Origin of the sequence: Thiomicrorhabdus sp. Kp2, assembly GCF_000478585.1 — a bacterium.
In the GTDB taxonomy this organism is placed as follows: Bacteria; Pseudomonadota; Gammaproteobacteria; order Thiomicrospirales; family Thiomicrospiraceae; genus Thiomicrorhabdus.
Genome location: NZ_ARWI01000001.1, coordinates 230,685 through 1,153,430, shown reverse-complemented (window position 1 = coordinate 1,153,430; position 922,746 = coordinate 230,685). Strand labels below are relative to the sequence as shown.

Annotated in this window: 861 protein-coding genes, 22 tRNA genes, 1 other RNA gene, 4 pseudogenes and 2 riboswitches (2 of these 890 running past the window's edge); of the genes and pseudogenes, 582 read left to right on the top strand and 306 right to left on the bottom strand. The window is 39.7% G+C overall.

Annotated features, from left to right (window positions below):
- From A379_RS05555 to A379_RS05500, 12 genes are all read left to right on the top strand, one after another.
- Positions 1-908: the 3' portion of a ribulose-bisphosphate carboxylase gene (locus A379_RS05555; RefSeq protein WP_040726535.1), read on the top strand. It extends 493 nt beyond the left edge of the window; 908 of the gene's 1,401 nt are visible here — the last part of the coding sequence; the start codon falls outside the window, past its left edge; its stop codon occupies positions 906-908.
- Between the two features lie 174 nt (positions 909-1,082).
- Complete coding sequence (locus tag A379_RS05550; RefSeq protein ID WP_106381686.1) at positions 1,083-1,883, top strand: CbbQ/NirQ/NorQ/GpvN family protein; 801 nt, start codon at positions 1,083-1,085, stop codon at positions 1,881-1,883.
- A gap of 161 nt (positions 1,884-2,044) precedes the next feature.
- The gene (locus tag A379_RS05545) at positions 2,045-4,309 is read left to right on the top strand and encodes a nitric oxide reductase activation protein NorD (RefSeq protein ID WP_040726530.1); all 2,265 of its coding nucleotides are present in this window, start codon (positions 2,045-2,047) and stop codon (positions 4,307-4,309) included.
- Between the two features lie 11 nt (positions 4,310-4,320).
- Positions 4,321-4,770: a hypothetical protein gene (locus tag A379_RS05540; RefSeq protein WP_040726528.1), complete on the top strand. Its 450-nt coding sequence runs from the start codon at positions 4,321-4,323 to the stop codon at positions 4,768-4,770.
- Positions 4,771-4,912: 142 nt separating this feature from the next.
- A complete protein-coding gene (locus A379_RS05535) occupies positions 4,913-5,143 on the top strand; it encodes a hypothetical protein (protein WP_040726524.1) in 231 nt (76 codons plus the stop codon).
- Positions 5,144-5,152: 9 nt separating this feature from the next.
- Positions 5,153-5,806: a carbonic anhydrase gene (locus A379_RS05530; protein ID WP_040726523.1), complete on the top strand. Its 654-nt coding sequence runs from the start codon at positions 5,153-5,155 to the stop codon at positions 5,804-5,806.
- Between the two features lie 8 nt (positions 5,807-5,814).
- Positions 5,815-6,528, top strand: coding sequence for a response regulator transcription factor (locus tag A379_RS05525; RefSeq protein WP_040726519.1), 714 nt, complete (start codon positions 5,815-5,817; stop codon positions 6,526-6,528).
- Positions 6,525-7,892 (top strand): sensor histidine kinase, encoded by a 1,368-nt coding sequence (locus tag A379_RS05520; RefSeq protein ID WP_040726515.1) that lies wholly within the window; start codon positions 6,525-6,527, stop codon positions 7,890-7,892. The genes A379_RS05525 and A379_RS05520 overlap by 4 nt, the downstream gene beginning before the upstream one ends.
- A gap of 85 nt (positions 7,893-7,977) precedes the next feature.
- A complete protein-coding gene (locus A379_RS05515; protein ID WP_040726512.1) occupies positions 7,978-9,177 on the top strand; it encodes a TolC family protein in 1,200 nt (399 codons plus the stop codon).
- Entirely contained in the window at positions 9,177-10,373 is a 1,197-nt protein-coding gene (locus A379_RS05510) for an efflux RND transporter periplasmic adaptor subunit (protein WP_040726508.1), read from the top strand. Before A379_RS05515 ends, A379_RS05510 begins: the two co-directional genes overlap by 1 nt.
- Positions 10,374-10,375: 2 nt before the next feature.
- Positions 10,376-13,450, top strand: a complete 3,075-nt coding sequence (locus tag A379_RS05505; protein ID WP_051145023.1) for an efflux RND transporter permease subunit — start codon at positions 10,376-10,378, stop codon at positions 13,448-13,450.
- A gap of 1 nt (position 13,451) precedes the next feature.
- Positions 13,452-13,754 (top strand): DUF3240 family protein, encoded by a 303-nt coding sequence (locus A379_RS05500; protein ID WP_040726506.1) that lies wholly within the window; start codon positions 13,452-13,454, stop codon positions 13,752-13,754.
- Between the two features lie 130 nt (positions 13,755-13,884).
- Here the strand turns inward: A379_RS05500 and A379_RS05495 are convergent, their stop codons facing one another.
- The 7 genes from A379_RS05495 to A379_RS05465 form a co-directional block, all read right to left on the bottom strand.
- Positions 13,885-16,935, bottom strand: a complete 3,051-nt coding sequence (locus A379_RS05495) for a DEAD/DEAH box helicase family protein (protein ID WP_081696345.1) — start codon at positions 16,933-16,935, stop codon at positions 13,885-13,887.
- Positions 16,907-18,862, bottom strand: coding sequence for a site-specific DNA-methyltransferase (locus A379_RS05490; RefSeq protein ID WP_051145022.1), 1,956 nt, complete (start codon positions 18,860-18,862; stop codon positions 16,907-16,909). The genes A379_RS05495 and A379_RS05490 overlap by 29 nt, the downstream gene beginning before the upstream one ends.
- Positions 18,863-18,930: 68 nt before the next feature.
- A complete protein-coding gene (locus A379_RS05485) occupies positions 18,931-20,262 on the bottom strand; it encodes an ATP-binding protein (protein ID WP_040726504.1) in 1,332 nt (443 codons plus the stop codon).
- A gap of 410 nt (positions 20,263-20,672) precedes the next feature.
- Positions 20,673-21,950 (bottom strand): O-acetylhomoserine aminocarboxypropyltransferase/cysteine synthase family protein, encoded by a 1,278-nt coding sequence (locus A379_RS05480; RefSeq protein WP_040726502.1) that lies wholly within the window; start codon positions 21,948-21,950, stop codon positions 20,673-20,675.
- Positions 21,951-22,073: 123 nt separating this feature from the next.
- Positions 22,074-22,805: a dethiobiotin synthase gene (bioD, locus tag A379_RS05475; protein ID WP_081696344.1), complete on the bottom strand. Its 732-nt coding sequence runs from the start codon at positions 22,803-22,805 to the stop codon at positions 22,074-22,076.
- A gap of 7 nt (positions 22,806-22,812) precedes the next feature.
- A complete protein-coding gene (locus A379_RS05470) occupies positions 22,813-23,703 on the bottom strand; it encodes a phosphoribosylaminoimidazolesuccinocarboxamide synthase (RefSeq protein ID WP_040726500.1) in 891 nt (296 codons plus the stop codon).
- A 49-nt stretch (positions 23,704-23,752) separates the two neighbouring features.
- A complete protein-coding gene (locus A379_RS05465) occupies positions 23,753-24,238 on the bottom strand; it encodes a phosphate-starvation-inducible protein PsiE (RefSeq protein WP_081696343.1) in 486 nt (161 codons plus the stop codon).
- A 125-nt stretch (positions 24,239-24,363) separates the two neighbouring features.
- Here A379_RS05465 and rpe point away from each other — a divergent pair, with 125 nt between their 5' ends.
- From rpe to A379_RS05425, 8 genes are all read left to right on the top strand, one after another.
- The gene (gene rpe, locus A379_RS05460; protein WP_040726496.1) at positions 24,364-25,068 is read left to right on the top strand and encodes a ribulose-phosphate 3-epimerase; all 705 of its coding nucleotides are present in this window, start codon (positions 24,364-24,366) and stop codon (positions 25,066-25,068) included.
- Between the two features lie 135 nt (positions 25,069-25,203).
- Entirely contained in the window at positions 25,204-25,881 is a 678-nt protein-coding gene (locus A379_RS05455) for a phosphoglycolate phosphatase (RefSeq protein WP_040726492.1), read from the top strand.
- Between the two features lie 215 nt (positions 25,882-26,096).
- Positions 26,097-27,602, top strand: coding sequence for an anthranilate synthase component I (gene trpE, locus A379_RS05450; protein WP_040726491.1), 1,506 nt, complete (start codon positions 26,097-26,099; stop codon positions 27,600-27,602).
- A gap of 11 nt (positions 27,603-27,613) precedes the next feature.
- Complete coding sequence (locus A379_RS05445) at positions 27,614-28,210, top strand: aminodeoxychorismate/anthranilate synthase component II (RefSeq protein WP_040726489.1); 597 nt, start codon at positions 27,614-27,616, stop codon at positions 28,208-28,210.
- 40 nt (positions 28,211-28,250) lie between these two features.
- A complete protein-coding gene (gene trpD, locus A379_RS05440; protein WP_040726487.1) occupies positions 28,251-29,279 on the top strand; it encodes an anthranilate phosphoribosyltransferase in 1,029 nt (342 codons plus the stop codon).
- Positions 29,280-29,312: 33 nt separating this feature from the next.
- Complete coding sequence (locus A379_RS05435; protein ID WP_040726484.1) at positions 29,313-29,702, top strand: YbaN family protein; 390 nt, start codon at positions 29,313-29,315, stop codon at positions 29,700-29,702.
- Positions 29,703-29,777: 75 nt separating this feature from the next.
- On the top strand, positions 29,778-30,581 hold the full coding sequence (gene trpC, locus A379_RS05430; protein WP_040726480.1) for an indole-3-glycerol phosphate synthase TrpC: 804 nt from the start codon (positions 29,778-29,780) through the stop codon (positions 30,579-30,581).
- 157 nt (positions 30,582-30,738) lie between these two features.
- Positions 30,739-31,545, top strand: a complete 807-nt coding sequence (locus A379_RS05425; RefSeq protein WP_040726479.1) for an RMD1 family protein — start codon at positions 30,739-30,741, stop codon at positions 31,543-31,545.
- Between the two features lie 291 nt (positions 31,546-31,836).
- On the opposite strand, the gene A379_RS05420 is transcribed toward A379_RS05425, so the two are convergent.
- The gene (locus A379_RS05420) at positions 31,837-32,475 is read right to left on the bottom strand and encodes a 2OG-Fe(II) oxygenase (RefSeq protein ID WP_040728713.1); all 639 of its coding nucleotides are present in this window, start codon (positions 32,473-32,475) and stop codon (positions 31,837-31,839) included.
- Between the two features lie 386 nt (positions 32,476-32,861).
- On the opposite strand from A379_RS05420, the gene speD reads away from it, so the two are divergent.
- The 5 genes from speD (at position 32,862) to A379_RS05395 (ending at position 36,950) form a co-directional block, all read left to right on the top strand.
- A complete protein-coding gene (speD, locus tag A379_RS05415; RefSeq protein ID WP_040726477.1) occupies positions 32,862-33,371 on the top strand; it encodes an adenosylmethionine decarboxylase in 510 nt (169 codons plus the stop codon).
- Positions 33,368-34,216 (top strand): polyamine aminopropyltransferase, encoded by an 849-nt coding sequence (gene speE, locus A379_RS05410; protein ID WP_040726471.1) that lies wholly within the window; start codon positions 33,368-33,370, stop codon positions 34,214-34,216. The genes speD and speE overlap by 4 nt, the downstream gene beginning before the upstream one ends.
- A complete protein-coding gene (locus A379_RS05405) occupies positions 34,216-35,421 on the top strand; it encodes a type III PLP-dependent enzyme (RefSeq protein ID WP_040726468.1) in 1,206 nt (401 codons plus the stop codon). Before speE ends, A379_RS05405 begins: the two co-directional genes overlap by 1 nt.
- Before the next feature lie 31 nt (positions 35,422-35,452).
- A complete protein-coding gene (locus A379_RS05400) occupies positions 35,453-35,869 on the top strand; it encodes an OsmC family protein (RefSeq protein ID WP_040726466.1) in 417 nt (138 codons plus the stop codon).
- Between the two features lie 112 nt (positions 35,870-35,981).
- Positions 35,982-36,950, top strand: coding sequence for a zinc transporter ZntB (locus A379_RS05395; RefSeq protein ID WP_040726465.1), 969 nt, complete (start codon positions 35,982-35,984; stop codon positions 36,948-36,950).
- A gap of 75 nt (positions 36,951-37,025) precedes the next feature.
- On the opposite strand, the gene A379_RS05390 is transcribed toward A379_RS05395, so the two are convergent.
- From A379_RS05390 to A379_RS05380, 3 genes are all read right to left on the bottom strand, one after another.
- The gene (locus A379_RS05390) at positions 37,026-38,108 is read right to left on the bottom strand and encodes a peptidase M42 (protein WP_232744819.1); all 1,083 of its coding nucleotides are present in this window, start codon (positions 38,106-38,108) and stop codon (positions 37,026-37,028) included.
- Positions 38,109-38,262: 154 nt separating this feature from the next.
- Entirely contained in the window at positions 38,263-39,570 is a 1,308-nt protein-coding gene (locus A379_RS05385) for an adenosylmethionine--8-amino-7-oxononanoate transaminase (protein ID WP_040726463.1), read from the bottom strand.
- Between the two features lie 65 nt (positions 39,571-39,635).
- On the bottom strand, positions 39,636-40,388 hold the full coding sequence (locus A379_RS05380) for a pseudouridine synthase (RefSeq protein WP_232744818.1): 753 nt from the start codon (positions 40,386-40,388) through the stop codon (positions 39,636-39,638).
- Positions 40,389-40,664: 276 nt separating this feature from the next.
- Between A379_RS05380 and A379_RS05375 the strand changes: the two genes are divergently transcribed.
- The 46 genes from A379_RS05375 to A379_RS05150 all read left to right on the top strand — a co-directional run bounded on the left by A379_RS05375 (position 40,665) and on the right by A379_RS05150 (position 73,994).
- A tRNA-Tyr gene (locus A379_RS05375) sits at positions 40,665-40,749 on the top strand.
- Positions 40,750-40,754: 5 nt separating this feature from the next.
- Positions 40,755-40,829 (top strand) — tRNA-Gly (locus A379_RS05370).
- A gap of 63 nt (positions 40,830-40,892) precedes the next feature.
- Positions 40,893-40,968, top strand: a tRNA-Thr gene (locus tag A379_RS05365).
- Positions 40,969-41,029: 61 nt separating this feature from the next.
- Positions 41,030-42,220, top strand: a complete 1,191-nt coding sequence (tuf, locus tag A379_RS05360) for an elongation factor Tu (protein ID WP_040726431.1) — start codon at positions 41,030-41,032, stop codon at positions 42,218-42,220.
- A gap of 72 nt (positions 42,221-42,292) precedes the next feature.
- Positions 42,293-42,369, top strand: a tRNA-Trp gene (locus A379_RS05355).
- A 63-nt stretch (positions 42,370-42,432) separates the two neighbouring features.
- Positions 42,433-42,816, top strand: a complete 384-nt coding sequence (gene secE / locus A379_RS05350; protein WP_040726457.1) for a preprotein translocase subunit SecE — start codon at positions 42,433-42,435, stop codon at positions 42,814-42,816.
- Between the two features lies 1 nt (position 42,817).
- Positions 42,818-43,351, top strand: a complete 534-nt coding sequence (nusG, locus tag A379_RS05345; RefSeq protein ID WP_040726454.1) for a transcription termination/antitermination protein NusG — start codon at positions 42,818-42,820, stop codon at positions 43,349-43,351.
- 54 nt (positions 43,352-43,405) lie between these two features.
- A complete protein-coding gene (gene rplK, locus A379_RS05340; RefSeq protein ID WP_040726453.1) occupies positions 43,406-43,834 on the top strand; it encodes a 50S ribosomal protein L11 in 429 nt (142 codons plus the stop codon).
- 4 nt (positions 43,835-43,838) lie between these two features.
- Positions 43,839-44,528, top strand: a complete 690-nt coding sequence (rplA, locus tag A379_RS05335) for a 50S ribosomal protein L1 (RefSeq protein ID WP_040726447.1) — start codon at positions 43,839-43,841, stop codon at positions 44,526-44,528.
- A gap of 188 nt (positions 44,529-44,716) precedes the next feature.
- Positions 44,717-45,217, top strand: a complete 501-nt coding sequence (gene rplJ / locus A379_RS05330; RefSeq protein WP_040728708.1) for a 50S ribosomal protein L10 — start codon at positions 44,717-44,719, stop codon at positions 45,215-45,217.
- Positions 45,218-45,270: 53 nt separating this feature from the next.
- The gene (gene rplL / locus A379_RS05325) at positions 45,271-45,642 is read left to right on the top strand and encodes a 50S ribosomal protein L7/L12 (protein WP_040726443.1); all 372 of its coding nucleotides are present in this window, start codon (positions 45,271-45,273) and stop codon (positions 45,640-45,642) included.
- Positions 45,643-45,817: 175 nt separating this feature from the next.
- A complete protein-coding gene (gene rpoB, locus A379_RS05320; RefSeq protein WP_040726442.1) occupies positions 45,818-49,876 on the top strand; it encodes a DNA-directed RNA polymerase subunit beta in 4,059 nt (1,352 codons plus the stop codon).
- On the top strand, positions 49,877-54,100 hold the full coding sequence (gene rpoC, locus A379_RS05315; protein ID WP_040726439.1) for a DNA-directed RNA polymerase subunit beta': 4,224 nt from the start codon (positions 49,877-49,879) through the stop codon (positions 54,098-54,100).
- Positions 54,101-54,241: 141 nt separating this feature from the next.
- Positions 54,242-54,616 carry a 30S ribosomal protein S12 gene (rpsL, locus tag A379_RS05310; RefSeq protein WP_040726436.1) on the top strand — a complete coding sequence of 125 codons (375 nt, stop codon included), beginning with the start codon at positions 54,242-54,244 and terminating at the stop codon, positions 54,614-54,616.
- Positions 54,617-54,680: 64 nt separating this feature from the next.
- The gene (gene rpsG, locus A379_RS05305) at positions 54,681-55,154 is read left to right on the top strand and encodes a 30S ribosomal protein S7 (protein ID WP_040726434.1); all 474 of its coding nucleotides are present in this window, start codon (positions 54,681-54,683) and stop codon (positions 55,152-55,154) included.
- 60 nt (positions 55,155-55,214) lie between these two features.
- Positions 55,215-57,317, top strand: a complete 2,103-nt coding sequence (gene fusA / locus A379_RS05300) for an elongation factor G (RefSeq protein WP_040726433.1) — start codon at positions 55,215-55,217, stop codon at positions 57,315-57,317.
- Between the two features lie 64 nt (positions 57,318-57,381).
- Complete coding sequence (tuf, locus tag A379_RS05295; RefSeq protein WP_040726431.1) at positions 57,382-58,572, top strand: elongation factor Tu; 1,191 nt, start codon at positions 57,382-57,384, stop codon at positions 58,570-58,572.
- A 497-nt stretch (positions 58,573-59,069) separates the two neighbouring features.
- Positions 59,070-59,381: a 30S ribosomal protein S10 gene (rpsJ, locus tag A379_RS05290; RefSeq protein ID WP_029406733.1), complete on the top strand. Its 312-nt coding sequence runs from the start codon at positions 59,070-59,072 to the stop codon at positions 59,379-59,381.
- 61 nt (positions 59,382-59,442) lie between these two features.
- Positions 59,443-60,078 carry a 50S ribosomal protein L3 gene (rplC, locus tag A379_RS05285; RefSeq protein WP_040726428.1) on the top strand — a complete coding sequence of 212 codons (636 nt, stop codon included), beginning with the start codon at positions 59,443-59,445 and terminating at the stop codon, positions 60,076-60,078.
- A 25-nt stretch (positions 60,079-60,103) separates the two neighbouring features.
- Positions 60,104-60,709, top strand: a complete 606-nt coding sequence (rplD, locus tag A379_RS05280) for a 50S ribosomal protein L4 (protein ID WP_369759655.1) — start codon at positions 60,104-60,106, stop codon at positions 60,707-60,709.
- Positions 60,706-61,002 (top strand): 50S ribosomal protein L23, encoded by a 297-nt coding sequence (gene rplW, locus A379_RS05275; RefSeq protein ID WP_040726424.1) that lies wholly within the window; start codon positions 60,706-60,708, stop codon positions 61,000-61,002. Before rplD ends, rplW begins: the two co-directional genes overlap by 4 nt.
- An 11-nt stretch (positions 61,003-61,013) precedes the next feature.
- Positions 61,014-61,844, top strand: coding sequence for a 50S ribosomal protein L2 (gene rplB, locus A379_RS05270; RefSeq protein WP_040726421.1), 831 nt, complete (start codon positions 61,014-61,016; stop codon positions 61,842-61,844).
- Positions 61,845-61,856: 12 nt separating this feature from the next.
- Positions 61,857-62,132, top strand: a complete 276-nt coding sequence (rpsS, locus tag A379_RS05265) for a 30S ribosomal protein S19 (RefSeq protein ID WP_040726415.1) — start codon at positions 61,857-61,859, stop codon at positions 62,130-62,132.
- A 12-nt stretch (positions 62,133-62,144) separates the two neighbouring features.
- Entirely contained in the window at positions 62,145-62,477 is a 333-nt protein-coding gene (rplV, locus tag A379_RS05260; RefSeq protein ID WP_040726412.1) for a 50S ribosomal protein L22, read from the top strand.
- Between the two features lie 11 nt (positions 62,478-62,488).
- Complete coding sequence (gene rpsC, locus A379_RS05255; RefSeq protein WP_040726411.1) at positions 62,489-63,169, top strand: 30S ribosomal protein S3; 681 nt, start codon at positions 62,489-62,491, stop codon at positions 63,167-63,169.
- 14 nt (positions 63,170-63,183) lie between these two features.
- Positions 63,184-63,597: a 50S ribosomal protein L16 gene (gene rplP, locus A379_RS05250; RefSeq protein WP_040726408.1), complete on the top strand. Its 414-nt coding sequence runs from the start codon at positions 63,184-63,186 to the stop codon at positions 63,595-63,597.
- Positions 63,598-63,789, top strand: a complete 192-nt coding sequence (rpmC, locus tag A379_RS05245) for a 50S ribosomal protein L29 (protein ID WP_040726401.1) — start codon at positions 63,598-63,600, stop codon at positions 63,787-63,789. It abuts the gene before it with no gap.
- A gap of 2 nt (positions 63,790-63,791) precedes the next feature.
- Positions 63,792-64,055 (top strand): 30S ribosomal protein S17, encoded by a 264-nt coding sequence (gene rpsQ, locus A379_RS05240; protein ID WP_040726398.1) that lies wholly within the window; start codon positions 63,792-63,794, stop codon positions 64,053-64,055.
- A gap of 150 nt (positions 64,056-64,205) precedes the next feature.
- Positions 64,206-64,574 (top strand): 50S ribosomal protein L14, encoded by a 369-nt coding sequence (gene rplN / locus A379_RS05235; RefSeq protein WP_040726393.1) that lies wholly within the window; start codon positions 64,206-64,208, stop codon positions 64,572-64,574.
- A 10-nt stretch (positions 64,575-64,584) separates the two neighbouring features.
- Complete coding sequence (rplX, locus tag A379_RS05230; RefSeq protein WP_040726389.1) at positions 64,585-64,899, top strand: 50S ribosomal protein L24; 315 nt, start codon at positions 64,585-64,587, stop codon at positions 64,897-64,899.
- Positions 64,900-64,913: 14 nt separating this feature from the next.
- Complete coding sequence (gene rplE / locus A379_RS05225) at positions 64,914-65,453, top strand: 50S ribosomal protein L5 (protein WP_040726385.1); 540 nt, start codon at positions 64,914-64,916, stop codon at positions 65,451-65,453.
- 11 nt (positions 65,454-65,464) lie between these two features.
- On the top strand, positions 65,465-65,770 hold the full coding sequence (gene rpsN, locus A379_RS05220; protein WP_040726382.1) for a 30S ribosomal protein S14: 306 nt from the start codon (positions 65,465-65,467) through the stop codon (positions 65,768-65,770).
- 12 nt (positions 65,771-65,782) lie between these two features.
- The gene (gene rpsH / locus A379_RS05215; RefSeq protein WP_040726381.1) at positions 65,783-66,178 is read left to right on the top strand and encodes a 30S ribosomal protein S8; all 396 of its coding nucleotides are present in this window, start codon (positions 65,783-65,785) and stop codon (positions 66,176-66,178) included.
- 11 nt (positions 66,179-66,189) lie between these two features.
- Positions 66,190-66,723: a 50S ribosomal protein L6 gene (rplF, locus tag A379_RS05210; RefSeq protein ID WP_040726376.1), complete on the top strand. Its 534-nt coding sequence runs from the start codon at positions 66,190-66,192 to the stop codon at positions 66,721-66,723.
- Between the two features lie 12 nt (positions 66,724-66,735).
- Positions 66,736-67,089, top strand: coding sequence for a 50S ribosomal protein L18 (gene rplR / locus A379_RS05205; RefSeq protein WP_040726375.1), 354 nt, complete (start codon positions 66,736-66,738; stop codon positions 67,087-67,089).
- Between the two features lie 14 nt (positions 67,090-67,103).
- Entirely contained in the window at positions 67,104-67,613 is a 510-nt protein-coding gene (gene rpsE / locus A379_RS05200) for a 30S ribosomal protein S5 (RefSeq protein WP_040726372.1), read from the top strand.
- 1 nt (position 67,614) lies between these two features.
- Positions 67,615-67,803, top strand: coding sequence for a 50S ribosomal protein L30 (gene rpmD / locus A379_RS05195; RefSeq protein ID WP_040726370.1), 189 nt, complete (start codon positions 67,615-67,617; stop codon positions 67,801-67,803).
- Position 67,804: 1 nt separating this feature from the next.
- Positions 67,805-68,239, top strand: coding sequence for a 50S ribosomal protein L15 (gene rplO / locus A379_RS05190; RefSeq protein WP_040726364.1), 435 nt, complete (start codon positions 67,805-67,807; stop codon positions 68,237-68,239).
- A 2-nt stretch (positions 68,240-68,241) separates the two neighbouring features.
- On the top strand, positions 68,242-69,549 hold the full coding sequence (secY, locus tag A379_RS05185; RefSeq protein WP_040726357.1) for a preprotein translocase subunit SecY: 1,308 nt from the start codon (positions 68,242-68,244) through the stop codon (positions 69,547-69,549).
- Positions 69,550-69,635: 86 nt separating this feature from the next.
- Positions 69,636-69,992: a 30S ribosomal protein S13 gene (rpsM, locus tag A379_RS05180; protein ID WP_040726354.1), complete on the top strand. Its 357-nt coding sequence runs from the start codon at positions 69,636-69,638 to the stop codon at positions 69,990-69,992.
- A gap of 21 nt (positions 69,993-70,013) precedes the next feature.
- Positions 70,014-70,409, top strand: coding sequence for a 30S ribosomal protein S11 (rpsK, locus tag A379_RS05175; RefSeq protein ID WP_040726352.1), 396 nt, complete (start codon positions 70,014-70,016; stop codon positions 70,407-70,409).
- 14 nt (positions 70,410-70,423) lie between these two features.
- Positions 70,424-71,044, top strand: a complete 621-nt coding sequence (gene rpsD, locus A379_RS05170) for a 30S ribosomal protein S4 (protein WP_040726350.1) — start codon at positions 70,424-70,426, stop codon at positions 71,042-71,044.
- A 30-nt stretch (positions 71,045-71,074) separates the two neighbouring features.
- Entirely contained in the window at positions 71,075-72,055 is a 981-nt protein-coding gene (rpoA, locus tag A379_RS05165; RefSeq protein ID WP_040726348.1) for a DNA-directed RNA polymerase subunit alpha, read from the top strand.
- Positions 72,056-72,071: 16 nt separating this feature from the next.
- Entirely contained in the window at positions 72,072-72,452 is a 381-nt protein-coding gene (gene rplQ, locus A379_RS05160; protein ID WP_040726345.1) for a 50S ribosomal protein L17, read from the top strand.
- A 58-nt stretch (positions 72,453-72,510) separates the two neighbouring features.
- Complete coding sequence (locus A379_RS12625) at positions 72,511-73,248, top strand: TatD family hydrolase (RefSeq protein ID WP_081696342.1); 738 nt, start codon at positions 72,511-72,513, stop codon at positions 73,246-73,248.
- Positions 73,249-73,262: 14 nt separating this feature from the next.
- The gene (locus tag A379_RS05150; protein ID WP_040726342.1) at positions 73,263-73,994 is read left to right on the top strand and encodes a ThiF family adenylyltransferase; all 732 of its coding nucleotides are present in this window, start codon (positions 73,263-73,265) and stop codon (positions 73,992-73,994) included.
- Between the two features lie 36 nt (positions 73,995-74,030).
- Here A379_RS05150 and A379_RS05145 read toward each other — a convergent pair whose 3' ends face one another.
- The 3 genes from A379_RS05145 to A379_RS05135 form a co-directional block, all read right to left on the bottom strand.
- The gene (locus A379_RS05145) at positions 74,031-74,864 is read right to left on the bottom strand and encodes a DUF2927 domain-containing protein (protein WP_051145018.1); all 834 of its coding nucleotides are present in this window, start codon (positions 74,862-74,864) and stop codon (positions 74,031-74,033) included.
- Positions 74,865-74,883: 19 nt separating this feature from the next.
- A complete protein-coding gene (uvrA, locus tag A379_RS05140) occupies positions 74,884-77,688 on the bottom strand; it encodes an excinuclease ABC subunit UvrA (RefSeq protein WP_040726339.1) in 2,805 nt (934 codons plus the stop codon).
- A gap of 122 nt (positions 77,689-77,810) precedes the next feature.
- A complete protein-coding gene (locus tag A379_RS05135) occupies positions 77,811-78,533 on the bottom strand; it encodes an SIMPL domain-containing protein (RefSeq protein WP_040726332.1) in 723 nt (240 codons plus the stop codon).
- A 145-nt stretch (positions 78,534-78,678) separates the two neighbouring features.
- Here A379_RS05135 and A379_RS05130 point away from each other — a divergent pair, with 145 nt between their 5' ends.
- A complete protein-coding gene (locus A379_RS05130) occupies positions 78,679-80,070 on the top strand; it encodes an MFS transporter (RefSeq protein WP_040726330.1) in 1,392 nt (463 codons plus the stop codon).
- A 42-nt stretch (positions 80,071-80,112) separates the two neighbouring features.
- Positions 80,113-80,703 carry a single-stranded DNA-binding protein gene (gene ssb / locus A379_RS05125; RefSeq protein WP_040726329.1) on the top strand — a complete coding sequence of 197 codons (591 nt, stop codon included), beginning with the start codon at positions 80,113-80,115 and terminating at the stop codon, positions 80,701-80,703.
- 246 nt (positions 80,704-80,949) lie between these two features.
- Here the strand turns inward: ssb and A379_RS05120 are convergent, their stop codons facing one another.
- The 9 genes from A379_RS05120 to A379_RS05080 all read right to left on the bottom strand — a co-directional run bounded on the left by A379_RS05120 (position 80,950) and on the right by A379_RS05080 (position 92,983).
- Positions 80,950-81,819 (bottom strand): tetratricopeptide repeat protein, encoded by an 870-nt coding sequence (locus A379_RS05120; RefSeq protein WP_040726327.1) that lies wholly within the window; start codon positions 81,817-81,819, stop codon positions 80,950-80,952.
- Positions 81,807-83,330: an aspartate kinase gene (locus tag A379_RS05115; protein ID WP_369759609.1), complete on the bottom strand. Its 1,524-nt coding sequence runs from the start codon at positions 83,328-83,330 to the stop codon at positions 81,807-81,809. The genes A379_RS05120 and A379_RS05115 overlap by 13 nt, the downstream gene beginning before the upstream one ends.
- 121 nt (positions 83,331-83,451) lie before the next feature.
- Positions 83,452-83,844: an ectoine synthase gene (locus tag A379_RS05110; RefSeq protein WP_040726325.1), complete on the bottom strand. Its 393-nt coding sequence runs from the start codon at positions 83,842-83,844 to the stop codon at positions 83,452-83,454.
- Positions 83,845-85,119: a diaminobutyrate--2-oxoglutarate transaminase gene (ectB, locus tag A379_RS05105; RefSeq protein WP_040726323.1), complete on the bottom strand. Its 1,275-nt coding sequence runs from the start codon at positions 85,117-85,119 to the stop codon at positions 83,845-83,847. It lies immediately after the preceding gene.
- 22 nt (positions 85,120-85,141) lie between these two features.
- Positions 85,142-85,672, bottom strand: coding sequence for a diaminobutyrate acetyltransferase (gene ectA, locus A379_RS05100; RefSeq protein WP_051145017.1), 531 nt, complete (start codon positions 85,670-85,672; stop codon positions 85,142-85,144).
- A gap of 425 nt (positions 85,673-86,097) precedes the next feature.
- Positions 86,098-87,141, bottom strand: coding sequence for an MBL fold metallo-hydrolase (locus A379_RS05095; RefSeq protein WP_040726319.1), 1,044 nt, complete (start codon positions 87,139-87,141; stop codon positions 86,098-86,100).
- 12 nt (positions 87,142-87,153) lie between these two features.
- A complete protein-coding gene (locus A379_RS05090) occupies positions 87,154-88,596 on the bottom strand; it encodes an efflux transporter outer membrane subunit (protein WP_040726318.1) in 1,443 nt (480 codons plus the stop codon).
- 2 nt (positions 88,597-88,598) lie between these two features.
- The gene (locus A379_RS05085) at positions 88,599-91,751 is read right to left on the bottom strand and encodes an efflux RND transporter permease subunit (protein WP_040726314.1); all 3,153 of its coding nucleotides are present in this window, start codon (positions 91,749-91,751) and stop codon (positions 88,599-88,601) included.
- Between the two features lie 59 nt (positions 91,752-91,810).
- Complete coding sequence (locus A379_RS05080; protein WP_040726311.1) at positions 91,811-92,983, bottom strand: efflux RND transporter periplasmic adaptor subunit; 1,173 nt, start codon at positions 92,981-92,983, stop codon at positions 91,811-91,813.
- A gap of 134 nt (positions 92,984-93,117) precedes the next feature.
- Between A379_RS05080 and A379_RS05075 the strand changes: the two genes are divergently transcribed.
- Positions 93,118-93,768, top strand: coding sequence for a TetR/AcrR family transcriptional regulator (locus A379_RS05075; protein ID WP_040726309.1), 651 nt, complete (start codon positions 93,118-93,120; stop codon positions 93,766-93,768).
- A 42-nt stretch (positions 93,769-93,810) separates the two neighbouring features.
- Here A379_RS05075 and A379_RS05070 read toward each other — a convergent pair whose 3' ends face one another.
- Complete coding sequence (locus A379_RS05070; RefSeq protein WP_040726306.1) at positions 93,811-95,283, bottom strand: RimK family protein; 1,473 nt, start codon at positions 95,281-95,283, stop codon at positions 93,811-93,813.
- A gap of 131 nt (positions 95,284-95,414) precedes the next feature.
- On the opposite strand from A379_RS05070, the gene A379_RS05065 reads away from it, so the two are divergent.
- Both A379_RS05065 and A379_RS05060 read left to right on the top strand, forming a co-directional pair.
- Entirely contained in the window at positions 95,415-96,527 is a 1,113-nt protein-coding gene (locus tag A379_RS05065; protein WP_040726302.1) for a DUF2817 domain-containing protein, read from the top strand.
- Entirely contained in the window at positions 96,520-97,647 is a 1,128-nt protein-coding gene (locus tag A379_RS05060; protein WP_198525650.1) for a GNAT family N-acetyltransferase/peptidase C39 family protein, read from the top strand. Before A379_RS05065 ends, A379_RS05060 begins: the two co-directional genes overlap by 8 nt.
- A gap of 22 nt (positions 97,648-97,669) precedes the next feature.
- On the opposite strand, the gene A379_RS05055 is transcribed toward A379_RS05060, so the two are convergent.
- The 5 genes from A379_RS05055 to A379_RS05035 form a co-directional block, all read right to left on the bottom strand.
- Positions 97,670-98,740: a mechanosensitive ion channel family protein gene (locus A379_RS05055; RefSeq protein ID WP_040726301.1), complete on the bottom strand. Its 1,071-nt coding sequence runs from the start codon at positions 98,738-98,740 to the stop codon at positions 97,670-97,672.
- A gap of 214 nt (positions 98,741-98,954) precedes the next feature.
- Positions 98,955-99,776, bottom strand: coding sequence for an OmpA family protein (locus tag A379_RS12620; RefSeq protein ID WP_051145016.1), 822 nt, complete (start codon positions 99,774-99,776; stop codon positions 98,955-98,957).
- Between the two features lie 174 nt (positions 99,777-99,950).
- Complete coding sequence (locus A379_RS05045; protein WP_040726298.1) at positions 99,951-100,778, bottom strand: mechanosensitive ion channel domain-containing protein; 828 nt, start codon at positions 100,776-100,778, stop codon at positions 99,951-99,953.
- Complete coding sequence (locus tag A379_RS05040; RefSeq protein ID WP_040726295.1) at positions 100,775-100,987, bottom strand: hypothetical protein; 213 nt, start codon at positions 100,985-100,987, stop codon at positions 100,775-100,777. Before A379_RS05040 ends, A379_RS05045 begins: the two co-directional genes overlap by 4 nt.
- Complete coding sequence (locus A379_RS05035; RefSeq protein ID WP_040726294.1) at positions 100,984-101,532, bottom strand: RNA polymerase sigma factor; 549 nt, start codon at positions 101,530-101,532, stop codon at positions 100,984-100,986. Before A379_RS05035 ends, A379_RS05040 begins: the two co-directional genes overlap by 4 nt.
- Before the next feature lie 132 nt (positions 101,533-101,664).
- Here A379_RS05035 and A379_RS05030 point away from each other — a divergent pair, with 132 nt between their 5' ends.
- From A379_RS05030 to A379_RS05010, 5 genes are read left to right on the top strand one after another with little or no spacing between them, the layout of a single operon-like run.
- Complete coding sequence (locus tag A379_RS05030) at positions 101,665-103,026, top strand: hemolysin family protein (protein WP_040726292.1); 1,362 nt, start codon at positions 101,665-101,667, stop codon at positions 103,024-103,026.
- Entirely contained in the window at positions 103,019-104,386 is a 1,368-nt protein-coding gene (locus A379_RS05025) for a magnesium transporter (protein ID WP_040726291.1), read from the top strand. Before A379_RS05030 ends, A379_RS05025 begins: the two co-directional genes overlap by 8 nt.
- A gap of 42 nt (positions 104,387-104,428) precedes the next feature.
- Complete coding sequence (locus tag A379_RS05020) at positions 104,429-104,857, top strand: ATP-dependent zinc protease (RefSeq protein ID WP_040726289.1); 429 nt, start codon at positions 104,429-104,431, stop codon at positions 104,855-104,857.
- Positions 104,857-105,768, top strand: a complete 912-nt coding sequence (rimK, locus tag A379_RS05015; protein WP_040726284.1) for a 30S ribosomal protein S6--L-glutamate ligase — start codon at positions 104,857-104,859, stop codon at positions 105,766-105,768. The genes A379_RS05020 and rimK overlap by 1 nt, the downstream gene beginning before the upstream one ends.
- Positions 105,755-106,855 carry a succinylglutamate desuccinylase/aspartoacylase family protein gene (locus tag A379_RS05010; protein ID WP_040726281.1) on the top strand — a complete coding sequence of 367 codons (1,101 nt, stop codon included), beginning with the start codon at positions 105,755-105,757 and terminating at the stop codon, positions 106,853-106,855. Before rimK ends, A379_RS05010 begins: the two co-directional genes overlap by 14 nt.
- A 147-nt stretch (positions 106,856-107,002) precedes the next feature.
- On the opposite strand, the gene A379_RS05005 is transcribed toward A379_RS05010, so the two are convergent.
- Positions 107,003-108,346, bottom strand: coding sequence for a patatin-like phospholipase family protein (locus A379_RS05005; protein ID WP_040728701.1), 1,344 nt, complete (start codon positions 108,344-108,346; stop codon positions 107,003-107,005).
- 234 nt (positions 108,347-108,580) lie between these two features.
- Between A379_RS05005 and A379_RS05000 the strand changes: the two genes are divergently transcribed.
- Entirely contained in the window at positions 108,581-109,198 is a 618-nt protein-coding gene (locus A379_RS05000) for a hypothetical protein (protein ID WP_040726278.1), read from the top strand.
- Between the two features lie 91 nt (positions 109,199-109,289).
- On the opposite strand, the gene ispB is transcribed toward A379_RS05000, so the two are convergent.
- On the bottom strand, positions 109,290-110,255 hold the full coding sequence (gene ispB / locus A379_RS04995) for an octaprenyl diphosphate synthase (protein ID WP_040726275.1): 966 nt from the start codon (positions 110,253-110,255) through the stop codon (positions 109,290-109,292).
- A 371-nt stretch (positions 110,256-110,626) separates the two neighbouring features.
- On the opposite strand from ispB, the gene rplU reads away from it, so the two are divergent.
- The 11 genes from rplU to A379_RS04940 all read left to right on the top strand — a co-directional run bounded on the left by rplU (position 110,627) and on the right by A379_RS04940 (position 121,799).
- Complete coding sequence (rplU, locus tag A379_RS04990; RefSeq protein ID WP_040726270.1) at positions 110,627-110,941, top strand: 50S ribosomal protein L21; 315 nt, start codon at positions 110,627-110,629, stop codon at positions 110,939-110,941.
- 66 nt (positions 110,942-111,007) lie between these two features.
- Positions 111,008-111,265, top strand: a complete 258-nt coding sequence (gene rpmA / locus A379_RS04985) for a 50S ribosomal protein L27 (RefSeq protein WP_029406786.1) — start codon at positions 111,008-111,010, stop codon at positions 111,263-111,265.
- A 255-nt stretch (positions 111,266-111,520) separates the two neighbouring features.
- Positions 111,521-112,591, top strand: coding sequence for an Obg family GTPase CgtA (gene cgtA / locus A379_RS04980; protein WP_040726265.1), 1,071 nt, complete (start codon positions 111,521-111,523; stop codon positions 112,589-112,591).
- Between the two features lie 45 nt (positions 112,592-112,636).
- On the top strand, positions 112,637-113,761 hold the full coding sequence (gene proB / locus A379_RS04975; RefSeq protein ID WP_040726263.1) for a glutamate 5-kinase: 1,125 nt from the start codon (positions 112,637-112,639) through the stop codon (positions 113,759-113,761).
- A gap of 275 nt (positions 113,762-114,036) precedes the next feature.
- Positions 114,037-114,327 (top strand): co-chaperone GroES, encoded by a 291-nt coding sequence (locus tag A379_RS04970; RefSeq protein ID WP_040726260.1) that lies wholly within the window; start codon positions 114,037-114,039, stop codon positions 114,325-114,327.
- A gap of 61 nt (positions 114,328-114,388) precedes the next feature.
- On the top strand, positions 114,389-116,017 hold the full coding sequence (groL, locus tag A379_RS04965) for a chaperonin GroEL (protein ID WP_040726258.1): 1,629 nt from the start codon (positions 114,389-114,391) through the stop codon (positions 116,015-116,017).
- 313 nt (positions 116,018-116,330) lie between these two features.
- Positions 116,331-117,068, top strand: a complete 738-nt coding sequence (locus tag A379_RS04960; RefSeq protein WP_040728699.1) for a glutathione S-transferase — start codon at positions 116,331-116,333, stop codon at positions 117,066-117,068.
- A 151-nt stretch (positions 117,069-117,219) separates the two neighbouring features.
- Positions 117,220-118,608, top strand: coding sequence for a GGDEF domain-containing protein (locus tag A379_RS12615; RefSeq protein ID WP_051145014.1), 1,389 nt, complete (start codon positions 117,220-117,222; stop codon positions 118,606-118,608).
- 371 nt (positions 118,609-118,979) lie between these two features.
- Positions 118,980-120,023 (top strand): N-acetyl-gamma-glutamyl-phosphate reductase, encoded by a 1,044-nt coding sequence (gene argC / locus A379_RS04950; RefSeq protein ID WP_198525649.1) that lies wholly within the window; start codon positions 118,980-118,982, stop codon positions 120,021-120,023.
- 166 nt (positions 120,024-120,189) lie between these two features.
- On the top strand, positions 120,190-120,531 hold the full coding sequence (gene erpA, locus A379_RS04945) for an iron-sulfur cluster insertion protein ErpA (protein ID WP_040726255.1): 342 nt from the start codon (positions 120,190-120,192) through the stop codon (positions 120,529-120,531).
- 89 nt (positions 120,532-120,620) lie between these two features.
- Positions 120,621-121,799: a citrate synthase gene (locus A379_RS04940; RefSeq protein WP_040726254.1), complete on the top strand. Its 1,179-nt coding sequence runs from the start codon at positions 120,621-120,623 to the stop codon at positions 121,797-121,799.
- A 144-nt stretch (positions 121,800-121,943) separates the two neighbouring features.
- Here A379_RS04940 and A379_RS04935 read toward each other — a convergent pair whose 3' ends face one another.
- The 3 genes from A379_RS04935 to A379_RS04925 form a co-directional block, all read right to left on the bottom strand.
- Positions 121,944-123,065 (bottom strand): anhydro-N-acetylmuramic acid kinase, encoded by a 1,122-nt coding sequence (locus tag A379_RS04935; RefSeq protein ID WP_040726253.1) that lies wholly within the window; start codon positions 123,063-123,065, stop codon positions 121,944-121,946.
- A gap of 2 nt (positions 123,066-123,067) precedes the next feature.
- Positions 123,068-124,375, bottom strand: coding sequence for a peptidoglycan DD-metalloendopeptidase family protein (locus A379_RS04930; RefSeq protein WP_040726252.1), 1,308 nt, complete (start codon positions 124,373-124,375; stop codon positions 123,068-123,070).
- 99 nt (positions 124,376-124,474) lie between these two features.
- Positions 124,475-124,747, bottom strand: a complete 273-nt coding sequence (locus tag A379_RS04925; protein WP_040726250.1) for a sulfurtransferase TusA family protein — start codon at positions 124,745-124,747, stop codon at positions 124,475-124,477.
- 235 nt (positions 124,748-124,982) lie between these two features.
- On the opposite strand from A379_RS04925, the gene glyQ reads away from it, so the two are divergent.
- The 7 genes from glyQ to A379_RS04890 all read left to right on the top strand — a co-directional run bounded on the left by glyQ (position 124,983) and on the right by A379_RS04890 (position 131,728).
- Positions 124,983-125,912 carry a glycine--tRNA ligase subunit alpha gene (gene glyQ / locus A379_RS04920; protein WP_040726249.1) on the top strand — a complete coding sequence of 310 codons (930 nt, stop codon included), beginning with the start codon at positions 124,983-124,985 and terminating at the stop codon, positions 125,910-125,912.
- Positions 125,912-127,984: a glycine--tRNA ligase subunit beta gene (gene glyS, locus A379_RS04915; protein ID WP_040726246.1), complete on the top strand. Its 2,073-nt coding sequence runs from the start codon at positions 125,912-125,914 to the stop codon at positions 127,982-127,984. Before glyQ ends, glyS begins: the two co-directional genes overlap by 1 nt.
- A 135-nt stretch (positions 127,985-128,119) precedes the next feature.
- Complete coding sequence (gene gmhB, locus A379_RS04910) at positions 128,120-128,653, top strand: D-glycero-beta-D-manno-heptose 1,7-bisphosphate 7-phosphatase (RefSeq protein WP_040726244.1); 534 nt, start codon at positions 128,120-128,122, stop codon at positions 128,651-128,653.
- Positions 128,650-129,405, top strand: coding sequence for a 1-acyl-sn-glycerol-3-phosphate acyltransferase (locus A379_RS04905; protein ID WP_081696339.1), 756 nt, complete (start codon positions 128,650-128,652; stop codon positions 129,403-129,405). Before gmhB ends, A379_RS04905 begins: the two co-directional genes overlap by 4 nt.
- Positions 129,406-129,468: 63 nt before the next feature.
- Positions 129,469-130,230, top strand: coding sequence for a motility protein A (locus tag A379_RS04900; protein WP_232744817.1), 762 nt, complete (start codon positions 129,469-129,471; stop codon positions 130,228-130,230).
- A gap of 11 nt (positions 130,231-130,241) precedes the next feature.
- The gene (locus A379_RS04895) at positions 130,242-131,048 is read left to right on the top strand and encodes an OmpA family protein (protein ID WP_081696338.1); all 807 of its coding nucleotides are present in this window, start codon (positions 130,242-130,244) and stop codon (positions 131,046-131,048) included.
- Positions 131,045-131,728 (top strand): OmpA family protein, encoded by a 684-nt coding sequence (locus A379_RS04890; RefSeq protein WP_040726242.1) that lies wholly within the window; start codon positions 131,045-131,047, stop codon positions 131,726-131,728. The genes A379_RS04895 and A379_RS04890 overlap by 4 nt, the downstream gene beginning before the upstream one ends.
- Before the next feature lie 52 nt (positions 131,729-131,780).
- On the opposite strand, the gene ung is transcribed toward A379_RS04890, so the two are convergent.
- Complete coding sequence (gene ung / locus A379_RS04885; RefSeq protein WP_232744816.1) at positions 131,781-132,473, bottom strand: uracil-DNA glycosylase; 693 nt, start codon at positions 132,471-132,473, stop codon at positions 131,781-131,783.
- A gap of 25 nt (positions 132,474-132,498) precedes the next feature.
- The gene (pdxH, locus tag A379_RS04880; RefSeq protein WP_040726240.1) at positions 132,499-133,164 is read right to left on the bottom strand and encodes a pyridoxamine 5'-phosphate oxidase; all 666 of its coding nucleotides are present in this window, start codon (positions 133,162-133,164) and stop codon (positions 132,499-132,501) included.
- Positions 133,165-133,267: 103 nt separating this feature from the next.
- Here pdxH (A379_RS04880) and parE point away from each other — a divergent pair, with 103 nt between their 5' ends.
- Together parE and A379_RS04870 are read left to right on the top strand one after the other, a co-directional pair.
- Entirely contained in the window at positions 133,268-135,154 is a 1,887-nt protein-coding gene (gene parE, locus A379_RS04875; protein WP_040726236.1) for a DNA topoisomerase IV subunit B, read from the top strand.
- Between the two features lie 198 nt (positions 135,155-135,352).
- Complete coding sequence (locus tag A379_RS04870) at positions 135,353-136,735, top strand: TniQ family protein (RefSeq protein WP_157832344.1); 1,383 nt, start codon at positions 135,353-135,355, stop codon at positions 136,733-136,735.
- A 207-nt stretch (positions 136,736-136,942) separates the two neighbouring features.
- Here A379_RS04870 and A379_RS04865 read toward each other — a convergent pair whose 3' ends face one another.
- The 3 genes and pseudogenes from A379_RS04865 to A379_RS04850 form a co-directional block, all read right to left on the bottom strand.
- Entirely contained in the window at positions 136,943-137,386 is a 444-nt protein-coding gene (locus A379_RS04865; RefSeq protein WP_040726232.1) for a hypothetical protein, read from the bottom strand.
- 63 nt (positions 137,387-137,449) lie between these two features.
- Positions 137,450-138,445: pseudogene (locus A379_RS04860) on the bottom strand (integrase core domain-containing protein).
- 342 nt (positions 138,446-138,787) lie between these two features.
- Entirely contained in the window at positions 138,788-139,423 is a 636-nt protein-coding gene (locus A379_RS04850) for a TetR/AcrR family transcriptional regulator (protein WP_051145013.1), read from the bottom strand.
- Between the two features lie 263 nt (positions 139,424-139,686).
- Between A379_RS04850 and A379_RS04845 the strand changes: the two genes are divergently transcribed.
- The 5 genes from A379_RS04845 to A379_RS04825 all read left to right on the top strand — a co-directional run bounded on the left by A379_RS04845 (position 139,687) and on the right by A379_RS04825 (position 147,244).
- Positions 139,687-141,168 carry an efflux transporter outer membrane subunit gene (locus A379_RS04845; RefSeq protein WP_051145012.1) on the top strand — a complete coding sequence of 494 codons (1,482 nt, stop codon included), beginning with the start codon at positions 139,687-139,689 and terminating at the stop codon, positions 141,166-141,168.
- A 5-nt stretch (positions 141,169-141,173) separates the two neighbouring features.
- A complete protein-coding gene (locus A379_RS04840) occupies positions 141,174-142,247 on the top strand; it encodes an HlyD family secretion protein (protein ID WP_040726231.1) in 1,074 nt (357 codons plus the stop codon).
- A 2-nt stretch (positions 142,248-142,249) separates the two neighbouring features.
- A complete protein-coding gene (gene rbbA, locus A379_RS04835) occupies positions 142,250-145,000 on the top strand; it encodes a ribosome-associated ATPase/putative transporter RbbA (RefSeq protein WP_040726228.1) in 2,751 nt (916 codons plus the stop codon).
- Positions 144,996-146,126 carry an ABC transporter permease gene (locus tag A379_RS04830; RefSeq protein ID WP_198525693.1) on the top strand — a complete coding sequence of 377 codons (1,131 nt, stop codon included), beginning with the start codon at positions 144,996-144,998 and terminating at the stop codon, positions 146,124-146,126. Before rbbA ends, A379_RS04830 begins: the two co-directional genes overlap by 5 nt.
- Positions 146,127-146,224: 98 nt before the next feature.
- Positions 146,225-147,244: a lipid A deacylase LpxR family protein gene (locus A379_RS04825; protein ID WP_040726226.1), complete on the top strand. Its 1,020-nt coding sequence runs from the start codon at positions 146,225-146,227 to the stop codon at positions 147,242-147,244.
- 40 nt (positions 147,245-147,284) lie between these two features.
- Here the strand turns inward: A379_RS04825 and A379_RS12920 are convergent.
- The 5 genes and pseudogenes from A379_RS12920 to A379_RS04805 all read right to left on the bottom strand — a co-directional run.
- A pseudogene (locus A379_RS12920) lies at positions 147,285-147,470 on the bottom strand (IS3 family transposase); the annotation flags it as partial.
- A 307-nt stretch (positions 147,471-147,777) separates the two neighbouring features.
- Positions 147,778-149,235 carry a TniQ family protein gene (locus A379_RS04820; RefSeq protein WP_040726224.1) on the bottom strand — a complete coding sequence of 486 codons (1,458 nt, stop codon included), beginning with the start codon at positions 149,233-149,235 and terminating at the stop codon, positions 147,778-147,780.
- 5 nt (positions 149,236-149,240) lie between these two features.
- The gene (locus A379_RS04815) at positions 149,241-150,233 is read right to left on the bottom strand and encodes an ATP-binding protein (protein ID WP_040726222.1); all 993 of its coding nucleotides are present in this window, start codon (positions 150,231-150,233) and stop codon (positions 149,241-149,243) included.
- The gene (locus A379_RS04810; protein ID WP_040726219.1) at positions 150,233-152,143 is read right to left on the bottom strand and encodes a Mu transposase C-terminal domain-containing protein; all 1,911 of its coding nucleotides are present in this window, start codon (positions 152,141-152,143) and stop codon (positions 150,233-150,235) included. The genes A379_RS04815 and A379_RS04810 overlap by 1 nt, the downstream gene beginning before the upstream one ends.
- Positions 152,133-152,750, bottom strand: coding sequence for a TnsA endonuclease N-terminal domain-containing protein (locus A379_RS04805; protein ID WP_040726216.1), 618 nt, complete (start codon positions 152,748-152,750; stop codon positions 152,133-152,135). Before A379_RS04805 ends, A379_RS04810 begins: the two co-directional genes overlap by 11 nt.
- A 200-nt stretch (positions 152,751-152,950) precedes the next feature.
- On the opposite strand from A379_RS04805, the gene A379_RS04800 reads away from it, so the two are divergent.
- Positions 152,951-153,526 (top strand): hypothetical protein, encoded by a 576-nt coding sequence (locus A379_RS04800; RefSeq protein WP_040726212.1) that lies wholly within the window; start codon positions 152,951-152,953, stop codon positions 153,524-153,526.
- A gap of 117 nt (positions 153,527-153,643) precedes the next feature.
- Here A379_RS04800 and A379_RS04795 read toward each other — a convergent pair whose 3' ends face one another.
- From A379_RS04795 to A379_RS04780, 4 genes are all read right to left on the bottom strand, one after another.
- Positions 153,644-154,000: a PilZ domain-containing protein gene (locus A379_RS04795; RefSeq protein ID WP_040726210.1), complete on the bottom strand. Its 357-nt coding sequence runs from the start codon at positions 153,998-154,000 to the stop codon at positions 153,644-153,646.
- A gap of 47 nt (positions 154,001-154,047) precedes the next feature.
- On the bottom strand, positions 154,048-154,401 hold the full coding sequence (locus A379_RS04790; RefSeq protein WP_040726209.1) for a PilZ domain-containing protein: 354 nt from the start codon (positions 154,399-154,401) through the stop codon (positions 154,048-154,050).
- Positions 154,402-154,431: 30 nt separating this feature from the next.
- Entirely contained in the window at positions 154,432-156,795 is a 2,364-nt protein-coding gene (locus A379_RS04785; RefSeq protein WP_040726208.1) for a bifunctional diguanylate cyclase/phosphodiesterase, read from the bottom strand.
- A gap of 208 nt (positions 156,796-157,003) precedes the next feature.
- Complete coding sequence (locus A379_RS04780) at positions 157,004-158,479, bottom strand: YdiU family protein (RefSeq protein WP_040728691.1); 1,476 nt, start codon at positions 158,477-158,479, stop codon at positions 157,004-157,006.
- A gap of 212 nt (positions 158,480-158,691) precedes the next feature.
- Between A379_RS04780 and A379_RS04775 the strand changes: the two genes are divergently transcribed.
- The 4 genes from A379_RS04775 (at position 158,692) to A379_RS04760 (ending at position 163,223) form a co-directional block, all read left to right on the top strand.
- Positions 158,692-159,000 carry a heavy-metal-associated domain-containing protein gene (locus A379_RS04775; RefSeq protein ID WP_040726207.1) on the top strand — a complete coding sequence of 103 codons (309 nt, stop codon included), beginning with the start codon at positions 158,692-158,694 and terminating at the stop codon, positions 158,998-159,000.
- A gap of 153 nt (positions 159,001-159,153) precedes the next feature.
- A complete protein-coding gene (parC, locus tag A379_RS04770) occupies positions 159,154-161,382 on the top strand; it encodes a DNA topoisomerase IV subunit A (RefSeq protein WP_040726205.1) in 2,229 nt (742 codons plus the stop codon).
- Between the two features lie 236 nt (positions 161,383-161,618).
- Positions 161,619-162,458, top strand: a complete 840-nt coding sequence (locus tag A379_RS04765) for a motility-associated protein (protein WP_040726202.1) — start codon at positions 161,619-161,621, stop codon at positions 162,456-162,458.
- Between the two features lie 60 nt (positions 162,459-162,518).
- Entirely contained in the window at positions 162,519-163,223 is a 705-nt protein-coding gene (locus tag A379_RS04760; RefSeq protein ID WP_040726200.1) for a flagellar motor protein MotB, read from the top strand.
- A 21-nt stretch (positions 163,224-163,244) separates the two neighbouring features.
- Here the strand turns inward: A379_RS04760 and A379_RS04755 are convergent, their stop codons facing one another.
- Genes A379_RS04755 through hemA form a run of 4 tightly spaced genes read right to left on the bottom strand, consistent with a single transcriptional unit; the run spans position 163,245 to position 167,329 of the window.
- A complete protein-coding gene (locus A379_RS04755; protein WP_040726198.1) occupies positions 163,245-164,000 on the bottom strand; it encodes a molybdopterin-synthase adenylyltransferase MoeB in 756 nt (251 codons plus the stop codon).
- 9 nt (positions 164,001-164,009) lie between these two features.
- Entirely contained in the window at positions 164,010-164,870 is an 861-nt protein-coding gene (prmC, locus tag A379_RS04750) for a peptide chain release factor N(5)-glutamine methyltransferase (protein ID WP_040726196.1), read from the bottom strand.
- 35 nt (positions 164,871-164,905) lie between these two features.
- Complete coding sequence (prfA, locus tag A379_RS04745) at positions 164,906-165,994, bottom strand: peptide chain release factor 1 (RefSeq protein ID WP_040726194.1); 1,089 nt, start codon at positions 165,992-165,994, stop codon at positions 164,906-164,908.
- Between the two features lie 45 nt (positions 165,995-166,039).
- Positions 166,040-167,329 (bottom strand): glutamyl-tRNA reductase, encoded by a 1,290-nt coding sequence (hemA, locus tag A379_RS04740; RefSeq protein WP_040726191.1) that lies wholly within the window; start codon positions 167,327-167,329, stop codon positions 166,040-166,042.
- 378 nt (positions 167,330-167,707) lie between these two features.
- Here hemA and A379_RS04735 point away from each other — a divergent pair, with 378 nt between their 5' ends.
- From A379_RS04735 to A379_RS04705, 7 genes are all read left to right on the top strand, one after another.
- The gene (locus tag A379_RS04735; protein WP_157832343.1) at positions 167,708-169,537 is read left to right on the top strand and encodes a tetratricopeptide repeat protein; all 1,830 of its coding nucleotides are present in this window, start codon (positions 167,708-167,710) and stop codon (positions 169,535-169,537) included.
- A 104-nt stretch (positions 169,538-169,641) separates the two neighbouring features.
- A tRNA-Gln gene (locus A379_RS04730) sits at positions 169,642-169,716 on the top strand.
- 51 nt (positions 169,717-169,767) lie between these two features.
- Positions 169,768-170,724, top strand: a complete 957-nt coding sequence (locus A379_RS04725; RefSeq protein WP_040726187.1) for a ribose-phosphate pyrophosphokinase — start codon at positions 169,768-169,770, stop codon at positions 170,722-170,724.
- A 290-nt stretch (positions 170,725-171,014) separates the two neighbouring features.
- Positions 171,015-171,599, top strand: coding sequence for a 50S ribosomal protein L25/general stress protein Ctc (locus A379_RS04720; protein ID WP_040726186.1), 585 nt, complete (start codon positions 171,015-171,017; stop codon positions 171,597-171,599).
- Between the two features lie 74 nt (positions 171,600-171,673).
- Positions 171,674-172,249: an aminoacyl-tRNA hydrolase gene (pth, locus tag A379_RS04715; protein WP_040726184.1), complete on the top strand. Its 576-nt coding sequence runs from the start codon at positions 171,674-171,676 to the stop codon at positions 172,247-172,249.
- Positions 172,250-172,312: 63 nt separating this feature from the next.
- A complete protein-coding gene (gene ychF / locus A379_RS04710) occupies positions 172,313-173,404 on the top strand; it encodes a redox-regulated ATPase YchF (RefSeq protein ID WP_040726183.1) in 1,092 nt (363 codons plus the stop codon).
- A gap of 594 nt (positions 173,405-173,998) precedes the next feature.
- A tRNA-Met gene (locus tag A379_RS04705) sits at positions 173,999-174,075 on the top strand.
- A gap of 108 nt (positions 174,076-174,183) precedes the next feature.
- Here the strand turns inward: A379_RS04705 and A379_RS04700 are convergent.
- Positions 174,184-174,813, bottom strand: a complete 630-nt coding sequence (locus A379_RS04700) for an HPP family protein (protein ID WP_040726181.1) — start codon at positions 174,811-174,813, stop codon at positions 174,184-174,186.
- Positions 174,814-174,945: 132 nt separating this feature from the next.
- Here A379_RS04700 and A379_RS04695 point away from each other — a divergent pair, with 132 nt between their 5' ends.
- The gene (locus A379_RS04695; RefSeq protein WP_157832342.1) at positions 174,946-175,500 is read left to right on the top strand and encodes a hypothetical protein; all 555 of its coding nucleotides are present in this window, start codon (positions 174,946-174,948) and stop codon (positions 175,498-175,500) included.
- A gap of 59 nt (positions 175,501-175,559) precedes the next feature.
- Here A379_RS04695 and A379_RS04690 read toward each other — a convergent pair whose 3' ends face one another.
- The 14 genes from A379_RS04690 to A379_RS04615 all read right to left on the bottom strand — a co-directional run bounded on the left by A379_RS04690 (position 175,560) and on the right by A379_RS04615 (position 187,387).
- A complete protein-coding gene (locus tag A379_RS04690) occupies positions 175,560-176,090 on the bottom strand; it encodes a thioredoxin fold domain-containing protein (protein ID WP_040726177.1) in 531 nt (176 codons plus the stop codon).
- Positions 176,091-176,125: 35 nt separating this feature from the next.
- Positions 176,126-176,767 carry a hypothetical protein gene (locus tag A379_RS12610; RefSeq protein WP_051145011.1) on the bottom strand — a complete coding sequence of 214 codons (642 nt, stop codon included), beginning with the start codon at positions 176,765-176,767 and terminating at the stop codon, positions 176,126-176,128.
- A 35-nt stretch (positions 176,768-176,802) separates the two neighbouring features.
- A complete protein-coding gene (ubiB, locus tag A379_RS04680; RefSeq protein WP_040726175.1) occupies positions 176,803-178,416 on the bottom strand; it encodes a ubiquinone biosynthesis regulatory protein kinase UbiB in 1,614 nt (537 codons plus the stop codon).
- Positions 178,417-178,441: 25 nt separating this feature from the next.
- Positions 178,442-179,059: an SCP2 domain-containing protein gene (locus tag A379_RS12605; RefSeq protein ID WP_051145010.1), complete on the bottom strand. Its 618-nt coding sequence runs from the start codon at positions 179,057-179,059 to the stop codon at positions 178,442-178,444.
- Between the two features lie 350 nt (positions 179,060-179,409).
- Positions 179,410-180,162 carry a bifunctional demethylmenaquinone methyltransferase/2-methoxy-6-polyprenyl-1,4-benzoquinol methylase UbiE gene (ubiE, locus tag A379_RS04670; RefSeq protein ID WP_040726173.1) on the bottom strand — a complete coding sequence of 251 codons (753 nt, stop codon included), beginning with the start codon at positions 180,160-180,162 and terminating at the stop codon, positions 179,410-179,412.
- A gap of 20 nt (positions 180,163-180,182) precedes the next feature.
- Positions 180,183-180,572: a gamma-butyrobetaine hydroxylase-like domain-containing protein gene (locus tag A379_RS04665; protein ID WP_040726172.1), complete on the bottom strand. Its 390-nt coding sequence runs from the start codon at positions 180,570-180,572 to the stop codon at positions 180,183-180,185.
- 28 nt (positions 180,573-180,600) lie between these two features.
- Positions 180,601-181,920, bottom strand: a complete 1,320-nt coding sequence (gene hslU, locus A379_RS04660; RefSeq protein WP_040726170.1) for an ATP-dependent protease ATPase subunit HslU — start codon at positions 181,918-181,920, stop codon at positions 180,601-180,603.
- A gap of 922 nt (positions 181,921-182,842) precedes the next feature.
- A complete protein-coding gene (locus A379_RS04650; RefSeq protein WP_040726167.1) occupies positions 182,843-183,301 on the bottom strand; it encodes a hypothetical protein in 459 nt (152 codons plus the stop codon).
- A 77-nt stretch (positions 183,302-183,378) separates the two neighbouring features.
- Positions 183,379-183,813 (bottom strand): hypothetical protein, encoded by a 435-nt coding sequence (locus tag A379_RS04645; RefSeq protein WP_040726164.1) that lies wholly within the window; start codon positions 183,811-183,813, stop codon positions 183,379-183,381.
- A gap of 570 nt (positions 183,814-184,383) precedes the next feature.
- Positions 184,384-184,683: a 4-fold beta flower protein gene (locus A379_RS04635; RefSeq protein WP_040726160.1), complete on the bottom strand. Its 300-nt coding sequence runs from the start codon at positions 184,681-184,683 to the stop codon at positions 184,384-184,386.
- An 83-nt stretch (positions 184,684-184,766) separates the two neighbouring features.
- Complete coding sequence (locus A379_RS04630) at positions 184,767-185,201, bottom strand: hypothetical protein (RefSeq protein ID WP_198525648.1); 435 nt, start codon at positions 185,199-185,201, stop codon at positions 184,767-184,769.
- Between the two features lie 230 nt (positions 185,202-185,431).
- The gene (locus tag A379_RS04625; RefSeq protein ID WP_040726155.1) at positions 185,432-185,977 is read right to left on the bottom strand and encodes a YniB family protein; all 546 of its coding nucleotides are present in this window, start codon (positions 185,975-185,977) and stop codon (positions 185,432-185,434) included.
- A 61-nt stretch (positions 185,978-186,038) separates the two neighbouring features.
- Complete coding sequence (locus tag A379_RS04620) at positions 186,039-186,902, bottom strand: hypothetical protein (protein ID WP_040726153.1); 864 nt, start codon at positions 186,900-186,902, stop codon at positions 186,039-186,041.
- Positions 186,903-186,988: 86 nt separating this feature from the next.
- Positions 186,989-187,387, bottom strand: a complete 399-nt coding sequence (locus A379_RS04615) for a YkvA family protein (RefSeq protein ID WP_040726150.1) — start codon at positions 187,385-187,387, stop codon at positions 186,989-186,991.
- A gap of 184 nt (positions 187,388-187,571) precedes the next feature.
- Here A379_RS04615 and A379_RS13215 point away from each other — a divergent pair, with 184 nt between their 5' ends.
- The 7 genes and pseudogenes from A379_RS13215 (at position 187,572) to A379_RS04590 (ending at position 192,240) form a co-directional block, all read left to right on the top strand.
- Complete coding sequence (locus A379_RS13215) at positions 187,572-187,706, top strand: hypothetical protein (protein WP_255325075.1); 135 nt, start codon at positions 187,572-187,574, stop codon at positions 187,704-187,706.
- Positions 187,707-187,764: 58 nt separating this feature from the next.
- Positions 187,765-187,890: pseudogene (locus A379_RS12915) on the top strand (tyrosine-type recombinase/integrase); the annotation flags it as partial.
- A 99-nt stretch (positions 187,891-187,989) separates the two neighbouring features.
- Positions 187,990-188,823, top strand: a complete 834-nt coding sequence (gene dapF / locus A379_RS04610; RefSeq protein ID WP_040726147.1) for a diaminopimelate epimerase — start codon at positions 187,990-187,992, stop codon at positions 188,821-188,823.
- A complete protein-coding gene (locus tag A379_RS04605; protein ID WP_232744815.1) occupies positions 188,820-189,518 on the top strand; it encodes a DUF484 family protein in 699 nt (232 codons plus the stop codon). Before dapF ends, A379_RS04605 begins: the two co-directional genes overlap by 4 nt.
- A gap of 10 nt (positions 189,519-189,528) precedes the next feature.
- Positions 189,529-190,476 (top strand): tyrosine recombinase XerC, encoded by a 948-nt coding sequence (gene xerC / locus A379_RS04600; protein ID WP_040726146.1) that lies wholly within the window; start codon positions 189,529-189,531, stop codon positions 190,474-190,476.
- 568 nt (positions 190,477-191,044) lie between these two features.
- Positions 191,045-191,581: an ATP-dependent protease subunit HslV gene (gene hslV / locus A379_RS04595; RefSeq protein ID WP_040726142.1), complete on the top strand. Its 537-nt coding sequence runs from the start codon at positions 191,045-191,047 to the stop codon at positions 191,579-191,581.
- 74 nt (positions 191,582-191,655) lie between these two features.
- The gene (locus A379_RS04590) at positions 191,656-192,240 is read left to right on the top strand and encodes a YqhA family protein (RefSeq protein WP_198525647.1); all 585 of its coding nucleotides are present in this window, start codon (positions 191,656-191,658) and stop codon (positions 192,238-192,240) included.
- Positions 192,241-192,383: 143 nt separating this feature from the next.
- Here the strand turns inward: A379_RS04590 and waaA are convergent, their stop codons facing one another.
- The 3 genes from waaA to A379_RS04575 are packed head-to-tail and all read right to left on the bottom strand — an operon-like array spanning position 192,384 to position 195,388.
- Positions 192,384-193,712 (bottom strand): lipid IV(A) 3-deoxy-D-manno-octulosonic acid transferase, encoded by a 1,329-nt coding sequence (waaA, locus tag A379_RS04585; protein WP_040726139.1) that lies wholly within the window; start codon positions 193,710-193,712, stop codon positions 192,384-192,386.
- A 24-nt stretch (positions 193,713-193,736) separates the two neighbouring features.
- Entirely contained in the window at positions 193,737-194,678 is a 942-nt protein-coding gene (locus A379_RS04580; protein ID WP_040726136.1) for an SIS domain-containing protein, read from the bottom strand.
- A 50-nt stretch (positions 194,679-194,728) separates the two neighbouring features.
- Positions 194,729-195,388: an acyloxyacyl hydrolase gene (locus A379_RS04575; RefSeq protein WP_040726133.1), complete on the bottom strand. Its 660-nt coding sequence runs from the start codon at positions 195,386-195,388 to the stop codon at positions 194,729-194,731.
- 117 nt (positions 195,389-195,505) lie between these two features.
- Between A379_RS04575 and hldE the strand changes: the two genes are divergently transcribed.
- From hldE to A379_RS04515, 11 genes are all read left to right on the top strand, one after another.
- Positions 195,506-196,948: a bifunctional D-glycero-beta-D-manno-heptose-7-phosphate kinase/D-glycero-beta-D-manno-heptose 1-phosphate adenylyltransferase HldE gene (gene hldE, locus A379_RS04570; RefSeq protein WP_040726130.1), complete on the top strand. Its 1,443-nt coding sequence runs from the start codon at positions 195,506-195,508 to the stop codon at positions 196,946-196,948.
- Positions 196,949-196,992: 44 nt separating this feature from the next.
- On the top strand, positions 196,993-197,577 hold the full coding sequence (locus A379_RS04565; RefSeq protein WP_040726129.1) for an SIS domain-containing protein: 585 nt from the start codon (positions 196,993-196,995) through the stop codon (positions 197,575-197,577).
- Positions 197,578-197,661: 84 nt separating this feature from the next.
- Positions 197,662-198,777, top strand: a complete 1,116-nt coding sequence (locus tag A379_RS04560) for a glucokinase (RefSeq protein WP_051145009.1) — start codon at positions 197,662-197,664, stop codon at positions 198,775-198,777.
- 121 nt (positions 198,778-198,898) lie between these two features.
- The gene (gene glgC, locus A379_RS04555) at positions 198,899-200,167 is read left to right on the top strand and encodes a glucose-1-phosphate adenylyltransferase (RefSeq protein ID WP_040726126.1); all 1,269 of its coding nucleotides are present in this window, start codon (positions 198,899-198,901) and stop codon (positions 200,165-200,167) included.
- A 536-nt stretch (positions 200,168-200,703) separates the two neighbouring features.
- Positions 200,704-202,419, top strand: a complete 1,716-nt coding sequence (locus A379_RS04550; RefSeq protein ID WP_040726123.1) for a glycoside hydrolase family 57 protein — start codon at positions 200,704-200,706, stop codon at positions 202,417-202,419.
- 1,434 nt (positions 202,420-203,853) lie between these two features.
- Positions 203,854-205,248 (top strand): 4-alpha-glucanotransferase, encoded by a 1,395-nt coding sequence (gene malQ, locus A379_RS04540; RefSeq protein ID WP_040726120.1) that lies wholly within the window; start codon positions 203,854-203,856, stop codon positions 205,246-205,248.
- A 58-nt stretch (positions 205,249-205,306) separates the two neighbouring features.
- A complete protein-coding gene (glgB, locus tag A379_RS04535; RefSeq protein WP_040726118.1) occupies positions 205,307-207,523 on the top strand; it encodes a 1,4-alpha-glucan branching protein GlgB in 2,217 nt (738 codons plus the stop codon).
- Positions 207,524-207,692: 169 nt separating this feature from the next.
- The gene (gene glgA / locus A379_RS04530) at positions 207,693-209,210 is read left to right on the top strand and encodes a glycogen synthase GlgA (protein ID WP_040726116.1); all 1,518 of its coding nucleotides are present in this window, start codon (positions 207,693-207,695) and stop codon (positions 209,208-209,210) included.
- The gene (locus A379_RS04525) at positions 209,211-211,703 is read left to right on the top strand and encodes a glycogen/starch/alpha-glucan phosphorylase (RefSeq protein WP_040726114.1); all 2,493 of its coding nucleotides are present in this window, start codon (positions 209,211-209,213) and stop codon (positions 211,701-211,703) included.
- Positions 211,704-211,901: 198 nt separating this feature from the next.
- Positions 211,902-212,141 carry an AbrB/MazE/SpoVT family DNA-binding domain-containing protein gene (locus A379_RS04520; protein ID WP_040728685.1) on the top strand — a complete coding sequence of 80 codons (240 nt, stop codon included), beginning with the start codon at positions 211,902-211,904 and terminating at the stop codon, positions 212,139-212,141.
- Positions 212,135-212,443, top strand: coding sequence for a type II toxin-antitoxin system PemK/MazF family toxin (locus A379_RS04515; protein ID WP_081696334.1), 309 nt, complete (start codon positions 212,135-212,137; stop codon positions 212,441-212,443). Before A379_RS04520 ends, A379_RS04515 begins: the two co-directional genes overlap by 7 nt.
- Positions 212,444-213,315: 872 nt before the next feature.
- Here the strand turns inward: A379_RS04515 and A379_RS04510 are convergent.
- Entirely contained in the window at positions 213,316-213,606 is a 291-nt protein-coding gene (locus tag A379_RS04510) for a GIY-YIG nuclease family protein (protein WP_040726110.1), read from the bottom strand.
- Positions 213,607-214,306: 700 nt separating this feature from the next.
- On the opposite strand from A379_RS04510, the gene A379_RS12600 reads away from it, so the two are divergent.
- The 3 genes from A379_RS12600 (at position 214,307) to A379_RS04495 (ending at position 215,522) form a co-directional block, all read left to right on the top strand.
- Positions 214,307-214,825: a type II secretion system protein gene (locus A379_RS12600; RefSeq protein ID WP_051145007.1), complete on the top strand. Its 519-nt coding sequence runs from the start codon at positions 214,307-214,309 to the stop codon at positions 214,823-214,825.
- Between the two features lie 110 nt (positions 214,826-214,935).
- Positions 214,936-215,205 (top strand): type II toxin-antitoxin system ParD family antitoxin, encoded by a 270-nt coding sequence (locus A379_RS04500; RefSeq protein WP_040726109.1) that lies wholly within the window; start codon positions 214,936-214,938, stop codon positions 215,203-215,205.
- The gene (locus A379_RS04495; protein WP_040726107.1) at positions 215,205-215,522 is read left to right on the top strand and encodes a type II toxin-antitoxin system RelE/ParE family toxin; all 318 of its coding nucleotides are present in this window, start codon (positions 215,205-215,207) and stop codon (positions 215,520-215,522) included. The genes A379_RS04500 and A379_RS04495 overlap by 1 nt, the downstream gene beginning before the upstream one ends.
- 682 nt (positions 215,523-216,204) lie before the next feature.
- On the opposite strand, the gene A379_RS13015 is transcribed toward A379_RS04495, so the two are convergent.
- Positions 216,205-216,399, bottom strand: coding sequence for a hypothetical protein (locus A379_RS13015; protein WP_157832341.1), 195 nt, complete (start codon positions 216,397-216,399; stop codon positions 216,205-216,207).
- A 166-nt stretch (positions 216,400-216,565) separates the two neighbouring features.
- Between A379_RS13015 and glmS the strand changes: the two genes are divergently transcribed.
- The 22 genes from glmS to A379_RS04385 are packed head-to-tail and all read left to right on the top strand — an operon-like array spanning position 216,566 to position 239,259.
- Positions 216,566-218,446, top strand: coding sequence for a glutamine--fructose-6-phosphate transaminase (isomerizing) (gene glmS, locus A379_RS04490; protein WP_040726105.1), 1,881 nt, complete (start codon positions 216,566-216,568; stop codon positions 218,444-218,446).
- A gap of 14 nt (positions 218,447-218,460) precedes the next feature.
- Complete coding sequence (gene rfbA / locus A379_RS04485) at positions 218,461-219,345, top strand: glucose-1-phosphate thymidylyltransferase RfbA (protein ID WP_040726102.1); 885 nt, start codon at positions 218,461-218,463, stop codon at positions 219,343-219,345.
- Entirely contained in the window at positions 219,345-219,920 is a 576-nt protein-coding gene (gene rfbC, locus A379_RS04480) for a dTDP-4-dehydrorhamnose 3,5-epimerase (protein WP_040726101.1), read from the top strand. Before rfbA ends, rfbC (A379_RS04480) begins: the two co-directional genes overlap by 1 nt.
- A complete protein-coding gene (gene rfbD, locus A379_RS04475) occupies positions 219,913-220,845 on the top strand; it encodes a dTDP-4-dehydrorhamnose reductase (protein ID WP_040726098.1) in 933 nt (310 codons plus the stop codon). Before rfbC (A379_RS04480) ends, rfbD begins: the two co-directional genes overlap by 8 nt.
- Positions 220,846-221,934 (top strand): dTDP-glucose 4,6-dehydratase, encoded by a 1,089-nt coding sequence (gene rfbB / locus A379_RS04470; protein ID WP_040726096.1) that lies wholly within the window; start codon positions 220,846-220,848, stop codon positions 221,932-221,934. It abuts the gene before it with no gap.
- On the top strand, positions 221,934-222,926 hold the full coding sequence (locus A379_RS04465; protein WP_051145006.1) for an FAD-binding oxidoreductase: 993 nt from the start codon (positions 221,934-221,936) through the stop codon (positions 222,924-222,926). The genes rfbB and A379_RS04465 overlap by 1 nt, the downstream gene beginning before the upstream one ends.
- Positions 222,927-222,951: 25 nt before the next feature.
- Positions 222,952-223,725 (top strand): glucose-1-phosphate cytidylyltransferase, encoded by a 774-nt coding sequence (rfbF, locus tag A379_RS04460; RefSeq protein ID WP_040728679.1) that lies wholly within the window; start codon positions 222,952-222,954, stop codon positions 223,723-223,725.
- A 3-nt stretch (positions 223,726-223,728) separates the two neighbouring features.
- Positions 223,729-224,799: a CDP-glucose 4,6-dehydratase gene (rfbG, locus tag A379_RS04455; protein WP_040726093.1), complete on the top strand. Its 1,071-nt coding sequence runs from the start codon at positions 223,729-223,731 to the stop codon at positions 224,797-224,799.
- A complete protein-coding gene (gene rfbH, locus A379_RS04450) occupies positions 224,786-226,102 on the top strand; it encodes a lipopolysaccharide biosynthesis protein RfbH (protein ID WP_040726091.1) in 1,317 nt (438 codons plus the stop codon). The genes rfbG and rfbH overlap by 14 nt, the downstream gene beginning before the upstream one ends.
- Positions 226,102-227,040 carry an NAD(P)-dependent oxidoreductase gene (locus A379_RS04445; protein ID WP_040726090.1) on the top strand — a complete coding sequence of 313 codons (939 nt, stop codon included), beginning with the start codon at positions 226,102-226,104 and terminating at the stop codon, positions 227,038-227,040. Before rfbH ends, A379_RS04445 begins: the two co-directional genes overlap by 1 nt.
- Positions 227,030-227,569, top strand: coding sequence for a dTDP-4-dehydrorhamnose 3,5-epimerase (gene rfbC / locus A379_RS04440; protein WP_040726089.1), 540 nt, complete (start codon positions 227,030-227,032; stop codon positions 227,567-227,569). The genes A379_RS04445 and rfbC (A379_RS04440) overlap by 11 nt, the downstream gene beginning before the upstream one ends.
- Before the next feature lie 4 nt (positions 227,570-227,573).
- A complete protein-coding gene (locus A379_RS04435) occupies positions 227,574-228,848 on the top strand; it encodes a hypothetical protein (protein ID WP_040726086.1) in 1,275 nt (424 codons plus the stop codon).
- Positions 228,845-229,828 (top strand): glycosyltransferase family 2 protein, encoded by a 984-nt coding sequence (locus tag A379_RS12595; protein WP_051145005.1) that lies wholly within the window; start codon positions 228,845-228,847, stop codon positions 229,826-229,828. Before A379_RS04435 ends, A379_RS12595 begins: the two co-directional genes overlap by 4 nt.
- A 6-nt stretch (positions 229,829-229,834) precedes the next feature.
- Complete coding sequence (locus A379_RS04425; protein ID WP_081696332.1) at positions 229,835-230,440, top strand: acyltransferase; 606 nt, start codon at positions 229,835-229,837, stop codon at positions 230,438-230,440.
- Positions 230,430-231,569: an NAD-dependent epimerase/dehydratase family protein gene (locus A379_RS04420; protein ID WP_040726080.1), complete on the top strand. Its 1,140-nt coding sequence runs from the start codon at positions 230,430-230,432 to the stop codon at positions 231,567-231,569. Before A379_RS04425 ends, A379_RS04420 begins: the two co-directional genes overlap by 11 nt.
- The gene (locus tag A379_RS04415) at positions 231,566-232,462 is read left to right on the top strand and encodes a glycosyltransferase family 2 protein (protein WP_040726077.1); all 897 of its coding nucleotides are present in this window, start codon (positions 231,566-231,568) and stop codon (positions 232,460-232,462) included. Before A379_RS04420 ends, A379_RS04415 begins: the two co-directional genes overlap by 4 nt.
- Positions 232,456-233,820 (top strand): O-antigen polymerase, encoded by a 1,365-nt coding sequence (locus tag A379_RS04410; protein WP_040726075.1) that lies wholly within the window; start codon positions 232,456-232,458, stop codon positions 233,818-233,820. Before A379_RS04415 ends, A379_RS04410 begins: the two co-directional genes overlap by 7 nt.
- Positions 233,807-234,856: a glycosyltransferase family 1 protein gene (locus tag A379_RS04405; protein WP_040726073.1), complete on the top strand. Its 1,050-nt coding sequence runs from the start codon at positions 233,807-233,809 to the stop codon at positions 234,854-234,856. The genes A379_RS04410 and A379_RS04405 overlap by 14 nt, the downstream gene beginning before the upstream one ends.
- The gene (locus A379_RS04400) at positions 234,853-235,989 is read left to right on the top strand and encodes a glycosyltransferase family 4 protein (RefSeq protein ID WP_040726071.1); all 1,137 of its coding nucleotides are present in this window, start codon (positions 234,853-234,855) and stop codon (positions 235,987-235,989) included. The genes A379_RS04405 and A379_RS04400 overlap by 4 nt, the downstream gene beginning before the upstream one ends.
- A complete protein-coding gene (gmd, locus tag A379_RS04395) occupies positions 235,986-237,020 on the top strand; it encodes a GDP-mannose 4,6-dehydratase (protein WP_040728677.1) in 1,035 nt (344 codons plus the stop codon). Before A379_RS04400 ends, gmd begins: the two co-directional genes overlap by 4 nt.
- On the top strand, positions 236,998-237,870 hold the full coding sequence (locus A379_RS04390) for a GDP-mannose 4,6-dehydratase (protein WP_051145004.1): 873 nt from the start codon (positions 236,998-237,000) through the stop codon (positions 237,868-237,870). Before gmd ends, A379_RS04390 begins: the two co-directional genes overlap by 23 nt.
- Before the next feature lie 3 nt (positions 237,871-237,873).
- A complete protein-coding gene (locus A379_RS04385; protein ID WP_040726069.1) occupies positions 237,874-239,259 on the top strand; it encodes a mannose-1-phosphate guanylyltransferase/mannose-6-phosphate isomerase in 1,386 nt (461 codons plus the stop codon).
- Positions 239,260-239,297: 38 nt separating this feature from the next.
- Here A379_RS04385 and A379_RS04380 read toward each other — a convergent pair whose 3' ends face one another.
- Both A379_RS04380 and A379_RS04375 read right to left on the bottom strand, forming a co-directional pair.
- Positions 239,298-240,698, bottom strand: a complete 1,401-nt coding sequence (locus A379_RS04380) for an undecaprenyl-phosphate glucose phosphotransferase (protein WP_040726066.1) — start codon at positions 240,696-240,698, stop codon at positions 239,298-239,300.
- 139 nt (positions 240,699-240,837) lie between these two features.
- Complete coding sequence (locus tag A379_RS04375; RefSeq protein WP_157832340.1) at positions 240,838-241,704, bottom strand: O-antigen ligase; 867 nt, start codon at positions 241,702-241,704, stop codon at positions 240,838-240,840.
- A 606-nt stretch (positions 241,705-242,310) separates the two neighbouring features.
- Here A379_RS04375 and A379_RS04365 point away from each other — a divergent pair.
- The 6 genes from A379_RS04365 (at position 242,311) to A379_RS04335 (ending at position 246,785) form a co-directional block, all read left to right on the top strand.
- Complete coding sequence (locus A379_RS04365) at positions 242,311-242,604, top strand: GIY-YIG nuclease family protein (RefSeq protein WP_040726054.1); 294 nt, start codon at positions 242,311-242,313, stop codon at positions 242,602-242,604.
- Positions 242,605-243,025: 421 nt separating this feature from the next.
- Entirely contained in the window at positions 243,026-243,319 is a 294-nt protein-coding gene (locus A379_RS04355) for a GIY-YIG nuclease family protein (protein ID WP_040726054.1), read from the top strand.
- A 258-nt stretch (positions 243,320-243,577) separates the two neighbouring features.
- Positions 243,578-243,871 (top strand): GIY-YIG nuclease family protein, encoded by a 294-nt coding sequence (locus A379_RS04350; protein ID WP_040726052.1) that lies wholly within the window; start codon positions 243,578-243,580, stop codon positions 243,869-243,871.
- Positions 243,872-244,894: 1,023 nt separating this feature from the next.
- Complete coding sequence (locus A379_RS04345; RefSeq protein ID WP_040726049.1) at positions 244,895-245,167, top strand: helix-hairpin-helix domain-containing protein; 273 nt, start codon at positions 244,895-244,897, stop codon at positions 245,165-245,167.
- Between the two features lie 12 nt (positions 245,168-245,179).
- Positions 245,180-246,145, top strand: a complete 966-nt coding sequence (locus tag A379_RS04340; protein WP_081696329.1) for a DNA ligase — start codon at positions 245,180-245,182, stop codon at positions 246,143-246,145.
- 109 nt (positions 246,146-246,254) lie between these two features.
- Complete coding sequence (locus A379_RS04335) at positions 246,255-246,785, top strand: Uma2 family endonuclease (protein ID WP_040726047.1); 531 nt, start codon at positions 246,255-246,257, stop codon at positions 246,783-246,785.
- 91 nt (positions 246,786-246,876) lie between these two features.
- Here the strand turns inward: A379_RS04335 and A379_RS04330 are convergent, their stop codons facing one another.
- Positions 246,877-248,058 carry a pyridoxal phosphate-dependent aminotransferase gene (locus A379_RS04330; protein WP_040726045.1) on the bottom strand — a complete coding sequence of 394 codons (1,182 nt, stop codon included), beginning with the start codon at positions 248,056-248,058 and terminating at the stop codon, positions 246,877-246,879.
- A 110-nt stretch (positions 248,059-248,168) separates the two neighbouring features.
- On the opposite strand from A379_RS04330, the gene uvrB reads away from it, so the two are divergent.
- From uvrB to A379_RS04315, 3 genes are all read left to right on the top strand, one after another.
- On the top strand, positions 248,169-250,199 hold the full coding sequence (uvrB, locus tag A379_RS04325; protein ID WP_040726043.1) for an excinuclease ABC subunit UvrB: 2,031 nt from the start codon (positions 248,169-248,171) through the stop codon (positions 250,197-250,199).
- A 130-nt stretch (positions 250,200-250,329) separates the two neighbouring features.
- On the top strand, positions 250,330-251,151 hold the full coding sequence (locus A379_RS04320) for a nuclear transport factor 2 family protein (protein ID WP_040726041.1): 822 nt from the start codon (positions 250,330-250,332) through the stop codon (positions 251,149-251,151).
- The gene (locus A379_RS04315) at positions 251,138-252,259 is read left to right on the top strand and encodes a murein L,D-transpeptidase family protein (RefSeq protein ID WP_051145003.1); all 1,122 of its coding nucleotides are present in this window, start codon (positions 251,138-251,140) and stop codon (positions 252,257-252,259) included. The genes A379_RS04320 and A379_RS04315 overlap by 14 nt, the downstream gene beginning before the upstream one ends.
- Positions 252,260-252,375: 116 nt before the next feature.
- Here A379_RS04315 and A379_RS04310 read toward each other — a convergent pair whose 3' ends face one another.
- The 3 genes from A379_RS04310 to A379_RS04300 are packed head-to-tail and all read right to left on the bottom strand — an operon-like array spanning position 252,376 to position 255,600.
- Positions 252,376-253,347 (bottom strand): M14 family zinc carboxypeptidase, encoded by a 972-nt coding sequence (locus A379_RS04310; protein ID WP_051145002.1) that lies wholly within the window; start codon positions 253,345-253,347, stop codon positions 252,376-252,378.
- Between the two features lie 32 nt (positions 253,348-253,379).
- Positions 253,380-254,534 carry a PilT/PilU family type 4a pilus ATPase gene (locus tag A379_RS04305; protein ID WP_040726039.1) on the bottom strand — a complete coding sequence of 385 codons (1,155 nt, stop codon included), beginning with the start codon at positions 254,532-254,534 and terminating at the stop codon, positions 253,380-253,382.
- Positions 254,535-254,562: 28 nt separating this feature from the next.
- The gene (locus tag A379_RS04300; protein ID WP_040726038.1) at positions 254,563-255,600 is read right to left on the bottom strand and encodes a type IV pilus twitching motility protein PilT; all 1,038 of its coding nucleotides are present in this window, start codon (positions 255,598-255,600) and stop codon (positions 254,563-254,565) included.
- Positions 255,601-255,755: 155 nt separating this feature from the next.
- On the opposite strand from A379_RS04300, the gene A379_RS04295 reads away from it, so the two are divergent.
- On the top strand, positions 255,756-256,385 hold the full coding sequence (locus tag A379_RS04295) for a Wzz/FepE/Etk N-terminal domain-containing protein (RefSeq protein ID WP_040726035.1): 630 nt from the start codon (positions 255,756-255,758) through the stop codon (positions 256,383-256,385).
- 428 nt (positions 256,386-256,813) lie between these two features.
- Here A379_RS04295 and A379_RS04290 read toward each other — a convergent pair whose 3' ends face one another.
- Both A379_RS04290 and A379_RS04285 read right to left on the bottom strand, forming a co-directional pair.
- Positions 256,814-257,272, bottom strand: a complete 459-nt coding sequence (locus tag A379_RS04290) for a DNA polymerase III subunit chi (RefSeq protein ID WP_051145001.1) — start codon at positions 257,270-257,272, stop codon at positions 256,814-256,816.
- 10 nt (positions 257,273-257,282) lie between these two features.
- Positions 257,283-258,779, bottom strand: a complete 1,497-nt coding sequence (locus A379_RS04285; RefSeq protein ID WP_040726034.1) for a leucyl aminopeptidase — start codon at positions 258,777-258,779, stop codon at positions 257,283-257,285.
- Positions 258,780-258,902: 123 nt separating this feature from the next.
- Between A379_RS04285 and lptF the strand changes: the two genes are divergently transcribed.
- Positions 258,903-259,985, top strand: coding sequence for an LPS export ABC transporter permease LptF (lptF, locus tag A379_RS04280; RefSeq protein ID WP_040728666.1), 1,083 nt, complete (start codon positions 258,903-258,905; stop codon positions 259,983-259,985).
- The gene (gene lptG, locus A379_RS04275; RefSeq protein ID WP_040726032.1) at positions 259,982-261,067 is read left to right on the top strand and encodes an LPS export ABC transporter permease LptG; all 1,086 of its coding nucleotides are present in this window, start codon (positions 259,982-259,984) and stop codon (positions 261,065-261,067) included. The genes lptF and lptG overlap by 4 nt, the downstream gene beginning before the upstream one ends.
- Before the next feature lie 325 nt (positions 261,068-261,392).
- Here the strand turns inward: lptG and A379_RS04270 are convergent, their stop codons facing one another.
- The 4 genes from A379_RS04270 to galU all read right to left on the bottom strand — a co-directional run bounded on the left by A379_RS04270 (position 261,393) and on the right by galU (position 266,525).
- Positions 261,393-262,748, bottom strand: a complete 1,356-nt coding sequence (locus tag A379_RS04270; protein WP_040726028.1) for a phosphomannomutase/phosphoglucomutase — start codon at positions 262,746-262,748, stop codon at positions 261,393-261,395.
- Positions 262,749-262,844: 96 nt separating this feature from the next.
- Positions 262,845-264,095, bottom strand: a complete 1,251-nt coding sequence (locus A379_RS04265) for a UDP-glucose/GDP-mannose dehydrogenase family protein (protein WP_040726026.1) — start codon at positions 264,093-264,095, stop codon at positions 262,845-262,847.
- Positions 264,085-265,650, bottom strand: coding sequence for a glucose-6-phosphate isomerase (pgi, locus tag A379_RS04260; RefSeq protein WP_040726024.1), 1,566 nt, complete (start codon positions 265,648-265,650; stop codon positions 264,085-264,087). Before pgi ends, A379_RS04265 begins: the two co-directional genes overlap by 11 nt.
- Positions 265,647-266,525 (bottom strand): UTP--glucose-1-phosphate uridylyltransferase GalU, encoded by an 879-nt coding sequence (gene galU / locus A379_RS04255; protein ID WP_040726022.1) that lies wholly within the window; start codon positions 266,523-266,525, stop codon positions 265,647-265,649. Before galU ends, pgi begins: the two co-directional genes overlap by 4 nt.
- Before the next feature lie 754 nt (positions 266,526-267,279).
- Here galU and A379_RS04250 point away from each other — a divergent pair.
- Positions 267,280-267,355 (top strand) — tRNA-Asn (locus A379_RS04250).
- 206 nt (positions 267,356-267,561) lie between these two features.
- Here A379_RS04250 and A379_RS04245 read toward each other — a convergent pair.
- Together A379_RS04245 and A379_RS04240 are read right to left on the bottom strand one after the other, a co-directional pair.
- Positions 267,562-267,638 (bottom strand) — tRNA-Val (locus A379_RS04245).
- A gap of 22 nt (positions 267,639-267,660) precedes the next feature.
- Positions 267,661-267,747, bottom strand: a tRNA-Leu gene (locus A379_RS04240).
- A 241-nt stretch (positions 267,748-267,988) separates the two neighbouring features.
- Here A379_RS04240 and A379_RS04235 point away from each other — a divergent pair.
- The 9 genes from A379_RS04235 to A379_RS04195 all read left to right on the top strand — a co-directional run bounded on the left by A379_RS04235 (position 267,989) and on the right by A379_RS04195 (position 279,086).
- Positions 267,989-269,845: a GGDEF domain-containing phosphodiesterase gene (locus A379_RS04235; protein ID WP_157832339.1), complete on the top strand. Its 1,857-nt coding sequence runs from the start codon at positions 267,989-267,991 to the stop codon at positions 269,843-269,845.
- 160 nt (positions 269,846-270,005) lie between these two features.
- The gene (gene queA, locus A379_RS04230) at positions 270,006-271,064 is read left to right on the top strand and encodes a tRNA preQ1(34) S-adenosylmethionine ribosyltransferase-isomerase QueA (protein WP_040726019.1); all 1,059 of its coding nucleotides are present in this window, start codon (positions 270,006-270,008) and stop codon (positions 271,062-271,064) included.
- 46 nt (positions 271,065-271,110) lie between these two features.
- The gene (gene tgt, locus A379_RS04225) at positions 271,111-272,226 is read left to right on the top strand and encodes a tRNA guanosine(34) transglycosylase Tgt (RefSeq protein ID WP_040726017.1); all 1,116 of its coding nucleotides are present in this window, start codon (positions 271,111-271,113) and stop codon (positions 272,224-272,226) included.
- 217 nt (positions 272,227-272,443) lie between these two features.
- Positions 272,444-272,773: a preprotein translocase subunit YajC gene (gene yajC, locus A379_RS04220; protein WP_040726016.1), complete on the top strand. Its 330-nt coding sequence runs from the start codon at positions 272,444-272,446 to the stop codon at positions 272,771-272,773.
- Between the two features lie 193 nt (positions 272,774-272,966).
- Complete coding sequence (secD, locus tag A379_RS04215; protein WP_040726013.1) at positions 272,967-274,850, top strand: protein translocase subunit SecD; 1,884 nt, start codon at positions 272,967-272,969, stop codon at positions 274,848-274,850.
- Positions 274,851-274,859: 9 nt separating this feature from the next.
- Positions 274,860-275,906, top strand: a complete 1,047-nt coding sequence (gene secF / locus A379_RS04210; protein ID WP_369759597.1) for a protein translocase subunit SecF — start codon at positions 274,860-274,862, stop codon at positions 275,904-275,906.
- Positions 275,907-276,062: 156 nt separating this feature from the next.
- Entirely contained in the window at positions 276,063-277,637 is a 1,575-nt protein-coding gene (locus A379_RS04205; protein ID WP_040726011.1) for a peptide chain release factor 3, read from the top strand.
- Between the two features lie 100 nt (positions 277,638-277,737).
- A complete protein-coding gene (locus A379_RS04200; protein ID WP_040726009.1) occupies positions 277,738-278,250 on the top strand; it encodes a helix-turn-helix domain-containing protein in 513 nt (170 codons plus the stop codon).
- Positions 278,160-279,086 carry an IS3 family transposase gene (locus A379_RS04195; protein WP_106381682.1) on the top strand — a complete coding sequence of 309 codons (927 nt, stop codon included), beginning with the start codon at positions 278,160-278,162 and terminating at the stop codon, positions 279,084-279,086. Before A379_RS04200 ends, A379_RS04195 begins: the two co-directional genes overlap by 91 nt.
- 104 nt (positions 279,087-279,190) lie before the next feature.
- Here A379_RS04195 and A379_RS12590 read toward each other — a convergent pair whose 3' ends face one another.
- From A379_RS12590 to A379_RS04155, 8 genes are all read right to left on the bottom strand, one after another.
- The gene (locus A379_RS12590; protein ID WP_051144999.1) at positions 279,191-279,838 is read right to left on the bottom strand and encodes an OmpA family protein; all 648 of its coding nucleotides are present in this window, start codon (positions 279,836-279,838) and stop codon (positions 279,191-279,193) included.
- Between the two features lie 197 nt (positions 279,839-280,035).
- Entirely contained in the window at positions 280,036-281,394 is a 1,359-nt protein-coding gene (mgtE, locus tag A379_RS04185) for a magnesium transporter (RefSeq protein ID WP_040726005.1), read from the bottom strand.
- A gap of 245 nt (positions 281,395-281,639) precedes the next feature.
- Positions 281,640-281,972: a ribosome hibernation-promoting factor, HPF/YfiA family gene (gene hpf / locus A379_RS04180; RefSeq protein ID WP_040726002.1), complete on the bottom strand. Its 333-nt coding sequence runs from the start codon at positions 281,970-281,972 to the stop codon at positions 281,640-281,642.
- A gap of 266 nt (positions 281,973-282,238) precedes the next feature.
- On the bottom strand, positions 282,239-282,961 hold the full coding sequence (gene lptB, locus A379_RS04175) for an LPS export ABC transporter ATP-binding protein (protein WP_040726000.1): 723 nt from the start codon (positions 282,959-282,961) through the stop codon (positions 282,239-282,241).
- A 3-nt stretch (positions 282,962-282,964) separates the two neighbouring features.
- Positions 282,965-283,582, bottom strand: coding sequence for a lipopolysaccharide transport periplasmic protein LptA (lptA, locus tag A379_RS04170; protein ID WP_051144998.1), 618 nt, complete (start codon positions 283,580-283,582; stop codon positions 282,965-282,967).
- Position 283,583: 1 nt separating this feature from the next.
- Positions 283,584-284,195, bottom strand: a complete 612-nt coding sequence (gene lptC / locus A379_RS04165; RefSeq protein WP_040725997.1) for an LPS export ABC transporter periplasmic protein LptC — start codon at positions 284,193-284,195, stop codon at positions 283,584-283,586.
- 26 nt (positions 284,196-284,221) lie between these two features.
- On the bottom strand, positions 284,222-284,764 hold the full coding sequence (locus tag A379_RS04160) for an HAD family hydrolase (protein WP_040725995.1): 543 nt from the start codon (positions 284,762-284,764) through the stop codon (positions 284,222-284,224).
- Positions 284,765-284,837: 73 nt separating this feature from the next.
- The gene (locus tag A379_RS04155; RefSeq protein WP_040725993.1) at positions 284,838-285,827 is read right to left on the bottom strand and encodes a calcium/sodium antiporter; all 990 of its coding nucleotides are present in this window, start codon (positions 285,825-285,827) and stop codon (positions 284,838-284,840) included.
- A gap of 458 nt (positions 285,828-286,285) precedes the next feature.
- Here A379_RS04155 and A379_RS04150 point away from each other — a divergent pair, with 458 nt between their 5' ends.
- The 19 genes from A379_RS04150 to A379_RS12585 all read left to right on the top strand — a co-directional run bounded on the left by A379_RS04150 (position 286,286) and on the right by A379_RS12585 (position 304,813).
- Positions 286,286-286,888: a hypothetical protein gene (locus tag A379_RS04150; protein WP_040725991.1), complete on the top strand. Its 603-nt coding sequence runs from the start codon at positions 286,286-286,288 to the stop codon at positions 286,886-286,888.
- Positions 286,889-287,066: 178 nt separating this feature from the next.
- Complete coding sequence (locus A379_RS04145; RefSeq protein WP_040725989.1) at positions 287,067-287,888, top strand: ATP-binding cassette domain-containing protein; 822 nt, start codon at positions 287,067-287,069, stop codon at positions 287,886-287,888.
- A 5-nt stretch (positions 287,889-287,893) separates the two neighbouring features.
- Positions 287,894-288,703 (top strand): lipid asymmetry maintenance ABC transporter permease subunit MlaE, encoded by an 810-nt coding sequence (gene mlaE, locus A379_RS04140; protein ID WP_051144997.1) that lies wholly within the window; start codon positions 287,894-287,896, stop codon positions 288,701-288,703.
- A gap of 37 nt (positions 288,704-288,740) precedes the next feature.
- Positions 288,741-289,211, top strand: a complete 471-nt coding sequence (mlaD, locus tag A379_RS04135; protein WP_040725986.1) for an outer membrane lipid asymmetry maintenance protein MlaD — start codon at positions 288,741-288,743, stop codon at positions 289,209-289,211.
- 25 nt (positions 289,212-289,236) lie between these two features.
- Entirely contained in the window at positions 289,237-289,887 is a 651-nt protein-coding gene (locus tag A379_RS04130; RefSeq protein WP_232744814.1) for a phospholipid-binding protein MlaC, read from the top strand.
- Positions 289,887-290,186 carry a lipid asymmetry maintenance protein MlaB gene (locus tag A379_RS04125; RefSeq protein WP_040725984.1) on the top strand — a complete coding sequence of 100 codons (300 nt, stop codon included), beginning with the start codon at positions 289,887-289,889 and terminating at the stop codon, positions 290,184-290,186. Before A379_RS04130 ends, A379_RS04125 begins: the two co-directional genes overlap by 1 nt.
- Positions 290,187-290,292: 106 nt before the next feature.
- On the top strand, positions 290,293-291,210 hold the full coding sequence (locus tag A379_RS04120) for an ABC transporter ATP-binding protein (RefSeq protein ID WP_198525646.1): 918 nt from the start codon (positions 290,293-290,295) through the stop codon (positions 291,208-291,210).
- Complete coding sequence (locus A379_RS04115; RefSeq protein ID WP_232744813.1) at positions 291,210-292,001, top strand: ABC transporter permease; 792 nt, start codon at positions 291,210-291,212, stop codon at positions 291,999-292,001. Before A379_RS04120 ends, A379_RS04115 begins: the two co-directional genes overlap by 1 nt.
- Before the next feature lie 23 nt (positions 292,002-292,024).
- Positions 292,025-292,243 (top strand): BolA family protein, encoded by a 219-nt coding sequence (locus A379_RS04110; RefSeq protein ID WP_040725983.1) that lies wholly within the window; start codon positions 292,025-292,027, stop codon positions 292,241-292,243.
- A gap of 79 nt (positions 292,244-292,322) precedes the next feature.
- Positions 292,323-293,585: a UDP-N-acetylglucosamine 1-carboxyvinyltransferase gene (gene murA, locus A379_RS04105; protein ID WP_040725981.1), complete on the top strand. Its 1,263-nt coding sequence runs from the start codon at positions 292,323-292,325 to the stop codon at positions 293,583-293,585.
- 85 nt (positions 293,586-293,670) lie between these two features.
- On the top strand, positions 293,671-294,312 hold the full coding sequence (gene hisG / locus A379_RS04100; RefSeq protein ID WP_040725979.1) for an ATP phosphoribosyltransferase: 642 nt from the start codon (positions 293,671-293,673) through the stop codon (positions 294,310-294,312).
- Positions 294,305-295,606, top strand: coding sequence for a histidinol dehydrogenase (gene hisD, locus A379_RS04095; protein ID WP_040725978.1), 1,302 nt, complete (start codon positions 294,305-294,307; stop codon positions 295,604-295,606). The genes hisG and hisD overlap by 8 nt, the downstream gene beginning before the upstream one ends.
- 151 nt (positions 295,607-295,757) lie before the next feature.
- On the top strand, positions 295,758-296,498 hold the full coding sequence (locus A379_RS04090; protein WP_040725976.1) for a Nif3-like dinuclear metal center hexameric protein: 741 nt from the start codon (positions 295,758-295,760) through the stop codon (positions 296,496-296,498).
- A 186-nt stretch (positions 296,499-296,684) separates the two neighbouring features.
- Positions 296,685-297,299, top strand: coding sequence for a ubiquinol-cytochrome c reductase iron-sulfur subunit (gene petA / locus A379_RS04085; RefSeq protein ID WP_040725974.1), 615 nt, complete (start codon positions 296,685-296,687; stop codon positions 297,297-297,299).
- On the top strand, positions 297,299-298,552 hold the full coding sequence (locus tag A379_RS04080; RefSeq protein ID WP_232744812.1) for a cytochrome bc complex cytochrome b subunit: 1,254 nt from the start codon (positions 297,299-297,301) through the stop codon (positions 298,550-298,552). The genes petA and A379_RS04080 overlap by 1 nt, the downstream gene beginning before the upstream one ends.
- Complete coding sequence (locus tag A379_RS04075) at positions 298,552-299,211, top strand: cytochrome c1 (RefSeq protein WP_106381681.1); 660 nt, start codon at positions 298,552-298,554, stop codon at positions 299,209-299,211. The genes A379_RS04080 and A379_RS04075 overlap by 1 nt, the downstream gene beginning before the upstream one ends.
- A 319-nt stretch (positions 299,212-299,530) precedes the next feature.
- Positions 299,531-300,895 (top strand): DNA repair protein RadA, encoded by a 1,365-nt coding sequence (gene radA / locus A379_RS04070; RefSeq protein WP_040725971.1) that lies wholly within the window; start codon positions 299,531-299,533, stop codon positions 300,893-300,895.
- Positions 300,896-301,042: 147 nt separating this feature from the next.
- The gene (locus tag A379_RS04065) at positions 301,043-302,287 is read left to right on the top strand and encodes an OmpP1/FadL family transporter (RefSeq protein WP_040725970.1); all 1,245 of its coding nucleotides are present in this window, start codon (positions 301,043-301,045) and stop codon (positions 302,285-302,287) included.
- 258 nt (positions 302,288-302,545) lie between these two features.
- The gene (locus tag A379_RS12585; RefSeq protein ID WP_051144996.1) at positions 302,546-304,813 is read left to right on the top strand and encodes a PAS domain-containing hybrid sensor histidine kinase/response regulator; all 2,268 of its coding nucleotides are present in this window, start codon (positions 302,546-302,548) and stop codon (positions 304,811-304,813) included.
- A 90-nt stretch (positions 304,814-304,903) separates the two neighbouring features.
- Here A379_RS12585 and A379_RS04055 read toward each other — a convergent pair whose 3' ends face one another.
- The 3 genes from A379_RS04055 to A379_RS04045 form a co-directional block, all read right to left on the bottom strand.
- Complete coding sequence (locus A379_RS04055) at positions 304,904-305,725, bottom strand: inositol monophosphatase family protein (protein ID WP_051144995.1); 822 nt, start codon at positions 305,723-305,725, stop codon at positions 304,904-304,906.
- Positions 305,718-307,022 carry an HlyC/CorC family transporter gene (locus tag A379_RS04050; protein WP_040725968.1) on the bottom strand — a complete coding sequence of 435 codons (1,305 nt, stop codon included), beginning with the start codon at positions 307,020-307,022 and terminating at the stop codon, positions 305,718-305,720. The genes A379_RS04055 and A379_RS04050 overlap by 8 nt, the downstream gene beginning before the upstream one ends.
- Positions 307,023-307,159: 137 nt before the next feature.
- Positions 307,160-307,951: an inner membrane protein YpjD gene (locus A379_RS04045; protein WP_051144994.1), complete on the bottom strand. Its 792-nt coding sequence runs from the start codon at positions 307,949-307,951 to the stop codon at positions 307,160-307,162.
- A gap of 275 nt (positions 307,952-308,226) precedes the next feature.
- On the opposite strand from A379_RS04045, the gene ffh reads away from it, so the two are divergent.
- From ffh to A379_RS04010, 7 genes are all read left to right on the top strand, one after another.
- Positions 308,227-309,612 carry a signal recognition particle protein gene (ffh, locus tag A379_RS04040; protein WP_040725962.1) on the top strand — a complete coding sequence of 462 codons (1,386 nt, stop codon included), beginning with the start codon at positions 308,227-308,229 and terminating at the stop codon, positions 309,610-309,612.
- 335 nt (positions 309,613-309,947) lie between these two features.
- Positions 309,948-310,184 carry a 30S ribosomal protein S16 gene (gene rpsP, locus A379_RS04035; protein ID WP_040725960.1) on the top strand — a complete coding sequence of 79 codons (237 nt, stop codon included), beginning with the start codon at positions 309,948-309,950 and terminating at the stop codon, positions 310,182-310,184.
- 29 nt (positions 310,185-310,213) lie between these two features.
- Positions 310,214-310,732, top strand: coding sequence for a ribosome maturation factor RimM (gene rimM / locus A379_RS04030; protein ID WP_040725957.1), 519 nt, complete (start codon positions 310,214-310,216; stop codon positions 310,730-310,732).
- A gap of 22 nt (positions 310,733-310,754) precedes the next feature.
- Positions 310,755-311,420 (top strand): tRNA (guanosine(37)-N1)-methyltransferase TrmD, encoded by a 666-nt coding sequence (gene trmD, locus A379_RS04025; RefSeq protein WP_051145242.1) that lies wholly within the window; start codon positions 310,755-310,757, stop codon positions 311,418-311,420.
- 146 nt (positions 311,421-311,566) lie between these two features.
- A complete protein-coding gene (gene rplS, locus A379_RS04020; RefSeq protein WP_040725953.1) occupies positions 311,567-311,911 on the top strand; it encodes a 50S ribosomal protein L19 in 345 nt (114 codons plus the stop codon).
- A 295-nt stretch (positions 311,912-312,206) separates the two neighbouring features.
- Positions 312,207-313,130, top strand: coding sequence for a site-specific tyrosine recombinase XerD (xerD, locus tag A379_RS04015; RefSeq protein WP_040725952.1), 924 nt, complete (start codon positions 312,207-312,209; stop codon positions 313,128-313,130).
- A gap of 107 nt (positions 313,131-313,237) precedes the next feature.
- Positions 313,238-313,990, top strand: a complete 753-nt coding sequence (locus tag A379_RS04010; protein ID WP_040725951.1) for a DsbC family protein — start codon at positions 313,238-313,240, stop codon at positions 313,988-313,990.
- A gap of 107 nt (positions 313,991-314,097) precedes the next feature.
- Here A379_RS04010 and A379_RS04005 read toward each other — a convergent pair whose 3' ends face one another.
- The 4 genes from A379_RS04005 to A379_RS03990 form a co-directional block, all read right to left on the bottom strand.
- Complete coding sequence (locus A379_RS04005) at positions 314,098-314,946, bottom strand: sulfurtransferase (RefSeq protein WP_040725950.1); 849 nt, start codon at positions 314,944-314,946, stop codon at positions 314,098-314,100.
- A gap of 370 nt (positions 314,947-315,316) precedes the next feature.
- Positions 315,317-316,039, bottom strand: coding sequence for a TIGR04211 family SH3 domain-containing protein (locus A379_RS04000; RefSeq protein WP_040725949.1), 723 nt, complete (start codon positions 316,037-316,039; stop codon positions 315,317-315,319).
- On the bottom strand, positions 316,017-318,785 hold the full coding sequence (locus A379_RS03995; RefSeq protein ID WP_040725946.1) for a valine--tRNA ligase: 2,769 nt from the start codon (positions 318,783-318,785) through the stop codon (positions 316,017-316,019). The genes A379_RS04000 and A379_RS03995 overlap by 23 nt, the downstream gene beginning before the upstream one ends.
- Positions 318,786-319,028: 243 nt before the next feature.
- The gene (locus A379_RS03990; protein WP_040725943.1) at positions 319,029-319,820 is read right to left on the bottom strand and encodes a flagellin; all 792 of its coding nucleotides are present in this window, start codon (positions 319,818-319,820) and stop codon (positions 319,029-319,031) included.
- 73 nt (positions 319,821-319,893) lie between these two features.
- Between A379_RS03990 and A379_RS03985 the strand changes: the two genes are divergently transcribed.
- On the top strand, positions 319,894-320,328 hold the full coding sequence (locus tag A379_RS03985) for a hypothetical protein (RefSeq protein WP_040725940.1): 435 nt from the start codon (positions 319,894-319,896) through the stop codon (positions 320,326-320,328).
- Positions 320,329-320,483: 155 nt separating this feature from the next.
- Here the strand turns inward: A379_RS03985 and fliL (A379_RS03980) are convergent, their stop codons facing one another.
- The 3 genes from fliL (A379_RS03980) to A379_RS03970 all read right to left on the bottom strand — a co-directional run bounded on the left by fliL (A379_RS03980) (position 320,484) and on the right by A379_RS03970 (position 322,767).
- Positions 320,484-320,963: a flagellar basal body-associated protein FliL gene (fliL, locus tag A379_RS03980; RefSeq protein ID WP_051144993.1), complete on the bottom strand. Its 480-nt coding sequence runs from the start codon at positions 320,961-320,963 to the stop codon at positions 320,484-320,486.
- 202 nt (positions 320,964-321,165) lie between these two features.
- On the bottom strand, positions 321,166-322,413 hold the full coding sequence (locus tag A379_RS03975) for an ammonium transporter (protein ID WP_040725938.1): 1,248 nt from the start codon (positions 322,411-322,413) through the stop codon (positions 321,166-321,168).
- A gap of 15 nt (positions 322,414-322,428) precedes the next feature.
- The gene (locus A379_RS03970; RefSeq protein WP_040725936.1) at positions 322,429-322,767 is read right to left on the bottom strand and encodes a P-II family nitrogen regulator; all 339 of its coding nucleotides are present in this window, start codon (positions 322,765-322,767) and stop codon (positions 322,429-322,431) included.
- A 199-nt stretch (positions 322,768-322,966) separates the two neighbouring features.
- Here A379_RS03970 and A379_RS03965 point away from each other — a divergent pair, with 199 nt between their 5' ends.
- Together A379_RS03965 and glnE are read left to right on the top strand one after the other, a co-directional pair.
- The gene (locus tag A379_RS03965) at positions 322,967-323,725 is read left to right on the top strand and encodes a hypothetical protein (RefSeq protein WP_040725933.1); all 759 of its coding nucleotides are present in this window, start codon (positions 322,967-322,969) and stop codon (positions 323,723-323,725) included.
- A 123-nt stretch (positions 323,726-323,848) separates the two neighbouring features.
- Positions 323,849-326,584 (top strand): bifunctional [glutamate--ammonia ligase]-adenylyl-L-tyrosine phosphorylase/[glutamate--ammonia-ligase] adenylyltransferase, encoded by a 2,736-nt coding sequence (gene glnE / locus A379_RS03960; protein ID WP_040725931.1) that lies wholly within the window; start codon positions 323,849-323,851, stop codon positions 326,582-326,584.
- Between the two features lie 91 nt (positions 326,585-326,675).
- Here glnE and A379_RS03955 read toward each other — a convergent pair whose 3' ends face one another.
- The 3 genes from A379_RS03955 to glnA all read right to left on the bottom strand — a co-directional run bounded on the left by A379_RS03955 (position 326,676) and on the right by glnA (position 329,511).
- Positions 326,676-327,602: an IS3 family transposase gene (locus A379_RS03955; RefSeq protein WP_106381680.1), complete on the bottom strand. Its 927-nt coding sequence runs from the start codon at positions 327,600-327,602 to the stop codon at positions 326,676-326,678.
- Complete coding sequence (locus tag A379_RS03950) at positions 327,512-328,024, bottom strand: helix-turn-helix domain-containing protein (protein ID WP_040725716.1); 513 nt, start codon at positions 328,022-328,024, stop codon at positions 327,512-327,514. The genes A379_RS03955 and A379_RS03950 overlap by 91 nt, the downstream gene beginning before the upstream one ends.
- An 80-nt stretch (positions 328,025-328,104) precedes the next feature.
- On the bottom strand, positions 328,105-329,511 hold the full coding sequence (gene glnA, locus A379_RS03945; protein WP_040725926.1) for a type I glutamate--ammonia ligase: 1,407 nt from the start codon (positions 329,509-329,511) through the stop codon (positions 328,105-328,107).
- A gap of 443 nt (positions 329,512-329,954) precedes the next feature.
- Between glnA and A379_RS03940 the strand changes: the two genes are divergently transcribed.
- The 6 genes from A379_RS03940 to phoR all read left to right on the top strand — a co-directional run bounded on the left by A379_RS03940 (position 329,955) and on the right by phoR (position 337,615).
- Complete coding sequence (locus A379_RS03940; RefSeq protein ID WP_040725924.1) at positions 329,955-332,225, top strand: ABC transporter permease subunit; 2,271 nt, start codon at positions 329,955-329,957, stop codon at positions 332,223-332,225.
- Positions 332,226-332,236: 11 nt separating this feature from the next.
- Positions 332,237-333,877 carry a phosphate ABC transporter permease PstA gene (pstA, locus tag A379_RS03935; protein WP_040725923.1) on the top strand — a complete coding sequence of 547 codons (1,641 nt, stop codon included), beginning with the start codon at positions 332,237-332,239 and terminating at the stop codon, positions 333,875-333,877.
- Between the two features lie 111 nt (positions 333,878-333,988).
- On the top strand, positions 333,989-334,807 hold the full coding sequence (gene pstB, locus A379_RS03930; RefSeq protein WP_040725921.1) for a phosphate ABC transporter ATP-binding protein PstB: 819 nt from the start codon (positions 333,989-333,991) through the stop codon (positions 334,805-334,807).
- A 54-nt stretch (positions 334,808-334,861) separates the two neighbouring features.
- The gene (gene phoU / locus A379_RS03925) at positions 334,862-335,599 is read left to right on the top strand and encodes a phosphate signaling complex protein PhoU (protein WP_040725919.1); all 738 of its coding nucleotides are present in this window, start codon (positions 334,862-334,864) and stop codon (positions 335,597-335,599) included.
- A 27-nt stretch (positions 335,600-335,626) separates the two neighbouring features.
- Positions 335,627-336,325 carry a phosphate regulon transcriptional regulator PhoB gene (gene phoB, locus A379_RS03920; RefSeq protein ID WP_040725917.1) on the top strand — a complete coding sequence of 233 codons (699 nt, stop codon included), beginning with the start codon at positions 335,627-335,629 and terminating at the stop codon, positions 336,323-336,325.
- A gap of 3 nt (positions 336,326-336,328) precedes the next feature.
- On the top strand, positions 336,329-337,615 hold the full coding sequence (gene phoR, locus A379_RS03915) for a phosphate regulon sensor histidine kinase PhoR (protein WP_040725915.1): 1,287 nt from the start codon (positions 336,329-336,331) through the stop codon (positions 337,613-337,615).
- A 245-nt stretch (positions 337,616-337,860) separates the two neighbouring features.
- Here phoR and A379_RS03910 read toward each other — a convergent pair whose 3' ends face one another.
- Entirely contained in the window at positions 337,861-339,432 is a 1,572-nt protein-coding gene (locus A379_RS03910) for an inorganic phosphate transporter (protein ID WP_040725913.1), read from the bottom strand.
- 254 nt (positions 339,433-339,686) lie between these two features.
- Between A379_RS03910 and A379_RS03905 the strand changes: the two genes are divergently transcribed.
- Positions 339,687-340,643 (top strand): PstS family phosphate ABC transporter substrate-binding protein, encoded by a 957-nt coding sequence (locus A379_RS03905; protein WP_040728650.1) that lies wholly within the window; start codon positions 339,687-339,689, stop codon positions 340,641-340,643.
- Positions 340,644-340,779: 136 nt separating this feature from the next.
- Here A379_RS03905 and A379_RS03900 read toward each other — a convergent pair whose 3' ends face one another.
- Complete coding sequence (locus A379_RS03900) at positions 340,780-341,031, bottom strand: 2Fe-2S iron-sulfur cluster-binding protein (protein ID WP_040725910.1); 252 nt, start codon at positions 341,029-341,031, stop codon at positions 340,780-340,782.
- Between the two features lie 182 nt (positions 341,032-341,213).
- Here A379_RS03900 and A379_RS03895 point away from each other — a divergent pair, with 182 nt between their 5' ends.
- A complete protein-coding gene (locus A379_RS03895; protein WP_040725909.1) occupies positions 341,214-342,068 on the top strand; it encodes an ion transporter in 855 nt (284 codons plus the stop codon).
- Between the two features lie 139 nt (positions 342,069-342,207).
- On the opposite strand, the gene A379_RS03890 is transcribed toward A379_RS03895, so the two are convergent.
- Both A379_RS03890 and A379_RS03885 read right to left on the bottom strand, forming a co-directional pair.
- The gene (locus tag A379_RS03890; protein WP_081696327.1) at positions 342,208-342,927 is read right to left on the bottom strand and encodes a VIT family protein; all 720 of its coding nucleotides are present in this window, start codon (positions 342,925-342,927) and stop codon (positions 342,208-342,210) included.
- Between the two features lie 40 nt (positions 342,928-342,967).
- Positions 342,968-343,492: a DsrE family protein gene (locus A379_RS03885; protein WP_040725906.1), complete on the bottom strand. Its 525-nt coding sequence runs from the start codon at positions 343,490-343,492 to the stop codon at positions 342,968-342,970.
- Between the two features lie 199 nt (positions 343,493-343,691).
- On the opposite strand from A379_RS03885, the gene A379_RS03880 reads away from it, so the two are divergent.
- On the top strand, positions 343,692-343,991 hold the full coding sequence (locus A379_RS03880) for a BolA/IbaG family iron-sulfur metabolism protein (RefSeq protein ID WP_051144992.1): 300 nt from the start codon (positions 343,692-343,694) through the stop codon (positions 343,989-343,991).
- Positions 343,992-344,033: 42 nt separating this feature from the next.
- On the opposite strand, the gene A379_RS03875 is transcribed toward A379_RS03880, so the two are convergent.
- The 6 genes from A379_RS03875 to A379_RS03850 form a co-directional block, all read right to left on the bottom strand.
- Positions 344,034-344,615 (bottom strand): hypothetical protein, encoded by a 582-nt coding sequence (locus tag A379_RS03875; protein ID WP_040725904.1) that lies wholly within the window; start codon positions 344,613-344,615, stop codon positions 344,034-344,036.
- Positions 344,616-344,630: 15 nt separating this feature from the next.
- Positions 344,631-345,494: a symmetrical bis(5'-nucleosyl)-tetraphosphatase gene (locus A379_RS03870; RefSeq protein WP_040725902.1), complete on the bottom strand. Its 864-nt coding sequence runs from the start codon at positions 345,492-345,494 to the stop codon at positions 344,631-344,633.
- 40 nt (positions 345,495-345,534) lie between these two features.
- Positions 345,535-346,368, bottom strand: a complete 834-nt coding sequence (rsmA, locus tag A379_RS03865; RefSeq protein ID WP_040725899.1) for a 16S rRNA (adenine(1518)-N(6)/adenine(1519)-N(6))-dimethyltransferase RsmA — start codon at positions 346,366-346,368, stop codon at positions 345,535-345,537.
- Positions 346,369-346,417: 49 nt separating this feature from the next.
- Complete coding sequence (gene pdxA, locus A379_RS03860; RefSeq protein ID WP_040725896.1) at positions 346,418-347,398, bottom strand: 4-hydroxythreonine-4-phosphate dehydrogenase PdxA; 981 nt, start codon at positions 347,396-347,398, stop codon at positions 346,418-346,420.
- A gap of 178 nt (positions 347,399-347,576) precedes the next feature.
- A complete protein-coding gene (locus tag A379_RS03855; RefSeq protein ID WP_040725895.1) occupies positions 347,577-348,884 on the bottom strand; it encodes a peptidylprolyl isomerase in 1,308 nt (435 codons plus the stop codon).
- A 47-nt stretch (positions 348,885-348,931) separates the two neighbouring features.
- Positions 348,932-351,307, bottom strand: a complete 2,376-nt coding sequence (locus tag A379_RS03850) for an LPS-assembly protein LptD (RefSeq protein ID WP_051144991.1) — start codon at positions 351,305-351,307, stop codon at positions 348,932-348,934.
- A gap of 57 nt (positions 351,308-351,364) precedes the next feature.
- Between A379_RS03850 and A379_RS03845 the strand changes: the two genes are divergently transcribed.
- Positions 351,365-352,387, top strand: coding sequence for an aminoglycoside phosphotransferase family protein (locus A379_RS03845; protein ID WP_040725894.1), 1,023 nt, complete (start codon positions 351,365-351,367; stop codon positions 352,385-352,387).
- Positions 352,388-352,401: 14 nt separating this feature from the next.
- A complete protein-coding gene (gene murU / locus A379_RS03840) occupies positions 352,402-353,121 on the top strand; it encodes an N-acetylmuramate alpha-1-phosphate uridylyltransferase MurU (RefSeq protein WP_304412419.1) in 720 nt (239 codons plus the stop codon).
- Here the strand turns inward: murU and A379_RS03835 are convergent.
- The gene (locus tag A379_RS03835) at positions 353,118-353,582 is read right to left on the bottom strand and encodes a PAS domain S-box protein (RefSeq protein WP_040725892.1); all 465 of its coding nucleotides are present in this window, start codon (positions 353,580-353,582) and stop codon (positions 353,118-353,120) included. The genes murU and A379_RS03835 overlap by 4 nt on opposite strands.
- A gap of 124 nt (positions 353,583-353,706) precedes the next feature.
- Here A379_RS03835 and A379_RS03830 point away from each other — a divergent pair, with 124 nt between their 5' ends.
- Both A379_RS03830 and A379_RS03825 read left to right on the top strand, forming a co-directional pair.
- Positions 353,707-354,420 (top strand): pseudouridine synthase, encoded by a 714-nt coding sequence (locus tag A379_RS03830; RefSeq protein WP_081696324.1) that lies wholly within the window; start codon positions 353,707-353,709, stop codon positions 354,418-354,420.
- Between the two features lie 118 nt (positions 354,421-354,538).
- Complete coding sequence (locus tag A379_RS03825) at positions 354,539-354,805, top strand: hypothetical protein (protein WP_040725890.1); 267 nt, start codon at positions 354,539-354,541, stop codon at positions 354,803-354,805.
- Between the two features lie 138 nt (positions 354,806-354,943).
- On the opposite strand, the gene A379_RS03820 is transcribed toward A379_RS03825, so the two are convergent.
- Both A379_RS03820 and A379_RS03815 read right to left on the bottom strand, forming a co-directional pair.
- Positions 354,944-355,156 (bottom strand): cold-shock protein, encoded by a 213-nt coding sequence (locus tag A379_RS03820; RefSeq protein ID WP_040725887.1) that lies wholly within the window; start codon positions 355,154-355,156, stop codon positions 354,944-354,946.
- 453 nt (positions 355,157-355,609) lie between these two features.
- Positions 355,610-356,476 carry a bile acid:sodium symporter family protein gene (locus tag A379_RS03815; RefSeq protein ID WP_040725885.1) on the bottom strand — a complete coding sequence of 289 codons (867 nt, stop codon included), beginning with the start codon at positions 356,474-356,476 and terminating at the stop codon, positions 355,610-355,612.
- 187 nt (positions 356,477-356,663) lie between these two features.
- Between A379_RS03815 and yaaA the strand changes: the two genes are divergently transcribed.
- Together yaaA and A379_RS03805 are read left to right on the top strand one after the other, a co-directional pair.
- A complete protein-coding gene (gene yaaA, locus A379_RS03810; RefSeq protein ID WP_040725884.1) occupies positions 356,664-357,440 on the top strand; it encodes a peroxide stress protein YaaA in 777 nt (258 codons plus the stop codon).
- Positions 357,441-357,487: 47 nt separating this feature from the next.
- Positions 357,488-358,396: a Dyp-type peroxidase gene (locus A379_RS03805; protein WP_040725882.1), complete on the top strand. Its 909-nt coding sequence runs from the start codon at positions 357,488-357,490 to the stop codon at positions 358,394-358,396.
- Positions 358,397-358,438: 42 nt separating this feature from the next.
- Here the strand turns inward: A379_RS03805 and A379_RS03800 are convergent, their stop codons facing one another.
- Positions 358,439-359,329: an SMP-30/gluconolactonase/LRE family protein gene (locus tag A379_RS03800; protein ID WP_051144989.1), complete on the bottom strand. Its 891-nt coding sequence runs from the start codon at positions 359,327-359,329 to the stop codon at positions 358,439-358,441.
- A 299-nt stretch (positions 359,330-359,628) separates the two neighbouring features.
- Here A379_RS03800 and A379_RS03795 point away from each other — a divergent pair, with 299 nt between their 5' ends.
- On the top strand, positions 359,629-360,027 hold the full coding sequence (locus A379_RS03795) for a DUF805 domain-containing protein (RefSeq protein ID WP_040725881.1): 399 nt from the start codon (positions 359,629-359,631) through the stop codon (positions 360,025-360,027).
- Positions 360,028-360,139: 112 nt separating this feature from the next.
- Here the strand turns inward: A379_RS03795 and A379_RS03790 are convergent, their stop codons facing one another.
- From A379_RS03790 to A379_RS03740, 11 genes are all read right to left on the bottom strand, one after another.
- Positions 360,140-361,000 carry an Hsp33 family molecular chaperone HslO gene (locus A379_RS03790; RefSeq protein ID WP_040725880.1) on the bottom strand — a complete coding sequence of 287 codons (861 nt, stop codon included), beginning with the start codon at positions 360,998-361,000 and terminating at the stop codon, positions 360,140-360,142.
- A 49-nt stretch (positions 361,001-361,049) separates the two neighbouring features.
- The gene (lipA, locus tag A379_RS03785) at positions 361,050-362,060 is read right to left on the bottom strand and encodes a lipoyl synthase (RefSeq protein ID WP_040725878.1); all 1,011 of its coding nucleotides are present in this window, start codon (positions 362,058-362,060) and stop codon (positions 361,050-361,052) included.
- A gap of 78 nt (positions 362,061-362,138) precedes the next feature.
- Positions 362,139-362,765, bottom strand: coding sequence for a lipoyl(octanoyl) transferase LipB (lipB, locus tag A379_RS03780; protein WP_040725877.1), 627 nt, complete (start codon positions 362,763-362,765; stop codon positions 362,139-362,141).
- Between the two features lie 29 nt (positions 362,766-362,794).
- A complete protein-coding gene (locus A379_RS03775; RefSeq protein WP_040725876.1) occupies positions 362,795-363,079 on the bottom strand; it encodes a YbeD family protein in 285 nt (94 codons plus the stop codon).
- 43 nt (positions 363,080-363,122) lie between these two features.
- Entirely contained in the window at positions 363,123-364,004 is an 882-nt protein-coding gene (locus A379_RS03770; protein ID WP_040725874.1) for a D-amino acid aminotransferase, read from the bottom strand.
- Positions 364,005-364,087: 83 nt separating this feature from the next.
- Complete coding sequence (locus A379_RS03765) at positions 364,088-365,275, bottom strand: D-alanyl-D-alanine carboxypeptidase family protein (RefSeq protein ID WP_040725872.1); 1,188 nt, start codon at positions 365,273-365,275, stop codon at positions 364,088-364,090.
- A gap of 244 nt (positions 365,276-365,519) precedes the next feature.
- Entirely contained in the window at positions 365,520-366,647 is a 1,128-nt protein-coding gene (gene rodA, locus A379_RS03760; protein WP_040725870.1) for a rod shape-determining protein RodA, read from the bottom strand.
- Positions 366,648-366,659: 12 nt separating this feature from the next.
- Positions 366,660-368,516, bottom strand: coding sequence for a penicillin-binding protein 2 (gene mrdA / locus A379_RS03755; protein WP_051144988.1), 1,857 nt, complete (start codon positions 368,514-368,516; stop codon positions 366,660-366,662).
- Between the two features lie 25 nt (positions 368,517-368,541).
- A complete protein-coding gene (mreD, locus tag A379_RS03750) occupies positions 368,542-369,039 on the bottom strand; it encodes a rod shape-determining protein MreD (RefSeq protein ID WP_040725868.1) in 498 nt (165 codons plus the stop codon).
- Positions 369,039-369,911 carry a rod shape-determining protein MreC gene (gene mreC, locus A379_RS03745; RefSeq protein ID WP_081696323.1) on the bottom strand — a complete coding sequence of 291 codons (873 nt, stop codon included), beginning with the start codon at positions 369,909-369,911 and terminating at the stop codon, positions 369,039-369,041. The genes mreD and mreC overlap by 1 nt, the downstream gene beginning before the upstream one ends.
- Before the next feature lie 96 nt (positions 369,912-370,007).
- Positions 370,008-371,054: a rod shape-determining protein gene (locus A379_RS03740; protein ID WP_040725866.1), complete on the bottom strand. Its 1,047-nt coding sequence runs from the start codon at positions 371,052-371,054 to the stop codon at positions 370,008-370,010.
- A 383-nt stretch (positions 371,055-371,437) separates the two neighbouring features.
- On the opposite strand from A379_RS03740, the gene gatC reads away from it, so the two are divergent.
- From gatC to htpX, 4 genes are all read left to right on the top strand, one after another.
- Complete coding sequence (gatC, locus tag A379_RS03735; RefSeq protein ID WP_040725863.1) at positions 371,438-371,725, top strand: Asp-tRNA(Asn)/Glu-tRNA(Gln) amidotransferase subunit GatC; 288 nt, start codon at positions 371,438-371,440, stop codon at positions 371,723-371,725.
- A gap of 13 nt (positions 371,726-371,738) precedes the next feature.
- Positions 371,739-373,193 (top strand): Asp-tRNA(Asn)/Glu-tRNA(Gln) amidotransferase subunit GatA, encoded by a 1,455-nt coding sequence (gene gatA, locus A379_RS03730; protein WP_040725861.1) that lies wholly within the window; start codon positions 371,739-371,741, stop codon positions 373,191-373,193.
- Positions 373,194-373,209: 16 nt separating this feature from the next.
- The gene (gene gatB, locus A379_RS03725) at positions 373,210-374,640 is read left to right on the top strand and encodes an Asp-tRNA(Asn)/Glu-tRNA(Gln) amidotransferase subunit GatB (RefSeq protein ID WP_040725859.1); all 1,431 of its coding nucleotides are present in this window, start codon (positions 373,210-373,212) and stop codon (positions 374,638-374,640) included.
- A 189-nt stretch (positions 374,641-374,829) separates the two neighbouring features.
- On the top strand, positions 374,830-375,726 hold the full coding sequence (gene htpX / locus A379_RS03720) for a protease HtpX (protein ID WP_040725858.1): 897 nt from the start codon (positions 374,830-374,832) through the stop codon (positions 375,724-375,726).
- 851 nt (positions 375,727-376,577) lie between these two features.
- Here the strand turns inward: htpX and A379_RS03715 are convergent.
- The 3 genes from A379_RS03715 to trpB form a co-directional block, all read right to left on the bottom strand.
- Complete coding sequence (locus tag A379_RS03715) at positions 376,578-376,844, bottom strand: Txe/YoeB family addiction module toxin (RefSeq protein WP_040725855.1); 267 nt, start codon at positions 376,842-376,844, stop codon at positions 376,578-376,580.
- Positions 376,834-377,094: a type II toxin-antitoxin system Phd/YefM family antitoxin gene (locus A379_RS03710; protein ID WP_040725853.1), complete on the bottom strand. Its 261-nt coding sequence runs from the start codon at positions 377,092-377,094 to the stop codon at positions 376,834-376,836. Before A379_RS03710 ends, A379_RS03715 begins: the two co-directional genes overlap by 11 nt.
- Before the next feature lie 193 nt (positions 377,095-377,287).
- The gene (gene trpB / locus A379_RS03705; RefSeq protein ID WP_040725851.1) at positions 377,288-378,484 is read right to left on the bottom strand and encodes a tryptophan synthase subunit beta; all 1,197 of its coding nucleotides are present in this window, start codon (positions 378,482-378,484) and stop codon (positions 377,288-377,290) included.
- A gap of 242 nt (positions 378,485-378,726) precedes the next feature.
- Here trpB and A379_RS12580 point away from each other — a divergent pair, with 242 nt between their 5' ends.
- Positions 378,727-380,049 carry a DUF1566 domain-containing protein gene (locus A379_RS12580; protein ID WP_051144987.1) on the top strand — a complete coding sequence of 441 codons (1,323 nt, stop codon included), beginning with the start codon at positions 378,727-378,729 and terminating at the stop codon, positions 380,047-380,049.
- Positions 380,050-380,137: 88 nt separating this feature from the next.
- Here the strand turns inward: A379_RS12580 and A379_RS03695 are convergent, their stop codons facing one another.
- On the bottom strand, positions 380,138-380,572 hold the full coding sequence (locus tag A379_RS03695) for a SufE family protein (protein ID WP_040725850.1): 435 nt from the start codon (positions 380,570-380,572) through the stop codon (positions 380,138-380,140).
- Between the two features lie 221 nt (positions 380,573-380,793).
- Here A379_RS03695 and A379_RS03690 point away from each other — a divergent pair, with 221 nt between their 5' ends.
- The gene (locus A379_RS03690) at positions 380,794-381,261 is read left to right on the top strand and encodes a YbjN domain-containing protein (RefSeq protein WP_157832338.1); all 468 of its coding nucleotides are present in this window, start codon (positions 380,794-380,796) and stop codon (positions 381,259-381,261) included.
- A 39-nt stretch (positions 381,262-381,300) separates the two neighbouring features.
- Here A379_RS03690 and A379_RS03685 read toward each other — a convergent pair whose 3' ends face one another.
- Genes A379_RS03685 through exbB form a run of 3 tightly spaced genes read right to left on the bottom strand, consistent with a single transcriptional unit; the run spans position 381,301 to position 382,994 of the window.
- On the bottom strand, positions 381,301-382,137 hold the full coding sequence (locus tag A379_RS03685; RefSeq protein WP_040725848.1) for an energy transducer TonB: 837 nt from the start codon (positions 382,135-382,137) through the stop codon (positions 381,301-381,303).
- Positions 382,134-382,538 carry a biopolymer transporter ExbD gene (locus A379_RS03680; protein ID WP_040725847.1) on the bottom strand — a complete coding sequence of 135 codons (405 nt, stop codon included), beginning with the start codon at positions 382,536-382,538 and terminating at the stop codon, positions 382,134-382,136. Before A379_RS03680 ends, A379_RS03685 begins: the two co-directional genes overlap by 4 nt.
- A 30-nt stretch (positions 382,539-382,568) precedes the next feature.
- Positions 382,569-382,994 carry a TonB-system energizer ExbB gene (exbB, locus tag A379_RS03675; protein WP_040725845.1) on the bottom strand — a complete coding sequence of 142 codons (426 nt, stop codon included), beginning with the start codon at positions 382,992-382,994 and terminating at the stop codon, positions 382,569-382,571.
- A 218-nt stretch (positions 382,995-383,212) separates the two neighbouring features.
- Between exbB and A379_RS03670 the strand changes: the two genes are divergently transcribed.
- Positions 383,213-384,211 carry an MBL fold metallo-hydrolase gene (locus A379_RS03670; RefSeq protein ID WP_040725843.1) on the top strand — a complete coding sequence of 333 codons (999 nt, stop codon included), beginning with the start codon at positions 383,213-383,215 and terminating at the stop codon, positions 384,209-384,211.
- Positions 384,212-384,379: 168 nt separating this feature from the next.
- Here A379_RS03670 and serB read toward each other — a convergent pair whose 3' ends face one another.
- Both serB and A379_RS03660 read right to left on the bottom strand, forming a co-directional pair.
- Positions 384,380-385,225 (bottom strand): phosphoserine phosphatase SerB, encoded by an 846-nt coding sequence (serB, locus tag A379_RS03665; RefSeq protein WP_040725840.1) that lies wholly within the window; start codon positions 385,223-385,225, stop codon positions 384,380-384,382.
- 60 nt (positions 385,226-385,285) lie between these two features.
- Positions 385,286-385,684: an RDD family protein gene (locus A379_RS03660; RefSeq protein WP_040725837.1), complete on the bottom strand. Its 399-nt coding sequence runs from the start codon at positions 385,682-385,684 to the stop codon at positions 385,286-385,288.
- Between the two features lie 130 nt (positions 385,685-385,814).
- Between A379_RS03660 and A379_RS03655 the strand changes: the two genes are divergently transcribed.
- Positions 385,815-386,483, top strand: coding sequence for an energy-coupling factor ABC transporter permease (locus A379_RS03655; RefSeq protein WP_040725835.1), 669 nt, complete (start codon positions 385,815-385,817; stop codon positions 386,481-386,483).
- 124 nt (positions 386,484-386,607) lie between these two features.
- Here the strand turns inward: A379_RS03655 and A379_RS03650 are convergent, their stop codons facing one another.
- Entirely contained in the window at positions 386,608-386,937 is a 330-nt protein-coding gene (locus tag A379_RS03650; RefSeq protein WP_040725834.1) for a hypothetical protein, read from the bottom strand.
- 354 nt (positions 386,938-387,291) lie between these two features.
- Between A379_RS03650 and guaB the strand changes: the two genes are divergently transcribed.
- The 9 genes from guaB to A379_RS03605 all read left to right on the top strand — a co-directional run bounded on the left by guaB (position 387,292) and on the right by A379_RS03605 (position 399,590).
- Positions 387,292-388,752, top strand: coding sequence for an IMP dehydrogenase (guaB, locus tag A379_RS03645; protein WP_040725831.1), 1,461 nt, complete (start codon positions 387,292-387,294; stop codon positions 388,750-388,752).
- Between the two features lie 147 nt (positions 388,753-388,899).
- Positions 388,900-390,480 carry a glutamine-hydrolyzing GMP synthase gene (gene guaA / locus A379_RS03640; protein ID WP_040725828.1) on the top strand — a complete coding sequence of 527 codons (1,581 nt, stop codon included), beginning with the start codon at positions 388,900-388,902 and terminating at the stop codon, positions 390,478-390,480.
- A gap of 78 nt (positions 390,481-390,558) precedes the next feature.
- Positions 390,559-391,089: a tRNA adenosine(34) deaminase TadA gene (gene tadA, locus A379_RS03635; RefSeq protein ID WP_040725825.1), complete on the top strand. Its 531-nt coding sequence runs from the start codon at positions 390,559-390,561 to the stop codon at positions 391,087-391,089.
- Positions 391,090-391,237: 148 nt separating this feature from the next.
- A complete protein-coding gene (gene cheD / locus A379_RS03630) occupies positions 391,238-391,813 on the top strand; it encodes a chemoreceptor glutamine deamidase CheD (protein WP_051144986.1) in 576 nt (191 codons plus the stop codon).
- A gap of 10 nt (positions 391,814-391,823) precedes the next feature.
- Positions 391,824-393,920 (top strand): chemotaxis protein CheA, encoded by a 2,097-nt coding sequence (locus tag A379_RS03625; protein ID WP_040725822.1) that lies wholly within the window; start codon positions 391,824-391,826, stop codon positions 393,918-393,920.
- Between the two features lie 64 nt (positions 393,921-393,984).
- Entirely contained in the window at positions 393,985-394,566 is a 582-nt protein-coding gene (locus tag A379_RS03620; RefSeq protein WP_040725820.1) for a hypothetical protein, read from the top strand.
- Between the two features lie 186 nt (positions 394,567-394,752).
- Positions 394,753-395,694: a hypothetical protein gene (locus tag A379_RS03615; protein WP_051144985.1), complete on the top strand. Its 942-nt coding sequence runs from the start codon at positions 394,753-394,755 to the stop codon at positions 395,692-395,694.
- Between the two features lie 153 nt (positions 395,695-395,847).
- Positions 395,848-397,743, top strand: coding sequence for a molecular chaperone HtpG (gene htpG, locus A379_RS03610; RefSeq protein WP_040725817.1), 1,896 nt, complete (start codon positions 395,848-395,850; stop codon positions 397,741-397,743).
- 245 nt (positions 397,744-397,988) lie between these two features.
- Entirely contained in the window at positions 397,989-399,590 is a 1,602-nt protein-coding gene (locus A379_RS03605; RefSeq protein ID WP_040725814.1) for an ABC-F family ATPase, read from the top strand.
- Positions 399,591-399,753: 163 nt separating this feature from the next.
- Here A379_RS03605 and A379_RS13210 read toward each other — a convergent pair whose 3' ends face one another.
- Both A379_RS13210 and A379_RS13205 read right to left on the bottom strand, forming a co-directional pair.
- Positions 399,754-399,888 carry a hypothetical protein gene (locus tag A379_RS13210; protein ID WP_255325072.1) on the bottom strand — a complete coding sequence of 45 codons (135 nt, stop codon included), beginning with the start codon at positions 399,886-399,888 and terminating at the stop codon, positions 399,754-399,756.
- Positions 399,889-399,957: 69 nt separating this feature from the next.
- Positions 399,958-400,092 (bottom strand): hypothetical protein, encoded by a 135-nt coding sequence (locus A379_RS13205; protein WP_255325071.1) that lies wholly within the window; start codon positions 400,090-400,092, stop codon positions 399,958-399,960.
- A gap of 308 nt (positions 400,093-400,400) precedes the next feature.
- Here A379_RS13205 and A379_RS03600 point away from each other — a divergent pair, with 308 nt between their 5' ends.
- Positions 400,401-401,195, top strand: a complete 795-nt coding sequence (locus A379_RS03600) for a nitrilase-related carbon-nitrogen hydrolase (RefSeq protein ID WP_051144984.1) — start codon at positions 400,401-400,403, stop codon at positions 401,193-401,195.
- 62 nt (positions 401,196-401,257) lie between these two features.
- On the opposite strand, the gene A379_RS03595 is transcribed toward A379_RS03600, so the two are convergent.
- Together A379_RS03595 and A379_RS03590 are read right to left on the bottom strand one after the other, a co-directional pair.
- Positions 401,258-401,770 (bottom strand): hypothetical protein, encoded by a 513-nt coding sequence (locus A379_RS03595; protein ID WP_040725811.1) that lies wholly within the window; start codon positions 401,768-401,770, stop codon positions 401,258-401,260.
- Between the two features lie 197 nt (positions 401,771-401,967).
- Complete coding sequence (locus A379_RS03590) at positions 401,968-402,588, bottom strand: FKBP-type peptidyl-prolyl cis-trans isomerase (RefSeq protein ID WP_040725809.1); 621 nt, start codon at positions 402,586-402,588, stop codon at positions 401,968-401,970.
- A 308-nt stretch (positions 402,589-402,896) separates the two neighbouring features.
- On the opposite strand from A379_RS03590, the gene A379_RS03585 reads away from it, so the two are divergent.
- The 5 genes from A379_RS03585 to A379_RS03565 all read left to right on the top strand — a co-directional run bounded on the left by A379_RS03585 (position 402,897) and on the right by A379_RS03565 (position 406,758).
- On the top strand, positions 402,897-403,382 hold the full coding sequence (locus A379_RS03585) for a hypothetical protein (RefSeq protein ID WP_040725808.1): 486 nt from the start codon (positions 402,897-402,899) through the stop codon (positions 403,380-403,382).
- Between the two features lie 69 nt (positions 403,383-403,451).
- Positions 403,452-404,219: a hypothetical protein gene (locus A379_RS03580; RefSeq protein WP_040725807.1), complete on the top strand. Its 768-nt coding sequence runs from the start codon at positions 403,452-403,454 to the stop codon at positions 404,217-404,219.
- A 199-nt stretch (positions 404,220-404,418) separates the two neighbouring features.
- A complete protein-coding gene (locus A379_RS03575; protein ID WP_040725805.1) occupies positions 404,419-404,997 on the top strand; it encodes a hypothetical protein in 579 nt (192 codons plus the stop codon).
- A 37-nt stretch (positions 404,998-405,034) separates the two neighbouring features.
- Entirely contained in the window at positions 405,035-406,063 is a 1,029-nt protein-coding gene (locus A379_RS03570) for a hypothetical protein (protein ID WP_040725803.1), read from the top strand.
- A gap of 74 nt (positions 406,064-406,137) precedes the next feature.
- Positions 406,138-406,758 (top strand): LysE family translocator, encoded by a 621-nt coding sequence (locus tag A379_RS03565; RefSeq protein ID WP_040725802.1) that lies wholly within the window; start codon positions 406,138-406,140, stop codon positions 406,756-406,758.
- A gap of 115 nt (positions 406,759-406,873) precedes the next feature.
- Here the strand turns inward: A379_RS03565 and A379_RS03560 are convergent, their stop codons facing one another.
- The 4 genes from A379_RS03560 to A379_RS03545 all read right to left on the bottom strand — a co-directional run bounded on the left by A379_RS03560 (position 406,874) and on the right by A379_RS03545 (position 409,808).
- Positions 406,874-407,434, bottom strand: coding sequence for a DUF1415 domain-containing protein (locus A379_RS03560; protein WP_040725800.1), 561 nt, complete (start codon positions 407,432-407,434; stop codon positions 406,874-406,876).
- Between the two features lie 29 nt (positions 407,435-407,463).
- On the bottom strand, positions 407,464-408,318 hold the full coding sequence (locus A379_RS03555) for a DUF5718 family protein (RefSeq protein WP_051144983.1): 855 nt from the start codon (positions 408,316-408,318) through the stop codon (positions 407,464-407,466).
- Between the two features lie 6 nt (positions 408,319-408,324).
- Complete coding sequence (locus tag A379_RS03550; RefSeq protein ID WP_040725797.1) at positions 408,325-408,876, bottom strand: cytochrome b; 552 nt, start codon at positions 408,874-408,876, stop codon at positions 408,325-408,327.
- A gap of 68 nt (positions 408,877-408,944) precedes the next feature.
- Positions 408,945-409,808 (bottom strand): tetratricopeptide repeat protein, encoded by an 864-nt coding sequence (locus A379_RS03545; protein WP_040725795.1) that lies wholly within the window; start codon positions 409,806-409,808, stop codon positions 408,945-408,947.
- Positions 409,809-410,032: 224 nt separating this feature from the next.
- On the opposite strand from A379_RS03545, the gene A379_RS03540 reads away from it, so the two are divergent.
- On the top strand, positions 410,033-412,177 hold the full coding sequence (locus A379_RS03540) for a diguanylate cyclase (RefSeq protein ID WP_040725794.1): 2,145 nt from the start codon (positions 410,033-410,035) through the stop codon (positions 412,175-412,177).
- Between the two features lie 11 nt (positions 412,178-412,188).
- Here the strand turns inward: A379_RS03540 and mutS are convergent, their stop codons facing one another.
- Positions 412,189-414,798: a DNA mismatch repair protein MutS gene (mutS, locus tag A379_RS03535; RefSeq protein ID WP_040725792.1), complete on the bottom strand. Its 2,610-nt coding sequence runs from the start codon at positions 414,796-414,798 to the stop codon at positions 412,189-412,191.
- A gap of 165 nt (positions 414,799-414,963) precedes the next feature.
- Between mutS and A379_RS03530 the strand changes: the two genes are divergently transcribed.
- The 9 genes from A379_RS03530 to A379_RS03490 all read left to right on the top strand — a co-directional run bounded on the left by A379_RS03530 (position 414,964) and on the right by A379_RS03490 (position 423,377).
- The gene (locus tag A379_RS03530; protein ID WP_040725791.1) at positions 414,964-415,446 is read left to right on the top strand and encodes a CinA family protein; all 483 of its coding nucleotides are present in this window, start codon (positions 414,964-414,966) and stop codon (positions 415,444-415,446) included.
- A 520-nt stretch (positions 415,447-415,966) separates the two neighbouring features.
- Complete coding sequence (gene recA, locus A379_RS03525) at positions 415,967-416,998, top strand: recombinase RecA (RefSeq protein ID WP_040725790.1); 1,032 nt, start codon at positions 415,967-415,969, stop codon at positions 416,996-416,998.
- Positions 416,999-417,050: 52 nt separating this feature from the next.
- The gene (locus A379_RS03520) at positions 417,051-417,662 is read left to right on the top strand and encodes a regulatory protein RecX (RefSeq protein ID WP_040725786.1); all 612 of its coding nucleotides are present in this window, start codon (positions 417,051-417,053) and stop codon (positions 417,660-417,662) included.
- Between the two features lie 62 nt (positions 417,663-417,724).
- The gene (gene alaS, locus A379_RS03515; RefSeq protein WP_040725783.1) at positions 417,725-420,316 is read left to right on the top strand and encodes an alanine--tRNA ligase; all 2,592 of its coding nucleotides are present in this window, start codon (positions 417,725-417,727) and stop codon (positions 420,314-420,316) included.
- Between the two features lie 48 nt (positions 420,317-420,364).
- Positions 420,365-421,591, top strand: coding sequence for an aspartate kinase (locus A379_RS03510; RefSeq protein WP_040725781.1), 1,227 nt, complete (start codon positions 420,365-420,367; stop codon positions 421,589-421,591).
- A gap of 188 nt (positions 421,592-421,779) precedes the next feature.
- On the top strand, positions 421,780-421,980 hold the full coding sequence (csrA, locus tag A379_RS03505) for a carbon storage regulator CsrA (RefSeq protein ID WP_040725779.1): 201 nt from the start codon (positions 421,780-421,782) through the stop codon (positions 421,978-421,980).
- Positions 421,981-422,137: 157 nt separating this feature from the next.
- A tRNA-Ser gene (locus A379_RS03500) sits at positions 422,138-422,230 on the top strand.
- 79 nt (positions 422,231-422,309) lie between these two features.
- Positions 422,310-422,386, top strand: a tRNA-Arg gene (locus tag A379_RS03495).
- A gap of 175 nt (positions 422,387-422,561) precedes the next feature.
- Entirely contained in the window at positions 422,562-423,377 is an 816-nt protein-coding gene (locus tag A379_RS03490) for a hypothetical protein (protein ID WP_051144982.1), read from the top strand.
- Between the two features lie 92 nt (positions 423,378-423,469).
- On the opposite strand, the gene trpS (A379_RS03485) is transcribed toward A379_RS03490, so the two are convergent.
- From trpS (A379_RS03485) to A379_RS03465, 5 genes are all read right to left on the bottom strand, one after another.
- Positions 423,470-424,480, bottom strand: coding sequence for a tryptophan--tRNA ligase (gene trpS, locus A379_RS03485; RefSeq protein ID WP_040725778.1), 1,011 nt, complete (start codon positions 424,478-424,480; stop codon positions 423,470-423,472).
- Between the two features lie 97 nt (positions 424,481-424,577).
- Positions 424,578-425,024: an isoprenylcysteine carboxylmethyltransferase family protein gene (locus A379_RS03480; protein ID WP_051144981.1), complete on the bottom strand. Its 447-nt coding sequence runs from the start codon at positions 425,022-425,024 to the stop codon at positions 424,578-424,580.
- Positions 425,025-425,174: 150 nt separating this feature from the next.
- The gene (locus A379_RS03475) at positions 425,175-426,284 is read right to left on the bottom strand and encodes an MBL fold metallo-hydrolase (RefSeq protein WP_040725774.1); all 1,110 of its coding nucleotides are present in this window, start codon (positions 426,282-426,284) and stop codon (positions 425,175-425,177) included.
- Positions 426,281-426,712: a hypothetical protein gene (locus tag A379_RS03470; protein ID WP_051144980.1), complete on the bottom strand. Its 432-nt coding sequence runs from the start codon at positions 426,710-426,712 to the stop codon at positions 426,281-426,283. The genes A379_RS03475 and A379_RS03470 overlap by 4 nt, the downstream gene beginning before the upstream one ends.
- A 42-nt stretch (positions 426,713-426,754) precedes the next feature.
- Positions 426,755-427,345, bottom strand: coding sequence for a TetR/AcrR family transcriptional regulator (locus A379_RS03465; protein ID WP_040725771.1), 591 nt, complete (start codon positions 427,343-427,345; stop codon positions 426,755-426,757).
- A gap of 154 nt (positions 427,346-427,499) precedes the next feature.
- On the opposite strand from A379_RS03465, the gene pcnB reads away from it, so the two are divergent.
- The 6 genes from pcnB to A379_RS03435 all read left to right on the top strand — a co-directional run bounded on the left by pcnB (position 427,500) and on the right by A379_RS03435 (position 432,895).
- Positions 427,500-428,957, top strand: a complete 1,458-nt coding sequence (pcnB, locus tag A379_RS03460) for a polynucleotide adenylyltransferase PcnB (RefSeq protein ID WP_232744811.1) — start codon at positions 427,500-427,502, stop codon at positions 428,955-428,957.
- A gap of 18 nt (positions 428,958-428,975) precedes the next feature.
- Positions 428,976-429,461, top strand: coding sequence for a 2-amino-4-hydroxy-6-hydroxymethyldihydropteridine diphosphokinase (gene folK / locus A379_RS03455; protein WP_040725767.1), 486 nt, complete (start codon positions 428,976-428,978; stop codon positions 429,459-429,461).
- Positions 429,462-429,574: 113 nt separating this feature from the next.
- A complete protein-coding gene (panB, locus tag A379_RS03450) occupies positions 429,575-430,366 on the top strand; it encodes a 3-methyl-2-oxobutanoate hydroxymethyltransferase (RefSeq protein ID WP_040725766.1) in 792 nt (263 codons plus the stop codon).
- 89 nt (positions 430,367-430,455) lie between these two features.
- Positions 430,456-431,307: a pantoate--beta-alanine ligase gene (gene panC / locus A379_RS03445; RefSeq protein ID WP_040725765.1), complete on the top strand. Its 852-nt coding sequence runs from the start codon at positions 430,456-430,458 to the stop codon at positions 431,305-431,307.
- 81 nt (positions 431,308-431,388) lie between these two features.
- A complete protein-coding gene (locus A379_RS03440) occupies positions 431,389-432,162 on the top strand; it encodes a motility protein A (RefSeq protein ID WP_040725763.1) in 774 nt (257 codons plus the stop codon).
- The gene (locus tag A379_RS03435) at positions 432,146-432,895 is read left to right on the top strand and encodes a flagellar motor protein MotB (protein WP_040725761.1); all 750 of its coding nucleotides are present in this window, start codon (positions 432,146-432,148) and stop codon (positions 432,893-432,895) included. Before A379_RS03440 ends, A379_RS03435 begins: the two co-directional genes overlap by 17 nt.
- 74 nt (positions 432,896-432,969) lie before the next feature.
- On the opposite strand, the gene panD is transcribed toward A379_RS03435, so the two are convergent.
- The 4 genes from panD to A379_RS03415 all read right to left on the bottom strand — a co-directional run bounded on the left by panD (position 432,970) and on the right by A379_RS03415 (position 438,286).
- On the bottom strand, positions 432,970-433,368 hold the full coding sequence (panD, locus tag A379_RS03430; protein WP_040725759.1) for an aspartate 1-decarboxylase: 399 nt from the start codon (positions 433,366-433,368) through the stop codon (positions 432,970-432,972).
- 225 nt (positions 433,369-433,593) lie between these two features.
- Positions 433,594-436,383 (bottom strand): phosphoenolpyruvate carboxylase, encoded by a 2,790-nt coding sequence (ppc, locus tag A379_RS03425; RefSeq protein ID WP_040725756.1) that lies wholly within the window; start codon positions 436,381-436,383, stop codon positions 433,594-433,596.
- Between the two features lie 192 nt (positions 436,384-436,575).
- Positions 436,576-437,103: an inorganic diphosphatase gene (gene ppa / locus A379_RS03420; protein ID WP_040725754.1), complete on the bottom strand. Its 528-nt coding sequence runs from the start codon at positions 437,101-437,103 to the stop codon at positions 436,576-436,578.
- A 211-nt stretch (positions 437,104-437,314) separates the two neighbouring features.
- Positions 437,315-438,286, bottom strand: coding sequence for a class 1 fructose-bisphosphatase (locus A379_RS03415; protein WP_040725751.1), 972 nt, complete (start codon positions 438,284-438,286; stop codon positions 437,315-437,317).
- Positions 438,287-438,633: 347 nt separating this feature from the next.
- On the opposite strand from A379_RS03415, the gene thiI reads away from it, so the two are divergent.
- On the top strand, positions 438,634-440,073 hold the full coding sequence (gene thiI, locus A379_RS03410) for a tRNA uracil 4-sulfurtransferase ThiI (RefSeq protein WP_040725748.1): 1,440 nt from the start codon (positions 438,634-438,636) through the stop codon (positions 440,071-440,073).
- Positions 440,074-440,099: 26 nt separating this feature from the next.
- Here thiI and A379_RS03405 read toward each other — a convergent pair whose 3' ends face one another.
- Positions 440,100-441,575: a lytic transglycosylase F gene (locus A379_RS03405; RefSeq protein WP_081696321.1), complete on the bottom strand. Its 1,476-nt coding sequence runs from the start codon at positions 441,573-441,575 to the stop codon at positions 440,100-440,102.
- 284 nt (positions 441,576-441,859) lie between these two features.
- Between A379_RS03405 and A379_RS03400 the strand changes: the two genes are divergently transcribed.
- The 3 genes from A379_RS03400 to rlmB all read left to right on the top strand — a co-directional run bounded on the left by A379_RS03400 (position 441,860) and on the right by rlmB (position 446,463).
- Complete coding sequence (locus A379_RS03400) at positions 441,860-443,272, top strand: dihydrolipoyl dehydrogenase (RefSeq protein WP_040725746.1); 1,413 nt, start codon at positions 441,860-441,862, stop codon at positions 443,270-443,272.
- Between the two features lie 120 nt (positions 443,273-443,392).
- Positions 443,393-445,720: a ribonuclease R gene (rnr, locus tag A379_RS03395; protein WP_040725744.1), complete on the top strand. Its 2,328-nt coding sequence runs from the start codon at positions 443,393-443,395 to the stop codon at positions 445,718-445,720.
- Positions 445,720-446,463: a 23S rRNA (guanosine(2251)-2'-O)-methyltransferase RlmB gene (gene rlmB / locus A379_RS03390; RefSeq protein ID WP_040725743.1), complete on the top strand. Its 744-nt coding sequence runs from the start codon at positions 445,720-445,722 to the stop codon at positions 446,461-446,463. The genes rnr and rlmB overlap by 1 nt, the downstream gene beginning before the upstream one ends.
- A 155-nt stretch (positions 446,464-446,618) precedes the next feature.
- Here the strand turns inward: rlmB and A379_RS03385 are convergent, their stop codons facing one another.
- Positions 446,619-447,812 (bottom strand): PfkB family carbohydrate kinase, encoded by a 1,194-nt coding sequence (locus A379_RS03385; protein WP_040725742.1) that lies wholly within the window; start codon positions 447,810-447,812, stop codon positions 446,619-446,621.
- Between the two features lie 720 nt (positions 447,813-448,532).
- Between A379_RS03385 and fnr the strand changes: the two genes are divergently transcribed.
- The 8 genes from fnr to A379_RS03345 all read left to right on the top strand — a co-directional run bounded on the left by fnr (position 448,533) and on the right by A379_RS03345 (position 456,823).
- A complete protein-coding gene (gene fnr / locus A379_RS03380) occupies positions 448,533-449,279 on the top strand; it encodes a fumarate/nitrate reduction transcriptional regulator Fnr (RefSeq protein ID WP_040725740.1) in 747 nt (248 codons plus the stop codon).
- Positions 449,280-449,614: 335 nt separating this feature from the next.
- Positions 449,615-450,154, top strand: a complete 540-nt coding sequence (pal, locus tag A379_RS03375) for a peptidoglycan-associated lipoprotein Pal (protein ID WP_051144977.1) — start codon at positions 449,615-449,617, stop codon at positions 450,152-450,154.
- Positions 450,155-450,246: 92 nt separating this feature from the next.
- The gene (pepN, locus tag A379_RS03370) at positions 450,247-452,889 is read left to right on the top strand and encodes an aminopeptidase N (protein ID WP_040725738.1); all 2,643 of its coding nucleotides are present in this window, start codon (positions 450,247-450,249) and stop codon (positions 452,887-452,889) included.
- A 51-nt stretch (positions 452,890-452,940) separates the two neighbouring features.
- On the top strand, positions 452,941-454,386 hold the full coding sequence (locus A379_RS03365) for a penicillin-binding protein activator (RefSeq protein ID WP_040725736.1): 1,446 nt from the start codon (positions 452,941-452,943) through the stop codon (positions 454,384-454,386).
- Between the two features lie 101 nt (positions 454,387-454,487).
- On the top strand, positions 454,488-455,606 hold the full coding sequence (locus tag A379_RS03360; RefSeq protein ID WP_040725735.1) for a hypothetical protein: 1,119 nt from the start codon (positions 454,488-454,490) through the stop codon (positions 455,604-455,606).
- A 16-nt stretch (positions 455,607-455,622) separates the two neighbouring features.
- Positions 455,623-455,871 carry a hypothetical protein gene (locus tag A379_RS03355; RefSeq protein ID WP_040725733.1) on the top strand — a complete coding sequence of 83 codons (249 nt, stop codon included), beginning with the start codon at positions 455,623-455,625 and terminating at the stop codon, positions 455,869-455,871.
- Positions 455,872-455,945: 74 nt separating this feature from the next.
- A complete protein-coding gene (locus A379_RS03350) occupies positions 455,946-456,467 on the top strand; it encodes an LPP20 family lipoprotein (RefSeq protein ID WP_040725730.1) in 522 nt (173 codons plus the stop codon).
- A 71-nt stretch (positions 456,468-456,538) separates the two neighbouring features.
- Entirely contained in the window at positions 456,539-456,823 is a 285-nt protein-coding gene (locus A379_RS03345) for a hypothetical protein (protein WP_040725728.1), read from the top strand.
- A 115-nt stretch (positions 456,824-456,938) separates the two neighbouring features.
- Here the strand turns inward: A379_RS03345 and A379_RS03340 are convergent, their stop codons facing one another.
- The 4 genes from A379_RS03340 to flgA form a co-directional block, all read right to left on the bottom strand.
- On the bottom strand, positions 456,939-457,529 hold the full coding sequence (locus A379_RS03340; RefSeq protein ID WP_040725726.1) for a PilZ domain-containing protein: 591 nt from the start codon (positions 457,527-457,529) through the stop codon (positions 456,939-456,941).
- A gap of 214 nt (positions 457,530-457,743) precedes the next feature.
- Positions 457,744-458,232, bottom strand: a complete 489-nt coding sequence (locus A379_RS03335; protein ID WP_040725724.1) for a flagella synthesis protein FlgN — start codon at positions 458,230-458,232, stop codon at positions 457,744-457,746.
- Positions 458,233-458,241: 9 nt separating this feature from the next.
- Positions 458,242-458,547: a flagellar biosynthesis anti-sigma factor FlgM gene (gene flgM, locus A379_RS03330; RefSeq protein ID WP_040725722.1), complete on the bottom strand. Its 306-nt coding sequence runs from the start codon at positions 458,545-458,547 to the stop codon at positions 458,242-458,244.
- Positions 458,548-458,667: 120 nt separating this feature from the next.
- Positions 458,668-459,417 carry a flagellar basal body P-ring formation chaperone FlgA gene (gene flgA, locus A379_RS03325; RefSeq protein WP_040725720.1) on the bottom strand — a complete coding sequence of 250 codons (750 nt, stop codon included), beginning with the start codon at positions 459,415-459,417 and terminating at the stop codon, positions 458,668-458,670.
- A gap of 225 nt (positions 459,418-459,642) precedes the next feature.
- Between flgA and A379_RS03320 the strand changes: the two genes are divergently transcribed.
- From A379_RS03320 to A379_RS03025, 60 genes are all read left to right on the top strand, one after another.
- Positions 459,643-460,614 carry a chemotaxis protein gene (locus A379_RS03320; RefSeq protein ID WP_040725718.1) on the top strand — a complete coding sequence of 324 codons (972 nt, stop codon included), beginning with the start codon at positions 459,643-459,645 and terminating at the stop codon, positions 460,612-460,614.
- Positions 460,615-460,624: 10 nt separating this feature from the next.
- On the top strand, positions 460,625-462,034 hold the full coding sequence (locus A379_RS03315; protein WP_051144976.1) for a hypothetical protein: 1,410 nt from the start codon (positions 460,625-460,627) through the stop codon (positions 462,032-462,034).
- An 83-nt stretch (positions 462,035-462,117) separates the two neighbouring features.
- On the top strand, positions 462,118-462,630 hold the full coding sequence (locus tag A379_RS03310; protein WP_040725716.1) for a helix-turn-helix domain-containing protein: 513 nt from the start codon (positions 462,118-462,120) through the stop codon (positions 462,628-462,630).
- Positions 462,540-463,466 (top strand): IS3 family transposase, encoded by a 927-nt coding sequence (locus tag A379_RS03305; RefSeq protein ID WP_106381679.1) that lies wholly within the window; start codon positions 462,540-462,542, stop codon positions 463,464-463,466. Before A379_RS03310 ends, A379_RS03305 begins: the two co-directional genes overlap by 91 nt.
- Before the next feature lie 346 nt (positions 463,467-463,812).
- Positions 463,813-464,214, top strand: coding sequence for a flagellar basal body rod protein FlgB (gene flgB / locus A379_RS03300; RefSeq protein WP_040725714.1), 402 nt, complete (start codon positions 463,813-463,815; stop codon positions 464,212-464,214).
- Positions 464,215-464,237: 23 nt separating this feature from the next.
- Positions 464,238-464,648, top strand: coding sequence for a flagellar basal body rod protein FlgC (gene flgC / locus A379_RS03295; RefSeq protein ID WP_040725713.1), 411 nt, complete (start codon positions 464,238-464,240; stop codon positions 464,646-464,648).
- Between the two features lie 19 nt (positions 464,649-464,667).
- Positions 464,668-465,360, top strand: a complete 693-nt coding sequence (locus A379_RS03290; protein ID WP_040725712.1) for a flagellar hook assembly protein FlgD — start codon at positions 464,668-464,670, stop codon at positions 465,358-465,360.
- 132 nt (positions 465,361-465,492) lie between these two features.
- Positions 465,493-466,938, top strand: a complete 1,446-nt coding sequence (locus A379_RS03285; RefSeq protein ID WP_040725710.1) for a flagellar hook protein FlgE — start codon at positions 465,493-465,495, stop codon at positions 466,936-466,938.
- 320 nt (positions 466,939-467,258) lie between these two features.
- Positions 467,259-468,002 (top strand): flagellar basal body rod protein FlgF, encoded by a 744-nt coding sequence (locus tag A379_RS03280; RefSeq protein ID WP_040725709.1) that lies wholly within the window; start codon positions 467,259-467,261, stop codon positions 468,000-468,002.
- Positions 468,003-468,019: 17 nt separating this feature from the next.
- Positions 468,020-468,811, top strand: coding sequence for a flagellar basal-body rod protein FlgG (gene flgG, locus A379_RS03275; protein WP_040725708.1), 792 nt, complete (start codon positions 468,020-468,022; stop codon positions 468,809-468,811).
- 65 nt (positions 468,812-468,876) lie between these two features.
- Entirely contained in the window at positions 468,877-469,602 is a 726-nt protein-coding gene (locus tag A379_RS03270) for a flagellar basal body L-ring protein FlgH (protein ID WP_051144975.1), read from the top strand.
- Between the two features lie 395 nt (positions 469,603-469,997).
- On the top strand, positions 469,998-471,098 hold the full coding sequence (locus A379_RS03265) for a flagellar basal body P-ring protein FlgI (protein ID WP_040725706.1): 1,101 nt from the start codon (positions 469,998-470,000) through the stop codon (positions 471,096-471,098).
- A gap of 19 nt (positions 471,099-471,117) precedes the next feature.
- Positions 471,118-471,582 carry a rod-binding protein gene (locus A379_RS12575; RefSeq protein WP_051144974.1) on the top strand — a complete coding sequence of 155 codons (465 nt, stop codon included), beginning with the start codon at positions 471,118-471,120 and terminating at the stop codon, positions 471,580-471,582.
- 45 nt (positions 471,583-471,627) lie between these two features.
- Complete coding sequence (gene flgK / locus A379_RS03255; protein ID WP_040725705.1) at positions 471,628-473,418, top strand: flagellar hook-associated protein FlgK; 1,791 nt, start codon at positions 471,628-471,630, stop codon at positions 473,416-473,418.
- Between the two features lie 4 nt (positions 473,419-473,422).
- A complete protein-coding gene (gene flgL, locus A379_RS03250; RefSeq protein ID WP_040725704.1) occupies positions 473,423-474,451 on the top strand; it encodes a flagellar hook-associated protein FlgL in 1,029 nt (342 codons plus the stop codon).
- Between the two features lie 64 nt (positions 474,452-474,515).
- Positions 474,516-475,811: a murein transglycosylase domain-containing protein gene (locus A379_RS12570; RefSeq protein ID WP_051144973.1), complete on the top strand. Its 1,296-nt coding sequence runs from the start codon at positions 474,516-474,518 to the stop codon at positions 475,809-475,811.
- 34 nt (positions 475,812-475,845) lie between these two features.
- The gene (gene pseB / locus A379_RS03240; protein ID WP_040725703.1) at positions 475,846-476,841 is read left to right on the top strand and encodes a UDP-N-acetylglucosamine 4,6-dehydratase (inverting); all 996 of its coding nucleotides are present in this window, start codon (positions 475,846-475,848) and stop codon (positions 476,839-476,841) included.
- 11 nt (positions 476,842-476,852) lie between these two features.
- Positions 476,853-478,010, top strand: a complete 1,158-nt coding sequence (gene pseC / locus A379_RS03235; RefSeq protein WP_040725701.1) for a UDP-4-amino-4,6-dideoxy-N-acetyl-beta-L-altrosamine transaminase — start codon at positions 476,853-476,855, stop codon at positions 478,008-478,010.
- Complete coding sequence (gene pseF / locus A379_RS03230) at positions 478,007-478,732, top strand: pseudaminic acid cytidylyltransferase (RefSeq protein WP_232744810.1); 726 nt, start codon at positions 478,007-478,009, stop codon at positions 478,730-478,732. The genes pseC and pseF overlap by 4 nt, the downstream gene beginning before the upstream one ends.
- Positions 478,717-479,799: a UDP-2,4-diacetamido-2,4,6-trideoxy-beta-L-altropyranose hydrolase gene (gene pseG / locus A379_RS03225; protein ID WP_040725699.1), complete on the top strand. Its 1,083-nt coding sequence runs from the start codon at positions 478,717-478,719 to the stop codon at positions 479,797-479,799. The genes pseF and pseG overlap by 16 nt, the downstream gene beginning before the upstream one ends.
- On the top strand, positions 479,796-480,437 hold the full coding sequence (locus A379_RS03220) for a formyltransferase family protein (protein WP_040725697.1): 642 nt from the start codon (positions 479,796-479,798) through the stop codon (positions 480,435-480,437). Before pseG ends, A379_RS03220 begins: the two co-directional genes overlap by 4 nt.
- Positions 480,430-481,479, top strand: coding sequence for a pseudaminic acid synthase (gene pseI / locus A379_RS03215; protein ID WP_040725695.1), 1,050 nt, complete (start codon positions 480,430-480,432; stop codon positions 481,477-481,479). Before A379_RS03220 ends, pseI begins: the two co-directional genes overlap by 8 nt.
- A 73-nt stretch (positions 481,480-481,552) precedes the next feature.
- Entirely contained in the window at positions 481,553-482,170 is a 618-nt protein-coding gene (locus tag A379_RS03210) for a pseudaminic acid biosynthesis-associated methylase (protein WP_040725693.1), read from the top strand.
- Between the two features lie 41 nt (positions 482,171-482,211).
- The gene (locus tag A379_RS03205; protein ID WP_040725691.1) at positions 482,212-484,665 is read left to right on the top strand and encodes a 6-hydroxymethylpterin diphosphokinase MptE-like protein; all 2,454 of its coding nucleotides are present in this window, start codon (positions 482,212-482,214) and stop codon (positions 484,663-484,665) included.
- A 221-nt stretch (positions 484,666-484,886) separates the two neighbouring features.
- On the top strand, positions 484,887-485,708 hold the full coding sequence (locus tag A379_RS03200; protein WP_040725690.1) for a flagellin: 822 nt from the start codon (positions 484,887-484,889) through the stop codon (positions 485,706-485,708).
- 172 nt (positions 485,709-485,880) lie between these two features.
- Positions 485,881-486,702: a flagellin gene (locus A379_RS03195; RefSeq protein WP_040725689.1), complete on the top strand. Its 822-nt coding sequence runs from the start codon at positions 485,881-485,883 to the stop codon at positions 486,700-486,702.
- 52 nt (positions 486,703-486,754) lie between these two features.
- Positions 486,755-487,159, top strand: coding sequence for a flagellar protein FlaG (locus A379_RS03190; protein WP_040725688.1), 405 nt, complete (start codon positions 486,755-486,757; stop codon positions 487,157-487,159).
- A 27-nt stretch (positions 487,160-487,186) separates the two neighbouring features.
- A complete protein-coding gene (locus A379_RS03185; RefSeq protein ID WP_040725687.1) occupies positions 487,187-487,633 on the top strand; it encodes a flagellar protein FlaG in 447 nt (148 codons plus the stop codon).
- A gap of 221 nt (positions 487,634-487,854) precedes the next feature.
- Entirely contained in the window at positions 487,855-490,176 is a 2,322-nt protein-coding gene (gene fliD / locus A379_RS03180; RefSeq protein ID WP_040725685.1) for a flagellar filament capping protein FliD, read from the top strand.
- Between the two features lie 75 nt (positions 490,177-490,251).
- Complete coding sequence (gene fliS, locus A379_RS03175) at positions 490,252-490,686, top strand: flagellar export chaperone FliS (RefSeq protein ID WP_051144972.1); 435 nt, start codon at positions 490,252-490,254, stop codon at positions 490,684-490,686.
- 4 nt (positions 490,687-490,690) lie between these two features.
- Entirely contained in the window at positions 490,691-490,978 is a 288-nt protein-coding gene (locus A379_RS03170; protein WP_157832337.1) for a hypothetical protein, read from the top strand.
- Between the two features lie 88 nt (positions 490,979-491,066).
- Positions 491,067-492,167, top strand: a complete 1,101-nt coding sequence (locus A379_RS03165) for a sigma-54-dependent Fis family transcriptional regulator (RefSeq protein WP_051144971.1) — start codon at positions 491,067-491,069, stop codon at positions 492,165-492,167.
- Positions 492,168-492,200: 33 nt separating this feature from the next.
- A complete protein-coding gene (locus A379_RS03160) occupies positions 492,201-493,340 on the top strand; it encodes a PAS domain-containing sensor histidine kinase (RefSeq protein ID WP_040725683.1) in 1,140 nt (379 codons plus the stop codon).
- Entirely contained in the window at positions 493,337-494,740 is a 1,404-nt protein-coding gene (locus A379_RS03155) for a sigma-54 dependent transcriptional regulator (protein ID WP_040725681.1), read from the top strand. The genes A379_RS03160 and A379_RS03155 overlap by 4 nt, the downstream gene beginning before the upstream one ends.
- 168 nt (positions 494,741-494,908) lie before the next feature.
- Entirely contained in the window at positions 494,909-495,247 is a 339-nt protein-coding gene (gene fliE / locus A379_RS03150; protein ID WP_040725679.1) for a flagellar hook-basal body complex protein FliE, read from the top strand.
- Positions 495,248-495,305: 58 nt separating this feature from the next.
- Positions 495,306-496,997, top strand: a complete 1,692-nt coding sequence (fliF, locus tag A379_RS03145; protein WP_040725678.1) for a flagellar basal-body MS-ring/collar protein FliF — start codon at positions 495,306-495,308, stop codon at positions 496,995-496,997.
- A gap of 1 nt (position 496,998) precedes the next feature.
- On the top strand, positions 496,999-498,021 hold the full coding sequence (fliG, locus tag A379_RS03140; RefSeq protein WP_040725677.1) for a flagellar motor switch protein FliG: 1,023 nt from the start codon (positions 496,999-497,001) through the stop codon (positions 498,019-498,021).
- Entirely contained in the window at positions 498,022-498,807 is a 786-nt protein-coding gene (locus A379_RS03135) for a FliH/SctL family protein (protein WP_040725676.1), read from the top strand.
- Positions 498,808-498,852: 45 nt separating this feature from the next.
- Positions 498,853-500,199, top strand: coding sequence for a flagellar protein export ATPase FliI (fliI, locus tag A379_RS03130; RefSeq protein WP_040725675.1), 1,347 nt, complete (start codon positions 498,853-498,855; stop codon positions 500,197-500,199).
- Between the two features lie 71 nt (positions 500,200-500,270).
- Positions 500,271-500,720 (top strand): flagellar export protein FliJ, encoded by a 450-nt coding sequence (gene fliJ, locus A379_RS03125; protein WP_040725674.1) that lies wholly within the window; start codon positions 500,271-500,273, stop codon positions 500,718-500,720.
- A gap of 89 nt (positions 500,721-500,809) precedes the next feature.
- Complete coding sequence (locus tag A379_RS12565) at positions 500,810-502,348, top strand: flagellar hook-length control protein FliK (RefSeq protein WP_051144970.1); 1,539 nt, start codon at positions 500,810-500,812, stop codon at positions 502,346-502,348.
- A gap of 9 nt (positions 502,349-502,357) precedes the next feature.
- Complete coding sequence (locus A379_RS13250) at positions 502,358-503,350, top strand: methyl-accepting chemotaxis protein (protein WP_040725672.1); 993 nt, start codon at positions 502,358-502,360, stop codon at positions 503,348-503,350.
- A gap of 47 nt (positions 503,351-503,397) precedes the next feature.
- On the top strand, positions 503,398-504,249 hold the full coding sequence (gene motA, locus A379_RS03110; protein ID WP_040725669.1) for a flagellar motor stator protein MotA: 852 nt from the start codon (positions 503,398-503,400) through the stop codon (positions 504,247-504,249).
- 26 nt (positions 504,250-504,275) lie between these two features.
- A complete protein-coding gene (gene motB / locus A379_RS03105; RefSeq protein ID WP_040725666.1) occupies positions 504,276-505,157 on the top strand; it encodes a flagellar motor protein MotB in 882 nt (293 codons plus the stop codon).
- A 23-nt stretch (positions 505,158-505,180) separates the two neighbouring features.
- Entirely contained in the window at positions 505,181-505,786 is a 606-nt protein-coding gene (gene fliL, locus A379_RS03100) for a flagellar basal body-associated protein FliL (protein WP_040725663.1), read from the top strand.
- A gap of 10 nt (positions 505,787-505,796) precedes the next feature.
- On the top strand, positions 505,797-506,816 hold the full coding sequence (gene fliM, locus A379_RS03095; RefSeq protein WP_040725661.1) for a flagellar motor switch protein FliM: 1,020 nt from the start codon (positions 505,797-505,799) through the stop codon (positions 506,814-506,816).
- A complete protein-coding gene (fliN, locus tag A379_RS03090; protein ID WP_040725659.1) occupies positions 506,809-507,261 on the top strand; it encodes a flagellar motor switch protein FliN in 453 nt (150 codons plus the stop codon). The genes fliM and fliN overlap by 8 nt, the downstream gene beginning before the upstream one ends.
- A gap of 4 nt (positions 507,262-507,265) precedes the next feature.
- On the top strand, positions 507,266-507,721 hold the full coding sequence (gene fliO / locus A379_RS03085) for a flagellar biosynthetic protein FliO (protein WP_051144969.1): 456 nt from the start codon (positions 507,266-507,268) through the stop codon (positions 507,719-507,721).
- A gap of 49 nt (positions 507,722-507,770) precedes the next feature.
- Positions 507,771-508,460, top strand: a complete 690-nt coding sequence (gene fliP / locus A379_RS03080; RefSeq protein ID WP_081696435.1) for a flagellar type III secretion system pore protein FliP — start codon at positions 507,771-507,773, stop codon at positions 508,458-508,460.
- Complete coding sequence (fliQ, locus tag A379_RS03075) at positions 508,460-508,729, top strand: flagellar biosynthesis protein FliQ (RefSeq protein ID WP_040725654.1); 270 nt, start codon at positions 508,460-508,462, stop codon at positions 508,727-508,729. The genes fliP and fliQ overlap by 1 nt, the downstream gene beginning before the upstream one ends.
- 4 nt (positions 508,730-508,733) lie before the next feature.
- Positions 508,734-509,510, top strand: a complete 777-nt coding sequence (gene fliR / locus A379_RS03070; RefSeq protein ID WP_040725652.1) for a flagellar biosynthetic protein FliR — start codon at positions 508,734-508,736, stop codon at positions 509,508-509,510.
- Positions 509,511-509,513: 3 nt separating this feature from the next.
- Positions 509,514-510,638 carry a flagellar biosynthesis protein FlhB gene (flhB, locus tag A379_RS03065; protein ID WP_040725651.1) on the top strand — a complete coding sequence of 375 codons (1,125 nt, stop codon included), beginning with the start codon at positions 509,514-509,516 and terminating at the stop codon, positions 510,636-510,638.
- Between the two features lie 40 nt (positions 510,639-510,678).
- A complete protein-coding gene (flhA, locus tag A379_RS03060; protein WP_051144968.1) occupies positions 510,679-512,769 on the top strand; it encodes a flagellar biosynthesis protein FlhA in 2,091 nt (696 codons plus the stop codon).
- Position 512,770: 1 nt separating this feature from the next.
- The gene (flhF, locus tag A379_RS03055) at positions 512,771-513,943 is read left to right on the top strand and encodes a flagellar biosynthesis protein FlhF (RefSeq protein ID WP_040725648.1); all 1,173 of its coding nucleotides are present in this window, start codon (positions 512,771-512,773) and stop codon (positions 513,941-513,943) included.
- Positions 513,933-514,811: a MinD/ParA family protein gene (locus tag A379_RS03050; protein WP_040725646.1), complete on the top strand. Its 879-nt coding sequence runs from the start codon at positions 513,933-513,935 to the stop codon at positions 514,809-514,811. Before flhF ends, A379_RS03050 begins: the two co-directional genes overlap by 11 nt.
- Before the next feature lie 26 nt (positions 514,812-514,837).
- Positions 514,838-515,563 (top strand): RNA polymerase sigma factor FliA, encoded by a 726-nt coding sequence (locus tag A379_RS03045; RefSeq protein ID WP_040725644.1) that lies wholly within the window; start codon positions 514,838-514,840, stop codon positions 515,561-515,563.
- A gap of 47 nt (positions 515,564-515,610) precedes the next feature.
- On the top strand, positions 515,611-516,006 hold the full coding sequence (locus A379_RS03040) for a chemotaxis response regulator CheY (protein WP_198525688.1): 396 nt from the start codon (positions 515,611-515,613) through the stop codon (positions 516,004-516,006).
- Between the two features lie 97 nt (positions 516,007-516,103).
- Positions 516,104-516,784: a protein phosphatase CheZ gene (locus tag A379_RS03035; RefSeq protein ID WP_040725643.1), complete on the top strand. Its 681-nt coding sequence runs from the start codon at positions 516,104-516,106 to the stop codon at positions 516,782-516,784.
- A gap of 134 nt (positions 516,785-516,918) precedes the next feature.
- Positions 516,919-518,991 carry a chemotaxis protein CheA gene (locus tag A379_RS03030; RefSeq protein WP_040725641.1) on the top strand — a complete coding sequence of 691 codons (2,073 nt, stop codon included), beginning with the start codon at positions 516,919-516,921 and terminating at the stop codon, positions 518,989-518,991.
- An 11-nt stretch (positions 518,992-519,002) separates the two neighbouring features.
- The gene (locus tag A379_RS03025) at positions 519,003-519,497 is read left to right on the top strand and encodes a chemotaxis protein CheW (RefSeq protein ID WP_040725636.1); all 495 of its coding nucleotides are present in this window, start codon (positions 519,003-519,005) and stop codon (positions 519,495-519,497) included.
- Positions 519,498-519,680: 183 nt separating this feature from the next.
- Here the strand turns inward: A379_RS03025 and A379_RS03020 are convergent, their stop codons facing one another.
- From A379_RS03020 to A379_RS03000, 5 genes are all read right to left on the bottom strand, one after another.
- Positions 519,681-520,010 carry an EscU/YscU/HrcU family type III secretion system export apparatus switch protein gene (locus tag A379_RS03020; RefSeq protein ID WP_040725634.1) on the bottom strand — a complete coding sequence of 110 codons (330 nt, stop codon included), beginning with the start codon at positions 520,008-520,010 and terminating at the stop codon, positions 519,681-519,683.
- A gap of 45 nt (positions 520,011-520,055) precedes the next feature.
- On the bottom strand, positions 520,056-520,328 hold the full coding sequence (locus tag A379_RS03015) for an STAS domain-containing protein (RefSeq protein ID WP_040725631.1): 273 nt from the start codon (positions 520,326-520,328) through the stop codon (positions 520,056-520,058).
- 44 nt (positions 520,329-520,372) lie between these two features.
- Complete coding sequence (locus A379_RS03010; protein WP_040725627.1) at positions 520,373-520,732, bottom strand: response regulator; 360 nt, start codon at positions 520,730-520,732, stop codon at positions 520,373-520,375.
- 70 nt (positions 520,733-520,802) lie between these two features.
- Positions 520,803-521,327, bottom strand: a complete 525-nt coding sequence (locus A379_RS03005; protein WP_051144967.1) for a chemotaxis protein CheW — start codon at positions 521,325-521,327, stop codon at positions 520,803-520,805.
- 165 nt (positions 521,328-521,492) lie between these two features.
- Positions 521,493-522,539, bottom strand: a complete 1,047-nt coding sequence (locus A379_RS03000; protein WP_040725624.1) for a flagellar hook-length control protein FliK — start codon at positions 522,537-522,539, stop codon at positions 521,493-521,495.
- A 221-nt stretch (positions 522,540-522,760) separates the two neighbouring features.
- Here A379_RS03000 and A379_RS02995 point away from each other — a divergent pair, with 221 nt between their 5' ends.
- The 3 genes from A379_RS02995 (at position 522,761) to A379_RS13245 (ending at position 526,261) form a co-directional block, all read left to right on the top strand.
- A complete protein-coding gene (locus A379_RS02995) occupies positions 522,761-523,588 on the top strand; it encodes a protein-glutamate O-methyltransferase CheR (RefSeq protein ID WP_040725622.1) in 828 nt (275 codons plus the stop codon).
- 62 nt (positions 523,589-523,650) lie between these two features.
- Positions 523,651-524,775 carry a chemotaxis response regulator protein-glutamate methylesterase gene (locus A379_RS02990; protein WP_040725620.1) on the top strand — a complete coding sequence of 375 codons (1,125 nt, stop codon included), beginning with the start codon at positions 523,651-523,653 and terminating at the stop codon, positions 524,773-524,775.
- 229 nt (positions 524,776-525,004) lie between these two features.
- Positions 525,005-526,261, top strand: coding sequence for a methyl-accepting chemotaxis protein (locus A379_RS13245; RefSeq protein WP_040725618.1), 1,257 nt, complete (start codon positions 525,005-525,007; stop codon positions 526,259-526,261).
- Between the two features lie 128 nt (positions 526,262-526,389).
- Here A379_RS13245 and A379_RS02980 read toward each other — a convergent pair whose 3' ends face one another.
- Positions 526,390-526,656 (bottom strand): hypothetical protein, encoded by a 267-nt coding sequence (locus A379_RS02980; protein ID WP_040725617.1) that lies wholly within the window; start codon positions 526,654-526,656, stop codon positions 526,390-526,392.
- 104 nt (positions 526,657-526,760) lie between these two features.
- Here A379_RS02980 and A379_RS02975 point away from each other — a divergent pair, with 104 nt between their 5' ends.
- A complete protein-coding gene (locus tag A379_RS02975) occupies positions 526,761-527,078 on the top strand; it encodes a YqfO family protein (RefSeq protein WP_040725614.1) in 318 nt (105 codons plus the stop codon).
- 255 nt (positions 527,079-527,333) lie between these two features.
- Here A379_RS02975 and A379_RS02970 read toward each other — a convergent pair whose 3' ends face one another.
- Both A379_RS02970 and trxB read right to left on the bottom strand, forming a co-directional pair.
- Entirely contained in the window at positions 527,334-528,023 is a 690-nt protein-coding gene (locus A379_RS02970) for an FKBP-type peptidyl-prolyl cis-trans isomerase (RefSeq protein WP_040725613.1), read from the bottom strand.
- 98 nt (positions 528,024-528,121) lie between these two features.
- Entirely contained in the window at positions 528,122-529,069 is a 948-nt protein-coding gene (trxB, locus tag A379_RS02965; protein WP_040725612.1) for a thioredoxin-disulfide reductase, read from the bottom strand.
- Positions 529,070-529,285: 216 nt separating this feature from the next.
- Here trxB and A379_RS02960 point away from each other — a divergent pair, with 216 nt between their 5' ends.
- The 9 genes from A379_RS02960 (at position 529,286) to serS (ending at position 540,909) form a co-directional block, all read left to right on the top strand.
- Positions 529,286-531,841, top strand: coding sequence for a DNA translocase FtsK (locus A379_RS02960; RefSeq protein WP_040725610.1), 2,556 nt, complete (start codon positions 529,286-529,288; stop codon positions 531,839-531,841).
- A gap of 109 nt (positions 531,842-531,950) precedes the next feature.
- The gene (lolA, locus tag A379_RS02955; protein ID WP_051144966.1) at positions 531,951-532,553 is read left to right on the top strand and encodes an outer membrane lipoprotein chaperone LolA; all 603 of its coding nucleotides are present in this window, start codon (positions 531,951-531,953) and stop codon (positions 532,551-532,553) included.
- The gene (locus A379_RS02950; protein ID WP_040725608.1) at positions 532,553-533,893 is read left to right on the top strand and encodes a replication-associated recombination protein A; all 1,341 of its coding nucleotides are present in this window, start codon (positions 532,553-532,555) and stop codon (positions 533,891-533,893) included. The genes lolA and A379_RS02950 overlap by 1 nt, the downstream gene beginning before the upstream one ends.
- Positions 533,894-533,972: 79 nt before the next feature.
- Positions 533,973-534,353, top strand: a complete 381-nt coding sequence (gene crcB / locus A379_RS02945) for a fluoride efflux transporter CrcB (RefSeq protein WP_040728600.1) — start codon at positions 533,973-533,975, stop codon at positions 534,351-534,353.
- 31 nt (positions 534,354-534,384) lie between these two features.
- Entirely contained in the window at positions 534,385-535,518 is a 1,134-nt protein-coding gene (gcvT, locus tag A379_RS02940; protein WP_040725605.1) for a glycine cleavage system aminomethyltransferase GcvT, read from the top strand.
- Between the two features lie 84 nt (positions 535,519-535,602).
- Positions 535,603-535,974 (top strand): glycine cleavage system protein GcvH, encoded by a 372-nt coding sequence (gcvH, locus tag A379_RS02935; protein ID WP_040725603.1) that lies wholly within the window; start codon positions 535,603-535,605, stop codon positions 535,972-535,974.
- 79 nt (positions 535,975-536,053) lie between these two features.
- Positions 536,054-538,996 carry an aminomethyl-transferring glycine dehydrogenase gene (gene gcvP / locus A379_RS02930; RefSeq protein ID WP_051144965.1) on the top strand — a complete coding sequence of 981 codons (2,943 nt, stop codon included), beginning with the start codon at positions 536,054-536,056 and terminating at the stop codon, positions 538,994-538,996.
- Positions 538,997-538,998: 2 nt separating this feature from the next.
- Positions 538,999-539,526, top strand: a complete 528-nt coding sequence (locus A379_RS02925) for a glycine cleavage system protein R (protein WP_040725601.1) — start codon at positions 538,999-539,001, stop codon at positions 539,524-539,526.
- A 96-nt stretch (positions 539,527-539,622) separates the two neighbouring features.
- On the top strand, positions 539,623-540,909 hold the full coding sequence (serS, locus tag A379_RS02920) for a serine--tRNA ligase (RefSeq protein WP_040725598.1): 1,287 nt from the start codon (positions 539,623-539,625) through the stop codon (positions 540,907-540,909).
- 86 nt (positions 540,910-540,995) lie between these two features.
- On the opposite strand, the gene A379_RS02915 is transcribed toward serS, so the two are convergent.
- Positions 540,996-541,322 (bottom strand): MGMT family protein, encoded by a 327-nt coding sequence (locus A379_RS02915; protein ID WP_040725596.1) that lies wholly within the window; start codon positions 541,320-541,322, stop codon positions 540,996-540,998.
- A gap of 116 nt (positions 541,323-541,438) precedes the next feature.
- On the opposite strand from A379_RS02915, the gene A379_RS02910 reads away from it, so the two are divergent.
- Positions 541,439-541,529, top strand: a tRNA-Ser gene (locus tag A379_RS02910).
- Positions 541,530-541,735: 206 nt separating this feature from the next.
- Here A379_RS02910 and A379_RS02905 read toward each other — a convergent pair.
- The 3 genes from A379_RS02905 to A379_RS02895 all read right to left on the bottom strand — a co-directional run bounded on the left by A379_RS02905 (position 541,736) and on the right by A379_RS02895 (position 545,104).
- A complete protein-coding gene (locus tag A379_RS02905) occupies positions 541,736-543,013 on the bottom strand; it encodes a hypothetical protein (protein ID WP_157832336.1) in 1,278 nt (425 codons plus the stop codon).
- A 10-nt stretch (positions 543,014-543,023) separates the two neighbouring features.
- The gene (locus tag A379_RS02900; protein WP_040725593.1) at positions 543,024-544,280 is read right to left on the bottom strand and encodes a hypothetical protein; all 1,257 of its coding nucleotides are present in this window, start codon (positions 544,278-544,280) and stop codon (positions 543,024-543,026) included.
- A 158-nt stretch (positions 544,281-544,438) separates the two neighbouring features.
- Positions 544,439-545,104: an RluA family pseudouridine synthase gene (locus tag A379_RS02895; RefSeq protein ID WP_040725592.1), complete on the bottom strand. Its 666-nt coding sequence runs from the start codon at positions 545,102-545,104 to the stop codon at positions 544,439-544,441.
- A 77-nt stretch (positions 545,105-545,181) separates the two neighbouring features.
- Between A379_RS02895 and A379_RS02890 the strand changes: the two genes are divergently transcribed.
- A complete protein-coding gene (locus tag A379_RS02890; protein ID WP_040725591.1) occupies positions 545,182-545,670 on the top strand; it encodes a low molecular weight protein-tyrosine-phosphatase in 489 nt (162 codons plus the stop codon).
- Between the two features lie 170 nt (positions 545,671-545,840).
- Here A379_RS02890 and rne read toward each other — a convergent pair whose 3' ends face one another.
- A complete protein-coding gene (gene rne, locus A379_RS02885) occupies positions 545,841-548,468 on the bottom strand; it encodes a ribonuclease E (RefSeq protein ID WP_051144964.1) in 2,628 nt (875 codons plus the stop codon).
- Positions 548,469-549,328: 860 nt separating this feature from the next.
- Between rne and A379_RS02880 the strand changes: the two genes are divergently transcribed.
- Both A379_RS02880 and A379_RS02875 read left to right on the top strand, forming a co-directional pair.
- Entirely contained in the window at positions 549,329-550,273 is a 945-nt protein-coding gene (locus A379_RS02880; RefSeq protein ID WP_040725590.1) for an RluA family pseudouridine synthase, read from the top strand.
- Positions 550,274-550,335: 62 nt separating this feature from the next.
- A complete protein-coding gene (locus A379_RS02875; RefSeq protein WP_040725589.1) occupies positions 550,336-551,001 on the top strand; it encodes an HAD-IA family hydrolase in 666 nt (221 codons plus the stop codon).
- A 105-nt stretch (positions 551,002-551,106) separates the two neighbouring features.
- Here A379_RS02875 and A379_RS02870 read toward each other — a convergent pair whose 3' ends face one another.
- The gene (locus tag A379_RS02870; protein ID WP_051144962.1) at positions 551,107-551,736 is read right to left on the bottom strand and encodes a nucleoside triphosphate pyrophosphatase; all 630 of its coding nucleotides are present in this window, start codon (positions 551,734-551,736) and stop codon (positions 551,107-551,109) included.
- A gap of 205 nt (positions 551,737-551,941) precedes the next feature.
- On the opposite strand from A379_RS02870, the gene A379_RS02865 reads away from it, so the two are divergent.
- From A379_RS02865 to A379_RS02785, 17 genes are all read left to right on the top strand, one after another.
- Positions 551,942-552,478 carry a YceD family protein gene (locus tag A379_RS02865; protein WP_051144960.1) on the top strand — a complete coding sequence of 179 codons (537 nt, stop codon included), beginning with the start codon at positions 551,942-551,944 and terminating at the stop codon, positions 552,476-552,478.
- Between the two features lie 30 nt (positions 552,479-552,508).
- A complete protein-coding gene (rpmF, locus tag A379_RS02860) occupies positions 552,509-552,685 on the top strand; it encodes a 50S ribosomal protein L32 (protein WP_040725588.1) in 177 nt (58 codons plus the stop codon).
- Between the two features lie 6 nt (positions 552,686-552,691).
- Positions 552,692-553,726 carry a phosphate acyltransferase PlsX gene (plsX, locus tag A379_RS02855; RefSeq protein ID WP_081696317.1) on the top strand — a complete coding sequence of 345 codons (1,035 nt, stop codon included), beginning with the start codon at positions 552,692-552,694 and terminating at the stop codon, positions 553,724-553,726.
- 115 nt (positions 553,727-553,841) lie between these two features.
- Positions 553,842-554,819 carry a beta-ketoacyl-ACP synthase III gene (locus A379_RS02850; protein ID WP_040725587.1) on the top strand — a complete coding sequence of 326 codons (978 nt, stop codon included), beginning with the start codon at positions 553,842-553,844 and terminating at the stop codon, positions 554,817-554,819.
- 76 nt (positions 554,820-554,895) lie between these two features.
- Complete coding sequence (gene fabD / locus A379_RS02845) at positions 554,896-555,819, top strand: ACP S-malonyltransferase (RefSeq protein ID WP_040725585.1); 924 nt, start codon at positions 554,896-554,898, stop codon at positions 555,817-555,819.
- Positions 555,820-555,907: 88 nt separating this feature from the next.
- Complete coding sequence (gene fabG, locus A379_RS02840) at positions 555,908-556,648, top strand: 3-oxoacyl-ACP reductase FabG (RefSeq protein WP_040725582.1); 741 nt, start codon at positions 555,908-555,910, stop codon at positions 556,646-556,648.
- Between the two features lie 166 nt (positions 556,649-556,814).
- Positions 556,815-557,048 (top strand): acyl carrier protein, encoded by a 234-nt coding sequence (gene acpP / locus A379_RS02835; protein WP_040725581.1) that lies wholly within the window; start codon positions 556,815-556,817, stop codon positions 557,046-557,048.
- A 190-nt stretch (positions 557,049-557,238) separates the two neighbouring features.
- Positions 557,239-558,477, top strand: coding sequence for a beta-ketoacyl-ACP synthase II (gene fabF, locus A379_RS02830; RefSeq protein WP_040725579.1), 1,239 nt, complete (start codon positions 557,239-557,241; stop codon positions 558,475-558,477).
- 208 nt (positions 558,478-558,685) lie between these two features.
- Positions 558,686-560,044: an aminodeoxychorismate synthase component I gene (locus tag A379_RS02825; protein ID WP_040728590.1), complete on the top strand. Its 1,359-nt coding sequence runs from the start codon at positions 558,686-558,688 to the stop codon at positions 560,042-560,044.
- Positions 560,044-560,928 (top strand): aminodeoxychorismate lyase, encoded by an 885-nt coding sequence (gene pabC, locus A379_RS02820; protein WP_040725576.1) that lies wholly within the window; start codon positions 560,044-560,046, stop codon positions 560,926-560,928. The genes A379_RS02825 and pabC overlap by 1 nt, the downstream gene beginning before the upstream one ends.
- Positions 560,925-562,034, top strand: a complete 1,110-nt coding sequence (gene mltG / locus A379_RS02815) for an endolytic transglycosylase MltG (RefSeq protein ID WP_232744809.1) — start codon at positions 560,925-560,927, stop codon at positions 562,032-562,034. Before pabC ends, mltG begins: the two co-directional genes overlap by 4 nt.
- A 33-nt stretch (positions 562,035-562,067) precedes the next feature.
- Positions 562,068-562,694 (top strand): dTMP kinase, encoded by a 627-nt coding sequence (gene tmk / locus A379_RS02810; protein ID WP_040725573.1) that lies wholly within the window; start codon positions 562,068-562,070, stop codon positions 562,692-562,694.
- Positions 562,695-563,720, top strand: a complete 1,026-nt coding sequence (gene holB, locus A379_RS02805) for a DNA polymerase III subunit delta' (protein WP_051144959.1) — start codon at positions 562,695-562,697, stop codon at positions 563,718-563,720. It begins immediately after the preceding gene.
- A complete protein-coding gene (locus A379_RS02800) occupies positions 563,717-564,493 on the top strand; it encodes a TatD family hydrolase (protein ID WP_040725570.1) in 777 nt (258 codons plus the stop codon). Before holB ends, A379_RS02800 begins: the two co-directional genes overlap by 4 nt.
- Positions 564,494-564,514: 21 nt before the next feature.
- Positions 564,515-566,329 carry an ABC transporter ATP-binding protein gene (locus A379_RS02795; protein ID WP_051145235.1) on the top strand — a complete coding sequence of 605 codons (1,815 nt, stop codon included), beginning with the start codon at positions 564,515-564,517 and terminating at the stop codon, positions 566,327-566,329.
- An 81-nt stretch (positions 566,330-566,410) separates the two neighbouring features.
- Positions 566,411-566,836 (top strand): rhodanese-like domain-containing protein, encoded by a 426-nt coding sequence (locus A379_RS02790; RefSeq protein ID WP_051144958.1) that lies wholly within the window; start codon positions 566,411-566,413, stop codon positions 566,834-566,836.
- 24 nt (positions 566,837-566,860) lie between these two features.
- Entirely contained in the window at positions 566,861-569,179 is a 2,319-nt protein-coding gene (locus tag A379_RS02785) for a methyl-accepting chemotaxis protein (protein ID WP_051144957.1), read from the top strand.
- Between the two features lie 117 nt (positions 569,180-569,296).
- Here the strand turns inward: A379_RS02785 and folD (A379_RS02780) are convergent, their stop codons facing one another.
- Positions 569,297-570,160, bottom strand: coding sequence for a bifunctional methylenetetrahydrofolate dehydrogenase/methenyltetrahydrofolate cyclohydrolase FolD (gene folD, locus A379_RS02780; protein ID WP_040725568.1), 864 nt, complete (start codon positions 570,158-570,160; stop codon positions 569,297-569,299).
- A gap of 276 nt (positions 570,161-570,436) precedes the next feature.
- On the opposite strand from folD (A379_RS02780), the gene A379_RS02775 reads away from it, so the two are divergent.
- The 8 genes from A379_RS02775 to A379_RS02740 all read left to right on the top strand — a co-directional run bounded on the left by A379_RS02775 (position 570,437) and on the right by A379_RS02740 (position 575,714).
- Positions 570,437-570,513: transfer RNA gene (locus tag A379_RS02775), tRNA-Pro, on the top strand.
- A 60-nt stretch (positions 570,514-570,573) separates the two neighbouring features.
- A tRNA-Arg gene (locus A379_RS02770) sits at positions 570,574-570,650 on the top strand.
- A gap of 31 nt (positions 570,651-570,681) precedes the next feature.
- Positions 570,682-570,757 (top strand) — tRNA-His (locus A379_RS02765).
- 293 nt (positions 570,758-571,050) lie between these two features.
- Positions 571,051-572,037, top strand: coding sequence for an ABC transporter substrate-binding protein (locus tag A379_RS02760; RefSeq protein WP_040725566.1), 987 nt, complete (start codon positions 571,051-571,053; stop codon positions 572,035-572,037).
- A gap of 93 nt (positions 572,038-572,130) precedes the next feature.
- A complete protein-coding gene (locus A379_RS02755) occupies positions 572,131-573,144 on the top strand; it encodes a fatty acid desaturase (protein ID WP_040725565.1) in 1,014 nt (337 codons plus the stop codon).
- A 16-nt stretch (positions 573,145-573,160) separates the two neighbouring features.
- Positions 573,161-573,943 (top strand): N-acyl homoserine lactonase family protein, encoded by a 783-nt coding sequence (locus A379_RS02750; protein ID WP_040725564.1) that lies wholly within the window; start codon positions 573,161-573,163, stop codon positions 573,941-573,943.
- Positions 573,944-573,945: 2 nt separating this feature from the next.
- A complete protein-coding gene (locus tag A379_RS02745) occupies positions 573,946-574,800 on the top strand; it encodes a sugar phosphate isomerase/epimerase (protein WP_232744808.1) in 855 nt (284 codons plus the stop codon).
- Positions 574,800-575,714, top strand: a complete 915-nt coding sequence (locus A379_RS02740; RefSeq protein ID WP_051144955.1) for a DMT family transporter — start codon at positions 574,800-574,802, stop codon at positions 575,712-575,714. Before A379_RS02745 ends, A379_RS02740 begins: the two co-directional genes overlap by 1 nt.
- 136 nt (positions 575,715-575,850) lie before the next feature.
- Here A379_RS02740 and atzF read toward each other — a convergent pair whose 3' ends face one another.
- The 8 genes from atzF to A379_RS02700 all read right to left on the bottom strand — a co-directional run bounded on the left by atzF (position 575,851) and on the right by A379_RS02700 (position 586,106).
- Positions 575,851-577,662 (bottom strand): allophanate hydrolase, encoded by a 1,812-nt coding sequence (gene atzF / locus A379_RS02735; protein ID WP_040725563.1) that lies wholly within the window; start codon positions 577,660-577,662, stop codon positions 575,851-575,853.
- 2 nt (positions 577,663-577,664) lie between these two features.
- Positions 577,665-581,309, bottom strand: a complete 3,645-nt coding sequence (gene uca / locus A379_RS02730) for an urea carboxylase (RefSeq protein WP_040725559.1) — start codon at positions 581,307-581,309, stop codon at positions 577,665-577,667.
- 104 nt (positions 581,310-581,413) lie between these two features.
- Positions 581,414-582,073 carry an urea amidolyase associated protein UAAP2 gene (locus tag A379_RS02725; RefSeq protein ID WP_040725556.1) on the bottom strand — a complete coding sequence of 220 codons (660 nt, stop codon included), beginning with the start codon at positions 582,071-582,073 and terminating at the stop codon, positions 581,414-581,416.
- The gene (locus tag A379_RS02720; RefSeq protein ID WP_040725555.1) at positions 582,066-582,818 is read right to left on the bottom strand and encodes an urea amidolyase associated protein UAAP1; all 753 of its coding nucleotides are present in this window, start codon (positions 582,816-582,818) and stop codon (positions 582,066-582,068) included. Before A379_RS02720 ends, A379_RS02725 begins: the two co-directional genes overlap by 8 nt.
- On the bottom strand, positions 582,815-583,279 hold the full coding sequence (locus A379_RS02715; protein WP_040725554.1) for a CopG family ribbon-helix-helix protein: 465 nt from the start codon (positions 583,277-583,279) through the stop codon (positions 582,815-582,817). The genes A379_RS02720 and A379_RS02715 overlap by 4 nt, the downstream gene beginning before the upstream one ends.
- A 1-nt stretch (position 583,280) precedes the next feature.
- Complete coding sequence (locus A379_RS02710; RefSeq protein ID WP_040725553.1) at positions 583,281-584,192, bottom strand: ABC transporter ATP-binding protein; 912 nt, start codon at positions 584,190-584,192, stop codon at positions 583,281-583,283.
- A 25-nt stretch (positions 584,193-584,217) separates the two neighbouring features.
- Entirely contained in the window at positions 584,218-585,192 is a 975-nt protein-coding gene (locus A379_RS02705) for an ABC transporter permease (protein WP_232744807.1), read from the bottom strand.
- Positions 585,193-585,392: 200 nt separating this feature from the next.
- The gene (locus A379_RS02700; RefSeq protein ID WP_255325087.1) at positions 585,393-586,106 is read right to left on the bottom strand and encodes a biotin--[acetyl-CoA-carboxylase] ligase; all 714 of its coding nucleotides are present in this window, start codon (positions 586,104-586,106) and stop codon (positions 585,393-585,395) included.
- 333 nt (positions 586,107-586,439) lie between these two features.
- Between A379_RS02700 and A379_RS02695 the strand changes: the two genes are divergently transcribed.
- Entirely contained in the window at positions 586,440-587,504 is a 1,065-nt protein-coding gene (locus tag A379_RS02695; protein WP_040725550.1) for a hypothetical protein, read from the top strand.
- Between the two features lie 155 nt (positions 587,505-587,659).
- Positions 587,660-588,937, top strand: coding sequence for a Glu/Leu/Phe/Val dehydrogenase (locus tag A379_RS02690; RefSeq protein WP_040725547.1), 1,278 nt, complete (start codon positions 587,660-587,662; stop codon positions 588,935-588,937).
- A 20-nt stretch (positions 588,938-588,957) separates the two neighbouring features.
- On the opposite strand, the gene A379_RS02685 is transcribed toward A379_RS02690, so the two are convergent.
- From A379_RS02685 to A379_RS02675, 3 genes are read right to left on the bottom strand one after another with little or no spacing between them, the layout of a single operon-like run.
- Entirely contained in the window at positions 588,958-590,241 is a 1,284-nt protein-coding gene (locus A379_RS02685) for an MFS transporter (RefSeq protein WP_051144951.1), read from the bottom strand.
- Between the two features lie 13 nt (positions 590,242-590,254).
- Complete coding sequence (locus A379_RS02680; RefSeq protein WP_051144949.1) at positions 590,255-590,701, bottom strand: nuclear transport factor 2 family protein; 447 nt, start codon at positions 590,699-590,701, stop codon at positions 590,255-590,257.
- On the bottom strand, positions 590,694-591,467 hold the full coding sequence (locus tag A379_RS02675; RefSeq protein ID WP_040725545.1) for an SDR family oxidoreductase: 774 nt from the start codon (positions 591,465-591,467) through the stop codon (positions 590,694-590,696). The genes A379_RS02680 and A379_RS02675 overlap by 8 nt, the downstream gene beginning before the upstream one ends.
- A gap of 149 nt (positions 591,468-591,616) precedes the next feature.
- Between A379_RS02675 and A379_RS02670 the strand changes: the two genes are divergently transcribed.
- The 7 genes from A379_RS02670 to A379_RS12560 all read left to right on the top strand — a co-directional run bounded on the left by A379_RS02670 (position 591,617) and on the right by A379_RS12560 (position 598,708).
- Positions 591,617-592,999 carry an NAD(P)/FAD-dependent oxidoreductase gene (locus A379_RS02670; protein ID WP_051144947.1) on the top strand — a complete coding sequence of 461 codons (1,383 nt, stop codon included), beginning with the start codon at positions 591,617-591,619 and terminating at the stop codon, positions 592,997-592,999.
- A 1-nt stretch (position 593,000) separates the two neighbouring features.
- On the top strand, positions 593,001-593,786 hold the full coding sequence (locus A379_RS02665) for a DUF1365 domain-containing protein (RefSeq protein WP_040725544.1): 786 nt from the start codon (positions 593,001-593,003) through the stop codon (positions 593,784-593,786).
- On the top strand, positions 593,780-595,021 hold the full coding sequence (locus tag A379_RS02660; protein ID WP_040725543.1) for a cyclopropane-fatty-acyl-phospholipid synthase family protein: 1,242 nt from the start codon (positions 593,780-593,782) through the stop codon (positions 595,019-595,021). The genes A379_RS02665 and A379_RS02660 overlap by 7 nt, the downstream gene beginning before the upstream one ends.
- Positions 595,011-595,577 (top strand): DUF3833 domain-containing protein, encoded by a 567-nt coding sequence (locus A379_RS02655; RefSeq protein ID WP_051144945.1) that lies wholly within the window; start codon positions 595,011-595,013, stop codon positions 595,575-595,577. The genes A379_RS02660 and A379_RS02655 overlap by 11 nt, the downstream gene beginning before the upstream one ends.
- Positions 595,578-595,589: 12 nt before the next feature.
- Positions 595,590-596,219 (top strand): chalcone isomerase family protein, encoded by a 630-nt coding sequence (locus tag A379_RS02650; RefSeq protein WP_040725541.1) that lies wholly within the window; start codon positions 595,590-595,592, stop codon positions 596,217-596,219.
- 56 nt (positions 596,220-596,275) lie between these two features.
- On the top strand, positions 596,276-597,742 hold the full coding sequence (locus A379_RS02645; RefSeq protein WP_040725539.1) for a deoxyribodipyrimidine photo-lyase: 1,467 nt from the start codon (positions 596,276-596,278) through the stop codon (positions 597,740-597,742).
- A gap of 114 nt (positions 597,743-597,856) precedes the next feature.
- Entirely contained in the window at positions 597,857-598,708 is an 852-nt protein-coding gene (locus A379_RS12560) for a MerR family transcriptional regulator (RefSeq protein WP_051144943.1), read from the top strand.
- Positions 598,709-598,805: 97 nt separating this feature from the next.
- Here the strand turns inward: A379_RS12560 and A379_RS02635 are convergent, their stop codons facing one another.
- A complete protein-coding gene (locus A379_RS02635) occupies positions 598,806-599,264 on the bottom strand; it encodes a PAS domain S-box protein (RefSeq protein ID WP_040725537.1) in 459 nt (152 codons plus the stop codon).
- Between the two features lie 103 nt (positions 599,265-599,367).
- A complete protein-coding gene (locus A379_RS02630) occupies positions 599,368-600,342 on the bottom strand; it encodes a DUF523 and DUF1722 domain-containing protein (protein ID WP_040725534.1) in 975 nt (324 codons plus the stop codon).
- 135 nt (positions 600,343-600,477) lie between these two features.
- On the opposite strand from A379_RS02630, the gene A379_RS02625 reads away from it, so the two are divergent.
- From A379_RS02625 to A379_RS02605, 5 genes are all read left to right on the top strand, one after another.
- The gene (locus A379_RS02625) at positions 600,478-601,011 is read left to right on the top strand and encodes a peroxiredoxin (RefSeq protein WP_040725531.1); all 534 of its coding nucleotides are present in this window, start codon (positions 600,478-600,480) and stop codon (positions 601,009-601,011) included.
- Between the two features lie 78 nt (positions 601,012-601,089).
- A complete protein-coding gene (hemH, locus tag A379_RS02620; RefSeq protein WP_040725529.1) occupies positions 601,090-602,190 on the top strand; it encodes a ferrochelatase in 1,101 nt (366 codons plus the stop codon).
- Positions 602,191-602,470: 280 nt separating this feature from the next.
- A complete protein-coding gene (locus A379_RS02615) occupies positions 602,471-603,343 on the top strand; it encodes a TIGR01777 family oxidoreductase (protein WP_040725528.1) in 873 nt (290 codons plus the stop codon).
- 21 nt (positions 603,344-603,364) lie between these two features.
- Positions 603,365-604,174 (top strand): FAD-binding domain-containing protein, encoded by an 810-nt coding sequence (locus A379_RS02610; RefSeq protein WP_051144938.1) that lies wholly within the window; start codon positions 603,365-603,367, stop codon positions 604,172-604,174.
- Positions 604,175-604,197: 23 nt separating this feature from the next.
- The gene (locus A379_RS02605; RefSeq protein ID WP_040725526.1) at positions 604,198-604,629 is read left to right on the top strand and encodes a hypothetical protein; all 432 of its coding nucleotides are present in this window, start codon (positions 604,198-604,200) and stop codon (positions 604,627-604,629) included.
- Positions 604,630-604,696: 67 nt separating this feature from the next.
- Here A379_RS02605 and A379_RS02600 read toward each other — a convergent pair whose 3' ends face one another.
- Genes A379_RS02600 through A379_RS02580 form a run of 5 tightly spaced genes read right to left on the bottom strand, consistent with a single transcriptional unit; the run spans position 604,697 to position 607,159 of the window.
- On the bottom strand, positions 604,697-604,981 hold the full coding sequence (locus tag A379_RS02600) for a TIGR03643 family protein (protein WP_040725525.1): 285 nt from the start codon (positions 604,979-604,981) through the stop codon (positions 604,697-604,699).
- Between the two features lie 32 nt (positions 604,982-605,013).
- Positions 605,014-605,691 (bottom strand): pyridoxamine 5'-phosphate oxidase, encoded by a 678-nt coding sequence (gene pdxH / locus A379_RS02595; protein ID WP_040725523.1) that lies wholly within the window; start codon positions 605,689-605,691, stop codon positions 605,014-605,016.
- Positions 605,684-605,959, bottom strand: coding sequence for a CPXCG motif-containing cysteine-rich protein (locus tag A379_RS02590; RefSeq protein WP_232744805.1), 276 nt, complete (start codon positions 605,957-605,959; stop codon positions 605,684-605,686). Before A379_RS02590 ends, pdxH (A379_RS02595) begins: the two co-directional genes overlap by 8 nt.
- On the bottom strand, positions 605,959-606,177 hold the full coding sequence (locus A379_RS02585) for a TIGR02450 family Trp-rich protein (protein ID WP_040725522.1): 219 nt from the start codon (positions 606,175-606,177) through the stop codon (positions 605,959-605,961). Before A379_RS02585 ends, A379_RS02590 begins: the two co-directional genes overlap by 1 nt.
- A complete protein-coding gene (locus A379_RS02580; RefSeq protein ID WP_040725520.1) occupies positions 606,164-607,159 on the bottom strand; it encodes an alpha/beta fold hydrolase in 996 nt (331 codons plus the stop codon). Before A379_RS02580 ends, A379_RS02585 begins: the two co-directional genes overlap by 14 nt.
- Positions 607,160-607,807: 648 nt before the next feature.
- On the opposite strand from A379_RS02580, the gene purU reads away from it, so the two are divergent.
- From purU to A379_RS02525, 11 genes are all read left to right on the top strand, one after another.
- On the top strand, positions 607,808-608,659 hold the full coding sequence (gene purU / locus A379_RS02575; protein ID WP_040725517.1) for a formyltetrahydrofolate deformylase: 852 nt from the start codon (positions 607,808-607,810) through the stop codon (positions 608,657-608,659).
- Between the two features lie 9 nt (positions 608,660-608,668).
- On the top strand, positions 608,669-609,910 hold the full coding sequence (locus A379_RS02570) for an FAD-dependent oxidoreductase (protein ID WP_040725514.1): 1,242 nt from the start codon (positions 608,669-608,671) through the stop codon (positions 609,908-609,910).
- 9 nt (positions 609,911-609,919) lie between these two features.
- On the top strand, positions 609,920-610,177 hold the full coding sequence (locus A379_RS02565) for a sarcosine oxidase subunit delta (RefSeq protein ID WP_040725513.1): 258 nt from the start codon (positions 609,920-609,922) through the stop codon (positions 610,175-610,177).
- Complete coding sequence (locus A379_RS02560; protein ID WP_040725511.1) at positions 610,178-613,063, top strand: glycine cleavage T C-terminal barrel domain-containing protein; 2,886 nt, start codon at positions 610,178-610,180, stop codon at positions 613,061-613,063.
- Positions 613,060-613,527 carry a hypothetical protein gene (locus tag A379_RS02555; RefSeq protein WP_040725510.1) on the top strand — a complete coding sequence of 156 codons (468 nt, stop codon included), beginning with the start codon at positions 613,060-613,062 and terminating at the stop codon, positions 613,525-613,527. The genes A379_RS02560 and A379_RS02555 overlap by 4 nt, the downstream gene beginning before the upstream one ends.
- Before the next feature lie 10 nt (positions 613,528-613,537).
- Positions 613,538-614,872: a type III glutamate--ammonia ligase gene (glnT, locus tag A379_RS02550; protein WP_040725509.1), complete on the top strand. Its 1,335-nt coding sequence runs from the start codon at positions 613,538-613,540 to the stop codon at positions 614,870-614,872.
- Between the two features lie 12 nt (positions 614,873-614,884).
- Entirely contained in the window at positions 614,885-615,784 is a 900-nt protein-coding gene (locus A379_RS02545) for a glutamine amidotransferase family protein (protein WP_040725507.1), read from the top strand.
- 30 nt (positions 615,785-615,814) lie between these two features.
- On the top strand, positions 615,815-616,492 hold the full coding sequence (locus A379_RS02540) for a protein glxC (RefSeq protein ID WP_040725506.1): 678 nt from the start codon (positions 615,815-615,817) through the stop codon (positions 616,490-616,492).
- Between the two features lie 47 nt (positions 616,493-616,539).
- Positions 616,540-617,865 carry an FMN-binding glutamate synthase family protein gene (locus A379_RS02535; protein WP_040725504.1) on the top strand — a complete coding sequence of 442 codons (1,326 nt, stop codon included), beginning with the start codon at positions 616,540-616,542 and terminating at the stop codon, positions 617,863-617,865.
- Positions 617,866-617,869: 4 nt separating this feature from the next.
- On the top strand, positions 617,870-618,724 hold the full coding sequence (gene folD / locus A379_RS02530) for a bifunctional methylenetetrahydrofolate dehydrogenase/methenyltetrahydrofolate cyclohydrolase FolD (RefSeq protein WP_040725503.1): 855 nt from the start codon (positions 617,870-617,872) through the stop codon (positions 618,722-618,724).
- A gap of 130 nt (positions 618,725-618,854) precedes the next feature.
- Positions 618,855-619,544, top strand: a complete 690-nt coding sequence (locus A379_RS02525) for a type 1 glutamine amidotransferase (protein ID WP_040725502.1) — start codon at positions 618,855-618,857, stop codon at positions 619,542-619,544.
- Between the two features lie 80 nt (positions 619,545-619,624).
- On the opposite strand, the gene A379_RS02520 is transcribed toward A379_RS02525, so the two are convergent.
- The 4 genes from A379_RS02520 to A379_RS02505 form a co-directional block, all read right to left on the bottom strand.
- Positions 619,625-620,083 (bottom strand): GNAT family N-acetyltransferase, encoded by a 459-nt coding sequence (locus A379_RS02520; protein ID WP_040725500.1) that lies wholly within the window; start codon positions 620,081-620,083, stop codon positions 619,625-619,627.
- A 124-nt stretch (positions 620,084-620,207) separates the two neighbouring features.
- Positions 620,208-621,458, bottom strand: coding sequence for an ammonium transporter (locus A379_RS02515; RefSeq protein WP_040725497.1), 1,251 nt, complete (start codon positions 621,456-621,458; stop codon positions 620,208-620,210).
- A 221-nt stretch (positions 621,459-621,679) separates the two neighbouring features.
- A complete protein-coding gene (locus tag A379_RS02510) occupies positions 621,680-622,018 on the bottom strand; it encodes a P-II family nitrogen regulator (protein ID WP_040725495.1) in 339 nt (112 codons plus the stop codon).
- A gap of 221 nt (positions 622,019-622,239) precedes the next feature.
- Complete coding sequence (locus A379_RS02505) at positions 622,240-622,836, bottom strand: helix-turn-helix domain-containing protein (protein ID WP_040725494.1); 597 nt, start codon at positions 622,834-622,836, stop codon at positions 622,240-622,242.
- A 285-nt stretch (positions 622,837-623,121) separates the two neighbouring features.
- Here A379_RS02505 and A379_RS02500 point away from each other — a divergent pair, with 285 nt between their 5' ends.
- The 11 genes from A379_RS02500 to A379_RS02455 all read left to right on the top strand — a co-directional run bounded on the left by A379_RS02500 (position 623,122) and on the right by A379_RS02455 (position 634,858).
- Complete coding sequence (locus A379_RS02500; RefSeq protein ID WP_051145234.1) at positions 623,122-624,255, top strand: amidase; 1,134 nt, start codon at positions 623,122-623,124, stop codon at positions 624,253-624,255.
- Entirely contained in the window at positions 624,256-625,833 is a 1,578-nt protein-coding gene (locus A379_RS02495) for a gamma-glutamyltransferase family protein (RefSeq protein ID WP_040725492.1), read from the top strand.
- On the top strand, positions 625,830-626,654 hold the full coding sequence (locus A379_RS02490; RefSeq protein ID WP_232744804.1) for a sulfite exporter TauE/SafE family protein: 825 nt from the start codon (positions 625,830-625,832) through the stop codon (positions 626,652-626,654). Before A379_RS02495 ends, A379_RS02490 begins: the two co-directional genes overlap by 4 nt.
- Before the next feature lie 2 nt (positions 626,655-626,656).
- Positions 626,657-627,895, top strand: a complete 1,239-nt coding sequence (locus A379_RS02485) for an alanine--glyoxylate aminotransferase family protein (protein WP_040725491.1) — start codon at positions 626,657-626,659, stop codon at positions 627,893-627,895.
- A gap of 6 nt (positions 627,896-627,901) precedes the next feature.
- Positions 627,902-629,140: an allantoate amidohydrolase gene (locus tag A379_RS02480; RefSeq protein WP_040725490.1), complete on the top strand. Its 1,239-nt coding sequence runs from the start codon at positions 627,902-627,904 to the stop codon at positions 629,138-629,140.
- 10 nt (positions 629,141-629,150) lie between these two features.
- Positions 629,151-629,324 (top strand): hypothetical protein, encoded by a 174-nt coding sequence (locus A379_RS13010; protein ID WP_157832334.1) that lies wholly within the window; start codon positions 629,151-629,153, stop codon positions 629,322-629,324.
- Complete coding sequence (locus A379_RS02475) at positions 629,294-629,686, top strand: hypothetical protein (RefSeq protein ID WP_051144937.1); 393 nt, start codon at positions 629,294-629,296, stop codon at positions 629,684-629,686. The genes A379_RS13010 and A379_RS02475 overlap by 31 nt, the downstream gene beginning before the upstream one ends.
- A gap of 90 nt (positions 629,687-629,776) precedes the next feature.
- Positions 629,777-631,141, top strand: a complete 1,365-nt coding sequence (locus tag A379_RS02470; protein ID WP_040725488.1) for an 8-oxoguanine deaminase — start codon at positions 629,777-629,779, stop codon at positions 631,139-631,141.
- Between the two features lie 232 nt (positions 631,142-631,373).
- Positions 631,374-632,147, top strand: a complete 774-nt coding sequence (locus A379_RS02465) for a DUF5020 family protein (RefSeq protein ID WP_051144936.1) — start codon at positions 631,374-631,376, stop codon at positions 632,145-632,147.
- A 26-nt stretch (positions 632,148-632,173) separates the two neighbouring features.
- Positions 632,174-633,259, top strand: a complete 1,086-nt coding sequence (locus tag A379_RS02460) for a BMP family ABC transporter substrate-binding protein (RefSeq protein WP_040725486.1) — start codon at positions 632,174-632,176, stop codon at positions 633,257-633,259.
- 591 nt (positions 633,260-633,850) lie between these two features.
- Positions 633,851-634,858 (top strand): adenosine deaminase, encoded by a 1,008-nt coding sequence (locus tag A379_RS02455; protein WP_040725485.1) that lies wholly within the window; start codon positions 633,851-633,853, stop codon positions 634,856-634,858.
- 80 nt (positions 634,859-634,938) lie between these two features.
- Here A379_RS02455 and A379_RS02450 read toward each other — a convergent pair whose 3' ends face one another.
- Genes A379_RS02450 through uraH form a run of 8 tightly spaced genes read right to left on the bottom strand, consistent with a single transcriptional unit; the run spans position 634,939 to position 644,278 of the window.
- Positions 634,939-635,859, bottom strand: coding sequence for an ABC transporter permease (locus A379_RS02450; RefSeq protein ID WP_040725483.1), 921 nt, complete (start codon positions 635,857-635,859; stop codon positions 634,939-634,941).
- Between the two features lie 2 nt (positions 635,860-635,861).
- Complete coding sequence (locus A379_RS02445) at positions 635,862-636,950, bottom strand: ABC transporter permease (RefSeq protein ID WP_081696312.1); 1,089 nt, start codon at positions 636,948-636,950, stop codon at positions 635,862-635,864.
- Entirely contained in the window at positions 636,940-638,490 is a 1,551-nt protein-coding gene (locus A379_RS02440) for an ABC transporter ATP-binding protein (RefSeq protein WP_040725481.1), read from the bottom strand. The genes A379_RS02445 and A379_RS02440 overlap by 11 nt, the downstream gene beginning before the upstream one ends.
- 22 nt (positions 638,491-638,512) lie before the next feature.
- Positions 638,513-639,001, bottom strand: coding sequence for a nucleoside deaminase (locus tag A379_RS02435; protein WP_040725480.1), 489 nt, complete (start codon positions 638,999-639,001; stop codon positions 638,513-638,515).
- Positions 638,994-640,001 carry a xanthine dehydrogenase accessory protein XdhC gene (gene xdhC, locus A379_RS02430; protein ID WP_040725479.1) on the bottom strand — a complete coding sequence of 336 codons (1,008 nt, stop codon included), beginning with the start codon at positions 639,999-640,001 and terminating at the stop codon, positions 638,994-638,996. Before xdhC ends, A379_RS02435 begins: the two co-directional genes overlap by 8 nt.
- On the bottom strand, positions 639,994-642,351 hold the full coding sequence (gene xdhB / locus A379_RS02425; protein ID WP_040725478.1) for a xanthine dehydrogenase molybdopterin binding subunit: 2,358 nt from the start codon (positions 642,349-642,351) through the stop codon (positions 639,994-639,996). Before xdhB ends, xdhC begins: the two co-directional genes overlap by 8 nt.
- The gene (xdhA, locus tag A379_RS02420; RefSeq protein ID WP_040725477.1) at positions 642,344-643,897 is read right to left on the bottom strand and encodes a xanthine dehydrogenase small subunit; all 1,554 of its coding nucleotides are present in this window, start codon (positions 643,895-643,897) and stop codon (positions 642,344-642,346) included. The genes xdhB and xdhA overlap by 8 nt, the downstream gene beginning before the upstream one ends.
- Positions 643,898-643,924: 27 nt before the next feature.
- The gene (gene uraH / locus A379_RS02415) at positions 643,925-644,278 is read right to left on the bottom strand and encodes a hydroxyisourate hydrolase (RefSeq protein ID WP_040725476.1); all 354 of its coding nucleotides are present in this window, start codon (positions 644,276-644,278) and stop codon (positions 643,925-643,927) included.
- A 372-nt stretch (positions 644,279-644,650) separates the two neighbouring features.
- On the opposite strand from uraH, the gene A379_RS02410 reads away from it, so the two are divergent.
- The 7 genes from A379_RS02410 (at position 644,651) to uraD (ending at position 650,756) form a co-directional block, all read left to right on the top strand.
- Positions 644,651-645,337: a GntR family transcriptional regulator gene (locus tag A379_RS02410; protein ID WP_051144935.1), complete on the top strand. Its 687-nt coding sequence runs from the start codon at positions 644,651-644,653 to the stop codon at positions 645,335-645,337.
- Between the two features lie 52 nt (positions 645,338-645,389).
- On the top strand, positions 645,390-646,574 hold the full coding sequence (locus tag A379_RS02405) for a urate hydroxylase PuuD (RefSeq protein ID WP_040725474.1): 1,185 nt from the start codon (positions 645,390-645,392) through the stop codon (positions 646,572-646,574).
- A 26-nt stretch (positions 646,575-646,600) separates the two neighbouring features.
- A complete protein-coding gene (gene puuE / locus A379_RS02400) occupies positions 646,601-647,527 on the top strand; it encodes an allantoinase PuuE (protein WP_040725473.1) in 927 nt (308 codons plus the stop codon).
- Positions 647,528-647,625: 98 nt separating this feature from the next.
- Positions 647,626-648,627 (top strand): ABC transporter substrate-binding protein, encoded by a 1,002-nt coding sequence (locus A379_RS02395; RefSeq protein WP_040725472.1) that lies wholly within the window; start codon positions 647,626-647,628, stop codon positions 648,625-648,627.
- A gap of 3 nt (positions 648,628-648,630) precedes the next feature.
- Entirely contained in the window at positions 648,631-649,425 is a 795-nt protein-coding gene (locus A379_RS02390; protein ID WP_040725470.1) for an ABC transporter ATP-binding protein, read from the top strand.
- Entirely contained in the window at positions 649,422-650,204 is a 783-nt protein-coding gene (locus A379_RS02385) for an ABC transporter permease (RefSeq protein WP_040725468.1), read from the top strand. The genes A379_RS02390 and A379_RS02385 overlap by 4 nt, the downstream gene beginning before the upstream one ends.
- Before the next feature lie 57 nt (positions 650,205-650,261).
- Positions 650,262-650,756 carry a 2-oxo-4-hydroxy-4-carboxy-5-ureidoimidazoline decarboxylase gene (gene uraD, locus A379_RS02380; protein WP_040725467.1) on the top strand — a complete coding sequence of 165 codons (495 nt, stop codon included), beginning with the start codon at positions 650,262-650,264 and terminating at the stop codon, positions 650,754-650,756.
- A 48-nt stretch (positions 650,757-650,804) separates the two neighbouring features.
- Here uraD and gpt read toward each other — a convergent pair whose 3' ends face one another.
- From gpt to A379_RS02365, 4 genes are all read right to left on the bottom strand, one after another.
- Entirely contained in the window at positions 650,805-651,290 is a 486-nt protein-coding gene (gene gpt, locus A379_RS02375) for a xanthine phosphoribosyltransferase (protein WP_040725465.1), read from the bottom strand.
- A 209-nt stretch (positions 651,291-651,499) separates the two neighbouring features.
- Positions 651,500-651,856: a transfer-messenger RNA gene (gene ssrA / locus A379_RS12910) on the bottom strand.
- Between the two features lie 177 nt (positions 651,857-652,033).
- The gene (smpB, locus tag A379_RS02370; protein ID WP_040725463.1) at positions 652,034-652,513 is read right to left on the bottom strand and encodes an SsrA-binding protein SmpB; all 480 of its coding nucleotides are present in this window, start codon (positions 652,511-652,513) and stop codon (positions 652,034-652,036) included.
- Positions 652,514-652,621: 108 nt separating this feature from the next.
- Positions 652,622-653,404 carry a hypothetical protein gene (locus A379_RS02365; RefSeq protein WP_040725460.1) on the bottom strand — a complete coding sequence of 261 codons (783 nt, stop codon included), beginning with the start codon at positions 653,402-653,404 and terminating at the stop codon, positions 652,622-652,624.
- Positions 653,405-653,602: 198 nt separating this feature from the next.
- On the opposite strand from A379_RS02365, the gene A379_RS02360 reads away from it, so the two are divergent.
- Together A379_RS02360 and A379_RS02355 are read left to right on the top strand one after the other, a co-directional pair.
- The gene (locus A379_RS02360; RefSeq protein ID WP_040725458.1) at positions 653,603-654,037 is read left to right on the top strand and encodes a type II toxin-antitoxin system RatA family toxin; all 435 of its coding nucleotides are present in this window, start codon (positions 653,603-653,605) and stop codon (positions 654,035-654,037) included.
- Between the two features lie 13 nt (positions 654,038-654,050).
- Positions 654,051-654,341 carry an RnfH family protein gene (locus A379_RS02355; RefSeq protein WP_040725456.1) on the top strand — a complete coding sequence of 97 codons (291 nt, stop codon included), beginning with the start codon at positions 654,051-654,053 and terminating at the stop codon, positions 654,339-654,341.
- Between the two features lie 104 nt (positions 654,342-654,445).
- On the opposite strand, the gene A379_RS02350 is transcribed toward A379_RS02355, so the two are convergent.
- Positions 654,446-654,856 (bottom strand): outer membrane protein assembly factor BamE, encoded by a 411-nt coding sequence (locus tag A379_RS02350; protein WP_198525643.1) that lies wholly within the window; start codon positions 654,854-654,856, stop codon positions 654,446-654,448.
- Positions 654,857-655,118: 262 nt separating this feature from the next.
- Here A379_RS02350 and fur point away from each other — a divergent pair, with 262 nt between their 5' ends.
- On the top strand, positions 655,119-655,526 hold the full coding sequence (gene fur / locus A379_RS02345) for a ferric iron uptake transcriptional regulator (RefSeq protein ID WP_040725454.1): 408 nt from the start codon (positions 655,119-655,121) through the stop codon (positions 655,524-655,526).
- A gap of 95 nt (positions 655,527-655,621) precedes the next feature.
- Here fur and recN read toward each other — a convergent pair whose 3' ends face one another.
- On the bottom strand, positions 655,622-657,292 hold the full coding sequence (recN, locus tag A379_RS02340; protein WP_040725453.1) for a DNA repair protein RecN: 1,671 nt from the start codon (positions 657,290-657,292) through the stop codon (positions 655,622-655,624).
- A 165-nt stretch (positions 657,293-657,457) separates the two neighbouring features.
- Positions 657,458-658,333: an NAD(+) kinase gene (locus A379_RS02335; RefSeq protein WP_040725450.1), complete on the bottom strand. Its 876-nt coding sequence runs from the start codon at positions 658,331-658,333 to the stop codon at positions 657,458-657,460.
- A gap of 118 nt (positions 658,334-658,451) precedes the next feature.
- Between A379_RS02335 and hrcA the strand changes: the two genes are divergently transcribed.
- Positions 658,452-659,477, top strand: a complete 1,026-nt coding sequence (hrcA, locus tag A379_RS02330) for a heat-inducible transcriptional repressor HrcA (protein ID WP_040725448.1) — start codon at positions 658,452-658,454, stop codon at positions 659,475-659,477.
- A 228-nt stretch (positions 659,478-659,705) separates the two neighbouring features.
- Here the strand turns inward: hrcA and A379_RS02325 are convergent, their stop codons facing one another.
- Entirely contained in the window at positions 659,706-661,058 is a 1,353-nt protein-coding gene (locus A379_RS02325; RefSeq protein WP_040725446.1) for a diguanylate cyclase, read from the bottom strand.
- Positions 661,059-661,264: 206 nt separating this feature from the next.
- Between A379_RS02325 and grpE the strand changes: the two genes are divergently transcribed.
- From grpE to A379_RS12980, 5 genes are all read left to right on the top strand, one after another.
- Positions 661,265-661,849 carry a nucleotide exchange factor GrpE gene (gene grpE / locus A379_RS02320; RefSeq protein WP_051144933.1) on the top strand — a complete coding sequence of 195 codons (585 nt, stop codon included), beginning with the start codon at positions 661,265-661,267 and terminating at the stop codon, positions 661,847-661,849.
- A 259-nt stretch (positions 661,850-662,108) separates the two neighbouring features.
- Positions 662,109-664,028: a molecular chaperone DnaK gene (gene dnaK, locus A379_RS02315; protein WP_040725444.1), complete on the top strand. Its 1,920-nt coding sequence runs from the start codon at positions 662,109-662,111 to the stop codon at positions 664,026-664,028.
- Positions 664,029-664,365: 337 nt separating this feature from the next.
- Entirely contained in the window at positions 664,366-665,535 is a 1,170-nt protein-coding gene (dnaJ, locus tag A379_RS02310) for a molecular chaperone DnaJ (RefSeq protein WP_040725442.1), read from the top strand.
- Positions 665,536-665,572: 37 nt separating this feature from the next.
- Positions 665,573-666,373: a 4-hydroxy-tetrahydrodipicolinate reductase gene (gene dapB / locus A379_RS02305; protein WP_040725441.1), complete on the top strand. Its 801-nt coding sequence runs from the start codon at positions 665,573-665,575 to the stop codon at positions 666,371-666,373.
- A 237-nt stretch (positions 666,374-666,610) separates the two neighbouring features.
- A complete protein-coding gene (locus A379_RS12980) occupies positions 666,611-666,883 on the top strand; it encodes a hypothetical protein (RefSeq protein WP_051144932.1) in 273 nt (90 codons plus the stop codon).
- 100 nt (positions 666,884-666,983) lie between these two features.
- Here A379_RS12980 and msrA read toward each other — a convergent pair whose 3' ends face one another.
- The gene (gene msrA / locus A379_RS02295; RefSeq protein ID WP_040725439.1) at positions 666,984-668,321 is read right to left on the bottom strand and encodes a peptide-methionine (S)-S-oxide reductase MsrA; all 1,338 of its coding nucleotides are present in this window, start codon (positions 668,319-668,321) and stop codon (positions 666,984-666,986) included.
- Positions 668,322-668,633: 312 nt separating this feature from the next.
- On the opposite strand from msrA, the gene A379_RS02290 reads away from it, so the two are divergent.
- The gene (locus tag A379_RS02290; RefSeq protein ID WP_051144931.1) at positions 668,634-669,146 is read left to right on the top strand and encodes an NlpC/P60 family protein; all 513 of its coding nucleotides are present in this window, start codon (positions 668,634-668,636) and stop codon (positions 669,144-669,146) included.
- A 13-nt stretch (positions 669,147-669,159) separates the two neighbouring features.
- On the opposite strand, the gene amrS is transcribed toward A379_RS02290, so the two are convergent.
- A complete protein-coding gene (amrS, locus tag A379_RS02285) occupies positions 669,160-670,248 on the bottom strand; it encodes an AmmeMemoRadiSam system radical SAM enzyme (protein WP_040725436.1) in 1,089 nt (362 codons plus the stop codon).
- A gap of 75 nt (positions 670,249-670,323) precedes the next feature.
- Here amrS and amrB point away from each other — a divergent pair, with 75 nt between their 5' ends.
- The 10 genes from amrB to A379_RS02235 all read left to right on the top strand — a co-directional run bounded on the left by amrB (position 670,324) and on the right by A379_RS02235 (position 680,762).
- Positions 670,324-671,157 (top strand): AmmeMemoRadiSam system protein B, encoded by an 834-nt coding sequence (amrB, locus tag A379_RS02280; protein ID WP_040725434.1) that lies wholly within the window; start codon positions 670,324-670,326, stop codon positions 671,155-671,157.
- Positions 671,154-671,729 carry an AmmeMemoRadiSam system protein A gene (gene amrA / locus A379_RS02275; protein ID WP_040725433.1) on the top strand — a complete coding sequence of 192 codons (576 nt, stop codon included), beginning with the start codon at positions 671,154-671,156 and terminating at the stop codon, positions 671,727-671,729. The genes amrB and amrA overlap by 4 nt, the downstream gene beginning before the upstream one ends.
- 375 nt (positions 671,730-672,104) lie before the next feature.
- Entirely contained in the window at positions 672,105-673,238 is a 1,134-nt protein-coding gene (gene carA / locus A379_RS02270; RefSeq protein ID WP_040725432.1) for a glutamine-hydrolyzing carbamoyl-phosphate synthase small subunit, read from the top strand.
- Positions 673,239-673,256: 18 nt separating this feature from the next.
- A complete protein-coding gene (gene carB / locus A379_RS02265; RefSeq protein ID WP_040725431.1) occupies positions 673,257-676,472 on the top strand; it encodes a carbamoyl-phosphate synthase large subunit in 3,216 nt (1,071 codons plus the stop codon).
- A 100-nt stretch (positions 676,473-676,572) separates the two neighbouring features.
- Positions 676,573-677,049 carry a transcription elongation factor GreA gene (greA, locus tag A379_RS02260; RefSeq protein ID WP_040725429.1) on the top strand — a complete coding sequence of 159 codons (477 nt, stop codon included), beginning with the start codon at positions 676,573-676,575 and terminating at the stop codon, positions 677,047-677,049.
- A gap of 116 nt (positions 677,050-677,165) precedes the next feature.
- Positions 677,166-677,654 (top strand): DUF4149 domain-containing protein, encoded by a 489-nt coding sequence (locus A379_RS02255; protein WP_040725427.1) that lies wholly within the window; start codon positions 677,166-677,168, stop codon positions 677,652-677,654.
- 114 nt (positions 677,655-677,768) lie between these two features.
- Positions 677,769-678,125, top strand: coding sequence for a hypothetical protein (locus tag A379_RS02250; RefSeq protein WP_040725425.1), 357 nt, complete (start codon positions 677,769-677,771; stop codon positions 678,123-678,125).
- 152 nt (positions 678,126-678,277) lie between these two features.
- Complete coding sequence (locus A379_RS02245) at positions 678,278-679,078, top strand: ferritin-like domain-containing protein (protein ID WP_369759588.1); 801 nt, start codon at positions 678,278-678,280, stop codon at positions 679,076-679,078.
- A gap of 47 nt (positions 679,079-679,125) precedes the next feature.
- Positions 679,126-679,809 carry a bifunctional 2-polyprenyl-6-hydroxyphenol methylase/3-demethylubiquinol 3-O-methyltransferase UbiG gene (locus A379_RS02240; protein WP_040725423.1) on the top strand — a complete coding sequence of 228 codons (684 nt, stop codon included), beginning with the start codon at positions 679,126-679,128 and terminating at the stop codon, positions 679,807-679,809.
- Positions 679,810-679,829: 20 nt separating this feature from the next.
- Positions 679,830-680,762 (top strand): ROK family protein, encoded by a 933-nt coding sequence (locus A379_RS02235; RefSeq protein ID WP_081696310.1) that lies wholly within the window; start codon positions 679,830-679,832, stop codon positions 680,760-680,762.
- 30 nt (positions 680,763-680,792) lie between these two features.
- Here the strand turns inward: A379_RS02235 and A379_RS02230 are convergent, their stop codons facing one another.
- Positions 680,793-681,545, bottom strand: coding sequence for a VIT1/CCC1 transporter family protein (locus A379_RS02230; RefSeq protein ID WP_040725421.1), 753 nt, complete (start codon positions 681,543-681,545; stop codon positions 680,793-680,795).
- A 42-nt stretch (positions 681,546-681,587) separates the two neighbouring features.
- A complete protein-coding gene (locus tag A379_RS02225; protein ID WP_040725418.1) occupies positions 681,588-682,046 on the bottom strand; it encodes a YaiI/YqxD family protein in 459 nt (152 codons plus the stop codon).
- Between the two features lie 375 nt (positions 682,047-682,421).
- On the opposite strand from A379_RS02225, the gene A379_RS02220 reads away from it, so the two are divergent.
- A complete protein-coding gene (locus A379_RS02220) occupies positions 682,422-683,738 on the top strand; it encodes a DEAD/DEAH box helicase (protein ID WP_040725415.1) in 1,317 nt (438 codons plus the stop codon).
- A gap of 165 nt (positions 683,739-683,903) precedes the next feature.
- A complete protein-coding gene (locus tag A379_RS02215) occupies positions 683,904-684,236 on the top strand; it encodes a thioredoxin family protein (protein WP_040725413.1) in 333 nt (110 codons plus the stop codon).
- A 439-nt stretch (positions 684,237-684,675) separates the two neighbouring features.
- Here A379_RS02215 and A379_RS02210 read toward each other — a convergent pair whose 3' ends face one another.
- From A379_RS02210 to A379_RS02200, 3 genes are all read right to left on the bottom strand, one after another.
- Complete coding sequence (locus A379_RS02210) at positions 684,676-685,551, bottom strand: SDR family NAD(P)-dependent oxidoreductase (RefSeq protein ID WP_051144930.1); 876 nt, start codon at positions 685,549-685,551, stop codon at positions 684,676-684,678.
- A gap of 153 nt (positions 685,552-685,704) precedes the next feature.
- The gene (trxA, locus tag A379_RS02205; RefSeq protein ID WP_040725411.1) at positions 685,705-686,079 is read right to left on the bottom strand and encodes a thioredoxin; all 375 of its coding nucleotides are present in this window, start codon (positions 686,077-686,079) and stop codon (positions 685,705-685,707) included.
- 50 nt (positions 686,080-686,129) lie between these two features.
- The gene (locus A379_RS02200; protein WP_081696309.1) at positions 686,130-687,533 is read right to left on the bottom strand and encodes a lyase family protein; all 1,404 of its coding nucleotides are present in this window, start codon (positions 687,531-687,533) and stop codon (positions 686,130-686,132) included.
- 176 nt (positions 687,534-687,709) lie between these two features.
- On the opposite strand from A379_RS02200, the gene A379_RS02195 reads away from it, so the two are divergent.
- Together A379_RS02195 and A379_RS02190 are read left to right on the top strand one after the other, a co-directional pair.
- Complete coding sequence (locus A379_RS02195) at positions 687,710-689,845, top strand: ATP-binding protein (RefSeq protein WP_040725410.1); 2,136 nt, start codon at positions 687,710-687,712, stop codon at positions 689,843-689,845.
- A 57-nt stretch (positions 689,846-689,902) separates the two neighbouring features.
- Positions 689,903-690,550 (top strand): response regulator transcription factor, encoded by a 648-nt coding sequence (locus A379_RS02190; protein WP_040725408.1) that lies wholly within the window; start codon positions 689,903-689,905, stop codon positions 690,548-690,550.
- A gap of 105 nt (positions 690,551-690,655) precedes the next feature.
- On the opposite strand, the gene A379_RS12555 is transcribed toward A379_RS02190, so the two are convergent.
- Positions 690,656-691,327 carry a DUF5610 domain-containing protein gene (locus A379_RS12555; protein WP_051144929.1) on the bottom strand — a complete coding sequence of 224 codons (672 nt, stop codon included), beginning with the start codon at positions 691,325-691,327 and terminating at the stop codon, positions 690,656-690,658.
- 305 nt (positions 691,328-691,632) lie between these two features.
- Between A379_RS12555 and prfB the strand changes: the two genes are divergently transcribed.
- Positions 691,633-692,728 (top strand): peptide chain release factor 2 gene (gene prfB, locus A379_RS02180; protein ID WP_106381706.1). Its coding sequence is split into 2 segments (ribosomal slippage): positions 691,633-691,704 and positions 691,706-692,728, totalling 1,095 coding nucleotides; the frame shifts between segments, so codons are not numbered across the junction.
- A 188-nt stretch (positions 692,729-692,916) separates the two neighbouring features.
- Positions 692,917-694,428 (top strand): lysine--tRNA ligase, encoded by a 1,512-nt coding sequence (lysS, locus tag A379_RS02175; RefSeq protein ID WP_040725405.1) that lies wholly within the window; start codon positions 692,917-692,919, stop codon positions 694,426-694,428.
- Between the two features lie 111 nt (positions 694,429-694,539).
- Here lysS and A379_RS02170 read toward each other — a convergent pair whose 3' ends face one another.
- Positions 694,540-695,625 (bottom strand): folate-binding protein YgfZ, encoded by a 1,086-nt coding sequence (locus tag A379_RS02170; RefSeq protein ID WP_040725402.1) that lies wholly within the window; start codon positions 695,623-695,625, stop codon positions 694,540-694,542.
- 379 nt (positions 695,626-696,004) lie between these two features.
- Here A379_RS02170 and A379_RS02165 point away from each other — a divergent pair, with 379 nt between their 5' ends.
- Positions 696,005-696,562: a chemotaxis protein CheW gene (locus tag A379_RS02165; RefSeq protein WP_040725400.1), complete on the top strand. Its 558-nt coding sequence runs from the start codon at positions 696,005-696,007 to the stop codon at positions 696,560-696,562.
- 118 nt (positions 696,563-696,680) lie between these two features.
- Here the strand turns inward: A379_RS02165 and queD are convergent, their stop codons facing one another.
- The 3 genes from queD to A379_RS02150 all read right to left on the bottom strand — a co-directional run bounded on the left by queD (position 696,681) and on the right by A379_RS02150 (position 698,954).
- On the bottom strand, positions 696,681-697,058 hold the full coding sequence (gene queD / locus A379_RS02160) for a 6-carboxytetrahydropterin synthase QueD (RefSeq protein WP_040725398.1): 378 nt from the start codon (positions 697,056-697,058) through the stop codon (positions 696,681-696,683).
- A gap of 233 nt (positions 697,059-697,291) precedes the next feature.
- Complete coding sequence (locus A379_RS02155; protein ID WP_040725396.1) at positions 697,292-698,179, bottom strand: polyprenyl synthetase family protein; 888 nt, start codon at positions 698,177-698,179, stop codon at positions 697,292-697,294.
- Positions 698,180-698,351: 172 nt separating this feature from the next.
- Positions 698,352-698,954, bottom strand: coding sequence for a peroxiredoxin (locus A379_RS02150; protein ID WP_040725394.1), 603 nt, complete (start codon positions 698,952-698,954; stop codon positions 698,352-698,354).
- A 341-nt stretch (positions 698,955-699,295) separates the two neighbouring features.
- On the opposite strand from A379_RS02150, the gene A379_RS02145 reads away from it, so the two are divergent.
- Positions 699,296-699,928 carry an HPP family protein gene (locus A379_RS02145; RefSeq protein WP_040725393.1) on the top strand — a complete coding sequence of 211 codons (633 nt, stop codon included), beginning with the start codon at positions 699,296-699,298 and terminating at the stop codon, positions 699,926-699,928.
- 39 nt (positions 699,929-699,967) lie between these two features.
- Here the strand turns inward: A379_RS02145 and nadB are convergent, their stop codons facing one another.
- Positions 699,968-701,590: an L-aspartate oxidase gene (gene nadB, locus A379_RS02140; RefSeq protein ID WP_040725392.1), complete on the bottom strand. Its 1,623-nt coding sequence runs from the start codon at positions 701,588-701,590 to the stop codon at positions 699,968-699,970.
- Positions 701,591-701,915: 325 nt separating this feature from the next.
- Here nadB and A379_RS12550 point away from each other — a divergent pair, with 325 nt between their 5' ends.
- From A379_RS12550 to A379_RS02080, 12 genes are all read left to right on the top strand, one after another.
- Positions 701,916-702,389, top strand: coding sequence for a SoxR reducing system RseC family protein (locus A379_RS12550; protein WP_051144928.1), 474 nt, complete (start codon positions 701,916-701,918; stop codon positions 702,387-702,389).
- Positions 702,390-702,462: 73 nt separating this feature from the next.
- Positions 702,463-703,902 carry a DegQ family serine endoprotease gene (locus A379_RS02130; RefSeq protein ID WP_040725391.1) on the top strand — a complete coding sequence of 480 codons (1,440 nt, stop codon included), beginning with the start codon at positions 702,463-702,465 and terminating at the stop codon, positions 703,900-703,902.
- A 291-nt stretch (positions 703,903-704,193) separates the two neighbouring features.
- Complete coding sequence (gene lepA / locus A379_RS02125; protein WP_040725389.1) at positions 704,194-705,999, top strand: translation elongation factor 4; 1,806 nt, start codon at positions 704,194-704,196, stop codon at positions 705,997-705,999.
- Between the two features lie 2 nt (positions 706,000-706,001).
- Positions 706,002-706,772 carry a signal peptidase I gene (gene lepB / locus A379_RS02120; RefSeq protein WP_040725388.1) on the top strand — a complete coding sequence of 257 codons (771 nt, stop codon included), beginning with the start codon at positions 706,002-706,004 and terminating at the stop codon, positions 706,770-706,772.
- A 1-nt stretch (position 706,773) separates the two neighbouring features.
- On the top strand, positions 706,774-707,484 hold the full coding sequence (rnc, locus tag A379_RS02115; protein ID WP_051144927.1) for a ribonuclease III: 711 nt from the start codon (positions 706,774-706,776) through the stop codon (positions 707,482-707,484).
- 132 nt (positions 707,485-707,616) lie between these two features.
- Positions 707,617-708,591: a GTPase Era gene (gene era, locus A379_RS02110; protein ID WP_081696307.1), complete on the top strand. Its 975-nt coding sequence runs from the start codon at positions 707,617-707,619 to the stop codon at positions 708,589-708,591.
- Positions 708,592-708,608: 17 nt separating this feature from the next.
- On the top strand, positions 708,609-709,328 hold the full coding sequence (gene recO, locus A379_RS02105; protein WP_040725387.1) for a DNA repair protein RecO: 720 nt from the start codon (positions 708,609-708,611) through the stop codon (positions 709,326-709,328).
- 111 nt (positions 709,329-709,439) lie between these two features.
- Positions 709,440-710,189, top strand: coding sequence for a pyridoxine 5'-phosphate synthase (gene pdxJ / locus A379_RS02100; protein WP_040725384.1), 750 nt, complete (start codon positions 709,440-709,442; stop codon positions 710,187-710,189).
- Between the two features lie 11 nt (positions 710,190-710,200).
- Positions 710,201-710,587: a holo-ACP synthase gene (gene acpS, locus A379_RS02095; protein WP_106381676.1), complete on the top strand. Its 387-nt coding sequence runs from the start codon at positions 710,201-710,203 to the stop codon at positions 710,585-710,587.
- Positions 710,588-710,607: 20 nt separating this feature from the next.
- Positions 710,608-711,321, top strand: coding sequence for a hypothetical protein (locus tag A379_RS02090; RefSeq protein WP_040725380.1), 714 nt, complete (start codon positions 710,608-710,610; stop codon positions 711,319-711,321).
- A 106-nt stretch (positions 711,322-711,427) separates the two neighbouring features.
- On the top strand, positions 711,428-712,345 hold the full coding sequence (locus A379_RS02085; RefSeq protein WP_232744803.1) for a bile acid:sodium symporter family protein: 918 nt from the start codon (positions 711,428-711,430) through the stop codon (positions 712,343-712,345).
- A gap of 100 nt (positions 712,346-712,445) precedes the next feature.
- On the top strand, positions 712,446-713,603 hold the full coding sequence (locus tag A379_RS02080; protein WP_040725378.1) for an NnrS family protein: 1,158 nt from the start codon (positions 712,446-712,448) through the stop codon (positions 713,601-713,603).
- Between the two features lie 60 nt (positions 713,604-713,663).
- On the opposite strand, the gene A379_RS02075 is transcribed toward A379_RS02080, so the two are convergent.
- The 6 genes from A379_RS02075 to A379_RS02050 all read right to left on the bottom strand — a co-directional run bounded on the left by A379_RS02075 (position 713,664) and on the right by A379_RS02050 (position 721,224).
- Positions 713,664-714,806: a YeeE/YedE family protein gene (locus A379_RS02075; RefSeq protein ID WP_040725377.1), complete on the bottom strand. Its 1,143-nt coding sequence runs from the start codon at positions 714,804-714,806 to the stop codon at positions 713,664-713,666.
- A gap of 194 nt (positions 714,807-715,000) precedes the next feature.
- Positions 715,001-716,224, bottom strand: coding sequence for an efflux RND transporter periplasmic adaptor subunit (locus A379_RS02070; RefSeq protein ID WP_051144926.1), 1,224 nt, complete (start codon positions 716,222-716,224; stop codon positions 715,001-715,003).
- 20 nt (positions 716,225-716,244) lie between these two features.
- On the bottom strand, positions 716,245-718,608 hold the full coding sequence (locus tag A379_RS02065) for an ABC transporter permease (RefSeq protein WP_040725374.1): 2,364 nt from the start codon (positions 718,606-718,608) through the stop codon (positions 716,245-716,247).
- 27 nt (positions 718,609-718,635) lie between these two features.
- On the bottom strand, positions 718,636-719,403 hold the full coding sequence (locus A379_RS02060; RefSeq protein ID WP_040725373.1) for an ABC transporter ATP-binding protein: 768 nt from the start codon (positions 719,401-719,403) through the stop codon (positions 718,636-718,638).
- Positions 719,404-719,587: 184 nt separating this feature from the next.
- The gene (locus A379_RS12545; RefSeq protein WP_051144925.1) at positions 719,588-720,784 is read right to left on the bottom strand and encodes a hypothetical protein; all 1,197 of its coding nucleotides are present in this window, start codon (positions 720,782-720,784) and stop codon (positions 719,588-719,590) included.
- A gap of 173 nt (positions 720,785-720,957) precedes the next feature.
- A complete protein-coding gene (locus tag A379_RS02050) occupies positions 720,958-721,224 on the bottom strand; it encodes a transporter suffix domain-containing protein (protein ID WP_040725370.1) in 267 nt (88 codons plus the stop codon).
- Positions 721,225-721,263: 39 nt separating this feature from the next.
- On the opposite strand from A379_RS02050, the gene A379_RS02045 reads away from it, so the two are divergent.
- The 3 genes from A379_RS02045 (at position 721,264) to A379_RS02035 (ending at position 725,026) form a co-directional block, all read left to right on the top strand.
- Positions 721,264-721,881 carry a GDSL-type esterase/lipase family protein gene (locus A379_RS02045; RefSeq protein WP_040725369.1) on the top strand — a complete coding sequence of 206 codons (618 nt, stop codon included), beginning with the start codon at positions 721,264-721,266 and terminating at the stop codon, positions 721,879-721,881.
- Positions 721,882-721,937: 56 nt separating this feature from the next.
- Positions 721,938-722,414, top strand: a complete 477-nt coding sequence (greB, locus tag A379_RS02040) for a transcription elongation factor GreB (protein WP_040725368.1) — start codon at positions 721,938-721,940, stop codon at positions 722,412-722,414.
- 347 nt (positions 722,415-722,761) lie between these two features.
- On the top strand, positions 722,762-725,026 hold the full coding sequence (locus A379_RS02035; RefSeq protein WP_040725366.1) for an EAL domain-containing protein: 2,265 nt from the start codon (positions 722,762-722,764) through the stop codon (positions 725,024-725,026).
- A 169-nt stretch (positions 725,027-725,195) separates the two neighbouring features.
- On the opposite strand, the gene A379_RS02030 is transcribed toward A379_RS02035, so the two are convergent.
- The 4 genes from A379_RS02030 to A379_RS02015 all read right to left on the bottom strand — a co-directional run bounded on the left by A379_RS02030 (position 725,196) and on the right by A379_RS02015 (position 728,673).
- The gene (locus A379_RS02030) at positions 725,196-725,666 is read right to left on the bottom strand and encodes a hypothetical protein (protein ID WP_040725364.1); all 471 of its coding nucleotides are present in this window, start codon (positions 725,664-725,666) and stop codon (positions 725,196-725,198) included.
- A gap of 180 nt (positions 725,667-725,846) precedes the next feature.
- Positions 725,847-726,233 carry a DUF6858 family protein gene (locus tag A379_RS02025; protein ID WP_040725361.1) on the bottom strand — a complete coding sequence of 129 codons (387 nt, stop codon included), beginning with the start codon at positions 726,231-726,233 and terminating at the stop codon, positions 725,847-725,849.
- A gap of 80 nt (positions 726,234-726,313) precedes the next feature.
- Complete coding sequence (locus tag A379_RS02020) at positions 726,314-727,438, bottom strand: NAD(P)/FAD-dependent oxidoreductase (protein WP_040725359.1); 1,125 nt, start codon at positions 727,436-727,438, stop codon at positions 726,314-726,316.
- A gap of 239 nt (positions 727,439-727,677) precedes the next feature.
- Positions 727,678-728,673, bottom strand: coding sequence for a 1-aminocyclopropane-1-carboxylate deaminase/D-cysteine desulfhydrase (locus A379_RS02015; RefSeq protein ID WP_040725357.1), 996 nt, complete (start codon positions 728,671-728,673; stop codon positions 727,678-727,680).
- A gap of 170 nt (positions 728,674-728,843) precedes the next feature.
- On the opposite strand from A379_RS02015, the gene A379_RS02010 reads away from it, so the two are divergent.
- Positions 728,844-730,061: an ammonium transporter gene (locus tag A379_RS02010; RefSeq protein ID WP_040725356.1), complete on the top strand. Its 1,218-nt coding sequence runs from the start codon at positions 728,844-728,846 to the stop codon at positions 730,059-730,061.
- Positions 730,062-730,215: 154 nt separating this feature from the next.
- Positions 730,216-732,603 carry a Lon protease family protein gene (locus tag A379_RS02005; RefSeq protein WP_040725354.1) on the top strand — a complete coding sequence of 796 codons (2,388 nt, stop codon included), beginning with the start codon at positions 730,216-730,218 and terminating at the stop codon, positions 732,601-732,603.
- A 127-nt stretch (positions 732,604-732,730) separates the two neighbouring features.
- Here the strand turns inward: A379_RS02005 and A379_RS02000 are convergent, their stop codons facing one another.
- The 3 genes from A379_RS02000 to A379_RS01990 form a co-directional block, all read right to left on the bottom strand.
- Positions 732,731-733,171 (bottom strand): CZB domain-containing protein, encoded by a 441-nt coding sequence (locus A379_RS02000; RefSeq protein ID WP_040725351.1) that lies wholly within the window; start codon positions 733,169-733,171, stop codon positions 732,731-732,733.
- Between the two features lie 60 nt (positions 733,172-733,231).
- Positions 733,232-733,681 carry a CZB domain-containing protein gene (locus A379_RS12540; protein ID WP_157832333.1) on the bottom strand — a complete coding sequence of 150 codons (450 nt, stop codon included), beginning with the start codon at positions 733,679-733,681 and terminating at the stop codon, positions 733,232-733,234.
- Between the two features lie 202 nt (positions 733,682-733,883).
- Positions 733,884-734,399, bottom strand: a complete 516-nt coding sequence (locus A379_RS01990; protein ID WP_040725349.1) for a DUF2062 domain-containing protein — start codon at positions 734,397-734,399, stop codon at positions 733,884-733,886.
- Here A379_RS01990 and A379_RS01985 point away from each other — a divergent pair.
- From A379_RS01985 to A379_RS01965, 5 genes are read left to right on the top strand one after another with little or no spacing between them, the layout of a single operon-like run.
- Positions 734,398-737,016, top strand: a complete 2,619-nt coding sequence (locus tag A379_RS01985; RefSeq protein ID WP_157832332.1) for a DNA internalization-related competence protein ComEC/Rec2 — start codon at positions 734,398-734,400, stop codon at positions 737,014-737,016. The two genes, A379_RS01990 and A379_RS01985, sit on opposite strands and share 2 nt — an antisense overlap.
- Positions 737,013-738,059, top strand: a complete 1,047-nt coding sequence (lpxK, locus tag A379_RS01980) for a tetraacyldisaccharide 4'-kinase (protein WP_051144921.1) — start codon at positions 737,013-737,015, stop codon at positions 738,057-738,059. The genes A379_RS01985 and lpxK overlap by 4 nt, the downstream gene beginning before the upstream one ends.
- A gap of 22 nt (positions 738,060-738,081) precedes the next feature.
- The gene (locus A379_RS01975) at positions 738,082-738,282 is read left to right on the top strand and encodes a Trm112 family protein (RefSeq protein WP_040725347.1); all 201 of its coding nucleotides are present in this window, start codon (positions 738,082-738,084) and stop codon (positions 738,280-738,282) included.
- 36 nt (positions 738,283-738,318) lie between these two features.
- Positions 738,319-739,080, top strand: coding sequence for a 3-deoxy-manno-octulosonate cytidylyltransferase (gene kdsB, locus A379_RS01970; protein WP_040725343.1), 762 nt, complete (start codon positions 738,319-738,321; stop codon positions 739,078-739,080).
- Between the two features lie 12 nt (positions 739,081-739,092).
- Positions 739,093-739,293 carry a hypothetical protein gene (locus A379_RS01965; RefSeq protein ID WP_040725342.1) on the top strand — a complete coding sequence of 67 codons (201 nt, stop codon included), beginning with the start codon at positions 739,093-739,095 and terminating at the stop codon, positions 739,291-739,293.
- A 28-nt stretch (positions 739,294-739,321) separates the two neighbouring features.
- Here the strand turns inward: A379_RS01965 and A379_RS01960 are convergent, their stop codons facing one another.
- From A379_RS01960 to A379_RS01930, 6 genes are all read right to left on the bottom strand, one after another.
- On the bottom strand, positions 739,322-740,179 hold the full coding sequence (locus A379_RS01960) for a cobalamin-binding protein (protein WP_040725341.1): 858 nt from the start codon (positions 740,177-740,179) through the stop codon (positions 739,322-739,324).
- A 2-nt stretch (positions 740,180-740,181) separates the two neighbouring features.
- Entirely contained in the window at positions 740,182-740,793 is a 612-nt protein-coding gene (cobO, locus tag A379_RS01955) for a cob(I)yrinic acid a,c-diamide adenosyltransferase (protein ID WP_040725340.1), read from the bottom strand.
- A gap of 115 nt (positions 740,794-740,908) precedes the next feature.
- Complete coding sequence (locus tag A379_RS01950; protein ID WP_040725338.1) at positions 740,909-742,744, bottom strand: TonB-dependent siderophore receptor; 1,836 nt, start codon at positions 742,742-742,744, stop codon at positions 740,909-740,911.
- A 204-nt stretch (positions 742,745-742,948) separates the two neighbouring features.
- Positions 742,949-743,192, bottom strand: a riboswitch (cobalamin riboswitch).
- A 129-nt stretch (positions 743,193-743,321) separates the two neighbouring features.
- Positions 743,322-744,029: a DUF3581 domain-containing protein gene (locus tag A379_RS01940; RefSeq protein ID WP_040725333.1), complete on the bottom strand. Its 708-nt coding sequence runs from the start codon at positions 744,027-744,029 to the stop codon at positions 743,322-743,324.
- Positions 744,030-744,206: 177 nt separating this feature from the next.
- Positions 744,207-744,794, bottom strand: coding sequence for an NAD(P)H-dependent oxidoreductase (locus A379_RS01935; RefSeq protein ID WP_040725331.1), 588 nt, complete (start codon positions 744,792-744,794; stop codon positions 744,207-744,209).
- A 143-nt stretch (positions 744,795-744,937) separates the two neighbouring features.
- On the bottom strand, positions 744,938-745,555 hold the full coding sequence (locus tag A379_RS01930; protein WP_040725323.1) for a LysE family translocator: 618 nt from the start codon (positions 745,553-745,555) through the stop codon (positions 744,938-744,940).
- A 180-nt stretch (positions 745,556-745,735) separates the two neighbouring features.
- On the opposite strand from A379_RS01930, the gene A379_RS01925 reads away from it, so the two are divergent.
- A complete protein-coding gene (locus tag A379_RS01925; RefSeq protein WP_040725320.1) occupies positions 745,736-746,293 on the top strand; it encodes a DUF2058 domain-containing protein in 558 nt (185 codons plus the stop codon).
- A 68-nt stretch (positions 746,294-746,361) separates the two neighbouring features.
- Here A379_RS01925 and A379_RS13240 read toward each other — a convergent pair whose 3' ends face one another.
- Both A379_RS13240 and A379_RS01915 read right to left on the bottom strand, forming a co-directional pair.
- Positions 746,362-747,186: a DnaJ domain-containing protein gene (locus A379_RS13240; protein ID WP_040725316.1), complete on the bottom strand. Its 825-nt coding sequence runs from the start codon at positions 747,184-747,186 to the stop codon at positions 746,362-746,364.
- A 39-nt stretch (positions 747,187-747,225) separates the two neighbouring features.
- Complete coding sequence (locus A379_RS01915) at positions 747,226-747,573, bottom strand: peptidylprolyl isomerase (protein WP_081696306.1); 348 nt, start codon at positions 747,571-747,573, stop codon at positions 747,226-747,228.
- A gap of 197 nt (positions 747,574-747,770) precedes the next feature.
- Between A379_RS01915 and glnS the strand changes: the two genes are divergently transcribed.
- The 3 genes from glnS (at position 747,771) to dbpA (ending at position 751,510) form a co-directional block, all read left to right on the top strand.
- Positions 747,771-749,450, top strand: coding sequence for a glutamine--tRNA ligase (gene glnS / locus A379_RS01910; RefSeq protein WP_040725311.1), 1,680 nt, complete (start codon positions 747,771-747,773; stop codon positions 749,448-749,450).
- Positions 749,447-749,884, top strand: coding sequence for a DUF3010 family protein (locus A379_RS01905; RefSeq protein ID WP_232744802.1), 438 nt, complete (start codon positions 749,447-749,449; stop codon positions 749,882-749,884). Before glnS ends, A379_RS01905 begins: the two co-directional genes overlap by 4 nt.
- 249 nt (positions 749,885-750,133) lie before the next feature.
- The gene (dbpA, locus tag A379_RS01900; protein ID WP_040725310.1) at positions 750,134-751,510 is read left to right on the top strand and encodes an ATP-dependent RNA helicase DbpA; all 1,377 of its coding nucleotides are present in this window, start codon (positions 750,134-750,136) and stop codon (positions 751,508-751,510) included.
- A 53-nt stretch (positions 751,511-751,563) separates the two neighbouring features.
- On the opposite strand, the gene A379_RS13005 is transcribed toward dbpA, so the two are convergent.
- Positions 751,564-751,788: a hypothetical protein gene (locus A379_RS13005; protein ID WP_157832331.1), complete on the bottom strand. Its 225-nt coding sequence runs from the start codon at positions 751,786-751,788 to the stop codon at positions 751,564-751,566.
- 256 nt (positions 751,789-752,044) lie between these two features.
- The gene (locus A379_RS01895; RefSeq protein ID WP_040725309.1) at positions 752,045-752,515 is read right to left on the bottom strand and encodes a peroxiredoxin; all 471 of its coding nucleotides are present in this window, start codon (positions 752,513-752,515) and stop codon (positions 752,045-752,047) included.
- Positions 752,516-752,824: 309 nt separating this feature from the next.
- On the opposite strand from A379_RS01895, the gene A379_RS12535 reads away from it, so the two are divergent.
- The gene (locus A379_RS12535) at positions 752,825-755,419 is read left to right on the top strand and encodes a PAS domain S-box protein (RefSeq protein ID WP_051144920.1); all 2,595 of its coding nucleotides are present in this window, start codon (positions 752,825-752,827) and stop codon (positions 755,417-755,419) included.
- Positions 755,400-756,557, top strand: coding sequence for a fused response regulator/phosphatase (locus A379_RS01885; protein ID WP_040725308.1), 1,158 nt, complete (start codon positions 755,400-755,402; stop codon positions 756,555-756,557). The genes A379_RS12535 and A379_RS01885 overlap by 20 nt, the downstream gene beginning before the upstream one ends.
- A 64-nt stretch (positions 756,558-756,621) precedes the next feature.
- On the opposite strand, the gene A379_RS01880 is transcribed toward A379_RS01885, so the two are convergent.
- From A379_RS01880 to metG, 11 genes are all read right to left on the bottom strand, one after another.
- On the bottom strand, positions 756,622-757,125 hold the full coding sequence (locus tag A379_RS01880) for a ribonuclease H (protein WP_051144918.1): 504 nt from the start codon (positions 757,123-757,125) through the stop codon (positions 756,622-756,624).
- 28 nt (positions 757,126-757,153) lie between these two features.
- Positions 757,154-758,077, bottom strand: a complete 924-nt coding sequence (locus A379_RS01875) for a sulfurtransferase (protein ID WP_051144916.1) — start codon at positions 758,075-758,077, stop codon at positions 757,154-757,156.
- 42 nt (positions 758,078-758,119) lie between these two features.
- Entirely contained in the window at positions 758,120-758,551 is a 432-nt protein-coding gene (locus tag A379_RS01870; RefSeq protein ID WP_040725306.1) for a DUF1841 family protein, read from the bottom strand.
- A 447-nt stretch (positions 758,552-758,998) separates the two neighbouring features.
- Positions 758,999-759,631 carry an endonuclease III gene (gene nth, locus A379_RS01865; RefSeq protein WP_040725305.1) on the bottom strand — a complete coding sequence of 211 codons (633 nt, stop codon included), beginning with the start codon at positions 759,629-759,631 and terminating at the stop codon, positions 758,999-759,001.
- A 14-nt stretch (positions 759,632-759,645) separates the two neighbouring features.
- Positions 759,646-760,371 carry an electron transport complex subunit E gene (locus A379_RS01860; RefSeq protein ID WP_051144913.1) on the bottom strand — a complete coding sequence of 242 codons (726 nt, stop codon included), beginning with the start codon at positions 760,369-760,371 and terminating at the stop codon, positions 759,646-759,648.
- Positions 760,364-760,999: an electron transport complex subunit RsxG gene (gene rsxG, locus A379_RS01855; RefSeq protein ID WP_051144911.1), complete on the bottom strand. Its 636-nt coding sequence runs from the start codon at positions 760,997-760,999 to the stop codon at positions 760,364-760,366. The genes A379_RS01860 and rsxG overlap by 8 nt, the downstream gene beginning before the upstream one ends.
- Positions 761,000-761,007: 8 nt before the next feature.
- Positions 761,008-762,042, bottom strand: coding sequence for an RnfABCDGE type electron transport complex subunit D (locus A379_RS01850; RefSeq protein WP_040725298.1), 1,035 nt, complete (start codon positions 762,040-762,042; stop codon positions 761,008-761,010).
- Entirely contained in the window at positions 762,043-764,346 is a 2,304-nt protein-coding gene (gene rsxC, locus A379_RS01845; RefSeq protein ID WP_040725297.1) for an electron transport complex subunit RsxC, read from the bottom strand.
- Complete coding sequence (rsxB, locus tag A379_RS01840; RefSeq protein ID WP_040725295.1) at positions 764,346-764,906, bottom strand: electron transport complex subunit RsxB; 561 nt, start codon at positions 764,904-764,906, stop codon at positions 764,346-764,348. Before rsxB ends, rsxC begins: the two co-directional genes overlap by 1 nt.
- Positions 764,907-764,916: 10 nt before the next feature.
- Positions 764,917-765,492, bottom strand: a complete 576-nt coding sequence (gene rsxA / locus A379_RS01835) for an electron transport complex subunit RsxA (protein ID WP_040725293.1) — start codon at positions 765,490-765,492, stop codon at positions 764,917-764,919.
- Between the two features lie 65 nt (positions 765,493-765,557).
- Positions 765,558-767,657, bottom strand: a complete 2,100-nt coding sequence (gene metG / locus A379_RS01830) for a methionine--tRNA ligase (protein WP_040725291.1) — start codon at positions 767,655-767,657, stop codon at positions 765,558-765,560.
- Positions 767,658-767,970: 313 nt separating this feature from the next.
- Here metG and A379_RS01825 point away from each other — a divergent pair, with 313 nt between their 5' ends.
- The gene (locus A379_RS01825; RefSeq protein WP_040725289.1) at positions 767,971-768,273 is read left to right on the top strand and encodes an STAS domain-containing protein; all 303 of its coding nucleotides are present in this window, start codon (positions 767,971-767,973) and stop codon (positions 768,271-768,273) included.
- Between the two features lie 46 nt (positions 768,274-768,319).
- Here A379_RS01825 and apbC read toward each other — a convergent pair whose 3' ends face one another.
- Complete coding sequence (gene apbC, locus A379_RS01820; RefSeq protein ID WP_106381675.1) at positions 768,320-769,444, bottom strand: iron-sulfur cluster carrier protein ApbC; 1,125 nt, start codon at positions 769,442-769,444, stop codon at positions 768,320-768,322.
- Positions 769,445-769,826: 382 nt separating this feature from the next.
- Here apbC and mutL point away from each other — a divergent pair, with 382 nt between their 5' ends.
- From mutL to A379_RS01770, 9 genes are all read left to right on the top strand, one after another.
- Positions 769,827-771,743 carry a DNA mismatch repair endonuclease MutL gene (gene mutL, locus A379_RS01815; RefSeq protein WP_040725286.1) on the top strand — a complete coding sequence of 639 codons (1,917 nt, stop codon included), beginning with the start codon at positions 769,827-769,829 and terminating at the stop codon, positions 771,741-771,743.
- 56 nt (positions 771,744-771,799) lie between these two features.
- Positions 771,800-772,759, top strand: coding sequence for a tRNA (adenosine(37)-N6)-dimethylallyltransferase MiaA (miaA, locus tag A379_RS01810; protein ID WP_051144909.1), 960 nt, complete (start codon positions 771,800-771,802; stop codon positions 772,757-772,759).
- Between the two features lie 235 nt (positions 772,760-772,994).
- A complete protein-coding gene (hfq, locus tag A379_RS01800) occupies positions 772,995-773,267 on the top strand; it encodes an RNA chaperone Hfq (protein ID WP_198525642.1) in 273 nt (90 codons plus the stop codon).
- A gap of 104 nt (positions 773,268-773,371) precedes the next feature.
- On the top strand, positions 773,372-774,676 hold the full coding sequence (hflX, locus tag A379_RS01795; protein WP_040725282.1) for a ribosome rescue GTPase HflX: 1,305 nt from the start codon (positions 773,372-773,374) through the stop codon (positions 774,674-774,676).
- Between the two features lie 185 nt (positions 774,677-774,861).
- Positions 774,862-776,112: an FtsH protease activity modulator HflK gene (gene hflK, locus A379_RS01790; protein WP_040725281.1), complete on the top strand. Its 1,251-nt coding sequence runs from the start codon at positions 774,862-774,864 to the stop codon at positions 776,110-776,112.
- The gene (hflC, locus tag A379_RS01785) at positions 776,112-776,969 is read left to right on the top strand and encodes a protease modulator HflC (RefSeq protein ID WP_040725280.1); all 858 of its coding nucleotides are present in this window, start codon (positions 776,112-776,114) and stop codon (positions 776,967-776,969) included. Before hflK ends, hflC begins: the two co-directional genes overlap by 1 nt.
- Before the next feature lie 55 nt (positions 776,970-777,024).
- A complete protein-coding gene (locus A379_RS01780; RefSeq protein WP_051144907.1) occupies positions 777,025-777,216 on the top strand; it encodes a DUF2065 domain-containing protein in 192 nt (63 codons plus the stop codon).
- A 61-nt stretch (positions 777,217-777,277) separates the two neighbouring features.
- Complete coding sequence (locus A379_RS01775; protein ID WP_040725279.1) at positions 777,278-778,453, top strand: ATP phosphoribosyltransferase regulatory subunit; 1,176 nt, start codon at positions 777,278-777,280, stop codon at positions 778,451-778,453.
- 82 nt (positions 778,454-778,535) lie between these two features.
- A complete protein-coding gene (locus A379_RS01770; RefSeq protein ID WP_040725277.1) occupies positions 778,536-779,855 on the top strand; it encodes an adenylosuccinate synthase in 1,320 nt (439 codons plus the stop codon).
- 119 nt (positions 779,856-779,974) lie between these two features.
- On the opposite strand, the gene A379_RS01765 is transcribed toward A379_RS01770, so the two are convergent.
- Positions 779,975-780,334 (bottom strand): response regulator, encoded by a 360-nt coding sequence (locus tag A379_RS01765; RefSeq protein ID WP_040725276.1) that lies wholly within the window; start codon positions 780,332-780,334, stop codon positions 779,975-779,977.
- 243 nt (positions 780,335-780,577) lie between these two features.
- Here A379_RS01765 and A379_RS01760 point away from each other — a divergent pair, with 243 nt between their 5' ends.
- Positions 780,578-782,479 carry a SurA N-terminal domain-containing protein gene (locus A379_RS01760; protein WP_040725275.1) on the top strand — a complete coding sequence of 634 codons (1,902 nt, stop codon included), beginning with the start codon at positions 780,578-780,580 and terminating at the stop codon, positions 782,477-782,479.
- 119 nt (positions 782,480-782,598) lie between these two features.
- Here the strand turns inward: A379_RS01760 and A379_RS01755 are convergent, their stop codons facing one another.
- The 4 genes from A379_RS01755 to A379_RS01740 form a co-directional block, all read right to left on the bottom strand.
- Complete coding sequence (locus A379_RS01755; RefSeq protein ID WP_040725272.1) at positions 782,599-782,871, bottom strand: cupin domain-containing protein; 273 nt, start codon at positions 782,869-782,871, stop codon at positions 782,599-782,601.
- Positions 782,872-782,898: 27 nt separating this feature from the next.
- Positions 782,899-783,591: a high frequency lysogenization protein HflD gene (hflD, locus tag A379_RS01750; protein WP_040725270.1), complete on the bottom strand. Its 693-nt coding sequence runs from the start codon at positions 783,589-783,591 to the stop codon at positions 782,899-782,901.
- A gap of 12 nt (positions 783,592-783,603) precedes the next feature.
- Entirely contained in the window at positions 783,604-784,731 is a 1,128-nt protein-coding gene (gene mnmA, locus A379_RS01745) for a tRNA 2-thiouridine(34) synthase MnmA (RefSeq protein WP_040725268.1), read from the bottom strand.
- Between the two features lie 121 nt (positions 784,732-784,852).
- Positions 784,853-785,416: an rRNA large subunit pseudouridine synthase E gene (locus A379_RS01740; RefSeq protein WP_040725265.1), complete on the bottom strand. Its 564-nt coding sequence runs from the start codon at positions 785,414-785,416 to the stop codon at positions 784,853-784,855.
- Positions 785,417-785,716: 300 nt separating this feature from the next.
- Here A379_RS01740 and A379_RS01735 point away from each other — a divergent pair, with 300 nt between their 5' ends.
- From A379_RS01735 to A379_RS01725, 3 genes are all read left to right on the top strand, one after another.
- Positions 785,717-787,942: an NADP-dependent isocitrate dehydrogenase gene (locus tag A379_RS01735; protein ID WP_040725263.1), complete on the top strand. Its 2,226-nt coding sequence runs from the start codon at positions 785,717-785,719 to the stop codon at positions 787,940-787,942.
- Positions 787,943-788,134: 192 nt separating this feature from the next.
- Positions 788,135-788,914: a nuclease-related domain-containing protein gene (locus tag A379_RS01730; protein ID WP_040725261.1), complete on the top strand. Its 780-nt coding sequence runs from the start codon at positions 788,135-788,137 to the stop codon at positions 788,912-788,914.
- A gap of 12 nt (positions 788,915-788,926) precedes the next feature.
- The gene (locus A379_RS01725) at positions 788,927-789,754 is read left to right on the top strand and encodes a zinc-dependent peptidase (protein ID WP_051144905.1); all 828 of its coding nucleotides are present in this window, start codon (positions 788,927-788,929) and stop codon (positions 789,752-789,754) included.
- Between the two features lie 51 nt (positions 789,755-789,805).
- Here A379_RS01725 and A379_RS01720 read toward each other — a convergent pair whose 3' ends face one another.
- Together A379_RS01720 and A379_RS01715 are read right to left on the bottom strand one after the other, a co-directional pair.
- Positions 789,806-790,039 carry a DUF2789 domain-containing protein gene (locus A379_RS01720; RefSeq protein ID WP_040725259.1) on the bottom strand — a complete coding sequence of 78 codons (234 nt, stop codon included), beginning with the start codon at positions 790,037-790,039 and terminating at the stop codon, positions 789,806-789,808.
- 199 nt (positions 790,040-790,238) lie between these two features.
- Positions 790,239-791,438: a Card1-like endonuclease domain-containing protein gene (locus A379_RS01715; protein ID WP_157832330.1), complete on the bottom strand. Its 1,200-nt coding sequence runs from the start codon at positions 791,436-791,438 to the stop codon at positions 790,239-790,241.
- A 145-nt stretch (positions 791,439-791,583) separates the two neighbouring features.
- On the opposite strand from A379_RS01715, the gene A379_RS01710 reads away from it, so the two are divergent.
- The 6 genes from A379_RS01710 to mnmH all read left to right on the top strand — a co-directional run bounded on the left by A379_RS01710 (position 791,584) and on the right by mnmH (position 798,283).
- Entirely contained in the window at positions 791,584-792,042 is a 459-nt protein-coding gene (locus A379_RS01710) for a nucleoside deaminase (RefSeq protein WP_081696304.1), read from the top strand.
- Positions 792,005-793,969: a diguanylate cyclase domain-containing protein gene (locus tag A379_RS01705; protein ID WP_081696303.1), complete on the top strand. Its 1,965-nt coding sequence runs from the start codon at positions 792,005-792,007 to the stop codon at positions 793,967-793,969. Before A379_RS01710 ends, A379_RS01705 begins: the two co-directional genes overlap by 38 nt.
- A 177-nt stretch (positions 793,970-794,146) precedes the next feature.
- Complete coding sequence (locus tag A379_RS01700; protein WP_040725249.1) at positions 794,147-795,001, top strand: PA4780 family RIO1-like protein kinase; 855 nt, start codon at positions 794,147-794,149, stop codon at positions 794,999-795,001.
- A gap of 198 nt (positions 795,002-795,199) precedes the next feature.
- Positions 795,200-795,967 carry a viroplasmin family protein gene (locus A379_RS01695; RefSeq protein WP_040725246.1) on the top strand — a complete coding sequence of 256 codons (768 nt, stop codon included), beginning with the start codon at positions 795,200-795,202 and terminating at the stop codon, positions 795,965-795,967.
- A gap of 157 nt (positions 795,968-796,124) precedes the next feature.
- Entirely contained in the window at positions 796,125-797,177 is a 1,053-nt protein-coding gene (selD, locus tag A379_RS01690) for a selenide, water dikinase SelD (RefSeq protein ID WP_040728521.1), read from the top strand.
- Positions 797,177-798,283: a tRNA 2-selenouridine(34) synthase MnmH gene (gene mnmH / locus A379_RS01685; RefSeq protein WP_051144904.1), complete on the top strand. Its 1,107-nt coding sequence runs from the start codon at positions 797,177-797,179 to the stop codon at positions 798,281-798,283. Before selD ends, mnmH begins: the two co-directional genes overlap by 1 nt.
- Positions 798,284-798,329: 46 nt before the next feature.
- Here the strand turns inward: mnmH and A379_RS01680 are convergent, their stop codons facing one another.
- Positions 798,330-798,818 (bottom strand): CopD family protein, encoded by a 489-nt coding sequence (locus A379_RS01680; RefSeq protein ID WP_232744801.1) that lies wholly within the window; start codon positions 798,816-798,818, stop codon positions 798,330-798,332.
- Positions 798,819-799,029: 211 nt separating this feature from the next.
- Here A379_RS01680 and A379_RS01675 point away from each other — a divergent pair, with 211 nt between their 5' ends.
- Complete coding sequence (locus tag A379_RS01675) at positions 799,030-799,560, top strand: YaeQ family protein (RefSeq protein WP_040725244.1); 531 nt, start codon at positions 799,030-799,032, stop codon at positions 799,558-799,560.
- A 51-nt stretch (positions 799,561-799,611) separates the two neighbouring features.
- On the opposite strand, the gene A379_RS01670 is transcribed toward A379_RS01675, so the two are convergent.
- Both A379_RS01670 and A379_RS01665 read right to left on the bottom strand, forming a co-directional pair.
- Entirely contained in the window at positions 799,612-800,568 is a 957-nt protein-coding gene (locus A379_RS01670) for a sensor domain-containing diguanylate cyclase (protein WP_051144902.1), read from the bottom strand.
- A 134-nt stretch (positions 800,569-800,702) separates the two neighbouring features.
- Entirely contained in the window at positions 800,703-801,419 is a 717-nt protein-coding gene (locus A379_RS01665) for a YebC/PmpR family DNA-binding transcriptional regulator (RefSeq protein ID WP_040725240.1), read from the bottom strand.
- 142 nt (positions 801,420-801,561) lie between these two features.
- Here A379_RS01665 and A379_RS12900 point away from each other — a divergent pair, with 142 nt between their 5' ends.
- A complete protein-coding gene (locus A379_RS12900) occupies positions 801,562-801,729 on the top strand; it encodes a DUF2986 domain-containing protein (protein ID WP_081696302.1) in 168 nt (55 codons plus the stop codon).
- Between the two features lie 97 nt (positions 801,730-801,826).
- On the opposite strand, the gene A379_RS01660 is transcribed toward A379_RS12900, so the two are convergent.
- Positions 801,827-802,396 carry an alkylphosphonate utilization protein gene (locus A379_RS01660; protein WP_040725233.1) on the bottom strand — a complete coding sequence of 190 codons (570 nt, stop codon included), beginning with the start codon at positions 802,394-802,396 and terminating at the stop codon, positions 801,827-801,829.
- A 243-nt stretch (positions 802,397-802,639) separates the two neighbouring features.
- On the opposite strand from A379_RS01660, the gene A379_RS01655 reads away from it, so the two are divergent.
- From A379_RS01655 to A379_RS01620, 7 genes are all read left to right on the top strand, one after another.
- Positions 802,640-803,479 (top strand): DnaJ C-terminal domain-containing protein, encoded by an 840-nt coding sequence (locus A379_RS01655; RefSeq protein WP_040725231.1) that lies wholly within the window; start codon positions 802,640-802,642, stop codon positions 803,477-803,479.
- A gap of 326 nt (positions 803,480-803,805) precedes the next feature.
- Positions 803,806-804,123: an ATP-dependent Clp protease adapter ClpS gene (gene clpS / locus A379_RS01650; protein WP_040725229.1), complete on the top strand. Its 318-nt coding sequence runs from the start codon at positions 803,806-803,808 to the stop codon at positions 804,121-804,123.
- A 1-nt stretch (position 804,124) separates the two neighbouring features.
- Positions 804,125-806,368, top strand: a complete 2,244-nt coding sequence (gene clpA / locus A379_RS01645) for an ATP-dependent Clp protease ATP-binding subunit ClpA (protein ID WP_040725228.1) — start codon at positions 804,125-804,127, stop codon at positions 806,366-806,368.
- Between the two features lie 334 nt (positions 806,369-806,702).
- Positions 806,703-807,611: an HlyD family type I secretion periplasmic adaptor subunit gene (locus A379_RS01635; protein WP_051144901.1), complete on the top strand. Its 909-nt coding sequence runs from the start codon at positions 806,703-806,705 to the stop codon at positions 807,609-807,611.
- 8 nt (positions 807,612-807,619) lie between these two features.
- On the top strand, positions 807,620-808,204 hold the full coding sequence (locus A379_RS12530) for a 2OG-Fe(II) oxygenase (RefSeq protein WP_051144900.1): 585 nt from the start codon (positions 807,620-807,622) through the stop codon (positions 808,202-808,204).
- Positions 808,197-809,048: a hypothetical protein gene (locus A379_RS01625; RefSeq protein WP_040725225.1), complete on the top strand. Its 852-nt coding sequence runs from the start codon at positions 808,197-808,199 to the stop codon at positions 809,046-809,048. Before A379_RS12530 ends, A379_RS01625 begins: the two co-directional genes overlap by 8 nt.
- Before the next feature lie 57 nt (positions 809,049-809,105).
- A complete protein-coding gene (locus A379_RS01620; protein ID WP_040725224.1) occupies positions 809,106-809,972 on the top strand; it encodes a hypothetical protein in 867 nt (288 codons plus the stop codon).
- 498 nt (positions 809,973-810,470) lie between these two features.
- Here the strand turns inward: A379_RS01620 and infA are convergent, their stop codons facing one another.
- The 7 genes from infA to aat all read right to left on the bottom strand — a co-directional run bounded on the left by infA (position 810,471) and on the right by aat (position 815,391).
- Positions 810,471-810,689: a translation initiation factor IF-1 gene (gene infA, locus A379_RS01615; RefSeq protein WP_029407455.1), complete on the bottom strand. Its 219-nt coding sequence runs from the start codon at positions 810,687-810,689 to the stop codon at positions 810,471-810,473.
- Positions 810,690-810,740: 51 nt separating this feature from the next.
- A complete protein-coding gene (locus tag A379_RS01610) occupies positions 810,741-811,100 on the bottom strand; it encodes a hypothetical protein (RefSeq protein WP_040725221.1) in 360 nt (119 codons plus the stop codon).
- A 51-nt stretch (positions 811,101-811,151) separates the two neighbouring features.
- Positions 811,152-811,853, bottom strand: a complete 702-nt coding sequence (locus A379_RS01605; protein WP_040725220.1) for a succinate dehydrogenase iron-sulfur subunit — start codon at positions 811,851-811,853, stop codon at positions 811,152-811,154.
- Between the two features lie 16 nt (positions 811,854-811,869).
- Positions 811,870-813,684, bottom strand: coding sequence for a succinate dehydrogenase flavoprotein subunit (gene sdhA, locus A379_RS01600; RefSeq protein WP_051144898.1), 1,815 nt, complete (start codon positions 813,682-813,684; stop codon positions 811,870-811,872).
- Positions 813,685-813,712: 28 nt separating this feature from the next.
- A complete protein-coding gene (gene sdhD, locus A379_RS01595; protein ID WP_040725219.1) occupies positions 813,713-814,072 on the bottom strand; it encodes a succinate dehydrogenase, hydrophobic membrane anchor protein in 360 nt (119 codons plus the stop codon).
- Positions 814,073-814,076: 4 nt separating this feature from the next.
- The gene (gene sdhC, locus A379_RS01590; protein ID WP_040725217.1) at positions 814,077-814,469 is read right to left on the bottom strand and encodes a succinate dehydrogenase, cytochrome b556 subunit; all 393 of its coding nucleotides are present in this window, start codon (positions 814,467-814,469) and stop codon (positions 814,077-814,079) included.
- Positions 814,470-814,581: 112 nt separating this feature from the next.
- Positions 814,582-815,391, bottom strand: a complete 810-nt coding sequence (gene aat / locus A379_RS01585) for a leucyl/phenylalanyl-tRNA--protein transferase (RefSeq protein ID WP_051144896.1) — start codon at positions 815,389-815,391, stop codon at positions 814,582-814,584.
- Between the two features lie 226 nt (positions 815,392-815,617).
- Here aat and dnaE point away from each other — a divergent pair, with 226 nt between their 5' ends.
- The 3 genes from dnaE (at position 815,618) to A379_RS01570 (ending at position 820,634) form a co-directional block, all read left to right on the top strand.
- Positions 815,618-819,100, top strand: a complete 3,483-nt coding sequence (gene dnaE / locus A379_RS01580) for a DNA polymerase III subunit alpha (protein WP_040725214.1) — start codon at positions 815,618-815,620, stop codon at positions 819,098-819,100.
- A 110-nt stretch (positions 819,101-819,210) separates the two neighbouring features.
- The gene (locus tag A379_RS01575; protein WP_040725212.1) at positions 819,211-820,176 is read left to right on the top strand and encodes a hypothetical protein; all 966 of its coding nucleotides are present in this window, start codon (positions 819,211-819,213) and stop codon (positions 820,174-820,176) included.
- Between the two features lie 80 nt (positions 820,177-820,256).
- Positions 820,257-820,634: a hypothetical protein gene (locus A379_RS01570; RefSeq protein ID WP_040725209.1), complete on the top strand. Its 378-nt coding sequence runs from the start codon at positions 820,257-820,259 to the stop codon at positions 820,632-820,634.
- A gap of 115 nt (positions 820,635-820,749) precedes the next feature.
- Here A379_RS01570 and A379_RS01565 read toward each other — a convergent pair whose 3' ends face one another.
- Together A379_RS01565 and thpR are read right to left on the bottom strand one after the other, a co-directional pair.
- On the bottom strand, positions 820,750-821,415 hold the full coding sequence (locus A379_RS01565; protein ID WP_040725206.1) for a nitroreductase: 666 nt from the start codon (positions 821,413-821,415) through the stop codon (positions 820,750-820,752).
- 12 nt (positions 821,416-821,427) lie between these two features.
- The gene (gene thpR / locus A379_RS01560; RefSeq protein WP_040725203.1) at positions 821,428-822,003 is read right to left on the bottom strand and encodes an RNA 2',3'-cyclic phosphodiesterase; all 576 of its coding nucleotides are present in this window, start codon (positions 822,001-822,003) and stop codon (positions 821,428-821,430) included.
- Positions 822,004-822,455: 452 nt separating this feature from the next.
- Between thpR and acs the strand changes: the two genes are divergently transcribed.
- The 15 genes from acs to A379_RS01485 all read left to right on the top strand — a co-directional run bounded on the left by acs (position 822,456) and on the right by A379_RS01485 (position 843,148).
- Entirely contained in the window at positions 822,456-824,408 is a 1,953-nt protein-coding gene (acs, locus tag A379_RS01555; protein ID WP_040725201.1) for an acetate--CoA ligase, read from the top strand.
- Positions 824,409-824,635: 227 nt separating this feature from the next.
- Complete coding sequence (locus A379_RS01550) at positions 824,636-824,956, top strand: DUF485 domain-containing protein (RefSeq protein ID WP_232744800.1); 321 nt, start codon at positions 824,636-824,638, stop codon at positions 824,954-824,956.
- Complete coding sequence (locus tag A379_RS01545; protein ID WP_040725199.1) at positions 824,956-826,608, top strand: cation acetate symporter; 1,653 nt, start codon at positions 824,956-824,958, stop codon at positions 826,606-826,608. The genes A379_RS01550 and A379_RS01545 overlap by 1 nt, the downstream gene beginning before the upstream one ends.
- A gap of 159 nt (positions 826,609-826,767) precedes the next feature.
- Complete coding sequence (locus A379_RS01540; protein WP_040725197.1) at positions 826,768-828,645, top strand: putative nucleotidyltransferase substrate binding domain-containing protein; 1,878 nt, start codon at positions 826,768-826,770, stop codon at positions 828,643-828,645.
- Positions 828,645-829,295, top strand: a complete 651-nt coding sequence (locus A379_RS01535) for a 3'-5' exonuclease (protein ID WP_040725195.1) — start codon at positions 828,645-828,647, stop codon at positions 829,293-829,295. Before A379_RS01540 ends, A379_RS01535 begins: the two co-directional genes overlap by 1 nt.
- 225 nt (positions 829,296-829,520) lie before the next feature.
- Complete coding sequence (gene rimP, locus A379_RS01530) at positions 829,521-829,976, top strand: ribosome maturation factor RimP (RefSeq protein ID WP_040725193.1); 456 nt, start codon at positions 829,521-829,523, stop codon at positions 829,974-829,976.
- Between the two features lie 52 nt (positions 829,977-830,028).
- Entirely contained in the window at positions 830,029-831,516 is a 1,488-nt protein-coding gene (gene nusA / locus A379_RS01525; RefSeq protein ID WP_040725191.1) for a transcription termination factor NusA, read from the top strand.
- A gap of 18 nt (positions 831,517-831,534) precedes the next feature.
- Positions 831,535-834,018 (top strand): translation initiation factor IF-2, encoded by a 2,484-nt coding sequence (infB, locus tag A379_RS01520; protein ID WP_040725190.1) that lies wholly within the window; start codon positions 831,535-831,537, stop codon positions 834,016-834,018.
- A 169-nt stretch (positions 834,019-834,187) separates the two neighbouring features.
- On the top strand, positions 834,188-834,550 hold the full coding sequence (gene rbfA / locus A379_RS01515; RefSeq protein ID WP_040725186.1) for a 30S ribosome-binding factor RbfA: 363 nt from the start codon (positions 834,188-834,190) through the stop codon (positions 834,548-834,550).
- Positions 834,551-835,465: a tRNA pseudouridine(55) synthase TruB gene (gene truB / locus A379_RS01510; RefSeq protein WP_040725185.1), complete on the top strand. Its 915-nt coding sequence runs from the start codon at positions 834,551-834,553 to the stop codon at positions 835,463-835,465.
- Positions 835,465-836,325: a methyltransferase domain-containing protein gene (locus tag A379_RS01505; RefSeq protein WP_051144893.1), complete on the top strand. Its 861-nt coding sequence runs from the start codon at positions 835,465-835,467 to the stop codon at positions 836,323-836,325. The genes truB and A379_RS01505 overlap by 1 nt, the downstream gene beginning before the upstream one ends.
- A 35-nt stretch (positions 836,326-836,360) precedes the next feature.
- The gene (locus A379_RS01500) at positions 836,361-836,852 is read left to right on the top strand and encodes a Crp/Fnr family transcriptional regulator (protein ID WP_051144890.1); all 492 of its coding nucleotides are present in this window, start codon (positions 836,361-836,363) and stop codon (positions 836,850-836,852) included.
- Between the two features lie 567 nt (positions 836,853-837,419).
- On the top strand, positions 837,420-837,686 hold the full coding sequence (rpsO, locus tag A379_RS01495) for a 30S ribosomal protein S15 (RefSeq protein ID WP_040725184.1): 267 nt from the start codon (positions 837,420-837,422) through the stop codon (positions 837,684-837,686).
- A gap of 325 nt (positions 837,687-838,011) precedes the next feature.
- Positions 838,012-840,102, top strand: a complete 2,091-nt coding sequence (pnp, locus tag A379_RS01490; protein WP_040728507.1) for a polyribonucleotide nucleotidyltransferase — start codon at positions 838,012-838,014, stop codon at positions 840,100-840,102.
- A 100-nt stretch (positions 840,103-840,202) separates the two neighbouring features.
- Positions 840,203-843,148, top strand: a complete 2,946-nt coding sequence (locus A379_RS01485; protein ID WP_040725182.1) for an insulinase family protein — start codon at positions 840,203-840,205, stop codon at positions 843,146-843,148.
- A 67-nt stretch (positions 843,149-843,215) separates the two neighbouring features.
- Here the strand turns inward: A379_RS01485 and A379_RS12525 are convergent, their stop codons facing one another.
- Positions 843,216-845,627 carry an EAL domain-containing protein gene (locus A379_RS12525; protein WP_081696301.1) on the bottom strand — a complete coding sequence of 804 codons (2,412 nt, stop codon included), beginning with the start codon at positions 845,625-845,627 and terminating at the stop codon, positions 843,216-843,218.
- Between the two features lie 308 nt (positions 845,628-845,935).
- On the opposite strand from A379_RS12525, the gene A379_RS01475 reads away from it, so the two are divergent.
- Positions 845,936-846,298 carry a 5-carboxymethyl-2-hydroxymuconate Delta-isomerase gene (locus A379_RS01475; protein ID WP_040725180.1) on the top strand — a complete coding sequence of 121 codons (363 nt, stop codon included), beginning with the start codon at positions 845,936-845,938 and terminating at the stop codon, positions 846,296-846,298.
- A 116-nt stretch (positions 846,299-846,414) separates the two neighbouring features.
- Here A379_RS01475 and A379_RS01470 read toward each other — a convergent pair whose 3' ends face one another.
- From A379_RS01470 to fdxA, 4 genes are all read right to left on the bottom strand, one after another.
- Positions 846,415-847,584 carry a cupin domain-containing protein gene (locus A379_RS01470; protein WP_040725178.1) on the bottom strand — a complete coding sequence of 390 codons (1,170 nt, stop codon included), beginning with the start codon at positions 847,582-847,584 and terminating at the stop codon, positions 846,415-846,417.
- A gap of 192 nt (positions 847,585-847,776) precedes the next feature.
- On the bottom strand, positions 847,777-849,177 hold the full coding sequence (purB, locus tag A379_RS01465; RefSeq protein WP_040725176.1) for an adenylosuccinate lyase: 1,401 nt from the start codon (positions 849,175-849,177) through the stop codon (positions 847,777-847,779).
- 274 nt (positions 849,178-849,451) lie between these two features.
- Positions 849,452-852,370, bottom strand: a complete 2,919-nt coding sequence (locus tag A379_RS12520; RefSeq protein ID WP_051144883.1) for a diguanylate cyclase — start codon at positions 852,368-852,370, stop codon at positions 849,452-849,454.
- 289 nt (positions 852,371-852,659) lie between these two features.
- Positions 852,660-852,986 carry a ferredoxin FdxA gene (fdxA, locus tag A379_RS01455; RefSeq protein WP_040725174.1) on the bottom strand — a complete coding sequence of 109 codons (327 nt, stop codon included), beginning with the start codon at positions 852,984-852,986 and terminating at the stop codon, positions 852,660-852,662.
- Positions 852,987-853,215: 229 nt separating this feature from the next.
- Here fdxA and A379_RS01450 point away from each other — a divergent pair, with 229 nt between their 5' ends.
- The 3 genes from A379_RS01450 (at position 853,216) to A379_RS01440 (ending at position 859,668) form a co-directional block, all read left to right on the top strand.
- On the top strand, positions 853,216-854,826 hold the full coding sequence (locus tag A379_RS01450) for an NAD(P)/FAD-dependent oxidoreductase (RefSeq protein WP_040725171.1): 1,611 nt from the start codon (positions 853,216-853,218) through the stop codon (positions 854,824-854,826).
- Positions 854,827-855,024: 198 nt separating this feature from the next.
- Positions 855,025-857,598, top strand: coding sequence for a bifunctional aconitate hydratase 2/2-methylisocitrate dehydratase (gene acnB, locus A379_RS01445; RefSeq protein WP_040725169.1), 2,574 nt, complete (start codon positions 855,025-855,027; stop codon positions 857,596-857,598).
- 132 nt (positions 857,599-857,730) lie between these two features.
- Positions 857,731-859,668, top strand: a complete 1,938-nt coding sequence (locus A379_RS01440; protein ID WP_040725167.1) for a peptidoglycan-binding protein — start codon at positions 857,731-857,733, stop codon at positions 859,666-859,668.
- A gap of 91 nt (positions 859,669-859,759) precedes the next feature.
- Here A379_RS01440 and sppA read toward each other — a convergent pair whose 3' ends face one another.
- Positions 859,760-860,713, bottom strand: coding sequence for a signal peptide peptidase SppA (gene sppA / locus A379_RS01435; RefSeq protein WP_040725165.1), 954 nt, complete (start codon positions 860,711-860,713; stop codon positions 859,760-859,762).
- Positions 860,714-860,770: 57 nt separating this feature from the next.
- Here sppA and uvrC point away from each other — a divergent pair, with 57 nt between their 5' ends.
- The 6 genes from uvrC (at position 860,771) to A379_RS01405 (ending at position 864,090) form a co-directional block, all read left to right on the top strand.
- Positions 860,771-862,645 (top strand): excinuclease ABC subunit UvrC, encoded by a 1,875-nt coding sequence (gene uvrC / locus A379_RS01430; protein ID WP_051144881.1) that lies wholly within the window; start codon positions 860,771-860,773, stop codon positions 862,643-862,645.
- Between the two features lie 88 nt (positions 862,646-862,733).
- Positions 862,734-863,306, top strand: a complete 573-nt coding sequence (gene pgsA / locus A379_RS01425) for a CDP-diacylglycerol--glycerol-3-phosphate 3-phosphatidyltransferase (protein WP_040725163.1) — start codon at positions 862,734-862,736, stop codon at positions 863,304-863,306.
- 110 nt (positions 863,307-863,416) lie between these two features.
- Positions 863,417-863,491, top strand: a tRNA-Gly gene (locus A379_RS01420).
- Positions 863,492-863,495: 4 nt separating this feature from the next.
- Positions 863,496-863,569: transfer RNA gene (locus tag A379_RS01415), tRNA-Cys, on the top strand.
- A gap of 52 nt (positions 863,570-863,621) precedes the next feature.
- Positions 863,622-863,708 (top strand) — tRNA-Leu (locus A379_RS01410).
- Positions 863,709-863,883: 175 nt separating this feature from the next.
- Positions 863,884-864,090 (top strand): hypothetical protein, encoded by a 207-nt coding sequence (locus A379_RS01405; protein ID WP_040725161.1) that lies wholly within the window; start codon positions 863,884-863,886, stop codon positions 864,088-864,090.
- 143 nt (positions 864,091-864,233) lie between these two features.
- Here A379_RS01405 and A379_RS12515 read toward each other — a convergent pair whose 3' ends face one another.
- On the bottom strand, positions 864,234-866,735 hold the full coding sequence (locus tag A379_RS12515; RefSeq protein ID WP_051144876.1) for a bifunctional diguanylate cyclase/phosphodiesterase: 2,502 nt from the start codon (positions 866,733-866,735) through the stop codon (positions 864,234-864,236).
- A gap of 465 nt (positions 866,736-867,200) precedes the next feature.
- On the opposite strand from A379_RS12515, the gene A379_RS01395 reads away from it, so the two are divergent.
- The 4 genes from A379_RS01395 to A379_RS01380 all read left to right on the top strand — a co-directional run bounded on the left by A379_RS01395 (position 867,201) and on the right by A379_RS01380 (position 872,339).
- Positions 867,201-867,797 (top strand): ANTAR domain-containing response regulator, encoded by a 597-nt coding sequence (locus A379_RS01395; RefSeq protein WP_051144874.1) that lies wholly within the window; start codon positions 867,201-867,203, stop codon positions 867,795-867,797.
- A 157-nt stretch (positions 867,798-867,954) separates the two neighbouring features.
- Complete coding sequence (locus A379_RS12510; RefSeq protein ID WP_051144871.1) at positions 867,955-869,169, top strand: EAL domain-containing protein; 1,215 nt, start codon at positions 867,955-867,957, stop codon at positions 869,167-869,169.
- A gap of 93 nt (positions 869,170-869,262) precedes the next feature.
- Entirely contained in the window at positions 869,263-871,848 is a 2,586-nt protein-coding gene (locus A379_RS01385; RefSeq protein WP_198525641.1) for a methyl-accepting chemotaxis protein, read from the top strand.
- Positions 871,849-872,063: 215 nt separating this feature from the next.
- Positions 872,064-872,339, top strand: coding sequence for a hypothetical protein (locus tag A379_RS01380; RefSeq protein WP_232744799.1), 276 nt, complete (start codon positions 872,064-872,066; stop codon positions 872,337-872,339).
- 117 nt (positions 872,340-872,456) lie between these two features.
- Here the strand turns inward: A379_RS01380 and soxZ are convergent, their stop codons facing one another.
- The 4 genes from soxZ to A379_RS01360 all read right to left on the bottom strand — a co-directional run bounded on the left by soxZ (position 872,457) and on the right by A379_RS01360 (position 875,188).
- The gene (soxZ, locus tag A379_RS01375; protein WP_040725155.1) at positions 872,457-872,768 is read right to left on the bottom strand and encodes a thiosulfate oxidation carrier complex protein SoxZ; all 312 of its coding nucleotides are present in this window, start codon (positions 872,766-872,768) and stop codon (positions 872,457-872,459) included.
- 59 nt (positions 872,769-872,827) lie between these two features.
- Complete coding sequence (gene soxY / locus A379_RS01370; protein ID WP_040728499.1) at positions 872,828-873,295, bottom strand: thiosulfate oxidation carrier protein SoxY; 468 nt, start codon at positions 873,293-873,295, stop codon at positions 872,828-872,830.
- A gap of 429 nt (positions 873,296-873,724) precedes the next feature.
- Positions 873,725-874,246 carry a DUF3087 family protein gene (locus A379_RS01365; RefSeq protein WP_040725153.1) on the bottom strand — a complete coding sequence of 174 codons (522 nt, stop codon included), beginning with the start codon at positions 874,244-874,246 and terminating at the stop codon, positions 873,725-873,727.
- A gap of 93 nt (positions 874,247-874,339) precedes the next feature.
- The gene (locus A379_RS01360) at positions 874,340-875,188 is read right to left on the bottom strand and encodes a tetratricopeptide repeat protein (protein WP_040725152.1); all 849 of its coding nucleotides are present in this window, start codon (positions 875,186-875,188) and stop codon (positions 874,340-874,342) included.
- 143 nt (positions 875,189-875,331) lie between these two features.
- Positions 875,332-875,430, top strand: a riboswitch (TPP riboswitch).
- A 164-nt stretch (positions 875,431-875,594) separates the two neighbouring features.
- On the opposite strand from A379_RS01360, the gene thiC reads away from it, so the two are divergent.
- The 5 genes from thiC (at position 875,595) to A379_RS01335 (ending at position 880,461) form a co-directional block, all read left to right on the top strand.
- On the top strand, positions 875,595-877,547 hold the full coding sequence (gene thiC, locus A379_RS01355; protein WP_040725151.1) for a phosphomethylpyrimidine synthase ThiC: 1,953 nt from the start codon (positions 875,595-875,597) through the stop codon (positions 877,545-877,547).
- Positions 877,548-877,552: 5 nt separating this feature from the next.
- A complete protein-coding gene (locus A379_RS01350; RefSeq protein WP_081696298.1) occupies positions 877,553-878,689 on the top strand; it encodes an FAD-dependent oxidoreductase in 1,137 nt (378 codons plus the stop codon).
- 13 nt (positions 878,690-878,702) lie between these two features.
- Entirely contained in the window at positions 878,703-878,900 is a 198-nt protein-coding gene (gene thiS, locus A379_RS01345; RefSeq protein WP_051144870.1) for a sulfur carrier protein ThiS, read from the top strand.
- A 31-nt stretch (positions 878,901-878,931) separates the two neighbouring features.
- Positions 878,932-879,750 (top strand): thiazole synthase, encoded by an 819-nt coding sequence (locus A379_RS01340; protein ID WP_040728496.1) that lies wholly within the window; start codon positions 878,932-878,934, stop codon positions 879,748-879,750.
- A gap of 330 nt (positions 879,751-880,080) precedes the next feature.
- Positions 880,081-880,461 carry a hypothetical protein gene (locus tag A379_RS01335; protein WP_040725148.1) on the top strand — a complete coding sequence of 127 codons (381 nt, stop codon included), beginning with the start codon at positions 880,081-880,083 and terminating at the stop codon, positions 880,459-880,461.
- Positions 880,462-880,563: 102 nt separating this feature from the next.
- Here the strand turns inward: A379_RS01335 and A379_RS12505 are convergent, their stop codons facing one another.
- Complete coding sequence (locus tag A379_RS12505; RefSeq protein WP_051144868.1) at positions 880,564-881,343, bottom strand: helix-turn-helix transcriptional regulator; 780 nt, start codon at positions 881,341-881,343, stop codon at positions 880,564-880,566.
- Between the two features lie 191 nt (positions 881,344-881,534).
- Here A379_RS12505 and A379_RS01325 point away from each other — a divergent pair, with 191 nt between their 5' ends.
- The 3 genes from A379_RS01325 (at position 881,535) to minC (ending at position 884,644) form a co-directional block, all read left to right on the top strand.
- Positions 881,535-883,106, top strand: a complete 1,572-nt coding sequence (locus A379_RS01325) for a choice-of-anchor F family protein (protein ID WP_040725145.1) — start codon at positions 881,535-881,537, stop codon at positions 883,104-883,106.
- Positions 883,107-883,195: 89 nt separating this feature from the next.
- On the top strand, positions 883,196-883,843 hold the full coding sequence (locus A379_RS01320) for a hypothetical protein (RefSeq protein WP_157832329.1): 648 nt from the start codon (positions 883,196-883,198) through the stop codon (positions 883,841-883,843).
- A gap of 84 nt (positions 883,844-883,927) precedes the next feature.
- Entirely contained in the window at positions 883,928-884,644 is a 717-nt protein-coding gene (minC, locus tag A379_RS12500) for a septum site-determining protein MinC (protein WP_051144866.1), read from the top strand.
- Positions 884,645-884,722: 78 nt separating this feature from the next.
- Here minC and A379_RS01310 read toward each other — a convergent pair whose 3' ends face one another.
- Positions 884,723-885,379, bottom strand: coding sequence for a CsiV family protein (locus tag A379_RS01310; protein WP_051144864.1), 657 nt, complete (start codon positions 885,377-885,379; stop codon positions 884,723-884,725).
- Positions 885,380-885,430: 51 nt separating this feature from the next.
- The gene (gene mfd / locus A379_RS01305) at positions 885,431-888,877 is read right to left on the bottom strand and encodes a transcription-repair coupling factor (RefSeq protein WP_051144862.1); all 3,447 of its coding nucleotides are present in this window, start codon (positions 888,875-888,877) and stop codon (positions 885,431-885,433) included.
- 259 nt (positions 888,878-889,136) lie between these two features.
- Here mfd and A379_RS01300 point away from each other — a divergent pair, with 259 nt between their 5' ends.
- From A379_RS01300 to A379_RS01275, 6 genes are all read left to right on the top strand, one after another.
- The gene (locus A379_RS01300) at positions 889,137-890,366 is read left to right on the top strand and encodes an MMPL family transporter (protein ID WP_040725141.1); all 1,230 of its coding nucleotides are present in this window, start codon (positions 889,137-889,139) and stop codon (positions 890,364-890,366) included.
- A gap of 200 nt (positions 890,367-890,566) precedes the next feature.
- Positions 890,567-891,883, top strand: coding sequence for an NAD(P)/FAD-dependent oxidoreductase (locus A379_RS01295; protein ID WP_040725139.1), 1,317 nt, complete (start codon positions 890,567-890,569; stop codon positions 891,881-891,883).
- Positions 891,884-891,960: 77 nt separating this feature from the next.
- Complete coding sequence (locus A379_RS01290) at positions 891,961-892,647, top strand: trimeric intracellular cation channel family protein (RefSeq protein WP_040728491.1); 687 nt, start codon at positions 891,961-891,963, stop codon at positions 892,645-892,647.
- An 8-nt stretch (positions 892,648-892,655) separates the two neighbouring features.
- Complete coding sequence (locus tag A379_RS01285; protein ID WP_040725136.1) at positions 892,656-893,906, top strand: lipoprotein-releasing ABC transporter permease subunit; 1,251 nt, start codon at positions 892,656-892,658, stop codon at positions 893,904-893,906.
- Entirely contained in the window at positions 893,899-894,603 is a 705-nt protein-coding gene (gene lolD / locus A379_RS01280; protein WP_051144860.1) for a lipoprotein-releasing ABC transporter ATP-binding protein LolD, read from the top strand. Before A379_RS01285 ends, lolD begins: the two co-directional genes overlap by 8 nt.
- A gap of 18 nt (positions 894,604-894,621) precedes the next feature.
- Positions 894,622-896,538, top strand: a complete 1,917-nt coding sequence (locus A379_RS01275) for an ABC-F family ATP-binding cassette domain-containing protein (RefSeq protein ID WP_040725133.1) — start codon at positions 894,622-894,624, stop codon at positions 896,536-896,538.
- A gap of 64 nt (positions 896,539-896,602) precedes the next feature.
- Here the strand turns inward: A379_RS01275 and A379_RS01270 are convergent, their stop codons facing one another.
- Positions 896,603-896,806 (bottom strand): DUF2892 domain-containing protein, encoded by a 204-nt coding sequence (locus A379_RS01270; RefSeq protein WP_040725131.1) that lies wholly within the window; start codon positions 896,804-896,806, stop codon positions 896,603-896,605.
- 302 nt (positions 896,807-897,108) lie between these two features.
- Between A379_RS01270 and tig the strand changes: the two genes are divergently transcribed.
- From tig to A379_RS01225, 9 genes are all read left to right on the top strand, one after another.
- The gene (tig, locus tag A379_RS01265) at positions 897,109-898,422 is read left to right on the top strand and encodes a trigger factor (RefSeq protein ID WP_040725129.1); all 1,314 of its coding nucleotides are present in this window, start codon (positions 897,109-897,111) and stop codon (positions 898,420-898,422) included.
- A 157-nt stretch (positions 898,423-898,579) separates the two neighbouring features.
- Complete coding sequence (gene clpP / locus A379_RS01260; RefSeq protein ID WP_040725128.1) at positions 898,580-899,179, top strand: ATP-dependent Clp endopeptidase proteolytic subunit ClpP; 600 nt, start codon at positions 898,580-898,582, stop codon at positions 899,177-899,179.
- Positions 899,180-899,189: 10 nt separating this feature from the next.
- Complete coding sequence (gene clpX, locus A379_RS01255) at positions 899,190-900,449, top strand: ATP-dependent Clp protease ATP-binding subunit ClpX (RefSeq protein ID WP_040725127.1); 1,260 nt, start codon at positions 899,190-899,192, stop codon at positions 900,447-900,449.
- Between the two features lie 124 nt (positions 900,450-900,573).
- Positions 900,574-902,973 (top strand): endopeptidase La, encoded by a 2,400-nt coding sequence (gene lon, locus A379_RS01250; protein ID WP_369759654.1) that lies wholly within the window; start codon positions 900,574-900,576, stop codon positions 902,971-902,973.
- A gap of 108 nt (positions 902,974-903,081) precedes the next feature.
- Positions 903,082-903,354, top strand: coding sequence for an HU family DNA-binding protein (locus A379_RS01245; protein WP_040725123.1), 273 nt, complete (start codon positions 903,082-903,084; stop codon positions 903,352-903,354).
- Between the two features lie 137 nt (positions 903,355-903,491).
- Positions 903,492-903,567: transfer RNA gene (locus A379_RS01240), tRNA-Val, on the top strand.
- A 1-nt stretch (position 903,568) separates the two neighbouring features.
- Positions 903,569-903,645 (top strand) — tRNA-Asp (locus tag A379_RS01235).
- 114 nt (positions 903,646-903,759) lie between these two features.
- Positions 903,760-903,835 (top strand) — tRNA-Val (locus A379_RS01230).
- Between the two features lie 8 nt (positions 903,836-903,843).
- Positions 903,844-903,920: transfer RNA gene (locus A379_RS01225), tRNA-Asp, on the top strand.
- Positions 903,921-904,242: 322 nt separating this feature from the next.
- Here the strand turns inward: A379_RS01225 and A379_RS01220 are convergent.
- Positions 904,243-905,022 (bottom strand): enoyl-ACP reductase, encoded by a 780-nt coding sequence (locus A379_RS01220; protein ID WP_040725121.1) that lies wholly within the window; start codon positions 905,020-905,022, stop codon positions 904,243-904,245.
- A 325-nt stretch (positions 905,023-905,347) separates the two neighbouring features.
- Between A379_RS01220 and A379_RS01215 the strand changes: the two genes are divergently transcribed.
- The 15 genes and pseudogenes from A379_RS01215 (at position 905,348) to A379_RS13135 (ending at position 920,123) form a co-directional block, all read left to right on the top strand.
- Complete coding sequence (locus A379_RS01215; RefSeq protein WP_051144858.1) at positions 905,348-907,519, top strand: ABC transporter substrate-binding protein; 2,172 nt, start codon at positions 905,348-905,350, stop codon at positions 907,517-907,519.
- Positions 907,519-908,496, top strand: coding sequence for an ABC transporter permease (locus A379_RS01210; protein WP_040725116.1), 978 nt, complete (start codon positions 907,519-907,521; stop codon positions 908,494-908,496). The genes A379_RS01215 and A379_RS01210 overlap by 1 nt, the downstream gene beginning before the upstream one ends.
- Complete coding sequence (locus A379_RS01205) at positions 908,493-909,875, top strand: ABC transporter permease (protein ID WP_232744798.1); 1,383 nt, start codon at positions 908,493-908,495, stop codon at positions 909,873-909,875. The genes A379_RS01210 and A379_RS01205 overlap by 4 nt, the downstream gene beginning before the upstream one ends.
- 8 nt (positions 909,876-909,883) lie before the next feature.
- Positions 909,884-911,518 carry an ABC transporter ATP-binding protein gene (locus A379_RS01200; RefSeq protein WP_040725114.1) on the top strand — a complete coding sequence of 545 codons (1,635 nt, stop codon included), beginning with the start codon at positions 909,884-909,886 and terminating at the stop codon, positions 911,516-911,518.
- 374 nt (positions 911,519-911,892) lie between these two features.
- Positions 911,893-912,306, top strand: a complete 414-nt coding sequence (locus A379_RS01195; RefSeq protein WP_040725111.1) for an ester cyclase — start codon at positions 911,893-911,895, stop codon at positions 912,304-912,306.
- A gap of 124 nt (positions 912,307-912,430) precedes the next feature.
- The gene (locus tag A379_RS01190) at positions 912,431-912,967 is read left to right on the top strand and encodes a GNAT family N-acetyltransferase (RefSeq protein WP_040725109.1); all 537 of its coding nucleotides are present in this window, start codon (positions 912,431-912,433) and stop codon (positions 912,965-912,967) included.
- A gap of 273 nt (positions 912,968-913,240) precedes the next feature.
- Positions 913,241-914,266 (top strand): tryptophan--tRNA ligase, encoded by a 1,026-nt coding sequence (trpS, locus tag A379_RS01185; protein WP_051144856.1) that lies wholly within the window; start codon positions 913,241-913,243, stop codon positions 914,264-914,266.
- A gap of 130 nt (positions 914,267-914,396) precedes the next feature.
- Positions 914,397-915,038 (top strand): Vat family streptogramin A O-acetyltransferase, encoded by a 642-nt coding sequence (locus tag A379_RS01180; protein WP_369759653.1) that lies wholly within the window; start codon positions 914,397-914,399, stop codon positions 915,036-915,038.
- A 69-nt stretch (positions 915,039-915,107) separates the two neighbouring features.
- Entirely contained in the window at positions 915,108-915,572 is a 465-nt protein-coding gene (locus A379_RS01175; RefSeq protein WP_040725103.1) for an ASCH domain-containing protein, read from the top strand.
- Positions 915,573-915,694: 122 nt separating this feature from the next.
- Positions 915,695-916,003 (top strand): hypothetical protein, encoded by a 309-nt coding sequence (locus A379_RS01170; RefSeq protein WP_040725100.1) that lies wholly within the window; start codon positions 915,695-915,697, stop codon positions 916,001-916,003.
- Positions 916,004-916,069: 66 nt separating this feature from the next.
- Positions 916,070-916,912 carry a transposase gene (locus A379_RS01165; protein WP_040725099.1) on the top strand — a complete coding sequence of 281 codons (843 nt, stop codon included), beginning with the start codon at positions 916,070-916,072 and terminating at the stop codon, positions 916,910-916,912.
- Between the two features lie 49 nt (positions 916,913-916,961).
- Positions 916,962-917,318 (top strand): MmcQ/YjbR family DNA-binding protein, encoded by a 357-nt coding sequence (locus tag A379_RS01160; protein ID WP_040725098.1) that lies wholly within the window; start codon positions 916,962-916,964, stop codon positions 917,316-917,318.
- 123 nt (positions 917,319-917,441) lie between these two features.
- Positions 917,442-917,978 (top strand): GNAT family N-acetyltransferase, encoded by a 537-nt coding sequence (locus A379_RS01155; protein ID WP_040725096.1) that lies wholly within the window; start codon positions 917,442-917,444, stop codon positions 917,976-917,978.
- 412 nt (positions 917,979-918,390) lie between these two features.
- Positions 918,391-919,410, top strand: coding sequence for a sodium:calcium antiporter (locus A379_RS01150; RefSeq protein WP_040725094.1), 1,020 nt, complete (start codon positions 918,391-918,393; stop codon positions 919,408-919,410).
- Between the two features lie 83 nt (positions 919,411-919,493).
- Positions 919,494-920,123: pseudogene (locus tag A379_RS13135) on the top strand (DUF4386 domain-containing protein).
- 127 nt (positions 920,124-920,250) lie between these two features.
- Here the strand turns inward: A379_RS13135 and A379_RS01140 are convergent.
- From A379_RS01140 to ubiG, 3 genes are read right to left on the bottom strand one after another with little or no spacing between them, the layout of a single operon-like run.
- A complete protein-coding gene (locus A379_RS01140) occupies positions 920,251-920,967 on the bottom strand; it encodes an SDR family NAD(P)-dependent oxidoreductase (RefSeq protein ID WP_040725092.1) in 717 nt (238 codons plus the stop codon).
- 15 nt (positions 920,968-920,982) lie between these two features.
- Positions 920,983-921,639 (bottom strand): HAD family hydrolase, encoded by a 657-nt coding sequence (locus A379_RS01135; RefSeq protein ID WP_081696297.1) that lies wholly within the window; start codon positions 921,637-921,639, stop codon positions 920,983-920,985.
- A gap of 54 nt (positions 921,640-921,693) precedes the next feature.
- On the bottom strand, positions 921,694-922,413 hold the full coding sequence (ubiG, locus tag A379_RS01130) for a bifunctional 2-polyprenyl-6-hydroxyphenol methylase/3-demethylubiquinol 3-O-methyltransferase UbiG (RefSeq protein WP_232744797.1): 720 nt from the start codon (positions 922,411-922,413) through the stop codon (positions 921,694-921,696).
- 258 nt (positions 922,414-922,671) lie between these two features.
- On the opposite strand from ubiG, the gene gyrA reads away from it, so the two are divergent.
- A protein-coding gene (gene gyrA / locus A379_RS01125; protein WP_040725089.1) for a DNA gyrase subunit A crosses the window boundary here: on the top strand, positions 922,672-922,746 show its 5' end (the start). It continues 2,580 nt past the right edge of the window; only the first 75 of its 2,655 coding nucleotides appear in the window; the start codon lies at positions 922,672-922,674; its stop codon lies beyond the right edge, outside the window.

Here is a 922,746-nt window from a genome sequence, read left to right as displayed (position 1 = left end):
TCGCTGGTACTATCATCAAGCCTAAGCTTGGTCTACGTCCTGAGCCATTCGCTAAGGCATGTTATGACTTCTGGCTTGGTGGTGATTTCATCAAAAACGATGAGCCACAAGCTAACCAGCCTTTCTGCCCAATGGAAACAGTTATTCCTATGGTTGCAGAAACTATGGATCGTGCACAGCAAGCAACAGGTCAAGCTAAGCTTTTCTCTGCTAACGTAACTGCTGACTGGCATACAGAAATGATCAAGCGTGGTGACTACATCCTAGAACAGTTTGCTAAGTACGGTAACGAAAAACACGTTGCATTCCTAGTTGACGGTTTCGTAACTGGACCAGCTGGTGTTACAACTGCACGTCGTGCTTTCCCTGATACTTACCTACACTTCCACCGTGCTGGTCACGGTGCGTTGACTTCTTACAAGTCACCAATGGGTATGGATCCACTATGTTACATGAAGTTATCTCGTCTTATGGGTGCTTCTGGTATCCACACTGGTACTATGGGTTACGGTAAAATGGAAGGTCACGGTGATGAGCGCGTTTTAGCATACATGCTTGAGCGTGATGAGTGTCAAGGTCACTACTTCTATCAGAAGTGGTACGGCATGAAGCCTACTACTCCAATCATCTCTGGTGGTATGAACGCGCTACGTCTACCTGGTTTCTTCGAAAACCTAGGTCACGGTAACGTAATCAACACTTGTGGTGGTGGTTCATTCGGTCACATCGACAGCCCAGCTGCTGGTGGTATCTCTCTAGGTCAGGCTTATGACTGCTGGAAGACTGGTGCAGATCCAATCGAATACGCTAAAGAGCATCCAGAATTTGCTCGTGCGTTCGAATCATTCCCTGGTGATGCAGATAAAATCTACCCAGATTGGCGTGAAAAATTGGGCGTTCACAAATAAGAAATTCGTTTACGAATCTTATTGGAACAACCAAAAGGAACCTCTGCTTTCGAGCAGGGGTTTTTTTTAATGCACAATATAGACCTTTCTCAAGGTTATTTATCACTGTGTTTTCTATTGAAAATAGAGTGCTAAATCACTTTTCACAAACCATTAATGTTACGGGGAACAGACATGGATATTTCACAATACAAAATTGATAACGAACCATTTTATGATGCTCAATCAAATGAAGTTGAGCTTTACGAAGCGGCTTATGCTGCACGTTTACCAGTGATGGTGAAAGGGCCAACTGGTTGTGGTAAATCTCGTTTTGTTGAGCACATGGCTTGGAAATTAGGTAAGCCTATCATCACTGTTTCTTGTAACGAAGATATTACCGCTTCCGATTTGGTTGGTCGCTACCTTCTTGATGCTAACGGAACACGTTGGGTTGATGGTCCTCTGACGATGGCGGCACGCTATGGTGCAATCTGTTATTTGGATGAAGTGGTTGAAGCACGTCAAGACACGATGGTTGTTATTCACGCCTTAACGGATCACCGTCGTGAACTATCTCTAGATAAAAAAGGTGAGTTAATCAAAGCACACCCAGATTTCCAATTGGTTATCTCTTATAACCCTGGTTATCAATCTTTAATGAAAGATTTAAAACAATCTACCAAGCAGCGTTTTTGTGCATTAGATTTTGATTACGCAAGTGCAGAAGTGGAAGCGCATATCCTTCAGAAAGAGGGTGGGGTTGATGAAGCGACCGCTAAGAAACTTGTTCAAATTGCAGAAACGGCTCGTAACCTAAAAGGTCACGGTTTGGATGAGGGTATCTCTACTCGTTTGATGGTTTATGCAGCGACGTTAATCAACCAGGGTATTACACCAGTTGAAGCTTGTAAGATGGCGTTGGTTCGTCCGATTACAGATGATGCAGACATCCGCGAAACGCTTGATAACGCCATTCAGATGATATTTGGTTAAAAAATAGTTTATTCATAGAACCACGAAGACACGAAGACACGAAGATTAATTAATGAAATTAATTCTAGGGTGTCTCGTGGTTACTCTACTTAGTCGGTAAGGCTCTCCTAAAATTTATCCTCTTCGTGTCTTCGTGCCTTCGAGGTAAAAGAGAATTTGTTATGAATGAAGAATTATTTGCTGAATATCAGGAAAAGTTTACCTGTAAGTTTCCAAAAGCAGTCGAGCTGTTTCCAGAACTGATTGACTATGCTGATTCAAAATTATCAGCAGAAGGTGTCCAGGCCTATTTAGATGGTGCTAACTTCTTGTGTAAAATCGGTCAAGGTGTTGAGCCTGTGCTGGTTTATATGGAAGTGATGCCAGATATCGCATCGCATTTTGGCCAAGGTACCAACAAAATGGTTGCCGACTTTGCTTATTTAATGGCACGTAGTCCTAATAAAAAAGCCTTGGTTCCTTTCTTATCTACATTAGGGCACGTTTGTCGTCGCATTGATCGAATTGAAGATTTACAGTTGTATTTCGATATTATTGATGAGTATGTCGATAAGACTCAGACGGTGATTCATGGGCATCATTCTATACATGAAAGCCCAGGTATGGTGTCGTTAATGAACTCCATGCCACAACTTATTTCCAAGTTGTGTCTGAATGGTATTCGTAATTTTATAGACTATGGTGCGCGTAACTATTTGAATGCTCCAGATGAGCAGATTGCTTATTTTGAGCTAGAATCGCATGATGCTAAGAGCATTATCACCCGTGAGCGCAAGGGTACGACCTTTAAGGATGTGGAACGTCACATGGATATGCTAAAGAGCTGCATGTGGGATTGTGATTTACCTTTCCAAACCTTTGCGACAGCGTTTGACCAGTTGCGTAAGCCTGTGCCTTATCTGGATGATGACATCATCGCTGTACCAGATGTGTACGATGCAGAGAATGGCGTTTCTGGTATGGATCGTTTTCGTGCTACGCTTGCACATATGATGGCTCACTTTAAGTGGTCTGGTAAGCTCATGGCAGATAACTATGCGCCACATATGCAGCTGTTTATTTCAGTATTTGAAGACAGTCGTGTTGAATATCTGGCAATCCAAAAGTATCCAGGTTTAAAGAAACTGTTCATGGCTTTACATCCTTATCCTGAAAAAGGCGCTTGTGATGATGCTAAGTTTTCTTGTTTACGTTACCGCGCCACGCGTATGTCTCGTGCTTTACTCGATGAGAACTTTGACCCAGAAAACCCTCTGCTAGAAGAGTTTCGTGCGCGTTTCCATAAGGTGATGGCAGACAAAGGTGAAGATTCCACGACAGCAGATATGGCTGAGTTAGGAATTGATTTTTATGTGAAGTCGCGAAAACAGTCATCAGACAGCATGCCTAAAGTATTCTTTGATGATACTGAAATCTCTTATCGAGATGACAACCGTTATATCTGGTTCTTCTATGAAGAGTATGACGAGCCTGATGAAATCATGCCAAACGAATATGAAAACGAAGAGAAAGTCGTTCAAAATGAAGGTGGTTTACCACCACGTCATTATGATGAATGGGATTACATTTCGGAAGGTTATCGTCCTGATTGGACAACGGTTTATGAGCGTCTTCACCCATCGGGTGATGCAGGTAAGATTGACCGCTTGATGGAAAAACATGGTGACCTAGCCAAACGTTTGAAAAAAATGATTGAGATGTTGAAGCCACAAAATAAAAAGCGTATTCGTTTCCAAGAGGAGGGCGAAGAGCTGGATTTGGATGTGGCGATTCGCTCTATTATTGACTTTAAGAGTGGGCAAGCTCCAGACCCACGTATTAACTATAGTCATACAACCGATAGTCGCAATATTGCGGTGATGTTATTAGTGGATACATCGCAATCGTTAAATGAACGCAACCAAGAAACTGGGCAAACGCTGTTAGAGCTTTCGGAAGAAGCTTTGGCAATTACCGCTTGGACAGTTGAACAGTTGGGTGATAAATTTGCTATCGCTGGTTTCTGTTCGGATACTCGCCATGAAGTGCGTTATCAGCATATTAAAGGGTATTCCGAAGGCTATACTGATGAGGTAAAAGCGCGTATTGCTGGTATGGAAGCGTCCTATTCAACTCGAATGGGAGCGGCCATGCGTCATGCGGCACACTATCTTGAAGCTCAGCAAGCTGAGAAGAAGTTGATGCTGGTGTTAACAGATGGTGAACCTGCGGATATTGATGCTAAAGACCCGCAAACGCTCATTCAAGATACCCATAAAGCGGTTGAAGAGTTGCAAAGTAAAGGGATTTACTCTTACTGCATTACGGTTGACCCTAAGGCCGATGAGTATGTGGCGGATGTGTTTGGTAATCAATATACGGTTATTGACCATGTAGAGAAATTACCTGAACTGTTACCGCAAGTCTTTATGAAGTTAACACACTGATTGGGAATGCTATGACAAATTTTGTGAAACCTACTATGACGGTTAGGGCAAGCTTCGATTTTCGTGGTGAAACTTTCCATTATGAATCCGAAATTGATTTGCCACATTATATTGATGATGTCGATTTATTTTTGGAACAACTTCCAAGTCGTATGGCAAAAGAGAATGACTTGGATGTGATTTCGTATAAATTTGAAATGTTGGAATCTAGTGAGATTGAAGTGATTCGTTTTCAATCAAGTATTGAATCGGCATTGCCGAATTTACCAATACATGTTGAAACCTTTCTCGATTTTTATCAAAAAATAGGGCCTGATGCGTACTTACAAGAAATTGCTGAGAGGCATCAGCTGGATTTAGAGAAAAACCCTCATATTGCGAAAGCTCTTAAAGCGGCTTATGAACTTGGGAATGAACATAAACCTAAGAAAAAGCCGTTAAACACCAATGGTTGGTTTTAACGGCTCGTCATACCTATTCCGTATTAGACGTGTTCTTTGTCATTGCTTATTTTGTAATGAAATTAAAAAATGCCCAAAATTTATTTATGGGCATTTTTTTTGTCTAAAATAAACACTCTGTAAAATAAAGAGTCATAACGATATGTGTATTTTTATACTCGCTATTATGGCGATTCTTTTGTTCTATCTTTCGGGGTCGATTGAACAATATCAGCTCACTGAAGTGATTGATGGTATTAGCATTCCAAACAGTTATGGTTGGGATGTTTTATATGTCTTGTGGCCAGCTATGGCATTTATGTTTTTTGCAGGTATATTTACGGTATTGATTATAATGAAGTTTTGGAAGCAACCAGACTCTAAAGAAGAATAAGGAAACCCCATGTGTCAGCAATGTGATTGTAATCAAGATATTCAGCAACTTTTCAAAAACAATGAAGAGTGGGTAGATGAAGTTAATCAAGCCAATCCAGGTTTTTTTGAAAGTTTAGCTCATCAGCAAAAGCCCGAATATTTGTGGATTGGCTGTTCCGATAGTCGTGTACCCGCTAATGAACTGGTTAAGATGGATCCAGGTACAATTTTTGTACACCGAAATATTGCCAACCTAGTTAACTCAAGTGATATGAATGTTTTGTCGGTCATCCAATATGCGGTTGAAGTGCTAAAAGTAAAACATATTATTGTGAATGGCCACTATGGTTGTGGTGGCGTTCAAGCTTCCTTTAATGAGACCAATCCTGATTTGATTGATCACTGGATTCGCCCAATTCGTAAATATCTTTCCAGAGCTAAAGATATCTTGGCACCGTTAAGCAAAACAGAGCAGGTTGATAAACTTTGCGAAATTAATGTGGCTGAACAGGTGAGAAATATCTGTCATATCCCTGCGGTAAAAAAGGCCTGGCAAAAAGGTCAACCCTTAGCTATTCATGGTTTTATTTACGATATTAAAGATGGTCGTCTACATAATTTAAATGTCACCGTTGATAATATTGATGACGCTGAAAAAGCGATTGTCCGTAAACACCTATAAAGCGGAATATGAAGCTCCTGTTAATCGAAGATGAACCTTTATTGGTAGATAATCTTGTTCAACGTTTTAAGCATTTAGATTTCATTGTCGATGTGGCATTAGACGGAGAGCAAGGGTTATTTTTAGGTTTAGAACATCAGTATGATTTAATAATCTTGGATTTAGGGCTTCCGAAACAACCAGGCCTGGTAGTTTTAGAAAAACTGCGTGCACAGAATATTCATGTGCCCGTTCTGATTTTAACCGCACGCAATAGTTGGCAAGAACGTGTCGAAGGCTTAAAAAAAGGGGCAGACGATTATTTAGGTAAGCCTTTCCATTTTGAAGAATTACAGGCCAGAATTGAAAGTTTGGTTAAACGTCATCTGCCCAAAAAAGAGACTATTTGTTTTGCCCCTCAACACCTTGCAGGTGTCAATTCAATATGTCTCAATACACAATCCAAAACGCTGTTGGTGAATCAGCAAAAGCACTCTTTAACCGCCACCGAATACCGTTTGGCTTACACTTTTTTTAGCCGACCTCATCAAGTGTTTTCTAAACAAATCCTGCTCGATAAAATTTCAGAGAGTACGGATGACAAAGACTCTAATATTATTGAAGTCTATATACGTCGCTTACGAAGTTACCTAGGCAAAGAAGCCATTCAAACTTTACGAGGCCAAGGGTATCGTTTGAATCTATCTGATAGCATTGCTCCACAAAGTGAGGCGCAGAAATGAAATCATTGCAACATCAGTTATCAGCCTTACTTGGCTTCAGTGTTTTGGGTGTTTTTTTGCTGTTTTGGTGGCTGTCGATTACCACCATTCACCAGGTTGCAGATGATTACGTTATGACCCGTTTAGACCATGATTCAGAATCGGTGATGAAAAACCTACACTTCGAAAATGGGCAATGGCGATTAGATATTGAGAACATCGAACCGATTTATTCACATATTCATTCAGGTCACTATTTTGTTGTCAAAGTCGCAAATAAAATCTTTGCTTCCCCCTCGCTAAATCAGTACCCCCTATTATTAAAGTCCTTGGAGAAGGGAGAATCTCAATCTTTCTCTTATGAAACCTTAGGTCCTTTAGTTGGTGACGGTAATCGTTTAATGCGCTCAAAACTCTTAGTTTTGGCGAGCCGTCAAAGTAAAAATAATCAACCTGTTCGTTTGTATGTTGCTGAAGATCACTCGCCTATTCAAGAGAGCTTAAAATACTTTGATTGGTTGTTTGGGCTCTTTGCCGTAATCGCCCTGTTTGTGCTCTATTTTTTACAAAAATGGATTTTAAAACGTACTTTTACACAGCTCGCACCACTGGAAAAACAGCTTAAAGAGTTGGAAATTACCCATCAATTCACCATTGAAAACAGTCAATACCCTAAAGAGGTTGAATCGTTAATCGATGCTTTAAAAGGGGCTTTACACCAAGCCGCTAAACAACTTAAAACATCACGCCAATCCAATGCTAATTTGTCACATGGTCTTAAAACACCGCTTAATCTAGCCTTTCAGATTCTCGAACAGATTCAGATTGATTCGTCACCTGAAAATCTTCAGCGGGTACAGCAACAGATGCAACAGCAGTTGGATAAGATTCATCATCTTATCGATAGAGAGTTAAAAAAGGCACGTATTGCTTCAGACAGTCCAATCAACAATCGTTTCGATTTCAAAAGCGATTTGGATGAGTTATTGCAAACCTTAAAGCAGTTGCATAAGAATAAATCCATCCAATGTCATTGTGATATTCCTGATTTACCAGGCCTGGTCATTGAAAAAGAGGATGGTTTTGAACTTTTTGGAAACCTATTGGACAATGCATTTAAATGGGCTCAATCCAAAATAGTCTTTACGTTGACTGAGGAAAAAGGTCGTACAATCATTGTGATAGAAGATGACGGCAAAGGGGTGAGCGCAGAACGCCTTAATCACTTGCAAACTCGTGGTTTTAGAGCGGATGAAAACACGCCTGGTCACGGTATTGGCCTATCTATCGTTAAAGATTTAATTGAAGCCTATTCGGGCGAAATGCAATTTAGCCACTCTTCTTTAGGCGGTTTAAAAGTGGAGATTATATTTAGACCACGCTAATTTTCATTTTTTTAAGTATTTTCAGTTTCATTTCAGTTTCATTTTCTAGAATGGATTTCATTATCGATGACTCTAGGAAAGTGTTATGAAACAAATCCAGATTTTAAGTCTTACAGGCCTGTTCTTATTTGGGCTAACATCACATTCAGCACAAGCCGCCAGTTACGCAGATTTGCTTGAACAGGTGATGCAAAAACAACCAGAACAAATGTCTTTGATTGGTTATGATGCGGTTGAAACCTCCGCTAATGATGCTGCCAATAGCCTTTTCTCTAGTAATACTAATTTAGTCATCGCGCATGAAAATGATGCCATGACAGGTGATTTAGACAAAACCAAGTGGCATATTGGGGCAGAGTTTCCATTATGGTTACCTGGTCAAGCAGACAGCCAACAACAATTAGCCAAAGGTTATTCAGAACTAAAAAACGATCAAATTAACTTCTTAAAATGGCAGGCTTCAGGACAATTACGTGACTTAGTTTGGCAATACCGAGAAGCACAAGTGCAAACGGATATTGCTCAAAAATCCGTTGCCCAAGCCAATAAGTTGCATTTATTGATTAGTAAATTGGTTCAGGTCGGTGAAAAGCCTAAAATGGATGCCTTAATGGCACAAAATCTGTTGTTAACAGCCGAATCTCATCTGCTCACGATGCAAAATCAATTAGGCTCAGTTCAAAAGCGTTACCAGTCTTGGACTGGTTCACTTGAGCTACCGATTCCGTTAACCGAAAATGCCCCTCTATTTGATATTAATAATCACCCTGAATTGAGAAAGCTAAATGCAGAATTAGCCATTTTGCAGGCTGAGTTGCAAACGCTAAAAGTTTCTCAGAAAGACAACCCCGTTTTAAGTGTGGGTGGTTTTCAAGAGGAAGATAGAGCGATGTCGCCAAACACCACTTTATTTGCACAAATCAGCTACCCAATTGGCTCAAATCCATCTAAAAAAGTAGAAACAGCTAAGCAGAATACACAGGTTTTAAACAAAGAAGCAGAAGTTAAGCGCTATCAGTTAGAGCTCCAGAATCGTCTGTATGCAAGTGAACAAAGTGTTGTATTAGCAGAACAAAAATTAACCATCAGTGCTCAAAATATGCAGCTAGCAGAGCAAACTTTACAACTTGCACAGCAAGCCTATCAAGCGGGTGAAAGTAATATTCAAACCTTAGTGAATGCCCAGCAGGTATTTTTAGATAGCGAATTACAACAAGCACTTATCCAAATTGAAATGGCCAAAGCCATTGCCAACCGCAACCAAATTGCAGGAGTATCTTTATAATGCAAACTTCATTTTTAACGCAAACTAAAAACGACTATTTTGCTCAGTTTTGTAAACAATCAAAGGTAACAGCCTCTCTTGTTTTGCTGGTTTCAGCAATGAGCTACCTGTCTTCTGCAAATGCGGTTGAATCTGCTATTTCTCAAAACTCTGCATTGCCAACAATGAATCTCTCTTCTGAACAAATGGAAGCGCTTGCAATCAAAACGCAGACAGTAGCAGCGGTTACTTCTTATCCAAGTAGTGCTTTTATCGCAGAAAGTATTGTGCCGATTAATCAGCGTTATGTGGTGACGATGCCAATGTCTGGCCAAATTACCGCTTTGCATCATGTGCATGGTCATGTTGATAAAGGCGATTTAATTGCCACGGTTTACAGTAGTGAATTACAAAAGTTGCAGAGTGATTTTGTCTCAACTTTGGCGGATTTAAAAGCGGAAATAGCGGCTTTAAAACGTGCAAAATCGTTAAGTCAAACAGGTGCAATCTCTAGTAAGCAGCGTCAACAGCTGGAAGCTAGTGTCAGAAAACTCTCGCAACTTAAATCTCAACAAAAACAGAATTTACTGTTTTTAGGTATGAATCCGAAATCTGTCGAGACATTGGAAAATACCCAACAAATTCAATCTGCCGAGCTTGATTTAGTTGCTCCAGTTACGGGAGAGCTGTTTGATGTTAAGGTCAAAATCGGTGAGCGTGTCGCTGAACAGTCAGTAGTGGTTTCTATCGCTCAAACAAACCCTATTGTTATTGATTTAGAAGTGCCTATTGCGGATGCCAATACCTTGTCAGAAGGCCAATCTGTGAGTGTTGTTGATGTCACTAAACAAGGTAAAGTTGCGCATATTGCCGACTTTGTTAACCCAATGACCCAGTCTGTTGAAGTGCATACCGTGTTCGATAATGCGGATTTTGCCATAAAACCAGGCCAGCTGTTTAAAGTGCATTTTCAGTATGAGCAACCTGCTTATCAAACGGCTTTGGGGGCATTAACCACGATTAATAGCCAAGACATTATTTTTGTACAACAGTCTGCTGAGATTAAAGCTATCCCTATTCATGTTTTACAAACCCATAATGGCCAACTGTTTTTTACGCCTGTAAAAGCCAGTGATATAAATGAAAACAGTGTTGTTGTGATTCATGGAGCCTCAAGTCTTAAAAATAGCTTAATGGCCGAAGAGGGTGAGGAATAGCTATGAACCGTTTAATACAGTTTTTCTTAACCCAGCGTATCTTTGTGCTATTAGTTATTTTTGCGCTAACAGCAGGTGGCTGGATGGCGTTTCAAAAAACGCCTATTGATGCCTTTCCTGATGTTTCGCCTGTTCAGGTAAAAATGATATTTAAAGCGCCTGGCATGACGCCAACAGAGGTTGAGCAGAGAGTCATTGCGCCTTTAGAGCAAGAGTTGTTAGGTATTCCAAAAGAGACCTTATTACGTTCGTTAGCCAAATATGCGATTGCGGATATTACCTTAAACTTTGCTGAGGGTACGGATATTTATTGGGCACGCCAATTGGTAGCTGAGCGCTTGAATGGTGTTGATTTGCCAAGTGGTGTAACGGGCGGAATGGCGCCATTATCCACCCCGTTAAGTGATATTTTTATGTTTACTATCGACGGTAATACACTGAACAATATGGAAAAGCGTGATCTATTGGATTGGGTGATTCGTCCTGCCTTACGTTCCGTTCCAGGGGTTGCAGATGTAAATGCCTTAGGTGGAAATGTGCGCGTCTTTGCCGTTAAGCCAGACTTTAATAAATTAAGTAGTTCTGAAATTTCACTGGCCCGTTTAATTGAGGCTATTCAAACTCATAACCAAAATGATGGGGCTGGGCGCGTTAACCAAGGTGAAGAGGTTCTATTAGTAAGAACATTAGGTAACTTAACCAATATTGACGATATTGAAAATATCATTGTCGATTACCAAGGCAATCGCCCAATTTACGTGAAAGATTTGGCTAAGGTGGAGATTGATTCCCTGTACCGTAATGGTGCAGTGACTCAAAATGGTCAGGAAGCGGTTGAAGGTTTGGTGATGGCACTAAAAGGCGCCAATGCCCGTGATGTGGTATCAGGTATTGAAACCCGTTTAGCCGATATTGAACGTGCTTTACCTGAAGGTATTTCGATTAATGTTTTTTACAACCGTAAAGACCTAATTTCTCAAGCGATTGAAACGGTATCGGGTGCTTTAACCGAAGCGGTCATTTTGGTTGTTTTGGTTTTGTTTATCTTTTTGGGTAATTTGCGTGCCGCTTTAACGGTAGCCTTGATTCTACCTTTGGCGGCACTGCTCACCTTTATTTTAATGAATCAGTTTGGCTTATCGGCCAACTTAATGTCATTAGGTGGTTTAACCATTGCCATTGGTATGTTGGTGGATGCCGCCGTAGTGGTGGTTGAAAACATTGTCACCCATCAAGAAAAAGACCGAGCAGGCCTGCCAAAACTCCATATTATTTACCGAGCGGTACAAGAGGTTTCTGTACCAGTTATCTCGGGTATTTTAATTATTATGACGGTGTTCTTGCCGTTATTAACGCTTGAAGGTTTAGAGGGTAAATTGTTTGTACCTGTTGCCTTAACGATTATCTTTGCTTTGGGTAGTGCGCTGCTACTCTCATTAACCATTATTCCTACTCTGGCTTCTTTCATGTTAGGTAAACCAAGCCATAAAGAACCTTGGTTAATTGAGAAGCTACTTAAAATCTATCGCCCCGTGTTAACTTGGAGTTTAGCGAACAGTAAAAAAATGATCTCCATTGCATTATTGGGTTTGGTGTTTGCAGGGTTTATTTATACCCAAGTGGGTAAAACCTTTATTCCTCAGATGGACGAAGGTTATATCGTTATGCAGATTGAAAAGCTGCCATCCATCAGTCTAAAAGAGACGGTGAATATGGATAAGCAGGTACAAAAGTATTTGTTAAAAAATATTCCTGAAGTAGAGCGTATTATTGCCCGTGTGGGCTCAGATGAGCTTGGAATGGATCCCATGGGATTGAATGATACGGATAGCTTTTTAGTACTTAAACCAAAAACAGAATGGCGAATGGAAACCAAAGAAGTGCTTATCGATGAAATTCGTAATGGTTTAGAAGCACATTTCCCAGGTGTGAATTTTGCCTTTACCCAGCCCATTCAAATGCGTGTTGATGAGATGTTAACGGGGGCGCGTGGCGATGTGGCCATTAAGATTTTTGGCGATGACCCTGAGCAACTCAATGAGGTTGCTAAAAAGATGGTAGAGACGGTCAGTGCGATTGACGGCGCTGAAGATGTCTTTACCCCAACTAATGAAGGGTTGCGTTACCTTCAGTTAGAAATCAACAAAGAGACGGCCGCTAAATTTGGTTTAAGTGTGAATGATGTGCAAGCGATATTACGTGCTCAGGTGAATGGGTTAGAAGCAGGTATGTTATACCAAGGTATTCGTCGCATTCCATTAATGGTCAGAGCACCAGAGTCGTATAAATCTTCTAAACAGGAGATGTTACAGCAGCCTATTGCGTTAGAGAGTGGTCAAACGGTGCTTTTAAGTCAGTTAGTGAACGCCAAAGAGGTTGAAGGGCCTGTCTCTATTCAGCGTGAACAAAGTAAACGTTTTGCGGTGGTGGTATCCAATGTAAAAGGGCGTGACTTAGTTGGGTTTGTTGAAGAGGCTAAATTAAAAGCCGCCAAAATGAATATCCCCGCAGGTTATTACTTTGAATGGGGGGGCAAGTTTGAAAACCAACAACGTGCGGCCAGTAAACTCGCCGTGGTAGTGCCCATCGCTTTAGTTCTGATTTTTATTATTTTATTCAGTACTTTTAAGTCCGTTCCGCAGGCCGCCATGATTTTGACCAATGTACCTTTTGCCTTAATTGGCGGGATTTCCGCCCTGTGGATAACGGGTGAATATCTTTCTGTACCCGCGTCAGTTGGCTTTATTGCCCTGTTAGGTATTGCGGTGCTAAACGGGGTGGTGATGATCTCCTACTTTAATCAGTTGATGGCCTCAGGTATCTCTATTACTGAAGTGGTTGTAGAGGGTGCAATGCGTCGTCTTCGCCCAGTCTTAATGACAGCCAGTATTGCGGCTTTAGGTTTAGTGCCTTTAGTTTTTGCAACAGGGCCTGGTTCTGAAATTCAACGCCCATTAGCCATTGTGGTGATTGGTGGATTGATTTCGTCCACGCTTTTAACCTTATTAATTTTGCCGATTTTCTATCGATTGTTTGGGCAAGGCACACAGCTTAACTATTTAAAAAAAGGAGCCTAGTATGTCAGGCGTATTATTAAAGCTCATTTTGGATGAAGGTGTTTTTGCTTCTGTTTCAGACAGTTTATTAGTGTATGAAAAGTCGCAAATTGAATTTAAAAGTGTGTCGATACGTTCATACAGTAATGAACATGAACTTGAAGAAATCGAAGAGCAAGTGGCGGGGTATTTGGCAAAGGTGCAAGTTGAGATTATCACCACACAAGAAGAGTACACTCATATTTTAGCGTATCTTAAAACAGAGCATCCAAGGATCGATTGTCACTATCTGGTGACACCTGTATTAGAATCGGGTGTGCTTTAACGTATTAAAAACAAAAACTACCAGGCCTGTAAATTCAATATGACCAGGCCTGGTAAATCTTTTAAGTAACAAAGTTTATTTAAACACTGTAAATCAATATTCAATATCAAAAATTGTTTAGTAGAGCTTTCTATTTATTACTGATCTCACCCAGTAAATTAGCTAATTCTTGGTTATCAATTTTGGTTTTGTAATGAACTTCAATACCTGTTTCTTTCGCTTTTAAGGCTTTAAAAAATTGTTTTGCTGCTGCAATTTTGACTTTTTCAGGTAATGGAATGTCTGCCTCAGTTGGATACCCTTTTGTTTCTACAACTAAATAGAGAGCTTTACCATTTTCACCGTCCACAACATAACCAAAATCAGGGTTATAAGTACCATTTGGTACAGGAATTTTTATTTTTGGTAACTTGGCAAAAACGGTAATGCTTTTGTCGGTAGATTCCTCAATGGTAATGCCTTCAATCTCACTATCAATTTCAATAAAGTTCTCATCATAGAGTGATTTATCAAGAAGGGTTTTCTTAACACTAATATCGTGGTCCATGCGGCCGCATGCGCCTTTATTAATCCAGTCTAAAACAATGCCATCGGCTCTGGTTAAACTCGTAGCCTTAGTTCTAATTTCTTTAATATCATAACTAATTTTATTGACTATTAATGCATATAGCTCATTCAGAATAATCGCCTTTAAATCCAATAACGCTTGGTTTTCATTATTGGCAATCATTGCAAACTGATTGGTAGGCATCGCTTTTAAAATGGTTGCTATCGTTTTATAGCTTAATCTCGTTGCATTGGCTAAGGCTTTTACAAACTCATACAAGCTAAAAACAGAATGATATTGAACAGCTGTGTAGGAACTGGTTACATCTTCTTGTACCACATTTTCAACTTCTTTATGGCGTGTGGTTTTAATCTGAATTTCTTGTACTTTAAATTCACTGGCAATAGCTTGGTTGACTATTTTAATAAACTCATCTGAATTCAAATCATATTTAAGTTCGGCATCTCGGTTTAGGTTGTCCCACAAAGTTTTAAAATGTTGATTATATTTATTAGCGTTCACTCTTATTAATTTGGGAGCTCTTTTCGCTTTAGACTTTGATTTAACCTTAGTTTCAGCAATGTACACCTCTTTAAAGAATTCAGCTAAACCTTTTAAGTTAGGCTCCTTAATACGCTTATGCGCTTCAATCTTTGCCAGAACCGTTGGCCATTTATTAGTAAAGGTGTTTTTATCTGCGACGATGTGCGCCTTATCGTCATCATCTAATTCAACAATTTTATTGTCTTCCAAAACATCAACCAACGCCTGAGCTTGACGGATATTGGGGGCGATTTTCAGGTCAATCAATAAGTCCGCTTCAAAAATAAGCCCTTGCATTTTTAAGCTGTTTTGAGCAATTTCATTTTGAATCGATTCTACAAAGTTACCCTCAGTAGAAGGCACAATCACATTCAGTTCATTTACCTGATCAAATGCTTCATGCTCAGAAGTAATTCGTTCACCAAACTGATTCACCGCCAAACGTAACCCACGGCCAATTTGTTGTAATTTAGTAATTTTTGAATTGCTGGGTGCCAATTTACACAAGGTAAAAATATTAGGATTATCCCAACCCTCTTGCAATGCCCACATAGAAAAAATAAAACGTAAATCGGTATTAAACGAAAGCAACTCCTCTTTTTTATTGAGAATTAAATCAATTTGCGTTTCAAGATCTTTATCTTTATTCGACTTAGAAAAATAGCCTTGATGTACGTCGCCAATATTTTCTTGAGTGCGTTCTAAATAAGCCCTATAGCTAGCATCTAAACTTTTAGTTTTTAACACCTCACCCAGTTTTTTGGCATACAGTTGTTCAAACTTTTTAACCAACTCACCTGGCTCGCCACTGTCTAATAAATACTTGCTTACCGAATCAATAAAAAATAGGGTTAAAGATTTAATGCCTTGAACAAATAACTCCTCTTCACGTTCAAAATGCGTTTCAATGGTTTGCCTAATAATTTCGGTTTGCATAGCATCCAGCAACATACCGTAAGAGGTCGCATTTTCTTCACCCAGCGGCAAACTAAACCCATTGGTAAAAATCGCTTCACTTTTAGTGAGTTTTTCAACCACATAACCACTTAGGTAATCAATTTTTACTTTTTGGCCTAAGTTATCGCCTTTTTCAAGTATCACTTGTTGGTTTTTACCCGCAATATCTTTATATTTTAGTTTGGCTTGATAATCTGATTGTTTAGCACCTTTAACCTCTATTAACGCTAAAGAGTGGGCGTCTACTTGTTCATTACCAATGGTGTCTACGGTAATACTCTTTACCAAACCTTTTTTAAAGGCGGTAATACTGTCTAAGGTATAAAGCAAATTTTGAAATTTTTGTTTTTGTTGATTTTCTTTAAACGTTGCCCCATAACGCACCGTAAATAACGGCCTAAATTTCTCTATATTTTCAGCCGTTTTTTTACCTTCAAAGCGGTGGGGTTCATCAATAATAATCACGGGTTTTAAAGCGGCAATGGCATCAATATAACTGGTTGCTTTACCAATTAACCCTTGCTCCACCGTCTTTTTATGAATAACATTACTGGCTTTGTTAAAAGATTGATAGGTCGAAATCATCACCGATATATTTTCATTAGAGGCATTGCAAAAACGAAACACGGTTTCTGGTGTATAACTAAATACCGTTAAGTTCTTTTCATAGCTTTTTTGAAAAAATTCTTTGGTAATTTGTAGGTTTTTTACCGCCCCTTGGCGAATAGCCGTACTGGGCACTAAAATTAAAAATTTAGACAAACCATACAGTTGATTTAAACGATAAATCGTCTCAATAAAGGTAAAGGTTTTACCAGTACCCGTTTCCATCAATATATCTAAGGTTAACTGATGGCTTATTTTCGCTTCGCCCTCGGTAACATTATGTTGTTCTCGAATGGCATCAATATTGGTTTTTAATATTTTGCGATGCAGGGCATTGCTTAAATTAAAACTGGGATTACTCTCTGGGTATTTAGGGGGTAAAAAGGGAATCTCTTTAAACACATCACACACAGCGGCTACCGCTTGGTCTTGATAATCTAGCCGTTCAAACTGTAATTTTAAAGGTGCATTTTTTAACGTTGCATTGGTCAACATACCCTTACCCTCTAAATCGCAAGCGGGCTTCATCTAACCCCGTCTGTTTAAGGGCTGGTATTAACTCCTGATTAAACTGATCACGGGTTTCACTGCTAATATTGGGTGAATACACACAAATATATTCTACTTTTACCAGGCCTGATCGGTTTAGAAGGTGTGTTTTAATGGACTCTAACGCAATGGCATTGACAATTAACAACACATTAGCCGCTTGATAAAGCGCATTTTCTTGTAGTGTAATAATAGGGGTAGAAAGGGGCAGTTTTTCGGCCAACAATAAATTTACCAAAATAGTATTTAAATTGGCTTCACTGCTTTCATGAGAAAGCGCCATTTCTAACTGTTCTAAATCTGTGGCTGTTACCTCATGCAAAGGTTTATAAAACTGCTGCATTGGGTCATCGGTTATTTCAAAAGCTTTAAAACCAATATCTAAATTTTCTATGCCGTCTTTATTGGCATGGTCGATTTTAATTTTTTCACCTGCACGGCGTAAGCGCTCAGCGGTAATTTCAAATATCGTGGCCTCGGGTTTACTTAGGGTTTTGGTCACAAACTCATAAGCGTCTTTTTGTTTTTTAGCATCAATGGCTTCGGGCAGTTGCACTAAAATAAATTGACGATTACCACCATCTTCCGCATTTAAATCCATTACGGCTTGGCCTGTGGTGCCCGAGCCTGCGAAGAAGTCGAGGATGGTGTCATCTTTATTTTCGCCAAGAGCTATTTTTGTTAAATGGCGAATTAATGTAGAAGGTTTGGGGTAATTAAAACCTGCTTCAGGCAGTAGAGACTTTATTTCATTAGTTGCAGATTGGGTGTGTCCAACTGTTTTATAATGAAGAATACTTCTTGGGACGACTTTTTTTGCCTCGCTTAAAAAGTTTTTGATCCTTGGTGAAGTTGAGTTCCCATTAGCACCCCAATAAATTCTATTGTCTGCAAGTAGTTCATTCATCTTTGTTTTTGAGAATGCCCAAACGGCTTCCTTTCTAGGCCAAACTTCTTCGCCAGTGTTAGGATTGTTAATTGGAAAATATAAATTTGGTCTCTCATTGTTATTCTTATTACATGTAGGGGCGGTTGAATTCCAAGGTCCGCGTGGGTCATTATCGGTATTTTTATAAAACTTGTTATGTTCTGAAGTTCTTTCTAGCCTATTGATTACTTTGTCAGTTTTACTTTTAGCGTAAATTAAAATATATTCGTGATCATTGCTAAAGTAACTTGAATCGTTTGATGGACTTACTTTCTTTTCCCAAACGACATTTTCAACAAAATTGATTTCCCCAAACACTTCATCACACAGCAATTTTAAGTTCGCTTGTTCATTATCATCAATAGAGATAAAAATCACGCCATCGTCTTTTAATAAATCACGTGCCAATAATAGGCGTGGAAACATAAAACTTAACCAACCACTGTGGGTTCGGGCACCTTGGATGTTTTGAATGTAGTCTTTATAGTCGGCGCTGTAACCTAACTCATCTAAAATAGTGTCTTCAGAGTCGGTAAAGTTGTCGCGGTAAATAAAGTTTTCGCTTTTGGTGTTGTAAGGCGGGTCAATATAAATCATTTTAATCTGCTCAAAATAGCTGGCTTTAAGCAGTTTAAGGGCTTCTAGGTTGTCGCCTTTTATTAAAATGTTTTCAGTTGTGTCGGCTAAAAAATCATCACTTGATTGCAGTTTGCTGTCATCTTGTAATGGTTTTAAAATTTTGGTTTGTTTAGCATAGGCCTGGTGGTAGGCCTCTTTTTTGCCTACCCAGTTAAGTTCATAGCCGTTCTCTTCAAAACGAGCTTTTGGGTCTAATGCTAATTTTAGTTTGTCGGTATTAATCACCAAATCACCGTCTTCACCCGTTGATACCACGCCAGGAAAATTCTTTAAAAAGAACTGTAAATTACGCTCTTGAATAGATTCTTGGTCAATAATATTGGTTTTAACGGGGTTCATATTTACATTCCATAATTTTGGTTTAATCGGCTATTTTACAGTTATCCATCAGTTGTGAGCGGGCGACTTTAAGTTTTGGTTATATATTTTTGGTTTGGGCTTTTGGGCTTATTTGGTATTGTCATTTCAAGTTGGCCTGTTTCTAACAAAGGTGCAAGTACTTGGGTTCTGAAATGGGTGCGATGTTTATAGCCAAGATACTGCATGATTTCAGGGATAGAACGAGCTGTCTGACAAAATGCTAGTAACTTCCCTGCTTGGTCAGTAGCTTGGTCAGTAGCTTGGTCAGTAACTTGTGGCGTCTTAGTCAGTGATTCTACAAACCCTTCTGCATAGGGCAAGACTATTCTTGTGAAGTTGCTTAAAAACACATAACTCTCTTGTGGGTAGTGTTGCAAAATTCTGGGTACACCCGAGCCTAAATGCTCCACCATTTCTAGGTCTCTAAACACACGCATAAGCACTTTGTTTTGGGGGTGTGAAATACCACTAAAGAAGTCTTGTTTATCCATACCTTCTGGCAGAGCACCCGTTGAGGTGATTTCTAAACGGTCTGCAAAGAATTCAAATTTAGGGGGTGTTTCACGCGTGTAGTCGTTATGCACAATCGCGTTAATGACCGCTTCACGTACCGCTATCTCATTAAGCATTTGCCGTTGATTACGAGTGGTTGAGGTAATTTGTGAAAAGGTGCGGTTTTCTACTTTGATTTTATCGAGCACCGCTTTGGTGGCTTTAACTAAACAGCAATAGCCATATTCTTCATTTTCAATCAAATCAATGCGGTTTGTGCCTGCATATTTGGCCACTTTAATGGAGTTGCCGTTTTGGTCGGCCAATAAATAAGCGGCGTAATTATAGTCACCCTCTTGCGTGAGTAACTCTAAGTTTTTGGCAAAATGGTCATTCAGCGGTAAGTCACGGGCTTGATAGTAGATTTTAAGTTGTTCAAAATTTAGGTCTTGTTCACGAGAGCGAATATTGCTGATGGAATTACGGGTTCTTGTGGCAAATAACTCGGTAATCATACGTTCATTCATAGGCTCAGATGCCGAACCAATACGAATAAAACAGCCTTTAGGCGTCATGCCAAATTTGGTGAGGTGGTAGGGTTTTTCTAATCCACTGGCGACCACAATTTTAATGATATTTGTGCCTTGCCAGTCGGTAACCAATACATCAAACAAACCTAAAGCAGATGGGGCTATATTGTGTTTAATGCAGTCTTTGATTTTAAGTTGTAAATCATCCAGGCCTGGTAAATTTATAGGGAGTTGAGTTATATCATCCACACCAATGTAAATCTCGCCACCGTGTGGCGAGTTTAAAAACGCAATAACCTCTTTTTCAAGGCTTTCAGTTAACTGACGTTTAAATTCTATACGGTTGGATTCTTGCAAACGGACTCTCACTAAGCAGAAATGCGAAATTAATTAGTTAAGGCGTTAGATTTTACAAGTTAGCAGGCCTGGTGTCATCTTTAATGAATGAGTTTAACCAAGAGAGTGTTGGGTAGAAAGAGAAGTGGCGAATATTTTAGGTTTTTATTCAGTGTTTACTGAATATTAACAGTCACTGGGTTTGCCAGGCCTGGCATGCCCTGTGGCCATTTAAGATGGTGTGAGCATAGGGTAAAAATAGAAAATTAACAATATTAAACATTATAAACCAACTCGTCATTGCGAGCCGAAGGTGGCAATCTACAAAGGCGAATGCGATATTGGCCAAAGATTGCCACGTCACTTTACTTCTCGTAATGACGGGGTGTTTTCGATATTCAAAATTGAAAATTAAACATTCAAAATTAGAATCAAGCCGATGCGTTTAACGCTTGTTCTAAGTCTTCTAGAATGTCGTCAATATGTTCAATACCAATCGATAAACGCACCATGTCTTCAGTTACTCCAGCAGATTTTAACTCTGCGGCATTTAACTGGCGGTGAGTGGTTTCTGCGGGAATGCTAGCCAAAGATTTACAGTCACCAATATTCACTAAACGTACCACAAGCTTTAAAGCGTCATAGAATTTGATGGTGCCATCTCGTCCTGATTTTAGACCAAAACTTAATATCCCCGAGGCTTTACCATTCATATATTTTTGAGCAAGCGCATAGTCTTTATGGCTTGGTAAACCAGCATAATTTACCCAAGAAACCAATTCGTGTTTCTCAAGCCATTCCGCCACTTTTTGGGTGTTTTCACAAGTACGTTCCATTCTCAAAGCAAGTGTTTCTAAGCCCATTAATAGTTGAAAAGTACTTTGTGCAGCTAAAACAGACCCCGTATTTCTTAGCGGCACAACACGACAACGAGCAATAAAAGCGGCGGCGCCAAAGTCTTCTGTATAGGTTACACCGTGATAAGAGACATCTGGTGTATTCAATAACGGGAAACGCTCGGCGTGTTCTGCCCATGGGAACTTACCTGAATCGACAATCACACCACCAATGGTTGTGCCGTGTCCACCAATGTATTTGGTGGCGGCATGAATCACAATATCCGCACCATCTTCAATCGGTCTCCACAGTGCAGGCGAAGCCACTGTGCTATCAACAATTAATGGAATACCGTGTGAATGGGCAATCTCGGCTAAGCGGGCAACGTCAGCAATTCCACCCGAAGGGTTACCAATGGTTTCACAGTAGATTGCTTTAGTTTTGTTATCAATAAGGGCGCTAATTTCGTCATTGCTGGCATCTTTATTAAAGAAACGAGTCTCAAGCCCTTGGCGCGGTAAAGTGTGGGCAAATAGATTATAGGTTCCACCATACAGCTCACTGGCGCTTAAAAAGTTATCACCCGCCTCTGCAATGGTTTGCAAAGTGTAAGTGATTGCCGCCATGCCTGAAGCCACAGCCAGCGCCGCAACACCACCTTCCATCTCGGCAAGTCGGCTTTCAAGTACGGCATTGGTTGGATTCATGATTCGTGAATAGATATTGCCAGGCACTTTTAAATCAAAAAGGTCTGCGGCATGTTGAGCATTATCAAAGGCAAAAGACGTCGATTGGTAAATTGGTACAGCTACGGCTTTAGTGGTTTCTTCGGGTGTGTAGCCACCGTGAATGGCAATCGTTTCAAGCTTCATTAGGAATCCTTAGTTATGTTTTTATCATTTTTAAAATCAGCGCTCTATATTAGAAAAAAAAGGTCGAAAAGACAAAAGTATTAGTAGTTGTTAATAGCAAAATGCTTACTACAAAAGGGATGCTTAATAAATCAAAGAGGTCAAACCAGCTATAGGTTTGAGTGCTTGCGTGTTATTGGTTGGCAAATGAAAAATGGGGATGTCCGTCCAGTTTTCGATACCTAGAGCGTGATTTTTTTCATCTGAAAAGTTGAGGATAATGCAAAAAGTTTGCAGGCCTGCTTGTTCAATGGCGGCCAGAGTTAATAGGGTGTGATTAATACAGCCTAGTTGGTTTTTGACTACTAGAATAACGGGCAGTTTAAGTGCTTGAGCAAAATCTTGATTTAAACCATCTGAGCAAAGCGGGGAGTAAAAACCACCTGCACCTTCCACTAAATACAGCGTGTTTGGATTACTTTCTTTAGGGATATTACAGACAGAGAATAGGTCTTGGGTGGTAATAACCAGGCCTGCTTGTTCTATAGCGGTTTGTGGAGAAACTGCTGGCTCAAAGTTGTAAGGGCAAATGACCTTTAAAGGCTCAGGTGAATGGGTCGCTTCTTTTAAAAACAGCGCATCTTCACTTAAAAGAGAGCCATCGGTTTGTTTGATGCAACCCGAGGCGATTGGTTTGCGAGGAATGATTTTAAAGCCATCTTGAATAAGAGTCTGGGCAACACAACCAGCGGCATAGGTCTTTCCTACGTCAGTATCGGTTCCTGTAATAAAAAAGCCACCAATAGAGTTTCCAGGCCTGGTAACTCTATTGGTGGCTTTAAAAAACAGTGTTTTTTTTGACTCTTTGAAAGACATGAAGAGTTTATAGGTTCTCAATTAAACGAGATTGCGCTTCACGATATTTTTCATAGGTTTTTAACACAATCTCTTCAGGCAGTTCTGGGCCTGTTTTTGGGTTTTTGTCCCAGTCTAAACTATCAAGGTAGTCACGGATGTACTGCTTATCAAAACTTGGCGGGTTGCTCCCTACTTCATAGCTCGAAGCTGGCCAAAAACGTGAGCTATCAGGGGTTAAGGCTTCATCGATTAAATAGATGGTACCTTCATCATCTTCACCAAATTCAAACTTAGTGTCGGCAATGATAATGCCGCGCTCAAGTGCAAATTCTGCGGCGGCTTTGTATAGTTGAATGCTTAAATCTCTAACTGCATTAGATTTTTCTTCGCCCATAATAGTCACTAACTGCTCAAAGCTGATGTTTTCATCATGGTCGCCTTGTTCTGCTTTGGTAGACGGAGTAAATAAAGGCTCTGGAAGTTGTGCCGCTTGTTTTAATCCAGCGGGTAAATCAATGCCACAGACTTGTTGTGATTTTTTATACTCTTTCCAGCCCGAACCCACTAAGTAACCACGAACAATGGCTTCAACGGGGAGAGGCTTGAGTTTTTTAACAATCATGCCACGACCATCCAACTGCTTGAGTTCATCTGGTGTTAAATAGTCGGCTAAATTCAGACCTTCGGCCAACTGGTTTGGCACGATATCTTGCATTTTTTTCATCCAAAACTGAGCGGTTTCAGTCAAGATACGGCCTTTACCTGGAATAGGTGTTGGTAAGATGGCATCGTATGCTGAGATTCTATCAGTGGTGACAATTAACATATGTTTATCATCAATATCGTAGATGTCTCGAACTTTACCTTTACCAATCAATGGTAGGCTCGTTAGGCTAGATTCATAAAGTGCTTGCATAGATGCGTTCCTGTAAATATAAAGTTCGTAAATTTTGGGCTGTTAATTGTTAAATATCATCATTACGACGGTCTAAGTCGTAAGGCATTTTAATGTGACCATATCTTAAAATAAGTACTGCGACGGATAATAAAGTGATCGTACCAGCAATCGCAATCATCTCCCACTCGGTTAATGACTTTAGGTCAAGAATCAGTAATCGTGCAAGGGCAACGATGGCGATGTAGATTGGGAATCGAATCGGTAATTTACCCGATTTAAGATAGATGCCAATCATGGCTAATACTTCTAGATATAAAAATAGCAAAAGTAAATCACCCAAGGTAACTTGGCGGGCTTCTATCATATGAAGCACTTCACCCGTACCTGCAAACATAGTCGCAATAGCGATGACTAATAAACCAATGTATTCGGCTACATTGATTGCTTTACCTAAAAGTCGGTCATGTATTGGTCGCTGATTTTTTGAGTGTGTATTTATGTTGTTGGTTTTAGACGATGATTTGTCGTTTTCAAAACTTTCTTCTTCAATCATAGCGAATTATCCTGTGTTTCTCTCGGTTTAAGGTTGGTTTCCCTAAAGATTTTTTGCCATTTTAATGGATACTGTTAAAATGCACGAATTATTTTTAAACATTTAAATTTATAAGGCGTGTAAACATGGCTAAACAAGAAAATTGGATTGCTCCTTCAATCTTATCTGCGGACTTTGCTCAGTTAGGTACAGACGTTAAAGACGTTATTGCAGCGGGTGCAGATGTTGTGCATTTTGATGTAATGGATAATCACTATGTTCCTAATCTAACTATTGGGCCATTAGTTTGTGAATCACTTAAAAACTTTATGGTTAAAGAAGGCATAAACGCACCTGTTGATGCGCACCTAATGGTTAAGCCTGTTAGTCGCATTATTGGTGACTTTGCTTCTGCCGGTGCAGATATTATTACTTTTCACCCAGAAGCGTCTGAGCATATTGACGGTGATTTAGGGCTAATCAAAAACGCAGGCCTAAAAGCTGGTTTGGTATTTAACCCTGCCACTTCATTGTCTTACCTAGAGCACGTTATGGATAAAATCGATATGATTTTGATTATGTCTGTAAACCCCGGTTTTGGTGGTCAATCGTTCATTCCACAAGCGTTGGAAAAATTAAAAGCAGTTCGTCAGTTAATCGACGCTTCTGGACGTGATATCCGTTTAGAAATCGATGGTGGTGTTAAGGTGGAAAACATCCGTGAAGTCGCGGCGGCTGGTTGTGATACGTTTGTATCAGGTTCTGGTATTTTTGGAAAAGCAAATGCATCTGATGCTAACCGTTATGACACGGTGATTAAGCAAATGCGTGATGAGCTAGCAAAAGCCTAAACTATAACCCTATATAGTATTAGCTTTTCCACCAGAACGCTGGTTACTCAGAAATGGGCGCCAGCGTTTTGTGGTTTTAAGGGAAGGCAAACCTCAGTTAAGTCTGAGACAAAAAAAATAGAAAAAGAGAAGATTATGGAAAAGTTAAAACCAGGATTTGTTCTGTTCGATTTAGATGGAACTTTAATCGACAGTGTGCCAGATTTAGCCTATTGTGTTGATGAAATGATGAAACAACTTGGCATGCCTGTTCGTGGTGAAGATGCCGTGCGTAACTGGGTTGGTAATGGGGTTCAGCGTTTAACAGAACGTGCATTAATCAACTCTGTTGATGGTATGCCAGACCAAGAATTAATGGATAAAGCTTATCCAATTTTCTTAGAATTATACAAGGACAATACTTCACAGCGTAGTGTTGTTTATGATGGCGTTATTGAAGGGATTGAGTGGATTATGGAACAGGGCTACCGTGTAGCTTGTGTAACCAATAAAGCCGAAGCCTTTACTGTGCCATTACTTAAAGATAAAGGTCTTTATGACTACTTTGAAGTGATTGTATCGGGCGATACTTGTGCAGAGAAAAAACCGCACCCAATGCCTTTATTGTATGCGGCAGAAAAACTGGGTGTTGCGCCTGAAAATGCACTGATGATTGGTGACTCTCGTTCAGACGTTAAAGCGGCTCGTGCAGCAGGTTTCCATATCTTCTGTATGACTTATGGTTATAACCACGGTGAAGATATTCGTGACTATGAGCCTGATGTAGTTGCAGACTCTTTTTTAGAGTTTAAAGATTATTTGGTATCCAAGTAATTGACATTGCTTTCAACCTACCAGGCCTGGTAGGTTGAAGTTTTTTTATTGAAAGATTTGTATTAACAATAGGATTATTACATGGCTTTTTTAAAAGCATTGTTACTAGAAATTTTTCGACCTTTATTCTGTTCTTTAGCGGGTATTCGACGAACAGTCCTGTTTAAATATTGGGATTGGAAAGAACAAAAATCATCAAGCAAGGCAGACCAAGAATGAGCAATGAACATTTTGCTAACCTCGCAAATCAAGGTTATACCCGTGCGCCACTGATGCGCACGGTATTATCTGATTATGACACCCCATTAAGTGTTTATCATAAACTCGCTAAAGGGCCGTATTCGTATCTGTTTGAATCGGTTCAGGGCGGTGATAAGTGGGGGCGTTATTCGATTATTGGCTTGCCTTGCAGTACCCGTATTCAAATTTCGGGCAATCAAATCAAAGAGATTTGTGATGGCGAAGTGGTTCAGCAACAAGTGGCCGATGATCCGCTTGCTTGGGTAGAAGCTTATCAAAACCAATTTAAAGTTTACAAACAACCAGGCCTGCCCGTGTTTAATGGTGGATTAGTCGGTTACTTTGGTTATGACACGGTGCGTTATGTTGAAGAGCGTCTACAAAAAAGCCAACCTGAACAAGATGACATTGGTGCGCCAGATATAGAGCTAATGGTTTCTGAAGAGTTGGTGGTGTTTGATAATCTGAGCGGTCAAGTGCATGTCATTGTGCATGCCGATTTATCGAAAGCCAATGCCTACACCAAAGCCGCGGAACGTTTAGATGAGCTACAAGCACAGCTTAGCCAACCTATGCCTATGCCAGTGGACATGCCAAGTAAAGATATTTTGACTGAAGGCGATTTTGTGTCGAGCTTTGGTGAAGAGGCCTTTAAAGACGCAGTGGCCAAAATCAAAGAATACATCTTGGCAGGCGATGCCATGCAAGTGGTTATCTCTCAGCAAATGTCTGTGGATTATGACGGTTCACCAATTGATTTATACCGCGCGTTGCGTTATTTAAATCCATCGCCGTATATGTATTTTGTGGATATGGACGACTTGCAGATTGTCGGTTCATCGCCCGAGATTTTAGTGCGTCTTGAAGATAATCAAGTGACAGTGCGCCCAATTGCGGGCACACGTCGTCGCGGTTTAACGCCAGAAAAAGATATTGAACTTGAGCAGGATTTATTAAACGATCCTAAGGAGTTAGCTGAACACTTGATGTTAATTGATTTAGGACGTAATGATGTGGGGCGTATTGCGCAAACAGGCTCGGTTGAACTGACTGAAAAGATGGTCGTAGAGCGTTATTCACACGTTATGCATATTGTCTCGAATGTAAATGGCCAAGCTAAACCTGGCATGTCGGCGATGGATGTATTGCGTGCCACCTTCCCAGCAGGAACGGTATCTGGTGCACCAAAAGTACGTGCCATGGAAATCATTGATGAACTAGAGCCTGTAAAACGTGGCATCTATGCTGGAGCGGTTGGCTATTTAGGTTGGCATGGCAATATGGATACCGCGATTGCGATTCGTACGGCGGTGATTAAAGATAAAAAACTTTTTGTACAAGCGGGTGCAGGAGTGGTGGCTGATTCCGTTCCACAACTTGAGTGGGACGAAACCATGAACAAAGGGCGCGCCATATTTAAAGCCGCGCAATTTGTGACCGAAGGTATGAAAACCGATAACCCAGATGCTGGACATAGATAAGGACTGAAACTATGTTGTTAATGATTGATAACTACGACTCGTTTACCTATAACATCGTGCAATATTTTGGCGAGTTGGGTCAGCATGTTGAAGTCTACCGTAATGATCAAATTGATTTAGAGACGATTCAAACATTGAATCCTGAATACTTAGTGATTTCACCTGGCCCATGTACGCCTACCGAAGCGGGTGTTTCAGTAGAAGCGATTAAACATTTTGCTGGCAAAATTCCCATTATGGGCGTTTGTTTGGGGCATCAAAGTATTGGTCAAGCGTTTGGTGGTGACATTGTGCGTGCTAAAGAGGTGATGCACGGTAAGACTTCACCAGTCTTTCATAAAGACCAAGGTATGTTTGCAGGCCTGCCAAATCCAGTGCAAACCACCCGTTATCACTCTTTGGTGATTGACCAAAAAACGTTACCAGATTGTTTAGAAGTGACCGCTTGGACACAAGATGCCAATGACGAATTTGATGAAATTATGGGTGTGCGTCACAAAGAATATGCGATTGAGGGTGTACAGTTTCATCCCGAATCGATTTTGACTGAGCAAGGCCATCAGATGCTTAAAAATTTTTTAGAGCAAAATAAAACGCCGATAAGCTAAAAGCTCGAAGTTTTATGTATTTTTAGGGTAGTGGATTGATATGGATTTAAAAGCCGCATTAGAACAACTTTTAGCGAACCAGGACTTACGTAGTGAACAGATGGAATCTGTTATGCATAAACTGATGTCTGGCAATGCAACACCAGCTCAAATCGGTGCGATTTTGACCGCGCTAAGAATGAAGGGGGAATCACTGGAAGAGATTACCGCTGCCGTTCAAGTCATGCGTAGCTTGGCCACGCCCGTGCGTTTAGACGATAAATCTAAACTCGTTGATACCTGTGGAACTGGAGGCGATGGCGCAAATACCTTTAATATCTCTACCGCCAGTGCTTTTGTGGTGGCCGCGGCGGGTGGTACGGTAGCCAAACACGGTAACCGTTCCATCTCAAGTAAGTCAGGCAGTGCAGACGTGCTTGAAGCAGCGGGTGTTGATTTAACTTTGAACCCTGAACAAGTGGCGGAGTGTATCAATCAAACTGGCGTAGGTTTTATGTTTGCACAAGCGCATCATAGTGCTATGAAACACGTGATTGGCGCACGACGTGAACTTGGTGTGCGCACTATCTTTAATATGCTTGGCCCTTTGACTAATCCTGCTGGCGCGCCATTTCAGGTGGTTGGTGTTTACGATAAAGTGCTTACGGTATTATTTGCCAAGGTGTTGCAGCGTTTAGGCTCTAATCACGTTATGGTGGTTCATGCGGCAGATGGTCTAGATGAAATTAGTATTGCCAGTAAAACCTATGTAGCGGAGTTAAAGCACGGAGAGGTGACTGAATGGGAGATTGACCCCTCGGAGCATGATATGGATCATGCCAACCTAGATGATTTATCCGTCGATTCCGCGCAAGACAGTTTGAATATTATTCGCGCAGTATTTGCCAATAATGATTCAGCCGCCAAAGATATTGTTTGTTTGAATGCGGGTGCTTCTTTATATGTGGCAGGCCTGGCAGAAAGTTATGCCGATGGCGTGGCTTTAGCTCGCAAGGTCATTGCTGATGGTTTGGCGCAAGCAAAACTTAATCAGTTCATTGAAAAAACACAGTCATTTCAAAAGACCTAATACCATTACCAGGCCTGGTTGGATTAAAATAACATGATGCATATTGTTAAACGTCAAATGTATCTTCTTTTTGGTATTGTTTTCTTTATTACAGGCCTGGTAGGAGTGCTTTTGCCGATATTACCTACCACGCCCTTTATGATTTTAGCGGCGGGCTGTTTTGCCAAAAGTTCCCCTCGGTTTCACCAGGCTTTGCTAAATAATCGCTGGATAGGTCAAGATTTACAGCGTTGGGAACGTGAGCATACCATGCTCAGAATCACCAAGATTAGAGCGACTTGGGTAATTGTGATTATGTTCTCAATATCGATTGCAGTATTGATGGGTAAGTTGTGGTTGCAAGGCATGTTAATTGGTCTTGCAGTCATTCTACTTTTCTTTCTATGGCGAGTACCTGAAGCTTCAAACAAAGAATGGGTCTAGAGACAAAACAACCTAAAAAAGAATAATAGAAAGACGTTATATGAACAGATATAACACGATACAAAGGAAATCTTTATGAGTGGTACACCAACCATTTTGAAAAAAATTATTTTTCGTAAGCTTGAAGAGATTCAAGAAGGTTGCGAGCGCATACCATTAAGGGAAATGAAACAAAAAGCGATGATGGCGGCCACCACACCCACTAAAGGGTTTGCTGATGCGATGCAAGCTAAGTTGGACGCGGGAAAATCAGCCGTGATTGCCGAAATCAAAAAAGCCTCACCAAGCAAAGGCATTTTACGCGATCCGTTTGACCCAGTTGAAATTGCCAAAAGCTATCAAGCACACGGCGCAGCTTGTTTGTCGGTATTAACCGATAAAGACTTTTTTCAAGGGTCTAATGAGTATCTTCAGCAAGTGCGTGAAGCGGTAGATTTACCGATTATTCGTAAAGATTTTATTGTCGATGATTACCAAGTCTATGAAGCACGAGTAATTGGTGCAGATTGTATTCTGTTGATTGCAGCGGCGATAGGTGATGCCCAAATGTATGAACTCACACAAACCGCCTTAACGTTAGGTATGGATGTATTGATAGAAGTACATAATGAAGAAGAACTAGAGCGTGCCTTACGCTTACCATTGCCAATGATTGGGATTAATAACCGTGATTTACACAATTTTGATGTCTCTTTAGAGACGACGATTCGTATGTTAGATAAAATTCCAGATGATCGAATTGTGATTACCGAAAGCGGTATTTTAACCAAGGAAGATGTAGCAAGGATGCGTGAACATCATGTAAACAGTTTTTTAGTTGGCGAGACCTTTATGCGAGCTGAAAACCCGGGTGAAAAACTGGCGGAGTTGTTCGTATAAATAATCGTTATTTGCTGTAAATAAAAGTATGGAATTTTAATTTTTTATTATAAAATCACCAGGCCTGGTAAATTTGTTTTTGCCAGGCTTTTTTTGTCTCAAGAATCCCTCCCATAGACAGTTTTTGTTCAATATCCTCATTGAATGTAGGAAGCTTATGTCTGCTCAATCTGTTACTTTAATTTCGATTAATATGCCCGTTGTTTTGTCACGTTTACAAATTGCAAGCTTGCTCAAAATTCAACTGCAAAAAGGTATCGAAGCCTGCTATTACGCAGAGTTAGAAAACAATCGGTATCTGTTTTTTACCGAATTTTCGGTATTAACTTTTGTGAACTGGCCACGTCAACAAATCACCGAAGCCCTCTCTTTATTGGGTATTCAAAATGCAGAACATTTTGAACAGAGTGTTCTGCATCAAGATTATTTGATTATGGAAGACAGTGAAGTGAATCAAGGTTCATCCGTCTCAAATGATTTAATTACCTTAAAAGAATTCAGTTTGTGGCCACTTATGATTGTGGCTTTGGTGGTTTCTCAAAGTGTTGGTCTGGAGCGTTTTGAAAATAAGGTAAGTCATTACTTTAGTAAAGGGCGCGACATGCTCAATGATGCAGGTCGCTTAACCTGGATGAAACGCCATAAGTTTGCTGACTACGCTGAAGAGATTAGTTTGTTAAGACACGACATGGTTTTAGATTTACGGTTATTGGATAAACCAAATGTGCTTTGGGATAACGAGAATTACGAGCGCTTATATAACCGCCTGGCCGAAGCATTAGAATTAAACGACCGTTTTGAAGTGGTGAGTTATAAACTTAATACCCTAAAAGAAGACATTGGCATGATGATGGATTTATACAACCACAAGCACAGCTCTTTTTTAGAATGGATTATTATCTGGCTGATTGTGGCTGAAGTGGTGATGAGTTTATTAGGTATCTTTGGTGTGGTTAACCATTAGTTAAATGATCTAAGCCTATTGTAGGCTAGATAAAAAAGTATTAACCACGAAGACACGAAGGCACGAAGAAATGAACAAGAGAAGTAATTAATGTATTTGAGAATCTAGCATCTGTTGTCTTTTGTTATAGATTATTAGAGTTAATAAATAGAGGCTTATGACTTTTTGTCTAATAAAAGTAAACGTTATGTCTTAAGTAGCGTTAATTTTTCATCAAGTCTTTAAGCCCTGAAACCTTCGTGTCTTCGTGCCTTCGTGGTTAAATTCAACATTCAACATTCACCATTAAAGCTAAAGCGGTGGGTCAATCGTAACTGCTGTAGAAGTATTCAAACGGAACCAACCCGCTACACTCGCTCTTGGTTGTTTAGTGGGCAGCACTTCGTGGGGGATTTGCTCACTCATAAAAATCACCATTTTGCCCATCTCTGGTTTGATTTTGGCAAGTTGTAGTGTTTCAAAATCGTCATATAAAACCAACTCACCACCCCAATCATCTTGCCAATTAGGATTTAAATACAACACGGTAGTCACCATGCGGTTGGCTTGACCCTTAAAGCTGTCACGGTGAGTTTTATAAAAACCACCTTCTGGATAAAGTGCATAGTGACATTCGTATTCAAAAAGACCTAAAAACAGAGCACGATTCATTTCCGTTTGCAGTGTTCTCATCGCTTCAAAATATTGAATCTGTGACTCGGAACGACCATCTAGCCATTTAATTTCGTCGCGTCGTACACTGTTATTGAGTTGGTGTTGCTCGCCACGTCCAATTCCTGCGCTTTGTAGAACTCCGAGTTCATCATAGGTTTCAATTTCAGCAAGCAATAATTCACAGGTAGAATCGGCAATGGCGTTTGGCCATTCATACCAACCTTTTTCTACAAGGTTATCTAAAAGCGCATTGATTTGTACTGGTGAAAAGTTCAAGTTGGCATCACTCAAAAAAAGGGGAGGGAATTATGCGCCTGTTTTATTTTTTGAGCAATAAAAAAACGACAAAATAATGTTTTTATAAAGTTTGGATATTTTCTTTTATATCAATAGGATGGCACTATTAAAACAATGTGTATTTTGTGGTAAAAAAGTGCTTGCTTTTTTGAAAAAAAGGCGAATAATACGCTTTCCTTTTTCACACAGAAACCTTCGTGTTTGATTTTTAAGCTGGTCGAAGGCAACAGAAAGAAAAATGGTTAACACCTCACGTAGGTAAAGCTACGTGGTTGGGGTTCGCAAACTAGCCTTTGTTTGTGGGACTACTATTAATCATTCATCCGCAACGGCCTTGTTCGGGTGTTTTATAAGGTACTCTAAAAATGCCAAATTCAGAAAACGTATTGGTCACGGCTAACGACCACTTTGAAGTAATTGAAAAAACAACTGTTATTGATGATTCTTGGCCGACTCACGATCAAGCTGTTGAAGATCAAACACAAGACCATTTTATTTGCCGTAACGGAAAAACCTACGCAGGTACTCACCTTATTATTGATTTATGGGGTGCGACTGAGCTTGATAATCTTAAAGTGATGGAAGCGGCTTTAAGAGAAGCGGTTGAAAAAGCTAAGGCGACTTTATTGCATATTCATTTACACCACTTTACGCCTAATGGCGGTATCTCGGGTGTGGCAGTATTAGCTGAATCTCACATTAGTGTTCACTCATGGCCTGAACGCAATTATGCGGCATTTGATGTGTTTATGTGTGGTGATGCTGAGCCAGAAAAAGCGATTGATGTGTTAAAAGCGGCTTTTACACCAACAGAGGTGAAAGTTGACACAATTCTACGTGGTGAAGTCGTCCAAAATGAATTGGCTATCGCATGAAAAAGAATTACTTAGAAACGCTATACCCAACTTGGGGACAACAGTTCGTTATGGATGAAGTGTTGTTTGAAGTCGATACAGGTCACCAGCACCTTGTTATTTTTAATAACGGTCAATGGGGCACGGTAATGGCGTTGGATGGGGTTATTCAAACCACAGAGAAAGATGAGTTTGTTTATCACGAAATGATGGTTCACGTGCCAATGTTAGCGCATGGTACGGCTAAGAAAGTACTGATTATTGGTGGCGGTGATGGCGGTATTCTGCGTGAAGTTTTAAAGCATCAGAATGTTGAATCGGTCACGCAAGTAGAAATAGACCAGCAGGTTATTGATATGTGTGTGCAATATCTGCCTAATCATTCAGCAGGAGCATATAACAATCCTAAAGCCAATATTGTGATTGCTGATGGTGTTGATTTTGTGAATGAATGCACAGAGAAGTTTGATGTAATTATCTCTGATTCAACCGACCCTATGGGGCCAGGTGAAGTCTTATTTACGTCACGTTTCTATCAAGGTATTAAAAATTGTTTGAACGAAGATGGTGTGTTTGTGGCGCAAAACGGGGTGAGCTTTATGCAAACCGAAGAGGTCACAACAACGTTTAATCGTTTATCTCCGCTGTTTGCTGAAGCCAGCTTTTACAGTGGTGCGGTGCCAACCTATGTTGGTGGGATTATGACATTTGCCTGGGCAACCGACAACTTAGCCCTAAAAAATGTGTCGTTGGAGACCATTGAAGCTCGTTATAAAGCCGCTAATCTTTCAACACGTTTTTATACTCCTGCGGTGCATAAAGGAAGTTTTGCGTTGCCGCAATATGTAATGGAAGCCTTAAAATAATGGATCAGCAAACTCAACAATTTGTAGAAACCTTTGCGGAGCAATCCCACCCTGATGTACTTGAACAGTTTGACCGTGCAAGTTTAGAAGAGCTCGTTGCCAAGCATGAAACGCCATTTATGGTGTTGGATTTGGAAGAGGTGGATTATCAATTCAAGTCTCTACAAGCCGCTCTACCTGGGGTTAAGTTGTTTTATGCGTTAAAATCGTTATCACACCCTGAGTTGATCAAACGCTTAAAGTCGTTAGGTAGCTTTTTTGATTTAGCAACGATTGGTGAAGTGGAATTGGTTGAATCGCTTGGAATTAAGGGTGACCAATGCATTCATACGCACCCAATCAAAAAAGACAAAGAGATTAAACGTGCACTTGAATTTGGCTGTAACCGTTTTGTGGTTGATAACCTAGAAGAGTTAAAGAAGTTTATTCCATACGCAGGTCAGGTAGAACTGATTATTCGTGTGAGCTTCCGTAGTCAGCAAGCGGTGGTTGATTTATCACGTAAGTTTGGTTGTGCATTAGAGGAGCTTCCTGTCATTGTTGAACTTGCTCAGCAAAATGGCATTGAAGTGGTTGGACTCTCTTTTCACGTAGGTTCGCAATCGCTTTCTCCAATGATGCAGGTTAATGCTGTTCGTTCAAGTATTGCGGCAATGAAGGTAATGAATAGCGTTAAATGGAAGTTCTTAGATATTGGCGGCAGTTTCCCAGTTTCTTACCAAGAAGATGTGTTACCGATTGCCGATTTCTGTGCGCCAGTGGTTGAAGCGCTTGCAGATTTGCCTGAGGGTGTTGAGGTCTTTGCAGAGCCTGGGCGTTTCATCTCTGCGCCAGCTATGATTGAAGTCATTTCGGTGGTGGGTAAAGCCAAGCGTGGCGCTAGAACTTGGTATTACATGGACGATGGTGTATATGGTGGATTTAGTGGACAAATGTTTGACCACGCCTCTTACCCTATTGCGCCATTAAAGCCATTTGATGCGACAGGTGAATTTTTGCCGAGTGTCTTGGCAGGCCCAACCTGTGATAGTATTGATGTCATTGCGGAAGATATTGAACTACCAGAACTGGAAATAGGTGATATCTTAGTAGGTAAGCAGATGGGGGCTTATACCATTGCGTCTGCTACTGAGTTCAATTATTATCCTAAACCTAAGATTGTTGTGGTTGAGGATATTTTTGATCCAGAAACCGAAGCACTTTAATCACATATTTTTAGTCACATAGGAGTTAAGAATGTCTATTCTGGTTAATTGGCAAGGCGGAAAGGCCTTTGAAGCAACATCATCCACAGGGCACAAAGTCATGATGGATGCCTCTAAAGAGGTGGGTGGCGAAGATCGTGGTTCGCGTCCTATGGAGCTTTTATTAATGGGTTTGGGTGGCTGTTCTGGTATTGATGTTATTATGATGCTAGAAAAAGGTAAGCAAGCTGTTAAAGATTGCCAGATGGAAATTACTTATGAACGTGCGGATGGCATTCCTGCGGTTTACACTAAAATTAATCTACATTTTAAAGTGATGGGTACGGACTTAAATGAGAAGAAAGTAGCTCGTGCGGTTGAGTTGTCAGCAGATAAATACTGTTCAGTCTCTAAAATGTTAGAAAAAACGGCTGAAATGACGCATTCATATGAGATTATTGAAGCTTAATTTAATATTGTTACATCCCGCTAGGGGGGTTAAAGGCCTGGTAACTTTGGTTTAGTGAGTGAAAGCCCATATTTCAGTATGGGCTTTTTTGTATCTAATGTAAGGAAATTTTATGTCGGCTGGATTAATTCATGGATTACTTTTAGATGGTCAAGGGGGCGCTAAACGCTTAAATTGGACTGAAGTTAAGGCATGGAATCAAAGTAAAGGAGAGCTTTGGGTTCATCTTGATTACTCTGTTTATGAGGTAAAAGAGTGGTTGTTTCACGATAGCAATTTGGATATTGCCGTTGCTGAAACCTTATTGAGTAATGAATCACGTCCTAGGTTTAGTTTGCTTGATGCTGGAGTCTTAATGGCTTGGCGAGGGGTGAATCTCAACCCAACCGCTGACCCAGAAGACATGGTTGCTATTCGCTTATGGCAAGAAAATGGTCGTGTGATTTCAACCTTAAAACGCGATTTAATGGCTGTTAATGAGGTTGTGCATCTGCTTGAAAAAGGCCGTGGGCCAAAAACAGTGGGTGAGTTATTGATAGAAATTGCTGACCGAATGGTGTGGAAAATTGGTGACGTGGTTAATGACTTTGATGAAAGTATGTCTGAGCTTGAGGGCAAAGTTATTGATGAAGGGCGTATGGCTTTAAGGCTAGAGCTGAGTTCTATTCGTCGACAGGTAATCTATTTACGCCGATATATCGGACCACAAAAAGAAGCCTTAATGCGTTTTTCCATTGAAAAGATTGAATGGTTAACTCAAAACGATCGAATTCTTTTAAGAGAGGTTGTTGACCGCATTACGCGTACTTTAGAAGAGCTAGAGATGTTACGGGAGCGCGCGGCGGTGGCTCAAGAGGAGCTACAAAACCGTATTTCTGAAGAGCTGAACAATCGTATGTATGTGCTTTCAGTGATTACCGCTATCTTTTTGCCATTAGGTTTTTTAACAGGCCTGTTAGGTATTAATGTGGGCGGGATTCCTGGCTCTGAAAACCCTGAAGCTTTTCGTTATTTTGTGATTGGTCTTGTGGTATTAATTGTTACGCAATTAGTGATATTTAAATGGCGAAAATGGTTTTAATATTGGTAGATTACGGATTTTGATTCTGTTTTTAAAGGCCGTTACCACTCCCGCGAGGGCAGGCCTGGTAAGTCTTTAGGCAGAGATATTTGTATTATCATCGGTTTGAATGTTCGCAATTTGCATGATTAAGCGCATAAAAGATTGTACGGAATCTAATGAGGCGGTTTCGTTCATGGTGTGATAACCCGTGGTTGGAATCTGAATGGTGGTTCCGTGCACTAAGCCTTGAGAGTTTGCGGTAATTCTGCCCAATTCTGTTCGTCCTAACCCTTGCGGTTTTTGTCCTGTTAAGCCAGAGTCTTGGTTCAGTTTTTCAATATACTGGTCTTTAAAGCTAAATGGAATGCCTAGCTGAGTGCAGTGTTGTACAATCGTTTGCGTGGTTTCAATATTAAATTCAGCATGCTCATCTCGATTACGTAGAACAATATGTTGTTTATCAGCTTCTTCACGGTTTTTGTACGGGCTAGTATCTAAAACATACAACTCGTTGGTTGAGTTACCAAAACGACGAAACCATTCTAAAAGATAACGCCAGCTACCACCGCACTCCTCTTCAGCGGTAAAGAAAGCCGTACCTTGGTAGCCAAGGCTAAATAAGTGTACTAACACGGCCGCGGTCAATACATTATCGAGCTGACCAGAAAGCAGGCCATCTTCAAACTTTAGTTTATCTAAGAAACCAACGGGTGTACCCGCGACCACATGCTCTAAGCCTTCAACTTCAAAAATTAAGTTATTACGAAATTCACAAATATAGGCGTTATCAATAATGCCTTTACCACGATAGGCCCCTGACCAGGGTTCATAGGCTAAAACGGGCGTTTGGTCAAAACGGTTCATTAATGTGAGTTTGAGCTCATCACTGATTGAGTTATCAAACAGAGTGCCGACCTTTCCAGTAATAAACGCGGCAAACTGAAATTCATTAGGGCCAGTACAAATTAAACCGTGGCGGTCAATGTGGCTAGAAAACATAGAACTTTCTGGGTCATTACCTTGTGCCACTAACACACCTTCATACCAGGTGACTTTAGCACCACGTTCTTCTAACTCACGCTGTAACACCCTAAAAAAAGCGTGCTCTGCGCCTACTACACTCGGCTGGCGAATTAAAGATTTAAGCAGGTCAATAAACTCATTAAAGTGTTCCAAGTGGTCTCTCCAGATTAGAGTAGACATAGCAGAAATAATAGGATTTCTGTTGTGTCAAAATAGTTAAGCTTCGCTCGTCCAAATAGATGTTTGCACTGCATCAAAATTTTGATTTTAATCTGTATTTAGGAAAATGCGAGCTTTTTAGCTCGATTCACTTATTTTCCTCTAAAACCTTATGAATGGCGTTGATTATCCCATCAGTTAAAGTCTGTAATTGATTTTGTGGAATATTGTAGGCTGGCATGGTGTAAATAAGTTGGCCAAAGGGTCTTATCCAAATCTTATTTTCTAAAGCAGCGGCTTGAATTTCTGCGCCTAAGTCAGCACTTTCTAGTTCAATCACGCCTATCGCACCCAGAACACGCACATCATTTACCCCTTCGCTGTTTTGTAGTGGTAAAAGTGTTTCATTAAAGTGGGTTTCAATACGTTGAATATTGTCCTCCCAGGGTGAGGCGAGTAACACATCAATATTGGCAATGGCTGCTCTACAGGCGAGTGGATTAGCCATGTAAGTTGGGCCGTGAGCCAAGATGCCAGGTTTTCCTTGGCTAATGGTTTCACTGATTTTGCTAGTAGCTAGGGTAGCGGCAAGAGTAATGTGGCCACCCGTTAAAGTTTTGCCCAATGTCATGATGTCGGGTGAAATGTCCGCCCATTCACAAGCGAACAGTTTTCCTGTACGTCCAAAACCTGTGGCGATTTCATCAGCGATGAGTAAAACATCAAACTCATTGCAAAGCTCTCGGACTTGTTTTAGATAGTCGGGACGATAAAATCGCATGCCTCCAGCGCCTTGTACAATTGGTTCGATGGTTACGGCAGCGATTTCATTGTGGTGTTCAGTGAGTATGTCTCTAAGCTCGGCAATGTCTTGGTTGTTTGAGTCGAGGTCAAAACCCATTTGCGGAGCAGGGGCAAAGAAGTGTTTAGGCAGCAGTTCACTAAATAAGCTGTGCATACCATTAACGGGGTCGCAAATCGCCATGGTGGCAAAGGTGTCGCCGTGATAACCATTTTTAACGGTGAGTAGTCTGTTTTTACCAGGCCTGGCTAAACTAATCCAATATTGCATTGCCATTTTAATCGCTACTTCCATCGCCACAGAGCCTGAATCGACAAAAAATACTTTATCTAGGCCAGTTGGGGATAGCTCAACGAGACGTTTAGCGAGTTCGATAGCGGGTTTATGAGTGAGACCACCAAACATAATATGTGGCATGGTGTCGATTTGTTGATGCATCGCTTGTTGAATTTTTGGGTGGTTATAGCCATGCAAAGCGGCCCACCAAGATGACATGCCATCTACCACTTCACGATCATCGGCTAGGGTAATGATAGAACCTTGGGTTTTTTTAACGCCAATGGCTGCGATAGGGTTAGGTAATTTGGCATAAGGGTGCCAGATATGTTGTTGGTCATATTTTAATAGTGCATTCCAATCGCTAAGGCTGTTCATAAAATTGTCTTTGGTTTAGTTTGTTGTTTGATTCTTAGGTTATTTATCTTACCAGGCCTGGTAAGTTAGAAATTTAACTTTTCTATTGCATAGCTAAAGCTATCTTCAAGTGGCGCTTCAATCGTAATCGGTTCCGAGGTGTGGGGGTGTATAAATTCGAGTTTTGTGGCCGCTAAGTAAAGGCGATGTTGGCAAAGCCATTCATTAAAAAAATGATTGTGGTGTCTATCACCGTATCTTACATCACCAATAATAGGATGGATAATATGGTTCATATGACGACGTAATTGGTGTTTACGCCCAGTTTTGGGTTTGAGTTCGACTAATGAGTAACGCTGTTGCTTGTAACGACCGATAGGATGGTCAATGGTTGTTTTGGATAAGCATTGGTAAGCCGTTTGTGCAGATTTAGGTTCAAGTTGTTCACGTTTGAGCTTTTCAGCCACTTTATCAACTTTATATTTAAGAGCGTGGTCAATATAACCACTTTCATCCACCCAGCCTCTACAAATAGCCTGATAGGTTTTACTGATTGTGTGGTTCATGAACTGGTCGCTAAGACTGCGAGCTGTAATTGAGTCGAGTGCAAAAATTAATAGGCCAGAGGTGGCTTTATCCAATCTATGTATGGGAAACACTTTCCTGTCTATTAAATCACGGGTAATTTGAACCGCAAATTGAGTTTCATGTTTATCAATGGGAGAACGGTGAACTAACAGGCCTGCTGGTTTATGAATGGCCACCATGTACTCATCTTGATAGAGGATAGTAAGGTTTTTGAGTTGGCAATTCGTTTGCATTACATTGGGTGGAGTCATTTGTAGCCAAAAATTGAAATTAAATGGAATGTTATTTTATAGAACTTAGGCTGCAAGAGGTGTTTTTAGCAATAATTTTTTGTCATAAATAAAGAAAGTTTTAAACCAGCAAGAATCCGCTGTTTACAATTAACTTATTGATTGATAATATTTATTTCCAATTTGATTTATGGTTATTGGCAGTGCAGTGCGACTCACTCAATATTTAAATTTAAAATTATTTAAATTTAGTGTTGACAGGTTCTAATATTTCTATAGAATACGCACTCACAATTTGGAGGGTTTCCCGAGCGGCCAAAGGGGGCAGACTGTAAATCTGCTGGCTCAGCCTTCGGTGGTTCGAATCCACCACCCTCCACCAGTTTTGCGGGTATCGTATATTGGCTATTACCTCGGCCTTCCAAGCCGATGAGAGGAGTTCGATTCTCCTTACCCGCTCCATATTTCAAAGGCTCTCTTTGTTAATTTGTTAAATCAAGTTGATGGAGAGGGCCTTTTTAATTTGCTCTCATAGCTCAGTAGGTAGAGCGCATCCATGGTAAGGATGAGGTCTCCAGTTCGATCCTGGATGAGAGCTCCAGTTTTTTTATTTTTGGTGTCGTTATGTCTTGTACATAAGTCGCTATAACGGAGTTTGCATCATGGCAAAAGAAAAATTTGAACGCGCGAAGCTACACGTAAACGTTGGGACTATCGGTCACGTTGACCATGGTAAAACAACTCTAACGGCGGCATTAACAATCGTACAAGGTAAAAAATTCGGTGGAGACATCAAAGATTTCGCATCGATTGACAACGCACCAGAAGAAAGAGATCGTGGTATCACGATTTCAACGTCACACGTTGAATATGAATCAGATACACGTCACTACGCACACGTAGACTGCCCAGGTCACGCCGACTATGTTAAAAACATGATCACAGGTGCGGCACAGATGGATGGCGCAATCCTAGTATGTTCAGCAGCAGACGGACCAATGCCACAAACACGTGAGCACATCCTTCTATCACGTCAGGTAGGTGTACCATACATCGTAGTATTCCTAAACAAAGCCGATATGGTTGATGACGAAGAGCTAATGGAACTCGTAGAGATGGAAGTTCGTGAACTTCTAGACATGTACGAATTCCCAGGTGATGACACTCCAGTTATCGTTGGTTCAGCAACACTAGCCATTGCTGATGACCAGTCAGAAATCGGAGCACCAGCTATCGGACGTCTAGTAGACGCTCTAGATGCTTACATCCCAGATCCAGTACGTGAAACAGACAAGCCATTCCTAATGCCTGTAGAAGACATCTTCTCAATCCAAGGTCGTGGAACAGTAGCCACTGGTCGTGTAGAAACAGGTGTTGTAAAAGTAGGTGAAGAGATCGAAATCGTTGGTATTCGCGATACTCAAACAACGACAGTTACAGGTGTAGAAATGTTCCGTAAACTGCTTGACCAAGGTGAAGCGGGTGACAACGTAGGTATTCTTTTACGTGGTACTAAACGTGAAGATATCGAACGTGGACAAGTTCTAGCACACAAAGGGACTGTAAAACCACATACTAAGTTCGAAGCTGAAGTCTATGTTTTAGGTAAAGACGAAGGTGGACGTCACACTCCATTCTTCAACGGATACCGTCCACAGTTTTACTTCCGTACAACGGACGTAACAGGTGCATGTGAATTACCAGCAGGAACAGAAATGGTTATGCCAGGTGATAACGTACAAATGACTGTTACTTTAATCAACCCAATCGCGATGTCAGAAGGTTTACGTTTTGCCATCCGTGAAGGTGGACGTACAGTTGGTGCAGGTGTTGTTGCTAAAATTATTGACTAATTTTAGTTTCAAATAGCGCTTGCTATAGCAGAAAAAGGGGTATATAATCCCCTTTTTTTGTGAAAACACTCCAGGGGTATAGCTCCAATTGGTAGAGCACCGGATTCCAAATCCGGGTGTTGGGAGTTCGAATCTCTCTACCCCTGCCATATTCCTAACGACCTGCATTTAATTTAAATGCGGGTCGTTTTTAATTTAGCTGATAGATATATATGAGTAAAGAATTAGAAAGTCAAAGTAACTCAAGTTCGCTCGATACCGCAAAGATGGTTTTATCTTTACTGGTGTTGGTGGGTTCTTTAGTTGGTTATTACATGTTTCAAGAAATGCACCCAGTAGTTCGTGTATTAGGTGTGGTTGCTGGAGCGGCTGTATCGATTTTTATTCTGTATCAAACGTCTGTTGGAAAAAACTGGTTTCAATACCTATCTCTTGCTAAGAGAGAAGTGCGTCAGGTGGTTTGGCCTACGCGTCCTGAAACAGTACAGATGACATTGATTGTCTTTGTGGTTGTTATTTTAATGGGTATCTTTTTGTGGTTGGTTGATATGTTCTTTTTATGGGCAGTTAAACTATTAACAGGACAAGGTGGTTAAGATGGCTCAAAGATGGTATGTCGTTCATGCGTATTCAGGTTATGAGAATAAAGTAAAAAAAGCGCTAACAGAGTATGTTGAGCGTGCTGGTTTAGAAGATTTATTTGGTGAAATCTTAGTTCCTTCGGAAGAAGTGGTTGAGATTCGTGATGGAAAAAAACGTACAAGTGAGCGTAAGTTCTTTCCAGGCTATGTTTTAGTGCAAATGGAAATGACAGAAGAGTCATGGCACTTGGTAAAAAGTGTTCCTCAGGTTATGGGGTTCATTGGTGGAACAAGTGATCGTCCAGCGCCAATCTCTCAAAAAGAAGTAGATAGAATTCTTCAGCGAGTTGAAACCAGTATCGATAAGCCACGTCCTAAGGTTATTTATGAGCCAGGTGAAATGGTTCGTGTTGTTGATGGTCCGTTCAAAGATTTTGAAGCGGTTATCGAAGGCGTCGATTATGACAAAAATAAATTACAAGTTTCAGTATTAATATTTGGACGTTCAACTCCAGTTGAGCTTGAGTTTACTCAAGTAGAAAAAATTTAATATTTTTTAAAAATGGGGAGCTGAAAGGCGTTACTACCCAAATAGGAGAAAATCATGGCTAAGAAGATTCAAGCCTATATTAAGTTGCAAGTACCTGCTGGTGCTGCAAACCCTAGTCCTCCAGTTGGTCCTGCTCTAGGTCAGCATGGTGTTAACATTATGGAATTCTGTAAAGCGTTCAATGCTCAGACTCAAAGTCTAGAAGCTAAGATGCCTATTCCTGTTGTTATTACTGTTTACAGTGATAAAAGTTTCACGTTCATTACTAAGACTCCTCCTGCGTCAATTTTATTGAAAAAAGCAGCTGGTATTAAGTCAGGTTCTGCAGTTCCTAACGTAAATAAAGTAGGTACGGTTACACGTGCACAGTTAGAAGAAATTGCTAACACAAAAATGGCTGATCTAAATGCTAATGATTTAGACGCTGCAGTTAACATTATTGCGGGTTCTGCTCGTAGTATGGGTCTAGTGGTAGAGGGTTAATAAGATGGCTAAACTGACTAAAAAACAAAAAGTTTTTGCAGAGCGCGTTGATCGTAATGCATCTTATGACCTAATCGAAGGTATTAACCTAGTTAAAGATTTAGCAACTTCTAAGTTTGTTGAGTCTGTAGATGTTTCTATTCGTTTAGGGATTGATCCTCGTAAATCTGACCAGGTAGTTCGTGGTGCAACTGTTATGCCTAACGGTACTGGTAAATCGGTACGTGTTGCTGTTTTCACTGGTGAAGCTAACCAGGCTGCTGCAAAAGAGGCAGGTGCTGATTTCGTAGGTATGGAAGAGCTTGCGGATGAAATCAAAAAAGGCATGATGGATTTTGACGTTGTAATTGCCTCTCCAGATGCTATGCGTGTGGTTGGTATGCTAGGTCAGGTTTTAGGTCCACGTGGTCTTATGCCTAACCCTAAAACGGGTACGGTAACACCTGATGTGGTTGGTGCAATCAACAATGCTAAAGCAGGTCAAGTTCGTTTCCGTGCAGATAAAGCAGGTATTATCCATGCTTCTATCGGTACTGTATCTTTTGAAGCTGACAAGCTTAAAGAAAATTTAAATGCCTTAATGGAAGACCTAGTAAAAGCTAAGCCAGCTTCTGCTAAAGGTGTATATGTTAAGAAAGTGACTATCTCTTCTACAATGGGTCCAGGCCTGGTAGTTGATCAGTCAACACTATAATGATGTTTGCGCCAATTGATTTGGTGCAGGCATTATTTGCGAATCGGGTCTCCTTTATTCCTAATGGGTTAAAAGTGAGCGCTCATCGCAGACCGTAGGCGGGTGTAGAACATACACTCTTAATAGATTTAAGCCTGCGTAGATGGAAGAGTTCAATGTTCGATGCATTGAACTGTTTTGGAGGTTATATGGCACTCAATATCGAAGATAAAAAGCTAGTCGTTGAAGAAGTATCTGCCGTTGTTGCAGAAGCAGGTTCAATGGTTACAGCTGAATATCGTGGTTTGACTGTAGAGCAAATGACCCAGTTACGTGCTAAAGCACGTGCGGCAAATGTACAAGTTCGTGTTGTTAAAAACACGCTTGCACGTCGTGCGGTAGCTGGCACTAAATTTGAAGACATGGCGGATACTTTTACAGGTCCGTTAGTGTTTGCATGGTCTGGTGAAGAGCTAGGTAATGCCGCACGTGTTTTTAAGGATTTCGCCAAAGATAATAATGCACTAGTTGTTAATTCATTATCTATTGGTGAAGGTGTAATGGATGCTAGTCAATTAGCAACCGTTGCTGCTCTACCTACTTACGATGAAGCTGTTGCGAAACTTCTATTTGTTATGAAAGAACCTGTTGCTAAGTTGGCTCGTGCCCTTGCAGCAGTTAAAGAACAAAAAGAAGCGGAAGCAGCTTAAATTTTTACTAAGCGTTAAATCGTTTAACCCTATTAAATATTTGGAGATTTCAAATGTCTGTATCACAAAATGATATTTTAGAAGCAGTTGCAGCTATGTCTGTAATGGAAGTTGTAGAATTAGTTTCTGCAATGGAAGAGAAGTTTGGTGTATCTGCAGCAGCTATGGTTGCTTCAGGTCCTGCTGGTGACGCTGGTGCTGGTGCTGAAGCGCAAACTGAATTTGATGTTGTACTTACTGGCGCTGGCGCTAACAAAGTTGCAGCAATCAAAGCGGTTCGTGGAGCAACTGGTCTAGGTCTTAAAGAAGCTAAAGAAGCTGTAGAAAGCGCTCCTTTCACTTTGAAAGAAGGTGTTTCTAAAGAAGAAGCTGATGCTTTAGCTGCTGAACTTAAAGAAGCTGGTATCGAAGTAGAAGTTAAGTAATTTAACTTTTATAGCTGATCCACAGCATGAATTGGCTGGCGTTTTTGCGTCGGCCTTTTCGTGTTTTTAAAGTGTGTAAAAGTGTGCTAGATATTTTATCGAGCTACCACAGTTTTATGCATTACTGGGTGAAATGAATTTCACTCTACTGACAATCTTATCGTCGAGGTAAACGATGACCTATTCTTTAACTGAGAAGAAACGAGTTCGTAAGGATTTTGCAACTCGCCCATCTATTCTTGAAGTCCCTTATTTGCTTTCTTTGCAAAAAGGATCTTTTCACGATTTTTTACAAATGGAAAAAAAGCCTGCTGAACGTGCTTCTGTTGGGCTGCATTCTGCATTCGCTTCTGTTTTCCCAATTCACGGTGTTGCTGGTACTGCTGATCTTGAATATGTTAGTTATCACATGGGGCAGCCTGAGTTTGATGTAAAAGAGTGTAAGCAACGTGGTGTGACTTATGCGGCACCGTTACGCGTTAAGATGCGTCTCGTTTTGTTTGATAAAGATGCTCCTGCAGGTAAGCGTCCTGTTAAGGATGTTAAAGAGCAAGAGGTTTACCTAGGTGATATTCCTTTAATGACGGATAACGGTACTTTCGTTATTAACGGAACTGAGCGTGTAATTGTTACTCAGCTTCACCGTTCACCTGGCGTTATCTTCGACAATGATAAAGGTAAATCGCACTCTTCAGGTAAGTTGTTATTTAATGCTCGTATTATCCCTTACCGTGGTTCATGGTTAGATTTTGAGTTTGATCACAATGATTGCTTATTCACTCGTATTGACCGTCGTCGTAAACTACCTGTTTCTGTATTATTGAGAGCAATGGGGTACTCAAACGAAGATATCCTAGCGAGTTTCTTAGATTCAAATACAGTAAAGATTACTAAAAAAGGTTTTGAGCTTCAGCTGATTGCTGAACAGCTTAAAGGTCAAACAGCAGTTTTTGATGTTGAACATGATGGCAAACTTATTGTAGAAACTGGTAAGAAAATCACAGCACGTACTGTTAAGCAGATCAATGATGCAGGTATTAAATCAGTCAATGTTTCAGCTGATTACCTATTAGGTAAGGTCTTAGCGTCAGGTGTGGTTGACAAAGAATCAGGCGAATTAGTTGCGCGTACAAACGAAGTGCTAACAGCTGAACTTATTGAAAAAATTTCTCACATTAATAAGTGTGAAATCAAAATTCTATATATTGATGAATTAGAAAATGGTCCATACATTTCAGATACATTAAATTTGGATACTACCACTTCTCAGTTAGAAGCTCAGATTGAAATTTATCGTATGATGCGTCCTGGTGAGCCACCGACAAAAGAATCTTCAGAAGCATTGTTTAACAGTTTGTTCTTTGATGATGCACGTTATGACTTATCGTCAGTTGGTCGTATGAAGCTAAACCGTCGTTTAGGCCGAAAGTCTAATGAAGGTAATGTGGTTCTTGAAAAAGAAGATGTTATTGATGTATTACGTGAGCTAGTCAATATTCGTAACGGTCTGAGCACGGTTGATGATATTGATACTCTAGGAAATCGTCGTATTCGTGCCGTTGGTGAAATGGCTGAAAACGCTTTCCGTGTTGGTCTTGTGCGTGTAGAACGTGCTGTTAAGGAGCGTCTAAACCAAGCTGAAACGGATGGTTTATTGCCACAAGATTTAATCAATGCTAAACCTGTTTCCGCTGCAATTAAAGAGTTCTTTGGTTCGTCTCAGTTATCACAGTTTATGGATCAGGTTAACCCATTATCTGAAGTAACTCACAAACGTCGTGTCTCAGCGCTTGGGCCAGGCGGTCTTACTCGTGAGCGTGCAGGTTTTGAGGTGCGTGATGTTCACCCTACTCACTACGGTCGAGTATGCCCAATTGAAACCCCTGAGGGGCCAAATATCGGTCTTATCAACACCTTAGCTATCTATGCTAAGACGAATGAGTATGGTTTTTTAGAAACACCTTACCGTAAAGTCGTTGATGGTCAGGTGACTGATGAAGTGGAATATGTATCTGCAATTGATGAAGCCCAGTTTGTTATTGCCCAGGCAAGTGCAAACGTTGACGAATCAGGTAAGTTTTTAGATAACTTAGTTTCAGCTCGTCATCAAAATGAATTTACATTAGCTTCTTCGGCTGATATCAATTATATGGATGTATCGCCTAAGCAGATCGTATCTGTTGCAGCTTCACTTATTCCATTCCTAGAACACGATGATGCTAACCGTGCACTTATGGGTGCCAACATGCAACGTCAGGCTGTTCCAACGCTTCGTGCTGACAAGCCGTTAGTTGGAACAGGGATTGAAAAGACTGTTGCCATTGACTCTGGTGTAACGGTTGTTGCAGACCGTGGTGGTGAGGTTCTTTCTTCAGACGCAGCTCGTATTGTTGTCCGTGTAAATGCTGACGAGATCAAAGAGGGTGAATCTGGTGTTGATATCTATAACCTAGTTAAATATCAGCGTTCAAACCAAAACACCTGTATTAACCAAAAACCGATTGTAAAAGCGGGTGATACAGTTGTTCGTGGTGACGTTATGGCTGATGGTCCTTCTACCGATTTAGGTGAACTAGCACTTGGTCAGAACATGCGTATCGCATTCATGCCTTGGAATGGTTATAACTTTGAGGATTCAATCCTGGTTTCTGAGCGTGTTGTTCAGGAAGACCGTTATACAACAATTCATATTGAAGAATTAACGTGTTTAGCGCGAGATACTAAGCTTGGGCCTGAAGAGATAACAGCGGATATTCCAAACGTAGGTGAATCGGCTCTAGCTCGTTTAGACGATTGCGGTATTGTGCATGTCGGTGCTGAAGTAAAACAGGGTGATATTCTTGTTGGTAAAGTTACTCCTAAGGGTGAAACTCAGTTAACACCAGAGGAGAAATTATTACGTGCTATCTTTGGTGAAAAAGCATCAGATGTTAAAGACACTTCTTTACGTGTAACTAAAGGTATTGAAGGTACTGTAATTGATGTTCAGGTCTTTACTCGTGAAGGAATTCAAAAAGATTCACGTGCTTTAGCAATTCAGGAAGAAGAGTTAGCTAAGGTTCGCAAAGATATTGATGAGCAATACATTATTCTTGAAGCGGATACTTTAGGTCGTATTAAAACAATGCTTGAAGGTAAGAAGCTTGTAGATGGTACTAAGGTAGATGCGGCTTATCTAGAGGGTGTTGAGTCTTCAAGATGGTTCTCACTTAATGTAGACGATGCTGATGTAATGCACCAGTTAGAAATGCTTGAAGCACAGCTAAAAGAGAGTCGTAAAACATTTAATGAAATGTTTGAAGAGAAGCGCAAGAAGCTGACTCAAGGTGATGATTTAGCACCTGGTGTTTCTAAAATGGTTAAGGTGTATGTTGCGATTAAGCGTCGTATTCAGCCTGGTGATAAGATGGCGGGTCGTCACGGGAACAAAGGTGTTATCTCACGTATTTGTCCTGTTGAAGATATGCCTTACGATGAAACAGGTCGCCCTGTAGATATTTGTCTTAACCCGCTAGGTGTACCATCACGTATGAACGTTGGTCAGATATTAGAAGTTCACCTTGGTTTAGCGGCTGAAGGCCTGGGTACTAAGATTAATGCGATGCTTGCACAGCAGGCTGATATTGTAGAAATTCGTGGATTCCTAAATAAGATCTATAACGAAACTGAAGGGCAGTCTGTTGATTTTACAGAGTTTAGCGATGATGAGATCATCGAATTAGCACATAACTTGAAGAAGGGTGTGCCGCTAGCATCTGCTGTATTTGATGGTGCTTCTGAAGATCAGATTAAAGCTCTATTAAGATTGGCTGATTTACCTGAATCTGGTCAGATGAAACTGTTTGATGGTTTAACTGGTGAAGAGTTTGATCGTCCTGTAACAGTTGGTTACATGTACTATCTAAAACTTAACCACTTGGTTGACGATAAGATGCACGCTCGTTCAACGGGTCCATATAGCCTTGTAACTCAGCAGCCATTAGGTGGTAAAGCACAGTTCGGTGGACAGCGTTTCGGTGAGATGGAGGTGTGGGCATTAGAAGCTTACGGTGCTGCATTTACACTTCAAGAAATGCTAACAGTTAAGTCTGATGACTTGAACGGTCGTACCAGAATGTATAAAAACATTGTGGATGGTAATGAATACATGGAACCTGGTATGCCAGAATCGTTTAGCGTATTACGTAAAGAGATTCGTGCTTTAGGTATTGATATTGAGTTGGAGCAAGACTAAATGAAAGATTTATTAGGATTTCTAAAAAAACAAAATGTATCAAGTGATTTTGATGCGATTAGAGTAACACTTGCTTCACCAGAGAAAATTCGCTCTTGGTCTTACGGCGAAGTTAAGAAGCCAGAAACTATCAACTACCGCACGTTCAAGCCTGAACGTGATGGCTTGTTCTGTGCAAAAATCTTTGGCCCTATTCGTGACTTCGAATGTTTGTGTGGTAAATACAAGCGTTTAAAGCACCGTGGTGTTATCTGTGAAAAATGTGGTGTTGAGGTAACTCAATCTAAAGTTCGTCGTGAGCGTATGGGTCATATTGACCTAGCCACTTCGGTAGCACATATTTGGTTCCTTAAGTCGCTGCCTTCACGTATCGGTTTAATGTTGGATATGACATTAAAGGAAATTGAAGCGGTTCTTTATTTTGAAGCGTTTATGGTTGTTGACCCAGGTCTTACTCCATTAGAGCCTTGGCAGTTATTAACTGAAGAAGAATACCTAGATGCAATGGATGAGCATGGTGATGAGTTTGAAGCTCAAATGGGTGCTGAAGCGATCAAGAAAATGCTACAAGCTATCGATTTAGATGGTGAAGCCGAGCGTCTACGTGTCGAAATCGACAGTACTAACTCTGAAACGAAGCAGAAGAAAATTTCTAAACGTTTGAAGTTAATTGAATCTTTCCTACAGTCTGGTAACAAGCCAGAGTGGATGATTTTAGATGTACTTCCAGTACTGCCACCTGAGTTACGTCCATTAGTTCCTCTTGATGGTGGCCGTTTTGCGACATCTGACTTAAACGATTTATATCGTCGTGTTATTAACCGTAACAACCGTCTAAAGCGTCTATTAGATTTGATGGCACCAGATATTATCGTACGTAACGAAAAACGTATGTTACAGGAATCTGTTGACTCTCTATTAGATAACGGTCGTCGTGGTCGTGCAGTAACTGGTACTAACAAACGTCAGCTTAAATCTTTAGCTGATATGATTAAAGGTAAGCAAGGTCGTTTCCGTCAAAACTTACTTGGTAAGCGTGTTGACTATTCTGGCCGTTCAGTAATTGTTGTTGGTCCTTCACTGCGTCTACATCAATGTGGTCTTCCTAAGAAAATGGCGCTGGAGTTATTCAAGCCATTTATCTTTAGTAAGTTACAAAAACGTGGTTTAGCTCCAACTATTAAAGCGGCTAAGAAAATGGTTGAGCAAGGGTTGCCAGAAGTATGGGATGTGTTGGATGAAGTAATCCGCGAGCATCCAGTTCTTCTTAACCGTGCTCCGACACTTCACCGTCTTGGTATTCAAGCGTTTGAACCAGTGTTAATCGAAGGTAAAGCAATTAACCTACACCCATTAGTATGTTCTGCATTTAACGCCGACTTCGATGGTGACCAAATGGCGGTACACGTGCCATTGTCACTAGAAGCGCAGCTAGAAGCTCGTACTTTAATGATGTCTACAAACAACTTACTATCTCCTGCTAACGGTGATCCAATCATTGTTCCTTCGCAGGATGTTGTATTAGGTTTGTATTACATCACTCGTGAGCGTATTAACTCGATTGGTGAAGGTAAGGCTTTCTCTAATTGGCAAGAAGTTCAGCGCGCAATCGACGCTAAAACGGTTCATTTACATACTAAGATTAAATTACGTATTGTCGAGACGGTTATTGACGATGAAGGTGTTGAAACCGTTTCAAGTCGTATCGTTGATACAACAGCTGGTCGTGCATTATTGTCTAGAATCCTTCCAAAAGGACTAAGTTACGATTTGCTTAACTTAAACCTAACTAAGAAGAATATCAGTACAGTATTAAACTCTTGTTACCGTGTATTAGGGCCTAAAGAAACTGTTATTTTTGCTGACCAATTAATGTACGCAGGTTTTAAATGGTCAACTTTAGCAGGTCTTTCTTTCTGTTCAGATGATATGTTAATCCCTGATTCAAAAGCAGGTATTATTGATCGTGCAGAAGCTCAGGTTGAAGAGATTCAAGGACAGTTTGCGCAAGGTCTTGTGACGGAAGGTGAGCGTTACAACAAAGTGGTTGATATCTGGTCGCACACTAACGAACTTGTCACTAAGTCTATGATGGATGAACTACAGTTTGAAACAGTAGTTGATAAAGAGGGTAACGAAGTACAGCAAACATCATTTAACTCAGTTTATATGATGGCAGATTCTGGAGCTCGTGGATCGGTTGCTCAGATGCGTCAGTTAGGTGGTATGCGTGGTCTTATGGCAAAACCTGATGGTTCTATCATCGAGACGCCGATTACGGCTAACTTCCGTGAAGGTCTAAACGTACTTCAGTACTTCATCTCAACTCACGGTGCACGTAAAGGTTTGGCTGATACGGCACTTAAGACGGCAAACTCTGGTTACCTAACACGTCGTCTAGTTGATGTTGCACAAGATGTGGTTGTTACAGAAGAAGATTGTGGTACTGAAGCTGGTATTCGCATGACGGCTCACGTTGAAGGTGGTGATATTATCGAATCTCTAAAAGATAGAGTTTTAGGTCGTATTACTAGTCAAGAGGTTGTAACGAAATCTGGTGATGTTATTGTCGCTAAAGGTCAATTAATTGATGAGAAGCTAGCGTCTTTAATTGATGAAAGTGGTGTGGATCATGTTAATGTTCGTTCACCAATGACGTGTGAAACCAAGTTTGGTATCTGTAAGCACTGTTATGGTCGTGATCTTGCACGTGGTCACCTTGTTAATATGGGTGAAGCAGTAGGTGTTATGGCGGCACAGTCAATCGGTGAGCCAGGTACACAGTTAACTATGCGTACCTTCCACATTGGTGGTACCGCTTCAGGTTCTGCTGCACAAAGCCAAATTGAAGTTAAGCACTCAGGTACAGTTAAGTGGGATAACTTAAAAGCCATTAAAAACTCTGATAAACAGTTAATCGTTACCTCTCGTTCAGGTGAGGTTTCGGTAAGTGATGAGTCTGGCCGTGAACAAGAGCGTTATAAAATTGCTTATGGTACAACGCTAAATGTGGCTGATGGCGGTAAGATCGCATCGGGTGAAATTCTTGCTCAATGGGATCCACATACTCACCCAGTAATTACTGAAGTTGAAGGTAATATTGCCTTTGGTAACTTTGAAGGGACTGTTGAAGAGCGTATCGATGAATTGACAGGTTTAACAACTCACGTTGTTAAAGATGCCAAAGAACGTATGTCATCTGTTAAAGAAACACGTCCATATATCGCTATTGTTGATGCGGCTGGAGAGTCTGTTTGCTTTACTGGTACTCAGACGCCTGCAACTTACTACCTTCCTGAGAACGGAATTGTTGTTGTTCAAGAAGGTGGTAAAGTTGGGGCGGGTGACGTACTAGCGCGTATTCCACAAGCGTCTTCTAAAAACAAGGATATTACAGGGGGTCTACCTCGTGTTGCTGACTTGTTTGAAGCACGTCAACCTAAAGAACCTTCAATTATGGCAGAAGTATCTGGTGTGGTTGGTTTCGGTAAAGAAACTAAAGGTAAACAACGTTTAGTTATCACTCAAGATAGTGGTGAGCAATACGAAGCACTTATTCCTAAATGGCGTACAGTTTCTGTATTTGAAGGTGAGCGTGTAGAACGTGGTGATATCGTAGTTGACGGTAACCCAAATCCGCATGATATCCTTCGTCTACTAGGTATTGAAAAATTAGCAGAATACATTGTTGACGAAGTGCAAGATGTATATCGTCTGCAGGGTGTAAAAATCAATGACAAACACATCGAAACGATTGTTCGTCAGATGTTAAGAAAAGTAGAAGTAAAAAACTCTGGTGATACTGGCCTAATTAAAGGTGAGCAAGCTGAGTATTCAAATGTATTAGAGTTAAATGAAAAAGCCCGTGAAGAAGGTAAAGTAGAAGCAAGTTATGAACGTGTTCTTCTTGGTATTACTAAAGCTTCACTTGCAACTGAATCATTTATCTCGGCAGCATCTTTCCAAGAAACAACTCGTGTATTAACCGAAGCCGCAGTAAGCGGTAAACGTGATACTTTAGTTGGTTTGAAAGAAAATGTTATTGTAGGTCGTTTAATTCCAGCGGGTACAGGTTTTGCCTATCACCAAGCTAGAAAAGAAGCGGCAGAAAAATCAATGAATGAACTTCAAGCATTCATGACTACAGATAGTTCTGAAGTTATTGAAGAAGTTGAAGATGCAGTTGTTGAAAATGTAATTGAGAATGAAGGTGTTGAAGCCTAAGTTAAATAAATTCAAGTAGTTAATGCTTGACTTATTGACTTTAGGTCTCTAAAATCCTCATCCTAATTTGTAGGTCAGGTAAATTACCAGGCCTGCACTTTCGTATATGTAAGAGTTAATCTCAAATTTGGAGAAAATTTAATGGCGACTATTAACCAGTTGGTGCGTAAGCCGCGTAAAGATAAGCGTAAAGTTTCTAACGTTGCAGCGTTGCAGGCATGTCCTCAGCGTCGTGGTGTTTGTACGCGTGTTTATACAACAACCCCTAAGAAGCCTAACTCTGCTCTGCGTAAAGTTGCGCGTGTACGTTTAACGAACGGTTATGAAGTAGCTTCCTATATTGGTGGTGAAGGTCATAACCTTCAAGAGCACTCGGTGATCCTTATCCGTGGTGGTCGTGTAAAAGATTTACCTGGTGTGCGATATCACACAGTACGTGGTGCATTAGATTGCGCTGGCGTTTCTGATCGTAAACAAGGTCGTTCTAAGTACGGTGCAAAACGTCCTAAAGGTTAGTAGCTAACTTTTAAACATACGTTTTGCAACAATTTGTGTTCAATTTATACCGGAAGAGTTAAGAATGGCAAGAAGAAGAGAAATACCAAAACGTCAGGTTCTACCTGATCCTAAGTTTGGTGATACAACGTTAACAAAATTCGTTAACATGATTATGGTAAGCGGTAAGAAAGCAGTTGCTGAAAAGATCGTTTATGATGCGCTAGATGTTTTAGTTGAGCGTAAAAAAGGTGGTGAACATGCGTCACTACTAAGAGAAGCATTAGATAACATCGGTCCTATGGTTGAGGTTAAGTCTCGCCGCGTAGGTGGTGCAACTTATCAGGTTCCTGTTGAAGTTCGCCCAGATCGTAAAGTAGCTTTAGCGATGCGTTGGCTTGTAGAAGCTTCACGTAAGCGTAGTGAAAAAGGCATGATGCTAAGATTAGCTGGTGAGTTAGGTGACGCACTAGAGAATCGTGGTTCGGCTATCAAGAAAAAAGAAGATACCCATAGAATGGCAGAGGCTAACAAAGCCTTCTCGCATTTCCGTTGGTAATCTGAAGAGGGCCCTAAATAGGGCCTTTGTTATTTATGTTTTTAATAAAAGGTTAATAAAGTGGCACGTAAACACCCTTTAGACAGATATCGTAATATCGGTATCATGGCCCACATTGATGCGGGTAAAACAACTACAACTGAACGTATCCTTTACTATACCGGTGTATCTCATAAGATTGGTGAGGTTCATGACGGTGGTGCGACTATGGACTGGATGGAGCAGGAGCAGGAACGTGGTATTACTATCACTTCTGCAGCGACAACTTGTCACTGGAGCGGTATGGCTAAGCAATACCCAGAGCACCGTATTAATATCATTGATACTCCAGGTCACGTTGACTTCACAATCGAAGTAGAACGTTCTTTACGTGTATTAGATGGTGCTGTAACTTGTTTCTGTTCTGTATCTGGTGTTGAGCCTCAGTCTGAGACTGTATGGCGTCAGGCTGATAAATATGGTGTTCCACGTATGGGCTTCGTCAATAAGATGGACCGTGCGGGGGCAAACTTCCTAAACGTAAACCAAATGGTTATTGACCGTTTAGGTGCTAACCCTGTTCCTATGCAGTTACCTATTGGTGCTGAAGAGACGTTCCGTGGTGTTGTTGACCTTGTTAAGATGAAGGCAATCTATTGGGCTGAAGAAAACATGGGTATGGAATATACTTATGAAGACATTCCAGAAGACATGGTTGAGCTAGCGCAAGAATGGCGTGAAAAAATGGTAGAAACGGCTGCTGAAGCTTCTGAAGAGCTTATGGATAAGTATCTTGAAGAAGGTGATCTATCTGAAGAAGATATTAAAGCCGGTATTCGCCAGCGTTGTATCGATGTTGAAATCGTACCAATGTTTTGTGGTTCTGCCTTTAAAAACAAAGGTGTTCAAACATTACTTGATGGTGTAATTGATTACATGCCTGCACCAATGGATGTTCCTGCTATTCAAGGTGAACTTGAAGATGGTACTCCAGCAGAGCGTCACTCAACAGACGATGAGCCATTTGCTTCATTAGCATTTAAAATCATGACTGACCCTTATGTTGGTACTCTAACATTCTTCCGTGTTTACTCTGGTGTATTAGCGGCGGGTAGCCCTGTATATAACTCAGTAAAAGCTAAGCGTGAACGTGTTGGTCGTATCCTTCAGATGCACTCTAACTCTCGTGAAGAGATCAAAGAAGTGCGTGCAGGTGATATTGCTTGTGCGGTAGGTCTTAAAGATACTACTACTGGTGATACATTGTGTGATCCAGACAATAAGATTATTCTTGAGCGTATGGAATTCCCAGAGCCAGTTATCTCGATTGCTATCGAGCCAAAAACTAAGGCTGACCAAGAGAAAATGGGTATTGCACTACAGAAGCTTGCTGCTGAAGATCCATCATTCCGTGTTCACTCTGATGAAGAAACAAATCAAACAATCATCTCTGGTATGGGTGAGCTTCACTTAGATATCATTGTTGACCGTATGAAGCGTGAATTCAGTGTTGAAGCGAACGTTGGTGCACCTCAAGTTTCTTACCGTGAAACGATCAAAACAGCAGTTGAAGCAGACGGTAAATTTGTACGTCAGTCTGGTGGTCGTGGTCAGTATGGTCACGTTGTATTCAAAATCTACCCACGTGAAGCAGGTTCTGGTTTTGAATTTGTTAACTCTATCGTTGGTGGTGCCGTTCCTCGTGAATACATTGGTGCTGTTGAGAAAGGTGCTAAAGCACAGCTAGAAAGCGGTGTAATTGCAGGCTTCCCAATGGTTGATGTTGGTGTTGAGCTTATTGATGGTTCTTACCATGATGTTGACTCGAACGAAATGGCGTTCTCTGTTGCAGCTGGTATGGGTATCAAAAATGGTACACAGCAAGCAAACCCAGTAATTCTTGAGCCTATTATGGCGGTAGAAGTTACGACTCCTGAAGAGTACATGGGTGATATCATCGGTGACCTGAACCGTCGTCGTGGTATGGTTTCAAGTATGGATGATATTCCTACTGGTAAATCAATCAAAGCTGAAGTACCGCTTTCAGAGATGTTTGGATATTCAAACTCAATGCGTTCATTAACTCAGGGTCGTGCAAACTACAGCATGGTATTTGAGAAATATAATGATGCACCTCGTAATATCCAAGAAGAAATCATTGCAAGTGCTAAAAAAGGCGCTTAATTAATTTTAGTTAAATCTAGACCCGCTCAATAGGTGGGTCTTTGCTTAATATAGGTATTTTAAAATGGCAAAAGAAAAATTTGAACGCGCGAAGCTACACGTAAACGTTGGGACTATCGGTCACGTTGACCATGGTAAAACAACTCTAACGGCGGCATTAACAATCGTACAAGGTAAAAAATTCGGTGGAGACATCAAAGATTTCGCATCGATTGACAACGCACCAGAAGAAAGAGATCGTGGTATCACGATTTCAACGTCACACGTTGAATATGAATCAGATACACGTCACTACGCACACGTAGACTGCCCAGGTCACGCCGACTATGTTAAAAACATGATCACAGGTGCGGCACAGATGGATGGCGCAATCCTAGTATGTTCAGCAGCAGACGGACCAATGCCACAAACACGTGAGCACATCCTTCTATCACGTCAGGTAGGTGTACCATACATCGTAGTATTCCTAAACAAAGCCGATATGGTTGATGACGAAGAGCTAATGGAACTCGTAGAGATGGAAGTTCGTGAACTTCTAGACATGTACGAATTCCCAGGTGATGACACTCCAGTTATCGTTGGTTCAGCAACACTAGCCATTGCTGATGACCAGTCAGAAATCGGAGCACCAGCTATCGGACGTCTAGTAGACGCTCTAGATGCTTACATCCCAGATCCAGTACGTGAAACAGACAAGCCATTCCTAATGCCTGTAGAAGACATCTTCTCAATCCAAGGTCGTGGAACAGTAGCCACTGGTCGTGTAGAAACAGGTGTTGTAAAAGTAGGTGAAGAGATCGAAATCGTTGGTATTCGCGATACTCAAACAACGACAGTTACAGGTGTAGAAATGTTCCGTAAACTGCTTGACCAAGGTGAAGCGGGTGACAACGTAGGTATTCTTTTACGTGGTACTAAACGTGAAGATATCGAACGTGGACAAGTTCTAGCACACAAAGGGACTGTAAAACCACATACTAAGTTCGAAGCTGAAGTCTATGTTTTAGGTAAAGACGAAGGTGGACGTCACACTCCATTCTTCAACGGATACCGTCCACAGTTTTACTTCCGTACAACGGACGTAACAGGTGCATGTGAATTACCAGCAGGAACAGAAATGGTTATGCCAGGTGATAACGTACAAATGACTGTTACTTTAATCAACCCAATCGCGATGTCAGAAGGTTTACGTTTTGCCATCCGTGAAGGTGGACGTACAGTTGGTGCAGGTGTTGTTGCTAAAATTATTGACTGATTTTAGATAACATTCATTTGTTATAAAAAGGGAGCTTCGGCTCCTTTTTTTGTGTCAAAAATTCGTGTAGAAATTTCCGAGCTACGGTGTATTAATTTGATTTTATTCGTAGAATAAAAACAAACAGTTCAGAAGGTTTTCTCTGAACTGCAAATCCAAAATTACCAGGCCTGGTAAAACTAAATTAAATTTTAATTAACCATGATTAATATAAATAAATAATATGGTTTTACCATAAGAATGAAGCGGAATGGATAAATGGTATATTCAGTCTGCATAACGTTTTTGTTTGTAAAGTGGCATCAATTGGGTATTTGTGATGCTGTGTCTATTGTTAATGTTGGTTTCGCTAGGGCAAATTAGTTGAATTATTTACTCTATTAATGATTGAGTTAAGGGCTTGTTTTTATTTAATTTAGTTGCTATAATCCGCTCCCTTAGTTTGTATGCCACTAAAAAGGCATGCTTTTCTATATTCTAAATAAAAGAGAATAATTATGGCGACTCAAAATATTCGTATTCGCTTGAAAGCGTTTGATCACCGTTTAATCGATCAATCAGCTCGAGAAATTACGGAAACTGCAAAAAGAACTGGTGCGCAAGTACGCGGTCCAATTCCAATGCCAACTCGTAAAGAGCGTTTCACAATTTTGATCTCACCGCACGTGAATAAAGATGCTCGTGATCAGTATGAAATTCGTACTCACAAGCGTTTGTTAGACATTGTTGATCCAACAGAAAAAACTGTTGATGCATTGATGAAGTTAGACTTAGCTGCTGGTGTAGACGTTCAATTGGAACTACGTTAATTCGTAGAAAGCGTGTCATCAATCGTAATGACTCGCAACTTTATAATAATGAGGTAATGATATGAGTATTGGTATCATTGGTAAAAAAATCGGAATGACTCGTGTATTTAACGACGAAGGTATTTCAACTCCTGTAACAGTAGTTGAAGTTTCACCTAACCGTATTACACAAATTAAGACTCTTGAGTCTGATGGTTATTCTGCGATTCAGGTTACCGCTGGATCAGTGCATGCAGGCCGCGTAAGCAAGCCTGCTGCTGGACATTTTGCTAAGGCAGGTGTTGAAGCTGGTAGAGGTCTTTGGGAATTCCGTGCAGATGATGCAGAAATGGAAGGTCTTGAAGTAGGTTCTGAGTTAACAGTTGAGCGTTTCAATGAAATCGCAGTTGTTGATGTAACTGGTACGACTAAGGGTAAAGGTTTCCAAGGTGGTATTAAGCGTCATAACTTCGGTATGCAGGATGCAACTCACGGTAACTCGATCTCTCACCGTTCAAACGGTTCAATCGGGCAAAACCAAACTCCAGGTCGCGTTTTCAAAGGTAAGAAAATGTCTGGTCACATGGGTGATGTTCGTCAAACAACACAGAACTTAGATTTAGTGAAAGTTGATGCAGAAAATGGTCTGTTATTGATTAAGGGTGCAGTCCCTGGTGCTAAAAATAGTACTGTCATTGTTCGTAAAGCTGTTAAGTAAGGTGGGCATGATGGATTTAAAACTAATCGAATTAGCTTCAGGTAAGGAAAACGGTACAGTTGCTGTTTCTGATGCCTTATTTGGTGTGGACTTCAATGAAGCGCTAGTACACCAAGTAGTGACTGCATACATGAATGCAGGACGTCAAGGAACTAAGGGTCAGAAGAACCGTGCCGCAGTAAGTGGTGGTGGTGCTAAGCCTTGGAACCAAAAAGGAACTGGTCGTGCACGTGCTGGTACTATCCGTAGCCCTATCTGGGTTGGTGGTGGACGCGCGTTCCCTGGTCATAACCGTGATTTCTCTCAAAAAGTAAACAAGAAAATGTACCGTGGTGCTATGCGCTCTATCGTGGCTGAATTGGCACGTACTGGTCGTTTAATTGTGGTTGATGAGTTCAAGGTTGAAGCACCAAAGACTAAAGAATTTAATGCTAAGCTTGCACAGTTAAATATTACTGATGCGTTGGTTATCACTGAAGGTTTTGATGAGTATTTATACTTGTCAGCACGTAACCTTTATGGTGCGGATGTTTGTGATGTTGCGTCAATTGACCCTGTTAGCCTTATCGGTTTTCAGAATGTTGTAATGACTCAAGGTGCAGTTAAGCAGCTAGAGGAGCAATTAGCATGAATCAAGAAAGAATTCTAAAAGTATTGCTAGCACCGCATGTTTCTGAAAAATCAGCAATCATGGCTGATGCTACTGGTCAATACGTATTTAAAGTTGAACCTACAGCAACTAAGACTGAGGTAAAGCAAGCAGTTGAATCTTTATTTGATGTTAAGGTTCAGTCTGTAAATATGATTAACCTTAAAGGTAAGCGTAAAGTGTTCAAAGGCCGTCAAGGACAGCGTAATGGTGTGCGTAAAGCAATCGTACGTTTAGCGCCTGGTCAAGACATTGACTTCGCTTCAGCTGAATAAGGAGTTCACGCATGGCAATTATTAAAAAATCAAAACCGACTTCTCCAGGTCGTCGATTTGTTGTAAGTGTTGTTGAGCCAGATTTACATAAAGGTAAACCTCATTCAGCTCTACTTGAAAAGAAATCAAAATCAGGTGGTCGTAACAACAACGGTCGTATTACTGTTCGTCATCACGGTGGTGGTCACAAACAGCATTACCGTATGGTTGATTTCAAACGTTCTAAAGCTGGAGTTCCAGCCACTGTTGAACGTCTTGAATATGATCCTAACCGTTCAGCTCACATCGCATTATTAAAGTATGCGGATGGTGAACGTGCTTATATCATCGCTCCTAAGAATTTAGTCGCTGGTGATGTGATTGAAACTGGTGATCATGTAGCGATTAAGACAGGTAACTGTTTACCGCTGCGTAATATCCCAGTGGGTACTATCGTACATAACTTAGAGATGCGTCCAGGAAAAGGTGCACAAATTGCACGTTCTGCTGGAGCTTCTGCTTCAATCGTTGGTAAAGATGGTCTTTACGTGCTAGTTCGTTTACGTTCTGGTGAAATGCGTAAGATTCTTGCTGAGTGTAAGGCAACCATTGGTGAAGTTGGTAACTCTGAGCATAGCTTACGTAAGCTAGGTAAGGCAGGTGCTAAGCGCTGGCGCGGTGTTCGTCCTACTGTTCGAGGTGTTGCGATGAACCCTGTTGACCACCCACATGGTGGTGGTGAAGGTCGTACTTCTGGTGGTCGTAACCCTGTTACTCCATGGGGTGTTCCGACTAAAGGTAAGAAGACTCGTAGCAATAAACGTACTGATGGAATGATCGTACGTCGTAGAAACAAAAAATAAGGAAGGACACTGATGCCACGTTCAGTTAAAAAAGGACCTTTTGTTGATCATCACTTATATAAAAAAGTGGTAGAGGCACAAGAATCTGGTAATAAACGTCCAATTAAGACATGGTCACGTAGATCTATGATCTTACCTGATATGATCGGCTTAACAATTGCTGTTCATAACGGTAAAGAGCATATTCCTGTTTTCGTATCAGAAAACATGGTTGGCCATAAATTGGGTGAATTTTCAATGACTCGTTATTATCGCGGCCATGCTGCGGATAAGAAAGCTAAGCGCTAGTAGGGGATTATTATGCAAGTAAGTGCAACACATAAATTTGCTCGTATCTCTCCACAGAAAGCTCGCCTTGTAGCAGACTTAATCCGTGGTAAAGATGTGGAAACAGCAGTTAATATTTTAGCGTTTAGCGACAAAAAAGCAGCGGACCTGATTAAAAAGGTTCTTAACTCTGCAATCGCAAATGCGGAAAATAATGAAGGTGCTGATATCGATGAATTAAAAGTTACTGCAGCATATGTTAATGCTGGACCTATCATGAAGCGTATGCGCGCTCGTGCAAAAGGTCGTGGTAACCGTATTTTAAAACGTATCAGTCACATCACTGTCACTGTTGGCGATAAATAAGGAGAATCAGAATGGGTCAAAAAGTTCATCCTATTGGGATTCGTCTTGGGATCACAAAAGATTGGAATTCTCGTTGGTACGCGGATAGCAAAAACTATTCTGATAACTTAATCAGTGATGTTGAGATTCGTAACGAGTTAAATAAAAAATTAAAGCATGCTTCTATCAGCAAAATCAACATTGAACGTGTTGCAAATGGCGTTCGTGTAACGATCCATACTGCACGTCCGGGTGTTGTTATTGGTAAGAAGGGTGAAGATATTGAAAAGCTAAAAGCAGCGCTTTCAGCAAAAACTGGTTTACCAGTTAGTATCAATATCGAAGAAATCAAAAAGCCTGAGCTAGACGCTAAATTGGTTGCTGAGTCTATTGCTCAGCAATTAGAGAAGCGTATCCAGTTCCGTCGTGCCATGAAACGTGCTGTAGGTAATGCAATGCGTATTGGTGCTGAAGGTATCAAGGTTACGGTTTCAGGTCGTTTAAACGGTGCTGATATTGCACGTGCTGAATGGTATAGAGAAGGGCGTGTTCCTCTTCATACTTTCCGTGCGGATATCGACTATGCAACTTTTGAAGCTGACACAACTTACGGCAAAATTGGCGTAAAAGTATGGATCTTCAAAGGTGAGAAGCTAGGTAAGCTTGCATTAGATGACAATAATCAATCTAAGGGCAAAAAAGGCCGTAAATAAAAGGATTTCCAACTATGTTAATGCCTAAACGTACAAAATTTAGAAAAGTACACAAAGGACGTAACCGTGGTCTAGCACAAGTCGGTAACAAAGTTAGCTTTGGTGATTTTGGTCTTAAAGCCTTAGAAAGAGGCCGTATGACTTCACGTCAAATCGAAGCTGGTCGTCGTGTTATGACTCGTCACGTTAAACGTGGAGCCAAAATTTGGATCCGCGTATTCCCTGATAAGCCAATCACAAACAAACCTCTTGAGGTTCGTATGGGTAAAGGTAAGGGGAGTGTTGAATATTGGGTAGCTCAAATTCAGCCAGGACGCGTTTTATACGAAATCCAGGGTGTAAATGAGCAATTAGCGCGCGAGGCATTTGATCTTGCTGCGGCTAAATTACCTTTTAAAACACAAGTTGTAACAAGAACGGTGATGTAAATGACTGCTAAAGAATTAAATGAAAAAACAGTTGAAGAGCTTAATGCTGAATTGCTTGATCTTTTGAAAGAGCAATTCAACTTAAGAATGCAAAATGCAACTGGTCAGTTATCTAACTCTGCACAATTAAAAACGACTCGTCGTTCTATTGCGCGTGTTAAAACCATCATTCGTCAAAAAGTGAGTAAGTAAAGATGGCTGGTCAAGAAAAGAAAGCACGTACAATGCAGGGTGTTGTTGTAAGTAACGGTATGCAAGATTCTATCGTTGTTTCAATTGCACGTTTCATCAAACATGCGAAATACAAAAAATTCGTTAAAAAATCAACTAAAGTAATGGCACATGATGCTGAAAATGCTTGTGGAGTTGGGGATACAGTAACTATTCAAGAAACTGCACCTATCTCTAAAAACAAGTCATGGACTTTAGTTTCAATTGACGATAAAGCAAAAATTTAAGTTTTATAGCTTTTCCGAAAATTATCTGTTATAATTCTCGGAATCTACTTAGCCACTTTAAAGAATAAGCCTAATTTTAGATTAGGAACTGCTCTTTTTAGTGGTTTTTGTGCTGTAAGTAATTTTTAAGTTTATGGATGGAGTACCACCATGATTCAAATGCAAACTGTGCTTGATGTTGCTGATAATAGCGGCGCAAAGCGCGTCCAATGCATTAAAGTGTTAGGCGGGTCAAAACGTCGTTACGCTGGTGTTGGTGACGTAATTAAAGTGAGTGTAAAAGAAGCTGCACCACGTGGAAAAGTGAAGAAAGGTGATGTTTATAACGCAGTAGTTGTTCGTACAGCTAAGGGTGTTAGACGTCAGGATGGTTCTTTGATTAAGTTTGATGGCAATGCTGCTGTTATCCTTAATGCAAAACATGAGCCAATCGGAACACGTATCTTCGGTCCAGTAACTCGTGAGTTACGAAACGACAAGTTTATGAAAATCGTTTCTCTAGCTCCTGAAGTTCTATAAGGAAGACGTAATGAATCGTTTAAGAAAAGGTGATGAAGTTATCGTTATTACTGGTAAAGATAAGGGGAAACGTGGTTCTGTTTCTTCTATCTTATCTAACGGTAAGGTTCTGGTAGATGGTATCAACCTTGTTAAGAAACACACTAAGGCAAACCCTATGACAGGTGCGCAAGGTGGAATCGTTTCTAAAGAGATGCCAATCGATGCCTCAAATGTGGCTTTAGTAAATCCTGAAACTAATAAAGCTGACAAAGTTGGTTTTAAAGTTGAAGGTGATGCAAAAATCCGTTTCTTTAAATCTAATGGTAAAGCTGTTGACGCTTAATTAAGGATATAAAGATGGCAAGATTACAAAAAATGTATAAAGAGCAAGTTGTTTCTAAATTAGTAGAGCAATTTGGTTATCAGTCGCCAATGCAGGCACCAAAGTTGACTAAAATTACAATCAACATGGGTGTAGGTGATGCGATTGCTGATAAAAAAGTATTAGATAGCGCAGTTTCAGACATGGAAGCAATTGCAGGTCAGAAAGCTATTAAGACTTTAGCTCGTAAATCAGTAGCAAGCTTTAAGGTCCGTGATGGATACCCTTTAGGTTGTAAAGTGACTTTACGTGGCGAAAAGATGTATGAGTTCCTAGATCGTCTAATCAATATCGCGTTACCTCGTGTACGTGACTTCCGTGGTGTTAACCCGAAAGCATTTGATGGTCGTGGAAACTATAACTTAGGCCTTAAAGAGCAAATTATTTTCCCTGAAATCGAGTTTGAAAAGGTTGATAAAATCCGTGGTATGGATATCAACTTTGCTACAACAGCACAAACTAACGATGAAGCGAAAGCTCTTTTAGAAGCCTTTAACTTTCCGTTTAAGAAATAGAGGTTTTTCTAATGGCTAAGCAATCAATGATTATGCGCGAAGAAAAACGTGCAAAAACAGTTGCTAAATATGCAGAGAAACGTGCTGCATTAAAAACAGCATCTGTTGATATGTCTTTGAGTTTCGAAGAGCGTATGGATGCAATGGAGAAGTTGGCAAAACTTCCACGTAACGCATCGCCTGTTCGTCAACAAAATCGTTGTCGTCTAACAGGACGCCCACACGGTGTTTATAGAAAATTTGGATTATCGCGCAATATGCTACGTGAATTAGCTATGCAAGGTGATGTTCCAGGATTAAGAAAAGCCAGTTGGTAAGGATAAATATCTATGAGTATGTCTGATCCAATTGCTGATATGTTAACTCGCATTCGTAACGGACAAATGTCTGGTCACTCGAATGTAGTAATGCCTTCTTCTAAAGTAAAAGTAGCAGTTGCTAAAGTTTTAACTGATGAAGGTTTTATTTCTGCATACAGCATAAATGACAAAGATGGAAAAGCTGAATTATCAGTGGATCTAAAGTATTTTGATGGTAAACCTGTTATTGATATGATTAAACGTGTAAGTCGTCCAGGCCTACGTGTTTATAAAAACAAAGATGAGTTACCTAAAGTAATTGGCGGTCTTGGTATCGCTGTAATTTCAACGTCAAAAGGTATTATGACTGACCGCGATGCTAGACAAGCTGGTATCGGTGGCGAAGTTGTTTGCTACGTAGCATAAGGAATTAAATTATGTCTAGAATTGCAAAAGCTCCAGTGAACTTACCTGCAGGTGTAGAAGTGTCTATTGACGGTTCTACAGTCACTGTAAAAGGTTCAAAAGCATCTTTAACGAAAGAGTTTAACTCTGCCGTTGTTGTTAAGAACGATGCTGGCGTTGTAACTTGTGTTCCTGTTGAAGGTGCACCAAACGGTTGGGCTCAAGCAGGTACTGCTCGTTCGATCATCAACAACATGGTTGTTGGTGTAACTGACGGTTTTGAAAAGAAATTAGAATTAGTTGGTGTTGGTTACCGTGCTAAAGCTGAAGGGAAAGTATTAGATCTTACTCTTGGTTTTTCTCACCCAGTTAAACATGCATTACCAGAAGGTATTACTGTTGAAACTCCAACCCAAACTGAAATTGTTGTAAAAGGTGCAGATAAGCAAGTTGTTGGTCAAGTTGCTGCAGAGATCCGTGGATACCGTCCACCAGAGCCTTATAAAGGTAAAGGTGTTAAGTATGCAGGTGAGCGCATTTTACGTAAAGAAGCTAAGAAGAAATAAGGCTGAGTCGATATGGATAAGAAAACAGCCCGTCTTCGTAGAGCTAAAAAAACTCGTGGAAAAATTAACGAGCTTAAAATGCCAAGACTTTGCGTACACCGCACAGCTCAACACATTTATGCTCAGTTAATCTCTGCAAGTGGTTCAGAAGTGATTGCTTCTAGCTCTACTGTACAAGCGGACGTTAAAAAAGAAATTAGTAACACTAGTAATAAAGATGCTGCTGCTGCAGTAGGTAAAGCGATTGCTGAAAAAGCAAAAGCGGCCGGAATTACAGCTGTTGCTTTTGACCGTTCTGGTTTTAAATATCACGGACGCATCCAACAATTAGCAGAATCAGCCCGTGAAAACGGTCTTGAATTTTAATAGAAGGATTAATTATGTCTTCACGTGAATTACAAGACGGACAAGATGGTCTAATTGAAAAATTAGTAAACGTACGTCGAGTTGCTAAAGTTGTTAAAGGTGGTCGTGTATTTGGTTTCTCAGCACTTGCAGTGGTAGGTGATGGAGAGGGCAAAGTAGGATACGGTAGCGGTAAAGCTAACGAAGTTCCTGTGGCTATCAAGAAAGCGATGGAAAAAGCTCGTCGTAACATGAAAGATGTTCATTTAAATAATGGTACTATCCAATACCCGATTAACTTCAAGCAAGGTGCTGCTAACATTGTTATGCTTCCTGCTTCTGAAGGTACTGGTGTTATTGCTGGTGGTGCTATGCGTGCAGTATTAGAAGCTGCAGGTGTTAAGAACGTACTTTCAAAATGTGTAGGTACTACACGTCCAGTTAACGTTGTTCGTTCTACGGTTAATGCATTAACAGGTATTTCAAGCCCTGAATATATTGCAGCTAAACGTGGTAAAACAGTTAATGAAATCGTAGGTGAGTAAGATGTCAGATAAGAAATATGTCACATTGACGTTGGTAAAGAGCACTATTGGTCGTTTACCTTCGCATAAAGCATGTGTATCTGGTCTTGGTCTGAGAAAGATGCACCAAACAGTAAGCGTTATTGATACTCCTGAAAATCGTGGGATGATCAATAAGGTTTCCTATTTGCTTAAGGTAGAGGAAGCATAAAATGCAGTTAAATACTCTTAAACCTGCTGAAGGTTCTAAACCTTCTAAAAAGCGTGTAGGACGTGGTCAAGGTTCTGGCTGGGGTAAGATGGGTGGCCGTGGTCATAAAGGTCAGAAGTCTCGCTCTGGTGGTATGCCTAAAATTGGTTTTGAAGGTGGTCAGATGCCACTTCAGAGAAGATTACCAAAAGTTGGTTTCTCTTCTCGTAAATCAGCATACGCAACTGAGATTCGTCTTGATACATTAGCAAAAATTGATGCTGACATCATTGACGTAGCAGCGCTTAAAGCGGCTGACGTTATTGGTGAAAAAATTAAAGTTGTTAAAGTTATTAACTCTGGTGAAGTAACTAAAGCAATTAAATTGTCAGGCATTAAAGCTACTGCTGGTGCCAAAGCGGCTATTGAGGCTGCTGGCGGATCAGTAGAAGCTTAATTATGAATAGTTCTATTGCATCAGGTATGGGTGATTTAAAAAGCAAAATCTTTTTTGTTTTGGGCGCTTTAATTGTTTATCGATTAGGTACCCATATCCCTGTACCGTCAATTGATCCAATTGCATTAGCTGCAATGTTTGAACAGCAAAAGGGCACTATCCTAGACATGTTTAACATGTTCTCAGGTGGTGCCCTTGAGCGTTTATCTATCTTTGCTCTTGGAATCATGCCGTATATCTCGGCATCGATTATCATGCAGCTTCTTACTGTAGTGTCTCCTACTTTGGAGCAACTTAAGAAAGAAGGTGAGCAAGGTCGTCGTAAGATCACACAGTACACGCGTTACGGTACTGTTGTATTGGCGACTTTCCAAGCGCTGGGTGTTGCAATCGCATTGGAATCACAAAATGTGAATGGTATGTCTGTTGTAATTGACCCTGGTCTGATGTTTAGACTAACGGCAGTTATTACACTGGTTGGTGGTACTATTTTCCTAATGTGGTTAGGAGAACAGATTACTGAACGTGGTATTGGTAATGGTATATCTTTGATTATCTTTGCTGGTATTGTGGCTGGTTTACCGTCAGCTCTAGGTGGGACATTTGAACAGGTTAATACGGGTGCAATGCATGCTATTACAATCTTTGTATTGTTAGCATTAGTATTTGCGGTTATCGCGTTTGTCGTTTTCGTTGAAAGAGGCCAGCGTCGTATACCTGTTCACTATGCGCAAAAGATGCGTGGGCGTAAGTTATATGGTGGTCAAGAGTCACATCTACCACTTAAACTTAATATGGCTGGAGTGATTCCTCCCATCTTTGCTTCGAGTATTATCCTATTTCCAGCCACCCTGGGTGGTTGGTTTGGAAGTGCTGAAGGTCTAGGATGGTTGAAGGACATCGCCACGACGATGTCACCAGGTCAACCGCTTTATGTACTTTTGTATGCAATAGCTATTATCTTCTTCTGTTTCTTCTATACAGCGATTGTTTTCAATCCAAAAGAAACAGCAGATAATTTAAGAAAATCAGGTGCCTATTTACCAGGTATCAGACCAGGTGCGCAAACTGCACGTCACATTGATAGTATTATGGGCCGTCTAACTTTAGCTGGCGCTGTATATATCACTGCGGTATGTTTGTTGCCAGAGTTCCTAATTTTATATTGGAACGTTCCATTCTATTTTGGTGGAACTTCACTGCTCATCATTGTTATTGTTGTCATGGATTTCATGACAGCCGTTCAGGCTCAGATGCAATCTAGCCAATACGAAGGAATGATGAAAAAAGCAAATTTAAAAGGTAAATAACAAAACTTGTTATATATCTGGTATTTAGGTTGAAAGACGTGTATAATTGCCCGTTTTTCAGTAGATGGAATTAAAGGGAGCGCAAAATGGCTCGTATTGCCGGCGTAAACATTCCAGTTAACAAGCATATTGTTATTGGATTGACTTCGATCTACGGGATTGGTTCTACTTCAGCGAAAACTATTTGTTCAGCTGTAAATTTAGATCCGACCACGAAGGTTCGAGAACTAACTGAAGAGCAGTTAGAAGCACTTCGTTCAGAAGTTACAAATTATAAAATTGAAGGTGATCTTCGTCGTGAAGTATCTATGAACATTAAGCGATTAATGGACATGGGTTGCTACCGTGGAATTCGTCACCGTCGTAGTCTACCACTACGTGGACAACGTACAAAAACTAATGCACGTACTCGTAAAGGTCCTGTAAGACCTATTAAGAGATAACGCATAATTGCGAGATTAGATATGGCAAAAGCTAAAGCAAATTCGCGTGTTAAAAAGAAAGTAAAACAGGTCGTAACGGATGCCGTTGCACATGTTCACGCTAGTTTCAACAACACAATTGTGACAATCACAGATCGTCAAGGTAATGCACTTTGCTGGGCAACTTCTGGTGGTAGTGGATTCCGTGGTTCTCGTAAGAGTACTCCTTTCGCTGCACAGGTTGCTGCTGAGCGAGCTGGTCAAATGGCTCACGACTACGGTGTTAAGAACATGGAAGTTATGGTTAAAGGTCCTGGACCTGGCCGTGATTCAGCTGTTCGTGGTTTACATAGTGCTGGTTTCAAGATTACATCTATTGCAGATGTAACTCCGATTCCTCACAACGGTTGCCGTCCACCTAAGAAACGTCGCGTTTAATATTTGAGGTTAACATGGCTAGATATATTGGTCCAAAGTGTAAACTTGCCCGTCGTGAAGGTACTGATCTTTTTCTTAAAAGCGGTGTTCGTAGCATCGAATCTAAGTGTAAGATTGATCAACTACCAGGTCAGCACGGAGCAGGTCGTAAGCGCGTAACAGAATACGGCTTACAGTTACGTGAAAAACAAAAAGTACGTCGTATGTACGGTGTGCTAGAGAAAAAATTCCGCCTTTATTATAAAGAAGCGGATCGTCGTAAGGGTTCAACAGGTGTTAACTTGTTACAAATCCTTGAGAGCCGTCTTGATAACGTAGTTTATCGCATGGGCTTTGCTTCTACTCGTTCTGAAGCACGCCAATTGGTTTCTCATAAGGCGATTATGGTTAACGGTCAATCAGTAAACATTCCTTCATTTGAAGTTAATGCTGGTGACATCGTTGCTATTAGAGAGAAGTCTCGTAACCAAACTCGTATCGCGACGGCATTAGAACTTAATGCACAAGCTGGTGCAGTTAGCTGGGTTGAAGTTAACAAGTCTGCATTTGAAGGTACATTTAAAAATGTTCCTGATCGTTCAGATCTTTCTGCTGATATTTCAGAAAACTTAATTGTTGAGCTTTACTCTAAGTAAACTTTGATTTGAATACGGAGATAACTTCTAATGCAAGAGATGTTAGAACAGTTGTTAACACCGCGTTTAGTTGATATTGATAGAAAGACTCCATTTCATAGTCGTGTGACTCTAGAACCACTTGAACGTGGTTTTGGTCACACACTAGGTAATGCGCTACGTCGTATTCTATTATCATCTATGCCTGGTGCTGCTATTGTAGAAGCCCAAATTGATGGTGTTTTACACGAATACTCTTCAATTGAAGGTGTAAGAGAAGACGTTTTAGAAATTCTTTTAAACCTTAAAGAAGTTGCAGTGAAACTTAATGCTACTGATAGCGCTGAGTTGACACTGAACAAAAAAGGTCCTGCTGTTGTACGCGCTTCTGATATCGTTTTAAACCACGATACTGAAATCGCAAATCCTGATCATGTGATTGCGCATGTTTCAGAAGGTGCAGAATTGAACATGACAATCAAAGTTGCGACTGGTATGGGTTACCAAGCTGCTCCAACTGCGACAGATTCACAAATCGGCGTTTTACGTTTAGATGCGAGTTTCAGTCCTGTTCATACAGTAAGTTACGAAGTACAGAACGCTCGTGTTGAACAGCGTACTGACTTAGACAAGTTAATTCTTGACGTTGTAACTGATGGTACTTTAGACCCTGAAGATGCAATCAAACAAGCAGCAACAGTTCTACATTATCAGCTAAATGCTTTTGTTGATCTGAAGCATAAAGAAGTTGTTGCGCCTGAAGAAGAAGAGAACGAATTCGATCCTATCTTCTTACAGCCTGTTGATGATCTTGAGTTAACAGTTCGTTCAGCTAACTGTTTGAAAGCGGAACAAATTTATTACATTGGTGACCTAGTACAGAGAGCTGAGCCTCACTTGCTTAAAACACCAAACCTAGGTAAAAAATCTCTACAAGAAATTAAAGATGTTCTTGCTCAGAGAGGTCTAAGCCTAGGTACTAAGTTAGAAAACTGGCCACCAGCAAGTTTGGTAAGTAAAGAGTCAGCTTAATTATAAGGAAGCTATCATGCGTCATGGTAAGACAGGTCGTAAGTTAAATCGTAACAGCTCGCACCGTAAGGCAATGTTTAAAAACATGTCTGCTTCACTTATCGAACACGAAGTGATTCGTACTACGGTTGCTAAGGCTAAAGAACTTCGCGGAGTTGCTGAGCCTTTAATCACGTTGGCAAAAAATGACAGCGTACATAACCGTCGTACTGCGTTTGCACGTTTAGGCGATAAAGCAGCTGTTGGTAAGTTATTCAGTGAACTTGGTCCACGTTACCAAGCTCGTCCAGGTGGATACATCCGCATTTTAAAATGTGGTTTCCGTCCTGGTGATAATGCCCCAATGGCGATTGTTGAATTAGTTGACCGTCCGGTTGCTGATTCAGCTGCTGAGTAATCAGATTTAAAAGCCCGCTTTACGCGGGCTTTTTTATTTCTATCCTTTCAGTATCCTCATGTTTGACACTCACTGTCATCTCAACGCTTTTTACTCTTCTAGTGATCATTCCTATTTTCACTCTCATTCTGCTAACCGGTATCTCGCTGTTTCAACCAAACTCTTAGAGTGGCAACCTACTTTAGATTTTTCAGATAGTCATGATAACGTATATGCTGCACTGGGTATCCATCCTTGGTTTGTCGAAAAGAGTTTTGATGTGGATTTAATCATTCTTAAAAGTTTATTAACCCAAAATAAGATTCATGCAATCGGTGAGATTGGTTTGGATTTCGGTGAACAATTCAGACAGAATAAATCTCTACAACTAAGTTGTTTTGAACAACAGCTGGCCATAGCGTTAAAACACCAACTCCCAGTCTCATTACATGCCATTAAGTCACATAATGAAATGATTGCCTTACTGAAACAATATTCTGTTCAAGGTGTGGTGCATGGTTTAGGTTCTAGTGTACAAATCGCTCAACAATATATCGATTTAGGGCTTAAGTTTGGCGTTAATGGTGTATCGTTAAGAGATAATGCTAGACGTTACCATGAGCTTGTAAGGCATTTTGGTTTAGCGCATATTGTATTAGAAACAGACTATCCAAATATTAAGTTACCAGGCCTGGTAGATTCAAGTCTTGATGATATTTACTCGGTTGCTAAACATGTTGCCAAGCTTCTTAGTGTTTCTGTTAAAGACGTCATTAATCAAACAGACTATAATGCCAAGCAATTATTTAATGGTTAGACAGAATATACAAAATGAATATGAATGATGCCCTCTATGAAAGAAGTCTATTGGTTTTTGAAGAACATGGCCTAAATAACTTGGTCAATGCACACGTATTAGTAGCTGGAGTTGGTGGAGTGGGTGGTTTTGTGATTGAAGCTTTAGCTCGTGCGGGTGTTGGCGAGTTAACCATAGTTGATCACGATGATGTTTCCGCATCCAATAAAAATCGCCAAATCATAGCGCTCAATTCTACTCAAGGGCAGAACAAAGCGATTGTTATGGCCAATCGTATTGCTGATATTAATCCAGATTGTAAAGTTAATGTTTTACAAAAATTCTTGGCGCCTGAAGATATGCCAGCGTTATTAGAACCTGGTTTTGATTATGTAGTTGATGCCATCGATAGCCTTAATTGTAAAGCCAATTTGGTTATTACAGCTTATCAAAAAGGTATACCCGTGGTTTCCAGTATGGGCGCAGGGCGTCGTATTGATCCCTCTAAAATTGAATTAGCTGATATCTCTAAAACACATGGCTGTGCTCTAGCGCGTAATATCCGCCAACGTTTGAAAAAACAAGGTATTAAAAAGGGTGTGATGACCGTTTTCTCTACAGAACTTCCAAAGGCGCCTGGCCCAATGGAAGAGATTGAAGGGGCACGTGGCCGTGTTGTAAATGGCACAGCGAGTTATATGCCTGGAATCTTTGGTTTAATGCTTGCAGGGTATGTGATTACCTCAATTGCTCAAAATAAGCCGTAAAGAGTGTTTTATCAAGACTTACCAGGCCTGGTTGGTTTAGTTAACGAGTTGATATAAACCTTGTGAATTGACTTTAGTGGCGGCATTTTCCACTTCACCCAGGTTAATCAGTTTTGTTATCTCTTCTTGAATGATTGGCCTACTCTCTTGGGTTGTCATACCCGCTTTTAATTCTGTGTTATAGAGAATTTTTAACATAATGTAATCCAGGCCAGTTAAAAGCTCAATTTTACTGTCATCATTAGCGATGCTTGGGTTAACCCAGCTCGCATCATTTGGTAGCCCTAACACTTGGGTGGTTTCCTCAACCACGCAGGCTACCAATAAACCTCTGCTAAAAACATGATCAACGGGTATGACAATATTTGCGCGGGTGATTTCATGTTGTTTATTGGTGGTATAACTCCCCATGCAGTGGCTATCACGTTCTATACTTTTAACTTTTGAGCCCGTATATTTCTCAATAACATTGGCGTAGTTTTTATCTTGGGTTAGATAAATATTAAGGTTAGCGTTTGAGTTATTTGTTGGTTGAATCTCTAAACCCGTTATTGATGCTAGGTGTTGTAGATGTGTGGTAAAGAGTTGTTCTACCAAGGCATTGGGTTTTAGTTTGAGATGATGAAATTGATAGCGAATGGGCTGATGCCATTTAACCACTCGGTTACTGCTTGGACGATACTCGTTTTTTAAGGCGATTTCATTAAAGGCCTTGAGAATATAGTGAGGGTTTTGCCAGGCCTGCAAACTCTTATTTGCACTAACAGGCTCAGCAGCATTGAGGTTGCCAAATTGGCAAAAGAAAAGAGCGCCAATAAATACAAGGCTTAACTTTGGCAAGTTGCTTGTTTTATCTATTAGCCACTCCATGATTACCAGGCCTGGTAAGTTAAAGCAGATTCTTTAAATAGAAACCAGTATGCGACTCTTTACAAGCGGCGATGGTTTCTGGTGTGCCCGTTGCAACAATGGTTCCACCGCCTGAACCACCTTCTGGACCTAAGTCAACAATCCAGTCAGCGGTTTTAATGACATCAAGATTGTGCTCAATAATCACAATGGTGTTGCCTTGGTCACGCAGGTGTCTAATGACTTTTAGCAACAATTCAATATCATGAAAATGCAGGCCTGTAGTTGGTTCATCCAAAATATATAGCGTATTGCCTGTATCGCGTTTAGAGAGCTCTTTGGCCAACTTAACACGCTGTGCTTCACCACCAGAGAGGGTCGTAGCACTTTGGCCGAGTTTGATATAACCCAGCCCCACTTCCATCAGCATTTGTAGTTTACGGGCAATCACAGGAATCACGTCAAAAAATGCTCTGGCATCTTCTACGGTCATCTCTAAAATTTCATGAATGTTTTTGCCTTTGTACTGAACCTGCAAGGTCTCGCGATTATAACGAGCCCCTTCACAAACATCGCAAGGTACATAAACATCGGGTAAAAAGTGCATTTCAACTTTAAGTACACCATCGCCTTGGCAAGCTTCACAGCGTCCGCCTTTTACGTTAAAACTAAAACGACCAGGATTATAACCGCGAGCACGCGATTCAGGCGTAGCAGAAAGTAGCTCACGAATCGGTGTGAATAACCCGGTATAAGTCGCAGGGTTTGAGCGAGGTGTACGACCAATGGCAGATTGGTCAATATTAACCGACTTATCAAAATGCTCCATACCAGATAGTTTTGTATAAGGGGCAGGCGTGTGTTGGGCTTTATTAAGTTCGTTAGCCGCAAGCTTAGATAAAGTACCGTTTATGAGTGTAGATTTACCTGAACCTGAAACGCCAGTTACACAAGTTAACAGGCCTGCTGGAATGTTCAGGGTAACGTCTTTTAGATTGTTACCGCTAGCCCCTTCAATGGTAAGCCATTTATCGGTAGCTTGTAGTCGTTCGCCAGGTACTTCAATTTTGCGTGTACCCTTTAAAAACTGACCGGTTAAAGAGTTAGGATTATTCATCACTTCTTCTGGTGTGCCTTCAGCCATAATACGGCCACCGTGAATACCCGCACCAGGGCCAATATCAAGCACATAGTCAGCAGCTCTAATGGCATCTTCATCGTGTTCTACCACAATCACTGTATTACCCAAGTCACGTAGGTGCGTTAAAGTTGCCAGTAAGCGGTCATTATCACGTTGATGCAATCCAATTGAGGGTTCATCTAAAACATACATAACACCTACCAGGCCTGCTCCAATTTGGCTAGCAAGACGAATACGTTGTGCTTCACCACCTGAAAGGGTGTCGGCACTGCGGTTTAAGGTTAGGTAATTAAGACCCACATTTACCAAAAAAGTTAAACGGTCATGTACTTCTTTAATGATTTTGCTGGCGATTTCACCTTTGGCGCCCGTTAAGCCTAAGGTACTAAAAATCTCATGCAGTTCGCCAACAGGAAGTTCAGTTAAAGAGGGTAGACTGTAATCGGTAATAAAGACATTGCGTGCTGCTTCATTTAAGCGAGTGCCGTGACAGCTCTTACATGGTGTCGTGACACGGAATTTTTCTAATTCATCACGAACCGCTTTGCTTTCGGTTTCAGCAAAACGGCGTTCCATATTGGGTAACACGCCTTCAAAACGACGGGTATCGCTATACTTGCCGTGAGGCAGTGGAATCTTCTCGCGCCCCGAACCAAATAGAATGATTTTTTGATGTTTTTCGTCGAGGTTTTCCCACGATTCTTCAATATCAAAACCGTAATGGTCTGCCAAAGCTTTAAGCAAATCGTAATAATATTTATGGCGACGATCCCAACCACGAATGGCGCCACCCGCTAAGCTAAGTTCTGGGTGGGTAATGACACGCTCTGGGTCAAAGCTCTCTTTAATGCCCAAGCCATCACAGGTTGGGCAAGCACCGTGAGGATTGTTAAATGAGAAAATACGAGGTTCTAACTCAGGTACAGAATAACCGCAGTGCGGGCAGGCAAATTTTTCTGAGAATAGTAAGGCAAAGTCATCCTCTTCATCCATTGGTAATACTTGAGCGATACCATCTGCTAAACGCAGTGCGGTTTCAAACGATTCCGCCAAACGCTGTTTGATGTCATCACGGACTTTAAAGCGGTCAACAATCACTTCAATGTCATGTTTTTTGTTTTTATCTAACTCAATCGTGCCATCTAAATCCACCACCTTGCCATCAATACGGGCGCGAATAAAGCCTTGAGCTTTTAGCTCATCCAATAGGTTGTGATGTTCGCCTTTTTTGCCACGTACAATTGGGGCAATCAGTAAACATTTAGTACCTTCTGCTAAAGTTAAAGTGTGGTCAACCATTTGACTGACGGTTTGTGCTTCCAAATCACAGCCATGCGTTGGGCAGCGTGGTGTACCTGCACGAGCAAATAGCAAACGTAGATAATCATAGATTTCGGTAACCGTACCTACGGTGGAGCGAGGGTTGTGCGAGGTGGATTTTTGCTCAATAGAAATGGCAGGAGAAAGCCCTTCAATATGGTCAACATCAGGTTTTTCCATAACCGATAAAAACTGGCGAGCATAGGCCGAAAGAGACTCAACATAACGGCGTTGGCCTTCGGCATAAATGGTATCAAATGCTAAAGAAGATTTACCTGAACCTGAGAGACCTGTAATGACAATCAGCTTATCTCTAGGCAGAGTAACATCAATGTTTTTTAGGTTGTGGGTGCGGGCACCGCGAATAACAATTTCTTCAAGCATGGTGAAATGACCGTTTTAAATTAGCAAACGAATAGTATACCAATAATCAACTCTTGAACACGAGTTACCAGGCCTGGTAACTCTAAAATATCTACTCGCAGATATCTAAAAACTGATACTAATTAGTAAGGTAATAAAACCGTGCCTGATATGGTGACTATTAATTTACTTTGCCCAGCACTCACGGCAGGTGCAGCCATCTCGGATGACATCATCGCCATGTCTGAACGTGCATACATCGCGCGGGTTGGTGCAAAGTTTGGCATATTGATATTGGTTGCTAGAATCTTAAAAGAGGGGGCTTCAAAACCTTGAGCAATTCGTTTGGCCTGTTTTCTAAAGCTAACAATGGCTTTATCGGTCAGTTCTGCCAAGATTTGGCGCTGTAAATCGTCAGAAACGCTAAATTGCATAGATTGATAGGCTAAATAAGGTTGGATTTTAGTGAATACGTTTACCAGGCCTGGTTTGTTTTCTAAGGTTAAAACTAAGCTTTGTTGGCCGCGCCAATGGCTGATAATCTGTTTTTTATATACAGGGTTAATATTGTATTGAGAGGTTTGCACAATCACTTCAGGGTAAGCTTTTAAGGCTTTAATTGCCGATTGCATTTGTAAATTAATTTCATTAGCTACCTCTTGTGGAGTCACCCCTTCAGCCACGTGGTTGAAAGTCATTGTAATCTTGTCATTCGGTACATCTTGAGATTCTGTAATGGAATACTGAACTTTATTCCCTTGTAACTCGGTGGTTTCGGCAAAAGCAGGGGTGTTTACGTTAGCCAATAACACTAGCGTAATGACAGAGGATGAAAGTAGCGGTTTTAAGCGGCTTAATACATTCACGATTAGCTCCTTTTTTAAATGGATTGTCGTCTATTTTTGCTCTTAAATAACGGCGTTATGGCTTCGATTATAGCTCTAGTTATTATCAAGAGTGTTATAATTTTCGGTTATCAAAATCAAACTAATGTGAGCCACAGAGTAAACCATGATTACAGAACAACCCCATGCCATGAGTCCTACTGAAAGACGCGCCGCTTTTTCAATTGCGGGTATTTTTTCTACCCGTATGTTAGGCCTGTTTATGATTTTCCCCGTTTTTGCTCTATTTGCAGAATCTGAGTTTACTGGTATCACAGGTTTACAAATTGGAATCGCGATGGGGATTTATGGCTTAACCCAGGCCTTTTTGCAGATTCCTTACGGTATGTTGTCAGACAAGTATGGACGTAAGCCACTGATTATTGCTGGTATGTTTGTCTTTATGATTGGGTCGATTATCTGTGCGATGGCTGACTCGATTGAGATGATGATTGTTGGCCGAGCCATTCAAGGTATGGGGGCTGTTGCCGCTGTGTTAATGGCTTCAGTAGCGGATTTAGTGACAGAACAATTTAGATTACGAGCAATGTCGATTGTAGGAATTACGATTGGTTTATCGTTTACCTTGTCACTCGTGGCAGGGCCATTATTAGCCAGTTGGTTTGGTGTGCGTGGTATTTTTTGGATTATAGCTTTGCTAGCCATTATTGGAATGTTGTTGGTTAAATTTGCCATGCCAGATATAAAACAACAGAGTTTTCAGCGAGAAGCCGAAGCCGATCCTAGTCAATTTAAAGAGATACTTAAACACCCGCAACTACTGCGTTTAGATTTTGGGGTATTTGTTCTACATGCGATTCTAACCGCCATGTTTGTGGTTATGCCATTAACGTTAAGAGATTCAGCAGGCCTGGAAAGTACAGAACATTGGTTGATTTATCTGCCTGTGATGCTTTTATCCTTTGCTTTAATGGTGCCGTTTATTATTCAGGCTGAAAGCAAAGGCAAAATGAAATCGGTATTTGTGGGTGCCATCGCCACACTGACGTTAATGCAATTAAGTTTTGCCTTTATTGAACCGAGTTTTTGGATTCTATTCTTTTTACTGCTGATATTTTTTACTGCATTTAATTTACTTGAAGCCTCATTACCCTCTTTAGTGGTCAAACTTTCGCCAGCCGATAAAAAAGGAACGGCCAGTGGTATCTACTCAACCAGCCAATTTTTAGGTGCAGCAATTGGTGGGGCTTTAGGCGGATATTTTTATCAGCATTACGGGTATAATGGGGTTTTTATCTTTACTGCAACAATTGGCGGTCTTTGGGTCTTAGCAGCAATAAGCATGGAAAAACCCTTGCCACTGAGTATCGCTTCAGTTCCTATTTTTGATTTGAAAGAAGAAGAAATCCAGAGTATTCAAGACAAGTTAATGGCTTATGAAGGGATATATGAAGTGGTGGTATTACCTGAAGAGCAAAGAGTCTATTTTAAAATAGATCGAAAGCTTGTAAATGAAGTCGGTTTGATTGATTATATTGAACAAACACAAAAATCGTAAAATTAAAAAACTAAATAGAATTAAACAGAGAGAGCAATAGATATGCGTGGTGTGAATAAAGTCATTTTGGTTGGAACCTTAGGTGCAGATCCAGAAGTTAAATATGCGGCAAATGGTAATGCCATTGCCAACCTAAGTGTGGCAACCAGTGAAGAGTGGAATGACAAGAACACTGGGCAGAAACAGCAAAAAACAGAATGGCACCGAGTCTCTATGTTTGGAAAATTAGCTGAAATTGCTGGTCAGTATCTAAAAAAAGGTTCTCAAGTTTATCTTGAAGGTAAATTACAAACGCGTAAGTGGCAAGATCAAAACGGTCAAGATCGCTACACCACTGAAGTGGTATTAAGCGGTTTTGACGGAACCATGCAAATGCTAGGCGGTGGAAATCGCCAAGGTGGCGATGCTTCATTTGATCAAGGTTTTAACCAGGCGCCTATGGGGAACCAAGGTGGTCAAATGGGTGGACAGCCACAAGGTGGTTTTAATCAACAGCCAGCACAGCAGCCTAGACAGCAAAACCCAATGGGGCAGCAAAACGTACCACCAATGGGAGGACAGCAACCAGCGCAACCACAACGTGCACCAGCTTATGCACCAAATGACTTTGATGACGATGATGTTCCGTTTTAGGGTTTACATGCTGCGTTATTGTTAAATAAGATATATATCTATACAGAGGCCTGCTTTAAGCAGGCTTTTTTATGGTTGTGTGTCTTATGGCATTTAGAGGTTATGTGTTGTTTTATCTGCTCAATAAGTGATAAATCTAGGTGGTTACCAGGCCTGGTAAAACTTGCTATAAGATCATGCACCGTGATGCCTTTGGAGGCCAATAAAATGGATGCTTCAATGGCAAAAACAGGCTAATACCTCGTTTTATTCCTTATCTTCGATATTAAGCAGTTTTTTAAACTCTTCGTTATCCAGTAAATCTTTAAAGACGGGGTCGCTAATGATTTCATCCGCAGAAACATCGGTACCTAACAGTGAACGTTCTAAATTTTCTAAAGCTTCATTGGGTTGATTAAGCAGTGCGAAAGCACCTGCAAGTTGATAAAAAGCATGGCGGTTTTGTGGGTCGATTTGCAATGCTTTATTACAAAGATTGATGGCCCATTGAGGTTCATCCATTTCTAAGGCTAAATCCGCTTTATACGTGAGTGCTTCAGTATTGTATGGGTCAATTTCTAATATTTGATCGTAAATACTCATACGATTACTAAGCAGGGATTCTTGACCTGCCTTTAACCATAAACTGTGAATGTCTTGGTGTTGAATCAGCTGCTTATGAGCGTTATTAATGCCTTTTGATTTATTATTCAGCTCTTCTTCAAGCTTGGCTAAACGTTGTTCGTAAACATCGATAACGGCATTTACTTTTGAGTCGGCTAGGTCATGTACTTTTTCTTTAATATCTCGAATAGAGTTCCAACCTAAGAGAACCAATACGGAACTGATACCCGCAATAAGGTAAAAGAAATAGGTTACGGTATCGCTAACGTAGCTTACGGCACGGGTGGTGAGGCTAATATCGCGATTAGTCACCTCTTTGGTGAGGTCAACGTGCATTTGCATCATATCGGCACGTAAATCTTTGAGTTCGTCAATGACATAGCGTTCAATAAACGGGTTGTACATGGGCTCTTTAAGCTGATTAACATCTTGAGTTTCTTTGTTGTGAGGGCTTTCAGCAAACCCTAATTGCGGTGTTAACGCTAAAAAAAGAATTAAGATTAATGCTTGCATATAGCACTCCCATGATTATGAATTGCGACTAGGTTTTCGTGCATCGTATTAATGGTTTTTTCATAGTCGTTTTCACTTACATAAAACTGCATTTCAACTTGGCGAGTATTTTGGTGAATCGCCTCGATATTAATGCCATTTTTGTAAAGAGACTGTACGGCGGTCGATAAAAAACCTTTAATACGCATATCGCTTCCCATTGCACAGGCCAGAGCGACTTTACTGGTTTGAATTGAGGCCGTAGGTAATTTGTTTTGTAGCTGTTGCTTTAAACGGTTTACTTTTTTAAGTGAATCATTAAGGTATAAGGTGATGGTATTGGCATTAAAGTCTTTATTAATGAGATCGCAGCCTAAACGTTGAGTAATATTTAGAATAGCCTGTTCATAAAAACACTGTTCACCCATCATGTCTTGATCAAAAATTTCCACCGCAATTAAGCGTTGTAGTCCAGCAATGATTTCAACTTGAGGTGATGTGCTGGTATAACCTTCACTAATTAATGTGCCGTGATGTTCAGGCTCAAAGGTATTTTTGATTCTTAATGGAATTTGCGCTTGACGTAAACCTTTAGCGGCTTTTGGGTGAATCGCTTCCATACCAAGGTTAGCCAGTTGATCGGCAATGTCATAGTTGGTTTTACCAATAGGTACAACGTTTTCTTCACCTACCAGACGAGGGTCTGCGCTACTTAAATGGTACTCTTTATGAATCACCGCTTCGCTTGCTTGGCATAAGACAGCAATACGACTAAAGGTCATTTCGCTGTAACCACGGTCGTAGGTTTTCATAAGATTTTCCGTACAATGGGTATAGCCTGTTACGATGGGTAAAACATTCTCAAAATTGATATCACTCAGCTGTTGTTGAATCATCTCATCTAGAGACAAAGGAGCATCGGTTTTCCAGCCCGTTAAGTCTATAAATTGGCTGTTAATACCTTCGGCTTGCAGTAGATGAGTTAAATTCCACGCACTGTGCGCTTCACCTAAACTGGCTAAGAGTTCCCTAACCGTTAATAAGTGGTTATCGAGCGAAAAGTGGCCATGAGTACATAAGTCTTGAAGATAAGTCAGTAATTGCTCAGTCTCTTTAATACGCAGGTTAATAAAGCTATTGGCTTTTACTAAGAGTGCAGGGTCATCAAACAGGCTGGCATTAATTTCATTTAGTTTGTCGGCAAGTTCATTTAATGCCACCTGCCAGTTGGCATCGGTGTCATCATTGGCAAATAAGCCATAGACACCAGGTTTTCCTGACTTTTTATGCTCAAGCAGGTCATCTGTCACTCCACCGTAAGCAGAAACAACGATGATTCTTTGGTACGGTGATTCTGGATATAACACAATATTGTCTTTTACGGCGTTGTAGTCAGACATTGAAGTGCCACCGATTTTTTCAACACTTAATTTATTTGGGGTGCTTGTAGGCATGTTTTCCTTAATCATTTTGGTGATTTTATTGTTTTGGGTATTTATATGGTGAGAGAGCTTTGCACGAGATTCATACATAAAAAAATGCAATTACCCATGTAATTACAACTGTTTTGGTTTTATCTTCTCGTGCAAAGGTCTCTTTGGGTTAGTAGGCGCCATTACTAGCGCCTAGGCACAAACTATGGTCGATACACTTTTATTCTGGAAGGTTATATGAACCATCTTTGTCATGGGTTTCACGCCCAGTAACTGGAGGGTTGAATACACAAACCATTCGCATCTGTACCCCTTTATTGGCCTTTAAAATGTGTTGGTCATTTTCATTTAGAGCATATACAGTGCCTTCACGAATGGGGTGGGTGATGCCAGTGGCTTTGTCGTAAATCTCACCTTCACCTTCAATACAATAAACCGCTTCTAAGTGGTTCTTGTACCAGAGGTGTAAATCCTCATTCGGTTTAATGAGCGTGTCATGCAGAGAGAAGCCCATACCATCTTTGGCCAACAATAAACGGCGACTAGTCCATTGAGCACTATCTACATCGGCATCGGTTCCAATAATGTCGTCATATAGGTTTCTAACTATCATTTAGGCTACCTCGTTTGGCGATTTTTTAAGTACTTTATTAATGGCGTTTTCTAGAATATCAAACCCTTCATTAACCAGTTCGTCAGTAATGACTAATGGCCCTAAGAATTTAATAACTTCACCTTCAGCTCCAGCCGTTTCAATAATAAGTCCGTCTTCAAATGATTGAGCGCAGATAGGTGATGTGAGTTTTGGTTTTTTAAACTCAGCTCCCCAAATCATACCGTGGCCACGAATCTCACGAATCAAATTTGGGTAGGTTAAAGCCAGTTGTTCCATTCGTTTTTGTACCAAGTTTGATTTAGCTTGCAGTGTTTCGATAAAACTGCCATCTGACCAGTACTTTTTAAGAGCCGCAGTTTGCGCTACAAAGGCGAGGTTGTTACCACGGAAGGTTCCAGAGTGTTCACCTGGGCTCCACTTATCAAGTTCGGGTTTCATTAAAACTAATGACATAGGGTGACCTGCGCCAATGGATTTTGAAAGGGTAACAATGTCAGGTACTACGCCTGCACGTTCAAAACTAAAGAACTCACCAGAGCGGCCATTACCTACCTGAATATCATCAACGACCATTAAAATATCAAAGTCATCACAAATTTGTCTTAACGCTTGTAGCCACTCTTCACCCGCGACATTGATTCCACCTTCAGCCTGAATGGTTTCAAGCACAATTGCGGCAGGAAGCTCCGTTCCTGAAGACTCATCTTCAATGATTTTACGTAGGTAAGCCATGGTATCGACCTTATCACCAAGGTAATTATGGAATGGCACCTGGTAGGTATAGCCTGGAACACCATAGTTATCATCATGGTAATAGCTGTTACCTGTAATACTTAAAGAACCCATCGACATACCGTGAAAACCATTGGTAAAAGACATAACCTGTTTACGGCCTTTAACTTTACGGGCAATTTTTAAGGCCGTTTCAATGGCATTAGTACCTGTTGGTCCAACAAATTGAAGCTTGTAATCTAAGTCACGAGGCTTAAGAATGTTGTTGACAAACGTTTCCATAAAATCACGTTTGGCGACGGTAGCCATATCCAAGGCGTGACCAATTCCATTGTTTTGAAGATAATCAATAACGGCGCTATTGATAATATCGTTGTTATGACCATAGTTTAATGCACCAGCTCCAGCAAAGAAGTCGATATAGCGTTTGCCTTCTTCATCCCAGATTTCGGACATTTTTGAAGTTTTGAAAACAGTCGGAAATGAGCGAACATAGCCACGCACTTCTGATTCATATTGATTGAAAATTGATAAAGACATCAGTGTCTCCCAGTTTCTAAATTTAAAATAAAGTGTTAATTAGGTTTTGTTTATAGGCCGCTCTAAGTGTGTAGAGCTCTTCCTCTTCATGTTCTTCTGAACCAAAATGCGTTTTTTCTAAGAATGGTGTAATTTCGACAATTAACCCATGCTGTTCTGCAAAACTTTTAAAGAGATTTTGCGACGCGGTATTAGAGGGGCTGATGGTGCAGCACACATCACGCACAATCGGTCTGTGAACCTGGTTTCTGATTAAGTGATAGATTAATTGTCGACCTAAACCTTGACCTCGACAGGTATCTGAAACAGCAATTTGCCAAACAAATAAACTGTCTTCTTTATCAGGCCGAAAGTAGCCTGAGACAAAGCCAACAATTTGATTGTCTTTTTCTGCCACAACGCAGGTGTCGGCAAAGTGAGTGGCTTGCAAAAAATAGAGGTAGCTAGAGTTTAAATCTAGTGGGGGCGATCGCTTTATGAGCGAATAGATGGCAAGTCCATCTTCGATTTTAGGTGTTCGAAATGAAATTGCAGTTTTTGTATCAGGCTCCATAATAAGTTCTTTTGATTGTTTTTAAGTTGATTAAATCAACCAATCGCAATGTAAATAGCGTGATATGCATGGGTAAAGATGCATCGTTGACCAGGGTGTAAATGACTTTCTGATAGGCACAAGTAAGCCTCGTGAAAGATTTGCACCAAACGATTGATTCCTCGGGACGTATCCTCTGGATTAGACTTGACCTATTAAGGTCTAAGGAAAGGGGGCGCCTAAACGCAGTAGAAATTGTATTAAATACAATAAATAAAATAATATTTTTTTAAGTTTATTAAATCACAATTATTATAACAAATTAAATCTATATTTCAAGTTCTTAGCAAGGTTTTGCCGTTGTGGGGTTCGCTTTCTAAAGAAGAATAATGCAATAATATTAACGTGTTAAACCCGTTATTAAACGGGTTTAATTATCTTTTTAGCTATCTGTTCAACTCATTATAGATATTTCTGGCATTTCTTTCGTATAGCTCTTTATAGGCAGGTCTTGCTTGATGTTTAGATTGGTCAATTGTGCCAATGTCATCCACTCTGCCGCCATCTTTTATAAACGCTTTTACTTGATTTGCAAGCTCCACAAAATAGTCATAAGTTTGTACTTTAATCACTTGTGCATTTGCTGGGTTGCCGTGTCCAGGAATTATAATGGTGTCATTATTCGTCAAGCGCATCATCTTATCAAACGAGGCCATCCACTCAATGTAACTACCATCTTCAAACAGGCCTGGTAAACGTTCATTAAAACCTAAATCACCACTAAAAACGATGTTTTTTGAGGGAATATAAGCGCCTGTCATGGTTGGGGTGTGCCCACCGCCAAAGTTAATTAATTGAACTTGTTCGCCATTGCCCACATCAATGGTTATTTGGTCTTTAAAGCTGGTGTATTTACTGGTTGCATTGTAAGAATGGCTATTAATCACCGTACCTACAGAGCGTGTGTATCTTGCTTTAGCTTTGTTGAAGTTTTTGTCCCAATATTTGGTTGCCTCTTCTTGTGAATAAATATTTTTAACACCAATATCTACCCAATAACTTGCGCCCATATTGGCGTGGCCTTGGTAGTTCTCAATAGCCACCCACTTGACGGGTTTGTTAGTAACCTTTTTCAAGGCCTGATGAAAGCTATAAGCAACGGCTTCATTAGGCCCTGAGTTATAAACAAAAACGCCATCTTCAAAAATAACGGCGCTCATATTGTTATTAAAACCAAAATTGCCAGGATTACCCCAAATCATACTACCAACCGAGGTATAAACTCCTGGAGCCACCTCTTTTAACTGCGGGATAGGCAAGGTTTTACCGATATAGCCCAGCTGTTTTTCTAAGCTGCTAACTTCTTTTGCATACTCTGGATACGCTTCACTAAAAGAGTCTGCGTAAACAGCGGCCGTTACAGGGTTGGAAAAACATAGCGCAATCAGTGCTGAGAGGCCGATAACTTCTTTGTTATAACGTTTGAACATGCTTCATTTTCCTTATGAATTGTTATTCTGGCTGCCTTGCCAATTACCACCCAATGCTTTATACAAACTCACTAGGGCACTTGAGTGATTCAGTTTCATGCTGACTTGTGCAAGTTCAGCTGTAAAGAGGTTTCGCTGTGCATCCAGCACTTCTAAATAGCTTGAGTAACCTGCGTCAAAGCGTTTTTGCGCTAAATCCAATATTTGGTTCAGTGCAATGACTTGTCGTTGCGTTGCTTCAAGCTGTTTGCTACTGCCTTTTAGCTGTGTTAACGCATCCAAAACCTCTTTAAAGGCTGTGCGCACAGTTTGCTGATATTGAATGGCTAAGGCTTGCTTCTGAGCTTCCGTTGTTTGTACTTGTGACTGACGTTTTCCGTAATCAAAAATAGGCGCATTAATCGCAGCCGAAGCATTCCAACCAATAGATTGGTCGCTGAATAACTGATTTAGGGCTTCACTCTGAAAACCTACCAGGCCTGTTAAACTGATAGAAGGAAACAGAGCCGCTTTAGCTACGCCAATATTAGCATTTGCCGCAATTAAACGCTGTTCCATTGCAACAATGTCGGGTCTACGTTCCAGTAAGTCAGAAGGCAGGCCTGCTGGAATAGGTAAACGATCACTTAACGTAAGCGTTTGTGTTTCTATCGTTTTGCTGGTTAACGTACTCATCGCTTTAGGTGAACGACCGACTAAAACCGCTAAAGCATGCAGTTGTAAATCACGTTGCTCAATCTGTTGTTGTAAGGCGATTTGAACTGAAGCTAACTCTGATTCCGCTTGATGGACATAGAGTGGTGTTACAGAACCATATTCAAGTTGAGTTTGGCGGAGTGTCAGAGCCTCTTGTCGAGACTGAACCGTGTTTTGTGCCAAACGTACGTTTTGATTTAAGGCCATTAAATTTAAATAGGCTTTAGCTACCGCCGTGGTCACACTTAATTTAATGGTTTTTTGATCCGCTTCGGTGGCATTTACATTAGCTTGTGCTTGCTGTTTTAAAGCGTCATTTTTACCCCAAACATCAAGCTCATAACTTAAAAGTGCACCTAGTGTAAACTGCCCAAAGGTATACTGTGAGCCAACAGGGTAAGCTTCTTCACTGACTTGAGTTCGGGCTAAATCACTGCTTACACTCAATTCCGGGTATTGCGCTGAAGCACTCTGTGTTAACAGTAAACGGGCTTGTTGTAAATTGAGTTTGGCCAGTTGAATATCACTGTTATGGGTTAGCGCTTCATTAATCAAATGAAATAGGTTTTGATCTCCAGAGAGTTGCTGTAACCAGGCCTGTTCATTTAAATCTAAATTCATTACCACGCTGTTTTGTTGGTTTTGCCAGTTTTCAGAACTCGGTAGTTCTGTTTTAGGTGTTTGATAAGCTGGAATTTGACTACAACCCGCCAATAACATGACGGGAATGAGAGTCGAAATGGTGAATAATTGTTTCATTATTAAGACTCCTTATTTTCTGTGGTTAGCGGTTCAGAAGGCTGTGGTTTTTTTGAGCCAAATCGTTCTGAAAAACCTGCCACCAAACGGAAAAACATCGGTACAAATAAGGGCGCAAACAGGGTGGCGGCAATCATACCTCCTACCAGGCCTGTACCCACGGCATGACGTGCCGCTGCACCTGCCCCCGTGCTTAACATTAATGGTATTGCGGCAATCGTAAAGGCCAAGGAGGTCATAACAATCGGTCTAAACCTAAGTCTGGCAGCTATTTCGGCAGCTTCTGCAAGTGGTATGCCTTGTTTGTGTTTTTGCATAGCCACCTCAACAATCAAAATGGCATTTTTGGCGGATAAACCAATTAAGGTCAGTAAGCCGAGCTGGAAGTAGATATCATTCTGTAAACCGCCTAAACTCACCGCAATGGTTGCTCCTAATACCGCAAAAGGCACAGCGGTTAAAACGGCAATAGGAATTGACCACCGTTCATACTGCGCGGCAAGAATTAAAAAGACAAACAATAAACCAAATAAGAAGGCCTGGTTACCCGAGCTTGATGATTGTTTTTCTTGGAAGGCTTCACCGACCCAACCCAGACTATAACCCTGAGGCATTATTTCATTAGCGACCTCTTCAAAAGCGGCAATCGCTTGCCCTGAACTATAACCAGGAGCGGGTTCGCCCATTAATTTGGCCGCAGGGAATAGGTTAAAACGGTCAACAACATCGGCTCCTGTTTGACGTTCTACACTAACAAGTGAACTAAGCGGAATCATTTGCCCAGTTTGCGAACGCACAAATACTTGCGCCAAGTCCTCAGGCTTTTCGCGGTAGTTGGCTTCTGACTGCAGGTTCACTTTATAGGTGCGTCCATAGAGGTTAAAGTCATTCACATAAAGAGAACCAAAGGTGGCTTGCATGGCTGCGAAGACATCATTGATTGGCACTTGCATAGCCTGAGCTTTTTCGCGGTCAAGTTTTATCTCATATTGCGGAACCTTGGTTGAAAAGGTAGTACGAACCGAAGCCAACTCTGGGCGGGCTGTTGCTTTAGCAATTAATTCTTCGGTTGTTTTAGCTAATGCCTGAGAGCCATCGCCATTACGGTTTTGTAAATAAGCTTCAAAACCACCTGTCATACTCATGCCCATAATCGTAGGCATTCCAATTGGAATACTAAAAGCATCAGGAATCGCCATCAATTGACCAAATAATTGCCCGACAATTGCAGATGAGCTTTCATTAGGTTCTTGACGTTCATCCCAATGTTTTAGGGTAACAAAAGAGATAGCAGAGTCGGTTTTTTGTGTAAACGTCTGTAAATCAAAACCAGCAAAACTGATTGCATGTTCAACACTAGGGTGTTGCAGTAACATCTCAGATGCTTGATCTCTAGCCACCTCAGTGCGCGCTAGAGACGAAGCTGGCGGTAGGTAGTTTAAAACAAACAGTGTTCCTTTATCTTCTTGGGGTAATAAACCTTTTGGTAAGCCACCTAACGATTGATAAGTAATAAATACCAGGCCTGCAAAAAGCAATACGCTGATTAAGCTATAACGCATAATGGTGCGAACACCCGCTGAAAAACCTTTGGTTGTGGTCTCAAAGAAACGGTTAAAAGCATGAAAAAATCCGCTTGATTTCGTTTGTACTGGTTGCAATATATTGGCGCATAAAGCGGGGGTGAGTGTTAAAGCCACTAAACCAGAGATTGTGACGGAGATAACAATAGTAATGGCAAATTGTTTATACATTTGACCCGTTAGGCCTTCAATAAATGCAACAGGAATAAATACGGCGCCAAGCACCAAAACAATAGCGATAATTGGTCCTGTGATTTCACTCATCGCCTTAATGGTTGCCTCACGCGCAGAGAGTTTTTCTGTGTGCATAATGCGCTCTACGTTTTCGACCACAATAATGGCATCATCGACCACAATTCCTATGGCGAGTATCATGCCAAAAAGCGTTAATTGGTTGATTGAAAAACCTAACAGATACATACCAATAAAAGTACCAATAATGGATACGGGTATGGCAAGTACTGGAATTAAAGTAGCGCGGGCATTTTGTAAGAAGAGGTAAACCACTAACACCACTAAAATAAGTGCTTCAAAAAGGGTATAAATTACCTTTTCAATTGAGATATTGACGAACTCCGTGGTGTCATAAGGCACTGCATAATCTAAGCCTTTTGGAAAACTTTTTGATAGCTCGGCAAGTTTTGAATCAATCTGTTCAGAGGTTTCTAAAGCGTTAGCCCCAGGTTTTAAAAACACCCCAATTGGCACAGTCGGTTTGCCGTCATAGGTGGCATTAAAGGCGTAGTCTTGAGCGCCCAGTTCAACTCGTGCAACATCTTTTAAACGTAAAGAATTACCATCACTTTGCGCACGTAAAATAATGTTTTCAAATTGTTCAGGTTGCGATAAACGTCCTTCTGTTGTTACCGTGTAGGTAAATGCTTGTGCATTTTCCATTGGTTCCTGTCCAAATCGACCTGCAGCAAACTGTGAGTTTTGCGATTGTATTGTTTGGTAAATATCATTTGGTGTTAGGTTATATTGCGCTAATTTATTTGGGTCTAACCAAATACGCATGGAGTAATCTTTACTGCCAAACTGGCGAGCCTCGCCCACGCCAGGAATTCTGGATAGCTCATCCAAAACGTTAATTAAGCCATAGTTGGCAATAAACACGGTATCGAGTGTTGAATCATCTGAATAGAGCGAGATAACTTTTAAAATACTTGATGATTTTTTATTAACTTGAACACCAATACGCTGAACCTCGGAGGGTAATTTGCTTAAAGCGCCCTGTACCTTGTTATTAACATTGATATTGGCTTTATCAATATCCGTACCGATTTTAAAGGTGACTGTTAATGTTAAAGTGCCTGATGATGAGGTTACAGAGTTAATGTAAAGCATGTCATCTATGCCATTAATGGCTTGCTCCAGGGGGGCGGCCACGGTATCCGATATGGTTTCAGCACTGGCACCAGGGTAACTTGCCGTTACGGCAACTTGTGGCGGAACAATTTCTGGGTATTCGGAAATAGGTAGCGATTTCATCGCTAGATAACCCGCAATTATGACAACAAGCGACAGAACCGTTGCAAGTACAGGGCGGTTAATAAAATAGTTAGAAAACATGGTGAATCCTTAAATTAACGTTTTGCAGGTTAATGACTGTATAAGCGATAAACGTCAAATTATTGAGACGATTGGTTGTTATCAGCGTTCGCTGTTTTTTCGGGTAGTACGGTTACAGGTGTTTTTGGTCTAAGTTTAATGAGATTATTCACCACAACCATATCGCCGTCTTTTAGCCCTGAATCAATGAGCCAATTATTACCCTGTTGAGCCTCAATTTGCACGGGAGCTAGGTTAGCAATGCCATCTTCAACTTTATACACAAAGGCTTGTTGACCCATTTGCAAAACGGCTTTTTGAGGTATGACAAAAACATTTCTCCTAATTGCACTGCCCACTCTTAAACGTACAAATTCACCTGGCAATAAGTTGGTATTTGGGTTGTCAAATACGGCACGAGCCTGAATACTTCCTGTTGCAGGATTGATTTGACTATCGATAAAATTAATATGACCTGAGGCCAATACTTTGTTTTGGTTGTTGATAATTTCTGCTGTCCACTCTTTTTGCGGTAAGGCTTTAAGCTTGCCAGCTTCAACCATTTTTTGCTGTTTAGTAAAGTCAGCATCAGGAATAGCAAATATCACATGAATAGTGTCGAGCTGGGTAATTGTAGTCAGCAGGCTGTTGTCTGAGCTACTTCCCACTAAACTACCAATATCTTGCTGTTTTATACCGATTACACCAGAAGCCTCAGCGCGAACCTCTGTGTAGTCTAGATCAATTTGAGTTTCATTCAGTGCAGCTTGTTGGCCAAGTAGATTCGCTTTTGCAAGTTCCAAAGTTGATAGAGCACTGTCTACTTCTTGAGCACTCACTGCTTTGTTTTTATATAAGCCTTTTACACGATTGTATTCACGTTCAGCCTGGTTAAGGTTGGCTTGAGCAACGCTTACTTGCGCTTTAGCTTTAAGAACCATGGCACGGTACTTACGATCATCAATTTTATAGAGCAACTGCCCTGTTTTGACGGTTTGGCCTTCGGTAAAAAACTTTTTCTCTAAAATGCCACTGACTCGAGCGTACACATCTACTTGTTGAGCCGATTGAGAACGAGCAGAATATTCTGCATAGGTCGCTACATCTTGTTGGATAACCGCTTTGGCCACAACGGGCATTGCTTGTGGTTTTTGCGGTTGTTCAGCCGCAATGACAAAAAGTGGGATAAATAAAAATGCGCTGATTACACTTTTAGCAAAGCGAGTTTTTGGACTAAAAATGGCTGAAAACATCATGAATTCCTATGCATATTATAAAGTTGAATACAAAAGTGTAGCACATACTACACTTTTATTTCAATCATCAGAAAAAATAAATTTTAAGGTACAATATCCTTATTATTACTCTTGAATTATTTGTACTCACTATGTCTCAATTTCCTACTCATAAAATCGTTGAACCCTCTAATAAAAGAGGGTTAGCGCGCCAACAAAAGTTTTTAGAAACCGCCGAGGAAATGTTTTTAACACAAGGTTATGCCAGTACGAGCGTGAATGAAATCGTGCGATTATCTGGCGGGTCTTTAGTGACCTTGTATAGAATGTTTGGTAATAAACTCGGTTTATTTGAGGCGGTATTTAGGAAAATAACCCTGACTTTTTTCAATGAGTTGGAAGAGGGAGTGGTTTGGAGTGATGATATAGAGCTTAGTTTGCAACGTTTTGGTAAGCACATGCAGAGCGTGATATTAAGGCCAGATGGTATTGCTATTTATCGAATGGTGTTAATGGAAAACAATGCTGACCAGCAAGAAATACAAAGAATTTACTATAAATATGGGCCACAAGTTGCTATTGGAATGTTGGCTAATTATTTAGATAAACAAGTTCAAGCTGAAAAAATTGCGGTAGAAGATACTTATTTGGCGGCTTCACAGTTTATGGAAATGATTAAAGGCGCTTTTGTAAATCGACAACTGTTTGGTGAAGTGATTTCTGAAGAAGAGGTCGCCTTGGCACTAAAGCAAGGCGTACAGATTTTTTTAAATGGGTTATCCGTTCAAAAAACAGATTTATGAAAACCAACTGATCCCTCGTAGACAAGGGCGGGTTTTAGTTATTTAAGGCTTTTTTCCACGTGAATCAATTCGTTCAATAAAATCTTTAATGATTTCATTGTAAAGTTGTTTACCTAAATAGGCATCTTCCACGCCGTGCTCAATACTGGGGTTATCATTCACTTCAATGACCACAACGCGGTCGCCCGACTGCTTAATATCCACCCCATAAAAACCGTTACCAATTAGTTTAGTTGCTTTTAAAGCGGTCTCAATAACCTTTTTAGGTGCTTCAAAAGAGGGTAAGGTCTCAAATCCGCCTGACTCGGTATTATTGGTTTCATGTTTATAGATTTGCCAGTGGTTATTCACCATATAGTAACGGCAAGCAAACAGGGGTTTATGGTTTAGCACTCCAATACGCCAATCGTACTCGGTGTACATAAACTCTTGCGCCAACAATAATGCAGACTCTTCAAATAACGTTTTTGCCTCAGTTTCTAACGCCTGCTGATTTTCAACCTTAACAATACCTCGCGAGAAAGAACCGTCTGGAATTTTAAGCACCATTGGAAAACCGATTTCGCTTTCTAATGTTTTGAAGACTTCACTAGAGGCGTTTTTTACAATACGGGTTTTTGGGGTATCAACTTTATGGGTATTAAGTAGATCCGCCAAATAGACCTTGTTGGTACAGCGTAAAATGGAGGTTGGGTCATCAATGACTACGAGGCCTTCAGCTTCGGCTTTTTTGGCAAACTGATAGGTGTAGTGGTTCACTGAGGTCGTTTGACGAATAAATAGTGCATCAAATTCGGCTAAACGCATGTAGTCTTTACGAGTAATTCGCTCGGTCGCCATGCCTTGTTGATGAGCGGCTTTTTCAAATAGTTTTAACGCTTTCTCATCGCTTGGCGGTAGCTCTTCTTTGGGGTCAATTAAAATCGCTAAATCGTAGCGGAACTGTTTTTGCAGCTTTGGTTTACGCCACATTTTTAAACTAAAGCGTTCAAATGCATTAGCAAAAGCTTCTTGTTCAGCCGCTTCTTTTAGGTATGAGAGTGCAATGGCTTTAACACGTTTAATTTGCCAAGCGTCTTTGTAGGTGAGCGTTACTTCTAATAATGGTGTGGGAAAACGTTCAAATAAAGTATTGGCCAATTTTTCAAATTGCGGTTGCAGTGTTTGTCCAAACCAACAACGAAATTTTAGACTATCACCATTTTGTCCATGAGCGAGGTTGCTCATCAATTGGTTGGTTTTCTCAAATTGAAGTGAAGCCAATGAGTGGCTTCCCATATCGTTAATGGTTTTGACTGATGGAAAGGCGTTATGGTCTCTAGCCTCAGCCAATAATGAACAGTAATAGCCTGTTTTTAAATAGCGATAATCACGGCATAAATTAATAATGCGCACACGTTTTTTCTTAGAGTTTGATGTCTGTTCAAGATAGTCATCAAAAGTAATAACATCTTGGCTAGGGTAGTAAGGTTGCCAGTCGCTTAGCTTGTCCACAACGACATAAAATTGGCTCATTAAGGTCTCCGTAAATGAGGTTGAAATAAAAGTGATTTTTACAGTAAAAATAGTTAAATAACAATCAAAATTTTACTTGGCATTTCAATATTTTAAGCAGTATGATTCGTTTTCCAGTATAAGGAATTCTAATGTTTAATTTACACGCCGATTTAGTGCCTATTTGCTTTCAAAAAGAGTATCTTTCAAGCCGTACATTTTTTCAAAAAACACAGCAAATATTTCCTGCTGCTTTGCTTGTTGAGCAGCGTGAATTTGAGCACCCCTTAAAAGGGCCAAATAATGAACCTTTATTTTGTGATGTGCTTTTTTTAGGGCAATCAACTACACCAAAAGCGGTTTTGGTACTCATTTCGGGCACGCATGGTGTCGAAGGGTTAACAGGTTCGGCGGTGCAAGCCGATTTACTTCCAGAGCTGGTTGAGGTGTTACAGGCAAATGCTGACTTAGGTGTATTGATGATTCACGCTTTAAATCCTTGGGGAGTGGCCTGGTCAAGACGATGTGATCACCAAGGTATTGATTTGAATCGCAACTTTATTGATTTTTCGGACGAACTTCCTGTGCAAGAAGGGTATAAAGAAATTAACCAGGCCTGTTCAATGTTAGATGAACAAGGGTATAAGGGGTTAAAATCCGCTTTTTCTGCGGATGCGTTTGATGAGTTTATAGCATCCTTAACTCGCGGGCAGTATCAAGATCAGAACGGGCTTTTTTATGGTGGTAAAGCCCCTTCTTGGTCACGTGAAGTGCTTAATCAAATAACTTCACATGCTTTTATTCAGCAGGCTGAACGTTTGTCGGTCATAGATGTGCATACGGGTTTGGGGCCTTATGGCTATGGTGAGGTTATCAATGACCATGAGCCTAATAGCAAAGGGTTTGAGTGGGCAAGTCGGTTGTATGGTGATAACGCTTATTCTGCCCTGTTAGGGGAGTCTTCTTCTGCGCCAAAACTGGGGTTGTTGGACTTTTATTGGCATAACATTATTCAAGACCGAGGTTGTTTTATCACATTAGAATTTGGTACTTATCCCGTTGAACAGTTGATTTCAAACCTATGGTTTGAGCAACAATACCAGTTGAGTTTGCAAGAGGGGGAGCCCCGTAAATTGGATGAGAGCCGAGTGGTGGCGATGAGAAACTTTTTTTATCCATTTGAAGCGAGCTGGCAACAACAGGTGCTGTTTCGTTCTCGGCAGGTGGTGAACCTAGCCTTAACAGGATTAACAGAACATGGTTGATAAACAGCCAATGGAACAAACAGCAATTCGTTTGGCGAATAAAGAAGATTTAACCGCCTTATTAGAGATTGAAAATGGCTGTTTTACCACTGACAAACTGTCACGTAGAAGCTTTAAACACTTTATTAAAAATGGCGCTCATCAATTATGGCTGTTTACTCTAAATGGCCAAGTCATTGGTTACTCTTTGCTTCTCTACCGAACAGGCACAAGTTTGGCACGTTTGTACTCAATCGTTCTAGTGCCTGAAGCACGTGGCAAAGGTTACGCCAGTGAAATTTTAAAACACGCCGAACAGCAAGCCGCAGAGCGTTTGTGTGTGTATATGCGTTTAGAAGTTAACCAACAAAATCAAGCGGCGATTAAGTTATATCAATCGTTTGGCTATAAAACGATTGGTGAACTGCCTGGTTATTACGAAGACGGTGGGGATGCGTTTAAGATGGAAAAACGCATTGTGTTAAGTGCCAAACGTAAACATCGCCCTAAACCTTATTACCAACAAACAACCGAGTTTACCTGTGGCCCAGCCTCATTGATGATGGCGATGAAAACCCTAGATAAAAATTATGAGATGACACGCCATGAAGAGTTGCAAATTTGGCGCGAAGCGACCACGATTTTTATGACCTCTGGGCATGGCGGCTGTTCACCTCACGGTTTAGCTTTAAGCGCTTGGCGCAGAGGGTTTAAAGTTAAATTGTGTATTAATACCGACGAAACCCCATTTGAAGATGGGCTACGTAGTGAAGAGAAAAAACACATTATTCGTTTGGTGCACCAAGAGTTTTTGAGTCAGATGGCGCAAACAGACATTGATTTAAGTGTTCAGCAGTTAAGTGATGCTGAGATGGATTCGTTATTAGAGAGTGAATACCCTGTTTTGGCACTGATTAGTACTTGGCGTTTTAATCGTAATAAAGCACCACACTGGGTTTATGTAGCCGCTTCGGATGATGCGTGTTTTTATATAAATGACCCCGATATGAGCGGTGAAGACTATTTAACACAAACAGATTTTGAGCAAGTGCCAGTAAAACGCCAAAGCTTTAATGCCATGGCGCGATTTGGACAAAAAAAATTGCGCGCTTTGTTGGTTATTTCGCCGCAAAAGTCCTAAGTAAAAATATGATTACTGAACATTATTCAGAAATGTGTTCAGGCATCGATTTAATATAAAGGTCGTGTTTGCTGAATGGGATTTCAATGCCTTCAATGGCAAAACGTTTGTAAATGGCGGTGTTTAAACTATCTACAACTCGTCCACGAATTTCAGGGTCGTCAATCCAAACCAATAGTTCTAAATCTAAGCCAGAAGCACCAAAACGTCTGAAACGTACGCGTGGTTCTGGGTCGGTACAAATCTGAATTTCTTGTTTAGCGATATCCATAAGGGTCTGTTTGGCATGATCGATATCTACATCGTAAGCCACGCTCACGGCAACTCGGGTTCTGGATTTAATATGACGACCTGATGATTCATTAACGATTTTACCGTTAGCGATAATCGCATTGGGTACGTTAATCTCTAGGTCATCACGGGTTAAAATTCGGGTAGAACGCAAACCAATATGGGTTACCATGCCACGTTCACCGCTATCTATCACAATGTAATCGCCAATCTTATAAGGCGAATCTGCCAAAATAAATACACCTGAAAGCAGGTTGGCAATGGTGTCTTTAGCTGCAAAACCAACCGCAATACCAATAATACCCGCCGAGGCTAACCAAGCACTCATGTCGATATTCCAGGTGATAAATAATAGGTAGAAAATAATCAGTACAACCAATACCGCTGCAATATTTTCAAATAAAGGCAGGGTTTGGGGTTGAATAAAGGAACCAGGTTTATGGGTTTGGCTCAGATTTTTGAGGCTGAATTGCGAGCTACGATAAATAAACTGACCCCAAACAATCGTATCAATACTTTGTAGAATCATTGGCAGGAGAGTTTGTAACTTGTCACCTAACTCAAAAAGATGAAAGGCATTATGAATACCAATCAATAGAATAGAAACAGTAATAGGAAGACGAATGGCCTGAAAGATAAAGGCCAAATTAACGCGATGTTTCAGTTGTGCCCATTTTAGTAATGTCCATTGAATAAAGTAACTAATGAATAGCGCAATGACTGCTGCAATCGTAAGTAAAATAAGGGCGTCAATCAATGGATGATTTGGGTAGCTGAAAGAGTCTTTAATAAAATCGAGCATTGGAACCTCTAATCCGTGATAAGTTTGTTAGCTAGGCAGACAGTTTAAACATTAGGTTAAAGATAGCGGTATTGCTTTGGTTCTGTCAACATAACTGAATATTGGTGAAGAAGATAAAGTGATATTAATCATAAAAAAACGGCCGAATCCATGCTATTGGAGACGACCGTTTTAAATCGCATTTTAAGCTCACTTGTGGTGAGCTCTAGTTAGCTTATTTAATGATTTCTAACTCAACACGACGGTTTTCAGCACGACCTTCTTTAGTGCGGTTAGTCGCAATCGGTTGTGTTTCACCAAAGCCTTCTGTTTGAATGCGTTGGCCATCAATACCCTTAGATTCAAGGTAGGTTTTGACCGCATTAGCACGTCTTTCTGATAACCCTTGGTTATAGGCTTCAGTTCCTGTTGAATCTGTATGACCGCTCACTTTTACCGAGGTATTGGTGTTGCGTTCCATATACTCAGAGTAGTCATTTAATTTGGTTTTTGCTTCATCTTTTAATAGGCTTTTATTGGTATCAAAGAATCCACGGAAAGCAACAGGTGCGTCATCTTTCACTTTAGTTACAACGGGAGCAGGTTTTGGTACTAGCACAGGTGCAGGTTTAACCACTTCAGGCGCTTTTGGTTCTGCCCAGCCTTCACATTTAGGAATGGCCGTCTCTTTTGACCAATGAATCGTGCGAACGCAGTAACCGTAACCATCACGCACAATACGATTGCTTGAGTCGATAACGTAGGCGTTTTGTTTTGAACCATCAATATCTTCTTTTGCAGGAGCTAACAAAGTTGGAGCAGGTGCTGCTACTCTTTCAGAGGTATTGCTTTCGGCTTTAGGCGCTGTTTGTGTTGCTTTCTCGCAGCTTGCATCAGCCGTTTCAGCTGTCCATTTAGATGAGCGGACACAACTTCCGTAATTGTCTTTAACAATAGCGCCATATCCGTCTGTAACATAGGCTTCATTTGCAGCAAAGGCATTTGAGCTAGCCGTAACCGTAATCAATGCAATAATAGGAAGTAGTTGTGTTTTCATAATAAATAATCCTTTATATCTGTTTTAAGTCAAAAATAACTTTTCGTTAATTAAGACGGTTAGTTACTGTAATAAGTCACAAATATTTTCAAAATTCTTTTCAAAATTGAAAATATTTTTAGGTCTGTTTTAAAGTTACCAGGCCTGGTAACTTTAAATAATGCTGAACAGCTGTTATTTCTGTTGTTTGCTGTAAATTTGGTCTAGGAGTTGGTCATTGGGAATCACCACGATTTCATCCTCGGTTTTGATTTGAGTGCTGCTTGCATCTATTTTTAACACCTCTCCTGTTTTACCTTGAACACTAATGACGTCTTTGACATTGATGTGCTCTTTTAAATAGTAGCTAGAGAGTATTTTTTTTAGTTGGGGGGCGCTACCAATCCCTATGGCAATGGCAATCGCTAAGGCAAAGCTGGTAAAGGCGACCAAGATAATCATTTGAATTAGCTGAGTGTCAAAGGCGAGCTGTTCTAAAACGGTTAGCACGATGATAACGACCAATACACCGTAAACAAAGCTAGAGACGAGTTTGGCGGCCGCGGGAATGAAGTTTTTAAGTGCGCTGTTTAAAGCATTGCGAATAAAGTGCGCTACAAATAAACCAGCCACCAAAATAATGAGTGCCGCCATTAGGTTTGGAATATACATGGCGATTTTGCTTAAGGTATCTACAAAGCCTGTAAGCCCTGCATATTCAGCAGCAGTAATAAAGGTAAATAGCATAATAAGCCAAAAAAACAGACCCGCTAAAAGGGTAGATGGGGTTTGTTTAATACCTACGGCTAAGATTTTTTTATCTAAGTGTATGCGTTCTGCGGCGCAATCAAACTTGAGCTTTTTGAAAAGGTTAAAGCTGATTTTGCGCACAAAAATAGCCAGTAAATAGCCTGTTAATAACACCAGTAAGGCAATGAAAATATCAGGCAAAACCATTAAGAAGTTGTTGTAGGCATCTCCCCAAGTGAACTCAATTCTCTCTTTAACCGTATTAATATTCATTTGTTGTCCTTTGTCTTAGACAGTGTTTTAGCCATGGAAAAAATCGCTAAAGGCATTACATAGATAAATAAAATCAAAATTTCTTGAATAAATGTTAACCAGTTTACACCTTGAATAATCATGGAGGTACGTTGTTCTTTACTGTGCTGACTGTCATCAATAGACAGGAGGTTTTTCAGCTTGTTTTCATCTATCGATGGTTGGCTCATAAGCAGTATTTCTCATAAAGTTGTTTAAATCCTTCCATTGCTCGGTATAAGCGCATTTTGGTCGCACTGAGTTTTATCTCCAGGATATCGGCAATCTCTTGTAAGCTCAACTCGGTATTAAAACGCATGCTGATAATCGCCTTTTCCTGCTCTTGTTGCTGATTAATGCAGTATTGAACACAACGCTCTTCATCATCGCATTCAAACTCTTTACTTAATTGTAAGTCGTCAGCATAGTCATCAATAGAGTCATGTTGGGTGAATGATTTTCTTTGCGCTGCGGTATGGCATAAATTAATTGCGATACGGTATAACCAGGTCGAAAACTGCGCGTCACCCCGAAAATTTTTTAATTGCTGAAACACTTTTAAAAAAGTTTCTTGTGAGATCTCTTCAGCTTGCTCTGCATTGCCAAAATAGCGTAAACAGATGGCATAGACCTTTTGTTCATGCCTATTGACCAACTCTTCAAATGCCAAAGTTACGTGGGGTAACTCTTGTTTGGCCTGTTCAACGATTTCAGTATCGGTTAATGCTTTAAACATGTTATTTTTGATTATTCCTAAATAGGACAGATGTTTTCAAGAAAAGGTCACATAGAAAAGTGACTTTTGTGAAAAAGACTCTGTCATAGTGGTGTAGCATTGGGTAGATTATAGAATTACAGGGAAAATACAATGGAAAACTTTAGTAGTAGTCTTATGGTGATTGTCATTCTTTTAGTGGCAAACGGTTTCTTTGTAGCCGCTGAATTTGCTCTAGTGAAAGTACGCACTTTGCGTGTAGAGAATATGGCTAGAGACGGTGGTCTTTCAGCACGACTTACGCTTAGAATTAAACAGAATTTAGAACCCTACCTGGCGGCCTGTCAGTTGGGGATTACGATGGCCTCTCTTGGTTTAGGTTGGGTGGGTGAACCTGCTGTGGCCAAGCTATTAGAGCCGATGTTCCACTCTATGGGAATGCCAGAAGAGTTGTTACACTTTACCTCGTTTTTAATTGGTTTCATTATTTTTTCATCTCTGCATATTGTAATCGGTGAGCAAGTACCAAAAACCTATGCCATTCGTAAGCCTGAACCTGTCTCTATCTGGGTTGCCATACCATTGCACGGCTTTTACTTAATTAGCTACCCTTTAACAAAGGCGCTTAACTGGTCTGCATCAGCCATCTTAAAAGCCATGGGTGTTAAAGAGGCTTCTCACGAAGAAATTTTTAGTGATGAAGAGTTAAGTGAGATGATTGATGCCTCAAGCACCCACGGTAATTTAGATAATATTAAAGCCGATATGATTCAAAATATGTTTGCTTTTGATACCCGAATTGTACGCGATATTATGGTTTCACGTAGCCAGGTTGATTGGTTGGATGTAAATAGCGATATTGAAACCATCAAAAAACAGATTGTTGAATTAGGGCATTCTCGCTTTCCATTAGTGCGTGGTAATCTTGATGATATTGTTGGAATTTTGTTAGTAAAAGATTTGTTGTTATCAACTTTGGACAGCCAAACCACAACGCCTTCAGATATTGAATCGATTGCACGCAAGAGTTTGATTATGCCAGAGGTGATGGGGTTGCAAAAAGCGTTTGATTTGATGCGAAATGAACGTAACCACATGGCTTTAGTTGTAGATGAATACGGGGCTTTGTCAGGCATTATCACAATGGAAGATTTAATAGAAGAGATTGTGGGTGAGATTGCTGACGAACTTGACGATGAAGAACTTGCTATTAAACAACTCAAATTTACTGAAGGGTTTGAAATAACGGGGCTTATGGCACTGCATGATTTTGAAAAACTGACCGCCTCTAAACTCGATGTAGAACATAATGTGAGTACTATTTCTGGTTTGATTATGTCTGAAATTAATGAGATTCCTAAGGTGGGTGATCAGGTTACCTATCGTGGCTGGCAGTTTACCGTAAAAACGTTAGAGGGCAATCGCGCAGAAAAAGTGTGGGCCATATTAGTTGGCTCTGAAGAAGATGGCATTGAAGTGATTATGCCCAAAAGAGAGGAGTCAAAGAATGTCTAGCAACGAATTTCCAGAAGAGGTTGTAACCACCGAAGATAAACTGCTTTACATCCAAAGCTTGGTGGCAGAACAGCGTGAAAGTGAAGTGTGCGATCTGTTTACAGGCCTGACCGAAAATGAACTCTCTCATATTCTAGAGTCTTTTCCGCCAGTGCAACGCGAAAACCTATGGGTGTGTGTTCCCGATGAGATGCGCGGTGAAGTATTGGCCGAACTGAATGAAGACGCACGTTTAGCACTTTTGCATGGTATCGATGCAGACCAAATCAATGAGATGACTAAAGACCTTGATGCACAAGATACTGCGGAGATTTTGGGTTCATTAGCTCACGAACTTGAAGCTGACGTTATTGACGGTATGGATGAGTCTCGTCGCGAAGAAGTTCGAAATGTTTTGGCTTATGAAGAGAGTGCCGTTGGGCGATACATGCATACCGACACAATTTCGATTCGTGAGAATGTGAAGCTTGAAGTGGTTCAGCGTTTTTTACGAATGAAAAATGTCATCAATAAAGGCACTTTAGAGTTGATGGTGATTGATGAATATAACCGTCTGCTAGGTACTTTGCATGTGGTTGACTTAATAAGACATGATCCAGAATTAGTGGTATCAGAAGTGATGGATGAACCTGATACGGTATTAGACACCATGGATGCCATTGAAGCCGCTAAACAGATTCGTTCAAAACACCATCACTTTGCCCCTGTTGTTAATGAGTGTGGTAATTTGATGGGACAGTTAACCGCCGATGACGTGTTTGAACTTACTTTGGAAGAGAGTGGTCAAACCGTGATGAATATGGCTGGTTTAGATGAAGAAGAAGATCTGTTTGCGCCAATTAAAAAAAGTGTTAACGGCCGAACCATATGGCTTGGAATTAATTTAGCCACCGCATTTTTAGCAGCGGCCGTGATTGGTCAGTTTGAGGCGGTGATTGCACAAGTGGTTGCTTTAGCCGTTTTAATGCCCGTTGTGGCGAGTATGGGCGGTATTGCAGGTAGCCAAACCTTAACGCTAACTATTCGTGGTTTAGCGATGGGTAAAATTGGTGGTTCTAACCGGGTGGTTCTTTTCAATAAAGAATTTTGGATTGGCATTATAAATGGTCTAATTTGGGCGGTAATTGTCGCTATAATTGCACAGCTATGGTTTGATGATATTATGATAAGTACAGTCATTGGTTTGGCGATATTGATTAATATGATTGCCGCCGCAATATCGGGTGTTGTGGTGCCTTTAATTTTGAAAAGATTTGGTCAGGATCCAGCACTATCTGGTGCTGTGATTTTAACTACCGTCACAGACGTTGTAGGTTTTTTATCTTTCCTTGGTTTAGCCACATTATTAATTTTGAATTAAAAAAGCTTTGCAAAGCTATCAGAGAATTAAAAAGGATCAGCTATGTCCAAAACAGTTGGTTGGTGTGAATGGGTAAGGCTACCCGAATTGGGTATTGAGCGCTTAGAGTGCAAAGTGGATACAGGAGCTAAAAACTCTGCATTGCACGCTTTTGAGGTTGACCCTTTTCAAAAAGATGGGCAGGAATGGGTACGTTTTTCAATTCATATTGATGACAAGGATCTTACAAAAATTAAGACTTGTGAAGCCTTAGTTCAAGATATCCGAACCGTGACCGATTCTGGAGGAAATAATACCGAAAGATTTTTTATAGAAACCGCACTCGAAATTGGCGATTTTAAACTACAAATCCCTATTTCATTGACGAGCAGAGATACAATGGCATTTAAGATGTTATTAGGGCGAACTGCTCTTAGAAAAGCTGGATTAATTGTTGATTCAGCAGAATCATACTTACAAGGAATCAAATAATGAAACTTGCCATTTTATCGAGAGGGCCGAAGCTTTATTCCACTCGTCGATTAGTAGAAGCGGCTGAAGCTCGTGGTCATGAAGTGCGTGTAATTGATGCATTGCGTTGTTATATGAATATAAACTCTGTACATCCTGAAATTCATTATAAAGGTGAAGTTTTAGAGGGGTTTGATGCCGTTATTCCACGTATTGGCGCATCAGTCACTTTTTATGGTACAGCGGTTTTACGTCAGTTTGAAATGATGAATGTTTATCCGTTAAACGAGTCGGTTTCTATTAGCCGCTCACGCGATAAATTAAGAAGTTTACAGTTATTGTCCCGTAAAGGGATTGGTTTGCCAGTTACAGGGTTTGCGCACTCTCCAGATGATGTGGATGATTTATTAAAAACCGTTGGTGGAGCCCCAGTTGTGATTAAACTCCTTGAAGGGACTCAAGGAGTTGGTGTTGTTTTAGCCGATACACACTCTGCGGCCACCAGTGTTATTCAAGCTTTTAATGGTTTAAATGCCAATATCTTGGTACAAGAGTTCATTAAAGAAGCGGGTGGTGCCGATATACGTTGTTTTGTGGTCGGTGGTAAAGTGATTGCCGCTATGAAACGTCAAGGTAAAGAGGGTGAGTTCCGTTCAAATCTTCACCAAGGTGGTTCTGCCTCTTTAATTAAAATTTCTGCAGCGGAAAGAGCAACCGCTGTCAATGCCGCAAAAGCGATGGGCTTAAATGTCTGTGGTGTGGATTTACTGCGTTCGAATCATGGCCCAGTGGTTATGGAAGTGAACTCATCACCAGGCCTGGAAGGTATTGAAGGCGCAACGGGTAAAGACATCGCCAGTATGATTATTCAGTTTATTGAAACCAATGCTAATAAAAAATTAAATCGGACGAAAACTGTTGGAAAAGGCTAATTCAGTTAGAGAAAAGGTCATTAAAAACCAACCGGTTACGATTGGTAATGTGACGGTTAATCCAGGTGAGAAAAAAACCATTGATTTGCAGGTTGGTAAGCTCTATACCCATAGTGAATTGACGATGCCAGTGCAAGTTTGGTGTGGTAAGCAAGCTGGGCCAGTGCTATTTATCAGCGCAGCGATTCATGGAGATGAATTGAACGGCGTTGAAATTATTCGTCGTCTCTTAAAAGTTAAGGCTTTACAGCGATTAAAAGGTACCTTGATTACCGTACCTATTGTCAACTTACATGGCTTTATTAACCACAGTCGTTATTTACCTGACCGCCGAGATTTGAACCGTTGTTTTCCAGGTTCAAAATCGGGCTCCATTGCTGGGCGTTTAGCGCATATATTCTTAAATGAAATTGTAAAAAAGGCCTCGCATGGAATTGACTTACATACGGGGGCGATTAATCGTACCAACTTGCCACAAATCCGCGCTGATTTAGACAATGAAGAAGTTAAGTCTATGGCGGAGTCATTTGGTTCGCCAGTAATGCTCAATGCCAACTTGCGGGATGGTTCTTTACGTGCGGCTGCGGTTAAAAAGGGTATTCCTATTTTGCTCTATGAGGCAGGTGAAGCGTTACGTTTTGATGAGGTAGCGATTCGTGCAGGGGTTTCTGGCATTGTGAATGTGATGCGACATCTTGGCATGCTACAAAAATCACGTCGAAAATTAGAGCGTAATATGAAACCCGTCATCGCACGTGCGAGCTTTTGGATTCGTGCGCCACAAAGTGGTATTTTTCGTTCTTTAGTCAAAGATGGTGATCGAGTAGAGGCCAATAAAACCCTTATTGGAGTGGTCTCCGATCCGTTTGGCGAGCTAGAAGAAGAGGTGTATTCACCTAATAGCGGCATTGTAATTGGCCAAATGTGTATGCCATTGGTAAACGAAGGTGAAGCTTTGTTTCACATAGCTAAGTTTGCACGTAGTGACATTGCTGAAGGTAAGGTGGGTGAGTTTCATGATGAGATGCATGATGACTCAAACTTACTCTACCCAGCAGATGATATACCGAGATATGGTCCTATGTAATAGAAGTAACAATCACATAGTAAAGCAATAAAAGGCAGGGTTTCTCTGCCTTTTTGCCTTTCTAAAACCTTATTTTTGTCGCTTTCTGAATGTCTTTTTAACCTTTACCAGAGTCGGCAAGGGAGGAGGCCTGGTAGGTTTGCTTTTTTAATTTTGTACCGAGATTCTTTCAGTTTGGGTATTTAATTCCTGCAGTAGAAACTGGAATTGAAAATTGTTTTTAAGCAAGGCGCGCCCCGTTTTTATGAGCTTAGCAACATCGGGTTCTGTAAGGCTTAAACGGGTTGGAATGTGGTTAAATTCTTCCGCTTCTTGTTCGGTATCTAACTGGTCAAAACTAACTTGGATAAAATGTGGTTGCACGCTATGGTTTTTTGTTGAGAGTTCTTCTCCCCATCGATTGAGCGACTTTTCAAACAGTTCTGTTGTTGATGCATTGTAACGATGTATCTGAATATCGGTAACGGCATCAATACTTTGTTGAATGGTTGGGCTTTTATTGGTTGTGCTGATAATTTTAGAGGTTTGGGTCGAGGCGTCAACGGAAATGACAGCAATGTGTTCAACATTGTTTTTATTAATCTCTCTTAAAAATGCTTTAGGGCCACCCGAAAATTCAATGGCTTCATAAATTGCGCGTAAACCTAGATTGTCAGTAATACCACCATCGACTAATTGTAGATATGGATAGTCTGAAAAAACGTACAGTTTGAGGTTGTTAATAGCTTGTTGTAGTTCAATATTGTTTTGTGTTTGTGACTCAGAAAAAAGTAATTTGGTTTTGGCGTTGTTGTTACAAGGTTGGTAGTTTTTTAAAACTACAGGGTTAAACAGAACAGGTACGGCAGAAGAGGCGGTAACCGCCTTTGCAACTGAAAAACTGCTGATGTCTGAACAGATAAAATCAAAATAATCTTGTGTAAATGAAACTCTCGCGCCATTGGCTAAGTCTGTGGCATTGATTAAAATTAACGGGCTATCTGGTTTATTTAGGTCTGCAAAGGTAGCGTCTTTAAAGATAGTGTTATTGTAGAGCTGAATCGCCATTTCTGTCCTACCTGTGTCGCCAAACCAGCTTAATGGGTTGAGTACGCCGCTAATTAACTCATCTTCAAAATCTTTTTTAAGCATGACGCTTTCAAAATCTTTGAAAGTACGCTTACCATTTAAACCATAGTAAGCGGCAATAAAGCTACCGCCAGACACAGCACTAATAATATCGACTTCATCTAATAAAGAAGTCGTTTTATTGTTTATAGTGACTTTAGTCTCTTTTAGTTCTTGCAAAACCCCATAGGCCAAAGCTGCAGCTCGAGTTCCACCGCCAGAAAACGTTAACACCAAGGCGACTTTACCTTGAGGTTTGTGCTGTAAAACTGACTTCATAGAGTAGTCGCTTTCTACTGGTTTATAGCGATTGGTTTGCTTAGCATTGTTAATAACACCGTAGGATGAGCAGCCTGTAAGAATGACACTGAATGATAGAATCATCAAAAATATTTTAATAATTTGAAACCGTGGCATTTAATCATGACCAAATAAATTGAATGCACGTATCTTATCATGAGTTTTTTACCTCATGACACTCTGTTTTTTTGCTTTGTTTATTAAATTGAGGTTAAAAAATTTTGCCTGGAGCGTAAAAGAATCAATAGAAATAAAAGTGACAATTTAGACTTTATAAAATTCACTTTTGGTCGATACCTATATTAGAGGTATCTAAGGATGAGACATCAAAAGCAGGTTGGCCCAGCTGTAAAGTATTTTTTTAGGCGCTTAGAAAAGCGTTCTGCGCAAATTCAGCATGAAATTTCTGTTGCAGAAAGTGCGAAGCAAGAGATTGAATTTGAAGAGGTTGAAGGGTTTTTTAGGCAGATTATGACTCAAAATATTTTCATTCATACCGTAGGTTTGAATGGAAAACATGAATCGACGATTTTATCTAAGGCGATTTTTAGCATGAACCGCGTTGTTCGAATTTATTACAGTACAAGTTTTAATGAGGATGATAGTGGGTTTATTCGTATTCGTCCCAGTACACGTGAGCAAACCATTATTGTGGAACGGATGCATGGCTTCCGGCCACAAGCAGAGTTTATGTATGTAAGTAGGGATCAATGTCATGTTATCAGATTTATGATTCGTTGGTTAATGCGCCGAATTGACTGGGATAAAACTCGTTTAGGGAATTTGGATTTGTATAAACGTTTTCTTGAACAACAACAAGCAGAGGTTGAAGAGCAAATTGCTGCGGCAGCTGCAGAGCAGGATGCGGAAGACTTAAGGCGTGCTTTAGAAAAGCATCAAAAAGGTTTAAAAAATAGGCGTAAAATTCACCAATGATTTTGGCGATTGAACGATGATAAAAAGGCTCTGTTTATGATTTGTAAACAGAGCCTTTTTTATATAAAAGATGAACCATTTTGCGATAGGTTTAGTGTGATCGATTAACGGCTAAGTCGGCTAAAGAGTTTAGTGCTGTTTTAAGATCGCTTTCAGCCAAAAGACTAATAGCTTCTTTCGCTAAGTCGGCCTCTTTTTGGGCAATCTTTTGTGTGTAAGCGATGGCTCCTGAATTTTTAATAATCGAGGTGACTTCTTTAAGAAGCTTAATGCCTTCTGATTCTATGGCTCTACGAATAATTGACTTTTCTGTATCAGAGCCATTTTCTAAAACATAAATTAGGGGGAGGGTTGGTTTACCTTCCGCTAAATCATCACCAATGTTTTTGCCAAGTTCTTCGGTATTGGCGGTGTAATCTAGGGCGTCATCAATTAATTGAAAAGCCGCACCTAAGTGTTTTCCATAGGCGATAAAAGCTTCTTCAAGGTCAGGTTTTTTGGCTAAAATGGGCCCCATTTGAGTAGCGGCTTCAAATAATTTTGCTGTTTTACGATGGATGACTTCCATGTAGCGTTCTTTAGTGGTGTCAGCATCATGGCAATTTAATAACTGCAACACTTCACCTTCAGCAATCACATTGGTGGCTTCTGACATTACCTGCATGATTTTCAGTTCACCTGGTTCAACCATCATTTCAAACGAACGTGAGTATAGGAAATCTCCCACCAGTACACTGGCCGCATTTCCCCATACTTCATTGGCCGTCTTATTGCCACGACGTGTATCCGATTCATCGACAACATCATCATGTAATAAAGTAGAGGTGTGAATAAACTCAATAACCGCTGCCATTAACTGGTGATCCGTTCCTTGGTATCCACAAGCACGTGCACTTAATAGAACCAGTAATGGGCGAAGACGTTTCCCACCACTATTAATGATGTAGTGGCCAATTTGGTTAATGAGAACGACATCAGATGAGAGTCTATTCAATATTAACTGGTCTACCGCTTGAATATCGTCTTGAATTAAGGCACGGATTTCAGATAACGTCATGGTGATGTTAGGCGTATTGCCTTCCAGGTATTTATAAAGGACGCTATTTTAGTATGAATAGCACAGAGACGCTAGTATTAGAGATTAGATAGCGTAATCTTGATGAGAATTGTTAAACAATAAGTGGATTTTTTGGCTAAAAAAAGCACAAAATTAGATAAAACAACCCAATAAAAATACTGAATATTTTCAAATTCTTAGGCAGATTTTGTATAAAATACGCGCTTCAGAGCGTGCACGCAATTTACCAGGCCTGGTAAGTTGAAAATATTTGTGAAATTGTTTTGACCTTATGAATAAAAACTTATATAATTCCGCCTTCGCTAAATAAGCGGCTTATTAAAAAGAATTAAGATATCCGGGAGAAAGATATGTACGCAGTTATTAAAACCGGTGGTAAGCAGTATAGAGTTCGTGAAGGTCAAATCTTACGTATTGAATCACTAAATGCAGAAGCTGGTGATGCAATTGAGTTTGACGAAGTATTGATGGTAGGTGAAGGTTCTGATGTAAAAATCGGTATGCCTGTTGTTGAAGGTGCTAAAGTTGCAGCAACTGTTGAAGCAAACGGTCGTGGTAAAAAAGTAACTATCATCAAATTCCGTCGTCGTAAGAACCGCTCTAAGACTAAGCAAGGCCACCGCCAAAACTACACTGAAGTTAAAATCGGTAAGATTTCAGCTTAATATTTGAATCACAAACGGCTGTTATTTCTGAGTAGGGAATAACACTGTTAACAAAAGGACTATACCATGGCTCATAAGAAGGCAGCAGGTAGTACTAAAAACGGTCGCGATTCTAATGCCAAGCGACTAGGTGTAAAAGCATTTGGTGGTCAGCAAGTTTCTGCTGGTAGCATCATTGTTCGTCAGCGTGGAACTAAGTTCCACCCTGGTGAAAACGTTGGTCGCGGTAAAGACGATACCTTATTTGCGAAAGCAGACGGTGCAGTAGCATTCGTATCTAAAGGTAAGCCTGTACGTACTTACGTAACAATCGTTTCTGAATAATTTCAGCCTCGTTTGTTAGCAAGACGCCCCGCTTTGACGGGGCGTTTTTGTTTGTGCGGCAAAAACCTATAAATAGGTTGTGATATTCTTTGCAATTTAAACGGCTTTTTAAGCTTTTATAAGTAAGCTTTGATAAAATAATCTGATTTTAAAAGTTTGCATAAGTCGGTTGGTAGCTCTGTTTACACAGCCTATTTATTCAAGCTAAACCATCGCCAGATAAACTGGTTAACCAATTTAAATAAGGATGCATTCATGCAATTTGTAGATGAAGCCAAAATTCACGTAGAAGCAGGCCGTGGAGGAAACGGAGTGGTCAGTTTTCGCCGTGAAAAATACATCCCTTTTGGCGGGCCTAATGGCGGTGATGGTGGTGACGGCGGTAGCGTTTATCTATTGGCTGACCGTAACTTGAACACTTTGGTCGATTTTCGTTTTACTAAACACTATAAAGCACAAAATGGCCATAGTGGAATGGGGCAACAGAAAACAGGGCCTGCAGGTGAGGATTTAGTGATTACCGTGCCTGTTGGAACCACTGTATTTGATGTGAATGCGGATGAGGTAATTGGTGATTTGCTAGAGCATGGTGAAAAGCTATTGGTTGCGCAGGGCGGACTTCATGGTTTGGGTAATATTCACTTTAAAAGCAGTAAAAACCGTACTCCGCGTCAATGTACACCAGGTGAAGACGGTGAAGATAGAGAATTACGTCTAGAACTTAAAGTACTCGCAGATGTAGGTTTGCTCGGTATGCCTAATGCAGGTAAGTCGAGTTTAATCACGGCGGTTTCTGCTGCTCGTCCAAAAGTGGCTAACTATCCATTTACAACGTTGTACCCAAACTTAGGTGTGGTTGCGGTTTCTCCCGAAACCAGTTTTGTTATAGCGGATATTCCTGGGTTAATCGAGGGTGCTGCAGAAGGGGCTGGTTTAGGAATTCAGTTTTTAAAGCATCTGTCACGTACAGGTCTTTTATTGCATGTGGTTGATATTGCACCTGAAGATGAGTCAGACCCAGCAGAGAATGTAAAGATTATTCAGAAAGAGCTCGAAAAATACAGTGATGAACTTTCTGGAAAAGATCGTTGGTTAGTGTTGAATAAGACAGATTTACTGCCAGCAGAAGCAGCAGACGAAGTTTGTGCACGTATCGTTGAAAAGACGCAATGGCAAGGAAAGGTTTTCCAAATCTCGGCAGTACAGCGTGAGGGCACACAAAACCTTGTGAATGAAATCGCTTATGCGCTTGAGCAAAATCGTATAGAAGCAGCCGAAGAAGAAGCGCCAGTTCGTGCACAGGTTGATGAAGATTTTGATTTTTAATATTTGATTTAATATTGGCCTGTATTAAGAGGGTACTTAAAAAATATGCAGCGTTCTGATTTAAAGAATACCAAACGTTGGGTGGTTAAGATTGGCAGTGCCTTATTAACAAATGATGGACAAGGTTTAAACCGTGTAGCTTTAGCAAGTTGGGTTGCCCAGATGGTCGAACTTAAAAAGCAAGGCGTTGAAGTTGTGATAGTCTCTTCTGGTTCAGTCGCTGAAGGGATGAAGCGTCTAGGTTGGTCAACTCGCCCTAAACTGTTAAACGAGTTACAGGCCGCCGCCTCGGTTGGTCAAATGGGCTTGATTCAGGCTTATGAATCTGAGTTTTCTCAATATGATATTCATTCAGCACAAATCTTAATGACGCATGATGATTTATCAAATCGTAAACGTTATTTGAATGTTAAAAGTGCTATAGAAACGCTGCTTGAGTATGGCGTTGTGCCCATTATTAATGAAAATGACACGGTGGTGACTGATGAAATTCGTTTTGGTGATAATGACACCTTAGCGGCTTTAACTGCAAATCTTATCTCTGCCGATGTGTTGGTGATTATGACCGACCAACAAGGCCTTTATAACGATAACCCGCGTGAAAATCCTAATGCAGAGCTCATTGATGAGGCGCGTGTTAGTCGCAAAGACATTGAAGCGATGGCGAGTCCTGAAGGGGGCGCTTTAGGTAAGGGTGGTATGTACACTAAAGTGATGGCAGCAAAAAGAGCGGCTCGTTCTGGTACGGCCACCTTGATTGCTTCAGGTCGAGCAGAGAATATTTTACCTAATTTGTTTAATGGCCTTCCGCAAGGAACTTTACTGATTCCAGATTTAGAACCATTAACCGCTCGTCAGCAATGGTTGGCAGGTCACCTTCAAGCAAAAGGAACACTGGTATTAGATGCGGGTGCTGTTGAGGTGTTACGTACCTCTGGTAAGAGTTTGTTACCAATTGGTGTTAAGTCCATGCGCGGCAATTTTCAACGTGGTGAAATGGTGGTTTGTTATGATCAATCAGGGCATGAAGTGGCACGTGGTTTAGTCAATTACTCATTTACTGAAGCGCACAAAATCATGGGACAGCCGAGTCATCAAATTGAGTCTATTCTTGGTTTTATTGAAGATGAGTCTTTAATTCATCGAGATAATCTTGTTTTAAGCGAATAGTTTTCCTCTCTCATATATCAAGGCCAAATGTTTTATTTGGCCTTTTTTTATGCCTCTTATTTTTAATAATTTTTTAACTAAGCACTTGAATCGTAAAGATTCATACCCATATTCAGTTGACACAAGCAATTAGATGACTAAAATTGTTAGCACTCTAAGCATAAGAGTGCTAATTTATGAATAAATTGCAGCTCGGTTTGTGAGAATGAAAAAAACTGAGTGCAATTTTTCTGTTTGTACGACTATGAAATTTAACAGACTTTTAGGAGAAACCTATGAATATTAAGCCATTACAAGACCGTGTTGTTGTCCGTCGTGTAGAAGAAGAGAAAGAAACTGCAGGTGGTATTTTGCTACCAGGCTCTGCACAAGAAAAACAAAACATCGGTGAAGTAGTTGCTGTTGGACCAGGTAAAGCATCTGATTCAGGTTCAATTATCGCGATGACTGTTAAAGTCGGCGATAAAGTGATGTTCGGACAGTACTCTGGTCAAGAAGTAAAAGATGACGCAGGTCAGCCAGTTATGATTATGCGTGAAGACGATATTATTGCAATTATCGACTAATCATACTGATAGTTAAAAATATTCAAATTAAATATTTAAACAGAATTAAGGAATTAGAAAGATGGCAAAAGACGTCAAATTTGGTTTAGATGCTCGTGAGTTAATGGTTGATGGTATTAACATTCTTGCAGACGCAGTAAAAGTAACACTTGGACCTAAAGGTCGTAACGTAGTTTTAGAAAGATCATTTGGTTCACCATTAGTCACTAAAGATGGTGTATCGGTTGCTCGTGAAATTGAACTTGAAGATAAGTTCATGAACATGGGTGCACAAATGGTTAAAGAAGTTTCTTCGCAAACCAATGATGTTGCTGGTGACGGTACAACTACAGCAACTGTTCTAGCTCAGTCTATCGTTCGTGAAGGAATGAAGTCTGTTGCGGCTGGTATGAACCCAATGGATCTTAACCGTGGTATTCATAAAGCGGTTGAAGCGGTTGTTGCTGAAATCAAAGCGATGGCACAGCCATGTACAACGTCTGAAGCGATTGCTCAAGTGGGTACTATCTCTGCAAACTCTGACGCGGCAGTAGGTAAGATGATTGCTGAAGCGATGGAACGTGTTTCAACCGAAGGTGTTATCACTGTTGAAGAAGGTTCTTCACTGCAAGATGAACTAGTGGTTGTAGAAGGTATGGAGTTTGACCGTGGTTACCTATCGCCTTACTTTGTAACGAACCAAGAAAAAATGGTTGCTGAGTTAGAGAACCCATTTGTTCTTCTTTACGATAAGAAAATCTCAAGCATCCGTGATTTACTACCGACTTTAGAAGCGGTTTCAAAAACAGGTCGTCCTCTATTAATTATTGCTGAAGATGTTGATGGTGAAGCGTTGGCTACATTAGTTATTAACAACATGCGTGGAATCGTTAAGGTTGCTGCAGTTAAGGCTCCTGGTTTTGGTGAGCGTCGTAAAGCGATGATTCAAGACATGGCGATCTTAACGGGTGGTACATTAATCTCTGAAGAAGTGGGCCTAAGCCTAGAGTCTATTACTTTAGATTTACTAGGTGAAACTAAATCTGCAGTAGTAGGTAAAGACACCACTAAGTTAATCGACGGTGCGGGTTCTAAAGAAGATATTGAAGGTCGTTGTGCGCAAATCAAGTCACAAATTGCGACTACGACTTCTGAGTACGATTCTGAAAAATTAAACGAACGTTTAGCAAAACTTGCTGGCGGTGTTGCGGTACTTAAATTAGGTGCAGCGACTGAGATGGAAATGAAAGAGAAAAAAGACCGTGTTGACGATGCACTTCACGCAACACGTGCCGCAGTTCAAGAAGGGATTGTTGCAGGTGGTGGTGTTGCTTTAGTTCGCGCTCTATCAAAGGTACAAGTTCAAGGCGACAACGATGACCAAAACGTAGGTATTCAAATTGCATTACGTGCGATGCAAGAGCCAATGCGTCAAATTGCAGCTAACTGCGGTTTAGAAGGTTCTGTTATTGTGAATAAGGTAATGGAAGGTGAAGGAAACTTCGGTTTTGATGCGTCTAAAGAAGAGTACGTTGATATGATTGAAGCGGGTATTATTGACCCAGCTAAAGTAACACGTTCGGCACTTCAAAATGCGGCTTCTGTTGCTGGTTTAGTGTTAACTACTGGTGCAGCGATTGCAGATTTACCATCTAAAGATGCTGGTGCGGATGCAGCGGCGCAAGGTTACGCACCAGGCGGCATGATGTAATTTTTGTTTGAGAAGCCCATTTTTACGCCATCTTCTGCGTTGAAAATTTGCTTCCAATGCTCATGGACTTAATGTCCATTCCGCTTCGGTTCAAATTTTCGCCTTAAAGCTAACGCAAAACTGAGCTTCTCAATTCAAAAATCAGACATTGATTTTAAACCCTGTATTTATCAGTTAAATACAGGGTTTTTGTTATTTTAGATTTGAGAATTGATTCAAGTTACTACACCCCGCAAGGGGGTATAAAGGCCTGGTGGCTTTGTAATTTGAATCTGTTTTTGAGAGTTAATGAAAAAGAAGTTTAAAAGTGATTATGGAAAAACATCCTGTTTTGTACTCTTATCGACGTTGTCCTTATGCGATGCGGACACGTATGGCGATTTTTCTTTCAGGTATTCAGGTTGAACAACGCGAAATTGTTTTTTGGGATAAGCCCAAACCGATGCTCGACGTCTCTCCAAAAGGGACAGTGCCTGTATTGGTTTTGCCTGATGGTACGGTGATTGATGAAAGCAGAGATATTATGCTTTGGGCTTTTAAACATTCAGCCGATAAATCAACTTACCAGGCCTGGTTATTTTCAAAAAACAGTCGTCAAAGGCAGGCGGTTAATGATTGGATTGACCGCTGTGATAATGAGTTTAAACAGCATTTAGATCATTATAAATATGCAGATCGTTTTCCGGAATATTCACAAGTTTATTATCGAGAGCTCGGCTGTGAATTTTTAGATGCAATTGAATCAAGCCTTAGTTTGGTTGAACCAGGCAACCATTCTGAAGGTTTTGCTCTAGTGGGTCATCAAATTTCTATGGCGGATATCGCTCTTTTTCCTTTTGTAAGGCAGTTTGCGAATGTCGATAAAAACTGGTTTTCAGAGGCGGATTATCCACGATTAAAATCCTGGTTGGAGACTTTCATTGAGTCAGACTTTTTTAAAGCGGTGATGAAAAATAGGCCTGTTTGGCAAGCTAATCATAATCCGCTTTGGTTAAATGAACCAGGCCTGGCAACTAAAAATGAGTTTACGAATAAAGCGATTGCTCAATAGATTAATTAAGTATTCAAGTGTAATAAAATCTTTTTTATGAGTCATAAGCTTTGTTAGCTACGCAATCAATAAAACCATTTTGATTTAATGAGGCTTGTATGGCATTGTTAAGTCTAATCACTCTCTTGTATTTTGTTTAAGGATAAATAAGATGCTTCTGCTTCGGTCTAAATTAGTTTTTATTGTCATTATGATGCTGATTTTGGTCGCCCTTAGTTTTATTTTATGGTTGCGTTATGATGCTGAATTAAAACAATTTTCTCAACTTCAGCACACTCTTATGCAGCAGCAAGCAACTCAGTCATCTAAAGATATTAGCAAAAGAGTCGATTACATTCGCAATCAAATGTCTGCAATCAGTTTAGATAATTCTTGGTTTACAGATCTTTCCAAATTTGAAAATTTAGTGACGGTACAAGAATCAATGAGAGACCGTCTTAAACTCTATTTTCCAACTATGTATACCTATTCCATAGCTTCAGATAAAGGTGAACAGATTGGAGGGGATATTGAACTTTTTATTGGCGATATTTGCAAGGCCGACATTAAGCGCGTTGCGGGGATGTTTGATCCTAAAAATCAATATTTTGACTATGAACCTTATCTTCATGCTAAAGCAGATGCCTATCATTTTGATGTTATGATTCCTGTTTTTGTTCAGGGTAAAAAATTGGTCTTTTTTATGAGTTTTAAGCCCAAAATTCTCAGCAAAATTTTAAAAGAGCATATTATTTCGGAGCATTTTTCTTTCTTGGTTCGTAAAGATTTTCCTGATTTAATTGAAGTTACCCCTGAAGCGGTTAGAAATAACCTAAAAAGAGACTTTAAGTTAACCCAAACTGAGTTAAACCATATTGCTGCAACAGCCTTTGTTCCGCATACACTTTGGAAGGTTGTTGTGGTTGAAAATACAGCTGTTATGAACACCTTTAAGCATGAACGAATGCTAGATGCTGCTATGCTTTTTATCATTTTATTTTGTTTTTGGTCAGCCGTTTTATGGTTTGGAGTGCATAACCAAAATAGACAAACCAGACTGTTTTCAAAATTGAGATATGAGTCCCAGCACGATGCTTTAACAGGATCTGCAAACCGCAGAAAGCTATTTAAAGAAGTCGGTTATGCCATTAATGATGCTAAACATTTAAAAATTTTTAGCGCTATTTTGTATATGGATCTTAATGATTTTAAGAAAATTAATGATGTTTACGGACATGATATTGGCGATTTGTTACTCAAAGCTTTTGCGGGACGTTTAAATGAACTTACTCGTCAAGAAGATGTTGTTGCCAGAATGGGTGGTGATGAATTTGTTGTTTTACTCAATAGTCTTGGCTCCACAAAAGTCGTTGCTGAGATTGCTTTGACGGATACTTTATTACGGTTTAGACGACGTCTCAATGATGAGTATTCACTCGATAATATCGTATTAAGCTGCAAACCAAGTATTGGCAGTGTTTTGATTGATGAAAATAGCAATTCAGAAACATTAATCAATGAGGCTGATAAACGGATGTATAAAGAAAAATCAGAGCCATAAGCTTGTATTTATCTCTCGATTTATGGCGTTCTTGCTGTTTTTAGTCAGTGTTCAATGAGTGCTCTCTCGTTCTTGTAATCGTTTTTAAAAATCACTTTATCTAACATTACATTTATGCTCTCTATTAGGCTCTCCTGAGTAAAAAGAGGTTTGTTTGATATTCAGGAGTTCATTGGTTAGCGCTTTTTCATTTCTTTGGTTATATATACTCGGTATCGGTTTTAACAAAAAACTTAAAAACGCTTCTTCAGAGGGGAAAACGTTTAATTTAATTCGATTATCGCTATCAAAAGTTTTTTTCAAATGATAGATGCTTGTAAAATAGTATGAATATTTATGAATATTTATGAATTAATTTTAGAGAACTGCAAATGACTAAAGTAAAAGTTGGAATCGTAGGCGGTACAGGTTATACCGGTGTGGAATTATTACGTTTATTGGCAAATCATCCAAATGCGGAAGTAAATGCCATTACCTCTCGTGGTGAAGCAGGCGTTCCTGTTGCTGAGATGTTCCCTAACTTACGTGGATTTTACGATATCGCTTTTTCTGAGCCTGATATTGATGTGCTGAAAAAGTGTGATGTGGTATTTTTTGCCACGCCACATGGCGTCGCTATGAAGATGACACCAGAGTTAATTGAGTCTGGGGTTAGGGTGATTGATTTAGCGGCTGATTTTCGTATTGATGATTTGGACGTTTGGGAGTCGTGGTATGGAATGCCGCACGCCTGTCCAAGTGTTATGGATGAAGTGGTATATGGCTTGCCTGAGTTGTTTCGTGAAAAAATTAAAACGGCACGAGTGATTGCTAATCCAGGTTGTTATCCAACTGCAGTTCAGCTAGGTTTTCAGCCTTTATTAAAGGCAGGCCTGGTCGATATTGATCACTTAATTGCGGACGCCAAATCGGGTGTGAGTGGTGCGGGTCGTGGTGCTAAAGTTAGCTCTTTAGCCGCAGAAACCAGCGAAGGCTTTAAGGCTTATGGTATTAATGGTCATCGTCACCTTCCTGAAATTGCACAGGGATTAGAGTTGATGGCTAATGCCAAGGTGAACTTAACGTTTGTACCACATCTCATTCCAACCATACGTGGTATTGAAGCGACGTTATATGGAAAGTTGACCAAAAATGTATCTCAAGAAGAGTTACAAGAACTATTTGAGGCCACTTACGCTCAAGAACCTTTTGTGGATGTGATGCCTGCGAATAGCTTGCCTGATACACGTTTAGTAAAAGGTTCAAATATGTGTCGCATGGCTGTTTATCGACCAGAAGGTGGTGATGTTGTGGTTGTAACTTCGGTGATTGATAACCTGGTTAAAGGTGCGGCAGGTCAAGCGGTACAAAATATGAATATAATGTTTGATTTAGAAGAGGATGCGGGTCTAAATCACGTTGCATTGTTACCTTAATTGTTTTTGTATTAGGTTGGCCTAATTAAACAGTTGGCCAACAAAAACTACAAAGAGCAGATTTGAGTTTTTTGATATAATGCTCTTTCGGCTACATTTAATTTGAGTTAGGCAAGTTTGTTTGGACTTAGCTTGACCAGAAATATAAAAATAAAAGGAAACAGAAATGTCTGATATTCCACAACCGCTTGATTTTACTGAAGCAGCAGCAAATAAAGTGAGCGGATTAATAGAAGATGAACAGAACCCTAATTTGAAGTTGCGTGTTTATATTACAGGTGGTGGTTGTTCTGGTTTTTCTTACGGCTTTACGTTTGATGAGACCCAAGCTGATGATGATACAGTGGTTACAAAAGGTAATGTAACCTTGCTGGTAGATTCAATGAGTTTTCAATATTTGGTTGGTGCCAAAATTGATTATTTAGAAGACTTACAAGGCGCTCGCTTTGTTATCGAAAACCCCAATGCAACGACGACTTGTGGGTGTGGTTCATCATTTAGCGTTTAGTTTCGCTAATAATTTATTTAGCAAATATTCTTAATTGTATTTAATGCCGCAGATTTTGGTTTGTGGCAAACTATTTTTTAGGGCAGTCTATGCAGTACATTCCAGGGTTGGCTGGTGTTCCAGCAACAGAATCAAAAATTTCTTATATTGATGGCCAAAAAGGGTTATTAGCCTATCGTGGTTATGATATTCAAGAGCTAGCGGAGTTTTCCTCTTTTGAGGAAACCACACTACTGCTTTTGTTTGGTGACTTGCCAACGGCTGATGAGCTAGAACGTTTTGATAACTTGCTTAGAAACAATCGCCGCATTAAATACAATATTCGCGAGATTATGAAAAACCTACCGTCAACCACGCATCCAATGCATATGCTGCAAGTGGTGGTAGCGAGTTTGGCAAGTTTTTACCCCAGTACAGAATATATGAAAGGCGCCTCTGAAAACCAAGATTACATTAATGATGTAACGGTAAAAATTATCGCACACATGGGGACTTTAGTGGCTAACTGGGAGTATATTCGTAATGGTTACGACCCAATTCAGCCACGAAAAGACCTTAACTACGCAGAGAACTTCTTGTATATGTTAACGGGCGAAGAGCCTGATAAAGATTGGGCTCGTTTATTAGATGCGATTTTAATTCTGCATGCTGAACATACAATTAATGCCTCTACGTTTACTACCATGGTAACGGGGTCTACTTTAGCAAACCCTTGTTCGGTTATCTCTTCGGCAATTGCCTCTTTGTCAGGACCTTTGCATGGTGGCGCAAATCAGAAAGTGATTGAAATGTTAGATGAGATTGGTTCGCCTGAAAATGCTCGTCCTTATATTGAAAATCGCTTGGCGAATAAAAAAGTGATTTGGGGAATGGGGCATAGAGAGTACAAAACTAAAGATCCTCGTGCTTCGATTTTACAAAAATTATCAACCGAACTCCTTCAGAAAAAGTCGGGTGCAGGCGAATTAAGTAAAGCTTTTGCAACAGCCATGGAAGTCGAGAAGGTTTGTGAAGAGTTACTAGGCCACAAAGGGGTTTATCCTAATGTGGATTTCTACTCAGGTATTCTTTATAAAGAGATGGGCTTTGATCCAGGTTTATTTACACCAATCTTTGCAGTAGCACGTTCTGCAGGTTGGATGGCGCATTGGCGTGAACAGTTACAGAACAATAAAATCTTTAGGCCAACACAGGTCTATACAGGTTCTGGAAAGTCTTGTTATATTCCAGTGAATCAGCGTGGCAATGGCGATAACGATCTTTTGTAAAGATAAACCGTGTTATTCCGTAAATAAACCCAGTTCATTGAGAGATGAACTGGGTTTTTTATTGTTTTAAAGAAAGCAGTTAAGCATGCAGTCTTATGCTTTGGGACTAATGGGATGAGCTGATTGAATTAGCTGAATTTTACGTTATGGATGCCAAATTCCGCCAAGAACAGCATCTCGATTAGCACCTGTAACAGCGGATAGTTGCACTGTTTTGTTGTGTAGTCTTTGTTCTGCAAGCCAAGCAAACATCATCGCCTCTATCGCATCAGGGTTCATATTGTTGTTTTGACTGCTTGCTACCATGTGCTTAGGTAGATGCTGTTGAATTCTTGAAACAAGAAAATCATTATGTGCGCCACCACCTACAATCCATACGTTCGCTTTTTCAGTTGTGTTTAAATTAATGGTTTTGATTTGCTGACTGATTGAAATAGCAGTGACTTCACATAACGTTGCCAGCAAGTCAAAGTGGTTGATTTCAATACTATGCTCGCTGAGCATTGAGTTAACCCATTCTGAATGAAAGGTGTCTCTTCCTGTGCTTTTAGGTGCGCTTAACGTAAAGTAAGGGTGTGCTAATAAGTGCTTTAATAGCGCTGGTTGAATACGACCTTTTTGGGCATTTATACCATTGGGATCATAGTCTAATTTAAGGTGGTTTTGACAGATGTCATCCATCAATGCATTACCAGGCCCAGTGTCCCATCCAAGCACTTTTTGTTGGCTAGTAACAGCAGGTATATAGCTCATATTTGCAATGCCACCTATATTAATAACAAAGGTATCAGAACCATTTGCAAATAGTCTGTGGTGAAAAGCAGGTGCAAACGGGGCACCTTGTCCACCTAAAGCCATATCATCAACTCTAAAATCAGCCACGGTAGTAATGCCAGTCGTCTTGGCAATAAAAGCAGGATGTCCAATCTGCAAGGACATTGGAATTTCTGGAGCGTGAAAAATGGTTTGTCCATGGCTGCCGATGGCTTGAATATCTGATGCTTGCAGGTTATTTCTTTTAAGCAACTCTAGGGTGCCAAGACTAAAAACATCGGCGACGTTTTTTTGAAGTGAACACAGGGTGTGTAATGCAATATTGGGTTGTGAATTTAGCTGAATAAGTGTCTGTTTCAGTTCACTAGGCAGTTGATGGGTTAAAAAATCGATCAGTTTAATGTTGTTCTGGGAGATTTCTATTAAAGCTGCATCTACTCCATCGGCACTGGTGCCAGACATTAAACCAATGAAGTAATGAGGCTTGGGCATTACTACTCAAAACTCCGAGCAATATGGGTGTGCGTATTTAATCGGTTGAGCTGACTCAGCAAGAACTGGCTGTTTTGGTTAAATTTGTCTTTATACTTGCTGGCAATAGGTCCCGCAGCTGGAAACTTTACCTTTAAAGGGTCTACGTGCTTGCCATTGATGCGGAACTCATAGTGTAAGTGCACACCAGTTGCCAGGCCTGTCATACCCATATAACCAATGACGTCACCTTGTTTAACAAATTGACCTTTTTTATATTTGCCAAACTTATTAAGGTGACCATACACCGTCATGTATTTGCCAGCGTGTTGCACTTTAATATGGTTCCCATAGCCATTACCCCAGCCACGTGCAATAATTTTTCCGTTTCCTGTCACTCTAATGGGGGTGTTTTTTGGACCGCCATAATCCACGCCACGGTGAGAGCGCCATTTTTTTAAAACAGGGTGAAAACGTTTAGGATTAAATTTAGAGGTAATGCGAACGTAATCAACGGGAGCTCGTAAGAAAGCTTTTTTTAGGTTTTTGCCGTTTTCATCATAAAAGCCAATAATGCCTTTTTTGTCACGAAGAATAAATGCATTGTGTTTATCTTTACCGCCGTCAGTGGTAATTTGCGCCGCAAGCACATCGCCATCGCCTAAATACTCTCCATTTAGATAACGAGTTTCATAAATAACTTTAAGGGTATCGCCTTTGCGTAACTCTCTTACAAAATCGATATCCCAGGCAAACATATCGGCAATATTCATAATGCTTTTAGCGCTTAAACCAGCTTTTTCCGCGGCCAAATAAAAAGCACCATCAATGGTTCCATAAGCCGTTTCAGTACGAATTTCTACTTTAGATCGCTTCTCATGGATTTGGTAACCCGTGTCGGTTTTAACCACTTCGTAAGCAAGAGTTCTCGATTTAGGGTAGAGGATTTTTTGTAGATTATCATTTTTATCTACCCAAATTTTGAGTTCATCACCCACCCGTAAATTGGTAATTAAATTACTGTTACTTAAGCGACCAATATTGTAAGTTGTTGAAGCATTGATTTTGACCTTATCTAACGCGGTGCTGAGTGAGTCGTTTTTACCAATCTTGACTGTATGTTCTTTCCAGGCTTGTTCAACCAAGTCATCATTGTTTTTAACCTGAACACTTTTGTTTTCTGAAGATTTTATTTCAGGAAGAGGCAAGGTTGTTATTTCTAAAGGTAAATTGGCAACAGAGGGGGTAGGTAACAGGCTAATTACGCCCACAGCTAGAGTCAGTGACAGTGCAAGTTTAGAAAGTTTTGGTGATATGGGCCAATTTTTCATATGTAATCTTGTGTTTTTTGTTGGTTATTAGTTTTTATTATAACCAGATAAGAACTTTCTTGGTAAGTGCGTATCAAGCTTCTTAACACTATTTTAAGCTTATTGTGTTTGATTTTGAAGGGCTCCTTGCACTTTAACCGTAATTTCACAGCCATATTCACTGTTTTTTACCTCAAGAATTTCATGTTTGTTCACTTTACACCAGCTGCCGATGTCTTTTTCAGCACCAGGATCCGTGCAAGCAATGAGAATCAAACTACCAGGCCTGGTAACTCTTGCTTGTTGCTGTAGTTTAATAACTGGCATGGGGCACTTTAAGCCTTTTGCATCGACAAAAATAGGGGTGGCATCTGTTGTCTCTAATTGACTCATTGTTAATCTTCTCCATTTTTAATAAAAAAGTCCATTTTCACCGATTTTTGGCCATTTTTAGAGGCGTAAAATGCGTTATAATCAGCAGAATTTTCCAAACAAAATCTTGTTTGTAATGTATTTGATTTTACAATGAATCGCATCATTTTAAACAGAGAGTTTTTCACGCGTCAGAGACAAAAGAGAAACTCCCATAGATTAAAAGACAAAGATTTTCTTTAAAGAGGTTTAGACTGTGTCGGCACAAGCAGCAACAGATATTCGCACATTTCAGGGGCTAATTCAGTCTCTTCAAGCCTACTGGGCAGAACAAGGTTGTGTGGTTATGCAACCCTATGATAATGAAATGGGGGCAGGAACCTTCCACCCATCCACATTCTTAAGATCTATTGGCCCAGAGCCATGGCGTGCGGCCTATGTTCAGCCTTGTCGTCGTCCTACTGATGGTCGTTACGGTGAAAACCCAAACCGCTTACAGCACTATTACCAATTTCAAGTTATGCTCAAGCCATCACCTGATAATATTCAAGAACTCTATTTAGAATCGCTAAAAGTGATGGGGGTTGACCCGCTTGAACACGATATTCGTTTTGTAGAAGATAACTGGGAATCCCCCACTTTAGGTGCCTGGGGGCTAGGTTGGGAAGTTTGGATGAACGGTATGGAAGTCACCCAGTTCACTTATTTTCAACAGGTTGGTGGGTTAGAGTGCCGACCAGTAACAGGTGAAATCACTTATGGTCTTGAACGAATCGCCATGTATCTGCAAGGTGTAGACTCTGTATATGACTTAGTTTGGGTCGATGGCCCAGGCGGTAAAGTGACTTACGGTGATGTTTTTCACCAAAACGAAGTGGAAATGTCGACTTATAATTTTGAAAAAGCCGATACTGCGATTTTGTTCCGCACTTTTGATGAGTGTGAACAAATCTTTGCCAAGTTAGTTGAAGATAAATTGCCTTTGCCTGCTTACGAACAGGTATTAAAAGCCTCACATGCCTTCAATATGTTAGATGCTCGTCACGCCATTAGTGTGACAGAGCGGGCTCGTTTTATCGGTCGAGTGCGCACTATGGCAAAACAGATTGCCGAATCCTATTATGAGGGGCGTGAAGCTTTAGGTTTTCCGTTGGTAAAAGACACAGCTACTCAGGAGGCTAAATAATGAGCGTTAATACTGAAACATTTTTAGTCGAAATTGGTACCGAAGAACTGCCACCAAAAGCCCTTAATAAACTGGCTAACGCATTTGCCGCAGGCATTGAAGCAGGCCTGCAAGAAGCCGAACTAAGCTACGGTGACGTTACAATTTACGCCGCCCCACGTCGTTTAGCGGTAATGATTGATGCTATGCAGTTAAAGCAAGCCGATAAAATTGTTGAGCGCAAAGGGCCAGCTAAAAAAGCTGGTTTTGATGCCGATGGCAATCCAACTAAAGCCTTACAAGGTTTTGCCCGTGGTTGTGGCGCAACCGTGGCCGATTTAATTGAAATTGAGACCGATAAAGGTACCTGGATGGCCTACAACCTTGAACAAAAAGGGTTGCCAGCCACAGAACTTTTAGGTGATATTGTTAATCAATCTTTAGCCAAATTGCCGATTCCAAAACGTATGCGTTGGGGGAGTTCTGATGTTGAATTCGTAAGACCCGTTCACTGGGCGTTAATGATGTTGGGTAGTGAAGTTGTTCCAGCCACAATTCTTGGGCATCAAACCTCCAATACAACAAAAGGTCACCGTTTTCATGCACCACGCCTGCTCACTATTTCAAAACCAGAAGAGTACGTGACTAAGCTTGAAACAGAAGGTTATGTATTAGCCGACTTTGCTAAACGTTCAGCACGCATTAAAAAACAAGTAACTGAAGCCGCTCAGCAAGCGGGTGGTAATGCAGTGATTGATGCCGATTTATTAGAAGAAGTTACCGCACTGAACGAATGGCCAACGGCCGTAGTAGGAGAGTTTGATGTGACTTTCTTATCGGTGCCTTCTGAAGCGTTAGTTTCTGCGATGGCAGGGCATCAAAAATATTTCCATATGTTAGACAGTGATGGCAAGTTAATGGCTAACTTCATTACCATTAGTAATATTGAAAGCTCCAATCCTGCTTCGGTGAAATACGGTAATGAGCGTGTTATTCGCCCACGTTTGGCGGATGCTAAATTCTTCTGGGATCAAGACCGTAAAAATCCATTAGATGATTTTTTACCGCGTTTAAAAACCGTAGTCTTTCAACAGCAGTTAGGTACTTTATTTGACAAGGTTGAAAGACTGGAAACTCTAGCGGTCAAAATTGGTAAACCGTTAGGGGTTGATGGGGCTTTGTGTGAAAGAGCCGCTCGTTTATCAAAATGCGACTTAATGTCTGAAATGGTGGGTGAATTCCCAGACCTTCAAGGTGTAATGGGGCGTTACTATGCCACCGCACAAAATGAAAATACCCAAGTCGCTGAAGCGATTGATGCGCAGTATCAGCCACGTTTTGCGGGTGATAATTTACCAGAATCAGGTGTGGCACAAGCCTTAGCCATTGCTGATAAGCTAGATACCATTACGGGTATTTACGGTGTAGGGCAAATCCCTACAGGTGACAAAGACCCATTTGCTTTACGCCGTGCCGCCTTAGGGTTGTTGCGCATTATGATTGAAAAGAATCTAGACTTAGATTTACGGTTATTGATTCAATTCAGCTTAGAACTGCATGAAAAAGTTCAAGTAAATGAAAAGTTAATTGACGATATTTACGACTTTATTGTCAGTCGTTTACGCGCCTATTATGCCGATCAAGGTATTTCTGCCGAGCAGTTTGAAGCGGTGCGTGTTTGTCGTCCAGCTCACCCAATTGATTTTGCTAAACGAATTGCCGCGGTTAAGCAATTTAGTGAAATGGATGGAGCAGAGAGTTTAAGTGCCGCCAATAAACGTATTAGCAATATCCTCAAGAAGGTAGAAACGCCAATTTCTGAGACGGTGAATACTGTATTGTTTACTGAGCAAGCGGAAACAAATCTATGGAATGCATTGGATGATTTACGTGAAACGGTCAGTGATTATATTGCTGGGCGTGACTATGTTACCGCTATTTCAGAATTGTCGAGCATTCGTGGTGCGGTAGATACCTTCTTTGATGATGTAATGGTTATGGCTGATGATGAAGCGGTTAAACAAAACCGTTTAGCTCTTTTAAATCAGATTTATCAACTTTTCTTGCTGGTTGCAGATATTTCACGCCTTTAAGGGTTTGAACATCTGTTTAAAGCTAGCGAGTGATTGATTTACATAGCTGAATAAAAACTCCCGCTTTTGCGGGAGTTTTTATATTGGCAACACAGTAAAGATTGAGTGAATTTTAGAAAAAGAATAAGGTTAGAAATGACTAAAATTATTGTTTTGGACCGAGATGGCGTCATTAACGAAGATTCGGATGATTTTATAAAATCTGCAGAAGAGTGGTTACCTGTACCAGGTAGTATTGAGGCCATAAAACGCTTAAAAAAAGCAGGCTGGATGGTGGCGGTGGCCACCAATCAGTCGGGTATTAAACGCGGTTATTATTCACGCCAAACATTAAGTGAAATGCATCTAAAGTTGGTTGATATGCTTGAGGGTGAAAAAATTGATTGGATTAGTTATGCACCTTATCTCTCCGAGGATAAATCACCTGCAAGAAAACCAGGTACAGGCATGTTTAAGGCCATTGAAAAACGCTTTAATTGTTCACTAAAGAATGCGCCTATGGTTGGTGATACGCTTGCTGACGTTAAGGTTGCTAAAGCGATGGGGATGCAAGCTATTTTAGTGAAGACGGGTAAAGGCGAGCGCACTTTGGCGAGCCAGGATGAGGTGTTAAATGGTGTGGTTGTTTATCAAGATTTAAATGAAGTTGTGGAGGCTTTATTAGCATGAAAATCATCTGGTTTTTACGTTCGGTATTATTTTCAATAGGGCAGATTACAACGCTGATTTTGTTTTCCGTTCTAGGGCAGTTTACGCGTCCGTTCTCATTTGCAACACGCTATGCCTTTATGCACTATTGGGCGCGTTTTTGTGTAACTTGGGTAGGCTGGACTTGTGGTGTTAAATATCGCGTTCATGGTGCTGAAAATATCAATAGAGAGACTGCTGGCTTAATCCTTGCTAGACATGAATCGGCATGGGAAACCTTTGCCTTTCAGGCGATTTTCCCTCGTCACGCTTATGTTTTAAAAAGAGAATTGCTGAAAGTACCGTTTTTTGGATGGGGTATGGCGTTGCTAAACCCAATCGCGATTGATCGAGGTGCTGGTAGAAAGGCGTTAAACCAATTGGTGACCGAAGGTAAAGAGCGTTTAGCACAGGGTGATTGGGTCGTGGTGTTCCCAGAAGGAACGCGAATGCCAGCAGGTGAATTAGGCAAAATTAACATTGGCGGAGCCATGTTAGCCTCTAAAGCCAAAGTGCCTGTCTATTTAGTGGCGCATAATGCGGGTGAATTTTGGCCAAAAAATAGTTTTATAAAAAGACCAGGGTGCATTGATGTGTATATCAGTGAACCGTTAAATACGGCAGAAATGTCCGCTTCTGAAATTAATCAACAGGTAGAGAGTTGGTTGAGTCAACACTTATCCTCTTCAGCACAAGAGCTTGCTGATGAGAAAGAGGAGATTCGCCACAATTAATCAATGAGTAAATTCGCGACAATACTAGGCTTGTTCATTGGCTCAATTATTTTGATATTGAGCATGATTGATTACCAGCAAGGTCAATTTATCTACGCTTTTTTAAACTGGCAGGGGTTGGTCTTGGTATTGGGTGGTACTTTTGCCGCCGTTTTGATTAATTATCCATTCAGCCAAGTTGGCTGTGTCTTTAAAGGGCTTGGAAAAGTCCTCACTTCAGAGCTATCTGGTTATAGCGATGTCATTGAAGAGATGGTGCGTCTAAGCCATATCTCAAAGCAAAAAGGTTTATTGGCGGTTGAAAATCAAATCGATTCAATTGATGATCGTTTTTTTCGTTTTGCGCTTACAGAAATGCTGGTTTATCACGATGTAGCGGTGTTAAATCAGAGCCTCGAAAACCGCCTTGTTAATATGCGATTGAGACACCTTTCTTGCCAAGAAGTGTATGGCAATATGGCCTCATATGCGCCTGCGTTTGGAATGATGGGAACGGTGATGGGGTTGATTATTATGATGACAACCCAAGTAACCGATACGGGTAATCCGTATGGCGCTGAAGCCCAAGATATGCTGGGCAGTTTGTTGAGTGGAATGGGTTTGGCTCTAGTCACGACTTTCTATGGTGTGCTGTTTTCTAACCTGGTGTTTTTACCGATTGCAGGTAAGTTAAAGGTGTTAACTGAGGCTGAGGTTTTACGTAATGAGATGATTATTCAAGGTGTTTTAGCTCTTAAAAGATCGGAGTCGACCTTATTAGTCAAAGAGCAGTTGTTGGCATTTGTAAATGAAAAAACCAAACAAAAACTCGAATCATTAAAGTAAAGCGAGTTTATATGTCTTTACTTTTAATCTCGCTCTTCAATAAATCAAAGTCATCCAAAACAAAGTTACCAGGCCTGGTAGGTTTCGACAACCCTGAAACCCAACAAATAAAACGTAACCGTTTATGGTTGCTGACCTATATTTCACTTTTTACCTCTTTGTTAGCCTTCTTTATTTTAATCATTAGTTTGGTTGAGCTTGAAGGCTCAACCCCCAAACGTAACTATCAAAAACTCGTTAAAAAACTCAATCAAGAAGTGGTCTTTCAATTAAATAAACAAGGCGTGAGTTGGTTAAATATTGAGCACAGCTTAACCAAAGGTGTACGTTTAAGCCTACCATCGGATTTGATTGCTAATAGCTCTTTATTTGAATCAGCTCGAGCCAAAATTAACCCCCGTTACTTACCATATTTACAGAGTATTTCTGACCTTTTATTGTCGTTAGACTTAGGCCATTTTACTGAGCGTCATGCCAAGTTAATCAGGGGTATAGAGACAAATGGTGCCAAAGTTCATTTTTTAATTCGCATTGAGGGTCATACCGATTCCTTTTCGCTTGCCCCTACGGCTCGATTTAGGAACAATGTTGAACTCAGCACCTATCGCGCCTACGCCATGATGGAGTGGTTACGAATTCATACGGGTTTACCTAAATCAAGTTTTGCAATTTCTGGTTATGGGAGTTTTCACCCAATTACCCAAGATCCTACTGAACCACAAAACCGACGTATTGAAATCTACTTGCTCCCATTAATTAAAGATGCGGCAGAATTGAATGGTGAGAGTACCAGTCGTGAGATAGGTGATGCACAATGAATATGGTGCTGGAGCGTGCTAAATCGGCCTGGTTACTGGCTTTTGGTGATGTGGTAACGTTGTTAATTACCTTTTTTATTATGACGATTGCCATGAATAAGGGCGAGATTAGCAAAATAGAAAAGTGGGTTGATTTGCAAATTACTGAAAGTTATCAGGTGCTAGAAAATGAAGCGAAAAAGCAGAAGCTAGAAGTCATAACGGTAAAACGAACCGCCAGAGGTGTGTTATTAACCATTCAGAGTGATAACGCCTTTCAAAGTGGCCAATTTTCGCCAACCCCTCAATTACAAACAGAGCTCAGGGTCATCAGTAAATTGTTGGCTAAAACGCCATTGCTTAATATTGAGCAATCAGAGGATAACCGTCTGGTTATTCAAAAAGCTAACGAAGAGGGGTTGATTTGGCATTCTGAAATTGTAATAGAAGGCCATACCGATAACGATCACATTGATCCACGTTCCAGATTGCGGAATAACTTCTTTTTAAGTACCTTACGAGCACAAGCGGTTATGGAAGCTCTGTATGAACAAAGCGGGTTGCCAGCCAGCCTGTTTTCGGTATCGGGCTATGGAGAGTGGCATCCAATTGTTGCCAATGATACCGAGCAAGATAAAAGATTAAATAGACGGGTAAATATCTTAATTAGAGCTAATTTTCAAAATAACCAGGCCTGGTAGGTTGTAAAGAGTTCTGTTTCTCTCAATAAGCAAGGCCCTCTAGGGCATTTATTTAAGGTAGTTGCCAGTGTATAGCCGTTTTTTTGTGTTCAACCAAATAGTGATTGGTTTTAGAAAAAGGTTTACTACCAAAAAAACCGCGATAAGCTGAAAGCGGTGAGGGGTGGGGGCTTTCTATAACAAGATGTTTGTTTCTATCAATCATTTTGCCTTTTTTCTGTGCATAAGCCCCCCAAAGAATAAAGACTGTGTGTTCTGTGTGCTCATTGAGTGTTTGAATGACTTTATCGGTAAAACGTTCCCAGCCTCTGTTTTGATGCGCATTGGTTTTGCCAGCCTCAACCGTTAATACTGCGTTAAGCAGTAATACGCCTTGTTCAGCCCAAGGTTGCAAATAGCCAGTGTGTTGATTGTTAACCCCTACATCGTCTGCAAGCTCTTTATTAATATTTAAGAGCGATTTGGGTAGAGGTTTGACCTCGGGTTGAACAGAAAAGCACAACCCATGCGCGTGGCCAATCGTCGGATAAGGGTCTTGCCCAATAATCACCACCTTGACGGACTCTAATGGTGTGCTATTGAGCGCATTGAACCATTGGTCGCCTTTAGGTAATATCGTTTTGCCTACGGCTTTTTCATTTTGTAAAAATGCTTTAAGCGATTGCATATATGGTAAGTTAAACTCATTTTCCAAATAGGGCAACCAGCTTGAATCAAGTTGTATTTTACTATCGCTATTTATCACTTTAGTTTATCCAGCTTTATCTTTTTTATGGTGCTAAACGTTCAATTAACCAGGCCTGGTGATTTGAATCCGAATGTTTTTCTTCTAGGATAAAAATAAAACGGTCATGCAGTCTATTTGGGCGTCCTTGCCAAAATTCAAATCGATTAGGAACTAAACGATAACCACCCCAGTGCTCAGGGCAAGGCACTTCAAGATGTTCATGTTCGGCTTTTTGAATCTCGTAATTCATCTCAAGGGTTTTACGCCCTGGTACAATCATGCTTTGGCTGGAGCTCGCTGCGGCTAATTGACTGTCTCTAGGACGAGAGTGAAAATACGCTTCAGACTGCTCTCTTGAGACTTTTTCTAATAGACCTTCAATACGAATTTGACGATCCATTTGTGGCCAAAAAAACAGTAGACTTGCATGGGGGTTATTTTCAATTTGCTGGCCTTTGGCGCTATCGTAATGGCTGTAAAAAACAAAGCCATTCTCATCAATTTCTTTGAGCAGAACAACACGGCTATGCGGTTGGCCTTTGCTGTCTACCGTGGCGATAGACATGGCGGTTGGGTCAATAATTTTCTCCTCTACCGCTTCATCCATCCAGTGTGAAAATTGAATGAAAGGGTCAAGTGAAAGCGCTTCTCTTGATAGTTGTTTAAAGTCGTAATCACGACGTTCTTGATGGTAGTCTCGATTTGGCATAATAATGTGATATCATTTTGAATTAATTATTGAGAGCTTTGCCAGAGTATCTATCTCGTGTAACGCTCTCTTTCTCACCATTTTATCACCAGGAATTTTCTCTGTGAGTGAAAACTACAACGCATCTGAAATAGAAGTCTTAACCGGTTTAGATCCAGTCCGAAAACGCCCAGGGATGTATACCGACACCACCCGCCCCAATCACCTTGCCCAAGAAGTAATTGATAACAGTGTCGATGAAGCTTTAGCAGGTTTTGCTGATGAAATCACTGTGGTGCATCATGCTGATGGCTCAATGAGCATTCAAGACAATGGCCGTGGTATGCCCGTTGATATTCACCCAGAAGAGGGCGTACCTGGCGTAGAAGTGATTATGACTCGCTTGCATGCGGGGGGTAAGTTCTCTAATAAAGCGTATCAATTCTCAGGTGGTTTACACGGGGTGGGTATTTCAGTTGTGAATGCCTTGTCTAAAAAAGTTGAAATTCAAATTAAGCGTGACGGCAAATTACATGCGATTAGTTTTGCCAATGGGGATTTACTCGAGCCGTTAGAAGTGACTGGCAAGGTTGGTAAAAAGAATACGGGAACCTATGTGCGTTTTTGGCCAGATGCGTCGTTTTTTGATTCGCCTAAATATGCACTGGGGCGTTTAACGCACTTATTGCGAGCCAAAGCCGTGTTAAGCCCAGGGTTAAAAATCACCTTTAGCGATGAAACGACCAATGAAACCACGGAATGGTTTTATGAGAACGGTTTAAAAGATTACTTAAATGACGCCTTGGATGGTCAAGATAGACTGCCACTTGAAGGTTTTATTGGTGCAAGCCAAACTGATAATGAAGGCGTTGAGTGGGCCATTACTTGGTTAGTGGAGCCTAATGAAAGCCTAATGGAAAGCTATGTAAACCTTATACCAACACCACAAGGTGGAACTCATGTAAATGGTTTACGAGCGGGGGCGACCGATGCGATTAGAGAGTTTTGTGAGTTCAGAAATCTGATTCCTCGTGGCGTGAAAATCACTCCAGAAGATGCTTGGTTGAATGTGGCGTTTGTGCTTTCGGCTAAAGTGCGAGAACCGCAGTTTGCAGGGCAAACCAAAGAGCGTTTATCGTCACGAGAATGTGTGCCGTTTATCTCGGGTGTGGTAAAAGATGCTCTAAGTCTTTGGTTAAATCAGCATACTGAAGTCGCTGAAAAAATTGCTGAACTGGTGATTAATAACGCCACCAATCGTAGCCGAAAAGCCAAAAAAGTCACTCGTAAAAAGATAACCTCAGGCCCTGCGCTACCAGGTAAATTGGCTGACTGTACTGAAACCGATTTAACGCGTACCGAGCTGTTTTTGGTTGAGGGTGACTCAGCTGGGGGCTCTGCAAAACAAGCCCGAGATAAGAATTTTCAGGCAATTATGCCGTTACGTGGGAAAATCTTAAATACTTGGGAAGTGGAAGCAGGCCAAGTCTTAGCCTCGCAAGAAATTCACGATATTAGCGTCGCCATTGGGGTTGATCCAGGCTCAGATGATTTAAGTGGTTTGCGTTACGGTAAAATTTGTATTTTGGCCGATGCCGATTCTGATGGATTGCATATCGCCACCTTAATTTGTGCCCTGTTTGTAAAACACTTTGCCAACTTAGTGGCAGAAGGGCATATTTATGTAGCCATGCCTCCGCTTTACCGAGTAGATGTGGGAAAAAAAGTTTTTTACGCCTTAGATGAGGCTGAGCGCCAAGGTATTTTAGACCGCATAGAAGCTGAAAAAATGCCTGGTAAAATTTCAGTTACTCGATTCAAAGGGTTGGGTGAAATGAACCCTCCACAATTAAGAGAGACCACCATGCTCCCAGAAACGCGTCGTTTAGTTCAGCTAAACCTGGAAGGCCCCGAGGACGTAAATGAAATTATGGATAAGCTGTTAGCTAAAAAACGTGCAGGTGATCGTAAAATTTGGCTAGAAGACAAAGGTGATTTGGCCGAAGTTTGATTACTGATGATGTCATCATAAAAATATAATTTATGGGATGTAAGTTATTGTTATCTTGTTTTTTTGTCACTAAAAATATAATTTTTTATCATCATAAAAGTATATGTTCTTGCTGGTGTTTGGTTTGTAACCTTGTTTTTTGAATATCGGCATTCTGAAATTTTATGTCGCTTCAAATTCAATAAATAAATTTTAAGAATGTCCTATATACCAATACTGCTATTTAATGATGAGCAAAAAATAAATGAGTCTTTGACTGATTATGTAAATAGAATTGCCTTTCAAAACTGTTTTGATAGCTCAGAGTCAATGATTAATGCTTTTTTAAACATAGATGAATTCAAAACAGCTTTTGTAAGATTACAAGGTGAAATGAGGAGAGGCGAGTCAATTCCTTCTTTTGGGCTGATAGGTTCAAATCAGGGGGATTTATATAGAAAAAGATTTTCGTTTAAGAAACGCAGTTTTAGTTGGGATGATCTTAAATTATTTATTGAGCTGGCAACTACAAAAAGAATTAAGCCTAATTCCTTTCCTCGAAAAGATTACTCTCACTCTCAATTTCGTTTGACCAATTGTAAAGGTTCTTTAAAAAGAAAGATTTGTTTGAAGTGTTGGGAAAACGATAGCTATATCAGATTTTATTGGAATTTTGAGAATTACAACTATTGCCATCATCATAAGTGCATGATGATTGACTACGATGTTGAAAAAGCATTAATTGTAGATGATCAGCCAAGTCGAGAGAGATCTATATTTATTGAAAACCTATTTGATTGGTTGGATGAAAATCATGGTCAAGATTTAAATTTTAACTTTATTGAGAAAGAAATATTTCAATTTCAACAAGATTTTTTGCTGGCTGATTTTTTAGATGAGTTTTTTAATCTTGTATTTTCGATTTCTTTGAAATTTCAAGCTGTTGATGATTTATTGCGAAGTTGTCAGCTAGTGAATAAGTCTCCTGATGAGCGAATCAAAATAATTGTTTCTAAGCTTTCTTCTGGAGATAAAAAAATAGAAGATAAAATATGGTGTTTGTTTGTATATTTGTATTTTATTGATTCCAGTGATTATGTTGATGATTATCAATATTGTTATTTTGCCAAATTATTTAGCTTTGCTAGAAGTGTAAATCTTACTTATTACCGGGAATATCTCTGGAGGATAGTTTTTAAGTCAGAATTGTTCCTTGGTCTAGTTGTGTTTGTTAGAGAACGTCATTTTAGGCTATTTGAAATCGAATACTTAAAGTTCAATGATGAATTGAATATACCAGTCTATAATGAAGTAAAACGCTTGAATTTAGATAGCCAGGATATCGAATTTTTATTTTCTTTGGAGTGCTTTAAATTCTTAGCGCAGTCTGAAATTTATTTGAATGTTGATGAACTACTTGAAAAGTCGCCTAAAGGTGAGGTCAGAACCGATTTTTTTTGGTTTAAACCTATACCTGAAGAGACAAGGTTACTAGAAAAGGTAGTTGTTAAAGTGATGGAGAGAATGGTCGCCAATATTTTTATTAAAATGTCGAGAGATGAAATTTATTTACCGGAAAAACTCTATATGAGAAGGTATTGAAAATAAAGTGAAAAAATCTGAACGCACTCCTCTTTCTACCTGAGTTAATCTGGAAAAGTCATGATTTAATCGTTGTAATCGTTAGTTCTAACGGTCGAAAATCTTGATTAACGCTCTCAGTTACTCCACTAATTTTTTAAACCAATTTTCTAGCAAGTTAATTTGAACGAACTCTGTTGGAGTTTCATATGGCGTTGCACACATCCACTAGTAGGTATCTTTGCTTGCATAAAGTTCGCGAACTTCCTCTAGCGTTTTTGTGGTTGGATTAGGCCATTTTAAAAGACTCCTTATAGTTTCAACGTTCGAGGCTAAAAATTGTCTTCGTTTGGCGATTTTGCATAAATGACTTTTGCCTCTAGACTGGTCGAACATTTTATCTCTGAGCCTTCTTGAGTCTTTAAAGCTGAATGGTGGTTGTATGTACTTACACTCAATCGTTAGCCATAAATTCTTTTCTGGACAGTAGGCTAAAACATCATAATCGCCTACACCATCAAATCCTTCTTTTGGGAAGCGTCTTTTAAAATCAATACCTGAAATGCAATGTGTAGCAAAGCGTGATGTTATCTTATAAGCTAAATTTTCTAATTTTTTCTCTAAGAGTTCTTTAATCTCTCTAAGCGCATTATCGATTGTTGGCGAATTCATATCAAAAGGCAAGGCAATATAACTGTAATCCCCCCATTTTTAACCGCTGTTAAAAGTAGAGAGTTAAGCCGCGTCTAGTAAATACCTTGGCGGCACACGACCAATCGCTGAATTAGGTCGTTCGTTATTGTATGTCCAAAGCCATTCTGTGGCCAGATATTGAGCATGTTCAATCGTTTCAAACAGGTGTAGCGCCAACCACTCATGCCGCACCGTTCGATTAAATCGTTCAACATAGGCGTTCTGTCTTGGCTTGCCGGGTTGAGTATACATCAAGGTGATTTGTTGAGTATTTGCCCAATCAATCAGTGCCTGACTGACATATTCTGGACCATTATCACAATGTATGGCAGCTGGCTTTCCTCGCCACTCAATCACCTGTTCTAAAGAGCGGATTACGCGTTGACTCGGCATAGAGAAGTCAACATCAATACATAGTCCTTCACGATTGGAACACTCAAAGCATCGGGTTTATAACGCTTAAGCCGACGTTTAGGTTTAATCCGTAAATTAAGCTCCAATGCACGGTAAACTCGGTAAACCCGTTTATGATTCCATTCAAACTTTTTGACGTTGCGCAGGTGGTCAAAACATAATCCGAATCCCCAACCTTTTTGGGCGGTGGTTAAATGCAATAGCCAGTCGGCAATGACGGCATTTTCATTGGCTAGCTTGGGTTGGTGGCGATAGCAGGTTTGGCTAATGCCGAAAATGTTACATGCAAGGCGAATGCTGATTCTTCTGTGTGCAACCACATTCTGCGCCATCTCTTTTCGTAAAGATGGCGTTACCACTTTCCCTCAAGAGCTTCCTGACGAATCTGGGATTTTAGGCACTCTTCGGCATACATCTTTTTAAGCCGACGGTTTTCATCTTTAAGCTCTTTTAGACGCTTAATCATGGCGGTATCCTATCCATACCGCCGTATTTAGAGCGCCATTTGTAAAAAGTAGCGCTACTGATACCGTGTTCGCGGCATAGATCGGGAACCTTAATCCCAGCTTCATTTTGTTTCAAAATCGCCATGATTTGGCTGTCTGTAAATTTTGATGTTTTCATGCAGAATCTCCTGCTTTTAGTTTACGAGAAAATTCTACTTTTGACTTCGGTTATTTTTCGGGGGGATTACACTTCAATGACGTCTGCTTTAAGTTTTGGGTCGTATTTTCTGCGGCTCACCTACTTACTCCTTTTGATGATTATAATTTATCATCTAGGTACTGAATAGTGTATCCACTCCAGCTTGATTTATGGAATCGAACACGGTATCTGGTTGTTTGTTCATGGAAAAGATCTAAACCTTATGCCAACTAAGTCTACTTTTTCATATGCAATCATTTTAGATGAATTTAGTTGCCTAGGACGTCTCGATCCTAATCTAGCAGGCTTTGTGTGGAAAAGTTATCCACCACTTAATATGTGACAAATAAGTGCCTTATGATCACGACGACTCTCCTCAAGGGTATTGTCGGTATTTGAACCGAGAATTAGTTGCATAACAACTGCATGAACAACAGGAGAAATAATCAACCAAGGACTTTGAGAAAAAATGCTCTCTTTACAAATACCTTTTTCAATACATCCGTTTAATAAGGTTTCTATGGATTTTGTTACCTGATCTAAATAATCCACTTTCCATTTTTTAACAATGTGTGGTACTCGTTCACTTTCGGCAATAAGTAAACGAATGATTGCCATTTTTGATTTATCTATTAGTGATTTATAAAGTTCATCAACAAATTGCTCAGCGAGTTCACTCGTGGAATGTGATTCCGCAAGAATCCGTTCCACATCTAAATTCACAGGTCGTAACTTTTGAACTAGCAATATCTCAAAGATCTGATCTTTACTCTCGAAATGCGTATAAAAACCACCTTTAGAAAGTTTTGCTCTCTTGGCTATGTCATCAACACGCGTGGCAGAATATCCTTTAGCTGAGAACTCTATTAAGGCAGAATCCAAAAGCTGCTGAATACGCACATCAGAAGGTAAACGAACTCGGGAGATGCGCTTGCTGTTTAAAGTGGAATTAGTCATAAATTAGGTACAAGTCATAAAAGGATGATAGGTAGAAATTACTGCGTGCGAGATAATACCACACATGCAGCAATCTTATTATCAACAACCTTCCAAACACTCTCTCCCTGTTAGTCTTATAAAAGTTTCATAAAAATTTCACAAAAATACACTTGTTAAATACCGACCAGTCGGTATATTATGAAACAAATGACATGCGCTTTACAGATATTTTTCAAAGCGTCAGTAAGATTATCGAATTATAAACTCTATGGGTGGCATGAATGTTCAGCCGTTTTTTTAAAAAAAGTTTTCGTAGCAACACAACCGTTCAGGTTTTATGTACATCTGTAGTTGTGCTCTTATCAGGCTGTACCTCTTTAGCGCCCGAATATGAAACACCTGAAGCACCTATTCCAGATTCCTATGCCCAGCAACCTCAAGACAATCATAAAGTTATATTGACTGAAGAAATTGCAAACAGCAGTTGGCGTGAATACTTTACCGATCCTGCATTACAAAACTTAATAGCTGACACTTTGCAAGAAAACCGCGACTTAAAACTAGCTACTTTGCGCGTTCAAGAATACCAAGCCATGTATGGCATTCAACATGCGAACCGATTTCCACATATCGCCGCCAGTGCTAATGTTTCTCGATCGCTAACACCGTATGATCTTAATGTGACAGGCACGAACCTAGACTCCACAAAATATCAACTGGTGGCAAACTTAAGTGTATGGGAAATTGACTTTTGGGGGCGTGTTCAGAGTCTCGAAGAAGCGGCATTAGAAAATTATCTCTCACAAGAAAGTACTCAAAAGTCCTTTCAAATCGCATTGATTGCTCAAGTCGTTAATGGTTATTTAAGTCTACGTGAATTGGATCAACGTTTAGCGTTAACGGATAAAACGATTGAAACGCGCCAAGAATCGTATCGTATTTTTAAACGTCGATATGAAATCGGAGCCATTTCAGAGCTTGATTTAACACAGGTTGAAACTCTGCTAACACAAGCAAAAGCGCTTAACATTCAATTAGAGCAGTTACGAGATATACAGTTACAGAACCTAACATTTCTAGTTGGCAAACCAATCAATTTGAAAACTGAAACTCGTTATTTTGATGATATGCTTCCTTTTCAAGCGCTTGAGCCCGGTTTACCTTCTCGCCTATTAACCAATCGTCCAGACATTGTTAGTGCTGAACATATATTGCGTTCAGCGACGGCAAATATCGGTGCAGCTAGAGCTGCGTTTTTCCCGAATATAACCTTAACAGGCTATGCAGGTACAGCCAGTGCTGAACTGTCAGGTTTATTCAAGTCTGACAGCACTACATGGGGATTTGTACCGCAAATTACTCTGCCTATTTTTACCGCGGGTAAAAACCAAGCAAATTTAGATATTGCCACCATTCGTCGCAATCAAGCGATCGCTAATTATGAAAAAACCATACAAAATGCATTTAGGGAAGTGTCTAGTGCTCTTACAAATCAAAAGTGGCTAACCCAGCAGCTTGAAATGCAGACTCATATCTTGGCCATACAAAAAAGACGATCTCATTTAGCTCAACTCCGTTATGAGAATGGTGCAACGCCTTATTTAGAAGTGCTTGATGCTCAACGTGATTTATTAGCCTCAGAACAAGCATTTGTACAGGCAAAGCGTACTTTATATTCTAACCAAGTCAGTCTTTATACTGCACTGGGCGGTGATACCACAGCCACTAAAGACATTACACCTATTCAAACTGAGGGACAGTAATACTCATGAATGCTTCAAATATAAAAACATTGGTAAAAGTTTTACTACTCTTGGCTGTTGCTGCCATAGCCTGGTATGTTTGGAACCAACTAGAAAACAGTCATAAGACACCAGGCCTGGTTAATGGTAACGGCCGTATTGAAGCGGTAGAAATTGATATTGCAACCAAATTAGGTGGTCGAATTGACCAGATTTTGGTTGATGAAGGGCAGTTTGTGCAAGCGGGTCAAATTTTAGCTTCCATGCAAACGGATGTACTCAATGCCCAGTTGGCGGAAGCACAAGCTCAGTACAATCGAGCAGTAAATGGTGTTTTGAGTGCAGAAGCTTATGTTGCTGTACGAAACAGTGATGTGGCTGCTGCAAAAGCCGTTGTCATACAAAGAGAATCGGAATTAGATGCCGCCAAGAGGCGTTTAGCGCGTTCTGAGGTGTTAGCACGGGAAAAGGCTTCTTCTGCCCAAGAATTAGATGATAACCGTGCACAAGTTAGAAGTGCCTCTGCGGCTGTCGCGGCGGCTAAGGCTCAAGTCGCGGCGGCCAACGCAGCTGTATCAGCAGCGCAAGCTCAAGTAGTGGGCGCACAATCAGAAATAAAAGCGGTAGAAGCAACCATCGCCCGTATTCAAGCTGATATTGATGACAGCTTATTGAAGTCTCCTAGAACTGGGCGAGTACAGTACCGTATTGCCCAACCTGGAGAAGTGACTTCACCAGGTGGAAAGCTATTAAGCTTGGTTGATTTAAGTGATGTTTATATGACATTCTTTATTCCCGAAGAAATTGCTGGGCGTATTGCTATCGGTGCGGAAGTACGAATTGTTTTAGACGCCGCTCCTAACTATGTTATTCCAGCAAAAATTTCTTTTGTAGACAGTACGGCACAATTTACACCTAAAACGGTTGAGACTGAAAAAGAGCGTCAAAAGTTAATGTTTCGTGTAAAAGCAAAAATAGACCCGGAACTGCTTGAAAAACATTTGGAAAAGGTCAAAACAGGCTTGCCTGGATTAGCGTGGATAAAAGTAGACTCTCAGGTCGAATGGCCAGAAAACTTGCATATTAATGTACCGAATTAGATATGAACATCTCTTCTGAGCCTACTCAACCTATTGTTCGCCTTAAAGGCGTTTCTCTAAAGTATGGTAAAAACCTTGCTCTGGATAATATTAATTTAGATATTTCAGCAGGAAAAATGATTGGGTTCATTGGTCCTGATGGCGTCGGTAAATCCAGCTTATTATCTCTAATCTCTGGTGCTCGTGCGGTACAAAGCGGTTCGCTTGAAGTTCTTGCAGGAGACATGAAAAGTCAAACTCACCGCAGTGAAGTTTGCCCTGAAATTGCTTATATGCCCCAGGGATTAGGAAAAAACCTCTACCCAACCTTATCCGTTGAAGAAAACCTGCAATTTTTTGGACGTTTGTTTGGGCATGATGAACATGAGCGTAGAAAACGTATTGATGAACTTACCCGTCGTACTGGGCTTTTCCCGTTCTTAGATCGTCCAGTGGGTAAACTATCTGGGGGGATGAAGCAGAAGTTAGGCTTATGTTGTGCCCTAATTCACGACCCTCAACTCTTGATTTTAGATGAACCCACTACAGGAGTGGATCCGCTTGCTCGTGCTCAGTTTTGGGATTTAATCGATCATATTCGTGCTCATCAAAAAGAGATGAGCGTTTTGGTCGCAACCGCTTATATGGATGAGGCTCAAAGATTTGACAGTCTAGTTGTCATGGATGAGGGCCAAATTTTGGCTGCCGACACACCTGAAGCCCTGTTTTTAAAAACCAATACCACCTCTTTGGAAGCGGCTTTTATCGCACTGCTACCTGAAGAAAAACGTCGTGAACATCAGCCAATTGATATTCCGCCAATTGATGTGAATGAAAAGCATGATGTTGCTATTGAAGCAAAAGATTTAACGATGAAGTTTGGCGATTTTACCGCCGTTAATCATGTGGATTTTTGTATTCAAAAAGGTGAAATTTTTGGATTTTTGGGCTCCAATGGTTGTGGTAAGTCAACGACGATGAAAATGCTCACGGGGTTACTTTCTGCTACTGAAGGTGAGGCTTGGTTATTTGGTAAAAAGGTCGATGCAAAAGATATGGCGACTCGCCGTCGTGTAGGTTATATGTCACAAGCTTTTTCTCTGTATAGCGAGTTAACAGTTGAACAAAATCTCGTGCTACACGCTAGGTTATTCCATGTTCCTGAAGCTGAAATCCCCGCAAGAGTAACGGAGATGGTGCAACGTTTTAGCCTGCAAGAATCCCTTAACAATCTACCAATGAGTTTGCCGCTTGGAATTAGACAGCGACTCTCATTAGCGGTTGCTATGGTTCATAAACCAGAGTTGCTTATTTTGGATGAACCAACTTCAGGGGTTGACCCGGTAGCAAGAGATAATTTCTGGCGCTTAATGATTAATTTAGCGCGTGAAGATAAAGTCACCATCTTTATTTCGACTCACTTTATGAATGAGGCTGCACGTTGTGATCGTATTTCACTGATGCATGCTGGTAATGTCCTGATCAGTGAACGTCCGGCAGAAATCGTCAGATTAAAACAAGCTGAAAACTTAGAACAGGCATTTATTCAGTATTTAAAAGGCTCTGATCAAAGCACCGTTATCGAAGAGGTTTCTGAAGTTCCTATTGAATCGGTTGATTCGAAAACGACCCAACCCCCTAAGCAAAAACTGTTTAGTTTTGACCGTGCTTTAAGTTACTCCTGGCGGGAAACGCTTGAATTGATGCGTGATCCATTGAGATTAACCATGGCTTTGTTAGGTTCGGTCATTCTAATGGTTGTATTAGGTTTTGGGATTAGTTTAGATGTTGAAGACTTAAATTATGCAGTGCTTGATAGAGACCAGACAATTTTAAGCCAAGACTATGCCCTTAACCTATCAGGTTCGCGTTACTTCACTGAACAAGCGCCTCTTAAAAATTATGAAGATATTGATCGTAGAATGCGCAGTGGTGAAATTGCTTTAGCGATTGAAATTCCGCCAGGATTCGCACGCGACTTAAAACGAGGAAATCACGTTGAAATTGGGGCTTGGATTGATGGTGCTATGCCTATGCGTGCCGAAACCGTTAACGGTTATGTTCAAGGGATGCATCAAAATTGGATGGCTTATCAGGCCAGAGTGCATTACGGACAGTCCCTAAATGGAGCGGTTTCGATTCAGTCACGCTATCGTTATAACCCGGATATAGAAAGCCTGCCTGCGATGGTTCCAGTGGTGGTTCCCTTGTTAATGTTAATGTTACCCGCTATGCTCACTGCACTGTCGGTCGTGCGAGAAAAAGAGCTTGGTTCAATTATCAACTTGTATGTTACGCCCGTGACAAGAACGGAGTTTATATTAGGCAAACAGTTACCTTATGTTGTATTGGCAATGGTTAATTATTTATTATTGATTTTACTCTCTGTTACTGTCTTTGACGTTCCTGTTACAGGCAGTGTTTTCACCCTGATTATCGCTGGTTTCTTATTTATTATTATCTCTACCGGCATGGGCTTATTCGCCTCAAGTTTCACTAAAAGCCAAATCGCTGCTATCGTTTTATCCATGATTGGCACCATTATTCCAGCCGTTCAGTACTCTGGTTTGATTGATCCAATTTCATCGATGGAAGGCGTTGGTAAATCTGTAGGAGAGTTCTACCCTGCGACCTATATGTTTGAGATTAGCCGCGGTGTATTTAGTAAGGCATTAAGTTTCAGCGATCTGTATCAGTCGTTCTGGCCTCTGTTGTTGGCAATCCCTATTATTTTAGGATTGACGGTAATCTTACTACGTAAGCAGGAGCATTAAGATGCGTAAGCTGGCAAATATATTTCGTTTGGGGATAAAGGAGTTGTGGAGTCTGTTTCGCGACCCTATCATGATGGTGCTCATTTTTTATATGTTCTCTATTATGGTTTTTACAGCGGCTACCGCAAAGCCTGAAACACTTAATAAAGCACCGATTGGCATCGTAGATGAAGATCGATCGCAGCTCTCTGGTCGCATTGTTGCCGCTTTCTTTCCTCCTAAGTTTGAAGCGCCAAGCATGCTCGATATTCATGAGATTGACAGAGGTTTAGATACAGGAAAATACACTTTTGTTATTAATATTCCGCCCAACTTTCAGAAAGATGTTTTAGCGGGAAAACAACCTGAAATTCAGTTGAATATTGATGCCACTCGAATGACACAGGCTTTTAGTGGGAATAACTATATACAGCAGATTATCAATGGTGAGGTTAATGAATTCCTGCAAGGATTCCGTTCTGCACAGACGGCGATAGTGGGTTTGGCAAGTAGAATTCGCTTTAATCCAAACTTAGAAGCGTCATGGTTTGGTTCATTGATGCAGATTATTGATAATGTTACATTACTCTCCATTGCGCTTACTGGGGCGGCACTTATTAGAGAAAGAGAGCATGGAACCATTGAGCACCTACTGGTTATGCCCGTTACTCCTGTGGAAATTATGGTGGCTAAAGTATGGTCTATGGCTTTGGTGGTTTTGGTTGCTACAGCATTATCTTTAAATTTTGTTGTGCAAGGAGCAATTGGAGTCCCTATTGAAGGTTCGATTCTCTTATTTTTAGCGGGTGCGACCCTACACCTATTTGCCACAACCTCAATGGGGATCTTTCTCGCTACATTGACACGTAGCATGCCGCAATTTGGCATACTTGCAATCCTCATACTCCTCCCGCTACAAGTTCTTTCAGGAGGGATTACCCCAAAAGAAAGCATGCCCGAATTTATTCAAAATATTATGTTTTTCGCTCCAACAACCCACTTTGTTGAACTCAGCCAAGCCATTTTATATCGAGGTGCAGGGTTTGAAGTCGTATGGCCACAATTTTTAATGTTAATGGTACTGGGTAGCGCACTGTTTATCTTTTCATTGATGCGTTTTAGAAAAACCATCAGTATGATGGCTTAATCTTATTGTGATCCTTTTATTTGGTCACAATAGCACCTTCATTAATCAAACGTAGAATATTAGTTGATATGTTAATTTAGATATTGGATCAAAATATAATGCAAATATCCCGTTCAATTTCCTGCGTTAGTCTCTCTCATATTGTAATCTCATGTGTTCTGATAATATATTCTTCATCGAGTTTTGCTAAAGGCTTGGAGCCGAAAGGCATTTTTAGCTTTGTTCTAGAAAACGATGTTTTTTATGGCAAAGATCAAGATTACACCAATGGGGTGAAATTTATCTGGATACCAGATGAAAACACTCATACTCCAGAATGGGCACTAAATTCTGCTCGTTTGATTCCTTGGTTTCCTCAGACAGGCAGGACTCAACATGGTTATGCCTTTGGGCAAAGTATGTTTACACCTAGCGATATCACTATTGTAGACCCACCTGAAGGAGAACGACCTTATGCTGGTTGGCTTTATGCCGCAATCGGTTTGGCTTCAGAAAATAATCAACAGTTAGATCAGGTCTCTCTTATGATTGGTGTAATCGGTCCTGCATCTTTAGCTCAAGAAACTCAGACACTTGTGCACGACGTAATAGGTTCAGATAAACCTATGGGGTGGGATACGCAATTAAGTAACGAGCTAGGAGTTGTACTAAGCCATAAGCATAGTTGGCGTGAATTTTTATCTTATGATCTTCTGCATAATAAAATAGACCTAAGTCCATATATTGGATCCACTTTGGGTAATGTCTTCACCTATGCCAATGCAGGGTTAACCTTTAGATATGGAAAAAATTTGCCTAATGATTATGGCCCCCCGCGCCTGCAGCCAGGAATGCCAAATAGCGCCGATTTTTCTTTAGCTTCTTCACATGTCGGTTGGTATCTGTTTGCAGGATTTGAGGGTCGGGCGATTGCACGTAATATTTTTTTAGATGGCAATAGCTTCGTCAGCAGTCGAAGCGTTGAAAAATTCCCGTTTGTAGGTGATATTCAATTTGGTTTTGTTGTTGACTGGAAAAATATGAGGCTGAGCTATACGCATTTGTTGCGTACTGAAGAGTATAAAACGCAACAGAGTAATAATGATTTTGGCGCTTTAACCGTTGGGATCAAGTTCTAAGTCCATGCGATTTTATTGTGAGTGAATCGCCACTAAAACCTTAGACACTTTTTAGCCGTTCATTAAATCTTTTTTCAAACTCAACTGGTGACAGCTGATTATTCCAGCCATGACGGCGTTTTGCATTGTAGAGCATTTCAATATAATCAAAAATATCTTGTCGGGCTAAATCACGAGTTAAATAGACTTTTCGTTTGATTCGTTCTCTTTTTAACAACTCCAAGAAAATGGATTATTGTCAGGATTTGGAGTGAATTTAATCTGCCAGAAATCTGTAGTAGCATCAGGTCGTTCAAATATAATGTCATCTATGCCTGTAGTTGATTTATCTAAATCGGCTTCAATCTGAGCTCTCTCATAGCGAGAAGGAGAGTTTAACTATTCGGAAAGAAGCAATACTCCTTGCAATGTTTGGAATGCATACCCTGAATATGTGATGGCGGTATTCTTAATTTTCATTGCTATAACTGTTTTAGGTAAAGATTTAAGTTATTGTACTTATATTTTTATTTTTGTGTGGTATTTGGCTTGTTTTATGGCTTGTAGATTATGAATTGATGTAGTCCGTAAGGATTTTCTTGATCCGAATGAAATTTATAAGCTATTTGCTGTTTCAGCATCATGCATAGAGTGTCTTCGTAACTGTTTCCCAGCTTGAGAAAACCTTGAAAGCTGTAGCATTTTGTAGGGTTGTTTTTAGAGTAGGCGTTACGTTTTAACTTATTGATTAAATTAATAGTCTTTTTCTTATCAATAAGCCAATCTCGATTTTGTTCAGATGGTGTCATTACCACAGCAATAATTTTGCGTGATATTAGTCTCTTCAGTGTTGTTTTGGATATATTTAACTTATCGCAGGCTTGTTGAAAACTCCAGTTGTTTGATACGGTTTTAAGGTGTTGCTCTATTTCTATACGTTCGTAATATTTTTTCCCTTTAAATTCATATTCTGTAAGAATCCCGATTTGAGCTAGGTGAGATATTTTAGGTGTTCGACAGTTCAATAGTTTGCAGGCTTCCATGATACTAAGTTGTTGCTTTTCAGAGCTTTTAATCGATATTCTTTTTAATCTGCTTTCGTTTAGTGCTGTAGGCCAGTTTGATAATAAATATCGTTCAAACGCTTCTTTAATTCGTTCAATCCCTTTGTTTTCTCGTTGGAGATGTAATTGGTCATGAAGTGTTCTGAAATGTTTTCGGATGCCCTGAGACTCCAAATCAGTCATCGGTTTGCTAGCGAAATTTGATAGTAGTTCGTGGAATTGGTCAGGCCATTTTTTAATAAGTGGATAGGCTTTTTGGTATTGAGAAGCAATGGAGATATTATTCTGAGTCATCAGCAGTGATTCTACCTCTGCTTTAGCCTGAAAGTGAGCTATAAAATTTAATATGCTCAGGCACTCATTCGCAGTTAGTCCTTTGAAAAGAACAGGATTGGTTTTACATCTTGCAGATGGATTATCTACAAATCGTTCAAAGAGTTTGCTGAGTTCAATTAAAGCTGTTGGGGCTTTTATGATATTTTCGATTGGTTTTTTATGGTCATAAAGGGCTAAATAAGGACGATACCAGCTAAGCATTCGACCGTTATTATTGGAGTCAATAAGCATTATGTTGTGTTTAGTGCATGCTGTTACAGGAAGTAGGTTCCATGACTCTTTCGCATAGCCGTTTTCTTTGAGACATAACGGGCATACTTTTGGATGCTTTGAGAGTATTTTGGGTGTATCTGTTTTTTTGCGAAATAAATCATGAAATTCAGATAACTTAGTCTTACCAATAGGCTCTAATCCAAGTTGCGAAAGTAGCGTGTCTACGTCAACTTTTCCAGAAAGAATGGTGGGAATTGGTAAACGGCTATTTTTCCAGTGCAAATCTGTATGGTTTAAAAGATGACTGACTCTTCTGAAGCCGTTATTTTCGGCCGTTCTGATGAGGTAGCTTGCAACGCATTCATCAGGTTTTCTCGAATCTGAAAATAAGAGTTTCATAGCTTTTAGATTATCGAATAAATTTTCAGCTCTTTTGTGATCCGAAACTTTGCGATTTCAGGGGCAACAATTGAATTGCCTTTAGAGCGATGACTAAATAAAAAGTCTGATTCGGTCAGGTTTTCTTCTATAACCACATCCGTGATTTTTTGTTTGAAAGGATTTATGGCTTCAGAGTAGCCTAGGGACTCAACGATATCAGCAAGCAATTTGCTATCAGGTTGCTTGGAATTGATGGTGCAAAAAATAAATAGGCTACGGAGTAAGCGAGAAACCTGTCTTACATTGCCTTTAGAGAATGCAAATAACCTTAGAAGAAGTTCTTTATTTGATGTGTCAATAGCATTACTAAGTTCGTATGACTTGGCTAAACCTTTGACAAGACTTGCAAACCCTTCAAATTTTTTCTGCTCGCTAACTTTGAATGTTGGCATTGTATGCCTAATTGCGATTCTTCCATTTAGTTGAGGATTTGAATCAATCAGGTAACGTGCCCATGGCATTCCCATGAATACTATGGGTATACCTGTTTCTTTGATTAGATCTTTAAACAGATCTCCAATACCGCTGATAACCTTTTCTGAACGACGTTCAATGATAACTTGAACTTCATCAAGAATAATTAACTCTAACTTGATGACTTTTGACAGTCGGACAAAACGAGTAAAAAGCTCGGATGCATTTCTGGCTCCATTCCCCATTTGAGGATCATTGATTCCAACTAGAAGACTAACCAGTACATCCTTCACGGTATTTGCCATTTTTATTTCTAAGTGGAGAACGGGTTGCTTTGTTCCTATTTGATCCTGAAAGGTTGGATATATTTTAAGATATCTTTTGGCTAGTTCACTTTTGCCACTTCCAGACTCCCCAGTAATAATCATGCAATTAGCTGTGTTGAAGTCCTTTTTATGTATTCTTAATTCATCGAACTTTTCTCTCAAATATTTGAGGTCTGGGCTTAGTATGTATGGTTCTTTTTCTGTGAATTGATTCATTATTCAATATCCCAATCTTCAGTTTTGACGTCTACAGACGCTGGCTGGTCAATAAGTACATCATTTGAGCTGATAGATTCAGAAGGTAGTAGGTCGAAAGTGGGTATCCCCACCTTTTCAATTCGAGAGTGTTTTTGAGTTGTGACCTGTGTCTTTCTCCTTTTATTTTGCTCTCTCATTCGATCTCTTTCATCTTTTTGTCGAATTTTTGCTTGCATAAGATCTTGATTATTGAGTTTCTGATTTTTATATTTTCTTGATACTCGCTTGTATTCACGATGTTCATAAATTGAGACGCCTTTGGCATAGGAATACTCGAGGCACGGAACGGTGATATAAACCAGCTCTTTTGAATCTAAAACAAGTACCTCTCCAAGGTCATATGGGTTGATTTTGATGTTGACCTTGTGCTTCCCATCACGTCTGAAAAGACTTTTTAGAGCATCGGAGTTATATTTAAGACCAAGAAAAGAAATTCCATGTCCCATCAGGGATGCGCTGTGCGATGCAAGAAGGGAGAGTTCTATTTCTAACTTATCTTCAATTGGAATTGGTTGCTGCTTTGCTGAAGAATTCCAGATTTCTTTTGGTGTGGCGCCATCTTCGTTCGGTTCATTGTTATAAACATTCACAATCCAATCGTAAAAATCGTGTTTGAATTTCGTAAAGGTCATTAGTGCTTCTTGCCGAGGGTCGTAACGATCATTTTTTTTATGTGGCTTTCTTACGACACCTGGTAGGTCATCAAGAAATAGCGTGTTGACTGAACCAAAGAACCTTTCAATCGAACCTTTATAATTTGGATGTCGTATAGGAGCATACTGAATCACCATTCCAAGTTGCATACCCATTTCTGAAAAATTATTACTCCAAAACTCGTTTCCATTATCTGTAACTAATGTTTCAGGTATGCCATGAGTAGGCCAGTTCCCCTGAATATTCAGCTTTTCTAGCTCCTCTTCCTTTGGTAAAAATGCATTTAAACATGCTGAGGAGATAGCCGCGAACGATGTTGCTTCAAAGGAAGTTTGTAGCCCGAATACCATGCCTGAGTGATAGTCCGAGAGGGCTGTTAATGTTGGTCTTCCAATGAGAGTAGAATCGAGGTCATGAATAAGATGGATATCCAGAAGTGTATGGTCAATTTCGACTCGTTCTAAAATATGAGTTGTAGAGTAAGGTGCAATTGAATCTGCAAGACCAAGTTGATAAGTTGAACTTCCTTTTGATGCTCTTTGCCTTCTCTCTAAATTGATTTTATTTAATCTTTTTACGATTGTGTTGCGAGTTGGGACTTTTTGGACATTAGCTGGGTTATCTAAGTTATATTTAATTATTTCCGTTTCAATATTTCTGCATAGTGTTGAAACTCTTGGTTGGCTTGGTCTAATAAATTTATCGATTTCATTTTCCATAATATCCATGACTATACTGGATAGACGATGTTTTTTATTTCCTCTCAAGTTTTTATTAGTGTAAAGACCTTTGATTTTTCCTGATGCATTAGTAAGTTCTGAGAGCCATTTTCGAACTGACTGCCAGTGAGGAGCTTTGGTAAAGCCTACAATAGGTGATAATTCGAGTATGGCTTGCTTAGTTTTGTCTGTTCCAGAAATTTTGGTAATTCTTCTTTCTGCTAAAAGCTCTAGAAGTTTTAGTTTTTTTAAGGCGAGGTCTTGTTCTTCTTGGGAGAGATCCTCAAAACTTAGTCCTTTGTGACTTAGAGAATCTTTTTGAAAGATTAGCGCTTTTGAATCAATGAACTCCTTTCCTTGAGCATAAGTAATTTCTAGGGTTTCATTGTTGCGGAGATTCGATGCTTTGATTCCATCTTTTTTTATTTGCGAAACAATAAATTTATGTTGTTCAAAGCTGAATACTGTTCCGATAGAAAATAAATTATTCTTCATTGAACCAAACCTTTGAATTAACCGAAAAAGGTTCATTGTTTATATCAAATTTTATATACCCAAAAGCAATAAGTTGATATAAAGACTTTAGGTCATAATTTTGATGAAGGTCTTTAAAGGTAACTGGAGTCGTTACCTGATTTGAAATTTCTTCAAAAAGTTCCATGTTTAAAATTTGATGTTTCCTGAATCTATAAAAATATTTGAGATTTTGAAGTAATGGCTTTTTTTGAATATACTCTTCTGACATAACTTCAAAACCATCTCCCGACTGAGCTGACCTTTGTTGAAAAAGATTAAAAACTTTAGAAAACTTTCCCGATTCAACCTCCTTTTTAGGCTTGACCTCTATAAATTTACGCGATCCATTTTTAAAAACGATTAAGAAGTCGGGGGTATATCTGTATGTTTTTCTGTTTTCATCTTCTAAAAAAAATGTTTTTGGCTGTTCAAAATATTCTTCTACATTATTGTCGTATTCAAGCAACAGTGCGAACTGAGACTCTAATATCGATTCGAGAAGTAGGGTTCGATTATTTTTCGAAGAAGGGAATCTGACAATATTTTTGACAGAAGATTTTTTGATTTTTCTGGCAGGAGAGTACATTCCGAAAGACCTCTCTTCTATATGACGAGTGAGTCTATAATACTCCTGAGCAATGTGAAATAATAGCTAAAATTATAGTTAATGTGACAAAATTATATTTTTATGGTGTCATCGTCAATTACTGGCGTAAAACGCCGAAGATATCTCTAAGCCCTATTTATTAATAGGGCTTTTTTGTGAATTTTTATTGGAAACTGACGATGTTACAGATGCTAAAAATTAAACCATTTTTTATTTTGCTTTTCTCTCTGCTTACGCTTCTACCAGGCCTGGTAGTTTCTGCAGAAACTAAAGTGTTAAAAGATTATCACATGACCCTCTATAAAGATGTGCAAGGTTCTTTAGACGGTTTTGAATTGTTTACAAAAGTGGAGGGAAAGCGTGCTTTCTTTGGTTTGACCTGCTCAATTCAGTCTCCTTTACCACTGCTTCAAGTGATTTTGTTTGATGATGAAATTATGACCGATATGACAAAATTATTGTCGGCAAAGGTGTTCATCGATGGTGTGGAGCAAACGCTTCAGTTACAAGGGATATTAAAGGTGGTTGATACTGCCGAAGAGCTATCGAATAAAGTACGTCTTGAGATAGTAACCGAGAGAGGTTCTTCATTACAGCAGTTACAATCGCAATACAAAAATCTGCTAAATAGCTTACAAAAAGGGCAGCTATTAACGATTGAATTAAACCATAGAACTTTAGAGCCAAAAGATATGAGCTTTTCATTACAAGGTTTAGAAGGGTTGTTAAAGCCAAACCAAGCCGTCTGTTTTTAAGTTTTTTTTTCAAAAAAAACAGCGTTTACCAGGCCTGGTAAAAATCTTTAAGGTACATCGTTTTTAGGTGTGTTTTTTCGGTGGAGCTAACAGCTATTAATTGGCGACACTTGCTTATTAACCCGATTGCATTGGGGCACGATGTTTACCCATTTGAATCAGTCGTTCTTTATATTCTAAAAAGTCTTTAATGGCAGCCTGTTCAAAATGGCTTAACTCTTCAAAAAGCAGTTTTAAATAAATCTCATCTTCTGAATTATGTCTATGCGTGACTGTGGTTTTTACACAAAGGGTTGTGAATTCACCCAAGGAAGGAATTTCAAACTCAAGCTCTAACTCAGTGCCCTCTTTGGCTCCACGGGAGGCTCTAACCCCCGCCCCTTTAAGAGAGAGTTCTGTCAAAATGGCCTCAACCGAGCCATTTTTACCAATAAGAAGCGCTTTGCGGTTAGTTTTATAGTTGGACGTTTTCATTAATATTATTATCTACTGTTTAGTGGAACAGAATCGGATGAATTTGATTATGCATTAAAACGATTATGATAGATAAAAAATTCTTTCATTACCAAAATATCATGTGCGGTTAGCCTTTGAAACTCAATACCTAATAAGTATTGACGATTGACTTGCGTGGTATGCATTATTTTGCCAAGGATATTGATGTTTGAATTTTGGTCATAAGCAGGCAGTGAAAACTGTAAACTGACTAAGTTATCTTCATTAATGGGCTTTGGGCTTAGCAAGCCTAAACCACAAGTAGAAAGGTCAACCATTTTTAGATTATAAAGCGTGTTTTCACCTGAGGTTAATATGACTTTTCTGTTAAGTGATAGTCTGTCTCGACAGCGTTTTTCGGTTGGTTTTATTAGATGCATATTGGCTTTTATGGTTGGCTATGTATTAGGTTAGATTGATAAAGGATTTTTACTAAGCTCTATCATAATTTTATCGATGGGTTTTGGGTTTGAGTAGAGATAGCCTTGTAGCATATGACAACCTTCTTTTTTTAGAATTTCACTTTGTACTTCAGATTGAATGCCTTCTGCAATCACATCGATTTTTAAAGATTTACCCAGTTGTATAAAGGTACGACACATTTGTAAGTCGCTATGGCTTGTTGCAATGTTTTCAATAAAAGATTTATCAATTTTGATGGACTCTATCGGTAAGGCCTGAATATAAGAAAGACTTGAATACCCAGTTCCAAAATTGTCAATGCATACTTTAATACCTTGTTGTCTTAGTTGTTCTATCGTGTGTCTGGATTTTTCTAAATCATGCAAAAGTGTGTTTTCTGTAATCTCTATTTTTAGCGCTGAAGCGGAAATAAAATTACGTTTAATAGCCTCTTCAAATACCCGTGGCAGTGTACTCTCTTCGAGTTTTTGAGTGGATAGATTTATAGAAACAGGGGGTGCTTTGATTCCTTTCTGATTCAGTTTATGGATATCTTTTGCAGCCGTTTTTATGACCCACTCATCTATGGCATTTATATTATTGGTATTGTAAGCAAGTGTTAAAAACTCATTAGCAGGCAAAATTTTATGCGTTTCAGGATGATGCCAGCGCAAAAAGGCTTCCATGCCAATAATTTTATCGCTGTTTGAGTCGTATTGAAACTGATAATAAAGCTGAAATTGGTCTTCAGAAATCGCTTGCTTTAACTCTGCTGAACTTTTTAAAAGCTTATCCATATTGGTTTGCGTGAATTGATCGTAAAAGTGATAGTTACTTTTGCCCTTACTTTTGCCCTTACTTTTCGCTTGATACATCGCGACATCGGCATGGTTAAGAATGGCAGACACGTTATTACCGTCTTTGGGGATGATTGCAACGCCAATGCTGGCTCCAATTTTGAGTTGTTTATTATTTATATGAATCGGTTCAGCAATCTTTTCAAGTAAACGGTCAAGGTAATGTTCTAAGTTTCTTTGGAACTCTGTTGGGCGGGTTGTGTGCTCTTGTTTGATTAAAATAACAAACTCATCACCTCCAAAGCGGGCAACTAGATCCGTCATACGGGCATGGTTTTGCATGCGTTGTGCAATAATTTTAAGCAACTTATCACCAGATTCATGGCCTTCTATATCGTTGACGGGTTTAAACCCGTTTAGGTCGATAAAGAGCAAAGCAGAAGGTTTTAATGCGGTGGCAGATTGAGATTTGATGTGTTTTTTTAATGTTTCAATAAAATTTAAGCGGTTAGCCAATTTTGTGAGGGGGTCATAAAAAGCTAAATTTAAGATATTATTGTCATGCTGTTTAAGGGTTGAAATGTTTTTAGCAATGCCTCTATAGCCAATAAGGTTATGAGATTTATTAAAAATAGGTTGGCCGCTCACTAGCATGTAAACATGTTCTTTAGATTTGTTTAATAAGCCAAGTTCTAAATCCGAGAATGGCTCTTTTAACATGATTTTTTGTTGCCAGTTGAGAGTACTGGTTTTTGCGTCTTGGGGGTCAAATAACGCACTAAATGGCTTTAAAAGAAGTTCTTCTGGTTGGTAGCCAAGTATTGAATAAACTTGTTTACTTGAATATTTAATGACTCCTAATTTATCGATCTCCCAAATCCAATCTGGAGAGTTCTCAAGAAGTTGTTCATAACGTTCTTCAGAAGAGGTAACTCTATTGTTGATATGCCTTAATGTTAATCGTAAAACGAGCCAGATAATTAAAGTAATTAATAAGGCGGCAAACAACGTGTAGCTAAGGGTCTCTATTAAGCTTGGGTTGATGGTTTGTTGTTCATATTTGATGATGACCCCCCACTCTTTGGGTATGACGGGAGCGTAAGCGGTTAGTACGGTACTGTTAGAGATGTCAGTAATACTTTGAACTCCGTAATGCCCGCCAATAGCCATGTACATAGTCGGCTTAACTAAACGTACTGTGCCAGGAAATGTAGTGCCAGCTTTGGAGCTGAGTACCAATTCAATTTTGTCCGTTGTAGGGTTTTTATGAACTAAAAAGAACTCCTGTTGAGGACGATCACTATTGAGCTCAAACCATAATGATTTGATTTCTTGTAAAGCGAGTTGTGTGTTTCGGTTTTTACTGTAAAGGGTTTTGGCGTTTATAACGGGTTTAAATATTTGTTTAAGTAATATAGATTGCAGTTCTGCATCTTGTTTAATGTCTTGGGTTTTTTGTTCAAGCGTATTCAGGTAAAGAGGGATGTAGGTAAATAAACTCACAAAGGTAATGGCAAAGATTACCCCTAAAACAATGAGATTGATATTGATTTGGCGATGTTTTGAGTTTTTCATATCGTCAGCTCTTAATGACAAGTCTTTGATAAGCATAGCATCTTAAAGATTGTTAGATTAAGAATTCTATACTCTTTCAGCTCTTAATCAACCTTCTTAATCAACCTTGTCTACAACGTTTTAGTTGTGATTGTTTTGCAGTTTTTAGCAATGAATTAACCCGAGTTCAACAAGGTTAAAAAAGTTAAAGTGGCAAACGATCTAAAGTTTAAGATGAGCAACTTAATGCCAACCCTTTTTGACACGCTTTAGGTGGCGTTAGGTAGTGCTTATGTGTGTTACACAGTATTTCATCGCTTGGATTATAAGGGGTGCGTAACCACGTCATCCATTTTTCTAAAGGGTTAATATTACCCTTTTCAATCGCTTGAATAATCTCTTGGGCGATATAGTTTCGCAAGATGATTTGTGGTGCATTGTTCCGAATGAGTTCTTTCCGCTGTGGTTCAGTTTGTTGTTGTACGCGCTGTTGATAGTTTTCTTGCCATAATGTCCACTCTTTGGAGTCTAAAATAAAGTCATTAAAACGTTGCTGAAGTAGGTCGTCTTCATGGTTAAAATAGCTTAATACATAAAAGAAATAGTGAAAATCTAAGTTCGACTTATCTAACAGAATAAGTGTATCAGCGATAAAAAGTTTATCGTCCGTTTTGGGTTCGATAAAACCAAATTTGTAGCCCATTTTTAACAAGTATTGCTGGTTAAAGGTATTAATATACTCATCTATAGACTGCTCAATGGCTTGTGCTGAAACCAGTTGGCTAAAAGATTGGGCTAACACCTGACAGTTCCAAAGACCAATGTTGGGTTGCTGGCTATAAGCATAACGTCCCTCGGTGTCGGAGTGATTGCAGATATGGTGTATTTTGCAATCATCTAAAAAGGCGTAAGGGCCAAAATCAAAGGTCTCACCCGCTACCGACATATTATCGGTATTCATTACCCCATGACAAAAACCGACCGTTTGCCAACCCGCTATCAAAGCCCCCGTTTTGCGAGTAATGGTTTTCAATAATTCGGCATAGCGCGTTTCACTGTCTGTGTGGATTTGTAACTCTGGATATACCGTGTCAATCACGTAGTCGGCTAGCTGTTTTTGGTGACGAATGTCTCCTTTTTGAGCGAGCCATTCAAAGTGACCAAAACGAATATGTGTTTTAGCAATCCGAATATAGGTGGCACGAGTTTCAAATTGTTCACGCTGAACCTGTTCCGAACTAGAGCAAAGGCTCAGGCAGCGAGTGGTTGGAATGCCCAGTGCATCTAACGCTTCACCTATTAAATATTCTCTAACGGCAGAACGTAAAACGGCTCTTCCATCACCTCTTCTTGAATAGGGGGTTCTGCCTGAACCTTTAAGGTGTAAATCCCAAAGCTGACCTTGTTTGTCTTTTACTTGACCAAGTAATGTACCTCTACCATCGCCTAAATCGGGATTGTAGTAGCCAAATTGGTGGCCAGTGTATTTTTGTGCAATTGGCACCAGGCCTGGTGGAAATGATTTACCTGAAGTCATCTCCATTAAGGTATCTGGTGAGATTTGTATGCCCAATTCGTTTGCTAAGTTTTGGTTGCTATGAATCAGTTTGGCATTGTGCATGGGTTCGGGCTGTACAAAACTAAAAAAATCGCTAGGGAGTGAGGTATAGTTTTGTGAAAAGGGCGCTTGGTTGTTATTAAACATGGCTTTGTATGGCATCTAAATTGAGGTAATCATGCAATTTTATCACTCTCATAGCGTGAAAGGTAAATAACCCAGTGTTTTACTAGGGAACTTGGTTTGACTTTTTTATTTAGCGTTTACCAGGCCTGGTAAGTTATTATTTTCAATCTTTAATTGTGTTAAATTATCGAATTAAATCCAATTAACCTGTTTTGAGTTTTTAGGAGAGCATTATGCAAACAATTACAGTAGAAAATATCAAATGTGGTGGTTGCGCTAATGGTATTAAGCAAGCTTTGATGGCAATTGACGGCGTTAAAGATGTGGCTGTTGATATTGAAGCAGGCCTGGTAAGTTTAGAATTTTCTGTAGAAGACAATACTGAAAAAGAATTAGATTTAGTGAAGCAGAAATTGCACTCTATGGGCTATCCAGAAGTAGGCAGTGTGGCGGGTTTGAAGGCCGCTGGAGCAAAAGCGAAATCTTATGTGTCATGTGCAGTAGGAAAAATGACGGATTCTTCATCAAAAGATGATAAATAAAGTAGAATTTAGACGCACGTAAATAAATAGCTAAGGTTTTTAATTTAACTGACTATCTTTTAAGCTATGGCTAGCTAGGTTAAGTTCAGCTAAAAATTGATTAAAACCAACAGTAGAAGCATTTCAAACCGTAGGTAATTCAGGAGAGTATGAGTGTCCCAGCAAACCATCAACTATGAAGGTATTGAGCAAAAAAGCGTTGCTGAATTTACAGAAAAAGCCTATTTAGATTATGCAATGTATGTCATTTTGGACAGAGCTCTGCCGCATATTGGTGATGGTCTGAAACCTGTGCAAAGACGTATTATCTATGCCATGTCTGAACTCGGTTTAAAAGCCAGTGCTAAATATAAAAAGTCGGCACGTACGGTGGGGGATGTTTTAGGTAAGTTTCATCCGCATGGTGATAGCGCCTGTTATGAAGCGATGGTGCTGATGGCGCAAGACTTCTCTTTTCGCTACCCATTGGTGGATGGACAAGGGAACTGGGGTTCAATGGATGACCCTAAATCGTTTGCTGCCATGCGTTATACCGAGGCCAAACTCTCCAAATTTAGTCAGTTACTTTTAGAAGAGGTTGGCCAAGGAACCGTTGATTGGACACCAAATTTTGATGGCTCCCTCGATGAACCGCTTGTTCTGCCTGCACGAGTGCCACATGTTTTGTTGAATGGTACATCGGGTATTGCCGTGGGTATGGCAACCGACATTCCGCCCCATAATTTACGTGAAGTGATTGATGGTTGTATCGCTTTGCTGACCTCTCCAAATATCAGTATGGAAGAGCTGCTAGAAATCATTCCCGCACCCGATTATCCAAATTCGGCACAAATCATTACCCCAAAGGCCGAGCTTCAAAAACTCTATGAAACAGGGCATGGTTCAATTCGTCAACGCGCCAGTTATCAAGTTGAAGATGGGGTCAATGTTGTTATTGATGCTTTACCTTACCAGGTTTCAGGTTCAAAACTGATGGAGCAAGTGGCTGCACAAATGCGAGCTAAAAAATTGCCCATGGTGGTGGATTTACGAGATGAATCTGACCATGAAAACCCAGTACGTTTTGTCATTGAGCTGCGCTCTAAACGCGTGGATGTTGAAACCGCCATGTTACACCTCTTTGCCACAACCGATCTTGAAAAAAGTTACCGTGCCAACTTTAATGTCATTGGCTTAAATGGTCGTCCTCAAGTAAAAAACTTGAAAATGATGCTGACTGAGTGGCTTGTGTACCGTGTTGAGACAGTGCGCCGTCGTTTGCAATATAGGCTTGATAAGGTACTCGCAAGACTGCATATTTTAGATGGGATGATGATCGCCTTCTTAAATATCGATGAAGTGATTGCGATTATCCGCGAAGAGGAAAAACCAAAACCCGCATTAATGGAACGTTTTGGCTTAACAGAGATTCAAGCCGAAGCCGTTTTAGAGCTTAAATTAAGACATTTGGCGCGTCTTGAAGAGATGAGAATTCGCACTGAACAAGCAGAGTTAGAAGCGGAGCGTAAAAAGCTTGAACTCACTTTAGGTAGCGAAGCACGTCTAAAAACCTTAGTTAAGAAAGAGTTAATGGCCGATGCGGAGATGTATGGCGATGACCGTAAATCTCCACTCATTGAAGCGCGTACAGCTCAAGCCATGAGTGAGCAGGATTTGCTTCCATCAGAAGCCATTACGGTCGTGCTTTCGGATAATGGTTGGGTGAGAGCGGCCAAAGGGCATGATATTGATGGTAAGGCCCTGGGCTATAAATCAGGCGATGGCTTCTGTTCTCAAGCAACTGGTCAAAGTAGGCAGATGTCGGTGTTCCTTGATAGCACAGGAAGGGCTTATGCTCTGCCTGCACACAGCTTACCCTCTGCACGATCACATGGTGAACCTTTAACAGGGCGCTTAAACCCGCCAGCAGGCAGCAAATTTTGTCATGTTCTGCTTGGTCAGCCTAATGAAAAAATCATACTTGCCTCAAGTGCAGGGTTTGGATTTATTACTGAGCTTGAAAATCTCTATTCAAAAAATAAAGCGGGCAAAACGTCTATCTCACTTCCATCAGGAAGTTCCGTTCTTACCCCTGCATTGGTTGAGCCTGAGCAGTGGGTGATGGTGGTTACCAGTGAACCACGTATGCTGGTGTTTAAAGCGGAAGAACTTCCAGTTTTAGCCAAAGGTAAAGGTAATAAGCTGATTCAATTACCAAAAGGTGAGCAGGTTAAAGCGGTTTTTGCGTTCTCCGCAGGCGCTAAGGTGGCTGTGCAAGCGGGTAAATATGAAAAAGTATTTGGCCCTACTGCCATTGAAGAGGCTTTTGCTACACGTGCTAAAAAAGGGATTGTATTGCCTCGAACGCTTAAAAATGTCACACAAATCTTGTTATCTGAATAGTCTATTTAACGCTTAAATAGTTTTTGGTATAACAGTTGCTTAACTTCCTCTAGTTAGAACTCTGTCATTAAATTGTCAATCGTGTTGAGCTTGCCCAGAAATATAAAAGGGTAAGCCAACATAACCATTTTTTCAGAGTTTGTCTGTTTTCTTTACATAAAATTGAAGGCTGAAAATTGACTGATTGAGTTAATTTTAGGTGTTTGTGTATGTTTAATAACCTTTAAGTGAAATCTATGTTTGCAAAGCCGTTTGGTATTCTAGTTATTACACTCAGTTTTTTTGGTGGTTTCCTACTCATGGGAGGGAACTTACTTTCTCTATGGCATCCATCTGAGTTAGTGGTTATTCTGGGTATTGCGCTAGGTACATTTTTAGCCTCAACCCCTGTTCATGTTTGGGGGCGTACAATGCGATTTTTGGGTCGTTATTTTACGGGCGAAAGAGTCACCAAAAAACTTTATGCGGATACATTAGGTTTGCTTGAAGACCTGGCAAGATTGTCGCGTGCTTCTGGGGTATTAGCCTTAGAAAAACACATTATTAGCCCTGACAGTAGCCCAATTTTTCAGAATTATTCGTCAGTACTTAAACATCAAGATTTGAAAAAGTTTATTGTTGATAACTTCAGCTATTTATTGCTCAACCCTCCGCAGTCTCAAAGTTTTGATCATCATCTTGAAAACCAAATCTATGATATTTACGACTCGATGAGTGAGGTGCCAAAATCGGTTGGTAAGGTGGCAGATTGGTTACCAGGTTTTGGTATTGTCGCTGCTGTTTTAGGGGTTATTTTGACTATGGAATTGCTTGGCGGTGATATGGATGTCGCCAAAATTGGTACGGCAATTGGTGCCGCTTTAGTAGGAACCTTAACGGGTGTGTTTTTTGCCTTTGCCGTTTTAGCGCCATTTGTTCATGCGGTAGAGGTGATGATTCGTCAAGATAAATCATTGTTTGAAATGACGGCTTCTTTTTTATCGGCCTATGCCAATGGTGTTTCACCTAACTTAGCGGTTGAGATCGGTCGACAGCGCGTTCCACCTGAATTTGAAGTTCCACGTGAAGCTGAATAGTTGTGGGAGCTCTTATGAATCATGTTTTGATGAACTCTTTTATTGATAAGGTAAATTCAAATGTCTCGTAGACGAGGACATGATGACGGGGGCGCGCATGGTGGTTCATGGAAGATAGCGCTTGCCGATTTAATGACAGTCCTTATGGTCTTTTTTTTGGTCATGTGGTTAATTTCCGTAGTGGATCCAAAGGAACGTCAAGCTTTCATTAATAGCATTGTGGGCGAACCACCGATTGGTGCTGAAATTCAAGATGAAAAACTATTACCTCCTCAAACTGAGCTTATTCAGCTTGATTTAAAGCCGCCTACATCGCAAGCTGAGATTGAAAAAGCGATGGAAAATGTGGATCCCAAGGATATTAAAATCGAGGAAACGCCAGAATTTACTAAAATTACTTTGCGTTCAGATAGCTTCTTTGAGAGTGGACGTGCCACCATAAGCGACAAAACACGTGAAAACCTTGAGGTTTTAGGGGAGACGCTGGCTGGACGAAGCCAACCGATTACCATCACAGGTTACACGGATAATGTCCCTATTAACAATTTTCAGTTTCCATCAAACTGGGAGTTATCCGCCGCTCGTGCGGCTACTGTTGCGCGAACATTTATTTATATGGGAATGGATAAACGACTCTTGACGATACAGGGCAAGGGGGATAATGAAGAGGTCACATCAAATGCGACGGGTTATGGTCGTTCGTTAAATCGCCGAGTCATTATTTTGGTAGATAAGCGTCCAGAGTCTGCTATTGAATTAAGGTAGAGTTTACTCACTTACCTTAACTTAACTGCAGTGCTGGCATTTCTCATCTTTCTTTAAGTTCAAGGTTCTAATCATCATAGTGTAGGCATCAATAATCATGAGTTTGCCTGTTAAGGTGGGCAAATTTAACAACGCTTTAATTGCCTCAACCGCTTGCATTGAACCGACCATACCAACCACGGGTGACAAAACGCCATTTTGACTGCAGGTTAATTCTTGCCCTGAATCTTGTGGGTAAAGGCATTGGTAACAAGGGCTATCTTTTTTACGAAAGTCATAGGTTGATAGTTGGCCTTCCCAACGAATAGCCGCGCCAGAAACTAAAGGCATTTTGGCTTGAAAGCAAGCGCGATTGAGTGCAAACCTTGAGGCAAAATTATCAGTGCAATCCAATACCACATTGGCTGTTTTGACTAATTTAACCACTTCAGCTTCACTGAGTTTATGTCCAATGGTTTCAATTTTAATATGATGATTGAGGCTAAGTAGATTTTGTTTTGCCGATTCTACTTTGGCTTGACCAATATTGACTTCACGATGCACGATTTGGCGTTGTAAGTTAGAGTCATCGACCTCGTCAAAATCCACTAAGGTTAGTTTGCCAACTCCAGCAGCGGCTAAGTAAAGCGCTGCGGGAGAGCCTAGTCCACCTAAACCAAAAATAATGGCGTGTGATTGGGTAAGGGTTAGCTGCCCGACATAATCAATTTCAGGCATTAAAATTTGGCGGCTATAACGAGACAATTCTTCGTCATTTAATTCTGTTTTTAATGTCATTGTTTTACTCTAAGATTGATTGCTAAAGGGTTTTTGTGCAAAACTCACTCTAGGGTTATCAGCAAGGTCGTGTTTTAAAGAGACTTGCTGATAACCTTGGGCCATTAATAAGTGACTGACTGGATTAGCTTGATTATAACCGTGTTCAATAAATAACCAACCACCTGGTTTTAAATGTGACCAGGCCTGGTTAATGATAATGCGGATATCTACAAGACCATCTTGGCCAGAGGTTAGGGCTGTTATCGGCTCAAAACGCACATCGCCTTGTTTTAGGTGTGGGTCATTATCTTCAATGTAGGGTGGGTTCGATACAATATAGTTAAATTCTGTATGAGCAACCGCTGAGAACCAGTTGCTCTCTAAAAATGTAACTTGTAGATTGAGGTTTTGGGCATTTTGTTTGGCCACTTTTAAAGCCGATTCGCTTTGATCTACTGCAGTGATTTCGCAATAAGGCAGTTCACTTTTGAGCGCAAGTGCAATGGCTCCACTGCCGGTGCCTAAATCTAAGATTTTGCAAGTCTGACTAGGTTCAGAGCTTTGTTCAAGTACGGCTTCAATCAGGGTTTCAGTGTCTGGGCGAGGAATTAAAGTGTCAGGTGTGACTAGTAGATTTAGTCCCCAAAATTCACGTTGACCAATAATATGAGCAATCGGTTTACCTTGTAAACGTGCAGATAAGGCAGATTGAAAATCAGTGTACTGTTGTTCTGAAAGCTCTTGTTCAGGCCAGGTAAAAAGGTAGGTTCGATTGACTTTTAGTGCGTGGCATAAAAGCAGTTCAGCATCCAATAGAGGCGAATCTACCAGGCCTGCTTGTTTCAGTTGCTCTTGGGTAGATTTTAGAATCGATTGAATGCTTAACATGCAAAATGCGTAAGATGGCGGGCCTAGTCTAAGACTTAGGCTTCTCCGCTTAGTGTGGCTAAAAGTTCCGCTTGATGTTCTTGAACTAATGGGCCAACCACTTGGTCTAAACCACCGTTCATCACTTCATCTAATTTGTATAAAGTTAAGTTTATGCGATGGTCGGTCACCCGGCCTTGCGGATAGTTATAGGTGCGAATACGGTCAGAACGGTCACCTGTACCGACTAAACTTTTACGTTCTTGGGCAATTTCAGCATCATGTACTTGTTGTTTAGCATCCATAATGCGGGCAGCTAAAAGTGACATAGCACGCGCACGGTTTTTATGTTGAGAGCGCTCATCTTGGCATTCCACAACGGTGCCTGTTGGGATGTGTGTAATACGAATAGCTGAGTCGGTTTTGTTTACGTGCTGCCCACCTGCACCCGAAGCACGGAAAGTGTCTACTTTTAAGTCGGCAGGGTTCAATTCAATTTGCTCAACATCGGGTGCTTCAGCCATAATAACAACGGTTGCAGCTGAAGTATGAACACGGCCTTGCGTTTCAGTGGCGGGTACACGTTGTACACGGTGTGCGCCTGATTCAAACTTCAATTGTGAATAAGCACCATCACCAATAATACGGGCTATGATCTCTTTATAACCACCGTGTTCACCTTCATTGGTGTTAATAACTTCAACTTGCCAGCGCATTTTTTCAGCAAAGCGGCTGTACATTCTGAACAAGTCACCTGCAAAAATAGCCGCTTCATCACCACCTGTTCCAGCACGAATTTCCAAGAAGATGTTGGCGTCATCGTTAGGGTCTTTTGGCAGCATCATGGTTTGTAAATCAATTTCATATTGCCCAATTTGTGCTTCAAGTTCTGGTAGCTCTTCTTGCGCCATCTCTTTTAAATCGGCATCGCCAGATTGCATCATCTCTTTAGCTTCGGCAATGTCACCTTCAGTATTACAAAATGCTTTAAAGGTTTCTACAACTGGGGTGATTTGCGCATACTCTTTGTTGAGTGCGGTGAACTGCTTCTGGTCGCTAATAACGCTAGGATCGGACATAAGGGCATTAACCTCATCCAGGCGTTCTACTAAAAGTTCTAGTTTTGTGCGAATTGAATCTTTCACGGGCGTTTCTCAATATTTAAAGTGGGGTGGTTTAATAACCAAAATTTAATGATTTGATTTGTTTAACGTTTTTGGCTCTTCTTCACAAATCAAAAGGGTTTCAGCGGCTTCGATTAAGGCTTTATTACCATTCATGCCAGCTTGGTTGAGTTGTTTGGTTGGGGTATGAATTAATCTATTAGTTAACTGATTGGCAAGGCGCTTGATAATCTCTTCAGCGTTTACCCCTTGCTCGAGTTGATGCAAAGCGTGGTCTAATGCCGCCTCTTTAATGTGTATAGACTGTTGACGATACGCTTGAATAACTGGTTTGATTTGTTGAGTGGCTTGAAGTTGTGTAACAAAATGTTGCGCTTGCAGCTCAATAATCTCTTCGGCTTCAAGTGCTGCGCTTTGGCGAGACTGCTTGCTGGTTTCAATAATCTCTTGCAGGTCATCCACGGTGTATAAGTAGACGTTATTTAAATCACCAATGCTCGCTTCAATGTCACGCGGTACGGCAATATCTACCATAAACATGGGGCGATTCTTACGCTTTTTTAAAGCCGTTTTAACGGAATCTTGTTTAAGAATGGCATCAGGGCTACCAGTAGAGCCAATAATAATATCGGCTTTGTGGAGGTGTGCGTCAATTTCATCGAGTTGGATTGCATAACCACCAACGCTTTCTGCCAGTTTATGAGCGCGTTCAAATGTACGATTGGCAATAATCATATTGCCAATATTGGTCTCTTTTAAATGGCGTGCAACCAGTTCAATAGTTTCACCAGCCCCTAGTAAAAGGGCTGTTTGCTCCGATAAGTCACCAAAAAATTGTTTAGAAAGCGAGACAGCCGAAAAGGCAACTGAAATAGGGCTGTTTCCAATCGCCGTATCAGTACGCACCTGTTTGACGGTTTTAAAAATATGTTGAAACAAGTTTTCTAAAACTTGATGAATGCTTGAGGCTTTATGGGCGTTATTATAGGCGTCTTTGATTTGACCAAAAATTTGCGGTTCACCGAGTACTAAAGAGTTTAGGCCGCTTGCCACTCGCATAATGTGCTTTACCGCTTCTAAATCATGATGCACATATAGGTAAGGAGAAAGGGACTTACTATCGAGTTCAAAAAAGTTGTGTAGCCAGTTGTGAATAGACTCTTCTAAGTGAGATTCTTTTAAAATACAGTAGATTTCAGTACGGTTACAGGTAGACAAAATTATGCATTCAGAAACCAACGCTTGTTGCTTGAGTTCTTCTATTGCTCTTAATGCCGATTCACTACTAAATGAAACTGTTTCACGGATATCGACAGGTGCCGTTTCGTGATTTACGCCAAGGGTACATAGTTTCATAAAATTTAAGGCTTTACCGTTACTTAGATTTGGCAGATGTTATCTACAACTAAAGAGGCGTAATTTTGCTAAAAAAACAGTGAAATTGCAAGTTTTTGGGGAGAAATTTCAATGAAATAATAATCTATTTTGCCAGTTTGAGCTTTGCTCTATGCTCTTAAATAATAACAAGATAGGCATGCTTATCTTATGAATGGGTAAAATGCTAGGTTAAATAATGCTCAAATAAAGTCTTTTTAGATCATCTAAAAGGCTAGATTTTCGCAAATCTGTTTATAAATGCCCTAGAATGAAACTTCTATTTCGTGGTGCTTTTTAAAAGAGATGCGTATCCGTGATTCTTCAAAGATTAAAGGAACTATTTAATTGAAGATGTTTATGAACCGTAACAAAACTAATAAAACTGAACAAGCTGATGTATTGAGCTTTTTTAGTACGGCTTGGTTGTTACCAGGCCTGGTAAGTGGTTTTTTACTGCTTTCAGGTTGTGGTCTAACCACGGCTATTAAAGATGAGTCAACAGCTCAAAATAGTGAAAAAGCCATAAGCAGTGATTCCAAATCTAACCGCAAAACGGTTGCGGCTGAAAACATTTCATTAGACTCAGGTTCTATGTTTGAGATTTTAGCCGCAGAGATGATGGTGCAAAAAGGTCAAGCAGCATCGGCATTTGAGGTTTTGTATCCACTGGCAGTTCAGACAAAAGATAAAGCCTTAGCGGAGCGGACTTTTCAGGTTGCTATGGCAAGCTACGATGTGACCAATATTGAGAAGGCAACACAGCATTGGAGAGAGGTTGATCCTGAATCTGCTGTGGCTTGGAGAGCTTCTTTTTTGCTTACATTAAGACACGAAAATATAAGTAAAGCCATAGAAGAGTGGGAAACTTATATTAAGTTATCAAACAATTCGCTTGCCGATGAGTTGATTAGTACAGCCAATAAAGTGGCATCAACTGTGCCTAAAAAGCCTGGAACCGAGTTTTTTCAAGCTTTAACACAAAAATATAAAGATGAATGGGCCGCTTATTATGGATTAGGAATGATATCAATTGTTTATCAAAATCCAGAAATAGGCATTGTTGCGCTTGAAAAAGCAAAACCTCTATTGCCAAAAGAGGATTATGAAAAATCTTTACCCATTTTTTATAATTTGCTGTCAAAGCTTTATTTAATGAGCGGTAATCCAGAGAGCGGTATCCGCGCCATAACCCCTTACTTAGACAGCTCGCCTGATGATCTATTAATTCAAGAGAGAGTGGCTCGCTTAGAGGTTCAGGCAAAACGCTATACGGATGCTAAGAATCGTTATGAATTTATACTAAAGTCAGAACCAGAGGCCTATACCTCTTTACTGTCGTTGGCTTTAATTCAAATGGAGCTGCAAGAGTATGAATCTGCAGAACAGAATTTGATTAAAGTGAAAGCAAATAAGCTTTATGAGTCCGTTGGTAACTACTACTTAGGTGTTTTGTACCAGGATAATGGTCGTAATGCTTTAGCAGAGCAGATGTTTAAAACAGTGACCGATGAGAACTATTCGCTTGACGCTCAGTTGCATTTGTCTGAAATATATTTTGCTGAAAAAAATACCCAAAAAGCTTTTGAAGTACTGAATAGTATTAGTGCTAAAACAGTAGAGGATCAAGTTAAGGTTTTGCGTGCTAAGGCGATTTTTACCAGTGCAGATGAAAAAAATCTTGAAGCCGTAACTCTCTATAGCAAAGCGTTAAGTTTGGATGAAAATAACGTTGAAATGTTAAAGGCTCAATCTTTACTGTTTTATAAACTAGAAAAATTTGACGACTATGAAGCCAACTTGTTAAGAGTGCTTAAAATTGATGGTAATGATACCGATGCATTGAATGCATTAGGTTATTACTATGTAGAACAAAAGATGAAGTTAGATCAAGCTTATGTTTTACTAAAAAAGGCTTTATCGATTCAACCAGAAAGTTATTATATTTTAGATAGTTTGGGTTGGTATTTTTATCAGGTAAACCAGTTTGACGAAGCCTTAAAGTATTTAAATATGGCTTTTGCCATTGAAAAGGATGATGAAGTGCTTATTCATCTCGTTACAGTCTATTGGCAGAATCAAGAAATCAATCGAGCAAAATCATTATGGAAAAAATATCATCAGAATTTTTTACAAAATGACAGAGTTCAGAATTTAATCAATGAGTTGGAATTAGGAAATACAAAGTAAGGTTGTGGGTTGTAAGTTTTTTTTCATAAAGTTTAAAATTTAGACTTGAACTTAATAGAAATAAATGGATAATACGCACCTGTCTTTAACGACAACGATATTAAAGGGCTGTAGCCAAGCGGTAAGGCATCTGGTTTTGATCCAGTGTACCGCAGGTTCGAATCCTGCCAGCCCTGCCAATATCCTACCGAATTCCCAAGTCATTTTTTCCTCGAACAGGAGCGCCTTAAATGGCTAACAAAAATGTCATGATCTTTGCGGGTAACGCAAACGTCAGTCTCGCTGAAAAAATCTCACAATATTTAGATATCCCATTAGGTAAAGCCGACGTAGGTCGTTTTAGTGATGGTGAAATCATGGTCGAGATTAAAGAATCCGTTCGTGGACAAGATGTCTATGTTCTGCAACCAACCTGTACCCCTGAACCAGCCGTAAATCTGATGGAAATGCTTGTGATGATTGATGCACTTAAACGTGCTTCAGCCGCTCGTATCACCGCTGTTATTCCTTATTACGGTTTTGCACGTCAAGATCGTCGTCCTTATTCAGCTCGTGTACCTATTACGGCACGTTTAGCGGCCGATATGATTACCGCAGCAGGGGCAGATCGTGTAGTCACGGTTGATTTACACTCGGATCAGATTCAAGGTTTCTTTAACGTTCCTGTAGATAATATCTACGGTTCTCCTCTTTTGGTAGAGGATATGCAACAGAATTACAATCTGGATAATGTCACGATTGTTTCACCTGATATGGGTGGAGTGGTTCGAGCAAGAGCCGTTGCAAAAGCCATTAATGCCGATATGGCCATTATCGATAAACGTCGTCCTAAAGCCAATGTGGCTCAAGTGATGAATATTATTGGTGATATTGAAGGCCATGATTGTATCATTGTCGATGATATGGTGGATACAGCGGGCACATTATGTAAAGCGGCTGCTGCTTTAATGGAGCGTGGTGCTAAAAGTGTTTCAGCTTATGTTGTTCACGCTGTATTGTCAGGGCCTGCCGTTGAAAATATTGAAGGTTCAGTCTTAAAAGAAGTGGTTGTAACCGATTCAATTCCTGAAAGTGCTGAAGCTAAATCTTGTTCAAAAATTCGTCGTGTATCTATTTCAAAGATGCTGGGTGAAACAATACGTCGCGTAAACTTAGAAGAGTCAGTGACGGCCTTAATGAAGCATTAACTTTAAGCTGCTACGTTTATAAAAAGCACTCTTTAAGAGTGCTTTTTTAGTTTATGGGGTTTACTCCTGTATAAAGCCGCCCTAATTAACTGGATTTCTCATTTGTTTCTGCCTGAAAAGACAATATAAAAATGCAGAAAAAGAGTGGTAAATTATTGAGTTTTAAGTATAATGCTCGCTTCCCTCATGTTTGGTCGCGGACATGAGATGTTTTAATTTAGTAGTTTTTAGGCTTTGACAGCCGACCATATTAAAAGTGTTACAAAAACTACGATATTTGGAGAAATCAAATGAGCCAAAATTGGACAGCAGAAATCCGTACAGAAGAAGGGAAAGGTGCGAGCCGCCGCCTTCGTAATACGGGTAAAGTACCAGCAATTATCTATGGTGCTGGTAAAGATGCAGTATCTGTATCATTTTCAGGAAACTTCATTAAGAAGGCTTTCCAAAACAACGATAACTTTAACTCTGTATTAACAGTAGATGTTACTGGTGGTGAATCTGAGTCTTGTGTTGTTAAAGACATTCAGCGTCATCCTTCTACAGGTGAAGTATCACACATCGATTTACAACGTGCAGGTGCTAACAACAAACTAACTAAGAAAGTTCCATTGAACTTTGTTGGTCAAGCTAAGTCACCAGGTGTTAAATTGGGTGGTCTAATGTCTTTCTTACAAGCAACGGTTGAAGTTAGCTGTTTAGCTAAAGACCTACCTACTAAGATTGACGTAGATGTTTCAGCAATGAATGCTGGTACAAGTATGCGTCTTTCTCAGTTAGTTATGCCAGAAGGTGTTATCTTAACTGCCTTATCTCACGGTAATGCAGATTATGACCAAGCGGTTGTAAACATTGGTGCACCTAAGCGTAAGTAAAGCTTAATAACTATTTGGTTTGGCTTGCTAAGCCAAATACGCGTTATTCAATACTGTAAAAGAGAGCCGGCGTTATGTCATCTGTTCAATTAATTGTTGGTCTGGGAAATCCAGGCGATAAATATGAGCAGACCCGACATAACGCCGGTTTTTGGTTTGTGGACGAAGTTGCTAGACAATACGGTGTAGAGTTTCGTCCAGAAACCAAGTTTCTTGGATTAGCGGCACGGGTTCAATCAAACGGATTAGACTTTTGGTTACTTAAACCAACCACCTTTATGAACCGAAGTGGTCAGTCTATTCAAGCGCTGGCAAAGTTTTATAAAATTCCAGTCGAATCCATTCTTGTAGCCCATGATGAACTTGATTTACCAACAGGTACAGCAAAACTCAAAGTCGGCGGTGGCCATGGTGGGCACAATGGGCTGCGCGATACCATTGCTGCAATGGGCAAAGAGTTTATGCGTTTACGATTAGGTGTCGGTCATCCAGGTCATAAAGACCTAGTGGTGGATTATGTGCTTAAAAATCCATCTAAGACCGATCGACAACTGATTGATGACGCCAGTTATGAAGCCACTCGTGTTGTACCTGATCTAGTGAAAGGTGATCTTGCTAAAGCGATGCAAGAATTGCATACAAAACCATAATGTTATCAAACCGTTTCTAAATAAAAATTTATTACTAATTATTCCGTTTTCAGGAGACACAGCATGGCAATTAAATGCGGTATCGTAGGCTTACCCAACGTTGGTAAATCTACTCTATTTAATGCATTAACTAATGCAGGTATTGAATCAGCAAACTATCCGTTTTGTACTATAGAGCCAAACGTTGGTGTTGTTCCCGTTCCAGATGAACGTGAAGCCGCGCTAGCCGCCATTGTTAATCCTGAAAGAACACTTTCAGCAACCGTTGATTTTATGGATATTGCAGGCCTGGTAGAAGGGGCTTCTAAAGGTGAGGGGCTTGGTAACAAGTTCTTAGCAAATATCCGTGAAACAGATGCAATTGTGCAAGTTGTTCGTTGTTTTGAAAATGACGATATCGTTCACGTTGCAGGGAAGGTTGACCCAATTTCTGATATTGAAATCATCAATATGGAACTGATTTTTGCCGATATGGAATCGATTGAAAAAGCGATTCAAAAAGTACAGCGTATTGCCAAAAGTGGTGACAAAGAAGCGACGGCTCGAATGGTCATTCTACAAAAAGTCTTAAAAGAGCTAGAAGAAGGCAAATTGGTTCGCTTAATGGGTTTATCGGATGATGAACTTAAAGAATTAAGAGATTTACACCTACTAACCGTTAAGCCAATGATGTACATCGCCAATGTCAATGAAGATGGTTTTGAAAACAACCCTCTACTCGATTCTGTAAAAACTTTGGCTGATGAACAAAATGCAATTGTGGTCGCGATTTGTGCCTCATTAGAAGAAGAAATTGCCCAGTTAGACGACGAAGACAAAGCGGATTTTTTAGAAGAAATGGGGCAAGATGAACCAGGTCTAAATCGTGTTATTCGTGCGGGTTATGAGCTTTTAGGATTACAAACTTACTTCACAGCGGGTGTAAAAGAAGTTCGTGCCTGGACAGTGAAAAAGGGCGCAACCGCTCCACAAGCCGCAGGTGTCATTCATACCGACTTCGAAAAAGGGTTTATCCGTGCCGAAGTTACAGCCTATCAAGACTTTGTTGATAACAAAGGTGATGCAGGGGCAAAAGCCGCAGGTAAACAGCGTTTAGAAGGTAAAGAATATATTGTGCAAGACGGGGATGTCATGCATTTCCGCTTCAACGTCTAAAATTTAGTTTTATTACTTCCTAAGCAGGCACTATTCTGCGTTAAGAAAATGATCACTTACAATTGTAAGCTCACATTTTCTACCTTGCCTAGCACCGGCTTAGAAAGTAATAAATTTTAAATTTGAATTTTCACTATTCTTGAAAGCTTGAGGTAAGCCAATACTGCGTTAGAAAATCATCACTTACACTTGTAAGCTCAAATTTTCTGCCTTGTCTTGAGCGACTTCAAGCTCCCAATAACAGCAAAATTGGGTTTGATAAATTAAAGGCCCTTTGGTTTTATTGTTTCCTAAACAGGCACTATTCTGCGTTAAGGAAATGCTCACTTACAATTCGTAAGCTCCCATCTCCTACCTTGCCTTGCACCTACTTAGAAAGCAATAAACTCTAAATTTAAATTTTTACTCTTCTTGAGTTACCTCAAGCTTCCAATAACCGCAAAATTGGATTTGATACATTAAAGGCTCTTTTATTTTATGACCGTAATTTACCAGGCCTGGTAAAAACACAAGAGACTCTGTAAAAAAAGTGTCAAATAGTCACTTGATTAGGTTGACATATTTCCCCTAGGTTTTATAATACGCGCACATTTTGGCTACATAGCTCAGCTGGTTAGAGCACATCACTCATAATGATGGGGTCCCAGGTTCAAATCCCGGTGTAGCCACCATATTTTAAAACCCGCTTTCATGGATTTGAAAGCGGGTTTTTTTGTGTCTATTCAATTTACCCAGGCCTGGTTAGTTATTGTTGTTGCTTTACTTTAAACTCGGCGTTATTAGCTCCATAGGCTGAGCGGTGGATCATTTAGCATCGCTTTGAGTAGGTCGCTACGGGTTACTATGCCGACTAGGTGGTCTTGTTGGTTTACAATGGGTACGGCGGTCACGTCGTAGTCGAGCATGACACTGGCGATTCGTCTTACGTCTGATATTGGGTCAGCCGTTATCACTTCTGATGACATGGCGTCTTGTACGGTTTTGTTTTTTACAAATGAGATTTGGTCGCCATCTTCGATAATATAGGCCAAAAGGTCTCTAATGGTGACTAGCCCAATAAGTTGCATTTGATGTGTGCTAACGGGCATTTGATTGACTTGATGGGTCTTAAAGAGGTGGTAGGCCTCTTGGATAGGCGTTTCTGGTGGGAGTGTTGTGACGGGGTGATTCATTACTTGGTAGGCATGAAAGATTTGTGTTCTTTCATTGGCATGTAACATTTTTCTGTAGGCGTCTATTCCTTGAGAATTGATTTTTTCAGTAGCGGTGCCTTGAATAATGACGGTTTCATCTTGGGCGATATTTTGGTGAAAGTCCGCTTGTTGATTTTTATGAGGTGAGTGGACTTTTTTTAATTTCTCAAGGTTATCTCTAAAACGTCGACCTTCAATGTTGTATATTGCAAACATAGCTACCACCTAAATTGTTGTGTACTAGTGAGATTTATTTTAATCGATTATTTAACAGGTCTGTTTTTTATATATGCATGTGTTTGCTTGTAGGTTTGTTATGATATTTTCTTTAATTTTGGAATGATTGTTGTGAATAGATTGCGATTGGCTTTAGTGTGTTTTTTATCTTTTCAAAGTTACCAGGCCTGGTCATATGCAGAACCTTGTCAATTAGTTGCACAAATGGCGGGTAATCAGGAATATAAGCCGCAATCAATGCGTGTTGCGAGTATGACAACGCCTAGCGCAATGCCTAAGGAGTGGCAGTTATCTTTATTAGAGAATCATGGTGCTTGGTATGTTTATCAAACAGCTACTTCTTGGTTTACTAAAGAGACGTGCGCACCTTTTAAAAAGGGTTTGCCCTCAAGTGAACTGTTTATAGAGTTTATGCCTGTTTTATTAAATAAACAGACTGGGCATAATGCCGTTATTACGGGTACTTTTATTATTAAAACCTATCGTAAAAATGATTTAAAAAAGGTAATTAATCGTTACCAATTTAAAGCGTTAAGTCCATTACCTAATCCGCAGTCAATGATTGTAGATGTTAAGCCAACCGATTCTTACGATTTATTGATTCAAGCCCTGGATAGAGATAAAGATGTGATTTTAGCGTTACCCTTATTAAGTGAACCCCGTTAAAAACGGCATTAATAAAAAGGCCTCAATTGAGGCCTGTTTACTTAGAACAAAAGTGTTGGTTAATATTTAATTTTACTTTCTTCAACCATTTTGTAGATGTCCAAACGTTTTTCATTACCAAGGGCTTTAAGACCTTGGTTAATGGCTTTTTCTAAGTTACCTGGGTAAAACTCTTCTAAAGTTAAGCCAAGAATAGGTTCGGCAATCAGCTCGCCTTGTGAGTTGTATACGTAGGTTGTTGGTGCAACAATGACCTTTTGCGATGGGGCAAAGGTTTTCATCTCTATATCGTTACCTGAAAAATCTTTCATTTGCCAATGCGCTTTGTCCATAATGATTTGTCTAAACTCGGCGTAGTTTTCAATATTGGTGGTTTCTAGCAGAGGATGAAGAATATTCTCTTCAAGCTTTTTACAGTAGTTACACCAGGTTGCGGTAAAGAAAACCACAACAGGGATATTGTGTTTTTCAGCGGTTTTAGCGGTTTTTTGCAAATCAACAGCAAGCGGTAAAATTTCGCCAGCTTGGCTATTTGATACAGGCAGTAATAAAGCTAAAGTTAAACTTAAGCCTAAGATTTTAGTGCGCATGCCTTATTTCCTTGTTTGAGTAATTGCTTAGGGTATTAATAGTGACGTCTTCTTAGATTACAACTGCTTCCCATCTCTTTTACAAAAAAAGTCATGTTTTTTAAACGCTCATAAGAGCCATGTAGGTTTTTTTCATAGTTGCTTCCACAGCTCCAGTTTCCGTCACGTAATAGTGCGATACGTTTGCTAGAGTTATAGTTTGGGTTATCCAGAAAAAGGTAGATTGCATTGCCGTTCATGCTGTACTGCAAATAGATGGTTTCTGTTGAATTGTAATGTTTTTTGGGGTCTTCAAGAGCCAATTCGATTTTTTTGGTTTCACCACGGGCAATTTCATAACTGTCTTCAAGTACTCTTTTGACCGTTTTGCCGTAAGAATAGCTTCCACCGAGGATGTTAATCATCATAACATTACCATTTGTTGGGTCGCTGTAGAGACGATCTAAACGCTCTCTTTCAACCATCTCTTGTTGGAGTTGCAGCTTGCGTTCTTCAGCTGCCGTTTTCATGCGAATCGCTCTTTGCTCTTCTTCATACTGCTGTTGTTTTAATAACAGGGCTTGGCGTTCTTCTGGGGTGATAGATTTCCATTGTTCTTCACTCATGCCAAGCGGGTAAGAGCTAGCGCATGCGGTTAATAGGCTCAAGACAGTAATGATGAATAACAGTTTTTTCATGAACATTCCTCTGCGTACAACGGCAAAATAGTGGATTATTTTTTGATTAAAAACAATCCACCCGTAATCAGTAAACCAAGTTGAATCCAATCCTGATAGCTAGATTCAATGGGGAGTAACAGACCAAATAAAATCAATACAAAACCAATGGCTCTTTGACGCTGTTGGCGATTTTGTTGTTGTAGTTGTGCCTCAATTTTGGCAATCTGCTGTGATTGAATACTCAACCCTTGATGTGATAGCTTATTTAACGTGCTATATACCAGGCCTGGTATCTCTGGGGCTTGTTCCATCCAGAATGGCAAATTACTTTTGATTTTTTTGGCTAAGCCTTTTGGTCCTACACGTTCTTGCATCCAATCTTCTAAAAACGGTTTTGCGGTATCCCAAAGGTCTAACTCATCATCTAGCTGGCGGCCTAAACCTTCAATATTTAGTAAGGTTTTTTGCAGTAATACCAGTTGAGGTTGTACTTCCATGCCAAAGCGACGCGCTGTTTGAAACAGACGCATTAACACTAAACCAAAAGAGATCTCTTTAAGCGGGCGATCCCAAATAGGTTCGCATACTGAACGAATGGCAGATTCTAATTCATTTACACGGGTGTCTCTTGGCACCCATTCCGATTCAATATGCAGTTCAGAAACACGTAAATAATCGCGGTTAAAGAAGGCTAAAAAGTTCTCGGCCAAATAACGTTGATCTTCAGGGGTTAGGGTGCCCATAATCCCAAAATCAATCGCGGCATAACGTCCGTCTGGTAAAACAAAGATATTTCCAGGGTGCATGTCCGCGTGGAAGAAGTTGTGTTTGAATACCTGGGTAAAGAAGATAATCACACCCTTGGCGCTTAAGTCAGTTAAATCGATGCCAGCTTCAATCAGCTTTTCGGTTTCACTAATACGAATCCCACGAATGCGCTCCATGGTCATCACGCTTTCAGAGGTGTGTGACCAATAGACTTCAGGTACATATAAAAGTTCTGAACCTTCAAAGTTACGCTTTAATTGGCCAGCATTCGCCGCCTCACGAATCATATCGAGTTCGTCTAAAATGGTTTTTTCAAACTCAGCCACCACTTCAACAGGGTGTAGGCGGCGTGCAATTTTAACGGCGGCTTCTAAAAGCTTAGCTAAGCTAAACATAATCGCCACATCTTGTTCAATCACCGGTTTGATGTCTGGACGAACGACTTTAACCACCACTTCTGTGCCTGAGTGCAAAGTGGCTTCATGTACTTGGGCAATAGAAGCAGACGCCATTGGCACCGGATTGAATGTCGCAAACGCTTCTTCAACCGATTGTTTTAGCCCTTTTTCAATCAGTTGCAATGAGTGAGTTTCATCAAAAGGAGGGCAATCATCTTGTAGTTTGGCTAATTCAAGAGAAATATCGTGAGGTAGTAAATCTTTACGGGTTGATAAGGCTTGGCCAAGTTTAATAAAAATAGGGCCTAACTCTTCTAAAGATAGGCGAATACGTTCTCCACGTGAAGCATTTGAGCCTGTACGCCAGTTCCATGGAAAGATTTTATTAAGAATAATTAGCCACGCGTATTTGGTATCGGTCAAAATCATTTTGTCGATTTGGTAGTGTGTCAACACTCGGTTGATTTTGATAATGCGGGCGAGTTTTTTAAATAGCTTCATGGAATTTATATCTTATAAGAAGTGGTTATTGTGATTGTTTAGTGTGGTTTACTAGCGCTTGAATACGTTCAGCCATTTTTTCAATATCGCGGCTAATTTGCTCTACGTCTTTCACAAAATGCTCTACTTGGTTGCGAGTAGGTAGGGTATTGATTTCAAACTGTAAGTATTCACGAATGGTATCGCCTGCATAAGCTTTGGCGGTCTGCTTACGTTCAAGAAAAGAACGAATGCCATGCCCAACCTTAAAAGCCACTAAATCGCCTGTGTAATGCGAGAGATGTTCTTCCCAATCAATTTCAAGATGGCTAAGTGCTTCAATAAACTCATTACCAATGGTTTTATCGCCAGCGGTAACTTCTGCTTTAAGGTTATGGCTAAATGGCAGAGCAATCCACTCAGAAATATCACTTTTTAACGTGGCATCCGCTTCACCATTTAATTCACGCTGCATGGCAATTTGCTTTTGGTTGATTAAGCAAAACAGTGGCTGAGTAAATGGGGTAATCATCAACTCAATCACTTTGCCATCCAGAGACTCAAAAACACGCCCGTGCTCTTCATCCAAATGAATTGCCGTATTTATCGCTAATTCAAGTGATTTAGAAAAACTCAAATCTACCAGGCCTGGTTGTTTATTCATGACATAAATCCAATCTTAAATTTGATAAAGATAAGTGTAATTAATTTAATGGTTTTAGTTAATTTAGAGGGTCGTAAAGTGCGTTAATCCAACTAATTAACTAATATATCGGTTTTAGGCAATTTAGAAGTTCTTAAAGTGCACTAGGTCAAGGAAGTGAGAAGGAGTTTACAAATGTAAACGACCGAACACTGACAGACCTACTTAATGATTTTTCTAAATTTTCTATTTAGCTAGTTCATAGCGTTCTGAGTGGTACTAAATCAAGGAAAAATAAGGGAGTGTACAAATCGTACATGACCGTTTTTGACGATGAGTTAGCACTGCTCAGGGTGCTATGAACAGCTAAATCAAAACTTCCAGGCACGGTGTAGTGCGACGATCCCCTCGTTCATGTTAATGTACTCCGCCTTATCAAACCCCGCATCTAACATCATCTGCTTAAGGGTTTCTTGGTCTGGGTGCATACGAATCGATTCGGCTAAATATTGATAACTGGCTTCATCATCAGCAATCACTTTGCCCATTTTTGGCAAAATATTGAATGAATAAAAATCATAAAACTTGGCTAAAAGTGGCTGAGTGACTTTAGAGAACTCAAGCACCATGAGTTGTCCACCAGGCTTTAATACACGGTATAACTCTTCAAGTGCTTTATCTTTATTGGTGACGTTACGCAAACCAAAAGCGATGGTGGCGACATCAAAAGTGTTATCTGGAAACCCTAAGGCTTCAGCATTGGTAATGGTGTAGTCCACATTGCCTGCAATACCTTCATTGATTAAACGGTCACGACCGACACGCACCATACTTTCGTTAATATCCGCTAATACTACCTGGCCAGTGCTTCCTACTCGTTTAGCAAACGCCTTGGTCAAGTCACCTGTTCCACCCGCTAAATCCAACACGGTATTGCCAGGGCGAACACCACTTAATTCAATGGTTTTGCGTTTCCATAAACGGTGAATCCCCATCGACATCACATCATTCATAATGTCGTAGTTACCTGCTACTGAGTCAAATACGCCTTTGACCTTTTTGACTTTTTCTTCTAGCGGAACTTCCGTAAATCCAAAATCGATGGTGTTTTTATTTTGACTCATAACCGAACCTTTTGATTCATTTAATCCGTTGATTTAATGCTTTGCTTTAATTTTTCTAACTCTGGGTGAGTGTGCCCAGCACGCATGACTCGACGTAAATAATCGACCCAATAATCTTGTTGGTTTTTGCCTAAATCGTATAGGCGTTCCCAAGTGTACAGGCCTGTATCGTGACCATCATCAAAGTGCAACTTTACCGCGTAATTCCCTACTGGGGTAATATCGACAATATTTACACCTTGCTTGTCCAATTGCAAGACCTCTTGGCCTGGAGCATGCCCTGTAACCTCAGCCGATTGGGAGTAAACTCGCAAAAACTCACAGCTAAAGGTAAAAGTTTCACCCGTATCAAAAGCCACTTCTAAGGCTTTTGATTTTTGATGCAGTTTGATATCGGTTGGATGTGGCATGGTTAACTCAATTGATCGTGAAGTCTATTTACAGAATGTATTGTGATAAATCTTGGTCAACCGCCAGTTCACCTAAACGATCATCTACCATAGCGGCATTCACTACAACTTGTGCACCAGACATGGTCGGCGCTTCAAAAGAGACATCCTCTAATAAACGCTCTAATACCGTGTGTAAACGACGTGCACCAATGTTTTCTGTGCTTTCATTTACCTGGTAGGCAATTTCAGCCAAACGCTGAATCCCATCTTCGGTAAAACTTAAATCCACCCCTTCAGTTTTCAGAAGGGCGATGGCTTGAGTGGTTAAAGCCGCTTTTGGCTCAGTCAGAATTCGTACAAAGTCTTCAACACGTAACGATTTTAACTCCACTCGAATCGGCAAACGACCTTGTAGTTCAGGAATTAAATCAGATGGTTTGGCTAAGTGAAATGCACCTGAGGCAATAAACAGAATATGGTCGGTTTTAATCATGCCGTATTTGGTTGAGATGGTGCTACCTTCAATTAACGGCAGTAAATCACGTTGCACACCTTCACGAGAAACGTCACCACCGCCAGCGTCTTGACGTTTAGCCACCTTATCAATCTCATCAATAAAGACAATACCGTTTTGCTCTACGTTTTCAATCGCTTGAGTTTTAATTTCTTCTTCATTGATTAAACGTTGTGCTTCTTCTTCCGTTAGCGCTTTTAAGGCTTTTTTAATAGGCAGTTTACGTTTCTCTTTTTTGCCCTTACCAAGGCCTTCAAACATGCCTTGCAGTTGTTGAGTCATCTCTTCCATGCCTGGCGCACCTAAGATTTCAACGTGTGCAGGTGTGGCAGAAAGGTCTAATTCAATTTCCTTGTCATCCAGGTCGCCTTCACGTAAACGTTTACGAAACTTTTGACGAGTCTCAGACATATTGTCATAACTCTCTTCTTCACGACCACGAGCAGGCGGAAGTAGAATATCTAAAATACGCTCTTCGGCTTTGTCTTCTGCCTGACGTTGCACATTTTGCATGGCGTTCTCACGCGTCATTTTTACCGCACTTTCCGCGAGGTCTCGAATAATAGAATCCACATCACGACCCACATAACCCACTTCGGTAAACTTGGTGGCTTCAATCTTTAAGAATGGTGCATTAGCCAGTTTAGCTAAACGGCGTGCAATTTCAGTTTTACCAACACCCGTTGGACCAATCATTAAAATGTTTTTTGGAGTGACTTCTGAACGTAAATCATCACCAAGTTGACTGCGTCTCCAGCGGTTTCTAAGCGCAATAGCCACGGCTCTTTTCGCGTCAGCTTGGCCAACAATGTGAGAATCTAAACTGTGAACGATTTCTTTTGGTGTCATCATCAAAAAATGGTCCTTAAACAAATATATAAAATAAAGAAGCATTATAAAGGAAAAGTGCCTGCTTTGTGTGCAGATGGTTGGTTGATTCGCGTCATAGGGCATAACGCAACAGGTTTGTTTACCTGTTTATGTGGTTGGCTTATGTTTAAGGACAGCTCAAAGGCATGCTAGCCGATTTAAATTGGATTTTAAATGGGGTCAGAGTAAAGTTATTCTTGAATTAACTATAAATATCATGCGGTTACAGTTTTAATTTTACTCTGACCCCAAATATTTCGGTTACAGTTTTAATTTTACTCTGACCCCAAATATTTTATTACTTGAAATCAGGGGCGTGTCCATATATGACCCCAATTATTATAACGTTTAAGCTAACCCGCCGCGCGTTAGCGCGGTCGGGTTGAGTGTTTTGTTATATGTTTTTTATTTTATTTTTTTTGCTAAGGCAAGATTAATGATTGTTTGGATTGCTAACAAATCATCATGAATATTTTTAAAGTTATTATTCTTTTCAAGTTCTACAAAAGTCGCAATGGTAAATGGTTCATACTTTTTTAATAAATTAAAACAGTCGTTTAATTCCTTTTGATTCGCGTCATAGGGCATAACGCAACAGGTTTGTTTACCTGTTTATGTGGTTGGCTTATGTTTAAGGACAGCTCAAAGGCATGCTAGCCGATTTAAATTGGATTTTAAATGGGGTCAGAGTAAAGTTATTCTTGAATTAACTATAAATATCATGCGGTTACAGTTTTAATTTTACTCTGACCCCAATTATTTCGGTTACAGTTTTAATTTTACTCTGACCCCAAATATTTTATTACTTGAAATCAGGGGCGTGTCCATATATGACCCCAATTATTATAACGTTTAAGCTAACCGGCCGCGCGTCAGCGCGGTCGGGTTAAGTGCATTGTTAAGTTTATGACTCATATGCTTTTTTAGTGTCTTTGTTATGGTTTATACAAGCTTTGAGAATAATTAAACTTTTGCTAATTAGTTGCTCACTTCTTTCTGGTTCAAACCAATGTCCGTTAAATTTTCCGCCATGAAATAAGTTGTTTCTTACACGGCGAATATAAACTAGTAAGTTTTCAGCTTTGTCAGGAAATGTGGGATTGGAATCACTCCACTCTATTTTTCCATTAACAATAACTTGTTTTTTGGGAGGTTGGCTAATCACAAAATCAATAGCAGCTTGGAGCTGTTGGTTGTTTGGATTTTGAATTAAGCTTTTAACTTGTTTTGAGAAAGCAGACCAATCAGCTTCAGCATTACCATCACCACGATTGAAGCCCGAAGCTTTTAAAGAATATTCCGCGCGGGCAAAGATCTTAAAGAATTCAAAAGCTAACTTTTCTAGTTCTGGTGTTGTTTCCATAATTTCTTTTTTAACTTAACGTTTAAGCTAACCAGCCGCGCTTTAGCGCGGTCGGGTTGAGTGCATTGTTAGTGGTATTATTTTTTGATAGTTAAATCAAATAACTTACCGTCATTTCTTTTGCATTGACCCATCCCAGTAGAACTCCAACTACTGTATGAAAATACGCATCGCATAAAACTACCTTTATCTCCATTCATGGTTATTAATCCATTTCCTGACATAGCAGGAGAAACACCTGTAAAAGTTCCTGTTCCTGTTGCATATCCTGTTGTGCCGTAAGAACTGGTATTTACTGTACCTAGTGTATAACTACCACCCATAGCCGAATATATCCATTCACCTTCAAATTTTTCATTTTCAATTAATGCGGTTAAGTTACCAGAGCTTCCAGAAGTAGAACCAGTTTCACCTTTATAGCGTTCACCTGAATTAGGATCTATAAAGGACAGTTGAGCTGAACACCCTGAAATAAGAATGCTAAGAACCATTAAAGATAAGACTTTTTTCATTTAATTTTCTCCAGGGTTTTCATAAAAATGTGGTTTTTGAAAGTGAACCACTAACGTTTAAGCTAACCGGCCGCACGTTAGTGCGGTCGGGTTGAGTGCATTGTTAGGGTTACTTGATTGATTTTCATGAAAAAGCAGAGAGTAACCCAAAAACAGCAAATGTTGCAACAATGAAAAACAACACACCCAATGCAGAATACAAACAGCCTTTTTGGGCACTGAAATTTACCTTCTGTAATTTTTCGTTTTTTATATCCATTGCGAAGTAAACAAGCAACGCAAGACTTATTGAGTTTGAAATTAATCTGCTGACCCCAATTTCTTGAAGGACTAAACTCAAAATTAACAATGGAATGAATGCAATTAGGAAGTTTCTAAAGTTGATTCCTGTCTTATAGCTATAACTACAATTTGGGCATACTTTATTGCTTTTGCCACCTATTAAAATTCCTTTAGAAAAAAAGCTTATCTTGTTTGAACAATTTGGACATTTCATCTGAAATTTAAAACCCTAACGTTTAAGCTAACCGGACGCGCGTTAGCGCGGTCGGGTTGAGTGAATTGTTAGCTTTAATTTCCGAAAATTTCAGATGAAACATCTGGGTATCCATAATTCATAACACCTCTATTACCAGGGTTTCCTGGATTACCAGCATTTCCAGGGTTTCCTGGATTACCAATGTTTCCAAAATTTCCCATGTGTTTATCTAAAATCATTTGCTCATGCAGTTCACCAACATATTGACCTGAAAGCTTATGAACATGCGTACCATTTAATTGACCAACTGCCTGACCTGACATGGAATGAATGTATTTGCCTCTGATGTAACCAACAGCATTGCCGCTAGAGTTATAAATATAGTCTGTCATTCCTTAACCTCTTTGTTAGCTAACGACGAAGCTGTGCGGTGCAAACGAAGCGCAACGTAGTTTGCATCCGAACGAGCGCCTTGTTATGTGTTTTTTGCATGTTTGTATTTACGCCGACTACCTTCTTTAACACTTATAACTCTACTTTCTTTTAGTAGAATACCTAAAATGCTATAAGTTAAATAATCTTGCTGTTTTCCATCATTATCGCTTTGAAGTCCTAAATAATGGGCTGAATCAGAATTTGTGATCCCTTCTGGGTTTGCTTCTGCAAACTCTTCTAGCGCATCCTTTAATAGATTGATGCCTATTTGTGCTTTATCAATTACGCCAGTTGGCACATTGATATTTTTTTGTACCCTTCGTACTGTGCCAGCAGGTATAACAGTATTGTAAAGAGTGCCTCCGGAATCAATAGTACCAAAGCTTGATATTAGTTCAGATTCAATTTTTAATGCTTGCGCCTCTGTTAAATCACTAATCAATTGAGTAACCATTACTTCATTTCCGTTATCCATAAGTTCCCTTATGAATATACCCTTCCGTGTATCATCAACATTAATAATGTGATTCCATGCACGACTCCCAGTACCTTTGCCAATATAAAAAATCTTTGCAGGATTTGAACGGGGGTCTTTTAATGCATAGACGTAATATGAGTTACTCAATCATTTCTCCATTTCTTACACATAATGTTTAAACTAACCAGCTGCGCGTTAGCACGGACAGGTTGAGTGAATTGTTAGGGCTATACAAGCCCTGAAAATTTTGCAATAACTGTAACTACAACTCCAGCAATTATGGGGGCCAAATAGAGTTTGTGAAACTGAGAAAACCGATTAGGCTTTAGAACTAAAACCTGTTCTTGGATTTCTTGCCGCTTGCGTGAGGTATTACCCTTTACTGACTCTCGGATCAATTCGTTTTCAATTTCTTTGTCAATCTCTGTAACACGTGCCGACAATGAGCGAGCATAGGCAACCGTAGCCATTCCAAAGAAAATGCAGAGATAAATAGCAAAAAAAGCAATGTTGCTGTTTGCGAAAAGGTCTTTCAGAATTGGTGTCGGAGAGTGTTTCCAGAAAAACTCTAGAAATTGGGTATTTTCGTATATAAGGTAAACAAGTCGCTTAATTGGCAGTGCAATCGCGCTACTTAATTGATCGCCGTTATCAAGCCCGAAGTAAAACATTTTTAGTGCTGAAACTACACTGGACAAAGAAGTGGCGACAATAATAGGCGCACCAACTAACCATCTTATAATAATCTTCTTTTTTGCTTCATTGTATGTCATATGAAATTCCTAACCCTAACGCCGCATTCACCGGCCTGCCCGGTGCAATGCTTTGTTAGCCTTATCCTGCCTCAACAATATTTTTTCTGATTTTCCTGTTGCGCATATTATGGACACCAAGCATCTCAGAAACTTCACGCTCAATCTCTATGCCTTCCATACTGCCCCTTGTACTACCAACCAAGTGATAGTGGCCTTCTCCACGCTCAACCATTCCGGCGTTCTTTACCGCCGGATGTTTCATCAGAAGATCAATCGCTTCGTCTCTTCTTGAAGCAGGGAAATCACCAAGGCAAATATCTATATCGCTTTCACCCATGTATCGATCAAAATCATATTTATTTCGCCCCATACGATCTAATCGATTAATTGAGCGCCTCATACTTTTTAGCTCTTCAATAATGAATTCTTGTCCAGAGACTTCTTTTTGATCTATTTTCGCAACCTTAAACTCACCAAAATGTTTCAAAAACGTGGTGTAATTTGGGTCTTCAGATGCTTTTTTATAAGTAGCTTTTAGTTTGTCAGCCAACTTCTTTTTAAACTCAACTACTTTTGTAAATCGAAGATCCCTAGGATACTCAAGATGCTCAATTGCTGAGGTATCAAAAGAGTAAGTGGTTTTATCGTCCTTAATAATGATCGTTGGCTTATCGAAAGCGAGTCGCATTCCTAGCTCGAACATTACATTAGGGTTCTTGCCGCTGACGTCACACACAACGATTGGATTCTCATATAGGTTTTGAATGATCCTCTTATGGATAATGCCAACGTCATCAGCGTTACTCACAAGCTCCCCATCAAACCCTGACTCATCTATAGCTTCGTTGATAATCTCAAGTACATCAGCCCAATGAGCTTCATTGCACCCATCAATAGCAGAGATGGGCATAACGATTCCACATTGTAATTTTTCTTCACTCATATTCTTTCCTTGCTTGCTGAATAGTTAAGAAGGCTAACGATCAAGCTAAGCCGCTGCGCGTTAGCGCAGTCGGCTTGAGTGCCTTGTTAGGCATTTTTCCAACGAGCATACTCATCAAGGTCATCACCAGCCAAATCAAGTGCTAACTTGATTACTAAGGCATCATCTAAATAACCAACAACAGGAATAAAATCGGGTATTACGTCAATTGGTGATACAAAATAAACTACAGCACCTGTAATTGCCGCAATAATTTTCCAAGGAACTGCTTTATAGTTACCTTTGGCATAATCAGTTATCAAGCTGATCATTAATTTTATGTCATTCCAAAGTTTAGCTAAGGCCCCTGGAGGATTATCTCCAAATTGATTTAGTTTTTTATTTCCTTTTTTTGATGCATATTCAACATCACTTTCATCTACATCTTTTATATCTTCATAAAATTGATCTTTTGCTTTTTGTTCTTGTTCTTTCGATATACTCATTTACTACTCCATTGATTGAAAAAATGCTTGAATGCCTAATATTTAGTATCAGGCACTATTGCCTGCTTATTGGTTATTGAATGATCTTTCATGTCAACTTTGCTGAGTATTTTACGTGCTTGTTGTTATGACAGGTTATGCTGCATTATCTTAATAATCCGTCATGATGAAAGATTAAACTATTATGAATAGTACAATAAAAAAACTAACGTTACTAGGTGAAATGCGTACTAAATTGCGTCGTGAAGAGGGTATGTATTCTACTGAGAATAAGTTATTGCGATTGGGTCAAGCGGTTTGTGAAGTTTTATCGGTTTGAATTTCGTGAGGCGATGTTGAGTGATTCATCGCAAAGAGTGGTGGTTGTGAAGATTTTATCAGGCACAGATATTCGCACCATTCAGGCTTTATTGGGGCATGCTGATTTGCAAACTACCATGATTTATACCCACGTTTTAAAACAGGGCGGGCAGGGTGTGGTGAGTCCGTTTGATTGTTTGTAAGTCTGTTATAATTTGCGGTATTTATAGTATTTGTTTTGAGTCTTAAATTGGCTTTTGATTGGTAAAAACAACCAGGCCTGGTTGTTTGTAGGGGTAGATATGAATATTGCGTTCACTAAAATGCAAGGTTTAGGTAATGACTTTATGGTGATTGATGCCATTCATCAACAGGTTGAGTTTGAGGCATCAAAAATTCGTGAATGGTCTAACCGTCATTTTGGGATTGGCTTTGACCAATTGTTGGTGGTTGAAAATGCGACTCAAGAGAATGTGGATTTTCGCTATCGTATTTTCAATGCCGATGGCTCAGAGGTGCAACAATGTGGAAATGGAGCGCGTTGTTTTGCCCGTTTTGTGTATGACAAAGGCCTAACCGATAAAACTGAAATTACGGTTGAGACCGCGTCTGGCATCATTGTGCTTTATATAGAAGACTCTGGTTGGGTGCGCGTAAATATGGGAGCGCCTAATTTTGAGCCAGCAAGTTTGCCATTTTTGGCGACTGAAAAGTCAGAAGAGTATGCATTGAATGTACTAGGTGAAACACTGTTAATTGGTGCCGTTTCAATGGGTAATCCTCATGCGGTATTGCCTGTAGATGATATTAGAACCGCACCAGTTGATAAGTTTGGTGCAGCGGTAGAGTCTCATCCCAGTTTTCCAGAACGTGTAAATGTTGGTTTTGCTCAAAAGGTGGATAATACCCATATTAAGTTACGCGTCTATGAGCGTGGTGCCGCCGAGACTTTAGCTTGTGGTACTGGTGCTTGTGCCGCGATGGTGGTGTTAAGACATTGGCAGCAAGTGGGCGATGAAGTTACCGTTTCTTTGCCTGGGGGCGATTTAAAAATTCAGTGGGATGGCAACGAGAGCTCGCCAGTCTGGATGAGCGGACCTGCGGTTACGGTATTTGAGGGGGAAATTTTAGTATGAATATGAAAGCCGTAAGTGGGCCATTGAGCAAGACCAAACTGTCTGCAGAAGAGGTGGCTAGCTACCTAAATCAGAATCCAACGTTTTTTCATGTGTTTCCCAATCTATTGGATAGCTTGAGTATTCCACACCCTAAATCAGGTAAAGCGGTTTCATTGTTAGAACGCCAGGTCTATCAGTTACGTGAGCAACGTGATGCACTTAAAATTGAGGTAGAGACCTTAATGGATATTGCCTCTGAAAACGGCCAGCTTTTCTACAAGGTTCAGCAATTTACCAAAGCATTAATGGCGGCACAGTCTGAACAGGCATCCGTAACCACGGTTTACGAGCAAATGCATAATCTGTTTGAAGTAGATCAGGTCGCCATGGTCTCTTGGGATGTGCCATCTAAAAGTTTAGAAGGAATCAATCAACTCGGTGTTAGCCAAACTTGGAATGAAGCCTTAAAAACGTCTTTAACTGTGCACAAGCCCGTTTGTGGGTTACTTGAAAATGAGTGGCAAAAAGGGCTATTTCATACGGATGAAGCGATGCAATCGGTTTGTTTACTGCCATTAGGTGATGAAGAAGTCTGGGGTGTTTTGGCTTTAGGGAGTAAAACCAATCGTTTTCATCCTGATTTAGGCACTTATTTCTTAAATATGATGGCTGAATTGGTGACTGCCCGTTTAAACCATCTTTTTATAAAGTAATTGGGTTTTTATGTCTCTTACCGCACTGGAATCTTTTATACGCCATATGCAGGCTCAGAATAAATCTGTGCATACCGTTTCAAGTTATCAGCGGGACATCGAAGACTTTTTAAAATTCTATTTAGCCGATGATATGGATGACTCCAGTGCTGACGCCAGCGAGGCTTTGGCAAAAAGTATTTATCAATTTACAGATTGGCAAATCATTGACTCACAAGCGATTCGTGCCTTTTTAGCCTACCGAGTTCAACATGGTATTAGTGCCAGAACCTTAGCGCGACAGTTATCGGCAATTCGCTCTTTTTATGATTACCTTTTGCAAAAGTCTTTAGTCTTAAAAAATCCAGCCAAAGGGGTTAAAGCCCCTAAACAACCGCAACCCTTGCCAAAAAGTGTCGATGTCGACTGGATGTCTCGTCTACTCGATCAGCCTTTAGAGACTTGGCAAGATATTCGCGATCAAGCGATTTTTGAATTGCTATATTCAGCGGGGTTACGTGTTTCAGAATGTGCCGAATTAGATATCTCACCAGGCCTGGATGAAATGGGTTCAGGTTGGGTGCGAGTGTTGGGTAAAGGGCAGAAAGAACGTTTAGCGCCTGTGGGTTCAAAAGCCCTATTGGCCATTAGGAATTGGCTAGAAATTCGTCATGACTATGCACAGGATGATGAGCAAGCTGTGTTTGTCAATCAACGAGGAAATCGCTTGAGTGTGCGCTCTATTCAAAATCAGTTAGATAAACGAACCATCACAGCAGGCCTGCCAACTAAAATGTCGCCACACAGATTACGCCATGCCTGTGCCACACATGTACTAGAGTCCAGTGGGGATTTACGAGCCGTGCAAGAGATTTTAGGACATGCCAATCTATCAACTACGCAAATCTATACCAAGTTGGATATGCAGCATCTAGCGCAGGTGTATGATAAGGCACATCCAAGAGCAAAAAAATCCTAAAAGCTACTGCGAACCTCAAACTCTTTGTTGGAGAGCCAATTTAAAATGCTCATTTACTAGAGTAAACTCCGCTTTTAAATCGACTCTCCGCCGCGATTTTGAGGTTCTCGTGACGCTTTTAGTTAAGTAGATGTTTTTGCGAGCACCAATCCCTGTGTTAAAAAGCCATTTTTGTACTCACGTACTTTATGTACGCTCCGTGCAAAAATAGATTTTTGCCTTGATTTTGGGTTTCTCATTACGCTCCTATTTCATTTTTAAAACACACTAAAAGCTACTGCGAACCTCAAACTTTTTGTTGAAAAGCTAGTTTTGAACCACGAAGACACGAAGTCACGAAGGAAAAAAATTTTAAACAAAGATGATGCTTTTTACTCTTTTTACCAGGCCTGGTAATTTAGTTGAGCGAGTACATCGTAAAATGGTTTTTGTTTTTAAAACTTCGTGTCTTCGTGACTTCGTGGTGAATTAGGTTTTGATTCAAACAAACAAATTCTGTCTTATCTAAATCAAATTCCTTTAAAATAGGCTCATTCAAAAATTAAGTTACAAAACTAAAAGGAAAGATATGTCTTTTCACGGAACTACAATTTTATGTGCTAAACGCGGTGGCCAAATGGTCATTGGTGGTGATGGTCAGGTGACATTAGGTCATGTGGTGATGAAGGGTAATGCTCGTAAGGTGCGCCGTTTATATAATGGTCAGGTTATTGCAGGTTTTGCTGGGGCAACGGCTGATGCCTTTACGTTGTTTGAGCGTTTTGAAGGACGTTTGCAAACCCATAATGGTCAGTTAATGCGCGCTGCGGTTGAAATGGCTAAAGATTGGCGTACCGATCGCGCTCTGCGTAAGCTTGAGGCGATGATGTTGGTGGCCGATAAAGACAATATGTTACTGATTTCGGGCACGGGTGATGTGATTGAACCGCAAGATGACTTTATTGCGATTGGTTCTGGCGGTAGTTATGCACACTCAGCAGCACAGGCGTTAATGGAAAATACCGAACTACCAGCACGTGACGTGGTGGAAAAGGCTCTGCATATCGCTGGAGATTTATGTATCTACACCAATCACAATTTAACCATTGAAGAATTAAGCGAATAAAAATTAATTTAAACTACCAGGCTCTATGAAGTTTATACAGGCCTGGTAGCTTCTAAAAATGACAGGAGAATTTTATGGCAAATGAAGAGTCAAGGCAGAAATACGATGAACCTGAAGTCGTTTGTACGGTTAAAAACCAGGGTGTGGCAGAAAGAGTGGTTGAATCGGCCTTATGGAATAGCCGTTTTATTGTATTGGTTGCGGTGATAGCGAGTTTATTTGCGGCATTTGCCATTTTTTATACCACCACAGTGGATGTGTATTACACCATTAGCCACTTGGCTCATTACCACGAGTTGGATGATGATGGTCGTGCTTTGTTAAAAGCGCAAACGGTTGCACATATTGTTGGCTCAGTTGATGGTTATCTGTTAGGTGCGATTTTATTGATTTTTTCTTTAGGTTTATACGAGCTGTTTATTTCTAAGATTGATATTGCAGGCAGCAAACATGGCGCAAGCAATATTCTGTTTATTAACTCTTTAGATGATTTAAAAGACCGTTTGGCAAAAGTGATTGTGCTTATTTTGATTGTGATGTTTTTTGAACAGGCGATCTTCTTAAAGCCAACCGCACCGCTTGAACTGCTTTACTATTCGCTAGCGATTATGATGGTTGCTCTGGCATTATATCTGTCACATAAGGCTTACCAGCATTAATTGAACGGCGTTGGAATAGCGTGTTAAAGCCCGATTAAGTTCATTAATCGGGCTTTTTTTATCTCTAAAATTTACATTTACCCTGAACTCACACCATTAATATAGCCACAGGAAATGCCAGGCCTGGTGGTTTTGCTATGGGCTTACTTTAGCAAGGGTTTTATGTATTCTATTGTTCTTTGTAATGCGCCTGTTTGTTGAGTAAAACAGTTATGCGCTTTTGTTGCTAACTCTTGAGCTTGCTGTGGGTTTTGAATAATTTGATAGAGGCTGTCTGCTAATGCATTACTGTCTTTTACAATGCGAATGGCATCAGCGTCAATAAAAGGTTCAAACAGTGCTTTCAGGTTGGCAAAGTGCTCACCTGAAATAATGGGCTTATTGAGTGCCGCGGGTTCTAAAATATTATGCCCGCCAAAAGGCACTAAACTGCCACCAATAAAGGCCACATCACTGACAGCAAACCAGAGCATTAATTCACCGACGGTATCGGCTAGATAGACTTGGGTTGAAGTGGTAATTGGCTGTTGTTTACTACGGCTAGCCCAATGAAGCTGATTGTCATCAAGTAATTTAGCGACCTCTTCAAAACGATCAGCATGCCTTGGAACCAATATTAATAATGCATTTGGTTCACTTTTTAATAAACGCTTATGGGCCTCTATAACAATATGTTCTTCACTCTGAGAAAGCTCGTTGCTGTTTGGGTGTGCATGTGTGCTTGCCGCCACCCAGATCGGTCTAGTAGTTAGGTTATGCTCTGCTTTCCAGTGATTGGCGTTTTCTGTTGAGTGTTTATCAAGGGTTAAATCAAACTTAAGGTTGCCCAAGGTTTTAATTTTAGATTGTTGAGCGCCTAAAGCTTTAAAGTGTTCAGCATCCGCCGAGAATTGCACGCCAATAAATTGCGTTTGATTTAAGGCATTGGTAATTACTTTACCACCCCATTTTTGATAGGCTTTAAACGAAGATTCTTTTAATCGTGCATTGATTAAAATAATGGGAATATTGTGTTCTTGACAGGCTTGGTAAAGATTAGGCCAAATCTCGGTTTCGACCATAATGACCAATTTAGGTTTAATCTGTTTTAAAAAACGTTTAACCGCAAAAGAATAGTCATAGGGGAGCATCTGGTGTTGAATCTCTACGGGTGAGAACTGTAAGGCTTGTAATGCACCCTGAGTTGAGCCGTTAGTGACCGTAAGGGGTAAGTTTGGGTAGTTTTCTTTTAGAGCGGTTAACAGCGGAAAAACCGAGCGAGTTTCACCCACTGATACCGCGTGAATCCAAATACCGCCTGTTTGATATTTTTGACGATTAACACCAAAACGGCTTCTAAAGCAATCGGGGATATCAGGTAACTCTGGGTTATGTTGTTGCTGTTTTTTATGTTTACGGCATCGCTTCCAGCCAGAATACGCAATCAGAGGCATGGTTATAAAGGTAAGAAGTCGATAGCTGAATAGGTTCATTTTAATTAACCAGGCCTGGTAATTTTAACCATTTAAATCGTAAATTTGGATTACACCCACCACTTGAGCGTCTTCGGTGACTAGAAGAGAGGTGATTTTATTGTCATTCATCATCTCTTCCGCTTCATTTAAACGCGCTTCAGCATCAATGGTTTTTGGGTGACTTCCCATCAAATCTTGTGCGGTTAGCTGCATAAAGTTGGCGGAGTCGGTTTCCATGTGGCGGCGTAAATCACCATCGGTAATAATGCCTTTACCATTATCCACAATACACAAACCCAAACGGCCTTCATTCATGGTGTGTATTACTTCTTGAACAGAAGAGGCGCTTGAAACCATTGGCAAGTTTTTGCTAGTCATCTCATGTTTAACACGGGTAAGCAGTTTTCGGCCTAAGCTACCGCCTGGATGAAAACGGGCAAATTCATGTGGTTGAAAGCCTCTGGCTTCCATAAGCGCTACTGCTAATGCATCACCCATCACTAAGGTGGCGGTAGTAGAAGATGTTGGCGCTAATTGATGTGGGCATGCTTCTTTGGGCACGGCAATATTTAAATGAAAATCAGCGTTAACGGCTAGAGTGGATTCAGGTTTGCCAGTCATTGAAATAACAATATTACCGTTATCTTTTAAAAAGGGCAGAAGACGAATGACCTCTTCGGTTTCGCCTGAGTTAGACAAAGCTAAAAACACATCTGTAGGGGAGACCATTCCTAAATCACCGTGAAAGGCTTCACCTGGGTGCATAAAAAAGCAAGGTGTTCCCGTACTGGCAAAAGTCGCCATAATTTTTTTACCAATCAACCCAGATTTACCCATGCCGCAAATGACCACACGCCCTTGGGTGTTTAAAATGGCATCTACGCTGCCCGAGAAGTTGTCATCAATGAGGGTTTTAAGGTGTAAAACCGCTTCGGCTTCAATATCGAGTACTTGTTTTGCAATGGCTTGATAGTCGATTGACATAGTGTTTAGCTAACCTTTAATGTTGGATTAATGAACGTTCAAAAGGGTTTTTAAAAGTGGTAACCCACATGAATATTGTGAATGTCTGTGCCTGGGTTTGGCATTTCAATACCCGCATTGGAGATGTGCAAATAACGGTAACCTACTTCAAACGCATCACGTTTAATGCCTAAGCCAAAAATACTTCCAAACTGAAATTGAGTTGATTTGTTTTCGTTTTCAATACGGATGTCACTCAAAAGGTGAGGGCCACCACCCAGTTCAATAAACGGTGTGTAAGCCATGTTTTTCAACTGGTAATGAAACACTGGAGTAAGGCCAATAATATAACCGTTATCATTCTCTATGTTTTTTTCAGTCGAACTCCAAGCGTGAGCACTTAAATCCCAACGACCAACCACTTCCCAATTTTGAGCTTCATAGACTTTTTCATCCCAATCGGCACCGATAGAAAATCGAGTATGTTGTAGTTTATTATCTGAACCTATGTCTGCACTAGCCGTTAACGCATCAGTATTAATGTGTGGGCGTAATACGCAAGGTGCTTTACCTTGATAACAAGCAAACCCTAAAGAGCCAATGGCTCCTAAAATCGCTAATGACATTGGGCCATTATTGGAGTTTTCAGCATAAGTGCTTGTTGGAGCTAGGGCTGAAATTGAAATTAATGTACTCAAAACAATAGAAAAAGCGGTTTTTGAATTTTGCATGTTGGGGTTTCCTGATAAACTGTGGGCACATTTTAATCTATCTATAAGACCTTTGCACGACAGAGGCTGATAAAGATGCCAAGCGCTCCAAATTCAAGTTTTTAATTAAGGATAACTATGCACGACTTTTCACAATCTAAAATTCTTATTGTTGGTGATGTAATGTTGGACCAATACTGGAATGGACGTGCGGGAAGGATTTCACCCGAAGCGCCCGTGCCCGTGGTGAAAGTGGCTAAAGAAGAGATGCGTGCAGGTGGTGCGGCTAACGTCGCGTTAAATGTGGCGGCTTTAGGTGCGCAAGCCTGTTTGTTGGGGGTGATTGGTCAGACTAAAAGCGGTGAGGTCGATTCACACGGTCAGCAGTTGACACAATTAATGCATCAAGCGGGCGTGAAAACCGATTGGTCACTTTCTGAAAGTGGCACGATTTGTAAATTACGAGTGCTCAGTCATCACCAGCAGTTAATCCGTATGGATTTTGAAGAGCCTGTGCCCGAAGCGCCAGCACACGCTTTGGTTGGTTTAGTTAAAAAACACATTGCCGAGTATGACGTGTTAGTTGTTTCCGATTACGCCAAAGGTGCGTTGCAGTTTGTAGAACAGATGATTGCGATTGCCGTTGAGGCCAATGTTCCAGTGTTGGTTGATCCTAAAGGTTTAGATTTTGTACGCTATCAAAATGCCACTTTGATTAAACCGAATCAGAGTGAATTTGAAGCTGTTGTAGGGTCTGCTGCTGATGAAGCCTCTGTGGTGGCTAAAGCCACTAAACTGATTGATGATTTATCTCTTCAAGCTTTACTGGTTACACGCAGTGAACATGGTATGGCATTGGTTACCCAAAATGAGAAGCCTTACTTATTAAAGTCACAGGCACAAGAGGTGTATGATGTAACGGGTGCGGGTGATACCGTTATGGCCGCTTTGGCAACGGGGTTTGCCAGTGGTTTATCTTGGCAAAATTCGGTGCATCTAGCCAATCAAGCGGCCAGTGTTGTGGTTCGCAAAGTGGGAACGTCAACCGTCTCGAAGGCCGAGTTGGACGAAGCAATAAAAGCCGATATGCGTCACCAAGGTTATGTGGCAATGAATGAAGACGAGCTTCTTGAGCTCGTGCAATTAGCGCAAAAAAACGGTGAAAAAGTCGTTTTTACCAATGGTTGTTTTGATCTGTTGCATAGCGGTCATGTGCGTTATTTAAATGAAGCCGCAAAATTAGGTGAACGTTTGATTATTGCGGTAAACTCTGATGAGTCGGTAAAAAAACTCAAAGGGGATTCTCGTCCTATTGTTGGGTTGGACGGCAGAATGGAACTATTGTCCGCGTTGAGTTGTGTTGATTGGGTGGTCGCTTTTAATGAGGAGACGCCAGAACGTCTGATTTGTAAACTGTTGCCAGATGTTTTAGTCAAAGGTGGCGACTATAAGCCTGAAGAGATTGCAGGCGCTCAATGTGTTTGGGACGCAGGTGGGCAGGTAGAGATATTGTCATTTTGGGACGGCTATTCAACCACCAAATTGGTAGATAAAATTCAAACCGAAGACCGTCTTAAATAAGCGATAATAAATAAGTCATAATAAATAGAAGTCATTACGAATCCATGTCATCAAAAATAAACATCCATTTTGAGCAAGCTTTGGCCGAAAACCAAAAAGCCATGCAGTCCGTGATTGACCAAGCAGGCCTGGTAACACAAGTGGTTAAAGAGATTCAACAATCGATCAATTCAGGCGGTAAAGTCATTTGGTTGGGTAATGGTGGAAGTGCGGCCGATGCTCAGCATATGGCGGCTGAGTTAATGGTGCGATATGTTAAAAATCGCCAACCGATTGCTTCTATCGCCCTAACAACCGACAGCTCTATTTTAACCGCACACGCTAATGACTATGAGTTTGAAACGGTGTTTGCTCGTCAAATTCAAGGACTTGCCAGGCCTGGTGATGTGGTGATGGCTATGTCAACCTCTGGTAATAGCGCTAATGTGGTTAAAGCGATTGAGATGGCAAAACAGTGTGAGTGTGTGACTGTTGCTTTAACAGGACAAGGGTTAAGCCGAATGGGGGCGGAAGCGGATTACTGCTTGCAAGTCCATTCGCAGGCAACCGCTAGAATTCAAGAAGCGCATAGCTTTTTTAACCATTTAATCTGCGAAGGGTTGGATTCACTTTATGCAGAGTCTGAATGAACTTGTTTTATGTGTCAGGGGAGCGCTCTTTGTGAGCGCTAAGCTTTCACGTCATTTTATCCCTCAATGATTAAGGTGGTTTGAATGTATTATTTGGCTGGTGATATAGGAGGAACAAAAGCATTACTTCAACTTATTCAGATCAAGCCAAATACCGCACATTCCACAGTTGCTAATTCAACGTTAACCCATGTTTTAGGTGAGCAGCGCTATCAGTGTCAGGCGTTTGATTCGCTCCAATCTATTATTACCACCTTTCTTGATACCTTTGAATTTTCTAATCAATCTCATCCGATTATTGATGCGGCTTGTTTCGGTTTACCAGGCCTGGTAGATGGCCGAGTGGTTGAATTAACGAATTTACCCTGGGTTGTTGATGCCGATTTGATTGAGCAAAAATGCGGTATTCAAACAGTACATTTTGTAAATGACTTTTATGCCGCTGCATTAGGGGTAGATGACTTAATGCCCTCCGATAAAATGACACTCTATTCTCCAATAGAAAATATTGCCAAAGAGGGTAATCGTTTAGTTATTGGTGCGGGTACTGGTTTGGGTGTGGCTCCCGTGTTTTTTGATGGTGATAACTATATTCCACAGCCCTCAGAGGGTGGGCATTTTGATTTTGCCCCCATTTCTGAAACGCAACAAATATTACTAAATTGGCTTTGGCAGAAATGGGAGCATGTCTCTTATGAACGGGTTTTATCTGGACCAGGCCTGGAAACTTTATATGAGTTCTTTTTATTACACGACTTACCCAATACTTATTCTCAAACAAGTTCACAAAAACTTCATAAAAATAAGTTTTTTAATCCATTAAATAAGCAGGTAAGCTTACTTATTGCTAAGGATAAAAAAGAAGACTCTTTAAAACGTCTAACGGCGGCCGAAATCCACCAGGCGGCAGAGAGTGGTGACCCTACCGCGACAAAAGCAATCATGGAATTTGTTACGATTTATGGTGCGTTTATTGGTGCGGTCGCACTAATTTGGAACGCACCTGGCGGAATTTTTCTGGCTGGCGGCGTTGCATTGAAATTACAGGCTTGGATGCAAAAAAAGAATTTTGTAAGTGCTTTTTTAGAAAAAGGGCGCATGACTAAAGTAGTGAAAACTATGCCAATTTATCTTATTACCGATGAAGCCTTAGGCTTAAAGGGTGCGATGTTGGCAGCAAAAAATAACATGGCTGAGTAACAAGCCAGAAAAGAATATCTTAGCTTTTTTAATTAAAATCGTTTTATAGAAAAGTTTATCAAAATGATTAATTTAATTTTATAACGATTTCAATCCCACTAATTGGTATGAGGAATGCTGAATGAAATATTATTGTGAAACTAAAACAGCAACAGACTTAACGCGCAAAACCTTAGCAATTGTGCTTGCTGGTGGAGAAGGGAGTCGTTTAAAAGATTTAACGCGCTGGCGCGCTAAACCCGCAGTGCCTTTTGGTGGTAAATATCGTATTGTTGATTTTGTGTTATCCAATTGTGTGAATTCGGGTATTCGCAAAATTGGCGTGTTAACGCAATATAAATCGCACTCGCTGATTCGTCATATTCAACGTGCTTGGAGTTTTATGCGTTACGAGGTGGGTGAGTTTGTTGAACTGCTTCCCGCTCAACAGCGTGTTGATAAAGATTGGTATAAAGGTACGGCCGATGCCTTATATCAAAATTTAGATATTCTGCGCCGCCATACACCCGAGTATGTGATGGTATTAGGAGGGGATCATATCTACTCTATGGATTACAGCAAAATGTTAGTAGATCACGCCAATTCTGGAGCGGATGTAACCATTGGCTGTATTGAAGTGCCAAGAATGGAAGCCACAGGTTTTGGTGTTATGTCGGTTAATGAAACCTTTAAAATCACTAAATTTACTGAAAAACCAGCCAACCCTGATTCAATGCCAGGCAAGCCTGATAAAGCATTGGCATCGATGGGGATTTATATTTTTTCAACTGAGTTTTTATTCCAAAAGCTGATTGAAGATAGTGATAACCCGAACTCTTCTCGAGATTTTGGTAAAGATATTATTCCGTCCATTATTGAAGACTGGAATGTACAAGCTTACCCATTTGTAGATGATAGTGGTGTGCCTGTTTATTGGCGTGATGTTGGAACAATTGAGTCGTTTTGGAAAGCCAATTTGGACTTATGTTCTATTGAACCAGAACTGAATTTATATGATCGCGATTGGCCAATTTGGACCTATCAAGCGCAGATGCCACCCGCTAAATTTACCTTTGACGACGAAGGACGCCGTGGTGAAGCCATCGACTCAATGGTGGCAGGCGGTTGCATTATTTCAGGTGCCCGCATTAAACGTTCAGTGATTTCAAGCGGCTCTAGAGTGCACAGTTATTCACATATTAAAGATTCAGTGTTATTACCACGGGTTGAAGTGGGGCGTAATTGCCGTATTCAAAATGCTGTGATTGATAAAGGGGCGATTATTCCTGAAGGAACCATTATTGGTGAAGATCCAGTAGAAGATGCCAAGCGTTTTTATATTGAAGAATCCTCTGGCATTGTTTTAGTTACACCAGAAATGTTAGGGCAAAAATTACACACTTTGCGATAAAAAAGAATGGTTAACCACAAAAACTCGGCTGCAGAGACGAAAACGAAGCGAAGCACAAGCTCTTTAGAGCGAAGAACGCCTGTTAAGGCGACCCGTAGGGTGAGAGTAACGAATAATCCATGGTTAACGTCTGCCTACATCTTTAGCCGTAAGCCATGGATCGCCACGCCCTAAAGGGCTCGCGATGACAGTGTTGTTTAGAGTTACAAAAAAATACTCGGCTACAGAGATGGAGAAACAAACAACTCGGCTGCAGAGATGAAAACGAAGCGAAGCACAAGCTCTTTGGAGCGTAGAACGCTATTTATAACGATCCGAAGGGCTACACTTTAAAACTATATCCAATCCGACGGTCATTGCGAGTGAAGCGAAGCAATCCATGGTTAACGTCTGACTACGGTGCTTTGCCAAGAGCCATGGATTGCCACGGTCTTCGACCTCGCAATGACCAAGTTTTTAAAAACTTCGTGTCTTGGTGGTTAATTGCCTACGATATAGATAAATGAATAATTAGAATAAAAATAGAAATAAGGGTTATGGAAACTAAAAAATTAAAAGTGGTTTTATGTTGGCATATGCACCAACCGCATTATCGTGATGGTTTAGATGGCGTCTACCGTTTGCCTTGGGTGTATTTGCACGCCATTAAAGATTATGCCGATATGGTTTGGCATCTTGAGAAATGCCCGCAAGCCAAAGTGGTGGTCAATTTTGCGCCTGTGTTATTGGAACAGTTAGATGATTATGCGGCTCAGATGCGTAATTGGTTAAAAAACGGCACAGCAATGCAAGACCCTTTGCTGAATTTAGTGGCTGGCGAGACACCAATTCCTATCTCGATTGAAGGCAGAGAAGAGGTGATTAGTGTCTGTTTGCGCGCTCATGCACCCACGATGATTGATGTATTGCCTGATTTTAGAGCTTTGGTTGATTTAGCGGGATACAATCCAGAGTTAGAGGGTGAGAATCATCAGCTAGCGTATCTAAACCCGCAATATTTTACCGATTTATTGGTTTGGTATCACCTGGCCTGGATGGGAGAAAGTCTGAGAGAGTCTGATTCACGTCTTGAGAGTTTAATGGCGCAAAAAGGCCATTTTTCAACTGACACTCAACGTACACTAATTGAGATTATGGCGGATGCGGTGGAGAGCATTATCCCGCGTTACCGAGCGTTAATGGAAAAAGGGCAAATTGAAATTTCCATGACGCCTTATGGTCATCCGATTGTACCGCTGTTAATTGATTTTGCCAGTATGCGAGATGCCATGCCTGATGCACCAACCCCAATCTACAAAAGCTATCCAGATGGCTATGAACGTTCTAAATGGCATATGGAGCATGGCTTTAAAGTGTATGAGCAACATTTTGGCGCTAAGCCCAAAGGTGTTTGGTTGTCAGAAGGCGCAATCAGTAGTGCAGCAGTAGGTTTGTTGGATGAATACGATATTAAGTGGACCGCATCAGGTGAAGGTGTTTGGCGCCACTCTTGTGAAGCCTCGTGTGTTAATCAGCATGATTTACACAGTAAAAAAGCGCTTTATCAACCTTTGCAACACGCTTCTCAAAAATGCGCCATGTTTTTTAGAGATGATGGTTTGTCCGATATGGTGGGTTTTCAGTATAAAGATTGGAACCCGATTGATGCCGCGAATGACTTTGCCCAACACATGGATAACATTGCCAATTTTTTAAGCAGTGAAGTAAAAGAGCATGTAGTGTCTGTCATATTGGATGGTGAAAATGCCTGGGAATATTATCCTGAAAATGCCAATCACTTTTTAACGGCTCTATACGATAAGCTTTCAAGCCATCCACATATTGAAATGACCACCTTTTCAGACGCTTTAGAAAACGGTGCTAAAGTTCGTCACTTACCTGTTCTTAAAGCAGGTAGCTGGGTGTATGGTTCCTTTTCAACCTGGATTGGTGACGATGATAAAAACAAAGGTTGGGATTTGCTGGTAGAAGCAAAACAGTGTTTTGATGAGGTGGTTTTATCTCATGTTCTCTCAGAAGCAGAGCTTAAACAAGCGACTGAGCAACTTGCCATTTGTGAAGGGTCAGATTGGTTCTGGTGGTTTGGTGGTTACAACCCATCGGATAGTGTGCAAGATTTTGATAGGCTCTATCGCAGGCATTTAACACGTTTATATGACTTGTTGAAACAGACACCACCAGAAAGTTTGAATATACCTATCTCTTATGGTGGTGGTGATATGGAAAATTCAGGTACCATGCGCCGTAATTGATATTAAATCGTGTTAACTGCTACTTAATTGACTGTGAAACAAAGAACTCGGCTGCAGAGACGAGAAACAAAGTTATTGTACTGTCATTGCGAGCAAAGCGAATAATCCATGGTTAACGTCTAACTACATACTTGGCCGTAATCCCTGGATCGCCATGCCCTAAAGGGCTCGCGATGACAGTGTTCTTTAGAATCACAAAAAAAAACTCGGCTGCAGAGACGAGAAACAAAGTTATTGTACTGTCATTGCGAGCGAAGCGAAGCAATCCATGGTTATCGTCTAACTACATACTTGGCCGTAATCCCTGGATCGCCACGCCCTATAGGGCTCGCGATGACAGTGTTCTTTAGAATCACAAAAAAACACGGCTGCAGAGACGAGAAACAAAGTTATTGTACTGTCATTGCGAGCGAAGCGAAGCAATCCATGGTTATCGTCTAACTACAGTGCTTTGCCGAGAACGATGGATTGCCACGGTCTTCGACCTCGCAATGACAAAAAAACAAAATCGAGTTCACGGTCAATGCGAAACAAAGAACTCGGCTGCAGAGCTGAGAAGCAAAGTTATTGTACTGTCATTGCGAGCAAAGCGAAGCAATCCATGGTTAACGTCTAACTACATACTTGGCCGTAATCCCTGGATCGCCACGCCCTATAGGGCTCGCGATGACAGTGTTTTTTTAGAATCACAAAAAAACACTCGGCTGCAGAGACGAGAAACAAAGTTATTGTACTGTCATTGCGAGCAAAGCGAAGCAATCTATGGTTATCGTCTAACTACAGTGCTTTGCCGAGAACGATGGATTGCCACGGTCTTCGACCTCGCAATGACAAAAAAACAAAATCGAGTTCACGGTCAATGCGAAACAAAGAACTCGGCTGCAGAGCTGAGAAACAAAGTTATTGTACTGTCATTGCGAGCGAAGCGAAGCAATCCATGGTTATCGTCTAACTACATACTTGGCCGTAATCCCTGGAACGCCACGCCCTATAGGGCTCGCGATGACAGTGTTTTTTAGAGTTACAAAAGAACTCGGCTGCAGAGCTGAGAAGCAAAGTTATTGTACTGTCATTGCGAGCGAAGCGAAGCAATCCATGGTTAACGTCTAACTACATACTTGGCCGTAATCCCTGGATCGCCACGCCCTAAAAGGCTCGCGATGACATTGTTGTTGAGGTTTTATGGTTTTCAAAGTAACAGGGTCTTTTCTTCGTGACTTCGAGTCTTCGTGGTTAAGCTTTTAAATGAGACCTTTGCACGAGTCAGGGATGTAAGAAAAACGAGATAGAATTCTTTAGATTTAGGCTAAAAAATACGCATAATAACGAGTTATTGGGCGGACTTTTTAGCCTGAAGATAGAGGATTATAGCCGTTTTTATACGTTCATAGACTCGTGCAAAGGTCTCTAAATATATAGAGTAGAGATAACTGTGTGAATAAAAGACAAGCAGGGGTGTTACTTCATCCAACGTCATTACCTAATAAAGAAGGCTTGCCAGGTCAATTAAATGACCAGGCCTGGTTGTTTTTAGATTGGATGCAGTCGGCAGGTTTATCGATTTGGCAAATGTTACCTTTAACGCAGCCACATGAAGATTTATCGCCTTATCAATCGGTTTCTGCTTTTGCCCTAAACCCCGCTTTACTGCCCAATAATTGGGAGGCCGAGTTTAGCCAGGTAAAATTCGCGCTTTATCTGGCGAATCCACCGCATTGGTTAGAAGACTACGCTTTATTTATGGCCATTCGTAAAAGTCAAAATAATGCTTCTTGGGTGCATTGGCCTGAAGGTTTGAAATATCGTCATGCCAACGCCATTGCAGCGTTTTCTCAAGCGCATGAGCGTGAATTAACCCAATTAAAAAAACAACAATTTGCCCTGAACAGGTTGTGGCATACATTAAAAGCAGATGCCAATCAAAAAGGCATTTCTCTGTTTGGTGATATGCCGATTTTTGTGGCTTTTGATAGTGCTGATGTTTGGGCAAACCCAGGTCAATTTAAACTGGATGAGCATTTAAATCCAACGGTGGTAACTGGCGTTCCGCCTGATTATTTTTCAGTAACGGGTCAGCGCTGGGGTAATCCTCATTACAATTGGGATGTTATGGCCGCCGATGGTTTTGAATGGTGGAGACAGCGTGTAGCAGAAGCGCTAAGCCAGTTTGATTTAGTGCGAATCGACCATTTTAGAGGGTTAGAAGCCTCTTGGGAGATAGAAGCCAGTGAAGAAACCGCAATAAATGGCAAGTGGGTAAAAACGCCTGGCGATGATTTACTGGCGGCATTGAAAACAGATTTTCCTGATTTACCTTTAGTGGCAGAAGATTTGGGGATTATTACCGAAGAAGTGGTTGCTCTTAAAGAGAAGTACGGCTTGCCAGGGATGTCCGTTTTACAGTTTGGCTTTAATGGTTTGCCCGATAATCCGCACTCTCTACATGAGCAGGTACAAAATTCGGTGACCTATACGGGAACGCATGATAACGATACCTCTTTAGGTTGGTTTGAGAGTGAAAACGAAGGAACACGAAATTGGGTTATGGAGCAGTTAATGCCATTAGCTGAACAAAAAATGGCTGAAACCGAACTGTTAGAAGAGTATGCTAAACCCATGCCGTGGCCATTAATTATGGCGGCATTTAATTCGGTTGCTCAACGAGTGATTGTACCGATGCAAGATTTTTTAATGCTGGACGGTGAACACCGTATGAATGTGCCAGGCGTGTGTGATGGAAATTGGCGTTGGCAGTTTAATTGGTCGCAAGTTCCCGACAACTTGGCGGCAAACATTCGGATTTTAATTGAAGATTCAGAGCGCTTATAAAATACGATACGTAAAAACGTTCAAGAAATAATAAATTGGTAAAACTTTGGTAGAACATATGCAAATTAGCTGGCAAACACTTGGCAAACTTTTACAGACAAACATTCGTGTTTTAGCAGAAGGCCGTCACCATGACCCATTTCATTTTTTAGGTTGCCACCCTGTTGACCCTGCTGAGAAAGCTGAACATAAAGAAAATGGTTGGACCTTAACCGCTTGGTTGCCAACCGCTGAATCAGCGAGTGTTGAAGGTATTGAATTACAGCGTATTGAAGGCTCAGATATGTTTATGGCCTTTATCACCGATAAACAGAAAGAGGCATTACCAAAACATTTTGCTGTTAAATGGACTGAAAAAGATAACTCTAAACACGAAGCCGTTTCTCCCTATACCTTTCTACCGCAGTTAGGTGAGTTGGATTTGCACCTGTTTTCTGAAGGCCAGCATTGGAGTTTATATGACGTTTTAGGCGCTCATCCAAAAGTAATCGATGGTATTTCTGGGGTGCAATTCGCAGTTTGGGCGCCTTCAGCTGAACGAGTTTCTGTGGTGGGTGACTTTAATGGTTGGCATGGTTTACGTCACCCTATGCGTGTGAATGGCGGTTCTGGTGTGTGGGAGCTGTTTATACCAGGCCTGCAAGAAGGTGATATTTATAAGTTTGAAATTCGTAATCATCAAACGGGTCACTGTTTTACCAAAACCGATCCTTATGCGGTTTCAATGGAGCATCGTCCAAAAACAGGCTGTGTAATCTATGAATCTAAGCATCAATGGAATGACCAGGCCTGGTCAAAAAAATTAGCTGAATTTGATTGGCAGAAATCGCCCATTAATATTTATGAAGTGCATTTAGGTTCTTGGCAAAGAACAGATGAAGGTGGTTTTTTAAACTACCGTGAAATTGCCCATCGTTTGGTGGAGTACGTAAAGTGGATGGGCTATACCCATATAGAACTCTTGCCCATTTCAGAACACCCATTGGATGAATCTTGGGGCTATCAAACGACAGGCTACTTTTCACCCACTAGCCGTTTTGGTTCGCCAGATGATTTTCGTTATTTTGTTGATTATTGTCATCAGAATGACATAGGTGTGTTTTTGGATTGGGTACCAGCCCACTTTCCAAAAGACGAATTTGCTTTAGGTCGTTTTGATGGCAGTGCATTATATGAGCATGAAGATCCACGCAAAGGTGAACATCAAGATTGGGGAACTTATATTTTCAATTTTGGCCGTAATGAGGTGCGTAATTTTTTAATCAGTAACGCACTGTATTGGCTGAAAGAACTGCATATTGATGGCTTACGTGTTGATGCGGTGGCCTCGATGCTGTATCTCGACTATTCGCGTGAAGCGGGTCAGTGGGTGGCAAACGAACATGGTGGTCGTGAAAACCTAGAGGCGATTAACTTTTTACGAGCGTTAAACGAACAGGTGCACTCACAATGCCCAGGTGCCGTCGTTATGGCTGAGGAGTCAACTTCTTGGCCAATGGTTTCACGCCCAACGTGGATGGGCGGTTTAGGGTTTTCTATGAAATGGAATATGGGGTGGATGAATGACACTCTAGACTATTTTGAAAAAGCCCCTATTTTTAGGCCATATCACCATAACCAGCTCACCTTTAGCCAAGTTTATGCTTATACAGAGAATTTTGTATTGCCGTTGTCACACGACGAGGTGGTGCATTTAAAAGGCTCTTTAATTGAAAAGATGCCTGGTGATAATTGGCAAAAAGCCGCTAACCTCCGTTTATTATTGGCTTATCAAGCGCTTCATCCAGGTAAAAAGTTGTTGTTTATGGGGTGTGAATTCGCGCAATGGGGTGAGTGGAGTGAATCGCGTGCTTTAGATTGGTATCTATGTGATCAACCTTTAAATAGAGGTATTCAGTTATTGGCTAAGTCTGTTAACGAATTGTATAAATCGCATCCAGCATTGTATGAGCGTGATTTTGAGGCACACGGATTTGAATGGATTGATTGTCACGACTACCAACAATCGGTGTTAAGTTTTATTAGACACGCTGAAAATCAAAAATTAGTCTGCGTCTTTAACTTCACGCCTGTGCCGAGGGAGCATTATCGTATTGGTTTACCTCAGGCAGGTAACTACATTGAAGTGTTGAATTCGGATTCAGAAATCTTTGGTGGCGCTAATATCGGTAATGCGGGTTTAGTGATAAGCCAAGAAACGCCGTGGATGAATCAGCCGTATTCAGCAGAATTAACGTTACCACCGCTTAGTGTGGTGGTTTTAAGGCTAGAGTGAATAAAGAAGAGTGAATGAACTAGAGTGGTATTTATGACTGTTGGTCTAGTTTTGGTTAACAACCGTGCCTTGACTCGTGCAAAGGTCTCTTGTAAAAAACTTCGTGCCTTCGTGTCTTCGTGGTTAAATTCAAAAACGCTTAATAAAAATTAAAAAATCAGGAAATTGCATGAAAATTCTTTTTGCCTCATCTGAAGCGCATCCATTTATTAAAACAGGTGGTTTAGCAGATGTTTCAGGTAGCTTACCCAATGCGTTAGTGGCGCTAAAGCAAAAGGCGCGTTTAGTTTTGCCCGCTTACCAATCGGTATTAAAAAAAATACCTCAAAAATCACTTAAAAAAGTGGCGGAGTTAACGGTAAACGGTTGTGGAAAAGTGCTGTCAGCTCGTATTTTACAGCTTAAAATTGGCGCGATTGATGGGGTTGATTTTCCCGTTTGGTTGGTTGATATTCCAGAATTGTTTGACAGGCCTGGTAATCCGTACTTAGCCGAAGATGGCACCGATTGGTGGGATAATGGTGAGCGTTTTGCGGTTTTTTCTATGGTAGTGAATGAAATCGCCATGGATCGGGTAGGGCTAAAATGGAAGCCTGATGTAGTGAATGCCAATGATTGGCAAACGGGTTTAGTGCCAGCGTTGCTAAGTTTAGAAAAGGATGCGCCTAAGACAGTATTTACGATTCATAATATGGCGTATCCTGGAAACTTCCCTAAGTCTTTATTTGATAATTTACACTTACCTTGGAAGCTTTGGGGAATAGAGGGAGTAGAGTTTTACGGTCATTTTTCAATGCTTAAAGCGGGCTTAATTAAGGCCGATTGGGTCTCAACTGTAAGCCCAACTTATGCAAAAGAAATTTGTTACCCCGAATTTGCTTATGGGCTTGAAGGGGTTTTACAAAAACGCCACGAAGAAGGGCGTTTGGTCGGTATTATCAATGGTATTGATGAGCATGTTTGGAACCCCGAAACCGATAATTTAATCGTGCAAAATTACTCTGTTAAAAAAGGCCGAATGGCCGCTAAGCAAGCAAACAAAGAAGCTTTATTAAGTGAGTTATGTTTGTTTAGGGGAGAGAAAGAAAAAAAATCTGTTGCCCGTTTAGCCAACTGTTTAGACAAACCCTTAATTGGTTTTGTAGGGCGCATGGTTGGCCAAAAAGGCATGGACTTAGTGTTGGATGTGATGCCCGAAATTATTCAGCAAACCAATGCAAACTTTGTGATTGTAGGAGCGGGCGAAAAACACTACGAAGCCCAAGTCAAAGAGTTGGCAAAAAAGTTTCCAACACGAATTTGGGCCTTTATGGGATATTCAGAATCTTTAGCACACAGAGTTGAAGCGGGGGCGGACATGTTTTTAATGCCTTCTCGTTTTGAACCTTGTGGGTTAAATCAAATGTATAGTTTGGCGTATGGCACGCCTCCGATTGTTCACCATACAGGTGGACTGGCTGACACCGTTGTCAATGCCACGGATGAAAACATCAAAGCAGGAACGGCAACAGGGTTTGTGTTTTATGACCCAAGTCGTCATGCATTAAAGTCAACCATACTGCATGCTTTGCATCTGTTTGGTAAAAAACGTACTTGGCAAAAAATACAGAAAACAGGTATGGAACAGCCTCTAGGCTGGAAAAACAGTGCAAAAAAATATGTAGAACTTTATTCGGAGAATAAGTAAATGCCAACGTCAATAGAAGCGAAAAGAATGGAAATCATTACAGATATGCTTCAGCATACTGGAATGGATAAAGAAGATATTGAAACCGATTTTTTAAGATATTTATGCCATACATTGGGTAGAAATTTAACATCAGAAGACTATTACCTTTTTAAGGCGCTCTCTTATACGGTTCGCGATCGTTTAATGACAAACTGGAAAAAGACATGGGAAGCCTATAATGAGAAAAAACTCAAAAAGGCTTACTACCTCTCTATGGAGTTTTTGATTGGTCGCTCATTAACCAATAATCTATTAAATCTGGGGGTTGAAAATGAAACCCACGAAGCCCTGTACGATTTAGGTTTAAGTCTTGAAGAAATTGAGGAAGCGGAACGTGATGCGGGTCTTGGAAATGGCGGTTTAGGTCGTTTAGCAGCCTGTTTTATGGATAGTTGTGCTACTTTGCAACTGCCAGTAATGGGATATGGTTTACGTTATGAATATGGCATGTTTCGTCAGTTAATACAAAATGGCTATCAAATCGAAGAGCCAGACCACTGGTTGGGTACAGGCCCTTATCCGTGGGAGATTGAACGTGCTGAATATACGCGAGTGATTAAATTCGGTGGTACGAGTCGCACCTATACAGACCCTCATACAGGGCAACTTATTGTGCATTGGGAACAAGCCGAAATTGTTGAAGCAGTCCCTTATGATGTGCCAATTCCAGGTTTTAAAAATAGTACAGTCAACACCTTAAGATTATGGTCGGCTCAAGCGCAAGAAGGCTTTAACTTGTCTGAATTTAACGCGGGTTCATACCATGAGGCGGTAGTTCAAAAGTCTGAAGCCGAAAACATTACCATGGTTTTATACCCAAATGACAGCAGTGAAAACGGTAAAGAATTACGTTTAAAACAGCAGTACTTTTTAGTTTCAGCTTCCTTGCAAGATGTGGTTGAACAATGGAAAGCCAAATATCAAGATTTTAATGACTTTGCAGAATTTAACGCTTTTCAGCTGAATGATACTCACCCAAGTTTGGCCGTTGCAGAGTTAATGCGTCTCTTTGTTGATAAAGAAGGGTTAGAGTGGGATCAGGCCTGGTCAATTGTCTCTAAAACAATGGCTTATACAAACCATACCTTATTACCCGAAGCTTTAGAAAAATGGTCCGTCGAGTTATTTGAAAAACTACTGCCACGCCCACTCGAAATTATTTATGAAATTAATCACCGTTTCTTGACGCAGGTTTCAATGAAATGGCCTGCTGATAATGATCGTTTGCGTCGCATGTCGATTGTTGATGAACATAATAATATTTGCATGGCTTATTTGGCCATTGTGGGGAGTCATTCGGTAAATGGTGTGGCAGCTCTGCATTCTGAATTGTTAAAAGAGGGGTTATTTAACGACTTTTATCAGCTATGGCCTGAAAAATTTAATAACAAAACTAATGGCGTCACGCAGCGTCGTTGGTTAGCGGGTTGTAACCCTAAATTGCGCGCCTTGTTAAAAGATAAAATTGGCGAAAACTGGATAACAGAGCTAACCGATTTACAAAAAATAGAACCGCTTGCTTCAGATAAAGAGTTTCAAACACAGTGGTACGATGTTAAACAAGCCAATAAAAAACGCTTGGCAGATTTAATCAAAAAAGAAACAGGGGTCTCTCTTAATGTCAATTCAATGTTTGATGTTCAGGTTAAGCGTATACATGAATACAAACGCCAATTATTGAATGTATTGCATGTAATTCATCTCTATTCACGAATTAAACGTGGGGATACCGAAAACTGGACCAATCGCAGTGTGATTTTTGGTGGTAAAGCCGCACCAGGTTATGTCATGGCCAAAAACATTATTAAGCTAATTAATAATGTGGCGCAAATCATCAATGCAGATCCCGATGTAGGCGATAAGTTAAAGGTGGTGTTCTTTCCAAACTACCGAGTGTCAGCCATGGAAGTGATTTGCCCAGGTACTGATTTATCTGAACAAATCTCTACCGCAGGTAAAGAAGCTTCTGGTACAGGTAATATGAAGTTTATGATGAATGGTGCTTTAACCATTGGAACTTTAGATGGCGCAAACGTTGAAATCCGAGAAGCCGTCGGTGATGAGAATTTCTTCCTATTTGGTTTACAAACACCAGAAGTGGAAGAGTTACGACACCATTATCGGCCACAAAACTACATCAATGCCAGTAGCGACTTACAAGCCGTAATGGGTTTACTCGAATCAGGTCATTTTAATCATTTTGAACCAGGTATTTTTAACGATATTATCAACTCAATCAAAAGTTCAAATGATCCTTGGATGACCTTAGCAGATTTCCAAAGCTACGTAGAGGCTCAAGAACATGCCGCACAAGCCTATCAAGATAGAGATGATTGGGTGAGAAAAAGCATTATTAACTCAGCTCGTAGCGGCATCTTTTCAACCGACAGAACCATGAAAGAATATAACGATGATATTTGGAAACTAGAGCCAATTACCATTAAATCCTAAACACCTTTCTTTCTTGCATTTAGTCCGTTTAGGGACGGTACCTTTGGGTACTGTCCCCAAAGGTCAATGGTGCCGTCTCTTATTTCATCCGTTATTTACTTGTGCTTGTTTCATGGATAAAAATGACAGCTGGTTGCAGAAGTTTCTTTGGAGTTATATAATTTGTTTTAACATTGTTATTACATGAAGAGTAAAAAAATGCAAACAACACTCAGAAAAATTGGAAATTCAAGAGGGGTTATCATTCCTTCTGCTCTAATAGAGCAGCTTCATCTTGAGAATGAGATAGAGCTTGTCCTTCAAGAAGGTGCTTTGCTTTTAAAGCCATTGACACCTCTTAGGCAAGACTGGTTTAAAGGGTATGATGCAAGCCAAGATGTTGAACCTCTTGGAGAGATGAAAGACCTTGATTCCGAGCAAGAGGATTGGGAATGGTAAATAGAGGTGATGTCTATTGGGTAGAACTTGATCCAACTGTTGGTACTGAAATTCAGAAAATACGTCCATGCTTGATTGTATCTCCTGACGATATGAATAGTGTGCTTCCTCGTGTCATTATTGCTCCAATTACATCCAAAGGACAATCTTTAGGCTGTCGTCCAGAAGTCATTTTTAATGGCAAAATGGCTCGAATTCTTTTAGATCAAATCCGAACCGTTGATAAGAAAAGACTAAAAAGCAAAATGGGAAAAATTGAGTTAGATAATTGGCACGATACACTTATTCAGATGCTTTCATAGACGATTTTCACCCCTAAATCACACCATTATTGCGAACATAGAACTCGGCTGCAGAGACGAGAACAACGCGAAGCACAAGCTCTTAAGAGCGAAGAACGCCATTTATGGCGGCCCGTAGGGTGAGAGTAATGAATACTCCATGGTTGACGTCTGACTACAGTGTTTAGCCGTAAGTCATGGATCGCCACGCCCAAAGGGCTCGCGATGACGAACCACACCGTCTGTCATTGCGAACGGAGTGAAGCAACCCATGGTTATCGTCTAACTACATACTTGGCCGTAATCCCTGGATCGCCATGCCCTAAAGGGCTCGCGATGACAGTGTTTTTTTAGAGTTACAAAAAAACACTCGGCTGCAGAGCCGAGAAACAAAGTTATTGTACTGTCATTGCGAGCAAAGCGAATAATCCATGGTTAACGTCTAACTACAGTGCTTTGCCGAGAACGATGGATTGCCACGGTCTTCGACCTCGCAATGACAAAAAAACAAAATCGAGTTCACGGTCAATGCGAAACAAAGAACTCGGCTGCAGAGACGAGAACAACGCGAAGCACAAGCTCTTAAGAGCGAAGAACGCCATTTATGGCGACCCATAGGGTGAAAGTAACGAATACTCCAGGGTTAACGTCTAACTACAGTGCTTTGCCGTGAGCCATGGATCGCCGCGCCCAAAGGGCTCGCGATGACGAACCACAACGTCTGTCATTGCGAACGGAGTGAAGCAACCCATGGTTAAAGTCTGACTGCAGTGCTTAATCGTAAGCTCTGGAGTATTCGCTCCGCTCACCCCTAAAGGGATCGCCTTGCAGGTGTTCTGCACTCCTTCGTCGCTTGTGCCACTCTCGTAGTGCTCGCGAGGACAGGCTGTTATTCACTCTAAAATTTGTGAGTATAAGTCTAGCCAATTTGGGTTGTTGGTATCAATCAAATCGATTTTTCTTTTTCGATTACCTGCTTTGAGCTGCTTTTCTCTTTCAATTGCAATAGAAATATCCTCAAAAATCTCATAATAAACTAATTTTTTTAAACCAAATTTTTTAGTAAAACCTTCTGCTAAGGCGTTTTTATGTTCATAAACGCGTTTAACAATATTGCTTGTTACTCCAACATATAAAGTTCCATTTTTTTGATTTGTCATAATGTAAACAAAGCCTTTTTTCATATGCTTTACCCTTTTCTCTAACGTCTTGAAAAACTCATATCTGTAACGTTACACGTCTTTGCAAGCAAAGCAAACCTCCGCCAGATATTGCGAAACGAAGAACTCGGCTGTAGAGCCGAGAAATAAAGTTTTTGTACGGTCATTGCGAATGAAGTGAAGCAATCCATGGTTAACGTCTGACTACAGTGCTTTGCCGTGAGCCATGGATCGCCGCGCCCAAAGGGCTCGCGATGACAACCAACCGCCTGTCATTGCGAGCAACGCGAAGCAATCCAGGGTTAACGTCTAACTACAGTGCTTTGCCGAAAGTCCTGGATTGCCACGGTCTTCGACCTCGCAATGACGAACCTATACCGCCCGTCATTGCGAAATGAATAAGCACAAGCTCTTAAGAGCGAAGAACGCCATTTATGGCGACCCGTAGGGTGAAAGTAACGAATACTCCAGGGTTAACGTCTAACTACAGTGCTTTGCTCAAATCACCCTAAGAGGTCGATTTTCAGGTGTTCTACGCTCCACAGTCACTGCTATTCTGGTCAGTCATATTTACTTTAATTTAAAGGCTAACTCACTTTTCTTTGCATAACTTATTAATTTTTATAGATTAATCTTTATAAAACCCGATTGTAAGTTATTACTTATTAATATAGTATTAATTCTTATTATTTCGTAGCGGCTATATCAAATGTAGGGGGTGGGTATGTATCGATATCAAAATGGATTTACTTTGGTTGAGCTGAGTATTGTTCTTATGATTATTGCACTGTTAATAGGCGGTGTTTTAAAAGCACAAGCCATGATTGAAAACGCCCAGATTCGTGCCGATATTAAAAAGTTATCAGAATTTAAGATGATATCACTGCTCTACAAAGACAAACTGTCGCAACTGCCTGGAGAAGATGATGAAAATCCAGGTAGGCTTAAAACAGTGCTTTCAACCGTAATGTCACCTACCGAAGGTTATTTTTACGATATCTATCAAGCAGGTTATAGTCAAAGTCTGCAACCCATGCCGTCAATCGGTACGGCATTTAAAGCCACATGGGGTGGCAGCAGTGGCGCAAACTACGGATTAATTGCGGGAGCCAATCAGATGTGTATTACCAATATTGATGTGGATCTTGCAAGTGCAATAGAAACACAGCTTGATGAAGGCTCAAGAACAAGCGGAGAAGTAGAATACACACTAAATGGCTCGCAACTTTGTATGAAGTTGTAAGCCAGGGACGGTACCCAAAGCTACTGTCCTTCAAATAAAAATCAATCTTTGACAATCTTTGTTTGATAGAGAGATAATGCTATTTAAACATGTGTAAAAGGAGATAAGCCATGAATATTTCTCTAACGCCTGAATTAGAAAATCGAATTAAAGCGAAAGTTGCAACGGGTTTATATAACAACGCTAGTGAAGTGGTGCGTGAAGCGTTACGTTTTGTAGAAATGAATCAAGAGTGGATAGACGAAGTCAAGCTAGCTACACTACGAAAACAGCTTGATGTTGGAATGAATGAACTTGATCAAGGCAAGGGAATTGAAATTGAATCCTATCAAGCACTAGACCAGTTTTTTGATGATATTCAACAGCATCGTATCGACTGATGGGAAATCAAAATAGTTTAAAATTAGTAGTCGCGCCAGTAGCTCAATCAGATATTTTTGGTATATTTAATTATACCTTAGAAAATTGGGGTGAAAAGCAAGCACAGAACTACCTTATGATTCTCAAAAAAGCTTTACAAGCACTACGTGAACGGCCACTTAAAGGCAAGGTTAGACCTGATCTTAATTCTAATATTAGATCGATTATTGTCGAAAAACACATCGTTTATTATCGTCAACAAGAAAAAGTTCTTGAGATTGTTCGTATCTTGCATGGTAGGCAAGATCCTGATGTAAGAGTGAGTGAAAACCTATAACCACTAACACGACACGACACCCAAAGGGTAAGTCGAGAATCAAAGAACTCGGATGTAGAGACGAGAAACGAAGAACTCGCCGCCCGTCATTACGAGCAAAGCGAAGTAATCCATGGTTAACGTCTAAATATTGAACTTTGCCGTAAACCCTGGATTGCCACGTCACTAACGTTCCTCGCAATGACAAACCACACCGCCCGTCATTACGAATGAAGTGAAGCAACCCATGGTTAACATCTAAATACCGTACTTACAGAGAGATTGAGTAAACGTCTTAAATAGGAATTTTGCCGTAAACCCTGGATTGCCACGTCACTAACGTTCCTCGCAATGACGAACCACACCGCCTGTCATTGCGAACGAAGTGAAGCACAAGCTCTTTAGAGCGAAGAACGCCTGTTAAGGCGACCCGTAGGGTGAGAGTAACGAATACTCCATGTTTACGTCTAACTACGGTGCTTTGCCGTAAACCCTGGATTGCCACGTCACTAACGTTCCTCGCAATGACAAAACCTTCCACCCGAAATTGAGAAACGAAGAACTTGGCTGCAGAGACGAGAAACAAAGAACTCGGCTGTAGAGACGAGAAACGAAGAACTCGCCGCCCGTCATTACGAGCAAAGCGAAGTAATCCATGGTTAACATCTAAATACCGTACTTACAGAGAGATTGAGTAAACGTCTTAAATAGGAATTTTGCCGTAAACCCTGGATTGCCACGTCACTAACGTTCCTCGCAATGACAAACCACACCGCCCGTCATTACGAGCAAAGCGAAGTAATCCATGGTTAACGTCTAAATATTGAACTTTGCCGTAATCCCTAGATTGCCACGTCACTAACGTTCCTTGCGTTAATAACTGAACCAGGCCTGGCATGTGAACACCTATGTTTTAGTATGCATAAGGTACCTTAAAACCTTCGTGTCTTCGTGGTTAATTAATTCTAGGGAGAAAGTACGTATTTAAAGCAAAATAACAGAAAAATTAGCGTCTTTTAATATAGAATACACAACCTATTATTTTGTTTGTATTGAGTTGAATTATGTGCGGAATTGTTTGTGGCGTTGCAGAAAGAAATATAGTTCCCATTCTGTTGGAAGGTTTAAAACGCCTTGAATACCGTGGGTATGATTCATCTGGTATCGCACTGTTAGATGCAAATTCACAATTTCAACGTGTTCGCTCCATCGGTAAAATCGTTAATCTAGAAAAAAGCATTCAATCTCAAGCGGTCGATTTTAGCGGTAATATTGGCATTGCTCATACGCGTTGGGCCACCCATGGTGTGCCGGCAGAAAACAACGCGCATCCACATGTCTGTAATAATCAAGTGGCCGTGGTTCATAACGGTATTATTGAAAACTACCAAAGTTTAAAAGCCCAACAGCTTGCAGAGGGGTATCGTTTCACCTCAGAAACCGATACCGAAGTGGTTGCACATTGTGTGCATAAAGAATTACAAACTTCAGAAACTCTATTAGAAGCGGTTCAAAAAGCGGTCAGTCATTTTCATGGCGCTTATGCATTAGGTGTTATAGCACCTAGTCACCCCGATTTTTTGATTGCCGCCAGAAAGGGTAGCCCATTGGTTATCGGAGTTGGAATCGGTGAGCATTTTATCGCCTCAGATGTGTCCGCTTTATTACCTGTAACGCAAAACTTTATCTTTTTAGAAGAAGGCGATATTGCCGAAATCACCCGTCAAGAAGTCAAAATTTACGATATTGAGGGTCAGTTAGTAGAACGTCCAGTTAAGCAATCGCAGTTAACTGCCAATGCAGTTGAATTGGGTGAACACCGTCACTACATGCACAAAGAGATCTTTGAGCAGCCACAAGCGGTTATCGATACTTTAGAAGGGCGAATCACCAAGGATACTGTGCTCACTTCAGCCTTTGGTTTTCAGGCCGAAACAATTTTTAAAAGCATTCAACAAATCCAAATCATCGCCTGTGGAACTTCTTATCACTCAGGCCTAGTCGCTAAATATTGGTTTGAAGATATTATCGGTCTACCGTGTCAGGTAGAGGTAGCCAGTGAATACCGTTATCGTAATCCCGTAGTGCAAAATAATACTCTGTTTGTGACAATCAGTCAGTCCGGTGAAACCGCAGATACGCTGGCGGCATTACAGCAGATCAAAACGTATCGTCATTGCGAGGAACAAAGTGACGCGGCAATCCATAAAAATATCCCAACGCTTACCATCTGTAATGTAGCTGAATCCAGTCTTACTCGAGAAAGCGACTTAACCTTCCTAACTCATGCAGGCCCAGAGATCGGAGTGGCTTCCACCAAGGCATTTACCACTCAGTTAGTGGCGTTATCTTTGTTATTAACCTCTGTTGGTAAAACACTAGGATTAATGGATAAAGAGCAAGAACAAAAAATTGTTCACGGTTTAATCAAATTACCAGGCCTGGTAACCAGTGCTTTAGAGCATGAAGATAAAATTAAAGAAATCGCCAACTGTTTTGCAGATAAAAACAACGCACTGTTTTTAGGGCGTGGAACCATGTATCCCATTGCGATGGAAGGTGCATTGAAACTCAAAGAAATAAGCTATATCCACGCCGAAGCCTATCCGGCAGGAGAGCTAAAACATGGGCCTTTAGCTCTAATTGATGAACTCATACCTGTTGTGGCAATCGCACCAAAAGATGATTTATTAGAAAAACTTAAATCCAATCTACAAGAAGTCAAAGCCCGCGGCGGCCAAATGATCGTCTTTGAAGACGAAGAGTCTGATATTAGTTCAGAAAAAGACTTTAAAGTGGTAAAAACCACCACAAACGTAGGTCGAATTACCGCCCCAATCACCTTTAATATTCCTTTACAACTTCTAAGCTACCATGTAGCAATTATAAAAGGTACCGATGTGGATCAACCAAGAAATTTAGCAAAATCAGTAACGGTAGAATAGTACAAGGAAAAAATATGAAAGGCATTATTTTAGCAGGCGGTTCAGGTACACGATTATACCCGATTACTAAGGGTGTATCAAAGCAACTTGTACCTATTTATGACAAACCAATGGTCTACTATCCATTGTCTGTTTTAATGCTTGCTGGTATTACCGAAGTTCTCATTATCACCACGCCAGAAGACCAAACTTCTTTTCAACGTTTATTGGGTGATGGTTCTGAAATTGGTATGTCTTTTGAATACATCGCACAACCTTCACCAGACGGCCTAGCTCAAGCTTTTATTTTAGGTGATGAATTTCTAGGTGATGAAGATGCCTGCTTAGTTTTAGGCGATAATATCTATTACGGTCACGACCTAACCTCAACACTAGCTAATGCTGTACAAAATGCCAAACAAGAAAACAAAGCCACCGTTTTTGGATATCACGTCAATGACCCAGAACGTTATGGCGTGGCGGAATTTGATCAAAATGGTAACGTAATCAGTCTAGAAGAAAAACCTGAAAAACCAAAATCCAACTACGCAGTTACAGGTCTGTACTTCTACCCAAATGACGTCATTCAAAAAGCCAAAGAAGTGAAACCTTCACATCGTGGTGAACTAGAGATTACCACTGTAAACCAAATGTACCTAGAAGAAGGTCGTCTAAAACTTGAAACTATGGGTAGAGGTTACGCCTGGTTAGATACTGGAACACATGAGAGTCTATTAGAAGCTTCATCATTCATTGAAACCATCGAAAAACGTCAAGGTCTAAAAGTCGCTTGTATTGAAGAAATTGCTTTTGAGATGGGTTACATCACCAAAGAACAGCTTATTGAACTGGCGCAACCGCTTAGCAAAAACCAATACGGTCAATACTTGCTAAAAAGAGCAGAAGAAGGCCGCGTTTAATGGAGTTTGTTAAACAGTCTATTTCTGATATTTTATTGATTAAGCCTAAAGTCTTTGGCGATGATCGTGGTTATTTTGTAGAAACTTTCAGGCAAGACAAGTTTGAAGAAGCGATAGGTTATCAAGTTAACTTTATTCAAGATAATGAATCTAAGTCCAGTCGTGGGGTTTTAAGAGGATTACACTTTCAACTCCCTCCTTTTTCTCAGAGTAAACTGGTCAGAGTCATAGAGGGAAAAGTCTTAGATGTGGCGGTAGACATTCGACAAGGAAGCCCAACCTTTGGTAGGGTGGTTACTGCTGAATTAAGTAGCGACAATAAACACCAATTGTTTATCCCAAGAGGTTTTGCTCACGGATTTGTAGTTTTAAGTGATACTGCTATCTTCGCCTATAAAGTCGATAATTATTATTCGCCCGAATGTGACAGAGGTCTTGCCTTTAACGATACAAATTTAAAGATCAATTGGCAACTGCCAGGGGGTGAGTTAAAGCTTTCTGATAAAGATTTAAAACAACCTGGCCTGGTAGATTTAGAGGCTTGTTTTGAATACGGTGTAGATTACTATGCTTAAAAAAACACTCGTTACTGGAAAAGACGGTCAATTGGGTCAATCATTATTGGTGTTAAAAGAAGCATATCCATTATTAGATATGACCTTTGTGGGACGGAATGAACTTGATTTATCTAGCGCTACCAGTATCAAGGACTATTTTAAAGAAAAAGCTTTTGACGTTATTATCAATTGCGCAGCTTATACGGCTGTTGATAAGGCAGAATCTGAACCTGAGTTAGCAGACCAGATTAATCATATTGCGGTAAAACAGCTTGCAGAGATTGCTAAGCAACAAGATAGTGTTTTGATTCATATTAGCACCGATTATGTTTTCAATGGACAAAACTACAAACCTTATATAGAAACTGATGAGACTGATCCACAAAATGTTTACGGTTCAACCAAACTAAAAGGCGAGCAAGCGATACAAGCAATTAATCCTAAAGGTTGCATTATTCGCACTAGTTGGGTGTATTCAGAATATGGCAATAACTTTGTAAAAACCATGTTACGTTTAGGCAAAGAAAAAGAACAGCTTGGAATCATCTTTGATCAAGTAGGTACACCAACCTATACTGGTGATTTAGCAGAAACTATTTTGCAAATAGTGAATAGTAAACAGTTAGTTGTTAGCCGTGAATACAACAATGCAGATGCGAACTTGCTTACTACGCACCACGCACTACTCACTAAAAATGAAGTCTTTCATTTTTCCAATGAGGGTGTTTGCTCTTGGTATGATTTTGCAAAAACGATATTTGAATTAAATGGGGTTGAGTGTCAGGTTAACCCAATTGAAACCAAAGACTATCCAGTACCAGCAACAAGACCGCATTACAGCTTAATGAATAAGGCAAAAATTAAACAAGTCTATAATTTAGAAATGCCCTACTGGAAAGACTCACTTAAAGTTTGTCTACAAAAGCTACAGGAACAAGCATAAATGGAAGCAAAAACAATTCTTGTCACTGGCGGCGCAGGCTTTATAGGTTCTGCGGTAGTACGTGAACTAATCAAGCATTCAAGTCACGATGTCGTGAATGTAGATAAACTTACTTACGCCGGTAACTTAGATTCTTTGTCTACTGTTGATCAAAATCCAAGATACCAATTCGAACAAGTCGATATTTGTGATGCCTCTGAAGTAAAGCGAGTGTTTGAACAACATCAACCAGACATTGTTATGCATTTAGCTGCAGAATCACATGTTGATCGTTCTATTGACGGTCCAGGTGAGTTTATCCAGACCAATATTGTCGGAACTTATACACTGCTAGATCAAGCGAGAGCCTATTGGAACCAGCTTGATGGTGACAAAAAAGCCAATTTCCGTTTTCATCACATTTCAACAGATGAAGTATATGGTGATCTTCCGCATCCAGATAATGTGGAAGAATCAGAAAAATCCAATCTTCCATTGTTTACTGAAGAAACAGCGTATGAACCTAGTTCACCGTATTCAGCCAGTAAAGCGGGCAGTGACCACCTAGTCAGAGCATGGAACAGAACCTTTGGTTTACCAACGATAGTGACTAATTGCTCAAACAACTACGGTCCGTTTCACTTTCCAGAAAAACTGATTCCATTAGTTATCTTAAATGCACTAGAAGGTAAACCGTTACCCATCTACGGAAAAGGTAATCAAATCCGCGATTGGCTCTATGTAGAAGATCACGCAAGAGCATTAGTTGTTGTCGCTACCCAAGGTAAGGTTGGAGAAACCTACAATATTGGTGGACACAACGAAAAACAGAACATAGAAGTGGTTAAAACCATTTGCGCGATACTCGACGAAGTCAAACCCAAAGCCAGCAAATACGAACAACAAATTACCTATGTCGCAGACAGACCCGGCCACGACATGCGTTATGCCATTGATGCTACAAAAATCAAACAAGACCTGAACTGGACGCCTCAAGAAACCTTCGAATCAGGCATCAGAAAAACGGTGCAATGGTACTTAGATAACAAAGAATGGTGTCAGCATGTGCAAGATGGCAGTTATCAACGCGAAAGATTGGGTACCAATTAATGAATCAAGAAGTTTTAAATATAAATACAGTTGAAGGAGTATCTATTCCGAGTAACTCATCTAATAGTATTATAGAATCAGCATTGTTGGATGGTTTTGTATTTGAATATAGTTGTAAAAATGGACAGTGTGGTGTATGCAAAACGACTTTGCTAGAGGGAGAGGTTATAGAGTTACAGCCCCAGCTAGCATTATCAGAAGAAGATAGATTAGCAAATAAAATCCTAACTTGTTGTTGTGCTACGGTATCTGATATTTTGATTGATGCAGAAGAATTAAGTGCTTTAAAAGACATAGAAACCAAAACGTTTCCTGCAAGAATTAACTCATTAAGAAATCTAACGGATGAAGTGGTTGAAGTAATGCTTAGACTACCGCCTACGACAAATTTTGATTTTTTGGAAGGTCAGTATTTGGATGTAATGCAAAATAATATCCGTCGGAGCTATTCAATCGCCTCGACCAATAAAGATAAAGAAATTAAGTTACTTATTAAAGAATATCCTAATGGACAAATGAGCAACTATTGGTTTAATCAAGCTAAAGAAAATGACTTACTCAGAATTGAAGGTCCAAAGGGAACGTTTTTTTTGAGAGAGTCAAAAAAGCCATTGCTTTTTCTAGCAACAGGCACGGGAATTGCCCCTATTATCTCTATGCTACAAGGTCTTGATGAAGATGATACTTATCATCAAGCACAGCCAATTAATGTTTATTGGGGTAATAGAAAAGCAGAAGAGTTTTTTTGGCAACCTATTTTTACAAAACTTAATGTCAGTTTTTATCAAGTGAACTCTCAACCTAACGATGATTGGTCAGAATGCGAAGGTTACGTTCAAGAGATTGCTTTAAATAAGATTAAAAATATCACAGATTTTGACGTGTATGCCTGCGGGTCAAACGCTATGATTCAATCTGCAAAGCAACAATTTATTGGAAAAGGGCTTCCAGAAAACCAATTTTATTCAGATGCCTTTGTGCAAAGTTATTAAATTTTTAAAAGTAGGAAAACAACCAATGAAAGCAGTCATTTTAGCAGGTGGTCTCGGTACGCGTTTAAGTGAAGAGACTAGTTCTCGTCCAAAACCAATGGTAGAAATTGGCGGTAAACCGATTCTTTGGCATATTATGAAAATGTATTCCGCACATGGAATAAATGATTTCGTGATTTGTTGTGGGTACAAGGGTTATGTGATTAAAGAATACTTTGCCAACTACTTTCTGCATCAATCAGACGTTACGTTTTGTATGAAAGAAAACAGAATGGATGTGCATGAAAAACGTGCTGAACCCTGGACGGTAACACTAGTGGATACTGGTGATGATTCTATGACAGGCGGTCGTTTAGGTCGAGTATCTGAATATATTAAAGACGAAGAGGCTTTTTGTTTTACTTATGGCGATGGTGTTGGCGATATGGATATTTCTAAAACTATCGAATTTCATAAAAAGCATGGTAAGCAAGCAACATTAACAGCAACCTACCCCCCAGGACGATTTGGTGCTCTTGATATAAAAAATGGTCAGGTTAATAGTTTTAAAGAGAAGCCAAAAGGTGATGGAGCCATGATTAATGGTGGCTTTTTTGTGCTTTCACCTAAAGTGTTAGAGCGAATTACGGGTGATAACTGTACTTGGGAGAAGGAACCTCTAATGGGATTGGCAAAAGATAGCCAATTGATGGCATTTGAGCACGAAGGCTTTTGGCAGCCAATGGATACCTTACGCGATAAAAATCATCTCGAAGAACTTTGGCAGTCAGGAAAAGCGCCTTGGAAAAACTGGGAATAAACCATGGTTGATGCAAAATTTTGGCAGGGTAAAAAAGTTTTTCTAACTGGTCATACGGGGTTTAAAGGTGGTTGGTTATCACTTTGGTTAGCTGATATGGGAGCCATCGTAAAAGGCTATGCGTTAAATCCACCAACTACCCCAAGTTTATTTATTGAGGCCAATGTTGCCTTGAATATCGAATCCGAAATTGGCGATATTCGTGACTTTGATCAACTTAAGAAAAGCATGACTGCTTTTAGTCCTGATATCTTAATTCATATGGCGGCTCAACCTTTAGTGCGTTTATCGTATAAAGAACCGTTAGAAACTTATGATACTAATGTTATGGGTACCGCTAAAGTACTAGAAGCAGCAAGAAGTTGTCCACACTTAAAAGCGATTGTTAGCGTAACAACGGATAAATGCTATGAAAACAAAGAGTGGGCATGGGGGTATCGAGAAAATGAACCTATGGGAGGTTTTGACCCTTATAGCAGTTCTAAAGGCTGTGCAGAGCTGGTGACCTCAGCCTACCGTAGATCTTTTATGCAAGAACAAGGAATCGGTCTAGCTTCTGCAAGAGCCGGAAACGTTATTGGTGGTGGAGATTGGGCTGACGATCGATTGATTCCAGATATTCTTAGAGCCTTTGAAAAAGAGCAGTCTGTCATTATTCGCAACCCTGCATCCACTAGGCCATGGCAACATGTTTTAGAGCCTTTATCAGGATACCTAGTTTTGGCACAAAACCTATATCAGAACCCTACAGAGTTTGCGGAGGGCTGGAACTTTGGACCTTTTGATGAAGATGCCAAGCCAGTCGATTGGATACTCAATCATATGGTTCAAAATTGGCAAGGTTCAAAATGGGAACTCGATAAAAATGCTCACCCACATGAGGCAGGATATTTAAAACTGGATATATCAAAAGCCAAATCACGCCTAAACTGGCACCCAACATGGCGATTAGAACAAACTCTTGCCAAAATTATTAATTGGCACCAGGCCTGGTTAAATGAGGCTGATATGCAAAAACTATGCCTAAAAGAAATAAATGAATATATGAGAGATATGAATAATGCAAACCACTGATAACTTAAGACAGCAAATCGCCCAACTCGTTCAACAATACGCAGAGCTTCAATATGCAGAAAAACCTTTTGAAGCCGGGAAAACAGTGGTTCCTCCGTCTGGGAAGGTGATTGGTGCAACTGAATTACAGTATATGGTCGAGGCTTCATTAGATGGTTGGTTGACCACAGGACGTTTTAATGATCAGTTTGAAAAAGAATTGGCTGAATTTATTGGAATTAAGCACCTGATTACGGTTAATTCAGGATCATCGGCAAACTTAGTTGCCTTTAATACCTTAACCTCACCTAAACTAGGCCCACGTGCTATCAAAAAAGGCGATGAAGTGATTGGTGTAGCGGCCGGTTTTCCAACCACAGTAAACCCAATTGTTCAGTTTGGTGCTGTGCCAGTATTTGTGGATGTGGATTTAACAACACATAATATCAATGCCGATCTTATTGAAGCAGCGATTACCCCAAAAACAAAAGCCATTATGTTGGCGCATACTCTAGGTAATCCTTTTAATCTTAAAAAAGTAAAAGAGATTTGTGACAAGCATCATCTATGGTTAATTGAAGATTGTTGTGATGCTTTGGGTGCGGAATTTGATGGCAGAAAAGTTGGAACTTGGGGAGATATCGCCACACTGAGTTTTTACCCTGCACATCACATGACTATGGGTGAAGGTGGAGCAGTTTTTACTAATGATGCCAAACTAGCCTCAATTGCAGAGTCATTTAGAGATTGGGGCCGTGATTGCTATTGCAAGCCTGGATGTGATAACACCTGCGGTACTCGTTTTAACATGCAGCTAGGTTCATTGCCGCAAGGTTATGACCATAAATATACTTATTCTCATCTAGGTTACAACCTAAAAATAACGGACATGCAAGCAGCCTGTGGTTTAGCTCAGTTGAAACGTTTACCTGAGTTTATTGAAAAACGAAATGCTAATTTCGATTACCTAAAAAACCGTTTGGCAACAGTAACAGAATTTATTGAATTAACCGAGCTAACTGAAAATGCTAAGCCTTCTTGGTTTGGATTCCCTATTACGTTAAAAGAAACGGCTGGAGTGAACCGCGTAGATTTAACAAAGTATTTAGACCAAAACAAAATTGGTACCCGCTTATTGTTTGCCGGAAACCTTATCCGTCAGCCATATTTTGAAGGGGTTGAATACCGTGTAGTAGGAGAGCTTACTAATACCGATATTACTATGAATCAAACACTGTGGCTCGGGATTTATCCAGGCTTGGGTAAAGAGCATTTAGATTACATTGCTGAAAAGTTAGAAGAATTTTTTGGTGTAAATTTTTAATGCAAAATTTGCGAACTATTTTATTAACAGGTGCGACAGGGTTCATAGGCAGTCATTTGCTGGAAGCCTTGATTCGGCAAGGTTACTCGGTCGTTGTTCTGAAGCGCTCCACCTCAAACCTTTGGCGAATTGATCATTTAGCAGGACAGTACAAAAGCTACGATGTTGATTTGCAGTCCATATTAGATGTTTTTGACTCTGAAAAAATAGATGTTGTTATCCATTTGGCAACGCTCTATCGTAAATTTGATAATGGTCACGAAGTTGATGAAATGATTCAATCAAATGTTTCTTTTCCGCTTCAGCTTGTTGAGACCGGTGTTCGAAAAGGTGTTAAAGCCTTTATTAATACGGGAACTTTTTTTGAATATGATTGTTCAACTCTACCTGTTAAAGAAACATCAAAAGTATGCCCTTATAATTTTTATGCAAAAAGCAAAATTATTTTTGAAGAGGTTTTAAAAACTTATTCAAGTCAAATAGCGATTAACACATTCAGGCTCTTTTCTCCTTATGGTGAAATGGATAACCATAAGCTTGTTTCAATGATTATCAATAAAGCGATAAATGATGATGTTATTGAGTTATCAGAAGGCCTTCAGAAAATTGATTTTATTTATGTCAAGGATATTGTGCAGGCTTACGTAAAAGCAATTGAGCGATTAAATTCTCGTGATTGGGATGCAGAATATGAAGTGTTTAATTTGGGCTCTGGAATCGCTTTGAGTATCCGGGATTTAGTCTCGGTTGTTGAAGAGTGTTTAGGGCAAAGTGTAAAGAAGATTTGGGGCGAACCTTCGCTTTTGGATATTCCAATTGCATTTGCCGATACTACCAAAATACGTCAAGTATTGGGCTGGGAGCCTGAGTATACAATTCATAAAGGTATAAAAAATACCATTTCTTATTATAAAGAGAATAGTCGGCATGGAAATTAAAGAAACTAATTTAGATGGTGTATTTGAAATAGAGAATAAAGTGTTTGAAGATATTCGAGGGAAGTTTGTTAAAACGTTTCACGAGGATGTGTTTCAATCTCATGGGCTTGAGAGAGATTTTAAAGAAAGCTTTTATTCAACTTCTAAAAAAGGTGTTTTGAGAGGAATGCACTTTCAATTGCCTCCTCATGACCATGCCAAGCTTGTTTATGTTGCCGACGGTGAAATTCTTGATGTTGTCGTTGATATTCGAAAAGAATCACCTACTTTTGGACAACACTTTTCAACAAGGCTTTCATCAGAAAATGCAAAATCTTTATACATGGGTAAGGGCTATGCACATGGCTTTTTAACACTTACAGACTCTGCGACAGTTATTTATCTCACCACTACTTTACATCAACCTGATTATGATAGTGGTATACGCTGGGATAGTTTTGGTTTTGAATGGCCGTCATTCACAGAAGATTTAATAATTTCAAATCGAGATCAAAGTTTTTCACGGTTAAACTTGATAGAGTTAGATTAATAACGTGTTCAAAAAACGGTATAGTTTAATTGCAGCTTGTGTTGTTTTTCTCAATTTACTTATTTTTGTTCTCCAAATAAAAACCTTTGGGACGACATCTATAGCGGACGCATTATTTACATCCATTTTAGTAATTACTGCATTTATGGCGTTTTCGGGTGTTTTGGTGGATCAATTTGTTGTTTTTTACTACAAGAGTGATAACCGGCGGAGTAAAAGAGATTCCCTTTATGTTGCCATGTTTCTTTTGTCGATATTGTATGGAATCGTTTTCTATCTTCTCTTAACAAATTCATTAGATTTAATAAAGTATTTATTCTTCTCACAATTTGATGGGTATATTGAGAACAGTATTTTTCAATTTCTTAAGATTTTATTTTTTGAAATGGCTTTTTGGCCGCTATATATTTTGAATCAGAAGATGTTGAATTCAAAGGCTTATTACTCTGTATCTTATGCATTAAATCTAATACCAAGTTTAGCGTTTTTAATTGGGCTTAGCTTATACTATTTTGGTCAGATATCTTTAGAAGAAGCGTTAATTATCAAGGTTGTTGGAGTATCTTTTGCTTCTGTTGTAAGTTCAATATTTATATTCAATTTTTTTAATATTTCTTTTTATGATGGTTTAGATATTGAAAATAAATTGATCAAAGATTTGATAAAAAGTAGTTTTATGATGAAACTCGGTCATAATATCCATAATTTTCTTGTAATTCCTGTTTTTACAGGTTATTTATCTTCTTTTGGCACGGGAGTGATTTCAAGCTTTTATTATGCGTACAAATCCGTGGTGATTTTACATTCCATTGTTGTTGGGCCTCAAGTAGCAGTTTGTCAAACTGAATTTTCTAAGTTTTATTCAGTGAAGAATATTTTAGGTATAGAGAAAGTTTCTCGAAATTATTATAAATTTTCGTTATTTTTTTATATTTTTCTTTGGTTAGTTGGCTATGCTTTAGTACCTATAATTTTTGAGTTGATAGGAGTAGGCTTTAATTATGCATTGTTTCTTGGGTTTTATGCTTTCCTAGGTTTTTGGTATTTTTTAATAACAGTTGAATCTGTAAGCGTTCTTCTGGCCGTTACCGCCAATAGGTATATCTACTTTATTGGTGTAAATCTGCTGTTTATCGGTTCGTTTTATTTAATAACTAATTTTCTTAGTAGTTATTTAAACTTGTATGCAGTTTTTGTAGCAGTATGTTTGGCTCAGTTTTTTAGTCTATGCCTATATTTTATTATGGCACTTAAAATAAAGAAAGAAATGACTTTATGAGTATGAAAGTTACAGTAGTTATTCCAACGTATAATCGTTCAGGCTATCTGATGGAGGCTGTTGATTCAGTTCTAAGTCAGGATTATGATCATATAGAGTTGATTGTTATTGATAATGCATCTTCTGATAATACTGAGGAGATGTTAAGTTGTCATCAATTACGCGACAGTTTTAAGTATGTAAAGAACGAAGCTAACTTAGGCATGGTTGGCTCATGGTATAAAGCACTTTTTGAATTTGTTAGTGGCGAGTTTTTTTTAATACTTTCGGATGATGATTACCTGATTAATAAGTCGTTTATAAGTCAATGTGTTCATAAAATTCATGATACTGGTGCTAAGTATTGCATATCAAAAGGTTTGGTTAAATATGAGTCTGAAAATACTTTTCATGAAGTTGGTTTAGATTATAGAGAGAATATACCAGTTAGAGAGTTGTTTATTGACAGGTTTACAAATAAATCGTTATTTCCATATGCTCTATGTGGAATACTCTTTCATACTGGTTTTGCAAAGGAATATGGAGCATTTAAGAATGAGTTTAATTTGAATTGTGATTCTGAGTTGTTGCTTGCAACTTCTTTATCATTTAGTGGGTGTTATTTAAATGAGACCAGCTATGTGTATAGGATTCATGATAATAATTTAATACATAAAATGCCTAATGACCCAAAGTTATTTATTTGTGGTTTTGAATTCTATACTTCACCTTTACTTTATGCTTATAAAAATGGACTTATTAATAAAGAAGAGTTTAATTTTTATTTTCACTCCTACATAAAATCTAGGATGCACAAACATTACATGAGAGTAATTGTTCTTTTTCCAGATTACATTGATTTTTACGGGAGTTTTTATTCAGATTTTTTATTATCATTAGATTCTTTTTCACTTCAGAATTTTAGAATCCCCACATTATTGAAAATATTTCCTAAAGGATTTTTGAGATTTTTATACAAAATAAAGCTAGTCAGAGGGTAGTGTGTGATGTTCAAGTTAATTAAGTATCTTAATGTTTTTTATCATACTTTTTTTATAAGGAGAAAATACGGTTCTATTGGTAAGAATGTTAGAGTCTGGGCTCCTTTATATATGACCGTTAATAAAGTGTTTCTGGGAAATAATGTTTATATCTGGCCTGGTTCAAGAATAGAAGTAGTTTCACAGTTTAAAGGGCAATTTTTCGATGCGTCAATTACTTTTGAAGAAGGTGTTAGCTTACAGCAAAGATGTCATATAACTTCAGCAGGGAAGCTTGTTATTGGCAAATATACGGCAATTCTTTTTGATGTAATGATCACAAATATTGACCATGAATACCATCAAATCGGTGTTCCCGTGGCTAATCAGTCGTTAATTATAAAAGAGACGCAGATTGGCGAGAATTGCTTTATCGGTAGTGGTGCGAAAATTCAGGCAGGAACAATTTTAGGAAAGCAATGTATTGTAGGTACTAATGCTGTTGTGCGTGGTGTATATCCTGATTACTGTGTAATTGTTGGCGTACCCGCAAAAATTGTTAAACGCTACAATTTCAATACAGCACAGTGGGAAAGAACGAATGCAAAGGGGGAATTTTTAAGTGAGCTTTAAGAGGATTTTAATTACTGGTGGTGCTGGATTTATTGGTTCTAATTTGGCATTAAAACTATTGTCTAAAGGTTACAGTGTAACCGTTTTAGACAATTTGTCACCTCAAATTCATGGTGAGGATACAAGTAAATCACCTTTGTATAATTCTATTAAATACAAGGTGGAGTTTATCAAAGGGACGGTATTATCATACGAAGACTGGAAACGTGCATTGGTCGGTGTCGATGTTGTGGTGCATCTAGCAGCTGAAACCGGCACAGGGCAGTCGATGTATGAGATTGAGAAGTACACCGATGTCAATATTAAAGGTTCTTCAATTTTTCTTGATATTTTGGCAAATGAGGAACACTCTGTTAAAAAAATGGTTGTAGCCTCTTCACGTTCTATTTATGGTGAAGGCAAATATCTATGTAACGAACATGGAATTGTTTATCCGTCCGAGCGAACGGATGCTGATCTGTCGCAAGGTAAATTTGATTGTAAATGCCCACATTGTGGAAGTAATGTTAGACTGCTGCCAACTGATGAAACCAGTTTAATTCACCCTTCATCCATTTATGGCATTACGAAGCAGGTGCAAGAACAAATGTTTTTGGTGATGGGGAAATCGTTAGGGATTCCTGCTGTAGCTTTACGCTATCAAAACGTTTATGGCACAGGACAATCGCTTTCTAATCCTTATACTGGCATTCTTTCTATTTTTTCAACTCGTATTAAAAATGAGAACCCCATCACTATTTTTGAAGATGGCATAGAAAGTCGTGATTTTGTATATGTAGATGATGTTGTTGATGCAACTATTTTGGCTATTGAAAAAGAGGAAGCCAATTTTGAAGTATTTAATGTTGGGCTAGGTGAAGCGGTAGATGTGCTAAGAGTTGCAAATACCCTTAAAAAATCCTATGGATCAGATGTTGAGATCAGTGTATCCGGCAATTATCGATTAGGTGATATTCGCCATAACTATGCAGATTTAACCAAAATTCAAACTAAATTAGGCTTTATACCTAAAATTTCATTTGAGCAAGGTATCTCTGAATTCACAGCTTGGGTAAATGAGCAACAAGTTCATGCTGATACTTATGACAAAAGTGTAACGGAAATGAAAGCAAAAGGATTATACAAATGAGTGAAGTTAATCCAAAAATTGGCCTTGTCACCGTACTGTATAATGGAAAGGAAGTATTGCCAGAGTTTTTTGAAAGTCTAGCTAAACAAACTTATAAAAATTATGTGCTATATGTTATTGATAACTCTCCAAATGATGAAGCACTAGATTTGGCTAAAATACTAGCTAAAAAATATGCAATACCAACTGAATTTATTAAAAATAATGCAAATCTAGGTGTAGCAAAGGGCAATAATCAAGGTATCGAATTATCTCTTGCTGCTAGTTTCAGCTTTGTTTTACTTCTCAATAATGATATCGATTTTGAAGGTAATGTCATTGAAAATATGGTGCGCTATGCGGTAGAGCATAATGAAAACATTGTTGTCCCTAAAATTTATTATGCCGGAACTAATAAGATTTGGATGGCAGGAGGGGATTTTAGCATGCTACGTGGAACGATGGTACATCGTGGTGACCAAGAAGAAGATATTGGTCAATACAATAAGATAGGGTATGTTAGTTATGCTCCTACTTGCTTCATGCTTATTAATTCAACTTTATTTAGTGATGTTGGAATGATGGATGAAAAATATTTTGTTTATTATGATGATTCAGATTGGATATGGAGAGCAAAAATTCTAGGGTATAAAGTTTTATATTTACCCGAAGTGACAGTAAATCATCAAGTCAGTTTTTCTACTGGAGGTTCAGAGAATGACTTCACATTGTTTTATGGAAATAGAAATAGACTATATTTTATTCTCAAGCACTTTAACTATAAGTTTTTTATACCATTAATGTTTTATTTATTAAGTAGAGTTTTTAAATATTTTTCTCTTTCAAAGAAAAAAAAGGGAATTCTTTTAAAGGCAATAAAAAAAGGTAGCAGGTTAAACAGCAAACAATGTTAACTATTCCGGGAACTTTTTTTTTGTTTGTGTGGCTGTATTCTTTTTTTAAAAGAGATGTTCTTTTTTTTGCTTTATTGTTAGCAGCGATAATGCAAGGAAGTTCTGCATTTGTTCTCGGTTCCATTAACTTACCTGTCTTTGCATTTATCCAAGTTCTGATTATTATTCGTTATTTCGTTCTTTGGCTAATTGCAAAAAAAACAAAATTTGAATTGCCATTTTTAATAGGGAAAATCTTTCCTTTAATGGTATTTTTTTTTCTATCAACTGTAATTTTTACACTTTTATCCACAGTTTTTTTTTCAGGGATTCCAGTTTTAAGTCCTAAGTTAGGAATAGATAATCAATATCAATATCCTCAAGGTATATTAGCTTTATCAGTTTCAAACTTTGCGCAGCTAATGTATCTGTTTTTGAATATCTCTACTGTTCTGTTTGTAGCAAATTATGTATTGACTAAAACAAATAAGTTTAATATCAGGCGCATCTTTTGGATGTTTTTCGGTGTTACTGTAGTTTTATATGCTTATCAATATGTATTTTTGTTTCATGGTGAAAATAGTACATTAATTGATGCTTTTTTTTTCAATAATACTTCTTATGCGATTTCAAATACACAAAGTTTTTCGCTTATGCCAAGATTTTCAGGTTCATTTTTGGAGCCATCGATGGCAGGATTGTTTTTGTCCTCCTTATCAGCTTCATTAGCCGTTGTTTGGTTTTTCTTGGCAAAAAGAGAGAGAAATAATGAATTGCTTATGTTTTTTATATTGTCCTTTGCATTATTATTAGCTACTACCTCTTCGGTAGGGTTTATTTCATTTTTTATTGTTAGCTTATTAGCTTTGTTAGTCTTTATTTGGAAGAGGTGGTTTAGGAGTAAGTATCAATATTTTATGATTTTTGTAGCTGTGTTTTTTACGTTAGTAATCATAGTAACTTTCTTTAAAGAGTTCGAAGTGTTATTTAATTTTGCTTTATTTGATAAGTTTGAATCAGACTCTTATATACATCGTTCCTATTCAAATGTTTATTCTATAAACTTATTTTTTGAAACTTATGGTATGGGTGTGGGTTTAGGTAATAACAGGCCTTCAAGTGCTATTTTTTACTTGCTAAGTAATATTGGTTTAGTTTCAATCTTATTGTTATATATAATTTGGCGGGTACTTAAACACTCTATTAGTTATATGAACTCAGTTCCCGTTTTATTTTTTTTAGTTTTTACAGTAACTGTTCTAATTAATATGTTCTTTGCAGTTCCAGATTTAAACCTTTCTTTTCTTTGGTTGAGTCTTGGGTTTCTAATAGGTTTTATCGATTTAAGAATTTTAGAGAAAAGAAATGATTTTTATTAATGCAAGGTTTTTATCTCAGAACATAACAGGTGTTCAGAGATATGCTATTGAAATTTCAAGACAATTAAAGAAAAGTGGTTCTGCAGTTCGTTTTTTAGCACCCAAAAATATCATACATTTGGATTTAGCTGAAGAGTTTAATGCTGAGATACTAGGCACTTTAACAGGCCATTTGTGGGAGCAGATTGAGTTACCTCGTTATTTAAAAAAGCATGGAAATCCTTTATTACTAAATTTATGTAATACGGCACCATTACTTTATGAGAATAAGGTAGTTACTTTGCATGATATTGCTTTTGAGCGGTATCCGCAGACTTTTTCATGGAGGTTTCGATATGCTTATCAGTTTGCGATGCCACGCATTGCAAAAACTTCAAAGAAGTTATTAACAGATAGTAATTTTTCTAAAAATGAAATTTCTGATGTTTATGGAGTTGATAATAATAAAATTGAAATTGTTCATTGTGCTGTTTCTGCAAACTTTCAGCCTGTTGCCCCTGAAGAACGGCTTGAAAAATATATTCTTGCTGTGTCTTCCATTAATTATCAAAAGAATTTTCGTGCGTTAATTCAAGCCTTTAATTTGCTGAATAATAAAAGCATAAAACTATATTTAGTGGGCGCCCTTAATAAAAATTTTGCTGATCATAAGCTTGTTGAGGATATAGAAAGAAATCCTAATATTCAATTCATGGGTCGTGTTGATGATGATGAGCTTGTAAGGCTGTATTCCAATGCACAATGTTTTGTTTATCCCTCGTTATATGAAGGTTTTGGAATCCCTCCTTTAGAGGCACAGGCTTGTGGTTGCCCTTGTATTGTTTCAAATGCAGCTAGTTTGCCCGAGGTTTGTGACGATAGTGTTGTTTATTGTGATCCTTACGATATTGAGGATATGGCGCGTCAGTTGGAGTTTGTTTTATCAGATCAGGTTTTAAGAGATGCGTTAATACAAAAGGGATTTAAAAACGTTAAACGGTTTAGTTGGGAAAAGTCTGCAAAACAGATTCTAAAAATAATAAAAGAGAATACATGAAAGTAGCGATCATTCATGACTGGTTAGTCACTTACGCTGGCGCAGAGCGTGTCCTAGAGCAAATGCTTAAAGTATATCCTGATGCTGATTTGTTCAGCACGGTTGATTTTATACCTGAGGGCGAGCGGGGGTTTATCTTAAATAAAGAGGTTAAAACTTCATTTATTCAAAAATTACCCAAAGCAAAAACAAAATATCGTAGTTATTTACCATTCATGCCATTAGCCGTAGAGCAGTTCGATTTGTCTGCGTATGATTTGGTAATTTCGTCTTCTCATGCTGTTGCTAAAGGTGTAATAACAGGCCCAGATCAGTTTCATATTTGCATGTGTTATTCGCCAATAAGATATGCATGGGACTTGCAGCACCAGTATTTAAAAGAATCGGGATTGGACAGGGGGTTCAAAGGATTTTTGGCAAAATGGTTTTTGCATAAAATTCGAATTTGGGACTTGAGGGCAGTAAATGGTGTAGATAAGTTTATTGCTATATCCCAATTTATAGAGCGAAGAATTGATAAAGTTTACAGAAGAGGCTCTGTTGTTATCTATCCGCCTGTTTACATAAATGATTTTGAACAGGCGACTAAACAAACTGAAGATTTTTATTTCACTTCTTCTCGAATGGTGCCTTACAAAAAAATTGATTTAATTGTTGAAACATTTTCAAAAGCTCTCCCAGAAAAGAAGCTTGTCGTGATAGGTGATGGTCCGGATTTTAAAAAGATTCAAAAACTGGCCGGTGCGAATGTAACCTTAATGGGGTATCAACAATTTGATGTTTTGAAAGAGCATTTATCAAAAGCAAAAGCGTTTATTTTTGCAGCGGAAGAAGATTTTGGTATTGCCCCCTTAGAGGCTCAAGCAAGTGGTACGCCTGTTATTGCTTTTGGGAAAGGTGGTGCACTTGAAACGATCAATGGTTTAGAAGCAGAACAACCAACAGGCTTGTTTTTCAGAGAACAAACTATTGAAGCTATAGCTGAAGCAGTTAAGCTTTTTGAATTAAATTCATCAAAAATAACACCTAAAAATTGTGTGTCGAATGTGCAAAGATTCAGCGATGAAAGATTTAGAAAAGAATTTGAAAATTACGTAGAAATAGAATATCAAAAGTGGAAAAAGCAATTATGAAAAAAGCAATTATTACGGGTGTAACAGGACAAGATGGTGCCTATCTATCGCAACTATTGTTAGAAAAAGGTTATGAAGTTTATGGCACTTTTAGACGCACGGCCTCTGTTAATTTTTGGCGTATTGATGAACTCGGAATTAAAAACCACCCTAACTTGCATTTGATTGAATACGATTTAACCGATCAATCTAATAGTATTCGAATGGTGTCCGAGATTCAGCCAGATGAAATTTATAATTTAGCGGCACAAAGTTTTGTGGGAGTTTCTTTTGCTCAGCCCCTTGCCACAGCGCATATTACAGGTTTGGGTGCGGTGCATTTATTAGAAGCCATTCGAATTGTTAATCCTAAGATTAAGTTTTACCAGGCCTCTACCTCTGAGATGTTTGGTGAAGTTCAAGCTGTACCTCAAGTTGAGTCAACACCATTTTATCCAAGAAGCCCATATGGCGTAGCTAAGCTCTATGCACACTGGATGGTCATCAATTACCGTGAATCTTACGACATCTTTGGTTGCAGCGGCATTTTGTTCAATCACGAATCACCATTAAGAGGGCAAGAATTTGTTACCCGTAAAATTACGGATACCGTTGCTAAGATTAAACTGGGTATTCAAGAGCAGCTTGAACTTGGGAACATGGATGCTAAGCGTGATTGGGGTTTTGCTAAAGAGTATGTTGAAGGTATGTATTTAATGATGCAAGCTGATAAACCCGATACTTTTGTTTTATCCACCAACAGAACTGAAACCGTTCGTAACTTTGTACGATTGGCTTTTAAAGCGGTTGATATAAACATCGAATTTCAAGGTTCGGATGAAAACGAAATTGGTATTGATGCTGCGACAGGCAAAACCCTAGTAAAAGTGAATCCTAAATTTTATCGTCCTGCTGAAGTTGATCTTCTTATTGGTGATGCTCAAAAAGCGAAAGAAATTTTAGGTTGGTCTCCAAAAACCACTTTAGAGGAGCTGTGTGCAATGATGGTTAAAGAAGATATGAGAAGAAATGAAGCTGGTTTCTCATTTTAATATGGTTCTTATTACTGGATTAGATGGTTTTACAGGTCAATACCTTAAATCTGACTTAGAGCTTAATGGATTTAATGTTATTGGGTTACAAGCCGATTTAACGGATCGTGAAGCGGTAATTAGTGAGATTCTAAGACTAGAACCGAATTACGTTGTGCATCTTGCAGGGATTTCTTTTGCGGCTTCTGAAGATGTTGCTTCTATTTATTCTGTTAATGTGTCTGGCACGGTAAATCTATTAGACGGATTATCTCAGCTAAACCATTCACCTAAAAAAGTGATTTTAGCCAGCAGTGCGACAGTGTATGGCAATGTAACTGATTCGGTATTATCAGAATCAATTTGTCCTAAACCGATTAGTCATTATGGGTGCAGTAAATTGGCCATGGAGCATATGGCTCAAAATTATACAGATAAATTTCCATTAATCATTACGCGTCCATTTAATTATACGGGCATTGGCCATGCAGAGCATTTTCTAATCCCTAAAATTGTTAAAGCCTATCAAGATAAAAAAATGGTTATTGAGTTAGGTAACTTAGATGTTTCACGTGAGTTTAATGATGTGCGTGATATCTGTAAGATTTATAAGAGCTTACTTTTTAATAGTGACCAATCACAGACCGTCAACTTGTGTTCTGGAAAGACAATTAGTTTGATGACAATTATTGAGTTAATGAATGTGATTGCTGGGTTCAAACTGAAAGTTAAAGTTAATCCTTCGTTTGTCCGTGCAAATGAAATTAAAGACTTATCTGGTGATACTCAATTATTAGAAAAAATGGTTCAACCTGAATTTAATTATGGCATCAAAGAGACATTACGTTGGATGTATGAAAATAGCGAATAATTTATGATAAACATGATTCTATGCGGCGGTTCTGGAACACGCCTTTGGCCTTTGAGCCGTACTATGTTGCCTAAGCAATTTGTGCGTTTATTTAATAACCGCTCTTTGTTTCAAGATACGGTGTTAAGAAATCAGTCTGTGTGTTCTCATGCGTTTGTGGTGTCTAATAATGAACAGTATTTTTTGGCGGTGGATCAGTTAGACCAGATTGATTCTCACTCGGCTCAATTTTTATTAGAACCCGTTGGCCGTAATACTGCCCCTGCGATTGCGTTGGCGTGTATGGCGTTGGATTCGGATGATTTGGTGTTTGTCACCACTTCTGACCATTTAGTAAAAGACCAAGCCGCTTATGAAGCCTCAATTGCAGAAGCTAAAGCCTTAGCGGAACAAGGTCATTTAGTAACCTTTGGCATTAAACCGACTTACCCTGAGGTGGGCTTTGGTTATATTGAAGCGAATGGCCATGACGTTTTATCATTTAAAGAAAAACCCGATGCCGATACTGCACAATCGTATATTGACCAAGGCAATTATTATTGGAATTCGGGCATGTTCTGTTTTAAAGCCGGTGTGTTTTTGGACGAGCTTAAACAATATGCGCCAGAAATGTACCAGGCCTGTGAAAATGCCATGCCTAAAGACGGTTGTGAATCTGAAATTCGCATTGATATGGATGCGATGAATGCTATACCAGAAGACAGTATTGATTATGTGGTAATGGAACAGTCACAAAAGGTAAAAGTCGTACCTTGTGATATGGGTTGGTCTGATCTTGGCAGTTTTGATGCTTTGTATGATGAAGTAAAACAACCAGGCCTGAAAAACGCGGTGTTATCGCGTTTGGATGATTCACCCGAACCGATTTGTATTGATTCAACTAATAATTTAATTGTGGCAGGTGAACGCCAAATTGCCTTAGTGGATGTAGAAGACCTCTTAGTGGTAGATACCTCGGATGCGATTTTAATCTCTAAAAAAGGTAGCTCACAAAAAGTAAAAGCGGTTGTTGCTCAAATCAAAAAACAAGCCCCTGAATTAACTGAAATTCATCGCCTGGCTTTCCGTCCTTGGGGTTCTTATGAAGTCTTAGTTAACACCGAAGGCTATAAAGTAAAACGCATTATTGTTAAGCCTGGTGGTCGTTTGTCGCTACAAAAGCACTTTCACCGCAATGAGCATTGGATTGTGGTGTCAGGTACTGCCACGGTTACGGTGGATGATAATCGTTGTTTGGTTCGACCTAATGAATCAACCTATATAAAAATGGGCCAAACACACCGTTTAGAAAACCAAGGTAAAATTGACTTGGTAATGATTGAAGTTCAAGTCGGTGAATACACAGGTGAAGATGATATTGTTAGAATTGATGATATTTATGGAAGATAACAAATTAGATAAAATATGATGTTGTAAATGCCTACAACTTAGTAGGCATTCTTGTTTATAAAGCCTTTAAAAATCGTAAGAATGATAATTCTTATATCAAACCATAATGTCCAATTGTTAATATAGTGAAGATCGAATTCGATACGTTTTTCCATTTTTTCTAAGGTATCTGTTTCTCCTCTCCAGCCATTGATTTGTGCCCATCCCGTAATACCTGGCTTTACTAAATGACGTTGCATATATTTAGGAACGATTTTTCGGTATTCTTCGTTGTGTGCAATAGCATGTGGTCTGGGGCCAACGATGCTCATTTTGCCTTGTAGTACATTAATAAACTGAGGAAGTTCGTCAAGGCTCGTTTTCCTTAGAAAAGCTCCTAATGGAGTTATGCGAGTATCACCTTTGATTGCTTGTTTTACGATAGAGCCGTTATCTTGGGTTGTCATTGATCTAAATTTATAGACCTTAATCTCTTTACCATTTAAACCATAGCGTTTTTGTTTGAATATGACTGGCCCTGACGAAGTCAGTTTTATGGCAATAGAGATAACAAGTAAAATAGGGCTAATTAATATTAGTATGAGCAATGATAGTAAGACATCTTCAAGTCGTTTAATAAGCAGAGAAGAGTTACAACTAAGCGGTGTATCAAAGACACTGAATACAGGCATGCCTTTTATATCTTGCATCTTGGCATGCATTAAATCAAAGGTAAAAAGGTCGGGTACGTATTTTACAATGGCTGTTGTATCTGTAAGTTCGTCTAGTAGGTGTTTGATTTTTAGATCAGCCCCCAAAGGAAGGCAGATGTATATTTCATCATACTTTATGTTTTTAGTATCTTCTGCAACAACTTCAATTGAACCAATCACAGGGATATCATTTATTTTTTGATTAAGTATTTTTGGGTTATCATCGTAAAAAGCGGTGACTTTATACCCCATCCAAGGGTTTTCATTAATATTCTTGGCTAGTTGCTTACCAATTTTTCCAGCTCCTATTATGGCTATTTTTTTATGACTTTGGGCTGATTTTCGAAGGTAAATTAAGGCGAGTCTAATTGCTATGCGGTAGGCGATTAAACTAAACATAACGAATATGGCCCAACTTGTTACCGCAAGCCTAGAATAATTTGCGGTATCTTTGTACCAAAAGGCTAAGATAATAAGAATTGTCCAGGTTATTAACCAGGCCTGCATGATTAATTTGGCACTTTGAAATATGGAGCGACCTCTCCAACTTGTATAAACCCCAGTAAATTGAGAAGTTAGTAGGAGTAAGACTCCTGCACTAGTTCCCATGATTTGATAGCGTTCATGGAAAGGAGTATTAAAAAGTAAAGTAATTAATGAAAGTAATATGAAAGGAAGTACTAAATCAATAGCTCGGTGAAGATTAACAAAAATAGAGCGGTCGGGGAATATTTGCAAAAGTAACACCTAAATTAAACGAAAAATGAATTAACAGTTCGTATTATAGCTTAGAGTTTAAATAATAGAATTTTAATATTTCAGCTAGAATTAGGTAATACAGTAAGAAAACCTATAGAGAAATTAATCAAGCTCAAAATCTAATTGTTTATATTTTAGAGATTCTCTCTTCTCTGTTTCTTTGATTGATAAAAAATATTAAATAGCTAAGCATTAAGTAAAAAGCAATGGAACCAAGTTTTGAGCTTAAGAAAGATTCTGATAATGAAAAGTCAAGGTAGCAGAATAGTAAAGTGATTCCCGCTAGTCCGATAGATTTTATTTCTGGGTTATTATTTTTGATGGCTTTTTTAAATATTTTAGTAAGCCAAACAAAGAAGATTATATAGAAAAGTATACCAATTACCCCCATGCCTGAAAGAATCCCTAAGTACTCATTGTGGCTATGTTTGTAGCTAATTAGGTTTTCGGGATAAAGCCCAGGAACTTCTTGAATTAATGCCATTTTATAGGCATAGAATTCTCCGACACCGATTCCAAAAAAAGGATTTGATAAAAATGCAGTAATGGCAATTTTAAAGAAAACAAGTCTGCTTCCTAAAGAGCCACCAGCCCAGTTAGGGTTTTCAATTAGATTTTCTATTTCTATTAATGCAGTGCTTAGTCTTTGGTGAACGGGGTTCTCTGTTCCAAAGATAATGCCTAGAATAATTAAGAATACAGCGATTGTTGTAAAAATAAGTGTTTTGCGCTGTGCTTTGGGAGTCATAAGAATAAATAGCAAAGGGATTGTTAAAAGAGCAATCCAACCACCACGACTTCCTGAGTATAGGCTGGCTGTTATTCCTAGAATTCCACCTAAAATAAGGAAAGTAAATTGTAATTTTTCTTTTTTAAAATACAGAAATGAAAAGCTGAGTGAAAGAAGGCCGAATAGCATCGCTAGATCACCAAATATAATTGGGGCTCCGTGTGTTCGATGGTAGCGAGGCATTTCTGATGGGATATCTATCAATAGTGTTATTAGCCCCGCAGCAATCGCAGCAAGAAGTATTGAATTTACGAGAAATTTGATGTTTGTAATCTTTAGATAATACAAGATAGGCAGTATTAAAAGGGGAGCTAATGATTTGAATTGGGTTTCAATGGCTCCTGCAAAGCGGGTGTGTTCGGGATGTTGCTGGAAAAAACCTAATAAAGCTAATAAGAATGCAAAAAGACCAAATAGAATTAACTGTTCTTCGATTTTACTAAATGTTTTACCTTGATGATTAAACCATAAAGTAAAACCGCCACGTCATCCTGACGGAGGTCAGGATCTTGGTTTGGAGATTCTGAAACAAGTTCAGGGTGACAGTGTGGTGGTTGGAGATCCTGAAACGAAGAACTCGACGCCTGAAGGGTGAAGTGGAGAAACTCGTTCAGGAAATGAGTTTTGAGATCCTGAAACAAGTTCAGGATGACAGTGTGGGGTTGAGGTTAGGAACAACAATGTTGCTCATCCAGCGTATGTCAATAAACCAACTGCCACGTCATCCTGACGTAGTTAAAGAGCTAACCCTTATGTCATCCTGACGAAGGTCAGGATCTTCTTATACTGGATGCGGAAAAGTAATTTTTTATGAAACAGCCAGCAGTTTATATTCTGTCAAGTCAGTCTAATGATGTTTTGTATATAGGCGTGACTTCAAATTTAGTGCAACGTATTTACCAGCATAAAAATCATTTAGTTGAAGGTTTTACTAAAAAATATAATGTTGATAAGTTGGTTTATTTTGAATTTCATGAAGAAATGAGTGCAGCTATCCTCCGTGAAAAACAGTTAAAGAACTGGCATCGTGAATGGAAAAATAATTTGATTTTAGAAATGAATCCCGATTGGACGGATTTGTGGAATCAAATTGTTGGGTTGTAAAGAGGCTGTGCAGTTTATTAAATATACTTTGGAGTTCCTTAAGCATGTTCAGGATGACAGTGTGGTGGTTGGAGATCCTGAAACAAGTTCAGGATGACGGTGTGAGGTTGAGATTAGGAACAACAATGTTGCTCATCCAGCGTGGGTCAATAAACCAACCGACACGTCATCCTGACGGAGGTCAGGATTTTGGTTTGGAGATTCTGAAACAAGTTCAGAATGACGATTTGGTACTTTATGCTATACATAAAAATAACGTTTCTTATCCTCGTGTAGTAAAAAAATAAACCGACATGTCATTCTGACTTAGGTTAAGAAATAAACCGACATGTCATCCTGGCGTAGGTCAATAAACCAACCGCCAAGTCATCCTGACGAAGGTCAGGATCTTCTTATACTGGATGCGGAAAAGTAATTTTTTATGAAACAGCCAGCAGTTTATATTCTGTCAAGTCAGTCTAATGATGTTTTGTATATAGGCGTGACTTCAAATTTAGTGCAACGTATTTACCAGCATAAAAATCATTTAGTTGAAGGTTTTACTAAAAAATATAATGTTGATAAGTTGGTTTATTTTGAATTTCATGAAGAAATGAGTGCAGCTATCCTCCGTGAAAAACAGTTAAAGAACTGGCATCGTGAATGGAAAAATAATTTGATTTTAGAAATGAATCCCGATTGGACGGATTTGTGGAATCAAATTGTTGGGTTGTAAAGAGGCTGTGCAGCTTATTAAATATACTTTGGAGATCCTTAAGCAAGTTCAGGATGACAGTGTGGGGGTTGGGGTAAGTCGAGAAACAAGTTCAGGGTGACAGTGTGGGGTTGAGGTTAGGAACAACAATGTTGCTCATCCAGCGTGGGTCAATAAACCAACTGCCACGTCATCCTGACGTAGTTAAGGAGCTAACCCTTATGTCATCTTGACGAAGGTCAGGATCTTCTTATACTGGATGCGGAAAAGTAATTTTTTATGAAACAGCCAGCAGTTTATATTCTGTCAAGTCAGTCTAATGATGTTTTGTATATAGGCGTGACTTCAAATTTAGTGCAACGTATTTACCAGCATAAAAATCATTTAGTTGAAGGTTTTACTAAAAAATATAATGTTGATAAGTTGGTTTATTTTGAACTTCATGAAGAAATGAGTGCAGCTATTCTCCGTGAAAAACAGTTAAAGAATTGGCATCGTGAATGGAAAAATAATTTGATTTTAGAAATGAACCCCGATTGGACGGATTTGTGGAATCAAATTGTTGGGTTGTAAAGAGGCTGTGTGGCTTATTAAATATACTTTGGAGATCCTGAAACAAGTTCAGGATGACGGTGTGAGGTTGAGATACATAGAGACGGTACCCAAAGGTACCGTCCCTTTTTTATTGTCCTTTTTTATTATTCTTACCAAAAACAAACCTCACGTCATCCTGACTAAGGTCAATAAACCAACCGCCACGTCATCCTGACGAAGGTCAGGATCTTGGTTTGGAGATTCTGAAACAAGTTCAGAATGACGGTGTGGTACTTTATGCTATACATAAAAATAACGTTTCTTATCCTCGTGTAGTAAAAAAATTAACCGACATGTCATCCTGACTTAGGTTAAGAAATAAACCGACATGTCATCCTGGCGTAGGTCAATAAACCAACCGCCAAGTCATCCTGACGAAGGTCAGGATCTTCTTATACTGGATACGGAAAAATAATTTGATTTTAGAAATGAATCCCGATTGGACGGATTTGTGGAATCAAATTGTTGGGTTGTAAAGAGGCTGTGCGATTATTAAGTACACTTTGGAGATCCTTAAGCAAGTTCAGGATGACAGTGTGAGGTTGAGATACATAGGGACGGTACCCAAAGGTACCGTCCCTTTTTTATTGTCCTTTTTTATTATTCTTACCAAAAAAACAAACCTCACGTCATCCTGATGAAGGTCAATAAACCAACCGCCAAGTTATCCTGACAAAGCTCAAGAACTAACCGCCACGTCATCCTGACGAAGGTCAGGATCTTGGTTTGGAGATTCTGAAACAAGTTCAGAATGACGGTGTGGTGTTTGGATATCCTGAAACGAAGAACTCGACGCCTGAAGGGGTAAGTCGAGAAACAAGTTCAGGATGACTGTGGGTGGTGGTTAATTGGTAGTTTATTAACACTTTTTTGTATTAATTAATAAAAAATACTTAATATGTGTTTTAAGGTATGTTATTCTTTTTTTAAGCTTATGTTTTATATGTATTTTATTTATATAGGCTTAATGGTTTTTTATTTAAAACATTGGAGAATATCAAAATGATTAAGAGTTTAACTTCTATCTTTGCAGTATTGTTTGTTTCATTTGCCAGTTTTTCTGTATCAGCTGCTCCCGTTAATGTAAATAAAGCCAGTGTTGAGGAGATTGCTGATTCTTTGCCTGGTATTGGGCCTGCCAAGGCGATGGCGATTTCTGAGCATTGTAAAAAGATTAAATGCACAAAAGCTGATGATTTATTAACCGTTAAAGGGATTGGCGAAAAGACATTAGCCAAAATCTCTGCAGATTTACGGTTTAAAGATAGTAAATAAAGACGGTGAATAATGTCTAGTTTTACAAAGTTTCTAAAATTCAAAATTGATTATAAAAGCCTGGTCAGATTTCCAGGCTTTTTGGTTTTTGGTCTTGTTGTTTTTATAACTGGGTTATTAACTGTAGAGGTGATAAAAGCGGATGATACGGTCACTAAGCCCAATTTAATGCTATTGAAAACTTATCACGCTAATGAGGATGTAACAGGTTGGCTAATGAGTGAAAAGTTAGATGGTGTGCGTGCTTATTGGGATGGTAAACATCTCATTAGTCGTCAAGGTAATGTGTTTGCTTCACCTAAGTGGTTTACTCAAAACTTTCCGCCGTTTGAATTGGATGGTGAACTCTGGTTGGATAGAGGGCAATTTGAGGAGACCGTTTCGATTGTTCGTCAACAAAATCCAGATAACCGCTGGAAGCAGATTTCTTATCATATTTTTGAAGTACCCAATCAAAGCGGTGGTTTGTTAGAACGTTTACAGGTACTTGAAATGTTTTTAAAAGATCAGCCAAATACTGTGATTAAAATCATTAAGCAAACGCGTATTAAAGCGAATTTGGATGTAGAAAAAGAACTAAATCGAGTGCTGTCTTTAGGTGGAGAGGGGCTGGTGGTTAGAAACCCTGAGATTGAATATAAAACGGGAAGAGTAACTAGCGCTTTAAAGGTTAAGCAAAAACAAGATGCGGAATGTATTGTGCGTGGTTATACAAAGGGTTTGGGAAAGTATACAGGCCTGGTAGGTGCTTTAAAGTGTGAATTAATGACTGAACAAGTAAACAGGTTATTTCCTTTGCTTAAATCTGAAAGCCGTACTGTTATTAAAATTGGCAGTGGGTTAAGCGATGCACAAAGAGCCCAACCGCCTAAAATGGGTAGTATTGTTACTTTTCAATATATGGGGTTGACCAAAAAAGGTCTACCGCGTTTTCCTGTGTTTTTACGAGAGAGAGCTGGAGAAGTGATTGGGGAGTGAGGAGTTTAGCCGTTCCATGGTGTTTATGCTTCTACGACATCATTGTTGATTGCACCAAGTTAATAATTAAGTGTATGATAAATGATCAAATTTAAACAGGTATGTAGCTATGTCTTTAGCTTATGAAGAACACTATACAATTAGAGATTATGCTTTGTGGGAAGGCGATTGGGAATTAATTCGCGGAGCCCCTTATGCGATGGAGCCATCACCAAGTATTTCTCATCAACGGATAGAGCAAGCTTTATCATTTCAAGTTTATAAACAACTTCAAAATTACATTGAATGCGAAGCTTTAGCTGAAATTGATTGGCAATGTGCGGATGATACGGTGGTACGTCCTGACATGTTAATTGCTTGTAATATTCAGGGTGAAAAATTAACTAAAACGCCTGAGCTGATTGTTGAGGTGGTGTCACCTTCAAGTGCTAAACGTGATGAAGGGCTTAAGTTTGAGCTTTATCAACAAGAAGGGGTTAAAACCTATATTTTGGCCTATCCAGAAGAGAAGGTGGCAAAAGTATATCGCTTGCATGAAGGTCGTTACATTAAAGAAGCGGACTTTACCGATGAGCAATTTGATTTTATGATTAAAGAGTGTGCATTGAATATTGATTTTAGCCAAATATGGCGTGATTAATTAATCTGCATTTATCAGTAATAAAAAACAAACAGGCCTGGTAGTTCTATGAATTACCAGGCCTGTTTGTTTTTTAGTATTTAAGAATACATTAAGACTTCATAAACGCTTCAACACGATCAATGGCATTAATCAGGTTTTCCATACTGGTCGCAAAAGAAAAGCGCATGTGTTTATCAGCCCCAAAGGCTGATCCAGGTACGGCAGCCACTAATTGCTGTTCTAGTAATGCTTCAACAAAATCGGTATCGGTTTTGTAACCTTTCATTACCATCGCTTCTGAGATGTCCATAAAGGCATAGAATGCCCCAACAGCGTGAATGCATTTAAAGCCAGGTAAGGAATTGATGCGTTCAACAACATATAAATGACGTTTTTTGAATTCAACTAGCATGGTCTGAATGCATTCTTGAGAACCATTTAACGCTTCTACCGAAGCGGCTTGTGAAATAGAACATGGATTTGAAGTACTTTGAGATTGTACTTTACGCATACCTGCAATAAGATCAACTGGGCCACCGGCATAACCAATTCGCCAACCTGTCATTGAATAAGCTTTAGAGACACCATTCATGACTACCGTTCTATCATAAAGCTCTGGACAGACTTCTAGGATATTAGTGAATTTGCTGTCATCCAGCATAATGTGTTCATACATATCATCAGATGCAATAATGATGTTTGGGTATTTTAGTAATACATCCGCAATCTCTTTTAACTCTTTAGCCGTATATACCGCACCTGTTGGATTGGATGGACTGTTTAAAACAAGCATTTTTGTTTTAGGTGTAATTGCGGCTTCTAATTGGGCGGCTGTGATTTTAAACCCTTGCTCAATACCCGCTTCAATTACAACTGGCTCTCCACCTGCTAATAGAGCCATATCTGGATAAGAGACCCAGTAAGGTGCAGGAATAATGACTTCATCACCATCATTTAACACGGCTTGGCACAGGTTGTAAAAACTTTGTTTACCGCCTGAAGAGACCAAAATCTGGTTCATTTGGTAGTCAATTCCGTTATCACGTTTAAACTTGGCAATAATCGCTTCTTTTAAATCGGCCGTTCCATCAACGGCGGTATAACGCGTTTGACCATTTTGAATGGCGGCGATACCTGCGGCCTTAATGTGATCTGGGGTATCAAAGTCTGGCTCTCCTGCTCCAAGGCTAATAATATCTTTTCCTGCGCGTTTTAATTCTTGAGCTTTAGCGGTGATAACAAGCGTAAGTGAGGGTTTTACACGATTGACACGGTCAGATAAGTTGGCCATTGATTGAATTTCTCCACAGGTGTTTGAGCGGGTATAATGGTGGGCTAATTACCCAAAAGTTATTACCCTCCATTCTACTGGATTTTATAGGTATTTTTAAAGGAAAAAATGTGTCAAAAGCGTTTGAATTAGTTTCACAGTATGAACCCAATGGTGACCAACCAACTGCAATTGCACAATTGGTTGAAGGGATTCAGGATGGCGAGGCCTATCAAACCCTTTTAGGGGTTACAGGTTCGGGTAAAACTTTTACCATAGCTAACGTCATTAAAACCGTGCAAAGACCTACCATTATTTTGGCACACAACAAAACACTGGCTGCCCAGCTATACGGTGAGATGAAAGGCTTTTTTCCGAATAACGCGGTAGAGTATTTTGTCTCTTATTATGACTATTATCAGCCAGAGGCTTATGTTCCTGCATCTGATACCTATATTTCTAAAGATTCATCGGTTAATGAACAGATAGAACAATTACGTTTATCGGCCACTAAAGCGTTGCTAGAACGTGAAGATGTGATTTTGATTGCCACCGTATCGGCCATTTACGGTTTGGGTGATCCTGAAATGTACCTGAAGATGATTTTGCAGGTTCGTTTGGGCGATAAAATCACCCAACGCGATATTTTAACTCGCTTAACCTCTATGCAATATAACCGAAATGATATTGAACTCTGGCGTGGTAACTTTAGAGTGCGTGGCGATGTGATTGATATTTTCCCAGCTGAGGCCGAAGAGTATGCGGTGCGCATTGAGTTGTTTGATGATGAAGTCGAAAGTATTGCTTGGTTTGATCCTTTAACGGGCGGGGTGTTAACGCGTCCAACTCGAGTAACCGTTTATCCAAAGTCGCATTATGTTACGCCTAAAGAACGTGTGCTGGAGATGGTAGAAAAGGTAAAGGTTGAGCTTAAAGAGCGTTTAGAAGAGCTTCGTTCAATGAATAAATTGGTTGAAGCTCAACGTTTAGAAGAGCGCACTAAGCTTGATATTGAGATGATGGTTGAACTTGGCTATTGCACTGGTATTGAAAACTATTCACGATATTTGTCCGGCAGGGAAGCGGGGCAGCCACCACCGACTTTAATGGATTATTTCCCACAAAATTCCTTGCTAGTCATTGATGAAAGTCACGTTACCATTCCGCAAATAGGGGGTATGTATAAAGGTGACCGTTCAAGAAAAGAGAACTTAGTAGGCTACGGTTTCCGTTTACCTTCAGCTTTAGATAATCGCCCCATGATGTTTGAAGAGTTTGAACGTGCTATGCCACAAAGTATTTTTGTCTCTGCTACGCCAGGTAAGTACGAAGCCGAGCATTGTTCAACCATGGTTGAACAAGTAGTGCGCCCAACAGGCCTGTTAGACCCCATTATTGAAGTACGCCCAGCTTTAACGCAGGTAGATGACTTGCTCGGTGAAATTACCTGGCGAGCCGAGAAAGGTCAGCGTATTTTAGTAACCACGCTTACCAAACGTATGGCGGAAAACCTCACCGAATATTTTGAAGATCACAATGTGCGTGTACGTTATATGCACTCAGATATTGATACGGTTGAGCGTATTGAGATTATTCGTGATTTACGTTTGGGTGAGTTTGATGTCTTAATTGGTATTAACTTATTAAGAGAAGGGCTGGATATTCCAGAAGTCGCTTTAGTCGCCATTTTAGATGCAGACAAAGAGGGCTTTTTACGTTCGGAACGTTCATTGATTCAAACCATTGGGCGTGCCGCTCGTAATGTGGAAGGTAAAGCCATTTTATATGCTGACAAAATTACCAAGTCAATGAAAACAGCGATTGATGAAACCGAACGCCGAAGAGCCAAACAGATTCAATACAACTTAGAGCGCGGAATAACACCGCAAGGGTTAAATAAAAAAGTCAGCGATATTCTAGAAGATTCACCTTATGCAGCCAAATCTACCAGGCCTGGTAAATCTCAAAAAGTGGCTGAATCAGACTCTGAATATACTTCCCAAAAAGCGATGTCTCCTGCGGAAATGGCTAGCCATATCAAGAAAGTTGAAAAACAGATGTACAAAGCGGCTAAGGAGTTGGATTTTGAAACGGCCGCACAGCTCCGTGATGAACTTAAATCTTTGAAAAGTAATATGGTTGGCATTGGCGATTTACGTTAAAATACCGCAACTTAAAATTTAAGAAAGAATCTTAATTTATCTTCAATCCTTTATAGCCTGGTTAACACTCATTTTTATGCTTCAACTACTTTCATTATTATCATCTAAAGTCTTGCAGGCTCTGTCTGTAATGTTTATTGCGCTGAGCTTATTTGGGTTTAGTTCTTTGGCCACTGCTAACCAAGTCGATGAGAAACGTTTGGCCGAGCAGGCCGAGCAGTTTCAGAACGCTTTAAGTCTCGCGCAAACGGGTGCTTATGATAAAGCACTCAAAATATGGAATAGCCTAAATGAGTCGGGTGAATTGGTTCCTGAACTAAAGCGGGCGATTGAAAATAATATTGCAGTGATTTTGATTAAACAGAAACGGTATGATGATGCCAAAAAACGATTAGATTTAGCGCTTCAAGCTGATTCTCAAGTCGCCACGACATTAGAAAACTTAAATCAGATCTACGCTTACGATGCTCAACAAGCGTATCAAAGAATTTTTAAAGATACTCCTGTTAACCAGCCTAAAACACAGTGGCTATTTTTTGATATCAAACAAGCCAAACTGCCAACCGATAATGTGATTACTGATGCTAAAAATGCCGACTCCGTTCGTTTGGTTAAAAAGTCAATTGAGCAATGGCGCCAGGCCTGGTCAAATCAGCAGGTGAAAGCGTATCTCTCTTTTTACGATAAGAATGCGTTTATTCCTAAAAATGGTATGAGTTATTCAACCTGGGAAAAAAGTCGATATCGTAGTTTGCAAAACCCAAAATTTATTAAACTTTTTTTAGATGATATTCAAATCACCCCAATTTCATCTACAATGGTACGCAGTCGTTTTTTACAACGTTATCACTCTGATCGTTTTAAAGACGATGTTTACAAGGTGCTTTTGTGGCGTAAGGATGATGGATTATGGAAAATTGTTCAAGAGGTTGTAATGTATGGTGAACAATAAGCGCATACAAACTCAATATGTAAAACCTAAATTAAAGCAAACACTCTTTGCTGCATTCGCAGGTTTAGGGTTGTCGGTTTCTGTCAGCGTGGCAAACCATGCTATGGCTGATGAGGTACTTCAAGCCGAACAGAAGCTACTATCAGGCCTAAACGCGATTCATCATCTTGAACTTGATAAGGCTTTATTGAGCATTTCTGAACTAGAAAAAGAGTATCCAAAGTATAAATTAGCTCAATTGCTTAAAGCTGATTTATTGGCGGCCAAAACAGGGCGTTCTGAACTTCAGAAGCAAGTTTATAGCAAGCATTCGGGTTCTGTTGAAAAGCTGTTGTCGGAAGCCGAAGTACGTTGGCAGTTTTCAAAAGACAGTCTGACCAATATGACAAATTTTGATGAATTTGTGCTGAAGTCAGCTCGTCAGAAACACATTATTTTAGTCTCTCTTCAAGAGAGTCGTTTGTACCTGTTTGAACGTAATAAAGCAGGTCAAATGGTTCGGGTTGCGGATTATTATGTGACCATGGGACGTAAAGGCAGCGGTAAACAAAAAGAGGGGGATTTAAGAACCCCAATTGGTGTTTACCATATGGTGGATTTGTTACCAGACTCTAAACTACCCGATTTATATGGGGTAGGCGCTTTACCACTAAACTACCCGAATGACTGGGATAGAGAGCACGGCAAGACTGGTTCAGGAATTTGGTTGCATGGTGTGCCCAGTGATACTTATATACGTGCGCCGAGAGCGAGCCGTGGTTGCGTGGTGTTGAACAATAATGCCATGAAACGTTTACTGGCTGATTACCAACTGCCTTATTCAACCCCTGTGCTAATTGTTGATCAAAAACATGCGGAGTCGAGGTTTGCTGGCAATAGAGAACAACTGCTTGAGGATGTTCGAGCCTGGATTGCGGATAACAACCACAAAGTCGATTGGCAAAATGTCAGTGTCTATCGCTATCCTAATGAAGAAAACTTGTTTTATATTACCTTCCCTGGATTAGAGGCCAATACGTTGGTTCATCAGTTTTGGAAAAGAGATGCCGATGGCGACTGGAAAGTCGTTGTGCAATCTAAAAACAGTATTCAAGTTGCTGCTAAATAAGGGCAATCACGAAGTACGGACAATCAATTACATTTAGATACCCCCAAAATAAAAAAGGCTTAATGGTTTTAATCATTAAGCCTTTTTCTTATTTAAGCGATTTAAACATCAAGTTATTAATTCTTTACAGTACCGTTTTCAATCACTTTTTCTTGGTTATAAGCTTGTTGCACTGCATGATCATCCAAGCCTTGAATTTTAGTCATTGTCCACTTTTCAACATCTTGCCACATAGTAAAAATCTCTTTTTGGTTAGGCATTGAGCCTGCTGAACGCAGTTCTAAGGTCAGCACTGGTATCTTTAAATATTCACCCGCATAGCGACCTAATGAACCTGGATAGGTGCCTAGTTCACGGTGTTTAAGGCCACCAATTTTATTGGGTACAGAGTGGTCTGGTCCGTCGTAGTCAAGCAAACCATAAGGCGCATGAATAGAGATAATGGCATCAGGTTTGAACTCTTCAATGGTTTTTACTAGCCACTGTGTTTCAGGTTCAGAGTTAGCCGCTTTACCAGGGTAGCGACGCTTATTTTTCTTATAGTATTTTTTCCAGTAATCAATCGCCAATTCATCCCAGTCTGGGGAAGGAAAGTTTCGGTTAAGGTCTATATTGTTTGCGTTAATGCGTGTTGCTGGGCTGCGGAATAAACCATCAGGGTTAGCCAGCGGGAAAAATAGCCAGTGTTGGCGAGTTTGATCTTGGTTTTTAAGCATGTTTTGCATCCATAAATAGGTCATGCTTATAGCGGAATATTCGTCTCCATGGATACCGCTTATAAACAAAATGCGGCCTTCGGGTAGGTGTTTAAATTGATCAGCGGGCTTAAAGTGGCGTTGGGTCAGTAATCTACCTTTTACACTTCTATGAGGTGTTGTTTCTAAATCGAGATCTAAACAGCCTTGATACTTAACCGTACGGAGCTTTTTGGAAAGCTCATTACAGTAGGACTCAATGCTAGGGACTTCTTGAGTTGCTTCGATGCTTTTGGTTTCTATATTTTTAGGATGTTCTATTGAAGCATTTGCCAAAATAAACCAGGCCTGGCAAGTCATGAGTAGGGATATCCCCAAAGTTTTATAAAGCATATTTATTCTTTAATTGTAAAAGGTGTAATTATTTATTGTTCTTGTTTTAAGCTAAATTTAATGGCGTCAGAGGTTAAGTCACTACCATCATCTTGTGGTTGAGGTAGTTTACTATTTAATTTGATGTTTAAGCGTAAATCATTCATAGAATCCGCCCCTCTTAATGCATCTTTGTAGGTAATCAGGCCATTTTCATATAGATCAAATAAGGCTTGGTCAAAGGTTTGCATACCTAGCGCACCAGAGTTTTGCATGAGCTGTTTAATCTCATTGACTTTACCATTAAAAATCAGCTCTGAAATACGAGGGGTATTAATCAAAACTTCTACCGCAGCGATTAAACCACCGCCAATTTTAGGAATTAATCGTTGAGAGATGACCGCTTTAAGGTTCAGTGATAAATCCATTAAGATATGACCACGTTGGTCCGCAGGGAAGAAGTTAATGATGCGGTCTAGAGTTTGGTTGGTATTGTTGGCGTGTAATGTAGATAAACATAAGTGACCCGTTTCAGAGAATGCAATCGCATGTTCCATGGTGTCACGGCTACGAATCTCACCAATTAGAATAACATCGGGAGCTTGTCGCAAGGTGTTCTTCAGCGCGCTGTCATAGGTGTCGGTATCCACGCCCACTTCACGTTGAGTGACAATACATTTTTTGTGACGGTGAATAAATTCAATAGGGTCTTCAATGGTAATGATGTGACCATCTTTATTGGTATTTCGCACATCCACTAGGCTGGCTAAAGTGGTTGATTTACCCGAACCTGTACCACCAACAATTAACACTAAGCCATGTTTATCCATTATGACTTCTTTTAAAATGCTTGGTAGATTTAGGTCGTCAAATTTTGGAATCTCGGTGTGTACCGAGCGAATAACCATGCCTGGCGTGCCGCGTTGCATAAAAACATTAACACGATAACGAGCAATGCCAGAAATATGATAAGCAAAGTTACTTTCTTGAGTGTTTTGAAAGGTGGTAAGTTGATCATGGTTCATGATCTGATGGGTTAATTTTGTAGCGGTATCCGCAGAGAGTTTATCTTCAGTTAATGAGATTAAACTACCATCTTTTTTCATGGTGGCAGGGCGACCGGCGGTAATAAACAGATCTGAACCTCCTTGATTGGAGAAGAAGACGAGTAATTTTTGAAGTTCTGTTAAGTTTTCTGTGTGTTCCATCTTTAGCTCCTATTATTGACTGCAAGTTTTACTGAAAAGCGCTTTTATTAACGGCTTTAGAGCGTGCGTCATCACGAGTAATGAGATTGCGGGCAACAAGGTCTTGTAGGTTTTGATCCATTGTTTGCATACCAATGGCTTTGGAGGTTTGAATAACAGAGTACATTTGAGGTACTTTGGCTTCACGGATTAAGTTACGGATGGCAGAGTTAACCAGCATGATTTCATGTGCTGCAATTCGTCCGCCACCATTTTTCTTGAGAAGCGCTTGTGAGATAACAGCCTGCAAGGATTCAGACAACATGGCTCTAACCATCTCCTTTTCTTCTGCTGGAAAGACATCAATAATACGGTCAATCGTTTTAGCGGCAGAACTCGTATGTAGAGTACCAAACACTAAATGACCCGTTTCAGCGGCAGTGAGTGCTAAGCGAATGGTTTCAAGATCACGCATTTCACCCACTAATATTACATCAGGGTCTTCACGTAGTGCAGAACGTAAGGAATTGGTAAAACTTTTGGTATCACGGTGCACTTCACGTTGGTTGATTAAGCTTCTAATTGGTTGGTGAACAAATTCGATTGGGTCTTCAACGGTTAAAATGTGAGCGGGATCTTTTTTATTAATAAAGTCAATCATCGCTGCGAGTGTGGTGGATTTACCCGAACCTGTGGGGCCAGTTACCAAAACTAAGCCACGAGGAAAGCTGGCAATTCCTTTAAAGATATCGGGCGCACTAAGCTCTTCGAGTGTGATGATTTTGCTAGGAATTGTACGAAATACCGCGCCAATCCCACGGTTATGCATAAAAACGTTTGCCCTGAAGCGCGCAATGTTGGGCAGCTCAAACGAGAAATCAGCTTCTAGTTCCGATTCAAAACCACGTCGTTGCTCATCATTCATAATGTCATAAATCATGGTTTGTAGCTGCTCGGGTTCTAGGTTAGGGGCTTCAATACGCTGAACATCACCATCAATACGAATAATGGGTGGTTGGCCAGTTGAAAGGTGTAAATCAGAAGCGCCTTGTTGAACACTGAATTCAAGTAATTGGGTAATATCCATAAAAGTAAGCCTTTATTATTCGATAGCGACATCTTGACATTATAGAGAACCTTGTAGGTAATTAGAACTAAAAACCTCAAACCCGTATTTGCTACGTAATTTGTCTGTTTTCTTGTGTATAATTTGTTCAAACTTAAAAGGTAAAGGTACTGTAAATGAGAAATCAACAAATAGAAAATAATCAATTCGCTGATGACGAAATAGACTTATTTGAATTATGGGAAGGTTTAGTTCAGGAAAAACTGACTATTGTTGCTACAGTTTTTCTATCAGTACTTGTTTCATTAATTTATATTTTTCTTTCGGATGATGTATATGTAGCCTCTGTAAAAATACAGGTACAACAGGTACAACAGGTACAACAGGTACAACAAGGCGATGAAGCTCAGCTTTATTTGTCGATTGAACCAGCTATTAAAACGGCAGAAATTTTAAATGGTATTGCACCAGCTAATTTAAGCGAAATTAAAAAGGTTGATGGCGTTTTATTGGTAACAAGTCGAGGCACTAATAAATCTAAAATAATGGACAATGTTAAAAAGTCTGTGGAGTTAGTTGAGCAGCGACATCAGAAAATATATGAAGCTTTGGCAAGTAGTGGCGTAAAAAGTATTTTACCTACAGAAATGGTTGGTTCTATTGCGGTAACGGATAAACCCGTTAGCCCTAAGCGTCAATTGATATTGGCGGTATCGGTCGTGTTGGGATTAATGTTGGGTGTGTTTATTGCCCTGATTCGTCGAGCGGTTAAAAATCGTGCTAAAACCCAATTAGCCGCCGCGTAGTTTTAAAGTTACCCTATGCTTACAAAACATAGATGGATGCCAGGCCTGGTGTTTCAAAAACGTTTAACTACGAATGCACCAAGGTTTTTAAAGTTGGCAGGCCTGGTAAGTCTAAAAACAACATTATTCTAAACACAGTACTCTTATTCAAAAATTACTGTAAGTCATCTCAAACACCACACGTCACCCTCTGGCTTGACCAGAGGAGCTTGTGAGGTAAGAGAGGTTATCCACAGTCAAGCTGGATAATGACCGTGCGGGGAAAACTGGATAATGACGATGGGTTATGTCATTACGAGCGCAGCGAAGTAATTCATGGCCAACGTTAAAGGGTTGCGTTTTGCTGTAAACCATGAAGATTGCCACTCCCTAAAGGGTTCGAGATGACAGAGTGTAAAATCTTAACTTAATGGTATTGTGGTTATAGCTTATATTTTATGAACTGTTGGTTCAATGCCGACCTGTTTATAGGTCTTCCAACGTTCACGCCCCATCTTAATTAAATAGTCGGATTGATCGAGTATCTCTATGGTTCTTTGATATTGAGTATGAATACTTGGAAATTCAGGGTGTAAATTAATTAATACATCTTTACACACAGGTTGGATGGTTTCACCAAACAGTTGAATCGGCGCTTTAATATTATTTTCTAAGCCATGATGGATAAAACTTTGTGGTTTTGCATCCCATAGCGTTAAGTCATAACGTTGTGCATCTTGCTGGTTGGCAAAACGCACATCACACAAGCGTTGTTGTTTCCAAATGGTATTGAGTAATTTGCTTAAAAAAGCTTCTCTGTCAGAGGGTTCGGTGGTGTTTAAAACATAGAACAGCACATCAGGCTGTTCCATGATTTTATTCTCATCGTTTTGTTGAGGATGGCTCATCCAGGCTCCATTAAACTTTTTGAGTTTCGTTTAGTAGAAACTCAACTAAAGCTGGAACTGGACGCCCCGTTGCACCTTTATTAGCGCCGCTTACCCAAGCCGTGCCCGCAATGTCTAAATGCGCCCAATCCACTTCTTTGGTGTAACGAGCTAAAAATTGCGCTGCGGTAATAGAACCACCGTCACGACCACCGATATTGGCCATATCGGCAAAGTTAGATTTAAGTTGCTCATCCCACTCTTCACCCAATGGCATCTGCCAGAAACGGTCATAGGTGTTTTCACCTGCGGTAAGTAGGTCACTCACTAGCTGTTGGTTGTTACCCATAATGGCTGAAACATGATGACCTAAGGCAATAATACAAGCGCCTGTTAAGGTCGCCATATCTATAACTTTAGCGGGTTTATACTCTTGTTGAGTATAGGTTAAGGCATCACATAAAATTAAACGGCCTTCGGCATCGGTATTTAATATTTCAATGGTTTGACCAGATAAAGATGTCACAACATCGCCAGGTTTAATCGCATCACCTGATGGCATGTTTTCAGTAGCAGGAATGACACCAACGATGTTTAAGTTTGGTTTTAATTCACCAATCGCTTTAAAAACACCTAAAACGGTCGCTGCCCCCCCCATGTCATACTTCATCTCATCCATGGCTTGACCAGGTTTAAGAGAGATACCACCTGTATCGAAGGTTACCCCTTTTCCGACTAAAGCGATAGGTGCATCTTCAGCATTGCCGCCTTTGTAAGATAAACAAATCATTTTAGGAGGGGTAGCACAACCTTGCGCCACCGCCATAAAAGAACCCATGCCCATCTTAATCATCTGTTCACGTTCAAGAATGTTAATTTCAAAACCGTAATCATTGCCAAGCTGAATGGCTGTTTCAGCCAAATAGGTTGGTGTACAAAAGTTACTTGGCATATTGGCAAGGTCTTGTGTCAAAGCCATGCCTAATGCAGAAGCTTGGCCTTGTTCTACAGATTCAGTTTGTGGCGAGCAAGGAAATACCATACGTTCCAGTTTAGGTTCTTTGGCAGGAAAATCACCACGACTTTCATGGCTATAATCATAGAAGCTACGTTGAAATATTTGCGCATTTTGCATACATGACCAGGCCTGGCTATTTGTGCCAATGGTATTAGGTGCAACAAAGATAAGGGTGTTTACCGTATCCACTGTTCCGCAATGGTCTAAAGCATCGGCTGCGGATTTAACGGCGGTTAAATAACCTTTGGTTGTCAGTTTTTCAATTTCACCCACACCAACAAGAATCAGTCGTTTAACGGTAAAATCTTTCGGTTTAACTAATAAAAGTGTTTTGCCAATTTTGCCCGAAAAGTCACCTGCTTGATGTAGCTCTTCTACAAAACTTTCTAATTCAGGTAAAAAGGGGATATTTTCAATACCTTTTGGCAAATTACCATTAGATGTGACTGGCAAAATAAGAGTGTCGATATGGTTTAAGTTTGTCTCAAAAGAAAATTGAATAGATTTCATGGATAAGTTGCCTTTTACCGTTTGTTTTTTGTTTAGTATTTTGTTTGTATATGCCATAACCGTGGTCAGGTATAATGGCGTTTGATTAATTATTCAAATCATTTTAATTGAGTGGACGAGTTTTTGCGAATCCTAGACAAATATATTTTTAAAGAGCTGACATTTACCTTTATAGCGGTATTGCTGGTTCTGCTACTGATTACCTTTGGTAGTGAAGCCACCAAACTGCTTGCGGATGCCATGAAAGGGGAGGTTCCCGCTTCTGTGGTATTGCAATTGTTACTGCTTAAAATCCCCGCTGCGTTAGAGATTATTTTGCCACTGGTGGCGTTGTTAGCCATTATGTTGGCGGTTGGACGCTTGTATCAAGATCAAGAAATGGTGGTGATGAATAGTTGTGCGATTAGCCCTGTATATTTTAAAAAAATTACTTTTGCTTTTTTATTGCCCGTTGCTTTACTGACCACTTGGATCAGTCTTTTTTTAACGCCCTGGAGCTATCAACAAGAGCGTGAAATTATTTCACAAGCGCAAACCATTTCACCTGTTGCAGGTCTGGTTGCTGGTAAGTTTAATCCGCTACCCAATAATCAAGGTGTGCTCTATGCAAAGTCGATTAATGAACAGGGGAAAATGCGCTCGATTTGGTTAAAGTATCAATCCAAAGAAAATGATTTGGTTTTAGTTGCCCCAAAAGGGCAGTTTGAGTGGATTAATAACCGAGTGGTCTTGGTGCTTGAAGAGGGTTTTAGTTACCGTGGTTTGCATGGTCAGGAAGAGGTAACTGTTCAAAAGTACGCACGTTTTGAAGGTTACTTGCCAGAATTAACCCCTGCTAAACTGCGCGCCAAGCTGTTTGAAAAGCCCACTTTTGAGTTAATTGGTTCTACGGATTTAAAAGAACAAGCCATGCTGCAATGGCGTTTGGTGACGCCATTAGGAATTATTGTATTAGGCTTGTTGGGTCTTAAAATGAGTAAAACTGGGCCTAGGGAAGGGCGTTTTGCTAGGATCTTTTTTGCACTGGTTCTGTATATTCTTTATAACCAGTTACTGGTGGTTGGTCGTGACGGCATCTCTAACGGGGGGTGGCCTGTTTGGTTGGGGCTTTGGCCTGTTCCTGTGTTGTTTGCTTGGTTTGCTTTGTCAGATTTTAAAAAATTAAGGTTTATCAAGTCGCTGCCATTAAGGAGTAAGCGAACATGAATCGAATTGAACGTTATTTAGGCGGCGTTGTCCTGAGTTATTCTCTGTTAGTTATGCTGGTGCTCATGGTGATTTTCTCCTTTTTTGAGTTTATGAATCAAGTTGGCAAATTAACCGATAGCTACACGCTCGGATTAGGCGCTTTTTATACCTTACTAAAAGTACCTGTGTACAGTTATGAAGTGTTTCCCATTGTGTTGTTAATTGGCACATTGATGGGGTTGGGCAGTTTAGCCAATCAGTCTGAATTAACCGTGTTACGTGTTACGGGCTGGTCTATCAGGCGAATACTTTGGGCGGTGTTAAAAACGGCCTTTTTAATGTGGCTAGTAATGGCATTGATTGGTGAGTTTGTTGCACCATCCAGTGAAGCTTATGCCAAAAAAATGCGTGCCGAGGCTTTAAACCAAACGTTCTCAATTGGGTCATCGAATGGTTTATGGATTAGAGATGATGCTCAGTACACGCATGTTGGGCGAATTATTTCGAGTGTTGATTTAAGGGATATTGAAATCTATCAATTAAAAGAGGGTAGTATTCAAAGTTTATTGCAAGCTAAGCAAGCCAATTTTGATGGGGTTTGGAAGTTTAAAGAGGTCAGCCGAGTTAATTTAGGGGTCTTAGAATCCGCGGAAACGGCACTTCCTAAGCTCGATTACTCAACAGTCCACTATAAAGAGATTACCCAAAGCTTTCCGTTAAAGCCTGAGGATTTAACCAATTTGGATATTGAAACACGCTATTTAAGTGGTTGGGATCTTTATCATTACATCTCTTTCTTGAAGCAAAACGGCCTAGACGCCAGCTCATATCTATTGTCGTTCTGGCGAAAGTTAGCGACTCCTCTGGTGGTTTTGGCCATGATTGTGGTGGTTTTTCCATTAATCTTTGGCTCTATGCGTCAAGTGAGTGTTGGGCAGCGAATCTTTTTAGGTGTGATGATTGGAATGGGCTTTCATCTTATTAATCAGTTAATTGGTAATATTGCGGTTGTTTATCAATTGCCCGTGTTTTTAGGAGCGGTTGGCCCATCGTTGATTTTATTAGTGTTCGCTTGGTATTGGTTAAGACGGGTTGATTAAGGGTATCGTTGTTTTGAATTGAGCTTTAGAATATTTGAATATTTGAACCACGAAGACACGAAGGCACGAAGGCACTAAGTTTTTTAATCTGTCAGTGCTTGCAAAACAGACTTGGCCACAGGGCTACCAGGCCTGGTAAAAATGATTTGGGTTAAACATTAATTCTGCTTGCAGAAGTCATAAACCAAAACAACAAATCACAAATCGTCATTATCGGGCTTGAGCCGATAATCTCTCACGCAATAGACAGAATGTGAGTTAATGAAAACCCCTTTTTCCTTCGTGTCTTAGTGCCTTCGTGGTGAATTAAAAACCCTAGAAATGATTATTCACTATAAATAATCGCTTCAATCTCTTTAACTTTTTGTTGCACAAGCTCAGCGTCGCCGCGTGATTCAATATTTAAACGCAGTAGTGGCTCGGTATTCGATAATCGAATGTTCATGCGCCACTCTGCAAACTCTAAACTCACACCATCGGTTTCATCCAAAACGGGATTTTCTGCACGGTATTTTTCTTGCACGGCCGCTAAAATTTTAGCACTGTCTTTAACCTTATAATTTAATTCACCGCTACAAGGGTAGGCTTGCATACGCGCTTTGATTAAATCAGAAAGACTTTTACCTGAAGTGCGCATGAGCTCAGCAATGAGTAACCAAGGAATCATGCCGCTATCGCAGTAGGCAAAGTCTCTAAAGTAGTGGTGTGCCGACATCTCTCCGCCATAAATGGCATCTTCTTTACGCATACGCTCTTTAATAAACGCATGACCCGTTTTTGATTGGATTGGAACGCCACCAGCTTGTTTAACTTGGTCAATTGTATTCCAGGTTAATCGAGGATCATGGACGATTTTTTCGCCTGGGTGTTTCTTTAATAAGGTCTCCGCTAACAGACCAACCAGGTAGTAACCTTCAATAAAATGACCGTCTTTATCAAATAAAAAACAACGATCAAAGTCACCGTCCCATGCCACACCAAAGTCCGCATTATTCGCAACAATGGTTTCAGAAGTTATTGCTCTATTATCAACAATCATTGGGTTAGGTACGCCATGCGGGAAGTTGCCGTCGGCCTCATGGTGCAGTCGGATAATGTTAAATGGAAGCTTTTCAGCTAGTTGATCAAAAGTAGGGCCAGCAGCACCATTTCCTGCGTTCACTACGATAGTAAATTCAGGTAATTTATCCACTTCAATATAGGTCAATAGGTGGTCAATGTATGCGCTTTTATCGGTTTTTGAATAGAGCGTACCTTTGGTGCTTGACTGTTCAATATAGTCTTCATTAACCACGCGTGTTTCAATGGCTTTTAAACCAGAATCACCACTGATTGGCTGTGAACCTTTAGAAACCATTTTCATGCCATTGTGGCCTTTAGGATTATGGCTTGCAGTGACCATGATTCCGCCATCGGCATGGTAATGCGATGTGCCAAAGTAAACTTCTTCTGTTCCACATAAACCAAGATGAATAATATCTACGCCTGAATCCATTAAGCCATTACAAAGTGCCTCAGAAAGAGCTGGGCTTTCTAAACGAATATCGTGACCAATCACTATGTTTTTAGGTTTAAATTCACTGGCAAAAGCTCGGCCTATTTTGTAGGCGAGGTCAGTATTTAAATCGTCTGGCACAATGCCGCGAATATCATAGGCTTTAAAAGCTGGAAGTTTTGTCATAGCAATATTTTCTTAATATGAGGTGAGTTTTGTTGCGGGTAAAAAAATGCCTGATAATTAGTTACCAGGCCTGGTAGGTTTTAAAATGTATTAAATTTAGCGACCAACACCGTAATAGGTAAAGTGATTCTCTTCTACCCAATACTTATTATAAAGGTTACGCCCATCTAAAAGAATTGGGGTTTGCATATTCTCTTTTAGCAGGGTTAAATCGGGTGACCAAAACGCTTTATATTCGGTTAAAACGCATAATGCATCCGATTTAACGGTAGCATCATACATTTCTGTATGAAAACTCACCTTTTGCTGTTCATGCAGTGAAAGATGTTTATGAACCCATTTTTGTACCGCTTCCAGCGCGAAAGGGTCATGTAACTTGAGTGAGCAGCCTTGGCTAATAAACGCTTTAATTAGGGTTAAGCTCGCGGAGCTTTGTATTGATGTGGTATTGGGTTTATAACCTAAGCCCCATAAAGAGATGGTTTTTCCGTGTAAATCACAATCAAAGTGTTGCCAAAGTTTTCTAAAAAACAGCTCTTTTTGGTTTTCATTAATGTCTATCACCGATTGCAGCAAACTTTTACCACCACTTTGATGGGCTTGCGGTAACAGTAATTTAATACGCTCTAAATCGCGAGTGAAATTGTCTCCACCAAATCCAATTCCAGAATATAAATAGGCACGCCCTATACGTTTATCCGCTCCTAAGCCCAAACGAACCTCTTCAATATCGGCATCAATTTTTTCAGCAATGGATGCGAGTTCATTCATTAATGAGATGCGTGTGGCTAGCATGGCATTGGTGGCGTACTTAGTTAATTCAGCCGAGGCAGGTGACATACCAATAATTACATCTCGATTACGGTTAAAGGGGGCGAAGATTTGTTTAAGTTGAGTTTTAATTTTTTCGCTAGACGTGCCAATAATAATTCTATCGGGTCGAGTAAAACGCTCTATGGCGTGACCGTCGGCCGCAAAATCTGGGTTTACTGCAAATTCAAGATTTGCCGTTTGCGCAAGTTCTTTGGCTAAACCAATCGTAAAGTTACTACGCACAATGAGTGTACTGCTTTTATTAGCGTTGTCTGCCAGCTCTTTGGCAATGCGTTTAGCGTTATGACAGTCGTCAGGGTTTAGGGCAATAATATGGCATTCTGCTTGGTGATTAAAATCCTCACTAATGGTTAAACGTTCTGATTCTAATTGGCTATCTAACAGTTCTACCAGGCCTGGTTCAGCAAAATCGCCAATTCGTTGACCAATAAGAGTAACGTGGTTACCTGTTTCTGCTAAACAACCTGCGCAAACCATGGCACTAATGGTATCGCCAAAAACATTAATTTTCATTTTGAGTATTCCATATTGTCTCTAAAATACCTTGAGTGGATGAATCAAGATTTGAAGCATCTTTTGACTCAATTTTCTGCAAGATTTCCATGGCAATTTTTTTCCCAAGTTCAACACCCCATTGGTCAAATGGATTGATATCCCAAATGACCGACTGCACAAAAACACTGTGTTCGTAGAGGGCAATCATCATACCGAGGTGTTTAGCATCCAACTTATCAAATAGCAGGGTGTTAGATACTTGACCGCCTGGATAATCTTTATGTGGGTTTTCACCTTTTTGGCCAACCATCAGCGCGCGGCTTTGTGCCAGGCAGTTAGCGATATTTAGGTTGTGATGGAAAACGTGGCGTTCAGTATTACCATGCGCTTGAGCATAGAGAATAAAATCGGCCATAACCCGTTCTGTGCCCTGGTGCATCAACTGATAAAAAGCATGTTGTGCATTAGGGCCCACTTCACCCCAAAGAATGGGGCAAGTGCGATAATCAACTGTTTCTCCGTCTCGCGTGACGTGTTTACCGTTACTTTCCATGACTAGCTGTTCTAAATAGCTAGCTAGATATTTTAAGCGTGAGTCATAAGGCAAGATAGCCTGGCCTGCTAAATTTAAAAAGTTAATATTCCAAACGCTAATCATGCCAAGCATAACCGCAACATTCTCTTTAAAGGGCGTGGTTCTGAAATGAATATCCATCTCATTTGCACCTTCCAGAAAAGCTTTAAAACCTTCCATACCTTGTTGTAGCGCAATGGTTAAACCAATGGTTGACCATAAAGAGAATCGTCCGCCAACCCAATCCCAAAAAAGAAGTTGATGCTCGGGCAAAAGTCCCCATTCATCCATCATTGGCGCATTGGTGGATACACCAATAAAGTGCTGCATGGTTCCTGCGTGGGTTGGAGAGTATTGTTCAATCCACTCTTTAGCGGTTGCCGCCAGAGAAAGGGTGTCGATGGTGGTAAAGGATTTAGAGGCAATAATAAAAAGGGTGGTTTCAGCAGAGAGTGTTTTTAATACACGTTGTAGTTGTTTACCATCAAGGGTAGAAACAAAGTGAAGCTCTGGAGCATGTGGGCTTCTTACCCCTTTTAAGGCGTGAGTCACCATTAAAGGGCCTAAATCACTGCCGCCAACCCCAATGTTGACTACATCGGTAATTGCTTTACCTGAATAACCGCGTAATTGTTTACCATGAATACGGTCAACAATCTCTTGCATTTTTTGCCATTCTTGACTGACTTCAAGTTTTGGATTTTGCAAATCTCTTAAAGCGGTATGCCCAGCGGCACGTCCTTCAGTGTGGTTTACCTTTTCGCCAGTGAACAGTTTTTCAATCCACTCTGAGAGTTTTGCCTCTTCTGCTAATTGAATTAAAGCGTGACGTTCTTCGGCATTGATATTCTGCTTAGAATAATCAAGTACCAGGCCTGGTAACTTGACATGAAAGTCTTGAAAACGGTTTGAATTATCTGTAAAAAGGCTTGCTAAATGCCGTTCTTTAGCATGAAAACTTAATTGTTCTAATGTGCTATAAGAAGCGAGTTTCTTCATAGGCTATACTCTTTTAACCATGTTTTAAATTCATCTCCCAGCTCTGGATGCTGAACCGCAAATTGAACCGTTGCTTTTAAATACCCTAGCTTATCACCACAATCATAGCTTTCGCCAGACAAGCAATAGGCATCCACTTCAGAAATTTCCATTAATTGGGCAATCGCATCGGTAAGCTGAATTTCATTACCAGCACCTTTAGGAGTGACTCGTAATAGATTTAAAATTTTATTTTCTAAGATATATCGCCCTGTAACCGAAAGGTTGGATGGCGCTTCAGTTACTTTAGGCTTTTCAATGATGGCGGCCATTTTGCATGATTGGCTTGGTAGCAAATCTGCTCCCATACAATCCGCAATACCATATTTATCCACTTCTGATTCAGGTACAGGCTCAACCATAATTTGGCTATGCTTGGTTTTTCTAAACGCATTTGCCATGTTTTTTAAATCGACCGAATCATTATTTAAAATTACGTCAGGCAACATAACCGCAAAATCTTCATCACCAATAATGGGTGCCGCGCAAAGCACTGCATGACCTAACCCCAGTGCTTGGGGTTGTCTAACCGAAATGATGTTGGCATCATTTGGTAAAATATGCCCCACTTTTTCAAGTAAATCCGTTTTGTTTTTAAAGGCTAAGGTTTTTTCCAATTCAAAGTTGTGGTCAAAATGGTTCTCAATCGCACCCTTTGAAGAGTGTGTAACCAAAATAATATCCGTAAAACCTGCTGACACCGCTTCTCTTACAACATACTGAATTAAAGGCTCATCGACTAAAGTAATCATCTCTTTTGGGATGGCTTTGGTAGCAGGTAAAAAACGTGTTCCAAGACCTGCAACAGGGATAACAACTTTTCGTAATGATGACATATGTAAATCCTAAAATTTGAAACTTAAAATCAAGTCTCTAATAAAAATAAGTATTGAATCGTACTTTACTGTGATTCAACCTCCAAGTAAATGAAGTTTTAGTGAATCTTGCAGCCTGTATAGTTTTTTCAATTCTTTAAAATAATATACACGATACAAGGGTTCCATTATTGTTAATAGCAATCAAGAGACCTTTGCACGAGTCAAGGCACGGTTAAAAATGGCTAAAATTCCCCCCGTTTTTTGTTAAAAAACTAGTGAATAGCTCGCTATTCACTAGTTTTTCGCCGCAACCAGGTAAATTTTATCTTATTTTTTCCTCGCACCTCACTCGTACAAAGGTCTCTAAGTAATAACAATTTCAAATTTAGCAATATGCAAGCCAGGGTAGTTTTGAACGCTTTTTTATGCTATTTAACATGTTGTTATTAAAGTATTAAATGAGTGTTGTGGTGTTAATGGTTTGAGTTTGTTTTTTGAATAATCCCATACAAATGGCGAGTGCAAGATTTCCTTTGGTGCACAATTCATCGCTTGAATGCACCAATCTAAACATTTAAAAATAAAAGCGTTGAGTAGGTGTGTTTTTAAGTGTAGTCACTTTATAGGTATATCCATTATGAGTGTAAGTGGTTGATTTTTATTGTTCTAAAAAAGAATAAGTCGAAACTACAAAAAAAAGTTAAAAAAATCTTGCACAGCAAAATTATTTCCCTATAATACGCACCCATACAGAGCGTTGCTCAGTATCTATTCCCCAATAGTTCAGTTGGTAGAACACCGGACTGTTAATCCGTATGTCCCTGGTTCGAGTCCAGGTTGGGGAGCCATATTCTAAAGCCCTAGTCGCAAGACTGGGGCTTTTTTGTTTCTAGCTTATTTGTTTTAAAGTCTAGAAAGCCAACATCTTTATTCTGCCAGGCCTGGTAGAGTCAATTCTTTATTAAATGTAAGAACTGTGGATGCATTAATTTTGTAAGAGATTATTTTGGATTTTTGAAAAAAGGGAAATGAGATTACTTTAAGGAAAAGTAATTGGTACGACCGAGTGGATTCGAACCACCGACCCCCACCATGTCAAGGTGGTGCTCTAACCAACTGAGCTACGGTCGTACAATAGAGAACAAGTTGAATGTGGTACCAGTGGGCGGACTCGAACCGCCACGCTATCACTAGCAACGGATTTTGAATCCGTCATGTCTACCAATTTCATCACACTGGCATTAACTTGTGGTCGCGAATTATAGGAGGTTAAGCGGGTTCTGTCAAATTTAAATATCTATTTAAAAATGACTTTATCGGTGTGTTTTTGTGACTGCTAAAGGGCTTGTATTTGTTTTTTTATGTGATTGATAAAAAAAGCTGTTTTGACCTGTTGGTTGCATTGTTTATACTTCGCCATAAAAATAATTTATCAAAAAGTGATAGTTTCAGTGAGAAAAGTTTTTCCTCAAGAAAGTTTTATGGGTCAATTTGTTCGCTCTTTATTATGGGCGCTTTTATTAATGGCGATATTTAGTGTGATTCAGCTTCAGTTTATTCAAGCTGAAGTGGGGGTGTCTGGCTGGCTCTTGTTGATTTGTATTTCGGTTTTATTGGGCGGAGTCATTAGTGTAGCCCTAAAGTTGTTAAGTGTTCGATATCAAGAGTATGGAATTTTTAAGGCTGTTGTTGATTTATCACTTGAGTTTACCTATGTGCGAACAGTAAATGGAAAATATGAATATGTGTCACCAGCGGTTCTGCCTTTGACGGGATATACTCCAGAGGATTTTTATTCTACCCCCAATTTTATGGATGCAATCATTCATCCCGAAGATAAGGTTTATTGGGGTGAGCATGTGCATTCTGTGAATGATGATGGTCAGCCAGAAAAGGTGGAGTTTAGGATTTTAACTAAGCAAGGGGATGTTCGTTGGTTGGAGCATTTATGCGGACCATTTCACAATAAAAAAGGCAAAATTATAGGTGTTAGGTCAATTAATATTGATATTACTGACCGTAAGTTAGCCTCTCAAAAAGCAGATGAGCTGGCTTTGTATGACCCTTTAACGAACTTGCCTAATAGACGTTATCTTAATGATTATATGAATCAGTTAATTGAACAGTCTGAAGCTCATGCAAGAAACGAAGGATTTGCGGTTTTCTTTATTGATTTGAATCGTTTTAAATATATCAATGATGCGCATGGGCATACCGTGGGGGATGAGCTCTTAAAGGAAGTTGCGAGAAGGTTTAAATCCAGTTGTATGGATTCTAAACAAGCAATGATTGCTCGGTTTGGAGGGGATGAGTTTATTGTTGTGACTAAAAATAGTGTAACAACAGAGGCCGTGCAAGCCTGTGTTGCGCATATGAACCAGTTGTTAGAAAAACCTTTTAGAGTTCATGGGCACCGTTTAAGTGTTGGGGTAACAGCGGGGGTTGCTTTATATCCACAAGACGGATTAACGCCTGAAATACTCATTAAAAATGCTGATGCGGCGATGTTTAAGGCAAAAAGCCAAGGTTTAAATATGTCGTTTTTTTCCCATGAAATGACTCAACATGCAACGGAAATGGTGGATTTGCAAAGTCGATTAAGAGGGGCTTTAACACGTGGTTTGATTAAGCCTTTCTATCAACCTTTAATTGATTTAAAAACGGGTAAAACAATGGGGGTAGAGGTTTTAGCGCGTTGGATGTCAGAGGATGGGAGCGTGGCACCATCACCTGCGGTGTTTATTCCTGTTTCTGAAGAGACAGGCCTTATTTGGGCTTTGAGTGAGTCAATGATTAATCAAGCAGGTAGTGATATTGTTGCTTGGCAAAATCAGGGTATTCAGATGAAGTATTCAATTAATGTCTCTGCAAGACAGTTTTCTGATGATAATTTCTGTAACCAGGCAATTGAACAGTTTGAACGGTTGGGGGTTGATCCAACAACGGTTCAGATTGAATTGACTGAGAGTGTGTTGTTAAATGATACTCAGCGCAGCTTAGAGAAGATTCAGGAATTGAAATCCAGAGGTTTTATGATTGCTTTGGATGATTTTGGAACAGGGTTTGCCTCTTTACATTATTTAACCCTTTTTCCGTTTGATACGCTGAAGGTGGATCGAGCATTTGTTACCAATATTATTGAGGATAAGCGCCAGTTTTCAATTGCAAAATCGATTATCAATCTTGCACATGATCTTGATTTGGTGGTCGTCGCAGAAGGGATTGAGACAGAAGAGCAGCGACAAGTTTTATTTGAGTTGGGTTGTGATATTGGGCAGGGTTATTTATTTAGTCGCCCAATTGCGCCAGCTTGTTTAACGGAGTTAATGGCGGCGTAAAAGAGAGGATTGTAAGATTTTGCTAAGACTTTGGTTTGCTAAAAATATAACCGCTTGAAAATAAAGACACAATCAGCGAAAATAGCGCCCCTTTATTCTATGGATAAATGGGCGTTTTTTTTATTTAAATAGTTAAGAAAATCGCTGATTTAATACTTTTGTGAAACGACAAGACTTCTTTTTTGAACTGCCTGAAAATCTGATTGCTCAACAACCGCCTAAGCAGCGCCGTGATAGTCGGTTGCTGGTGATGTCTGGTGCTGAGTCCGATTACACAATCATCGATGCCAAATTTCCAGATTTACTCTCTTATTTAAAACCCAATGATTTATTGGTTTTTAATAACACCAAAGTGATTCCCGCACGTTTGTTTGGAGAGAAGCAAACAGGTGGAAAGATTGAACTATTGATTGAACGAGTGGTGGACGATAAAACTTTATTAACCCATATTCGTTCAAGTCGCTCACCAAAGCCAGGCACGATTTTAACGATTGAAAATGCCTTTGATGTAGAGGTAATAGGGCGTCAAGATGCACTGTTTATTGTAAAGGTGCTTTCTGATAAGTCGGCTTTAGAGTTGGTTGAAGAAAATGGCCATATGCCGTTACCACCTTACATTGAACGCCCAGAAGATGAAGAGGCCGATAAAGAGCGTTATCAAACGGTGTATTCACAAAAACCAGGTGCGGTTGCCGCACCCACGGCAGGGCTTCATTTTGACAATGAACTAATGGCGGACATTAAGGCCAAAGGTGTGGATATAGGTTTTGTAACTTTGCATGTAGGTGCAGGAACCTTTAAGCCTGTTCAGGTGGATGAGATCGCGGAACATGTTATGCACTCTGAGTATTTAGAAGTGTTACCAGGCCTGGTAGAACAAGTGCAACAAGCCCGAGAAAAAGGTGGCCGAGTGATTGCAGTAGGCACTACGTCTGTACGGTGTTTGGAGAGCGCGGCCAAATTTAGCAATACAGGCAAAATTGCACCTTACCAAGGTGAAACCGATATTTTCATTACGCCTGGTTATGAGTTTAAAGAGGTGGATGTGTTGTTAACCAACTTCCACTTACCCGAATCGACCTTGATTATGTTGGTCTCCGCCTTGGCGGGTTATCAAAGAACGATGGACGCCTATAAACACGCAGTAGAAAATCAATATCGCTTTTTTAGTTATGGCGATGCGATGTTGGTTTTTCCCAAAAAACAAACAATAAATTGATATATAAAATTGATACATATTTAGACAGAACCAAATAGGAAAGATAATGGAATTTGAATTAGATAATACCGATGGCCGCGCCCGAAGAGGGCGTTTAAAGTTTGAGCGAGGTATCGTTGAAACGCCTGCTTTTATGCCTGTGGGTACCTATGGTTCTGTAAAAGGCATGACGCCAGAAGAGATTAAGGAAACAGGCGCACAAATTATTTTGGGCAATACCTTTCACTTAGCTCTACGCCCTGGTACAGATATTATTGAACTGCACGGTGATTTGCATGACTTTACCCATTGGGATGGCCCAATCCTGACCGATTCAGGCGGATTTCAAGTGTTTAGTTTGGGCAAAATGCGCAAGATTAAAGAAGAGGGTGTGACCTTTAATAGCCCAGTAAATGGCGCCAAAATTTTTATGGGACCTGAAGAGTCCATGGAAGTTCAGCGTAAATTAGGTTCGGATATTGTGATGATATTTGACGAGTGTACGCCTTATCCTGCAGACCATAAAACGGCTCGTGAATCGATGGAGCTTTCAATGCGTTGGGCGCAGCGTTCTAAGGATGCTCATGGCGAGAGTCCTGCAGCCCTGTTTGGTATTGTGCAAGGCGGTATGTATGAAGACTTACGCATTCAGTCGATTGAGGGTTTAAAAGAGATTGGTTTTGATGGTTATGCTATCGGTGGACTATCGGTTGGTGAGCCAAAAGATGAGATGATGGCCACTTTAGATTTTACTGAACCTCATATGCCTAAAGATAAACCTCGCTACTTAATGGGAGTGGGTAAGCCCGAAGATTTGGTAGAGGCGGTTCGTCGTGGTATTGATATGTTTGATTGTGTGATGCCAACCCGTAATGCACGTAATGGTTTTTTATTTAGCCGAGAAGGTGTGGTTAAGCTTCGTAACGCTAAACATAAAACTAGCCTAAAACCCATTGATGAAAAATGCAGTTGCTACACCTGCCAAAACTACACTCTAGCCTATTTGCATCACTTAGATAAATGTAAAGAGATTCAAGGTGCACGTTTAAATACCATTCATAACTTGCATTACTATCAAGATGTTATGCAAGGCATGCGAGATGCGATTGCCGAAAATAAATTAGATGTTTTTGTTGAAGAGTTTTATGCAGGTATTGGTCAACCCGTTCCGCCACTAGACTGAATGTTAAACGGCAGAGTGAATAGGAAAAGTGGCCTTGAATGCCATATATCTTATTGAAATAAGACAAGTTGCCAGGCCTGGTAACTTGGTAAAGAGAGTCAACACGGTTTTGTTGTGATATTAATCGACAATTAAACGGTATTTAGCTTAGATTTTTTATTCTAGCTGTGCCAAAATACAACGATTAATTTTTTTGATATTTTTAGGAGTAAAAGATATGAGCTTTTTTATTAGCGATGCAATGGCAGAAGGTACAGCAGCGGCGCAAGGCGGTGGATGGGAAGGAATTATTCCATTAGTTTTATTGTTTGTTGTTTTCTACTTTTTACTCATTCGTCCACAACAGAAAAAAGTAAAAGAGCATAAAGCACTGGTTGAAGCGATTAAGAAAGGCGATGAAGTAGTGACTTACGGTGGTCTTGCTGGAAAAATTCGTGATATGGGTGATAACTTCTGTGATATTGAAATCGCAGAAAACGTAGTGGTAAAAGTTGAACGTCAAAACGTTTCACGTTTATTGCCAAAAGGCACACTTAAAGGCGAATAATTCGTTTTTATATGGAAAGCCTTTTTTCAGGTTTTCCTTAAGGGGCAGTTAGAGTCGATCATGGCTTTAATGCCCCTTTTGTGCTTCTAGGCGTTGAGGTTTTTTCTCTCTTAGAGTCTTTCTCAAGAGTGGTTCTTCTTAGTAAAAGGCTTTTAGAAAACCCCATAAAATTCAGAAAATTGGAATCGAACTTATGTTTCAAACACAACAAAAAATCATAGCGAACCGTTACCCAGCCTGGAAATACCTGCTGTTGGTCGTGATTACTGTGATTGGTTTAACCTACGCCATGCCAAACCTATTTGGCGATGACCCTGCGGTACAAATCTCACCCGCTAAATCGGTGGTGTTTAATGCTGATACGCAAATGCAAGTTGAAAAAGTCCTTGCTGATTCAGGCTTAGAGGTCAAATCATCGGTTTTTGAAGGCGGACGTTTTTTAATTCGTTTTAATGATACCGAAGACCAAATTAAGGCTAAGTCTGTTTTAAAAGAGAGTTTAGGCAGACAAGCGGTTGTGGCATTAAACTTAGCGCCAGCCACTCCAGCCATGTTGCAAAACATTAGTGCAGCACCTATGTACCTTGGTTTGGATTTGCGTGGTGGTGTGCACTTTTTAATGGATGTGGACATGGAAGCGGCGGTTGACAAAGCTTATCTACGTTACATTGATGAGGTCAAAGGTTCTTTACGTGAAGAGAGAGTTCGTTATATCTCTGTTGAAGTGGAAAATGAAGCATTAGAAGTTCAGTTTAAAGATTTAGAAACCCTACAAGCAGGCCTGGTAAAACTGAATGAAGTTTATGGTAATCGATTCCAAATTACTTCTGATGAAGCGACTTCTGCTCCTAAAGCGATGTTAACACTTTCACAAGCTACGATTGCTGAAACCAAAAAATATGCCTTACAGCAAAACATCACCACTTTACGTAATCGTATTAATGAGTTGGGTGTGGCTGAGCCTGTTATTCAACAGCAAGGTGATCGCCGCATTGTAGTGCAATTACCTGGTGTGCAAGATACCGCGCGAGCTAAAGAAATTTTAGGTGCTACCGCCACATTAGAATTCCGTTTGGTGGAAGAGAAGGGTGACCCTTACCGTGCTGATAAAACAGGTTATGCGCCAAATGGCTCAATTATCTATCACTTTCGTGATGGTCGACCATTACTGTTAAAACGTCGCATTATAGTCAGTGGTGAAAACGTCATTAACGCCCAGTCTGGGATTGATCCGCAGCAAGGTTCTGCGATGGTTAACGTGACCTTAGATGGCGCTGGTGGTCGTAAGATGCTCGCCACCACTAAAGAAAATGTAGGTAACCGTATGGCGGTGGTTTACATTGAAAACCGTGTTGAAACCATTGAAGAGAATGGGGTTAAAGTCAAAAAACGTATTACCACTAAAGACGTGATTAATGCGGCGGTCATTCGTGGACAGTTTGCGAACCGTTTCCAAATTACAGGGTTAGATTCACCACAAGAAGCGCAAGATTTAGCCTTACTACTGCGTGCTGGAGCGCTGGCAGCGCCAATGGAAATTGTTGAAGAACGTACTGTTGGGCCAAGCTTAGGTCAAGATAACATCAACCAAGGCTTTATGTCGGTTGTAGTTGGTTTCTTGTTGGTGTTAGTGGTCATGGCTTGGCGTTATAAAGTGTTTGGTATGGTCGCTAACGTGGCTTTATTACTTAACTTGGTGATTATTGTTGCGGTACTGTCTATGTTGCAGGCCACTTTAACACTGCCTGGTATTGCGGGGATTGTCTTAACCGTCGGTATGGCGGTGGATGCCAATGTACTGATTTTTGAGCGTATTCGAGAAGAGATGAAAAACAGCTCTATTCAAACGGCCATCTATTCGGGTTATGAAAAAGCCTTTGTAACCATTGCCGATGCCAATATCACCACGTTACTAGCGGCAGTTGTGCTGTTTAGCTTTGGTACAGGGCCAATCAAAGGTTTTGCGATTACCCTATCTATCGGGATTATCACCTCGATGTTCACTGCGATTCTTGGAACGCGTGCGATTATTAACCTTCTATACGGCAATAAGCGCGTTGAGAAAATCTCGATTTAAGGTGACGTTATGACAACAGAAACAATGACAGCAGAAGCAAAAACAACCAATATTAATTTTATGGGACAACGTCATATTGCGATGGCGTTCTCAATTTTCTTAATTATTGCCTCATTTGCGGGTTTATGGATGAAAGGCTTAAATTTTGGTATCGACTTTACTGGCGGTACTTTAATTGAGCTTTCTTATCCTAAGCCTGTTGATTTAACCAAGTTACGTGCAGATTTAACGGAAGCGAACTATGGTGAAGCGGTTGCGCAGCACTTTGGTTCGGCAGAAGATGTTTTAATCAGAATTGCGCCACGTGAAGGTATGAACTCAGCACAGCTTAGTAATCAAGTGATGGAAGCTTTAAATGCCGCCACTGACGAAGAGATTACCTTGCGTCGTGTCGAGTTTGTTGGCCCACAGGTAGGGGATGAATTAACCGAAGATGGTGCCTTAGCGGTTTTATATGCATTATTTGGTATTTTGATTTATGTGGCGCTTCGATTCGAGTGGCGTTTTTCAGTAGGTTCGGTAGCCGCCTTAATTCACGATGTGATTATTACCATTGGTGTTTTTGCTTGGACACAAATGCAGTTTGATTTAACCGTATTGGCGGCTATTTTAGCGGTCATTGGTTACTCATTAAACGACACCATTGTTGTATTTGACCGTGTGCGTGAAAACTTTAGAACCATGCGTGATGGAACACCAGTAGAGATTACTAACGTGGCGGTCAATCAAATGTTGTCACGTACCTTAATGACCTCGATTACTACATTGATTGTGCTTTTAGCCTTGTTTTTCCTAGGTGGCGAAATCATTCACGGTTTTGCGGCTGCATTGATTGTAGGTGTGGTGGTTGGTACCTTCTCATCCACTTACGTAGCGAGTGCTGTAGCGTTAATGCTGGGTGTGTCTAAAGAAGACTTAATGAAAGCGCCAAGTGAATCGGTTGATCGTGAAGCCCAAGAAGCTGAGCTACAACGTGCTTTCTTAGAAGCAGAAGCCAAACGTGAAGCAAAACTTGCTAAACAAGGTAAAAAACTCGACGAAGACGACGAACTGTAGCTCATCTTCGATAAGTTACCAGGCCTGGTAACTTTATAAAAGCCAGCGTAATGCTGGCTTTATTGGTTGTTGGTCAGCCAAATTAAATTCAAAACAGGGCTTTATTGTGCTGATTTAAGCCAATCAAAATAAGCCAAATAGATAGAGTAAACATCAATGTCATTGATATTAGAAACCACTAAACGCAGAACATTTGCGATTATTTCTCACCCAGATGCGGGTAAAACCACCGTGACAGAAAAACTCCTGTTATACGGCGGAGCAATTCAAATGGCAGGTGCGGTAAAAAGCCGAAAAACTGATCGCGGAGCGACTTCTGACTGGATGAAGATGGAGCAGGAACGTGGTATCTCGGTTGCCTCATCGGTTATGCAGTTTCCGTATAAAGATGTGATGATTAACCTGCTGGATACTCCAGGTCATGAAGACTTCTCGGAAGATACTTATCGTACCTTAACCGCAGTGGATTCTGCGTTAATGGTAATTGATGTGGCCAAAGGGGTGGAAGACAGAACCATTAAGTTAATGGAAGTTTGTCGCTTACGAACGACCCCTATTTTAACCTTTATCAATAAGTTAGACCGGGAAGGACGTGATCCAATTGATCTGATGGATGAAGTGGAAAGTGTACTAAAAATTGATTGTGCGCCGATGACTTGGCCAATTGGTATGGGGAAGCGTTTTAAAGGGATTTATCACCTTTATAACGACACGATTCGCCTATTTGCAGTAGCCGATGGTCAAAAGGCTTCTGAAGGTGAGTTAATCCAAGGGTTGGATAATCCGCGTTTGGATGAACTGATTGGCGACCAAGCCGAAGAGCTACGTGAAGAGATTGAGCTGGTTCAAGGTGCAAGTCATGCGTTTGATTTAGAACAGTTTTTAGCGGGTAAGTTAACCCCCGTGTTTTTTGGTTCAGCGGTGAATAACTTTGGTTTGCAAGAGTTATTAGATGGCTTTGCTCAGTATGCACCTACTCCAATGGGGCGTGAGACTGAAACACGTACGGTTAAGCCAGATGAAACCAATCTAACAGGCTTTATCTTTAAAATTCAGGCCAATATGGATCCTGCACACCGTGACCGTGTGGCTTTTATGCGTATTGTTTCAGGTAAATATGAAAAGGGTATGAAGCTTAAACATGTGCGAATTGGTAAGGACGTTAAAATTGCTAAAGCGATTACCTTCTTAGCTAATCGTCGTGATCAAGCTGAAGAAGCTTATCCTGGGGATATTATTGGTTTACATAACCACGGTACGATTAAGATTGGTGATACCTTTACGCAAGGTGAAGAGCTTAAATTCACAGGGATTCCTAATTTTGCGCCAGAACTTTTCCGTCGTGCCCAGTTAAAAGACCCAATGAAAATGAAAGCACTGCAAAAAGGGTTAACCCAGTTATCAGAAGAGGGGGCAACCCAGTTGTTCCGTCCTGTGAATAATAATGATTTAATCTTGGGTGCTGTGGGGATTCTTCAGTTTGAGGTGGTGGCACAACGTCTTAAAGATGAGTACAACGTAACCTGTATGTTTGAACCTGTAAATGTGAACACGGCACGCTGGGTGATAGGCCCTAAAGCTGAAATTGAAAAATTCACCTCTAAGGTTCGTGAAAACGTCGCTTACGATGCGGCAGATCAACTGGTTTATATTGCGCCTACTCGTGTTAACTTGGCGTTGACTGAAGAGCGTTGGCCAGAATTGCAGTTTGTAGCCACTAGAGAGCACTAATATTATGCTTAGTAATTTCTAAAACAAGCTGTTTAAAATGCAAAAAGCCAGGAATCTGAAGTGACCCCCAAATGTTGGACACCAACTTTGGGGGTTTTTCATGTCCAAATACAATCGAGAATTTAAACTGGCGATTGCTAAGCAATGCCTTTCTCATGAATCCAGTCTGTCCATTTCCAAGCGACTCGGTATTCCAGATCGCTATATCCGTTACTGGACACAAGTCTATCGTTTCCATGGTCAAAATGCGTTTATCAAACGTAACACACCATACTCTTTTGAAGACAAATATCGTATCCTAAAACACATGCGTGAAAATCACTGGTCTATTAGTTATACCAGTATTGTCCATAACATGAGTTCTCCAGGTACGATTTCTACTTGGCTCACTCAATTCGAACGGTTCGGCCTTTCAGGCTTGCAGCCTAAAAAGCAGGGTAGAAAAATGAAAAAAAACCAAAAGCAAGAAACCATTAAACCAACCGAACAAATGAGCCTAGAAGAGTTACGAGAAGAACTCGAATACCGTCGAGCGGAGAATGCCTATTTAAAAAAGCTCGATGCCCTGCTTCAGGAAAAAGAACGCCAAACCAAGAAAAAGCAGGGCTCATAGATCAGCTTAGAAAGTTCTATCCACTTAAACATCTTCTCAAGGCTGCAGGGCTTGCACGCAGTGTGTTTTATTACCATCAGGCTCGCAGTGCGCTGCCTGATCGTTATGCGGACGTTAAAAGAGCGATTCAACAACTCTTTAATGAGCATAAAGGTCGTTATGGGTATCGACGCATGACCTATGCATTAAGGCGCTTAGGTCACTTTTTAAACAAGAAGGCCGTTCAACGTTTAATGCAAGAACTGAACTTAAAGTCATTCGTCAGGCCAAAGCGTTACCGATCCTATAGAGGTCAAGTAGGCCGAATTGCCGAAAATGTGCTTCAAAGAAACTTCCGTGTTGATGCACCAGATAAAAAATGGGTAACCGATGTCACGGAGTTTAAAGTCGGAGAACAGCGAGTTTACTTATCCCCCGTGATTGACCTGTTTAACCAAGAAGTGATTAGTTATCGAGTGGCCAAGAGTGCACGGCTTCCACTGGTGACGGACATGCTTAAAGAAGCGATGAGTAAGTTAACAGGCAAAGTTAAACCCATATTCCACAGTGATCAAGGTTGGCAGTATCAGCATGGTGATGTTCAGGAGCTACTAAAAAAGCATGGATTAACTCAGAGCATGTCAAGAAAAGGGAACTGTTTAGACAATGCGGTTGCTGAGAACTTTTTTGGCATTCTCAAAACCGAGATGTATCATCGTAAGAAGTTCAATAGTGCTGAGCATCTAATGGAAGAAATTAAAGACTATATTGAGTATTACAATACAAAACGAATCAAGGTGAAACTAAAAGGCCTGACTCCGATAGAATATCGAAATCAGGCCTTAAGTGCCGTTTAACTAAAATGTCCAACTTTTTGGGGTCACTTCAATCTCCTGGCTTTTTGCGTTTTATGGTTACAAGCCTTAACAGGCCTGGTAACTTTAAATTAGAAAATTGTTGATTAAATCTCACTAATTAAAAAGGTAACACGGCGGTTCATACGTTTACCTTCTGCCGTTGTGTTACTGGCAATTGGACGTTCTTCACCATAACCATAAGTGACAATGCGATCGCGAGAGATACCATTATCCATTAGGTGAAAGGCGACATTTTTTGCACGGTTTTCAGATAATTGCTGATTATAGGTGTTTGAACCATCAGAATCGGTATGGCCTTCAATGTGTACACGTGTGTTTGGGTGTCTTTTTAAAGTGTCTAAAACGGGTTTTAAACGCGTAAGTTCGTAGGGTTCAAGGTTGGCTGAACCAGAACGGAAGTTAACATCTTTAACGTCTACCTGAACGTACTCTTGACCACCAATGGAAACGGCTGAAACATCGGTATTGGGATCATTGGCTGTTCCTGCCTGAACGTCACCATATACCTGTCGTGCCGTATAACCTGCAAGTGCACCCACAGCCACCTTGCCGAGATTGTTATCTACGCCCATTGCATTAGCCGCTAAGGCGCCTGCAACAGCAGCAATACCAGTAATCACATTACGTTCTGTTTCACGTTCTTCAGTAGGGCGGTTAGGATCGTTGGCGCAACCAGCTGTTAGAGAGATAAGTGTCGCAGTAGCCATAGCGGCAATTAGTTTTTTATTCATGATTTAATCTCCATGTGACTTTGAAAGTCGATGTAAAATTTTTACTTATAGTTTAGTTATAGTAGATATTGACTTAGCTTGCAAGTGAATATCTATGAGAAAGCGGCAATTGTCATACTTATGAAAGAGTCGATTCAGGGTGTAAATAAGATTGGCAGGCAAGGTTGCTTAAATGCTCTTTGAGGGGTATCTGATGGTTAGATAAGTACTATGGTCGCCAGGCCTAAGAATACAAAAAAACCAAGAGAGTCGGTTACGGTAGTCAACATTAATCCTGAGGCCAGTGCTGGATCAATTTTCATTCGTTGTAGTAATAAGGGAATCATCGCTCCAGCAAAAGCGGCAGCTAACAGGTTAATTAACATCGCTGCGGCAAAAATCATACTTAATGCACTGTCTTCAAACCAAAAGAGAACGGCTAGCCCTGTTAGTACCGCCCAAATAATGCCGTTAAAGAGACCGACAGTGGTTTCTTTAATTAATAGAGAACGACTGTTGCTGCGAGCGAGTTTTCCTGTGGCTAAAGCGCGTATAACAATCGTGGCGGTTTGTGTGCCCGCAATGCCACCCATGCTTGCGATAATGGGCATGAGTACGGCTAAGGCTACAATTTTTTCGATTGAGGCATCAAAAAGGCCAATAACAATTGAAGCAAAAATGGCGGTAAGCAAATTGATGCCTAGCCAAAAAGTTCGACGTTTAGCGGCTCTTTTAGCAGGGGCAAAGATATCTTCATCTTCATCCAGACCTGCGCTTGCCATCTGAGCGTGTTCAGCTTCTTCACGGATAATATCAACCACATCATCAATTGTGACACGACCCAGGATTTGATTGGTTTCGTTGACTACCGCGGCTGAGAGAAGGTCATTTTTTTCAAAAAAGTGAGCCACTTCCTTTGCCGATGTCAAAGCTCTAATACCTGGAATGCGAGTGTCTAAAACCTCTTGTACTAAGGTGTCTTCATCATGCGTAAGCAGTACTGTGAGTTTAAGTGTTCCAACAAATTTACCGTCACGATCCCTAACAAAAATTTCTGAAGTTGATGCGGGTAAAGAACCAAGGGAGCGTAAGTAGCGTAAGACAACATCAAGGCTAACATCAGCACGGACAGTGATTAAGTCCGTACTCATTAAGCCACCAGCGGTATCTTCTGGGTAAGTTAAAGCCGTTTCAACCGCATTTCGGTCATCTTCATCAAGCGAGGCCAGTAGGGTTTGTTGATCAGAAGAGTCAAGAGATTGTGCAATATCTGCAATATCATCGGTTTCTAAATCGCCAGCAATACTGACGATTTCATGTGTTTCTAATGACTCAAGAAGGTTTGCGGTAACTTCATCATTTGTATGGGTAAGAATCTCTCCTTGGCGCTCTTTATCAACAGCAGCCCAAAGAGTTTGGCGTTCTTTAAGTGGGGTAGATTCCAGTATCTCAGCAATCTCTTCAGCCACTAAGTGTGAGAATAGTTGGTTAATTTGTGTGAGATTTTGCGATTCAACAGCAACAAGAAGCTGTTCTGTAAGCTTAGCTTTGTCAATGGCAGTGTGGTTTTGTGTCATGGCCATCACCTTGCGGTTGAAGTGAAAATAAGTGCTGATTTTAGCGTAAGATTGTAGTGAATACGGTATTTTATGTTCTATGCGCTGAAAAAGTCATTTCATGCAATTGGTAACGCAATAACAAAGTCATATTAAATAAGTATTGTATCAGTTGAAATCATTAATTGGCTTCAAAAACATTTCATTCAGGCATAAAAAAACGCCCTCAACATGACGCTGAGGGCGTTATTTGAAAAAACGAGTGATTACGCTTCAGCTGCAGGCATACTTTTTACGCCACCAGACTTTCTGTTATGGTCACTGATTTTTTCTTTGTGTTTCACAATTTGACGATCTAGCTTGTCAATTAGGCCATCAATCGATGCATACATATCTTCAGTGTCATGTTGTGCAAATAAGTCTGTACCTGAAACATGCACAGTTGCTTCTGCTTTCTGTGACTGTTTTTCTACGGTTAAGATTACGTGAACATTAGTTACATGATCAAAATGTCTTGATAGTTTGGTCATTTTTTCTGAAACGTAAGTACGAAGTGCATCAGTAACGTCGATATGGTGGCCAGTAATATTAATTTGCATAGTATCGCTCCTTTGTATTGTGTAATTGCGATTCTGCTCAGTCGATTGGCTTAAAGAGTTTGTAGCCTGAAATGAATTCTATTTTCTTAAAATTTCGCTGAGTTCAATTTCAGTATACCACCAAGATTTTAAAAAGGGAGAGGGGAATTATTAAGAAAAGCGTAACTTTTTGCCATCTCAATTATGCGTTTACCAATAAAATCAGTAGATACAACAAGATGGGATTTTTGGAGATAAATAATTATTTTTAAGAACGTTGCAATAAACTATTTGAAATTATCACCTAGGTAAACACGTTTAACTTCTTGGTGCTCTAATACTTCTTGTGGTGTACCAGAAGCCAGTATGGTTCCAGCATGTAGAATGTATGCGTGGTCACAAACACCGAGTGTTTCTCTTACGTTATGATCGGTTATTAAGACGCCAATATTTTTCTCTTTAAGGTGAATAATGATATTTTGAATGTCCTTTACTGAGATGGGATCAACACCTGCAAAAGGTTCATCTAGGAGAATAAAACTGGGTTCCATTGCCAGAGCTCGAGCAATTTCAACTCTACGGCGCTCTCCACCCGATAAAGCTTGCCCAGGTTGCTCAAGGATATGGCCTATTTGTAAATCATCTATCAGGTTTTCAAACAGGGCTCTGCGTTGGTCACCATTTAACTCAGGACGCATTTCTAAAATCGCCATGATATTTTCAGTTACGGTGAGTTTTCTAAATACAGAAGCTTCTTGTGGCAGGTAGCCAATCCCTAATTTCGCTCTTTCATGGATTGCTAAAGTAGAAATTTCTTGATCATTTAAAAATATCTGTCCAGCATCGTTTTTGACCAGGCCTGTCATCATGTAAAAAGTGGTGGTTTTCCCTGCGCCATTGGGTCCTAGTAAGCCAACAACCTGGCCGCTATGAACATCTAAATCAACGGAGGTGACGACGTCTCTTTTTTTATAGCTTTTGGCGAGTCCTCGCGCATAAAAATGTGCCATTAATTACTCTGCCTGTGTTGCTGGGGTGTTTTGTTTGGTCGTTTTATTTGCCTGATTGGTTTTATTAGAACCAGGCTTGTTGGTATTTGTAATCTTATTGGTTGCAGGGTTGAGCGTGACTGAAATGCGTTTGTTTTCAGTTGCGGTACTTTGTGCTTGAAGAGTCTGTTTAGCGATATCATAAAACAGTTTAGGGCCACTAATGACGTGTTTTCCAGGCTGTTCAACTACGGCATTACCAATTAGTAATACGGTTTTATTAAGAGCATTGTATTCAATTTTTTGTGCTTTGCCTTTTAACCAGGCCTGGTCAATTTGGCTAAAGCGTTTAAAGGTAGCAGGGTTGCCGTTAGCGACAACGGTGGTAAGCTGATTCTTTGGGTGTGTAATATTAACGGTTTCACCTTTTAAGGTCAGGCTACCTTGAGTAATGATGACATTGCCTTTGTACACGCTTTTGCCTGTTTTTTCACTCGCTAGCAGGCTATTGGCGCTAATATTAACAGGTTGTTGTTCATCTGGCGTATTCTGTTTTTTGGTCGCTGCGCAAGCAATGCTAGTGCTTAAAAAAAAGCCGATTATACTGATGAATGTGATGAAGCGTGAATGTGTATATTGCATGCTATGGCTCTTTAACTTGAACGGTGTTTTGCATTTGTTGCGGATAGTAGGTGCCTTTTACATCAGATAACAATTCAAGTTCTGATGTTTTGAGATTGGCTTTTAACCCTGTTCCACTCGTTTGGCCATTGTATTGTGTAATGACAACTTTTGCATCTGTTGATAGTTCATTTGTTTGTAGGTTATAGGTTAACTGTTGGGTTTTAAGAGTTGTTTGCTGGACTGCTTGCGTGGGCTGAAGGTTTTCTTTTTGAGTCATAACCACATGATTGGTAAAGTGAAAAACTTTATCATCTAAGCTTTCGCCGTAGTCACTGGTTAAGGTCGTGGTACTCTGTAAATCAGTGAGTTCAATATACGGTTGTTGGTATTCACTTCTTTGTTCACTCTCTTTATAGAGAATTGTTTTGGCTTGCAGAACTGATTGTTTATCGGGTTCGTTTGGCGATATATTCCATACAATTGTTTGGCTGGCCTGCCAGCTATATCCTAGCTCGGTTTTTTGTTGATTTGTGTCACTGACGGTCGATTGCGATTGTTGGTTGGTTATCCATAAGCTGATTGTGGCAAGTAGTAAGCTTAAAAGTAGGATTCGTAATCTTGAAAGGCGCATGGATTAGGGTTTCCAACTCAACAGAATTAGCTTAAATCTCTTAAAAAGAAATCCATGTGTTGTTGCCATGAACCTTGTGAGCGCATAATCATTTCACACACCTCTCTTACACAACCTTGGCCACCACCATATTGAGAAATATAGTGTACTCTTGATTTAACTTCATTATCGCCATCAGCGGGTGTAACGCCTAATCCAACACGCAATAATATCGGTAAATCTAAAATATCATCGCCAATATAAGCAATTTCATCCAGTTCTAAATTTAATGTTTCAACCAGTTTGAGGAAAGTAGGAAGTTTATCAGGCACACCTTGATAGACATGTTTGACCTTTAGGTCTTTCATACGGTTGGTAACCAGTTGAGATTTGCGGCCTGTGATAATGCCTATATCAACTTGGCTTTTCTGTAATAAAACCATGCCGTGGCCATCGCGAGTATTGAATGATTTATATTCAATGCCATCATCGCTGTAAAAAAGACGGTTGTCGGTCATGACACCATCAACATCTAAGATTAGAAGTTTAATTTTTTGCGCTTTCGCGATGAGATGCTCAGGAATGTTCATGAATCAGCCTTTTAAGTGAAGTTAAGTAAGTCTCTTGTTACTTAACTGAACGTCAGTCTATTGGGCTTATACTTTAAACAGCTGTCGAGCGGAAGTAAAGTAAGATTAAGTAAGCAACGAAAAGAGAAACTAGGAGGAACCCTTTAGTTTTATAGATGACAGCGCCACCTTTTCGTGGGATAGCCATCAACAACATAAGCAGTGTGAAGCCAAGCATAATGGGTATATCGATATTTAAGACATCTTTATCTAGTGCTGCGGGCGCTAATAAAGCTGGTACAGCTAAAACGGCCAGAATGTTGAATAGGTTGGAACCAAGAATGTTACCAATCATTAAGTCGGCTTCATTTTTACGGGCTGCGGCAATGGCAGCAGCAAGTTCTGGCAAGCTTGTGCCAATGGCAATAATGGTTAAACCGATGACAACATCAGGCACTTCAAAAAAATGGGCAATGCTTTCAGCACCAGAAACCATCATTTTGGCGCTTATCATTAAAATAACCAGACCGCCTAATAGGTAAGCGAGTGCTTTTTCTTTGCTCAGTTCAGGGAGTTCATCTAATTCACTTTTTGTCTCTTTTGCAAGAGGGTCACTAGGGTTTATTGATTTATTTGCCTTAATCATCCAAAACATGACTAATATTAGTGCGACAACTAATATCGCACCATCAATAACCGTTAGGTAACCATCTAAAACAAGAAGGTAAGCGCCAATAGAAATGGCTAGAAGTACAGGAAGTTCGCGTTTTAGAATAGATGACTTTACTGCGATAGGTGCTATTAACGCGGTTGCACCAAGTACTAAGGCAATATTGGCAATGTTTGAACCAACGGCATTACCGACAGCCAGGCCAGGGCTGTTATCTAAAGAGGCGAGAACAGCCACCACAACTTCGGGCATGGAAGTACCAAAACCAAGTACCACTACACCGATAACCAAAGGCGAAATGTTATGGTGTTTCGCTGTGCTGGCAGCACCTTCAATAAAGATATCAGAACTCCATACGAGGAGTGCTAATCCAATAATGAGAAGTATGCTGGGTAGCAATAGCGCTGTTAACATGTGTACATCTGCCTTTTTAAATCTTTCATAAAAATTGAGGGAAGGATTATAACTAAAATCATTGCTGAAATAAACTTTGTTTATGAGTCTCTAGTGGTTTGATTTTATGATGGTTTATTTTAAGGCATTTTATAAATAAGACCTTTGAACGAGTCGAGACACGGTTAAAAATGGCTAAAATTCGCCTGTTTTTTGTTAAAAAACTGGCGAATAGCTAGCTATTCACTGCGTTTTTCGCCGCAATCAGGTAAATTTTATACCCTCAAGGGGTACTTACGTCTATTTTTTCCCACGCACCTCACTCGTGCAAAGGTCTCATAAATAATTTTAGGTGTGAAAAACGCAGCTCATTAAAGAGGTTAATCATCTTGTCTTGGCTAAGAAAAAGCATTGTTTTATTTTATAAGAGATAAAATAGCCACTGGTTTTTTAGTATGAAATGCTTAAGGATAGTGTGAATGGAAAATCTACAAATCGGTACTTTTGGATGGCAATACGATTCTTGGAGAGGCGGTTTTTACCCTGATGATTTGCCAGAAGAGTGGATGTTGGATTATTACAGCAATGCTTATAGAGTTGTACTCGTGCCACAAGTTAACTGGTTAAGCTGGAATGATGAGCAAATAGAAGAGGTTGTCGATGCTGTAGAAGGTGACTTTAGCTTTTATTTTGAAGTGCGAGACGCTTGTGATGAAACAAAAGAAAGTCAATTAACGGCAATTGTTGAGAAGTTATCCTCACTTTCAGCAGGTGTTGTTATGTTTTCTGAGGAGCAGGGTACGCCATTAACGTGTGCAGGTTTGCCTGTGACTTTAGTGTCAAAAACCCAAATACTTCCAGGTTGGCAATGGGTTTATGGCAATCAGACTTGTTCAGGCGCTTTGTGTGGTGTGGTTGAGGGTGTGAGTGACGATGCAAAAGCGCAAACTGAGTTATTGCAAAGTTATATGAAAAGTTTGCCAGAAACGCTTCAAGGTGGCGCTTTATTGGTTAAGGCTGAAAATGTTAATATGAAGCAGTTGTTTAATTTAAAAACGATTGGTGAGTTTTTAGGCTATTAAGCGCTATAAAAAATGGTTTTTTGGTTTTTACATATTAACTATTTAGTCATGTTTTAATGAAATTAACTCTTTTATTAAAAGGTTTATTGTCTATCTTTATAATGATGGTTCAATAAATACGATAAAATACCAGGCCTGGTAACATGAAAAGCGACAGTCGCAATCGACATTAATTAATATGCAAAATCAGACATTAATAGAAATTAAAAATTTATCCTTTATGCGTGGTGAACGAAAAATCTTTGATGATATTTCGTTGAGTATTCCAAGAGGCAAAGTGACTGCAATTATGGGGCCTAGTGGTTCTGGGAAAACAACTCTTCTTAAATTAATTGCAGGTCAGCTTCAGCCAGATATTGGTGAGATTTTTGTTGAAGGTGAAAATGTTCATAAACTACCTCGTAAAAAACTTTATCAGCTAAGAAGAAAGATGGGTATGCTTTTTCAAAGTGGTGCTCTGTTAACGGATTTAAATGTTTTTGATAATGTGGCTTTCCCATTAAGAGAGCATACTAAATTACCCGAGTCGGTAATCTATCCGCTGGTATTAATGAAATTGCAGGCGGTTGGTTTGCGCGGTGCTAAAGACTTAATGCCAGCCGAACTCTCTGGTGGTATGTCGCGAAGAGTCGCCTTAGCACGTGGTATTGCACTCGATCCTGAGATGATTTTTTATGATGAGCCTTTTGTTGGGCAAGACCCTATTACAATGGGTGTATTGGTTGAGTTAATTCGTAAGTTAAATGACAGTCTTAATTTAACCAGTGTTGTAGTTTCCCATGATGTGAATGAGGTGTTGTCGATTGCCGATTATGTGTGTGTCATGTCAGAAGGTAAGATTATTGCTCAGGGCACCAAAGAAGAGTTACTTAATGAAAAAACAGGCTATGTTAACCAGTTTATTCATGGGTTGCCTGATGGTCCAGTGCCATTTCACTATTCAAAAGATTCGTATCTGGATGATATGACACCTTTTAAAACCAATAATCAAAGTGTGTAAGACTGATGAGTCAACAAATCAATAAACAACCTGTTTTTGGATTAAAACTTTTACAGGAGCTGGGTAAAAAAACCTTAAATATCCTTGGTTCGTTTGGTCGTGGGGCGTTCTTTTTAGTATCGTTATTTCCTGCCATACCTTACTCTTTGTGGCGTATCGATTTATTAACTAAACAGATTTATGTGGCAGGGGTGTTATCCCTGCCTATCATCCTTACAGCAGGTCTATTTGTTGGTATGGTTCTAAGCCTGCAAGGCTACAATGTTTTAGTGGACTATAATTCAGAAGAAGCGGTGGGAACCATGACCGCTTTATCTCTGTTGCGTGAACTTGGTCCAGTGGTTGCCGCACTGTTATTTGCAGGTAGAGCGGGTTCAGCACTAACGGCAGAAATTGGTTTAATGCGCTCAACAGAACAGATATCCGCATTAGAAATGATGGCAATTGATCCTCTTAAATATATCTATGCTCCACGCTTCACCGCAGCGATTATTGCGCTACCTTTACTAACTCTGTTATTTACCGCATTAGGTATTATTGGCGGCTATATGGTTGCCGTAGGTTGGTTGGGGGTTGATGAGGGCTCTTTTTGGTCACAAATGAATAGCCATGTTGATTGGCAAGAGGATGTAATGAACGGCATTATTAAATCGATTGCATTTGCGATTTTGATTGCCATCATTGCTTTGTATCAAGGGTTTGATGCTATTCCAACCTCTGAGGGCGTGAGTGGTGCAACCACTCGAACCGTGGTGCACAGTTCATTGGGTGTACTTGGGCTAGACTTTATTTTAACGACATTGATGTTTAATTAATGTCGTGTAAGCAATATGATTTAAAGGGAAAAATCACATGAAGCGACAAGCAAAAATTGAAATTTGGGTGGGCGCATTTGTCTTAATGAGCATACTCGCCTTGGTGATGATTGCTTTGCAAGTAAGTAACTTCAGTAGTTGGAAAGAGAAGCCAAGTTATCAAATCAGTGCACTGTTTGACAATATTGGTGGTTTAAAAGTACGAGCGCCAGTAAAAATGAGTGGTGTTGTGATTGGACGAGTGACTGAAATTATGGTCGATCCTGTCTCATTTAAAGCCAAGGTGATTATGAAAATGGATAACACCTATAATGAGTTACCAATGGACTCTTCTGCTTCAATCTTAACTTCAGGTCTACTGGGTGACCAGTATGTGGGGATAGAAATTGGGGGTGAAGAGGAATCTCTAAAGGACGGTAGTCAAATTGATTTAACCCAATCAGCTCTTGTACTAGAGGATTTAATTGGTCAGTTTTTAGTGAAATTTAGTGAAAGTGGAGATAATTAAGGTGTTGTCAAAAAACGTTAAGTACGTGTCTTTTAAGCTCTCTCAAAGTTTTAAACTGTTTTTAACAATGGTTTTTGTTGCGCTATTCAATAGCTCTGCATTTGCTGAAGTGGAGTTAATTAATCAAGATGATCCACAAGCGATGGTGTTGGCGTTGTCAAATAAAGTCATCGCCGAGTTAAATACAAATCGTGAGGCTTTGGAGAGTGATCCAGCTCAGGTTAAGGTATTTGCAACCTCTTTTGTTTTGCCTTATATCGATACAGAGAAAATGGCGCGATATGTTATGGGAAAACATTGGCGAACAGCAACGGATAAGCAAAAAACGGAGTTTGTTAACGCTTTTACTAATACATTGATTCGCTCCTATTCACAAAGTTTGCTTAAACTAAATATTGATTCTGTTGAAGTAAAAAATGCGCAACAAGAGAAACCAGGTCGAGTTACGGTGGCTTCGAGCGTTTTGCAGTCTGATGGCAATAAATCGGATGTTATCTATCGTGTTTATTTAAATAAAACCACTCAAAAGTGGATGCTTTATGATGTAGCGGTAGAGGGCATCAGTATGCTGTTAAGTTACCGTAAAGCGTATGATTCAGATATCTCTAAAAAAGGTTTGGATGAGGTGATTACAGAGATGCAGTCAAAAAACGCTGACTTTAATGGTAACGCTTAATGACAACGACGAATGAAGGCAAATTAATTCATTGGGATTCAGTCGAGTCCAAACTGGTTTTACCTGCTCAATTAGGCATAAATCAATTGGCTGCTTTAATAAAGGAGAATGGTTGGCTAAGTTTACCCGTTAAAAAAGTAGACTTTAGTCAGGTTATTAAAGCGGATAGCGCAATATTTGCGGTGTTATTAATTTGGTCGTCTAATTTAGATGAAAAATTACAGGTCATTCAGCTGCCAGAAGATTTGCAAACACTCATTAAATTATATGATTTAGATGAGGTGTTGGCCTTGGTATAGGGTGATGCTTATTTTCTATTAGAAGGCAATTTTCTAATAGAACGGTTTTTATATAGGGCTTATTGGCCCTATTTTCATTTTGAAGATTTTAAAAAAGGGTTTGTTAATGGCATTAGCTGTTCAATTTAACAATGTGGTTAAAGATTACGCTGAATTACAAGCATTGAAAGGCGTTTCTTTTGATGTGGAAGAGGGCGCTTTTTTTGGTTTATTAGGCCCTAATGGGGCAGGTAAATCGACTTTAATCAATGCGATGTCTGGTTTGGTAGTGCCTACTTCGGGCAATATTCAAGTTCAAGGTTATGATGTGATTGATGATTATCGCCACACTCGTCGCCTATTGGGGTTAGTGCCACAAGAGTTAATTGCGGATCCATTTTTTTCAATTAAAGAGTTGCTTGAGTTGCAGTCGGGTTATTTTGGTATGAAAGGCCCCCAGCAAAAAAAATGGATTAATGAACTTTTAGAACGTTTAGCACTGGCGGATAAAGCGGATGCTAATACCAGTCAGCTTTCTGGGGGGATGAAACGTCGTGTTCTGATTGCCATGGCGTTGGTGCATAAACCTAAGGTTTTGGTGTTAGATGAGCCTACCGCAGGTGTGGATGTGGATTTACGCAGAACCTTATGGGAATTCACCAAAGAGCTACACCAACAAGGGCATACGATTATCTTAACCACCCACTATTTAGAAGAGGCGGAAGCCTTGTGTGACAGAGTGGCCATTATGCAAAAAGGCCAAATAAAGGCGCTAGATAATACCCAAGCGTTATTATCAAAACATCCCTATCGCTATCTGCGAGTTAATGTGGCTAAATTGGCCAATGAGTTAACGGGATCTTTAGCGGATTTATTGGTTGAAAAAGAGCACAATAGCTATGTATTTCAAATTGATAAAAATAGTTCAATGGCAGAGGTCTTGGGCTTGATTGAAAAGGCAGGTTTAGATGTTACCGATGTCAGCAGTCGAGATGCTACTTTGGAAGAGGTGTTTTTAGATTTAACTTCTGAGGGGGTGGCGTAATGTTGTCTAGTTTATTCTCTATGTTTAGCTTTAATTTTACGGGATTTTGGGCTCTGTTTATTAAAGAGATTCGCCGTTTTTATTCTGTGGTGGTGCAAACGGTTTTTGCCCCAGTGGTATCAACCCTATTATATTTATTGGTTTTTGGCCAAGTTATCGCTTCACAAATTGAAACCTATTCAGGATTATCATACAGCCAGTTCTTGATACCAGGCCTGGTAATGATGGCGATATTGCAAAATGCATTTTCAAATAGTTCATCGAGTTTAATTCAGTCAAAAATGCACGGCAACTTAACCTTTGTGTTACTGAGCCCAATCTCACCTTTTGAGTTGTATATGGCCTTTGTAGCAGCCTCAATTGTTCGTGGTGTTGCAGTGGGTTTAGGTATTTTAGTCATTGGTATTATGTGGTTTGATTTAACTTGGCATCAACCCCTTTGGATTATTGTTTTTGCCGTATTAAGTGCAGCTATGATGGGGGGATTAGGCATGTTAGCAGGCATTGTTTCCGAAAAATATGACCATCTTGCTGCGTTTCAGAATTTTATTATTATGCCACTGACTTTTTTGAGTGGGGTGTTTTACTCTATTCATGCATTACCAGAGGTTTGGCAGCAAGCTTCGCACTTTAATCCATTCTTTTATATGGTAGATGGGTTTAGATACGGATTTTTTGAGCAGTCTGACGTATCGGTTTATTTGAGTTTGGCGGTAACGAGCTTCTTTGTTATTTTGGTTTCTGCGATAAATCTGATTTTATTGAATAAAGGCGTTAAAATACGCCAATAAAAATTTTTAGAGAGAAGCAAGTTATGTCTCCAGAACAAATTAAAGAGATGATTGAAGCAGAAATTCCAGGTGCAGTGGTTGACCTAAGTGGAGCAGATTGCACTTCTTCAATTACCGTAACCAGTGCAGCGTTTGAGGGCAAAAGCCCAATTCAACGTCATCGTATGGTAAATGATATTTTTAAAGCGCAATTTGCCAGTGGTGAGCTGCATGCGCTATCTATCAAAGCGCAAACACCTTAAAAATAAACTTAATTTTAGATAAATGCTCTGTTATGGGTTTGTCTAGAAGCACTAATATGAAAAATGAAAGCAGTATTTAATGGATAAACTTGTAATTAATAATCAGGGTCAGATTTCTGGCAGTGTTGAAATTTCTGGCGCAAAAAATGCGGCTCTTCCAATATTAATGGGTTGTTTATTAGCTGAAACCCCTGTGAAATTATCCAATGTTCCTCATCTAATGGATGTGACGACAACCATTCAGTTGTTGGCTTCAATGGGGGTTGAAATTATGTTTGATGAAGAGTTAAACATTGAAATTGATGCCTCAAATGTTACAAGTAAAGAAGCCCCGTATGAATTAGTTACAACGATGCGTGCCTCTATCTTGGTTCTTGGTCCTCTGTTGTCACGTTTTGGTGAAGCAAAAGTTTCTTTACCTGGTGGTTGCGCAATTGGTTCTCGTCCTGTCAATATTCACATTAGTGGTATGGAAAAAATGGGCGCAGAAATCCAAGTTGAGCAAGGTTATATTATTGCTAAATCAAATGGACGTTTACATGGTGCGGATATTACCATGGAACCTGTGACGGTAACGGGAACTGAAAACCTGTTAATGGCGGCGGTATTAGCGGATGGTGTGACCACTCTGCGTAATGCGGCGCGTGAACCAGAGGTAACGGATTTAGCTGCGTTTTTGGTTAAGATGGGTGCAAAAATCAGTGGTATTGGTACTGATACACTTGTTGTTGAAGGGGTTGAGCGTTTGACGGGAGTGAACTATGAAGTGATTCCTGATCGTATCGAAGCAGGAACCTATCTAGCTGCTGCTGCGGTTACGCAAAGTAAAGTGACGGTAACTAAAGTCAACCCAAGCCATTTAGGTGCGGTATTAGAGAAGTTTACAGAAGCGGGTGCGGAGGTGACGACTACCGCAAATACAATTACATTGGATATGCGTGATAGAAAGCTTAAACCTGTTAATATCGTAACGGATCCCTATCCTCTGTTTCCAACCGATATGCAAGCACAGTTCTTGGTAATGAACGCGCTTGCAGAGGGCGAATCTACGATTGAAGAAACCATTTTCGAAAACCGTTTTATGCACGTTTCTGAATTGGCTCGAATGGGAGCGGATATTCGTGTTGAGGGTAATACGGCACACATTAAAGGTGTTGAGAAATTACGTGGTGCGCCTGTTATGGCAACCGATTTACGTGCTTCAGCCAGCTTAATTTTGGCAGGCCTGGTTGCTGAGGGAGAAACCGTTGTCAATCGTGTGTATCATATTGACCGTGGTTATGAGTTGATTGAAGAAAAGTTCCATAAAGTGGGCGCACATATTTACCGTTTATCGAATTAAAATTTAAGTTAGCCCACCATTATGCTTTATGTTGTAAAGGTGGCTAAAAAAACCAATTTAAAATTATTAAAAAGTTTACCGAGTTATGAATAACCAGTTAACCATTGCGCTATCTAAAGGGCGTATTTATAAAGATACTTTACCGCTACTTGAAGCGGCAGGTATTGAACCTTTAGAAGATCCAAGTAAAAGCCGTAAATTAATCTTACCTACCAACCAGCCAAACGTACGTTTGTTGATTGTTCGTGCAACCGATGCGCCAACTTATGTGGCTCATGGTGCAGCAGATATTGGTGTGGCGGGTAAAGATGTATTAATGGAAGCGCCGAGCGATAACCTGTATGAGCTTTTAGATTTACAGATTGCTAAGTGTAAATTGATGGTGGCAGGCCCTGAAATTGAAAAGCCACATGGGCATCGTCTTAAAATCGCAACTAAATATCTAAAATCGGCTCAAGCGTATTATGCTGAAAAAGGTGAACAGGTTGATTTAATCAAACTGTATGGCTCAATGGAAATTGCACCATTAATCGACCTAGCTGATCGCATTGTGGACCTGGTTGATACAGGTAATACTTTAAAAGCCAATGGTTTAGTGCCGATGGAACATATTGCTGATATTAGTTCACGTTTGATTGTGAATCAGCACGCTTATAAAACGAAGTTTGATCAAATCAATACTATTATTCAACAGTTTAAAACAGTGATAGAGAAAGAAAATGCTTAATATTCGTCGTTTATCTGCTAATGCAGAAGGTTTTAGAGAGGAATTAGATCGTTTACTAGCATGGGAAACGGTCTCTAATGATTCAGTTAACGATATCGTTAAAGAAGTGGTGAATAACGTTCGTACTCAAGGTGATGCTGCATTACTAGAGTACACGGCACGTTTTGACCGTTTAACCTTAAACTCTGGTGCCGAGTTGGAAATCTCTAAAGAGCGTTTACACGCCGCTTTAGAAAGGATTCCTGCTGAGCAGCGTGATGCACTTCAGCTGTCTGCTGATCGCGTTCGCGACTATCACGAAAAACAAGTACAAAATTCTTGGACCTATGAAGAAGCTAATGGAACGATGCTGGGGCAGCAAGTGACACCTCTTGATAGTGTTGGTCTTTATGTGCCAGGTGGTAAAGCCGCTTATCCTTCATCAGTAATTATGAATGCCATTCCTGCAAAAGTAGCAGGGGTTGAGAAATTAATCATGGTTGTGCCAACGCCAGATGGTGAAGTGAACGATATGGTATTAGCTGCAGCCGCTATTTGTGAAGTGGATGCCGTATTTACCTTAGGTGGTGCTCAAGCGGTTGCCGCTTTAGCTTACGGTACTGAAACGGTTCCAGCTGTGGATAAAATTGTAGGGCCTGGTAATATCTTTGTGGCTACCGCAAAACGTATGGTATTTGGTACAGTTGGTATCGATATGATTGCTGGGCCATCTGAAATCTTAGTTTATTGTGATGGTAAGACCAATCCAGATTGGATTGCGGTTGACCTGTTCTCACAAGCTGAGCATGATGAAGATGCACAGTCTATTTTGGTTACTCAAGACGCTGAGTTTGCTGAAAAGGTTTACGAAAGTATGAATCGTTTACTGCCAACGATGCCACGTGAAAAAATTATTCGCACCGCATTAGATGACCGTGGGGCGATTATTGTTGTAGATAATGAAGAGCAAGCGATTGAGATGATTAATGTTATCGCTCCTGAGCATTTGGAGCTATCAGTTGATGACCCTAAAGCATTGCTACCAAAGATTCGCCACGCTGGGGCTATCTTTATGGGGCGTTTCACGGCTGAAGCCTTAGGTGATTATTGTGCAGGTCCTAACCACGTGTTGCCAACTTCACGTACCGCTCGTTTTTCATCACCATTGGGTGTATATGACTTTCAGAAGCGTTCGAGCTTGATTATGTGTTCACCTGAAGGTTCTAATGAACTAGGTAAGGTTGCAGGTATTCTAGCAGATGGTGAAGGCTTACAAGCGCACGCTATGTCAGCACGTTACCGTGTAACGGATTAAGTTTGTAATCGTCTTATAAACTGCTTACAGCTTTGAATGAAGCCACCATTGCCTATCAGGCCTGGTGGCTTTTTTATGATGGACTAGCGCCTTAGGTAAAGTGCAAAAGCATCGTTTTGAGAGTTGACAAAAGTAAACGGAGAGTAGATTCATGTTACGACAAGAGTTGCAAGATTATTTACAAAGCTACTTGAAGGTAAACGATTTTAAAGATTACGCCCCCAATGGTTTGCAGGTTGAGGGTTGTGAGCAGATAAAAACAATCGTGACGGGTGTCACAGCCTGTCAGGCATTAATTGATCAAGCGATTGATTTAAATGCCGATGCAATTTTGGTACATCACGGCTATTTTTGGAAAAGTGAGCCAGAGGTCATTACTGGTTTTAAGCAAAAGCGTATCAAAAGCTTACTACTTAATGATATTAACCTCTTTGGTTATCACTTGCCGTTAGATGCCCATGAAGAGTTGGGTAATAATGCCTTATTAGGTCAGTTATGGGGGCTTACCGATATTACTCCTTTACCAGGCCTGGTAAGATTAGGAGAGTTACCAGAATCAGTCTCTATTGAAGAATTTAAAACCATGGTATCTCACAGTTTACAGCGTGATGCTTTGCACTTGCCTGGTGGTAAAGAGTTGGTAAGACGTATTGCTTGGTGCAGTGGTGGAGCGCAAGGTTATATAGACCAAGCGATTGAGTGGGGTGCTGATGTTTATATTAGCGGTGAAGTCTCTGAGCAGACCACCCATCTAGCCAAAGAGTGTGGTCTGCATTATCTATCAGCAGGGCATCATGCTACAGAGCGTTTGGGGATTAAAGCATTGGGTGAACATTTAGAGAAAAAGTTTGATTTACAGTGTTTTTTTGTTGATATTGAAAATCCAGTGTAAATAAATTAGATTTTTTTAAGTAAAATTTTTATATGAATAACTTGTTGAAATAAAAGATAAATAAAATAATTTATGACACGTCATAAGTAAATATTTATGACAGTATGAGAAGATACTGATTTAAGTTAAACGCAAGCTTGGGTAGAATAGCCAGAATTTGCTTGCAATTAAAGGGAAGACAAACCTATGTCGACAGAAGAACAAAACGCATCTAGTGTAAATCTTCAGCGCCGTAAAATTTTAACGGGCGCAACGGGAGTAGTTGGTGCAACGGGCGCAACTTTTTTGGCGGTACCGTTTGTGAGCTCATGGCAACCTAGTGAAAAAGCTAAGGCAGCAGGGGCACCTGTGAATGCCGATGTGAGTCAACTATTACCAGGGCAAATGCTTACGGTTGCTTGGCGTGGTAAGCCTGTATGGGTTGTACGTCGTACACCTGAAATGGTCAATGGTCTAGCACCATTAGATGGTCAACTACGTGACCCAGCTTCTGCAGAGTCAGAGCAGCCAGAATATTGCCAAAATGAAACACGTGCTATCAATAGTGAATATTTAGTGGTTGTTGGTGTCTGTACGCATTTGGGTTGCGCACCATTGTATCGTCCAGCAATCGGTTCTCCAGATGTGGGTGCAGATTGGCAGGGTGGCTTCTTTTGCCCGTGTCATGGTTCAAGATTTGATTTAGCTGGTCGTGTGTTCCAATCGGTACCAGCACCAACTAACTTGGAAATTCCACCTCATCATTATCTATCGGATTCGATTATTCGTATTGGTGAAGATGCCAAAGAGGGAGTTGCATAATGTCTGAAAACAATATGAATGATTTAGATTCAAAGCAGCCTAAAAAAGGCTCTTTACTGGCCTGGTTTGATGCGCGTTACCCATTGGTTAGTACTTGGAACGAGCACGTTGGTGAATACTATGCACCTAAAAACTTTAACTTTTGGTACTTCTTTGGTTCTCTTGCTCTATTAGTCTTAATTAACCAGTTAGTTACTGGTATTTGGTTAACCATGAGTTATAAGCCAAGTGCAGCAGAAGCTTTTAACTCTGTTGAATACATTATGCGTGATGTCGACTGGGGTTGGTTGATTCGCTATATGCACTCAACGGGTGCATCAGCCTTCTTTATTGTGGTTTATTTGCATATGACTCGTGGTCTGCTGTATGGCTCCTATAAGGAACCGCGGGAGCTTGTGTGGATAATCGGTATGTTGTTATTTGTGGTCTTAATGGCCGAAGCCTTTATGGGTTACCTATTACCATGGGGGCAAATGTCCTATTGGGGTGCGCAAGTTATTATCTCTCTATTTGGCGCTATTCCAGTAATCGGGCCAGATTTAGCCTTATGGGTACGTGGTGACTTTGTTATTTCAGATGCTACCTTAAACCGTTTCTTTGCTTTGCATGTTATTGCCTTGCCTTTAGTGCTATTAATTTTGGTGTTTATGCACATTGTTGCGCTTCACCAAGTGGGTTCAAATAACCCAGATGGTGTTGAAATCAAAAAAGTAAAAAATGCCCAAGGTTTGCCAATGGATGGTATTCCCTTCCACCCTTATTATTCTGTTAAAGACTCTATGGGTGCGGTGTTCTTTATTTTGATTTTTGCTATTGTCATGTTCTATATGCCAGAAGGTGGAGGTTACTTTATTGAACCGCCTAACTTTGAACCAGCAAATCCATTAAAAACGCCAGAACACATTGCACCTGTTTGGTATTTCACGCCATTCTATGCCATCTTGCGAGCTATCCCTGATAAGTTCTTAGGGGTGGTGGCAATGGGCGGAGCGATTGCGGTGTTATTTGCAATGCCTTGGCTAGACCGTTGTAAGGTTAAGTCTATTCGCTATCGTGGTATGTCGTTCAAAGTCTTATTGACGGTATTTATCATTAGTTTTGTTGTATTAGGTTGGTTAGGTACGCAGCCAGCTACGCCTGAGCTAACAAAACTAGCGCAAATCTTTACCGCTTTGTATTTCATGTTCTTTTTGATATTACCGTTTACCTCCAAGCATGAGAAGACCAAACCTGTTCCAGAGAGGGTGCAATAATGAAAAAGTTACTGATGCTATTGAGCTTATTTTTATTGCCTTTCGTTTCACCTGTGCAAGCAGCAGGTGGACATGGCATTGAATTAAAACCAGCCGAAAATAACTTGCGAGACCAAGACTCTCTAAAACGTGGTGCGGTTTTGTTCTCTAACTACTGTATGGCTTGCCACTCTGTTAAATATATGCGTTATAACCGCATTGCGCGTGATATTGGTTGGACAGATGAAGAGATTATTCAAAAAATGGCTTACGGTCAAAATAAGGTTGTAGATACGGTTGAAACTCGAATGGTTGATGGTGTTGCAACGCAGGTTTTGGGGACGGTTCCACCTGATTTATCGTTGATGGCTCGTTTAAAAGGAACAGATTATATCTACACCTTCCTAACAGAGTACTATCAAGATGAGAAAGGAAATTGGGATAACCATGCCCTAAAAGGTACCTCAATGCCGAATGTTTTAGAAGGTATTCAGCGTCATGCTAAGCCTGAAGAGTATGCGCAAGCGGCACGTGATATATCTAACTTTTTAGAATATGTTGGTGAACCAGCCAAACTTGAACGTTTAGACTTAGGTTGGAAAGTTATTGCTTTCTTATTAGTGTTACTGCTCTTAACTTATCTACTTAAGAGAGAGTATTGGAGAGATATTAAACATTAATATCATTTCCTTCTTACAAAAGACCCGCATTTGCGGGTCTTTTTGTATCTAAGGGTTGTAAGAAAAAACTGTTAGAAAACAAAACAGACATTTAGGGTGAAAGTGATTAAAATCATTTGAATTCATTGAGACCTTTGTACGAGTCAGGGACGTAAGAAAAACGAGATAGAATTCTTTAGATTTAGGCTAAAAAATACGCATAATAACGAGTTATTGGGCGGATTTTTTAGCCTGAAGATAGAGGGTTATAGCCGTTTTTATACGTTCATCGACTCGTGCAAAGGTCTCTTATTAATTTAAAATTTAAGAAGTAACTTCTATGGCCAAAAATAAATCCGCTTATGTGTGTACCGAATGTGGAGCAGAACACGCTCAATGGCAAGGGCAATGCCAAGTTTGTCATGCTTGGAATACGTTAAAAGAGTTTAAGCTGTCTCCAGCTAAAAAATCGACTGGGACGGGCTCTAAAGGCTATGCTGGTACGACCCAAAATAAGGTTCAATCCATTAATGATGTCGATTTATCTGTGGTGCCACGCATCTCATCGGGCATGTCTGAATTAGACAGGGTTTTAGGTGGAGGGATTGTACCAGGCTCTGTTGTATTGATTGGTGGAGATCCTGGAGTAGGTAAATCCTCTATTCTTTTGCAAGTGATGTGTCATTTAAGTACTCAGCAAAACGTACTCTATGTGACTGGTGAAGAGTCATTGCAACAGGTTGCACAAAGAGCCAAACGTATGCAGTTGCCTGATGAAAAATTAAGGTTGTTTACTGAAACAGACGTTGAAACGATTACCGTTGCCTCAGAAAATGAAAAACCTAAGGTTATGGTGGTCGACTCTATACAAACCATGCAATTGGCTGAAGTGAGTGGTGGTGCAGGCGGTGTTTCTCAAGTAAGAGAGAGTGCGGCCTATTTAACTCGTTACGCAAAACAAAACAATGTGGCCATATTTTTAGTGGGGCATGTGACTAAATCTGGTGAGGTGGCGGGGCCTAGGGTTTTAGAGCACATTGTAGATACAGTGGTCTTTTTAGAAGGGCAATCCGACAGTCGTTTTAGAACCCTAAGAGCCATTAAAAACCGTTTTGGTGCGGTTAATGAGTTGGGTGTATTTGCCATGACTGAAAAAGGCATGAAGCAGATTAAAAACCCATCCGCCATCTTTTTATCAAGAGGTGAAGATGCGGCTCCAGGCTCAGTCGTGATGGTGGTTTGGGAGGGTTCACGCCCGCTATTGGTTGAGATTCAAGCATTGGTTGATGATTCTCCTTATGGTGCGCCAAAGCGAGTTACCGTCGGTCTGGATCAAAATCGTATGGCCATGCTGTTAGCAGTTATGCATCGCCATGGTGGTATTCAAGCAAGTGATCAAGATGTCTATGTCAATGTGGTGGGTGGCGTAAAAGTCTCTGAAACCAGTGCGGACTTGGCTGTTTTATGTTCCATTCTGTCCAGTATGCGAAATCAACCTTTATCGCAAGAGCTGATTATTTTTGGAGAGGTGGGGCTTGCAGGGGAGATTCGTCCTGTACCTAGTGGGCAAGAACGTATTATTGAAGCGGCAAAACACGGCTTTAAACGTGCCATTGTACCAATTGGTAATGTGCCAAAAAATGGTATTCCAGGCATGGAAATTATTGGCGTTAAGAGTTTACAGCAAGCGTTAGACGTTTTATAACCGCTCGTCTTTAAGCCTAAACACACTTTACCAGGCCTGGTAATTTAATTTATTTATCACACATCGTAATTTTTGAATTATGAGTAATACTTTGTGGGTGGTAGAATCACGCATGTCTATAAGTAGCTTAGAATATTAGGAGAACAAATGCCATTTAATAAATTAACCACAGCCGTTTTATTAGCGCTCGCATCGCAAACTGTACAAGCTTCAGGGTTTGCCTTAATTGAACAAAGTGCTAGTGGGCAAGGTACCGCCTATGCAGGTGCGGCCGCCAATGCCGAAGATGCCAGTGTCATGTGGTTTAACCCTGCTGGGTTAACCGAGATTAAAGGTAATCAAGCAATTATTGGTGGGCATATTATTTCGCCAATGGCCAAGTTTTCTAATGATGGTTCATATCTAGCTGTTGAAGCGAACAGGCTAGAGGGAAGTGGTGATGATGGTGCTACAATTGGTTTTGTGCCGAATATTTACTGGAAAGGCAAAGCGGGGGATTACGATATCGGTTTAGGTATCAATGTGCCTTTTGGTCAGCATATCTCTTATGAGGATGATTGGGTCGGTCGTTATCATGCAACTGAAACAAACCTTAAAACCATTAATATCAACCCTGCTATAGCACGCAAAATCAATGAAGAATTTTCTTTTGGTTTTGGATTGAATGCTCAATATGTGGATTTGGTCATGGAACAGCAGGTCAATCTTGGAAGCTCGACAGGAACAGCTGGTGATGACGGTCTAAAAATTAAGGCAGATAGCTGGGGGTATGGCTATAACTTTGGTTTTTTATGGAAACCACAAGCCAAAACAAATATTGGTTTAGCTTACCGTTCATCAGTTACTCAGGATGCAAAAGGTACGATTGCTTATCCTGATGCTCTTAGTGGATTAGATGGAAAAATTTCTTCAACTGTTAGCCTTCCTGCTTCTGCTTCTTTAAGTCTATCCCATCAATACAATAGATTCACCGTTCTTACCGATGCAACTTGGACAAAATGGAGTGATTATGGTTCTTTAATCATCGAAAATGCTTCGGGAGTAGAGATTACTGACACTCGACAAGACTTTAAAGACAGCTGGCGTTTATCATTGGGTGGTATCTATCAGTTGAATGATGATATGAAATTAAGAGCGGGTGTGGCATTTGACCAAACTCCTGTTTCGAATGAAACACATCGTAGTCCACGCACACCTGATTCTGACCGCAAATGGCTAGCCTTAGGTTTAGGTTATAAAGTGAGTCCAACTATGGATTTGGATATTGGGTATAGCCATCTTTTTGCGGATAAATCAAAGGTGAACTATTCAACGGATAATGTGCAGTATTTAGTGGGTTCTTATGATTCAGCTGTGGATATTTTCAGTGCCCAATTGGTTTGGAAATATTAAAAAGATATAAATTATTATAGTTACCAGGCCTGGTAACTTGAACTTTATTTCTCTAAAGCCTGTTCAGTTGACAGGCTTTTTTGTTTTATAGCGCTTAATATTTTAGTTAACAAGCATTCTTTATAAAATTGTATTGAAACTGGTCTGTTAATTTTGGTTATTAATATATTGAGTTTAAAAATTTAAAATTAGATATAAAACCCTCTCTACAGGTAATAGAATAGCTTTAATTCAATAAAATCTATAATATTCATTCTTATGAAATCTTTTTTAAAACAAGTCAAAGAGTTATACAGTCACTTATCTATTGCTACGGCCGTGTTTGAGCGAGATGAAGATGGGGTATGGCAACACCGATGGCAGAATGAAACCGCTTATTCTACCTGGGGAACGTTTGATGTTACCAGTGACCCAGCATTTAAACTTGAATTGATGGATGCACTTTCTCAAGTGGTTCCTTCTGTCTTTGATTATCAAATTCCAGGTGCAATTGAGAAGTACCGTTTTATTGCCACACCACATGAAAATGCCTTATTAATTCAGTTTTTAGCCAATCGTAAGGAGAACGGTGCAGGGTATGCAACAGGAGAAGAGAAGACAGGTATTCATTCACTCATTATAGAATCTTCTGCATTTGGTATTTATGACTGGGACATTGAAAAAGATTTTGTTCAGTTGAATCAAAAAGCCCATGAGGTCTTTGGTGTAAATGGCACTATTATCGGTTCAAGTTACAATAAATTAATCAGTCGGATTTGTGAAAAAGATGTTGAAGCGGTGGTTAATGCCATAGATGACCATTTGCAACATAAGTGGCCATTGAATGTTGAGTTTAGGATTTTAAATAATAAACAGCAATTTGAATGGATTTATATGACAGGGCAAGCTCAATGGCAAGATGATAAGCCCATTCGACTCGCTGGAACCTTAACCAATATTTCAAACCGAAAACAGGCTGAACAGCAATTAAGACAGCGTGAATTACTAATAGAACAGATGATTGATGCGCTGCCTATTTCTATTTACGTAAAAGATGCCCAAGGGTGTTATCGCTTTTTTAATAAGGAGGCTGAAAATTTAACGGGTAAAGTGCGTGGGCAAATGCTCGGTAGAACAGATTTTGAGGCCTACCCAATTACCTTTGCAGTTAAGCAAGCGACAAAAGATAAAGAGATTCAGAGTACTGAAAAAGTAGTTTTGTTTGAGGAAGAGGCTCAGTTTAATGAGCAAACTCACTGGATGCTTCACGGCAAAGTACCTATGCATGTTAAGCAGTTTAACCAGAATTATGAGACATGGTTACTGAGTTTTGCGCTAGACATTACTGAACGAAAAAAGATGGAAGAAGAGCTTAAGGCGGCAAGAAATATCGCAGAGCAAGCGGCAAAAGCTAAAGCGGATTTCTTGTCGGTGATGAGTCATGAAATCCGAACACCGCTTAATTCGGTTATTGGTAATGCCAGCTTGCTTTTAAGCGAAGACCTTGACTCTCATTTGGCGGATCATGTTGAGATGATTAAGCGTTCAGGCGATCATCTTCTGTATTTGATTAATGATATCTTGGACTTTAATAAGTTAGAGGCGGGTAAGGTTCAGTTAGAGCAAAGGCCTTTTTCCTTGCCACAACAAGTTCAAACTGTTATTGAAATGTCAGTAACGAATGCCAAGCTCAAACATATAGACTTAACATCTGAGATTTCTGAAGAATTAAATAGTCACTATCTTGGTGATGAGGGTCGACTAAGGCAAGTGTTGTTAAATTTGGTCGGTAATGCCATCAAATTCACCTCAGCGGGTGGTGTTGCAATCTCTGTTTTTCCAGGTAAAGCTTTTTCGAAAAACAATACTTCTGGTACAGTCGGTTCAGTGAGGTTTGAGGTTAAAGATTCTGGCATTGGTATTTCTGAAGAAAATATACCTAAGTTATTTGCGGAATTTTCCCAGGCGGATTCTTCAACCTCAAGACGATTTGGAGGGAGCGGTTTAGGCTTGTCAATCAGCAAAAAGCTGGTTGAAGCGATGAATGGAGAAATCGGTATTGTTAGTACAGAAGGCGTGGGAAGTACTTTTTGGTTTGAAATTCCTTTGAAAAAATCAGAAGAAGTCGTTCAAACCACGGCTGAAGTGCTTACAGAGGAGCAGGATATTAAGCCTTTGTCAGTATTGGTCGCTGAAGATAATTTACCTAATCAATTTCTCATTAAAACAATTCTTAGCAAACTAGGGCACCATGTAAAAATTGCTAATAATGGCTTAGAAGCCTATGAAATGATGCAAGATAGCAATAATGTTTTTGATTTGGTTTTAATGGATATGCAGATGCCAGAGATGAATGGGCTAGAGTCAACTCAGCAAATTCGTATGCTACCTGGGCATGAGGGGAATGTTCCTATTATTGCTTTATCTGCTAACAGTTATGAAGAGAGTTATGAAGCGGTTATCGCATCAGGCATGAATGATTATCTGAGTAAGCCTGTAAACATTGAAGCACTCAAAAAAACCCTGGCTAAATGGGGTTCTATTTAACTAGCAGCCCTAAGTTTAGAGGTTGAATATCGCTAAAGTATTTTATTAACGGTACTGAAAATCCCCCTTTAAAAAAGGGGGGCTTGTTCGTTAGATTTCTAAAAACGTTTGCCACTCATCAAATAGGCTTTTTGTGGTAGCCGCTACAGCAGAACGTTTTACAACTTTAGGTGTTACCACACAATCATTCTCTAAGGTAGAGCTAAACCCGCCAGCTTCATGCAAAATTAACCAACCAGCGGCGTAATCCCAAATGTTTTGAGCACCATGCAAATAAATTTGGCCACGGCCTGCTGCAATCCAACACCAATCTAAAGCCACTGAACCAAAACTACGTTGTGAAGAGTAAGGACATTGTGTCGCTAACTTAGTCGCTAAAGGGGCTGAAAGACGTTTAAAGTCAATAATGCCACTGCACTGTTTTAAAGCTTGTTTAGGTGTGCTGGCTTTGAGCGATTGATTATTGATGGTGGCTCCTTGACCAATGCGAGCAGAAAACATTTCATCTCGACTTGGATCATAGACCAGGCCTGCTAATAATTTGCCTTTTACCATTAAGGCTAAAGAGACCGAATAGACAGGAATGCCAATAGCAAAGTTACTGGTTCCATCCACAGGATCAAGAATCCAACAACCTGAATCACTGTTCATAGCCTGTTCTTGTTCCTCTGATGAAGACTCTTCACCCAAAAAAGCGTATTGTGGCCAATTAATTTCAAGAAACTGCTGGGTTTTCTTTTGCATTTCGGTATCGGCTTCCGTTAACAAAGAGCCGTCTGATTTTTCTTCAGCCGAGACTTGTTCAAAACGCGCTAATACTTCAATTTTGGCAATCTTTTTAATGCCTGAAAGCAGTTTTTGCCACTCTGTATCGTTGTTAAAAGGGTGGTTTTGTACTGGTGAATTACTCATGGCTCGCCTTCTTTCTTTTTTTCTTTTTAGTGCTGTAAGTGGAAAGCTTTACGGCCTCAATAGCATTGGTTGATGTTTCAATCACCTCTAAAACATAGTCTTGGACTTTAATGCAGGTACCTGGAGAGGGCAGTTCTTCTAATACTTCTTGAATTAAACCGTTAAGGGTTTTAGGACCATCCGTTGGCAGTTGTAATTCATACTCTTTGTTTAAATCACGAATGAACTCAGAAGCGTCAATGGTCATACTGCCATCGTCATGCAGAGCAACAGCATCTTCAATAGGTTTGGCTTTAGCATCGGTCGAGAGTTTGCCTACTATTTCCTCGAGCAAGTCTTCCATTGTCAGGAGGCCTTGTAAATCACCATATTCATCCACAATTAAAGCCATACGGCGTTTGTTCTCATTAAATTTACCAAGTTGTACATTTAATGAAGTGGTTTCTGGTACAAAATAGGCTGGGCGAGTGATGCGAATAATATCTTTTAAGGTGACTTCATCTCGCATCAAAATAGGTAAAGCACGTCGTAAATTTAAAATTCCAATCAAATCTTCATCTAAAGAAGAGCGGTAAATGGGCACTCGCGTATAGGGTGATTTTTGAATATTTTTCAATATTTGCTCAATAGGTTGGTCAACATCAACCGCATACATATCCTGTTTAGGAATCATGACATCTTCAACGGTAACGCTTTCTAAAGAGAGAACGCTTGATAGCATTGAACGATATTGTTCAGGCAGTTGGCTGGTTGCTTCATAAATCAGCGTTTGCAGCTCTTCATTTGATAACGCATGGGCATCTTCAACATTATGGATATTGACCCCAAGTATTTTTAAGAAACCGTTCGCAAAAAAGTTAACTAACCAAACAATGGGGGAGAATAGTTTTAACAGTGGTGTTAATACATAAGCGGCAGGGTAGGCAATTTTTTCTGGGTGTAGAGCAGCTAAGGTCTTAGGCGCAACCTCTGCAAAGATTAACACCACCATGGTCAATAACCCTGCGGCCAAGGCTATGCCCGCTTCACCGATGAGTTTCATGGCGATAATGGTGGCGATGGAAGAGGCAAAGATATTGACAAAGTTATTGCCTAAAAGAATGACTCCTAACAAACGGTCTGGTTTTTCCAGTAGCTTTTGGGCGAGTTCAGCACCTTTATGGCCAGATTTAGCCTGATGTTTGAGACGATAGCGGTTGAGCGCCATCATACTGGTTTCAGAGCTAGAGAACAGAGCGGAAAGAATGATAAGTAGGGCTAAAATCCCAAAGAGGATCGAAATGTCTAAAGAATTCAATGTCTTTCTAGTATGTTATGAATGAAACGGAATTATACCTTTTCAACGACTTTTGCACCAAACAAAGATTCATAAAGTTGAAAAGGTCGGTTTTAAAGTTTGTATCTATTCACCAATCCGGCTATGAAATCAATCGGTTAAGAGGCGATAAAACCAATTACGATGGTGGTTCCTATATAGCTTAAAATTAATAAAAAATAAGCCCACACAGTGTAACGAGCGGCCGTTTGACCACGCCAACCATACTTTGCTTGGCCAAATAAAAAGACGCCATAAACCACCCAGGCTAATATGGCAAAAAAGGTTTTATGAATCAGGTGTTGTTCAAATAAGTTTTCTACAAAAAAAGCACCGCTAATTAAGGCAAAGGTTAAAAAGATAAAACCTATTTTGACAAGTTGCAATAAGGTGCTTTCCATAACTTGTAAAGGAGGGAGCGCTTTCATTAGTTTTGTTAAGCGTTTGGCCTTAAAGTTACGCTCCTGTACACCATATAAAATGGCCTGAGCGGTTGCAATCCCCATAATGCTATAGGCCGCAATCGATATAAGTACATGGCTTCCCAGTTCAAGAGGCAGCTGAATTCTTTCATTTATAGCAAGTGGTGCTAAGGTGCTCAGTGCGGCTAGTGGATAGATGAAAATACCCAAGGTTTCTGTTGGTTTATTTAAGTGTGTAATTAATAAAATCATTGAGGTCAAAACAAGCACTAATGATAAACCGTTACCAATATCAAAAAAGATATTTGAATCCATCCAAAGCGTTGCACTTAAAGCATATAAATGTAAAGCAATAGCAAGCGTAATGACCTTGATGATGGTTGGACGAATCTCTTTTTGAGCGGGTGATTGAATTTTTTTCCAGATAATTGCACTAGCAAAAAAGTAGAGTAGGCTGGCTAATACTGCACTGAATCCGGTGAATAACATTGATATCAAACCTTAATAATATTATGTGAACTGTTTTTGAAATAGTTGCAACTATTGTAACTCAGACAATACGTAAATAAACAAACTATCTATGAGATTTACGACGTAAATTTGGGCTTTATTAATTACCAGGCCTGATGGTGTGTCTAATCAATTAAGTCAAAGCAGATTCTCAACTCTATTTCCGCTATAATACTGCAATTCATTTTTCGTTTTAGACAAGACGACATTTTTAAATCTAAAATATAGATTTAAAGTCTGTTTTAGGAGTTTTCATGTTTGACAATTTATCGGATCGTTTAAACAAGACCTTTAAGGCTCTTCGTGGCCAGGGACGTTTGACCGAGGCAAATATTAAGGATGCATTGCGTGATGTACGCCGTGCGTTGTTAGAGGCGGATGTTGCCTTGCCTGTTGTCAAAAACTTTATTACCCAGGTGCAAGAGCGCGCCATTGGTCAGGAAGTATCAACCAGTCTAAACCCTGGTCAAGCCTTTATTAAGGTTGTTCGAGAACAGCTTGCAGAGGTAATGGGTAAAGAAGCCGAACCCCTAAACTTTAATGTAGAACCGCCAGCGGTGATCATGGTAGCGGGTTTACAAGGTGCGGGTAAAACAACATCGGTTGGTAAGCTGGCCAAGTGGCTTAAAGAGCGTGAAAAGAAAAAGGTTATGGTGGTTTCTGCCGATGTTTATCGCCCTGCGGCGATTAAACAGTTAGAAACTTTAGCTGAACAAGTTGATGTGTTGTTCTTTCCATCAAGCGCCGATCAAGATCCGATTACCATCGCTAAGAATGCACATGCGGAAGCCAAAAAACAATTTGCCGATGTACTTATTTTAGATACTGCAGGTCGTTTGCATATTGATGATGAAATGATGCAAGAAGTGCAAAAACTGCACGCTAGCATTAAACCGTGTGAAACGCTGTTTGTTGTAGATTCTATGACAGGGCAAGATGCAGCGAACACCGCCAAAGCATTTAACGATGCCTTACCGCTAACTGGGGTAATCTTAACCAAAACAGATGGTGATGCGCGTGGTGGTGCGGCTCTGTCGATTCGCGAAATCACGGGTAAACCGATTAAGTTTATTGGTGCGGGTGAAAAAACCGATGCTTTAGAACCATTCCATCCAGACCGTATGGCAGGTCGTATTTTGGGCATGGGCGATGTCTTGAGCTTAATTGAAGAAGCTGAAGCCAAAATTGACCATAAGAAAGCTCAGAAGTTTGCTCAAAAGATTCAAAAGTCGGGTGAGTTTGATTTAGAAGACTTCTTGGAGCAGCTTCAGCAAATAAACAGTATGGGCGGTGTAGGCGGCCTTATGGGTAAATTGCCTGGAATGGGACAGCTAAAAGGCCAGGTGGATGAAGATGTTGCCGCAAGAGAGTTTAAACGTCTTGAAGCGATTATTCACTCAATGACTAAAAAAGAGCGCCGTTTCCCTGCTGTGATAAAAGGATCGCGTAAACGCCGTATTGCTAGTGGTTCGGGCACCTCTGTACAAGATGTAAACAAGTTACTAAAACAGTTTACCCAAATGCAAAAAATGATGAAAAAAATGAAAGGCGGCGGTATGAAAAATATGATGCGCGGTCTTGCAGGAAAACTTCCGCCAGGTATGGGAGGAATGGGTGGGTTACCACCTGGAATGCGTTAATCATTATTCGTAGTTTTGAATAATCAAACACTCTAAAACGAATTTAGAACGAAAGTTACCAGGCCTGGTAACTTTAATTTTAATTACAGCAAAACCTTTAGCTTAGTGGATTTAGCTAAAGGTTTTTTCTTTTAGGTATGTGTTAACTAGTTGTTTTTTCTTTGAAATTGACACATTACCTATGGTCAAATAATTTACAGATAAACCATTGAACGTTTTTGATTTTTTCTGTATAATCCCGCGATTCGCCAAGTCATATTGGTGAAAATCAATAAACAAAAGAAATTGTTGGGGGGATTTCCTCTCATCGCCTGATAAATATAAGGAATATTATTATGGTAGTTGTACGTCTAGCCCGTGGTGGTTCTAAAAAGCGTCCTTTTTACAAGTTAGTTGTTGCTGATCAGCGTTTCAGTGCGACTGGTCGTTTCATTGAGCAAGTTGGTTTCTATAACCCAATCGCTCGTGGACAAGAAGAAAAAATCCGTGTTGATCAGGCGAGAGTTGATTACTGGGTTGCTCAAGGCGCTCAAGTTAGCCCACGTGTAAAAAACGTTCTTAAAAACGCATAATTTTTTAACCGACAACGGAGAGTAGATTGATGTCTGCAGAAAAACTGATTGTCGGTTCAATAAATGGTGTTTTTGGCGTTAATGGGTGGGTAAAGATTTTTTCTCATACCGACCCGCGCGAAAATATTTTAAGTTATTCGCCTTGGTGGATTAAATGCAAAGGCGAATGGCGTCAAGTCAGCATTGTTGACTCGAAGGTACAGCAGGGTGGAAAAACCTTGGTGGCCAAACTAGATAAAGTAGATGACCGAGATGTCGCCCGTGAGTTTATGGGGTGTGAAATTGCGATTGAAGAGTCGCAATTAAAAAACCGCAAAGACTCGCTTTATTGGATTGATTTAATCGGTTGCCAAGTGCTGCTAGAAGATGGCACTGTCATTGGTACGGTTAAAGATTTAATAGAAACAGGTGTTCATGATGTTTTGCGTGTCGCAGGCGAACAGGAAGAGTTGATTCCATTTGTTATGGATCGATTCATTTTAAGTGTCGATACCGACAAAAAACAGATTGTGGTTGACTGGGAATTGGAATCAGACAGTGAGATTTGATGTGATTACCTTGTTTCCGGAAATGTTTAGTGCATTAACGGAATCAGGTGTCAGTCGTAGAGCAAATCAATCTGGGCTGTACCAACTTAAAACCTGGAATCCGCGTCAATTTACTTTAGATAAACACAAAACGGTTGATGATCGTCCTTACGGGGGCGGGCCAGGAATGGTTATGATGTATCAACCGTTAAAAGACTCGCTGACAGCGATTGAAGCTGAGTGTGATGTTGAGAATGGTGTAAAACCCCATGTGGTGTATTTATCACCACAAGGTCAACCACTTACTCAGCAGAAGGTTGAAGCGTTAACTCAGTATAAAAACATTACCTTGCTATGTGGACGCTATGAAGGCGTTGACGAGCGTTTGATTGAATCATCAGTTGATGAAGAAATCAGCATTGGTGATTTTGTAGTGAGTGGGGGGGAGCTCCCTGCCATGATGTTAATGGATGCTGTCATTAGACTGATTCCAGGCGCATTAGGGCATAACCAGTCAGCAGAACAAGATTCGTTTTCCGACGGCTTGTTAGATTGTCCGCATTACACACGACCTGAAGAGGTCGATGGAATGACGGTTCCTACAGTTTTACTGGAGGGCAATCACGCTAAAATTGATGCTTGGCGACAAGAACAAAAATTAGCAAGAACAGAGCAACGTCGGCCAGATCTACTCTCTGGTAAAAAATAGTAAAAATATTCTTTGTTGAATATTTAAAAAATTCGGATTCAACCTCTGGCTAACAGCGTTAGTTATTGTTGGATAAAGTTAAGAGACCAAAATGTCTCAGGCTCATAATCTTAAATGAACGAGCCACATAAATGGAGAAGCTTAAAATGAGCGATATCATTAAGCGTATTGAAGCAGAGCAAATGACTAAGGAAATCCCTACTTTTGCTCCTGGTGACACTGTTGTAGTACAGGTTAAAGTTGTTGAAGGTAAAAACGAACGTCTTCAGGCATATGAAGGTGTTGTTATTGCTAAGAAAAACCGCGGCATTAACTCTAACTTCATCGTGCGTAAGATTTCACACGGTGTTGGTGTAGAACGTACTTTCCAAACTTACAGCCCATTAGTTGACAGCATTGCTGTTAAACGTAAAGGTGCGGTACGTCGTGCGAAACTATACTACCTACGTGATCTATCTGGTAAAGCAGCACGTATCAAAGAAAAAGTATAATCAAACGGGAGTTTATCCCGCAGGATTCAAGATTTTTCTTGTACAAAAAACGCCTCGTAATCTTTTGGTTACGGGGCGTTTTTGTATTTAACGAGGTGCGTTTTAAATCTGAATTGCGATGCAAATAACTATTTAAGCCGTGGTTGTTATTCGAAACCACAAGCACTTAAATTAGAACTAAATTCAATATTGATTATCCTAATTTACCAGGCCTGGTAAAACGAATTTAAATATCAGTCGCCGTCACAGTCTATCGAGATGACACAAAACTGAACTCTCGGCTATACTAATCCCCATGATACAATCAAAGCCTAAAAAATCAGTCAACCTACTTCATCCAAGAATGACTGAATTTCTCAGTTACTTATCGCTTTCTGAAGGTTTGAGTGCTAATACGCTTTCTGCCTACCAAACGGATTTAAAACTTTACCAGGCCTGGTTAATTGATGTCCAGCAGTCAAAAGTTGAGCAAATTTCCAACGAAGGTATAGAATCCTTTATGCTCTATTTGCATGATGAAGGGCGAAAAGAGAAAAGTAATGCACGTTTGCTTTCTACCCTTAAACGCTTTTATCAGTGGGGGGCAAGCAATGAATATTTTGAGGCGGACCCAACTGCTTTAGTAAAAGCCCCTAAATTACCTAAAAGTATTCCTAAAACCATCACTGAAGCACAAATAGAGGCCTTGTTATATTCGCCTGATGAATACACTCCTTTAGGGATTCGTGATCGGGCGATTTTGGAATTAATGTATGCCAGTGGTTTGCGAGTCTCGGAGGTGGTAGAGCTGCCTTTCGAACAAGTGAATTTGTCAGCAGGCCTGGTGCAAGTAACGGGAAAAGGGAATAAAGAACGTATTGTGCCTATAGGTGAAATGGCCGTTGAATGGATTGAAAAATACATTAAAGAAGCGCGTCCTAGCCTGGTAAAGAATAAGTGGGTTCATACTTTATTTGTATCTCGCATTGGTCGTCCAATGACTCGACAGACCTTGTGGCATAGAGTGAATAATTTAGCGTTTGATGCGGGGATTCATCTAAAATTATCACCGCATACACTTCGCCATGCTTTTGCCACCCATTTACTTAATCATGGTGCGGATTTAAGAACCGTTCAGCTGCTTTTAGGGCATAGTGATTTATCCACCACGCAAATTTATACCCATGTCGCTAAAGAGCGCCTTCATAAATTACATCAACAGCATCACCCACGCGGATAGCGACCATCAAATATGCGATTCTTAATCTTTGTGTCAGGGTTGTTAATTGGCATTAATGTATTATGATGCGTACAGCAAAATTGAATAATCTTAAAAGGGCTAAATTTATGCTTAAAGCAATATACAAAAAGACGTTAATTGGATTTGTCTCGGGTACGCTATTGATTGGTTGTACTGCATTTGTACAAGCCGCGGACGATAGTTCTGCCATTCAAAAGCGTTTGCAAGAGATTGTTGGTCCAGATGCCGCTAACGCAGAAATTTCTAAAACTGCAATCACGGGCTTGTATCAAATTCAGTTGGGTATGACGGTTGTTTACATGTCTCAAGATGGTCAGTTTTTAGTGAATGGGAATTTGATTAATTTAGATACTCAAACAAACTTAACTAAACAAGCTCAATCTAAAGCACGCAAGCTTGCATTAGCAGAGGTGCCTGGAAAAAGTATGATTGTTTATCCTGCCAAAGAGGGTAAAGATAAAGCTAAACATACCATTACCGTGTTCACCGATATTGACTGCCCATATTGCGCAAAGCTACACAAAGAGATTCCTGCATTGAATGAGGCGGGGATTAATGTGCGCTATATCTCTTACCCTAGAGCAGGTATGGGTTCACCATCCTATTTAAAAGCCGTTTCGGTTTGGTGTTCTGCCGATAAAAACAAAACGATGGATGATGCTATGGCAGGTATTGCTCCAGAGGGTAAGCAGTGTGTAAATCCAGTAAGAGATCATATGATGCAAGCTGAAAGGTTTGAGGTAAACGGTACACCAAATATTATTTTGGACAGCGGTGAGTTGCTACCAGGGTATGTACCAGCTAAAAAATTGATTGAGATGTTAAAATCTTCATCTTAATATGGCTAGATGTTGAGAGTTTATATAAACGTATCGAACGACAGTTCGTGTCTATTGATTAGATAATAAAACGCCCTTTCAAAAGGGCGTTTTTGTTTGAATGCCTTTTAGAAAGGAAGTCCTTCCTCAATTGGAAGTGCTGGGTCTTGTGACCACTCGTTCCATGAACCAAAGTACATTTTTACATTATCGATACCAGCAGATTTTAGTGCAACTAAGGTATTTGATGCTCGGGCACCTTTAAAGCAGTATAGGTAGACAGGCGTGTCTTTGCTGATGCCAACCGTCTTACATTCGGCCAAAATTTCTTCAGGTGATTTGAACATCGGAGTAACACCTGGTTTCATCATGCGGTACCATTCAATCCAAACAGCACCAGGTAAACGACCTTTACGAGGGCTAAAATCTTTGCCATAAGGTGAAGAGCTATCTGCAATCCACTCATCAACATCACGAACATCAAGTAAGGTGATGTCACTATCTAAAGCAGCCAATACTTCGTCCTTATTAACCATAAAGGTGTTACCCGTGTCTTTAAGAGGGAATGTTTTAGCTTCAGGGGTTGAGGGTTCTTTGCTAGCGGTAAAGCCTTCGGCTACCCAGCTTTGATAACCTCCTTGTAAGATTTTAACTTTTTCATATCCCATGTAAGTTAATAAAAAGTAACCTCGGCAGGATTGTCCAAACCCTGTATCCAGAGATTCTTCATATAAAACAGCGGTTTCTTTTCCCGAAAGGCCTGCGGCACCGAAGATTTGAGCAAAGTTTGATTTGAGTTCATCAAGTCCTTCTGGGGTTGAGCTAGCAAGAAAAGTAAAGATATCGTGAATATTAACGGCGTTTGGAATATGTCCAATAGCAAAAGCTTCTGGGGAGCGGGTATCGATAATTACGACATCGTCGCTTTTAGCCATTTCTTTTAATTCTGATGCATTAATTAACAATGGGTTTGACATAGCTTAGTATCCTTTTGAAAAATGGCATATAGGACGGCGTTGTCTGTTTAACCATGAGTAGAAAATAAATAGAGGGAATTAAAACCTTAGTGGTTAACTAGGTTCTGCAAGATGCTAACCAAAGGTATTAAAGTTATTAATATCAATCGCTTGTATTTTTTATTGTATTTTATTGAAGATAAAACTGGTGCATCATGTGCCAAAATGGTTCTTATTGAAGTCAAGTGTTTACAAAGAAATACACACGTTGTATTGGGAAGCAGTTTGTTTTAAATTGTAAAGGGTCGTTAGAAGATTTGTTTCTAAAAAAAGGGGGGGGGTAAAAAAGCCTGAAAATTCAGGCTTTTTAGGTGTTGGATGAATATAGGGTTTAAAGCTCACCCCATTTTTTACGTTTAGTAGGTGGTCTAAAGAAACGACCAAGAATTAAACCTAGTAATAAAACTCCACCACCTGTTAAGAACCATTGGCGTTTTACAGAATCATCCGATTCATCAATCTGCTCTTTCATAATGGCATTTTGATTTTCGAGTTGTGTTAAGCGAATTTTCATCTCTTGGTTTTGCTCATCAAGCTCTACCGCATTTGTTGAGATGGCTTTAAGACGATCAAGCTCTTTACCGAGTTCAAATTTCTCTTGCTTGATTGTGGAAAGCTCGCTGTCCGTCTCGGTATAACGAGTTTTTAAGGTGTCGAGTTCTTGCTGAAGTGCGTTGTATTTTTCTTCAACATCCGTTGTCTTTTTGATTTGTGCGGCTAAACGGTCTTTGGCAACGGGTTGACTTTGCAAGACAATGGATGGCATCCAACCTATATAGGTTTTTCCTGATTTTCTGTATTGAACTTGTGCCCAGCCTGATTTATCCACTTCTAAAATTTTGACAGCTTCACCTGATTTCAACATGCGAGAAATTTTGTACTTATAGCCTGCTCCTCGTCGCATTGGAACTTCTAAAGAGTCACTAATGTAGTTGGTGTAGCCTTTTTCGGCTGCATGCGTTGAGCAAACAGGTGCACTGAAACCCACTACTGCGATAAGTGCTAAACTTAAGGCACTTTTTCGGAAAGGGTTATAGCTGCTGAATTTTTTCATTTTGAGCCTCTAGGTTTTTAAGTGCAGTTTCGTAATCGCTAAGTTTTTTGCGTTCATTAGCCACAACATCTTCTGGTGCTTTAGCTACAAACCCTGCGTTGTTGAGTTTGCCACTTAGGCGTTTTATTTCACCTTGAAGTTTGCCTATTTCCTTGCTTAAACGCGCGAGCTCAGCATCTTTATCAATGAGTCCAGCCATAGGAATCAATACTTTCATTTCACCAACAAGCGCTACTGCTGATTCAGGTGCATCTGCTTCGTTGTCTAAAACAGTAATGCTTTCAAGCTTGGCCAATGATTGTAAATAAACCTGGTTATTATTTAACCAGGCCTGGTCATTTTCATTTAACCCTGCAAGTAGCACGTCTAAGGCTTTGCTTGGAGCAATGTCCATCTCTGAACGAATCTTACGCACACCCACAATAAACTGTTTTACCCATTCCAGTTCGGCAACCGCATCTGCGTCAATTTTGCTTTCATCCGCTTGTGGATAAGGTTGTAGCATAATGGTATTGCCATGTTGGCCTGCTAGCGGAGCAACCGCTTGCCAAGCTTCTTCGGTGATGAATGGAATAATAGGATGTAGCAAACGTAGCATCGCTTCTAATACACGTACTAATGTTTTGCGTGTTCCGCGTTTTGCAGCGTCAGAACTGTCTTTGTTAAGAATGGGTTTAGCTAATTCTAGATACCAATCACAGTATTCATTCCAAGTAAATTCATACAGTGTGGTTGCAGCTAAGTCAAAACGATAGGTAGCAAAGTGTTTAGCTACTTCCGCTTCCACTTCTTGCAGGCGAGAAGTAATCCATCGGTCAGCCAGTGAATATTCGACTTCTAAGGATTCGTCAACGCCTGTATCAAAACCTTCGGTGTTCATAAGGACGTAACGGGTTGCGTTCCATAATTTATTACAGAAATTACGGTACCCTTCAGCACGATTTAAATCAAAACGAATGTCTCGCCCAGTTGACGCTAAAGAGGCAAATGTAAATCGAATGGCATCGGTACCAAAAGCGGGGATTCCGTCTGCAAATTGTTTACGAGTCGCTTTTTCAATTTGCGCCGCTTTTTCTGGTTGCATCATGCCATAGGTACGTTTTTGAACCAGGTCTTCAAGCTCAATACCGTCAATTAGGTCAATTGGATCCAGTACGTTACCTTTTGATTTAGACATTTTTTGGCCTTCGCCATCGCGTACTAAACCGTGTACATAAATCTGTTTAAAGGGGACTTCACCTGTGAATTTTAAGCCCATCATAATCATTCTGGCGACCCAGAAAAAGATGATGTCAAAACCTGTTACCAGTACTGAAGTAGGGTGAAATTTTTCAAGCTCAGGGGTTTTTTCTGGCCAACCTAAAGTAGAAAATGTCCAAAGAGCAGAGCTAAACCAAGTGTCTAAAACGTCATTGTCTTGGCTAAGTTCTATCTCTGTACCTAGGTTATGATTGGCTCGGACTTCTGCTTCGTCACGCCCTACATACACTTTGCCCTCATTGTCATACCAAGCGGGGATACGATGTCCCCACCAAATTTGACGAGAGATACACCAGTCTTGAATATTGTTCATCCACTCAAAATAGGTGTTTTCCCAGTTTTTAGGTACAAATTCAATGTCGCCATTCTTAACCGCATCAATGGCAGGTTTAGCTAAAGACTCAACCGCAACATACCATTGGTCTGTTAAGAAAGGCTCAATTACTGCATGCGAACGGTCACCACGAGGAACCATCAAGGTGTGCGGTTTAATGTCTTCCATTAGGCCTAAAGCTTCAAGGTCAGCAATAATTTGTTTACGTGCTTCGTAGCGGTCTAAACCTTGATATTTTTCAGGCGCTTCTTCGTTAATTGCAGCATCAATAGTAAAAATATTGAGCATAGGTAGGTTGTGGCGTTTACCCATTTCGTAATCGTTAAAATCGTGAGCAGGGGTGATTTTGACGCAACCTGTCCCAAATTCTAAGTCAACGTAATCATCGGCAATGATTGGAATTTCACGCCCAACTAACGGCAAAGTAATGGTTTTACCCACTAAGTGTTGGTAACGTTCATCTTCTGGGTTAACAGCAACCGCTTGGTCACCCAACATGGTTTCTGGACGAGTGGTTGCTACCACTAAATGACCAGAGCCATCGGAAAGAGGATAGCGCATATGCCACAGGTTGCCTTGCTCTTCTTCAGAGATAACTTCAAGATCTGATACGGCGGTGTGCAGAATTGGATCCCAGTTTACAAGGCGTTTACCACGGTAAATAAGGTCTTCTTCATAGAGTTTTACAAAGACCTCTTTAACGGCATCGGATAAACCATCATCCATGGTAAAGCGTTCACGACTCCAGTCTGGAGAAGCTCCCATACGGCGTAGCTGTTTGGTAATGGTTCCGCCAGATTCCTCTTTCCATTCCCAGATTTTTTCAATGAATTTATCACGTCCAAGGTCATGACGCGTTAGGCCTTGTGCAGCTAGTTGGCGTTCAACCACCATTTGCGTTGCAATACCTGCATGGTCTGTACCAGGCTGCCAAAGCGTGTCATTACCTTTCATTCGATTGTAGCGAATTAAGGTATCCATAATGGTGTCTTGAAAAGCGTGACCCATGTGCAGGCTACCCGTTACATTGGGTGGCGGAATCATAATGCTGTAAGGGTCTGCGTCAGGGTTTTGTGGTTTGAAATAACCTTGGTTTTCCCAGGTTTGGTACCACTTAGTCTCGATTGTATTGGGGTCGAAATGCTTTTCCATAGAACTCTTAATCTGCTTGTCATTTTTTGTAAATAATAATCGGAGGATTATAACAATCGACAAGCCTTATGTCTTAACTAACTGAATAGATTAATGGAATTTTTTTACTTTAAAAGACAGTCCTATTTGTTTGGAAATAGTCATTTTCTTAGCTAAGTAGAGTGGTTGGCTCAAAAGCCATTTAAATCTAAAAATAAAAAAACGGCAGCTAAAGCTGCCGTAAGTTACTCGGAGGAAGAGGGGTTAACTGTTGAGTAACTGTAATACAGAGGCACGAGACTGGTTGCTTTGCGCTTGCATCGCAATGTTACTGTCTTGTAGAACATTTTGTCTCACCTGTTCAGTAAGTGCTTGTGCATAGTTGGTATCATTTATTTGGCTACGAGCCGCAAAATTATTGATGTTTTGACCTTGTGTATTGTCAATATAAGAAGATAAGCCACTTTGTTGTGCACCAAATTCAGCACGTTGGACTCCCAGCTGTTCAATTGCACTGCCTAAATTTTGCAAGGCGTTGGCGGCATTGGCTGGGTTGCTAATATCTAAACCTGAAACGGCTAAACCATCTGTTGTTAAAGTTGGTAAGCTTAGAGTTGTGTTTGAATCACCTAGAGCCAAATTAATGCTGCTAGTATCGCCATTTAATAGGTTTTGCTGATTAAAAGAGGTTGACTCAGCAATTTGATTAATACCTTGTAAGTTTTGCTGAAATTCTTGGTTTAGGTTATTACGTTGAGAGTCACTTAAAGTGCCATTGGACGCTTGAATGGCAAGCTCATTCATGCGCTGTAAGTAGCTATTTATTGAGCTACTAGCACCATCTGCTGTTTGTAGCAGCGAAATGCCACTATTGGCATTTTGTACCCCCATATCTTGGGTGTTAATTTGAGTCGTTAAAACACTAACAACAGCAGAACCTGCTGCATCGTCGGCAGACTGGTTGATGCGCAAACCAGATGCTAAGCTCTGTGAGGTTTGGCTTACACTTGGTGTGTACATGTTGGTTGAAATTGAAGAATAACCATTTATTGGCATGATAAAATCTCCTGTAGAGAGTCTTTAATTTATATTTTTAGTTTACGCTTTTTAATGATTGAAAGGAAGAAAAATGTCTTGTTGTTCAGGTGGTTACTGTCAGTTTAAGTTTCCAGAAGGGCCACCTCTGGTCGATAATGCGGTGGCTTCATTAGACGCAACTTATCAATTTTTACCTTATGGTACTTTGCTGGAAGCTGGAGAAACTGTGCGTATTTGGATGCAAAATGGCAAGGCGAAACCTGTGCTGTTAGAAGAGAAAATTCCGCTTAGAATAACGGATAACGGACCTGTTCCAATGGATGCGTTTTCTGAACAAAGTTACCCTTGGCAAATTGTGGCTTTAGATAGTGGTTTTTCTTATGAGGATTTAATGGATTGGAAAAACCACCCACTTTATAGTCCAGATGAAACGGCAGTTTTATTAAGATTTAACCATCCTATAGAAGTAAAGCCGACATTAAAAATGATTTTATTAAACTGGTTATATAAAATTCGAAATTTATAGCGTGATTCGGATTTACGCTGTGTTTGGCTAACACTGCTGACTGCTGGGTATACCAGGCCTGGTAACTTGTATAAAAGTGTATTTTGGATATAAAGAAGCCCCATTTAACTTTGGGGCTTCTTCGTTTTAGACGCTTTAAAGAATGTTTTTTTGTGTTACTGCATAACAAAGCGATCTAAGTAGACGTCTTCTAATAGGTCTGGATACAGTTTGTGTTTTTCTAAAATGTTTCGTGCTACTTGTAACACTTCTGAACGAAGTTGGTCTGGACCATCAGGCGCTTTGAGTTTTGTGTAGGTTTGATTGCGTAACAGGCGATCAATGTCATTTTTTAAAATGGGGCGTAAGTGCTCCATCTCTGTTTCAACAATCTGAGGGTAATAAGACATAAATTTAAAGTCGACAGCTAAAAATTTTGCCTTACCTTCACCTCTAAAGTTCACCACCACCTTATCCATTGAAAAGTATTTAGGGATACGTTCAGCAGGGGCTTCAAACTGTTTGTATTTTGGTGAGTAACTTGAAACTTCGTTATCACTCGCAATGCTGTAAACAGGTGTTAGGGTAAGTATGGATAGTAGTGTGGTACTTAATAAATTTTTTATTAAAGACAAGGAAAAGGGTTGAGACTTCATTGATACGCTCTTGAATAATAGTTTGAATTAGCTAGGTTCTTAATATGAGTCTATTTTAGCTTAATAACACAGCTTTAGCAGTGTTGATTTTGAAGATGTTAAGGGATAAAAAAAACCCCGCGGGAGCGGGGTCTAAACTAAGTCGTTGAGGAGACTGTGTTTTCTAGATAAACACTATTTAGTTTATAAAGGGATTGGAATATTACTTTGTAAATTCTGGGTAAGCTTCCATTCCACATTCTGATTGGTCAACACCTTCGTACTCTTCTTCTTCAGTAACGCGGATGCCCATAACTGCTTTGATGATTCCCCAAACAATTAAGCTTGTTACGAATACCCATGCAAAGATCACACCGATACCAGTCAGCTGAGCTACGATTGAAGCATCAGGGTTAGTGAAAGTAACTGCGATAAGACCGAAGATACCTACAACACCGTGAACTGAGATAGCACCTACAGGATCATCAATTTTAAATTTAGAATCGATGATTAGGATAGCTAATACAACGATGATACCACCTACAAGACCGATTAAAGTTGCTTCTAAAGCTGAAGGCGTTAGAGGTTCAGCAGTGATTGCTACAAGACCCGCTAGAGCACCGTTTAACATCATAGTTAAATCCGCTTTACCAAACTTGATCTTAGACATTAATAACGCACCAATTACACCACCAGCAGCGGCCATAAGTGTGTTAACAAAAATCATTGCTACCGCATTTGCTTCGTCAACGTTTGAGATTTTAAGCTCAGAACCACCGTTGAAACCAAACCAGCCTAACCATAGGATGAAAGTACCTAAAGTAGCAAGTGGAAGGTTAGCACCAGGGATAGCACGAGACTCACCGTTTGGACCATATTTACCTTTACGAGCACCTAGTAGTAATACACCAGCTAGAGCAGCAGTTGCACCCGCCATATGAACAACACCAGAACCTGCGAAGTCAAGGAAACCTAAACCATCTAGGAAACCACCACCCCATTTCCAGAAACCTTGCATTGGGTAAATGAACGCTGTGAAAACGATGGCGAAAGCGAAAAACGACATTAACTTCATACGTTCAGCAACGGCACCAGAAACAACTGACATTGCAGTAGCTACGAATACAACTTGGAAGAAGAAGTCAGACATACCTGAGTAATAAGGTGCATCATCACCGCCAGCAATCACATCAGCCACTGCGTTATCACCACCGATTAGGAAGCTGATACCAGGGAAGAAGCTGTTTACTGCTTCACCAGGATACATAATGTTATAACCAACTAGCATGTACATAATACAAGCGATGGCAAAAAGACCTACGTTTTTAGCTAAAATTTCGGTTGTGTTTTTTGTACGAACCATACCTGCTTCGAGCATGGCAAAACCAGCGGCCATCCACATTACTAATGCACCAGACATTAGGAAGTAAAAGGTATCAAGTGCGTAACTTAATTGAAATACTTGTTCCATAATTAAATTCCTTTCTTAAAGAGCGATGTCGCCAGTTTCTTCCGTACGAATACGTACAGTTTGTTCTAGAGGCATAACAAAGATTTTGCCGTCACCAATTTTGCCAGTTTTTGCAGACTCAGTGATAGCTTCAATAACGCTATCTAGTTTGTCGTCGCTAACAGCGATTTCTAGGCGGATTTTTGGTAAAAACTCAATCGCGTATTCTGCTCCACGATAAATTTCAGTGTGACCCTTTTGACGGCCAAAACCTTTAGACTCTGTTACAGTCATACCTTGCACATCAATATCATGAAGTGCCTCACGTACGTCATCGAGTTTAAAAGGTTTGATAATTGCAACTACCAGTTTCATACTAACCTCTCGGATAAAATTAAAGAAATAATGTTCGTTGTTACAATAACATTCGATGTGCCATGGTATTTAATTTGTTAAAAAACAATTAGTTATGACTTGTCGCTTATGTTTTTTTAATGAAAATCTAAGCCTGTGAAATTTTAATGTTCTTTTTTGGTGCTTGTATGTTTTTGTTTGGTGCGGATTTTAAGGGGTAATGAATTTGTTTAAGTTTCCTAAGATATTTTTAGCTCTGTTTATACAGTTAGGGGTGTTATTGTTTTTGGGAGCGGGGGTTTATATTGCTCAGTTTTTTGTCCAACCGCCATATCCTTATTGGGTTTTGGTATTAATTCAAGGTTCTGTAGCAGCTTTGGTAAGTTGTAAATTGGGCTTACCTTGCTGGTGGCGTTGGATTCAGTTTTTGCTTCCAGTGGGTCTTTATATAGGTATTGTTCTTGAGTTTAATCCTATCTGGGCTTTGGCTCTGTTTCTTTTAGTTTGGCTGGTATTTTCAAATGCATTTAAAGAGCGGGTGCCACTTTATTTAACCAATAATACAACACGAGAAGCATTGAAATCCTTAGTAAAACGTAAGAAAAACCTTCGTTTTTTAGATTTAGGGTGTGGTTTAGGGGGGAATGTTGCATTTATGTCTCAGCAAAAAGCCATTGTTGAGTCTCATGGTGTTGAAACCGCCCCAATTCCTTACATTATCTCTAAATTGTATACCTCTTTTAGAGGGGGGAGTACTTTTGCTATGGACATATGGAATACCGACTTAGGGTATTATGATGTGGTTTACGCCTTTTTATCGCCTGAGCCCATGCCTAGACTGTGGCAAAAAGTCAAAGAGGAAATGTTTCCTGGCTCTGTTTTTATTAGTAATAGTTTTGCAGTTTTGGGTGTTGAACCAAGTGAAGTCTGGGAGCTTTCAGATGAGCGTAAAACGGTTTTATATATATATAATATCTAGGATGGATAACCTATAAAATAAATGTCTTATTTTTACTGTTTGAAATATTGACATAAAACAACCAGGCCTGGTTGTTTTGTTTGTAAAGTAGAACAAATTTGTATTCGATTTTTTGGAGAAAAAATGTCTTATTCTGTTGCCCAAGCTCTATCTTGGAGTCCGTTTACTGAACGCTTAACGCAGAAATTTCCTGACCTGCTCAGTGAGGAAAGTTATTGTGAACAGTGGCCTCAAGGTGAGCTTTATCAGCGTGTCTATAGCGATGTTATTCAGGCAGTGGATGACAAGGAGCTGGCTAAAAAATTACGTATTCAGCGTAATTGGCAGATGGGTCGAATTGCATTGCGTGATTTGATGGGGCTTTCGGAGTTAGAAGAGGTCATGCTGGCTACTTCTGAACTAGCGGATGCTTTGGTTAATTCTGCGTTAGATTGGCATTATGAACGGTTTTGTGTTCGTTATGGCACGCCAATGGGAATGGAATCAAACACAGCTCAAAAAATGATTGTTATTGGAATGGGCAAGTTAGGAGGTAAGGAGCTTAATTTCTCTTCTGATATCGATTTGATTTTTGCCTATCCTGAACATGGTGCTACGCAAGGTGCATCAAGAAGTATTCCCAATGAACAGTTTTTTATACGTTTGGGGCAGGCTCTGAATAAATCGCTGGTAGATTACACTGAAGATGGATTTGTGTATAGAGTGGATATGCGTTTACGACCTTTTGGTGATTCAGGGCCATTAGCAGTAAGTTTTGCTGGGCTAGAGCACTATTATGAGCTGCATGGACGTGCCTGGGAGCGATATGCCTTGGTTAAAGCTCGAGCGATGGCGGGGGATAAAGATGAGTCTAAGTATATGTTTGATATACTCAGGCCTTTTGTATATCGTCGTTACGTTGATTTTAGTGCAATGGAATCGCTTCGAGAATTGAAGCAAATGATTATGGTCGAAGTGCAAAAGAAAGGCATGTTGCAAAATGTTAAGCTTGGGCCAGGTGGGATTCGTGAAGTTGAATTTATTGTACAGGCTTTTCAGTTAGTTCATGGTGGAAGAGATCATGGTTTACAGGGGCGTAGACTTATTCCAACGCTTGGCCATTTATTAGAACGTGGCTTTATCGAGCAAAAAGAGCATGATGCATTGTTAGAGGCTTATGTTTTTTTACGTAGAGCTGAGAATCGTTTACAAGAGTGGAATGATCAACAAACGCATGATCTGCCTTCTGATGAACATCAACAGGTCTGTTTAGCGGAATCCATGGGGTTTGAAAATTACGCCACCTTTAAAGAAAAACTTGATGCGCACCGTGATTTTGTGAGCGCTCAGTTTAACGAGGTTTTTGCCGTTGAGGCTGTCAGTACTGAAGTAAATCACTGGCGTAAAATCTGGTTAAGTGGCATTGAAAGTGAAGAAGATTTAGCAGAGTTTGATTTAGAAGACCCTGGGGCTTTTGTTAGGCATATTAAAGGGTTTAAGCAGAGCAGATCCGTTGGAAGGTTGGGTGCCGAGGGTATAGAGCGCCTAAATGCTTTTATGCCATTGTTGCTTAATGAGTTATTTCAGCAAGGTTATAGTGAAGAGATGTTAATTCGTGCTCTTAAAATTGTTGAAAATGTCGTTCAACGTAGTGTTTATCTCGTACTCTTAAATGAGAATCCACAGGCGTTAAAGAACCTAGTTGCTTTAGTTGAGGTCAGCCCTTGGTTAACAGATATGTTGGCAAAGTATCCAGCCTTGATGGATCAATTAATTGATGAACGTTCTTTATATGCTCCACTCGAACTTAACTCTCTAAATGCTGAAGTGGCCAATGTTTTGCAGGGTTGTGAAGGAGATGAAGAGTGTTTTATGGAGCAGATTAGGCAGTGGCGTCACGCGCAGGTCTTTAAAGTGGCTGCGGCAGATGTAACTGGAAATGTTCCTGTTATGAAAGTAAGTGATTACTTAACCTGGATAGCAGAGGCGGTGCTAAATGGTGTTGTTGAATTTGCTTGGCAATTAATGCTACAAAAAAGTGGGGTGCCAGGAGGGCTTGATCCAGACAATATAAGAAATCCATTTTTAGTATTGGGTTACGGCAAGGTCGGTGGTATTGAGTTGGGGTATGGTTCAGATTTAGATATTGTGCTTTTGTATGAGGGGTTAAGTCCAAGTGATTCTGCGACTAATGAGAGAGGGCGACAACTAGAGAACTCGCTGTTTTTTGTTCGTATGGGGCAGAAGATTATCTCTTTAATGACAACTTTAATGCCAGCGGGAATTCTCTATGAGGTAGATACTCGTTTACGTCCAAACGGCGCATCGGGAATGATTGTGACCGATTTTGAAAGCTATAAGGCTTATATTGAAAATAAGGCATGGAACTGGGAGCATCAAGCTTTAACTAGAGTGAGAGCGGTTGTTGGTGATGAACAAAGTCGCTCTGCATTTGAGACGTTCAAAAGTCAATACTTGCAAAGACCGAGAGAGATTGAGGTGGTAAAGCAAGAGGTGGTAGCAATGCGTGACAAAATGCGAGAAGCGTTGGATAAATCTAATGCAGAGCAGTTTGATTTAAAGCAAGGTGTTGGTGGAATTGTTGATATTGAATTTATGGTTCAGTATCTGGTTTTAGCCTATGCTAATGTGCATCCATCATTAACTGAATACTCGGATAATGTGAGAATATTGGAAGCGATTGAGCGAGTAGGTCTATTGACAGATGAGCAGGTTGAACAATTGATAGGTTCTTATAAGGTTTATCGTTCAAAGTATCATCGAGTGGCATTACAAAATGAAAAGCCGATTGTTGAGCAGGGTTGTTACGTGGAAGAACGAGAAGCGGTAAAAGGCGTTTGGAATTGTTTAATGGCGTGAGTTCTTTTATCTGTCTTCATTTAGTCTATTAAAAAGTAGACACAAAAAAAACCGCCTTCATGAAGTGACCCCAAAAAGTTGGACATTTTAGTTAAACGGCACTTAAGGCCTGATTTCGATATTCTATCGGAGTCAGGCCTTTTAGTTTCACCTTGATTCGTTTTGTATTGTAATACTCAATATAGTCTTTAATTTCTTCCATTAGATGCTCAGCGCTATTGAACTTCTTACGATGATACATCTCGGTTTTGAGGATTCCAAAAAAGTTCTCAGCAACCGCATTATCTAAACAGTTCCCTTTTCTTGACATGCTCTGAGTTAATCCATTCTCTTTCAGTAACTTCTGTACATCACTATGCTGATACTGCCAGCCTTGATCACTGTGGAATATCGGTTTGACTTTGCCTGTTAACTTATTGACTGCTTCTTTTAGCATGTCGGTCACCAGTGGTAGCCGTGCACTCTTGGCCACTCGATAACTAATCACTTCTTGGTTAAACAGGTCAATCACTGGGGATAAGTAAACTCGCTGTTCTCCGACTTTAAACTCCGTGACATCGGTTACCCATTTTTTATCTGGTGCATCAACACGGAAGTTTCTTTGAAGCACATTTTCGGCAATTCGGCCTACTTGACCTCTATAGGATCGGTAACGCTTTGGCCTGACGAATGACTTTAAGTTCAGTTCTTGCATTAAACGTTGAACGGCCTTCTTGTTTAAAAAGTGACCTAAGCGTCTTAACGCATAGGTCATGCGTCGATACCCATAACGACCTTTATGCTCATTACAGAGTTGTTGAATCGCTCTTTTAACGTCCGCATAACGATCAGGCAGCGCATTGCGCGCCTGATGGTAATAAAACACACTGCGCGCAAGCCCTGCGGCCTTGAGAAGATGTTTAAGTGGATAGAACTTTCTAAGCTGATCTATGAGCCCTGCTTTTTCTTGGTTTGGCGTTCTTTTTCCTGAAGCAGGGCATCGAGCTTTTTTAAATAGGCATTCTCCGCTCGACGGTATTCGAGTTCTTCTCGTAACTCTTCTAGGCTCATTTGTTCGGTTGGTTTAATGGTTTCTTGCTTTTGGTTTTTTTTCATTTTTCTACCCTGCTTTTTAGGCTGCAAGCCTGAAAGGCCGAACCGTTCGAATTGAGTGAGCCAAGTAGAAATCGTACCTGGAGAACTCATGTTATGGACAATACTGGTATAACTAATAGACCAGTTATTTTCACGCATGTGTTTTAGGATACGATATTTGTCTTCAAAAGAGTATGGTGTGTTTCGTTTGATAAACGCATTTTGACCATGGAAACGATAGACTTGTGTCCAGTAACGGATATAGCGATCTGGAATACCGAGTCGCTTGGAAATGGACAGACTGGATTCATGAGAAAGGCATTGCTTAGCAATCGCCAGTTTAAATTCTCGATTGTATTTGGACATGAAAAACCCCCAAAGTTGGTGTCCAACATTTGGGGGTCACTTCATCAAGGCGGTTTTTTTGATTTCAGTTTAATCTAAGATTAAGCAGAGTAGTACATGTCAAACTCAATTGGGTGAGTAGTTGCACGCAGACGTGTTACTTCTTCCATTTTTAGTTTGATGTATGAATCGATAGCTAAGTCAGTCATAACACCACCTGCTTTCAAGAACTCACGGTCTTGATCAAGAGCATCTAAAGCTTCTTCTAGAGAAGCACAAACTGTTTTGTAAGTAGCTTCTTCTTCTGGAGGTAGGTCATATAGATCTTTTTCAGCGGGAGCGCCTGGATCGATTTTGTTGATGATACCGTCAAGACCAGCCATCATTGATGCTGCGAACGCTAGGTATGGGTTAGCTGTAGGATCTGGGAAACGAAGCTCTACGCGACGTGAACGCTCAGAAGGCGCATACGGGATACGGATAGAAGCTGAACGGTTAGAACCAGAGTAAGCAAGAAGGATTGGTGCTTCAAAACCAGGTACTAAACGTTTATAAGAGTTTGTTCCTGGGTTTGTGAATGCGTTTAATGCGCGAGCATGCTTCATTAAACCACCGATGTAGTAGATAGCTTCTTGTGAAAGACCTGAGTAAACGTCACCAGCAAAAATGTTTTTACCATCTTTAGATAAAGACATATTGATGTGCATACCAGAACCGTTATCACCAACGATCGGCTTAGGCATAAATGTCGCCGTCTTTCCTAAAGCGTGAGCTGTGTTGTGTACACAATATTTTAGAATCTGAACTTCATCAGCTTTAGCTGTTAAGGTATTACCTGCAACAGCAAGTTCACACTGACCAGCTGTGGCTACTTCGTGATGGTGAGCTTCAATATCTAGTCCCATTGCTTCTGCCATAGCACAGATATCAGCACGTAGTTCGTGTAACTGATCTACAGGCGGTACAGGGAAGTAACCACCTTTAATGCTTGGGCGGTGACCTACGTTACCGTCAGTAAAGACTTTTTCAGAGTTCCAAGAAGCTTCATCAGCATCAATCTTAACGAAAGAACCTGACATGTCTGCACCCCAGCGAACATCATCAAATACAAAGAACTCTGGTTCAGGACCAAAGAATGCAGAATCAGCAATACCTGTAGATTTTAGGTAAGCTTCGGCTTTTTGAGCGATGGCACGTGGGTCTTTTTCGTAACCTTCCATCGTAGCTGGTTCAACAATCATGCAACGAATAATCAGTGTTGGATCGTTAGTGAAAGGGTCCATAACATAGCCATCAGTTTGTGGCATAAGAATCATGTCAGAGTTATTGATGCCTTTCCAGCCTTGAATTGAAGAACCATCAAATGTTTCTCCATCAGTAAAAAAGTCTTCATCAACGTTTGCAGCAGGAATTGTTACATGCTGCTCCTTACCGTGAGTATCCGTAAAACGTAAATCTACCCATTTAACATCATTCTCTTTGATTACATCAAAAATTGCTTGTGGCATTGTTTATGTCCTTTTTCATCTATGTGAATATAAATTATAACATGATGATAATAGCGTGAACCGTGCCAGGAATCCAATAATTTTTACGAATGTTTTAAAGAGCTTTTTTTTCAAGAGGTTAAGTGATTGTTTTATAAATTTGCATAAGGACTTTAATTTCAAAAAAGAAACAATATGGTGCGTTTTTTAAAAAGATATGGTGCATTTTTTATAAATTCAAACAGAGATCTGTTAGCCGTTCAAGAAGGCTCTTATTGTACCAGTTGAAATTGTTACAGAAATATTACAAGAATTAATAGGGGTTGGCTCAAAATGCAATTTGGTTGTCATATTAGGTCGTTATTATTCGGATTAAATAATTAGGTATCTAGATTCATTTTTAATTTAAGTGAGTCTGGAGGCTAAATCGAATAAATCGAGTGAATTAAATAGGTTGATCATTTATGAGTGCAACGATTCAGACTAAATTGGATCAGGCTTTAAGCGGTAAAGCGTTTGAAAAGCGTATTCGACGAAGAAATTTAAAAGACAGTATTTCTAAATATGGAATATCAGTAGGCGGTATGAGCGTTATTTTAGCGGTATTGCTGATTATGTTCTTTTTGTTGTATGTTGTATTACCTCTCTTTGTGCCTGCAACTATCGAGAAAACGGCTCAGTATTCAATCCCAGGAAGTCAGCAAGAGAGAACTTTGTATTATGGCATTGATGAGTATCAGACGACGGCTATTCGCTTTACGGATTCGGGCGATTTGGTTGGTTTTGATGTTAAAGATGGCACCATTAATTTTAAAGAGAGGCTTCCGTTAAATGGCGCAGAAATCACTACCTATAAAGTGGTTAGTGAGTTAGACCGTTTATTGGTTTTTGGTTTATCAAATGGTAGTGTGTTGTTTGCTAAATACGATTATGACGTTAGTTATCCTAATAATGTGCGTAAGATTTCTCCAAAGGTGGTCTACCCATTTGGTCAGGAGCCTATTGCTTTGGCCGATGGAAAAATTACCAATCTTGCGGTAAAAGCATTTGAGTCAGAGCTAAGGTTGGCTTATCAAGTTGAGGGTTCAAAAACCATTACACTTAAATCCTTTACTAAGATTGAGTCGATGCTTACGGATTCAGTCGTACTTGAAGAAGACGGAAGTGGTCATTTTGATAGTAATATCTCCTTGAAATGGTTGATGATTGATACGAGTGGCCGTAATTTATATACCATCTCTCAGGCAGGTGTGGCTGATTATTACGATATTAGAAATGTTGAAAGCCCTGAATTAATTCAACATGTTAATTTAATGCCTCAAGGTGAGACACCTACGGTTATTCGTTTTTTATTGGGTGATTATTCCTTAATGATTGGTTCTGATAAAGGAAATGTTTATCAGTGGTTTCCTGTGCGTGATGAGTCAAATGATTTTGCATTAAAACCAATCCGTAAATTTCATGTAGGTGATTCAGCCGTTGAGTCGATAGGTATTGAGCTTGCTCGTAAAGGCTTTGCCACATCGGATGCAAGCGGTCGCTTTAACTTGTTCCATTCTACGTCTGAGCGCCACTTAGCTTCGGAAGAAGTCAGTTCTGTTGGCGCAAATTTAGTAACCATTGCTCCTCGAGCTAATGGTGCCATAGTTGAAACGAACGATGGACTCTTAACTCATTTTACGATTGAAAATGAGCATCCTGATGTTTCTGTTTCCAGCTTATGGGGTAAGGTTTGGTATGAAGGTTATGAAGAGCCAACTTATACTTGGCAATCTTCATCTGCGAGTTCAGATTTTGAACCTAAGTTCTCCTTAATGCCATTGACGTTCGGTACCATTAAAGCGGCACTCTACTCAATGTTATTTGCTGTTCCTATTGCTATTCTAGCTGCGATTTATACCGCATTCTTTATGGATAAAGCCACTCGCCAATGGGTTAAGCCTTCGGTCGAGATGATTGAAGCTTTACCAACCGTTATTTTAGGTTTCTTAGCAGGTTTGTGGCTTGCTCCCTATATGGAGGCAAACTTACCAGGGTTCTTTGCCATACTGATTGTTTTACCACTTGGCATTATCTTGTTTGGTTATGCTTGGTCAAGATTGCCTGAAAGCATTCGTCTATTCATTCCAGTTGGCAAACGTGCCGTGCTAATGATTCCTGTAATTGTCTTTTTGGGGTGGTTTTCATTACAACTCAGTGGGCCGATTGAAAATGCGATGTTTGACGGCAATATGCGTCACTGGTTAACCGCATCAGCAGGTATCGATTTTGATCAGCGTAATGCGATGGTTATCGGGTTTGCCATGGGCTTTGCCTTAATACCGACCATTTTCTCGGTAACAGAAGATGCTATCTATAACGTGCCGAGTTATTTAGTGAATGGTTCTTTAGCGCTCGGTGCGAGTGGTTGGCAGACTCTTGTTGGTGTTGTTTTGCCAACCGCCAGTCCAGGTATCTTTTCAGCGATTATGCTTGGTTTTGGTCGTGGTGTTGGGGAGACAATGATTGTCTTGATGGCTTCAGGTAATACACCATTAATGGAAGTGAATATCTTTGAGGGTATGAGAACTCTATCGGCTAACTTAGCAGTAGAAATGGCCGAAGCAGAAGTATCCAGTTCACACTATCGAGTTTTATTTTTAGCAGGCCTGGTATTGTTTATTTTTACCTTTATTTTTAACACCTTAGCAGAAGTTGTTCGTCAACGTATGCGTCGTAAATACGGTTCGTTATAGGAGATCATGAAATGAAAGAATGGTTTAACAAAGGCGAACATTGGATTTGGATGAGTTCAGCTATGGTCAGTATCAGTGTTGTACTGGTGCTGGGGTTAATGGGAATGATCGCTTACAAAGGTGCCGTGCACTTTTGGCCGCATGCTGTTTATGAAATCCAGCTTGAGCAGAATGGTCAAAAAGAGATGGTTGTTGGGGAGTTGCGTGATGAAAAACAAGGTCATGTGACTGACCCAGTTACAGGTGTTGAAACCCCCGTTTCACAATATCTCATAAAGATTGGTAATCGTGATGTTTACGGTATCGACTTTAGATGGGTTAACGACAATGTGATTGCCAGTGAAATGGATAAATTGTCAAAAGATGTTTTAGTCATTGAACGTTATGAATACGGCAATGTCTTTGGACATCTTGCGAGTGCCGATATTGATGGCAAAAAGATTGTCGATAAAACAAATTTATTAGCATTGATTAAAAAGCAAGTAGAGCTGAGTTCTAAGACACATGACGAGATCCGTCATATCGAAAAAATTAAAATTGGTAAGATTAATTATCAAATTGAGCAGCTTCGTTTTGAAGAGAAAAAACTGCGACTAAAAGAGGCTTTTACCGATGAAGAAGCGGCAAGATTAGCTGCGGAACGCTCGGCTTTACAAAAAGAATTTACGGCATATCAACAGCAGACTCAGGTTTTATACAAAAAATTAGATGGCTATGGTGATTTAACGGTCACCATTACTGGTGGTCAAAATTTAACGATTCCTTTTAAAAAGATTGTTGATTTATGGCAACCTAATAATATGAATTTTGCCGAAAAACTCGGTTTCTTTGGTCACTCTCTTAAAAATTTCTTACTTGATGATCCTCGTGAAGCAAATACTGAAGGGGGGATTTTCCCCGCGATGATTGGCACGATCACCATGGTGTTATTAATGACCATTTTAGTGACACCGATGGGGGTGGTGGCCGCAATCTATATGCGTGAGTATGCTAAAGATGGCCCTGTGTTGAGAATGGTTAGAATATCCATCAACAACTTAGCAGGGGTGCCGTCGATTGTATTTGGTATTTTTGGTTTAGGGTTCTTTGTCTATATTTTAGGGGGCTCAATAGACGAGCTTTTCTATGATTACGCCTTACCAAGCCCAACTTTTGGTACGCCAGGTTTATTGTGGGCCGCCTTAACCATGGCTTTATTAACCTTGCCAGTTGTTATTGTTTCTACCGAAGAGGGTTTGTCTCGTATACCACGTTCACTGAGAGAAGGTGGCTTGGCATTAGGGGCGACTAAATCAGAAACGATTATGAAGATTGTGCTTCCAATGGCAACACCAGCGATTATGACTGGTTTAATACTTGCCATCGCTCGAGCCGCGGGTGAAGTTGCCCCATTGATGTTAGTGGGGGTTGTTAAGCTTGCTCCAGAGCTTCCTGTTGATGCAATTGCACCGTTTGTACATTTAGATCGTAAGTTTATGCACTTAGGTTTCCATATTTATGATGTTGGTTTCCAAAGTCCAAACGTAGAGGCATCGCAACCGTTGGTTTACGCCACCTCTTTATTGCTCGTTATTATTATTGTCGGTTTAAACATTGGCGCCATTTCTATCCGCAATCGTTTACGTGAGAAATATAAAGCCTTAGAGCATTAATCCAGTTTTATAAATTCAATTGACGTTTATTCAAGATGACGTCAGTTAAACATTATTTAAATATTACGTGTTGATTTACTTTTTATAAATCAATGATATAAGGAAGTTTTTATGAGTGATCAAAACTTATCAATTTCATTAGATAGAGAAGATAGAGCCATGTCTTTAGCCAATGAAAAAATTGCCATTGAGGTTAGAGATTGGAATCTTTTTTACGGGAAAAAGCAGGCCTTAAATTCTATTAATATGGATATTCCAGAGAACCGCGTAACCGCGTTTATTGGGCCGTCAGGTTGTGGTAAATCTACTTTATTACGTTGTTTTAACCGTATGAATGACTTAATTGATATTGTGAATGTCGATGGCCAAATGACACTACATGGCGATGACATGTATGCTAAAAACATGGATGTATCCGCATTACGTCGTCGTGTTGGTATGGTGTTTCAAAAGCCGAATCCTTTTCCCAAATCAATCTATGAAAATGTCTGTTATGGATTAAGACTTCAAGGTGTTAAGGATAAAAATACGCTTGATGAAGCAGTTGAGTGGGCATTGAAGGGCGCTGGGCTTTGGGAAGAAGTTAAGGATCGTCTAGATGAAAATGCCTTAGGTATGTCTGGTGGTCAGCAACAACGTTTGTGTATTGCCAGAGCTATCGCAATTAAGCCAGAGGTGTTACTACTTGATGAACCAACTTCTGCACTTGACCCGATTTCAACATTAGCGATTGAAGAGCTGATTTTTGAATTGAAAAAAGAATTCACAATCTTAATTGTGACACACAATATGCAACAAGCCGCACGTGTATCTGATTATACAGCGTTTATGTATATGGGTGATTTGATTGAATATACCGATACCGACAGTTTGTTTACTAACCCACAAGTTAAACGTACTGAGGACTATATTACGGGTCGTTATGGCTAATAAGTTTTTATAACCAATAACTTGTCGTTTATAAATTGTGCATAGGAAAACAAAATGGAAAGAAAATTATTTAATTCGCATATTTCTGGGCAGTACAACCAAAACTTAGAAGAGCTGTTTAATCATATTCTGGTTATGGGTGGATTGGTTGAAACGCAAATAAAAAATACTGTAGAAGCGGTTAAGTGTGAAGATAAAAGTTTAGCTAAAGAGATCAAACAAGTTGATAAAATTGTTAACAAAGAAGAGTTAGAAATCGATAGCTTGTGTGCTCGCGTTCTAGCTCGTCAGCAACCAACGGCATCAGATTTACGTTTGATTGTAAGTTCGATTCGTATTGCTGTTGATCTTGAGCGTATGGGGGATGAAGCGGTAAATGCTTCTAAACTTGCTACTAAAATGTCAAAAGTGGCAGAAGTTCCATGTGAAATTTTACCTGGTTATGGTGCGCTGATGGAGATGGTGGCGATTGACCTAGATATGTTGAGCAAAACATTAAACTCTTTTTCACAGCTTGATTTGTCAGGATTGGAAGATGTCTTTGAAAGTGATCAACGTATTACAATGATAAAAAAGAAAGCATTACTAGAAATTAATCACTCTTTAAATCATGATACACAAGAGCTGGCTGAATATATAATGCAAATGTTCTTCTCAATTAGAGCTTGTGAACGTATTTCAGCCCACATTGTTAATGTTGCAGAAAGCATTATTTATTTAGTAAAAGGGCAGCATGTTCGTCATATGAACTCTGAAAAACTGAATGCGTTTTTAGGAACATTAGACAAATAATTGCTGCAGTATCGCTTGGGAGTACCTATGGGGCAAAGTAATATTTTAGTCATTGAGGATGAAGCTGCAATACGTGACATGTTAAAGTTCACTTTGTCCTCATCTAACTATCAAGTGCGTGAAGCGAGTAACGCTGAAGACGGTTGGAAACTGGTTCTAGAAGAGATTCCAGATTTGATTCTATTAGACTGGATGATGCCTGGAACGCCAGGTGTGACACTTGCACAAAGATTACGTCAAAATGATAAAACCAAAGCGATACCTATTATTATGCTGACCGCACGTGGCGAAGAAGAAGACCAGGTACAAGGGTTTAATGCGGGTGCGGATGATTATGTGGTTAAGCCTTTTTCACCTAGAGCATTAGTTGCTCGAATTCAAGCCTTACTTCGACGTCAAATGCCTGAACAATTAGCTGGAGACCAACTGATTGCGGGTAATATGCGCTTAGACTTAGAATCGCATCGATTTTACGTCAGTGAAGATGAAATCAAGTTAGGGCCAACAGAGTTTAAGTTGGTTCATTTCTTTATGTCTCATCCAAATAGAGTGTTTTCGCGTGCGCAACTTCTTGACCATGTATGGGGCGTGAATGTGGTCGTTGAGGAGCGTACGGTAGATGTTCATATTCGTCGCTTACGTAAGTTGTTAGAACCTACTCAGGTTGCGGACTACATTCAAACTATTCGAGGCTCAGGTTACCGATTCTCTGTTGTAGAGGAATAAGCATTGTTATCAAATGGCATAAAGCGTGAGTTAACCTGGATTATTACCAGTGCATGGGTGTTGCTTTTTTTTGCGTGGGTGACAGATTTTTGGTTAATCTCACTGTTTATATTCATTGTTTTCTATATTTCACGCCAATTGTGGAGCATCCGAAAGTTTGAAAAATGGATGGATGGTCGATTACAAAACACCTATCCACCTGTTTCTGGTTTTTGGAGCGAACTGACTTATTTGGTTTCTAAAAAACAGCGTGCATTAGAGAAGCATGTCGACTTGAATCTTTATAAATCTGAGCAATTTAAAGCCGCATCAATGCTGATTCCTGACGTTATTGTCTCTCTTGATCAGTACAATAATATTGAATGGTTTAATACCGTGTCCAAAACCTTATTAGGAATTAGGAAGCAAGATAAAGGCAGTAAAATTGAATCGGTTGTTAGGCAATCTGACTTTGTTCAATATTTGAAAGCGGGTGATTTTTCTAAATCCCTCACTGTTAACTCCAGCTACCGTCCAGCACGAACTTATGAAATGCAAATTATTCATTATTTTGAGAATCATAAGTTATTGGTGGTGCGAGATATTACTGAACTCTACCAGCTCGCCCAAATTCGTCGAGATTTTATTGCCAATGCATCCCATGAGCTTCGCACACCTCTAACCGTGTTAAGAGGGTATTTGGAGGTGATGATTGATACGCCAGGTGAACACCAAGAAAATTGGCGTTTACCTTTAGAGCATATGGAAACTCAGTCACATAGAATGCAAACGATTATTGAAGACTTGTTAACGCTTTCCACAATTGAAGCGGAATCGATTACCGCAGAGAAGAAAACGGTTGATGTCCCCAAGAAATTGCAACAGCTGGAAATCGATGCACAACAACTGGGGGGTGAAAACCATCATTTTACGTTTGAGATTGATCAATCGCTTAAAATAAAGGGCTATGCTGAACCGCTTAAAAGTGTGTTTATGAACTTACTTTCTAATGCTGTGCGCTACTCTCCTGATGGCGGTGAAATAACCGTTCGTTGGTATAAAGATAAACAGTATGTTGTCTTTGAAGTTCAAGACAACGGTTTAGGTATTGCTCAGGAGCATATTCCACGTTTAACAGAGCGTTTTTATCGGGTGGATAAAGACCGTTCTCGTGTTACAGGTGGTACAGGTCTAGGATTAGCCATTGTTAAACATGTGCTTGAAAAGCATGAAGCACGTTTGAGTATTGAGAGTGTTTTAGGAAAGGGCAGTGTTTTTCGCTGTGAATTTCCAATTAAGCTTGCTCGGTGATGTATTTGTTTAAACCATCGTGTAAGCAAATATTAAGCACTCAGATATTGAAGTGACCAGGCCTGGTAACTTGGTTAAACATTAAAAAAAATGCTCATGGTGCAGAGCCAAGTCAAGTGAAGAGTTAAGAATACTTAGCCATAGTAAAACCTTCGATTTTTCTTGGTAGTTCAGTCATACAAGGTACAAAAAAAGGGCCTATAAAAGGCCCTTTTTTATTTCAGTGGTTTTATGCTTTTACCAGGTTATGGAAGCATCATCCCTCTAATTGTAAAGTAAATTAAAGCGGCTAAGGTGGCTGATGCTGGAACGGTAATCACCCAAGCGGCCACAATTTTTAAGAACGCAGAACGTTTTACCAGTTCTTTTTGGTAAACTTTATCTAAAGACTTACGCTCTTTTTTACTTAAAGCCACTTCGGCCTCTTTCGCTTTCAGTTGCGCCAACATCTCTTTTTTCTCAATAAGAGAGGCTTTTTCAAAACGGATAATATACTCTTCCACTTCTTGTTGATCTGAACCTTGGTGGTGATCACGAATAGACTGAATCGTTTTTGCATAACTGCGTTTTAAGTACTCGCGCAGGAAACCAACCCCAAAGACACCCCCTACGGCAATGTGGGTTGAGCTTACTGGTAAACCGAGTTGTGAGGCAACAATAACGGTAATGGATGCCGCCATAGCGATCGAGAAGGCGCGCATTTGGTCGAGTTCTGTGATCTCAGAACCAACCGTTTTAATCAGTTTAGGCCCAAATAACAGCAGACCTAAACTGATACCAATTGCCCCAATGAGCATGACCCATAACGGAATTTCAGCTTTAGTCGAAACTCCATGTGTTTGTACAGCATCATTAATGGCCGCCAGTGGACCAACAGCATTAGCGACATCGTTAGCGCCGTGTGCAAAACTTAATAAAGCTGCGGCAAATATAAGCGGCATGGTAAATAAGGTATTCACACTCGCTTTGGTATTTTCAAGACGTTTTGCCTGGCGTGCGATAATGGGTCTAAGTGTGATATAGGTAGCGGTGGCAATCGCTAAACCAATTAAGACGGCATCAATAAAATCGACTTTCCAGATCTTTTTTAGACCTTTCATAATCAGATAAGTTGAGAAAGCCCAAGCCATAATGGCAATCAAAATGGGTAACATTTTTTTGGCTGCGCTAACCATGTCGTCTCGATAGGTGATACTCCTCTTTATCCAGTAGAGGAAACTCGCGGCAATGAGCCCACCAATAACGGGTGAGATTATCCAGCTAGCGGCAATGGCGCCCATTTGTTCCCAGTTAGCAATTGACCAACCTGCTGCTGCAATACCTGCACCTAATACGCCACCCACAATGGAGTGAGTCGTTGAAACAGGTGCGCCCATTGCGGTTGCTAGATTAAGCCATAAAGCCCCTGCCAATAGCGCAGCAATCATCAACCAGATAAAGGTATCACTGTCGCCAATGAGAGCGGGGTCTATAATGCCTTTTTTGATTGTGCTTACCACATCGCCACCCGCAATCAGTGCGCCTGCCGACTCAAAGATAGCAGCAATAATAATGGCACCCGTCAGTGTTAGGGCTTTAGAGCCAACTGCGGGCCCAACATTATTAGCAACATCATTAGCACCAATATTAAGTGCCATATAACCACCAATCATTGCCGCAACAACCAATTCAATACTCACAACACCTGTGCCAGTTTGAATGTTTGAGGCAAACAGAATGATCATAATGATAAAAAGTAGGGCGGTTCCAAAGCGGAACATCTCTTTTCTACCACGAGATGTGGCGTTTTCAAACTCGTTTATATCTCGAAATTCCATAGCGTTAACTCTATTTTGACGGATTGGGATGTCTGCGCATTGTATTAAAAATAAGCAAGCAAATCAGATTTTATTACAGAAATGTTAATCATGATTAAGCATAAGCAATTATTGTTTCGCTTTATTTAGTAATTGTACCCATGTTTACTGTCACGAAAGTGTCATATTAGTGTCAATTTTGTTTTATGAAGGCTTCTTATACTTTGCAACGTATTCAAGCAAATTCATTAAATTTAATTTTTGGAGTTTTAACCATGAAAAAAGCAAACATCTTATTAGCAATGGGTCTTGCAGCTTCTGTTGCAACATCTACTGCCTATGCATCTGAATTACCGAATTATGAAAAAGTTTCTGGTGTTTCTGGAAACTTATCTTCTGTAGGTTCGGATACATTAGCTAACCTAATGACACTTTGGGCTGAAGAGTTTAAGCGTGCTTACCCTAATGTAAATATCCAAATTCAGGCGGCAGGTTCTTCTACTGCTCCTCCAGCTCTAACGGAAGGGACTTCAAATGTTGGGCCTATGAGCCGCGCAATGAAAGATAAAGAAATTGCAATGTTTGAATCTAAGCATGGTTATAAGCCAACAAAAATCGGTGTAGCGATTGATGCTCTAGCAGTATATGTAAACAAAGATAACCCAATTGACGGTCTATCTATTCCACAAGTGGATGCGATCTTCTCTTCTACCCGTAAGTGTGGTGCTAAAGACGATATTACTACTTGGGGGCAAGCTGGTGCAACAGGTGCTTTAGCGGATAAGTCTATTCAGATTTATGGTCGTAACTCAGTTTCTGGTACTTACGGTTACTACAAGAAAAAAGCGCTTTGTAAAGGTGATTACAAGTCATCTGTAAATGAGCAGCCTGGTTCAGCTTCAGTTGTACAGTCAGTTTCAACTTCTTTAAACGCGATTGGTTATTCTGGTATCGGTTATAAAACGGCTGGTGTTAAAGCTTTAGCGATTGCTAAAAAAGCGGGTGGTAAGCAAGTTGAGCCGACTAATGCTAACGCATTAAATGGTACTTACCCTCTTTCACGTGTACTTTATGTATATGTAAACAAAGCGCCTAACAAGCCAGCAGAGCCTGTAATTAGTGAGTTCATGAAGCTTGTACTTTCTAAGCAAGGTCAAGAAGCGGTTACTAAAGATGGTTACATCCCTGTACCAGCGGATTTTGCTGCTAAAGAACTGGCTAAACTAAAGTAATTAAAGCTTAATTACTTAGTTCGCTAAGACTAAAAGCCCGCCAGTGAAGTGAATCTTCACTGGCGGGCTTTTTTGTTTGTGGCAACTTATGAAACGACCAGGCCTGGTCGTTTCTAAAAGAGCAGTCGCGCTCTATTTAAATTAACTCAATTTCAACATCAGAAACTGGAATGACACTGCAGGTTAAAATTTCACTCTTTCGGGCTTCATAAGCGGGGTCTTGAATCTCTTCAACTTCACCAGAGATCAATCGTACTGAGCAAGCACCACAATTTCCACCACGACAGCTATAAGGCATATCAAACCCATTTTCGTCTAATGCTTCTAGCATTGAGAACTGCCCATCAAATTCACATTCACCTTGTCCTACTACCGTAATTTTTGCCATGACTCTGTACTTTCCTACTGTGTGATAAAAAAATTTATTTTAACAATTAAATGCGTGAATCAATACAGTAAAATAGCCAAAATTTCAGTTTGACCAGGCCTGGTAATATTAGCCATAAGCTATAAGCAAACTGTCAACAAGTGTTTTTCATAATAAGATTAAATACAAAAGTAGGCATAACAATGACGTGGTTAGATTTTCAAAATCGTTTTCAACATATTCGCGATAACAAAGTGTTTGAACTGTTTGTTATCTCGGTCATTATTTTTTCATCCTTAATGATTGGTATTCGTACCTACGAGTTACCAGGCCTGGCTGAAACGATTTTGATTAGTTTAGATTATGCGGTTACGCTGTTCTTTGTGATTGAGATCACCATCCGTATGGCGGCCGAGGATCGTTTTAGAGATTTTTTCAAGAAGGGTTGGAACATCTTTGACTTTGTGATTGTGGTGGTCAGCTTAATACCTCTCGATGACTCTGAGTATGCCTTAATTGCCAGAATGTTACGTTTATTCCGTGTCATGCGTTTAATTTCATTTATCCCAGAATTGAGAGTGTTGGTGAGCGCTCTTATTTCAGCACTTCCTAGAATGGGGTATGTCGCACTATTGATGTTTATCATCTTTTACCTGTATGCGGTTATCGGCAATATGCTGTTTGCACAATTAAACCCAGTCTTGTGGGGCGATTTAGGGATTTCATTATTAACACTGTTCCGTGTAGCCACGTTTGAAGACTGGACAGATGTGATGTATGAAGCGATGACTTTATACAGTTTAAGTTGGATTTACTTTATTACTTTTATCTTCTTCTCTGCGTTTGTCTTTTTAAATATGATGATTGGGATAGTGGTAGAAGTTTTGGATGAAGAGCATAAAAAAATGGAAGCTGAAGCGGCTAAAGAAGTGGGCGCTGAAAGTGTTGCGGATGAGTTAACCGCCATTCAAAATCATGAGCAAAAGATGGAAGCTGAGATAGCCTTATTGCATCAAAAGTTAGATACACTCTTAGCTCAACAACAAGTGAATAAATAGAGTTAATGAGAAAAATAGGTTTTTTTCAGGTGTAACTTATTTTAGATTGAAACAAAAAAGGGCTTTAAACCGATGTTTAAAGCCCTTTTTTATTTTGTAAGTTAATGAATTACCAGGCCTGGTAATGTTCGTTTGATTTTTAACCAGCAACGCCAAAAATCATGCCCACCCAGGTGGTAATCGCCATTGCGATACTTCCCCAAATTACCACTCGCATAGCTCCTTTTAGTTTGCTAGCGCCACCTACCCATGCAGAGAGTGCTCCTAAAGTACCTAACAATATGAGTGAGGAAACTGTGATGACAATCCCCATGTTTTCTAGTGGTAGAACAGCCACTAAAATCACTGGAATAACACCACCAGTAATAAAGGAGACGGCTGAAGCAAATGCCGCTTGTATTGGATTGGCGCTATGAATTTCAGATAACCCCAGCTCATCTCTGAGATGGGCATCCAAAGCGTCATGTTCCATAAGTTCATGCGCTACTTGATGGGCGGTCTGTTCAGTAACCCCACGCTCCATGTAGATGAGTGCGAGTTCATGTTTTTCGGTTTCCCAATCCTCTTCAAGGGCTTTCTTTTCAATCTCTAAGTCGGCTTGCTCAGTGTCTGACTGTGAACTAACCGATACATATTCACCCGCCGCCATAGCCATAGCCCCAGCGGCTAAAGCCGCAATTGCAACCAGTAAAATGTAATCACGTTCAGCGCCAGCGGCAATGACACCTACGATTAAACTGACCACGGAGATAATGCCATCATTCGCCCCTAAAACCGCTGCGCGAAGCCAGCCCATTCTATGGCTGTAATGCATCGTGACTAAATGTTCATCTAAGTCTTCTTTGGTCTCAAACTGCATAACTTTTGCCTCTTAGTTAAGAGTTGTCTGTTAATCGCGTTTACCACACTAATGGTTTATAGCCTTCTTCTTGCAGCTCCATCAATGCAGCCGCACCCACTTCAGCGTATTCAGCAAAAGGGCGCATATCGGCGTCTGTCCAATGAATGGTGTTCATGGTGTTACCACAAGCGATCCAGCGAACGTTGTAATCTTTGGCAAAACTTGCAACTCGTTCATAGGTTAAAGCTTCTACTTCGCGTTGCGGTTTTTTGGCTAAAACGTGCAGGCCTGGTCCAATGGCCACTACGGCAATGTCCACATTACCGCCATAGCGCTTAATCATCGCTTGAATGGAATTTAAAATGCCTGTTTGGTAGGCGGCATCGGATTTGTTGAACATATAAACCGCTTTGTGCTCAGCAGGATCACCTGGAAAACGGTCACTTGGTGGATCTTGTAGTTCTGGTACAGGTTTTAATTTAAAGTCTGCATTAGCGGTTTTAACGGTATCACCGCTGGCTGAATGAGCGTAGCTAGAAAAAAGAAGGCTTAAACTTAAAAGGGGGGTGATGAATATACGCATTGATTTCTCCTGGTAATGTTAAAGTTGAACTTAACCGTTCAATTTATATAAATTATTGTATGTGTAATTTTTGCATGAATGCTTTAACTTGTAATAAAATTCACTGTTGTAGTTATTAATTAGTTTTATTACGATGTAGATAAATTAGCTAATTGGGCATAAATCACAAGTTAATCAAGAATGAGTTAGGGATAGAATAATGATTCAACCACAAATAGAACAAGCAATAAATGATGCATTTGATGTGCAGTTTATGGAATTGCTGAATGAAAGCCATATGCACTCTGGCCCAGCACCTGAATCGCATTTTAAATTAACCGTGGTCTCAAAGTCATTTGATGGCTTAAGTAAGGTGAAAAGACAGCAGGCCATTTATAAAGTATTGGCTGAGCTAATGCCGCAGTTTCATGCTTTAGCGTTGCATACCTATACACCAACAGAATGGCTAGCAGTAGAACAAAGTATTCCAGCGTCACCCAAGTGTACAGGCGGCCATTAATTTAAATAGGTTTTGACCAGGCCTGGTTGTTTTTATAGCCTCTTATAGATCTATTTCGTATTCAGAATTTTCATTGGAGCGTTCTGGATCAATTTCTGGGTAAGTGAGATACCAAATACGGGTGAACTGTTCAGGATGGAGTTTGTTTTGTAATAGTAAAATCGCTTGAACATACTGTTCAATATATTGGTAATTACCTTTTTTAAGTGATTGCCACAGGTGTCGATATTTATTAGGCAAGAAGTTTTTAAAATGCGGTAGTAGTCCAAAGTCACCCTCTACCTGTTTGATTCTCTGCATCACTTCATGGCGTGCGGCTATTTTGTAATGGCGTTCTTGGCCTTCAAACATTTGACTGACCCAAAAAAGTAAACCAGCAGCCACTAAGAAGCTCACGATGGGTTGGTCAAATAAAAAGCTGCCTAATAGCGTCACTAGAACCAAAATAATGGCACTCACGGGGATGGTTAAAATGGATACCCATACTTTATTGCCTTTAAGTTCGGTGGTAATGGTATCAATATTAAACTGTTGCACATCGACGGAATTTAGGCGCTGTAACATCTCTTCTGGCGAAGGGATGGTTTCATAATATTGCGAATCTTCTTGTTCAGTTGTTTGCATAGTGCTTGGCTAAAATTACTTTTTCTTTTTCAATTTAGGTTTACATTGCTGTTGGCAATTTACGGTAAAGCGTTGTTTAGTTTCTAGAGCATAAGCGGTCATTTGCCCACCCCAAAGACAGCCTGTATCGGTTGCATGTATATGGTAAGCATCTATTGCACCAAGCGTGGACCAATGACCAAAAAAAATTTCATAATCCTTATTGCGACGATTAGGAAAAACAAACCAAGGTTGATATTCTGAGTCATTTTCATCAGCCTCTGATTTAGGGCTGGATTTAAGTTTAAACTCTAATTTACCATTGCTGTCGCAATAGCGCATACGAGCGAAAGCATTCACAATGTAGCGCAAACGTTCATAACCCGTTAAGTTATCATGCCATTGATTAGGCTCAGAGCCAAATAGGTGCGTCACAATATACTCTTGCCAATCAGGGCGTTTTAACTGTTTATGAACCTCTTTGGCATAGGTTTGGGCTTCTTTAATTGACCATTGTGGCGGAATGCCAGCATGAACCATCACCGCATGGAACACTGGATGTGTCACCATTAACGGTTGGTTGCGTAGCCAATCCATTAATTCATCCACATCATCAGCGGTTAAAATTGGGGTTAATGTATCAGACTTGGATGTGAATTTTTCTAAACCCGCATAAGCCGCGAGTAGATGAAAATCATGATTGCCAAGAACCATATCGGCTTGGCCTTTCTCACATAGTTTTTTGACAAAACGTAAACACTCTAAAGATTTTGGCCCACGATTAACAATGTCGCCCACAAACCAAAGATGGTCTTTTTTTGAGTTGTAGTCTATGTGCTTTAATAGGCTTTGCAATTCGTCATAACAGCCTTGCAAGTCGCCAATAACATATGTAGTCATAATATGGTTTTAGGGTAAGTAGTTAAATTTATGAGCAAAATTATTGTGCCGATTGTAATTTAATTTGCTGATAAAGGTTGGCTAATTCAACAAACTTTTCAACGCTGACTGTTTCAGCACGAGCGGTTGGGTTAATACCGCAAGATTCAATTTGTTCGCCATCGAGCATGCCTTTTAAAGTATTACGTAAAGTTTTACGTTTTTGACTAAACGCTTGTTTAACCAGTTCAGCAAAAGCGGTTTCATCGTCTGCAACAAAAGGTTTTTGTTTGTAGGGCAGTAAACGCACAATGGCAGAGTCTACTTTAGGTGGAGGTGTAAAGTTTTCAGGGCCAACCGTAAAGAGGTATTCAGTTTCACAAGCGTATTGAATCATCACACTTAAACGTCCATAGGCTTTAATACCAGGGTTGGCCGTAATACGATCAACGACTTCTTTTTGCAACATAAAGTGCATGTCTTGAATATGGTCGCTATATTTTAAAAGGTGAAACATTAACGGGCTTGAGATATTGTAGGGTAGGTTACCCACAATACGTAAGGGTTGTTCAGGCTCAAATTCTAATAGGGTGCTGTAATCAAAGGCTAAAGCATCTGTGTGATGTAAATTAAATGCGGGCTTTGAGGCGAAACGGATTTTAAGTGGCGCAATCAGATCATTATCAATTTCAATAATATCCATTCGCTTAACCACATCAATCAGAGGGGTAGTTAAAGCCGCTTCACCTGGTCCAATCTCAACCATATGGTTATCAGGTTTGGGGCGAATAGAAGCCACGATTTGGTCAATCACTCGACCATTATTAAGGAAGTTTTGCCCAAATTGTTTTTTGTGTTTGTGTCCTGAGGAACGTCCTGAACGCTGTTGTGCCATGTTGTTTTACTCTTTAATTTGGGTGTTGATTTCTTCCAAGGGTTGTTTATTAACCTTGGGTTTGCGCCATCTGCAATGCGACTTCAATAGCGTACTCAAAACTTCTTACATCGGCCTTGCCTGTACCCGCCAAATCTAATGCCGTACCATGATCGACTGATGTGCGGATAAATGGCAGGCCTAAAGTGATATTAACCGCATTACCAAAGCCCATATGTTTTAAAACAGGTAACCCTTGGTCATGGTACATGGCTAAGACTGCATCAGCTTGTTCTAAGTATTTTGGTGTAAATAAGGTGTCGGCTGGCAGTGGGCCACTTAAATGCATTTGTGTGCCAAGCTTTTCTAAAACAGGTTCAATCACGTCAATTTCTTCACGTCCCATATGACCACCTTCACCTGCGTGAGGGTTTAAGCCCGTTACTAAAATCTGTGGGTTATCAATGCCAAACTGCGTTTTTAAAGCGTTATGAGTGATATTCAGTACATCGGTCAATAGAGGTTGAGTAATCGCTTTAGAGACAGCCGCCAAAGGTAGGTGAGTGGTAGCAAGTGCTACTCTTAGGCCTGGTGTCGCTAACATCATTACGACTTGATCGGTATGGCTGTCTTCCGCTAAAAGTTCGGTGTGGCCAGTAAAAGGCAGGCCAGCTTCATTTATCACCCCTTTGTGAACAGGGCCTGTAACCATGCCAGCAAATTCATGCTTCATGCAGCCTTGAATGGCACGTTTTAACATTTTAATAACGTAATTGGCATTCGCAGGATTAAGCTGACCATCAATGACTGGCTCTTGGGTTTTAATTTCTTCCACCAGCATAGTATGCGCTTTACTCGGTTGAGCGGGTTTAGAAATATCATAATCCATAAATTCAACATTTAAGCCTAGCAATTCAGCTCGGTGTTGTAAAAGTGCTTTATCGGCAATAACAACTAATTCAATGGGCCAATCTTTTTGGGCAAGTTGTAAAACTAAATCAGGGCCAATGCCTGCAGGTTCACCTGAGGTAATGATTAAGCGTTGTGTCATATTCTTATTTCACTTTTAAAAATTTATTGAGTTTGTGCTTGATGGCTGCCGCCCATGAAAATGTAAAAAGCAGAATTTCAGTTAATTCCAAATTTTAAAGAAGTCGTTATGTTCTTCTATACAACCTGGCAAGCTGAAAATTCTGCTTTTTATGAAGTAGTGACACTTCAATTAAAGCTTATTTGATTTGAATAAAGGCTTCATCTTTCAAACGACGTAACCATAAATCAAACATCTCATTGGCTTTACGGATTCGAATCGCTTGAATGGCTTTTTGGGTTTCATCTTCACCCGCATTGCTTAACTCTCGAATATCATCTAAGTATAAAATCATCCAGCCTCTGTCGGTGGCTAAAGGCGGTAAAGCCGTTTTTGCAGCTTGTTTGGTAACGTCTTCACGAATGACACTCGGGATTTTTTCAATACTACGCCAACCTAAGTCACTGTCTGCATTCACTTCAGCTGGAATGTCAGGGTATTTAGCGGATAGAGCTTGAAAGTCTTGCATACTATGAATTGACTGACTCAGTGCCATTAAGTCGTTAGGAACACGACTTCTGTCTGCATCATCACTTAAAATAATAAAACGGAATAAGTGGTATTCAGTTACCAGGCCTGCTTGACTTGTGTCTTTCTTATCGGCCAATTTAACTAAATGAAACCCGCTTGCACTTTGAATAATCTCACTGACTTGACCAATTTTTAATCCGTCAATGGCTTCTGAGAAGAAGGTTGGGACCTCTTCTTCATTCATCCAGCCTAAATCACCGCCAGTGAGTGCTTTACCACCGTTAGAATAACGCACGGCAAGTTGGGTAAATTCTTCCCCAGCTTGAAGACGTTTTTGTAACGCGGTAATTTTTTCTAAGGCTTCTTTACGCTGGTCTGGCGTTGCTGATTCAGGTAAGGCGATTAGAATATGGTTTAATCGAACTTGGACATTCTTTTTAGCTAGGTGTTGGCGTTTTAAGTAGTTTTGAATTTCACTTTCTGTGACCAGTGCTTGGCTAATGACCTCTACTTCACGTAACTTTTGAATCAATAATTGTTGTTGAATGGTTTGACGTGCTTTTTGAAAACCATTTGGCTGTTCAATATTTAAACGGTTACGTAGCTCAAGCAAACTCATATTGTTTTGTTCGGCAATCGTCTTCATTTGTGCATTGATTTCATCATCGGGAATATTTAAACCAATTTGTTTAGCGCGTTCTACCTGTAGAACTTCTAAAATTAAACTGTCTAATACTTTCTTTCTCAGTGCGTCGATATCATCCACTGGAATATTCTGCGCGGCTAGCTTTTGCGACTGTTCAAAGACCTTTGTAGAGAGTTCACTTTGTAAAATAACCTGCTCATTCACAACCGCCACAACTTTATCTAACAAAACATCATTGGCCGCACAACTTGCACTGTATAGCATCGTGGATGAGGCGGTTGCTAAAGCCATAGAAAGTGAAAAGAAAACAGAATGTAGAGTTTTTTTCATGCGTTTGCCTTTAAAAGCGTTAGGTTAGTTAAGAGTTTAAACGGTCTCTAAAAATTGAGTTTATCGTTGAGCTCTTGTTTAAATTTTGAACCAGATGAACTTAGCCCTTTGAGTTCAAACTGGACTTGAATTCCATCATTATACAAGCCATTTTCAAGTTGTGTACGTTCTGCAATAAATTCTGCCGCCCAACAACAACTGTCGTATCGTAAACCGATTTGGGTTTCATATAAATCTTTTTCATGTAGGTCATAACTGCTGTATAAACCTAAGTTCCATGTGCTATTAATTTGTGTGTAGCCTCCCATTGAAAGCATCTCAGTTTCATCGGCTTGCCCTTTATTATTTAGGGTGTGATTCATTAATAGTGTGGTTTTTTTGGATGACTGCCATTTGATACGATTATTGGCGTTGGTCAAAAACTGCTCATCACGGTCAAGTTGTAGGGTGGATGAGGCATACCAATCTTCAAGATTTAGACCAAACTTAATAAAAATATCCGAAAAACCATCGGTTTCTGGAAGGTTATCTAAGGTCACTTTACGATCCGCTAAATAAGCGATCTGACCAATACCCGCTTCCGCAATAGGTGCCCCTTGTGGGCTTAATAGTTTAGTGGTTAAGGCGGTCGCAATTTGACTGGTATCACCAATTCTGTCAGCACCAGTAAATCGATTCAGTTCAAATAGGTTACTAAATGCCAAACTTCGGTTTGCCGTGTCAAAGATCGCTATGTCTGACTGTTTTTCATAAGGGGTGTATAAATACTGAACTTCGGGCTCAAGCGTTTGCGTATAGTGGCTGTCACCAAAGGTTAGATCTCTTTCAAAGACTAAACCTCCACGTACTGCAAACTGCGGTATAAAACGACTTATACTGTTTTCGCTAGAAGGGTTGAAGCCATTCTCTTTCATATTGTATTGGGTCTGATTGGCCACCAATGTGGTTTTTAAGTAACCATAACTGTTTTGTATTTGATGGGTTAGACTTGGCGCCATATGGATTCGAGTGGCTTCTGCCTTACCAATATCTGAGACAGGATTTACAAATTCAGTAGAAACGGCATTAAGGTCAAATGCAAAGTTGTCGATGTATTTACTATAAGTGACGCCAATTTCGGGGCGTTTTTCATAGTTTACGGTGGCATTTTGTAACCTTAAATAACTTAATAACTGAATATAAGAGCTAAAGTTGCCATTGCGATAGTTAAGTTGTGCGGTTCGTAGTTTTTGAGTGGCGGTTTTAAGTTCGCTTTGCACAGGGATATCCGCAAAGAAACTTTCATCAGAAACCTCGTCCCAATTTAGGCTACTGCTAAATCCACTTCCCCAGTTTTGATTGGCGATAATGCTAGCGCGCCAACGTTCAGAACGTTTGTCACCGTAAATCAAATTGCCAGCGGTATCTGTCGATACAATTCCTTCTGAAGCCGTTAATTGGTCTTGCAAACCTGTTAGAGTGATGTCGGCTTGGTGGAAGATATTGTTATGCTTAGCCAGATATCTAAACTCATTCTCAAGCGCCAAACCTCTTTGTGTCATTGGAATGGCGGTTAAGGTGTCATCCATATTAGGCGCAATATTAAAATAATAAGGGACTTTAATATATTGGTTACTTGAATTTTGCGTTAGAGATTTGTAGCTCCCTATTTCAGGAAACAGCAAACCACTGGCTCGATCATCTAAAGGGTAGTCAAAGTAGGGGGTGTAAAAAACGGGTACATCTTTAAAGTACAGCGTGGTGTTTTTTCCCACCACACGACGGGTTTTATTGTTGATGACTAACTGGTCAAACTTTAAATCCCAATCGACTGATTCATCTGCATTGAGTTTGCATGTGGTTAAAGACGCTTTTGCAAGCGCGGCTTGTTGGGCTTTTTCATCTAAGGTGATGTTTTTAGATTTACCATGTACGCGACTCGGCAGCATTTGATAATGAGTATCAGACAGCAATGCGGTTTTTTCTTGGTTGTTTACTGTGGCTTGTTTAGCGGTAATGGTGATGTCAGGTTGGTGTAGTTCAACATGACCATTAAATTGTGCGGTTTTTTCTTGTTTATCAAAGAGGGCTTCGTCACTTAAAACAACCAGGCCTGGCTGGGTAAACACAGCATTACCTTGCAGTAAATACTGGCTATTGTTGGGTTGTGACAGTTGGTTGGCTTCAATATTTTGTTGAGCGTTTTCTGTTTTATTATTTTGTTTGGGAATATTTTGCGGTTCAGCAATTAAATTTGGCGCGCAGGGATTGTTTGCTAGAGCGATTGCATTAGGGTTAACTGTTTTAGGTTCTGTTTTCTGTGACCAGGCCTGGTAAGGCGATAAACACAATACAAATAACGAAACTTGTAATGGAATGTTCCGACGTTTAAACGGTTTTTTTAAGAATTTTTGCATTACAAAATGTGACTCAGCATTTGACATCTAATAGAGAATCATTAATTATTCACGAATTGCTTATTTTAACCGAGTATTTGCTGAATGAATGAAAGATTTCAAATGATGTTGGATTGGCTTGAAAGCTTGCCTATTTTACAAGACTGTAATGTGACCCAACCAGAACCTGCCTCTGCCGATGCAAGCTTTAGGCGTTATTTTAGAATCGTGGCCGAATGTGCTTCAGGTAATCACAGCTACATTATTATGGACGCTCCTGTGGAACACGAAGACTGCCGTCCATTTATTGCGGTTTCTCAACAGTTGGTTGAGATGGGTTTAAATGTTCCTAAGGTTCTGGCTAAAGACTTAGAGCAAGGTTTTTTATTACTAACGGATTTGGGTAGTACCACTTATTTATCTGAACTTGAGAAGCGTGTTGAAACTCAGGTAGATCAACTTTATGGGGATGCTTTAACGGCTTTAGTCACCTTGCAAACTAAAGGGCATGATGCGGCACAAAAATTACCTGCTTATAATGAAAAGTTATTAAACACTGAAATGTCACTGTTTTCTGATTGGTTGCTTGAGACACATTTAGAGATTGGTTTAGATAAAATTGAGCACCAGGCCTGGCAAGATGTGCAGAAAGTCTTAGTGGATTCAGCTTTAAAACAACCACAAACCTATGTACATCGTGATTATCACAGTCGTAATCTTATGGTAGTTGAACAGGGCAATCCAGGTATTTTAGATTTTCAAGATGCGGTAAAAGGTCCTTTGACTTATGATGCCGTTTCTATGCTTAGAGACTGTTATATCGCCTGGCCTGAAGAGCAGGTAACAGAGTGGCAGCGTAACTATTTTTTACAGCTTTGTAGCGCCAATATTCTCTATAAAGATGAGTGGGCTGGTTTTCAAAAATCGATGGATTTAATGGGGATTCAACGCCATTTAAAAGCCTCAGGTATTTTTGCACGTTTATTTCACCGTGATGGTAAAGAGGGGTACTTAAATGACATACCTCAAACCTTAAACTATCTGGTCAATGTTGGGGCTAAATATCCTCAAATGCAGAGTTTGGTCGATTTAGTTGAAAGCAAAGTCTTGCCTAAAATCGGTCAATGAGAAGGTTTGCTAGCGTGAGTACTTCAAAAAATAATTCAACGGTTAAAGCGATGATTTTGGCCGCAGGGCGTGGTAACCGATTACGCCCCATTACCGACTCTATTCCTAAACCACTCGTTGAGTTGTGTGGCAAACCGCTGATTGAATATCACATCGAAAAGCTGGCGCAAGCAGGGGTGTCTCAAATTGTGATTAACCATGCCTGGTTAGGTCATAAATTAGAAGAAACATTGGGCGATGGTTCTCGGTGGAATATACAGATTTCTTATTCCGCTGAACCAGAAGGCGGTTTAGAAACTGCTGGCGGTATTATTAACGCCTTACCATTATTAGGTGAAAATCCATTTTTACTCATTAATGGCGATGTGTATTGCGAGATGGATTACCGTGGCCTAGTTGCAAAAGCACGAGCGATGCAAAATGAATCGTCTAGCACTTTGCTGGGGCATTTAGTGGTTGTACCAAGCCCTGAACATAATGCAAAAGGAGATTTTGGATTAAATCAGCATCAGCGTTTAGAGCCACAAGGAGAATTTACTTTTGCAGGATTGAGTGTTTTAAGCCCTAAACTATTTGCCAATATGGAGGTGGGTTTTATTCCCTTAGCGCCTATTCTTAGAGACGCCATGAAACAAGGTTTATTGACTGGTGAGCTTGAAACAGGGCTATGGTCGGATATTGGCACTTTGCAAAGATTACAGCAAACAGAACGTTTGCTTGAGCAATCTAATTAAACACTGAATTCATCAGGCACACCAATTTCACCCTCCTTGATGGCCAAAAAACCATCGGCTACATCTTGGTATAACTCCATCATAATGTCTTTTTCTTGGCCATCACATCTCATTCGATGAGAGATATAACCAGAAATTCGACCGCTGTCATCTGTTAGGGGGCCAACATTTGCTCTTAACCAGTAATAATCACCATTTTTACGGCGATTTTTAACAATTTGAGACCAACCTCTACCTTTTTGAATGGTTTGCCACATATCGGCAAATACACCAGCAGGCACATCAGGGTGTCTTAAAATACTATGAGGTTGACCGATAAGCTCCTCTTGACTGTAACCACTGCAATAAACAAAGGCTTCGTTAACTTTGGTTATGGTGCCATGTAAATCGGTTTCAGACATAATTACCATGTCCTCTGGTACAAAAAACTCGTTTTCGGTTACCTGAATTTGCGTTCTCACGGTAGACTCCTTTAAATAGTTGCAGTGTGTTTTTTATCGCGTGCAAATAATGGGGCGAGTGTAGCATGGCTCTGTAAATGAGTAAGTAAAACCTTGTATTTAATGTGGTTAGTTGAGTAAAAATATGATTAGAATCAATAAATGGTTAAGTGAAATGGGCGTTTGTTCACGTAAAAAGGCCGATTTATGGATTACTGAGCATCGCGTCAAGGTGAATGGAAAGTTGGCCAATCTAGGTCAAAAAATTTTTGAGAATGACTTTGTTGAGGTGGATGGAAATGCAATAAAGTCCAAGCCTAGCCCTATTTTTTTGTTGTACAACAAACCTGTTGGAGTGGTCTGTACGCATGACTTATCGGTAAAAAACAATATCGAACACGCCATTAACTATCCGCAGCGTATTTTTGCCGTAGGGCGTTTAGATAAAGACTCAGAAGGTTTAATGCTGTTAACGAACCAAGGTGACAGCGTCAATAAAATTATGCGTGCCGAAAATAAACATCAAAAGGTTTATAAGGTTTGGGTGGATAAGCCCTTAACGGAATCGTTTAAAAATTTGATGGAGACAGGCGTGGCGATTTTAGATACCGTTACCTTGCCGTGTACAGTCGAAATATTGGAGGAAATGTGTTTCCAAATCACCTTAACACAAGGTCTGAATTTACAAATTAGGCGTATGTGCAAGGCATTGGGATATAGGGTATTAAGGTTGCAACGAATTCAAATTATGGATTTTTATTTGGCGGATTTATCGGTAGGGCAATTGCATCAATTGAGTGAGCTACAAACTCAACAGTTGCTCGTTAAACTGGATGGTTCAGTGAGTTATGTGCACTAGTTTTATTTGTGGTTAATTTGAGATAACTTTTGGGTTAAAAAGAGTTGGTTTTATGGCTCAGAGCTTTAAAATAAAATTAACCCAATAAAATACATGAACTCAGAATAAAGGAAAAAAAATGAGCCATAAGCACAAAACGATTATCGAAAAAGTATTTGCCCACCCAATTGCTACCAATGTGGATTGGAAAAAGTTACAACATACTTTAGAGCATTTTGGCGCGACAATTGAAGTGTCTAACAACAATAAAGCAAAAATCTTTATTAAAGAGCAAGAGATTGTTTTAGGTCTGCCGCATCATGGGCATGAGCTAGCAGATAAAGCTGAAATTACCAAACTACGTCACTTCTTAGAAGAAGTCGGTTTAACGCCAGACGCTGTTTAATTAATTTGTTTATTGGGTTGCGAGAAGGATTTGTAACCCAATAAAGTATTTGTCTTTATTTTTAGCGAAGGCAAAAAGCAAAAAAGGCCTGAATGGATAACCATTCAGGCCTTTTTTTATGCCATGAAGAACGGAGGATTAACCTTCGATTACTTCGATGTTTTCTGCTTGAGGTCCTTTTTGACCATCAGTAACAGTAAACTGAACTTTCTGACCCTCTGCAAGAGTCTTGAAGCCAGATCCTGTGATTTGACTGAAGTGAGCGAATACATCAGGTCCTGAATCTTGTGCAATAAAACCAAAGCCTTTTGTTTCGTTAAACCATTTTACGGTGCCAGTAGTGGTAGACATAATCTAATCCTAAATTTTCATGAGACCTTTGTATGAGTGAGGCGCGTGAGAAAAATGAGGGAAAATTTGCCTGTTTGAGGCGTGAAACGTAGCTAATAGCTGGCTATTAGCAAGTTTTTTAACAAAAAACAGGTGAATTTTAACCATTTTTATCCATGAATTCACTCGTGCAGAGGTCTCTTCATAAGTAAAACATGCCTGAATTTTCAGGCGGTCATTCTGAAGATATTGCAGTTACTTATTGAAAATCAGAGCGAAGCGAAAACGAACGAAATGGAAAAACAAAAAATAGTGCACTTAATCTTACGAAAACCATTATATACATATTCAGTGATAATAAAAAAGAAATTAAGATGACATTTTTAAAATAAAAAGACAGTCATTAGATAACCCTTTTCATTTTATAACCAGTTGAATTTAAATAAGTAATGGTTTTTAATCTTAGTTAATTTATTAAACGTTTGTGGCTTTTTTATTAATCCACCAGCCAAATATTGCACCGCTTAAAAACATGAATAGCGAATAAGTCACTGCGGGAACCATCATCACTTCATTACCAATTAAGGTTCCAGCCACTAATAATGCCAAAGTACCATTTTGTATTCCCACTTCAAAGCCTATTGAAACCGCTTGTGGTTGGGGGAGTTTTGCTATTTTAGCTAATTGGTACCCTAGTATTAAAACCAACACATTCAATAATAAAGTTGCCAGGCCTGCTTGAGCAAAAAAGTCCAAAATATTGTCTTTGTTTTTTAGCACAATCAACATAATAATCAGTAATAGAAACAGAATTGAAAACCATCTTAGATAGTGCTCAACTTTGCTAGCCATATTGGGCCAACGCGACAATACAAACATACCTAAAGCCACTGGCACAACCGTAATCACCAGTAATTGAATAATCGTTTTGGCAATCGGTAGGTTAAATTCAGTGCTATTACCCATAAAATAACTCATGCTTAAGGCGGCTAAAATAGGGATGGTAAACGGTGTAATAACACTCACTACGGCCGTTAATGAGATAGATAAAGAGGTATCCCCTTTGGATAGATAGGTAAACATATTTGATGTTGCACCACCTGGGGCTAAGGCGATAATTATTAAGCCTACCGCTATCTCAGGTGGTAAGGCTAAAGCAATAGCAATAAGAAATGCCGCAATAGGCAATAATACCATCTGTCCAATAAGGCCAATACTAAGTGCTTTAGGAGACTTGGCTACGTTTTTAAAGTCGGCCAGTTTGAGTGATAACCCCATGCCAAACATAATTAAGAAAAGGGATAAAGGCAGGATTACTTTGGTTAATAAATCGGGTGACATGCAGGTTCCTATTGCTCAATGTGCTAAATATATAGTGCATTGTATGCAAACGTAGTAAAAAATCTATCATATTAGGAAAAGGTTAATAAAAACTATCACGGTAATGAATCTTTACAAACCAAGTCAGGCGTCGCTTCGTTTATAATCTTTTCATTATTGAAAATTAGAGAGTTAAGGATTTTACAAAATGTTAATGGTTGTCTCCCCAGCAAAAGCTTTAGATGAATCAACGCCAGTGCAAACTGAATTACACACTCAGGGGGCGTTATTAAATGAAGCGGCACAATTAATTGATGAATTAAAAGGTGTGGGTCCTGTTGAGATTGGGCAGATGATGCACATTAGCGAAAAATTATCCGAACTGAATTACCAACGTTTTCAAGATTGGAGCATGCCTTTTCCAGAAGATAAAGCTAAGCAAGCCGCTTGGTTGTTTAAAGGTGATGTCTATCAAGGGTTGGATGCTTATTCATTGGATGATAAAGGGATTGATTACATTCAAAACCATTTGGCGATTTTATCTGGGCTTTATGGTTTATTGAAACCTTGCGATGATATGTTGCCGTACCGTTTAGAGATGGGGACTAAGTTTGCCAATCAAAAAGGCAAAGATTTATACGCTTTTTGGGGTAGCCAAATTACCGAGCAGCTGAATAAGTTATTGGCAGAGCTAGGCAGTAAAACTTTGGTAAATCTCGCCTCTAATGAGTATTTTAAAGCGGTAAAAAAGAGAGAGCTGAATGGCCGAATCATTACGCCGATTTTTAAAGATTGGAAAAACGGTCAATATAAAATCATCAGTTTTTATGCCAAAAAAGCACGAGGTCTAATGGCACGTTATGCGGCCGATCACCAAGTTGAAAATGCTGAAGACCTTAAATATTTTAATACAGATGGATATCAATTTAATCCAGAGATGTCTTCAGAGACTGATTGGGTTTTTACACGTAAAATTGAAGAGTAGTTTTCTTTAAACATATTTAAGACTGAAAGAATTAATAAGGCTATCCCATGAACAAAACACCCCAAGCAGGCATTTTTTATGAATCTGCCAAACATATGTATTTTTTGGAATACCGTTTAAAAGAGATTAATAACCAAGAAATTAAATCGGCAATTAGCCGTGCTTTGCAATCTGAAAAAGTCTCAGTGGTGATCTCTTTTGGAAAATCAGCCTGGAGTAAATTACAGCCCGCTTGGTTGCCAGCTACCCTGGAAGACTTTTACGAAGTTACAGCTACTGAGGGTGGGCATAGAGCGCCATCAACACAAACGGATCTGTTTTTTTGGTTGCAAGGTGAAGATGTGGGGGAGGTGTTTGATCAAGCTATGCACATTCAACAACAGATGAAATCTGTGGCTAAGTTGACTTTGGATGAGCGTGGTTTTGATTACCATAATCATATGGATTTGATTGGCTTTGAAGATGGTACGGCCAACCCCAAAACTGATGAGTTAAAACGCGATGCCGCTTTGATTCCTGCAGGCCTGCCTGGTGAGGGAGGTAGCTTAGTGATGAGTGAAAAGTGGGTTCATAATATGGAAAAATGGAACCAAGTTCCAGTGCATTGCCAAGAAGCGGTGGTTGGCAGAACCAAAATTGAGAACGAAGAGTTGGAAGGCGATGCTATGCCTGTCGATTCGCATGTGAGCCGAACCGATTTAAAAGTGGATGGTGTGGCGATGAAGGTTTATCGCCGTTCCGCTCCTTTTGGAAGCGTTAAACAAAATGGATTGCTCTATTTGGCTTTTGCTTGTGAGCTTAAACGTTTTACTTCGCAATTGGAGAGTATGTACGGGCATAATGAAGAAGGTGTAATTGATCAGCTGCTAAATTACTCAACAGCGGTAAGTGGCTCTTATTGCTTTGCACCTGCGATGGAGGATTTGCAAGAGATGTTACAAGGCATTTCACAATAACGGTTTCTGTGAGTTAAAACCGCTATTGTGGCTACTAAAGTGCTATAGCGTCAAAATAATCACTTTATTTTCATTAAATAGCGGTATTAGCAAACGGTTACGTTTAATGTCTACATCCATGTCTGCAGGCGAATTAAGGTGTTCCACAATGGTTTCATATTCGCCATCTCTAAACACATCAATGGATGAGCTTTCCCAGCTCGACATAGCGATACCACCATTATTTAATTTCACCAAACCATCAAGCCTTGCTGCAAGCGGTTCTGGCATGGCAGTGATATTGCCGTTGTCATCTATTTTGATCATTTTAGCCGAGCTAAAGAACACCACATAAACGTCACCGTTGTCATTAAGAATACCGTTTGGTCGTCCCATTTTGGCATCTTTTAAAATGGTTTCAACTTTACCGTTTGCCCAGATTTTATAGATGGCATCCGTACCCGAAGAAGCAAACCCTGGTTTCATTCCCGTATCTGTCACATAAATATAATCGCCATTACCCGCAGTGACGCCATTTAAGAAACTACTGCCTTCAACTTTAATTGATGGCAGTTGTTTGCCGCTGGGTAGTTCAAATACACGTATTTGAGTAATGTCTGCAACAAACAGCTTATTGCCAATAATAGTCATACCTTTGGGGGCATCTAAATTTACATCTGCATTGGCACCATCAATCCATTTTAAATCAATGATTTTTCCGTCTGGACTCAGCTTTGAGATAAAGCCATTATCATCTTCGGCAAATGGACTGCCATTAATGTTATTGACTAAATAGATGTCTTTGTCAGCATAATATTCCACGGATTCAGGTGTTGAAAATCCAACTTCGCTAACAATTATTTGTGCTTTATCTGAACTAGCAAAAGCACTCATTGAACAAGCGGTTGCCATTAAAATAAAAAGGCTTTTTCTAATGCTTTGGATGGGTTTCATTACAAACTCCTAAGGTTAATGTTATTTGGAAGATAGTACGAGTTTTGGCTTTATCTTCCTTTGGCTATAGTACGAGTATGTTTAGCAGATAACAATCTCTTTTTAGGGTTAAGTTAAGGGCTGATAACTATATGCTTTTCTTTAGGTAGACCTCTTAGTTTTTTAGAGGTTCATTTGGCGCATTTTTAATCATAGTAGAAAGTTGAATGTGGATAAAAAATACTTGGTGTTGTTTACGGGATAAAGTACGTATTATTGGTGTTGCATTGTTCATTAATAATCAATTAAAGGGGATATAAATGCATTTCTTTTTAGAGCCACTAAACCAATATTTTAATTTTAAAGATAGAGCAACCCGCCAGCAGTTTTGGTTGTTTACATTAATTTATATGGTTTTATATCAGGTTATTTTAGCTACGGACGTGATGACGGGTATGTATGATGAAGAAACCCAAGTAGGGCTGGCCTCTACTTTATATGCCTTAGGTTTATTTATTCCATCACTGGCTTTATCGGTTAGACGTTTACACGATATTGGTAAATCAGGCTGGTGGTTACTATTATGGTTAGTGCCAATTTTGGGTTGGATTGTTTTACTGGTATTTTATGTTTTGGATAGCGAAAAAGAAGAAAATAAGTACGGAGTAAGTCCTAAGTATCAGCAAAATACTGAGAGTAGCGAACCGCAGGTGGCTTAACTAAAAAGCTTACAGCTTTCAGTTTAAATATTGGTAAAGAATTATGAGAGCTTACCAGGCTTTTATGCCCCCTTGCGGGGTGTGGTAAGTTCTCATATTAATGCAATTGATACTATTGAACGGTTTGTGACTCTTCAGCAAACAGTTCATTGATATCGTCTTTATTAAAACGCAGATGGTAGTTACACATCTCATTGTGAATGACGATTTCACCTTGCTCTTCAAGCACTTTTCGAACTTCCTCTTCACCTAAAGATAACAACATATTAGTAACGCGTTCTTTGTCTTGAGGGCATTCATAGAGAACCTCTTCAGCTTCAAAAAGTTCGATTAATTCTTCATGAAAGAGTCGGTGTAAAAGGGCTTCTGAATCCAAAGTGGTGAGCTCTTCCTCTTTTACCGTGGTCGCGATGTGTAAAACACGATCCCAACCATCTTCATCATGGCCATCTGTTTCGGGCATTTTTTGAATCAAAACGCCACCTAAGCTCTGTTCATTTGCCGCCAACCATAACTTTGAGGGCAGTTGTTCAGATTGGCTTAGATAGGTTTCAAACGCTTGTGCAATAGAATCACCTTCACGAGGTACATAAGATTGAAAGTGGTGTTGGGTTTGAGTGTTCTCTAACGTCATCAATATTTGACCATCACCAAGCAGTTCATCCATTGTCGTTTCGGTTGAGATCTCTTTATTGGTTTTTGCAACACCGCGAATTTTTAAATCATGAGTCACATCCACCACCAATAACGTAATTGGCCCAGAACCTTGGATTTGCATGGTAATTCGACCTTGATGTTTCATGCCATTGGCCAGTAAAACGGAAATAGCCGTTAATTCGCCTAATAATTTAACGATAGGTTGTGGATAGTGTCGATCTTTGATCATCGCTTGCCAGCTATCTTGTAACTGAATATGTTGGCCACGAATATTGAGTTCTTTAAATAAAAATCGTTGTACAGCATTCACAGACATGGTTTTCTCACTTAGTTCAGAATCTATTTATTGAAGTTATTTAAGCGGATTAATTCGCTAATTCTTTGGCTTGTAAATCAGCATGGTAAGAAGAGCGCACCATAGGCCCCGAAGCCACATTGGTAAAGCCCATTTCATAGCCAGCTTCTTCTACCTGTTTAAATTCATCGGGAGTCCAATATTTTTTTACGGCAATATGGTATTCACTTGGTTGTAAATATTGGCCAACGGTTAACATTTCAACGTCATGGGTTCTTAAATCACGCATCACTTGCAGTAACTCTTCCATGGTTTCACCCAATCCAACCATTAAACCTGATTTAGTCACTACATTTGGATTGATGGCTTTAAAACGCTTTAATAAATCGAGTGAGGCCTGGTAATCTGCACCAGGACGCGCTTCTTCATATAAACGTGGCACGGTTTCAAGGTTGTGGTTGAGTACGTCAGGAGCGGCTTGAGATAGTGTTTCTAAAGCAACGCTTAAACGTCCTCTAAAATCTGGTACTAAGGTTTCAATACGTAAACTGGGTAGGCTAGCACGCAGTTCAGTGACGACATTGCTAAAGTGCTGAGCTCCACCATCACGCAAGTCGTCACGGTCAACGGAGGTAATAACCACATATTTTAATTTCATCGCCTTGACGGTCTCGGCCAGATGTGTGGGTTCATTGGTATCAAGCGGTTTTGGACGACCATGGGTGACATCACAAAACGGGCATTTACGCGTACAAATATCGCCCATAATCATAAAGGTGGCGGTGCCATGACCAAAGCATTCACCCAGGTTTGGGCAAGAGGCTTCTTCACAAACCGAATGTAGGCCTTTTTCACGCATGATGTTTTTGAGTTCTTTTACACGATGCATGTCTTTGGCTTTAGGTAGTTGTGCTTTAATCCAACGTGGTTTTTTTAGCCTTTCTGCGGTTGGGTCAGGGCGGTGCTTGAGCGACTTGGTTTTGTATTGACCTTTTGGCATGGCGTCATTTTTGGCTTTTAAGCTAGAAAGGTTGCCAATATCATTGAGGCCTATTTCTTGTATTTGTGGAGGATTAGACATGCTGTTTGGTCGTCCGCTTGAAGTGATAATAGGGCGTATTATAAAGGATTCTGTTGTTAGACGTTTTATGAATCGAATTTAATCAATTGAAGCTTGAATTTGTTGGCTTAAAATCTTGGCAATCACCAGGCCTGCTTGTTCAACAGTGGGGGTGTTCTCTGCGAGCAGCAATTGTGATAGTTGAGTCATTTGCATACCTTGCAGGCCACAGGGGTTAATTAATTGAAAAGGGGATAAATCCATATTCACATTTAACGCCAAGCCATGGTAGCTTTTTTGTTTACGAATTTTTAAACCCAGTGAGGCGATTTTTTGCCCATTCACATAAACACCAGGTGCATCGGTTCGAGCTAAAGAGGGGATATTGAGTGTGGATAAATATTCAATAATGCTGTTTTCAAGTTTACTAACTAAGGCTCTTACGCCAAGTTTAGCGCGTTTTAAATCAATTAAAACATAGATAACGACCTGGCCTGGTGCATGATAAGTGATTTGACCACCGCGATCGGTTTGGACTATTGGGATATCTGAGTTTTGTAAAATGTGTTCGGCTTTGCCATTTAAACCTTGGGTAAATACTGAGGGGTGTTCCACAATCCAGAGTTCGTCTGGCGTGCTTTCATTTCGGTTATCGGTAAAGGCTTGCATGGCTTGCCAGGTTTTTTCATAAGGCTGTAAACCTAATGGTTTAATGAGAATCTTCATACAAGCTTTATAGGAAATAATGACACTAATTAAAGCGACATTAATACTTCAGGGTGTTTTTTTAAATCGCCATAAATGCCATGAATTTGCTCTAAGCAAGTGGCATAAATCGTCACGTTGACCGAAATGAATTTGTCCCCTTTAGAGGGGGTGATTTGAATATTGTCACGTGGTGTATTAGGGGCATATTTGCAAGCAATTTCAAACACCACTTCTACAAAAGTCTCGGTGTTTTTACCCATTGCTTTGAGTTTAAAGTCACACGGAAACTCTATCAATGATTCATTGTCTGGAGTATGTAAATCTTTCGTCATAATTAACCTTTAATAAACTGTGTCTAAGCTAAAGCGTGTTAGCTTACTGATAAGTTTCAATAAATTTCTGTTTGTGTTGTTGATAATGCTCACGCATTTTTAACCAAAGTGCACCAGGTTTACCTGTGCCGACTGGCTTATTATTTATTTGTGTTACGGGTAAAGCTTCTTTAGTTGAGCTAGAGAGCCAAATCTCATCGGCATTATTCAATTCTTCTTCAGTAACATCACGCTCTACCAGCGGAATTTTAAATTGCTTAGCAATGGATTCAATCACCAATCGAGTAATGCCTGGTAAGATTTTATGGCTGTTTGGAGGAGTGATTAATACACCATCCTTAACAATAAAAGCATTGCTTGCTGTGCCTTCAGAAACAAGGCCTTGTTTGGTGATTAACACAGCATCATCGGCACCTTGTGCTTTAACCGCTAACTTCATCATTACATTGGGTAACAGAGTAATAGCTTTAATGTCACAACGTAACCAGCGAATATCTTCTAATGTAATGACTTTAATGCCGTTTTCAATAATGTTAGGCGCTACGGGCTTCAGAGGGTTTGTATAAGCATAGATAGTCGGTGCTAAACAGTCAGCGGGCATATGGTCACGTTGCATCTGCACACCACGAGTGACTTGAAGGTAGATATATTGATCTTGCCAATCATGTTTGGATATTAAGGTTTGCAGCATCTCTAGCCATTCTTCATCCGTTAAGGGATTAGCAATGCTGGTGGCCTGTAAGCTATTTTTTAAACGTTGTAAATGTTCTTCAAAACAAAATGGCTTTTGTTGGTAAACAGGAATGACCTCATAGACACCGTCACCAAATAAAAATCCGCGGTCTTGAGTGGATACTTGTGATTCGGTAATAGGAAGATAGTTGCCATTTAAATAGACAATTTGTTGATTAAGCGTATCGGTCATTTTGTTTCCTGCAATGACAAAGCCACGCTAGCAGAGTCTAACATGGCTAAAAACAGTAAAAGGCTAAAGAAGTATTATAAAACCTAGCCAATAATTGAGTTAATAAATAATTTGACTTGGTCTAATAGTTTTTTAAAGAAAGAGCCTTCTTCCACGGCATCTAAAGCAACCAATGGCTGTTCAGCAATGGTCTTTTCACCCAGTGTAATATGTAAAGTTCCCAGCTCATGACCCGCTTCAAGAGGTGCTTTGATTTCTGGATTAACAGAGCTTTCAATTTTGATGTTTTTATATTGGCCACGTGGGATGGTGATGTATAAATCATTGGCTAAACCAACGCCAATCAAATCACGGGTTCCTTCCCAGACTTTTACATCGTTTAAACGTTGGTTTGAAGTGTACAGCTTATGGGTTTCAAAGAAACGAAAGCCATAGTTAAGCAGTTTTTGACTCTCCTGAATACGCATCTTTGAACTAGATGTGCCAAGTACAACCGTAATTAAGCGGCTTTCTTCACGTTTAGCAGACGAGACTAAGCAGTATCCTGCGCTTTCTGTGTGTCCTGTTTTCAAGCCATCAACGGTTGGATCTTGCCAAAGTAATTTATTTCGGTTGTATTGAGTAATGCCATTAAAGGTAAATTTTTTCTCTGAATACCATTTGTACTCTTCAGGAAATTTAGAGATTAATGCTTTGGTTAAAATCGCTAAATCATTTGCTGTTGTGTAGTGTTCTGGATCAGGTAAGCCTGTTGCATTAACAAAGTGAGTACCCGTCATACCTAAGCTTTGAGCATATTTATTCATTAACTGGGCAAAGACTTCTTCACTACCAGCAATGTGTTCCGCTAAAGCCACGCTAGCATCGTTACCGGATTGAATGACCATACCTTTCATGAGATCTTTAACGGATATTTGTTTACCCACTTCAATAAACATTTTAGAGCCAGGCATCTGCCAAGCCTTTTTACTGATAGTGACCATATCATCGAGACTCATATTGCCGTTAGTCAACTCGTTGATAACAACATAACCCGTCATAATTTTGGTTAAGCTGGCAGGTTCAACGCGGTCGTCGGCATTTTTTTCAGCCAAAACGTGACCACTATTAAAATCGATTACTAAAAACGCTTTTGCCGCAATATTTGGCGCTGAAGGAATAACGTGTGGAGTAGGGGCTGTTGGCGTTGGTAATGTTTCCGCTGAAGCCACTTGTAATAGGCTAAAAAAGCTTAATGTTAAGAGCGTTAATGTCTGTTTTAGAGTAAGCATGGCTGAGTCTATTTCCCTACTGGTTATGAGTGTGGAGTTTGATTTTATAAAAGATTATAAAAAAGGAGTAATTTAACATATTCGCTTTCAAATCTAAATGGCAACAGTCTTGAAAAACGTCAACAAATAAGGGAGATAATATGAATTTTAGTCATAGTGGCAATGCAGTTATTTCAATAGAACAGCTTACCAGGCCTGGTAAGTTATTGAAAAGGTTATTTTCAGTGGGTTGTTTGCCGGTTCATTAATCGGTTAATAGACGTTTGTGGGTGTGAATCGACATTAATATCCCAAAACTAATCATAAGGGTTACCAGAGAGCTTCCACCATAACTAATAAGCGGCAAGGGTAAGCCAACAACGGGAAGTAAGCCACTGACCATGCCGATATTAACAAAAATATAAACAAATAGAGTCATGGTTAAACTCGCAGCCACCAGGCGAGTGAAATTGTCTTGGGCTTGTGAGGCGATATATAGACCACGAGCGATAACAAACGCATAAAGTGCTAGCAGAGTGATAACCCCCAGTAATCCAAACTCTTCCGAGAGAACAGAGAAAATAAAGTCGGTGGTACTTTCTGGTAAAAAATCTAAATGGGCTTGGGTGCTACCCAAAAAACCTTTACCCTGCAGGCCGCCAGAGCCAATGGCAATTTTTGATTGGATAATATGATATCCGCTTCCTAAAGGGTCGGATTCTGGGTTTAAAAAAGTTAAAACCCGTTGTTTTTGATAAGCATGCATAAAATGCCAGGCGATGGGCGCGCTGGCTACTGCAGCGGTAATGGCTGCAATAATGACTTTCCAAGGTAGGCCTGCAAAAAATAGCACAAACAGTCCACTCATGGCAATGAGTAGCGAGGTACCTAAATCGGGTTGCACCACGATTAAACTGGCGGTAAGTGCAATAATCATTGCCCCCAAGAGTAGACGTCTAAAACTGGGCGGAAATTGGCTATGAGCAAATAACCAGGCCACGGTAATCGGGAGGACTAACTTCATCAACTCAGAGGGTTGAAACTTAATGGGGCCTAAGTCTAGCCATCTCTGCGCGCCTTTACCGACATCGCCAAATAAAATCACCGCAATCAGCATGAGTATGCCCGCAAGAAATAACCAAGGGGTAAAGATATAGATAATATTGGGTGGAATTTGTGCAAATACCAGCATTAAGACCAGTGCAAATCCTACACGAATTAAATGTCTGGTAATAACAGCCTCATCACCACCAGATGCGCTATAGACAATTGCCGCACTTGTGGTGAGTAACATTAAAATGCCAAGCAGTAACCAGGTGTCAATATGCAAGGCTTCTAAAATGCCCTTATTACGACGGTAGACTTGTTGAGGTTGAATGTCTTCTAATTTCATCTTGAAGGCTTCTTATTCATCTGTATTATCAGCATCGTTGTCTTCTTGCAAAAGCTTGTCTTGCAGGTAATGTTGAATTAAATCAACGGCCATAGGCGCTGCGGTTTTACTGCCGCTACCACCGTTTTCGACAATGACGGCAACGGCAATTTGTGGTTTTTCTACAGGGGCAAACCCAATAAACAGAGAGTGGTCATGTAGTCTTTTAGCGAGTTCATCTGCATTGTACTTGCCTTGGTTTAAACTAAAGACCTGTGCAGTACCTGTTTTTCCTGCCATTTTAAACGGTAGACCTGCACCATGCCTTCTTGCAGTTCCTTTTTTTCCGTGCATGACGTTTTCCATGCCCTTGATCACTGTTTCCCAGTTAGAAATTTTATTAATTTGGATTTGCTCAGTGGGCGAGGCTTTAAGTTCATCTCTAAGCAAGTGTGGCTGAATGATTTTGCCACGGTTAGCCAAAATCGCAGTGGCTTTAGCGAGCTGCAAAGGCGTCGTTAAATTATACCCCTGACCAATCGAAGAGATAATGGTTTCACCTCGATACCAAGGTTTGCCTTTGGTCTCTTGTTTCCACTTTTGCGAAGGTAAAATACCTTTAGATTCACCAATGATATCAATGTTCGTTTTTGAGCCAAAGCCAAAGGGTGCCATCGCATCATGAATGGCATCGACCCCCATATTTAAGCTCAATTCATAAAAATAGGTATCACAAGACTGGGCAATCGCATCGTTTAAATCAACCAAGCCATGGCCTGTACGTTTCCAATCGCGGTAACGATGGTTTGCAAAATCAAAATAGCCAGGGTCGTAAATCTTTTTGGTAGGTGAAATAACATTGTTCTCAATAGCACCCAAGGCTACAAATGGTTTGATGGTAGAACCTGGCGGGTATTGCCCATTGATTGCACGGTTAATAAACGGGCGATCAGGATCGTAAAGTAAACGATTATAATTGTCTTGGTCAATGCCATCTACAAACAGATTTGGGTCAAAGGTTGGCATGCTAGCAAAAGCCAAAATCTCGCCATTTTGCGGGTCAATGGCAATCATCGAGCCGCGATGATCTTTAAGAAGGTTTTCAGTATATTGTTGCAGTTTGATATCGAGTGTTAAGTGAATATCTTCGCCAGGCGTGGCAGGTAAGGTTTCAAGTTTACGTAAGATTCGACCACGCGCATTGGTCTCAATTTGTTGAACGCCTGGTGAGCCATGCAAACGGCTTTCGTAAAAGCGTTCAATGCCTGATTTACCGATAATGTTCGTGCCTAAATACTCTTTTTCATTGAGTGTTTTTAGTTCTTTAACATTAATTCGTCCTACGTAACCTAAGGCATGAACGGCGGTACTTTTGTGAGGGTAGACCCGTTTTAAACGCGCAGAAAGGGTGACCCCTGGGTATTTGTAGCTCATAACAGAAAAACGTGCGGCTTGTTCCTCTGTTATGGAAAAAGGCAGAGTATAGGATTTTGAACGATTCCACTTCCTGAATTTTTTGAAATAGTCTTCAATTTTCTCTGGATTGGTGTTGTCGAGTAAATTCATGAGGGCGAGTTCAAAAGCGTGGATATCATCCATCTTCTCACGAATCATGGTTAGTGCATAAACGGGTTGGTTATCAGCAAGCAAAATATGGTTGCGGTCGTAAATTTTGCCACGGGTTGGAGGTAGTGTTTCAACCGAGATTCGATTGCCTTCAGCTAGGCCGTGATAGCGTTCGAAGTTATACCACTGCAAATGCGCCATGCGACCAATTAGAAAGGCAAATAATAATAATACAAACGCATAGGCAAAATAGAGTCGGAAACGAAACCGACGCTTTTTTTGCAGAGTTTCTGCATCACTATTAAAGTTTAAAGACTCTTTCATGTTACTTTTACCAGGCCTGCATGGTTTAAGTAAGACTTTGTGTAATTTTATTTAACATAGCAGATGCAAATGGCCAAATAATAATGCCTGCGGCTGGCATGCTCCAATAAGGAACAAATGCACCATCAACCAGAACGGGACTAAAAAACAGATAGTTTAATGCTTGATAAATCAATAAATAAATACCAATAATAAACGCCTGTTGCCAACTCGGGTAGGTTCTAAATTGCAGTCTGTTGCGAATCATCATAAAGAGAATTAAACAATAGAGTAGTGCGTGAGCCCCTAGTGTGGTCTGGTAAAGGGCATCAGCCAATACACCTAATATAAAGGCTGAAATAAAGTAGGTTCTATCTAAATAGTGACTGCTCCAATACAGTACAGCAATTAGTGTCATTGGCGGAATAAACTGCAATGAATTATTTAGCAGAATCATGCTGTCGATGATCAGGGCAAAAAGAAACGACAATAAAATGAGCCAACGGACCTGGCTGGAGCGAATATTGACAAATTTTTCAGTCATTAATGCGTTCCTTCTTGTTTGTCTTTTGGGTCTTGAGTTTTTAAGTTAAAGTCTAAATCAAAGTCAAAGTTATTGCGCCAGTCTTCAGCTTCTTCTTGCGAGATGATAAGAACTTTGTGGGATTGGTTTAATTTTGCAATCGGTGTCGCAGAGATATTGAAATAGGGATTATCTCCCTGAATATCAATTTGGGTGATTTTTGCTACTGGGTACCCAGCTGGAAAAATGCCGCCAAGCCCTGAGCTTTCAATGATATCACCCACTTTGACTTCGCTGTTAACAGGAATAAAGCTGAGTTTAGCATTGTCGTGACCAGTCCCATTTAATATGCCGCGTTGTCCAGTACGCTGAATGCGAACTGGAATTTGGTGGTCAGGGTCGGTAATGAGCAGTACCCGAGATGTGGTTGGGGTGGTTTGGATGATTTGCCCCATTATCCCTAAAGAATCAATAACGGTTTGCTGGTTTTTTACTTTATCTAGGCTTCCTTTATTCAATGTAATAAATTGTGATAAAGGGTTGCTGCTGTAAAAAGTCACTGTCGCAATTTGCACAGTTTGGTTGGTGATTTTACCCGTTGTGCCTAGAAGCGATTCGAGACGCTCTACTTGCAATTCAAGGTTAGCAAGTTGCTGCTGCTGCGCTTTTAGAAGGAGGATCTCGGTTTTTAACTGCTGATTTTCCATCTCAAGTGAGTTGATTGAGGTGAAATCTGTCGTAACCAATTGATAGATGTGTTTTGGGAGGGTCGCTGCTCTTTCAATAGGAGAAAGTGTGGTTAGGAGAACACTGCGAACACTGCCTAAAATTTGACCATAGTGGTCGGCAGCCATCAGCACAATGGCAAGAATGAATGCAATAATAAACTGCATTCCTTCCTGTTGTGAGGATGAGCTGTTTAGGTTGATTGCCGTTCTCCTAGACTAAATTAAAACGTGTGGTTATTTGCTTTTGAGTTAACTACAGAGTTATTCAAAAGAAAAAACGTCAACGCCTTTTTCATCCATTAGTTCTAAAGCTCTGCCACCGCCACGCGCGACACACGTTAGAGGGTCGTCTGCGATAATGACAGGGATTCCAGTCTCTTCAGAAAGCAATGTACTGAGATTGCGAAGTAAAGCGCCTCCACCAGTTAGCACAATACCATGCTCGGCAATATCCGCCCCTAGTTCTGGTGGCGTATTTTCTAAAGCAGTTCTTACGGCGCTTACAATCGCTGAAAGAGGTTCTTGTAACGCTTCTAATACTTCATTACTGTTTAATGTGAAACGACGTGGCACGGCTTCAGCAATGTTAGAGCCGTGAACTTCCATGGTATCAGGGTTTACTTCATGGTAAGCCGTACCAATGGTTTTCTTAATTTTTTCGGCCGTTGTTTCACCAATAATCATGCCGTAATTACGACGTACATATTTGATGATGGCGTCATCAAAACGGTCACCACCGACTTTAACTGAATCCGACCAAACGATACCGTTTAAAGAAAGGGTAGCCACTTCTGTGGTACCGCCACCGATATCAACCACCATAGAACCCGTTGGTTCTGATACAGGCATGCCAGCACCGATTGCCGCAGCCATTGGTTCTTCAATTAAGTAAACTTCACGTGCACCAGCCCCAGCGGCTGATTCACGAATGGCACGACGCTCAACTTGAGTAGAGCCACAAGGTACACAAACTAAAACGCGAGGGCTAGGTTGAAAAAACTTGGCTTCATGGACTTTTTTAATAAAGGCTTGTAGCATTTTTTCAGTGACTTCAAAGTCCGCGATAACGCCATCTTTTAAAGGACGAACGGTCTGAATGTCTTGGTTTTCTTTACCAAGCATGAGTTTAGCGTTTTCACCTACTGCCACAATAGAGCGACTATTGCTTCCACGTTTGTTCGTGCGGATTGAAACGACTGAAGGCTCGTTTAATACCATGCCTTTACCACGAACGTAGATAAGTGTGTTTGCAGTACCTAAATCAATAGAAAGGTCGTTTGAGAAGAGTCCCATGAATTTGCGAAACATTGAGTGCGGTCCTTAAAGAATTAGACTTAAAAATAATCCTGGCATTTTAACTTATTCTGTAAGCTCGTAGAAGACTAATTTTCTTTTAATTATCGAGATGGATAAGTAAACTTGATAATCCTTTTTTTATGGCTCAAAAATAGAAAAAAGTCGACAATGCCTTATGAGATGTTTTTCAGAATTAAACAAATAAAACCCTGTTAAAGCCAATAAATAGTCTTTAGTAGAGGGCGTTAATATGGTATTTTATACGGTCAAATTTTTTCTACTGGTTTTGGCGTGCTGCAGAAAGTTTTTAAACGAAGAAATTCGTTAAAAAACGCTGTTAAAAACAGCCAAAACGGGTAGAGCAACCATATCCCGTATCCGATTAGGAGTAGAGTGTGTCTTTAGGAAAAACTGAAGTCGAATACATTTCTCGTTTAGCTGCTATTGAAGTCAAAGAATCTGAAGTTGATGACGTAGCCGCAAAACTATCTAATATTTTAGATTTATTCTCACAAATGCAAGCCGCTAATACGGATGATGTTTTGCCAATGGCGCATCCATTAGACCAGGTTCAGCGTTTACGCCCAGATGTTGTCACAGAAACCGATCAACATGAAAAGCTACAATCCGTTGCCCCAGCCGTTGAAAACGCATTGTATTTAGTGCCACAAGTGATTGAGTGAGAAAAACAAGAAAATGCATAATTTAACTATTAAACAGATGAGTGAAAAATTACATGCGGGTGAAATTACCAGTGTGCAATTAACTCAACACTATTTGGATCGTATTGCTCAATTCGATGCAGACATTAACGCTTACGTAACCGTAACACCAGAACTGGCGATTGCGATGGCCAAAGAAGCGGATGAGAAATTGGCTTCTGGACAAGGTGAATTGCTAACGGGGATTCCTGTTGCCCACAAAGACATTTTTTGTACTGACGGAATTAAAACTTCTTGTAGCTCAAAAATGTTAGATAACTTTATTGCGCCTTACGATGCACATGTAGTGACTCAGCTTAAAAAAGTCGGTATGCCTATTTTAGGTAAAACCAATATGGATGAGTTTGCCATGGGTTCTTCCTCTGAAAGCAGTTATTACGGGCCAACCAAAAACCCTTGGGACTTAAATGCCGTACCTGGTGGTTCATCGGGTGGTGCAGCCGCGGTGATTGCCGCAGGTCTTGCGCCAATGGCAACGGGTACCGATACAGGTGGGTCTATTCGCCAGCCAGCCTCTTTTTGCGGTATTACTGGGATTAAACCAACCTACGGTGCGGTTTCACGTTTTGGAATTGTGGCGTATGCCTCAAGTTTTGACCAAGCAGGGCCAATGACACGTTCGGCAGAAGATGCGGCCTGGATGTTAAATGCCATGGCAGGGTTTGATGAGCGTGATTCAACGAGCTTAGAACGTGAAACACCAGATTTTACAGCCGAATTAGGTCAATCTCTAAAAGGTTTAAAAGTAGGTGTTCCTGCAGAATACTTTGGCGAAGGTTTAGATCCTGATGTAGAAATTGCTGTGGTTAATGCCATTGCAGAAATTGAAAAGTTGGGTGCGGAAATTGTAGAAGTTCACCTACCGAATAAAGATTTAGCGGTACCTTCTTATTATGTATTGGCGCCAGCAGAAGCCTCATCAAACTTATCACGTTTTGATGGGGTGCGCTTTGGCCATCGTTGTGAAAATCCTAAAGATTTAGAAGACCTTTATAAACGTTCACGTTCTGAAGGCTTTGGTGCTGAAGTGAAGCGCCGTATTATGGTTGGGGCTTATGCCTTATCAGCTGGTTTTTACGATGCCTATTATTTAAAAGCACAAAAACTGCGTCGTATGGTGCGTGATGACTTTACTAAAGCGTTTGAATCTTGTGATGTGATTATGGGGCCTGTTGCGCCTAGTCCAGCCTTTAATATTGGCGAAAAGTCAGACGACCAAGTCAGTATGTATCTATCCGATTTATACACCATTCCTGTTAACTTAGCTGGTTTACCAGGCCTGTCAGTTCCAGCTGGTTTTGCAAACAATCGACCAGTAGGTTTACACATTGTTGGGCCTTATTTCAGTGAGGCAAAACTGTTGAATATTGGTCACCAATATCAACAAGTGACTGATTGGCATAAACAGATGCCTGAACAGTATCAATAATAGGAGTTAACAGAATATGAGTTGGGAAGTTGTAATTGGTTTAGAGATACACGCTCAGTTAACCACAAAATCAAAGATATTTTCAGGGTCGTCGATTGCTTATGGTGCAGCACCAAATAGCCAGGCCTCCAATATTGATTTAGGTATGCCAGGCATGTTGCCAGTGTTAAACGCGGGGGTGATTAATAAATCCATCGCTCTCGGATTGGCGCTGAATGCAGAAATTGGTCGCAAATCGGTATTTGACCGTAAAAACTATATGTATCCAGATTTGCCTAAAGGCTATCAGACCACGCAATTAGAGTTTCCAATTGTCGGTCAAGGTACATTAGAAATTGAAGTGGATGGTGTTAAAAAAGTCATTGGTGTCACCCGTGCGCACTTAGAAGAAGATGCGGGTAAATCAAACCACGGTATTGTGCCAGGTATGAGTGGAATTGACTTAAACCGTGCCGGAACACCACTATTAGAAATCGTTTCTGACCCTGATATGTCATCAGCTAAAGAAGCGGTCGCTTATGCTAAAAAAATGCATGAGTTAGTTCAGTACTTAGGGATTTGTGACGGTAATATGCAAGAAGGTTCTTTCCGTGTCGATTCAAACGTCTCGGTTCGTAAACCTGGTGAACCTCTTGGTACACGTACCGAGTTAAAAAACATAAACTCCTTTCGCTTTATTGAAAAAGCGATTGAGTTTGAAATTGAACGCCAAATTGAACTGATTGAAAATGGTGGGCAAGTCGTTCAAGAAACTCGCCTTTATGATTCGGAAAACGACACGACTCGTTCAATGCGTTCTAAAGAAGAGGCCAATGACTACCGTTATTTCCCTTGTCCAGATTTACTGCCTGTTATTATCACAGAAGAAGACATTGAAGCCGTTAAAGCGACTATGCCTGAGTTGCCAGATGCAAAACGTACCCGTTTTGTAGCCGAGTTTGGTTTAAGTGACTATGATGCAGAAGTCTTGACCAGTTCTCGTGAAATGGCTGAATTCTTTGAAGCTTTAGTGGCTGAAACAGAAGGTAAAGATGCCAAACTATGTGCTAACTGGATGACGTCTGGTTTTGCTGCCGCCTTGAATAAAGATGGGCTTTCTGTCAATGAATCGCCAGTTTCTGCAGCAATGTTAGCAGGAATGATTAAACGTCTAATGGATGAAACCATTTCGGGCAAAATTGCTAAACAAGTTTTCGAAGCGATGTGGAATGGCGAAGGTTCTGCCGATGAAATTATTGAAGCCAAAGGTCTAAAACAGATTACAGATACGGGAGCGATTGAAGCTTTAGTGGATGAAGTACTTGCCAATAACCCAGATCAAGTTCAAGCCTATAAGGATGGACAAGAGAAAATGATGGGCTATTTTGTGGGGCAAATTATGAAGGCTTCTGGTGGTCAGGCTAATCCAGGGCAAGTAAACAAAATGTTAAAAGAGAAGTTAAGCTAATCTATCCTTGTGAATAAGCTTAAAAACCTTATTTATGATAAGTTCATTTAATTACCAGGCCTGGTAATCTTGAGGAAAAATGGATATTTAATCAAATATCAATAATAAAACTTGAAAGGTTATAAAAAATCCTTATATTGGTTAATAGCTAAATTTTGAATACCACACAACACTTCTAAGGAGAAAATGATGAAGCGTATTGGTCTGTTTTTATTAACAAACATTGCGGTCATTGCGGTTGCAATGTTAGCAATGAATATCTTGGGTGTAGGCAACTACATGGAGGGTACTAGCCTGAACCTAAACAACTTGTTTATGTTTGCGTTAATTTTTGGTTTTGCAGGTTCGTTTGTCTCTTTGGCTATGTCAAAGTGGATGGCAAAAATGTCAACGGGTGCTCAAGTGATTACTCAGCCACGTAATGCAGATGAGAAGTGGTTAGTTGATACAGTAACGGCTCAAGCAGCTAAAGCGGGAATCAAAACGCCAGAAGTGGCTATTTATGACTCTCCAGAACCAAACGCCTTTGCAACAGGGATGACGAAAAACAACTCATTGGTTGCTGTTTCAACAGGGTTGATGCGTAGTATGCGTCAAAACGAAGTAGAAGCGGTTCTAGGTCACGAAGTCGCTCACGTAGCTAACGGTGACATGGTAACCATGGCATTATTACAAGGTGTGTTGAACACGTTTGTTATTTTCTTTGCAAAAATCGTAGCTTACATTGTTGACCGCGTAGTGCTTAAAAATGAGCAAGAAGGTCATAGTTTGACATTTATTGTTGTGGATATCGTTGCACAAATCTTATTCGGTATTTTGGCAAGTATCATCGCGATGGCGTTCTCTCGTTACCGTGAATTCCATGCGGATAACGGTGGTGCTTACTTAGCTGGTAAAGAGAATATGATTGCCGCTTTGCGTCGTCTACAAACCATGCAGCCAGGTGAATTACCTGACCAAATGGCCGCATTTGGTATCTCGGCTAAAAAGTCGTCTTTCGGTGATCTATTCAAGTCTCACCCAGACCTTGAAGATCGTATTGCACGTTTAGAAGCCACTTCACAAGAGAAGCTAAAAGTCGCTTAATTTAGAGCCACTTTAAAACGTTCAATCAAAGCCCCGTTTAGGATTTCCTAGCGGGGCTTTTTTATTAGGGTGTAATACTTAAATGTAGTGCTACACTTTTATTAGTGTTTTCTGACTGAATGGATTGGAAAAAGCGATGGAAAGTCGATTCGGTTTGGCTCTATTGATTGTTGTATGATTGAGAAGCCTTTTTAATATTTATAGGTTTTTAATTTCATGGCTCAGGCTTCCCGTCACTTTTTCTCGTCTCTGCAGTCGAGTTCTTCGTTTGCTGTTCGGCAAAAAGTAACCAAATACGCGCCCTGAAAGAAGTGCCCTTGGGGCAAACCCCGCTGACGAAAACGATTTTACTAAGCTTGTCTGCTCAAGTTTGTGAACTCGCTTCGCTCACACGAAGAACTTGGCTGCAGCGAAGCGGAGAGACAAGAAACAATGAGAATCTTTAACCGCATCCTTCGCTAAGTAAAAGAGCGATTTCTTACAGAGGGGAGGATTTTACTACGTTAATTCCGTATTTTTAATTAAACATTATCTTGTGTTGTAGACTGTGTTTTACCCTATGCTCACAAAGTTAAGTTGGCCCCTGGGAATAGATTGTGCAAAGTTCTTAACGTAGTGAACGGTCGAGGTGCCCTTTGTTTGCTTACTTTGTTTGGGCAAGCAAATAAAGTAAGGGGAAGCCTAAAAGTTGGCTTAAAAGGTGTATAAATATTTATAAAGGCTTCTCAATAGCTAAGACAAATCAAATCTTAAAAGCCAAACAACCAGGCCTGGTAACTTTCTGAAAAGCATTAAATTCAAGACACAACGGGATACCTGAACTATTAATTAGCCAAGCTTAACTATTGCCTTTACTCGTAGTGGTATCGGCAAGCGATTATCGTTATTTTTTTATTGTCAAATGCATAAACAAGTCTGTTTGTCTCATCTATACGTCTTGACCAAAAGCCAGAGAGGTTTTCTTTCAATGGTTCAGGCTTTCCGATGCCTTCAAACGGTGAACGCATAGTATCTGTTATGAGTCTATTGATTCGCCTAAGCGTTTTTTTGTCTTGGGTTTGCCAATAAAGATAGTCACTCCAAGCACTCTCAGTCCAAGATATGAGTTCAGCTTTCATCGTCAATCAATACTTTCTGAACGGTTTTACCTGAGCGATATTGTTCAATAGATTCTTTGAGATGCGCCACATTTGCAGGCGATTTTAGTAAGTGAACCGTTTCCATTAGACTATTAAAGTAGTCCTGCGACATAACCACTGCATTTTCAGAATCTCTGCGTGTAATTACGGTGAAATCGGCATTATCCGTAACTGCATCTAAAACACTTTTTAAGCTATTCCTAGCGTCTGTATAACTTACAACTTGCATAAACTTTCCTCTCGCTTGATGTTGTTTTTATTATAACATGAACAGTAAGTTGTACATAATTGTGTTGATGCGGCTTTTCCACAACCTAAACTAATCTAGCCAAGAAAAGTGCAAGATACGCACGATAATAGTTACGATAGTTCAGATAAAAAAAGCCCCAATTAAGGGGCTGTGGGTTTAGTGTTAGCTGGGTTTATTCACCCGTACCAAAATTTTCGGCCACATAATCGATGTCTTTATCACCGCGACCAGATAGATTGATTAAAATAGTGCTACTAGGGTTTTCCTTACCGTGTTTCATGGCCCATGCAACGGCATGGGAGCTTTCTAGAGCGGGGATAATGCCTTCCATGCGTGATAATTTATAAAATGCATCTAAAGTTTCATCATCAGTGACGGCATGATAATTTACTTTGCCCATGGTTTTTAGGTAGGAGTGTTCTGGTCCGACACCTGGGTAATCTAAACCAGAAGCAATGGAATGAACTGGAGCTGGATTGCCTTCTTCATCTTCTAATAATAGGCATTTAAAACCGTGAATCATGCCAGGTTTACCATAGGTCATAGTGGCGGAGTGTTCACCAATATTTGTACCTCGTCCTAATGGTTCTACGCCGTTTAGACTGACATTTTCATCTTCGATAAAGCCTGCAAACATACCCATTGCGTTTGATCCACCTCCAACGCAAGCGCCTACTTCATCAGGTAGTTCTCCCGTCATTTCTAAAAATTGTTCTCTTGCTTCATGTCCAACAACCGACTGGAAGTTACGCACCATCATTGGGAAGGGATGAGGGCCAACAACAGAGCCAATGGCAAATAAAGCAGTATCAGCTTGTGGTACATAAGAGTCAAACGCAGAATCGACCGCCTCTTTTAAGCTTCTCCCGCCAAAAGAAACGGGCACAACTTTAGCGCCCAATAATTTCATGCGGGTAACATTAGGGGCTTCTTTGGCAATGTCGATTTCACCCATATGAATTTCACACTCCATCCCAAAATAAGCGGCTGCAGTAGCCAAAGCGACACCGTGTTGGCCTGCGCCTGTTTCAGCAATCAGTTTGGTTTTACCCATATGTTTAGCCAGTAAGGCTTCTGCCATACAGTGATTAAGTTTGTGGGCACCAGAGTGGTTTAGATCTTCACGTTTGAGGTAGATATGTGCACCAACTTCTTTGCTGAGATTGTGCGCGTAATACACGGGGGTTGGGCGGCCTTGGTAGTGTTTGCGAATGTATTTGAGTTCATTTAAAAAGTCTGCTGAACGTCCTAGCTCCATATAGGCTTTATTGATTTCTTCAAAATGGGGGATCAATACTGGTGGTAAAAAGGCCCCACCAAAGTCACCAAAAAAACCTTCTTGGTTAGGAAAACTCTTTAAATAAGACATTCGTTTTCTCCTCTGTATTTTTATTAACGAATATAAAAGGGTATTTAGGATACACATAAAATAACAAGAATTAAAGCGACGAATTTAATAGCCATTTTGGTAACGATTTTGCTACTGATGCGCTATAAGTTAAGTTAATGTCTTCACAAAATAGCCGTGCTATATCTTATTTATAGAGTGTGGTTTAATCATATAACATGATGATAAAACATAAAGTTTAGTTATGAGGGGAAGTTAAAAGTATGAAAATACAGGTTTGTAGGAATTGTGGTAACAGAAATACTGTTGTTTCAAGGGCTCTAACTTCTTGTAACTATTGTGGCTCGGAAGATTTAGAGCCAATAACTGATACAAAAAATCCTAATGCAGCGACAACAGGGGGGGCGGAGTCTTCATCTGGTAAGGGGAAGTGGATTATTTTACTGTTGTTGCTCTTATTAGTTGCTGGTGGTGCTTTCTGGTATTTGAACTTTGCTCCCCTAAGTTTGGGGTTACAAAATGATGATATTCAAACGAATCAATCCATCATAAGCCAATCGGCTAAACCAAATAACAGTTTGTCTGCTGAAACTAAGGGCGATGTTTCTAAACCAATCGCTCAAGCTGATAATGTGGTTGTATCCGCGACATTAGAGTCTAATGACTCAGCCAAAGCATCATTGCCTCCAGTAAAAGTCAAAGAGGTTTCTACTCAACAAGAGTCAATAGTGTTGGACGTTAAGCCTGAAAACGCAGCGACAAACCAAAGTGCGATACCTAAACAGCCTATTCAACAAGCTTTGCCAGAAGTAAAGGCTGAAGCACAGCCTTTACCTAAACCTGTTAAGAAAGTAGTGGTTCAAGAGAAAATAGAAGCAAAGAAAATAGTTAATAAACCAGTAGAGAGAAAAGTAAATCAACCAGTCTCTGTTGCCGCACCTAAAGTCGCTGAATCTAAAACTAAAATCAAAGCCAAAGTTTCTGAAGATGAAAAAACCATTGCCGAGTTAAAACGTAAATTAGAAGAGTATAAAAAACAGACTGTAGAAAAAACAGAACAAAAGTTATCGAAAGAAACACGTTTAAGCATGCGAGTTTTGGATAGACAAAAAGGGATTGTAACGGATGCTAAAACAGGCTTAATGTGGATGGCATGTAGTATTGGGCAGGAATGGGCTAATGGAAGTTGTGTCGGTAGTGCTGAAGAATATTTGTGGACGGAAGCAGCTGATCTTGCCAAAGATTCGGGTTATGCGGGCTACAACGATTGGCGTTTGCCTACTCGTGAAGAGCTAAATAGTATTGTTTATTGTTCTAATGGAAGACTGGGTCATCAGTTAGGTAGTGACGGAAAAATGCAAGTGAAAGATGGCGAGCCTCAAAACGGTAAATGTTTAGGTAAGTTCCAAAAGCCAACAATAGATAAACGTGTTTTCCCTAATGCCTCGGGTAGTACCTATTGGTCTTATTCTCGTAATGCTCAGGCAACTTACAATGCGTGGGCGGTATTTTTTAATGGTGGTTACCAGTATAGCTACAATACAACCAATTTAGGATTAGTGAGATTGGTGAGGAACTCTAGATAGAAACCTGATTCACTTAATTAGAATCAAATTTTCTACATATCAACCCCCCTCTATTAAAGGGGAGGCTAATTTTTATTGATTTGATATTTTATACGACGCGCTTTTGACCTTCAGACTGAATGCGCTTTATCATGTGATATAACCCAGTTGAACGGTTGGGTGAGAGCTGTTGCAGCAAACCAATTTTACCTAAAAAATCGAGTGGCGCTGTAGCCACTTCTTCTGGTGTTCTACCGTGGTAAATTCTTAATAGTAGAGCAATTAAGCCAGATACAATCGCAGCATCACTTTTAGCCTGCATAAATAAACGACCGTCTTTTTCTTCAATATGAATCCATACTTGTGACTGACACCCGTGAATACGATTCTCTTCAGTTTGGTAGCTATCATCTAGTTGTTGTAATTGTTTACCCATATCAATCAGATATTTATAGCGGTCTTTTGGGTTCTCAAAGTGCATAAAGCGTTTGGTTAAGTCGGCTTGAACTTCTTCGATACTTTTTTCAGGAACGGTATAGTCCACAAGAAAATCCTTTTAATTTTTATTGCGGCATAGTTTACCAAATTCTATGCGCTTTGTATTTGCCACAAATAATAGGGTTTTAAAGCTCAAATCAGTTGGTATTTTATTTACGATACAGTAGGCTAAGAAAGCAAGATTCTCTAAAATTTGTTATTTACTTTTGTACAAGGTTAATTCAGTTGAAACAGTTGTTATTTGGTTTTTTTCTTTTTTGTTTTTTTATGTCTGCACAAGCAGGTCAGCCTGCTATATTGAGTGGCGAAGCACCGATATCAAACAAGCTGTATCCACCCAGTAAAATTATGGTGATGAAAACACTTGATAGTATGAGTGTTCGTTACAGTGTGGATAAGGATGGTGACTTGATCTATACAATGAATAAAAAGGGTTGGACTGGCTATATTATTTTTAGCTATACGGCAGAGAAAAAAGGTTTGTGGAATGTTCAGGTCAGAACGCAATTTGCAACTAAAACGAATGATTATGAAGCGTTACTTGAGTATGCCAATCATTGGAATTCAACACAGAAGTTCCCTAAAATAGCTATGAAAAATCGAAATAAAATGGTGTTGAGCTTAAATTATCCAGTGCAGTTTGGCTTCAATCCACAAGAGTTTCAATATAATATTTTTAATATGTTTAACCGAATCGCTGAGAAAGTGGGTACTGAAATTAATAGGAGGCACTAGTAAAACCTCTTAAAGTTAAAGTCTTGCTGCGTAACCTTTTTATCTCAGGTTGTAAGTAACAGGTACCTTAATAGCCCAATTTTTGCGCTTAATTTCTTTAGGGAAGGGTTTAAAGTGGTAAGCCATTTTAACCTGAAAAATTTCTAATGCCGCTTGGTCTAAAATGCTACGACCTGAACTTTCTATAATTTTTAACTGGGTGATGTATCCTTCAGTATTTAGGTTAAACTTAATAACAACATTGCCTTCCCAGTGGCGTCTTTTTGCTCTTCTAGGGTAAGTATCTTGCGCGTAGGTGAGTATTTGCTTTCTTAATGCTTGCAAGTAGTTTTGTTCAGCATTTTCAACCTGTTCTGTACTATAAGAATTCATCGCTGGTTTTTTGGCTACTTTCTGAGTTTCTGCTGTTTTTACTTCAGGCTTTGGGGCTGATTGAGTAACAGCTTTAGCTGGTTTGACAGGCTTTTGAATAGGTTTGGGCTCAACATCTTGTTTTGGAGGTTGTTTTTTGACTACCTTTTTAGACTCTGTTTTAGCCTCTTTTTTGGGTTCTGGTTTTTTCTTAACGGGTTCTGGCTTGATGACAGGTGGTTTTATCGGCTCTACGACGGGTTCTTCAATTGTTTCTTCAATCGGTTCAGGCGTTTTTTCAACAATAGGTTCAACAACAGGTTCAACGGGAGTCTTTACTTCAATTGGGGTTTCGATGATTGGTGCAGGTTCTGAAAACATGGCTAATGTCACAGGAACTTTGGTAAGTTTGGGTGTGGTCTCAATTTTGACAATATCGGTAGCCCATAGCCAGTAACCTGCAAATAAGACAAGGCTATAAATGATAGCGGCAAGAATAAATGAGATGGTTGATTGAGACTTCATTCACTCTGCGACTTAGTCAAGATGGTTAGATTGTTGAGTTTTTGGCCTTTTAAGAGATCCACTAGAGAAACAAATGTTCCAAAGTCAGCTTGTTTGTCAACTTGTAAGGTAATGGCCTGTTTTGTATCGAGCGTATTCAATAGTGTTTTAAGGGCTTCTAAGTTTTGCGCCTCTTCATCGATAAAATATTCGTTGTTTTTATTTATGTAAAGATGAATGGGGGTTTCATTTTTTTCAGTGACATAGCTTTGAGTGTTGGAGGTTTCTGGTAAATCGATATTTAGACTGTCTTTAACAATAAAGCTGGCTGTCATTAGTACAATGGCTAGAAGCACCAGCATAACGTCGATGAGTGGAATGACATTCATACTATCAAAACGTTTTAGTTCGGAACGAATCATAATCTATATTCTGTGTTGGCGAGTTAAGGGTTATTTTTGTGTTTTTGAACGGTATAAAGCGTTTATTACATCCACTTTTCTGACCAGTCCGCTATAAGTCATAATTGTTGGTATCGCAATACCAATTCCTGCGGCAGTCGCTTTTAAGGCGAGCGCTAAACCAATCATGATTGCACCAGTATCAAGTGACTGGTTTTGTCCCATATCATAAAAAGTAATTAAAATACCCACTACGGTACCGAGTAGTCCAACAAAAGGGGCGTTAGAGCCAATAATGGAAAGTGTGGTTAAGTTTCTGGTAAGAGCGATATTAAGAATAGCGCCATGCTCATAATCCTCAACCTTTAATGAACGATAAAAAAGCGTTCTTTCAATCGCAACCCAAAGAGCAATAAATCCCATTGTGCCTAAGATGCCAAAAATAGCGAAGTCTAGATAGGCTTTTAGTATTTCCATTTGGTGATTTCCTTGATTGGATTTGATTGATGAATAACGGTACTAAGTTGGATATTTTAATACTTTATTGGTATAGAAACTTAAGAAAGTATGGATATTGTACAGGTATTGGGCGTATGTGTTTTTAGTAAGTATTTTTGGGTGATTTTTTATTTTAAAAATAGTGTTAAAATTGTCAGTCTTTTTATTTAATAAATCTCAACTCTGTAGGGGTAGCTATGAATCGTCGTGAATTACTAAAATCGGCTTTTGGATTGTCTGTTGGTTTGGTTGGAATGTCAGCCTTAAAGCCTTTGTATGCAAATACGGGCGAAATGGAATTTAAGGCGGAGCCAATGTACGATGTAACGCCAACTAAAGTTACAGATAAAGTGTATTATTTTTTAGCGAAAGACCCTGAGCCTTCAGTTGAAAACCACGCTTTCTTTAACAATCCCGCTTTTGTTGTAACGAGTGAAGGTGTTGTGGTGATTGATACAGGAAGTTCGGTACAAATTGGTGAGATGTTAATTCGTCAAATTAAAAAAGTCACTGATAAGCCTGTTGTTATGGTAATTAACACACACTACCACGGTGATCATTTCTTAGGTAACCATGCGTTTGTTGAAGCTTATCCTGATGTGGAAATTTATGCCCATCAAGCGACGATAGATAAAATTAAGTCTGGCGCAGGTCAATTTTGGTATGACTTTATGCAGCGTACTTCAAATAATGGTATTACGGGTACTATCGTAACAGCACCTACAAAAACATTTGCTGGTGGTGAGACTTTTAAGAAAGGGGATACAACCTTTAAGATTCACCAGTTTGGTAAAGCTCATACTGAAGCCGATTTGATTGTTGAAGTGGTTGAAGACAGCGTGGTTTTCTTGGGTGACACTGCGATGCGTCGTGTAGCTAATATGGCTGATGGCTCATTTCCAGGTACGATTGAAACCATGAAAAAAGCCAAAGCGCTTGGTGCTAAAACTTATGTGTTAGGTCATGGCCCGCATGATGGTGCAGCAATTTGTGAAGATATGCAGACTTTCTGTGAGATTATCTATAATAGCGCAGCTAAATATTATGATGAAGGCTTGTCTGATTTTGAAATGAAACCTAAAATTGTTGCTGAACCATTTATGAAAGATGTAGCTTCTAAATGGCCTGGTTATGACAGTACTCTTGGTGTGTTTATTTCTACTGCCGTAGCAGAAGTAGAAAAGAATATGTTCTAAGTTGAACATGACTTAAGGTATTAAAAAAGCCGAGTTAGAATTTGTTTCTAACTCGGCTTTTTTATTGGTCAGCTTTTTATTAGCTTTATTTGTTTATTAAGTTACCAGGCCTGGTAATTTAATAAATATCACTAATAAATATCAATAAATAAATATTGTGTTAGTGGATTAATTGTCTTCAATAAAGTCCAATATGGCGTCTAATCCAGCATGGTTTAAAGCGGTTGCGGCTTGTTGTTGTACGGCTGGTTTGGCGTGATAAGCGACAGATAATCCCGCTTCTTTCATCATGACTAAATCATTAGCACCGTCGCCAACAGCAATGACTTGACTCGGTTTAATGTTAAGATCATCACAGAGTTCATGTAAAAAATATGCTTTAGCTTGGGCGCCGATAATACCGCCAATGACTTCGCCTGTTAACTCACCATTTTCTTCACCTAAAACGTTTGCTCGACTAAAGTCTAAATTTAACTCTTTTTTAAGTCGGTCTGTAAAAAAAGTAAAACCACCCGATACCAACGCAAATTTAATGTTTCTTTCATGCAAACCAGAAATCCATTTTTCAGCCCCAGGGTTGAGGGTTAGGCGGTCACTATAAACATATTGCAATGCACTGGTATCTAAGCCTTTTAATAGGGCTACACGCTTAATGAGAGACTCTTCAAAATTTAACTCTCCACGCATGGCCGCTTCTGTAATGGCAGACACCTCTGGTTTAACATTGATGTAATCAGCAATTTCATCGACACATTCAATACTAATAAGGGTTGAATCCATGTCGCTAATAACCAATTTAATCTCTTTAGCATTAAAGTCAGATGGCAATAGGTTAATGTCTATCATAATTTCATTGGCCAACTTTTGAACCAATTCTGGAGAAGGTGTTTCATTAAGTTCAATTCGATAATGGTTGTTAATCTTGACTGGCTTACCTTGCTGGCCAAAGGTATGTTCAATGACCTTAATTTGTTCAAAATTTAGGGTGTTATTATGAAGAATTAGAGTAGCCATTTTGAGTCCTGTAAAATAAATGAAGCTTTAACTTTGGGGGAGGAATAAGCAGAGTGGTGTTTAACTATATTCAATAGGTATTATTTTAGTCTTTGCCAATCGATCCTGCAAAAGTTGTTGTTTGGGTAAAAATAAACCTATCCAACCCACAGGAAAAAACAGTACCGTAAAGATAAATCTTAAATTTGCATTGTATCTATTAATAGGGGTGTTATCGTTATTTACGATTTGAAGTTTCCAGGTTCTTAAACCTGGTGTTTGCCCAGATTGTATCCAGAAATAGGTAAGGTAAACATAGGTAATGCCTACAATATAGACCTGAAAGGCAAAGATTACCGCAGGGCTTTCTTCAAAAGATTGCCCTTGCCATAAAACAAACGGTATAGCGACTACAAACCAAATAGCAAGCAGTAGAATTAGGTCGTAAAAATTGGCAAAAAGTATTTTAAATCCGCGCATTCTTATTAGGGCTTATAATTATCTTTATGGTAAAAGTAAGTGAGTTTAATGGCAGGTATTGTACACGTTTACAGAGCACGAATAATAGCCATTGAGGTTGCTTTTTAATTTTAAAAGAGAGGGGTAAGGTTTGAATTTAGTTGCTGAAAGCCTTAGTTTAACGACTATTGTTGGTGGGTGGGCGTTATTTGTATTGGTATTGATTTGGGCTTTAAAAACCGCACCTTGGCATAAGGTAGAAAATGATAAAAGTGCACAACATGTTCTATTGGGCATGGCTGTTGTGGTGTTTTTTGTTTGGCAATTTGGTGCGAGTTTAGAGGACGGTATTACTTTTCACTTTCTATTGATGACCTTGATGACTATGATGTTTGGCCCGCAATTTGCCATTGTAGCAATGTTGTTAGCGTTAGTTGGTGTGGTATTACAATCGGATTTAGGTTGGTTGTCTTTAGGTGTAAATGCGATTTTAATGGGAGTGTTGCCAATAGCGGTAACTTGGTCAATGTATAAATTAGGGGCTAAGTTTCTTGAGGCAAACTTTTTTGTCTATCTTTTTTACAATGGATTTTTATCGGCAGCGGTTGGTGTTGTGCTTTCTTTATCTTTAGGAGCGGTTTTGCTCAGTGTTAATGAGGTTTATAGTTTTGAAGTGCTAAAGCAAAGTTTTATCGTTTACATTCCTTTAATGGCGACCCCTGAAGGGTTTGTTAATGGCATGTTGTTGGGTGCTTTTGTTTTGTTAAAGCCGCACTGGGTTGCCACGTTTCATGATAAAACTTACATTAATGGTAAGTAAGTGTTGCTGTATTAAATAGGTTGCCAGGCCTGGTCTTTTGAACGACGGATGAATTTTAGGTATAAAAAAACCGACTGATTGTAAACAATGAGTCGGTTTGGATAAAAAGTTTAAAAAGTGGGGGTTATTTTTCCCAACCTGCTTTCATTCCTTTCCATTCTTCCATTTGTGCTACTTGAGCGTGAGCAGATTTGTATGCTTCTTTAGCATACTTCATTGCCGCAGCGTCATCGCCTTTTTTCTTAGCTTCTTCAGCTTGTGCTAAATATGTATCAACATAAGGCTGCTTCATTTTCTTTTGTTTCCAAACATTGTTTACAGCGGTTGCCTTAGCGTGTGCGGCTTTAGCGCTTTCAACAATATCAGCATAGCTAGTAGGCATTGCTTCATTAGATGTACAACCACCCATACCAAGTGCTGCTACTAGTGCTGTTCCAATTAATAATTTTTTCATTGAGTATCCTCCAGATTAACGAGCTTTGAGCTTTTAATAAGCTTATATATTTTTTTATATATTTTATTTTGTCGCAAGTCATTGTAATCGCTATTGACAGAATGTTAAAGCTTAATACGAACACTTTTTTTGCTGTTTTCGCATAGTTGCATACGTTATTAAGTTTACCCCAGTCGTGTCAATCTTTATAATACCCAGTATTGGATGAAAATAACGTTATTTTTCTATTAATTTTGTCGCTTTTGTATGCGTAACTAATTGAAATTTAATGAGATTGACTTTTTAGTGAAGTTTTTCGGTTCTTTTTAGAAAAATAACTGATTAGCCTATAAGTTTTATATAAGGTAGAAAAAAATGAGAATTTTGCAAGATGCATTAACTTTTGACGACGTTTTATTGGTTCCAGCACACTCAACAGTGTTGCCAAAAGATGTTTCATTGAAAACAAAATTAACAAAAGACATTTCTTTAAACATTCCATTTGTTTCTGCTGCAATGGATACGGTTACAGAAGCTCGTTTGGCCATTTCTATGGCTCAAGAGGGTGGGATTGGAATTATCCACAAAAATATGACCGTTGAAGAGCAAGCGCATGTTGTGAGTAAGGTTAAAAAATATGAGCATGGTGTGATTTTAGAGCCTGTTACCGTTCAGTTAACAGACACGGTAGAAGATGTACTGAAAAAGACCAAAATGAACCGTGTTTCGAGTGCGCCTGTTATGGATGGTGATGATTTGGTTGGGATTGTAACGAGCCGCGATATTCGTTTTGTTACGGACATGTCTCAGCCTATTTCAAAAATTATGACAACAAAAGAAAACTTGGTTACGGTAAAAGAGAAAGAAGACCCACAAGTTGTTTTAGATTTGTTGCATGATCATCGTATTGAGCGTGTACTTGTTGTAAATGATGATTTCAAGCTGAAAGGCATGATCACGGTTTCAGATATGATGAAAAAGTCTGACCACCCAAATGCGTGTAAAGATGATGAAGGTCGTTTACGTGTTGGTGCCGCAGTTGGAACAGGAGCAGAGACTGAAGATCGTGTAACGGCTTTGGTTAAAGCGGGCGTTGATGTGATTATTGTTGATACGGCTCATGGTCACTCACAAGGCGTTTTAGATCGCGTTGCTTGGGTTAAACAGAACTTTCCACAGATTCAAGTTATTGGTGGAAATATTGCAACTGGAGAAGCGGCTTTAGACTTAGTTGCAGCTGGAGCGGATGGCGTTAAAGTTGGTATTGGGCCTGGTTCCATTTGTACGACTCGTATTGTTGCGGGTGTGGGGGTTCCACAAATTTCAGCCATTTCTAATGTAGCTAAAGCACTTGAAGGAACTGGCGTTCCATTGATTGCTGATGGTGGATTACGTTTCTCTGGTGATGTGGCTAAAGCAATTGTTGCGGGTGCGTCAGCTTGTATGATTGGTTCAATGTTTGCTGGTACGGAAGAGTCGCCAGGTGAAATTGAATATCTACAGGGACGTGCTTACAAGTCATACCGAGGTATGGGGTCTCTGGGTGCGATGGCTCAACCTTCAGGTTCAAGTGACCGTTATTTTCAGGCATCTAATGCAGAAGATAAGTTAGTGCCAGAAGGGATTGAAGGGCGTGTGGCATATAAAGGTCCTTTGGCTCCAATCATTCATCAATTAGTCGGTGGTGTGCGTTCGAGCATGGGCTACACTGGTTGTAAAGACATCGAAACCATGAAAACAAAACCTTCATTTGTTAAGGTAACATCAGCGGGTATGGCAGAGAGTCATGTGCATGATGTGACCATCACAAAGGAAGCGCCTAACTACCGTTTGTAATTTGAATACCTTTTGATTAGGTATTATTTTATTAGGTATTAAAATAGGTATTTTATTCTTCTAAAGATAGAATGAACCCTCAAGGCTTTTACGGCATTACTGTAAAAGCCTTCTGTCTTTATAAAACTGTTCAGATTTGGAAAATTTATGACACAAGCAAATATTCATAACCACCGCATTCTTATCCTTGATTTTGGTTCACAGTATACGCAGTTAATTGCTCGTCGTATTCGTGAAATTGGCGTTTACTGTGAAGTAGAACCTTGGGATATCGATGCAAAAGATGTTGAAGCATTCGGTGCTCGTGGAATCATTCTTTCTGGTGGTCCAGAAACGGTTATTGGTGATGATGCACCTGCTGCACCAGAAATTGTTTTCAATTTAAATGTGCCTGTTTTAGGTATTTGCTACGGTATGCAAACCATGGCTCAACAGTTAGGTGGTCAGGTTATTAATGCTGATGAACATGAGTATGGTTATGCACAGGTTCGAGCGCATGGTCATACCAAGTTTCTGGTAGATATTGAAGATGAGGTTACCCCAGAAGGTTATGGCATGTTGGATGTTTGGATGTCTCATGGTGACCGAGTTGATGCAATGCCCAACGGGTTCAAATTAATGGCAAGCACACCAAGCTGTCCAATTGCAGGAATGGCTAATGAAGAGAAAAACTTTTACGGTATTCAATTCCATCCAGAAGTCACGCACACCAAACAAGGTCTGCGTATGATTGAACGTTTTGTTGTGGATCTTTGTGGTTGTGAAAAACTGTGGACAACTGAAAATATTATTGATGACAGTATTGCTCGTGTTCGTGAGCAAGTTGGCTCAGATCAAGTCATGTTAGGTCTTTCTGGTGGTGTTGACTCTTCTGTTGTAGCGGCTTTATTACATAAAGCCATTGGCGACCAGTTAACTTGTGTGTTTGTTGACCATGGTTTATTGCGTTATAAAGAGGGCGATCAAGTAATGGCCATGTTTGCAGAAAACATGGGTATTAAAGTGATTCGTGCAGACGTTGAAGATCGTTTTATGAACGCTTTGGCAGGTGAGGTTGACCCTGAGAAAAAACGTAAAATTATTGGTCATGAATTCATTGAAGTATTTGATGAAGAGTCTGCGAAGCTGAAAGGTGTTAAATGGTTGGCGCAGGGAACGATTTATCCTGACGTCATTGAATCAGCGGGTTCAAAAACGGGTAAGGCAAAAGTAATCAAATCTCATCATAACGTAGGTGGTTTACCAGAAGATATGGAAATGTCTTTGATTGAACCTTTGCGTGAATTGTTTAAAGATGAAGTACGTAAGTTGGGTGTGGCATTAGGCTTGCCATACAATATGGTTTATCGTCATCCATTCCCTGGACCAGGCCTGGGAGTTCGTATTTTGGGTGAAGTTAAGAAAGAGTATGCCGATATTTTACGTTTAGCAGATAATATCTTTATTGAAGAATTGATTAAATGGGATTTATACGATAAAACATCACAGGCTTTCACTGTATTCCTACCCGTTAAATCAGTAGGTGTTGTGGGTGATGCTCGTCGTTACGATTATGTTGTGGCCTTACGAGCGGTTGAAACAATCGACTTTATGACGGCGCGTTGGGCGCATTTACCTTATGATTTCCTTGAACATGTTTCAGGTCGTATTATTAATGAGATTCCACGTATTTCACGTGTAACGTACGATATATCAAGTAAACCACCAGCAACGATTGAGTGGGAATAATTTACTTACGATTTAACTGTAAAAGGCCTTATGATGAATAAGGCTTTTTTTTTGCAAAAGAGTAGCTGAGATTATTTGATGGTTGAAAACATAGCGTGTCCGCCAGGTTTAAGCCTACAGCAACAAGATGAATTTTGGATTGAATATACACAAAAAGTGGCTGCAAAAGCAGAGGAAATCGGAGAGGTTCCCGTTGGTGCTGTGGTTGTTTTAGATAATCAGTTGATTGCAGAAGGCTGGAATCAGTCAATTACTAATAATGATCCGACAGCTCATGCCGAAATTATCGCACTCAAAAAAGCTGGGGAAGTGTTAAATAACTACCGCCTAATTGATACAACGCTTTATGTCTCCTTAGAGCCTTGTCCAATGTGTGCTGGAGCAATGGTTCATGCCCGTGTTAAAAGGGTGGTATTTGGTGCTTATGATGACAAAACTGGTGCAGCGGGTTCTGTGTTCAATCTCGTTGATACTTCACAGTTAAATCACAGGTTATCGATCTCTGGTGGTGTGAACAAAGAAGCGTGTGCAACTCAGATAAGTCGCTTTTTTCAAAAACGTAGAGCGGCTCATAAGCTGAAAAAACAACAAGAGAAGTTGGGTTTATAAAAAATCATAAATAAATGGCTTGCCGATTGCTTTATAAAAGGCGAATATATGAGCTTAATTACCGACATTCATCTTTGAATGATGTAAATATTTAAGCCCAAATAAACGAACAGTAATATTTTACATAAAAGAAACTTTACACTTTATTATGCAAAAAAACGTTGACCCAGCAGAGGGTATAAACACCATAAAAATATTGCCTGGCGAATTTTATGTGACCAGAGAGAGTGAAAGGATAGAAACTGTTTTAGGTTCTTGTATATCAGCTTGTGTAAGAGATCCTGTTGCAGGTGTAGGTGGTATGAATCACTTTATGTTACCTGTAAATAAAAATGCAAATGGCCGTGCTGAATTATCTGATGCCAATCGATATGGTAACTATGCAATGGAGAATTTGGTCAATGCCTTATTAAATTTAGGTGCTAAAAGAGAGCGCCTAGAGTTTAAAATTTTTGGTGGTGGTCGCATAATGAGTTCGATGACTAACGTAGGTTGGTACAATATTGGCTTTGCATTTGACTATATATATACTGAAGGCTTTAAAGTGGTATCTCAAGACATTGGTGATATCTACCCAAGGAAGGTTTTATACTACCCTTTGAGTGGCCGTGTACGTGTCAGACGATTAAATGCGATGCATAATCAATCATTGGTTGATGAAGAAAATCGTTATATTAATAATATTGAATCTAAGCCTGTTGAAGGCGATGTAGAACTTTTCTGAGGAATTTGCTATGGATATGATGGAAACTTTTCGCCAAACCTACCTGGAAGAAAGTTTTGAAGGTTTGGATGTTATGGAAACAGGCTTGTTAGAGCTACCTCCTGGAACACCAGACAACGAAAAGATTAACGAAATTTTCCGAGCAGCCCATTCCATTAAAGGTGGAAGTGGTACCTTTGGTTTTAGTGAAATAGCAGGGTTTACTCACGTATTAGAAACATTGCTGGATGAGATGCGTGATAATCGTCGTGATGTCACTCAAGAGTCGATTGATGCCATGTTGGCAGCGGTTGATGTGTTGCGAGACATGTTAACGAAACTGCAAAACCATGAACCGATTGATGAAGAGCGTGCCAGTGAAGTTCAAGGGGTATTAGAAGCCATTCTTGGTGGAGAGGAAGCTTCCTCAGAAACTGAGAATATTGAAACGCCACAGGAAGCCGCAGCAGGCGGCGAATGGCTTATCGAGATTATTCCAGAGAGAGAGTTACTGCAAACAGGTAATGAGCCACTGCGTATTTTTAGAGAGTTAGAAACACTAGGTGAATTAAAGGTTAAGGCCAATTGGGACAGCTTGCCAAATGTTTCTACCTTTGACCCTGAATCACTATATATGAAGTGGGAGTTAGCACTATCTGGTGACTCGGTAAATGAAGATGACATAAAAGAAGTCTTTGAATGGATTGATGGAGATGGTGCTGAAATTAAAATAACGGCGCCAGTTGCAAAAGGTTCAGCAACGGTAAGTGTTGAGAAAGTGGCAGAGCCTGTCGTAGAAGTGGCAACTTCTGCCATAACTGAACCGTCAGTTACAAAACCCGTTTCTAAACCAGAAGCTAAGCCTGCTGCATCGAATCCAAAAGCAGATGCTAAAGCCGCTCCTAAGCAGGAAGGTTCAATCCGAGTTGATTTAAGTAAAATTGACCAGATGGTCAACTTAGTGGGTGAGCTAGTTATTACCCAGTCTATGTTGAGTCAGTTTGGTGAGCAAGCCGAACAAAGCTCAGATAATTCTCAAGAAGCAAACATGGAATGGGTAGACAAGTTAAAAGAGGGGTTAACCCACTTAGAACGCCATACCCGAGAGCTTCAAGAATCTGTAATGAATATTCGAATGCTTCCTGTCAGTTTTGCCTTTAATCGTATGCCACGAATTGTGCACGATGTAAGTCAAAAACTTGGTAAGCAAATTGAGTTGGTTATGGAAGGAGAAGGCACTGAGTTGGATAAAACCATGCTTGAGCAATTAACGGACCCATTGGTTCATATTGTTCGTAACTCAATCGATCACGGTATTGAAAATCCTGATGTGAGGGTTGCTGCAGGCAAGCCTGAAAAAGGAACGGTTAAAATGGCCGCTTTCCACCAGGGTGGTAATATTCTTATTCAGATTACAGACGATGGTGCGGGTATTGATTACAAACGCATTGAAGCTAAAGCAATTGAAAAAGGGGTGATTGAACCTGATCACAACTTAACCCGAGATGAAATTGTAGACCTTATTTTCCATGCTGGCTTTTCGACCGCTGAAGTGGTCAGCGATATTTCAGGGCGTGGTGTTGGTATGGATGTCGTACGTCGAAATATTCGTGGTTTAGGTGGTTCGGTAGATGTGAAAACAACGCCTGGTGAAGGGAGTGTGTTTACCATTCGTTTACCATTAACTTTAGCTATTCTAGATGGCCAATTGTGTTCTGTGGGCAGTCAAACCTATGTATTCCCGCTCATCTCAATTATTGAATCGATTCAGGTCGATAAGTCTCATGTTAAAGGTATTGCAGGGGAAACAGAGCTCTATAAGCTTCGTGATAGCTATATTCCTGTGATTCGTTTACATAAAAAGCTGGGTGTTGAAGACGCTCAACAAGATCTTGCAGATGGCTTATTGGTTGTGGTTGAAGATGCTGGACAGCGTGCAGGTATCTTTGTTGATGACCTATTAGGACAGCAGCAAGTTGTTATTAAAAGTTTAGAAAGCAATTTCATGAAAATTGAAGGTATTGCTGGAGCAACTATTTTAGGAGATGGTACCGTTTCATTGATTTTGGATGTAACTGAAACCGTCTCGTCGCATAAGGGTGGCAATGTGCATATGAATGTTGCATAATGCGTAACAGTTTTGGTTACATGTGATAATTGTACGCTCAATATTGAATGCACTAGAGGTAAATATGGAAAAGCAAGAAACAAATTATGTGTTGGGTTCAAAGGAAGTTCAACAGACCATTTTGGTTTTAAATTTGTCGATTGCTCAAATTGATTTATCCATTACCGAAGGTGACAATTCAGTGAATACCTTAATTGATTCATTTACTTTTATGTCTCATCACATAGAGCAAATCCAACAAGCGGGTAATAAACTGGCAGAAATGAGTGAAAGCTCAAATGACGTTGATCAACACAAAAGTGTTTTGTTAAGTGAAGCGGGAGAGTTGTCTCTAAAAATGCAGCAAGCGATTATCGCGTTTCAGTTTTACGATAAATTGAGTCAGCGATTAGAGCATGTATCCCACGGTTTAACTGGGTTAGCAGATATTGTCTCACATGAGATGAAGGTTAAAAGTGAAGCGGAGTGGGAGGCCTTTAAGTCAAGCGTGCGTAAAGGCACTACCATGCGTGAAGAAGAGGAGTTGTTTGAACTTATTTTTGATCAGCATGTACCAACTGAAGAAGCCATTGAAATTATGAAAGAGCGTATGCGTCAACGTATGCATGAAGTGGATGAAGCAGAAGAAGAAATAGAATTCTTTTAATTTTATTCCACACCTAAAGAACCTGCTACGAGCGGGTTTTTTTATGTCTCAACGAAAGTGATTGAATTTTACTTATCGATTTATTTAGGCATAAAAAATATTGAATTCTATTAATAAGTATTTTTTATAATAATAGCCATTGAACAACGTACGTAATAATATTTAATCATAAATGACGAGGCAACAATGGCGTTAGCATTCAAACAACAATCAAAAAAAATGGCACTGTTAACTGTGCTATTTGGTTTTTTCTTAATTCCTCTTAATGCACTAGCATCAGGTTTGATGCCGTTTATTTTGGGTAGTACACCAACTGAAACCACGGTAAAATCCGCCACCGAAAAGGTGCACCAATCTTTAAAAGAGAATGGCTTTACAGTTGTCGGCAGTTATACGCCAAACAGCCACACAACGGTTACGGTGGTGACTAATTCTCAATTAAAAAACATGGCTTCTATGTCTAAAAATGGTGGCTTTGGTGCCATGGAGCGTGTTGCTGTTACAGATAAAGGTGGCAAACTTGAAGTAAGCTACACCAATCCAAGTTATCTGTGGAATGTTTATAGAATGAAAGGTGATATTGCCCCTGTACAAAAAGCTATGGAAACAGCACTCGGTAAGCAATCTGAATTTGGTGCCGAAAAAGGATTATCGGCGGATGATCTACGTGGTTACCACTACAAAATGATGATGCCTTACTTTGATGATGAAGATGAGTTGGCTGAATATGGTTCATATAAAGAAGCGGTGGCGGCTGTAGAGTCAGGTTTAAAGGCAAAATACGCTGGTTCAACCAAGGTTTATCGCATTGATATCCCTGGCAAAGAGATGACCGTTTTTGGTGTGGCACTTAACCATTTAGATGGTGCGGATAAAAATATTTCAACGCAAATTGATAAGTCAAATCATTCACATGCCGCACACTTTCCATACGAAATTTTGGTAACTGGAAATGAAGTGGTTGCGCTGAATGGTAAGTTCCGTATTGCCATTAACTGGCCAAGTTTATCTATGATGGGGTCTGGAAGTTTTATGAGTATCTCTGGTGCTCCAGACCATATTACTGAAGCCTTAACGGCGGTTGCAAAAAATAGAGCGATACAAAAAGAGTCTGATAGCCTACTTTGATTTTAGCCTGTCCCCTTGTTTTAAAAAGCACAGAAAATTCTGTGCTTTTTTGTTTCTAAGGCTTGAAAAGTGAATATTCATCCCTATGAATCTTGCAAGTTTTTATAACAAATTATTTAACTCTAATCATAAACTCAATTAGGAGATGTATTAATGAGTGCAACAGAGACTCACGCGTTTCAAACCGAAGTAAACCAGTTATTAAAACTGATGATTCACGCGCTTTATTCCAATAAAGAAATCTTTGTAAGAGAGCTCGTGTCTAACGCATCGGATGCGTTAGATAAACTGCGTTTTGAAGCCGTTTCGAATGATGCCCTAACGGAAGGTGAAGAAGAGCTTGCGGTTCAGTTAGCGTTTGATAAAGAAGCTCGCACTATTACCATTACCGATAATGGTATTGGTATGACTCGTGATGAAGTGATTGCAAATATTGGTACCATTGCAAACTCAGGAACCAAAAAATTCCTAGAATCTATGACAGGCGATCAAGCTAAAGATTCAAACTTGATTGGTCAATTTGGGGTTGGTTTTTACTCATCCTTTATCGTTGCGGACGAAGTATCTTTAGTTACACGTAAAGCAGGTACAGATTCAACAGAAGGCACTAAATGGATTTCTAAAGGGGAAGGTGAGTTTACCTTAGAAACCGTAGAAAAAGCTCAAAAAGGAACAGAAATCACGCTTCATTTAAAAGAAGATATGGATGAGTTTCTTGATGAACACCGCCTAAAGACGATTATTACCACCTATTCTGACCACATTAACTTCCCAATCAAAATGGAAAAATCTGAATGGGATGAAGAAGCTAAAGAGTCAAAAGCAACGGGTGAGTTTGAGCAGGTTAACAAAGCCACTGCCATTTGGACTCAACCAAAATCTGAGCTGTCTGATGAAGATTATAAAAACTTCTATCAAACCATTTCGCACGACTTTAATGAACCATTAGCGCATATTCATAACAAAGTAGAAGGGACTTTAGAGTACACCTCACTGTTATATATTCCTAAAAATGCCCCATTCGATTTGTATGACCGTGAACGTCGTTATGGCCTAAAGCTGTATGTTAAACGTGTATTCATTATGGATGATGCTGAACATTTAATGCCTACGTATCTTCGTTTTGTTCGTGGTGTCATTGACTCGGCGGATTTACCACTTAACGTTTCGCGTGAAATTTTACAAAGCAATAAAGTGGTTGATAAGATTCGTTCCGCTTCGGTTAAACGTGTATTAGACCAATTAACTAAAATGGCCAAAGCTGAAGAACAAGAAGAGTACAACGGCTTCTGGGATCAGTTTGGTCAAGTTATGAAAGAAGGTGTGGTTGAAGACTTTGCCAATAAAGATAAAATTGCCAAGTTGTTACGTTTTGCCTCAACAGACAATAACTCATCTGCAGAACAGCGTGTTTCATTAGAAAGCTACATTGAGCGTATGCAAGAAGGTCAAGAAGCTATTTACTACATTGTGGCTGATACGCACGCTGCCGCTAAAGGTAGCCCGCATTTAGAAATGTTCCGCAAAAAAGGGATTGAGGTATTACTGCTTTCAGATCGTATTGATGAGTGGTTAGTGTCTCACTTAACTGAGTTTGATGGCAAAGAGCTAAAATCGATTACCTCTGCAGACTTAAAAGAGTTTGAGGACGAAGCCGATAAAGACCTTAGTGAAGACGAAAAACAAGCTCGTGAAGCTTTAACTGAGAAAGTTAAAAAGTCGATTGAAGATAAGGTTTCTGATGTTCGCATTACTCACCGCTTAACCGATTCACCAGCGTGTGTGGTGAGTGCAGAAGGCGATATGTCCGCACATATGGCTCGTATGATGGCGCAAATGGGGCAGGAAATTCCAAAACAAAACCCTGTTTTAGAACTCAACCCAGATCACGCTTTAGTGAAAAAATTGGAAAGCATTGAAGATGAAACCAAACTAAAAGAGTGGTCATTGTTCTTACTAGAGCAAGCGCAACTGGCCGAAGGTGATCAGCTTGAAGAACCAGCGGAGTTTATTAAACGTATGAATGCGTTATTAAGTGAAGTGATTTAATCACTTTACCTAATAATCAACCCGTTTGATTTAAACCCAACTTACCAGGCCTGGTAAGTTGGGTTTTTTATTTCCTAAATAAACAGATTGACGCTGTTTATAACTGAATACTTAACTTAATGAATATATACAAAAAAACAAGTTCATTTATGGCACAATAACGCCAAATTTTTAGAGCTATGCGTCATTAAACGTTTACTGCGTTTCCTCTCTTTCATAGCCAAACCATTATTAAGGACAGAATTTTGATTTCAACAGCAAATATCACCATGCAGTTTGGTGAAAAACCTCTTTTTGAAGACATCTCCGTTAAATTTGGTAACGGTAACCGTTATGGTTTAATTGGCGCTAATGGTTGTGGAAAATCAACCTTTATGAAAATTCTGGGGGGCGATTTAGAGCAAACTTCAGGTACGGTCAGTATTGATGAGAATGAGCGTGTTGGTAAGCTAAAGCAGGATCAGTTTGCTTATGAAGAGTTTACGGTGGTTGACACGGTTATTATGGGGCAGCCAGAACTTTGGGAAGTCAAACGTGAGCGTGACCGTATTTATGGTTTGCCAGAGATGTCTGAAGAAGAGGGTATGTTAGTTGCCGATCTAGAAGTTAAATTTGGTGAAATGGATGGTTATACAGCAGAATCGCGTGCGGGTGAATTACTGCTCGGTCTTGAGATTCCAGTTGAGCAACACTTTGGTCTAATGAGTGAAGTGGCTCCAGGTTGGAAGTTACGAGTTTTGCTTGCCCAAGCGCTATTTGCTGATCCTGATATTCTGTTACTTGATGAGCCAACCAACAACTTGGACATTAACACCATTCGTTGGTTAGAAACGGTTTTGAATGATCGTAAAAGTACCATGATTATTATCTCCCATGATAGACACTTCTTGAACAGTGTCTGTACCCATATGGCCGATTTAGACTATGGTGAGCTACGTCTTTACCCTGGTAACTATGATGAATACATGACAGCATCAACCATGGCTCGAGAGCAACTACTGTCTGATAACGCTAAAAAACAAGCGCAAATTGCTGAGCTAAAAACCTTTGTAAGCCGTTTCTCGGCAAATGCTTCTAAAGCAAAACAGGCTACTTCTCGTGCTAAGTTAATTGATAAGATTGAATTGTCAGAAGTTAAAGCCTCAAGTCGTGTAAACCCATTTATTCGTTTTGAGCAAGATAAAAAACTATTCCGTTTGGCGTTAGAAGTTCAAAAACTAAACAAAATCTATGACAATGATGGCGAAAAAAATGAAGTTCTAAAAGACCTCAATCTTATGCTAGAAGTAGAAGAACGTTTAGCGGTTTTAGGGGCTAACGGTGCGGGTAAAACCACTTTCTTGAAATGTTTAGTGGGTGACACTGAATTAACTTCAGGAGTGGTGAAATGGTCTGATAACGTTAAAATTGGTTATTATGCTCAGGATCATGCCCATGAATTTGCCGAAGATTTAACTTTAATCGATTGGATGGCACAATGGAAACAAGAAGGGGATGATGAACAAGCACTTCGTGCCGTTTTAGGTCGTCTGTTATTCTCGCAAAAAGAGATTGATAAGTCAGTTAAAGTACTTTCAGGTGGTGAGCAAGGCCGTATGTTGTTTGGTAAATTAATGTTACAAAAACCAAACGTGCTGATTATGGATGAGCCAACCAACCACTTGGATATGGAATCGATTGAATCACTCAACTTAGCGATGGAAAATTTCCCTGGCACAATCATCTTTGTATCACATGACCGTGAATTTGTATCATCGATTGCCACACGTTTATTGATTATGAAAGAAGACGGTATTGAAGACTTTAGAGGAGATTACGAGTCGTACTTGGAAACCCAAGTTTCTTAAATTTATTTGTTAAACGATTTTAAATGCCTTAAAACAGAGAAGCCCGCATCAAAATAGATTGCGGGCTTTTTTGTATCTTATTAGCAGTAACTTTGAGGAGAGAGGAGAGAGGAGAGAGTGGTTCCCGCTAATAAAGATGCAAACTTACGCGATATAGCTTTAATTAAAAAACCATGTCTAAATGAGGTGAAGTATCTGGAATATTCACACCTGCATCAGGGTTTGCTGACATATGGTGAGCTGAAGCTGTTGAAGCGATACCAAACGTTAATAGTGCTGCTAAAAAAATCTTTTTCATGATATTTACCTTTTTCTTTAATTCTGTCTTTGTTTTGTCTTGTTTTTTAAATTCAATCTTTTGAATCTATTAAAAAACCATATCTAAATGTGGTGACCAATCTGGAATATTCACACCAGCATCAGGGTTTGCTGACATATGGTGTGCAGACGCTGTTGAGGCGATACCAAACGTTAATAGTGCTGCAAAAATAATCTTTTTCATATTCTTTCCTTACTAAATAGTTTTATTCATTAAGTGATTAACTGTTAAAAGAAATGTGATTCTACTCAATGTAGAAGAGAGGACTTTTGGTCATCTTTTACATGAGTTTTGCATCACAATTAAATCGATAAGTAGCCAGTAAACATTGCAATTTAATTTAAGGATTTTCATTAAATGTAAATAAGTTACATATATTGATTTACACTATAAATGTAAAAATATTACATGTCAAATATTTTTTACCATTATTTTTATCACTGGTTATTGAGGGTAAAATAAATAGTTAAATCATTATTAGAGGTTAATTAATGAACATTGTTGCGCTACAGTGGGATTCTATATGGTTAGACAGCACCGCCAATCTAATGGAATTGGAAGCAAAAATAGCAACTCTATTTCAATCCAATGAAAAGATTGATCTCTTAATACTGCCAGAGTTGTTTCATGGTGGTTTTTCAATGCAGCCAGAATCTTTTGCCGAATCGGTTGATGGTGAAGTCACTCAAACGTTAGCAGGCCTGGCAAAGAAGTATGCTGTGGTTATCGTTGCTGGTGTCGGGCAAAAACAGGTGCGTACAAATTGTTATGGTCAACAAGCCCTGTTCTATAATCGTGCTTTGGCATTCAATTCAGACGGACAACAAATTGCAGCATATACAAAACAAAAGCTGTTTAGCTACGCCAATGAACAACAAACCTATATAGCAGGTCATCAACCCAAAATGGTCGACATTAACGGTAGTCCATTTGCTCTGTTTATCTGTTATGACTTACGTTTTCCTGAACTGTTTAGGCAAGTAGCACAGCAGGTAAAGGGTATGATTGTGATCGCCAATTGGCCAGATTCTCGTCAAAATCATTGGGAGACTTTATTAAAGGCTAGAGCAATAGAAAACCAATGCTTTGTTATTGGCGTTAACCGTATTGGTCAAGATGGTAATGGACTGAATTATCTTGGTGGTTCAATGGTAGTTTCACCTTTAGGCGAAGTGTTAGCTTATGGAAACTCTGAACAAGAATGTATAACGGCAACCATAGAGCTTGAGCAAGTTGAAAAGGTTAGAAAGCAGTTTCCATTTCTAGAGGATATGCAAAACCTGTAAAATAACCAGGCCTGGCATGCCCTGTGGCCGTCCTTACATTATGAGTATAGGGTAGCTTTGAATCAATCTGCAATCTGTTTTGGATTACCTAACGCTTTTAAGGCCTGATTAATCGATTGTTTTAAATAGAATGGATAAAAATCATACGCCCCTGAAAGCAGTTGATTAGTAATGACTTCACCCTCACCATTGACAAAAATCACCACGGGTAAACTGGTTAAGTTATATAGAGCTTTAAATTCAGCGTTGGCTGTTGCCTCTCCATAAAAATCAATCGTGGTTTCATCCACATTCACATTAATTTCAGTCATTAAAACAAAGCCGTCTAAAGCGCCAGAATAAAGCGTAGGCACAATGGCCTCATCCTTTAAATTATCAGTCGATTTCAAACCCTTGGCAGAAAACAGTATAGCAATCGGTAAATTCTGTTTAGTGGCTTGTTTACCCAGCTCTTGTAAATTTTTGGCGATAGGCAAAACGCTAGTATCACTGTAAACATTTGAAGAAAACAACAAAGAAATAACCAGGCCTGGTAATAATAATGAGCGTAAATTAACCGTGTGAAGCCAATGCATAACAGAGAACCTTAAGATGATAAACGTGGTTCTATCTTACCAGGCCTGGTTAATAGGTAAATGACTTTGTATATAGGTGGAGCTTAGTCTGAACTAAGTTTGAGCTAGTTTCGGAAAAGGAGGTGGGGAAATATAAAAAGGAGAGCAGACAGAGCTTAATGCTCTGCCTGAATGACTGTACTGCGACAAACCGTTAATTAAGCAACAATTTCTAAAAGCTCTACATCAAATATTAATGCAGAATAAGGGGCGATTTTTCCACCTGAACCTTGTGCGCCATACGCTAATTCTTGAGGGATATATAAACGCCATTTAGAACCTGTAGGCATTAACTGTAACGCTTCAGTCCAACCCGCAATAACACGGTTAACAGGAAACTCCGCAGGCTGACCACGTTCAACAGAACTATCAAACACCGTACCATCAATTAAAGTACCGTGGTAATGGGTAGAAACCGTAGATTCAGCCGTAGGTTTTTCGCCATTTCCTTCGGTAATAATCTCATATTGCAAGCCAGAAGCGGTAACAACTACGCCATCTTTATTAGCATTTTCTTCTAAAAAGGCTTCACCTTCAGCCGCTGCCGCTTGGGCTTTTTCAGCTTGTTTTACCTGCATAATATCATTGATTTCTTGAAATGCTTTTGCAAAACCCGCATCATCAATCGGGCTAGCCACACCAGAAAGTGCATCAAGCACACCTGCGGCAACCGCCTCAGCATTCACACCCTCAAAAGGGTCAGAAGCCAACTGATCACCCATTTGACGACCAATTCCGTAACTGACAATGTCAGAAGATGTTGTGTAGTTATGAGACATACTAAAAAGTCCTGTTAATTAAAAAAAGGGCATCTTAGCACAAAACAACAAACGTTACGAAAAGGGCGGGGCAATAGCAAATAATCAACAAACGCAATAGACTACGCACTTAAACTAGCAGGGATGGTTTTGATGGTGTATTATCTATAAAGATGCTTTTTATGATGACAGAAAATACAGGTAATATCACACAACCTGTCAAAACAGCAGGCCTAGCCAATACAAAGTCAAAACAACTCAAAAAGCATCTCAATACAAAATAACAAGGCAATAGTAAATGTTAGCTTTTATAAGGTAGTAGTAAAAACATGGAAATTTTGGTATCAATATCTTCTTTAATAATTGCGTTATGTGCATTAGTTTTTACTATTTGGCAAACATACATTCAGCGTGCACACAATCGCCTAAGTGTAAAACCACATCTCTTCACATTTACTACAAAAGACAGAAATAACAATCTAGCCCGCCTGCAAGTGTTATTAAAAAACAATGGATTAGGTCCAGCATTCATAAATAAATTTCAAATCTATTATAAAGGCCAAGAATGTGAACCTGATGCAGCTATTAATGCTGCTCTAGGGGAATGGGCAAAGAACTCAATAAGAACTATTCTAGGTGAAGAATACGCAATGTCTGAAAAGGAATCCGAAGTATTATTGTCAGTAACATTTCCCGCAGAATCGGATGAAGTCGTTGAAAGCATTGAAAAGAAAATTGATCAATTAGACTTGATAATCGAATATTCATCAGCTTATGAAAAAATGGAAACATATGATAGTCGTAAAAACAGCTAACAATTCACTTAACCCGACCGCGCTAACGCACGGCTGGTTAGCTTAAACGTTAACTATTTGAGTAATTAAATGACAAGTTTTGTATGGGAAAGAGAACCTAGTGAGGCTTTTTCCGAGCCATATGAATATGGCGGTCAAGAACAATTTTCTAGAGAAGCACAGGCTGTTTTAGAAGACTTGAAGTTTCACTACTCTAAGTTAAACCATAGTTTTTCACGAGAAGACAAATCCGTTGAAAAAGCTGTATGGTTATTACAAGTAGACTCGCTAAGTGCTTTATACGAAGGATTAATGCTTATTGGTGAAAAACGACATCGTATAGCATCCCGTCTGTTTCGTGATGTAATTGAAACTATGGATGCATCTTTGTATTTTTCTCAGGCTGGATTAAAATCTCGAACAAATTTAGAAAAATGGTACAAAGATGAAGTTATACCTCATCGGGTCTGTCGAGAGTTTATTAAAAAGCACCAAGGCGAAGATAAGTTTGAAAGACTACGTTCAGTGTATCGTGATTTGAGTAAGTACACACACCGGACTTATAGGGCTTTACTTATGAGCTACATGCTCGGTAAAGATGATAACTTGGCCTATGATGGCTTTAGGAAATATGACACCGATTACGCATTACCACATGTCATTTCATTTTCCTATGCTGTGTTAGGAATGCTAATAAAGAGATTTGTTGAGTTTTCAATAATTACAAATCAAATAACTGTCGATGAAGCAAAGGAAATTTGGAGAAATTGTCTTGAACCTGAAACTGTTCCTAGAAGGTTTGGGTCTGGCTCTGGTCAAATTATGCGGGGGCCGCCAACTAAAATCGACTTCAGTTAACAACTCACTCAACCCGACCGTGCTAAGACGCGGCGGGTCAGCTTAACGGGGTGGCGATAATAAATTGGCTAGTGAGGCCGCCTGCGGCAGCCTAACAAGCCAATCAACCTGACGTGTTCCATGCCCCAAAAATTAAAATTTTTAGCGCGCGAAGCCATGCAGGTTATCGCCCCCCCCCGTTATGCCTTAAAGGATTTAAATGGATTTTGAAACAATTTTAAAAGTTGTATTTGGGTTAATTTCATCACTAGGAACAGTTGCTTTAGTTTTCTTTAACATTGGACAAACTAGAAAGCTCAAGGCTGAACTTTTAGAAAAATTTGAAGATGCTTTAGCCAAAGATAGAGTTCATGCCGTTACGGAGTTGTTCAGGTTAATTCATGGCCTAAGAATGAACTATCAAGATATTAAAAAACTTGTAAACAATGATGAATGTTCGAAGATAATTTACTCTTTAAAAAGAACACCAGGGTTAGTTTCATACACAAATGGTGAATTCAAATATACAAAAATTGCTAAAAATAAAACCTTTAAAATTTTCGACAGATGGCTCACCAGGCTATCCATCATCTTTTTTAGTTTTATGGCTATACTCTCTTGGGCTTTGTTTGCTTTTGGTGACAAAGGTATTTCAATCACAGGCTTTGTTTTCCTGGTACTTAGTTCTGTATTTCTTGCTTTCCAAATTAAAGAACAATCATATGACCAAATGGTCAAAAACCTTGTCGAGCCAGAGCATAACAAAACACTACAGCCGACCGCTAAAAGTGGCGGCTGAGCTCAAACGTTAGTTGGTTTCAATATAGAGGGTATTTATGGATGTAACAAAGAAAAGATTAGAGGATGCTGCTACTGAAAAAATTATTTCTTCTGAGCAGGCCGAGACTCTTTATAGGTATTTGATTGCTCAAGATCAAGATGTGCCTAAATTTACATTTACCCATGTACTTTACTATTTGGGTGGGTTGATTGCTATTGGAGCGATGACTCTTTTTATGAATTTGGGCTGGGAGGCATTTGGGGGTGTTGGTATATTTTTCATTTCTATTCTTTATGCTGTTATTGGCTTAAAACTCACCAATATTTTCTTGGCTAAGAATCTAAACATTCCTGCGGGTATTAGCGCGACATTTGTGGTTTGTTTGTCCCCGTTAGCAATTTATGGCCTTCAGCAGTGGTTGGGTGTTTGGCCTGGTGAGAGTGTGTATAGGGATTATCATAGATACATAAAGTGGCATTGGCTTTATATGGAGCTAGGCACATTAGCTGTTGGGGTTATTATTGCTTGGAGGTACAAGTTTCCATTTTTGATTATGCCTATTGCAGTAACCCTTTGGTATATGTCTATGGATATTACAGCGATGATTTCAGGTGGTGATATTGCATGGGAATTGAGAAAATTGGTCTCGTTATATACGGGGTTGTTAATGATAGGTTTGGCTTTTTGGGTTGATATAAGGTCATACAAAAAGGCGGATTATGCTTTTTGGATTTATATCTTTGGTGTTATTGCTTTCTGGGGCGGTTTATCTTCTTTGCACTCTGATAGTGAGTTGTCTAAATTTATGTATTTCTGCATTAACCTGCTTATGATTGGTGTAGGTGTATTGTTAATACGTAGAGTTTTTGTGGTTTTTGGTGCTATTGGCAGCTGTGGCTATCTAGGTTATTTAGCATCTGATGTATTTAGAGACAGTTGGCTATTTCCCGTTGCATTAAGTGCTATTGGACTTGGTATTGTTTATTTAGGAGTTCTTTGGCAGAAGCATGAGCAAACTATCACTAAAAAGTTGCGTTCATTACTGCCAGTTACGTTACGAGAACTGTTAGAGGCAAAAGCATAAAATTGCATCTAACTATCTGGTTAATTATAACGGTCGCTAGTAGCTAGTTTATAAATGTTGGGTTAATAAAAATAATGAGCATTATTGATATTATTGCACTATTCGGCGCCATGCTTGCACTTGCAGTTTTACCCAGTGCAAGTGTTGCTTTGGTGGTTACACGTTCGGCTATATTAGGCGTGGCGGACGGTATTGCGGTAACTGCTGGTATTATATTGGGCGATTTAGTATTTATCTTGCTTGCTATTTTTAGCTTATCGGTTGTGGCGGAAACAATGAGTGGTTTATTTGTGATTGTGAAATATCTTGGTGCCGCATATCTTCTTTGGCTTGGCTATAACCTAATCACTTACAAAGGCACGAGCACACTAACAGTAGATAAAACGGTAAAAAAACAAAATATAGTTACAAGTTTTATTGCTGGTTTTGTTTTGACACTGGGCGATGTTAAAGCAATTATTTTTTACGCAAGCTTATTACCTGTATTTGTTAATCTGTCAACGCTACAAACTTCAGATGTCTTAATTATAATCTCTGTCATGATTATCAGCCTTGGTAGTGTAAAGATTCTATATGTGTTCTCAGCCGCTAAAATTGTTACCCTTACAACAAGCAAAAATATAGATAAGTTGGCTAGAAAAACAGCAGGGTGTTTTATGTTAGGAGCGGGCGGGTACTTAATTGCTAAAACCTAACAAGCGCATAAATAAGAGCCGTTTTACAGCTCAAGTTGGCTATTAAAAAACAGTTAAAAACAAAACAACCCTATGCTCACAAAATTTAGATGGTCACAGGGCATGCCAGGCCTGGTTACTTTGAAAATAGGTAAGGAAACAAAGCCACTTTTTGTTGTTGGCTTAAACCACACACGGTTTCTATATTGTGTTCTGGAATGAGTTCTGGATTTGGGTAGTGTTCTATCGCTTTTTCTAGGCTGGCTTCACGCAATAGATGCAATATTGGGTAGGGGGCTCGGTTGGTTAGGTTTTCGTCATCTTCTGGCTCGGTGCCGCCAAATTGATAGTTTGGGTGAAAGGTGGCTACTTGAAAAATTCCTTGCCATTCGTTGTCTTCAATTAAGGCATCAACGTATTCTAAAAAGTCATTGTAGTCGTAAAAATCGCCCAGCATATTGGGCACAATCAGTAACGTGGTTTCAATGTGTTCAGGTTTGCTTTCAGCCAGTAAGTTAAGCTCGGTTTGCAGGTCTTCTAAAAGATTTGCATCACTGGTGCTTTGTGAAACGGATAGACGTATTTGATTATCTCTAAAAGGTTTTGAGGCAAACGGGCAAAGGTTTAATCCAATCACAACCTTGTCTAACCATTGATTAACGGAATCTAAAATAGCTTGGTTTTCTTGGTTAGACATGGGGTTTCCTGTTTTTTGATAGAGATTTGTTAAACGATTTTTTGCTGCAATATTGAGCTGTTTGTAAGCTCGGTTTTTTGACCCGTTAAATGTGCAAAAACATCCTCGGCACTGTTTTGTGAGGCATCATACACATAAATGGCCACTTCATCACCAGGTTGTAAAAACACCGTTTCGCCAAACTCGGTATAGGTTGTTGCCCCTAAACTGATGATGATGTTTTTAGGGTAACCCGATTGTTGCAATATTTGATGTAGGTTTTCTAAAGGGCCTGAATCTTGTTGATGATTAAGCTTTTCAATCATCCAGTCTTTAAGCAATTTATGAAAATAAGAGTAGGTCAGTACAGAACTGTCTTTTCCATAAGTGTGTATTTGACCATCACGTTTTAAAAATGAGGCGATATGGAAGTTGTCTAATTCACAGCCTTTTTCAAAACGTTCTAGAGCGATAAAGTTTTGCGAAACGCCTTTAGTTGACGCACCCCAATTTTTCTTTTCACTGATTTTTTTAGCCCCAGGTTTTCGAATAGAACAATCGTTAAAGGCGGCAAACGCTTTAGGGGTGAGTTGGGTTACTTTGCCGTCGTCATAACTGACATTAAACACAATGCACACTTCAGGTTCGGCCTGTAAATGTGCATTATCGTCTAGATTTTTAGGGTAGTGAATTTCGGTTGAAGAGAGTGGATATGCACCAATTTGTTTATTTGACCCTGTTACATAATAGGGAAAAATGCCTTTGGGTGCGTTAGTGGAAGCGGTTTGTACATTCACAAAATCTGGGGTTTCTCCAGCTTGTTCTAAATGGCCAGCAAAGTTACCAGCCACGCCAAAACCAACCATTTTCTGTAGGTCTGATTTATTAATGGAATAATGACTCATAGCGGTTTATTTTTCTTCTTTGTTTTTACCTAGCATACGTAATAGCGTTGCGTCTTTATAAACTAAATGATGTTTTAATGCGCCTGCAACGTGCAGTAGGATGATGGCAATAAGCAGAGTGCCTGCGGTGCCGTGAATTTCTTCAGCGATTTCATGGATCATCTCGTTTTCACCTATTAAAACGGGTAGGGTAAATAGGTTAAAGAAAGCCACATCATGTCCACCTGTTGTTGACATAATCCAACCTGAAATTGGCATCATAATCATGGCTAAGTAAAGAATACCTTTTACCGCATGGCCAAGAATATGTTCAAACTTATTTTTTGACAATTGTTCAGGGTTAGGGCTGATTTTTAACCAAACTAAACGTAACATCATCAGCATAAATAAGCCAATACCGAGCGATTTATGTAGGTCATATAATGCAAATTTATCAGGCCCTTTTTCCATCTCATGCATATACATTCCCAATGCAATTAGACCAATAAATAAAAAGGCACTGAGCCAGTGGTTAGCGCGAGAGACTACGCCGTAGTTGAGTTCTGTATTTTTTAGCATGGTTATAATCCTTTTTTAATCAAATAAATAAGCTTTGATTTTAAATTTAAGGGGGTGAATGGTGAATGTTAATACAATAAACTTTGAAATTTTCTTCGGTACATTGTAACTAATTCAGGGGCTTTTGCAGTAAGCATTTCAAAGGCTTTAATTATGGACTTTTGCGGTAAACCGTCTTCAAAAGTACGGTCAATACTAAAGAGTTTTAATAGAGTTTGTAACGCATTTTCTGCCTGACCATTTAACATTAACAGGCCTGCTAAAAAGTGCAGTGATGTGCAGTCATTTGGGTTTTCTGCCAGGGTTGCTTGCAGGGTTTGTATATCTGGCGAGTTGGCGATAGCTTCAGAAAAATACAAAATACCGTCTAGCTCTTTACCTTTTGGGTCTTTTTGCGCTTCTTCAGGTAGTTTGTAAAACAGATTTTTAGCGTTTTCTAAATGGCCTGTATGTAAATACATTTGCACTAAATCTAAATGAATTTGAAAGTTATTGGCGTTAAGTTTAGAGGCTTCACCTAACATCTGTACGGCTTGATCAAACTCGCCATTGGCAAACGCTTGGTTTGCTTGTTTGCGCATCACTTCAGAAGGGTCGTCTTGAATAAAGTTATTGAGCATGGAACGGTAAGCGTCTTCCGTCAATAAGCCTTCGTACTCAGTGGCGATATCGCCATTTTTAATAAGTTTATAAAACGGTGGGTTGGGAGAGCCCAGTTTTGCGACTAAATCGGTTTGTTGTCCTGCATTGATTTTGGCCAAAATAAACTTACCTGCAAATTCGTGAGCGAGCTTTTCTAATATGGTATTTGCCAACTTACTTTGTTCATTAAGTGGCGACCAAAAACTCATCAGTACAGGTAAGCGTTTTGAGTTTTGCATCACCATTTCTTGAACATTGTTTAATGTAATATCAACAATCATTGCTTGCATGGTATTGCTTCCTTTTGGGGTGTTTGAGTACTTAAACTTTAAATTATAGGCTGACTTTGAAGATGGGCATTATAGTGTAAAAACGCCTAGGATAATATGGTGCTTAGGTGTGCTTATAGAAACTACTTATTTGTGCAGATAGGTGGATAAGTTAAAATTATCTTTTTTGTGATTTTACAATCATGGTGAACCATTACAGAGTGAATAACTTCTAAAGGCTGTTTATGTCGGAATTGAATGAAAAAGAGTTACGCACAAATTATATAAAGCGCTACGCTTTAGCTCTTTTTTTGATTGCCACACTTTCTACGTTAGCTTTTACAGGGTTAATTCTGGCATTAAAAGATGCTGATAATTCGGCCTTTTTGGTCAATATATCGGGTAAACAGCGTATGTTAAGTCAAACGATTGCACTGGATGCATACCGAATCTGTGAGTTGAAACAGCAATTAAACGGTAAATATCAACAAGGCGTTGCCCAAAAGATAAGTATTATTGGCAGTCGTTTAACTAGGCATATTAATGAAATGTCACTGGCTAATCAGCAGCTATCAACAGGCCGATTTATAAACCAGCCCCATGTCGAAGTGTCTGATGAGCTGACAGAACTCTATTTTGGGGCTCGGCAATTGGCTCAACAAGTTGATGAGTATTTGGCGTTAGCAACGCAAATTGTGCCACTCAAATCAAATGCAGAAAATCGGGATAAGTTAAATCATTTGAGTGAGATATCTTTGTCGCTGGTTGTTGATTTGGATAAGGCAGTGAGAATCTACCAGAAAGAAGGGGAGCAAAAACTACACAATGTAAAAATGGTGGAGTCTTTTGTTTGGCTCATTACGATTATGGTATTGCTTTTTGAAGTGATATTTATCTTCCAGCCACTGGTTAGGAAAGTGGCCAGTTTTGCAACAAAAATGAAAAACTATACCCGTGAACTTGAATATCAAGTTGAGTCTCGTACTTTAAAGCTTGAAAAGCTTAACCAGAGCTTAATTGATTTAGCCTACCATGATGCATTAACAGGTTTGCAAAACCGTTTGAATCTAGAGCAAGACATTGAACGGATTACTCAACAGTATGAAAAATATAGAACGCCTTTTGCTGTTTTGATGATTGATATTGATTGGTTTAAAGCGGTCAATGATTCATATGGTCATGATGCAGGTGATTTTGTTTTAAAAGAGGTTGCAGGCTTGTTGTTAGGCTCCGTTCGTCAAAAGGATTACGTATACAGAGCTGGCGGAGAGGAGTTTGTTATATTATTTGAAAGCCTCTCTTTGGAGGAGGCTCAGCAAAAAGCCGAAGAGGTTCGTCGAAAGGTTGAAAATCATGCCTTTACATACAATGAAATTCAAATCAAAAAAACAGTCAGTATTGGAGTGTATCACTCTGATCTAGCACCCGCCAAGAATGTGAAATTTATTTTAAAGGTTGTGGACGATGCGCTTTATCGAAGTAAGGCGGTTGGCAGAAATCGTGTAAGTGTATGCCAAAAAAGTGCTACCGCTCCTTTGAAACCCTCTGAAGATCGAGAGAGCAAAGTTGTTTTTATGCGTTTTGATCAAGAGAGTTTCACAGGTGTTAACCTGAGTAAGGAGCTGCAAAAAACCGATAAATGTATTCAGCCGTACTATGTCAGTGAAAATGTCTCTACGTTGATGGGTGTGCAAGCACATAGATTAATTGATGGCGAACACTGTGTTAGAGATTTTTTACATCCAGATGATTTTGATATCGTTGAAAAATTTGCTCAAACAGTGCAACAGCTGCCTGAAATGAGTAATGAGTATTGTCAGAAAACCCTTTTGTGGCATAGCAGCTTTAGAATTTTAAATATGGTTGGAGATGTGAAAATCACGCATTTAGATGTGTATTTTGTACCTAATAAAAATCCATCTTTAATTGGTTCGCTAGAAGCCGCCTTATGCGAAAGCCAAGATGTTCACACCTCATTTGGGGATGCGCTAATGGTTTATAACTTTCACGCCATGCTAGAAAACACCAATGATTTTATCTATTTTAAAGACCAGTACCACGTTTTTACCGCAGCGAGCAAAACCTTAGTAAAGATAACGAATGTCAAGAATCGAGCCGAATTGGTTGGTAAAACGGATTATGATGTCTTTCCAAAAGAGTATGCAGATAAATACTTTAAGCTAGAAAAGCAGATCTTTAATAGAGAGGGTCAGATGGCTCAAGAGCTTCAGCCAATCTTAGATGAGGATGGCAATCAAGGGTGGGTGGATAACCGTACATACCCCATTAAGGATCAAGATGACAACATCATTGGATTATTTGGTATTGCTCGCATTATTTCAGATGAAGAGAAACAAGCTGGGCTCGATCCCTCTACAACTGAACAATAACAGATGTTGGACTATGTTTTTTTGTTGAGAAGTTCTTTAAGTTGATAAATTTGCTCCAATGCCATACGTGGTGTGAGTTCATTTGGATTTATTTGCTCAAGCTGTTCTTGTAGTTTTTCTAAGATTGGATTAGGTTGATAGCTAAACATATCAAATTGTTGTATTGGCTCGGCAGCTTGCGAGGGTTGTGCGGTTGCTTTTTGATTAACCGCTTGGTTTTCCAGCTGGCTTAAATGTTGTTGCGCCAGCTGTATGACATTTTGTGGTACACCCGCTAAAGCGGCAACTTGTAAACCATAACTTTGTGAGGCAGGGCCATCTTGTACTTGGTGTAAAAATACAATTGTGTCTTGATGCTCAATAGCATCTAAATGTACGTTAACCGTGTTTTCAAACTGTTCAGCAAGCGTAGTTAATTCAAAATAATGGGTGGCAAACAAACAGAAACCTTTAACGTTTTGAGCCAGGTGTTCTGCAATGGCCCACGCCAATGCTAAACCATCAAAGGTTGAGGTTCCACGGCCAACTTCATCCATTAAAATGAGTGAGTTTTCAGTTGCGTGATGCAAAATGTTGGCGGTTTCGGTCATCTCAACCATAAAGGTAGAGCGGCCAGAGGTTAAGTCATCGGATGCGCCAATTCGGGTAAAAATTCGGTCAATTGGCCCAAGTTCTGCATGGTCTGCAGGTACGTAACTGCCCATAAACGCCATTAAGGTAATTAACGCCGTTTGGCGCATATAGGTCGATTTACCGCCCATATTTGGCCCAGTAATTATGTGTAATTGGCGTTCATCGTTAAATAACGCATCGTTAGGAATAAAGGGGTTATTTGACACCGCTTCAACCGTTAAATGACGACCTTGCTCAATGACCAGGCCTGGTAAATCGGTTAAAACAGGGCGCGTTAAATTTAAACGTTCAGCTTGTTGCGCTAAATTGACTAACACATCTAATTCTGACAATGCACTGGCACAAGCTTGCAGTTGAGCCAGTTGTGTATTTAATGTTTCTAGCAGTTCTTGGTAGAGCCATTTTTCTCGTGTTAATGCCTTTTCACCCGCACTTAAAATCTTGTCTTCAAAGGTTTTAAGCTCTGGAATAATATAACGCTCCTGGCCTTTTAAGGTTTGTCTGCGAATATAGTCGGCTGGTACTTGGTCACTATGCAGCTTGCTTATTTCTATGTAGTAACCGTGTACGCGGTTATAGCCCACTTTTAAACCTTGAATACCCGAACGCTCTTTTTCACGCTGTTCTAAAGCCAGTAAATAATCGCCAGCTTCATTTTTTAAGTTACGCAATTCATCCAACTCGGCATCAAAACCAGGGGCAATCACGCCGCCATCACGAATTAACATCGGTGGGTTTTCTACTAAAGCTTTATCCAGTAATTCAGATAGTTCTGGAAAAGTGCTCATGCGTTGAGCCAGTTCGCTCAGTTTTGCGGAATCTTGTAAATGCTTTAATTGCGATTGAAATTCTGGCAGAGCATTCAGCGTACGGCCAATATGCAAGCAATCACGCGGGCGGGCAGAACGTAATGCAACACGGCTTAAAATACGCTCCATATCGCCCACTTGTTTTAGGGTTGTGCGTAAATCGTCGTCTTGATGTTTGGCAAGTATGATTTCAATGGCGTCTAAACGCTGATTAATAATATCGCGATTACGTAAAGGTTGGTTAAGCCAGCGTTTTAATAAACGGCTACCCATTGCAGTGGCGGTATTGTCTAAAATGGCGGCCAGGGTATTATTGGCGCCACCGCTTAAATTGGTATCTATTTCTAAATTACGGCGGCTAATGGCGTCTAACACCAAGGTATCGGTGGTTTGGTAACTGTGTAAGCTAGAGATATAAGTTAAATCGCTTTGCAACATGCTTTGTGCGTAATGCAAAATAACGCCAGAAGCACTGATTGAAGCAGGGTGATTATTGCATCCATACGCCACTAAATCTTGAGTTTTAAAATGGCTAATTAAGCGTTTACGACAACTGGCTACATCAAAATGCCAGCTTGGGTATCTTACCAGGCCTGGTAAAGCTAAAATATTCTCTGGCAGTTGTTCTCTAAAATGGTCGTCATCGGGTACTAATAGCTCTGAAGGTTTTAGGCGTTCAACTTCGGATAATAATTGATTCATCGATTCTAGCTGCGCCGTTTCAAAACGACCGCTTGATACTTCTAAATAAGCAATGCCATAAAATTGTTCTTGTTGGGTAATGGTAACCAATAAGTTTTCATGTCTGTCTTCTAATAACGCTTCTTCAACCAAAGTACCTGGCGTAATAACCCGCACCACTTTACGTTCCACGGGCCCTTTACTGGTGGCAGGGTCGCCGACCTGTTCACAAATGGCGACCGACTCACCTAATTTAACCAGCTTGGCTAAATACCCTTCTGCCGAATGATGCGGAATACCTGCCATAGGAATAGGGTCACCGCCTGATTTTCCACGAGCGGTAAGGGTAATTTCTAAGAGTTCTGAGGCTTTTTTAGCATCATCAAAAAACAATTCATAAAAATCGCCCATTCGGTAAAACAAAAGGTGATTAGGGTGCTGTTCTTTAATGGCCAAAAACTGTTGCATCATTGGCGTGTGCGTTGTGGGTTTCGTCATAATCGATTCTTGGAGTCAGTCTTTTTGAATTTTAATAGCAATTAAAAAGAGGTATGCTATGGCTTATTAATTAGGTATGCAAGCGCATTGTCGTAAGCATTGCAAAATCGAATTAATAGTTTTAGCTGTTTTACGACGAATTTCCGCATAATTAGGAGCAAGAAAGTGACGTTTGAAATATTGGTTTCTCAAGTAGGGCAGGCTTTAGTTGAACATGATGCTATGGTGGTCACGGCAGAGTCTTGTACTGGTGGAATGATTGCTGAAGCGCTAACCTCAATTGGTGGGAGTACGGCTTGGTTTGACCGAGCTTATATTACCTATAGCTATGAATCTAAACGCGAAATGCTGGGTGTTAAAGAGATTACTATCCAGAAAAAAGGTGCCGTGAGCCAAGAGTGTGTTGAGGAGATGGCATTGGGTGCCTTACAGCAGTCTCATGCAAAAGTGAGTGTGGCCTGTAGTGGTATTGCAGGCCCGACTGGAGGCTCGCCAGATAAGCCTGTGGGTACGGTTTGGTTAGCGTGGGCTGTGCAAGGTCAGGAGGATGTGGTTTCACAGCAGTGTCATTTTGATGGAGACCGCCAGGCGGTGCGCGAGCAAACCACAGAAGCGGCCTTAATGGGAATTATGAAATTACTTAATTAAGTTTTTATCAGTCAAAAAGCTTAAATAACGGTAAGTTTAAAGTTTGCTTGTTTTTATGAGGCAAAAACAAGCAATTATCTGATTTTATATGCTCTTGTTTGACTAGGATTTATAATCAAATTATGGGATAATTTCGAGTTAAAAATTACCTCGGTAATAATGACAAGGTTTTTTTAAGCTGAACGGTTGAGTAAATCGAGATTTTCTCCCTGGCTAATATGATTAAGAATTTGCTAAACCTTTGTTTTGACCAACGATTTTGTTTTTTTAATGAGTCTAACTTGTTGTAAAGAATAAAGGTTTGGCAAGCAAGGGTTTTTTATTGGAAAGCAGAAAGTCTATTTTTAAGAATATAAAATGCGATGTGTTTTCATTGAGTTGTTAGAGATTCGTTAATGAAAGCATGAAAAACAAACCCTAACAAGTACCGTTTTGGTTTGATTAATACAATCGAATGATATAGAACAACCCCAAAAGATACATTAGATCCACCGCCGAAACCAAAAAGGAAAAGCACTAAATGGATGAGAATAAACAAAAAGCACTGACAGCGGCACTAGGCCAAATTGAAAAGCAATTTGGTAAAGGTTCAATCATGCGTATGGGTGATAGCACTGTGCCTCGTGATATTGAAGCGGTTTCGACAGGTTCTTTAGGGCTTGATATGGCGTTGGGTATAGGCGGTTTGCCAAAAGGGCGTGTTGTTGAAATTTATGGTCCAGAGTCATCAGGTAAAACCACGCTAACGCTACATGTTATTGCAGAGATGCAAAAAGCGGGTGGAACGGCGGCCTTTATTGATGCGGAGCACGCTTTAGATCCAATCTATGCAGAAAAACTAGGTGTGGATGTGGATAACCTATTGGTTTCTCAGCCTGATACAGGTGAGCAGGCATTAGAAATTACCGATTCTTTGGTGCGTTCTGGTGCGGTTGATGTTGTGGTGGTTGACTCGGTTGCGGCCTTAACACCAAAAGCAGAAATTGAAGGTGATATGGGGGATTCTCATATGGGTCTTCAAGCGCGTTTAATGTCTCAAGCGTTGCGTAAATTAACAGCTAATATTAAACGTACTAACACCTTAGTGATTTTCATTAACCAAATTCGTATGAAAATTGGTGTGATGTTTGGTAACCCAGAAACCACAACGGGTGGTAATGCACTTAAATTTTACGCCTCAGTTCGTTTAGATATTCGTCGTATTGGTGCAATCAAAAAAGGCGATGAAATTTTAGGTAACGAAACTCGCGTTAAAGTTGTTAAAAACAAAGTTTCACCACCGTTTAAACAAGTGGAGTTTGATATTCTGTATGGTCAAGGTATTTCACGTGAAGGTGAGATTATTGATTTAGGTGTTAAAGAAAAACTGATTGAAAAGTCAGGTTCTTGGTATGCCTATAATGGTGCCAAAATTGGCCAGGGTAAAGACAATGTACGCCAGTACTTAATTGATAATCCAGAGATTGCCGCAGAGTTAATGGATAAAATTAAAGTAGCGACCATGCCGCAACCTAAAGCTAAGGCTGCTGATATTGAAGAAGCCGCTGAGTAATTTTCTTGCTTAATATTTTGCTTAGCCTTTTCCTTAATCTCTAGGAGATAACTTGAAAAGTGCAGAAGAATTTTTAGCTGAATTAAATATGAAATCAGGAGCGGACTTAGGTATAGAGCCTAGTCCGCATTCGCCTTTTAGGGAATCAGATTCCTTAACGCCTCAAGTTAAAACGCTTGATGAGTTAGCGAAAAAAATTGAAGCCAAAGCGGTGGCTTTGCTTGCTATGCGAGAGCATGGTTCTAAAGAGTTAAAACAGAAGTTATTAACTAAAATACCAGAAACACCTGAGTTGTTAGCCGAATATGCAGAACAACCAGGCCTGGTAGGTTTATTGGTGACGGATGTATTGAAACTTTGCCAAGAGAATAACTGGCAAAGTGATGAGCGTTATGTTGAACAAGCTGTACGTAATTACGTTAATAAAGGGCATGGCCCGCAAAAAATTAGGCAAAAATTACAGCAAACTTGTTATGACAATAGCCTGATTTCAGCCGCTTTAGATTGGGATGAGTCAGACTGGGTTGAACTGGCTCAACAAGCATTAGAAAAAAAATACGGCGATTGCAAAAAGCCAACAGAACAAAAAGAACAAGCAAAGCGTATGCGTTTTTTACAAAGCCGCGGTTTTGCTCAAAGTACAATTTGGAAAGCGTTTCGTTAAAACGTTTTTAGGTTGCACTTACAAAACTAACAGAATTTATTATATTTAAGGTTATTTTCACTATGACGAGTGCTGAACTTAGAAAAGCTTTTCTAGATTATTTCGTTAAGCAAAATCATACTGCGGTCCATTCAAGTCCAGTTGTACCTGGTAACGATCCTACATTGTTATTCACCAATGCTGGAATGGTTCAGTTTAAAGAGACATTTCTTGGTCAAGAGCAACGTGACTACACGCGTGCAACCAGTGTACAGCGTTGTATTCGTGCTGGTGGTAAACACAATGACTTAGAAAACGTCGGTTACACGGCACGTCACCATACCTTCTTTGAAATGTTGGGTAACTTCAGTTTTGGTGATTACTTTAAACAAGAAGCGATTAAGTTTGCTTGGGATTTTTTAACCAAGGAGCTGAAGTTACCAGAAGAAAAACTCTGGGTAACGGTGTTTGATGAAGATGATGAAACCGCTGATATTTGGTTAAAAGAGATGGGTATTAGCTCACAACGTTTCTCACGTTGTGGTGCAAAAGATAACTTTTGGCAAATGGGCGACACTGGCCCTTGTGGCCCTTGTACCGAAATCTTTTATGATCACGGTGCCGATGTGGCGGGTGGACCTCCTGGTTCGCCAGATGAAGATGGTGACCGTTATATTGAAATCTGGAACCTGGTGTTTATGCAGTTTGACCGTGCGTCAGACGGCACCTTAACGCCTTTACCTAAGCCTTCAGTGGATACAGGTATGGGGTTGGAACGTTTGGCGGCGGTTATGCAGGATGTCCATAACAACTACGATATTGACCTGTTTCAAGCGATTGTGAAACAAGCTGCTAAATTAACCAATCAAACCGATTTAACCAATAACTCGTTACGAGTGATCGCCGACCATATTCGTTCTTGTGCTTTTACAATTGTGGATGGAGTTTTACCTTCAAATGAAGGGCGTGGTTATGTGTTACGTCGTATTATTCGTCGTGCCATTCGTCACGGTTATAAGTTAGGGATGAACGATGCGTTCTTCTATAAATTAGTGCCTGTATTGGTTGAGCAGATGGGTGACGCTTACCCTGAATTGGCAAAAGAACAAGCCAATGTTGAACGTGCTTTGAAGTTAGAAGAAGAGCGTTTTGCGGAAACACTTGAAAATGGCATGAAGTTATTAGAAGAGTATATTGCCACTATGGATGGTAAGTCTATTGCTGGTGAGATTGCTTTCAAACTTTACGATACTTATGGCTTCCCATTAGATTTAACCGCGGATGTTGCTCGTGAAAAAGGTTTAACGGTTGATGAGGCTGGTTTTGAAAAATCGATGGAAGCTCAGCGTGAACGTGCTCGTTCGGCAAGTAACTTTGGTACGCAATCAGCAGGCAAAATTGACTACTCTGGTGAAACCCAATTTTTGGGCTATAACCATGATGATTCAGACTCAAAAATTGTAGCTATTTTTGTGGATGGTACTTCAGTAGAGAGTATTTCAGAAGGTACAGAGGCCGTTATTATTCTAGACAAAACACCTTTTTACGCAGAGTCGGGTGGTCAAGTTGGTGATACGGGTAGCTTAACTGAAGGCATGAACAGTTTTCATATCGATAGCTGTCAAAAACAAGCTAAGGCTTTCTTACATATGGGTAAAGTGACTGCGGGTTCTATTGCTGTCGGTCAGATTTTACATGCTCAAATAGATGTGGATGGGCGTCGTTCTTCAGAGCGTAACCACTCTGCAACACATTTATTGCACGCCGCATTAAGAACGGTTTTAGGCACACATGTACAGCAGAAAGGCTCTTTGGTAACGCCTGATCGTTTACGTTTTGACTTCTCTCATTTTGAGCCCATCAAACCAGAGCAATTGTTAGAAATTGAAAAGCTAGTCAATAAAAATATCATGCTAAACAATCCTGTTGGCACCAATGAAATGGATATTGAATCGGCTAAAGAGAAAGGTGCTATGGCACTGTTTGGTGAGAAGTATGGCGATGTGGTTCGTGTTGTTGATATGGGCGATTTCTCAGTAGAGCTTTGTGGAGGTACTCACGTTTGTTCTACAGGGCAAATTGGTCCATTCCGCCTGCTTTCTGAAACAGGTATTGCCTCAGGTGTTCGTCGTATTGAAGCGGTAACCGGTGAAGGTGCTTGGGCAGCGATTTATGAAGATGACAAAACGTTATTGAATGTGGCGGCTTCTGTTAAATCTGATAAAAACCAAGTTGAAACGAAAGTGGCTCAATTGGTTGCCGATCATAAAGAGTTAGAAAAACAGTTTAAGCAGTTACAGTCAAAAATGGCTTCATCACAAGGTGATGATTTAGCGAATCAAGCCGTGAAAGTGGGTGAGGTGAATATCCTTGCTGCTCAGCTAGAAGGCGCGGATGTAAATACACTTCGTGAAACACTGGATAAGCTAAAAGACAAATTAGCCCCTGCGGCTATTGTTCTGGCTGCTGTGGATGGTGAAAAAGTCTCTTTAGTGGCTGGTGTTTCTAAGGAAGCGACGGGAACGTTTAAAGCGGGTGAGCTTGTTAATCATGTGGCACAGCAAGTTGGCGGAAAAGGCGGCGGTCGTCCAGATATGGCCCAAGCGGGTGGTAAAGATCCAAGTAAGCTTGCAGAAGCATTAGCCTCTGTACAGGCCTGGGCGGAATCAAAATAATTATAAATTGCAGAGTCTTTGACTCTTTAAGTAAGTAAAGATAAAAACATGGCATTAATTGTTCAAAAATTTGGCGGTACTTCAGTTGGAAATGTAGAGCGAATCCAGCATGTTGCCAAGCAAGTCGCTAAATCTGTTAGTGAAGGTCATCAAATTGTGGTGGCGGTTTCAGCGATGAGTGGTGAGACCAATCGTTTAACTGCTTTAGCTAAAGAGATGCAGAGTCGTCCATCAAAACGTGAAATGGATGTATTGCTGACAACAGGTGAGCAAGTTACGATTGCGTTATTAAGTATGGCGCTTCAAGACTTAGATTGCCCAGCAGTCTCTTATACGGGATGGCAAGTACCGATTCAAACCGATGACTCTTTCTCTAAAGCTCGAATTGATAAGATTGACGGCACTAAAATTCTAGAACAAGTGAATCAGGGTAAAGTGGTTGTGGTTGCTGGTTTCCAAGGGGTTTCTTTGGAGGGTGATATTACCACTTTAGGCCGTGGTGGTTCAGATACTACGGCTGTTGCCTTAGCGGCGGCTTTAAATGCGGATGAATGCCAAATTTATACCGATGTTGATGGCGTTTACACTACCGATCCACGTGTTGTACCTGAAGCGAAGCGTCTAGATACCGTAACCTACGATGAAATGCTTGAGTTAGCCAGTTTAGGTGCCAAGGTTCTACAGATTCGTTCAGTAGAGTTCGCCAGCAAATACAATGTACCTTTAAGAGTTCTGTCTTCAATGAAAGAAGGTGGGGGGACTCTAATTACCACAGAAGATAAATTTAAGGATAATGATATGGAAAAGCCTCTCATTTCAGGGATTGCATTTAGCCGAGATGAGGCAAAGTTAATGATTTTAGGTGTGCCAGATAAACCTGGTGTGGCTTATCAAATTCTTGGGCCTATTTCTGACGCGAATATTGAAATTGATATGATTATTCAAAACCAAGGTGTAGACGGAACAACCGACTTTACCTTTACGGTTAGCCGTAATGATATGGATGCCGCATTGGAAATCTTGCAAGGTATCTCTTTGACATTAGGTGCTCGCGAAGTAATTTCTGATGACACTATTGTTAAAATTTCAATGGTAGGTGTGGGTATGAAATCACATGCTGGCATTGCCAGTAAGATGTTTAAAACTTTGGCTGATAACAATATCAATATTCAAATGATTGGTACTACTGAGATTAAAATCTCTGTGGTTATTGATGAGCCAAACCTAGAGTTAGCAGTTCAATCTTTACATGAAGCGTTTGAACTGGATAAATAATTCTAACGTCTTGCAATGTTAAGAACCTGCTTTTGCAGGTTTTTTTATGCCTGAATAATTGGATCAAAGGGTGTAGGCTTAGACTTATATTAATAATTACTAATATTAGATGATAAGCATAACTAATTATGCGTAGCCATTGAAACGACTATACTTAATTAACGAACAGATTCATATAGGATGAAGCCATGCTGGTTTTAACTCGAAGGGAGAATGAGTCTCTAATTATTGCCGATAATATCAAATTGACCATACTGTCCGTTAAAGGTGGTCAAGTGCGTGTTGGTATAGATGCGCCCCATGATATTGCCATTCATAGAGAGGAGTTGTTGCTTAACTTGGGTGAAAAAAAACCAGTTGAACCCGAAGATACCCAAGCATCTGCCTGAATATTTTAATGATTGGAAATTCATTCTATTTTATTAAATTTGCTAATCAATTAGTTGAAACCTCTCTAATTTTAGATTCTGTTTTAAATAAATATAAAAAAAACGAATTCAGCGTTTACAACAGGGGGGTAACCTTGTATTATACGCCACAGAAATTGGAGACGTGGCCGAGAGGCTGAAGGCGCTCCCCTGCTAAGGGAGTATAGGGTTTGTAGCTCTATCGAGGGTTCGAATCCCTCCGTCTCCGCCATTTCTACTCGTTGAAATTAAGTATTAAATAAGAGTTGACTCCTAGCAAATTCTCTCTATAATACGCCTCAACAAACAAGGCGCCCGTAGCTCAATTGGATAGAGTACTCGGCTACGAACCGAGCGGTTAGGGGTTCGACTCCCTTCGGGCGCACCATATTTTAAAGGCTTGTAATGAGAAATCATTACAGGCCTTTTTTATTTACGGCATATCTAAACCCCTTCTCTTTATAATTTTTTCTTGTAATTTGCTACACTTAATTTTTAACTAAAATTGTTACCAGGCCTGGTAAGTTTTAAAAAATATTTGAATTAAGGTAAGGTCGCTTATTATGAGACTTCTGTTTTTCTCAACGTTATTATTGTTTGTGTCTTTAGTGCAAGCCCAGCAGGTTTTGTTTGATAGCCATCTGCATTATGGTGGTGAGGATGCGAAGCATTATTCACCTAAGCAAATTATTGAAATCTTTGATCGTAATAAAATTGAATATGCGTTGGTTTCAAGTACACCTAATGATGGGACAGAAGCTTTATATAATTATGCTCCTAAGCGAATTATTCCGTTTTTGGGGTTGTACCGTACACTTGCCGATAAACGCGACTGGATGTGGGATAAAAGTGTTATTCCACGAGTTGAAACAGCGCTAGGTAGTGGAATTTACCGTGGTTTGGGTGAGTTACATATTTTTGCCAAAGATCGCAAAAGCCCTGTGTTAAAACGTATAGTGCAGATTGCCGTTGAGCGTAATTTGATGTTACAGGTGCATGGGGATGCGGAAATTTTGGATGAAATTTTTTCATTAGCACCAAATATAACGGTATTGTGGGCGCATTTAGGAACGAGACCTGAACCAAGCTTTTTGCGTGCAGTATTAAAAAAGCATCCTCAGCATTTATTTATTGATACTTCCGTAAGGGATAAGCAGTTATTGAAAACGGGTGGATTGACGCCTGAGTGGAGAGATCTATTTATTGATTATCAGGATCGTTTTATGGTGGCGGTGGATACATTTAGTGTCAATCGTTGGAATACGTTTGATTTGGTGGTGAAAGATATTCATACTTGGTTGAGTGAGTTGCCACCAGAGGTCTCAAGAAAATTAGCTTTTGAAAATGCCTATAATTTATTAGTCAAAAATAATGAGTAGGGGATTAACCAGGCCTGGTAATTTTATCGGGATTGAAAAAAAGCCCCAATAATTTGGGGCTCGGAATAATGGTTAGCTAGAACGCGTTTGAATTATGGTAAAACAAACCCGATGGCTTCATGCACTGTTTTAAGCGTTCTTTGAGCTTGTTCACGAGCTTGTTCTGCCCCTTTGGCTAAAATCGTGCGTAATTCAGTTTCTTCATTACGAATCTCATGGAAGCGCTTCTGCATGGGTTCTAAATAATCCACAACCAACTCACCTAGTTCAACTTTTAAATGACCATACATTTTGCCTTCAAAGTGTTTTTCTACTTCTGGTATGGTTTTGCCACTAATGACTGAATAAATGGTTAAGAGGTTTGAAACACCAGGTTTGTTTTCTAAATCGTAATGAATTTCTGATCCAGAATCTGTCGTGGCTTTTTTGAACTTTTTAATAATGGTTTTGGGGTCATCTAGCAGGGCTATAAAGTTGCCTTTGTTTTCATCTGACTTTGACATTTTAGAGAGCGGGTCTTGCAGGCTCATAATGCGTCCACCCGAAGTGGTTGGCGGGATAAATGGTTCAGGAATCTTAAAAATTTCTTTTTCAAAACGGTTGTTATAACGTGTCGCTAAATCACGCGTTAACTCCAAGTGTTGCTTTTGATCTGCGCCAACAGGTACCATCTCAGTTTGGTATAGCAAAATATCGGCCGCCATTAATACTGGGTAATCAAATAGGCCTACATTGATATTTTGGGAGTGCTTTTGTGATTTATCTTTAAATTGCGTCATTCGGTTCAGTTCACCCATGTAGGTTGAACAGTTTAACAACCAGGCTAATTCGGCATGTTCTGGAACATGTGACTGGATGAACACTTTACTCTTATTCGGATCGATACCTGATGCAAGGTAGAGAGAGACAAAGTCTAAAGTGCGGTTATAAAGTTCTTTTGGGTCTTGCTCAACGGTGATGGCGTGCATATTTACTAATGAAAAAAGGCAGTCATAATCGTCCTGCATGGTAACCCAATTTTTTATTGAGCCAATATAGTTACCAATCATTAAGTCGCCAGAAGGCTGAATACCACTAAATAGTGTCGGTTTTGAGTTTGTCATTCTTTTAGTATCTTTGTATTAGCGTTATAAAGTGGGCGTTATTTTCGCATTTTATGAGTGTAAACACTAGCGACTAACGGGGTTTGAACGTGAATCTTTATAGGATAAATGGAATCAGTTTTTTGGTTTGTTGTTGATAGATTTGATAATGTGGTAGTTTTTCCACCAATAATGACTCTTCATAGCTGAGCTTAATAAATAGCGTGATAAAAAGAGCTAGGTAAAGAGATAGACCAATCCAGCTTGAATCTAAAACAACTAGTGGCAGAAAGAAAAGCACAATAGAAAAATACATTGGGTGGCGGATAAATCGATAAGGCCCATCGGTGACTAGCTCGATATCAGGCATGGGATCAGGCACAATATTAAAGTGACCTAAGTGCATGGCTTGTATGGCCCATAAGCCAATAAGAATAGCGAGAGCTTCAATAATTAGTACAGCTACATGTAGGCTGAGTGGTAAGTGCAGTAACAGGAGAGCGATTAGGCCAAATTGCATAGCGACTAAGCTAAAAGAAACTAAGGGGTGTTTCATTGTTGTCATTGTTCAATACTCTTGATATCAAGTCATCACTTGAATTGTCTGTTTAGCAACCTACTATTAGGGCAAATATCCTTTTCGATTATTTTTGCAACCCATTGCTTATTTTTACATGAAATAAACGATGGGTCGAGTTTGTTTTAAAATTGTGATTTATTCGTTGCTTTGTCCTAAGTCAGCACCTGTAAATTCTTTATAAATATGCACCGCGTTATGTTTATGCGTTTGTTCAAAAACAGGACGTTCTTTATAGGCAGACTGGTCAATCTGGTCAAGGTCTTCAATTGCACCGCCTGCATCAATAACCGCCTTAACTTCTTTATGCATAAAGGTTAAATAGTCATAAGTATCTTGCTTAACTTTTTGCATATTAGTTGGCGCACCGTGGCCTGGAATAACTAAAACGTCTTTAGGCATTGCATCCATGAATTTTGCAAAAGTTTGTACCCATTTTTGAGTGTCTGTATAGGAAAACAGGGCAATCATTCGGCTGTTATAGGCTAAATCTCCAGGCAAAACAATATTGCGTTTAGGTAGGTAAACAATGGTTGAGCCAGGAGTGTGACCTGCACCAAAATTCATAATCTCAACGGTTTCTCCGCCTCCAACATCAACAGTGATCTTATCTTCAAATGTGGTGAATTTATCCGATACATCTTTGGCGGACTCAGTAATTTCATGGCCAACACGGTCTGCCCAGCTTTTTTTAATGCGTTTAAAGCCTTTGTGAAAGTCATTATTAGCCACGCTGTGAGAGTAAAAGTTTTTAACCCCTTGAGCAGCCCAGTAGCTTGCGCCTAAGTAGGCGTGACCTTGACTGTTTTCAACAGCCACCCATTTAACGGGTTTATTGGTGATTTTTTTTATTTGTTGGTGAAAGGCATAGGCGACCGCTGGATTAGGGCCAGCGTTAAAAACAAACACGCCATCTTCAAACTCTATAAAGGTGAGGTTGTTGTTTAAACCAAAGTTGCTTGGGTTGTGCCAAATTAAGCTACCTACTACGGTATAAACACCGTCCGAAACTTTAATGGGTTGCGGGAGAGTTATGTGTTTGCCAATATAGCCCGTTTGAGCTTGTACTTGCAGTACCTCTTTTTGATAAGCTTCAATACTTTGAGCAAGTCCTTTCTCTCCTTCAAAATTTTTTAGTTCTTTTGAATAGTTAGCAAAGCTTTCCGTGTATACATCTTCCTCAGCATTGACAGGTGCTGCAAAAGCTAATGAGAGAATTAATGAGCCATAAAATGCACTTTTTTTCATAGTGAACTCCTATAAAGTGTCGGTTGTTTTGGTTGTTGAACACTACCTTCAACAGGTTTAGATAAAAAAGTATTTAGGATGTAGGGCAATGTATAAGCCTGGCTGGTGTTCCAAGGCATAAGTGACATAAAACGAGCTAAAAAACAGTAGTTAAATACCACCATGGCTGTGGTGCCAATGATTTGTAAATAGAAAATAAAATAGAGCGGTGGGTAAAGCGCAATTAGTAATAAAAATAGGTAAGCAATTCTGACCTGTACCGCAAAGTTAGAAATTTGTGGTGTGAGCCAAAAGAAGTGAATAACTTGAATAATGTTGAATGCAATGGCCCACCCAATGGCTTGAGGCTCAACGGTGACTCCTACAATTAAGAGTAGGTCGGCAATGAACCAATAAGTCCAAATTAAATTAAATTTTGTAGTAAACATTAAATATTCTTCTTTTAGTTTTTATAAATAATAAAGTTGTTATTACGTAGCAATGCTGCGCCAACTTGTTCGGGTGATTTGATCCAGGTATTCAGGCAGTGGTTTTTCAAGAACATTGTCTAAACCAAGTTGAATAAGGCGCATGACCCCACCAAACGTGCTTGATGCTGCAACCATAACGTCCATTTCAATAACTTCGCCATCTTCCATGCCTTTTTGAATAACGCTTCTAAGTGTTATAAACGGTTGTGAAGAGCAAATTGGTTTCAAGTGCGGCATAAACTCTTTATGGCGAGCGTTTAAAATAAATTGCATTACTTGAGGGTGTTTGTCTGCGGTTTCGATCATCCATTTAGACAGTTCATAGAAGCGTTCCCAGCTTGAACTGTGCTTTATAAGAATCTCTTGTTGTTCCTTATCTATTTGCACTAGTAGGGCTTTCATCAATGCTTCTGCAATGGCCTGCTTGTCTTTAAATGCATGGTAAATTGAGCCCGTACTAACGCCTGAATGTTTGACTAGATCGGGAATGGAGGTGTTAAAAAAACCTTTTTCAACAAAAAGCACTAATGCACTTTGTAAGGTCTTGAGCTGGGAGTTAGGAAGCTCTGTGTTGTGTAGATAAGATGTCATACATTTTCAACTATAAAAGGCGTTTATTAGAATAAGTATTCTAGAATGACTATTCTAATTAAGCAAGAAATTTAATTTATCTATTTTTAAACCTTAAAAAAATAGTGAATTCATTGCAGTATCTCTAAAACACGCTAAAATGAAACTCTATTCAGTGAACATAAATTTATATTCCTATATGCAACGAATTATTCGTAAAATCAGTGCCTTTTTCTCAAGGTCAAAATCCCTACCTGAACATGGTTCAATAGGCAAAAACTCTCCCGTTGTTGTTAAGCGTCAAAAACACGGTATTTCTCGCAAGCAAATCGATAAAGCAGCATTAGATGTTTTATATGGTTTAAAGCGTGGTGGCTACGATAGTTATTTAGTTGGTGGTTGTGTCCGTGACTTATTGCTAGGACTTGAACCTAAAGACTTTGATGTGGTGACCAGTGCAGAACCCGACCAAGTTAAGCATGTTTTTAAGCAACGTTGTCGTTTAATTGGGCGTAGATTTCGTTTAGCGCACGTTCGTTTTGGTCGTATGGTCATTGAGGTTGCTACTTTCCGTGGCCAAGGTGATGGCGATGGGCGAAAAGACCGCTTTGGACGCAATGGAAAGTTATCAGGTCCAGCAAGACAAGTGGATGATAGCGGTCGTCTGTTAAGAGATAATGTATACGGCTCAATTGAAGAAGATGTGTGGCGCAGAGATTTTACGGTCAATGCGCTTTATTACGACATTAAAACCTTTTCAATTACCGATTATACAGGTGGTTTAGAAGATATTAAAAAAGGTCAGCTTCGTTTAATTGGTGATCCAGAAACTCGCTATCGTGAAGACCCTGTACGAATGATTCGTGCTATTCGTTTTGCTGCAAAGCTTGGTTTTAAAATTGAGAAAAAAACCGAAAAACCGATTGTTAAATTAGCTCCTCTTATGCAAGACGTGTCAAATGCACGTCTATTTGAAGAAGTCTTAAAGCTTTTTCATAGCGGCGTGGCGGTTGAAGTATTTGAAAAACTTCGCCATTATGATTTGTTTAAGCATTTATTCCCGCTTACTGAGCAAATTCTTTCAGAAGAGAAAGACGGTTTTCCAAGAATGTTGGTGATTGAGGCGCTTAAAAGTACAGATAGCCGTATTCAAGAAGGCAAATCGGTTAACCCAGCCTTTCTATTCTCAGCCATGCTTTGGGAGCCTATGCTTCAGAGAAAACAGTACTTTTTGGATGAAGGTTTTGCTCACCAAGATGCCTTTTTTGCGGCAGCAAATGATGTGATTGAACAGCAAATTAAACGTACCGCAATACCTAAGCGCTTTACTGCACAGATGCGTGATATCTGGAATTTACAACATCGATTACCTAAACGACATGGTGATAGAGCACAAAAAATGATGGAGCATCCTCGTTTTAGGGCGGCTTATGACTTTTTAGGTGTAAGGGTTGCTGCAGGTGAGACAGAAATGGCATCTATATTTGATTGGTGGACAACTTATCAAGAAAAAGACCCCGTTGAACAGGTCGCTTTTGCAAATTCTGTAGAAAAACCACAGCGCAAGAAGCGTGTTCGTCGTAATCGAAATTTTTACAGAAAACGCAGCCAGTCTGCTGATTCAAATAGCTAGTGTAAAACTGGTTTATTCATGTCGCAAAATACAGTCTATATTGGGTTAGGGGGGAACCTTTCTGACCCAGTCGAACAATTAAAAACCGCTCTACAGTCTATCTCTAAGCTTCCAAATACAGTGTTTGAAAAAAACTCTTCTTTCTATGCTTCAAAACCTTTAGGGCCACAAGATCAACCCAACTTTGTGAATGCGGTGTGTCAGGTAACAACTGAACTCTCTGCCCAACAATTACTTTCTGCACTGCAAAAAATTGAACAAGAACAGGGACGTGTTAAGAAGCGTCATTGGGGGGAGCGTTTAATTGATTTGGATATATTGCTCTATGGCGAGCAGGTGATTCAAACCGAAAATCTAACGGTGCCTCATGTGCAAATGACGTTAAGAGATTTTGTTCTTGTGCCCTTGGCTGAAATAGCACCAGGCCTGGTAATCCCAAATAAGGGAAAGGTTGAAGCGATGTTAAAACAGCTTGAAGAGTCTTATCTTATCGCCTTGGATTAGCTCGAATGTTTAGCGGTTGTAGATAAATTTAATATAATAGACCGATTAAAAATTTATGTGATTAGGTCTTAACGTCTCAGTTGAATAACAGAGCTTTTAATGTAGGAAGAACCATGTCAATTACACTTGCTAAACTGAAAAAAATGCACCAACAAGGCAATAAAATTGCATGTTTAACCGCCTATGATGCCAGTTTTGCACACTGGATAGCGCAAGCTGGTGTTGAGGTTATTTTAGTGGGCGATTCTTTAGGAATGGTTGTACAGGGTCATGCAACCACTTTACCCGTTACTTTAGATGAAATGGTATACCACACTCAGATGGTACAAAGAGGCAATGACCAGGCCTGGTGTATTGCTGACTTGCCTTTTATGTCAGATAGCACGCTTCAACAAACCTTACAAAGTGCGGCTCGTCTAATGAAAGAAGGCGGTGCAAATATGGTGAAGTTGGAAGGTGGTATGCGTATTGTTGATACAGTCAGAGCGTTGTCTGAATTAGGTGTTCCTGTTTGTGGGCACTTGGGTTTGTTGCCACAGTCAGTAGAAAAGCATGGCTATAAAGTTCAAGGTAAAGATGATATTTCTGCCCAACGTTTAAAAGATGAAGCTCAGGCATTGCAAAATGCAGGGGCTGACATGTTGGTTTTAGAGTGTGTTCCGCAGGCTTTAGCGATGGAAATTACTGAGCGATCAGCGGTTCCTATTATTGGTATTGGCTCGGGTGTCAATACCAGTGGGCAAGTACTCGTTTTAAATGACATGTTAGGTATTACGGTTGGCAATACACCTAAGTTTTCTAAAAATTTTATGCTGCAATCTAACTCAATACAAGACGCTTTAGCCAGCTATGTTGATGAGGTTAAAGGGTTACAGTTTCCATCAAGTGAACATGTGCTTGGCTAAAGCTTTGTATTCGTTTCATCTTATCTGTGGTTTTTCTCGGTTTTCAAAACTTCATTTTATTCATCTAAATTATTGGGAGTAAGGTTTGTATGCAGATCTTTGAGCAAGTCAGCGCATTGCGTTCACAGGTAGCGGCTTGGAAGCGAGCAGGCTATTCCATAGGCTTTGTCCCAACGATGGGTAACTTGCATGATGGGCATCTTAGTTTGGTAAAGCTAGCTCAGCAACAATGTGACAAGGTTTTAGTAAGCGTTTTTGTGAATCCGATGCAGTTTGGACCTAATGAAGACTTCGATAGTTACCCTAGAACCTTTGAATCGGATCAAATGAAGTTGGCTAGTTTGCAATTAGATGCTGTTTTTTATCCTTCGGTAGATGAAATGTATCCAAAAGGCGTTTGTCAAACCCAAGTGCAAGTACCAGAAGTGTTAACAGGCCTATTAGAAGGGGCGAGCCGTCCTGGTCACTTTGATGGGGTAACGACAGTGGTCTGTAAGCTTTTTAATATGGTTCAGCCAGATAAAGCGGTGTTTGGTCAAAAGGATTATCAACAGTTGGTAGTCATAAAAACCATGGTAGAAGATTTGGCGCTTCCTATCGATATTGTGGCCGCACCGATTGGTCGAGATGTAGATGGTTTGGCTTTGAGTTCAAGAAACCAATATTTATCCGTTGAACAACGCGTAATTGCACCAAAACTTCATACCTTATTGCAGGATATCGCGGTTTCTATCCGCTCTGGAAATACAAATTTTTCTAGCCTGTGTGAGACTGCGGGTGATGCTTTGTTGGACGAAGGTTTTGACGAAATCGATTATATCGTGGTGTGTGATGCCAATACCCTGTTACCTGCACATTCATTTGAAGACAATATAGTTATTCTTGCGGTTGCACGTTTGGGTAAAACAAGGTTATTGGACAATATTTTGCTAACAAAATAACTAATATTTTTGATTATTTGGTGTGCTAATAACCAGATAATTAATTTTTTATTTAACATTTTCGATATTTAGATAACAGATATGAGCTTTTCAACACTAATTGGTTTGGTTGCAGGTATTGCGATTGTGCTTATGGCAATGGCTATGGGCTCGTCTATTGCTATGTTTATTAATATACCTGGCATGATGATTGTTGTCGGTGGTACCGTTGCCGCAACGATGATTCGATACTCAATGGCAGATAGTTTTAAGGCGATTGGGATGTCTTTTAGTGTTTTAAAAGTCTCATCAGAAGTTAAAGACTTTAACGAAATTGTTGATATCACTGAAGATTTGTTACGTTTAGTTCGCGGTAAGGGTGTGTTGGCGATGGAAAGTTACGAGGTCAATAATAGCTTCTATCAGACTGGTGTGCGAATGATTGTGGATGGCTACTCCTTAGAGTTAGTAAAACAAACGTTGAGAGAAAAGAATAAACTCCTCATTGAAAAAGCAGAAACCAGTGCGGGTGTGTTTCGGTCAGTTGGGGATGCAGCGCCTGCTTTTGGAATGATTGGTACCTTGGTTGGCTTGATTCAAATGTTATCCAATCTTAGTGATCCATCGGCAATAGGGCCAGCTATGGCGGTGGCTATGTTAACCACGTTGTATGGAGCCATGATAGCGAACTTGTTTGCCTTACCTGTGGCCGATAAGATTGAGTCTTGGGCTCAAAATGAATCAGAAAGAGAGTTGTTAATTATTGAAGCGATTGAAAGTATTGGTCAAGGACATAATCCATCCGTAATGCGAGATTTATTGGCTCCTTTTCTACAAGCGAATAAAAAGGTGAAGGAAAGTGGCCAAGAAGGCTAGAGGAGGGCCAGCTTGGTTAGCGACGTTTGCAGACTTAATGTCTCTGCTGATGGCTTTGTTCGTTCTTTTGTATGCTATGTCGAGTACAGATGTACCAAAGTATAAAGCCGTGGTCGAGTCTTTAAGTGAGGCTTTGGGGAATGGCAGTGAGCTTACCCCAGAGCAGGAACAGTTTTTTCAGTCCTTGCAACTCTCAATGGAAATGGAGTCTAAAGAGAAAGCCCCAAAAGAACCTCTGCCACCACCTGTTCAGGAAACGGTTGTGGATAATCTTAAACCTCTATATAAAAACTTAATTGAAACCTATTCTGAAGCGGGCAAGAAAAGTGAAATTAAAATTCATTATGATGAGAGTAATAACCAGATCCGACTAGTCTTTCCTGAGCAGATTGCCTTTGACCCTGGGCGTGCAGATTTAAGACCGCGATTTGTTGAGTTATTGCAAAAGTTTTTTGAATTTAGGAATGAAAACGTTGCTTTGCAGGTGGTTGGTCATACAGATAGCCGACCTATTTCTGGCGGAAGGTTTAGATCAAACTGGGAGCTATCAAGTGCTCGTGCTGCCAGTGTTATTGAACAGTTAGTTCAGGATGATGCAATACGCCCTGAGCAAGCTCAGGCTATTGGGCTTGCTGATACACAACCTCTTTCTATTGGAAATACCGAACTGGATTATGCTAAGAATAGGCGTGTTGAGATTTTAATCACCCCAGAGAAGTTTAGACCCAAATAGTAGGCGAGTTTAATTTTAATGAGCATAAAAAAACCGACATCAAGTCGGTTTTTTGTTAATGGCTATTCAGTAATTTAGCTCGCCTTAGAAATGTCTGCCATTTGAGTAGGGATTGTATTTCGGGTATGGGTTATTTCATTTTTATCATTGAAATAGACGAGCTTAGGTTTAAAGTTATCCGCTTCTGCTTCATTCATTGAAACATAAGTTGCAATAATTAATAAATCCTGAGGATTTGCTTTATGAGCTGCTGCGCCATTTACAGAGATGATGCCGCTGTTATCTTCTGCACGAATTGCATAGGTCGTAAAGCGTTCACCGTTATTGACGTTGTATATTTGAATTTGTTCGTATTCACGAATGCCAGCCACATCTAATAGGTGGCCATCAATAGCGCATGAGCCTTCGTAATCTAACTCAGCATGTGTGGTTGTAACACGATGTAATTTCGATTTTAGTAGCGTAACTTGCATAATATTCTCTTTAGTTCGAAGAATGGGATCGCCATTACTCAGTTTAGAGCTTTGTTAAACAGAAAACTGCGAAAATTTAGTTTTAGCTCGCCATTATACTGTTATTTTTTAAAAATTCTAATTATTCAGCTCTGTTTATTGCGGTATAAATAAAAGTTTATAGTCTTTAAGAACTATAAAAAACCCCGTTTAAAACGGGGTTTTGAGGTAGGATAGTTTGAAAAGTTACCCAGTATTACGCATACCTGCAGCAATTGCGTTAATGCTGTTAAGTAATGGGGTTAACCACATTTCACGTTCTTCATCCGTTGCATCAACTGCTTTATAACGTGCCAATAATGCAATTTGGATATTGTTTAATGGTACTAAATATGGGTTACGTCGCTTAAGGGATAGAGCAATCGTTGGAGTTTCTGCCATTAAATAGTCATTACCCGTAATTTCTAAAATACGTTTTACGGCACGTTGATGCTCTTCAGCAATCATGTTGTAAATTTTCTGTGCATCTTCTTGGTTTTGACCCAATTTGCTGTACTCTTTACCGATAGTTAAATCTGTTTTGAATAGAGCCATTTGGATGTTGCTTAATAGCGCTCTAAAGAAAGGCCAGTTTTCATGCATCTCTTTAAGTTGCTTATCGCTGTGTTGGTTAATCCAATTATCCAGTGCGTAACCTGTTCCTTGCCAAGCAGGGAAGGTAAGTCTAGCCTGAGCCCAACCAAAAATCCATGGAATAGCACGAATTGAAGATTTAGATAAATTCCCTTTCTTACGGTGAGAAGGGCGTGAGCCAATGTTTAATAGGCCAATTTCTGTTACAGGTGTGGCTTCATAGAAAAATTCGAAGAAACCTTTTGTATGGTCAGTTAACTCACGGAAGCAATGTTCACCATCTTTAGCCAGTGTTTTCATGGATTCTAAGTACTCAGGCTTATCTTTTGTAATTGATTTCACTAGACAAGTACTGGCTTTCATTAATCCTGTTACACCCAATGAAAGTTCATACATGGCTGTTTCAGAGTTACTGTACTTATAGGAAAGTACTTCACCTTGTTCAGTAAACTTGATTGAACCACGTACAGTACCTGTTGGTTGAGACAAGATTGCAAAGTGAGTAGGTCCTCCACCACGGCCAACTGTTCCACCTCGACCATGGAATAAACGACAGTCAACTTGGTGTGCATCAGCCAGTTTCATAATTTGTTGCTGCGCTTGATATAGGCTCCATGCTGAAGATAAGTTACCACCGTCTTTTGCAGAATCTGAATAACCCAGCATGATTTCTTGTTGATTGCCTGAAGCTTTTAGAAGTGCTTTGTAAGTTGCATTTTCAAACAGAGCTTCTGTGACGGGTACGATATGTTCTAGGTCTTCTATGGTTTCAAAAAGTGGTGCAATCTCAATATCACAATAAGGTTGACCAGCGTTATAACCTGCCAGGCCTGCTTGGTGTGCTAAAAACAGCACTTCCATAACATGGCTTGCTTCGTGTGTCATTGAGATAACATAGTTATTAAACGCTTTTGGACTAATCTCTTTACGCATTTCACGAATAACATTAAATACCTCAAGTACTTCCGAAGTCATGCTGTCTAATGCTAGGTGTTGGGTGTCGATAATGGTTGCAGAAGCAACGTGTTTAGCAAGCAGGTTTAATTTTTCATCTTCATTTAGGCTTTTGTAGTCAATGTCTAAGTGAGAAAGTAGATCTGCAACCGCATCGCTGTGTATATTGGATTCTTGACGAATATCTAGGCGCATTAAGTAAAAACCAAAGGTTTTCACTAAACGAATCAAATCCTGCAACTCTTCATTGGCCACATTTTCATCGCCATGGTTACATAAGGAGTTGTAGATTAACTCTAAATCTTCAAGCAGCTCTGTTTCAGAGGTGTAGGCAAAAGAAGATTTGTCATTTTTCTCATCATTAAGCCAAGCTTCAATGTATTGAAGGTTTTTATTTAAACGACCTTCCATTAGGTATAAGAAACGTCGGTAAGGCTCGTCCTTAAAACGCTCTGGACGTTTTTTGAAAACGGCTTCAATCAGGTCCGCATCGACAATGGTAGAGCGGTTAATAATCTCTTGCGAAATATTACATAGGTAACGAGAATGAGTCAGTTTTGAGCTTAAATCAAATATACGTTTTTTGTATTCATAGATGACAGCACGAGATTGAAGAAGCAGTGCCTTGACCGTTGTATCATGGGTAACAAAAGGGTTACCGTCACGGTCTCCACCTATCCATGAGCCAAAGGTTAAGAAGTTTGGTGTTTTGATGTCTGCTTCTGGATAGTGTTTAGAAAGCGCGCGTTCCATGTAACGATAAACGGTTGGAACGGCATCAAAGAGTGATTTACGGAAATAGTAGATACCGTTACGAATTTCGTCTTCAACGGTTGGTTTTTGACGGCGAACTTCATCAGTTTGCCAAAGTACTTGAATCTGAGACTCTAGTTGTTGATATAAAGACTCTTTTACGTATTCATTATTGTATGCATCAGCTTCATTAAGTGTGCCAATATCTAAAAAGATTCTTCTTAAGTTATCCATGACTGAGCGGCGTTTTGACTCAGTTGGGTGTGCGGTAAAGACAGGAATGTAATGCAGTTTGTTCAACAGCTCTTGAACTTGATTGGCGTCCATTCCTTGTTCTTTAAACTCGCCAACGGTATTTAGTACTGAGCCCATCCAAAGAGGGCCATCTGATTTTAACTGACTTTGTCTTTCGTGGTATTGATGTTCTTCTTCGGCTAAGTTAACTAGGCTAAAATAGAGGTTAAAGGCGCGAATTATCAGATTTAATTCATCAGCACTTCTTGATTCGATAAATGCAGTCAGTTCTTGGCGTAATTCTGGATTATCATTTTTTTGCAGGCTTATGTAGCCTTTGCGTAGTTTTTCAATCGCATTGTACGTCTCTTCACCTACTTGTGAAGTGATGACTTTTCCAAGGACGTTTCCTAGAAGTTTAACGCGCGCTCTTAACTGCTTATCACGAATATCAGCTGCCATTTTTACTCTCAGTTTTAAAACAAAATTGGTTTAAATTATATCAGATAATTCTGATGAATTAACAAGATAGCGGGTAATATCCGCTAATTTTGGATGTATGTTGTGTTTTTTGTAAGTTTTAACTTAAACATAACAAAAAGCCCTCGTATAGAGGGCTTTGAAAATGTCGTGTTTTAGTTCTAATAACTAAAATTACTTAGCTTGGTAGGCTTTTACACCGTTAAGAATTTCTTCACGAGCCGCTTCAACGTCTCCCCAGCCATCCACTTTTACCCATTTACCAGGTTCTAGGTCTTTATAGTGACTAAAGAAGTGTTCTACTTGTTCTTTTAAAAGTGGAATATCTTCAACTTTTTCAATTTTTGAGTAGATTGGTGTCAGCTTATCAACGGGGACAGCGATAACCTTAGCGTCTTCACCACCGTCATCGGTCATTTTGAAGATACCGATTGGACGACAACGAATTACTGAGCCAACTAATAATGGGTGCGGTGTAACCACTAATACATCTACTGGATCACCATCGTCAGAAAGGGTGTCATTGATATAGCCATAGTTAGCAGGGTAAGACATAGTTGCACCTTGAAGGCGGTCAACCCATACTAGGTCTGTATCTTTGTCTACTTCATATTTAACGGGTGCCGCAAAAGCAGGAATTTCAATAATAACGTTAACGTCATTAGGAACGTCTTTACCGGCAGGAACTGCTGAATATCCCATGTTTTATTTCCTTTTGTCTTTACCACGAAGACTCGAAGACACGAAGAGAGAAAGGTGTGAATCGGTCAGTGGTATTTTATTAGAGTGATTTTATCGTTTTTATAACGTAAAACACCCGCATTCATTCTCCGTTTCAACAACAAAAACTTCGTGTCTTCGTGCCTTCGTGGTTAACTTATGCGGGTGTTATTCAAATCGCTATAAAATTCGATTATTTGTTGTGGTAAGCCACCACTTTAGCGACTTCATTTTTAGAACCTAGTACAACAGGTACACGGTCATGGATGCCTTGTGGAGCAACGTCCATAATATCCATACGACCTGTTGATGAAGCACCGCCTGCTTGTTCAACAATCATAGACATTGGGTTACCTTCGTACATTAGACGAAGTTTACCAGCTTTTGAAGGGTCACGGCTGTCGTAAGGGTACATGAAGATACCACCACGAATTAGGATACGGTGAACTTCAGCTACCATAGAAGCAACCCAACGCATATTGTAACGCTTACCTAAAGGACCTTCTTCACCAGCAAGACAGTCATCGATGTACTGTTTCATTTCTGGTTCCCAGAAACGTTGGTTAGACATGTTGATAGCAAATTCAGCAGTATCTTCTGGAATTTGAAGCGCTTCTTTTGTAAGAACGAATTCACCGATGTTAGTATCTAAAGTGAATAAGTTAACGCCATTACCTGTTGTCATAACTAATAGTGAAGATGGACCATAAAGAACGTAACCCGCTGCTACTTGCTTGCGACCTTCTTGTAGGAATACTTCTTGGTTATCACCAGCTGTATCATCTTGTGCTTCAAGTACTGAGAAAATTGTACCAACAGAAAGGTTAACGTCGATGTTTGAAGAACCGTCTAATGGATCAAAAGTCACTAGGTACTTACCATCAGCGTTAGCCGCAATTGTGTAGTCTTCTTCTTCAGAACCGACACCACGAACATATGGGTTAGCAACTAAGATGTCTTTTAAAAGATCGTTAGAGATAACATCTAACATCTTTTGAGTTTCACCTTGAACGTTTTCGTCTTCTGTTGCTCCTAAAATACCAGCTAACTCACCTTGACCTAGTTTGTATGCGATGTCTTTACATGCAACCATTACGTCTTTGATAACAAGCTCTAATTCAGCATTTATACCATCAGCAGCTAGTACTTGATCTAATCTTTTCATCGAGGGTCTCTCTGTTTTAAATTGAAATAGTAAACTTTTAGAATTTTAACATGTACAAGCTCAATTTATCAATTGAATATCATGATTCATCGATTTAATACATTCATTAAACGGGATTTTTTGAGGTTTTATTTTGGGTATGTTTTGATTTAAAACAGCCCAGAATGCATAGGGCTTAGTGGTGTACAATATATAAATTAATATAAGTTAAGTGTGAGCATAGGTGCACATTTCGCATTATAAAGTTTATCCTCTACGTACTCCGTATTTGCAATATAAAATCTCCCTAACGACTAGGTTACCAGGCCTGGTAACTTATAACGTAGCCTAAAAGAAAAGAGTTAAAAATGAAGTTTATAGTCAAGTTATTCCCTGAAATCATGATCAAAGGTGGTCCTGTAAAAAAACGTATGATTAGTATGTTGTATGAGAACTTGCGTACTTTACTGTTTAGAGTGGATAAGGAAGCTATAGAGGTCAAGCGTTTTTGGGATAAGATTGAAGTGCAAGTTGCAGACGTTCATATTGATGCTGTGCGTAAAATTTTAAAACAGACACCAGGTATTGAGCAATATTTAGAGGTGATTCAATACGAAACGGGTGAGGATTTAACAAAAATTGCCGAAAAAGTGGCTGAGCACAAGTTAGCTCTTATTGAAGGTAAAACGTTTGTTGTGAGAGCGAAACGCAGTGGCACTCATGAGGTGACTTCTTTCGAAATTGAGCGATTTGTGGGCGCTTACCTTTATGAGCATGGAAACCCAGCTGGTGTTGATTTAAAGAGCCCGCAAGTCAAAGTGGAGTTTGAGTTAAATCAAAATACTTTAAACGTGATAACACATCGCCAACCCGGGTTGAGTGGTTTTCCAATTGGAACACAGGGGGATGTTTTATCGCTAATGTCTGGTGGTTTTGACTCTACAGTGGCCAGCTTTTTAACGATGAAGCGTGGCATTAAAACCCATTTTATCTTTTTTAATTTGGGGGGCGCGGCCCACGAAGTTGGTGTTAAACAAGTTGCACTTTATTTATGGAGTCAATTTGGCGCGTCTCATCGAGTGCAATTTATTTCTGTGCCTTTTGAAGAGGTTGTTGAAGAGATATTTCGTTCTACGCATGAAAGTTATATGGGAGTTACCTTAAAACGCCTCATGATTATGGCATCTGAAAAGGTGGCTGATGTAATGGGGATAGATGCGCTAGTTACTGGTGAGAGTGTGGCGCAAGTCAGTAGCCAAACTTTGCGTAATTTGGCGATTATTGATGAAGTTTCCAATAAATTGATATTGAGACCTCTTGCCACAATGAATAAGCCTGAGATTATTGAGATAGCAGATAAAATTGGCACTCGTGAATTTGCTGAAAATATGCCTGAATATTGCGGTGTCATTTCAAAAAATCCAGTTACCAATGGTTCGTTTGACCGAATGAAGCGAGAAGCCAAGCATTTTAATTATGATGTGCTGGATTTAGCGGTTGAAAAATCAATCAGTATTCCAGTTGATAAAATTATTGATGATGTTAATAGCGCTGCTCCAGTGGAGGTTGTGGGTTCTCCAGAGGGGGCTATTGTGATTGATATTCGCAGAGAGACTGAAGCGAATCATTCCCCATTGACGATTGAAAATACCAATATTCCATTTAATGAGTTAAACCGAACCTTTAAAAAACTAGATCAATCCAAAGAGTATGTCTTATATTGTGAAAAAGGGGTGATGAGTCAGTTGCACGCACAATATTTAAGGGATGCGGGTTTTGATAATGTTAGGGTGTATCGCCCCGCTTAGTTCGGTGTTTTGTTTTATAAAGATCTTTATTCGATTGGCTCGTTTTGGGCGTCTTGAGGGTGTATATCAATAAACTCCTCAAGCTTTGCTTCTTTGAGTTGATGCTTCTTTTCAGCCAGTTCTTTAGAGAGTTTTAAAGCAATTTTTGTTTTTTGAATTTTGGTGACGTAGTTAACGGTCTCTTGGCCAATTTTTTGTCTTGCCATGACCTCGACATTATAGTGCCATTTATGTGGGTCAAGCCCTCTGGCTTCAGCCATGCGTTGTAGTTTTCTAATTCTTCCAGGCCCCGCATTATAGGCTGCTAAGGTAAAGTTGATTTTATCTTCATCGGAATATTCAGGTTTATCAAAGTAGAAGTCTCGGATAAATGCGAGATATTTTATCCCTGCGTGTATGTTATTTTCTAAATCTTTGATATTGGGGATGTTTACAATCTTTGATCTGGCTGTGGAGGGTTTGATTTGCATAATGCCAACGGCATTGGCACGGCTCACTAAGTTTTGTTTGAACCCCGACTCTTGATGTGCTTGAGCAGCTATGAGGTACCAATCAAAATCATAGAAAGTGGCGTATTTTTCAAAATAATACTGTAAGCAAGGGGTTTCATTTAAAGCATTTAAAGAGAGTGGTTGTTTAATCCAAAATGGGTTTTTAAAGTATTTCTTATACAAGCTGTTACCTAAGAACTTACCAGGCCTGGCATATTTTGTAATAAAGTTATTAAGAGTTGTTTTGAGTTCAGGAAGATTTTTATTTACTGCCCAAGCAATGTTGCCACCGTTATGAAAAATAAAATCTTTTTGTAATCGTAGTTCAGGAAAGATGTTTTCATAAATTTCTGCAATATGGTTGTCGACCACGGTATAGTCAAAAAGCCCTGCATTGACCATTTCAAGTAAATCTTCGGATTCTAAAAGGGGGTTGGCTTTGACGATTTCAATTGCAGGAAGTCCTAAGCGACCTAAAGCTTGGTTGATTTGTTCGATATGAATGATGTAGCTACTGTTTGACACGACAATGATTTGTTTGCCCGACAGTTCTTGGAGTGTTTTAGGGGCGGGGTTGTTTTTATTGGAAATGAGTATTTCGGTAATATCGGTAATATAAGGTTCAGTGAAATCAACAAGATTGGCTCGTTCAGGTGTAATCGTAAGCCCTGAAGCAACAATGTCACCATACCCCTGTTTTAGATCAGGAAGCAAGCGTTCAAATGGGCGTGCTAAGAAAACAATATGTGTTTTATAGCGCTCTTTTCTTGGGCCACGGTTAATGTATTTTTCAAAGGCTTTAATGAGGTCGTGTTCTATGCCACGATCACCACGTGTTGTATGGAAAAAATTGGTTCGGTTATAGCTGACTAAAACTCTAAGTATGCGTCGTTCCCTTATTTTGGCAAGGTCACCAATAAAGGGTTGGTTAATGCGTTCACTGATGGTTTTGTTTTTGCCTGCGGCATAGCCAGTTGGGCTAAAAAGCAGAACCGAGCAGGCGAATATCATTATGAATACGCTAAAAAAGAGTAGGGTAGAATGTGACCTATGCAAAAGTCTTTCCTATTAAGGTTGGCTAGGCTTATTCTAGTTGAGTTGTTTTATGATTAAAACCAAAAAAATAGCTATTTAGTAAGCTTGTGTGTTTTGAAAGCTAAACCAATAAAAAATTTTTACTATAAAGTAAGTGTTTAAGACTTAGCTTAGAAGGTAATGCTGTTACATTTGGTTTAAAAAAGTAAAATGTGAAAAATAACTTATCCAAAAACGGGCAAAATTTCAGGAGAAGAAGTGTGCGAAAGGTCAAATACGCTATTTTAGGTGCGGGAACTTCAGGGTTAACTGCGTTAGGTATTATTAGAAAGCAGACTGAAGACTTTGTCATTATTAATGGTGGGCCTCTTGGTACAACCTGTGCACGAGTGGGTTGTATGCCGTCTAAAGCGATGATTCAATCAGCGAACTTAAATTATAAAAAGCACAAGTTAAGTGAGTTTGGTATTCAAGGCGGCGAATCTCTTGAAGTGGATACAGTGCGGGTTTTGCAAAGAGTTAGGCAATTACGCGATCGGTTTACAGGTGGCGTTAAATCAGGAACGACTGAAACATTAAACCCCGAACAGTTTATAGACGGTTATGCAAAATTTGTTGGTAAAAATCAACTCGAGGTAAATGGCGAGTTAATTGAAGCCGAGAAAGTGATTATTGCCACGGGTTCGCGCCCTGTTATTCCAGTGCCATGGCAAGCATTGGAAGATAGACTTATTACCAGTGATGAAATTTTTGAATTAGAAACGCTTCCTAAGCGTGTGGCTGTTGTCGGTTTGGGTATTATTGGTTTGGAGCTTGGCCAGGCTTTGTCCCGTTTAGGTGTTGAAGTTGTCGGGTTTGAAATGCAAAACACGGTTGGCGGCTTGTCCTCTCCAGAGGTGATTGCAAAAGCGGTTGAACTCTTTTCTAAAGAATTTCCTATCTATCTTGGAGCTACGGCTCAGTTAGAAAAAACGGCTGAAGGTGTTAAGGTCAGTATCGATGATAAGGCGTTTGAGGTTGATATTGTGTTAGCAGCCCTTGGTCGACGACCTAATATAGATGGACTTCAGCTTGAGCAAACGGGTGTAAAACTTGATGACAGAGGCATGCCATCCTTTAATATAAATACAATGCAAATAGAAGATAAACCGCTCTTTATTGCTGGTGATGTCAATGTCTTTAGACCGATTCTGCATGAAGCGGGGCATGAGGGTAAAATTGCAACGCTGAATGCAATGGACTATCCCCTTGTTACAGCATATAAGCGAAAAACCCCGTTAGGAATCGCTTTTACTGACCCTGATATGGGCTTTTTTGGTGAAAGTTATCGCAATTTGAATAGGCAAGAAGTTGAAGTGGTTAACTTCAATTTAGAAAGAAATAATGGCAGAGCGATTGTGATGGCAGAAGATCATGGGGTGATCTCTCTGTATGCTGATAAATCGACCAAGCAACTCATTGGTGGTGAAATATTGATGCCTCACGCTGAGCATTTTACCCATTTATTAGCTTGGGCTGTAGAACAAAATATGACGGTTTTAGAGTTAATAAAAATGCCTTTCTATCACCCTGTTTTAGAAGAGGCGATTCAATCAGCCTTATATTTACTGTATAAAGCCTTATATACAGAGGTTGAGCGTGGAATTAAAACAGAGTTAACAGTAATGCAATAAAGTTGTCTAACTATTTGTTATAATACGCGCAGTTTTTTCAATCATAACGCTCAAATCCCAATTACTTAGTGGAGTTTTTCAGTCATTGGGTGTGAGCGTTTTCAATTTTAGATGGTATTCGTGAGTAAAGAAAATACATCGGGTCAACAGGATCCACATGCACAGCGTGAAGCTGATAAGTATGAAAACCCAATTCCTAGTAGAGAGTTCATTTTAGAAGTTTTAGAAGAGGCGCAGAAGCCTTTAAGACTTTTCCAGGTTGCTAAAGCCGTTGATGTTGATGAAGATGACGAAGAACGCTTTGAAGCACTTTCACGTCGTATGAAGGCAATGGTTCGAGATGGTCAGTTGATTCGTAACCGTCGTGGTGCGTTTGGTCTGTTGAAGAAAATGGATTTAATTAAAGGTCGTGTTCTTGGTCACCCTGATGGATACGGTTTTTTAGTGCCAGATGAAGGCGGAAAGGATCTGTTCTTATCTGAAAAAGAGATGCACAAAGTTCTTCACGGTGACATTGTTATAGCCTCTGTTATCGGTGAAGACCGTCGCGGTCGTCAAGAAGGCGCAATTATAGAAATTACAGAGCACAACACGAAACAAGTGCTTGGTCGTTTAAACTTTGAAGATGGTCTATCTTGGGTTCGTCCAAATAACAACCGCCTTACGCAAGATGTTTTTATTCCGAATGACGGTTTGTTAGAAGCAAAAGAAGAACAAATTGTTTTAGTTGAAATTATTCACCAGCCTTCTATGCGTTCTGGACCAATTGGTAAGATTATTGAAGTTGTCGGTGACTATATGGCGGCTGGAATGGAGATTGATTCTGCTATCCACGCCTACGGTATTCCAAATGAATGGTCTGAAGAGCTAGAATCTGAATTAGCTAATATTCCAGATGAAGTGACCGAAGCTGACCTTGAGGATCGAAAAGATTTACGTGGTCTACAACTGGTTACGATCGATGGCGCAGATACCAAAGACTTTGATGATGCCGTTTTTGCAAAACGCCGTAAAAATGGTTGGCGTTTAGTGGTGGCTATTGCGGATGTTTCTCATTATGTGAAACCAGGAACAGAGCTTGATAAAGAGGCTTACAAACGAGGTAATTCGGTTTATTTTCCTCAGCGTGTTGTGCCAATGTTGCCATCAAAGTTATCTGACGGTCTATGCTCTCTAAATCCTAAGGTTGATCGTCTATGTATGGTGGCGGATTTAGCACTGACTGAAGATGGTAAATTGGAGAGAAGCCAATTCTATCAAGCCGTAATGAATTCGAAGGCGCGTTTAACCTACACGCAAGTGCATGATATTTTAACCAATGAAAAGAGTGAATACCGTGAAGAGTTTGCTGAACAAGTCCCTCTTTTACATGATTTACATGATTTGTACAAAGTATTGAAAGTCGCGCGTTCTGAACGTGGTGCATTAGAGTTTGAGACGACTGAAACTCGTATGGTGTTTGATGAAGAACGTAAGATTCAAGAAATCGTTCCTGTTACTCGTAATGATGCTCACAAGTTGATTGAAGAGTGTATGTTGATGGCTAACGTGGCAACGGCTCGTTATCTAAAGTGGCATAAAATGCCAATGCTTTATCGTGTTCACGAAAAACCAATGGAAGAACGTCTTAAAAACTTAAGAACCTTCTTGTCGGACTTTGGTTTAACTTTAGAAGGTGGTGATGAGCCTACAGCACATGATTACGCCGCGGTTGCTGCAAAAGTAGATGGTGAACCACATGAGCATTTGGTTCAAACCGTTTTATTGAGAAGTATGAATCAAGCGGTTTATCAGCCTGAAAATAAAGGTCACTTTGGTTTGAATTATGAGCATTATGCTCACTTTACATCTCCGATTCGTCGTTACCCAGATTTATTGATTCATCGAGCGATTCGTCATGTATGGAGCAAAGAAGGTATTGAGAAGTTTGATTATACTGAAAATCAAATGGTTGATTTGGGTCAGCACTGTTCAGATACTGAAAGACGTGCAGATGAAGCAACTCGTGATGCCGTAACCTTCTTGAAGTGTGAATTCCTCTCGCACCGAATTGGTGGTGAGTACGAAGCAGTTGTTTCTGCGGCAACGAACTTTGGTCTGTTTGTTGAGCTTCAACCACTTTATGTTGAAGGCTTAGTTCATATTACAGAGTTAGGTGAAGATTACTTCCATTACGATAATGCACGTCACTGCCTTAAAGGTGAGCGTACAGGAAAAACGTACCGTTTAGGTGATCGTATTAAAGTACAAGTTGCACAAGTTAATCTAGATGATCGTAAAGTGGATTTACGTTTTATTGAAAGCTTAACAGAACACGCTGAACCTGAAATGAATACGGATGGCAATGAATCTTCTGAAAACCAAGGTGATGAAGAGAAAAAGCCAGCTCGTAAAAAACGCTTCTATCGTAAAAAGAAACGTTCAGGTTCAAAGCCAAAGGCTGACTAATGAAGCAAGAAGTCATTTATGGTTTACATGCGGTTGAAAAGTTTTTAAAGCAGTCACCGCAGTCTGTTTATACAATCAGTTTTTTAAAAGGCCGTTTAAATAATCGTCAGCAAGCGTTGCATGACCAGGCTAAACGTGTTGGTTTAAATATTGAATTGGTCAGTAAATCGGCCTTTAACAAGATTGATGGAAATCATCAGGGTGTTATGGCAACAGTTGCCAAACAGGCGGATTTAACCGAGTCAGATTTAAAGCAACTGATTGAAGATACTTCTAATCCTCTGTTTATCTTTTTAGATGAAGTACAAGACCCCCATAATTTAGGGGCGATTTTACGAACGGCCGATGCCGTTGGTGTTCACGCTGTCATTATTCCTAAACACAATTCGGTTGGAATGAACCCAACTGTTCGTAAAGTCGCCTCTGGAGCGGCAGATAGCGTTAAATTGATTGTTGTTTCCAACTTAGTGAGAACGATTAAAGAGATGCAGCAAGAGGGCATGTGGATGATTGGTTTGGCGGGTGAAACGGATCAGACAATTTACGACCATGACCTAACAGGTTCAATCGGGATTGTAATGGGAACAGAAGGTAGTGGTTTACGCAGACTAACGCGTGAGGCTTGTGATCACTTAGCGGCCATTCCAATGGTTGGTGTGGTAGAAAGTTTAAATGTTTCTGTGGCAACGGGTGTGACGGTTTATGAAGCTTTTAGACAAAGAGCCATTAAAGCAAGAGGTTAGTGACTCGTTAGTATCAGAATGTTATTACAATGTGTAATTAAAAAAGCCAATTTACCAGGCCTGGTATGTCCTATGGCCATCTATGACGTGTGAGCATAGGGTAAATTGGCTTTTTGTTTTGTAATGGTAAGGAAATGTCGTCTTAATGTTGTTTGTTAAGCGAGAAAGACATCTCCATTTTCATCCAGTTTAATCGCAACCGCTGTTAAAGACTCATCCCAGCAAGGCCCGTCAATACATAGACCATCATCAATATTAAAATAGGCATCATGTACAGAGCATTTCATGGTTTTTTCAAACGGGTTTACATCAATTTTATAGGCTTCATCTAATGGCACATCTTGATGCGGGCAGTTGTTAACAAAACAGCGTACGCTATTTTCATATTTAATTAAGACAAAAGATTGGCCTGCTTCTGATTTGACAATTGTAGTCTTAGCATTGCTAAGCTGTTTAATATTGGCTAATGCTTTAGCGGTTTTATGTTCTTTTAATAAATTATCCAGGCCTGGTAACATGCATTTTTTTGCGGCAAGTTTGCTAGAATAGCTAACGGCATTTGCAAGTGATTGCTTTTCAAGCAAAGAATGAATCAGCCCTGCATTAAAGGTATCGCCCGCGCCCAGGGTATCAATGACAGGGCTTACTTTTTCTGCTTCAATATGTTCAATTGAACCGCCAATGGCTTTAAACCATACACCATCAATCCCCCAGGTACATACAAGATTAGCATTGGGCAGGTTTAAACTATTTAACAGCTCTTCGCCATTGAAAAAACCTTTTGATTTTGCATATTGGTGAGAGAATATAATGAGGTTTACACTGGCAAAGAGTTCTTCAATCCCTTCACGAGGTTTTTCAACTTCTAATGAAATAGGTTGGTAAGTCAGGAAAGTTTTAGCGATATTAATCATGCCAGGGAGTTGTGGCATGTTACGTCCTTCAAAATGTAACCAGTCATATTCCTCAATCTCAATTTTGGCAAAAAAATCAAAAGTTATTTCAGGCAAATCTCTATAGTGAACAATCGTTCTGTGACCGTTTTGGGCATTAAGTGTTACAAAAGAGGTAGGAGTACGGCCTTTGATAAACTTTTGTGTATGTTCGGTTGATATATTACGTTCTGTTAGACCTGTCAGTAGTTGTTTTGCTTCAGAATCTGCGGCTATTGATGTGCAAATATCTGTTTGGTGTCCATGTTGATTGAGTACGTATAAAGTGTTGTTAACGTTTCCACCAGTTGAAATTTGCTTATTTTGAGCGCGAATTTCTTCATCCTCTTGTGGGTGGTGTTCAACAGTCAAAATAATATCGAGTAGTGAATTTCCAACGCCTAAAATTTTTGCCATACTTTCTTCCATAATATTGATTTGATGATGTGGGCTGAATTGAACTTAACTTAACTCTTAAAGAGGGCTTTTCACGAGTATGTTGCAAGAGAAAAATGAGCAAAATTTTCCTAATTTAGGTGGGTAACACAGTGAATAGTGAGCTATTCACAAGTTTTTCAACAGCAATTAGGGAAGTTTTGGCTATTTTTCCAAATGTTGATTCGTGCAAAGGTCTCTTTAAGTATTAAAAAATGAAACAAATTCTAACACAGCACAAAAAAACGATGTAAAACATGTATTTTTAATTCAGTGGTGAATAAATATAAAAAAAGCTTGACAAGGTTTTATGTTGACTTAGTTTTTACAACTTAATAAAAGGTTTATGTTTATTTAGTAACATGTTGAATATAAAAGGTTATAGGTAATGCTTATAGTGGTATTTTATAGAGTGTTGATAATTCATTTCTTTTCCACAAAACCTGTGGATAACTTTGTGTGTAAAGTTATAAAAAAAGCTTTAAGTGCTTTAAAGTAGCGACAAAATATTAGATTGCTTAAAAAATAAGCAATAGTTTTAGGTATAAAAAAATAATTGTAATAAATGAAAATTTATAGGTGCATAAGCACAATAAAAATGAAATTTATCTTCAAAAAGATGACAAATAAAATAAAAACGATACAATCAAAAAAAACAAAAATAATAACGACTATAAATACACTTAATTCATTAGGGCTACTATGAATGAAATGAAATCTGCTTTTAATGCCAGCTGTTTAAACTGCGGGCTGCAGAAAATATGCTTTCCCACGGGATTGTTAAAATCTGATATTGATCGTTTAGATAATATTGTAGAAAGAAAATCACCTTTAAAAAAGAATCAACATCTGTATGAAGCTGGTCAAAAGTTTAACTCAATTTTTGCTATTAGAGCGGGAGTGATAAAGCTTTATTCATATTCGGATTCAGGTGAAGAAATTGTTCATGGCTTTTATTTGCCAGGTGATGTTGTTGGCTTTGATGGTTTAGTTGAACAACACTATCTATATAATGCTGTTGCACTGGACAGTACAAGTGTTTGCACTCTTCCTTATAGCGAACTTAACGAATTATCAATGAAAATTCCTAATCTCAATCAGCAAATCATGATGGTGATGAGCAAAAAAATGCAAGATGGACGTATGCATTCAGAGTTATTGATCAAACGAAATGCAGACCAAAGGGTTGCACAGTTTATCTGGAATATGGCTGAGAGGTATAAGGGAAGAGGTTATGCGTATGATGAGTTTCGTCTGAGTATTCTTCATCGTGATGTTGCATTATATCTAGGTTTAACACCAGAAACGGTTTCTCGTATATTAGCGAGATTTAATTCAGAACATGTTGTTAGCTGGAAGAAAAAAGAAGTCATCATCTATGATGAGGCTCAATTAAAAACAATTGCAGGAATCAGTAGTAGTTGCGATGTATGCAAAGAAGTTGGTTAAGTGGGAATGTACTAACTAATTTTTATTCTTGTTTATTCTTGAAGTTTTTATTGATTTAAATCAATTTGAATTGTAAATGGCTGTGGTGTAATTACTCCATGAAGACGCGGTTATTAGATTTGCGTTTTTCATAATGTAGCCCGCTTACCCGGTCAATAGGCCGGGGTCTTTTATATCTCTTCTGTAATATATCGCTTTTATTCAATCCGTTAACTTTTGCTAGAAAGTTTGTTTTTATAGCTGTTAAATTTTTACTTTTATAACAATTGGCTTTTTAAACGTGAATCGGTATATAATTTAATTTAACTTTTTTAATAAATTTTAGGATTTAGATAATGTCTTTTAAAAATATCTCACAATTATTTTTGGTTGGTTTTTTGGGTTTAACATTAATTGGTTGTAGTTCAACACCAAAAAATGTAGAAGATGATAATAGTAAAGAAATTGCAGCTTCTCAAGTTGATGCAGATATTGAAGCGGCAAAACGTGCAGCAGCTGAAAAAGCAGCAGCCGATTTAGCGGCTAAAAAAGCGGAACTTAAAGCAATGATTGACGGTAAAGTTGTTCATTTTGACTTTGATCGTTCGGATGTACGCCCTGATGATTATCAGTTGATTAAGGCGAATGCTGACTATATGGCATTAGAGTCTAATGCTTCTTTAACAATTAAAGGCTACTGTGATGAGCGTGGTACACGTGAATATAACTTGGCATTAGGTGAGCGTCGTGCTAAGGCTGTGCAAAATGCTTTAGTTGCAGAAGGCGTTAGCCCAAGTAGAATTACAGTGATTAGTTTTGGTGAAGATAACCCAGTTGATGAAGCGCATAATGAAAATGCATGGTCAAAAAATCGTCGCGCAGAGTTTTCTTACTAATTGAATATTTAATTCAATCAAACTGTATTTTTAAGGCCTTCCTGTCATAATGTCAGGAAGGCTTTTTTGTTTTAATTTACCTGAGTTTACCCATGAAAAACGATACACCCGTTGTCCATTATTTGTCTGACTATCAGGCGCCTGAGTTTGAATTTAATGCCTTATATTTAACCTTTGATTTGAAAACTACAGAGACCATAGTGATAAATCAAATGCAGGTTAAGAATTTATCAAATCAAACACATTTGATACTGGATGGTGAAAACCTTAAATTGTTATCCGTTTTACTGGAGGGCGAAGAGCTTATACAGCTCTGTCAGCAAACTCAAGAAAACCTAATTATTCCGTTAACAAGCCAATCTGAATTTGAATTAATTATCAAAACTGAGATAGCTCCTGAAAAGAATACAGCTTTAGAAGGATTGTATCGAACCAGTGGTAATTATTGCACACAGTGTGAGGCAGAAGGCTTTAGAAAAATTACCTATTTTATGGATAGGCCTGATGTATTAACTCTTTTTACAACCAAAATCATTGCCGATAAAACAGAAAACGCAGTGCTACTTTCTAATGGTAATTTAATTGAGTCTGGTGAGTTAGCCGATAATAGACATTATGCTATTTGGGAAGATCCTTTTAAAAAACCGTGTTATTTATTTGCGTTAGTAGCAGGTAATCTGGAATGTATTCAGGATACATTTCGCACCGCAGATAATCGTGATGTAGATTTGAGGATTTATGTTGAACCTAAAAACATAGATAAGTGTGAGCATGCAATGACATCCCTTAAAAAGTCAATGCAATGGGATGAAGAACGTTTTGGGCTTATTTATGACTTAGATATTTACATGATTGTTGCGGTTGATGATTTCAATATGGGGGCTATGGAAAACAAAGGGTTAAATGTTTTTAACTCTAAGTTTGTATTGGCCAAGCCTGAGACGGCAACTGATGTCGATTATGAAGGCATTGAAGCGGTTATTGGGCATGAATACTTTCATAATTGGACAGGCAACCGAGTGACTTGTAGAGACTGGTTTCAGTTGACTCTAAAAGAAGGCTTGACCGTATTTAGAGACCAAGAGTTTACTGCGGACATGCTATCCCCAGAAGTTAAGCGTATAGAGGATGTAAAACGTTTACGAAGTAACCAGTTTCCTGAAGACGCAGGTCCAATGTCGCATCCTATACAGCCACAATCTTATATAGAGATGAATAACTTCTATACTATGACCGTTTATGAGAAAGGGGCTGAGGTCGTCAGGCTTTATCACTCTTTACTTGGTGAGCAAGGTTTTAGAAAAGGTATGGATTTGTATTTTAAAAGGCATGATGGTCAAGCTGTGACGGTAAATGACTTTAGAAATGCAATGGCAGATGCCAATAATATTGATTTATCTCAAATGCATCACTGGTATGTTCAAAATGGAACACCTGTTTTAAAAGTCGATGTTGTTTATGATGATAAAGCCCAAAGCTTGAAAGTTGAATTTACTCAGACAATCCCCTCTCTATCGGATAACTTTAAGCCGTTGCTTATGCCTGTTAAGTTAGCGCTTTTCTCAAAAGCGGGAGAACTTTTAGAGTTAGATGTTATTCTTGATGGTCAGGATTCGGTTTCATTAATGGCAAACGAAGTGCTTATCTCTTTAACAAAACTATCTCAGACAGTAACTTTTGGCAATATAGTTGAAGAACCTGTTGTGTCCCTACTAAGGGGGTTTACCTCTCCTGTTATTTTGGATTTTGAACAGAGTGATGAAGATTTAGCCAGTCTAATTCAATTTGATACAGACAGTTTTGTGCAGTGGGAGTCAATGCAAAAACTGGCTTTAAGAGAGGTTAAACGCAATATTCAAGCTTATGAAACAGGGAGCAAGTTAAGGCTCTCTTCACATTTTCTTAGCGCATTTAAAGGTGTGTTAAGTAATCATTGTCTTGATAATGCTCTAAGAGCTTTAGCTTTAACTTTACCAGATTTAACCTATATTGGAGAGCAATATCAGCAGGTGAATATCGATGCGATTTACCATGTGCATCGCTGGATTAAAGTAGAATTAGTCAATCAATTTGAAACGTTTTTCAAAGCGTTATATGAAACTTTAAGTAGTACTTCTGTTTCATACCAGTATCAAAAACAAGATATTGCAAATCGAAAATTAAAAAATGTGTGTCTACAGTATTTAATAGGTAAAGATAATCATGTCAGTCTAGGTTTGGAGCAGTTTGAAACAAGTCATAATATGACTGATGCGTTGGCCGCCTTGGAGTCGCTTTCTCATACAGACAGTGCTGAGCGTGAGTTTTGCTTGAATGCTTTTTATGATCGATGGAAGGAGGACTCTTTGGTTATCGATAAATGGTTTTCGTTGCAAGCCGCATCACACCATATTCATGCGTTAGAACATGTCAAAGCATTGGTTGAACATAAGGATTTTACATATACAAATCCAAATAGAGTTAGAAGTGTTTTGGGTGTTTTTGGGCGATTAAATATGTTAGGTTTTCATAGAGCTAATGGTGATGGGTATGCTTTCTTGGCAGAACAAGTGATTAAACTCGATTCGATTAACCCTCAAGTGGCAGCTCGAATTGTTGCACCTTTTACACATTGGCAGCGATATGATGAGAAGCGTCAACAGTTAATGAAGAAATCATTAAATGTGATTGTAAATGCAGATACACTTTCAAAAGATGTTTATGAAATTGTTTCTAAATCACTTAATATTTCTTAAATTTCGTAATCGGCTAAATTGCAGATATTGATTTTGACAAAGGAATAAGAAATGCAAATCATGCTCTTTTTGTTTGTTTGCTTAATCAGTAGCTTGCCTATGGCAAGCTTTGCCTATGCTGAAAGTTGGGATGAGTTTTTTCCAGATACAAACCCTAGAAATCATTATGGTTTAGAGAAAAAAAATTCGAATGGTTCTCAAAATCTGTCTATTTCACGTTTGCAACAGGTCAAAAGGTTAGATCAAGAAATCTTGATTTTGCGAGCTGAAATGTCCAAAAAGAATGGCGATATTCAGCAGGTTGAGCAATACTTAATTCAGCTTGATAAACAATTCGTTCTCCCCGAATTTAAGGTTAGGGTAGAAAACCTAAAGCGTTACATTCGTTCAGTGCCTAAGAAAACCTCTTCGTTCTTTTCTTTATTTTCTCATCTCAAATCAATCGACTTTCCAATGCATAATCAAAATGCTGTTGTGGCGATTGTATTACCAGTCTCTGGCGTCTATGCACAAGCAGGGAGTGAACTTCAACAATCGCTCCAAGCGGGGCTAAGAAGGGCGGGCTTTTCAGGGAAGTTAATTGCCTTAGATTCCGCCATTTATGACTCCGCTTTTGAGATTTGGGAAGTGTTAAAGTATTACGATCCAGATTTTATTTTTGGGCCGCTCGAGAAAGATAAAGTGGTTCAATGGCAAGCGCTTAAAACAGGTGTACAAGCATTATATTTCAACGATATTACCACGTTTACAAGCTATGAATTTACGCTTTCCCCAAGTAAATTAGCTGGCTTAGAGCAAGTATTTCAAACGTTAAATCAATCAGCTTATCAGCGAATATTGGTATTAAAGAATAGGGATGAATCCTCTCAAATGCTTGAGAAGGCATTTAACCAGGCCTGGTCAAACTTTCATTTAGCCCAGGATTATATTTTAAAAGAGGTAGACAATACGGTTGGGCAATCCATTGATGAAGGCTTGAATGTGACACTATCCAGGCAGCGAAAAAATACTCTGCAATCCCTATTAAAAGAGTCAATTGAATTTTCGCCTAGAGTGAGACAGGATATTGAGGCCGTTGTCTCGTTTATTCCACAAAATGAGGCCATTCAAGTATCTCCTTATCTTAATTTTTTACCAATCAAAGAATCCATTGTTCATATTTGGTATCCAAATAAAACGCCATCAACTAGTTACATAAAGAGTCACATGGATGCTTTACAGCAAACGTTTGTGATTTTACCTTCCCATTCAGCCCCAAATCTTAAAAAAAATAGTGATAATTCACATCTCAACTCAAATCTTGGTCTGTTTTATGCTTTAGGACAAGTGGCGATTGAAATTGTCAAAAATCCAAGCCTATCTTCAACAATTGATAGTTTGGTCGAAACGGAATACGGAGTTTATCTTCGTAATGCCAATGGACAATTTCATTTATTGCCAGATGTTTATTGGGCAGATAACGGTCTCTTCGAAAAATTTGTTACGCAATCAGAATAACCTGATAAAACAAATTCTTTCTAACCAACTCTGCTAATAGTGAATGTATGTCTAGTTATGTGATTTAGTACATAGTTAAAGATATGGTTAAGGAACGATGAGTGGCGACTACAGACGAAACATTTGATCCTAATGATCTCGAAAGTATAGATGCTTTATTAGATGAAGCAGAGCTTGAGGCTGTCTCAGATTTGCCAAGTGATGCTGATATGGATGAACCAGAAGAGAAGCCAAGCACTTCTCCAGGCTCTGACGAGTCTTTGGTCGATGACGATCTATTAGACTCTATAGATGACTTGGTCGCCAATACTGATCAAGAGCCTGAAGTGATTGCTGTATCTGAGCCTGTTTCAGAAGTCAAACAAACGGTAAAGCAGGACGTGGAATCGGATTCTTTACCCGATGTGGCACCTGTAATAAATGCACCTGTTGATTCCGTTTCAGATACAGATGATTTTTTATCAAAGCGTGCATCAGCACAAGCATCAAAAAATTCCAATATGGCGGCAGAAGATATGGATTCTATTAAAAAACTTATCATTATATTTGGTTCTATTCTTAGCGTGTTAGTGCTAGTTGGAATAGGTATTGGTGTATGGGGCGCTTTAGCCGCCTCCTCAGCGGGTGTGGACGAAGAGACACAAACTTTGATTGAATCGATTAAGGTGTCAACTGAGCAAAGTGGACTTGCTTCAGAGTCGGCTGAAAAAACGGCTAAATCTGTTGAGAAAAAACTCGATGCTATCAATTTTCAATTAGAGCAGTTAACCGCTGATATTGGGCAGCTTGATGGCAAAGCGACCGCAGAGAAAGTTGAAGTGCTTGACCCTCTTGGATTGGAGGCGAACAAAACACCTGTGCAAGTTAATGCGCAGGCAAATCCAACAACACCTTCTGTTCCGCAACAGCCTGAAGTCAATCATGCTGTTCCTGTACCGCAAACCAACGAATTGATGGATAAAGTCAGTTCAGTGAATAAAAAAATAATTTCGGCTCAACGACGCATTGATGAAGTAAATAACCGCGTTAAAAAAATTCAGGCGCAATATGCTTCGTTGATCCACAGTGTGAAAACCGTAGAGAAACAAGTGTTAATTGAGCAAGCAGAAAAAGCGGAAAAAGCAGAGTTAGAAAAACAAGAACAAAATACAAATAGATACAAATATAACGCACCTGATGGTGGTTTCTATGATCAGTCGGTAACGGATTCTTACCCATAAGATGTAGGGGGTTTCAATGAAAATGATAGGGGTAATCGGTGTGTTATCTACGTTTTTATTAACCGCATGCAGTAGTAATGGCTTTTTGAAAGATATTAAAAGCCAAACAGTTCAATTAGGAAAAAATGTCGGTTTAGTAGAGGTGAATACCATAAAAAAACCAGACTACTATTCCACTAAACAGATTGAAAAAAGTTATGAGTTTGGACAATATTACGATATTCATCATTTAGATTGTTCTGGTTCATCTAAGCCATGTGAATAGCTTGTATTATTATTTTGAGTAAAAAAGTAAAACATTTTTTGAGTAAATATTTGAGTAAAAGTGGAGTATAAACCATGAAAAAACATACATTATTAATAGCTGGAATGACGACTAGCTTGGCATTGTCAGGTTGTGTTCATCACCCTAAAACAGTAACAGTAGTTCCAGCGCAAACTGCAAATGTCGTTGCACCAGCACCAGAGCAAAAACCTGAATTATTAAAAATTACAGGTATCGGTTATGGGGCTGAAAGTACCTATGCGGCTTACACACAAGGACAAAGAAGGTTGATGGCAATTCGTTCGTCAAAATTGGATGCCTACAGAGCTTTGGCAGAACAGTTGTATGGTATCAAAATTGACAGTAATACTTCGGTATCTACCTTAACGGCAAAAAATGACAGCTTTAGAGCGCGTGTAAATGCAGTGGTAAGAGGGGCTAGAGTGGTAAGTGTTACTCCAATGGCTGATCAAAACTATGAAACGGTGTTGGAAGTGTATGTGGACAAAAGATTTTTTGAAGAAGCTTTTGTATACAGTGCGTCCAAAAATGAAGCTGTTGATCCAGAAACGGCTTACAAAGTAAGTACTTATTAAACTTACCAGGCCTGGTATCTTTGTTTGGTGATAATGATATGAACGGTGTGATAAGTAGGGAACGGTAAGTTATGATTAAACCAATATTTGTTGTGATGATTCTTTCATTGTTTATGTGGCAAAGTGTTGCTGATGCGGCAAGTATCAGTACGCGTGTTCGAATTTTAGAGAGCAAGGTTGCCAAGCAAGAAAAGGCGATAAAAACTTCAGAAAAATCCCAGCAAGAAAGTTCGGCTAGGGTTGATAAAGGTTTGGCAAAAATCAGCGCTATAGAAAAAAAATTATCTAAACTATTAAAAGATGAGAACTCAGATAAGAAAGTGGAAAGAGCGGACAAACGCTACGCTTTTCCCTAGCTGGCTTACTGATATCTAAGCTACTTAACTTAGTTTTTACTCAAAAAACAAAAAGCCCTGTTAGTTATTAACAGGGCTTTTTTGTTTTATAAAAATTTATAAACTTGTGGAGTGTTTACGATCTTGTTTTTTGTTCTTGTTGGCGTTTCTTTTGGGCAAATTCAATTTCTTTTGCTTGTATAAAGTAAACCAGTTTTCGTCGATCATCTTCAGCAAGTGCTTGGTACGACAGTGAAATAGTCGAACCAGGTGAACCGTCTGTAAGAGGGCTAATATTCACAATATCACAGCGAACTAAAATCGGGGACTCATTGGCCAGTGGTTTGATTAAGAGGTCAATCTTATCGGTCATTTGAACCTCTTCTTCAATGTCTATGGCAATGCCGCTTCCGCTTAAGTTTACTAAGCGCTGGGGAATTGCTCTAGCAAGTTGCTTCTCATCAATGGTTTGTAACATAAAGTTTATTTTACTGTTCATCGCTGTCAGTGCGGTAGCGAGTAAAGAACTTTTTTGATTAATGTGAGAGATGACCTCATTAATCTGTTCGTCAAGTTGTGTAAGATTCTCCATAAAATACTCTTCAATGTATTTAGAATCTGGTGATGTAGGTAGTAGGGTTTGTTCAGCTTCTTGGAGCGTTAAAATACGGTAACTACAAGGCATGATGACGTCAATTCGATAGTATGAACGTTGGTCTTTACGCATAAGGTATCTCTCTAATCTTATCAAAGGCTGTGAATTGAGTAATTTCTATTACTCAGAATTTATTGCGATAGTTTATTACAAAAAGCCCTAGGGTTTGTAAACTCTTTGCTATTTGAAATAATTATCTAAACGTATAAGCACTAAATAAGCCAGATAATAGGATGATAAGAAAAATGGTTGTAGAAGGAAGAAAAAGAGAAGGAATCTTGCTAGGTTAAGCCTTGCCAAGGTTGCTTTGTTTATTGCCTGTACGGGTTTTTTCGCCGCTTGAACCGTATAATTTAACGTCTTGTTGTTTGCCTGATATTAAATCTAAAGTGTGTTGATTGATATTGCTTAAAATTTGTATAGACATACCATTGGCTAGGTTTTTATCTTGGCAGGCTGCTATTTTAGGAACTAAGGTCTTCAGGTTTGACTGTACGCTTTGATCTAAAGCTTTAAATTCATTACTCTGGCTAAGAGTAGTAATGTTTAGGTTGAGTGGCTTTAAAATGATTTCAATCGATTTTGTTGATATGTTTAATTGATTTGCAATATCACTTTTGATTGCGGCTACTTCTAACAGTTTTTCGGGTTGGTTTTTTTTTATACAATCCGATTCAGAGTCAAGAATATTAGAAAATTCTTCTAACAAGTGAAGTAATTCTTCAATGTGTGAGGTAAATTGTTTTGAATGTAGTTCACTTGTTTTATTTGTCATAATCTAAAATTAAGCCTTTGCAAATAGGGCTTCTGTTTGAATGAGCTTTTCTGCAATTTTTTGGGTATTAACTTGATACGAACCATCTTGAATAGAAGCTTTAAGGGCGGCAATTTTTTCAGAGTTATCAATATTCACGTTTTTAGACTGATTCTCTAAATCCATAACCTGAGATAAAACACCTGTTAAAGTAACTTTGTCTGTCGCCATGCTTGAAGCATGTTTATTGTTTTCGCCCAAATCTGCAATAGACTGTTTTACCGAGTCATTGTTACGGTTTGCAGCGACATTAGTTGTTAAGTTTTTAATATCCATTTTTCTGGCCTCACACCTGGTATTAGCTGTTATTTTAACAGCATTATTTATTCTTTCTACAATTTGTATCGGCAAATAATTGAAAGCTTTAGAAAAAAAGACTATTTTTTTCTTTTTTTATTATGGAACCAATACCGTGTTTGGAGCAATAACGATGCCTTTAATGATTTTTTCTGAAGTATTGTTTCTAATAGGTACTTGTTCATCGGCCACGGCACTCTCTAATGCTGTACCACGCGTCTTAACTTCTATCCCACCAATTCGTGTGATGATATTGACTTGTTTATTTTTAAATACCCAGTAGGGAGGCTGTAAGTCTCGTACCTTAATAACGGTATTGGGTGCAATGGCTTTTTTCGTTCTCATGCCAATGACTTTAGAAGCATCAACCATTCCTCCTGAAGGGATTCTTTTATAATTAAGCAGTACTTGCTTAACGTCTCCCTCTTTTATAACGGCTCTTTTTAGTATTCCATGAGTTGTCATAACAACAGGTTGTTTTCCTTCTACCGTAACAGGCACAAATACGCGCCATTTGGGTTGTCGGCAAAAAACACTGATAGTCATTCTTCCAGCGATATTGCTTAAGTCTTTATCAAGCAGTTCTAGGTTTGATGTACACAGCGGAATCTTTAACTCTGGGGTGAGTTTTCGAAGCTGTATTGAAGCGTCAAAAATTTTTTGGTCAATTTTTTGCTTAACATGATTTGTGACTAATTGATGGATCTCATCCAATGGTTGATAGGCGGTCGTGTTACTCTTGTTTTGAGGTGTGATTACACTCTGCTCTTCGTTTCCATAGGTGCTAGAAAATGGCAACAGTAAACAGAGTGATAACGATAGGATAACGAATTGTTTGATATGTTTCATGGCGTCAGTCTAACATGAGTAATGTGTTGTTTGAAAGCCATCCCAGTTAGGTTGTTTTTTGCAAGAATATCAAAAAAAACTTTGTGGATTAGTCGCTTTTAGTTGATAAATTACTTTTGCGAAAAGGTAATAGTTCTTTAATTTGAACTACAGATTACAAAAAGATTTACGTTATACTCGTGAATAATAATAAATATCGATTTAATGGAATAAGGTGGCGTTAACATGTCGAGCTTTTTAAAAGGGGTTGATCAAAGAACATCCTTGGCAGGTATGAACCGAATGGAATTACTTCTTTTCACGATTAAAGGAAAGCAACTGTTTGGTATTAATGTGTTCAAAGTACGGGAAGTAATTCGTACACCTGAAATATCTTCAGTACCTAAGGCCGATTCTCGTGTGGTTGGTGTGGCTGATATTCGTGGTCAGACGATGCCGATGATTGATTTGGCGATGGCCTTGGATTTGGAGCCAGTCAATCCAGAAAAATATTCAGATAGCTTAACGATTGTGACGGAATTTAATAGCTCAATTCAGGGGTTTTTAGTTGAGGATGTTGACCGTATTGTGCACTTGCGTTGGGAAGATATTTTGGCACCGCCAGATAGTTTGCAAAATGTGAATTATTTAACAGGTATTACTCGAGCACAAAATCAGATTGTACAAATCGTAGATGTTGAAAAAGTTTTGGCCGAGGTTTCAGGCGTAGCCACTGAGATGTCAGATGAATTTATTTCAAAACATATTAGTAAAACCAAGAACCAAGATTATTTTGTTTTAGGGGCGGATGATTCTACTGTTGCACGCACTCAGTTAAAAAATATTTTAGATAAAATGGGGATCGCTCATAAGATTCTCAATAACGGGAAATTAGCCCTAGAGTTTTTGCAAAAATGGGCAGATGAAGCGGATAAAGGAATCTCACCTAGGGTAAGTGATCGTGTATTAATGGTAATCTCAGATATTGAAATGCCAGAAATGGACGGCTATACCTTAACAACCAGTATTCGTAAAGACGATCGTTTAAAAGACTTGTTTGTGGTTTTAAACTCGTCATTAAGTGGTGGTTTTAATGAAAGCCTAACCGATAAAGTGGGTGCAAATGTCTTCTTGTCTAAGTGGCATTCTGATGAGTTAGCTACGACGATTGTTAATCGAATTGATGAAGTGAATCAAGTTAAGCAACACCAGGCCTAGAGAGTTGCAAATGTATAAAGAAATAGCAAGAGCAGTGGTTTTGTCTTTATTATTTTGGGGTGGTGTCAATATGGCACAAGCCAACCAAAAATATGAGGATGAGTGTATTGAAAACCCCAATCGACCAGAGCAAAAATGCGCTGTAGATTATGGCGTTGAAAAAGAAGCTGAAGGTCATATCCAGAATCCTTCTTCTGATGCTTTGTCAGGCAATAATGGTAAACACAACCAAAGCAATAACGGGCTTTTACAAAATCAACAAAATCAAGAGCAATGTGTTGTTGTAAAAGGCTCAGCCAGCACTAAAGATGTAAGTAAAGCGTTTGCCAGGAAAATGGCGGTTAGAGATGCTTTGCAACAGGCGAGTTTAAAAAATAATGTCGTTGTTAAAACGGATCAGTCGGTTGAGTCTTACCAGCTAAAATTAGATAGCAGTCGTTTTATCTCAAACAGTAAAGTCAAAAGTTTTGATGTACTTAAAGAGGGGTATGAAGACCCAAATGACATGTATGGCAAAACTAAAACAGAACCTTTAAATTATGAAGTTACGATGCGTGTATGTTTAACCGAAGAGCGTGGTGTTTGTACTAATTTACCTGGCAATCAATATCAAACGCGATTAGCGGTTGCGCCTGTTGTGTTTCCACATGCAAGTCAAGCCAATGATATCTCAAATTTATTAAACGGTTACCAGCTTGAATTGGAGAGAAGAATTCGTAATCAAGGGTATAAAAATCACACCTTATTAAAGCAGGCGGTGGATCTTCAGCCAAATGTTCAAGTTGCTCCAAACTTAGATCCAGAGCTAATCACATCTATTCGAAACCAAACGGGGGCTCAATATTTATTGCTAACAGCTTTACGTTCTATGTCTGCACACCAAGATGGCGGCATGATGAATGACGTAAAAAGGTTCTATAACTTGCAAGTGAAGCCTACAAGTCGTTACATTGAAGCGGATTGGTATATTGTTGATTTGATGAAAAATGAGCTGGTTCATCAATCTCGTGGTGGTTTTGATGTAAATGGTGAGGTTACGGTAGGCCGAGATCGACCTTTCGGAACGAATAGTTTTTTTGCTACCAATACAGGCAAAGCTTTTCACGCACTGCTTGAACAAGAGGTCACTGATACAATTGATTACCTGCATTGTAAATCATTTGAAAGTGAGATTATTGATGTGCGAGAGAATGAGTATGTGATATACCTTAATGCAAATTCAGGTGCTAAAGTCGGTGATGACTTAGCGGTTTATCATAAAACTGGAAGGCCTGTTCGTTTCAGTGGTTTGAACCTGGGTATTGATCAGGTGCCAGGCGCATTTTTGAAGATTACTCGAATCATGCCTAAGTTTGCTATTGCAGAGTTAACCGCCAAAAAAGGTTTAGTACAGATTGGTGATGTGGTTAAGACTTGGTAGTTTTTTGACATTTTATTTTTTTAGAAAAGGCCTGCATAATGAAGTGACCCCCAAATGTTGGACACCAACTTTGGGGGTTTTTCATGTCCAAATACAATCGAGAATTTAAACTGGCGATTGCTAAGCAATGCCTTTCTCATGAATCCAGTCTGTCCATTTCCAAGCGACTCGGTATTCCAGATCGCTATATCCGTTACTGGACACAAGTCTATCGTTTCCATGGTCAAAATGCGTTTATCAAACGAAACACACCATACTCTTTTGAAGACAAATATCGTATCCTAAAACACATGCGTGAAAATAACTGGTCTATTAGTTATACCAGTATTGTCCATAACATGAGTTCTCCAGGTACGATTTCTACTTGGCTCACTCAATTCGAACGGTTCGGCCTTTCAGGCTTGCAGCCTAAAAAGCAGGGTAGAAAAATGAAAAAAAACCAAAAGCAAGAAACCATTAAACCAACCGAACAAATGAGCCTAGAAGAGTTACGAGAAGAACTCGAATACCGTCGAGCGGAGAATGCCTATTTAAAAAAGCTCGATGCCCTGCTTCAGGAAAAAGAACGCCAAACCAAGAAAAAGCAGGGCTCATAGATCAGCTTAGAAAGTTCTATCCACTTAAACATCTTCTCAAGGCTGCAGGGCTTGCACGCAGTGTGTTTTATTACCATCAGGCTCGCAGTGCGCTGCCTGATCGTTATGCGGACGTTAAAAGAGCGATTCAACAACTCTTTAATGAGCATAAAGGTCGTTATGGGTATCGACGCATGACCTATGCATTAAGGCGCTTAGGTCACTTTTTAAACAAGAAGGCCGTTCAACGTTTAATGCAAGAACTGAACTTAAAGTCATTCGTCAGGCCAAAGCGTTACCGATCCTATAGAGGTCAAGTAGGCCGAATTGCCGAGAATATGCTTCAAAGAAACTTCCATGTTGATGCACCGGATAAAAAATGGGTAACCGATGTCACGGAGTTTAAAGTCGGAGAACAGCGAGTTTACTTATCCCCCGTGATTGACCTGTTTAACCAAGAAGTGATTAGTTATCGAGTGGCCAAGAGTGCACGGCTTCCACTGGTGACGGACATGCTTAAAGAAGCGATGAGTAAGTTAACAGGCAAAGTTAAACCCATATTCCACAGTGATCAAGGTTGGCAGTATCAGCATGGTGATGTTCAGGAGCTACTAAAAAAGCATGGATTAACTCAGAGCATGTCAAGAAAAGGGAACTGTTTAGACAATGCGGTTGCTGAGAACTTTTTTGGCATTCTCAAAACCGAGATGTATCATCGTAAGAAGTTCAATAGTGCTGAGCATCTAATGGAAGAAATTAAAGACTATATTGAGTATTACAATACAAAACGAATCAAGGTGAAACTAAAAGGCCTGACTCCGATAGAATATCGAAATCAGGCCTTAAGTGCCGTTTAACTAAAATGTCCAACTTTTTGGGGTCACTTCATAATGCAGGTTTTTTTATACCTTTTTCACTCTGTTTTTAGTTATTTTGAAAAAGTTACCAGGCCTGGTAACTCCAAAAATAGATTGTAACCACGTGGTTTATTTGTTGTTTTTACCAGGGTGGCAATTTTTTCCTCTTTTTTATTAAAGTTTTTGAAAAGCGGCCGATAACTGTCGTTTTAATTAAAACTTTAGCCTTTATTTGCGATTTAAAATAAAAAACTAAAGTTTGGCATCTCTGTTGCTATGGACTAATCAATAAATAATGAGGTGTCAAAAAAACACCTACTTAGATTGACCTAATAAGGGAAGTGAGATGGCAGAGTCTATATTTGGTATCCATGAAGCGGCTTTAAGGGTGCGCACGCAAAGAGCGGAGTTGTTGGCAAACAATCTCGCTAATGCAGATACGCCAAATTTTAAGGCCAAGGACTTGGATTTTAGAAAAGCGATGCACGATGCCAGCTCACAAATGAAAAGTCCATACGAAACGACAATGACTAAAACCGATGCTGGTCATATTAGTGGTGACGGTTTTACTTCAACATCTCAGTATTTACAGTATAGATTGCCAACCCAGCCCGCTTTAGATGGTAATACGGTTGAAACCCATATTGAAAAAGCGCAGTTTATGGAAAACGCCATGCAGCAGCAGGCAACGCTTGAGTTTATAGACGGCAAAATTTCAGGAATTCGTGGCGCACTGCGTGGTGAGTAAGCTCTGAATAAGGAGAGTTAAAGATGTCAATGTTCAAAATTTTAGATATTTCTGCTTCTGGAATGCATGCGCAAACGGTTCGTTTAAATACTATCGCTTCCAATATGGCGAACGTCGATAGTATTAGCTCAAATAAAGACGAAACCTATAAATCTAAGCAGCCTGTTTTTCAAACGATTCTTGAAGGAAATATGCATGAACCAACAGGTGGGGTAAGAGTAAAAGAAGTTGTTGAAAGTCAGGCTCCATCGATTATGGAATACAACCCAAGTCACCCAATGGCAGACGATAAAGGATACATCTATCGGCCAAATGTCAATGTGGTGGAAGAGATGGCAAATATGATGTCTGCATCACGTTCATATGAAACTAATATTGAAGTAATGAATACGTCAAAGCAGTTGTTGCTACGTACCATTCAATTAGGCCAATAGGCGAGCTAAGGAGTAACTTATGGCAGATTATTTTCCAGGTGTAACAACCAGTAATACAGATTATTTGGAAGCAATGCAGCAAAGCTCTAATCCGAGTTCATCTGCTCCAAATAATGTGATGGGACAAGCAGATTTCTTGATGTTATTAACCACTCAGTTGCAAAACCAAGACCCTTCAGAACCGATGGATCCGACTTCCTTTGTGACAGATCTAACACAAATGAGTCAGTTGGAAGCGACAACTAAAATGAATGAATCTATTTTGGCCATGACGCAAGGATTTCAAAATTTGCAAACTATGCAAGCGGCATCCATTATTGGTAAAAATGTACAGGTCGATGGGGAAGATTTTTCTCATACTCAAGATGCTGTTTCACAGTTTAGGTTATCTTCAGACGAACCTTTGACCGATGTTACTGTTGTTATAAGCAATGCAAATGGTGTAGTGAAGGAGCTCAGTATCGACGATATTCAGGCGGGTGAAAAAATAGTCGATTGGAACGGTTTGGATAACTTTGATCGCGCTCAGTCATCGGGTGTTTACTCTTTAACCGCTTATGGAACTGATGCGAATGGAGAGTTGCAGTCAATCAATACTGTTGTGCCATCAAGAGTCAATTCAGTTGGTATTGATTCGAGTGGTGGAATGACACTCACTTTGGCAACGGGTGAGCGAGTAACCATGGATACGGTTCGTGAAATTAGTGGTTAATCATTATCCCAGAATAACTAAATTTAAATTTAATACAGAACAATACAAACAATAAATAACAAATAAACGAGCACCTTTTATCTGTGCCAGTTTATATAAATTAATAAACACAAATAGAATGGGAGAGTCATCATGGCTTCATTTGATTTAAATGCTTTAAGCGGTATTAATGCAGCGTCGTCTGGATTAGCGGTTATTTCTAACAACTTGGCCAACTCACAGTCGGTGGGTTTTAAGAGCTCACGAGCTGAGTTTGCCGATATGTTTGCAGGTGCTCAAAACTCTCCTGGAGCAGGTGTTCGAGTAGAGGCCATTACTCAAGACTTTACCCAGGGTACAGTAAATGGTACGGGGCGTGAGCTTGATATGGCCATGAATGGCGAAGGCTTTTTTGTTTTAGAAGACCAAACAGGCAAATATGACAATGTCTATACTCGTAATGGTTCGTTTAAACTAGATAAAGATGGTTTTTTAACCGATCAGTCTGGAAATAAAGTACAAGGCTACCTTTTGAATGAAACCCTATCGACTGAAGCGAATCCTGTATTTAGCACGGCCTTGGATTCGATTGATTTAGATGCGTTAAATAAACAACCAAATGCAACCTCTGAAATGATCTACGATATCAATCTAGACGGTGAAGAAGTTGAAAACGTTGATTCTGCTGGTGTATCTGTAGGTGCTTCAATTGGTCAGCTAACTACGCCTGGTGATGATAACCTTAATGCTTATGACGGTTTTCCAGATTACTTTTATCCGATGACCATTCATGACAGTTTAGGTGGTGAACATACCTTAAATGCAAACTTTTATAAAAATGAAGTCGTCGATCAAGCGGCATCTTTAATTGATGCAGATGGTAACCCAGCGGCACTAGGTTCTGGGGTTAAATATACTTCATGGCTTGCTCAGTATTCAATTACGGCAACAAATGAACAAGGTGATGTAACCTACACAGGACATGTAGATGATGGATCAGGTGATCAAGGGCAGGTTTTTGAACTGCGTTTTGACACCAATGGCGAGTATTTAGGGGCATTTGATCCAACAAGTGCAACGCCTGATGTAAAAATCTCAGCAGCATTGAATTTTGCTATTGATAACCCTGTTACTGGTGCAACTGATCCTTTAGGTGACTTAGCGGGTATTACACTTGATTTTGGTGATATGAGCCAATTTGCTGGTAGCTATAACCAGCGTGGTACAACACAAAATGGTTACTCTATTGGTGACTTGGTAGGGTTAACGACGGCTGCAGATGGTGTAATTGAGGCACGTTATTCCAACGGTCGCTCTATTCCTGTAGCACAATTAGCGGTAGCGAACTTTGCAGATAAAAATGCAATGGAAAAATTAGGTGGCCAAACTTATGCACAATCTTTTGCTTCGGGCGCTGTTCAGTTGGGGCAGCCTGAAAATAACGGTTTTGGCTCTATTGTATCGGGGTCATTAGAATACTCAAACGTTGATACGGCAGCTGAACTCGTGAATATGATTCAGACCCAAAGAACTTACCAGGCCTCGGCACAGGTAATCTCAACTTCACAAACATTAACGCAAACAATTTTAAACTTGTAATTTAAATTTTTTACCCTTTTCTGGTCTTGCCGGCAACTTTTTGCCGGCTTTTTTATCTCTACAAAACCTCTCTATATAAGCTTATCGGCGATTTTCTAAATTCTTTAGTCTTTATTTATATTGTTTTTGGCATAGTCTCTGCTAAATACTCAGTGAACAAAAATAGCGTGTCAATTTTTAGACGATTTCGCTAAACACATAAGGGAAACACATTCGAGCGTAAGACTCATTTAAATAGGTGTTTCAAAAACTGGGGTGAAGGTTTGTTCAGCTTTCACCCCATCTTTGACTAGAAATAAAATTATCCTGGAGTAACTGTCATGGATCGTATGTTGTATATCGCAATGAGCGGAGCCAAAGAGGTGATGCTTTCACAAGCAAATAACTCAAATAATTTGGCCAATGCAAATACCGATGGCTTTAAAAAAGATTTTAATATTTTTAGAGCGCAACATGTTCAAGGTCCAGGATGGGAATCACGAGCATACTCTCTTGATGAAAGGCCTGCTACGGACTTTACGCCTGGTGCGGTAAAAGTGACAGGTAGAGACTTAGATATTGTGACTCAGTCAGAAGGCTTTATTGGAATTCAAGCACCTAATGGTGATGAAGCTTATGTCAGAACGGCCAGTATGCAAGTGTTAGAGAACGGTAACTTGGTTGATGTTAAGGGTAACCCTATTTTAAATGAAAGTGGTACGCCAATAAATGTACCGCCAACTAAAACCATTACAATCGGTGATGATGGCACAATTTCGATTGTACCAGCCGATTCACCGAGTAATCAGTTGGTGGTATTAGACCGCGTTCGATTAGTGAAACCAGCCTCATCGGATTTAGAAAAAGGATTGGATGGTTATGCTCGTTTGAAAGAGGGGGCGGATCCTGTTATTCAAGAGCCAGTTAAGGTCATTAGTGGTGCTTTAGAGACCAGTAATGTAAATACCGCTGAAGCTTTAGTGAATATGATTGAATTATCACGTAAGTATGAGATGCAGGTGAAAATGATGTCGACCACCAAGAACCATGCCCAGAAATCAGACTCACTGTTGTCGTTACGTTAATTTAGGAGAAGAAGAAAATGAATAGAGCATTATATGTTGCAAAAACGGGTCTTGAGGCTCAGCAGTTTCGTTTAGCGGCTATCTCCAATAACTTGGCGAACGCAAATACTTACGGTTATAAAACTGGGCGAGCTGAGTTTGATGATTTGTTATATCAAAATATTCGTCAACCAGGCGCTCAAGCTTCGCAGGACGAGGCCAATACCTTACCTTCTGGTTTACAGTTGGGTACAGGGGTTAAAGCAGTTGGTGTGCAAAAAATTCACACTCAAGGTAACTTGATGGTGACAGACAATCAGTTGGATATTGCCATTGAGGGTAAAGGTTTCTTTCAGGTGTTAGACCAAGAAGGAAATTTAATGTACACCCGTGACGGTTCATTTGAGGTGAATCAGAATGGGGATGTCGTGACTTCTTCGGGTTACTTGTTGGAACCGAATATCAATATTCCTCAAGATGCCACAGAAATTTCGATTACACGTGATGGTGTTGTCTCAGTTAGTCAGCCTGGAAACGTAGACTTAAATGAAGTCGGTCAAATTGAATTAGCAGCTTTTATTAATCCAGCAGGCTTAGAGTCTTTAGGCCATAACTTCTTCTCTGAAACGACAGCGAGTGGCACGCCTAATATTAATAATCCGCAAACGGCAGAAGCAGGCGCTTTAACGCAAGGTGCTTTGGAGGCTTCTAACGTAAATACGGTTGAAGAGCTTATTGGCATGATCGAAGCGCAACGTACTTATGAAATGAATTCTAAAGCCATATCTGCCGCGGACGGCATGATGCAGTATTTGAATAATAATACTTAATTGGATTTGTAAGATTTGAAGCCAAAAGGCTTCTATTGAATTCTAAATAGAGATAGGAATGAATTATGAATAAGTTAACAGGTCAAAATAAAGCGGGTTTAGCTTTGGTGTTGGCTACCATATTTTTATCAGGTTGTTCAAGCCCACCAGAAAGAATGGAGCATATGAGTTATGCCCCTAGTTACCCGTTAAATATTCCACAAACGGCACAGCCAAAAAATGGTTCTCTGTATCAGGCAGGTGCTATGACACTTTTTAATGATGCCCGCGCTCATAAAGTGGGGGATATTATTACTATCTCTTTAAGTGAAAATATGTCAGCTAAAAAGAAAGATGAAGCGAAATATGACAAATCTAATAGTCAAGATTATGGCGTATCGACACCTTTTAGTGTGACAACACCCAACAATGTTGTAGGAAGTGCAATCAATACCTTAACAGCCCCTGTTCAAGGGTTAAGCATCGGTTATGGTTCTGAAAGCGCATTTTCAGGTAAAAGTGATGTAAAACAAAATTCAAGTTTAACGGGTTCTATTGCTGTTACGGTGGTTGAGGTTATCTCCAATGGTAATTTAGTGATTCGTGGTGAAAAATGGATTACCATCCATGATGGCGACGAGGTTGTGCAATTTGCAGGTATTATTCGTCCAGAAGATATTCAGCCAGATAACACGATCGCTTCTGAAAAAGTAGCCGATGTTCGCCTAGTTTACAAAGATGTAGGAATGACAGGCGACTCAGCACGTGCAGGTGTTGGTACTCAGTGGTTGACTAAATATTGGCCTCTTTAAAAGTCAGTAACTATATGTAAATATTTGGCTTTTTTTCAACTCTACGTTAGAATGCGAGCTAAATCATTTCAGTATTGAAACAAGCACGTTTACATGTGCTTTTCCGTTTTTACCGACCTGTTTTTAAATCTCCTTTTTGCAGGTCGGTTTTTTCATTTTTTAATCTTCTCTGTGATTTACCAGGCCTGGTAACTTTTCGATTTCATTTTATGTGTTTTTTAAAAAGCCTTATTATCGGCCAAGTTACGAAAAGCTTTAACTTTTTTATTTATTTGGCATAGCCTATGCTTTTAATCACATAGGATAAACCTATCTGCTCGTTAGAAGCAGAGGTTTAAAAAAATATAAAAAACCGTTTTAACCAGATAAAACACTACATAGGTAGGGGAAATAATATGTACAGCAAACAAATAGTCATCTTTTTGACATTGCTTCTCTCTTGGAGCAGTTACAGTTATGCAGAAAGAGTCAAGGATATTGCTAATGTCGGAGGCGTTCGTTCTAACCAACTCGTTGGCTATGGTCTGGTGGTTGGCTTAAATGGCTCTGGCGATAAAACCCCGTTTGCCGAGCAGAGTTTACTGAGTATGTTAAATAAGTTCGGTATTAAAGTGCCAGCAGGTGTTAAAACCAACTCTAAAAACATCGCTGCAGTGGCAGTTCACGCTGAATTACCTGCCTTTGCTAAATCCGGTCAAAAGATTGATATTACTGTTTCATCACTAGGTAACGCTAAAAGCTTACGTGGCGGTACTTTGCTGTTGACTCCGTTAAAAGGGGTTGACGGAAATGTTTACGCTTTAGGCCAGGGGAACTTAGTTGTAGGGGGCCTAGATGCGAGTGGTGCAGATGGTTCAAGAATTACCATTAATGTCCCAAGTGTTGGGCGAATTCCTGATGGTGCTATGGTTGAAAGAACGGTAAATACAGGGTTTGAATTAGGGAATACGATTACTTTAAACCTAAAAGATGCTGACTTTACAACCGCCTCTAATTTAGTTAATGCAATCAATGAGCAGTTAGGAGCAGGCACGGCCAGTGCACTAGATGGTGAATCGGTCGAAGTGATGGCGCCGCGCTTACCTAATCAACGTGTTGCGTTTTTATCAATTTTAGAAAATATTGAAGTCACACCAGGTCAAAGTGCTGCCAAAATTATTGTGAACTCGAGAACGGGTACCGTAGTCATTGGACAAAACGTTAGAGTGAGTCCTGCGGCAGTGACGCATGGTGGGCTGACTGTCAAAATTTCTGAATCGGCTGAAGTTTCACAACCAAACCCGTTTGCGGGTGGCAATACAGCTGTAACGCCAAACACAGTAGTGGGTGTTGAGCAAAATGGTACGGGTAGAATGTTTAAATTTCCAGAGGGCGTATCTTTAAATGATATTGTTCAAGCGGTAAATAAGGTAGGTGCAGCTCCTGGTGATTTGGTGGCTATTTTAGAAGCATTAAAACAGTCGGGTGCCTTAAAAGCGGATTTGATGATTATTTAGTCATCTAGGAGTAAAATGAATGGAAATCAATAATAATCCCTTAGCGTTTTCAAAAAATACTGATACACCGCAAGCCCATCAAAATTATGTCAATATTCAAGGGTTAGAAACGTTAAAACAACAAGCTCGTGAAGATCAACGTTCAGCACTCAAGCCTGTGGCTGAACAATTTGAAGCGATATTTGTCCAACAGGTTTTCAAAGAGGCCAGAAAAGTCAGTTTTGATGATGGTTGGTTAGATGGAAATCAAGGTGATTTTTATAAAGATTGGCATGATAAACAGTTATCTCAAGATTTAGCGGCTAAAGGAACTCTAGGTTTTGCCGATAAAATAGTAGAACAACTTTTACCTAGTATACCTGCAACTACCAAAACAACATCGCAGGAGTCAGAGGTAGAGCATAATAAGCAAGAAATAGCTTTGGATAACTTGAATGTACCAAACTCTACAGAAGCCGTTTTAAAATTAAGAAATATTAACTAATTGAAATTTTTTTCAAAAATATTCTGACCAGAATAGGAGCGCGTTATGGCTGATATGTTAACGATAGGTTCATCAGCAACCATGGCCTTTAAAAATGCATTGGATGTAACGAGTCATAATGTGGCCAATGTGAGTACTGAAGGGTACAGTCGCCAGCGTGCTGAAATTTTAAGTAACTCGCCTAATATTGTGGGTCCGTCATTTATGGGTGGGGGCGCGCAAGTCGATTCAGTTGAACGTATTAATGCGGAATACATACAGTCACAATTAATTAATAGTCATGCAATATTGAATCGTTATGACACACAGTTAAGTTTGTCGACTCAGGTTGAGGGGGTCATTTCTGGAAATGACAGTGGTGTGCAAGAATTTATGCAAGGTTTTTTTGATTCACTGCAGAATTTAGCCAGTAATCCCACTTCTTCAACCAGTCGTCAATTGGTATTAGATGATGCAGGTAGTTTAAGTAGTCATATTCAAAACTTAACTTCGGTTCTTAACGATACGCAAGACCAGGTGAACAATCAAATAACAGGTTTAACGACTGAAATTAATGAGCGTTTAGAAACCATTCAAAAGATTAATGTTCAAGTAGCAAATTCTTTAAATAATTCACAGCAGCTACCCAATGACTTACTTGATCAGCGTGATCAAGCGGTTATGGAACTTAGCCAATATATTGACATTAAATCTTCAGAAACCGAGGGTGGTCAGGTTGAGGTTTTTTTAAGTGATGGTCGTTTACCATTATTAGCAGACAATAAAATTGTGCCACTGAAAGCGGATTTAAGCCCTTACCAAAATGAAGGTCGAGTTGAGCTCTACATGACCATTAATGGCACAACCCAAGTGGTAAGTGACCGTATTAAAGGCGGTGAATTGGGCGGTGTCTTGGACTTTAGAACCAATATGCTTGATCAAGCGCAAAATGACTTGGGTGTAACCTTAAACGGTATGGTTGCCTCAATGAACTGGCAACATTATCAAGGCTACGATTCAAATGACCAGCCAGGCGGAAACCTATTTGAACCGTTAAATATTGACGGCGTTTTAGCGGCCAAGAGCAACGCTCAAGACGGCAGTGATATTATGGTTAGCTTTAACCCTAATCAAGGTGTGTCTGAACCACCTTATACTTTGCCAGAAGCTGGGACTTATGCACAAAAGCAAACTTATTTAGACAATGCTATGTCTCAAATTGGTCAGTTCACCTCCCGTGAATATGAAATTAAAGCCGATGGTGCTGGCTACAAATTCTATGATAAACATACCCAAGAAGAACTCACGCCTACGGCTGGAGCGGCGCCTAATACCTATCAATTAGATGGGTTATTATTTGATTTAAGTGCCAATACCAATGTAGCGGGTGATAGCTTTTTAGTAAAACCGCATCAAGAGATTTTACAAAACTTTGCAGTGGCTCTTAAAGATGAAGATTCACTTGCTACACGCGGACAATCTCCAGATCCTGCAGATACCAATCCAACACCCGCTGCAGAGGGTGATAATGTCAATATTGCCAATATGGCGAGCTTACAATCGGCAAAAATTTTGTTTTCGGATGAGAGTGGTCAAGCTTCAGAAACCTTATTAGGTGGTTATTCTAAAATGGCAACCAATGTGGGAATGTATGTAAGAAGTTCTGAAATACAGCAGACAGCACAAAATAATGTTTTTACGCAACTTGTTCAACAAAGAGATTCAATCTCAGGCGTGAGCTTAGATGAAGAAGCGGCTAACCTTATAAAATATCAGCAAGCTTATGAAGCGGCAGCACAAATTATTTCTACATCACAATCATTGTTTCAAACGCTATTAGGTGTGGTCAGAGGATAAAATTATGAGAATTTCAACCAGTATGTTTCATAGTCAAGGCTATAACGCCATTCAAAAACATCAACAAGATGTATTGGATACCCAGTTAAAATTAAGTACGGGTAAAAAAGTGAATGCGCCGAGCGATGACCCTGTTGCATCGAATCAAATCCACTCATTAAATAGAACGATGAACACGATTGATCAATATGCTAAAAATGGTGAATATGCCCAAGCACAGCTAGTTCAAGAAGAGACCGCGATAGCAGATACGGTGGATTCACTTCAAAGAGCTCGAGAATTAACGATTCAAATGCTCAACGGTACTTATTCGGCTGCAGATAGAAAAGCGGCAGGTGAAGAAGTAAACCAGTTGATTCAGCAAGTTCATAGCAGTATGAATTATAAAAACTCTGAAGGTGAATTATTGTTTGCGGGTAATAGCGTGTTTGCAGAAAAAGCGTTTGTTGAAGATGTGAATAACCCTGGTTACTATGCTTATATTGGTAGTGCGAATGCTGCAGGCCAGGTTGAATCAGATGGTGTTACACCCGTTGAGGACTCACAAGCTAATTATGGAGCGCGTTTTGTGCAAATTGGTTTTGATTCAGATAATAAATTAACGGCAGATGATCAGGGCGACCCTAGCCGAGTAAGAGTTTCTGATAATGGTAATGAAGTGTTTGGTATCACGACAACCACTACCTTTACAGGAACACCTGATGAGAATATTTTAAATGTGTTAGTTGAGCTGAAAAATGCATTATTAGCAGGTAATGAACCGCCAGCAGGTATTGCTGAGGATTTAAAAACAGGGATTGATTCATTATCTCAAGTGAGAGCAGAAATTGGTGGTCGTCAAAACCGTATCGAATCACAGTTTGATTCTGGTGAAACATTTAAAATTGCTTTAGAAGAGCGTCGTATGGGCTTAGAAGATATGGATGTCGTTCAAGGGGTAACCGATTTAACTCAAGCTCAAACAGCGTTACAAATGGCACAGCAAGTGTTTACGCGTGTTCAAGAGATGTCTTTATTTAATTATTTAAGGTAAAGGCGATAATCTCACGTAAACTTGGTCTTTGTTTTGCTAAAGCCTCCTATATGGAGGTTTTTTTGTGAATAAACAAATGATGACAATGACGATAACCGTATTTATGTTTGCACTGATATTGCTGAGTGCCAGCTATGTGGCGTCGTTTCAAAATTGGATGACTTTAAATTCAGCTGCCTTAAAAGGTTCTAATAAACAAGAGGTTACACATGTTTATGGGGCTATTGGACTTCGCTCGATTGTGTCCGAAAACTACCTTCCTTCTCGGTCTAGTTTAATCTCCGAAAAAGATATTTTGGATAATGAGCTTGCCGAGAGCGCCAAAAAATCAACACCCATAGAGTTCAAAGCTGCTGATGCTGAGACAGGGCTGGACTACCGTTCATATTCAACTCCGTATGAAAATCAGACAGGGAATAAAAATGAGTTGTTTGCATCTGATACCTTAATAAGTAAGCCCGCAAGTGCTATCGAATCAACGGATAAAAGCGCCCCCCTCGTGGTTGAGTTAGACAATGAAGTTGTGGTGGAGTTTACGGCGGACTACTCTGAAAGAGAGATGCAAAAAGCTTTATCTCGATTATTGGTTCAACCCAACTATTTAGATGCCGATGATTTAGTTTCATCATCTGCGATTGATACCCGTTTAAAGCCTTATTTATATGCGAAGGCACTCAATCAATATAAAAAACCGATTCGTTACCCAGCGCAAGCGTTTAGGTATGCTGAATATTTGTTAATTAATCACCGCCAAAAGGTAGAAGATGAGCAGGGAGTATTTACCGTTGTAACGATTCCTTTGACAGAGCTTCAAATTCCAAATTCAATCAAGAGTTACCAGGCCTGGGTAAATGAGTATGCTAAAAAATATAAAGTATCTGCAGAGCTTATTTTTGCGATTATGCATGTCGAGAGTGCTTTTAATCCACGAGCCGTGAGTCAATCCAACGCCTTAGGCTTAATGCAAGTTAAAGCCAATGCAGCAGGAAGAGATGTCTATAAACTGATTGATCAGCGGGTTGGGCAACCAACGCAATCGGAACTGTTTAATCCTAAAGAGAATATTAGAGTCGGTACGGCTTATATAGGGTTACTGAATAACCTTTATTTAAAGGGGATACGCAATTCAGAAAACAAAGAATTGGTTGCTATTTCCTCTTATAACGGTGGATTATCAACGGTGTTAAAATTGTTTGGCAATACACCTGAAAAAGCGATTAAAAGGATTAATCAGTTGCACCCGCGCCAGGTATATCGTACCTTAAGATACAGTCATCAGTCGGATGAAACAAAAAAATACATAGAAAAAGTGACGCAGGCTAAACATCGATATAAAGAACTGCTTAATCTAGCTGCTTAGTATCGCCGTAATGGCTTAATCAAAAGGAAATTTTGTGTTTGATAATAAAAGTATTTTGATTACAGGTGGAACAGGGTCTTTTGGACATAAATATGTACAGACTTTGTTAGAGCGATTTAAACCCAAAAAAATCGTTATCTATTCTCGCGATGAACTCAAACAGTATGAAATGCAGCAAACATTTTCGTCGAGTAAAATGCGTTATTTTATTGGCGATGTAAGAGATGCAGAGCGTTTAAAACAGGCGATGTCGGGAATAGATTATGTGATTCATGCAGCCGCTTTAAAACATGTCCCAGTTGCTGAATATAACCCAATGGAGTGTATTAAAACCAATATTATTGGCGCAGAAAACGTGATTCAAGCGGCACTTGCTAACAAGGTAGAAAAAGTCATTGCTCTCTCTACCGATAAAGCCGCTAACCCAGTTAATTTATATGGTGCAACCAAGTTGGCATCCGATAAATTATTTGTGGCGGCCAACAATATTGCAGGCGATTTACCCACAAAGTTTTCAGTGGTACGTTACGGCAACGTAGTCGGTTCACGTGGTTCTGTGGTGCCATTTTTTGAAAAATTGATTGCCGAAGGTGCGACTAAACTCCCTATTACCGACCCAAGAATGACGCGTTTTTGGATTACCTTGCAAGACGGTGTGGATTTTGTATTAAAGAACTTTGAACGTATGCACGGCGGTGAGATTTTTGTACCCAAAATTCCCTCAATGCGTATCACCGACTTAGCCGAAGCGATGTTGCCTGGAGCAGATATCGATATTGTGGGGATCAGGCCTGGTGAAAAACTCCACGAAATCATGTGCCCAGAAGATGATTCTATGCATACCATTGAGTTTAAAGATTTTTATGTGATAACCCCCACTATTACTTTCACTCAACGAGGCAATAGTTACACCACCAACGCATTAGGTGAAACAGGCATGCCAGTAAAACAAGGGTTTGCCTATTGCTCTGGCACCAATCCAGATTTTTTGTCTGTTGAAGACGTGAAAAAGTACAATCAAATGATATAGGCTTTGGGTTGATGATTCCTTATGGTAAGCAAGATATTTCACAAACCGATATTGATGCGGTCGTAGAGGTTTTAAAGTCAGACTATTTAACCCAAGGCCCGCAAGTACCCTTGTTTGAAAAAACCGTTGCCAACTATTGTGGGGCTAACTATGGGGTTGCGGTTAACAGTGCAACCTCCGCCTTGCATATTGCTTGTTTGGCTTTAGGGCTAGGAGAGGGCGACTGGCTTTGGACCAGCCCAAACTCATTTGTTGCTTCAGCAAACTGCGGGTTATATTGTGGCGCCAAAGTGAATTTTGTGGATATCAATCCACACACTTACAACATGTGTGCCAATCACTTAGAAGAGAAGCTCAAGCAAGCCAAGCAGACTAATCAATTACCTAAAATTGTGATTCCCGTGCATTTTGCAGGCCAGTCTTGCGAGATGAAACGTATTTATGAACTCAGCCTAGAATACGGTTTTAAGATTATTGAAGACGCCTCTCATGCCATTGGCGGTAAATATTTAGGTAAACCCATTGGTGGTTGCCAATATTCGGATATTACGGTGTTTAGCTTTCATCCCGTTAAGATTGTCACCACGGGTGAAGGCGGTGTTGCCACCACAAATCAACCAGGCCTGGCAGAAAAAATGCAACTGCTAAGAAGTCATGGTGTGACGCGTGAGCCTCATCTGATGACAAAGGCATTGGAGGGTGAATGGTATTACCAGCAAGTTGATTTAGGTTTTAACTATCGCATGACTGAAATGCAAGCGGCATTAGGGATTAGTCAAATGCAACGTGTCGATGAATTTGTCTGCATTCGTCAAGCGTTTGCCAAACGGTATGATGAATTGTTGCATAACCTGCCTTTGGTTTTACCTTTTCAGCATGCCGACACTGATTCATCCTTTCACCTATACCCGATACTCATTCAAACCAACCTGATTTTTAAAACCAGAGCTCAGGTTTTTAAAGCGCTTCGTGAGCATGGTATTGGTGTGAATATTCATTATATTCCGATACACACCCAACCCTTTTATCAACAAATGGGGTTTGCAGAGGGGGATTTTCCTATGGCTGAAGCTTATTATCAGCAAGTCATTAGTATTCCTGTTTTTCACGCCATGACTGAACAAGAACAAGATAAAGTGGTTAAAATATTGGAACGAGATTTAATATGAGCAGCAAGATGAATCTCTGTGTCATTCCCGCAAGAGGTGGTAGTAAACGCATCCCCCGCAAGAATATTAAGCATTTTTTAGGTAAGCCAATCATTGGCTATTCCATCGAGGCGGCGCTGAAGAGCGGTTGTTTTGATAAAGTCATTGTTTCAACAGATGACGCAGAAATCGCTGAAATTGCTAAAAGCTTTGGCGCCCAAGTGCCCTTTATAAGACCCGAAGAGTTAGCCAATGATTTTGCTGGAACGATTCCTGTTATTAAACATGCGATAGAGTGGCTTGAAGAGCGTGGGGATAAATTCGACTCTGTCTGCGCGCTCTATGCCACCGCTCCTTTTGTTCAAGCCTGTAATTTGCAAGAATCGTATAAACAGTTGAAAAAGAGTCACGCCGATTACTGTTTTACCGTGACCCCTTTTGCCTCGCCGATTCAAAGAGCGGTTAAGATTAACGAGAGCAACCGTATTGAAATGTTTTATCCAGAAAACTTCAATGTACGCTCTCAAGATTTAGAAGAAGCGTATCACGATGCGGGTCAATTCTATTGGGGGGAACCTGAAGCGTTTAAACAGGAAAAACTCTTTTTTTCAGATTCAGCAACTCCTTATGTGCTCCCAAGATATTTAGTTCAGGATTTAGATACTCAAGACGATTGGATTAGAGCCGAGCTTATGTATCAAGTACTCGCAAAAATGGACTTAAATTCGTGCATGTTGTCATAAGAGCCGACGCCTCACATACCATTGGAACAGGGCATGTTATGCGTTGCTTAACACTTGCCGATGCTCTGGTTAACGAGGGGGCAACTGTTCGATTTATTTGTCGAGCGCATGAGGGGAACTTGGTTCAATTGATTGAACAAAAAGGCTATGAGGTTTTTTTACTTGAAGCTCTGAATGTTACCAGGCCTGGTAACTCTGACAAAACAGATAAACTGTTTCATGCCGATTGGCTGGGAGACAGCCAGTTGGGCGATGCGTTCGCTTGTAAAGAAATCCTATCAAAATTCAATAAAGTCGATTGGTTGATTGTTGATCATTATGCGATAGATTACCGCTGGCAACAGGAACTAACCTCTTATTATAAAAAGCTTTTTGTTATCGATGACTTAGCAGATCGTAAACATCTATGTAATCTGTTGTTGGATCAAACCTTTGGCAGGGAGCAGGAGGATTACCGTTCGCGAGTGCCTGAGCACTGTCAGTTATTACTCGGCTCGCAATACGCCTTGTTAAGACCAGAGTTCTCGCAATGGCGTGATTACAGTTTACAGCGCAGAATTAAGGCGAACTGTGAGACGCTTCTTATTTCAATGGGTGGTGTAGACCCTGATAATGTAACCAGTAAATTGCTCCAAGGATTGATTCGTTGCTCGTTGCCGAAAAACTTGCATGTGCAAGTCGTCTTGGGAGGAACAGCCCCTTTTTTGAAAGAGATAAATGAACTCGCTCAGTCATTACCTTATCGGGTTGATGTACTCTCAGGCGTTAATAATATGGCTGAATTGATGGCCCATGTGGATGTATGTATTGGAGCCGCTGGGGCGACTAGTTGGGAAAGATGTTGTTTAGGTTTACCTACACTAATGGTGGTATTGGCCGATAACCAAAAAAACATCGCTCACAATTTGCAGTCAATTAGCGCCGTTAAGTTATTATCGCTTGATCATTTTGAACGGTTGTGTGAACTGTTTGAATCATTGCTCACAGATCAGGTTTCAATGGCGTTTGAATCCGCTAAAGTGACCGACGGGCTAGGGGTTAATCGAGTCATAGAGAGTCTTAAATGAAAGTCACTATTCTAGTTTCATCAGAAAAACATCCTATCTATCCTTGGCTTGAAGAGTGGTGTGCCCAGCGAAAAGAACACCAAGTTTCTATAGTACATTCAAAAGATGAGTTACAAAGTGGCGACATTCTGTTTTTGATTTCTTGTAGCGAAATTATTAATAAAATCGATAGAGAAAAATTTAAGAAAACATTAGTTATTCATGCCAGTGATTTGCCAGAGGGTCGGGGGTGGAGCCCTCATGTGTGGAGTTTACTTACGGGTGCGGAACAAATCGTCGTTAGTTTGTTGGAGGCAGAAGATGTTGTGGATTCTGGGGACATTTGGCAGAAGCTAACAGTCAATATCCCTTCAACGGCACTCTATGACGAAATCAATCAATTGTTGTTTTCAGCGGAAATTCAGTTGATGAATTTTGCGGTAAACAATTTTAATTGTATTGAGCCAATAAAACAGCGTGAACAAGTGTTTACTCCTTCGTGGCCACAAAGAAAACCATGCGATAGTGAAATCGATATCAATAAATCGCTGAATGAACAATTTAATTTATTGAGAGTCTGTGACCCTAATCGATTTCCAGCTTTTTTTTATAAAGATGGCAAGAAATTTATTTTGAAAATAGAGAGTGTTGATGAGTAAAACAATCACGATAAACCAACGTCAAATCGGAGCGATGTTTCCACCTTATGTTATTGCGGAGATGTCGGCGAATCATAATGGCGATATCCGCAATGCTTATAAAATTATTGAGATGGCCAAAAAAAAAGGTGCCGATGCGGTCAAAATGCAGACCTACACAGCTGATACTTTAACCATCGATAGTGGTTTACCCGATTTTCAATTGCTTGATGGTTTATGGGCAGGACGTTCTTTATATGAACTTTATGAAGAAGCCTATACGCCTTGGGATTGGCATAAACCGTTATTTGATTACGCTAAACAAGTTGGAATCACCATCTTTAGCTCCCCGTTTGACAATACGGCGGTAGATTTATTGGAAGATTTAAACGCACCAGCTTATAAAATTGCCAGCTTTGAAGCGGTGGATTTACCGTTAATTAAGTATGTGGCGCAAACGGGAAAACCCATGATTATCTCTACAGGAATGGCTGATGCACAAGAGATAGAAGAGGCGGTTGATGCAGCCAGAGAAGGTGGCTGTAAAGAGTTAGCTCTATTACATTGCGTGAGTGGGTATCCTGCGCCTGCGGAAGATTACAACTTAAAAACTATAACTGATATGCAATCCAGGTTTGGTTTCCCCGTCGGTTTGTCAGACCATACTTTGGATAACACCACCGCAATCACTAGCGTTGCGTTAGGGGCTTGTGTTATTGAAAAACATGTCACCTTAGATCGAAATGGGGGAGGGCCTGACGATAGTTTTTCCCTTGAGCCTCAAGATTTAGAAGCGCTGTGTGATGGAGCAAAAACCGCCTGGCAAGCACTTGGAAAAGTCGATTACGGCCGTAAATCAAGCGAAGTATCAAACGTTAAATTTCGTCGTTCTTTGTATTTTGTAAAAAACATTAAAGCGGGTGAGATGATAACTAACGAGCACGTTAAAAGTATTCGACCAGGTTTTGGACTTGCGCCAAAATATTTAAATAATATCATTGGAAAAACAGCACCCGCAGATATTGAACGTGGGACGCCAGTTATGACTGATTGGCAATCATAATAATCTAGCACAGTTACCAGGCCTGGTAACTTATGTTTGCCTTTCGTTTTTAACTAAAAATTAGGAATAAATCATGGAATATAAAACAGAACAAGAGTCTTTTTGGGCGGGTGAATTTGGTAATGAATACAGTCAACGAAATAATGATGAGCAGTTATTAATTAGCAAAACGGCTTTATTCTCTAAGGTTTTTCAAACAACAGGCAAAGTTGACTCGGTGATTGAGTTTGGTTCAAACATTGGGCTAAATTTACAAAGTATTCAACGGTTACTGCCTAGTGCGGAATTATCGGCTATTGAAATTAATGCTTATGCCAAAGAACAGCTTGAGAATTGGGGTGGTTGCAAAGAGATTTTTCACCAATCGGCCTTAGATTTCGATTCAAAAAACCAATATGATTTATCTATGATTTTGGGCGTGTTAATTCACATTAACCCTAATGAATTGCCGCAAATGTACAAAAAGATTTATGAGTCAAGCAGTCAATGGATTTTGATTGCCGAATCCTACAACCCAACCCCTGTTGAAGTGAAGTATAGAGGGAACGAGGGCAAATACTTTAAAAGAGATTTTGCGGGAGAGATGATGGCGCTCTATCCAGATTTAAAACTGGCTGATTATGGATTTGTATATCATGCCGATTTAAATTTTCCACTCGATGACGTTAACTGGTTTTTGTTAAAAAAATAAAAACAACATAAATATAGCAACACACAATTTTAAGGTTATGTATGCAAAGCATTGAAACTCAGGCAGGAGAGATCGTACTAAAAGACTACTTTCCTTCACGTATAGCACAAACGCGTTCTACAGAAATTTATAAAGAGTACGTAGGTGGAATCTTACCCGAAGATAAGCTGTATGTTGTTTTAGGTACGGATTCAGGGTTGCTTGTTCAGTATTTACAACAAATAGCCACGCCTGGTCAACGGTTTGTTTTTGTAGACTTTCCTGAAGTACTTACCCATATTGAGCAAACTATTGAGTTTATGCCAGAGAGTAAGTTTGAGTTTTTTAGTTTTGAAGCGTTTGAATTTGAGCTGCTATATGAGCGACATCAAGACTATGTCATGCGTAATGCCATTATTTTGTTGAAGTCTTTAATTGTCGAAGAGGGCAAAGAGCCTTATCAAGGGATTTATCGAAGAGAAGAGGAAAACTTTCATCGTTTTAGAATTGATCGAGTCGATAATCGAGATTTTAAAAAAGTCTTTGATCAGCAAATGGCGAATGTGTGTGATCTCATGCATCCGCTACATAGTATAAAAGACAAGCTAAAAGGCGAGTTACCTGCGGTTATTCTAGGGGGTGGCCCTTCTTTGGATGATGTGATTCCTTGGCTTAAAAAAAATCAAAGCCGAGTATGGATTTTTGCGGCCAGCCGTATTTGTAAACGCCTGTTAAAAGAAGGTATTGTTCCAGATTTTATTGCCACCTTAGACCCGCAAGAGCTGATATTTGAATACTCTAAAGAGATGTACCATTTTGCAGATACAAGCATTCTTATTTCAGGAGAACACCCATACCCAAGACTCATCCAACAATGGAAAGGCTTAAAAACCTACACTCGTAGGAGGTTTCCTTGGGCGTTACGAAGTGAAGAAAACTTTATTTCTGACGGGCCAACGGTCACTAATGCGATGTTTGGTATGGCGGTGTATTTAGGTGTATCTAAAATATACCTAGCAGGTGTTGATTTTTGTTTTACGCTTGAGGGCGTCTGCCATGAGTCGGGTAGTATTGAGTCTGGGATGGGGATTCGTGATCACAATGATACCCATGCGATAAACTATCGCGGAGAGCGTGTTGGTACCAATATTCAGTTATATGATGCAAGAAATCTATTTGAAGAGCAATTAGCCACGCTTTCTAAAACCTGGAAAAACTTAGAAGTACATAACTTTAACTCAGGCGCGGCAGTGATAGAGGGAATTGATTACCAAAATTTAACTCAAGTGGAACTCACTGGCCGTAAATTTGATGTGGTTGAAAGCTTTAAACCCTATTTGGATTATGACGCTCAATCCCAAAAAACATTTTTAAAGATGTTAACAACAGAGGTTAATTTTGCCTCTAAATGGTTTGATGAGATAACCTCCAAAGCCAAAAAAGGGCTGCATTTAACCTCGATTTTATTTAAAGAGCCAAAAAAGCAGAAACAAAGAATCAATGAGGTGCTTAAACTAAAAGAGCAGTTAGAGCATAAGGTTGGTGTTGATTATCAAACCATGGTTAATTATGCCTATCAAGATTTTATGCAGTCACTTAGCCCTGTGGATTCTGAAGAGTCGATGTCTCACCAAGAGATGATAAATGCATTAACAGGTTTTTTTGCGGGTTTACATAATGGTTCACAGGGGTTTTTAGAACAGCTAGAGCAAGTGCAAAAAGAGATTGAGTTTAGGCGCTCAGAAGTGGATGAGAACACAAGCTTTAAAACTCTCTCTCAAGCATGGCTAAATAGAAATACGCCTGGTCGGTTTTATGTCTGGCTAGAACATCTAGCAGAACACGATTTGGAATTTTATCAAACAAGGTATCCAAAAGAGGTTCAGGAATTAGAAAAGACATATAAAGAGATGCTTAAAGACGATAGTAAGCTGATTGAAAGGTTTAATAAACGTTTACAAAACCCTCAAGAGTACGTTACGCAAATTGATAAGTCTTATGAGCAGAACCTAATACATCCAATTGAAAAGATCATTGTTCAGCTTGATTCTTTACCTAAAGAAACGTTTGAACAAATTCAACTGTATGCTCAAGGGGTTTTGTTTGAAATGCAAAACCTACCAGAACAAGCGCTTAATAAATATCTTGAAGCTGATACTGAAAAAAATCACCCCTACGTGCTTAAAAGGATGTTTAGCTTGGCTTTTGCCCAAAAACAATATGAGCTGGGATTAGAGTGTTTAGAAAACTTGTGCAAACAAGATGTTCGGTTTATACCGACCTTTGCAGAATCTTTAGCGATACTAGGTAATGTGAAAGGGGCGATCGAGGCTCTGAAAAGCTATCCTTTATTGATGCAAGATACCGAGGCTTTTATTCATTTACTCAAGTTTTATATTCAATCAGCTCAAGTAGAACTAGCAAATGAGTTACTAAGCAATGTAGATAATCACGCACAACTCGATCAAAAATTAATACAACAGTTTGTTGATTCATTAAATGCTCAAATCGAATAAATCATTCGGTAAGTATCTTTCAAGCCCCTAAATACAAAGGCTTCAAACCATTCTTTATGAATGGTTTTTTTTTGCCTGAAGAAAATATCAAAAAAAGTCTAAAGTTTTTTTAAAACCCTCCGTTAAGTTAATTGAAGGCAAGAGACATTGCCTCAAGTAGCAAAAAACACAATACAAGTAAAACACACAAATGGTACTTATAAAGTACAGGGAGAAAAATCATGAGTATGGTAATCAACACAAATATCGCATCTATCAATGCAACTCGTCAATTAGATGTTTCAAGTCGTGATCAGTCAGTGGCAATGGAACGTTTGACTTCTGGTCTAAGAATTAATAGCGCGGCAGATGACGCAGCTGGATTAGCGGTATCAACAGCCATGACAACCCAAATCATGGGTACAGATATGGCGATTAGAAACACCAATGATGGTATCTCAATGGCACAAACTATTGATGGTGCGGCTGAAGAGATGGGTGACATGATGCAACGTCAACGTGAATTAGCGGTTCAGTCATTAAACGGAACTTACTCTGCAGCTAACCGTGCATCAATGGATGAAGAGTTTAACGCTTTATCAGCAGAATTAACCCGTATCTCAAGCACAACCAAATTCAACAACGTATCTGTATTAGATACAGCGGCTCAAATTGAGATTCATGTTGGGTGGCAAGATAATGCTGCAGACTCGATTGTTGTAACAGGTATTGCTGGAACAGCGATTGCAACAGCTGTAACAGCGCTAGGTGTCGATACTTCGGCTAATGCAGCGGCCGCTATTACAGGGTTAGATGGTCAAATTTCTGTATTAAGTTCAGCTCGTTCAGGAGTGGGTGCGATTCAAAACCGACTAGAACATACGGTAGCTAACTTACAAAATGTGAGTGAAAACATCAGTGCATCACGTTCATCTATTTTAGATGCCGATTTTGCAAAAGAAAGTGCAGATTTAGCACGTACACAGGTATTGCAACAAGCTGGAATGAGCATGTTAAGTCAGGCTAACCAAGCCTCTCAAAATGTATTGCAACTTCTACAGTAAAACCTGTTTACCAGGCCTGGTAAAGGGCTTGAAAAATATAAAGAATTTAGGTTGTTGGTTCTGAAAAGGAGCGATAACCCAAACAGGATTCGCCACCTAGTTGGCGGATAACATAAAAGTTAGCAGCCAACTAGGCAAACACTAACGTTTCTTTACAAAAAGGAGAATTATCATGGCAATGGTAATCAACACAAATGTAAGTTCTATTAACGCAACTCGTCAACTTGATGTTTCAAGTCGTGAACAAGCGGTTTCTATGGAACGTTTGACTTCTGGTCTACGTATCAATAGTGCGGCAGATGATGCAGCTGGTTTAGCTGTAGCAAATAAAATGACTTCACAAATCATGGGTACAGACCAAGCGGTTCGTAATGCCAATGACGGTATTTCTATGGCACAAACTATTGATGGTGCGGCTGAAGAAATGGGCGACATGATGCAGCGTCAACGTGAACTAGCGGTACAGTCTTTAAACGGAACCTACTCTGCGGCTAACCGTGCATCAATGGATGCCGAGTTTAATGCTTTATCAGCAGAACTAACACGTATCTCATCAACCACTAAATTTAATGGTGTATCGGTTTTAGATACAGCGGTTTCTACTAACTTACAAGTTGGTTGGGAAGATGGTGCTAATGACTCTATTAACATCACAACCATTGGTGGAACAGCGATTGCAACAGCTGTAACAGCGCTGGGTGTAGATACTTCAGCTAATGCTGCGGCGGCCATTACTGGTTTAGACGGTCAAATTTCAGCACTAAGTACTGCACGTTCGGGTGTGGGGGCGGTACAAAACCGTCTTGAGCATACTGTCGCTAACTTACAGAACGTAAGTGAAAATATCTCAGCGGCTCGTTCAGGTATTCAAGATGCTGACTTTGCATTAGAGAGTGCTAACTTAGCTCGTACACAAGTTCTACAGCAGGCAGGTATGAGCATGTTGTCACAAGCTAACTCTAACTCACAAAATGTTTTAGCTCTATTACGATAAGCTTTAGCTGAGTAATAAGGCAACGAGCATTAAGGTATAAGGAGGGATTGAGATGGATATTAGTTCTATGTCATCCCCTGTAATGGATACTAATTCAGTCAAGCCAGTGGTAACACCCGCAACTGGAGTAAAACCATCGCAGGTCGAGGCCTCAGTCGTCTCTCCAAACATTAAGACTCAGCAAGATACCGAACAGGCAATCCAAAACCAGGTTGAACAGGTGAATTCAAAACTAGAACAACTTGGTTTAGGGTTAACCTTCTCGGTGGATGAAAATACTCAGTCTTCAGTAGTTAAAGTGATTGATAAAACGACTGATGAAATAATTAAACAGTACCCAAATGAAGATTCGTTAAAGATGATGAAAAACATCCAAGACTATCTTGATTCAGTACATCAAAGTAACTCATCAACAAAAGAGAGTTTGACAGGCGTGTTATTCAATGAAATCATATAGATGACGATTTGAATATAGGAGGGAAGTATGGCAATGATAAATTCTATGCGACCTGATAGTCCGATAAAGATACCCTCTGGTGAATTACAAGCTCCCATCACCTCAAATGCTATGAGTGATGCAGCTAAACAAAACGTTTCACAAAACAGCGTGCAACAAAATGTAAAAGCTACAGAAACTAAAGCAAAAGAGGTTGATGGCCAAATTGATATAACTGAGATTGATAACCAGTTGGCTGGTATTAACGCTCAGTTAAAAAAACTTCAAAATGATTTGGAGTTTGAAAAAGATGAAGATTCAGACAGAATGATCATCTTTGTAAAAGACAGAGAGACTGGTGAAGTGATTCGTCAGATTCCTACAGAAGAGTTTTTAGCGATTTCTAAAAGTATTGGTCAATACTTAGAGATGGGTAAACAGACTTCTGAAAAAAATTCGCCACTCGTTGGTATGTTTGCTAACGAAACTGTATAACATGGTGGCACCATTTCCCTTGTGTGTTTAGCGGTCTTTTGGCCGCTTTTTTTATGTCTAATTTTTATCGATACCTTTTTATTTTCTTAAAGTATTCTGTTGATTGCCGTTATAGATAGTATAAGAAATATTTTGATTGGCATTTTTGGTGCTTGTCATTTCAAAGTAATCAAAATCTAATATAATAAAAACATTCTTCTATAAGATCAGGAGCGGCGGTTATGGCAAACGAAATTGGCACAACGCTTTTAAATTCGTTAACAAATAGCACATTTGATATTGGAAATATGGCCAAGGTGCTTGCTGAGGCAGGTGTTGCTAGCCCTCGTGCAACTTTGGAGACAAAAGAAACCAAAGCAAATACTGAATTAAGTGCACTTAATTACCTTCAATCGAATGTCGAAGCATTTCAGAGCTATCTAGGTAATTTATCTACGCCAACGCTGTTTCAAGGCCGAGCAGTAACATCATCTGATGATTCCGTTATATCTGTTCAATCTAATGGGGTACCTGTAACAGGTTCTTACCAAGTTCAGTCATTGCAATTAGCTCAAGCGCATACATTGGTTGCCAATAAATCCTATAGCTCAACATCCGATATTATTTCAATGGGGACTTTATCAATTGGTGTGGGTGGGCAAACTCAAAATATTGTCATTGATAACTCCAATAACACATTAGAAGGCCTGCAAAATATTATCAATAATGGCGACTATGGTGTAAATGCCTCCATTATTAACAATGGTGGAAACTACCAGCTTATGTTTTCTTCAAAACAAGCTGGAGCAGCCTCTGAGATAACGTTAAGTGGCTTAGCAGATTTTGATACCAATGGTTTTACTACAACATCTGAAGCTCAAGATGCGCTGATGAGTATTAATGGTTTGGTCGTTTCAAATAACAGTAATACCTTTGATGATGTGATTGATGGTCTCCAAATCAGCTTAAAATCGGTCTCGCTGCAATCGACTCAAAGTTTATCGGTCTCTTCTGATTCAGAAACAATCAGTAATACCGTATTAGACTTTGTGGATGTTTATAATCAACTCGATACTATCTTGGATGATTTAGGGTCTTATAAAGAGTTAACAGAAGATGAAGCGGCATCTGAAGACTACGCTTTTTTTGGTGATTTAGCAGGTAGTTCATTGTTGAGAGATTTAAAAGGACAAATACGAGACTCTTTAAGTGGTGCAATCTCTCAGTTAACAGATCCAAATACTTTGGCAGCGGCGGGTTTGTCGTTCGATTTGGAAGGGAAGCTCAGTGTGGATACAACCACATTGAATAATCTAATAACCAACAACCTAGATGGTTTGGCCAATGTTTTTGCTAAAAGTGGACAGACTACCGATCCTCTTATGAATGTGACAGGTAGTAGCGATAAGACTCAGGCTGGTAGCTATGCGGTTAATATATCGCAGCTTGCAGAAAAGGCGACTGTCGTTGGAGGTGCAACAACCTTTGCTGCAAATGAGTATCGTCTTGCTGGTGGTGTTGTTTACGATCCTGTTCAGGCATTAAATATAGAATCTGGTGCTGGGTTTCAAATATCCATTAATGGTGGTGTGGCTACGCAGGTCAATTTTACTCAAGGTTCTTATGCAACCAAAGACTTGGTTGCGGCTCAGATACAGTCTGATATTAATACTCAAACAGGACAAGCTGTGAGTGTGGCGTATGATCCATCTCAGGGTCGTTTTGAAATTACGAATACAACGGGTACGGTTGATGTCTCTTCAGCGACTTTATTAGGTAATCAAGGTTTTAATTCAGGAAGTTATGCGAGTGAGCAACTTATGGATCTTTCTGGTGCTGCGGTCTCTTTTGATGTTTCCATTGATGGTTCAATAGCTACTCAAGCCACGATTAGCGCTGGAAAATATACACTTAATGAATTTGCCGAAAGAATGCGTACCTCGATTAATAACCTTTCAGAAACGTCATCAAGTGGAGCTTCAGTGAGTGTTTCAACAGAGGGTGGCGTCTTTAGTGTGGTTTCAAATCGTTACGGGGTTTCATCCGATGTTACATTGAGTAATTTTAGCAATGCCACCAATGCGGGTTTTAGTGCAGACTTAAGCGATCAAGGCCAGAATGTGGATGGTACCATTACAACAGCAGCGGGTACTTTAAGTTTAGGTGCCTATGCGGATAGCGAAGATGGCAGAAAAATTAAAATCTCTGATTATGCGGTTATTGCTTCTGAACCAGCTGATGTAAGAGGTTTAGAGTTTCAGATTCTGGGTGGTACAACAGGGTCTCGTGGGGATATTGTGTTTTCTCAAGGATTTGCAAGCCGAGTAAATGAAACGATTAATAATCTTTTGAGTGACGATAATGGTTTGGTAAGCGATAGAATTGACTCTTTAACAAATAAATTGTCAGACTATGAAGAAAAAACCACAAAGCTTGATGCGCGTTACGAAACGTTATTGCTTAAATATCAACTGCAGTTTTCGTCTTTGCAGTCATTACTGTCCAGTTCACAACAAACCAGTGATTTTTTAACAGCAACTTTCTCAAATAATAACAATAATTAAATTGAAGCCTTGCCAGAATACGGTTGCCAGGCCTGGTAACTTGTCAAGGCAGGAAAATATCAATAGGGAAGCAATATGAATACAGTATTGAAAAAACAATTTATTCAACAATATGCTAATAACTATGTCGAAACAGCGGTTTCAGAAGCTGGACCACATAAACTGATTCAAATGCTTTATGAAGGCGCAATTAAAAATATGAACCTAGCCAAGGTTTTTATCCAGCAAAAAAACTATGAAAAGAAATCAGAGCATATTAATAAAGCATTGGCTATTTTAGCCTCTTTGCGAGGGAATTTGGATTTAGAACATGGTGGCGAAGTTGCTCAAAACCTTAATGGTCTATATGGATATTGTTATCAAACACTATTTCAGTCATCAGCTAAAAACAACGTGGAGATGATCGATGAAGTGATTGGGCATATTCAAACGATTAGTGATGCTTGGCAGCAAATGCCAGAAAATATAAAAAATGCCAGTAAAGAACAGTTAGATAGACTCAGAGTATAACTTGGTGAATTTAGAAAAAACAAAAGTATCATTGCTGTCATATTCTAAAAACTTAGTGATAGCTTCTGAAAATCAAGACTGGGCGCTTTATTCCGTGCTTGAGTCCAATTGGATTCAAAAACTGGATAAAGCCAAAAAAGCGTATGGTAATGATTTAAATGTAATCGCTAATGAATTGATCTCGGACAATCAAAAGATACAAGAAAACATTCAGTTGGCGCAAAAGAAACTTCTAGAAGGTTTAGAAAAAAATGCTAATAGTGTTTCATCAATAAAGTCATATCTAAAATAAACCAAAAAAATGTTGCCAAAATTTTGACATCAATGGAAAACCTGTATATAAAGGTTACCTAGGTGTTAATCAATTAAACGGCGACTCAATGTCTCAAGAACTTTTTACTTCACTCGTGGGCAGTAGTTCCGCGATGCAACAAGTTAAAAAACTTATCCTTCAAGTAGCGCAAACCGATGCAACTGTTCTGATTCTTGGTGAATCTGGAACAGGTAAAGAGGTGGTGGCGCAAGCGCTTCATAACGCTTCAGGTCGGTCTAATCGTTCATTTGTTCCAATCAACTGCGGAGCCATTCCAGGTGAATTATTGGAAAGTGAGCTTTTTGGTCATGAAAAAGGGGCTTTTACTGGGGCGATAACGGCTCGTAAAGGTCGTTTTGAAATGGCTGAAAAGGGTTCGATCTTTTTGGATGAAATTGGTGATATGCCTCTGCCAATGCAGGTAAAGCTGCTTCGAGTTCTTCAAGAAAGAATTTATGAACGAGTGGGGGGGAATAAGAGTTTTGAGTGTGATGTAAGGGTGATTGCAGCAACGCATAGAAATCTTGAAGATAATATTTCAGCGGGTGATTTCCGTGAAGACCTTTACTATCGACTAAATGTATTCCCTATCGAAATGCCTTCTTTAAGAGAGCGTCCAGAAGATATTGTTGAACTGCTGGATTATATGTTCAATAAAATTCAGGAGGCGGGTCGAAAAGTTCCAACCCTGTCTGAAAAAGCCTTAATTGCACTTCAAACCTATACCTGGCCTGGTAATGTTCGAGAGCTTGGAAACTTGTCTGAACGCCTTTCTATTCTGTTTCCAGGTTTGCCAGTTGATTATGATGATTTGCCTGCTAAATACCAAGTGGATATTGATGATTCAGCAGAGCTGTTAATAGCCAAAACAGCAGAGACCAATGATGTTAAAACAGAGACAGTAGATCTCATTAGAGAACCAACTGCAATCGATGATTCTGCAGAGAATAACTCTAATGATGCTAGTGTTGCATTGAATGCAACAGGATTGGCTTCACCTAATTTAGATGAAGGGTTGGACTTAAAATCCTATTTAGTTGATATGGAAGTTCAACTGATTCAGAAAGCCTTGTCGCAGACAGATGGAAACGTCTCTCAAGCCGCTAAGTTATTGCAAACCAATCGTACGACTTTGGTTGAAAAAATTCGAAAGTATGATTTATCGTAATGGCTGTTTAATGAATAAGTGGATTCAATAGACATGGAAGAACAAAAGCGTTTACAAGAGTTAGAGGCGGCTTTTGAACTCTTTAACCAAACCTCTATGCAGCTTACGACCTCTTACGAAGCTTTGCAGAACCAAGCGGCTCACTTACAGAACCAGCTCGCAAAGAGTGACCAAGAGAAAAAACAGGTAGCAGACCGTCTAAGTCGCCTTTTAGAGTTGCTTCCAGCGGGGGTTATTGTTTTGAATCATCATAACCAAATTGTGGAAATGAACCCGAGTGCTCAAACGATATTAGGTAGGGATGCGATTGATCGTGATTGGGATATTGTGATTAAGAATGTGTTTCTTAGTACCAATGACGCAGGTGAATTAATCACACATAATAAGATTGTTTATCAATTATCCGAAACCTCTTCAGATAAAGAATCAAGCCGAATTTTGCTCATTCAAGATGTGACATCTGCTAGACAGCTTCAAGAGCATGTAAGTCGCCATCAGCGCTTACATTCAATGGGCGAAATGGCCGCTTCTTTAGCACATCAGATTCGTACACCACTCTCTTCCGCATTGCTTTATGTTTCACAAATGAACTCTGAACACTTGGATGATGATAAAAGAGAAAAGTTTGTAGGTAAAGCGCTTAACAGCCTTAATCATTTAGAATCTCTGGTTAAAGATATGCTGCAATATGCTAAAGGAGGCAAGGGCAGTGAAAAAGAAATTTTAATTGAAGAGCTTTTGGCCAACCTTGAGCAGAGTGTTGAGGCTCAGGTTAATCAGTCCCAAAGTCGCATTCGTTTTAACGCTTTTATACCAGGCCTGGTGGTTACTGGCGATAAAGATGCTTTAATGACCGCTTTGCAAAACTTAGTGGGTAATGCCATTGATGTGGTTGGGCAGAAAGCTGAAATTGCCGTTACCGTCAATAAACTCTCAGCAGATAAGGTTGATTTAGTGGTCAGTGACAAGGGCCCTGGTATCAGTGCGGAACGTTTAGAAAAAATATTTGAACCCTTTTATACCAGTCGTGCAAAAGGGACGGGTCTTGGGCTGGCAGTAGTACGAGCTATTGCCGAAGCGCATAATGGTGAAGTTTGGGTTAAATCCATTGTTGGTTATGGTACGCAATTTGGCTTGCGTTTACCTCTAACGTCTATAAAGGAAGTCTCATGAGTATTGCTAAAATTTTAGTGGTGGAAGATGACTCAGAATTGCAAGAAGCCTTAGTTGATACCTTGTCTTTGAATGGCTTTGAAATCATTAGTGTCAGTAGTGCAGAAGAAGCCTTGGCCGCTTTAAATGATGAAATAGGTATGGTCTTTAGTGATATCCGCATGGATGGAATGGATGGTTATACTTTAATGACTAAAATCCGCGCGGTAAAACCCTATCTGCCAATCGTATTAATGACCGCTTACGGTACGATAGAACAGGCCGTTGATGCGATGAAAGCAGGTGCTGTAGATTATATTGTTAAACCCTTTGAAGCCGATGTTCTGGTTGAAAAAGCTAAGGTGTATTTTAACCGTGATGCCTCCTCCGAAGACGACTTTGTGGTTGCTGATCCAGCCACTCAACAGCTTAAAGCGATGTCTAAAAAAGTAGCTGAGAGTGAGGCGAGTGTTCTGATTAGTGGGGAAAGTGGTACAGGAAAAGAAGTCCTTGCACGCTACATTCATATGCAGTCACCTCGAGCAAAACAACCCTTTGTTGCCATCAACTGCGCGGCTATTCCAGAGAGTATGTTAGAAGCGATGTTGTTTGGTTATGAAAAAGGCGCTTTTACTGGGGCGGCAAAAGCGATGCCAGGTAAGTTTGAACAAGCACAGTGTGGTACGATATTTTTAGATGAAATTGGTGAAATGAAACCCGATTTACAGGCAAAAATTTTACGTGTTTTGCAGGAGAAAGAGGTTGAACGAATTGGTAGTGCTAAGCCCATTCAGCTTGATGTACGAGTGCTAAGTGCTTCAAATGTGGATATGAAAAAAGCCATTGCTAATGGTGAGTTTAGGGATGACTTATTCTATCGTTTGAATGTGTTTCCAATGCATTTACCGCCCCTACGAGAAAGGCCTAGAGATATCGCCGCCATTGCAGAGCGTTTGATTCAACGACATTGTGGTGCTTCACGAGTGCAGCCAATGATATCAGCGCCAGCTATGAAACGTTTAATTCAATATACCTGGCCTGGCAATATTCGAGAATTAGATAATGTGATTCAAAGGGCGTTGGTAATGATGTCTGGAGATACCATTCAAGAGCAGAACATTCTGCTGGATGATGGTTATGATGCGCTACACTCTTTAATGAACCCTGCCGATAGTGAATCATCGAATGAAGAAGTGGCTAAAGATTCACTGCAAGAACAAGGTGATGAGATACGGGTGAATGATTTTAAACCTCTTGAGTTGCCGATGGATCTTAAAGCGCGCGAGACAGAGATGATATTAGAAACTTTACGTCAAAACTCAGGGCATAGGCAAAAAACAGCAGAAGCATTAAATATTAGCCCCAGAACTTTACGTTATAAAATTGCCAAACTAAAAGAACAAGGGGTTGACGTTCCTTAAAAGTAACCTGTTATCGGCCTCTTTTAAACTTAGTTTAGTGTTATGTCTGTTTTTTGACAGAAATATGGCATGTCAATTGCTGAAAGAGGTCTAAAATATGTGATAATAAGTCACATTCTTTAGAATTAATAGAAATGGCGGTATTTCTATTTGGAGTTAATAGAACAGATGAATCCGATTGATACACAAAGTTTAATGTTACAAATGCGCTCTTTAGCTGCTCAAGCAGAAGCTAAACCTGTTGCGGATGTCGCTGAAACAGCACAAAGTGGTCAAGATAAAGCGGCGAATTTTGCCGAGTTATTAGCGCAGTCTGTTCAATCTGTAAACCATGAGCAGCATAAAGCGGGCGACATGAAAAATGCTTTTGAACAGGGTGATCCTGAAATGGAATTATCTGAAGTTATGCTTCAAGTGCAAAAGGCGAGTCTCTCTTTTCAAGCAATGACTCAGGTAAGAAACAAGCTCGTTGAAGCCTATAAAGATGTAATAAATATGCCTTTGTAGTGAGTTGGATACTTTTCTAGCTCAACTGCGTAAATTTTAAAGACAAGAAGATTCTATAATGGCCAATCAACAAGCATCTGCCGACAACTCCCTTAACACTCAACCCCCTTCAGGGGCGGGTGCTACGCTATTAAATAATCTCACATCCCTTTCTGTTGCTAAACAAGTTAGCCTGGTTATTGCGCTTGCAGCCTCTCTTGCCTTAGTGGTTGGTATTGTTCTTTGGTCACAAAACACACCTTATACTCTTCTTTTTGGGAGTGTCGATGCTAAAGATATGAATGAAATCGTTCAGACTTTAGATCAAGAAGGGGTTAAGTATCAAATAGATCATAGCAGTGGCGGTATTTTAGTTCCCAATGACTTGGTTCACTCTTTACGTATTAAATTAGCGGCTGCTGGTTACCCAAAACAAGCCGCAACTGGGTATCAACTGTTAGATATTGATCAAGGTTTTGGTATTTCGCAGTTCAAAGAGACAACAAGATATCATCGAGCTCTTGAAGGTGAATTGGCTAAATCCGTCTCATCAATTAATTCAGTGAAATCGGCTAGAGTTATGCTCGGTTTACCTAAACGTTCTGTTTTTGTTAGAAAACAACAAAAACCCTCTGCTTCAGTGGTTGTCAAATTATATCCAGGTCGGACGCTTAATGAAGAGCAAGTGAGTGCCATTGTTTACTTAGTCGCATCCAGTATTCCTAATATGGACGCCAAGTCAGTCACGGTTGTTGATCAGCATGGTAACCTTCTTACAAACTCAACTTCAAATACTGGCATGCTTAATATGAGTATGAAGCAGCTAGATTACACTCGCCAAGTTGAAGAAACTCTATCAAGTCGTATTATTCGTTTATTAGCTCCTATTGTTGGAGGCGAGAGTAAAGTTCGTGCACAAGTTACGGCTGAACTTGATTTTACGCAACAAGAACAAACCCGTGAAAATTATGAACCTGATCCTGAGGCAATCCGTTCAGAGCAGGAGGTGAAAGAAATTAATCGTAATCAAGGGCCAACAGGAATCCCTGGCGCATTAACCAATCAGCCACCAAGAGCGGGGCTTGCACCTGAAGAAGGTTATACGCCTGATGGCGATCCTAACTTAAAAAGTTCGAGTGAAAAGAAGACTAGGAATTATGAGTTAGACAAAACAATTAGTCATATAAAAAATTCGGTTGGAAATATTCATAGATTATCCGTAGCGGTTGTTTTGGATGATAAAACCAGTCTTGATGAAAATGGTGAGATTGTAAGACAGCCGTTAGCTGAAGAGGAATTGCTGCGTTATAGACGTTTGGTTAGTGATACTGTTGGCTTGGATGAAACTCGTGGTGATACATTGAGTGTGGTAAATGCTTCGTTTGTGGTAGCACCTGCTGAAGAGCTTGAGATGACGCCAATTTGGCAAGAGTCTTGGTTCTGGGATTTAATCAAACAATTGTTGGCAGGGTTGGCGGTTCTGATTATTATTTTTGGCGTGATACGTCCTATGTTGCGTGACCTATCGAAGAAAGAGGAAACTTACTTAGAGTACCCAGAAGATGTGCCTGAGGAAGAGGAAGAGCTCGAAAATGTAGATGAAATTTCTAAAGCGCTTGAACAGATGAATGAAGAGGTTGAACAAACCGCAGTTGAATCTGAAGCGGAGTCTGAAGCTGAACACGAACTTTTAGAGAAGGTGAGAGCGATTGTTGCATCAGATCCAAAAGTTGCAGCGCATGTAATTAAGCAATGGATGTCTGGAGATTAAAATGCCTGAATCAGTAATTGAAGAAATGGGTAAAGAAAGAGATATTTCTAAACTTGATAAGGCAGCAATATTGTTACTCTCTTTAGGTAAAGATTCCGCGGCAAAAGTATTGAAGCATCTTAACCCAAGAGAAGTTCAACAAATTGGTTCAGCCATGACCTCTGTTGATAATGTATCGCATAAAGATATACATGCTGTAATGCGGTCTTTCTTAAATGAACTGGGTGAAGACGCACTTGGCGTAGATCCGAGTGAATACGCGCAATCACTTATGGCTGATGCGCTCGGTGATGGTGGTGGTCATCTTATGGATGCAGCACTCCTTGGTGATCAAGTTAAGGGGTTAGAAGCGCTTAAGTGGCAGCATCCCTCCACCATTTCCAATATGTTACGTAATGAACATCCTCAGGTGGTTGCTATTGTTTTATCTTATTTTGACTCAGATCAAGCAGCTGAAGTATTGAGAGGGATTCCAGAACGTTTTCAGGCAGAAGTTATTTACCGTATAGCGACTTTAACGACGATTCAGCCTCGTGCCTTATTTGATTTAAATGACGTATTAGAAAATGCATCCAGTGATGGAGAGGGTGGTAAGCTGGCGACTATTGGCGGAGAGAAGCGAGCAGCAGAAATCTTGAACTTAGTTGGTGGTGGGGTAGATTCACGTATTCTTGACGATATTGCAATTGAGCATGAAGAGGTTAGTAAAGGTATTCAAGATAAAATGTTTGTCTTTGACGATATCGAAGGGATTGATGATAGAGGTATTCAAACACTGGTTGCTGAGGTGCCAAGTGATGTGTTGATTGTTGCTCTTAAAGGTGCTGATACAGCCATTAAAGAGAAGTTCCTTTCGAACCTTTCAAAACGACAAGCCGATATTATGCGTGATGACTTAGAGACGGGTGGTCCTGTTAAGTTAAGTGCAGTTGAAGATGCGCAAAGAACGATTATACAAACAGTGCGTCGTTTAGCGGATGAAGAGAAACTTATGATGCCAGGTGGTGGAGAGGAGTTCGTGTAGGTGGTTGATGAGTCAAAACAAACACCAAAATTTGAGGCAAATGAAACCGAACCAGCTGTCGCTAAATTGTTGCAGTCTTCAGAGTTGAAAGCGCCTAACATTGAGACTTGGAAACTTTCGAGTTTTGAAGAAGTTGAAGCGTTGAATGAAAAAAAGCTCTCTGATGAGGCTTATCAACGTATTCAACAAGAAATGCAGCCGCAAATTCAAAAACAAGCTGAACTCTTAAAACAAGAAGCGTATGACAAAGCCTTTGAAAAAGGTTATCAAGAAGGTTTGTTAAAGGGGCAAGAAGAAGGAAAAAGGCAAGGTGAATCAGAGGCTAAAGCTGAAGTAATGGAAACACTTCAACCCAAGTTAGCACAGTTTGACTCCATTCTTTCTACCTTAAATAAACCGTTTGAATCGCTTGAGCAGAAAATTTATGCTGAACTGGTTGGTTTTGCTTTGCATGTTGCAAAAACCGTCATAAAGCGAGACGTGACGTCGGATAAAGAGTGGGTTTTAAATACCATTAAAGAATCCGTTTTAGCTTTACCAGAGTCATCCAGTGAGATTAATATCTATCTACATCCTGATGATTTAGCCTTTATACAAATTTCGCAACCCTCTATTTCTGAGAAATGGTCGCTACATGAAAATAGTCATGTTGAAGTAGGAACATGTATTGTTAAGCAAGATTATTCAACTATTTTGAATAGTTGGATTGCTCGATATGACGATATAGCTGAACAGGTTTCTCAAGATGTATCAGAAACCGACTCTCAGGCCAATCATGAAGCCTAAACAAGCCTCAAAATTCTTCCTTAATATATTTATAAGAAGATAAGTATGGAACTTGCAAAGCAACTCAATCAAAACCTCAGTGATAAATTAACTCATTTAACGAACAGTAGTATTAAACCTCAGTCTTTAAAAGTGGCTGGGCGTTTAGTTCGTATGGTAGGTATGACTTTAGAGGTGGTGGGGACTTTTGCACCGATTGGCTCTCGCTGTCAAATTATGCGTGGAAATGAATTAATGCCAATAGAAGCTGAAGTGGTTGGTTTTCATGATGGTCGTCTTTTTTTAATGCCAATTGGTGACACAAATGGACTGGAACCTAATGCCGAAGTGCTTCCCATTGATGGAGGTGTTAAAGTCGGAGTGGGTTACGCTATGTTAGGCCGAGTAGTGAGTGGAACAGGTGAAGCATTAGATGGTCTTGGAGCTATTGAGACTACGGATTATGTGTCATTATCTGGTCAGCGCATTAATCCATTAAGTCGTCACCCGATTAATGAACCGTTGGATGTTGGGGTTAAGGCGATAAATGGTTTATTGACATTAGGTAAAGGCCAACGAATCGGTTTGATGGCTGGAACAGGGGTCGGTAAAAGCGTACTACTTGGTATGATGACCCGTTTTACCGATGCAGATGTGGTTGTGGTTGGGCTTGTTGGTGAGCGTGGTCGAGAAGTGAATGAGTTTGTTAGAAATAACTTAGGTGAAGAAGGTTTGAAGCGCTCTGTAGTTGTCGCTACGCCTGCGGATGATCCTCCTCTTATGCGATTACATGGTGCTATGTTAGCAACGGCTATAGCAGAATATTTTAGAGAACAAGGCAAAAATGTACTGCTTTTAATGGATTCATTAACCCGATTTGCTCAAGCACAGCGTGAGATTGCTTTGGCGGTTGGTGAACCACCTGCCAGTAAAGGTTATCCGCCATCCGTTTTTGCAAAACTTCCACAATTGGTTGAGCGTGCTGGAAATGGAAAAATGGGTGGTGGTTCAATAACCGCTATCTACACGGTTTTAGCAGAAGGGGATGATCAATCTGACCCTATTGTGGATTCAGCTCGTGGTGTTTTGGATGGACATATTGTGCTCTCAAGGGAGATTGCAGATAGTGGGCGTTATCCAGCCATAGATGTTGAGTCATCGATTAGCCGAGTTATGGTTGATATTGTTTCTGATGAGCAATTAAGTTTAGCCAGAAAGTTTAAGAACCTCTATTCAACCTACCAGCAAAATCACGATTTAATTAGTGTTGGTGCTTATCGGAGAGGGGCCGACCCTGTTATAGATGAGTCTATAGCCAAACATCCTGCATTAAACAGTTATTTATCTCAGGGGATTCATGAGCACTTTTCTGTTGAGCAGTCATTAGAAAGTTTGAAAGCAACATTGAGTTAGTTTTTTATTGAAAGCAGTAAGATTTAGTTGCTGTGTTTTCAAAGTTTTCCTTCGGCAAATGGAACAGTTTTGTGTCACGTAGATTACAAAGAGTAAGAAAAATCGTTGAACTTGCTGAAGTCGAATTAGATCAGGCCGCGCAAACCTATGCTTATATGCAATCTAAATTGGCTGATGCGAAACAGCAACTTGAATCCTTGCAGTCATACTGTGACGAATATGCTAAAAAGCCCAGTTCAGTGAATAGTATCTCTCCAATACAGTTGCAAACCTATAATGCCTTTTCAGATAAACTGAGCCAAGCACTCGTTGCACAACGAAATCAAGTTGAAGAGTCTGAAAAAATGCAAAGTCTTGCTAAAGATAATTGGATAGAAAAGCGTGCCAGAGTTAAGTCTTTGGAGGCTCTTTTAAAACGTATTAGCAATAACGAACAAGCGCAAATAAACCGGCAAGAACAGCGTATGTTAGATGAGCTGTCAGCGCAAAAATACATTCAAAATAAAAATAATTCTGGGTAGTTCTCTTTTCTGTTTATGCAGATTTTAAATGTTGGGCATGTATATTGCTTTTCTGAAACTACAATTCACAGTCAAGATAAGAGATGAATATGCTTATAAATGCCAAATCTTCACATGTTGAACAACCTTTTCAAGCTGTTGATATGACGGATAGTGGGCAAGGGTTGCCACAAAGTGCAAAGTTTTCAGAACTTTTTGCCTCAATGTTCAATGGTGTAAAAGGTAAAGAATTAAGCGCTGATAAGTCAGTTGTGCAGTTAGATGAAGAGTCAAACCTGCTTCTTACAGCTTCTTTGAATGATAGTTTAGAAGGGGCTGTGTTACCTGCTTCAGGCCTTGCTTTAGTTACAGAAATGGATGTGAACGTCCTTAATGATGTTTCTGATATGGCAATTGCAAAGTTACCAGGCCTGGTAACTCTGCAAGAGAAGGTTTTATCCTCTGGTTCTGAGGTGGGTCAGAATTCTTTGACTTTATCAGATTCAAATATTATGGGTGTAGTGAGTAAAGTGCTGGAAAATCAGGGGGAAATGCCAAAAATTCCTTTATCTGATGATCAAGTGGCTGTATCTGAAAAGATGCTGTCTGATCCATACCTCTCAGCTATGAACAGTGTTCATGAGAATGGTGAGTTGATTGAGTCTGTGAGTAGCTTGGAGGGTGGGCACGATATTAATGTCAACTATAAAGTGGATGATGGCTCTATAGATATAGACGTTGCAAAGCCAGTTAATCAAGTTGGTGAGACTGTAATCGATGGACAAGAAGAATTTGTTCAAGCAGGTTTGGTGAATAATCAAAATGTCGCTGTTAATAGTCAGGGAATGACGAATGTAACTTCGGCTCATGGCCAAACAGCTGTGAGCGTGCCTCCTGGGAATACTCAATCATCGGTTGTAAGTTCATCGACTCACTCTAGTTCAGCCACACAATGGAGTAGCTCTGGTAGTGAAATGGCTCAGTCATCAAATCCTTCGCAAAACAGTGCACAAAGCAATAGTCAAAATAATCCACAACAGTCGTTTTCAAGTCCTCAGCAATCTATGCAGTTTAAAGAACAGAGAGCCCAAAATCTTGAGCAAAAAATGATTGTTAATACAGTTGATGAATCGCTTTCAAAAGTAGAATCTAAAGATGGCTTGCTGGGTGTAGACATGCTTTCAACAGAGCGGCGTGGGCAATTACCACTTGGGCTACAAACAATAGTAGTGCCTGTTAAGTCTCCACAGTGGGGACAAGCTTTAGGGCAACGTGTTGTTTTTATGGCGAATAACCAAGTGCAACAAGCGCAAATTACTTTGAATCCTGAGAAACTTGGCCCAGTTCAGGTAAAGTTACATATGGATAAAGAACAACAAATGCATGTCACAATGAACGCCCAGCACCTAACAACGCGTGAAGCCATGGAAAGTGCTTTACCTCGTTTGAGAGAGATGCTTGAACAATCTGGTATTAATCTGGCTTCGGTTGATATTGGCGAGCATTCCAATTTTTCTCAAAATAAAGAGGGTAGTGCTGGCGGCAATTCAATGTCATTACCCCAAGATGAAAGTGACATCGAATTATCTGAAAACACCATGACTCAAAATGCTATCACAACCGATAATATTGTCGATTTTTACGCTTAGGAGCGAGAGATGAAATTTGTAAAAAGTATTTCTGTATTGTTGAGCTTAGGCGTTACCAACGCTTATGCGGGTTCTGAAATTGCTGGAATTCCAACGGTTGGCTTTGTCATGATGGCAATGGTGGTTGCAGGTGTAATTACTGGGGCATTGGTTTATTTAATGATGTGTAACAAATCTGGTGCTTGTGATCAAACAGAGGTTGTTGACTCACTTCGAAAAATTATCGGTGAAAAAGATTTAGCTACGACAGTAAGTGTGGCAAACGCCGATCCTAAATTAACCAGTGCCTTAAATGATCTTTTAGAACTTGCCTCAAGTCAGGTTACAAAAGAGATGATTGAAAAATCTACTGCAGAATCGAAGGTTGCTGACTTAGAAAGTCAAATGGAAGAATTGAATGAAACGCTAGCCGCATGTTATGCGCAGCAACATGAGATGCCTGCGGCAGTTACGGCATTTGATAATAGTGAATTACTTCTATTGTCACAAAAATTGGCTTCTAAGCTTCAAGCACTTAATGCTGGTTCTTCTGAAGGTATGGAATCAGCTGGCAACGTTATTTCTGAAGTCAGTGGTTTAACCGATGAGGTGATTCATGCTTCAGGCGTTATTAAACGCTTAGAAGAAGACAGTAGTAATATCGGAACGGTATTGGTGTTAATTAGAGATATTGCGGAGCAAACTAATTTGTTAGCGTTAAATGCGGCGATTGAGGCTGCACGAGCGGGTGAGCATGGCCGAGGTTTTGCCGTCGTGGCGGATGAGGTTAGAATATTGGCTGGTAAAACTCAGCAGGCGACAACTGAAATACAAAGTATTATTGAAGAATTACAGCAGCGTGCACGAAATGCGGTTCAGGTAATGGAGAGTGGGCAGAACCGAGTCGGTTCAACACAAGAGCAAGCAGGCCGTGTTAATGAGATATTTAATGGTATTGTCGCAGACCTTTCTGAGTTAAAATCTGCGCAGGAAGAATTATCCAGTGTGATTCAACGCAGTTAATTAGAAAAAAAACATAATTATAAGCACCAAAAAGTAGGAAAAAATAAATGAAGGCAATAGTCGGTACACTTGTTGTAATCGGTACCCTATTGGGTGGTTACTTACCACACGGTAGTATAGGTATCATGATTCAACCACTAGAGATGGTTATTATCTGTGGTGGTGCATTGGGTGCTTATATTATTGCAAACCCAGGTTGGGTTGTTAAAGCAGGTTTTGGAAAAAGTCTCGGGCTTGCTAAGCCTCATCATGTAAACAAAGAGTTGTTTATGGAATTATTGGGGTTGATGTTTAAAATCTTTAACAAGGCACGTAGAGAAGGTTTAATGTCAATTGAGGCAGATGTAGAAGACCCGCATTCAAGTGAGCTTTTTAATAGTGCGCCAAAGGTGGCTGCTGATCATCATGCGATTGACTTTATTTGTGATTACTTAAGACTAATGATTAGTGGCGCGAGTAACCCTTATCAGTTAGAAGATTTAATGATTCTTGAGCTTGATGCTCACCACCATGAAGCGATGATGCCGAGTGCAGCGATTGGTAAAGTTTCAGAGGCGCTACCTGCATTTGGTATTGTTGCTGCGGTATTAGGGATTGTCATTACCATGAGTTACCTTGATGCAGGACCAATGGAGATTGCTCACCATATGTCGGTAGCTCTAGTGGGTACTTTTTTGGGTATCTTGATTGCTTACGGATTTATTGCTCCTATTTCATCTGAATTAGCCAACCGAGCAGAGGCGGAGGGTGCTTTTTTTGGCGTGATTAAAACCTGTTTAATGGCTAATTTAAACGGTTATGCACCACAGGTTGCGGTTGAGTTTGGTCGTAAAGCGGTACCTAGTCATGAACGTCCTACATTTACGGAAGTTGATGAATTTTTACAAAGTCAAAAATAATTGCAAAATAAGATAATCGAATCGTTATGAGTGATGAACAATCCATAATCATAAAACGTTTAAATAAGTGTCCACACTCAGCACATGGTGGGGCATGGAAAATTGCCTTTGCCGATTTTATGACGGCAACAGCAGCATTTTTCTTGATGTTATGGGTTTTGGGTGGAACAAATGATGAAGAGATGAAGGCGATGGCTGAATTCTTTAGAGATCCAACCGTCATTGAGTCCTCTCCAATGTCTTTGGTTGAGTCAAAAGAGGCTGGACGAACATCAGATGCGATGATTGATATGGGAGGTTTTAAAGACTCGCCAAAAGGTCAAGAAGGTAATGAAGACGGTTCAGGAAAGGCTGAAGAAAAAGCTCAGATGGAGGCGATGAAGCTTGAATTGGAAAAGCAAATTGCTGAGAGTGATTCTTTAAGTCAGTTAAAAGAACAGTTGAAGATTGATGTAACCCCCAATGGTTTGCAAGTACAAATTTTAGATGATCGAAAGCGTCCAATGTTTGGGTCGGGGGTTGATTTACCAAAAGAGTATGCGTCAAAGCTATTGCAAGAAGTGGGTAAGGTCTTGGCAACGACCAATAATAAGATCAGTATTGCTGGCCATACCGATTCTTCTGGTTATCATAATAGCTCTGAATATACTAACTGGGAGTTGTCTGCAGATAGAGCAAACGCAGCGAGACGTTTACTTCTTAAAGGGGGAGTAAATAGCAATCAAATTGCCCAAGCGGTAGGAATGTCTGATACCGTGCCGTTTGATAAAGAAAATCCGTATAATCCCAGAAATAGAAGAATTAGTATTATTGTTTTGAATAAAGAGGCCGAAGAGCGATTACGTAGTTTAAGTGATGCTCCCGAGGCAGAAGACTTAAATAAACAACTGCAACTGACACCTTATTAATTTAATGAGAAGGAAGGATAACCATGTCTGAAGAAGAAGTAAAAGAAGAAAAAAAGAGCGGTGGTAAAGGACTGATAATTGTCCTACTTGTTGTGGTAATTCTTCTTTTAGTGGGAATTGGGGTGATGGCGTTTTTATTGCTAAGTGGTGATAAACACTCCGATGATACATCAGCTGGTACTGAAATGCATGCTTCTGCAGAACACGGCTCAGACGATGATCATGGAGAGGGTGATAGCGATAGCCACGCTAAAGAATATTCTTCTAAATATAAGCAGTTTGAACCACCTGCTCCAGAAGCGCCGCCAAGTTACTTTACGATGGATAAGTTTGTCGTTAACTTTTATGGAGATGGTCAAGCGAAGTTTTTAGCCGTGGATTTAAAATTTATGTCATATTATTCACAATTAGTAAGTGACACGGGTGAAATGGAGCATTTGCGCCCCATTCTAAAAAATGATATTGAACGCCTCCTAAGAAACCAACATTACAATGAGTTAACGAAACCTGATGGTCCTGATAAATTGCGTGCCGAGATTTTGGACGTTACACGTAAAGTGTTAGAAAAACACAATATTTATCCAGATTTATTAGAAGATGTTTACATGACTCGTTTTGTCATGCAGTAAGGCGATTTAAATGGATGATATTCTAAGTCAAGATGAAGTTGATGCCCTATTAAAAGGGATGGGTGGCGGCGATGTTGAAACTGAAGGTGATGATACTTCAGGAGGACAGAGTGCCAAAGTCTATGACTTCACAAATCAGGAACGAATTGTTCGTGGGCGTCTGCCTGCCTTAGATATTATTAATGAACGTTTTGCACGAGGGTTTCAGCGCCATTTCAATGAGATGATTATGGCGAGTGTAGAAGTGACTGCGGGTGAAGTTAAAATCATTAAAATGATTGATTACTTACGTAATTTATTTGTACCTACCAGTTTAAATATTTATCGAATCAATCCATTAAACGGGGTTTCTTTATTTACCCTAGACTCAAAACTCATTTTTACAGCTGTAGATATTTATTTTGGTGGAACAGGATTGTTACCATTCAAAATTGAAGGGCGAGAATATACTCCCGTTGAGATGAGTATGGTTAGAAGTATTCTTGATATCACTTCAGAAAACATGCGTAAAGCATGGGGGCCTGTTATGGATATCGAAATAGAGTACATGCACTCTGAAATGAATCCAAAATTTGCTGGTATTGTTGATCCAACAGATATGATTGTAGTCAGCCCAATCAATGTTCGTTTTGAAGGGGTTGAAGGTCGTGTTGATATTGTTATGCCTTATGCCATGCTTGAGCCTGTTCGTGACAAGCTTGAAGAGGGGATGCAGAACCTTCAAGGCGAAAGTGATAACCGTTGGTCAAGAACCCTCAAAGAGGAAGCCAAAAACATTGAAATTGATTTGAGTGTAAGCTTGGCTGAGTTAAAAATGAATGTTGATGACTTACTGAAAATGGAAAAGGGCGATATCATTCCGTTAGAAATGCCTAAACGAGTCACCGTTAAAGCAGAAAATATTGCCATAATGCGCGGTAAACTTGGTGAAAGCCATGACAAAAAAGCCGTAAAAATAGAAGAAATTTTACGTCACCCCGCTTATCAAGAGCGAACGATAGAGAATGTTAAGGAGTGGTACGATGAGTGATGAAGATGATTTAAGTGCGTGGGGAGACGCCTTAGCGGAACAAGCTGATGCTGAAGGGAGTTCGGCTGACGCTGATTGGGGAGATGCTTTAGCTGAACAGACTACAGCAGAAGCGATGGGCGCTGAATCAATCAGTTCTGCTGCATTTGACGAGCTAAATGCAGAGCGCGGTAATAGCAAAGATAAAGTGGATTTAGATGTCCTAATGGACATTCCTGTAACCCTTCAGCTGGAGATTGGTAGAGCAAAAGTCTCTATTCGTAACTTGCTTTCTTATACTCAGGGTTCAGTTGTAGAAATGGATCGTCTTGCTGGTGAACCGTTAGATCTATTAGTTAATGGCACTTTAATCGCACATGGTGAAGTTGTGGTAATTAATGATAAGTTTGGTGTTCGCTTGACGGATGTAGTGAGTCCTCAAGAACGAATTAAGAAGCTAAAATAATCTTATGAGTTTAATGAAGCAGGCCTGGTTAACAGGCTTTTTATTTCTACAGTCTGCATGGGTAGCTGCTGAAACTAAAAGCGCTGAGATTGGAGAAAAGGTTACTCAGCCCAGTGAATACTTTGGGCAGATTGTCTTGTCTTTGGTTTTAGTTTTACTTATTATTTTTGTCTCCGCTTGGTTGCTAAGGCGTTATGGTAGGTTTCCAGGGGTCGCTGATGGTAATCTTAAAGTTCTTGGTGCTTTGTCAGTTGGACAAAGAGAGCGCATTTTACTGTTACAAGTGGGACAAGAACAAATCCTTGTTGGAGTCACCTCTAATCGAATCAGTCGGTTACATCAGCTTGAAGAACCTATTAAAGTACAGGATAATGTCCCTGTATCCAGCCAATTTTCGCAAAGGCTTCAAGAAGCCATAAAATCTAAGGGAAAGAGCCAGCAGCCTCGTGAAGATAATTAAATCATCTCTCTTTTTTATACTCGCTTTCTTTCCTATTTTATCTTGGGCTATGCCAGGTATCCCCGCGTTTACAGTTGAAACGGATGCGACAGGCAATCAGGATTACACCTTAACAATACAGATTCTGTTATTGATGACGGGGCTGACGTTGCTTCCAGCTGCCTTAATTGCAACGACCTCTTTTTTAAGGATTGTTATTGTTTTAGCTTTACTGAGACAGGCTCTGGGTACGATGCAAACGCCTTCAAACCAAGTGTTAATTGGTTTATCACTGTTTTTAACTTTATTTATTATGACACCTGTATTAGATAAGGTATATGACACGGCTGTAGCCCCTTACCTTGAAGAAGAGATTCAATTCCAAAAGGCCGTGGAGCTAGGTGCAATCCCTATGCATCAATTTATGCTGCAACAAACCAGAGAGGATGATTTAGGTATGTTTGCAGAAATGGCGGATGTCACTTTAACGGATCCACAAAATGTGCCATTTAAAGTCTTGATTCCTGCTTTTATGACCAGTGAATTAAAAACCGCTTTTCAGATTGGTTTTATGCTGTTCATTCCATTTTTAATTATTGACCTTGTTGTAGCAAGTTTATTGATGTCTATGGGGATGATGATGTTATCTCCCATGATTATCTCTTTACCTTTTAAACTTATGCTGTTTGTCCTTATTGATGGTTGGGCATTAGTCGTGGGTACTTTGGCAAATAGTTTTGTTGTGCCTGGGGGGATATGATGCAAGAAGAATTCGTTTTAACATTAGGGCAGCGAATGCTAGAAGTGACGGCAATGTTAGCCGCTCCGCTTTTAATTCCTGCACTCTTGATTGGTTTGCTGGTAGGTATGTTTCAAGCAGCAACACAAATTAATGAGATGACCTTAAGTTTTATACCTAAGTTAGCCATTGTGGGTATCGCTTTAGTTGTAGCAGGGCCTTGGATGTTAACAACGTTAATTTCGTTTACCCGAGAGTTGTATCAAAATATTCCAGCCTTAATCGGTTAGTGTCATGTCATTTAACTATCCAGAATTTTTACAGCTGGTTGGTTTGTACTTCTACCCATTTGTAAGAATTGGTGCAATGCTCTCTATTATTCCTTTGTACGGACTTAGGTCTGTTCCTGTACGTTCTAGAGTTATTTTAACCTTTTTTTTAACACTCGTTATTGCGCCATCTCTCTCAATGCCACCTCCTGTTGATCCATTTACTTGGCAAGGTGTTCTATATATTTTGCAGCAGATGTTAATCGGTTTGGCAATGGGGCTGGTGTTTTTGGTTGTTTTTCAGGCTTTTGTTATTGCGGGGCATTTAATCTCAATGGGAATGGGTTTGGCCTTTGCGCAAATGGTTGATCCTGGAACGGGGGTTAACTCACCAGTTGTTTCTCAGTATTTTACCATTGTCGTGACGCTACTGTTTTTAGCTTTAAATGGTCATCTATTAGTCATTCAGGTAATGGCGGATAGCTTTGAATACCTGCCAATAGGCATACACTTTTTTAATACAGATAGTTTGTGGTTGTTGGTAGAATTTGGTAGTTATATGTTTACTGCTGGGGTGTTGGTTGCTTTGCCAGCAATAACCGCTTTATTATTGATTAACGTCTCTTTTGGCGTGGTCACACGAGCAGCCCCCTCGTTAAATATCTTTGCGGTTGGTTTTCCTGTTACCCTGTTAGCAGGCCTGGTAATGTTGTCGCTAACAACGCCAATTGTTTTACCACACCTTCAAGAGTTAATTCATCGCGCTGTCGATGTTATTAGTCAGTTGCGTTTAACGGAGTAAGTCATGGCTGAAAATGCTGACGGCAGTGAAAAATCCGAAGAACCTACCCAGAAAAAATTGGATGATGCTCGAGATAAAGGGCAGATACCACGTTCAAAAGAATTAACCACCTTGTTGATTACCTTATCAGCGGCCATATTTATGCTGCTATATGGTGGGGCAATGATGCAAGATTTTATTGATATGATGATTAAGGGCATTAGTTTTGATCGTGATATTGCTTTCGATACTCAAAAAATGTTTGATTTAATTATCGCGTTGATTATCAAAGCGATTTATCTGATGTTACCGTTCATTTTAGTCATGATGTTTATTGCGTTAGTTTCTCCTATATTGTTGGGTGGTTGGGCTTTTAGTGCCAAAGCCTTAGCGCCAAAAGCCAGTAAGTTAAACCCAATATCAGGCATTAAGCGCATGTTTTCTGTTAAAGCGTTGTTAGAGTTATTGAAAGCCTTTGCTAAGTTCAGCTTGGTAATGGCTATGGCAACCTATTTTTTATACTTCACTTTTGCTGAAGTTTTAGTTCTGGGGATTGAGCCTCTGAAGTTTGCCATGGCGCATTCGGGAAGTTTAATTGTTCAGGCGTTTATTTTTGTCAGTTTATCGTTATTAATTGTGGCAGCAATCGATGTCCCTTTTCAACTTTGGGATCATAATAAACAGCTCAAAATGACTAAGCAAGAAGTGAAAGAGGAGTACAAACAACAAGAGGGTAATCCAGAGGTAAAAGGCCGTATTAGACAGGTTCAAAGAGAGATGTCCCAACGTAGAATGATGCAAAAGGTGCCAGAAGCCGATGTCATTATTACCAACCCCACACATTTTGCCGTGGCGCTTAAATACGACCCTGAAAGCATGCAGGAACCTATGGTTTTAGCTATGGGGGTAGACTTTATGGCCGCACAGATTAGAACGATTGCAAAAGAGAATAATATTAGCATTGTAGAAGCGCCACCTTTAGCAAGGGCTTTATACTATAATGCAGAAATAGATCGTCCTATACCATACGATTTATTTAAAGCCGTTGCCTCTGTACTCGCTTACATTTATCAGCTTAAAGAGATGGGAAAGGCCGACGAAGTGGATTTTGCTCGTTTGCCGATACCTCCTGAGATGAAAACGGAATGATAAATTTAAATCATAATACTTTTGGTTATTTACTCAATTAATGAACTTTACTCAATTACTCAATAAAGCAAAACAGAGCATGGCTAGCAGCTTGGGTGTACCAATTGCTGTGCTGGCTCTATTGGGTATGGTTACAATACCGCTCCCTCCTTTTTTACTTGATATATTCTTTACCTTCAATATTGCACTTTCTCTTGTGGTATTAATGGTTACCTTGTATGCCAAAAGACCTTTGGATTTTGCTGTTTTTCCAACCATTATTTTACTGGCAACCTTATTTAGGCTTTCTCTTAATATCGCCTCAACCAGGGTTATTCTTTTAGAGGGGCACACAGGGGGAGCTTCAGCAGGGGAAGTCATTGCCGCTTTTGGTGAGTTTGTAATTGGTGGAAATTATGCGGTAGGTTTAGTCGTCTTTGCGATATTGGTTGTTATTAACTTTGTGGTTATAACGAAAGGGGCTGGGCGAGTTGCAGAAGTCAGCGCACGATTTACTTTGGATTCCATGCCAGGTAAACAGATGGCCATTGATGCCGATTTAAATGCTGGCCTAATTACGCAAGAGGAAGCGCAAGTCAGACGTGCTGAAATTGCGACTGAGGCAGAATTTTATGGTTCGATGGATGGGGCAAGTAAATTTGTTCGTGGTGACGCCATCGCTGGAATTATTATATTATTCATTAACTTGATTGGTGGGTTTGCGATAGGTGTCGGGCAGCACGACCTCTCATTCAGTAATGCTGCCCAGGTTTATACCATCTTGACGTTAGGTGATGGGCTTGTCGCTCAAATTCCAGCCTTATTACTCTCTACTGCCACAGCCATTATTGTGACCCGTGTTACAGGTGGTGATAAAAAAGACATGGGTGAGCAGATTCAGTTACAGATGTTTGCTAACCCAAAAGCTTTAGGAACGGCAGCAGGGATTGTTGGATTTTTAGGGTTAATACCAGGTATGCCAAACTTCGCATTTCTAGCTTTCGCAAGTGTGGCTGGAGGTGGAGCTTATCTTATCCATAAACAGAAAAAAGAGGGGTTGCAGACTGAGCCTATTGAAATCCCAGAAGAAGTTGAATCAAAACCTGCCGACTTAAGTTGGGACGATGTTCAATCGGTAGATGTGCTAGGTTTAGAAGTCGGTTACCGACTAATTCCGATGGTAGATCAAGCTCAAAATGGCCAATTATTAGATCGAGTTAAAGGGGTACGACGTAAAGTTTCACAAGAACTGGGCTTTTTAGTACCTCCTGTTCATATTCGTGATAATTTAGATTTAAAACCTAATCAATACCGAGTGATGTTGATGGGCGTTCCAGCAGGTGATGGAGAGGTATTCCCTGAACGTGAGCTTGCCATTAATCCTGGGCAAGTGTTTGGAGAAATCGCAGGAACGGTAACCAAAGATCCAACTTTTGGACTTGATGCCGTTTGGATTGCTCCTTCTGATCAAGACCAAGCTCAGGCGCTTGGTTATACGGTTGTTGACTCAAGCACGGTTGTAGCAACCCATGTTAGTCAGCTTATTCAAGATTATGCTTTTGAATTACTTGGGCATGATGAGGTTCAGCAACTATTAGATAAAGTAAAAAACGCCTCTCCAAAATTAGTAACAGAGCTTGTGCCTGACAAGTTATCACTTGCGACTTTAGTTAAAGTATTACAGAATCTTTTGCGGGAGAAGGTTTCAATTCGCGATATGCGTACCATTTTAGAAACCTTAACTAAGCAGTCTGGTCAGACACAAGATGCCGCTGACTTAACGATTCACGTACGTACCGCTTTAGGACGTTCCATTATTCAAGACATCGTTGGTCAAGATGAAGAGTTAAAAGTCATTACTTTGGACCCTAGCTTGGAACAGATATTGCTCCAAGCAACTCAAGGCGCGCCAGAAGGTCAGCTCGCGATTGAACCAGGCCTGGCAGAAAGATTGCACGGCACGCTAAAAGAAGAATCGCAGAAAATGGAAATGTCTGGCCAATCCGCTGTATTGCTGGTTGCTCCGCAAATTAGAGCGCAATTGGCAAGACTGTTTAGGTATAGTTTGCCAACTCTGTATATTTTAGCGTATTCTGAGGTGCCAGAAAATCGACAGATCAGTGTAGTCGCAAGCGTAGGTCAGGGAGGATAACTTGAAAATAAAGCGTTATTTTGCACCTAATATGCGCCAGGCGATGAATCTCGTGAGGGACGAACATGGCGATGATGCTGTGATTTTGTCTACAAAAGATACAGAGGATGGTGTTGAGATTGTCGCGGCATTAGACCCTGATTCGAATCAGTCTAACCAAGAGAAGTCTAAAACGCAGGGGAGTTCTTATCACTCCCCAGAGATGTCAAACACACAGTTTAATTCCTCACCTCAACAAGCGAGCCCCGAGTTAGGCAATATGGCAGAAGAGTTAAAGGCTGTTCGTGCCTTGCTTGAAAATCAATTGTCAGGTCTTGCTTGGAATCAGGCAGAACAAAATGATCCTGCAAGAATTGAGTTGATTAAACGTTTAGTTAAGCTGGGAGTTGGCTGGAATTTAAGTGAAAAGTTAGTCAATGCTCTACCTGTAGTGAATCAACAGGCCTGGTCAACTATATTGGCAGAAATGGAGAGTCAAATTCCTGTTTTGGAAAGGGATATGATCGACCGAGGTGGGATTTTTGCTTTAGTTGGCCCAACGGGTGTTGGTAAAACAACGACTATAGCAAAAATTGCTAGTCGTTTTGTGATGCGAAACAGCCCAAACGAGCTGGCTCTGATTACAACGGACTGTTATAAGATTGGGGCTCAGGCGCAATTAAAAACATTTGCAGAATTGATTAATGTTCCTGTTCATGTCGCTAAAACGCAAGGAGAGTTATATGCATTGCTTGCATCCTTAGCGAATAAAAAATTAATTTTGATTGACACGGCTGGCATGAGTCAAAGGGATTTACAGCTTTCTCAACAAGTGACTTCAGGACATGAAGGAGTGACCACCGTCAGGAATTATTTAGTTATGTCGGCAGCAACACAGTTATCTGTTATGAAAGATATAGTAAAATCATTTAACCAGATTGTATTAACAGGTTGTATCTTGACCAAAGTGGATGAAGCCTTACAATTAGGTAATGTGCTGACAGTATTAATTGAAGAACAATTGCCGATTGCCTATTTATCGAATGGGCAAAGAGTACCAGAGGACCTAGAATCTGTGAGAACCAGAGAATTTATTGATCGAGTGATTGTACTAGGTCAGCAAAATACAGAAAGTAATCAAAATGAGCAAGCCTTTCGTTTAGGATTAGGTAAGGAGATTTCAAGTGCTCAATGATCAAGCAGCAGGATTACGTGCAATGCATGCCAATAAAACACCTACACATGAAAAGCCCCAACAGCCTGTTAGAGTGATTGCCGTCGCCAGTGGTAAAGGGGGAGTGGGTAAAACGAATGTTTCTGTGAACTTAGGTGTGTCACTATCAAAGCTTGGTAATAGAGTTTTGTTAATGGATGCCGATATGGGGCTGGCAAACGTAGATATTATGTTAGGCCTGCAAACGAAATATAATTTATCTCATGTGCTAGATGGTGAAAAAACATTACAAGAAGTGATTGTTGAAGGCCCAGGTGGTTTGAAAATTATTCCAGCGGCCTCAGGGGTTCGCAGAATGGCACAACTGAGTGCCATGGAAAATGCGGGTATTATTAATGCCTTTTCTGAATTGAATGGTGAACTTGATATTTTAATTGTTGATACTGCTGCAGGTATTGCGGATAGCGTGGTTAGTTTTTGCCGAGCCGCTCAAGAAGTGGTCGTTGTAGTGACTGATGAGCCCGCTTCTATTACGGATGCTTACGCATTAGTTAAGGTGTTAAGTCGTGACTACCAACTCACACAGTTCAGACTTCTAGCGAATATGAGTCGCTCTCCTGCGCATGGTAGGCAGCTTTATGAAAAGTTTGCAAAAGTGTGTGAGCAGTTTTTAGATGTCAGTATTGATTATCTTGGAACGGTGCCTTTTGATCATGATTTGCGAGAAGCTGTCCAGAGGCAAATTCCCGTTACCGTATATAAGCCAAATAGCGATGCAGCACAATCGTTTAAAAGTATGGCGCAACAAATACAAAGATGGCCAATTCCAAGAGGCGTAACGGGTTACTTACAATTTTTTGTTGAAAACTTGTTTAATTCTGGGCGTTAAGACGTCAATAAAGGGTGAAATAGAGAATGAGCGGTACACACGTTTATGAGCAAGTCCAAAAGCAGTCGAGTAATGAATTACTTGATTTAGAATCGTATTTGCCTCTAGTAAAGCGTATAGCCTATCATTTAAAAGGGCGTTTACCTGATAGTGTTTTTGTTGATGACTTAATCCAATCAGGTATTATCGGCTTGATTGAAGCGATGCAGAAATTCAATGCCAATCAAGGGGCAAGTTTTGAAACTTACGCGGGAATTCGCATTCGTGGGGCGATGCTTGACGAAATTAGAAAGGGGGATTGGACTCCGCGCTCAGTGCATCGTAAATCCCGTGAAGTCAGTGATGCAATCCATCGTGTAGAAGTGAAAGTCGGGCGAGAAGCTCGGGATGAAGAAATCGCTATCGAGATGGGGGTCGAAATTGAACAGTACTACCATATCTTACAAGATACAAGTTCTGCGCAACTCCTATCTATTGATGAACCAGACCATGAAGAGCTTTCCGAAGGCAAAATTATTGGGGGAAGCCAAACACCTTTTGCAGAGCTTTCAGAAAGTGGTTTTCAACAGGCCTTAGCCTCTGAGATAGGTAATCTTCCAGAAAAAGAAAAACTGGTAATGGCTCTATATTATGATGAAGAGTTAAATCTTAAAGAGATTGGCGAAGTGTTAGAAGTCAGTGAATCAAGAGTGAGTCAAATACATAGCCAGGCAATTAAACGAATTCGTTCTAGAATGGTAAATTGGTTGTAAGAGAATATTGGAAATGTGTTTTTTGAAATGGCGGGTTCATTGTGCAGATTAACCAAGGTATGAAAATTCTTGTTGTGGATGATTTTTCTACAATGCGTACCATTGTTAAAGACTTGCTACGAGAGTTGGGTTTTAGCCATTTTGAAGAAGCAGAAGATGGCGTTAAAGCATGGGCTATGATTCAGACAGCCCATTATGACTTTATTGTTTGTGACTGGAATATGCCTAATATGACGGGTTTGGAACTTTTAAAAAAAGTGCGTAACGAACCTTCTGTAAAAAACACGCCTTTTTTGTTAATCAGTGCAGAAGCTAAAAGATCACAAATTATTGAAGCCACTGAAGCAGGTGTAGATGATTACATTGTTAAACCCTTTACGGCCGCTACCCTAAATGAAAAAATTTACGCTATTTTTGAACGGATTTCAGCACAGTCTTTGTGAATATTGTTGTTGAAATTTCGAATTAAATCAAAAAGCTCATTACTGAATAACCTCAGTAATTGGGCTTTTTTTGTAGTTGTTTATAAGGAAGTTATTAATGAATAAAGCATCTCAAATCAATATTCAGCAAGCTAAGGCCTTGGTCGAAGCTCTAGAAGAAAATAATCATAAAAAAACAATACAAATTATTGATGAGATGACCCAAATTCGGGAATCAGAGCTCTTTCAGCAACTAAGTGCTTTGACGGACAACTTACATTTAACTTTAGATCATATTGATGATAATGCACTTTTTATGCAAACCAAGCATGATATTCCTGATGCAACTGAGCGTTTAGAGTACGTTATTCAAACGACTGAACAAGCGAGTAATCAGACTTTAGATACCGCTGAAGAAGCTTTACAGCATTTGGATAGTGTTCAGACGCTATTAAAAGCAGAGGTGTCTGCAGAAGAGATTGATGTAATCAAACATGAGGTAGCGAAAGTAAGCGAAAATTTAACAAATATCATGCTTGCACAGTCATACCAAGACTTAACAGGCCAGGTATTAAACAGGGTGATTTTTGTTATTAGTTCTTTAGAGCAAAGTTTGATTCAGTTAATCGAAAACTCTGGTCATGATTATCATGCTATTCCTGATAGGGTATTGAGTGAGCAGGAGCAGAAATCAAAAGAAATGCACGGTGTTGGGCCTAATGTTACTCAAAATTCTAAAAAAGACATTGTGGAATCACAAGAAGATATTGATGATCTACTGAGTGATTTAGGCATTTAAGATTTACTAGCGTTTATTTGAGCTTCTTAGTAAGTTTTTAATTTTGTTCCTGGCATAAGGATTGCTTTGTTTATGTTATTAAATTCCGTGTTAATTTTATAAGACGGTATAGATAACGACCAAGAGGTGAAACTGTGGATGAAGAAATTTTACAAGACTTTTTAGTTGAAGCATCAGAGTTGGTCGATCAACTAAATGGGCAGTTAGTCGATTTGGAACATTCACCTACTGATTCTGATCTGCTTAATGCAGTGTTTAGAGGTTTTCATACTGTTAAAGGTGGTGCTGGTTTCTTAGGTATTACACCTCTTATTGAAGTTTGTCACCGAGCAGAAAACGTATTTGATAAAATTCGAAATGGTGATGTAAGTTACGATGCGGTTGCAGCAGATGTGATTTTGCGCGCTTTTGATGTTATTAGTGACTCAATTGATTTGCTGAATGATGGTGAAAGAGAGTTACCTGAAAATAACCCGCAACTTCTTGAAGAGCTAGATGCTTTGACTAAGGGGAAGGTAATATCTCCGCCAGTTGCTGAAGAACCCCAAGAGGAGTCTCATTTGCAACTTGCTGATGGAGTCGATCCTGACGGAGATATGACAGATGAAGAGTTTGAAGCTTTATTGAATCAAAGAGATAGTCATCCTACCAGTGCTCAAGAACCTAAGCCTGAATCAGGCCTTCAACTAGCTGATGGTGTTGACCCTGATGGAGATATGACAGATGAAGAGTTTGAGGCCTTATTAAATCAAAGGGATGCTACTGGCTCCGTCGAATCAGAACTCCAGTCTTCACCAGGCTTATCGCTAGATGAAAGCCTTGATCCTGATGGCGATATGACAGATGATGAGTTTGAAGCTTTACTTAATCAGCGTGATGTTTTAGAAAGTGAGATTAATGGTTCACCAGTATCTATACCTGAACCGATTATAGAGTTTTCACCAGATCCAGTAGCTGTTCAAAAAGCGGCTAAAGAAGCATCCGCTCCTGTAGCACAGAGTAAATCAACTAGTGCACCCAGTCCTAAAGCTCCTGCAAAAAATACAGCAGAATCTACGGTTCGTGTTGATACTAAACGTTTAGATGAAATTATGAACTTAGTGGGTGAGCTTGTTTTAGTTCGTAATCGTTTGCTAACGCTTAGAGGTGCAGAACGCAATATTGAAGAAATCTCTAACGCTGTTGGTAATCTCGATCATGTCACTACAGATTTACAAGCATCTGTGATGAAAACGCGAATGCAACCCGTTAAGAAGGTTTTTGGACGCTTCCCTCGAGTTGTGCGTGACTTAGCGAGAAAACTTGGAAAAGAGATCGATTTAGAGTTACGTGGTGAAGAAACCGATTTAGATAAAAACTTGGTCGAAGCATTAGCTGACCCCTTAGTCCACTTAGTCCGTAACTCTGTTGACCATGGTGTAGAAATGCCAGAAGAGCGTATTGCAGCAGGTAAACCTAAAAAAGGAACGGTGGTTCTTGCGGCCCAGCAAGAAGGGGATCATATATTACTATCCATTACCGATGATGGGAAAGGAATGGATCCTGATTTACTGCGTCGTAAAGCGGTAGAAAAAGGCATGATGGATGAGCTTACTGCGAATCAGTTAGATGATAAGTCTGCTTTTGAGCTTATTTTATCAGCGGGTTTCTCAACAGCTGAACAGATTAGCGACATCTCTGGTCGTGGCGTAGGGATGGATGTTGTTAAGAATATGATTACCAAGCTTAATGGTAGCATTGATATTCATTCCGTTCTGGGACAGGGAACGGAAATCAGCATTCGAGTTCCTTTGACATTGGCTATTTTACCAACACTAATGGTGTCATTTGGTAATGATAGCTATGCGATTCCATTAACGAGTGTTCAAGAAATTTTTGACTATGATGGTAGTAAAACGAACAGGATTGATGGTGCAATGATGGTACGTTTACGTAATCGAAGTGTGCCTTTGTTTTTCTTGTCAGAATGGTTGTCACCCGATGTGGTAAAAGACGATTATCGTGGAGACAAGGTTATTATCGTTTCTGTTGGTAATCAGCGTGCGGGCTTGGTCGTTGATCAAGTCAATGGTCAAGAAGAGGTTGTCATCAAGCCTTTAGGTGTAGGTCTAAAACATGTTCATGGTTATGCAGGAGCAACCATTACTGGTAATGGTAATATTGCGCTTATTTTAGATTTACCTGGTGTTGTGCAGCGTTTTCAGTAAGGAGAGTATGAATGCAATTAGTTAAAGAATCTCTTTCATCTTCTTCTCGTGGAGCGAGAGCCTTGGATGATGAGGATGAATATACTGGACCTAGTGCTCGTTGTGTCTTGTTTACATTAGAGAATGAGATTTATGGTATACAGGTTAAGAAAATCCGAGAGGTATTGAGGGTTGGCACCATCCGAAAAGTGGAAGGTTCTGATTATAATATTTTGGGTGTGATTAATGTACGTGGTGTTATTGTTACCGTCATTGATACTCGGGTTATGTATGGAATGCCCCCAAAAGAGATAAATGATTTGTCTCGAATCATTATTGTTGAGTTAGATGATGAAAAAACCGTTGGAATGTTGGTTGATTTTGTTATGGAAGTGAAAGATATTCCAGAAAATAAATTTGAAGCCTTGTCAGCCAGTAAGGACAATGCCTCTTCCTATATTCAAGGGATTGCTCATTTTGAAGATAATGTGATTATCTTGATAGAAGTAGACAATATGTTTAGTTAATCTCATCGCTGTTTATGTAGGTTTTTAAAGCCGTATCTTATGGTTAGATGTCATATTTAACTCATTAAGGTGCGGCTTTTTGCTTTAGGTTTTATTCATGAACTTGTATAAAGCCGTTTAATGTTTTACTTTTAACATCGATTACATATAGAGGAATAGAGGAGTATACAAGCGGTCGTGAGATTATTTGTTGGTGTTATCTTTGTTTTTTGTCGTTTCTGAATTGATAGGCGCGTGGTCTATTGGCGATTTTCCGCTGATTTGATAGGCAAATATGAGAACTTGAGCCACTGCTTCATAGAGTGTTTCTGGAATTTCTTGGTTAAGTTCAACTTGACTCAATAAACCAACAAGATTAGGGTCACTTTGAATTGGAATATTGTTTTTTCTAGCCGTATTGATAATCTCTTCGGCAATATATCCTCTACCTTTAGCCGTGACTTTAGGAGCGCCAGAACCTTCATATTCGAGTGATATGGCAAAGGAATCAGTGAGTGTTTTGGTTTCTTTCATATTCGTAAGAAAGGAGGGGATAAAAAAACGGCTTATAGCCGTTTTTTATAGAGAAAGTTCAGAAGCAATACCGAGTTTTTCAGCATTTAATTTCAGAGTTTCTGGTACATCTTGCCAGACCACTTTTTTACCATTCTCTACTGCTGCTTTTACTAAAACAAGCAAAGTTTGAAGGCCAGATGTATCAATGGTTTCAACGGCAGAGGCTTGAAATGTGATCTCATCTCCCATATCGTTAAACTTTTTATTTAGTTCGTTGAAGTGACCCTCAATATGGTGAATGGTTAAGTTCTCTGGAAGTTGAATGATATTACTCATATTAATTAATACCTTATTTAACGGCTTTAAACGCTAAGTAGTGCTTAAAGTACTCGGTTAATAACTGACAACAGTTTTTCTGGACTAAAAGGTTTGACAATCCAGCCTGTTGCACCCGCTTCTTTACCTTTGGTTTTCATATCACCAGAAGACTCAGTGGTTAAACATAAAATCGGAGTGAATTTAAAATTTGGCATAGCTCGAAGAGCAGTGATTAATTCAATTCCATTCATGTTAGGCATATTGATATCTGTAACAATTAAGTCAAACTGATTTTGCTGAGCTATACTTAAAGCCACAGCGCCATCTTCAGCTTCAGTTACATCATGTCCTGCTGATTTAAGGGACATGCTTACCATTTGTCTCATAGATTTAGAATCATCAACAGCTAAAATCTTTGCCATCTTAACACTCTCACTTTTCGTAAATTTATATTAGAAGTTATTAATTATTTGTTATTTATTATACAGACGACTATTCGATGTTTAAGGCTTTTTTAATTGAAGTCAAAATACCATCGTTAATTAATTGGTCAACATGCAGAACAATAACCATTTTATCTGAAACAGTGGCCAATCCATTGACATAGTCTGTATGTATTGTGCCCCCCATTTCCGGGGCGATTTGTAATTCTGATCTATTTAAGGCATAAACATCTGAAACGCCATCAACTACAAGACCGATGATTTTTTGTGCACCAGAACTGTTTACAGAGCGCACGATAATTACCACGGTTGAATCATTGTATGTGACTTCTTTTAAGCCAAAGCGTACTCGTAGATCAACAATTGGAACAACAGAACCCCTAAGGTTAATTACTCCCATAACAAAGGCAGGGGTGTTTGGTATGGCAGTTGTTTTTTCCCAACCTTTAATCTCTTGAACTCTCAATATGTCTACACCATATTCTTCATCACCCAATACAAAGCTTAAAACTTGATCGTCTGCAGATTCGTTGTTTTCAATGTTTTTTTGAATGGCATCCAAATCTTTATCCATGCTGCTATCTCTCTTTTGGTTGTTTCATGGTTTAGGGTAAGTTAACTGATTCAATTCAAAAGGTCTAGTTTTGTTGAATTAAGTTATTAAAAAATCTCTTAAAGATAGTTATGTTGAACTTTTTTGATGAAGAAGCAATAACATTGCCAAAAGAACTGTGTGGGTTTAAATTTTAATGTCAATTAGTGCTATTTTAGTAGAGCTATCAGTTTTTTTAGGTTTGTTTGGCGAGATAAGCATGGTTTTTAGATTTATTTCGTTGGACACTAATAACTCTTTTAAGATGTTAATATCGTTTTCAACAATATTTTTTAATTCTTCAGTTTCTGTCCAAATATAGCTATCAAGTTCATTTTCTTCTGAAAGCCTTAATTTAACGGATAGTAATCCTTGAGGAAGGGTCAAGTCTATATAAGCTTCCCAGTTGTCCTTATCTTCTTGCTTGTTTTGTCTAATTTCAATCTGATCGTTGTCCGCTTTTTTGTCTCTTTCAAATGGGATTTCTAGTGGCGTAATATTGGGGTTTTCAAACATTTGTATCTGTTGAACGGTAATGCGGCTAAGAGCTTGGTCTAAGAGGGTTGCCAGTTTGGTAAGCGCACTCGAACTCGTTTGCTGTTGAATCGCACTAACTTGCTGTTGTAGTTGTAATATTTGAGCTTTAACATCGTTTCTAACAGAGCTGATATCGAGCGTTTTTCCAGAGCTAAGTTTTGACTCTAAAAATAAACCGCTATTAGCCAATTTTTGTTTTAGGGTGTCGCCACTAATAGATTGGTTGGATTTAGAAACTAAATCTAACAGTTGTTGAACTGGAGCTTGCAGGCTAGGTGGCAAAGATTGCAATACTGTAATTTGTTGAAATACTTGAGTTAGAGGTGCTTGTAATGGAATAAATTGCCGATAGGCCGCTTGTAACGTTTGTGTTGTAGGTGTTGAAGTGGTTTGTTTATTTTGGGGGGTAACAATAACTAACTGTAAATCGGGTTTAACTTGGTTAACTTTTACCTGAATGGTTCCCGTTTCTTGAATGGGGGTTTTGCTTGTGGCAATTAGGGTTTGATTACCGATGGTTAATTGCACTTTATTGCCGCTTACAGATTGAATGTTGGCATTAAGTATTTGTCCTAGCTTTAATAGGCTCTCGACAGAGCTATTGGTTTTTACTGTCAATGCCTGAGTGTTTAGGTAGCTATTTGAAATTGTGACCATGGCTTAAATACATTCATCAATTAAGGTGTTATATGTTTTTTGTGTGCATAGCTTTTATTTGCCTCTATCGCTTTCAGCTATAATATCTTTTGAATTATAACTTTACAGGAAAACGACAAGATTAGCGTTGATTTAGTTTAACTAAATTAAGTTCATTGTGAATAATAGGCTAACTTATTGCTTTCAATCGTTATTAAACGTTATTTAAGGTAAGGCAAAAGATGAGCGAGCGCGAATTTAATTTTCAGGATGGCGACTTTAATCGTGTTAAAAAAATTGTCTATGATTATGCAGGTATTGATTTAAATGAGTCAAAAAAGAACTTAGTTTACAATCGGTTATCAAAGCGCATTCGCTTTTTAAATATGCAAACATTTGCAGAATATTTAAACTATGTTGAAGCTCAAGGTGAGTCAGAATTTGTTCATCTAATCAATGCGATTACTACCAACTTAACCTTCTTCTTTAGAGAAAACCATCATTTTGAATATCTTGCAAATACGGTTATACCAGGCCTGGTAAAAGCGAATCAAAGCAAAAAAAAGATTCGAGTTTGGTCTGCAGGTTGTTCTACGGGTGAAGAACCTTACTCAATTGCAATTATCTTAAAAGAAACGGTGCCAGCTGGATGGGATGCAAAAGTGATTGCAACCGACTTAGACTCAAATGTCGTAGACACAGGACAACGTGGCGTTTACCAAATAGATCGTTTAAAAGGCGTGACTGAAGAGCGAAAAAAACGTTGGTTTTTAAAAGGAACAGGTTCTCAAGAGGGGTTGGTCAAAGTAAAACCTGAATTGCAAGACGTTATTGAATTTGATCAGCTTAATTTAATGAGTGAGTGGCCTATAAAAGATGCCATTGATGTGATTTTTTGCCGAAATGTCGTAATCTACTTTGATAAGCCAACGCAAAGTAAATTATTTAATCGTTATGCAGATCGTTTACCTGATAATGGCCATCTATTTATTGGGCACTCTGAATCACTATACAAAGTGTGTGACCGCTTCGAATTATTAGGGCAAACGATATATAAAAAATTACATTGATAATAGATTGATGTAAAATTTTAATCAGCCTATAAAAAAACGCATTAAGAAAAAGGAATACAGTGACTACGCCAATTAAAGTTTTAATCGTTGATGACTCTGCTTTAGTCAGACAGATGTTACAAGAAATGTTATCAACCGATCCAGCTCTAACCGTCGTTGGAACTGCATCAGACCCTTATGATGCACGTGAAAAAATCAAGCAACTGCATCCCGATGTTTTAACTTTAGATGTTGAAATGCCTAAAATGGATGGTGTGACATTTCTAAAAAACTTGATGCGATTGCATCCCGTGCCTGTCGTCATGGTCTCGACCTTAACTGAAAAGGGGGCTGATGTAACGTTTGAAGCCATGGATTTAGGTGCGGTCGATTTTGTCACTAAACCTAAAATAGATTTAGCACATACTTTTGAAGACTATACGGTTGAAATTTGTAGAAAAGTGAAAACAGCTGCAAGAGTCAGTAAGTCAATGCTAGAGCGACAGTACGCTCGATATGTAGCAAACCAAAATCGTAAACCAACAGTAGCTACTACGGGAAGCCCTATTGTACAGAAACACTCAGCTGATGCAGTTATCCCTAAATCAACATTTAGTAACAGGCATTTTAAAACCACTGATAAAATTATTGCCCTTGGTGCTTCAACAGGAGGCACAGAGGCTATTAAAGAGGTTTTAATGAGGCTTCCTGCAAGTGCTCCTGGAATGGTAATAACTCAACACATTCCAGCCGCATTTAGCAAGCCTTTTGCAAATCGAATGGATACTGTTTCAGAAATGACCGTTATGGAGGCTGAAGATGGCCAACAAATCTTACCTGGTCATGTTTATATAGCGCCTGGGGATAAACATTTAATGGTTGCAAGAGATGGTGCTCGTTATATTTGTCGATTGAATGATGGTGAGCCCGTGAACCGTCATAAACCGTCGGTTGATGTCATGTTTAGAAGTGTTGTACAAAATGTGGGGCCTAATGCGATAGGTGTCATTCTTACGGGGATGGGAGCCGATGGTGCTATGGGAATGAAGGAGCTACAGCAAGTTGGTGTTCCAACCATTGCTCAAGATGAAAAAACCAGTGTTGTTTGGGGGATGCCAGGTGAGACTGTTAAGCTTAATGCGGCCGATTCAATACTGCCACTAGAACAAGTTGCAATTAAGATTATGGAGTTGGCAGCTCGTTAATTTCTATACTCAAAAATACCGCTATCAACTCACTCATCACTAAGCCTATGAAAAATATTTCGTAGGCTTTTTATTTGAATTAAGCGTATTTAGAGGAATAAAGAACACTTTTATACAAAGGGTAATGCTTGGCATATTAACTGCTTAACTTTGTCTATAAGCTTACTTCTATCTAGTTAACTTGAGTCGTTGTTATGCGGCTTAAACAATCGTTTTAAGGAAAACTCTCATGCTTGATATCATAAAAACATACTGGCCAGCCTGGTTGCTCACGTTATTGGGCGTGTTTTTAAGTATTATGGAAATCCCTTATGTGGGTGCCATTATGCTGGTGCTGGTTTCAATTGCATGGACATTGTTAGTGGCAAACTTTGCCAAGTCAACACAGACAACAGCACAGGAAGAGGGTCAAGCCGCTTTAACAGTACAAACTTCTTCTCAAGCGATTTCTGATAAAGAGCCCGTTGTCAGAGTGAAAACGGTTGATGAATCTCTACAACTTATTATGAATGATGTTGATGCCGTTATTGAAAGAGAAATTGGTGTTGTTGGAGAAGAGCTTATCCAGGTTAAATCGTTGGTTTCTGAAGCCATTGATACATTAAATGGAAGCTTTTCTGGGCTACATGAACAAACCCAGGCAGAATATCAGTTAGTTGTCTCTTTGCTCGATAACTTAGGGGGCGGTGATTCTTCAGATGAGATGAGTATTCAAAAGTTTTCATCAGAAATTAAGGTCGTTTTACAGTATTTAATTGATTTACTCACCAATGCGAGTGAACGTAGTAATCAAACGGTCTCAAAAATAGATGAGATGGTTGGTCAAATTGAGTCTATCTTTCATTTACTAGAAGATGTTAAAGGGATTGCAGACCAAACTAACTTATTGGCCTTAAATGCAGCTATTGAAGCGGCTAGGGCTGGCGAAGCTGGACGTGGCTTTGCGGTTGTTGCAGACGAAGTTCGTAAACTCTCTTTAAGCTCAAATGTTCTGAATGAGCAAATTCGTAAGCAAGCAGAGCAAGCTCGGGTGACGGTGGATCAAGTTAGAAATATTGTAAGTGAAACGGCCTCTAAAGACATGGAACATGCTGTCTCATCACAAAATAAAGTGGGCACCATGTTAGGAGATCTTGAGGAGATGAATGATGGTATTTCATCTAAACTAGGTGATGTGTCTGGCATGATTTCAGAGATTGAATTGAGTGTTTCTAATGCGGTGCGCTCTTTGCAGTTTGAGGATATTGTAAGACAGCTTGTTGAGCAGGTGATGAGTCATTTAGATAACTTGAACCGTTTCTCTAACGAAATTAACCATTTCCTTATAGAAAATCAAGAAACCCCTGCACAATCGGAAGAAGAGCATAAACAACGTGTTGAAGAGTTTAGAGCTCGAATTCATCAAAAGCGTGAAGAGATTGAGTCGCATAGAATGAGCCGAGTGAATACAGAAAGTATGGATGAAGGTGAAATAGAACTGTTTTAAACTAAATAGTTTTACTGTTAAAAGCCCCTTTACGGGGTTTTTTTGTATGTTCTATTTAGTCTGGATAATCATTTATTGTCTCAAACTTTTTTACAGGCTTAATTGTAAATTCTTGATGAATTACCGCTTTAAATCGCCATATTCCCCATGTGGTTGTTCCAAAAGCTACCAAAAATCAGGCTAAAGAAAACCCCAGTTGCAAACACAGCATACCAGTAACGGCGCATTTTCACCTCTTGTTCAGTTTCCTCATCAGCCCTGTCTTTGAAGAAGACTAGCATAAAACCAACGGCTGAAATAAAGCCTGCTATATTCGCTAAATAGTGCCAACCTGTTAGCATTGCTGTGATTCCTAAAGATAGAATAACGGCATAGGTTATAAGAATTAAGCGCATATTATTTCCTTTATTCAAAGTATGTTGTGTAAATTTTTGATTTAATATTTTGACCATATTGTATTGAATTTCTTGAATATAAAAGAACTTTTTAGGGGAAATCTATGTATAAAATCACTTTTTATGTACCAGAGACACACTTAGAAAGTGTCAAAGAGCAGATGTTTAATGCAGGGGCTGGGCATATTGGTCATTATGACCAGTGTGCTTGGCAAGTTAAAGGCCAGGGTCAGTTTCGGCCTTTAAAAGGCAGTCATGCTTTTTTGGGTGAGATAAATCAGTTAGAGAAAATTGAAGAGTATCGTGTAGAAATGGTGGTGCAAAAATCGTGCACTCATGCTGTGATTAAAGCGCTGAAAGCATCTCATCCTTATGAAACTCCAGCATTCGATGTGGTTGAGATAATAGATGTTTTTAGTTGAAAGTATGCTGAGGATATTTGTGCGAAAGTTTAAATATTAACAAAGTCTGAGCGGTTCAAAATATTGTAAGACTTTTTATATTAGAAGTTATTGATATGTTTTGATTGTTAGATTAATATGGCAGCGTTGTTTCATTACAACACTCCTCTAAAAGAGCTAAGATTGTTCCCCTTATTATGGAACCCCCCAGTTTAAGCGAGTCTTGACTGGGGTTTTTTTTATCTAAAATAAAGGGTGCAGCTTTTTAGAGCGGTGTTATTCTGCTTTATCAAATTGAATTAATTCAATAGTAAATAAAAGGGTTTTATTAGGCCCAATGGTTTCTCCAGCCCCTTTTTCACCATAGGCTAAGTCAGATGGAATCACGACTTCCCATTTGTCACCAGGCTTCATCATTTTAAGGACTTCACCCCATCCTTTAATCACGTTACTCATTTGAAACTTCAATGGTGTGCCACGTTTATATGAGCTATCAAAAACCTTGCCATCAATAAAGCTACCCTGGTAGTGAGCAAAAATAGTATCGTCTTCGGTTGGTGAGTTACCTTTACCTTCTTTAATGACCTTGTATTGAATGCCGTTATCAAGTGTTTTTACACCCGATTTTTTAGCATTTTCAGTTAAAAAAGCTTTACCTTCTTTATTATTTTGCTCGCCTTCAACTTTACGCTGAGCTATTTGTTTTTGCATCATGCCTTTTTTGACTTCAGTAATCGCTTTCATCATTTCGTCTTCTGTTAGACGTGGTTGACGGTTGTTTAAGGCATCTTCTAAACCAAGTGTAAAAGCCTTGATATCAATTTCTAGGCCTTGCTGGGCAAAGTTTTTGGCTAAATCACTGCCTAAAGTGTAACTGGCTTTTTGTTCAGTTGTTGCTAGAGGGTCAGCTGCAATTACATTTTGTGATGCAAGTAAGCCTAATGATAAAAATAGAATCTTTTTCATTTAATTGCCTTTAAGTGTATTGGGGTTATGTGGATTTAATGCATGTGTAAAATACACTTACCAGGCCTGGTAAGTGCATTCTATGATTTTGAAGTCGATTAGAGGTTATCTAAATATTTTTCGGCATCAAGTGCGGCCATACACCCAGCACCTGAAGAGGTGATTGCTTGTTTGTAGACTTGGTCCATAACATCACCAGCAGCAAATACACCTGGAATAGAGGTTTGTGTTGCATTACCTTTTAAACCGCTTTGCACTTTAACGTAACCATTATCCATTTCTAGCTGGCCTTCAAAGATACTGGTATTTGGCGTATGACCAATGGCAATGAACACACCTGCAACATCGATTTCTTTAGTTTCACCAGATTGAGTGTCTTTTAAGCGTAACCCAGTTACCCCCATATTGTCGCCCAATACTTCATCCAAAGTTGAGTTGAATTCAATTTTGATATTGCCATTTTCCGCTTTTTCATGCAGGTGTTTCGCTAGAATTTTCTCACATGAAAAAGAGTCACGACGGTGAACAATGGTGACTTCGGCAGCAATATTGGATAAATAAAGCGCTTCTTCAACCGCCGTGTTACCACCACCGATTACTGCAACTTTTTGATTACGATAGAAAAAACCATCACAAGTGGCGCAAGCTGAAACGCCTTTACCTTTAAAGGCTTCTTCGGAGTCAAGCCCAAGGTATTTTGCAGAGGCACCTGTAGAAATAATCAAGGCATCACAAGTATATTCACCTGAATCACCAATCAGTTTGAATGGTCTTTCATTAAGTTCGGCTGTGTGGATATGATCAAACAAAATTTCTGTTCCAAAACGTTCAGCGTGTTTTTGCATACGCTGCATTAAGTCAGGCCCAGTTAAACCTTCAGGGTCGCCAGGCCAGTTATCAACCTCTGTGGTTGTTGTTAGTTGCCCACCTTGCTGCATACCAGTAATTATGACTGGTTCAAGGTTTGCTCTGGCCGCATAAACTGCGGCTGAATAACCTGCTGGACCTGAACCTAAAATTAATAATTTGCAATGTTTTGTGGCCATAACAATTTCCTTTTAACGAATACGTTATTAAATAAGTTGTAATCAAAGTTTATTAAAGAATACGCCCAGAATGCAATTCAATCCAGGTTATAGTCAGATTCTCTAATTTTTCTATGCTAAAATTTTAGCAGTTTTTAAAAGATAAACGAGACTAAAATCTGGTTTGTTTCAAATATAGATTAATAGACATCTCAAATAAGGTAAAAGTAGTTTTTCATGGCTTTTAAATCTGCAAAAATAGAAAATAAACCTGACTCGCAAAGCGGTGAAAAAGTCACCACTTTAAAACGTTTTGGCTGGATATTAAAAGACGGCGTAGTGCTTAGTTGTATTGGTTTAGCCTTTTTCTTATTTATTGTTTTATTTAGTTTTTCACCAACGGATTCGGGATTTGATTCTGTGGGTGAAAGTCAGTCAGTGCAAAATTATGGCGGTCACACTGGTGCATGGATTTCCTCTATGTTGCTCTATGTTTTTGGTGTATTTGGATTTTTAATTCCATTTGGAATTTTATTGGCAGGCTGGGTAACCTTAAAGATAAGAACAGGTAATGAACTTGACTATCTTCGTTTTATATTAAGTCTTTTGGGGTTACTGCTCATGATCTCTTCAGGGGCAGGCCTGGCAAATCTCTATATGCAACCAGACACACTCATTACCTTGCCATACTCTGCGGGTGGTGTTTTAGGTTATGAGCTGAGCAATGCCTTGGTTGGTTCTGTGGATCTATTAGGCGCAACATTAATTCTGCTGATTTTATTTGCAGTGGCTTTTAGTATGTTGAGTAGTTGCTCATGGTTAACCATTATTGAATTTACTGGAAAAGCCGCGGTTAAATTAACCGATAAAGTGACGAATATATTTAAAGATAAGGTCATGGAGTCAGACAGTGTTAAACAGGGCGTTCAAAAGATTCATCACCAAGTTAAGCAGGGTGTGAGTAATCTGGCACCAAGCAGTGATGCGGCCGAAGCGAGAAAAAAATGGCTAGCTAAAGTCTTGCCGACAAAAGGCAATGATACGCAACAAAACCAACGAGAAACATCCCCTAATACTTCTGTTCAAAGTCCCATTATTAGTACACCTGTTTACAACGATGAGGCTTCAAAATCAGAGGCTTCTGATGAGGAGCAGAATCAAGTCCTTGTAACAGCTGATGAATTGACTCCTTCAGAAATAACTCCATCTACATCAACATCTTCCAGCAAACCCACTACGCCAGGATTAACGGTGGGCACAAAACAAATGGCGTCTTCTCCCTCTCAGATTGTAGAAAAAGCCGAGCTTCCTAAATTAGATTTGCTTGATATGCCTCCCAGTTATGATGAAGGCTTTAGTAAGGATGAATTGACGGCTTTATCTGGTTTATTAGAGCAACGTTTACTTGAATTTGGTGTAACGGTTCAAGTGGAATCGGTTCAACCAGGCCCTGTTGTTACACGTTTTGAAATCTTGCCTGCGCCTGGTGTTAAGGTGAGCCAAATCAATAACCTGGCAAAAGACTTGGCACGAGTATTATCTGTTCAGTCCGTGCGAGTGGTTGATGTTATTCCAGGTAAAGCGGTAGTGGGTATTGAAATTCCTAATGAACAGCGTGAAATTGTGGGCTTTAGAGAAGTTTTAGCTTCAGAAGAGTTCCAATCAGCGTCCTCACCGTTAACGGTTGCTTTAGGTAAAGACATTGCAGGAAAGCCTGTAGTTGCGGATATTGCAAAAATGCCTCACTTATTAGTAGCAGGTACCACAGGGTCTGGTAAGTCGGTTGGGGTTAACAGCATGATTTTGAGTCTGCTATATAAAAGTACGGCTGAACAAGTTCGTTTAATTATGGTTGACCCAAAAATGTTGGAGCTCTCTATTTATGAAGATATTCCACATTTATTAACCCCTGTGGTAACGGATATGAGTGATGCCGCTAACGCATTACGTTGGTGTGTGTTTGAAATGGACAGACGTTATCAGCTAATGGCCAAACTGGGTGTTAGAAATATTGCGGGTTATAACTTAAAAGTGAACGATGCCATTAAAAAAGGTCAGCCAATTATTGACCCGTTATATCAACAAGCAGCTAATTTTGGTCATGAAATGAGTGAAGCTCCACCGACTCTTGAGCCACTGCCTTTTATTGTGGTGGTGGTTGATGAATTTGCCGATATGATTATGGTGGTAGGTAAAGAGGTTGAACAGTTGATTGCCCGTATTGCGCAAAAAGCACGTGCTGCTGGAATCCATTTGATTTTAGCTACTCAGAGACCATCGGTTAACGTGATTACTGGGCTAATTAAGGCCAATATTCCAACCCGAATCTCTTTTATGGTAAATACCAAAATTGACTCTCGTACTATTCTTGACCAAGGTGGCGCAGAGCAGCTGCTTGGTATGGGCGATATGCTCTTTATGCCTCCTGGTTCAGGTTCGCCAAAGCGTGTGCATGGGGCTTATATGACCGACGAAGAGGTGCATAAAGTCGCTGAATTTGTGAAGTCGCAGGGCAAGCCACAGTACTTAGAAACCATAACCCAAGCCAGTAGTGGTACAGATGGAAATGGCTTGGATGATGGTGATGCTGAACAAGATGCTCTTTATGATGAAGCGGTAGAATTTGTGGTTCAAGGTAGAAGGGTTTCCATCTCATCGGTTCAACGTCGTTTTAAAATTGGTTATAACCGAGCGGCTCGTATTGTGGAGGCAATGGAATCTGCTGGGGTAGTTTCTACAGCGGGTTCAAATGGAAATCGTGAAGTTCTTGCGCCTAAACCACAAGAATCTTAAAACAAAGCTCTTCTGTTAAAAAATGTTTTTAAACAACATCATTAAACACCATTACTAAATAAGGTTATCCAACGTGAAATGTATTTCTAAACTATTGTTCAGTCTGCTAATGACTGCATCGCTTACGATTAGCACTCAGGTAAATGGCAAAGAAAAACCAGGTAAAGACCTACAAGACTATGTAAACCAGTTACAAACCTTTAAAGCGGATTTTGTGCAAACTCAACCAGATGAAGCGTTGTTTACATTAAATAAATCTACGGGGCATTTTGAACTTAACAGGCCTGGTCAATTAACCTGGCAATATTTTCAGCCAGAAGAGCAAAAGATTGTGGTGGATGGCACGAATCTTTGGGTTTACGATTTAGACCTGGATCAGGTAACCGTGCGCCCAATTAATGATGTTAAAGCAGAGCTACCTTTAAGTTGGTTGCTTTATAAAGAACCGATTCAAGATAAGTTTACCATTATCGAATCGGGTGATAAAAGTGGCTTGAGATGGTTTAACCTCACCCCTAAACAAGCGACTTACTTTCAAAGCATTGAAGTGGGGATGAAAGACGGTGAGATGGTTGAGGTGTGGATGTATCAAAGTGCCGATAACATTACCAAAGTAAAATTTACCAATATTCAATCCAATCAAGTGATTCCTTACACGCATTTTCAGTTTCAGTTGCCTGAAGGGGCTGATTTGGTCGGTACTCCGCAATAATGTCTGTTTACCAACCGCTTTCGGATCGTTTACGTCCTAAAACACTTGAAGATTACGTTGGGCAAACACACCTATTAGGTGAAAAGCGTGCCTTATCCCGAATGCTCAACTCAGGGCGTTTACACTCTATGGTTTTTTGGGGGCCACCTGGGGTAGGTAAAACCACCTTAGCACGTTTGATTGCTTTGCAATCTGATTTGCAGTTCATAAACTTATCGGCCGTATTAGATGGCGTGAAAGAGGTGAGAGCCGCAGTTGAAAAAGCCAAACTTCACCGTGAACAATTTAAACAAGGTACATTACTTTTTGTAGATGAAGTACATCGTTTTAATAAAGCACAGCAAGACGCATTTTTGCCGTTTGTAGAGGACGGCACCTTTGTATTTATTGGCGCGACCACCGAAAACCCCTCGTTTGAACTCAATAACGCCTTGCTATCTCGTGCTAAAGTTTATGTTTTACGTGTTTTAGAAGATGACGAACTCGAACAAGTACTTGAACGAGGACGTGCGTTACTTGAACAAGATTTAAGCATTGATGAAACCGTTACGCTTGAAATAGAAGATAAAGCCAAAGAGCTCTTAATTGAAGCTGCTGATGGCGATGCAAGACGTTTATTGAATAGCTTAGAACAAGTTATTGATTTTGCCGAATTTGAAGTAAGAGCAGACTTACCAGGCCTGGTCACTTTAACGACCGAAAACTGTAAAGAGGTGATTCAAGGTGGTGTAAGGCGTTTTGATAAAGGCGGAGAAGCCTTTTACGACCAAATATCAGCACTGCATAAATCGATAAGAGGCTCAGATGCCAATGCCGCTTTATATTGGTTGGTACGCATGTTAGATGGCGGTGTAGATCCTCGGTATTTAGCCCGACGTTTAATCCGTATGGCCAGTGAAGAAATAGGCAACGCTGACCCTAAAGCCTTACAATTGGCCGTGAATGCAGCAGAAGCCTATGAACGACTGGGTTCACCAGAAGGTGATTTAGCTTTAGCCCATGCCGCCAGTTATTTGGCCGTTGCGCCAAAATCCAATGCGGTTTATATGGCTTACAAAGCGGTATTGGCGGATATAAAAGAAAATGGTTCACATGAAGTGCCACTTCATTTACGGAATGCCCCCACCAAGTTGATGGCCGAACTCGATTATGGTCAAGGCTACCGTTATGCACATGATGAACCAGAAGCCTTTGCCGCAGGCGAGTGCTATTTTCCAGAAGACATGCTCGAAAAAGAATACTATCAACCTGTTGAAAGAGGGCTAGAAATTAAAATTTCGGCTAAGATGAATCATCTTAACCAATTGAATGAAAAAGCCATTTATAAACGGCGCTCTTAGTGATTAAATAGATAAAACTTAAATACGCGAAGATTAAACAGTCTGTATAGATGGAAAATGTAAAAAGGTAAAGCCAATGATGTCAGCTTGGGGGTGGTTTGCAATCGCAATGGGGGGTGCATTAGGCGCCATGTCTCGTTTTGCCATGTCTCACCACATGTATCAAACCTTTGGTAGAGAGTTTGCCTGGGGTACACTGTCCGTTAATGTCATTGGCTCTTTTATAATGGGTTTAGTTGCTATTCTTTTAGTTGATAAGTTGGGTGTCTCCACCGAATGGCGTGCTTTTATTATGGTTGGGTTTTTAGGCGCCTTTACCACCTTTTCTACCTTCTCTTATGAAACCATGCAATACATTGAAATTGGTGAAATAAATAAAGCACTCGTAAATATCGCTGTTAGTGTTATAACTTGTTTGATTGCTGTTTGGTTAGGCATGCTGGCCGCTAAACAGTTTTAAGCTTTTTCACGCTCTCACAAATGGGGATTTTATGTCTTCTAAAAATGAAACTTCACCTCCTTTAAAACAAACACCTCTGTTTGCATTGCACCAAGAACTGGGCGCAAAACTCGTTCCTTTTGCAGGTTATGCAATGCCTGTTCAATATCCACTAGGTATCAAAAAGGAGCACCTACATACACGTTCTAAAGCAGGTTTATTTGATGTCTCGCATATGGGGCAAGTGCTATTAAAAGGAAAAAATGCTGCTTTAGCTTTAGAGTCATTAGTACCTGTTGATATTGTTGATTTACCTGTTATGCAGCAGCGTTATGCGTTGTTTACTAATGAGCAGGGTGGTGTGATGGATGACTTAATGGTCACGAATGCGGGCGACCATCTGTTTTTGGTTGTGAACGCCGCTTGTAAAGAGCAAGATATTGCACACTTAAAAAAACATCTAGATGATAAATGTGATATTGAGGTTTTACAAGACAGAGCGCTTTTGGCTTTGCAAGGGCCTAAAGCGAGTGATGTCTTAGCAGCGCTTGCGCCTGAGTCACTAGAGATGGTCTTTATGACAGCAAAAAACCTGACTATTAAAGGTATCGAGTGTTTTGTCACTCGTTCGGGTTACACGGGTGAAGATGGTTTTGAAATTTCTGTTTTAAATCATCAAGCTGAAAGACTCGCAAAACTCTTTTTAGCCAATGAAAACGTCGAAATGATTGGTTTAGGTGCGCGAGATTCATTACGTTTAGAAGCTGGGCTGTGTTTGTATGGACATGATTTAGCAGAGGATATTTCGCCAGTAGAAGCCAGCCTAAATTGGGCGTTATCAAAATCACGCCGAGCGGGTGGTGAACGCGCAGGTGGTTATATTGGTGCGGATGTCATTATGAAGCAGTTAGCGAACGGCGTTTCTCGAAAACGGGTAGGGATTCAAGCTTTAGGTAAAATGCCAGTGAGAGATGGTGCTGAAATAATTGATGACAATGACCAAATCATTGGCCAAATCACCAGTGGCGGATTTGGTCCCTCTTTTGGTGGGCCAATTGCGATGGGGTTTGTGCCGACAGAATACGCTACTGAAGGCACACAATTAAATGCTTTGGTTAGAAACAAAAAAGTCCCCGTGAACGTGGTTAAGCTACCTTTTGTAAAACAGAATTATTATCGCGGTTAATTCGTATTAAAAACAAACTTACCAGGCCTGGTGGTTTGGTGAAAGAGTAAAGTAAAAAGTCAAAAATGATTAAGGAGAAATTCCATGAGCAATATTAAATACAGCGCAGAACATGAATGGATTCAAGACAATGGCGATGGTACCGTCTTGATTGGGATTACCGATTTTGCACAACAACAGTTAGGCGATTTGGTGTTTGTTGAACTGCCTGAGGTTGGCACTGAAATTAATAAAGGTGAAGAGATCTCGGTAGTTGAATCGGTTAAAGCCGCCAGCGATCTGTTTGCCCCTGTGGATGGCACCGTTGTTGAGGTGAATGAGGCCTTAGATGATGAACCTGAACTCATTAATGAAGATGCTATGGCAAACTGGATTATTAAGGTAGAGCTCTCAGATCCTGCTGATTTAGATGATTTGATGGATGAAGACGCTTATAACGCTTTAACAGAAGAGTAGCTACAACACAGCAAAAAGAACACCGCACAGTTACTTACGTAGTCAAACAATGGATGGATTGAATATCGGAGAATAGAATATGGTGAAAACCACTTTATCTCAGTTGAGCAAATGTACGCTTGAAGAACTTCAGCAAAGTGAATCATTTGTAAAACGTCACCTAGGGCCTGATGCTACCGAACAACAAGCCATGCTCGATTTACTCGGCATGGCTTCCATTGACGAGTTACTGGAAAAAGTGATTCCACAATCCATTCGTAGGCGAGCGTTGATGGAGCTGGAAAACGGCTTAACCGAACATCAATCTTTGGCAAAACTCAAAGCCATCGCCAGCCAAAACAGAGTCCTTAAATCCTATATTGGTATGGGGTATTACAATACCCATACACCGCCCACCATTCAACGCAACATTCTCGAAAACCCTGCCTGGTATACCGCTTATACGCCATATCAAGCAGAAATCTCTCAAGGTCGTTTAGAAGCGATGCTCAACTTTCAGACCATGGTTTCTGACTTAACGGGTTTAGAGTTAGCCAATGCCTCTATGCTGGATGAGGCGACCGCCTGTGCTGAAGCGATGACCCTTTGCCAACGTATGAGTAAATCAAAAGGTAAGGTGTTTTTTGTGGCTGAAGATTGTCATCCACAAAATATAGAGGTGGTACAAACCCGTGCTGAACCATTAGGGATTGAAGTGGTCATTGGTAACCCAGAACTCGGGTTTGAAGAGTACGACCTGTTTGGTGTGCTGTTGCAATACCCAGGAACTTATGGCGATGTGACTGACTTAACAGAGGTGATTGAACAAGCACATGCCAAAAAAGCGCTTGTCGCTGTTTCTGCCGATTTATTAGCCTTAACCTTGCTTAAACCGCCAGGCGAAATGGGCGCGGATGTGGTCATTGGTAACACACAACGTTTTGGTGTTCCGTTGGGTTACGGAGGACCTCATGCGGCTTATATGGCAACCAAAGATGCCTTTAAACGCTCTATGCCTGGGCGCTTAATTGGGGTTTCCATTGATAGTCGTGGTCAAAAAGCTTATCGCTTAGCATTACAAACGCGTGAACAACATATACGCCGAGAAAAGGCCACCAGTAATATCTGTACGGCTCAAGCACTGCTGGCGGTGATGGCCAGTATGTATGCTGTCTATCATGGTTCAGAAGGCTTAATTAAAATAGCCTATCGAGTGCATCGGTTTACCCAAATATTTGTAGAAGGGTTAGTAAAAGAGGGTGTCTATATTCAAAACTCAGTCTATTTTGATACCGTTAAAATAAAGTTACCAGGCCTGGTAGATGCGGTTTTAACAGAGGCTGTGAATCGCGGATATAACTTAAGAAAGATTGATGCTAATCATCTTAGTCTCTCTTTTGATGAAACAACCACCATTGAAGATATACAAACCTTATGGCTGGTGATTGTAGGAGAGCTTTCTGCTAAACATTCAGCCGAACTCAATACAGAAAAACTAAATACAGAAAAAATTCAGCAAGACTTAATTGAAGTGATTCCAAGCCACTTAATTAGGGACTCTGAATTTTTAACGCACCCTGTTTTTAAAGAACACCGTTCAGAAACAGAGTTAATGCGCTATATGCGACTGTTGGCCGATAAGGATTTAGCCTTAGATAGAGCGATGATTCCATTGGGTTCTTGCACAATGAAACTTAATGCAACGGCAGAACTTATGCCAATCTCTTGGCCAGAGTTTGCCAATATTCATCCTTTTGTGCCGCTCGACCAAGCTCAAGGCTATACACAAATGCGTTTGGAATTAGAGTATATGCTTTGCCAGGCAACGGGTTATCAAGCCGTTTCTCTACAACCTAATTCAGGCGCACAAGGTGAATATGCAGGCCTGTTAGCCATTCGCGCTTATCATCAAAGTCGTAATGAAGCACATCGTGATATTTGTTTAATTCCTGCGTCTGCACATGGTACTAACCCCGCTTCGGCACAAATGGCAGGCATGCAAGTGGTGGTGATTAAAACCAATCAACAAGGAGAGATTGATCTTGATGATTTACAGACAAAACTTGCTAAACACGCTCAAAATTTAGCAGCCATTATGATTACTTACCCATCCACCCATGGTGTCTTTGAAGAAAATGTTAAAACAGTCTGTGACTGGGTGCATGAGCATGGCGGGCAGGTTTACATTGATGGCGCAAATATGAATGCCATGGTCGGCGTTGCTGCGCCTGGTCATTTTGGCGGAGATGTTTCGCATTTGAATTTACACAAAACCTTTGCCATTCCGCATGGCGGTGGTGGGCCAGGCATTGGACCAATTGGTGTTGGTGAACATTTAGCGCCATTTTTACCTGGCTATGCAGGCATAGAGGATGCTTTTGAACCGCAATATGTTGGCGCTGTATCAGCGGCCCCTTGGGGCAGTGCGGGTGTGCTTCCCATTAGTTGGAGTTATATTGCCATGATGGGACGCGATGGTTTGATGCAGGCGACATCTGTTGCAATTTTAAATGCTAACTATATTGCGCAACGTTTAGCGCCACATTATCCCATTTTATACAGTGACGAAAATGGCTTGGTGGCTCACGAGTGTATCGTTGATTTGCGTCCAATCAAGGAAGAGTCGGGTATTAGTGTGGACGATATTGCCAAACGGTTGATTGACTATGGTTTCCATGCGCCAACCATGTCGTTTCCTGTTGCAGGTACTTTAATGATAGAGCCAACGGAATCGGAATCCAAAGTTGAGCTTGATCGTTTTTGTGATGCGATGATTGCAATCAAGCAAGAAATTAACGATGTGATAAACGGGGTATTGGATGCCAATGACAACCCTTTAAAAAATGCACCACATACTGCGGATATGGTTATGGCAACAGAATGGAGCCATAGCTATTCACGTGAGCTTGCGGCTTACCCTGTAGAAAGTTTACGAGAGGTAAAATATTGGTCGCCCGTTGGTCGTGTGGATAATGTGTATGGTGATCGAAACTTAGTGTGTTCTTGTCCGCCATTAACGGACTACGAACAAGAGGAGGTTTGAATATGAAAAAATCTGTGGTGATTAGTGTATTAGGCAACGACTCACCAGGCCTGGTTAAATCGCTATCCAAAATCATCGTGGCACATCAAGGAGAGTGGGTTGAGAGCCGAATGGCGAGTTTGTCAGGTAAGTTTGCAGGTATTTTGCGAGTCGATTTACCCGTGAGTGAATTTGCAGCGTTTCAAGCGGATTTGCAAAACTCGGCCGAACTCGGTTTAAGTGTGATTTTTGAAGAGAGTGGCGTAAGTCAAGCTACACCTTCTGAAAACCAATTTGAAATTGAACTGATTGGCCAAGATCAGCCAGGCATTATTCATCGTATTTCCTCCGTTTTAGCGCAAATAAATGCCAATGTTGATGAGTTAGAGACCGAGGTGATTGAAGCCTCAATGTCTGGTGAGCAACTCTTTAAAGCAAATATGAGAATACACATTGCAAGCGATGTACCTGTGAGTAAGATAAGAGCACTACTGGAAGAGTTAGCCAATGAGTTGATTGTGGATATTGAACTCCTTGAAGGAGATGCATAATTGCCGTGAAGAAGTGTTAAAATACTTCGCAAATTTATCGAGCGAAACGCCATAATCAACTCGCTCTTACAAAGAACCATCAAATAGAGACAAACAATGTTAGACGCAAAGCTACTAAGAACGGATTTAGAAACGGTTGCCGAAAAATTAAAAACGCGAGGATTTGAGCTGAATACTGCGCAAATTCAAGAATTAGAAGCACAACGTAAAGAGCTGCAAACTAAAGCGCAAAATTTACAGGCAGAGCGTAACAGCCGTTCTAAAGGCATTGGTAAAGCCAAAGCGCAAGGTGATGATATTGCGCCATTATTGGCCGAAGTCGAAAACCTAAAATCGCAGTTAGAAGAAGCCGAACAAGCTTCTGAAGCCGTTCAAGCACAAATCGAAGAGATTTATGCAGGTATCCCTAATTTACCGCATGAATCGGTTCCTGTTGGTTTGAGTGAAGATCAAAATGTTGAAATTCGTAAATGGGGTGAGCCAAAATCCTTTACGTTTGAAGTCAAAGATCATGTTGAACTTTCTGAGCAACGTGGCTGGTATGACAACGATGCCGCCGTAAAAGTTACATCTGGACGTTTCTCCGTGCTTAAAGGTCCTATGGCTAAGTTACAACGTGCCTTAACTCAGTTTATGCTTGATACCCATGCAGAAAGCGGTTATGAAGAAGTCTATGTGCCTTATTTGGTTAACCAAGACAGTTTGCGTGGAACGGGTCAGCTACCTAAGTTTGAAGCCGATTTATATAAGATTAGCAAAAATGAAGAACACGACACCAATGACCGTGATTTATATTTAATTCCAACTGCCGAAGTGCCTATTACTAACTTAGTTCGTGATGAAATTATTGATGAAGCTGATTTGCCGATTCGAATGGTTGGACACACGCCATGTTTTCGTTCAGAAGCGGGGTCTTACGGGCGCGATACACGTGGTTTAATTCGTCAGCACCAGTTCGAAAAAGTAGAAATGGTAGAAATTGTTCATCCAGAGCAATCACATCAAGCATTAGAAGACCTAACAGGACATGCTGAAAAAATTCTACAAAAGTTAGAACTGCCATATCGTGTTATGAGCTTATGTACTGGCGATATCGGTTTTTCTTCAGCGAAAACTTATGATTTAGAAGTTTGGCTTCCTGGGCAAGAAGCCTACCGTGAAATTTCTTCATGCTCAAATTTTGAAGACTTTCAAGCACGTCGTTTAATGGCGCGTTTCCGTTCTGGTGAAGGTAAGCCACAGCTAGTGCACACCTTAAATGGTTCTGGTTTGGCCGTAGGGCGTACCTTAGTTGCGGTACTGGAAAACTATCAGAATGAAGATGGAAGTATCACTGTACCAAGCGCACTGCGTCCCTATTTAGGTGGTGTTGAGGTTTTATAACCTCTGTTTACTTACCTCACGTAACGTACTAAAAAGCACCAGGCCTGGTGCTTTTTTTATGTCTAATGTATGCAAATGACTGGGTGCTACTTGAAATCGAAGAAATGCGCTTTAAAGTCCATGACTTTACCATTTTGAATTATCACACCCTCTGATTGTAATAACTCAATTTTTTTATCTACCCCAAATGCATAGTTGCCAATCGCACCATTGCTATTTACCACTCTATGGCAGGGCACTTTAATGGGGTTGGGATTTGCCGCCATAGCATTGCCTACAGCTTGGTAAGCTTTTGTCTCTAAAGCTTCAGCAATCGCTTTATAGGTTGTTACTTTTCCTTTTGGAATTAGGCTCAGCAAGGCATAACATTGCTCATTAAAAGTTAACCTATTGTTTTTTAAATGTTTTGTCATAATGATATTACCAGGCCTGGTGAGTTCATATTATTTTACGAAAAAAAAGCTAAAAAACTTAATAAAACGCCTTGCAAAAAATGCTCAGACCTCTATAATACGCCACATCAAAACATGGTGGACTGGCTGAGCGGTTGAAGGCGGCGGTCTTGAAAACCGTTGTAGGTTTGTAGCCTACCTGGGGTTCGAATCCCTAGTCCACCGCCATATTTTGAAAACCTCGTATTGCAATTGAGTAATACGGGGTTTTTTTATGTCTTTAAAAAATCCTCAGTTCTGAGGTTGTCTTATCTTTTGTTTGGTTGACGTGTTTGTATTTGGCTTGTTTAGCAGTATGTTGCTCTCTAAATTAAAAAAGCCCATATCTTTGCAGATAAAGGCTTTTAAAATAAGTTAACGAGTGCGCTTTAAAGTTATTTGGCTTTATAGCTATAGGGTGCAGCTTCTTTGGGTTGCTCAGTGTATTTTTTGAGTGTTACTTGAATCTCAGATAACTGTTTTTGTAAAGCACCTTGTTGCAACTGTAGATTTTTAATTTCGTTTATAACGGTGTTGCGATTTGCTTGAGTGGTTTTACCGTTTTGTTTTAATCCTATTTTGGCTTCAATAGCTTGTAGTGTTTTAGCTTGTTTTCTAACAAGCCAGCTAATGTCGTTAAGTTTTTTAACTTGTTCAGAACTTAAACCAGCTGGGGGAGTGGCTTGCAATTGCTGTGTTTGCAAAGCTTTCTGTTCAGCCAGTATCTTTTCAATGAGTTCTTTTAATTCAGCGTATTCTTTTGCTGAAATGGTATTTTGTACTGCGTCTTGAGCAGAAGCCTCCGTTTGAACCGCTTTTTCAAGAGTCGCTGGTTTTTGATGAGCTTCTGTTATTACTTTTGGTTCAATATCTTGTTTTTCAGTATTCTGTTTTTCAATGTTATGATCTGAATTAGGCTCTGAACCATGTTCTGCTGTATGTTCCGTTTTACGCGCGTTTGCAGCCATGTCATTGGCAACTTCTGTTGTTAATGAGTTATCTATTATTGGCTGCTTAGTTTCTTGTTGGGTTTCAATTTGTTCGGCTGTTTCGTGCATTAAATCGGATTTTGATTCACTCTCAGATAGCTCAAGTTTGTCAGTCATATTTGAGGTTTGCATCTGACTTTGTGACACTTGTTGCGTAAGCATTTCAATGACAGAGGCCAGTTCATCCATTTTGAGTGTGATTTTTTTATTCAGTAGCGTGTTTTCAGTGGAAACCATATCAAGCACTTCACCTTTGAACTGTGCTTCTTGTTTTTGCATGGCGTAAAGCAGATAGCCCATTGCACCCAGTGCGACTAGGCTAAACACGATGGAAGTAATTAACATGACTGTAAACGTACTTTTAGCAGATTGTATTTCTTTACTGGCATTACGAACGGCTTGTCGCCAATTAAAGTTCGACTCATTCAGCTCTAGTACTTGTTCTTTGAGTGATTCTGCTTGTTTTATAGAAGATTGGGCTGCTTGATGACTTTGTACTGCCGCTTCTTGGGCTGTTTTAGATGTTTCTAAAGCGAGTAAATTAGCTTCAGAAGTCATTTTATTTGTCACGTCATCTACCTGTTTTTTTTGAGTTGCCGTTTTTTGGGTAGCAGACTCCAACTCCTGAGTGGATTGCTCAAGTTGTTCAACTTCTTCAAGTAGGTCATCCATAATATCACTCATAAGAAAGGGCCTATTCTGCTTTCATTTCTGCAATTCTCGCTCTGATGCTCTCATTGACAGATTTTAAATGGGTATTCTTTTCTTGTATTTCAGCTAACTGGGCTGCAACTTCTTCAGTGTTTTGATTACTGTTTAATTGCGTTAGATCCACAGTGTAACCTGCTTTTTTAGCCGCTTCAAAAGCGCGTTCGGCAGCGGCGAAAGTAGCTTCAATTGCTTGCTGTGTTTTTTCGGCAGAAGCTTGCGCTTCTTTAGAAGTCGCTAACGCTAATTGAGTGGCTTCTTGTGCAGTCGTTTTTACTTCTTGAGCTATGTTTTGAATGGATTGGTCAAGGCCTATCGCTTCTTCCATAGCTGAAACAGATTGGCTTGCTTGGTCTATCAGCGAAAGATCATCGTTTGATATCTCTTCTGTTGCGTGCATCTGGTTTGTGTCTTGGTTTTCCATGACCATTTCTAGGTGACTGTTTTCCGTTTCGCTGGTTTCAGAAATGTGTTCTACATCATCTTCGATATCGGTGTCTTCAATACCCGCTTGATCAATAGGTAACTCTTCTTCTGCGTTATCCAGAGCTTCTAGGTCAATATCATCTAGGTCTGGCATATCGTTATTGCCATCGTCAGGTTCGGTCGTTTCACTACCTGTTTCAGAAGTAGTATCTGCTAGGTTGTCTAAATCATCCAAATCCAGATTGTCTAAATCAATATTATCCATCTCAGCGGTCACTTCATCGCTATTTTCATTAGGCGTACCAGCATCTTCTGTGAATTCATTGAGGTCAATATCGTCTAGGTTGACCTCGGATCCTTCTGAATCGACTTCAAGAGCTGTTTCTGCTTCGCTCTGGGATAAATCGTCAAGATTATCTATGTCATCTAAACCCTCTAAGTCATCTAAATCTAAGCTGTCTAAGTCAATATCGTCGCCTGCTGAACTCATTTCTTGAGGTGGTTCTTTGACTTCAACTTCAGTTTCAACTTCAGAAGCCGCTTCTGCCATTAAAGAGTCAAGGTCATCTAAATCAATACCTAAGTCCGCAAGTGAATCCGTTTCTGTGTCGTCATTGTCATCAGTCTCTTTTGAACTATATACGTCTTGGGTTTCATCTTGGTCAGCTTCAATAGAGGGGAGCTCATCAAGAGCATTTAACAAATCATCCGCATCAAAGTCTTCAAGAGAATCACTCATTTCTGGAGTAATATTTCCCATCATTGATAACATTTCTTGGGTGGCTTTGTCATCTTTTTCTAAATCGATTTCTGACATGGCGAGTATTCCTATCCTTTTCAAGTGACTCTAAATTTAGTAGCTAATAAGGTTTAGAGGCCTTTTAATTTGAATTTTTAGTGAGTAATAAGCATATTGCATGCCATTAAGTTGACTCAGGGTAAGTCCATACTACAAAGTATAAAAACCAATCTAGTTTAAAATAAACTTGGGCAATCAAAGTCCATTTTGTTTTCTGTAATAGGGTGGCTAAAGCTCAGTGTTTTAGCGTGTAACATTAATCTTGGGGATTGATTTAAACTGAAAAAGTCCGCATAAAGGTTGTCGCCTAAAATGGGGTGGCCGAGCGATTTCATATGCAGTCTTAATTGGTGAGAGCGTCCAGTGATAGGAGTTAGTTCAACTAAAAAAGTGTCTCGGTTTTGTTCTAGAATTTTCCAATGAGTTTGCGCGCCTTTACCCTGTTTAAAGTCAATCATTTGTAGGGGGCGTTTTTCCCAATCGCAACGCATAGGCAGATTGATGTAGCCCGACTTTAAGCTTGGTTTGCCACTGCAAACGGCATGGTAAGTCTTTTGAGTTTGGCGTTCTTGAAATTGTCGACTGAGGTGTCTGTGTGCTTCAGCAGAGCGGGCAACCACCATCAGTCCAGAGGTATCCATGTCCAGACGATGAACAATCTTAACATCGGCAAAATCCGCTGCAAGGTGAGAGGCTAAACACTCTTGTTTGTCCACTCCCCTACCTGGTACAGATAGTAAACCACTGGGTTTATTGACCACAATAATGTGTTCATCGGCATAAAGAATCCAGTCTGAGCTGAATTTGAATTGAAGAGCGGGTGAGGTTGGCAAAGAGTGCATTTTAAGGGTGAGCCTTGTAAACTAATGGGCTTATTTTATACGAATGCTTTTAAAAGAAGAAAAAAGGTTTATTACTCATGAGTAAAGTTTCTGTTTTATTTGTTTGTCTTGGCAATATTTGCCGTTCGCCCACTGCTCATGCGGTTTTTAGAAAAATGGTTAGAGATGAAGGTTTTGAGGATAGAATTGACATCGACTCTGCTGGAACAGCGGCTTATCATATTGGCAAACACCCTGATACACGCTCTATGCAAACCGCGAGAGATCGTGGGATTGAGATGCTCGATTTGCGAGCCAGAAAGGTGGATTTTGGCGACTTTTACCAGTATGACTACATTTTAGCGATGGATGATGAAAATTATCACAATCTGCTTGATATGGCATTGCCTGAGCATCATCAAAAAATTCAAATGTTTTTGGATTACACGCAAGACTATGAAGAACGAGAAGTGCCTGATCCATACTATGGCGGAGCTCAAGGGTTTGAGCATGTATTTGATTTAGTGGATTCTGCCTCCGAAGGGTTGTTAAAGCATATCAAAGAGCAGCATTTTTCAAGAAGTTAATCTGGTTCTATAAGAATAAGCAGGCCTGGTAGCTTTTGTCTTGTTTGGCTAAAGTAATGAATGAGTAATAGGTAATAAAAATAAAAAAATAGGTAAAAAAAAGCACCCTCAACATCTGTTTTGGGTGCTTTTTAGTTGCTTTAAATGCCTAGTGTTTAACTTGTATTGAACTAGTCTTCTGAGCTTTCTCCTTTAGGCGTAGATGAATCCGTGTTTTCAGAACGTTCTTTTCGTGGACGAGGTCCGGAAGGACGTGGTCTACGAGTACGTGGACGTCTTCTTTGTCTTGGTTTCTCTTCGCTTTCAGTTGTTTCTTCACCATCCGTTACTGTTTTTTCAGTTTCATTCTGGCTTGTTGCGCCTGCATCTGAGTTTTCTTCTGATTCAATTACAGAGGTTTTTGGTTCAGACACTTCTTTAACAGTTGAATTTTCTTCTGTAGAAGAGGTTTCAATGTTTTCAACTTCTGGCGTGTTCACGGATTCAACTGGAGTGTTAACGGTTTCAGCTACTTCCGTTTTTACTGGCGTTTCAGTAGCAGGTGAAGCTATTTTCTCTTCATTAGCGAGATGTTCAGAACCTGGTGCTGGAGAATCTATTGATAACTCAGCAGCGCCAGCTGGCGCACGTCTACGGCTATTGTAGCTACGACTGTTGTAACGGCTACGACGGCGTTGACCACCAGTATTACGACGGCCTTTGTTCTCTTTGTCTTCTGATGATTTGGTGTCGGCTGAGTTGTTGCTCTCTTTGTTTGTTTTGTCATCAGAGTCAGTTGTTGATGGAGTATTATTTAATACCTCATCATTTACAATGGCTTCATCTTCACGATTGCGACGATTACGGTTGTTACGACGTGGTTTACGTGTTTTGTCCGCTTGAGGTTGAGTTGTTTGATTTTCTACTTCATTCTCATCTGGGCGGTTATTACGTGGTTTACGGTTGTCAGTACGTGTATCGTCATTGCGATTACGGTTGTTACGACTACGGTTATTACGATTTTCGTTACGACCTTCACCATTGTTATTTCGACGACGGTTATTGTTGTTACGGCGTGGATTACGAGGGCGAGGTTTGACTTCTTCCTCTTCGGCTTCACCTTTGCTAAATAGTGCTTTCCAAACACGAGCAAATAAACCTGGTTTTTGCTCCGTTTCTGTGGATACGGCTACTGCTACTGCGGTTGTTGGAGGAGGTGGTGCTGTTGGCTGAATATTTTGTACAGCAGGTTCTTCTTTCTTAATTTGTTTTGCAGGCTCTGTAGTCGCTTCCATTTCAGGCATGGAAATCTCTTTGATTTCATAACTTGCGTTTTGAGGTGACTCTTCACCCACACGCGTACGTTCCATAATGTATTGCGGTGTTTCCAAATGCTCATTTGGCACAATTAAGATATGCAAGTTATGACGGTCTTCAACTTTAGTGATTTGGTTGCGTTTTTCATTCAATAAGAAGGTCGCCACATCCACAGGAAGTTGAACCGTTACGCGACGTGTGTTCTCTTTCATGCTCTCTTCTTCAAGCAAACGCAAGATAGAAAGGCCTAAAGATTCAACACCGCGAATTACACCAACACCATGACAGCGTGGGCAAACAATTTGAGTAGATTCTTCAATAGAAGGGCGTAGTCTTTGACGAGACATTTCAAGTAAACCAAAGCGCGAAATCTTACCGATTTGAACACGTGCACGATCTGACTTAACGGCTTCACGCATTTTATTTTCAACTTCACGCTGATGTCTGTTTGAGTGCATATCGATAAAATCGATAACCACTAAACCACCTAAATCACGTAAACGTAACTGGCGTGCGATTTCGCAAGCCGCTTCCATATTGGTGCTGAATGCCGTATCTTCAATATCAGTCCCTTTGGTTGCTCGGCTTGAGTTGATATCAATCGCTGTCAGTGCTTCGGTAATATCAATGACAATTGAGCCACCTGAAGGTAGAGTTACTTCACGCTGATAAGCGGACTCAATTTGTGATTCAATTTGAAAACGAGTGAATAATGGAATGGTATCTTGGTAAGGTTTTACTTTATAAACCTGTTGAGGCATAACATGCTGAATGAAATCACGAGCCTTATGGAAGACCTCCATGTTATCGATAATGATTTCACCAATGTCTTGACGAAGGTAATCACGAATGGCCAGGATAACGATGTCAGATTCTTGATGAATTAAGAAAGGCGCTTCTTTTTCAACTGACGCTGTTTTAATGGCATCCCAGAGTTGAATTAAGTAATTAACACCCCACTGAAGTTCTTCGGTGTTTTTGCCTACACCCGCTGTGCGGATAATAAGTCCCATGCCTTCAGGCGTCTCCAGATCACGTAGGCTATCACGAATATCGCTACGCTCATCACCTTCAATACGACGTGAAATACCACCCGCTTTTGGGTTGTTAGGCATCATTACAACATAAGGACCTGCTAGGGTAATCTGGGTTGATAATGCTGCACCTTTATTGCCACGCTCTTCTTTTTGAACTTGAACAATAATCTCTTGGCCTTCTTTTAAAACATCTTTGATGCTAAAGCGACCAGACTCTGGTTTTTGATTCGGAAAATATTCTTCGGCTACTTCTTTAAAAGGTAAAAATCCGTGACGCTCAGCGCCATAGTCAACAAACGCGGCTTCTAAGCTTGGCTCGATGCGGGTGATTTTACCTTTATAGATATTGGCTTTTTTCTTTTGATGTGTTGGTGTTTCAACATCTAGATCGTAGAGGGTTTGACCATCTACAAGGGCAATGCGCGTCTCTTCTGCTTGAGTCGCATTGATTAGCATTCTTTTCATGCTCTTCTCTTTATAATTGAGCTGAGCGACATTTTAAATAGACGAATGCAAACGAGTGGTTAGTTACCAGGCCTGGTGAAAGTGTTAAGGCGAATTGTTATCACAAATGATTTAAATCTATGGGGTTAAGGCTTGGGTTGCCAACATCTTTGTTGTAGCGTTAACGTTAGTTGTTTGTTTAAATCTATTTTTATTGGGTTAATGCCGTATTGCAATAACTTGAATCTGTCGTGTTTGTGTAACATTGTTATCGAGCAAATTAGTGGTTTTTATTGGTTGTTTTGGCCAATTTGCTCTAGCCGTCAGGTAGTGGTTAGCTATCTGATTTTATAATTCTTTCAGCCGGTATTGCTCGTATCATTTATTAAGTGTCTTATGGCGAGTGGATTCTTATTAAGTGGTTTTTGACCAAATAAGAATGATTTTTGCGCTGCACTTATAAACTTTGCATAGGTACTTAATGAACGTTAGTTTTGTAAGGTCATTGAGTAAGGCTGTATCGTCTTTTATTTAAAATGTATGGCTCAGAGTTTTTGTAATCTGATCGTGCTTTAAATGCATTTTTATGTTTAAAACACGGTCGGCGTAAAAATTCTTGCGCTTAATCGAGCGCTACGAGTTCATACTTATAAATATAAGCTCGGCAAATATAGCACTCATTTTGTTGCTATGCAATGACAACTTTATGATATGAGGGTAAACTGTGCGCCATTTGGTAAATATTGTTTGTTTAAGGTGAAAAATTCTTACGAATCAGCTTTTAAGGTCGTTAAGAATTTAATTTTAAACTCGTGGGTTTTATGGGTCCTATTTACTTATACTTATTTGAGTGTGGATATTAAAAAGTGTTGGTTAAAACGATGAGTGCAAAAGTACAGTTAGTTGATGTAGGAACCGAGGATGCGGGTCAGCGTTTAGATAATTTTTTAATGCGCCACCTTCGCAAAGCGCCTAAGACTCTGATTTATCGAATTATTCGTAAAGGAGAGGTGCGAGTTAATAAAGGGCGTGCTAAAGCATCTACTCGTTTGGAGGCGGGTGATGTGGTTCGTATTCCTCCTGTTAAAGTGCCTGAAAAGGTTGAATTGTTAGATTCGGATATTCCTGTTGCGCAATTAAAGCGTATCGAAGAGAGTATTCTTTATGAGGATAACGATTTAATGGTTGTGAATAAACCTTCTGGTGTTGCAGTTCATGGCGGTGGCGGAATTAACTGGGGGTTAATTGAGGTTGTTAGAGTGCTTCGCCCTTTGGCCAAACGTTTAGAGTTGGTGCATCGAATTGATAGAGATACCTCGGGTTGTTTATTGATTGCCAAAAAAGCCTCTGTTTTAAAAAATCTACATGCACAAATCCGTGCGGATCAATTTGATAAACGTTACTTGGCAATCGTAATGGGGTTATGGCCAAAGAATAAGCAAAAGATTGATTTACCCTTACGCAAAGACCACCTGTCTGATGATGGTTGGCATGTAAAAGTGGCGCAAGATGGTAAGCAAGCCATTAGTTATTTCAAAGTAGAGCAACATCTGAAGGGGGCTGATTTAGTCTCGGTAAAACTGAAAACAGGAAGAACACATCAAATCAGGGTGCATGCATTATCACAAGGTTGTGCTTTGATGGGCGACGATAAGTATGGTGATAGAGAGGTGAATAAAAAATATCGTCCATTGGGGATGAAGCGTCTGGCGTTACATGCTCAATTTTTAGGCTTTACCCACCCTGTAACAGAGGAAAAGATGTTGTTTGAAGCGCCACTGTGGCCAGACTTTATTAAAATTATTGATATTTTAACGATTCAGTAGTTTTTCAAAAAAGTAGTGATTCAATAAAAATTTATAAAGATTCAATATAAAACGGATAAATCATGCAAGACACAAAACAGTACAAAGCGGTTATTTTTGATTGGGATGGTACCTTAATGAACTCTGAAGCTAGGATTGTCGATGCAATTCAAACGGCGGCTAGAGAGTGTGGTTTGCCAGTCTTGTCTTATGATGAGTCAAAACAAATTATTGGTTTAAGTTTGGAGAATGCCATTTTAGGTTTATACCCCGATTTGGAGCAATCTAAGGTGGTTGCCATGTCTGAAGCTTATACACAGTGCTTTTTAGAAGAGAGTAATGTGGAAATGGTGCCTTTTGATGGTGCAGAAGCTTTGTTACTTAATTTAAAGCAGCAAGGTGTAAAATTGGCGATTGCAACAGGCAAGAGTCGTAAAGGTTTAACGGCTGTTTTGGCTGAAACAGGTTTTGGCGTTTATTTTGATATGACGCGCACTCCTGTTGAATCTGCTTCTAAGCCGGACCCGTTAATGTTAACTCAAATTTTAGAAGAGTTTCATCTAACGGCCGAAGAAGCTGTGATGATTGGCGATACTACCTTTGATATGGAGATGGCGCAAAACATTAATATGGATAGGGTTGCCCTTAGTCATGGTGTTCACCAAACTGAAGTGCTTAATGAGTTTAACCCAGTGACAACGTTAGATTCTCTTAATGAGTTAAATATGTGGTTAATGAATCATATTTAATAGGGTGTTTCAGCTCTATTTATAAGCTTCTATTCTTTCCTAAGCAGAGGGGAGGCCTGGTAACTCTGTTTTGAGTAGTGTTAACGGGTTTAGAGTATGGATTGGTTATACTCTTTTTAATGGTAATTCAAAACCCATCTCGTAAAAAATATCTGTCAGTGCGATAAGTGGCAAACCAATTAATGCATTAGGGTCTCTGCTATCAATCTGTTTAAACAGGGTGATGCCAAGTCCTTCGGATTTAAAGCTTCCAGCGCAGTTTAATGGTTGTTCTATTTCAAGATAGTTTTGAATCACACTATTAGAAAGTTTTCTAAAGTGAACGGTTGTTGTATCTGTATATTGGAAGAAATCACCTGTTTGAGTGTTGCTTACTACCAGGCCTGTATAAAAAGTAATAGCATTATCGCTAAACTGCTGTAGTTGTTTTATGGCATTGTCTAAGGTGTGAGGTTTGCCAATAGGTTTGTCATTAAATACCGCGCATTGGTCAGAGGTGATAATGATGTGTTCTGGATACTTTTCAGTAAATACCTTGGCTTTTTTAAGAGCAAGTCTTAAAACCATCTCTTTTGGCTTTTCGTTAAGCAATGGGGTTTCATCAATTTCTGGTGCATCTTGAGTAAAAGGAATGTTCAGTTTATCTAGCAGTAGTTTTCTAAAGGGTGAGGTTGAGCCAAGAATAATTTGAGGTAGGGTTTTGATTTGAAGGTCAATGTTTTTATTTATACTCATGTTTTAACTCAGTTTTTTGGTTTATTGATAACGGTGTATTGTCATGGTTAATAGGTTGATTTACTGTGATAGTTCACGCAGTTAGCCTTGAAATCGTAATGAATCATTTCTAGCTTGCCTAAGCATATAAAAAATATCCAGTTTTTTAGAGTTTTTAGAGAGTTTTTTTTGACTTCTTAAAGTTGTGCGAGTATGATTCGCGCCTATGTTTAATAAGCTACCTGAATTCATTGACCCTATTTACGCGGTAAATCATAATAAACGATTTGCTGGGCGAGTCAATCAAAGCCGTTTAAAACGCTTGGTTGAAGTGGTTATTGAAGCCGATCGTGAGGTCGACGTTCAGATAGATTTCTTTTATGATAAAGTGCTAAGGTTTCCTGCCTTTACCATGAAAGTAGAAACCAGTTTGAATTTGCAATGTCAGCGTTCTTTGGAATCATTTGACTTGCCTGTAGCCACTGAAGTTAAAGGTGTGTTTGCAGAAACGCTGGCGTTAACACAAGATTTACCTGCAGATGTTGAAGTGTACGAGCTTGATGATGAAAAAATTTCATTGTTTGAGTTGGTTGAAGATGAATTGTTGTTGTCAGTGCCATTGGCTCCTGTTGATGATAGTCGTTCTGCTCCTGAGTTTGAAGGCGCTTCAGATAAAACAGATGCTGAAAATCAGCAGGGTGACATGAATAATGACACCCAAAAGCCGAATCCTTTTGCAATGTTGCAAGAGTTAAAAAAATAGATTTATAGATTATAAACTTAGGAGATTGCCATGGCAGTTCAAAAAAGTCGTAAAACACCTTCAAGACGTGGTATGCGTCGTTCACATGATGCACTTGGTGCACCTACGTTAACTGTAGATGAGACTACTGGTGAAGTTCACCGTCGTCATCATGTGACTGCAGACGGTTACTACAAAGGTAAAAAAGTAGTTCAAGATAAGGCGTAATTTATCTTGGCTATTACTATTGCCATTGATGCAATGGGCGGTGATCACGGTTTAACCGTTACCGTCCCTGCTTCAATAGATGCTCTCAATGCATATTCTGATATTCAAATCGTTTTAGTTGGTCAACAATCTCTGATTGAGACTGAACTTGCAAAACACCAATATGATGCTTCACGCATTACCGTTCAACATGCTGATCAAGTGGTTGAAATGGATGATTTACCTTCCAAAGCTCTAAGAAATAAACGTCAATCTTCGATGCGTATCGCCTTAAATTTAGTTAAAGATGATGTGGCTGATGCTTGTGTAAGTGCGGGTAATACGGGTGCTTTAATGGCGGTTGCCAAATTTGTTCTTAAAACGATTCCTGGGATCGATCGTCCTGCTATCTGTACCTCTATGCCAACCATGAAAGGGCATGTTCATGTCTTAGATTTAGGCGCTAACGTCGGTTGTACGGGTGAAAATTTAATGCAGTTTGCCTTAATGGGGTCTGTGTTAACTCAAGCGGTTGATGATAATCCACATCCACGTGTCGGCTTATTGAATATTGGTGAAGAGGAAATTAAAGGTCATCAGCGTATTAAAGATGCGCATCACTTATTAAATGCGACGTCTATTAACTATATTGGTTATGTAGAGGGTGATGACATTTATAAAGGTGATACGGATGTGGTGGCTTGTGATGGCTTTGATGGAAATATTGCATTAAAGGCAAGCGAGGGTGTAGCAAAAATGATCTCTTTTTACTTAAAAGAGGCATTTACTAAAAACTTACTTACTAAGTTTGTTGCTGTTCTTGCTTACCCAGTTTTGAAGTCATTCAAAAGCAAGGTTGATCCTCGAAGATATAATGGTGCATCATTATTAGGACTTCGTAAGATTGTGATTAAAAGTCATGGTGGAGCGGATCAGTTTTCATTCTTTCACGCAATTACCGAAGCGCGTTTAGAAGTAATCAAAAACGTTCCACAGCTTATTTCAGCTGAGGTTTCAAGTCTATTGAAGCAACAGACTGATAATTCTGAGCCTAATGCTTAAACAAAAGACAGCGTGTTAAGTTTACCAATCAGTTTTTTTAAATTTTGGTGACTTACTCCTGTCTTTTGTTGTATTGTGGGCAGTTACGTTGACTGTTTAAGCAGATAATAAAAATATGAATCAAAAAATATACAGCCGTATTATTGGTACGGGCGGCTACCTACCAGAAAAAATTCTAACAAATGCTGACCTTGAAACCATGGTTGAAACCAGTGATGAATGGATTCGCGAGAGAACAGGTATTCAACAGCGTCATATCGCAGCAGAGGGTCAAACAACTTGTGACTTGTCTGAACAGGCGTCCTTACATGCGATTGAAATGGCAGGAATCGATGCCAATACAATTGATTTAATTGTAGTTGCCACTACCACACCAGACAAAATATTCCCTAGCACCGCTTGTCTTTTACAGGCGCGTCTTAATATTCACGGTTGTCCAGCTTTTGATGTTCAAGCGGTTTGTTCAGGTTTTGTCTATGCATTAAGTGTTGCAGATCAGTTTGTGAAAACAGGTATGGCCAAAAGAGCTTTGGTCGTAGGCGCCGAAACCTTATCACGTATCACCGATTGGACGGATCGTAATACCTGTGTGTTGTTTGGTGATGGTGCAGGTGCGGTCATTTTAGAAGCTTCATCAGAACCAGGTATTTTATCTACTCATATTCATGCAGATGGTCAGTATGATGAGCTACTTCATGTGCCTTCAGGCCCGTCTAAGCTACCGACTACCGATGCCATTGCAGAGCGTTCGATGCAGATGAAAGGCAATGAAGTATTTAAGATGGCGGTAAATACTTTAAGCCGCATCGCTAAAGAGACTTTAGATGCCAATAATATGCAAAAAGAAGATATTGATTGGTTGGTTCCTCATCAGGCAAATTTAAGAATTATTAAAGGTACGGCTAAGAAGTTAAAGCTTACAGATGAGCAAACGGTTGTGACTGTTCATAAGCATGCCAATACCTCAAGTGCCTCTGTGCCATTAGCTTTAGATGAAGCGGTTAGGGACGGACGTATCCAGCGTGGTCAAACCTTATTATTAGAAGCCTTTGGTGGCGGATTTACATGGGGTTCAGCACTTATAAAATATTAAGTGCACACCCTGTGGAATAGATAGACGCTATTGTTCTATTTTGCCAAGTGTTAAAAGTTATAGGAATTTAAAATATATGTCATATGCATTCGTTTTCCCAGGTCAAGGTTCCCAGTCAGTGGGCATGCTTGCTGAATTAGCGGAATCTCACTCTCAAGTTCAAGAAGTATTTTCTGAAGCCTCTGAAGCCTTAGGCTATGATCTTTGGGATGTTATTCAAAATGATGCTGATGGTAAGTTAAATCAAACAGATGTTACTCAACCAGCGATGTTGGCTTCTGGTATTGCAGTTTATCGTACATTAACTTCACAAAAAGAAGTCGCTCCTGCATTTATGGCGGGTCATTCTTTGGGTGAGTACACTGCACTTGTTGCAAGTGGTGCGATGTCTTTAGCACAAGGAGTTTCATTAGTAGCGCTTCGTGGGCAATTAATGCAGTCAGCCGTTCCAGCAGGGCAAGGCGCGATGGCAGCGGTTTTAGGTTTAGAAGATGCACAAGTGGTTGCGGTCTGTGAACAAGCCGAAGGTGTGGTTGAAGCAGTAAACTTTAATTCACCAGGCCAGGTAGTTATTGCTGGTAACAAAGAAGCAGTTGAAGCGGCTATGGCGTTAGCGACAGAAGCAGGCGCTTCTCGAGTCGTTCCACTTCCAGTTAGTGTGCCATCTCATTGTTCGTTAATGAAGCCAGCGGCAGAGCAATTGGCAGAAAAGTTGGCTGATATGGATATTGTTATGCCTTCTGTGCCTGTTTTACACAACGTGAATTTTAGTCAGGCTCAAAACCCTGAAGAGATTAAAGAGTTATTAGTTCAGCAATTGTATTGCCCAGTTCAATGGGTTGAAACGGTTAATGCCATGAAGGCTCAAGGTGTTGAAGCCTTATATGAGTTAGGGCCTGGTAAAGTGTTGATGGGATTAAATCGTCGTATTGACCGTAAGATGGGTATGCAAGCCGTTTTTGATAATGCTTCGCTAGAAAAAGCACTAGCAAGTTTTTAAACAACTTTATAGAATGTCTTTCATTCGTATTTGTAAAAGTTTTTCATTCGCTTTTTAACGAAAGCACGCAAAACACAAGGTGGAAAAAATGTTAACAGGAAAAGTAGCTTTTGTAACAGGTGCAAGCCGTGGTATCGGTAAGGCTATCGCGTTGGATTTGGCCGCACATGGTGCAACCGTTATTGGTACTGCAACGTCTGAAAGTGGTGCTGAAGCCATTTCAGCCTATCTAGCTGAGGCAGGTGCTCAAGGTTCAGGTAAGTGTTTGAATGTGACCAATGGCGAGGCTATTACAGAGGTACTTGCTGAAGTCTCTAAAGAATTTGGTGTACCAACGATTTTAGTGAATAACGCAGGTATCACTCGTGACAACCTATTGATGCGTATGAAAGATGAAGAGTGGGACGATATCATTCAAACCAATTTAAGTTCCGTTTTCCGCATGAGTAAAGCGTGCTTGAGAGGCATGATGAAAGCCAAAGGCGGACGTATTATCAATATCGCTTCTGTAGTAGGCGTAATGGGTAATGCTGGTCAAACAAATTATGCGGCGGCAAAAGCTGGTATTATCGGCTTCAGTAAGTCATTGGCGCGTGAAGTGGGTGCGCGTAATATTACGGTTAATACGATTGCTCCAGGTTTTATTGATACCGATATGACTAAGGCGCTTCCAGAAGAGCAAAGAGCCGCATTAACCACACAAATTCCATTACAAAGTCTTGGTCAGCCTGAAGATATTGCCCGTGCTGTCACGTTCTTGGCGGGTGATGGTGGTTCATATATTACTGGTCAGACGCTGAATGTGAATGGTGGTATGTATATGGTTTAAACCCCAAAAGGTTTATAAATCATAAGGTTATTTATTTTTAAAAATTTGAGCGTGATAGAAATCAAGCAAAAATACATTAAATGCTTGAAAATCTTACAAGATAAGAGGAAAATACGTTCAAATTTAAAACATTCATTTTTATCATAAAAACAAATTGGAGAATTCCATGAGCAGTATCGAAGAACGCGTAAAGAAAATCGTAGTTGAGCAATTAGGTGTAGAAGAAGATCAAGTAACAGCTGATGCTTCTTTTGTAGATGACTTAGGTGCGGATTCTTTAGATACAGTTGAATTAGTAATGGCTCTAGAAGAAGAGTTTGATTGCGAAATTCCTGATGAAGAAGCAGAGAAAATTTCTACTCTAGCACAAGCTACTTCATACGTAGAAGCTAACCTATAAGTTAGTGACAAGTAGATGACTGTGAACCAGTCAGGTACTTCATAAAGCCGTTTTTTAGCGGCTTTTTTTGTATTTAATACTCGTGTATTGAATTAAGTCAGAATTACAGTCGGTGTGGCTGTTGTTAATAAATGAATTTAAATGTAAATCAAATGGGTTTGCAGTTCGTAATATCTAAGAGGGTGCTATTTTGTCTAAGCGTCGTGTTGTGATTACAGGATTAGGGGTTCTTTCAGCGGTAGGGTTAAATGTTGAAGAAAACTGGTCAAATATTTTAGCTGGTAAAAGTGGTATTGATTACCTAACCAAGTTTGATACCGATGCTTTTTCAGTAAAGTTTGGTGGTGAATTAAAGGGGTTTGATGTAACTCAATACATTACTCCTAAAGAAGCCAAAAAGATGGACCCTTTTATTCATTACGGAATTGCGGCTGGAGCACAGGCAATCAAAGATTCTGGTCTTGAAATTACCGATGAAAACGCAACTCGAATTGGTGTTTCTATGGGCTCAGGTATTGGTGGTATTGGTTCAATTGAAACTCAGCACAACGCCATGCTAAAGGGTGGTCCAAGAAAAGTGTCACCCTTCTTTGTTCCAAGCTCAATCATCAATATGATTTCTGGAAACCTATCTATTATGTTCGGCCTAAAAGGGCCTAATATGGCAATTGGTACAGCGTGTGCAACGGGTACACACTCAATTGGTGACTCTGCACGTATGATTCAATATGGTGATGTCGATGTGATGGTTGCAGGTGGTGCAGAATACGCAACCACAGAGCTAGGCTTAGCAGGTTTTGCAGCGGCGCGTGCGTTGTCTACACGTAATGATGACCCACAATCGGCAAGCCGCCCTTGGGATAAGGATCGTGATGGTTTTGTTCTTGCAGATGGCGCAGGAGCGGTTGTGCTTGAAGAGTATGAACACGCCAAAGCACGTGGAGCAACCATCTATGCCGAGGTGTTAGGTTTTGGTATGAGTGGTGATGCTTATCATATGACTTTACCTGCAGCTGGCGGTGAAGGTGCTGGACGTTGCATGGCAACCGCGCTCAATAATGCTAAATTAGATGCCACTAAAATCAATTACATTAATGCGCACGGTACATCAACACCAGCGGGTGATGTCTGTGAAACCAGTGCCGTTAAAACAATCTTTGGTGACCACGCTTATAACCTAACCATGAGTTCAACTAAATCTATGACAGGTCACGCATTGGGTGCGGCAGGGGCTATGGAAGCTGTATTTACAGCTTTAGCCATTAAAAATCAAATTCTTCCGCCAACCATTAACCTAGAAAATCCAGAAGAGGGTTGTGATTTAGATTACGTGGCTACTGGCGCTCGTGATGCACAAATTGATTATGCCTTATCAAACTCTTTCGGTTTTGGTGGTACTAACGCAACTTTGGTTTTAGGTAAAGTATAAAACCTATTTTTGCGTTAAATTTAGTCAACATTTTGTTGCTTAAAATGTCTAAAACTCAAGTAAACTGTATCCTTTTAAGAATACAGAATTTAAGCGGTTTATAGATTAGATGACTTTTTCGGCTAACAGTCAGGCGGACACCTCTTTGGGTTCTCAATCGCCTATTATCAAGAAGATTGTCTTTTCAGACTTACCAGGCCTGGTAGGAATGGAAATTCAATCGATTGATTTGTCTTTATTACATCAATTAAACCCATTGCGCTACCCGTTTTTATTAGAAAGTGTGGCAAAAGGTGGTTTGGGTGAATTTGATGTGTTAATGGCCTATCCGCAAGAATCCATTCAATTAGATTCGCCTGAAAATGCTCAAGCCTTTATTGAGCAGGTTCAAACTCAATTTTCTAAGATTAATCCCAATATTCAAAATAGCCAAAACCTACCGTTTATTGGTGGTTGGTTTGCTTATTTTAGTTATGACTATGCTCAAGTAGTTGAACCTGTTTTACATCTTCCAAAATCCCAGTTTCCTTTGGCTAACCTCACTCGAATTCCTGTTGGGATTATTCTCGAACACTCAACCAATAACGTGTATTTGTTAGCCGAGCCTCAGTTTGAAGCTGGTTTGCAAGAAGTAGAACAAGATTTTGTTCACGCTTTATTATTGGAGAATGATTCTTCACCTGTTGTTGTTACTGATAGCCATGAAGAGCCTGAACAGAAATATTTGCAGGGTGTTGAAGCGATAAAAGAATATATTTTGGCTGGTGACGTTTTTCAGGTGAATTTGTCTCGTCAGTGGCAAGTTGAGTTAGAACAAAATACGGCTTACTTGGATGTGTACCGAGCTTTACGAAAATCGAATCCTGCCCCTTTTGCCGCTTTGGCTTATTTTGAAACAGGCTCACAACAATCTAACCAAGGTAACCAGGCCTGGCAGATTATTAGCTCATCGCCTGAACGTTTAGTGAAATACCAAGCGCCTTGGGTAGAAACTCGTCCAATTGCAGGAACACGCAAACGTGGAGATGATGTAGAAACAGATAAGGCGCTTGTCACCGAGTTAATTGAACATCCTAAAGAGCGTGCTGAACATATTATGTTGATAGATTTAGAGCGTAATGATTTAGGTCGTATTTGCCAACCTGGTTCGGTAGAAGTCAACGAGCTAATGGTAGTAGAAACTTACGAACATGTGCATCATATTGTTTCCAATGTCAGAGGTCGGCTTCAAGACGGTTTATCACCCTTAGATATCATTCATGCCTTGTTTCCTGGAGGTACCATTACGGGTTGCCCTAAGATTCGTTGTATGGAAATTGTCGCCGAGTTAGAACAGATGCCAAGAGAGGCTTATACGGGTTCTTTAGGTTATATCAATTTAGACGGTTCGCTAGATTTGAATATTTTGATTCGCACTATGATTCAATTTGAAAAAGACCATAAGCCCACAGTGCAATTTAGAGCGGGGGCTGGGATTGTGGCCGACTCTCAAGCCGAAAATGAATTAACCGAAACCCGTCATAAAGCGAAAGGTTTAGTAAAAGCCTTGCAAGCGGGCAACGATTAATGGAGCTAGCGACTTACTGGGTAAATGGCCTACCGCAGGAAGAGATAACGCTTCAGGATAGGGCGATTCAGTATGGTGATGGTTTTTTTACGACGATTCTTGTTGTGAATAAACAAATTCTGAATTGGGCATCACATTGGGAGCGTATCAAAAACAGTAGCCAAGTTTTGGGTTTGCCTCTGATTAAGCTCGAGCAACTAAGTAATTGGTTGGAAATAGCTCTGAATGATTATTTTGAAAAAAATGATACCAAGGATTGCGTGCTTAAAATAATCATTACTCGTGGTACTGGTGGTGTTGGTTATCAAATGCCTGAAACGATAGGCTCGAACTGTTTGTTTTATATCAAGCCGAGCCCTATTCAGCTGAATCAAGGAGAGTTAACGGCTATTCAACCTATGGAAATTGGCTTATGTAAAACACTGGCAAGTATGGGGTCGTTGGCGGGAGTTAAAAGCTTAAATCGCTTAGAAAATGTGATGGCAAGAACCGAGATGGCAGAGAATGGCTATCAAGAAGGTTTAATGTTGAATGCGCTGAATTATGTTGTTTGTGGCACACAGTCAAATATTTACTTACTAAAAGACGGTACCGTTTTTACTCCTAAGATTAAAGAGAGTGGTGTTGCTGGCACAACACGTTTTCAAATGAACACCTTAGTGCAAAAATTGGGTTGGAAAATGGAAGAAAAAAACATTTTACTTACCCAGATTGAGCAAGCGGATGAACTGTTTTTGACTAATGCGGTAAGAGGTGTGCAACCTGTTAAGCAGTTTTTAAATGCTCAATATACAACCGTAAAAACAGAACAAATTCACCAGGCCTGGTCAACTTGGCAAATGGAAAATGCGACTTCTGTTAATAGCTTTAAGAGTATGAAATGAGCGAAAATTCTAACCAAACAAATGCAAATACATCTGAGATGCATAAATCAGTGATAAATAAGCCAGTAATCAAGAAGTCTAACTGGTTTATGCGTTTGTTTGTTCTGATATTGTTAGCAGGCCTGGTAGTTGTTGGTATCGCTTATAGCCAATTTAAAAGCTTTATTTCAGAGCCAATTTCTCAACAAAAACAAGCGATAGAGTTAACAATTAAACCCGGTAGTTCGGTCTCTAAGGTGGCTTATCAATTACATCAGCAGGGCTTTTTAACGCAACCAAAATGGTTTGCTTGGTATGTGCGTTACCTAAATAAACAAAACGTGATTAAAGCGGGGGAATTTCATATTCAACCTGAATGGACGGTCGATGAGCTGATATTGAATTTAGAAAACGCTAAGAACATCCAGTACCCTGTAACCATTGTCGCTGGGCAAACCATTCAGCAAACCTTGCAAACCATTCAAGCGCTACCCAAAATTAAAAAAGAACTTGATATCAGTGATATTAAAAGCTTACAAGAGCTGTTTGGTATTGATGAAAAGATAGATAAAAAATACCCATATGCAACTCTCGAGGGTCGTATTTTGCCAGAAACCTATCACTATCAAGCAGGGGATAGTGACAAAGAAATCTTGTTAAGAGCAGCAGGCGCATTAAATTCTGCACTTGACCAGGCCTGGCAAAATCGTGCTAAAAAATTGCCATACAAAACACCCTATGAAGCTTTGATTATGGCTTCTATTGTGGAAAAAGAGACGGGTTATGCACCAGAACGTCCTTTGATTGCAGGTGTGTTTGTTCGGAGGATTAAGATTGGAATGCGCTTGCAAACTGATCCGACTGTCATTTACGGCATTGGTCAATCGTATGATGGCAATATTCGAAAAAGGGATTTACTTAAAACCACCGCATACAATACCTACAAGATTGATGGTTTGCCGCCGACCCCAATTGCTTTACCAAGTATTGAAGCGATTCAGGCAGCATTAAACCCAGAACCGACAAAAGCGTTATACTTTGTGGCAAAAGGTGGCGGACAACACCACTTTTCAAATACCTTAATCGAACACAATCGAGCGGTACAAAAATACTTGCTTAGTCGTTAATTATTTACACATTTACCAAAAAGTGGACAGTTTATGTCAGGTCAGTTTATTACTTTAGAAGGCACCGAAGGTGCTGGAAAATCTACCAATTTAGTTTTTATTCAAGAGTGGTTAACCGCACAAGGTATTGACCATATTGTGACACGTGAACCTGGTGGAACAGAAATTGGTGAGGCGATTCGTGAAGTCTTATTAAACAAAGACTACACGGCGATGCATGAAGAGACTGAATTGCTTTTAATGTTTGCTGCACGTGCTCAACATTTACAAGAGAAAATATTGCCTGCCCTTGCGCAAGGTAAATGGGTAATTTCTGATCGTTTTACCGATGCCACCTACGCTTATCAAGGTGCGGCACGCGGCATGGAATTTGACCGTATTGCTGAGATTGAACATTGGGTTCAACAGGGGTTTTTCCCTCATACGACTTTTATTTTTGATTTACCGATTGAGGTAGGTATGGCGCGTGTGGCCTCTCGTGGCGGTGAGACGGATCGTTTTGAACAAGAGAAACATGACTTTTTTGAAAAGGTACGTTCAGCCTATTTAAAACGTGCCGAGATGGCGCCTGAACGTTATACCGTTTTAGATGCAAGCCAACCCTTAGAACAAGTGCAGGCAGACATTGTGGCGCGTTTACAAATGATGCGAGGTGTGTAGGTGGATTCTATTCAACCAGCCTATGTTCTATATCCTTGGTTACAACCCCAATGGCAACAATGGCAACAGCTGCAAGGGCGCTTAGGCCATGCTTATCTATTTGCGGGGCCAAAAGGTATTGGGGTTGAACCTTTCATTCAAGATGTGGCTCAGTCGGTTTTTTGCAAAAATAATCAAACAGGCCAGGCTTGTGGGCAGTGCTCAAGTTGTCATCTGTTTTTAACCCAACAACACCCAGATTTTTTTGAACTGAAACGTTTGGAAGATAAAAAAGAGATTGCGGTCGATCAGGTGAGAAGCCTGATTTATAAACTGAATGAAACCTCACACCAAGGTGGTTATAAAATAATCTGGATTGATGGTGTTGAATACATGAATCAATCGGCTTTTAATGCCTTGCTTAAAAACCTTGAAGAGCCTGCCTCAAATACGTTGTTTTTATTAAGCACACACCAGGTTGAACGTTTACCCGCCACCATTAAAAGCCGTTGCCAGCAACTTAATTTTACCCCACCTGCCATGTCCCAGGCCATTGATTGGTTGCATAATAATGCACCACAAGCCGATGAAGCCTTAATTAAACGTGCCTTACGTTTAAATTGGGGCGCACCGCTTCAAGCCTTAAACTGGATTGAGAGTGGTTTGTTCGATGAAGACAGCCAATGGCGAAATGATTTAAAACAGATTCAATCTGGGCGCAAAACCGCTTCTCAGGCGGTGGCTGAGTGGTTAAAGTTTAAAGAACCAGAACGTGTGTTTGATTATTTTTATCAATGGACGGTTTCCGCTGTTCGCTCAGTTATGTATCAAACCCAGGCTCAAGAACAAACGGCTTCTACTGCCCAGGTTCAAAACTGGTTGCGTTTTCAGCAAGCTGTGCTCACCGCCAAACAAAATTGGTTGGCTAATGCCAATAAAGAGTTGGTATTAGAAAGTCTTTGTTTGGAATGGTTAAGCATTCAACAAAGTGAAGAGCCACTAGAGAGTGTATTTAAATCCAAAATTCAAAAAGGAATGTTAGCGTGATAGTTGATTCACATTGTCATCTTAATATCTTGCCTGAAGATAAAGTCGGGAACATTGATGAAGTCATTGCCAAAGCGAAAGAGCTGGGGGTAGAACGTATTTTATGCGTGGCAATCAATCCTGGCCAATGGCAAGAAGTGATTGATTTAGCGGATAAGTACGAATGTGTTTATGCCTCTATTGGCGTACATCCGTGTGAAGACAAAAGTGTTGCGGTAACGGATAATGAGTTGATTCAGTTTGCATCGCACCCAAAAGTCATTGCAATTGGTGAAGTAGGGCTGGATTACTTTCATTTTGAAGATGAAGAAGATATGACTTGGCAGCATGACCGTTTTAAACAACATATAAAGATTGCTAAACAACTCGATAAACCGCTGATTATTCACACGAGAAATTCTACCCCAGATTGTTTAAGCATTCTTGAGCAAGAGGGCGCACAAGACGTGGGTGGCATTATGCACTGTTTTGTTGAGGATATGGCTACTGCACAAAGAGCGATGGAGATTGGTTTTTATATCTCTTTTTCAGGCATTGTGACCTTTAAGAATGCCAAAGAGTTGAAAGAGGTGGCCACAGTTTTACCTCTAGATAAGATTTTGGTGGAGACGGATTCACCATACCTTGCTCCAATGCCGTTCCGAGGTAAAACCAATCAACCTGGTTACACAAAATATGTTGTGCAAGAAATTGCGGATTTAAAAGCGTTGCCATTTGATACGGTAGCGAATGCCACTACGGAAAACTTTAACCGACTATTCAAACTAAATTAAAAGAGTAACGTAATGAGAGGTATGACGGCCGAAAAACCACGCAAAGTTAAAGTTACGGCTTCTTCGGAACGCTCTTATACTTGGCAACGCATTTATGATTTAGTGGTTCAGCATAAGCCTGAGCTGATTAAGGCGAATATTATCGCGTTATTTGCCATGCTTGCCACTGTGCCTCTACCTCTATTGCTGCCAATTTTGGTCGATGAAGTTTTATTGGATAAACCAGGATTTATCGTCGAATCTCTTCAAAAACTTGTCTCACCTGATTGGTATGGTCCAATCTATTACATTACCGCCATTACGATTATCACCATCCTATTGAGAGGGATAGGTTTATTGTTGGGTGTTTGGCAAATGCAGCAATTTACCGTGATTGCAAAAAACGTCACCTTTAGAATTCGAAAAGACCTTCTTGCACGTGTGCAAGGTGTTTCTATGGCGCAATACTCGTCGATGGGCAGTGGTAGCGTTTCAGCCACCATGTTGAATGATGTGAATACCATTGACACGTTTTTAGGTACAACCGTTAGCAAACTCATTATTGCCCTGTTTTCTCTGGTGGGTGTGAGTGCGGTTTTGTTTTGGTTGAATTGGCAGTTAGCGGTGTTTATTTTGCTTTTTAACCCAGTTGTGGTCTATTTCACCATGCTGATGGGACGTAAGGTTAAAACCCTTAAAAAAGATGAAAACAGCGCAGTGGATGCTTTTCAGCAGTCTTTAACCGAAACCTTAGATGCGTTGCAACAGGTCAGGGCGGCCAATCAAGACAGCAGCTTTTTTAATCGGGTGAGGGATAACGCCTTCTCGATCAAAAAACACTCTGAGGCCTTTACCTGGAAGAGTGATGCGGCTAGCCGCTTCTCTTTTATGATATTTTTAGTTGGATTTGACCTCTTTAGAGGGGTTGGTATGTTGATGGTGGTGTTCTCTGATTTGTCTATTGGGCAAATGATTGCGGTATTTGGTTACCTTTGGTTCATGATGGGGCCTGTTCAAGAATTGCTAGCCATTCAATATGGTTACAGTGCTGCAAGCGGCGCTTTACAGCGTATTAATGAGGTTTTGGATTTAAAACAAGAGCCTAAATACCGTGAAGAGATTAACCCTTTTAACGAAAAAACTGCGGTTTCGGTTGCGGTTAAAGATTTAGAATTTTATTACCCTGAGAAGAGTGAATCTGTATTAAAGAGCTTAAATTTTAAGATTGAAGCGGGTGAAAAGCTCGCTTTGGTTGGAGCAAGTGGTGGTGGCAAAACTACTTTGGTTCAGTTGTTGCTAGGGTTTTATGAAGCCACTTCTGGGCAGGTTTTGTATAACAATATACCGATTACCCAAATAGGCCAGTCGGTGGTTAGAGCTAATGTGGCTACGGTTTTACAGCACCCAGCGTTGTTTAATCAAACCATACGTTTTAATTTAACTATGGGGCAAAATTTACCTGATGAAATTCTTTGGCAAGCGTTAAAGCAAGCACAACTTGCCGAGACCATTCAGGCATTAGATAAGCAGTTAGATTCTATTGTTGGTAGAAATGGCATCAAGTTATCTGGTGGGCAAAGACAACGTTTAGCGATTGCACGTATGATTTTGCAGGATCCAAAAGTGGTGATTATGGATGAAGCTACTTCCGCTTTAGATATGGAAACCGAAAGACGTTTATATGAAGATTTAGCGCCTTTTTTAGAAAATCGAACAACGTTGATTGTGGCACACCGTTTAAGCTCAATTCGCCAAGCGGATAGAATTATGGTGTTTGAAGATGGGCATATTATTGAATCAGGTAGCCATGATGAATTAATGGCTCAAACAGGCACATATCACAAGCTTTATCGCTAATAAGTGTTCACTAGGTGGATGAAGTTCTGTTACTGATTAGGTATTGTTTTACTTTATAAGGCGTAAAAACAGGAGAAAAAGATGTTTTCGCACAAAAAATTAATCGATGGTATTGGAATATTTTGTTTATTAATGTCATCAATAGCTTTTGCGGCCAAAGGGCCTTCTCCTGAATCGGTTGATGGAGCAACAACCATCGGTGCAGAGCAGGCTAAAAAACTGTGGAAGCAAGGTGCAACCTTTATTGATACCCGAAAAGATTCTGATTGGGAAGCGGGGCGTGTTCCTGGTGCGGTTCATATCAATATTAAAAACCCTGAGTTTAACAAAGAAAATATTTTGACTCATATCGGTTTAAATGACGCAGTTATATCCTATTGTAATGCCGAAAAATGTCATAGAGCGGCATCAGGGGCAAAGAAATTAGTTGAGTTTGGCTTTACTAAAGTTTACTACTACAGAGATGGTTTTCCGTCATGGAAAAATGCTGGCTATCCATATGAATAATAATAAGAATTAGGGTAAATAATTATGTTTAAATCACTTAGAACCAGAGTTGAAATCTACACAGTTTTAACCATTCTTTTTACGGCGGCTATCTTAATTGCCGTGTTCTCTTATCAATTATTCCAATCTAAACAAAACTTGCTTAATGCCATGGCTGGCAAGCAGATATCTATTTATAAAACGGTTTTAGACAAGACCATTTCTCAAATGGAAAAAAATGTTTTTGCCTTTACCCGTGATGAGGGACTGTTTAACGCCATTCAAACGTCGGATAAACAAGCTATTTCAGACCGAATCTCTCCAACAGTAAATCGATTAGAAGCCACTCAAACAGCGTCAAACGTTCGTTTATTGGGGGTTGATGGTACGGTTTTATTTAGTCGTAACAAAAATGACAGCAGTGCAATAAACCTTGAACTTGCCAAGCAAGCTGTTTCAGAATTAATGATAACCCGAGGTTTGGAATCGGTTAACGGTTCTCCAGAAGTGCACTTTGTTTTTCCGCTTACCAATAAAGGTCAAGCATTTGCGGTTGTTGATATTGTTATGGATTATGCAATGTTAGCCCCAAGCCTAGCTGAAATTGGGGAGACACGTTTTATGTTGTTTAATCTGCAAGGGCAGTTAATTACCCACCTAGATAAACAGATTGAAGATGCCTTTATAAGTACCGGCATGGATGTAACCAGTTATGGCATAGATAAGTTTGTTTATGGTGATAAAAGTTACAGTAGCGTTACGCAACCGTTAACAGATATTAATGGCAAAACCGTTGCTTATGTAGCAACCCTAACAGATGACACGGAAAGGCATAACTCTCAAGAGTTCTCTTTTATGGTCGGAACTTTAGCAATTATTCTTTGGATTATTATTGCTTTTACCTTAACTAAAATTCAATTTATAAAAGCTTTTAAACCGCTTGAAAACATGAAAAAAGTGGTTGATAGTATCAGTAAAAATGGTGACTTTAGTAAACGAATTCCTGTTGTCTCTAAAGATGAAGTGGGTGAAGCTGCCGAAGCTATTAACAATATGATTGATACACTGCAAAAAGCAATCTCTGAAAGTAATTTTGTAATGAACGCCGTTGCAAATGGTGATTTTTCCCAACGTATTACAGGTGCTCACAAAGGTGATTTAGAGACTCTTCAAACCGCGGTTAACCAATCTACCCAAGCGGTAGAGTTTTCAATGAAAGAGATTATCACGCTTGTGCACGCATTAAGTAACGGTGACTTTTCAGCGAGGATGGATGATAATGTTGACCCTAATATTCGCCATGAAGTAGAAAGCTCTCTAAGAATGATGAGTGATGTGATTTCTAATGTAAACACGGTTTTAGAACACATGGCCGATGGCGATTACTCTACACGCGTTACGGTTTCAGCCAATGGTGAACTAAAGCTAATGGCCGATAGTGTCAATAGTCGTGTAGAGCAGACGGATCAAGCACTGAGCGAAATTTCAGATGTTGTCACCGCGCTTGCAGAAGGCGATTTAACCAAACGCATAACCTCTGTTTTTGGTGGTAAGTTTGGTGATGTATCTAACGCATTAAATGGCTCAATCGATAATCTCGCAAAGCTGATTTCTGATACCACTCACGGTGTTCATAACCTTACTGATAATGTCGAGCAAATTTATCAAGGTAGCCAAGACTTAAATGACCGCACGCAACGTCAAGCGGCCTCACTAGAAGAAACCACCGCAACTATGGATCAAATTATGTATGCGGTACAGCAAACAACTGATAACGCTCAATCGGCTAATCAGTTGGCAACATCAGCAAGAACTCAAGCCGATAATGGCGCAGAAGTTATGCGCAGTACAATTGAATCAATGGGTGATATTAAACAAGCCAGCCATAGAATTGAAGAGATTATTAGCTTAATCGATAGCATTGCTTTCCAAACCAATCTGTTGGCTCTTAACGCCGCAGTAGAAGCTGCCAGAGCAGGCGAACATGGCCGTGGTTTTGCCGTGGTTGCGGGTGAGGTTAGAAACTTAGCAGGTAAATCATCAGATGCCGCTCGTGATATTAAAGCGTTAATTGAAAATGCGGTGAATGCGGTTGAACAAGGGACAGAAAGAGCAGAACGCTCTGATGAAGCTTTACAGCACATTACCGAAAGTATCCGCAAGGTAAGTGATATTGTGGCTGAAATATCAAAGGCATCTGGAGAGCAAGCGCACTCAATTACTCAAGTAGGGCAGGCTATTGGTGAGATTGATACCGTTACACAGCAAAACGCTGCTTTAGTTGAAGAGAGTACCGCAGCATCAGAAACCATGAAGTCTGAAGCCTCATCACTGGCAAGCTTAGTTGCAAAATTTAAAGTCTAACTAGTCTTTAAATACAAAAAGCTTATAACCAATAAAAAAACCGAGTTAAAACTCGGTTTTTTTATGAAAATGACCAGAAAAATAAACAAGCTACCAGGCCTGGTAGCTTAGATCGCTTTACTTAGCTTTACAATCTAGGTGGTAAGCCACCTGCATGGTATTTTCCAACAAAGTCGCAATCGTCATAGGGCCAACGCCACCAGGCACAGGTGTAATCCAACTAGCACGTTCTTTAGCGGTATCATACTCAACGTCGCCACAAAGCGTTCCATCGTCCATACGATTAATGCCCACATCAATCACAATCGCACCCTCTTTAATCCACTCACCTTTTACCATGTTTGGAATACCTACACCAACAACAACCAAGTCCGCTTCTGAAACTTTTTGTGCTAAATCTTTAGTTGCGCTATGGCAAACAGTCACAGTAGCACGCTCATTAAGCAATTCAAGCATCATTGGAACACCTACAATATTAGATGCGCCAACCACAACTGCATTCAAACCGCGGAGAGGAATGCCTGTTTTAGCCAGCATTGTCATTACACCATGAGGTGTGCAAGGCGCAAGCTGTGGCATACGAGTCGCCAATCGGCCTACATTGTATGGGTGAAAACCATCTACATCTTTACAAGGGTGAATGCGCTCAATAATCTCTTCTGGATCAATATGGTCAGGCACGGGTAACTGAACAATAATCCCGTGAACACTGTCATCCGCATTTAACTTATCAATCAACGCCAAAACCTCTTCTTGAGAAGTTTCAGCTGGAAGTACTTCAGAAACGTCATTAAAGCCCGCTTTTTGACAAGCAATCTTTTTATTACGTACATAAACTTGAGAAGCAGGATCCTCACCAACCATAATAACGGCCAGGCCTGGTGGTTTTTTACCTAAAGCCACCTGTTTCTCAACTTCTTGTTGAATTGAATCACGTAGTTCGGCGGCAATGGCCTTACCATCTAAAATTTGTGCAGACATCGTATTAATCATCCTACATAGAGTAAAAAATTGCTGTTTATCATAACCGATTTTTACAAAATATAAATTTCAGAATCATTTATATCCTTTATACCGATAGTTAATGTTTGTGATTTAGAGCCAAAAAAACCGCTTTAAAATAAGAATCAATAAGTTAGCAACATACAACGGAGCAAGCGCCTTTTAAGGCTGTAAATAAAATGCAAAAAAACATAAAAATATTCATTTTTGTTGTTGACAGGTTAGGGGGGCGTCTATACAATACGCCCCATCTTACGGAGTGTAGCGCAGCTTGGTAGCGCACCTGTTTTGGGTACAGGTGGTCGGGGGTTCAAATCCCTCCACTCCGACCATATTCTTATTGAATTGAAAATGGTCACATTCTCAGTTCAATAGTCAAAAGGTTCGATAACGCGCCCATAGCTCAACTGGATAGAGCATCGCCCTTCTAAGGCGAGGGTTTCAGGTTCGAATCCTGATGGGCGTACCATATTTATGGTGTGTTCATCACGCCATCTATGGCGGATGTAGCTCAGTTGGTAGAGCCCAGGATTGTGATTCCTGTTGTCGCGGGTTCGATCCCCGTCATTCGCCCCACTTTTTTCTTTCTTATTTTATAGTTCAGCTCTGCTTCACTTGAAGCCTAATCTCATTTTTTCTTATTTCTCTTAAACTTTCTTTTTTTATTTCAAAGTAAATAGTCTTTTCTGATATCTGCATTGTTTTTATGCACCAAAATAGTATTTTTTTGAGTCAAAACAAGTCATTTAGTTCGTTTTGTTTTTGAAAATATAACCTAGTTGCTGTAAATACGCCGTTTCAAACAGTTGGTACTTCAATTGCTTATATGGTATTACCCTTTTCTTAATTAGTAATACTGGAGTAGTGATATGAAGTCTAAAGTAATCTCTAAAACGTTTGGTTTGGTAGCGGGTCTTGCGATGAGTGCCATGTCCTGGCAGGCAAATGCGGCTGAGCCGTTAAAAATTGGTTATAGCGATTGGCCTGGCTGGGTTGCTTGGGAAGTGGCGATTGAGAAGAAGTGGTTTAAGGAAGCAGGGGTTGATGTCAAGTTTGAGTGGTTTGACTATGTCGCTTCAATGGATGCTTATGCGGCAGGTAAGTTAGATGCTGTGCATATGACGAATGGTGATGCTTTAGTAACGGGTTCAACTGGCGCACCAAGTGTGATGATTTTGCTTAATGACTACTCTAATGGTAATGATATGGTGGTTGGTAAGCAGGGTGTGTCTTCCATTAAGGATTTAAAAGGTAAAAAAGTTGGGGTCGAAGTTGGTTTTGTGGCGCATTTAATGTTGCTTACCGCTTTAGAAGCAAATGGCATGTCAGAGTCTGATGTGACTTTGGTTAATGTACCAACCAATGAAACTCCACAGGTTCTAGCCTCTGGTGAAGTGGATGCTATTGTTGCTTGGCAACCTAGTTCAGGCCAGGCATTAAGTATGGTGCCAGGTTCTAAAGCGGTATTTACCTCTGCGGATAATCCAGGGATTATTTATGATGGTTTGTCGGTTAATCCAGCCAGCCTATCTGCTCGTAAGAAAGAGTGGGAAACCGTGTTAAAGGTTTGGTACAAAACAGTGGATTACATTAACGATCCAAAAACACGCGCTGATGCTGTAAGTATTATGGCTTCTCGTGCTGGTCTATCTGCTGAAGAATATGCACCATTCCTTAAAGGAACTAAGCTGTTAACTTTAGAAGAAGCCAAAGCGGCTTATAAAAAAGGTGATGGATTAGATTCGATTTATGGTTCTTCAAAAGTATCAGATGACTTTAACGTTGCTAACAAGGTCTACGATACACCACAAGATATCAATGTCTATTTTGATGCTTCTTTAACAAACGGTCTTTAATTTTATCTGCTTTTTTGATTAATCCTCCAGGCCTGGTAGCTTTAAAAGTTACCAGGCCTGGTCATTTCTAAAGTTGTAATCATGGGGTCTCGCATGAAAACAAGTTCACGTTTTTTTAGACATGACGATGCTTTGTTTCCAACAATTATTGCTCTGTTTTATGTAATGAGCACTTATTTTTTTGGATTTGGATTAATGCTTTCCGAGTCTTTATGGTTAAACCTGGTTGGGATTGTTTTGTTAGCCCACGCGATGGTAATAGCCGCCTACCTAATTCATGAAGCAGCACACTTCAGTGTTTTTAAAAACAAAAAACACAATCGTTGGTTTGCTGAGTTTTTATTGTGGATAACGGGTAATAGTTACTCTAATTTTGAAGATATCCAACGCAAACACAATCGCCATCATAGTGATAGGGCGGACATTGTTTCATTTGATTTTAGGCCAATTTTAGAAAAGCATCCCGTTGTTTTAAAAGGGATTAAAACTTTAGAGTGGTTCTATATACCCGCGCTTGAAGTTTTAATGCACCTGCTTGTATTAATACTGCCTTTTGTAAAAGAAAATAGAAAACACAATCGGTTAAGAATTCTTATCGTACTTGCTTTAAGAGTTACCTTATTTACCTGGTTAGCATCCATTTCTATCCATATTCTATGGTTATACCCATTAGCCTATATGCTGTTTTTAACGGTCATGCGATTTATGGATGTTCACCAACACACCTATGAAGTGTATGAAACTTTAGATTTACCTAGAGGTGCCGAGGCGCGTTTAAGAGACCGTGAGTTTGAAGAGCATAATACTTACTCAAATTTACTTTCTGTTAAGTATCCTTGGGTTAATTTATTGGTGTTAAATTTTAGTTACCACAATGTTCATCATGAACAGCAATTGCAACCCTGGTATCGCTTGCCTAAGTTGCATAAGGAGATGTTTGGTGATGAATATCAGCAAATTCTGACCTTTAAACACCTAATTAAAAGTTTTCATAAATACCGAGTGCCTCGCATTTTAAATGGCGACCCGATTAATTTACCTGTTAAAAAAGAGGAAGGTGAAACCTTTATTGGGGTTGATGGCGTCTCTTTTTTAACTGCACATTGATTCAAGTGAGAACCGCATGACTCAAGTTAAAAAGTTCTGGCCAATCTTAACAGGCCAACATACCTATGAAAAAACGCTTTCTACTCGTGGTGTGGGCCAAGGTCAAATTATTAAAGCACCGATTTTGGCTTATTTAATTGAAACCAATAATGGACGAATTTTGTTTGACGTAGGTTGTGATTACCAAAAAATTCAGCAGCCAGACTTGCGCCAAAAATATTATGAACATGACGGTTTTCCGTTTGGTCCGCCAGAGATGGAAGAGGAGCAGCAGTTACCTAATAAACTACAAATTTTAGGTTTACAGCCAGAGGATGTCGATGTGGTGTTTTGTAGCCATTTACATTTTGACCATGCGGGCGGATTATGTGAGTTTTGTCATGCCGAGGTGCATGTTCATGCACAAGAGATGAGTGCCGCTAAAAACCTTGAAGACGAAGCCTACTTTACCTCTGATTTTGATTTGCCTCTTAACTGGAAAATTCAAACAGAGGAGTATGACTTGGTGCCAGGTGTAAGAGCCATTGAAACACCTGGGCATACCGCCGGACATATGTCCATGTTCATTGAATTACCTAAAGGCCAGCCAATTATTCTTGCGGGTGATGCAGCTGATTTAGTTGAGAATATAGAACAAGAAATTCCACCAGGCCTATGTTGGCAAGACAATGAAAAAATGGCAATTGAGAGCATTCAAAAGCTTAAACAGTTTAGCCAACATAACCAGGCTAATCTCTGGCCAAATCATGATTGGGATTTCTTTCAAAGACACAATCGTTTCCCTAACTTTTTTGAATAGTAATGGCTATAGATTCTATGCAATTAAAAACCTTTAAAACCCTCTGGGGAAACACCTTGCCGATTGACCAGGCCTGTCAAGATGCCATTCAAAAAGGCTTTAGTGGCATTGAAGGTCAAGCTCCACAACAGCGTATTGAGCAAGCTAAATGGCATAATACGTTGCAAGAGACTCAGTGCAATTACATTGCTGAAATTGTGACAGGTGGGGATTACGTGCCAAATAGAAACTGGAGCGAAAATCAGCATTTAGACGACATTAAAAGACAGCTGGATGATTCAATGCCTTTAAACCCTCTGTTTGCCACCTGCATAACAGGGTGTGATGCTTGGGAAGAATCTCAATCAATCAAATTTTTTGAGCAAGCCATGCAAATTGGCCAAGACTATGGCATAGATGTCTGTTTTGAAACCCACCGAAGCCGCTCTTTATTTAACCCATGGATTACCCGTAAAGTGGTTAAAGTCTTACCAGAGATTAAATTAACTTTAGATATCAGTCATTGGTGTGTGGTATGTGAACGTTTAATGGACACTGAAATGGATGTGATCCACGCAATAAAAAGCAACGTTCATCATATTCATGCAAGGGTTGGTTATGACCAAGGTCCGCAAGTGCCACATCCAGCAGCACCAGAGTATGCAAAAGCATTAAAGTCGCATCAGCGAGTTTGGGAGACTGTTTGGCAAGCCCAGTTTGCAAAGGGATTTGCAGTGACCACCTTAACGCCAGAATTTGGGCCAGACGGTTATTTGCATTTACAACCATTTACCCAAATGCCAGTGGCCGATTTATCTGAAATAAATCAGTGGATGAATCAAATTGAACAACAGCAATTTTTAGAGGTGTTTTTGTAATGGAAATCGGATTAACCCAAGCCGTAAATTATCAGGCTGCGGCTAAAGATAAACGACCTGTATTAGTGCTATTGATTGCTTCGATATTTTGGGGGTTAAGTTGGTGGCCGCTAAAGTCACTGCATCAAATGGGGTTTGATGGGCCGTTTATTATTTTTGTAGCCTACGGATTATTAAGTTTGCTGTTTTTACCGATTTTATGGCGCTTTAGAGCCTCACTCAAAAACAATCTTAAACCCTGGTTATTAATTGCCGTGCTTGGGGGCGGTGCCAATTTAGCCTTTAACTATTCGTTAATTTATGGCGATGTGATTCGAGTGATGGTGTTGTTTTATTTATTACCACTTTGGGGTGTGTTAGGCGGTAAATTTATATTAAAAGAACGTGTGCCCATGTTAGGTTGGTTAGCAGCAGGCCTGGCAATTTCGGGGGCGTTTTTAGTGGTTGGAGGTGTTGAAGTATTTGAATCACCACCAACGTGGATCGATTTTTTAGCATTGCTTTCTGGCTTTTTATTTGCCATGAACAATATCGCTTTTAGAGGCGTGCAATCTCTGCCTGTTGTCGTAAAACTTAGTGCTTTGTTTATCGGCACAATGCTGATGTCAGGCATGTTGGTATTCAATCAAGGCATTCACCTAGCCTCTGAAATACCTTCAATGGCATGGTTGTGGTTAGCCGCATTTGGTTTAATCTGGTTATTGATCTCTAATCTCGGTTCTCAGTGGGCGGTGACACACATGCCAGCAAGCCAGTCATCCATTATTATGATTATGGAGCTGGTTGCAGCGGTTGTTTCTGCTATGTTACTAAACGGCGAAACATTGAATTTAATTGAAGGCTTGGGCGCCGCATTAATCTTGAGTGCAGCCCTAATTGAGGCATTAAGAACTCATAAAGATTCAGATACTTAGTTAACAGAAGCTACGCCCTTTTTTACAGGGAGTGCTATGCTCTGATGGTAAGTTACAAAAGAAAAAGTTAAAACGACCACACCCCGCAAGGGGGTATAAAGGCCTGGTCGTTTTATTCATTCAAGTCGAAAGGTTATTAGGATTTTGCGTTGCGTTCTTTTATCCAGTTTCGCCAACCGCCTGTATGCGTGATATCGGTTGCGCCTTCTATGCCACAAGGTTCGCAAATAAATCCAACTACTTGTCTGCCATCAATCAGTTCTACTTTACCTAAACCTAAAGGGGATGGGATAAGGGCTAAAAAACTGCCTAAATGTTGTTTAGGCATATTCCAGATTTCTAATTCAATCGATTCTCCGCCTTCGGTCTGTTTTACCAGGCCTGGTTTAAGAATAGCGCCACCTGCTAGTTCATAAAACGCATATTTAGGTGCGGTTTGAGTGGTTTCTAATAAAGTTGCACCGCGTTCAATCAATTGACTATTGAGTGGAAAACCGACTAAATGCGCACCAACTACCGCTAATGGAATGGTTTGCATATTGTTGAATAGTTGAGGATTGGCTTGTGGAACTTCTAAAAACCGTGCGCCAGAGGCTTCTACAAACTGTGGGTGAAGTGTGTCCGTTAGTTGCATTAAACAGCGGTCTGCGCCAGCGGGTGCAAAGAAAGTCACCCCTGTTGGTAAACTATCTTTTCTAAACCCTGTTGGCATTGCAATGGCTGCATAATCTAATAAATTCATAAAGTTGGTGTAAGTACCTAACTTTGAATTTAAGCCAATTGGGTCTTGTTTAACCGCATTGATTGCATAAATCGTCGGTGTGGTCGGGGTCATCATGCAATCAATGCCATGTTGTTGCCATAAAATTTCAGTTTCACGCTGGGCTTTTTGTAGGGCGTAACTACCTTGATAAGCATCGGCGGCCGTAAGGTTTTTTGCGCCTGCAATAATGCTTGCTACGCTTGAATCCATAATGGATTCATGTTCTTTAAAAAACGCTTCAATGGCAACAAAACGTTCGGCCACCCAAGCTCCACCATAAAGCAGTTTTGCGGTGTCTATCCAGACTTTAAATGGCACGGTTTTGATTTGATAGCCTAGTTTTTCTAAACTGGATACGGTTTCGCTAAAGTTTTGTTGAGCTTGTGCATCGCCATCAAAAAACAGGCTTTCGTTACCTGGAATACCAATAATGGGTTTTGCCTGCCAAGCAGGGGGCGTCATTTCATTTTCGTGGCGACTGAATTCATCGGCTTCATCAAATTGTGATGTCACATCAAACACTTGGTAAGCGTCTTGTGAATTGAGAGCAAAAATGCTCACCACATCTTGCGAGCGAACCGCAGGTACAACCCCTTTGGTGCTTAATAACCCCTTTGAAGGTTTAAGGCCAATTAAATTGTTAAAGGCGGCTGGCACTCGGCCAGAACCTGCGGTGTCTGTTCCTAATGAAAAACTGCATAAATTTAAGGCTAAAGAGACCGCAGAGCCAGAACTTGAACCACCAGAAATTTTGCTAAAGTCAAAGGCGTTATGGCACTCTCCATAGGGTGATCGAGTACCGACCAGGCCTGTTGCAAATTGATCCATATTGGCTTTGGCAATGGGAATAGCGCCTGCGTCAATTAACGTTTGCACAACCGTGGCCGATTCTTTGGGTACATAGCGATACTCTTTACAGGCCGCCGTGGTAGGAATATTGGCTAAATCAATATTATCTTTAATCACAAATGGCACGCCCCATAAAGGCAAGCTATTGGGTTCTGATTGCTCAAGACGGCTTAAATAAGGTTCAAGTTCGGCTTCTGTTAGTTGGTGAATAAACAGGTTGTAATCTCGGTAGTCAACAGCTTTATTCAATAGCGTTTTGATTAACTCTCTTGGCGTTAAGCTCTTTTCTGAGTAGGACTGTTTTAAAGAGGTTAATGTTAAATTAAGTTCTTTCATCTTTATGCCTCAGCTTCCAGTTCAAGCACCATTAAGTTTTGACCTGTTTGAATAAGATCACCTTCATTAACCAAAATTTCAGTGACCGTACCTGATGTTTCAGCCACAACAGGTATTTCTATTTTCATGGTTTCTAAAATGGCGATGGTGTCGTCTTCTTGCACTTTATCGCCAGGTTTAACTTGTAGTTTCCATACACTGCCTGTAATAGGGGACGTTGCAGCTTCAAAGCCTTCTGGGATTTCAGTCGCGACCTCATTTTGAATCTCTTCTTGGGCGGTTTCGGCTTCAAAATTGGCTAGGCCTGATTCTTCCCAGTACTGTCTTTCGGCTTCAAACGCACCTTGTTGTTGAGCTTGAAATGCTTCAATCGTTGTTGTGTTTTCAGCTAAGAAAGCTTGGTATTTATTTAAAGAGAGTTCAGTCTCTTCAATCTCAATATCATAACGCCCTAAAGGGAAGTCTAAACGGGCCTGCGCCAGCTCTTCTTCTGAAACAGGGTAGTATTGAATTTGGTCAAAAAAGTCTAATAACCACGGTTTGCCAACGGGGAAGTTGTTGGTAATGTGATAAGGGTTCCACATTTGAATGGTTCTACCCACAAACTGGTAACCACCTGGGCCTTCCATGCCATATACACACATATAGGCACCACCAATCCCCACGGCATTTTCGGGTGTCCAGGTTCTGGCTGGGTTGTATTTTGTGGTCACTAAACGATGGCGAGGGTCAAGCGGAGTAGCAACGGGGGCTCCCAAATAAACATCGCCTAAGCCCATAACTAAATATTTAGCGTCAAAGATAATTTTTTTAACGTCTTCAATGCTCTCTAAGCCATTGATACGGCGAATAAATTCAATATTACTTGGGCACCAAGGGGCATTAGGGCGAACCGTTGTCATGTATTTTTCAATAGCGAGTTTGGTGCTTGGGTCATCCCAAGAGAGCGGTAAACGCACAATACGGCTTTTAACGGTTAAATCTTGACCAGATGAAATTTCTTCTTCTAACTGGATGAGTTTTTGAATAATTTCTGATTGGGTAATCTGTTTAGGGTCATAGTGAACCTGCAATGAACGAATACCTGGCGTTAACTCTTTTAAAAATGACCAGGCCTGGTTATCTAGGTCTTCTTTATGGGTTTTTAAACGTTCATATAACACTTGAATACGAAAACGTAACGCTAAATCGAGCTCCATTTTGCCGTATTCAATCAAAACATGGCTGTCACCAGAACGGCGGTATTTAACACCAAACTCATGCTCATCTGCCGAGGTTTCATGGGCAATACAAGATTGCTCAGTGGATTCAGGTAAATAAGGTAGCTCAAGGGTGGTTGGAGTGTCTAAATCTGCAATGGCTTTTTCATAATGAGCAATCGCCAGTTCAGCCGTTTCAATCGATACCGCTTTAAAGCGTACCTTATCTCCAGGACGAAGCTGTCCCATTTTCCATTGTTCTGCTTCAATAATGGTCGCTGGGCAAACAAAACCACCTAAACTTGGGCCATCTTGCGCCAAGATAACGGGCATATCGCCCGTAAAGTCAATGGCACCAATTGCATAAGGGTTGTCATGAATATTAGATGGGTGTAAGCCTGCTTCGCCCCCATCTTTACGTGCCCATTTTGGTTTTGGCCCAATTAAGCGAATACCTGTACGGCTTGAGTTGTAATGCACTTGCCACTCAGCAGCAAAAAAGGTTTCAATATCTTGTTCTGTAAAGAAATCGGGGCAACCTTGTGGGCCGTAGATGACGGCAATTTCATATTGATTTGTTAATGCAGGAATAACCTGTTTTGGCAGGCCTGGTAACTCTTGATTGTCTTCAATATCGGTTAAACGTAATACATCACCAGTACGCAATAAACGACCACCGTGACCACCAAACTTACCTAATGAGAAGGTGGTTTTACTGCCCATATAATCTGGCACATCAAAACCGCCGAGCACCGCTAAATAAGCTCGTTGACCAATATCTTTAATCACTTTAGATTTTAATTGTTGACCCGCTTTAACATGAATAGCTTGCCATTGTGGAATAGGTTGTTTATCTAGCGTGGCTTGAATGTCAGCACCTGTAATACAGATAACCGTGTCTTTATCAAAGGTGAGACCCACACCCGATACAGTCATCTCTATGGTTGCGGCATCTTCGGGGTTGTTTAAACAGCGGTTGGCTAAACGGTGCGATAAAGAATCCATTGGCCCTGATGGTGGTACACCAATATCCCAAAAGCCAACTCGACCTGGGTAACTGACTATCATAGAGTGTGTACCAGGGTTGGTCACTTCAATGGTATTAGGCGTGTGCATAAAGTGATTTAAAAATTGCGTGTAAAGACCGCTACCATTTTTAAATTTATCAGAATGACTTAGCGCACCTAAATAAACAATGTTGGTTTCAAAACCATCAATTTTTGTAGTGTCCATAGCCTGTTGCAGTTTTTTAACGGCTTCTTCTCGGGTATTGCCTTTAACAATAATTTTGGCCAACATTGGATCATAAAATGAGCTGACTTCTATTCCACGGTCACACCAAGTATCTACACGGCAGTTTTCTGGCATAGTCCAACCCGTTAATTTACCCGTACTAGGTTGAAAGTTTTTAAATGGGTCTTCTGCATAAACGCGTACTTCTATGGCGTGACCTTGGGCGGGCTGAATTTGTTCGGCAGTAAGCGGCAGTTTGGCTTCATAAGCCACTTTAACCATCCATTCAACTAAATCGACGTTTCTAACCGCTTCGGTAATACCGTGTTCAACTTGCAGACGCGTATTGACCTCTAAAAAATAGTATTCATTGGTGTCGGCATCGTAAACGTATTCCACCGTTCCTGCGGATTTGTAGCTAACTAATTCACCTAAACGAACGGCATGGGCTTCCATCTCGGCTACTTGGTCACGGTTAATGTCTACGGCAGGGGTTTCTTCAACGACTTTTTGGTTACGACGTTGTAAAGAGCAGTCACGTTCACCAAAAGAGACGACATTGCCATTACCGTCACCAAAAATTTGAATTTCAATATGACGCGCATTCACCACAAATTTTTCTAAGAAAATACCGCTTTGTCCAAAAGAGTTTTGGCTTAAACGGGCGACTTGTTCAAAGGCTTCTGATAGCTCTTCTTGCGAGTTGCATTTTTGCATACCAATCCCGCCGCCGCCTGCTGTACTTTTAAGCATAACAGGGTAGCCAATGCGATTGGCTTCAGAAAAGGCGTGGTCTAATGTGTCTAAAAGTCCCGATCCTGGCAGTAGGGGTACTTTGGCTTCAATCGCTAAATCTCTGGCAATGTGTTTTAAACCAAAGTCACGAATATGTTGCGGTTCTGGGCCAATAAAACGAATGCCTGCAGCTTCGCAAGATTCGGCAAAACTAGTGTTCTCACTTAAAAAACCATAGCCAGGATGAACGGCTTCAACACCACGTTTAATCGCTTCTTCTAAAATAAGGGGTACGTTTAAGTAGGTTTCTGTGGCGACATTACCTGGTAAAAAAATGACTTCATCGGCATGTTGAACATGTAACGATGCACGGTCGGCATCTGAGGCTAAGACCACAGACTGAATATTCATTTTTTTAAGGGTACGAATTATTCTTGTCGCAATAGCACCACGGTTAGCGATGAGCACTTTATTAAACATAGTTGTTTCCTTTTCAGACCGTTCTGAAGCGATTTCTACCAGATTGGGTCGTCCCAATTGGCTGTAATTTTGTAAGTGTGTTTTTTGTTGCTAAGTTTTAACGTTTATTCCCAAATCACCATCTCAACTGGGGTTGGGTTGTAGCCATTGCATGGATTATTTAACTGTGGACAGTTAGAGACTAATACCAATACATCCATATGAGCTTGCATCTCTACATAACGCCCAGGGGCGGAGATACCATCATCAAAATCAAGATGACCATCTGGCGAAACCGGCACATTCATAAAAAAGTTGATGTTGCTTGATAGGTCATCTTTAGTCATTGCTTTATCAGAGTGACAGCCGCATTTTTCTGATTGCATATTGCCCAATGCCATTAAAAAAGAGTCACGGCAAGAGTGCATATGGCGTTTTTCAATGGCGTAACGCACGGTATTACTCTCAGCGGAACAGGCTCCACCAATGGTGTCGTGGCGACCGCAAGTGTCGTCTACAATGGTTAACATTGGATTGCAAAGGTTTGACTGTAATACGCTGCCTGTTGTTAAATAAATATTGCCTTGTTCACGAATCGTGTCAGTGGCTGAATAGCGTTCAGCATGGTCTTTAGCATTGTAAAAAAGGGTATCAACCGCTTGGTTACCTTCAAGATCCACAATTCTAAAATACTGGCCTGCTTTCACTTCGTGCATCCATGGGTCACCCGCAGCCACTACTTCACGATAAACGATACGATTTTCATCAAAAGTTGGTTTAGTCATTTGGGTTCTCTCCATAAAATACTTTGGTGTTGTAATAGGCTCTTTGATTCTCTGCTCGGTGTAAACGACAAGGGTCGTTTTGTGCAACAGGCAGGGCTTTATAAACACTCAATTCGATTGGTTTAGGGGCATATTCTGGATGAGTATCCATTGGGTGTTGAGCGGTTGATAAGCTAACAATGCAGTCCATTTCAAAGCGTAAATCAACATAATCTCCCGCTTTAGAATTATTGGTAATAAAAGTCATAGCGCCATTGTCTTCTACACGAACCTTGCTAAACCAGTTAATGTTTGGCATCACATCACTGGCATTTAAACCCCATTTACCGAGTTCATTAATTAAGCTGTCATAGCCATTTTTAAAGTAGTCGTTGTGCGCTTCCTGGTAAGGTTTTTTGCCGTACTTTTTTTGCACAATAGCGGCGTTAGAAAGACCACCGATGGTGTCATGCCAACCACAAGTGTCGACAATAACTGAGCACATGACTCTTCCCATATCGCTAAAACACATATTGGGCGTGGTTAAAAAGGCCGTTTTTTGGGCTTTTAACGTATCTGGCATGTTGTAACGTTCGTTTTTGACTTCGAGGTTATTAATGAGCATGGCCACGTTTGCTCCGCCTTCAATATCGGTTAAACGTAAAACCGTACCGCGACGAATTACACCAGACCAGTGTGCACCACCTGGAAGGTGTTCTTGCCAGATTAAGCCGTTGTATTGGCTGGGTTGGTTTGTATCCGTCATTTGACTTCTCCTGTGCTTTTTTCAGTGCTGTAAATAGGCGGTAGAGCCGATTGGGTTAAGTAAAGATTGGCATTTTTTACGCCACGATTCGCCATCATCTCATCGCTGATTTTTTTTAAATCTTGCGCTGGCCCTTGCATTAAGTTGACCTCTAAAGTGTGCTGATCCATAAGTTGAATTTGTGTACTAGAGATAATTTCTGCAACATATTGATGTTTAAGTTGATTTAATTTTTGTTGTAGGCCTGGTACTGAGTGGTTATAGACCATAGTAAAGGTGCCAGCCATAATCTCATTAGTGTAGTTTTGGCTAAAAGAGGCGGCTTCTTTACGAATAATGTCTGCTAATAAAGCGGAGCGATTACTAAATCCACGTGCTTGCATCAGGTTATCCAGTTCATCAATCACGCTAGAGGGAAGTGATGCACTGGTTCTAATGAGTTTATTGTTATGTTGTGTCATATTAAAAAATATCCGGTACTTCTGAATTGACTGAAACCATGCGAACCATACTGAGTTTTTCTTCCATGTTTTCTTCCTCTTGTGGAGGGTGAACCAACTTTTCTAGATACGCTTTGGTGGCTAAAAATTCTGGACTGAGAAGTGTGTCTTCTTTTCTAGGACGGGGCAGAGGAACACTTAAAGTTTCTAAAACTCGTCCAGGGTTAGCTTCAAGAATTAAGATTCTGTCAGCTAAATAAATGGCTTCATCTAAATCGTGAGTGATAAAAAAGACGGTAATGTCGATGTTTTGCCAGATTTCTAATAGATAGCGTTGCATTTTTAAACGGTTTTGCGGATCTAAGGCAGCAAAGGGCTCGTCCATCAATAAAATTTTAGGCTGATTGGCTAAGGCTCTAATAATGGCTACACGCTGTTTCATACCACCAGACAGTTGATGAGGATAGGCGTTGGTAAATTTTTCTAGACCGACTAAATCAATCCATTGAAAGGCTTCAGCTTCGGCCTGGTTTTTGGACATACCCCCTTCAGTTAAACCAAACATCACGTTTTGTTTCACCGTCATCCACGGGAATAACGAATAACTTTGAAACACCATGCCTCTATCTGGGCCAGGGCCATCAACCAATTCGTCGTCAATATGAATCGCACCCACTTCGTGAGTTTCCAGGCCTGCTATTAAACGAGCAAGGGTCGATTTACCACAACCAGAAGGGCCAACTACACACACAAACTCACGTTTATAGGCCGTAAAATCAATGGCATTGAGCACATTAACCTTTTTACCTTTATGCTCAAAGGTCTTGTGCAAATCCGTAATGGTTAACGCTTTTGGACGATTTAATATGCGTTGGTTACGCTCTTTAATTTCAGGGGTATACCAATTGGCTAATGGATGAATCTTTTTTAACATCTGTTGCTCCTCTTTGCTCAATTGATTATTTTGTTGTATGCCAAGGGAATAAACGCTTGCCAATTTGTGCCAAAATCATATCGGTAATCAAGCCGATTAAGCCGATGATTAAAATGGCCGCAAACACATTATCAAAATTTTTGTAACGAGCTTGCTGCGTAATAAACCAAGTAATCCCCGAGCTTGTTCCAATCAATTCCGCCACAATCAGGTAAGTCCACGCCCATCCAAGTAGGATGCGCATATCACGGTAAAGGTCAGGCAATATGCCAGGTAATACCACGCGTCGAATCATGCGAAAGCCTTTGCAACCTAAGGTTAATGAGGCTTCTACCAAAGCCATATTTAACTTGCGGGTGGTTGTGGCGACAATCAGTACCATTTGAAAAAAGGTTCCAATAAAAATAATGGCGATTTTAGGGGCATCATAAATACCCAAAATAGCCACCGCTAGGGCACCAAAGGCGGGAGCGGGTAAGTAGCGAAAAAATTCAGTAAAGGGTTCAATCAGGTGTGATGCAGCACTGTAAGTGCCCGCTAAGATTCCTAATGGAACACCAAATAACATCGCCCAAAAAAAGCCCCAAGCAATCACTTGAATAGAGTGCCATAAACTTTCATGCAACCAAGGCTCACTACTGCGTTTTGGCGGGGTTGTAAATGCAGTATATAGTGCCGTTACTACCTCGTGTGGTGCTGGCAAATAAACGGGATTGGCTGGATTACCTTGTGGAAGAGTAGCGATATCAATTTGTGGGTTTTCTGCAATCTTTTGATCTCTTTCTCGTTGAAAAACTTCTTTATCTATTAGAGAGCCTTCACGAAAGTAACTCACACCACCAGCTTGAGTGATTTCGACTTGTGGATGCCAAATAAACGGTGTATAGCTCACTAAGCACCAAAGAAAAATAGGAATGGCGAAACTGGCAAAAGTCAGTAAGCGAGCGGATTTTTTATCGACAGGTGTTCGTGGTGTTGTCCAACTTTTCAGCATATTCATAAGTGCACTCATCTTTTTAGTTGAGATGGTTTAAATGGTATTACTTTTTTATAAAAAGGTAATAAGCACTAGGTATGCCATTTATAATTTATTCCTATTTAATAATATTTCTATTGTAGTGTTGTGTGTTTAGGAAGCTATATATGTATTATTTTGGTTCAAATGCAAACCAAAATGAATCAGTTGTGTTTTGAGATGGGCTAGGTCAGTTTACGAATAGAAGTTTGACCAGATGAGAGAGGCTGGATTTGGCCATTCACACGAATCAAAGCTTGGCCTTGGGCATTTATGCCTAAATAGAAACCAGGTTTTTTTGAATTTAAGTCTTCTGCGGTAATCAGTTGAATCGGTTCTTCGATGGCAAATAGGTCATGGTCTTGCCAGTAATCAAGCAGTTCAATAAGCGAAAAATCTAACAGTCCTTTTGAGGGGGCTTGTGGAGCAGGCGACTCGACTTTTTGAAACAAGGTGTCAATCAATTCCTGAGTATTAAAATCACTCACACTGCTGGCTGTTTCAATTAATTCGTTGTGATTACGGTTAATGCCAATGCCAATGATTAATGACCTGTATTCTTTTTTTATGATTTGTTCAATCAAAATTCCCGCGACTTTGCCATGTTGGTTATAGAGGTCATTAGGCCACTTTAAGTAGAGTTTATCGCCAGTAAGTTCTGTTAAGGTTTGATGCAATAGTTTGGCAATATGCAAACTTACCAGGCCTGGTAGTTCCGCTTTTATGGGTAATGGATAAGCTAAAGATAAAATGGCTGAATGGTCATTGGTTTGCCAAACACGGTTTTGTTGACCATAGCCCGCAGTTTGTTGTTGAGTCGTGCAAAAAACAGGGTGAGAGGGTCGATGCTCTGACACGTAATCTTTTAAATAACGATTAGTTGAATCGATGATTTTCAATTTAATTACAGAATAGTTTGGGCTCAAAATAATGACTCTTGTTAGTTAAGTCTTAATGTCGGAAGTATTGTAACTAATTCCCAACGCTCTCTTTTGCTGTTTTAGTTATCACTTAGTAGGTGGGCTTATGTTTTTTTTGTAATGAATTGAGTGAAGATTTGTATATTACTTATTTAAGTGTAAATACTTAAAAAAATGGAAATGTCGTAACTTGTCGGTAACATGTCGGAAAAGAGTGCTATTTACTGTACCTAAGTACAATATTAATACCTTTATATTTCTATACTATTGATTCATGAAACAAAATTAACTTCCACTTACTGGAGAAACACAATGAAAGCCGTATTTAAGTCTAAGGTATTAATCACAGCCGTTTTGGGTGCTATGTTACAGTCACCAAGCGTTTTCGCCGCTACTGAAGAGTGTAACGCTGCTAATGGTGTGCAGGGGTGGGGAGCTTGGTGTGGTATTGATACCTATTTAACTCAACAAGAACCAACAGCCGCTGGACCAGTGGGGGCGAATGGATTTTCTGGATTGAACCAGCTGGGTTTAAGTGGCGATGAGTTTGGTGGCAAAGTGGAGAATAATCCAACAAAGATAACAAATACCTCTGAATTAATCGCTTATACCTTCTTTAATAATGATGGTGAGTTTGGCTTAGGAAATATGTCGATTTTATTGGATGATGATAACCAAGTCTCTACCATTAATGGTGAATTTGATAATGGCAAAACCGTGAGTGCGACGTCTAACTATTACGATCGTTATGCAACTTCTTTAAGTTCAGGTACAAACTCAAAGAGAGTCGCAAGAGCTGAGAGTGATATTTCTGATTTTTGGTTATCTGTCTATTCAGAAAAAGCCAGAGAAAAACAGCCTGTCATAATGCTTGAAGAAAACGTTCAGCCAGTTGATATTAAAGATTTAACATATGGAAATATCCATGGTTATGACAGTAATTTAGGCTCTTATTCTGGGTATGTTGGTAGGGCTACGGATGTGGTAGAGATGCAAAACTTGAAGAATATTCAAGCGACAGCCAATTTTAACGTTAATTCATATGGTGCTCGAACTGTTAATAGTAATGCGGCATATGGTGAACATCGAATGAATGTTGATTTTGGACAAGGTAGTTGGTCTATGAACGATTTTTATGTAACTAACACAAGTGGCACGATTACGGGTAATACATTCAAATCGGATTCGATTGTAGCGACGAATAATAGAGGAATAGATAAAGCTTCTTTTGTTAAAGGTACATTTATTGGGTCAGATGCAAGCAAATTAATTGGTGAAGCGAACATAATTAAAACGAAATCGGTTAATAATAGTACCTTTCACAATAACGTAAAAGTCATTTTCAATGGTTCTAAAATGGTTGATAATATACGATAATTTTTTTTAAAAAAGAATAAACCAACCCGCTTAACTGCGGGTTTTTTGTTTTTATAGTTTAGTAAATTCATGTTTCAATTAAATGCATATTTTGTATGTACCGATACTGTTTCGGTATAGAATGAAATCTTGGTTTGTTAGTAAGGAAAATTACTATGTTTGAACTCGCAAAGCAGCGGTTAGAATCGGTTTTTAAATACATTGATGTGGATGAAGAGGTGATTGATCGTTTATCAGTAGCAAAGCGATCGATTATTGCCAGTATTCCTGTACGAATGGACGATGGTTCCTTAAAGATTTTTACAGGCTACCGAGTGCAATATGATGATACTCGTGGGCCAACTAAGGGTGGGATTCGATATCACCCTAGAGTGAATTTGGATGAAGTCACCTCATTGAGTTTTTGGATGACCGTTAAATGTGCGGTTGCTGGTTTGCCTTTTGGTGGTGCTAAAGGTGGCGTGATGGTTAATCCAAAAGAGTTATCTAAATTGGAATTGGAGCGTTTGTCACGTGGTTATATTCGCGCATTTGCGGATATGTTGGGCGACTCTCGTGATATTCCAGCACCAGATGTTTATACCAATAGCACCATCATGGGCTGGATGGCCGATGAATATAATATGATTTCACGTAGACAAGTTCCTGGTGCCATCACTGGTAAACCTGTGCATTTGGGCGGCTCAGAAGGGCGTAATTCAGCCACAGGGCAAGGGGCTTTGCATGCTTTAAATGAATATGCCCGCCGTAAAGGCTGCAAGCCTGAAGAGACCTCCATTGCGGTACAGGGTTTTGGTAATGTGGGCTATCACTTTGCACGTTTAGCCAAAGCAATGGGGTATAGAGTGGTGGCAGTATCGGATTCGCAAGGCGCTATTTACAGCACTTCAGGTTTAAATATTGAAGATGTTTACCGTTTTAAGCGGTCTGACAATAAGCTTGCTTCCGTCTATTGTGATGGCTCGGTTTGTAATATGCTTGATTATCAAGAGTTGTCCAATGATGAGCTGCTTGAGCTAGAGGTGGATGTTTTAGTGTTAGGGGCGTTAGAAAATCAAATTACCCAGCTAAACGCACACAATATTAAAGCCAAAACGGTGTTAGAGATTGCCAATGGCCCAGTAACACCGCAAGCCGATGAGGTGTTAGAGAAAAATGGTATTCATGTGATTCCTGATGTCCTAGCCAACTCTGGCGGGGTGATTGTTAGTTATTTTGAGTGGGTGCAAAACCGTTCTGGTCTCTATTGGGAATCGGCGGAAGTAGAAGCCAAACTCAAAAAACTGATGTGCAGAGAAGCGAATATTATTTATGATTTGGCGTTAAATCATCAATGCTCTTTAAGAACAGCGGCTTACATTCATGGCATTGCCCGTTTAGCAGGGGCGATTGATGAGCGTGGTAATCAAAAATATTTTAAAAACAGTAAGTAACGCAACCTTACCTTGCAACCTTACCTTTGATGGCGTGTCACTAAAAATATAGCCACTATTTTGAGAGCAATAGGAATGCCTGCATACAGCAGAAGAATTCCGCTCTCAAAATGAATTTGGTTCTCTTTTAAAAACTCTAAAGCGGGTAAAGAAACGCCTACGGCAATCGCTAAAGCCAGCTTTGTGAGCATACCCCAAATACCAAAAACCAACCCTTTTACTTCAGTGTGATGCTGTATTTTTTGAGTCATATCCGCCTGTATAGAAGCGGGTATGGCCAAATCTATGCCTAAGCTTAATCCTGTTAAAACGGTAATTAGCGCAAAAAATAGCACATCATTGGGTTGTAACCAAAACACCAAACTAAAGAATAGGCTGGCTAGCCACATAGAGAGTTGCCAGGTTTTTTCTTTGGTTAATTTTTTTGAAAGCAATATCCAAAATGGTAAAGCAAGCAGGCCTGATAGAAAGTAAATTAACAAAAACAGGCCCGTGTACTGTTTGAGTTGTAAATAATCACTCACAAAAAAGACAAATAAGGTAGCTGGCAAAGCGTTGGCTAAATTGTTTAGAAAGTAGGCGGGCATAACTGAAAAAATTTGAGGAGAACTCAACCATAGGTTTTTTAGAGTGAATACAATCGAGCTTGGGTTATTACTGTTGTTTACTTCTTTGTTTAATGATGTAAGCCAGTGAATGCCAAACAGCAACAGAGCGCCAAGGGTTAAGCTTAGTGCAACACTCACCATAAAAAATTGATAAAACTCGGGCTGATTGGTTGGTAGTTCAAGCGCAAACGGTACAATTAAAATAAACAATACACCCAAAATAGCCATCGCTTCACGGGCGGAGGTAAGTTGGGTTTTGTGTAGAGGTTCAAGGCTGATTTCAGCCACCATGGTTTGGTAAGGCACTTGAACGATTGTCCAGGCCTGGTAAGTGATAAAACTCAGAATAAATAAATACCAAAAATTGAGCGATTCAATGAGTGGAAAAAACAGCAAATAGAGAGCGAATATTAAAATTACCAGGCCTGCTAAAACTTGTTTTTGCCGAGAAAACTGGCTATGTAATCGATCACTTAACCAACCAATTAAAGGGTCGGTAATCACATCAAATAGCCTTGCGGCTAATAAAGCCAAACCAATTGTGCTTAAAGATAAGCCAAATTCATCCGCATAGTATTGGGGCAGATAAAGATAAACAGGAATCCCTAACATAGCTAGAGGAAACCCCATAACCGCATAGTAAACAAGCGTGCTTTTTAAAAGCGGTTCAGAGGTATCTTGATGCGAGTTAGACATGAGTTTTACTCACTTAATTAGCAGATAAACGTTTGGCGACCTGTTTAATTAACCAGTTTAAAACGGGGATTTGACTGTAAATCTGTTCAGCAGGATCCCAATAGTCGATATGTGAAGTTACCAGGCCTGCTAAATTGAAAGTAACTTGGCTTAACCCCTCAATTTTTTGAATGGTTTCCTTACCTTTTAATGTAAAACTGAAATCCCAATGAAGATAAGCGGTTTGTTCATTAATAGCATGGTGTTTAACGGTAAACTTGGGTTGATTTAAAGTACCGAACATATGCTTAAAAATCACCACTGTGGCCTGTTTGCCAAACACATTATTAAAGGGGTCTTTAAAATGAATATTGTCGTCTAATATTGGGGCGAGCTCTTGAAGGAGTGAGCTGGGGGTTAAGTTTTCAAATGCTGCAATGTAATTCTGTAACGCATTTTCAATTAAATCAGTGTTAGACATTTTCTTTCAAAGCCTTTTTAGTTATGGCTAAAGCCCATGATTTTGGTAGCCTTTTAATGAATCCAAGTATGAGAGCTAAATTGAACGGAAAACGGGTTTCAAACCGTTTTTTTTCAAGTGTTTTGGCAATATAAATGGCTGCAGTTTCAGCCTCCATTAAACCGAGCATAGCAAAATCATTTTGTGCGGTCAGTCGGGTTTTTACAAATCCGTGATTAATCACCTTGAGTTGTATGCCTTCTCTGGCCAATTCAGGTTGAATTGACTCAGCCAGATTTTGTAAAGCCGCTTTGGGTGCGGAATAAGCTCCGCCATAAGGCAAGCCAAAATCTGAAGACAAGCTAATATTCCACACCCATTGCCCATGACCTTGCTGTTGAAACAGCACACTCAACGGTTTCATTAAATACACGGCACCTAAATAATTTACCTGAGTCATGCTTTCAAACTGTTCAATATCCCACTCGCTCATTACCATCGCTTTGTAGCTGCCTGCGTTATATATCCAAACATCCAAGCCATTAAAGGTTGACCAGGCCTGGTAAGTTATTTGGGCTAAGTTCTTTTTATCGGTGACATCTAAATCGATTAGCACCAATTTCCCTGGGTACTGTTGAGTTAATTCAATCAACTCAGAATGGCTTTCGGCATTTCTGGCAGACACCACCAATTGGTTACCTGTTTTTAGTAGTTGCTGAGCGAGCGCCAAACCAATTCCTTGAGAACCGCCAACCAGCCAAATTTTTTGATTGCTAAGTGTTTTCATGTTTCATCCTTGGCTAAAGAGCAGTTAACAAATGAACATTTTTAAAATTCTTTGAGTTTTATTGTATAGGTTTTCTTGCTATTTGTATTATTTTTGTATAACTTATTAATTAAATAGTAAAACAAATACTCATAAGTAAGGTGTAAACCATGTCGTCTCTAAAGGATAAAAACAGCAACGATTCCGCTGTTCAGGTAAAGAAAGTTGCTGTAATTGGCAGTGGCATTAGTGGCATCAGTGCGGCTTGGTTTTTAAGCCAAGAGCATGAGGTCACGCTATTTGAAAAAAATTCAAAAGTGGGCGGGCACACCAATACGATCGAGTTAGAAATAGACGGTAAAACCTACCCTGTTGATACGGGTTTTATTGTGTTTAACACCCCAAACTATCCTTTGCTAACGGCCATGTTTAAACACTTATCTGTGGCGACTCAAAATACTGAGATGAGTTTTTCTGTATCGGTGAATGAGGGCGAGTTGGAGTATTCGGGCAATAATCTCAATACTATGTTTGCTCAGCGCAGTAATCTGTTTTCTCCCAAACATTGGAATATGATTGCGGAGATTTTGCGTTTTAACAAACAGGCTAAAGCAGATTTAGAGTCAGACGAATTCAGCGATTTAGATTTAGGTGATTATTTAAGTCTGCATGGTTTTAGTGATCGTATGCGCGATTATTACTTATTACCCATGGCGGCGGCGATTTGGTCATGCCCTGTTGAGCAGATGATGAAGTTTCCAGTAAGCAGTTTTTTACGATTTTTCGAAAACCACGGTTTGCTTAATATTGAAGACAGACCGCAATGGGAATCCGTTAAAAATGGTTCACACCAATATCTAAAGGCGATATTGGCGTTACAACAGTTTACGGTTAAGTCGGGGCAGCCAGTCAATCAGGTTGAAAAAACCGATTTAGGTTTGGTGGTCACTTGTGAAAATGGTCAAAAACAGATTTTTGATGAGGTGGTGTTTGCCTCTCATGCTGATGAAACTTACAAGATGTTAAGTGATGATTTAAAAGCTGATTTTACATTGCTAGAAAACTTTAAGTATCAAGAAAATATTGCCTACCTGCACAGCGATGAATCGCTGATGCCAAAAAGAAAACGAGCCTGGGCAGCATGGAACTATTTACGAGATTTAACAAAATCGTCTAGTAGTGTTGCTGTTACCTATTGGATGAACCTACTGCAAAACATAGAGGTTAAAACCCCGTTATTGGTGACCTTAAACCCAACACGTTTGCCTAAATATGAGTTCATACATCAAAAAATTGTTTATCAACACCCCGTTTTTGATATGGATGCAATGAATGCGCAAAGCAAGTTACACACACTTCAGGGAAAGCACAATCTCTGGTTTTGTGGCAGTTATTTTGGTTACGGTTTTCATGAAGATGGTTTAAAGAGTTCGGCCGAACTCGCTAAACTTTGGCAAGTGGCTTTACCGTGGGAGAGAGCAACAAAAACAGACCTTAGCAACAACCCTGAAATGGCGTTTGAAGCGAGCTTAATCAAGAGTGCAGGTCGTTAAGATGGCGAGCGCACTCTATTTTGGCCAAGTGATGCACCAACGTTTTAGACCAGTGGCATATCAGTTTAAGTACGGTGTGTTTAGCATCAAAGTGGATATTGACACCATAGAAGCGGAATCAGCAAAACTGACTTGGCTATCCATTAATAAGTTCAATCTATTTAGTCTTAACTACGCCGATTATGGCGCACGTAAAAAAGATGAGCCTTGGCGAGTTTGGGCGAATCAACTTTTAGCTGAATACGGAATTACCAGGCCTGCTCATCGTATTGAGTTGGTCTGTTTTCCACGCTATTTAGGCCTGACGTTTAACCCCTTGGCAATGTGGTATGCCTACAATAAGCAGAACCAACTGATTGCAGTCATTTGTGAGGTAAGTAATACCTTTGGTCAGTGGCATCATTATGTTTTAACTCACCAGGGTAAGCCGCTTGCCGACAAACCTAAAGCCTGTGCCCTAAAAGTGTTTCATGTTTCGCCCTTTATGAACATGCAAGCCCACTATGAGTTTCGTTTTGCCAAGCCTGCGGAACGCTATCAAATCAGTATTTTTCAAAAGGAGGAGGGTAAGCCTCTTCTGACCTCGACTCAGGTTGGAAAACACCAACCCTTAACAAGTTCAAACCTTGTAAAAGCCGCTATGCAATATCCATTCAATACCTTAAAAGTGGTTTGGATGATTCATTGGTGGGCACTCAAAATTTGGATAAAAGGCGGTAAATTTCATAAAACGCCTAAACATCTTGAGAGTGTAAATTACAGTCACACGGAGATGACATCATGTTAAAAAGTGTATCCGATCCACGTCAAAGTTTTATTAGCAAATTATTTACCCCTTTTTCAATCAAACAGTGGGTGCTTAAACTGCCATTTGATAAATTGCAAAAAGGCTCTTTAACACTTGATTTATTTGGTGAAACCTACCGTTTTGAAGGGCAACAAGCGGGCAGACATGCTGACTTAATTATCTTAAAACCTTTTAGAGCCTATTGGCTAATGAAAACCCAGGGTGAGCTGGGCTTTGCGCAAGCTTATTTTGAACATGCCATTGATACCCGCTCACTCTATTCACTTATGCATTTAGGCTATGAAAACCAACAAGCTTTAGCAGGGTTGTTGTCTCATAAAACACTCAATAAGTTGCATTTAGTTAAGCACCGCAAACGCCATAACTCTGAACATAACAGTAAAAAGAACATCTCTTATCACTACGATTTAGGCAATGTTTTTTATCAGAAGTGGCTCGACAAAACCATGAGCTATTCCAGCGGTATTTTCGAAGCTTCTGATGACACTCTTGAACAAGCCCAACAGCAAAAATATGCACGATTAGTTGAGCAGCTGAATGTTAAAGCTGGTGATGAAGTGCTAGAGATTGGTTGTGGTTGGGGAGGCATGATGGAGGCCTTGCTGGAGAAAAAAGTCAAAGTGAAGGGCTTAACTCTCTCTAAAGAGCAGCAGCTCTATACACAACAAAGATTGAACCGATTTTATAAAGATGACTACGAAGTGGCTTACCAAGATTATCGCCATGAAATCCATCAATATGACCACATTGTGAGCATTGAGATGTTTGAAGCGGTGGGTAAAGAGTACTGGAATACCTATTTTCAAACGTTAAGTAACAGCCTAAAATTGGGCGGTAATGCAGCGCTACAAGTTATTACCATAAATGAACAATACGCCCAAGAGTATCAATCGAGTGTTGATTTTATACAAACCTATATTTTTCCAGGTGGCTTATTGCCAAGTGTTGAACAATTAAAATCATTAGCCAAAAAACATGGCTTTGAACTTACTAATTTATATGAGTTTGGTTATGACTATGCCAAAACCTGCTTGCTGTGGAAAGAAGCCTTTAATGACAATAGCGTAGAGCTAAAACAGAAAGGTTATGATCAAAAATTCCAAAAAATGTGGAACTATTATTTGGATTATTGTGCAGTGGGTTTTGAAACTCAGCATATCTCCGTTCATCAACTGACTCTAAAAAAAGTAGAGGCCATTTCTGATGTTAAATAGCGCGAGCAAACCTCTTAAATTACTGGCATTAAGCCTCTCTCTATTTTTGATAAATGGATGCAGTTCAATCAATGTGAATGACTATGCGGGTAACAAACCTGAATTAAAGTTATTTGATTTTTTCTCTGGTAAAACTTATGCCTGGGGGCAGTTTCAAGACCGTTCAGGTAAAGTCATTAGGCGTTTTACGGTGGATATTACGGGCACAGTAACCCCGCAAGAACAACCGTTGTTAACCCTAGATGAACGCTTTATTTATGATGATGGCGAAAAACAGCAGCGTGTTTGGAAAATTACCGAAACAAGCCCTAACCACTTTACAGGCCTGGCTGATGACGTAGTGGGTGAAGCGTTTGGACAGTCTGCAGGTAATGCCTTAAATTGGCGCTATGTGTTAGATTTGCCTTATCAAGACAGCACCATTCAGGTGAATTTTGATGACTGGATGTTTTTGCATACCCATAACACCATGATGAATGTTGCAAAAGTGACAAAATGGGGCTTTACGGTGGGTCAAGTCACGCTGTTCTTTAGTAAACAGCCTATTACAGAATAAGTGGTAAACGGTATGTATTACATCGATTTATTACTTCAAACCGTGTTAGCTAAAAAATTACCCCCGCGCTATCTAGGCTATTGTGTACTCTTAATGGCGGCTAGCTTTTCTAGTTTTGCTAATATGGTTAACCAGGCTAATGCAGATGTTATTAAAGAGACAACACTGAATAACGCAAGCCAATCTATTGAGTGGTTTAAATACTCTCAAGGCGTGGCGCGTTGGATGTGGTTTGATGTTTATCAAGCGACCCTTTTGCTTGAGCAAAAAAGTGCCCATAAAAATTACACGGTTGACGAATTGCTTTCTGAGAAGATGCCATTAAAACTGGAACTCTGTTATCAAAGAGAGGTCACCCCAAAGCAGTTTATTGAAGGAGCCAACCATGTTTTGCCCACAGAACTGCCTGAGCCATTACAACAGCAGGTGAATCGGCTTCATAGCCATTATCAAACTGTGAATAAGGGGGATTGTTACGCCTTGGTTTATTTAGCAAAAGAACAAACAACACAACTTAACCTAAATGGCCAAACCGTGTTTAGTACCGATGTACCAGGCTTTAAATCGCTCTATTTTGGTATTTGGTTGGGACAAAACCCTTTGTCAATGAGTTTAAAAGAAGCTCTGTTAAAAGAGAGTTAACAGGAGTACAGCTCTTGTGCAAGGCTAAAAGTGGAAACAATAGGTTTAATAAATAGATGACAACATTAGTTTGGATACAACGAGAATTCAGAGTAGATCATGCGCCAGTGATTCAAGCTGCGCTAGAGTCTTCTGACAAAGTAATTTTGGCCTATTTCCATGACGAATCGCAGGTTATTGGCGAGGCCAACAGTGCTTGGTTGGCACAAAGCTTACTCTCCTTTAAAGAAACTCTAAAAATCCATTCCGCTGATTTATGGATGATAGAAGGGGATTTTCAAGAAAGTTTATTTCGCTTAATTACCGAACAGAATATTCAACAAGTTTATTACAGTTATCAAGTAGGTTCGCCATTTGCACAGATGCAACAAACCGCCTTAGAAGTATGTAAAGGGCAAAAGGTCGCTTTAACCCCGTTTTACACTGAATTTTTACTTGAGCCTGACAGTATGCTCAATAAACAAAATAGAGCCTATTTGGTTTACACACCTTTTTATAAAAACTTTTTAAGCAAACAGTTTCAAATAGAGGCGCTTGATGATGTAAAACAATATCAGCAACAATTAAAGTTAGCAGGCCTGGTAACTCTGCCAAAAGCGTATGCTAACTTACCCTCTACATTACAAAATATTCTTGCACAGCCTTGGGCAAAAAAGATTTTGGCACATTGGCAAGTGGGCGAGAAAGCCGCCTGGCAAACCTTGCAGAAGTTTATAGAAGAAGAGATGGTGGATTACTCAAGCGACCGAGATTTTCCTGCAATCATGGCAACCAGTACCTTATCAAGTTATTTGCATTACGGTGAGATTTCCATTCGCGCCATCTATTTTTATGTGCAAACACGGGTTGAACAAGGTGAACTTAAAGCGGATATTGCTCAACCTTGGTTACGTCAATTGGTTTGGAAAGAGTTTGCTCGTCATCTACTGCACTGGTTTCCTGAGACCGAAGCGGAGCCATTTCAAAAAAAGTATTTAGAGGTAAAGTGGCCGTATGATGCCTACTTTGTAAATCGTTGGCAAACTGGACAAACAGGGATTCCAATCATTGATGCGGGTATGCGAGAACTCTGGGAAACGGGTATTATGCACAACCGAGTTCGTATGCTGGTGGCCTCTTTTTTAACCAAAAATTTAAATCAACACTGGTTACTGGGTAAAAAGTGGTTTGATAACACGCTGTTGGATGCCGACCCAGCCAATAATGTTATGGGCTGGCAGTGGGTTGCAGGTTGCGGAGTAGATGCCGCCCCTTATTACCGTTTATTTAACCCCGTAACCCAAAGCCAAAAGTTTGATAAAGAGGGTGAATACATTAAACGTTGGTTGCCAGAGCTTAAAACTTTATCAAATAAAGCGATACATGAACCTTGGGCGCATAAAATGGAATGTGAGATGAAAAGGATTGTTTTGGGGGAGCACTACCCCAAGCCCTTGGTTGATTTAAAGCAGAGCCGAGAAGCGCACCTGGCGAGAGTGAATGAAATGAAAGTGAATAGACCGCAGATGCCAAACAATGCTTAATTGCTTTGGTATAGCTTTTTGTCTAATATATGCACAATCTATTGAACTTTATTAAATAAAGTCGAGTCGGTTTGAGAAACAATGCTCAACCCCATAATGTTTGAAAAGAGAAATATGCCAATTAGCGAAGCACTTTACCCAATTAGAGAAGTATCCAATTTAACTGGGGTTAATTCTATTACCTTAAGAGCGTGGGAAAGACGCTATGGGCTTATTGAACCTGTTAGAACAGAAGGTGGGCATAGGCTTTATACTCAAGCGCACGTTGATCTTATTAAGGATGCGGTTAACCTAACAGAGCAAGGTGTTGCAATTAGCCAAGTTAAAGCGTTGTTAGATGAAAAAGCCAATACCAAAAAGATTGATTTTAATGCTGGCGAGTCTGATTTTCAAAACCGTTTAATGGAGTACGCTTTTTCTTTCGATGCCGAACATTTAAACCAAGAGTTAGATAATCTTTTCAATGATTTAGCCGAGCTTTATTGGTTACCTGTATTAAGTTCTGTGACCAAAAAACTGAAAAAAGAGTCGCGTTCAGGCTTTATTTTTTGGGAGTCTCAGTTAATTCCAAGACTGCAAACCCGTATGCGTTTTGCCATGCGTTCTCTTTCACCCAAAACAGAAAAGACCATATGGGTAGAGTCGCAACCAGGTACACCGCAAACGGTTCAACTTTTGGCGGCCTTAGCGATGGCGGTTAAAGGGTACTATCCATTTGTTAATTTTTACTCGATTTACGCAGAGCAAAATTACAAAGAGTTGGCTTCGGTACTTGATGGTCTGAACTGCAATGCTTTAGCGTTGGTTTCTGATACTAAAGTCTTTGATGAGAATTTCTGGAGTCAATGGGCTGATAAAAACCCTGGTGTTGTTACCCACTTCTTTTTAGATGGTTCATTGCAGACACAGCTGGATTCTAAAGTAAATTGCTCACTTTACAATATTCAAAACTTCACTCGAATATAGCTATTTTTAGTTGGGTTCTAGTCGCAGGCTTTCATTATAAGTTAGTTTGAATAAAGCTCAATTTTAGAAAGTTACCAGGCCTGGTAACTTTATGAGGTTATTTTTTTAGAGATTGTATTTCAGACTCTAACTGAGCAATTTTTTGATTTGCGCTATCTAAGGCTTCTTGTAAAGTGACTTCTTCAGTCACATCTTTTTGAATACCAATGTAATAGGTCAGTTGATCTACTTCATCGTAGTAAGGAGTAACGCTCAACTCATTCCAAAAAATAGAGCCATCTTTACGGTAGTTTTTTAAGATTGTTCTTACAGGGTTCGAGTCATCAATGGCATTACGGATAATTTTTATTGACTCTTGTTTGGTGTCTTCGCCCTGTAAAAATCGACAGTCTTGATAAAGAATCTCTTCAGATGAATAGCCTGTTAAACGTTCAAAAGCAGGGTTTACATAAATCAGAATCGTGTCATGTCCCTCTTTTTCAGCAACCACAATACCTTCTTGGGCGTTTTCGACTAATTGAAGCAGTAGGTTTGTTCTTAATTTAGGATCTTTCATAAGCTCGATTTTGTTATTGCGTTTTTAATCAATCCTTATTATGCCTTACTCGCAAAAAGGGTCAAGCGTTGTTTATCCAAGTTAATCGACTATTTTTTTGCGTTTATCTATACGCGGTTACCTTTGACCTTAAAGCTAAGTCAGCAGGGTAAGGGTGAAAGAAAACTTGTGACTGCAAATAATCTGAACCGTAGTGGCTTAAAAACTGTTCTAGAATTTTGATGACGGCAATAAGTGGTACGATGTCTTGCATAAACTCATCAACGGCTTCATGAAAAAGTTCTTTTTCAGCCTCAGTGATCTGTTTTTTAAAGTAGCCGTAAATATGCTCTAACACATTTTTAACGGCGCCTTTTTTTGAGCGATAAGCTAATAACTCAAACAGCTTGCGTTCATAGCCCAGCATACTTTCTGTTAAGTTAAACTTACGGGTAGTGGCCACTAAAGCGCCCATCTCTCTATAAATCTCTTCGTTTTTGGAGAGAAATAAATATTTGTGATCTCTATGAAACGCTTGAAATTGCGCTAGTGTAGGGTCAGACTCCAAAAACTCTCTCCAGCGAGCGGAGGTAAAAACGTGCACCATAAAGTTTTCACGTAGCCAAGCGTCAGACAATCTGCCTTCTTCCTCTATGGCAATAGTAGGCATCGCTTGGCGAAGGTCGTGCGTAAATAACCCCGACTGCATTGGATCTTTTGAACCATGCCATTCACCCGAAGGTTGATAGACTTTTATACGTTCCAACCCACAGCTTGGCGAGCGTGACTTAACGACAGCACCATCCATTTTTTTAGCGGCTAACTTAGGGACTATTTTATCGTTATAAGCTTGTAGGCCATCGGTGTAATCGGTATTCGATTTTGGACCAATGACACGTACTTGGTTATTAATACCGACTAAACGTATGGTTTCACGAGGTGTACCTAAAACAGCGGCTTCAGGGCAGAAAGGGTAGAAATCAGCGTATTTTGCCAAGTGATGATTTACAAAATCGTCTTGTGCATGACCACCGTTATAACGGCACTCTGTACCTCTAAGACAATCAGATACTGCAATTCTAATTCTTGGAAATTCCATATCGTCTCCCTAAAGTGGTATTTATATATTAAATTGTTATATATATTGTACAATAGTTATACAAAGAGAGTTCAATTCATTAATGTTTTAAATTGAGTTTGTTTTCTCAAAGAATAATACATAGGATATAGCGCTATGAATAAACTTCTAGTCACAATTTATTTTGGCTTGTCATCCATTTTTATGGTGAGTAGCCAAGCACAAGCTTCTGAGCTGAAAATAGGGGATAAAGCACCTGACTTTGAACTGATTAATCAGCACGGTGAAGGAGTGTCATTACATTCACAGCAGGGTAAATGGGTTGTACTCTATTTTTACCCAAAAAACGATACGCCAGGTTGTACGACGGAGGCCTGTAGCTTTAGAGATAATATCAATAAGCTAATTGCCCAACAAGCGGTTATTTTAGGGGTGTCGGTTGATAATAAAGAGAGTCATCAAGCCTTTTCAAAGAAATATAAGCTGCCTTTTTCTTTATTGGCGGATGAAAATGCCATCGTGGCCAAACAATATAATGCGGTTCTTGATTTAAAAGTGGTTAAGTTTGCCAAACGTCACAGCTTTATTATTGATAAAGAAGGTAGAATTGCCAAAATTTACCGAGATGTTAACCCTAAAGAACATGTTAGAGAAGTGATGGCTGATTTGAAAAAGCTCCAAGAGAGTTAGCTAGCGTCTTGAATGGTTGTCACGTATTTAAATGAATTAAATGCGATTGAATATTAATTAAAAGAAACGGAAACCCTTATGTTTTATAAGTCTTATACAAATTATCAACATGGTGATGCTTCAAAAATTGGTGTGTTAATTACCAATTTAGGTACACCTGATGCGCCAACTAAAGAAGCGTTAAAACCTTATCTTAAAGAGTTTCTCTCCGATCCACGAGTGGTTGAACCACCACCAGCACGTTGGTTATGGAAATTAATTTTAAATGGCATTATTTTAAATACCAGGCCTGCTAAGTCGGCAGAAGCCTATCAAACGGTTTGGGATTCAGAGGGGCCTGGAGCGCCATTACTTAATATTTCTAAAAGACAGATTGATGCGATTGCTGAGCATGTCAAACCTCACATTAATACTGAGATCGAATTCGAACTGGGGATGCGTTACGGCAACCCATCCATAGCCTCGGCACTGCAAAATTTACAAGCCAAAGGTTGCCAAAAGATTTTGGTTTTACCGCTGTACCCTCAATATGCAGGAGCGACTACGGCCTCGACTTTTGATGCGGTGAATGAAGAGCTAAAAGCCTGGCGTTGGGTGCCAGAGATGCGCACCATTACCAGTTATTATCGTCATCCAGGTTATATTGACGCCTTAGCCAATTCAATAACTGAGTACCAGGCGGAGCACGGTAAGCCAGATTTATTGGTGATGTCGTACCACGGCATTCCACAACGCTATTGGGATAATGGCGATTCTTACCCTTGTCAGTGTCACTTAACCTCACGCTTAGTGGCAGAAAAACTGGGTTTAAGTAAGGATGAGTATAAAGTCACCTTTCAGTCTCGTTTTGGTAAAGAGCCTTGGGTACAACCTTATACCGATGAGACCATGATGGCTTTGCCTAAAGAAGGAGTGAAAAACATTCAGGTGATTTGCCCTGGTTTCTCAGCCGATTGTTTAGAAACCATAGAAGAGATTGGTGAAGAAAACCGTGAATATTTTGAAGAGGCGGGGGGCGAGAAGTTTGGTTACATCAAATGTCTAAATGACCGAGCTGACCACAGCCAAGCGTTAGGCGACTTAGTTCTGCAACACCTACAAGGTTGGGATGTTATCGTTGCAGAGGAAGACTTAGCTAAGGTTAAAGAAAACGCAAAAAAGTTAGGGGCAAGTAACTAAGTAACTAACTGTTTGAGATGGTTTTTTGCTTAATAAAAAGTTTGTTTTTCTCTTTTAACATTTTTATTGAACCTACCAGGCCTGCTTATCTGTTTTTAGATTGCTCAATAGCATTTTAAAATAGGTAAGTGGGCTTTTTTATTGCCTAACATAATGTTTTAAAGAGATTAAGGCATATTAGTTAAAAAGTTAGGGGCAAAGTCTGTATAAATAATTACGTAACACTGTTTAATTTTGTATAATTAATGTATAAGTTTTGATTAGCAGCAAGGAGATTGCTATGAGAGTGTTAATTTTGGGGGGTACAGGGTTTATTGGTTCTCACCTTAAAACCCATTTAATGGCTCAAGGGCATCACGTTGTTGCATTTGGTCGTTCGGTATTTGACGATACTGTCGAGTTGCAAAATGCGGTAAATGGTCAAGACATTGTGATTAATTTAACAGGTGAAAACATTGGCAAACGATGGTCAGAATCCTACAAACAGAAATTAATAGCCAGCCGAGTAGAAACCAGTAAAAAGTTAAAAGAGGCAATTGATTTGTGTAATCAGAAGCCAAAACGTATTTTGGTGGCTTCCGCTATTGGTATCTACCCAGAAAACAGCTGTCAAAACCCCATTGATGAAACTGTCACTCTTTATGGTAATAACTTTTTAGCAGAACTAGGTAAAGCTTGGGAAAATCAAAATAACCAACTTTCACCCAAACCCACTGTTATGCGGTTTGGTGTTGTTCTGGGTACAAATGGCGGAGCCTTAGCCAAAATGTTACCGCCATTTAAATTGGGTTTAGGTGGCCCCGTTGCAGGCGGTAGACAATGTTTTTCGTGGATTCATATCAAAGATTTAGTGAGAGCGATTGAGTTTTTAATGACCCATGAAGAGTTACAGGGTGTATTTAACCTAACCGCACCAGTTCCTTTAAGTAATGATGAATTTGGACGTGCTTTAGCCAAGACATTACATCGACCTTATCTGATTCCGCTACCGTTATGGCAACTCAAATTAATGTTTGGTGAAGGTGCTCAGGTGCTCACGCATTCTTCAGCTATTTTGCCTAAACGTCTTACAGAGTCGGGGTTTGAATTTGAGTTTTCTCAAGTTAAAAAGGCTTTAAGCGATTTATTAAGTCCAAAAACAGAACAATATTAAAAGTAGTAAGGGGAAGATGTTATGAAGTTTTATGAACAATCATTAACAGGGCAGTTTCATCCAGTGCAACTTTTAGGAAAAACAGCCTACAAACGTTTTCAGGACTGGATCTTAGAAGAGCAAGATTTTATGCCATCACCTCTTGAGGGCGGTATCGCGCAGGCTCAAGAAAAACTGCAAAATTTAGACGTAAAAAAATATGCCAAAACCCGCAACTACTTGGCTGGTTCAATCTCAATGCTCTCGCCTTACATTGAGCATGGTTTGGTTGACCCCTCTGAGGTTTTAAAATACATCGACTCTCAGCAAGAGCGCATGCAGGCCTATGACTTTTTACAACAGTTAAGTTGGCGTGACTTTTACCAGAAAAAATACTATGAAAACCCAGAGGGGATTTGGGAAAACCTTGAAGAGTATAAAACAGGCTTTAAGCACGAGGATTATGCCGACTATTTACCTAGCGATATTTTGAGCGCCACCACCAATGTAGCGGTGATTAATGATTTTATCCAAGAGCTTAGAAAGACAGGGTATTTACATAATCATGCAAGACTCTATCTAGCGTCATACATTGTGCATTGGCGTAGGGTGAAATGGCAAGTTGGTGCGCGTTGGATGCTGAGCCACTTAATTGATGGCAACCTCGCATCCAACAATTTTTCATGGCAGTGGGTTGCCAGTACAGGAAGTAATAAGCCTTATATTTTTAATTTAGAGAACATTCGTAAATACGCCAAAGAAGGGATGAATTTATCGGTCGAATACAATTTTGCCATCTACGGCTCTTACGAAGTGTTAAGCCAAAGACTGTTTCCTAAAAAGGCCGCGTAATTGCAAATAATGAGAGTTTTGCTATGAGTACAAAATTAAAAGCCAAAAAATGGATCTGGTTACATTACAACCACCTTAATCCTAATCATAAAATTTTTGAACATGTTGAGGATTACGAGGCGGTATTGTTTATTTGGGATGAAACGTACTTTAAAAGTCAGTTTTTCTCAAAGCAGCGTATGTACTTTATTTGGCAATGTTTAACCGATTTTAAATCGAAGAATATGGTGGTGATAAAAGGTGAAACCAACGCGGTTTTAAAGCAAATTTATCGTGAAGAACCTAATACACAAATTTTTACTCCAGAAAACCCGGTATTTAATTACCAGCGCTGGAAGTTTGTAGAGCCATTACAACAAAATCAGTTCATTGTTTATGATCAAAATATACCTTTTGGCTTTTTTAAATTTTGGAAAGAAGCCCAAAAACAGCTGTTCGGTGTTGCCAAACCATGAACTCTACTCATCAATATTTGGGTTGTGCAGGTTTAATTCTCTTTTAAGTTGAAGTTTCTATAAGTAATTACCAGCCCGAGCGCACTTTGTACTGTGTTTTACAGTGATGTCTAAGTACGTTTTTATCTCTTAAATGTTGGTGTTTAGTTTTTCTGCCAGAAACACGTGTGCGCCATACCTTAAAAGTTTTTTGTTTTAGGTTTTGGCGCATTAATTTAATTACCTGGTGTTCAGCTAAACCATAGTTCGATTCAATCGCTTCAAACGGGGTTCTGTCTTCCCAAGCCATCTCAATGATTCGGCTAACATCTTCATCTGAAAAGTCCAAAAAGTGGTGTATTTTTTCACTCATAGAATGCTGTCTTATTACGTTAATTGGATTGATTAAGGAGCGAGTCTTTTAATTGACCAGGCCTGTAAACTTTCTTGTTGTGTGTGTTGAGTTTGCTCTAACTCATAAACAATTCGGTCATGTAGACGATTTTCGCCACCTTGCCAAAATTCTATTTTATTGGGTTTAATTTTATAGCCACCCCAAAAATCAGGGAAGGGTACATCGCCCTCTTTAAACTTTGCCATTAGCTTTTCATATTGTGCTTTAAGCAAAGATTTAGAGGAGATGATTTCACTTTGATGACTCACCCAAGCGCCAATTTGGCTCCCTTTCGGGCGGCGGCTAAAATAGGTGAGCGATTCGGCTGTCGATATTTTCTCGGCTTGACCTTCTATACGAATTTGGCGTTCTAAATCTAACCACAAAAACTGCAGGCTTACATTGGGATTGTTTTCTATATGCCGTGCTTTTTCACTTTTGAAGTTGGTAAAAAATACAAAGCCACTTTCATCAAAATATTTAAGCAAAACGGTACGCGTGCTAGGTTGAAGTTCAGGACTAACGGTTGCCAATATCATGGCATTAGGTTCGGTTAAATCGGCTTTTTTGGCTTCTTCAAACCATTGGTCAAATTGTTCAATTGGACTTTTGCATACGGCGTCTTCGTTTAAGCCACCTTTTTGGTAGCTTTGGCGCATGTCAGCTAAATCTTTAAATGTCTTACTCATAAAAGTCGTCCTCGCTAAGGGCTTCCCAGTGTGATTGTTCACCAAATTCAAATGAATCGCTTTTTTTAAAATGGATAGGACGGCAACAAACGGGGCAATCCTCAATCATTTCTGTAGATTCATCAGAGTCATCACAAACCCATTCAAAAGTCTCCCAGCAATAAGGACACTGCATTTGTCTGCTTTCAAGCTCTAGGTTAGCGTGCTCAAAATTAGAATTTTCACTATCATCATCTTGATTGGGTTCAAACGTATTTTGATTTGTCACTATTTCCACCCCTGTAACCAGGCCTGGTTGTTTTGTAATTCTTCTGGATAGGTCTTATACCGTTTTTTGGTCATTAGCGCTTCTAGTGTACAGCTTAAAACATCTGTTTTAGTTTCATCAAATTCTATTTTTACTACGATAAAGTGTTTTTCTTTTTCTTTAGGTTGCCGTGCAGTCCATTTAGAAAGCAGTAATTTTTTAGGGTTAAATTTGTTCATTTAAGTAGTGACCAAGTAATTCATAGAATGTTTGGGGTTGTTCAAGCCACGGAAAATGCCCGCATTGGTCAATGATATCAACCGAGGTTAACTTTATATTAGGTTGCATAGCATTTAGATTATATGGCATGAGATAGTCTTGTTTGCACTCTAAAAAATGAATAGGTTTCTGCCAGGTGGGGATTTCAGAAAATTGAATAGGGTTGCTGTCATACTCTTGCCAGGCCTGGATATTGAGGTCTATGTCAAAATCGTTCACAGTAAATTGTGCAGCGTATTTTTTACCTTGTTCATAATCTAAAAAATAGGTGGGTAATACCTGCTGAATTTGGCGCAAGGTAATGTGCTCAATATCCTCTTGTGCTATTGTGGTTTGATTTTCCCAGGCCTGCTCATCATCCCATTGAACCACAACCTCTTGGCTGTTGCGGTTATGGATTTCATCGGTCAGATTTTCCATCGCCTTTTTTTGCGGATCAACGGGGTTTAATAAAATAATTTTGGCCACATCATCCTTGTAATTACGGGTGTAAAGCATGGCCATTAATGCACCCCAAGAGTGGGCAACCAAAATCACTTGATGATTGGGTGATACTTCAGACTTGAGTTGGTGAATTTGCTTAACCCAGCTTTCAAGCACTTTACCAGGCCTGGTAAAGTTGTTTTCTCCAATGCCGAGCATGTCCATTAAATAAACGGGATGACCTAGATTGGCTATATTTTTCTGAATTGGTTCAAGGTTCCAACTGCTAAAACCTGGGCCTCCGCCCAGTATAAAGATAGCTTTTTTACTGTTTTTTCTCTCATTTGAGGTTCTAAGTTGAATGGTCACACTCGAATATTGGCTAGCAAGGCTATTAGGGAGAGTTTCATGATAGAAAAAGCCACCAGAAGCATGGAGTATTTTGGGTGTATGAAATGAAGCAATACTCTGATTTGCTAAGAGCAGCAACCCCAAAAACACAATTAGAAATGGATTCATATTTAACCGTGACTCGATGAATGGTGGCCATTAAAGCGACAAGAAAAAGAGTGGAGAGCGAAAATTTAGTTGTAAGCTAAATTTTTAACAAGTGTTGTAATGCTTGTTATTTTTTCACCCCCCGATAGTTGAGGTTAGTTAGCAATAACCACGATTTAACTTTATTATTTTGTATAAGTTTTGTCAAATAAAATGTTAAATATTTTATATCTTGTATAGGTGTTAAGGGTGGGATTGCTTAGACGACAATAATTGGGAAATCATTTTTCTAAATTCGCTTCAAATCAAACTCTTGACTGTCTACGCCAAGATTCAATTCATGGTGCAAGCACGCTCTAAAAAAATTACCGAATTATCTGTATGTAGTTTTTATTGTCTTATATAAATCGCAATCTATTCTTAATGTATAAATCGTAGCTTTTAATCATAACGGGTCTCACTCAGTGGTTTGTATTCATCAATCTCTTAAAGATAACTTTTCAAAAAAATATTAAATCTGTTTTCTTGATTAAAACTCTAATCAGAATCGCTCGAATGGTCTTTTGGGTATTTAAAATCAATTTAGTTTAATAAAAAGAATAAAAAGTTCTTGAAATGAATTTGTTATTCTGTATTATTGTAAATAAAAGTTCATGAGAGGAAACTAAAGTGTTCAAAGGTCAGTTTGTTTTAACGATTTCTTGCCCTGATAAAACGGGAATTGTGTCTAAGGTATCGAGTTTTTTAGCCCAAAAAAACTGTTTGATAAATGAAGCAAGTCATCATGCCGATACTGAGCAAGGCATGTTTTTTATGCGTAATGAAATTTCAAATCTGAATATGCCAGAAGCGTTATTTAGAGAGGAATTTGTAAAAATCGCAAAAGAGTTTGATATGGATTGGACGCTGACTTCGAGAGCGAAAAAGAAGCGTGTCATTATTATGGTCAGTAAGCAAGACCACTGTCTACATGATCTGCTTTATCGTTGGAAATCAGGTGAAATGGATTATGAGATTCCTTGTGTCATTTCAAATCATCCAGACTTAAAAGAACTTGTAGAGTGGCATGGAATACCTTATGTGCATATTCCAGTAACGCCAGACAACAAACCTCACGCCTTTTCAGAAGTGGTGAACTGGGTTAATCATTACCAGGCCGATACGATTGTTTTGGCTAGGTACATGCAGATTATTCCGCCTGACTTATGCCAAAAATATCCAGGTCAAATCATCAATATTCATCACAGTTTCTTGCCCTCTTTCATTGGTGCAAAACCTTATCACCAAGCATTTGATCGTGGCGTGAAATTAATCGGGGCTACTTGTCATTATGTTACTGAGGACTTAGATGCTGGGCCAATTATTGAGCAAGAAGTTCGACGTGTCTCTCATAGTGAGTCAGCTGAACAGATGGTCATGCTAGGGAAAGACGTTGAAAAAAGTGCTTTAGCTCGTGGCCTAAAATTTCACCTAGAAGACCGCGTTCTTTTAAGTGGTAATAAAACAATTGTATTTGCTTAGGAGTTTGATATGCCACTGAGATTAATAAAGTACGCTTGGAAAAAACCAGAGGATGAATTGCGTTTTTTTCCTGAAGAAAAACCGTTAGAAAAAGAGTATGACGTTGTCATTATTGGTGGTGGTGGACATGGAATGGCGTGTGCCTATTATTTGGCTAAAGAGCATGGCATTACTAATGTGGCGGTTTTAGAGCAAGGTTATATCGGTGGCGGAAATACAGGCCGAAATACCACGATTGTTCGCTCAAATTACCTAACGTCTGAAGGGGTTAAATTCTACGATGAAAGTCTTAAATTATTTAATGATTTAAGTGAAGACTTTGATTTGAATATTTTTTATTCCACTCGCGGTCATTACACCTTGGCGCATACCGATAGTGCAATGAGAACTATGCGCTGGCGTTCTGAGGTCAATAAACACCACGGAATTGATAGTGAAGTGGTTGATGCTGAAACCATTCATAAAGATATTCCTTATATGGATATTGAGTGTAATGGTCAACATCCTGTTATGGGGGCGCTGTATCACGCACCAGGTTCTGTGGCAAGACATGATGCCGTAGCTTGGGGATACGCACGTGGTGCACAAATGCGTGGTGTTGAGATACACCAAAAAACCCAAGTGACCGACATTAAAACCCTTGCAGGTAAAGTGGTGGGTGTTGAGACCAATAAAGGTTTTGTAAAAGCCAAAAAAGTGATCTCTATGGTGGCGGGTTCATCGCCTCGCATTACCAATATGTTGGACATTAAAACACCGATTGAAGTCTTTCCTTTACAGGCCTGTGTTACCGAACCAGTTAAACCCTTTATGAATACCATTGTGGTCTCAGGCAGTTTACATGTTTATGTTAGCCAATCTTCAAGGGGTGAATTGGTTATGGGGGCATCGGTTGATCCAGCAGAGCTACATTCAACCCGTTCAACGCTTGATTTTGTTGAGGGGTTAACTGATCAAATGATGGATCTGTTTCCGTTTACCAGTCGTTTAAAAATTATGCGTCAGTGGGCAGGTATGAGTGATATTACCCCAGATTTTGCGCCCATTATGGGTAAGACCAATGTTGAAGGCTTTTATTTAGATAGTGGTTGGGGAACATGGGGGTTTAAAGCCACACCAATTAGTGGCAAAACCATGGCTTATACGGCCGCAACAGACCTAACGCATGAGTTAATCAAACCTTTTAGTCTGGATAGATTTGAAAAGTTTCAACTGGTTGGCGAAAAAGGGGCGGCTTCGGTCGGTCATTAGGGAGATTGTATGAAATTTATAACGTGTCCACCCATTGGAAGAAGAGCTTTAAGTGAATTCACTTATGGCGGCTTAGTTAAAAACGAACCAGGGCTTGAAGATCTAACTGAAAAGGCATGGGCAGACCATGTGTTCTATCGACATAGTCACCCTCAGTTACAAAAAGAGTGGTGGTATCACCGCTCAACAGGCATGTGGTTTTTCTTTGAAAGAAATACTCTAACGGACGTTATTAGCAACGTCTGTATTGCAAAAAAGGATTGTTAAATGAAACTTAGATTAAAAAAACAGCCTTTAGAGTGGATTGATAGAAGTACTGAATTCATCTTTCAGTTAGAAGGTCAAAAAGTGATAGGTTTTAAAGGTGATGTGATTACCAGTGCACTTTGGGCAAATAATACAAAAGTGCTTGGTCGTAGTTTTAAATATCATCGCCGTCGTGGTGTTTTAACTATGGCTAACCATGATATTAATGCCTTATATCAATCTTCTGATGAGGTCAATATTCGTGGTGATGTGGTTGAAGTGGCAGACCAACAAAGTCTATTGTCTGTTAATACCTTTGGAAACCTAAATAAAGATGCAGGTTCATTGGTTGAACTCATTGCTAAATTTCTACCTGTTGGTTTTTATTACCGAGCCTTTTATTCGCCTAAGTTTTTATTTCCAAAATGGGAATCTTTAATTAGACACATGGCGGGGTTAGGTAATGTCGATACTCGCTGGACAGAACAGAGAAAACACAAACGTTATCAATATTGTGATGTGGTTGTGATTGGCGCAGGGCCTTCAGGCATGAAAGCTGCCATTAAAGCTGCTGAACAAGGATTAGATGTTTGTTTGATAGATGAAAATGCTTTTATAGGCGGTTCTTTAGATTATCAATATGCCAATGAAGAGTCTCAAGCTGAAAACAGAAAAGTTTTAAAAGAGACCATTGCGAGCCTGCCGAATATAGATGTACACACATCTTCTTATGTGGCGGGTGTATATGGCGATAAGTGGTTAGCGGTAAATACAAAAGAGGGCTTAATCAAACTATCGGCCTTATCAATCGTAGTAGCAACGGGGGTGTTTGAACAACCTGCGGTATTTCGTAATAACGATTTACCTGGTGTTATGAATGCCAGTGCTGCACAGCGTTTAATTGCACGTTATGCGGTTGCGCCATGTGAAAAAGCCGTGGTATTTACCTCAAACATTGAAGGTTATCGAGCAGCGCTTGATCTACATAAAGCAGGCATTCTTGTTTTAGCGGTGTTAGATACGGGTGAATCACAAGGTGAATGGCGTGATGCCGTTGTTGCCTCAGGCATCCCTGTGTACAAAAACATTGAACATATTGAGGCTTTAGGTAAAAAATCCTTAGATGGCGTTTTATTTACTGTAAATAGTAAAAACCATTCTATCGACTGTGACGGCTTGTTAATGAGTATGGGTTGGGCACCTGCTGGTGCGCCCATTTATCAATCTGGCGGTAGTTTTTCTTATGACGATAAAGTGCACCAACTTACACCTAAATCATTACCTGAAGGCCTATTCTCTTGTGGTCGTATTAATGGGGTTTTTGATATTGAAGACCAATTAAAAGATGGCGAACAAGCAGGTTTAAATGCCGCTGAATACGTTAAAAATCAAACCTTAACACCTGCTGTAAATTTAACTTCAAATATTGCTCACTCACACTTTTATCCAATTTGGGATCATCCAAAAGGCAAAGCGTTTGTAGATTTTGATGAGGATGTTCAGTTTAAAGACCTGAAAGCGACCATTGCTCAAGGATTTGACAATATTGAATTGATGAAACGTTTTTCTACCATTGGAATGGGGCCAAGTCAGGGCAAACACAGCAATATGAATGGTATTCGTATTTTGGCTAAATTAACGGGCAGAACCATTGATGAAGCGGGTTCAACAACCGCAAGACCTATGTTTCACCCCGTTCCAGTTTCCCATTTAGCGGGCATGCGTTTTAGACCAGAGCGTCTAACCGCCATGCATAGCCAACATATTGCAAGCAATGCCAAATTTATGGAAGCGGGTAATTGGTTAAGACCAGAATATTACCAAAGCCAATCAGATAGACAGGCCTGTATAAATGCAGAGGTCAATGCTGTAAGAAATTCAGTAGGTCTGATTGATGTTTCGACATTAGGTAAGTTAGAAATCTTTGGTAAAGATGCCGCTGAATTGATGGATCGTCTTTACACCATGCGTATGTCAAACATGAATATTGGGGCAAGTCGTTACGCTGTAATGGTCGATGATACGGGTGTGATTACTGATGATGGTGTTGCGATTCGCTACAGCGAAGAACATTTCTATGTCACAACCACAACCAGTAGTTCAGATGCCGCTTACCGACTTGTTCAGATGAAAATTATTGAATGGGGCTTAGATGTCACTGTACTAAATCGCACAGGTCAACTTGCTGCCATGAACTTAGCAGGGCCAAATTGCCGACGAATCTTGGCACAACTGACTTCTTTAGATTTAAGCAATGAAGCATTCCCTTATTTAGCGATGCGACAAACTGAAGTTTGTGGACATAAAGCCACGCTTATTCGAGTCGGTTTTGTGGGTGAGCTGGGTTATGAAATTCATCTTGAATCGGCAAACGCCGCTGAGGTTTGGGATGAAATCATGAAAAAAGGGCAAGACTTTGACATTAAGCCATTTGGTGTTGAAGCTCAGCGAATGCTTAGACTTGAAAAAGGACACATTATTGTTGGTCAAGATACCGATGGTTTAATGAACCCATTTGAAGCGGCTATGTCTTGGTCTGTTCATCTCAAAAAACCTTACTTTATTGGTAAGCCAAGTTTAGAAAAGCTAAAGAACTTACAAAAACGTAAATTGGTTGGTTTTGAATTGCTAAAAGAACCTGTTACTGAAAAACCACTTGAGTCGAATCTGTTTATTGAACAAGGCGAAATGGCAGGCAGAATTACCAGTGTCTCTTATAGCCCAACGTTACATAAAACCATTGGTTTAGCGGATGTTTCATTAGAGTTTTCAGAAATAGATACGGTGCTCAATATCAAACTCACCAGCGGTAATTTTATTAAGGCCAAGGTGGTTGCATTACCGTTTTATGATCCCAAAGGTACTAAGCAATCTCCAACAGAACTACCTAAGGGAGAAGTGGCGTGAGCATTCAACTAAAAAAGCAGACTTTGCCAAATTTAACGGTTTTACGAGGTAAAAATTTATCTCAATTAATTTCAAAACTTGAACTCTCAAACCCAGAAATCTTCAAATATCACAATCTTAATAACGGTGAGTTTGTTGCAAATCTTGGTCAAGAAGAGATTCTTATTAATCTTTCAAGTTTTTCGTACGATCAACTTGAAACTCAACAGTATGCATTCCAACGAGGGGATGTGGTGATTAACTTATCAGGTAATTGGCGCAAATTGATGTCTGAAGTCTGTGTATTTGATTTTAGACAAGCCAGGCCTGGTGATTTTGTAATGGTTTTAATAGCAGGTGTTGGTGCCTGGATGCTGATACCACAAGAGGGAGAGCCCGTCACGATAGGGTGTGATCCAACTTATGGTGAGTATTTTATTGAAACCTTAGAAAAACAGATCCATACATCCCCATTTTTAAATTAGGAGTGCCCAAATGACTTTAGAAGAAGCAAAAAAATTACTTAAAGAGAATGACGTTAAATTTATTTTGGCGCAATTTGTTGATATTCATGGTGTGGCTAAAACCAAATCAGTTCCTGTTCATTGTCTAGAAGACATTGTAAATAGTGGTGCGGGTTTTGCAGGCTTTGCGGTTTGGGGATTAGGCCTAGAACCTCATCAAAGTGATTATATTGCTAAAGCTGATTTAAGCACATTATCGCTAGTGCCTTGGCAACCTGGTTACGCTCGAGTTGCTTGTACAGGTCATGTAAATGGCGAGCCTTATGCTTTTGATTCACGCCATATAATGTTGAAACAAATTGAACGATTAAGTGCTAAAGGCTGGACTCTTAATACGGGTATTGAACCTGAATTTAACTTATTAAAAAAAGACGAAACAGGGCAAATGATTCCATTTGATGAATCAGATACCTTAGAAAAACCATGTTATGACTACAAAGGTATGTCTCGTTCACGTCAGTTTTTAGACAAGTTTGTGGATTCATTACAACAGGTTGGTTTTGATGTTTACCAAATTGACCATGAAGATGCCAACGGCCAGTTTGAAATTAACTACACCTATACCGATGCCAAAACATCAGCTGACCGAATTACCTTTGTAAAAATGGCAGGTAGCGAAATTGCCAATGATATGGGTATGACCTGTTCATTTATGCCTAAACCAAGCTCAACAAGAACAGGTAATGGTTTTCACTACCACCTATCTATGACCGATGAGAACGGTACTAACTTATTTGCTGATAATAGCGATAAAAATCATCTTGGCTTATCTGAAATGGCTTATCACTTTATGGGTGGGCTTATTCACCATGCTAAAGCATTGTGCGCCTTTTCAGCGCCTACCGTTAACTCATATAAAAGATTGGTTGTTGGTCGCTCTCTATCTGGAGCTACATGGGCACCTGCGTTTATTAGTTACGGTGATAACAATCGAACGGCCATGGTACGTATTCCAAAAGGTCGTTTAGAGTTCAGACTTCCTGATTCTAGTTCAAACAGCTATTTAGTCACCGCCGCCATTATTGCCGCTGGATTAGATGGAATAGAGAAAAAGTTAGATCCAGGTACACCTAAAAACATCAATCACTACGCATTGTCATTAGAAGAACTTGCCGATTTAGGGATTGAAACCTTACCTCAATCATTAGGTGAAGCGGTAACTGCTCTAGAAAACAGCACCGTGTTTCATGAGCAGTTTGGTGAAGAGTTTGTTAAAGAATTTATAGATATAAAACGCATGGAATGGATTGAATACCAAAGACATGTTTCAGATTGGGAAATTAACCGTTATGTGGAATTCTTTTAAGGAGAAAAAATTATGTGCGGAATTGTAGGTTTATACCTTAAAAATAAAAGCATGGAAAATCAACTAGGTGAACTGTTCGAACCCATGTTAATTGCCATGACTGACCGTGGTCCAGATAGCGCAGGATTTGCTATTTATGGTGATGAAGTTGAACAAGGTATGGTGAAAATCACACTTCAACATGAAGATGAAGACTACCCTTGGCACAATTTAGCTGGGCATTTGGAAGAAGATTTTAGTACTGCCGTTTCTGTTTTGCATAATGCTAATGCCGCTGTATTTAAGATGAAAGGCGACGAGTCTTTAGTGAGAGAAGCTATTAGCGAATATGCTCCAGACGTCAAAATTATGAGTATGGGTTTATCCATTGAAATTCTTAAATCTATTGGTCTGCCAGAAGAAATTGTTAACAAATTTAACTTAAAAGGCATGAAAGGTTCTCACATTATTGGTCATACCCGTATGGCAACCGAAAGTGGGGTAAGCATGGAAGGCTCTCACCCTTTTACCACGGGTATGGATTTATGTTTAGTGCATAACGGCTCACTTTCAAACCACAATCGTTTAAGAGAAGAGTTAAAAGCCAAAGGCATTACGTTTGAAACAGAAAATGACTCTGAAGTCGCGGCAGGATACCTAACTTGGAGGTTGCAAGAAGGCGACACGGTTGAGCAAGCATTAGAGAGCGCCATTGATGATTTAGACGGTTTCTTTACCTTTACGGTTGGTACTAAAGACGGTTTTGCAGTTGTTAGAGACCCTATTGCTTGTAAGCCAGCGATTATTGCAGAAACGGATGATTACGTTGCAATGGCATCTGAATACCATGCTTTAGCAACGTTACCAGGTATTGAAAATGCCAAACTTTGGGAGCCTGATCCAGGCAGAGTGTATTACTGGGGTAAAGAGTAAACATTTAGGGTTTAAGTTAAAGGAAATATTATGAAATTCAATCTAAAAGAACAGAGTGTTAGAGAGTTAAATCAAGCACTTCATAACCTGCCTGAATCGTCTACTGAATCGGTTGTAGTTGAAGGTATTAGTGGTGATCACAATTTATGTGTTGGGCTTAATGTTCCCGTTAATGTTGAGATGAATGGTCATGCAGGTTACTACTGCGCAGGTATGAACCAACTTGCTAATGTAACGATTAACGGTAACGTTGGTCAAGGTGTAGCAGAAAACATGATGTCAGGAAAGGTTCATGTAAAAGGTAACGCAAGTCAATCAGCCGCTGCAACAGCACATGGTGGGTTATTGGTTGTAGAAGGTGATGCCGCAGCGCGATGTGGAATTTCCATGAAAGGTGTCAATATTGTTGTGAAAGGTTCTGTTGGCCATATGAGTGCTTTTATGGGGCAGTCTGGTTGCATGGTCGTTTGTGGTGATGCAGGTGAAGCCTTGGGTGACTCGCTTTATGAAGCGCATCTATATGTAAAAGGTAAAGTGGCTTCTCTAGGTGCTGACTGCATTCAAAAAGAGATGCGTGCAGAGCATATTGAAGAACTGCAAGCCTTATTAACTGAAGCAGGTTTTGATGATAAGCCTGAAGACTTTACTCGTTATGGATCTGCTCGTCAGCTCTATACTTTTAAAGTTGATAATGCCTCGGCGTACTAATTAGCAAACCAAGTGGCAAACTAAATACAAAGAATAAGGAGTCTATCATGACTGATAAACAACCAGGTTTGAGAGAATCGGCCACCTTTAGCCGAGATGTGATTAATGAAATTCAACGTGCCGCAGATACAGGGATTTATGATATTCGTGGTTTTGGTGCTAAAAGAAAAGTACCGCATTTTGATGATTTACTGTTTTTAGGTGCAAGTATGTCACGCTACCCACTAGAAGGGTATCGTGAAAAATGTGGAACGGATGTCACTTTAGGAACCCGTTTTGCTAAAAAGCCAATCAAATTAGATACGGTTGTAACCATTGCAGGTATGAGTTTTGGTGCTCTATCGGCTAATGCTAAAGAAGCATTAGGTCGCGGAGCAAACATTGCAGGTACGTCAACCACATCAGGTGATGGTGGTATGACACCTGAAGAGCGTAAAACATCAAAAACGCTTGTGTATCAGTATTTACCTTCTCGTTACGGCATGAATCCTGATGACTTAAGAAAAGCGGATGCCATTGAGGTGGTACTTGGACAAGGCGCAAAACCAGGTGGTGGTGGTATGTTATTAGGTCAAAAGATTTCTGACCGAGTCGCTTATATGCGTAACCTACCAAAAGGGATTGACCAACGTAGTGCTTGTCGTCACCCTGACTGGACTGGACCAGATGACTTAGCCATTAAAATTCAAGAATTGCGTGAAATCACCGATTGGGAGGTACCTATTTACATCAAGATTGGTGCAACGCGTACTTATTATGATGTAAAACTTGCGGTAAAAGCTGGGGCAGATGTCATTGTATTAGATGGTATGCAAGGTGGTACAGCAGCAACCCAAGACGTATTTATTGAACACGTTGGTATCCCAACTATGGCTGCACTGCCACAAGCGGTACGTGCATTGCAAGAGATGGGTATGCACCGTAAAGTACAGTTAATTGTTTCGGGTGGTATTCGTAGTGGTGCCGATGTCGCTAAGTGTATGGCATTGGGCGCTGATGCAGTAGCTATTGGTACAGCCGCGCTGGTTGCGTTGGGCTGTAACCACCCTAAATGGGATGAAGAATACAAAAAAATTGGTTCTGCAGCGGGTTATTACGATGACTATCATGAAGGTAAATGCCCAGCGGGTATCTCAACCCAAGATGAAGATTTAGCTGCACGTTTAGATCCTGAAGATGCTGGACGTCGTTTAGCCAATTATTTACACGTATTAACCTTAGAAGCTCAAACTCTAGCGAGAGCGTGTGGTAAATCTCATTTGCACAATCTTGAGCCTGAAGATTTGGTTGCCTTAAATGTTGAAGCGGCGGCTATGGCAGGTGTTCCTTTAGCAGGTACAGATTGGATTCCAGGTAAAAAAGGGTATTCATAAGATTATGTCTGCACAAATTATTGACGGTAAATTGGTTGCTAAGTCGATTAGAGAAAAGGTTAAAAATTTAGTTGAAATGCGCAAGTCTCAGGGGTTAAGAGCGCCTGGATTAGCGGTAATTTTAATTGGAGAAGATCCCGCTTCTGCTGTTTATGTAAACAGTAAAAAGCGTGCCTGTGAACAAGCAGGCTTGGTCTCTAAGGCTTGGCATTGGCCAAATACCGCAACCCAAACAGAGTTATTGGATTTAATTAGCCAATTAAATGAAGATTCTTCTATTGATGGCATATTGGTTCAATTACCACTACCAGATCATATTGACACGGAAACTGTGATTGAAGCCATACACCCTGATAAAGATGTGGATGGTTTTCATCCCTATAATATTGGACGCTTAACCGTACGTATGCCAACTTTAAGACCTTGTACGCCATTTGGCTGTATGAGTTTATTAAACCATTACGGCTTGTCTGCTAAAGGTAAACATGCGGTGATTGTTGGTGCTTCTAATATTGTAGGGCGACCTATGTCATTAGAGCTTTTGTTAGCGGGGGCGACCACCACGGTTTGTCATCGTTTTACAGAAGATTTAAAAGTGCATGTAGGCATGGCTGATATTTTAGTGACCGCAGTGGGTAAGCCTAATTTTATTCCAGCAGATTGGATTAAACCAGGTGCCATTGTCTTAGATGTGGGTATCAATCGTTTAGAGGATGGTTCTTTAATGGGCGATGTGGATAAAAATGCGATGAATGTAGCAGGGTATGTTACGCCTGTTCCTGGAGGTGTTGGTCCAATGACTATCGCCACTTTGCTGGAAAACACTCTTAAATCATGTGAACGACGTCAAGGAGGGTAAACTCAAGTAAATCTACGCTGTTTGTCGTTGGTTATTACCAATTTGTGTCGTTTTTTAATAAGCTGTATTTCATTTTGAATGCGGCTTTTCTGCGTTTAGCTATAAAATTTATGAAAAATAAGGCGAGTTTGTGAAGGTTTTAATTGTTAAACATGCCCCTTTTGAAAGAGAGGGGAATATGGCCGCTTGGCTGCAAAGAAAACAGGCTGAAATTGTCTATCTTAATTTATACGAATCAGCGGTTTTTCCAGACCCTAAAGCATTTGATTTAATTGTTTTATTGGGCGGTCCAATGAGTGTAAATGATGAGCAGATATATCCCTGGTTGGTTCCTGAGAAACAATTTGTTAAAGAAGCACTCTCGTTAAATATGCCAATTTTAGGTCTTTGTTTAGGCGGGCAACTTATTGCTAATGCTTTGGGTGCGGCTGTAACCTTAAATAGAGAAACTGAAATTGGCTGGCATACGGTTTCTAACAATACTTCAAATAAAAATTTATTTCAGTTTCCTAATCAAATACCCATCTTCAACTGGCATAGTGAAACCTTTGCTTTACCAAAGGGCGCAGAACCATTAATTAAAAGCCAGGCCTGTCAAAATCAAGGTTTTCAGTATGGTGATAAAGTGATTGGCTTGCAATGTCATCCAGAAGTGACAGCTGAAATCATTCAAGACTGGATAGATGAAATTGGTGAACAGATGACTCAAGGCGATTTTGTACAAACGCCAGAACAAATGCTTACAGGTGCAGAAGAAAAAATTGCACAGGCACAAATTCAACTTGAAAAAATGCTTGAGTTTATTACGACTAAAAATTAATTAGCCTTCAACTGGGCTATTATTTATCTAAGAAGCTGTAAACTAAAAAAATAGAGCTAAAAAAACTATAACTAAAAACCCTATAAAGGTTTGCTAAAAACACCCAGCTGAGTTTGATTAAAATTCCCTTTTTTATAAAATTCAATCGCAGGTTGATTAGCTAAGTCATATACCAACTGAATTCGATTACAACCCTGTTTTAACGCCCAATTTTGGGTCGCTTCAATCAATTGTTTACCAATCCCTCTATTTTGGTGTTGAGGTGCAATCACCATATCTTCTAGCCAAGCAGATTTTTGCCCACTCGCGGTAGAGTACACCCATTGGGCACAACACATTCCTATTACTTCCTTCTCAGTGTTGGTGGCCACCATGCAACAGCAATCAATATTGGTAATGATATTGGTGAGCGCTTTTTTATGATGAGAAGGGTTGAACTCAAAATCTTCTTCAATACTAAAAAGTATCTCTAGCAGATTGATTAAAGACGCTAAATCAGAGAGTTTTGCCTGGCGTGTAGAGTATGTAATTTGTTTCATAATATTTCACCTATATTGTTGGGTAGTTTTAAGTAAAGAGCCAACAGCAGACATAAAAAAACCGCAGGATTAACTGCGGTTTTAAATTTAAGGCTTTTAAAAAGAAGCGTTAAATTTTGATTAATTACTTGTGGTCAAACTCTGGGTACGCTTCCATACCACACTCTTTAACATCCATACCTTCAAGTTCTTCTTCTTCAGTAGGACGAAGACCCATTGTTTTATCAATAATGAATAAAACAATGATTGAAGCAAGGAACATCCAAGCAAAGGTTGCCACAGTACCAATTAACTGACCCATAAAGGTAGCATCAGAGTTACTGAACAATACTGCAAAAATACCCCAGATACCAGCAGTACCGTGAACAGAGATTGCACCCACAGGATCATCAAGTTTTAGCTTGTCTAGAGCAATAACGGATAAAACAACAATGACACCACCAACAGCGCCAATTAACATTGCCAGGCCTGGTGTTGGCGCAAGTGGTTCAGCCGTAATGGATACTAAACCAGCTAAAGCACCGTTTAAAACCATAGTTAAATCCGTTTTACCAAACATGAACTTACTCAGTAATGCAGCAGCAATCATACCTGCAGCAGCCGCCGCATTGGTGTTAACAAAGATTGCAGCAACTGCATTTGCTTCGTCAACGTTTGAAACCATAAGCTCTGAACCACCGTTGAATCCAAACCAACCCATCCAAAGAATGAACATACCCAATGTTGCCATCGGTAGGTTTGCACCAGGAATAGGGTGAACTTCACCATTTGGACCATATTTTCCTTTACGAGCACCAACCATAATCACAGCGGCTAAGGCTGCAGCAGCACCCGCCATATGAACCACAACAGAACCTGCAAAGTCTTGGAAGCCAAGTTGGTCTAACCAACCGCCACCCCATTTCCAGTAACCTTCAACAGGATAAATAAATGCAGTCATAACCACTGCAAAAACCAAAAATGGCCAAAGTTTCATTCGCTCAGCAATGGCACCAGACACAATTGACATGGTGGCAGCAGCAAACACAGCCTGGAAAATAAAATCAGACATGGTTGAATAGTACGGTGCATCATCGCCACCAGCAATAACCGCTTCAACCGTATTATCCATACCTAATAAAAAGCTAAGGTTTGGTAAGTAAGCACTGATTGGATCGCCAGGGTACATGACGTTATAACCAACGATTAAATACATCGTACAAGCGACACTATATAACAAAGCATTTTTAGTTAAGATTTCGACTGTGTTTTTACTTCGAACTAAGCCAGCCTCTAACATCGCAAAACCAGCGGCCATCCACATGACGAGCACAGCACTCATTAAAAAATAAAACGTATCCAAAGCATAGGATAGTTGTAAATAATTTCCTTCCATAATCTACTCCATTTAAAAAACGATAAGAAGGCCTTTGCATGAGAAGTGCGCAGGTGAAAAATGAGAAAAAATTTGTCTGATTTTTGAACGACCTTTTAGGGTGTCAAGCTTTTCGATTGAGTAATAATGTTTGGCTAATAGCTGGCTATTAGAAAGGTTTTTAACGAAAGTCAGGCGAATATTAAACATTTTTATTTGTGCGGACATCTCTTGCAAAAGTCTCATAATGCAATTTCACCAGTTTCATCGGTACGGATTCGTACGGCCTCTTCTAATGGCAAAACAAAGATTTTTCCATCACCAATTTTTCCAGTTTTAGCATTGTTCACAATGACATCAATAACATCTGATAAAACGTCATCTGATACAGCAATTTCTAGTAATACCTTTGGGACAAAAGAGATTTGATACTCCGCTCCTCGATATATTTCTTGCTGACCTTTTTGACGACCATAACCTTTTGCTTCTGTAACAGTGAGTCCAAACGCTCCAAATTCAGAAAGAGCTTCGCGCACACTGTCAAGCTTGTAAGGATTTATGACCGCTTTGATTAATTTCATATAGCGACCCCTAAGTTAAAAAGACAAACATAATGAGAATGAACCAAGCTATCTGGTTTAAATAGCCTGATTCAAGGTGGTATGGAACAAATACCACGAGAACTTTAGGAAGTTTAGTGCCATGAATAAAAATTAATTTTAATTCAATAGGTTAGGTAAGATTGATTGTTTTTTATTCCTGGCAAGAATAAAAGTTGCACTATATAGGAGGGTAGGGGGTGCTATTCTGGTGCAGGCTGGTTATACATTGTGATGTTTAGAAAACGGATAGGAACTTCTATCAACTCTTCAGGACCGTGAGAGATGGTTGCATCGTAAGTCAAAGAGTCACCAGGTTTCATGTGATAGGTTTTTTTCCCGTGACGATAAATCATCTCACCTTCAAGTAAATACATAAAGACGGTTCCTTCATGACTAAAGGAGGGAAAAACTTCACTTTTGTTATCTAAAGAAATGAGAAAGGGCTCAAATGTTTTTCTAGGGCCATTATTGTAGGCTAATAAATGGTAAGTATGGCCAACCTTAGTGCCCCTCCGCACGACCTCAAGCTTTTCATTTGAGCGAACCAGCTGTGCTTGGCTCTCTTCATTATCAAACTCTTTAAAAAATGCAGAAATAGGCAACCCCAAAGCACGGGATATTTTTTGAAGAGAATCCAAGCTTGGAGAAACCTGACCATTTTCAATTTTACTTAACATCCCTCTACTTATGCCAGACTGCTGAGCGATATCCGCAATGGTTAGGCTCTGGTTTTTTCGAGCATTGTGAATGATTTTACCGATGTGTAGGTCTAGGCTTTGTGGCTGTTTTGTCGTCATACGTGTCTGTCAGAGTAATTAAATTAAATCATAGAAGTCATTATAACGTTAATGTTGCTATCTAGAACCTCAAAATAAAGATAAGTAGGAATACGGTATTTTTGAGCTTTGTATTTGGGGTCATATCACTGTTTTATATTAGATATCGAGCAAAAGTGAAATTAACTCAAATTGGGAAATTGATTTTAAAACTAAATTGTGTACAATTATGTATACAAAATAAGGTGAGGCGTGGTGGTGTTGAATAGTTTAGATATAAATACAGGGCTAATTCTGAAGCTGAATATGAAGCGAGGGGTTCATTACGGTGCATTATCAAATATGAAAATAGCTGTTAAGGATCTATTTCATATTAAGGGAATACCCACTTATGCTGGTAATCCAGATTGGTTGTTAACACACGAGATACCTCAAAACACTGCATCGGCAGTTGAAACATTGCTAGAGAATGGCGCCACTGTTATAGGTAAGTCATTAACCGATGAGTTAGCTTACAGTTTAAATGGCTCTAATATTCATTTTGGCACACCTATTAATCATAAAGCCCAAGATAGATTACCAGGTGGTTCTACTAGCGGTTCGGCAGTTGCCGTTGCATCAGGTTGTGCGGATATCGGTTTAGGAACGGATACTGGTGGTTCAATAAGAGTTCCAGCAAGTTATAACGGTCTGTTTGGTTTGAGACCAACTCATGGTGAAGTGGCTATGGATAACATGGTTCCATTAGCACCCTCTTTTGACACAGTAGGTTGGTTAACCAGGGATATTGATACGCTTAGGTTGACGGCTGAAGTACTTTTGCCGCTTCAGAAGGTAAAAAAGACATTAGAACAACTCGTTATTCTAAAGCCTGTTATTAATCATCATGTAATTTGGCATACAGATATTGATGCTTGGCTTACAGAGAGAAGTCATCACTTTAAAACAGTTAAAGAAATTAAATTTGACGAATCGTTTTATAAAAAAGCTAGTCAGGCCTTTCGAACTTTGCAGGGAGCTGAAATATGGCAAACTCATGGCGCATGGATTGAATCAATTTCTCCGACTTTTTCACCTGATATTCAAGCTCGATTTGAGTGGTGTAAAACCATCACTGACCAAAATGTTTTGGATGCGAAAATCATTCAAGCAGAGGTGATTGAAACCTTAAATAAGGTATTGATAGATGATTCAACGGTTTTGCTTTTACCTACTACGCCTGGTGCGGCACCATTGATAGAGTCGTCAAGCGAGTTCATGGATGAGTATCGTATTCAGCTAATGGGGCTAACCGCCTTGGCGGGTCTGTCAGGAAGACCGCAGCTGCATTTACCCGTCCTGGAAAAGGAATCGGCTCCTTGGGGGCTCTCTTTAATTGGTGCAAAACATTCAGATTTGGCATTGATTCATTTAGCCAAACAAATAATAGGAACAAAATAGATGGCACAAGTTGCGTTTACGGCATCTCATCACTTAGCTACTCAGGCTGGTATGAAAATCTTGCAGCAGGGTGGTAATGCGGTTGAAGCGATGGTTGCAGCAGCCACTACAATTTCAGTGGCTTATCCTCATATGACAGGTTTAGGTGGTGATGGTTTTTGGTTAATTCATAAACCAGGAGAAAAACCTGTTGCGATTGATGCAGCTGGATTTTCTGCTATAGCAGCAACTCCTAGAGCTTATTCAAGCTTTAAAACACTTCCAACTCGTGGAGGTAAAGCCGCAATAACTATTGCAGGTGCTGTTTCAGGTTGGAGCTTAGCTTTAAAGTGGTCAGAAGAGCATTTGGGTTCTAAAACAGATTTATCTTGGTTGCTTAAAGATGCTTTAAGTCATGCTAAAAATGGTGTAGAAATTACTGAAACCTTATCCAGAACAACGCGGTCAAAATTAACAGAACTTATTGATGTTCCAGGATTTGCATCAACTTTTTTAAATGATGAAAAACCGTTAGTTGAAGGTGAAATTTTAAAACAACCAGGCCTGGTAAACTTATTTGAAGCGCTTATTGAAAATGGTTTAGAAGACTTCTACCAAGGCAAAATTGCTAAAACAATAGCTAAACGTCTACAAGAAGCGGGAAGCCTACTTGCAGAAAGTGATTTAAATGCCTTTAAAGCACAAATAGTAGAACCACTGCAAAGTGATATTTCTAAGGGAAGCTTATTTAATTTATGCGCGCCAACTCAAGGCGTAGCTTCATTAATTATTTTGGCTTTATATGACCGAGTATACCAAGATGATTGGAGTGAGTTAGAGCGAGTTCACCATCTAGTTGAATGCACTAAGCAGGCTTTTATTTTACGAGATAAATTTGTCACAGATTCACAGCGATTAGTTTGTGATTTAAACGATTTACTTGATGAAACGTTTCTAAATGGACTTGCTAGCAAAATAGATTCTAAAAGAGCGATGGCATGGCCGTATCAAGCAAAACCTGGTGATACTATTTGGATGGGGGCTGTTGATGAGAAGGGTGTAATGGTCAGCTACATTCAAAGTTTGTATTGGGAGTTTGGTTCTGGGGTGGTTATTCCAGAATATGGACTTGTATGGAATAACCGCGGTGTTGGTTTTAGTTTGCAAGAGGGGCATGTTAATGAGCTTGCGCCCAGAGTTAAACCCTTTACCACTTTGAACCCTGCAATGTGTTTATTTAAAGATGGTAGCCGAATGGTTTATGGAACCATGGGGGGCGAAGGGCAGCCTCAGACTCAAGCCGCTATATTTAGCCGAATGACAGATTTAAAACTTTCACCAAGTCAGGCTATTTCAGAACCTAGATGGTTGCTTGGGCGTACTTGGGGTGATTCACAAAATAATTTGAAATTAGAGCAGGCTCTTGCAGACAGAATTGGAAATCAATTATCCGCAATGGGACATGATATAGAAGCTGTTGAAGACCTCGCTGAAATGATGGGACACGCAGGAGCCATTATTATTGAGAAATCAGGCCTGGTTAAAGCGGGTACCGATCCAAGAAGTGACGGTAGTGCTTTGGTTGAGGGCGTTGAATGATGGATATGAGTTTTATGGATTTTTTGCCTTTAATGCTTTCATTAATGGCAACGGGTGTATTAGGTGGATTATTGGCAGGCCTGCTTGGTGTTGGAGGAGGAATTGTTATTGTTCCTGTCCTTTATTTTGTTTTTCAGACTCTAGGTATGGATAGCGTTGGTGCCATGAGTTTAGCAACGGGGACTTCGCTGGCGACTATTGTTCCAACTTCAATCAGCTCTATTCGCTCACATCACGCCAAAGGTAATGTTGACTGGGATTTGATTAAAAATTGGTGGCCTTGGTTGTTAGTAGGTGTGGTTCTTGGTGGACTACTTATATCTGTTTACAAAAGTTCAATATTTATTCTTCTGTTTGCCATTATTGCTGGTTTTGTGTCTGTTCGTATGTTGCTAGAAACAAAACCCAATACAATCGATTTACCCGTTAAATGGATACAAAAATCCGTAGCCAGTGTGATTGGTTTTTTATCAGTCATGATTGGAATAGGTGGTGGCACACTGGGTGTACCCGTGTTGAGTAAGTTTAGTTTTGTTACCCATCGTGCGGTCGGCACAGCGGCGGCTTTTGGTTTGATTATTGCCCTGCCAGGTGCATTAATGATGCTTATATTAGGGGGTTCACCAGAAGGTAGCCCAGTAGGTACCTATGGGGCAATTAGTCTCCCCAGTTTATTGGCGATTATTCCCTTAACGGTTTTATTTGCACCAGTAGGGGTGAGTCTTGCTCAAAGGCTAAACCCCGCAACGCTCAAAAAAGTTTTTGCAGCAGTTTTATTAGTTACAAGTATTCGTATGTTTACACAAGGTTTAGGAGTATAAAAATGGCAGTTACGTTTGATCAAATTAATCCGCCAGCACGCTTATTAATGGGGCCTGGACCAATTAATGCTGACCCAAGGGTCTTAAGAGCTATGTCGGCTCAGTTGGTTGGTCAATATGACCCATCAATGACTGAGTACATGAATGAAACACAGGTTCTATACCGTCAGATTTTCAAAACGCAAAATGAAGCGACCTTATTAATTGACGGTACTTCTCGTGCTGGCATTGAGGCGGTTTTGGTTTCAGTAATAACTCCTGGGGATAAAGTATTAGTACCTGTTTTTGGTCGTTTTGGTCATCTATTAAAAGAGATAGCTATACGTTGTGGTGCGGATGTGCATGTTATTGAAGCTCCGTGGGGAGAGGTCTTTAAACCTGAACAAATTGAAGAGGCCATTAAACAAGTTCAACCCAAAGTATTAGCTTTGGTACAAGGTGACACCTCTACGACAATGTTGCAACCTTTGGAAGACATTGGTGAAATTTGCAAACGTTATGATGTGTTGTTTTATTCAGATGCAACGGCTTCTATTTCAGGGAATCCTTTTGAAGTTGATGCTTGGGGGTTAGATGCCGTTTCTGTTGGTTTACAAAAATGTTTAGGTGGTCCATCGGGAAGTGCTCCAATTACTTTGAGTGATCGATATGTGGCAGAAGTCAATAAACGTCGTCATGTGGAAGCAGGAATTCGCGATGCGCATCATAAAGACAGTGTAGGTCAAATTATCCGTTCAAACTATTTTGATCTTCCAATGATTTTGGATTACTGGGGCGTTGAGCGGCTTAACCATCATACGGAAGCATCAAGTATGTTGTATTGTGCGAGAGAATGCGCGCGTATTGTTTTGCTAGAAGGTCAAGATAAATGTATTGCTCGTCATAAGTTAAACGGTGATGCAATGCGCTCTGGGCTTGAGGGTATGAATCTAGAAATTTATGGTGACCAAAACCATAAAATGAACAATATTGTAGGGGTTGTCATTCCTGATTCGGTTGATGGCGAAGCAGTTAGACATAGTATGTTATTAGATTTTGGGATTGAGATAGGAACCTCGTTTGGCCCGCTTAAAGGTAAGGTATGGCGAATTGGTACTATGGGCTATAACGCCAAAAAAGATGCTGTATTAACCACTCTTTCAGCGCTTGAAAATGTCTTACGAAGAATGGGGCATAAACTACCTATGGGTGAAGCGGTTGATAGAGCGATGCACCACTATCAAAGTGAGGCGCAAGGGTGATAAAGAATGTATAGCGTTATTAAACGTTGTGAGGAGCTAGCAAAAGTTTCTGATAGTCCCGTAGGTATTTCTAGACTCTATTTGTCGCCCTCTTATAGAAAGGGGTTGGATTTAGTTGCAAGCTGGATGCAAGATTCTGGCATGATCACACGAATTGATGCGGTTGGTAATCTTTGGGGAAAACTTTCATGTGGCGATGAAAATGCACCAACACTGATTATTGGCTCGCATCTCGATACCATTCCAAATGCTGGAAAGTTTGATGGCGTTTTGGGTGTCATGATTGGTATAGAGATTGTTACAAAGGTTCAAAAAGAAGGTCTTAATTTACCTTTTAATTTAGAAATTGTTGGTATTGGAGACGAAGAAGGGGTGAGTTTTGATGCTTCAATGCTGGGTAGTAAAGCTATTGTTGGCCATTGGACCGATGACACCTTAGAGTTAACCAATGCAGTGGGTGAAACTTTAGAGAAAGCACTAGACTCTAATGGGTTCACAGGTCGTGATTACCGTAAAGCATCTCGTGTGGGTGATAATCTATTGGGTTATTGGGAAATCCACATGGAACAAGGCCCCGTTCTTGAATCAGAAGATTTACCTGTAGGGATTGTTACTGCAATTGCTGGAGCAAGACGTTTTAAGGTGACTATTGAAGGTGAGGCGGGTCATGCTGGTACCGTGCCAATGAACTTAAGGCATGATGCACTTGCGGCGGCCGCTGAAGTCATTCTTATGATAGAAAAAAATGCCCAACAACATAATCTAGTTGCCACAGTAGGGCATCTAAAAACCTATCCTGGAGCGGTCAATGTTATACCAGGCCTGGTAGAGTTTACGGTCGATATTCGCAGCGATAACGATGCCTTAAAAGAGAAGGTTATGAATCTAATATTTCATACTTCTGAGGGCATTAGTATGCAAAGAGATGTAGAAATTTATTGGAAAGATTATCACTGGGCGCCAGCGCGTCATTGTCATCCTGATTTTAGAATCTTATTTGAAGAGTCTATCGCTCAACAAAAAATTCATGTTCGTTCACTTGTGAGTGGAGCAGGTCATGACGCAATGAGTTTTGCAGAAATTACCGATATTGCTATGTTATTTGTACGCTGTAAAGGCGGAATAAGTCATCACCCTGATGAGTATGTTAGTGAACAAGACGCTGAAATAGCTGTTAACACAACCTTTATTGCGTTAGAAAAGTTAGCTCAATGTTATGCAGCTAAACAAAGCATTAATAAATAGAGAGTGCATTATGAATTTAGGTACCCCAGATATTTGCGACCAGTACCGAGATGTTTTACAAGTTGCTAATCCTGTTTTTAAATCTTACGGTGGTTCAGCCAGTGTTGCTGCTCCTATTTATACATTAAAGATATTTCGTGAAAATGCTAAGTTTTGGGAAATGCTAAGTTTTGGGAAATTCTAAGACAGCCTGGTAAAGGCCGTGTTTTATTTGTTGATGCGGCTGCTGATTATGGCGCAGTTATGGGCGATAAAATGGCGGTTATTGCGGTAGAAAATGGTTGGCGTGGTATGGTCATTAACGGTTATATTCGTGATACGGCAATTATTAAAACCTTGCCTTTAGCGGTTTGGGCATTAGGCAGTTGTCCTATGAAAGGGCTTATGCAAGCCGAAGCTGAAGAGGGTTTATCTCTCGCATTTCATGGTTTAAATATAGAGCCTGGAATGTTTATATATGCAGATGAAGACGGTATTTTGCTCACTCCTGATTCTATTTCTGAATTTAATGCGGACTTTAACTTGGCATTTAAAAACATGGAATAGCACTTGGTAATAAAGTTTTGATGGACTTTAGTTAACGCTTTAAATTGTGTACAATAACTTGCAATTATGTACCCAATTTAAAGGTGTGATATGTCCAGTTCTCCATTAACTAGTAATGCCATTTGGATTAAAAATCCCCTCGCTATTTTTACAGCTAACGAACAGAATACCGAGGGTGGTATTGTTGTTGAAAACGATAAAATCATAGAACTTGTTGCAAAAGGGCAAGTGCCTAATAGCAATTACAGCCAAGTTTATGATGCTTCTGAATCAGTAATGTTACCAGGCCTGGTAAATGTTCATCATCACTTCTATCAAACACTCACTAGAGCTTACCCACCAGCACTGAATAAGCGGCTGTTTCCTTGGCTTAAAACACTTTATCCTGTTTGGTCTGGTCTTAAAAGTGACCATATGCAAATTGCCTCTACTTTAGCCATGTCAGAACTCATGCTTTCTGGTTGCACTACCGCTTCAGATCATCACTATTTATTTACCGATGGGTTAGAAAATGCCATTGATATTCAAATAGAAGCCGCCAGAAAACTGGGTATGAGAGTACATTTAACGCGCGGTTCCATGAGCCTGGGTGAAGAACAAGGAGGTTTACCACCACAAAACACCGTGCAGACAGAAAAAGTAATTTTGGATGATAGTGAACGATTAATTAAAACCTACCATAACAAACTACCAGGTGCGATGGAACGTATTGCACTTGCGCCTTGCTCTCCGTTTTCAGTAACAGAAGATTTAATGAAACAAACGGCTCAATTGGCTCAAAAATACGACGTAATGATGCACACCCATTTAGCAGAAACTGAAGATGAAAATAATTTTTGTATCAAAATGTTTGGTTTAAGACCTTTAGATTATTTAGAGAAAGTGGGTTGGCTAAATGACAAAGTATGGCTGGCACACGGTATACATTTTAATGATGAAGAGGTTAAGCGTTTAGGTGCTAATCGAGTGGGAATCAGTCATTGTCCTTCTTCCAATATGGTACTTGCTTCAGGAATTTGTCGTGGGATTGAGCTTGAACAAGCAGGTTGTTCAGTAGGAATTGGTGTGGATGGTTCTGCTTCAAATGATGGTTCTAATATGATTTCAGAAGTTAGGCAAGCTCTGTTAATTCAAAGATTGCGTTATCAAGCTGATGAAGTGACTCATCTAGATGTTTTACGCTGGGCAACAAAAGGTTCTGCCGCCTGTTTAGGGCGAGATGATATTGGCGAAATTACGGTTGGTAAACAAGCTGATATTGCGCTGTTTAAATTAGATGGGTTACGTTTTTCAGGTGCGGGCGATCCACTTGCGGCTCTAATTATGTGCGGAGCACAAGCGGTTGATAGATTAATGATTCATGGTCAATGGCGAGTGGTTGATGGAAAATTAATGGGAGTAGATCTGGTAGATATGATGTCTAAACACAAAAAAAGTGCAGAGCAATTGCAGTAATTTGGAGAAAACATGCACTAAAATAATGCAAATTAGATTTTTAACCTTTAATGAATGTAGTTGGATTTTGCGTCAAACAATATAAAAGCTAGATTTTATAGGCATTACTAAGTAAATATAAGAGAATGATAATTCTTGGCACCATACTTGCATACATTTTAATAAATATATTGTATACAATCTTGTTTACATTAGTTAAAGTCTCATATAAGAACCAGAAGGAAATCATCAAATGTCTATTGCAACAATCTTCAAAAAGAAATCATTAGTAACAGGATTAGCATTAGCGGGAGCTATGTTAACGGCTTCAGCTTCTCAAGCAGCAAATTGGAGCTCTACTAGTTTAGTAATGCATAACGGTTCAGGTTATAAAACAGTTCCTGGTAATGAAGAGTATGACCAAAGTATTTTGACTCTAGAACACGTAAGTGGTTGGAATTATGGTAAAAACTTTTTCTTCATTGATGTGAGTGAGCAAAACAATCCTGAGTCAAGTTTTTATGGTGAGTATTCGCCTAGTTTATCTCTAAGTAAATTATCTGGCTCAGACATGTCTTTTGGTTTTGTTAAAGATGTTAGCTTAGCAGGAACTTGGGAATTTGGTGGTATTACCAACGCAAAACTAGCGGGTCTAACTTTTGATTTAGATATTCCCGGTGTTCCAGTTGCTAGCGTTAGCCTTTATAACCGTTTTGGTGAATCAAAATTTGCACCAGGTGAACTATCATCAGCTCCTCAGGTAACCTTAGTTTGGATGGCTCCTTTTGCTTTAGGTTCTACAAACTGGGTGTTTGAAGGTTTCTTAGATTATGCATGGGAAGAGAAAGAGGTTGGTAAGGTTGCTAATACGATTGCTGCTCCACGTCTTTGGTTAGATACAGGTGCTCTATGGGGTGCTCCTAAGCAGTTCTATACAGGTATTGAGTACCAATACTGGAATAATAAATATGGTGTTGACGGTGTAGATGAAGGTGTTCCACAGATTTCTGCTAAATGGACTTTCTAATTTAACTTAAAGACAGAGGAAGACAAATGAAAAGAAGAACTTTTTTAAAACCTTTAGTTTTAGGTTTATTTGCTGCAACTATCGGTATGAATTCTTACTCAGCTATAGCAGAAGATGTTAAAGCAGGTTTTGTGTATGTAGGGCCTGTGGGTGATCATGGTTGGAGTTATCAGCATAATCAGGGGCGTTTAGCCGTAGAAAAAGCATTGGGTGATAAGGTTAAAACCACTTATGTAGAAATGGTGCCAGAAGGGGCTGATGCAGAGCGTGTTATTCGTAAACTAGCCTCAACCGGTCATGACATTATTTTTACCACCTCATTTGGTTATATGAACCCAACTTTAAAAGTTGCTAAGCAGTTTCCAAAAGTAAATTTTGAACATGCAACAGGTTACAAGATGTCTAAAAATACGGGTATTTATAGTGCTCGTTTTTATGAAGGTCGTTATGTAATGGGGCAGGTAGCTGGAAAAATGACAAAATCTAACGTCATTGGTTATATCGCTTCGTTCCCTATTCCTGAAGTAGTGCGCGGTATTAACGCCACGGTACAGGGCTTAAAATCTGTAAACCCAGATGCAACGGTAAAAGTGGTATGGGTGAATAGTTGGTATGACCCAGGTAAAGAAGGTGATGCAGCAAAAGCCTTAATTGATCAGGGTGTTGATGTGATTATGCAACATACCGATTCTCCTGCACCGTTACAGGTTGCTGAGCAACGTGGTGTTTATGCAGTAGGTCAAGCTTCTGATATGGCTGCTTTTGCGCCTAAAGCACAGATTAGCGCCATTATTGATGACTGGAGTGGTTATTACATAGATAAAGTAAAAGAAACTATGGATGGCACATGGAAAGCTGAAAATACCTGGGGCGGTATAAAAGATGGAATGGTTGGTATTGGACCATTTGCAGACTTTGTACCTAAAGATGTTGTAGCGATGGCTGAAAAAACGATAGAAGACATTAAGTCTGGCGCTTTACATCCATTCCAAGGGCCAATTAAAAATCAGCAAGGTGAATTAATCGTTGAAGAAGGCAAAGCTCTTCCAGACGGAGATTTACTAGGCATGAATTGGTATGTTGAAGGGGTTGATGGCAAATTGCCAAAATAGTCACAAATGAGGTTTTATTTATTAAAACCTCAAGCTAATTAATTTACTCTCCAAAGAAGTTGTTCAACTTCACTCGGGTGGGCATTGTCCACCCATTTTTATCTTCAAATCGTTAAATTTAGCACTGAAAGATAATTCAAATAATAGTCGGCTTTTACCTATTGCATAAACATCTAATAGGTTAAATATTTGTAAAGTTGATTATTGAATAATCAATGATATTTACATTTAATCTAAGGAAGAAGTTATGAGTAATGTAAAAGAATCACAAGATTTAACCTATGAACTAGATGGTCGCCCACAGGTTAAATAATTGCCTATGCCGCTGTTCAGCATGTCTTATCCAGCTTTGAAGGCATTATTGCGCCAACATTAATTATTGGTGGTGTTTTAAAAATATTTTAGGTTCTGCAGTTGCTTTAGGGGGCTTAACAGCCATTATTATAAGCTTTATTTTACCTGAAGCTAAAGAACAAGCAGTAGTTGTAAAAAACGAGCCGATTACTACCACCAGTTAAAATTTTAAAGATTTAATAAAGTTCAAAAAGGGTAGTTTTTACTACCCTTTTTTTATATTAAAAGGATACAAAAATGAAAGACTTTATTCATAAGATGCCTAAAGCAGAACTGCATTTGCATATAGAGGGTACATTAGAGCCAGAAATGATGTTTGAGCTCGCCAAACGAAACGGTATTACCTTAAGTTATAAAAGTATTGATGAAATAAAAGCCGCTTATGACTTTGATCATCTGCAAGCTTTTTTAGATCTGTATTATCAAGGCATGGTTGTATTAAAAACAGAGCAAGACTTTTTTGATTTAACGTGGGCTTATTTGGAAAAATGCGCTGAACAAAATATTATATATGTTGAACTCTTTTTTGATCCTCAAGCACATATGGAAAGAGACATTGAATTTGATGTTGTTTTAAACGGCATTCATAGTGCAATAGTTAAAGCAAAAGAGTCATTGGGTGTTGAAGCTAAAATCATTATATCTATTTTACGACATTTAGATGAAAACTCAGCTCAAGTGGTTTTAGACTTGGCGATTGTTAATCAAAATAAAATTATCGGTATTGGTTTAGATTCTTCTGAAAAAGGAAACCCTCCTGAAAAGTTTGAACAGGTTTACAAAAGGGCACAATTAAATGGTTTTTTTCTAGTGGCTCATGCAGGAGAAGAGGGGGATTCTAGCTATGTGTCTGGGGCTTTGCATAAACTATGTGTGCAAAGAATCGATCACGGTAATAATGCCTTACAAGATCAATCTTTACTCAATGAGCTAAAGAATAAACAAATTGCTTTAACGTTATGCCCTCTGTCTAATAAACGTTTAAAAGTGGTAGAGGATCTCACTTTACATCCTTTAAAACAGATGTATGAAATGGGATTAAAAGTAACGATTAATTCAGATGATCCAGCTTATTTTGGGGGGTATCTTAATGAAAACTATCAAGCAATTCATGACAGTTTAGGTTTGCAAAAAGAGGATTTAATTCAAGTGTCTAGAAACGCCTTTGAAGCAAGTTTTTTAAATGCTGAACAAAAACAGAGGTATTTAAACCAATTATTAGATTATGAATCTCAATCAATCTAAGTAAGCTTTATAAGATATAAAAAGGGGCTTTAAGCCCCTTTTTTATTTTAAATATGATTTATTGGTTAGTAATATTTAAATCAATGAGTAGGATGGAACGGTTTGCCTAAACTAGCAGGAGCAAAGCTGTGTTGTGCTTGTTTAGAGATAATCACTAATACAATAATTGTTGCTAAGTAAGGCAACATTGATAAGAACTCAGAAGGAACTGAGATACCTAACCCCTGACCATGTAACTGTAAAATAGTAATACCACCAAACATATAAGCTCCCATCAATATTCTTGAAGGCATCCACATTGCAAAGACAACCAATGCGAGTGCAATCCAACCACGACCTGCTGTCATATTATCTGCCCACATTGGAGAGTACGATAGTGATAAATAAGCACCAGCCAAACCACTCATTGCACCGCCATAAAGTACCGCCATATAGCGAATTTTAATAACAGGGTAACCAATAGAGTGAGCGGCATCATGGGATTCGCCCACGGCTCTTAACACAAGACCATAACGGCTTTTATTTAAGAACCAGTAGGTGACATAAACCATAATCAGTGAGAAATAGATCAGAATATCGTGACTGAATAAAACATTACCTAAAAATGGAATTTCACGCAGAATCTCAATATTGAGTTTAGGTAAACCTTCATAAGCCACACCCACTAAATCACGACCCAATAAAGAGCTTAATCCCAAACCAAAAATAGTTAAGGCTAAGCCTGTTGCCACTTGGTTGGATTGTAATGATAGAGTGAGAACACCAAAGATTAGAGCCATTGCCATTCCAGCCAATATAGCCGAAATAATTGCCAAGGTTGCACTTCCTGTTGAGGTAACGGTTGCAAAAGCGACCACCGCACCGACAATCATCATACCTTCTAAACCTAAGTTTAATACGCCAGACTTTTCTGAGATTAATTCGCCCAAAGCAGAAAGCAGAAGAGGTGTAGCAGCACCAATAATGGTGACGATTATTAATGAAATAATTTGAGCATCCATTTCTATTCTCCCTCTTTAATAATGGCTTTAGAGCCAAATGAAAAACGTATTTTGTACATAATTAAAACATCTGCAGCCAGCAAGAAAAATAGTAGCAGACCTTGAAACAGGCCTGTTAAAGCGACAGGTAATCCCAGGGCAATCTGAGCATTTTCACCACCAAGATATGAGATGGCCATAATGAGTCCTGCAAGTAAGATTCCCACTGGGTGAAGTCGGCCTAAAAAGGCAACAATAATGGCAGTAAATCCATAACCAGGTGAAATAGAGGGTAATAGCTGACCTATTGGCCCTGAGACCTCCATTAGTCCAGCCATGCCTGCCATTGCACCGCCTATTAAAAAAGCAAACCAAACAATTTTTTTATGATTAAAGCCAGCATATCTTGCCGCATCGGGAGATTGCCCAACTACTTTAACTTGAAAACCAATAATGGTTCGCGCAAGCATAATCCATAAACCAATAAGTAGTGCAATGGTCAGTAAACTACCCAAATTTAAACGGGTTCCCTCAACTAAAATGGGCAGAAGTGCTGAATCTTGAAACAGACGAGATTCAGGGAAGTTATAACCAGATGGATCGCGGTAAGGCCCGTTAACCATGAAATTAAGAAAAAGAATGGCGACATAAGTAAGCATTAAGCTGGTCAAAATTTCATTAGTATTGAAACGGTTTTTTAAAAAAGCGGGAATAGCCGCCCAAAACATTCCACCTAAAGCACCAAATATAATCATCATTGGTAATAGCCAAGCGCTTTGTGAGTCATGAAACCATAGAGCAAGACCACCACCAACAATCGCGCCCATGACTAATTGACCTTCGGCACCAATATTCCATATATTTGCTCTGAAGCCAATTGCTAGACCAAGCGCAATTAAGATAAGAGGCGTTGCTTTTACCGCAAGTTCCCCTAAACCGTATACGCTGGTTATCGGTTCAATAAAGAATACATAAGTACCTTCAATAGGTGACTTGCCCATTGAAGAGAAAATAATCATTCCTGAAATAACGGTTAATAGAACCGCAATTAAAGGAGACAAATAGGTCATTTTTTTCGAAGGTATACTTCGAGCTTCTAATCTAAGCAACATCTTCATTATCTCCATTTAATTTTGGATTAGGAGTGGTAATACCACCCATTAAAAGTCCTATTTGTTCTCTACTTATTTGTGAAAGAGGGTAAGCTTCAGAAAGGGTTCCTTCGTAAATAACGCAAATGGAATCACAGACTTCAAATAGTTCATCTAAATCTTGTGAAAGAACTAATACGGCGCTGTTTTTTTCGGCTAAATCAATAATTGATTGATGAATGGCTGCAGCCGCTCCAGCATCAACCCCCCATGTGGGTTGGGCAGCAATTAGTAGGCTTGGGCCTTGTTCAATTTCTCGACCAACAATAAATTTTTGCAGGTTTCCACCAGAAAGACTTTTGGCGGATGAATGTATGCCTGATTGTTTTACTTTGTATTTATCACAAATCATCTGGGCATATTCATCACGTTTTTTGAAGTTAATAAAGCCATTTTTTTGTAGGTTTTTTGCTTGATAACCACTTAAAAAAGCATTTTCGTGTAGTGCATCATTTGGCACAGCACCGTGTCCTAAACGCTCTTCAGGTACGTAAGCCATACCAATCATTCGGCGTTGATTAGAAGGTAAGTTTCCGCTTGGCCTTCCATGAATAATAATGCTTTCTGTTTCAGTATCCGCTTCACCACTTAATGCTGAGAGTAGTTCGGTTTGTCCATTGCCCGCTATACCAGCAATTCCGAGTATTTCACCTTCACGAATCAAAAAATTCACATCTTTTAAATCATTACCAAAAGGTTGGTCTGACTCAACGGATAGATTTTGAACACGAATAACCTCTTTACCATACTCTGCCTTAACCTCTCGTTTAGGAGGGGTAATTTTCTCGCCCACCATAAGTTGAGCCATGCTTTTTGCCGTTTCTTGGCTTGGATCAACCTCTTGAATATAGCGACCACCACGTAATATGGTGGCACGGTGGCATATGGCTTTAATCTCATCAAGTTTGTGACTAATGTATAGAATGGATACCCCTTCTGAGGAGAGGCGACGTAAGGTGATAAATAATTTATCAACCTCTTGAGGGGTTAGTACTGAAGTAGGTTCATCCATAATTAAAAGTTTTGGATCTTGTAGAAGGCAGCGAATAATTTCTACACGCTGACGTTCACCAACGGATAAATCATGAATATACATTTGAGGGTTGATATGCAGTCCGTAGTCTTCAGAGACTTGAACAATACGTTGTTCTAATTTTTTTAGATTAAATTCACCATCAATACCAACGGCAATGTTTTCTAAAACGGTTAGGGCATCAAACAGTGAAAAATGCTGAAACACCATACCCACACCTAATGCTCGTGCAGACTTGGGGCTGTCTATTTCTACCTCTTTCCCTTCCCAGATCATCTGGCCAGAGTCGGGTTTCATAAGTCCATAAATCATCTTAACTAAGGTGCTTTTTCCAGCACCGTTTTCGCCAAGTAGAGCGTGTATTTCTCCAGGGGTTATGGTTAAGTCAACACTGTCATTTGCCAAGCAGCCTGGAAATGCTTTGGTAATTTCAGTGAGTTTTAATCTAGGTGGAATCGTATCTGTCATGGTGTGCACCTTAGCCGAGATGTTAATAGTGAACTTTATCGGTTTTACTCTTCCAATCGCTAAAAGGGGCAATTGCTTCCTCTTCTAACATTCGGTGAGTAGGAATACTTCTTTCTAAAATAGGTTTGGGAATTTCGTTGTAAAGCATCTCATCATCAAACCCAATCTCAGCGGCATCTTCGCGTGAATTGGCGTAGTAGATGGTATCGAGTCTTGCCCAATAGATAGCGCTTAAGCACATAGGGCAAGGCTCGCAGCTGGTATAGATTTCACAGCCTGCTAAGTCAAAGGTATCTAAAGCTTTACAGGCTTCACGAATGGCCGTGACTTCGGCATGTGCTGTTGGATCATTGCTTGATGTTACTTGGTTGAAACCTTCGGCAATAATTTTTCCATCTTTTGTAATTACAGCACCAAAAGGCCCTCCAAAGCCCGCTTCCATTTTCTTTTTAGATAATTGGATTGCGTGGCGCATAAAATCATTTTTTCCGTTATGTTGGCAATCACACATGATGTATCCTCCTGTGTTTTGGTTGTTCAATTGAATCATTTGTAGATAGGCTTTGACTTTGTATTTGTAGAATTTGCGCAACAACTGAAGCAGCAATAACGCCTGGTGTTTTGCCTTTAATACTAGGTAGTCCAATTGGGCAGGTCATTTGGTTTAATTGCTTTTCAGTGATGCCAGATGCCTTGAGTTGCCTTTGAAAACGAATCTTTTTGGTTTTAGATCCGATTAGACCAAAATAGTGATGTTTATTACGTTTTAAAATGGCTTCGCTGATTTCATAATCCAAGGTGTGGCTATGGGTTAACACCAAAAAATAGACATCATCTTGGGCTTCTTTAACGTATTTGTTCCAATTTTTGGAGTGAATACTTTGCACATTACAAGCATCAATTGTTGGCATCTGTTCTTCACGGCTATCAATACAAGTAATTTCTACATTCAAATGGTGTAGCTGATTGATAATCGCTTTGCCAACGTGTCCAGTTCCAAATATAACAATCGGTATCGCCTGATTGTGCAGCGGCTCTTGAAGAATCTCTTTTTCACAGAGTGCTTTAGGCTCAGTGCCACACTGATGTGAGTGCTCAAAAGTTTTAAAAAAACGAATGTTTTTTTGAGTATCAGTAACTAACCAGGCCTGGTTAGTTTGTTTTTGATTGTAATATTCAGTTAGCTCTTTTAGCCAAGTCGAAGTTTGTGGATCTATTCGCTCAAAAATCAATTGAACCACTCCGCCACAACACTGGTCATAGCTCGGTGTTAAAGAGGTTGTGTGTTGGCTTACTTCATTTTTAGCAGAACTTACTAAACACTGTTTAGCGTGTTCTATGGCAAAAAACTCTAAGTTACCGCCGCCAATCGTTCCAAGCACTTGGTGGTCGGTTACGAGCATCTTGGCACCAGTTTCTCTTGGTGATGAGCCTTTTACCATACCAACGGTAACTAAAATAAATTCAGTCTGTTTGCTAGCAAACTGTATGAGAGTGTTCCAGTTAAGCATGAGTTTCTCCTAAGCTGTTTTGGCGTAAAGCTTCACACGCTAACAGAACTCTTTCAGGTGTTGCAGGAGCATCCAGTTTTGGACAGGCCTGGTAATTTGCTACACTCGCTACCGCATTAGTTAAGGCATTAAAAACACTGATTCCAAGCATTAGTGGTGGTTCGCCAACCGCTTTAGAACGATAAACGGTATCTTCTCTATTGGCATCGCAGCGTAAATGTATATTCATCTCTCTAGGGCGGTCACCGCAGGATGGTATTTTATAGGTTGAAGGTGCGTGAGTTCTTAAGCGACCAGAGTCATCGTAAACAAGTTCTTCAGTTGTAAGCCAGCCCATACCTTGAATAAACCCGCCTTCTATTTGGCCTAGATCAATAGCGGGGTTAATGCTGTCACCGCAATCGTGAACAATATCCACTCGGTCAACCTTATATTCTCCCGTTAGGGTATCAATAGTTACTTCAGAAACGGCAGCTCCGTAAGCAAAATAGAAGAAAGGATGACCTTTACCCATCGTTTGGTCAAAGTGAATTTTGGGGGTTTGATAATAGCCTGTTGTAGAGAGTGAGATTCGCGCAAAATAGGCTTGCATTACTAAATCTTTAAAGGCGATGCACTCGTCACCAACCAAAACGCCATTGGCTGTAAAAAAGATGTTTGAAGGTTCAATGGCATATTTTTCACTGGCAAACTCAATCAAACGGTTTTTCAAAATAATAGCGGCATTTTGTGCGGCTTTACCGTTTAAATCACAGCCGCTAGATGCTGCCGTAGGTGAAGTATTAGGTACTTTGGCGGTATCGGTAGCGGTGATTTTAATTTGTTCAATTTCAACCTGAAACTCTTCGGCCACAATTTGTGCAACCTTGGTAAACAAACCTTGCCCCATCTCGGTTCCACCGTGGTTTAGGTGGATTGAACCATCAGTGTAAATGTGTAACAAAGCGCCTGCTTGGTTAAGGTGGGTAGCTGTGAATGAGATACCAAATTTAACGGGAGAAAGAGCAATCCCTTTTTTAATGTATGGGCTACTTGCGTTAAATTGAATAATACTTTTTTGACGATTATTGTAGTCAGAACTGGCTTCCAATTCCGCGGTGATTTCATGAATGATATTATCGGTAATGGGCATATGATAGGGCGTGATATTTCTATCAACTATGCCATAATAATTGCGTTTGCGAATTGTTAAGGAATCTTGTTGTAGATGGCAGGCAATTTCATCTATTACTCGTTCCATAGCCACCATACCTTGAGGGCCACCAAAACCACGAAAAGCGGTATTTGAAACAGTATGTGTTTTACAGCGGTGTGAAATAATGGATACATTATCTAAATAGTAAGCATTATCTAAATGAAACATGGTTCTATCATTAATGGATGCCGATAAGTCTGCTGACATTCCACAGCGTGAAGCGGCTTCAAATGCAATGGCTTCAATTACTCCCTCTTGGTTAAAGCCTACATCGTATTGAATGACATAGTCATGGCGTTTGCCAGTCATTATCATGTCGTCATCGCGGTCTAAACGCACTTTTGCTGGGCGTTTAGTATGATGTGTAACCAAGGCAGCTATGCTTGCAAACAGGGCTGGTTGCGACTCTTTACCACCAAAACCGCCACCCATTCTGCGCATTTCAACATGAATAGCGTGGTCTGGTAAGCCAATGGCTCTAGCGCAACAGTGCTGTACTTCTGTTGGGTGTTGAGTGGAGCTGTGAATTTTAATGTCGTTATCTTCACCAGGTATGGCCATAGCCACATTAGATTCTAGGTAGAAATGATCTTGTCCGCCAATTTCAATTTCACCCTGAATTCGGTGCTCAGTTTGATTGAGTTTTTCTTCAGGATTACCACGTAAAAAGGTTTTAGATTCCAAAACAAAAGAGTTTTGTTCTAGTGCTTGTTTAACGGTGGTAATGGCAGGAAGAGGTTGATATTCAATTACCGCTAATTGAGCGGCTTCTCTAGCAATATCAATAGAATCTGCCGCAACTGCAAATAGTGATTGACCAATGTATTCAACTAAGCCATCGGCAAAAATAGGGTCGCCATCAACAACTGGGGCAAAATCGTTTTTACCTGTTACATCTTTTACGGTTAAAACTTTACAAACACCTGGAAACGCTTCTACTTTTGAAACATCCATAGAGAGTACTTTAGCGTGAGCATATTCACTTTGTGCAATGTAAACATGTAATAAATCGCGCGGTTCAGGCAAGTCATCAATATAAAAAGCTTCACCGCTTACATGTTTGTCGGCACTGTCGTGTTTTACCTTGGCACTAACACCCGATTTAATACTTTTTGGCATACGTTGCGGGGCGTTAGATAATGACTTATTAAGCATGTTTAAGCTCTCCAGTATGTAAAATTTGTATGGGTATGTTATTGCTGTTTGTTGAGTTATTAACGGTGGCGCTTTGTTCAATAAAAAACTTACGTAACAGATTTTTAGCTACGGTCATACGATAAACTTGTGAGGCTCTAAAATCCGATAAGGGTTGATAATCTTCACTAAGTTTTAAGCAGGCCTGGTTAATTGTTTCTTCATTTAAAGGCTTGCCAAGTAGTTCTGTTTCTGTCTGTTTTGCTCTTAATGGTGTTGCCGCCATGCCACCGTAACAAAGACGTATTGACGAAATTATGTTGTCTGTCAGTTCAAGATAAAAAGCGGCGCTGACAGAAGAAATGTCTTGTTCAAAACGTTTTGAGATTTTATAGAGACTAAAAGAGCCTTTATGTTTGATAGGAATACGAACTTTTTCAATGAATTCGTTTGATTTGCGGTCTTGTTTTCCGTAACGAATAAAATAGTCTTCTAATAATAGTTCTCTAGAACCATGAACACTAGTAAGTTTAATGCTTGAGCCTAATGCAATTAACGGTGGTGGGATGTCACCAATGGGTGAACCATTTGCGATATTGCCAACAACCGTGCCTGAGTTGCGAATTTGGGTAGAGCTGTGTCGTTCAAGGTAGCCTTCCATTTGTGAAAAATACTTGCTTAATATTGGTAAAGCCTCTGAGTAAGTGACTGATGCGCCTAGTTCAATATAATTATCGGTTTCAGTAATCTGTTTAAGCTCCGGTACTTGGCCGAGGTAAATTAGCGTTTCGAGATTTTTGCGTTGTTTCGTAACCCACAAACCTAAGTCAGTTGCGCCTGCTAATAAGTGGGCAGAAGGCTTAGCATCCAAAGCCTGATTAAGCTCTGTGATATTACTGGGCTGTATAAATGTTTGGGCGGCGTGCGTAAATGACTTTTCTTTTGTTGGAGCAATGCTTTCTAATTGTTTAATTAAATTCGCGTTTTCCAGTTCAATGGTGGTTTGGTTTTCAAGGGCGTGCTGAATAAAGCTTTTTGCCGATTCAATAATTGGACCGTAACCCGTGCATCTGCATAGATTTCCTGCAAAGGTTTTATTTAAACAGTCTGTTTGTTCAGATGTGTTTTGACAGGCCTGGTAGTTTTGATTAAGTTCGCTTTCTGGAGTTTTGGAATGGCGAGTATTTTGATATAGAGCATAACCCGACATCGCAATGCCTGGTGTACAAAAACCGCATTGAGATGCATGGCTATCAACCATGGCTTGTTGAACAGGGTGTAGCAAGCCATTGTCACTTTTTAGGTGTTCTACGGTAAGAACCTGCTTTCCATCTAACATGGGCAAAAACAGAATACATGCATTGACTGCTTTGTATGTAAGTTTACCATCGTTTAACTCCACTAAAACCACAGTACAAGCACCGCAATCTCCTTCAGCACAGCCTTCTTTTGTTCCTGGCAAATCCATTTCTGTTCTTAGATAATTTAAGAGCGTTAAGGTGGGGGAGCAACTACTGACTTTGATCTGTTGTTTGCCTAAAAAGAATTGAATATCGTTTGAGTTCATAGTGTTCTCGCTTTAAATCAATATGAATTAGCTACCACGGTAGGTGCTAAAGCCAAAAGGGGATACTAATAAAGGAACATGGTAGTGAGATGTGCTATCAGCTATACCAAACTGAATGGGGATGTCGCTTAAAAACAAAGGCATCGCTAAGTTGTTCTGAGTTTTTTTGAAGTAATCCTCCATTGAAAACACCAGTTGATACTTGCCTGTTGTAATTTGCTCAGCTGTAAGTAGTGGTTTGTCTGTTCTTCCATCATGATTGGTAGTGGTTTCTGCAATTAGGCTTTGCCCCTTATCTGTAATTTTATAGAGTTTGATAGTCACTCCATGAGCGGGTAAACCTAAGCTAGTGTCTAAAACATGAGTAGTGAGTCCGCTCATAATGATGAAATCCTTTCAAATTTGTTTTAAATGTTTGACTTTATTGTACACAATCTATTTTCTTAATAATAGATTTAATTATCCATGAAATCACAATTTTTATGCGTTTTGTATACAAATCTGCCTAATATTGCACTATGAGTGGCTAAAAAAGTTTAAAATTAAGTATTGAATCTATGTATAGAGTAAAACCTGATAAAAGCCTTGTATAGGGGCTTGAGGTATATATGAGGTTGCTTTAAACTACAATGAGAATATCTAATAAATTCATAATTGGTAAAAAATAGTTACCATTGTTTTAATAAATTGTATACAATCAATGTCAGATTATCGTTTTTGATATTGGTTTTTCTATTGGAAGGAGTCTTACAAATGGATAAATCTAAAGGATCAAAGAACCAAGAGCAGGTCATCTACGATAGATTATTCGATGTGATACTTGAACAAAAATTACAGCCTGGTTCGCGTTTAACAGAAGTACCACTAGCCGAGATATTTGGTGTAAGTCGTACGATTATACGCAGAGTGCTTTTGAGATTGTCGCATGAAGGTGTTGTTGAAATAAAACCAAACGTGGGTGCTAGTGTGGTTTCAACTGCGCCTGAAGAGGTAGGTCAGTATTTTGAAGCTCGTAAAATCATTGAAGGTGCTTTAGCTAAAAAGTTAACAGGCCGCTTAACAAATTATCAGGCAGAAATGTTGAGTGCAATGGTTCGAGAAGAGAACCGTATGTTTGACATGGGTAACCTTGCAAAAGGTTTAAGAAAATCGACAGAGTTTCACTTTTTTATTGCTGAAGCATCAGGTAATGAAGCTTTAGCCGAAATTGCCAAGCAGCTTATTGCTAGAACCTCATTAATTGTTTCGCAATACAACCTTCCTGGTTCTGGTGGGTGCGCATGTATTGACCATAATACTTTGGTTAATGTTATGCAAAACGGCAAACCAGAAGATGCTGAAAAGTTAATGATGGAGCATATTGAACATATAGAACATGGATTACATCTTAATGAAAAGGCTGTTGAGCCGGATCTTTATTCTTTATTAAAAGATATCTAACCTTATCCCTAAAGTTTGGGATAAGTATTCTAAACCGTTTAGGGAGAGCAGTATGGATCCTCAAATTATTGAGTGGTTAAATTTAAATGTAAAGTGGATTCACTTAATCGTTGGGATTGCTTGGATTGGAGCATCATTTTATTTTAACTGGCTAGAAGGTAATTTAGAGCGTAATAAACCTGATTTAAATACAGGTGTAGCTGGGGATTTATGGGCTGTACATGGAGGTGGTTTTTATCATGTTGAAAAGTTTGAAAACTCCCCTGAAAAACTTCCCGATGTTTTACATTGGTTTAAATGGGAAGCTTACCTAACTTGGATTACTGGTTTTGCCATGATGATTCTGGTGTTCTATCTTGCTCCAAGTATGTACTTGCTTGACGCATCTGTTTCGGATATGTCACCAGGCTTGGCTATTGGGATTAGCTTGTTTTCTATGTTGGCTGGTTGGCTTATTTACGACCAGTTGTGTAAAACCAAGTTAGTAGAAAATGGCGCTCTATTCTTTTGGATTATCTTTTTGGGCTTAACGGCCGTTGCTTTTATTCTTACTAATCTTTTTAGTGCAAAAGCCGCTTATATACATGTTGGTGCCATCATAGGTAGCATTATGGTCGCCAATGTATTCTTTGTGATTATTCCATCACAAAAAACCATGGTTAGTGCTATGGAAAATGGTCAAGTGCCAGACCCTATGGTTGGAAAACGTGGTTTTCAACGTTCTTTGCATAACAACTATTTCACATTGCCTGTTCTTTTTATCATGATTAGTGGTCACTATCCGTTAACTTTTGGTAGTGAATACAGCTGGTTAGTGCTGGCGGCTATATCGTTAATTGGTGTTTTTGTTAGACACTACTTTAATCTAAAAAATCGTGGTCAAAAGAAAGTGTGGATGCTTCCTGCCGCGGCCATTTTAATGGCGATACTTGCTTACTTAACCATGCCTAAAAAACCAGAAACTACATTAGTATCAGCCGTAAGTTATCAACAAATTTCCCCTGTTATAAAACAACGATGTGCTACTTGTCATGCTGTTCAACCAACGGATGTTGCATTTAAATCAGCCCCTAAAGGTGTTGCGTTAGAAACTCAAGCAGATCTAGAGCGACATGCCGATATGGTCTATGCCCAGACTGTAACAACTCATGCCATGCCAATTGGAAATTTAACCAAGATGACGGAGCAAGAGCGAGTATTGCTAAATGCCTGGTATCAAGGATTTAAGGCGGAATGAATATGAAAAGAGTAAGGGGTTAAGAGATGGCAAAAATGTACGATAGAGATTTAATTGGCTATGGACAAACAGTACCTAAAGTGTCCTGGCCTGGTAACGCTAAAATCGCAGTACAATTTGTTATTAACTATGAAGAAGGTGGCGAAAACTGCATCCTACATGGTGATAAAACCTCTGAAGCTTTTCTTTCTGAAGTTGTAGGAGCATCGGAATGGCCTGGGCAACGCCATATGAGCATTGAGTCGGTTTATGAATACGGTTCACGAGCTGGGTTTTGGCGTTTACATAAACTGTTCACTCAACACAAACTACCAGTAACCGTTTTTGCAGTTGCAATGGCAATGCAACGTAACCCAGATATTGTTCAAGCGATGCTTGAGGCCGACTGGGAAATAGCCTCACATGGTTATCGTTGGATTGATTACCGCAATATTCCAGAAGCGGTTGAAAAAATGCATATTCAAAGAGCATTAGAAATACACTCTAAAATGACTGGGAAAAAACCAGCGGGTTGGTATATTGGTCGCAATAATGAGCGCACACGTAGTCTTATTTTAGCCCAAACTACACCTTTATATGATGCTGACTCTTACGCAGATGACTTGCCTTACTGGGTTGATAATCCAGTGACTAAAGAAGCCCAACCCCATTTAATTGTTCCTTATACCTTAGATGCAAACGATATGCGTTTTGCAACGGCTCAAGGCTTTAATTCGGGTGAACAATTTTTTCAATATTTAAAAGATTCTTTTGATGTGCTGTATGAAGAGGGTGCAACTGAACCCAAAATGATGTCAATTGGACTGCATTGTCGATTAATAGGCAGGCCTGGTAGATTTGCCGCACTTAAACGTTTTGTTGAATATATTCAATCAAAACCCGACGTTTGGGTTTGTACCCGTGAGCAAATTGCCGAACACTGGCATCAAAATCACTATCCATCACCAGAATAATAAATTTATATATTTTCATATTTTCAAAACTAATCGTTGGCAACGGCGTCAGCATTAACTAACTCATTATTAAAAATTAGATTAACGGAGAGTTTCTCATGAAATTAAAAATGTTTTTCGCCGCTGTTTTAGCTTGTACAAGTATGACTTCTTTTGCCGATACATCAATAAAGTTTACCTTAGATTGGAAATTTGAAGGCCCAGCCGCAGCCTATTTAACAGCAATTGATAAAGGCTTTTATAAAGAAGAAGGTTTAGATGTATCAATCGATTCGGGTAAGGGGTCGCTAGATGCAATTCCTAAAGTAGCCTCAGGAACATATGAATTTGGATTTGCGGATATTAACTCTTTAGTTAAATTCAAAGACCAAAACCCTGATTCTAAATTGAAAGGGATATTAATGGTTTATAACAAGCCACCGTTTGCCATTATTGGTTCTAAACAGACAGGGGTTTCAACGCCAAAAGATTTAGAAGGTAAAATTCTAGGTGCGCCAGCTCCTGATGGTGCTTATGCACAGTGGAAAGCATTCACTAAAGTATCGGGTATTGATTCTTCAAAGGTTGAAATAAATAACGTTAGTTTTGCGGTTCGTGAATCAATGCTTGTACAAAAACGTGTTGATGCAATTGCTGGTTTCTCATTTTCGTCGTTTTTAAATTTAAAGAAAATTGGTCTTGCGCCAGAAGATATTAATGTCATGTTAATGGCGGATCACGGACTAAAACTTTACGGAAACACCCTAATTGTTAACCCTGAGTACGCTGAGAAAAATCCTGATGTAGTTAAAAGCTTTATTAAGGCGACTATAAAAGGTTGGAAGTACACTATTGAACACCCTGATCAAGCAATTAAATCGGTAATGGCTAAAAACCAAATTGCAAAAGAAGCGGTTGAGTTAGAGCGTTTACAAATGTGTATTAACGATAACGTAGTTACTGATGAAGTAAAAGCAAAAGGATTTGGTGGCGTTGATTATGGGCGTTTATCTGAATCAATTGAGCAGATTGGTTTTACATACGATTTTAAAAACAAGCCTACTGCAGAATCAGTATTTACTGAAGCATATTTACCGGCGAAATCAGAACGAGAAATGTAAAGTATGTCAGATTTTATTCAGCTAGAAAAAGTTTCTTTAAGCTATAACGGCTCAGAGAAACTTGAAGATATGGCTATTCATGAAGTCGACTTAACTATAAAAAAAGGGAGTTTTACCGCTGTTGTCGGTCCAAGTGGCTGCGGTAAATCAACTATGATGAAACTCTTGTCGGGGCTACAAGCCCCAACTTTGGGTTATGTTTTTATGGCAAATAGAGAAGTGAATGGCCCTGTTTCTGGGGTGGGAATGGCGTTTCAAAAATCGACCTTACTGCCTTGGCGTAATATCATTGATAACGTGTTGTTACCTTTTGAAGTCAGCCCAGACTATGAACGTCAATATCGTAGAAATAAACAAGCGTACATAAAAAAAGCGACAGAACTTCTTGCGCAAGTTGGCTTAAAAGGTTACGAGGAAAGTTTTCCTTGGGAGTTATCAGGGGGAATGCAACAACGTGCTTCAATATGTCGTGCCTTGGTGCATGAGCCAAGCTTACTAATTTTAGATGAACCTTTTGGTGCTTTAGATTCATTCACCAGAGAAGAGTTGTGGATTATGTTAAGTGAACTTCAAGCAGCAAAAAAATTTACTGTGCTTTTGGTTACTCACGATTTAGAAGAAGCCTCTTATTTAGCGGATGATATTTACGTTATGTCTACCCGTCCAGGACGAATTGTTCATCATGAACAAGTGTCATTTGAAAGGCCAAGGTCAATTGATATTCGTTATGAAGCAGAGTTTACCCATTTAGTTCAAAAATTGCGTGGGTTCATTAAAGCGGCGAAGGAGGCGGCATGAAAAAAACCGCTTGGTCAAATTTAACCGAATCAAAAACCTATGAGTACGGTGCGCCGATTGCTATTTTTTTATCAGCTATCGCTATATGGCAGTTAGTGTGTATGGTGGGAAATATCCCAGAATACTTTTTACCATCACCAATACGAATCTTACAGGCGATGATTGAATATCAAGATGCGCTTATTCATAACGGCTGGCAAACATTAAAAACCACCATTATTGGTTTTGCTATTTCAGTGGTTTTTGGTGTTGCAGTAGGGGCTTTAATAGGAAACTCTAAAACCCTTTATAACGCACTTTACCCGCTATTTATTGCCTTTGAAACCGTTCCAAAAGTGGCTGTAGTACCTATTTTAGTTTTATGGTTTGGAATTGGAACAACCCCTGCAATTTTAACCGCATGGATTATTTCATTTTTTCCAATTGTTGTGAATGTTTCAACTGGCTTAGCGACTCTTGAACCAGAAGTGGTTGATGTAATGCGCGCTTTAAAAGCGAGTAAACGTCAAATCCTGTTTAAGGTGGGTATTCCAAATACATTGCCGTATTTCTTTGGTGCGTTAAAAATATCAATCACGTTAGCTTTTGTAGGTTCTGTTGTAGCCGAAACCGTAGCTGCAAACGCAGGCGTTGGTCATTTAATGCTTTCAGCTCAAGCTAACTTTGATGTACCACTTGTCTTTGCAGGCCTGGTTGTTTTAGCTTTAGAAGGTTTAGCCATGTATACAATTTTTGCCATTATGGAAAAACGCATGACTAAATGGGCTTTTAGAAATTAGCTAATAAACCGAAACTAGTTAATTACTAGAAACTAGCCCAATATTTGAGATGAAATTATGACCTTAGATCAACTTAACGCACTCTCTCTTAAAGAGTTTATTGAGGTAACAGAGCCCCTATTAGAGCATTGTGACTGGGTCTTACCTAGCTTAGCTAATAGTAGACCATTTATAAATCTAGCTGATATGCAAAATAAATTAGCCATATCGATATTAAATGCATCTACCAAAAACCAAATAGATGCTTTGAGAATGCACCCAAAACTAGGCGTTGGCAAAGCCGAACCAGGCTTTTCGCAATCGGAACAAAAGCAAGCGGGGTTATCTAATTTATCTTCAGAAGAGCTAGCTTTATTTCAAAAGCTTAATCTATCCTATGAAAATAAGATGGATTACCCTTTTGTGATTGCGGTTACGGGAATGTCAAAAGATGAGATTCTCTCAAAAATGGCATTAAGAATAGAAGGGGAAAAAGAAAAGGAACTACCCATAGCGATTTTTGAACTGATTAAAATCGCTCAGATTAGAGTCGCAAAACTGTTTAATGAATAGCGTTAGTTAAGCTAACGCTTTCAAACTTTAAAATCAGGCGGGTATTAACTATTCGTCAGCATGTTTAGAAATAGGCTTAACGTAATCGAGTTCTAAATCCCAAGGAAAATAAATCCAAGTTTCTTGCGGAACTTCCGTAATAAAATTATCCACTAAAGGTCGGCCTTCAGGCTTAGCATAGACCGTTGCAAAATAAGCGTTTGGCAAACGTTCACGTACAAATTTAGCTGTTTTGCCAGTATCTACTAAATCATCAATCAATAAAAAGCCATCGCCATCTGTTGTTGCCGTAACATCATTTAACACCTGTGGTTCACTAATCTCTTGATGGCTGTAAGTTCTTACAGAAATTGTATCCACCACACGTATACCCATTTCACGAGCAATAATCCCCGCAGGAATCATTCCACCACGAGTAATAGCAATAATGCCATCCCATTTCTTATCAAGAGCAAGTAACTCATGCGTTAAAGCTCTGCAATCTCTATGCAGTTGATCCCAAGATATGATGTGTTTTCTTATTTGATTACTCATAAATAACTCTTTTTTAAATTTTTATAATTATACCGCAATAGATGTATTTCAAGAGGTTGAAGAGAGGTATATATGAAAATTATAAAATGAATAAAATATGAGTTAGAGTTCTATGAGTCTTATATTGGTTTCAGCTTGGGTTTTATTTAGGATTTTTGGGTTGTGTTGGGCATAAAAAAACCACCAAAAAAGGTGGTTTAATTATTATTTGGTGGAGCTGGGGGGAGTCGAACCCCCGTCCGCGAAGCCGCCATCTAAAACTCTACATGTTTATTTGGTCTATTCGTTTAACTACAATGCTTCCCGGCCAGCAGGGAACACATTAAGCGAGTTTGTGAAGTTTGATGCTAAGTACCCAAACACGTACTTAACACGGTTCTATGTAATATGATACAGCGTCAGGGGCCATAGACAACTTTCCTGGGCTGCACTAGCGGCCTAAGCTGCTAGAGCGTAGTTATCGTCGTTTGCAACTATAACAAAGTTGAAATAAAGATTTACGTGCATCATTCAGGCACGACATGCATCTCAAATTTTGTACTCCCCGTCGAAACCAGTACAGCCCCGAATTTTTTTCTGTCAAGCCGATGTTTTGGCTAGGCAGAGGGAATATTCTTTAAGTTGGAGTATTATTGGGGGTGAATTAAAATAATTCAAGGGATGGAGGTGAATAAAAACTTAAAAAGAGGTTATTTGTGTGATTAAACAGATACTGGCTAGCTTATTTGCACTTGTTTAAAAATTTATCGCACATCGCCTTTTAAAATCCTTTGTTTATCACGGTTCCAGTCACGTTCTTTCATGGTGGCACGTTTGTCATGTTGTTTTTTACCTTTGGCTAGACCAATGGCTAATTTAACTTTACCTTGTTTCCAATAGAGCTCTAAGGGGACGACGGTTGAACCTTCAATATCGACTAAACCACGCAGGCGGTTAATTTCACGGCGGTGTAAAAGCAGTTGGCGAGTGCGTAATGGGTCGTGAAAGCTGTGGGTAGAGGCGGTCATTAGTGGTGTGATTAGGGCTCCAAATAACCAGGCCTGGTTATCTTTAAACATGACATAGCTTTCGCCTAACTGAATTTTACCTGCACGTAGGCTTTTAACTTCCCAACCTTCTAAGCTAATACCCGCTTCTAGCGTGTCTTCAATAAAGTAGTCAAAACGGGCTTTTTTATTGAGGGCGATGGTATTTTCTTTATTGAATTTTTTCTTTTTTGCCATGATGTTTCTTTAGGTAATGTTTTTTGTTTAATATGGAGCTCATTCAACTGAATGCGCTCTGAATTCTGTTTGGCATTATACCAGGCCTTTAAGCGATTGCGGATAGGCTTATTTTAGTTGGCGATTGGTGATGCAAAAATCCATCACTTCTTCTGGAACGAAATCGACCATTCTTTGTGTGTTGAGTTGAAATTGACGTGTGTGGTCTTGATTGCTTTCTAGGGTAAATGTTATGTTTTGTTTTTGCTGAATTGCTTGGTTGAGTTGTTTAAAGAAATCAGCGGCATCATCAGGCGTTGATTCAGGTCTAAAACTGGGCATCTCTTTAAAGGTGAATGAGTAAAATAAACTCATGCCTAGTTCTCCGGGCTGGATTTTTTGTTCTGTTTTAAACAGGTTGGTTAGATGGTTTTTTTGACCTCCAACAGAGAGCTTGTAACTATTTGAATCACCACCTGCTTGCACTTTCATTCTTTGTTTATCGTCATAAACGTAGCCGTGTTTGGCAAATTTATCAGAGGCATTGGGAAGTTCCCCATATTCCATTAAGTTTTTTTCTAGCTCGGTGTATTGCAGGCTAAAGTTGGTGAAAAAGGGTTTGCAGCGCATGAAAAAAGCCGCTTGTTTTCCATAATTTGGTGGAATATAAAGTACAGTGGCTTCAGTGATTTTTTCGCTAAAATCATTGGCTTGGTATTTAACAACCCAGCTATCGGTTATAAAAGGGCTAGATTGAGAAGGGTTTTCAATTAATTCCTCTTTTTGGGCATAACAAGGTGATAAGCTCAAACTGATGATTAGGCCGACCGCAACTTGAACCGTTTTGCGTTGCGTTTTACATTGCGTTTTGCATTGTATTGGTAATAGAGGCTTTTTTAATGATTGAATCACAGTATTCTCCTTTGCTCAGCGTCACTGATATGAATAATTATTCTAACACTCCGTTTAATGAATCGGGCTTTGTTATAATACAGCCCTTAAATTAATGCCTTTAAATGTTTTAGAGAGCGCTATTTATATAGTCAATAGCTAAGTAAAAAGTATTTAAAAGCGAAACGCTCACCAAATAACCGATAATAAATACATTACATGATGAAAAAAATTGCTCGCACGGCACTATTGCCATATTCTGCTCAACAAGTTTATACCTTAGTAAACGATGTAGAATCGTACCCTGAATTTTTACCATGGTGTGGTGGTTCTGAGGTGAGTAATCGTTCTGACTATGAAATGGAGGCCAGTGTAACCATTGCTAAAGCAGGTATTAAACAGACGTTTAAAACGCGAAATCATTTAGTGCCTGGTGAGCGTATTGAGATGCATTTGCTTGATGGACCATTTAAATCATTGCGTGGTGAGTGGGAATTTAAAGTGTTAGATGTCGACGCCTGTAAAATCATTTTTGAAGTTGAGTTTGAGGTGAGTAATGGCCTTTTAAATATGGCGATTGGACCGATTTTTGAGCATATTGCGAGCACAATGGTCGACTCATTTTGTGAGCGTGCCAAACAGATTTATGGATAAGAGAGCGTTGTAAATGGCTGATACGATTCAAATAGAAGTGGCCTATGCTTTAGAAGAGGTTCAGTACCTGTTTTCTGAGCAAGTAGAGCAAGGAACAACAGTTGCACAAGCTTTGGAACAATCAAAGTTGCTACAAGAGTTACCAGGCCTGGTAACCGACAAGGTGGGTATTTTTGGAAAATTAGTCACACCTGATACTATTTTACGAGAGGGCGATCGCATTGAAGTCTATCGCCCATTAAAAGTTGACCCCAGAGACCGACGTAGACAGAAAGTAGAAGAAGAGCGTAAAGCGGCAAAATAACTTTTTGGCTTTGTAATATAAAAAAGGCTTGAATAACCATGAGTTATTCAAGCCTTTTTATTGTGTGGCATTCAAAGAGTAAGCGCTTCTAGATTTGAGTGAGGCTAAAACCAGTCTAAACCTAAAAAGGAGTCATCTTCTTTTAAAGTCACTTTTTGATCTTGTTCTTGCCAACTATTGAGTAGTTTGTCATTATCAAATTTCAATACGATATGTACGGCATTGTTTTTAGTTTGAGAGTTCGATTCTGAGCTGTAGTAAATATACTCCCAATGAGAAGGGTCAAATGGATTTTGTCCCATTGGAGGGCCTAATAGCTCTCTGACCTGTGATTGCGTTAACCCTTCTTGCAGTAATTTTAATGACTCTTTGGTCATTACGTTACCCTGAGTTAATGGCGCTTTGTAAGGTTCTAAATAAGAACAACCTGATAATAAGCTCAAGCTGAAAACTCCAGCTAAAATAATTGAGCGTGAGCGTGCTGTAGAAGTAAGAGATGTGTTTGTTTTAGACATGCTTTCCTCAGAATCAACAGTGCCCTTAGTTAAGGATTGTGGGGCATTTTTCTGTAAAATCATTATTTCTATTTAAATGTTTAGTGACTGTAATTTAAGGTATTATACACACTATTCTGGCTGTGCACCTTTCGTCATATCAATTTAATTTAATCATTTTATGGCGTAACAAAAAACCAGTTTTAATGGGTGGTGTATTAGGCAATTTAATTAATAATTAAACGATAACTTATTGATTTAAATCAGAAATTAAGAGGAAGTTATGAGCGGAGCAGAACTCAAGAAAGTCGGGTTAAAAGTGACTTTACCAAGGCTTAAAATTTTAGAAATTTTAGAAAAATCGGGTGAAGAACACCACTTAACGGCTGAAGACGTTTATAAAATTCTTTTAGAGCAGGGTGAAGAAGTGGGTTTGGCGACCGTTTATCGAGTGCTTACTCAGTTTGAACAAGCGGGCATTGTGAGACGTTTAAATTTTGAAAATAACATCTCAATTTTTGAACTCGACACAGGTGATAACCACGATCATTTAGTTTGTTTGAAGTCTGGACGTGTTAAAGAATTTGTTGACCCTGTTATTGAAGAGCGCATTCAAGAAATTGCCAAAGAGAATGGTTATGATTTGTCGGGCCACAGCTTAGTCATTTATGGAACCTTACCCAAAGAGTAGTAGGTTGGTGTAGCTATATTTTGCGGGATGGCAATAGTTAAAGGGGAAAATAGCCCCTTTTTTGTTGCCTAGAGATTGGCAAAACCGTTGTTTCTTTAATCGGTTTTACTTTGTGCAACCTCTAACATCTCTTTAGCGTGATTTAAGGTTTGCTCGGTAAGCGTTAGGCCTCCAAGCATTCTCGCTAACTCTTCCACCCTTTGTTCTGAGCTTAGTTTTTTAACCTCTGTGGTGGTGGAATCATTAAGTGTCTGTTTGGCAATATGTAAATGACTGTGTCCATGAGAGGCCACTTGTGCCAAGTGAGTAATCGAAAATATCTGTTTGTCTTTACCCAGTTGTTGCATTTTTTGCCCAACCACTTCGGCAATGCCGCCACCAATACCCACATCGACCTCATCAAAAATAAGCGTTGGCAGTTGAGCGACTTCTGATGTAGCAACCTGAATCGCCAAACTAATACGTGATAACTCGCCACCCGATGCCACTTTAGCCAGCGGTTGTAAGGGTTGGCCTTTGTTGGCAGTGACATTAAAAATGACTTTATCTGTACCATTGGCATTAGGTTGTTCAGCATCACTTAACGCTACCTCAAACAGACCATTGGGCATGCCTAATGTTTGCATACCTTCAGTGACAATTTTTGATAGGTTTTTAGCCGCTTTTTGGCGTGATTTTTTGAGTAAATTGGCTTGTTCTTGGTAATCTAACCAGGCCTGGTTAAGTGCGATTTTTAAGGTTTCTAAAGAGGCGTCTGACTGTTCTAAACGCTCTAAATCACTCTGTATTTGTTGCTGTTTTTCAACCAGTTGTTCGGCTTCAATATTGTACTTTTTAGCAATACCAAATAGGGCAGATAAACGCTCTTCAACGTTTTGTAGTTGTTGCGGATCTAACTCAATGTGTTCTGCGTGGTGCTGAATTTCAGTGGCCGCTTCTTGCACCTCTATGACACTACTATTCAGCTGGGTAATTAAACTTTCTAAACTTGGGCTAAATTCAACAATGCTTTCTAAAGCGTGAATCGCTTGATTTAATGAATCCACCGCACCTTGTTCTTCTTCAATTACCACATAGGCTTTTTCGCAAGCCAGTTTGATTTCACTGGCGTGTGAAAGCTGGCTCTGTTCTTCAGATAGCGTTTCAAACTCACCCTCTTGCGGATTAATTTCATCAAACTCATTTTTTTGAAAACTTAGCAATTCAAGCTTACTTTGGTAATCAGCCTGTTCTTCTTCAAGTTGCTTGAGCTTGCGTTTCACCTCTTGCCACGCTTTAAAGGCGTGTTGAGTTTGAGCTAAGTTTTTTGGATGGTTGGCGTAAGCATCCAATAAATCTAGCTGTTTATTGCCCGATAATAAGGTTTGGTGTTCATGTTGACCATGAATATCGATTAAAAAACTACCTAAGGTTTTAAGCTGATTGGCCGCCACAGGATAGCCATTAATATAGGCTTTTGATCGCCCTTCAGAGGTAACGGTACGGCGTAAATAACAAGCGGTTTCATCATCTAACTCTTGTTCTTGCATCCAGTTTTGTACGTGCGGTAATTTTTCAATTTCAAATAGGGCGGTTACGTCAGCTTTGGGTGTGTTATGGCGAACCAAAGAGCTGTCGGCACGTTCGCCCAAGGCCAAACCTAAAGCGTCTAATAAAATAGATTTACCCGCACCCGTTTCACCCGTTAACGTGGTAAAACCGCTATTAAATTGCAGTTGAAGTTTTTCAATTAGGGCGAGGTTTTGAATAGAGAGTTCTTGCAGCATAGTCGGCGTTTTATTTCACATTATGGGTTTTACCAGGCCTGGTGTTTTTATAATTTACCAGGCCTGGTTGTTTAGGTTGCTTGCGATTATATCGGAAAAAGTGCAAATGCAAAAACCATTAATTGTTATGCCAATAAAGCTTATAAAAGAAGGCATTGGAGCAGCTTAAGAAAGCTTGTCACCCCAATGTAATTTAGCTCTTAATAGTTCAAAATGGTCGTGGTTTTTTGGGTGTAATAAACGCAGGTAGTGTTCATTACGTTTTACAAAGGTTTGGTGTTTTGGTGAGATGTCATGGGTGATTTGTCCATCACAAATAATTTGTGCCGTTTTATCGCAATACTCATGAGCGCGCAGTTCTACAGTGCTACTGCTATTAATCACATATGGGCGGGTGCTCATGGTGTGTGGGTTAATAGAAACCAGGGTGATGGCATCCACGTTTGGGTCTAAAATCGGCCCACCTGCCGATAACGCATAAGCGGTGGAACCCGTGGGTGTTGAAATAATCATACCATCTGAACGTTGGCTGTTTAAAAAACGTCCATCTACAAACGTTTCAAATTCAATCATTCGTGGAGAGTCGGTTTTATGAATCACCACATCGTTAATCGCTCTTTCTTGAAAAACCAGTTCGCCATCTTCATAAACGCTTACCTGCAGAACATTACGCAGTTCTTCTTGATAAACGCCAGACAAAACCTCTTCCATGGTTTCAATCATATCATCGGCCGAAATATCGGTTAAAAAGCCTAATCGCCCTAAGTTGATGCCCAAAATTGGCACATCATTATCGGTAATGCTTCTGGCCACATCTAAAAACGTACCGTCACCGCCAACCATAATCGCCAAGTCAATTTTACCTTTGAGTTCATCACGCTCTAGTAACTCAACACTACCGTGTTTTGGAAATTTTTTGCAGGATGGCTTATCCAAATACACCGTGCGAGACTTAGTGTGAAGGTAGTCGATAAGCGTTTCAATATTTTCCCAACATTGATTGCCTGTGTATTTGCCAAATATTCCGATTGATTGAAACATGTTTGTTAACTCGTATGTAATCTCAGCTAAGCTCAAGACGTAATTAAATATTCTCTAAGACCTTGAATAACTGTGTCTTGTTCATATAATTTAGCAGTCTACCCTAAAGAGCTCTGTAATGCTAAACGACCGTTCACAATTATTATTTAAAAATCTCATGGGATTATACCTTAACGACGGTAAGCCGGTAGGGTCAACAACACTGGCTAAATTGCCCGATATTGGTTTAAGCTCAGCCACGGTTCGCAATGTCATGGCAGACCTTGAAAAAATGGGCTTGATTCACTCGCCACACACCTCGGCAGGGCGTGTGCCTACCGATAATGGTTACCGTTTATTTTTAGATTCCATGCTCACTTATGAGCCACTCTCGCAGCAAAAAGAAGCCTCAATTCGTAATGAATTGTCTGTTGGTTTAAATCAAGATGCCTTGTTTGAGAGTGCCTCAAAAATATTGTCTGGCATTACGGGTATGACCAGCTTGGTATTAATGCCAAATAAACAGCAAGAAATTCTCAAGCATATTGATTTTATTCAGTTAGGTGCAAACCGAGTATTAGTGGTATTAGTATTTAATGACCAAGACGTACAAAACCGAATTATTGAGCTAGAAAAACCCTTTAGTGGTGACGAACTCCAGCAAACCGCCAACTACCTAAATGAACACTGTTTGGGTAAAAATTTAGCCGAAGCCAAATCATTTTTAATGAATAGAATGGATACAATCCGCTCTACCACCAATGATTTTATGAGCTCGATTGTGCAAGCCACCGACTTTGTTTTAGAAAGTCAGCTAGCGCAAAAAATGCCGTTTTTAGTGTCTGGTAAAACCAACTTACTCAACTATCAAGAACTTGCCAGTTCAGAAAAGTTAAAAGCCCTTTTTAACGCATTTGAACAGCACAATGAAATGGTTACCCTGCTCGATAAAAGCATGCAAGCCCAAGGTGTACAAGTGTTTGTAGGGCACGAGTGCGGTAATGAAATCTACCAAGACTGCAGTATTATCACCACACCCTACGAAGTAGAAGGCGAAATTCTAGGCGTGTTAGGCGTAGTAGGCCCAAGCCGAATGAACTACCAAAAAGTCGTACCACGTGTTGATATGACCGCAAAAATTCTAGGCTCACTGCTTAAAAAGTAACTTAAAAAGTTGCTTTCTTTTACATTACTTAATCGAATTGGAAGCAAGTAAGGGTATTTCAAAAAAGTCACTGTATGCCCAATTAATACACTTCGTTATTGCGAGCCATCGCAATTTCTTAAGTTTATTTTGATAGCTGCTATTAGTTTATTCATGGTCTTTAAATAAATAGCTTTACGATTTACCAGGCCTGGTAGATTGTTTATCTTTTATCTTTTATTTTTTCTATTATTGCTCTGCTTCAAGCAGGTTGTTTATACAGACTTGATTGCGTCCAGCTTTTTTAGCGGCGTATAGAGAGTGGTCAGCGGCTTTAAATAGAGTTTGGTAGTTTAGTTCTATGTTTTCTGGGTTTTGATTGAGGTTTTCTAGTAGTTCGACCAGTTGTAATGCAATTTTTTTATCATGACAGGCTAGCCCGATAGAGCAGGTTACTGCAATACCTAATGGCTTGGCTTCTGCTACTTGTTGGCGAATGGTTTCGGCTCGTTGTAGGACTTCTTGATTGTTTAAGTCTTTAATAATGACAACAAATTCGTCACCACCATAGCGGGCAATGATGTCGTTTGCATGGCCATTGTTTTTTAGAATCGAAGCAACGGTTTTGAGTATGGTATCGCCAGCAGAGTGTCCCGTTTTGTCGTTAATCTCTTTGAATTGATCAATGTCTAATAACATCAAGGCAATCGATTCATTTTTAGTGAGTGCTGATCTGACTAGATTTTCGCCATACTCATCTAAAAAGTGGCGGTTATTAATGCCTGTTAGCGAATCGATATTTACTTTTTGGTAGAGTGCAGCTTGTTGATCTAATAGTTCGTCGCGTGCCCGTTTGCTCATAATGAGGTTAATGGCTCGTGCTAAAAAGTCGGTTTCATTAAAGGGTTTGGCAATAAAGTCGCCCGCACCGTGTTTAAGCACATACACTTGGCGTAATAAATCGTTCCACCCTGATACGGCCAGAATAGGAATGTCGCGTATGCGTTCATTGCCTTGACGAATTAGGTTGATTAGACCAATGCCACTGACTTCACCTTCTAAAACCAAGTCTGTTACGACGATATCGAACGATGCTTTAGTTTTATCTAAAATTTCGGCGGCTTCTTCGCCACTTTTAACGTGTGTCACTTTCCAGCCTGCCGATTGCATAATATGGCTGGTAAAGTCTGCGGTGCTTTGGGTGTCTTCTACATAAAGAACACGAGCGGATATGTTAAGTGTGGCATAAAGCATTAAGCTATGCAGCGCACGTTTTAGCGTTGGAAAATCGGATTTAATAAATACTTCGGTAAAGCCAGCGTCGTAGGCTTGGCGTTTAAAATCGGGCGAATGATTTGAGGTGAGTAAAAATTTGGGCGTGTTGCTTAAGATTTTGTTGGACTTTAGTTCTTTTAGAAATGTAAAACTGTCCATGTCTCCAAGTTCATGTGCTATACAAATGGCAGAAGGAGTGTGTTTTTTTAAATAAGCTAAAGCATCGCTTCCCTTAGTGGCCTCGGTGATTTGTGTATCTTCATTACTTAAAGTGAGCTTGATAACATTACGATAACTGTTGGATGGATCGACAATAAGTATATTCATAAAGATGAGAAGTGGCTTTGCTAATTTGCTAAAAGGGGTACTATCTTAAAGCCAAATGCATCTATCAACAAGCATGATATTTTGGTGAGTGTTTGGGTTTATTACCAGGCCTGGTAAATTGTTTTTAAAAAAATTTATTCTTTGCCTTGAATTACCCAAAACTATCCCTTATAAATCCCCCGACTAGAAATTTACTGGAGATACCCATGTCTGAAAAAGAGCAAAAAATGAATGATGACGCAAATGTAGAAAACGTTGAAGCCCAAACAGCGGAAGATGCGGCTCAGCAAGCGGATGAAGCATTAGAAAATGCACAAGAAGCAGTTCAAGAAGATATTGCGGCTTTATTAGCAGAGGCACAAGCGGAAGCGGAAAAGCATAAAGATTTGGCAATGCGAGTACAGGCAGACATGGAAAACCTACGCCGTCGTACTCGTATTGATGTGGAAAGCGCACATAAGTATGCATTAGAAAAATTTGTAAACGCATTATTACCTGCCATGGATTCTATGGAGATGGGAATTGATGCCGCTTCTAAAGAAGAGGCGACTTTAGAGAGTATTCGTGAAGGGGTTGAGATGACGTTTAAGCAGATGCTTGATGTTCTGCAAGAATTTAATGTTGAGCGTGTCAACCCAACGGGTGAGAAGTTTGACCCTAACTTGCATGAAGCCTTAACCATGATTCCATCACCAGACCATGAAAGCAATACGGTGGTTGATACGATTCAAAAAGGTTATACGCTAAATGAACGTTTAGTGCGTGCGGCACGTGTAATTGTGGCCCAGTAAATCTTTTTATGAGGTGAATTTGTTTGTGTTTAGTGAAGTTAAAAGAAAACACGGCAAAAAACAGAAAAAAAGTGGTTTTTAGACTTGAAAGCTTTTTTAACAGCCTTATATACAAGTCAACTAAGTAAAACAAACATATTAAATTTAAAGTATTAACTTATATTTTCAGGCCGCTAAACGCTTTAATTTAAAGCTATTACACCCCGCAAGGGGGTATAAAGGCCTGGTAAATCTAAGTTTGCAATTTGGAGAAAATCAAATGGCTAAAATTATTGGTATCGATTTAGGAACAACAAACTCGTGTGTTGCGGTAATGGAAGGGAAAGAAGTAAAAGTTATTCCTAACGCAGAAGGCGCACGTACAACTCCATCGATTGTGGGTTATACAGCAGACGGTGAAGTGTTGGTGGGTGATTCAGCAAAACGTCAAGCGGTAACAAACCCAGAAAACACATTATTCGCAATCAAACGTTTAATCGGTCGTCGTGCGGATGATGCGGTTGTTCAAAAAGATAAAGACATGGTTCCTTATGCAATCGTTGCCGCTGATAACGGTGATGCATGGGTTGAAGTAGCAGGTAAAAAACTGTCTCCACAAGAAGTATCTGCACGTACTTTAATGAAAATGAAGAAAACGGCTGAAGATTATCTTGGTCACGAAGTAACTGAAGCGGTTGTAACGGTTCCTGCTTACTTCAATGACGCTCAGCGTCAAGCAACCAAAGATGCGGGTAAAATCGCAGGTTTAGAAGTGAAACGTATTATCAACGAACCGACTGCGGCAGCGCTTGCTTACGGTATGGATAAAGCGACTGGCGACAGCAAAATTGCGGTATACGATTTAGGTGGTGGTACATTTGATATCTCTATCATTGAAGTGGCTGATCTAGATGGTGAGAAGCAAGTAGAAGTACTTTCTACAAACGGTGACACTTTCTTAGGTGGTGAAGATTTCGATAACGTAATCGTTGACTACATTGCTGAAGAGTTTAAAAAAGATCAAAACGTAGATCTTAAATTAGACAAGTTGGCTCTACAACGTGTTCGTGAAGCAGCTGAAAAAGCGAAAATCGAACTTTCTTCACGTGACCAAACAGACATCAACTTACCTTACGTAACAGCGGATGCGACTGGTCCTAAGCACTTAAACATGAAAATTACTCGTGCTAAGTTTGAATCTCTAATCGAAGCATTGGTTAAACGTTCAATTGAGCCTTGTAAAATGGCGCTTAAAGATGCTGGTCTTTCAGCTTCTGAAATTGACGATGTTATCTTGGTGGGTGGTTCAACTCGTGTACCAATGGTTCAAGCAGCGGTTAAAGAGTTCTTCGGTAAAGAGCCTCGTAAAGATGTAAACCCTGATGAAGCGGTAGCCATGGGTGCAGCAATTCAAGGTGGTGTACTTTCTGGTGATGTAAACGATGTGCTTCTTTTAGACGTGACTCCTCTATCTCTAGGTATTGAGACTATGGGTGGTGTTATGACTAAACTAATCGAGAAGAACACAACGATCCCAACACGTAAGTCACAAGTATTCTCTACAGCAGAAGATAACCAAAATGCAGTAACAATCCACGTTGTACAGGGTGAACGTGAAATGGCGTCTGGTAACAAGTCGTTAGGTCAATTCAACCTAGACGAGATTCCAGCGGCACCACGTGGTACACCGCAAATCGAAGTAACGTTTGATATTGATGCCAACGGTATTTTAAATGTATCGGCTAAAGATAAGAACTCAGGTAAAGAGCAACACATCACAATCCAAGCCTCTTCTGGTCTAAGTGACGAAGAAGTAGAAGCGATGGTTAAAGATGCTGAAGCACACGCTGAAGAAGACGCCAAAATGAAAGAGCTTGTTGAAGCACGTAACCAAGCCGATGCAATGGTTCACGCAACCAATAAAATGGTAGCAGACGCAGGTGATGCGGTAGATGCAGCTGAAAAAGAAGCCGTTGAAACAGCAATCAAAGCGGTTGAAGAAGCCATTAAAGGTTCTGATAAAGCAGCGATTGAAGAGTCAGTCACTAAGCTTGGTGAAGCAAGCCAGTCAATTGCTCAAAAGGCACAAGCTAAACAGCAAGCGGGTGGCGATGCAGCGCAAGAGCAAGGTTCAGCAGACAATGCAGATGACGATATCGTAGATGCAGAGTTTGAAGAAGTGAATGACGATAAGAAATAATTTATAACATTCATATCACACCCATAAGATGCCAACTCTGCGTTGGGAAATGATCACGTACTATTTGTACGCTCACATTTCTCCGCCTTGATTTGACAACTTATGGTCGCAATCTGTAATGCTATAAAAAGCTTATTAAAATAAAAAAATGCACGAATATTCTAGTTTTCTAGGGCATTTGTGCATTTTTATATCTTGATTTTACTCTCTATTTAAAAGTTACCAGGCCTGATAATTTGTGAATTAACAGGTTAGGTTGTTTCTAAATAGAACGTAAATTAACTTTTAATATCAATTATTAAACATAAAAAACGCAAAAGCGTTGGACGAGAAATCGATGAGTAAAACCTGTTACTACGAAATCCTATCCGTTTCTAAAACGGCTTCTGAGGGTGAAATTAAAAAAGCCTACCGCAAAATGGCGATGAAATATCATCCTGACCGCAACCCAGACGATGCTGAAGCTGAAAATAAATTTAAAGAAGCCGCCGAAGCATATGAAGTTTTGTCTGATGCACAGAAACGCGCAACCTATGACCAGTTTGGTCATGCTGGCTTAGAAGGTGGTCACGGTGGTGGCGGCTTTGGCGGTGGTGGTTTTGGAGATGCGTTTGGCGACATCTTTGGCGATATTTTTGGTGGTGGTTTCGGAGGCCAAAGAGGTCCGCAACCAGGTCAAGATTTACAGTATGAGCTAGAGGTTTCGTTAGAAGATGCCGTTGCTGGCACAACTGTCGACATTCGTATTCCAACCAAAGATATTTGTGATGCTTGTGATGGAACAGGGGCAGAGCCAGGTAGTGATGTTGAGACCTGTCCAACATGTCATGGTGCAGGCCAAGTTCGCATGCAGCAAGGTTTCTTTGCGGTAAATCGTACATGCCCGAGCTGTCATGGTTCAGGTAAGTTAATCAAAACACCTTGTAAGAAGTGTCGTGGTGAAGGTTACACGCATGATAATAAAACGTTATCGGTAAAAATTCCTGCGGGAGTGGATACGGGCGACCGAATTCGTCTTCAGGGCGAAGGTGAAGCGGGTGAGCCAGGTGCGCCACGCGGTGATCTATATGTTCGCATTCGTGTTAAAAAGCACTCAATTTTTGAACGTGATGGCAATACGCTTTATTGTGAATTACCTATCGGTTTTGCAACTGCAGCGTTAGGTGGTTCTGTTGATGTACCCACTTTAGGTGGTAAAGCCAATCTTAAAATCCCTGCAGGCACTCAGTCTGGTCAGCGTTTTAAACTGGCTGGTAAAGGGGTTAAATCGGTCAGAACATCGCATATTGGTGATATGATTGTGCAAATTAATATCGAGACACCAGTTAAACTGACGGCTCGTCAAAAAGAGTTGTTGCAAGAGTTTGATGAAAGTTTGCAAGGCAAACACCATAAACAGCATAGTCCACAAGAGCATAGTTTCTTTGATTCAGTAAAATCTTTCTTTACGGGAGATGATGACGATGATTCAAAATCAAAGAAAGACAAAAATGAGCCTTGGAACTAAATAACGTCAAAGCACAAAAACTGAAAGGAACATAAACATGAGAGTAGCCATTATTGGAGCTTCAGGTCGTATGGGTAAAAACCTGATTGATGCGGTAAATCAAACGCAAGGGTTAACGGTAAGTGCGGCTATTGAACGCCCAGATAGTTCTCTTATTGGCGCGGATGCGGGTGAGTTAGCTGGTGTAGGTAAGCTTGGTGTTAGAATCGAAGGTAGTATTGAATCGGTAGTGGATGATTTTGATGTATTGATTGACTTCACTACACCTGCAACCACGGTACATAACTTAGAAGTCTGTGTTGCGCACAATAAAAAAATCGTGATAGGGACAACGGGATTTGATGAAGCTGGTCTGGCGGCGATTGATAAAGCAGCCGAAAGCATTGCGGTGATTTTTGCAGCCAACTATAGCGTGGGTGTTAACCTCTGTTTAAAACTGCTTAAACAAGCCGCTGAAGTGCTTAACGAAGGCTACGACATTGAAGTGATTGAAGGGCATCATCGTCATAAAGTCGACGCACCATCTGGTACGGCATTAAGAATGGGTGAAGTAGTCGCTGAAACTTTAGGGCGTGACCTTAAAGAGTGTGCGGTTTATGGTCGTGAAGGCATTACAGGTGCTCGTGATCCAAATACTATTGGGTTTGCTACGGTACGTGCAGGTGACATTGTGGGAGACCATACGGTGCTATTTGCCACTGAAGGTGAGCGTGTAGAAATTACCCATAAAGCCTCTAGCCGTATGACCTTTGCCAACGGAGCAGCGCGTTCTTGTAATTGGATTGCAAGCAAAGACAAAGGTTTGTTTGATATGCAGGATGTTTTAAATCTGCGTTAAGTTATTGCAAAATATTGTTAAAAATTAGCTTTATTAAAGGGCGCTCAAGAGTCATTTTTGAGCGCCTTTTTTATGTGGATTTTATAACTTACCAGGCCTGGTAACTTTAAAGTATTTTGAATAAAAGGTAATAAAATATAACTATTGGTTGTTTTAAGATGATTTGTTATACTTTGCTTTCTTTAAACGGTAGACTGTTTGGGTTTGCTTAAATACTATGTGAGAAAGAGGCAAGAAATGGCTAAAGACACTAAGAAAAAAACAGACAAGAAAGCAGCTAAAAAAGCAGAAGAGAAGTTAGAGAAAAAATTAGCTAAGAAAAAAGCAGCTAAGAAGTCTGCTAAAAAAGAGGCTAAAAAAGCCGACAAGAAAAAAACCGCTAAAAAGAAAAGTCAGAAAAAAGCGTTAAAGAAAAAAGTCGCTAAAAAGCAAGTAGCTAAAAAAGTCAAAAAAGCGAAAAAATCAGCAAAAAAATCAGCAAAAAAATCGAAGAAGTCTAAGAAAAAATAAATTATTAAGTATGGTTTAGTTAAACAAGAGGCCAGCCCATTTAAATGGGTTGGCCTTTTTTGTGCATATTATTTCAGCTTCATTTCAGCCTCAAAAGTTTTTATTTGGTAGGTTCATCAGGTACAAATTTTAAAACATTACCATTAATGCAATAGCGTTTATAAGTTGGAGCAGGGCCATCGTTGAATACGTGCCCTAAGTGGATGCCTGAGCTGGCACTACGTACTTCCACTCTAGACATGCCAAGGCTATTATCAGTATGTTCAGTGATTGCTCCTTCTACTGGATTAAAGAAGCTTGGCCAGCCAGTACCGCTTTTGAATTTGGTATCACTTCTAAAAAGGTTGGCGCCAGTAATTGGGTCAACAAAGTAACCAGGCCTGGTTTCATCGAGATGTGAACCTGTAAAGGGCATTTCAGTACCTTCTTCAAAGGCGATTTTTCTTTGTTCAGGTGTTAGCAATCTAAAACCTAACCATTTCCAAAAACGACTTTTATCACCGTTATACCCTGTGTAACGTGAGACCTCTTTTCCATTTTCAAAGAGCACAATCGTTGGTGTGGCAAACAGTGCTTTTTGTAGTTTCCAGCTCTCTGGTGCTTGCGGGTTAAGAGTAGCAATAATGGGTGTTTCTGCTTTCCAAGTGTTTAGGATGTCTTTTTTAAATTTCTCACAATAAGGACAGTCTTCCGCTTCAAAGACAATCAATTGTCTTTCTTTATTCAAGCTGCTGGCCTCCAGTCTAGGATGTGTTTTGGTTTCTGACCCAGGATAAGCAACGCCTGTTCCGCCAAGTCCACAGTAGCCGTTTGGGTTTTTCTGTAGATAGTCTTGGTGGTATTCTTCTGCGGAAATGTAGTTCTTCAATGGCGCAATTTCAGTGGTAATTTCAGGTTTGCCAGCCTTGCTCAAGGCTTGTTGATACACTTTTTTGGTCTCTTCAGCCAGCGATTTTTCATCATCAGTTTGATAATAAATGGCACTTCGGTAATTGGTACCCACATCGTTACCTTGGCGATTACCTTGCGTAGGGTTATGGTTTTCCCAAAACTTAATCAAGATGGTTTTTAGCTCAACCATGGATGGATTGTAGGTAACTTTAATCACTTCGGCATGATTGCGTTTTGTAGAAAGTCCCATTTGAATCCGTTGTTCCAAACCGAGTACATCTTGATAGCCTGCATTTATATCATCGCCACCTGCGTAGCCACTTTCGACATCAATAACACCGTTTACTTCAGAAAGTCGTTTTTCGGCTCCCCAAAAACAACCCATGCCTAAAACAATCGATTTACTTTCAATGGTACTGTTAACCGTTTCATTTTGATTGGTCATTTCTGGCTCCTTAGCGCAGCTTTGTAAACTCAGTGTAAAAGGGAGTAGAAAGGCAATAAGCCACTTTGAAAAAGAGATTTTGTAAATTTGTGGTCTTCTCATTGGAATTCCTTGTTAAGTTATTTATCACTGCTGTTATTTATATAGATAGCTTATCTCGAAATTTCTTTCTCAAATTTTCTCATATTCATACTTTATCCATAATTTGGATTGAGGTTGATTGTTTTTCATTAATTATATTGGCCTTTAGTTTGCTATTCATCTGGTAATTGAGTGAAAAATGTCAATTTACCAGGCCTGGTAAAAAGAATTGTTAAAAGTTTAATTATAGGGTTTTGGTTTGTAATTAATTGTTTCTACTGGTTAATTTGGTTTAATTGAGTAAAAGTGAGAGTTGTTATGGCGAATGTGAGAATGAAAAAAACGGTATCGTTAAGCGGGCTTTTATTGGCCAGTTTTATTGTTGTTTTTTTGACAGGTTGTTCTGGAACACCAAATAAACAAGTGAGAACGACGTCATTAGCCAAATTAGCGAAGCCAGTCGATTTGTCTCAAACCCATAGAGTAAAGTCTTTAATTTTGTCGCAATACAATCAGTGGAAAGGTACACCATATCAATATGGCGGAACAACTAAAGACGGTGTTGATTGTTCAGCCTTTGTGCAAAACACCTATCGTTCTAAGTTAGGGCTTTCTATACCAAGAACGACAAGAACGCAGATTAAACAAGGTGTAAAGGTGGCTAAACACAATCTTAAAGTCGGTGATATTGTGTTTTTTAAAACAGGAAAAACATCATTACATAACGGGATTTATATCGGTAAATCTCAATTTGTACATGCCTCAAGCAGTAAAGGGGTAACCATTTCTAGCTTGGATAATGTTTATTGGAAACAAAATTATTACCTTTCAAAGCGTATGTATTAAAAACGTTGTTAGATTAACTTAATCGAATGGGTAAACGCTGATTTCCCCATGTGCCTGGTTTTTTATCAAATACACCTGCAATGGGGGTCTGGCATTTATTGCAACAGCCGTCTTCTATTTGCCAATTGGTAATTTCATAAAAATGGCGTTCAATCACTTTTTGACCACAGTGAGGGCAGTAGGTCGCTTGACCATCAGGGTCAGTTACATTGCCCGTATAAACATAGTTTAACCCCGTATTCATGGCGATTTTTCGTGCTTTTTCCAATGTTGAGAATGGGGTAGCAGGGTTATCCATCATTCGGTAATCTGGGTGATATTTGGTAAAGTGAATGGGTACATCTGCACCGCAGTGCTCTAAAATCCACTCTGACATTTCGGTAATCTCTTTTTCCGAGTCATTTTCACCTGGTATTAATAAGGTAGTCAGTTCAAGCCAGGTATTAGTCTCTTGGGCAACATACTCAATGGTATCAAGTACAGGTTGAATTTTTGCCCCAGTCAGTTTTTGATAAAAACGCTCATTGAAAGCCTTCAAATCAATATTGGCGGCATCCATAGCTTTAAAGAACGCTTCACGCGGCTGTTGGCTAATATAGCCAGCGGTTACCGCAATGTTTTTAACCCCTTTTTCATGACAGGCTTCAGCCGTATCTATAGCATATTCATAAAAAATAACGGGGTCATTGTAGGTATAGGCCACAGAATCACAGTGGTGTTTTTGAGCCGCTACCGCCAGCATTTCAGGTGAAGCTTGGTCGAGTAGTCTATCCATATCTCTGGCTTTAGACATATCCCAGTTTTGGCAGAATTTACAAGCTAGGTTACAACCCGCTGTTCCAAATGAAAGTACCGATGAACCAGGCAGAAAATGATTAAGGGGTTTCTTTTCAATAGGGTCAATACAAAAGCCGCTTGAACGCCCGTAAGATGTTAACCACATTTGATTGTTTTTGCGTCCGCGTACAAAACAAAAACCTCTTTGGTCTTCATGTAATTGGCATTCTCGTGGGCATAAATCACATTGAATCAATCCATTTTCTAATGGATGCCAGTGTTCCACGGGAATGATTGACGGCTCATTAAGGTCAATGTTTTTCATTGTTAAGTTACTCTTGAAATTTCTGAATATACTCTTATATATAGAGGTAACTTATTATTATTCAAGGAAAAAGTAATGAATGTTAGACAGCCTGCCGTAGCTGGCCTGTTTTATCCTAATTCAGCTTCAGAGATTCTACATTTTATGGAATCTTGTCAGCTTGCTTTGGCTGAACAGGTTGAACTTGAAAGAAAAGAGGTGCCTAGAGCATTGATTTTACCGCACGCAGGTTATGTGTATTCTGGTTACGCCGCATACCAAGGCGTGCGGCTTTGGCAGAATCATGAACAAATTAAGACCGTGGTAATTATTGGCCCTGCACACCGTGTTGCCTTTGAAGGAGTGGCTACTATTTCAAGCGAGGCAATGGCGACGCCTTTAGGTAATTGTGAAGTGGATTCTGACTTACGAACAGAGCTCATTGATGAATTTGATTTTATAAGTGTTTCAGATTTTGCTCATGCCCAAGAGCACAGTCTTGAAGTGGAGCTACCATTTATTCAAAAAATTATTCCTGACGCTAAAGTGTTACCTTTATTAAATGGTCGAGTTTCTGCTCAAGAGGTTGCTCAGCTCGTTTCATATCTTTGGAAACGAGAGGGTGTGTATTTTATTATTAGTAGTGATTTAAGTCATTTTCATTCTTATGAGATAGCCAAAAAGATTGATCAGAAAACAGCTGAAATGATTGATGTTGGCGACTGGCAAGCTCTCAACGGAGAACGTGCTTGTGGATATTTGGGTATTCAGGGTGTCTTAAAGTATATTTCAGAAAATCTACCAGGTCAGAATGTTAATATCGAAAGAGTTGCATTATTAAATTCAGGTGACACAGCTGGGGATAAAGAGCGTGTTGTCGGTTATGGGGCTTGGGCAATCTATGAAGATGGTAAAGGGCGTGTTAAATGAGATTGAATAATGCTGACGTTTACCAGCTTTTTATGCTAGCCAAAACGACTATAAAAAATGGTATTGAACAAGGTAGTATGGTTTTGCCTGAAACCGAGCTAAAACAACAGAAGCCTTTTAAAGATATGGCTGCTACATTTGTTACATTGCATCTGCAACAACAGTTGCGCGGTTGTATTGGAACTTTGGAGGCAACCCGAAGTTTATATGATGATGTGATTTACAATGCCTATGCGGCGGCTTTTCAAGACCCACGCTTCAATCCTGTATCTGCTTTAGAAACAGATGGGTTAAATTTGGAAATTTCGATATTATCTCAACCTGAGGTGATAATGGGATGTGATAGCAAGTCAGGTTTGATTGAGCAATTGGAACCTTTTAAAGATGGCTTGATTATCACTGATGGGATGCGAAGAGCGACTTTTTTACCCTCGGTTTGGAATCAGATTGAGGATAAGCAGCTCTTTGTAGATTATTTAATGCGTAAAGCAGGGATTTTAAGTTGGTCAGATTCTATACAGTGTTCTCGTTATTTTGTTGACTCCTATGAAAATGATTGGGTAAATATCTAATCTATTTTTAAGCGGTTTATACATTAGAAGGGTTGCATTTACGGGTCAAAATACACTCCATGATGTGGATTGAAAAAAACTCAATAAAACCCGAGGATATGCGGTTTTTCATATAGACATTAGTTCGCTTTTACAGTACAATCCGCGTTATTGATTTTTGCGACTGAAATTAAATAGTTAATTGCAATTTACGGAGTATTTAGCGGGGATGATTCAGTTCATTTAGCAACTAAGAAACGGAGTGAGTCTTCTCAGGGAGGCTGGCTCCGTTTTTTTGTATGTGCCGTAAATATTTTGCAAATTACTGAGCGTTTTGCAGGAGACTGTAGCGAACTCACTGAGATAATTTCAAAACACTTTTGGATGGATATATAAATGACACAGGCTTTGCTGGCTTTAGAAGATGGTACCCTTTTTTGGGGAACCTCACTCGGTGCGGAAGGGGAAACAACAGGTGAAGTAGTTTTTAACACCTCGTTGACAGGATACCAAGAGATCTTAACCGATCCTTCTTACTTCAAACAAATCGTTACATTAACTTACCCGCATATTGGTAACGTTGGTGTGAATGCGGAAGACGAAGAGTCTCCTAGCATTATGGCGCAAGGTCTGGTTATTAAAGACTGCCCACCAGTGATGAGTAATTTCCGTGCTGAAAAAACACTGCCTGAATATTTAAAAGAGCAAAATGTCGTGGCAATTGCTGATATTGATACTCGTAAACTAACGCGTATTTTACGTGATAAGGGTGCTCAGTCTGGTGTAATTGTTGCGGGTGACAAAATTAACGCTGAAGAGGCCGTAGCAAAAGCTAAAGCGTTTAGTGGTCTAAAAGGTTTAGATTTAGCCAAAGAAGTGACTACCCCAGAAACCTATGTTTGGACAGAAGGTTCATGGGCTTTAGGTGAAGGGCATGCTGATTGTTCAGCAAATGATGGTTTTCATGTTGTTGCCTATGACTATGGCGTTAAGCGTAACATCCTGCGCATGATTGCAGACCGTGGTTGTAAACTCACTGTAGTACCAGCAAAAACACCCGCCGAAGACGTTTTAGCTATGAATCCAGATGGCGTATTTTTATCAAATGGGCCTGGTGATCCAGAGCCATGCGATTACGCTATTGAAGCTATCCAAAAAGTATTAGAAACGGAAGTGCCAGTGTTTGGTATCTGTTTAGGTCACCAATTACTTGCCTTAGCAAGTGGCGCTAAAACTGTAAAAATGAAATTTGGGCACCACGGTGCTAACCACCCTGTGCAAGATATGGATACTAAGAAAGTAATGATTACTTCTCAGAACCACGGTTTTGCAGTAGATGGTGATACCTTACCTGCAAACCTAAAAGCCACGCATAAATCGTTATTTGATGGTTCTTTGCAAGGTATCTCACGTACAGATAAGTCTGCATTTAGCTTCCAGGGTCACCCTGAAGCAAGTCCTGGTCCGCATGATGTTGCGCCTTTATTTGACCAGTTTATTGATAACATGAAAAACGCCAAAAACGCGTAACCGATAGTAGGAAGTAGAATGCCAAAAAGAAGTGATATACAAAGTATTATGATTATTGGTGCTGGCCCTATTATTATCGGGCAAGCATGTGAATTTGATTACTCTGGAGTTCAGGCGTGTAAAGCGCTTAAAGAAGAAGGCTACCGTGTCATCTTAGTAAACTCTAACCCCGCCACCATTATGACCGACCCTGATATGGCTGATGCAACGTACATCGAGCCAATTGAGTGGAAAACGGTTGAAGCCATCATTGCCAAAGAGCGTCCAGATGCTATTTTGCCAACAATGGGTGGCCAAACAGCGCTTAACTGTGCATTAGACCTTGATGCAAAAGGTGTATTGGCTAAATATGGCGTTGAGCTTATTGGTGCTAAGGCGGATGCAATTGATAAAGCCGAAAACCGTGACCGTTTCCGTCAAGCGATGACTAAGATTGGCTTAGATATGCCAAAATCGGATGTTGCACACAATATGGAAGAAGCGTGGGCAATTCAAGCAGAGGTTGGTTTTCCTACTGTCATTCGCCCATCATTCACTTTAGGTGGTTCTGGTGGTGGTATTGCCTACAATAAAGATGAATTTGAGCAAATCTGTAAATTTGGTCTAGACCTTTCACCAACCAAAGAGCTTTTGATTGAAGAGTCGATTGAAGGTTGGAAAGAGTATGAGATGGAAGTGGTTCGTGACAAAAACGATAACTCTATCATTGTTTGTTCAATCGAAAACTTAGATCCAATGGGTGTGCATACTGGTGATTCAATTACCGTTGCTCCCGCGCAAACGCTAACGGATAAAGAGTATCAAATCATGCGTAACGCTTCTTTAGCGGTATTGCGTGAGATTGGTGTAGAAACAGGTGGTTCAAACGTTCAGTTCTCTATTCATCCAGATACTGGCCGTATGATTATCATTGAAATGAACCCGCGTGTTTCTCGCTCATCGGCTTTGGCTTCAAAAGCGACTGGCTTCCCGATTGCAAAAATTGCAGCCAAATTGGCAGTGGGCTATACACTTGATGAGTTGTCTAACGATATTACTAATGGGGCAACACCCGCCTCGTTTGAACCAACCATTGACTATGTGGTAACGAAGGTTCCTCGTTTCACATTTGAAAAGTTCCCACAAGCACAAAACCGTCTGTCTACTCAAATGAAGTCGGTTGGTGAAGTTATGGCAATGGGGCGCAATTTCCAAGAGTCAGTTCAAAAGGCATTACGTGGTTTAGAAACGGATAAGTCTGGTTTTGATGAAATCATGCCATTGGCAACCATGGAAGAGAAAGAGATTAAAGACAAGTTACGTCAAGAACTGCGTAACCCAGGTGCTGAGCGTCTTTGGTATGTGGCTGATGCTTTCCGTGCTGGTTGGGATTTAGAGACTGTTTTTGATATTTGTAAAATTGACCCATGGTTCTTAGCACAAATTAAAGAGCTGATTGATATGGAAGATGATATCAAACAGCGTGGTTTAGATGCTCTTGATGAAACTTACCTACGTAATTTAAAGCGTAAAGGTTTCTCTGATAACCGTTTAGCTAAGTTGTTAGATACGGATGCGGCGTTTGTTCGTAAGTTCCGTCATACTCTAAATGTTCGTCCTGTTTTCAAACGTGTTGATACTTGTGCGGCAGAGTTTGAAACCTCTACTGCTTATATGTATTCAACTTACGATGAAGAGTGTGAAGCGAATCCTACCGATCGTGAAAAAATCATGATTTTAGGTGGTGGGCCAAACCGTATCGGGCAAGGTATTGAGTTTGACTACTGTTGTGTTCATGCTGCAATGGCGATGCGTGAAGATGGTTATGAAACGATTATGGTTAACTGTAACCCTGAAACGGTTTCTACTGATTACGACACTTCTGACCGTCTCTATTTTGAGCCATTGACGCTAGAAGACGTGCTTGAAATTGTTGAAGTTGAAAAACCTAAGGGTGTGATTGTTCAGTATGGTGGTCAAACGCCACTTAAATTAGCAGAAGATTTAGAAGCGGCAGGTGTTCCTATTGTAGGGACTTCTCCAGAATCAATCGATTTAGCTGAAGACCGTGAACGTTTCCAAAAAATTCTTAACGATAATGACCTTCTTCAGCCACCTAACCGTACAGCAAGTAACGCAGGTGAAGCAGCGGCCTTAGCCAAGGAGATTGGTTATCCACTGGTTGTTCGTCCATCTTATGTATTGGGTGGTCGTGGTATGGAAATCGTTTATGATGAAGCCAACTTAATGCGTTATATGCAAGCGGCTATTGATGTCTCTAATGAATCACCAGTATTACTAGATCGTTTCTTAGATGATGCGGTTGAATTAGATGTAGATGCAATCTGCGATGGTGAGCAGGTTGTGATTGGTGGCATTATGGAACATATCGAGCAAGCGGGTATTCACTCGGGTGATTCAGCTTGTTCATTGCCTCCGTATAGTATTTCAGATGAAGTGCAAGATCGTATTCGTGTGCAAGTTGAAAAGATGGCACACGCATTAGGTGTAGTTGGTCTAATGAATACACAGTTTGCCGTGAAGGGCGACGATATTTATGTGCTTGAGGTTAACCCTCGTGCATCACGTACAGTCCCTTTTGTATCTAAAGCAATTGGTCACCCTTTAGCTAAAATTGCAGCGCGTTGTATGGTGGGTCAAAAGTTAAAAGACCAAGGATTTACTAAAGAAGTGAATCCAGACCATTACTCTGTTAAAGAAGCGGTATTCCCATTTATTAAATTCTTGGGTGTTGACCCGATTCTTGGGCCAGAAATGAAGTCGACGGGTGAAGTTATGGGTGTAGGTACAAGTTTTGCCCAAGCTTACTCTAAAGCGTCTTTAGCCGCTGGAACGGTTCTACCACGTTCTGGTAAAGCCTTTTTATCAGTACGTAAAGCAGACCGCGAACGTGTAATTGGTTTAGCTCAGCAGTTAATTGCTAAAGGGTTTGACGTTGTTGCAACACGTGGTACGGCGGCTTCATTAAAAGAAGCTGGCGTTGAGTGTGAAGCTGTAAACAAAGTAACAGAAGGGCGTCCAAATATTGTTGATTCGATTGTTAACGAAGAAATTGCGTTAATAGTGAATACATCTGACGGTTCTACAAGTATTCAGGATTCATCGTCAATTCGTCGTGAAGCACTGATGCACAAAACGTGTTATACAACGACAATTGCTGGTGCTTTTGCTATGGTTGCGGCAATGGATCACTTAGATGATCAGCCTGTAACTCGTTTGCAAGACTTGCACTAAATTTTAAGCAGTTTGCCCTAACGCCAAAGTCTAATTTAAATTAGGCTTTGGCGTTTTACGTTTATGTAAATATCAAAATGACAAAAAAGGATAAGGTGTTATGCAAAAACATCCTATGACAAAAGAAGGTGCTGATGCACTTCAAGCAGAATTAAATAAGCTTAAAAAAGAAGATAGACCACGTATCACTCAGGCTATTGCTGATGCGCGTGAGCATGGCGATTTAAAGGAAAATGCAGAATATCATGCCGCCCGTGAACAGCAAGGTTTAGCTGAAGCTCGAATTAGTCAAATTGAGGCTCAACTTTCTAATGCCCAAATTATTGATGTAACCAAGTTGAACCCTGGTGGAAAAATTGTTTTTGGCGCAACCGTTACAGTGTTAAATATTGATACAGACGAAGAGTTAACTTACAAAATTGTGGGTAACGAAGAGTCTGATGTTAAAGCGAATAAAATTTCTGTGAATTCGCCCATTGCCCGTGCCTTAATTGGTAAAGAAGAGGGGGATGAGGTGATTGTTCAAGCACCAAGTGGCAATATTGATTATGAAATTATTGAAATTCAATATATCTAGTATTTAAGTATTTCTGTTACAAATAACCAGGCCTGGTCAAATGACTTTGCCTGGTTTTTTTTATCATTTTTGCTTTTACTTTATAGTAGAGTGATGTCAGAGTGGAGAAGTGAATTGTGTTAACTTTGCCTTTTTATAAAAGAGAGTCGTTTTATTTTGCGTTAAGTCAGTTTGTATTTACGTTTTTAGCAACACTCTTCATTGTTGTAGGTTATCTAGTTACCCCTGTTCTATTTGCTAACTTGGACTCTAAGGGGGCTGGAGATATTGCTGGTGTATTATTTGTTATATCGGGCTATATATCCTTATTCTTTCTCACTTTACTTTTAGGCTGGCAGTTTGTTTTAAAATTGGGTTTGAGATTTTATTGGCAAAATATTTTTTTACTATCTATATTGGCTATCTTATTGTGGGTAATCTCTCCTTGGATGAGTGCAATTAAACAAAATTACCCTATGGGGTTAAGTAAGGATTCTATTGATTGGCCTGAGTTTGCTGCTTTACATGGTGTTTACCAGGTGGCTTATCTACTTGTAATTATTGTGTTAATTGTTGCGATTTTAAAATCAGCCAAGAGTCTGAAAGTCTTGGGAGAACAGAGATAAAAAATGTTTATAAGCATTTCATTATTTTCTAATTCAAATAAGGTTGCAATTTAGTATGAAAACCGTCAAAATTGAAGAGTTAAAGCGACAAATAAAAACTTCGGAGTTTAATTAATGAAACAGTTAACACTAAAAGCATTATTCATTTCTGCAATTGCGGCAATGTCAATGAACACACAAGCTGCAGATGACGTTTATGGTCAGTGTATTTCTGATGCTGAAAATATAATTTCAATTGCGAAAAAAGAAGGTTCTACAGCAGCTAGAGCTTTTGAACAAAAAACAGATGTAGCGACTTGTATGGCTGAACTAGCAAAAATCGAAGCTAAATACGGTGACAAAACGATTGGTGTAAACCCATCTTCAGTTATGACTCCAGAAGATCGTGCAAAATGGGCTAAATTATTTGATGCTGTTGATGCAAAACAGTTCAAAGGTGTTCCATTCTTACAAGCTTCTTACTACCGTTAATTTGGTTGTAAACCTTGTATAAAAAACCGGCTCTTGGCCGGTTTTTTTGTTTTAATGCCTTCTGTTTTCAAGTCTCACTTTTATCTTGTTCTGTTAGAGTAAGATTAATAACCAGTTCTAACTTCACATAACTATTTATTCTAAGAGTCTCTATGTCACAAAATCTATTTAAATCTGTTTTTAACTGTCTGATGGAGAAAGATTTAAACCGTAAAGTTACTATGCTTTCTCAATTACAAGAAGATTGGTCTAATGATGTATTTGAACTGTCTCCCACTCAAACCATAGAACGAGTGCCCGATGCTGGAAGACCAGATAAGCCTGAACTGGTGCCTCCAAAAGAACTACCAAGACGCCGTTTAGGATCTAATGAGGGACATGCCTCACTGATGCATTCTATTGCACATATTGAGTTTAATGCGGTTAATCTCGCCTTGGATGCAATTTATCGCTTTCAAAATATGCCGTATGAATATTATCGTGATTGGTTAGGTGTGGCTGGTGAAGAGTCTTATCATTTTCAGATGGTGAGAGAGCATTTGAATAGTTTGGGTTATGAATATGGCGATATGCCTGCCCATGATGGTTTATGGATGACTACTTACGAAACGGATCATGATCCACTTATTAGAATGGCATTGGTGCCAAGAACGCTAGAAGCTCGTGGTTTAGATGTAACACCACCTATGATTAGTAAATTACGTTCTATTGGCGATAAACGTGGTGTTGAAATCCTAAAGATTTTACTACGTGATGAAATTGGTCATGTAGAAGTGGGTACTCGTTGGTTCCGTTACTTGTGTAAAGAGCGTAATTTAAATCCATTTAATGAGTTTCAGCATATTATTGAAAATTATTTTCATGGCGATTTACGTGGACCTTTTAATTTTGAAGCACGTCAACAAGCGGGCTTTTCTGATGAAGAAATCAGTTGGCTCAAATCGATTTCTTAATGCATTTTACTAATGCATTTTAGCTTTATTCAGTGAGCAATCATTTTATGCAAGATTCATTATTACGTCTTTCAAAAAAACAACGTTTACGAATTCAAACCCGTCATAAAGTTTCAGTAGAACGGTATGGATATCAACCTCAAGCGTTGTATTGGAGCAGTCGTGAAATACAAGAAATTCGTTTTCAAAAACTCATAGAAATCTTACCTTCTCCCAAAACACTCAAACACCAGGCCTGGTCATTATTAGATGTGGGTTGCGGTTTTGCAGATTTAGTGGGCTATTTAGAACGTAATAATTACTTTCCAGACTATACAGGAATCGATGTTTCGCCTGATATGGTGCGTGGTGCGCAATCAATGCATCCTCAGAAGACTATTTTAGAGGGTGAATTATCTGAATTAGGCTTTACGGATAATCAATTTGATTATGTTTTTCTATCGGGTGCTTTAAATGAGGTTGTTGAAACAGAAATTGAAGGCACTGCTGAATTTCAAGGAAACTACGCTAAATCGGTCATTATGGCGATGTATAAAATTTGTAAGAAAGGGGTCGCCTTTAATTTATTAAATAGCCAAAATGCGTGGGTAAAAAGTCGTTTTGACTTACAGAGTTTTTTACCGAATGAGATAGAGCATTTTTGTGCGAGTTTTGTCGATGAGGTCGTTTTGATTGAAGGCTATCTAGAAAATGATTTTACAATCTATTTAAGAAAACTGACTGAAGAATAAGTGTAAAAGGCGATAGTGTTATGGGCGAAATTCGGTTTGGTATTGATTTAGGCGGTACAAAAATTGAAATAATCGGTTTATTTGTTTCTAAAAGCTCGATGCCAAAAGTTTCTAAAATTATTTATCAAAAACGTATCGCTACACCTCAAGGTGACTATTTAGCCACGGTTAGAGCGGTGAGTGACTTAGTGCTTAATGCAGAACAAGCGCTTGCTAAAGAATACAAAAAATTTTTACCAGGCCTGGTAGGAGTAGGCATCCCAGGAGCGATTTCCTCTAAAACAGGTCGAATCAAAAACGCAAATTCGGTTTGCTTGATTGATAAAGACTTGCAGGGTGATTTACAAAGGGCTTTAACCAGACCTGTTAAGTTAGCGAATGATGCTAATTGTTTTGCGTTATCAGAAGCTTCTGATGGGGCTGCCCAGGGTGTAGATTCGGTTTTTGGCGTTATTATTGGTACAGGCTGCGGTGGTGGTGTTGTCATTAACGGAAACGTTCTGAATGGTATTAATGCCATTGGCGGAGAGTGGGGGCATAATCCTTTACCGTGGATGGCATCGGATGATACGGCAATGGATTGTTATTGCGGTTTACAAGGCTGTAATGAGACCTTTTTGTCGGGCAGTGGTTTGCAAGCACATTTTGCTTTACGTACAAATAAACAAATAACGGCTCAGGAAATTGTGGCATTGGCTCAACAGGGGGATTTACACGCTGAACAAATGCTGGCTGATTACACCGTTTGGTTGGCAAAAGGTTTGGCGAGTGTCATCAATGTATTAGACCCAGATGTGATTGTTTTGGGTGGTGGTATGTCTAATGTACAAAGATTATATGTTGATGTACCCCAAATTTGGCATAAATGGGTATTTAGTGATGAGGTGAATACCAAGCTGGCTCCACCAATGCATGGCGACGCTAGCGGTGTTAGAGGAGCTGCCTGGTTATAAAGTTTCACAAAATCAAACTGAAATGTTTATTTAAATTCCAAATTGAGTTCTAAGAAGATAGCCTGTTATAAAAGCCAGACTGGCAGCCGCACCGCCCGTTACTAAGGTCTGTACTCCAGAAAGAAATATAGGTTTTGCAAATACCATACTTTTGAGCATGCCAATCATAAAAAACATCATGCCAGCGAATATAGCACTCAAGATAAATTGCTGATTGATGGTGATTGCCGATATAAAAAATGGAATTAATGGAATTGCACCCACTAATAGAAAGGCACCAAAGGTGGTTAATGCGGCTTTGATAGGGTTTTGAGTCTGGATTTGTAGGCCGTGTTCTTCAAGCAGCATGGTGTCAATCCAAAGGTTTTTATTTTGAGTAATCGTGTTAACAATTTTTTCTAACACATCGCCTTCAAATCCTTTACGTTGAAAAATTTGTCTAATTTCTTCACGTTCACCTTTAGGTATTTTTTGAATATGTTCCGCTTCCGTTTTACGGACACTTTCAATAAATTCTTGTTGCGCTTTATTCGCTTCATAATTACTGACGGCCATGCTAAAACCGTCGGCAAACAGATTGGCAAAACCTAAAATTAAGGCAACCGAAGCAGAAAAACCAGCTCCAATCGCACCTGCAATAATTGCAAAGGTGGTCACACAACCATCAATCGCTCCGAGAACGGCGTCTGAAATATTTTGGGTTTTTTGTGGTGCATCCAATCGTTGCGCAATCACCTCTGGTAAGTGTTCTAATTCAAGGTCTTCTAGAGGGCTCTTTTTCATGTTATATCCAGATAGTTGGTTAGCGATTTTTAACGATTAAGATTAAGTCTTTGGCGGTTTGTTTTGGGTCAAATATTTATCAAGCTGATTAGCAAAAGCCTGCCGATCGGCTTGATTTAAAGCATTTGGGCCACCAATATCGACTCCTGTACTGCGTAAAGATTCCATAAAATCTCGCATATTCAGTCGAGCTCGAATATTGGCCACTGTATATAATTCTCCTCTAGGGCTTAATACAATAGCGCCTTTTTCAATCGCTTCGGCAGCCAGAGGGATGTCGCTACTAATGACTAAATCGCCTGCATTCAGTTGTTCAACAATCTTGTTATCCGCCACATCAAAGCCAGATTGTACTTGCTGAAATTTTATCCAGGGAGAGGGGGGTATTCGCATAGTGTGATTGGCAACTAAGGTCGTTAAGGTTTGTGTTCGAGTTGCGGCTCTGAATATGGTCTCTTTTATTACGGCTGGACAAGCATCGGCATCAACCCATATTTTCATAAATTTCTTCTATTGGAGACCTTTGCACGAGTCAGGTACGTAAGAAAAACGAGATAGAATTTTTTAGCCTGAAGATAGAGGATTATAGCCGTTTTTATATGTTCATCGACTCGTGCAAAGGTCTCTATTGGTTAAATAATATCAAGATTCTAGCATAGCGTACCTTGCTATAGAGTACAGGTTAATCAAAATTAAGACTTACTAGGCCTGGTAAAGTCTGTTTTAAAGTAATAAGGTTTGGGAATAATACAAGGTATTGTAGCGGCTTTGTATGGCTTTATCGGGGCTCATAAGGTAAGCTACCCGCTCAATTCAATTCTGGCAAATATCGTAAGAATCTTTACTTTTCTTTGCCAATCAGCAAAGAGTAATTTTATGGATTTTTCCTCTCTAGGTTTGTCAGAACCTATCTTACAAGCGGTAACAGAACTTGGTTACAGTAAAGCTTCACCCATTCAAGAAAAAGCGATCCCCCCTGTTTTAGAGGGTAAAGACGTTATGGCTGCTGCTCAAACAGGGACAGGTAAAACCGCTGGTTTTACTTTACCGATGTTAGAGCGTTTATTAACTGGCGAACGTCCGCAGAGCAATCAAGTGCGTGCCTTAGTTCTTACGCCAACACGAGAGCTTGCCGCACAGGTTCAAGAAAGCGTTTATCAATACAGTAAACATACCGCTTTGCGTTCTGACGTGGTGTTTGGTGGCGTTAAAATTAACCCGCAAATGCAACGTTTAAGACGCGGTGTAGATGTGCTGGTTGCTACCCCAGGGCGTTTATTGGACTTACATAGCCAAAATGCGATTAAATTTAATCAGCTAGAGTTTTTGGTATTAGACGAAGCCGATAGAATGTTGGATATGGGCTTTATTCATGACTTAAAACGCATTATGAAGTTACTGCCCAAAAACCGCCAAACTTTATTGTTTTCGGCTACGTTTTCACCTGAAATTCGTGAGTTGGCTAAAGGTTTTGTGCGTAATGCAGTGGAAGTTTCGGTTACCCCTCCAAACAGTACCGTCAAGAAAATTGAACAATGGATTTATGCGGTAGATAAAGGTCATAAAACCAAACTCTTGATTGATTTGATTGTGGATAATAATTGGGAGCAGGTGTTAGTTTTTAGTAAAACCAAACACGGTGCGAACCGTATTACTAAACAATTAAATGCTATTGGTATTACGGCTTCGCCAATACATGGTAATAAAAGCCAGTCTGCTCGCACCAAAGCTTTGGCCGACTTTAAGTCAGGTGCGATTCGTGTGTTAGTGGCGACCGATATTGCCGCTCGAGGTTTAGATATTGATCAACTGCCCCATGTGGTGAATTATGATCTGCCTAATGTGCCTGAAGATTATGTGCATCGTATAGGCAGAACAGGGCGAGCTGGGGCGAGTGGTGAAGCCATCTCTTTAGTCTGTTCTGAAGAAGATAAGTTACTGTTTGATATTGAACGATTAATTGGTGAGCTGTTAGAACGCAGAACCATTGAAGGTTATGTACCGACTCATCCTCTTAAACAATCAAGATTAAACCCAAAACCAAAGAAACCAAAAAAGCCTAAAAAACCCAAAGTAAACCATCAAGATGGTCAGCGTTCAGGTGATAGCCGCAGTGGTCATAATCCTCAAGGTAATCGAGGTAATAAACCTGGCAGTCGTCATAGTGGGCAGACAAATACAAATAAATCATAATAAGATTTAAGTAACGTTTTACCGCTCATTTGTATGACAAACTTGCCTGTTACCAGGCCTGTATATTTTCTTACCAGGTGTGCTGAGTTTGTAAAGGTGTTTTCTTTCAAATGAGTTTTAGTGAAAAATTATGCGAGTAATTAAGAGAATTTGGATTATTTATTTATGCAAAATATTGAAACCTTAGATGAGTTGAATGCGTTAAAACAATCAGAAGACGCCCTACTGATTTTATTTGGCGGCAAGGAGTGTAATGTTTGTCATGCCATTAAGCCAAAGTTGATTGAGTTAATGGCTGAGAACTATCCAAAAGTGAGATTGGTGTATGTAGATTGTCATGTGGTAACCGATATCTGTTCACAAAACGGCGTGTTTACCTTACCGACTTTACAAGTCTTTTTTACTGGACAACGTTTTATTGAAGAGGTTAGAAGCTTTAGTCTGCAAAAAGTGATGCAAGACATACAAAGACCATACTCAATGGTCTTCTCGGATTAGGCTTCCTAAAGTAGGCCATTTCTGCGTTAAAGAAACGTTCATTTACTTATAGTAAACTTCACGTTTCTTTGCCTTGAACTAACCAATTTTTGAAAGCCTAATCAACTCATGAATTTGAAGCGCTAAAGCAAGCCATTTCTGCGTTAAAGAAACGTTCATTTACTTATAGTAAACTTCACGTTTCTTTGCCTTGAACTGACCAACTTTTGAAAGCCTAATCAACTCATGAATTTGAAGCGCTAAAGCAAGCCATTTCTGCGTTAAAGAAACGTTCATTTATTTTTAGTAAATTTCGCGTTCCTTTGACTTGAGCTGACTTACTTTTGAAAACCTACTCACTATATGATTCGATGTATAAAGCGTTTTTAATTAACGCTGGCCACATTGAAAAAAGTTTACAACTTCGCGCCTTCGTGTCTTCGTGGTTCAATTATTGAAGTTAACGTTTTCCATCTCCACCAGCTTTAATCAACAGAACATCTAACCAACGATTTGGCAAAATGCGTTTTAAATAGGCAAATACGATTGTTGGAACGGTTACTCTATAGCGAATTCTAGCCCGTTTATGCTGTAATGCATGTACAACACATTTGCTTACCGCCTCAGGCCCTAATGTAAATGGGGCGCTTGGGCCAACGGTTTCTAAACGTGCAATCATTGCGTTGTATTTATCTTGATGGGCACTCTCTTCAATCTTAATCCATCGTTTAAATTGTTCAAACGCATTTTTTCTAAAATCAGAGAGTATTGGGCCTGGTTCAATTAAGCTGACTTGAATATTATCTTGTTTGACCTCAATTCTTAAAGTATCTGCAAACCCTTCAATCGCAAATTTGCTGGCATTGTACGCACCACGATATTGCATGGCGGCAAATCCTAAAATAGAGCTGTTATAGATGATTTTGCCATGGCCTTGTTTACGCATGATTTTAACCATTTTATTGGTGAGTTCTTGAGTACCAAAGACATTGGTTCTAAATTGATACTCCATCGCTTCACGGCTTAAATCTTCTACAGCACCAGGTAAACCAAAAGCACCATTGTTGAATAGGGCATCAATCTTGCCATCGGTTTCGGCTAGTATCTCGGTAAGGGCAAAATCAATACACACACTGCAAGCCAAATCTAATTGAAAGCAGGTCAATCTTTCTTCTTTTAAGCGGTTAACGTCTTCTTGTTTACGGCAAGTGGCAATGACGTTGTAGCCTAAATCTTTTAAAAGGTGAGCGGTATGGTAACCAATGCCCGTTGAGCAACCTGTGATTAAAATCGTGCTTGGTGGTAAGAGTTGAGTAACTGGTGTGTGTTGTGACATGTAAATTCCGTCTGCAAATTACGTTGAATGTTTACATGATTATAGGAGATTTATTTGCTTGGAAGTAACCGATTATAGAGCGTTATGTTTATTGTGGAGAGAGATGGGCGCAAATTAAGTTACGCCCAATATTGATGCTGAACCAGAAAAGGATTAACCTTCTTGTTTCGCCTGCGCTTCAGCTAAATCAGCGTGGACTTTGTCCATGTCTAGTTCAAGTAGTTGACCAATCCCTTCTTCTAAAGCACTTCCAGGAATCGCACCAGGGTTTGAGAAAACAACGATTTTCTCACGCATAAAGACCAAAGTCGGGATTGAACGTACTTGGAACATGCCTGCTAATTGTTCTTCTTCTTCAACGTTAACTTTGCAGAAAGCGATATCAGGGTATTTGTTTGAAATCTCTTCAAAGACTGGTCCAAACTGTTTACAAGGACCACACCATTCTGCCCAGAAATCGAAAATAACGATATCATTATTGGCAATGGTTTCTTCAAATTGTTCTGTTTTTAAATCAATTACAGCCATGTTTATTCCTTTTATAATCGTTTTGAATGAAAAATAGTTTCTGTATAAGTTTACACAGAAGGGTTTCCACCTTCCGTTAATAAAGCGGGGTTTAAGTATTGTTTTAAAGTTTTTTCGTCTAAATCAGTCATTTCTAATGCCACGTCTAAAACTGGACGACCTGAAGCGTAAGCTTCTTTCGCAATAGCCGCTCCTTTTTCATAGCCTACCACGGTATTTAATGCAGTCACTAAAATTGGGTTGACGTCTAACGCTTTTTGGATATTTGCGGTATTGACGGTAAAACCTTTAATGGCCATATCGGCTAACTGAATCGAGCTAGAAGCGGCAATTTCAATGCTTTGCAATAGGTTATGGGCAATCATGGGTAGCATAACATTTAACTGGAAATTACCCGATTGAGCACCAACGGTAATGGCAGTGTGGTTCCCCATAATTTGTGCGGCTACCATGGCGATAGCTTCTGGAATGACAGGGTTTACCTTGCCAGGCATGATTGAGCTACCAGGCTGTAAAGCAGGTAGTTGAATTTCTCCCAGGCCTGCTAAAGGCCCCGAATTCATCCAGCGTAAATCATTGGCAATTTTCATAAGACTTGCCGCCAATACATTTAATTGACCACTCAACTCTAGCGCAGTGTCTTGTGAGCTTAAACCGATAAACAGGTTTTCCATTGGCTCAAAATGAATGGCGGTAATTGTTGCTAAATTGGCGGAAACTAATCGCCCAAATTCAGGATCAGCATTAACACCAGTGCCTACAGCAGTACCTCCTTGAGGTAGCATTTGAATGCGTTTTTGGGTGTCACGCAAACGAGCAATATTATCTTTAATCTGCGCTTTCCAAGCACCCAGCTCTTGACTCAGTTTAACTGGCATGGCATCCATGAGGTGTGTGCGACCCGTTTTGACCACATCTTTTAATTCAATCTCTCGATCTTCAATGGTTTCAACTAAGTGAAGCAGGGCTGGCATTAAGGTCTCTTCTAATGCTATCGCCGCAGCGACATGAATGGTTGTTGGGATAACGTCATTAGAGCTTTGACTCATATTAATGTCATCGTTAGGGTGAACATCTACCCCAGTAAGTTGTTTAGCAACGGTTGAGAGCACCTCATTGGCATTCATATTGGTACTGGTGCCTGAACCTGTTTGAAATATATCAATTGGAAAGTGGTCGTAATAGTTTCCTTGAATAACCTCTTTAGCGGCAGTTTGAATTGCGTCTGCTTTTTCTTCACTGAGTAAACCAAGTTCTTGATTACTGTCCGAACAAGCAAACTTTACATAACATAAAGCTTGAATAAAGCTCTTAGGCATTGGAATACCACTAATGGGAAAGTTATTGATTGCACGTTGAGTTTGTGCGCCATATAGAGCATTTTTAGGGACTTCTAAACTGCCCATGCTATCTTTTTCAATACGGGTTTCAGTGGATGAGATTGGTTGTGACATAGTTAACGGTTCTTGTAGAGTATTGTATTTGTAACCCGCAGGGTATTTGCGAACAAATTTTGTGGGTTGGGAGTGATGAACGGGGTTATTCGTGGTTAAATAAACCCATTCCAATTAATGCCAATTATTTTAGCATTTTTGAAGTAAAAATACAGAGTAGCCATAAGTGATATGAAATGAGTATTCCGCAAACGATATTAGCCAATGAAATGTTTCATAAAAATCTATGGTGGACCTATGCCAAGGAGGGGGATAAAGAGGTTCTGAATCTTTCTGAAGCGTTTAAAGCTTATTTAGGCCGTCAAGTCGTGACTATTGAAGAGATGATGGGAGAGTATGAAACCCAGTTATTGAGGCTGAAAATTGAAGGTGCTTTGGCGTCGAAAAGAACGCAATCAAGTGATTTTGATATGCGATTTGTGGCAAGTTATCAAACTGTTAAAGGTAAAAGAACTTTACAACATCAATTGCGGGTATTAGAGCTTAACGGTGTGAAAATGGTTTGGGCAAGCTGTATTGATGTTTCTGAAATGGCCGCTTTAGAGCGTGAGATGGTTGATGCACAAGGACGTTTATCTCTTCAACAAGTCGTTGAGCGTGAACAACACATCGAAGAGCAAAACCGTTTTGTACATGATTCTTATATTAAACAATCGCGTTTTTTAGCGATGTTAAGCCATGAATTACGTTCACCTCTTTTAGGTATTAGTAGCCTCGTTAAGCGTTTGAGAAATGAGGTGGATGCGTCACCTGAAACACTCAATATGCTCAAAACGATTCATATGACGGCGGAGCAATCTACTTATCTTGTTAATGATATTTTGACCTATTCGCAAACAGAGTATGACGGCATAACTCTTCATCCAACAGAAGTCTCATTAACCGAACTTTTAGAGAATGTTAAGCAGCTAACTAAGTCAATTGGCTCTGATAAAAACCTAGTAATTTCTTTGGTCTATTTAGGCAAGCATGAGTATGTTTTGGCCGATGGTGTACGTTTAACTCAAATACTCATTAACCTCATTGTTAATGGCATTAAGTTTACTCAGTATGGTGGGGTAAATATTGAAGTAAATGAAAAAGAAGACGGTGTTTTTGTTTTTAAAATTACCGATTCTGGTGAAGGTATTCCAGAGAATAGATTACAAAGAATTTTTGAACCCTTTGCACAGCTTGAAGCCAGTGATGGTGAATACACGAGTAATACGACCTACCTAGGCGCAGGTTTAGGTCTATTTGTGGTTAAACAATTGGTTGAATTAATGCAGGGCTCTATACAGGTAAAGTCTTCTGTGGGGGTTGGTACTTCTTTTGAATTTTGCTTGCAACTTCCCTGCATATTAAAGAGTCATTCACCAAGCATCGCCTCAGCCAAGTTAAAAAAAGGTGAACTCATCAAGACCAGTTCGGTTTATTACTCAGAAAATTTGCTTGAAAAAGAGGATGAAGAGACGGCGTTGTCTCCTTTAGAGCAACACTACAAGGTATTGATTGCAGATGATTCTAAAATTAATCGTATGGTATTGGCGGGGTATTTAGCTGAATTAGATTGTGAGGTGTTTGAAGCTAAAGATGGACGTGAGGCATGGGCGTTATTTCAACAAGAAAGTTTTGATTATGTCTTGCTTGATATTCAAATGCCGTTTATGGATGGATTACAAGTAAGTCAGAACATACAGCAACTGTATGAAAAAGGTCAGACGCCAACTTTAAAAGGGGTTTTTGCTATTACGGCAGGTGGCGACTCTTCGGGATTTGTGGGTGAAAATGAGAATCACGAGGGATTAGGGTTTGATAAGTGGTTGGTGAAACCCGTTGGAAAAAACCAAATTATTAGTTTACTTGATAAAAACTATCGTCAATCAACCCAAGAAAAAACACCCTTTTCCGAGAAAGAAACCGCTTGGAAAAACGTCAGTGAACAGGATGATTCTCTTCAACGTTCACAGCAAGTGAATGACGAACTCACTTTACATACACTGCACGATATTCCTGAGCAATTTCACCACTTGTTTGACTCTTTTATGAAAGAGACAATTTCTGGTTTTGAAAAGCTTTGTCGGTATAATTTACAAAATGAAGCAGAAGAGATTAAAAAACTGGCTCATTATTTAAAAGGCAACTGCATGCTTTTTCAATTAACAGGCCTGGTAACTCTGTTTAAAGAGCTGGAGACAATCCAAGAAAAAGCCTTGTGCCAAGAATTAAATAAACAGCAGAGGTTGAAAAAAACTGAAAAAACCCTACAAAAAATTGTATTAATTGTTAAAAGTCTTGAGAAGTCGGACTCGATTAGTCATAATAATGGTTAGTGAAAAATAGATTTCCTTATAATGTAAGCAAAATTAACAGGTTAGGTAGAGACGACTATGTCTGAAAAAATTAGTGTTTTATTGGCTGAAGACCATGCATTGGTAAGAGCTGGCTTCAAATCTATTATTGAAGGCGAAGCGGATTTTGAAGTGGTTGCTGAAGCTGAGGACGGATTAGAGTGTTTAGAGCTGATTAGAGCGAAAACGCCTAATGTTGTTTTGCTTGATTTGTCAATGCCAAAGTTAAGTGGTGTTAATGCCATTACACACATTCAAAAACGTTACTCTGACACAAAAATCATTGTGTTAACGGCAGCAGAAACAACAAATGTATGGCGTGAAGTCTTAGAGATGGGTATTCAAGGTTTAGCGATGAAATCCATTTCTCCAAAAGAGTTAGTTGCTGGGATTCGTCAAGTAATGAATGGTGAAACGTTTATTCACTCTGAAATCCAACCAATTTTAGAAGCAGAAGGTGGACTATCTAATAAACGTCTATCGGTTCGTGAAAAACAAGTTGTGAAATTAGTAGCTGAAGGTTTCAAAACAAAAGATATTGCAGAAAAATTAGAAATTAGTGATAGAACGGTTTCGAAACATCGAGAAAACCTAATGACTAAGATGGGCATGACTTCAACAGCAGAGTTAACAAACTACGCTAACGAATCAGGCTTGACTAAAGTGGGTTTAGAAGAAATCGAATAAACTTAATTGATATTTGATTATAAGAAAAAGGGCGTATTAAACGCCCTTTTTTATTTTTTACCAAAAGTTTGGAAAGATTGGTGGGTCAATTATACGGCTGTTTCTTTAGGCTTTATTCTCATCTGTTGTCACGGGTTCTATCCCAAGGTAGAGATTTTTAAAGCTCAGTAGACCATCTTGCACCAACTGGTAGGTTGTGTCGATATTGCCAGCAATCTCACCTTCAAGGACATTTAAATCACCTAAGATACTTCGAGCTTCTTCAAAGCCTTGAGTAAGGCCGCCACCCACTACATCCATAAAACGCTCCATTAAAGCTTCGCCCTCTAATTCTGGGTGTGCTGTTTTGAAACCGCTTAAAAAGGCCGTCGCACCATCAACAATTCTTTTGGCGGTATTTTCGGGTGTCCAATACTCCATCCCACCTTGTTTTTTTAGGGCTTCTTCACTTATTGGGTTAATTGACTCCTCGCCATCTGCTAGTGCGGGCATGTCAGCCATTAAAACTTCATTAAGTTTTTCAATGGCCGCTTGAAAGGTGATTTTAAGAGAGCTTTCTTGAGCAGATGTACCATCGCCAAATAAGTGAGCCACTAGACTAGCCTGTCTTTCGTTACGAATGGTCATTTGTGTTGCACTAAGGTTTGGTTTTTCTTCTGATTGTGCAACTCGGCTATGCTCATTGGCTTTTTCTAATGCTCTTTCAGCATTGTTCGGCATATTTGAGTTTTGTTGGTACGCTTGTATTAAGCCTAAGTTTTTGGTGTCGATAGCCATGATGTAATCCCTTTTTTCTGGTCGAAAACGAGTAAATGGATCCCTTTGTGTGATGCTCTAGTAACCGAAAGGTAAACACTTTGAATTTTATATTTTATTGTAAAGCTTCTAGAGTCATCTATCCATTGATAAACGCTGCATAATACTTAACGGCTAGATTGGATAAAACTTAACTATCTAGTTGAATAAAATAAAAAATAAGTGATATTTGTGGTTCGTATCCTGTCTATAAATAGAGCAGAACTGAGTGAATCCTGGTATCATTTGCGCTAATTTTTAAAAGCACAGAGATGGATAAAACTTGCATGGAATTAAATCCTGTTTATAACCGAATTCAAGACTACCAAGAACGCAGTGACGTTCTTAGGGGGTATCTTTGACTATGATGTTAAGGCGGAACGTTTAGAAGAAGTTTCTAAAGAACTAGAAGACCCAGATATCTGGAATAAACCTCAAGACGCTCAGGCGTTGGGTAAAGAAAAATCGCAATTAGAAAACATTGTATCGACTATTGATGATTTAACATCAGGTACGGAGTCAGCCAAAGAATTGCTAGAGATGGCTGAAATGGATTCTGACCAAGAGATGGTTGATGAAGTTATTTTGGAATTGGATCGTTTAGGTGAACGTTTAGATAAGCTGGAATTTCAAAGAATGTTCTCAGGTGAACTGGATGCTAATAATGCTTATTTAGAAATTCAGTCTGGTTCAGGCGGTACAGAAGCTCAAGACTGGGCGAATATGATTCTTAGAATGTATTTACGTTGGTCTGATCGTCATGCTTTTAAAGCTGAAATTACAGAAATTTCTGCGGGTGATGTAGCGGGTATTAAAGGGGCAACGGTTCATATTCAAGGCGACTATGCTTATGGTTGGTTACGAACTGAATTGGGGGTGCATCGTTTAGTGCGCAAGTCTCCTTTTGATTCAAACTCTAAACGTCATACCTCTTTTGCATCGGTGTTTATTTCACCTGAAATTGACGATAGTTTTGAAGTTGATATTAACCCAGCCGACTTGCGTATTGATGTTTATCGCGCAAGTGGAGCGGGTGGGCAGCACGTTAACAAGACTGAATCGGCAGTACGAATTACCCATTTACCAACCAACACCGTTACCCAATGTCAAAATGGTCGTTCTCAACATCAAAACAAAGCGGAAGCCATGAAGCAGTTGCGGGCCAAGTTGTATGAGCTAGAAATGTTGAGTCGTAGTGCAGATAAACAAGAGTTAGAAGAGTCTAAATCTGATATTGGCTGGGGCAGTCAAATCCGTTCTTATGTATTAGATTCGGGTCGAATTAAAGATTTAAGAACGGGCGTAGAGTCAGGAAATACGCAAGGCGTCTTAGATGGCGACTTGGATCAGTTTATTGTGGCAAGCTTAAAGTCGGGTGTATAAATTCATCCATTTTTGCTTCAACGCACATTCACGCAATTAAAAGCGATTTTGCTAGAGTTTAGTCTGTTAAACGCTTAAAATACCCGCATATTTCAAATTGTATTGCGTTTTAAAGTTACCAGGCCTGGTTAATTTAATATTACCAGGCCTGGTTGTTTTAAAGCTTAAAGTTTTAAGAGAGAAAGTTCATGTCGGAAACACAAAATAACGCGCCAGAAGTTGATGAAAACAAAATCATTGCTGAGCGTCGCGCCAAACTTAATGCGCTAAGAGAAGAAGGGCATTCTTATCCAAATACGTTTCGTCGTGATAATGACGCGGCCGAATTACATGCTAAATATGATGAGATGAGCAAAGAACAGTTGGCCGAAGCAGAGCCTGTTCGTGTAAAGATTGCTGGACGTATGATGCTACGTCGTATTATGGGTAAAGCGAGCTTTGCGACGTTACAAGATCCAACAGGGCGTATTCAGGTTTATGTTACTCGTGATGAACTGCCAGAAGGTTTTTACAATACCCAGTTTAAAAAATGGGATTTAGGGGATATCGTTGGTGCTCAAGGATACCTGTTTAAAACCAATACAGGTGAGCTTTCTATTCATGTTGAACACATTGAATTAGTCACAAAGTCTATTCGCCCATTACCTGACAAATTTCACGGTTTACAAGACCAAGAGATGCGTTACCGTCAGCGTTATGTTGATCTGATTGTAAATCAAGAAAGTCGTGAGACTTTTATGTTGCGTTCTAAAATTGTTCAGCATGTGCGTAACTTCTTAATCCGTAAAGAATTTATGGAAGTAGAAACGCCAATGATGCATGTGATTCCAGGTGGTGCGACCGCTAAACCTTTTAACACGCACCATAATGCGTTGGATATGCCTTTGTATTTGCGTATTGCGCCAGAGCTTTATTTAAAACGTTTGGTTGTAGGTGGTTTTGAACGCGTATTTGAAATTAACCGTTCTTTCCGTAATGAAGGCTTATCTACTCGTCACAACCCTGAGTTCACAATGGTTGAGTTCTATGCGGCTTATACGGACTATCATCAGTTAATGGATTACACTGAAGAGCTTTTAAAAGAGCTTGCTGAGTTAGCTGTGGGGTCAACAAAAGTGCCTTATCAAGGACAAGAGTTTGACTTTGGTAAACCATTTGCACGTTTAAGCATGAAAGATGCAATTCTTCAATACAATGACGGTGTCACAGCCGATCAGCTTGATACCATTGAAGCCGCTACTGCTTTAGCTCAATCGCTTAAGATACATGTTAAAGAAGGTTACGGTTTAGGTAAGATTGTTACTGAAATCTTTGAGGAAACGGTTGAAGAAAAACTAATGGATCCAACCTTTATTACTGAGTATCCTGCTGAAGTTTCACCGTTAGCGCGTCGTAATGACCAAAACCCATTTATCACAGACCGTTTTGAACTGTTTATTGGTGGACGCGAGTTGGCTAATGGTTTTAACGAGTTGAATGATGCAGAAGATCAGGCCGAACGTTTTAAAGCGCAAGTGGAAGCGAAAGATGCAGGTGATGATGAAGCGATGCATTATGATGAAGATTATATTACGGCTTTAGAGCACGGTATGCCACCAACGGCAGGAGAGGGGATTGGTATTGACCGTTTAGTGATGCTCTTTACCGATTCAGCATCTATCCGTGATGTACTGTTGTTCCCGCATATGCGTCAGAATTAATAGACTGAATTTAGATTCAGTTTTAATCGTATAAAAAGAAACCCCACCTACCAGGCCTGGTAGACGGGGTTTTTATTGTGAAGGTGAAATACAAAAAGTGCTATTTATCGCTTAATCTTCATCGGTAATGGTATAGGGTAAAGGTTCTACTGCGACCTCTTTACCTGATTCTGTTAGTAGGTTACCTTGAGCTGATTCAAGTGATTTTAAGGTAGCAATCGCCAAGCAGAGTGTTCCATTAAGTATATCTGGATTAGCACTGACAACGGTTAGTTTATAGGATTTGTCTGCCTCATCTTTTAGCGTTAATGTTTCTCCTGCTTGCAAAGATAAATCTTCATTAAGGTGGATACGCAACATACGTTTAGTGACTTTACCTCGGTAGTGCACTCGTGCAATGATCTCTTGTCCAGGGAAACAGCCTTTTTTAAAGTTAATCGCATCAAATTTATCAAGGTTAAAAAACTGAGCAATAAATTGGGCGCTGGTTGCAGCTGTGACTTCTGGAACGCCTGCGGCAATATTCAGAAGTTTCCAGTCATAGTTATTGGTAACATCGCTGTTGTCACGAATCTTTTTCCATGCTTGGATCATTTGTTCAGCAGGACCAAATAGCGCATATTTATGATAAGGGCCAGGTACTTTAATAACTAAAACATCTTCAATGCCTTCCAGTTCGGCCATGCCTGATTCAAACACCTCTTTTACTTTGGTGCTCAAACGTCTTTGGATGTCTAAATCACCAAATTCACCAGCAAAACCAATTTGAATCAGTTCATTAGAGACTTCGGTAAGTTGCACATCAGAACGTAAAACAAACATGGTTAAACGTTTTAAAATGGTTTCTCTTAATGAGGCATCAAAATTGAGGTAATAATCACCTTTATATTTAAAAACCAAAAAGTTAGCCAGGACTTGACCTTGTGGATCACAGTAAGCTGAAAATTGGGCTTTGTTATCAGCGACTTGATTAATGTCGCTCGTGAGTTGCGCTTGCAAAAAAGTCTGCGCTTCACTACCTGTAACTTTAATTAATGCTTGATCAGTCAGGCTGGTAACAACAGGGCCATTTTTAATTAAAAAACGTTCAAGTTCAGGATGTCCAAAACTGCAAATTTTGCCAGTTTCATCAAATTGGGCATTTTGTGATGCTAGGAAGTCGGACCAAATAGGGCTTAATGTTGCTTGGGCTGTCATTTTTTTATCCTTAAATTTGTATTGCAGCAGATGATACCTTACTCAATTGAAATAACAAAATATCTTGGCTTGTTTCTTGCGTGTTAAATGTTAGTTAAATGTTAGTTAAATGCGAGTTTAATTAGGGTTAATGAATTGAATTGGCACTTTATTACTTGAATGCAAAGAGCAAAGTAAATTGACTTAAATATAATATAATTTAACGGATTTAATGAATGATATTGTATTGAATTATATCGATTGGCTAAGTTTACTCTGAAGCCTAAATATTAGAGAATATTCATAGTATAGTGTTACATTACTCATCAATAAAAATAAACAGTAAAAATCATTCCTTATAGGACTATCCTAAAGTGATTTTGCAAAACGGAGACAGTTCGTGTCGGATGCTAAACAAGAATTTTTAACTTTTATTATCGGTAGAGAAGAGTTTGCCGTCGAAATTCTTCGTGTTCAAGAGATTCGAGGTTGGGAAACGCCAAATCCGCTGCCTAATGTACCGAGTTATGTCAAAGGTGTCGTTGATTTACGTGGAACGGTAGTGCCGATTATCGACTTGCGCGAAAAATTTAATTTAAAAGCGGCTTATGATGGTACGACGGTCGTTATTGTTGTGCATATTTTGACCTCTTCTGGAGAGCGAATTGTTGGCTTGGTGGTTGATGCTGTTTCTGATGTTCATCAGTTTGATATGAATGCTTTACAAGCCGCTCCTGATATTTCAGATTCCATTGATAATCAATATATTTTGGGGTTAACAACGATTAAAGACGGTCAAGGCCAAAGCAGTGCTTCTCAAATGGGAGCGAGTGCCGTTAAAGAAGCATCTGATAAAGGGAGAATGGTGATTGTTGTGGATCTGGACCGATTAGCGGCAGAAGGCATTATTGAAAATATTGTTTTAAATGCAGAGAATATGCCAACGGGTAATGGTTAGATTTTGTACTTGATTGTGTTTGAGTGAATAACCATTAATAAAAAGCCAGTTCATTATTGAACTGGCTTTGTCATTTTAAGCCTTTTAAATATTTTGGGCTTTGTTTATATTTTTTGTATTATTCAGAGTAAGTAACGCAGTTACGATCATTTTCCCAAACCGTTAGGCTATGCATTTTCACTTCTGGAGTTTGGATACGTTTTTCAATCTCTTTGTAAATATAAACCGCAATATTTTCTGCTGTTGGGTTGAGCGTCTTAAAATGTGGGTGATCATTTAAAAAGGTGTGGTCAAGCTCTTTCACAACCTCTTTAGCATGACGTTTGATTTCTTTAAAGTCTATGACCATGCCAATTTCATTTAACTGTGTACCCGCAACTTGCACTTCAATTTTCCAGTTGTGGCCATGTAATTTGGCGCAATCACCTGGATAACCTCTTAAGCTATGCGCAGAGGCGAAATCGAGTAAAGTTTTTAATACAAACGTTTGTGCCATGGTAAATCACTTCTTTCTATCTGATTGAGTTCTAAGCCGTTATTCAATATAAGTTTGATTTCTGAGGTTGCAATTATTGTAACTGAAAAATCGGTGCTCGTTTTACTGGGCTTGAAAGGGAACAGATTATAACTAAAACTGTTTATGATGAAAAGCTAACTTTTTGAAAGCTAAGATTTTTTATGTAATATTCACTGTTCTCTTGATTGTAACGATATTGGAACTCTATTTTCTTAGTGTTTGCGTTCGGCAATGAAATGAATTAACTGGTTTAAGAAGAGACTGTTGATTGGCAGCTCTTGTAATACTTTTTGTGCCTCTGAAATTAATTGATCACGATAAGTTTTTGCATTAGCTAACCCCAATAACTTGGGATAGGTTGATTTATCCAAAGCTAAATCACTACCTTGAGGCTTGCCAAGGGTTTTGGTATTACCTTCAATATCTAAAATATCATCTTGAACCTGAAAGGCTAAACCAATAAGCTCTCCAAGTTTTACCAGGCCTGGTTTAATCTCTGCGTAGTTTGTTGATTGAACGGCTCCTAGGAGCAATGCACATTGAATAAGAGCCCCTGTTTTATGGTTGTGTAACTGTTTGAGTTGATCGGCAGTAATGACTTTGCCTTCAGACGCTATGTCCAAGACTTGTCCACCAATCATGCCAAGTGGGCCACTGGCTTTGCTCAATAAGGAAATCATCTCAAGTGCGTGTATTGGTTGTAGGTGAGAATCGTCACTTAGAATTTGAAAAGCCATCGTTTGCTGAGCATCACCCACCAAAATGGCCGTGGCTTCATTATATTGAATATGACAGGTTGGTTGGCCACGGCGTAGATCATCATTATCCATAGCGGGTAAATCATCGTGTACCAGAGAGTAACTATGAATTAATTCAATGGCACAAGCACAACTATCGACTTGCTCTAACGGGGTATTGAGAGCTTTTGCAACCGCATAGGTTAGGGCGGGGCGCAGTCGTTTGCCTTGGTTAAGAGTGGCATATTCAACGGCCTCAAAGAAATGCTGTGTTTCACCGAGTTGTTGTTCGCAATAATGAGCAATGTACTGTTTTAAGGTTTGGTTGACACGATTTTGAAATGTTAGAAGTTGAGTTTGCAAAAGTTCTCTCCATAAAAAAAGCCGTCTATTGACGGCTCCTTTTTAGCGTGTAATTGTGCTCTTTTAAGAAAACAATCACAGCTTGAATGCGATAAATATTGTGGCTATTTTAACGGTAAATGACGTTGAAATAAACTCATTAACATCGTTAACACAATTTTATCTAAACGAATTATAGCTCGTCTGAGTGTTCACTTAGGTATTCAGCAACACCGTCTGGCGTGTCCTTCATTCCTGCGTCACCTTTATTCCAACCAGCAGGACAAACTTCACCTACTTCTTCATGGAACTGAAGTGCTTCAACCATACGAACCATTTCATCAACGTTACGCCCTAAAGGAAGGTCGTTTACAACTTGGTGACGAACTACGCCGTTTGTATCGATTAAGAAAGCACCACGTAGAGCGACGTTACCAGGGTGAACGATGCCGTAAGCTTCCATAATAGAACCGCCTAAATCAGCCACTAGTGGGAACTTAACAGGGCCTAAACCACCTTGGTTTACTGGTGTGTTACGCCAAGCATTGTGAGTGAATTGTGAGTCTACTGAGATACCAACGACTTCAGTGCCTAATTCTTTAAAACGTTCAACACGGTGGTCAAATGCTAAAATTTCAGAAGGACAAACAAATGTAAAATCTAAAGGGTAGAAGAATACAACAGCGTATTTGCCTGCAATGTGGCTTTTTAGGTTGAAATCATCAACAATAGAACCATCCGCTAAAACCGCAGCTGAAGTAAAATCTGGAGCCTGTTTGGTTACAAGAACTGACATAGTTTTTATCCTTATATTTAAGTTGTAATTTTGAATTTAATAATCCAAATAGTATAGACAATTCTCTGGTCTTATTCTAGTGAGTTACCTTGAAAATTATTAAATATCGTTGTTGTATTAAGTACTTGAAACCGTAAATAAATTAAAGTGTTTAGGCTGGCTGGCCGATATTTTAATTAAGTATAAGATTTTAAGTGTTATGAATAAGTTTGTTTTACTCAGTGGTAATATATTGATTAAGCTTGATTAATTTAAGCCGTTTAGAAATAGATTTTGAATTACATAGTGTTTTAGCTCTGTGTATAAAGTTGGTTTTTTGTTAATTCGTTTGGTGATGTTCTATGTTTATTGTATATAGTCCAGAAGGTCAAAGCTTTATCGGAGCGGTTCAAAATTTACCCGCTTTGAAAGTTGATCCTGCGCAGCGTATTAACAAAGTTGAAGAGGCTGAGCTTGACGGACTCAAGGTGGATATTGGCCATAAAGACGAACAAGGCAAACATCAAAATAGCGCACTTAATGCCTATAATGAAAATCGTTCTAATGCCCAAAGACGTATTATTGTTAAGGTTTCAGAAATCATGGCTTCCCCCGTTTTTCAGGTTGATGCCAATAGTTCCATTGAAAATGCATGGCGATTAATGGAAAAGCATGATATTAAGCATTTACCTGTGATAGATAATGGTGAATTGGTTGGTATGTGTTCTGAGGCTAATTTACTTGGAAGGATGATTATTAGTAAATCGGGAGAGCTAGAAGGTGTAAAACCTGAATTGGTAAGAGATGTCATGCAAGCTGGCGTTGTAACAACGACTCTGGATACAGATATTAGGCATATTGCACAGGCTTTAACAAAGTATCAAATTGATGCATTGGTTATTATGAGTGAATATCAGAAAATTTTAGGTATTGTCACTGAAAGTGATTTAATCAGTCGATTAGCCAAAGAGCCGCCAATCGAACTGTACACTTAGATTTGTAATGTGGCTGGGGTTTTATGTTGTCGCTTGAATTTACACTCGAGGTTTTAAAATAGTTGGTTTAGGTGTTTTATGAATATGTGGGTAATCTAAATTATAGTGAAGCCCACGACTCTCTTTACGTCGTTGTGCGCTCATGACCATAAGCTCAGCTACCAAGACAAGATTTCTCAATTCTAATAAATCTCGATTAAGCGTGTGTTGGTGATAGTATTCATCGACCTCTTTTTGTAAGTTTTTAATACGCTGACGAGCTCGTTTTAAACGTTTATTTGTTCTCACAATACCCACGTAATCCCACATGACACGTCTTAATTCATCCCAGTCGTGGCTTACCAAAACTTTTTCTTTAGGTTCCGTTGTTCCGCTACTGTCCCAGAGTCTAACGTCTTCCCTTGTAAGTGATTGAGTGGCAAAAGCTTTGCTGATGCTTTTTTGTGCCATTTTGGCAAAGACTAAGCCTTCGGCAAGCGAGTTACTAGCCAGACGATTTGCACCATGCAAACCTGTGTAGGCGGTTTCACCAATAGCATAAAGCCCGTCTAGACTGCTTCGGCCTTCTAGGTCGGTTACCACTCCGCCACAAGTATAGTGCGCGGCTGGCACAACAGGTATTTGTTCTTTAGTAATATCAATGCCCACTTTTTTACAGCGTTCAAAAATGGTTGGAAAGTGGTTTTTAATCAGTTCTTCAGGTTGGTGAGTGATATCAAGGTATACACAATCAATACCATGTATTTTCATCTCTTGGTCAATCGCTCGCGCTACTATATCTCTTGGTGCTAGATCTGCTCGCTCATCATACTTTTGCATAAAAGCTTCGCCATTCGGCAGGCGCAAGATGCCACCTTCTCCACGAACCGCTTCACTGATTAAGAAAGAGCGGTCTTTTGGGTGGTACAAACAGGTAGGGTGAAATTGATTAAACTCCATATTACCAATCTGGCAACCTGCACGCCAAGCCATGGCAATGCCATCGCCCGTTGATGTATCAGGGTTACTTGTATAAAGATACGCTTTACTTGCACCACCTGTTGCTAAAACGGTAAACAGAGATGAAATCGCATAAATGCTATTGTCATTTTGATTTAAGGCATAGGCTCCGATGCATCGATTACGTTTCTGATTCTTTATCAAATCAATCGTCATATGGTCAGGCAGCAGAGTAATGTTTTTGTGTTGTGTAACCTTGTTAATTAACGTGTTTAAAACGGACTGACCTGTATGGTCGGCTGCATGAATAACGCGTCTATGACTGTGGCCACCTTCTTGCGTTAAGTGGAACGGAAAATCGGATTTAGATTGACGATGTTCTTGGTTGTCTTCACTATCCATGCTAAAAGGTACACCAAGCTCAATTAATTCTTGAATAGATTCCGCGGCATGAGATGCGACAATAGCGACTGCTTTTGGGTCGCAAAGCCCAGCACCAGCATTTTGGGTATCTTCAATGTGTGCCTCAATACTGTCAAATGGGTCTAAAACGCCAGCGATTCCACCTTGCGCATAATTGGTACTGCCTTCTGAAAGTGAGCCTTTGGCCAGGATGGTGATTTTATGCTCTTCAGCCAGTTTTAGCGCGATTGACAAACCTGCAATACCACTACCAATGACCAGAATATCTGTAGTGAGTGTTGAGTTATTTTTAGAAGACAAATCAGTTCCTTAATATTGCAGACAATTTAAACCTATGACAAATGTCATCTCCAGGTCAATTGCGAAAGATTGGGGTATATTATATTGGAGTCGAATGATTTCCAAAAAAGTTATTTTAACACGCGGGTTCAATATTCAGGAATTAGTGGTTAAATTGCAGATATTACTTAAAAGTGTGACGAGGTTTTTAGAGAAGTCATCTCCATTATAATAAAAGTAAGAATGTTAAATTTTAATGTTGAAACTTTGCTAAAACACCCCTACTAATTAAGTTGCTTAATAAACAAGGAATGCATTGTTTGATTATTTTAAAATTGAGGTATGAATGGAAAACCAACTAGCTCGTATATTACGTGAACGCGGAGTAGTGATTGGGTTTGAAGGTGATGATGTTTTGATTGAAACGGTGAGACAGACAGGCTGTTCTGGGTGTTCTTCAGAATCTGGTTGTGGGACATCTGCTTTATCAAAACTCTTTACTGGAACCCATAAGAAACCTATTAGAGTAAAAAACACCTTACCTTGTCAGGTGGGAGATTCAGTAGAGTTGGTTTTGGATGAGTCACGATTGCTTAAACATTCATTTATGGCTTATGGTTTACCATTAATTGGACTTTTTATTTTTTCTATTACCTTTTCAAAGCTCGCTTTGCACATGCTAAATTTATCAGCAGGCCTGGCAGATATGGCCGCTATTTTAGGCGGTGCATTTGGGCTTTATTGTGGTTGGTGGTTAACGCGTAAAATCTATAAACCCGTCATGCCTAAACTCAATAAAGTGATAAGTTGTGAGCAATAGTGGTTTTGTTTTAAGTTTAAATTAACAGCATTTAAATGTGCTTTAAGTGATTGATATAGGGAGTTATCAAACCATGAAAAAAACATCTATATTTTTAAGTATCTTGGTCAGTGCTTGGATTGTGATTCAGCCTGTTACGAGTTTTGCTGCTAATGCAGGTGATTATGGTTTGCCTGACTTTAGTGAGTTGGTGGCTCAAACAAATCAAAGTGTTGTTAACATTAGTACAACCAAAAAAATTGAACGTCAAGAGATGCCAGAGTTTAGAGGTATGCCAGAAGAGATGTTACGTCACTTTTTTGGTTTGCCACAATTTAGAGGCGACCCTCGTGGTAACCAAAACCCACACTCAGAAAAACCACCCAAGGAGGAATCACACTCTTTAGGTTCTGGTTTTATTATCAGTGAAGATGGTTATATCTTGACCAATAATCATGTGATTGATGGTGCGGATGAAATTATTGTCAGAATGCGCAATCGTGAAGAGCTCAAAGCTAAAGTGATTGGTACTGACCCAAGAACCGACGTGGCTCTTATTAAGATTGATGCCGATAACCTGCCATATGCAAAAATTGGCCAGTCAAATGATTTAAAAGTAGGTCAATGGGTATTAGCCATTGGTGAACCGTTTGGTCTTGATTTTACCGCTACACACGGAATTATCAGTGCCTTAGGTCGTGCATTGCCAGACGATACTTATGTGCCCTTTATTCAATCAGATGTTGCAATTAACCCAGGTAATTCAGGTGGCCCTTTATTTAACTTAGAGGGTGAGGTGATTGGGATTAACTCACAGATTTACAGCAAAACGGGTGGCTCAATGGGATTGTCATTCTCAATTCCTATTGATATCGCCATGAATGTGGTAAATCAGTTAAAAACGGAAGGTAAGGTTTCTCGTGGTTATTTAGGGGTGCAGATTCAAGAGGTTACCAGTGATTTAGCTAAGTCATTCGGGTTATCAAAACCACAGGGTGCCTTAGTGGGGCAAACTTATGATGATACTGCGGCACAAAAAGCAGGTATTGAAGCGGGGGATATCATTTTAGAATTTGATGGAAAGTTGATTAAGAAATCAACTGACCTACCACCGATTGTTGGTATGACTTCAATCAATAAATCAGTCAAGGTGAAGGTTTTACGTCAGGGTAAGGTGAAGTACTTTACGGTGAAATTAAATGCGCTTGATCAGGCGGATCAGATTGCCGCTAACTCTAATGGTAAGGCTTATAGTGATAACCGTTTGGGCGCTCTTGTTAAAGAGTTAGACAGAGATTCACTAGATGCACTTAATTTGCCGTTTGGCGTTATGGTTACCGATGTTTTAGGTGGCGCAGCTGAAAAAGCGGGTTTACGAAATGGTGATATCATTGTCACAATTGATTTTAAACCTGTAAAAACGGTTTCAGGGTTGAAAAAAATGATGAAAAGTTTACCTAAAAACCGCTCTTTACCAGTGAGAGTCGTACGTAATAAACGTTCATTGTTTTTACCTTTAGTGCTTGAAAAGTAACGTATTATCGATTTTTTCAAAAAATAAAAACGGATGGCTAAATGATTAAATGCTCAATTTTAAGTTAAGCAGATGAATCTAGATGATTTATCAATGCGAAACCGCTTGAATTAGCGTAAAATACCCGCCATTCATTGGTAACCAGAACTGCGCGGTTTGATTTTCTAAAAAATAGGCATTCAGCGTAAGTTTATAAAGGGGCAGTGGCCCCTTTTTTATTTGTTGTTTTTATTCATTTCCAGTAGAAAAGATTATTGGCGAATGAATGTATATTGTTAAGTTGGAGCTTAAATGTCAGACAGTTTAAAACATATTCGAAATTTTTCGATTATCGCGCACATTGACCATGGTAAATCGACCATTGCGGATCGTTTTATTCATCTTTGTGGTGGTTTAACTGATCGCGAGATGCAAGCACAGGTTCTAGATTCGATGGATATCGAAAAAGAACGTGGTATTACCATTAAGGCACAGAGTGTTACGCTTAATTACAAAGCGGACGATGGCGAAACTTATCAATTGAATTTTATCGATACTCCAGGTCACGTTGATTTTTCATACGAAGTCTCACGTTCTTTAGCGGCGTGTGAAGGTGCTCTGTTAGTGGTTGATGCTTCTCAAGGTGTAGAGGCGCAAACGGTGGCAAACTGTTATACGGCTATTGAGCAAGGGCTAGAAGTGCTGGTTGTGCTGAATAAAATTGATTTACCCGCTGCCGACCCTGAACGAGTCATTGAAGAGATTGAAGAAATTATTGGAGTTGAAGCGGCAGATGCAGTTCATGCCAGTGCAAAATCAGGTATAGGTATTCGTGAAACCTTAGAAGATATTGTTGCTAAAATTCCACCTCCACAAGGTGATTTAGATGCACCTTTAAAAGCACTTATTATCGACTCATGGTTTGATAATTACCTTGGTGTTGTTTCGTTAGTTCGAGTGATTGATGGAAAAATCGGTAAAAAAACCAAAATGAAAGTCATGTCGACCAAAGAAGAGTATTTGGTTGATGATGTGGGTATCTTCACGCCAAAACGAACTTCAACGCCATTTTTAAAAGCGGGTGAAGTGGGTTACGTTATTTCGGGTATTAAAGACATTGATGGTGCGCCAGTAGGGGATACCTTGTGTGATGCAGCGCGTGAAAATGTTGACGCTTTACCTGGATTTAAACCCGCGCAACCACGCGTTTTTGCAGGCCTGTTTCCAGTGACTTCGGAACAGTATGAAGACTTACGTGAAGCATTAAGAAAACTGCGTTTAAACGATGCCGCTTTGCATTTTGAACCAGAAACCTCTGAAGCGTTAGGTTTTGGTTTTCGTTGTGGTTTTCTTGGTATGTTGCACATGGAAATCATTCAAGAACGTCTTGAGCGAGAGTACGATATTGACCTTATTACTACAGCACCAACGGTCATTTATGAAGTATTAACCAAAGCAGGGGATGTCATTTCCATTGATAACCCTTCAGAACTTCCAGATGCAGGTATTATCCAAGAGATTCGTGAGCCGATTATTCAGGCCAATATTCTTGTACCTAATGAATATGTTGGTTCTGTGATGAAGTTGTGTATTGAAAAACGTGGCGTGCAAAAAGATATGCAGTATTCTGGCGGACAAGTTTCAATTAACTATGAACTGCCATTAAACGAAGTGGTGCTTGATTTCTTTGATCGACTTAAATCGTGTAGTCGTGGTTATGCTTCTATGGATTATGAGTTTAAGCGTTTCCAGGCTGATGACTTAATTCGTGTTGATTTTATGATTAACGGTGAGAAAGTGGATGCACTGGCGGTTATTGTGCACCGAAGTTTTGCAATTCAACGTGGGAAGGTCATTATTGAAAAGCTACGTGAAGTCATCCCACGTCAAATGTTTGATGTAGCGATTCAAGCCGCGATTGGTGGAAAAATCATCGGTCGTTCAAACGTTAAGGCTTTACGTAAAAACGTTACGGCCAAGTGTTATGGTGGTGATGTATCACGTAAGAAGAAACTTCTGCAGAAGCAGAAAGAAGGTAAAAAACGAATGAAGTCGATTGGTAGCGTTGAGTTACCGCAAGAAGCCTTCTTAGCGATTCTAGACACAGGAGAGTCTTAATTATGAGTTTTGAGTTAATTTTAGTTATTGTCACGGCAATTACGGGTGTGATTACCTATGTTGATCGTGTCGTTTGGCGTCCTAAGCGTTTATCGGCGATGATGCCAGAAAAAGAACCTATGTTGGTTGAGTATGCTCGTTCACTTTTTCCAGTGTTTTTAGTGGTATTGGTTCTACGCTCATTTATTATTGAACCCTTTAGAATTCCTTCTGGTTCTATGTATCCAACTTTGCAAATCGGTGATTTTATCGCGGTTAACAAGTTTGCATACGGAGTGAAATTGCCCGTTCTACAAACTAAAATTATTCCAATCTCTGAACCTGAACGGGGTGATGTGGTCGTTTTTAAGTACCCTAATGATCCTGATGTTGATTACATTAAACGTGTGATTGGTTTACCAGGCGATAAAATCACCTATGTGGGTAGAACGTTGTTTATTAACGATAAAGCCGTGAGTCAAAAGTTCATTGGTAAATATCATGGTACAGAGTCCAGTGCGATTATGAATGGGGCTTCTGTGGTTGAAGAGAGCTTTCCTGATGGGAATATTCACCAGATTTTGCTTGATATGGATAAAAGCTCTAAAGACATGAATACCGTTACTGTACCAGAAGGGCATTATTTTATGATGGGTGACAATCGTGATCATAGTAATGACAGTCGTTTTTGGGGCTTTGTTCCAGAGAAAAATTTAAAAGGTAAGGCATTCGGTATCTGGATGAATTGGGATGATGGCCTGCACTTAAACCGCCTTGGAACTGGGATTCAATAATATGGCCAAGTCAAACAATAAACTCTCAATTGAACGTACCGCTAAGTTACAGCAGTTATCTAAAAAGTTAGGTTATCAATATAACGATATCTCTGTTTTACAGCATGCTTTAACGCATCGTAGTATGGGGGCGACTAACAATGAGCGTTTAGAGTTCTTGGGTGATAGCCTGGTCAACTTTATGATTGCTGATGTACTCTTCCATCAGTTTAATCGACTACCAGAAGGTGATATGAGCCGTGTTCGTGCTCATTTGGTAAAAGGAGACACACTCGCGGTAATTGGTAAAGAGTATGAGCTTAGTGAGTACCTGGTGTTAGGGCCAGGAGAGCTTAAAAGCGGTGGTTTTAGACGCAACTCGATTATTGCCGATGCGGTAGAAGCGATTATCGCCTCAGTTTATGAAGATGGTGGTTTGGATGTTTGCCGAGAGCTTGTGATGCGTTTCTATAAAAAACGCCTTGAAGAATTAGACCCTAAAAAAGTCGGTAAAGATCCTAAAACTCGTTTACAAGAATATCTTCAATCTCACAATGAAGAGCTACCAGAATACTCCATTATTAGTGTAAATGGTGCCGCACATGCTCAAGAGTTTACGGTTTCATGCTATGTGGGTAAATTAAATTCAAAATTTGAAGCCATCGCTTCTAACCGTAGAAAAGCCGAACAAAAAGCCGCAGAAATTGCGCTAGAAGCACTTGGCGAAGTGTGAACAGCAATCACTATTTACTTTAGTAAAACTTATCGGCTTAGCTAAAACCATACAGGCCTGGTAAGTTCTTTTGTTTGCACCCTTTTAAATTTATAATTAATCGTATAACAATATGATTACATTGAGAAACACATGTCAGATAACGAATTATCTTTAGAAAAAATCTTAGCGGGTCCTGCTTCACAGGATGCGGAAGTTGAAACAGATTATCAAGCGGGCTTTGCTGCCGTGATTGGACGCCCAAATGTGGGTAAATCAACCATTATGAATGAAATGCTAGGTCAAAAACTCAGTATTACTTCACATAAACCGCAAACTACTCGTCACCGAATTCACGGTATTTACACCACACCTGAACATCAAATTATCTATGTAGATACGCCAGGTATGCATTTAGGGGGTGAAAAATCGATTAATGAGTATATGAACCGAACAGCAAATAGTGCGTTTGCCGATGTGGATGTGATCTTATTTGTGGTTGAAGCGGGGCGTTGGACTAAAGAAGATGCCGCGGTGGCTAAAAAGTTAGAAGGAATTGACACTCCTGTTGTTGTCTTGATGAATAAAATCGACAATTATAAAAATAAAGAAGACCTATTTCCGTTTATGCAAACGGTGGGTGAAAACGTTAACATGGACACCTTAATTCCTATCTCTGCCTACAAGAAAAATGGCTTAGATTTAATTAAAAAAGAGGTGCTTAAATACCTTCCGCATCAAGAAAAAATCTTTCCTGAAGAATATGTCACAGACCGCTCTCAGCGTTTCTTAGCTGCAGAAATCATTCGTGAAAAACTCATGCGTACTTTAGGTGAAGAAGTGCCTTATGGTTCTACGGTTGAAATAGAGCAATTTAAATATGACGAAGAAGAAGGGCGTTGGTTAATTAATGCGTTAATCTTGGTTGAGCGTAAAGGCCAAAAGCAGATTGTTATTGGTAAAAAAGGTGAGCTTATCAAACAGATGGGAATCCAGGCTCGTAAAGATTTAATTGCTTTGCTGGATGGTCGTGTCCATTTAGAATTATGGGTTAAAGTAAAAGAGAACTGGTCTGACGACGCGCGTGCTTTAGCCAGTTTGGGTTATGACGATAACTACTCAAGTTAATTTGGTCGTTGATTGTTATGGAGATAGAACAGTCCGCGTTTGTTCTGCACTCTCGACCTTATAGAGAAACCAGCGCTTTAGTGACCTTTTTTACCCCTGACTACGGCAAAATTAATGGTGTCGTTCGTGGGGTAAGAGGTGGGCGCAAAACCGCTTCTCAAAAAACGGCTATGCTCCAGCCTTTTCAACAGCTTACTCTTCAGTGGCGTGAAAAACCCAATAATCGTTCAGACTTACTCAGTATTCAACAAATCGAGATGGGCTCATTACGTTTTCCATTACAGGCAGAGGGCAATATCTGCGGTTTATATGTTAATGAATTACTTTATCGTTTATTGTTTCCCCAAGTGGCCACTGAAGCTTTATTTGATCTTTATCAACAAACCCTTTACCAGCTTTTGTCCGCTGAAAAACGCAATGACCAGGCCTGGTCACTTCGTCAGTTTGAACATTTATTTCTTGCCGAAATGGGGCATGGTATCCAATGTGATGAAGATATTAACCAACAGCCAATTCAACCCGAGCAAGCCTACTTTTTTTACCCACAATATGGCGCTGTATTAGCCTCTTTAGATTCTCAAAAGCAGGGATTGGCTATTCAAGGCGAGTGTTTATTGGCAATGCAAGAGATGCGTTATTGTGAAGAGTGCTTACCTTCACTAAAGAAACTCTATCGGTGGGTTTTGGCGCATTATCTAGGCGATAAACCAATTATGACCCGAGAGCTATTTAATTAAACTGGTTTTTAGGTTGAAGACAGTTTTTTTCAATGATATTTCATCCTCAAACAGCGATAATAACGCACTTAAATTTATTTTTGTCTATTGACTCTATTTCAAGGAAAAGTAATGAATCCAATTTACCTAGGTTTAAATATTGATCATGTTGCCACTTTACGCCAAGCGCGTGGTACACGTTACCCAGACCCTATTAAGGCTGCGTTAGATGCAGAGATGGCAGGTGCGGACAGTATTACTTTGCACCTTCGAGAAGATAGACGACATATTCAAGATGAAGATGTCATGCGTATTTCAGCCATGCGTCAAACCAAAGTGAATCTAGAGATGGCGGCCACTGAAGAGATGGTGCAAATTGCGATTCAACAAAAACCTGAAGATGTCTGTTTAGTGCCAGAAAAACGTGAAGAGTTAACCACTGAAGGTGGTTTGGATGTCGCTGGGCAAATGCCGTGGTTAACCGATGTTTGTGCTCGATTAGCTGAAGCTGGTTGCAGAGTGTCTCTGTTTATTGATCCAGATGAAACGCAAATTGAAGCCGCTAAAGAGGTTGGCGCACCTGTAATTGAATTGCACACTGGAACCTATGCCGAATTAGAAAACCCTGCCGAAGTCCAAGCTGAAATTGCACGTATTAAACATGCCGCAGAATATGCGTACCGGTTAGGCTTGGTGGTTAATGCTGGGCACGGATTACACTATCATAATGTTCAGCCTATTGCAGCTATGAAAGAGATTGAAGAGTTGAATATTGGTCATGCGATTATTGCGCAAGCGGTTTATTCTGGCTTACCAGAAGCGGTGCGTGAAATGAAACGTATTATGGTTGAAGCTCGCCAACAAGCTTACTTAGCCGATTAATTGAGTTAATTATGATTATTGGTGTTGGTACAGATATCGTTGATGTTGAACGTATTGAAAAAGTTTATAAAAAGCAGGGAGATACCTTTGCACAACGTTTGCTGTCAGAGATGGAGTTAAAAGAGTTTAAAAATCAGCTCTATCCAGAACGTTTTTTAGCCAAGCGTTGGGCTTTAAAAGAAGCGGTATCTAAAGCTTTAGGTACAGGGATTGCCCACGGTGTGCGTTTTAAAGATATGACGGTAGCTCACAAAGAGAGTGGCCAACCCATTTTACTTTTAGCGGGTTCTACCCTTGATAAATCCAATGAACTTGGCATTACTCACTGGTCGATTAGTATCAGTGATGAAAAGCATCATACAGTTGCCTTTGTGGTTGCTGAACAAAATAATGATTAAACATCTTGGAGTTTTCTAACATGAATAAGTCACTGCTTACTAACCTAACGGCACTCATTTTTTTAATATTAGGTTACGCCGTTGAAAACACCTATCTGCTCATGATTGGTTTATTTGCTTTATCGGGTGCTTTAACCAACTGGTTAGCAGTATATATGCTATTTGAAAAGGTACCAGGCCTGGTAGGTTCTGGGGTGATTCCTAATCGCTTTGAGGCGTTTAAAACAGCGATTAAAACCTTAATGATGGAGCAATTTTTTAATCAAGAGAATATTGATAAATTTGTTGCAAACAGCGTACAAACTGCCAAGTTTGAACTCAAACCTGTGATTGAAAAAGTCGATTTAACGCCATCTTATGAACGATTAGTTGAAGTGATTATGAACTCCTCTTTTGGCTCTATGTTAGGCATGTTTGGTGGGGCAGACGCTTTAACGCCATTAAAAGAACCGTTTTTAACGAATATGAAAAGTTCATTGATTGAAATGACACAAACCGATGAGTTTCATCAGATGCTTCAAGATGAGCTCGATCAGCCTGATGTGATGGCCGATATTCAATCTAAGGTGGCTGACATCATCGATAGCCGTTTAGAAGAGTTAACCCCTCAATTGGTTAAAGAGATGGTGCAAAAAATGATAAAAGAACACCTTGGCTGGTTAGTCGTTTGGGGTGGTGTCTTTGGTGGTTTAATTGGGTTTGTTTCTACCTTTTTCTTTATGTTACCGCTTTAATCCCTAGGATTTCTTTAAAACCTATTCTCTAGTTCTATTTTTACTAAACTACCAGGCCTGGTAGTTTAGTTTGGTTGTTAAAATTCACTTGCTATAAAGATTGAGTATGATGTTAATTCTAGCTTTTCCAATTTGGGCGTTACTTGTAAGTGGAATAGCTTGGTTCTTTCCAGATGGGTTTATTGGTTTAAAATCATGGATTGTGCCATTACTGATGCTGGTTATGCTTGGAATGGGTTTAACCTTAACTTGGCAAGACTTTCTAAAAGTTTGGCAACACAGGCTCATTGTGGCCGCAGGCGTTACGCTACAGTTTTTAGTTATGCCGTTTGCAGCATGGACACTCTCCATGCTGTTTGGACTCTCTCTAGAGCTAACAATTGGCATGATGTTAGTGGGCGCAACAGCAGGTGGAACGGCTTCCAATGTTATGGCTTATTTAGCCAAAGGAGACGTGGCTCTCTCGGTGAGCATGACTCTGATTTCGACTTTAGCCGCCGTGATTATGCTACCGTTATTAAGCTGGGTTTACCTAAGTCAAACGGTTGAAGTACCGGCATTATCAATGCTGTTTATGTTACTTAAAATGATTGTTGCTCCCTTACTCTTAGGCATGTTGCTCAACCACTTTTGGCATCAACAACTTCAACCCATAGCGCGCTTTTTTTCGTTGTTTTCTATGGCTGTTATCTTATTCATTATTGCAATTGTCGTTGCTCTGAATGCCAATAATTTAACCACCGTTGCTTGGACATTGGTGCTTGCGGTTATGTTACACAACCTAATTGGTCTATTCTCAGGTTATTGGTTATCAAGAAAGTTAGGTTTTGATTCTGTTATTGCTCGAACCGTGGCGATTGAAATAGGCATGCAAAACTCAGGGTTGAGTGTGGCTTTAGCTTTAAAGTATTTTACTGCGGCAAGCGCGTTACCAGGCGCATTGTTTAGTATTTGGCACAACCTATCAGGTTCTGTTTTTGCCAGTTATTGGCAGAATAGAGATAAAGTGAATACCAGGGTTTAGCGGCATATTGTTGACATAATTTTATACATTCATGCATGAACGTATAAAGCAAAGGGCATTCCGTAACAAAGCTTCTTTCTTTTAGGATAAATAGAGCAATATGTTTTTCTTTGATAGAGCGTTTCGCTCATTTTTCTTAGGTGGCAGTTTTTTTGCCACTGTTTCTATGTTGGTTTGGTGGTTTAACTTTCCTCAAAGTTCACTGAATTTTTCGGGTGTGTTACCGATGTACTGGCATGGCCATGAAATGATTTTTGGTTATGCGTTAGCGACAGTGAGTGGTTTTTTACTGACCGCCGTTATGAATTGGACAGGGCTAAATTCAGCATCGGGTAAAAAATTATTGGTTCTGTTTGGTTTATGGTTAAGCGCTCGACTGGGCTATTTGTTTAACCTACCTATTGAGTGGATTGCCGTTGTGGATATCGGCTTTACTCTAGGTCTTTTCTTGCATTTTTTTATTCCTATTTTAAAAACCAAACAGTGGAAACAGAGCGGCTTAGCGGTTAAGTTTTTATTATTAGTGTTTGCCAATGGTATGTATTATTTAGGTGCACTGAATATTTTTAGCCAAGGCTTATATTGGGGAATGATAGCTGGTCTGTTTTTAGTCTTGGCCATTAACTTAACAATGATGCGCCGACTGATTCCTTTTTTTACTGAAAAAGCGCTGGGCTTACCAGAAAAAGTGAATGAGAAGTGGATTGATTTTTTAGCAATAGGTGGGTTTTTAGCTTTAATGGTTGCGGTGATTATTGCACCAGGTCATTGGTTTATCAGTGTCATTGCCTTTCCGTTGGCAGTGGTTCACATTGTGCGCTGGGTAAAGTGGCATCACCCTAAAGTATGGCAACTCACCTTGCTTTGGCCTTTATATCTCTCATACGCTTTTATGATATTTGGCATGGTTTTATATGGGTTTGTGGGTTTAAAAATGCTCAATGAATCTATCGCGATTCATGCCTTAGCAGCGGGTGGAATTGGCTTGTTATGCTCTTCGATAATGGCTCGAATTTCATTAGGGCATACCAATCGTAATGTATTTGCACCGCCCAAGATGGTTATATTTGTTTTTATACTGTTAACGATTACCGCTGTTTTGCGTGTGCTGATGCCTATTGTTGATTCGACACATTACGCTTTATGGATGCAGTTGAGTCAATGGGGATGGATATTGAGTTTTATGGTGTTAACCGTTGTTTATTGGCCTATATTAACCAAGCCGAGTCCAGCTAAAGACACGGGTATTTTATTATAGTCATTCGCCAGAAATGTTATGAGTAACTAGGTAGATAGCATACAGGCCTGGTCACTTTCTTTATTGAGTGACAAGGCGCTTACGAATTATTAAGCCAATAATATTGCCCATTAATGCAAATGCCAGCCAAACCCAACCATGTAAGCTTCCTGAAGCAATTCCGCTGAAAAAAGCCCCAATATTACAGCCCGAGGCCATGACCGCACCAAAGCCCATAATGGTTCCACCCACGATACTACCAATTAAACCTTTTGTTGTAATGGTAACTTTGGCCCTCGGTTTAATCAGTGAAACCGCTAAAGCCCCCAAAACCACCCCAATAGTTGTTAGGCTGACAGTGTTTTCAAAAATCCCTTGACCCATTTTAGTGGTGTTCTCCATGGTGTAATCCCAAAAATACCAATCTACAGGTAGGGTAAATAAATCGATTAATCGAGTACCCCAATAAGGAAAGACAGAACTGATTGACCAAGGGGTTCCAGAAATAAACAGTAAACTGGCATTTAAAAACGCCATAGCAACGGCCGCTAATAAAAAAGGGTGTGCGATTAGGTTGGATTGTCTAGTGGTTAACGGTTGATAGTCATGGTGGTGACGTTGTTCAAAACGTTTTAGAAAAAAATACAAAGTAGCTAGTAAAAATAGCTGAATAGCTAAACCTAGCCACCAACCAAACTTGTGCTGAAATGCAAAGGGTTCTATAACGGGTAAATTGCGCCAATCACCAAAGGTAATGGCGGCTAAAGTACCGCCAATAATCATAAATAGTAAGGTAGAAAACGAGAGGGCTTGTAGCTGTCCAACGCGATTCAGTGTGCCTGAAGTGCAGCCACAACCAATCTGCATACCAATACCAAAAATAAATGCGCCTAAAGGAATCGCCAAACTTAAAGGGCGAATAAAGCCTGTAAAGGTTTGGTCGTTCCAGGATTGTATGGCAAGCAATGGCGAAAATAATACAACAGCAATGGCCAGCAACCAAATAATGGAACGCATGCCAGCGGTACGTTTTTCTAGGATAAGAGAGCGAAAGCTACTACTAAAACCGAATTGAAAATAGTTTAAACTCGCCCCTAATAGGGCACCAATTAAAACTAAGTCTATTGTAAGCAGAATGCTGTTTTGACTAAACTTAAATACACCATAGATCAGTAAAGGTGAGATAAGTAAGAGGCTGAACAGATAAAATTTTATAGAATTCATAACTCTATTCCATGTTTCAATAGAGTTATGTTAATAAGTTTTATTTATTAAGTGAAATTAAAATAATTTATAAGTATATTGGGTTGATATACAGAACGTGGTCGGTTTTTCCTTTGGGTTTCTATATAACAGCACTCAACATAGGCTTTAAGTAATGGCTGCTTAATAACTTAATCATTTAGTTGATCATTAAGTTAATTATTTAAACGAGTTTCAATACTGACATTATCATCAATAGCATCGCTTGGGTGGTTAATGATTGAATCGCCTTCTACCAGGCCTGTTATGATTTGCACACTTAAACCATTTCGTTGCCCGATGGTGACAACTTGTCTAACCGCTTTGTTATCCAGGCTTTTAAATACCGCCCAGCCATCTTGATAACGAAATAGTGCGCTTGATGGAATTTGCAATATATTCTCTTCTTGCCACAGAATAAACTGTGCCTCTACACGGTAGGCATCACCTAATTTTTGCCATTGCTCAGTCGGTGAGGTGAAGTCACAAATCACCCAAACCCGTTGCTCTTCTACTCCTAAAGCGGAAACTTTGGTAAATCCCACGGGTTCAACTGATTTTACGATACCCTCTAATGGTTGTGAACCACCCCAACGGTCAAAGAGCACCTTCATACCAGGTTTAATTTTAACGGCATCGGCGGAGAGTACATCCACTTCAACTTCTAAAGCGGTTGGGTCTCCGACCTCTAATAAAGATTCTCCTGTCATAACAGGGCCTTCACATTGTCGAGCCACTTTCAAAATTTTGCCAGTAATTGGCGAGTTAACAGGTACACGTTCCTGGTTTTGTTCTTGTGGGTTGGCCGCTGAATATTCAAGTGTGGTCAGCGCGGCTTGCAGTTCAAAGTTGGCGACTTCGACAGCGAACTTAGCAGAACGTTGTTGAGATTGTGCGGTGACGGTGGCGGTTTTAGCTTCATCAAACGTTTCTTGCGAGATTAAGCCTTTTTGCAGAAGGGGTTGATAACGTTTTAATTTATCATTTGCCAATGTTGCGGTAGCTTGTGCTGAAATGGCTTGTTGTTTGGCTGATTTTAGAGCAGAGCGGGCAGCAGAAACTTGCGCTTCGGCTTGGGCTCGGCTTCTTGAATCTAAAACTTGCGATTCAAGTGGTGTAATGCCTAATAAATTTTGTCCTTGAGTAACAGGGTCCCCGACTTTTAAGTGCATTCGGCAGGTCATTCCATTGACGGGTGATGAAATCACATAGCGGTCAATGACTCGTGTTCTGCCGTCTTCTTGAATACTGACAGTAAGGGGAGCTTTATTTACCGTTACCGTTTCAACTACAATGGGTTTTGGCCAGAAACCCCAAGTCAGCAAACCAACAATAATGATGATGGTCAAAAGAATACCTGGGTGTTTAAATAACGGGGTATTTTGGAAAGGTATGTTCATAATTTGATTCTCAATTCAGGTTATTCTTTTGCTTTTAATACCGCTACCATATCAAGGTGCGCGAGGTTTCGCCATATCATATAGGCAGAAATGAGTGATGACACCAAAACGACTAACGCCGCATTAGCGTAAACATCATTTTCTAAAATAAGCGGAATACGATACAGGTCACTGTTAAATTTCATCGCTAAGTAAGCGCAAAGGCCATTACCAATAACAAAACCAAGTGGAATCGCTAATAAGGTCAAAATGGCTTGTTCGCCTAATAAAATATAGGCAATTTCGGAGCGATGAAAGCCCAACACTCGAAGACTAGCAAGCTCTCGGTTACGTTCAGATAGAGCAATTCGCATACTGTTGTAAATCACACCAAAGGCGATACTCGCACCCAGAAGCGTAGAGATGAAGCTGAAAAATAAGATGGTATCATCCATTGTGTCGTAAAAGCCTTCAATGGCGGATTTTTGCTCTACAACTCCAGCAATACGTGGCATGTTTTTGAGTTCTTTATAAACCGTTTTTTGATATTTTTCATCCACCTTTAAATAGGCTCCAGAGATGACATCACCTTCTTTTAAGAGTCGGTTTAATGTATTTCTTTGCATATAGACATTTAACCCTACATATTGTTTTGCAGTCCCAATCACTTGTGCCGTGATGGTGGGACGATTCCCCTCTAGCACTTCAATGGTGAGCGTCTCTCCTGGTTTGATATGCAATTGTTCAGAGAGGTAATCGGTAATAATGACGCCTTCTTGAGGAATGTTAATGGTCTTTAATTGACTGTCTAATAATCTCGTTAAAGTGTTGTTAGGTTCGACACCGTTTATTGAAGTACGATATGAGCGGTGCTGAAATTTTAGATTCACAGCGACATTTCGAAATCCTTCGGCTAACTCGACACCTTGTATGCTTTGTAAAGAGTATAGAGAGCGCTTTGAGGTGGGCTCAGCGTAGAGTGCCATTAAATCTTCGTGCTGGCTCATATTGTATTGCACATCAACCATCTCATTAATGGCACCTTCTTGGAAACCACTAACCATCATAATGCCACAGGCCATACTGATACCAAGGCTGGTAAACAAAGACTTAATTGGACGGCGTTCTATATGCCGTAGAATCATCCTGCTGGGTTGTGAAAATCGATTTTGTAACCCTAACCGTTCAATGACGGTAGGACGATAACTCGCAGGAATTTGCGCTCTCATACCTTGGGCGGGCGGTAATTTTACCGCTTTATTGACCGCGTGAAGTGTCCCTATAATAGCGACGGCAAAGCTGACTAAAGCTGCTGAGGCAATCACGCTCGGTTTTAACAGGTAGTTCATGTAAGGCAGGCTATAAACCTCCATATAGAGGTGGCTCATGCCTTTTCCCATCCATATGCCAAACCCAATACCTAAAATAATACCGATGGAAACAATCATGAGCACCAGTTTGCTGTAATGTAATCCAACAGAAAAGTTGCTATAGCCAAAAGCTTTAAGTACCGCAATTTGCTCCCTTTCAAGCGAAATCAAACGGCTAATCACAACGTTTAATAAAAACGCGGCAACACCAAAAAAGATAATTGGAAATAGAGTTGCCATATTGTTGAGCTGCTTGAGCTCTTCACTTAAAAAACGGTTAGAGAGTTGGTTTTCTCTTGAGTAAGCGCCTGTACCACCATAGGGTTTAAGTATTTCATCTAAACGATCAATAACGTCTTGTTCATTGGCTCCTTTTAGCAGTGTAAGGGTAACGTTGTTAAAAGCGCCTTGCATATCATAAGCACTTGCCAAGGGCGTGCGTGCCATCCACATGACGCCATAACTTTTATAGTCTGGAAACATCGCGCCAGGCGCGATTTGATAGATATATTCGGGTGATAAACCTGTGCCTACAATCGTTAAATTTTTACTACGCCCATTAATGTTGGCCTTGATTTTATCGCCTGCTTGCAAATGGTGTGCATCGGCAAACTCTTCGCTGAGAATAATTTCATTATCTCGGCCAGCTTCAACCACTCTGCCGTCTCGTAAATACAGCTGGTTGAGTACGCCACGACTATTTTCTGGTAGTGAGATAAGGTGACCACTCACGGGATCATCGTAATTCTCAATTTCTAAATTAACGTAGCTAACCACACGAGTTTCAACCTTATCGACGCCTGGAATTTCTTCAATTCGTTTGGCAACAGATAAAGGCGCACGTTTAAGGGAAGTGAATACATCGGCAAAATGATTGCCTTGATAATAACTTTCACGAGATTCGTACAGCGAGTCGTAAGTGCTAAGAGACATAATGAAGATAGCAACGCCACTTACGATAACCATAGCAATGGCGAGCGCTTGCATGCGCATATTCCAAAGTTCTCGCCAAAGTTTGATGTCTATTGCGTTCATTTAATTATGTTCTTTATCGATGCTTATCTACCAAGATAAATCGTGTGGTGAGACACGTGTTTGATTGGTGTAACTTTTCACAATTTGGCCATCAGAAAGGCTAATCACTCTATCGGCCATTTGGGCAATACCAGCATTATGGGTAATCACCGCGGTGGTGGTGCCTAATTCACTGTTTACTCTTTGCAAAGCTTCCAATACTTTAATGCCTGTTTGTGAATCGAGCGCTCCAGTAGGCTCATCGCACAGCAATACATCTGGGTTTTTGGCAATCGCTCTAGCAATAGCCACTCGTTGCTGTTCACCCCCTGAAAGTTGAGCTGGAAAATGATTTAATCGATTTTCTAACCCCACAAGATTTAAAGCCTCCTCAGGTGTCATTGGTGATTTTGCAATTTCGGTAACAATGGCGACGTTTTCACGCGCGGTTAAACTAGGGATGAGGTTGTAAAACTGAAAAACAAAACCAACGTTATAACGACGGTACTCTGTTAATTCGTGCTCGGTGGCATGACTTAAATCAACGGTTTGAACTGAGTGGTTTGAATCATCAATATTATGATAAATAACACTACCTTCGGTTGGCGTGTCTAAGCCACCAAGTATATTGAGCAAAGTGGATTTACCACTACCAGAAGCGCCAAGTAAAACGGTTAACTCGCCTTGGTAAAGTGTTAGGTCAACACCACGAAGGGCATGAACATCAACCTCACCCATTTGATAAACTTTGGTAATGCCTTTTACTTCAAATACGCTATGAGAGCTCGTGTCTACAGTATTGGACGCCTGTTGCATGTTATAACCATTATAAATGTCTTGAGTTTTAGTATATAACAGCCAATAAAAGAGGAGGAAAGATTGTTGTGGAAGACTTAATGTAAATTAAGCCTTTAAGGAATGGTTTACGTTTTTGAAGCTCTACCGATAAGTTATCAGGCCTGTTGAGTTCTTTCGAGGCCTGGTAACTTATTAGTTTAAATTAAACGACTAAATCAATTTGCTGAATGGTTCCAACGCCACCCGATTCCCTTAGATAAACCCCCGTATCGGTTATTTGACCATGTTGTTGGTTGTTTTCATCCTTTAAAGCAAACTCTGTTGCAATGTGATTTAAGGATATTGCACCAATATTCATCTCCATTAGACCAGATAATTGGTCTAAACCGTGGCTGTCTTTTTGCCATATTTGCAGCTTAGAAAAAATCGCATCATTTTCATCAATCCAGCCATTATTATCGTCATCAAATTGCGAAAGCTCCTCAAAACCATTGCCCGTTAAGGCGCCAAATAACTCACTGCCATTGTTAATGACACCATCTTGATTTTTGTCATAAGCCAAAAAGCCAGAGTCTTGATTAACAAATGATATCTGCTCATTCTTGCCATCGGCATCTAAATCAAAGTTAAATTTCTCAACAGTCAGGTTTGCTGGTGCCCCAGAAAAATTGACGACTAAAGGATCTTTGAGAACAACACCTTGTTCTTTTTCAACGTGCAATTGCGTTGAAAAATTACGGTACATTTGAGTCTTTAAAGCAAAATCAATCTCTCTTCCATCGGCTGTTTTTACGTGACCTTTGGCTTGAAAGTGGGTTTGCTCAGTTTCTTGGTAAGAACTATGGAGCGACCATCGTTCACCCATAGATGGAATACTATTTTGTTGCAGGTCAATTTGATTTTCACTTGGCGTTGACAACATTTGACCTGGATTTATATTCTCTTTTTCAGGTTTATCTTGAGATTCATAACCCATGACCTTCAAGGTGTAGGCTTTGCCAGTTATCCGTTCCATTAAAGCTTCAATTGCTTTAATCATTTCCAGTAACTTAGGAGGTAGAGTGCTTTGATTATCAAGTTCGCTTGTTTTAACGTCATTAGCAGTTACAAACTGTGACGGACTGTTTGGGTTATAAACAAGGTTTTTTTGTTGGTCATTAATTTGGTTTAAACTCGGACGACTGTCAATTGATGGTCTATTATTTACCATATTTGAATCAACGCCTTTGCCAATCAGCAACTGGTGTTGGCTTGAAGAGGTGTTTTTTACAGAGAGGTTGTCCGTTTCACGCGTTGCTAACTGGCCGTTAACAAAAGTTTCATGCACACGTTCTCTATGGCTCTCTTTTGCAGCATAGTGCTGGGAAGAGAGTTGAAGGTTCTGGTCAATAATTTTCATAAAACTATCCAATATATTATTAAGTTTGCTGGATGTTTCCCTTGAATGCTTATTGTTTTTTGTATGTGTTTTTTATATTGGTTTTTATTGTTATAAGTTTATTAACGGCAGAAATATCAAAAGCTTAGCTTTTATTTGTACGGACGGTGTGATGAGTGGCTAAAGTAGGGAGGTTACGGGTTGTTATTTTTAGCTTTATTGATTTGGGATAGCCACTTTTCTTTCATTTTATTCCATACGGTTTTGCCTAAAAGTAATATGGCTAGGTAAAATGTGACTTCACCAATAATAATTAAAGCGGTAATGATACCAGCCATTTCTGAGATGCTAAATTCGAAGAATGGAATGGCAAAAACCGCAGTCCAAGAGATTGTTGAGACGGCAATTAAAAGGTAAGCTAGTGGCTTAACAATTGGGCGAAATCGTTCTTTTAAGGTCATTTAAAATGTCTTTTTTTGATAATACGCAAGAGTGAAAAAATGAAAACTCATACTATACCAGGCCTGTTTATCCTTTTTATAAGCATTCTGTGTTTATCATCGTGCAGTTCACATAAATTACCCACATTAAAATCGGACGATGTAATTTTAGCTTTTGGCGATAGTTTAACCGCTGGTGTTGGTGTGCAAAAGTCAGAGAGCTATCCCACTGTTTTAGCGCAGCTAACGGGTTTACAGGTTATAAATGCGGGTGTTACGGGTGAAACCACCACAGAAGGCTTAAAGCGTTTACCAGAGCTTCTTAATAAATATAAACCAGGCCTGGTAATTTTGTTGGAAGGGGGTAATGATGTGCTTCAAAAAGTCCCTGAGTCACAAATCAAAGCCAATCTAGCCAAGATGATTCAAAGCATTCAAAATAGTGGTTCAGCTGTTTTATTGGTGGGGGCCCCAGAGAAAAAACTGTTTGGCAATTCATTAGAGTTGTATGCAGAATTAGCCAATGAGTTTAACATACCCATTGAAGAGGATATTGTGGCAAACCTTATGAAAAGACTATCCATGAAGTCGGACTACGTGCATTTTAACCAACAAGGTTACCAAGCCATGGCAGAAGCTATTTATAAACAATTAATAAGTAGCGGTGCGATTAATTAGAAACCCTATTTGATTTTTTACGCTCTCCTAAGCTAAACGGAATATAACAAACAATCATGAAAACCAAGCTCATCACCAAACAAGGTTTTAAAAAACTCCAAGCTGAACTGGATGAACTTTGGCGTAAAGAACGCCCAGAAGTTACCAAAATCGTTACCTGGGCGGCTAGTTTAGGCGATCGCTCAGAGAATGCAGACTACCAATACAATAAACGTCGTTTAAGAGAAATCGATCGCCGAGTACGTTTTTTAAGAAAATTCTTAGAAGAGGTAAAAATTGTTGAATACCATCCACAACAAGACGGTAAGGTGTTTTTCGGTGCTTGGGTAGAACTTGAAGATGAAGAGGGCACAACACTTACAATCAGAATCGTTGGTCCAGAAGAGATTTATGGTGCAAAAGATTACATTTCCATAGACTCTCCTATGGCAAGAGCCTGCATTGGCAAAACCGTTGATGACGAAGTAATTGTAAATATACCAACGGGCAAAAAAACTTGGTTTGTGAATGCGATTAGCTATAGTCAAGAATAATGATTTTACCCAACTATAATTAGTTTACATTCATTCAAATCTAACCATTTTTAAGCTTCTAAAAACTCAACTATTTCAATTCAAAAAAGCAATTTACCAGGCCTGGTAAATTGTGAATTTGTAAAAAGTGACGCCACGGCTTTAACAACCTTTTAACATCGATATATAAAATTATTGGCGGTAATGCTGTATGAATAGGGATTAATATAATTGATATATCAACAACTTAAATTGATTAAGTAAGCTCTATATTCAATATATTTTAATTGATAATTGATGGATAATTAAGATGTAGTTATGACTATAAATAGGCTTATTTATAAGTGATTTTAATAAGTAGAGATTCAATGAAAAGAAATATTTGGACAGTTTATTATTTAATACTCGTTATCAGTATCATTGGATTATTGGGATTAGCTTATGCGAAACATTCAGAATTACATCAAAAATTATATGCTCAACAAAGCGCTTCTTTAAAACTCATTACTAAAAGTATTGAATCAAGCTTAACTGAAAATGAATTACTTCTCGATATTTTAGGCTCGCGTTTACTTGAAAGTGAGTTGTATACCGATACTGAAAAAACTCATCGCTTACTTAGAAAAATGCTCGCCACCAAACCCAATTTAGTGGGTTTTGGGCTTCTTGATATTCATGGAAACTTCATTGCGGTTAGTGGAAATTTTGATATCTCTCATTTACCAAATCTACTTGAACTCTCTGATACTAAAGAAGACTTTAACGCGACTCTTAACAGTAACAAAATGGTCATAGGACGTACCTATTTCTTTAGCGGCGCAAACGATTGGGTAATACCTCTTAGAAAAACGTTACGTGACCAGAATGGTAATCCGATTGCTGTTATGACGACAGGTTTAAAAGTAAAAGATCTTGCTAAAGTAAATGGCTTACCTCAACAGAATGAATTGAAACTCGCTATCATTAATGCTCGTAGCAAATACCGAGTTTATGTCAATGATATTGATGAAAGTTTTTTTCAAAAAGCTTATGAAAACTCTATTACAGAAGATGACTTAAAATCAGCAAACGAAGCGTTGCTTGATAACTACAAGCTTACTCTTAAAGAAGCTAAATTGAAATTGCCTGATATCCCTGTTAGTGGGGATGCAATAGATACCCTTACCAAAGAGCCTATAATTGGCTCTTTAATATATAATTCAAAATATGATCTTTGGGTTGTTATAAAGCAAGCGGCTTCAATATTAAGAAATAACTTTATAAACGCTCTTCAACTCTATCTTTTCATATTTTTAATTGTTCATCTTATAGTTATTTGGCTAGTAAGGCGTATTCATAATAATGAAGCCCAATCTTTAAATAAACTTCAGTACCAAGCAGAACACGATCCTTTAACGGGATTATATAATCGATACTATCTTGAAAAAGCGTTTCCCAAATTACTAACAGAACAAACCAATGACATTAGTTTGATGTTTATTGATTTAGATAATTTTAAGTATATTAATGATACTTTTGGACATACTACGGGGGACAAGCTTCTTCTTCAAGTAGCAGAAAGGCTAAAAAATTTCTCTTCATATGCTCAATACATTATCCGTTTTGGCGGTGATGAGTTTGTTATGGTTATGCAAAATAAAACACACCATGACTTTGATATTGCTAAACAAATTATTGAAACAATCGGTGTTAGCTACTTAATTGAGGACTTAAATTTTACCATTGGTGCAAGTATTGGTATTGCTAGAGCAAAAGAGAATGGTTGTAGTTTAAACAACTTATTGAGCCATGCTGACTTAGCCTTATATGAAGCAAAAAACCGTAAGAACTGGGTAGAAGTTTTTTCTGAAAACTTGCAACTAAAATCACAAAAAACATCAACTATTGAACACAACTTGAGAACGGCTCTGGAAAATGATGAAATTTATCTAAACTACCAACCACAAGTAAATAAAAATGGCGAGCTGCATGGCGTTGAATGTCTTGTGCGTTGGCAGAGCCCCAAATTAGGATTTGTTCCACCTAATGAGTTTATCTCTATTGCAGAAGAAATTGGCTTTATGCCATTGCTCGGGCAACGTATTGCATATCTTGCACTTACGGAAATTGGAACACTCCAAGAAAAATTAAATCGTCGTTTTCAAATATCCATTAACGTCTCTATCAAACAGTTTATGCAAGAAAACTTTTTTGAAGGATTTATTTCTTGTGTACAAAAAAGTCGTATTCCATTTAAGTACATCACGATTGAAATTACCGAATCACTTCTTATTGAAGATATCGACTTTATTCTTTCAATGCTGCACCAATTCCGACGAAAAGATATCCGCATTTCGTTAGATGACTTTGGAACGGGTTATTCATCACTTAGCCTATTAAGACAGCTACCTATTCAAGAGCTTAAAATTGATAAAGCTTTTGTAGACGATATTTTAGATGACTCAAAAGATGCTACTTTAGTGAAAAACATCATCAATATCGGAAATGAATTTGGTATGTATACCTTAGCTGAAGGTGTTGAAATAAAAGAGCAAGTTGAACAATTAACTAATTTTGAGTGTGACTTATATCAAGGTTATTTTTTCTCTAAACCACTTAGTATTGAAGACCTAGAAACTTTTATTACAAAGTAGTCTAATAAAATAAATAAAAAGGCTGGCCCTTCATTAATAAAAAATAACAAATTATGTCTGTTAATTGTATTCTTTAAATCAATTTACCAGGCCTAATATTTTGATTTTAGATACTGGTAGATTGGTTTTTTTAGGTAGAGTATTTTGTGCGTAAAGCTTACTCGTTCTTTTATGGGTACCAAGCCGATTGTTCAGCTTGTTGGTAAAGGTTGTTGAATTGTTCGTGAATCTCTTTTATCCAATCTTGTTGTTTAGCTTTTGCGCAGCCACCAAGAGAGTTAAGGTTTTTCTTAAAGTGAATTTCTTGCGCTTCTTTTTCTGAACGTACATCGGGATTGATAAAGGATTTTATAAAGTTATTAGCGGTAATGCTGTATTTGGTGATATATAACCGATTAACTTTGTTGAAGTTTTTGGCCACACTAATCCCACGACAACGTGCATTATAAAAATCGAGTTGTAGGGCTTTTAGTACCAAGTCGGAATGTAGCTTGAGGTCAGGGTTTTGAATATTTGTAGGGTCTGTTGACTCATTTGCGAATGAGTTTGGAGCGAATAGACTCAAAAGAGGGATCAATATTGCAAAAAGAAAGAGTCTAACCGTTTTTTTGAATCGATAATTTTGTTTGCAGGTAAACATAAAAATTCCAATAAGTGCTCATGTGATTTACAGAGTCTTTCTAGTTTACTGGATATATTCGGACTTTTGAATGCTTATGCTGATTTGGTAAAGATATTATTGGTGGTTTTACTGTGGCGATGAAAATTAAGCCTAAACAATTTGATTGTTAAGGCTTAACTATGGAGAGGGTTTGCTGGGTTATTTTACAAGCTGTTTAACCCATGATTCCATGGTGTCGTTAGCAATTGGATTTGGTGCTTCCATAAAGTTAACAATAAAGCGGTCACCCATATCAGTAACACCAATAGAGCGTGGGCGAACCGCAACTGGGTCAGCTGATGGCAATTGGAAGCCAAAGCAAAGAATTAAATTTTGAGCGTCAACAATCCCTTCACCGATTTCACCATTAATACTTTTAGTATGGCTAAAGTGATCAAAACGAGCGATGTTGACGGCTTTAGGATCGGCTTCAACTTGTGCGTGTAAAAAGTCTAAAATGGCTGGAACGCTGTCAAACTTTGATTCTTCTTTGCTAAATTCTAATGCAAAAATTGGGTATTTTTCTTTAAAGATTTTTTGTTGCATCTTATGTTTTCCTTAATAATAAAGTGAGATAAATAGTCAGTTACCAGGCCTGGTAGAAACAACCAGGCCTGTGGTTTTGTTTAACGATATTGGCGAAGGTACATCCATTCAAAAGCGCGTTTAGCAAAGTGCAATAAACGGCAAGGAGGGAGTAGGGTTGTGCCTTTTTCGGTGCGTTTAATTAAGATACCGTGAGAGAGCGTGTCTACAATACAGATAAGTTCATGTTTGAACTCTTCAAAGTCAGTTTGACCTTTTAGTGACTTCACCAGGTTTTTAGCAGCTGCAACCGCTTGTAGATCAGCTGCATGTGCCTGCTTAGCCTGCCAATCTGGACCAGGGAAACTACCTGCATCACCCGCAACATACACATTGGTATAACCTTCCACTTGAGCAAACATATTGGCGGTAATCATGCCACCAGCAGATTTTGGTAAATCTGAGTTAGCTAACCACGCTGGCCCTGTCATCCCTGGCATAAACAGAATTAAATCTGCATCAAATTCACCGCCTTCGGTTTTGACTTTTTTCGCTTCAAAACCAGCCATTTTATGACCTAGGTGTGTTTCAATGCCTTTTTTAGCCATCATTTTAACGAGGTTTGCAGGCACTTTTGGCCCTAGACGTTTTCCAGGTTCTGGTGCAGGGTTAAAAAAGATAATTTTAAATTTGTCTCTGCGTCCTTGACGACGTAATAAGTTATCTATTCCAAATAGAAATTCAAACATTGGTCCACCACGCATAGCTGATGGTTCATTTGGATTACCGCCAAACCCAATGGCGATGGTTCCGCCGCTCATACCATTTAGGCGCTCTTTAATGCGGTTTGCAGCATCAATCCCTTCACAAGGTGTAATGGCGTGTTCAATGCCAGGAAGTTTTTTGATGAAACGACCACCTGTGGCAATGATTAAACCGTCGTTATGAAATTCACCAGCTGAGGTTACGACTGTTCGGCCTTCATTGATTACATTTTCTACACTCGCTTCAATAAATTGTACTTTTTGGCGGTTAAAGAAATTATGTAAATTAATACGCAAGTCTTCACCTTTACGAAGCCCAGAGGGAATCCAGATTAAGCTTGGGTAATACATAAAAGACTCTTGTGGAGCAATAACGGTGATGTTTGCTAAAGGAGCCTCTTTACGAGTTTGTTTGATTGCGGTGAGTGCTGCAAAACCAGTGCCTAAAATAGTAATATTCATGAAGGTATCATCCATTAGTAATTTTTATGTATTATAAAGTAAGTTTATATCTGGTAGGTAAAAAACGTATTCAATTTTATCAATGAATCATAACAAAAAAAATTTATGAAGAATTTGATAAATCACTATTAGACAGCTTTTTACGTTTATAACTTTTACTTTCAGTAGATGAATGAGTTAATAAATAACTTTAAGTTTATTAGGTTCTATTTTTTTATTAATAAGTTGATAAAAAACAATTAATTATTACTATTTATTCGTGTAGATTGTAAGTTTTTATTTCTACCCTGCAGGCCACCAGTGTGCAATAAAATAACGTTTGAACCTTTGGGTATAAAGCCTTTTTTAAGTTGGTCATAGAAAGCAAAAACCATTTTTGAGGTATAGACAGGATCAAGTAAAATAGCAAATTCCTCTTCAAAGTCTTGCTGAAACTTTAGGCCTTTTTGAGATTGTTTGGCATAACCGCCATCATGATATTCAGTTAATAACTGCCATGTTATCGCGGCGTTTTTTACAGGGTATTCTTTACTGTTGTTTTGTAAATTATTAAGCCACCTCTTAATGTCAGTTATCACATAGTCGCCTTGTTTTAAGACAGGAATGCCAATTAGGTTTTTTGAGTTATTTTGACTTAGTGTACCCTGTATTTCACTAAAATGAATTAAGCCCGTAAATGTTCCTCCACTGCCAACTGGGCAAAATAGATGGGTCCATTCTGGACATTGTGTATGTAGGTCATCTACCAATTCTTCAAAACCTAAAATCGCTAATTCATTGCTTCCGCCTTCAGGCAGAATGTAAGCCTGCGGATACTGCTCTTGTAGTTTATTTAGGTACTCTTCGGAATCCTTTTTTCGGTAGTTTTGGCGGCTAATAAATTGAAAGTGCATGCCATTTTGGTGAGCGGTTTTTAATGTTTTACTCCACTTTGACGGATCCAATGCCAATTCCTCACCACGAATAATGCCTATGGCGTTAAACCCATAAGTTTTAGCAGCACAAGCGGTAGCGGCAATATGGTTGGAATATGCACCACCAAATGTGATTAACATTGTTTTACCTTGCTTCTGCGCTAATTGAAGATTTTGTTTTAATTTATGCCATTTATTACCTTGGATAATTGGATGATTAAGGTCATCTCTTTTAATCCATACTTGTACATCAAATTCTTCAAATAACGTTGAATATAAAGGGGTTAAAGGGGTAGTAAAATGCTTTTTATGTGCAATCATATAGCTAAGTTTGGTACAATTTGTGCGCTTTTAAATGGCGGATTGGAATGCATTAAAATGTTTATGCGAATTTTATCTATTCTATCGAATAGGCCAGTTTAAAATAACTTAATTATTGATTTTGCTCTATGTTTATTAGTCCAACAAATATAGGGGTAGCGGGGAGATAAATGGAACAGTTAACAACAAGTCTGGATGTATTGTTTATCCTATTAGGTGCAATATTAGTCCTATTCATGCATGCAGGTTTTGCTTTTTTAGAAGTGGGTACTGTTCAGCATAAAAACCAAGTCAATGCCTTGGTTAAAATTATGAGCGATTTAGGCGTTTCAACGGTTGCTTATTTTTTTATTGGTTATGGGGTGGCTTACGGCGTGTTTTTAGGCTTTAACGTTGATGGCCAACTCACTCAAGCGATGACTGAAAAGTCGGGTTATGAGCTGGTTAAATTTTTCTTCTTAATGACTTTTGCTGCGGCTATTCCTGCGATTGTTTCTGGAGGTATTGCAGAACGTGCACGTTTCTACCCTGTGTTGATGTCAACGTTTTTGATAGTGGCCTTTGTTTATCCTTTGTTTGAGGGTATTTCATGGAATGGTAACTTTGGTATCCAGGCCTGGTTAGAAGCGAGTTTTGGCGCAGGATTTCATGACTTTGCTGGCTCTATTGTTGTGCATTCGGTTGGTGGTTGGATTGCTTTGGCAGCTATTTTGGTGTTAGGCGCTCGTCATAATCGCTATGACAGCGAGGGCAAAATTCGTCATGTTCACCCACCTTCAAGTATTCCATTTTTAGCCTTAGGGGCATGGATTTTAACCGTGGGTTGGTTTGGCTTTAATGTCATGTCAGCTCAAGCGATTGAAGGTATTCAAGGTCTGGTTGCCATGAACTCGTTAATGGCCATGGTAGGTGGTATTTTAGCCGCGACGTTTGTCGGTGATAAGGATCCAGGTTTTGTACATAACGGCCCTTTAGCAGGCCTGGTAGCAATTTGTGCAGGATCGGATGTGGTAAGCCCATTAGGTGCTTTAGTGATTGGTTTAGTGGCAGGGGCTTTATTTGTTAAAGCCTTTACATGGACTCAAAAAACCTTAAAAGTGGATGATGTGCTAGGCGTTTGGCCATTACACGGCTTAGTGGGTGTTTGGGGTGGTATTGCGGCTGGCATTTTCGGCTCTGAGGCATTAGGTGGTCTTGGTGGCGTATCGATTATATCTCAATTAATTGGTATTACGATTGGGGTTTTTGTGGCTTTTGTGGGGGGGTATATTGTCTATCTTATTGTGAATAAAATCTTACCAATTAGAATGGATGAAGATGAGCAGTACCTGGGTGCTGACTTAACCATTCATAAAATTCATGCAAACCCACCTCGTGAAGATTATTAATTTACAAAGTGTTAATATTTTCTAGCGAAAGCCCGCACTGTGTTGCGGGCTTTTTTGTTATAGTGATAACCATAATTAAACATGCTTATTAAATGCAATCATTGAATAGCCTTTCAAATAAAAATAATAACTCAAAAGAAGTTGAATCATCTCTATGGAAAAACTATCCGTTCATCAGTTATACCGTTTTACAGACTTAAGCCAATCTGAATTTAAACCTGGAAATACTAAGGGAAAAGATGCTGAAATTTTAGATTTTATGAAGCATTTTCATCCCCGTGCTTATCAGTCACTGAATTTTGGTTTGCATATGAAACGCAACCATAACCATATATTTATTATGGGCGAGCCTGGTATTGGGCGCATAGGCATGACTAAAGCCATGCTAAAACAGTCTGCTGAGCAAAAAGAGATTCCTGATGATATCGTTTTAGTTTCTGATTTTAGCGAAGCCAGTAAAACGCAGTATCTCTATTTTGAAGCGGGTGCAGGGATTGAATTTAAAACGGCCGTTGAGTCTTTTGTTACTCAGTTAAGAACTCAGTTGCCTGTTTTATTTGATGGCCATGCTTACCAGTTAAGAAGTCAGATGTTAGAAAATGAGCTTAACGAAAAGCAAGAAGCGGTTCTTGAACCCGCGTTTGAACTAGCAGAACAATTAAGTATTGCCATTACACAAACAGAGAATAGCTTTGTGTTATCTGCCATTATTGATGACAAGCCGTACCGAGCGGCAGAGTTAAAGAACTTTGATGAAAAAACCCAAAAACATTTTATAGAGGCTTTTGATCAAGTGGAGGAAGCCCTAAACCAAGGGTTAACCCATTTTCCATTTTTGCAGCATGAATATATGGACGCAGGTAAACGTTTAAATACTCAAGTGGCTAATGAGCATTTAGAGCCGTTAATTAAAACGCTTAAAATGGAGTTTGCTAAAACACCTGAAATTGTGGGTTATTTAGACGCACTGCAAAACAGTATTGTCTCTAAATTACACCTGTTTTGGGATCAAAATGCTGACCAAGTAACCTCTAACAACCAATCAAGTATGGATGAACTGCTGTCAGAACAGCAAGGTTTAAGTATTTTTGAAGTCAACCTATTGGTTGATCATCGTGATTTAAAACATGCCCCGATTATTTATGAGCAAAATGCCTCAATGCCAAAGCTTTTTGGTTATACGATTAATTCGGCGGCAGCAACTGCGACAGATACAGTAAGCCTGGCTATGAGCCATCAAGCGGGGCTGTTACAAAAAGCCAATGGCGGATATTTAATTTTAAATATTCAGTCATTGTTAAAAGATCCTGAAATTTGGTCAAATTTAAAAGCGGCTTTAATGAGTAAAAAACTGAGTTTTGAGGTGCCGTCTTCCAGTAGTGTTGCCCCATATCATTTGCCAGACTTTCCTCTCAACTTAACCTTGGTACTCGTTGGTCAAGCTGAGCACTTCTATGCCTTGCAAGAGATTGATGCACAGTTTAGTCGTCTGTTTAAAGTACAGGTTGAATTTGAGGTTGAACTGGCTAGAACATTGGAACATGAGGTGACCTTAGCAAAACAGCTCGCTTCAGAAGTGGAAGATTGGGATGATTTACCTGTTGAAACCTCTGCTTATGAACGTTTGATTGAATATGCATCACGTATGGCAGAGGATGAAAGTCGTCTATACAGTAATAAAGCCATTTTACGAGATGTTTTAGCAGAGGCAAATGCCTTTGCTCGTGCTCAAGGCCGAGAGTCGGTAGATCGCCAAACGATTGAAGATACGATTTTACAACGTGAATTTCATACAGGGCTTATGGAAGAGTACTACCATCGAGCGATTACTGAACAGCAGGTGCTTATCCTAACTCAAGGTGAGCATATTGGTATGGTCAATGGTTTAACAGTACTGACGGTGGGTAAACAATCGTTTGGTCAACCTGTTCGTATTACGGCACAAGCTTCAGCGGGTGATGAGGGCGTGGTGGATATTGAACGTGAAGTAGAAATGGCTGGGCCTATTCACTCTAAAGGGATGCTTATTCTTTCTGGGTATTTACGCGGTCGTTATATGAAACAGAAAGCGTTAGGTTTTAGTGGTTCCATCGTTATGGAGCAATCTTACAATGGTGTAGAAGGAGATTCCGCTTCTTCAGCTGAGTTGCTTGCGTTAATTTCTTCTCTTGCACAGTTACCTATGCGTCAAGACTTAGCGATTACAGGTTCAATCAATCAATTTGGTGAAATACAACCGATTGGTGGGGTCAATGAAAAAATAGAAGGCTTTTATAAAATCTGCCAAGCCAGAGGGTTAACGGGTAGCCAAGGGGTTATTATTCCACAAGCAAACGCCAGCCATTTGATGCTTAATACTGAAGTACGAAATGCTGTCAAAAATGGTAAGTTCCATGTGTATACCATGAGCCATATTGATGATGCAATTACCTTGTTTACAGGTATTAAAGCGGGTAAATTGACCAAAAAAGGCGTTTTTACTAAAAATAGCGTTAACGCAAAAGTGGTTAAAGCGCTCGAGGCAATGAACGAAAAATCTTAAACTAGAATATATTCTTGCCATTTAATAACCGTTTAATAAACGACTTTAGTCATTTGTTAAACGGTTTTTTTGTATCTTAGTTATCGTCAAATAGGTCTAAGGGATAATAGTTGGGAGTGCTACAAGGCTAGAATAATTTGTCGAACTCTTCGTCACTCATCTGCTTGATTTCATTTTCAAGCTGAGTTGTTGCCTGAATAAGCTTTTGAGAGCTGTTAAATACATCCTGCATAAGCTGGTTTATATCTTCTTTACGCTTGGCATCAATTTTTTTTTGCGACTGAAATAAACTCGCTTTTTTTGCAGGCGTGTGTAAAGCTTTGTAAAGAGTTCGATAGTTTTCAAAGACTTCCTCAAGGCATAAATTAATCGCTTTATAGTTTGTAAGGTGAGTAAATGTTTGGCCTTCTGTGTAGTACCAGCGTGCAAAAAAACTATCTGTGTGTATAAGGGGTAATTTGTTTGCATCAACATGAATGCCTGTTACATACCCTTGTACATTGGAACGCCACTCAACATGGGACGATTTAGCTGATCTGATGTAAGATAAAGCTTCTTTTTTACTCATATCAAATCCTATTTAAGTTATATAAGAGTGCTTTTCGTCTTGTGCAAAAGTCTCTATGCATTAATATAACTCAGCCACCTCTTCATCCGTCAAATCCATCACTTCTTTTTCAAGAATGTTAATGGTTTCTAGTAAGGTTTCTGAAACGGCAATCATGCTTTGCATAAGTTCTTTAGCTTGTTTTTCATTTTTCTGACGTAACTTTTCTTTTGAGGTGAATATCCCACCTAAAAATCCCTTTTTGGTTTCGCTAAACATCAGTTTAAAAATTTCCATATATATCTGGTGAAGCATGGCATGGGGTGCATCGATTGCTCCAAAACTACCAAGGCTTGATAACATCTGACCTTTGCCGTAATACCATTGACCAAATTTGCAATTTGTATGTATGACGGGTACATGATTTTGATCAACAGAGAAACCACCTACGATGGCCTGTGCATAAGCGCGCCATTGAATATGAGCCGCTTTAGCAGCCCGTAGCTGGGTGATTATTTCTTTTTTTGTCATTTTGATACCTTCGTGCTGCATGATGTTTCAATTTCGATAGGGTTCGATTTTATTTGACTATGCATATTAACTCATTAATTCTAAACCTTATTGTAAGCAAAATTTTACAAAAGAGCGGTAAGAAAATAACCAAAACTGGCATTAATTAAGAATATATTATTATTAATCTCAAACTTTGTTAGTATAAACTTAGTTCTTTTACTTATTTTCTTGTTTTTCTAGAAAACCAGCTTTTGGCCACGTGATGGCGCCATAAAATATTGACTACAAAGTAAGCAGTTGAACCAAGAACTATGCCAACTATAACGCTACCTAGATAAAGTGGAAGCCATAGTTCACCGAGAACATTGACAATCCAATGCCAACTTAACTCAAAAGAGAGATTTTCTTGTGCTTCATGACCAAGAATAAAAGTCCCGACCAAATAATTGAAATAGAAGATAGGCGGCATAGTGAAAGGGTTGCTTATCCAGACTAAAGCCACACTTAGAGGTAGATTGGCTCGAAAAAATATCGCGGTAAAGGCAGAGGCAATCATTTGTGAAGGAATTGGAATGGACATCCAAAAAAGCCCAATAAAAAAAGCCTTAGAAACAGAGTGTCGATTGAGATGCCAAATATTCGGGTTATGGAGCCATTTGCCTAAAACCCCTAATCCTTTCATGCTCTTGACTTTATCAGGATGGGGTAGGTAACGTTTAATGAGTTTTTTTGGCATGTTTATTCAATTCGTTATCGGTTTTATTGTTACGGTTATTCTATGCTACCAGTTAACAGAATTTCCACCTTTATGGAGCGGTGGTTTACTGCTTGTTTTACTGATATGGGCAGTTTGGTTTATTACCTTTTATAGATTACGTCATTTTTACTTCAAGAAAAGAAGGCGTTTACTTAGACAAAGTTTGTCAATAATAAGCTGGCAGAATCGCATTTTTCACCTGGTGTTTAGTGCCATTATAGGGATGAATGTGGTTTTCTGGCAGGCTTTTTTTGCCCCGAGTATCTCAAATGTTTTCTTGGAGCATAAAAACCTCATAGAGGTAGAGGTTTTAAGCATTCCTAAAGTGGTTAAAAGTGAACATTTTTCAAAAATAGTCTTTGAGGCATCTCTTTCTAAGGTAACTACTTTAGGAGATGTTTCATTATTAAAAAATAGCCAGGCCTGGTTACTTAATAAACCTAAAATTAAATTGACATGGTATTTAGATAACCATGAATTTTCTCAACTGATTAACCAAGATAAACAACCTTTAGTAGGGGAACGTTGGCGTTTTTATGCCAAACTCAAAAGCAATCATGCGGCTATGAATCTGGCGAGTCGAGATTATGAGAAATGGCTATTCCAAAACCATGTCGTTGCTAAATCGACGGTTTCTGGGCTTTATCTAAAACACCAAAATCAACAAAAAATTGAATATACCGCCATCAAACTGCAGTCACAATCCTTTATTAATTGGCGAGTTTGGCGTGCTGAAATAGTTGATTATTTAGATGGCATTTTTAAAGACAGTCCATTCAAAGGGATTTACCTTGGTATGACTGTGGGTGAAAAGTCAGCCGTTAATGAACAACAATGGGCACTGTTTCAACAGACTGGCACAATTCACCTTATGGCCATATCGGGTCTGCACATGAGTATTGTGGCGGTGATGGGGTTTTGGCTTTTTAAGTATGTTTGGCGTTTAGGGTTATACCGTTATCAATTGATTAATTTACAGACTTTTTCAGCACTGGGTGGATTGTTCTTTGCCACCGTTTATCTTTTGCTTTCTGGCGCAGCCATTCCAACGCAGCGGGCATGGATTATGGTTGCTACGGCTTTAATGTTTATCTTGATTAGGCGCCAGTTTAGGCCGTGGAGCGCTTTGGCTATGGCGGCCTTTATTGTTGTTGTTTGGGATTCTCGCGCGGTATTGAGTTCAGGTTTTTGGCTCTCTTTTATGGCGGTTAGTCTTATTTTTTTGGCACTTAAAATTTATCAAAATAAATCGAAATGGCATCAATTCCTTGGTATTCAACTGATGTTAACAGCAGGCTTGGCACCGTTTATTTTATGGAGTTTTTATCAGGTTCCTGTGTATGGTTTGTTTGCGAACTTAATCGCAGTGCCTTTTGTGAGTCTTATTGGTTTGCCAGGCCTGGTAGTGGTTATTTTTTCGAGCCTATTTTCACTTGAGTTGGCAAACTATTTACTTGAAAAACAGGACTGGTTTTGGCAGCAAATTTGGTCTTATTTGCATTTTCTAGTTCAATTACCAAAGCTCGATTTAAATAGCACAAACCACTCTTTTATATGGTTGATTGCGGTCAGTTCCGTGTTGTTTGTACTGATTACATCATTTAAATTTCTGCAAAAGCGGTTTGCTGTAAGTACAAACTATTTCTCTACTGCTTTGGTGCTTTATTTTATGATTTTGCTGTTCTTTCCATATTCAAATAATCGTCCAATGAATCAAACAGAAAATCAGCTGGCCTGGTTAACCGTGTTAGATGTGGGGCAAGGGCAAGCGGTTGTGATTGAAACGGCACATCATTTGGTGGTTTACGATACGGGTGCCAAATGGGGACAAACCACTGATGCGGCTAAAGTGGCTGTTATTCCATATTTAACAGCGCAAGGCTGGCAAGCAATTGATTTATTGATTGTCAGTCATAGCGATATTGACCACGCTGGCGGTACCCAATCAATTTTGGATGCGATCTCAGTGAATCACGCCCTGAGCGGGCAAGCTCAGCAAGTAAATCTTATGTTAAATAATTCAATATTGGGTGAACAGAGTAAACCATTCAAATCATGCTTATCTGGTCAACAGTGGGTTTTTGATGGCATTAGGTTTGAAATATTATCGCCTTTTGAAAACGCCGAGCAAAAAGGCTTAAAAACAGATAATGACCTGTCTTGTGTTTTAAAAGTCAGTAACCAAAACCAGTCGGTATTAATCATGGGGGATTTGAGTAAAAAAGGCGAGAAAATATTGCTTAATCACTATCAAAATCAAGCGGGTAAATTACAAGCAGATTTATTAATTGCGGGACATCATGGCAGTAAAACATCTACTTCCCAGGCCTGGTTAGATGCGGTAAAACCTACTAAATTGGTGTTTTCTTCGGGGTATCTAAATCGTTTTCATTTTCCCGCAAAAGACGTGGTGAATCGTATTCAGAATGTGGCTGAGAACAATCCAATTTCTTGGTGGAATACGGCGTGTTCTGGTGGCATCTCCTTTGAAATAAATCATTCAAATATTGAATTGCGTTATGAGGCTCGCAAAAGTTTGCGTAAATGGTATCATCACTCCTGTTTACAGTCTCAGCAAGGAATTTACTTTCAGTGAGTTGGCCAAAGTTTTGGGAAAAAAAGCAGTGGCAGAGTGTGGTATTGCTTCCTCTTGCAAAGCTCGTTTGTTGGGAGGCGGCTCGTCGTCTTAAAAACTATGAAAACAGTCCACCGCAAAAACAATCCAAAGCGGTTGTGGTTGTGGTGGGTAATCTTGTTGTAGGCGGTACTGGCAAAACCCCGTTTATTATTTGGTTGGCTAGGCAATTAAAAGCGCATGGCTTAACGGTTGGTATTATTAGCCGCGGTTATGGCGCTCACCAAGCAAATTGGCCACACTGGGTAACTGACCACAGTTTGGCAAGTGAATGTGGTGATGAACCCTTAATGCTTGTTAAACAAACAGCTTGTCCAGTTGCTGTTTCACCTAAACGGGTTGAGGCGCTCGAATTGCTTAATAGCAAAGTGCAGTGTGATGTTGTGATTAGCGACGATGGTTTGCAGCACTATGCGTTAGCCAGAGATATTGAAGTGGTGCTGATTGACGCTCAACGTCAGTTTGGGAATGGTTACTGTATGCCCTCAGGCCCTTTGCGTGAACCGTTATCTCGTATTGAGAAAGTCGATTTTACCGTGTGGAATGGCTTATTAGCGCATGAAGACATTCCAAAAATAGACTTTCAACAAAAAGCGCCAAGTAAAATGCAGTTACGGCCAGCTTGTTTTAAGTTAGTGGGTAATCCTGACGTACAACTATCAATAGACAAATTTTTACAAACATACTCAACAAAACAGGTCTTTGCCATTGCGGGTATTGGAAATCCACAACGCTTCTTTTCAACATTAGAAGAAATAGGGCTAGAGGTTGACGCTACTCCTTTTAAAGACCATTATGCGTATCAAAAATTGGACTTTGTTGAGCTATTAAATCAGACTTCAATACCAATTGACGAAAAACCCTTAATTATGACGGAAAAAGATGCGGTAAAATGTACCGCATTCGCAGAACATGAAAAGCACTGGTGGTATTTAGAAGTCATGCCCAATTGTGACCAAAATATTGTCAATAACATCGTGCAGTGTTGTCATTCTGCCAAATAATATATTAATTTAAGAGTAGAACATGGATCCGAAATTACTAGAAATTTTAGTCTGCCCAGTCAGCAAAACTAAGCTTATTTTTGATAAGACCAAACAAGAGCTTATTTCTACCGCAGCCAATTTAGCGTTTCCTGTTAGAGATGGTATTCCAATTTTACTTGAAGACGAAGCACGTCAACTTTCGGCTGAAGAAGTTGAAACTTACCGTAAACAAAAAAGCTAATTGCTCACGTAGCATTTACTAACGTAGAACTTTTATATGTCATTTTGCATTATTATTCCTGCCCGTTTTGAATCCAGCCGTTTACCAGGTAAACCACTGATGGATATTCATGGTAAACCGATGATTCAGTGGACTTGGCAACAAGCCAAAAAATCAGGTGCGGAACGTATTATTATTGCCACAGAATCGTTACAGGTAAAAGCAGCGTGCGAAGCTTTTGGTGCGGAAGTCTGTCTAACAGGTGACCAACATCAATCGGGAACAGAACGTATTGCCGAAGTGATTCAATTGTCAGGCATTGCAGATGATGAGATTATTGTGAATGTGCAGGGGGATGAACCAATGCTACCCTCTGAACTGATTCATCAAGTGGCAGAAGGGCTTGAGACGAACCCGAACATACCCATGGCCACCTTGTGCGAACCGATCTACTCTGTAGAAACCGTGTTTGACCCACATGCTGTTAAGGTGTCGCGCGATGTAAATGATTTTGCCATTAACTTTAGTCGTGCGCCATTGCCTTGGTCAAGAGACACCTTTTCACAAAATATTAAAACTTTACCCACCAATTGGGCGTACAAACGCCATATTGGGTTGTATGCTTACCGTGCAGGTTTTGTTAAACAGTATGTGGCCTGGCCTGAGTGTGAGCTTGAGCATGTTGAAAAACTTGAACAGCTACGTGTGCTTTGGCATGGTGTGAATATTTTGGTTTTAGATGCGTTGTGTGATGCGGGTGTGGGAGTCGATACTGCAGAAGATTTACAGCAAGTACGTCGCCTGTTAGCTTCAAATTAATTAGCCTATCTTATGCTTAAATATCTCACCTTAATCGCAGTTGTTTACTTTTTTTACTGGTTACTCAAGCAAAAAATTCGTAACCGAAAACTTGAACAACAGGGAATTGTTGTTGAGCAGAAGGGGATTCGTCCCATCACCTTAATGAGCATTGTGATGGTGGTGATGTATGGTGGTTATATGATTTATTTTTTCCTATCGGATAAAAGTTGATTTTCAAATCAAAATTATCATCAAATCATTAATGGGTTATTGAAACTTTTCTTGCTTGATCAATTATTTCGCATAACGCAGGAAGGTTTTCTAATAATCGAGCCGTGGGTCTTTGATAAAGGTCATTATTCAGTAAATAGAGTTGTTGATTTTTAACGGCGTTAAGCATGGGAAAATCCAACCATTTATCCTTCCAGGCCTGTTGAAACGCCTGTTCTCCACCAATTAAAAACACATCGGGGTTTCGTTTGATTAAGCTTTCAATATTGATTTCTGAAGCGAGCATCGGTAAATCGGCAAATGCGTTTTTAGCCCCACATACATTCATTGCCAAACTAATAAATTGTTGCCCGTTTATTGTCATTAACGGCATTTGCCAAACTTGATAAAAAGCCGTGACCATCGGTTTATTCTGATATTTGGTTTTTTCTGTTTGAATAATGAAATTAAGCTTTTGAGCGATCTGTTTTGCTGTTTTAAGTGTGCCTGCTTTTTCACCGATTTTTATTATTAGAGAGGTGATGTCGGTTAGGTTTTTAACTTCTGTTTGCCAGACGTTAAAGCCTAAAGAACGCAGTTTTGCAAGGTCTTGCGGACGTATAGCGGATTCCCAGCCAATAATCAGTTCTGGGTTTAAAGCGATAATCGCTTCAATATTAAGGGTGTTTGAACTGCCAACCACGGGTAATAGTTTGGCTTGTTTTGGAAAATCAGAATAATCAGCTACCCCCACCAGTTTATCGCCAGCGCCAGCTGAATACACTAATTCGGTTATATGGGGTGCTAAAGAGATAATACGGTTTACAGGTTTAATCTCATTTGACCAGGCCTGGTAACTTTGTAAACTTAAAAAAAGCAGCCAGACTATTTGCAGGAGTTTATTCATGGTTATAAATCAACGCCTTTTTGCGCTTTAATGCCGCTGGTATAAGCGTGTTTTTCATCTTTAATTTCAGAAACCGTGTCAGCTAATTCTCTAAGTTCCATAATCGCAGAACGTCCAGTTACGACTACATGTTGCATCTCTGGACGGTTTTGAATGGTGTCCAGCACTAAGTTTTTGTCTAGGTAGTCATAACTTAATAGATAGGTTAACTCATCTAAAACCACTAAATCATAGCTTGGGTCAGTCAGCATTTTAGTCGCTACCTGCCAGCCTTTTTTTGAGGTGCTAATGTCTTGCTGTCTATCTTGAGTATCCCAGGTAAAACCATCCCCTAAAACATGCCATTCACAATTGGGTTGTTGCTTAAAAAACGCTTCTTCACCTGTGTCGGTACGGCTTTTTATAAACTGACAAACCCCCACTTTCATACCGTGCCCCAAAGCACGAGCCACCATGCCAAAGCCCGATGTCGATTTGCCTTTTCCATTGCCAGTAATAACAAGCAGTATGCCTTTTTCATCAGAAGCACAAGCAATTGAGGCATCAATTTGTGCCTTTTTACGTTCCATTCTTAGCTTATGATATTGGTCTTGTTTTATATTCTGTTCATTCATGTCTGTTCTCTATTGTTAAGCGCAACGGCTATGTAGCATTTTTATAAATGATTGTGACATAAAAAACACGACAAGCTGCTAACATGGCGTGTTTTAGATTTATGATTCTTATCAATTAAAGACTACCACGAACACCCATAAAGAACTGGCGACCGCCGTTGGCGTAAACATAATTTGGTGTCACATTGGTAGCAGGCCAATCAGCGACACTGGTTATATAATCTTCATCGGTAAGATTAACCACTTTGGCATATAGGTTTAGATTTTTATTCACTTGATAATCAATATTAAAATCAGTTACAAAATATTCGCCAATCTGGGCACCAACTTCATCGTCTGCAGAGTAGTTTGTGCCTGTATAACGGGTTTCTAATCCTAAATGCAGATTTGTAATACTGTAATTATCAACTGTAAAATTGGCTTGTTGTTGAGGAATATAGGCTTTAAGCTGCTTGTCTTCATTCTTAGCAGTAAGCCATGTGGCATTGACTGCAAAATGTGTACTAATGGCATTAAGTTCTTTTTGGTAACTGAGCTCCCAACCTTCAGTGGTGGTTTTCCCATCGGCATTAACATAGTAACCATTAAACCAAGAACCAAGTGCTTCAAGTTTATCTTTTGTTTGGCTATTAAAGTAGGTAAGTTCCGCTCCATAAGCTCCCAAGGTAAATTCATAACCCTCAACGGATTCGGGTTTTAGCTCCGTTGGATTTGCAGGTCTACTTACTTGGTATAAAGAAGGGGCGTTGTAGCCAGTACCGTAATTAGCGGCAATAAATATTTGATCAGTAAAATGGTTTTTTAACCCGATTTTACCTGTGGTAGCGTTATCAAAGTTGTCATATTCATCATAACGCAACGCTTCGTTTAGGACTAAAGATGGCGTTAAGTAATGGCTATTGGCAATAGCGTAACCAGTATTGGTATATTCGGTGTCACTTAATGTATCTCTAAAATGCTTTTTCTCAAGAGAAACATTTAACGCATTTTGTTGACCATATTGATAACCCAGCTGACCGCCTAGACCTTCAATTAAGCCATCTGTTGAATAACCACCATAACCGCTATAAAAAGCGTTCATCGTTTGTTCATTAATATAAATACGGCCATTGATTTTATCTTGGTTATATAAATATTGCAGTTGGCGAGTGGTGATTTCATTGTCGTTATAAAGAGAAGCATCATCGGGGTTCGTTCCCGAGTCATATTCATTGCTTGCGCTGGTATTTTTAATCAACGTTTCAATACGATGGGCAGGAGTGATATTTATGCCCATTTTAAAAGAAACATCGGTTTGGTTAAAACCATCGTCTTCATAGCTAGATTCATTTGAATGGTAAGGCTTTATGGCCGTAAACCCATCGGTACTAATATCTTCAAGGTGAAATGCAAAATCAAATTGTTTATTATTCGCACCTAATGTCGTTGCGAGTTTTTTTGTGTTATTAGAGCCTACTTCGACATTCACATTAGCGATTTTTTGGCCTTTTATTGTGATGATATTAATAACACCTGCAGAAGCATTTGCACCCCAAACACCAGACTGTGGACCTTTTAAGATTTCAATTCGTTCAACATTACTTAAAAGCATATTGGCTACATTGGCGCCAATCCCTGCTGGATCGGTTTGTTCAATACCATCAATTAAAATTAATGCCTGACGATCAGACGAAGAGGCGCCACGCATAAAAATAGAACTTGATTTACCTAACCCACCAGTGTTTTTTACACTAACACCAGGCACGATTTTTAGAGCATCACCTAAAATTTGGTAATTTTTTTGTTCTATATCTTCACGGGTAATAACATTCACTTGGCTGGTGACAGATTGAATGTTTTGCGACATATTGTTTGCAGACACAACGATATTGTCTAAATCAGTGGCGTCGGCAAAGACGGTTTGTGAAAAGGTTGCCGCTAAAATAGCCGCAGAGAGTTTTGAAAGTTTCATGATTTTCCTTCAATTCATATTCATATCTATGTGTAATGAACGAAGGCAAACGGACAGGCTGGGTAAATGGGATTACCACACCCCGCAAGGGGGTGTAAAGGCCTGGTAAGATAAATTACTTTAGTAAATGTTATGGGTAAAACATTGCTTTATTTGGCTTATCTCCGTATTGCCCACCGCAATCGGGTTTGAGATATCAAAAATCGATATACTCGATTTTCAGGCCGGTATCCGGGCTTAAGAGCAGTTTCAGATTGCCTTCTCAGAACAGGGTTCCAATGGCGAATTTAATCTGTTTTCTCTATTACCGTTGCGGGGGCAGCGTAGGAGTTGCTGGCGTTAATTTGTATTAAGCCCGCTCACCAATCTTCCCGTTTAACTTTACTGGTTTTAAACGTTTTATTACAAAAGCGTGAAAAGGTAAAGCACCTGAAAGAGCGTAATCTTACTGAGCTTGTATTTAAATGCAAGTATTTTAACGTTAAAAGTAAAAAAGAGTGTATTTTGGATGGATTGTTACCAGGCCTGGTAGAACCTTCAAACCTGGTTTGTGGGTCAATGACTAGGCGATAGGGTATTAAGCCATATAGGTTTTTTTTGAGGTTTCGTATAGCTCAATTAAGCCATCTACTTGTTCTTGGTTGTATTCACGTAAACCACTTAACACCATGGTTTTATAACCACTACCAACTTGTTTGTCGGCATCCATAATGGCAAATTCAATACGCACTGTGCCACGCTTTCCTTCAACGACTAAAGAGCTACCCGCCAGTTTTAAGCTTGGTGAATTGATATTGAGTTGGTCAAACTCAAAAGCCATACTTTCATAGATGACCATCGGTCTTTCAGGGTTAATCATGACGTTATGTTGTTGCATAAGAGGCACTAAAATATGCGGAAAACTATGCCCTGAGAAGGCGACATAAGCACGAGAAAAACCTTCAATGAGCGATAAGTCTTGACTGATATTGCCATGACGTTTTACGTTTAAATAAGGTTTTTCATTGGTATCTAAAATTGTAAAAGCTGAATCATCAGTTTGTGGAATTACCAATTCTACGCCTTTACCGACCATACCCGTATAGTTAAACACCATGTTTTCAGAGAGTCCTAGGCGCGCTAAGGTGAGAGCAAAAAGTAAATCACCAGGTACACAAAAACGTTTTGAATCGGGGTTGTGAAGAGGGTTGAAGTCGTCAGAAACTTCTTTTGCGAAGCGGCTGCCTTGTTCTGGAGTGATTTGAATGACATTGTCTTGGGTAGCGTGAAAAGCGTCTAAATACATGGTTTCTCGGTATTAAATAATAAATTTGAATATTAACAAAGGTGGGAATGATACATAAATACATGAAAATAATCACGTTTTGTAGTCAAAAAACACAGATAAAAAGAGTTTTTATAAGCTATAAACAGTCATTTAGGTGAGAGTGTGACTGTTTTGCGAAGAAGAAATGACCAATGACTAGAGCCCCTGTTTACCGAGGTTTTTTATTTTTTCTATGAGTTGATTTCTTTGTTTTTTAGTTAGGTTTTCTACAGAACCAATTAGTGTATCGCGAATAGGGGATATACCACAAAAGCTTAAAATATTACGTTTAAGACTTTTTAAACTGTGTGCACCGTAAAACCATCGGTAGATAAAAGTAGGCATTCCCATTGTGACGATAATTCGAGCACTTTTACCTTTAAGCCGTTTTTGAGGCCAGCTATTACGGTCTCCAGTCTTCATAGCAAATCCAGGGCGTAAAAGTTGTTCCCAAAAACCTTTTAATATTGCTGGCATTGTGCCTAACCATAAAGGGTAGAGGATAACAATATGATTAGCCCACATGATCTTGTCTTGTGCTCTTAGAATGTCATTAACAGGCGCTTGGTTTTCAAATTCTTCTTCACTGCTTAATAATGAAAAATGCAGTTTAGCGACATTTATTATTTTGACTTCATGGCCTGCTTGTTCTGCAGCTAATGAATAGGCGCTAGCTAAGGCATGACCAAAATGTTCACCAATAGAATCTGGGTGTCCTTGAATAATCACAATACGTTTTGGCATAGAAAAAACCTCATTATTTATTTTTAAGTAACTCAAGTGTTGAGTGATTGTAAATATAAAAGGTGTTTTTGAGAAAAAGAAGGTTATTAATCTAAATTGTAGTTCATGTTGGTTGTGTAGCTGAAGAAATATTTCTGGCGTATTTAAATGAGTAAATTTAATGCTAAACCAACGAATACAAAACTAGCAAAGCGATTGAGATAAAGTTGAGCTTTTTCAGACTGATTAAGCCAGTTACCAAATTTGCCAGCCGCTAAAGCAATCATAATGAAAGAGCTTAGGCCTAAAAGCATAAATAGCGAGCCAAGTATAAAGACTTGGGTAACGATTGAACCATTTTCGGCCGAGACAAATTGAGGTAAAAAGGCCAAAAAGAATACTGTTACTTTTGGGTTAGTCAGATTCATAATAATGCCACGACGATAGAGCTGAATGGCGGTTTTAGGGATGTTTTTCTCTGCACTCAGTTTTTCGGCATGTGCGTTAAAGCTTTGCCAGGCTAGGTAAAGCAGATAAATAGCCCCCAATACTTTGAGTACGGTAAAAGCTGTTTGTGATGCAAGTATGATGGCGGCCACACCAAAAGCCACCAATAAGGTATGAAATATCAGACCAGATACTAAGCCTAATGTAACCAAAATGCCCGTTCTAGCACCATGAACGGCCGATTGTGTAATAACAAAAATTAGGTCGGGGCCTGGCGAATTAATCAATACCAGTGAGGCAATAATAAAGGTAATAAGCGAATCTGCAGGAATCACGGTTGTTTTGCTCTCAAAATAACGATTAGAAGGTGAATATTAAATTGCATTAATGTGGCTAAATTTTACCTTTAAACTGGTTCTTGAACGGGTTTGTTTTTGTCTGATTAAGCAACCAATTAAGCAATAGGGTAGAATACGCCCCAATAATAATCGATTAAATCAATGGTAGGCAAGATTATGGCAGGTTCACTGTTTGATCAGTTAAAAAAGTCGGGCTTGGTGAATGACAAAAAAGCCAAACAAGTTCAGCGTGAAAAGCAGCAACAGTCAAAACAAAATAGGGCAAATAAAGCTAAAAAAGGCCAGGCGGTTGTTAGTGAAGCGGCACAACTAGCTGCTAAAGCGGCGCAAGAAAAAGCAGAACACGATAAGCAATTAAATCTGCAACGCCAGCAAGAGCAAATTGAAAAAGCTAAAAAAGCAGAGTTGGTGCAAATTATAGAATCAAATAGTCTTAAAGACTTTAATGGCGATATGGCTTATAACTTTGCCGATGGCTCGGTCGTTAAAACCTTGTATGTTAATCCTAAAACGCATAAACAATTAAGCATTGAGGCTTTACGCATTGCCCGTTTTAAAGATGGTTATGCGTTAATTTCAGTTGAAGCGGCTGAAAAAATTATGCAACGTGATGAATCGGTATTAATTGGTGCGGTGGCAAGTGACGATACTATGTCACAAGAAGACAAAGACTATTACGCCAAATTTGAAATTCCAGACGATTTGGTTTGGTAAGCGTTATATTGAATGGTGCATTTTCAATGTTGAATTTTGAATACAAGCTAAAAACTCAACATTAAGCATTAAACCCCTTTTCTACGTTTAATCTCTTCATAGGCGGCATTAATATCCTGCATTTTTGCCGTGGCTTGTTGAATCTCTTTATTGTCCATGCCTTGTCCGTGCATAAAGTCTGGGTGGTTTTGCTTAACCAATTTTCGGTAGGCTTTTTTGATGGTTGAAAAATCATCCGACTCTTGGCATCCGAGTACTTCATAAGGGTCTGTATCTTGAAAAGTGTTGGCGTAACCGCCTGCGGTTCCACCACGAACTTGTTCAATAAATTGTGTAATCTCTTCTTGAGTAAATTCAAATAGTTCACCAATCTCAAAAATTAACGTTTTGGTGTTGTCTGACAGGCCATCCAAAGAAGCAAAAGAAATCATCTGCAATAAAGCACCACGACGAACTTCAACGCCTGCTTGTTTTAAAGATTGACAATAATAGGAGGTTGGGTTGTCATCTTTTTTAGCTTGATTGGCCAGTGCAAAAAGACGTTTTTTGGCACTGTCGACAATCGGTTTTGGCAGGCCTGCTTGCCCCATAGCGTGAGCGATGGATTTAATAGTGTCGCTCATAAATTCAATTTCTAAACGACTGATTTGTCCATCACTTTTAGCCACTTTTGCCATTAAAGCAATAATCTCTTCAGGCACGCTTAAACGCGATTTACTGTATTGATTGCTGGTAAAGTTTTTATAAGCTTCATCAAAACTTTCGCTATTTTTAACCGATTTATAGGCATCTACACCAATATCCACCGTTTTGCGTGAACCTTTGAACAACAAGTGAATAATCTTTAAAAAGATAAAAACAATAACGAGTAGTAAGCCTTTAATAAAACGCAATGTGCTTCCTTTTGAATTTTTTTGAATTTATTTAAAATATTAACTGCGGTAAATGGTTTCAATGAGATGAAACCCAAATTGAGTTTTGATTGGTCCATGTACCGTTAAAACAGGCAATTTAAATACCACATTATCAAATGCCTTAACCATCGTACCAGGTCTAAACTCACCCAAATTGCCGCCTTTCTTCTTAGACGGGCATAGAGAATGTTTTTTAGCTAAGGTCGCAAAGTCCGCACCCTTAGCAATTTGTTGTTTGAGTATTTCGGCTTCTTCTTTGGTTTTTACTAGAATGTGTCTTGCACAGGCTAAGGCCATTTGCTGCTCTCTTAATACAATAAAATTGGGTCGTTTATTATAGTGTTTGTCAGTTTGTTTCGCAGTAATCTTGCTATTGAATTTACCAGGCCTGGTAATTTATTCCACAAAGTGTATTTCATTCGCCTAAATATTAGTACCAGTAAAGCCAATGTTCTCTTGAATGCCACCAAGTCTTTAATGCTATAATTTGCGGCATTAATTTCTTTACAAACCTGGCATAAGACTAGGTTTGCCATATCCGTATTTGAGCAGGTTATAGATAGATGAGTAATAACGGTAAATCCGCAGCAGTAGAACGTCCAATCAATTTTATTCGCAATATTATTAATGATGATTTAAGCAGTCATAAACATGAATCTGTGCAAACACGTTTTCCGCCAGAACCAAATGGTTATTTACATATTGGTCACGCTAAATCAATCTGCTTAAACTTTGGTTTAGCCGAGGATTATAACGGTGGATGTAATTTACGTTTTGACGATACCAACCCAGCCAAAGAAGATATTGAATATGTTGACTCTATTAAGCAAGACGTTAGCTGGTTAGGCTTTAACTGGTCTGGTGATATCTGTTATTCATCCAATTATTTTGACCAGTTTTATGCTTATGCAATTGAATTAATTAAAAAAGGTTTAGCCTACGTCTGTTTTTTAAATGCCGATGAAACGCGTGAATACCGTGGTAGCTTAAAAGAGCCAGGCAAAGACAGCCCTTATCGCAATACCTCAGTAGAAGAGAATCTAGCCCTATTTGCCAAAATGAAAAATGGTGAAATGAAAGAGGGTGAATGTGTATTACGTGCCAAAATTGATATGGCCTCATCGTTTATGTGTATGCGTGACCCAACGCTGTATCGTGTGCGTTTTGAACACCACCATCAAACAGGTGATAAATGGTGTATCTACCCAATGTACGATTATGCACACTGTGTTTCAGATGCCATTGAAGGCGTTACCCACTCTTTATGTACGCTTGAGTTTCAAGACAACCGTCGTTTATATGACTGGGTATTAGAACATTTGAATGATTTTAATAAACCTGATCGTCCGCATCAGTATGAGTTTTCTCGTTTAAACCTTGAATATACGGTGATGTCTAAACGTAAACTACACCAGTTAGTGGACGATAAATTGGTTGAAGGCTGGCAAGATCCGCGTATGCCGACCATTTCGGGAATGCGTCGTCGTGGTTATACGCCTGCTTCGATTCGTGATTTTGCCGAACGTATTGGTATCTCAAAAGTAGATAGCATGACTGAAATGACTATTTTAGAAGCGGCGGTGCGTGATGATTTAAATGTAGTAGCACCTCGTTCTATGGCGGTGCTTGACCCAATTAAAGTGGTGATTGAAAACTTTGACGGTGAACCAGAAGCTTTAATGGCACCAATTCATCCGCAAAACGAAGAGATGGGTAAACGCGAGATTTTCTTTGGTCGTGAATTATATATTGACCGTGCCGACTTTACCGAAGTAGCACCCAATGGTAAGTTTATGCGTTTGGCGTTAAATAAAGAAGTACGCTTGCGTAATGCCTATGTCATTAAAGGTGAACGTGTCGATTACGATGCGGATGGCAATGTGACCACCGTTTATTGCACCTATGACCCAGAAACCCACGGCAAAAACCCAGCCGATGGTCGTAAAGTAAAAGGCGTAATTCATTTTGTAGAAGCCAGCAAAGCGGTTGCCGCCGAATTTAGATTGTATGACAGACTGTTCACCGTAGAAAACCCAGCAAAAGAAGAAGATTTTGAATCGGTAATCAACCCAGAGTCCTTAACGGTAAAACATGGTTTTGTTGAACCAGGCCTGGTAAATTCTCAACCAGAAAAAGCCTATCAATTTGAGCGCGAAGGCTATTTTTGCCGTGACAATCAATCCGCTGAAAAACAAGTTTATAACCGTACCGTTGCTTTACGCGACACCTGGAGCCAAAAATGATGCGAATTTGTGGGGTGGAACTAACGGGTAATGATGCCATTATCTGTCTATTAACGGTAGATAATGAAATCTTTAACCTACCAGAATGCCGTGTACGCCGTGTGACTTGCCAAAACCCTGATACGTCAAACGATTTGCAATATTTTCAAAAGACCTTTGTACAGCTTATGAAAGACTACCAAATTGATACAGTCGTGATTAAAGAGCGTATGAAACGTGGTAAATTTGCTGGTGGTGCCAATGGCTTTAAGTTGGAGGCGGCAATTCAATTAGCTTCTGAGTTAAAAGTGGTTTTAATGAACCCAACAGACCAAAAAGCCCACTTAAAGCATTACCCTCTGCCAATTAGTTTTGCAGAAACAGGGCTCAAAAAATTCCAAGAAACCGCCTTTGTTGCCGCGTTTTCTTACTACGCCAGTAAGCACGTTTGGTAAACAGCTTTTTGAACCACGAAACGAAGAACTCGGCTGTAGAGTCGAGAAGACACGAAGTCACGAAGAGAAGAAAAATATAAAATAAGAGTGATAGGCCGCTAAATTGGAATTAATTTTCAAATTTACCCTGTGCTCACATAATTAAAAACTTCGTGTCTTCGTGCCTTCGTGGTGTATTAAAAACGTTGTGGTGAAATTAAACCCTTCGTGGTGAATCCCCTAAAATATAAACATTAAATGAGTAAAACCATGCCAAGCACTTTTGAACATCTTGATCTCCCTAAGTCGCAGTTACAGAACTTAGAACAGTTGGGTTATCACTCAATGACTCCAATTCAAGAAGAGGCGTTGCCTTTGGGTTTAGGTGGTCATGACTTAATTGCTCAAGCCAAAACGGGGAGCGGTAAAACCGCTGCGTTTGGTATTCCAATGTTGAACAAGTTAGATATGTCTAATAAGTCAGTGCAAGGATTGGTGATTTGTCCAACGCGTGAATTGAGTAATCAAGTGGCAGAAGAGTTAAGACGTTTAGCACGTTTTCAGGCCAATATTAAAATCATCGTGCTGTCTGGTGGTAATCCAATGCGCCCACAAATTGCCTCTTTAGAGCATGGCGCGCATATTGTGGTAGGTACGCCAGGGCGTTTAAAAGACCATATTCAAAAAAATAATCTCGATATTTCAGCCATTCATACTCTGGTTTTAGATGAAGCCGACCGCATGTTAGAAATGGGGTTTAAAGAAGAGATGGTCGATATTATTGGCTATACACCACACACTCGACAAACGTTGTTGTTTTCAGCGACGTTCCCAGATGATATTGAATACATTAGCCGTCGTTTTCAAAAGAACCCTATGCAAGTTGCGGTAGAGTCGCATCACGATGCGGCGACTATTGAACAGCTGTTTTACATGTGTCATCACAAAGATAAGCTTGCTAGTTTAGTGCGAATTCTATCGGTGAATGAATTTGAACATGCGATGATTTTTTGCAATACCAAAGCGTTAGTGCAAGAGGTCATTGATTTTCTAGAAGAAAAAGGCTTTGATGCGGTAGCCTTGCATGGCGATATGGAACAGCGTGAACGTGAGCAGATATTGATTCGCTTTAAACATCACAGTACCAACTTTTTGGTGGCGACCGATGTGGCCGCACGTGGTTTAGATATTGCCGCTTTACCAGCGGTAATTAACTACGAACTGCCTAGAAATCAAGAGACCTATACGCACCGTATTGGGCGCACTGGGCGAGCAGGCCTGGAAGGTAAAGCGATTACGTTATTTACGGAAAAAGAGCGTTATAAACTTGACCATTTAAGCTCTTATCAAGGCCATGCTCTGGAATATGAATCCATAGAACGTTTACCACAAGCTCGTTCAAATCGAGTGCAACCTGAATTTGTTACCCTGTATATTTCTGGAGGGCGTAAAGATAAAGTGCGTCGTGGTGATATTTTGGGGGCAATTACCAAACAGGTCGGTTTAGATGGACAGCATGTCGGCAAAATCGATGTGGTTGACCACTCAAGTTATGTGGCGATTGAGCGTGGCTATGAAGCCGAAGTGGTGAAAGGTTTGAATCAGAATAAGATTAAAGGCCGAAAATTCAAAGTAGGGCGTGTTTAAATATTCTGAATAAAGGTAATTAAACCTCAAAAAAACCTTTAAATATCCACGATTTATCTACCACATATTATTTTTACATCAGGTCTCATACTTGCAGGTTTGCGGGTATAGACGAAGCCTGAAAAAGAGCCGTTTGATGTAGAGTAAACGGTTTTATTTCCTATAATTTCTCTTCCATAATAAACTTCTAAAATAACTCGGGTATTTGGGGTATTCACTTTCCCCTTGAGGAATACTTTTGAGTCATTTTCTTTATCAGCTTCCCAAATTACAGGCATGCAAGAATTTGCATATATATTGAGTGAGTAAAAAAAACAAAATATTGCTGTGAGAGAAGATAGGTTAAATCTCATGAAAGTCATTTCCGTAAAATATATTACGTATATTTTATTATATATTGCGTGCTTTTTAAATAAAATATTTTGAGATTGATGGAATCTAAAGTGTAAGTGTCAAAACGCAATTTTTCCCTCCGAAAAAGGAGGGAAGGTCTAGAAAAATTAGTTTTTTCATTGACACTATTAATTAGAGTTTTTATTCATTCAGTGTTTTAACAATCTCTAGCATTTTAGCCGCATGGCCATCTGGCGCTACACCGTATTCAACATAGGCCAGTTCGCCTTGTTTATCAATAATAAAGGTTGAGCGTACAATCCCCATCTTAGAAACGCCATTTTTCTCTTTTAATTGCCAAACGCCAAAGGCATCACACAGTTCGCCAGACGTATCAGCCAATAAATCGACTTTTAAGCCAAACTTTTCAATAAACGCTTGGTGGCTTCCACAATCATCTTTACTTACACCAATTACTACGGCATTTGCAGAGGCAAAGTCATTGGCTAATGCGGTGAAGTCATTTGCTTCAATGGTACAGCCAGGGGTGTCGTCTTTGGGATAAAAATATAACACCACGTTCTTATGCCCTTGATAATCGGATAAATTAACGGGGTTGTTGTCTTGATTTGCGCTTGTTACATTGGGGGCGGCTTGACCTTTAATTAACATACTCTTTTCCTTTTATTGTTTTAGCAGTGATAGTAATCAATTTTAGATTAAATTTCGCCCATAAACTTATTGTGGGCATTTATTTTCTGGATAAACTTGTGCAATATGCGTATTTTATGCAGATAATCACGAGACTGTGTTGGTGTTAAGCTAGAATAAACTGACTACTAAAGTGGTTGCTTGATTTTGAGTTTGAGTTTTCGTTCTAGGTATTTAGGGATTACATTATTTACGTTCATATTTTAATGCGTTGCCATTACGTGTTTTTTAACTTTTTTAAAGTCCAAATTTTTCAATTCGGTATGAGATATGCAGGGTAAACTTTTTCATAAAAGGATTTATTTTATTGCGGTTGCAGTATTTGCAATAGGTCTTTTATTGACCTCTCAATGGATTCAATACGCTGAAAATAAACAAGTTAATGTACTTGAGGCTAAGTTTAATCAATATTCATTACAAGCTTATAATGCTGTTCAGAGTGGCTTACAGCGTGAATTAGAACGTTTAAATAGTTTATCTGCTGTCTTTGAGTTTTCTGATTATATTAGTCAAAATGATTTTGAACTCTTTGCGCAAGCTTTATTAGCGTCGGGTTCAGAAGTTGAAGCGCTTGAGTGGATTGAAGTGGTTCCTAAAGATCAGCGTTTGTTATTTGAAGATGAAATAGCAGACATGCTTGGTTTACAGCATTATTCTATCAAAGCGAACTCTCTTGGACGGTTGGTAGATCAACAGGAACAAAATGATTATGCCGTTATTAAGTATGTATACCCTCTAGAAAAAAATAGGCGTGCTATTGGCATTGACGCTTATTCAGTCGATACACAAAAACAGGCCATGTATCTCGCCCAAGCTAACAATACACAGGTTGCCACTCCACAACAAAATCTGTTTCGGAATGCTAAAGGCGATTGGTCAACGATTGTTTATCAACCTGTTTACAACAATAGAAAACAACTGAAAGGTTTTACCGCAATCGTTTTGAATATGAATCGTTATGTAAATTACATTCGTAAACAATTTTTGCTTGAGGATTCTTTAGGGGTATTTATTTCAGATTCTCAAGCGGGAAATGTACCTTTTGCTATTGCGGGTAAGGAGTATTTAATTGAAGAGGCTCTGTACCGTTCTAATGAATTTAAGCTTACCTTTGCGGGTCAAAAATGGGTTTTTAATACAGAAGTTAATTTGAAATTTTTGCCTGACTATCAAGTGTTTTCAAATAAAAAAGTTCAAAAATCTTGGGTGGCAGGCATTTTAGTAAGTTTATTGTTTACCGTAGCTATTTTTCTATTTTTACAGTATAGACATCAATCATTGACTAACCAGGCTTATATTCGTGCTCAAGAAAAACGTTATAAGGAAATCATCGACCAAAGTTCCGAGGCTTATTATTTGCTGAATTGCGATGGGGAAATTTTAGATGTTAACAGTGAAACTTGTCGATTGTTAGGTTATGAACGCGAAGAGTTACTTCAGAAAAAAATTAGCCAAATTGATGCCAAATACCAGGCTAAAGATATTCAAAATATTTGTAAAGATTTTGAAGCGGAAACTAAAATTTTATTTGAAACTGTTCATCAGCGTAAAGATAGGAGTAGTATTCCTGTAGAGGTAGGCGCAACCAAATTCAAAGTTGATGGTGAAGATGTTACTTGTGTATTTGCCCGCGATTTAACAGAAAGAGTCAATAATCGTATTTTGAGTGTTGATAATGAAGAGCTTCAACAGTCAATTGAACACTATACCAAACAGTTAAGTGATCAAAAAAAGGCGTTTGAAACCATTTTTGAAAAGTCTGCTGATGGCATTTTTATTAGTGAAGGACGGCATGTTTTAGATTGTAATCAGGCGACAGTTGATATGTTTGGCTATAAATCTAAAAAACAACTTTTAAGTTTACCAAATAAAGTATTTGCCCCCAAATATCAGCCTGATGGTGAAAGCTCACATCGTAAAGGTTTTAGAATGTTACAGATATGCCTTAAAAAGGGGTCTCATCATTATGAGTGGCTAAATAGACGTGCCAATGGTGAAGATTTTTGGACAGATGTTGTTTTAACGCGTTTACAGTATTATGGACGCACGGTCATACATATTGCATTCAGGGATATTTCTAAGCGTAAAAAGTTAGAAGAGGAAATGTATGCCGCTCGAGAAGAAGCCGTGGCTGCAAATAAGGCAAAATCTGAATTTTTGGCTAAGATGTCACATGATATTCGTACCCCGTTACACGGTATTTTAAGTTATGCAGAGATGGGACAAACACGCGTCTCTAGTTCGTCAATTGATAAGCTCAAGCGTTATTTTGAAAATATAGAGTTAAGTGGTCACCGCTTAATGGGACTTTTAAATGACTTACTTGATTCGGCAAAACTTGAATCTGGTTTGATGAGTTTTGACTTTCAATATCAAAGCCTTGAGCCGATTATAGAGGGTTGTCTTTTAGAGCAAAAATCGCTTTTAGAAAAGAAGGAGGTAAAAGTCGTATTAAAGTACCTCGATTTTATGGCATGTTTTGATAGTCACCGTATTGCTCAAGTTATATCAAATTTACTTAATAATGCCATTCATCATTCGCCAGTGGGTTCCAGTATTGTTATTTCAGTAGATACTATTGATAGTAAGTGGTTGGTTTTTTCTATTCAAGACTCGGGAAAGGGGGTGCATCCCGAAGAACTAGAGTTGATTTTTAATAAGTTTATTCAAAGTAAGGATTCATCTAAAAATACAGGAGGAAGTGGTCTCGGTTTAGCCATTAGCAAAGAGATTGTGCAAGCACATCATGGCAGAATTTGGGCAGAAAACTGGATGACAAAAAATCGTATTCAAGGTGCAAATTTTAGATTTACTTTGCCAATAAAAAATTTAGATAGGATAAGTGATGCCACTGAAATTATCTGATTATAAACCTTACGTGCTTGCTGTAGACGATGAACCGTTAAATCGGTTGATCCTAGAGGATTTAATTGAAAATCGGTTTGAACTGCAATTAGTTGATTCGGGCCAAGCGTGTTTAGACGCCGTAAAAATGAAAGAGCCTGATTTAATATTGTTGGATATTAATATGCCTGACTTGTCTGGCTATGAGGTTTGTGAGGCTTTAAAAGCAAACCCTCAAACATCTCATATTCCCATTATCTTTTTAACGGCAAAAATAAGCACAGAAGATGAGAGAATAGGTCTAAAACTTGGCGCGGTTGACTATATTACTAAGCCATTCACTGAATCGATTCTTTTGGCTCGAATGAAAACACATTTGTCTTTGCATTACTCTCGTAAACTCTTGGAAAAAAATCATAAATCTCTTCAGCAAGAACGTAACTATATTGAACACCTTATCAACTCTATGCGACGAGATAAACGTTTTGAAAATCGGGCCATAAGACAGTTGGTCTCTCCAGTGGAGGCCTCTAATGGCGATATTATCTTATCCGCAATCAATGATTATAATCATCAACATATTTTAGTTGGAGACTTTACGGGTCACGGTTTAATGGCTGCAATTGCAGGGCCCCTAGTGGCATCGTTGTTTTACACAAATGTGAGGAACAATCATCTGCCCACTGCGGTGTTAAGAGTGATTAATGATGAGCTGTGCAGTAAATTACCACCGCAAAACTTTTTAGCTGCAACCTATATCGATTGGGATAAAAATAGTGGACAAGTGAGTATTTGGAATTTTGGTATGCCAAGTTGTTTGTACCTTTCTAGTGAAGATTTGAGTGATTCACAGAGACCGAATATTCAAAAAATTGACTCCATGTCAGTTGCTCTAGGAATTATTGAGTGCGATGAGCACAAGGTTGATCCTGTAACGATACAATTTACAACAGGAGATAAGTTGTTTATTTTTACCGATGGATTAGCAGAGGTAATGAATGCAGATGGAGAAGCTTTTGGTGTAGCTCGAACGATAGAGGCGCTGTTTCAAATTATTGAGGATGATTTGGAGCTAAATGAGATTTTACAGCGAGTAACACAGTTCTCTGAAGGGAAAACAATGAAAGATGACACAACACTCATTGAAATCTCAGCTTAACTTTTAAGCCATTCATTCTAAACAAGGCCTAATTTACGGGTATTGAACGCTGAATAGCACAGGTTTACAAAACTTGATTTTGCCGCTGTTTGTTAAGAACGGCTTGCCGAGCAAGAGAGTCGGCAAGGGTATTACCATGATTACCGTTGTGGCCTTTTACCCAGCAGAGCTCAATTTGTTGTTGCATACTTAAGTTTGATAAGTGTTGCCAATGTTCTTTATAAACAACGGTTTTCCCCGACTTAACGCGCCATTGATTGTTGCACCAAGTGGTGTATTTCTCCGTTAAACCTTCAATAAGGATTCTTGAATCGGTGTAAAGTGTCACCGAATAAGTTTCTATTTCTTGGGCGAATTCTTGTAATGTTTCGAGTGCTTTTTTGGCAGCAATGAGTTCCATTTCAAGGCTGGATGTCTGCTTTTGTGAACCAGAGTTTTGAATAAATTCCTGGCCGTTTTTAAAAATTACAAATCCCCAGCCACCTATATCTTGCTTTTCAAAGTAACCTCCATCGGTATAAATTTGATAGCAATCTGCGCTTGAATGACTACGAAAAGTATTTTGCATTAAAATAAAGGTCTTTAACTAATCTGATTTAAGGCTGTTTACCCAGTTTTAACGGTAATGATTTGTCGATTTCATATTCTTGGATTGAGCCATCATAGAGTTTGACGTTTTCAAACCCGAGACTTTTTAACATAACAAAGGATCTTGCCGCTCTGTGCGCAGTATTGCAGTAGACAATAATAGGCTGTTTTAAATCCGATAGACTTACGCCACGCAAATTTTGCAGTAAATCATCATTTGAATATTGCTTAAATCCATTTTGAACATCAATCGCTTTTGACCAATCAAACCAAATTGCAGCAGGAATATGCCCACTGCGTTTCTGTTTAGGGTTCCCTATATATTCTTGTTCTGTACGAGTATCGAGGAGAACGACACTATTTTGTTTTGCGTTTATGACCTCTTTCTTATCGGCCGTTAAAGCATCGGTAGAATGTTTTTTAGGTACCGTGTATTGGCTTTGAGCTGGTCGTTGTGGTGCTTTTTGAGTAACCTTATTACCAGCTAAAATCCAGCTGACAATACCGCCATCTAAGATATTGATCTTGGCGTGATTCAGTTTTTTTAATTCCCAATATAAGCGGCTCGCCTCAAGCCCACCCATATCATCGTAAATAACGAGATGGTCTGAGTTTTTAATGCCCAATTGCGAAAGTACATTGGCCATATAATCTGCACCACCGCTAAGTTGTAATCCATTTTGCGGTTTGATGAGCCACGCATAGTTGACCCATAAAGCGTTTTCAATATGAAACTTTTGAAATTGACTTTTATCACTCATATCAATTATTTTGACTTTAGATTGATTTGACTTTAACCATTTTGAACTCACAAAAATGTCAGACGCTTGAGCATAACTTTGGCAAGAGAATAAAGTCATAAGCGCGATTAAAAATCCCGGTAACAGGAGGGTGGTTTTTTCTGTAAAGCTAGAATTTTTTACTAAAAACATCGGGAATTCCTTCTTACTGAGCGTTTTTTGTTTGCTGTGTTGTTACTTAAAGAGCAGGTTTTGTAAACAACGTAGGTACGCTTGTTCATTTGGTTCTGTTTGGTCTCTTTGCGCTATCCATAAGGATTCCGCTAAACAATCCATCATGGCGTGTTCGGTTTTATGCACATCACCCAAGCGTTCACCTAGCTGTTGGTAAACGGCTTGAATGCCAGCAGGGCGATCCATAGAAACTTGCTCTTGTAGACCTAAGTGCATTCCCATGTGAAGGAATGGATTGGTCTCACCATCTTCAGGTTTATATTCATTACCTAGGTGTTTTTCATTTCTCAGCATGGCATGGTATTCAGGGTGCAGTTCTATCACTCTGGCAACCATGGTTTCCATGGCATCCATAGGTAAACCATGGCGCGCTTTTTGCCAGGTATCGACATAAAACTGTCTAAGTTTGTCTCTTTCAGATGTGTAAAACATATTAACCTTTATAAATTCACCAGAAGATTTTGATTTACCACGAAGTCACGAAGACACGAAGTTTTTTATGAATGATTTTTATTCTGTGCTCACATAACAAAGATGGCCACAGGGTATACCAGGCCTGGTAAGTTTGAAAATTAATTCCAATTAACCGTTTTTTAAACCTTATTTAAACTCTTCTTTTCTTCGTGCCTTCGTGGTTCAAAAGCTTTTTAATTCACCACGAAGTCACGAAGACACGAAGTTTTTTATGAATGATTTTTTCCTGTGCTCACATAATAAAATAGGCCACAGGACATGTCCTGTGCTCACATAACAAAGATGGCCACAGGATATACCAGGCCTGGTAAGTTTGAAAATTAATTCCAATTAACCGTTTTTTAAACCTTATTTAAACTCTTCTTTTCTTCGTGTCTTCGTGGTTAAAAAAGAGACACAAAAAAATCACTCAGTTTTTTCTTTAAATTCGCATAAATCATAAATACAACAAGCGCCACAACGGGGTTTACGGGCGGTACAGGTATAACGACCATGCAAAATAAGCAGGTGATGCGCTGGGATAATGTACTGTTTAGGTATGTTTTTAAGCAACTTCATCTCTACTTCTAATACGTTTTTACCAGGTGCAATTTTGGTACGGTTAGATACTCTAAAAATATGGGTATCTACTGCCATGGTCGGTTGACCATAGGCGGTATTAAGCACTACATTGGCGGTTTTTCGGCCAACGCCAGGCAGAGCTTCTAAATCTTTGCGATTATCGGGTACTTGCGAACCATGCAAATCCATTAACATTTTGCAGGTTTTAATGATATTTGCACCTTTGGTATTAAAAAGCCCAATGGTTTTAATGTACTCTTTTAAACCTTCTTCTCCTAAAGCGTAAATGGCTTCTGGCGTGTTGGCAACAGGGAAGAGTTTATCGGTTGCAATGTTGACCCCTTTATCGGTCGCTTGTGCAGAGAGAATAACCGCAATCAATAACTCAAATGGATTACTGTAATTTAACTCCGTTTCAGGCTCAGGAATCGCTTCACTGAGTCGTTCAAAAATTTCTAAACGTTTGGCTTTATTCATAGAGGTTTCAGCTTTTATTTAGCTTGCATTGGAGTAACGGCAACTTGAATACCCAATTGGTTTTGTTGTTTAGCGACTTTTTTGGCGTCAGCCCAGTTTTTAAGCGCAATGAGTAAACCTAAGCCAATAAATGCACCTGGTGGTAATATCGCTAACAGAACGCCTTGATAATCGTCACCCAAATGAATGGTCCAGCTGCGAGCCTGTTCACCAAACATTAACCAGGCCTGGTCAAATAGGGTGCCATTACCGAGGATTTCGCGTAGAGCGCCTAATAACACCAAAACGGCTAAAAAGCCTAGCCCCATAAAAAATCCATCGACAATGGCTTTATCCAAGGTGTTTTTAGAGGCGTAAGCCTCAGCACGTCCTAAAATAGCGCAGTTGGTTACAATCAGCGGAATAAAAATGCCTAGAATGCCGTGTAAGGTGTGAAAGTAGGCGTTCATTAACAGGTCAATAATGGTCACCATTGTGGCAATAATAGCGATAAACACGGGAATACGGATTTCATCTGATACATGGTTACGAATCGCTGAGACCAGTGTGTTTGATAAAACCAAAACCAATAGCGTAGCTAAACCTAAGCCAAGACCGTTAATCGTGTTGTTAGAAACCGCTAGAAGGGGGCATAACCCTAAAAGCGCCACCAGAGCTTGGTTGTTTTTCCAAAGACCGTTTTCTAATATGAGTTTGTAATCACTCCAAAGTGATTTTTGCTCGGTTTTTACTTCACTCATAGAGGCGCTCTCCTAAATCATTTACAACAATCAACGCATTACGAATTGCACCAACGACGGCACGCGGTGTAATGGTTGCACCCGTAAATTGGTCAAAGTCACCACCGTCTTTTTTCACGGCCCATCGTGGGTCGTTATCATCACGTAAGTTGCGGCCATCAAACTCTAAGACCCAATTGCTTTTGTTTATTTCAACTTTATCACCCAGGCCTGGTGTTTCGGCGTGTTTAATAATACGCACACCCGATAAGCGGCCATCTGGAAAAACGCCAATGAGTATATAGATATTGCCACTGTATCCATTGGGTGCAATAGTGGTAAAAATCGCACCGCTTGGTTTTTGGTTTTTAGTGGCTCTATAAAACGTTACAGGCTGAGACGAACCTAATAGTTTAAGGTAAGCAGGGTCGGTAATTTGTTTGGTATTTTTTAGTGGATCATTGTCGTAATACAACTTTGGTAGTACTTCACTAAAAGTGTTTAGCAGGTTTTCTCTTTCTGCTTTGGCAATTTCAGGTGCGGTAATATAGCGAACTGCCAACAATAATATAATGCTAATAAAAACAAATAAGGTCAATTTACCCGCTGAGCTAAACATGGTCCTAATTAGGTTTTGAGTATTATTCATCATCACTCCTAACGCTTGTGACCAAAGACACGAGGCTGGGTGTATTGGTCAATCAGTGGCACGGCAATATTCATTAATAAAATGGCAAAGGCAATTCCATCTGGAAACGCACCCCAATTACGGATGACATAGACCAATACACCAATACCGCAAGCGTAAATTAATTTACCACGTGGGGTTGTGCTTGCGGTCACTGGGTCGGTAATAATAAAGAAGGCTGCTAGCATGGTTCCACCACTTAACAGGGTAAAACTTACGGGTGGATAGATTGTTGGATCAATTTGGTTAAAAACAAAACTCATTAATGCCAAAGTGCCTAAAAAACCAACTGGAAATTGCCAGCTAATGGTCCGAGTAATCATCATCCAAACACCACCTACCATAAAGGCAACGTTGACCCAACCCCAACTGGTTAGCCCAAATAAGTTATTGGTGGCTTCTGAGCTTAAAGAATCAATCAGTGTTTTGCCTTGTGATAATCCCGTTCTGACTTCATTTAAAGGGGTTGCCCCTGTTAAGGCGTCAATTGACAGGCCTGGTATCTGACCTGTAAAAATATAATGAACCGATTCCCAAAAGGTCAGAACATGGCCACTCAAACTCACAGGGAGTGTCCATTGAGTCATTTGAATCGGGAAAGAAATCAATAAGAAGGCATAACCGAGCATGGCAGGGTTAAATGGGTTATAGCCTAGACCACCATAGAGGTGTTTACCAAAGATTAACGCAAAGGCACTCCCTGAGACAATAATCCACCAAGGTGCTTCGGGAGGAATGCAGAATACCAAACCCGTTATGGTAATCAAGGCACTCATATCGGTCATAAAAGGCATAATAGGTCTGCCACGTAAACGCAACATAACATACTCAACCACCAGCATCGTGGCTACGGCTAACATCCACTGCACAACGATTCCAAAGCCAAACAGGTAGATATGGGTTAATAGGGCTGGAAATGCCGCTATCTGAACTTGTAACATGACCTTACGCACATTTTGATTGTTATGCGTAAAAGGCGATGAACTGAGGTGGTTAGAATTCACTTATTTATGCTCCTCAGAGTTTTTTTGGTTGAGTTTTTCAGCCTGTTTTTTTGCGGCACGTTCAGCGGCTCTCTTTTTAGCAAGAGCCATCGCTTGACGTTTTTTATCTTCTGCGGTGGCTTCTTTGGTTGCGCCTTCTTCGGTTGCAGTTTGAACCGCGTCTGAGCTCTTCTCTTTTGTTGAACGAGCACGTTTTTTAGCCGCTGCACGTGCGGCTTGCATAGCCGCTTTACGAGCCAATTCTTTTTTGGAAGCAGCGGTTTCTTGTGTGGCTTCTGTTAAATCGATGGCCTGCTCATCGCTTTCGAGTGTATTTGGCTTTTCGATTGAGGTGGTTTCGGGGTGTGCGGTAGCTTGCTCTTTTTTGGCTAGAGCACGTTTTTTAGCAGCCGCCATTGCGGCAGCCTTTGCGGCTTTTTTAGCTTCATTATGGTTTGCGCTGTTATCAGAGGTGTTACTGCTCGATTCTACTGTTTCTGAGGTGTTTTCAGTAGCAGTCGCTTTAGTTGCAGCTTTTGCACTGGCTTTGTCTTGGGCGCGTTTTTTAGCGGCGGCCATAGCGGAATTTTTGGCGGCATCTTTAGGGTTTTTAGCGCCATCCGCTTTTTCGGCTGCGAGTTTGGCCGCTTCAATCGCTTTTCTGCGTGCGGGTGGAATATTCTCTTCATCTCTCGATGATTGTGCAGAATTGTTTTTGGCTGTGGCACGTTTGGCAGCCGCTGCTTTAGCCGCTGCTGCAGCGGCAGCGGCAGAAGCTTTAGGTTTGCTGACTGGTTTATCATCCGTCGGTTTAGCGTCTGTTTGAGCTTGGTTTTTAACCGCTTCTTTTTTGGCTTTTAAGCGTGCTTCACGTTCTTGCTTTTCACGCTCAATACGGGCGAGTTTAAATTCGTGACGCTGTTTGGCGAGTTCAACCGCTTTTTCTTCAGCATGAATCTCTTTAATTTCTGATTTGGCATTTCTATAATACTGAACCAACGGAATATGACTTGGGCAAACATAGCTGCAACAGCCACACTCAATGCAATCAAATACATTGAGTTTCTCAACCTTATCAAATTCATGCGCTTGACTGTGCCAATACATCTGCTGTGGCAGAAGATTGATAGGGCAGGCATCCATACATTCACCGCAACGAATACAAGGCATTTGCATTTCAGTGGGTTCTGGTGGATTGGCCAAAATACAGTTGGTGGTTTTCAGTACAGGAACATTATTGGATTTAACTGCAAAGCCCATCATTGGCCCACCCATCACTAAGGGGTAATTAAGTGCAGACTTGGGTTCGGCGGCCTTAGCTAACTCTTCAAAAGGGGTGCCAATTAAAGCTCGGATATTGAAAGGTTGGTTTAAACCTAAACCTGTTACACTCACTAAACGGGAGGTTAAAGGCTCTCCAAATGTTACCGCTTTGTATATAGCCGAGAAGGTGGCTACATTCATCATCAACATGCCAATATCGACAGCATGTGCTTTGTGAGGCATCTCTATCCCTGTAAGCTCTTGGGTAAGCTGTTTTTGTCCACCCATTGGGTAAACACTTTGCACTTCAATAATTTCTACAAGGGTATTTTTTGCAGCGGCTTGCATCGCTTTGATGGCACTCGGTTTATTGCTTTCAATACCGCAAAGTATTTTAGTAGAACCTAGTGCGTTGGCGGTAATTAACGCCCCTTGAATAATCGATTCAGCCTCGGTTTGCATAAGCAGATCATCACAGGTGATAAAGGGTTCACACTCTGCCCCATTTATCATTAGAGTATGAATTTTACCCTTTTCGGCTGGGACTTTGGCATAGGTTGGAAAGCCAGCACCGCCCATACCAATAATCCCAGCATTTAATAGAATATCTTTAAGTTGTTGTGGTGAATCAGGATGTTTTCCAGAGACTTTAAGAGCATTCTCGATGGTGGTATCAAGTTGGTCGGGTTGAATAACAATTGCAATATCTTCCAGTCCTGAAGGATGTGGAAGTGTGACGTTTTCGATTGCGGTAATAACGCCTGAAGTTGGGGCGTGAATCGGCACAACCAATGCCTTAGTTGCATCCTTAGACGAGCGAGCGATGAGTTGATTCTTTTTGACTTTATCGCCAACTTTGACGAGCAGTTCAGCAGGAAGCCCAACCTGTTGTTGCAGAGGCATGATTAAACGATCTGGAATAATCATTTCTCTAATAGGTTGGCGGGAGGAGAGTTCTTTATTGTATGCTGGAAAAACGCCACCATTAAAAGAGTGTAACCAACGTTTCGCTTGCGGATAAATCGGGGCAATAACCTGAATAATTTGAGCAAAAATAGACATTACTTTTCACCCTCAGATTGATTTGTGTTGGGTTGAGGTTCAGGCCATTTCCAGTTACGGGTAGAAATCGGTTCTGGAACCATATCAATACAGTCAACGGGGCAAACTGGTACACATTTCTCGCAGCCCGTACACTCTTTTTCAATCACAGTGTGCATTAGTTTGGTCGCACCTAATATTGCATCAACAGGGCACTCTTTAATGCATAAAACACAACCTATGCAAAGGTCTTCATTGATTTTTGCCACTTCTTTAGGTTTGTCTGCCTCTTCTTCGGCCTCCATCTCTTTGGGTTCTAACCCTGTGATTTCAGAGATTTGAATCATTACCTCATGGCCACCAGGAATACAGAGATTTACCTCGGTTTCACCTTTAGCTAAGGCCTCAGCATAGGGTTTGCAACCTGGAAAACCACATTGACCGCATTGGGTTTGTGGAAGGATTTTATCAACCTGTTCAGCAACGGGGTTGCCTTCAACTTTAAATTTAACGGACGCATAGCCGAGCAATAAGCCAAATAGAATGGCTAGACCTAAAAAGATGAAAATGGCTTCTAACATTAAATGTCCTTTATACCAATCCGCCAAAGCCCATAAAGGCCATCGACATTAAGCCAGCGGTAATTAAGGCAATGGGCGCACCTTTAAAAGGGCCTGGTACATCGGCAACATCAACACGCTCACGAATGGAGGCAAATAGCACCATTACTAACGTGAAACCAACGGCGGCACCAAAGCCGTAAACGGCAGAGGCGATAAAGTCATTATTTTCGCCCACATTTAATAGAGCAACACCTAATACCGCACAGTTGGTGGTAATCAATGGTAGATAGATACCTAACACTTGATAAAGTGCGGGGCTGGTTTTGTGAATCGCCATCTCGGTAAAACCAACCACAGCGGCAATGGCGAGAATAAAAGCGATAGTCTGTAAATACTCCAAACCAAAAGGTTGAAGTAAATAGGTAAAAATAATGTAACTCAAAACGGAGCTAAGGGTTAATACAAATGTGGTGGCTAATCCCATTCCTAACGCCGCATCGGTCTTTTTAGAGACACCCATAAACGGGCATAAGCCTAAAAACTTCACTAAAACAAAGTTGTTGACTAAAACCGTGCTAATTAGAATGAGGACATATTCTTGCATTCGTTTTCCTTGTCTAGAGCTTTGCAAAGCTCTCTAGTAATTTACCAGGCCTGGTAAAACCGTCTTTATTTAACTCTCATGCCTGGTTGTGCGCCTTCATCTGGAGAAAGTACAAACAGATCACTGCCACCTGGCCCAGCGGCTAATACCATGCCTTCCGAAAGACCAAAACGCATTTGACGTGGTGCAAGGTTGGCCACCATAACAGTTAACTTGCCAATTAAATCTTCTGGTTCGTAAGCCGACTTAATACCCGCAAAGACTTGACGCTGTTCAGAGCCAATATCTAACGTCAGCTTTAAGAGTTTTTTTGCCTCTGGCACGGCTTCTGCATTGACGATTTTGGCAATGCGTAAATCAATTTTAGCAAAGTCGTCAATGGTGATTTGTTCTGCAATCGGTTCAATCACCGCTTCTGCCTTAGATTCAGCAGGCTGTTTGGCTTTATTATCGCCTTTTTTATCCCCTTTTTTACCATCGGGAACAGAAGAGCTGTTGGTTAAAGACTCAGCAGACGCTTCAATCATTTTTTCAATAGCGGGCATTTCTAAACGCGTTAATAAGGCCTTAAACTTGGTAATCTCATGCCCCATTAAAGGTGTTTTAACATCGTTCCAGTTCCACGTTTCAAGGTTTAAAAAGGCTTTAGCTTTGTCAGCCGTTTCAGGAATAACAGGCGCTAAATAACTCATTAACACACGGAAAAGGTTAATGCCAACACTTACTGATTCATGTAGTTCAGCTTCTTTACCTTCCTCTTTGGCTAATACCCAAGGTGCGGTTTCAGCGATGTATTCATTCGCTTTATCGGCTAACGCCATGATTTCACGCATAGCATGACCGTATTCACGTTGCTCATACAAATCGGCAATCTCTTCAGATTTTTCTGCAAAAGATTGATATAAAACATTTGCTTCTGTGGACCATGCCGTGGCTAATTTGCCGTCAAATTTCTTGACCACAAAGCCTGCACAACGGCTGGCAATATTAACCACTTTACCCACTAAGTCAGAGTTTACTCGTTGGGCAAAGTCTTCTAGGTTAAGATCAATATCATCAATACGACCACTGAGTTTAGCGGCATAGTAATAACGAAGATATTCTGGATTTAAATGCTCTAAATACGTTTTAGCCATAATGAACGTGCCACGAGATTTAGACATCTTTTGGCCATCAACCGTTAAGAAGCCATGAGCAAAAACGGCATTTGGGGTTCTAAAGCCAGCACCCGATAACATCGCAGGCCAAAATAGGGCGTGGAAGTTAATGATGTCTTTACCAATAAAGTGGTAAAGCTCTGCTTTTGAATCTTGTTTCCAGTACTCATCAAAATTTAAGCCAGATTTATCACAATAGGCCTTAAAGCTCGACATATAGCCAATAGGCGCATCTAGCCAAACATAGAAAAATTTATTGGTTTCACCTGGGATTTCAAAACCAAAGTAGGGTGCATCACGTGAGATATCCCAACCGCGTAAACCTGTTTCTAACCACTCGTCTAGTTTATTGGCAATTTGAGTTTGCAGATGCCCAGCATGCGTCCACTCTTTAAGCATTTCTTCAAACTGCCCCAGTTCAAAAAAGAGGTGGTCGGTCTCTTTTTCTATTGGTGTGGCACCCGAAACGGCTGATTTTGGATTAATTAAATCGGTTGGGCTGTAAGTCGCACCACACACTTCACAGTTATCACCGTATTGGTCTTCGGCTTTACACTTTGGGCAGGTGCCTTTTACAAAACGGTCTGGCAAAAACATCTCTTTTTCAGGGTCGTAAGACTGTGTGATGGTTTTGCGAGAGATATAACCTTTGGCATTTAATTGGTTATAAATGTATTCGGCAAACTCTTTGTTTTCAGGTGAGTTAGTACTGTGATAATGGTCAAAGGCGATATTAAACCCAGCAAAATCCGCTTGGTGTTCTTCAGAAGATTTGGCAATGAGCTCTTCAGGGGTAATGCCTTCTGCTTGTGCTCTAAGCATAATCGGTGTGCCGTGTGCATCGTCGGCACATACATAAGTACACTCATTTCCACGCATTTTTTGGAAACGTGACCAGATGTCCGTTTGAATATATTCAACAAGATGCCCTAAATGGATTGGACCATTTGCGTAAGGTAGTGCACTTGTGATTAATATTTTTCTTGGGGTCGTTAAAGAATCTGACATCGGTGTTTTTTTCCAGTTCATTTGTTTGTTATATCGCTGATTTTAGAAAAGCACAAACATGCGTTTTGCATGGCTTTATCAAAAAAACGTACAGTGCGTTAGAATCAAAATAAGTAAATTATAAAATTAGCTCGATATTATAGAGTTTTTTGTTGATTTTGTATGGATACTTTTTATTAAATGGCTGGTGATTTATTGTGTTACCAGGAAATAAAATCGACTTAGTAATTTGGCTACTATTTTTAAATCGTGGTCTCGGTTATGCTTGGTTTCATCGCAAAAATAGTTTGATTAATGTGCAAGAAGATATGAAATGAAAAATATTGTTACTAAACAAAAAGATAACTTGATTATTATGGTGTTGCCTTGTAGTTTTGATGTCAGTCAGTATGAAGAGTTTAAGTCGATTTGCGAAAAGTTTAAGTCGGATGATAATCGTTATGAAATTGATTTTTCCGAAACACAGTATATGGACAGCTCGGCATTAGGGATGTTGTTATTGTTGAGGGAGCAGGTTCAAGGGGATAAAAAGCGCGTTCTGCTAACCAATGTTAGCGGAACAGCTTTGAAAATATTAGAAATAGCCCAATTTAACCAGTTATTTGATTTTAGCTAACGCCTTTTAAGTTTTATTTTTTTATTTAAATCGCAAAATTTGTGCTTTATGTGTTTTGAATGACAATGTTTGGAAATACATTGGCGTAGTTACGCTTTTGAATGCCGATTTGTGCGCTAATTTTGTGAGCCATGTGTCGGTATTTCTGTGCGATTTCGCTTAAAGGTTCTGCCGTTACAGTAGGTTTACCGTTATCCGCTTCTTCTCTGATTCGTTTATCTAATGGTAAAGCGCCTAGAAAATCGACTTTATACTCTTTAGCCATATTTTCACCACCATGAGCGCCAAAAATCGCTTCTTCATGTCCGCAGTTGCTGCAAATATGTGTACTCATGTTTTCAATAATGCCTAATACGGGAATTTCTACCTTTTCAAACATTTTTAGCCCTTTTTTAGCATCAATAAGTGACACTTGTTGAGGGGTGGTAACAATTACCGCACCTGTAACGGGTATTTGCTGTGAAAGAGTCAATTGCACATCGCCCGTGCCTGGTGGTAGGTCAATGACTAAATAGTCAAGATCATCCCAGTTGGTCTCTTTTAATAGTTGCGTTAGGGTTTGTGTGACGATTGGACCACGCCAAATCATAGGTGAGTCTTCTTCAATCAGTGCACCAATAGACATAACTTGCAGGCCATAAGCAGGTAGTGGCTGCATGCTTTTACCATCAATAGATTGTGGTTTTTCTTTGATGTTTAACATGGTCGGAATACTAGGGCCATAGATGTCGGCATCTAATAGTCCAACATTTGCCCCTTCTTGCTGAAGGGCGAGAGCAAGATTGACAGAGGTGGTTGATTTACCCACACCGCCTTTACCCGACGCGATTGCAATAATGTTCTTGATGTTTGGAAGTGGAGAAACACCTTTTTGGGCGTCATGGGAAACCACTTTGGTTTCAAAGCTTATGTTAACTTTTTCAATTTCTTCAATCTGTAAAATTTCATGTTGCACACTTTGTTCAATGCTTGGCCAGAGACTTTTGCAAGGATAAGGCATTGAAATCTTCAGGGTTAAAGTGCCTTTTTTAAGTTGCAGTTCACTAATGGCTTTTAATGCCTCCAGGCTTTGTTTAGAAATTGGGTCGGTGCAAGCTTTAAGTTTTTGCGTAATCTGCTCTTGTAACGTTTCTGATATGCCGTTGCCGAAAAGGGAGTTAAGTATGCCCATGTGTTGAACCTTTTGCCATAAATGGAGTGGATGATTGAAAGTGTGTGTTATTTTAACAGTTCTTCGCATGATAAAAAAACGACTAACTATAAGGGTTCTATGGCTTAACTTGTTTTAAGTGGCTGGGATGTTAAGTTACCAGGCCTGGTAAAGTGTTTTGCAATTAAACCAAGCTATATTGACTTGGGTTTAAAGAATGGTCGATTTACGTCTTTGTTTTGTTCGTGGTATAGGCTTACTTTAAAAGGGTTTAGTCAAGAATCGTCACTATATTTAGTGTTATAATTTTTCGAATTTTTAAAATGGCTACATACGTTTAGAGATGTCTTTAACGAGTATCTAATTCGCTGTGTGGTGAGTCAATCATAAGGTTTTTATCTTAATGCGACAATCTATTGAACAACTTCCTAGTTATCTTGCCGACCAAATAGCCGCTGGAGAGGTGGTTGAACGGCCTGCTTCTGTTGTTAAGGAATTGCTCGAAAATGCGTTGGATTCTGGTGCAACACACATTGATATTATGATTGAGGAAGGTGGTGAAAAATCGATTGTTATTGTTGATAATGGCTCTGGGATTCCTAAAGAAGAGCTTTTGTTAGCGGTGAGCAGACATGCCACTAGTAAGATAAAAAACGGTACTGATTTAGCTTGTGTGGCGACTTTGGGTTTTCGCGGTGAAGCTTTAGCGAGTATTAGTTCGGTTTCACGGTTTGAGATAGTCAGTCGTCATCAAGATGAGTCCGCAGCTTGGAAGCTCTATTCTGAAGGCGAGGGCAATTGGAGTGATGCGCAACCTTCAGCAGGTACGATTGGAACACGCGTGTCAGTCAGTGATTTGTTTTTCAATACGCCAGCACGGAAGAAGTTTTTAAGGGCGGCTAAAACGGAATTTTCCCAAATTGACCAGCTCGTTAAAAGAGTCATGTTGAGTCGTCCTAATGTTGGCTTTAAGCTTGTGCATAATCAAAAAGTGGTTAGACAAGTTTTTGCAGTTACTGATGAAACAACTCTGCAAAAACGCTTAACTCAATTAATGGGTTCTTCTTTTGTTGAGCAGTCCTTATCGATTGCATTTGAAACCCAAGATATCAAATTGTCGGGCTGGGTGGGTTTGCCTACTTTTAATCGTAGTCAAACCGATATGCAGTATATTTTTGTTAATGGTCGTATTGTCAGAGATAGATTGCTTTCATATGCGGTTAAACAGGCTTATGCAGATGTGCTTTATCATGGCCGTCATCCTGCGTATTTGATTTTTATTGAGATGCCGCATGACTTGGTCGATGTGAATGTTCATCCTGCAAAATACGAAGTGCGTTTTGCCAATGGTCGTTGGGTTTATGACTTTTTAAGAAGAAGTGTTAGAGAGGCGGTGGCTAAGCCTGTGGTCTCTGAAACGGGCAGCGGTGCTTCATTAAATTCGGTTGGTTTGGGGTATAACAGTTCTAATGGTTCTGCATTCACGCCATATAATTTAAATCGTTCTAGGTTTGCGACTCAAGATTCGGCTATTCAAGAGTCCATGTCTTTTCAAGCGCCTAGTGAAAACGCTAGTTCAAAAGAGTTTGTAGCACACGCTTTTCAAAATACTCAAGGCGGAAGCTATAACGCCAATTTAGCCGATGTGATTCAGCAGCGTAGACAAGGAAATGGTATTGCAGATTTAGGTGTTGCAGAACCGATAGGTGGTTATGTTGCAGAAGGCGATACAGATATGCCTATGCTGGGGTTTGCTAAGGCTCAGTTACATGGTGTGTTTATTTTATCTGAAAATCAACATGGCTTGGTTTTAGTGGATATGCACGCCGCTCACGAGCGTGTTGTATATGAGCGTTTTAAGAAACAATGGCAAAATGATCGTTTAATTAGCCAACCTTTATTAGTGCCAATGGCTTTAACCTTTGAGCAGTCGCAAATAGCAGTTTGGCAGGAGTATGAGTCGCTGTTTGAAAAACTCGGTTTTGTTTTGGAGGTGTTAGGGCCAGAACAGTTAAAGGTGACCGCTGTGCCAGTTTTGCTTATGAAAAGTGATATACCAGGCCTGGTCAATGACATGATTGCTGATTTAGCCGTTGCAGGTCAAACGCAACAAGTGGAAGAGCGTATCAATCATATTTTATCGACTATGGCTTGTCATGGCTCGGTGCGAGCGAATCGTCAATTAACGATTGCAGAAATGAATGCGCTTTTAAGAGAGATGGAAGTAACTGAAAGGTCTGACCAATGCAATCATGGTCGTCCAACATGGGTACAGCTCTCAATGGATCAGCTTGATAGTCTATTTATGCGTGGGCAATAAACGGATTTATTTGGGCTTGTGAGTATTACATAAGAAATAGATAAAAGAATGGTTAGATGGATTTAGTAGAAAAATTAATCAAAAATAAACAGTGTCTTGCGATTATGGGGCCTACCGCTTCAGGTAAAAGTCAGTTATCTATGCTGTTATCAGAAAAGCTACCGATAGAAATTATCAGTGTGGATTCGGCATTGATTTACAAAGATATGGATATTGGTACGGCTAAACCAACACAAGAAGAGTTGGATGCTGTGCCACACCATTTGATTAATACGCACGATGCGAGTGAAACCTATTCGGCCTCTGATTTTGTGGATGATGTAAATCGACTGGTGTTTGAGATTTTTGCTCGTAAACGTTTACCTGTTTTGGTTGGCGGTACGATGATGTACTTCAATGCCTTGCAGCAAGGGATGTCAGATTTGCCATCGGCAAATGAAGCGATTAGAGAAAAATGGCTCAAGGTGTGGTACGAAAAGCCAGAGCTTCTGCATGAAAAACTATTAGATATTGATCCTGAGTCGGCTGAGCGTATTCATAAAAATGATCCTCAGCGCCTGATTCGTGCTATAGAGGTGTATGAGATTACGGGTAAAACCTTGACTGAGTTTAGAGGTGAGCCGAAGAAAGGTTTGCCAGAATTTGAGTTAATCAAAATTGCCCTTATTCCAGAAGATAGAAGTAGGCTACATAAACAGATTGAAAAACGTTTTATGCAGATGGTTGAGCAGGGTTTTTTACAAGAGGTGAAAGCATTGTTTGAGCGGGGAGATCTTAATGAAGATATGACGTCAATTCGAAGTGTTGGTTATCGGCAGGCCTGGTTGTTTATGCAGGGCGATTACGACTTTGAGGAATTTATTTATAAAGGTCTGGTGGCGACTCGGCAATTAGCTAAAAGACAGTTAACCTGGCTAAGAAAAGAAGAAGATGTATTAATAATTGACCCCTATAAAACCTCTTCTGCGGATAGGGTTGATTCTGTTTTACAACTCCTAGAATCAAAAACTCAATAAGTTTTTTCTTGATGTTTGATCAATAAGATACGTAGTTTTCACTAAGGGGCTTTATCAATAAATAAAACGAATTGATAAAAAGAAAAGCAGTTGCTGTGGTATGCTTTTCGCTAGACTTTTTGTCAGTGATTTTTTTGCAATGAAATGGTTAAAATTGCCCAAATATTGTGAAAAAGGACTCGTAAAGTTAACAAATAAATAAAAATTATAAAAAATAATAAAAATAGGAATCATCATGGAGAATAAGAAAGTGGCTAAAGCTTTGCCAATTCAGGACCCATATTTAAACGCATTAAGAAAAGAGCGTATTGGCGTCTCTATCTACTTGGTTAATGGCGTAAAGCTTCAAGGAAAGGTTGATTCATTTGACCAGTTTGTTGTTTTATTAAGAAGTAATGTCACTCAAATGGTCTATAAACACGCCATTTCAACGATTGTTCCAATGCGTGATCCAAAGCCTTATGAAACGGCTTCTGAAGATAAAGAAAGTGTGGAGAGTCAGTCTTAACCTTGAAATTTCTATTATTAATCCCATTAACTCTTTTCTAATGGACTTTAAATTTGATAAAGTCCCCATCTTTGATAAATGACCTGGTCTTCTAGAGAGCGTTAATGGAATTATTTGATCGACTTGAACGACGTGAACTAGAACGCGCTGTTTTAGTTCATGTTGATTTTCACAATGAAGCTGACAGAGAAGAACTTGATGAGTTTTACGAGTTAGTGGATTCTGCTGGTGCTGAAATAGGCACGCTTCTTACGACGAAACGTCAACATCCCGATTCTAAATATTTTGTTGGTAAAGGCAAGGCCGAAGAGATTCAACAAGCCGTTGAACTATATGAGGCGGATGTGGTTATTGTTAACCATGCCTTAACGCCAGCGCAAGAGAGAAATTTATCCGAATTAGTGGGTTGCCAAGTATTAGACCGTATTGGCTTAATTTTAGATATCTTTGCTCAAAGAGCACGCTCGCATGAAGGTAAATTGCAAGTAGAGCTTGCTCAGTTGAAGCGTATGGCAACTCGTCTTGTTAAAGGCTGGACTCACCTTGATAGACAAGGTGGGATTGGCGCAAGAGGGCCTGGTGAAACACAGCTAGAGTCGGACAGACGTCTTGTTCAAGGCCGTATTAAACAATTGGAATCTAAGATTGAAAAAGTTCGTAAACAACGTGATTTAGGGCGTCGTTCACGTAAACGTTCTGAATTACCAACGATTACAATTGTGGGTTACACCAATGCGGGCAAATCCACTCTGTTCAACTATATGACTACGGCAAATGTTTATGCTGAAGATCGTTTGTTTGCGACTTTAGATTCAACCTTGAGAAGAGTGCATTTACCAGGTGCGGGTCCAGTGATTTTTGCGGATACGGTTGGGTTTATTCGCCATATTCCTCATGACCTAGTCACAGCATTTCGTTCCACACTTGAAGAAACGCGTGAAGCCAGCTTATTAATCCATTTAGTCGATGCGGCAGATATACATCGTGAAGAAAAAATGAATGATGTGTATGACGTTATCCGTGAAGTTGGCGCTGATGAAGTTCCCCAATTGGTCGTTTTTAATAAAATTGACTTGTTGGAGCCAAAAGTTGAGCCTCATATCGATTATGATGAAGAAGGTGTCGCCAGTCGTGTTTGGATTTCTGCCCAAAAAGGACTTGGTGTTGAGCTGTTAATGGAGGCGGTAGGCTCTTTCTTTAAAGGAGCCTTTCATAAGGTTGACTTGGTTTTGGATGTTCATGCAGGAAAAAAACGTGCACAGTTATATGAATTGGGTACGATTCTTGAAGAAGGTTTTGATGAAGAGGGGAATAGTTTATTTACTATGCTATTAACCGAAACCGAGTGGCAATCGATAAAAAAATGGCCTGAGTTTCTAAAGGCAGAGCTTAGAAAAACCGAATCTTAGTGTGATAATCAAAATTTCTCATCTATAAAAAATTTTAATAGGTGACTTTTGATGCGTTACTCTCTAAAATATCGGGATTACAAATCGCAATTTTTGGTTTTTATTAAAGCCCGTTTTGGTAACGAGCCTTAATTTTATAAATTGAAATATTGCATAACCAATGTGAAAGCATGGAGAAGAGTTAAATGGCTTGGAACGAACCAGGTAAGTCAGGACAAGATCCTTGGGGTAACTCAGGTAATTCTGGCAATAATGGTGGTGGTGATAAAAAACCACCTAAAAAACCAAATAACGATGACTTAGACGAGTTATTAAAAAAAGCCCAAAGTATCTTAGGTGGTGCTGGTAACAAGTTAGGCAATAATGGTGGGGGTATCGGCGGCATAGGCGGTACGGTTATTTTTGCTGTCATTGTTGTTGTCTGGTTATTGTCAGGTATTTATATCGTTGACCCAGCTGAACGTGGTGTTGTAACACGATTTGGTGCTTTTGTTGAAGAAACTAAAGCGGGTCCGCATTGGCACATCCCATACCCAATTGAGAATGTACGTATTGTGAACGTTGATCAGATTCGTACAGCTGAAATAGGTTACCGTTCAGGCGCTTCACAAGAAAATAGAAATCGTTCTGGTGATGTACCGAATGAATCACTGATGTTGACGAAAGATGAAAATATCGTCGATTTAAAAATCGCCGTTCAATATCAAGTTGTCAGTGCCAATAACTACCTATTTGATGTCACAGATCCAGACCTTACATTACGTTCTGTTACAGAAAGTGCATTACGTGAAGTAGTTGGTCAAAGCACTATGGACTTTGTTTTAACTGAAGGTCGTAACGAAGTGGTTGCCCGTGTTCAAGAGTTGGCTCAAGAGCGTTTAAATGCATACAAAACTGGTTTGATTATTACCAGTGTTAACTTACAAGATGCGCAACCACCTGAGCAGGTTCAGTCAGCCTTTGCTGATGTTGTGAAAGCGCGAGAAGATAGAGAGCGTGTGATTAACGAAGCGGAAGCTTACTCAAACGATATCTTACCAAAGGCACGTGGTAAGGCGGCTCGTGAACTTGAAGAAGCAAGTGCATATCATGACCAAGTTATTGCACAAGCAAAAGGTGAATCCGCTCGTTTCACCAGTATTGTGAATGAGTATCAAAAAGCACCAGAAGTAACCCGTAAACGTTTATATATTGATGCTGTTTCTACGGTGTTAAGTTCAACAAGTAAAGTATTTGTGGGTACTGAAAGTGGTAATAATTTGTTGTACTTACCTTTGGATAAAATGGTGAGTGGACAAAATACCGTTCCATTTAAAATGGAAGCTAATGCCTCTGTTCCAGTACAAAACACAACAACAGCAGCTCCAGCAGCGAATAATAACACTTCTCAAAGAACGGGTATTCGAGAGTATTTAAGAAATAGGGAGCTACGTTAATGAAATCATTACTTTCCATTTTTGTGGCAGCAGTTTTATTTGTTGCTAGTAGTTCTGTTTACGTTGTTAATCAGTGGGAAACGGGGGTTGTTCTTCGTTTAGGTGAAATTGTTAAGGCTGATGTAGAGCCTGGTTTACACTTTAAGACGCCTTTTATTAACAATGTACGCAAATTTGATTCACGTTTACAGACATTGGATTCTGCACCAGAGCGTTATTTAACGAGTGAAAAGAAAAACTTAGAAGTGGACTCTTTTGTTAAGTGGCGTATTAAGGATGTTGAAAAATTCTATACCACTATGAATGGTGATAACCGTTTAGCAGGTATGCGTTTAGGTCAAATTGTTAAAGATGGCTTACGTGCAGAGTTTGGTAACCGAACAGTAAAAGAAGTTATTTCTGGTGAGCGTGTTGAGATCGCTGAAAAGATCGAAAAAACAACGGCTTCTGCAGCAAAATCATTTGGTATTGAAATTGAAGATGTTCGTATTAAACGTATTGATTTAGCTCAAGATATCAGTACTTCTGTTTATCGTAGAATGGAAGCTGAACGTAACAGAGTTGCTAAAGATTTACGTTCAAAAGGTGCGGAAGCGGCAGAAAAAATTCGTGCCGATGCGGATCGTCAACGTGTTGTTATTTTAGCTGAAGCATACAGTGAAGCTGAGGTTTTACGTGGTAAAGGTGATGCAACGGCCGCTGATATCTATGCTAAGGCCTATAATCAAGATGCTGAATTCTATGCGTTTTATCACAGTATCAATGCTTATAAGTCTTCATTTAAAGATAAGTCTGATGTGATGTTGGTTGATCCAAAGTCTGATTTTTTCAAGTACTTTAACCAGTCAACTAAATAGCAAGATTTAATCTAAACAAAGATAAGGTGGGGTAACCCACCTTTTTTATGGACGTATGATAGAAAATACCTTATTAACCGCAATTGCATTAGTCTTTATATTAGAAGGGCTGTTGCCATTTGTGTTTCCATCGTTTTGGCAAAAAATGATGTCAGAAGCCGTTAAGCTTGGTGAGCGTGATTTACGGGTAATGGGATTTGTATCTATTTTAATGGGGTTGGTGTTGTTGCTATTTTTTAGTGAATAACATCGAGTTGATTTATAATATCTCGTCCAACAGAATTTTATTAAATAAAAGAAGTTTCGAAATGCAACAATCTACGTGGTTTACGCCCGAAGGTTTAGAAGACCTCCTGCCACCTCAAGCACAAAAATTAGAATTTTACCGCCGCAAATTAGTGGATGGTTTTGAACTTTCTGGTTTTGAGCTTGTTCTTCCTCCAATCGCAGAATTTACTGACTCATTATTAACAGGAACTGCTGGTCATATGGCGGTAGATACCTGTCGCTTTACAGACCAAGAGAGTGGTCGAATGATGGGTGTTAGAGCAGATATGACTCCACAGGTCGCTCGTATTGTTAGTAACCGTTTGAAAGCTAAATCTACGATTTCTAGACTGTGCTATGTTGGTGAGGTTTTAAAAACCCGTAACAACAAAGCAAAAGGTTCTCGTAGTCCAATTCAAGTCGGAGCGGAGCTATTTGGTCATCAAGGTGTTGAAAGCGATATCGAGATTATTGAACTGATGCTTGAGAGTATGCAGCGTATTCAATTGCCTGACATTAAAATGAGCTTAGGTCATGTTGCTATAGTGACTGAGTTGATGGAATTAGCTGGTTTTAATGCTAAGCAAACAAAAGAGTTTATTAATATTCTGCAACGTAAAGCGATTCCAGAGTATGAGAGCTTTATTTCTGGGTTAGAGTTGTCTGCGGATATGCAAGCTAAGTTTGAGGTTTTACCAACATTATGTGGTGCGGCTTCTGATGTGATTGTTTTAGCCAAGAAAGAGTTATCAGGGCTATCCGATGTTATGGACGCTGCATTAAATCATATTGCGACGGTTATTGAATCTATCGAAAGTTCTTTCTCAATCCCAGTACATTTAGACATCACTGAAATGCGCGGCTATCAATATCATACTGGTATTGTTTTTGCCTCATACAGTGGAGATACTTTGCAGCCGATTGCCAAAGGTGGTCGTTATGACAATATCGGTTCGGTGTTTGGACTTGCTTTGCCAGCAACAGGATTTAGTTTAGATTTACGTTCCGCTCTAGATCTACTTGCTAATGTTGAACTTAATGTTAAAGAGACTGTTTATGTTCCTCAGATCGCTAATGCTGAATTAAAAACAGCGATTGCTGAACTTAAATCAAACGGTTACCGAGTCATTAAGTCTTACGATATGAATGATGTTACCGTCGGTGCTAAAAAATTGGTTGAAGAGTCTGGAAGCTGGGCTGTTAAAACGGCCGTTTGATTATTGTCAAAATGAAATAATTTTTTAGAAGATATTACAAAAATTATTACAAAATTTATTAAAAGTAATTAAGAAGTATTTTATGTCAAAACGAAATATTGTTGTTGTTGGTACCCAGTGGGGCGATGAAGGTAAAGGTAAGATTGTTGATCTTCTAACAGATAGAGTGGCTGCGGTTGTACGTTTTCAAGGCGGTCATAATGCAGGTCATACCCTGGTGATTGATGGCAAAAAAACGGTTTTACACCTGATTCCGTCTGGAATTTTGCGTGAAGAAGTGGAATGTCTGATTGGTAATGGTGTGGTATTGGCTCCAGATGCTTTAGAGAAAGAAGTAACTCAACTTGAGGCGACAGGTTTACAGGTTCAAAGTCGTTTAAAAATCAGTGATGCCTGCCCACTTATATTAGATTATCACGTGGCTCTAGACCAAGCTCGTGAGTTAGCGCGTGGTAATAAAGCGATTGGTACTACGGGGCGTGGTATTGGACCTGCGTATGAAGATAAGGTAGCGCGACGTGGTTTACGTGCTGGCGATTTTAAAAATATGCCAGCATTTAAAGCAAAGTTAAAAGAAACTTTGGAATACCACAACTATATGATTGCAAACTATTACAAAGCGACTCCTGTTTCATTTGATGAACTTTGGGCTAAATGTGAGCGTTACAGTAAAATGATTTTACCTATGCTTGCAGATGTACCTAATTTAATCAGCGAGTACAATGCGGCAGGCAAAAACTTAATGTTTGAAGGGGCGCAAGGCACTTTGTTAGACATTGATCATGGTACTTATCCTTATGTAACCTCGTCTAACACCACTGCAGGTGGTGCAGGGCCTGGTGCAGGCATTGGGCCAACAGCGTTAGATTACATTCTTGGTATTACCAAAGCTTACGCTACGCGTGTGGGGAGTGGTCCATTTCCGACTGAGTTAGGCTATAACTGCGATACCGATGTGGGTGACCCAATTGGTAAAGAGTTAGGTACTCGTGGACATGAGTTTGGTGCAACCACTGGGCGTCAGCGTCGTTGTGGTTGGTTTGATGCTGTTGCTTTACGTCGTTCAGCACAGATTAACGGATTAACTGGAATGTGTTTAACTAAGCTGGACGTTATGGATCAGTTAGCTGAAATCAAAATCTGTGTTTCTTATGATCAGGATGGAAAAACACTTTTATTACCACCATCGAGTGCTGATGAATATGAAACTTGTGCACCAAATTATGTAACGATGCCAGGTTGGCAAACTTCAACAGTGGGTATTGAGTCGTGGGATGCTTTACCCATAGAGGCTAAAAATTACATCCAGTTTTTAGAAAAAGAGGTGGGTATTCCAGTTTCTATTTTATCTACAGGTCCTGACCGTTCAGAGACCTTGGTTATTAATGACCCATTTGCATAGTCAAAGCTAAACTGTTTAGATAAAAAAGCCCTCAAATGAGGGCTTTGCTGTTTTATATACGGCCTAAACAGATTTAACGAGTCGGTTGTAAGGGAGTTAAATAGCTTTATTCATTCACTTTAACCAATAACACGATTGATTGTTGCGGCTAATTTTTCTGGGTCAAAAGGCTTAACAATCCAGCCCGTTGCACCCAAACGTTTACCTTCGGCTTTTAACTCAGCGCTTGCTTCAGTTGTAAGCATGAGCACTGGGGTAAACTTGCTATTTGGATGTTGTCTTAACTTTTCTAAAAATTCTAAGCCCGTCATTACTGGCATATTGATATCTGAAATAATGGCATCAAATGATTGTTGTTGAATCGCTTCATAAGCTTCAAGGCCATTTTCAGCCATTGTAATATCAAATTTTTGACTTAATACTAAATTAACCAGTTTTCTCATTGAACTTGCATCATCAACATAAAGTACTTTTTTCATTTTTATCTCTTTATATGGGTCAATACAATGCTCCGCATTTTACTAAAATTTCACACTGGGTTTTTGAGGTTTTGTAAAAGGCGATTTTGTATATTAAATACTTGTTGTCATTAACATATTACCAGGCCTGGTAATCAATGCGTGCTTAAATCGTGAAATATCGAGCAAAAACTCTGAAAGAATTACAATAGGTTGGTATTATAAACAGCTCTTTTTTACGAAAACTGAACTAAAGGATTAAGCATGTTACAAGCTATTCGTGATCACGCTCAAGGGTGGATTGCTTGGGTGATTGTCGGATTAATTATTTTAACGTTTGCACTGTTTGGTATTGACCAATATGCACGTGGAGATAAAGTCGTTGTTGTTGCAGAAGTGAATGGTCAAGATATTACGGCTAATCAGTTTCTGACCTTATATAGTCGTCAGAAACAACGACTTCAACAGCAATTTGGTGACCTTTATGATCAAGTGGTTAAAGATGAAGATCTTAGAGAACAGGTTCTGGATGCTTTAGTTGAGTCCGAAGAAATTAGACAGTTTGCTGCTAGCAACAATATGGTTATTAGTGATCAGCAACTGGCTACAGCAATCCATTCTGCTGATGTTTTTCAACAAGACGGCAAGTTTTCACAAAAGGTTTATGAAGATGTTTTATTGCGAAACGGTTTAAATGTAGCGCGTTTTGAATATGAACAGCGCCAATTTTTATCTGAAAACCAATATAAAAATATTACCCTAAGCTCTGCGTTTGCAACTGAGGGTGAAGTTGAACAGTTGGCAAGCTTACAGGGTCAGCAACGTAATGTAAGTTATTTACGTGTCGATCAAAGACCTTTCTTAAAGACGGTTTCTATCAGCGATGAGCAAGTTGCTGAATCGTATAATAAAGACCTTAAAGATTATGTAGAGCCTGAAAAAGTATCGATTGATTACATTGAACTTTCTAAAGAAAAGTTAGCTGAAAAAGTGGCTGTTAGCGATGAAATCATTCAAGGCTTCTATGAAGAGAATAAAGGTCAATTTACCCTACCAGAAAAGCGTCACGCAAAACATATCCTGATTTCTGTTGAAGCCGATACCACAGAAGCTGATGAAGCGGCGATGAAAACCGTTGCTGAGGTTCAGGAAAAGTTAGCAGCGGGTGAGTCTTTTGAAGCGTTAGCTAAAGTTTACTCAAAAGACCCTGGTTCAGCGCAAACAGGTGGGGACTTAGGTACTTTTGAACAAGGAATGATGGTTCCAGAGTTTGATGAAGCAGTTTTTTCTATGAAAGAGGGTGAGGTGAGCCAACCTGTTAAAACGGATTTTGGTTATCACCTAATTAAACTGGTTAAGATTGAAGCTAAAAAACCCCAAGCGCTCGATGCCGTTAAGGCGGAAGTCACTAAACAATATCAGCTTCAACAGGCCGATATTCAATACTTTGAGCTGTTAGAAAAGCTCAATACGATTGTCTACGAACAGTCTGACAGTTTAGAGCCTGCAGCCACCGCAACAGGGTTAACGGTAGAAACATCACCATTGTTTAGTAAAGCGGGGGGTGAAGGTGCTATTCTTTCAAATGCCAAAGTCATTAATTCAGCGTTCTCTGAAGATGTTTTGAAGTCGCACCTTAATAGTACCTCTATTGATATTGCCGCAAATCATGCTGTATTTATTCGTGTTAATAAACATCAGGATGCACGTCAAAAAGAGTTGAAGGAAGTCTCTGCAATGATTAAAGAAGAGTTGACTCGTCAGGCGGCCATTGCTGAGTCGGCTAAATTAGGTGAGGCACTCTTGGCTAAAATCAATGCGGGTGAAGCGCCGGAATCTTTAATGAAAGACGGTGTTGAGTGGAATAACATTGGCTGGATAGGCCGTGATGCTCAAAACTTACTGCCTCAAATGGTTTCTGAAGCCTTTAAAACACCAAAGCCTAATGGTAAAGGTAGTTGGACAAAATTTGCTTTAGCAACAGGTGACACCATTTTGTTACAGGTTTCTGAAGTAAAGTCTGAAGCCCTAACGGCTGAGCAAAAAGCACCCCTTAAAAATGCTTTTGCAGAACTGTTTGCTAATGCAGAATTGGCGACTCGTTTAGCAGAAATGAAAAAAGAGTCTGAAGTGGTAAAAAAGGAAGTTTATAAAACCATTAAATAGTTTGTAAACCATAGTAAATAGTCGTTTATACGGCTATTTATCTCATAAAAAAACCGAACTTACCAGGCCTGGTAAGTTCGGTTTTTTATTGTCTGGAGTTTATGTTTTTGGGTTGTTAATCAGATAAATTGATAGTGTTTTCGAATGTCTTTAGAGATATCCCAATGACAACTCATACCATTAGGAAAGGTGACTAAGTCGCCCGCCTTAATAGAAACGGCTTCACCATTTTGTGGGGTAACAACCACTTCTCCTTCAAGAATGTAACAGACTTCTTTCATATCATAAGTCCAAGGAAAGGAAGAGGCTTCCTTTTCCCATATTGGCCAACTCAGTACCCCGAGTTGTTGCAGTTGTTCCTGTGTTGGATTGTTTATCACTTCAATTTTCATAACTGTTCTCTATGTAATAAAGCTTACCTAATCTTTTGGATTAAAGTAGTCACTTGGCTTATTAAAGTCATCAGATGTATCGTCATTAGATGGGCGATGTAGTGCTTGTGTGGTTTGTAAATATTTTTTACGTGACCAAATTAATCCCCAGCGTGAACCACCCACTTGATACCAAAGTAGCGCTGAACGAATACCCGCCAAAAGTAAGGCGCGAATTTTATTGGCTACACGAGCATTTTGTAAGTGGCCGTGTTGGCCATTAACCATGATTCTTGGTGAAACCACACTAACGTTTTCCGAGTAAGCTTTGGCTAGACTTGCAATGACATTTTCGTGTAAGTCGCCAAACTGTTCAGTTTGCATTTTAGCGGTTTCCAAGAGGCCAAAAATGTTGTCGAGTGGCGTACCTTGTTCTTGAAGTTTTTTAGCTAAAATCATCAGGTTTAATACATAGCGGGTAATTTCAATATTGCGGTTTTGTATCGCTTGATCTGAACTCATTTGCGCTAACAGCGTATTAACTCCTTTTTGAATGTTTTGAACATCACCACCATAAACATCTAAGGTGGCTTGTGGATTTTCAACAAACAGTGATTCAATACAGGTTTTATAAGCGAGTTCGTCGGCTTTACCTGTGGTCGCTAATTCATAGACCAGTTGAGAACATTGGTATAAGCCAATTAAGGCAATGGTTTTGTCTTGCTGTGTGTATTCACTCATAATCTGTTCTTTTTATACTCGTTCATCTAAGTTGTGTAGGCGTTGTTCAATAATACCGCCTCCTAAACAGTCGTCATCAATGTAAAATACCACTGACTGACCTGGTGCGATAGCGGTTTGTGGTTCGTCAAATTTCACCACAATTTTGCCATCTTGATGTTCAATGATTCGGCACGGTTGTTCTGCTTGGCGGTAACGAATCTTAGCTTTTAAAGGGAAGTTTAACGCTGGGCATTCACCAGAAACCCAGTCTAAAGTATCGGCCACTAAATATTGATGTTGCAACAATGGGTGTTGTTTGCCTTGTACGGCCACAAGCACATTATTTGTTAAATCTTTGTCAGCGGCATACCAAGGATCATTTCCTTTACCGTGGCCACCACCAATACCTAAACCTTTACGTTGCCCAAGCGTGTGGTACATCAAGCCATCATGTTTACCAATGACATTACCTTGATCATCGACTATATCGCCAGGTTGAGCAGGTAAAAACTGCTGTAAAAAGTCTTTGAATTTACGCTCACCAATAAAACAAATGCCTGTGCTGTCTTTTTTATCATGGGTAATAAAGCCCGCTTCTTCAGCCAACTGTCGAACAACAGGTTTTTCTAATTCACCAACTGGGAATAAAGATTTCTGTAACTGGTGTTGCTGAAGTGTATACAAAAAATAACTCTGGTCTTTATTGTCATCCAATCCTTTTAAAAGGTGACACTGATTGTTTTCATCACGCATTACACGGGTGTAGTGGCCTGTTGCAATAAAGTCGGCACCTAAAGAGAGCGCGTGCTGTAAAAAGGCTTTAAATTTAACCTCTTTGTTACACAAAATATCTGGGTTGGGTGTGCGTCCTGATTTGTATTCGGCTAAAAAGTGTTCAAAAACATTATCCCAGTATTCACCAGAGAAGTTTTCGATATGCACGGGAATATCCAGTTTTTCAGCCACCGCCATGACATCTTTTAAATCTTCAGCGGCAGGGCAGTAATCTTCTGTATCATCACCCTCCCAATTTTTCATAAACAGGCCTTCAACGTCATAGCCTTGTTGTTTCAGTAATAAAGCCGCAACAGAAGAGTCGACCCCTCCAGAAAGGCCTACAATTACTTTAGTTTTGGAGTTGTCTTGCGTTGAATTCATGGCGAGTTTATTACCTAATTTTCTATGAGATTGAATAAATGTTTTATAAATGTTCTATGAGTACTTTTTAATGGCGGTATTTTAACAGAGCGCGCGCCTAACTGCGATAAACCACACCAATCTATATTGACTGGTTTGTGAGTAAGGTAGATTCACCTAAAGCCAAATCGCCTAGTTTCCATTGCCCAATTTGCGTGCGTACTAAACGTAAGGTGGGAAAACCTACCGCCGCTGTCATTCTTCTAACTTGGCGATTTTTACCTTCGGTAATGGTCAATTCCAACCAACTGGTCGGGATATTTTTGCGTTCTCTAACAGGTGGATTACGTTCCCAAAGCCATTTTGGTTGACTCACTTTTCTTGCTTTACCAGGCCTGGTTAAACCGTCTTTTAGCTTAACGCCTTGTTGTAATTTTTTAATGGCTTCTTGGGTGATTTCACCTTCTACTTGCACCAAATAGGTTTTAGGTTGTTTGGTTTTAGGGTTAGCAATCTGTTGTTGTAACTTGCCGTCATCAGTAAGCAGTAATAAACCTTCAGAGTCACGGTCTAATCTTCCCGCCGCATAAAAACCAGGTTGGTTTATATAATCGGCAAGAGTTTCACGTTGCTCTTTAAATTCAGGCTCATCGGTAAACTGGCAAAGTACATTAAATGGTTTGTTAAATAGCAGGAGATTGGACATAAATTCAGTGCTTACTCTGTTAATCGCTCGTTAATTGCTTTTCTTGAGCGTATCAGGTGATAAAATAGGCTAAATTTTAACATTTTTTATATTAGAGACCTATGCACGAGTGGGGTGTGAAATAAAAATGCGGAAAAATTTTGCAGATTTTAGTTAAAAAATACGCATAATAGCTAGCTATTGGGCGAATTTTTTGGCTGAAAGATGTAAGATTTTAACCATTTTTAATCGTAGAGCCACTCGTGCATAGGTCTCATTAGCGCACTCAACGACGAGTCAAAGTAAACTACGGGAAATTGTATGTCAGAAAAATCCAAGATTATTTATACCTTAACCGATGAAGCACCAGCCTTAGCGACTTACTCATTTTTACCAATGGTTCAAGCCTTCACTGGTGCGGCAAACGTAGCCGTTGAGACGCGAGATATTTCATTAGCAGGTCGAATCATTGCTAATTTTCCTAGCTATTTAAAAGAAGAGCAGCGAATTGGTGATGCCTTAGCCGAATTAGGTGACATGGCCACCACGCCAGAAGCCAATATCATTAAACTTCCTAATATTTCTGCCTCTGTTCCACAGTTAGTGGCGGCGATTGCTGAACTGCAATCCCATGGTTATGCCGTTCCAAACTATCCAGCTGAACCTCAAAATGACGAAGAAAAAGCGATTAAAGCGACCTATGCTAAAGTATTAGGTTCGGCAGTCAACCCTGTTTTACGTGAAGGTAACTCAGACCGTCGTGCGCCGTTATCGGTCAAAAACTACGCTAAGAAAAACCCACACTCAATGGGCGCTTGGTCATCCGACTCAAAATCATACGTTGCTCATATGACAGGCGGCGATTTTTACGGTTCAGAAAAATCGATTACCTTGTCTGAAGAAACTACCTTTAAAATCGAATTTGTTGCTGCAGACGGTTCAGTTTCGGAGCTTAAATCGGCCGCACCGCTAAAAAGGGGTGAAGTGTTAGATGCTTCTGTGATGAGTCAGTCTGCCTTAAGAGCCTTCTTAAAAGAAGCCAAAGCCCAAGCTAAAGAAGAGGGGGTTTTATTCTCTTTACACCTAAAAGCCACCATGATGAAAGTCTCTGACCCAATCATTTTTGGTAATGCGGTTGCGGTGTATTTTGAAGACGTATTTGCCAAACATGCTGATACGTTTGCAGAAATTGGCGTTAATCTAAACAACGGTTTAGGCGATGTTTACAGCAAAATTGCTGCTCTACCTGCTGACAAACAAGCTGAGATTGAAGCCGATTTAGCCGCTGCGATTGAAGCAGGGCCAGATATTGCCATGGTCGATTCGGATAAAGGCATTACCAACCTACACATTCCGTCAGATGTGATTGTCGATGCCTCTATGCCAGCCATGATTCGTACATCAGGTCAAATGTGGAATAAAGACGGTAAACAGCAAGACACCATGGCGGTGATTCCTGACCGTTGTTACGCCAGTGTGTATGAAGAGACCATCCGTTTTTGTAAACATCATGGCGCGTTTGATCCAACCACAATGGGTTCAGTACCCAATGTCGGTTTAATGGCTCAAAAAGCAGAAGAATACGGTTCACACGATAAAACCTTTCAAGCAACAGATACAGGCACTATTCGTGCAGTAGATGCTAATGGCAATACTTTGTTAGAACAGCCAGTAGAAGAAGGCGATATCTTCCGTATGTGTCAAACTAAAGATGCACCGATTCAAGACTGGGTAAAATTAGCGGTTAACCGTGCACGTGCAACGGGTAATCCAACCGTTTTTTGGTTAGACACTCATCGTGCACATGATCACCAAATCATCGAAAAAGTAAATCAATATCTAGCGATTCACGATACTGCTGGTTTAGAAATTCATATTATGGAACCCGCAGAAGCGACTCGTTTTACATTGCGCCATATTAAAGAAGGCCAAGATGTGATTTCGGTAACGGGTAACGTATTACGTGACTACCTAACCGATTTATTCCCAATTTTAGAGTTGGGTACGTCAGCTAAAATGTTGTCTATTGTGCCGTTAATGAATGGCGGAGGTTTGTTTGAAACAGGTGCGGGTGGTTCAGCACCAAAACACGTTCAACAGTTAGTCAAAGAAAACCATTTACGTTGGGATTCTTTAGGTGAATTCTTAGCCCTAGCGGTTTCGCTAGAACACTTATCTCAAACCTTCAATAACCCAAAAGCACAAGTTTTGGCTGATGCGTTAGATAAAGCGACTGGTAAATTCCTAGACACCAATAAATCGCCATCGCGTAAAGTGGGTGAAATTGATAACCGTGGCAGCCACTTCTATTTAGCGATGTATTGGGCGCAAGAATTGGCAGCACAAAATGACGATGCCGATTTAAAAGCCCGTTTTGCCCCAGTGGCCGATGCATTAACCGCAAATGAAGCCAAAATTGTTAACGAGTTAAGTGAAGTACAAGGTAAAGCAGTCGATATCGGTGGTTACTACCAACCAAATAAGGTAGAAACCGCAATAGCCATGCGACCAAGTGATACCTTAAACGATATTATTAACGCAATTTAATTCGTTTATATTATTGAAAGACGGATTCAATCTGGTCAAAACAAACCCGCAAGAAGTTACCACACCCCGCAAGGAGGTATAAAGGCCTGGTAACTTATTGTGGGTTTTTTTATGTCTTAAATTTACGGGGTTGGTTATAGAATAATTACCAGGCCTGTTAGTTATTGAATATTTTTTATTGGAATTCTATTTATGGATTTATCGTCAATCGTTTCGCCTTTATTTAGTGTGTTTTTATATGTTATTCCTGCGGCGATTATTATTGGCCTGGTTCAGTCTCCTTGGTTTAAGGGTAAGGCGGGTGAATTTTGGGTTAATGTGATTAGCAAACTTTCTCTGAATAAACATCAATATCACTTAATAAAGGATGTGACCTTACCTACTGAAAACGGTGGAACAACGCAAATTGATCACATTATTGTTTCACCCTATGGCGTGTTTGTGGTGGAAACCAAAAATATGCAGGGATGGATTTTTGGTGGTGAATTTCAAAAAAAGTGGATACAACAACTGAATAAAAAATCCCGATATAGCTTTCAAAACCCGCTTTATCAAAATCATAAGCACGTTAAAACCCTTCAAAGCTTACTTAATCTAACGGATAATCAAGTTCATTCTATTGTGGTGTTTATTGGTACCAGCGAGTTTAAAACCGATATGCCAAAAAATGTAACTCATGGTTTAGGTTATATTCGTTTTATTAAAAGTAAAACAGAACAGGTGTTAAGCTGGAATGAGTTTGATTTGATTATTGAAAAAATTGAGTCAGGCCGATTAGTGCGATCTACAAAAACGAATAGGGAACATGTTCGACATGTTAATAATATTGTTGTGAAAAAACAGGCTTTGCCTATCTGCCCTAAATGTGGAAGTAAAATGGTTTTACGCAAAGCTAAAAAGGGCGTGAATGCTGGCAATGAATTTTTAGGTTGTAGTCGTTATCCCTCTTGTAGAGGAACTCTTCAGTTCTAGCGGTAATCTATTATGAATTTTAACTTGGTTAAAAAAATCAAAAATGCGGTTTTATTGCATCGTTTAAAACAGAGCAAAATTCCGTTGAGGTTATGGCATCAGACGATTGCTAAAATGCCAATGATGCAACGCTATTCTGCTCAAGAAAAATGGCAGTTACGTTTGTTAGCGGGTGAAGTTCTTCGATTAAAAGCGATTATTCCTGTTCAGGGTATGACTTTGACAGATGAGATTCGTATTATGATTGCCACTCAAGTGGCGATGATGGTTTTGGGGTTGGAATCTAATAACCGAATTGACTCACTTTCATGGTTACGTAATTGGAATCAAATTACGGTTTATCCAACACCGTTTCGTAATGGGCGAGAAAACTTGCTGAGTACCGATGGCTTTTTAGTGAGTTGGGCAGGCGTTGAGTCGGGTGAAACTCAGTACCAGGGCGGTATTATTATTGATTGGCAAGATAATGCCCCACACCCATTGCGAACAGAGGCTAACCAAGTTTTAATGCATGAGATGGCGCATAAATTGGATATGCTTGATGGTTATACAAACGGTCACCCACCATTGCATAAAGAGATGAGTGAGCAGACCTGGTTTAATGCTTTTGAACAGGCTTTTAGGCATCTTAATCAGCAGATTGAAAATGGAGCGCGACCTGATATAAACCCTTATGCGGCCACCAATCCAGCTGAATTTTTTGCAGTGGCAACAGAGTATTTTTTTGAAGCGCCTTATGTTTTAAACAAAGTTTACCCAGCGGTGTATCAGCAACTTGCCTTGTTTTATAAACAACAACCTCTTCAACAAACTTCAGCATTAGAAAGACGCTTGAGATAGTTAGGTTCATTCATTCGCAGCCATTCTTATTCATGCTCATTTAAGGTTTTTTTAGTTTCTTAGCAAGGTGTCTAAGTGATTGACCACATCTGCCCAGTCGGCATCATTATCTATTGATTCCTTTAAGAATTGCGATTGAGATTCTGACCAAAAGCTGGCCTGATGTAACATTAATTTTGCGTTCAGTGGTGCATGTTTGTTTATAAAACCATCTATGGATTGCTGACTATTTTCTAGGCCTAACTGAGCAAATAAAGCGGCTAAGTCATGTGTTGGTGCTTCCATCATTAACTCCTTTATATTTTGTGAGTGCATATCAATGTGCATATTAATGTATATAACAACGTACAAAACAACACACATAATAAATTGTACGCTTAGTTGGCATGGTGAGCAAAATTAGGTTAAAACTCAAGTCACCACACCCCGCAAGGGGGTATAAAGGCCTGGTAAAAGGGTGTAGTTTAAAAGTTAAGTGCTTTTATTAAGTAATCTCACTTAAAATCCATTCGTGCAAATGGTGTTTAAGGTGTGAAAGTTTATGACCATCAATCACCCCCACATTTAATAAGTTGGCTTTGGGTAGGTTTGCGCCAATGACCTCAGTGGTAATTAATAAGGAGTGTGCTGTGGTGCCACCCAGGCGATTTCTTAGGCTATCTAACCGTTGTAGATGTAAGTTAATGTTGACGTTATTGCCTGTTTTGCACTCCACCACAAACAGTTGGTTGTTTGCTAAAAACAGCACATCGGCTTCATCGTAGGCATTTTGACGTTGCAGCTTAACGCCAAACGCCACTTCTTTAATTTTTTCAACTTCTGTTTTAAGCTCTAAAAGTGTTCGGTAGGCGTAATACTCTAACCAGCCCCCTTCAAAAAAGGTTCGTTTCCAACTGTCTTGTTCAGGAAGTGGGTAGATTTCATGGTTTTCAAACTTGAGATGTAGCACATTTTGGTTGTGTAATTTTCTTAAAAAACCAAGTAGAAGATCGGCTTTTAAACGCGAGTGGGTGTTGTGGATGTCATTTAGATAATAGTGTTCATTATTTTTGATTAACTTTACCGACTTACCACGTGCAAAACGGGTAGAGAAGTGTTGGTAAGTTTTAAGTGCATGTTGTTGTAATATGATTTTTTGTATCGCATTAACCAGACTATTGGCAAAACTTGCTTGGCTGGGTGTTAATTTAACTGGGTAAGAGTACTCAATGCCATGTGCATGTAAAAACTCTTCAAGTTGCATGTTTTCTGCAATATTAAATTCTGGTAACCCGCTGGGTTGAATCCATTTAAACTGGTCATTGGGTAATAGGTAGTAAAGGCCAACGGGTGTGTTTTCAAAAGCCTTAAAAGCACCTAATGTATAAAGTTTATTTGCGCAACTTAGATTAATTGAGAGTGTTTCATAAGGTATTTCTTGAACCAATAATTGCAGGTCATTGACGATAGAGGGGATTTCAAAAGCAGGTTCTATTAGGTAAATATCGGCTTTAATTCTGTGTGCATTGTAAATTTTTTTGAGTCGTTGTGCATTTTCCAATAGGTTTTCTGAATAGATAATTAATACACGTTTAACGGTGAGTCTTTCATCGAGTATGGGTGCAAGATTGGGTGTCATTTCTCGGTCTGCAAAAACGATATGCGTGCAATATTGCTTTAATGACGTCATCTTGTTGCTAAGCATTTTGATTGTGTTTTCCATTAAAATGATGAATTTGAATACTTTAGCATGAAAGTGCCCCGATTGTTTTAGAGGTAAAATATTTTCATCCTGCTTGATTATGTTTCATAATAATGGGTATTCTTGAATTTAGGGTGAGATTAGAACAGTGGATTATTTAGCACTTTTACAACCTGCGCTTGAACAGGCCGAGCAGGGCTTTAAAGAAGGCGGTGTACCTGTTGGTGCTGCGATGTTTGATTCAAGGGGTAATCTTATAAGCTTAGGTCGCAATCGACGTGTTCAAGATAATGACCCGTCTATTCATGGCGAAACCGATGCTTTTAGAAAAGCGGGGCGTCAAAAAACTTATCAAGACAAAATATTGGTTACTACGCTTGCCCCTTGTTGGTACTGTTCGGGATTAATTCGCCAGTTTAATATAGGCACAGTAGTAGTGGGTGAGTCGCATAATTTTTCAGGCCATTTAGAATGGCTGCGTGATGCAGGCGTTAAGGTAGTTGAGTTAAATGACCAGGCCTGTATAAATTTGATGAAACAGTTTATAGAAGCAAATCCTGAAATATGGAATGAAGATATTGGGGAGTGTGACTGCACGCATGATTAAACGGATTTCAGGGCTCATTTCACTTTTATTTGTGTGCGCTTTACAGGCAGAAGATAGCACTTTAAAACCGATTACGCTGCAACTTAAATGGCACCACCAATTTCAGTTTGCAGGTTATTACGCCGCCATTGAAAAAGGTTTTTATAAAGAGGTTGGTTTAGAAGTTTCTTTGCTTGAGGCAAAGCCTGGTATTGATCCAATCAGTGTTGTACTCAATAAGCAGGCGGATTTTGGCGTAGGAACCAGTGATTTGGTTTTAGCCTTTCATAAAGGTGATCCAATTACCATTTTAGGCGTGATTATGCAGCATTCGCCATTAAATCTAATGACCCTGTCTGAATCAAATATTAATCATGTTCACAAATTTATTGGCAAACGGTTAATGATAGAACCTAACTCCGCCGAGTTATTTGCTTATATGCAGTCTGAAGGTATTCATCAATCTGCACTTACCCTAGAAACCCACTCGCATAATGTTAACGATTTGATTAACAGTAAAGCAGATGTTATGTCTGTTTACAGTACTGATGAGCCTTATATATTAGCTGAACAAGGAATTAGATTTCAGCTATTCTCTCCACGAATGAGTGGTATCGATTTTTATGGTGATAATTTCTTTACATTGCAAAGTTTAGTTGAAAAAGACCCACAGTTGGTTCGCAACTTCTACCAAGCGACCATCAAAGGTTGGAAGTATGCGATGTCGCATCAAGAAGAGATAGTGCAGCTAATTTACCAAAAGTATTCGCAACAAAAGAGTTTAGAGCACCTAAGATTTGAAGCCAAGTCAATGGACGAGTTGATGATGCCAAAGTTAATTGAACCAGGTTATATGACAGAAGGACGTTGGCGTCATATTGCGGATACTTATCACAGCCTTGGTATCCTGCCCGAAAAAATCAACTTACAAGGTTTGTTGTATCAACCCAACTATGATTTTGAATATGCTCAGTTACAAGAACAATTAAAATATATTGCTTTAGTTTTTATAGTTTTACTCGTTTTAATTATCGGTTTAACCCGACTTTATCGTACAACACATGCTCGAAAAGAGCAGTTGGACACCATCTTTATGGAGTCGCCACTAAGTTTGATTGTTATGGATAAAGCAGGCAATGTGCAAAAGTGGAACCGACAAGCGGAGAAAACGTTTCTTTGGAAAGAGAAAGACGTTATAGGCAAAAGCTTGGTAGAGCTTTTGGTGCCAGAAAAAGATCAAACAAAGGTTGCTGAGGTTTTGGCCAATACAAAAGAAAGTAGGGCATCGGTGGTTTCAGAAAATAGGAATGTACGCAAAGATGGCAGTGAGATTATGTGTGAGTGGGTAAATGCGCCTTATCAAAATGCACTGTCTAATGAAACCGATATCATTTGTATGGCTCGAGACATTACTAAACGTAAGGCGCTTGAGGCTAAACTCTATGAAGCTGCGCAGTTTGACTGGCTAACAGGGATAGCCAACAGTAATATGTTGTCGCAACTAATGAAACAGCAATTAGTTGAAAGTAAACGTGATAAAAGTCACTTTGCTCTACTGTTTATAGATATTGATGACTATAAGCAAGTGAATGATCTCTATGGTCACCTAGTTGGTGATGAAGTATTAAAAGTCGTTGCCCAGCGCCTTAGAAATAGTATTCGAGAAAGTGATATTGTTGGACGTTATGCAGGCGATGAATTTGTTATTTTACTACGTGGTATTGAAACAGATATTGAAGTAGATGCGTTGGTTAAAAAAATTATGAATGAATTTATACCGCTTATTCATTTAAATGAGGTGAGTCTACAAGTTAGGATTAGTATTGGCTCCAGTATTTACCCTCAAGATAGTGACGATATAGAGGGCTTAATTCAGTACGCCGATAAAGAGATGTACCATGCCAAAACAATCAATAAAGCCAAGCATAAAGCTAAAGAAAATCGTTAATTAAACGTAAAAATTTAACGATAAATTTAGTCAGTTTTAAAGTTGAGTTTAGAATTTTACGTCAAAAACCATGCTATCAGTAATAACATTCTGCAAACTGGCAACCTCCCCGTGTATCATAGTTGCCTATGAAATACTCAAGATTACCTTTCACCCTTCGATGCAGATAACACGATTATGAAAACCCCTGAAAGAATACTCCCTTTAGTTGAAGATGGACTTGTTGACGAAGTTATTCGCCGTTTAATGAGCGGTAAAGAAGCTGATGTATATATGGTACGTTGTGGTGATGAGATTCGCTGTGCCAAAGTGTATAAAGAAGCCAGTAAACGTAGCTTTAAAAAAGCAGTTGAATACCAAGAGGGGCGTAAGGTTAAAAATAGCCGACGTGCCCGAGCCATGCAAAAAGGTTCTAAGTTTGGTCGCCAACAACAAGAGGATATTTGGCAAAACGCAGAGGTAGATGCACTTTATAAGTTGGCACAAGTTGGCGTAAGAGTACCTGAGCCTTATGGCTGTTTTGACGGTGTTTTGTTAATGGAACTGATTACCGATGAAGACGGAGATGTCGCACCGCGTTTAAATGATGTTTCTATGACCGCAGAACAAGCCATAGAAGACCATGCCGAAGTAATGCACTATGTGATGCTGATGTTATCGGTAGGTCTGATTCACGGCGATTTATCTGAATTTAATGTGCTAGTGGATGAATATGGCCCTGTGATTATTGATTTACCACAAGCGGTCAATGCGGCAGCCAATAACAATGCTAAACGTATGCTGACGCGTGATATTGATAATATGACCAACTATTACGCACAGTTTGCGCCTGAGCTTAAAAATACCCAATACGCAAAAGAGATTTGGGCCTTGTTTGAAGCGGGAGAGTTAAGCCAAGAAACCCAATTAACAGGCGTGTTTGATGAACAAGAAAAAGACGCTGATGTGGATTCGGTAATGCTTGAAATTAAGGCCGCTTTAGAAGAAGAGCAAGCTCGCCAAGAACGTTTAAAAGCCGCTTTAGAAGATTAAAATTTTTAACCACGATGTCACGAAGACACGAAGTTTTTTTAAAAAAAATAGTTGGTGAATAGCTTTAAAGCATTTGTAAACGGTGTATTGAATAGATTTTTTTAAGTAATCGAATGTGCTTTACCTCTCATTAAATCTTCGTGACTTCGTGTCTTAGTGGTGATTTAAAACAATATCAAAATAAGAAATAGAAGAACCATGGCAAAAAAATATTATGTAGTTTGGGCAGGTAGAAAACCTGGAATTTATACCGATTGGAACAGTTGTAAAGCTCAAGTAGATAAGTTTGCGGGTGCCAAATATAAATCGTTTCCAACCCAAGCGGAAGCCGAACAAGCCTTTGGTGGTAAAACCACTCAACCCACCTCTAAAACTCAATCTTCAGTAAAAAAGAAACCCGCTGTTAATGGGATTAAAACCTACACGGCCGCTGAAATTGATACGATGGATTTAGAGGTTAAGATTTTTACCGATGGCGGTTGCGATCCTAATCCAGGCCAGGCAGGTTCAGGTATGGCGGTTTACCGTAATAATCAAATTGCAGAACTTTGGTATGGTTTATATAACCCCATGGGCACAAACAATACCGCCGAATTAAATGCCTTACACCAAGCGTTAATGATGGCCAAAACAGAAACCGAAAAGGGTCGCTCTGTGGTCATTTTTTGTGATTCTAAATACTCTATTCAATGTGTTACTCAGTGGGCGATTGGTTGGGAGAAAAAGGGCTGGAAAAAGTCAGGCGGAGAAATTAAAAATCTTGAACTCATTCAAGCGATGTTTAAATTACATCAAACCTTAAAAGGTAAAATTCAAGTGCTACATGTTAATGGGCATGTTGGCGTTGAAGGTAATGAATTGGCCGACAGAATGTCTATGGTGGCGATTGCCGAAAAAGAGACCGCTTTTGCACGTTATCCAGAACCTATTGAGGTCGCTGAAATATTAAAGATGCAGGCGGGTTAGGTTACGATTAACGGTTTTATTATCCAGATTAGATTTACAAAAAAAACAGCAGGTTTCACGCAAGGCTTTACAGGCCTGGTAAGTTAATTATTGATCAATAAGTTGATTAGGCATCACAAAACACCAAAGGAATATTTCCATGAATAATAGCAATAGCATAGCAGAGCCGATTAAATTGACTGAGTACAGTCATGGAGCGGGTTGTGGCTGTAAAATTTCGCCCATGGTGTTAGACAGTATTTTAAAAACCTCTATGAAAATTGTGCCAAATCCAAACTTATTAGTGGGCAACAGCACCAAAGATGATGCTGCGGCCTATGATTTGGGTAATGGCACTTCAGTATTAAGTACCACTGACTTTTTTATGCCTATTGTGGATGACCCTTTTACCTTTGGGCAAATTGCCGCTACCAATGCGATTAGTGATATTTACGCCATGGGCGGTAAGCCTTTGATGGCGATTGCCATTTTTGGTTGGCCGATTGATATTTTACCTCCTGAGATTGGGCAGCAAGTCATAGATGGTGGCCGAGCTACTTGTGAAGCCGCGGGAATTCCTTTAGCAGGAGGACACTCCATTGATGCACCCGAACCGATTTTTGGTTTGGCGGTAACCGGGATTGTAGATAATAAACACCTTAAAAAGAACGCCTCTGCCGAAGCAGGTTGTGAGCTGTTTTTAACCAAACCTGTGGGGATTGGTATTTTAACCACCGCACAAAAACAGAAAAAGATTCAGCCAGAACATTTAGATATGGCGATTAAAGCGATGACTACCTTAAATAAACCAGGCACTGATTTTGCCCAAATTGATGGGGTAACTGCACTGACCGATGTAACTGGGTTTGGTATTTTGGGTCACTTAATTGAAATTTGTGAAGGCAGTGGCATAGCCGCGCAAATTAAATTTGATCAGGTCCCGATTTTGCCCAATGTATTAAATTATTTACAACAAGGCTGTACGCCAGGTGGAACAGGGCGTAACTACGCCAGTTATGGACATAAGGTATCGCCCGCAGAAGGTGTCTTAACTGAAACCCAAAAAATGATTTTGTGTGACCCACAAACCTCTGGTGGCTTACTGGCGGTGGTTCGCCAAGAGGCGGTGGCTGAATTTAAGGCGGTTGCGGCTGAGCATGGTTTAAAACTGCAATCAATTGGTCAAACCGTTTCAGCGGATTCACAATCGCACTGCGTAGAGGTCATTTAATGGCGGCGGCAATTACCGAATTTACAGGCGAATTACCACAAACCGATGATTTTAAATCGATTGTGCTTAACCAAACACCATTAATCGATGTTCGTGCGCCTGTGGAGTTTAATCAGGGTGCGTTTGCTTCATCGGTTAACTTGCCTTTAATGAATGATGAAGAGCGCCATAAAGTGGGAGTGTGCTACAAACAGCATGGCAATGCAGCGGCGGTAAAGCTGGGTCATCAGTTAGTCAATGAGAGCGCAAGAGCACCTAGGGTAAAATCGTGGATTCAGTTTATGGAGGCCTACCCAGAGGCGATGTTGTATTGTTTTAGAGGAGGAATGCGCTCTAAAATTTCGCAACAATGGTTGCAAGATGCTGGCCGAGAAATTGTGCGTTTAAAAGGTGGGTATAAAGCGTTTAGACGCTATTTAATTGATTATTTAGATCACTTACCAGGCCTGCTAGAACAAAAAAAGATTCAACCGATTGTTTTGGCAGGACGAACTGGTTCAGGTAAAACCATTGCCATTCATCAACTCAATAACACCATTGATTTAGAAGGATTAGCGCATCACCGTGGCTCAGCTTTTGGTCGTCACGCCACCCCCCAACCGACCCAAATCAATTTTGAAAACAATTTGGCAATGGCTTTAATCCGTTTTATGGAAAACGACTCATCACGTTTGGTTATTGAAGATGAAGGACGAAATATTGGTTCGGTTAATTTTTCTAAAGAGTTATTTGCATGCTTAAAAAGTGGCTCAAGGGTAGTTGTTGAAACGCCAATGAAAGAGCGTATAGCGATTACACTTGATGAATACGTGGTGCAGGCTCAAAAAGAATACGCCAATATCAACGACTGGGAAGCTTTTATGCGTGCCGCTATGCAACGTATTCAAAAGCGCTTGGGCGGTGAGCGCTATCAAAGGGTTCTAAGTCAATTTGACTTTGCTATGCAAGCCCAGTTAAACCAAAACTCAATAGAAGAACACCAGGCCTGGATAGAAACACTATTGGCGGAATATTACGACCCAATGTACGACTATCAAATGCAAAAGAATAACCATTCGGTTACTTTTAAAGGCTCTATTCAAGAAGTGGTTGAGTATCTAAAATAAATGAATCTTTTAATGTTAGCTACTCAGAACTGAATTCGTTTTAGGACTATATTCCCCAAAATGGACCAGCTGCTCCAATGATGACCTCAATGACACCTAAAGAGAGATTAATTGCAATAATAGGGCGCATTTGATTATTCATTATGGCACCCGCCAATGGAAAGTTTTCATCTGCAACCAACTGTTTAAATTTTGCAAATGGCACAAAATATAACCAGGCAAATAAAATAATCATTACCCAGCCAATAATCTGCATGGCGTGAATATAAAAAGGAGTGGTTTCTAAAGCACCAAAACTTACACTCCAGTCCCAATAGCCTGTTACGACTAAGACAATAATAAACAGCCATACCCATGGAAAAAACCGACTAAATACATTCACCCATAATCGTAAACGAATCGGTGGTTCAAGAGTCATCGCGGCGGGTCTTAAAATGCGATAGGCTAAAAATATTCCGCCTACCCAAAGTACTGCTGTCAAGCTATGAAGGGCGATAGCAAGTTGATCAATGAATGACATAACATTTAATGACATTGTCTTCTCTCTTAGAATGGCTGATGATAATTAAGAAATACGTTCGTCTTTGAACAGGGTAAAGATTAATGAAGCCAATATGTGGTTTCAAGTAGTCTCTATTCTCTATATTGGTAGTCGTTTATGCAACCTAAAAATCGTATTGCGTTATTTCTCTGCTAAACTACGCAGCCGACTTAAATTCACTTAGCTTATTTAAAGGCAAAACCTTGTGGCACTAAAACCGACTATCTATAAATTTAGAATCTCACTTTCAGATATGAATCGTGATGTATATGATTCAATGGCATTAACAGTGGCGATGCACCCCTCTGAAAATGTAGAGCGGATGATGGCTCGAGTGATGGCCTATTGTTGGAACTATCAAGAATTTTTAGATTTCACAAAAGGGTTAAGCTCAATCGAGGATCCCGATATTTGGGTGCGAACTTTAGATGATCAATTAATGTTATGGATTGATATTGGTGAGCCAGCTTTTGATAGAGTCAAGAAAGCAACTACTTTAGCTCGTGAAGTAAAAGTGTACAGTTTCAACAGCAAAGCTGAGGTTTGGTGGAAGCAAGGTGAGGCTAAATTTAGCCAGTTAAAAGCGAACTTTTATTGTTTTGATAATAAACAAATTCAAAAGTTAGCAGGCCTGGTCGATAGAACCACCGATATGTCGGTAACCATTTCGGGCGATTCAGCTTATGTAACAACCGATAAAGGGGATTGTGAGGTGGTTTGCCAGCATTTAAATTAGGCTTTAAGAGCAATGACCGTTTTTTAGATTAACTAATCCATTACTTAAAACCTAGAAAAGTTCAATGTCGTTTTCAGTATCGTGTACGACTAGGGTGTTGCGTCCATTGCGTTTAGCGGTATAAAGCGCTTCATCGGCATATTTATAAATTTCTTCTTTAATGTAGGATTTATCTGGGTGTAGAATCATTAGCCCCATAGAAAGTGTCACTCTTTGGTAGGGTGGATTGCCTGAGTGTTCGATGTTTTGGTCATACAACATCGTTTTACAACGTTCTGCTACTAAAATCGCCTGTTCTGGATCATCAACGCTGTAAAGCACGGCAAATTCTTCACCACCTAATCTAAAGACAGAATCACTAGAACGTTGAAAACAAGACTTGGTTGTACTAACGATGGTTTTTAGCACTTCATCACCCGCTTGGTGGCCATAGGTGTCGTTATATTTTTTGAAATTATCGGCATCCATCATCAAAAAACACAAGTAACTATTGTCACGTCTAGCGCGGCTAATTTCTAATGGCAAAATTCGATTATATTGGCGACGGTTCCAAGCCCCAGTAAGATCATCGGTTATGGTTAAACTTTCTATTCGTTTGTGGTCAGTGATGTCATGGCGAATGGCTAAATAGCCTGTTGTTTCACCACTGGCATCTTTAATTGGGTCAATGTTCATGGTTACCCAATAGGCCTCGTCATTTTTGTTGCTATTTTTGACTTCTCCTGTCCATGGTTTATCTGCTTGAATGGTTTCCCACATCTCTTTAAAAAACGAGTCGGGCATGTCTGGGTGTCTAAATAAACTGTGATTTTGTCCTATTAACTCATCTTCTGAGTAGCCTGAAATACGACAAAAAGCTTGGCTTACACTGGTTATTTTGCCATCAAGATCAGTAGATGAAGTAATAACGTGTTGGTTGACCATGTCAGAATAACGGTGAATATCATTAAGCATTAATTCGAGTTCTCGAATAAGGTTTTTACCATTAATATGACTAAGTTTATACATGATTATTTTGGGCTGTTTAGTGGATGAGTCTTGTAAGATAGGCCGTTGCTATCAAAGCAAAACCCTAGTGGTTAATTCAGAGGGTTAACCAATAAAGACTAGGGTTTTGACTAGGTGATTAAGTTTAATGGAAACTAAAACTCTGCGTCGTAATAGACTTTTTGCACGTCATCTAAATCTTCAAGCAGGTTAATGAATTTTTCAAACATCTCTAAATCTTCACCTTCAATGGTTTTAGTCATCTGTGGCACAAATTGAATTTCATCCACTTCAAATTCAATACCTTCAAAAGCTTCTTTTAGGGCATTTTTAGCTTTAAAGTATTCGGTATGTGGTGCAAATACCGTAATTTTACCGTCTTCTGCTTCAATATCGGTGACATCGACATCCGCCATCATTAATGCTTCTAATGCGGCTTCTTCATCCTCACCTGCAAAGACTAAAATAGCTGAGTGGTCGAACATATGAGATACGCTGCCTTGAGTTCCTATTTTGCAGTTGGTTTTGGTAAAGCAGTGACGCACATCACCAAAGGTACGGTTTGGGTTATCGGTTAAACACTCAACAATCACCATGGTGTTACCTGGGCCATAACCTTCATAGCGTGCTGCGGCAAAATCTTCACCGCCACCACCTTTGGCTTTTTCAATCGCTTTTTCAATAACATGTGCAGGAACTTGGTCTTTCTTTGCTCTATCAATTAAGCCTTGTAAAGCTAGGTTACCTTCAGTTTCGACGCCTCCAGACTTGGCACAAACATAAATCTCACGGCTGTATTTACTATATACCTTGGCTTTTTGATCCGAGGTTTTTGCCATGGATTCTTTGCGGTTTTGAAAGGCTCTTCCCATTGTTTATGCTCCATTAAAAATGCATTTAAAAATTTGTGCGGTAAATTTTACACAATTCCACCATTATTGAGGAGGTTTTGCTCTAAAATCGCTCTTAATTGTAATGAAAAACATAATACATGTGATGAGTTAGGACGGAAAAATGAATCGACAGAAGAAAATCAGACAAAAATTTGAGAAAAAGTTAAAACAAGCTAAGGCAAAAAGATTCCCAAAAAATAAAGAGCCTTATATTGCGAAAGCAGATCGTGAAGAAGTCGCAGAGGTGGTTATTGAATCTGATAATAGCCAGGAAGAGAAGGACGTTTAAATGACAAAAAAGCCACTTTAATTCAGGCGTACTAAATTAAAGTGGCTTTTGTCTTTTTGCAAAGCTCAGTAGAATAAGTTCTGAAATAGAGCGTGGTTTAAGCCTTTTTCAAGAAAGCCGCAACTAATACAATTTGTGTACCGTTGACTTTGCCTTCAATGTGTAAAGGGTTGTCTGTTAGGTGAATATTCTTAACTAAAGTTCCACGTTTTGCCGTGAAGTTTGCGCCTTTAACATCCAAATCTTTAATTAAGGTAACATCATCACCTTCATTTAGAACGGTTCCGTTGCTGTCTTTCGTTGGGGTAGTGTCATCATCTTCATTGGCAAGACCCGCATCAGCCCACGCTTTCATATCATCGTCAAGGTACATCATATCTAAAAGATCTTGTGGCCAACCTTCTGCACGTAAAGCGTGTAACATTCTGTAAGAAAGTACTTGTACGGCTGGAGTCGGTGACCACATGCTGTCATTCAAACAACGCCAGTGATTGGCATCGATTGTGTCAGGGTTTTCCATTTGTGATTTACATGTCTCGCAAACCAATACGGTTTGCTCTTCTGAGCCGTCACTTGGTGCAACTTCAAATACCGATAAATCGTGTTCTGAACCACATAGTTCACATTTGTTACCACTGCGGGCAATTAAAGCTTGCTCAACGCTCATATGAATAATCCTTTTAAAGTCTGTAAAATTGGGTGGGCGTATTATGCAATAAATAGGCTTAAAAGTCATTAATCCCTTCAGTTATAAGGGATACAACCCAAGGTTAATCCAAAAAGATAAGTCACCAGGCCTGGTTATTTTATGGATAATGGGTGACTTCTTTTTTACTTTTTTAATTTAAAAAGCGTGTTAAATAGAGTTAAATTGTTTTGGAAATGGTTTTAGCAAGGTAAAGAGAAGACGTTGAGAGCAAATTACGATTTTAATAAGGATTATTTTGCCGTTTTGGGTGTGCATTATGGCGCATGTTCCCAAACGGTAAAATTAGCTTATCGAAAAATGGCGAGGCGATATCATCCAGATGTTTCAAAGATACATAATGCAAAAGTACTTTTTCAAGAAGTGGCTTTGGCTTATGAGGTTTTGAGTAAATACCGTGAAGATTATTGTTATGAATATGATTTATTCAAGTTGCGGAATTATGCAAAAACATCTTCAGGCCCTTCGCAAAGAGGAGCAAACAGCAATGATTATAAGCAAAATAACGATGCTGAACATAATGATAAAACCTCTCAAAATGAGAACAGAAGTTCTGAAAATACACGAACGGCTTATCGTCAACAAAAACCAATCAATGGCAAAGATCGAGTCATTACCTATCCTCTTACGCTACGTTATGCCATTCGTTTACTTCACTTGGGAAGCTTTTATATTCCCGCTCTTAGGCAAAAAATAAAATTTACCCGTAAGGCCTTTGAAAATAAAACCTTTAGGATTAAAGGAAAAGGCTATACGGGTTTATTTGGTGGTGTTGCGGGTGATTTTTTAGTGAAGTTTGATATTAAGGTCGATAGCAGTCGTTACAAATTAAAAGGTGCGGATATTTACAGCACGGTTTTGATAAATAAAAGTTTAATGAAGTTAGGCGAGCAAGTCCGTTTAGATGTTGTGAGTGGTAAAGTAGAGTTTTATTTGCCAGAAAACTACTCTTCTGAAAACGTGATTAAAATTATTGGAAAAGGCTTGCCTGCGGATAGAGAAACAAAAGCGGGGGATTTGTATTTAAGAGTGATTGCTAATTAACGCAATTTATTTACGAGATTTAATAATGTGGACCTACTCGTATAAAGCTCCCAATTACCCTTGAATTTGTTTCGATTTCCCATATGAACTCTCTATTGAGTAAATTTGAGCTAAAAAGAATGAGTAAAAAAGGATTCTGTTATGCGCTTTTAAGGAACCGATATTGCTTTAATTGCTTTAGGGTAAAATATAAAAGAGAGCTTTGTTAGGAAGACCTTTGCAATGTTACGTATAAAGGTCTTTAACGAGTGTATACAAAAAGTTCTAAAAGATTAACTAAGCTGAGAACCGAGTATTTTCAGAGAGCATAAAACGAAAGAGAGCACATGCCTTATTCTTCAGAATATGATGATGGTAATTTATTACTAGAAACAGCTAAACCTAAAGTTAAACCACCAAAAAAATATCAAGTGGTTCTATTAAATGATGATTACACACCAATGGAGTTTGTTGTTGATGTATTGCAACGTTTTTTTGGTATGGATGAGCTAAAAGCAAATGCCGTTATGTTGGCAGTGCATCAAGAAGGAAAGGGTGTGTGTGGTGTGTTTAGTCGTGAGATTGCAGAAATGAAAGTACAACAAGTAAACAGTTATTCTCGTCAAAATAAACACCCATTAATGTGTCAGTTAGAGGTCGCCTAAGATGTTAAGTAAAGAATTACAAATGACCTTAAGTAACGCGTTTAGTGTAGCGCATGAGTATGAGCACGAGTTTGTTACTCTAGAGCATCTACTATTAGAGTTATTAGGCGTGCCAGCAGTCCAAGAGGTGGTTAATGCCTGTGGTGCCGATGTGGTTGCGATTGAGGAGGGGTTAGAACGCTTTTTAGAGTCTGAAATGGTCAGTCGTAAGCCTGATGAGTTACAGCCAACCATGAGTTTTCAGCGAGTGATTGAACGAGCTATCTATTTGGTTCAATCAAATGGATACCCAGAAGTCACTGCGGTACATGTTTTAGCTTCTTTATATGCTGAGCAAGACTCTCAGGCGGTGTATTTGCTTGAAAGCAACGGTGTTGAGCGTGTTGATGTCTTAAGTTTTCTCTCTCATGGGGTAACTGCTGCGGAGAGTGAAGATTATTTGCCCGCTACTGGTGAGACGGATGACGAGCAAATGCAGCCTGGTGGTGAGCAGAAGAAATCACCTTTAGAGAGTTTTACCACCAACCTTAATGAAGAGGTTGTCTCTGGCAAAATCGATCCAATCATTGGTCGTGAGTGGGAGTTAAATCGTACGCTGGAGGTATTAAGCCGTCGACGTAAAAATAACCCGTTATTGGTTGGTGAGCCAGGAGTGGGTAAAACGGCCGTGGCAGAAGGTTTGGCGTATCAAATCGTGCATGAAAAAGTACCTGAAAGTTTAGCTGATGCCGTGGTTTATAGTTTGGATATGGGTGCCTTATTAGCGGGTACACGTTATCGTGGTGATTTTGAAAAGCGTTTTAAAGCGTTATTAAAAGCGTTAGAGCAAGAACAGCATGCGATTTTGTTTATTGATGAAATTCATACCGTCATTGGTGCGGGAGCCGTTCAAGGCGGTGCAATGGACGCTTCTAATTTAATGAAACCTTCTTTATCTTCTGGCAAATTACGTTGCGTTGGCGCAACCACTTATGAAGAGTACCGTGGTGTGTTTGAAAAAGATCGTGCTTTGGCGCGCCGTTTTCAAAAGGTAGATGTGAAAGAGCCGACTCAGCAAGAGAGTTTTGAGATTCTAAAAGGCTTAAAGTCTAAATATGAAGAACATCATGATGTGAAATACACATTACCAGCTTTAAAAGAAGCGGTTGCTCTGTCAGCACGTTATTTAACGGATAGACAATTACCTGATAAAGCGATTGATGTGATTGATGAAGCGGGAGCTAAACAGCGCTTAGCTGTTGCCAGTAAACGTAAAAAACAAATTGGTGTGGCAGAAGTACAGCACGTAGTTGCTAGTATCGCACGTATTCCCGTTTCGCAAATCACCCAAAAAGAGAAAGACAAGTTATTTGACTTAGAAGCCAATTTAAAACGCGTGATTTTTGGTCAAAACGCCGCAGTAGAAAAAGTCACATCAGCCATTCATTTGGCGCGTTCTGGCTTAAATAATCCTAATAAACCCACCGCTTCATTTTTATTTGCAGGGCCAACCGGTGTGGGTAAAACGGAATTAAGCCAGCAGTTAGCCAACCACATGGGCGTTGAAATGCTGCGTTTTGACATGTCTGAATATATGGAACGCCATACGGTGTCACGTTTAATTGGCGCGCCTCCTGGTTATGTAGGTTATGACCAAGGTGGTTTATTAACCGAAGCGGTCGCTAAAAACCCGCATGCGGTTGTGTTATTAGATGAAATTGAAAAGGCGCATCCTGATGTCTTTAACTTGTTATTACAAGTGATGGATCACGGAACCTTGACTGATAATAACGGCCGTAAAGCCGATTTTAGAAACATTATCTTAATTATGACTTCTAACGTGGGTGCTGAGCAAATGGCACGCTCTAGCATGGGCTTTACCTTACAAGACCATACAATGGACTTTGACGCCGAGCTTAAAAAAGTCTTTACCCCAGAATTCCGTAACCGTTTAGATGCCGTTATTCAGTTTAACCGCTTATCTGAAGAGTCTATGGAATCGGTCGTGAACAAGTTTATTTATGCGTTAGAAAACGCATTAGCCGATAAAAAAGTGACCGTTAAATTAAGTGATGCCGCACGTCATTGGTTAGCCACCAAAGGCTATGATCCACTAATGGGCGCACGTCCAATGGAACGATTGATTCAAGAGAAGGTCAAACAACCACTGGCCGAGAAATTACTGTTTGGTGATTTACAACACGGTGGCGAAGTCTTTATTGATTGTAAAGACGATGCGCTTACCTTTGAAAAGGTTGAAAAATAACCTGCCATTAATTTGAATTTATCTCTTTGATTAAATTGATAATTCATTTTTAGGACATGCCCTGTGCTTACAAAGTATTGGTGGCCACAGGACGTGCCCTGTGCCTACAAAGTATTAATGGCCACTGGACATGCCCTGTGCCTACAAAGTATTAATGGCTCACAGGTTTTACCAGGCCTGGTAAAACCGATTGAACTTAATTTAAAGACCTTTGTCCATGACTCGAGCAAAGGTCTCATTTAGATATTCAAATCATTCAAAGTGAAATGCTAAAAAACGATTAAAATACGTAAAAGTATTTACCTATTAATGTGTTTTGCATTAATATGGGTTAATGTTTCTTATTATTTCACTTCCGCTTTTTTTTCAGCGTTTTATTCCAGCAAATATTGTGGCCACCGCCACAGGTCAACTTGTGCCAACGGGCAAAAGCAAAACTCTTCAATCCGCCAAAGCCTCAGAAACCAAACTATCAAAAGTGTTACCCATTACCCAAAAGCGGTTGCAATCCAGTCATAAACTGCTTGATAGAAGCCTTATCTCAGAAGATCAGTTTCTACAAATCAAACAAAACTTTATAGAACAAACCCAAGATCTAAAAATTGAATCTCTAAGAATTCAAAGTATTCATGCACAGCTCAAACAAATGCAATCGCAACAAGCCAGCTTACGTAGCCACACCAAGCAAACCTTAATGCAACGATTGTTAGATACCCAACGCCAAAAAGACCTTGCCGAGCAAGATTACATTAAAGCCCAACAACGCCTAAAACAATATGTTATTCAATCACCCATTAACGGCACGGTACAACAACTCGCCATGAATACCGTCGGTGGAGTAGTCACCTCCGCCCAAGAGCTTATGGTCATAGTGCCTAAAAACCAAAAGTTAGAAGTAGAAGCCATGCTCTTAAACAAAGACATTGGTTTTGTGCATGAAGGCCGAGAGTCAGCATTAAACGCCGAAGTCAAAATCGACACCTTTAACTTCACTAAATACGGAGTGATTGATGCAAAAATCAGCAATATCTCGCGTGATGCTGTTGAAAATAAAGACTTAGGGCTGGTCTACGCCATGCGTTTAAAAATAGAGAAAAACAATGTCTATGTCGATAACAAACTCGTTGATCTTTCACCCGGCATGCAAGTGACCGCGGAGATTAAAACGGGGCAAAGACGTATTATTGAATACTTATTAACACCTTTACTGCGTTATCAAAATGAAAGTATTGGAGAAAGGTAGAGCACAACATGACAAAAAATGACTCTGCCCAAAACTTTATTACCGTTTATGAAAATGTGCTCTCGCCACAGAATTGCAAAGCCTTGATAGAAAAGTTTGAAGCTAATCCTCAGTGCCAAAAAGATGAACACCAACAAGATAAAACCAGTGACTGGAAAATGCAATTCACCCAAATTAACTTTTTAGAAAGTGACGCGTTTGAGCAAGAAGCAAAACAACTTCAACCGCTATTTTTACAAGCCATTAATGCCTACAAAAAAGAACATCATATTCAACCGCACCAATGGCCAGAACAATTTAAGTTAGAACCGATTCGTATGAAACGCTACCTACCCAATGCAAATGATAGCTTTGGCGAACATGTCGATGTATCGGATTATGCATCGGCAAGGCGATTTTTAGTGTTTTATATTTATTTGAACGATGATTTTGAAGGTGGAGAAACCAGCTTTAAACAGTTCAATATTAAAGTTAAACCCAAACAGGGAAGCCTTATTTTATTTCCACCCATGTGGAACTGGTTGCACCAAGCCCATGCCGTAAAAGGCAAAAATCCAAAATACATTGTTGGGAGTTATATGCATTATGTTTAAGAATAAACCGCTAAATCAAAGTTTGCTGGTTTTTGTATTTTGTTATGTACCGTTTTCAGTTTTTTCCAGTGAATCGGTTGCCAGTGCACCGGTAATTTATACCTTTGAAGGTAAAAAAGACCCACGCCTACAAGCGATTTTTTCGGTGATTTATAAAGGCACCAGTAACACAAGAGAGTGCACACAACAAAACCCAAGCACCGCCACCCGAAAACCCATGCTTGCAGGCAAAAGCTACCGTATTACTGAAGAAAACTATCATATTGAAATCCCGGTTTATCAACAGGAAACCGACGGGCAATGCGGTTATCAATTTAGGCGTATTGAGCTGGTATTAAGACGCCAGTATGACAAGGAACTCTATTCGGCCCATATTCTTTTGGATACCGAGCAGGAAGTTTCGCCTATTTATTACGGTTATAAGACGGGCATAAAAAGTGGGGGGGGGCACCCTTTAATGCCAGGCACATTATTCACCGATAAAAAATATTTTCGCATTGCGACTGAGAGCAATTATTTTTGTAGGACGAAATTTTTTGAGAGGCTTGGTACTGACTTTTATTGTTATATGAAAATTCGAGATGGTGAAGGTGAAAACCAGTTTATTAAGCCTACTAAATATAATCGGGTTACTCATCCTGAATTTGGGGTTAATGAAATGAAAAGCGAAACTTTTCAAATAAACATAATGGCAGATGATGAAGGTAGTGCCTATTACCCTCCTGAAAGAGAAAAAGGGATAGTTTACGGTGAGTTTAAAATTTTACCCAAACCCCCAGAACCGAAACAAAAACCACTTTCTTGGAGTGAACTTAAAGAGAAAGTAACCAGTTGGTTTGAATAAGTAGCAGATAGTTTGTTGGGATAAAGTCAGAATTTAGAGATTAGAGAGGATAGCAAAATGGCAAATGAAATTAGAATTGGCAAATTAGATAGCTCAGTGTTTTTTAAAAAGGGTTTTTTAATGAGCGCGATGGTGTTGTTGCCGATTGCTTTATTTGCCAGTGAGCCTGTTATTTACACTTTTGAAGGTAAAAAAGATCCACGGTTAGAGGCGACTTTTTCGGTGATTTATAAAGGTACCAGCAATGCCAAAGAGTGCACTCAACAAAACCCAAGCACCGCCACCCGAAAACCCATGCTTGCAGGCAAAAGCTATCGTATTACTGAAGAAAACTATCATATTGAAATCCCGGTTTATCAACAGGAAACCGACGGGCAATGCGGTTATCAATTTAGGCGTATTGAGCTGGTATTAAGACGCCAGTATGACAAGGAACTCTATTCTGCCCATATTCTTTTGGATACCGAGCAGGAAGTTTCGCCTATTTATTACGGTTATAAGACGGGCATAAAAAGTGGGGGGCACCCTTTAATGCCAGGCACATTATTCACCGATAAACAGTATTTTCGTATTGCCACTGAGAGCAATTATTTTTGTAGGACGAAATTTTATACAAGGTTAAGTGGCGATGGATTTTATTGTTTTATGAAAATCAGAGATGGGCAAGGTAAAAACCAGTTTATTAAACCCACCGAAAATAACCGCGTTACCCACCCAGATTTTGGTGTGAATGAAATGAGAAGTGAAATTTTTCAGATCAATATTTTTGCCGATGATGAGGGTAGTAAAGCTTATACGGGCAAAGGGACATTACAGGATTATTTTAGAACCCTACCCAAGCCGACAGAGCCAAAACAAAAACCACTTTCTTGGGAAGAGCTTAAAGAGAAAGTAACAATTTGGTTTACTGGTTGGTTTGAATAAGTAGCTGATAGTTTGTTGGGATAGAGTCAGAATTTAGAGATTAAAGAGGGTAGCAATATGGCAGATGTAATTAGATTAGGCGTATTTTTTGACGGCACTGGCAATAATATGTGAATAAAAAGGGGTCAAAGCTAAAAAGAGGTCAAAGCCGTTTTTTGTGGATAAGTTATCTTTTTAATTTTGTAGTTATTAAGTTTTCGTTGGTTTCAGTGATAGCAGGCCTGGTAGAATTGTTTTTAAAATATGTGAAAAAGGGGACGCTACCCTTTTATTTTGAAGTTACCAGGCCTGGTAATTTATAAAAAAGAACCCACTTAGCAAGTTTTGTTAAGCGGGTTTTGTGATTTTGGTAATGCTGGATTTTTTAATAAAAACCAAATAATTGGGGTCATATATGGATACGCCCCTGATTTCAAGTAATAAAAAACCCCTTAGTATCAAATGATAGTAAGGGGTTTTTTATTTAGAAAGGTTTTGAATTTCTCTCAACTTACCAGCTTATTTACCGCGGTAAGTAATACGTCCTTTAGTGAGGTCGTATGGAGTAAGTTCTACTTTTACAGCATCGCCCGCAAGAATTCGGATATAGTTTTTACGCATACGTCCTGAGATGTGTGCCAAAATTTGGTGACCATTTTCTAACTCTACTTTAAACATCGTGTTCGGTAAAGTTTCTAGAACGACACCGTCGAATTCAATAACGTCTTGTTTTGCCATAAGCTTGTTTAAATCCTTTCTATAAAAAATTGTGCGCGGATTATAACAAATTTAGTTGTTTGAATTCAAATAATTATCCCTTATTTCCTGAATTAGTTTCAAATAGCGTTGTGGAACAGGGGAGACGGGCTTGGTAAGGCTCGATTGAGACTCTAATAACCAATGAAATAAGTTCTGTTCAGACTCAAGAAAAAGAGCGTTAATCAGTTCAGTTTTTTGTATAAGATCTTTTTCTGAAAAAATTAAATTACCCTTAATATCAACAGGTAGCGTACCGTTTAAAGAATGAATGTAGCTTTTTAAAAGTAATTCAGTTTCTAGATTACCTCTTTTGCAAAGAAATAATGCACGCTTTTGCCAGTCTTTAAATGACCATGTTTGACTATTTGTGGATGGGTTTTCTTTATCCATGGTCTCTTTTTGTTTCCCTTAAATTTTAGAGTTAATAAAACTGATACCGCATTAATAAAGCTTTTTAACCATAATCGATTTAAGCTCTTGAATGGCTCGACTCGGGTTTAAGCCTTTAGGGCAAGCGTCGGTACAATTCTGAATATGACGGCAACGAAACACATTGGTTGGGCTGTCTAATTGTTTGATGCGGTCAATATGTTTTATATCTCTAGAATCAATCACAAAACGTTGTGCAGCTAATAAAGCGGCTGGGCCTGCAAACTGATTAGGGTTCCACCAAAAGGAGGGACAGGCTGTCGAGCAGCATCCGCATAAAATGCATTCATAACTTCCATCAAGTTTGGCTCTATCTTCTGGCGATTGTAGATGCTCATGTTCAAGGTTAAGTTCTGTTGTTTGTAAAAAAGGCTTTACGCTTTGATATTGGCTATAGAACAAATTCATGTCGATAATTAAATCCTTAATAATCGGCAGGCCTGGTAGCGGTTTAATCACAATGGGTTGTGCAAGTGATGACACCCGTGTAATACAGCTTAGGTGGTTTTTTCCATTGACGTTCATGCCATCCGAACCGCACACGCCTTCTTGACAAGAAGAACGAAATCCAAGTGTAGGGTCTTGTTGGCGTACCAAGTGCAATAAACCGAGTAGCATTAGGTCATCAGGAACTAAACTGTCGTCAATGTTATAAGTTTTATCATAAGGCCTTTTGTCAGTTTCTGGATTAAAACGGCTAATAATCAGTTGCATGAGCTTTCCTTAAAACTTAGTAAACACGGGCTTTAGGTGTAAAGGTAGTGTGCGTTTTTGGCGATAGATTGACTGGTTTATAACTTAGGCTGTGTGTTTGATGAAAATATAAACTGTGTTTTAACCAGGCCTGGTCATCTCGTTCTTGATAGTCAACGCGAGAGTGTGCGCCACGGCTTTCTTCACGAGCTAAAGCCGATACTACCGTGGCATAGGCAATGCCGACTAGGTTCTCAAGTTCAAATGCGGCCAAACGTTCTAAATTGAAGACATTACTGTTGTCAGTTAGGGCAACGTTTTTTAATCGAGCTTCTATGGCAGGGAGTTTGTCTAAAGCTTGTTGCATGGTTTTTTGTTTTCGAAAGACACCACAGCCTTGTTCCATGATTTTTTGCAAGTCTTGTTTTATCTGATTGATACTGTCAGAGGTATTCGGTTTTTCAATCTGTGTCCAACGGTTAATTCGTTTGAAAATCGCGTTAATAAATGTTGTATCCAGTTGATGTGGTTCATGCGAGGAGGGACTATTTTGTGTGTGATGAATGTGCTCTGAAATGGTTTGTGCGGCTTTTCGTCCAAAAACTACAATATCTAATAATGAATTACCACCTAATCTGTTAGCACCATGAACCGATACACAAGCACATTCACCTACGGCGTACAGACCTGTTACCACTTGTGAGCTTTTATCAATTTTTTGCGTAATGACTTGGCCGTTTAAATTGGTGGGAATTCCGCCCATCATATAGTGACACGTGGGGAATATCGGCACCGCCTGTTCTACAGGGTCGATTCCCATAAAAGTCATGCTAATATCCCGAATGCCAGGCAGTCGTTCTTTGATAATGACGTCATCCAAATGGGTTAAATCTAATAGAATGTAGTCTTTATTTGGGCCACAACCACGGCCTTCATTGACTTCCATGGCAATGGCTCTAGAGACTACGTCACGAGAGGCTAAGTCTTTAACATGAGGTGCATATTTTTCCATAAAGGCTTCACCCAATGAATTTCTAAGTACACCGCCTTCACCTCGGGCCGCTTCAGAAATCAACATGCCTTTGCCAGCGACGCCAGTTGGATGAAATTGCCAAAACTCCATGTCTTGAAGTGGATAGCCTGCACGTAAAACCATCCCCAAACCATCTCCCGTATTAATGCTGGCATTGGTATTGGTTCTAAACACTTGGCCTGCACCCCCTGTTGCAAGCAGAGTATGAGAGCTTTGCAGTAATTGGTATTCGCCATTATGGATGTTCATGACGACGACGCCACACACAGCCCCTTCAGTGTCTTTAAGTAAATCAATCGCATAATATTCATCAAAGACGGTGGTGCCTTGGCGAATGTTTTGTTGATAGAGTGAGTGCAGGATTGCGTGTCCAGTTCTATCCGCTGCGGCGCAGGTTCGGTAGGCTTGTTCTTGACCGAAATTTTGACTTTGACCACCAAACGCTCGCTGGTAGATTTTGCCATTGTCGAGCCGAGAAAAGGGCACGCCAAAATGTTCGAGCTCTCGAACTATTTCAGCCGCTTCTTGACACATAAATTCAATGGCGTCTTGGTCACCTAAGTAGTCACTGCCTTTAATGGTGTCATACATGTGCCATTGCCAATTATCAGGAGTGACATTGCCTAGGGCGGCGTTTATTCCACCTTGAGCGGCCACAGTATGAGAGCGGGTAGGAAAAACTTTGGAAACAACGGCGACTTTATGCCCTGATTCAACCAGTTGCAAAGCGGCTCTTAATCCTGCGCCACCAGCACCAATAATCAAAGCGTCAAAAGCCTGATGGGGAAGTTTATTGTATTCGATTGATTGGTTTGTCATAAATGTTTACATTTCACCGTAGGGGTTTTTAACTTAGTTTAATGGCTAAAAAGGTTAAATCTACAATAATTAAGAGTAAGAAAAGTGCATATAGGTTAAGCCAAATAGAGACACGTTTTTGAGGTAGGTAGTCAATCATAATATCTCGAATACCAACCCAGGCATGTACTAATAAGAGTGCGATACTAATCAGACTCAAGAATAAAAAGAGAGGGGTAAAAAGTTGTTGAATAAAAAGGGTTAAGTTGAGGTTTTGCTCTATTGCCACATTATGAACTTGCCAGGCCAGGTAGGGGGTAAATAACATTAGGTATATGGCGCTGATTCGTTGCCATTTATGCGCTTTAATGCCTGTAATTGGCTGGCGAAGTACACGTAAATTCTTCATAAAGTTAATTCCACCAGGCCTGGTAAAGTATGAAAACTGTGATTAATAGCCATAACAAAATAAGGGCATAACTCACGGCTTTACTATTCAATAATCGATAATGCTTTTCTTCAATAAAATGTTCGGCTAACAGATGTCGTAAGCCCGTTAGCCAATGAAAGCTCAATGTTGACCAAAAACCACTATAGAGTAAATTATGAACCCAGTGGTTGGCAGAGTCTTCTAGAGTCACTTGGGGATGAAATAGGATTAAATGCAAGAGAGCCAAATAACCCAAAAGACAAATGATAAGTAGCAAACCTGTAATACGATGAAGGGCAGATAGTTTAGCGTTTAGCGGAAAACGAAAAGCGATCAAACTTAAAAAACGTGGCCGATTACCAGGATGGCTATACATCAAAATACCTCTTATTAGCTCTCTTTTTAAATCAGGTAAAAGAAATCTTAGGTCTTATTCTACAGCTCACAAGTAAAACAAGAAAAACAGAATTGTTGATAGGCCTGGTTATTTATTTAATGGTTTGATTGGTCTGATTAGAAATGGACTTTTTTGAGGGGTGAGCCTGTTCGTGCGCTTGAATCCACTCAGGCCAATTTGGGTTTAAACTCCATGTGGAAGGAGGAAAGCTTTGATTCGTCAATTCAGAAATTCGTTTCTCAAAGTGAGTTCTGGAAATGGTTTGTGCACCTAAACTGTTTAAATGAGGTGTTTCAATTTGAGTATCAATCAACTCAAATCCCCACTCCTTTAATTGAAGAGCAAGGGCAATCAGCGCAATTTTTGAGGTGTCGGTCATTTTGGCAAACATGGATTCGCCATAAAACATTTTACCAATCGCTACACCATAAAGACCACCCACTAACTGGTTTTGATGCCAAACCTCTACGGAATGCGCATGACCAGAATTATGTAGATGGGTGTAGGCAGAAAGCATTTGCTCTGTTATCCAAGTGCCATCTTGACCTTCTCTAGGGACTTCGGAGCAGGCTTTCATAACGGATTTGAAGTCTTGGTCAAATGTTACCTTCAAAGTCTCAGCTTGGTGATGTTTATTGATTGTCTTGCGTAAACTTTTGCTGATTTTTACCTGCTCAATCAATAACACACTTCTTGGATTGGGTGTCCACCAAAGAATGGGTTCGCCAGGGTTAAACCAAGGAAATATCCCTCTGCTGTACGCCATTAAAAGCCATTCTGGTGTTAAATCCCCTCCAACTGCCAATAAACCATCAGGCTCTTTCATGGCAAGGTGGCTAGGAGGAAAAGTTACAGGTTGTTCATCGAGCCAAAATGGCACATGATTAGGCTGGTCTGTCATAGGGCGTATTAAAATATTTAGTGATTATTGGTTGTTATTTAAGGCAACTTGTCGCCGAGATTTTGTAATATGCGATAGAATATCACAATTCAAAACATAACCCTTTTTGAACTGTGTTAATAATCCGAAATAGAAGTTGTCTTTTTCTCGGTAGTAACCTAATTTGACTTACCAGGCCTGGTAAGACGGTTCAAATAAAGAATAAAAGCAAAGTTGACCCTGTTCTATGACCCAATTTGTTCATCTTCATGTTCACTCTGAGTACTCTGTTGTTGATAGTACCTTAGGAATTAAACCACTCATCTCATTGATTAAAGGCTGTGAGCAGCCAGCAATGGCTTTAACCGACCAAAATAACCTATTTGCATTAGTTAAGTATTACGGTGCGGCGATGGGGGCAGGGATTAAACCCATTATTGGGGCTGATGTGCTGATTGAAGATGAAAGTGCAGAGGTGTCTAAAGTTGTTCTTTTATGCCAAAACCCGCAAGGTTATCTGAACTTATCACACATTATTTCTCAAAGTTATTTGCATAACCAAAAGCTCTATAAAAACAATATGCAGGCTTTGATTAAACGTGAATGGTTAGCTGAATTTAATGATGGCTTGATTGTATTGTCAGGTGGACGCGAAGGTGATATCGGCCAAGCTTTATTGGCCGAAAAACCGAACCTTGTCGCCAGCCGAATGAAGTGGTGGCTTACTCACTTTGAAGACCGTTTTTATATCGAGCTGGTGCGTACCAAAAGAGAGAATGAAGAGGCTTATATTGCACAAGCGGTAGACGTCGCTATTCGCTATGAGGTGCCTGTAGTAGCAACGAATGATGTGCGTTTTGCCAAACCTGAAGATTTTGAGGCACATGAAGTCAGAACCTGTATTCACGATGGTTATGTTCTAGAAGACCAAAACCGCCCTAAACGTTACTCTGAAGAGCAATATTTTAAAACGACCGAAGAAATGGTTGAGCTGTTTTCGGATATACCAGAAGCGATTAGTAACACCGTAGAAGTGGCAAAACGCTGTAGTCTTGATTTAACGTTAGGAACCTACTTCTTACCCGATTTTCCAGTGCCAGAAGGCATGACGATGGATGAGTTCTTTGTAGAGGAGAGTCATAAAGGGTTGGATGAGCGTTTAGCGTTTTTATTTGGTCACCTTTCTAAAGAAGAGTTTGCAAAAAAACATGAAGAGTATTACGCCAGAATCAAATTTGAGTTAGATATTATTCTGCAAATGGGGTTTCCTGGTTACTTCCTAATCGTTGCCGACTTTATTCAATGGGGTAAAAACCAACTTATTCCAGTGGGTCCAGGTCGTGGTTCTGGTGCAGGTTCATTGGTGGCCTATGCCCTAAAAATCACCGACCTTGATCCTATTCAGTACGATTTGCTTTTCGAGCGTTTCTTAAACCCAGAACGTGTCTCTATGCCCGATTTCGATGTCGATTTCTGTATGGATCGCCGTGATGAGGTGATTGATTACGTTTCTCGTCATTATGGGCGTGACCATGTATCACAGATTGTGACTTATGGAACCATGGCGGCAAAAGCAGTAGTGCGAGATGTAGGGCGAGTATTAGGACTTGGTTATGGCGTGGTTGATGGGATTGCCAAACTGATTCCTAATGAGCTAGGTATCAAGCTTGCAGAAGCACTTGAGAAAGAAGAAGAGTTACAAAATAAATACGATAATGACGATGACGCTCGCCAACTGCTTGAGCTTGCTTTAAAGCTAGAGGGGACAGTTCGTAATACAGGTAAACATGCGGGTGGTGTGGTTATTGGCCCTAAACCGCTAGACCATTTTTGCCCTGTTTTATGTGAACCAGATGGTTCAAGTGTGGTCACCCAGCTCGATAAAAACGATGTTGAATATGCAGGCCTGGTTAAATTCGATTTCTTGGGTTTACGTACCTTAACGATTATTGACTGGGCGTTACAGTCGATTAACGGCCATAAAAAACCAGGTGAAGAAGGGTTTGTTGATATCGCCCGAATCCCATTAGATGATCAGCCAACCTTTGATTTGATTCAAACAGGTAAAACAACAGGGGTGTTCCAGCTCGAATCAAGTGGGATGCAGAGCCTGATTGTTAAGTTACGACCAGACTGTTTTGAAGATATTATCGCCTTGGTAGCCTTGTTTAGACCAGGGCCGCTTGAGTCGGGGATGGTGGATAACTTTATCGCCCGTAAGCACGGAAGAGAAAAGGTCTCTTACCCTGATGCTCAGTGGCAGCATGAATCTTTAAAAGAGACGCTGTCACCAACCTATGGGGTTATTTTATACCAAGAGCAGGTCATGCAAATTGCACAGATTCTAGCGGGCTATACGCTAGGTGGCGCTGATATGCTTCGTCGTGCTATGGGTAAGAAAAAACCCGAAGAGATGGCTAAACAACGTTCTGTCTTTCAAGAGGGGGCGATTAAAAATGGTGTAGATGGCGAACTCGCCATGAAAATCTTTGACTTGGTTGAGAAATTCGCAGGTTACGGTTTCAATAAATCTCACTCGGCGGCATATGCCTTAGTTTCGTACCAATCGGCTTGGCTAAAAACGCATTACCCTGCAGAGTTTATGGCGGCACAGATTTCATCTGATATGGATAACACTGAAAAAGTGGTGCATATGGTAAATGAGTGTTATGCAATGGGATTAAGTGTTTTACAGCCGAACATTAATACGGGTCAAATTCATTTTAAACCGTACGGTGAGCGTACGGTAAATTATGGTCTGGGCGGAATAAAAGGGGTGGGTGAAGCCGCACTTGAAGGCGTGATTGAAGAACGTGAAACCAACGGTGCTTATACCGACCTGTTTGATTTTTGTTTGCGAGCAGGTAAAAAAGCCAATAAGCGTGTGATTGAGGCTTTGGTTCGCTCGGGGGCGTTTGACGAGCTACACGATAACCGAAATGCGATGCTTGAAAGTATTCCTATGGCGCTTAAACAAGCGGAACAACAGCATAAAAACGATGAAGTGGGTCAAAACGACCTGTTTGGCGATATGCTCTCTGTTGAAGAGTCTGGCGAATCAAAGTTATTGGATGTGGCAGAAATGCCAGAAAAACTGCGTTTAGCGGGTGAAAAAGAGACTTTGGGTCTGTATATCACTGGCCACCCAATTGACTTGTATCAACAAGAATTAGCCACATTAGTGCCGAATAAATTAGCCAGTTTACGCCCAGAAAAATGGAAAAAGGTTTCAGCAGCAGGCCTGGTTGTTGAGTTGCGTAATAAAACGACTAAAAGCGGTTCGAGAATGGGCTTTATGGCTTTGGATGACAAGACTGCTAGGCTTGAAGTTGTGATGCGTCCAGCGGTGTATGAAGCGATTAAAGATAATATTAAAACCGATATGGTCGTTATGGTTCATGGCGAAGTCAGCGAGGACACCTTTAATGGTGGAATTAAGTTGGATGCTGAGCAAGTTGTTAGTTTGGCTGAGGCTCGTGTAGAAAAAGCTCGTGCGATAAAGTTAACGGTGAATACGAACGGAAGAGAGCTTTCTTTAAATAAAGTCTCTGAATTACAGCTTCTGCTTGGTGCATACCAAACTGAAAATGGCTTGCCATTAGTTGTTGATTATACGAATGAGTTCGCTACGGTTCAGATGAAAACAAGTTCAGAAAAACAGTTCTTTCCAGATGATGATTTGATTGAGGCTTTGAATGCTCAAGGTTGGAGCCCACAGGTTGTGGTGTAAGTCGATTAATTTTTTTGAACGCTTTGTGGTAAATTTGTTCAATGGTTGTAATTTTTGTTATCGACATTTTGTTATCGACGTCAATATACATGGATGGGTAAGGAGATAGAGTGGCAGCTTGGTTTGAAAAAAAAGAATTAAGAAGATTTCCACGTGTAGAAATGCCAGTGAGGCTCTTCATTACGCCTGAAAAACCGATAACTGATTTAGAGATTTTTGCTTTAGGAATAGATTATTTTCCAAGTAGTGTTAAAAATAAAATAAAGCGTGATCATAAGCAGTTGATTTATTGGGTTAATCATATTCAGGAGCAAAAGGATATTTTAGAGCCTGTGTTTCTTCAGATGGCGGATGCTGCAGAGGTTTTAGGAGCCTCAGTGGAGATGGTTTCGCGTGGTAGAAACCCATTAAATGATGAAAAAATGCTAGAAAAAATCACAACAAACTTAAAAACCATTGGTCTTATCTCCAGTTTAGAAGAACCTGCACCCAAAACACACAATTTCCTTTTTGAAATGGAAAAGAAATTGACTCACTTTTTTAGATTGCTGTTTGTTTCATTACATAAATCGACATCTCAGAAATACCATAGTTTCAATCCAGAAGGTCATAAATTTAAAATTGATGAGATGACTAAGAAATTCAGCCAACCTTCTTTTCAAAAAATTCCGTTGGTACAATCCATCTATTTTATGAATGAATTAGTGAGTGATTACTGTTACGCTTTTCAAGAAATTAACTTAGATTATTTTTCACTTGAAAACCCTAAAGCTTGGGAAAAAAGACAGGTCAATATCAGTGCAGGAGGGATTGCCGCCTTATATCCAAAACGCTTTTTACCTGGTAAGCCACTAAAGTCGAGGGTTTATTTTGATGGGCATGATCGAGTGATGGAGGTTAAAACGACTTTTGCACGCTATGAGACAGTTCAGAGTAAAGCTGCAGAGTTGAATGCTTTTTATTTTCAGTTTCCACACTCTCAAGACCAGGCTTTTTTGGAAATGGAGATAGAGAAATACCAGCTCGATAAAATGAATGCGCACTGTTTAAATCATCAGTTTTTAGCAAGTTTTTAGTGAAATAAGGTTGGTAATTGCTTTTTCTTTGAGAACTCAATCGTGCAAAGGTCTCTCTTTAAATTTATATGGAAAATTGAATGGCTCATCAAGTTGAAACAAATTTTATGAATGCTTTACCTCCTTCACTCAGGCCTGCAGCCAGTGAACTGTATTTGAAAGAGAATATAGATGAGTTGGTTGAAAGTCGTTTGAAAAGTATTTCTGAAGTTTATGAAAAAGCTTATTCATTGAGTGATGAACAGTGGAAGAGGGTTTTGAATGCGGTCATTTTGACTAAATTTTCTAAAATACATTTAGGTAGTCATTTAACAGCGGAGCACCTAGCTCAACTTAATTATATGGTCAAATTTACGTTGGATATGCAAGATGCAACGATAGATGAAGTACTCATTTTTTTAGAAGAAAATGCTACAACCTTTGCTTTGTGGTATAAAAAATTAATTAAAACTAATTAAAACTAATTAAAACTAATTAAAACTAATTAAAACTAATTAAAACTAATTAAAACTAATTAAAACTAATTAAAAGCTCGCTAATACAATTAAATTGCATCGTTTTCAATTTAATTTTTTACTCGTAAAAAGTACAAAATTCATCAAGCTCAATTCGGCTTGTTCTGTATTGGTTAACAGGGTGGGTTTCATCTTTATAACCTAATGCCATTCCGCCAATGAGTTTTTTCGAAGAGTCTATATTAAGCTCTTTTTTTACAATTGAAGGAAACTCCCCCAAAGCACCCTGAGGACAGGTTGCCAGTCCATGCTCCTCAGCCAGTAACATTATGTTTTGTAGAAACATACCATAATCTAAAAATGAGCCAGTATCTAAGACTTCATCAATAAAAAACAAAAGCATAACAGGTGCATCAAAGGCCTTATAGTTGGCTTCCCATTGCAAAAGGCGTTTTTCTTTATCTTCACGTTTGATCTCTAGGGCTTGGTAAAGCTTAGAACCTGTTTCTACTCTCCGATCTTTATAGGGAGAAACCCATTCAGTTGGATAGTATTGATAATCCATGGATTCGGTCTTTTTTGTTCTAAATGCTTCAATCATCTTTTCTGCTAGTCGATGCTTAGTTTTTCCTTTTACGATACAGACTTGCCAAGGCTGAGTATTCACACCTGAAGGCGCATATTTAGACGTTTCTAGGATAGAAGTAATAATATCCTCATCAACGGATTTGCTGGTATAGGCTCTAATTGACTGTCGTTGTTTAATGGCTTGGCTAACGTTCATAATTTTTTCTTTTTAACTTTTAGGATGTAAATAAATGGTTTTAAGGGGCGTGTAAATTGGAGAGGTTTGAGTTAATTCACTTTGATATAAGATGACTGAGTCGATATTAAGCCAAGTATTTTTAAAATAGGCAAGCTCTGCAGGAATGGTTAGGCTTGTTAAATCAGTTTGTCCCTCGATTCTACCAAGGCTAATGTGTGGCCTAAAATCCTGTTGTGATTTCATTAAACCAATAGATTTCAGTTGGTTTTCAATTAGTGAGGCTATGTGTACGAGAAAATCGTCTAGTTGTATCGAGGCCACAATAGTATGGGCAGATTGTTCGCTTGGAAAAAGTGTAATCCCTGATATCTTGATACGTGATGAAGGAATGGATTCAGAAATAGACCAGTTATCTATTGAATTTACAATTTCATTGACCTTGTTGGTTTCTAACCGACTTCCTAAAAATTGTATGGTGACATGATAGTTGGATGCAGGAAACCATCTAATATGATTTGACCAGGCCTGCTTTTTTAACAAGCTAACAGCAGTATTCAGTTTTGTTGTTGTGACTGAATCAATAGGTAAGGCAATGAAAGCTCTCATGTTATTTCTTTTTTATGAAATTAAATTTGTAAAACTTTAGTTTAAAGCTTTAGTTTAGAGGATTAAAGGAATTGATAAAAATAAGGAGGTCTAACCTCTGAGGTATAAGAAAATTTTGTTTAGTATCGTTTTATTTCTATCTAATAAAAGTGTCAATTCCTCTTTAAATTTAAAAATACGGTGGTACACTTTGCACATTAACTTCTGCGCAGTCGAAAAAGCGCATAAAAAAAATTGAAGTGATTCTCCAAGTCCTAAGTAGCTGGTCCGAGTATCCTAATATAATTAGGAGGCTTTAGCACGAAGACGTTGAAGGACACGAAGGTTTCGACGCTGAATGCTAAAGTCGGGCTTGTATAACTCTTGGCAATCCCGAGAAGCTTACATCACCTTTGTACCGTATACGTTTCATGCAATTGTCTCAATTGAGAATAATTATTGTAGGAGACGCCATGTCTAATATTGAATCTATACTAACCGAAACACGCCTTTTCCAACCTTCAGACGCAATTAAAAAGAGCGTTGCAATCAATGAAAAAACGTTGGCAGAAATGCGCGCTAAGGCAAGTGAAGATCATGTTGGCTTTTGGTCTGATTTGGCAAAAGAAAAGCTAGTTTGGACAAAACCTTTTACCGTTGGATTAGATGAATCTAACGCACCTCATTATAAATGGTTCGCCGATGGTGAATTGAACGTTTCCTATAACTGTATTGATCGTCACTTAGAAACTAAAAGTGATAAAACTGCGATTATTTTTGAAGGTGATCAAGGTGATGTAGAGCGTTATACCTATAAAGAACTTCACGACCAAGTTTGTCGTTTTGCTAATACGCTAACCGCTCAAGGTGTTGAGAAAGGTGATCGCGTGATTATCTATATGCCAATGATTCCACAAGCGGTTATTGCTATGCAAGCATGTGCTCGTGTTGGAGCAATCCATTCGGTTGTTTTTGGTGGTTTTTCAGCAGAAGCTTTACGTGACCGTATAGAAAATGCCGAAGCAAAACTGGTTATTACGACTAATGGAAGTCGTCGTGGTGGTAAAACGATTCCTCTTAAAGGTGCTGTGGATGAAGCCTTATCAAAAGGTTGTGATCAAGTTAAAAAAGTGATTGTTTATCGTCGTACCGATGATGAAGTCACAATGAAAGAAGGGCGAGATATTGATTGGCTAGAAGCGGAAGCGGGTATGAGTAACTACCATGACCCAGTTCCCGTGAATGCTGAACATCCTCTTTTCTTACTCTATACTTCTGGCTCAACAGGGACACCTAAAGGTGTACAGCATAGCTCTGGCGGTTATCTATTAAATGCCCACTTAACGAATGAGTGGATGTTTGACTTAAATGATGATGATGTATTTTGGTGTACTGCAGATGTAGGCTGGATTACAGGTCACTCTTATGTTGCTTATGGTCCATTATCTGTAGGCGCAACGATTGTTATGTTTGAAGGTGTACCTACCTATCCTGATGCAGGACGTTTCTGGCAAGTTTGCCAAAATCATGGCGTAACCGTTTTCTATACAGCGCCAACAGCTATTCGCGCCCTAATGAAATTTGGTGCGGACTTACCAAACCAATACGACTTAACTAAGTTACGTTTATTGGGCACGGTTGGTGAGCCAATTAACCCTGAAGCTTGGATGTGGTATCACGATGTAATTGGCCGTGGCGAATGTCCAATTATTGATACTTGGTGGCAGACGGAAACGGGCGCGCATATGATTGCTCCATTTCCAATAACGCCTTTGAAGCCAGGTTCATGTACTCAACCTTTACCTGGAATTGATGCGGCGATTTTGGATGAAGAAGGCAATGAACTTGGTAAAGGTCAGGGTGGTCTTTTAGTTATTAAAAAACCGTGGCCATCAATGATTCGTAATGTTTGGGGTGATGAAGCGCGTTATAAGAGTACCTACTTCCCATTAGAAGGCGTGCCTTATTATGTGGTGGGTGACAGTGCTTATCAAGATGATGATGGTTATTTCTGGATTCTTGGACGTGTAGATGATGTATTAAATGTATCTGGTCACCGTTTAGGAACGATGGAAATTGAATCTGCGCTTGTTTCTCACCCTTTGGTTGCAGAGGCGGCGATTGTTGGTCGCCCTCATGATATTAAAGGTGAGGCTGTAGCTGCATTTGTGGTATTGAATGTTGATATTCCCAAAGGTGAAGCTCGTACCGTATTAATAGCAGAATTACGTGAACACGTTGCAAAAGAAATTGGTCCTATCGCAAAACCAGATGATATTCGTTTTGGCACGAACTTGCCAAAAACTCGCTCAGGTAAAATCATGCGTCGTTTATTAAGAACGATTGCGAAGGGCGAAGAAATTACACAGGATACTTCAACTCTTGAAGATCCAAGTATTCTGGAACAATTCCAGAAGAAAAAATAACAGTTATTCCAGGAAGTAAAGATAACTGTTATGTACCAAATTAAAATCAATCCTATTTATTACTGGGTTGATTTTAATACCTCTTAAATTCAATAGTCTTTTTTAGCAAATAACATAAAAGCGATATTAGTTTTCACTGGAGACTGGTATTAAATAAAAAGTAACTGGTTGTTTTTAGGAGTATTAGTAACATTCATCCGTTATGAATGTTGTGTTTTAGAGTCTCAATGAGGAGAGATACATTGGATCAGGCAAAGATTGAGAAGATTAAAAGTCTTCCACAATATCAACAGCTGGTTAAAGAACGCACAGGGTTAGCCTGGAAGCTTTCGATCGCTATGCTAGTGGTATATTACGGGTACATTCTGCTTTTAGCATTTGACCCTGCGTTCTTTACTACAATTGTGAGTGGAGAGTATGTCAGTATTGGTTTTCCTGTAGGTGTCGGCATTATTGTGTTTGCATTCCTATTAACGGGATATTACGTTAAAAAAGCGAACTCAGATTTTGATGAGTTAACCGCTCAAATTAAGAAAGAGGTTGAATAATGAATACAATAGTGAAAACATTATTTACGTTCTTAATTGCAGCAGTACCTATGCTAGCAATGGCAGCGGGTGATATCGAAGGTGGTGAAAAAGCGGCAACGAACTGGTCAGCAATCTCAATGTTCGTTATTTTCGTTGGTGCAACTCTGTACATTACATTCTGGGCTGCTCAGCGTACTAAGTCGGCTAAAGACTTCTATGCAGCTGGTGGAGGTATCACAGGTTTGCAAAACGGTCTAGCGATTGCAGGTGACTACATGTCTGCGGCGTCTTTCCTAGGTATTACAGGTATGGTTTACCTAAAAGGTTATGATGGTTTGATCTTCGCTATCGGTTTCCTTGTTGGTTGGCCAATTATCCTGTTCTTAATGTCTGAACGTCTACGTAACTTAGGTAAATATACTTTTGCTGACGTTGCTGCTTACCGTTTTAAACAAACGCCTATCCGTGTTTTATCGGCATTTGGTGGTATTGCGGTTGTTATCTTATACCTTATCGCACAAATGGTTGGTGCAGGTAAACTGATTGAATTACTATTCGGTTTAGACTTCAACTATGCGGTTGTTATGGTTGGTGTCTTAATTATTGCTTATGTATCCTTTGGTGGTATGTTAGCGACAACTTGGGTACAGATCATTAAAGCGGTATTGTTATTAGGTGGTTCAACGTTTATCGCTATCATGGTTATGTACAATATGGGCTTTAGTTTTGAGACTCTATTCAAAACAGCAGTAGAAAACCGTGAAGGTGCAATGGATATCTTGTACTCTGGTGGTTTCGTATCAGATCCAATTAATGCTATCTCGTTAGGTATTGCTTTAATGTTTGGTACTGCAGGTCTTCCGCATATCCTAATGCGATTCTTCACTGTTCCTGATGCTAAAGAAGCGCGTAAATCTGTATTCTATGCAACAGGTTTCATCGGTTACTTCTATATCCTTGCATTCATTATTGGTTTCGGTGCGATTGCACTGGTAACGGCTGATATGTATATGGCTGGTGAGAAGTTAGTTGGTGGTAACAACATGGCGGCAATTCACTTGTCTCATGTATTAGGTGGTGATTTCTTCCTAGGATTTATCTCTGCAGTAGCCTTTGCAACCATCTTAGCAGTTGTTTCGGGTCTAACGTTAGCGGGTGCTTCAGCCCTTTCGCATGATATTTATGCAAACGTGATTAACCCTAATGCAACTGAACAACAAGAAACGCGTGTTGCTAAAACAGCAACGATTGTTATTGGTGCTTTAGCGATCTTATTTGGTATTGGATTCAAGGATCAAAACATCGCATTCGTTGTAGCATTAGCCTTTACAATTGCTGCTTCGGCTAACTTCCCTGTATTGATTATGTCAATGTTCTGGAAAAATATGACTACACGCGGTGCGGTTATTGGTGGTTGGTTAGGTCTAATTTCCGCCGTAGTTATGGTTGTTTTAGGGCCAGTTGTATGGACTCAAATCCTTGCAATGGGTGATGCAATTGTTCCTTACAAGTTCCCTGCGCTATTCACTGTTGTGATTGCATTTGTGGGTATTTGGTTCTTCTCTATCACGGACAAATCAGCGCGTGCGCAAGAAGATAAAGATGGCTTTGAAGCTCAGTTCATCCGTTCACAAACGGGGATTGGTGCAGAAGGTGCCTCTGAGCATTAATATTAGAAACTATTTAGCTTAAGTTTTAACGAACTTAAGTCTAAATATGTTTTTAAATTATTGTTTAGATATATTGTTTAAAAAGGGTGGTTACTTTGGTAATCACCCTTTTTTTATGTGTAAAATAAAGTCATTATTGACTGTCTGAGAGTGTACGGCATGGCTTTAGAGCAACAAGCTGAATTTTTAGCAAAAATCCCTCCTTTTGATTTACTTCAAGATAAAGCGCTTCAGCACATGGCTTTAAGTATGGATGTAGTCTACTTTCCTGTTGATAGTTTTATTCCTGTTTCGGCTTCTCAGTCAAACACTCAGAACTACCTGTACTTTGTGATTAAAGGGTTAGTGACAGAGCATTTAGATGAGACATTATTGGGGCACTACAGTGCCAGAGGCTTCTTTGGTGAGCGGGAGCTGTTACAAAAAAATAAAGAGGTTGGAAAAACTAAGTTTAGCGTTTTAGAAGAAGCGATTTTGTATCGATTACCTGGAGAGCTATTTTTAGAAGAATTTGATAATAATCCAGCCATTCAAAATTACTTCAATGCCTCAATTGTTGATAAATTAAACCATCTTCATCAAACGGTTCAAGCCACGTCGTCAACGGAAATTATGATGGATAGCGTATGTTCTGCTCCCATACAAGCTTTAGTTGAAGTTGAAGAGCAACAAACATTGCAACAAGCCGTTGCTAAAATGGTGGAAAACAAGTCTGATGCCTGTATTGTTTTAAATCAGAAGAGCCAGTCTCCTTTAGGTATTGTTACCTCTACTGATGTGATGAAGTTTATTGCCAAGCAGGATTCAACTGAACTTACCAGGCCTGGTGTATTAACTGAGCTTGCAAATTCACCTTTACAGACAGTTCATCAATTTGATTTTTTGTTTAATGCTTTACTAAAAATGACCCGCTTTCAAATAGATCGCTTAGTAGTGAGAGCTGATGAGGGATTTGTGGGTTTTTTGCATTTAAAAGATTTAATGAGTCTGTTTGCCAATCAGTCAGGATTGGTTTTGTTAAAGGTAGAACAAGCACAAAACGTTCAAGATTTAAATACACTCGGTAATCAAGTAGATTCACTGATAGGTAGTTTGAATCGTAAAGGGATTAAAACCCACTATATAGCCAAATTAGTGAATGAACTGCACCGTAAGATGATACAAAAACTAGTCATGTTTTTATTGCCAGAGAATTTAAAAGACAGCGTGAATGTATTGGTTATGGGGAGTGAAGGACGTGCCGAACAGGTGTTGAGAACAGATCAAGACAATGCGCTCATTTATAGCAATGAGTTAAATGAAACAGAGGAGCGAGAGCTTGCTGAGTTTTCTGTTAGATTTACTGATGCGATGATTGAAATTGGTTTTCCTCGTTGTCCAGGAGATGTCATGCTATCAAACCCTATTTGGCGACAATCAGAGTCTGGCTTTAAAAGCCAACTCAGCGATTGGTTTAACCAGCCAAATTTAGAAAATTTTATGTCGATTGCGATTTTTTATGATGCTGAATCGGTCAGTGGCGATGAAAAAATGATGTTATCGGTAAAAGCACGCCTCGCTGCAAAAATACGAGAGAATCCTGTTTTTTTAAGGCACTTTGCCCTACCTGCGATTCAATTTGCTACACCAGTGAGTTTTTTTGGAAATTTACTCACAGAGCAAGATAAAGGGGTTAAAAAGATTGACTTGAAAAAAGGCGGTATCTTCCCAATTGTGCATGGTGTTCGCTGTTATGCCCTGGAACAAGGAATGACTGAAACCAATACCCATTGGCGTATTAAAGCCTTAATGGATAAAGGGGTGTTTGAGGAAAGTTTTGGAATAGAGCTTGGCGAAACCCTAAATTACTTAAATACCTTACGTTTAGAATCTATGTTGCAGCAAAAAGAGTCTAAGTTAGTAGAGAATCCAGATAACTACATTAAAGTGCATGACTTATCGCATCTTCAGCAAGATTTACTCAAGCAGTCTTTCCAGGTGGTGGATGAGTTTAAAAAACGGCTTACATACCATTTTAAATTAAGAGAGGTTATGTAATGCAGGCCTGGTTAAATAATGTTTATCAAGGCTATAAAACAAACCGTTTGCGAAAAAAACTCAAAGACCAGGCCTATTTGTTTTTATTTGAACCAGCTATTGAAGATGAATATATTTGTTTTGATTGCGAAACAACTGGGTTAAACCCAAAGCAAGATAAAATTATCTCATTGAGCGCCATTAAGATTAAAGGTAATCAGGTGCTAACCAGTCAAAGCTTAAATTTATTGATTCGTCAGGATAAAAAGATAACAGCAGAAAGTATTGTTGTGCACCAAATACGAAATCAAGATGTAAGTGAAGGGGGTAATAAACTTCTTGATGAAAAAGAGGCGATTACTCAGTTTCTGCATTTTATTGCAGGAGGGACTTTAGTTGGGTACTTTTTAGAGTTTGATGTGGCGATGGTCAATCAAGTCATTAAACCTTGGTTGGGTATTACATTGCCTAATCCTAAAATAGAAGTTTCAGAACGTTATTATCAAAAAGTGGTTAGGTCACAAGGCTATGCTAAACCTCTTGGGCATATTGATTTACGCTTTGAAACCATACTTAAAAAACTCGATATTCCCAATATCGGTCAACATGATGCTTTTAGTGATGCCTTAATGACCGCTTTAATTTTTGTTAAATTACAAAGAGATAGTTAACTTTTAATAGAAAGAAGTATTCAGTTTTTCGTGCAAAGTTAACTAAAAATTCATGCATAAGTATTTGACAATTAAACAAAAATGAATATAATTACCCGCAGATTTTTTAAAAAGTTTTATCGAGGGTCGTTTACTGAGATGTAACGGCGGTTCGAATTTTAAAAAACCCCGTTTTTACGGGGTTTTTTGTTATTTAAACTTCAGAATACTTGGAATGAGTAATAAGTGACGATTGAAGAAAAGATAGAAAATGCGTTAAAACCAACCGTTGAATCCATGGGGTTTGACTGGTGGGGTATGGAATACATGCCTGCTGGGAGACATACGCTATTACGTATATTTATAGAAAAAACAGACGGTACAGTCAATTCTGACGAAACCTATGCCGTGTGTAAACAGATTAGTGCCATTTTAGATGTTGAAGATGTGATCAGTAGCGAATTTCGCTTAGAAGTCTCTTCACCTGGAATGGATCGTCTGTTATTTACCCCTGAACAATACAAACGTTATGAAGGGCAGGAGGTTCAAGTCCGTAGCGGAGTGTCTGTTTTAGGTAGAAAACGCTTTAAAGGCCCTATGACCAAGGTTACGGAATCAGGCATCGAGCTTGAAATTGATGGCGAATTATTTGAAGTGCCATTTGAATTTATTGAAAAAGCCAATGTGGTACCTAAGTTTTAAACCAAATTTTGAAGTTTTAGATAGTAATACACAGAATTAGAGCGAGACAGAAATGAGTAAAGAAGTATTAGCTGTTGTTGAGATTATGGCCAACGAGAAAGGTGTTGATAAAGAGATCATCTTTGACGCTATTGAAACGGCATTAGCGACGGCAACACGCAGAAGCCATGACGATGAAATTGATGTTCGCGTGAGCATTGATCGCCATACAGGTGATTACGAAACTTTTCAGCGTTGGGAAGTAATTGACGATGCAACAGCCATTGAAGATAACGTTGGATGGTACATTCGTGAAATGGATGCGGTTGATGAAGATCCTAATATTGAAATTGGTGAATACATTGAAGAGCCAATTGAGTCTATTGATTTTGGTCGTATCGGAGCACAAACTGCCAAACAAGTAATTATCCAAAAAGTACGTGAAGCTGAACGTAAGAAAGTGGTTGAAGTTTATGAAAAGCGTGTTGGAGAAATCTTAACAGGCCAGGTAAAACGTATTGATCGTGGTGATGTCATTCTTGATATGGGTGATAACGTTGATGCGGTGATTATGCGCAACCAATTAATTGGTCGTGAGACTTTCCGTATTGGTGATCGTGTTCGTGGTTATCTGCAAGAAGTTTCTTTCCGCCCGCGTGGTCCTCAATTATTTATGTCTCGTGCTTGTAAAGAGATGTTGATTGAGCTATTCAAAATTGAAGTGCCTGAAATCAGTGATGATTTGATTGATATTATGAGTGCGGCTCGTGATGTTGGTTTCCGCGCTAAGATTGCAGTGCGTGCAAATGATCCGCGTTTAGATCCAATTGGTGCATGTGTTGGTATGCGTGGTGGTCGTGTTCAAGCGGTTACTAATGAGCTAGCGGGTGAAAGAATCGATATCATTCTATGGGATCCAAATGATGCTCAGTTTGTTATTAACGCAATGGCTCCAGCAGAAGTTACCTCAATCATGGTTGATGAAGATAGACACACTATGGATTTAGCGGTTGAAGATGAGCAACTTTCTCAAGCCATTGGTAAGAACGGGCAAAATATTCGTTTAGCTAGTGAGCTAACTGGTTGGGAACTGAACGTTATGACTCAGACAGCAATGGCTGAGAAGCATGAGACCGAATCTAAAGACCAAGTTGATGTGTTTGTTACAGCACTTGATATTGACGAAGATTTTGCAGAAGTATTGGTTGCTGAAGGTTTTACAACTGTTGAAGAAGTAGCCTACGTTCCTGCTGCTGAAATGCTCGAAATTGATGGTTTTGATGAAGAGTTGGTTGGCGAGTTAAAACAACGTGCAAAAGATGCGTTATTAACTCAAGCGATTGTAGCTGAAGAAAAAACAGCTATGGCAGAGCCAGCCGACGATCTGTTAGCGCTTGAAGGTATGACAGAAGATATGGCTAAGCAATTAGCAAGTAACGGTGTGATTACACAAGAAGATTTAGCAGAGCTTGGTACAGATGAGCTACTAGAGTATGTAGAAATGGATGAAGCTGCTGCAGGAGAATTAATTCTTAAAGCGCGCGCACCATGGTTTGAATAATAAAAAGGAAGAGTTTCGATGGCCGAAGTATCAATAAAACAATTTTCAGAGACACTTAACCTTTCTGTAGAAAAACTGATTTCACAATTAAACGAGTCTGGTGTTAAAGGTAAAAAAGAGTCTGACACCTTATCAGAAGAAGAAAAGCGTACTTTACTGACTTATTTAAAAAGTTTGCATGGTGAAACATCAGAAGATGCACCTAAAAAAGTGACATTACGTCGTAAGCAAACATTGAATCTGTCTGCAGGTTCAGGAAGCGGAAAGCGTACTGTGAATGTTGAAGTTCGTAAAAAACGTACTTATGTTAAAAAACCAGAAACGGTTGAAGAATCAGTGGTAGAAGAACCTATCGTTGAGGAAGTGATTGTTGAAGAGACTCCAGTTGTTGAGACAAAGGTTGAAGAAACCCCAGTCGTTGAAACAGTTGTTGAAGAAGAACCTGTCAAAAAAGTATCTGGTAAAAAAGAGACTTTGGATGAAGAGACTATCGCTAAGATTGCTCCAGTACCTCCAAAGGAAGATCATTCTAAAGCCGCTAAAAAAGCCAAGGATCAAAAACATCATGAGAGCCGTAAGGCTAATGATGGTGTTGATGGGCCTAAAGGTAAGGGTAAGAAAACAACGACACGAGCTAATAGTGCTTTTGACGCTCGCCGCGGTAAAGGTCGTAAAGGTCATGCCGATAAGCGTAACGTTGCTCAAGCGGATAATGAACATGGTTTCCAAAAACCAACAGAGCCTGTTATTCGTGAAGTAAAAGTGCCTGAAAGTATTACACTTTCAGCTCTTGCAGAGCAAATGTCTGTTAAAACAGGTGAAGTCATCAAATTTATGATGATGGAACTCGGTACTATGGCGACCATTAACCAAATCCTTGACCAAGAAACAGCGATGTTAATTGTTGAAGAGATGGGGCATAAACCTGTTGCTTTCAATGAAGTGACAATTGAAGATGAAGTTGTTAACCAAGAGTACCATGGTGAAACGGTTCATCGTTCGCCTGTTGTAACCATCATGGGTCACGTTGACCACGGTAAAACTTCACTACTTGATTACATCCGTAAAGCAAAAGTAGCACATGGTGAAGCGGGTGGTATCACTCAGCACATTGGTGCTTATCACGTAGATACGGATATGGGTGGTGTTACCTTTATCGATACTCCTGGTCACGCGGCCTTTACAGCGATGCGAGCACGTGGTGCGGAAGTAACGGATGTTGTTGTTATCGTAGTGGCTGCTGATGATGGTGTAATGCCTCAGACTAAAGAAGCCATTCAGCACGCAAAAGCATCTGGTGTTGGGATTGTTGTTGCAGTAAACAAGATGGATAAAGAAGCGGCCAATATGGATCGCGTTATGCAAGAGTTGGCTGCGGAAGAAGTGATTCCTGAGTCTTGGGGTGGTGACACACAGTTTGTGCCTGTTTCCGCCAAAACAGGTATGGGGATTGATGAACTTTTAGATGCCATCTCTTTACAGTCTGAAATGCTAGAGCTAGAAGCGCCTACTGAAGGTCATGCTAAAGGTGTTGTTATTGAATCTCGCCTTGATAAAGGTCGTGGTCCTGTTGCGACCGTGCTTGTTCAGTCTGGTACACTTAAGAAAGGTGATATTGCACTTTGTGGTATGGAATATGGACGTGTTCGTGCCTTAATCAGTGACTCAGGTCAGTCTATTACGGAAGCAGGACCTTCTATTCCTGTTGAGATTTTAGGTCTTTCAAGTGTTCCTGTTGCGGGTGATGAGATGATTACCGTTGAAAGTGAACGTAAAGCACGTGAAGCGGCTACGTTCCGTCAAGGTAAGTTCAAAGAACTGAAGATTGCTCGTCAACAAAAATCTAAGTTAGACAATATGTTTAATAAGATGGCGGAAGGTGACGTTCAAAACGTAAACATCATTCTTAAAGCGGACGTACAAGGTTCAATTCAGGCTATTTCTGATGCCTTAACGAAACTTTCAACGGATGAAATTAAAGTCGTTATTGTTTCAACTGGTGTAGGTGGTATCTCTGAAACAGACGCTAACTTAGCGATGGCTTCTGATGCATTGATTTTTGGTTTCAATGTTCGTGCAGATGCTTCTGCTAAACGTATCATTGATAACGAAGGGATTGGTCTTAAATACTACAGTGTTATCTATGAAATCGTTGATGAAGTGAAGCGAGCTATTGAAGGTAAAATGGCTCCAGAATTCCGAGAAGATATCGTCGGTATTGCCGATGTTCGTGAAGTCTTTAAAGCACCTAAAATTGGTCTTATCGCTGGTTGTATGGTTACAGAAGGTTCTGTTAAACGTAACAACCCAATTCGTGTTCTTCGTGATAACGTGGTTATCTATGAAGGTGTTCTTGAGTCACTTCGTCGATTTAAAGATGATGTACCTGAAGTACAAAAAGGTATTGAATGTGGTATCGGTGTTAAAGACTACAATGACGTTAAAGCCGGTGACCAAATTGAGTGTTACCAGCGTGTAGAAGTGAAACGTACTTTAGACTAAACGTTAGGCTTGTATAATTATCAACTATGGTTTCAGTTTAACCAAATTACAACTTACCAGGCCTGGTAAGTTGGGTTTTGAGTCCCATATTTGGTCATTCAAATTGCCTCAATGAAACAATCAATTCGATTGCCATTGGGGCTTTTTTGATTTTAAGAGTAAAGAGATTATGAGTAATCAAACTGTGAGCAGACCAACACGAGTCGCTCAAGAAATTAGAAGAACCATTGCACAGTTGATTGTGCAAGAGGTAAAAGACCCGCGCTTTCAGAATATTAGTATTACTGATTGTAAAATAAGTAAAGATTTAAGTGTCGCTAAAGTTCATTTTGCTTTAATGGGCTTTAATGAAAATGATCCAGAAGTGGCGGATACCTTAGCGGCCTTGGAAAAAGCCCAAGGTTTTTTTCGTTCAGAGATTGGTAAACGTCTACGTTTAAGAATTGTGCCGCATATCCGTTTTTATTATGACAATATTCCAGAGCATGCACAGCACATGGAAGAGTTGATTAATAAGGCACTCAATTCGTAAATGACTCAGCAGTATAAAAGACCTCCCAAGCGTGTCGTAAATGGCATTGTATTGTTGAACAAACCTGTGGGTGATTCATCCAATGGTATTTTACAAAAAGTGATTCGTGCCTTTAATGCTAAAAAAGGTGGGCATACCGGGGCTTTAGATCCGTTTGCCACAGGGCTTTTGCCAATCTGTTTAGGTGAAGCAACCAAAGTTTCGGGGTTACTTTTAGAATCGGATAAACGCTACACTGCGACGTTAAAACTGGGTGAACAGTCTGATACGGGTGATACCGAAGGTGAAATTATTCAAACCTTGCCTGTGCCAGAGCTAACTACCGATTTAATTGAAGCTGTTCTTGCCAAATTTGTGGGCGATATTGAACAGATCCCGCCAATGTATTCCGCTTTAAAACACCAGGGTAAACCGCTTTATTTCTACGCACGTCAAGGTATTGAGATAGAGCGTCCTGCTCGACCAATTAAAATCATCAGTTTGTTTTTGGTCTCCTTTACCGATAACCAAATTGTGTTTGATGTGCACTGCTCTAAGGGCACTTACGTTAGAACTCTGGGTGAGGATATCGCCAAGGCATTAGGAACAGTGGGGCATTTAATCGCCTTGCACCGTACACAAACGGGTAGTTTGTCGGGTGATGATATGTTAACCCTTGAAGAGATTGAGCAACAACTTGATGCCTGTGTTCAACCATTAGACATTGCAATCAAACATTTACAACGTATCGATTTAACTTCTGAACAAGCAGACTTGATTCGACACGGTGGTAAGTTGGAAATGCCAAAACCAGATACCGATTTGGTGCGTTTTTACGAAAATAACGTCTGTATTGCCGTGGGTGAATGGCAAACTGAAAAGCAGTTATTAAAGCCCAAGCGTGTCTTTAATTTACCAGAGAGTGAAGCGGGTTAATGGTCTTTGCAAAAGCCGATGGCATTATCGATTTACGTTCGTTTGAAGATTTCAAGCAAGGGCATCTCAAAAACGCAACTTGGTTAAGTTGGGAAATCTTACCAGAAAGCCTTAATGCGTTGCCCGCATCCCCCTCCAAACTTTATTTGGTTGGTGGTAAAGACGAGATTGAAGCCGCCAGTGTTCTATTAGACAGTAAAGGTTATGACGTCACAGGCTCCTTGGTCATTCACTCTAATCAAACCATGCAAGCGTGGTCAGAAAAGTTACCAGGCCTGGTAGAATCGGGTTCAAACTCTAAGGTGCTTTGGTCGCCTTGTGCCTTGGTTGCTGAATTTGTTGATTTACTAAAAACAACTAAACTTGAATTTAATCTCGAAGAAAAAGCTCGTCCAGCCGTTTTAGATATTGGCTGTGGTGGTGGACGTGATGCCATCTTTTTAGCTAAAAACCGTATGAATGTCACCGCCATTGATCATGAGGCTAAGGTACTTAAACGTTCTAAAGCTCTAGCGGCATTATCAGGTGCTAACGTAAAGTTTAAGTGTTGTGATATCAAGAAAGAGGGCTGTTTACCCAATCAGCAATTTGATTTAATCACGATGGTTCGTTTTTTAAATAGAGATATTTTTGAATATATTGAACAAGTTACCAGGCCTGGTGGGTTTGTATTGTTTCAAACATTTACCGAAGGTGTTGAAAAGTTTGATTCGCCTAAAAATCCCAATTTTATTTTAAAGCCAACTGAATTAGCTCAAGTTTTTTCAGGCTTTAATATAATTATTGATAGAATAGATACTTTAGATGATGGGCGACCTGTTGCATCATTTTTGGCACAAAAGCCACTAACAAAAACATAAAATAGTCATACTTCAGAGTAGTAGGAGAATAATCCATGATTTCAATGTCAGCAAAAGAACTTTTTACCTTTTTTCAAGAGAACTCGATTTGTGAATCTTTGACAAAACAAGACGTAGAAACCTTAACGCATTTCTTACAAGAAAAAGAGTACGCTGGCGGTGACATTATTTCAGATTCTGGTGAAGTGGGTGACTCGCTTGGCTTTATTATAAAAGGTAAGGTTCAGTTTTTGAGCTTTGATGGCCAAGATTCTGCAAGCGTGGGTAAGCAAGGAACAGGAACTTTAATTGGTGAAATGTCATTCTTTGATAGAAAACCACGTAACCTGCGTATGGAAGCCTGCAAAAAAGGGGTTACAGTACTTGAGCTTACACGAGCTATGTACGATCGCCTGAAAGTAGAAGAGCCTTATATTGTGGTAAATATTTTAGAAAATGCGATTGTCAGTTTAGATATTTTAGTGCGTCATATGGGAGATGATATCTCAGCACTAGGGCATTATATGCACGGTTTCGGCAAACACTAAAATTTATCGGTTATTTCGGCTTTAAATAAGATCATCTCTGTGTTGTTCGTTCGTCACCTACTGTATGTAGGCTCCTTACTCACGCCTTGACCTGATCTTATTTAAAACCGAACTAACTCGAAAATTGATTTTATATAATTTGACTTTTTTTCCTGGTCGTCAGTCACTTACTACTCGTAAGCTCATTTCTCCCGCCGTGAACTGAACCACCCACAGAAGCAATAAAACTGCAAATTGTGGATTAACAGTCATCTCTGTGTTGTTCGTTCGTCACCTACTGTATGTAGGCTCCTTACTCACGCCTTGACCTGATCTTATTTAAAACCGAACTAACTCGAAAATTGATTTTATATAATTTGACTTTCTTTGTTGGTCGTCAGTCATTTGCTATTCGCAAGCTTCTTTTTTATTAAAAAATACTTCGTGTCTTCGTGACTTCGTGGTTCATTAAAAATAAGTGATAAATTATTGTATTCTGGTGAAAAATCAGTAAAATACGCGAATTCGTCCCTATCATCGGTTGTGGAGGCGGATCTTTATTAAGACCGATCCAATGGAGTAAACATTATGTTTAACGCAGAAGTTAAAGCTAAAATCGTTGCTGAATACGCAACAAAAGAAGGTGATACTGGTTCACCTGAAGTTCAAGTTGCACTTTTAACTGCACGTATCAAATACCTTACTGAGCACTTTAAAACTCACAAGCAAGATAACCACTCTCGTACTGGTCTTCTTCGTCTTGTTAGCCGTCGTCGTAAGCTTTTAGATTACGTTCATAAGAAAGATGGTGAAAGATACCTAGCTCTTATCAAGCGTCTTGGTCTACGTAAGTAATTTTAGAATTACTTTACGGAGTTCAAAAGCTCAAAAAGACCCCGCAATGCGGGGTTTTTTTATGTCTAAAATTTCTTATTTTGCCCACCGTTCTAATTTTGCTAGATGCGATTTAAAAAACTGATTGTTTCGTTTTAAATTCTTATCGTTTAAGAGTAGAATGGATGAACTTTAATTTTTGCAAAAATAGATTGCCTGTAACCCGATAGCCTGAATCCCTAATGGTATGAATTTCAATCATTTCATTAGGGATTCAGGTTTCAGACAATAAGACGATTGTAAAAGTTAAGATTGAAACTTAATGAACGATTTAAAAGGACAAAATATGGCAAAGTTTACTAAAACTTTTCAGTATGGGCAGCACCAGGTAACTCTTGAAACTGGAGAGATTGCTCGTCAAGCAGACGGAGCAGTAATGATTGGAATGGGTGACACGCGCGTTTTAGTAACCGCAGTTGCCGCTAAGTCTGCAAAAGCAGGGCAAGACTTCTTTCCTTTAACCGTAAACTATCAAGAAAAAGCTTATGCAGCGGGTAAAATTCCTGGTGGTTTTTTAAAGCGTGAAGGTCGTCCTTCTGAAAAAGAAACCTTAACGTCTCGCCTTATTGATCGTCCTATTCGTCCGTTATTTCCAAAAGGTTTTTTAAATGAAGTGCAAATCATTGCAACGGTTGTTGCTTTAGACCCAGAAGTGGGTACAGAAGTACCTGCGATGTTGGGTACTTCTGCGGCATTAGCCATTTCTGGAATTCCATTTGATGGCCCAATTGGTGCGGCCATTGTTGGTTATAGCAATGATGAATTTATGCTAAATCCTAGTATGGATGAACTAGTGACTTCTGACTTAGAGTTAAGTGTTGCTGGTACAAAAGATGCCGTATTAATGGTTGAATCAGAAGCCGCAGAACTACCTGAAGATGTGATGTTAGGTGCGGTGATGTTTGGTCACCAACAGATGCAAGTAGCGATTGACGCAATTACTGAATTTGCGGCAGAAGCAGGTAAACCTCGTTGGGAATGGGAAGCAGCTGCGGTTAACACAGAATTAAAAGATGCAGTATTTGGTTTGATTCGTGCAGATGTTGAAGCCGCCTACTCTATTGCCGATAAAATGGATCGTTATGCGGCATTAGATGCAGCAAAAGCCAAAGCAATGGATGAACTAGCCTTATCTGAAAGCAATGAAACAGGTTTTGATGACAAAGAAATCGAAGGCATGTTTGGTAAGTTGCAGAAAGATATCGTGCGTGGTCGTGTTATTGCGGGCGAACCTCGTATTGATGGGCGCGATACTCAAACGGTTCGTGCGATTAACTGTCAAGTTGGTGTATTGCCACAAGTTCACGGTTCTGCTCTGTTTACGCGAGGTGAAACTCAGGCGTTAGTGGTCACAACTTTGGGTACTGAAAGAGACGCTAAAATTGTTGATGATTTAACAGGTTCTTACCATGACCGTTTTATGTTGCACTACAATTTTCCTCCATTCTCAGTAGGTGAGTGTGGCCGTACTGGTAGTCCAGGTCGTCGTGAGATTGGTCATGGAATGTTAGCTCGTCGTGGTGTTGCGGCTCTATTACCTACGGCTGAAGAGTTCCCATACACGATTCGTGTGGTGTCTGAGATTACGGAATCTAATGGTTCAAGTTCGATGGCTTCTGTTTGCGGTACTTCAATGTCATTGATGCACGCTGGTGTGCCTATTGCGGCACCAATTGCAGGGATTGCAATGGGCTTAATTAAAGAAGAGTCTGGTTTTGCGGTTCTTTCCGATATTTTAGGGGATGAAGATCACTTGGGTGATATGGACTTTAAAGTAGCGGGTACAGATCAAGGTATTACGGCTCTACAGATGGATATCAAAATCACGGGTATTACTGAAGAGATTATGCAGATTGCCTTAGAACAAGCGAAAGCTGGGCGTTTGCATATTTTGGGTGAGATGTCTAAAGCGATTAGCACATCAAATGAATCAGTTGGTGCAACCGCACCTCGTTTCTTTATGGTAAAAGTTAAACCAGAGAAAGTACGTGAAATCATCGGTAAAGGTGGCGCAACGATTCGTGCTTTAACAGAAGAGACTGGCTGTACGATTGAAATTGATGACGATGGTAACGTTAAAATCGCCGCAACCGACGATGAATCTGCAAATGCGGCTAAAGCGCGTATTGCTGAGATTACTGCTGAACCAGAAATTGGTAAAACTTACGATGCAGTTGTTAAAAAAATTGTTGATTTTGGGGCTTTTGTTGCCTATATGCCAGGTCGTGAAGGTTTAGTACACGTTTCTCAAATCGCTGAAGAGCGTGTGGAAGATGTGAGTAAATACCTTTCTGAAGGCCAAGAAATTAAGGTGAAATTAACCGATATTGATAAACAAGGTCGCGTTAAACTTTCAATGACGGCTGTTGAGAAATAATCTCAAGAGTTTCTCATTAAAGGGCTGCCATCTGGCAGCCTTTTTTTGTTTATAATCCCTGTAAATTAAACATAAAATAAAAAAGATGAATGGACACTGTATGACGCAAAATAAAACCCAATCGGTACAAATAAACCATCCAGCATTTGAGTTTAAAGGCGAGCAAGAGATTGAATCCTTAAATTTAACAATTCAACATTTTGAGCATAGAGTAACGGGAGCTGCACACTATCATTTAGCGGCAGATGACCCTCAAAATGTGTTTTTGGTTGGCTTAAGAACCGTGCCGATGGATTCAACGGGTGTAGCACATATTCTTGAACATACGACCTTGTGCGGCAGTGAAAAATACCCTGTTCGTGACCCCTTCTTTATGATGATTCGCCGTTCGTTAAATACCTTTATGAATGCCTTTACCTCAAGTGACTGGACAGCCTATCCATTTGCCACAGAGAACCGCAAAGATTTTCAGAATTTGTTACAGGTCTATATGGATGCGGTGTTTTTTCCGAATTTGGACGCGTTAGATTTTGCCCAAGAAGGGCACCGTTTTGAGTTTGAAGAGATGACGAATCCAGATTCGCCTTTGACCTATAAAGGCGTGGTATTCAATGAAATGAAAGGGGCGATGAGTTCACCTGTTTCGACACTTTGGCAGGCGTTTTCTGCAGAGCTGTATCCAACCAGCACTTATCACTATAACAGCGGTGGTGAGCCAGAAGACATTCCAAATTTAACGCATCAGCAATTATTGGATTTCCATAAACTGCATTATCATCCATCCAATTCGGTCTTTATGACTTACGGTGATATTAGTGCATTTGAACATCAAACTCAGTTTGAGAACCTGGCTTTAGAGCGTTTTAAAGATACTGTTCCTCAAGTGCATGTTGGATTGGAGCCTCGTTATTCTGAACCAAAAGTGGTTGAGTCAAGTTATGCCTTAGATGAAGAGGATGTGTCTAAGAAAACACACATCGTTTTAGGTTGGTTATTAGGTCAAAACCAAGACCCATTGCAAGTGTTACGCGGGCATTTACTGGCAGCAGTGTTGTTAGACAACAGTGCTTCACCATTACGTAAAGTGCTTGAAGAAACGAATTTAGCCAATGCGCCATCACCACTTTGTGGGTTTGAAGAGTCAAATAAAGAGATGGCTTTTGTGGTGGGTGTGCAAGGTTCTGAGCCAGAACACGCTCAAGCGATTGAAGAGATGATTTTAGCAGAGCTGCAACGTATTGTCGATGAAGGTGTGGAGCAATCTCAAGTTGAAGCGATGCTACATCAATTAGAACTTTCGCAACGTGAAGTTGGTGGTGACAGTTATCCTTACGGTTTACAGCTTATTTTGCACTCATTAGCGGGCGCTCTGCATGAGGGTGACCCAATTGCATTGTTAGATACCGATTCAGCCTTAAAACAACTAGAAAATGAAGTAAAGTCTCCTGACTTTATACCAGGCCTGGTAAAAACATTATTGTTAGATAATACGCACCGTGTTCGTTTAACTATGAAACCAGATACCGAGCTTTCGGCCAAAAAAGAACAGGCTGAAAAAACGAAATTAGCCGCCATTCAAGCCAAGCTAACCGATGCTGAAAAACAAGCGATTATTGACCAGGCTTTGGCTTTAGAAGAGCGTCAATCGCAAGAAGATGATCCAAGTATTTTGCCAGAAGTGACCAAAGAGGATATTCCAGCAGATATCAAACAATACCCAGCACAAATTTCACGCATTGCGGATATGTCGGTGAAGAGCTATCAATGTGGAACCAATGGTTTAACCTATGAGCAGTTAATTATTGATTTGCCAGAGTTGAATGAACAAGAGCAAGCGTTAATGCCGTTGTTTAATAGTTGTTTAACTGAAGTGGGCACAAGCCAAAGAGATTACATTCAAATGCAATCTCACCAAGCTGAAGTTTCTGGTGGCATTTCGGCTCGCTCAAGTATTCACTCTAAATTGGGTGAACCAAACGGTTGTCATAGCCATTTTATTTTGTCATCTAAAGCGCTGAACTGTAATCAGTTACCCATGGCTGAATTACTCAATGAAACATTGAATGAAGCGCGTTTTAATGAAGCGAATCGCCTAAAAGATTTGGTTTCACAAATTCGCTCTTCGATTGATCATGGCGTAACGGGAAATGGGCATGGCCAAGCGATGATGGCGGCGGTGCAAAACTTTACCCCAGCGGCTAAATGGAAGTTTGAACGTTCTGGTTTTAAGGGCATTCAGTACATTAAGACATTACATAAAGAACTGCAAGATTCAGATGATGCCATGCAATCGTTCAGTGATGGATTAAGTTCAATTCAAACGAAAATCAAGCAGTCCAGCAAACAAGGTTTAGTCGTTAGTGATGAAACGGGAATCGATTCAGCACTAAGTACTATGCAATCTGCGTGGCGGGGTTCTACGGAAACCAGTACATCTATACCAGGTTTTGAGTTTACGGCTAATCAACAGCCAATTAACCAGGCCTGGATAACCAGTACGCAGGTGAACTTTTGTGCACTGGCTTACCCAGCGGTTATGTCAGACCATGAAGATGCGGCTAAGTTATCGGTATTAGGTGCTTGTTTACGTAATGGTTTCTTGCACTCAGTGATTCGTGAAAAGGGCGGTGCTTATGGTGGCGGTGCTAGTTATAACGCAGAAGCATCAGCTTTTGTATTCTATTCATATCGTGACCCACGTTTATTAGAAACTTATGCGGACTTTAAGCGTGCCAAAGAGTGGTTAATGAGTTCAGAGGCCACACAAGCCAAAGTCGATGAAGCCATTTTAAACGTGATTAGTTCAATGGATAAACCAGGTTCACCAGCAGGCGAAATGAAAAAAGCCTTTTACCAAGAGTTATATGGTCGTACACACGATATTCGTATGGCGTATCGTGAAGGGGTTATTTCAACCACACTTAACGAATTACGAGAAGTTGCAGAACGTTATCTAAGCTCAGAAAATACTTCTTCAGCAGTGTTAACCCACAGTGGAATGAAAGATATTGTGGCGGATAATGGGTTTGAAATACACACTTTATAGTGTGTTTAACTTAGGTGTTTTAGTTAGCTAAAACACCTTATTCTTGATTAAGATTAAAGACGATTAATCACTTGTTTAGCCGTTTATGGTTCTTGGTACAACCGTAGGGTGGGTGTGCTGACGATTGGCTAGCATGGTTCATTAAAGCTTGTATATTAATCTCATTAGCCGGTAATGGCCTTTGATAAAGGTAGCCTTGTACCCGATCGCAACCCAATTCTTTGGCGACGTTTTCATGTTCGATGGTTTCAATACCTTCGGCTATGACGGTAATTCCTAAACTGTGTCCCATAGCGACAATGGCTTTCATTAATGAGTAGTCATTGCTGTCATAGGGGGCATCGCGTACAAATGCTTGATCGATTTTAAGAATTGAGACAGGAAAGTTTTTTAAATAACTCAATGAAGAGTAGCCCGTACCAAAGTCATCCAGTGATAGGGTTAATCCTTGTTGTCGCAGTTGTCTAAACTGTTCAACCAGACTAGAAGTGGCCTGAATGAGTGTGCTTTCTGTAATTTCTATGCCAATTTGGCTGGCGTCAATTTGATAACGTTCAAATTTTTCATTAACATAAGCGGCTATATCAAGTTCATGGATGTGTTTACCTGAAATGTTGATATCCACATGTAGTTCATATCCTTGTTTATGCCAGCGTTTTGTTTGGCGACAAACTTCTTCGAATACATAATCGTCAATTTGGCCAATTAAGCGGGTTTTTTCTGCAATGGGAAGAAAATCGTAAGGAGGGATCAGTTGTCCTTCTGGAGTTATCCAGCGCACCAATGCTTCAAAACCGATGAGTTGACCGTTATGTAAGTCAAATTGAGGTTGGTAATAGACTTCAAATTCTTCATTTTCTATCGCCCCTCTAAGTGCGCTTTCGGTTTTATGTTGGTGATGTAATTCAAGATTCATTTTTTCTTCAAAATAATGAAAGCGGCTTTTCCCTTCGTGTTTGGCATGGTACATAGCCGTATCGGCGTGTTTGAGGAGTTCTTCTGCACACTCACCATCTTGTGGATAATGGCTCACACCGATACTCGTAGAAACATGTAATGTCTGCTCTTTAATTACGAATGTTTTTTCGGTCAGGAGCAAGCGTGGTAGCAGCTGACTTGTAACCTCTGCATTTGTATGGGGTAGCAACAGAACGAATTCATCACCTCCAAAGCGAGAGAGGATGTCGTATTCTCTGAGTTGTTTAGACATAAAGTGACCGACCTCAATCAGTAGTTGATCCCCCATTGCGTGGCCAAGCGTGTCGTTCACTTTTTTAAAATCATCGATATCTAAAAAGCAGACGGCAAGATGATGGTCAAAACGACGCGCTTCTTTAATGTGCTGTTCAAGTTCAAGTAAAAATAATTCACGGTTTGGTAGCCCCGTTAATTTATCGTAGGATGCCATAAAGTTAAGCTGTTCAATGGTCTCATGAGCGGTCGATTCAGCATGTCGAATACGCCGACCAAAGTGGTTCATTGCCAATGTTAGTATAATGGATATGATTATGAATAGGAGGCTGGTGACAAGCACTTCCTGTTGAAAGCTATTTGACCACCTATTTAAATCAAGAGAGACAAATAGGTAACCTACAGGGTTAGCAAGTACATCGTGTAACGGAATGGAGCGCCATTCAATTTCGGGATTAAATGTACTTTCATAGCTTTGTTTTTCGCTTAACTGTATGACTTTTTGTAAATTGGGTAATTCAAAGGAGGATGCAGAAGATAGGTCCTGGTTTGCAGAGACCACTAAGTCTGAGTTATATTGCCAAGGCAAGCGATTTTCATTGAAAGGTTTTGCTCCCGCTTCCCAGTTCTGTTGAGTAAACAGGTTTTTATTAAGCCCAATAAACATTGGATGGCCTTCAATGCGAGAAAGTTCATTTATGACTTCAAGCACATCAACACCCAGTTCAATATAACCAATTGTCTGCCCTTGATGATTTTTCCATGGCATGACGGTTCGTAATGTTAATGTTCCTAGAAGACCTGCCTCGATGCCTGTGCTGATTTTGCCACTCTCTTGAGCGATTTGTTGCGTCATTCGTAAAATTTTGTCGCCATAGCGTTGCGGTTCGTGAACTCGTAAAAAATTGGTGCGATTGGTTTCAGTAAAGTAAAAGTGTGTGATGTGATTGGGTTTAAAAGCGTTTTCAAAAATCGGTTGAGTTAATTCAAGTAAGCTTTGGCGGTTTTTTTGCAGAAAGGCCTGCTTAATTGCATCATTTTCTTGAAGAAGGTGTAAGCTGCCTTGTAAATAAGAGATTTGTCTTTGTAGGTGGTTTTGGTAACTTTGTGTAATACCTTGTAGGTTTTTGTCTATGTGTTTATGCAAAGCACCATTAAATTGCATAAATGAGGCCACCAAAAATACGATAAACAGGAGAGCGAGTACCCCCGCGGTTATCAATGAAAGTCTACTTATTAAGTGCGATGAACGCTGAAGTGTCTGTTCTTGATTGAGGTATCTTTTCATAGGTTCACTAAAGTGTTAAATTGTGTTAATTCAATAACATTCGGTTAAAATCATTCAGGACAAATAAGTATATCATGCAAGAACTACGTATTATATCCCCTTGAATGATTGTGGAATAATCTTCTATATATTTGGGATTATGTTTTACTATTTGCTCGACATTAAAATACATTTAGTGAGCAATCTAAAAAATTCAAAATACTCTTAACAAAAGCGTTGGTTTGGCAGTGTTAGAACCTTACTTAGTATTGAGTATATATGAAACTCTTTCATTATTAATCTGTTATCCAAAATAAAGAGTGAATACCATGCCCCATATTATTATTGAATACAGCTTAGATTCATTTGAAAAGCTGAGTTTACCAGGCCTGGTAACTTCTGTTTTTGATGCTGTAGTTAAGAGCAAAACAGTGAAGGCTGAAAATATAAAAGTTAGAGTCCATGCCACCGAATTTTATAAACTGGGATTGGCGGAATCAGGTTTTATTCATGTGGAGTGTAGAACGCATCAGGGAAAAACAGAAGAAGAAAAACAAGTGATATCTCAAGTGATATTGGATGCAATAGAAGCTGAGATTCAAAAGCTTGCAAAACATTCAATGGTAATCACCGTTGAAGTCGTAGAGATGCATACACAAAGTTACGCTAAAGCGATGCTTACAATCAATTAGGCTAAGTGAATAGAGTGGGTTTATCAATAGGGATTATCAATAGTGGGGGCATCAATTAAAAAAGGGGAATTCAATTCCCCTTTTTTATTGTGTTGACCATGTTGACTGTGTTGATATTACTCAATAAACACTAAATACTGTAACTTCCATAAATCAAACAACAGTTTGATATTACCTTCATTCTCGCCAGCCAACATAATGGCTTCTTGGGTTAAAAACGATTGATTTGCCAGTTGGGCAATGAATTTATCACTTGCCCCAAAGGTTTCCCAAATGGCACCGTTAATATACAGTTTGGTTTCATTTTCAATAACCGCGTAAGCAAAACGACAAACAGGGTCTTTTACCAGGCCTGGTTCAACCTGTAGCGCTCCGATAAAGTCTTCAATATCTGGAGTTTCTTCTTCTGTTAACGGTTCTGGCAGTTGTTGAGCCGCCACTTGGTCTAACTGAGTGGCAAAACGGCCAAACCAGGTTTTCATTAGGGTTTTATCTTGTAATACGTTTTGTAACAGGGTTTGAGCTTGCTCGCTAGCCGCATCGGTAATTTCACCTGGGTTGAGGTTTTCTGGCCAAATTGGGTCAATGTACAAGTCTTTAAAACTTCCCATCTCCGATAGATGGTCGCCAAAGCTATCCCAAAGCTCTTGTCCGCGATAAGTACGGTAACCAATAGAGTAGGTCATGCATTCATCATCTAAAGCAACACCGTGATGTCCCCATTTAGGTGGAATATAGAGAATATCGCCTTTTTCAAATACGTAATCTTCTTCGACTTTAAATGTTTCCATTAAACGTAAATCGACACCTTGAATATAGTTATCTTCAGAGCAGTCTTGCGAGGTGAGTTTCCAATTACGTTTACCTGCGGCTTGCAGTAAAAACACATCGTAATGGTCAAAGTGTGGGCCAACGTTTCCACCTCTGGTGGCATAACTAATCATAATGTCATCAATTCGCCAGCGAGGTAAAAAGTCAAAGTCATTTAAAATATCGGTGACTTCTGGCACTAAACGATCCATACCTTGAATCAATAAAGTCCAATTCTTTTCAGGCAGGTTTTCATAGGTTGATTCATCAAAAGGGCCTTTAAGCAGTTGATAATCTTTTTCACCATTTTGAATCACAATTCGGCTTTCAACTTCCTCTTCTAAAGAAAGACCAGCTAACTCTTCGGCAGAAACAGGCGTTTCAAAATCAGGCAAAGCACCACGAATCACTAACGGCTTTTTTTGCCAATAGTCTGAAAGAAAAGTTTGTAAATCAATATCTTGAAACTGAATCATAATCAATATTCTCTAAGGTTTTTATTGAACCACGAAGTCACGAAGACACGAAGTTTTAAGAATTTTAAAGTTAGGGTAGGTGTTGTAGAAAGGGTGTTTGTGGTGAAAATATAAAACTTGTTAACCTTGAAGAACGAAGTCATAACTTTTTAAAAAAACTTTGTGACTTCGTGTCTTCGTGGTTAACCTAGATTATCTTGCCTTTAACATTGTGATTGCTAACTCTATGTTTTGAGCTTGCTGTGCGGCATTACCAATATAGGTACCAGGCGTTAAATCACGTAAATACTGTTTAGCGTCTTCTGGTAAACCATCCAAACCATCTACAAAGTTTTGCATGATCTCTTTGTTAACACGCTGTCCACGAGTTAAATCTTTTAGCTTCTCATAAGGTTTTTCAAAACCGTGACGACGCATCACTGTTTGAATCGCTTCGGCTAAGACTTCCCAGTTGCTGTCTAAGTCTTGAGCCATCGCTTCTGCGTTGACTTCTAATTTACCTAAACCTTTCATGGTCGCTTGCAAAGAGATCATAGTATGAGCCACACCCACGCCTAGGTTACGTAAAACGGTCGAGTCCGTTAAATCACGCTGCCATCTTGAGATAGGCAGTTTCATCGCAAGGTGTTCAAAGATGGCATTAGCAATCCCTAAGTTACCTTCTGAGTTTTCAAAGTCGATTGGGTTAACTTTGTGTGGCATAGCCGAAGAACCAATCTCACCCGCAACCGTTTTTTGTTTGAAGAAACCAACCGAAATGTAACTCCAAACATCACGGTCAAAATCGATAAGGATGGTATTGAAACGAGACATTGCATGGAAATATTCAGCAATGTAATCATGTGGTTCAATCTGAGTGGTGTAAGGGTTCCAAAGAAGACCTAAGCTTTGTACAAACTGCTCAGAAAGCTCATACCAATTAACATCTGGGTATGAGGCTAGGTGGGCATTATAGTTACCTGTTGCACCATTGATTTTACCCATGATTTGCACATTCATTAACTGCTTAGCTTGACGCTGTAAACGGTAAGCCACGTTAGCCCACTCTTTACCTGCTGAAGTAGGAGAGGCTGGCTGACCATGGGTACGAGCCATCATCGGAATGTCAGCCATTTCAACACTCATCTCAACCACTTTAGCAATTAGCTTATCCATCTCAGGAATAATCGCAAATTCACGCGCGTCTTTCAGCATTAGGGCATAAGACAGGTTATTGATGTCTTCTGAAGTACAAGCAAAGTGTACAAACTCAGACACCGCCATTAACTCATCATTACTGGCAAAGTGTTCTTTAATTAGGTATTCAACCGCTTTAACGTCGTGGTTAGTAGTGCGCTCAATCTCTTTAACACGCTGCGCCATCTCTAAGGTGAACTCATCCACCAATTTGATTAGGTGGTTTTCAGCTTCAGAACTTAACTTTGGAATTTCAGGAAAACCAGGATGGTTTGCCAACATACGTAACCAAAAAACTTCGACTTTTACACGGTTTTTAATTAAACCAAATTCACTAAAAATTTCTTTTAAATTATCTAAACGTGCGCCATAACGACCATCGACAGGAGAAATTGCGGTTAATTCTGAAAGTTGCATAAGTTAAGTTCCTTTAATCACACAGTGAGCTAAATTTAATGGCGGAAATTATACCCTAAAAAGGCTAGTAGTTTGATATTAAAGAGGTTGAGTTTTTGGGTTTATGGAGATGTTAAAGGCTAATAAAGAATTACCAGAAAGAATTACCAGGCCTGGTTGAATTTTTTGTTACCTGATTTAATAAAACAGTGGCTTTTAAAGCCACATTTACTTTATTCATACTTATTGTAAGTGTGTTTAATGGCGACTAAAACCAATAGGATTTTAAAATTGGTTAATCAACAAGGTCACTTTTTGGAAAGATACGGTTTCGTCCTTGAGTCTTTGCCTGATATAGGGCTTTATCTGCTCTAGCAATGAAGTCGTCTAGGCTTTCATTCTCTTGATAAAGCGCTATGCCTATACTGGATGTGATTAGATTAACGTCTTTAAAGCGGCTTGAAGAAATGGTCAAGCGAAGTTTTTCCGCTTTGACAGCAAGATCCTCAAAAGAGTGGACGCTTATTAGTATTAAAAATTCTTCACCACCCCAACGAATTAATACATCTTGTGAGCGAATGTGGTTATGAATAATATCGACTAATTGTTTCAGTACACGGTCACCTGTGGCATGTCCATAGGTGTCGTTGATTTTTTTAAAGTGGTCTATGTCTAAAAATAGGGCTCCAAGCTTTCTTTTCTCGTTTTGAGTGCTCTTGATGATGTTGGGCGATATTGTTTCAAAGTATTGACGATTATACGCTTGAGTGAGAGGGTCGTGAATGGCTTTGGATTCCATTAAAAAATGCTCTTTCATGGTGTCTGTAATATCAACAAAGTTAAAGATATAGCTGTTGTCAAAGGGCTTTATCAGTAGTGAAAAAATAACGGGATTTTGCTTCTTATCTAATAGGCATACCATTCGTTTGTTGCTGGGCAATTTGAGAATGAATTCAGGCCAACGATTATGTTGAGATTTTGATAGCTTTCCTAGGTGAAAAAATCGTTCATCCTCTTCAAACAGCTCACATACACAGGTATGTTTTTTCAAAAAAGCATTTAAATTAGGGTAGTTAAAGAAGCTTAAAAAAGCTTGGTTAACGTAGTCTGGATATTGTCCATTCGTGACTAAGATAATGGATTCTTGGCTGTCAAGAATTTGTTGAGTGGTAGACGATAAATGTTTATAGCGTTTTGTATTCAAAGATTCTTTGAAGATAAAAATAACCAAAAAAGAGATTAACGCTAGGCCAGACAGTAACAAAATAAAGTGTAATTGTTTTTGAAACAGTAAAGAAGGGCTCTCTTTTTGAATGATTATGGCCGCAGATACTTCCTCATTGAACGTATTTTTTATCGGGATAAAACTAAATAAAATATTTTGGTTAATGTGAGAATTTGCAGGTTGTATGGAGAAGACAGCACCACGATTAATTTGATGAGATATTTGAGACAATTGTTCTTTTGAAAAGTTTTGTAAGTTGGTTGCGATGCCTTCTGAAATGAGAGCTTGAGTGACTTGTTTTTCAGCCAAAAAGTGGGTTAACTCACTTGGTATATAGTTATCTAACTCTGAAGTGAATACGTTTTTTTCCACCAGTGATTTTTTAATAATAAAACCTGTTCTAGCATGTCTGAAATTTGCAAACTCTTTAGCAATAGCATGCGCCGTAAATGAAATTTCAACACTTCCTAAGTGCTCAGTTTGGCCTGTTATATTGATGTGTGAAATGGGATAAACATAACGAAAACCGTTGAATATTCGACCTTCTTCAAAACCTTGAAAAGGTTCATTGTGGCTGTTAACCCACTCAACACCCTGTCTAATGCCTGTTAAATTATCACCATATTTTTCAGGTCGATGAAATCTCAAAAAACTTTCATTGTTTTTTAAATGAAAGTGGAGTTGCTTAATGTCAAAGGCTTTTAATCCTTCATATTCATCTTTTAATAGGTTAAATAATGCTGTTCTAGCCTGCTCTTTTTGTTTTGCAGAGCCATAAGCATCACTCATTAATCGATTGATTTCAGGGCGTTGGATGATGTTTTGGAGTGTGACCAAAGAGAGCGTTTCTAGTTTTTCATAAAAAATGGCATAGTCGCGTTCAATTTCAAGGTTATAGGATTTTATGAAATTCGCTTCAGTTGATTGATAACTCCAGGTTATGAAGCCTGTATAGGCAATAACTAATAGTATATAGAGCGTTAAAAACCGTTGTTTAAATTTACTTTCATCGGCTGTTTTCAAAGAGCCAATAAGGTTACGATTTTTTAAAAAATAGGTTGCAAAAACAATAATTAAAATAGCCAATATCATGAGCAAATTAATATTGTTTTTCATCTCATTAATCGCACTTAAATCGATTAAGTTTAAGGGTTTAAAAACTAATAAATCTGCCAACAAGTTATTGTTGTTATCAAATAACGCTTGATGAATGACTAAGAATTTATTTTCCCTATCCATCACATAGGGTTGGCTTTCCGAAATGAAATGTGACAAGCCTTTACTGGTTATTAATTCAATTAATTGCGGGCTAGCATTTTTATTAGCCACATAATGGTCACCTGCAAAAATGTTTGTAAAAGGCATTTTAAGTTGTGACTTAAAATGCTGGTTGACGGCAAAAACGGGTAATAATTTGTTCGCTTGGAGTTTTTCGGCAATTGAATTGAAGTGGGTAATGACTTCAATAATGCCAATAAATTGCTGATTATCGTTATATATTGGAACCATGGATTTAAAGCTCAAATCAAACTTACCTACGCTAATAGTCGATTTTGCCTGAGGGTTTTTTATCATTTGTTTCACGTCAACCCGAATTTTTGATAGGTCTTCACCTTTGTCGTCTGACCAGGTTCTAGCCAAACTTTTACCTTGAACAGAAATGAGTTGAATCCAAACATTTTTATAGTCTGTTGATTGCTTTAAGCGTTGGGTGAGCTTCTTTAAATAATCTAAGTAGTTTTTGGGGTTTTTAAAGGCATAAGCAATGTCTTTGTCTTGAGTTAGTGTAATTGCTAGGGTATTTGTAGCGCTTTGTTTTTCGGCAATTAAGGTTGTAAGCTGAGATTGAATGCTACGGCTGAGATGTTTGAATTTTTGTTGTTCAAGGGTTTGAGTTTGAGCTTTTTTATACTGTTGACCAAGCCATATTGTTATTATGATTAGTAATAGTGGGAGAGCCAGATATTTTAAGTTTTTAGATTGTAGCATGGCGTTTGAGGTGCTTTTCTAATTGAATTTTCTTAAGTCTAGCCAATATTTGCCCTAAAAGAAATTTTTTGTGTTTTATTCTTGCGTTAGATTATTTATAGTGCTTTTTTAATAAAAAGAGTTCTTTTATTGATACAGGTAAATGTTATTTTAGTAAAAGCTAAAACCCTAGAGTAATGCCTGTTTTTAGTTTACATTGACACCTATCAAATGACCAGGCCTGGTAACTCAAGTAAAAAGGGAGGAGTGTTGTTAATGTGGCTAAGGGTGTGTTGTAGGTTGTTTATCTTTATTCAATAATTAAATATTGTTCTTTGTCTGCAACACCATCCCATTCATCAGCGTCAGCAGGAGCAGGAATCACCTCGGTAATTACTGGCCAAATCTGCGCTAAATCTTTATTCATTTGGCGGTAATGTTGCATGCCTTCTGGCAGAGCATCTTCTTGAAAAATCGCCTCGGCAGGGCATTCAGGTGAACATAGGTCGCAATCTATGCAAATCTCAGGATTTATCGCTAAAAAGTTAGGCCCTTCATGAAACGCATCAACAGGGCACACAGCCACACAATCGGTGTATTTACATTTAATGCAATTTTCGGTAACGACAAAGGCCATATTCTTTCTTCGCTATATTGGGTTAAATTCTGCTAAAATTTGCGCTTTATACTGCAAGTTGAAACCGAACTAACGTCTAAAATTAAGGTGCGATTATATTACTTTATGAAGTATAAAATGCAACCTTAAATACTGATTTAGACAGCCTAAAGAGCTCTTTAGAGTTTCGTTTTTCATTCGTTTTTCATTTATTTTTACTATAACTAAGTAACATAAATTTGGATATCCCATGATTCGTATCACCAATATCAAACTCCCTTTAGACCATAAAGAAACTGAACTTAAAAAAGCGATTTTATCCGCGCTGGATATTCAGGAAAATCAACTGCTTGATTTTACGGTTTTTAGACGTGGATTTGACGCCAGAAGCAAAAATCAAATTAGTTTGTTATATACCATTGATGCATCTACTCGTAATGACGATGCTGTGCTTAACGCGAACAAAGATAATCAAAATATCAGAGTCACACCTGATATGACTTATAAGTATGTGGCTAAAGCACCAGAGAACTTAACCGAGCGACCTGTGGTGGTTGGTTTTGGCCCTTGTGGCATTTTTGCAGGCCTGGTATTGGCTGAGATGGGTTATAAACCGATTGTGCTGGATCGTGGTAAAGAGGTGCGTGAGCGCACCAAAGATACGTTTGGTTTTTGGCGTTCTAAAACCTTAAATACCGAATCGAATGTGCAGTTTGGTGAAGGTGGAGCAGGTACGTTCTCGGACGGCAAACTCTGGACACAAATTAAAGATAAAAAACACTATGGCCGTAAAGTGATGAGTGACTTTGTAGAGGCGGGTGCACCAGAAGAAATTTTATATGTGAGTAAGCCGCATATCGGTACCTTTAAGTTAGTGGCGATGGTTGAGAAAATGCGTGCCAAATTGATTGAATTAGGTGGCGAGATTCGTTTTAACTCACGTGTAGATGATTTGCATATTGAAGACGGGCAAGTGACAGGACTGACTTTGGCGAATGGCGAAGAGATAAAGTCAAAATACATTGCTTTAGCTACAGGCCACAGTGCTCGTGATACCTTTGAAATGCTGTATGAAAAAGGCGTGTATCTTGAAGCAAAACCCTTCTCAATCGGTTTTAGGGTTGAGCATAATCAATCGTCCATTGATGAAGTGTTATTTGGTAAAAATGCAGGTAACCCTATTTTGGGTGCGGCTGATTACAAGTTAGTACATCACTGTAAAAACGGGCGTTCGGTTTATAGTTTTTGTATGTGTCCTGGAGGCACTGTGGTGGCGGCGACTTCGGAAGAGAACCGAGTGGTGACCAACGGAATGAGCCAGTATTCACGTAATGAACGTAATGCTAATGCGGCACTTGTAGTGGGTATTGATCCAAAAGATTACCCCAGCGATAGCCCATTGGCTGGCATTGAGTTACAGCGTCAGCTCGAAAGTGCAGCCTATAAATTAGGTGGTGAAAATTACGATGCCCCTGCACAGCTAGTGGGGGATTATTTGTCTAACAAGCCATCTGACCATTTGGGTAACGTTGAGCCCTCTTATAAACCAGGCGTAAAACTCACTGATTTAACACAAATTTTGCCAGAGTATTGTCGTGAGGCATTGCAAGAAGCAATACCAGCGTTTAATAAAAAGATTAAAGGTTTCGCCAGAAAAGATGCCTTGTTAACAGGGGTTGAAACCAGAACCTCTTCTCCAGTGTGTATTAAACGTGGTGCTGATTACCAAAGCGTAAACGTGAAAGGTTTATACCCAGCAGGAGAAGGTGCTGGTTATGCGGGTGGCATTATGTCTGCCGCCATTGATGGAATTAAGGTGGCTGAGGCGATGGCGCTTGCCATAAATGAAAAAAATAAATAAAAGTCGTGAATGTAAGTCGTTAATAAACATCTTCAATGCTTTTACAAACTTTTACTTCAATTAGTTTAAAGCTACCAGGCCTGGTTGTTTTAAACGAACAAATCCAGTCAATCACATATTAATTGGGCTTATTAAATACGCTAATGTGGTAAAATTTGGCCAATTAAATTTGAATTATCATTTTAGGAGAATTTCTCTATGTTAGAAGCCTATCGTAGTCATGTAGCAGAACGTGCAGAGCAAGGTATTCCACCTCTACCGTTAAACGCAGAACAAACCGCACAAGTGGTTGAGTTAATCAAAAACCCGCCAGCGGGTGATGCGGAGTTTGTTTTAGACTTATTAACGAATCGTGTACCTCCTGGGGTAGATGAGGCTTCTTATGTAAAAGCAGGATTCTTGGCTGATGTGGCTAATGGAAATATTGCTGTTGATTTAATTACGCCAGAAAAAGCGACTTTTTTATTGGGTACGATGTTAGGTGGATATAACGTCCAGCCTTTAATCAGTTTATTAGACAGCTCAAACTCTGCGGTTGCCGCTGAGGCGGTTAAAGCGCTTTCTAAAACGTTATTGGTTTATGAAGCGTATCATGATGTAGCTGAAAAAGCGGATTCTAATGATTACGCTAAGCAGGTAATGCAGTCGTGGGCGGATGCTGAATGGTTTACAGCAAAACCTAAAATGCCTGAAAAAATCACTGTTACTGTTTTTAAAGTGGAAGGTGAAACCAATACAGACGATCTTTCTCCTGCAACGGCAGCTTGGTCTCGTCCAGATATTCCATTACACGCTAAAGAGATGCTAGCCTCACGTATTGAAAATGTGGGTGATGTTATGGATTCACTCAAAGCAAAAGGTCATCCTGTTGCTTATGTGGGTGATGTTGTGGGTACGGGTTCTTCTCGTAAATCGGCAATGAACTCGGTCATGTGGTTCTTTGGGGAAGACATTCCTTTCGTACCAAACAAGCGCCAAGGTGGTGTGGTATTAGGTGGCAAAATCGCACCAATTTTCTTTAATACGGCAGAAGATTCAGGTTCGTTACCGATTGAGTGTGATGTAAGCTCAATGAATATGGGTGATGTCATTACCATCTACCCTTATGAAGGTAAAGTCACAAACGAAGCGGGTGAAATCATTTCAAGGTTTGAACTTGCACCTGATACCATGCCAGATGAAGTTCGTGCTGGTGGCCGTGTACCATTAATTATTGGGCGTGGTCTAACTGATAAAGCGCGTCTAGCAATGGGCTTAACACCTTCTGATGTGTTTATTCGTCCACAAGACAAATCTCAAGCAGACCATGGCTACACTCTTGCACAAAAAATGGTGGGTAAAGCGTGTGGTATTGAAGGGGTTCGCCCTGGTATGTTCTGTGAACCTCGTATGACAACGGTGGGTTCTCAAGATACGACTGGTGCAATGACGCGTGATGAGATGAAAGAGTTAGCTTGTTTAGGTTTTTCTGCCGATTTAGTGATGCAATCTTTCTGTCATACAGCGGCTTATCCTAAGCCTGTTGATATTACATTACAGCACTCTTTACCAGACTTTATGACAAGCCGTGGTGGAGTGGCTTTACGCCCAGGTGATGGTGTTATTCACTCATGGTTAAACCGTCTTTTATTACCTGATACAGTCGGTACAGGTGGTGATTCACATACCCGTTTTCCAATTGGTATCTCTTTCCCAGCAGGCTCAGGCCTGGTCGCTTTTGGTGCGGCTTTAGGGGTAATGCCTTTAAATATGCCTGAATCGGTATTGGTGCGTTTTAAAGGTGAAATGCAACCAGGTATTACGTTACGTGATTTAGTCAATGCCATCCCTTACCAAGCGATTCAAGACGGTTTAATGACGGTTGAGAAGAAAGGTAAAATTAACTGCTTTAACGGCCGTGTATTAGAGATTGAAGGGCTTGAACACTTGAAAGTAGAACAGGCCTTTGAACTTTCGGATGCTTCTGCCGAACGTTCTGCCAATGGGTGTGTGGTTAAACTTGCTGAAGAGCCAATTATTGAGTACCTAAAGTCAAATATGGCGTTAATCGACTGGATGGTTGAAAACGGTTATGCGGATGCACGTACTCTGTTACGTCGTCGCGATGAGATGCAAGCGTGGATTGATAATCCAGAGCTACTATCAGCCGATGCTGACGCACAATATGCAGAAGTGATTGAGATTGACTTGAATGAGATTAAAGAACCAATTGTTGCATGCCCGAATGACCCTGATGATGTGAAGTTAATGTCTGATGTCGTCAATACTAAAATTGATGAAGTGTTTATTGGTTCTTGTATGACTAACATTGGCCACTATCGTGCAGCAGGTAAGGTACTTGAAAGCATGGGTAATGTGCCAACTCGTTTATGGATTGCACCGCCAACTAAAATGGATGAGCGCCAGCTTATTGAAGAGGGCTATTACAGCATTTACGGCCGAGTTGGTGCACGTACTGAGATGCCTGGTTGTTCATTATGTATGGGTAACCAAGCTCGTGTTGCGGATGGTGCAACCGTGTTCTCAACCTCTACTCGTAACTTTCCAAACCGTTTAGGTAATGGAGCAAACGTTTATTTGGGTTCTGCAGAGTTGGCCGCTGTGTGTTCTGCATTAGGTCGAATTCCAACGGTTCAAGAGTATATGGATAATGTAGCCATGTTAAACACCATGGCCGATGATGTTTACCGTTACTTGCAGTTTGATGAGATGGCTGATTATGAAGTTGAGTCACCAAAAAACTTATCAGATATTGGTGTCGCGGTCGCTTAAATCTAAGTTAGACTCTTCTAAAAAAGGCGGTTAAAGAGATTCTTTAACCGCCTTTTTTTTATAACACACAAGTAATACAATGCATTACTGTTAACTTAATTCTGTTTTATAACTATTTCTATAAGGTCGTGTATGCATTTTCTTAAATGGTCCTCAGTTTCATTATTGTCTTTGTTTGTATTGGGTTGTAGCGCAACTTCCGATATTAATGAAAGTGATCAAAATGGTACCGTCTTCACTCAAGCTGAAATCGATATACTGATTGAAAGAGTAAGAGCAGAAGAACGCAGTAGAATCCAAAAAGAATTAGGGCGCCAGGCTCAGCAAAAAAGTGTTTTTAATGAAATCCTAAATAGACAAAAAGCACAGCAAACCTTTCGTAAGACAGAATCTGTCGTTATACAGCAAGAAGAAAAGCAGGTTCATAAGATTATTCCTACTTCTCGTAAGCCAGTGATCTATCGTGAGCAAGAGGGGATTGTTTATTATCGGTGTGCGGCCAACGCTCTTGTTGCCGAGGGTGATAAAAAAGCGGGCTGGATGTATCAACCAGATAGAAAAGAACTCAGTGCAACTTTATGTAAAAAAAGTCGTGACCATAGAGCCATGCTCTCTTTACAAGAGAAGCTGTATTCACAGGGCTATTTACAATCGGATCGTTTAACAAAAGAGCAGTTGGTTGATGGAGTTTGGGGTGAAACCACTTTGGAGGCTGTTAAAAAATATCAATTAGATCATGGTCTCTTGTTTGGTCAAATGACTATCGAAACACTTGAGCATATAGGCGTGTTCACACCAAAAGAAGCCACTATGTTGGGCGTTAATAGCATTCAACCTGTTGCTGATATACAAATTGATGAGTCGTTAGAAGAGAGTGAAAGCCTTGCTGAAAGCCAAGTAACTGAAACGAGTAAGAACGTAACCAATGTTGAGCCAGTAAATATGGAGCCAATTGAGGAAAAAGTGAATTCGTTAGAAGAAGCGAGTGGTGATGAATTAGTCGAAAGCACTCCAGCCGCTAAGACGGTTCGAATGGTTGAAAAGATAGTACCAAAATCAAGAAAGCCTCAGTTATATCAGAAAGTCGGTGGCGCAAGCTATTTTCGTTGTGCGGCAAATGCGCTGGTTGCACAGCCAGCTGAAAATGGTAAGTGGACCTATTCTACGCAAGAAGAGTTGAGTGCAACCCTGTGTAAAATGAGTCGTGATCAAGCGACGATGACAGATTTACAATATGAGCTCTATGAAAAAGGCTTTTTGCGTGATGGCGAAACACCAAAAGATATACTCGTTGATGGTACTTGGGGTAAGCCAACACTAGAGGCTCTTAAAAAATATCAGGCTGCGTATGGCTTGCTGTATGGTCAGTTAACTATCGAATCTCTTGAACACATTGGTGTATTTAAACCGACTGCAGATAGGGTGGTTTCAGCACCTAAAATAGAGAAGAGTTCAACTAATCAACTGCAAAAAACTGAATTAACTGGTGTTGAGCTAGCTAAGAACAATGAGGTCACACACGAAAAGCAACAAGAAAGACTGCAAGAAAATGTGCAAGAAAACGTGCAAGAAAATGTGCAAGAAAATGTGCAAGAAAATGTGCAAGAAAACGTGGGAGAGCTCGCTATAACTCAGAATGAAGTTAAGTTTGTTCCACTGCTTATTGAGCCTGTTAATAAAGAGTTTGATGCTAAAACATTTGTGCCTAACAACTCTAAACCAGAAGTCTATGCTTATATTGGTACATTCAAACTATGGCGCTGTGCTGCTCGTTCGGTTATTCCAGAGCGCTCTGAAAGTGGTGACATCACTTATGGTAACGATAAAGAGTTTAGAGCAACATTATGTAAAATGAACCGTTCTCAAAAGTTAATAACTAGGCTACAAACGGCTTTGCGTGATCAGGGGTATTTAAAACCATTATCTGTTGGTGAGAACGTTTTAATTGATGGTATTTGGGGAGTAAACACTCTGGATGCAGTCAAAGCTTATCAACAAGCGAATGGCTTAGCCTATGGTCAATTAACGATTGAAACTCTAGAGCATTTAGGGGTGTTTATTAAGAAGTAATAATCTATCTGTTTCTTAGTTAATTATTTGTAATGTACAAAAAAGCCCACGTATAAAGTGGGCTTTTCGTTGTTATGGCGTATAGTTTTTGTTAATGCATGGTTGAGAGGTAAAGCGCTAGTTTACTCGCTGTTTGTGTTCCAATATCACCTAACATCTCTTCAAATACGGTCTTTTTGGTTTCATAAAAACGAATGTTTTCAGTACCAACAACCTCTCGGGCGACCATGCCCAAATCACCTAAGCCATCAATCAAGCCAATTTCTGTGGCTTCATCACCTAGCCAAACTAGACCAGTATAAGTCTCTTTGGTTTCTTTAATACGATCACCACGGCCTTTACGCACAGCCGCAATAAACTGTTGGTGGGTACGTTCCAATACATGTTCTTGAAAGAATTGGCGACCAGCTTCATCTTTATCACTGAATGGATCAATAAAAGTTTTGTGTTCACCTGCGTGCATTGAGCGGTTTTCAACGCCAATTTTTTCCATTAAGCCAGTAAAGCCAAAAGTGTCCATTCTGACACCAATAGAACCAACCATAGAGCTTTCATTGGCGTAAATTTTATCTGCGGCTACGGCAATGTAATAACAACCCGAGGCGCATAAATCTTCAACAACAACATAAACAGGTTTATTGAACTTGGCTTTTAAGCGTTCAATTTCATCGTTAATTAAGGACGATTGAACAGGGCTTCCACCTGGGGAGTTGGCCAAAAGTACCACGGCTTTACTCTGCGGGTTTTTAAAGGCTTCTCTTAAAAGAGGCTTCATCTTTTCAGCGCTGGTTTGTGTTCCAGGCATAATGGCGCCATCAAGTTTAACAACCGCAACATGTTCTTTAGCATTTGAAAGGCTTTCAAACTCATCACTTGAGGTAATATTTTGTGAAGCAATATAGATAAAAAACACGATGTATCCTGTGACCGCTAACTTAAGAAAGTTAGCAAAACGTCTACTCCAGCGTTCTTGTTTTACTAAAGACTCCACTGCAATAGCTAGGCGATTAAAGCCTTGTTGTGAATTTTGAGGCTCTTTATCCATTTTTTATCCTTTATAATGCAAGTTTAATAAGCCACTAATTCTAACCGTTTCTGATTTATGACCCAAGACAATATCCCTAACAATGATGAAAATATCGTTGAGCCAACGAATGAGCCTTTCGATATTGAAGCCTTTTTAAAGCAATTAACTGAACGCCCAGGCGTCTACAGAATGTTGAATGATAGAGGCACAATTATCTATGTTGGTAAGGCTAAAAACTTAAAACGTAGGGTTTCGAGTTATTTCAAAAAGCAGCATGATGAAATTAAGACGGCCAAGATGGTGCCGCAAATTGCACGTGTAGAAGTGACGGTAACCGACACCGATAGTGAAGCTTTTATTTTAGAAAATACTTTAATAAAGCGCTACAAGCCAAAGTACAACATTCTTTTTAGGGATGATAAATCTTATCCTTATATCTTTGTTTCAACAGCAAAAGAGTTTCCTTCATTAAGTTATCATCGTGGCGCTAAAAGAAGGGTGGGAGAGTATTTTGGCCCTTTTCCCAATGCTTCTGCAGTTCATCAAACATTACAATCTTTACAAAAGATTTTCCCTGTTCGGCAGTGTGCCGAAAGTGTTTTTAACCATCGTTCACGCCCTTGTTTGCAATATCAAATAAAACGGTGTTCTGGTCCTTGTGCGGAAGGCTTAATCTCTAAAGAAGCCTACCAAGAAGATGTACGCCATACACTTGGTTTTTTACAAGGTAAGAGTTTTGAGGTGATTGAAGAGCTTGGCTCTAAAATGGAACAGGCCTCAGAAAGCTTAGAGTTCGAGCAAGCAGCACGTTATCGTGATCAAGTTTCAGCTCTAAGAGCTATTCAAAGCCAGCACTTGATTAACCAACCTGGTGCAAAAGATATGGATGTGATTGCGGTTGCTGAGCAATCTTCGCAGGTTTGCGTGTGTTTAATGATGTATCGAGGCGGAAACCTTTGGGGAAGTGAGCATTATTTTCCAAAATTATCTGATAGTGTTGTAAAACAAGAGGTCCTGTCTGCATTTGTTACCCAGCATTATTTAGAACACGCCGTGCCAGCAGAAATTATCTTTGATTGTGAATTAGATGAAAAAGAGAGTTTACAGGCCTGGTTAAAAGAACAGCGTAATGGTCAAGTCTATTTAAAAATAGCGCATAACCAAGTTAATAAAGGATTGGTGCAATTGGCATCGACTAATGCACAATCTGGCTTAAAACAGCATATGACACAACGTGCAACGCAGGTAGAACGTGTTCAGGCTTTACAAGAAGCACTCGCTTTGGTTAATCCACCCAATTATATGGAATGTTTTGATATCAGTCATACACAAGGGCAAATGACCATAGCCAGCTGTGTGGTGTTTCAAGATGGTATACCCAATACACAAGCTTATCGAAAATTTAATATAGAGGGCATACAGCCTGGCGATGACTATGCGGCTATGCACCAAGCGATGAGCAGACGCTATGCTCGCTTAAAAAAAGAGAATGCAATTCTGCCAGACTTAATTGTTGTAGATGGTGGTAAAGGCCAGCTTAATCAAGCGGTTGATGTTTTAAAGTCGCTTGAGTTAGAACATGTTCCTCTTGTTTCGGTTGCAAAGGGAGAGGGGCGTAAGGCAGGCCTGGAAATTCTATTTACACCGCACAACTCTATAGGGATTGATTTAGAATCAGACGATATTGCGTTACACCTCATCAACTATATTCGCGATGAAGCACATCGCTTTGCCATTACTTCTCATCGCGCTAAAAGAACAAAAGCGCAAACGCAGTCTAGCTTAGAATCTATTGAGGGGGTTGGCCCTAAAACTCGTAAACTGTTACTCATGCACTTTGGTGGCTTAGGCGAGGTGAAAGAAGCCTCGGTTTCAGAATTGCAAAAGGTCAAAGGTATAAGCTTAGAAAAAGCACAAAAGATTTACGACTTTTTCCATGGTAGCCTGTAAGAGAATCGTAAATTTAATTTCAATTAAGAAGCCTGTCTCTAGGTATGATAATATTCACTTCATTATTTACCTGATATAAAGCGAAAATATGTCTATACAATCCCTTCCTATGATGATGACTTGGAGTCGAGTAGTTTTGATTCCAGTATTTTTAATTCTTTACTACGCACCTATAGAGGATGCACGTTTCTGGGCAGGTTTAGCCTTTATGATCGCGGCTATTACCGACTGGTTTGATGGCTATTTAGCTAGAAAGCTAGGTTCAGATAGTAAGTTAGGCGCTTTTTTAGACCCAGTAGCCGACAAACTTATTGTCGCAGCAGCCTTAATTGTGGTTGCCGCAGAATATCACGACAATATCTATGTCATTATTTCCGCGGTATTGATAATGATGAGGGAAGTGGGTATTTCAGCCCTCCGTGAATGGATGGCTGAAAATAATGCCCGTGAAGTGGTTGCGGTATCAAAGCTCGGTAAAGTTAAAACCGCATCACAATTAGCGGCTCTAACATGGCTACTGTATGGTGGTGAACTTTGGGGTGTAAACTGGGGTGAACTAGGTTTCCCAATGCTCTACTTTGCTGCAACCTTAACAGTAATAACCTGGGTTCAATACACCAAAGCGGCACTGCCTGAAATTATTCGTTCAACAGAATCATAGACTTAACAAATTACGGCGAAGCTAACAAAAAATCACGTGGTAAACTTTTTAAAATTTTCATAAAAAGTGCTTGACCTTTAATGGGGAGTCCCTATAATACGCCCCATCAAGCGGGAATAGCTCAGCGGTAGAGCACAACCTTGCCAAGGTTGGGGTCGCGAGTTCGATCCTCGTTTCCCGCTCCAAATTGGCGGAATAGCAAAGTGGCTATGCAGTGGATTGCAAATCCATCTACCGCGGTTCGACTCCGCGTTCCGCCTCCATTTATTTTGGAGGCTTGATAAAATTAATTAGCATTTTAAATGTTAGTCATCTGCCCAGGTGGCGAAATTGGTAGACGCAGGGGACTTAAAATCCCCCGGTAGAAATACTGTGCCGGTTCGACTCCGGCCCTGGGCACCATATTCTAGAACCCAGATTAGAAAATATTCTAATCTGGGTTTTTTCGTTTTAAGATTATCGTTTTTAATTTTCATGCAGTTAAAACAGTTAAATTCAAAGTTAATGAAAATAATTATTGGAGTCTGCTTTTAGCTGTAACTTGTTTAAAATAAAGGGTTTTAGGCAAAGTTTTAAAATGAGATTTAAATGTTTACCAAAAGATGCCCTAAATGCACTTCAGGTAGAAGCACAAAGGTATGTAAGCGTAAAGGCATACAGCGTTATTTTTGCCATGACTGCCAGTCAAAATTTAAACTCCAATGTAAAGCGACTTAGAGTGAGGAACGTTCTGACGGCCGTTGAAATTATAGAACAGTTTCAAATGGCATTAGATGAGCTTTAAGAGGTTATGGCGCTGCTTGGCTCAATTAAGTTTCTATATAATTTTTATGGTAGGTTGAGGAGGGAAGCTTAGCTTTTTTACCTTATCACGCTGTTTTACCAGGCCTGGTAGAATTAAAAAAGTTAAGCTTGAGTATGTGGTTACTAATGTTTTTTTATAAATTCTATAAACTGCTCAGATGGCATGGGTTTGCCAATAAAGTAACCCTGCATTTGGTCGCAACCCATGCTGGTTAATAGGTTCATGACCTTCTCGGTTTCAATCCCCTCAGCAACAACATTCAGCCCAAGGTTGTGCCCAAGATTGATGGTTGAGCTGACTATTTTTTTGTCGTTGGCATCTTCGTTGATTTCCATGATAAATGATCTGTCGATTTTGAGCTCATCAACAGGTAGTCTTTTTAAATAAGCTAGGGATGAAAAACCTGTACCAAAGTCATCTATTGATAGGTAAACACCAAGGTCATGAAGTTTATTTAATACATCGAGTGAAAAAGCTAGGTTTTCCATCATCACGCTTTCGGTAATTTCAAGTGTTAAGAAGTGGTAGGGAAGTTTTTCTCTGTCCATTAATTCTTTTACTTTTGCAGTGAGATTTTTATTGGCAAGGTCTCTAACCGATAGATTTACGGAAACACTTATTTTATGACCTGAAAGATGCCATTTACTGCATTCGGAGAGGGCTTTGTCTAGTATATTAATTGAGAGCTTTTGGATAACGCCCGTTCTTTCAGCAGCTTCGATTATTTTTTCTGGTGAGATAAAGCCATGTTCTTCATGATGCCATCGTAATAGGGCTTCAGCACCACATATTTGATTGTTTTTTGAGCTTAATTTTGGCTGAAAGTAAACCTCAAACTGATCTTCTTCTAATGCTTTTGATACATCATGAATAAAATTCAGACTCTTCTTCGTGTATATATTTTGTTCGGGTTTATAGTAAGAGTACCCCGTGCGCTTACGTTTAGCGGTATACATGGCCATATCGGCATATTGAAGGAGGGTTTCTATATCCTTTCCATCTTCAGGGTAGCTGACAATACCAATGCTGATACCAATATTGATATTTTGATTGTCGATTTGAATCGGCTGGCTTATGTTTTCGATAATGGATTCAGTTAATTTAAGAACTGAATTTTTATCTGAGTCGGGGAGTAGTATAGAAAATTCATCTCCGCCGAGCCTTGCCAGGGTGTCAGACTTTCTAATTAAAGAGTTAATGCGTTTAGATACTTGAGTTAACAGTCGATCGCCCGCAGCATGTCCAAGGGTGTCATTTATGTCTTTAAAGAAGTCCAAATCCATCAAAAAAAGAACAAATGGGCGTTTATTTCTCTCTGAATTGAGTAGTTGGTATTCTATTCGTTGGTGGAGTAAGAACCGGTTGGGTAAACCTGTGAGGTGGTCATGCATCGCTTGATGTTCCAATGCATTTTGACGATGAACCACTTCTTTATTCATTTCGATGTAGGCATCAATTAATTGACCAATTTCTCGTGTTTTGGCGGTTTGAATGTTGGGTGAATTAACGTGAAACGCTCTTGATTTTAAGGCTTGTGTAACTTTTTCAATGGGGCTGAAAAGCATCCATTGCATAGAGATTAAAATGGCGAAAATAAAGAAGAGAAATAAGCCAATAATAGAAAAAGTAAGCATATTGAAAGTGTCATCACTGTCTTTTAGTTTTGTGTCTACTCTATGCTTTTCTTCTCTTAATGTATTTTCAATCGCATTAATGTTTTCACTAATCTTTGAAAGGAGTGGAAACACTCTAGTTTTGATAATTAGGGTGTCAGAGCGCCATTTATCTGATTCAGATATTTCCCTTAAGCTAACAAAATTCTCATACCAAGATTGACTGATGGTTAAAGTTGATTCCAGTATCTCCTTGCTCTCAAAACTGTTTTCATTTGCGTATAACATTTCTAATTTTTTGATATTAGCCATAAATAATGAATGAATATCCTTAAGGCCTTGGCTTTGTTCTTCTAGTATTTCATAGGAAAAACTTGCAAGACGATTGGCCATATAAATTCGTGTTTGTGATATGGCGTTAATCCATATAGCGTGAGATTTTAGGAGTAATGGATAAATTTGGGGTGAATTGAGCTTAATCTCACCTGCTTCAATTTCATTAATTAATATTTCAAAACCAGATTTAATCGTATTTTGTTGGCTTGCCATTATATTGGCTGAAATATCTAATCCTGGGTATTGCTTATTAACATCTAAACGAAATTTAACTAAGTAATCGACTTCTTTTTTAAGTTTGTTGAAGTTTAAGTTTGTTAATTCGGTATTTTCAGTTAGATCTATATGGTAAGCGTGATTAGACGTTTTGAGTGCATGTAGGTTTTCTTGTGCGTTATGGATATTGAATTCAATTTTTTGAGTTAAGTTTTCATTAAGAGGGTCAAGTAAAAAGAGGTTAATGTCTTGGTTAATAATAAGTAGGGTATTTCTTACATTAATTAGATTAGTTTGCTCTTTAAGTATTCCTTCATAGCCTGAAGTAACCGCTTTTTTTGTCATTATGAGGTTTTGATAGCTAAGAGAGACAATTGAAATGACAAAAGCACCTATAAGAATGGTTGATAAAACATAACGTTTTCTTAAGCTTGGAAGTGGTTTGTTTGTGTTTTTCATAAGGCGGCTTTTAGTTTATGTCGCTATTTATATAAAAGTTAGTTAAATCTGTAGTGGGTTTTTAATGGTAGTAGTCTAAGTATGGATGAATAAAACGTCGTTTTATTCCAGATAAACAAGCCGTTATGTTCCGTGAACTTGAATTAACCCAATCAAGTGGTGTTTGCCGATTTTTTATCAACCATTTATTATGAGTGGTTTCAGAATCAAAATATATAGTTATTCATATGGGGTCGATTAGAATTTGTTATATGTCTATTAATTTATTTGTAGAGAAGCTGTTTAAATATAATTGTGTGCACCAATAGGTTCATATTATTTTTATAAAATGTATCAAGTTGGTTCAATATAATTTAACAGATGTTTTTTTAATTTTATAACTCTATTAATTAGAAAGATAATAGATAAAGTGGCATGAATTATGTTTATCACTGGATAGTTTATATTTATTCAAAGGCGAAAATAATGAACCCTGCATTTTCAGTTTTACTCATTAGTGACGCACTCTCACCTACCAACACCATTTATGAAGGTTTAAAAAACTCAGGAGCATCGGCAATACATACCTGTGCAGCTACAGAAAGCTTTTTACAAGTTCTGGATTCTGTTCAGGTGGATTTAATTGTTCTTGATGTTGATAAGCCGAGCGTTGATCTTTTTGAACAATTTACTGTGGTGCAAGAGTTTTGCCCTAAACCCATTGTTTGCTTCAGTAACGATTCGGACTCTAAAGTGATAGAAAAATCGGTAAAAGCAGGAGTGGCTGCTTATATTGTTGATGGTAAATCAGAGGAGCGAATTAAGCCGATTATTGATGTGGCGATTTTACGTTTCAACCAATGTCAGGCTGTTAAAAAAGAACTGGCTCAGGTTAAAGATAAGCTTTCTGAACGTGCTGTCATAGAGAAAGCCAAAGGGTTATTAATTGAGCATAAAAATATGACCGAAAATGATGCATATAAAACTTTAAGAAAAATGGCAATGGATCAAGGTAAAAAGATTTCTGTTGTAGCCCATGAAGTGTGTGGTGTATTAATTGGTTTAGAAGGGATTTCATCTTAATCGATGAGTTCATTAACGAATTTTGTTTTTCGAATAACCAGGCCTGGTAACTCACTTGTATTGGTTACTTAATTTATAAAGCTCAATTTCTATTAAATGAATTTTATGAGAAGTATAAGACTAAATAGAAACTTTAAATTGATTGATAAGGCAGAAAATGTACATACTGAAAGTTGACGATAAAGAACTTTATTCAGTATTTCAACCTATTTATAGTTTCTCTAACCAGGCTTGTATTGGTGCTGAGGTGCTTGTTAGGGGTAGGAATTTGTTAACAAACAAAGCCACTTCTGTTAAGGATTGTTTAGCCGCTCCAAAAGAAATGACAAAAAGTAACTTTACTCGTCAACTGAATAAGATTCATTTGCAAAACTGGCAAAATAAAAAGAGCGAGCAGAGCTGGATATTTTTGAACTTAGATTTTCAATATTTTGATAGCTTGAGTGATTTATGCATTTCAGGTTTGCTTAATGAACTCAACCTTAAAGGTAATCAGCTTGTTGTTGAAGTGGTTGAAAGTGAAATTCATGATGATGTGTTATTTCAAAACTTAATTCAAAGTTTAAGAAGTTACGGTTGTTTGATTGCATTAGATGATTTTGGAGCAGGTCATTCAAATATAGATCGTATTTGGAAAGCGCAGCCAGACATCGTTAAGCTTGACCGAGCGGTGCTTATTGAAGCGACTAAAAGTATGAGAGGGCAAAGTATATTAAGGAACTTAACCCGTTTGATTCAGCAAGCTGGCAGTATTGCTTTGCTTGAAGGCGTTGAAACCAAAGAGCAAGCATTATTGGCAATGGATGTTGGTGTTGACTTGGTTCAGGGTTTTTATTTTGCTAAACCCGAGCGTGGATTTGATATTTTTAAAAAAGGTGAAGAACGTATTACTGAGGTTACGCAGTTGTATCCTTTGTATCAAAAAGAGCGTAAGTTTGTAGAAAAGCTTCAGAAAAGAGGCTACGAGACACTTTTTGATAGTTTAACTGGTATAGATTCTGCTGAAGAGCTTGAATATGAAATGCTTACCGTGTCAGACCTTTCATTTGTTAAACGGTTTTATATTTTGGATTATAACGGCTTTCAAATTAGCGAAGATCATTCGCAAGAAGAACAAAATCATTCAACGATGAATGAGAGTATTTTGAAGAAAGGTAAAGGGCTTTGTTGGAAAAACCGACGATATTTTATCAAGGCGATGCAAAACCCAACACAGGTTTATGTTTCTAAACCTTATCGCTCCTTAATTGATGTCGAACTTTGTTTGACTGTATCAAAGGTCATTGAGCTCATTAATGGTATTCAAGTCATAGCTTGCTATGATGTACATTATCGTGATAAGTCCATTTCCAGCGTTCAAATTTCGGTCTAGCTTAAACTAGATATTTAAAATTTAATAAAGACAGAGACGTCAAATCCCTTTAAGGGGTTTGGCGTTTTTTTGTTTTAAGTATTGGTGGATATTGTGCAACAAAGTGAAGTAGATATTAGTAAATTGGGAACCATTGTTTCCAAAACTGACTTAAATGGTTCTATCGTAGAAGTGAATGAAGCTTTTGTTAATGCGAGTGGTTATAAAAGGAATGAATTAATTGGTCAACCCCACAATATTCTAAGGCACTCTGATGTGCCTAAAGCTGTGTTTGCCGACATGTGGTTGACAATACAAAAGGGCTTGCCATGGGTTCAGATTGTTAAAAACCGTACTAAAGAGGGTAGCTTTTACTGGGTTAAAGCCAATGTAACGCCAGTGCTTGAAAATGGAAAGATAGTCGCCTATCAATCGGTGAGAACGGCTGTAAGCAATGCAGAAAAAGAAGCGGCTTCTCTGCTTTATAAAGAGATTAATAGCGGCCGAAAAAAAATTAAAAATGGTTATGTCATGGATGGACTTGAGAGACTGTGCATCTTTCACCATCTGCATCCAATGAATATTATGGTTAGCATGATCGCTATTTTAGGCGCTCTACTTGTTTTGGTTGATGCGCAAGTAGTTAAGCTCCCCGTTGAATTATTAGCCATAGTCAGTATTCTCTTCTTTGGTTATGCCTATGCAGGCAAAAAATATGCATTCAATCGACTCGGTAAAGCCAAACAAGTCATGGACAAAATGCGAGAGGGCGATTTTACTGGGCAGGTCAATAACTACGGTAATCATTCGTTAAGTAAATTAATCTCTTCAGTCAAAATGATGCAAATTCAGTTGGGCGCGATGTATGACGAAGCTCATGAAAAATTACGCATTAGCTTGCGTTTAAAATCAGGTTTGGATAGCGCCTCAGCCAATATGATGATGGTAGATACAGCTGGAAAAGTAATCTACCTTAATCATAAAATGCGGGCATTCTTTGAGCAACACTCAGAGAAGTTTCAAAATGAGATTAAATATTTTGATGATACAAATATTGAAGGTTCTGACTTAAAAGCGTTTTTTACTCAGAGTTCATTTAGGGACATTTCATCGGCCAATACCTTTGAAGAATTGATTGCTGGTTTAACCATTAAGCTTTCAATTGTGCCAGTAACAGGGCCTGATGGAAAAAATATTGGTGCGGTATTAGAGTGGCAAGATCTCACTCAGCAAAAAGTGATTGAGAATGAATTAAAGTCAACTTTGGAAATGGCTTCTATTGGCCATACCGCTTTGCATATTGAAACACAGGGTCTTTCGGGTTTTTATCTAGACACTTCAGAACATGTCAATTCTCTATTATCTGAGTTAAACGCCATTATTCAGAGTATGGTTCATGTTATGACCAAGTTGGCCGTGGGGGATATAAGAGGGCGGGTTGATAAAAACTTACAAGGCTCTCTAGCCGCGATGAAGGGGGCAACAAACGTCTCTTTGGATAATTTAAGTGCTATTGTTTTACATATTAAACGAGCTGCGGAAACTGTTGGCAGCGCATCTGAAGAGTCATCAAGAGCCTCACAAGACTTATCTGACAGAACGCAACAAGCCGCCGCTGCGCTAGAACAGATTAATGCGACTATGCAGAATATGAGTAATCTACAAAATCAGAACACCTTAGAGCTTGGTAGGGTGAATGACATTGCAAAACAGACGGTTGAGCAAAACAAACAGGCAAAGGTTTCATTAGATGCCACTATCGATTCGATTCAAGACATTCAACATACGTCTGAACAGATTGCTAATATTATTTCTATTATTGATGGCATTGCCTTTCAAACTAACCTTTTGGCGCTTAATGCAGCCGTAGAGGCTGCTAGAGCAGGTGAGCATGGCCGTGGGTTTGCTGTTGTTGCGGGTGAAGTGCGCTCTTTAGCACAAAAGTCAGCCGATGCGGCACGTGATATTAAAACGTTGATTGACTCTTCCGTAATCAAAGTGAGTGAAGGGGTATCTAAAGTCAATGAGACACATCAAGCTTTTGAGCAGGTTGATGAACGGGTTGGAAATATTGGTCAGGCTATGGAAGTTGTGCTGGGTTCCATCCATCAACAACAACATTCGGTGAGTGAAATAGCCCAGGCCATTAATAGCTTAGATGCAAATATTCAAAGTAATGCGGCTTTGGTAGAGCAATCCTCTGCGGCAGCTATGTCACTCAAAGTACAAGCCAATTTATTAACGGATGAAACCAGTCAGTTTGTCATTGATGAAGTTGAGGCGGAAAAACTGATTCAAGATTCTGAAGAAGCGTTTGGTGTTAAGTTGGTAGACGTACGAAGAAATATGCGGGTCTGGAGAACCAGTGTTCAAACTTTTTTAAATGGCATACCCACCACCTTGGATATGGAAAGGGCTACCAATCCAGTTAGCTGTGAGGTAGGTAAAAGTTTGGCGGTATTGATTCAGAATGAACCCTCTATTTCAACGATGCCAGAATTTTTAAAGGTTAATGAATTACATGTAAAACAACATCAGTTGGTTGAAATGGCTATCGTAATGATGAATTCAAAAACACCTTTATCAATTGATGAGCTTAAAGAAAAAGATAAGTTGTTAGATGAGTTTGTTGATGTTACTGATGCGTTAGATGCCGCTTTATCTGAATTAAATCGACGTTTAGTACATAAAGGGCTTTAGGTTTAGAACGATTAGTTCAGTTCTTCTGTATTGTTTTGCTTCAACTTGAGTTTACCTATAGTTTGTATTATTCAAGTCGCTCTTTGAGGTAAACTGATTTAGGTTTGAAAAGCCAGTTCGCTTTTTGAAAGTGAGACAGTTCTTATGTATCCAAGTGAATTATTATTTTAGTTAAGGAGTTGCGTAAATACGCGTTAGAAATTATGAAAGAGATAATGAGTAAACTATTTTCTCCAATCCTGAATTGGTTTGAAGACCCTGATGATAATGGTGATTATGTTTACCATTCATCCCACCGCAAAATTTTAGTTGTTATGGGGTTTTTATTTTTAATTATTGCTTCTGTTGCGCTGTATTTTTCAATACAAATTAATCAAATGGCGGGGCTTTTACCCGTTGTTTTATTTGGGGTAATTGGCTTGTTATGTTTGATTGTGGCTGGTTTGGGAAGTGATAGAGCGGTATCTAAACTTTGGAAAAATCGTGGTTAATACTCTGGTTAGAATAATCATCGTTGTTTAGTCAGTCGGTGTAATCATTTTTGAGTTAATAAAAAAAACCGTAGTTACCAGGCCTGGTAGCTACGGTTTAACTTTTTGAGTAACGGATTATTTTAGAGTAATAGACTCAGTACCTTTTTCACCCGTATTGTCTGTTAGGTTAACAGTGACTTTATCACCAGCGTTAGCCTTAACTTGTACCGCCATATATGGATTGGCAGAAACAGCTCCAGACCATTGTGCATCAACCGCTTTCTTGTCGTTCACTAATACTTCTACCATATCAATGTATTTAGCGGGATAAGGTTTACCTGTTTTTTTGTTCATGCGAACACCAGATTCCATAGGGTGTTTGATAAGGGCTTTTACTTCCGCAACACCCGCTTTTGATTTACCGCGCATTCTAATTTTAATAGTCATATCATTATCCTTTTACGAATTGAGTATTTTTTATGTAAGTATGTAAATAGGGTGTTTAATTAACCACCACAACCACCAATGGTTACTTTGACTTCTTGTTCTGCTTTAAGTAGCTTACCGCCAGCTTTTACAACAGCAATAACATTCATGGTTTGTCCCATCTTAATTCGGGTAGAGACGTAACCGACTGCTCCAGCGCCAAAGGTATATTCACACACTAAAGGCATAGGATTTTTGCTTGCCATAATGGCAATTGACTCTACGCCATCAATGGATGAAGCATCAACGGTTACGGGTGTTACCGCACCATTTTCGGCAATAGCGGGTGCTTTTAATTTAATGTCTGCCGATTCCGTGGTGCTTGTTGAACCAAAGACACTACTCAGTGCATCATCCGTGCTTTTAGCCGAGAATGCCTTTTTATTCCAATCTGCTAATACCTGTGTTGGTGTTAATAAACCAGCGTTTGCAGCAATGACTGCTGTGCCCACTGCTAAACTATTTTTTAAAAATGATCTACGTTGCATCATGAGTAAAACTCCTATGTTTTAATTGTCGTTTGGAAACCTGTTCAGTTGCTCTAATCATTGTGATTAATATTAGAGGTAGCTAATGTTTCCTTAATTTCAGATTAGTGATTTAAATAAATAAAGCAAGTAGATTTATTAGAGCATCAAGAAAATAAAGAAAGTATTGAGTGATGGATTTTTAGGTTATTATTTAGGTATTTCAATGGGTTATATTATGTGTCTTAATTCTTTTTACTTTGTTTTGTATAAAGTATTGTCACTGTTTGTTAAGAATGTATTTGGGTTTATAAGTTCAAAAAAACAGTGTTTTTGATAAATAACCAGGCCTGGTAGAGTTAAATAAAGACGCAATTTTGTTATTTTTTTGCGCCTTATTTGTATGGGAAAAGCAAATCTAGCTATTACAGTTTTCAGATAAAGACGGATTTAGTGACTCTTGTAATCATCGGTCCACTTAAAATCAAATTCGATTTGATTTAAATCAATGCCTTTTTCATTGAGAGTGGTTTCAAGCGCATTTTTTTCAGCCAAAATATCAATCAGGGCGTGGTTGTTATCTTCAAGTTTATGCATTTGCTCTAAACCCAAATGGTAAAAGCGCAAGATTTTCATCGCTTGTTCATCGCCACTTTCAACCGCTTCTTTAATATTTGCGAGTGTATTGGAAATATACATAAGGTTACGCTTTAGGCGCCAAGCGTAAATAGCTTCTTTCATCCACGCTTGATCAGCTAAGTAAGCTTTTACAATGGCCGCGGTAATTAATAGCCCAACAAACGCCCCCATAAAGTTTAATACCAAATGATTACTTGAATATTCACCAAACCATTTCACTGCGAGGGTGGCCGTAATAAAGCCGATAACAATAAAAATGCCCATCACGATGAGTGTCGCTTTTCGTGTTTGTTTGCGGTAATGGATTGGATCGATATCTTCAATTTTAAACATGGGTTAACCCGTAATTTGCATTTTAAAAAAGTGGAAAAAATTTGAGAGTTGATTTTACGGATTTATTTTAATGGTGTCATCTGTTTTGCACAGTTAATACTCAGGATTCAATATGTTATTTGAACTCTTGGCTTGAGTATCTAACTCGTAATATCGTTTACAACCTAATAAAAAGTTGAGTTTACAGCTGTTTCCAAAATGATTTATAGCCTTGTTAAGGTTCGTAAGTTCTGCGTTACTTGCGTTAGCTAAATAAAAGTTACCTAAGATAAAGTTGGCTTTAGCTGAATTATTTTCAGCCGCCGCGTTTAATAACTCAATCGCTTTTGTCTGGTTTTCTTCAATATCTTTACCAAGCATGTATTTTTGCGCCATGACAATTTGTGCATCTGGATTCTGTAAATCAACGGCTTTATTTAGCCATACTAACCCTTGCTTAATATCTTTTGGAACTGTAATGCCGTTTTCATAGGCCAAGGCGACTTGAAGCATTGCTAGTGCATGGCCTTTTTCAGCCGCTTGACTAAACCAATAAAACGCTTTTTTTAGATTTTTTTCTGTGCCAAGTCCGTCGTTATATAACACGCCTGTATTGTAAAGAATGTCAATGTAGGCAGAGTCAGTTAAGTTTTCTTTGAGAACTAGTCGAGCCAGTTTAATATGCCAAAAATAGGCATAATCTAGGTTGACCAATGGACCATTTTTAGGGTCAGCAAACAATCTAGACATGGCATAACCCGCTGCAGTGTCACCTTTTAAAGCCTCATGGCATACCTTATTTGCTTCGCCTTCTAACAAGTTATTACAGGTTTGATGATTAAACGTGGTGGCCGCGTAGGTGTTAAATGTTGTAAATGTTATTAGGGTTAAGAGGATATGTTGAAGTTTTATATGTCGGGTACAACCCTTTTTAAGCGCAGGGTTGATATTTGAATCACACATGGAAACTACCTTTAAAAAATAGATGATTACTGTAAAAGGACAAAAGTGTCTAGCTTTTAGATGGGAGCCATTATAGCGTTACATAAATATTTATGCGTATGAATGATTTTGTATTTAGTGAAAAAACGCTATATACTACGGCCTGATTTATGTCGGAGTGCCTTTAGGCTGAGATCGCGAAAGCGGGATCCGTAGAACCTGATCTGGATAATGCCAGCGAAGGGAACAATCAGATTAACGTAGGCATACGTTAATCGTAAATAAATAGAATTTGCTAGATCACTTTTTAAAACAAGGTGTTATTCGCTATATTTGTAATTTTTTTACGATGAAATCTTAATCTGAATCTACAGTCTATAGAGCTCCGCCTTTTGATTTTTTATTATCAATTAAACAAGGCAGAGTGATGAATACCAATAACCACCAAACAACCGATCGTCGCCAAAGACGTGCAGACGCTGAAGCATTTATTCAAAATGTATCGGGTCAATCTTTTCCAAATTCCAAAAAAGTCTATGTTGCGGGTAAATTGCACCCCATTAAAGTGGCGATGCGTGAAATTGCGGTAAGCGATACCATTAGCGGTAGCCGTGATAATCCAACGTATATTAAAAATGACGCTATTCCTGTTTACGATACATCGGGTGTTTATACCGACCCGCAAGTAAAAATTGATGTTTATCAAGGTTTACCAAAATTACGTTCAAGCTGGATTGATGCTCGTGGCGATGTAGAAGAGTTAGAATCAGTCACCTCAAAGTTTACCCAAGGCCGTTTGGCTAATGAAGGGCTGGATCATATTCGTTTTGATAATTTGCCCAATGTAAAACGGGCTAAAGCTGGACAAAACGTCACCCAAATGCATTACGCACGCCAAGGCATTATTACCCCTGAGATGGAATATATTGCGATTCGTGAAAATATGTCTCGTTTAGAAGTAACCGATGCCGAACTCACCCAACAACACCCAGGCCAATCTTTTGGTGCCAGTATTCCTAAAATGATTACTCCTGAATTTGTACGTGACGAAGTGGCACGAGGGCGAGCGGTGATTCCTTGTAATATTAATCACCCAGAGTCTGAACCTATGATTATTGGGCGTAACTTTTTAATTAAAGTAAACGCCAATATTGGTAACTCGGCTGTCGGTTCATCTATTGCCGAAGAGGTTGAAAAGTTGGTTTGGTCAACTAAATGGGGTGCCGATACCGTGATGGATTTATCAACGGGTCGTAATATTCATGAAACCCGTGAATGGATTATGCGTAATTCGCCCGTTCCAATTGGCACTGTACCAATCTATCAGGCCTTGGAAAAAGTAAATGGTGTGGCCGAAGACTTAACCTGGGAAGTATTTAGAGATACTTTAATTGAGCAAGCCGAGCAGGGGGTGGATTACTTTACCATTCACGCAGGTGTGTTATTACGTTATGTGCCAATGACGGCTAAACGTGTTACAGGCATTGTCTCTCGTGGTGGCTCAATTATGGCCAAATGGTGTTTAGCGCATCATCAAGAAAACTTTTTATACACGCATTTTGAAGACATTTGCGAGATTATGAAGGCGTATGACGTTACCTTCTCATTGGGCGATGGTTTACGTCCTGGTTCAGTGGCCGATGCCAATGATGAAGCCCAGTTTGCTGAATTAGAAACCTTGGGTGAGCTTACCAAAATTGCTTGGAAACATGATGTGCAGGTCATTATAGAGGGGCCTGGCCATATTCCATTACACATGATTAAAGAGAATGTTGACAAACAATTAGATGTTTGTGGCGAAGCGCCTTTTTATACTTTAGGGCCGTTAACTACGGATATTGCGCCAGGTTACGACCACATTACTTCAGGTATTGGTGCGGCTAATATTGGTTGGTATGGTTGTGCCATGCTTTGTTATGTTACGCCCAAAGAGCATTTAGGCTTGCCTAATAAAGAAGACGTTAAAGAAGGTTTAATGGCTTATAAAATTGCTGCACACGCGGGCGACTTAGCCAAAGGTCACCCAGGTTCACAAATTAGAGATAACGCCTTATCTAAAGCGCGTTTTGAGTTTCGCTGGGAAGACCAATTTAACTTAGGGTTAGACCCAGAACGAGCACGAGAATATCACGATGAAACCATTCCGCAAGAATCTGGCAAGGTCGCGCATTTTTGCTCAATGTGTGGCCCAAAGTTTTGTTCTATGAAAATTAGCCAAGAAGTGCGTGATTACGCCAATGAGCAAGAAAAAGTACGTTTGCACGATGGCGAAAATGGCCAAATTACCGAGATCTCTTTAGAAAGCATTCAAGTCGGCATGAAAGAGAAGTCGCAAGAATTTAGGGATGCAGGTAGCCAAATTTACCAGAAGGAGGCGTAGTGATAATGGTACCAAAGTCATCTAAAAGACCTAAAGTGGCCGTTTTAGGGGCAGGTTTAATTGGTAGGATGTTAACCCTGTCTTTAGTAGATGAATATGAGGTTTCTCTGTTTGACAAAGATAAGGGGGATGCCAAACAGAGCGCTGCGTTTTTGGCAGCGGCTATGTTGGCCCCCTTGGCTGAGTCTGCGGATTGCGATATTGAAATCATGCAAATGGGGGAGCAGGCACTTACGCTTTGGCCTGAGTTTATTAACAAGTTAGACGCTTCGGTTTTCTTTCAACAAGCGGGCAGTTTAATTGTGGCTTTTGATCAAGATAGTGCCGCTTTACAGCAGTTTCAGAACCGATTAAAGGGGACTGGTTTTGAATCATTGAGTGCCAATCAAATTCAAGCGTTAGAGCCAGAGTTAAACTCAAGGTTTCATAAAGGTCTGTATTTACCCAATGAGGCTCAGCTTGATAATCGGCAATTGTTAGAGGCTATGGCGCAAACGATTTACCGCCATGATGTGGCATGGCATAAAAATGTTCATGTCAATATCGTGAATGAGGATGTGTTTGTAAACCAAAAACCCTTAGTGGGTTTTGATTTTATTATTGATTGTCGTGGAATGGGCTTAAAGGAAGATTTACCTCAAAAACAAGCCCAATTTCGAGGCGTAAGGGGGGAGGTGGTTCGGGTGTATGCGCCTGATGTGAGATTACATCGACCGATACGCTTAATGCATCCTAGATACCCCATTTATATTGCACCCAAGGAAAATCATCAGTTTGTGATTGGGGCTACTCAATTAGAATCTGAAGATGAGCGAAGACCAACGGTACGCTCAGCATTAGAGTTATTGTCTGCTTGCTTTAGTGTGCATTCGGGTTTTGCGGAAGCTGAAATATTAAGTATAGATTCTGGGTTAAGACCAGCCTTTATGGATAATCATCCTAAAATTTATCAAACCAAAAACCGATTTGTTATCAATGGCTTGTTTAGACATGGTTACCTGCTTGCTCCTGTAATAGTCGAAGAGTGCATAAAACAGATTAAAAAATCACAGCAAAAAACAGAACCCTTTGATAACGATAAAGTTTTAACCTTTTTACCAGGCCTGGTAACTCAAGAAAACCCTTATTTAAATTTTGATTAACAAGGTTATAAAGATGAACATAATAATTAATCAACAAAACTTTAGCTTTGAAGAAGAGATAAACATGACCTTTGCCCTAGAGTTCTACAAGGCAACACCGCCTTTTGCGGTATTGCTTAATGATGAGTTTTTACCACAGTCTGACTACAAAGCAACGTGGTTAAAAGACGATGACAATATTGTTGTGGTTGGTGCCATTCAAGGAGGTTGAAGTGTTACAGCAAGAACAAAATACCGTTACGATGGATTCAACTCTTAATCAAAATGATAGCCTATCCATCTACGGTACACCATTAACCAGTCGTTTATTTGTTGGTAGTGCTTTGTATCCGTCACCATGGGTGATGCAAGAATCGATAAAGGCATCAGGCGCACAAGTTGTCACGCTTTCATTAAGTAGGCAGAACCCGAATGAGTTGGGTGGGCAAGCCTTTTGGAATATTATTCAGTCTTTAGGGGTACACCTTTTACCCAATACCGCAGGTTGTCATTCTGTTAGAGAGGCTGTCAATATGGCTAAGATGAGTCGCGAAATCTTTCAAACGGACTGGATCAAATTGGAGTTGGTCGGTGATGATTACAACCTACAGCCTGATCCCATTGATTTAGTGAAAGCGACGGAGATTCTATTAAATGATGGCTTTAAGGTTTTACCCTATTGTACCGATGATTTAGTGATTGCCCGCCATTTAGTTGAATTAGGTTGTGAGGTAATTATGCCTTGGGGTTCGCCAATAGGAACAGGTAAAGGGCTTTTAAATCCATACGCTTTGCAAGCGATACGTGAGCGTTTTCCTGATATTACGATGATTGTTGATTCGGGTATTGGTAAACCATCTCATGCCATACAAGCGATGGAAATGGGGGTTGATGCCATTCTTTTAAATACGGCTATTGCTCACGCTAATCATCCCCAGCAAATGGCAGGGGCCTTTAAACTATCTATTGAAGCAGGCCGTATGGCTTATTGCTCAGGCGCTATGGCTGAGCAAGCATCGGCTCAACCAAGCACTCCTACAATTGATTCACCTTTTTGGCATCATAATAGCTCATCTTCATAACGCTTTTCTTTTTTTAAGTTTTATTAAGTTTTATTAAATTTACAGAGTTACCAGGCCTGGTAACTCTGTTTTAATTTCTTTTCATCTTTTTATTTTTATTCTAAATATTCACACTAAGCCTAAAATTTTGCTTTATTTTCATACAATTTAAGTTGACCAGGCCTGGTGGTTTCTAATATCAACTGTATGAAATACAGGGGTTTTCATGGTTTATAGAGATTAAACGGTTTTATTTTTATCTAAAATATAATAAAAAAGGTGATTTTTAACTTAATGGGGTGTATTATTTAAATGTAAATAAATTACATATTCAATTCAAGGGAGAATATTATGAAAATGTATCATTTAGTTAAACAAGTTGCGAAAAACTCTGTATTAGGTTCAGCTTTGGTGTTAGGTGCGTCGTTTAGTGTCTTTGCAGAAGAAGCTGTTCAGTTAAATACACAGCAACAGACACAATTGCAAACACATGACCAAGTTGGGCCAGCTATACCTCAAGGTGGTGGGGTAAATCAAAAGCAAATTCAAAATAAAAATATGTATCAGCATCAAAAAACCCTTGAAGGTGAGCTTCAAAAAGCCGAAAAAAATAAACAAGCTAATGGTGCGGGTGGTAAATCAGACGGCCGTTCAGATAATCGTACTGGGAATAGAAGTATGAATGGTGGTAGCGGTTCAATGAATCGTTCTGGTGGGGGTGGCAAGCACTAATTAATTTCAAGTGCTTAGCGTTTAAATTAAAAAGCCAGTGTGAATAGCACTGGTTTTTTTGTATCTATAATGCAATCAAATAACTAAACTAAGCGGGCATTATTATATTAGGCTTCCAGAGTTAACTTTGTTAGAAAGCTCTAGTTTAGAACTGACTTCATATTTAGCATAGATGTGTTTAATATGGGTTTTAACCGTATTAACGCTAATGTGCATCTCATCTGCAATTTGAGCGTAGGTTTTAGCAGACATTAATTTTTTTAAAATATGTTTCTCTTTAGATGTCAGTAAGGGCATATCAGTAAGAATTTGAATGCATTTACCTTGAAACGAATTGGTTTTTATATCGTGAAAAGGTCGAATAATGGTTTCAACCATCGTCCTTATTTTTAATAAGTTATCAGGGTTATGTTTAGAGTCACCTAGATAACAAAAAAAGATAAAACCAATCAATTGATTTTCTAGTGAGAATAAGGGCAAAGAGATCATTTCTTTGAATTGATTGTTTTCTTCAAAATAACCAATTTTATTTTTACTTAAAGAGTCGCTGAGAAAACTCAATAGACTTTTTTCTTTAAGAAAAAGTTGGTTTTCTTTTAGTTTTTGGCGATTATTTTTAAGGTATGAATCTAGAACTAAGGTATGGCTTTGCAGGTGATAGCGCTTTAAAAGTTGGTGAAAAGCATTGCCTTTTTCAATGATAAACTCTAATTGTAGACAATCTTTTTGTAAGATGGAAAGTCCAGCAAACTCAGCATCAGATTGTTCAAAAAAAAATTCAGCTTTATTACGAAATATCGCCTCAATGCTATGCCCTTCAATCAAACAGGATTGTATATTAATGGTTTGTTGAAGTAGGTCAATATCAAGAATGCCTTCCATAAATCAAGTCTCTCTAAAAAATGTTTTTTTTAAATTACCACAAAAATTTATGCGTCAAATCAATTTGTAAGAAAATATTAATAATTTAACTTTGAATATCACCCTAATAGGTGGTGACTAATAGTGCGTATCACTCTATTATGTAATTGAAAAAGGTAAAGAACAATAAATAAATTTAGAGGAGGGTTTTTATGAACCTAAACAAACAGTTTAAATTAAGTGGTTTAAGTGTAGCTTTATTGTGTGCAAGTTTAACCGCTAACGCTGGGCAGATTATAGGTGTTGCACCTGGTACGGCTTATACTTCACAAGATGGTCCAGTTGCTTTTGGTATTGGTGGTTTAAATTTAGATAACGTTACCCCTTTGATTGTTGATGTAGAGACAGGTGAAGAAGTTGCTAAAAGTTTTGATTCTGATACAGGCGTTTACAGTCAAATGGTTGTGGGAGATACTTTCAAAAGTCTTATTAATGATGGCGCTGGAAATACAACGGGTTCATTACATGGTAAAGATTGGCCTGTTGGTGAGCCTCATGGAATTAAGGTGGTAAATAGTGCTGGCCCATTAGATCTTCAAAATGGTAGTGGAAAACCTGCAAGCTGTATTTTAAGCACTTCTTTTTTCACAAATGGTGATGATCCAAAAAATTATGATGAGGAAGGAAACTACACTGGAACAGATCCTCAAGATGAGGGTTGGTTAGATACTGCTGATGAAGCGAATGTTAATCCTACTTACTGTGATAGCCCTTTCCAGACACATAAACGTTTTAAGGTTGATGCTCTAACACCAACAGCAGAAGATATGGCTGGTACAGAAGCCAAACCAATTGATTTTGTCTTCAATGTCGATGCTAATGAAGGTGCTGAGGTTGCTGTTCGTGAATATATGGTTTTACAAAAGCTTAATAACTACAGTGATAGACGTTACTCTGGTATTAAGGTAGAAGTTGGTTTTGGAATTGGTGCAAGCTTTACAAACGCCAATGGAGTTGGTGACGTTAAATTATCCTACACCGCGGGTGATGCGGATCAGTACGTTTTTGCTGAAGACGATAGAGCAACTTTCTCTGCTGGATTATTTGGAAAGGAAGATGATAAACACCCAAATGGTTTTTTTGATTTGACTAGAGCAGGTTATGTTATTGATGTTGACGAAAATGGAACCATTATTCAATCCTCAGCGGCAATGAACAGTAATTATGTGAATATCTTTGGTAATTGGTTACCAAGTAAGTGGGAGCCAACGGGTGTCTTTTATGATGATGACAATAATCCGTTAACGGATGCGGCTTTAGTGGCTTATTGGGGACCTTCACCAACGGATGAGACTGTTGCGTGGCGTAAAGGTATTGCAGATGGTTTTGCGGTTATCACTGAACAAGAAGTTCAAGATATTGCTAATGAAGTTGCAAAAGATGTGACGTTATATTCAGTAGGTGGTATTGAGGATTTATTAAACCTAGGTTTAACTTACCTTGTTGAAGTGGGAGATCCAACAACTTTCCCTGAAGCAGCTAACAATACATTTACATTGCGTATGACACCGATTGTCTCAACTGATGAGGGTGATGATGTAGTACCTTCTTGGATTGCAACACCTGCTACATTTCCAAGTATTGACACTGGTACCGATACTGGTACAGCTACAACGTCATCTGGTGGTTCAGCAAGCTTTATGAGTCAGTCAGGGCTTATCCTAATGATTCTTGCTTTCTTAGGGCTTGGTGGTTGGATTGTTAGAAACAAAATGTCTAAATAATCATTAAGTTTCACTAAGCTAACCCTTGCATGTTATTGTCATGCGAGGGTTTTTTATTGGTTAAAAAAGAATAAACAGAGGTATTTAAAGTGTTGTGGTTTCTTATACGCTATCTACTTTGGTTAGTATTGCTGTTTATTCTGTTTTTTATAGAGTCGTTTTCACCGTTCTATTTTGTGCAAACGTTACAAACGGATTTAACAATCTATTTAACCCAACTTTGGATTGAGTGGTTTGAAATTCCTGTCAAAATGGTTGGCAATACAATTTATTTAGACCATGGTTTTAATATTTGGATATTAGACGGCTGTAATGGCTTGGCGGCTTTTTTGTTATTTGCTGTGGCCATTATTGCTTACCCAACGGCATGGCTCAATCGACTGATTTGGGTGATTGAGGGGTATTTGTATTTAGTCATTATTAACTCTATTCGTATTGACTTTGTGGTTTATGTGACGATGTTTGATGCTAAATACTTTGAATGTGCTCATGACTGTATAGGCCGTTTATGTATGGTCGGGATGACTTTAACTCTGTTTTTATTATTTACACTACGTGTTCAAATTTCTAAACAGATTCGTAGATACTATGATCGTAGGAGGGGGTGGCATAATCGTAGACATGCTCATGCACATGAATGGCGTGAAGCCAAAGAAGAGCATCGGCATAATAGTCAAGATAGAAGGCGCGCAAACCATGATAGAAGAGAAAACCCTCCTAAACGCATTAAAACATAATTTTGAAAACAGTGAGAGGGTTCTAGATTGACAGCGATTTTCCACTCTTGTAGACTCCTCTGAATTATTTATGAATGAGTCATTATGTCCGCAATAATTCATCTTCAAAAGAGCGACTTTTCTTTACCAGTCATTCAAGTTTTACATTGTGATATTGCTAAGATTAGTGATGAACTAAAACGCTATGTACCAATTGAAACTCATGAGTTTTTCTCAGTTCCTTGCGTTCTTTCTATTGAAACGGATGCTTCAGAGCCAGCCTTTTTAGCCCAATTAGTGGAAGTTTTAAGACAGTTAAACTTTCTGCCAATAGGTTTAAAAACAGAGGATGAATCTTTATTTGAACAGGCTCACTATGCAGGTCTTGCGATTTTTAATGAAAAAATGAATCAATTGGATTTGTTTGAAGTTGCATTGAGTAATCAATCAAACGTTGAGAACTTGCGTTCTAGTTCTGAACAAACGCCGCCCCCCTATACTTATCACCAAAATGTTTATGCTGGTGAACAGCTGTATGCTGAAGGTTGTGATTTGATTGTACTTGGGGATGTTGAATTAGGGGCTGAAGTTATTGCGGATGGCAATATATATATTGGCGGTAGCCTAAATGGTAAGGCTTATGCAGGTAATTCTGGCTTTATGAATATTGATGAAATTACGATTAGGGCTTATGTATTTGAGCCAGAGCTGATTAGTATTGCGGGTTTTTATCAATTAAAAGAGGATTTACCAGAACAATACATTGGTCTATCCGTTAAAACACGATTTGTTTCTCAGAAATTTGAATATTCACTAGAATAATTATTTTCAATTTGAGACCCTTGCATGCCACTTATCATGGCTCTTTTTATAAGTTTACCGTTGCTTCAATCTGTAGGGTTATTCTTCATTTTTTTGAATTTTAACCAGGACACCAAACAGTGGGTGATCAATATAGTGCAACTCACCAGGTTTAATTTTTCGTGATTCTTTAAGGTGAAAACGCCAGCTCGCTGGTGTTTCAGTTGTGGTGATTTTTTGATTCTGTAAAAATTCCGTCATTATTTTATCTGGAATTCGTCTTTCAAACTCTAAGTCAAAATCAACATGAGCATAGCGTGTTTTATAAAGTCTCACGGTTCCTAACATGTCCGCCCCAGACTTTTTGTCATCTTCGATTAAAACGGTAGGAGCTTTTTTATTGGCATAAGCAATTTGTGACCAGGCCTGGTGAAATAAAACTCGATAGCCTCTTTTGTTCAGTTGGTTAACGGCGCCATTTAACGCGTTATTCGTATCGTTAATCCACAAGGGTTTTTGGCCACGGCTAAAAACAGAGGTGCTCCCTTCAATATTAGGGCGTTCAAACTCTTCTGGCCAATATTCTTCTGTCCAACCTTTTAAGGCAAGACTTTCAAACACAATGACTTCAATCGTATAGTTGTCTGCTTTTGCCTGTGCTTGTGTGGTGAATGAGGCAAAAAAAGCCACAAAGAGAAAAACCATAACCTGGCTTTTGATAAAAAGTAACTGCATAAAATTAGGTTTTTTAGTCATTTGAAGCTCTTAATATAAAGCGTTTTAAAAACATAGTTCATGGTTAAAGAATCAATTTTCTATAGCGATGCTGCGAACTATCAGCTCAATTGCGGATATTCTTTGTTCAATATCAGGCATTGTATCTAAAAAGGAGAGTTCAGTCTGTCCTTTTAGTTGGAATTGCTTGGGTTGTGATTGGATTAGTTTAATCAGTTTCATTGGGTCAATGTTAGGTTCGTTATTAAACTGTATGCGTATCATTGATTCGCCCGCATCCAACTTAGTAATGCCAATGGGTTCAATCAGTAATTTAACTTTAGTGACTGCAAAAAGTTGTTTAACCGATTCAGGTAAAAGGCCAAAACGGTCAATCATCTCGACTTCGAGCTCTCTTAAATCGGCTTTTGATTCGGCGCTGGCTATACGTTTGTAAAAAACCAATCGAGTGTGTACATCTGGTAGATAGTCTTCCGGGATTAACGCAGTAACACCTAAGTCAACCTCGCTACCACTATGTAAAGACGTATTTAATTCGGGTTGTTTACCTGATTTAAGGGATTTTACCGCTCGTTCCAATAGTTCACTATAAAGGCCAAAACCAATCTCTTGAATTTGACCAGATTGACCATCACCCAATAACTCACCTGCACCACGAATTTCTAAATCGTGGCTGGCTAGCATAAAACCTGCACCTAAGGTATCGTGCTTAGCAATGGCTGTTAGCCGTTTCTCAGCGTCTTTGGTGAGCATCGCTTTACCCGCAGTAAACATATAAGCGTAAGCTTTATGGTGGGATCGACCGACACGACCACGAAGCTGATGTAATTGCGCTAAACCGAACTTATCGGCACGATGAATTAAAATGGTATTGGCGGTTGGAATATCAATCCCCGTTTCAATGATAGTGGTACAAACCAAGATGTTGTAACGACGATGGTAGAAGTTTTCCATAACGGATTCCAGTTCGCGTTCATGCATTTGGCCATGAGCATAGGTCACTTTAGCCTCAGGAATAAGTGCTTCAATATGTTCAACCATCTGCTCAATGCGGTCAACTTGGTTATAAAGAATGTAAACCTGGCCACCACGTCTAATTTCACGCAATGAGGCTTCTCTCACCACATCGTCATTCCACTCTTGCACAAAGGTTTGTACAGCGAGACGTTTGGCGGGTGCTGTAGCAATAATAGACAAATCCCTTAAATCATTCATGGCCATATTTAAGGTACGTGGAATAGGGGTGGCGGTCATGGTCAACACGTCTACTTCGGTTCGCATTTTTTTAAGTTGCTCTTTTTGGCGAACCCCAAAGCGGTGCTCTTCATCAATAATAATTAACCCAAGGTTTTGGTAATCCACGCTTTTTTGAATTAACTTGTGCGTACCAATGATGATATCGACCTTGCCCTCTTTTAAATCTTCCAAGGTCTGTTTTTGTTGTTTCGGCGTCTGAAAACGCGATAAGACCTCAATACGAACAGGCCAATCTGAAAAGCGAGTTCTGAAGTTCTCTAGATGTTGATGAGCCAGCAAGGTGGTTGGTACCAACATAGCTACCTGTTTTCCATCATAGGCGGCAACAAAAGCAGCGCGCATAGCGACTTCTGTTTTACCAAAACCGACATCACCACAGACTAGACGATCCATGGGAAGTGGTGAGTGCATGTCATCCATAACGGCTTCAATGGCTTGCTGTTGATCGGGTGTTTCTTCAAATGGGAAGCTAGAAGCAAAACGTTGATAGGCCTCATCAGGAGTTTGAAAAGCATAACCAGGCCTGGCCGCTCGTTGGGCGTAAACATCTAATAGTTCAGCCGCGACATCACGTACTTTTTCAGCCGCCTTACGCTTAGCCTTTTCCCATTTATCACTGCCTAATTTATGCAGTGGGGCGGTTTCTGGTGTTGCGCCTGTATAGCGACTGATTAAATGCAGAGAGGAAACTGGTACATAAAGTTTTGCATCACCCGCATACTCAATCATTAAGAACTCTTTCTTTTCACCTTGAATTTCTAAGGTCTCTAAGCCTAAATAACGCCCCACACCGTGATCTATGTGAACAATAGGGCTACCTAGATCAAGCTCAATAAGGTTACTGACTGCGGTATCAAAATCATTGTGTTTACGTTTACGACGACGCTTTTGAACCACCGTTTGCCCAAAGATTTGGGTTTCTGAAATAACGCTGAACTCTTCAGTATGAATCGACGTCTCAAGCGGGCTGACAACAATACAATATTGGCTATTAGACTCTAATGCTTGGTTCCAATTCTCAACGATAGCTGGGCGCTGTTGGTATTTGGCTAGTAAGGTCAAAAGCGTTTCTCTGCGCCCTGTGGTTTCCGCACTATAGATGACTTTCTGTTTGTAACGGTCTAAGAATGCGATTAGCTTAGCAAGCGGGTACTCACTTTGAGCTTGTACGCTAAGGTCTGGAAGGCTTAATGTATTAAATGTGGTTGTGGTTTTTTTTGAGCAAACCGTTTCAAGAGTGATTCTATGATAGGGCTTTAATTGCGTTAAAAAAGAATTCGGTTCAAGTAATATCTCGGTTGGTTTTAATAGGGGAAAATCTGGGTTATGTTGACCAATTTCATAACGTTCACTGTAATCCATAAGAATATGGTCAAGCGTTTCATCCAATTTGCCAAAGTCAAAAAATAGACTGTTTTTGGGCAAATAATCAAATAAACTGGCTAAAGAGTTATGAAAAAGGGGGAGGTAATATTCTAAACCACCCACCATTTGAGCTTGAGAAACGCTTTTATAAATCTGCGATTCTCGTGAATCATCGCCAAAGTACTCTTTGAAGTTATTCCTAAATAGATCAATACCTTGCTTGGTAAAGTTAAACTCTTTTGCAGGCAGGAGTTCAATCTTATCAATCTGCTCAATTGATCGTTGTGTTTCTGGGTCAAAGCTTCGAATCGTCTCAACTTCATCATCAAATAGGTCAATTCTAAAAGGGGTTCTACTTCCCATTGGGAATAGATCAATAATGGCACCACGCACTGCAAACTCGCCATGTTCGTAAACCTGGCCAACTCGTTGATAACTGGCAGATTCTAATTGTTGACTAAAGGATTCAACATCAATGGTATCTCCCGTTTTAAGCAAAAAGGTGAACTGTTGAATGTAGTCATGCGGCACGACCTTTTGCATAACGGTGGCAATTGGCACGATTAATATGCCATGTTGGGTGCTAGGCAATTTATACAGCGTTTTTAAACGTTCTGAGACAATATCTTGATGGGGTGAAAACTGGTCATAGGGCAAAGTTTCCCATTCTGGAAACGTCAAAATATCTGTGGATTCATTAACTAAGAAAGTTAATGAATCTTGTAGTTGATTCGCTATTTGGGAGTTTTCGGTTAAAACAACAACCAGGCCTGGTAAGTTTTTTGCATGATTGGCAATCGCTAATGCACTCTCGGATTGGTTAAGAGGTGCCCAGTAAGAGCGGTTTCCCTTAGTGGTAATTTGATCAGTTTGGAGAAGCGATGCGAGTTTTTTCATGCGTATAAGAGATTCTTTATCAATTTTTAAGCACAATATTCTAAACTACTAGAGGCCTTTGCACGAGTGAGATGCGTTAGAAAAATAAGAAAAAATTCGCAGATTTTTGCCAAAAAAACCTCATAATAGCTAGTTATTGGGTGTTTTTTTTGGCTGAAAGATGTGGGTTTTTAGCTATTTTTATTCGTATATTCACTCGTGCAAAGGTCTCTATTAATATTTTAATGCAGACGAAATTTACTTTTTTGAGAGGTTAATTGTGGGAAATTGGGCTTTTTCTTGGGTACAGATGATGGCTCACAACAAAACCAAGCTGTTGTTAGTATGGGGAGTATTAAGTCTTCTTATTTTATCAGGTATCACTTTTCTAGATTTTATGCCTATTCATAATGATCTGTTGTTATTGATTACTAGCCTTTTGGTTATGGGGTTGGTGGTTGGTTATTTGCTTGAATCGGTAAAGGTTGGTTTTTTACAGTTAGGGCTGAGTTTATATATTGTTTTAGTGACCTTTGGTGCTTTGGGTTGGTTAGGTTCTCAGTTAACGAACGAATCGATTTTAGGGTTAGTGGTGTTAATAACTTTATTGAGCAGTAATTTGGTTCATATATTAAGCACCTTGCTTAGAGAAATGGCCAGAGGGCTGTTTCAGTATGATGCGGTTGCTGAAGCTTTAAAGTTAAATTCAACCCCAATTTTTCTTTCAAACCTAACAACCGCTTTAGGCTTTGTTTTTGCCGCCTGGTTTGACAGCAGTTATTTAGCTCTAGCTTGGTTGGTGGTTATCGGTGTGACGTTCAGTTATTTAATGACTTTAAGTTGGTTGCCGATGATTCTTCTCAATTGGATGTTAGAGTTTAGGGTTGGCAATCCTACCGATAGGCATGGTTTAACTTTTATTGCGAATTGGTTACAAAAAAACCGTAAGGCAAGGGCTGTAATCATTGTTTTTGGGGTTCTAATTGGTCTCGGTTTAATTTGGGTTAACTGGCGAGTTTTAAGTGAAATTGAGCAAATTTTTTGGTTGCTATGGGTTTTTGTTGGACTGTTTTGGTTGTTCTGGAAAAGTCTTTCTTTGGCCTTACTGAATGTTCTCGTTAATTTTTTTTCTTTATTAGCCTCGGTGTCTCTATTTATTTTATTGATGGGTGAAATGCATTGGGCAATCTTGCTTTGGATGATTCCTCTTGGTTTGATTGTGGATGATGGAATTCATTTCTTTTCAAGATATGTACGAGCAAAACAATACCTTTTTTCAGATTCTCAGTCAGCCGTCATTTTTGCGATGGCAAGTGTAGGACGTCCAATTTGGATTACTTCATGGGTGCTTTTTACTGGAATAGCGAGCTTGTTATTCAGCCAAAACGATACCGTTTTTCAAGCAAGTTTATTGACCTTGGTCTCGCTTGTTTTGGCTACATTTATGATGTTGACGGTCTTACCAGCATTATTGATGTCTGGTAATAAAAAATATCTAAAAAATAAATAGTCGATAAGTCTATGTTTAAAATTGATTTTTTTATCCTCTTATTAATTACATTGATTTGTCATTGATAAATTTTATTTTCTTTTATAACGAATATGGTTCAATATTCTCACTAAAATTAGTATTTGTAATTACAGTTTTATCTTTTTTTTACAAATTTTGATTTAAATTTTTACACCAAATAAATAATACGAGGCATGAACATGGCAACAGTTGTTGTAGTTGGTTCCAGTACAGGCGGTTTACCAATGTCTTACGATATTCGTAAGCATTTAGATAAAGGTCACACTGTAAAAGTCGTTAGCGCGATTGATGAGTTTAATTTTGTTCCATCAAACCCTTGGGTTGCAGTGGGCTGGAGAAAACCAGAAGATATCTCTTTCAAGTTAGAACCATATCTAACGCGTAAAGGTATTGAATTTTATCACCAAACTTGTACTGGTTTAGATGCTGAAAACAACAATATCACGCTAGATGATGGAACAGTGATGGAATATGACTATCTAATTCTAGCGACTGGCCCAGCACTTGCATTTGAAGAAGTTGAAGGTTTTGGACCTAAGAGTCATGGTGGTAACACGGTTTCTGTTTGTACAACTCCTCACGCTGTTGAAGCGTATGAAGAGTGGGAAGAGTTTTGTAAAGATCCAGGTCCAATCATTATTGGTGCCGTTCAGGGTGCGTCATGTTTCGGTCCAGCTTATGAATTTGCCATGATTATGGAAACGGATTTACGTAAGCGTAAGATTCGTAGCCAAGTACCTATGACGTTTGTAACGGCTGAACCTTATATTGGACATTTAGGTTTAGGTGGTGTTGGTGATTCTAAAGGTTTAATGGAATCAGAGATGCGTAACCGCCATATTGACTGGATTTGTAATGCAAAAACAACCAAGATTGCTGATGGCATTATGTATGTTGATGAGCATAATAATCAGGGTGAAGTAATCAATAAGCATGAACTGCCATTTAAATATGCCATGATGCTTCCTGCTTTTAAAGGTTCTAAGTTCCTTCAAGAGTTAGTTGATTCAGATCCTGAAAAAATGGGTGGCCCTCTAGTGAACCCTCGTGGCTTTGTTAAGGTAGATAAATTTAGCCGTAACCCAACTTATCATAATATTTACTCTTTAGGTGTGGGGATTGCGATTCCACCTGTGGATACAAAGTGTCCAGTACCTTGTGGTACACCTAAAACAGGTTTAATGATTGAGTCGATGGTTACGGCGATTTGCCATAACATTGAAGCGAATTTAGAAGGTAAAGAACCTATTGAAGAGCCAACATGGAATACCGTTTGTCTTGCCGATATGGGTGATTCAGGTGCCGCGTTTGTTGCTCTACCGCAAATTCCACCACGTAACTTAACATGGGCTAAAAAAGGTAAGTGGGTTCACTTAGCTAAAATTGCCTTTGAAAAATACTTTATCCGTAATATGAAGTCTGGTAATTCTGAACCAATCTATCAGAAATACATTATGAAAATGTTAGGAATTAACCGTCTAAAATCAGACAAATAATCCTTATTCTTTCATAAGTAAAAACGCCCTCAATTAAGAGGGCGTTTTTTTTTGCCCTCGTTTATAATATGCGACCTATGACACTCGCACTTATTCTCTATTATCTTGACCTTCTGGGTACAGCCGTCTTTGCTATTACTGGGCTGTTGGCAGCACGCCGTAAACAACTGGACCTATTTGGCGCCATTGTTATTGCGATGGTTACTGCAATCGGTGGTGGCACGCTGCGAGATCTCATTATTGATGTTCCTGTTTTTTGGACGCAGCATGATATTTATATTTATGTGGTGGTGATATCCGCCATGCTGTTGTTCTTTTTGGCTCGTTTTCGCCGTTTACCCATTAAAATGTTGCTGTTTTTAGATGCTTTAGGTTTGGCGGTTTTTACCGTTATTGGTACCCAAAAGGCGATGGCTCTAGGTTTTTCTGACCCGATTGCAATTATGACGGGAATTATGACGGGTGTCGTTGGCGGAATAATTCGTGATGTTTTGGTTGGCGAAGTGCCGCTGGTGTTTCGTAAAGAGATTTATGCCACAGCCTCGTTTGTGGGTGCGAGTATATTTTTACTGATGGAGCATGTTTCTTTTGATACGGATACCGCTGTGATCGTGTCAATTTTAATTACTTTGGTAATGAGGGTATGGGCTATTGTTTATAATATAGAACTCCCTGTTTTTATCTCTTATAAACCCAGAGAATTGCCTCAAACGGATTCCTTTGAAGAATCTAATCAAACAAACAATAAGAAAGCGGATGAGTAATATAAATTATGTTTAAACTCCCATATGAGCTGTTATTAGGTCTTCGTTATACCCGTGCAAAACGTCGTAATGGATTCATCTCTTTCATTTCGCTATCTTCCATGATTGGTATTGCCTTAGGGGTAACGGCTTTGATTACCGTTTTATCAATTATGAATGGTTTTCAAGAAGAGTTACGAGATCGCATCTTAGGTATGACGGCACATATCACCATTAATGAAAAAAATAACAGACTTGACGATTGGGAGTCGCTATATAACCAATTAATTAACCAGCCACATATTGAGGGTGCTGCGCCTAATATTATGGAGCAGGGAATGCTAACCATTGGTAATAAGGTTAATGGAGTTGCTGTTAGGGGGATTCTCCCTCAGTTTGAAGGTCAGGTTGCGGATATCGGTTCTAAGATGATGTTTGGTTCTCTTAATGATTTACAGCCTAAAAAATACAATATTATTTTAGGTACAGAGTTGGCCGCCAGCTTAAACGTTTCCTTAGGAGATAAGGTCACTTTAATTGCCCCACAGGGAAGTGTTTCGCCCGTTGGTGTGGTGCCTAGAATTAAACGTTTTACGGTTGTAGGATTGTTTGAAGCGGGTATGCATGAATATGATAGTGGTTTGGCCATTATCAATATAGAAGATGCGCAAACAGTCTTTAAATATGGTGATTCGGTTGGTGCGCTTCAGCTCAAGCTCGATGATATGTTTAATGTGGGTGAAGTAAAAGATAAATTAGGCTCGGTGGTTGATAAAGTCATGTATATGCGCGACTGGCGTCAACAGCATTCTAATTTTTTCAAAGCCATTGAGATGGAAAAACGCATGATGTTTATCGTCTTGACGCTGATTATCATGGTCGCCGCATTTAATATTGTTTCGACTATGGTGATGGTTGTAACAGATAAGCAAAGTGATATCGCGGTATTGAGAACCATTGGTGCAACCCCAATGAGTATTCAAGTTGTCTTTATTGTTCAAGGTCTGGTTATTGGTGCCTTAGGCGTTATTTTAGGTTTGGCAGGTGGTTTGAGTCTGGCTTTAAATATTGATGTTATTGTGCCGTTTATTGAAAACCTACTTGGGTTCCAGTTCTTTCCACCAGATGTGTACTATATTAGTTCAGTGCCCTCAAAACTGGTTTGGTCGGATGTATGGTACATCACAGGACTGGCCTTTTTATTGACCTTGTTGGCGACACTTTACCCTGCAAGAAAAGCATCAAAAGTGAATCCTGCGGAGGCTTTACGCTATGAGTAATGAAAAGAGCAATGAAAAACAAAACCTGGTTTTACAAGCGACGGGGTTGGGTAAGACTTATAAAGAGGGTGAGCTTGAAACAAAGGTCTTTTCGGATATCGATTTTCAGCTAAAAGCAGGAGAAAAAGTCGCTATTGTTGGTGCTTCTGGTTCAGGTAAAAGTACTTTGCTACATTTGTTAGCAGGCCTGGATACTCCGACTCAAGGAGAAGTGTTATTAAATGGTTTGTCTTTTTCTAGTGAGTCAGATGTAAAACGTGGCAAGCTTAGAAATCAATATATGGGCTTTGTCTATCAATTTCACCACCTGTTTTCTGAGTTAACGGCATTAGAAAATGTCATGATGCCATTGCAGATACGCAGGGTATCGATTAAAGAAGCACAGAAAAAAGCGCACCAGTTACTCGAAAAAGTCGGCTTGGCAAATAGGGCGCAACATAAGCCTAGTGAGCTTTCAGGAGGAGAAAGACAGCGTGTAGCGATTGCTCGTGCTTTGATTACTGAACCCGCCTGTATATTGGCAGATGAACCAACTGGAAATTTAGACTACGCTTCGGCTGATCAGGTATTTCAGCTGTTAGTAGATTTAAACACTGAGTTTGATACAGCATTGCTTATTGTAACCCACGATTTAAGCTTAGCCGCCAAAATGGATCGTCAAGTCACCCTGCTTGATGGTCACCTAGTCCATAATTAATTTAATGAAATTCTCTCTGTGTTAACTTTTCAAAACCTATCCATTAGAGCGGGGATTAAACCGCTTTTAGATGCGGCAACACTCACTGTTCACCCTGGTCAAAAAATTGGTTTGATTGGTCAAAACGGTGTGGGTAAAACCTCTTTATTCAAAGCCATTCTTAATGAACTTCCTATTGAGGCTGGGCATATTGATTTACCAGCAAGTTGGCTAATTGGTTGCGTTGAGCAGGAAGTCGCCGCTAAAAACATCAATTCGCTTGAATATGTAACCTATGGCGATAGTTTGTATGCTCAATATAGTGAACAAGTTAAAAATTTTCAGGAAGCGGATAATCATACAGGCCTGGTAGATGCCTATGATGCATTGGATAAAATTTCAGGGTATTTAGTGCCTAATAAAGCAAAACAGCTTTTATATGGTTTGGGTTTTAAAGACAGTGATTTTAATAAAGATATCTCAGAATTCTCAGGTGGTTGGCAAGTAAGATTGAAATTAGCAAGAGCTTTAATGCAGCGTGCCGATTTATTGTTATTAGATGAACCAACAAACCATCTCGATATTGAAGCGGTGGCTTGGTTAGAGCAGTGGCTAAAATCTTATGAAGGTGCGGTTATTATAATCTCTCACGATAGAGATTTTCTTGACCAGGTTGTGCAGGGAATTGCCCATATACATAATCAAAAGATTTATTACTACTCGGGTAATTTTGCGGCATTTGAACGTCAGCGAAATGAACAGCTTATGCAGCAGCAAGCTTTGCACGATAAACAAAAACAGCAGATGCAACATCTCAAAAGTTTTATTGAACGTTTTAAAGCCAAAGCAAGTAAAGCCAAGCAGGCTCAAAGTCGTGTAAAAGCGCTAGAACGAATGGAAGAAGTGGCTGCAGTTCAAGCGATGAACCCGTTTATTTTCAAATTCTTGTCACCAGACCATCAGCCTGATCCAATGATGAATGTTCAAGATATCTGCTTTGCTTATCAAGATAAGATTATTCTAGATAATGTTAATTTGGTTTTAAGAGCGGGCGATAGAATTGGTTTGGTCGGTGTCAATGGCTCAGGTAAAACGACGTTATTAAAGCAATTGGTGGGTGAGCTTAAGCCTCAATCAGGAAAAGTGGTGATCAGCAAGGGGGTGAAAATTGGTTATTTTGCCCAGCATCAAATCGATTCGCTGCATTTTGACCAAAGTCCGTTGCAACATATCCTAAAACAAGAAAATGCGCCTAGTGACCAAGAGGCTAGGGATTTTTTAGGCCAATTTGGCTTTTCTAATACGCAATGCCTTGAGCCTATTAAAGCCTTTTCGGGTGGTGAAAAAGCTCGCTTAGCTTTGGCTATTATCGTTTTTCAAAAACCAAATTTAATCATACTAGATGAGCCAACAAACCATTTAGATATGGAAACCCGTGATGCTCTGGATATGGCGATTCAAGAGTTTTCAGGTGCGGTGATTTTAGTAAGCCATGATAAACACCTTTTAGCCAGTATATCAGACCAGTTTTGGTGGGTACATAATGGCAAGGTAACGCCATATAACGGTGATTTAGATGGCTATTTACAAGAGCAATTAAAAACCATAAAGGCACATCAACAAGAAGCAAAACATACCAGGCCTGGTAAAACCAAAAAAGAGTTACGTCAAGAAAATGCTCAACAACGTAAAGTATTGGAAGCAAAGATAAGGCCTTACCAACAAGAGATTAATCAGTTGGATAAAAAAATGGCAAAGCTGCAGACTCAGATTTCTGATTATCATCTATTGATGGAAGATGAAACTTTATACGAAGCTCAAAATAAAGAGAAACTGGCTGAATGTATTAAAGGGCAAGCGAGTTGCGCTCAGGAGTTAGAAGAAGCTGAATTGCGTTGGTTAGAGCTAGAGGAGATGGTTGAAGAGGTTAAGGCAGAGCTAGTTTTAGAGAGTTAGATGTATTTATTTGGTTCTACCTCAAGCCATTTTAAAATGATTGAGGTAAATCTATTGAAATCTATTAACGGAAAGCAGGGCCGTGTTTAAAGCCTAGTTTACGTAAGATAAGAACCATTGGGCAGAAACCTGTGATGCCTGAAAACATTAAGTTAGCGCCAACAAAGCCCGTTAGGTATAACCATTCAGGTGTATGGTAAACGCTTAATAGGGTGCTTAATAGAACCATGGTTCCCGCTACAAGTAATACAATTCTTTCAATTGCCATTCGAATATTCCTTAAATAGAGTTGATTTAATACATGTAATTTCGTAATTTTGAGTTATTTGCTATTGATTACAAATAAGCTATTAATCTGGTCAATGATTCTATCAGTTTTTTGTATTTACTCAAGAAAAGCGAACAAAATAGCGTATTTCTTATTGTTTTTGCTAGATTTTATGAGTTTCCCTTTAAATTTATTACTTAAACCCGTATAATTCTGTGTCTAATTTTTACGATTAAGGCTACGCAAATTAATGTGTTTTCTTAATTAATTATATTGAAAACATCGAACTTTGAGATTTAAAAATGCAAGTAACTGTAGAAAAACCAGAACAAGGTCTTGAACACAAAATGACGGTAACGTTTCCTTCTGAGAGCTTAAACTCAGATGTTGAAAAGCGTTTAAATGAAATTCGTCGTACGATTAAAATGGATGGTTTCCGTCCAGGTAAAGTACCTTTAAATGTGGTTAAAAAACGCCACGGTGCACAAGTACACCAAGAAGTCATGGGTGAAGCTTTACAGAAAGCATTTTACGATGCCATTTCACAAGAAGAGCTACAAGTAGCTGGTTACCCAATGTTTGATGAGCTTGATGACAAAGACGGTTCTGTTACTTTTACAGCTCGTTTTGAAGTTTATCCAGAAATTACACTTCCTGAGTTCTCTGGTGTTAAGGTTGAAATCACCGAGTCTGCGGTAACAGATAAAGACGTGGAAAGCATGATTACTCGTCTTCGTGAACAACGTATGGCGTGGAAACCTTCTAAGAGTGCAGCTAAAAAAGCTAAGAAGGGCGAGCAGGTTATTATTGATTTCGTTGGCAAGATTGATGGTGAAGTCTTTGACGGTGGTTCAGCTGAAAATGCACCTTTAGAACTTGGTTCTGGTCGTATGATTCCTGGTTTCGAAGATGGAATCGAAGGTATGAAAAAAGGCGAAGAGAAAACAATTGAAGTTACTTTCCCTGAAGAGTATCAAGCTGAACACCTAAAAGGTAAAGCTGCTACTTTTGATATTACTGTTCACTCTATTTCAACTAAAGTTCTACCAGAAATCGACGAAGAATTTGTTAAGTCTTTCGGTATCGAAGACGGTACTGAAGAATCTTTAGTAAAAGAAATTAAAGACAGCATGGAAAAAGAACTTTCTCGCGCTGTTGAAAGCAAAAACCGTACTGCGGCTTTAGAAGCGTTACAGTCAATTGTTGATGTTGAAATTCCTAAGTCTTTATTAGACCAAGAAATCAAAAACCTAATGGATCGTGCCGTTCAAAACCTACAACAGCAAGGAATGAAAGCGGAAGATGTCAATATCGAAGCGAGCCAGTTTGAAGAGGAAGCTAAAAACCGCGTTAAACTTGGTCTTGTTTTAGGCGATATCATCAAAGCAAACAACATTGAAGCGTCTAATGAAGAAGTTGAAGCCTATATTGCTGAACAGGCTTCTTCATATGAAGATCCTGCTGAAGTCATTGGTTGGTATGCTCAAAACCCAGGAGCACGTTCTGAAATTCGTGCTATTTTAGTAGAAGGTAAAGTCGCTGCTAAAATCATTGATGAAGCAAAAGTGAAAAAAGTGAAAAAAGCATTTGATGAAGTAATTAACTCTCCTATGTAATTCATTTTTAAATCTTATTTGATTTCATAAAACTTAACCCTGGACATAAAATTACGATTTGTGCCTGGGGTTAAGTTTTTTTTTGCCTTAGAAAAGGCTAAGATACTCCTAAACACAAATTTAATAAAAATAAAACCTACAGGAAATACAGCGGAATATGGATAACATGATTCAAAATGCACTTGTACCGATGGTAATAGAGCAAACAAGTCGCGGTGAGCGTTCTTACGATATTTATTCAAGACTATTAAAAGAGCGTGTTATCTTTTTAGTAGGTCAAGTTGAGGACCATATGGCCAACTTAATTGTGGCTCAAATGCTGTTTTTAGAATCTGAGAATCCTGAGAAAGATATTCACCTATACATCAATTCACCAGGTGGCAGTGTAACAGCGGGTATGGCAATTTATGACACTATGCGTTTTATTAAACCAGATGTAACCACAATGTGTATTGGACAAGCGGCCAGTATGGGGTCTTTTCTATTGTCTGCTGGTGCAAAAGGTAAACGTTTTGCACTGCCGAATTCTCGCGTTATGATTCATCAGCCATTGGGTGGCTTCCAAGGCCAGGCAAGTGATATTCAAATACACGCTCAAGAAATTATGCAAATAAAAAATAAGTTGAATGCAGCATTGGCTGAACACACTGGCCAAGATATTAAAACTATTGAACAAGATACTGATCGTGATAATTTCATGAGTGCACAGCAAGCATGTGATTACGGTTTAGTTGATAAAGTACTGACAAATCGTTAAGGCAATAAAGATGAGTGAAGACAAAACACTATATTGTTCATTTTGTGGTAAAGGACAAGATGAAGTAAGAAAACTAATTGCAGGCCCATCAGTCTATATTTGTGATGAGTGTGTGGAGCTTTGTAACGATATTTTACGTGATGAATTTGGTGAAGAAGATATAAGCCAATTTGAGCTTGAAAACCTTCCAACTCCGCACGAAATCAGCGCTATTTTAGATGATTATGTCATTGGTCAGTTCAATGCCAAAAAAGTATTGTCGGTTGCTGTTTACAATCATTACAAACGTTTACAGAATTCGCATGTGAAAGATGATGTTGAGCTAACTAAAAGTAATATTTTATTAATTGGTCCAACAGGTTCAGGTAAAACGCTACTGGCTCAAACTTTAGCACGTTTATTAGATGTACCATTTGCAATTGCCGATGCAACTACATTAACCGAAGCGGGTTATGTGGGTGAAGATGTAGAGAGTATTGTACTGAAACTTCTTCAGCGTTGTGATAACGACCCTGAAAAAGCGGAACGTGGCATTATCTATATCGATGAAATTGATAAGATTACACGTAAATCAGAAAATCCATCAATTACTCGAGATGTTTCAGGTGAGGGTGTTCAGCAAGCCTTATTAAAGCTGGTTGAAGGGACAATGGCTTCTGTGCCACCACAAGGTGGGCGTAAGCACCCAAATCAAGACATGATTCAGGTGGATACCTCAAAAATCCTCTTTATTGTTGGTGGTGCTTTCGAAGGCCTGGATAAAATCATTGATCAGCGTACTGAAACCAATATTGGAATCGGTTTTTCTGCTGAGGTTAAAACTAAAGAAAGCCGTTTAACAATTACTGAAAAATTCCAAAAAATTGAACCAGAAGATTTAGTTAAATTTGGTTTAATTCCAGAGTTTGTTGGGCGCTTGCCAATGATTGCTTCTTTAGAAGAATTGGACGAAGAGGCATTGATTAAGATTCTAACCGAGCCTAAAAACGCATTAGTTAAGCAATTTCAAAAAATGTTTGAACTAGAAGGGGCAGAATTACAGTTCCGTAAAGATGCGTTATCAGAGATTGCTAAGCTAGCAATCGAACGTAAAACGGGAGCTCGTGGATTACGCTCAATCATGGAGCAGTTATTGCTAGATACTATGTATGACCTACCAAGCTTGAAAAACGTTGAGAAAGTCGTTATTAATAAAGCAGTGATTCAAGGCAAGAAGTCACCTTTATTGGTTTATCAAGATGAAGTAGCTAAGGTTGCATCAAGTGAATAACTAAGTTTAAAACGTAAATACATAAATAATGTTTTAGACCCAGCTTCATGCTGGGTTTTTTAAAGGCAAAACTTGCCATTAGTTTGTCTAAAAAGGGATAAAAATGGATATTGATCAAGTAAGTATGAAAATGAACGTACTCGTATTACCTTTACGTGATGTCGTGGTTTTTCCAGGAAATGTAATGCCATTATTTGTGGGGCGAGAAAAATCAATCCATGCCTTAAATGAAGCGATGCAGGGTGATAAACAGATCTTCTTAATTACACAAAAGAGTGCAGAGTTAGATGTACCATCCTTAGAAGATTTGTACTCTGTGGGTACGATGGCCAACATTCTTCAGTTGTTAAAGTTGCCTGACGGTACGGTTAAAGTTTTAGTAGAAGGAATTCAGCGCTTTAGATTAACGGGTTTACATATTGATAATAACGTTCTTCTAGGTGATATTACAGAAGTAGAAAGCAGTGCGGACAATGAAACAGACACTGTTGTTTTAATGCGGGCTTTAGCTGAGCGTTTTAATCTTTTTGCCGATCTAAAAAAGAAAATCCCTTCAGAAGTTAAAACCTCAGTACAAAAAGAGCTTAACCCTGAGCGAATGGTGGATTTAATCTCTGCAAATCTAAAGCTTAGTGTTGAAGAGAAACAGGCGCTTCTTGAACTGACTTCAACCAGTGAGCGTTTAGAGCGCGTTCTCGCCATGATTGAAACAGAGCTAGAGATGCTTGAATCAGAAAAACGTATCACTTCGCGTGTTAAAAAACAGATGGACAAAACGCAACGTGAATATTATCTGAATGAAAAAATTAAAGCGATACACAGTGAATTAGCTGGTGGTGATGAAACCGTTGTTAATGAAATGGAAGAGCTAACACAAAGAATTGGCAAGGCAGGGTTAACCGCTGAAGCAGAGAAAAAAGCCAATACAGAGCTTAAAAAGCTCAAAATGATGCCTGCTCAATCCTCTGAAGCAACCGTTGTTCGTAATTATTTGGATTGGTTATTAGATATACCATGGAAAAAACGCAGCCGCGTCTCGAATGATTTAAATAAAGCAGAGAAAATACTGGATGCCCAGCATTACGGGTTAGAAAAGGTCAAAGAACGTATTGTTGAGTATCTTGCTGTACAAAAACGTGTGAAAAAAATGAAAGGGCCTATTCTCTGTTTAGTTGGACCACCAGGGGTGGGTAAAACGTCATTGGCTCGTTCAATTGCTGAAGCAACTAACCGTAAGTATGTGCGCATGTCTTTAGGTGGTGTTAGGGACGAGGCAGAGATTCGTGGACATCGTAAAACCTATATTGGCGCGTTACCAGGTAAAGTTATTCAAAAAATGCATACAGCTGGGACAAAAAACCCACTGTTTCTACTTGATGAAATAGACAAAATGTCGAGTGATATGCGTGGAGATCCTGCATCCGCTTTATTGGAGGTGCTAGATCCAGAGCAAAATAGCACTTTTAACGATCATTATCTTGAAGTGGATTATGATTTGTCGGATGTTATGTTTGTAGCCACATCAAACTCTATGGACATTCCAGAAGCCTTGTTGGATAGAATGGAAGTGATTAATTTATCAGGTTATACCGAGCCTGAAAAATTGAATATTGCCCAAAAACATCTGCTACCAAGAGCCTTAAAAGATCACGGACTTAAAAAAGATGAATTAACCATCACATCAGAGTCTATTTTAGCGATTATTCAGTTGTACACGCGTGAAGCGGGTGTTCGCTTGCTGGCCCGTGAGTTAGCTAAAATTTGTCGAAAAGCAATTAAAAAAATTGTGACTGATGATAAAACACCCTCTAAGATTACAGTGAATAAGGCTGATTTAGAAGAGTATCTAGGTGTGGCTCGTTATCGAGTAGGTCTTGCAGACTCTGAAAACAGAATAGGGCAGGTTGCTGGGCTTGCGTGGACACGTGTTGGTGGCGATTTATTGCGCATTGAAGCGACTGCTATGCCTGGTAAAGGTAAGTTGTCCAGCACGGGGCAGTTAGGAAGCGTTATGCAAGAATCTGTTCAGGCTGCAATGAGTGTGATAAGAAGCCGTTCTGAGGTATTAGGGCTTGCAGATGATTTTTATGAAACCAACGACTTGCATTTACACTTTCCTGAAGGCGCTATAAAGAAAGATGGGCCTAGTGCTGGTATCGCAATTTGTACGGCAATCACATCTGTATTAACAAAAACACCAGTAAGAGCTGATGTGGCCATGACAGGTGAGATAACGTTACGTGGAGAAGTGCTTCCTATTGGCGGTCTTAAAGAAAAGCTCTTAGCTGCATTACGAGGTGGGATTAAAATGGTATTAATCCCACATGATAATGTTCGTGATTTAGCGGATGTGCCTGATGAAGTGAAAAATCAGCTCGATATTCACCCTGTAAGATGGGTAGATGAAGTGCTTGAATTGGCTTTAACTGAACGTCCAAAGCCATTAGTAGAGGTTACTGAGGGCATAACTTATACTGATGAGAAAGCGCCAAAAACGGCTGAAAAGGCGTCAAATCGACATTAATTAGTAAAAATACGTTTTTTTTCTTGACACCATTTGGTGATGATTGCTATAAATGCAAGAGCCAAAGGTGGTGGATAAAAAATACATTAAAAACTCATGGAGAAAAAAATGAATAAATCTGAATTAGTAAGTGCAATTGCAGAAGAAGCTGGTTTAACAAAAGCAGATGCAGCTAAAGCATTAGACGCAACGGTAGCTTCAATCACAAAAGCAATGAGCTCAGGTGACTCAGTAGCAATTATCGGTTTTGGTACATTTAAAGTTGGTGAGCGTTCTGCACGTACTGGTCGTAACCCTCAAACAGGTGCTGAGATGCAGATTCCTGCGGCTAAAGTTCCTAAGTTTACAGCTGGTAAAGCACTAAAAGAAGCTGTTAACTAATTGATGTTAAAGCAGCTGTCAAAAAAATGAAAAAAAACATTTAAATTTGATTGACAAGCTCTCCCATAACTCTATAATACGCCACATCAATTAAGCACAGCAACACAGACCAACAGGGACGTAGAGCAAGTTTGATTGGGTGATTAGCTCAGTTGGGAGAGCATCGCCCTTACAAGGCGAGGGTCACTGGTTCGAGCCCAGTATCACCCACCACGGAGCGGTAGTTCAGCTGGTTAGAATACCTGCCTGTCACGCAGGGGGTCGCGGGTTCGAATCCCGTCCGCTCCGCCATATTTAAAAGCTAGTTATAAACTAGCTTTTTTATTGCAAATCTTCAGGAGTTTGCAGTAATACAAAACAGAGAAGTTGTTCATATTTTGAATGTAAAACTTTTTTGTCTATCCTGGGTGATTAGCTCAGTTGGGAGAGCATCGCCCTTACAAGGCGAGGGTCACTGGTTCGAGCCCAGTATCACCCACCATACAATTAGGAGCGGTAGTTCAGCTGGTTAGAATACCTGCCTGTCACGCAGGGGGTCGCGGGTTCGAATCCCGTCCGCTCCGCCAGTTAAAAAAGAAAGCCATTACAAATTTCATTTGTAGTGGCTTTTTTCATTTCTATACTTTGTTTTTATGTGTAAACGCAATTTATAATTGATAAAAAGTTTTCACCACGAAGGCACGAAGATTTGTGAAATGAGTATAACGATTAGATAAACATAGATTATTCATTCATAGTTATTGAATCAAAAAAACTGGTGTTAGGTTTTAGAGTTTTTCGTGCCTTCCTCTCTTCGTGGTTTATTTAATTAGATTTTAGACATAAAAAAACCGCATTGCTGCGGTTTTGAAGATTACCAGGCCTGGTGAAAGGCCAAAGCTATTTCAACTAGGTTGAAGCTGTTACGTTGTAACCGCCATCAACATAAGTGATTTCTCCTGTAATCCCTGAAGCTAAATCAGAGCATAAGAAAGCCGCTGTATTACCCACTTCTTCAATTGTGACATTGCGACGTAACGGTGTGGCTTGAGCGGCTTTATCAAGCATGGTTCTGAAATCTTTAATTCCAGCAGCCGCTAAAGTACGAATTGGACCTGCAGAAACGGCGTTAACACGAATGCCTTCCTGACCAAGATCTGCGGCTAAGTAACGAACAGTGGCTTCTAACGATGCTTTAGCAATACCCATAACGTTATAGTTAGGGACCGCTCGCTCAGCACCTAAGTAAGAAACAGTCATAACGGAACCATTTTTGGCTTTTAGCATTTCATGAGCGGCTTTAGTACAGGCCGTTAAGCTGTATGCACTAATGTCATGTGCAATGCTAAATCCTGTGCGGGTAGAAGCGTCAATCATTCGGCCTTCAAGCTCTTCACGCGGTGCAAAGGCTACTGAGTGAACTAAAATATCTAAACCATCAGTCCACTGTTTTGATAGTTCTGCAAAAGTGGCATCAATTTCAGCATCACTGGCTACATCTAAAGGCAATACAATTGAAGAACCGAGTTCTTCAGCAATTTTTTCTACGCGACCTTTAAGTTTTTCGTTTTGGTAAGTAAGGGCAATCTCTGCGCCTTGTTCATGCATTTGTTTAGCAATTCCGTAGGCTATTGACTTGTTATTTGCTACACCAATGATTAAGGCTTTTTTTCCTGAAAGGAATCCCATATTGTTCTCCAATATTTGATTAAGTAGAAGGTGACAATCATTCATAAACACGTTTGCGATTCGCTATCACGTTTTGGATGTCTATCATTTAAAATTTATACGCATTATAACGTTAAAATATTGGTTATAATGCTTGAAGTTGCTAAAATCAGGTTCAATTTTGTTCTAGGCGATTTGTTTCCTTAAACGGTTTGACCAGGCCTGGTAAGTATTTAAAGATGATTTTTTGAATGTATTGTTAGGATTCATTATTTTTAACAAATTTTGTTTGCAAGGGCATATGCTAAATAGAGTACTTATAAAACCGTTCAAGATACTGTTATTAATGGGATTATTCTTTTTATCTTATACGGTTTCTGCAAATAACTGGAACGCACCCTATAGTGAAAATCAAGTTAAGCAACAAACGCTGTTCAGTGCTTTTGGTTCACCGCCCAAGCATTTAGACCCTGTTGTCTCTTATAATTCTAATGAGTGGGCTATTCTCTCTCAAATCTATGAACCTCCTCTACAATATCATTATTTAAAACGACCTTATACGGTTGAGCCGCTAACGCTCACTGAACTACCTAAAATTCAGTATTTAAATTCTGCGGGTAAAAAAGTCTCTGAAAAAAGTCAGGATATTGCCTTTACTGAATACCTTTTTGAAATAAAGAAGGGCATCTATTTTCATCATCATCCCGCTTTTGTTAAAAATAAAGAGGGTGACTTTAGCTACCATACGTTAAAAGCATCCGAGCTCACGGCAATTAAATCAATATATGATTTTAAAAACCAAGCCAATCGAGAATTATCAGCGAGTGACTATATTTACGCCATAAAAAGAATGGCATTACGTCAGAATCACTCGCCTATTTTAGATTCTATGACACCTTATATTGTTGGTTTAAAAGCGTATTCACAACAAGTTACTAAAGCGTTTGAAGAGCAATTAAAAAAACAAGATGCTTCGGATAAAACAACTTATTATGACTTAAACCAGTTTGATATTGGTGGTGTTCAACTAATTGATAAATATCGTTTTAAAATTAAAATAAATGGTCGCTATCCGCAGTTTTTATACTGGTTATCCATGAACTTTTTTGCCCCAATTCCCTGGGAGGCTGACAAGTTTTATAAACAACCAGGCCTGGTAGAACGTAATATCACCATAGATACTTCGCCAATTGGTACAGGTCCTTATTATTTGGCAGAAAATAATCCTAACCGTAGAATGCGTTTAGTGGCCAATGAAAACTATCATCAAGTGTTTTATCCCAGTACAGGTTTGCCTGAAGAGGCTAATCCAGCGCTTTTAGACGATGCTGGTAAACAGCTACCCTTTATTAAAGAGGTCGTTTATACGCTTGAAAAAGAGAGCGTGCCTTTATGGAACAAATTCTTGCAAGGTTATTACGATGCTTCAGGTGTGAGTTCAGATAGTTTTGATCAAGCGGTTTCTATTTCGGGTTCTGGCAATATGAGTTTAACCCCAGAGATGAAAGAGCGTGGTATTCAGTTTTTAAGTCATGTTCAACCCACTATCTATTATTTTGGTTTTAATATGGCCGACCCTGTGATTGGAGGCTACTCAAAAAAACAGCAAAAGTTGCGTCAAGCCATCAGTATTGCCGTCAATTTTGAAGAGTATATTTCCATATTTATGAATGGACGAGGCGTGGTCGCCCAAAGCCCAATTCCGCCTGGTATTTATGGGCATCAAAAAGAGTTAATAAACCCGTTTGTTTATCAACAAGAAAACAATCAACTTAAACGTAAGTCTATTGAATATGCCAAGAAACTGCTGGCTGAAGCGGGTTACCCTGATGGACGCAAACCAAATGGGGAGGCTTTGTCACTTTATTATGATACTGCGGCCACGGGTCCAGACAGTCAGTCAGAGTTAAATTGGTATCGTAAACAGTTTGCCAAGCTTGGTATTAATTTGATTATTCGAGCTACTGACTATAATCGTTTTCAAGATAAGGTAAGACAAGCCAAAGTTCAGATGTTCTCTTGGGGTTGGAATGCCGATTACCCCGACCCTGAAAACTTTTTGTTTTTGCTGTTTGGTGGCAATGCCGTGATTAATACTAAAGGCACTGGAATCAATAGCGCTAACTATGACAACCCTAAATTTAATCAACTCTTCAAACAGATGAAAACCATGCCTAATGGCCCTGAACGATTAGCTATTATTCAGAAAATGGTTAAAATTGCCCAACAAGATGCACCGTGGATTTGGGGCTTTAACCCAAAATCTTTGGCGTTGTACCATAGCTGGTTAAAAAATGTGTACCCTAATGCGCTGGCAAATAACACTACAAAATACAGACGTATTGATGTGCAAGATCGTTACAACAAACAACAGGCCTGGAATAAACCGATTATTTGGCCTTTAATTTTGGTTGTATTGATTTTATTGCTCTCTATTTGGCCACTAACACGCGCCTATAAAAAACGTCAAAGCTCAGTAATGACATCTAAAACAAATGCAAAAGAGGGTAATGTTTAATGTTTGCCTATATTGTGAGACGTTTACTGTTTGCTGTACCCATTTTATTGGGTGTTAATCTAATTACTTTTGCCCTGTTTTTTATGGTGAATACGCCAGATGATATGGCACGAGCGCAATTAGGCGCAAAACAAACTACACCTGAGATGATACAGGCCTGGAAAGCGAGTAATGGTTATGACAAGCCCCTGTTTATTAATATAGAGCAAAGTGGTTTACAGCAAATTTCAGATACTTTATTTGTGCAAGAGTCTCTAAAATTATTCAGTTTTGATTTTGGTCAGTCCGATTCTGGCCGACAAATCTCCGCTGATATTTACGAACGAATGTGGCCAAGTTTAGCCATTGCTCTACCAACGTTTATGATTGGTTTAGTTACCAATATTGCCATTGCCTTGTTGATTGTGCTTTTTAGAGGCTCAACCCTCGATAGCGTAACCATGGGCATTGCGGTTGCCATTATGTCTATTTCTGGACTTTTCTATATCATTGCAGGTCAAGTTCTCTTTAGTAAAACTTGGCATTGGGTGCCGATATCGGGCTATGCGGAGGGTTTAGAGGGCATTAAGTTTCTAATTTTACCTGTGTTAATAGGAGTCTTTGCTGGTATTGGAGCAGGGATTCGTTGGTATCGCAGTATCTTTTTAGAAGAAATCAATAAGGACTACGTAAGAACAGCCCGAGCAAAAGGGCTTTCAGAAATTAAGGTGCTCTTTGGGCATGTTTTACAAAATGGTTTATTACCCATACTTACTGGCGTTGTGGTGGTGATTCCAACCCTGTTTATGGGCAGTTTAATTATGGAATCTTTCTTTGGTATACCAGGCCTGGGAAGTTACACCATTGATGCTATTCAATCTCAAGATTTTGGTATTGTTAAAGCCATGGTCTTTTTAGGCTCGGTACTCTATATCATCGGCTTAATTCTCACCGATATCTCTTACACTTATTTTGACCCAAGAGTGAAGTTGTCATGATACAAACAATGACACCCGTATTTTTATGGACTGATATCATGATTTGGGGGCTTTTTGTTCTCCTGGTGATAGGTATACGCCAAATCATTAAAGACCCCCAAAAAAGAGCGCAGTGGCGCGCCGTTTTTCAGTCTAAAACCGCCATGGCCTCTATTATGGTGTTAATGGTTTATTTTGTTATCGCCTTGCTTGATTCAACCCATTTTAAAATCGATCCCTCTGAGAAGAGCGGTCATCACAAAGAGCTGGTCAGTGTTTTAGATCTGGGTTTAAATCACCTTATAGCAAATACAGAACGCACCTATTCAGCTCCATTTGCCTTAACGGAATACAGTTCCAGTATTGTTTATGATGAGATAGGGCAGGTTAAACAGGTATATTTACCGCTAAAACACGTTGCGCAACACATCAATATGGATGCTGACCGCATTGCGTTTGATCTATTCAGCCAATTTACCTGGTCGTTAATGATTACACTGCTTGTGTTATTGGTTTTTTTCGCTTTTCACGGATATTTTTACCTAAAAGCCTTGGCACAAAATAGAGTATTGTCAAACAATAAAGCGCTTCCTTGGCGTTCAGCATATCTCACACTGTTTATTTTACTATTAGTGGGTATCACCCTTTATAACCTCAGTTTTAACTATCATGTATTGGGCACCAATAAAGTGGGTGAAGACGTCTTTTACAACTCACTCAAAAGCATTAGAACAGGGGTGTTAATTGGTGGTTTAACCACTGTAGTAATGCTGCCATTAGCGTTAGTTCTAGGGATTAGTGCAGGGTATTTTAAAGGTTGGATTGATGATCTCATTCAATACTTTTACACCACCTTAAACTCCATACCTGGCGTATTATTAATTGCCGCCGCCGTATTGGTTATGCAATCTATTATGAGCACGCATGCCGAATGGTTTGGCAGTACCGAAGAGCGCGCTGATATGCGTCTACTATTTTTAATTTTAATTCTAGGCATGACCAGTTGGACAGGCCTGTGCCGTTTACTGCGTGCAGAAACCCTTAAAATCAGCCAAATAGAATATGTTACCGCCGCCAAAGCGTTTGGCTTAAAACCTTTTACTATTATTAGAAAACACATTTTACCGAATCTGGTGCACCTCATCTTAATCGCTTTAGTACTCGATTTTAGTGGGTTAGTATTGGCCGAAGCCGTATTATCCTACGTTGGGGTTGGGGTAGATCCAACCATGCCAAGCTGGGGTAATATGATTAACCAAGCCAGGTTAGAGATGGCGCGTGAACCCATGGTTTGGTGGTCACTGCTTTCTGCATTTTGTTTTATGTTTATTTTAGTGTTAGCCGCAAACCTTTTTGCCGACCGAGTTCAATGGGTACTTAACCCAAGATCAGAGAAATAGGAATCCAAATGTCTCAATCAACCGTATCGACCGTATTAAGTGTTAAAAACCTAGTCTTAAACATTGGTGAACAACGCTTAATTAATGATATTAGTTTTGATATAAAAGCGGGTCAAATCTTTGCTCTAGTGGGCGAGTCGGGCAGTGGTAAATCCCTAACCAGCTTAGCCATTATGCGCTTATTGCCAGAGGTGTTAACAATTGGTGGTGGACAGATTACTTTACATCAGCAAAACCTATTTGAACTGCCTGAATATCAAATGCAAAAAGTGCGTGGTAAACAAGTCGCGATGATCTTTCAAGAACCGATGACCTCGCTTAACCCTGTTATGAAAGTAGGCGATCAAGTCGCAGAGGTTCTACGTTTGCATTTAGGTTTAAATAACAAACAGGCCAGAGCCAAAGTGGTTTCTTTGTTTGAAGAAGTGGGCATTCCTGAATCAAAAGACCGTTATGACTGGTATCCGCATCAGCTGTCGGGTGGTCAAAAACAGCGTGTGATGATCGCCATGGCTCTAGCCTGTGAACCTGATTTACTGATTGCCGATGAACCCACTACGGCATTAGATGTCACTATTCAAGCACAGGTGCTGCAACTGCTCAAAGAGATTCGTAGTAAACGAGGCCTGTCTATTCTGTTTATTACACACGACATGGGTGTGGTGTATGAAATGGCCGATACCGTAGCGGTTATGAAACAAGGGCAAATTTTAGAACAAGCCGAAAAAGAGACCTTCTTTAACAACGCCACACATCCTTATACAAAAAAACTACTGCAAGACGCCGTGCCCAAGCAAATCTTAAAACCTGCTAAAGATTCTGAAAAACTACTCGAACTTACTGATTTAAAAGTACATTTTCCTATTAAAAAAGGTCTGTTTCAACGAACTGTGGGTATGGTAAAAGCGGTTGACGGTGTCAGTTTAAGTATCGAAAAAGGGCAAACATTAGCCCTGGTGGGTGAATCAGGTTCAGGCAAAAGCACCATTGGCCAAGCCATTTTAAAACTGGTTAACGCCACCGATGGTGCGGTTTCTTATGTATCAGACAATCAAGAGATTCAACTCACCAAACTGACTGAAAAGCAGATGAAACCGCTGCGTAAAAAAATACAGGTTATCTTTCAAGATCCATTCTCAGCACTTAACCCACGTATGACCATTAGCGAAATCATTCGTGAAGGCATGGTCAGTTTAAAAGTAGGCAGTCAAAACAGACAAGATCAAGATAACCGAATCGATGAACTGCTTGAACAAGTTGGCCTAGAAACAGAGTTTAAACACCGCTACCCACATGAATTCTCAGGCGGTCAACGTCAACGTATCGGTATTGCCAGAGCCTTAGCCGTAGAACCCGAGCTCATTATTTGTGATGAACCGACTAGCGCATTAGATGTCACCGTGCGAGCACAAGTTTTAGAACTATTAGAAGATTTACAGAAAAAGTACCAACTTTCCTACCTGTTTATTACCCATGATCTATCCATTATTCCAACCATTGCCCACAAAGTAGCGGTCATGCAAAACGGCAAAGTAGTAGAACACGGAACCGTAGAACAAATCATGCACAACCCGCAACAAGACTACACAAAACAACTGCTTAACTCCGCACCTGAATTAATTCGTAAGGTTATGTTTGCTTAAAAACAGGTTTACCACGAAGGCACGAAGTTTTTTTATTAAGTGGTTTCAAATCCAGTTTTACCAGGCCTGATATTCTCTGTGGCTATCGTTGTTCTGTGAGCATAGGGTAAATTGTGGTTAATAATGTCGTGTTCATGCTCTAAAGTGTACGTATTTATTCTACAAAGATAAGTTCATTTGTTGTAGTATTCATAACTAATTACCGTATTTAAAACAGATTATCTTGATAATATTTCATAACCTAACCTATTGCCAGGCCAGCAGAATATTAGAACAAAAGGATATGCTTATTACTTCAATACAATATATTAGGGCGTTTGTGCCTTATACTAAATGTTATGTCGCTATGAATCTGCTCACTAAAGGAGAAAAGTATGCAACCAGAAGTCTTAATTCGTACCTTCATTGATGAAGCGTTCAACAAGGGGAATCTTTCGATACTCGAGGATGTAATTCATACTGAGTACCAATATTTGAGTCCTGACAACAGCCAACTAAAAGGTATAGGTCAATTGACAGAATTTATTCAGGCGTTCCGCAAAGCCTTTCCTGATCTTAACCTTCAGATAGATGATCTGTTTGCGTCAAATGACCGCTCGTGTACTGCCTTTACACTTAGTGGCACTCACGAGGACGATTTCATGGGGATTCCGGCAACTAAAAAGTCAGTGGAAGTCCGAGGAATGGTAATGAGCCGATTTAAAGACAACAAGATCTTCGAGGATTGGGAGATTCTCGATAACTTGAGCTTTTTTCAACAGCTTGGGGTTGTCCCTGAACTCTCCTAATGCATTATCTAACCGTTCGAAAAGAGACATAACGAGTTGCAACACGCGGAAAAATTACTCGCTGCGCTCCTAAATTGCCGATGAGCGCGACGTTATGTTTCAAAATAAATTATCAGAGTAAGGCATGAACTTTAAAATTCTCGACAAAAAGAATAAGCAAGAAGTAGTAACTCTGTTTACGGAAACCTTCTCTTCATCCGAAGGGGAGGGAGAAGGCAGAATAATTGGTAATCTAGTATCTAAACTATCAACTAATATAAACAATAAAGAAATAATAGCCGTCGGTGCATATAAAAATGAGTCAATTATCGGAGCAATTTTCTTTACTCGTCTAAGCTTTAATGAACCCATTTCGGTTTACATGCTCGCTCCTGTTGCAGTTAGCACTAAGCATCAGGGAATGGGGATTGGACAAGCACTCATAAATTATGGGCTTAATGAACTCAAAAAACGCTCTGTTAATATTGCTGTCACATATGGAGATCCCTCTTTCTATTCCAAAGTTGGGTTTAAAAGCTTATCAGAGCAAGTTATCCAGGCTCCGTTAAAGATTTCAATGCCAGAAGGTTGGTTAGGTCAGTCTTTAACAGGTAAACCAATTCCAATAATTAAAGAACGACCTATATGTGTTGAGGAATTCAATGACCCTGCCTTGTGGTAACAACCAAAACATAACAATTAGCTACAGCGGACGCGCCAAATATGCACGCCGCTTAGCTAGGCGTTATCCACTAAGCTAAATTCCTTGAATCATTTTTTGATGAATGATATTGTAAATCCATGCAAACAAACACTACATACAACTTATTCTCAATTTCATGGTGGCGCTCTATTTTATAGAGCGGCGCTGAATCACATTTATTCAAAGCCGTCGGAAGACCGCTTATGAATAACCTCATTTATGTCTCCGATGGTAAAAATTAGGAGTCATATTATGCACAATCCAAGAAAAAACTTAAAAAAAGAAAAAATATTAACTGGAGATAGAGCAACAGGTCAGCTTCATCTCGGACATTTTGTTGGTTCGCTTCAGCAACGAGTTAAGCTACAACATGATCACGAACAGACCATTTTAGTTGCAGATTTACAAGGCTTAACTGATAACGGTCATAATCCACACAAGGTATCGTCCAATATTTTGAATGTTGTCGCTGATTATTTGGCTGTTGGCATTGAACCTCTAAAAACAACTATTTGTTTGCAGTCAGCTATTCCCGCGTTATCTGAATTGACAATGTATTATTCAAACTTAGTTTCTGTTGCTAGATTACAGAGAAACCCCACTGTGAAAAGTGAAATTTCAGCTAAATCATTTGGTAGCTCAATTCCAACAGGTTTTTTAACATACCCGATTAGCCAAGCCGCGGATATTACCGCATTTAGAGCCACTTTAATTCCTGTTGGTGATGACCAATTACCAATGATTGAGCAAACGAATGAGATAGTGAGAAAATTAAATCATATTGCACAAGATGATATTCTAGTGGAGTGTCGACCGTTATTAAGTAAAGTGCCTCGCTTACCAAGTTCAGATGGTAAAAATAAAATGTCAAAATCAATGGGCAACTGTATTTTTTTGAGCTCCAGTGAAAAAGAGATATCGAAAGCCGTAAAGTCGATGTACACCGATCCTAATCATTTAAGTGTTGAAGACCCTGGGCAAATTAGGGGTAATGTTGTTTTTACCTATTTAGATGCATTTCACCCTGACTCAGTTTATATTGATGAGCTGAAGGAAAGATACCAAAACGGTGGTTTAGGTGACGGAACAACCAAAAAAATTCTAGAAGAGTGCTTGCAAGATATATTAAGGCCAATTAGAGAACGTAGGGAAATGTTTATGTCAGATAAAGCTCAATTAATAGATATTCTTCGAATTGGTAGCCAAAAGTCGCAAGAAGAAACGAATCAAGTGTTAAATAACGTTAAATGTGCATTTGGTCTTAACTTAATTAATTAGAAAAAATCAATATGGTAGGTATAACAAGTTAATCAACTGATCCTAAAACAGTGGGCTAACGCTTCGCGATTTTTGCCCACCATTTTTCGCTGGTTATTAAGAGATTAAAAGTCACGTACACATCGGAGGCATTTTGAAAGGTCCAAATCCTGAAGATAAAGAACCTATGAAGGGTTTCCCTCAAGTAGGATATTTGAAGAACTACATTTCGTCTAAAAATATCGTTGTTGGTGACTACACCTACTACGATGACCCTGAAGGCCCTGAGCGATTTGAGAGCAACGTGCTTTATCATTTTCCATTTATAGGGGATAAGCTTTTAATAGGGAAATTCTGCGCTATCGCAAAAGACGTAAAATTCATCATGAATGGCGCTAATCATAAAATTTCTGGTTTTTCTACATACCCATTCCAAATATTCGGTAACGGTTGGGAGAAGGTCATGCCCAAAGAGGGTGATCTACCCCACAAAGGTGATACAGAAATAGGGAATGATGTTTGGATTGGATATGAAGCTACAATTATGCCGGGAATCAAAATTGGCAATGGTGCAATAATAGCGAGTAAGTCTGTCGTGGTATCTGATGTCCCATCTTACTGCGTTGTAGGCGGTAATCCTGCCAAAGTCATTAAATATCGATTTGATGAAAGTACAATTAATGAACTATTAGAAATAGCTTGGTGGGATTGGAGTGAAGAAAAAATCACTGAAAACCTTGAAGCGATAGTTGGCAGTGATCTAGTTGCTCTTCGGTACGCAAGTGATTTTTAGTAAAAAATTCTAGTGAACAAGTCGCTGAACGTGGCGTTATATATTTTAAACAAGTATCGAGCTAATATCATGGATGAAAAAAGCAAATCATATTTAGAACAATACCTTAATAGCTTGTCCGATGCGGCTGCATCGAAGTACAGCTCATTTAGCGCTGATTATTTTTGCGCTGATGAATACAACGCAAATGTTTGTGCTGACTTAATATTACGTGGTGAAAAGCGAGCATCGTGTAGTTTAAATGTTTGGTATAGCGAACAAGGCGAAACCTTGCCAAAAGTTGGTCATCTTCAAGTGGTGACAAACTGGGATGGTGCTCCCGTTTGTATTATTGAAGTAACCTCTGTGACTAAATGCAAATACAATGAAGTAAACGCAGAGTTTGCAGCCTTGGAAGGTGAGGGCGACAAGAGTCTTGAGTGGTGGAAAAACGCGCATTGGAATTTCTTTTCGAAAGAATGTGAAGAGCTAAATATTGCGCCATCTGAGGATATGTTGCTTGTTTTGGAGCAGTTCAAAACCGTATATCCTTAATAATATAACAAGTACTTAAACTGGGACAAACTACGCTAAGCGAGTTTAGTAATAACGGTAGGTTAAGTGTTTACGGTATGTTAGTTTGAGTTCAGGGAAAAGAGGGGCAGAGTAGTAAAAACATGAGTTTTCTTGATGTTATTGGTGTTTTAGCGATTTTTTTTACGATTTTCGTTTTTTGTATCCCTGCGAAAGTGAAGATTGTTAATGGCTATATTCACTTTAAGGTTTGGCCCTTTTTCAGTAGAACGCCAAAACACATTTCTGAGTTGGTGTATTTCCATGCAAAAATAGGTGCTATTCCTGTGTGCTTTAAATTCAAAGATGGCACGGTATTCCGTTGGACTGCCTTTCCTATTTCTCAGCACGGCATATTGAAAAAGGAAGTGGAGAGGTGTATTCGACAATACAAAGATGGGGGCAACCAGTAACGGCGAAAAAAGAGACTACGGGGTCAGGTCTTGCCTTTTGCTATTCTGTCGTGTTAAGTTGTTTTTATGACAAGACCATTAAGAATAGAATTTGCAGGTGCTTTATATCATGTGACATCAAGGGGTAATGCCCAAGAAGATATCTATCGTGATGATAAAGATAGAACAATGTTTCTTGAGATACTAAAAGAAGTGTGTGAACGCTTTAATTGGGTTATTCATGCTTATTGTTTAATGTCCAACCATTATCATCTCTTGGTTGAAACTCCCGATGGTAACTTATCTAAAGGTATGCGACATTTAAACGGAGTGTACACTCAACGATTTAATCGCACACATAATAGAGTTGGCCATGTCTTTCAAGGGCGATACAAAGCTATTTTGGTTCAAAAAGATTCATATTTATTGGAATTAGCACGCTATATTGTATTGAATCCTGTAAGAGCAAACAAGGTGCTTACGGCTCAAGATTGGCCATGGAGTAGTTATCGTTCAACAGCAGGCTTTACCTCAGTTGAAAACTGGCTAACTGTAGACTGGATTTTATCTTCTTTTTCAGACCAAAAGATTAATGCTGCAAAGGTGTATCGAGAGTTTGTTTCGGAGGGGATGAATCAACCTAAGATATGGGATGAATTAAAAAATCAAATATATCTTGGTGATGAATCTTTTATCAAAAATATGCAAAGCAAAATATCTTCAAAAACAAGCCTAGAAGAAAGCCCATCTGCACAAACACGAAAAGTAGCAAAACCGATTACCTACTTTGAAAGCCAGTATATTGATAGAGATGTCGCAATATGTAAAGCCTATGAAACAGGGGCTTTTAGTATGAAGGCGATAGGGAATCATTTTGGGTTACATTATTCACGTGTTAGTCGTATTGTTAAGGCAAAAGGCAAGACCTGACCCTAATAAGATTGACCCTAATGAACTATTAGTAGCAAGGATGTCCGAAATGAATAAAGATAAACTTGAAAAATATCTATCAACGCTAAAAGGCTCAGAGGCTAGTTATCCATTTGGCCCGGAAGCTTTAGTATTTAAAGTTATGGGAAAAATGTTTGCTTTGGTATCGCAGCAAGAGGATATTCCACGAGTAACGCTTAAATGTGCTCCAGCCGATAATGAGGTTTTGGTAAGTCAATTCGAATCAGTCGTGCCAGGTTACTATATGAATAAAAAGCACTGGATAACGATTTCACTTACTGGTGAATTGTCTGAGGATATGTTAATTGATTTAGCGAATGGTTCATATAAGTTAGTGGTCAGTAAACTAACCAAAGTTAATAGAGGTAAACTAGAACAACAGTGAAAACTCATAACTGGCCAAGTTAACTCAGACGGAATCAAACTCCGTTCCGATTTATGCCGCTGGTTAATTTACAACGTTATGTTTCTAAAAATTGCTTACAAAGTCTATTCAAAAGATAAAAGAATGAATTACAAAATCCTCGATAAAAATAGTCATAATCAAGTGACGAGCCTTTTTACGTCTGTTTTCACTTCATCTGAAGGTGAGGATGAAGGCCAGCTAATTGGTAATTTAGTCTCAGCGTTATCTTCAGATATCGATAATGAAGAAATAATTTGTATTGGAGCATATGAAAGTGAATCACTTATTGGTTCTATTTTCTTTACACGCCTTCGGTTTGATAAACCAATCCAGGTTTACATGCTTGCTCCGGTTGCTGTGAGCGCTGAATATCAGGGAAAAGGCATTGGACAATCACTAATAAACTTTGGGCTTAATGAATTGAAAAGCCGTTCTGTGGATGTTGCTATCACCTATGGTGACCCATCTTTCTATTCCAAAGTTGGTTTTCAGGCACTCCCAGAAAGTGTTATCCAAGCTCCCCTTAAACTTTCAATGCCAGAAGGTTGGTTAGGTCAATCCTTGGTGGAGGGCGCGATTCCAACCATAAAAGAACGCCCCACATGCGTTAAGGCATTCAATGATCCTATATATTGGTAAAAGTAACAAACATAACAAGGTGCGCATTTGCACCGTACATCTTAAACGTTTGGTCTGAGAGCATGAGTTTTAACCAAGACCAATTTTCAAGAAATTTTCAGTCTGTTAGGCAGAGTTATTTTGTTAAATTCTCTAAGAGATTTGCTTCAAATTCATTTTCAAGAGAAGACATTGTTGACAGGTTAATATCTGAATTTATCTGGAGTTACCAGGCCTGGTAACAGATAAATTATGAAGCCAGTTCTTGATTATGGTTTTAAAAGGCACGCTAACCTTTTATGACCAATAATGCTATTATCAATTCATATATAGATCAAGAATATGCTCTAGTATTTATGAATATTACTCAGCCCATTTAAACAATAAAATGTTACAAGAAATTAATAGTACCTTCTAACTGAATGAGATTGTTATGCTTACTTCCCTAACCATGAGTATTATCGCTTTTAGCATTGCAGCCCTAGTGATTGTGATTGCGGGTAGCAAACTGGCTAAACAGGCTGACACCCTAGCCGATCAAACAGGATTGGGTGAAGCGTTGTTTGGGGTCTTGCTGTTAGCGGGCGTAACGTCTTTGCCTGACTTTGCGGCAACCTTAAGTGCCGCAGTAGATTCCAGACCCGATTTAGCCATGAGTAACGTGATGGGGAGTATGGCGGTAAATTTGGTCTTTCTTGGGGTGGCCGACATCTTTTACCGTAAGGCGAATTTAGAACATGCGGCGGCCTCTACGGTTAATTTGATGTTAGCGGGGTTATTGATTGTATTATTAACTTTGCCATTGCTAGCGGTATTTACTCCACCAGTCACTTATTGGAATATGCATCCCGTTACTCCAGTGATTATTGCAGCCTATCTGTTTGGTTTGCATTTGGTTCACCGAACACAAACTAAACCAATGTGGTTTCCAAAGCAGACTCATCAAACCGTTACCGATGAACCTGGCAAACACCCAAATAAAAAGCTTAATGGCGTATGGTTTGGCTTTTTTAGTATGGCTATTTTAACGGGGGTAGCGGGGTGGATATTGATGGAAGCTGCTAAAAATATTGCCGATCAGACAGGAATGTCAGAAACTTTAGTGGGTGGTTTGTTTACCGCCTTTGCAACCTCTACACCAGAGTTGGTAACCACGATTGCTGCCATACGTATTGGCGCGCTAACCCTTGCGGTAAGCAATATATTTGGAACAAATTGTTTTAATATGTTGGTGGTTGCGGCAGCGGATGCGGGCTATTCTGAAGGGTCTATCTATCATGATATGGCACCTGTTCAGATGACATGGGGTCTGGTCAGTATTTTAATGACGGCGATATTATTGTTGGGTATGGTGCGGCGTGAGACCTATGGTATTGGCCGAATTGGATTTGAAAGCGCGCTTATTTTGAGTGTTTATGTTATTGCATTGAGTGTGGTTATAGCGAGTGCTTAGAGCACTTTTACTTTATGAGCAAGATTTCATTTGATTACGCTAGATTTAATGCCGTTTATGAATGATACGGATGGGGGTAAAGTATGAATTCAACAATTGATCAAAGAACACTCTCTTTGGCTGTGGGAGTAAGTTATTTAATTATTTTCTTTACCGCCATATTTGCTAACTTTTTTGTGATTGAATCTTTGATAAACACCCCCTTAGTCACGGTTCAGCAAAACCCCGTTTTTGTACGAGTAGGCATTTTAGCTTTTATGATAACGGTTGTTTGTGATGTCATTATCGCATGGGCGCTTTATGAGTTGTTTAAGCGCCATTCATTATCGTTATTAAGTCTATTGTTTAGAATGATGCACGCGGTAATTATGGGGATTGCCATTTTCGCGCTTCCCATGACGCTTGCTTAAACGACAAGTGAAGAGATTTTAAAGCAAGTTGATACTTTTAATACTATTTGGCTTATTGGACTCTTCTTTTTTGGAATTCATCTTATCTTGCTAGGCAAAATAATAGGTAAACCTAAAATCATTGCCACCTTTTTGGTGATTGCTGGCGTGATGTATATGCTAGATACAGCTGCTCATTTTATGCTGCTAAATTATGAGACTTATGCTTCGGTTTTCTTGGCACTAGTGGCCGTCCCAAGCATTTTGGGTGAGATGTCGTTTGCTATTTGGCTTCTTATAAAAGGCGGTAAGTCACCTTTATAAGGTTTTGAAATAAATCTTTTTTAGTAAAGTGGCTAGCCAAGGCAAAAGGCATGGTTCTATTTCTTGAAACTTATGTGTTCGCTTTATTTATTTCAAGTAAATCTTACCAGGCCTGGTAACTCTTAAATTACAGTTTTTCTATTGTTCCAAAATCGGCTGTGGTTGTCATTATTGGTTTATCAAAGACTGAATCGATAACAAAGCTGGCCATATCCTCTGCTGAGGTGAGTTCGGTTGGGTTTTCGCCAGGAAATAATCGCCCACGCGATTCGGTTGCAAAGGTTTCTAGGTTGGCTAAATAACAGTGTGTTGTGCTCTGTTTTATCTCTTGTGCTACCGTTTTTAATAGCTGTTCTAAACCCGCCTTAGCCACACCATAAGCACCATAATAAGCTGGATGTTGTTTTACATTGTTATCCGTGATGGCAACAAGCTTACCTTCTTTAGCGTTGGCTAATAGCGGTAGGGTTTGTTGAATAAGATGAAAGTTGGCATTTAAGTTAGTGTGCAATACTTCATACCATTGCATATAGTCAAAATGTTCAATGGGTGTAAATGCGGGCAAGGTCGCCGCGTTTAAAAAGACACCGTCTAATACACTATACTCTTTGGAGATATTTTCTTTAAACTCTTGATAGTTATCAATATTTGCACCTAACAAATCCATTGGGTATAGCGCAACCAAATCAATATTGAGAGGCGACTGTTCAATTTCATCATAGAAGGCATTAAGGCGTTTTAACTCTTTATCTAATAAGATAACTTGGTTGTTTTCTGCAATAAGTTTTAAAGCTAGGGCTTTGCCTAAACCTTGTGCGGCACCAGTAATTAAATAGGTTTTCATCTTTGATTCCTTTAATTAAAGCGTTTGAATAAACTGACTTAATTCAAAAGGGGTGTGAAAGAAGTAGTCTGCAGGCCAATCTTTTTCAGTTGCTTCGGCTGGTAAATAACCATACATAGCGGCGGCTGTTTTCATTTTGGCATTAATGCCCGCCTCAATATCACGAGGGTGGTCACCAATATAAATACAATCAGATGCGGCTACACCACATTGATCGGCCGCTAAATACATAGGGGCTGGACTTGGTTTTCTTGTTGCAAGCGTGTCCCCGCATACGATAGATTTTGGCTTACTTTTAAATGAAAAGTTTTTCAATAACGCTTCGGTCAAATGTGTTGGCTTGTTTGTCACAATCCCCCAGGGAATATTTTTGGCTGCCAGCGCATCTAGGCCAGCTACCAGGCCTGGAAAGATTTGAGTGTGATGATTGATGTTCTCAAAATAATGTTTTAAAAAGATTTGTCTACGACTTTCTAGCTCTTCACCTTCAATACCAGGAAAAGCAAGTTGAGTCATGGCTAAACCACCTTTAGAAACGGTACTTCTAATATCCTGATAATTCAGTACAGGTTGATTGAACTCTTCACAAGTTAATTTAAGGGCGTGAGTAAAATCGTATGAGGTATCTAGCAGGGTGCCGTCTAAATCAAATAGAACGCATTTTATGGACATTGAGTTTCTCTATTTTTCTGAATTTATTGAATAGTTGGGTTTAGGTGCATTGAATTACAACGCTTTTTGATAGGCAAGCAAGTAGTTGACACTTACGTCTTTGTTTAATCCATAACGATTTAACAGAGGGTTGAATTCAATACCAGCGGAATCCCTTAAATATAAATCAGCATTACGAGCCATGGCATCCATCTCGGCAGGGGTGATGAATTTTTCATGGGTGTGCGTGCCTTTTGGCACCAAGTTTAAAACTTGTTCAGCGGCAAATATGGCCAGTAAATACGATTTATAATTTCGGTTTAAGGTTGAGAAAAACACCCAGCCACCAGGTTTTACGCATTTAGCAGCCGCTTGAATAATTGAAGCGGGGTCTGGAACGTGTTCAAGCATTTCCATGCAAGTAACCATATCGTGTTTTGTAGGGTTTTCTTCAGCATACTGTTCTGCGGCAATCAATTGATAATTCACTTTAACGCCGCTGTCTAAACCATGAAGTTTAGCAACCGTTAATACGTCTTTAGCTAAATCAATCCCTGTTACATCAGCGCCAGCTTTGGCAAGAGATTCTGATAGTATTCCGCCACCACAGCCAATATCAACAATGCTTTGACCTGCGATTGAATGGTGCTTTTCTATAAATTCCACACGGAATGGATTGATTTTATGTAAGGCAGCAAATTCACCTTCTAAATCCCACCAGGTATTGGATAAACGATTAAAGTTATTGAGTTCATTTTGATCTGCGTTACTTGTCATTGTTTCTTCTAATGCCATGCTGTTCTCTAAAGATTAAGGGTGGTTTTTGAGTTTTGAACACAAAATTATACGAGATTATGTAATTTTGATTGAGCTTAAATCTTAAATTGTCAAAAAAACAGACGAAAAACCGCTTATTTTTAATTTTAGTAGCCTTCACGGGATTTTCTTTAATTCTCGACAGGGGGTCGAGAATAATAATATTGTCGCCAGACGGGCTTTATTTGCTATATAATCAGGTTTTTTTATAGTTTTCACTTAATAGATGGATATTAAATGTCAGAGTTTGCACGCGAAATTATTCCTATTGCTCTAGAAGATGAGATGGAGCAGTCCTATTTAAGTTATGCC

Bases quoted from the DNA above. Each gene is read 5' to 3' on its own strand.
- A379_RS05550 (WP_106381686.1), top strand. From the start codon at position 1,083: ATGGATATTTCACAATACAAAATTGATAACGAACCATTTTATGATGCT.
- A379_RS05545 (WP_040726530.1), top strand. From the start codon at position 2,045: ATGAATGAAGAATTATTTGCTGAATATCAGGAAAAGTTTACCTGTAAG.
- A379_RS05540 (WP_040726528.1), top strand. From the start codon at position 4,321: ATGACAAATTTTGTGAAACCTACTATGACGGTTAGGGCAAGCTTCGAT.
- A379_RS05535 (WP_040726524.1), top strand. From the start codon at position 4,913: ATGTGTATTTTTATACTCGCTATTATGGCGATTCTTTTGTTCTATCTT.
- A379_RS05530 (WP_040726523.1), top strand. From the start codon at position 5,153: ATGTGTCAGCAATGTGATTGTAATCAAGATATTCAGCAACTTTTCAAA.
- A379_RS05525 (WP_040726519.1), top strand. From the start codon at position 5,815: ATGAAGCTCCTGTTAATCGAAGATGAACCTTTATTGGTAGATAATCTT.
- A379_RS05520 (WP_040726515.1), top strand. From the start codon at position 6,525: ATGAAATCATTGCAACATCAGTTATCAGCCTTACTTGGCTTCAGTGTT.
- A379_RS05515 (WP_040726512.1), top strand. From the start codon at position 7,978: ATGAAACAAATCCAGATTTTAAGTCTTACAGGCCTGTTCTTATTTGGG.
- A379_RS05510 (WP_040726508.1), top strand. From the start codon at position 9,177: ATGCAAACTTCATTTTTAACGCAAACTAAAAACGACTATTTTGCTCAG.
- A379_RS05505 (WP_051145023.1), top strand. From the start codon at position 10,376: ATGAACCGTTTAATACAGTTTTTCTTAACCCAGCGTATCTTTGTGCTA.
- A379_RS05500 (WP_040726506.1), top strand. From the start codon at position 13,452: ATGTCAGGCGTATTATTAAAGCTCATTTTGGATGAAGGTGTTTTTGCT.
- A379_RS05495 (WP_081696345.1), bottom strand. From the start codon at position 16,935: ATGAAGCCCGCTTGCGATTTAGAGGGTAAGGGTATGTTGACCAATGCA.
- A379_RS05490 (WP_051145022.1), bottom strand. From the start codon at position 18,862: ATGAACCCCGTTAAAACCAATATTATTGACCAAGAATCTATTCAAGAG.
- A379_RS05480 (WP_040726502.1), bottom strand. From the start codon at position 21,950: ATGAAGCTTGAAACGATTGCCATTCACGGTGGCTACACACCCGAAGAA.
- bioD (WP_081696344.1), bottom strand. From the start codon at position 22,805: ATGTCTTTCAAAGAGTCAAAAAAAACACTGTTTTTTAAAGCCACCAAT.
- A379_RS05470 (WP_040726500.1), bottom strand. From the start codon at position 23,703: ATGCAAGCACTTTATGAATCTAGCCTAACGAGCCTACCATTGATTGGT.
- A379_RS05465 (WP_081696343.1), bottom strand. From the start codon at position 24,238: ATGATTGAAGAAGAAAGTTTTGAAAACGACAAATCATCGTCTAAAACC.
- rpe (WP_040726496.1), top strand. From the start codon at position 24,364: ATGGCTAAACAAGAAAATTGGATTGCTCCTTCAATCTTATCTGCGGAC.
- A379_RS05455 (WP_040726492.1), top strand. From the start codon at position 25,204: ATGGAAAAGTTAAAACCAGGATTTGTTCTGTTCGATTTAGATGGAACT.
- trpE (WP_040726491.1), top strand. From the start codon at position 26,097: ATGAGCAATGAACATTTTGCTAACCTCGCAAATCAAGGTTATACCCGT.
- A379_RS05445 (WP_040726489.1), top strand. From the start codon at position 27,614: ATGTTGTTAATGATTGATAACTACGACTCGTTTACCTATAACATCGTG.
- trpD (WP_040726487.1), top strand. From the start codon at position 28,251: ATGGATTTAAAAGCCGCATTAGAACAACTTTTAGCGAACCAGGACTTA.
- A379_RS05435 (WP_040726484.1), top strand. From the start codon at position 29,313: ATGATGCATATTGTTAAACGTCAAATGTATCTTCTTTTTGGTATTGTT.
- trpC (WP_040726480.1), top strand. From the start codon at position 29,778: ATGAGTGGTACACCAACCATTTTGAAAAAAATTATTTTTCGTAAGCTT.
- A379_RS05425 (WP_040726479.1), top strand. From the start codon at position 30,739: ATGTCTGCTCAATCTGTTACTTTAATTTCGATTAATATGCCCGTTGTT.
- speD (WP_040726477.1), top strand. From the start codon at position 32,862: ATGCCAAATTCAGAAAACGTATTGGTCACGGCTAACGACCACTTTGAA.
- speE (WP_040726471.1), top strand. From the start codon at position 33,368: ATGAAAAAGAATTACTTAGAAACGCTATACCCAACTTGGGGACAACAG.
- A379_RS05405 (WP_040726468.1), top strand. From the start codon at position 34,216: ATGGATCAGCAAACTCAACAATTTGTAGAAACCTTTGCGGAGCAATCC.
- A379_RS05400 (WP_040726466.1), top strand. From the start codon at position 35,453: ATGTCTATTCTGGTTAATTGGCAAGGCGGAAAGGCCTTTGAAGCAACA.
- A379_RS05395 (WP_040726465.1), top strand. From the start codon at position 35,982: ATGTCGGCTGGATTAATTCATGGATTACTTTTAGATGGTCAAGGGGGC.
- A379_RS05385 (WP_040726463.1), bottom strand. From the start codon at position 39,570: ATGAACAGCCTTAGCGATTGGAATGCACTATTAAAATATGACCAACAA.
- A379_RS05380 (WP_232744818.1), bottom strand. From the start codon at position 40,388: ATGACTCCACCCAATGTAATGCAAACGAATTGCCAACTCAAAAACCTT.
- tuf (WP_040726431.1), top strand. From the start codon at position 41,030: ATGGCAAAAGAAAAATTTGAACGCGCGAAGCTACACGTAAACGTTGGG.
- secE (WP_040726457.1), top strand. From the start codon at position 42,433: ATGAGTAAAGAATTAGAAAGTCAAAGTAACTCAAGTTCGCTCGATACC.
- nusG (WP_040726454.1), top strand. From the start codon at position 42,818: ATGGCTCAAAGATGGTATGTCGTTCATGCGTATTCAGGTTATGAGAAT.
- rplK (WP_040726453.1), top strand. From the start codon at position 43,406: ATGGCTAAGAAGATTCAAGCCTATATTAAGTTGCAAGTACCTGCTGGT.
- rplA (WP_040726447.1), top strand. From the start codon at position 43,839: ATGGCTAAACTGACTAAAAAACAAAAAGTTTTTGCAGAGCGCGTTGAT.
- rplJ (WP_040728708.1), top strand. From the start codon at position 44,717: ATGGCACTCAATATCGAAGATAAAAAGCTAGTCGTTGAAGAAGTATCT.
- rplL (WP_040726443.1), top strand. From the start codon at position 45,271: ATGTCTGTATCACAAAATGATATTTTAGAAGCAGTTGCAGCTATGTCT.
- rpoB (WP_040726442.1), top strand. From the start codon at position 45,818: ATGACCTATTCTTTAACTGAGAAGAAACGAGTTCGTAAGGATTTTGCA.
- rpoC (WP_040726439.1), top strand. From the start codon at position 49,877: ATGAAAGATTTATTAGGATTTCTAAAAAAACAAAATGTATCAAGTGAT.
- rpsL (WP_040726436.1), top strand. From the start codon at position 54,242: ATGGCGACTATTAACCAGTTGGTGCGTAAGCCGCGTAAAGATAAGCGT.
- rpsG (WP_040726434.1), top strand. From the start codon at position 54,681: ATGGCAAGAAGAAGAGAAATACCAAAACGTCAGGTTCTACCTGATCCT.
- tuf (WP_040726431.1), top strand. From the start codon at position 57,382: ATGGCAAAAGAAAAATTTGAACGCGCGAAGCTACACGTAAACGTTGGG.
- rpsJ (WP_029406733.1), top strand. From the start codon at position 59,070: ATGGCGACTCAAAATATTCGTATTCGCTTGAAAGCGTTTGATCACCGT.
- rplC (WP_040726428.1), top strand. From the start codon at position 59,443: ATGAGTATTGGTATCATTGGTAAAAAAATCGGAATGACTCGTGTATTT.
- rplW (WP_040726424.1), top strand. From the start codon at position 60,706: ATGAATCAAGAAAGAATTCTAAAAGTATTGCTAGCACCGCATGTTTCT.
- rplB (WP_040726421.1), top strand. From the start codon at position 61,014: ATGGCAATTATTAAAAAATCAAAACCGACTTCTCCAGGTCGTCGATTT.
- rpsS (WP_040726415.1), top strand. From the start codon at position 61,857: ATGCCACGTTCAGTTAAAAAAGGACCTTTTGTTGATCATCACTTATAT.
- rplV (WP_040726412.1), top strand. From the start codon at position 62,145: ATGCAAGTAAGTGCAACACATAAATTTGCTCGTATCTCTCCACAGAAA.
- rpsC (WP_040726411.1), top strand. From the start codon at position 62,489: ATGGGTCAAAAAGTTCATCCTATTGGGATTCGTCTTGGGATCACAAAA.
- rplP (WP_040726408.1), top strand. From the start codon at position 63,184: ATGTTAATGCCTAAACGTACAAAATTTAGAAAAGTACACAAAGGACGT.
- rpmC (WP_040726401.1), top strand. From the start codon at position 63,598: ATGACTGCTAAAGAATTAAATGAAAAAACAGTTGAAGAGCTTAATGCT.
- rpsQ (WP_040726398.1), top strand. From the start codon at position 63,792: ATGGCTGGTCAAGAAAAGAAAGCACGTACAATGCAGGGTGTTGTTGTA.
- rplN (WP_040726393.1), top strand. From the start codon at position 64,206: ATGATTCAAATGCAAACTGTGCTTGATGTTGCTGATAATAGCGGCGCA.
- rplX (WP_040726389.1), top strand. From the start codon at position 64,585: ATGAATCGTTTAAGAAAAGGTGATGAAGTTATCGTTATTACTGGTAAA.
- rplE (WP_040726385.1), top strand. From the start codon at position 64,914: ATGGCAAGATTACAAAAAATGTATAAAGAGCAAGTTGTTTCTAAATTA.
- rpsN (WP_040726382.1), top strand. From the start codon at position 65,465: ATGGCTAAGCAATCAATGATTATGCGCGAAGAAAAACGTGCAAAAACA.
- rpsH (WP_040726381.1), top strand. From the start codon at position 65,783: ATGAGTATGTCTGATCCAATTGCTGATATGTTAACTCGCATTCGTAAC.
- rplF (WP_040726376.1), top strand. From the start codon at position 66,190: ATGTCTAGAATTGCAAAAGCTCCAGTGAACTTACCTGCAGGTGTAGAA.
- rplR (WP_040726375.1), top strand. From the start codon at position 66,736: ATGGATAAGAAAACAGCCCGTCTTCGTAGAGCTAAAAAAACTCGTGGA.
- rpsE (WP_040726372.1), top strand. From the start codon at position 67,104: ATGTCTTCACGTGAATTACAAGACGGACAAGATGGTCTAATTGAAAAA.
- rpmD (WP_040726370.1), top strand. From the start codon at position 67,615: ATGTCAGATAAGAAATATGTCACATTGACGTTGGTAAAGAGCACTATT.
- rplO (WP_040726364.1), top strand. From the start codon at position 67,805: ATGCAGTTAAATACTCTTAAACCTGCTGAAGGTTCTAAACCTTCTAAA.
- secY (WP_040726357.1), top strand. From the start codon at position 68,242: ATGAATAGTTCTATTGCATCAGGTATGGGTGATTTAAAAAGCAAAATC.
- rpsM (WP_040726354.1), top strand. From the start codon at position 69,636: ATGGCTCGTATTGCCGGCGTAAACATTCCAGTTAACAAGCATATTGTT.
- rpsK (WP_040726352.1), top strand. From the start codon at position 70,014: ATGGCAAAAGCTAAAGCAAATTCGCGTGTTAAAAAGAAAGTAAAACAG.
- rpsD (WP_040726350.1), top strand. From the start codon at position 70,424: ATGGCTAGATATATTGGTCCAAAGTGTAAACTTGCCCGTCGTGAAGGT.
- rpoA (WP_040726348.1), top strand. From the start codon at position 71,075: ATGCAAGAGATGTTAGAACAGTTGTTAACACCGCGTTTAGTTGATATT.
- rplQ (WP_040726345.1), top strand. From the start codon at position 72,072: ATGCGTCATGGTAAGACAGGTCGTAAGTTAAATCGTAACAGCTCGCAC.
- A379_RS12625 (WP_081696342.1), top strand. From the start codon at position 72,511: ATGTTTGACACTCACTGTCATCTCAACGCTTTTTACTCTTCTAGTGAT.
- A379_RS05150 (WP_040726342.1), top strand. From the start codon at position 73,263: ATGAATATGAATGATGCCCTCTATGAAAGAAGTCTATTGGTTTTTGAA.
- A379_RS05145 (WP_051145018.1), bottom strand. From the start codon at position 74,864: ATGGAGTGGCTAATAGATAAAACAAGCAACTTGCCAAAGTTAAGCCTT.
- uvrA (WP_040726339.1), bottom strand. From the start codon at position 77,688: ATGCTTGAAGAAATTGTTATTCGCGGTGCCCGCACCCACAACCTAAAA.
- A379_RS05130 (WP_040726330.1), top strand. From the start codon at position 78,679: ATGATTACAGAACAACCCCATGCCATGAGTCCTACTGAAAGACGCGCC.
- ssb (WP_040726329.1), top strand. From the start codon at position 80,113: ATGCGTGGTGTGAATAAAGTCATTTTGGTTGGAACCTTAGGTGCAGAT.
- A379_RS05120 (WP_040726327.1), bottom strand. From the start codon at position 81,819: ATGCAAGCATTAATCTTAATTCTTTTTTTAGCGTTAACACCGCAATTA.
- A379_RS05115 (WP_369759609.1), bottom strand. From the start codon at position 83,330: ATGTATGAATCTCGTGCAAAGCTCTCTCACCATATAAATACCCAAAAC.
- A379_RS05110 (WP_040726325.1), bottom strand. From the start codon at position 83,844: ATGATAGTTAGAAACCTATATGACGACATTATTGGAACCGATGCCGAT.
- ectB (WP_040726323.1), bottom strand. From the start codon at position 85,119: ATGTCTTTATCAATTTTCAATCAATATGAATCAGAAGTGCGTGGCTAT.
- ectA (WP_051145017.1), bottom strand. From the start codon at position 85,672: ATGGAGCCTGATACAAAAACTGCAATTTCATTTCGAACACCTAAAATC.
- A379_RS05095 (WP_040726319.1), bottom strand. From the start codon at position 87,141: ATGTTCAAACGTTATAACAAAGAAGTTATCGGCCTCTCAGCACTGATT.
- A379_RS05090 (WP_040726318.1), bottom strand. From the start codon at position 88,596: ATGAAACAATTATTCACCATTTCGACTCTCATTCCCGTCATGTTATTG.
- A379_RS05085 (WP_040726314.1), bottom strand. From the start codon at position 91,751: ATGTTTTCTAACTATTTTATTAACCGCCCTGTACTTGCAACGGTTCTG.
- A379_RS05080 (WP_040726311.1), bottom strand. From the start codon at position 92,983: ATGTTTTCAGCCATTTTTAGTCCAAAAACTCGCTTTGCTAAAAGTGTA.
- A379_RS05075 (WP_040726309.1), top strand. From the start codon at position 93,118: ATGTCTCAATTTCCTACTCATAAAATCGTTGAACCCTCTAATAAAAGA.
- A379_RS05070 (WP_040726306.1), bottom strand. From the start codon at position 95,283: ATGAGCCAATTTTATGTCGTTGTGGACAAGCTAAGCGACTGGCAACCT.
- A379_RS05065 (WP_040726302.1), top strand. From the start codon at position 95,415: ATGTTTAATTTACACGCCGATTTAGTGCCTATTTGCTTTCAAAAAGAG.
- A379_RS05060 (WP_198525650.1), top strand. From the start codon at position 96,520: ATGGTTGATAAACAGCCAATGGAACAAACAGCAATTCGTTTGGCGAAT.
- A379_RS05055 (WP_040726301.1), bottom strand. From the start codon at position 98,740: ATGCTCGATTTTATTAAAGACTCTTTCAGCTACCCAAATCATCCATTG.
- A379_RS12620 (WP_051145016.1), bottom strand. From the start codon at position 99,776: ATGAAAACACAACTACTTCCTATTATTGCATTGATTACGGTTACGGCT.
- A379_RS05045 (WP_040726298.1), bottom strand. From the start codon at position 100,778: ATGAATATTAATACGGTTAAAGAGAGAATTGAGTTCACTTGGGGAGAT.
- A379_RS05040 (WP_040726295.1), bottom strand. From the start codon at position 100,987: ATGAGCCAACCATCGATAGATGAAAACAAGCTGAAAAACCTCCTGTCT.
- A379_RS05035 (WP_040726294.1), bottom strand. From the start codon at position 101,532: ATGTTTAAAGCATTAACCGATACTGAAATCGTTGAACAGGCCAAACAA.
- A379_RS05030 (WP_040726292.1), top strand. From the start codon at position 101,665: ATGGAAAACTTTAGTAGTAGTCTTATGGTGATTGTCATTCTTTTAGTG.
- A379_RS05025 (WP_040726291.1), top strand. From the start codon at position 103,019: ATGTCTAGCAACGAATTTCCAGAAGAGGTTGTAACCACCGAAGATAAA.
- A379_RS05020 (WP_040726289.1), top strand. From the start codon at position 104,429: ATGTCCAAAACAGTTGGTTGGTGTGAATGGGTAAGGCTACCCGAATTG.
- rimK (WP_040726284.1), top strand. From the start codon at position 104,857: ATGAAACTTGCCATTTTATCGAGAGGGCCGAAGCTTTATTCCACTCGT.
- A379_RS05005 (WP_040728701.1), bottom strand. From the start codon at position 108,346: ATGATTCTATCATTCAGTGTCATTCTTACAGGCTGCTCATCCTACGGT.
- A379_RS05000 (WP_040726278.1), top strand. From the start codon at position 108,581: ATGAGACATCAAAAGCAGGTTGGCCCAGCTGTAAAGTATTTTTTTAGG.
- ispB (WP_040726275.1), bottom strand. From the start codon at position 110,255: ATGACGTTATCTGAAATCCGTGCCTTAATTCAAGACGATATTCAAGCG.
- rplU (WP_040726270.1), top strand. From the start codon at position 110,627: ATGTACGCAGTTATTAAAACCGGTGGTAAGCAGTATAGAGTTCGTGAA.
- rpmA (WP_029406786.1), top strand. From the start codon at position 111,008: ATGGCTCATAAGAAGGCAGCAGGTAGTACTAAAAACGGTCGCGATTCT.
- cgtA (WP_040726265.1), top strand. From the start codon at position 111,521: ATGCAATTTGTAGATGAAGCCAAAATTCACGTAGAAGCAGGCCGTGGA.
- proB (WP_040726263.1), top strand. From the start codon at position 112,637: ATGCAGCGTTCTGATTTAAAGAATACCAAACGTTGGGTGGTTAAGATT.
- A379_RS04970 (WP_040726260.1), top strand. From the start codon at position 114,037: ATGAATATTAAGCCATTACAAGACCGTGTTGTTGTCCGTCGTGTAGAA.
- groL (WP_040726258.1), top strand. From the start codon at position 114,389: ATGGCAAAAGACGTCAAATTTGGTTTAGATGCTCGTGAGTTAATGGTT.
- A379_RS04960 (WP_040728699.1), top strand. From the start codon at position 116,331: ATGGAAAAACATCCTGTTTTGTACTCTTATCGACGTTGTCCTTATGCG.
- A379_RS12615 (WP_051145014.1), top strand. From the start codon at position 117,220: ATGCTTCTGCTTCGGTCTAAATTAGTTTTTATTGTCATTATGATGCTG.
- argC (WP_198525649.1), top strand. From the start codon at position 118,980: ATGACTAAAGTAAAAGTTGGAATCGTAGGCGGTACAGGTTATACCGGT.
- erpA (WP_040726255.1), top strand. From the start codon at position 120,190: ATGTCTGATATTCCACAACCGCTTGATTTTACTGAAGCAGCAGCAAAT.
- A379_RS04940 (WP_040726254.1), top strand. From the start codon at position 120,621: ATGCAGTACATTCCAGGGTTGGCTGGTGTTCCAGCAACAGAATCAAAA.
- A379_RS04935 (WP_040726253.1), bottom strand. From the start codon at position 123,065: ATGCCCAAGCCTCATTACTTCATTGGTTTAATGTCTGGCACCAGTGCC.
- A379_RS04930 (WP_040726252.1), bottom strand. From the start codon at position 124,375: ATGAAAAATTGGCCCATATCACCAAAACTTTCTAAACTTGCACTGTCA.
- A379_RS04925 (WP_040726250.1), bottom strand. From the start codon at position 124,747: ATGAGTCAATTAGAGACAACAGATGCCACCCCTATTTTTGTCGATGCA.
- glyS (WP_040726246.1), top strand. From the start codon at position 125,912: ATGAGCGTTAATACTGAAACATTTTTAGTCGAAATTGGTACCGAAGAA.
- gmhB (WP_040726244.1), top strand. From the start codon at position 128,120: ATGACTAAAATTATTGTTTTGGACCGAGATGGCGTCATTAACGAAGAT.
- A379_RS04905 (WP_081696339.1), top strand. From the start codon at position 128,650: ATGAAAATCATCTGGTTTTTACGTTCGGTATTATTTTCAATAGGGCAG.
- A379_RS04900 (WP_232744817.1), top strand. From the start codon at position 129,469: ATGATTGATTACCAGCAAGGTCAATTTATCTACGCTTTTTTAAACTGG.
- A379_RS04895 (WP_081696338.1), top strand. From the start codon at position 130,242: ATGTCTTTACTTTTAATCTCGCTCTTCAATAAATCAAAGTCATCCAAA.
- A379_RS04890 (WP_040726242.1), top strand. From the start codon at position 131,045: ATGAATATGGTGCTGGAGCGTGCTAAATCGGCCTGGTTACTGGCTTTT.
- pdxH (WP_040726240.1), bottom strand. From the start codon at position 133,164: ATGCCAAATCGAGACTACCATCAAGAACGTCGTGATTACGACTTTAAA.
- A379_RS04870 (WP_157832344.1), top strand. From the start codon at position 135,353: ATGTCCTATATACCAATACTGCTATTTAATGATGAGCAAAAAATAAAT.
- A379_RS04865 (WP_040726232.1), bottom strand. From the start codon at position 137,386: ATGAATTCGCCAACAATCGATAATGCGCTTAGAGAGATTAAAGAACTC.
- A379_RS04850 (WP_051145013.1), bottom strand. From the start codon at position 139,423: ATGACTAATTCCACTTTAAACAGCAAGCGCATCTCCCGAGTTCGTTTA.
- A379_RS04845 (WP_051145012.1), top strand. From the start codon at position 139,687: ATGTTCAGCCGTTTTTTTAAAAAAAGTTTTCGTAGCAACACAACCGTT.
- A379_RS04840 (WP_040726231.1), top strand. From the start codon at position 141,174: ATGAATGCTTCAAATATAAAAACATTGGTAAAAGTTTTACTACTCTTG.
- rbbA (WP_040726228.1), top strand. From the start codon at position 142,250: ATGAACATCTCTTCTGAGCCTACTCAACCTATTGTTCGCCTTAAAGGC.
- A379_RS04825 (WP_040726226.1), top strand. From the start codon at position 146,225: ATGCAAATATCCCGTTCAATTTCCTGCGTTAGTCTCTCTCATATTGTA.
- A379_RS04820 (WP_040726224.1), bottom strand. From the start codon at position 149,235: ATGAAACTCTTATTTTCAGATTCGAGAAAACCTGATGAATGCGTTGCA.
- A379_RS04815 (WP_040726222.1), bottom strand. From the start codon at position 150,233: ATGAATCAATTCACAGAAAAAGAACCATACATACTAAGCCCAGACCTC.
- A379_RS04810 (WP_040726219.1), bottom strand. From the start codon at position 152,143: ATGAAGAATAATTTATTTTCTATCGGAACAGTATTCAGCTTTGAACAA.
- A379_RS04805 (WP_040726216.1), bottom strand. From the start codon at position 152,750: ATGTACTCTCCTGCCAGAAAAATCAAAAAATCTTCTGTCAAAAATATT.
- A379_RS04800 (WP_040726212.1), top strand. From the start codon at position 152,951: ATGTTACAGATGCTAAAAATTAAACCATTTTTTATTTTGCTTTTCTCT.
- A379_RS04795 (WP_040726210.1), bottom strand. From the start codon at position 154,000: ATGAAAACGTCCAACTATAAAACTAACCGCAAAGCGCTTCTTATTGGT.
- A379_RS04790 (WP_040726209.1), bottom strand. From the start codon at position 154,401: ATGCATCTAATAAAACCAACCGAAAAACGCTGTCGAGACAGACTATCA.
- A379_RS04785 (WP_040726208.1), bottom strand. From the start codon at position 156,795: ATGAAAAACTCAAAACATCGCCAAATCAATATCAATCTCATTGTTTTA.
- A379_RS04780 (WP_040728691.1), bottom strand. From the start codon at position 158,479: ATGTTTAATAACAACCAAGCGCCCTTTTCACAAAACTATACCTCACTC.
- A379_RS04775 (WP_040726207.1), top strand. From the start codon at position 158,692: ATGCAAACAATTACAGTAGAAAATATCAAATGTGGTGGTTGCGCTAAT.
- A379_RS04765 (WP_040726202.1), top strand. From the start codon at position 161,619: ATGTTTGCAAAGCCGTTTGGTATTCTAGTTATTACACTCAGTTTTTTT.
- A379_RS04760 (WP_040726200.1), top strand. From the start codon at position 162,519: ATGTCTCGTAGACGAGGACATGATGACGGGGGCGCGCATGGTGGTTCA.
- A379_RS04755 (WP_040726198.1), bottom strand. From the start codon at position 164,000: ATGACATTAAAAACAGAATTAAATGACGAAGAATTGTCTCGTTATAGC.
- prmC (WP_040726196.1), bottom strand. From the start codon at position 164,870: ATGTTAAGCATTCAATCGATTCTAAAATCTACCCAAGAGCAACTGAAA.
- hemA (WP_040726191.1), bottom strand. From the start codon at position 167,329: ATGAAACTATGTACCCTTGGCGTAAATCACGAAACGGCACCTGTCGAT.
- A379_RS04735 (WP_157832343.1), top strand. From the start codon at position 167,708: ATGAACCGTAACAAAACTAATAAAACTGAACAAGCTGATGTATTGAGC.
- A379_RS04725 (WP_040726187.1), top strand. From the start codon at position 169,768: ATGGCTAACAAAAATGTCATGATCTTTGCGGGTAACGCAAACGTCAGT.
- A379_RS04720 (WP_040726186.1), top strand. From the start codon at position 171,015: ATGAGCCAAAATTGGACAGCAGAAATCCGTACAGAAGAAGGGAAAGGT.
- pth (WP_040726184.1), top strand. From the start codon at position 171,674: ATGTCATCTGTTCAATTAATTGTTGGTCTGGGAAATCCAGGCGATAAA.
- ychF (WP_040726183.1), top strand. From the start codon at position 172,313: ATGGCAATTAAATGCGGTATCGTAGGCTTACCCAACGTTGGTAAATCT.
- A379_RS04700 (WP_040726181.1), bottom strand. From the start codon at position 174,813: ATGTTTGCAATATACAACATTGAAGGTCGACGTTTTAGAGATAACCTT.
- A379_RS04690 (WP_040726177.1), bottom strand. From the start codon at position 176,090: ATGCGCACTAAAATCTTAGGCTTAAGTTTAACTTTAGCTTTATTACTG.
- A379_RS12610 (WP_051145011.1), bottom strand. From the start codon at position 176,767: ATGAAAAAACTGTTATTCATCATTACTGTCTTGAGCCTATTAACCGCA.
- ubiB (WP_040726175.1), bottom strand. From the start codon at position 178,416: ATGAAGCTATTTAAAAAACTCGCCCGCATTATCAAAATCAACCGAGTG.
- A379_RS12605 (WP_051145010.1), bottom strand. From the start codon at position 179,059: ATGAATAAACAACCAGGCCTGGTAGATTTGAGTTTTTCTAAATCACTT.
- ubiE (WP_040726173.1), bottom strand. From the start codon at position 180,162: ATGAGTCAAAATAAAAACACCATCGATTTTGGATTTACGGAAGTTCCG.
- A379_RS04665 (WP_040726172.1), bottom strand. From the start codon at position 180,572: ATGCCACATCCAACCGATATCAAACTGCATCAAAAATCAAAAGCCTTA.
- hslU (WP_040726170.1), bottom strand. From the start codon at position 181,920: ATGATGACACCAAAAGAAATCGTTCACAGTTTAGATTCTCACATTGTT.
- A379_RS04650 (WP_040726167.1), bottom strand. From the start codon at position 183,301: ATGGAAACAACACCAGAACTAGAAAAGTTAGCTTTTGAATTCTTTAAG.
- A379_RS04645 (WP_040726164.1), bottom strand. From the start codon at position 183,813: ATGAAAAAAGTCTTATCTTTAATGGTTCTTAGCATTCTTATTTCAGGG.
- A379_RS04635 (WP_040726160.1), bottom strand. From the start codon at position 184,683: ATGACAGACTATATTTATAACTCTAGCGGCAATGCTGTTGGTTACATC.
- A379_RS04630 (WP_198525648.1), bottom strand. From the start codon at position 185,201: ATGGATAACGGAAATGAAGTAATGGTTACTCAATTGATTAGTGATTTA.
- A379_RS04625 (WP_040726155.1), bottom strand. From the start codon at position 185,977: ATGACATACAATGAAGCAAAAAAGAAGATTATTATAAGATGGTTAGTT.
- A379_RS04620 (WP_040726153.1), bottom strand. From the start codon at position 186,902: ATGAGTGAAGAAAAATTACAATGTGGAATCGTTATGCCCATCTCTGCT.
- A379_RS04615 (WP_040726150.1), bottom strand. From the start codon at position 187,387: ATGAGTATATCGAAAGAACAAGAACAAAAAGCAAAAGATCAATTTTAT.
- A379_RS13215 (WP_255325075.1), top strand. From the start codon at position 187,572: ATGAATAGTACAATAAAAAAACTAACGTTACTAGGTGAAATGCGTACT.
- dapF (WP_040726147.1), top strand. From the start codon at position 187,990: ATGAATATTGCGTTCACTAAAATGCAAGGTTTAGGTAATGACTTTATG.
- A379_RS04605 (WP_232744815.1), top strand. From the start codon at position 188,820: ATGAATATGAAAGCCGTAAGTGGGCCATTGAGCAAGACCAAACTGTCT.
- xerC (WP_040726146.1), top strand. From the start codon at position 189,529: ATGTCTCTTACCGCACTGGAATCTTTTATACGCCATATGCAGGCTCAG.
- hslV (WP_040726142.1), top strand. From the start codon at position 191,045: ATGTCTTTTCACGGAACTACAATTTTATGTGCTAAACGCGGTGGCCAA.
- A379_RS04590 (WP_198525647.1), top strand. From the start codon at position 191,656: ATGGCAAATGAAGAGTCAAGGCAGAAATACGATGAACCTGAAGTCGTT.
- waaA (WP_040726139.1), bottom strand. From the start codon at position 193,712: ATGAACCTATTCAGCTATCGACTTCTTACCTTTATAACCATGCCTCTG.
- A379_RS04580 (WP_040726136.1), bottom strand. From the start codon at position 194,678: ATGTCAATCGACTATCAAGCCATTGCAAAACAAGTACTCGATATTGAA.
- A379_RS04575 (WP_040726133.1), bottom strand. From the start codon at position 195,388: ATGCAAAATTCAAAAACCGCTTTTTCTATTGTTTTGAGTACATTAATT.
- hldE (WP_040726130.1), top strand. From the start codon at position 195,506: ATGCACGACTTTTCACAATCTAAAATTCTTATTGTTGGTGATGTAATG.
- A379_RS04565 (WP_040726129.1), top strand. From the start codon at position 196,993: ATGTCATCAAAAATAAACATCCATTTTGAGCAAGCTTTGGCCGAAAAC.
- A379_RS04560 (WP_051145009.1), top strand. From the start codon at position 197,662: ATGTATTATTTGGCTGGTGATATAGGAGGAACAAAAGCATTACTTCAA.
- glgC (WP_040726126.1), top strand. From the start codon at position 198,899: ATGAAATATTATTGTGAAACTAAAACAGCAACAGACTTAACGCGCAAA.
- A379_RS04550 (WP_040726123.1), top strand. From the start codon at position 200,704: ATGGAAACTAAAAAATTAAAAGTGGTTTTATGTTGGCATATGCACCAA.
- glgB (WP_040726118.1), top strand. From the start codon at position 205,307: ATGCAAATTAGCTGGCAAACACTTGGCAAACTTTTACAGACAAACATT.
- glgA (WP_040726116.1), top strand. From the start codon at position 207,693: ATGAAAATTCTTTTTGCCTCATCTGAAGCGCATCCATTTATTAAAACA.
- A379_RS04525 (WP_040726114.1), top strand. From the start codon at position 209,211: ATGCCAACGTCAATAGAAGCGAAAAGAATGGAAATCATTACAGATATG.
- A379_RS04520 (WP_040728685.1), top strand. From the start codon at position 211,902: ATGCAAACAACACTCAGAAAAATTGGAAATTCAAGAGGGGTTATCATT.
- A379_RS04515 (WP_081696334.1), top strand. From the start codon at position 212,135: ATGGTAAATAGAGGTGATGTCTATTGGGTAGAACTTGATCCAACTGTT.
- A379_RS04510 (WP_040726110.1), bottom strand. From the start codon at position 213,606: ATGAAAAAAGGCTTTGTTTACATTATGACAAATCAAAAAAATGGAACT.
- A379_RS12600 (WP_051145007.1), top strand. From the start codon at position 214,307: ATGTATCGATATCAAAATGGATTTACTTTGGTTGAGCTGAGTATTGTT.
- A379_RS04500 (WP_040726109.1), top strand. From the start codon at position 214,936: ATGAATATTTCTCTAACGCCTGAATTAGAAAATCGAATTAAAGCGAAA.
- A379_RS04495 (WP_040726107.1), top strand. From the start codon at position 215,205: ATGGGAAATCAAAATAGTTTAAAATTAGTAGTCGCGCCAGTAGCTCAA.
- A379_RS13015 (WP_157832341.1), bottom strand. From the start codon at position 216,399: ATGCCAGGCCTGGTTCAGTTATTAACGCAAGGAACGTTAGTGACGTGG.
- glmS (WP_040726105.1), top strand. From the start codon at position 216,566: ATGTGCGGAATTGTTTGTGGCGTTGCAGAAAGAAATATAGTTCCCATT.
- rfbA (WP_040726102.1), top strand. From the start codon at position 218,461: ATGAAAGGCATTATTTTAGCAGGCGGTTCAGGTACACGATTATACCCG.
- rfbC (WP_040726101.1), top strand. From the start codon at position 219,345: ATGGAGTTTGTTAAACAGTCTATTTCTGATATTTTATTGATTAAGCCT.
- rfbD (WP_040726098.1), top strand. From the start codon at position 219,913: ATGCTTAAAAAAACACTCGTTACTGGAAAAGACGGTCAATTGGGTCAA.
- rfbB (WP_040726096.1), top strand. From the start codon at position 220,846: ATGGAAGCAAAAACAATTCTTGTCACTGGCGGCGCAGGCTTTATAGGT.
- A379_RS04465 (WP_051145006.1), top strand. From the start codon at position 221,934: ATGAATCAAGAAGTTTTAAATATAAATACAGTTGAAGGAGTATCTATT.
- rfbF (WP_040728679.1), top strand. From the start codon at position 222,952: ATGAAAGCAGTCATTTTAGCAGGTGGTCTCGGTACGCGTTTAAGTGAA.
- rfbG (WP_040726093.1), top strand. From the start codon at position 223,729: ATGGTTGATGCAAAATTTTGGCAGGGTAAAAAAGTTTTTCTAACTGGT.
- rfbH (WP_040726091.1), top strand. From the start codon at position 224,786: ATGCAAACCACTGATAACTTAAGACAGCAAATCGCCCAACTCGTTCAA.
- A379_RS04445 (WP_040726090.1), top strand. From the start codon at position 226,102: ATGCAAAATTTGCGAACTATTTTATTAACAGGTGCGACAGGGTTCATA.
- rfbC (WP_040726089.1), top strand. From the start codon at position 227,030: ATGGAAATTAAAGAAACTAATTTAGATGGTGTATTTGAAATAGAGAAT.
- A379_RS12595 (WP_051145005.1), top strand. From the start codon at position 228,845: ATGAGTATGAAAGTTACAGTAGTTATTCCAACGTATAATCGTTCAGGC.
- A379_RS04425 (WP_081696332.1), top strand. From the start codon at position 229,835: ATGTTCAAGTTAATTAAGTATCTTAATGTTTTTTATCATACTTTTTTT.
- A379_RS04415 (WP_040726077.1), top strand. From the start codon at position 231,566: ATGAGTGAAGTTAATCCAAAAATTGGCCTTGTCACCGTACTGTATAAT.
- A379_RS04410 (WP_040726075.1), top strand. From the start codon at position 232,456: ATGTTAACTATTCCGGGAACTTTTTTTTTGTTTGTGTGGCTGTATTCT.
- A379_RS04405 (WP_040726073.1), top strand. From the start codon at position 233,807: ATGATTTTTATTAATGCAAGGTTTTTATCTCAGAACATAACAGGTGTT.
- A379_RS04400 (WP_040726071.1), top strand. From the start codon at position 234,853: ATGAAAGTAGCGATCATTCATGACTGGTTAGTCACTTACGCTGGCGCA.
- gmd (WP_040728677.1), top strand. From the start codon at position 235,986: ATGAAAAAAGCAATTATTACGGGTGTAACAGGACAAGATGGTGCCTAT.
- A379_RS04390 (WP_051145004.1), top strand. From the start codon at position 236,998: ATGAAGCTGGTTTCTCATTTTAATATGGTTCTTATTACTGGATTAGAT.
- A379_RS04385 (WP_040726069.1), top strand. From the start codon at position 237,874: ATGATAAACATGATTCTATGCGGCGGTTCTGGAACACGCCTTTGGCCT.
- A379_RS04365 (WP_040726054.1), top strand. From the start codon at position 242,311: ATGAAACAGCCAGCAGTTTATATTCTGTCAAGTCAGTCTAATGATGTT.
- A379_RS04355 (WP_040726054.1), top strand. From the start codon at position 243,026: ATGAAACAGCCAGCAGTTTATATTCTGTCAAGTCAGTCTAATGATGTT.
- A379_RS04350 (WP_040726052.1), top strand. From the start codon at position 243,578: ATGAAACAGCCAGCAGTTTATATTCTGTCAAGTCAGTCTAATGATGTT.
- A379_RS04345 (WP_040726049.1), top strand. From the start codon at position 244,895: ATGATTAAGAGTTTAACTTCTATCTTTGCAGTATTGTTTGTTTCATTT.
- A379_RS04340 (WP_081696329.1), top strand. From the start codon at position 245,180: ATGTCTAGTTTTACAAAGTTTCTAAAATTCAAAATTGATTATAAAAGC.
- A379_RS04335 (WP_040726047.1), top strand. From the start codon at position 246,255: ATGTCTTTAGCTTATGAAGAACACTATACAATTAGAGATTATGCTTTG.
- A379_RS04330 (WP_040726045.1), bottom strand. From the start codon at position 248,058: ATGGCCAACTTATCTGACCGTGTCAATCGTGTAAAACCCTCACTTACG.
- A379_RS04320 (WP_040726041.1), top strand. From the start codon at position 250,330: ATGTTTATTGCGCTGAGCTTATTTGGGTTTAGTTCTTTGGCCACTGCT.
- A379_RS04315 (WP_051145003.1), top strand. From the start codon at position 251,138: ATGGTGAACAATAAGCGCATACAAACTCAATATGTAAAACCTAAATTA.
- A379_RS04310 (WP_051145002.1), bottom strand. From the start codon at position 253,347: ATGCTTTATAAAACTTTGGGGATATCCCTACTCATGACTTGCCAGGCC.
- A379_RS04305 (WP_040726039.1), bottom strand. From the start codon at position 254,534: ATGGAACACACAGAAAACTTAACAGAACTTCAAAAATTACTCGTCTTC.
- A379_RS04300 (WP_040726038.1), bottom strand. From the start codon at position 255,600: ATGGATATTACCCAATTACTTGAATTCAGTGTTCAACAAGGCGCTTCT.
- A379_RS04295 (WP_040726035.1), top strand. From the start codon at position 255,756: ATGAGAAATCAACAAATAGAAAATAATCAATTCGCTGATGACGAAATA.
- A379_RS04290 (WP_051145001.1), bottom strand. From the start codon at position 257,272: ATGAGCCATCCTCAACAAAACGATGAGAATAAAATCATGGAACAGCCT.
- A379_RS04285 (WP_040726034.1), bottom strand. From the start codon at position 258,779: ATGAAATCTATTCAATTTTCTTTTGAGACAAACTTAAACCATATCGAC.
- lptG (WP_040726032.1), top strand. From the start codon at position 259,982: ATGAATCGAATTGAACGTTATTTAGGCGGCGTTGTCCTGAGTTATTCT.
- A379_RS04270 (WP_040726028.1), bottom strand. From the start codon at position 262,748: ATGACAAAACTTCCAGCTTTTAAAGCCTATGATATTCGCGGCATTGTG.
- A379_RS04265 (WP_040726026.1), bottom strand. From the start codon at position 264,095: ATGAAAATTAATGTTTTTGGCGATACCATTAGTGCCATGGTTTGCGCA.
- pgi (WP_040726024.1), bottom strand. From the start codon at position 265,650: ATGAAGAAACTCGCTTCTTATAGCACATTAGAACAATTAAGTTTTCAT.
- galU (WP_040726022.1), bottom strand. From the start codon at position 266,525: ATGTCATCATTACGAAAAGTTGTTATCCCTGTTGCAGGTCTTGGAACA.
- A379_RS04235 (WP_157832339.1), top strand. From the start codon at position 267,989: ATGGGTCAATTTGTTCGCTCTTTATTATGGGCGCTTTTATTAATGGCG.
- tgt (WP_040726017.1), top strand. From the start codon at position 271,111: ATGGAATTTGAATTAGATAATACCGATGGCCGCGCCCGAAGAGGGCGT.
- yajC (WP_040726016.1), top strand. From the start codon at position 272,444: ATGAGCTTTTTTATTAGCGATGCAATGGCAGAAGGTACAGCAGCGGCG.
- secD (WP_040726013.1), top strand. From the start codon at position 272,967: ATGTTTCAAACACAACAAAAAATCATAGCGAACCGTTACCCAGCCTGG.
- secF (WP_369759597.1), top strand. From the start codon at position 274,860: ATGACAACAGAAACAATGACAGCAGAAGCAAAAACAACCAATATTAAT.
- A379_RS04205 (WP_040726011.1), top strand. From the start codon at position 276,063: ATGTCATTGATATTAGAAACCACTAAACGCAGAACATTTGCGATTATT.
- A379_RS04200 (WP_040726009.1), top strand. From the start codon at position 277,738: ATGTCCAAATACAATCGAGAATTTAAACTGGCGATTGCTAAGCAATGC.
- A379_RS12590 (WP_051144999.1), bottom strand. From the start codon at position 279,838: ATGAATAAAAAACTAATTGCCGCTATGGCTACTGCGACACTTATCTCT.
- mgtE (WP_040726005.1), bottom strand. From the start codon at position 281,394: ATGACACAAAACCACACTGCCATTGACAAAGCTAAGCTTACAGAACAG.
- hpf (WP_040726002.1), bottom strand. From the start codon at position 281,972: ATGCAAATTAATATTACTGGCCACCATATCGACGTTACTGATGCACTT.
- lptB (WP_040726000.1), bottom strand. From the start codon at position 282,961: ATGGCACATTTTTATGCGCGAGGACTCGCCAAAAGCTATAAAAAAAGA.
- lptA (WP_051144998.1), bottom strand. From the start codon at position 283,582: ATGCAATATACACATTCACGCTTCATCACATTCATCAGTATAATCGGC.
- lptC (WP_040725997.1), bottom strand. From the start codon at position 284,195: ATGCGCCTTTCAAGATTACGAATCCTACTTTTAAGCTTACTACTTGCC.
- A379_RS04160 (WP_040725995.1), bottom strand. From the start codon at position 284,764: ATGAACATTCCTGAGCATCTCATCGCGAAAGCGCAAAAAATTAAACTT.
- A379_RS04155 (WP_040725993.1), bottom strand. From the start codon at position 285,827: ATGTTAACAGCGCTATTGCTACCCAGCATACTTCTCATTATTGGATTA.
- A379_RS04150 (WP_040725991.1), top strand. From the start codon at position 286,286: ATGGAAAATCTACAAATCGGTACTTTTGGATGGCAATACGATTCTTGG.
- A379_RS04145 (WP_040725989.1), top strand. From the start codon at position 287,067: ATGCAAAATCAGACATTAATAGAAATTAAAAATTTATCCTTTATGCGT.
- mlaE (WP_051144997.1), top strand. From the start codon at position 287,894: ATGAGTCAACAAATCAATAAACAACCTGTTTTTGGATTAAAACTTTTA.
- mlaD (WP_040725986.1), top strand. From the start codon at position 288,741: ATGAAGCGACAAGCAAAAATTGAAATTTGGGTGGGCGCATTTGTCTTA.
- A379_RS04125 (WP_040725984.1), top strand. From the start codon at position 289,887: ATGACAACGACGAATGAAGGCAAATTAATTCATTGGGATTCAGTCGAG.
- A379_RS04120 (WP_198525646.1), top strand. From the start codon at position 290,293: ATGGCATTAGCTGTTCAATTTAACAATGTGGTTAAAGATTACGCTGAA.
- A379_RS04115 (WP_232744813.1), top strand. From the start codon at position 291,210: ATGTTGTCTAGTTTATTCTCTATGTTTAGCTTTAATTTTACGGGATTT.
- A379_RS04110 (WP_040725983.1), top strand. From the start codon at position 292,025: ATGTCTCCAGAACAAATTAAAGAGATGATTGAAGCAGAAATTCCAGGT.
- murA (WP_040725981.1), top strand. From the start codon at position 292,323: ATGGATAAACTTGTAATTAATAATCAGGGTCAGATTTCTGGCAGTGTT.
- hisG (WP_040725979.1), top strand. From the start codon at position 293,671: ATGAATAACCAGTTAACCATTGCGCTATCTAAAGGGCGTATTTATAAA.
- hisD (WP_040725978.1), top strand. From the start codon at position 294,305: ATGCTTAATATTCGTCGTTTATCTGCTAATGCAGAAGGTTTTAGAGAG.
- A379_RS04090 (WP_040725976.1), top strand. From the start codon at position 295,758: ATGTTACGACAAGAGTTGCAAGATTATTTACAAAGCTACTTGAAGGTA.
- petA (WP_040725974.1), top strand. From the start codon at position 296,685: ATGTCGACAGAAGAACAAAACGCATCTAGTGTAAATCTTCAGCGCCGT.
- A379_RS04080 (WP_232744812.1), top strand. From the start codon at position 297,299: ATGTCTGAAAACAATATGAATGATTTAGATTCAAAGCAGCCTAAAAAA.
- A379_RS04075 (WP_106381681.1), top strand. From the start codon at position 298,552: ATGAAAAAGTTACTGATGCTATTGAGCTTATTTTTATTGCCTTTCGTT.
- radA (WP_040725971.1), top strand. From the start codon at position 299,531: ATGGCCAAAAATAAATCCGCTTATGTGTGTACCGAATGTGGAGCAGAA.
- A379_RS04065 (WP_040725970.1), top strand. From the start codon at position 301,043: ATGCCATTTAATAAATTAACCACAGCCGTTTTATTAGCGCTCGCATCG.
- A379_RS12585 (WP_051144996.1), top strand. From the start codon at position 302,546: ATGAAATCTTTTTTAAAACAAGTCAAAGAGTTATACAGTCACTTATCT.
- A379_RS04055 (WP_051144995.1), bottom strand. From the start codon at position 305,725: ATGAGTAATTCACCAGTACAAAACCACCCTTTTAACAACGATACAGAG.
- A379_RS04045 (WP_051144994.1), bottom strand. From the start codon at position 307,951: ATGTTATTCACCGGATTCAGTGCAGTATTAGCCAGCCTACTCTACTTT.
- ffh (WP_040725962.1), top strand. From the start codon at position 308,227: ATGTTTGACAATTTATCGGATCGTTTAAACAAGACCTTTAAGGCTCTT.
- rpsP (WP_040725960.1), top strand. From the start codon at position 309,948: ATGGTAGTTGTACGTCTAGCCCGTGGTGGTTCTAAAAAGCGTCCTTTT.
- rimM (WP_040725957.1), top strand. From the start codon at position 310,214: ATGTCTGCAGAAAAACTGATTGTCGGTTCAATAAATGGTGTTTTTGGC.
- trmD (WP_051145242.1), top strand. From the start codon at position 310,755: ATGTTTAGTGCATTAACGGAATCAGGTGTCAGTCGTAGAGCAAATCAA.
- rplS (WP_040725953.1), top strand. From the start codon at position 311,567: ATGAGCGATATCATTAAGCGTATTGAAGCAGAGCAAATGACTAAGGAA.
- xerD (WP_040725952.1), top strand. From the start codon at position 312,207: ATGATACAATCAAAGCCTAAAAAATCAGTCAACCTACTTCATCCAAGA.
- A379_RS04010 (WP_040725951.1), top strand. From the start codon at position 313,238: ATGCTTAAAGCAATATACAAAAAGACGTTAATTGGATTTGTCTCGGGT.
- A379_RS04005 (WP_040725950.1), bottom strand. From the start codon at position 314,946: ATGTCAAACCCATTGTTAATTAATGCATCAGAATTAAAAGAAATGGCT.
- A379_RS04000 (WP_040725949.1), bottom strand. From the start codon at position 316,039: ATGAAAAAATTCAGCAGCTATAACCCTTTCCGAAAAAGTGCCTTAAGT.
- A379_RS03995 (WP_040725946.1), bottom strand. From the start codon at position 318,785: ATGGAAAAGCATTTCGACCCCAATACAATCGAGACTAAGTGGTACCAA.
- A379_RS03990 (WP_040725943.1), bottom strand. From the start codon at position 319,820: ATGCCAATAAATGGTTATTCTTCAATTTCAACCAACATGTACACACCA.
- A379_RS03985 (WP_040725940.1), top strand. From the start codon at position 319,894: ATGTCTTGTTGTTCAGGTGGTTACTGTCAGTTTAAGTTTCCAGAAGGG.
- fliL (WP_051144993.1), bottom strand. From the start codon at position 320,963: ATGAAGTCTCAACCCTTTTCCTTGTCTTTAATAAAAAATTTATTAAGT.
- A379_RS03975 (WP_040725938.1), bottom strand. From the start codon at position 322,413: ATGGAACAAGTATTTCAATTAAGTTACGCACTTGATACCTTTTACTTC.
- A379_RS03970 (WP_040725936.1), bottom strand. From the start codon at position 322,767: ATGAAACTGGTAGTTGCAATTATCAAACCTTTTAAACTCGATGACGTA.
- A379_RS03965 (WP_040725933.1), top strand. From the start codon at position 322,967: ATGAATTTGTTTAAGTTTCCTAAGATATTTTTAGCTCTGTTTATACAG.
- glnE (WP_040725931.1), top strand. From the start codon at position 323,849: ATGTCTTATTCTGTTGCCCAAGCTCTATCTTGGAGTCCGTTTACTGAA.
- A379_RS03950 (WP_040725716.1), bottom strand. From the start codon at position 328,024: ATGTCCAAATACAATCGAGAATTTAAACTGGCGATTGCTAAGCAATGC.
- glnA (WP_040725926.1), bottom strand. From the start codon at position 329,511: ATGCCACAAGCAATTTTTGATGTAATCAAAGAGAATGATGTTAAATGG.
- A379_RS03940 (WP_040725924.1), top strand. From the start codon at position 329,955: ATGAGTGCAACGATTCAGACTAAATTGGATCAGGCTTTAAGCGGTAAA.
- pstA (WP_040725923.1), top strand. From the start codon at position 332,237: ATGAAAGAATGGTTTAACAAAGGCGAACATTGGATTTGGATGAGTTCA.
- pstB (WP_040725921.1), top strand. From the start codon at position 333,989: ATGAGTGATCAAAACTTATCAATTTCATTAGATAGAGAAGATAGAGCC.
- phoU (WP_040725919.1), top strand. From the start codon at position 334,862: ATGGAAAGAAAATTATTTAATTCGCATATTTCTGGGCAGTACAACCAA.
- phoB (WP_040725917.1), top strand. From the start codon at position 335,627: ATGGGGCAAAGTAATATTTTAGTCATTGAGGATGAAGCTGCAATACGT.
- A379_RS03910 (WP_040725913.1), bottom strand. From the start codon at position 339,432: ATGGAATTTCGAGATATAAACGAGTTTGAAAACGCCACATCTCGTGGT.
- A379_RS03905 (WP_040728650.1), top strand. From the start codon at position 339,687: ATGAAAAAAGCAAACATCTTATTAGCAATGGGTCTTGCAGCTTCTGTT.
- A379_RS03900 (WP_040725910.1), bottom strand. From the start codon at position 341,031: ATGGCAAAAATTACGGTAGTAGGACAAGGTGAATGTGAATTTGATGGG.
- A379_RS03895 (WP_040725909.1), top strand. From the start codon at position 341,214: ATGACGTGGTTAGATTTTCAAAATCGTTTTCAACATATTCGCGATAAC.
- A379_RS03890 (WP_081696327.1), bottom strand. From the start codon at position 342,927: ATGCAGTTTGAGACCAAAGAAGACTTAGATGAACATTTAGTCACGATG.
- A379_RS03885 (WP_040725906.1), bottom strand. From the start codon at position 343,492: ATGCGTATATTCATCACCCCCCTTTTAAGTTTAAGCCTTCTTTTTTCT.
- A379_RS03880 (WP_051144992.1), top strand. From the start codon at position 343,692: ATGATTCAACCACAAATAGAACAAGCAATAAATGATGCATTTGATGTG.
- A379_RS03875 (WP_040725904.1), bottom strand. From the start codon at position 344,615: ATGCAAACAACTGAACAAGAAGATTCGCAATATTATGAAACCATCCCT.
- A379_RS03870 (WP_040725902.1), bottom strand. From the start codon at position 345,494: ATGACTACATATGTTATTGGCGACTTGCAAGGCTGTTATGACGAATTG.
- rsmA (WP_040725899.1), bottom strand. From the start codon at position 346,368: ATGGCACAACAGCGTTCAGGACGTTCCTCAGGACACAAACACAAAAAA.
- pdxA (WP_040725896.1), bottom strand. From the start codon at position 347,398: ATGACACAACGCTTAATCATTACCTCAGGTGAACCTGCAGGCATTGGC.
- A379_RS03855 (WP_040725895.1), bottom strand. From the start codon at position 348,884: ATGAAAAAAACTCTACATTCTGTTTTCTTTTCACTTTCTATGGCTTTA.
- A379_RS03850 (WP_051144991.1), bottom strand. From the start codon at position 351,307: ATGTCAAATGCTGAGTCACATTTTGTAATGCAAAAATTCTTAAAAAAA.
- A379_RS03845 (WP_040725894.1), top strand. From the start codon at position 351,365: ATGAATGAAAGATTTCAAATGATGTTGGATTGGCTTGAAAGCTTGCCT.
- A379_RS03830 (WP_081696324.1), top strand. From the start codon at position 353,707: ATGATTAGAATCAATAAATGGTTAAGTGAAATGGGCGTTTGTTCACGT.
- A379_RS03825 (WP_040725890.1), top strand. From the start codon at position 354,539: ATGAGCCATAAGCACAAAACGATTATCGAAAAAGTATTTGCCCACCCA.
- A379_RS03820 (WP_040725887.1), bottom strand. From the start codon at position 355,156: ATGTCTACCACTACTGGCACCGTAAAATGGTTTAACGAAACAAAAGGC.
- A379_RS03815 (WP_040725885.1), bottom strand. From the start codon at position 356,476: ATGTCACCCGATTTATTAACCAAAGTAATCCTGCCTTTATCCCTTTTC.
- yaaA (WP_040725884.1), top strand. From the start codon at position 356,664: ATGTTAATGGTTGTCTCCCCAGCAAAAGCTTTAGATGAATCAACGCCA.
- A379_RS03805 (WP_040725882.1), top strand. From the start codon at position 357,488: ATGAACAAAACACCCCAAGCAGGCATTTTTTATGAATCTGCCAAACAT.
- A379_RS03800 (WP_051144989.1), bottom strand. From the start codon at position 359,329: ATGAAACCCATCCAAAGCATTAGAAAAAGCCTTTTTATTTTAATGGCA.
- A379_RS03795 (WP_040725881.1), top strand. From the start codon at position 359,629: ATGCATTTCTTTTTAGAGCCACTAAACCAATATTTTAATTTTAAAGAT.
- A379_RS03790 (WP_040725880.1), bottom strand. From the start codon at position 361,000: ATGTCTGTGAATGCTGTACAACGATTTTTATTTAAAGAACTCAATATT.
- lipA (WP_040725878.1), bottom strand. From the start codon at position 362,060: ATGTCTAATCCTCCACAAATACAAGAAATAGGCCTCAATGATATTGGC.
- lipB (WP_040725877.1), bottom strand. From the start codon at position 362,765: ATGAAGATTCTCATTAAACCATTAGGTTTACAGCCTTATGAAAAAACC.
- A379_RS03775 (WP_040725876.1), bottom strand. From the start codon at position 363,079: ATGACGAAAGATTTACATACTCCAGACAATGAATCATTGATAGAGTTT.
- A379_RS03770 (WP_040725874.1), bottom strand. From the start codon at position 364,004: ATGACCGATACGCTTAATCAACAAATTGTCTATTTAAATGGCAACTAT.
- A379_RS03765 (WP_040725872.1), bottom strand. From the start codon at position 365,275: ATGCTTACTCTAAAACAGACATTAACGCTCTTAACATTAAGCTTTTTT.
- rodA (WP_040725870.1), bottom strand. From the start codon at position 366,647: ATGAAATTAGAAGACATTCAACCTCAACAAGTCTACCGTCGTAATAAG.
- mrdA (WP_051144988.1), bottom strand. From the start codon at position 368,516: ATGAAAGAGTCTTTAAACTTTAATAGTGATGCAGAAACTCTGCAAAAA.
- mreD (WP_040725868.1), bottom strand. From the start codon at position 369,039: ATGACTGAAAAATTTGTCAATATTCGCTCCAGCCAGGTCCGTTGGCTC.
- mreC (WP_081696323.1), bottom strand. From the start codon at position 369,911: ATGCAGTTTATTATTGCATTCATTCTTGCCATTGTGCTGATGGCTGCC.
- A379_RS03740 (WP_040725866.1), bottom strand. From the start codon at position 371,054: ATGTTTCGCAAATTCATGGGACTCTTCTCAAACGACCTTTCTATTGAT.
- gatA (WP_040725861.1), top strand. From the start codon at position 371,739: ATGCATAATTTAACTATTAAACAGATGAGTGAAAAATTACATGCGGGT.
- gatB (WP_040725859.1), top strand. From the start codon at position 373,210: ATGAGTTGGGAAGTTGTAATTGGTTTAGAGATACACGCTCAGTTAACC.
- htpX (WP_040725858.1), top strand. From the start codon at position 374,830: ATGAAGCGTATTGGTCTGTTTTTATTAACAAACATTGCGGTCATTGCG.
- A379_RS03715 (WP_040725855.1), bottom strand. From the start codon at position 376,844: ATGAAAGCTGAACTCATATCTTGGACTGAGAGTGCTTGGAGTGACTAT.
- A379_RS03710 (WP_040725853.1), bottom strand. From the start codon at position 377,094: ATGCAAGTTGTAAGTTATACAGACGCTAGGAATAGCTTAAAAAGTGTT.
- trpB (WP_040725851.1), bottom strand. From the start codon at position 378,484: ATGTCTTATTTAAAGAGTTTTCCTAACCAAGAAGGTTTTTTTGGTGAC.
- A379_RS12580 (WP_051144987.1), top strand. From the start codon at position 378,727: ATGAAAATACAGGTTTGTAGGAATTGTGGTAACAGAAATACTGTTGTT.
- A379_RS03690 (WP_157832338.1), top strand. From the start codon at position 380,794: ATGTCTGCACAAGCAGGTCAGCCTGCTATATTGAGTGGCGAAGCACCG.
- A379_RS03685 (WP_040725848.1), bottom strand. From the start codon at position 382,137: ATGAAGTCTCAATCAACCATCTCATTTATTCTTGCCGCTATCATTTAT.
- A379_RS03680 (WP_040725847.1), bottom strand. From the start codon at position 382,538: ATGATTCGTTCCGAACTAAAACGTTTTGATAGTATGAATGTCATTCCA.
- exbB (WP_040725845.1), bottom strand. From the start codon at position 382,994: ATGGAAATACTAAAAGCCTATCTAGACTTCGCTATTTTTGGCATCTTA.
- A379_RS03670 (WP_040725843.1), top strand. From the start codon at position 383,213: ATGAATCGTCGTGAATTACTAAAATCGGCTTTTGGATTGTCTGTTGGT.
- serB (WP_040725840.1), bottom strand. From the start codon at position 385,225: ATGGCTACTCTAATTCTTCATAATAACACCCTAAATTTTGAACAAATT.
- A379_RS03660 (WP_040725837.1), bottom strand. From the start codon at position 385,684: ATGCGCGGATTTAAAATACTTTTTGCCAATTTTTACGACCTAATTCTA.
- A379_RS03650 (WP_040725834.1), bottom strand. From the start codon at position 386,937: ATGAAAAAATTATTAATTGGAACAGCACTAGTAGCAGCACTTGGTATG.
- guaB (WP_040725831.1), top strand. From the start codon at position 387,292: ATGAGAATTTTGCAAGATGCATTAACTTTTGACGACGTTTTATTGGTT.
- guaA (WP_040725828.1), top strand. From the start codon at position 388,900: ATGACACAAGCAAATATTCATAACCACCGCATTCTTATCCTTGATTTT.
- tadA (WP_040725825.1), top strand. From the start codon at position 390,559: ATGGTTGAAAACATAGCGTGTCCGCCAGGTTTAAGCCTACAGCAACAA.
- cheD (WP_051144986.1), top strand. From the start codon at position 391,238: ATGCAAAAAAACGTTGACCCAGCAGAGGGTATAAACACCATAAAAATA.
- A379_RS03625 (WP_040725822.1), top strand. From the start codon at position 391,824: ATGGATATGATGGAAACTTTTCGCCAAACCTACCTGGAAGAAAGTTTT.
- A379_RS03620 (WP_040725820.1), top strand. From the start codon at position 393,985: ATGGAAAAGCAAGAAACAAATTATGTGTTGGGTTCAAAGGAAGTTCAA.
- A379_RS03615 (WP_051144985.1), top strand. From the start codon at position 394,753: ATGGCGTTAGCATTCAAACAACAATCAAAAAAAATGGCACTGTTAACT.
- htpG (WP_040725817.1), top strand. From the start codon at position 395,848: ATGAGTGCAACAGAGACTCACGCGTTTCAAACCGAAGTAAACCAGTTA.
- A379_RS13210 (WP_255325072.1), bottom strand. From the start codon at position 399,888: ATGAAAAAGATTTTTTTAGCAGCACTATTAACGTTTGGTATCGCTTCA.
- A379_RS13205 (WP_255325071.1), bottom strand. From the start codon at position 400,092: ATGAAAAAGATTATTTTTGCAGCACTATTAACGTTTGGTATCGCCTCA.
- A379_RS03600 (WP_051144984.1), top strand. From the start codon at position 400,401: ATGAACATTGTTGCGCTACAGTGGGATTCTATATGGTTAGACAGCACC.
- A379_RS03595 (WP_040725811.1), bottom strand. From the start codon at position 401,770: ATGCATTGGCTTCACACGGTTAATTTACGCTCATTATTATTACCAGGC.
- A379_RS03590 (WP_040725809.1), bottom strand. From the start codon at position 402,588: ATGTCTCATAACTACACAACATCTTCTGACATTGTCAGTTACGGAATT.
- A379_RS03585 (WP_040725808.1), top strand. From the start codon at position 402,897: ATGGAAATTTTGGTATCAATATCTTCTTTAATAATTGCGTTATGTGCA.
- A379_RS03580 (WP_040725807.1), top strand. From the start codon at position 403,452: ATGACAAGTTTTGTATGGGAAAGAGAACCTAGTGAGGCTTTTTCCGAG.
- A379_RS03575 (WP_040725805.1), top strand. From the start codon at position 404,419: ATGGATTTTGAAACAATTTTAAAAGTTGTATTTGGGTTAATTTCATCA.
- A379_RS03570 (WP_040725803.1), top strand. From the start codon at position 405,035: ATGGATGTAACAAAGAAAAGATTAGAGGATGCTGCTACTGAAAAAATT.
- A379_RS03565 (WP_040725802.1), top strand. From the start codon at position 406,138: ATGAGCATTATTGATATTATTGCACTATTCGGCGCCATGCTTGCACTT.
- A379_RS03560 (WP_040725800.1), bottom strand. From the start codon at position 407,434: ATGTCTAACCAAGAAAACCAAGCTATTTTAGATTCCGTTAATCAATGG.
- A379_RS03555 (WP_051144983.1), bottom strand. From the start codon at position 408,318: ATGAGTCATTATTCCATTAATAAATCAGACCTACAGAAAATGGTTGGT.
- A379_RS03550 (WP_040725797.1), bottom strand. From the start codon at position 408,876: ATGCTAAAAAATACAGAACTCAACTACGGCGTAGTCTCTCGCGCTAAC.
- A379_RS03545 (WP_040725795.1), bottom strand. From the start codon at position 409,808: ATGCAAGCAATGATTGTTGATATTACATTAAACAATGTTCAAGAAATG.
- A379_RS03540 (WP_040725794.1), top strand. From the start codon at position 410,033: ATGTCGGAATTGAATGAAAAAGAGTTACGCACAAATTATATAAAGCGC.
- mutS (WP_040725792.1), bottom strand. From the start codon at position 414,798: ATGACGAAACCCACAACGCACACGCCAATGATGCAACAGTTTTTGGCC.
- recA (WP_040725790.1), top strand. From the start codon at position 415,967: ATGGATGAGAATAAACAAAAAGCACTGACAGCGGCACTAGGCCAAATT.
- alaS (WP_040725783.1), top strand. From the start codon at position 417,725: ATGACGAGTGCTGAACTTAGAAAAGCTTTTCTAGATTATTTCGTTAAG.
- A379_RS03510 (WP_040725781.1), top strand. From the start codon at position 420,365: ATGGCATTAATTGTTCAAAAATTTGGCGGTACTTCAGTTGGAAATGTA.
- csrA (WP_040725779.1), top strand. From the start codon at position 421,780: ATGCTGGTTTTAACTCGAAGGGAGAATGAGTCTCTAATTATTGCCGAT.
- A379_RS03490 (WP_051144982.1), top strand. From the start codon at position 422,562: ATGAGACTTCTGTTTTTCTCAACGTTATTATTGTTTGTGTCTTTAGTG.
- trpS (WP_040725778.1), bottom strand. From the start codon at position 424,480: ATGACAAACTCAAAACCGACACTATTTAGTGGTATTCAGCCTTCTGGC.
- A379_RS03480 (WP_051144981.1), bottom strand. From the start codon at position 425,024: ATGACAACAATGAAACACCCCTTAGTTTCTTTTAGCTTAGTCGCTATG.
- A379_RS03475 (WP_040725774.1), bottom strand. From the start codon at position 426,284: ATGAAAAAAAGTGCATTTTATGGCTCATTAATTCTCTCATTAGCTTTT.
- A379_RS03470 (WP_051144980.1), bottom strand. From the start codon at position 426,712: ATGTTTACTACAAAATTTAATTTAATTTGGACTTATTGGTTCATTGCC.
- A379_RS03465 (WP_040725771.1), bottom strand. From the start codon at position 427,345: ATGACATCTTATCTACACAACACAGAGCTTCCTAACTCCCAGCTCAAG.
- folK (WP_040725767.1), top strand. From the start codon at position 428,976: ATGTCGCAAAATACAGTCTATATTGGGTTAGGGGGGAACCTTTCTGAC.
- panB (WP_040725766.1), top strand. From the start codon at position 429,575: ATGTCAATTACACTTGCTAAACTGAAAAAAATGCACCAACAAGGCAAT.
- panC (WP_040725765.1), top strand. From the start codon at position 430,456: ATGCAGATCTTTGAGCAAGTCAGCGCATTGCGTTCACAGGTAGCGGCT.
- A379_RS03440 (WP_040725763.1), top strand. From the start codon at position 431,389: ATGAGCTTTTCAACACTAATTGGTTTGGTTGCAGGTATTGCGATTGTG.
- panD (WP_040725759.1), bottom strand. From the start codon at position 433,368: ATGCAAGTTACGCTACTAAAATCGAAATTACATCGTGTTACAACCACA.
- ppc (WP_040725756.1), bottom strand. From the start codon at position 436,383: ATGGCAGCTGATATTCGTGATAAGCAGTTAAGAGCGCGCGTTAAACTT.
- ppa (WP_040725754.1), bottom strand. From the start codon at position 437,103: ATGGGATATTCAGCAGTTCCTGCCGGTAAAGACGTTCCTAATGACGTT.
- A379_RS03415 (WP_040725751.1), bottom strand. From the start codon at position 438,286: ATGAAAAGATTAGATCAAGTACTAGCTGCTGATGGTATAAATGCTGAA.
- thiI (WP_040725748.1), top strand. From the start codon at position 438,634: ATGAAGTTTATAGTCAAGTTATTCCCTGAAATCATGATCAAAGGTGGT.
- A379_RS03405 (WP_081696321.1), bottom strand. From the start codon at position 441,575: ATGATATTCGCCTGCTCGGTTCTGCTTTTTAGCCCAACTGGCTATGCC.
- rlmB (WP_040725743.1), top strand. From the start codon at position 445,720: ATGAAGCAAGAAGTCATTTATGGTTTACATGCGGTTGAAAAGTTTTTA.
- A379_RS03385 (WP_040725742.1), bottom strand. From the start codon at position 447,812: ATGGCAAAAATTTTAGGCGTTGGAAATTCACTACTCGATATTATTTTG.
- fnr (WP_040725740.1), top strand. From the start codon at position 448,533: ATGAATGAAATGAAATCTGCTTTTAATGCCAGCTGTTTAAACTGCGGG.
- pal (WP_051144977.1), top strand. From the start codon at position 449,615: ATGTCTTTTAAAAATATCTCACAATTATTTTTGGTTGGTTTTTTGGGT.
- pepN (WP_040725738.1), top strand. From the start codon at position 450,247: ATGAAAAACGATACACCCGTTGTCCATTATTTGTCTGACTATCAGGCG.
- A379_RS03365 (WP_040725736.1), top strand. From the start codon at position 452,941: ATGCAAATCATGCTCTTTTTGTTTGTTTGCTTAATCAGTAGCTTGCCT.
- A379_RS03355 (WP_040725733.1), top strand. From the start codon at position 455,623: ATGAAAATGATAGGGGTAATCGGTGTGTTATCTACGTTTTTATTAACC.
- A379_RS03350 (WP_040725730.1), top strand. From the start codon at position 455,946: ATGAAAAAACATACATTATTAATAGCTGGAATGACGACTAGCTTGGCA.
- A379_RS03345 (WP_040725728.1), top strand. From the start codon at position 456,539: ATGATTAAACCAATATTTGTTGTGATGATTCTTTCATTGTTTATGTGG.
- A379_RS03340 (WP_040725726.1), bottom strand. From the start codon at position 457,529: ATGCGTAAAGACCAACGTTCATACTATCGAATTGACGTCATCATGCCT.
- A379_RS03335 (WP_040725724.1), bottom strand. From the start codon at position 458,232: ATGACAAATAAAACAAGTGAACTACATTCAAAACAATTTACCTCACAC.
- flgM (WP_040725722.1), bottom strand. From the start codon at position 458,547: ATGGATATTAAAAACTTAACAACTAATGTCGCTGCAAACCGTAACAAT.
- flgA (WP_040725720.1), bottom strand. From the start codon at position 459,417: ATGAAACATATCAAACAATTCGTTATCCTATCGTTATCACTCTGTTTA.
- A379_RS03320 (WP_040725718.1), top strand. From the start codon at position 459,643: ATGTCGAGCTTTTTAAAAGGGGTTGATCAAAGAACATCCTTGGCAGGT.
- A379_RS03315 (WP_051144976.1), top strand. From the start codon at position 460,625: ATGTATAAAGAAATAGCAAGAGCAGTGGTTTTGTCTTTATTATTTTGG.
- A379_RS03310 (WP_040725716.1), top strand. From the start codon at position 462,118: ATGTCCAAATACAATCGAGAATTTAAACTGGCGATTGCTAAGCAATGC.
- flgB (WP_040725714.1), top strand. From the start codon at position 463,813: ATGGCAGAGTCTATATTTGGTATCCATGAAGCGGCTTTAAGGGTGCGC.
- flgC (WP_040725713.1), top strand. From the start codon at position 464,238: ATGTCAATGTTCAAAATTTTAGATATTTCTGCTTCTGGAATGCATGCG.
- A379_RS03290 (WP_040725712.1), top strand. From the start codon at position 464,668: ATGGCAGATTATTTTCCAGGTGTAACAACCAGTAATACAGATTATTTG.
- A379_RS03285 (WP_040725710.1), top strand. From the start codon at position 465,493: ATGGCTTCATTTGATTTAAATGCTTTAAGCGGTATTAATGCAGCGTCG.
- A379_RS03280 (WP_040725709.1), top strand. From the start codon at position 467,259: ATGGATCGTATGTTGTATATCGCAATGAGCGGAGCCAAAGAGGTGATG.
- flgG (WP_040725708.1), top strand. From the start codon at position 468,020: ATGAATAGAGCATTATATGTTGCAAAAACGGGTCTTGAGGCTCAGCAG.
- A379_RS03270 (WP_051144975.1), top strand. From the start codon at position 468,877: ATGAATAAGTTAACAGGTCAAAATAAAGCGGGTTTAGCTTTGGTGTTG.
- A379_RS03265 (WP_040725706.1), top strand. From the start codon at position 469,998: ATGTACAGCAAACAAATAGTCATCTTTTTGACATTGCTTCTCTCTTGG.
- A379_RS12575 (WP_051144974.1), top strand. From the start codon at position 471,118: ATGGAAATCAATAATAATCCCTTAGCGTTTTCAAAAAATACTGATACA.
- flgK (WP_040725705.1), top strand. From the start codon at position 471,628: ATGGCTGATATGTTAACGATAGGTTCATCAGCAACCATGGCCTTTAAA.
- flgL (WP_040725704.1), top strand. From the start codon at position 473,423: ATGAGAATTTCAACCAGTATGTTTCATAGTCAAGGCTATAACGCCATT.
- pseC (WP_040725701.1), top strand. From the start codon at position 476,853: ATGATTCCTTATGGTAAGCAAGATATTTCACAAACCGATATTGATGCG.
- pseF (WP_232744810.1), top strand. From the start codon at position 478,007: ATGAGCAGCAAGATGAATCTCTGTGTCATTCCCGCAAGAGGTGGTAGT.
- A379_RS03220 (WP_040725697.1), top strand. From the start codon at position 479,796: ATGAAAGTCACTATTCTAGTTTCATCAGAAAAACATCCTATCTATCCT.
- pseI (WP_040725695.1), top strand. From the start codon at position 480,430: ATGAGTAAAACAATCACGATAAACCAACGTCAAATCGGAGCGATGTTT.
- A379_RS03210 (WP_040725693.1), top strand. From the start codon at position 481,553: ATGGAATATAAAACAGAACAAGAGTCTTTTTGGGCGGGTGAATTTGGT.
- A379_RS03205 (WP_040725691.1), top strand. From the start codon at position 482,212: ATGCAAAGCATTGAAACTCAGGCAGGAGAGATCGTACTAAAAGACTAC.
- A379_RS03200 (WP_040725690.1), top strand. From the start codon at position 484,887: ATGAGTATGGTAATCAACACAAATATCGCATCTATCAATGCAACTCGT.
- A379_RS03195 (WP_040725689.1), top strand. From the start codon at position 485,881: ATGGCAATGGTAATCAACACAAATGTAAGTTCTATTAACGCAACTCGT.
- A379_RS03190 (WP_040725688.1), top strand. From the start codon at position 486,755: ATGGATATTAGTTCTATGTCATCCCCTGTAATGGATACTAATTCAGTC.
- A379_RS03185 (WP_040725687.1), top strand. From the start codon at position 487,187: ATGGCAATGATAAATTCTATGCGACCTGATAGTCCGATAAAGATACCC.
- fliD (WP_040725685.1), top strand. From the start codon at position 487,855: ATGGCAAACGAAATTGGCACAACGCTTTTAAATTCGTTAACAAATAGC.
- fliS (WP_051144972.1), top strand. From the start codon at position 490,252: ATGAATACAGTATTGAAAAAACAATTTATTCAACAATATGCTAATAAC.
- A379_RS03165 (WP_051144971.1), top strand. From the start codon at position 491,067: ATGTCTCAAGAACTTTTTACTTCACTCGTGGGCAGTAGTTCCGCGATG.
- A379_RS03160 (WP_040725683.1), top strand. From the start codon at position 492,201: ATGGAAGAACAAAAGCGTTTACAAGAGTTAGAGGCGGCTTTTGAACTC.
- A379_RS03155 (WP_040725681.1), top strand. From the start codon at position 493,337: ATGAGTATTGCTAAAATTTTAGTGGTGGAAGATGACTCAGAATTGCAA.
- fliE (WP_040725679.1), top strand. From the start codon at position 494,909: ATGAATCCGATTGATACACAAAGTTTAATGTTACAAATGCGCTCTTTA.
- fliF (WP_040725678.1), top strand. From the start codon at position 495,306: ATGGCCAATCAACAAGCATCTGCCGACAACTCCCTTAACACTCAACCC.
- fliG (WP_040725677.1), top strand. From the start codon at position 496,999: ATGCCTGAATCAGTAATTGAAGAAATGGGTAAAGAAAGAGATATTTCT.
- fliI (WP_040725675.1), top strand. From the start codon at position 498,853: ATGGAACTTGCAAAGCAACTCAATCAAAACCTCAGTGATAAATTAACT.
- A379_RS12565 (WP_051144970.1), top strand. From the start codon at position 500,810: ATGCTTATAAATGCCAAATCTTCACATGTTGAACAACCTTTTCAAGCT.
- A379_RS13250 (WP_040725672.1), top strand. From the start codon at position 502,358: ATGAAATTTGTAAAAAGTATTTCTGTATTGTTGAGCTTAGGCGTTACC.
- motA (WP_040725669.1), top strand. From the start codon at position 503,398: ATGAAGGCAATAGTCGGTACACTTGTTGTAATCGGTACCCTATTGGGT.
- motB (WP_040725666.1), top strand. From the start codon at position 504,276: ATGAGTGATGAACAATCCATAATCATAAAACGTTTAAATAAGTGTCCA.
- fliL (WP_040725663.1), top strand. From the start codon at position 505,181: ATGTCTGAAGAAGAAGTAAAAGAAGAAAAAAAGAGCGGTGGTAAAGGA.
- fliM (WP_040725661.1), top strand. From the start codon at position 505,797: ATGGATGATATTCTAAGTCAAGATGAAGTTGATGCCCTATTAAAAGGG.
- fliN (WP_040725659.1), top strand. From the start codon at position 506,809: ATGAGTGATGAAGATGATTTAAGTGCGTGGGGAGACGCCTTAGCGGAA.
- fliO (WP_051144969.1), top strand. From the start codon at position 507,266: ATGAGTTTAATGAAGCAGGCCTGGTTAACAGGCTTTTTATTTCTACAG.
- fliP (WP_081696435.1), top strand. From the start codon at position 507,771: ATGCCAGGTATCCCCGCGTTTACAGTTGAAACGGATGCGACAGGCAAT.
- fliQ (WP_040725654.1), top strand. From the start codon at position 508,460: ATGCAAGAAGAATTCGTTTTAACATTAGGGCAGCGAATGCTAGAAGTG.
- fliR (WP_040725652.1), top strand. From the start codon at position 508,734: ATGTCATTTAACTATCCAGAATTTTTACAGCTGGTTGGTTTGTACTTC.
- flhB (WP_040725651.1), top strand. From the start codon at position 509,514: ATGGCTGAAAATGCTGACGGCAGTGAAAAATCCGAAGAACCTACCCAG.
- flhA (WP_051144968.1), top strand. From the start codon at position 510,679: ATGAACTTTACTCAATTACTCAATAAAGCAAAACAGAGCATGGCTAGC.
- A379_RS03045 (WP_040725644.1), top strand. From the start codon at position 514,838: ATGAGCGGTACACACGTTTATGAGCAAGTCCAAAAGCAGTCGAGTAAT.
- A379_RS03035 (WP_040725643.1), top strand. From the start codon at position 516,104: ATGAATAAAGCATCTCAAATCAATATTCAGCAAGCTAAGGCCTTGGTC.
- A379_RS03025 (WP_040725636.1), top strand. From the start codon at position 519,003: ATGCAATTAGTTAAAGAATCTCTTTCATCTTCTTCTCGTGGAGCGAGA.
- A379_RS03020 (WP_040725634.1), bottom strand. From the start codon at position 520,010: ATGAAAGAAACCAAAACACTCACTGATTCCTTTGCCATATCACTCGAA.
- A379_RS03015 (WP_040725631.1), bottom strand. From the start codon at position 520,328: ATGAGTAATATCATTCAACTTCCAGAGAACTTAACCATTCACCATATT.
- A379_RS03010 (WP_040725627.1), bottom strand. From the start codon at position 520,732: ATGGCAAAGATTTTAGCTGTTGATGATTCTAAATCTATGAGACAAATG.
- A379_RS03005 (WP_051144967.1), bottom strand. From the start codon at position 521,327: ATGGATAAAGATTTGGATGCCATTCAAAAAAACATTGAAAACAACGAA.
- A379_RS03000 (WP_040725624.1), bottom strand. From the start codon at position 522,539: ATGGTCACAATTTCAAATAGCTACCTAAACACTCAGGCATTGACAGTA.
- A379_RS02995 (WP_040725622.1), top strand. From the start codon at position 522,761: ATGAGCGAGCGCGAATTTAATTTTCAGGATGGCGACTTTAATCGTGTT.
- A379_RS13245 (WP_040725618.1), top strand. From the start codon at position 525,005: ATGCTTGATATCATAAAAACATACTGGCCAGCCTGGTTGCTCACGTTA.
- A379_RS02980 (WP_040725617.1), bottom strand. From the start codon at position 526,656: ATGCGCTTAATTCTTATAACCTATGCCGTTATTCTATCTTTAGGAATC.
- A379_RS02975 (WP_040725614.1), top strand. From the start codon at position 526,761: ATGTATAAAATCACTTTTTATGTACCAGAGACACACTTAGAAAGTGTC.
- A379_RS02970 (WP_040725613.1), bottom strand. From the start codon at position 528,023: ATGAAAAAGATTCTATTTTTATCATTAGGCTTACTTGCATCACAAAAT.
- trxB (WP_040725612.1), bottom strand. From the start codon at position 529,069: ATGGCCACAAAACATTGCAAATTATTAATTTTAGGTTCAGGTCCAGCA.
- A379_RS02960 (WP_040725610.1), top strand. From the start codon at position 529,286: ATGGCTTTTAAATCTGCAAAAATAGAAAATAAACCTGACTCGCAAAGC.
- lolA (WP_051144966.1), top strand. From the start codon at position 531,951: ATGACTGCATCGCTTACGATTAGCACTCAGGTAAATGGCAAAGAAAAA.
- A379_RS02950 (WP_040725608.1), top strand. From the start codon at position 532,553: ATGTCTGTTTACCAACCGCTTTCGGATCGTTTACGTCCTAAAACACTT.
- crcB (WP_040728600.1), top strand. From the start codon at position 533,973: ATGTCAGCTTGGGGGTGGTTTGCAATCGCAATGGGGGGTGCATTAGGC.
- gcvT (WP_040725605.1), top strand. From the start codon at position 534,385: ATGTCTTCTAAAAATGAAACTTCACCTCCTTTAAAACAAACACCTCTG.
- gcvH (WP_040725603.1), top strand. From the start codon at position 535,603: ATGAGCAATATTAAATACAGCGCAGAACATGAATGGATTCAAGACAAT.
- gcvP (WP_051144965.1), top strand. From the start codon at position 536,054: ATGGTGAAAACCACTTTATCTCAGTTGAGCAAATGTACGCTTGAAGAA.
- A379_RS02925 (WP_040725601.1), top strand. From the start codon at position 538,999: ATGAAAAAATCTGTGGTGATTAGTGTATTAGGCAACGACTCACCAGGC.
- serS (WP_040725598.1), top strand. From the start codon at position 539,623: ATGTTAGACGCAAAGCTACTAAGAACGGATTTAGAAACGGTTGCCGAA.
- A379_RS02915 (WP_040725596.1), bottom strand. From the start codon at position 541,322: ATGACAAAACATTTAAAAAACAATAGGTTAACTTTTAATGAGCAATGT.
- A379_RS02905 (WP_157832336.1), bottom strand. From the start codon at position 543,013: ATGAGTGATATTATGGATGACCTACTTGAAGAAGTTGAACAACTTGAG.
- A379_RS02900 (WP_040725593.1), bottom strand. From the start codon at position 544,280: ATGTCAGAAATCGATTTAGAAAAAGATGACAAAGCCACCCAAGAAATG.
- A379_RS02895 (WP_040725592.1), bottom strand. From the start codon at position 545,104: ATGCACTCTTTGCCAACCTCACCCGCTCTTCAATTCAAATTCAGCTCA.
- A379_RS02890 (WP_040725591.1), top strand. From the start codon at position 545,182: ATGAGTAAAGTTTCTGTTTTATTTGTTTGTCTTGGCAATATTTGCCGT.
- rne (WP_051144964.1), bottom strand. From the start codon at position 548,468: ATGAAAAGAATGCTAATCAATGCGACTCAAGCAGAAGAGACGCGCATT.
- A379_RS02880 (WP_040725590.1), top strand. From the start codon at position 549,329: ATGAGTGCAAAAGTACAGTTAGTTGATGTAGGAACCGAGGATGCGGGT.
- A379_RS02875 (WP_040725589.1), top strand. From the start codon at position 550,336: ATGCAAGACACAAAACAGTACAAAGCGGTTATTTTTGATTGGGATGGT.
- A379_RS02870 (WP_051144962.1), bottom strand. From the start codon at position 551,736: ATGAGTATAAATAAAAACATTGACCTTCAAATCAAAACCCTACCTCAA.
- A379_RS02865 (WP_051144960.1), top strand. From the start codon at position 551,942: ATGTTTAATAAGCTACCTGAATTCATTGACCCTATTTACGCGGTAAAT.
- rpmF (WP_040725588.1), top strand. From the start codon at position 552,509: ATGGCAGTTCAAAAAAGTCGTAAAACACCTTCAAGACGTGGTATGCGT.
- A379_RS02850 (WP_040725587.1), top strand. From the start codon at position 553,842: ATGAATCAAAAAATATACAGCCGTATTATTGGTACGGGCGGCTACCTA.
- fabD (WP_040725585.1), top strand. From the start codon at position 554,896: ATGTCATATGCATTCGTTTTCCCAGGTCAAGGTTCCCAGTCAGTGGGC.
- fabG (WP_040725582.1), top strand. From the start codon at position 555,908: ATGTTAACAGGAAAAGTAGCTTTTGTAACAGGTGCAAGCCGTGGTATC.
- acpP (WP_040725581.1), top strand. From the start codon at position 556,815: ATGAGCAGTATCGAAGAACGCGTAAAGAAAATCGTAGTTGAGCAATTA.
- A379_RS02825 (WP_040728590.1), top strand. From the start codon at position 558,686: ATGGAAATTCAATCGATTGATTTGTCTTTATTACATCAATTAAACCCA.
- pabC (WP_040725576.1), top strand. From the start codon at position 560,044: ATGGAGCTAGCGACTTACTGGGTAAATGGCCTACCGCAGGAAGAGATA.
- mltG (WP_232744809.1), top strand. From the start codon at position 560,925: ATGAGCGAAAATTCTAACCAAACAAATGCAAATACATCTGAGATGCAT.
- tmk (WP_040725573.1), top strand. From the start codon at position 562,068: ATGTCAGGTCAGTTTATTACTTTAGAAGGCACCGAAGGTGCTGGAAAA.
- A379_RS02795 (WP_051145235.1), top strand. From the start codon at position 564,515: ATGACGGCCGAAAAACCACGCAAAGTTAAAGTTACGGCTTCTTCGGAA.
- A379_RS02790 (WP_051144958.1), top strand. From the start codon at position 566,411: ATGTTTTCGCACAAAAAATTAATCGATGGTATTGGAATATTTTGTTTA.
- A379_RS02785 (WP_051144957.1), top strand. From the start codon at position 566,861: ATGTTTAAATCACTTAGAACCAGAGTTGAAATCTACACAGTTTTAACC.
- folD (WP_040725568.1), bottom strand. From the start codon at position 570,160: ATGTCTGCACAAATTTTAGATGGTAAGGCCATTGCCGCCGAACTACGT.
- A379_RS02760 (WP_040725566.1), top strand. From the start codon at position 571,051: ATGAAGTCTAAAGTAATCTCTAAAACGTTTGGTTTGGTAGCGGGTCTT.
- A379_RS02755 (WP_040725565.1), top strand. From the start codon at position 572,131: ATGAAAACAAGTTCACGTTTTTTTAGACATGACGATGCTTTGTTTCCA.
- A379_RS02750 (WP_040725564.1), top strand. From the start codon at position 573,161: ATGACTCAAGTTAAAAAGTTCTGGCCAATCTTAACAGGCCAACATACC.
- A379_RS02745 (WP_232744808.1), top strand. From the start codon at position 573,946: ATGGCTATAGATTCTATGCAATTAAAAACCTTTAAAACCCTCTGGGGA.
- A379_RS02740 (WP_051144955.1), top strand. From the start codon at position 574,800: ATGGAAATCGGATTAACCCAAGCCGTAAATTATCAGGCTGCGGCTAAA.
- atzF (WP_040725563.1), bottom strand. From the start codon at position 577,662: ATGAAAGAACTTAATTTAACATTAACCTCTTTAAAACAGTCCTACTCA.
- uca (WP_040725559.1), bottom strand. From the start codon at position 581,309: ATGTTTAATAAAGTGCTCATCGCTAACCGTGGTGCTATTGCGACAAGA.
- A379_RS02725 (WP_040725556.1), bottom strand. From the start codon at position 582,073: ATGACTAAACCAACTTTTGATGAAAATCGTATCGTTTATCGTGAAGTA.
- A379_RS02720 (WP_040725555.1), bottom strand. From the start codon at position 582,818: ATGACGGATACAAACCAACCCAGCCAATACAACGGCTTAATCTGGCAA.
- A379_RS02715 (WP_040725554.1), bottom strand. From the start codon at position 583,279: ATGACACAACATAACAATAAACTCATTAGAACCAGTGCATCACTTCCC.
- A379_RS02710 (WP_040725553.1), bottom strand. From the start codon at position 584,192: ATGTTAAAAAAGATTCATCCATTAGCCAATTGGTATACCCCTGAAATT.
- A379_RS02705 (WP_232744807.1), bottom strand. From the start codon at position 585,192: ATGAATATGCTGAAAAGTTGGACAACACCACGAACACCTGTCGATAAA.
- A379_RS02695 (WP_040725550.1), top strand. From the start codon at position 586,440: ATGAAAGCCGTATTTAAGTCTAAGGTATTAATCACAGCCGTTTTGGGT.
- A379_RS02690 (WP_040725547.1), top strand. From the start codon at position 587,660: ATGTTTGAACTCGCAAAGCAGCGGTTAGAATCGGTTTTTAAATACATT.
- A379_RS02685 (WP_051144951.1), bottom strand. From the start codon at position 590,241: ATGTCTAACTCGCATCAAGATACCTCTGAACCGCTTTTAAAAAGCACG.
- A379_RS02680 (WP_051144949.1), bottom strand. From the start codon at position 590,701: ATGTCTAACACTGATTTAATTGAAAATGCGTTACAGAATTACATTGCA.
- A379_RS02675 (WP_040725545.1), bottom strand. From the start codon at position 591,467: ATGAAAACACTTAGCAATCAAAAAATTTGGCTGGTTGGCGGTTCTCAA.
- A379_RS02670 (WP_051144947.1), top strand. From the start codon at position 591,617: ATGTCGTCTCTAAAGGATAAAAACAGCAACGATTCCGCTGTTCAGGTA.
- A379_RS02665 (WP_040725544.1), top strand. From the start codon at position 593,001: ATGGCGAGCGCACTCTATTTTGGCCAAGTGATGCACCAACGTTTTAGA.
- A379_RS02660 (WP_040725543.1), top strand. From the start codon at position 593,780: ATGTTAAAAAGTGTATCCGATCCACGTCAAAGTTTTATTAGCAAATTA.
- A379_RS02655 (WP_051144945.1), top strand. From the start codon at position 595,011: ATGTTAAATAGCGCGAGCAAACCTCTTAAATTACTGGCATTAAGCCTC.
- A379_RS02650 (WP_040725541.1), top strand. From the start codon at position 595,590: ATGTATTACATCGATTTATTACTTCAAACCGTGTTAGCTAAAAAATTA.
- A379_RS02645 (WP_040725539.1), top strand. From the start codon at position 596,276: ATGACAACATTAGTTTGGATACAACGAGAATTCAGAGTAGATCATGCG.
- A379_RS12560 (WP_051144943.1), top strand. From the start codon at position 597,857: ATGCCAATTAGCGAAGCACTTTACCCAATTAGAGAAGTATCCAATTTA.
- A379_RS02635 (WP_040725537.1), bottom strand. From the start codon at position 599,264: ATGAAAGATCCTAAATTAAGAACAAACCTACTGCTTCAATTAGTCGAA.
- A379_RS02630 (WP_040725534.1), bottom strand. From the start codon at position 600,342: ATGGAATTTCCAAGAATTAGAATTGCAGTATCTGATTGTCTTAGAGGT.
- A379_RS02625 (WP_040725531.1), top strand. From the start codon at position 600,478: ATGAATAAACTTCTAGTCACAATTTATTTTGGCTTGTCATCCATTTTT.
- hemH (WP_040725529.1), top strand. From the start codon at position 601,090: ATGTTTTATAAGTCTTATACAAATTATCAACATGGTGATGCTTCAAAA.
- A379_RS02615 (WP_040725528.1), top strand. From the start codon at position 602,471: ATGAGAGTGTTAATTTTGGGGGGTACAGGGTTTATTGGTTCTCACCTT.
- A379_RS02610 (WP_051144938.1), top strand. From the start codon at position 603,365: ATGAAGTTTTATGAACAATCATTAACAGGGCAGTTTCATCCAGTGCAA.
- A379_RS02605 (WP_040725526.1), top strand. From the start codon at position 604,198: ATGAGTACAAAATTAAAAGCCAAAAAATGGATCTGGTTACATTACAAC.
- A379_RS02600 (WP_040725525.1), bottom strand. From the start codon at position 604,981: ATGAGTGAAAAAATACACCACTTTTTGGACTTTTCAGATGAAGATGTT.
- pdxH (WP_040725523.1), bottom strand. From the start codon at position 605,691: ATGAGTAAGACATTTAAAGATTTAGCTGACATGCGCCAAAGCTACCAA.
- A379_RS02585 (WP_040725522.1), bottom strand. From the start codon at position 606,177: ATGAACAAATTTAACCCTAAAAAATTACTGCTTTCTAAATGGACTGCA.
- A379_RS02580 (WP_040725520.1), bottom strand. From the start codon at position 607,159: ATGAATCCATTTCTAATTGTGTTTTTGGGGTTGCTGCTCTTAGCAAAT.
- A379_RS02570 (WP_040725514.1), top strand. From the start codon at position 608,669: ATGCCACTGAGATTAATAAAGTACGCTTGGAAAAAACCAGAGGATGAA.
- A379_RS02565 (WP_040725513.1), top strand. From the start codon at position 609,920: ATGAAATTTATAACGTGTCCACCCATTGGAAGAAGAGCTTTAAGTGAA.
- A379_RS02560 (WP_040725511.1), top strand. From the start codon at position 610,178: ATGAAACTTAGATTAAAAAAACAGCCTTTAGAGTGGATTGATAGAAGT.
- glnT (WP_040725509.1), top strand. From the start codon at position 613,538: ATGACTTTAGAAGAAGCAAAAAAATTACTTAAAGAGAATGACGTTAAA.
- A379_RS02545 (WP_040725507.1), top strand. From the start codon at position 614,885: ATGTGCGGAATTGTAGGTTTATACCTTAAAAATAAAAGCATGGAAAAT.
- A379_RS02540 (WP_040725506.1), top strand. From the start codon at position 615,815: ATGAAATTCAATCTAAAAGAACAGAGTGTTAGAGAGTTAAATCAAGCA.
- A379_RS02535 (WP_040725504.1), top strand. From the start codon at position 616,540: ATGACTGATAAACAACCAGGTTTGAGAGAATCGGCCACCTTTAGCCGA.
- folD (WP_040725503.1), top strand. From the start codon at position 617,870: ATGTCTGCACAAATTATTGACGGTAAATTGGTTGCTAAGTCGATTAGA.
- A379_RS02520 (WP_040725500.1), bottom strand. From the start codon at position 620,083: ATGAAACAAATTACATACTCTACACGCCAGGCAAAACTCTCTGATTTA.
- A379_RS02515 (WP_040725497.1), bottom strand. From the start codon at position 621,458: ATGGAAGGAAATTATTTACAACTATCCTATGCTTTGGATACGTTTTAT.
- A379_RS02510 (WP_040725495.1), bottom strand. From the start codon at position 622,018: ATGAAATTAATCAAAGCGGTCATAAATCCTTACAAGCTTGACAGTGTG.
- A379_RS02505 (WP_040725494.1), bottom strand. From the start codon at position 622,836: ATGACGACAAAACAGCCACAAAGCCTAGACCTACACATCGGTAAAATC.
- A379_RS02500 (WP_051145234.1), top strand. From the start codon at position 623,122: ATGAAGCGAGGGGTTCATTACGGTGCATTATCAAATATGAAAATAGCT.
- A379_RS02495 (WP_040725492.1), top strand. From the start codon at position 624,256: ATGGCACAAGTTGCGTTTACGGCATCTCATCACTTAGCTACTCAGGCT.
- A379_RS02490 (WP_232744804.1), top strand. From the start codon at position 625,830: ATGATGGATATGAGTTTTATGGATTTTTTGCCTTTAATGCTTTCATTA.
- A379_RS02485 (WP_040725491.1), top strand. From the start codon at position 626,657: ATGGCAGTTACGTTTGATCAAATTAATCCGCCAGCACGCTTATTAATG.
- A379_RS02480 (WP_040725490.1), top strand. From the start codon at position 627,902: ATGTATAGCGTTATTAAACGTTGTGAGGAGCTAGCAAAAGTTTCTGAT.
- A379_RS13010 (WP_157832334.1), top strand. From the start codon at position 629,151: ATGAATTTAGGTACCCCAGATATTTGCGACCAGTACCGAGATGTTTTA.
- A379_RS02470 (WP_040725488.1), top strand. From the start codon at position 629,777: ATGTCCAGTTCTCCATTAACTAGTAATGCCATTTGGATTAAAAATCCC.
- A379_RS02465 (WP_051144936.1), top strand. From the start codon at position 631,374: ATGTCTATTGCAACAATCTTCAAAAAGAAATCATTAGTAACAGGATTA.
- A379_RS02460 (WP_040725486.1), top strand. From the start codon at position 632,174: ATGAAAAGAAGAACTTTTTTAAAACCTTTAGTTTTAGGTTTATTTGCT.
- A379_RS02455 (WP_040725485.1), top strand. From the start codon at position 633,851: ATGAAAGACTTTATTCATAAGATGCCTAAAGCAGAACTGCATTTGCAT.
- A379_RS02450 (WP_040725483.1), bottom strand. From the start codon at position 635,859: ATGGATGCTCAAATTATTTCATTAATAATCGTCACCATTATTGGTGCT.
- A379_RS02445 (WP_081696312.1), bottom strand. From the start codon at position 636,950: ATGTTGCTTAGATTAGAAGCTCGAAGTATACCTTCGAAAAAAATGACC.
- A379_RS02440 (WP_040725481.1), bottom strand. From the start codon at position 638,490: ATGACAGATACGATTCCACCTAGATTAAAACTCACTGAAATTACCAAA.
- A379_RS02435 (WP_040725480.1), bottom strand. From the start codon at position 639,001: ATGTGTGATTGCCAACATAACGGAAAAAATGATTTTATGCGCCACGCA.
- xdhC (WP_040725479.1), bottom strand. From the start codon at position 640,001: ATGCTTAACTGGAACACTCTCATACAGTTTGCTAGCAAACAGACTGAA.
- xdhB (WP_040725478.1), bottom strand. From the start codon at position 642,351: ATGCTTAATAAGTCATTATCTAACGCCCCGCAACGTATGCCAAAAAGT.
- xdhA (WP_040725477.1), bottom strand. From the start codon at position 643,897: ATGAACTCAAACGATATTCAATTCTTTTTAGGCAAACAACAGATCAAA.
- uraH (WP_040725476.1), bottom strand. From the start codon at position 644,278: ATGAGCGGACTCACTACTCATGTTTTAGACACTAGCTTAGGTTTACCC.
- A379_RS02410 (WP_051144935.1), top strand. From the start codon at position 644,651: ATGGATAAATCTAAAGGATCAAAGAACCAAGAGCAGGTCATCTACGAT.
- A379_RS02405 (WP_040725474.1), top strand. From the start codon at position 645,390: ATGGATCCTCAAATTATTGAGTGGTTAAATTTAAATGTAAAGTGGATT.
- puuE (WP_040725473.1), top strand. From the start codon at position 646,601: ATGGCAAAAATGTACGATAGAGATTTAATTGGCTATGGACAAACAGTA.
- A379_RS02395 (WP_040725472.1), top strand. From the start codon at position 647,626: ATGAAATTAAAAATGTTTTTCGCCGCTGTTTTAGCTTGTACAAGTATG.
- A379_RS02390 (WP_040725470.1), top strand. From the start codon at position 648,631: ATGTCAGATTTTATTCAGCTAGAAAAAGTTTCTTTAAGCTATAACGGC.
- A379_RS02385 (WP_040725468.1), top strand. From the start codon at position 649,422: ATGAAAAAAACCGCTTGGTCAAATTTAACCGAATCAAAAACCTATGAG.
- uraD (WP_040725467.1), top strand. From the start codon at position 650,262: ATGACCTTAGATCAACTTAACGCACTCTCTCTTAAAGAGTTTATTGAG.
- gpt (WP_040725465.1), bottom strand. From the start codon at position 651,290: ATGAGTAATCAAATAAGAAAACACATCATATCTTGGGATCAACTGCAT.
- smpB (WP_040725463.1), bottom strand. From the start codon at position 652,513: ATGGCAAAAAAGAAAAAATTCAATAAAGAAAATACCATCGCCCTCAAT.
- A379_RS02360 (WP_040725458.1), top strand. From the start codon at position 653,603: ATGATGAAAAAAATTGCTCGCACGGCACTATTGCCATATTCTGCTCAA.
- A379_RS02355 (WP_040725456.1), top strand. From the start codon at position 654,051: ATGGCTGATACGATTCAAATAGAAGTGGCCTATGCTTTAGAAGAGGTT.
- A379_RS02350 (WP_198525643.1), bottom strand. From the start codon at position 654,856: ATGTCTAAAACAAACACATCTCTTACTTCTACAGCACGCTCACGCTCA.
- fur (WP_040725454.1), top strand. From the start codon at position 655,119: ATGAGCGGAGCAGAACTCAAGAAAGTCGGGTTAAAAGTGACTTTACCA.
- recN (WP_040725453.1), bottom strand. From the start codon at position 657,292: ATGCTGCAAGAACTCTCTATTCAAAACCTCGCCCTAATTGAAAAACTT.
- A379_RS02335 (WP_040725450.1), bottom strand. From the start codon at position 658,333: ATGTTTCAATCAATCGGAATATTTGGCAAATACACAGGCAATCAATGT.
- hrcA (WP_040725448.1), top strand. From the start codon at position 658,452: ATGCTAAACGACCGTTCACAATTATTATTTAAAAATCTCATGGGATTA.
- A379_RS02325 (WP_040725446.1), bottom strand. From the start codon at position 661,058: ATGAATATACTTATTGTCGATCCATCCAACAGTTATCGTAATGTTATC.
- grpE (WP_051144933.1), top strand. From the start codon at position 661,265: ATGTCTGAAAAAGAGCAAAAAATGAATGATGACGCAAATGTAGAAAAC.
- dnaK (WP_040725444.1), top strand. From the start codon at position 662,109: ATGGCTAAAATTATTGGTATCGATTTAGGAACAACAAACTCGTGTGTT.
- dnaJ (WP_040725442.1), top strand. From the start codon at position 664,366: ATGAGTAAAACCTGTTACTACGAAATCCTATCCGTTTCTAAAACGGCT.
- dapB (WP_040725441.1), top strand. From the start codon at position 665,573: ATGAGAGTAGCCATTATTGGAGCTTCAGGTCGTATGGGTAAAAACCTG.
- A379_RS12980 (WP_051144932.1), top strand. From the start codon at position 666,611: ATGGCTAAAGACACTAAGAAAAAAACAGACAAGAAAGCAGCTAAAAAA.
- msrA (WP_040725439.1), bottom strand. From the start codon at position 668,321: ATGAGAAGACCACAAATTTACAAAATCTCTTTTTCAAAGTGGCTTATT.
- A379_RS02290 (WP_051144931.1), top strand. From the start codon at position 668,634: ATGAAAAAAACGGTATCGTTAAGCGGGCTTTTATTGGCCAGTTTTATT.
- amrS (WP_040725436.1), bottom strand. From the start codon at position 670,248: ATGAAAAACATTGACCTTAATGAGCCGTCAATCATTCCCGTGGAACAC.
- amrB (WP_040725434.1), top strand. From the start codon at position 670,324: ATGAATGTTAGACAGCCTGCCGTAGCTGGCCTGTTTTATCCTAATTCA.
- amrA (WP_040725433.1), top strand. From the start codon at position 671,154: ATGAGATTGAATAATGCTGACGTTTACCAGCTTTTTATGCTAGCCAAA.
- carA (WP_040725432.1), top strand. From the start codon at position 672,105: ATGACACAGGCTTTGCTGGCTTTAGAAGATGGTACCCTTTTTTGGGGA.
- carB (WP_040725431.1), top strand. From the start codon at position 673,257: ATGCCAAAAAGAAGTGATATACAAAGTATTATGATTATTGGTGCTGGC.
- greA (WP_040725429.1), top strand. From the start codon at position 676,573: ATGCAAAAACATCCTATGACAAAAGAAGGTGCTGATGCACTTCAAGCA.
- A379_RS02250 (WP_040725425.1), top strand. From the start codon at position 677,769: ATGAAACAGTTAACACTAAAAGCATTATTCATTTCTGCAATTGCGGCA.
- A379_RS02245 (WP_369759588.1), top strand. From the start codon at position 678,278: ATGTCACAAAATCTATTTAAATCTGTTTTTAACTGTCTGATGGAGAAA.
- A379_RS02240 (WP_040725423.1), top strand. From the start codon at position 679,126: ATGCAAGATTCATTATTACGTCTTTCAAAAAAACAACGTTTACGAATT.
- A379_RS02235 (WP_081696310.1), top strand. From the start codon at position 679,830: ATGGGCGAAATTCGGTTTGGTATTGATTTAGGCGGTACAAAAATTGAA.
- A379_RS02230 (WP_040725421.1), bottom strand. From the start codon at position 681,545: ATGAAAAAGAGCCCTCTAGAAGACCTTGAATTAGAACACTTACCAGAG.
- A379_RS02225 (WP_040725418.1), bottom strand. From the start codon at position 682,046: ATGAAAATATGGGTTGATGCCGATGCTTGTCCAGCCGTAATAAAAGAG.
- A379_RS02220 (WP_040725415.1), top strand. From the start codon at position 682,422: ATGGATTTTTCCTCTCTAGGTTTGTCAGAACCTATCTTACAAGCGGTA.
- A379_RS02215 (WP_040725413.1), top strand. From the start codon at position 683,904: ATGCAAAATATTGAAACCTTAGATGAGTTGAATGCGTTAAAACAATCA.
- A379_RS02210 (WP_051144930.1), bottom strand. From the start codon at position 685,551: ATGTCACAACACACACCAGTTACTCAACTCTTACCACCAAGCACGATT.
- trxA (WP_040725411.1), bottom strand. From the start codon at position 686,079: ATGGCTGTAATTGATTTAAAAACAGAACAATTTGAAGAAACCATTGCC.
- A379_RS02200 (WP_081696309.1), bottom strand. From the start codon at position 687,533: ATGTCACAACCAATCTCATCCACTGAAACCCGTATTGAAAAAGATAGC.
- A379_RS02195 (WP_040725410.1), top strand. From the start codon at position 687,710: ATGAGTATTCCGCAAACGATATTAGCCAATGAAATGTTTCATAAAAAT.
- A379_RS02190 (WP_040725408.1), top strand. From the start codon at position 689,903: ATGTCTGAAAAAATTAGTGTTTTATTGGCTGAAGACCATGCATTGGTA.
- A379_RS12555 (WP_051144929.1), bottom strand. From the start codon at position 691,327: ATGGCTATCGACACCAAAAACTTAGGCTTAATACAAGCGTACCAACAA.
- lysS (WP_040725405.1), top strand. From the start codon at position 692,917: ATGTCGGAAACACAAAATAACGCGCCAGAAGTTGATGAAAACAAAATC.
- A379_RS02170 (WP_040725402.1), bottom strand. From the start codon at position 695,625: ATGACAGCCCAAGCAACATTAAGCCCTATTTGGTCCGACTTCCTAGCA.
- queD (WP_040725398.1), bottom strand. From the start codon at position 697,058: ATGGCACAAACGTTTGTATTAAAAACTTTACTCGATTTCGCCTCTGCG.
- A379_RS02150 (WP_040725394.1), bottom strand. From the start codon at position 698,954: ATGTCAGTTCTTGTAACCAAACAGGCTCCAGATTTTACTTCAGCTGCG.
- A379_RS02145 (WP_040725393.1), top strand. From the start codon at position 699,296: ATGTTTATTGTATATAGTCCAGAAGGTCAAAGCTTTATCGGAGCGGTT.
- A379_RS12550 (WP_051144928.1), top strand. From the start codon at position 701,916: ATGGAAAACCAACTAGCTCGTATATTACGTGAACGCGGAGTAGTGATT.
- A379_RS02130 (WP_040725391.1), top strand. From the start codon at position 702,463: ATGAAAAAAACATCTATATTTTTAAGTATCTTGGTCAGTGCTTGGATT.
- lepA (WP_040725389.1), top strand. From the start codon at position 704,194: ATGTCAGACAGTTTAAAACATATTCGAAATTTTTCGATTATCGCGCAC.
- lepB (WP_040725388.1), top strand. From the start codon at position 706,002: ATGAGTTTTGAGTTAATTTTAGTTATTGTCACGGCAATTACGGGTGTG.
- rnc (WP_051144927.1), top strand. From the start codon at position 706,774: ATGGCCAAGTCAAACAATAAACTCTCAATTGAACGTACCGCTAAGTTA.
- era (WP_081696307.1), top strand. From the start codon at position 707,617: ATGTCAGATAACGAATTATCTTTAGAAAAAATCTTAGCGGGTCCTGCT.
- recO (WP_040725387.1), top strand. From the start codon at position 708,609: ATGGAGATAGAACAGTCCGCGTTTGTTCTGCACTCTCGACCTTATAGA.
- pdxJ (WP_040725384.1), top strand. From the start codon at position 709,440: ATGAATCCAATTTACCTAGGTTTAAATATTGATCATGTTGCCACTTTA.
- acpS (WP_106381676.1), top strand. From the start codon at position 710,201: ATGATTATTGGTGTTGGTACAGATATCGTTGATGTTGAACGTATTGAA.
- A379_RS02090 (WP_040725380.1), top strand. From the start codon at position 710,608: ATGAATAAGTCACTGCTTACTAACCTAACGGCACTCATTTTTTTAATA.
- A379_RS02085 (WP_232744803.1), top strand. From the start codon at position 711,428: ATGATGTTAATTCTAGCTTTTCCAATTTGGGCGTTACTTGTAAGTGGA.
- A379_RS02080 (WP_040725378.1), top strand. From the start codon at position 712,446: ATGTTTTTCTTTGATAGAGCGTTTCGCTCATTTTTCTTAGGTGGCAGT.
- A379_RS02075 (WP_040725377.1), bottom strand. From the start codon at position 714,806: ATGAATTCTATAAAATTTTATCTGTTCAGCCTCTTACTTATCTCACCT.
- A379_RS02070 (WP_051144926.1), bottom strand. From the start codon at position 716,224: ATGAACATACCTTTCCAAAATACCCCGTTATTTAAACACCCAGGTATT.
- A379_RS02065 (WP_040725374.1), bottom strand. From the start codon at position 718,608: ATGAACGCAATAGACATCAAACTTTGGCGAGAACTTTGGAATATGCGC.
- A379_RS02060 (WP_040725373.1), bottom strand. From the start codon at position 719,403: ATGCAACAGGCGTCCAATACTGTAGACACGAGCTCTCATAGCGTATTT.
- A379_RS12545 (WP_051144925.1), bottom strand. From the start codon at position 720,784: ATGAAAATTATTGACCAGAACCTTCAACTCTCTTCCCAGCACTATGCT.
- A379_RS02050 (WP_040725370.1), bottom strand. From the start codon at position 721,224: ATGACCTTAAAAGAACGATTTCGCCCAATTGTTAAGCCACTAGCTTAC.
- A379_RS02045 (WP_040725369.1), top strand. From the start codon at position 721,264: ATGAAAACTCATACTATACCAGGCCTGTTTATCCTTTTTATAAGCATT.
- greB (WP_040725368.1), top strand. From the start codon at position 721,938: ATGAAAACCAAGCTCATCACCAAACAAGGTTTTAAAAAACTCCAAGCT.
- A379_RS02035 (WP_040725366.1), top strand. From the start codon at position 722,762: ATGAAAAGAAATATTTGGACAGTTTATTATTTAATACTCGTTATCAGT.
- A379_RS02030 (WP_040725364.1), bottom strand. From the start codon at position 725,666: ATGTTTACCTGCAAACAAAATTATCGATTCAAAAAAACGGTTAGACTC.
- A379_RS02025 (WP_040725361.1), bottom strand. From the start codon at position 726,233: ATGCAACAAAAAATCTTTAAAGAAAAATACCCAATTTTTGCATTAGAA.
- A379_RS02020 (WP_040725359.1), bottom strand. From the start codon at position 727,438: ATGAATATTACTATTTTAGGCACTGGTTTTGCAGCACTCACCGCAATC.
- A379_RS02015 (WP_040725357.1), bottom strand. From the start codon at position 728,673: ATGATTGCACATAAAAAGCATTTTACTACCCCTTTAACCCCTTTATAT.
- A379_RS02010 (WP_040725356.1), top strand. From the start codon at position 728,844: ATGGAACAGTTAACAACAAGTCTGGATGTATTGTTTATCCTATTAGGT.
- A379_RS02005 (WP_040725354.1), top strand. From the start codon at position 730,216: ATGGAAAAACTATCCGTTCATCAGTTATACCGTTTTACAGACTTAAGC.
- A379_RS02000 (WP_040725351.1), bottom strand. From the start codon at position 733,171: ATGAGTAAAAAAGAAGCTTTATCTTACATCAGATCAGCTAAATCGTCC.
- A379_RS12540 (WP_157832333.1), bottom strand. From the start codon at position 733,681: ATGACAAAAAAAGAAATAATCACCCAGCTACGGGCTGCTAAAGCGGCT.
- A379_RS01985 (WP_157832332.1), top strand. From the start codon at position 734,398: ATGTTTATTCAATTCGTTATCGGTTTTATTGTTACGGTTATTCTATGC.
- A379_RS01990 (WP_040725349.1), bottom strand. From the start codon at position 734,399: ATGCCAAAAAAACTCATTAAACGTTACCTACCCCATCCTGATAAAGTC.
- A379_RS01975 (WP_040725347.1), top strand. From the start codon at position 738,082: ATGGATCCGAAATTACTAGAAATTTTAGTCTGCCCAGTCAGCAAAACT.
- kdsB (WP_040725343.1), top strand. From the start codon at position 738,319: ATGTCATTTTGCATTATTATTCCTGCCCGTTTTGAATCCAGCCGTTTA.
- A379_RS01965 (WP_040725342.1), top strand. From the start codon at position 739,093: ATGCTTAAATATCTCACCTTAATCGCAGTTGTTTACTTTTTTTACTGG.
- A379_RS01960 (WP_040725341.1), bottom strand. From the start codon at position 740,179: ATGAATAAACTCCTGCAAATAGTCTGGCTGCTTTTTTTAAGTTTACAA.
- cobO (WP_040725340.1), bottom strand. From the start codon at position 740,793: ATGAATGAACAGAATATAAAACAAGACCAATATCATAAGCTAAGAATG.
- A379_RS01950 (WP_040725338.1), bottom strand. From the start codon at position 742,744: ATGAAACTTTCAAAACTCTCTGCGGCTATTTTAGCGGCAACCTTTTCA.
- A379_RS01940 (WP_040725333.1), bottom strand. From the start codon at position 744,029: ATGTATTTAGACGCTTTTCACGCTACCCAAGACAATGTCATTCAAATC.
- A379_RS01935 (WP_040725331.1), bottom strand. From the start codon at position 744,794: ATGCCAAAACGTATTGTGATTATTCAAGGACACCCAGATTCTATTGGT.
- A379_RS01925 (WP_040725320.1), top strand. From the start codon at position 745,736: ATGGCAGGTTCACTGTTTGATCAGTTAAAAAAGTCGGGCTTGGTGAAT.
- glnS (WP_040725311.1), top strand. From the start codon at position 747,771: ATGAGTAATAACGGTAAATCCGCAGCAGTAGAACGTCCAATCAATTTT.
- A379_RS01905 (WP_232744802.1), top strand. From the start codon at position 749,447: ATGATGCGAATTTGTGGGGTGGAACTAACGGGTAATGATGCCATTATC.
- dbpA (WP_040725310.1), top strand. From the start codon at position 750,134: ATGCCAAGCACTTTTGAACATCTTGATCTCCCTAAGTCGCAGTTACAG.
- A379_RS13005 (WP_157832331.1), bottom strand. From the start codon at position 751,788: ATGCCTGTAATTTGGGAAGCTGATAAAGAAAATGACTCAAAAGTATTC.
- A379_RS01895 (WP_040725309.1), bottom strand. From the start codon at position 752,515: ATGTTAATTAAAGGTCAAGCCGCCCCCAATGTAACAAGCGCAAATCAA.
- A379_RS12535 (WP_051144920.1), top strand. From the start codon at position 752,825: ATGCAGGGTAAACTTTTTCATAAAAGGATTTATTTTATTGCGGTTGCA.
- A379_RS01885 (WP_040725308.1), top strand. From the start codon at position 755,400: ATGCCACTGAAATTATCTGATTATAAACCTTACGTGCTTGCTGTAGAC.
- A379_RS01880 (WP_051144918.1), bottom strand. From the start codon at position 757,125: ATGCAAAATACTTTTCGTAGTCATTCAAGCGCAGATTGCTATCAAATT.
- A379_RS01875 (WP_051144916.1), bottom strand. From the start codon at position 758,077: ATGTTTTTAGTAAAAAATTCTAGCTTTACAGAAAAAACCACCCTCCTG.
- A379_RS01870 (WP_040725306.1), bottom strand. From the start codon at position 758,551: ATGTTTTACACATCTGAAAGAGACAAACTTAGACAGTTTTATGTCGAT.
- nth (WP_040725305.1), bottom strand. From the start codon at position 759,631: ATGAATAAAGCCAAACGTTTAGAAATTTTTGAACGACTCAGTGAAGCG.
- A379_RS01860 (WP_051144913.1), bottom strand. From the start codon at position 760,371: ATGAGTGAAGTAAAAACCGAGCAAAAATCACTTTGGAGTGATTACAAA.
- rsxG (WP_051144911.1), bottom strand. From the start codon at position 760,999: ATGAATAATACTCAAAACCTAATTAGGACCATGTTTAGCTCAGCGGGT.
- rsxC (WP_040725297.1), bottom strand. From the start codon at position 764,346: ATGTCTATTTTTGCTCAAATTATTCAGGTTATTGCCCCGATTTATCCG.
- rsxB (WP_040725295.1), bottom strand. From the start codon at position 764,906: ATGTTAGAAGCCATTTTCATCTTTTTAGGTCTAGCCATTCTATTTGGC.
- rsxA (WP_040725293.1), bottom strand. From the start codon at position 765,492: ATGCAAGAATATGTCCTCATTCTAATTAGCACGGTTTTAGTCAACAAC.
- metG (WP_040725291.1), bottom strand. From the start codon at position 767,657: ATGTCAGATTCTTTAACGACCCCAAGAAAAATATTAATCACAAGTGCA.
- A379_RS01825 (WP_040725289.1), top strand. From the start codon at position 767,971: ATGAAAAATATTGTTACTAAACAAAAAGATAACTTGATTATTATGGTG.
- apbC (WP_106381675.1), bottom strand. From the start codon at position 769,444: ATGGGCATACTTAACTCCCTTTTCGGCAACGGCATATCAGAAACGTTA.
- mutL (WP_040725286.1), top strand. From the start codon at position 769,827: ATGCGACAATCTATTGAACAACTTCCTAGTTATCTTGCCGACCAAATA.
- miaA (WP_051144909.1), top strand. From the start codon at position 771,800: ATGGATTTAGTAGAAAAATTAATCAAAAATAAACAGTGTCTTGCGATT.
- hfq (WP_198525642.1), top strand. From the start codon at position 772,995: ATGGAGAATAAGAAAGTGGCTAAAGCTTTGCCAATTCAGGACCCATAT.
- hflX (WP_040725282.1), top strand. From the start codon at position 773,372: ATGGAATTATTTGATCGACTTGAACGACGTGAACTAGAACGCGCTGTT.
- hflK (WP_040725281.1), top strand. From the start codon at position 774,862: ATGGCTTGGAACGAACCAGGTAAGTCAGGACAAGATCCTTGGGGTAAC.
- hflC (WP_040725280.1), top strand. From the start codon at position 776,112: ATGAAATCATTACTTTCCATTTTTGTGGCAGCAGTTTTATTTGTTGCT.
- A379_RS01780 (WP_051144907.1), top strand. From the start codon at position 777,025: ATGATAGAAAATACCTTATTAACCGCAATTGCATTAGTCTTTATATTA.
- A379_RS01775 (WP_040725279.1), top strand. From the start codon at position 777,278: ATGCAACAATCTACGTGGTTTACGCCCGAAGGTTTAGAAGACCTCCTG.
- A379_RS01770 (WP_040725277.1), top strand. From the start codon at position 778,536: ATGTCAAAACGAAATATTGTTGTTGTTGGTACCCAGTGGGGCGATGAA.
- A379_RS01765 (WP_040725276.1), bottom strand. From the start codon at position 780,334: ATGAAAAAAGTACTTTATGTTGATGATGCAAGTTCAATGAGAAAACTG.
- A379_RS01760 (WP_040725275.1), top strand. From the start codon at position 780,578: ATGTTACAAGCTATTCGTGATCACGCTCAAGGGTGGATTGCTTGGGTG.
- A379_RS01755 (WP_040725272.1), bottom strand. From the start codon at position 782,871: ATGAAAATTGAAGTGATAAACAATCCAACACAGGAACAACTGCAACAA.
- hflD (WP_040725270.1), bottom strand. From the start codon at position 783,591: ATGAGTGAATACACACAGCAAGACAAAACCATTGCCTTAATTGGCTTA.
- mnmA (WP_040725268.1), bottom strand. From the start codon at position 784,731: ATGAATTCAACGCAAGACAACTCCAAAACTAAAGTAATTGTAGGCCTT.
- A379_RS01740 (WP_040725265.1), bottom strand. From the start codon at position 785,416: ATGTCCAATCTCCTGCTATTTAACAAACCATTTAATGTACTTTGCCAG.
- A379_RS01735 (WP_040725263.1), top strand. From the start codon at position 785,717: ATGTCAGAAAAATCCAAGATTATTTATACCTTAACCGATGAAGCACCA.
- A379_RS01730 (WP_040725261.1), top strand. From the start codon at position 788,135: ATGGATTTATCGTCAATCGTTTCGCCTTTATTTAGTGTGTTTTTATAT.
- A379_RS01725 (WP_051144905.1), top strand. From the start codon at position 788,927: ATGAATTTTAACTTGGTTAAAAAAATCAAAAATGCGGTTTTATTGCAT.
- A379_RS01720 (WP_040725259.1), bottom strand. From the start codon at position 790,039: ATGGAAGCACCAACACATGACTTAGCCGCTTTATTTGCTCAGTTAGGC.
- A379_RS01715 (WP_157832330.1), bottom strand. From the start codon at position 791,438: ATGCTTAGCAACAAGATGACGTCATTAAAGCAATATTGCACGCATATC.
- A379_RS01705 (WP_081696303.1), top strand. From the start codon at position 792,005: ATGAAGATATTGGGGAGTGTGACTGCACGCATGATTAAACGGATTTCA.
- A379_RS01700 (WP_040725249.1), top strand. From the start codon at position 794,147: ATGAAAACCCCTGAAAGAATACTCCCTTTAGTTGAAGATGGACTTGTT.
- A379_RS01695 (WP_040725246.1), top strand. From the start codon at position 795,200: ATGGCAAAAAAATATTATGTAGTTTGGGCAGGTAGAAAACCTGGAATT.
- mnmH (WP_051144904.1), top strand. From the start codon at position 797,177: ATGGCGGCGGCAATTACCGAATTTACAGGCGAATTACCACAAACCGAT.
- A379_RS01680 (WP_232744801.1), bottom strand. From the start codon at position 798,818: ATGTCATTAAATGTTATGTCATTCATTGATCAACTTGCTATCGCCCTT.
- A379_RS01670 (WP_051144902.1), bottom strand. From the start codon at position 800,568: ATGTATAAACTTAGTCATATTAATGGTAAAAACCTTATTCGAGAACTC.
- A379_RS01665 (WP_040725240.1), bottom strand. From the start codon at position 801,419: ATGGGAAGAGCCTTTCAAAACCGCAAAGAATCCATGGCAAAAACCTCG.
- A379_RS12900 (WP_081696302.1), top strand. From the start codon at position 801,562: ATGAATCGACAGAAGAAAATCAGACAAAAATTTGAGAAAAAGTTAAAA.
- A379_RS01660 (WP_040725233.1), bottom strand. From the start codon at position 802,396: ATGAGCGTTGAGCAAGCTTTAATTGCCCGCAGTGGTAACAAATGTGAA.
- clpS (WP_040725229.1), top strand. From the start codon at position 803,806: ATGCCTTATTCTTCAGAATATGATGATGGTAATTTATTACTAGAAACA.
- clpA (WP_040725228.1), top strand. From the start codon at position 804,125: ATGTTAAGTAAAGAATTACAAATGACCTTAAGTAACGCGTTTAGTGTA.
- A379_RS01635 (WP_051144901.1), top strand. From the start codon at position 806,703: ATGTTTCTTATTATTTCACTTCCGCTTTTTTTTCAGCGTTTTATTCCA.
- A379_RS12530 (WP_051144900.1), top strand. From the start codon at position 807,620: ATGACAAAAAATGACTCTGCCCAAAACTTTATTACCGTTTATGAAAAT.
- A379_RS01625 (WP_040725225.1), top strand. From the start codon at position 808,197: ATGTTTAAGAATAAACCGCTAAATCAAAGTTTGCTGGTTTTTGTATTT.
- A379_RS01620 (WP_040725224.1), top strand. From the start codon at position 809,106: ATGGCAAATGAAATTAGAATTGGCAAATTAGATAGCTCAGTGTTTTTT.
- infA (WP_029407455.1), bottom strand. From the start codon at position 810,689: ATGGCAAAACAAGACGTTATTGAATTCGACGGTGTCGTTCTAGAAACT.
- A379_RS01610 (WP_040725221.1), bottom strand. From the start codon at position 811,100: ATGGATAAAGAAAACCCATCCACAAATAGTCAAACATGGTCATTTAAA.
- A379_RS01605 (WP_040725220.1), bottom strand. From the start codon at position 811,853: ATGCAACTGATTATTAGCCGTTTTAATCCAGAAACTGACAAAAGGCCT.
- sdhA (WP_051144898.1), bottom strand. From the start codon at position 813,684: ATGACAAACCAATCAATCGAATACAATAAACTTCCCCATCAGGCTTTT.
- sdhD (WP_040725219.1), bottom strand. From the start codon at position 814,072: ATGAAGAATTTACGTGTACTTCGCCAGCCAATTACAGGCATTAAAGCG.
- sdhC (WP_040725217.1), bottom strand. From the start codon at position 814,469: ATGTATAGCCATCCTGGTAATCGGCCACGTTTTTTAAGTTTGATCGCT.
- aat (WP_051144896.1), bottom strand. From the start codon at position 815,391: ATGACAGACCAGCCTAATCATGTGCCATTTTGGCTCGATGAACAACCT.
- dnaE (WP_040725214.1), top strand. From the start codon at position 815,618: ATGACCCAATTTGTTCATCTTCATGTTCACTCTGAGTACTCTGTTGTT.
- A379_RS01570 (WP_040725209.1), top strand. From the start codon at position 820,257: ATGGCTCATCAAGTTGAAACAAATTTTATGAATGCTTTACCTCCTTCA.
- A379_RS01565 (WP_040725206.1), bottom strand. From the start codon at position 821,415: ATGAACGTTAGCCAAGCCATTAAACAACGACAGTCAATTAGAGCCTAT.
- thpR (WP_040725203.1), bottom strand. From the start codon at position 822,003: ATGAGAGCTTTCATTGCCTTACCTATTGATTCAGTCACAACAACAAAA.
- acs (WP_040725201.1), top strand. From the start codon at position 822,456: ATGTCTAATATTGAATCTATACTAACCGAAACACGCCTTTTCCAACCT.
- A379_RS01550 (WP_232744800.1), top strand. From the start codon at position 824,636: ATGAGGAGAGATACATTGGATCAGGCAAAGATTGAGAAGATTAAAAGT.
- A379_RS01545 (WP_040725199.1), top strand. From the start codon at position 824,956: ATGAATACAATAGTGAAAACATTATTTACGTTCTTAATTGCAGCAGTA.
- A379_RS01540 (WP_040725197.1), top strand. From the start codon at position 826,768: ATGGCTTTAGAGCAACAAGCTGAATTTTTAGCAAAAATCCCTCCTTTT.
- A379_RS01535 (WP_040725195.1), top strand. From the start codon at position 828,645: ATGCAGGCCTGGTTAAATAATGTTTATCAAGGCTATAAAACAAACCGT.
- nusA (WP_040725191.1), top strand. From the start codon at position 830,029: ATGAGTAAAGAAGTATTAGCTGTTGTTGAGATTATGGCCAACGAGAAA.
- infB (WP_040725190.1), top strand. From the start codon at position 831,535: ATGGCCGAAGTATCAATAAAACAATTTTCAGAGACACTTAACCTTTCT.
- rbfA (WP_040725186.1), top strand. From the start codon at position 834,188: ATGAGTAATCAAACTGTGAGCAGACCAACACGAGTCGCTCAAGAAATT.
- truB (WP_040725185.1), top strand. From the start codon at position 834,551: ATGACTCAGCAGTATAAAAGACCTCCCAAGCGTGTCGTAAATGGCATT.
- A379_RS01505 (WP_051144893.1), top strand. From the start codon at position 835,465: ATGGTCTTTGCAAAAGCCGATGGCATTATCGATTTACGTTCGTTTGAA.
- A379_RS01500 (WP_051144890.1), top strand. From the start codon at position 836,361: ATGATTTCAATGTCAGCAAAAGAACTTTTTACCTTTTTTCAAGAGAAC.
- rpsO (WP_040725184.1), top strand. From the start codon at position 837,420: ATGTTTAACGCAGAAGTTAAAGCTAAAATCGTTGCTGAATACGCAACA.
- pnp (WP_040728507.1), top strand. From the start codon at position 838,012: ATGGCAAAGTTTACTAAAACTTTTCAGTATGGGCAGCACCAGGTAACT.
- A379_RS01485 (WP_040725182.1), top strand. From the start codon at position 840,203: ATGACGCAAAATAAAACCCAATCGGTACAAATAAACCATCCAGCATTT.
- A379_RS12525 (WP_081696301.1), bottom strand. From the start codon at position 845,627: ATGAAAAGATACCTCAATCAAGAACAGACACTTCAGCGTTCATCGCAC.
- A379_RS01475 (WP_040725180.1), top strand. From the start codon at position 845,936: ATGCCCCATATTATTATTGAATACAGCTTAGATTCATTTGAAAAGCTG.
- A379_RS01470 (WP_040725178.1), bottom strand. From the start codon at position 847,584: ATGATTCAGTTTCAAGATATTGATTTACAAACTTTTCTTTCAGACTAT.
- purB (WP_040725176.1), bottom strand. From the start codon at position 849,177: ATGCAACTTTCAGAATTAACCGCAATTTCTCCTGTCGATGGTCGTTAT.
- A379_RS12520 (WP_051144883.1), bottom strand. From the start codon at position 852,370: ATGCTACAATCTAAAAACTTAAAATATCTGGCTCTCCCACTATTACTA.
- fdxA (WP_040725174.1), bottom strand. From the start codon at position 852,986: ATGGCCTTTGTCGTTACCGAAAATTGCATTAAATGTAAATACACCGAT.
- A379_RS01450 (WP_040725171.1), top strand. From the start codon at position 853,216: ATGATTCGTATCACCAATATCAAACTCCCTTTAGACCATAAAGAAACT.
- acnB (WP_040725169.1), top strand. From the start codon at position 855,025: ATGTTAGAAGCCTATCGTAGTCATGTAGCAGAACGTGCAGAGCAAGGT.
- A379_RS01440 (WP_040725167.1), top strand. From the start codon at position 857,731: ATGCATTTTCTTAAATGGTCCTCAGTTTCATTATTGTCTTTGTTTGTA.
- sppA (WP_040725165.1), bottom strand. From the start codon at position 860,713: ATGGATAAAGAGCCTCAAAATTCACAACAAGGCTTTAATCGCCTAGCT.
- uvrC (WP_051144881.1), top strand. From the start codon at position 860,771: ATGACCCAAGACAATATCCCTAACAATGATGAAAATATCGTTGAGCCA.
- pgsA (WP_040725163.1), top strand. From the start codon at position 862,734: ATGTCTATACAATCCCTTCCTATGATGATGACTTGGAGTCGAGTAGTT.
- A379_RS01405 (WP_040725161.1), top strand. From the start codon at position 863,884: ATGAGATTTAAATGTTTACCAAAAGATGCCCTAAATGCACTTCAGGTA.
- A379_RS12515 (WP_051144876.1), bottom strand. From the start codon at position 866,735: ATGAAAAACACAAACAAACCACTTCCAAGCTTAAGAAAACGTTATGTT.
- A379_RS01395 (WP_051144874.1), top strand. From the start codon at position 867,201: ATGAACCCTGCATTTTCAGTTTTACTCATTAGTGACGCACTCTCACCT.
- A379_RS12510 (WP_051144871.1), top strand. From the start codon at position 867,955: ATGTACATACTGAAAGTTGACGATAAAGAACTTTATTCAGTATTTCAA.
- A379_RS01380 (WP_232744799.1), top strand. From the start codon at position 872,064: ATGAGTAAACTATTTTCTCCAATCCTGAATTGGTTTGAAGACCCTGAT.
- soxZ (WP_040725155.1), bottom strand. From the start codon at position 872,768: ATGACTATTAAAATTAGAATGCGCGGTAAATCAAAAGCGGGTGTTGCG.
- soxY (WP_040728499.1), bottom strand. From the start codon at position 873,295: ATGCAACGTAGATCATTTTTAAAAAATAGTTTAGCAGTGGGCACAGCA.
- A379_RS01365 (WP_040725153.1), bottom strand. From the start codon at position 874,246: ATGTTTAAAATTGAAGATATCGATCCAATCCATTACCGCAAACAAACA.
- A379_RS01360 (WP_040725152.1), bottom strand. From the start codon at position 875,188: ATGTGTGATTCAAATATCAACCCTGCGCTTAAAAAGGGTTGTACCCGA.
- thiC (WP_040725151.1), top strand. From the start codon at position 875,595: ATGAATACCAATAACCACCAAACAACCGATCGTCGCCAAAGACGTGCA.
- A379_RS01350 (WP_081696298.1), top strand. From the start codon at position 877,553: ATGGTACCAAAGTCATCTAAAAGACCTAAAGTGGCCGTTTTAGGGGCA.
- thiS (WP_051144870.1), top strand. From the start codon at position 878,703: ATGAACATAATAATTAATCAACAAAACTTTAGCTTTGAAGAAGAGATA.
- A379_RS01340 (WP_040728496.1), top strand. From the start codon at position 878,932: ATGGATTCAACTCTTAATCAAAATGATAGCCTATCCATCTACGGTACA.
- A379_RS01335 (WP_040725148.1), top strand. From the start codon at position 880,081: ATGAAAATGTATCATTTAGTTAAACAAGTTGCGAAAAACTCTGTATTA.
- A379_RS12505 (WP_051144868.1), bottom strand. From the start codon at position 881,343: ATGGAAGGCATTCTTGATATTGACCTACTTCAACAAACCATTAATATA.
- A379_RS01325 (WP_040725145.1), top strand. From the start codon at position 881,535: ATGAACCTAAACAAACAGTTTAAATTAAGTGGTTTAAGTGTAGCTTTA.
- minC (WP_051144866.1), top strand. From the start codon at position 883,928: ATGTCCGCAATAATTCATCTTCAAAAGAGCGACTTTTCTTTACCAGTC.
- A379_RS01310 (WP_051144864.1), bottom strand. From the start codon at position 885,379: ATGACTAAAAAACCTAATTTTATGCAGTTACTTTTTATCAAAAGCCAG.
- mfd (WP_051144862.1), bottom strand. From the start codon at position 888,877: ATGAAAAAACTCGCATCGCTTCTCCAAACTGATCAAATTACCACTAAG.
- A379_RS01295 (WP_040725139.1), top strand. From the start codon at position 890,567: ATGGCAACAGTTGTTGTAGTTGGTTCCAGTACAGGCGGTTTACCAATG.
- A379_RS01290 (WP_040728491.1), top strand. From the start codon at position 891,961: ATGACACTCGCACTTATTCTCTATTATCTTGACCTTCTGGGTACAGCC.
- A379_RS01285 (WP_040725136.1), top strand. From the start codon at position 892,656: ATGTTTAAACTCCCATATGAGCTGTTATTAGGTCTTCGTTATACCCGT.
- lolD (WP_051144860.1), top strand. From the start codon at position 893,899: ATGAGTAATGAAAAGAGCAATGAAAAACAAAACCTGGTTTTACAAGCG.
- A379_RS01270 (WP_040725131.1), bottom strand. From the start codon at position 896,806: ATGGCAATTGAAAGAATTGTATTACTTGTAGCGGGAACCATGGTTCTA.
- tig (WP_040725129.1), top strand. From the start codon at position 897,109: ATGCAAGTAACTGTAGAAAAACCAGAACAAGGTCTTGAACACAAAATG.
- clpP (WP_040725128.1), top strand. From the start codon at position 898,580: ATGGATAACATGATTCAAAATGCACTTGTACCGATGGTAATAGAGCAA.
- clpX (WP_040725127.1), top strand. From the start codon at position 899,190: ATGAGTGAAGACAAAACACTATATTGTTCATTTTGTGGTAAAGGACAA.
- lon (WP_369759654.1), top strand. From the start codon at position 900,574: ATGAAAATGAACGTACTCGTATTACCTTTACGTGATGTCGTGGTTTTT.
- A379_RS01245 (WP_040725123.1), top strand. From the start codon at position 903,082: ATGAATAAATCTGAATTAGTAAGTGCAATTGCAGAAGAAGCTGGTTTA.
- A379_RS01220 (WP_040725121.1), bottom strand. From the start codon at position 905,022: ATGGGATTCCTTTCAGGAAAAAAAGCCTTAATCATTGGTGTAGCAAAT.
- A379_RS01215 (WP_051144858.1), top strand. From the start codon at position 905,348: ATGGGATTATTCTTTTTATCTTATACGGTTTCTGCAAATAACTGGAAC.
- A379_RS01210 (WP_040725116.1), top strand. From the start codon at position 907,519: ATGTTTGCCTATATTGTGAGACGTTTACTGTTTGCTGTACCCATTTTA.
- A379_RS01205 (WP_232744798.1), top strand. From the start codon at position 908,493: ATGATACAAACAATGACACCCGTATTTTTATGGACTGATATCATGATT.
- A379_RS01200 (WP_040725114.1), top strand. From the start codon at position 909,884: ATGTCTCAATCAACCGTATCGACCGTATTAAGTGTTAAAAACCTAGTC.
- A379_RS01195 (WP_040725111.1), top strand. From the start codon at position 911,893: ATGCAACCAGAAGTCTTAATTCGTACCTTCATTGATGAAGCGTTCAAC.
- A379_RS01190 (WP_040725109.1), top strand. From the start codon at position 912,431: ATGAACTTTAAAATTCTCGACAAAAAGAATAAGCAAGAAGTAGTAACT.
- trpS (WP_051144856.1), top strand. From the start codon at position 913,241: ATGCACAATCCAAGAAAAAACTTAAAAAAAGAAAAAATATTAACTGGA.
- A379_RS01175 (WP_040725103.1), top strand. From the start codon at position 915,108: ATGGATGAAAAAAGCAAATCATATTTAGAACAATACCTTAATAGCTTG.
- A379_RS01170 (WP_040725100.1), top strand. From the start codon at position 915,695: ATGAGTTTTCTTGATGTTATTGGTGTTTTAGCGATTTTTTTTACGATT.
- A379_RS01165 (WP_040725099.1), top strand. From the start codon at position 916,070: ATGACAAGACCATTAAGAATAGAATTTGCAGGTGCTTTATATCATGTG.
- A379_RS01160 (WP_040725098.1), top strand. From the start codon at position 916,962: ATGAATAAAGATAAACTTGAAAAATATCTATCAACGCTAAAAGGCTCA.
- A379_RS01155 (WP_040725096.1), top strand. From the start codon at position 917,442: ATGAATTACAAAATCCTCGATAAAAATAGTCATAATCAAGTGACGAGC.
- A379_RS01150 (WP_040725094.1), top strand. From the start codon at position 918,391: ATGCTTACTTCCCTAACCATGAGTATTATCGCTTTTAGCATTGCAGCC.
- A379_RS01140 (WP_040725092.1), bottom strand. From the start codon at position 920,967: ATGAAAACCTATTTAATTACTGGTGCCGCACAAGGTTTAGGCAAAGCC.
- A379_RS01135 (WP_081696297.1), bottom strand. From the start codon at position 921,639: ATGTCCATAAAATGCGTTCTATTTGATTTAGACGGCACCCTGCTAGAT.
- ubiG (WP_232744797.1), bottom strand. From the start codon at position 922,413: ATGGCATTAGAAGAAACAATGACAAGTAACGCAGATCAAAATGAACTC.